The sequence below is a fragment of the Bradyrhizobium sp. CCGUVB14 genome (assembly GCF_024199935.1).
Lineage (GTDB): Bacteria > Pseudomonadota > Alphaproteobacteria > Rhizobiales > Xanthobacteraceae > Bradyrhizobium.
The window spans coordinates 8,273,086-9,130,000 of sequence record NZ_JANADS010000001.1; the positions used below are offsets into that span (position 1 = coordinate 8,273,086).

An 856,915-nucleotide genomic window follows, 5' to 3' on the forward strand; every position below is an offset into this window, starting at 1 on the left:
GTTGCTTATGCGGCGAACATCACATGATGTAAATCATGCAAGATCAAAGCGTTCCGGGGCAAGCCATATGACACAAGTCGCGATCCAGCCAGCCGTCCATCGCCGGCACCAGCCCTGGTACAAGATCCTCTATGTCCAGGTGCTGATCGCGATCGTGCTCGGGGTGCTGATCGGTTATTTCTATCCGGACCTCGGCAAGGACTTGAAGCCGCTCGGTGACGCCTTCATCGCGCTGATCAAGATGATGATCGCGCCGGTGATCTTCTGCACCGTGGTGCACGGCATCTCCTCGATGGGCGACCTCAAGCGTGTCGGCCGGGTCGGATTGAAGTCGCTGATCTATTTCGAGACGGTCTCGACCGTCGCGCTCGCCATCGGCCTCCTGGTCGGCGAGATTCTCCAGCCCGGGCGCGGCTTCAACATCGATCCTTCCACGATCGATCCGAAATCGGTGGCGACCTATGTGACCAAGGCGCACGAAGACGGCATCGTCGCCCATCTGATGGCGATCATCCCGGACAGCTATGTGGGCGCCATCGCGCGCGGCGACCTGTTGCAGGTGCTGCTGGTCTCCATCCTCTCCGGCTTCGCCATCGCCTTCCTCGGCAAGACCGGCGAGCCGATCGCGGAGGCGATCGACAAGGCCGCAAAGATGTTCTTCGGCATCATCCGCATCATCGTGCGCGTGGCGCCGATCGGCGCGTTCGGCGCGATGGCGTTCACCGTCGGCGCCTACGGCCTCGGCTCGCTGCTCAACCTCGCCGCCCTGATCGGCACGTTCTATCTCACCAGCATCCTGTTCGTGTTGATCGTGCTGGGCTCGATCGCGAGGCTCGCCGGCTTCTCGATCCTGCGCTTCATCGCCTACATCAAGGACGAATTGCTGATCGTGCTCGGCACTTCGTCATCCGAGACGGTGCTGCCGCAGATGATCCAGAAGATGGAGCATCTCGGCGCCTCGCGCTCGGTGGTCGGCCTCGTGATTCCGACCGGTTACAGCTTCAACCTCGACGGCACCAACATCTACATGACGCTGGCGACGCTGTTCCTTGCACAGGCCACCAACACGCATCTGACGATCTGGCAGGAGCTCGGCATTCTGGGCATCGCGATGATCACCTCGAAGGGCGCATCGGGCGTGACCGGCGCCGGCTTCATCACGCTCGCCGCGACGCTCTCGATCGTGCCTGATATCCCGATCCAGTCGATCGCGATCCTGGTCGGTATCGACAAGTTCATGAGCGAGTGCCGCGCTCTGACCAATTTGATCGGCAACGGCGTCGCCTGCGTCGTCATCAGCATCTCGGAGGGAGAGCTCGACCGCGAGGCGCTGCACGAGACCATGGCGCATCCGCTGGAGATGGGCGAAGCGCTGGAGCCTGGCGGCAGTGCGTAACGCACCGCTCGACACCAGGTGAGTCGGTTCCGTCGCGGTAGTTTCCCGGAGTGGTCAATTGGTGCAGCACGCGTCACAACAAGGCGTTGGGATCACCGATTGATACTCATTCATTCCACCCGACGCGCTGGGGGCAGGGCGTCGGGTTTTTGAAGAATTGCAGCAGGATCTGCGGGGCGGGATCAGATGATCCCGCCATTGGCGCGCAGCACCTGTCCGTTGATCCAGCCACCATCGGGGCCAGCGAGAAACGAGACCGCGGCCGCGACATCCGTGGGCTGGCCCAGCCGCTCCAACGGCGCGAGCTTGGCGAGATGATCGATCACCGCCGGGGTCTTGCCATCCAGAAACAGCTTCGTTGCAGTCGGACCGGGCGCTACGGCATTCACGGTGATGTTGCGGCCACGCAGCTCCTTGGCCAGCACATGGGTCAGAGCCTCGACTGCCGCCTTGGTCGCCGCATAGATGCCGTAGGTCGGAGACAGGAGACCGGCCTGGCTCGACGACAGATTGACGATGCGCCCACCATTGCGCAGCCGGCGTGCTGCCTCGCGCAGCGTGTTGAAGGTGCCTTTCAGATTGATCGCGATCTGGCTGTCGAAGACGGCATCGTCGGCATCCGCAACCGCCGCCAGCCGCATGACACCGGCATTGTTGACCAGCACATCGACGCCACCGAACGCGCTCTCCGCCGCGTCGAACATCCGCGTCACCGCGGCTGCGTCGCTGACGTCGGCCTGCGCGGTGATGGCCCGGCCACCGGCCTGCGCGATCCTGGCGGCCAGCGCCTCGGCTTCGGCCGCGCCGCCGGCATAGTTAATGACAACGGCAAAGCCGTCGCCGGCGAGCCGTTCGGCAATCGCAGCCCCAATGCCGCGCGAGCCCCCGGTGACAATGGCGACCTGTTTGCTTGCGTTGGACATTTGCCTTCTCCGTGGTTCCCGGCCGCTGCTTGCGGCTGACACGGGAGGACTTGCCCCTTTTCCGGCGAAAGATAATCAGCCGGCCGCCGGTATCATTGTTCTGCCATGCCGAACAATCACCCCGAGGCGGCGAAATCGAGCCGCCGCGTGATCCCGATCGCCTGCAGGAACGCCTCGTCATGGCTGACGACGAGCAGCGCGCCGTCATAGGCCCTCAAGCCGGCTTCGACGGCTTCGATGGACTCGAGGTCCAGATGATTGGTCGGCTCGTCCAGAATGAGCAGCGAAGGCGGCGCCGATCCGCCCAGCACGCAGGCGAGGCCCGCCCGAAACAGCTGCCCGCCGCTCAGGCTGCCGGCGATCTGCAAGGCCGCATCGGCGCGAAACATGAAGCGCGCCAGCGCGGCATGGCACTCGTTCGCGCCCGCCCTTGGATTGAGGCGCGCGAAATTGTCCAGGATCGAGACCGCGGGATCGAGCAGGCTGACCTTCTGGTCGAACAGCGCAAAATCCGGCCTGACCCGCACGGCGCCCGAGCTGGAGGGGAGCTCACCGGCGATGAGTTTCAGCAGCGTCGTCTTGCCGGAGCCATTCGGTCCGATGATCGCGACGCGCTCCGGCCCAACGATGGTGAGCGATAGATCGCGCAGGATCGGCCGCTCCGGCTGATAGCCCGCGCTGACGCGATCGAGCCAAACCACCTCCCTCCCCGCCGGCAGCTGCGTCGAGGGTAGCTTGACGGACAGCGGCTGGAGGATCTCGATGCGTCGGCGTGCGGTATCGACCGCATCAAGCGCTTCCGCGCGCCGCCTCTCCGTGATCTGCGCAGTCTTGCCGCCGCTGTCCTCGCTGCGATCCCGACGCGCACCGGCGAGAATACGCGGCATGTCGCCCTTGGCGCGCTTCGCCATTCCGCCACTGTCCTTGCGCGCCTTGCGCTCGACCGCCTCCTGCGCCTTGCCGTCGATCTCGGACAGATGCTTCTCGGCATGGGCGAGGTCGTGCCTGACGGCGGCGAGCTCGACAGCCTTCTGCACGCGATAGCTGCTCCAATTGCCGCCGTATCTCGTGGCGCCCAGCGAGGTCAGTTCCACGATGGCGTCCATCGTCTCCAGCAGCGCGCGGTCGTGGCTGACGACGATCGCGCCGCCGCGCCAGGCGGCCAGCAGATCGATCACGGCACGGCGCCCGTCCCGATCGAGATTGTTGGTGGGCTCGTCCAGCAACAGGAAGTCCGGCTCGGTGAAGAGCAGCGCGGCGAGACGAACGCGCGTGACCTGCCCGCCCGACAAGCGGTCCAATTCCGTATCGGCGGCGATATCGAAGCCAACGCGGGCAAGGGCGGACGCGAGCCGTGTTTCCAGGGTCCAGTCGACATCGGCGACATCCTCGGCCGAGGCTTCGCCGCGCTCGGCACGGCGAAGCAGGTCCAGGGCAGCGCGCGCGCCGAAGAGGTCGACCACCGTCGCGCCGGCACGAAGCTGGGCGTCCTGGCGCAGCAGCCCGACGGTAGCGTTGGCGATCAGACGCCCCGACTGCGGAAGGTGCTCGCCCGTGATTGCGGCGAAGAGCGTTGTCTTGCCGACGCCATTGCGGCCGACAAGACCGGCGCGCTCGGAGCCGAAGGTCAGATCGATGTTGGAAAGGAGCGAGCGGCCGTCAGGCGTGGACAGTGACAGGCGCGACAGGATGATTGAAGCAGGCATGGAATTCCCCGTGAGCAATGCGGATCGGCGTTGCGGTCGGGGTGAAATCCATGGCTGCGAATATCCTTGTTGAGAGCCCGCTCATAATCCCGCCGGGCGACAAGATCAAGCCATGTCCTCGGCGGGATCTTATTGCCTCAGGGTTATGCGGCCAGCCTGTCGAACTGGACCTTGCCCGCCTTCATCACCAGCGGGATGTGCTCGCCCTGCCCGAGCAGGCAGGTCACGTCACGCAACGGGTTGCCATCAACCACCAGCAAGTCGGCAAAAGCTTCGGGCACGATCCGGCCGAGCTTGCCCTCCATGCCGAGCACCTCCGCCCCGATCACGGTCGCACTGGCGATGACCTCGCGTGCGCCCTGGATCTCGGCGCGAATGCGGAATTCATCGCTCTGGAGGCGCTGCGATGGTCCAAGCAGATCGCTGCCATAGCCCATCTTCACCCCGGCCTTGCGATAGATCTCGAGCGAGCGCAGGCCGGCATCGCGGACGTCGGCGATCTTGGCGACGCTCTCCGGCGGCAGGCCGTATTGCGCGCCCTCATTGGCAAGGGCTTCATAGGTCACGAGCGTCGGCACCACATAGGCGCCCTTCTCGGCCATCAGACGCGCAGTCGGCTCGTCGACGAGATTGCCGTGCTCGATGGTGCGGACGCCGCAGCGAACCGCGCGCGCGATCGCCGCCGCGGTATAGGCATGAGCCAGCACATAGGTCTGCCGGCCCTGCGCCTCCTCGACGATGGCGCGGATCTCGTCCTCGGAGTAGCCGAAGGCGCCGACCGGATCGGTCGGCGAGGCAACGCCGCCGGACGCCATGATCTTGATCTGGTCGGCCCCCATCTGGAGCTCCTCGCGCACAGCCTTGCGCACGCCGTCGACACCGTCGGCAACACGCCCCAACGCACCGACGCGCACGCAGCACGGACAGGCCGTGTCGCTAGCGAGGTAATCGGAACGCGCCCGCATGTCGGCGTGGCCGCCTGTCTGGCTCAGCGCACGGCCCGACACGAACAGCCGCGGACCGTCGGTCAGGCCGGTCTCGATCGCCTGCTTCATCGCGTGGCCGGCGCCTCCGGCATCACGGACGGTCGTGAAGCCTCGCCGCAGCATGCCGCGCAGCAGAAGCGTCGAGCGCAGCGTCACCAGCACGTTGGGAATGTGGACCTGCTGCGCCAGGTTCAGCTCGATCGCGATGGTGTGCACGTGGAGATCGATCAGGCCGGGCATCAGCGTCTTGCCCTTCACATCGATGGTTCGATCGGCGGTCACCTTGATTGGCCGGTCCGAGACCTCCTTGATCAGATTGTCCTCGACCAGCACGTCATGGCTCGTCAGCAGCTCCGGCTGAAGCGGGTCAAGCAGAGCGGCATTCTTGAAGAGGATGCTGGGCATGGTGGTTTCCTGTCAGGACGCCGGCGCCAGAAGTGCCGGCAATGTCAATTGGGCAAAGGGGAGACAGGCCGCGACGTCGTCCTCGTCGTACCAGGCCGCCTCGTGCAGCAGATTGAGCGAGCCGAGCGTGCGTCCACGCCAGCGCACGGGCATGTTGAGCACGCTCGCGCAACCAAGCGAGGCAATCAGCTCGTGGTCGGAAAACACGTTGCGCAGATCGTCCAGCGTGCGGCCGATATAGGCCTCGCCACGGTCGAGCACCGCCTCGGTCCACGGCCCCGGCGCCAGGCGCTTGCGCCCGCCCGCAGGATAGGGCCCGGGAAGATTGGAATAGACCCGCGCGGCTTCGCCGCTGGCGTCGTCGTAAGTCAGGATCGTAAACAGCTTGTGCCCGATCGCCGACTTCATGGCCTGGTCGAGCGCTGCGAACAACGCCTTCGGCTGATCGACGCTGCTCTGCGCTGCCGCGACGGCGCAGAGCCAGGGATCAGCCATTGTTTTGGTTCGCATCATGCAACCTCGCCCGCCGCGATCTCTTCCAGAGACCGGCCGCGCGTCGGCACGCCCATCAGCACGACCGTGACCGCCCCGAGCAGCAGCACGGTGGTGGTGACGCCGAACACGCCGGCGAAGCCGAAATTGGGATAGAGGTAGCCGACCAGGATCGGCGACACGATCGCACCGATGCGGCCGATCGCGGAGGCAAGCCCGGCCCCGGTGGTCCTGACCGGCGTCGGGAATACCTCGGCGGTATAGGCATAGACGCCCGCATAGGTGCCGTTCATGAACAGAGACAGCAGAATTCCCGCCAGCATGATGTGCTGATCCGTCTGCGCGAAGGCGAGACCGAGCGCGCTGATTCCGGCGAGCACCATGTAGGTCGCAATCGTTGCCTGCCGGCCGATGCGCTCGTTGAAATAGGCGGCACTGAAATAGCCGGGGATCTGCGCGCAATAGATCGCGATCGAATAGCCGAAGCTCTTGGTGATGCTCATGCCGTTCTGGACGAGAAGGCCGGGGATCCAGACGAAGAAGGAGTAATAGCTGAAGGTGATCGCAAGCCACATGATCCAGGTCATGATGGTGATGCGCGCCTGACGGGCCGCCAGAAGTGCCGCGAAATTGGCGAGCAGCGTTCCGCCGGTCCCGGCGGGCGGGGCAACTTCGACGACCGGCGGCGGCAGGACATGGCCCTCGCGCGCAAAGCCGGCCTCGATTCGATCAAGCACAGCCTCGGCTTCCTTCTCCCGTCCGCGGCTTTCGAGCCAGCGCGGCGATTCCGGAAGGGCCCGACGCCACCACAACAGCATGACGACGGGTATTGCTGTGATCACCAGCACGATACGCCAGCCGTTATCATAGGCGGGCACGATGAAGTAGCCGAGCAAGGCCGCCGCGACGAAGCCGAAGGAGAAGAAGCCGGCCAGCGCGCCGGTGAAGCTGCCGCGGTAACGCCGCGCCACGAATTCCGCGAGATAGGGCGCGATGATCGCGCTCTCCGCGCCGGTGCCCATGCCGGCGACGACGCGTGCAGCGAAGAACGCCGACCAGCTATCGACCACGGCACTGACGATCGACGCCACGCAGTAAAGCGCCAGCGCCGACATCATCACTGCACGGCGCCCGATCAGGTCACCGAGCGTGCCGGCGAACAGGGCTCCGAACAGGAAGCCGATATAGGTGCTGCTGCCGAGCACGCCGATCTCGACGCTCGACAAATTCCAGGCAGTCCGCAGCACCGGCAGGATGAAGGCCAGCACCGCCGCGTCCATCGCGTCGAACATGTAGCCGAGCCCGCCCATCAGCAGGAGATGCATGTGGAAGCGCGCGAACGGAAGGCGCTCGATGCGCGCCGATATCATTGACATGGAAATCCCCCTCGATTGCGGCCCGGCACACCGCGCGTCGTTCGGGAGCGAAGCATAGACAAAGTGACATTATCGTCATAATTTATAATCTTGATCTCATATATCACCACGGTGAATGTGTGTCGTTCCGCGCGCTCGACCTCAACCTGCTGAAAGTCTTCGAGGCGCTGATGACCGAGGGCAGCGTCACGCGCGCCGCGAGCGCGCTGACAATGACCCAGCCCGCCGTCAGCAACGCACTCGCGCGCCTGCGCGACGCGCTCGGCGATCCCCTGTTCGTGCGATCCGGCACCGGCATCCGCCCCACGCAACGCGCCGTCGTGCTGTGGCAGCCGATCGGCGAAGCCCTGGAAAGCGTGCGCGGCGCGCTCGACGAGCAGGTGTTCGATCCCGGCCGCGCCCAGACCGAATTCACCCTGTCGATGTCGGACTATGTGGCTTCGCTGGTGATGCCGGACCTGCTGAACCATCTCGGCAAGGTCGCGCCGAAGTCGCGCGTGCACACCGTTCCCAATACCATCGTGGAGATCGCCGACCAGCTCGAGGACAACAGGGTCGACTGTGTCTTGAGCGTTTACGTCAACGAGGCGCAGCAGCCGGCCGCCATCCGCTCGCGCTCGCTATGGACGGTCGACTATGCCTGCTTCATGCGGCGCGACCATCCGCTCGCCGCACAAAAGCGGCTGAGCACGCGCGCCTTTCTCAACGCAAGGCATGTCGATGTGAGCCTCGCCGGCAAGACACAGCCATCCTACGATCTGTTTCTCGCCTCGCGCGGGCTGTCACGCAATCTGGTGGCGACGGTCAACCATTACAGCGCAGCCTACGAGACCGTGCGGCAGTCCGACCTCATTGCCGTACTGCCAAGCGATCTCCGCTCGCAGTCGCGCCACGCGCCGTTCCTGCATGCGATGCCGCTGCCGCTCAAGGCGCCGGCACGCATCGTCAGCCTGTTCTGGCACCAGCGCAACGACACCGTGCCCGCGCAGCGCTGGCTGCGCGAGACCCTGGTCGGGATGTTCGCCAAATCGGACTGAGCGGATCAGCCCTTGAGCGCGGTGACAACCACCTCGATCAGCGCGCCGCCACCGAGATCGGCGACGCCGACGGTGGCGCGGGTCGGCAGATCGTCGCCGAAGAACTCGGTCCAGGCCGCATCCATCTCCTTCTTCTTGGAGAGATCCGTGACGAAGATCGAGGCGCTGACGATCCGGCTCTTGTCGGTGCCGACCTCCTTCAGGTAGCCGGCGATCTTGCCGAGGATGTTGCGGGTCTGATCGCCCATCGAGACCGAGGTGTCGTCAGCAATCGTGCCGCCGACGAAGACGAAGCCATTGGCTTCGACGGCGCGGTGCATGATGGGCGTGCGGATGCTGCGGGTGATGCTCATGATGTCTTCTTCCTAAAGCGTGGAGGGATGGAAGCGGTCGATGCCGAGATCGCTGATGCGCGTCTGGGTGCCGCCGTTGACGATCAGCTCCGCCATCACGGCGCCGGCACCGGGGCCGAGCTGAAAACCGTGCAGCGAGAAGCCGAACTGGTGATAGAGCCCCTTGTGGCGGCTGCTCGGCCCGAACACGGGGATATCGTCCTTCATCTTGGCCTCGATGCCGGCCCAGGCGCGGACGATCGTGGCGCTGCGCATCACCGGGAACAGCTCGAACACGGTGCGCGCGCTGATCGCGAGGCTCTTCCAGTCCAGCACCGTCTCGTTGCGGTCCTGATAGGGGGTGGCCAGATGGCCGCCGCCGATCAGCACGGTGCCGTTCTTGAATTGCTTGAAGGAAAGCTTTCGTCCGCGCAGGATCACGACAGGATCGATGAAGTGCGGCACGCGCGAGGTGATCATCAGCATCGGCGCCACGGTCTCGACCGGCACCGGCTCACCGAGATCAGCGGCGATCTTGCCGGCCCAGGCGCCGGCCGCATTGACGAGCACCGGCGCGGCAAAGGTTTCAGTGCCGACGTCGACGTACCAGAGGCCGTCGCTATAGCGGATGTTGGAGGCGGCTACGCCCTCGCGCACGGTCGCGCCAAGCTGCTGGGCCTTGCGCCGAAACGCCGTCGTCGTCTGCGCGGGGTTGGCTGCACCGTCCCGGCGCGAGACGACGCCGCCGGGACAAGTCTCCGCCACAGCGGGCACGAGGCGACGTAGCTCGGTCGCATCAATCAGCTCTTCATGGGTGAAGCCGAACGCGTTGAGCTCGGCGACGCGCGCGCGGCAAACGGCAAGCTCCTCTTCGTTTTCCGCGACCAGCACCTGGCCGTAGCTCTCAAAACTGCAATCGTCGTCGAGGAGATCAGCGATCTTTTCCCAGATCCCCATCGAGCGGATCGACAGCGGGATTTCGGGGATGTGCCGCGCGAGCTGCCGGACACCGCCGGCATTGACGCCGGACGCGTGCCGGCCGGCATAGTCCTTCTCGATCAGCACCGGCCTCAGACCGGCGAGGCACAGGTGCAGCGTGGTCGAGCATCCGTGGATGCCGCCGCCGACGACGATCGCATCCACGTTTTGGGTCATCCGCGTACCACGGCCTTGATATCCGCTTCGCTCTTCGGAACGGCGGCGAGCTCGGCGAGCGTGATCGGCTTCACCGGCGCGCGCAGCCGGTAATAGCCGATCTCCTGAGGGGTCTTGCCACGCGCCTGCGCCATCAGCTCGGTGACGGTGAGGCCGCAGAGCCGGCCCTGGCACGGGCCCATGCCGGTGCGGCGATAGGCCTTGAGCTGGTTCGGCCCTGTCGCGCCGATCGCGACGGAATCGAGAACTTCCTTTGCGGTGACCTCTTCGCAGCGGCAGACGATGGTGTCGCCCGCGGGAATGCGGAATTGCGGCGCGGGACGGAACAGCGTGTCGAGGAAGACGCGGCCGCGCTCCGCCTTGGCGAGATGGGCACGGAGCGTCGCCATCGCGGGAAGCTTTGCCGCCGCCGCAGGCGCCAATGCCTCCACTGCCGCGCGCGCCGCGATGCGGCCGCACACCACGGCGGCATTCGCACCACCGATGCCGGCACCGTCGCCGGCGACCGCGATGCCGGCGACCGAGGAGTTACCGCTCGCATCGAGGACGGGCGACCAACACAGCTGCAGATCGTCCCAGCGATGCTCGATGTCGGCCGACATCGCGAGGTTGACGTTGGGTACGACGCCCTGATGCAGCAACAGCAGATCCGCAGGGATGGTCTCACGCCTGCCGCCGGCGACATAACTCACGCTTGCGAGCTGGCCATCGCCAGCCGCAGAGAGTTCAGTGACGCCGGACACGACCTGCACCTTGGCCTTGACCTCACGCATCATCGACAGGCCCTTGGTGAAATAGGGCGAGGTCAGGAAGGCGAAGGCGTGCGGCAGCGCGGCGACATAATTGCCGCGCTCGGTGGTGTCGAGAATGCGATCGATACGACCGCCGAGCCGCAGGATCTGCGCGGCGAGCAGCCAGAGCAGCGGCCCCTGCCCCGCGATCACGGTGCGGCCATCAGGTACCAGCGCCGACGATTTCAGCATGGTCTGCGCGGCGCCTGCCGTCATCACGCCCGGCAGCGTCCAGCCGGGAATCGGAAATGGCCGCTCCAGCGCGCCGGTCGCGAGGATGACGCGCTTCGCCTTGACGAAGGCCGAGGCGCCGCCGATCGAGACGGCGATATCGAGGTTGCGATCGAGGCTCCAGACCGTCGCACGGTGGATGACCTCGGCACTGCTCGCGCGGAGCGACTGCACGAGATCGGCACCAACCCAATAGTCCGCGCCGAGCTGATCGCGGTCGGTCACCGGCGTCGACGAGATCGCGCGAAACACCTGGCCGCCGGGACCGATATTCTCGTCAAGCAATAGCGTCGACAGGCCGGCTTCAGCTGATGTCGCGGCGGCCGCGAGACCGGCGGGCCCGGCGCCGATCACGACGACATCGTATTCTTCGCGCTTGGGAGCCACGCTCATCGTCCGATCTCCCGCTTGCCCTTCTGGATTTCAATCTGCATGCCCTCGGCCACTGGCACGAGGCAGCCCTGGCGATTGCCGACGCCATCGATGGTGACGAGGCAGTCGAAGCACACGCCCATCATGCAATAGGGCAGACGCGGCGCGCCGCTCACGGCCGTGGAACGGCGCGCGTCCTGATCGGACGCCAGCAGCGCGGCGGAGACGGTGTCGCCCTGGCGCGCCGCGACGGCGACGCCGTCGACGAAGATCTGCACCTGCGGCCGCTTGTCCTGTTCGGATCGTCTAAACATGGGATGCCTCTTGGCTCCTTCAAATGTTTCTAATAGCCGCTGTTGTTCGCCGCTCCCGCGCCGCCGAAGCGGCTGGCGGAGAACGCGCCGACCAGTTCCGGTTCGAGCGCGCCTTGCGCAACCATGCGCGCGATCTCGAAGGCATGGTTGGAGGCCAGCGTCACGCCCGAATGGCAGCAGGCGACGAAGGCGCCGGGATGCGTCTCCGACTGGTCGTAGATCGGAAAGCCGTCTTGCGGCATGACGCGAATGCCGGCCCAGCTCCTGACCACGTTCAGTCGCGCGAGATGCGGAAACATCCGCTGCGCACGATCGGTCATGACAGCGCTGATCGAATGTTTCAGCGCGCGATCGTCGAGCTCATCCTCCTTGCTGTCGCCGATCATCACCGTACCCTCGTCGGTCTGGCGGATCGTGGTCAGCGGATGCGGCAGGAACGGCATGGTGCGCTCGGTCACGACGATCTGGCCGCGGGTCGGCCCCATCGGCGCGTAGAGGCCGACCATCGGCGCCAGCGTCTGGTTGGCATTGCCGGCGGCGAGCACAATCTTCGCGGCACGGAGCTCGCCCTTCGGCGTGGTCAGGCGGAATTCGCCGCCACTCTTGCTGATCGCCGAGACCGGCTGTTCGGGGAAATAGTCGATGCCGAATTCCCTGAACCCGGTGTGGAAGGCGCGGAAGGTCCGCAGCGAATTGACATGGCCGTCGAGCGGACAGTAGCTGCCGCCCGAGACTTCGGGACCGATCAGCGGCAGCGACTTCCTGACCTCGGATGCGGACAGCATCTCCATCTTGTAGTCGGCCGCGCCGACCTGATTGTGCATGCGCTTGACCAGTTCGGTGCGCTGGCCGAATTCGTCCTCGCCGAGCGTGAGATGAAAGCCGCCGTTCTGCTGGAGCGCGACGTCGAGCCCGGTCTGTTGCTTCAGTTCGGACGCGAGCCGCCCCCAGGCCTGCGACGCCTGCACGGTCCACACCGTATAGGCGGGCATGCCGAGGCCCTTGCTCTGCACCCAGACCAGCGCAAAATTCGCGCGCGAAGCACGCTTGGTGATGTCGCCTTCGTCGAGCACGGCCACGCTCTTGCCGAGCCGGCCGAGGCCCCAGGCAATGGCGGAGCCGAGCAATCCGCCGCCAACGACGGCGACGTCATAGTAGGACTTTTGTTTAGACGCGTTTTCTTTACGCGAACCGGCGTCCACTTCGCTCGAAAACGCTTTAGACATAGATTCTCCTATCGTCCCGTATCGCCCTTGCCGGCGAGCACACGGTCGAGCCCGTAGAAGCGGTCGAGCAGAATGAGGGCGGTCATGGTCACAGCGATCACGCAGGCCGAGACCGACGTCACCAGTGGATCGATGTTGTCCTGGATATAAAGGAACATGCGCACGGGCAACGTCTCAGTGCCGGGTGCTGCGAGAAAGACGGTCATGGTGAGATCGTCGAACGACTGGATGAAGGCGAGCGCCCAGCCGCTGATGACGCCGGGCAGGATCAGCGGCAGCGTCACGCGGCGGAAAAGCGTCCAGCCGCCGGCGCCGAGCGACACCGCGGCCATCTCGACCGTGCGATCCATGCCGGTCGCAGCCGCCAGCGTCAGCCGCAGCGCGAACGGAAACACGATGATGACGTGCGCGATGATCAGCGCGGCAAAACTGCCGCCGAGGCCGGCCGAGGTGAAAAAGCGCAGGAAGGCGATGCCGAGCACGACATGCGGGATCATCAGCGGCGACAGGAACAGCGCCGCCAGCGCATCGCGCCCACGGAAACGATAGCGCGCGATCGCGAGCGCCGCCGGCACCGCAAACAGCAGCGCCACGAAGGACGATAGCGCTCCAAGCCCGAGGCTGACCCAGAAGGCATGGATGAACTCGGGATAATTGCCGATCGCCCTGAACCAACGCAGCGAGAAGCCGTTGGTCGGCAGCGACAGAAAACCCTCGGGCGTGAAGGCAACGAGGCAGACCACCAGGATCGGCGCCACCATCACGATAACGAAGATGGTGTGGAAGATCAGCGCCAGCGGCCCGTTCCGTCTCATCGGAACACCTCCGCATAGCGGCGTTCGATCAGCGCGTTGCTGCCGACGACGATCAGCACCAGCGCCACCAGCAGCAGCGTTGCGACCGCCGCTCCCAGCGGCCAATTCAGCGTGTTGAGGAATTCGTCATAGGCAAGCGTCGCCGCGACCTTCAGCCTGCGGCCGCCGATGATCGCGGGGGTCGCGAAGGCGCTGGCCGAGAGCGAGAACACGATGATCGCGCCCGACAGCACACCCGGCATGATCTGCGGCATGATGATGCGGCGGATGATGGTCACGGGTCCCGCGCCGAGCGACATCGCGGCATTCTCGATCTGCGGATCGAGCCGCTGCAGCGCGGCCCAGACCGACAGCACCATGAACGGCATCATCACATGCGCGAGCGCGACGACCATGCCGGTCTCGGTGAACATGAAGGGAATGGGTGAGCGGATTGCACCGAGCGACATCAGCAGCTTGTTGACGAGGCCGTTGTTGCCGCCGAACAGCAGCGCCCAGCCGAGCGTGCGCGCCACCACGGAGATCAGCAGCGGCCCGAGAATGACCAGCAGGAAAAAGCTCTTCCAGCGGCCGCTCATCCGGTTGAGGATGTAGGCTTCAGGTGCGCCGAGCAGAGCGGTGAGCAACGTGGTCAGGATCGCGATCCGGAACGTGCGCCAGAACATCTCGGCGTAATAGGGATCAGTCGCGATCTCCTGCCAGTTCTTCAGGATGAAGACCGGCTCGATGCCCTTGTACTGGCCCCAATCGTGGAACGACAGCATCACGGTCATCGCCAGCGGAATCAGCAGCACGCCGACGAACAGCATCAGGGCGGGCGCCGTCAGCGCCCATGGGGCACGCGCGCTGCGCTCCTCGGCGGCCGCGCTCATGCGACGGTCCTCGCACGCACGCTCATGTCCTCCGGCCGCCAGGTGAGGCGAACGGCCTCGCCTTCAGCCGGCTGCGGTTGACCGTCATTCTGACGGATCACGATCGCCGGACCGCATTCGCTGTCGCACTGGAACAGCCAGTAATTGCCCTGGAAGATGCGCGTGACGATCTTTGCGCTGAGGCCGGCATCGCCGAAGCCGATGCGTTCGGGGCGAATGCTGACGGTGACGGGGCCGCTCAAGCCGGCAGGCGCCGGCGCGCTCCAGGAACCGGCCACCAACCGCGCCGGGGTCGCAGTCCGATCGATGGTCCCGGCAAAATCGTTGGTCTTGCCCAGAAACTGCGAGACGAACGCCGAGGCCGGCTTCTCATAGGTTTCCTGCGGCGTGCCGATCTGCTCGATCTTGCCCTGGCTCATCACCACGATGCGGTCGGACAGCGACATCGCTTCGTTCTGGTCATGCGTGACGAGGATCGTCGTTGTGCCGATGGTGCGCTGGATCTGGCGCAGCTCGATCTGCATCTCCTCGCGCAGCTTGGCGTCGAGATTGGACAGCGGTTCGTCGAGCAGCAGCACGCTCGGCTTGATCACCAGCGCGCGCGCCAGTGCGACGCGCTGCTGCTGGCCACCGGACATCCGGCGCGGATGGCGATCCTCGTAACCGGCGAGGCCCACCATCGCGAGCGCGGCGCGGACGCGCTCGGCTCGCTCGTTGCGCGGGGCGTTGCGCATCTCGAGGCCGAAGGCGACGTTCTCCGCCGCGGTCATGTGCGGAAACAGCGCGTAGCTCTGGAACACGATGCCGAGTCCGCGCTTGGCCGGATGGATCGCGGTCAGGTCCTTGTCCTCGAGCCGGATTGCGCCGCGCGTGGGGTCAAGGAAGCCCGCGATCATCTGCAATGTCGTGGTCTTGCCGCAGCCGGAGGGGCCAAGGAAGGAGATGAACTCCCCCTTGCCGACCGCCAGACTGAAGTCATCGACCACAGTCTGCGCGCCGAACTGTTTGGCGACCCGATCGAGCTCGAGATAGGCCATGAGCTGTCTCCGCTACGAACGATCAGATCAGCGCTCGACCTCGCGGTTCCAGCGCTTGGTCCACTCCTCACGCTTCTCGTTGATGGTGGTCCAGTCCGGATTATAAAGTTTTGCCGCGCGCTCGCCGACCGGGGCCATCTTGCCGAGCTCCGGCGGCACCACCAGCGATTTCAGCACCGGGCCGTAGCCATAGTCCTTCAGCATCACGAGCTGGATTTTTGGATCGAGCAGCTTCTTCACGAAGCTCGATGCCAGCGGCGAGGCGTTGGGCTTCGCGATCGGACAAGCCGTCGTCAGCAGCGTTGCCGCGCCTTCCTTCGGGTACACGAAATCGACGGGGAAGCCGGTATTGGCAAAGCTCTGCACGCGGCCGGTGCCCCACACCGCGATCACGGCCTGGCCGGACTGGAACAGCTCGGTCATCTTGCCCGGCGACGGCTCATAGGCGAGCACGTTCGGATTGATCTGCTCCTTGAAGATCTTGAAGCCCGAGTCCACGTTGGACTCGCCGCCGCCATTCATCTTCGACAACATCACCAGCGCTTCGAGGCCATAGGTGTTGTTGATCGGCGGAATGACCAGCTGCTTGGCGTATTTCGTGTCCTTCAGGTCATTCCACGAGGTCGGCGGCGCCCAGCCTTTCTCGGCGAACACCTTGGTGTTGTACATCAGGCCGGTCGCGACGATGCCGATCGCAACGGCGCGATCATCCTTGAAGCGCGCGGTGTCGTAGAGATCGGCGGCCGGCAGTCCGTCGAGCTTGCCGCAGAAGCCGAGCTGGATCGCCTGGTACATCGGACCGTCATCGACGATGGCGACGTCGATCTGCTGATTGCCCTTCTGCGCCTGCAGCTTCGCCAACGTGTCGGTGGAGTTGCCGGCGACATACTCGACCTTGACGCCGTTCTCCTTCTCGAAGGTCGGGATCACCTCGTCCCGGATCGTCTTCTCGAACGAGCCGCCGTAGCCGGCGACATAGAGCGTTTTCTGCTGGGCCGAGACGGCCGTCGGGACGGCGATGAGCGCTGCGATGCTGACCGCGGTCAGAAGGCGAAAAGTCTTCATGTGGACCGATCTCCAATACCGGAATGAGGTGACGTGCCGACAAATCCCTGGCTGAAGCGCCTTCCGCATTTCCTTCCGCGCCGATCCCCTTTGGAAGCAGGGCTCCGGCCCCTGCTCAGCGGGTTTAGGCGCGATTTGGAGGTTTCAATGCCTCCAAGGTGCCGAAAAAGCGGGCTGTCTCCAGTCCTGATCAAAAAGATTGCAAACCCAGGCTTCCATCGTCCAATGAATAATGGCACCGTCTGCATGCCTAAATGTTATGAATGGAAACTGGGATGGCGCGGATCAATTCGCGGCAGGTGGAGGCCTTCCGGGCAACGATGCTGACCGGCAGCGTCACCGAGGCGGCGGCGCTGATGACGGTGACGCAACCGGCGGTCAGCCGCTTGCTGCGCGACCTCCAGGCGCTGCTGAAAATGGAGCTGTTCGAGCGGCGCGGCACTGGCCTGGTGCCGACCGCGGCAGCGATGGCGCTCTATACCGAGGTGGAACGTTCGTTCGTCGGCCTCGAACGCATCACCGCCGCTGCCGAGGAAATCCGCGGCCGCCGCACCGGCTCGCTGCGGATCGCAGCATTGCCGGCGCTGTCGAACGGTTATCTGCCGCGGCTGACAGGACACTTCCTGAAGGAGCGGCCAAATCTCAACCTGGCGTTCTTCGGCGTGATCTCGCCGATCGTGGTCGACTGGGTGCTGAACAACCAATGCGACGTCGGCTTTGCCGAGGTGCCGATCGCGCACTCAGGCCTACCAACCATGAAATTGCCCGCGCCGGCCCGCGTCGCGGTGCTGCCGACGGGTCATCGCCTCGTGGAGAAGGAAGTCCTGGAGCCACGCGACTTCGAAGGCGAGACGTTCATCTCGCTGTCCGCGGGATCGTCGAGCCGGCATCTCGTCGACCAGCTCTTCCACCGCCACGATGTTCGCCGCGTGCTGCGCGTGGAGACCGCGCTATCCGAGATCATGTGCGGCATGGTGTCGTCGGGGCTTGGGGTCGCGATCTGCGATCCCTTCACGGCGCAGGAATTCTCCACCCGCGGCGTCGTCGTGCGCCGCTTCCTGCCGCGCATCGATTTTGAGTTCTCCGCGGTCTTTCCCGCCCAGCGCAGCCCCTCGCCGGTCGCGCTCGATCTGGTCGAGACCATGCGCAAGTCGCTCGTCGACTTCGAGAGCTAGCCGTTGAATGCCGCCTGTGCCTCCGGCAAGTCCCAGATCTTGCCGATCGCGGCGGTGCCTGCCGCCGTGATCGCGGCCTCATCAGCGCCGAGATAGCGGCCCGCATCGACCAGCATGCGGCCGTCGACCATGACCTGATCGATATTGGCGCGGTTGGCGAGCGCGATCAGTGCGCGGCGCGGATCGAACAGCGGCTGAAGATGCGGATGGGTGAGATCGACGACGGTGAGATCGGCGGTGGCGCCTGGCTCGATGCGGCCGAGGTCCGGTCGCTTGATGACGTCGGCGGCCACCGCCGTATTCGCCTCGATCAGTTCCGGCGAGTTCGCGACATCGGCGCGCTGCGAGGTCACCTTTGAGATCAGCGACGCCGCATTGAGCTCGCCGAGCAGGTCCATGTTGTAGCCGTCGGTGCCGACCACGGTGCGCACGCCGTGCTCCGCGAAGCGGCTGAACGCCGCGGTCACGCCGGCGCGCGCGAAGACGCGCGGGCAATTGAGGACAGTCATGCCGCGCGCGGCCATCAGCTTCAGATCATCGTCGCTGCTGAACATGCAGTGCGCCGCCATCAGATCGGGCGCGAGCAGGCCGAGCCACTCCAGATATTCCGCCGGCGTGCGGCCGCCATAGCGCTTGCCGATGGTCTCGACCTCGGCGCGGCTCTGCGCCATGTGCGTCGTGATGGGAACCCCGAGTTCGCGCGCCCGCGTAGCGCAGGCCTTCAGCAGATCGGGGCCGCAGGTATCGGTGGCGTGTGGGCTCATGGCGAGGCTGATGCGGCCGTCGCCGCGATTGTTCCAGCGCTGATAGAGCGCATCCCATGTCGCCATGTCGGCCGTGCCGTCGTCACCGGAATAGCGGACTACGCCGTCGGCGCCAGCTTTCGCGTCCGATGTCGCGAACAGATAGGGCGCGCCGTAAAAGCGGATGCCCATCTCCTCGGCGGCGTCGAACATCTCGGGGATCGAATTGCGAAACGGCTCCATCACCGTGGTGGCGCCGCCCTTGAGGAGCTGGAGGATACCGAGCCGCGCGACCGCCAGTCGCTCCTCGGCCGATAGAATCTCCGCCCCGCGCTTGGTCAGTGGCAGCAGCACCGTATAGACGATGCTCTGGTTGTTCTTGCGGCCGTTGCCGTCCTCGCTGTGGCTGCGCGCGACGGCCTCGGAGAAGCAGTGATTATGCAGGTTCAGTAGGCCCGGCAACACGAAGCGGCCGGGACGATCGTAGACCTGATCGGCGCGCGGCCTGTCGCGGGTGACCGCCGCGATCTTCTTGCCTTCGACCAGAACCCAATGATCGCGCAGCACATCCTGCGCGCCGTCCTTGCGTGACAGCACATAGCTGCCGAAAATTGCCGTGGTGCTCATGCGGGGCGTACGTTCCAGAAGACGGCGGTGCCGTCGAGAATGCCGGTGATGTCTTTGCGATAGGCGGTCGGCTGCTTGTACAGGCCGATCGGAATATAGGGGATTTCCTCGAAGGCGACTGCCTGGATCTCGCGGCAGATGCGCTGCTGCTCCGCGAGCTCGGACGCCGCCAGCCACTGGCTGCGCAAGGGTCCCATCTTCTCGCTCGCATACCAGCCGGCGACCTTGCCTTCGCCGCGGATGTTGGTGTTGCCGGCCGGGTTGAGCCAGTCGATGCCCTGCCAGTTGCCGACTGCCGCACTCCAGCCGCCCTGCCCGATCGGATCCTTCTTCAACTGGCGCTGCAAGACGACGGCAAAGTCGAGCCCGGCATATTCGACATTCATGCCGGCCTTGCGCAAACTATCGACCGCGATCTCGCCGAGCGGCTTCTGTGCCAGCGAGTTGGTGGGGACCAGTACCACGATCTTCTCGCCATTGTAGCCGGCGGCCTTCAGGTCGGCCTTGACCTTGTCGTAGTTGCGCGGGCCGCGGAACACGTCGAGCCCGACGTCGTTGGCCATCGGCGTATCAGGTGCGAAGAAGCCGATCGGCGAGACCTGGAACGCCGGATCGGTGCCGGCGACGGCCGTCATGAAGGCGGACTGGTCGATGGTGCCGAGCAAGGCACGGCGGACGGCCGGATTATCGAACGGCGGCTGCAAATGATTGAGGCGCAGCATGCAGGCGTAGCCTCTGGGATCGAGGATGCGCGTCTCGATGTCGCCCGCGGCCTTGATGATCGGCAGCAGATCGTGCGGCGTGGTCTCCTGCCAGTCCTGCTCGCCGGTCTGGAGCGCGGCAACACCGGTGCCGGCGTCGGGCGTGGTGGTCCAGACCACGCGGTCGTAATGCACGATCTTGGGTCCCGCCGTCCAATCCGGCTTGCCGTCGGTGCGCGGCTGATAGCGCTCGAATTTGGCGTAGGCGTTGCGGGCGCCCTGCACGCGCTCGTCGGCGAGATAGCGGAACGGACCGCTGCCGATGACGTCGGTCAGCGGCTTGAACGGGTCCTGGCTCGCCAGCCGCTCCGGCATCATGAAGCAGGGATTGATCGCGGCCTTGCCCAGCGCCTGCGGCAGCAGCGGAAACGGACGCTTGAGGCGAAAGCGGATGGTGCGATCGTCCGCCGCCGACAATTCGGCAGTCGCCTCCATCAGCTCGCCGCCAAAACCGTCGCGCGCCGCCCAGCGGCGAATGCTGGCGACGCAATCGCGGGCAAGCACGCGCTCGCCGTCGTGCCAGAACAAGCCGTCACGTAAGCTAAGGTCCCACTGCAGCTGGTCGCCCGAGATCGCATGGCCCGACAGCATCTGCGGCGAGACCTGGAGCGAGGAGCTCATGCCATAGAGCGTGTCGTAGACCATGAAGCCATGGTTTCGCGACACCTGCGCAGTCGAGTAGATCGGATCAACGAAGGCGAGATCGATGACGGGAATGAAGCGCAGCGTGCTCTGGGATTCGGCGCGGACGATGCCCGGCAACGAAAGCGCCGGCACCGTTGCGGCAGCCTTGAGGAGCGAACGGCGAGAGATGGGCATTCCAAGAAGCTCCTGAAGGATCTTACGTATTCAACAACACCGCGCCGATCGCAGCCGCGACCGCCTGCTGCGCCGGTTCGATCACGGGCACGCCGATCGCCTCCGCAATCGCCGCGCGATGCGAGGCCATGCCGGCACAACCCATCACCACGACATCGGCGCGATAGTGCGTGACCAGCGCACGACCAGCGTCGATCAACCGGCCGCGGATGTCGGCGCTTGCCGTTTCGGCCGCGCTTGCGCCGACCGACCAGCTTCCGGCATAGCGGCTGTCGACGCCCATCACCCGCGCCATGCGCTGCTGGCGGCGGATGCTCGACGGCGACAGCGCGATCACGCCATAGCGTTCGCCCAGCATCAGCGCACGAAAGATCCCGCATTCGGCGATGCCCATCACGGGGCGTCCACCGGCCGCCTCGCGGACCGCATGCAGGCCGGGATCGCTGAAGCAGGCGAGCACGAAGGCATCCGCATCATCGCGCGTGACGCGAGCGACCAGCGGCATCACGACGCTGTCGGAATCGCGCTGCGAGCTGATGCTTGGCGGTCCCTCGGCAAGACCGACCACCTCGATCTCAGGCCCGCCTGATATCCGCAGCGGCGCGACCGCATCGTCGATCGCCGTCGTCACCGACGCCGAGGAGTTGGGATTGATGACGAGGATGCGGCGACGGGTCATGGCACTCCTCAACGGTTGGCGGCCTCGTGGCGCAGGAAGTTCTCAGCGATCTTCTCGCCGGTGGTGATCCAGACGTCCGGGCACGATTTTGCGTAGGTCAGGAACTCGCGCAGCAGGCGCAGCCGCATCGGACGGCCGCTGCATTGCGGATGCAGCACGGTCGTCACCATAGCACCCCAGTCCCTGGTTTCGTCGAGCTCGTCCTTCCAGATCGAGAGCACGTGCTCCTTGGGGAAGATCGAACGCGGGCTGAAGCGCGCCGACAGGCCGTGCATCCAGTCGTCATAGCTCGCCGTCACCGGCAGCTCGATCGTGCCGGGCTTGCCGTCAGCGAGGCGATGCCGATAAGGCCGCACGTCATCGCGGAACGAGGAGGTGTAGACGATGCCGCGACGCACGAGTGCTGCGCGCAGCTCCTCGGTGAATTCGCCGTATGGCGCCCGATAGCCGGTCGGCTTGACGCCGAGCCGACGCTTCAGCGCCTCGAAGCCGCGCTCCAGCTCTTCCTCGATCCAGGGATCGCCGGGATCCGGCAGGAGATGATGATAGCCGTGATGGCCGATCTCGTGGCCGGCATTGAGGATCGACTCCGCCATCGCCGGATGCGCATCGACTGACCAGCCCGTGACGAAGAACGTCGCCTTGAGATCGAGCTGATCGAGCAGCTCCAGCAGCTTTGGCGTGCCGACGCGCGCCTCGTAGCCGCCATAGCTCATGGTGATGAGCCGCTGGGCGTGCACGGCGTCCTTGCTGGTCCACGCGCTTTCCGCGTCGACGTCGAAGGACAGGAACATCGCCGATGTGTACGGCTTCGGCCAGGGATATTCCGGTGCGGGATCCGCGGTGTTGGCCGGGGTGAGCGGAATGCTCTGGAGGGCCTTACTGTCCAGCATTGATGGTCGCCTTTTCGAGTGCGTTGTCTGTCAGTTTCCACTTGGCAAGCAGGGTCTTGTAGGTGCCGTCGGCGATCAGCGCGTCGACCGCCTCCAGCATTGCCTGCTGGAGTGCCTTTTCCTTGACCGGCAGCGCAATGCCGGTGAACTGCGTTGCGAAGGGATCGCCGACCGGCGCATAGGTGCCCGGCTCGAGATCCATCACATAGGGCAGCGTCTCGTTGCCCTGCACGGCGGCGTCGATGCGGCCCTGCCTGAGCTGCGTGCGCGCATCTGCCGAGCCATCCGTGCCGACGAACTGGATCGGGTTGCTGCCGCAGTTCTTCTGGCTCCACTTGTCGATCTCGGCCGGAAACATGGTCCGGCGGCTGGCGCCGACCTTCTTTCCGCACAGTGCAGCCATGTCCTTGAACTCGGACGCACGGGACTGCTGCACGAAGAATTTTGGGCCGCTGCGCAAATAGTCGACGAAGGAGGCAATGTCGTGCCGGCTCGCATAGTCGGTGAAGCCGGACAGGATGGCGTCCACCCGCCCCGTCGAAATCGACGGCATGAACTCGGCAAAGCTGGTTTCGGTCCATTCGATCTTGACGCCGAGCTTGCGCCCGAGCGCCTCGCCGAGATCGATGTCGAAGCCCGACAGCGCGTTGGTCGCGGGATCGCGGAACTCCATCGGCGGATAGTTCGGCACCAGCGCCACCTTGAGGCTGCCGCGCTTGGCGATGTCAGGCGGCAGCTCGATCGCCCAAGCCTTAGTACCAAGCGCCGAGACGCTCATGGCACCGAAAAGCGCCGCCGCAACGAAAAGTCTTTTCATCAATACGCCCCCATTTCAGATCACAGCCGAAAGAAATGCCTTGGTGCGCTCTTCGCGCGGCGCGCCCAGCACTTCGGACGCGCGGCCCTGTTCGACGATCGCGCCCTGGTCCATGTAGACGACGCGGTCGGCGACCTCGCGGGCAAAGCCGAGCTCGTGCGTCACCACCATCATGGTCATGCCGCTCTTCGCCAGCTCCTTCATCACCGCGAGCACTTCGCCGACGAGCTCGGGATCGAGCGCGCTGGTCGGCTCGTCGAACAGCATCAGCATCGGCTTCATCGCGAGCGCCCGCGCAATCGCGACGCGTTGCTGCTGGCCGCCCGAGAGTTGCGCGGGATACGAATTGGCCTTCGCCGAGAGCCCAACGCGCCGCAGCAGCTCGATCGCCTCGGCGCGGACCTCGTCGGCCTTGCGGCCCTGCACCTGCAGCGGGCCTTCGGTGATGTTCTCCAGCGCGGTTTTGTGCGGAAACAGGTTGAAGCGCTGGAACACCATGCCGGTCTTCAGCCGCTGCCGCCCGATCTCGTTCTCGCTGAGGCGATGCAACCGCCCGCTTTGCTCGCGCACGCCTAGCAATTCGCCATCGAGCCAGATGCCGCCGCTATCGATGACAGCGAGCTGGTTGATGCAGCGAAGCAGCGTGGTTTTGCCAGAGCCGGAGGCGCCGATCAGGCACATCACCTCGCCGGGCCAGACGTCGAGCGAGACGTTCTTGAGAGCCTGAAACTCTCCAAAACTCTTGCTCACCGAGCGGATCGCGACGAGGGGTTTTGTCATCGCGCCAACCGCATGGTGCCGCGTGCAAAACGGCGTTCGAGCAGCATCTGGAGCGGCGTCAGGATCGAGACGACGAGCAGATACCAGAGCCCGGCGACGATCAGCAGCTCGATCACGCGGGAATTGGCGTAATAGATGTTTTCGGCGTTATGCAGCACTTCCGGATACTGGATGACGCTCGCAAGCGAGGTCGCCTTCACCATGCCGATGAACTCGTTGCCGAGCGGCGGGATCACGACGCGCATCGCCTGTGGCAAAATGATCCGGCGCAGCGCCCGCAGCCGTCCCATGCCGATCGCCTGCGCCGCCTCATATTGCCCGATGTCGACCGACAGCATGCCGGCGCGCATGACTTCGGAGGTGTAGGCGCCCTGGTTGATGCCGAGCCCAAGCAGCGCCGCGAGAAACGGCGTCATGACGTCGACGGCGCGCGCGGACCACAGGCCGGGAATGCCGATGGTCGGAAACACCAGCGCGAGATTGAACCACAGCAGCAGTTGCAGAATCAGCGGCGTGCCGCGGAACAGCCAGGTGTAGCCGGCCGCCACCGTCTTCAGCACCGGGTTCGGTGACAACCGCATGATCGCGACGACGATACCGAGAAAGATGCCGAGCGCCATCGCCAGCACGGCCATCACCATGGTGTTGACGATGCCCTCAAGGATCACTTTTGCGGTGATGAAGCGGCTGACATAGGACCATTCGATCTGGCCATTGGCGAAGGCTCGCGCGATCGCCGCCAGCACCAGGACGATCAGGGCTGCGCTGAGCCAGCGAAACCAGTGCGGCTCGCGTGCGATCCGCATTCCCGACAGATCGGGAAAACCTTCCGCGAGTGCCGGGGCCGCCTTCATTGCGGTGCCGCGTTCAGCATGGGCTGGGTCACCGCATTCGCACCCAGACCCCATTTGTCGAGAACTGCCTTGTAGGAACCATCCGCGATCATCACGGTGAGTTTCTCCGTCACGACTTCACGGAGCGCGGCATCGTCCTTGCGGAACATGATGCCTTGATAGCCCTTCGCGAAGGACTCGCCGACGACGCGGTACTTGCCCGGCTCCTGCGTCTGCGCATAAGGCAACGTCTCGCTGCCCTGTACGGCAGCGTCGATGCGGCCCTGCTTGAGCTGGTTGCGAACGTCGATCGAGTTCTCGCCCGGCACATATTGGATGGCTGGCTTGCCGCCCGCCTCGCAATTCTGCTTGCTCCACTTCTCGATCTCGACCGGAAAGCTGGTGCTGCGGGTGGTGCCGACCTTCTTGCCGCAGAGATCGGTCGCGTCCTTGGCCGCACTGTCCGCCATCACGAAGAACTGCGGGCCGGTCGTGAGGTAATCGACGAAATCGGCGCTCTCGCGTCGCGAGGCACGATCGGAGATGCCGGAGATGATGAAATCGGCACGCTTGGTCTGGAGCGAGGGAATCAGCTCGGCGAAGGGTGTCTCGCTCCAGACGATCTTGAGGCCACCGAGCCGCTTGGCGAGTTCGTTCGCGAGGTCGATGTCGAGCCCGACCAGCTCGTTGCTGGCGGGATCACGGTATTCCATCGGCGCGTAGGTGGAATTGACCGTGAGCTTGAGCGTGCCGGCCTGCTTGATCTCCGCCGGAAGCTCCGCGGATTGCGCAGACATCACGGCAGCCAGCGCTGCGAAACCGAGAGAAAGCGAGAGGCGTATCATGTCAGCTCCTTTGCCAGCGCCGTGCCAGATCGTCAGTCCGCGTCGAGCACGGCCGGCTCGATGACGCCGGCGCGCTCGGTGATCACCCTGTATTGCTCGGGCCGCCGGTGGGCGGCGAAATTGAACATCTTGTCCTTGCCCTGACGGCAGAGATCGAGGTCCAGATCGGCGACGATCACCTCGTCGGTCAGGGTCGCGGCCTGCGCGACGATGCGCCCGTTGGGATCGACGATGCAGGAGCCGCCGATCAGGCCCGAGCCGTCCTCGTCACCGGCCTTGGCGACCGAGATCGCCCAGGTCGCGTTCATGTAGGCATTGGCCTGCGTCACCAGCGTCGAGTGGAAGGTGCGCAAGGACGCGTCTTCAGTGCTGCCGCCATTGGGATCATAGGCGGCGGAATTGTAGCCGATGCAGACGAGCTCGACGCCTTGCAGGCCGAGCACGCGCCAGGATTCCGGCCAGCGGCGATCGTTGCAGATCATCATGCCCATGATCGCATGCGCCCATGCCGAGCCGGCACGGAACGCGGGAAAGCCGAGGTCGCCATATTCGAAATAGCGCTTCTCGAGCTGCTGGTAGCGCGCGCCCTCGCGTGGTTCGACCGAGCCCGGCAGATGCACCTTGCGATAGCGGCCGAGAATCTCGCCGTCGCGATCGACCAGGATGGCGCAATTGTAACGGCGGCCTTCGGCGGTCAACTCGGCATAGCCGACATAGAAGCCGACGCGCAGCGCACGCGCACGATCGAACAGTTTTGCCACGGCCGGGTTCGGCATGCCGTGCTCGAAATAGTGGTCGAGCGCATCGCCCTCCAGGAGCCAGCGCGGAAAGAAGGTGGTGAAGGCCAGCTCGGGAAACACCACGAGGCTGGCGCCGCGGCTCGCCGCTTCCTCCAGCATGGCAAGCATTCGCGATAGCGTATGCTCGCGCGTATCGGCTTTCTGCGTCGGCCCCATCTGGGCTGCGGCGGCGCGAAGGACACGAACCAAGACTGCCTCCAATCTGTGCGCAATGCTGCCTCAATGGGCGAATGAACCCTTTGATCCAGCATGCAAATCCGCGACCATTAGGCGCAAGGAGGGCTGCAAAAGCAATTCATCGTGCTATGATGTTTTGGCCCAGAGTATAATCGGCAGTGATATGAACCTGCGCCAGCTCGAGATCCTGCGTGCCGTCATCCGCCATCGCACCACGGTGGCGGCGGCCGACGAGCTGGCACTGTCGCAGCCCGCGGTCAGCAATGCGCTGAAGACGATGGAGGCGCAGGCCGGCTTTGCGCTGTTCGAGCGCGTCAACAACCGGCTGTTTCCGACCGCGGAAGCGATGGCGCTCTACAAGGAGAGCGAAGCGATTTTTGCGCTGCACGCCAAGCTCGAGAACCGCGTCCGCGATCTGCGCGAGAACCGCGCCGGACATCTTGCCATCGTGGCAACGCCGCCGCTCGCCTACAGCATCATTCCCTCCGCGCTATCCGGCTTCCTGCGCCGGCGTCCGGAGACACGCGTGTTCTTCGACGTCAGGCGCTATGAGGGCATCATCGAGGGCGTGCTGAGCCGCGTCGCCGAGCTCGGCTTCGCGCTCGGGTTGACCCATCATCCCGGCATCGCGCATGAAGTGGTGCACACCGGCGAGATGGTCTGCGTGCTGCCGCCACAGCATCCGCTTGCCGACAAGCCGGTGATCTCGGCCGCGGATCTGTCCGGCCTCCCCTTCATCGGGCTCGAGCGCGGCACGCGGCTCGGCGAAGCCGTGCGCGACAGCTTTGCCCGCGCCGGCGCGTCGTTCCAGCCGACAGTCGAGGTGCGCTATTGCAATACGGCCTGCGTGCTCGCGGCCGCAGGCGTCGGCGCCGCCGTGGTCGATCCCTTCTCGCCGCGCCAGAACGGTGGCCACGGCCTCGTGGTCCGGCCGTTCACGCCGACGACGCGCGCGGTCGCCTACATGCTATGGTCGGAAGCCGAGCCGCTGTCGCGTCTGGCCAAGGCGTTTCTCGCCGAGATCCGCAAGGAGAGTGCGCAGTTGGAGCGCACAGCGCCACACCAGCAACATGGGGCAGGAAGCGACTGAGCTTCGCAATCTTTGACCTGAGGGGCACATGGCACGCATCACCATCATCGAGACCGGACAGGTTCCGCCAAAATATCGCGAACAGCACGGCTCGTTTCCGGACATGTTCGAGCGCATGGTCCACGCCGAGGATCCGACGGCTACGGTTGACGTCGTCAGCATCCCGAATGGCGATGCGCTGCCCGATCCGGGCAAGCTCGAGGCCGTGCTGATCACCGGTGCTGCCGCCGGCGTCTATGACGGGCTCGACTGGATCGCACCGCTGGAAGATTTCGTGCGCAGCGCTTACGCCAACAAGACGCCGATGGTGGGCATCTGCTTCGGCCATCAGCTGATCGCACAGGCGCTCGGCGGCACCGTGCGCAAATCCGAGAAGGGCTGGGGCATCGGCCGGCACGTCTATCAGGTGCTGCCGGAGAACGGCGTCGTCGAGGGCGAGGCCGTCGCCATCGCCTGCTCGCATCAGGACCAGGTGATCGAGGCGCCAAACGACGCGCTCACGATCCTCTCGTCGGAGTTTACCCCGCATGCCGGCCTGCTCTACGCCAATGGCGCAACGCTGACCGTACAGCCGCATCCGGAGTTCGACGTGGAGTTCGCGCAAGTGTGCTGCGAATTGCGCGACGGCAAAGCGCCGGATGATGTCGTGGCAACGGCAAGGGATTCGCTGGCGCAGCCGATGGACAACGCGAAGCTTGGTGGAGCGATTACGCGGTTCCTCGCGCGCAAATCTGCCCCCTCATCCTGAGGAGCGGCCGAAGGCCGCGTCTCGAAGGATCGAGGCCCCCGCTGCAGCGGCGGGGCCTGCATGGTTCGAGACGCCGCGTCGCGGCTCCTCACCATGAGGGGTGAGAGCTCAGAACGGATCCGTTCCCAGCCCCGGCACATCCGCCGGCCGCGGCCCGGGCGCGGCCCAGTGGAACCGGCGATCCTTCTCCGCAATCATGATGTCGTTGATCGAGGCCTCGCGCCGCCGCATCAGGCCGTGTTCGTCGAACTCCCACTGCTCGTTGCCGTAGGAGCGATACCACTGGCCGCTCGCGTCGTGCCATTCATACCGGAAGCGCACCGCGATGCGGTTCTCGTCGAAGGCCCAGAGATCCTTGATCAGGCGATACTCCTGCTCCTTCTCCCATTTGCGGGTCAGGAATGCGACGATGGCCTCGCGGCCCTGAAACACTTCCGAGCGATTGCGCCAGCGGCTGTCCTCGGTATAGGCGAGCGAGACTTTCACCGGATCGCGCGAATTCCAGGCGTCCTCGGCCATGCGCGCCTTTTGCGCGGCGGTCTCACGGGTGAAGGGCGGAAGCGGCGGGCGCGACATGATGGCCTCATCGGTTGGTTTGGAGGCGCAATCTATCGCTGCATTTGACGGAGTCGATAGGCCGTGACCTGTCGGCCGATCACTTATCGGGCGATCAGGAAATCAAATCGGCCTTCATCAGAGCGCGGATCGATTTCGGGATCGGTTGCGCCCGGCCGCCGCTGATGAAAGCGACGCGCACCTCGGCCTTGACCAGCACGTCCGTACCGCGCCGCACCTCCTGCGCCAGCATGATGGAAGCACCCTTCACCGCAACCGGCCAGGTCACGACATCGAGCACGTCGTCCATCCGTGCAGGTTTGAGAAAATCCAGATGCATCGAGCGCACGACGAAGGCAAAGCCCGCGCCTTCGGTCTCGGGTTGATCGAACAGCGCCTGCTGCTCGGCACCCATCAGCCGCAGATGATTGGTGCGCCCGCGCTCCATGTAGCGCAGGTAATTGGCATGATAGACGATGCCCGAGAAATCCGTGTCCTCGTAGTAGACGCGGACCTGCATGTGGTGGCGGCCGTCGCGGATCTCGCCGTCGAGATGAGCTGTCACGTCGCGAGCCTCTTCACTTGTCGCTACCGGCCCGTTTTGCGCAAAAACGGCCGGCTGCGCAAGCCGGCTAGGACACAGTTGCCACCGGCGCCCGCCCCAGCGTCACCTCGACGATCTCGGGCGGCACACCGACGCGGACCGGCATGATGCTGCAGCCGAGGCCGCCGGAGATGATGACATCGCACTTCAGCCGGAGATGGCCGTAGACGAGTGGAACGCCGCGCTGCTGCGGAAGCGCCGGCGACCAGCCGAACAGGCGGATCTGACCACCATGGGTGTGACCGGACAGCTGGAGCGCGACACGCGCGGGCACGCGCGTCGCGATATAGGGCTCATGCGCGAGCAGGACGATTGGGGCGTCGTCCGTGACCTTTGCGAGCGTCGCGGTGAGATCGTCAGCACCGAAACGCTGAGCGCGTCCGTAGCGCTGCGACGGCGCATAGGCGAGTTGATCGCCGAGGCCGGCGAGCCAGAACGGGCGCCCATCCTTGGTGAGACGCACGACGTCGTTCTCGTAGACGGGGATGCCAGCCGCTTCCAGCGCACGGTGGGCGACCGTCGGCCCGCGCCCGGCCCGCTGCACGATCTTGTCGTCCCAATAGTCGTGGTTGCCCATGACCGCATGAATACCGAGCGGCGCCTTGAGACCGCTCAGCACCCCCGCCCATTCGCTGGCCGGGATGATGCGCGTGACATGGTGATGACCGGCGACATAGTCGCCGAGCAGCACGATGAGGTCGGCGTTCAGCGCGTTGGTCCGCTCGACGATGGCCTCGATCCGGTCCAGCGACATCCAGGGATCGCAGGCATGGATGTCGGCGATGACGGCGATCTTCAGCGGAAAATCCGTCGGCCATTGCCGCGGCTTTGGATGATAGCGCGTCACGCGCAGCCGCAACACCGGCTCGACGCCGACGCCATAAGCGGCGGTCGAGACGCCGAGGGCGGAGAGACCGCCGATGGAACGGATAAGATGACGCCGATTGATCATGGAAGTCCGCTTCTGATGCACTTGCTTGATGCGGTCGGATTTGAGCGGAATTGGGGTGCGCTTGTGCAGATCGTCTGCACGAGATTACCGGAAGTTCATGACACCGGGACGCTGCGCGTCTGCGCGAGATCAATCGTCGTTTTCGTCGGTGCCGAACAGGCCGAACTGGGCTGCCGCATCGCGCGATGGCTCGGCGATACCGAGATGGCGGAAGGCGTGGGAGGTGAGCAGGCGGCCACGCGGCGTGCGCTGGAGGTAGCCGCACTGAATGAGATACGGCTCGATGATGTCCTCGATCGCATCGCGCGGCTCCGACAGCGCCGCCGCCATCGTCTCGACGCCGACCGGGCCACCGCCGTAGTTCATCGCGATGGTCGTGAGATAGCGACGGTCCATCGCATCGAGGCCGGCCGCGTCGACCTCGAGCGCACTAAGCGCATGGTCGGCAATCTTGCGGTCGATCTTGTCGGCATTGGCGGCCGAGGCAAAATCGCGCACACGACGCAACAGGCGGCCAGCGATGCGCGGCGTACCGCGGGCACGGCGCGCGATCTCGTTGGCGCCATCGGCGCTCATGCCGACATTGAGCACGCGCGCGCCGCGGGTGACGATGCTCTCCAGCTCCTCGATCGTATAGAAGTTGAGGCGGACCGGAATGCCGAAGCGATCGCGCAAGGGGTTGGTCAGCAGACCTGCGCGTGTGGTGGCGCCGACCAGCGTGAACTTCGACAGCTCGATCTTGACCGAACGCGCCGCCGGCCCCTCGCCGATGATGAGGTCGAGCTGAAAGTCCTCCATCGCGGGATAGAGCACCTCCTCGACCGCCGGGCTGAGGCGATGGATCTCGTCGATGAAGAGCACGTCGCGCTCTTCGAGATTGGTCAGGAGCGCGGCGAGATCGCCGGCCTTGGCAATCACGGGGCCTGAGGTGGCGCGAAAGCCGACGCCAAGCTCTTTCGCCACGATCTGCGCCAGCGTGGTCTTGCCGAGGCCGGGCGGACCGACGAACAGCACGTGATCCAGCGCCTCGCCACGCTTGCGCGCCGCCTCGATGAAGATCGAGAGATTCTTGCGCGCCTGCTGCTGTCCGACGAAGTCGGACAGCGATTGCGGACGCAGCGCGGTGTCGCCGACGTCATCGCTGCGGCGTTCGGGCGAAACCATGCGGTTGGCCTTGGGATCGCTCACTTCGCGAGCTCCTTCAGGCCGAGGCGAATAAGCTGCGCCGTCTCGGCATTTTCACCGGCACTGCGCGAGGCCGAGGCAATCGCCGCAGCGGCCTGCGGCTGGCCGTAGCCGAGATTGACCAGCGCGGAGATGGCATCCGCCACCGGGCGCGGCGCGCGCTGCTCGTCGACGGCACCGGCGAGATGCACGACGGCGGGATCGACATTGGCGAAGGCCGGCGCCTTGTCCTTCAACTCGGTGACGATACGCTCGGCGACCTTGGGTCCGACGCCGGGGGTGCGCGCCACGGCGGCCTTGTCACGCAGAGCAATCGCATTGGCGAGATCGGCCGGCGCCAGCGTGCCGAGCACGGCGAGCGCGACCTTGGCGCCAACGCCCTGCACGGTCTGGAGCAGTCGAAACCATTCGCGCTCCTGGTCGGTGCGGAAGCCGAACAGTTTTATTTGATCCTCACGGACATAGGTTTCGATCGAGAGCACCGCTGCTTCGCCGGGCGACGGCAGATGCTGCAGCGTCCGCGCCGAGCAATGCACCTGGTAGCCGACGCCACCGACGTCGAGGACAACATAGTCCTCGCCGTAGGAATCGATCAGGCCCTTGAGCTTGCCGATCATAGTCCCACCACCTTCAGCCTGAGCGCCGCGCTCTGGCGGTGATGGGCGTGAGTAATAGCGATGGCGAGCGCGTCGGCGGCGTCCGCTGACGGCGGCTCGGCCTTTGGCAGCAGGATCTTCAGCATCATCGCGATCTGTTGCTTGTCGGCGTGGCCGGCGCCGACCACCGTCTTCTTCACCTGGTTCGGGGCGTATTCGGCGACAGAGATGCCGAACATTGCGGGCGCCAGCATGGCGACGCCGCGGGCCTGGCCGAGTTTCAGCGTCGCGACGCCGTCCTTGTTCACAAAGGTCTGCTCAACCGCGGCCTCCATTGGAGTGTGATGGGAGAGAACAGCCGTGAGCCCCTCATGGATCGCGAGCAGCCGGCTCGCCAGCGGCAGATCGTCCGGCGGTTCCACCGAACCGCAGGCAACGTAGATCAGGCGATTGCCGTCGGCCTCGATCACGCCCCAGCCGGTGCGGCGCAGGCCGGGGTCGATGCCGATGATGCGAACGGGGTGGCGAATCGGGAGCGCGGTCATGGGCCAGTGATAGCGCTTGGCCCATGATAGCGAAACAGAAACAGAACAGAAGTCCCCGGGAGAAAGGGGCCTGTACCCTACCCGCCCATCTTGGCGATCAGCGCGTCCGAAATCTCGAAATTGGCATAGACGTTCTGGACGTCGTCGTGCTCGTTGAGCAGGTCCATCAGCTTCAAGAGCTTCTCGCCGGTCTCGTCGTCAACGGCGACCGTGTTCTGCGGCTTCCAGATCAGCGCGGCCTTGCGCGGCTCGCCGAACTTGGCCTCGAGCGCCTTGGCGACGTCGCGATAGCCTTCGGTCGAGGCGTAGATCTCGTGTCCGCCTTCGCCCGAGACCACGTCGTCGGCGCCGGCCTCGATTGCGGCATCGAGCACGGCATCGTCATCGGCGACGCTGCGGTCGTATTCGATGATGCCGGTGCGGTCGAACATGAAGGAGACCGAGCCGGTTTCGCCGAGATTGCCGCCAGATTTGGTGAAGAAGGAGCGGATGTCGGAGGCGGCACGGTTGCGGTTGTCGGTCAGGGCCTCGACGATCACGGCGACGCCGCCGGGGCCATAGCCCTCGTAGCGGATCTCGTCATAGTTCTCGCCCTCATTGCCGAGCGCCTTCTTCACGGCACGCTCGATATTGTCCTTCGGCATATTCTCCTGGCGCGCCGCGATGATGGCCGCGCGCAGGCGCGGGTTCATGTTGGGGTCGGGCGTGCCGAGCTTGGCTGCGACAGTGATTTCCCGCGCCAGCTTGCCGAACAGCTTCGACTTCTGGGCATCCTGCCGGCCCTTGCGGTGCATGATGTTCTTGAATTGGGAATGTCCGGCCATGCGTGATCTTCTCTAGGGAATCGTGCGCCAAAGGTGAGCGTGGGAAAGCGCGGCCTTATAGGCCGCCAACCCACCGGAATGAAAGAGCCTCTCATACTTTAAGGTAATACAGTAGTCGCCCGTGCCCGGAAGTCAGGCATCGTTAACCCTGATTTCATTCCGGCTTGCGAAAATAGCCTCCGCCCGTCTCCCGACAAGAGTAGACCCAATGGCGTTCGCATTATTTCGGAAGCGCCTGCCGGATACGGCCGCACCGGCCCCAGCCCTGCAGGCTGCGCAGCCGGCGGCCGCGCCGGCCACCGAGGTCGATTCGGCCCGGGAAATCCTGGAACTGCTGGAACTCGAGCTCGGCGCCATGATCCGCCAGCTCGAGCGCGCGGCCAATTCGGTCGCGGGCGGCGCCGAGGCGACCGCGGCGACGCTTGCCGATATCCGCCAGCGTACCGATGCGCTGACCGGGCGGACCAACGCCGCGCAGTCGAACGCCTCGGGCTTTGCCCATGCCGCCGACAAGTTCACCCAATCCGCGCAAGGCATCGGCGCGCAGGTCCGCGAGGCCGGCAAGCTCGCCGATGAGGCCAGCGCCGCAGCACAAGAGGCCCGCGCCAATGTCGATCGCCTGCGTGAATCCTCCGCGGCGATCGGCAATGTCGTCAATCTGATCGCCCAGATCGCGCGGCAGACCACGCTGCTCGCGCTCAACTCCACCATCGAGGCCGCGCGCGCCGGCGCCGCCGGCAAGGGCTTTGCCGTCGTCGCCACCGAGGTCAAGGCGCTCGCGGTACAGACCCAGGGTGCCACCGAGGAGATCTCCAGGAAGATCGACGCACTGCAGCGCGACGCCGCCGGCTCCGCGGACGCGGTGCACCGCATCTCGCAGGCGATCGAGGCGATCCGCCCGGTGTTCGACACCGTCAACGGCGCCGTCGCCGAGCAGACCGCCACCACCGGCGAGGTCTCCGGCAACGCGGCCAGCGCATCGCAGTTCATCATCGCGGTCGGCGAAAGCGCGGCCGAGATCGACGCCGCGACCAAGGCCGCCGAGACCCATGGCGAGAACGTCGCCAGCGCCGGCAAGGCCGTGACGACCTTTGCCCAGAAGCTGAAATCGCGCTGCGCCGTACTGCTCCGCCAGAGCGAGCATGACGACCGCCGCAAGACCGAACGGCTGCCCTGCCACCTCAGATTCGAAACTCCGCGCGGCATGCTGCCGGTCTACGAGATCGCGATGGACGGCGTCTTGATCGGCGGTGCGGAAGCAGGCCGGCTGGCGCCGCAGGCGATCATCGACGGCAGCCTCGAAGACGTCGGCGCCTGCCGCCTGCGCGTGATCGAGCAGTCCAAGGCCGGCGCCCGCACGCAATTCGTCAGCCCGAACGCCGCGCAGCGCGAGAAGATCGAAGACAAGCTCTGGTCGATCCACGAGGAGAATACCGAGTTCGTCACCCGCGCGATGGAGGCCGGCACCGCGCTGACCCGGATTTTCGAGCAGGCCGTCGCGCGCGGCGAGGTCAGGATGGATGACCTCTTCGACACCGACTACGCCGAGATATCAGGCACCAATCCGCAGCAATACCGCACAAAATATCTGGACTGGGCCGACCGCGCGCTGCCGCCGTTCCAGGAAGCCTTTCTCGCCAAGGAACCGCGCATGGCGTTCTGCGCCATGGTCGACCGCAACGGCTTCCTGCCGGTGCACAACAAGATCTACTCGCATCCGCAGCGGCCGGGCGACGCCGCCTGGAACATGGCCAACAGCCGCAACCGCCGCATCTTCAACGATCCGGCGGGGCTGGCCGCGGCGCACAATTTGCGGTCGTACCTGATCCAGAGCTATGCGCGCGACATGGGCAACGGCAACACCGTGATGATGCGCGAGATCGACGTCCCGATCCGCGTGCAGGGCCGGCACTGGGGCGGATTTCGCACGGCTTACAAGCTGTAGGGCATGGTCCGAAAAAGTGTGCAGCGGTTTTTCGACAAGACCATGCCCAAACTCAAAAACTAAGGCGCGAATTGTGCCTTAGTGCGCTCTCGGGCAAGACGCGGCCCGCGAATCACGTCTTTAAGTGAAGTTGGAATGGGAATGCCGCGGAGGGCCGGCGAACGGCTCTGACTTGAGGAAGGCCGTAAATGTCCCTCGCCCAGCTTGCAGTCATGGACACCGGATCCAACCGGACGCTCGCCGAGCGGCTGATCGACCAGCTCGCCGACCGCATCGGCGGCCTCGGCGTCGAGCTCGCCGACATCGCCGGCAATGTGCAGGAGGTCGCCAACCGCGTCGCCAACCAGTCGGAGCGGTTCCATCACCTGCAGAAGACGGCGGAGACCATGGTCTCGGCCAACCACGATATCGCCAACGCCTCGCAGGCGGTGCAGTCGACCACATCGGCGGCGGTCGGCGAGATCGCGCAATCGCGCGGCGCGGTCGACACCGCGGTCAGCCATATCTCCGAGCTCGTCGCGGCCGTGGAACGGATCGAGGTGCGCCTCTCCGCCGTCGGCTCGGCGCTGGCGCAGGTCGCAAAAGTCTCCGGCTCGATCGAGGCGATCGCCAAGCAGACCAATCTGCTGGCGCTGAACGCAACGATCGAGGCCGCGCGGGCCGGCACTGCCGGACGCGGCTTTGCCGTGGTCGCAAGCGAGGTCAAGAACCTCGCCGAGGCAACCCGGCAGGCCACCCACCAGATCTCCGACACCGTGCGCGATCTCGACGGCCAGATCGAAGGCCTGATCGGCGAGAGCAGCGACGCGTCCCAGCGCGCGAAGACAGCCGGCGAAGGTGCCCAGCAGATTTCCGGCATCATCTCGCGCGTCCAGCAGGGCTTTGCCTCGGTGGAAGCCGAGATCGACAGCGTCACGCGTGCGGCGACCTCCAATCTCGGTCATTGCGACACCGTCATCAACGAGCTCAACGAGCTCGCCAAGGGCGTCGACCTTTCCTCGCGCGATCTCCGGAGCGCCGACCAGCGTGTCACGAAACTGCTCGATACCTCCGAGGGGCTGATCGCGCTGATTGCCGACAGCGGCGTGGAGACATCGGATGCGCCGCTAATCCGAATCGTCGTCGACACCGCCAAGCGGATCTCGGCCGAGTTCGAGGCCGCGGTCGATCGCGGCGAGATCACGCTCGACCAGCTCATGGATGAGAAATACCGGGAAATCGCCGGCACCGATCCCAAGCAGTACAACACCGCCTATGTCGACTTCACCGACCGGGTGCTGCCTGCGATCCAGGACCCGATCCAGAAGTCCGACCCCCGCATCGTGTTCTGCGTCGCCTGGGCCAAGGGCGGCTATTTGCCGACGCACAATCCCAACTACCGGCTGCCGCAAGGCAAGGACCCGGTCTGGAACAACGCCAATTGCCGCAACCGCCGCCTGTTCACCGACCGCGCGGTGAAGAAGGTCGCGGCCAACACAAAGCCCTTCCTGCTGCAGACGTATCGCCGCGACATGGGTGGCGGGCAATTCGTGCTGATGAAGGATTTGTCGTCGCCGATTACGGTCCGCGGCAAGCACTGGGGCGCATTCCGGATGGGTTTCCGGCAGGGCTGAATCAAAAGCCTCGAAAACAACCCCATGCACAGTAGCCGGGGTGCCAGTCGTCAACGACTGGCGCCGGCAGGCCACGACGTAGCTTGACTCGTCGGGCAAAACACCGGCATAATGCTATTATTCCGAAATCACGCAATCTCGTCGCCGCTGTCTCCAGCAGGAGGGAGCAGTCGCAGCCGACGTCTTGGCGACCGCCCGAGCAAGCGCCTCGTCCTTCGAGACGACCGCTTCGCGGTCTCCTCAGGATAAGGCTGAGCAGCGTCGGCGTCGTTTGAAATTGCTGCCGCGCACGCCGCCCTCATCCTGAGGGCCCGCCGCAGGCGGGCGTCTCGAAGGATGGCTGCGGGCGAGCTAACTGATCTCGTCGAAGCCGATCATCACCCGCCTTTCGCAATCGCACGAGTTTCGCCTTCGCACCGTTTTGCGAATTCGCACGGTGATGTGCGACGGCCATAGACGCCGATGATGCAAAAGCGTCAGAAAATGACGCGTATCATATCAATTAGCCCAAAACCGTTGCAGCTATTCCTGCACAAATTCGTGAACGTCATGGCCTGATGCTCCGGCAAAGCAAATATGCATTGCCGGAAATTTCGACGCTTCATCGTTTCACATCGGTATGATTATTGTCGCGCGCGAGCTCGCCAACTAGATCGCCGTAAGCGATCCGGCGAAGAAGGGGATGCATATGGCAACGACACTCACCATCAATGGCGAAACGAAATCCTTCGACGCGCCGCCCGAAATGCCGCTGCTGTGGGTGCTGCGCGACATCCTCGGCATGACCGGCACCAAGTTCGGCTGCGGCATCGCGCAATGCGGCGCCTGCACGGTGCATGTCGACGGCAAGGCGGTGCGCTCCTGCGTGCTGCCGATCAGCGCGGTCGCAAACCGCGCCATCACCACCATCGAGCACGTCGGCAGCACGCCGTCAGGCGCGAAGGTGCAGAAAGCCTGGTTAGAGGCCGAAGTGATCCAGTGCGGCTACTGCCAGTCCGGCCAGATCATGTCGGCCGCGGCGCTGCTGGCGGCAACGCCCAACCCTGACGATGCCGACATCGACGCGGCGATGGCCGGCAACATCTGCCGCTGCGGCACCTATGTGCGCATCCGCGAGGCCATCAAGCTCGCCGCCTCCGGCCGTCAATCGTGAGGTCCGCCATGAATGCACATCACAACGTCTCCCGCCGCGCGCTTCTGACCGGCGGCCTCGCCACCGGCTTCGTGCTCGCCTTCCATGTGCCGCTGCGCGCCGCGAACGAGCCGGTGCAGAAGGATGCGACCGAGGACAAGTTTGCGCCCAACGCTTTCATCCGGATCGACGAGACCGGCCGCACCGTGCTGATGATGCCGCAGGTCGAGATGGGCCAGGGCACCTACACCTCGATCTCCGCCGTGCTCGCCGAGGAGCTGGATGCCGACTGGAGCAAGGTCGAGGTGCAGCACGCGCCGCCCAACGACAAGCTCTACGCCAACCCGACCTTCGGCCTCCAGGTCACCGGCAACTCCAACTCGATCCGCGCCTGGTGGATGCCGCTGCGCAAGGCCGGCGCCACCGCGCGCGCGATGCTGGTGCAGGCAGCGGCCGCCCAGTGGGGCGTCGAGCCCGCAAGCTGCACGGCATCGAAAGGCGAGGTCGCGCATGCCGCGAGCGGCCGCAAGCTCGGCTATGGCGAGCTGGCGCTTGCCGCGCAGGGCCAGACGCCGCCGAAAGACGTCGCGGTCAAGGACCCCAAGGATTTCGTCCTGATCGGCCAGCCGCTGAAGCGGCTCGACACGCCCGACAAGGTCAACGGCAAGGCGCTCTACGGGATCGATGCGATCCTGCCTGACATGAAGATCGCCGCGATCGCCAATTGCCCGGTGTTCGGCGGCAAGGTCGGCAAGGTCGACGACAGCGCGGCGACGAAGATCGCCGGCGTGCGCAAGGTCGTCGTGCTCGACGACGCCGTCGCCGTGATCGGTGATCACATGTGGGCGGCGAAACAAGGCCTCGCGGCGCTCAAGATCGAGTGGAACGAGGGAGCGAACGCTGAGATTTCCACCAAGGACGTCTGGGACGATTTGCGCAAGGCCAGCGAGAAGGACGGTGCGATCGCGAAATCCACCGGCGATATCGCCAAGGCGCTCGCGACCGGCGACAAGTTCGAGGCGACCTTCGAATTGCCGTTCCTCGCGCATGCCTCGATGGAGCCGATCAACGCCACCGTACGGGTCACGAAAGACTCCTGCGAGATCTGGACCGGCACGCAGATCATGACGCGCGTGCAGTCGGAGGCGGCAAAGGCCGCAGGGCTTCCGGTCGACAAGGTGATCGTCAATCAGCACCTGCTCGGCGGCGGTTTTGGCCGCAAGCTCGAGCCGGACATGGTCATTGCCGCGGTGAAGATCGCAAAGCAGGTCGACTATCCCGTCAAGGTGATCTGGACCCGCGAGGAGGACATCCAGCACGACGTCTACCGTCCCGTTTATCGCGACCAGGTCACGGCGTCGCTGGTCGACGGCAAGGTGGCAGGCTGGAAGTACAAGGTCGCCGGCTCGGCCGTGTTGGCGCGCTGGCTGCCGCCGGCGTTCCAGAAGGGTATCGACATCGACGCGATCGACGCCGCGGTCGACGCACCCTATGATTTCGCCAACTTCCACGTCGAATATGTCCATGCCGAGCCGCCGGCGGTGCCGACCGGCTTCTGGCGCGGCGTCGGCCCGAACAACAACGTGTTCGCGGTCGAATGCGCCATGGACGAGCTCGCCCGCAAGGCCGGCAAGGATCCGATCGAATTCCGGAAGTCGATGCTGACCAAGAACCCGCGCATGCTCGCGGTGCTCAACCAGGTCGCTGAAAAGTCCGGCTGGGGCCAGCCGCTGCCGGCGCGCGTCGGCCGCGGCGTCTGCGTGCAGCCGTCCTTCGCGAGCTTCATCGCGACCGTGGTGGAAGCGGAGATCGACGACATCGGCGAGATCGTGCTTCGCCGCGTCACCTCGGTGGTCGACACCGGCATCGCTGTGAATCCCGATACGGTGAAGGCGCAGATCGAGGGCGGACTGATCTTCGGCCTCACCGCCGCGCTCTATGGCGAGATCACCATCGAGAAGGGCCGCGTGCAGCAGTCGAACTTCCACGACTACCGCATGATGCGCATCAACGAGACGCCGAAGATCGAGGTCATCGTCGTCAAGAGCGGCGAGGCGCCCGGCGGCATCGGCGAGGCCGGCGTCAATGCCGGACCGCCGGCGTTACGCAACGCGATTTACGCCGCAACCGGCGTGGCGCTGCGGCGCCTGCCGATCGACCGTAAACTCCTGGCTGCCGGGAGGAAGGCATGAGCCGGACAATGCGTATCCTTGCAAGCCTCGTCGTGATCGCCATCGTCGCGGTGGTATCAGGCGTCTTCATCATCCGCGGACCCGGTCCGCTCGATTTCGCCGGCGGCACCAGGGTTGCGCTGGCCGACTACCGCGCCGGCAAGCCCACGGGCGTGCCGGCCAAGCTGGAGAAAGCAAGCCTGGTCGAGCGCGGCGAATATCTGGCGAAGGCGGCCGACTGCATGGTCTGCCACACCAAGCCCGGCGAGAAGGATTACTCCGGCGGGCTCGCTTTCAAGCTGCCGTTCGGCACGCTCTATTCGACCAACATCACGCCCGACAAGGACACCGGCATCGGCAATTACAGCGACCAGGATTTTCTCAACGCGGTCCAGCGCGGCAAGCGGCATGACGGCGCCCGGCTCTATCCGGCCATGCCGTACACGTCCTACACCTATATGAGCGATGACGACGTGCTGGCGGTAAAGGCGTATCTGTTCAGTCTGCCGGCCGTGCGCGCCAAGGCGCCGGAGAACACACTGTCGTTCCCGTTCAACCAGCGCTGGGCGATGTTGTTCTGGTCGGCCGTGTTCAATCCGGACACGCGCTTTGCGCCCGACACGTCGAAGAGCCCGGAGTGGAACAGAGGTGCGTATCTCGCGGAAGCGCTCGCCCATTGCGGCGAGTGCCATACGCCGCGCAATCTCGGCTTTGCGCTCGACAACCGCAAGAAGTTCGCCGGCGCCATCACCGCCGGCTGGCACGCCTTCAACATCTCCTCCGACAAGGCCACCGGCCTCGGCAACTGGAGCGACGCGGATCTGATCGCCTATCTGTCGCTCGGCCATGCGCCGGGCCACGGCTCGGCCTCGGGTCCGATGGGCGAAGCTGTCGACCACAGCTTTAGCCAGTTCGCGCCGGAGGACATCCGCTCCATCGTTGCGTATTTGCGCAGCGTGCCGCCGGTGCCCTCGCCCGATCTTCCGGCCACCACGGCGCCGGTCGCGCCCGCCTCGCACAAGGACGGCGTGACGGCCGACGCACGCGGCAAGAAGGTGTTCGCCAGCGCCTGCGCCAGCTGCCATGGCTGGAGCGGCGAGAGCCCGGTGTCGCCGATGGCGACGCTCACCGGCACCTGGGCCGTCAATGACCCCGCCGCCACCAACGTCGCGCAGATCGTGATCTCGGGCACCAAGCGGCACACGCCCGACGGCGCGCTGTCGATGCCGGCGTTCGGCAATGCCTACACCGACGACGAGATCGCGGCGGTGGCGAACTACGTCACGGCGCGGTTCGGCACCAAGGGCTCGAAGCTGACGGCGAAGGACGTGGCGGAGCTGCGGGAGCAAACGGCGGAGTAGCGGATAGCAAGATTGACGCGCGATCGCGCGTCAATCTCCCCTGTCGTCCCGGACAAGCGCAGCGCAGATCCGGGACCCATACACCGCAGCAAGCGTTTGGCGAAGATGAGTAATGACCATCGCGCGTAACGACTGCTGCTGCGGCGTATGGGTCCCGGCTTTCGCCGGGACGACACTGAGGGTGTGGCCGCGCTCGTCAACTCACCATTCGGCAGCGGAATTGTGTGCGGCGAGATTGATGCGAGAGCGTGCACCTCAATCTGTCGTCCCGGACAAGCGAAGCGCAGATCCGGGACCCATACGCCGCAGCAAGAGTTTTGCGAAGACCCGGAGTGACCAGCTTCGCGCCACAACTTCTCCCTGGGGTTATGGGTCCCGGCCTTCGCCGGGACGACACCGATTGTATGGCGTTGGCTAAACCACAGCATCGGCGCGGACGCTTCACACGCCCGCGCCGATCTTTGTCCTCACGTAATCGCAATCGGGCAGCCGTTGCTGCCGGTGGCGCCCTTGATCGGGGCGGGCGCGAAGCAGTAGACGAACTGGTACTTCTTGTCGGCGATCAGATCGTCGAAGAAGAGGTTCTCGTGGTTGTGGATGCCGTGCTTGGTCTGGAGCTCGGCGTGGACCACGAAGGCGAGCGACTTGTCGGGATTGGGCACCACCTCGACCGCCCAGGTGTCGGCGCCGGTCAGCGAGAGATCCTTCTCGACCACCCATTTTGCGGCATCGAGGCCGATGCCGGGCTCGCCGCTGTTGAAGCGATCGTTGTTCTTCATCCACAGCGAGCCCCAGCCGGTGTGGAAGAAGATCGCGTCGCCTGGCTTGATGTCGGCTTCATTCATGTTCTGCTTGGCCAAGGCCGCCTTGATGTCGGCCGCTGATATCTCCTGCCCGGCGTCCATCATGCCGCCCTTGAGCGCGACCATGTCGACGAGATGGCCTCGGGTGAACAGCGGCTTGAGCTTCTCGACGCCGAGCTTCTTCAGGCCGTAGGCGTCGCTGATCTCCTGGGCAGTGAAGCCGTTGTAGAATTTCATCTCGCTCTTGTCGCCGTCCTTGCCCAGCTGGATGCCGATATGGCCGAGACCGTCGAACTGCGTGCCGGTCTGGCCGATCTCGGTGGTCAGGAATTCGTCGTGATAGACCATCTTGTTGTCGCCGAACGGGCCGCCGGTCGGGCTGCCGGGAATGCGCAGCGTGAACGCGCGCGGACCGAACAGCGGCATGCCACCTTCGTAGACACGGCCGATCTTGTAGATCTTGCCGTCCTTGATCCATTTTGCGGTGTCGAGGACTTTCTCGGGCGTGATGTGATTGGATGCGCCGCACTCATCGTCCTTGCCCCATTTCGACGGCCACCACGGCTTGTCGGTGCCCTTGGGCATGGAGGTTGCGGTCTGCGCCTGGGCTTCGCTGATCGGGGCGAGCGAGAACTTGCCGTGCATCGAGCCGGCGAGTGCGGCTCCGGCAACGCCGGCGATGCCCGCGGTGCGGAGCAGGGTCCGGCGATCTGTCGTGGAGCCGCTGTCGTCTTGATCTACGTTATTGATCTCATTAGACATTGCACCCTCCCAGGTTGTGGTCAGAATAAGCTCTGACTCTAAAATTGTTTCCGCCAGCCTCCTCCTCCGCTACGCTGTTGTCCAGCGGCAAAAATATGACGGTCGGCGCGCGAGCTTCCCATGAGCCTGTTCGAAAGCGACAAATCGGCGCAGCGGCTACCGGTATCGCTGATCACCGGCTTTCTCGGCAGCGGCAAGACCACGCTGCTCAATCGCCTGCTGCGCCACGACGACATGAAGGACAGCGCCGTCATCATCAACGAGTACGGCGAGATCAGCCTCGATCATCTGCTGGTCGAGCGCGTCGACGGCGAAGTCGCCGTGCTTGCGAGCGGCTGCATCTGCTGCACCATCCGCAGCGACCTCGAGCAGACGCTGCGAGACCTTCTGGTGAAGCGCGACCGCGGCGAGATCCCGCCATTCCGCCGCATCCTGATCGAGACCACCGGGCTCGCCGATCCCGCGCCGATCGTCCAGCTTCTGCTCAACAATCCGCTCGTCTCGCACTTCCTGCGGCTCGACGCGATCGTGACCACGATCGACGCCGTCAACGCATCGCATCAGCTCGACCGTCAATTCGAGGCGGTGAAGCAGGTCGCGCTGGCGGACCGGCTGCTGATCACCAAGCGCGATCTTGTCGAAGATATCGGCGCGCTGCAGTTGCGTCTACGCCAGCTCAATCCCGCCGCTGGAATCGAAACCGTCGATCACGGCGAGATCGATCCGGCCAACCTGTTCGGCGCCGGCCTGATCGATCCCGAGAAAAAAAAGATCGACGTCGCGCGCTGGCTCAATGAGCACGCCTTTACCGGGCCGCACGCGCATGCCGGTCATTCGCACCATGAGCACGCGCAGCATGACCATGATCATCATGATCACGACGCGTCCATCACCAGCTTCATGCTCGCGTTCGACGAACCGCTCGACTGGATGGCCGTGACGCACTGGCTCGCGCATTTGCGCAACGCGCGCGGCGCGGACCTCTTGCGGGTGAAAGGGATTCTCAATCTTCAGGACGAGCCGACGCCGATCGTGATCCATGGCGTGCACCATGTGTTTCATCCGCCGGTGGCGCTGGCTGCCTGGCCCGACGGCGATCGCCGCTCGCGCATCGTCTTCATCACACGCGGGATTTCGCGTTCCGACGTGCTGGACCTCTGGCAGGCGGTTCGCGCGGCGGCGTGACATCGTCGAAATGCGGGACGCTGCCTAACCCTCCCCTGGAGGGGGAGGGTCGGCTCATGTTGAGCGAAGCGAGACATGAGCCGGGGTGGGGTGACGGTCTCTCCACATCCAACAGTGCCCGTGGGGAGAGATCACCCCACCCCGCTCGCGCTGCGCGCGATCGACCCTCCCCCTCCAGGGGAGGGTGGCAGCCCACCACCTTTAGCGATCGAGAAAGATCGTGGGCACGGCGCAAGTGCGCCTTTGCCCACCCTACGATTTCTTCGCGGGGACGACAGCGAGTGTGTGGCGCGGCCGCTCAGCTCAACCAGAATTTCGGCGTCGCCGGCTCCAGCCTTCCCCCAACGCGCACCGGCGCGATCTTCAGCGCGAGGCCCGTCGCGTCATCCGTCTCGACCGCGACGCCGCTCAGCGTCGCCGCGCCCGCGGCCGGCTCGAAGCGGCCCGACGGAATCCCCGAGGTGAAGCGGCGCAGCGGCTCTTCCTTCTGCATGCCGATGATGGAGTCGTAGTCGCCGGTCATGCCGGCGTCGGTCATGTAGGCGGTGCCGCCGGTGAGGATCTGGTGGTCGGCGGTCGGCACATGCGTGTGCGTGCCGACGACGAGGCTGGCGCGGCCGTCGCAGAAGAAGCCGACGCCCTGCTTCTCGCTGCTCGCCTCGCAATGGAAGTCGACCACGATGGCGTCGGCCGCGACGCCGAGCGGGCAGGCGCCGAGCTCGCGCTCGAGCGCTGCAAAGGGATCGTCGAACGGGGTCATGAACACGCGCCCCAGCGCGTTGACGACGAGCGCATGCTTGCCGTTCTTGGTCTCGACCAGGGCGGCGCCACGGCCGGGCGTGCCGCGCGGATAGTTCGCCGGCCGCACCAGGCGTTCGGCGCGTTCGATGAACACGAGGGCTTCGCGCTGGTCCCAGGAATGATTGCCGAGCGTCACCGCGTCGGCGCCGGCCTCGATGAACTCCTGATAGATCGTCTCGGTGATACCGAAGCCGCCAGCCGAATTCTCGCCGTTGACGACGACGAAATCGAGCGACCAGTCCTTGACCATGCCGGGAAGATATTCGGCGATTGCATCGCGGCCGCTGCGGCCGACGACGTCACCCACGAAGAGAATGCGCAACTTCAGAACTCCGGAAATCAAACACGTCCGATTCCGTTAGCACATAATCCAGCGCCACGTCGTGCGATAGTGCAGGGACCGCCTTGATCTCCTGCGCTGCAAAAGCGAGCCCGATGCCGAGGATGTTCTTGGCCTTGCGCAGATGCGCGAAGGTGAAGTCGTAATGCCCCGCACCATAGCCGATGCGGTGGCCGAGACGGTCGAACGCCGCGAGCGGCGTCAGCATGATGTCGGGGATGACCTCGGCGGCGGCCGGCGACGGCTCGGGAATGCCGAGCGGGCCGAGCATCAGGCGGTCGTTCGGATGGAAGATGCGGAAGACCAGTGACTGGCCGCGCGCGGTGACGCAGGGCAACGCGAGCTTCGCGCCATCCTCGGCGAGCTTCTTCAGCAGCGGCATCGGATCGATCTCGCTGCGGATCGGCGAGTAGCCGGAGACGATGGTGCCGGGAACGAGCTCGAACGGCAGCCCGCGCTTGGCGAGTTTTGCAGCGGCGGCGGTGCGCTTCTTCTCGCTCAGCGCATCACGTGCCGCGAGGGCCTTGGCACGGAGTTCGGATTTGGTGTTGGTCATGTGCGCTTGCTCCGAAGGCGGAGCCTTGCTCCGCCGTCATCGCCCGCGGAAGCGGGCGATCCAGTATTCCAGAGACGCCAGTGATCAAACATCGACGCCGCGGCGTACTGGATGCCCCGGTCCCCCGTGCGCAATTGCGCACTAGGCCGGGGCATGACACTGCCGGTTTGTCGTGGACGGCCATTCGACAAGAACGCATTGCCAGCAAACAAAAGTGCGAAGCCGCGGACGCCGTTGAAGCACTCGATCCCGGAGTTCCCTACGAAAGTAGGTGGGCACCATATGTCCGAGCCCACGGGCCCGGCCAGGGACAGTTCCCTAAAGGATCGATAAGGCCCCGGGGATATATGGCTCCGGACGCGCGTCGCAGCCTCGCCGTCGCAATGTAACAACGATACTGACGAATCGCCAGCCCGGTAACTGTCGCACTGGCGCGGCGTTCACAGTCTCACCCTCCCCTGGAGGGGGAGGTGGACCTCAGCCGATCGCGATTCCATTCCCGACGGTCCGATTCAGGACCTGGGTCGACTTCTCGATGCGCTCGGCGGCGGCGTTGAGGGCGTTGACCACGGCGGTCTGGGTCATCCGGGCGCGCTCGACGGCGGCGTTGCGGAAATCCCTAAGCTCGACCAGCTCCTGCTCCATGGTGCGGATACGGTTGCCGGCGTCGACCAGCTCGTCGCAGACGGTCAGCGCCGCCATCACGGTGAGGCGCGCATCGCCGATCTCGCCGAATTTTCCGCGCAGCGACTGAATCCGCGTCTCCAGGCCTTCGGCGAGCTTCAACAGCCGCACCTCCTGGCCCTCCTCGCAGGCCATGCGGTATTGCCGGGCGTTGATGGTGACGTTGATGTGGCTCATCCGTCCTCTCCGGTATCGAGCACCGAACGTATCGTGACGATCGCGGAATCCAGCCGATCGGAGATCTCGCGGTTGGTGCGCTCGAGCTTGCGCGCCTTCACCAGCGCACCGTCGAGCTCGTCGGCAAGCCGCGAGCGGTCCGCGCCCAGCGCCTGGATTCGCGTCGCGAGCTCATTCTCGTCGCGATCGGCATCGCGCCGTCGCTCGACCGCGCTTTCGAGCGCGTCGAGAGCCGCCGTGAGCCTGCGGGTCGCGATCTCGATCTCGACGGCGGAGGACTCCGTCATGGCAGCGCTATTGGATACGCGATCGTTCATGCAGTCAGCGGCGGAACCTGTGGGCCTGACCCGTGGCCTTTACCTCGGAGCTTGCCGCCCGGCAAAAGACTCGGTTCGGCAAGCGGTTAGAAGCAGAAATTTACGTGGCAAGCTAGCCGAGCGCAACGTCGCCGCGAAACTATGCACTGCTAAGCAACTTTTACGGCCAAACCGGCGTTTGATTGCCTTGGCCTGCCGGAACCGAGATGCTATCCCACCCGCGACCCCAGCGGCCGAAAGGCTCCTTCCAGCGCGGCGAAGACAGCCACAAGCGCCTCATTTCAGACGGATTTCAGACATGACGCAGGTCGACCCCAACCGTATGGCCAATGCGATCCGCGGCCTCTCGATGGACGCTGTCGAGAAGGCGAAGTCGGGCCATCCCGGCCTGCCGATGGGCGCCGCCGACATCGCCACGGTGCTGTTCACGCAGTTCCTGAAATTCGACGCCGCCGTCACCGACTGGCCCGACCGCGACCGCTTCGTGCTCTCGGCCGGCCATGGCTCGATGCTGCTCTATTCGCTGCTGTACTTGACCGGCAACACCGCGATGACGCTGGACCAGCTCAAGCAATTCCGCCAGCTCGGCGGATTGACGCCGGGTCACCCCGAGAACTTCCACACCAAGGGCATCGAGACCACCACCGGCCCGCTCGGCCAGGGCATCTCGACCGCGGTCGGCATGGCGCTCGCCGAGAAGATGCTCGCCGCCGAGTTCGGCAAGAAGATCGTCGACCACCACACCTACGTGCTCGCTTCCGACGGCGACCTGATGGAAGGCGTGTCGCAGGAAGCGATCGCGATGGCCGGCCACTGGAAGCTCGGCAAGCTGATCGTGCTCTACGACGACAACGGCATCTCGATCGACGGCCCGACCTCGATCGCCGATTCCGTCGACCAGGTGAAGCGCTTCAAGTCTGCGGGGTGGGCCGCCGAGAAGATCGACGGTCATGACCAGGTCGCGATCGCGGCTGCGATCACCCGCGCGCAAAAGTCCAACAAGCCGACGCTGATCGCCTGCCGCACCACCATCGGCTTCGGCGCGCCGCACAAGGCCGGCACCGCGAAGGCGCATGGCGAAGCGCTCGGCGCCGACGAGCTCAAGGCCGCCAAGGAAAATCTCGGCATCTCGCTCGAGCCGTTCTCGGTGCCAGATGACGTGCTGAAGGCCTGGCGCGCAGCCGGCAGCCGCGGCGCCGTGGCACGACAGGAATGGGAAGGCCGGCTCGGTGAGCTCGGCAGCCGCAAGCGCGCCGAGTTCGAGCGCCGCCTGCGCCATGAGCGTCCGGCCTCGCTCGCCAAGGCCGTGCGCGCCTACAAGAAGGAGCTCTTGGAAAAGCCGCTTGTCGCGGCGACCCGCAAGTCGTCGGAAGCCGTGATCGAGGTGATCGCCGGCGCGATGCCGATGGAATTCCTCGCCGGCTCCGCCGACCTCACCGGCTCCAACAACAACAAGGCGAAGTCGGCGACCGCCTTCTCCGCCAAGACGCCGAAGGGCCGCTTCATCCATTACGGCATCCGCGAGCACGGCATGTGCGCCGCGATGAACGGCATCTTCCTGCACGGCGGCTTTGCGCCGAACGGCGCGACCTTCCTGGTGTTCACCGACTACGCGCGGCCCGCGATGCGCCTCGCCGCGCTGATGGGCACCGGCGTCGTCTACGTGATGACGCATGACTCCATCGGCCTCGGCGAAGACGGCCCGACCCATCAGCCGGTCGAGCATCTCGCAGCGCTTCGCGCCATTCCGAACATGCGCGTGTTCCGCCCCGCCGATTCCATCGAGGTCGCCGAGTGCTGGGAGCTCGCGCTCAATCGCATCGACGGCCCGACCGTGCTGGCGCTGACGCGGCAGAACCTGCCGCAGCTCCGCACCAATGCACCGAACGACAACCCTTGCGCGGCCGGCGCCTACGAGCTGGTCGCCGCCGAGGGCGAAGCCAAGGCGACGCTGTTCGCCTCCGGCTCCGAGGTCGAGATCGCGGTGGCCGCCCAGAAGCAGCTCGCCGAACGCGGCATCCCGTCGCGGGTGGTCTCGGTGCCCTCGCTCGAGCTGTTGTTAGCGCAACCAGAGGCCAAGCGTGCCGCCATCATCGGCAATGCGCCGGTGAAGGTCGCGATCGAGGCCGCGGTGCGCTGGGGCTGGGATGCCGTGATCGGCCAGGATGGCGAATTTATCGGCATGCATTCGTTCGGCGCGAGCGCGCCGGCGAAGGACCTTTACAGGCATTTCGGCATTACCGCCGAGGCCGCGGTTAACGCTGTGCTGAAGCGCGTTAGCTGAGAGTTGAGCTTGCCAAAAAAAAGGACTACGTAATCTCTCATATGATCAAGCACCGCCCGGCCGAACCGGGCGTCCGCCCCTAAAAAACCCTCGCAGGCGCGTAACTCGCGCGTTGTGCGGGAAGACTAGGCGTTATCGAGCCCGTCATTGAACGGTCATAAGGAGATGAAACATGGCAGTCCGCGTCGGAATTAACGGTTTTGGCCGCATCGGCCGCAACATCCTGCGGGCTATCGCCGAGTCCGGCCGCAAGGACATCGAGGTCGTCGGCATCAACGACCTCGGTCCGGTCGAGACCAACGCCCATCTCCTCCGCTTCGACAGCGTCCATGGCCGCTTCCCCGGCACCGTGACGGTCGATGGCGACTCCATCAATCTCGGCAGCGGCAAGATCAAGGTGACCGCCGAGCGCGATCCCTCAAAACTGCCCTGGAAGGATCTCGGCGTCGACATCGCGATGGAATGCACCGGCATCTTCACCGCGAAGGACAAGGCCTCCGCGCATCTCGCCGCCGGCGCCAAGCGTGTGCTGGTCTCGGCTCCGGCCGACGGCGCCGATGCCACCATCGTCTACGGCGTCAACCACGACACGCTGACCAAGGACCACATGGTGGTCTCCAACGGCTCCTGCACCACCAACTGCCTGGCGCCGGTCGCCAAGGTGCTGAACGACCTCGTCGGCATCGAGACCGGCTTCATGACCACGATCCACGCCTACACCGGCGACCAGCCGACGCTGGACACGCTGCACAAGGATCTCTATCGCGGCCGCGCGGCTGCGATGTCGATGATCCCGACCTCGACCGGCGCCGCCAAGGCGATCGGCCTCGTGCTGCCCGAGCTGAAGGGCAAGCTCGACGGCGTCTCGATCCGCGTGCCGTCGCCGAACGTCTCGGTCATCGATCTCAAGATCGTCGCCAAGCGCGCCACCGACGCCAAGGAAATCAACGCGGCGATGAAGCGCGCCTCGGAGCAGCAGCTCAAGGGCATTCTCGGCTACACCAATCAGCCGAACGTCTCGATCGACTTCAACCACGACCCGCACTCCTCGACCTTCCACGAGGACCAGACCAAGGTGCAGAACGGCACGCTGGTGCGCGTGATGTCCTGGTACGACAACGAGTGGGGTTTCTCGAACCGCATGGCGGACACCGCCGTTGCATTCGCGAAGGTGATCTAAGGGGAGCGTTATGCTTCCTGCCTGGATCGGAATTCCTGGCGTCATCCTGCTGTTCGCATTGATCGCGTATGGCATGCGCCAAGGAGACAAGGTAACGACCAGGCAGGAAGGCAATCCACCCGAGCGCGATGGTTAGTAGCGTCGCCAGCTAACGAGTAATCAGGACATGGCCAAATTCCGCACCCTCGACGACGTCGACGTGAAGGGCAAGCGCGTGCTGCTGCGCGTCGATCTCAATGTGCCCATGGACAATGGCCGCGTCAGCGACGCGACCCGGCTCGAGCGCGTCGCGCCGACCATCAATGAAATTGCGGACAAGGGCGGCAAGGTCATCCTGCTCGCGCATTTCGGCCGGCCGAAGGGCCGCGATCCCAAGGAATCGCTCAAGCCCGTGGCGGAAGCGCTCTCGAAGGTCGTGAAGAAGCCCGTCGCGTTTGCCGACGATTGCATCGGCGAGCCCGCGGCCAGCGCCGTGGCGGCAATGAAGGACGGCGACATCCTCTGTCTGGAAAACACCCGTTTCCACAAAGAGGAAGAGAAGAACGATCCCGCCTTCGTCGCGGAACTGGCGAAGCTCGGCGACATCTGGGTCAGCGATGCGTTCTCCGCGGCGCACCGCGCCCACGCCTCGACCGAAGGTCTCGGCCACAAGCTGCCGGCCTATGCCGGCCGCACCATGCAGGCCGAGCTCGACGCACTGGAAAAGGCGCTGGGCTCGCCGACCAAGCCGGTCATCGCGATCATCGGCGGCGCAAAAGTCTCGACCAAGATCGACCTGCTCGAAAACCTCGTCAACAAGGTTGACGCGCTCGTGATCGGTGGCGGCATGGCCAACACCTTCCTGCACGCCCAGGGCGTCGGCGTCGGCAAGTCGCTGGCCGAGAAGGATCTCGCGCCCACTGCGCTGCGCATCATGGAGAAGGCGGAAGCCGCCAACTGCGCCATCATTTTGCCGGTGGACGCCACCGTCGCGTATCACTTCGCCGCCAACGCGCCGTCGCACGCCTACGGGCTCGATGCGATCCCGGCCGACGGCATGATCCTCGATGTCGGCCCGCAGTCGATCGCGCGCATCCACGCCGCCATCGACGACGCCGCCACGCTGGTCTGGAACGGGCCGCTCGGCGCCTTCGAGATGCAGCCGTTCGACCGCGGCACGGTCGCGGCCGCCAAGCACGCCGCCGAGCGTACCAAGGCGAAAAAGCTGATCTCGATCGCAGGCGGCGGCGACACCGTTGCGGCCCTCAACCAGGCCCAAGTGGCCGGTCAGTTCACCTATGTCTCGACCGCCGGTGGCGCATTTCTTGAATGGATGGAGGGCAAGCCCCTGCCCGGCGTCGAAGTTCTGCGCATCAAGTAATCAGACGGCAAGAAACAAGCGGCCCTGAGGCCCGAACGGAGAAAAAGACAGATGGCTCGGATCACGTTGCGTCAATTGCTCGACCATGCTGCGGAGAACGATTACGGCGTCCCGGCCTTCAACATCAACAACATGGAGCAGGCGCTGGCGATCATGGACGCGGCCAACCAGGTCGACGCGCCCGTCATCATCCAGGCCTCGCGCGGTGCGCGCTCCTACGCCAACGACGTCATGCTCAAGCACATGATGGACGCGGTCACCGAGATCTATCCGCACATTCCGGTCTGCGTGCATCTCGACCACGGCAACGAGGCCGCGACCTGCATGACCGCGATCCAGGCCGGCTTCACCTCTGTCATGATGGACGGCTCGCTCAAGGCCGACGGCAAGACCCCCGGCGACTGGACCTACAATGTCGGCGTCACCAAGACCGTGACCGACATGGCCCATCTCGGCGGCATCTCGGTCGAGGGTGAGCTCGGCGTGCTCGGCTCGCTCGAGACCGGCATGGGCGACAAGGAAGACGGCCACGGCGCCGAAGGCAAGCTGAGCCACGACCAGCTCCTGACCAATCCCGACGAGGCCGTGAAGTTCGTCCAGGAGACCAAGGTCGACGCGCTCGCGATCGCGATGGGAACGTCGCACGGCGCGTACAAGTTCACCCGCAAGCCGGACGGCGACATCCTCGCCATGAACGTGATCGAGGAGATCCACCGCAAGCTGCCCAACACGCATCTGGTGATGCACGGCTCCTCCTCGGTGCCGCAGGACCTGCAGGACATCATCAACGCCTATGGCGGCAAGATGAAGCCGACCTGGGGCGTGCCGGTCGCCGAGATCCAGCGCGGCATCAAGCACGGCGTGCGCAAGATCAACATCGACACCGACAACCGCATGGCCATGACCGGCCAGATCCGCAAGGTCCTCAAGGACAATCCGGAAGAGTTCGATCCGCGCAAGTACCTGAAGCCGGCAATGGAAGCCATGACCAAGCTGTGCAAGCAGCGGCTCCAGGAGTTCAACACCGCCGGCCAGGCCGCCAAGTTCAAGAAGATCCTGACCCCCGCCGACATGGCCAAGCGCTACGCCAAGGGCGAGCTGGACCCCCGCGTCGCGTAAGCGATCGCGTGGGTGGCGTAAGGCCGGTACGCTCTATCGTCTCACTCGCCCCGCTCTTCGCGGAGAGAGGGCGGGGTGAGGGTCTCCCTTCGCGCGTTGTGCTCTATCGCCAGACCTGTACCCCTCACCCGGAACGCACCGGACGATGCTTCGCATCGCCGGGAGCGATCCGACCTCTCCCCGCAAGCGGGGCGAGGTGAAAGGGCGCCCAGCCGGGCCAGCCATTTACCCGACGACCTCCCCCCTTTACCCTGCGACCAACGTTAACTCGGCAATTGCCCGAGAACCGTCTATTTTCACAGGCAAGGGCAGAATCGTTTTGGGAGGACCTCTCGATGAATCTGACTGAGCTCAACAAAATTGCGACCGCCATGGTCGCGCCGGGCAAGGGCATCCTTGCCGCCGACGAATCCTCCGGCACCATCAAGAAGCGGTTCGACGCGATCGGCGTGGAATCGACGGAAGGCAACCGCCGCGACTATCGCGAGATGCTGTTTCGGTCGAAGGAGGCCATGAGCCAGTACATCTCGGGCGTGATCCTCTATGACGAGACGATCTGGCAGGACGCCAAGGACGGCACGCCGCTGGTCAAGCTGATCGAGAGTAGCGGCGCCATTCCCGGCATCAAGGTCGACGAAGGCACGCAAGCCTTGCCGATGTGCCCGGGCGAGCTTGTCACCGTCGGGCTCGACAAGCTCGCCGAGCGGCTGAAGAAGTATTACGAGCGCGGCGCGCGCTTCGCCAAATGGCGCGCGGTGATCGACATCGGTAGCGGCATTCCCTCGATGACCGCGATCAGCGTCAATGCCCATGCGCTGGCGCGCTATGCCGCGCTGTGCCAGGCCGCGCAAATCGTGCCGATCGTCGAGCCGGAGGTGCTGATGGACGGCGATCACGACATCGATCGCTGCTATGAGGTCACGACCCGCGTGCTCAACAAGACGTTCCAGGAATTGCGTGTGCAGCGCGTGGTGCTCGAAGGCATGGTGCTGAAGCCGAACATGGCGATCTCAGGCAAGAAAAGCGCGAAGCAGGCCTCCGTGGAGGAGGTCGCCGAGAAGACGATCCGGCTGCTGAAGGCGTGCGTGCCGGCGGCGGTGCCCGGCATCGCCTTCCTCTCCGGCGGCCAGTCAGACGAAGAGGCGACCGCGCATCTCAACGCCATGCACAAGCTCGGACCGCTGCCGTGGGGCCTGACCTTCTCCTACGGCCGTGCGCTGCAGGCCGCGCCGCAGAAGGCCTGGTCGGGTAGGCCTGAGAACGTCGCGGCCGGACAGAACGCATTCAGTCATCGCGCCCGCATGAATGGCCTCGCCTCCAAGGGCGAATGGCAAAGCAGCCTGGAAAAGAAGGCAGCCTAGATCTTGTCGAACAAATCGCCTCCGCCGCGCCCGGCGCCGCGCCTTTATCTCGCGACGCCCGTTGTCGATGATCCCGCCGCGCTCATCGCCGAATTGCCGGCGCTGCTTGCAGCCGTCGATGTCGCAGCCGTGCTGGTGCGGCTGAAGGAGACCGACCAGCGCACCATGATCTCGCGGATCAAGGCCTTGGTGCCGATCGTGCAGAACGCGGGCGCGGCGCTGCTCGTCGACGGCCATCCTGAGCTCGTCGCGCGTGGCGGCGCCGACGGCGCACACCTGCCGGGCATCGCCGCACTGAAAGAGGCGATGCCGTCGCTCAAGCCCGATCGCATCGCCGGCGTCGGCGGGCTGACGACGCGGCACCATTCGATGGATGCGGGCGAGATTGGCGCGGACTATCTGCTGTTCGGCGAGCCCGATGCGAATGGGCAGCGACCGTCGGCGCAAGCCATTGCCGAACGGCTCGACTGGTGGGCCGAGCTGTTCGAGCCGCCCTGCGTCGGCTTCGCTGTTACGTTCGAGGAGGCCCACGATTTCGCCGCCAGCGGCGCCGATTTCGTGCTGGTCGGCGATCTCGTCTGGGCGGATTCGCGCGGGCCGAAGGCCGCGCTGATCGAGGCCGACGCCGCGATCAAGAAGGCCTTCGCGGCCGTTGCCGTGGGCGAGGGCTAGCGCCCGCCATGACGCTCCCGCGCATCACCCTTCTGGCCACGCTGCTGCTGGCGGCGCCTGCGGCCGCGCAGCTCCAGATCACGCCGCCGGCCACGATCCCGAGCCCCGCGGCCGAAAAGCAGAAGCCCAAGGAATCGACAAAGGAATCGACAAAGGAGCCGGCGAAGGAAAAGCCCAAGGTCGCGCCGCACACAATCAAGAAGAAGGAGGCTGCCCCGGCGCCGAAACCGTCGGCCTCGCCGAGCCCGACGCTGCCGGCAACCGTGATCCCGGCGCCGGCAACGGACAATTCCAACGTCGACCTGGTGTTCGGCGCCTATCAGCGCGGCCAGTACAAGACCGCCTTCGACCTCGCCAGCGCGCGCGCCAAGACCGGCGACGTCAAGGCCATGACCATGCTGGGCGAGCTCTACTCCAACGCCATGGGCATCAGGCGCGACTACGCCAAGGCGGTCGAATGGTACAAGCGCGCTGCCGATGCCGGCGATCGCGAGGCGATGTTCGCGCTCGCCATGCTGCGCATGGCCGGCCGTGGCGGCCCCGTCGACAAGGGCGAGGCGGTCAAGCTGATGGCCTCCGCCGCCAAGCTCGGCGAGCCCAAGGCAGCCTACAACCTCGCTCTGCTGTATCTGGACGGCCAGACACTGCCGCAGGACGTCAAGCGCTCCGCCGAACTGCTGCGCCAGGCGGCCGATGCCGGGCTGCCCGAGGCGCAATACGCACTCGCGACCTTCTACAAGGAAGGCACCGGCGTGCCGAAGGACCCCGAACGGTCGGTGCGGCTGCTGCAGGCGGCCTCGCTGGCCGACAATGTCGATGCGGAGGTCGAATATGCCATCGCCATGTTCAACGGCACCGGCACGCCGAAGAACCAGCCGGCGGCCGTGGCCCTGCTGCGCAAGGCGTCCCGCCAGGGCAGCGCGATCGCGCAGAACCGCCTCGCCTGGGTCCTGATCAACGGCATGGGCACATCCGTGGACAAGGTCGAGGGCTTCAAATGGCATCTGGTGGCCAAAACCGGCGGCAAGGGCGATCCGGAGCTCGACAAGCAGCTGTCCGATCTGCCCGCGGACGATCGCGCCAAGGCGGAGGCCGGCGCCAAGAAATGGCTCGGGAACAAATGACCTGACTTCAGGTGCCCTGAAGGCTTGACGTTTGGTCCCTCGCGGGGCACCCAATCCCCTCAAATGGCGCCCTTCCGCGCCTCCTCCCCCGATCAAGACCAGAGCTCATGCTGTATTCCGCCACTATCAACGTCATGGTCAAAGCCGCGCGCCGCGCCGGCCGCAGCCTCAAGCGCGATCTCGGCGAGATCGAGCATCTCCAGGTCTCGCTGAAGGGGCCTGCCAACTTCGTCACGCTCGCCGACAAGCGCGCCGAGGAGATCCTCTACCAGGACCTCTCGAAGGCCCGGCCCGGCTACGGCTTCATCGGCGAGGAAGGCGGCACGCGGGAAGGCTCCGACAAGAGCCACACCTGGATCGTCGATCCGCTCGACGGCACCACCAACTTCCTGCACGGCATCCCGCAATTCGCGATCTCGATCGGTCTCGTGCGCGAGGGCACCATCATTGCGGGCGTGATCTACAATCCCGCCAATGACGAGCTCTACATCGCCGAGCGCGGCAAGGGCGTCTTCCTCAACGACCAGCGCCTGCGCGTGGCCGGCCGCCGCCAGCTCAACGAATGCGTGGTGGCCTGCGGCCTGCCCCATATCGGCCGCGGCGACCACGAGGAATTCCGCCGCGAGATGACCGCGATCCAGGACCGCGTCGCGGGCCTGCGCCGCTTCGGCGCCGCCTCGCTCGACCTCGCCTTCGTCGCCGCCGGCCGCCTCGACGGCTATTGGGAGCGCAACCTGCAATCCTGGGACATCGCCGCCGGCATGCTGATGGTGCGCGAAGCCGGTGGCACCGTGAGCGACATCAGCACGCCGGGCGACGCCTTGGTGACGGGCGACGTCGTGTGCGGCAACGAGTTCGTTCACGGCGAACTGGTGAAGATTTTGCGGAAGTAGACGGACTCTTTCGTCACTTCGTTTCCGCGCCCGCATAAGACCGAGAGGATAGAGGCCGCACATCGCGGCCTCCGGTCTCATGTCGTGTGGCTTACCACGCCACCCACTTGCGGCCGTGCCAATAGCCCCGGCCCTCGTGCTCGCGGAAAGCAAACTTTTCGCGCGGTCCCCAGTGCCAATTGTCTTCGTGAACGACGACGCCCGCTTCGTGCGGAAACTCGTAGGCCTCATGCGTGTGCCAGCAGGTGTGGCCCTGACACACGATCGCGGCGGATGCGGTGAAGGTGGACATCATCAGCACGCCGGTGCCGACAGCGGCAGCGGAAAGAATCTTCTTCAACATTGGGACGATTTCTCCGTGGAACCCTAACCCCGCGGGCAAACACATTTGCGCACGGCCGGTTCCGTCAGAGAACGTGAAGCTTTCGTAAGGATTCGCGCGAATGCGACGCACGGCGGCTAAGAGTCGTCATCATCAGGCTCCTCGTCGCGATATTCGCCGCCGAGGGTCAGGCCCTCGATCGTCGTGGCGCCCTTCGACTTGATCACCCGGCGAAGCGGGACCGAACTCTCGTTTCGCAACGCATCCATCAACTGCTCCGAATGGGTGACGATCCAGATGTCGGCGCGGCTCGATGCCTTGACGATCAGCCGGGCCAATGGCGCCAGCAGTGACGGATGCAGGCTGGTCTCGGGTTCGTTCAGCGCGATGAACGGCGGAAGCCGATAGCCCATGAACACCGCAAGCAGGCAAATGTATTTCAGCGTCCCGTCGGATAGTTCGTGCGCGCTGAACGGCCGCGGCATATCCGTCAGTTGCAGGTCAAAATCACACAAGCCATTTTGCTCCCATGCACGGAGCTCAGCGCCTGGAAATGCATCCTCGATTGCGTCCTGCAGGTCGACGGCGTCTTCCCTGATCGTATAGAGCGTCGCCAGCGCCGCGGCCAAATCGGTCCCATCGGCACTGAGCGAAGGCGTCGTGATCGCCAGACACGGCTTTCGTATCGGCGACGCCGGATCGGTGCGAAAGTCGTGATAGAAGCGCCAGCCCAGCATGGCGTTTCTGATCAGATCGATTTCCGGGCATTCCTTGCCATCTGCAAAACCGGCGAGCGCCGTCTCGGACGGCAGCACCGCATCCTTGTGGCTGCTCCACGCGCCGCTGTCGCTGCGGACGCTGACAAGCGAATTCTTCCGCTCCATCAGCACAACCGTTCGCTTGCCCTGCTCCGCCTCGATACTCTCGGCCTTGATCATCGGCTCGCCGGAAAACGCCGCCTCGAGGGGACCGGGAAATCCGATCTCGATCGAATATTTGAGACGGTCGAATTTGGCCGACAACCGCAGTCGCCCATCTTCGCCGCGTTTGCGAACGCCGGACCAGCAGACCGAATTCAATCCGCCTTCGTCGGCGATCGTCCGCGTGATCCGCCCGGTTGCCGCGTCGCGCAACAGCGACAAGGACTTGTAGAGGTTGGATTTGCCGACGCCGTTCTCGCCCACAAACACGGACAGGGGGTGAATTGGTAGGGAGAGCCGGCGGATGGAGCGATAGTTCGAGATCGCAATGTCGGTCGGACGCATCACATGCTCTCAATCGGCAGGCCGTGTGCAGTCGCGGCGCAGTGCGACTACACATGCCTTCAATCCAGAGGTGTAGTCTGGATTGACCAACTTGGGAAGGCAAGTGCTCCGCTTGTCATTCCGGGGTGCGCCTCTTGGCGCGTGCCCGGAATGACGAGTGCGCTATGGCTTCACCGGCGCCGGCGGGCCATACGCCCCGCCGTCCTTCGCGACCTTCGGCTCCCGGTCACCCGCCAGCACGCGCTGCACCGAGACGAAGAACACCGGCACCATCAGTAGCGCCAGGATCACCACCGCGATCATGCCGCCCATCACGACGGAGCCCAGCGCCTGCTGGCTGGCGCCGCCGGCGCCGTGAGCGATCGCCATCGGCAGCACGCCGCAGATGAAGGCGAGACCCGTCATCAGGATCGGGCGGAAGCGCAGGCGGCAGGCCTCGATGGTGGCTTCCACCAGCGGCTTGCCTTCCTTGCGCAGGTCCTTGGCGAACTCGATGATCAGGATGGCGTCCTTGGCCGCAAGGCCAATGATCGTGATCAGGCCGACGGTGAAATAGACGTCGTTGGGCAGACCGCGCAGCATGGCGGCCACCACCGCACCGACGATGCCGAGCGGCACGGTGAGCAGCACCGCAAGCGGAATGGTCCAGCTCTCATAGAGCGCGGCCAGACACAGGAACACCACGAACACGGAGAGGGCGAGCAGGAACGGGGCCTGCGAGCCCGACAGCTTTTCCTGGAGCGACTGTCCGGTCCATTCATAGCCGAAGCCGCGCGGCAGCTGTCCGGCGAGCCGCTCCATCTCGGCGATGGCATCGCCCGAGGTGAAGCCGGGCCTGGCTTCGCCCGAGATGCGCACGGCCGGATAATAGTTGAAGCCCGCGATCTGCGTCGGCCCGCGCGACCATTCGACCGTCGCGAAGGAGGAGAACGGCACGAGCTGACCGTGAGAGTTCTTGACGTTGTAGTTGAGGATGTCCTCGGTCCTCATACGGTCGCGGCTGTCGGCCTGCACCACGACGCGCTGCATGCGGCCGCGATTCGGGAAGTCGTTGATGTAGTTCGAGCCGAGATTGGTCGAGATCGTGTTGTTGATGTCCTCGAAGGTGACGCCGAAGGCGCCGGCCTTCTCGCGGTCGATCACGAGATTGACCACGCCGGCCTCGGGCAGGCCCTCGATATAGACCTTCTGCAACACCGGGCTCGCATTGGCTTGCGCGATCAACTGGTCGGCGGCGCGCATCAGGGCCGGATAGCCCTTCTGGCCGCGATCCTGCAGACGGAACGAGAAGCCGGAGGAGTTGCCGAGATTGTCGATCGGCGGCGGCTGCAGCGCCGAGATCTTGGCGTCGCGGATCGACGACCCCAGATCGCGGTTGATGTCGTTGACAACAGCAGCCGCGGATTCGTTCGGTCCACGCTCCGACCAGTCCTTCAGCGTGATGAAGGCCTGCGCGGTGTTCATGCCCTGGCCGGAGAAGCTGAAGCCGGTGAGGAAGGTGACGTTGTCGACACCCGGGCGCTGCGCCAGATATTTTTCGACCTTCTCGATCACCGCCTCGGTGCGGCCGTAGGACGAATCCGACGGCGTCTGGACGTCGGTGGTGACAAAGCCCTGGTCGTCGACCGGCAGGAAGCCGCCCGGGAGATTGACGAAGGCCCAGGACAGGCCGGCGAGCAGCGCGACATAGACCAGCATCAAACGTCCGGTGCGCTTCAGCGAGAAGCCGACCGTGCGGGAATAGCCCTCCTTGCTGCCCTCGAGCATGCGGTTGAACCAGCCGAACACGCCCCTCTTGGCGTGACCGTGGCCGGCCGCGACGGGCTTGAGCAGGGTCGCGCACAGCGCCGGCGTCAGCGACAACGCGAGGAAGGCCGAGAAGCCGATCGCCGCGACCATGGTCACCGAGAACTGGCGGTAGATGATGCCGACCGAGCCCGGGAAGAACGCCATCGGCACGAACACGGCCATCAGCACCAGCGTGATGCCGATGATGGCGCCGGAGATCTGCGACATCGCCTTCCGCGTCGCTTCCCTCGGCGGCAGGCCCTCCTCGGTCATGATGCGCTCGACGTTCTCGACCACGACGATGGCGTCGTCGACGAGGATGCCGACGGCGAGCACCATGCCGAACATCGAGAGCATGTTGATGGAGTAGCCGGCGAGCAGCAGCGTGGTGCAGGCGCCCAGCAGCGCCACCGGCACCACGATGGTCGGAATGATGGTGTAGCGGATGTTCTGCAGGAACAGGAACATCACCACGAACACCAGCACCACGGCTTCGACCAGCGTCGTCAGCACCTTCTTGATCGAGGCCTCGACCACCGGCGTGATGTTGTAGGGGATCTCGTAGGAGATGTTGGCCGGGAAGAAGCGCGACAGCTCCTTCATCTTCTCCTCGACCGCGCTCGCGGTCGCCAGCGCATTGCCGGTCGGCGACATCAGCACGGAGAGACCGGCCGTCGGCTTGCCGTTCAGGCGGGTGTTGAACTGATAGCTGAGGCCGCCAACCTCGACGCGCGCGACGTCGCGCAGCCGCACGGTCGAACCGTCGGCATTGGCGCGCAGGATGATGGCGCCGAACTCGTCCGGCGACGACAGCTGGCCCTTGACCAGCACCAGCGCGGAGGTGCGCTGGCTGTCGGTCGACGGCTCCGCCCCGATGCTGCCCGAGGCGACCTGCGCGTTCTGTGCGGCGATCGCCTTGTTGACGTCGTCGGCGGTCAGCCCGTAGCCGACCAGCTTGGCCGGATCGACCCAGACGCGTAGCGAACGTTCCGTTGAATAGAGCGTGGCGCGGCCGACGCCGGGGATGCGGCGGATTTCGCCGAGCACGTTGCGGATCATGAAGTCGCCGAGGCCAACCTCGTCGAGGCTGCCGTCGGTCGAGTTCAGCGTGATGATCTGCAGCACCGCGCTCGAGGCTTCCTCGATCAAAATGCCCTGCTGGATCACCGCGCGCGGCAGCCGCGCCTCGACGCGCTTGATGCGGTTCTGCACCTCGACGGACGCCGCGCTGGTATCGGTGCCCGGCTGAAAATTGGCGATGATCTCGACCTGGCCGAGCGAATCGCTGGTCGATTCGAAATTGAGGATGCCGGAGGCGCCGTTGAGCTCCTCCTCGATCAAGCGGGTGACGCTGTTGTAGAGGTTTTCCGGCGACGCGCCCGGGTAGCTCGTCGAGATCGAGATCGAGGGCGGCGCGATGATCGGATATTGCGCGATCGGCAGCAACGGGACCGAGATCGCGCCGATCAGACAGATGAACAGCGCGACGACCCAGGCGAAGATCGGCCTGTCGATGAAGAAGCTCGCCATGGCGCGTTACCGCGTGGCCTTGAGGGCGTGCCGGTTGTCCGCGCTCGCCTCGGCTTCGGACCAGGATTGCGGCTTGACCTTGTCGCCGGCCGCAAATTTCTGGAAGCCCTCGACCACGACCTTGTCGCCGGCCTTCAGGCCGTCGGTGACGAACCAGACGCCGTCCTGCACCGAGCCGGTGCGCACCGGCTGCACCGCGATGCGGTTGTCGTCCTTGACGACGAACACCTCGCTGCCGCCACCGCCATTACGCTGGACCGCCTGCTGCGGCACCGCGATCGCGTCGGAATCGAGGCCCTGATCGAGGCGGACACGGACATACATGCCCGGCAGCAGCTCGCGCTTGGGATTGCGGAATTCGCCGCGCAACGTCACCTGGCCGGTATGGGCGTCGACCTTGGCCTCGGAGAACAGCAGCTTGCCGTCGAGCGCATAGATGGTGTTGTCGTCGAGCACGAGGCGCACCTTGACGGCATCGGACTCGATGCGATCGAGGTCGCCGCTTTCGAAAGCGCGGCGCAGCTGGTTGAGCTCGGTCACCGACTGGGTGAAGTCCGCATAGATCGGATCGAGCTGCTGCACGGTGGCGAGATTGGTCTCGTTCTGCACGACGAGCGCGCCCTCGCTGACCAGGGCGGCACCGACCACGCCGTCGATCGGAGCGCGCACGGTGGCATAATCGAGATTGAGCTTGGCGCGCGCGAGGTCGGCCTTGCGGCCCTCGACGTCAGCCTGCGCCTGGCGCTCGGCGGCAATGGTCTTTTCGTTCTCGGCTTCGGGCGCGGCGCGCTGGCTGGTCAGCGTCGCGATGCGCCGCGCCTGCTGCTGCGCCTGCATCAACGCGGCCTCGGCCTTGTCGACCGCAGCGTCGTTGGCCATCACCTCGACCTCGAACGGACGCGGATCGATGCGATAGAGCGCATCGCCCGCCTTCACCTCGCTGCCCTGGCGGAACAGCCGCTCGACCACGATGCCCGACACGCGCGGCCGCACCTCGGCGACGCGCGTCGGCGAGATCCGGCCCGGCAGCTCGCGTACCACGGCGCGCGGTTGCGGCTTGACGGTGACGATGCTGACATCGGGTTCGGAGGTTTGGGCAGTGGCGACGGCGGAAGAGGATTCGTCGCAAGCGCCTAGCAGCGGCGCAAGGGCCGCGAGCATCATTGCAACGCATGCCGATCGCGCTCGAAGTCCTGACATGAAGTGGGGTGCCCCAAAATTGTTGAAACTGATCACGCTTCGCGCGCAACGCCCGTTCTGGGCAATGACTGCGCGGCTGATGCGATCAAAATAGAATGGACTTGCTGCGACGCAACGCATCGCGCGGGCGGCTCAATGTCACACGCGCTATGGCGCTGAGTTCAGGCCGATTTTTGCGACTCACCAGATTGTGAGTCCGGTTCCATCGCGGCACGCTGCGACAGAACATCGCAATGACAGCGAGTTACCGGGCTTGATCGTAAGCCTGCAGGATCCGAACGAAATCAGCCATGCTGGATCGATCCTGGTTTTCAGCCATGGCCGCAACCTGAGTATGGGATGCGGGCCGGCTGCCCTGCCAGAACCACATGAGGAGATCGGCGATGTTTCTCATGGCGTACTCGCTGCACCAGCTGTGGCCGTAAGCATCGATTGAGCGGCAAAGCGCGGCTCAATCGGGAGATAAGGCCAGTGGGCGCTACGCCGCCGGCCTTGTCCCGCAACTGCCGGCTCGGAGGCCGGTTCCGTTGCTGTTCACCGTGGATGTATCGGTAACACCAAGGAACTGGTCGGGCCATTGCGCGCAGGTATTGCGCGACCATACTTAGGTAGGCCCGGACTACACCGCCGCCTTCATCCGATAATGGCTGACGCCCCACTCCGTTCCGTCGGCGCAGCCGAACAGGCCGGCGGTGGCGAGGAAGAACCAGCGCCAGCGCCGCATCCACAAATAGGTCTCGTCACCATAGACGTTGCGCAAGGCGGCTTCGATCGCGTCGCGATGTGCATCGAAATTCGCCAGCCAGTCGTTCGCGGTGCGCTGATAATGCGTACCGCTCCAGCACCATTCCTTCTCGATCGCGAAGATGTCGGCATATTGCCGGATGAGCTGATGGCTCGGCATCACGCCGCCGGTGAAGAAGTGCTGGGCGATCCAGTCCTCGCGATTGGCGCGGTCGAACGTATAGGAGCCCGTGCGATGGGTGAAGATGTGCATGAAGAAGCGCCCCTCCGGCGCAAGCCATGCGCGTGCGCGGGTCATCAGCTTGCGCCAGTTCATCATGTGCTCGAACATCTCGACCGAGACGATGCGGTCGAACTGGCCGTCCGGTGCGAACACGTTCATGTCTGATGTGACGACGCGCAGGTTCAAGAGCCCGCGGCTCTGCGCGATGTCCTCGATATAGGCGCGCTGCGATCGCGAGTTCGACACCGCGGTCACCTTGGCATGCGGAAACTGCCGGGCGATCCACAGCGACAGCGAGCCCCAGCCGCAGCCGAGCTCGAGGATGGTCTGCCCGTCGGCGAGGCCGGCATGCTCGACCGTCTGGCGCAACGCTTCCTCCTCGGCCTCCTGCAGCGTCGTCGCTTCGGTCTTGTAGAAGCAGGAGGAGTATTTGCGGTTCGGGCCCAGCACCTGCGCGAAGAAGCTTTGCGGCACCTCGTAGTGCTGGGTGTTGGCAGCGTCGGTATGTTCGGCGATCGGCCGCATCATCATCCGTCCGGCGAAGGCGGCATCGTCGGCCGCCGTATGCGCGGCGAGACGCGTCGCGGTGCGCGAGCACAGGCGCTGGATGGCGGCGCGGACCACGAGATCCGGCAGCGGCACGCGTTCGGCAGTCCCGATGATCGTGGACACGACGCTCATGCGGCCATTCCCTCTCTCGGTGGCAACGGGAAGAACATGCTGGTTCGGGATTGATAGGAGCGGTAGCGCTCGCCGCGCGACCGCAGCATCTGCGCTTCCAGCGGCGGGATGCCGGTGACGTGGACCAGGATCCAGTACATGAAGATGGGTGCGAGCAGGCTCGCCCAGCCCCAGGGATAGCCGGCCGCAAGTCCGATCACGGGATAGGCGAGCCAGCCGAACCATTCGAAGAAATAATTGGGATGGCGCGACCAGCGCCACAGCCCGGCATCGCAGACCTTGCCATGATTGGCGGGGTCGCGGCGGAAGCGGCGCAACTGCGCATCGGCCTGCGCCTCGCCCGCGATCCCGATCAGCAGGATCGCGGCACCCAGGACGTCCTGGATCCGCAAGGCTGATACAGGGACGTGCGCGGCGACAAAAATCGAAAACACCAGGGGCACCGAGCCCAGCGCCTGGTTCTGCAGGAAGATGAACATCTGCCGCGGGGCATTGAGCCCCCACTCCGCGGCAAAGGTGGCATAACGGGGGTCATCTTTGATCCCCGCGGTGCGGATCGCGATGTGGGTGCCGAGCCGGAGCGACCAGACCGCGACGAGGCCGGCAACCAGCCATTGCCGTTCATTGGGCCCCTCGCCTGCGACCGGCCACAGGGCGCTGCCGGCGCCGACCAGCCCGACGGCAAAGGTCCAGATCGTGTCGACCCAGCCGGAATTGCCGGTGCGCTGCTGTACAACCCAGGCGAAGGCCATCAGGACCGCGAGCGAAAGCGCGATGGCCGCCAGTCCGCCAAGATACGTCGCCATGCAAAAAATCCGAGCTAAGCCTGTGGAATGCCGAAGTTTTGCAAAATACGTCGGTATCAAAGCGCGGTTTCAGCTTTGGGTTCCCGAACCAGTCCCGAAATCGGCACAACCGGCGCTTTTTTTGGGCCGGCGCTGTGCCATAGTGCGGATGCAAGCAAGCTTCGTAACGGATGATACCGGCCATGCCGTCAGGCGCCTCGCCCCGCTCCTCCCTCGACATCGAATACACAAAACTGTCCTCCCCCAGCGTCTTCCTGGTGCGGATGCTGGTTTTCCTGGTGCTGTGCACGCTGGTGGGCGTGGTGCTCTACAAGCAGATCATCCAGGCCTTCTTCGCCAATCCCGGGCTGAACGCCCTGATCGGCGGCGTGATGTTCATCGGCGTCATCCTGGCTTTCCGCCAGGTGATCCGGCTCTATCCCGAGGTGTCCTGGGTCAACAATTTCCGCATCGCCGATCCCGGCCTGGCGCCGGCCCGGCATCCCAAGCTGCTGGCCCCGATGGCGATGATCCTGGGCGGCGAGCGCAGCGGGCGGATGTCGATCACGCAGACCACGATGCGGCATCTGCTCGATTCGATCGCGACCCGCCTGGACGAGGCCCGCGACATCTCTCGCTACATGACGGGCTTGCTGGTCTTCCTCGGCCTGCTCGGCACCTTCTGGGGCCTGATCGAGACGGTCGGCTCGGTCGGCAAGGTGATCGACGGCCTCAAGGTCGGCGGTGATTCCGGCGCGCTGTTCGACACGCTGAAGGAGGGCCTCGCCGCCCCGCTCGGCGGCATGGGCATTTCGTTCTCGAGCTCGCTGTTCGGTCTCGCCGGCTCGCTGATCCTCGGCTTCCTCGATTTGCAATCGAGCCAGGCGCAGAACCGCTTCTACACCGACCTCGAAGACTGGCTCGCCACCACCGTGCGCGAGTACGGCAGCGGCGAGGTCGCGGTCGCGGCTCCCGCCGCCGCCGGCGGCGGGGTTGCCAGCGGCGAACTTCAGGCCGCGGTCGAGCGCTTGCGCGGCGTGCTCGAGGAAGGCAGCGCCAGCCGGGGTACCACCGCGGCGATGGCGAGCCTCGCCGAGGCGATCCAGGCACTGGTCTCGCACATGCGGACCGAGCAGCAGATGATTCGCGAATGGGCCGACGGCCAGGGCGAGCAGAACCGCGAGATCCGCCGCCTCCTGGAACGCATCGCGCGCCAGCCCGAGAAGAGTTAGCGACACAGCCGTGCCCCGGACGCAGCGCAGCACGAAGTGATGCGCTGCTGAGCCGGGGCCCAGCGTTAGGTGAGACATGGGTCCCGGCTCAGCGGGGCAGCGTTGCACGCTGCACCGCGTCCGGGACACGAAAGTGGAGACCGACGATAATGGCTCTAGCCCGCGGCCGCCGCAGCGACGGCGCCTTCAACTACTGGCCCGGATTCGTCGACGCGCTGTCGACGCTGGTGCTGTCGATCGTGTTCCTGCTCTCGGTGTTCCTGGTCGTGCAGTTCTTCCTGTCCCAGGAGGTGACCGGCAAGGACAAGGCGCTGGAACAACTCAACGCCAAGATCGCCCAGCTCAACGAGCTGCTGTCGCTGGAGAAGCTCGGCAAGCTCACGCTCGACGACCAGGTCTCGTCGCTCAAAGCCGGCCTCGCGTCGGCCGAGAGCGAGCGCGATCGCATCAAGGGCCTCTATGACGGCTTGGCTGCCGCCGGCAACGACGCGCAAGGAAAGACGTCCGAACTCGGCAAGGCGCTCGACTCCGAGAAGGCGGTCTCGGCGCGGGCGCTGGCGCAGATCGAGGTGCTGAACCAGCAGATCAGCGCGTTGCGCCGGCAATTGGCAGCGTTGGAGGAAGCGCTCGACGCTTCGGAAAAGAAAGACAAGGAATCGCAGAACCGCATCGCCGATCTCGGCTCGCGCCTCAACGTCGCGCTGGCGCAGCGCGTGCAGGAATTGTCGCGTTATCGCTCGGAGTTCTTCGGTCGCCTGCGCGCCATTCTCGGCAACCGTCCCGATATCCGCGTGGTCGGCGACCGCTTCGTGTTCCAGTCGGAAGTGTTCTTCGACACCGGACAGGCGACGCTGCTGCCCGAGGGCCGCGCCGAGCTCGACACCGTCGCGGCCGCGCTGATCGAGCTCGACAAGAAGATCCCCACCGAAATCGCCTGGGTGCTGCGCGTCGACGGCCACACCGACGTGCGGCCGGTGAGCGGCGCGAACTTCAAGTCGAACTGGGACCTGTCGGCGGCGCGCGCGATCTCGGTGGTGCAATATCTGATCTCGCTCGGCGTCCCCGCCCAGCGCCTGGTTGCCGCCGGCTTCGGCGAATTCCAGCCGCTCGACACCGCCAACACCGAAGACGCCTACAAGCGCAACCGCCGCATCGAGCTGAAGCTGACGGAGCGGTAGTGAGCGCGCTCCACCTCCGCCCCTACGTGGACGCCGACGAAGCGGCGACGATCGAGCTGTGGCATCGCACCTGGCAGCAGGCCTATCCGCAGATCGATTTTGCCGCGCGCGTGGACTGGTGGCGCGAGCGCTGGCGCAATGAGCTGGTGCCGAAGGCCGCGATCGTCGTCTCGGAGCAAGATGGCGCGCTGACGGGTTTCGTGACCATCGACGGTGACGGTTATCTCGACCAGCTCGTGGTCGACCCCAGTCACTGGGGCTCGGACGCGGCGAGGCTGCTGGTGGATGAGGCCAAGCGCCTGTCGCCATCGGGCGTCACGCTGCTGGTCAACAAGGACAATGCCCGCGCCATCCGTTTCTACGAGCGTAACGGCTTTGCGCATGAAGGCGAGGATGTGAACCCGACGTCGGGACGGCCGGTGCTGAAGATGTCGTGGTGGCCGTGACTTCTGTCACGCAAAAGCGCGGCGCGGTTTGCTAGCGTGACATCAGGCAAGCAGATGGAGAGGATCGATGCGGCTCAGCGATCTGGCCAAGGGGTCTTCGGTGTTCCTGGGCGTCATCGTCGCCGGCTATGTCTCGACGATCTATGTCGACCAGCGCCTCGCGCCGCCGCCCAAGGCGGCGAGTGAGACGATGGGTGAGACGACGAATTCGTCAACCCCGACAAGCACGCCCGCTCCGACAGACAGCCCGGCTCCCGCCAGCGGTGGGTCGCCCTGCATCGGTGAGGGCGGCAGTTGGAAGAACTGGCCGTGGCCGAACGTGCCGATGGGCTCGCCGAAGTGCAAGTGAGCGGGCCACAAGCTCCGCTGTCATTCCCCGCGAAGGCTGGGAATCCAGTACGCCGCGGCTTCTCGGTTGAGCTCGACTTTCTCGTCGTACTGGATCACCCGCTTTCGCGGGTGATGACACCGTTAGTGGCGTGAGACAGCGCCTCACACCCCCTCGAATTGCAACCTCGCCAGCCTCGCATAGAGCCCGTTCACCGCGACGAGCTCGGCATGCGTGCCCTGCTCGACGATCCTGCCCTGGTCCATCACCAGGATGCGGTCGCAGGAGAGCACGGTGGCGAGGCGATGCGCGATCACCAGCGTGGTGCGGTGGGCCATCAGCTCTTCGAGCGCGGTCTGCACCAGCGTCTCGCTTTCGGCGTCGAGCGCGGAGGTGGCTTCATCGAGCAGCAACAGCGGCGCATCACGCAGGATGGCGCGCGCGATCGCGATGCGCTGACGCTGGCCGCCGGAGAGCGTCACGCCACGCTCGCCGAGCGGGGTCTCGAAACCTTCGGGCAGGCGGCGGATGAACTCGGTGGCGTGCGCGAGCTCGGCGGCACGCTCGACCTCGGCGTCGGTCGCATCGGGCCGGCCGAAGCGGATGTTTTCGCGGGCGCTCGCAGCAAAGACGTTGGATTCCTGCGGCACCAGCGCAATGCGGGAGCGGAAATCGCGCGGGTCGGCGGACTTCACCGGAACGCCGTCGAGCGAGATCGCACCATTGCGCGGATCGTAGAAGCGCAGCAGCAGATGGAAGATCGTGCTCTTGCCGGCGCCGGACGGGCCGACGATCGCGACCTTCTCGCCGGGCCGCACCGCAAACGAGACCGCGTCGAGCACATTGACGTCAGGCCGCGCCGGATAAGAGAAGCTGACCTGATCGAAGCCGACCTCACCGCGCCCGGGCACCGGCAATGCGCGCGGCGATGCCGGCGCCTTGATGTCGGGCTGCACGTGAAGAATCTCGAACAGGCGTTCGGCCGCGCCTGATGCCGCCGACACCTCGCCCCAGACCTCGCTGAGCTGGCCGAGCCCTGCGGCCGCGAAGGCCGCATAGAGCACGAACTGGCCGAGCCGGCCCGGCGTGATCGCGCCGGTCAGCACATCGTGCGAGCCGATCCAGAGGATGCCGACCACGCTTGCGAACACGATGAAGATGACGATGGCGGTGAGAACCGCGCGGGCCTGCGTGGATGTGCGCGCGGCCTCATAGGCCTGCTCGACCTCGCCGCCGAAACGCTTCGCAGCGAGCCCTTCGCTGGTATAGGCCTGCACGGTGCGGATCGCGCCGACCAGCTCGCCGGCATAGGCGGACGCATCGGCCAGCGTGTCCTGCGCATTGCGCGACAGCCGCCGCACCCAGCGCCCGAAGGCGACCAGCGGCAGCACGATCAAGGGGATCGCCAGCAGCACGAAACCGGAGAGACGCGGGCTGGTGATCACCATCATCGCCGCTGCGCCGAAGAACATCATCAGGTTGCGCAGCGCGATCGACACGGAGGCGCCGACCGCGGATTTGATTTGCGTGGTGTCGGCGGTGAGCCGCGACACCAGCTCGCCGCTGCGCGCGGAATCGAAGAAGGCCGGCGAGAGCGACAGCAGATGCGCAAACACGTCGCGCCGGAGATCGGCCACGATGCGCTCGCCGATCGTCATCACGAGGTAGTAGCGCGACGCGCTCGCCAGCGCGAGCACGGCAACGACGGCGATCATCACCGAGAAGTAGCTGTTGATCAGCGCGATGCCTTCCGGCGTCAGGCCGAAATCGATCATCCGGCGCACCGCGACCGGCACCAGCAGCGTGGTCAGCGCCGCAACCGTCAGCGCCACGAAGGCCAGGACCGCCCGGCCGCGATAGCGGGCCACGTAAGGCGCAAGCGCCATCAACGGCCGCAACTTGGCCCGGCCCTTCGCCGGCTGCTCGATCAGTTCGGCTTCGATCGACGGGGCTTCTGCCGGCCCGGTTTCAAGCCGTTCTACTGCGCTCATGGGATCCGACCAAAAGAGAGACGTTGGCTCCACATAGGCCGCGGCAGGGGGCGAGGCAAATCCGGGATGTCCCTTAGGTGACGGCCCGGTTCTCCAGTCCCCACAATGGCTTGTTTTAGGGGCTCCTGTGGGGTATAGACCCGGCCAAATCCGTCATTCGATAGTCACTCAAGCAAGGCGCCGGGCGCCCTAGGAATTGCCATGAAAGCCGAAATTCATCCGGATTATCATACGATTAAGGTCGTCATGACCGACGGAACCGAGTACCTGACCCGCTCCACCTGGGGCAAGGAAGGCGACACGCTGAACCTCGACATCGACCCGAAGTCGCACCCGGCCTGGACCGGCGGCAATGCCCAGCTCATGGACCGTGGCGGCCGCGTCTCGCGCTTCCAGAAGAAGTTTTCGGGCTTCCTCAAAAAGGATTGATCCTGGCCGCAAGGTTTTGGACGAAAAACGCCCCCGGGAGACCGGGGGCGTTTTTGTTTTTGGGGGGCTACCGTCGCTACCAGACCCGTCATCCTGAGGTGCGAGTGGCGCGAGGCAAAGCATCGCGCCGGGAGCCTCGAAGGATGAACGGCCGAGATGCAGCCGGGCCGTCCCCCTTCGAGGCTCGCCAAAGAGGCGAGCACCTCCAGCGACAACGGCTTCGCCGTTGCGCGGGGGTGACGGTTAGAGATTAGACCTCACCGCTCGAACGCGGCCTTCAGCGCGTTGAGATGCGGCACCAGCGGGTTGCCGATCGCGATGTGGTCGGTCGGCGGGGTGTGGATGGTGGTGTCGAGGCGGCGGACGCGGGTCTGCAGGCTCATCGAGCGATGGATCAGCTCCTGGAGCATCGACGGCAGCTTCTCGATGGTGTCGGCGGGGCCGGGATCGGCGGCGGTGAGCTTGACCTTGGTCTTCTCGCGGTTGGCCTGGACCAGCGTCATCTCGCCCTCCTTCACCGCGCGGTGCAGCAGCAGCCACGAGGCGAGCTGCATCAGGCGCGTGGTCAGGCGCATGCTCTCGGTCGCGTAAGTCAGGCTGATGGCGCGATCGAGCGCCTTGGCCTCGTTGCGGCCCGCGCCGTCGAGATAGGCCGCGGTCTCTTCGACGAGATCCATGCCTTCACGGAACAGCGCGCCGAACGCCGCAGAATTGGTGAACCGCTCGCTGAGTTGAACGAGAGCCCCGTCGGCCTGCAAACGTTCCATGGTTAACGCCCCTTACGCAACTGTTTACCCGTCCGGCTTTGGCGCCGGCTTATGATGAACAAATCATTGCGCGGGGGACGCGCGGAGTCCAGCGGCAAGCGCGGATATGGTTTCCGCGGGTCATTCCTCGGAATTCAACCGGGACTAGACGCTCAAAAGCAGGAGTAGACGCAAAAAAAGAGCCGCCGGAGACCGGCGGCTTTGAAAGTTGATAACAGGGAGGCGTCAAACAGAGTGGACAGGAGCCACTCGGTGTCCAAACGAGGACAGTCGAGTCATAAAGTGAAAAGCTTAATCGACCGTAAACGAACGAATTTTTTGAGGGTTCGTTAGCCATGTCGGCCAGAGGCCGAGCGGGGAAGCGGAACGAACTCTCACCGTCGCCCCGGCCTAGTGCGCAATTGCGCACGGGGGCCGGGGCCCATAACCACAGGGAGGAGTTTGGCGAAGACTCGTCGTTCGGTACTGCTGTCAAAGCCCATAGACAGATCACGCGGTATGGGTCCCGGCCCCCGTGCGCAATTGCGCACTAGGCCGGGACGACACCGGTGATAAACCCACTACGACTTGAAAAAACTATTCGCCGCATCGCGGGAGGCGCGCTTTTTCGTGGCGGCTTCTTCCAGTCTTGCGATCTCGGTCTGCAGCAGGGCGACGCGCTCGGTCAATTCCTCGACGGACAAGAGTGAGAGATCCTGTCCAATCTCGTGGGTGACCTTCTTGCGCGGGCGGTCGTCGTCTTCCATCGGCATCGTCGTTCCTCCTGCGTCCGCGGGCCGGACCACATGGCCGAGGCGGTTGCCAGCCTGAACCGCGCTGGCTAAGCAAAGGGCTCGTTCTCCCTCGCACCTTTGCTCAAGGATACATCATGGACAAGCTGCCCGCGCAAATGACCGTGGTCGCCATCTCCAAGCCCGGCGGACCCGAGGTGCTGCTGCCGGAACAGCGTCCCGTTCCGCAGCCCGGTCCCGACGAGATCCTGGTCAAGGTGCAGGCCGCCGGCGTCAACCGGCCCGACGTGGCGCAGCGCTCCGGCGCCTATCCGCCGCCGCCCGGCGCCAGCGACCTGCCCGGCCTCGAAATCGCCGGTGAAGTGGTCGCGGTCGGCAGCAATGCCAAAAAACACAAGGTCGGTGACATCGTGATGTCGCTCGTCGCCGGCGGCGGCTATGCGCAGTACTGCATCGCGCAGGACGCCCAGGCGATGACCGTGCCGCCGGCACTGTCGATCAAGGAAGCCGGTGCACTGCCGGAAACCCTGATGACGGTCTGGCACAACGTGTTCGAGCGCGGTGGCCTGAAGGCCGGCGAGACGTTGCTGATCCATGGCGGCTCTTCCGGCATCGGCACCATGGCGATCCAGCTTGCGAAAGCGTTCGGTGCAAAAGTGTTCGTCACCGTCGGATCGCAGGACAAGATCGATGCCTGCCTGAAGCTCGGTGCCGACCGCGCCATCAACTACAAGACCGAGGACTTCGTCGAAGTGATCAAGGCGGAGACGAACAAGGCCGGCGTCAATTTGATCCTCGACATGGTCGCAGGCGAGTATGTCGACCGCAACTATGACGCCGCCGCGGTCGACGGGCGCATCGTGCAGATCGCAACGCTCAACGGCCCCAAGGTCAGCGTCAACATCGCCAAGGTGATGGTGAAGCGGTTGACCCATACCGGCTCGACCTTGCGCCCCCGTAGTAATGCGGACAAGGCGGCAATGGTGGCCGCAATTGAAGCGAAAGTGATGCCGCTTTTGCGCGAGGGCCGCGTCAAGCCGCTGATGGACAGCGCTTTCCCGCTGGAAAAGGCATCCGAGGCGCACCGGCGCATGGAGACCTCCGCACATATTGGCAAAATTGTGTTGGAGGTCTAGGCCGCTGGCCGACCGGGGACGCCGGAAACCCTTTGATTTTCCTCGCTTTCGTGGCATCTATCGCGACGCGCCGAACGACTTCTGTTCGGCGTGAAATCGTCTTTACCTGACAGTCTTGCTCACTGAGTTTGCGTCGAACGCGGAGAACTGGCCTTGCGTCTGATCAGGTGCCTCGCGCCCATCGCGCTGGGCCTCATGATTCTTGTCGCCGCGTCGCCTGCACGCGCGCTCGACGCTGTCAGCGTCCGCGGTGACGCGCCCGCGATCGACCTCACCGGCGTGCTCGAGCATCAGCGCAGCGACGCCGACCGCATCCAGGTCTCCACCGCGCCGGGCACCGACGGCATCGTCCGCCGCATCGAGGTGCGCGCGCGCGAGGGCGGCCAGAACTGGATCGTGTTCGCGCTCGCCAACAACACCGACGACCAGCTCGACCGCCTGATCGTCGCCCCGCATTACCGCATTGTGTCGTCGGGCCTGTTGTGGCCCGACCTCGGGCTGTCGCGCATCGCGACCATCACGCCTTCGATCGGCGACCGGCCGGAGCGTCAGGAAAGCGCGACCGCCGACGTGTTCCGCATCACGCTCGATCCCGGCGCCGTCGTCACCTTCGTGGCGGAACTGCGCACCGACAAGCTGCCGCAGCTCTATCTGTGGGAGCCGGAAGCCTACAAGGACAAGGTCAACTCGTTCACGCTGTACCAGGGCATCGTGATCGGCATCTCCGGCCTTCTCGCCCTCGTGCTCACGATTCTGTTCGTGGTGAAGGGGAGCATCATGTTCCCGGCCGCCGCGGCGCTGGCCTGGGCGGTGCTGGTCTATATCGGCGTCGATTTCGGCTTCTGGGGCAAGGTGCTCGACATGTCGAACAACGCCGAGCGCATCTGGCGCGCGGCGGGTGAAGCGATACTGGCAGCGACGCTGCTGGTGTTCCTGTTCGCCTATCTCAACCTCAGTCGATGGCATGTGCGCTACTCCCACATCACGGTGGGCTGGCTCGCGTTCCTCGGCTCGCTGGTCGCGCTCGCTCTGTTCGACCCGGCCGTCGCCTCCGGCATCGCGCGCATCTCGCTGGTGCTGATCGCCTTCGCCGGCTTCACGCTGATCGTCTATCTCTCCACCCACGGCTTCGACCGCGCGGTGCTGCTGATCCCGACCTGGTTCCTGCTGGTGGTCTGGGTGGTCGCGGCCGGCATGACGGTGGCCGGTTCCGTCACCAACGACATCGTCGGCCCGGCGCTGCTGGGCGGCCTCGTGCTGATCGTGATGCTGATCGGCTTCACGGTGATGCAGCACGCCTTCGCCGGCGGCGGCGCCACCACCGGCGTCGTCTCCGACATCGAGCGCCGCGCACTGGCGCTGGCCGGTTCCGGCGATCTGATCTGGGACTGGGACGTCTCCGCCGACAAGGTGTTCACCAGCCCCGAGACGGAAGCCCTGCTTGGGCTGAAGCGCGGCACGCTCGAAGGGCCCGCGGCCTCCTGGCTCGAGGTGCTGCATCCGCTCGACCAGGATCGTTTCCGTGCCGCGCTGGACAGCGTGCTCGACCAGCGCCGCGGCCGGCTGGTGCAGGATTTCCGCCTGCGCACCCCCGACGGCCATTTCATGTGGTTCGCGCTGAAGGCCCGTCCGGTGGTCGGCTCGGACGGCGAGGTCTCGCGCGTGGTCGGCACGCTCACCGACGTCACTGAGCTGCGCAACGCCGAGGAACGCCTGCTGCACGATTCCGTGCACGACAACCTCACCGGCCTGCCCAACCGCAAACTGTTCATGGACCGGCTCGGTGCCGTCGCGCATTTCGCCAAGTCGATGCCGACCCTGCGGCCGACGCTGATGGTGATCGACCTCGACCGCTTCAAGCAGGTCAACGATTCCGTCGGCATCGCGGTCGGCGATTCCATCCTGCTGACGCTGGCCCGCCGCCTCACCCGCATCCTGAAGCCGCAGGACACGCTGGCCCGGCTCGCCGGCGACCAGTTCGGCCTGATCCTGCTCTCGGAGCAGGACCCGGCCCGCATCACCGCCTTCGCCGAAACCATCCGCAAGACCATCCGGGCGCCGATCGCCTTCAACGACCGCGAGATTTTCCTGACGGCCTCGATCGGACTTGCCTTGTCCGACCCGCAGACGCAGCTCACGGACGAAATCATCAAGGACGCCGAGCTCGCGATGTATCACTCCAAGCGCATCGGCGGCGATCGCATCGACGTCTACAAGCCGGCGATGCGCGCGCGAAAGACCGATCGCCTGACGCTGGAAAGCGAGCTGCGCCGCGCCATCGAGCGGCAGGAGCTCACCATCCTGTACCAGCCGATCGTCCGGCTGGAGGACCGTTCGGTCGCGGGTTTCGAAGCGCTGGCACGCTGGGATCATCCGAAGCTCGGCCGTATGGCGCCGTCGGAATTCATCACGATTGCGGAAGAGACCGGCCTGATCGTCGACCTCGGCATGTTCGTGCTCGACCAGACCGCAAAGCAGCTCTCGATCTGGCAGCGCGCGATGCGCTCGCGCGAGCCGATCTTCGCTTCCGTCAACGTCTCCTCGCGGCAATTGCTGCGCCACGATCTGATCCACGACATCCGCACCGTGCTGTCGCGCTCCTCGGTGGCGCGCGGCACGCTGAAGCTGGAACTGACGGAATCGCTGGTGATGGAGAATCCGGAGCACGCGGCCCAAATGCTGACCCGGATCCGCGAGCTTGGAACAGGCCTGTCGCTCGACGATTTCGGCACCGGCCATTCGTCGCTCGCCTATCTGCAGCGCTTCCCGTTCGACACCATCAAGATCGACCAGTCCTTCGTCCGCACCACCAACCGCGGCACCCGGCCGGTGATCCTGAAGTCGATCATCGCGCTCGCGCATGATCTCGGCATGGACGTGGTGGCGGAAGGCGCCGAGACCGATTCCGACGCGGTGGAGCTCTATCAGCTTGGCTGCGAATACGCGCAGGGTTTTGCTTTTGGCGAGCCCATGGACGCGGACGCCGCGATGCGGCTGCTGACGGAAGTGCGGTTAGAGGCGGCGAGCTGATCTTTCTGTTTCCCTTCTCCCCTTGTGGGAGAAGGTGGCGCGAAGCGCCGGATGAGGGGTTGCATCCGCAAATTCAGAAACAAGAAGAGTCGCGCGCGGAGAGATGCCCCTCACCCGTCTCGCCGCTCCGCGGCGAGCCACCCTCTCCCGCAAGGGGAGAGGGGAAGAAGGTCTCCGTCACCTTCTATCCCGGCCTCCGCCCGTCCTTCTTCATCTTCGTGAACCGCACCGTCTGGCCATCCGGCATCCGCGTGGCCTTGAAGCCGGCGGCGATGCAGGCCTCGCGCTGCGGCATCTGGATATCCGGGCTGCGCGCGGTGTCCCACCATGAGGCACGGTTGGCCGCCCGCGGCAGGGCCGCGCCGATGATCTCCTCGATCTGCTCGAAGCTCAGCATGAATTCCATCTGCTTCTGCCCCAGCAGGTAATCGCGTAGCGCGTCGTAATCGTTCACCGCCGTCCTCACCAAATGCCCGCGGCCTGATCTGCTGAAAAGCGATGCCCGCGGAAACCAATCCTTAACTGATTGCAGCAGCGCCGTCGCGGCTTAAACACTACGCAAGATTTCAGGCGCATCCGTTAGGGTCGGGAGCAAAGGATGCTGTCTGGATGGCGCGAAGCCATGGCCCGCCGGCCCTGGCGTATTTCGGCGAAGCTGCTGATCATCTCGTCCGTCGTGACGGTGATCGGCTTTTCGGCCATTTGCGTCAACGTCATGCTGGACATGCGCCGCGGCGAGGAGGCACTGGCCCGCCAGACACTGGAAAACCTGGCGACCTCGATCGACGCCGACATCAGCCGCAACATCGATATCTACGACCTGTCCCTGAAGGCGGTCGCCAGCAACATGCTGCTGCCCGAGATCAACACGGTCTCCAAGCCGATCCGCCAGCTCATCCTGTTCGACCACGCCACGACCGCAAAGCATTTCGGCGCCATCCAGGTGTTCGATGCGGACGGCAATCTGTCCATCGATGCGTCCACGCTCGACCCGGTGGCGGAAAATCGCGGCAGTGAGGAGTACTTCACGGTCCATCGCGACAATCCCGATGCCGGCCTCTTTATCAGCCGTCCGATGCTGTTCCGCGGCGCCTACTCCATCGTGCTGAGCCGGCGTCTCAGCGATACCGACGGCGGCTTCCTGGGAGTCGTCGCCGGCTCGATCCGCTTCACCTATTTCCACGAATTGTTCGAGCGGCTGAGCCTCGACCCCGAGGACACCATCACCGTGCTCAAGCGCGACCGCACCATCATGATGCGCCGACCGTTCGATCTCGACATCATCGGCAAGAATCTGAACGACCGCCAGAGCTGGAAGGCGGACAACTTGCGCGTCGGCGGCTCGTTTGCGGGACAGGGCCCGGTCGATCCGACCGCGCGGCTCTATGCGCGCAGCGCCGGCACCGGCCCGCTGTTCGTGGTGGCGGGCAAGCCGCTGAGCACGGTGTTCGCGCTGTGGCGGAAGGAAGCGCTTCGCATCGGCGCCGTGGTTCTGGTGCTCGCACTGTTCGTGCTGGGCTCGGCGATCCTGCTTGCCCGCGAGATCGGCCGGCGAGCGGATGCCGAAAACAAGCTCGAGGAGATGGCAACGACCGACGCGCTCACGGGCCTGCGCAACCGCCGCAAGTTCGACCAGACGATCGACACCGAATGGCGCCGCGCCATGCGCCAGAAGACACAGGTTGCGCTCTTGATGATCGATGCCGATCACTTCAAGGCCTACAACGACACCTTCGGCCACCAGGCCGGCGACCAGGTGCTGGTCGGCATCGCCATCTGCATCTCCGATTCGGTGCGCCGCGCCGGCGACTGCGCCGCGCGCTATGGCGGCGAGGAGTTCGCCGTGCTGCTGCCGAACACGTCCGCCACCGACGCCTTCAAGATCGCCGAGACCATCCGGGCCAAGGTGCTGGGCTGGTCCGACGGCAGCGCGGGGTCGACCGTCTCCTGCGGCATCGCCAGCCTCGCGCCCACGAGCGGCGCGGACTGGACCGTCCTGGTCGCCGCTGCCGACAAGGCGCTCTATGCGGCGAAGGCCGGTGGCCGCAACCAGTCGGTGGTAGCGAGCCTGCCGAAGCTGTCGCTGGTGGCGTGAGGGGCTGCTGTCGTCGTCAGGCGTGACGAACAAATCACCAAGCGCTCAGTGTCGTCCCCGCGAACGCGGGGACCCATAACCACAGGGAAGAATTTGGCGAAGACTCGTCGTTCGGTACTGCGGCCGAACGCGATCGATGGCTTCCGCGGTATGGGTCCCTGCGCCCCGTGCGCAATTGCGCACTAGGCAGGGACGACAGCGAAACAGCGGCGACTACTGCCCGAGATACTTCTTCATCTCCGCGATCAGCCCATCACGCAATTCCGGCCGCTTGAGGCCGTAGGCGATGTTGGCGCGGAGGAAGCCGGGCTTGGAGCCGCAATCGTGGCGCTCGCCCTCGAACTCGACGCCGTAGAATTTTTGCGACTTGGCGAGGCCGATCATGGCGTCGGTGAGCTGGATTTCGCCGCCGGCGCCGCGCTCCTGGGTCTCGAGGATCTTGAAGATCTCGGGCTGCAGAATGTAGCGGCCGGTGATCGAGAGGTTGGAGGGCGCAGTGCCCTTGGCCGGCTTCTCGACCATGCCGTCGACCTCGAACATCTTGCCGGTGCGCTTGCCGACGCCGCAGATGCCGTATTGATGGGTGAGATGGTCGGGCACCGCCTCGACCGCGATGACGTTGGATTTTTCGCCGAGCTTGCCGGCGGTCTCGATCATCTGCTTCAGGCAGCCGGGCGTGTTGAGCACGAGCTCGTCGGGCAGCACCACCGCGAACGGCTCGTTGCCGACGATATCGCGCGCGCACCAGACCGCGTGGCCGAGGCCGAGCGGCGCCTGCTGGCGGGTGAAGCTGACGGCGCCGGCTTCCGGCTGGTTCTGCGCCAAAATCTCCTGCTCGGCCTTCTTGCCGCGCGCAGCGAGCGTCGAGTCGAGCTCGAACATCTTGTCGAAATGATCTTCGATGACATTTTTGTTGCGGCCGGTGACGAAGATGAAGTGCTCGATGCCGGCTTCCCGCGCCTCGTCATAGACGTACTGGATCAGCGGCTTGTCGACGATGGTGAGCATTTCCTTCGGCATCGCCTTGGTGGCCGGCAAAACGCGGGTGCCGAGGCCGGCGACGGGGAATACAGCTTTGCGGATTTTCATGTGATTGATCGAATACCTTGGGGCGCACGTGAAAGAAGCAATGGCATCTTGCTAACCGTTTTGCAGCCGGTAACAAAGGCGGATGTAGGGCTCGGCCGTTGGAATTGAGAAAAGGCCACCACTGAAATTTCACCTTTGTTAAGATATTGGCAACCGTAACGAGGCCTCCTGATGGCTGATTTTTGGCCGGACGGATGGGACATGAGGCAATCGGTGGCAGGCTTGGCAAAACGCGGGGGATCTCTGGCCGGCGCAACAATCATTGCGGCCGCGCTTCTGTTCCCTGCGGTCGCACAGGCTCAAGGACAACAAGGGCAAAACGGGCTGTCGAAGCTGTTCGGCGGCATTTTCTCCGGCCCGGATCCCGCACCGTCGCAGCCCGCGCCTGCCCCGGGCGGCGCGCAACCCTGGAGCGGCGAGGACGGCGCCTCCGGCCATCCACTGATGACGGCGGCTGCGATCCGCGAGGCTGCCGGCAATTTTGACAATTGCGTTGCCGGGATGTGGCCTGATGCCGCACGGCGCAACATCACACAGGAGAATTTTCAGCGCTTCACCGCTGGCCTTTCGCCCGATCTGCGCATCATGGACCTGATGGATTCGCAACCCGAGTTCACCAAGTCGATATGGGATTATCTCGACATTCTCGTGAACGACAATCGGCTCGCCAAGGGCAAGGAAGTTCTCGCCAAGTACAAGGCGCAGTTCGACGCGACCGAGAAGGCCTATGGCGTCGACCGCTACATCATCGCCGCGATCTGGGGCATCGAGTCCAATTATTCGACGCAGATGGGCGACCGCAGCGTGCTGCAATCGACCGCGACGCTCGCCTGCGTCGGCCGCCGCCAAACCTATTTCAAGGACGAATTCCTCTCCGCGCTGGAGATCCTCAACCGCGGCGATTTGCGCCCGGAGCAGATGCGCGGCTCCTGGGCCGGCGCGTTCGGCCCGACCCAGTTCATGCCGACCGCGTTCAAGCGCTTCGCCGTCGACGGCGATGGCGACGGACGGCGCGACGTCGTCGACAACGCAAGCGACCTGATCGCCTCCACCGCCAACAATCTGAAGAAGGACGGCTGGCAGAGCGGCCAGACCTGGGGCTTCGAGGTCGTGGTGCCCCAAGGCTTCAACTACATGCTGGCTGATCGCGCCAAGGCGATGACGATCGCGCAATGGGAGAAGCTCGGGCTCAAGCGCGCAACCAACCAGCCCTTCCCGCATCCGGCGGAGAAGGCCTATCTGCTGGCGCCCGCCGGCGCGCAGGGGCCCGGCTTCCTGATGCTGCAGAATTTCCGGGTCATCATGAAATACAATCCGGCCGAGGCCTATGCGATGGCGATCGGCCATTTCGCCGACCGCCTGCGCGGCGGCCAGCCCTTTGTGCAGCAATGGCCGCGGCAGGAGCGGGAATTGTCCCGGACCGAGCGGCTGGAACTCCAGCAACTCCTGGTCCAGCGCGGCTTCTACAAGGGTACCCCGGACGGCCAGTTCGGCGGCCAGACCCGGGACGCGCTGCGCAACTTCCAGGCCTCGATCGGGGTGCCCGCGGACGGTTTTGCCTCCTCCGACGTGCTGGACCGGCTGCGCGGGCGGTAAAATCGCGCCGAAAGTAACCCTGAGGCGGGATTTTGCCCGATCGGCGGTGGTTGGCCCCAAGAATCTGCAAGAGAATTTGCCCGTTTGGCGCCCGATTCCGTTATTATAACGACCTACTTCCAGACCCCGTTGCGCGCGCCCGAGATCGCATGTCGAAGCCAAAATCCTTTTTCAAGGCGCTGACCGAGACCGGCCCGTTGATCGCGCTGGGAACGGCGCTTGCGATCATGGTCTCGATCGCGGGACCGGCTTCGGCGCAGTTCTTCAACTTCCCCGGCTTCGGCGGCCCGCCGCAGCGTCAGGCGCCGCCGCGCAGCGGTGGTGGCGGCTGGTTCGGCGGCGATTTCTTTGCGCCGTTCCAACAGCAGCAGCAGCAGGCCCCGCGCCAGGATTTCTCGCGCGCGCCGGCACCTGGCAAGCGCGACACCATCCCGGACAAGAACGTGCTGGTGATCGGCGACGCCATGGCCGACTGGCTCGCCTACGGCCTGGAAGACGCCTACACCGAGCAGCCCGACATGGGCGTGATCCGCAAGCACAAGACCACGTCAGGCCTGATCAAGTACCAGCCGAAGGGTGAGCCCTCGGACTGGGCGGCTGCGGCAAAGGGCATTCTGGAAACCGAGAAGCCCGACGTCATCGTCGTCATGCTCGGCCTCAACGACCGTATCGCGATCCGCGAAGCCGCGCCGGACAAAACGGACAAGCCGGCCGACAAGGACAAGAAGAACGACAAGGGCGCGCGCGGCAAGCCGCCGGCGAAGCCCGGCGATGCCAAGCCCGACACCGCCGCCAAGCCCGACGACAAGCCGGCCGATACCGATCTGCCGCAGGACGACGCCGACAACGCCGATACGCCGGCGGCCGCGCCGGAAAAGACCGCGCGCAATCCGAACGGCCTCTACGAATTCCGCGACGACCACTGGGTCGAGCTCTACGGCAAGAAGATCGAGGAGCTTGCCAACGTCCTCAAGGCCAAGGGCGTGCCCGTGCTCTGGGTCGGCCTGCCCGCGATCCGCGGACCCAAGGGCACCGCGGACATGCTGTTCCTGGATTCGCTCTACCGGGAAGGCGCCGCCAAGGCCGGCATCACCTATGTCGACGTCTGGGACGGCTTTGTCGACGAAGCCGGTCGCTTCCTGCAGAAAGGTCCGGATTTCGAAGGCCAGATCCGTCAGCTCCGCAGCGGTGACGGCGTCTATTTCACCAAGCCCGGCGCCCGCAAGCTCGCCCATTATGTCGAGCGCGAGATCACGCGCCTGCTGGCGGGCCGCTCCGGCCCGATCGCGCTGCCGAGCGAGCCGGCGACGCCCGACACCAGTGCCGAGCCCGGCAAGCCGGCGCCGCGGCCGCTCGCGGGCCCGATCGTGCCGCTGGTTGCAGCCTCGATCTCGACCGATCAATTGCTGGGTGGACCTGGCACGCGCCCCGCCGCCGTCGATGCGCTTGCCGCCAGAACGCTGGTGAAGGGCGAGCCGCTCGCCGCACCCGCGGGCCGTGCCGATGATTATTCATGGCCGCGCCGCGAAGTCGGTCGCGAGCAGGCCAAGGGCGATACGCCGATGGCCGCGACGACGCCTGACGGTGGTGCTGCGGCGCCCGGCACGACACCGGGTGCAGCCGCCGCGATCGCGCCACCCAAGCCGCTCGCACCGAAGAAGCCGACGCCACCGCCGCAGCAGCCGGCACAGGCCGCGCCGTCATTGCGTGATTTCTTCGGCTTCGGCTCGCCGCAGCCGGCGCCGCGTCAACTGGCGCCCGCCCCGCGCAACCCGAATCCCAACCCTGCGATTCCGCGACCGCCCGGCAATGTCGGGCGCTCGGCGGAAGTGGCGCGGTAGTCGTTGCTCTGAATTAATTTGTCATTCCGGGGCGCGCCTCTTGGCGCGAGCCCAGAATGACGGGCCGACGTCAGCCGTAATAACGCCAGCGCGGCGGCGGGCGACGGGCGGGGCGCGACATCAGCAGCGCGAGCGCGAAGCCAATGCCACCGGCAATCAGCAGCGCACCGAGCGGATTGTCCTGCACCTTTTGCGAGATCGCCTGCGAGCCGCCGCGAAGGGTCTCGCCACTGTTCTCGTAGGCATCCTTGGCGTAGCTCGCAGCGGTGTCCGTGGCGTCGCGCACGGCGTCCTTCGCCTGGCCGTAGAGATTCTGCACAGTGCCGGCGGCTTCGCGCGCCTTGCCCGACGCCTGTGTCTGCGCATCGCCTGCCATGTCTCCGATGGCGCCTTCCGCACGTCCGGCGAATTCCTTGGCCGATCCGACGATCCTGTCCTTGTCCATGATGCTCCTCCTCGGGGGTCTGCCGGAGTAACCGATCAGGAGCAGCGCAGTTCCAGTGCTGCTTAGAGAATAAGGCCGCCATCGACGACCAGTGTCTGGCCGATGATGTAGGACGACAGCGGCGAGGCCAGAAACAGCGCCGCGCCCGCCATGTCGGCCGGCGTGCCCAATCGCCGCAGCGGAATGCGCAAAAGTGCACCTTCGAGCCGCTTGGGATTGTCGGTTGTCACCTTCGTCATCTTGGTGTCGACCAGACCGGGCGCGATGCCGTTGACGCGAATGCCATCCTCGGCCCACGCCTCGCCCAAAGTCCGCGTCAATCCGACCGCGCCGGTCTTCGAGGCGTTGTAGGCGGGATTGCCCATGGTGGAATGATAGGCGGCGGTCGAGGACACCATGATCAGCGCGCCCTTGGAGTCCCGCAACATGGAATGAAAGCGCGTCGCGCACGCCATCAGGCTCATCAGGTTGACCTCGACGACCTTGCGGAAGCCCGCCATCTCGAACTCGCCGCGGCGATAGATCACTGCACCTTGCGCTAGCACCAGAATGTCGAGCTTGTCGAAGGACGGCTTGAACGCTTCGATCGCACTGGGGTTGCTGACATCGAGCTGCGCGTAGGCCAGGCCGCTGAGATCGGAGCCTTCCTCTACCGAATATTCCGTCGCACGAGCGCGCGTGCCGCAAACCGCGACGTCCGCGCCTCTCGCGCGAAAGGCTTGCGCGATGCCGTTGCCGATACCGCTGGAACCACCGACGACCAGCACCTGCTTGCCGGAGAAATCGAGCTCGTTTGCCATCGCGGCCTCCCCTTTTGTTTTGCTTGTTTGACCTGTCTGCGGATCGATGCCAGCCTTGTCAATCTCATAACAAGAAACAAGAGACGCGAGGAAACAGCATGTCCGAATTCAAGCAGCTCAGCCGCTCCGTGAAGGGCCTGACCGTTCTCGTCACCGGCGCAGCCAGCGGCATGGGGCGCGCGACTGCACGCGTGTTCGCCACCGAGGGCGCGAATGTCGCCACGACCGACTATGACGAGCAAGGCGCGCTAGCCGTCGCGAAGGAGATCGCAGCGAGCGGTGGTTCGGCGAAGGCGTGGAAGCTCGATGTCGCCGACGGCGGCGAGATCAGGCGCGTGGTCGACGATGTCGCCGCACATTTCGGCGGGCTCGACGTCGTCGTCAACAATGCCGGCATCTCCGTCCGCGTCGCGATCGACGACGAGGCTTACGAAGACGCCTGGGCCAAGGGCATCGCGGTGATGCTGACGGCGCATCCGCGCATCATCCGCGCCGCATTGCCTCACTTGCGCAAGTCGAACAGCCCGCGCATCGTCAACATCGCGTCGACCGAAGCGCTTGGCGCCACCGCATTGCACAGTCCCTATTCAGCGGCGAAGGGCGGTGTCGCCAGCCTCACCCGCTCGCTCGCGGTCGAGCTCGGCCGCGAAGGCATAACCGTCAACTGCATCTGCCCGGGGCCGATCCGCACCGCCATCACCGACCGGATCTCCGAGGAGCACAAGACAATTTACGCCAAGCGCCGCACCGCACTCGGTCGTTACGGCGATCCCGAGGAGGTCGCACATATGACGCTGAGCCTGTGCCTGCCGGCGGCGTCGTTCCTGACGGGTGCGGTCATTCCCGTCGACGGCGGGTTGATGGCGCGCAACGCGTGAGAGCCATGCGCGGCGAGCGTTGACAACGACGGGTGCGGGAGTAGCTTTTTCATCGACAGAGTGGGACCAACCGCTCGCGGTTTGCGGGAGAGACGCCATGACGATCGCCATCCGGCAGCTTCAGAAGCATTTTGTCGGCGAGGTTTCCGGCCTCGACCTGCGGAATCCGCTCACACCGGATGAGGCCCGCGAAGTCGAGTCTGCCATGGACACATACGCGGTGCTCGTCTTCCACGACCAGGACATTACCGACGAGCAGCAGATGGCCTTCGCGCTGAATTTCGGTCAGCGCGAGGATGCACGCGGCGGCACGGTGACGAAGGAAAAGGACTACCGGCTCCAGTCCGGCCTCAACGACGTCTCCAATCTCGGCAAGGACGGCAAGCCGCTCGCCAAGGACAGCCGCACGCATCTGTTCAACCTCGGCAACTGCCTGTGGCATTCCGACAGCTCGTTCCGCCCGATCCCGGCCAAATTCTCGCTGCTGTCGGCGCGCGTGGTGAACCCGAAGGGCGGCAACACCGAATTCGCCGACATGCGCGCGGCCTATGACGCACTCGATGACGAGACCAAGGCCGAGATCGACGATCTCGTCTGCGAGCATTCGCTGATGTATTCGCGCGGCTCGCTCGGCTTCACCGAATATACCGACGACGAGAAGGCCATGTTCAAGCCGGTGCTGCAGCGGCTGGTGCGGACGCATCCGGTGCATCGCCGCAAGTCGCTGTATCTCTCATCGCATGCCGGCAAGATCGTCAGCATGAGCGTGCCGGAGGGACGGCTGTTGCTGCGCGATCTCAACGAGCACGCGACGAACGCGGAATTCGTCTACGTCCACAAATGGAAGCTGCATGACCTCGTGATGTGGGACAACCGCCAGACCATGCACCGCGTCCGCCGCTACGACCAGTCCCAGCCCCGCGACATGCGAAGGGCGACGGTAGCGGGGACCGAGCCGACGGTGCAGCAGCAGGCGGCGGAGTAGGTGCGGCACATTCCGCTGTCGTCTCGGACAAGCGAAGCGCTGCTCAGCAACTGGTGTCATCGCCCGGCCTGACCGGGCGATCCAGTACTCCGAGACGATTGTGATGGAGGCGATCGGCCGCAGCGTACTGGATGCCCCGGTCAAGCCGGGGCATGACAGGGGAGAGTGCTGCGACAGCGCAGCGCCAACTACGCGTGCCCCGCCTCGTTCGACAGCATGCCGGGATCAATCCCGATCTTGCGCAGGGCGCGGCCGTATTTCTCGTCGACGTCGTCGCCGAAGATCAGATCCGCATCGGCATCGCAATGCAGCCAGCCATTGCTCTGGATCTCGGTCTCGAGCTGGCCTGGCGCCCAGCCGGCATAGCCGAGCGCGAGGATCGCGTGCTTGGGGCCGGAGCCGTTGGCGATCGCGCGCAGGATGTCGACGGTCGCGGTGAGGCAGACGCCGTCGTCGATCCGCAGCGTCGCGTGCTCGATGTAGAAGTCGCTGGAATGCAGCACGAAGCCGCGACCGGTGTCGACCGGGCCGCCGGCCAGCACCTTCATGCTTTCGGCATTCTGGGGCAGCTTGATGTGCTCGCCCTTCTTGACGATGCCAAGCTGCTCGAGCAGTTCCGGGAAATCGATGCTGCCGGCCGGATGATTGACGATGATGCCCATCGCGCCCTCGGCCGAATGCGCGCAAAGATAGATCACCGAGCGCTCGAAGCGGGAGTCGCCCATGACAGGCATCGCGATCAGGAGCCGGCCGTCGAGATAACCGGCCGAACTGGGGAGCCCGCTGCGGGTGCTTTCGCCCGTCCTCTTGCCTGTGGGAGCCATGGATGAAGCACTCCGGTTTCAATTCCTATCCTGATGTCGGGCCGCGCCGCTGTCAAATCAAGGCTTGCAGAGACCAGATTCAAGTGCATCCATCACAAGCAATTCAATGGTTTGCCCCGAAACGACCCTGTAAAGACGTGCCATGTTGACAAGAGTTCCCCTGCAAGCGGCGATTGGCGTCGCGACAACCTTGCTTGCGTCGTTGTTGGCGACGGGCGCCCATGCGGACGACGCTTCACTGTGGCAGCGCGACGGACATTCCGCGGTGCGATTGCTCGCGGGATCGCGTAGCGGCGCGGTCCTGCTCGGCGGTATCGCGTTCCAGCTGCAACCCGGCTGGAAGACCTATTGGCGCATGCCGGGCGATTCAGGCGTGCCGCCGCGGTTCGACTTCTCCAAATCGGACAATGTCGAAGCGGTGACCGTGATGTGGCCGGCGCCGCTGAAATTCGACGACGGCGCAGGCGGTCATTCGATCGGCTATCACGACCAGATCGTGCTGCCCTTGCGCATCGTGGCCAAGGCTGCCGACAAGCCGGTGACGCTGCGCGCCGAGATCAACTACGCTGTCTGCGAAAAGCTCTGCATTCCCGTCGAGGCCAATGTCGAGCTCGGCTTCAACAACGTCGCCTCGACCGAGGACGCCAATCTGCGCACGGCACTCGACACCGTGCCGAAGCCCGCCACCATCGGCGATCCCAATCCGCTGACCATTCGCGACGTCAAGCGCGACGGCCCCAAGAACGTGGTGGTCGACGTCGTTGCGCCCGCGGACAGCAAGGTCAATCTGTTCGTGGAAGGGCCGACGCCCGAATGGTCGCTGCCGATTCCAGATCCGGTCGAGCACAGCCCGCCCGGCGTCAAGCGGTTTTCCTTCGAGCTCGACGGATTGCCGCCGGGCATCAAGCCCGACGGTGCAGCGCTGAAGTTCACGCTGGTCGGGCCGGAGAAATCGTACGAGTTCAATACGAATTTGGAGTAGCCCGGGCTGTCGCGGCACTCTCAGCTGTCGTCCCGGACAAGCGAAGCGCCGATCCGGGACCCATACGCCGCAGCAATAGTTTTGCGAAGGCTCGGAGTTGCCAGCGAGCACCACACTGCTCCCTGTGGTTATGGGTCCCGGCCTTCGCCGGGACGACAGCGGGGGTTGGCGCGACACCAAGGACAGCACGCCCCACCCAACCGAATCTTAACGAATGGTTGCTAATCCCGAGCCCGCCGCAGCACGCGGAACGCCCGGGGATTCCCAGAATTGGCCGTGATGGATGCAGAACCCGTAACGACCGGACCGGCCGGGCTGATCGCGCGGCTGCGCGCCAGGCTGACCGGCGGTTCGAGCGAAGCGTCGCTGACGCGGCGGCTGGCCGGCACCATCTTCATCATTCGCGTGATCAGCGCGGGACTCGCCTATTTCTCGCAGGTCCTGCTCGCACGCTGGATGGGGACGTCCGACTACGGCATTTATGTCTATGTCTGGACCTGGGTGCTGCTGCTCGGCAGCATGATGGATTTTGGCATCTCGGCGTCCGCGCAAAAAATCATTCCGGAATATCGCGCCAGCGGTGACCATGCGCTGCTGCGCGGCTTTCTCTCCGGCAGCCGTTGGCTGACCTTCGCCGTCTCCACGCTGGTGTCGCTGGGACTCGCCGGCGTCGTCAAGCTGCTGTCGCCCTGGATCAATCCGGCCGAGGAGCTGCCGCTCTATATCGGCTGCATGACGCTGCCCGCCTTCGTCGTCGCCAACACCCAGGACGGCATCGCGCGCTCGCATGACTGGATGCAGCTCGGCCTGATGCCGCAGTTCATCATCCGCCAGGCGCTGATCATCGGCATCACCGCCGGCGCCTTCCTGCTCGGCTATCATCTCGGCGCGATCGCCGCGATGGTGGCGAGCGCCGGCGCGGTCTGGATCGCGATGACCGGGCAGATGGTGGTGCTGAACCGCAAGCTCGCCGAGCACATCGCGCCCGGCCCCAAGGCCTATGACGTCAGCGGCTGGCTCGCGGTGTCGCTGCCGATCCTGCTGGTCGAAAGTTTCTACCTGCTCCTGTCCTACACCGACGTGCTGGTGCTGCAGCAGTTCCGCCCGTCCGACGAGGTCGGCGTCTACTTTGCTGTCGTCAAGACGCTGGCATTGGTCTCGTTCATTCATTACGCGATGTCGGCGACGACCGCGCATCGCTTCGCGGAATACAACGCGCTCGGCGACAAGGCGCGGCTGTCGGCCTATGTCGCGCACGCCATCAACTGGACGTTCTGGCCGTCGCTGGCGGCGACCGCCGTGCTGCTCGCACTCGGCAAGCCCCTGCTCTGGCTGTTCGGGCCGCAATTCGTCGTCGGCTACGACATCATGTTCGTCGCCGCCATCGGCCTCGTGGTGCGTGCCGCCATCGGCCCGGTGGAGCGCCTGCTCAACATGCTGGGCCAGCAGAAGATCTGCGCGCTGGCCTACGCCCTGGCGTTCGTGATGAACGTCGTGCTCTGCATCGCGCTGGTGCCACGCTTCGGCGGCCACGGCGCCGCGGCCGCGACCTCGATCTCGCTCACCTTCGAGACGGTACTGCTGTTCTGGATCGTGCGGCAGCGCCTGGGGCTGCACGTCCTGGCGTTTGGTAAATAGGTACGACGCGCCCGTCCCTGCCCGCGCCCCCGGGGAACGGCTGTCTCGCAACGCACCCGGGGACAGCGCGAATTGCCTGCCCTTTTCCATCTCAGAGTACAATTTTTCTTATTCCACCCAAGAGGTTGCGCCTCAGGGGAAATTTATTCTACGTCTTATTGCCCAACTGACGAGATAAATCTAGATTTCCCCAACCATGATTGATCCGCTTTACGTCGCCTCGGGATTCGGCGTCGGCCTGCTTGTCGGGCTGACCGGCGTAGGAGGCGGCTCGTTGATGACGCCGCTGCTGATCCTGCTGTTCGGCATCCACCCGACCACCGCCGTCGGCACCGACCTGCTCTATGCCGCTGCCACCAAGACCGGCGGTAGCGTGGTCCATGGCTGGTCGCGCAGCGTGCACTGGCCGGCCGTGGTGCGGCTCGCCTGCGGCAGCATCCCGGCAAGTGCGCTGACGCTGCTGGTGCTGTGGAAGCTCGATCTCAGAAGCGATGCCGAGCGCAACCTCGTCAACCTGGTGCTGTGCTTCGCGCTGATCCTGACCGCGACATCGCTGATCTTCCGCAGGTCGATCATGGAGCGCTATCGCCGGCGCATGGAGCAGGTCAGCGAGCGCACCACGGTGATTGCGACCGTCGTCACCGGAATCGTGCTCGGCGTGCTGGTCTCGATTTCATCGGTCGGCGCCGGTGCGGTCGGCGTGACCGTGCTGCTGCTGCTCTACCCGCGCCTGCCGATGGCAACCATCGTCGGCTCCGACATCGCCCACGCCGTGCCGCTGACGCTGGTGGCCGGCATCGGACACTGGATGCTCGGCTCGGTCGACTGGGGGCTGATGGGCGTGCTGCTGCTGGGCTCGCTGCCCGGCATCATCATCGGCAGCTACAGCGCGACGCGCGTGCCGGAGACGGTGCTGCGCCTGACGCTCGCCAGCGTCCTTGTCGTCGTCGCAGGCAAGATCATGTTCGCGGAGCTGAACCTGCAATCCGCGATCGTGACGGCTCTGGCCTGGAGCCATTGAGACTCGACCAGGCGCTCTACTCTCGCTGTCGTCGCCCGGCTTGACCGGGCGACCCAGTATTCCAGAGACAGCCGCGATTGAACCGAGACGCCGCGGCGTACTGGATGCCCCGGTCAAGCCGGGGCATGACAGTGTGTGCCCCCTTACTCCGCGGTCCAGCCGCCGTCGATCGACAGGTTGGTACCCGTGATCTGCGCGGCATCGTCGCTGCACAGGAACAGCGCCAGCGCTGCGACCTGCTCGGACGTGACGAACTCCTTGGTCGGCTGGGCGTCGAGCAGCACGTCGTTGATGACCTGCTCGCGGGTGAGGTTGCGGGCCTTCATCGTATCCGGGATCTGCTTCTCCACCAGCGGCGTCCAGACATAGCCGGGGCTGATGCAGTTGCAGGTGATCTTGTTGGTCGCGACTTCCAGCGCCACGGTCTTGGTCAGGCCGGCGATGCCGTGCTTGGCCGACACATAGGCCGACTTGAAGGGCGAGGCGACCAGCGAGTGTGCCGACGCGGTGTTGATGATGCGGCCCCAGCCCTTCTTCTTCATGCCGGGGACGGCAGCGCGGATGGCGTGGAAGGCCGAGGACAGGTTGATCGCGATGATCTGGTCCCACTTCTCCGGCGGAAACTCCTCGATCGGCGAGACGAACTGGATACCGGCATTGTTGACGAGGATATCGACCGAGCCGAACGACTTCTCGCCGAGCGCGATCATCCCGGCGATCTCGGCCGGCGTGGTCATGTCGGCGGGCGAGTAGACCGCTTTCACGCCGAAATCGGACTCGATCTTGGCGCGTTCCTTCTCGATGTCCTCCGGCGAGCCGAAACCGTTGATGACGACATTGGCGCCGGCAGCCGCAAAGGCACGCGCATAGGCGAGCCCGATGCCGCTGGTCGAACCGGTCACGACGGCGTTCTTGCCTGACAGAGTACCCATATTATTCGCTCCTTTTTGGCGGGGGCGCGGTGACGTCCCCCGTGAGATCGTAGGTCACCATGGTCTCGCCGGACTGCGGCTTCTCGAGCCAGTCCTTGTGACGCATCGACAGGTGCACGTCGCGCACGCCGCTTTCCCAGTGCTCGACCATGGCGACATGCGAGAAGTCGTAGTCCTTGGACGAGGATTCGTAGTTCTTGCTGCGATAGATCAGATGCACCACGGTGACCGTACTCTCACGTGCAACCTTCGCAAGGAACTCGACCGAAGGGTCGTTCTTGAGATAATCGGGCAATTTCGAAATCAGGTCGCGCACGGCGCGGCGGGCGTTGTGCAGCTGCTTGTTCTTGTCGGTGTTCATCCGCGTCCGACTGGAGAAGCGGATGTCCTTTTCGCGCTCGGTGGCCTCGAGCAGCGAGTTCGGCAGATCGCCACGCGCACTGAACAGATCGACCTGGAAGATCAGCATGTCGCGATCGACTTCGGCGTCGAGCACGAAGTCGAGCGGCGTGTTGGAGGCGATGCCGCCGTCCCAATAATGCTCGCCCTCGATCACGACCGACGGAAACCCCGGAGGCAGCGCGCCGGAGGCCATGATGTGCTCGGGGCCGATTTTCTTGCCGAGCTTCTTGAACTCGTAATTGTCGAAATATTTGAAGTTGCCGGAGGTGACGCCGACCGCGCCGACCGACAAGCGCGTCTTCAAATCGTTGATGCGATCGAAATCGACAAGCCGCTCCAGCGTCTTCTTCAACGGCGCGGTGTCGTAATAGCTCTCGGCCTGCGGACTGCCCGGCGGCCAGAGCGGCGCCGGCGGCAGGCGCGGCGTGAAAAAGCCGGGCACGCCGAAGGTCGCGATCAGCGCGGCGCTGGTGGAATTGAACAGCTCGCGGCTGTGATCGCTCTTGCCGAGAGGCTTCCACGGCACCGGCGCGGACACCATCTCCCAGAATTCCTTGAGCCGCTTGACGCGGATGTGGCCCTCATTGCCGGCGATGATGGCGGCATTGACCGCACCGATCGAGATGCCGGCAACCCATTCCGGTTCGAAATCGAAATGGCACAGCGCCTGATAGGCGCCGGCCTGATAGGAGCCGAGCGCGCCGCCGCCCTGGAGAACCAGGACGCGCTGCGCCTTCGCGGGGACTGTTGCGACTTCCGGGCTATGATCTGTCATTCGGGAACAATAGCAAAAGGCGAGCCACCGTGGCGACAGTCTGCCGCGGCGTCAATGCATCCCGGGATCAAGTCTGGCTTATCGGGGGTCGGTCGACGCCAGGATCATGGTCCAGAACACCTTGTATTTGGTGCCTGGAGCATAGCCCGCCGCTATGCCCAATTTTGTGACACCGCCCTTGAGCATGTTGGCGCGGTGCGGGGGCGAGTCGCGCCAGCCGGAAAACGCTTCCGCCAGCGTATGATAGCCGGCCGAGATGTTCTCGACCGCCACGGTCGCGGGGTAGCCACCGGCGGCAAGGCGCTTGGCGAGCGGCGCGCGGACGTCATGGTCCATCTTGTTGGCGGCAGCCATGGCGTTGGACTGGGATTCGGCGAGCCGCATCAGATCGGGGTCGACGATGACGGTGCCGAGGCCGTTGTTCTGGCGGTATTGCGAGATCATGATCGCGGCCGCCGGCGCATCGAGCTTGGCGCCCGGGACCGACATGTCGGCATACATCGACGGCTGCTGGACCGGCGCTTCGTTGCCGGCGCAGCCGGCGAGAAGCAAAGTGATGAGTATTGCGGCCGCAGCGCGCATGAATCGAGGCCCCCAAAGGAAGGGCCGTTGTTGCATACCAACCGTGGCTGAAAGGTGAATTTTGAGGAAAATTCACCCCGTTAAGGCACCTCAGGCGCCCGCAAATATGCGGTAGCGGCGGGGCTCGAGGCCGATCGTGTCGCCGGCGCGCAGTTCCCGGTCACGAGGGGCGTCGATCTCGATGGTCTCGCCGCCTGACAATGCGACCTCGGCTCGCTGCACGGGACCGAAATTGCGGACATGCTGGACCGCGCCCTCGAAGGCACCCGAGCCTGCCGGGCCGACCAGCATGTCGTGTCGCCGCACGAACAGCTTTGACGCGCCAGGCGCAAGCCCGTCCGCCGCAAGATTGAGCGGGCGATCCCCGAGCCGGATGACGCCGCCCTCGACCTGGACCGGCAGCTCGATGGATTCGCCGATGAAGCCGTGCACGAAGGCGGTCGCCGGCGTCTCGTAGACGTCGTCGGGCGAGCCGATCTGCTCGATCCTGCCCTTGTCCATGACGACGACACGGTTGGCGACTTCGAGCGCCTCCTCCTGGTCGTGGGTGACGAAGATCGAGGTGACGTTGATCTCATGATGCAGCGAGCGCAGCCATTTGCGCAGCTCCTTCCGCACCTTCGCATCGAGCGCACCGAAGGGCTCGTCGAGCAGCAGGATGCGCGGCTCGATCGCGAGCGCGCGGGCGAGCGCGATGCGCTGGCGTTGGCCGCCGGAGAGCTGGCTCGGATAGCGGTCGGCGAGCCAGTCGAGCTGCACGAGGTCGAGCAGCTCCTTCACGCGCCTGCGGATCGTCGCTTCGTCCTTGCGGATCGCGCGCGGTTGCACGCGCAGGCCAAAGGCGACGTTCTCGAACACGCTCATGTGGCGGAACAGCGCGTAGTGCTGGAATACGAAGCCGACATTGCGTTCGCGCGCACCTTGCGCCAGCGCATCCTCACCGTTGAAGGCGACTTCGCCCGAGTCGGGCCAGTCGAGGCCGGCGATGATCCGCAGCAGCGTGGTCTTGCCGGAGCCGGAGGGGCCGAGCAGCGCGAGCAGCTCGCCGTCATTGACCTTGAGGTCGACGCCGTCGAGCGCAGCAAAGCTGCCGAACCTCTTGACGAGATTTTTGACTTCAATGGTCATTGACGTCGTGTCCTTCGTCGAGATGACGTTCGAGAATGGTCTTGGCGATCAGCGTGATCAGCGCCAGCATCGCGAGCAGCGAGGCGATCGCGAATGCGGCGACGAACTGGTACTCGTTGTAGAGAATCTCGACCAGCAGCGGCATGGTATTGGTCTCGCCGCGGATATGGCCGGAGACGACCGAGACCGCACCGAACTCGCCCATCGCGCGCGCATTGCAGAGCAGGACGCCGTAGAGCACGCCCCATTTGATGTTGGGCAGCGTGACGCGGAAAAAGGTCTGCAAGCCGGAGGCGCCGAGCGAGATCGCGGCCTCTTCTTCTTGCGTGCCCTGCTCCTGCATCAAGGGGATCAGCGCGCGCGCCACGAAGGGGAAGGTCACGAAGGTGGTGGCGAGCGCGATGCCGGGCACCGCGAACAGGATCTGGATGTCGTGATCCCTGAGCCAGCCGCCGAAATAGCCCTGCGCGCCGAACAGCAACACGAAGACCAGACCCGAGATGACCGGGCTCACCGAGAACGGCAGGTCGATCAGCGTGATCAGGAAGGTTTTCCCGCTGAACTCGAACTTGGCGATCGCCCAGGCGGCGACGAGGCCGAACACGAGGTTGAGACCGACCGAGATCGCCGCGACCAACAGTGTCAGCTTGATCGCAGCCAGCGCCTCCGGCTCGGCGAGCGCATTGAAATAGGCCAAAACACCCCGCGAGAAAGCCTGCGCGAACACCAGCACCAGCGGCAGCACGACGAAGACTGAGAGGAACGCGATCGCCAGCACGATGATGGCGATGCGGACGGCCTTGGGCTCGGTGCGGAGATTGTTGCGCGCGGCGGCCGCGTGGACGCGCGCCTTCGCCTCGGGCGAGGTGAGCGAAACGGAATCGGCGATCTGCATCGTCATCGCATACCGCCCTAGTGCACCGGGACCCGGTTCTGCGCCCAGCGCTGCAACCGGTTGACCGCGAAGATGATGACGAAGGAGACGACCAGCATGACCACGGCAATGGCCGTGGCATCGGCGTAACGGAATTCGGAGAGCCGGATCACGATCAGCAGCGGCGCGATCTCGGAGACATTAGGCAGATTGCCGGCAATGAAGATCACCGAGCCGTATTCGCCGACCGCGCGCGCAAAGGCGAGCGCGAGACCGGTAAGCAGCGCCGGCGCAAGCGAGGGCAGGATCACGCGGATGATGGTCTGCCAGCGGCTGGCCCCCAGGCTGCCCGCGGCCTCCTCGATCTCCGGATCGAGATCCTGCAGCACCGGCTGCACGGTGCGCACCACGAAGGGAATGCCGATGAAGATCATGGCGACGAAGATGCCGAGCGGCGTGAACGCGACCTTGATGCCGAGCGCGGCAAGCGGCGCGCCGAGCCAGCCCTTCTCGGCGAACAGCGACGTCAGCGCGACGCCGGCCACCGCCGTCGGCAGCGCAAAGGGCACGTCGACGATGGCGTCGAAGATTCGCCGGCCGGGAAAACGGTAGCGCACCAGCGCCCAGACGATGATGCTGCCCATCACGAGGTTGACGCAGGCCGCCGCAAAGGCGAGGCCGAATGAGACCCGCAAAGCATTCAGTGTGCGGCGGCTGGAGAGGATGGCCCAGAACTGATCGAAGCTGAGCTCGGTGGATCGCAGGAACAGCCCGGCGAGCGGAATCAGGATGATGACGGACAGCCAAGTCAGCGTCAGTCCCATCGTGAGACCGAAACCCGGAAGAGTCCGTCGTCGTGCTGCGATTACGCTCACCAGGCCCCCTACTGCCGTTCCGACAGCGCCCGATCAGTTCTTGTAGATCTGATCGAAGACGCCGCCGTCGGCAAAATGTTCCTTCTGCGCCTTGGTCCAGCCGCCGAACACGTCGTCGATCGTGAACAGCTCGACCTTTGCGAAGGAGTTTTCATACTTTTTAGCGATCTCGGCATCGCGCGGACGGTAGAAGTTGCGCGCGGCAATTTCCTGTCCTTCCTTGGTGTACCAGTACTGGAGATAGGCATCGGCGACGTTGCGGGTGCCCTTCTTGTCGGCAACCTTGTCGACGATCGCGACCGGCGGCTCGGCCAGGATCGACAGCGGCGGCGCCACGATCTCGAATTTCTCCGGACCGAATTCCTTCAGCGCGAGATAGGCCTCGTTCTCCCAAGCGAGCAGCACGTCGCCAACGCCGCGCTCGACGAAGGTCACGGTGGCGCCGCGTGCGCCGGTGTCGAGCACCGGCACCTGCTGATAGAGCTTGCCGACGAAGTCCTTGGCCTTGTCGGCCGAACCGAACTTCTTCTGCGCAAAGCCCCAGGCTGCCAGGTAGTTCCAGCGCGCACCGCCCGAGGTCTTCGGGTTCGGCGTGATCACGGCGACGCCCGGCTTGAGCAGATCGTCCCAGTCCTTGATGCCCTTGGGATTGCCCTTGCGCACCAGGAACACGATCGTCGACGTGTAGGGTGATGAATTCTGCGGCAGCCGCTTCTGCCAATCGGCTGCAATGAGGCCCTTACCGGCGATGGCATCGATGTCATAGGCGAGCGCGAGCGTCACCACATCGGCCTGCAATCCGTCGATCACGGCGCGCGCCTGCGAGCCGCTGCCGCCATGCGACTGCTTGATCTCGACGCTCTTGCCGGTCTCCTTCTGATAGGCGTTCGCGAACGCCTTGTTGAACTCGACGTAGAGTTCGCGCGTCGGATCATACGACACGTTCAAGAGGTTGATATCAGCAGCGAGAGCCGCGCTGGCCAAGAATCCCGTCGTGAGAAGTCCTGCAGCGAGCGGAACGATACGGCGCATCATGTCCATCTCCATTCACTTCGACGACGCCAATGTCGGCAAAGGCATGCAGGCGAAACTCATGGCGAAACGCACTCAAGTCAACGGAACCGGATTTTCTTGTTCGAAGCGGGGCAGCTTGCCTGTGCTACGAAGCCTTCATCGTGTGGATGCCGCATTCTGTCTTGGCCCGGCCACGCCAGCGACCCGCGCGCTCATCCTCGCCCTCGGCCGTTCTGCTCGTGCAAGGCATACACCCAACCGAGCGAAAACCAGACGCAGCAAGGGGGTGACGCGGCAATTTGGCGCGGATGAAAATCGCTTCGAGTTCCTCGCGCGAGACGTTGGCGAACGGGTTGAACTTCAACCGCGCACCATCGTCCTCGACGACAGGAATGTCGGCGCGCAAATTGCCCTGAAAGCGCTTGCGGCCGTTAAGCCAGGCCGAAAACGGCTTCAGCGCGCGCGCCAGCGGTTCGACCTTGCGGATACGGCAGCAGGCGTCGGGATCGGAGAACCAGAGGTCGCGTTCGGGATCTTCGCGCGTCAGCGTCTCTTCCGCCGGCTTGATGGAGCGGACGTCCTTCAAGCCGAGCGTCGCAATCAGCGTATCGCGATAGGCCAGCGTCTCCTCGAAGAGCCAGCCGGTGTCGAGAAAGATCACCGGGATGGCCGGATCGACATCCGCCATGACCTTGAGCAGCGTCGCCGATTCCGTCCCGAAGGACGACACCAGCGCAAGCTTCTCGCGCCCGACGGCTTTGAGCGCCGCCGCGATGACTTCTGCAGGAGAGGCGTCGCGCAAGGCGCGATCGAGCTCCGCCGCCGAAGGCAGCGTCGAGACGGATGAGACCTGGGGCGCGATCGCGTTCACGTGCCGACACCCTCGGAGTGACGCAACTGCATGCGCCGGTGCAGCGCCGTGATCCGGCCGTCGCCGGTCGGCTGGTAGAACACCGAGTAGCGCTTCGCGGTCTGCATGAACGCTTCCGCGTCCGCCTGCTTCTTCACCTCGAAGGAATCGAAGCCGGCGCGCAGCATGAACACGAACTGATCGCGCAGGATCTGGCCCGTCGCGCGCAAATCGCCGCGATAGTTGTAACGCTCGCGCAGCAGCCGTGCCTGGCTGTAGGCGCGCCCGTCGCGGAAGGTCGGGAACACCAGCGCAACCGTCGCCACCTCGCCGAGATACGGCACGAGCTCGTCGATGTCGCGGTTGTTCGGCCAGATCACGCCGACCTTGCCGGCGCGCTTGAGCAACGCGTCGGCCTCGCCGATGAAACGCTCGGCCGGCACCAGGATGTCGCCGCTCTCGGGCAGCGGGGTGTCGACGGCCAGCTTGACGAAGCTGTCGTCGATGATTTTTCCGCCGTTAACGAGTGGCATAGACGCGCTCCTTGAAGGGTTCGACGCCGAGGCGCTTCACGGTGTCGATGAACAGCTCCTCAGGCCGCTCGCGCAGCGCCAGATAGGCTTCCACGACGTCCTCGATGACATCGGCGACCTCGTCGAACTTGACGCCGGGGCCGATCAGATTGCCCAGCGCAGCACCCTCGTCGGCGCGGCCGCCGATGGTGATCTGGTAGACCTCCTCGCCGTTCTTCTCGACGCCGAGAATGCCGATATGGCCGACATGATGGTGACCGCAGGCGTTGATGCAGCCGGAGATGTTGATGTGCAGCCGCCCGATCAGATTGGCGAGCTCATGGTTGGCGAAGCGCCGCGTCAGCTCCTGCGCGATCGGAATCGAGCGCGCGTTGGCCAGCGAGCAATAATCCAGACCCGGGCAGGCGATGATGTCGGTAATCAGATTGACGTTCGGCGTCGCCAGCCCGAGCTTGTCGAGCGCCTTCCACAGCGCCGGCAGGTCGCGCTTGGCGACATGGGGCAGCGCTAGGTTCTGCTCGTGGCCGACGCGGATCTCCCCGAAGGAATATTTGTCGGCGAGATCGGCCAGCGCATCCATCTGTTCGGCCGTGGCATCGCCCGGAGGCGCGCCGATCGGCTTCAGCGAGATCGTGACGATCGAGTAGCCCTGCACCTTGTGCGGCGCCACCGAGTTCTTGCGCCACGCCTCGAAGTCGGCGTCGGCCGCAGCCTGACGCAGCTCGTCCGGCATGTGCGGCAGCTTCTCGTAAGCGGGATAGCTGAAGCGCGAGCGGATGTCCTCGATCACCTCGTCGTCGATCTGGAGCGAGGAATTGCGGATGTGCTGCCACTCCTCCTCGACCTCTCGCGAGAATTTCTCGATGCCGAGCTCGTGCACCAGGATCTTGATGCGCGCCTTGTAGATGTTGTCGCGGCGGCCGTACTGATTGTAGACGCGCAGGATCGCCTCGATATAGCTGAGGATATCGCGGCCGTGCACGAAGTGCTTGATGGTCTTGCCGATGAACGGCGTGCGGCCAAGACCGCCGCCGACGAGCACCTCGAAGCCGGTCTCGCCCTTTTCGTTCTTGATCAACTTCAGACCGATGTCGTGGATCTTGATCGCGGCGCGGTCATGATCCGACGCGGTGATCGCGATCTTGAACTTGCGCGGCAGGAACGAGAATTCCGGATGCAGCGTGGTGTGCTGGCGGATCAGCTCGGACCAGATGCGCGGATCCTCGATCTCACCGGGCGCGACGCCGGCCCACTGGTCCGAGGTGACGTTGCGCATGTTGTTGCCGGAGGTCTGCATCGCATGGATGCCGACCTTGGCGAGATCTTCCAGCGCGTCCGGCAGCTCGGCGAGCTTGATCCAGTTGAACTGGATGTTCTGCCGCGTGGTGAAGTGGCCATAGCCGCGGTCGTATTTGCGCGCGACATGGGCGAGCGCCCGCAACTGGTTCGTCGCCAGCGTGCCGTACGGAATGGCAACGCGGAACATGTAGGCGTGCAGTTGCAGGTAGACGCCGTTCTGCAGGCGTAGGATCTTGAATTCGTCCTCGGTGAGCTCGCCCGAGAGGCGGCGTTTCACCTGGTCGCGGAATTCCGAGACGCGCTCATTGACGAGCGTGCGGTCGATTTCATCGTAAGCATACATCAGAGAGTGCCTTAAGCCTGGGCCGACGACCCGATGGTCACGCCGGTGCGGCGGATCTGTTCGCGCAGATTGCCGGGTTCGATCTTGCCGTCCGCGCCGACCTGCACCGGTGCGATATAGGGACCAATCGCGCCGACGTCATCGGCGACCGACTCCGCAAGCAACGCCTTCGCTTCGTCCGAGTTGCGCACGATCGCGGCTTCCGACAGGTCCGCAGACCAGCTCTTGGCGGCAGTGCGATACACCACGATGCCGTCCCAGGTGCGGTTGGCAGTCACCACCGAAGGGCCGGCGATTTTGATTTTCTTCTGTTCAAGCGGAGAGGTCATTCGGCTGCATCCAATAGGTCAGAGATGATTTGCTTTGGAGATTGGCGATGAAGCGAGCCGGCATGCCGGACCACGTCACCGATGATGAGAATGGCGGGACCACCATGGGTCTGCCGCACAAGTTCGGGCAAGTCGCGCAGCGTGCCGATTGCGCCCTGCGCATCCGGCCGCGTGACGCGGGCGAACACGCCGACCGGCGTCTCCGGAGAACGGCCAGCGGCGAACAGGCCGGCGCGTATCGCGGGCGCAGCGGTCATGCCCATGTAGACCACGACGGTCATCCTGGTGTCGGTCAGCGTCGACCAATCCACCGTCTCCGCGTCGCGCGCCTTGTGCGCGGTGAGGAAGGTGATGCGGGTCGCTTCGTGACGGAAAGTGAGCGGCACCTCGAAATCCGCGGCGCCGCCGAGGCCAGCGGTGATACCGGGGATGATCGAATAGGCAACACCAGCCGCGCGCAGCGCTTCCACCTCTTCGCCGCCGCGGCCGAACACGAAGGGATCGCCGCCCTTCAGCCGCACGACGCGCTGGCCGGCTTGCGCGGCCTCGATCATGCGCTTGTTGATGGCGTCCTGGCCGATGCCGGGTTTGCCGACACGGCGGCCGACCGCAACGCGCGTGGTATCGCGGCGGATGCGGTCGAGAATGTCGGGCGAGACCAGCTCGTCGTGGAAGACGATATCGGCATCCTGCAGCGCGCGCAGCGCCTTGATCGTGAGGAGATCGGGATCGCCGGGGCCGGCACCGACCAACGCGACCGAGCCTTCCGGCTTGTCGGCGCGCGCGAATGCGGTCGGATCGGAAATCTGCTTGAGCGCTGCATCAGCCTCGCCCTTGCGGCCGGCCAACACAGCGGCGCCGATCGGGCCGTCGATGACGCGCTCCCAGAAGCGGCGGCGCAGCGGGAACTCGGCAATGCGCTCGTTGATCGATTTGCGAAAGCCGCCGATGAACTCGGCGAGCTCGCCGATGCGCGCGGGCAGCAGCGCCTCGATCTTCTCGCGCACGCGCCGCGCCACCACCGGTGACGTTCCGCCGGTACCGACTGCGACCACGACATCGCCGCGATCGACGATGGCCGGGAAGATGAAGCTGGAGTGTTCGAGATCATCCATGACGTTGACGGGCAGCCCGAGCGACTTCGCCCGCGCCGACATCGCCACACCGACATCGCCAGCGCCCGCGCAGACAATGGCGATGACGCCAGCGAGATCGGCCGTAAGCGGATCGACGGTCGCGATCTCGACACGCGCCGCATCGTCAGAACTCAGGCCCAGCTCATGATTGCCGTCGATCGCATGCACGCGGAGGCGCGCACCGGCGGCCGCGAGCACGCGCAGCTTGGCGCGCAAAAGCTCACCCGCGCCGATGAGGACCACCGGACCGGCCTTGAGATCGAGGAACACCGGCAAGAACCGCATGCGATACTCGCTTCCCCCACATCCGGGGTTGACTGGAATTATTTTCTATATATGTGTCGTTTCGAGCGCGCAAAGAGAAAATTTTTTCTTCTCTTCTGCACCGCAACTATAGAAAATTCGCCTCCAAACGCAAAGTGGCAGAGATGCATCTTCTCAGGACCGATTCCGGTGCAGATGGACGGGACTCCCAAGCCCCCGTTTCCGAGCAAATTCCCGTCGCGCTGACCGCCCCCAGCATGGACCATCTCGACCAGCTGGAAGCGCAGAGCATCTACATCTTCCGCGAGGCTTTCGCCCGTCTGAAGAAGATCGCCCTGCTGTGGTCGCTCGGCAAGGACTCCAACGTGATGATCTGGCTGGCGCGCAAGGCGTTCTTCGGCCGCCTGCCCTTCCCGGCCCTTCACGTCGACACCGGCAAGAAGTTTCCGGAGATGTATCGGTTCCGCGATCATTACGGCAAAGAGTGGGAGCTCGATCTGCGCGTCGAGCCCTGCCCGCCGATCGATGCCGTCGACCCAACGCTGCCGCCGGCCGCGCGTTCCGCCGCGCGCAAGACCGAAGGCCTCAAGATGGCGCTGGCCAAATACGGCTTTGACGGCCTGATCGCAGGCATTCGCCGCGACGAGGAAGCCACCCGCGCCAAGGAGCGCGTGTTCTCGCCGCGGGGTCTCGAAGGCAATTGGGACGTGCGCGACCAGCCGCCGGAATTCTGGGATCATTTCAACGCATCGCCGCCGCAAGGCGCGCATCTGCGCATCCATCCGATCCTGCATTGGACCGAGGCCGACATCTGGGCCTACACCAAGCGCGAGAACATCCCGATCATCCCGCTCTACCTCGCCAAGGACGGCAAGCGCTATCGCTCGCTGGGCGATCAGGACATCACCAATCCGGTCGCTTCGACGGCAACGAACATCGACGAGATCCTGGCCGAGCTCGAGCAGACCAAGGTGCCGGAGCGCGCCGGCCGCGCGCTCGACCACGAGACCGAGGACGCTTTCGAGCGCCTGCGCGTCGCCGGCTATCTCTGATCAAGGACGCATCGCGGTCATGAACATGCTCGTCACCCCCACGTCGCCCGCCACGCCCAACGGCACCACGCGTCCGCAGGTCCGCATCGTCATCGTCGGCCATGTCGACCACGGCAAGTCGACGCTGGTCGGCCGCCTTCTGCACGAAACCGGCAGCCTGCCCGACGGCAAGCTCGAGATGCTGAAGGCCGTCAGCGCGCGGCGCGGCATGCCATTCGAATGGTCGTTCCTGCTCGACGCGCTCCAGACCGAGCGTGACCAGGGCATCACCATCGACACCACGCAGATCCGCTTCCGCACCAATTCGCGCGACATCGTGCTGATCGACGCGCCCGGCCATGCCGAATTCCTGCGCAACATGATCACCGGCGCCTCGCAGGCCGACGGCGCAGTGCTGATCATCGACGCGCTCGAAGGCGTGCGCGACCAGACCCGCCGTCACGGCTATCTCCTGCATCTGCTCGGCGTGAAGCAGGTCGCGGTCGTCGTCAACAAGATGGACCGCGTCGATTTCTCGGACCTGCGCTTCAAGGAGATCAGCGACGAGATCTCCGCGCATCTCAACGGCCTCGGCGTGACGCCGACCGCAATCATCCCGATTTCCGCGCGCGACGGCGACGGCGTTGCCGAGCGCACCGACCGCATCGGCTGGTACAAGGGTCCGACGGTGGTCGAGGCGCTGGATCGGCTTGAGCCGGCGCGGCCGCTGGAAGCGCTGGCGCTGCGCCTGCCGGTGCAGGCGATCTACAAGTTCGACGATCGCCGCATCGTGGCAGGCCGTATCGAATCCGGCAGCCTGATTGCCGGCGACGAGATCGTGATCATGCCGGCCGGCAAGATCGCAAAGATCAAGACGGTCGAAAGCTGGCCGGTGACGCCGGTCGCAACGCGCCAGGGCGCCGGCCGGTCGGTCGGCATCACGCTCGACCGCGAATTGTTCATCGAGCGCGGTGACATCATTGCACATGCCAACACCGCCCCGCGCGAGACGCGGCGCTTGCGCGCGCGCATCTTCTGGCTGCACGACAAGCCGCTCGCCAAGGGCGACCAGATCCTGGTCCGCTCGGGGCCGAAGGAAAGCCGCGCCACGGTCGTCGCCATCGAGAAGGCAGTCGATCCCGGCGAGCTCGAGAGTCGCGAGAACAAGGCGATCGGCCGCAACCATGTCGGCGAGATCGACATTTCCCTGTCCAATCCGATTGCCGCCGATCCCTACACCGAGAATCCGCGCACCGGCCGCCTCGTGATCGAGGTGTCCGGGCGCATCGCAGGCGGCGGCCTGGTGCTGTCGGTCGATGCCGGCCAGCGCGCCGTGCCTGTCGATATCGTGCCGGTGGAATCGGCGCTGCGCGCCGACGAGCGCTCCGCGCGCTATCGCCACAACGGTGCCGTGGTCTGGCTCACCGGCCTGCCGGCCTCCGGCAAGTCGACGCTGGCCAAGGCGCTGGAGCGGCGGCTGTTCACCAATGGCGGCTCGCCGATCCTGCTCGACGGCGACACGCTGCGGGCCGGGCTCAACAACGATCTCGGCTTCTCCGCCGCCGATCGCAGCGAGAACATCCGCAGGCTTGCCGAGGTCGCAACGCATCTCGCCCGCAACGGTCATATCGCCATCGTCGCCGCCGTCTCGCCGGCCCGCGAGGACCGCGCCACCGCGCGGCGCATCGCCGACACCGCGTTCCGCGAGATCCACGTCGCGACACCCGCCGAAATCTGCGAGGAGCGCGACCCCAAGGGCCATTACAAGAAGGCCCGCGCCGGCGCACTTGCCTCCTTCACAGGCATCGGCAACGACTACGAGCGGCCCGAGGCGGCTGAGCTTGTGATCGACACGTCTGCCCGTACCGTCACGGATGCAGCGGATGAGATCGAACAGATGCTGAAGACGACCGGCGTGCTGTTCGACGAAGTCGTGGACCTCGCCGCGAACATCTAAGCACGTACTGCGCTGGTTCACGCACTGCCACCACGCAGGCAGTGCGTTCCCTCCCGCCCTTGCGGGGGAGGGCTAGGGAGAGGGGTCCACACGGGGACTCTTTCCATCAGGAGCACTCCGCTCCATCGATCTCAAGCACACCTTTTCCTTGGCCGCCCCTCTCCCCCACCCTCCGCCCTTGCGGGCAAGGGGGGGGGGAGCGCAGTTGCGTGCGCGGCGGGTAGCCGGGCTCGATCGATTGTCACTCGATCGCTTGTAAAACGCGTCAACCGTCCACCTCGGCTTGACATTTTGACAGACCTTTAGGGGTCTTCTCACCGCCCCGATTTTGAGGCTAATAGGTCCCGAAAGCCGCCCTGAGCGGGCGCATTTTGCTGCTGTCGGGTCAAAAGCAGCCAAAAACCGCCATTTCCAACAAGAAAGACCATCATGAAACGCGTCGACGCCCACGGATTGAAGATCGCCCCCGTCCTTTTCGATTTCATCGCCAAGGAAGCCGCCCCGAAAACCGGGATCGCGCCGGATGCGTTCTGGGCCGGGGTGGCAGGCATCATCAAGGAGCTGGGCCCGAAGAACCGGTCACTGCTCGCCTTCCGTGATCAGTTGCAGGCCAAGATCGACGACTGGCATCGCGCCAACAAGGGCAAGGCGTTCGACCTCGACGCCTACACCGCCTTCCTGAAAGAGATCGGCTATCTCGTCCCGGAGCCGGCGACGCAGAAGGTCGAGACCGCCAATGTCGACGAAGAGATCGGCAAGATCTGCGGCCCGCAGCTGGTCGTGCCGCTCACCAATGCGCGCTACGCGCTGAACGCGGCGAATGCGCGCTGGGGCTCGCTCTATGACGCCTTCTACGGCACCGACGCGATCCCGCACGATCCGTCCGAGAGCGGCAAGGGTTACAACAAGGCACGCGGCGACAAGGTGATCGCCAAGGCCAAGGCCTTCCTCGACGCCGCCGCGCCGCTGGCGACCGGCAGCCACACCGACGTCACCGCCTATAGCGTCGTCGCGGGCCAGCTCGCGGTGAAGCTGAAGAGCGGCAACGCCACCGCGCTGAAGAATGCCGCGCAGTTCGCCGGCTTCCAGGACGACGCGGCCGCGCCGAGCGCCGTGCTGCTCGCCAACAACGGCCTGCATGTCGAGGTCAAGATCGACCGCAGCAGCGTGATCGGCAAGGACGATCCGGCCGGCGTCGCCGACATGATCATGGAATCGGCCGTGTCGACCATTCTCGACATGGAAGACTCCGTCGCCGCCGTCGACGCCGAGGACAAGGTGCTGGTCTATCGCAACACGCTCGGCCTGATGAACGGCACGCTGTCGGCAGACTTCGAGAAGGGCGGCAAGACGCTGACGCGTTCGCTCAACGCCGACCGCAGCTACAAGACGCCGGACGGCAAGGGCGAGGTCAAGCTGCACGGCCGCAGCCTGCTGCTGATGCGCAATTGCGGTCACCACATGTTCACGGACGCGGTGCTGGACGAGAAGGGCGAGGAGGTGCCGGAAGGCCTGCTCGACGCCGCCGTCTCGGGCTTGCTCGCGATCCACGACCTCAAGGGCAACTCCAAGGTCAAGAACAGCCGCACGGGATCTGCCTATATCGTCAAGCCGAAGATGCACGGCCCGGACGAAGTGTCGTTCACCTGCGAGATCTTCGACCGCGTCGAGAAGATGCTCTCGCTGCCCGAAAACACGCTCAAGGTCGGCATCATGGACGAGGAGCGGCGCACCACCGTCAACCTCAAGGCCTGCATCCAGCGCGCCTCCAAGCGCATCATGTTCATCAACACCGGCTTCCTCGACCGTACCGGCGACGAGATCCACACCTCGATGGAAGCGGGTCCGATGATCCGCAAGAACGAGATGAAGGCGCAGGCCTGGATCAAGGCCTATGAGGACTGGAACGTCGACATGGGCCTGATCGACGGCCTGCCCGGCCATGCCCAGATCGGCAAGGGCATGTGGGCTGCACCGGACAAGATGGCGGACATGCTCCAGCAGAAGCTCGCCCATCCGCAGGCCGGTGCCACCACGGCGTGGGTGCCCTCGCCGACTGCGGCGACCCTGCACGCCCTGCACTATCACCAGGTCAACGTCATCGCGCGGCAGCAAGAACTCACCAAGGGCGGTCCGCGCGCAAAGCTCTCGGACATCCTCACCATTCCGGTGTCTAAGTCGAACTGGGCGCCCGACGACGTCAAGCAGGAGATCGACAACAACTGCCAGGGCATCCTGGGCTACGTCGTGCGCTGGATCGACCAGGGCGTCGGCTGCTCCAAGGTGCCTGACATCCATGATGTCGGCCTGATGGAAGACCGCGCCACCTTGCGCATTTCCAGCCAGCATCTCGCCAATTGGCTGCACCAGGGCGTCATCACCGAAGCGCAGGTGATGGAATCGCTCAAGCGCATGGCCGTCGTCGTCGACAAGCAGAACGCCGGCGACGCGGTCTACAAGCCGATGGCACCCGCCTTCGACGGTGTCGCCTTCAAGGCGGCTAGCGACCTCATCTTCAAGGGCCGCGAGCAGCCGAACGGCTACACCGAGTACATCCTCACCGCGCGCCGCCGCGAGGCCAAGGCGCTGGGCTAAACGGCAGCGGGCCGAGGCCGATCATTCGAACACCAAAAGCCCCGGCTCGCGCCGGGGCTTTTTTGTTGGGCGTCTGTGTCGCCTGCTAAAACACCGCGAGGTATTTCAGCAGCGACACGATGCCGATGATGATGACCACGACGCGCGCGATCTGCTTGGCGCGGCCGTCCATCGGCAGCATGTTGATGAGATAGAGAACGAGAATAATGACGAGAAAGGTGACGAGTACGCCGACCAGCATTGCAGGGCCCCCTTCAGGCAAATTGCTAACGAGGTCCTAACGCCCGTCTCGCGCGCCGGTTCCATCCGCGCAACCCCTTACAACTTCTAGTAAATGCGTAATTCTACCGGCAGGCGGCCTGCCTAAAACTTTACCCTTTTCGTTTCAGATGCGGAAACCGTACGGCCTGCGTGCCGCGAACGGTATGCGATTGCCGATGTGACCGCCCCCCGTTTTCTCGATTTTGCCGGGGCGTCTGTGCCGAACTTTGAAATGGGAACTTGGGGGGACTTCGATGCTCAATCGTCTGACCGTGTCCGCACTGTTGAAGGCAGTGATCGCGATCACGTCGATCTGCGTGGTGATCGCACTCTCGCTCACCGCCTACGAATCCTGGGATCGCCTCAACACCGCCAACCGCATATCGGCGATCGCCGACGCCTCCGCCGATCTATTCAAGGCGATGCACAATCTGCGCACCGATCGCTCGACCACGTCGCGGCTGTTGAACGCGACCGAACCGATGGACTCCGAGATCGAGAAATATCTCCGCGCGCTGCGCGATGCGCAGATGCCCGCGATGGCACGCGCGCTCGTGCTGCTGCCGTCCATGGACTTCCCGCGATCCGGCACGCTGGTGCCTGAGCTCGCGCGCCTCAACAAGCTGCTGATCGAAGAGCAGAAGGAGTTCTGGGAGAACGTCGCCAAGCCGAAGGACCAGCGCCGTGCGGGCTTGACCAAGGAATATATGGAGACGACGCAGGGGCTGCTCGATGTGCTCGACAATCTCGGGAACACGCTTGCCGCCACCGTCAACCACCAGGACGCCGAGATCGACCAGTTGCTGGCGATCAAGCAGAACGCCTGGCTGCTGCGCAACACCGCGGGCGAAGGTTCGCTGATCGTCTCGATGGGGCTTGCCGCCGGCAAGATCACGCCGGAAGCCCGCTACAACTATACCCAGTATGTCGGCGGCACGAGCGCGATGTGGAAGGCGCTGGAATTGTCGACCTCGGGCATGCAGCTGCCGCCGGCGCTCGCCGCCGCCATGACCGGAGCCAAGACCGCTTATTTCGATCCGCAATACCTGGCCTTGCGTGATCGCCTCGCCGACGCGCTGGTCAAGGGCGAGAAGGCCGAGATGACGGCCAACCAGTGGAGCCCGATCACGGTCGGCCGCATGGCGAGCGCGGTCGCGGTCGCCGAAGCCGCCCTCGATGCCGCGAGGGCGCACACCCTCGATCAGCGTGGCGCCGCGCAGCGCGCACTGATCGTGCAGCTGGTGCTGCTGGCGCTCGCGATCGGCCTCGCGGTCGGCGCGATCATGCTGGTCAGCCGCCGCGTCATCAACCCGCTCAACACCATCCGCGATGCCATGCTCAAGGTCGCCGGCGGCGATCTCGCCGTCGACAGCGGCTATCTGGATCGCCAGGACGAGATCGGCGCCCTTGCCGGCGCGCTGGAAACCTTCAAGCAGCAGGCCACTGAAAAGCTCAAGATCGAAGAGCACGAGCGCGAACGCAATGTCGGAGCCGCCGCGCGGCAGCGCGCGATCGAGGCCTATGTCGGCGAGTTCGAGGGCGCGGTGCGCAAGACGCTGGGCGAGCTGAACGATGCGTCGGGGCGGATGCGCAAGACCTCGGGCGATCTCTCCGCCGTCTCGCGGCAGACCAACGACCGCGTCCAGGTTGCCGGCAAGGCCTCCAACGACGCCTCCATGAGCGTCGACAGCGTCGCGGCCGCCGCGGAAGAGCTCTCGGCCTCGATCAACGACATCAGCCAGCAGGCCGCCCACGCCGCCGGCATCGCCGGTCGCGCCGTGACGCAGGCGCGCGAGACCGATGGCACGGTGCAGGGCCTGCAGAAGTCCGCAGGCCGCATCGGCGAGGTCGTCGGCCTCATCAACACCATCGCGGCACAGACCAATCTGCTCGCGCTCAACGCCACCATCGAGGCCGCACGTGCCGGCGAAGCCGGCCGCGGCTTTGCGGTGGTCGCCTCCGAGGTGAAATCGCTGGCGAGCCAGACCGCGAAGGCAACGGAAGAAATCTCCGAGCAGATCGCCGACATCCAGAAGGTCGCGGGCGATGCCATCAACGCGATCCAGACCATTGGCGGCATCATCGGCGAGGTCAACGAGGTCGCGACCGCGATCGCGGCGGCCGTGCAGGAGCAGGGCGCGGCGACACAGGAGATCACGCGCAGCACCCAATATGCGGCGCAGGGCACCAAGAACGTCTCGGACAACATCACCGGCGTGAAGGCGGATGCAGACGCCGCAGCCGCGGCCGCGGACAATGTGAAGAGCGCCTCCGAGATGCTGGAGACCCAGAGCAACCAGCTCGGCCACGAGGTCAGCGACTTCCTCGGCAAGATTCGCGCGGCATAACGCGCGCGGCTACGTAATTTTACGGCAGGCACACTGTCTAAGTTTTTACCCTTTTCAGGCCAAATGCGCCCGGCGCCCGCTGTATGCAGGCGCGTCTATTGCGGCATCCCTTTGGTTTCGAGGTTCGTGGGGCTGCCGTTCGGAGCCACGAACTTCGAAATGCGTACCGGGGTGTCCGATGCTGAATCGCTTGACCGTATCCACGCTGCTGAAGGCGGTGATTCTCTCTACCGCGCTCGTCGTCGTCATCGGCTTCTCGATCAGCGCATGGAGCTCATGGGGCCGGCTGCAGCAGGCCAACCGGATCGTCGCGGTTTCGGCGGCTTCGGCCGAGATGTTCAAGGCGATGGCCAACATCCGGGCCGACCGCTCGACCAGCAACCGCCAGCTTACCTCCGACGTCCCGATGGACAAGGACATCGAAAAATACATCCGCGATATCCGCGAGGCGCTGATGCCCGCACTGGCGCGCGCGATCGAGATCCTGCCCTTGATCGACATGCCCCAGCGCGAGCTGATGGTTGCCGACCTCGAGCGCTTCAACAAGGCGCTGCTCGCCGCGCAAAATGAGTTCTGGACCGAAGCCGCCAAGCCAAAGGCGTCGCGCCGCCTGGCGCTGGCCAAGGAATACACCGACGCCGAAGATGGGCTGATGTCGGTGCTCGAGAAGCTGTCGCCGCTACTTGCCGCGAGCGTCAACCACCAGGACGCGACGATCGATCAGTTGCTGATGATCAAGCAGATGGCCTGGCTGCTGCGCCTGAACGCCGGAGAGTCCTCGCTGATCGTCGGCAATGCGCTCGGCAGCGGCAAGATCGCCCCGGAAGTCCAGCTCGCCTACACGAAATGGGTCGGCGGCACCGAGACTGCCTGGAATGCGATCGAGCTTGCCGCGACCGGCATGCAATTGCCGCCGGCGTTGAGCTCGGCGATGGCCGAAGCCAAATCGACCTATTTTGATCCGCAATACGCCGCCACGCGCGACGGAATCATTGCTGCCGTCGCCAAGGGCGAGAAGGCGTCGATGACCGCCAACCAGTGGAGCCCCTATTCGGTGCCGCGCATGATGACGGCGGTGAACCTTGCCGATGCGGCGCTGCAGGCCGCCAAGGATCATTCCGCGGCACAGCGCTCATCGGCGGTCCAGTGGCTGATCGTCAATACCGCCCTGCTGATCGCTGCGATCGTTCTGACCGGTGCTGCAATGCTGGCCGTCAGCCGCCGCGTGATCACGCCGTTGCATCGGATCCGCGACGCCATGCTCAAGGTCGCCGGTGGCGATCTCGGCGTCGACAGCGGTTATCTCGACCGTCACGACGAGATCGGCTCGCTCGCCGGTGCGCTGGAGACCTTCAAGCAGCAGGCGATCGACAAGCTCAAGATCGAGGAGCAGGAGCGCGAGCGCAATGCCGGTGCGGCCGCGCGCCAGCGCGCCATGGAAACCTATGTCGGCGAATTCGAGGGCGTGGTGCGCAAGTCGCTCGGCGAATTGAGCGATGCCTCGGCCGAGATGCGCAAGACCTCGGGTGATCTCTCCGCCGTGTCGCGTCAGACCAACGAGCGCGTCGAGGTCGCCGGCAAAGCCTCCAACGACGCCTCCACCAGCGTCGAGAGCGTCGCGGCGGCAGCCGAAGAACTTTCGGCCTCGATCAACGACATCAGCCAGCAGGCCGCGCATGCCGCAGGGATCGCCAGCCGCGCCGTCAACCAGGCGCGCGAAACCGACGGCACCGTGCAGGGGCTGGCGCAATCCGCAGGCCGCATCGGCGAGGTCGTCGGACTGATCAACACCATCGCGGCACAGACCAACCTTCTCGCCCTCAACGCCACGATCGAGGCTGCGCGGGCCGGCGAGGCCGGCCGCGGCTTTGCGGTTGTCGCCTCCGAGGTGAAGTCTCTGGCGAGCCAGACCGCGAAGGCGACCGAGGAGATCTCGGAGCAGATCGCCGATATCCAGAAGGTCGCCGGCGACGCCATCAACGCCATCCAGGCGATCGGCGGCATCATCGGCGAGGTCAACGAGGTCGCGACCGCGATTGCCGCCGCCGTGCAGGAACAGGGCGCAGCGACGCAAGAGATCACCCGCAGCACGCAATATGCCGCGCAGGGCACCAAGAACGTCTCCGACAACATCACCGGCGTGAAGGCCGACGCCGACACCGCGGCCGGCGCCGCAGACAACGTCAAGCAGGCCTCGCAGATGCTGGAGACCCAGAGCCGTCAGCTCGGCGATCAGGTCAGCGACTTCCTGGGCAAGATCCGCGCGGCGTAGGCCCCCTACTCCTTCGCAACCACCGGCACCTGGCGGAATTTCGCGCGGATCTTTTCCGGCAAGGGCGAGAAGTTCATTGCGACACCGCGGCGATCGTTGGCGTTGCGATTGGCGACGACGAGGCCGTCGCTACCCGCAACGATATCGCCCTTGCGCAAGGTCGGATCGTCCTCGGCCTTGAGCGAAGCGAGGCCGGCCGGATCCTTGCCGTTGCATGTACACCCGGACACGATCTCGTTGCGATAGCGGAAGGCGTTCGGCAGATCGGAATAGGACTTTCCGCTGTCGGTCGTGGCGTCGTCGATATTGCTGCCATAGACCAGTGACGTCTCCGACGCCGGACAGAAGCTCTTGCAGGATTGTGCCTTGCTCTCGGCGTCGTTGCCCTGCGCCGGGAAATAGCGCCCGTCGCAGCCGCGCACGCAATAGGCCGTGCCACCGCCATAGGAAGCGCGCTGGCGCGGCGCGTCGTAGCGCGGCATATCGTCGTTCGGGAACGGCACCCGGATCTCGGGCGGCGGCCGCATGCGGAAGCCACCGAACAGCGCCGAGAAGAAGTCCTCCGCATGCGCCGAGGGCGCCAGCACAAGGCCGAGGCAAGCGACCGTAACGAACGCGGCCGTTCCGCCAGCGAGCCTGGTGATCGAACGTCTCATCATGCAACCTCACTCAACTCTTCAATCGACCGACGACGCAGAGATGTTCAGCGCCTGGCGCCCCGAGGGCAGCGTCGTCGCCGCCGGCCGCTTGCGCAGGGGATCGCCGCCGCGCGCCATCAGCGGCGCATTCTTCGGCAGTACCACGACCCTGGCGCCGACATTGACGCGGCTGAACAGGTCGCTCACGTCCTCATTGGTGAGGCGGATGCAGCCTGAAGAGACGAACTTGCCGATCGTGGTGGGATCGTTGGTGCCGTGGATACGGTATTCGCTGGTGCCGAGATACATCGCGCGGGCGCCGAGCGGATTTCCGGGGCCGCCGGCGACGAAGCGCGGCAGATAAGGCTGGCGCGCGATCATCTCTGCCGGCGGATGCCAATCCGGCCATTCCGCCTTGCGGCTGATGCTCTGCACGCCCGACCAGGTAAATCCCTCGCGACCGACGCCGACGCCGTAGCGCATCGCACGGCCGTTGCCGAGCACGTAGTAGAGATAGGTGTTGGCGGTATCGATGACGATGGTGCCGGCCGGCTCGTTGCGGTCGAAGCTGACGATCTGCCGGCGCAGGCGATCCGGCAGCGCCGCATCTTCGTCAGCGGCCCGCGGCGCCTCGCTCGCATAACCCTGCGAAGAATAGATCTGATCCTGCGGATAGGCCTGCGGCTGCATCGGCACATAACCGAGCGTTTGGGCCTGAGCCGCGAACGGCACGGTCAGCAAAGCTGTCGCAAAGGCACAAGCGGTGACGACGCGCGGCGAGAAGCTGCGACGGATTACGGAGAACTTGGTCATGTGCTGCCCCGTGTGATGTCGGCATCTTGAGTGATGCGGCTTCCCAACAAACGCAGCAGAACCGACTCAAGTTCCGCCCGCTCATGCGGCATCAACGTCACAGTCAAGCGAGCGCAACTTCACGAAGCCGCGATGGAACCGCCGGGGGTGTGGGGCGTTTCCTGATGACCAATGGGCGCCCGGAGACCTCCGTGCGGGAGAGAGATTGTGCGCGTCCTTCCCAGTGAACGTCTGATTTCCGGCAACGACGAGGGTACTCCGCTCCCCGACAGCCACGTCGAGCTGCCGCCGATGATCCGGCGCACCGAGTTCGTTGCCTTTGCGCTGGCGGGCCTGCTCCTGATCGCCGTCGTCGCCGTGCTCTATGTCGCCAAGGGGTTCTTCCTTCCGGTCGTCATGGCCATCGTCGCCGGAACGATGCTGTCACCGGCCGCGACTTTCCTGGAGAAGCGGCACGTGCCGCGCGCCGTCGGCGCCGTGCTCATCGTGATCGCGGTAACCGCGCTGGTGGCCTTCGTCTTTGCGCTGATCGCCGCACCTGCCATGGAATGGAGCTCGCGTCTGCCGGAGCTGGGCGCGCAGCTCAAGGATAAGATGCACGTCTTCGACCGGCCTCTGGCGCTGTGGCGAGAGCTGCAGACCATGATCGGTGGCTCCGAGGGGCTGCCGAGCCTCCAGCTGCCCAAGTTCGACTGGGTGCAGCCGACGCTGGAATTCCTGTCACCGACTTTCGCCGAATTCCTGTTGTTCTTCGCCACCCTGATCCTGTTCATCGCCAGCTGGCGCGATCTGCGGCGCGCCATGATCATGAATTTCAGCGACCGCGACGCGCGGCTGCGCACATTGCGGATTCTGAACGAGATCGAGGTCCATCTCGGCAACTACCTCCTGACCGTGACCCTCATCAATGTCGGCGTGGGCGTCGCGGCCGGGATCGTCTGCGCAGTCACCGGAATGCCCAATCCGGCCGGGCTCGGTGCGCTCGCGGCCGCCCTCAACTTCATCCCCATCATCGGTCCCGTCGCCATGTTCGTCATATTGGCCGTGGTCGGTGTCGTGGCCTTCCCGACCCTCGGCGGCGGCCTGGTCGCGGCGATCGCCTTCGGCGGCATTACCTTCATGGAAGGGCACTTCGTCACGCCGACCATCATCGGCCGCAGGCTGGCGCTGAATGCGCTCGCCGTGTTCATCGCTCTCGCCTTCTGGACCTGGCTGTGGGGACCGATGGGCGCGTTTTTGTCGTCGCCGCTCCTCATCGTGGGGCTGATCATGAAGGAGCATCTGTTGCCGGAGAATTCGCCGCAGCTTCCGCAGGCGTGAGCCCTGCCGTGAACGGAACTTACCTGAAGACGAAGCGTTTTCCGCCCATCTCACCGCCAACAGTTCGGAGCCCGTGATGTCAATATCCGATGGCGAAGCCAGAATGAGAGACTGGACCGACAAAGCCACCGCAGAACGCCTCGAGAAGGATGTAGCAGCCGTGAAAAGCGATATCGCCGCCCTCACCGACCAGATCACCGACGCCCTCAACACATTCGCCAACGCCACGGGCAAGCAGGCCCGACGCGGTTACAAGCAGGCGCGCGACAACATGGATTCGACCATCGACGACTTCTCCGAGCGCGGCAGCGCCATGATGGACGCGGCGCAGGATGCCTACGGCTCGATCGAGGAGACGCTGGAAGACGCAATCACGCAGCGGCCGCTCGCGACCGTCGGTGTCGCGCTCGGCATCGGCTTCCTCATCGGCTTCGCCTGGCGCCGCTAGGACGCAAGATGGATTATGAGGTCACGACGGCCTGTGCCGCCGTGACCGGCACGTGACCAATTGGCTTGTGGGGACCTGAGGAGCAAGACCGTGTTTCAGCGCATCATCGACGGCATCAGCGCATCGACGGGTACGACTGTGCGGCTGACCTCGCTGGCGGCGGGTGCGGCGTTCGCACTGTTCATCACCACATGCTTCCTCTGCGCGGCTGCCTTCATCTCGGTGCTGGAGAAATACGGTCCGGTTCAAGCCTGCCTTACGGGCGCCGGCATCTTCTTCCTGCTGACGCTCGCCGCGGCGGGAAGCTATTGGGGCTACAAGCGGGAGATGCGGACACGCGCTCGCATCGCCGCCGAGCGCGCCGCAAAGGCGGCCCCGAGCATGCTCGCCGATCCCATGCTGATCGCAACAGGCTTGCAGATCGTCCGCGCTATCGGCGTCAAGCGGCTGTTGCCGATCCTGGCCATCGGCGGCGTCGCGCTCGGAATCATGGCGAGCCGCGCCGGCGCTGCGGATGAGGCATCGGTCGAGCCGGCCGAGTAAGGGGCGCGATCGCATTAAGAAAATTGCGCGGCCGACCGGACGAGCGCGCTGGAGGAAATTCCACGGCTTATCTCTGCGCAATTTTTAATCAGGCGCGGTAAATCTACCCTCCTTCACGCAATCGCTACTCGGATAGGCAGGCGGTTGCCGCTAAAAGCATCGCCCCTGATTCCAAAAGTTATTTCCACGATGAAGCCGTCCGTCAAGGCGAACCTCTCCGCATTTCAGCACGATGCCCGTCTTTACCTGACGCTCGGGATTGCGACCTGGTCGGTTTTCGTCGATCACATCCCGAACAATGTCGTCAACCTGCTGACGCTGCGCAACTTCGGCTTCAGCGGCGCTGCCGACCTGTTCGTGTTCGTGGTGGGCTATGGCGTCGCCATCATCTACGGCAGGATGGCGCTGGAGCGCGGTTATGTCGTCGCCGCGACACGCATCTTCGGCCGTGTCTGGCGGCTCTATGCCGCCTATGTCGTGCTGTTCGTGGTCTACATCGACACCATCGCCTATGTCGCCTCGCAATCGATGGCGCCGGAGATTATCAGCGACTACAACATCTCCGGGATACTCGATCATCCGCTGCGCATCCTGGTCCGCGGCCTCGTGCTGCAGGAAGAGCCGCTGAACCTCGACCTGCTGCAATTGATGATCCCGCTGATGGCGTTCTTTCCGTTGGCCCTGTGGGGGCTGTTGCGGCGGCCGAACGTGACGCTGGCGCTCTCTGTTGCATTCTATTTCGCGGCGCGCTGGTTCGAGTGGGGTTTCCGAACCTATCCGGACCAGGAATGGACGTTCAACCCGTACTGCTGGCAGATGCTGATGGTGCTGGGCGGCTGGTTCGCCGTCACCGGCGCATCGGGCCGCGCGTTGCGCAACCTGCCCTGGCTCCGCGTGCTGGCGGGCGCCTATCTGGTGTCGGCGATGGCCATCACCCTGATGCGCCATTCGCCGACATTGTCGGCCTATTTGCCGGATGTCGTGCTCAACGGCATCTCGCCGGCCGACAAGGAAAACCTCGCGCCCTATCGTGTGCTGCATTTCCTCGCGCTCGCCTTCATCGCGACCCACCTCATCCCGGCCGACCATCCGGGGCTGCAATGGAAGCCGCTGCAGATGGTGATCAAATGCGGCGAGGAATGGCTCGCCGTGTTCTGCGTCGGCGTATTCCTGTCCTTCGCCGGCCATCTCATCCTGATCACCGGCGCCAATCTGGTCGTGATGCAGATCGGGGTGAGCGTTGCCGGTTTCGCGGCGATGACGGCGGTGGCCTATTATATCTCCTGGTCGAAGCGTCAGGATGAGCCGGCAGCCGTACGGCAACGGGCCTAGCCGCAAGGCTCTCGCGCGATTTCGCTAGGCCGGAGACCTCGGCTACGCTATGCGGGACGAGGCGGCGGCGGCTGATGGGAATGGCCGCGCAGGGAGACCGGCTTGGTCATGGCGAAGAGCACGAGCGATGTGGCCGAGGGCGCGCCCCGGCGCGGCCGGCCGCGCTCGATCGAGACCACCAACGCCATCCTCGAAAGCGCCTATGCGCTGATGGCCGCGACCGGCCTTGCCGCAACCACGATCGATGCCGTCGCGCGCCACTCCAACGTCTCCAAGATGACGATCTACAAATGGTGGCCGTCGCGGGAGGCGCTGCTGATCGACGCTTTTCTCCACCACGCCGCGCAGATGCTGCCGCTGCCGCCGCCGAGCGCGGGTACGCCTGCGGCACGTGCACGCCGCCATGCCACAGCCTATGCCGAAGCCTTGCAGGGCGAGTTCGGCAAGGTGCAGCTTGCGGTCATCTCCGAATGCATCTCCAAGACCGGCTCGGCGGAGCTGTTCTATTCGCGCTACCTCCAGTTCCGCCGCGACGCGCTGGTGGAGATGATCGCAACCGGCCAGCGTGACGGCAGCATCCTGGCCGAGGCTCCGGCGGAGGATCTTTACGACGCCATCTATGGCAGCCTGTTTTACCGCTACGTCTTCGGCATCGCGCCGATCACGGCGGCCTATGCACGCAACCTGGTCGACCTGGTGTTGCGGCCGAAGGGCTAGCGCACCGGCTTCACCGGCTGCGACAGTTTTTCGGTGCGGTCGCGCTCGGTCATGTCCACGACCGTCTCCATCGGTGCGGTCAATTCATAGACATAGGAGACGTCGGTGAAGTAGCGCTTGGCGGTGCCGCCGAGCGCTTCGGGCGCGACGCGGTCGAGCAGGATCAGGCCGAAATCCGAATCCGGCCGGCGGGTCGCCTCGCTGGTGTTGAACTCCTCCCAGCGGAAATGAAACACCGTCTCCGGCTCCTCGCCCGTCACGGTCCAGTTCGCGGTGATGTGCGGATGCTTGCCGACCAGCGACAGGCCTTCGTCCGAGTGCGAGGCAAGCTCGAAGAACAGCAGCGACAGGCTCTGGGCGGCACGCGCGCTGACCGCGATGTCCGGGCCGCTGACGGCGATGCGATCGGCATGCGGAATGGCACGCGCTTCGAACAGGCCCTTCAGCTTGACGCCCTGCCATTGGCTCTCGCTGAGCAGCGAGACCACGTTGGACATGGCGTGGATGCGGCCGATCAGGAGTTCGCGCGCGACATCGATGTCCGAGCCATGGCGCAGCGTGCGCGTCACGATCGACTGGATCACCGCGAGGATGTTCTTGACCCGGTGGTTGAGCTCGTCGATGACCGCGGTCAGCCGGCGCTCGAAGCCGATCCGTACCTGGATTTCACGGCTGAGCCTCAAATTATTGTAGGCGACGTAACCGAACAGGCCGCAGACCATCGCGGTAATGGCGAAGCCGATCGCCGCGACGATGATTGCGGTCTGCTCTGCGCGCCGTGCCGAATTGGTCTTCGCATAGTAGCCGAGCTGCCAGTCGCGGCCGCCGAAGCTGATGGTGCGCGTTGCCGACGGGGCCGGCCCGTCCGGCGTCGTCATGCGGGTGGACACGATGCCCTGATCGTTGGCAACGAGCTCGCTGCCTTCCTTGCGCGGGTCCTTCAGCGCGACCGAGAACAACGACAGATCGTCATTGGTCAGCATCAGCGACGCCAGCTCGTAGGAAAAGGTGACGAAGCCGACCGGCTCCGTGGCGCCTTCCGGAATAACGGGGGCGGCCACGATGACGCCGATCGGGCCGTTGTCGCGCAAGAGCGGTAAAGGGTCGGAGGCAACCGACCGCTTCTCGACCCTGGCACGCGTCAGCATGGCGTTGCGAACCGGTTCGTCATCGTAGCTGCGGCCCGGCAGCGCCTTGGTCTCGTCGCTGCGCGGCTCGAGGTCCATCAGCACGTCGATCGGCTGGGTCAGGCTTGCCGGGTTGATCGGCTTGTCGTTGTAGTCACGGATCTGCGGTTTCGGGAAGCCGGCGGCCGCAATCGCGGTCTGCGCCGCGGCGAGCTCGCTCGGCTGCAGCCGGGCGACCCAGCCGGCCACCACGAAATCGGTCTTGAAGGCGTAGATCGCCGAGCGCAGCGGCTCCAGCATGTTGGGCTTCAGCACCGACGGCGCGCGGAACAGGCCGGAAGCGACACGCGCCAGGAGTTCACGCTCGGTCGACCTGTCCTGGACGAGGCTCGCATGAACGTCGATCGCGCGGGCCAGCGCAATCCGATCCAGCGCCAGCTCCTGGTCGTGGACACGATAAGCCGCCAGCCCGGAGAGCAAGGCTCCGAGCAGAGCGATGAAGCCGATGATGAAACCCAGCCGGACCACGCGACTACTCAGGCGAAGGCGGGAGGTCGGCAATAAACACGGAGCATATCAACGCCGCTCGAACGACCATGTGCCGAAACAGGGTGGACCCCAGTGGCAGAGATAATGACGGAGGAGGCATCTGTACGCAACTTCGGTCGCCGAAAAAGCTTAATTCGCCCGGCCGATCGTCTGGCCAACAGCGGCTCTGCTCCGGGCACCGGAGGTGGATAATCGCCGTGTCCGACATTGGTTCCGCCGAGGCGGCTTTGCCTCAGGTGTTAACGGCGGAAAATGCCTGCGCCACGTCGCCGCGGTCCGTCAGCCCGCGCGTTTCAGCCCACCCTTGGTCTCGATGAAGCCGACGATGCGGTCGAGCCCCTCGCTCTTCTTCAGATTGGTCATGACGAAGGGGCGCTCGCCGCGCATGCGCCTGGCATCCGTGTCCATCTTCTCGAGGGAGGCACCGACATGGGGCGCGAGGTCGATCTTGTTGATGACCAGAAGGTCGGAACGGGTGATGCCGGGGCCACCCTTGGACGGAATCTTGTCACCGGCGGCAACGTCGATCACATAGATGGTGAGATCAGCCAGCTCCGGCGAGAAGGTCGCCGCCAGATTGTCGCCGCCGGACTCGATCAGCACGAGGTCGAGCCCCGGGAATTTGGCGCGCATGTCCGCAACCGCGGCAAGATTCATCGAAGCATCCTCGCGGATCGCCGTGTGCGGACAGCCGCCGGTCTCGACGCCGGCGATGCGGTCCGGAGTCAACGAGCCGGAGCGCACGAGGAATTCCGCATCCCATTTGGTATAGATGTCGTTGGTGATCGCGGCGATGTCGTAGCGCTCGCGCATGGTCTTGCAGAGCAGGTCCATCAGCGCGGTCTTGCCCGATCCAACGGGGCCGCCGACGCCGACACGCAAGGGGCCGTGAGATTTCGACATACTCTCTCCTAATGTCGTCCCGGCGAAGGCCGGGACCCATAGCCACCGAAGTCAGTTGATGAGACGGGATATGGCTGCGTCCTTTCATAACCACACACATTTGTGGTTATGGGTCCCGGCCTTCGCCGGGACGACGATCGGTTAGACCTCGCGCCTCTCATGACCGAAACAGCCGCGTATATTGTGTCTCGTGCCGCAGGCTGGCGAGATCGGCGCGGAAGGTCGCGCTGCCGAGATCGTCGAGTGTCGCCGCGAGTGCCCGATGGGCGGTCGTGGCGACGGCGGCTTCCAATTTCACCAGCACGCGCTGGCTGTCGGTCTGGCCGAGCGGAATGAGCCGGCTTGCCGCCGAGATCCAGTTCGAGACCAGCGCATGCAGGAAGGCGTGCAGCGTCGGCGCCAGCGGCACGCCGTGCATCGCGGCGACGACGCCGACGGCGACGGGATAGACCAGTGGCGTGCGGCACGCCGCGACCATGGCATCCAGGCCCTCGGCATCCCACGCCGCGCGGGAAATATCGATGAAGGCGCGCCCCTGCGAGGTCGTCTCGAGTTGCCGTTCGCGCGACGGCACGAAGGCGGCGGCGAGTTCGGTGACATCACTCAAGGACGCATCCTCGCCAGCTTCGGCGGCGCGATAGGCGTGGACCAGAAACGTCGCATCGCAAAAGCCGGAGCCGTCGCCAAGCATGGCATCCAGCCAATCGGCTAGCGTCGCGATGTCGGTGATATCACCCGCTTCGACCGCCCATTCGATGCCGCTCGAATAGGAGAACCCGCCGACGGGAAACGCCGGCGACAGCCACGTCATCAGCCGGTACAGCGCCGCCGCCTCGCGCTCGGCGAGGTCGGAGGCACTCACCGGCTCATTTGTGGTCATGAGCATGCTTGTGGCCGTGATGATGGTCGGGATGATCGCAGTGCTCGTCGTGGTGATGGTGATGATCATGACCATGGTCATGCGCGGCATGATCATGATGGTGGTCGTGGCCGTGATGATCATGGTGATGGTGGCCATGATCGTGGTGACCATGATCATGATGGCCGTGGTCATGGTGGGCATGGTCATCGTGACCATGCGCATGGCTGGCCTCGGCATAGGCGCCGCCTTCGGGATCGAACGGCGCCTCGATCTCGACGACGCGCGCGCCGAGGCCCTTCACCATGGCCTCGATGACGTGATCGCGGCGGATACGCAAGCTCTTGGCCATCAGCTGCGTCGGCAGATGGCGATTGCCGAGATGCCAGGCAACGCGGATGAGATGATGCGGGTCGTGGCCGCGGATCTCCAGCAGCGGCTCGGGCGCCGCAACCACTTCGACCAGCCTTCCATCCTCCAGCACCAGCGCATCGCCGCCGCGCAATGCCACGGCGTTTTCCAGGTCGAGCAGGAATTCGAGCCCCCGCGTCCCCGTCATCGCCATGCGGCGACGGTGCCGATCGTCGAAATCGAGCACGACCGTATCCGCCGGCGTTTCCGTGAAACGGTGCTGTCCTTTAACCTGCGTCGCCCGGATCATGCGTTGTTACCTCGTCTCGACCTTCTCGGGCGTGATGATTTCGACCTTCGGCGGCGCCGTGAAGCACTTCACCGCAACGCGGCCGAACGTCTTCATGTGCTCCTGGCCGCGATGCGGCACCAGCGCCTCGGCGTTCTCCCACTGCTCGACGAACACCATCTTGGTAGGATCGGTGACACTCTCGTGCATATCGTAGGCGATATTGCCCGGTTCCTTCCGCGTCTCCTTGATGCAGGCGGTGGCGGCTGCAATGAATTCGGCGCGCGTCTCAGGCTTGATGGTCAGGGTTGCAACGACGTAAATCACGAGAAATCCTCCCGGCTTTTCTTCTGGTTCAAGATACCGGGCGGGACATTAGACCAGCCCGGATCGAACGCAAAACCGGAAAAGCCGCCTCCGGGCATGCAATGAGACATGCGCCGGGGACATGCGTTGAGGCGCTATTTCAGTACATGAAATATCGCTGGGCCATCGGCAGCACCTCGGCCGGAGGACAGGTCAGAAGCTCGCCATCGGCGCGCACCTCGTAGGTCTCCGGATCGACCTCGATATTGGGCGTGGCGTCGTTGTGGATCATGCTCTTCTTCGAGATCTTGCTGCGGGTATTCTGGACCGCGTAGAGCTTCTTCTCGATGCCCAGTTTCCGGGCGAGACCGCCGGTGATCGCGGCCTTCGAGGTGAAAACTACGGACGACGCCGTGCGCGCCCCGCCGAACGCGCCGAACATCGGCTGGTAGTGCACCGGCTGCGGCGTCGGGATCGAGGCGTTGGGATCACCCATGGGGGCTGCGACGATCATGCCGCCCTTGACGATGCAGTCCGGCTTGACGCCGAAGAAGGCCGGCGACCACAGCACGAGATCGGCGAGCTTGCCCTTCTCCACCGAGCCGATCAGCTTCGACACGCCATGCGCGATCGCCGGATTGATCGTGTATTTGGCGATGTAGCGCTTGACGCGGAAATTGTCGTTGTCCTTGCCCTTGTCCTGCGGCAGCGATCCGCGCTGCTTCTTCATCTTGTCGGCGGTCTGCCAGGTCCGGATGATGACCTCGCCGAGGCGGCCCATGGCTTGCGAGTCAGACGACATCATCGAGAGCGCGCCGAGATCGTGCAGGATGTCTTCGGCCGCGATGGTCTCCTTGCGGATGCGGCTCTCCGCGAACGCCAGATCTTCCGCGATCGAGGGATCGAGGTGGTGGCACACCATCAGCATGTCCAGATGCTCGTCGATGGTGTTGCGGGTGAATGGCCGCGTCGGATTGGTCGAGGACGGCAGCACGTTCTTCAAGCCTGCGACCTTGATGATATCGGGGGCGTGGCCGCCGCCGGCGCCCTCGGTGTGGAAGGCGTGGATGGTGCGGCCCTTGAACGCCTTGATCGTGTCCTCGACGAAGCCGGATTCGTTCAGCGTGTCGGAATGCAGCATGACCTGGATGTCGTAATCGTCGGCCACCGACAGGCAGTTGTCGATCGCCGCCGGCGTGGTGCCCCAATCTTCATGCAGCTTCAGCGCGCAGGCGCCACCCTTGATCATCTCGACCAGCGCGGCCGGACGCGAGGCGTTGCCCTTGCCGGAAATGCCGAGATTGACCGGGAAGGCATCGAACGACTGGATCATCCGCCCCATGTGCCAGGGGCCGGGCGTGCAGGTCGTGGCGAAGGTGCCGTGCGAAGGACCGGTGCCGCCGCCGAGCATCGAGGTGACGCCGGACATCAGCGCGTGCTCGATCTGCTGCGGGCAGATGAAATGGATGTGGCTGTCGAAGCCGCCGGCGGTGAGGATTTTTCCCTCGCCCGCGATCACGTCGGTGCCGGGACCGATGATGATCGTCACGCCCGGCTGGATGTCGGGATTGCCGGCCTTGCCGATCGCCGAAATCATGCCTTCCTTGATGGCGACGTCAGCCTTCACGATGCCCCAGTGGTCGACGATCAGCGCATTGGTGATGACGGTGTCGGCCGCGCCCTGCTTGTTGGTGACCTGCGACTGGCCCATACCGTCACGGATCACCTTGCCGCCGCCGAACTTCACCTCCTCGCCGTAGGTGGTGAAATCCTTCTCGACCTCGATGATGAGATCGGTGTCGGCGAGCCGCACCTTGTCACCGGTGGTCGGACCGAACATGTCGGCATAGACGGAACGCTTCATCTTGACGGACATCACAAGCCCCGTTTGCGTTTGAATTTCAGGTCGGCGCTCACAGCGAAGCCCTCGCCTTTCGCACCATGTCGTCGAATGTCGTGTCGAGCCAGGCATTGCCGCCGCGGCAGCCGGCAACGACCCGCTCGGCCCAGCCGGTATAGTCGACGAGGTCGTCGCGCTCGTCCGCGGTCGGATCGGAATGAATGCGCGCACCGATATTGCTGACCTTGTCGGCGATCTTGATCAGCTTTGCGCCGGCGGACTTTTTCGGTGCGTCGACAACCTGCAGGCGCCGCCGCTCCGCTTTCGGCAGGCTCATGTCGTCGGTGCATTCGACGACGAGGGAGGCGACACGGTCGGAGAATCCTTGCGCCAGCTCTTCGCGCGTGGTCTCGGTATCCTCGATCACGTCGTGCAACCATCCGGCGGCGACGAGCTCGGCATCCGCCCCATCGGTCGCAGCCGCGAGCAGATTCGCGACCTCGGCGAGATGGTTGATGTAAGGCTCATTCCCCCGCCCCTTGCGCGCCATACCATTGTGCCGGCGCGCGGCCAGCTCAGCGGCTTCCGAGATGAGGCGCACGGCGGAGAGCATCATGCTTCCTCCGCACCATTCGACGCGCTCTTGCCATCAGTTAGGGACGCATCGCTGGAAGGGTTCCCTCCCCCCTTGCGGGGGAGGGTTAGGGAGAGGGGTGCCGCTTGCTCCGCTGCCTCGAGAATGGAAAGAACAACGCCCTCGAGGTTCTTCATCACGTCATCATTGGTGAAGCGCAACACACGATAGCCGCGGGATGTAAACCATTGGTCGCGCCGCTCATCGTGACGGATGCGTTCTTCGAAATCGTGGCTCTCTCCATCGAGCTCAACAATGAGCTTGCAGGAATGGGCCACGAAATCCGCGATGTAGTGGCCAATGGGTGTCTGGCGGCGAAAAGCGAGGCCTGCGAGGCGATCGGCTTTCAAGTAGCGCCAGAGAAGTGTCTCAGCACGAGTCATCTCGCGCCTCAATCGCTTGGCGCGATGACGCTGAATCTCGCTGACCTCGTCGTGCGGCATACCCCTCTCCCCAACCCTCCCCCGCAAGGGGGGAGGGAGCCCGACCGGCGTGCTCACCTCACTATGGATCACGGCACTCGCCTCGGCTTACGTCACAGCTTCCCCATCACGTCGCCACGGAAGCCGTAGATCGTCTTCTTGCCGGCGAGCGCGACGAGTTGGACGTCGCGGGTTTGGCCGGGTTCGAAGCGGACGGCGGTGCCGGCGGCGATGTCGAGGCGCATGCCGCGGGACTTCTTGCGGTCGAATTTCAGCGCGGGGTTGGTCTCGAAGAAATGGTAATGCGAGCCGACCTGGATCGGTCGGTCGCCGGTGTTGGCGACCGTCAGCGTCACGGTCTTGCGGCCGGCATTGAGCTCGATCTCGCCGTCCTGGATGAAGAGTTCGCCGGGGATCATGCGTCTTACTCCTATCGGATCGGTTCGTGCACGGTGACGAGCTTGGTGCCGTCAGGGAACGTCGCCTCGACCTGGATGTCGTGGATCATCTCGGGGATACCCGGCATCACCTGGTCGCGAGTCAGAACCTGCGCGCCCGATTGCATCAGCTCGGCCACGGTGCGGCCATCGCGCGCGCCCTCGAGGATGAAATCGGAGATGATCGCGATCGCCTCGGGATGGTTGAGCTTGACGCCGCGGTCGAGCCTGCGGCGCGCCACGATCGCCGCCATCGAGATCAGAAGCTTGTCCTTTTCGCGGGGAGACAGGTTCATGCGAAATCTCTTCCGTTCAACACTTCAATTCAGCCACAGCCGGGGCAGCGCGGCGCCGGTGCGCGCCAGCACAGCCATCATGTCGGCACGCAAACGCGCCGCATCTTGGGCACAGAACCGCGCCATTGCAAAGCCATTCCAGGCCGAGATTCCGACCTCGCCCGCGAAAGAATCCGATGCCTCGCGGACGCGTTCGACCAATGCCTCATCGCCGGGCACGATCAGGGCCGTGCCGATCGCAGCTGCGCCCTTCCCGACCGCCGATCGCGAGAGTTTCGCGCCGATATCGCCATCGAGCCTGATCGTCTCGGCAAAGACCAGCTTGCCGCCACGGCGCAACCGCCAGCGGTCGACGAATTCACCCTGCTCCATGCGCTCGCCCATGGCAGTGCGGCCGAAGATCACAATTTCACAAAGCAGGAGCGAGGCGGCCTCATCGAGTTCGATGTCGAAACAGCGATGAACCCGGGCGCGATCGAACAGGATCGTCTCCTGGGGCAACCAGCCGAGATGCGCGCCAGCGGCAACCCTCAGGGAAATGTTGAGCCGCGCAGCCTCGCCCGGCGCGCGATAGACCTTTTCGGCGGCGGCCGTCGTCAGCGTCAGCCGCGATCTGTCTGCGGCCGAAATCTCGATGTCGAAGCGATCGCCGCCGGCGACGCCACCGGCCGTATTGACGAACACGCCGGACAGGCCATCGTCCTCCGGTGAGGGAAAGCGCACGCGCAACGAGCCGGATTCATGCAGAGCCCCGCGCCGCGTTACGCCGTCGCGGGCGTGCACGTCGAAACGCACCGCGCCGCGGGCACGGTTGGCCTCGAACACCGAAGATGTCGCCAAAGATGTGACCAAGGCGTCGCTGCGCATCCGTCTCCCCCAGCCGGTCGCGGCAGGATTTTTTCCAGCCTACAATGTCCCGGCTTACAGCGCCATCTGGCGACTGATCTCGCTTGGGTCGAGATTGGAGCGGTCGCAGGTGAACTTCACCGCCCCGCGATCCATCACCGCGAAACTGTCGCCAAGCTCGCAGGCAAAGTCGAGATACTGCTCGACCAGCACGATGGCGATGTTGCCGAGGTTGCGCAAGTACGAGATGGCCCGGCCGATGTCCTTGATGATCGAGGGCTGGATGCCTTCCGTCGGTTCGTCGAGCAGCAGCAATTTCGGCCGCATCACCAGCGCGCGCCCGATCGCCAGTTGCTGTTGCTGGCCGCCGGAGAGATCGCCGCCGCGCCGGCCGAGCATGGACTCCAGCACCGGAAACAACGAGAACACGTCGTCCGGGATGTGCTTGTTCTCGCGCTTGAGCGGGCCGAAGCCGGTCTTGAGGTTCTCCTCGACCGTCAGAAGCGGAAAGATCTCGCGCCCCTGCGGCACGAAGCCGATGCCCTTGCGGGCCCGCTCGTAGGGCTTCAGGCCGGTAATGTCGCTGCCATCGAACATGATCGCGCCCGAGGAGATCGGATATTGCCCGACCATGGCACGCAACAACGACGTCTTGCCGACGCCGTTACGCCCGAGCACGCACGTCACCTTGCCCGGCTCGGCCGCGATCGATACGCCGCGCAGTGCCTGGGCGGCACCGTAGAACAGGTTGATGTCCTTGACCTCAAGCATTGCTCAGCGCCCCAGATACACTTCGATGACCCGCTCGTTGGACGAGACCTGGTCGATGGTTCCTTCGGCGAGCACCGTACCTTCATGCAGGCAGGTGACCTTGACCCCGAGCTCGCGCACGAACGTCATGTCATGCTCGACCACCATGACCGTGTGGGTCTTGTTGATCTCCTTGAGCAGCTCGGCGGTCAGATGGGTCTCGACGTCGGTCATCCCAGCGACGGGCTCGTCGACGAGGAGCAGCTTTGGGTCCTGCGCCAGCAGCATGCCGATCTCGAGCCATTGCTTCTGACCGTGGCTGAGGCTGCCGGCGAGGCGGTTGCGGGCGTCGGTGAGGCGGATCGTCTCCAGCACCTTGTCGATGCGCTCCGACTCCGCCCTGCTGCCGCGCCAGAACAGCGTGCCCTTGACGCTGTGATCGACATTGAGCGCGAGCAGGAGGTTGTCCTGCACGGTCTGGCTCTCGAACACGGTCGGTTTCTGGAATTTGCGGCCGATACCAAGCTCGGCGATGCGGGTCTCGTCCAGCCGCGTCAGGTCGGTGACGCCGTCGAACAACACGGTGCCCTCGTCCGGCTTGGTCTTGCCGGTGATGATGTCCATCATCGTGGTCTTGCCGGCGCCGTTCGGGCCGATGATGGCGCGCATTTCACCGGGCGCGAGCGTCAGCGACAGGTTGTTGATGGCGTGGAAGCCGTCGAACGAGACGTGCACGCCGTCGAGATAGAGCATCGCGGAGGTTGCGCGGGTATCCATGACGTTCATGACCGCTACTCCGCCATCTTCGGTTCGGTGACGCCGTCTTCGGCCGCCGCACTCGTCGTGGCCGGGCGCCTCTCTCTGGCCGACTCCCGCCATGCATTGAAGGTGCCGACGATGCCCTTCGGCAGCAGCAGCGTCACCAGGATGAACAGCGCACCCAGCATGAACAGCCAGTACGGCGCCAGCACGCCGGAGGTGAAGAAGGTCTTGGCGTAGTTGACGACGATCGCACCGAGCGCCGCGCCGACCAGCGTGCCGCGGCCGCCGACCGCGACCCAGATCACCGCCTCGATCGAATTACCCGGCGCGAATTCGCTCGGGTTGATGATGCCGACCTGCGGCACATAGAGCGCGCCGGCGACGCCGGCCATGCAGGCCGACAGCGTGAACACGAACAACTTGTAGGATTCGACGCGGTAGCCGAGGAATCGGCTGCGCGATTCCGCATCCCGGATCGCGATCAGCACCTTGCCGAGCTTGGAGGACACGACGGAGCGGCAGATCAGGAAGCTGACAATCAGCGCCAGACAGCTCAGCGCGAACAGCGCCGCGCGCGTGCCTTCGGCCTGGACGTTGAAGCCAAGGATATCCTTGAAGTCGGTCAGACCATTGTTGCCGCCAAAACCAAAATCGTTGCGGAAGAAGGCGAGCAGCAGCGCATAGGTCATCGCCTGCGTGATGATCGACAGATACACGCCGGTGACGCGGGAACGGAAGGCGAGCCAGCCGAAGCAGAAGGCAAGCAGGCCCGGCACGACCAGCACCATCAGCGCCGCGAACCAGAACATGTCGAAGCCGTACCAGTACCAGGGCAGCTTCTGCCAGTTCAGGAACACCATGAAGTCCGGCAGGATCGGATTGCCGTAGACGCCGCGGGTGCCGATCTGCCGCATCAAATACATGCCCATGGCGTAGCCGCCGAGCGCGAAGAAGGCGCCGTGGCCGAGCGAGAGGATGCCGCAATAGCCCCAGATCAGGTCGATCGACAGCGCCAGGATGGCGTAGCAGACATATTTGCCCCAGAGCGCGACCAGATAGGTCGGCACTTGCAGGAACGAGCCCGCCGGCAGCAGCAGGTTGGAGAGCGGGATGAGGATGCCGCAGACAGCGACGATGGCGAGGAACATCGCCGCACCGCGGTCCAGCGATCGCGTCAGCATGTGAGGGGTCATGCTTCCACCGCACGGCCCTTGAGCGCGAACAGGCCGCGCGGCCGCTTTTGAATGAACAGGATGATCAGAACCAGGATCGCGATCTTGCCGAGCACGGCGCCGGCGACCGGCTCCAGGAACTTGTTGGCGATGCCGAGCGTGAAGGCGCCGACCAGCGTGCCCCAGAGATTGCCGACCCCGCCGAACACCACGACCATGAAACTGTCGATGATATAGCTCTGGCCGAGGTTGGGGCTGACATTGTCGATCTGCGACAGGGCCACGCCGGCGATGCCCGCGATGCCCGAGCCGAGCCCAAAGGTCAGTGCGTCGACGCGCGAGGTGGCGATGCCCATCGAGGCCGCCATGCGACGGTTCTGCGTCACCGCACGCATCTCGAGGCCAAGCGCGGTGTAACGCAGCATGGCGAGCAGGATCATGAACACGGCGAGCGTGAAGACGAGGATCCAGAGCCGGTTATAGGTGATGGTGATCTGGCCGAGATCGAACGCGCCGCTCATCCAGGAGGGGTTGCCGACCTCGCGGTTGGTCGGGCCGAACATGGTGCGTACCGCCTGCTGCAGCACCAGCGACAGGCCCCAGGTTGCAAGCAGCGTCTCCAGCGGCCGGCCATAGAGGAAGCGGATGATGCTGCGCTCGATCAGCACGCCGATGCCGCCGGCGACGAGGAAAGCGAGCGGCACGGCGATCAGCAGCGAATAGTCGAACAGAGCGGGATAGCGGGTTCGGATCACCTCCTGCACCACGAAAGTGGTGTAAGCCCCGATCATCACCATCTCGCCGTGGGCCATGTTGATGACGCCCATCACGCCGAAGGTGATGGCGAGCCCGATCGCGGCGAGCAGCAGCACCGAGCCGAGCGACAGGCCGTACCAGGCATTCTGCACCCCCGACCAGACCGCCAACGAGCTCTGAATCGAGCCGATCGCGCTCGCAGCGGCCTTTGCGACGGAGGGCGGTTGATCGGTGCCGATGTCGGACAGCAACGCCAGCGCTTCCTGATCGCCGCGCGCCTTGATGGTGGCGACGGCCTCGAGCTTCTGCAACTCTGTTGCGTCGGACTTGAACAGCAGAATGGCCGCGCGCGCTTCACCGAGCGCGGTCTTGACCGATTTGTTGGTTTCCTTGGCGAGTGCCGCTTCAACCGGCTCGAGCGCGGTCTCCTCATGCGATTTGAAGACGGACTGCGCGGCCTGCAGTCGGGCGCCGAGATCGGGCGACTGCAGCGTCAGGCTGCCGAGCGCAGCGTCGACGCTGCGACGCAGACGGTTGTTGAGGCGAACGGCGCTGGCGCTATCGGGCACGCTGGCCACGGGCTCGCCGGTCGCGGCGTCGATCGACTTGCCGTCGGTGCCGGTGACGTAAACCTTCTTGCTGTCCGGATCGGCCATGAGACGACCGTCCTGGAGCGCGCTGATGATGGGAAAGGCAAGCTTGTTGCCGCTGCTGGCGACCACGCCGATCGCTTCGTCCGTGTCGGAATAATCGTCGTTGGCAAATTTGGCGACCGCATCCTCGAACGGACCGGCAAAGGCCGGCAGTGCGAACGCGATCAGGAACAGCGAGAGGACAAAGGTCGAGAGACGAACGGATAGATTGGTTGGCACTGTGGATCACCCCGGCAGAAGTGGGGAGAAGGCGGCGGAATAGCCGTCTTCTCCCATTGTGCAGTCGAACGTCAGATCCGGATCAGGAGCCGGAGCCGAGGCACTTGTTGGTCTTGGTGTTGAAGTTGCCGCACTTCTTGCCGACCCAGTCGCCGATCAGGTCCTTGGAGCCGTCGAGCTCCTTCGACCAGGCGTCGCCAGCGACGAGACCCGGGGTCTTCCAGACCACGTCGAACTGGCCGTTGCCCTTGATCTCGCCGATGAACACCGGCTTGGTGATGTGGTGGTTCGGCAGCATCTTCGACACGCCACCGGTCAGGTTCGGCGCCTCGATGCCGGGAAGCGCATCGATCACCTTGTCCGGATCGGTCGACTTCACCTTCTCGACGGCCTTGATCCACATGTTGAAGCCGATCACGTGGGCTTCCATCGGATCGTTGGTCGTGCGCTTCGGGTTCTTGGTGTAGGCCTGCCAATCCTTGATGAACTTCTCGTTCGCCGGGGTCTTGATCGACTCGAAGTAGTTCCAGGCAGCGAGATGGCCGACCAGCGGCTTGGTGTCGATGCCGGCGAGCTCTTCCTCACCCACCGAGAACGCGACCACCGGGATGTCCTTCGCCTTGATGCCCTGGTTGCCGAGCTCCTTGTAGAAGGGGACGTTGGCGTCGCCGTTGATGGTCGAAACCACCGCCGTCTTCTTGCCGGCCGAGCCGAACTTCTTGATGTCGGCCACGATCGTCTGCCAGTCGGAGTGACCGAACGGCGTGTAGTTGATCATGATGTCTTCCTGGGCAACACCCTTCGACTTCAGGTAGGCTTCCAGGATCTTGTTGGTGGTGCGCGGATAGACGTAGTCGGTGCCCGCGAGCACCCAGCGCTTCACCTTCTCGTCCTTCATCAGATAGTCGACGGCCGGGATCGCCTGCTGGTTCGGCGCAGCACCGGTGTAGAACACGTTGCGCTCGGACTCTTCACCCTCGTACTGCACGGGGTAGAACAGGATGTTGTTGAGCTCCTTGAACACCGGGAGCACCGACTTGCGCGACACCGAGGTCCAGCAGCCGAACACGACCGAGACCTTGTCCTTGGTGATCAGCTCGCGCGCCTTTTCGGCGAACAGCGGCCAGTTCGAGGCGGGGTCGACGACGACGGCCTCGAGCTTCTTGCCGAGCACGCCGCCCTTCTTGTTCTGCTCGTCGATCAGGAAAAGGATGGTGTCCTTCAGCGTGGTTTCGCTGATGGCCATGGTGCCGGAGAGGGAGTGCAGGACGCCGACCTTGATGGTGTCGTCCGCGGCTTTGGCACCGGAAATGGACGCCAGACCGAGCATCAGTCCGGTGGTCGCGGCGAGAACGCCGCGGCGGCTAAATGACGCCGCTATATCGTGAATGGATTTGGTAGGCATGGATGTATCATCTCCCTGACGCAGACGTGAAAAACGCTGCGAAACGGCCCCACGGCCGCCTGCGATTAACGGAATCGCAAGAACCATGCCATGGGCTGGGCACCTGCCAAGTGATTGGTCAGTCTAGACAATTTCGGCGCAATCCAAGTTTCGCCGCAGTCTAACTGCTCAAAACTTGGGCGAATAAAATGTATGCTTATGCGGCAGCCAGTTCATTTTTTGAGCAAAACGCTGCTGCTGGCTAAAATTCCGGCATAACTATTTTTGCACTGCGATCGACGCCAGATGATCGCCTGCCTTGAAAGCGCCCCGTCAATGTTCCATATGACTATGGAGATCGCTCGCGAATCGAGCGGTCATAGCGAGCCGCGTGTTCTTAAGCCCTCTACGGGCCTCTGGCTTGCCCCATATCTCCCAAGCCATCCGACACCCCAAACACGCAGGTGTCTTCTCGACACCCTTATGCGCGCGCCCCGCAGATTGCGCCGGGCCGACCGCATTTGACATGGAAAGAACCCATCTTTTGACTTCGTTTCAGGACTTCGGCCTCGCCGAACCCATCGCACGTGCTCTCGCCGAAGAGAATTACGTCACCCCCACCCCCATCCAGGCCCAGACGATCCCCACGGCGCTGACCGGCCGCGACGTCGTCGGCATTGCCCAGACCGGCACCGGCAAGACCGCATCCTTTGCGCTGCCGATCCTGCATCGCCTGCTCGAGAACCGCATCAAGCCGCAGCCCAAGACGGCCCGCGTGCTGGTGCTGTCGCCCACCCGCGAGCTTTCGGGGCAGATCCTCGACAGCTTCAACGCCTATGGGCGCCACATCCGCCTGTCCTCGACGCTGGCCATCGGCGGCGTGCCGATGGGCCGCCAGGTCCGCGCCCTGATGCCGGGCGTCGACGTGCTGGTTGCCACCCCTGGCCGCCTGCTCGATCTCGTGCAGAGCAACGGACTGAAGCTTGGCAGCGTCGAATTCCTCGTGCTCGACGAAGCCGACCGCATGCTCGACATGGGCTTCATCAACGATATCCGCAAAATCGTCGCCAAGCTGCCGATCAAGCGGCAGACGCTGTTCTTCTCGGCCACCATGCCGAAGGACATCGCCGAACTCGCCGATTCCATGCTGCGCGATCCTGCCCGCGTCGCGGTGACCCCGGTCTCGTCGACCGCCGAGCGCATCAACCAGCGCATCATCCAGGTCGATTTCTCGGCCAAGGCCACCTTCCTGACCAAGCTGCTGAAGGACGAGCCGATCAACCGCGCGCTGGTGTTCACCCGCACCAAGCACGGCGCCGACAAGGTCGTGAAGACGCTCGAGAGGGCCGGCATCGCCGCCAGCGCCATTCACGGCAACAAGTCGCAGAACCATCGCGAGCGCACGCTCGCCCAGTTCCGCTCCGGTGAAATCCGCACCCTGGTCGCCACCGACATCGCCGCCCGCGGCATCGACGTCGACGGCATCACCCATGTCATCAACTACGACCTGCCGAACGTGCCGGAGACCTATGTCCACCGGATCGGCCGCACCGCGCGCGCCGGCGCCGAAGGCACCGCGATCTCGCTGGTCGCAGGCGGCGAGGAACTCAGCTATCTCCGTGACATCGAGCGGCTGATCAAGGTGGCGCTGCCGCGCGAGGATCTGCGCACCGATGCCGGCCGCCGCGATGCGGGCGCTCCGCCGCCGCAGCAACGTCAGGGCCGGCCGGGCGGCCGCCCGGGCCAGCGCCCGCAAGGCGCACGGCATGGTGAGGGACGGCGCAACGACGAACGGCATGGCGATGGACGCCACCACAGCGCCGGCAAGCAGGGCGACGGCCGGCACGGCGACCCCCGGCATGCTGACGGAAGGCATGCCGATGGAAGGTCCGGCAATGGCGCGCAGGCCTCGAAAGGGTCGCGCCGCCGCCGCTCCGGTGGAAAGGTGCATTCTTCGCCGGCCGACCGCCCGGAACAGCGTTCCGCGCATAGCGCCGGGGCGCCCGATGGGATACAAGGCGTGGCCTTTTTGCGCCGTGAGAGTCGGCCGAACGGCCACCCGAACCGCAAACCTCATTCGCACTAGCCGTCCACGACCTGGAGAAATTCATGGCTAAGGAAGAGCTGATCCAGTTCGAAGGACTGGTCACCGAAATCCTCCCCGACGCGCGCTACCGCGTGCAGCTCGACGCCGGGCACGAGATCGTCGCCTACACCGCCGGCAAGATGAAGAAGAACCGCATCAAGACGCTGGCGGGAGACCGCGTGACGGTGGAGATGTCGCCCTACGACCTCGAAAAGGGCCGGCTAATTTTCCGCCACAAGGACGAACGTCCCGCGACCGCCGGCGGACCGCCGCGTCCCGGACAGCGCGGCGGCCAATTCCGCCGCCGTTAACGGCTCCCGCGCGCAAGCGCGGAATGAAAATGCTGATCTGTATGCTGATCCGCCGTGGGCATCACGGCGGATCAAAAAATCGTGCACGTCAGGATTGTTTTGGGGCCTTAGTTCCAATAAAATGAACACATCGATTTTCGGCCGGACGACATTGGCATCCACCGGTACAGCCGGTTCAGACACGCTGACGACCCTTCCAAAAATTCGATCTAACCTGCCTGCGCAAGCGGGCTTTTAAATTGTGTATCTGAGAAGGGACTACCCACGTGAGCATGGGAACCGTGAAGTGGTTTAACGCGACCAAGGGCTATGGCTTCATCCAGCCCGACGACGGCGGCAAGGACGTGTTCGTTCACATCAGCGCCGTCGAGCGCGCCGGCCTCGGCTCGCTGCGCGAAGGCCAGAAGATCTCCTACGAGATCGTCGCCGATCGCCGGTCCGGCAAGTCGGCTGCCGACAACCTTCGCGACGCAGGCTGATCTCCAGCGCGAGCGCACCGAACAACGAAAAAGGCCGTGCGGGATGCACGGCCTTTTTTTATGCGGTATCGACTAACCTGGCCGCTGTGCGGCTCAGCACGTCGTCGGAACGCCACCATAGTAGACGCAGGTGACCTGCCGCGGACGCGTATAAGAGACATCGCTCAGCGTGACGCCCGTCTTCAGGACATATTTGACGGGAGCTGTGTAGATGTAGCTCACCTGGCTGAAGATGAGATAGGTCGACGGAAGCAGCAGCGTCGACGGAATCATCGACGTGACCGTGGTGTTGGCCGCCAGTGTCGGCGGCGGAGCCGTCAGGCTGGCCTGCGTCGCACCGCTCGTAATGACGGCGGACTTGCTCCATTGAATCTTGGCGACGCTGTTTGCGTCGATATAGATCTGGGCGATCGTTCCGTTCACGAGCGTATTGTCGTACGGCGTGATGATCGACATGCTCGCCGTGAACGTGTTCTGGAGGTTGGCGTCGGTCAGCGTCCCTGAGGACTGCGACGTCAAATCGGACAGGGTTCGCGCGATCAGCGTCACCTTGCGGTCGACCGCCACCGCGGATGAGAGCTCGACGGTGCCGAAGAACATCACGAGCATCACCGGCACGATCACCGCGAACTCGGTTGCCGCGAGGGCCTTGTTGTCCGCGCGGAATTTGCCTGCAGAGATACGGCCAGCTTGCAAGATTTTCAGGATCGCCTGCATGGTTCTGCTCAAATCCGATGGTCCTAGTAGGGCTCGTTCTGGAATGCGGCCGTCGCGACGAGAAGCCGTGTATTGTTGGTGGTGCTACAGGCCAGATTGTAGCCGAGCCCGGTCACGAACAGCGGCCACTTGTAATAGAGCCGCACCACGACGACTTGCCCGGAGCTCCCGGGATTGTACCCCACCGTAGTGGGATCGAAGTTGCAGGCGGTGTAGTTGCCGAGAGTGACCGACGAGAAGTCCGAATAGCTCTGGACGTCGACGCTGAGGCTGTTGCAATCGAACAGCGCCGGGATCTGCGCACAGACGTAGGTCTTGAACGTCGCCTGGGTGCACGGCGTGGCCACGGAGTTCACCGCACAACTCGTCACCGAACCGGACTGCGCCTGCCCGGTCAGAACGACGCGGGCGGAGCTCTGCGTGATGGTCTCGAGCACCTGGCTCGCGAAGAACATCAGCGCCGTCTCAATGATCGCGAACAGCAGCCCGAAGAAGATCGGCGCGACCAGCGCGAACTCGACTGCTGCGGAGCCGCGGCGATTGCCGCGAAACCGGCGCAGCGCAGTCCGGAGCGTGAACCTCGAAGGTGCGGGCGATGGCATCGCGTGAAATTCCCCAGCGGCAGCGATCTCTGCCCCGATCAGTACCAAGAACTGATTGTTTAAGTGTTTCAGACAATCCGTACCGGCCGGACCGAGTCGTTAAGATCGGGTTAACCACGCCGGCCCGCGGACGCGGGAGAACAGAAAGCCTGCCGCGCACGACGCCTCGCGCGGGACCGGGTGGTCCCGCCCGTGGGCCTCTCGGCTGATCCCGCTAGTTCGTCTTGGCAGCCGCGGCGCCGTTGCCGCTGGCACTGTTGCTCAGCGTTCCGGCCTGATTCATCGTGGTGCTGAAGAAATTGTCGCTGTCGCCGAGCGTGACGCGGCGCTGGCAGATCGGCAGGCAGCTATAGGACTCCCGTTCGATCCCGCGATAGACGGTGACGAGACGATCGCTTGGGCCTTCGACCTGGATCTGCCGGTCAACCAGGATCTCGCCGCCGCGGTCGAGCGCGATGAAGTTGGTGGCGCCGTATCCCTTGCCGGTCACGACGATCATCCCGCCGGGCTGCAGCGTCACGTCGGCGATCAGGGGATTCCCGACCACGATCGTTGCCACCTTGCCGGGCAGGCGCACCAGCTTGGCCTGGTCGACATTGACCGCGATGGTATCGGCGGTGGGCTCGGCAAGGCCAATGGCCGGCGAAGCCAGCACGGCAGCCGCAGCCAGGAGACAGATGCGCGCGTGGCGGCGCAGAAACTCTTTACGCATACTCTTACCCCGGGACGTCACAAACCGGCAGAATCGATCAGCAAGCGGAGCCGGCGCCCGACCCGGTTAACCTGCCTGTAATTCGTGAACGTTCCGCAAACTCGGCAAGTATTGTTTGAACGGACCGACGTTTTTGTCGCCCCGGCGCCGGACGCACTCCTACTGACGGAACGGGTAAGCGAGCTGGCCGCCGATCTCCTTCGGCATCGTCGCTTCATCCTTGCCGTAATCCTGCGGCAGCTCGCCCTTCGGCATGCGGAAGGTCCCGAACAGCACATCCCAGATCGGGAAGGTGCCGGCAAAATTGGTGTCGCCGCCCTCCTCGAGCGAGGTGTGGTGCCAACGGTGGAACACCGGCGTCGCCAGCACATATCTGAAGGGGCCGAAGGTCCAGTTCAGATTGGCGTGCACGAAGGCCGAATGGAAGGTCGTGAACGGGCCGACCCAGATCATCACGTTCGGCGAAATGCCGGCCATCAGCAGCACGACGTCGACGCCGATGGTGCCGAGCATCAGATTGACCGGGTGGAAGCGGGCCGCCGAGATCCAGCTGATCTCCTCGGAGGAGTGATGGATCGCATGATATTTCCAGAACCCGCCGCCGTGAAACAGCCGGTGCAACCAGTACAGCATGAAGTCGGCCAGGACCAGGAACAGCACGCCCTGCACCCAGAGCGGCAGCTGCGCCAGCGGGCCGTGGCCGTTGTCATAGAAGGCGATCAGCTCGTCGGCGTCGTGGATGTTGAAGACGACACCAGCGGTAACGATCAGGAGCCCGATCCGCATGGTGCGGGCGAATACCGGAACGAAGAACCAGTAGCAGATGTCGGTCACGATCTCGCGCTTGCGCCACCACACCGGACCGGCATTGCACGCCCAGAAATGCTCGAGCACGGTGAAGACCACCGCGAGCATGAAGGTGACCGGGATCACCTTCTCGATGGTCTCGCCGAGCATCAAGGCGACTTGCATGGGTAGGCTCGACATCATCGCTTCTGTTCCAGTCTGCTTGATCTCCCCTTAGGCCTACTCCGCGAAATTTAAAGGAGGATGAAGTTGACGGCGCGTTCGGGGCTGGAACGAATTTAGACGGCCGCCTTAAGGCGATGTTCACTCTGGCCAAAAGCATCGCGTGAGATGCGTGTTTGACCGAACGAATTAACTCTACCGAAAGAGCTCGGCTCACATGCTCGTCGCGTCAAGACAGCGCCGATCGAGGCGACCTCACCCAGATGGAGTTTAGTTTCATGAAGAACCTGATTGCGCGTTTCGCGAAGGATGAATCCGGCGCCACCGCCATCGAATACGGTCTGATCGCCGCCGGCATCGCGCTGGCCATCATCACCGTCGTCAACAACCTCGGCACCACGCTGAACGCCAAGTTCGGCTCGATCAGCTCCTCGCTGAAGTAAGCCGACCGGCAGACGATCGCAAAAGCCCCGGACCTCCGGGGCCTTTGTTTTTTGCGGACAGTGCGAGTTCCAGTGGCGTTGCGTAAGCACAGAACGGATGCCGCGATTGCGGCGAACGAGGCGGACACGGCGCGAGGCGACGCCTCGGCCTATTGGATCTGCCTTGCGTTGCTGCTCGCCATGGTCACCCTCGCGATGCGCATCGCCAGCATGTGGTGAACCTTCCGGCGCCGGATGACCGGCCCCGAGGCCGCTGCGGTCGTTGTCGGTTTGTTTAGCACTGCCCCCTAGCATGCGCCGACGCCCCGATCCGGGCGACAGACCCAGGCCTCAAGACGCAGCCCATGATCCTCGACCTCGCGCGCCTTCTGCTGTTCCCGGCCCTGATGGCGTTCGCAGCCGCCAGCGATCTCTTCACCATGACGATCTCGAACCGCGTCTCGCTGGCGCTGGTGGCAGGTTTCTTCGTGCTCGCCTTTGCCGGTGGCATGGCACCTTACGAGATGCTCAGCCATGTCGGCGCCGGCGCGCTGCTCCTCGTCGTGGCTTTCACTTGCTTTGCGATGGGCTGGATGGGCGGCGGCGACGCCAAGGTCGCAGCTTCCGTCGCGCTCTGGTTCGGCTTCGGCCCCTTGATGGACTTCCTGCTCTACGCTTCGCTGTTCGGCGGTGCGCTGACCCTGCTTCTGCTCCAGTTCCGGCAGTGGCCGTTGCCTTACGGGCTTGCCGGTCAGGCCTGGCTCGCGCGACTCCACGACAAGCAGACCGGTATTCCCTACGGCATCGCGCTCGCACTCGGCGCACTGATGGTCTACCCCGAGACCGAATGGGTGAAAGCGATCGACCTCGCTCACCTCGCACTGCGCTGAAGGTTCCGGATAAACCCGGCGTTAAGGCGATTTAGATACGCCTCATTAACCATGCTTTGACGAATAGCTGGTCAACTGCCGAATACGGCGGCGGCAGCGTCGCGGCGTTCTGTGGAAAGTGAAGCGTATGAATAGGGCACGCATAGTCGTCCTGACGGTCGCCATCTGCGCCGGCGGCGTCGCCGCGTATCTGGCGAGCGGCTCGGACTCTGCGCCGCCTCCAGCGGCTCCGGTCGCGCAGCTTCCCACCACCGACGTGCTCGTCGCCAAGAACGACATCGGCCTCGGCCAGACCGTGAAGGCGGAAGACGTGCAGTGGCAGACCTGGCCCACCGCGACCGCCAGCACCACCTTCATCCGCCGCACCGAGCGCCCCGACGGCGCGACCCAGGTCGTCGGCTCGATCGCGCGCGCGCCCTTCATCCAGGGTGAGCCGATCCGCGACCAGAAGCTGGTCAAGGCCGATGGGTCCGGCTTCATGGCTGCGATCCTGCCGACCGGTATGCGCGCCATCTCCACCGAAATCTCGCCGGAGACCGGCGCGGGCGGCTTCATCCTGCCGAACGATCGCGTCGACGTGCTGCTGACGCGCCGCCTCAAGAACCCGGACCAGAGCGCCGGCGCCCAGGACGTCATCACGTCCGAGGTCATTCTGGTCAATGTCCGCGTGCTCGCCATCGACCAGGCGCCGAAGGAGAAGGACGGCCAGAACGCGGTGATCGGCAAGACCGTGACGCTGGAGCTCAATTCCGCGCAAACCCAGCTGCTGTCCTCGTCCCGCCAGGCCGGAACGCTGTCGCTGGCGCTGCGCAGCATTGCCGACGTCAAGACGAGCGAGATCACGCTCGATGATTCCGCCCAGAAGCGCGATGGCGTTTCAATCATTCGCTACGGCATTCCGACCCAGGCGACGAAGGCACGATGAGGACAGTCGACATGAAATGCAGGGCAGATCTGGCGACGATGCGGACTTCGATGGTTCGCGCCCTGTCGTTCTCGGCCGCTCTCGCGCTGACGCTCAACCCCGCGCTGACGCCCGTGATCGCCGCGGATTACCGTCCCGCGGCGCCGGTTGCAGCCGACGGCCAGATGAACGCGCGCTTCCTCTCGCTCGGCATCGGCAAGTCGATCGTGATCGACCTGCCGCGCGACATCAAGGATGTGCTGGTTGCCGACCCCAAGATCGCCAACGCGGTGGTCCGCTCGTCGCAACGCGCCTACATCATCGGCGCCTCGATCGGCCAGACCAACATCGTGTTCTTCGATTCCGCCGGCCAGCAGATCGCGGCCTATGACATCGCGGTCAAGCGCGACCTCAACGGCGTTCGTGCAGCGCTGAAGCAGATCCTGCCCAATTCCGACATCCAGATCGACGGTCTCGGCGACGGCGTCATCCTGACCGGGAGCGCGGCCAACCCGCTCGAAGCGCAGCAGGCCAACGACCTCGCGGTACGCCTTGCCGGCGGCCCCGAAAAGGTGGTGAATTCGATCGTGGTCCGCGGCCGCGACCAGGTCATGTTGAAGGTGACTGTCGCGGAAGTCGCGCGCACCGTCATCAAGCAGCTTGGCATCGATCTCACCGCGAACCTGAACTACGGCACCTCGGTGGTGACCTTTTCCAACTCCAATCCGTTCACGGCGCTTGGCAAGAATCTCGTCGACGGCAACGCTCTGACCACCAAGTTCGGCGCAGCGCCGTCGGTGCAGGCCACCCTGCGCGCGATGGAAACCGCAGGCGTGATCCGGACACTGGCCGAACCGAACCTGACCGCGATCTCCGGCGAGTCCGCGACCTTCATCGCCGGCGGTGAATTCCCGGTGCCGGCAGGCTACGCCTGCGATCCCACCACGCATGTCTGTACCACCCAGATCAGCTTCAAGAAGTTCGGCATCTCGCTCAACTTCACCCCCGTGGTGCTGACCGAGGGCAAGATCAGCCTGCACGTGATGACCGAAGTCTCGGAACTGTCGAACGAAAATGCGATCACGCTGTCGCAGGCCGTGACCTCGACCTCCGTCAACTCGCTGACGGTGCCGTCGATCAAGACCCGCCGCGCCGAAACCTCGCTGGAAATTCCCTCCGGCGGCGCGATGGCGATGGCTGGCCTGATCCAGCAGCAGACCAAGCAGGCGATCAGCGGATTGCCGGGGCTCATGCAGCTCCCGATCCTCGGCACGCTGTTCCGCAGCCGCGACTTCGTCAACAACACGACCGAGCTGGTCGTGATCGTGACGCCCTATGTCGTTCGCGCAGCCGCACCGAAGGACCTGTCGCGGCCGGATGACGGCTTCGCGGCACCGGCGGATCCGCAAGCCGAACTGATCGGCAACATCAATCGCATCTATGGCGTGCCGGGCCGGAACGAACCGGCAAAGAACTATCGCGGCACCTACGGCTTCATCACGGACTGATGGCGGAACGGGGACATAGGATGATCACAACACGACCCCAGACCCGCTACCGCGCCGCCGGCCTCGGTGCCGCGCTCGTCGGTATCGCGCTCGCGCTCGGCGGCTGCCAGCACGACGAGGCCACCGCTTCGATCCCCGACGATTACAAACAGCGTCATCCGATCGCGATCGAGGAACAGAACCGTTCGATCGTCGTGTTCGTCGGTCATGCTCGCGGTGGCCTGACCGCAGCCCAGCGCGCCGACGTGATGGGCCTGGCCTCGACCTGGATGCATGAGGGCACCGGCGCCATCCACATCGACGTACCGTCCGGAACGCCGAATGCGCGTCCAGTGGCGGAATCGATGCGGGAGATTCAGGCGATGCTGGCGGCGGCGGGCGTTCCCCCGCGCGGCATCATCGCACGTCCCTACCAGCCGGAAGACAAGCGCTTCCTGCCGCCCATCCGGCTCACCTATTCCAAGATCGCCGCGGTTGCGGGCCCCTGCGGCCTGTGGCCGGAGGATCTCGGCCCCTCGATGAAGAACAAGAGCTGGTTCGAGAACAAGGACTACTACAATTACGGCTGCGCCTATCAGCGGAACATCGCGGCCATGGTCGACAATCCGTCCGACCTCGAGCAGCCGCGGTCTGAAACTCCGGCCTACACGGTGCGCCGCACTGCCGCCTTCGAGAAGTACCGCAAGGGAACTCCAACGGCGGTGGCCTATCCCGAGGCCGACAAGGCCAAACTCAGCGACACCGGCAAATGATCAGCTACGCGCGCCAGACTCAAGAAGAGCAGCCAGAGGCCCCCGCGCCGGTCGAGGAGCATATTGCACCCGCGCCGCGCGTCTCGGTTCAGGCCTTCTGCGAAACCGTGGAGACTGCGGCCGCCGTGCAATCGGCCGGCGAGGACCGCCGTCTCGGCAAGGCCCATCTGAAGATCCAGATGGGTGGCATGGCGGCTGCGATCGAAGCTTATCGGTCTGCGCCGACTCCCAACGTGATCGTGCTCGAGAGCGACGCCCGCACCGATTTGCTGGCCGGGCTCGACCAGCTCGCGACCGTCTGCGACGCCGGCACCCGCGTTGTCGTGATCGGCCGCATCAACGACGTCATGCTCTATCGCGAGCTGGTGCGCCGCGGCGTCAGCGACTACGTGCTCGCGCCGGTTGGCGCGATCGACGTCGTCCGCTCGATCTGCAACCTGTTCTCGGCGCCGGAAGCCAAGGCGGTCGGCCGCATCATTGCCGTGGTCGGCGCCAAGGGCGGCGTCGGCGCCTCCACCATCTCCCACAACGTCGCCTGGGCGATCGCGCGGGATCTCGCGATGGACGCCGTGGTCGCCGATCTGGACCTCGCCTTCGGCACCGCCGGGCTCGACTACAACCAGGACCCGCCGCAGGGCATCGCGGACGCCGTGTTCTCGCCCGATCGCGTCGATACCGCCTTCATCGACCGCCTGCTGTCGAAATGCACAGATCACCTCAGCCTGCTGGCGGCGCCTGCAACGCTCGACCGGGTCTATGATTTCGGCACCGACGCCTTCGACTCGGTGTTCGACACGCTGCGTTCGACCATGCCCTGCATCGTGCTCGACATCCCGCATCAATGGTCGGGCTGGACCAAGCGCGCCTTGATCGGCGCCGACGACATCCTGATCGTGGCGGCGCCGGACCTCGCCAACCTCCGCAACACCAAGAACCTGTTCGATCTGCTGAAGGCCGCGCGTCCCAACGACCGCCCGCCGCTGTATTGCCTGAACCAGGTCGGCGTTCCCAAGCGGCCGGAGATCGCGGCGGCCGAATTCGCCAAGGCGATCGAGAGCCAGCCGGTCGTCTCGATCCCGTTCGAGCCTCAGATCTTCGGGGCGGCCGCCAACAACGGCCAGATGATCGCGGAGATCTCCGCCAACCACAAGTCGATCGAGATGTTCCTCCAGATCGCTCAGCGCCTGACAGGCCGCAGCGAGACGAAGAAACAAAAGTCGTCCCTGCTTTCACCGCTGATTGAGAAGTTGCGGGGAAAATAGGCCGCCGCATGGAGTCGTTAAGTGTTCGGTAAGCGTAGCGGAACAGACACCGACCTTCGGGCACCCAAGCCCGGCGCCGTGTCGCCAGAGCCTGACCCGGCTCCGGCGCCGACGGTGTCGCGCGCGCCGCCCCCGCCGGCCGTCGCCTCGCCGCCGCTCGCCCCCTCGCGGCCGGCGCCGGTCATGGAGACCCGCCGCTCGGACAATTATTACGAGGTCAAGGCGACCATCTTCGGAGCGCTGATCGAGGCCATCGACCTCGCCCAGCTCGCCAAGCTCGATTCCGAGTCGGCGCGCGAGGAAATCCGCGACATCGTCAACGAGATCATCGCGATCAAGAACATCGTGATGTCGATCGCCGAGCAGGAAGAGCTGCTCGACGATATCTGCAACGACGTGCTCGGCTATGGTCCGCTCGAGCCGCTCTTGGCGCGCGACGACATCGCCGACATCATGGTGAACGGCGCCGGCACGGTCTTCATCGAAGTCAGCGGCAAGATCCAGAAAACCGGCATCCGCTTCCGCGACAATCAGCAGCTCCTCAACATCTGCCAACGCATCGTCAGCCAGGTCGGCCGGCGCGTCGACGAATCCTCGCCGATCTGCGACGCGCGCCTCGCCGACGGCTCCCGCGTCAACGCCATCGTGCCGCCGCTCGCCATCGACGGCCCCGCGCTCACCATTCGTAAGTTCAAGAAAGACAAGCTGACGCTGGATCAGCTGGTCAAGTTCGGCGCGATCTCGCCGGAAGGCGCGGAAATCCTCCAGATCATCGGACGTGTCCGCTGCAACGTGCTGATCTCCGGCGGTACCGGCTCGGGCAAGACCACACTGCTCAACTGCCTGACCAACTATATCGAGCACGACGAGCGCGTCATCACCTGCGAAGACGCCGCCGAACTCCAGCTGCAGCAGCCCCACGTGGTGCGGCTCGAAACCCGGCCGCCCAACATCGAGGGCGAAGGCCAGGTCACCATGCGCGAGCTGGTGCGCAACTGTCTGCGTATGCGTCCTGAACGCATCATCGTCGGCGAAGTCCGCGGCCCGGAGGCCTTCGACCTCCTCCAGGCCATGAACACCGGCCACGACGGCTCGATGGGAACGCTGCACGCCAACAATCCCCGCGAAGCGCTGTCACGCTGCGAATCCATGATCACGATGGGCGGCTTCTCGCTGCCCTCGCGCACCATTCGCGAAATGATCTGCGCCTCGATCGACGTCATCGTCCAGGCCGCGCGCCTGCGCGACGGTTCGCGCCGCATCACCCACATCACCGAGGTGATGGGCATGGAAGGCGATACCATCATCACCCAGGACATCTTCCTCTACGACCTGGTCGGCGAGGACGCCAACGGCAAGATCATCGGCAAGCACCGCTCGACCGGCATCGGCCGCCCGAAATTCTGGGAGCGCGCCCGCTACTACGGCGAAGAGAAACGCCTCGGCGCCGCGCTCGACGCCGCGGAAGTGGCACCGAACACGTGAGCAGGTCGGTACAGCCATGAACATGCAGGTCCTCGCCCTCGCCTTCCTCGCCACCGCCGCCGTCGGCGGCATCGCCTGGGTCTTCCTCTATCCGCTGCTGTCTGGCGAACGGAAGGCCGAGAGCCGCCGCGCTTCGATCGGGCGCGCCGACGCGCCCGCGGCCAAGCAGGCTGAAAAGAGCCAGCGCTCGCGCCGCGAGCAGGTCGAGACCTCGCTCAAGGACCTCGAGGCGAGGCGGGCGCAGGAAAAGAGCGTTCCGCTCCACGTCCGCATTTCACAAGCAGGGCTCGACTGGACGCCGCAGAAATTCTGGATCGCATCCGCCGTCGTGGCAGGCGTGTTTTTCTTCGGCGCGCTATTCGGTGGCGGCGGCCTGATCGGCGCGGCCGGTCTTGCCTTTGCCGGCGGCCTCGGCCTGCCGCGCTGGGCGCTGGGCTTCCTGAAGAAGCGCCGCGAAAACAAGTTCCTGGCCGCGCTGCCCGACGCCGTCGACGTCATCGTCCGCGGCATCAAGGCCGGCCTGCCGCTGTTCGAATCCATCAAGGTCGTCGCGGCCGACGCCCCGGAGCCGCTGCGCAGCGAGTTCCTCGCCATCATCGAGACGCAGGCCATCGGCATGCCGCTCGGCGAGGCCTGCTCGCGCCTCTATGAGCGCATGCCGCTGCCGGAGGCCAATTTCTTCGGCATCGTGGTGTCGATCCAGCAGAAGTCGGGCGGCAACCTCTCCGAAGCGTTGGGCAACCTCTCCAAGGTGCTGCGCGACCGCAAGAAGATGAAGGAAAAGATCCAGGCGATGTCGATGGAAGCCAAGGCTTCGGCCGGCATCATCGGCTCGTTGCCGCCGATCGTGATGTTCCTCGTCTATCTCACGACGCCCGGCTACATCTCCCTGCTGTGGACCCATCCCACCGGCCAGCTCATGCTGGTCGGCTGCGTTGCCTGGATGTCGGTCGGCATCATGGTGATGAAGAAGATGATCAACTTCGATTTCTGACGGTGCCGTATGGTCGACTTCCTCGTTACGAAACTGCATGACCCGCACTTCATGACCATGCTGCTGGCGGCCATCGCCGCCAGTGCCACGGTGTATACGCTGGTGATGCCGCTGTTCGCCGGCGAGGGTCTCGCCAAGCGCATGAAGGCGGTGGCGAGCGAGCGCGAGCGGATCCGGCAGCGCGAGCGCGAACGCCTCAACAAGAGCGAGAAGGTCTCGCTGCGCCAGACCCCCAAGCAGCTCGTCTCCAAGGTGGTCGACGACTTCAACCTCACCAAATGGCTGGCGCAGGAAGCTGCGCGCGACAAGCTGATCATGGCGGGCTATCGCGGCCAGGCGCCTTACGTCACCTTCCTGTTCGCCCGCATGGTCGCGCCGCTCGTGCTGTTCGTCGGCTCAGTCGTCTACGTGTTCCTGATCGCCCATATGGATCGCCCGATGCCGATCAAGATCGGCATCTGCGTCGGTGCGGCCTATCTAGGCCTGCAGGCCCCGATGCTGTTCCTGAAGAACGCGATCTCCAAGCGCCAGCTCTCGATCAAGCGCGCCTTCCCCGATGCGCTCGACCTGCTGCTGATCTGTATCGAATCCGGCATGTCGGTGGAAATGGCGTTCCGCAAGGTCGCGACCGAAATCGTCGGCCAGTCGATCGCGCTGTCGGAGGAGTTCACGCTGACCACCGCCGAGCTGTCCTATTTGCAGGACCGCAAGGTGGCGTATGAAAACCTGGCGAAACGCACCGGGCTCGAGGGCGTCAAATCGGTGTGTCTGGCGCTTCAGCAGGCGGAACGCTACGGCACCCCGCTCGGCCAATCCCTGCGCGTCATGGCGCAGGAGAACCGCGACATGCGCATGAACGAAGCCGAGAAGAAGGCCGCCGCGCTGCCGCCGAAGCTGACGGTGCCGATGATCCTGTTCTTCCTGCCGGTGCTGTTCGTCGTCATTCTCGGACCGACCGGCATCAAGATCTCCGAGCTGCACTGACGCAGCAGGACAAAACCGCGAAAACAACCCCATGCACAGTAGCCGGCCAAGGCCGGCCCGATGCCATGTGGATCGCTGCAAAGCTCCGAAGTATCTGACGAAATTCTCCTGATCGCGTCGAGGGCGGCGGATCAGTCCGCCTGGCTGAGCGAGGCAACCGGCGTCCGCTTCGGCGCGCCGCGCGAACCATCACTGCGGTTCAGCATTTCCTTGAGATAGGCGACATTGGCCGCCGCCTGGTCCGGCGGCAGGTCCGCCTTCACAATGGTCTCCGCTTCCGCGAAGCGTCCCTGCAGGCCGACCACCAGCGCGAGGTTCTGCCGCACCCGGGCGCTCGCATGCGGCGAGGCGTAGGCCTGCCGCAGCGCTTCCTCGGCTTTCGGCAGCTCCTTCGTGAGCATGTAGGACAGGCCGAGATTGGAGAGCACGCCGGGATCGCCGGGCGCAATCTTGAGCGCACTCGCATAATAGCTGCGCGCCTCTTCGTGACGGCCCATCTGGTCGAGCGCCGTGCCCTGCACCGAGAGCAGGCGCCAGTCCGGATTGTCGGGCGAATGCGCCTTCGACAGCACGTCGAAGGCCTGCTGGAAATTACCGGTGTCGGCGAGCGCGCGGCCATATTGGGCAAGCAGCGGCTTGTTGCCGGGATTGGCGATGGTCGCCTGTTCGAGCACGGCGGCGGCCTGGGCACGCTGCCCGTTGGCGCGCAGGGCCTGGCCGTAGGCCAGCGCCGCGTCGGGATCCTTGGGGTTGGCGCGATAGCGCTCGCTATAGGCCTCCATGGCGCGCGCCGGATCGGCCGGGGCGGCCTCCGCCTTCGGGCCGATCGAGCCGGTCACATCCGAGAGCTTTGACATTGCCGTGCAGCCGCCGAGGCTCGCGGCCGCGAGCGCAATCAGCGAGGCGGAGGCAAGAAGCCGGGCAGGACGGAACCATTGACGCATGACGCTTTGACTCTCGAGCCGATTGATCGAGCTGAACGCGTCAGCAATAGACTGTTAACCCTAATGGCCGGTTAACGAGGAAGGTCCCCGCCTTGTGGCGGCATCTCGCCGCCCAGGCCCAGATCGAGGCCGAGCAGCTTCACCTGGTCGTTCAGGTCGCGCAGCAATTGCAGTCGCTGCTGCGTCCTCGGCGCGATGTCGGCAGCCTCGCGCGGCAGCGTCGGCCACTGCCGCGCGAGGTCGTCGCGATTGACCAGGCGGTCGGCGCGGAGCTCGTCGAGCGCGGCGCGCTCGATGCCGAGCGTGTCGGCGCATTGTCCGATCAACTGATGGAGCAGCCGCTTCACGTCTGCCAGCGCCGCGAGGTCGGACCTCTGGGCCGACTTCGCGAACCTGCCGGAGAGATCTGCCCAGGCATGGGAGGTGACGAGATAGGTGTAGAGGATGTCCGCCCAATCCTGTCCACCGTCGTCGTAGAAGGCGCGACGCGACAGCAGCCGATGGGCCAGCGCCAGGACCTGGTCCCGCTTCAGCGATGCGCATGAGGCGATCTCGATCACGGACTGGACAGCGGGATCGCGCGACAGATCTCGCCCCACCGGAAGCCTGACGACGCCATCCGGCAGATTCGAGTCGAGCGGCCTGAAGGCGCCATCATTGCGTGGCCGCGAATAGCGGGCGATTGCGAAGCAGTACTCGGGCCGCGCGGCGTCGGAGGCCGCGCCAAAATGGATGATGTTGAAGCCGGCGTCGTCGCCGCCCTGCCCGGTGGAGGACGGGCAGGAGAGCAGATAGATCGTGCGCCAGAAATCCTCAGCCCCGCTCAAGGGCGCACGCGGGTCGGGGATCGAATAGCGGGTGAGCCCCTCGACATGCCGGTGCCCGTGCAGCACCAGATTGACGTTGAGCGAGGTGGCGGCTTCGAGAAAGGTCGCGGGGGCGGCCAGATACATCAGCGGCTCATCGGGGACGCCGAGAAACCGCTTGCCCTCGCCGGTCGCCTGCGGCAGCGGATGATGATGCAACGCCAGCACGCGCACCAGATTTTCCATGGGCTCGGAATAATCCGCGCGTCCGGCCGAGCCCATGCTGCCCGCGAGCTCGACGCTCAGCCGGGCCGATTGCGCCACCAACGCGTGATAGGCCCGCTCATCGAAGTTGCCGCTGGCAAGCGTCGTCAGGCTTGCCCTGTTGGAATCGAGCAGCACCAGATCGAGACCGGCCTGGCGGTAATAGACGCTCTTCGAGGTGCGCGGCAGGTGCAGATAGTCGTAGGCATCGTGCCGGCCGCCGCGCTGACTGGGACGCTTGACGTCGTGATTGCCGGCGACCGCCTGGATGTCGGTGAACAGGCCGGTCTGCCGGAAGGACGCGATGACCGCGAGCGCTTCGTCGAGCGCGCGCGGCGTCGGGTCGTTCACGATATCGCCTGTGATCAGCAGGATGCGATCGGGCACATCCGAGAAATCCGCCATCCGCTCGCGCAACGCTTCGGCAAGGGCCTCGATCGTCGCAAGCAGCCGGCCGGACCCGTCCAGATGCAGGTCGGAAATCTGCACAATGACAAACGATCTATCCATGTTGCGCCGCTCATTGCGAATGCTGCGTCGCCCAAACGATTGAGAGGATTGCCGTCGACGAAGAGTGCAGCCAGGTATCAACCCGGATCGGCATCAACCCGGATTCAAGCGGCGCTGCTGCGCTCGATACGTGCAGTCGCGCGCGACACAATCTAAAAATATCGAGCAATAATGCCACAACCGCGGCGCTAGTAAAGCCCTGCGGCACTGCGCTCGTGAACGGCAGTTCTCAAACGAGATACGCGCGCAATCAGCCGATTGTTTCGCTGGCACGATCAATATTCAATGGCGAGACGCTTGCGGATTTCGTCGATGCGCTTGTCGAGCGCATCGAACCGCGCATGAATCGAACGGTCATGGAGATAGAAGACGTAGCCGCCGGCGAGGAACGCGAAGACCCAGTGGTGATGCTCGACATAGCCAAAGACAGCCTCGACGGCCTGGCCGATGAATGTGATCACGCCCCACACAAATTCCATTGCACGTCCTCCCGGCACGCTTCGTCTTCGGTCACCGGCGTTCTCTGCGCAACCTGGCAACCGCCGCCGGAACCTAGCATGGCTGCTGCTCTGCGAGTAGCGGCTCACTGAGCGGTGACAGCAAAGCCGATTGCAGCCACCGCAAAACTCTGCGAAGTCTCCTCCACCCGAATGACCTTGCGGACCCGCCAATGCCTTCCGTCTTCGAGACGTCCACGACTGCCACCCCGATCACCTTCGTCACCAAATCGAGCTGGGATGCCGTGCGCGAAACGCTGCCGCCGGCGCAACGCCAGTTCGCCACCGCGAGCGCCTTTGCCGCCAAACCGGGCGGCTATCTCGCGCTGCCCGCGCCCGACGGAACGATCGCGCAAGTGCTGTTCGGGCTCGAGGACGACGGTGCCAGATCGCGCGATCGGTTCCGGCCGGGCGCATTGCCGGGCCTGCTGCCGCCGGGCACCTATCGCTTTGCCAATGCACCGCACGATACGCGGCTGGCGGCGCTCGCCTTCGCACTTGGCTGCTACCGCTTCGCCCGTTACCGCAAGGCGGACCGCCCCGACGTCCGACTGGTGCCGCCCGACGGCGTCGACCCCGCCGAGATCAACCGCATGGCGGATGCCGCGATGCTGGCGCGCGATCTCATAAACACGCCATCCAACGACATGGGGCCGGAGGAGCTGGCCGCGGCCGCGCAAGAGCTCGCCGCTGAGTTCGGCGCAAGCTACGCCTGCACCATCGGCGAGGAGCTGGAGACAAGCTTCCCGCTGATCCATGCGGTCGGCATGGCCTCCAGCCGTGCGCCGCGGCTGATCGACATCGGCTGGGGGGATTCCGGCCATCCCAAGGTGACGCTGATCGGCAAAGGCGTCTGCTTCGATACCGGCGGGCTCGATCTGAAGCCGTCGAGCGGCATGCTGATCATGAAGAAGGACATGGGCGGCGCCGCCAACGTGCTGGCGCTGGCGCGCATGGTGATGGATGCGAAGCTGAAGGTGCGGCTGCGCGTGCTGATTCCGGCCGTCGAGAACGCGGTCTCCGGCAATGCCTTCCGCCCGCTCGACATCTTCACCTCCCGCAAGGGCATCACCGTCGAGATCGGCAATACCGACGCGGAAGGCCGGCTGGTGCTTGCCGACGCGCTGGCGCTGGCCGACGAGGAGAAGCCTGAGCTGCTGATCGATCTGGGCACCCTGACCGGTGCAGCGCGGGTCGCGCTGGGACCGGATTTACCGCCCTTTTACACCAATGATGAGACGCTGGCCGCCGACGTCGCGCGCTGCGCGGCGAAGGAGAACGATCCGTTGTGGCGCATGCCGCTGTGGCCGCCTTACGATGCCTGGCTGGACTCCAAGACCGCCACCATCACCAACGCACCGTCCGGCGGCTTTGCCGGCTCGATCACCTGCGCGCTGTTCCTGCAACGTTTCGTCGAGCAAGCCCAAAGCTGGCTTCACGTGGATATTTATGGCTGGACGCCGTCGGCCAAGCCGGCGCGCCCCGAGGGCGGCGAATGCCAGGCCGCCCGCGCCATCTACAAGGTGCTGAGCGAGCGCTATGCATGATCCGCGATTGACACCGGCGCGCGGCGACCTCGCAGCGAAATACCTCGAAGGCAAGGTGAAGGCCGATCGCTTCGTCGCGGGCGACGAATTCGAGGTGGTCGCCCCCATCGCGCCGGTGCGCGAGCAAGCCTCCTCGAACGCGATGCTGATGACGGAGGCGCTGCGCGGCGAGCGGGTCACGGTCTACGACCGCAACGGCGAAGGCTGGGCCTGGGGCCAGCTCGGTGGCGACGGCTATGTCGGCTGGCTGCCGGACGCTGCCCTGATGAAGCCAGCGGCCGATCCGACGCACAAGGTCAGCGCGCTACGGACGCTCGCCTTTCCCGGTCCCTCGATCAAGCTGCCGCCGGTCGACACGCTGGTGCTGGGATCAAGGCTCACGATCGCGCGCGAGGACGGAAATTTTGCCGTCACACGCGAGGGGACATTCCTGCCAAAAACCCATCTCGCGCCGCTCGACCATCGCGAACAGGACTTCGTTGCGGTCGCCGAGCGCTTCGTCGGCACGCCCTATCTCTGGGGCGGCAAGAGCAGTTTGGGCATCGACTGCTCCGGCCTCGTCCAGGTCTCGCTGACATCAGCCGGCACCGGCTGCCCGCGCGACAGCGACATGCAGCAGGCCGGGCTCGGCCGCACACTGGAGCCGCACGAGCGGAACAGTTTGCTGCGCGGCGATCTGATTTTCTGGAAGGGCCATGTCGCCATCGTCCGCGGTGCCGACACCATGGTTCACGCCAATGCGCATCACATGGCTACGGTGATCGAGCCAATCGCACTGGCGATCGCACGGATCAAGGCAGCCGGCAGCGAAGTCGTCGCGATCAAGCGGCTGTAGCCGCGCCAAAAAAAGCTGCCGTTCCGTACCCGGTGCAAGCGATAGATTGATCTATCTCAAGCTCCGTCCGAAATGCGGACCCAGCTTACCTTCACAAACCGGAGATGCGTCCGGGAGATCGGAAGGTTGGCATGTATCGGCATATTCTCATTCCGACAGATGGCTCCGAGCTGGCACAGCGCGGGGTTGCGCATGGATTGGCGTTGGCCAAATCCGAGGGCGCGAAGGTATCTCTCATCTATGTCGTGGAACCGTTGCTTGCCATCACCGGCGATTATGCGAGCGTGCTGGATCACGCGGAAATAGCGGCCCGGGAGGCCGGCGTATCCTGCGAGACAATTCAGGTGGAGCACGGTCAGCCTGACCAAGCCATCGTCGCAGCGGCCGATGCCAAGGGCTGCGATCTCATCGTCATGTCGTGGCATGGCCGCAGCGGTCTTTCGACGCTTCTCATCGGCAGCGTGACAAACAAGGTGCTGACCTACGCGAAAATCCCCGTGCTGGTCTGCCGGTGAACATGAAGCTCGTAGGATGGGCAGAGCGCAGCGAAACCCATCGTTCCAACGGCGCGACCGCAAAGCGATGGGTTTCACTGCGCTCTACCCATCCTACAGGACTTTGACGTCCGTCTTGAGCACTCGCCACGCAACCAGCACAAGAACAAGAACCCCACACGAAATTGCGGCCGCTGCTATGAAGCCGGGGTAGTCGCGCACCAAAAGGTACAAAGAAGCGCCGACCAACCAGATGACCCCGTAGATAACCCACAGGATCATCTCGCCAATAAAGTAAGCTCCCAGAGGCCCAACGACGTCGTCCAACATATCCAGCTTAGAGACGAAATCCGCGAGCTTCATAAGAAGTACGTCAGATCGCGCCAATCGGCGTTCAATGGGAGACAACACAAGCGTGTTATATTTCTCCGCGCCTCCGGTATCGCAGGATGGGCAGAGCACAGCGACATCCATCAGTCGCTCCACCCATCTCACCGCCCGTTCCTCAGAACAGACGCATATGCGGATTTTTCAACAGACCACCGCCGCCCAAAAGCGGCGGGTTCTCGACGCGCAGCGGCGGGGGCGGTTCGTAGACGCTACCGGGGCCTCCCCTCGATGCCGAACCACCGACGACTCCGTCGAGTTCGACTGCGGATAGCTCGTGCTTCACCTCCGCGTCGATCGCAATAAACCTCATCCCTGTACTCCTGTCGCGGTCGCGAGACTGCCCCGCGACTACTTGCACAGGATGCCACGGTGATCGCACCATTGCCGTGATCGCGATCACGCTGGGATCAGCTCGTAGGATGGGTAGAGCGAAGCGAAACCCATCAATCTAACGGCTCGGCCGCAAAGCGATGGGTTTCGCTGCGCTCTACCCATCCTACAGGTACTGAAGCCGCCGTAGCCCATGTTTGCTTTGGGCCAACAGGCGACATGGCGGACGGATCATCAGGTACGTGGCCCGACTGCCCCGAACGCCACACGCCGAGAATCGCCCCAATTGCTCAATTTCTCCGAATTTGGTTGAACGAACCGTTAGGGAGGCGAGGCTAGTGGTGACATCAGTACATACCCTTGGAACGAACGATGAGATGGCTCAGGTGGCAGTTCACGCGCAGTGACGTCTTCGTCGTCCTTTTTGCCGTAGCTCTGATATGTGTCTGCGCTGTCATTCTTGTTCGATATCCGTCCGTTCATCAGGCATCTGGCTTCGGCCCGGATTGGGATTGCAAGAGTGTCCCCAACAGTGAGCCAGTTTGCATGAAGAAGACCAGCCATTAGCTTGACGACCGCTCGCTTTGCCGCCGAGCCGTTAGAATGATGGGTTTCGCTTCGCTCTGCCCATCCTACCGGTATTGCTAATCGGCGGACGGTACGACAGGTCAGCAATGGGCCGGAAGGCGGAAGTCGTCCTTAGATGCTGCCGGCAAGATGAAGCAAAAGGACGTACAGCCCAAGCCCCGTCGAAAACCAGAGGATGAAATACAAGATCAGCTTAAAAAGGTCGCTGTCGCTGCGACGATAGTAGGAACGATCCGGGTTGGCTATCTGCCTTTCTTCGCGAATTAACTTGCCAGCCTCCCGTACGAGGGCCAACGCTCCAATCATGATCCAGAGCTGCAACAAGATGAACATATGGCCATGCGTTATAGTGCGCATGTCAATCATTCACGCGGCCGAAAGATAAACTTTGATTGAACAGCCGAAAATGATCGCTCGTCGGATGGTTTAAACCCTTGCGAAGCCATCATCCTTGCGCCGATCAGGCAGGCCGGCAATGAAGTCGCCGCGATCAAGCGGCTCCATCTGTATCTCTTGAGATGGGCGGAGCTCTACGAGAGCCATCGTCAGCTCCACCCATCCCACTTTCCGTTTCCTTAGAACAGGCGTAGCTGCGGATTTTTCAGCAGACCACCGCCACCCAATTGGGGCGGGTTCTCGACACGCACCGGCAGATGCGGTTCGTTGATCCAGCCGGGATGGCCAAATACGCTGCCGCCGGCGACCTGCTCGAGTTCGCCTGCCGATAGCTCACGCTTCACCTGCGCTTCGACTCCAGTCAATGTCATCTCAGTCCTCCTGTCGCTGCCGCGAGACTGCCCCGCGACTACCCACACAGGATGCGGCAAAGATCGCACCATTGCCGTGATTGCGATCACGCTGGGATCAGGTCGCCACTCCAGCCGACGAGCCGCGAAAGACTCGTAGCTCAGGGCTGATGACCCAGCTTCACAATCATCCGCGGATGACGTTCACTCAGGGCCTTCAACGCGAGCAAGCTCTTCCGTTCCTCTTCGCGGTCGAACGTGTAGCTGCCAGGTTCGACTCCGTGCTCCCAGCCCCAACGGGTGTGGCAAGCGTCGCCAGTGAGGAGCACCGGACCTTCCGGAGTGCGGGCGAGATAGGAAAGATGGCCCGCCGTGTGTCCTGGAGTCGGGATTGCGAACAACGAGCCATCACCGAAGACATCGATCACCCCTTCGAACTTGCCGTCCGGATCCTTGGTGAACTGAAATTCCTGAATCGCTGGCCGCCCCTCAAAGAAGGCGTCTTCCATCCCCTCGACAAAGAAGTTCTCCAGCTTCTTTTCCTCGGCCTCTCCAGGCCCCGTATAAAACGGCACATCTTTTGGAATGTCGGGCATCCCGGAGATATGATCGAGATGAAGATGAGTCATCAGTACCCCTTTGAGGGGAGTCCCTTCCGATTTGATGATCGACAAGGAGTCTTGCCGGACTTGCATCTTGTCGAGCTTTGCGAAGTTCCGCACCACCCATCCGACGCCCAGACTCTTGGGGTCCTCGACAAGCCGCTTCGAAACGCCGGTGTCGACCATGTAGAACCCCTGCGTCGGATGCCGCAGGAGATGCGCATAGATCTGGATCGGCTCCTCGTGGTCCTTGAGCCCCGCCTGGACGGCTTGGGAGTCCTTCAGATTGAGCAGCCCCGATAGATCGGCGACCCAATCCGCGCTGACGACCGTCTTGAGTTCGATCGGTCCCGGCTGATCGATGAGAGCCTCCATGGCCGCCGAGCTGATCGGCTTGCCAAGGCCGGCAGACTTCGTCGGATGGGAGCTCTGGGCGCACCCGGAAAGCGCGACGATGGCAAGGGCGCCAATAAAAGAGAGTCCTGACTTGCGGAGCATGATCGGTTTTTCCTCGTTTCTGCTACCGCTTTCGCCTTGGGCTGCTAGAATGGCAATCGCCTAAATTCCTATGTCGCCATCCATAATTGAATGGGCCTGGGACAAAGCCGAGGAGCGAACGTGGACCTGCAATGGGACGATCTGCGGATCTTTCTCGCCGTCGCCGACGCCGGCAGCCTCAGTGGCGCCGCGCGCCGCCTCAAGGCGAGTCAACCCACTTTGAGCCGGAGGATCGCGGAGATGGAGTACGCGCTCGGCGAGCCCCTTTTCATTCGCAAGAACCAGGGCATCGCCTTGACGAAAACCGGAGCCAGGTTGCTTCCCGCAGCCCAGGGCATGGCGCAATGGGCGACGGAAGCAAATCGCGCAGTCGACGCGAAGAACTCAGCCGTAAGCGGCCGCGTGCGCATCGCGGCCGTACCGGCATTTGCCTTTGATTTCCTGCCTCCGATCGCGGAAAAGCTCAAGAGGAAGCATCCGCAGATCACTCTCGAAGTTTTGGCTGGCACCGAACGCTTGAACCTCGCACGCGGCGAGGCCGACATCGCGCTCAGGAGATATCCATCTGATGATCCTGATCTCATCACAGTCGACGAAGTCGCTATTCCGATCGGCGCGTATGCGAGCAGAGACTACGCCCGGAGACTTCCCGCGAGATACGACTTCCGCGACCTCCACTGGATCGCATGGGCAGGAGAGCTCGAGATGGTGAGCCCGAATCCGGAGTTCGCTGCCAGGATCCCGGACTTTCGTCCCGCTTTCACGTCTGACGATTACAGCGTTCAAGTCGCGGCTTGCCACGCCGGGGTCGGCGCAATGATCCTTCTCAAGACCTCCCATCGGATCAAACGACCGGGCGAACTCGTCGAGCTAAAGCTCGTCCTTCCAACGTCGCTCCGCGCAGCCATCTCGATCATCTGCCATAAACGCATGGTGGATCTCCCGAAGGTCAGAACGGTGGTGGACCTGCTCCGGCAAGAGTTTGCTGATCTGAGGAAGAGCCAAGGCAGCTCGTAGGATGGGTAGAGCGAAGCGAAACCCATCGCCTTGTGGCCGCGCCGTTAGAATGATGGGTTTCGCTTCGCTCTACCCATCCTACAGGTCCTATGTCGCGACCGAGCCGTTGCCGGCCGTCTCGAGCCGGAACGCGGCCGCGAACAGGGCGCGGGTGTAATCCGTCTTCGGATTCTTGAACAGCTCCGCGGCCTGGCCTTCCTCGACCACCTTGCCGCCGCGCATCACGATGAGATGGCTTGCGAGCGAGGCGACGACGCGCAGATCGTGCGAGATGAACATGTAGGTGAGATCGCGCCTGCGCTGCAATTCGCGCAGCAGGTCGACCATCTGCGCCTGGATGAGCATGTCGAGCGCGCTGGTCGGTTCGTCCAGCACGACGAAATCCGGCTCCAGCACCACCGCGCGCGCGATGCTGATGCGCTGGCGCTGGCCGCCGGAGAATTCATGCGGGTAGCGAAAGCGGGTATCCGGCTTCAGCCCGACATCCTCCAGCGCCTTGACGACCCGCGCCTCGCGCTCGTCGCGCGATAGCTTGGGCTGATGCACCGAAAGGCCTTCGGCGATGATGTCGTCGACCGACATGCGCGGGCTGAGCGAGCCGAACGGATCCTGGAACACGATCTGCATGTCGCGCCGGAAGGGCCGCATCTCCTTGAAACGCAAACCCTGGATGTCCTTGCCCAGGAACACGATCCGCCCGTTCGACGAGATCAGCCGCAGCAGCGCGAGCCCCAGCGTGGTCTTGCCTGAACCGGACTCGCCCACGACACCGAGCGTCTCGCCCTTGCGCACGGCGACGCTGACGCCGTCGACGGCCTTGATGTGCCCGACCGTCTTGCGCATCAGGCCGCGCTTGATCGGAAACCACACCTTGAGATCATCGGCCGCCATCACCACCGGCGCATCCGGCTGCGGCGGTGCCGGATCCGGCTTCGGCTCGGCCGCGAGCAGATCGCGCGTATAGGGATGTCTTGGTGTCCTGAACACCTGCTCGACCGGCCCCTGCTCGACGATCTCGCCGCCCTTCATGACGCAGACGGTGTCGGCGATGCGGCGCACGATGCCGAGATCATGGGTGATGAAGAGCAGGCTCATGCCGAGCCGCGAACGGATCTCGGCGAGCAGCGCCAGGATCTGCGCCTGCACGGTGACGTCGAGCGCCGTGGTCGGCTCATCCGCGATCAGCAAATCCGGCTCGTTGGCGAGTGCCATCGCGATCATCACGCGCTGGCGCTGGCCACCGGAGAGCTGATGCGGATAGCTCTTCAGCCGCGTCTCCGGCTCGGGAATGCCGACCTGCGTCAGCAGCTCGAGCGTCCGCTTGCGCGCCTGCGCGTTGCTGGTCGGATTATGCAGCTGAATGATCTCGCCGATCTGCGCCTCGATCGTGTGCAGCGGATTGAGCGAGGTCATCGGCTCTTGGAAGATGATGGAGATGTCGCTGCCTCTGATCTCCCGCATCTGCTGCTCGGACTGGTCGATCAGCTCCTGCCCCTTGAAGCGGATGCTGCCGGAGGGATGCGAGGCGCTGGGATAGGGCAAAAGTTTCAGGATCGAGAGCGCGCTGACCGACTTGCCGGAACCGGACTCTCCGACCAGCGCGACGCATTCGCCGCGCTTGATCTGGAACGAGACCTTGTCGACCGCAAGCGTCGTGGCGCCGCCCTGGTGGAAGGCCACCGAGAGATCGCGTACCGCAAGCAAAGGCTGGTTGATCGCGTCCATCACGCCCTCACTTGAACGCCTTGCGCGGATCGAAAGCGTCGCGCACGGCTTCGCCGATGAAGATCAGGAGCGACAGCATGATCGCGACCGAGAAGAAGCCGGAGAAGCCGAGCCATGGCGCCTGAACGTTGGATTTGCCCTGGGACAGCAGCTCGCCGAGCGACGGCGAGCCGGGCGGCAACCCGAAGCCGAGAAAGTCGAGGGCCGTGAGCGTCATGACCGAGGACGATACGATGAACGGCAGGAACGTCATTGTCGCGACCATCGCATTCGGCAGCAAATGCTTGAACATGATCGTGGCGTTCGACACGCCGAGTGCCCGCGCCGCCTGGATGTACTCGAAATTGCGCCCGCGCAGGAACTCCGCGCGCACGAGCCCGACCAGCGACACCCAGGAAAACAACAGCAGGATCCCGAGCAGCACGAAGAATCCGGGCACGAGCACCGAGGACAGGATGAGCAGCAGATAGAGCGACGGGATTGCGGTCCATATCTCGATGAAACGCTGGAAGAACAGGTCGACCCAGCCGCCGAAATAGCCCTGCACCGCGCCCGCCGCGATGCCGACGACTGACGAGACAATGGTCAGGCACAGGCCGAACAGCACGGAGATGCGGAAGCCGTAGATCAACCGCGCCACCACATCGCGGCCCTGATCGTCGGTTCCGAGCCAGTTATATTCGAGATCGCGGCAGCTTTTGAGGCCCTTCTTCTCGACCACCGGCTTGCATTGCGCTTCCGTCAGCATCCAGGTCGGCGGCGACGGGGCGGGTGTCGGCAGATCGAGGTTGTGGGTGTCGTAGGAATAGCGGATCAGCGGCCAGACGATGCTGCCGCCCTTGTCCTTGATCAGCTTCTGCAGATAGGGATCGCGATAATCCGCCGCCGTCTCGAAGTCGCCGCCAAACGTCGTCTCCGAATAGGTGACGAAGGCCGGCCAATAGAGATGGCCGTCATATTTGATCATGAACGGCCGATCATTGGCGATCAGCTCGGCGAACAGCGACACGACGAACAGAATCATGAAGATCCAGAACGACCAATAGCCGCGCCGGTTCGCCTTGAAGTTCTGCCAGCGCCGCCTGTTGAGCGGCGACGGCGCGAACGGCTTGCGCGTGATCGGCACGGCGTCACCGAGCGGCGACTTCGCGGTGGTCTCGATCGGGGTCGGAGCGGTCAGCGTCATCAGACCTCCCGCGCCTCGAAATCGATCCGCGGATCGACCCACATATAGGCTAGGTCAGAGATGAGATTGACCACGAGGCCCACCAGCGAAAAGATGAAGAGCGTGCCGAACACGACCGGGTAGTCACGGTTGAGAACGCTCTCGAAGCTGAGCAGCCCCAGCCCGTCCAGCGAAAAGATGGTCTCGATCAGAAGCGAGCCCGAGAAGAAGGCGTGAATGAAGGTGGAGGGAAAGCCCGCGATGACGATCAGCATCGCATTGCGGAACACGTGGCCATAAAGCACCCGGTTCTCGCTGCAGCCCTTCGCGCGGGCGGTCATCACATATTGCTTGCGAATCTCGTCGAGGAACGAGTTCTTCGTCAGGAACGTCATGGTCGTGAACGCCCCTAACCCCATGGCGATCAAGGGCAGCGTCAAATGCCAGAAGTAATCGATGATCTTCCAGTACCAGGGAAATTGCGACCAGCCGTCCGACGTCAATCCGCGCAGCGGGAACCAGTTGAAGAACGAGCCGCCCGCAAACAGGATGATGAGGAGGATCGCGAACAGGAAGCCGGGAATCGCATAGCCGAGCACGAGCACGGTCGACGTCCAGGTGTCGAAGCGCGTTCCGTCCTTCACCGCCTTGCGGATACCGAGCGGAATCGAGATCAGGTAGGTCAGGAGCGTCAGCCAGATGCCGAGCGAGATCGAGACCGGCAGCTTTTCCTTGACCAGCTGGAGCACGCTGACGTCGCGAAAATAGCTGTTGCCGAAATCGAAGCGGGAGAAATTCCAGACCATCAGCGCGAAGCGCTCAGGTGCGGGCTTGTCGAAGCCGAATTGCTTCTCCAGTTTCTTGATGAAGTCCGGATCGAGACCCTGTGCTCCCCGATATTTCGAGTTGATGGCGTCGCCGCCGGCGCCGAGCTGACCCGGCGCGCGCTGCGCAAAGTCGCCACCGCCGGAAATACGCGAGGTGCCGCCGGTGTCGGCGCCCGACAACTGCGCGATCACGCGCTCGACCGGGCCGCCCGGCGCGAACTGCACGACGACGAAGGAGACGAACATGATTCCGAGCAATGTCGGGATCATCAGAAGGATACGCCGGGCGATATAGGCGCTCATGATTACTTCGCCTGCTCGAGCTTGGCCGCCCTGGCGCGGTCATACCACCACAAGGTCCGCTCCCCCACGCCGCTCGCGTAGTCGGAGAGCGGATAACGCGGCAGGTTCGCCGGATGGCCGAACTCGTCCCAATACGCCAGCCGGTGGCTGGTATTGTACCATTGCGGCACCCAATAGCGACCGGCGCGGAAAACGCGGTCGATCGCGCGGCAGGCGACGATCAGGTCGTTGCGCGTCTCGGCCGCCATCGCCTTGTCCACGAGCGCATCGAGCGCGGGATTGGCGGCGCCGGCAAGGTTGTAGGATCCCTTCGTCGCAGCAGCTTGAGACGTGAAATAGGTGCGCAGACTGTCGCCGGGCGTCGCCGTCATGGACAGGCGGTTGATCGCCACGTCGAAATCGAAGGATTCGACCCGGGCGCGATACTGGACGGCATCGATGAGGCGCAGGTTCGCATCAATACCGAGCATGTTCAGGTTCTTGAGGAACGAGGCGTGGTGCGGCTGGAACGACGCCTCGTCAGTCAGGAACTCGATGCTGAAGACGTCGCCGTTCGGCAGCAGCCGCTTGCCGTCCTTGACCGGAAGCTGCGCCTCCTGGAGCAATTGCTGCGCCTTGCGGAGCAGCGTGCGATCCTGGCCTGAACCGTCAGACACCGGCGGCACGAACGGCTCGCCGAAGACTTCGTCAGGCACTTGCCCGCGGAAGGGCTCGAGCAGCTTCAGCTCCTCGGGCGACGGCATCCCTTCGGCGACGAGATCGGAATTCTGGAACGGCGATCGCGTGCGCGCATAGGCGCCGTACATGATGGTCTTGTTGGTCCATTCGAAGTCGAACGCGCAGTTCAACGCTTCGCGCACCTTAGGATTCTTGAACTTGTCGCGCCGCGTGTTGAGGAACCAGCCCTGGCCGCCCGAAGGAGTCTGGTCCGGCACCTCCTCGCGCTTGACGCGACCGTCCTTAATGGCCGGGAAGTCGTAGCGCGTCGCCCAGATACGCGAGGTGAATTCCTCGCGATAGAGATAGTTCTTGCCGGTGAAGCCTTCGAAGGCGACGTCGCGATCGCGGTAGAATTCGTAGCGGATCACGTCGAAATTGTTGCTGCCGCGGCAGACCGGCAGGTCGGCGCCCCACCAGTCCTTGACGCGCTCGAACTCGATGAAGCGGTTGATCTCGAACTTGCCGACCTTGTACGGACCCGAGCCCAGCGGCGTGTCCGTGGTGGTCTCATCGAAGACCCGGTTCGCGTAATAGGCCTTGGAGAAGATCGGAAGTCCCGCCACGTAAAGCGGCACGTCGCGCGCGCGCTTCTCGGCGAAGGTCACGATCACCGTGGTCTCGTCGAGCGCCTCGGCGCCCTTGACGTCGCGCATCTGGATCTGGATCAGCGGATGACCCTTCTCCTTCAGCACGTTGATCGAGAACGCGACGTCGTGCGCGGTCAGCTTCGTGCCGTCATGAAACTTCGCCTCGGGCCGCATCGTGAAGCGATAGGCGAGCTTGTCGGGAGAGATCTGCACCGACTTCGCGGCAAAGCCGTACATGGCATCGGGCTCGTCACCGGCATGCGCCATCAGCGTGACGAAGGTCAGGTCCATGCCCTGTGCGCCCTCGCCCTTCAGGACAAAGGCGTTGAGCGAGTTGAAGGTGAAAAAGGACTGATTGTAGCCGCGCGTTGACGGGATCAGCGAGAATGCGCCACCCTTCGGAGCAATGGGATTGACGTAGTCGAAATGATGGAAATCGGCGGGATATTTGAGATCGCCGAACGCCGACATGCCGTGGGCTTCAGCGGGCCCCTCGGACGCCGCCGCGCTGCGGATTACGGCAGCGCCAAGCGCGCCGCCGACACCGAGGACCAGCACATGCCGGCGTGAAAGCTGCGCCATGCGAAACACGTCCTTCACGACTTCTTTGCGATCCGTGCCGCCTTGTCTGCGTCGTACCACCAGACGAACGGGAAGCCGGACTGGCCGTATTTGGGCAATTCCGCCGGCCGACCGAAACGATCCCAGCGCGCGGTGCGCACCTTCGTGTAGGTCCACTGCGGCACGACGTAGTGATTCCACAGCAGCACCCGGTCGAGCGCTTTGGTGGCCGCGACGAGCTCGTCGCGCCCCTTGGTGTAGATCACCCGATCGATCAGCTTGTCGACCGCCGGATTCTTGATGCCGGCATAATTCTGCGAACCGACGACGTCGGCCGACTTGGACGACCAGTATTCGCGCTGCTCGTTGCCTGGTGACTGAGACTCGCCCCACGAGTTGGTGATGACGTCGAAATCCCACTCGCGAGTCCTGTTCTCGTACTGGGTCGGATCGACGGTCCGCACGTTGACAGCGATACCGAGACGTTCGAGCGACGGCTTGTAGAACAGCGTAACGCGTTCGAAGCTCGGATCCGAGTTCAGCAGCTCAAGGGAAAACTGGGCACCGGTCTTGACGTCGATCAGCTTGCGATCGCGCACCTCGTAGCCGGCCTCCTTGAACAGGCGTAGCGCTTCGCGCAGATTGTCACGCACGGCTTCCGGACTGCCGCCAACCGGATTGGTGTAGGCTGTCGTGAAGACCTCGGGCGGGACATCGGCGCGGACGGTCTCGAGAATTTCGAGCTCCTTGCCTTGCGGCAAGCCCGTCGCCATGAGCTCGTCGAGGCCGTCGAAATAGCTGCTGACGCGCTTGTACTGACCGAAGAAGAGCTGCTTGTTCATCTCCTCGAAGTCGAATGCGTAATTGAGCGCACGACGCACGCGGGGATCCTTGAACTTGGCGCGGCGCAGGTTCGGCACGAACGCCTGCATGACGCCCGAACTGCGATTGGGGAATTCCTCGAGGATCACCCGCTTTTCAGTCACGGCCGGGAAGTCGTAGGCCGTCGCCCAGTTCTTCGCGCTGTTCTCGGTGCGCCAGTCGACCTGATCGGCCTTGAAGGCCTCGATCGCCACAGTGGTGTCGCGGAAATACTCGTAGCGGATCTCGTCGAAATTGTTGCGGCCAACATTGACGGCGAGGTCGCGCCCCCAATAATCCTTCACGCGCTCGAGCGTGAATGACCGGCCCGCGTCGTACGCCTTGACACGGTAAGGACCCGAACCGAGGGGAATTTCCAGCGTGGTCGTGGAGATGTCGCGCTTGCGGCCCTGCGCGTCGGTGCCCTCCCACCAGTGCTTCGGCAAGACCGTGAGCTGCCCCACGATCTGGGGCAGTTCGCGATTGCCCGGCGCGTCGAACACGAACTTTACTTCGCGCTCGCCGACCTTCTCGGCCTTCACCACATGGCTGTAATAGGCCGCGTATCTGGGGTGGAGCTTCTTGAAGGAATCGAACGAGAAGATCACGTCATCCGCAGTGACCGGGTTGCCGTCATGCCATTTAGCCTGCGGCCGCAAACGATAGACCACGAAGGAAAAATCGTCGGGGTGGCTAACGGCTTCGGCCAGCGCGCCGTATTCGGTCGAGACTTCGTCGAGCGCCTCCGTCATGAGGGCCTCATAGATAAACCCGATGGCACCGGCGACCTGTCCCTTCACACCAGAGACGACCATGTTGAGATTGTCGAAGGTGCCGATGGCGATCTGCCGAACGGTACCGCCCTTGGGCGCGTCCGGATTGACGTAATCGAAGCGCTTGAAGTCGGCGGGATACTTGACGTTGCCGAACAGCGACAGCGCATGGCGCCACGGGAGCTCGCCGGCCGACTGCGCCTCGGCAGTTCCGATGACGGGAAGGCCCGCCACAGAGCCGAGGGCGGGGAGCGCAGCAAATGCAGCGCCGGTGAGCAGGAGATCGCGTCGGGTAATGGCCAAATCAACATCCCAGTCTTGAAGGAGGTTACCCCTTTAAGTGCTCAATATAGGCGAGGTTTCGACGGAATATGTTGCTTTTTCCTCATGTTGGAAGGCCGGACGGCCTGTCAGATGCGGCCAAACGCCCCGATAACAACGTCGCGAGGCCCGAATACGGAAACGGCCAGGCTTTGAGGCCTGGCCGCACATCCAAGATCGAGAGACCGGAAAGCCTTATTTCGCCGCGGTCGGGAGCGGCTTCGGGCTGTCGGAGAGGCTGTTCAGGTAGGCGATCACGTCGGCGCGCTCGCTGTCCTTCGGGATACCTGCAAAACCCATCGCGGTGCCGGGAACGGCAGCCTTGGGATTGGCGATGAACTTGTTGAGCGCGTCGAAGTCCCAGGTACCGCCCTTGCTCTTCATGCCGGCCGAGAAGTTGAAGCCGCCGCGGCCTTCGCCGACGTGGTCGCCGACGACGCCGTAGAGGTTCGGACCAACGCGGTTCGGGCCGCCCTTCTCGAAGGTGTGGCAGGCGCCGCACTTCTTGGCGGCGGACGCGCCCTTCTCGACGGAGGCGGTCTGGAGCAGCTTTTCGATCGGCTCGGACGGGGCCGCGGCAGCGCCCGCGCCGCCCTTGTCGCCGGCTTCTTCCTTCACGGCGATCTCGAAGCCCGGCTTTTCCGGAAATTTCGGCGAGAACAGCGCCTGCGCGGTGAAGCTCGTCACCAGCAGAACGAGACAGGTGCCAAGCAGAGCACCGAGAATCTTATTGAGTTCGAAAGAGTCCATTTCCGGCCAGGCCCCACACCGCAAGAAGGAATAGGCGGCCGGGCGGCCGCCAGGACGAGCCTCGGGAGAATCAAAAACGTTCCTTATTGTTTCCCCGAGTTTTGCCATTGAGATATCGGTTTGCCCGGGGTCTGGCAACCCGTATAAGCGACCCGGCTTTTAGCCCATCCCCACCCCATTTCTCGGTGCGGAAAACGCCCCGTTTCCAGGCCCTTGAACAGATGACCGATCCCCGCATCCTGGTGCTGATCCCGGCCCGCATGGCCGCCACCCGCCTGCCCGGCAAGCCGCTCGCTGATATCGCGGGCCTGCCGATGATCGTGCACGTGATGCGGCGCGCCGAGGCCGCCGGCATCGGCCGGGTCGCGGTGGCAACCGACACGGCGGAAATCGCTGCAGTCGTGACCGCCCATGGCGGCGAGGCCGTGATGACCCGCGCGGAGCACCCCTCCGGCTCCGACCGCATCCACGAGGCCATGCAGAAGCTCGATCCGGACGGCAAGGCCGAGATCGTGGTCAATCTCCAGGGCGATTTCCCGACGATTGCGCCAGAGAGCCTCCGCGAGGTGCTTCCCCCCTTCGCCGATCCCGCGGTCGACATCGTGACGCTGGCCTCGCAGATCCACACCGAGGAAGAGGACCTCGCGCCCAGCGTCGTGAAGGCCATCGGCACCCGCATCGGCCCCAGACGACTGCGGGCGCTCTATTTCACCCGTGCCACCGCACCTCATGGCAACGGACCGCGCTACCACCATATCGGCGTCTACGCCTATCGCCGCGCGGCGCTCGAGCGGTTCGTGTCCCTACCGCCCTCGCCCCTGGAGCGCCAGGAGAGTCTGGAGCAGCTGCGGGCCGTGGAGGACGGCATGCGGATCGACATCATGATCGTCGACAGCGTGCCGCGCGGCGTCGACACCCCGCCCGACCTCGAAACCGCGCGCAGCATCCTTTCCAAATCCTGAGCCGCTGCTACAAGGCCCGTCATGAGCAAGCTGAAAATCGCATTCCAGGGCGAACCTGGCGCCAATTCCCATATCGCCATCGTCGAGGCCTACCCCGACGCCGAGCCGATGCCCTGCGCCACCTTCGAGGACGCGCTGTCGGCGATCTCCTCGGGCGAGGCCGATCTCGGCATGATCCCGATCGAGAATTCGGTCGCCGGCCGCGTCGCCGACATCCACCATTTGCTGCCGGCCTCCGGCCTCTTCATCATCGGCGAGTGGTTCCTGCCGGTCCGGCATCAATTGATGGCGATCAAGGGCACCAAACTGTCGGACATCAAGTCCGTCGAGAGCCATGTGCACGCCCTCGGCCAGTGCCGCCGCATCATCCGCAAGCTCGGTATCAAAGGCATCGTGCACGCCGACACCGCCGGCAGCGCCCGCGACATTTCCGAGCGCAAGGACAAGAGCGTCGCCGCGATCGCCTCGCGGCTGGCCGCGCAGATCTATGGCCTCGACATCCTTGCCGAGGACATCGAAGACGAGGCCCACAACACCACGCGCTTCGTGGTGCTGGCGCGCGAGCCGAAATGGGCGGTCCAAGGTTCGGGTCCGCTGGTCACGACTTTTGTATTCCGCGTGCGCAACCTTCCCGCCGCGCTCTACAAGGCGCTCGGCGGCTTTGCCACCAACGGCGTCAACATGACCAAGCTCGAGAGCTATATGGTCGACGGCAATTTCTTCGCCACGCAGTTTTATGCTGACGTCGACGGCCACCCCGACGACAAGGGCCTCGCATTTGCGATCGAGGAGCTGAAATTCTTCTCGCGCGAATTCCGCATCGTCGGCGTGTATCCCGGCCACCCGTTCCGCGCGACGTTCAGCGAGACGCAGCAGGATTGATCTTTCACCCTCCCCTGGAGGGGGAGGGTCGGCTCACATTGAGCGCAGCGAAATGTGAGACGGGGTGGGGTGACGGTCTCTCCTCATCCAACAGTGCCCGTTTGGAGAGATCACCCCACCCCGCTCGCGCTGCGCGCGATCGACCCTCCCCCTCCAGGGGAGGGTGAGTTACGCCGCCTGCTTCGCCAGCCCAAAGGCCTCCGCGAGCAGCGAATACGACCTCTTGCGCGCCTCGTGATCGTACACGGCCGTGATCACCATCAATTCGTCCGGCTTGCTCGCATCCATCAGCGGCTGAAGCTTCTTCTGCACCGTCGCCGGACTGCCGACGAACAGGCGCGAGCGGTTGCGCACGATCGAGACGCGCTCGGAATCCGTATAGGGATAGGCCAGCGCCTCCTCGACGCTCGGCAATGGCAGATATTGACCGCGGTCGCGGCGCAGCCGGTTGAGATCGAAGGACGTGGCGAGCTTTTCGGCCTCTTCGTCGGTATCGGCCGTGATGACGGCGACCGCAAGGATCGCATGCGGGGTCGCACGCCAGGCCGAGGGCTGGAAGCGGTTGCGATAGTGCACCATCGCATCAATCGCATCGTGAGACGCGAAATGATGCGCGAAGGCGAAGCCCATGCCGACTTGCGCGGCAAGCTCCGACGAATAATCGCTGGAGCCGAGCAGCCAGATCGGCGGCAACGGACTGTCGTCAGGCATCGCGACGACGTTGTGGTAGGGATGGCCTGCAGGAAATTCGCGGGTCTCCCACAAAATCAATTCATGCAGCCGCTCCAGGAAATCGTCACCCTCGCGGCGGTCGAGCCGGCTGCGCAACGCATAAGCCGTGGCACCATCAGTGCCCGGAGCGCGGCCGAGGCCGAGATCGATACGGCCGGGAAACAATGCCTCCAGCATCTTGAAGCGCTCGGCCACCACCAGCGGCGCGTGGTTGGGCAGCATCACGCCGCCGGAGCCGACGCGGATATGCTTCGTGACCGCAGCGATCTGCCCGATCATCACGTCGGGCGCCGGGCTCGCGACCGAGGCAAGGTTATGGTGCTCGGCGAGCCAGTAGCGGACATAGCCGAGCCCATCGACATGACGCGCCAGGGCGATGCTGTTGCGCAGCGCTGCGGCGGGCTTTGTGCCTGTGGTGACGACGGAGAGGTCGAGGACTGAAAGCGGGATCATGGAGCGCTAACGTAGTGGAGGGCCGCGCGGCGGCAATGGGCCCACAGCGCAGGTCTGGCGTGTGCGGGCGGAGAGGCCGTGCGGGCGGCAGGAGCGCGATGTTGGGACGATTGTAGGCCATGCAACATCAAATTCATCCTGCCCACCCTGAACAGCGCAATCAACACGCTACAAAAATAGAATTAATATATTGATACTGCTATATTTTATTCTCCTGAGCATCGCGTCCCACTCGGCTCCTCCGCAGCGCAATATTTGACACTCTCCTGACAAAAGTGGGCGACTTCCCATCTCTGATGGGCTGTCGAGAAATCCGCCATTGCCCTATCTTAGCCGCTCCCAAGCTGGACCCGACCGCCGCCGCGAAACCGCTGGCGCGCGCCCCTGGAGTGAGTGGTGCCATGACCGATTTGACGACGCCTGCCCACCCTGACGGGCACCTCACCGCAAGGCGGCCCGCGATCTCCTTCGAGTTCTTTCCGCCCAAGACCGAAGATATGGAGCGGAATCTCTGGGAGACCATCAACCGGCTGGCCCCGCTCGACCCGAAATTCGTCTCGGTGACCTATGGCGCCGGTGGCTCGACCCGCGAACGCACCCACTCGACCATCGCCCGCATCCTCAAAGAGACCGCGCTGCTGCCGGCCGCGCATCTGACCTGCGTCGGCGCCTCGCGCGGCGAGATCGACGAGATCGTCGACCGCTACCACGAGGTCGGCGTCCGCCACATCGTCGGCCTGCGCGGCGATCCCGCCGGCGGCATCGGCACGCCCTACGCGAGCCATCCCGACGGCTATCAGACGTCCGACGCGCTCGTCGCCGGCATCAAGAAGCGGCACAGCGATATCGAGGTCTCCGTCTCGGCTTACCCCGAGAAGCATCCCGAAGCACGCGACTTCGATGCTGACATCGATACGCTCAAGGCCAAGGTCGACGCGGGTGCAACGCGCGCGATTACGCAGGTGTTCTTCGATAACGACCTCTACTTCCGCTATCTCGATCGCGTCCGCGCCCGCGGGATCAACATCCCGATCGTGCCGGGCATCATGCCCATGCACAATTTCAAGCAGGCCCGCAATTTCGTCACCCGCGCCGGCACCACCGTGCCGGACTGGTTCGCCGCGAAGTTCGAGGGCCTCGACGACGATGCCGAGACCCGCAAGCTTGTGGCCGCGACGGTTGCGGCGGGCCAAGTGCAGAAGCTCGCCAAGAACGGCGTTGACACCTTCCATTTCTACACCATGAACCGCGCCGATCTCGTGTTCGCGATCAGCCATTTGCTCGGCATTCGCGCCAAGAGCGCGCAGAAGGCGGCTTAAGACATCATGACCGTATCCATTTCGCCCAAGCGAACCGCCCTCATCAACGCCGCACGCGAGCGCATCCTCGTGCTCGACGGCGCCATGGGCACGATGATCCAGAACCTCCAGTTCGACGAGGCGGCTTTCCGTGGCGAGCGCTTCAAGAACTTCCATCGCGACCTGCGCGGCAACAACGATCTCCTGATCCTGACCCAGCCGCAGGCGATCGAGGACATCCACGCCGCCTATTTGCGCGCCGGCGCCGACATCGTCGCCACCAACACCTTCTCGACGACCTCGATTGCGCAGGCCGATTACGACCTCACCGACATCGTGTACGAAATGGGGCGCGAAGGCGCCCGCCTCGCCGGCAACGCCGCAAAACGCGTCGCCGCCGAAGACGGCAAGCCGCGCTTCGTTGCCGGCGCCATCGGCCCGACCAACCGCACCGCCTCGATCTCGCCTGACGTCGCCAATCCCGGCTACCGCGCCGTCACCTTCGACGATCTGCGCAAGTCCTATGGCGAGCAGATCCGCGGCCTGATCGACGGCGGCGTCGACCTGTTGCTGGTCGAGACCATCTTCGATACGCTGAACGCGAAGGCGGCGCTCTATGCGATCGCCGAAATCACCGAAGAGCTCGGCATCGACATGCCCGTAATGGTGTCGGGCACCATTACCGACAAATCCGGCCGCCTGCTCTCGGGCCAGATGCCGGAGGCGTTCTGGAATTCGGTGCGGCACGCAAAACCCGTCACCATCGGCTTCAACTGCGCGCTCGGCGCCGAAGACCTGCGTGCGCATATCGCCGATATCGGCCGCGTCGCCGACACGCTGGTCTGCGCCTATCCCAACGCCGGCCTGCCGAACGAATTCGGCCAGTATGACGAGACGCCGGAGTACATGGCGCGTCTCGTCGGCGAGTTTGCTGCGTCCGGCCTCGTCAACATCGTCGGCGGCTGCTGCGGTACCACACCGGATCATATTGCAGCCATCGCTGCAGCCGTTGCCCCGCACAAGCCGCGTAGCGTGCCGGAGATCGAACCAAAGCTGCGCCTCTCCGGGCTCGAGCCGTTCGTGCTGACGGACGCCATCCCCTTCGTCAACGTCGGCGAGCGCACCAACGTCACGGGCTCGGCCCGTTTCCGCAAGCTGATCACCAATGGCGACTACACCGCCGCGCTGCAGGTCGCGCGCGACCAGGTCGAGAACGGCGCGCAGATCATCGACGTCAACATGGACGAAGGCCTGCTCGATTCGGAAGCCGCGATGGTGACCTTCCTCAACCTCGTCGCCGCCGAGCCCGACATCGCCCGCGTGCCCGTGATGGTCGACTCGTCGAAGTTCTCGGTGATCGAGGCCGGCCTGAAATGCGTGCAGGGCAAGCCGGTCGTCAACTCGATCTCGATGAAGGAAGGCGAGGACAAGTTCATTCACGAAGCCAAGATCGCTCGCCGCCACGGCGCGGCTGTCGTGGTGATGGCGTTCGACGAGGTCGGCCAGGCCGACACGTTCGCGCGCAAGACCGAGATCTGCAAGCGCGCCTACGATATCCTGGTGAACCGCGTCGGCTTCCCGCCGGAAGACATCATCTTCGATCCGAACATTTTTGCGATCGCGACCGGCATCGAGGAACACAACAATTACGGCGTCGACTTCATCGAGGCGACGCGCTGGATCCGCCAGAACCTGCCGGGTGCGCACATCTCGGGCGGCGTGTCGAACCTGTCGTTCTCGTTCCGCGGCAACGAGCCGGTGCGCGAGGCCATGCATTCGGTGTTCCTGTATCACGCCATCAAGGCCGGCATGGACATGGGCATCGTCAATGCCGGACAGATGATCGTCTATGACGACATCGATCCCGAACTACGCCAAACTTGCGAGGACGTCGTCCTCAATCGCGACGCGGGCGCCTCCGAGCGCCTGCTGGCGCTCGCGGAGAAATTCCGCGGCAAGAAGACCGAAACCAAGGAAGCCGATCTCGCCTGGCGCGAATGGCCGGTGGAGAAACGGCTGTCGCATTCGCTGGTGCATGGGATCACCGAGTTCATCGAGCAGGACACCGAAGAGGCCCGCAAGAACTCCTCGCGCCCGCTCGACGTGATCGAAGGTCCGCTGATGGCCGGCATGAACGTGGTCGGCGACCTCTTCGGCGACGGCAAGATGTTCCTGCCGCAGGTGGTGAAGTCCGCCCGCGTGATGAAGCAGGCCGTGGCCTGGCTGATGCCGTTCATGGAAGAGGAAAAGGCGCGCAACGCTGCAAACGGCGTCGAGAGCGGCGCCAATTCGTCGGCCGGCAAGATCGTGCTCGCGACCGTCAAGGGCGACGTTCACGACATCGGCAAGAACATCGTCGGCATCGTGCTCCAGTGCAACAATTACGAGGTCATCGACCTCGGCGTGATGGTGCCGGCCGCCAAGATCGTCGAGACGGTGAAGGCGGAGAAGGCCGACATCGTCGGGCTGTCCGGCCTGATCACGCCCTCGCTCGACGAGATGGCATTCTTCGCCGGCGAATTGCAGCGCGAAGGGTTGAAGCTGCCGCTGCTGATCGGCGGCGCGACTACAAGCCGCGTGCATACGGCCGTGAAGATCGACCCGAGCTATCGGGCCGGTCCCGTCGTGCATGTCAACGACGCCAGCCGCGCCGTCGGCGTCGCGTCCTCGCTGCTGAGCCCTGAGAGGCGCGAAGCCTATGCGGCCGAGGTCCGTGCCGAATACGCAAAAATCTCGGAGGCGCATCTGCGCGCGCAGGCCGACAAGAAGCGGCTGAAGCTCGCCGACGCCCGCAAGAACCGCGTGCCGGTCGACTTCGCAGCCAACAAGCCGGTGAAGCCGACCTTCCTCGGCATCAAGAGCTTCGACGACTACGACCTCGCCGAGCTCGTGCCCTATATCGACTGGACGCCGTTCTTCCAGACCTGGGAGCTCGCCGGCCGCTTCCCCGCGATCCTCAAGGACGACAAGGTCGGCGAAGTCGCCCGCTCGCTCTATGACGATGCGCGCAAGATGCTCGACACCATCGTCAAGGAAAAGTGGTTCCGGGCGCGCGCCACCGTCGGCTTCTGGCCGGCGAACGCGCAAGGCGACGACATCGTGCTCTATGCCGATGAGAGCCGGACCAAGCGCATCGCGACGCTGCACACGCTGCGCCAGCAGCTCGAGAAGCGCGAGGGCCGCTTCAACGCCGCGCTCTCCGACTTCATCGCGCCCTCGGGCGTGCCCGACTATGTCGGCGGCTTCGTCGTCACCGCAGGAATCGGCGAGGACGCCGTCGCCGACCGCTTCAAGATGGCCAACGACGACTACTCCTCGATCCTGTGCAAGGCGCTGGCCGATCGTCTCGCCGAAGCCTTCGCCGAGCGCATGCATGCCCGCGTGCGCCGGGAGTTCTGGGCCTATGCGCCGGACGAGGCGCTCTCGAACGACGAGCTGATCCTGGAAAAATATCAGGGCATCCGCCCCGCGCCCGGCTATCCTGCGCAGCCCGACCACACCGAGAAGGCGACGCTGTTCGAGCTGCTCGATGCGGAAGCCACCGCCGGCGTGAAGCTCACCGAGAGTTTTGCGATGTGGCCGGGCTCATCCGTGTCCGGGCTCTATTTTGCAAATCCCGAGAGCTATTATTTCGGCGTCGGCAAGATCGAGCGCGACCAGGTCGAGGACTATGCCGCACGCAAGGGCATGAGCGTGGCCGAGACCGAGCGCTGGCTCGCGCCGGTGCTGAACTACATCCCCTCGCAACAGGACGCCGACAAGGCTTTCGCCGCGACGCCTGCGAATGACGAAACGTCGAAGGACCTCGCCTCGCATCCGCCGGGCTGCAATTGCGCGGTGCATCTGGTCTGGCAGAAGAAGCGCGCAGGCGCGGGTTAGACTCACGGAACGCGAGACGCGAAAACGACCCCATGCACAGTACGGATGGGGTTGAATGGCCTGGTGATTTTCGGTCTAACCGAAAATTACTTGCTCCGTCGGGCAAAACACCTGTATCGAGGCAGGATCGGGTGTCGCGTGTGAAGGCAACTCTCATCCCAAACGCACGGTCCCCATCCTCCCCTGGAGGGGGAGGGTCGCTTCGTATGAGCGAAGCGAAATGCGAAGCGGGGTGGGGTGACGGTCTCTCCACCTCGAACAGTGTCCGTGTGGAGGGATCACCCCACCCCGTCTCACATTTCGCTACGCTCATGTGAGCCGACCCTCCCCCTCCAGGGGAGGGTAAGAGGCCTCACCCCTTCGGCGGCGCCAGCGGCTGCACGATGTCCCTGAACGGGGCCAGCGCTTCACAACGCTCGGCATGCGCGCTCAGCGCCGGGTAGCGCGCCGTGTCGAACAATTGCGGATGCGCCTCGCGGGTGAACCTGAGGGCGCAGGCGACCGCGATGTCGGCGTGGCCAACGCGGGCACCGAGCCAATACGGCGTCGTCACCTTGGCGCGCTCGGCCTCGAGCACGCCGAGCACGTCGCCGATCTGCGCCTGGCAGCGCTCGACCCATAGCGCGAGCTGCTCCTTCCGCAGCACGCGCTCGTAGAGCAGGCTGACCGCCTTGTCGCCGAGGCCGGTCGCGAGCGCGCAGATGCGCAGATGCCGGCGACGCTCGACGCCGCTTCGCGGCAGCATCGCCTTCTCCGCACCGACGAGCTCGTCGAGATAATCCAGAATGATCGTGCTCTCGATCAGCGCCTCGCCGTCATCGAGCACCAGAGTCGGGACCCGGCGCAGCGGATTGTACGGCGCGATTTTGTCGGCATCGCCGAAAGTCGACCACGGCTTGTGCTCGAACGCGAGCCCGTAGAGCCGGAGCGCAATCGCGACGCGGCGGACGAAGGGGGAATCATATTGGCCGATCAGGAACATGGTTCTCGCTCTTCTCTGGCGTTGAACAAGGCAGGGCCGATCAGTTTCCACGATGAGATTGCGGCCGCGCAAGGAAAATCCCGGACATGCAGCCTTGCGTCGAATGCAACGGGCTCGCGACAGCGTCTCCCGAATGCGCTATCAAGGACGGCATCATGACAGCGACATCAGACATCAATCGGGAGCGGATCGCGGCGACCGAGGCCGTCATCCGTCCGCACATCAGGCGCACGCCGCTCATTCAGGCCGATCTCGCCGATTTCGGGCTTGCCCCGGCGCCCGTCACGTTCAAGCTCGAGATGCTGCAGCATTCCGGATCGTTCAAGGCGCGGGGCGCCTTTGCCAATCTGCTGCTGCGGCAGGTGCCGCAAGCCGGAATCGTCGCCGCGTCCGGCGGCAATCACGGCGCGGCGGCGGCCTATGCGGCGCAGCGCCTCGGCATTCCCGCCACGATCTTCGTGCCCGACATCACTTCGCCGGCCAAGGCCGAGCGGATCAGGGGCTATGGCGCGAAACTCGTGATCGCGGGCAGCCGCTACGCCGACGCGCTCGCCGCGAGCGAAGCGCATCTCGCCCAGACCGGCGCGTTGGCCGTTCATGCCTACGACCAGGCCGAGACCCTGCTCGGCCAGGGCAGCGTCGGCCTGGAGCTGGAGCAGGATGCGCCTGATATCGACACGCTGCTGGTGGCCGTCGGCGGCGGCGGGCTGATCGGCGGCATCGCGGCATGGAGCGCCGGGAGAACGCGTATCATTGCCGTCGAGCCGGAGCTATCGCCGACCCTGCACGCCGCACTCGCGGCGGGAGCACCGGTCGATGCGCCGGCCGGCGGCGTCGCCGCCGACAGCCTCGCGCCGCGGCGCGTCGGTGAATTGATGTTCCCGATTGCACGCGCCCATGTCGAGCGCGTCGTCCTGGTCAGTGACGATGCGATCCGGCAGGCGCAGGCAGCGCTATGGTCGCGCCTGCGCCTCGTCGCAGAGCCCGGCGGCGCTGCCGCGTTTGCAGCGTTGCTCTCCGGCCGTTATCGCCCGTCGGCAGGCGAACGCATCTGCGTGCTGGTCTGCGGTGCCAATACAACGGCGGTGAACTTCGACAGCTAGCGGTTCGGCGCTGTAGTCCGGATGGAGCGAAGCGAAATCCGGGAATCGATCCACGGGTGAGAAAGCCCCGGATTGCGCTTCGCTCCATCCGGGCTACGAGCCCCCATTTGACAACGAGGCTTTGCGGCAACAGCCGCCGGTTTCCTTCGCCGCTCTCGTCAACTCCGCCTTGCCGAACAATTTGTCGCATGGTTCCATCTTCGGGAGCTTGGGGGAGCGGCCATGAATCGGCGGGCAGTTTGCGCTGTAGCGACCGGGATGATCCTGGCTACGACGGCACTTGGCGGCACGAGCGCGCTTGCCGCCGATCTGCCGGTGAAGGCGCCGCCGAAAGCCGTTGATTTCAATCCGTTCTGGGCCGAGGCCGACTATCTCGCCTGGAGCGTGAGCGGCGACAAGCTGCCGGCGCTGGTGACCACGGCTCCCATCGGTACGCCGCTGGGCCTGGCCGGCGTGTTGGGGCAACCGACCACGACGGTGCTGTTCGGGGATTCCAGCGTCAACAAGGACTGGCGTTCGGGTGGACGGATCACGGCCGGCTACTGGTTCGATCCGCAGCGCAGCCGTGGCATCGAGGCCTCGTTCTTCGGGCTGGAGAATGTCGGGACCGGTTTTGCCGCCAACACCGGCACTAGCCCGATCCTGATGCGCCCGTTCCTGAACGTCTCGACGGGCGCGCAGGACGCGCTGATCGCCGGCTTTCCGGGCATCGGCACCGGCAGCGTCAATGCCAACGAGACCTCTCGCCTTCTCGGTGCCGGCGCGCTCTATCGGCAGGATATTGGCTCGTGGAGCGGACAGCGCGTGAGTGCGCTGATCGGCTATCGCTATCTGCGTTCGTCCGACACGCTCTGGATCACCGATACCTTGAACAGCGCAGCCTTCGGGGTGTTTACGCCCACCGACAATTTCAAGGCTGCGAGCAATTTCCACGGCCTCGATCTCGGCCTCACCGGCGAGTGGCGCAACGGCCCGTGGTCGCTGGAATGGCGCGGCAAGGTCGCGCTCGGCGCCAATCTCAACACTGCCGATATCTCGGGCTCGACGACGAGCACGATCGGCGCTGTCACCAAGACCACCGCGGGCGGTTTCCTCGCCGCCCCCAGCAATATCGGTCATTTCGAACAGACCCGCTTCGCGGTGGTGCCGGAGATCTCGCTCAAGGCCGGCTATCAGATCGCACCCGCCTGGCGGCTGATCGCCGGCTACGATGTCATGTACTGGACCGGCGTGCAGCGTGCCGGCGGACTGGTCGACACCGGCGTCAATCCAACCCTGGTGCCGCCGGGCCCCGCCGTCGGACCGGTGCGGCCACTGCCGGTGTTCAACACGACGAACCTGCTGGCGCAGGGGTTTAGTTTTGGGGTGCGGTATAATTATTGAGGGTGCAAATAGCGCACCCACACTCCGTCATTGCGAGCGCAGCGAAGCAATCCAGAATCTTTCCGCGGAGACAGACTGGATTGCTTTGCTTCGCTGCGCTCGCAATGACGACGTGGAAAGAGACTACTCGACAATCGGCACATGCTTCGCCGCGTCGCGCGAGAGCGTGCCGTCGAGCCGCGGATCATCCGCAACTTCGACCTGCCGCCGGAACGGCCGAAATCCCGAGCGCTGATAGAATGCGACGGCCGACGGATGATCGAAGGTGCAGGTATGCACCCAGACGCGACGCACATCGCCGCGCCACGCGCGCTCCAGTGCGCGGTTCATCAGGAAGCGGGCGGCGCCGGTGCCGATCAGGCTGGCGGTGACGCCGAAATAGACCAGCTCGCACTGGCCGGGTTTGCGGAAATCCAGCTCGAGCAGGCCCTCCTCGCGACCGTCTACGACGAGCGCATAGATCTCGATGCCGGCGGTGTGGATGATCGCGGCGAGCTCCGCGTCGCTCATGCGTGCGCGTGAGAACCACAGCCAATCTTCGCCGACGCGGCGGAAGAGATCGCGATACCAGGCGAGCGCCGGTGCGTCGGCCTTGCGCAGGGTCCACGTGCCGGGCAGTTCGTCGCGGTGAGCGGGGCGCGCGGTCATCTCCAGATGGGTGACGATCGCGGCGATCTTGCCGGCGGGGATGTCGGAATAGCCGTCGGGGATGATCATGGGGCTGGCTCGTTCAGTTCAGGCCAAAGCGGCGGTGCGCTCCCTCGCCCCGTTCTTACGGGGAGAGGGTTGGGGTGAGGGGCATCTCTCCACGATTGAGATCGTCGTGAGACCTGTACCCCCTCACCCGGATCGCAAGAGCGATCCGACCTCTCCCCGCAAGCGGGGAGAGGTGAAACGGAGCTCGCCTCATTCACCTCGGCGTCAGCGTGATCGCTTCCGCGGTCGCGGCTTCCACCGCTGCGAGGCTGTAGAGCAGCGGCACATACTGGCCCGTTGCCCAGAGCGGGGCGAGGTCGCGGTAGTGGCCGCTGAAGGGATCGCCGGACTGGCCGGGCGTGTTGATGGTGCGGCTCGCATCCCAATTGCCGACGTCGAGCACCATGCGGAACGAGGCGCCCGCGGTGAGCTGGTAATCCGAGCGGCGATAGGTGGCGGCGCGCGGCACGTTGGCGGCGCCGCCATAGGCGAGCGGACCGACCGACAATTGCGCCGCGGTGGCCTTGTCGGCGAGCGGCATCAGCGCGTGATCGAACTTTGCGACATGCAGGCGGCCCCAGCGCCAGGTGGACGGATCAGGGCCGAGCTTGCTGATGACATCGGCCACCGCAGCACCGAGGCTGTCGCGCAAAATCTGGTCGCGCGCGGCCGCGGGATCGGCGCCGAACGACGCATCCGGAGATTCCAGCGCGGCGACGAGTGCCGAGATGCTGGAGGCCTCGGGCGCGATCAAGTCCGCCGCCTTCGGCGCCGTGATCTTCAGCAGTACGGGGCCCAGATGATTGGCGATCCACACCTCGAACACCGCCGCCGCCGCGCTGTCCGCGCTGTCACGCGCATCCCATGGCTTGAGCAGATCGAGGCCCTGCTTCACGTTGGCGTCGTCGGACGTCAGCCGCTGCAACAGCTTGACCAGACGGCGACCCATCATCGCCGTATCGTCGTTCTGCAGATCCATGGCGTCGGCGAGCGTCACCTTGTTGTTGGCCGCGAGCACGTCGGTGATGCGCTGCCAGCGCGCGCTGTCGGACCATTCGAAGCCGACCCTGCGCTCGTTGACGGGATAATCGGGCGGCAGGTTCATGTGGTTGGCGGTGGCGAAGAAGCCCTGCTTCGGCTGATAGGCTTTCGGCAGCTCGTCGAGCGACAGAAATCCCTGCCACTCGTAGCGGCCGTCGCCGGGCACCGGCATCAGGCCGTCGAAATTGACGCGGCGCGGCGTCTTGCCGGCAGCGACCCAGCCGATATTGCCCTTGGTGTCGGCATAGACCTGGTTCTCCGACGGCGCGCCCCAGCGCCGCATGGCGCCGAGAAAACCGTTCCAGTCCTTTGCGGTCATGTAGTCCGACGAGCCGAAATAGGCCGACGTGCCGGGCTCGAACCAGATCGAGCGCACGGCGAAGGCGCGGTTGTTCTTGTCATCAACGAAGATCACCGGCCCGTGGCGGGTGAATTTCAGCTCGAGGTCGCGATCGGGCTCGCCCTTCACCTCTTCCTTCTCGTGAACGATGCGCATGTCCTCCCAGCCATTGCCGTAGCGATACTGGTTGGGATTTTGCGGGTTGAGCTCGTAGACGTAGAGGTCTTCCTGGTCGACGTTGAAGATGGTGAGGCCGAAGGCGATGGTGCCGTTGTGGCCGATCGAGATGCCGGGCAGCGCCGGCTCACCGGCGCCGATCACGGACAAGCCGGGCGCATTGAGACCGACGATGTAGCGCAGCGAGGGCACGCTGTGCTCGCGATGCGGATCGTTGGCAAGGATCGGCCGGCCCGTCGCGGTGCGCGAGGCCGCGATCACCCAATTGTTGGAGCCGATGGTGTCGCGCTGCTGATCGGCTTCGGTGAGGTATTTGTCGGGATCGTGCGCGAGCGCGGCCTTCTGGTCCTTTGGCGCGGCGAAGGCGACGGGGCGCGTCGCGAGATCGTAGGCCGCGAGCACCGCTTTCGGAACGCTGCAGGGATCGAGGCCCTCGGGAATATTCGTGGTCCAGGCCGGCTCGAGCTTGACGCGAAACCGATCGGCATCGAGACCGGCGGCGCAGGCGACCAGCGAGCGCTTGACCTCGGAGGAAACATTGCGGGTCAGGCCGTGGCTGCGGATGCGCACGACATCGTCGGCGGTCCAGGCATCGGGCATGGTGCCGGCGATCCTGAACTCGATCGGCAACGGACGCTTGCCCGCGCGCACGTCGGCGACATAGGCGTTGACGCCGGCGACGAAGGCGTCCGCATAGGTCTTCGCCTTGGGGCCATAGGCCGCCCACTCCGCATTCATGTCGCCGCGATAGAGAAACAACCGCAGCGCCTTGTCCTGCTCCGCATAGGCCTGGCCGAAATCCTTCGCGAGCAGGCCGAGGCCGCGCTTGCGCCAGAGATCGATCTGCCAGAGCCGGTCGCGCGCGGCGTTGAAGCCTTGCAGGAAGAACAGGTCGTGCTCGTTGCCGGCATAGATGTGCGGGATGCCCCAGACGTCGACCAGGATCTGGGCGGGGGCGTTGAGGCCGGCGACGTCCGTCTTGACCTGCCGCGCGCTGAGAAGCGGGTTCGGTTTTTCGCGCGCGATGGCGGTGGAGGTGAGCAACGCGGCGCAGATCGCTGCAATGCTGAGCTTTTGGATGACGCGGTTGAAATCCGTGTTCATTGTGGTTCTCCCGATTGTTGTTTTTGTAGCCCGGATGGAGCGACTTGTCCGCCGAAGCTCGAAGAGCGAAGGCGGAAGCGTAATCCGGGATTCTTGCCTGCGGAGAAAACCCGGATTTCGCTGCGCTCCATCCGGGCTACGAGACTTTCGCCGGCGCGACCTGCCCTACTCCTCCCCCTCGTCGCTCGCCAGCACGCCCTTCACGGCCCTCGCCCAGCCGGCGAGCTTCCGGTCGCGCGTTGCCTCGCTCATGTTCGGCTTGAAGCGGTGCTCGAGCCGCCAATTGTCGGCGAACTTCGTCGGCTCGGGATAGACGCCCGCATTGAGGCCGGCGAGATAGGCCGCACCGAGTGCGGTGGTCTCCTGAATCACGGGGCGATCGACCGGCGCGTCGAGAAGATCGGCGAGCCGCTGCATGGTCCAGTCCGACGCGGTCATGCCGCCATCGACGCGGAGCACGACGCTCGCGGTTTCCGAGCTCGGCCAGTCCGCGCGCATCGCGGCCCAGAGGTCGAAGGTCTGGTAGCAGACGCTCTCCAGCGCGGCGTGCGCAAGCTCGGCCGGGCCGGTGTTGCGGGTGAGGCCGAACAGCGCGCCGCGCACGCGCGGGTTCCAGTAGGGCGCGCCCATGCCGACGAAGGCGGGGACAAGATAGACGCTCTGCATGGAGTCGGATTGATCGGCGAGCGGCCCGGTCTCCGCGGCGTGCTTGATGATGCCGAGGCCATCGCGCAACCATTGCACGGCGCTACCCGCGACGAAGATCGAGCCTTCGAGCGCGTAGGTGCGCTTGCCGTCGAGCTGGTAGGCGATGGTGGTGAGCAGCTTGTTCTTCGATACCACCGGCGTGGAGCCGGTGTTGAGCAGGGCGAAACACCCGGTGCCGTAGGTCGACTTCATCATGCCCGGGCGGAAGCAGGCTTGGCCGATGGTGGCGGCCTGCTGGTCGCCGGCGATGCCGGAGATCGCGATCGGGCCACCGAACAGGTCCGGCGTGCTCTCGCCGAAGCGCGCGGAGGAATCCTTCACCTCGGGCAGCATCGAGCGCGGCACGCCGATGATCTCCAAGAGCTCGTCGTCCCACTGGCCGGTGTGGATGTTGAACAGCAGCGTGCGCGAGGCATTGGTGGCGTCGGTGGCATGTACCTTGCCGCCGGTGAGGCGCCAGAGCAGGTAGCAATCGACGGTGCCGAACATCAGCTCGCCGCGTGCGGCGCGTGCGCGGGCACCGGGGACATGGTCGAGGATCCAGGCGACCTTGGTGCCGGAGAAATAGGGATCGATGATCAGGCCGGTCTTCTGCGAGATCAGCGGCTCGCGGCCATCGGCTTTCAGTTTGGCGCAGACGCCCGCGGTGCGGCGGTCCTGCCAGACGATGGCGCGGTGCACGGCCTGGCCCGTAGTGCGGTCCCACACCACGGTGGTCTCGCGCTGGTTGGTGATGCCGATCGCGGCGATGTCCTTCGCCGTGATGCCGGCCTGGTCGATCGCATCGCGGCAGACCATCACGGTCGAGGTCCAGATGTCCTCCGGCTCGTGCTCGACCCAGCCCGAGGCCGGAAAATGCTGCGGAAACTCCTGCTGCGCGCGGGCGGCGATCGAGATGTCGCTGCGAAACACGATCGCGCGCGAGGAGGTGGTGCCCTGGTCGATGGCGAGGACGAAAGACATGGAAGCTTACCTTGGCGTTTTTTCCCGGTGACGGGTCATTGTGTCGCGCCAAAAGGAGCGGATTAGGGCAGGAAGGTCAAGGTGGGATGCGCGCATCGCCTTGCCCTTCCCTTCTCCCCTTGTGGGAGAAGGTGGCGTAGGCGGCCTTCGGCCGCCGTCCTTAAGAGAACGCCGAAGCGAAGCTTCGGCTATGGCGCCGGATGAGGGGTTCGATCAGCGAGGAATAGTGCGAGAGATGCGCTCGTGGAGGCATACCCCTCACCCGTCTCGTCGCTGTCGCGGCGAGCCACCCTCTCCCGCAAGGGGAGAGGGAAGAAGGCGGGCCCAGTAGGCTATGACCATCTCGGCGAAAATGCTACATCCCGGATCGGGCATTTCGGGGCGGCATGAGTTTCACTTCGGTTCAGTTCGGCGTCTTCGTTGCGGTGGTGTTCGGCGCCTATTATCTGCCGCCGCTGCGCCCCTTCCAGGTTCAGCTGCTGGTGTTGGCGAGCCTGGTGTTCTATGGCTCCGGCCAGCCGGACCTGCTGCCGCTGCTGCTGCTTGCCGTGCTCGGGACCTATCTCTGCCTGGTGCTGGCGTTCAGCAACCGCGCGGTCTGGATGCCGGCCGGCATCGTCTTCAATCTCGCGCTGCTGGCGTTCTTCAAATACAAGCTGCTGTTCATCGAACCGAGCTCGGTGCACCCGACCGGCATTGCGCCGATCGACGTCCTGCTGCGGCTGCCGCTGCCGATCGGCATCTCGTTCTTCGTGTTCCACAACATCAGCCTGCTGGTCGACCTGACGCGCGAGAAGCAACCGCCTCGCTTGCGGGACGTGTTCCTCTACATCATCTTCTTCCCGCAGCTAGTGTCCGGGCCGATCACCCGCGCAGGGCAATTCATGCCGCAGATCGCGCCCAAGCGGCTCGCCGACGTCGATTTTGTGGAGGCCGCAAAATGGATCCTGTCCGGCTTCTTCTTCAAGCTCTACGTCGCCAACAACCTCAACGAGATGACGTCCTATATGGACTATCCGCTCTACGAGACCGTGGCGACGGCGGACCGCTGGCTGCTCGTGTTCCTGTACAGCTACCAGATCTACGCTGATTTCTTCGGCTATTCGGCGATCGCGCTCGGCCTCGCGCTGCTATTCGGCTACCGCCTGCCGATCAACTTCGATCTGCCCTACATCTCGGCCTCGTTCTCCGAGTTCTGGACGCGCTGGCACATCTCGCTATCGACGTGGCTGCGGACCTATCTCTACATCCCGCTCGGCGGCAACCGGAAGGGGCCGGTCCGGACCTGCCTCAATCTGATGATCGTGATGACGCTCGGCGGGCTCTGGCACGGCGCGAGCCTGAGCTACGCGCTGTGGGGCATGCTGCACGGCCTGCTGCTGGTCGTCGAGCGGCCGTTCCTGAAACTGCTCGGCGAAGCCGGGCCCGTGGTGCGGGTCGTCCGCATGGGCATGGTGTTTTTCTGCGTGACGATGCTGTGGATCTTCTTCAAGCTGCCGAACTTCAATCACGCGCTCGGCTACCTCGCAGGCATGTTCGCACCGACCGACAATCCCAATCCGACAAAGCTGTTCCGCAACATGGCGCTGCTCTACGCCCTGCCCGTGCTGATCCAGCACCTCGGCATCGGCGCACTGCTTGAGGGCAGATTGCGGCGATGGGAGCCGTATCTCTATGGCGCGCTCGCCGCGATGGCCTTTCTCGAGGCCGGCCCGGACGCCGCCTTCATCTATTTCCAGTTCTGACCATGCAGCGCGCATCCCGGTTTTCATGGCTGATCAAATGCGCTGCTGCCGCGGTGGCAATGCTGCTCGCCTGCGGCCTTGCCACCGCGCGCTTCGGCTCCGCGCTGCAGCAGCCGGCCGTCACCACGCGCGACGGCAGCCTCGTCACCCTGAACCGCTATGCGCGTGAGCCGACGCCGGACATCGTGCTGGTCGGCAGCTCGGTCATGTGGCGCCTCAAGGAAGAGTATTTCTCGCGCCCCCAAGTCCGGAACCTGGCTCTGGCCGGAGGCTCGCCAGTGACCAGCCTGCGGATTCTCGCCGAGCGGCGAAGCCTGCCGAAGCTCGTCCTCATCGAGACGAACGTTCTCACGCGCGTGCCGGACACCGCGCTGATCGAGAAATTCTCGGGCGGCGTTGGCGCAGAAACACTGTTCCTGCGTCCGATACGCGCGGCAACCGCGGCATATGAGACCTGGAATCACGCCAGCCCGGATCCCGCGCAGGCGCGAGCACAGCAGGACCGCCTGCTCAGCCAGCCACCAGACACATTCGACAACAAGGTCTATCTCGACCGCGCCGTGGAACAGATGAACGATGAAGACCCGACCGGGCCGACGCGCACAAACGTCGCCCTGATCAAGGCGCTCATCGACGACCTGCAGCGGCGCGGCACGCTTGCCCTTCTGATCCACATTCCCTTCGCGCCGGAGATCGAGGACTCTCGGTTCGTCCGCACCACCGGAGAGATCGTCCACGCGGCGTTCCCGGATCGCGCGCGCTGGCTGCCGATCAATCCTCGCTTGAGCGAACTGCGCTGGGCCGATGGCGTGCATCTCGACGAGAGATCCGCCCTGCTCGTCGTGCGCGCGATCGAAGACGCCCTGGCCGAGCGGGGCCGGTAGCGGAGCAGCGGCGGCTACACCGAAGCCGTGGTCACGCCGCCGTCGATGACGATGGTCTGTCCGGTCATGAAGCTCGATGCGTCCGAGGCGAGATAGGCGACTGCGCCGGCGATCTCGTCGGGTTCGCCGATGCGGCGGAGCGGCGTGGTGGCAGTGCGGCGCTTGAGGTTGGCTTCGTCCTCCCACAGCGCGCGGGCGAAATCGGTCTTGACAAGGCCGGGCGCGATGCAGTTGACGCGGACGCCCTTCGGGCCCCATTCGCCGGCGAGCGAGCGGCACAGCGCGAAATCGGCGGCCTTGGAGATGCCGTAAGCGCCGATCACGGTCGAGCCGCGCAAGCCTCCGATCGAGGAGATGATGACGACGGAGCCGTTGCCACGCTCCGCCATCTGCGGGATCGCGAGCGCCGAGAGCCAGATGTTGCTCTTGACGTTCGAGCCCATGATCTTGTCGAACGCCTCGTCGGTGATGTCGAGCAGTGGGCCGTAATACGGGTTCACCGCGGCGTTGCAGACGAGGATGTCGATCTTGCCGTAGTGCTTGATCGTGCCCGCGATCAGCGCCTCGACCTCGTTCTTGCGCGCGATGTTGCAGGGGATGACGGTAGCGTCGCCGCCGGAGGCATTGATGCCGTCGGCGACCTCCTTGCAGGCGTCGGCCTTGCGCGAGGACACCACGACCTTGGCGCCGAGCTTTGCCAGCAGCTCGGCCGAGGAGCGGCCGATGCCGCGGCTGGAGCCGGTGACGATTGCGACCTTGCCGGTGAGATCGAACGGGGTGTTTTTCATTGTTGTTGCTCCTGTCGCCTCTCGTTCAGATGTCATCGCCCGACTTGACCGGGCGATCCAGTATTCCAGAGACGACGCGGCTAGAACCGAGAAGCCGCGGCGTACTGGATCCCCCGCTTTCGCGGGGGATGACAGTCGTCGTGTGGTCTAGATCAGCTCAAACCAACCCACCCGCATCCGCGACGCGGCGCTGATGGTAGTCGGTGTCGCCGAAGGTGTTCTCGATCATGGTCAGGCGCTTGAAGTAGTGGCCGATCTTCGCCTCCATGGTCATGCCGATGCCGCCGTGAAGCTGGATCGACTGCTGCCCGACGAATTTCAGCGACTTGCCGATCTGCACCTTGGCCGCGGCGATCGCGTTGGAGCGCTCCTTGGCGTTCTCGAAATCGTTCGCCATGGTCGCGAACATCGACATCGAGCGTGCCTGCTCGGCCGCGACGAACATGTCGGAGGCGCGGTGCTGCAAGGACTGGAACGAGCCGATCGCGACGCCGAACTGCTTGCGCGTCTTGATGTACTCGACCGTGGTCTTCAGCGATTCATCCATCAGACCGACCGCCTCGGCGCAGAGCGCGACGCGGGCTTCGTCCACCACGCGCTCGATCAGAGCGAGCGAGTCGTCAGGGTTGCCGATCGCCGCGTCGCTGCCGACCTCGACACCCGTCAGGGTGATGTCGGCGGCGTGCAGGCCGTCCTGCGTCGGGTACGACTTCCTGGTCACGCCCTTGGCGCTCGCCGGCACCAGGAACACGCCGATGCCGGTGGTATCGCGACGGTTACCCTTGGTGCGCGCAGTGACGATGAGGGTGTCGGCGTTCTCGCCGTTGAGCACGACGAATTTTTCGCCGTCGATCACCCAGCCGTCGCCCTTCTTCTTCGCCGCGGTGGCGACGTCGAACAGATCGTAGCGCGAGTTCTTCTCGAGCTGGGCGAACGCCAGCGTCTTGCTGCCGTCGACGATCCCTGGCACATGCGCGGCCTTCTGCGCATCGGTGCCGGCGTGGCGCAGGAAGCCGCCGCCGATCACGACGGTCGCCAGATAAGGCTCGAGCACCAGCGCCTTGCCGAGCGCTTCCATCACGATCATGGTCTCGACGCCGCCGCCGCCGAAGCCGCCATCGGCCTCGCTGAAGGGCAGACCAAGCAGACCCTGCTCGGCGAGCTTGCCCCAGACGGCTTTGCTCCAGCCGCCCTTCTCCTTCATGTACTTTTTGCGGCTCTCGAAATCGTAGGAATCGGTCAGCAGGCCGTCGATGCTGTCCTTCAGGAGCCGCTGCTCCTCGGTCAAATCAAAATCCATGTTTCTCTCCAAATCGGCGGGAATTGCCCTGCCGTCGCCTCACCCTCAGACGTCATCCCCGCGAAGGCGGGGATCCAGTAAACGCAGCAGCCTGCCGTACTCACGACCGCCGCGGCGTACTGGGTCCCCCGCTTTCGCGGAGGACGACACCGTCATTGTTGAATCAAAGCCCCAGCACCGCCTTGGCGATGATGTTGCGTTGGATCTCGTTGGAGCCGCCGTAGATCGAGACCTTGCGGTTGTTGAAGTAGCTCGGCGCGATCTGCGCGGTCCAGTCCATGGCCTCGTTGGAGCCGTCGTCGCCGTGCACGTCGTAGGGCGCGGCGAACGGGCCGATCACTTCCATCAACAGCTCGGTGGTGGTCTGCTGGATCTCGGAGCCCTTGATCTTCAGCACGGACGAGGCCGGATTGGGCTTGCCCTTGCCGTGCTTGCCCTCGTCGGCAACGACGCGGAGCTGCGTCAGCTCGAGCGCCTTCAGCTCGATCTCGCAGGCCGCCAGCTTCTCGCGGAACGCGGCGTCCTGGATGATCGGCTTGCCGCCGGACTCGACCTTGGAAGCCAGATCGCGGATGCGACGCAGCCGCTCCTTCGAGACGCCGACGCGCGCGATGCCGGTGCGCTCATTGCCGAGCAGGAACTTTGCGTAATCCCAGCCCTTGTTCTCCTCGCCGATCAGGTTCTCGTAGGGAACCTCGACGTCGTCGAAGAAGACTTCGTTGACCTCGACGCCGCCGTCGATGGTCTGGATCGGACGCACGGTCACGCCCTTCGACTTCATCGGGAACACGATGAAGGAGATGCCCATCTGCTTCTTGGCGTTGTTGTCGGTGCGGCAGAGGCAGAAGATCATGTCGGCGTGCTGGGCTAGCGTGGTCCAGGTCTTCTGGCCGTTGATGATCCACTTGTCGCCCTTGCGCTCGGCCTTGGTCTTGAGCGAGGCGAGGTCAGAGCCCGAACCCGGCTCCGAAAAACCCTGGCACCACCAATCGTCGACATTGGCGATGCGCGGCAGGTACTTCTTCTTCTGCTCTTCGTTGCCGAAGGTGTAGATGACCGGACCGACCATGCTGACGCCGAAGGCGAGCGGCTGCGGCGCCGGATAGGACTGCAGCTCCTCGTTGAAGATGTAGTGCTGCACCGAGGTCCATCCCGTGCCGCCATACTGCGTCGGCCAGTGACTGGTGCCCCAGCCCTTCTTGTTGAGGATGCGCCACCACGTCACCATCTCGTCCTTCGAGAGGTGGCGGCCCTCGACCAGCTTGCGCCGCGTATCCGGCGGCACGTTGTCGCGGAAGAATGACCGCACTTCCTCGCGAAACGCCTGCTCTTCTTTCGTGAATGCGAGATCCATCGGATCCTCCTGTGAGCTTCCCTTGTCGTCCCGGCGAAGGCCGGGACCCATAACCACCGGCCTTCAATGTTTTGCGAAGGCCACGACCATCTGCGTTCCATACGTCCGCTGCGGCGTATGGGTCCCGGCTTTCGCCGGGACGACGATTACTGCAACACCTCAAAAAGTCCCGCAGCGCCCATGCCGCCGCCGACGCACATGGTGACGACCGCGTACTTGGCCTTGCGGCGGCGGCCTTCGATCAGAGCGTGGCCGGTCAGGCGCGCGCCCGACATGCCGTAGGGATGGCCGACCGCGATCGCACCGCCGTCGACGTTGATCTTCTCGGGATCGATGCCGAGCTTGTCGCGGCAATAGAGCACCTGCACCGCGAAGGCTTCGTTGAGCTCCCAGAGGTCGATATCGTCGACCTTGAGGCCATGGCGCTTGAGCAGGCGCGGCACGGCGAACACCGGGCCGATGCCCATCTCGTCCGGCTCGCAGCCGGCGGAGACGAAGCCGCGGAAGATGCCGAGCGGCTTGAGGCCGCGCCTGGCGGCTTCCTTGTCGCTCATGATGACGGAGGCGCTGGCGCCATCCGAGAGCTGGCTGGCATTGCCGGCGGTGATGGAGAAGCCTTCGCCGCGCACGGGCTTGAGGCCGGCGAGGCCTTCGATCGTGGTCTCGGGGCGCGGACCTTCGTCCTGCGACAGCGTCACGTCCTTCATCGTCACGGCGCCGGTCGCCTTGTCGGTGACCGCCATCTGCGTGGTGATCGGCGCAAGCTCGTCCTTGAACTTGCCGCCCTGTTGGGCTGCTGCCGTGCGGCGCTGGCTCTCCAGCGAATATTCGTCCTGCTTCTCGCGCGAGATGCCATAGCGCTTGGCGACGATCTCGGCGGTGTCGATCATGGGCATGTAGACCTCGCCCTTGATCTTGAGCAGCGCGGGATCCTGCGCGTGGAAGCCGTTCATCTTGTCGTTCTGCACGAGCGAGATCGACTCGCCGCCGCCGCCGACCGCGACCTCGACACCGTCGAAGATCACCGAGCGCGCGGCGAGCGCGATCGCCTGCAGGCCCGAGGCGCACTGACGGTCGATCGTGGTGCCGGCGACGGTGACGGGCAGACCGGCACGGAGCAGCGCCTTGCGCGCGATGTTGCCGCCGGTCGCGCCCTGCTGCAGCGCTGCGCCCATCACGACGTCCTCGATCTCCTTCGGATCGACCTTGGCGCGCGCAACGGCTTCGCCGATGGCATGGCCGAGCAGCGTGGCGCCCTCGGTGGCGTTGAGCATGCCGCGATAGGCCTTGCCGATCGGCGTACGGGCGGTGGAAACGATGACGGCGTCGGTCAAGAGCGACCTCCTGGTTGCGTGGATTGCGATGGTATCTGCTGCTGGCGCAATTCGTGGCGCGACAGCTTTCCGACCGGCGTGCGCGGCAGATCGTCGACGAACTCGACCGCCGCCGGCAATTCATGCTTGCCGACCTTGCCGGCGAGCTGCGCGCGCAGCTCGTCGAGCGAGAACGGCTTTGCATCCGGCTTGAGGTTGATGAAGGCCTTTGCGGCCTCGCCGCGATATTGATCGGGGATGCCGAGCACAATCACCTCGTGCACGCCGGGAACGGTGTAGATCGCCTGCTCGATCATCTGCGGATAGACGTTGAAGCCGCCGGAGATGATCATGTCCTTCTTGCGGTCGACCAGGAAGAAATAGCCGTCGGTGTCGACGTAGCCGATGTCGCCGGTCAGGAAGCGGCCGTCGGAGAAATACTCCGCGACGTCCTTCTGCTTGTTCCAATAGCCCCTGGTGACGTTCGGGCCCTTGATGCGGATCTCGCCGACCTCGCCCGTCGGCATCACCTTGCTCGGGTCTTCCAGCGAGACGACGTCGAGCTCGATACCGGGCAGCATCAGGCCGATCGAGCCGGGCTTCTCGGGCCCCGTCGGCGGATGGCCGGTTCCGGGCGAGCAGGTCTCGGTCATGCCCCAGCCGCTCTTGAGCTTCTTGCCGACCTTGCGCTCGAAGAAGCTCGCGACCTCGACCGGCAGCGGTGCGCCGCCGGAGCCGATGGCGGTGAGCGAGGAGAAGTCGCGCTTGTCGAGATCGGGGAGCGCGGCGATCGCAATCCACATCGTCGGCACGCCCGGGAAATAGGTCGCGCGCTTGACCTCGATGTCGCGCATCACGGCCTCGACATCGAAACGCTGATGGAGCGAGATCAGATTGCCCCGGCTGAGCGAGGACAGCAGCACGACGGTGAGCGCATAGATGTGGAACAGCGGCAGCACGCAGATCACGCGCTCGATGGCGTCGCCGCGCGCCGCGCGTGCCGGCTTGCCCCAGACGTCGTAGATCGACACGGCGGAGGTGAGATTGCCGTGCGTGAGCATGGCGCCCTTCGGCAGGCCGGTGGTGCCACCGGTATATTGCAGCAGCGCGACGTCATCGACTGCAACGGCGGGCCATTGCGCCGGCAGCGGCGCGCCTTCGACGAAGGCCTTGAAGGTGACGATGCGCGGATCATCGGGGATCGCCGCCTGCGGCGTGCCGACCTTGCCCCAATTGTCGTCCTCGCAGACGACGAGGCAATCGATCAGCCCCTTCTCCAGAAATTTCAGCGCGGTCGGCAGCAGGGCCTGGAGGTTCGAGGTGACGAGCAGGCGCGAGCCGGAGTCCGAGACCTTGTGCGTCAGCGCGATCTCGCCGTCGAGCGGCGAGAGATGCGCGACCCGGGCCCCGGCCTTCAGCGCGCCGAAGAAATTGACGGGGTGATCGGGCGTATTGCCGAGGAACAGCGCAACGGAGCTGTTCTTGCCGATGCCGGCGCGCAGAAACGCCGCCGCCGCACGCTCGGCCATGGCAGCGAGCTCGGCATAGGTGATCGGACGATCGCGAAACTCCAGCGCGGTCCGCGGGCCGTAGCTTGCCGCGGCCGTCGAAAGCAGGTCAGGCAGCGTGCCCTGGACGATGGTGTCGTCCCAATGCACGCCCTCGGGGTAAAACTGTTCGCCGGGATGGGTCATTAACGGTCGATACTCTGCAAGACAGTCGTGACAGGGCCGTGTGAGGTGGGCACCGACGGATAGGCTCCCTTCCCCCTTGCGGGGAAGGGTTGGGGAAGGGGGTGGCCACAAACTCGGACCTCGCCCGGGGCTACCCCCCTCCCTGACCCTCCCCCGCAAGGGGGGAGGGAACGGAGAGAGTGTTGCCCGGAGCCAGACATTGCGGCGACCACCAACCTGATCAAGCCGCCTTCGACGCGGCCGCCAGCGAGGCGAACGTCTTGCCTTCGGCCGCGAGCTTCTTCAGCAGGGGCGCGGGCTCGAGGCTCGGGTCGTTGGTCTCCTTGGCGTAGAAGGCGAGACGGTCGGCGATGTGCTTGAGGCCGACGGTGTCGGCCCAGAACATCGGGCCGCCGCGATAGATCGGCCAGCCATAGCCATAGAGCCAGACCACGTCGATGTCGGAGGGACGCGCCGCGATGCCCTCTTCGAGGATCTTCGCGCCCTCGTTGATCATCGGGTACATCATGCGCTCGAGGATCTCGTCGTCGCTGACGACGCGCTTCTTGCGTCCGAGACGCAGCAGCGTCTCGTCGATCAGCTTCTCGACCTCCGGATCGGGAAGCGCCGACCGCGAGCCCGCCTCGTACTTGTAGTAGCCCTTGCCGGTCTTCTGGCCGAAGCGGCCGGCTTCGCAGAGCGCGTCCGCGATCTCCGACTTGATGCCGCGGTCCTTGCGCGAGCGCCAGCCGATGTCGAGGCCGGCGAGATCGCCCATCGCGAACGGGCCCATCGGCATGCCGAACTTGGTGACGACGGCGTCGACCTGCTGCGGCAGCGCGCCTTCGAACAACAGCTTCTCGGACTGCTTGCCGCGCTGGGCCAGCATGCGGTTGCCGACGAAGCCGTCGCAGACGCCGACCACGGCCGGCACCTTGGCGATCTTGCGCGCAATGCTCACCGCGGTGACCAGCGCGTCCGGCGCGGTCTTGTCGGCGCGCACGATCTCGCACAGCTTCATGACGTTGGCCGGCGAGAAGAAGTGCATGCCCAGCACGTCCTGCGGACGCTTGGTCGCCTTCGCGATCTCGTCGATGTTCAGGTACGAGGTGTTGGAGGCGAGTACGGCGCCTTGCTTGACGTATTGGTCGAGCTTGCCGAACACTTCCTGCTTCACGGCCATGGTCTCGAACACGGCTTCGATCACCAGATCGGCGTCGCCGACGTTCTCGATGCCGACCACGCCTTTGATCAGCGCCATGCGCTTGGCGGGCGCGTCCGCCGGGATGCCGCCGCGTGCGGCGGTCGCTTCCCAGTTCTTCTGCATGATGCCGAGGCCGCGCTTGAGCTGCTCCTCGCCGGTCTCGATCAGAGTGACGGGAACGCCGGCATTGGCAAAGGACATCGCGATGCCGCCACCCATCGTGCCCGCGCCGAGAATGGCAACACGGTTAACCGGACGCGACTTGGTGCCTTCAGGGACGCCTGCGATTTTGGCGGCTTCACGCTCGGCAAAGAACGCATAACGCTGCGCCTTGGACTGGTCGCTGGCGACGAGCTTGAGAAAGCCCTCGCGCTCCTTCTTCAGACCTTCGTCGAACGGCAGGTCGATCGCCGCGCCGACGGCATCGGCCGCCGCGAACGGCGCTTCCAGGCCGCGCGACTTCTTGGTCATGGCAGCAACCGCATTGGTAAAGATGGAGCGGTCGGCCTTGGCGGCGGCGATCTTGGAATCGTCGTCGCGGAGGCGACGCAGCGGGCGCTTCTCGGCCAGCAGCTTGCGCACGAAGGCTTCGCCGCCCGAGGCCGGGCCTTCGACGATCTCCTCGATCAGGCCATTCTTCAGCGCTTCAGCGGCGCCGATGGGATCGCCACCGACGATCATCTTGACGGCGAGCTCGGGGCCGACCGCGCGCGGCAGGCGCTGGGTGCCGCCGGCGCCCGGCAGCAGGCCGAGCTTCACCTCGGGCAGGCCGAGCTTGGCCTCATTGACAGCCACGCGGAAATGACAGGCCAGCGCGACCTCGAGGCCGCCGCCGAGCGCGGTGCCGTGGATCGCCGCCACGATCGGCTTCGGCGAATTCTCCATCTCGGCCAGCACTTCGTTGAGGCCGGGCGGCTTCGGCGGCTTGCCGAATTCCGTGATGTCGGCGCCGGCAATGAAGGTGCGCCCCGCGCAGGTCAGCACGATGCCCTTGATCGCGGGATCGGCGATGGCGGCCTTGATGCACTCCAGGATACCACCGCGGACTGCGGCACTCAGCGCATTGACCGGAGGGCTATTCACCGTGACGATCCCGACTTCGTCATGACGCTCAAGCTTGACCACTTCGCTCACGGTTTCCCTCCTTGGTGGGGATTTACTTTTGTTCGATTTCGCGGTGCGGAATTTAATTCCGCATCTTGACGGCAGGGTTATTTTGAAGCACGTGGCTTGTCAACGACTCCGCGCAAGAGCAGATCAGGGATGAAGCGTACAGGAAAGAAGACAGCGACCGATCGGAATTTCGTCGTCGCGCTTTCCCGCGGGCTTGACGTATTGCGAGCATTCCAACCCAGTGACGGACTTCTCGGCAATCAGGAGATTGCCTCCCGCACCAACCTGCCGAAGCCGACGGTTTCGCGGCTCACTTATACGCTGACGAAGCTCGGCTATCTGACACCGGTTCCCCGTTTCGAGAAGTATCAGCTGGCGCCCGCCGCCATGGCGCTCGGTTACGCCGCGCTCGCCAATCTCGGCGTTCGGCATTTGTCCGAGCCGTTCCGCGAGGAAATGATGCGCGCCACCGGCGGTGCCGTCGCCATCGGCGGCCGCGACCGTCACAGCATGATCTATTTCGGGCAAAGCCGTGGCAGCGAGACGGTCGGCGTTCAGCTCGACGTCGGCTCCCGCGTGCCGATCGCAACCAGCGCGATGGGCCGCGCCTACTTCTGGGCGCTCGACGAAGATGGGCGCGCTGAAGTGACGCGCATCCTGCGCGAACATTACGGCAGCCGCTGGCCGAAGATGCGCGACGGACTGGAACGCTCGGGCGAGACGGTTGCGAAATACGGTTTCGCGATGTCCGTCGGCGACTGGCATGACGACATCGGCGCCGCCGGCGTCGCACTCAGGCTCAACGACGGAACCGGTCCTTACGCCTTCAATTGCGGCGCACCGGCATTCCGCTTCACGGAAGAACGCTTGATCAACGACATTGGACCGCGACTGCTGGCGATGGTAAGGAACATCGAAGCGGCACTTGGGGGTCTGATGCCGCAATCCAAAAAAGAAATCAGCAAAAAGCTGAAATCAGGAGGAAAAGTTGCGCGTGTGGCCGAGGGGTTCAGATAGCCTTTGTCATCATCGGGAGCGGTTCGCATCGCCCTGTCGCCCACTGATTAGTGTGGGCGAGACGACATGACGCAGGCACAGCTCGCGCAGGGGACATCGCCCCTGCTCGCCGTTCGCGACGTCAGCGTCGTGTTCGGCGGCATCGTCGCGCTCAACGGTGTGTCCTTTGACATGCACAAGGGCCAGATCCTCGGATTGATCGGCCCCAACGGCGCCGGCAAGACCACGCTCTTCAACTGCCTCTCCCGCCTCTACCAGCCGTCGTCCGGCGACATCCTGATGGAAGGCGCGAGCATCCTGACGCGGCCGCCGCACCGGATCGCCGAGATCGGCATCGGCCGCACCTTCCAGAACGTCGCGCTGTTTCCGAACCTCTCGGTGATGGACAATGTCCGCGTCGGCACGCATGCGCGCACGTCGAGCGACATCATCAGCGACTCGCTGCGGCTGGCCTGGATTCGCCGCAGCGAAACCAGCGTGAACAAGAAGGTGCACGAGATCCTCGCCTATCTCGACCTCGAGGACGTCGCCCACACCGTCGTCTCCGGCCTGCCTTTCGGCACGCAGAAGCGCGTCGAACTGGCGCGGGCGCTCGCGGCCGATCCGAAGATCCTGCTGCTCGACGAACCCGCCGGCGGCCTGAACCACGAAGAGGTCTACGTGCTCGGCGACCTCATCCGCAAAATCCGGGATGAGCGCCACATGACGGTGCTGCTGGTCGAGCACCACATGGGCCTCGTGATGTCGATCGCCGACCACGTGGTTGCGCTGAATTTCGGCAAGAAGCTCGCGGAAGGCACCCCCGCCCAGGTGCAGGCAGACCCCGACGTCATCAAGGCCTATCTCGGGAGCAAGGACCAATGACGACGCTGCTCAACGTCAAGGACCTGCGCGCCTATTACGGCCAGGTCCAGGCGCTCCACGGCCTCTCCTTCTCGCTCAACGAGGGTTCGCTGACGACGCTGCTCGGCGCCAACGGCGCCGGCAAGACCACGACGCTGCGTGCGATCTGCAACATGGTGCGCTCCACCGGCGGCATCGAGTTCGACGGCAAGCCGCTGAACAACAAATCGACCGAAAGCATCGTGCGGTTCGGCATCGCCCATGTGCCGCAGGGCCGCGGCACCTTCACCACCATGACGGTGGAGGAGAACCTCCAGCTCGGAGCCATCACCCGCAAGGACAATGCCGGCATCGTCTCCGACATCGAGCGCATGTATGCGCATTTCCCGGTGCTGAAGCAGCGGCATACCCAGCAGGCCGGCACGCTCTCCGGCGGCGAGCAGCAGATGCTCGCGGTCGCGCGCGCGCTGATGCTGCGGCCGCGGCTGATGCTGCTCGACGAGCCGTCCTTCGGCCTTGCGCCGCTCGTCGTGCGCGACCTGTTCGGCATCCTCGGCAAGATCAACCGCGAGGACAAGGTGTCGATCCTGGTGGTCGAGCAGAACGCCCAGCTCGCGCTCGAGCTCGCCGACCAGGCCTATGTGATCGAGACCGGCCGTATCGTGATGTCGGGCAATGCCAAGGACATCGCGAACAACGAAGAAATCCGCAAATCCTATCTGGGTTACTGAGGAGCCGGCACAATGGAACTGTTTACCAACCAGGTCCTGGCCGGGATCGCCACGGGCGCCATCTACGCCTGCATGGCGCTCGCGGTGGTCATGATCTACCAGGCGATCGACCATCTCAACTTCGCGCAAGGCGAGATGGCGATGTTCTCGACCTTCATCTCCTGGCAGCTGATGCAGTGGGGGTTGTCCTATTGGGTCGCCTTCCTGATCACGCTGGCGTTCTCGTTCGTCGCCGGCATCGCGATCGAGCGCATCCTGTTCAAGCCGCTTGCGAAGGCACCGGTGCTGACCAACGTCGCGGGCTTCATCGCGCTGTTTGCGATCATCAACTCGTCGGCCGGCCTGATCTGGGACTTCACCATCAAGCAATATCCGACGCCGTTCGGCTCCGCGCCGTTCCTCGGCAGCCAGCTGATCTCAACCCACCAGGCCGGCATGATCGGCGTCACCGTGCTGCTGCTGCTCGGCCTCTATTTCTTCTTCCAGTACACCCGCATCGGTCTTGCGATGCGCGCGGCCGCCTCCGTGCCTGAATCGGCCCGCCTGGTCGGCATCAACACGAGCTGGATGATTGCTCTGGGCTGGGGCATGGCGACCGCGATCGGCGCGATCGCCGGCATGCTGATCGCGCCGGTGGTGTTCCTCGAGCCCAACATGATGGGCGGCGTGCTGATCTACGGCTTTGCCGCAGCCGTGCTCGGCGGTCTCACCAGCCCGTTCGGCGCCGTGGTCGGCGGCTTCCTGGTCGGCATCTTCGAGAACCTTGCCGGCACCTACATCCCCGGCGTCGGCAACGAGCTGAAACTCCCGATCGCGCTCGCGCTGATCATCTCCGTCCTGGTCGTCAAACCCGCTGGTCTGTTCGGCCGGCACATCGTCAAGCGAGTTTGATCATGAGCGCAGCAGAAGAAGTCGTCGCCGAAGGCCACGAAGCGGTCGAAGCCGTTCCGAAGCGGGCCATGACGCTGGGCACAGGCACCTCGGTGGTGGTGCTGTTGCTTCTCATCGCCGTCCCCTTGTTCGCGAAGAACTTCGTGATCTTCCAGCTGACCCAGCTGCTGTATCTGGGCCTCGCCGTGCTGGCGCTGAACATCCTGACCGGCGGAAGCGGCCAGTTCTCGCTCGGCCAGAGCGCGTTCTACGCCATCGGCGCCTACGTCACCGCCGTCATGATGGAGCAGTTCAACGTCCCCTACTTCCTCTGCCTGCCGGTCGCGGCCGTGCTCTGCTTCGGCGCGGGCTTCCTGTTCGGCCAGCCGGCGCTGAGGCTCTCCGGCGTCTATCTTGCGCTTGCGACCTTCGCGCTCGCCACCGCGATGCCGCAGCTGCTGAAGCTGAACTTCCTCGAGCACTGGACCGGCGGCGTGCAGGGCCTCGTCGTCACCAAGCCCGACGCGCCGTTCGGCCTGCCGATGTCGCAGGACATGTGGCTGTATTATTTCACGCTCGTCGTCGTGCTCGCGATCTACATCTTCGCGGTCAATCTGCTGCGCTCGCGCTCGGGCCGCGCATTCATGGCGATCCGCGACAACGAGATTGCGGCCTCCGCCATGGGCGTCAACGTCGCGCTGTACAAGACGCTCGCTTTCGGCGTCTCCGCCGCCATCACCGGCGTCGCCGGCGGCCTGAGCGCCATCGCGGTGCAGTTCGTCGCGCCCGACAGCTTCACCATCACGCTGGCGATCCAGCTGTTCCTCGGCATGGTCGTCGGCGGCGTCGGCTGGCTGCCCGGCTCGATCGTCGGCGCCGCCTTCATCATCTTCGTGCCGAACATCGCCGAGGGCATCTCCAAGGGCCTCTCGGGCGCCGTGTTCGGCGTGCTGCTGTTCCTCGTCATCTACCTGGTTCCGCATGGCGCAAGGCAAGTCGCAATCCTGGGCCAGCAACTCGCCGGGCGGCTCAGAAAAAACTGAAACTTCGACAAGACTGTTTGTTTAACCAAGGAGACCCAATTGCTTTTCGGAAGAACACTGCGAACCGCAGCGCTCGCGACTGCGGTCGCAACCCTCGCCTCCAGCGCAGCCCTCGCCCAGAAGAAATACGACACCGGCGCGTCCGATACCGAGATCAAGATCGGCAACATCATGCCGTACAGCGGTCCGGCCTCGGCCTATGGCATCATCGGCAAGACCGAAGAAGCCTATTTCAAGATGATCAATGACAAGGGCGGCATCAACGGCCGCAAGATCGTCTACGTCACCTATGACGATGGCTACTCGCCGCCGAAAGCAGTCGAACAGGTCCGCAAGCTGGTCGAGAGCGACGAAGTGCTCGCCGTGTTCAACCCGCTCGGCACGCCCTCGAACACCGCGATCCAGAAATACCTCAACGCCAAGAAGATCCCGCAGCTGTTCGTCGCCACCGGCGCGACCAAGTGGAACGATCCGAAGAACTTCCCCTGGACCATGGGCTGGCAGCCCTCCTACCAGAGCGAAGCGCAGATCTACGCGAAGTGGCTGATGAAGGAGAAGCCCGACGCCAAGGTCGCGATCCTTTATCAGAACGACGATTTCGGCAAAGACTACCTCAAGGGCACCAAGGACGGTTTTGGCGCCAAGGCGTCGTCCACGATCATCCTGGAAGAGAGCTATGAGGTCTCCGAGCCGTCGATCGACGGCCACATCGTCAAGATCAAGGCCGCCAATCCGGACGTGCTGCTGATCTACACGACGCCGAAGTTCGGCGCCCAGACCATCAAGAAGACCGCCGAGCTCGGCTGGAAGCCGCTGCAGATCATCACCAACGTCTCGGCCTCGGTCGGCAGCGTGATGAAGCCGGCCGGCTTCGAGGCCGCGCAGGGCGTGCTGTCGGCGGCCTATGCCAAGGACGGCGCCGACCCGCGCTGGAACGACGATGCCGAGATGAAGAAGTGGGTCGAGTTCCTCGACAAGTACATGCCCGGCGCCGACAAGACCGACTCCAGCGTCGTCTACGGCTACGGCGCCGCGCAGACGCTGGTCAAGGCGCTGGAACAGTGCGGCGACGATCTCACCCGCGCCAACCTGATGAAGCAGGCGGCGAGCCTCAAGGATTTCACGCCGGACACCCTGCTGCCCGGCGTCAAGATCAACACCGGACCGAACGACTTTGCCCCGATCAGCCAGCTGCAGATGCAGCGGTTCAAGGGCGAGAAGTGGGAACCGTTCGGCGATATCCTGAGCGGCGACATCGCTCCCGAGTGACACGCTGACGCTGGAGTCCAAGGTCGAAAAGCCCCCGCGAGCAATCGCGGGGGCTTTTTGTTGACGTCGTGCATCAATCTTGTTCAATGCGGCGCCGATCCAGGTGAGGTGGGAGAATGATGTCTGCCGTTCGATTTCAGGTTGTGGTGATTTCGGCCGCATTTGCATTGTGCACTGCGATGAATCCCGCACTGGCACAGAAGTCCTACGACAGCGGCGCTTCCGATACCGAGATCAAGATCGGCAACATCATGCCCTATAGCGGCCCGGCCTCGGCCTACGCCGTGATCGGCAAGGCCGAGGAAGCCTATTTCAACAAGGTCAATAGCGAGGGCGGCGTCAACGGCCGCAAGATCAAGTTCATCTCGTATGACGATGCTTATTCGCCGCCGAAGACGGTGGAACAGGCCCGCAAGCTGGTCGAAAGCGACAACGTGCTCTTGATCTTCGGCTCGCTCGGCACCTCCACCAATGGCGCGATCCGCAAATACATGAACGAGAAGAAGGTGCCGCAATTGTTCGTGGCGAGCGGCGCTTCGAAGTGGAACGATCCGAAGAACTTCCCGTGGACCATGGGCTGGCAGCCGAGCTACGCCAGCGAAGCCAGGATCTACGCCAAGTACATCATGAAGGAAAAGCCGGACGGAAAGATCGGCGTGCTCTACCAGAACGACGATTTCGGCAAGGACTATCTGAAGGGGCTGAAGGACGGGCTCGGCGCCAAGGCCGCGATGATCGTGATGGAGGAGCCGTACGACACCTCGGAGCCCGCGATCGACGAGCACGTCGTGAAGCTGAAGGCAGCCGGCGCGGACGTCTTCATCAGCATCACCACGCCGAAATTCGCGGCGCAGGCGATCAAGAAGGCGGCCGAGATCAACTGGCACCCGATGCACATCATCTCCAACGTCTCGGCATCGGTCGGCGGCGTGATCGAGCCGGCAGGCTTCGAGATCTCGCAAGGCATCCTGTCGGCGAGCTACACCAAGGACGGCTCCGACCCGCAATGGAATGCCGACGAGGGCATGAAGCGGTTTTATAACTTCGTCACGCAGTTCAATCCGAAGGCCAACAAGCTCGATGCCGGCGTGGTGTTCGGCTATGCCGCCGCCCAGACCATGGTGAAGGTGCTGCAGATGTGCGGCGACAATCTGACCCGCGACAACATCATGAAGCAGGCGGCGAGCATGAAGGATTTCGAGCCGGACACGCTGCTGCCGGGCATCAAGATCAACACCGCGCCCGACAATTTCGCGCCGATCGAGCAGCTCCAGATGATGCGGTTCAAGGGCAAGACCTGGGAATTGTTCGGCGAAATCATCTCGAGTGACCTCGGTCACTGATCGCAACCCAGAATAGCCAGATTTTCTGAAGGCAACTCAAGACGGTTTCGCCTTCTCGCAGTTGCACAGGCGCTTCTGACTACTAAAGACGCAGCCCCTGCGGCGTTGTCGCGGGGGCTTTCTGTTGAAGGCCCAGGGCAAATCGTATTGAATTGCGGCTGCGTCCGCCAAAAACAATCAAGGCAAGAAAAGGAGCGCACACACACCAAGAAAAATAGGGAGATTGGAATGCCCGCTGTCACCGGCAAGCTTGCGGCCGCGTCACTGGCGCTCGCGCTCATTGCAGCCGCGACCTCCACCGCATCGGCCCAGAAGAAATACGATACCGGCGCGACCGATACCGAGATCAAGATCGGCAACATCATGCCCTACAGCGGACCGGCCTCCGCCTACGGCATCATCGGGCGGACCGAAGCCGCCTATTTCAAGAAAATCAACGACGAAGGCGGCATCAACGGCCGCAAGATCAACTACGTCTCCTACGACGACGCCTACTCGCCGCCGAAGACGGTCGAGCAGGCGCGCAAGCTGGTCGAGAGCGACGAGGTGCTGTTCATCTTCAATTCGCTCGGCACGCCGTCGAACTCGGCGATCCACAAATACATGAACACGAAGAAAGTGCCGCAGCTGTTCGTCGCGACAGGTGCCACCAAGTGGAACGATCCGCAGAACTTCCCGTGGACGATGGGCTGGCAGCCCAATTACCAGAGCGAGACGCAGATCTATGCCAAGTGGCTCTTGAAGAACAAGCCCGACGCCAAGATCGCGGTGCTCTACCAGAACGACGATTACGGCAAGGACTATCTCAAGGGCCTGAAGGACGGACTTGGCGCCAAGGCCGCTTCGATGATCGTGATGGAGGAGAGCTACGAGACCTCCGAGCCGACCATCGACAGCCACATCGTCAAGCTGCGGTCGACCGGCGCCGACGTCTTCATGAACATCACGACGCCGAAATTCGCCGCCCAGGCGATCAAGAAGGTCGCCGAGATCGGCTGGAAGCCGCTGCACTTCCTCAACAACGTCTCGGCCTCCGTCGGCAGCGTGATGAAGCCCGCCGGATACGAGAACGGCCAGGACATCATCTCGGCCGACTATCTCAAGGACGTGTCGGATCCGGAATGGAACAACGATCCCGGCATGAAGGAATTTCTGGCCTTCATGGGCAAGTACTTCCCCGAGGGCGACAAGCTCGACAAGGGCACTATCGTCGGCTTCGCGGTGGCGCAGACGCTGGTCCAGGTGCTGAAGCAGTGCGGCGATGATCTCACGCGCGAGAACATCATGAAGCAGGCGGCGAGCCTGAAGGACTTCCGCACCGAGGCGCTGCTGCCAGGCATCAAGATCAACACCGGGCCGAACGACTTTGCGCCGATCAGCCAGCTCCAGCTCGAGAAGTTCAAGGGCGAGAAATGGGAACTGTTCGGCGACGTCATCAGCGCCGACGCCGGCGGCTGACCCGTCGTCCCCTGCGACGATAACAAGCCCCCTGCGAGATGATCGCAGGGGGTTTTTGCTGTGCGCCGATTATGATCACGCGATTGCACAATCGAATGATGGTAAAGCCTGCTTACCCTTTGGCGCCCGATGCGCTAGGCAGGGGCATGGCGACGTTCTCGCCACAGCTCTAGTCTGCTCACGAGTTTGCTGAAGGCCCTCGTCATGACCGACCGACGCCCCCTGCTCCGCGCGCTCTACGACGCCGCCGTTGCCGCCGCCCATCCCAACACGATCCTGGCGCCGCATCTGCGCCCCGTACCCAAGGGGCGCGTGATCTGCCTCGCCGCCGGCAAGGGCGCGGCCGCGATGGCCGCGGCTGCCGAGCGGCATTATCTCGACACGCTCAAGCTCACGCCGGAGCGGCTCGTCGGCATCGCCACCACGCGCCATGGCTATGGCGTGCCGACGCGTCGCATCCGCGTCGTCGAGGCCGGCCATCCCGTGCCGGACGAGGCCGGCCTCAAGGGCGCCGCCGATACGCTCGCGCTCGCTGGCGAGGCCGGCCCTGACGATCTGCTGCTGGTGCTGCTCACCGGCGGCGGTTCGGCGAACTGGATCGCGCCGGTTGACGGCATCAGCTTTGCCCAGAAGCAGGCGGTCAACAAGGCGCTGCTGCGCTCGGGCGCGCCGATCGGCGAGATGAATATCGTGCGCAAACATCTCTCGCGCATCAAGGGCGGGCGACTGGCGCGCGCGGGCCGGAACGCCGCCGAGATCGTGACGCTCGCGATCTCCGACGTGCCGCATGACGATCCCTCCGCGATCGCCTCCGGCCCGACCGTCCCCGATCCGACCACGCTGGCAGATGCGCGCGCGATCGTCGCGAAGTACAAGCTCGCCATCGACGATGCCGTGCGCCGCGCGCTCGACGATCCCGCCAATGAAAGTGCCAAGCCGGGCGATGCCGCCTTTGCGCGCGCGCATTTCGAGTTGATCGCGCGTCCCAAGCAATCGCTCGACGCCGCGGTGAAGCGCGCGAAAGACGCCGGCTACGAGACCATCGATCTCGGCGCCGATCTCGAGGGCGAGGCGCGCGACGTCGCGGCCGATCACGCCAGGCTGGCGTTGCAGGCTCGCGCGCAAGGCAAGCGCGTCGCGATCCTCTCCGGCGGCGAGTTGACCGTGACCGTGCGCGGCCAGGGGCGCGGTGGCCCTAACCAGGAATATGCGCTGGCGCTGGCTTCGCTGTTGAAAGACACACCTGACATCTCGGCACTCGCCGGTGACACCGACGGCGCCGACGGCGGCGCCGGCCACCCCACCGATCCCGCCGGCGCGCTGATCGATGCAGCGACATTTGCGAAGATGAAGGCGCTGGCGCTTCAGCCGCAGGCGTATCTCGACAACAACGACGCGACCACGTTCTTCGAGGCGACGGGGGATTTGTTGCAGCCGGGACCGACGCTAACGAACGTGAACGATATTCGCGTGATTTTGGTGGATTGAGGTCGCGCTTACCCTCCCCTGGAGGGGGAGGGTCGGCTCGCAATCGAGCACAGCGAGATGCGAGACGGGGTGGGGTGACGGTCTCTCCACATCCAACAGCGCCCAAGTGGAGAGATCACCCCACCCCGCTCGCGCTTCGCGCGATCGACCCTCCCCCTCCAGGGGAGGGTAAGAGTCAAAACTCGTTCGCGATCTTCGACAGCATCCCGAGCAGGGCTTCGCGGTTGGCCTGCCCCAGCAGCTCGTTGAGCCGCGACTCGTGCTTGGTGGCGACGAGCTTCTTGGCGCGCGTCAGGACCGCCTTGCCCTTGTCGGTCAAAACCAGGATGTGCGAGCGGCGGTCGTTGGTGGAACGGATCCGCGCGCAGAGGTCGCGGCTCTCGAGATTATCGAGCATGGCGACGAAATTCGGCCGGAGAATGCCGAGGGTGGAGGCGATCTCGGTCTGGTTACGGCCCGGGTTCTTCTCCACCAGCAGGAGCACCGAGAACTGCGCCGGCGTCAGCTGGAGCGAGGCCATGCAGCGCAAAAAGTTCTCGAACACCTTGAGCTGGGCGCGCTTGAGCACGTAGCCGAGCTGCTCCGAGAGCTCGCCGAGCTGGAGGGCTTCGGGCAGGCCGTCGGCGGCATCCTTGCGGCCCTTGGTCGCGTCGGGCGCCTTTTCGGCAGACTTTTCAGCGGATTTCGAAACGGTCATCGCCTCATGCTCGCAATCCCGCTAAATTCGGGACGGGTCGTTCGCCGCCCTTGAGATTATATTTGATAATTGTTATGGACCATATCAAATATCGTCAGCGTATTTCAATGGCTGTGAACGGACCATCCACCGCAACCGCGGAGGCCGGTCCGGATCGTTAAGGGGGAGCGTCCGGTCTTGAACACCACCATCATGCTGTTCCTGCTGCAGGACGGCATTACCAATGGCGCGATCTATGCGCTGCTCGGCCTGGCGCTGGTGCTGGTGTTCGCCGTCACCCGCGTCATCCTCATCCCCCAGGGCGAATTCGTCACCTATGGCGCGCTGACCTATGCCTCGCTGGCCTCGGGCCAGATGCCGGGCACGGCCAAGCTTGCCTTGGCCCTGGGCATCGGCGCCTGCGCCTTCGACCTGTTCGTAGCCCGCAAGGCGCTGCATGGCCGGCTGATCGTCCGCAGCGTCCTCGCCAACGTCGTGCTGCCGGCCATTGTGCTGGCGCTGACCATCACCTTCGCCGCCCAGAAGCCGCCGGTCGCGGTCTGCATCGCGCTGTCGCTGGTGATCGTGGCGATGATCGGCCTCTATCTCTACCGCATCGCGTTCCAGCCGCTGGCGCACACCTCGGTGCTGGTGCTGCTGATCGCCTCGGTCGGCGTGCATCTGGCGCTTCAGGGATTGGGCTTGCTGTTCTTCGGCGCCGAGGGCCAGCGCGGACCGGCCGTGCTGTCCGGCGCGTTCACCGCGGGCTCGCTGCGCTTCACCGGCCAGAGCCTCACGGTCTACGGCATCACCATCGCCTTCATCGTCGGGCTCTGGCTGTTCTTCGGGCTGACGCTTTACGGCAAGGCGTTGCGTGCCACCGCCGTCAACCGGCTGGGCGCCCGGCTCGCCGGCATCCGCACCACGCTGTCGGGGCAGATCGCCTTCCTGCTGGCCTCCGTCATCGGCGCGCTGTCGGGCATCATGATCGTCCCGATCACGACGCTCTACTACGACTCGGGCTTCCTGATCGGCCTGAAGGGCTTTGTCGCCGCGATCATCGGCGGCCTCGTCAGCTATCCCCTCACGGCGGTCGCGGCCCTGTTCGTCGGCATCGTCGAGGCGTTCTCGTCCTTCTATGCCTCCAACTACAAGGAGGTGATCGTGTTCATGCTCCTGATCCCCGTGCTGCTGCTGCGCTCGCTCGCCGCGCCCGCCGTCGAAGAAGAGAAGGACTGAGGCCAAAGATGCAGAGCCGGCTTCCCATCCTCATCTTCGCCGTCGTGATGGCAGCGATCCCGTTCATCCCGGGCATGCCGCCGTTCTGGATCGTGCTGCTCGACAATATCGGCCTTGCCGCGCTGGTCGCGATGGGCCTCGTGCTGCTCACAGGCGTCGGCGGCCTCACCTCGTTCGGACAGGCCGCCTTCGTCGGCTTCGGCGCCTACACCACGGCGCTGCTGACGACGGCTTACGGCCTGTCGCCCTGGCTGACCTTGCCGCTATCGCTCGTGGTCAGCGGATCGCTCGCGGTGCTGCTCGGCCTGGTCACGGTCCGCCTCTCCGGCCATTACCTGCCGCTCGGCACGCTGGCCTGGGGGCTCGGCCTGTTCTACCTCTTCAGCAAGCTCGAATTCCTCGGGCGCAACGACGGCATCTCGGCGATCCCGCCGCTGTCGATCGGCTCGTTCAGGATGCTCGATCCCGGCTCGATCTACTTTGCGATCTGGGTCGCGGTCATCCTCTCCGCCCTGCTCACGATGAACCTGCTGGACTCCCGCACCGGCCGCGCCATCCGCGCGCTGCGGCGCGGCCATGTCGCGGCCGAAGCGTTCGGCGTGCACACGCCGCGCGCCAAGCTCCTGGTGTTCATCCACGCCGCCGTGCTCGCCGGCCTCTCCGGCTGGCTCTACGCCCATCTCCAGCGCGCGGTGAACCCGACGCCGTTCGGCGCGCAGGCCGGCATCGAATATCTCTTCATCGCGGTGGTCGGCGGCGCCGGTTACGTCTGGGGCGGCGTGCTGGGGGCTGCGATCGTCGTGATCCTGAAAGAGGCGCTGCAGAGCTACCTGCCGATGATCCTGCCCGGCTCCGGCCAGGTCGAGACCATCGTGTTCGGCATCATGCTGGTGGCGCTGCTGCAGCTCGCGCCCGGCGGCGTCTGGCCCTGGCTGATGTCGCACCTGCCCGAACGCACCGGCGGCAGGAAGCCGGACACCTCGCTGAAGCTCGAGGCGCGCTCCCGCGCACCCGGCCAGTCCGGCGTGCTGCTCCAGGTCGAGAAGGCGCGCAAGCAGTTCGGCGGCGTGGTCGCGGTCAACAACGTCTCCTTCGACGTCCAGGCCCGCGAGATCGTGGCGCTGATCGGTCCCAACGGCGCCGGCAAGAGCACCACCTTCAACCTGATCACCGGCGTGCTGTCGGCAACCTCCGGCTCGATCTCGGTGCTCGGCAAGAAGGTCGATCGCGCGCCGCCGCAGGAGATCGTCAAGCTCGGCATCAGCAGGACCTTCCAGCACGTCAAGCTGGTCCCCGACATGACCGTGCTGGAAAATGTCGCGATCGGCGCGCATCTGCGCGGCCATTCCGGGCCGCTCGCCTCGATGCTGCGTCTCGACCGCGCCGATGAAGCCAAACTGCTTGCGGAAGCCGCCCGGCAGATCGAGCGGGTCGGCCTCGCCGACCAGATGCACCAGCTCGCCGGATCGCTCTCGCTCGGCCAGCAGCGCATCGTCGAGATCGCCCGCGCGCTCTGCGTCGATCCGATGCTGCTGCTGCTCGACGAGCCCGCGGCCGGCCTGCGCCACATGGAGAAGCAGCAGCTCGCGAAGTTGCTGCGCGATCTGCGCGACGGCGGCATGAGCGTGCTGCTGGTCGAGCACGACATGGGCTTTGTGATGAATCTCGCCGATCGCATCGTGGTGCTGGATTTCGGCACCAAGATCGCGGAAGGCACGCCCGCCACGATCAAGACCAATCCCGAAGTGATCAAGGCCTATCTCGGAGTGGCGGCATGAGCGCGCTGTTGTCCGTCACAGATGCACATGTCGCCTATGGCAAGGTCGAGGCCGTGCGCTCGGTTGGGCTCGAAGTCGGCGAGAACCAGATCGTCACCATCGTCGGCGCCAACGGCGCCGGCAAGACCACGCTGCTGTCGGCCATCATGGGCATCCTGCCGTTGAAGGGCCGCGTCGCCTTTGCCGGCCAGGACCTTGCCCGGCTCGACATCGAGGACCGCGTCGCGATGGGGCTCGGCCTGGTCCCTGAGCACCGCGAATTGTTCGTGACCATGAATGTCGAGGACAATCTCGAGCTCGGCGCTTTCCGCATCGAGCGCAGCAAGGCGAAGGCCTCGATGGAGCAGGTCTACACGCTGTTTCCGCGGCTGAAGGAGCGGCGCAAGCAGTTCGCCGGCACGCTCTCCGGCGGCGAGCAGCAGATGCTCGCCATGGGCCGCGCGCTGATGGGCGCCCCGAAACTCCTGATGCTGGACGAGCCGAGCCTCGGTCTCGCGCCGATCATCGTCGCCGACATTTTCCGCATCATCACCGAGCTGCGCGCCAGCGGCGTGTCTGTGCTGCTGGTCGAGCAGAACGCACAGGCCGCGCTGAAGATCGCCGACCAGGCCTATGTGATGGAGCTCGGCGAGTTCGTCCTCAGCGGCAAGGCCAGCGACATCGCGGCGAACGAGCGGGTGGCGGCCAGCTATCTCGGCTTCCAGCACGAAGGCGAGAGCGCAATCTAGGTTGTTATTTGAGCATGATCTGTTCGGAAAACCGCTACACGCTTTTCCGGATCATGCTCGCTTCGCCGTCCGCACAAAGCCCCAGGCGGCGATCGCGGCCATCAACAGCGAGATCAGCACGTTGTAGCCGGCGAGCGAGAGGCCGAGGAAGCGCCATTGCACCTCGTCGCAGCGCACCACCTTGACGGTGTCGAGCCGCGACAGCAGATCGCCGGCGCTGCCGAGATTGACGACCGGGCCGCTGCAATCGGTCGGGCCCTTCCAGAACCCCCATTCGACGCCCGAGTGATAGGTGCCGAGGCCGGCATTGGCGAGCGCCGCCAGCGCGAGGATTGCGAGCCCGGCCAGCAGCAGCGGCCGCGGCGCGCCGCTCCGCGCCGCAACGGCCGTGAGCGCACCGACCGGGATCATGAGGTAATAGGCGTAGCGCTGCTCGAGGCAGAGCGGACAGGGCAGGATCTCGAGGACGAGCTGGAAGAACCAGGCGCCCGCAATCGTCGCCGCGGCGATCAGGGTGACGGCCAGCGAGCCGGTCAGCGCAGGCGCGCTGGCGGCCGGTCGAAATGCGGGCATTGCGGCACTCTGGGTCGTCACGGCGGCCTCTTTCGGATGGGGCGTGGCGCTAGATTCTCATTTTGATGCGTTTTCCTGACGTGAACCGGTATCCACTTCGCTCGAAAACGCCACTAGCCTCTAACCCCAGCCTAGGCCCCTGTCGAGAACGCCCGGGATCACTTTGGCGCGGGTTGACCCCGGTTTCTCCATGGCTATAGTCCGCCGGCTTCGTGAGGCTCCTTCCGGGACCCGACCGAGGGCCCCTGTGGCGGAACTGGTAGACGCGCTCGACTCAAAATCGAGTTCCGCAAGGAGTGCTGGTTCGATTCCGGCCAGGGGCACCAACTAGCCTGTTCGGGCCGGTTCGAAAGCGTTCGGAACCGTTCGCGCAGCACCCAGAACCCCTTGAAAAATAGGCCTTTCCGCGTACATCGGTGTTCGTCACCGTTTGTTCTCATCCGATCCCAGCCGCCCGATTTGTCGGTATTTTTGTCGGTATCTGAAGAACAAACGTTCACGGCGACTTTCGCTTCTCCGAACGAAGGGATTTTCAGATGGCCGGCAAGAATGATGGCGTGTGCGCCAACCCCAAGCAGATCAAGACAGACGTCGACTGCCGAGCCGCGCGACCGAAATTCGACAACGGGTGGAGCCCCGCCAAGATCTCCGACGTGACCGGCGGCGGTCTCTATCTCTTCGTCACGCCCGACCAGAGCAACCCCGGCAACGCTGCCTCCAAGCTCTGGCGGATGGACTACCGCTTCCACACCCGTCGGAAAACCTACTCCATCGGCCCTTACGGCAACGGCAAGGATGGCACGTTCTCGCTCGCCGACGCGCGGCGAGAGCGTAACAAGGCCAAAGACCTGCTCAAAGAAGGCAAAGACCCGAGCACCGAGAAGCAGCTCGACAAGCACAGGCAGACGGCCGCCCGCTCTTTCGGGCAATGGGCCGACGAGTGGCTCGCGAAGAAGAAAATCGAAAAAGTCAAACGCGGCAGGATCGTCGCCGTGCGCGACCCCAAGACCATCGAGGTGCTTGAGCTGCGTGTCGGCTACGTCAAAGCTCGCTTCGGCAAGTTATCTAGGCTGGACATCAAGCGTCCGGACGTTCTCGCGTTCATGCGTTCATACGAAACCGAGGGAAAGCTGGAAACGCGCGACCGCGTGCGCAGCATCGGTGAGCAAATCTGCAACTATGCCGATGTCGAAGGCGACGGCTACAATCCATTCCGCAACCTGAAGGGGCAGATGATCGCCAACATTTCGACGCCACGTCCCGGCGTCACCGAACCACGTGACGTGACGCGCGTCTTCAAGCTCATCAGCGCACCGTGGACGAGAGGGAGGTTTGGTGACGTTGTTGGCCTCGCCTTGCGCTTCGATGCACTGACCATTCCCCGCCCCGGCATGGTCAATAAAATGGAGCGGAGCGAGGTCGATTGGGACGCCGAACGCTGGACTGTTCCAGCCGCCAAGATGAAGACCGGCTGGGACCATGTCGTGCCCTTGTCACGGCAGGCACTCGCAATCCTGCGGAGCGTTCAGAAGCTAACCGGCCATCGCCGATACGCGTTTTCCTGCTCCAAGGACGCGCCGCTATCAAACAACACGCTCAACAAGCGCTTGCGGCTGCTTGGCATTGACACCAAGACTGATCATTGTGCCCACGGATTCCGGACCACCTTCTCGACCCTGTCCCACCACGAAGAGATCAAGGATGCCAAGTCATGGGATGGCGATGTGGTCGAGCTGCAGCTTGCCCATCTCGATAACTCTACCGTGGAAGGTCTCTACAAGAGGCACGGACCGCTCGCCCTGATCGGCTCGCGCACGAAGCTGATGCAGCACTGGGCTGATCGGATCGACAACTGGCTCGATCCCAAGAAGGTAACGCCGATCAAGGGAGGCGCGCAGGTTTGCATCACTTAAAGACGCTCCATCCAGGTCGCCTGCGCCGCTAGAATCGGTGGTTGCGGGAACAAGCAACACAGGTTCTACACGCAAGATGGTAATTCGACCGCCCGGGTTGCCGTGCGAAAAGCCCTTCAGGACGGAAATTCATTCAGGCCCATGCAGACGGGGTCTGGAATGACAATCTGTTCGCCCTCGACGAGTGCTCGACCTAGATCAATCGCGGCAGACGCCACAAGCAGCTTCTCGTCGATAAGCGCGGGGCAATAGCAGTTCTCCGGCCCCCGATCACAAAGATGATCCTGTGCAAACGCCAGCTAAAAACCGAGCAGCCGGCTCGGCTCGCGGCCGCCAGTTGCGGGTGCTTGGGTAAAGGTTCGGCGGGCTCGACGAAATTTGACTGCGCCGCGATCCAGCGCGACTTGACGCATATGCGCCGCATTCCGTTGCCAAATGCGAGATAAGAGCAGAAAACGTTACCTCAAGTTGTACCAAATTTGATGGTCTTTGAACGACTCTTTTGGGGCTTCAATATGAAGAGACTTCTGGCACTTTTTCTGCTCGTCCAATCCTTGCTGCTTTCCGCGGAGGCCATGGCGCAGGGGCTTCCTGCTCCCTCATACTGGAAAAATGAACGAGGTTCGGAACTGTTGATTTGGTCCGCCAACACTGGGGCAATACAGGGGATTTTCACAAACCATGCTCAAGGGTTTGCGTGCCAGGGCATCCCTTATCCCGCATCGGGAGCCGTTAGTCCAACCGGGCTGTATTTTGTTGTTACTTTCTCCCAGTGCAATTCCTTTACCCGCTGGGTTGGAAGAGTTAAGGGATCTCAAATGCCAACGTCTTGGACGCTGTTTTACGTTGATAAGAAGGGTAAGCCTAGCAAGTTGAAGGGCGCGGATACATTCACGCGGATTTGGTAGTTTTCAATCTACTTGCAATCCCGCGACCTTAGATTGGAATATCGCTCTTGCGAGGTTTGAAATGGACCCGCGGAGCGGGACCGTTTGAGCCGGTTTGTTAGTTGGGAAATCCGACCGCTCCTACTTCCTTTCTATCACGCCGCCAACGACGTTGTCTGCTGTTGCTGTGATGGGGTGGACGCCCCTCGACGGCATCGATATGCCAAAGTGAGGGGTGTTGAACCGTCACAAAAGAGGAGGCGTCCGTGAACGAGGTTAGCACGATTGGACTAGACTTGGCGAAACATGTTTTTCAGGCACATGGCGCAGACGCTGGCGGCGATGTTGTTTTCCGCAAACAGCTGCGTCGTGACAAAGTGCTGGCTTTCTTTGCCCGGCAGCCTGCGTGCCTGGTAGCGATGGAAGCCTGCGCCAGCGCCCATTACTGGGCTCGTGAAATTGGCAAGCTAGGTCACACAGTGCGTCTGATTCCACCGTCCTATGTAAAGCCCTTTGTTAAGCGCCAGAAAAACGATATGGCCGATGCAGAAGCGATTTGCGAAGCAGCCCAACGCCCCACCATGCGCTTTGCCGCCGCGAAGAGTGAGGACCAGCAGGCGAGCGCGGTCGTGTTTCGCGCTCGTGATCTTTTGGTCCGGCAACGTACTCAGATCATAAACGCGCTGCGAGGTCACCTCGCCGAATACGGCCTGGTCGTTGCAAAGGGGGCGTCCAATGTCGCCGGGCTGGTTGAGCACGCGCAAGCTTCCGGGAGCGGCGTGCCAACGGCGGCGCACCCGGCGCTCGACATCCTGGTCAAGATGCTGGGGGTGCTGGAAGAGCAAATCAAGCAACTCGATATTGAGATCGCGCGACGAGCCCGAGAAGAGGAGGTTGCTCGACGGCTTATGACGGTTCCTGGCATCGGCCCAATCACGGCGACGGCTCTGATGGCGCTAGCGCCTGAGCCTGAAAACTTCAAACGTGGCCGGGATTTCGCTGCGTGGTTGGGTTTGACGCCGCTGCAACGTTCCACTGGTGGAAAACAGAAGCTCGGCCAAATATCGAAAATGGGTGAGCGAACGCTGCGGCGTCTCCTCATCATCGGGGCGAGTGCGGTGGTGAAGCTGGCTCGCCGACGCGGTGCATCGCAAGGGACATGGCTGGAGCGCATGCTCGCTCGTAAGCCGCCCATGCTTGTCGCGGTCGCTCTTGCCAACAAGATGGCTCGCACCGTTTGGGCTTTGATGGTCAACGGTGGGGTCTACAAAGCTCCGGTCGCAGCGGCTTAATCGCTTAGTCCGCCCGGCCAGAGGTCGTCGAGGAGGTAGGAAGGTCAAACGGAAGGTACGGCGCAACAGTCGATGAGACGGGGTCAGGAAAACCAGTACATGCCCAGGTGCTTCCAAGCACGCTGCTGTGATTTGGATCTGATCCGCGAACTCCCATACGGGCCCGCGACATCTGACGGTCGCAATAAAGGCCGGACAGATGTCAGCACCCGACTACGCGCAACACCTGATCGAAAGATTCTTCTTGCATCCAGCGGGGCGTCCACAGATGGGCATGTGGTCAACGCGGTAGCGTTGTCCATCATGTCCACAGCGGCTGCGGTTGCTTCGCGCCAGACCGCCATCGGCGTGCGATAGCCAAGCGCCTGATGCAAGCGCTGTTCATTGTAGAACTCTATCCACGCGGCGATGCCGGCCTTGGCCTCGCGGCCGTCGGCGTAGCCCTTGAGGTAGATATCCTCATGCTTGAGGGAGCGCCACAGCCGTTCGATGAACACGTTGTCCATCCAGCGGCCGCGGCCATCCATGGAGATCTTGATCCCGGCCGCCGCGAGCGCGCCGGTGAAGGCGGCACTGGTGAATTGCGAGCCTTGATCGGTGTTGAAAATCTCCGGTCGGCCGTGTCGCGCCAAGGCGTCGTCGAGCGCCGCCAGGCAGAACGAGGTGTCCATCGTATTGGACAGACGCCACGCCGGCACGGCGCGGCTCGCCCAGTCGATGATCGCGACGAGGTAGAGGAAGCCGCGGCCAATGGGCAAATAGGTGATGTCGGCCGCCCACACCTGGTTCGGGCGGTCGATCGTCATGTTGCGCAACAGATAGGGATGGATCTTGTGACCCGGCGCCGGCTTGCTGGTGTTCGGCTTCGGACCCAGCGCCGCGATGCCCATCTGGCGCATCAGCCGCTGCACGCGCTTGCGGTTGATCGTCTCGCCCTCGGCCTTCAGCATCGCCGTGATCCGCCGCGAGCCGAGAAATGGCCAGGCGGTGAACAACTCGTCGATCCGCCGCATCACCGCGAGATCATTGTCGTTGGCCGGCTTTGGCAGGCGATAGACGCCGGAGCGCGCCACGCCGAGCAGTTCGCATTGGCGGCGGATCGACAGCCCCTTGTCGGCGCGATCGAGCATCCCGCGACGGTCCGAAACGCTCATCTTCCGGACCTCTTTGCCAAAAAATCCCGCTCCACCGTCAATTGCCCGATCTTGGCGTAGAGGTCCTCGACCTTTTTCTCCGCCGCCTTTTCCGCGTCAAGGCCAACATTGGCGTCGAAGGAGCGCGCCGCATTCTCCAGAAGCTGCTTCTTCCAGGCGTAGATCTGATTGGGGTGAACCTCGTAACGCTGGGCCAAATCGGCGACCGTCGCTTGCTCTCGCACCGCCTCCAAGGCGATCTTCGCCTTCAGCGCTACATCAATCTTCCGTCTCGTCTTCTTCGTCATCATCCGCTCCATCTAGCAAACGGAGCGGTCGCTTTCCAACTTAACTGATGGTCCCAAAAACGGGGTCCATTTCAACCCCGTCTCATGGCTGTCAACGTGTTCGCACACTTCATCGAGGATACTGCGCAACATCGCGGTCGTAGCGGGATCAAACATGGGAACCCCCAGATGAAAAAGCTACCTTAGGGCAGATGCTTTAGTGCTGGATCCAAGATTGTTAAAGGTCAGCGAGAAAATACCGACAGTTTACATCCATTGCGCTTCTTTGCAACGGGCCGAGGGTTCGTCGCATTTGATCGATGCCAGGCGATGATACGCGTTTGCACGATCCCGTTGCGCGTCGAGGCCGAGGCGGTCAGGCATCGGCTGGATTTGCTGCTGTTCACAGAGTCCCTACGCCAGACTGATGCGGCACTCCCGCTCGCTTTTTTTGGTGGCGGGAGGACGGCATCATCCCTTCCGGCGGACTGCACCGCTACTTGCGAGCAGGTGGAGATTCGCCAGTTCGGCTGTCCATCTCGCCATTCCACCGCCGCGCCAAGACGGGAATGAGCTTGTCGTCACCCCTTGCGGGTCCCTCTGTTCGAAGCTGTTCTTCATAGATTCGTGAGCGCGGCGGTCCGAGGACATGGTCAATTGCCAGCCTATCCATCAAAGAATCGCCGCCAAACGCCGGATTCAAGCGCAAACATGGGGCCCATTGCATCAATCAAGATTACAACACTGCTATAGTTGGCCCCCATCAATTCGATCGTACGTCGCACCGGACAGGTTTGGCGATGACTTTCGGAATCGATCCTCGATCCACTAACATCGCGACAGGGGGCAAATTGTAGAGGAGACTGCCGGCGGGTTTCGGGTGAAATGCTCTCAAGTCGAGATGACAGGAGACGAGATTTCTTGATTCGCTTCGCACGATCTTAATCGGAGTAAAGTATTCCACATTTCGCCGTTGCGAGAGGACGACCACTCGGCGGAAAGTGAGTAGGCCACACTAACACCGCCGGCCGGCGTGAACTGAAGCAAAGTCGGTTCGCAGCGGGGGATGGCAGCGCTGCCGGGGTCAAGCGATTGAGACCTATGTAAACGGAAAGCTGCTGGGTTGATCGCTCTATGCGCCGCACAGGCCGACGTTTTCAAGTGCGTCGATCGCGTCAGAAGCGCCCATCCCGGAATGGCACGCATCGATACTCGGCTGATGCAAAATCGGCGGAGACAGCGCATAGAGCTCCTGGTGGCTGGTCTCATCAACGCCTCCATTGTACGGTTCCTTTCCCTCGCTCAGATGAACCAGCCAGATGACCAAGCCCGCCGACCCCTTTCAGATCGCTCGCATGGAACGCGTGCGAGAGCTCCTCGCGGTTAATTCAGGGAATCCCGCGATTCTTGCGGAAACGGCGCCGGCGCCGACTGAAAACCAACGAGGAACGACTCTGTCCTGCTCAGCTCAGCAGGCGATCGAGCAAGGGACCATTGAGGAGCCCAACGCCGAAGCCGGGCGAGGCTCGAGGACATTGGCCGAGAACGTGCCAAACCTTGGGTCGAGGCGCGCCAGCGAGATCATCCTCGCACAATCGGCACGGTCTGGTCGTGCAGACAATCAGGCTTCCGAACTGCGGCGAGCTAGTTCGCCGCCATCTGCGCGAAACTCGCTAGACTAGGAGCCGGCCAATGTCGCGGAGATATCCCGGAGGCCATAAGTCAAGGCGGTGCATTCACTGCGGCCAGGTTGGACCGCACGTTGTCGTCCTCGGCGGCTACGCACACCGCCGCTGCATTGCAAAGCCGATCCAAGTGATGCGACAACGGCCATCGCGATCTACAGGGAAATCTCCGCCCGACCGAAGGCCTTGAGTCTGAAGTCCTTGATCCCGGTGGTCGCGGCTGCTTCATGGACTTTTTGCCGTTGGCGGGCCCGCAGGTGCAACGCGCAACGGGTAAACATCCATTGCGCCGCGTGAGCGTACACCACGATCGTTAGGAAAAGCCGAGTCCCTGTGGCGCCGAGGTTCAGACGCCCAACAACGACCCGACTTTCTTGACCGCACGGTCGCAGCGCTGGAGATTACCATCGGCGAAGAAAGGCGATCAGGGCTGCGCTCTTGTCACGGTGAGGTGAAGCCTCTGCCCGTTCTCCAGCAGAACAGATAACACCGGGCAGTCGGCATTGGTCTTGCCGATGGCAACCGCAGCCTTGCGCTGCCCGAAGGAGTAATGTCTCAGGAGGGCTTCCTTGAAGTCCTCAGCAATCATTTCCAGCGTGTCTGAAAGCCCGGTGGGTGCCATAGATTTGGCTCCTGCGCGCGTTGAAACATCAGCATACTCTTGTTGCAAAGACAATTGCGGCGCACTTCCCTGCATTTTGGACATTTTCCTGCATCGCCTAAGCATTTCGCGGCGAATGTCAGCTCCAGGCGATATTGTCTGGCGAGTGCCACCCAAGCGGCTGAACACAGGTCTAACGAGGTGTTATCGGCGCCGACAGAACTCGTCGGGCTGGCCAGTTCGGAAGTTCGCACGCGAACCGCTTCGCATCTTTCCGATAACGCGCCGGATTTCGGCAACATAAGGTCCCAGATCAGGGAATTCCGCTTTAGTTGCATAGTAGTGTCATTGCCTCCGAAGCAACTAACCAAGCGAAACGAATGGCTCGCTTTTACTTCAACCTGGAAGGCAAGCACAATCTCGATGATCCCGGCGGCCTGGCATTCGAGAACGAGCTCCAGGCGTTTCGTGAGGCACAACGTATAGCAAATGACCTGGCGAGTGCTCAGCCTCGACTACGAGGTACAACTTGCGTGGTTGTTACACGTAAGGATCGGGGTGAGTCGTATTACGTGAGCGTTTGATCGAGCTTACTCATCAGAGTTTTCGGCCATTCTGCTCAGACCGTCACACGCTCTCGATATTGTTGTTGCAGGTCGCCTGAAAGGCGGTTCGCCGGCAGGCGCGCAGGCTCCGCGCAAGTTAAGCAATCGAGCCTGCTCCGGTCCTTAGCGGCACAGGTCTTTATCGCCGGACGAGCAGGATTCTTGCTCGCTAAATAGTATGGAACGTAGGACAATGGCCACTTACCGCATCGATTGTGTTCGCAAGCCCAACCGGCTGAGTCGGCATGAGCACATCACAGATGTCGGTGGGCCTAAGACCGAGGGCGGAAGATGGCAGGACAAGGTGGAAAACGTTGTCCGCTTTATCGAGAACAAGCAACACAGGTTCTACACGCAAGAGGGTAATTCGACGGCCTGGGTTGCCGTGCGAAAAGCCCCTTCGGGACGCAAATTCATTCAGACCCATGCAGATGGTGTCTGGACTGACAACTTGCTCGCCCTCGACGAGTGTTCGAACTAGGCGTGTGCCAGCGCCGTACCGGCCTGAACGGAAAATAGCCCCCAGAGAGCGCAAGGCGACCCGAAAGGCACGCGGGTCCGAGTGCAGCGACGAGACCGGTTCAATTAGCGACACCCGGGCACGGGGCAGTGATAGCGATCGCCGCAGGTGAACCCCTTTCCTGATGCCCCGGCGAGGAGCTCCGTAAGTTCGCCGAGCCCAGGGGCTCCTCCGAAATTCGATGTGTACCGGAAGGCGGCACAACTGCCCAATCACTCGGGCCAACAAACCAAGAGATCGCGGCTGCCGCATTTGGTTGCCGTGATCCGGCAAACCGATTCGTCCCTATTGGCGAATAGGGCGACTGCGTCCACAACAGGGAGCGCGAAACTTGACAGACGTTTGCCAACTGGTTGATCTCCGCGTACAATTTCCGCTTTGATTGAACGGTTTGTTTTATGGACTCTAGGACGGCGCCTAAACCATCGTTGGCCGAACGGTTCACGGCAGTGACACGTCAAGGCCTGGACTTAACGCCGGTGCTCACCACGGTCACAACCCACGCTCAGGTCGAAGATACGAAAGCTATTGCTCACTGCCACCACGTAGCGCTTGACGGCTCCTGCTTGCCACGGCTTTCCGATTTTACGGACGAAGTTGCGAACTGGCTCCTCGACTATGTGACGCCCCGCAGGCATTTGATGGCGGCGAGTTCGTCAAATCAACAGGAAGCTCGACTGAAGAACGAACGCCTGCGCCGCCAAGCCATCGATACTTTCAAACGATATGGCATGTCTGGCGAACAAGGAGAGATGCTTCTCTTTGTTCTCGCAGAAAGCCTCCTGAAGTTACCGCAGCTCCTTTGCAAAATGGATCTCAAGACGGATAGGGAGATGCATTTCCATGGCCTCGATGGAGTACATTGTGGGCCAGGGGGCGCACCCGATGAGCTGGCAATCTACTGGTGTGAATCGAAAGTACACAAGGATTTGGATCGCGCCCTATCCGAAGCATTGGAAGGGCTGAAGCCTTTTCTGTTGTCCGCAGGGACAGGAGATTCCGATAAGCGCCGGGAGCTCGCATTGCTTGAGCACTACATGGACTTGGCAGACCCTGAACTGCAGAAATTGATTCTCGATTCTATCAATCCTCACTCTGCAGCGTTCAACCGAGTTTCGTGGAGGGGCATTTGCCTGGTCGGCTTCGATTATGAGTACCCCCGAAAGCCAAACCAAGTGCGACACGGCGAGTTCACTGCGAAGGTCAAGACGGCCTTTCCACAGTGGTGCCAGATGGCAAAATCACGGGCCACCAATCGGGGGATTGAAAGCTTCGAGATCCATATTTTCTACGTGCCCTTTGGTTTTTGCGATGATTTCCGATCCGCGATGAAGAAGTCCCTGGGATTATTGGCATGACGGTCCAAGCGCTCGCAGAGAAGATTTGGAGTGACGGAAATCTGCAAAAGGCGATCGAAGCGATAACGTTACGCGCTGTTGTTGACGACTTGCCAGCTGTTTCCCTTGAAGACTTCTCTGCAATCCCCGATTGGTTTCACCTGGTGAGGTGCGCGAGTGTCTTCCTCAGCAGTGACTCCGAGTACTACCATGAAGCTGGTCTTCGCATTCTACATTCCTGTCTTACGTGGGAGAATGCCGAAAACGAGCGGGCGTTCGCTGCGGCAATTCTTGCCAAATCCTCCAACAATCCGGCGGTGCAGGTAGCGATAAGGCGACAGCTCCTACCCGCCGATGTGCTGTCGAGGCTTAGACCGGACCTATCGCTTGACATCGCAGCCCGCCAGATCGCCTCGACGATCAACATCGGTACGGCGAGAGAATTTGTAGGCAATGATTTCCAGCAAGCGCTTTGGAGAGCGCTGGAAACGAATGATTGGGTCAGCGCGTCAGCTCCGACCTCTGCAGGCAAATCCTACGTACTGGAAAAGTGGATCGAGAACATCGTATCGACCAAAACACACTCCACGACTTTCTTCATAGTTCCGACCAGGGCTCTGATATCCCAAGTAGAGGCGGATCTTCGAAAATTGGTCGGCGACGACCAGCCTAAGATCAACATTAGCTCGCTGCCGCTCTCATTTAGCGATCCAAAACCACACAATATTTACATCTACACTCAGGAGCGCTTTCACCTTTACATGCTTCGCCGCACTTCGGGCGAACCGGCCGATCTAATTGTGATCGACGAAGCACAGCAGATTGGAGCGAGCCAACGCGGCATCCTGTTGCAGCAAGTTCTGGAGCTTGCGCAAACACAGTTTCCTAAAGCGAAATTCTTGTTTGCAAGCCCTTCAACGGACAATCCGCAAAGTCTTTTACAGTTTGCGCCCAAAGGGAAACGCGTACGCGCCATCACTGGTATTAAACCCACCGTCAACCAAAATCTGATTTGGGTCGAGCAGGTAAGAGGCAAACCCAAGAAATGGGACCTGAGCCTACTACTCTCGGAAAACAAAAGAGCTGCTCTCGGGCAGATCAGCCTGCGCGATAGACCTTCGGTAACACAGAAGTTGCCGTTCATTGCATGGGAGTTGGGGAAAGCTGGTGGAAACGTAATCTACGTCAACCGAGCCTCCGATGCAGAAACAGTCGCCGAGATACTATGTCAATTCATCAAAGATGAAATTCCAGATCCGGAACTTACAGCACTCAGCGAGCTCTGCGAAAAGGCTGTTCATCCGAAATTCAGGCTTCGGCGGTTTGTGCGAAAGGGTGTGGCCTTTCACTATGGGAATATCCCGCAGTTGATCAGGACTGAGGTGGAGCGGCTGTTTTCGTCAGGCAAGATCAACTTCCTAGTCTGCACCTCCACGTTGATTGAGGGCGTCAATCTGTCCTGCCGCAGCGTTTTTATGCGACATCCAAAGCGCGGCAAAAGTGACCTCATGAAGCCCGAGGATTTCTGGAATCTGGCTGGCCGAGCCGGGCGATGGGGCAAAGAATTTCAGGGAAATATCTTTTGTATCGATCCACTTCACCCGTTGGAATGGTTTGATGGAAGCGCACCGCGTTCCAAACAGAAGCAAAGTATTCGTATCGCCACTCAGCGGTTGGCGTCAGAATTTCCCGCGTTCATGGAATACGCGAGAAGCCGCGCAATTGGGACCCGAAACCGCTTCTACGAATATTTGCTGTCCTATCTTGTTTTTCGACAGATCGGACATGGAACGCTCGCGTCGTCGCCGAGCGTGCATGCCCTGTCGGATCACGAGCTCGACGCTTTGTCGGCTGAAATTGATGAAATCATAGAAACCCTTGAGGTTTCAGAGCAGATCGTCTTGCGGAATCCAGGGATAAGCCCGTGGGGCATGAATGCTCTGCAGCGTCATTTTATGAAGACGCCAGATATCGAGTTGGAAGGCCTATTGCCAACCGACCCCTTGAGTGAGGCAACAATTCAAGACGATGACGGAGAAAGCCGGGATGACGCCATAGATAATTTCGTCAGAATATTCTCACGATTGACGGAGCATCTAGGGGCGGGACTAGGAAGCGGCAGCTCGGCGTATGGAAACGCCTTGCTGGTTATTGAATGGATGCGCGGTCTGCCCCTCAGTCGAATGATCGATAATCAGATCCGTTACTGGAAGCGACGAGACCCATCGAAGCCCGAAACAACCATCATTCGAGAAACGATGGAGCGGGTCGAGCGGGTTGCACGCTTCGAAACTCCAAAGTATCTCCACGCCTACCTCGATATACTTCGGCCGGTCCTGATCGTGCGCGATAGAGGAGACATTCTGCCTCCCACCGATGATTTTTGGCTGTATCTTGAGTTCGGCGTCTCAAAGCGAACCCAGCTATCGCTGATGTCACTTGGCCTCTCGCGATCAAGCGTAACCTCGTTGTCAGTTTTTATCACGGAAGACAATTTCTCTGAGGCGGACTGCCTGAACTGGCTCGTGACAAACAATTGGCGCGAGTTTGGTCTGCCTCGGCTGGTCGAGATGGAGGTTGAAGCAGTCCTTCGGCGGCACAATGCCAGCCCTCTTGCGCAGCCATAAGTTCAGCACGCTGATGGCTGTTCATCGTGCTGCGGGCGCCGGGCGCAGGCACACAACACCAGAGTATCGGAGGAGAGCCAGAGTCCATCAAGCAATGCGTCGCCGGTCTGAACGCACAACAGCGCGAGGCCATTTCGCTTAAATCCCGGCGCGTCTCGACAGGGCTACGACCTGCCTCGATCTCCCATGCCAAACTCACATCACCTCACGATGGACCCACAACTAGCCATTTGCGCGCGCCGGTGCCTGTTGATTTTGGTAGCCATAAGTTGCAGCTTCTAAATGGTCCATGTTGGAGAGTTACTATGCTGGCACTACGGCACCACGATTCGCTCGACTACGCGAAACTTCCGGACATTGATGCGACGGACGCCGGGATCATTACTTCCGACGATCAGGCCTGCTTGGACGAGATTGGAAGCACTCTACTACGGTCGAGGTTCCACGAGCGATTTGGTACCACCCTTCTGCACAGCCATTTTCCGATCGGCGATCATGAAACTTTGTTGGAGGAAGTTTGCCTGGACGAGCGAGCGATAACCTTGCGGCCGGTATGCGGCCAGCCTTTCGATGTTTTTGCCACGAACGTATGTTTCGATGACGCACATGCCAGCCGCGGAGGATTGCGCCTAGTGGGCTTGGAATTTGCAACTCGTCAAGCGCTCGGCGGCGCTGCTTCGATTGGCAGTTCAGACCACGATGTTCTGACAAGCGTTACCCAAATCCTTCAAGGCCATGGCAAGACAAAGCGGTTTGGCATCCGTCTTCTACACGACCCGCTCAGGCTGGGTGGAACCGCACTTTTGGAAACGTGCGATTCCCTGCAAAGAATCCTTAGATCCCGTAGCGAAGCAGAGAGTCCGGCGACCGTCCGATCCATACCTACAGTCTTCCGCTGGGAAGAGGCTTGGGCAAGCGAAGATGGATTGGCGGTTGACCAGGGATGCATGCAGTTCTGTCGGACAGTGAGCCGCTGCGAACAGCCCGTTCGCGGGAGCCACAGCCGAACCCGCAACCACGAACCGACAGGTCACGAAAGTATCTAGACTTAGCGGAAGCCGCTTCACTTGGGATCGAGATCTCGACAGCTCATGGATAACTCCGCCACGGCAATCAGCTTTCGTCATCTTTCTTGCCAAGGATCTGCTGCAGAGCGAAGGCCGGCTGCGGTGGCCCTGCGGCATATCGCGACGAATTAGTGCGATAAAGACGTCTTTGGTGCAGAAAACTTACCTTTGAGGTCGCTTTTGCGAGGGGGACGCGTCAACGGATTGCGTGCGCTGACCGACGCATCACACGCCCCTCCATTGAGCATCCGAATGACGGGCCGCTCGCATGCCGTCCGTCGTGCAGTTTTGCTCCTCACTCTGCCCGGTTTCACCGGGCTTGCACGAATGTAACGGTCGAGGTTTTGGGTAGCGCGTCCTTGGAAGTGGCGGCAGTGATCACCTGTGACACCAGATCCAGCACCTGGAGGGAGCGCGCCTCTTCGTTGGCGCCGAAAACGGGGGTCGGTATGAAGAAACTTTCCCCACCGTACGTGACGGCAACAGCCGTCCCGGCGGGAGCTGGAATGGCACGCCTGACCTCGAAGAGCGGAACCGTCAGTCTTCGATTGTCTTTTTCGATCAAGACTTCTGGTAGGAACGGATGCGTCGAGTAATTCTGAGCTGCGATCAGGTCACCGAGATAATACAGGATCGCTTGGGTCGTACGCGGCTTGAATGGAAGTTCGATCTCGAGAAGCCGCAATTGTCTGACAAAGGTCTGGAAGGTGACCATCGCACATAAATCACGTCCCACATTTAGCAGCGTCATGGTCGCATGAGTTTCCGGAAAGTCCTGGCAGCCGGCCTTATCGAAGCGGTCGCGGTCCCTCTCCATCGCGTCACAAATATCGGCATCACGTTGATTGGCTCTCGCCCGACACCTGGCCGCGGCTTCGGCTGCGATTCGTTGCCTTTTTTGCAAGGGAAGCGTGTATTCTTGCACGAAGATCAGTTTCACCAATTCCTTCGGAAATTTCAGCTGATCGAAGTACTGGACAATGTTGGGCGGCAGCGGACGCTGCATCTCCTGGGCGAAAGCCGCATAGTTCAGATTGTTCATCGTGAATGAGGTGAATCCGCCATTCACGTTGACGGTCGGATTGAGATTGTAAGTCGTGAGCCCGAACGGATCGAAATTGAACGTTCCACCGGCCGATCCTGAAAAGGTGGGCGCGGCCGCGACATCTCCGAAACCGACAAAGGACATCGGTGCACGTTGACTCGCCCGAACAGCATTCAGCAGGATCTGCCGACTGTTCGATTCAGCGATCGCCTGATTGTAGGCGTCGGCCTTGTGTTCAAGTTCGCCCCTTGTGCACCCAGTGCCACAGCCCAAGACCATCATCAATGCTGCAGCGTGACGTGAAAATCGCACCCGATGTTTCAAAAAGCTCATAGTCCGCCCTCACCCAAAATAGTTACGTTGCGTCCTTCACAACCGGGAGTCAACGGGCGGGCGGTGGATAAGACAGAGAGGCGGCGGGGCCTTGGGCCAGAGCGGAGGACGAACAGCTTTCTCGATGCCTGAGTGTCCAAATTGCAGTGTGGAGGCCCCTGCCCGACGAGCCCTCTACATATCGGTCATGAGATCAACGAGCCAAGCATTCCGCGGCTGCTTGCCAATTCTATCGGAGCGTGTATCGTTGTTACTATATCTTCATGAAAACTACTTTGTACGCTGGTAAGCACGTTTCCGAGTGGCATGTCGATTCAAGCAAGGTCCATGCTCCCTCGAGACCCGAATTCTCAGCATAAGGTGATTGGAGCTTTAGTGATGTCCGTTGACGAGTTTGTCGACAGAGCCCCCTCCCAACCTGAAGACGGCATCGGCCTGGCGCTCTCTGGAGGCGGCTATCGGGCGATGGTCTTTCATGTCGGTGCCCTGATCCGGTTGAACGAGCTTTCTCTGCTGCGCAAGGTCAAGCGGATATCCAGCGTCTCCGGTGGCTCCATCACGGCCGGAATACTCGGGGCGAACTGGAAGAACCTCAACTTTCAAGGCGATGTGGCGACCAATTTGGACATCGTTGTCAACCAGGTCAGAAGGATGGCCGATACCACGATAGATGCGGGTGCGATCATAGGGGGGATTCTTCTGCCCGGGTCCATTAGCGATCGCGTCGCAAGCGCCTATGACGATGTTGTCTTTGGGGGCGCGAAGCTTGCGGATCTTCCTGACGATACACAACCCGGCAATCCGCGGTTCGTGATAAACGCCACCAATATTCAGACGGCGGCACTCTGGCGCTTTTCGCGCAATTACATGGGTGATTACAGGGTGGGATTGATCGAACAACCAGACGTGCTGCTTGCCAAAGCGGTGGCTGCGTCTTCCGCTTTTCCTCCGATCCTGTCGCCGTGTGAACTAGACATCTCGCAAGACGTCGTGAACGCCCCAGGCGCGGATCTTCATCGCGAGCCTTACACGAAGACGGCGATCCTAAGCGATGGTGGCGTATACGACAATCTCGGCTTGGAGACGATTTCGAAGAGATACGCAACATTGCTTGTGAGCGACGCCGGACAAAAGATTGCGCCCGAGCCCGATCCGCATCGGGACTGGGCGCGCCATTCCTTGCGCGTGCTTGATACGGTAGACAACCAGGTCCGGAGCCTGCGCAAGCGACATCTGATTGAGTCGTTCCAGCGTAAGGACCACACGGGCACCTATTGGGGTATTCGGACTGCGTTCGCCGACTATCAGCTCGGGCAGGATCCGCTCGGCTGCTCGACGCGCAATCCGGTCCCCCTCGCCGAAGTTCCTACCCGGCTGGAGGCGATGCCCAGAAACCTGCAGGATCGGTTGATGAACTGGGGTTATGCGATCTGCGATGCGGCCCTGCGTGCACATATTGATCCGGCGTTGCAGTCCAAACTTGGCGTCAGCATAAGCCCTCCGACGCAATTTCCCTTTGCTGGTGGATATTGATGGTGCGCGAGCTCACCCCTCCCGCGTTCCGTCGCTTGCGCGTCTATGCATTCGACCCTTCCGCATCGACGGATCTGCGGACGGCCACGATGAACGCAGCCGTGATCAAGGTGCCCTGGGAAGAACTTGATCCCGGTCCGAGGGGCGAATACCTCGAGGTGATCGACGTAGATCCAGCGAGTGACGCCTTCTACGAGCCCGTCAATCTGAATTCTCCGCAACTGCTCGCGCAGGATGGACACGCTCCATCGGAGGGCAACCCGCAATTTCATCAACAGATGGTCTATGCGGTCGGCATGACCACGATACGCAATTTCGAACGCGCGCTTGGTCGGCGGGTCCTTTGGGCGTGGCGGTGGGCGCGAAGGGACGATGCAGACGCCTATAGGAGCAGAACCTATATCGGCAAACTGCGCATTTATCCCCATGCGTTACGGGAGGCGAACGCCTACTACAGTCCACAAAAGCGGGCTCTCCTGTTTGGTTACTTCCGGGCCAGCGGTGAGGACGTCGGCACCAATTTACCCGGCGGGATGATCTTTTCTTGCCTGTCGCACGACATCATCGCTCACGAGATGAGTCACGCGATTTTGGACGGCATGCATCGAATGTATCTTGAGCCGAGTAACCCGGACTCACTGGCGTTCCACGAAGCTTTCGCCGACGTCGTAGCCCTTTTGCAGCACTTCACCATGCCGGAGGCGGTCAAGAACCAGATCGGACGGCTTAGGGGCGATCTCTCGCAGCGCTCGCTGCTCAGCAATCTTGCACTCCAGTTCGGTCAGGCGATCGGCAATTACGGAGCTCTCCGCGATGGCATCGACAAAATAGATCCGGTGACCGGTCTTCCCGATGCGCGGGCGATTGGACATGTGACCGAGCCGCACGAGCGCGGCGCAATTCTGGTCGCGGCCGTCTTCGATGCGTTCCTAACCATTTATCGCACCCGCGTGGCCGACCTGATCCGGATGGTGACTGGCGAAGGCGAGCGCTACCCCGACCGCGACCTTCATCCCGATCTGTTAAACCGTTTGACCGCGGAGGCAAACAAAACGGCAGGGCACGTATTGCGGATGTGCATTCGTGCGCTCGATTATCTGCCCCCCGTCGACGTCACGTTCGGCGACTTTCTGCGGGCGGTTGTCACCGCCGACAGCGATCTGGTCGCCGATGATGATCGCGGATACCGCATTGCTTTTGTCGAGTCTTTCAGAAGGCGAGGAATCTATCCGCGGGATTGCCGCTCGCTGGCGGTCGACAGCCTATTGTGGGGTGAGCCCGACGAGGATGTGGCGTTGGGATGGCTCGACGGGATCGACACAAGCCATAAGGAAAGCCGCGAGGATCTCTGGAAACAGGCGATCGACAACGCCGGCGCTTTCTACGGACGCTTGAAGGACCGGAGCCGGCTTCCGGCGGAAACGCTTCGTAAGATGGGGTTGGCGCTTGATGACGATGCGCCAAAGACGATCAGGCGTTCTATCAAGGATGGCGGGGCGCCGGCGTTCGATGTCCAGTCGGTGCGGACAACGCGCCGTATCGGCCCCGATGGCGAGGAACTTCCGCAGCTCGTGGTGGAAATCGTCCAGGAGCGGAGAGGTTTTAGCGATGCCGGGGAGCAAGCGAACGCAGATGCATCAGGACATCGGTCCCGTGGCGCGGACTTCACCTTTCGCGGCGGGTGCACGCTGATCATCGACCTTCACTCGGCCAGAGTTCGATACATCGTCAGCAAGGACATTCTGAGCGCCTCGAGGCTAGAGGCACAGAGACGTTTTCTATTCGAGCGTGAGACGGAGTCGCTCGGAGCCACTTATTTCGGCCTCGATTCCCGCGAAGAACCGTTCGCCTTTCTGCACCGGAACGGGTGAGGCCATGTTGAGCGCACGAAAAACGCCTGCAAGGCGAAAGAAGACTACGAAATCGGCAGCAAACAAAAAGCCGGCGCGCAAAAAAGGTGGCCGGTCCGCTCCTGATACGGGAGTTGACAACGAGGTAGGCTCGGCCACAACACCTGCACGCGCCAAGCCAGGCCACATATCCGTTCGCATGTATAACAACATCCTCGGTGATTGCTTCCTCATCAGGATTCCCGCCGGCCCCGAACGCGACGTGCAGATCTTGATCGATTGCGGAGCGCTCCAGGGAATGCCGTCTGCGGCCGACATCATGAAGGAGATCGCCGACGACATAGCAACGACGACGGGCTCTCGTCTTGACGTCTTGATCGTCACCCACGAGCACTGGGATCATCTTTCCGGCTTTTGCCAGGCCGAGGACATCTTCCGCAAGTTCGAGATTGATGAGCTTTGGCTCGCCTGGACGGAGGATGACAAGGATGCCGATGCAGCACGGATTCGTGCGCGAAGGCAAAAGGCATTGCAGCTGCTGCTCACGCTCGACAAGCACTTCGGGCCGGCTGCTGCCGCTCCTGAGGAGGACGAGGAAGAGGCGACGAGATCGCCCCGGGCCGGTGGACAGCGTGATGAAGTGAGAGAGCTTCTGGCGTTTACGGGGCAATCCCCAGGCGCCGCAGCCTCGAGGATGGATACTGGAGCCATTCTGACCATGCTCAAGGGACTTGCCAAGAAAGTCCGATACTTCACGCCTGGCGCGGATCCAATTCCGTTGCCAGCCGGCGTACCGGTCCAAGCCTACGTTCTTGGCCCCCCGAAGGATCCTAAATTCCTCCTCCGCAGCAATCCCCGAAAGGGAGAGGTCTACCTCACAGACGAAAGCGCGGGTCTGGGCGTGTATTTGGCGGCAGCTGTTCAGCTGGAGAAGGAAGCCATTTCGCTTGATGCCGACGAAGCGAGGGCCATCGAGCTTTCGATGCCCTTCGACAACCAGCATTTCCGTCGGCTCTCCGAGATGAAAGCGCGGCAAGAGTTACAGGATCAGGTTTACTTTCTCGAGCGGGACGAATGGCGCCGGATCGACCGCGACTGGCTCGGCGCCGCGGAACAGCTGGCTCTGAAGCTCGATTCCGATACCAACAATACGAGCCTGGTTCTCGCTTTCGCGTTCGGGAGCAAGTCTGATCCTCGCGTGTTGCTTTTCCCTGGAGATGCGCAGGTCGGAAACTGGGATTCCTGGCAGCAATACGTCTGGCCGAGCGGTGCCAAACGAGAGGATCCGGCGGCCATCGATATTACCAAGCTGTTCGCCGCCACGGTGCTGTACAAGGTCGGCCACCATGCCAGCCACAATGCGACACTGCGCGCTAATGGCCTCGAGCTGATGACCCATCCAGACCTAGTCGCGATGATTCCGGTCAGAGAAGAGTTCGCTCGCAAGACCAAACACTGGAATATGCCGTTCCCGTCGCTGCTGGCTCGCCTTCTGGAGAAAACGAAGGGTAAGGTCTTGCGTGCGGACAAGTCCCTGGCGGATTTACACGAAGATCGGCTTCGCCGTGAGAATAAGCCAGGTGAACTCAGTCGGGACGACTGGGATGCCTTCTTTTCGCGGCTCAGCGCGGGTCCCAAGTCGGCGCATTCAGACGACGTACCACTATATGTCGAATACTCCGTACCACTTGCGTAAGCGCCAGCAAAGATAAATGGACGGCGTCACACCTTGCCTGGTGCAGTCTCGATCTATGCCGGCATGAATCGCCAGGCTCTTGCTTCGGGAATATCGACGAAAAGCGGGTCGGCCAGGCGAGATCTCTGCATTTCCAGAAAAACGGTCGGGTGCGGCTGCGCGAGGATCATCAATTTCGTCTTCTCAAGCTCTGAGACAGTGACGTTCCTGAGCTTCTGTTCTGCGTAGGACCGCAGTGCGTTTTCAAAATTGAAGCATGCGGATGCCCGCGCTCTGGTCAGAGTCGGCTTATTTAGATCAAGTAGTTCGATCGTCCAGACGGCTCGGCGACGAAGTACTGGGTCGGCGGCGATCGGCACAAAACAGAATGTTCCGGCAAGATCGAGCTGCATGAAATCCAGCGGATTCTCCCTCCGGGGATCAATCAACGCGTCAATTCCTTTGGGAGGAGCCATAAGGCGCCCCGCGCGCGTCCTGATGAACTCCTTCATCTCGCCCGACGGAGTTACATAGGAGTAGCGATTATTCTTGGGACCATTGCATGGACCACACGCGTAGAGATAGTTGGTCCAGTCAAAAACGCGCTCCGGAAAAAGCGCCTTCGGCGCAATATGCTCAACCTCGTCAGCGGCAGAATCTTCGCAGTAGCAGCACCGCCTGGCGCCGCAGCACATTCTCTCCAGCGCGGCTCTTATCTCCTGGAATGTTTTGTTTTTGCGATTATTTCTGCTGCCGAACTTCAAGGCTGCTTCGGCCCCCCTCTCCTTGTATGAGCGAAGCTTGTTTACCTCGGCCTGCCATCCCGCCAGTCGGGCTCGGCACCCGGGCGAGATTGGAACTTCATCGAGCGTAATCATTTCAGTATCGCGGGGCGTGCTGGAAATTTCTTTCTGAGCTCTGCCTGAGTGCGCTTTTCCTCGGCGGACAGCTCCGTCCGCAACGCCTTGACGTTCAGCTCAGCAAGACGATCCAACATTGGGGAGGAATCCTGAGACTGTTCTACATGCCGACCAAATATGTTGGTTCCTAGGGCCTCCACGAGATCGCCGTAGAGCACGCGGTCAAGCTCGGGCCCCGTAATGCGGCCGAAGCTTTGCGACGAATTGCGTTCAGGAAGCTTCCAGAGGCTCCCACGCAGCTCACCTTGGACGGCCATTGCGCGGCACACGATTGGACTATGCGTCGTTATGATGAACTGGACCCGAGGAAAGCATTTCTGCAGCCACTGACCAACCAACGCCTGCCAGGTCGGATGCAGGTGAGCCTCTATTTCGTCTATGGCAACCACTCCAGGAAGGTCAATCATGTTCGGGTTGTGCTCCAGGCTATCCATGAAGGCACGAGGACCTGCGGTTTGGAGCATCTGCCGGAGAATTTCGAGCACCAAGGTGATCAGCGTGCGGTAGCCGTCGCTTAGATCAGCGAGAGCCAAGGGTGCGTTTGCAAAATCCCTGACGAGAAGGCGATCTCGTGTTGGCTCGGTGATCTTCACGCTGTCGAAAATAAACTGAGACTGATTGAGGAATCGTTTGATCCTCCGCGATAGGCTGTCGAGTTCGAAATCGAATTCCGTCTCCTCGATTTTCTTGCCCACAGCGATTTCGACGGCCTTCAGTACGATCGAGCCGTGCCGCATCTGGTAGGCCTCGACGACTTCGTCCAGACACTTGCGGAATGCTTCGATGAGTTTCTGCACCGTCGGATCGGTCTTGGGTTTCTTGGTCGGATCTCGTTTGGCGATGCTACGCATCATATTGTCGACGAGCGACATTACTTCCGCCGACGACAGGAACTGCTTCAAAGCGATGCGCGCACCGCGCTCGAGACGTTGCTCTTCCGAATAAAGCTCGTAAAGCCATTCCTGGCTGGCAGAAAGGGGCACACCTTCGCTGAGAGCGGACAGGTGCGCTCCGAGGCGTCTACTGGAGGCTGCAAGGCTCGCCAGAGATGGGTCACCTGACAGGCGTCTGGATGGTCCGAATGCTGCTGTAAAAACCGGCCGGTCCTGCCAAGGAAGCTTTCTGGTCGTCGTCGCGAGCTTCAGCGATGCGTTTGCGGCTCGGCCATTCGCCTTGAACTGCCATTCCCATTTGGAGCTTTTTGGGAGTTTGGAGCCTGCTCCCGTCACCGCAACTTCGATCCTTCCCGACTTTCGCCCATATCGCAGAAAGGAGGAGGGAATGTCTCGAGGGAGTTGCTTGACATCGGCCTCATCGAGCATCGCCAAAGCGAATGCTTTGACGATGCTCGATTTGCCAGAACCATTCGGTCCGACAATCACGTGCCAGCCCGCCTCTTCGCCTGGCTCGAAGTCCATGCGTAAGCTTTCGATCGACCGGACACTGTCGATCGCGAGCGACCTCAAATACATGGAGGCTCCGATGTCAGCGGAGTAAGCGCGAGTTCAGCAACTCAGCTGCCGATAGAAAATTCTCGAGCCCGAGAAATGCGACCGTCCTCGTCTTCTTTCCAGGCCCCGACGAGAAATCCATCATGCTGAGCCTTCAATGCCCGAAACACGTACTGAAGACCGTCGCGTATGACATCGGTCTTGCTCTTTCCGAGTTGCTTTGCGGTTTGTTCGAGCTTACCGGCCAAAGGGCCGACGAGATCGACCGTCATTCGGACTCGGACAGTTTCGGGGCCATCGGTCTGATCGATTTCATGGGTGAGAAACGCATTGGACTCGTCCGTTAGATCGAGATCTCCCAAACGCGCGCTCTTGGGCCGCGATCCAGCACTGGCCCCATGCTTTTCAAGAGTTTTCGTTGCCATTTTTGACCTACTTCATCGGTATTTGGCGTGGATTTCATGCTGATACCCAAAATCCTTTTTGACATGAATTCACGCCTTTGTGAAACCACTTGTGCTGCCACATGTCCCAACTCAGGAGGGCAACAATGGGTTTCGCACGCAATTAGTTAAGTATTTCATAAGGTTGATAAGAAATTCGCCATTTTGCATCGTCCGCATGTGGACCTCCTCTTGCGCAGTTGCCGACCACTTCGGCAAATCAGTTGATTATTTACACTTTTTCTGACACTCTTCCAATGCCATAGATCAATGAAATTTCCGCCATAACGGGAAGTGGTAAATGGGTGACATTCGGCGCATCCGAGATTTCGTGGGGCCAAGTGTAGAACTGCCCGATCATGTTGAGCGCCTCATGCAGCGTTGGGTGGCCTCCGACGCTTCGGGCGTGGTTCTGAGACATATTCAGGCGCTCGCGCTCGTCGCCGCCGGAGAAGCTTTCCCTTGGACAAGCCCGGTCTTCGACGTCGATCACGAGACAATTTCCTACTGGATCGAGGCGGGCTGCAATCCTTCGCTCACCTTGTGCTCGACAGCGCTGATCACGACGATCGGAAAGGCCCGCTCGAGGTACGCGCGTTTCCGTATCCAATCGGCAAGCTTACGCCAACGTTTTGTGCTCAAGCAGGACCTCGCCCGAGAGGACCTCGACAAGTTCCGAGACGAAGGAGCGGACCAGGCCCCTACATATCTGCCGATGACACCGCGCGCTGCCGCAATAGCCCGCTCAATCCAACACACGGAGCAAGGCCAGATCCTGAAGGCATTAATTGCGGCATTTGCTTTTGCCTGCTGTGTGGCCGGCCACCACGTCGAAGGCCATATGGTAGACTGTCAGGGGCTCGACAAGCTTGTCTACGAGATTACGGAAGCAATGTCAGCGGCGCCTTTCCCGCGGCGAGTAATCATATCCAGCCTCGGCGTGGAGGCCGCATTTGAGTTGAGCCTCCGCGACCCGCGGATTCCTTTTGAGCTGACGCACATCGAGCTTCACTGCTAACGCTCCGACTGCAGGACGTCCGCGTCAGGCGGCGTAGCTAGGACTCGCTCAACCAACGATCAGCGCGCTGACATGCAGGCCGAAATCTCTGGCCTCGCCCGGTCCGCCTTTGTGATTGATCTCGGCGAGCGCGCCATCATCATCGAGTAGTGGCCCACCGGACATCCTTGAGCGGACCCAACGCGGCTCACTCGACATCACTTACTGGCTCGACCGGTTGCTCGGCTGTCTCGGCCGCGCCTTCGGCGGCGATGACGCGATCATCGGTAACGTCTCGCAGAAGGCGGCTGTTCTGGGAAGATTCACGGTGCGAGCGCCTCCAATAACCGTCAGCACTTATGCTAAGTCGTCTGCTGCTTCGAGGGCAAACTTACGTCGCCGAAATGGGAACAGATCGCCAAGACCTCGCAGCCGACCGCAACAGGCGACCTCAATGACCTAATCAAGCGCTGCGTTTCTGCGGAGGGACGCCGCGGGCGGCCGCAGCACCAGCTACCTACTCCTTTATTTGGCAATGAAGATGAGACCGATCGGCGTAGTGTACCTAGCGTTATGGTCGTGCCCAACAGTCAGGCGCTTCGAGGCGTCCTGAAGCTCAGCAGGTCAAGCGCTCGCCCAGACTTCAAGTTGCTGATGTCCGCTCCGAACGAGATAATAGCTCGAAGCGGCTAACACCTCCGCAAGTCGCGGCTCCAAATTGCCTTTGCTGATGCCTGGCTGGACCACGACCATCCCAAACTTGACGGGCCGCCGCGTTGCAAGTTCAAGCATCAGCGCTTCATCACCGCGCACAAGTCTGCCGACCCCCTTCCTTCGGCGCATGCGGTCCAGAGATCGATCTACCAGGCGGGGAAGATCGCACCAGATCATGGACTTAACTGCTTGTGCGCAGACTTCGTAAACATCATCCACACGATTGCCGGGTTGACCGCCACCTGCGCCTTTGCAGTGGAACAATGTCACTTCGACTCCGTCATCTGCTGCCGGGCGCAACACGATGAAATCTGCGGCCTCGCCGCTACCGTGGTCCCAGTAAACGACGGCGTTCTCCACGATATCCAGTTGCCGTGCGAGAAACAGCTGGATGGAGTTGTCGAGAACGCGCCCCCGGTTATCGGCATATTCGACCGTTATATCTACGCCACCGCCTCGCCAATCGACCGCCCTAATCTGTTGCACGTCGAACGGATTGTAGGGCTCAGCGGGCGCAGGAAAGTGTTCGTCGCCGCAGACCCTGGACCAATCATCCAGCATCAGGTTCAGCGGGTTGTCGTTCAGATAATCGACGATGTCCTCCGCGCGCCGGCCAAAAGCGAGCTCCACTTTGATTTGGTCGTCCGACAAATATGAGAATTGCGGGCTTTCGGCGATCTTGAATTGAATTCGTGTCTCCAGCCCTGGGCCTTCCAGCAACAGCCTAACGCCTCTGGCATCGGACTGTTCAACATCCAGGCTGAATTGCGTGAGGGAGTCTTCGGCCGGCCGGCCGCCGATCTCAAATTTCGCGATAGGGGGATCGATATAGATGTCTTTGTCCCATTCGGCCCACAAAACACGAGCAGGGATCGCATCGATAATCTGACCCATTTGAAGCAAATCGAGATTGCTGCCGGTTACAGCAGCCCTCTCGTCCAGTATCTTTCGCGCTAGATTTTTGCACCAGCCTAGCAGCTCAGGTAAAGTGAAGGACGTATTACTCCAAATTTTGGAGGCGCTGCTCAGACCAATCGTTACCTCGTTCCCGTTCTCGATGGCGCTCCCGAAACAATGGCCGCGATGGAAGAGCCGGACGTCTTCCGCCCGGATTGCCTCGTCCACATGGGAGCCGGTCAACATTCGGTAGGATTCAGTCAGGCTCGACTGCTGACGATTTCGCATGCCGACATTGTAAAATCGCGCCTGCTCCAAATCCTTGAGAGCACGGTTGAGCTCCGACAAGCCGAGTATCTTGGGATCATATCCGACCAAGTCGCGCACGATCCGACGATAAAGTCCGTCGCCGCGGGAAGAGGCGCAGATGAAGAGAAGCGACGAGTCCGGATCGAAGTAGAAGATGAAAAGGTCGTATTCCACATCAATAAGCGCATCGTCCGTCGACCACGGTACAGGCGAGCGCATCCTGGTAACATAAACGCTTGAATTGGTGTCCTCGCTCACCCGCCCGAAAATTTGCTCCCGGTCTACGCCAAAATTCGGCACCACGTTGATGTCGAATGCTTCGCGCAGCCTGTAGATTTTTACGTGCGCATAGGGCGAAAGCGAATACAGCGACATATCGGAAAGGTCGGGTATCGTGCCGACGTCGTGTCCGAAGGTCTCGATAAACTCCCGTGCCTCGATTTCGCGCTGTACCCGCGCGGCGCTGAGGTTTGGGATGATGTCGGACCAGACCGCGCCAGCCGAGTATAGTTTCTCCGCTTCAACCTTTACGCCTGAAGCTGTTGCCAGAAATGTGGCGTCGCCTAGCCGCTCGCCGGCTGTTCTCGCGAAGCGTCCAATAAATTGAAGAGTAACCGCCAGAGAACGATGTGGCGAGTGCACAGCCGCGATCTTCAGGCGTGGCATGTCAAAGCCTTCGCCAAGCATGTTGACACAGATGATGCCGTCCAACGCATCGGAGGCAAGGTTTGCAAGCACTCGCTTGACGTAGCCGAGCGAGTGAGTGCCCTGGATCAGCTTAAGCCGCAGCCTCGTATGCGTTTCGTACAGTTGGACCAGCTCAGTTGCCCGTTTCTTGCTATCTGTTCGGACCATAAGGAGGTGATCAAGCCCTGCGCCGCGATCAGCTGCCAATTTGCGCTCCGCGGCTTGGGCAACAGCAATGTCCTCCATTTGCTGTCGGTTCTCACCCGGAGGGATTTGATCGACGAGTTGAAACTGGATGTGGCCAAAAACGCCATCCTGGTAGGCGCGCTTAAGATCGTAAGTGTAAGCGAAGCGACCCAGAATCTCGCGGTCGTCACGGCGGAACGGGGTGGCCGTAAAGAGCACCCTGTGGGCATCCCTGAACATGTCAAGTGTAGCCGCCCACGAGGCTGCCGGACTGTGATGGGCCTCATCAACCAGGATCAGGTCGAACAGATCAGCGGGCGGGACCGGGATCTGTTCCATGTGCGGACTGACGCTTGGCACGGTGGCGACGACGACATCGAACTCCCGAAGTCCTTCCCATTGCAGAGGGTCGGTGATTCTGCCGCTCGTCGCTGTGACGTTTGGCTCTGGCAGATCGGCCGGAAGAGCGCCGAGGCGCTTCAAAACGCCCAGTTTCTTGAAGTCATCGGCGATTTGCTCACGCACGAGGCGGCTTGGCGTCAAGACCAGGACACGGTTGGCTTGCAGTAGAAACGCGCTTGCCTGGAGGACCGCCGTTTTGCCGGTCCCGGTGGGCATCGTAATGATCGCCGCGTCGTTACGTCCGCTGAAATGGGAGCCCACGGCGAATAATGCGCCGCGCTGGGCTTCCCGAAAACCTGGCGTTTCAGCATCTGCAAGCGGAAAGGAAAGCTTCAAATAATGGTCTGAAAAATAGGACACCGCGAATCTCCTCCCTTGGGATTCTGCGGCATGCCTAGTCTTTGCTCAACCATTAGATGTTAGCGAATCCGGACTCTCCAACGGCGAGTCCGTCCTATCCGGGGGCAAACGGGAAACCGTAGCCTGCCTGACGACGGCTTTACCGACGGTCTCATTCCGAATCCGTCCTCAAATGTCGTCGACATTCAGATCATCCATTCGATACTCGCCGGCTTCGACTCGCTTGTCGCGCTCATCTCGAGTTTTAATCCCATCGTTCAGGACGTGCAGAAACTCAAGAGCGCCGTTTATTCTGACCGGGCGATCGTAAGCCGTTTCGGAATCGAAATAGTGAGCGTCCAGGGCGTTCATGACATCGGTGATTGCTTTGAGAGCTTCATTGACCTGCCTCCGGCTCGCCATCGCAAGCGGAGTTGCCGGGGCACCTGTCGCCAGTGCCAGGTCAAGGTGACCAATGTGCCGGTTGCGCCAGTCTCGGCAGAATTTGGTAGCGTCGAGGGCTGTGCCAACCAGGGCGGTGACTTTCGTTTTGAGGGCAGCGTCATCGATCAGGCCTGGCAGATTGCGAATCGTGAGGTTGTCTTTGCCCACGCTCTTGGGCGAGTCTGTTATGCGGGCGAGGTGCATCAGCCGGTTATCCCAGAGTTCTTCCTGCAGCATGTGGAAGAACGCGGGAGCTGCCTGGTTCATGAGATCGATGCGCGAAGGCTTGGTCCCGAACAGCTCTTTGTATTCCGCCCAATAGAGGTGCAAGACTGCCAGCTCCTGCCACAGCGCTGAATACTGGCTTCCGAGAGCTACTCCCATCCGCTCGATATTGCGCTGCTTTACCTGTTCCGCCGTGTAGTGGTCAGACATCTGTTACCCTGTGCTCGTAGACATCTGCGCGCGAGGCAGAATCTGCAGCGCTATCATGGTCGCAACGATTTTACGGGCAATCGTGAAATTGTAGAGGGGCTGCCCCAAAGATCGAGCAACCTCGGTCTGACAAGTGCCCGCCGCGGGTCTCGCCTTGGCTTCACGGACCTGCTTTGAGGTGAGTTTCCGAGGACCACCCAGCCACCCTCTGCGCGACAGCTCTCGCCCTTCCTTCGCCCGTCATGGCCATGACCAGCTCGCGGTCGAATTCGCAACACCTCCCAGGATCACCACCAGGAGCCGGCCCAACGGCGTTGTGGTACCTGCCCAAGCGGTCACTGAGAGATCGGAAGCCCGCCTTCTTCTCATTCAGGTGCGCAATTATATTCAGTCGTCAGTTGATTCTGCCATGCGGTCCAAGCGCGTCGCGACCACCACGTCTCCCACCCCTATGCTGCGAAGTAGCTTCTTGAGCCGTGGCCGATTCGTTTTCGCGCCGCTAACAGCTTCTGCATTGACTCAAGGTCGGCGCTTATTTCCATCCGCTGCCAATTCTGCGCTTAGACCGTTCATGCGCAAATCAGGAATTTTGCATAGCGCTGAGCCGGCACCGCCGTCAATCAGGTCAGGAGACGCGAGCACTCCTCAACGACATACTCCGGAATGCTCTCGAACTTATGTGGGTTGAGCTGCATTACATATTCATTCTCGATATGATAAGACTCGTTGATGAATTTTCGGATTACATTATCGTCGTGATCACTGCCTAGAATACGGAACAACTGAATTTTTTCATAGCCGACGTCGGTGGCGTGGAATTTAGCTTTGATAGCTTCCTCGTTTCGAGCCTCGGCCACGAGCTCATCGTAGTCAAATGCTGGAAAATCGACCCGTATTCTTGCTTCCGCCTGCATCTTCTCCTGTGGTGTCATATCCCGGCTGCCGGTCGCGGACTTTACTGTCGGTATTTCTCTCCCCTTGAAGAGACTGGCTAACAGGTTGTACTCCAGCCCCATATCGTCCCGCAGCTCGAACTCACGCCGCAGATAAATCGACTTGATAAGGGGATCAGCCAGAGACGTGACGTTATCTTTGCAGATCTTTGCGAAGGTCTGAATATCCTCCGGCTCGATCGGAACTTCCTTGACGATTCCAGCCCGGGACGACAGGAAGGTCGCCGAAGGTTGGGCCCCCTGAAAGATCGCGTTCGTGCTTTTGATCACGTCAATCGCCGGCTCGATGTCATGAGTCAGCATAAGAGTGGTCTTGTCGCGGAGACTCGCCCTTCCGCGGAATAACTCGTGCAGGATAGCGAACTTCTTGTTCTTGTCGAAAGAGGAGATAGGATCGTCGAGAATGATTAGATCCGGCTTCTCGCTAAGGACCTGATGCATGAACAGCACGAGCGCGAAAGCATTTTTCTCGCCATAACTCAGGTGTTGTGATGCCATTTCGATGTGGTTGCCAAGATCCTGATGAACCAGCTTCATTTTATAGGTATCTGGTTCGGCAACGATCTCCACTGCGTACCTATAACCTGCCGACCGAAGAAACCCGTTTATGCTGCTCTGGTTCTCATCAATCGCTTTCTTAATCTTCGCTTTATGCCGATTAATCCTGCCTTTCAGGCTTCCGACCTTGGCTATAAGACCGTCGAGCTGCTCATTGATCGGATCTACCGTTACCCTTGTCTCTTGAGAATCCAGCTTGTCGATGAGGCTAAGGTCTATCTTCAAGGGAGTCAGTCGGTCGCTGATTTCCGCAACGTCCCGGAGAGAAAAGAAGGATATGGTCCGCAGCGCTTCCAGCTTCTCAATCAGTCCTTCAATGTCCGCCTTCAGGCCGGTTAGAAAACTGTTCTCCTGAGCCGTCAGTTCGATTTTGGCCCTTGTCACCTTGTCGAGATTATCCTGACATTTCTCACTGAAATACTTTCCCAGCCGGTCGATGATGGCCTTTAGAGTATTCATGTGGCCTACAGCGGTTGCGTCATACTCCTTCTGGACGGCCAAGACCGTTTCCTTTTGTCCGGTCTCCGACAGCGTGGTCGAGCAATAAGGGCAGCGGTCCTCAAGTTGGAGAAATTCGTTTCCTTTGATCTGCCAGGCGATCCACTTGGCGGGCTCTTGACTCTTAATGAAAGTCTCGAATGGCTTCAGCACGTCGGGAATGTTCGCGATCTTATTCCCGGAGCCGAATGCCTTGTGCATCTTGCTGGTTTTAGGAATGGCGCCTGTCTTGGAAGACTTACCGAACGCTTCGCGCAGCTCTTTCAAATCGCTAATGACTTGTCCGATGTCGGCGTTATCGGCGAAAGCTTTCTTTATCCCGGCGAGTAAAGCATCGATTTCAGCTATTTCCGTCAGATACTCCGGTGTGCGGATGAAGATTTCGAAGCTATTTTTCACAACTTCATCCTTTTGAAAAGCAAACTGCTGTACAAATTCCTCATCGAAAACCAGCGCGGACTTCAGACTGTCAACACCTTCAACGGTCGGCGCGCCCACACCCGCTTTTCCGCGATTCTTGAAGGGGACAAGATTCTGAACCGTGCCATCGGCGCGTATTTGACCGACAATTGCTTTCGCTAACGTGCTTTTCCCGAGCCCATTTGGTCCATACTAAATATTCAGGGCGCCTTCGGTGATCCTGATTGTGGCGTGGTCGATGCTGTTGCAATTCGATACCTTGATGCTCAATGCAGCCACGATAGCCCCCTATGAAACCTTACCCATATTTAGCGGAGGCATCGCCTGTGGCGCAAATGAATTACAGACTAGCCCGACAACCTGATAGAGCAGAAGGACCAAGCCGCTCGCGCTGAGCAATAAGCGCTGGAAATCCGTCTTGATGCGGGATTCGCGCCTCGACAAGCCCCAGTCCTAATGCAATCCTTCTTGATACTTGGGTAGGAAGCGATTTGGCATTGCTGTCGTGGACCTCCAAACAGGGCTGGGATCTTTTTTTTCGCAATCCATGGGGAGGGCGCAAGAATCACGCGACTGCTTCCCCCTATTTTCTCGGAAGCATCGCTCTGATCAAACCGAAAGCCGAGGTGGTGGATGGCCAGCAAAGCTGACAACAATCACGCCTCTTTCTAGAAGCGATCCGGACCAACCTCTCCGCCGGCAAAGGCGGCAATAGAATCCCCCAAGCTTTGCGCATGTCCACTTATGACTTCACCCGCTTATCGGCCTTCGACTTCGAAGAGCTTATCCTCGACCTCTTGCAAGCTGATTGGGAGACGAGCCTCGAAATCTTCACGCCTGGGCGCGACGGCGGGGTCGATCTGCGTGCCTTTTCCGAATCCAAAGAAGAAGCGATCGTGCAATGCAAGCACATGCCCAACACGACGTTCGCCAAGCTGCTCGCTCATCTCAAAACGGAGGAGCTGCCGAAGGTCCGCGCGCTTGCGCCTAAGCGTTACGTTTTGGCCACATCGCTCGGCCTGAGCCCGGCGAATACCAAGGCGCTCGTTACGCTTTTCAAGCCCTACCTCAGACGACAGTCCGACGTATACGGCCGGGACAGAATAAACGCTCTTCTCCGCCGCCACAAAAAGGTTGAGACAGCCAACTTCAAGCTTTGGCTGACAAGCACCGCTGTGTTGCAACGCGTGCTCCACAATGCGGAGCATGTCCAGACCCAGTTCGAGGTTCGTCTTGTTAGCCGCAAGGCACCGCTTTTTGTCCAAAACGACGCTTTCCCGCGGGCGCAGGAAATACTCGACGACAGCCGCGTCGTCATCATCTCCGGTGAGCCCGGCATCGGCAAGACAACGCTTGCCGAGATGCTGCTTTTTGCTCACCTAGAACAAGGCTTTCAACCCGTCGTGATCGAAGGCGAGATCGACGAAGGAAAGCGCCTATTCGAGGCCAATACTAAACAAATCTTTTACTTCGACGATTTTCTCGGCGAAACGTTCCTTCCTGAACGGCCCGAGCTCCTCGCCAAGAACCAGGACTCCTCGCTCGTGCACTTCATGGACGCCATTCGTGCCACGCACGCGAGCCGGTTTATCCTCACGACCCGAGAACACATTTTGCGGACGGCATTGAACGCGTCTGAAAAACTGCGCCGCAGCTCGATCATTGCGGATAAATGCTTGCTTGAATTACGCGATTACTCCCTCGGGCAAAAGGCGCGTATTCTCTACAATCATCTCTATTTCAGCGACTTGCCTTCCGACTACAAGCTGGCCATCTTGCAGAACGAATTTTATTTCGAGGTTATTCGACACCGGAATTTCAATCCTCGTCTCATCGAATGGCTCTCCGGTTATGCGCGGGTGAAGACCGTTCCCGCCCACGATTATCAGAGACATGTCCGCGCTCTCCTCAACAATCCCGGGGAAATCTGGGCCCACGCTTTCGACAATCAAATCTCAGAGGCGGCACGCAATGTTCTTTTCATGATGGCCGTCCTGTCGTGGAGCGCCGCAACGGACGTGCTATACGCTTCTTGGCAAGCGCTGCACCAGTTCAAATCAAGGAAATACAACTTTCCGACAAGGGCGAACGACTTCAAGCGCGCGCTAAATGAGCTGGAGAGCTCGTTTATTCAAATATCCGACCAAAGGGTCAGCTTTCTCAATCCATCCATTCGTGACTTCGTGCAGTCCTTGTTTCAAAGCGACGGTGATTACGCCCGGGATGTCATCGAATCGGCAGACCGCTTCTCGCAGATCCGCAGCCTTCGCGATCTGCAGCAAGCCAGCAACGGAATCGCTCTGACCGAGGCGCTGGCGCCCACTCCACCTGTTATTCAAGCACTTACACGGCTCATCGGAGCGCCGCACGTTCGCTGGCACCGGGAAGCGAATGGCAGCCTTACGGGCACGTATCTCGACGATGCACCTGACACTCGCTTAAGAACCATCATCAAGTGGGCGGAGGAAACGAAGTCTCGCGACTTGCTCTCCATCTTGACGCTCGGCTACGAGCACCTGCAAAAAGGTTTAAGCTTCTTTATTCCTAGCATCCTCGACGTGCTTCGCGCGCTCGAAACCTCCCCATGGGTCTATGAGCACGGCGGAGCAGAGCTTCATCGCGCCTTGATGGATAGGATTCTCGATAACCTCTCAAATGCACGCAACTACGACTGGCGATCGCTCTTCGACTACCGTGCGGCTTCACCACCTTGGCCAAGCGATGACGAAGCGCGGTTCGGCCTTGAATATCAAGCCTATCGCCGGCGAGGCGTCTATGACGAGTTCGCTGATTGCCAGGAGCTCGCCGACCTCGAGAGCATGCGAGACAGCCTTCGCGACATACAGAAGTCTCACCGACAAGTTTTCAAGACCGTCATTAAAAAGCTGAATGTCGCGATTGAGCGAACGCGAAAGTCAATGGATAATGACAGCGATGACGATTACCAACCGATTTCCGAGAGCAAGCGCTCCCCCCCCGAAAACATGGATGACGTACGTCGGCTGTTTGGAAGCCTCGTCTAAGAGCTGGAATGTTTTATCCAAGCTGCTCCAGAACCAACTACAAGCTAAGCGGACGCCGAGAGCTTGGGGGTGGCGACAAAGGCGGCTTCTCTCTTGCCGATATTCCCATCGGGACACATCTCTATCGATATTTCAGCCTAGACCTGCCGCGCCCGGATTTGCCGAATGTTGAACGCCCGTATCGGCGACTCCTATCAAGGCCGGCGCACCGCGCGCAGTCTGCATACCTTTGGACCTCTAAGGGCGGCTTGATTTCTGATACAGATAGATGAACGTCGAAAGAACTTGTCGGCCCGTGCTTAGCCCGTCGCAACATTTTGCGCAGTGGCATGAACTTGGTCGTTATCGGAAGCAAGCCGGACGTAGTCACCAGTCAATGGCCCTCGTCAAGCCGCCACACCACCTTGGTATCACCGGCGCAATTATTCGTCGTGATGCGAGCTCCATGCTGATGCACGCGGACAACGACGCTCCAAGCGGCTTCAGTCATACAGACCGACTTGTCTTGCGACTCGCAGCGACCCCCGATTAGTCGCTTTGGGCGATCAGCGCTTGCCAAGCCCAGCAATGCTCGCGAACGAAAGGGCAAAAGAGATTTGAGACTTAGCTAGGATCCAGAACCAGGCTCATCTCGCGGATTTTTGCATCGATCTTTTCGAGGACAGCCGCGGGAACAACATCCCGCTCAGGAAGGTTCCACCAAAGATCGTTCACCAATGAAACAACTTGCTTGACGGCCGAGATGACGGCGGGATCGGGCAGCCGCGCCCGGTTGGCAAACTTCCGCCAACGATCTGGAGTAAGTGCCTTGAAGGACTTCTCGCCCCCCAATGACAGCGCCATGTCGTCTTTTGGAAAATATGCCGTGGTCGACAGCACGTCGTACACCGGGGCGATGGCGGGAGTGCAACCATCGCCCGGATAGATCGTGGACCAATTTTTTAAGTGCATGTCTCCGTTCCCGACAAGCGCGGCAAGAGCCAGGCGGCGAACAAATTCGAGTGCGGCATCTGTCGACACCGCGACGTTCAGTGCGGAGGCGATATCGTGGTATGAAGCGTCATCATACTTCTTGGATGGTTGTCGGCCAAAAACCTGCGCAAAGTCTTCGATATGTATCCGCCTGCCTTCGGGGCACCTATCGAAACGCTTCACCAACAGAACTTTACCGGTCGAGAGGGTATTGAACTCTTCAGGAATTTCCTCGAAATCGGATTTTTCAACAAGCTCTCGTTGAGGCACATCCATACCGAGAGCCTCCGAGAGCGCCAGGATGGCGAACTCATTTTCCGATAACCCGACAAGATTGGTTGAAGGGAATTTCGCAATGTACTGACCCTGCTCGTCGCCGATGGACAAGGTCAGCCCGCCCGCCCTGCCCGTGTTCTTCATCACCGAGAGCTTCATCTGAACTCCGGCCAGAGAAAAACGAGCTTTGATCACATGCAGATCGTCTTGAGCAGCTCTCGTGGTGGTGCCGTCGCTGGGCACAACGCGCACGGCGCCCGGCAAGTCCGTGCCAAGCGCCGCCAGCAGGTCGAAATCGTTGCCCGGCCTGACCGCTCCTGTGTGGTGCTTTTCCATTGCCTCGCGGAGCCTGTCCTCAGGCAACATGTTCGCGAAGAACGCCGGCAAGACGTGCGCCGCGGGCTTCGGATCTTTGCGAAGGCCGCCATCGGCGGAGCGCAACGAAAGGCTCAAGATCGGAGGCCGTGCCATGGCTCGATAGGCCGGATCGAGGCTGAAGGCGTTGAAATCGCCCGGCGTGCGTACGAGCGTTCCGACCTTGAGCTCTTGAAGGAACACGTCGAGCGATGGGATAGTGTGGGGGGCGCGGACTTGGACACTCATTCATCACCATCCTTATCGGTGGTGAAGGCCGGTCGGTCTTCGTCGTCGGAAGGGCGAAGCAGAGCATTGACGCCCGGGACCATTGCTTGTGGGATCAGCATCAACTCCATACCCAGCGCGCGCGCGACGTTGATCAGGGTCGTGGCACGCGCGGCGGCCGCGCCCTGCTCGATATCACGGTAACGAGGCCTGGAAATCCCCGCTCGTTCAGCCACCTGCTCTTGAGTCAGACCCGCTTGTTTCCTGGCATCCCGGAGGAGCCGTCCCAGCTGGAAGGTGGCCTCTGAACCGCGCTCCATGGTCTGTATCCGTATCTTTCGTGAAATAAAGATACGTATACATACCTTATCCAAATGGCTGCATCAACTGGAATGTTCTGTTTACATATCTTTTCAGAAAAAAAGATCCGTAAAGGTACTATTTAGGGCGATGGATTAAACGGCCCAGAAAGGCGGCCCCGTCGCCGTCGGAGCGCTTAGGCGGGTAGCCGATGCGCAGCCGGTGAAGCTCCGCAGGAAAATCCTCGTCGCACCGAGACAACTGCCGGATCGTATTGTCGGCAAAAAAACCGGCCCCGAAATCCAAATCAAAGTGCAGATGCTGTGAGGGCAATCTCGGTCCGGTCATCCAGGACGAAATTGCCGATTCCGAGCGCTGGCAGAGATGCGCATTTCGCGTTCTTCGGCGAACCGTCCTGCATCCTTCAAGTAGACGTACGCGATCGGGCTGGACACACAATGAGGCCGCCTTGCAGGGCAGATGCAATCCGAGTGGCCTCAGAAGTTTTCTACTATTCGCATTGATATCCAATCCTTCGACGCGCAATTGACGTGTTCCAACGCAACATGAACCAGAGCATGATGGTCGGATCGGCAGCACTCGGTTGACAAAGCTCGGCGACCGCTTTTGCTGATCTTGACTTTCTGCCGGAGAGCGAACGGGCGACAACACAAGAACCTCGCTCGAATCGTGAGTTGACGACGGGCCAATCGAAGGAGACGCTCCGCACCATGACGCGACCTCGGAAGAACCGTGGCATGCCGCCGCCTGCAACGTTCGATATCGATTCGCTGCCGGGCAGCTCCAATTTAACGGCTTTAGAGACGGCGGCCGTCATCCGACGCACGCCTGGAGCTCTGGAGTTATGGCGGCGCAATCCCAACCACCCGCTAAAATGGCGCTACGTGGATGGCCGCCCGCTTTACCGCGTTGATGCGGTGCGCAACTATCTGGCCGGATGCGATAAGACGACTAATTCGCCGCAGCCGCATAATGCTCGCGAAGACGCCCAAGCAATTCGGCCTTGATGGGATCGAGCGGATTCGTCCGCTGCAGTCGCACAATCTTGCCCGAACGTTTCGCGCCGACCAACTCCGCGATGTAGTCATGCGCAGCTTCGAATGCCATCTTGCGGATGATCCATTGTTCGTCATGATTGTAGACTTGGTCGATTCCTCGCGGCTTTTGCCCGACACACAACCGCTGGATTTCGTTGTCGTAGCCGCAGCGTGACATGACGGTGCGCAAGCTGCGCCTTAGGTCATGCATGGTAAACTTGGCGACCCCCGCTTCTGTGACCAGGCGATCGACCATCTTGGTGAAGCCCGACATCCGTCCGCCGGTCTTCGGTGAGGGGAAGACATAGTCCGACGTCGCACGCTCGAAATGTTTCGCGGCCGTCAGCACCTCGTCGACAAGATGGGTGCGCGGCACGTCGTGGTGCAGGCCCATCTTAGTCCATGCCGCATCGAACGTAATGCGGTCACTCATGACGTGATGTTGCCACTCGATCATTGTTGGCTCACTGCGGCGCGGGCCGCCGAGTAGGCACATCCGTGTCAGCAGCCCAAACGCTCCGAGCTTGCCGGTGGTGTGCCAGACTTTGATGATCTCCTCGTCGGTCAGCGCCCGCCCCTTCGTTCGACGCCCCACCCGCTGCGCACGCGTCTCCTTCGGCGTGCGATAGCCGGCAAGCACGTTGTGTTCGACATAACCTTCGCCAACGCACCATTCGAGGAACGTGTGTGTGTGCTTGCGCAAGTCCTTGGCCGCGCCGCGCTTGCCTGTCTTGGCGATGTTGTCGACCCCCGCCATGATTTGCCGCCGCGAGAGCTCAGCGATCGTGAGGTCGAAATGATCTTTCAGACCGCGCCTGAGCGCCGACAGGGCCGGCTTCCAGTTGACGACTTGGCGCCCGGTCAGGGATGTTTGGTAGGGGCCATCTTCAACGATCAGGGTCGACAGTGTGGTGCGCTGCCGTTCGGCCAACGCTTGCCGCTTCGCCTCGCGTTTGGCTTCATTGGGATCGACCCCGATGACTACCTCGCCAGCAACAACGGTGGCGGCCTTGCGCGCGGCCTTCTCATTGAATTTAGGCCATGCACCCAGCGTCTTGCGTTGGGTGCCTTTCGTCCCAGGCTTTGTGAACATAAAAACCCAAGTCCGGCCACCAGTCGCACGCATCCTAATCGCGAGCCCCGGCTGCTCGGTGTCGTGCAAATAGTGCTGCGACTTACCCGGCGGCAGAGTTGCCAGACGGATCGCCGCATCGGTGAGTCTCAGGTAGTTCGTCGCTCCTTCAGCTCCCTCTTTTTCGCTCTTTTCCATCGTTCTTTCCTTGCTCCTTGCGCCGTGAGCTAGGTGAGGCGAGACCCACCAACCCATTTCCCCTGCGCTCCCAATTTCCGTGTGCCCCATGGGAATTTCTCCGGAGGGCTCAGCTGGGACACACAAAATGTAGTAAGGCCAGCAGGGGTAAAGGATGGGCCAATATGGCCACAAACCCTTATTTTACAGAGGTTTCTACAATACAACTATGGCTAGATTGGGTTGGCTGAAGTCTACAGTTTGTGGTTCACACGGGAGAGGTCCAAGGTTCGATCCCTTGTGCGCCCACCATGCTTCGCCAAGCGGCTTCGCATGGCGCAGCCACTTCGCCAAAAGGCTTCGCGTGGCGCAGCCACGCCCAATGATGGCGAAGCGTGTCTGGCATAGCTCGAAGAGCGTAGACGGACTGGGGCGTCTTGCTTCCGCTCCGTCGAAATCTCGAAAACAACCCCATGCACAGTAGCCGGCGTCAGCCGGACAATCGGGCTACGACTTTTCCGAATCTCCGCTTGCTCCGTCGGGCAAAACAGGGGCATGATGGCACCATGAGGAGGATGTCCCCTCGTCGTCATTGCGAGCGTAGCGAAGCAATCCAGAGTCTGTCCGCGGAGGGATTCTGGATTGCTTCGTCGCATTAGCGCAAAATTGCTACGCAATTTTGTCGCGAGCTCCTCGCTATGACGGAGCAAGGAGCGAGACCGCGCCGGTTGACGCGCACGCGACCTCAAGCCTTAAGCAGCCCGAGCCGGCCGCCAGGCCGCATAGAGACCGACGAGGGTCCCGATGGCGACCAGCGCGGCCGCCAGCAGCACCTGCAATTCCCCATCATCGGTGGCGCCTACCGACGCCACGAGTCTGGTCACGACGACGAACAGAATGCCCACAGAGGCCGCCGCACCCACGCTGAGATAGGCGAGCTCCCGCGTCAGGTTCCGGCCGAGAAGTCCGATTGCCGTGAAATACATCGCGCAAGCGTTGGGATGAACGAACAAGGCAATTCGCGCGTAAGGACCGTAGGCGTCGAGGAGTGACTCACACCGGCTCAGTGCAGCTTTCGAAGCGACCCGCTGCAAGAGCGGTCTGAAAAAACGCGCCTGTCCGTAGCTCAGAACGGCGCCCACGATGATCGCCAGCCACGCCGCAATAAAGACGGAGACATCCGCGGGCTTCGGATTGAGTGCCACGGACATCAGGATGAGGGCGGTCCCGGGAAAATAGCCGAAATACGGAAAGACCGCCTCCAGAAGCACGCAGACGAAGATGAAGACCGGAAACCAGGACGAACCGGTCGCGTCCTGAACGATGGCGTTCAAGTCGAACAGGTTCGTCTTGTACAGGACGAGGTACATGCAAATGGCCAATCCGGCCAACGCGTAAAACGGCAACGCTCCCGACAGAAACTGTCTCATCCGACCATCATACATGGATTCGCGGAAGGGTCGCGCCGTGCGCAGCCGCGCAGCCAGATAACGAGGTCACGAAAGCACACCGCCAAACGACGGCGCCTTTCGTTGACATCCTCGATCCGCTGCGCGACCTCGTAGGCCTTCCGCCTGCGCCAGCCTCACGCCGACGGAAACGGATTTGCGGCCTTGGTGTATTTGAGCGCGCCGATGCCAAAGCCTTCCTGGCTGCGGTTCTGGATGAATTCCTTGTGCTCGTAGTGCGGCGACAATTCGCGCCACAGCTGCGGGACGCCGCCGGCCCAGGCGCTGGTGTTGCCGCTGGACTCGCAGATGTCGTGGAACAGGATGATGCCGCCCTCGCGAACGAAATGCCGGTAGCAGAGAAAATCCTGCTTGACGCCTTCGTAGCGGTGATCGCCGTCGATGAACAACGCGTCGATCAACCTGCCATTGAGAAACTTCTCGACCCGCTTGACGGTATCGTCCGCGTAGGACGGCATGTCGAAGAAGGTCCATGACTGCTTCGGCGTCGCAAGCAGCTTCAGCATTTCCTTGTTCTTCACGTGGAGATCGATGCAGATCATCGTCTCCATCGTCGGAAGAAATCGTCCGAACAGAAGGGACGTTCCACCATTCAGCGTGCCGATCTCAACCACGAGCTTCGGGGCGGACGCTGCGATATAGTCGAGGGCCGACGAGATCTCCGTCTCGATCTGGCAGGAGCCCGTGCCCATATGCTGCTTGGTGAAATCGATAACGTCCTGCACGCTCGATCCGCGCTTGTACTCGCCGATGATCTCGTCGCGCTTTTGCGTGTTGAACTTGAGGCGTAGTGCGGGTCCACTGTCGGCCAGACGCTTCTTGATCTGCCTGACCGCGAGGACGGCAGGATGAAACTTCAGTTCCGTTAGTCGCTCATTCAAGGCCTTGCTCAAGGACATTATCGAACCTCAATTCACTGGCGTGTTTGCCCGACAGCTCCAAAGCTAAGATCGTTTCAAATTAGGGGCAACTTAAGGTTTTCTCTTGACAGCAGAATGAACCGGCGAGCCGGCATCGCGGGGACAATCGCAAGAAAATCCGGAGTTCCTGGCGACGTCGCTTACAGCTTCTTTGATCAGAAACTTCTCGACCAGCGCACGAATGACATCGCCCCAGTCTTCGGACCGGCGCATCTTCGCCACAATGCGACACATCGGAGAGAGGCGCCGTCGGGCGTCTCGCTCAAATCTTGTGCATGACGTTGTCGCCGGTGGTGACCGTGATATCGGCGTAGCGACATGCGCCGTGGCGGCGCTGAAACGGTGCGACCGCGAGCAGCCAGATTTTCGCGATGGCTTTCGCCGATCCGCCGATATGGGCGGCGTAGTCTGACGCCACGTCGCGTTGCTGCGCTTGCCAGGTTCCGAGGTCGGTCTTCCCGGAACGGACGATCATGTGCGTCTCGATCGCAGTCCAGGCGGGCAACGGACACCGGAAGACCTTGCCCTCCGGCAGGTGTTCGCTCCAGATGTATGTCAGATCCTGCCCGTCTTCGAACTTCACGCCGATCGAAAGATAATCGTGGGTCGCAGCCTGGTCCTCCGCGACGACCGATGGCAGCTGATCGATCTTCCAGCGCCATGCAAGGCGCGGACGGGAGGCCAACGGAAGCGACAGCGGTCGCTCGATGATACTGACATGGCCCGTGGTGTCGCAGACGATCTCGCCGTCTGCGCCCTGATTGAAGATTTCCTGTCCGCCGCCGAAGCCGAGCAGGTTCGACCACCCCGCAGGCAGCTTGCCGCCGCGCTCGAGACGCGCGAGCTCGGACTTGAGCAGACCGCCGACATCGCCATGCGCCAGCAGGCTCCTGACGCCGACAGCCGCATCTCCGCGCCACAGCAGGGCAACGCCGCTGATCGCGACGTCCGCCTTTCTGTAGATCTCTTCCGGCGTTCCCAGCGCGCCGTCCTCATTGGTCCATTCCGCGGCCGAGCGCGCGACCTCGATCGGTCCATCGTGGGCGGCCGTCATGGTCCCCGTGTCCAGCATCGGATTGTACATCGGCCGCAGCCCGCGCGTGCGCGCGTGGAAGACCAGGCCAGGGCCGAACCAGAGATCGTGGTCGCGCGACAGCCACATGCGACCACCCAGGAGGAACGTCACCTGCTGGCCGCGCGCCGCATCGAGCCCGAGATCGGTCCATGGCAGATCGGCGCCCTTGATCTCGAAGGCCTTGGCGGCGAGCAGCTCCGCCGAACTCGCCTTCGCAATGAGAGCCTTGATGCCGCTCACGACATCGACTTGAACGCCCTGCTCCGCCGCTCGCGCTGTTCGCAGCGCCGGGCCGGCAAAGGGAAGCATCAGGCCGAGCGCCGAGGCACGCCACATGGCATCGCGTCGGGAAATTTTCCCGGCTGGAGACGAGAAGCCAAGACAAGCAAAGCACATGCATTCCTCCCTGCCCCACCGCGACGCGGGCGTTTGGCCGTAGTCCATCGGAATTCGGATGCTATGCTTTCGCGCCGAATTCAGCCTGCCATGACGCGCCGGCCCGGCCGCCGATTTGGCGCGAGAGGGCAGATGCAGCAGACCGGTTACACGCGCGCGAGCACGCTTGGTCCGATCGCCGAGGTCGTGACGGCGGCCGGGGGATCGATCGAGCGGGTGTTTCGGCGCGCTGATCTTCCGCTCGCCTTGCTGGACTCGCCGGACACGCTGTTGCCGCTGCGCGATCATTTCCGCCTGTTGATGGTGACCTCGCGGGAATTGCACGACGAGGTCTTCGCGGCGCGGCTCGGTCGCCAGACGTCGATGGCAGGCCTCGGCGTTTTCGGCAGATGGGTGGCGCAGGCACCGACCTTGCTCGAGGCGATCCAGCGCGCCGGAACCAGCCTGCCGCACATGCTGCAGAACGCCACGCAGCTGGTGGTCCGCCGACACGGCGACGAGATTCACTGGTCCTATGAAGTATACGACCCGGCGCGCGACGGGCGCCTGCAGAACGAGATGCTCGCGATCTGGTACATGATCGCGGTCGTCCGGCATTTTGCCGGCGCCCGGTGGCGGCCTGACAGAATCATCCTGAGCGGCCTTCCAAGCCGACTGCGATGTCCGACCAGCGCCTTGATGGGTACCGACACGGCGATCGGCAACGCCGCCAGCGCGATCGTGTTCGATCGGCGGCTGCTGACTTCCGTCAATCCGGATCTCGGACAAGGCGATGGGCTGGCCGCGAGCGAGCTTGGACGCATTTTTGATCTGCCGGATCCGGAAGACCTGCCGCGCCGTCTCTCCGTGCTGATCGAGCTGGAGCTGCTCGATCGTCGTCCGACCCTCGCACGCATCGGGGCTCGATCCGGCCTCGCGAGACGAACGCTGCAGCGCAGGCTCAGCGCCGCCGGACTGAGCTATGGCGACCTGCTGCGAAACGCGCTGCAGCGGCGGGCCGTGAGACTGCTATGCCAGACCGACCGGTCGATCGGCGACATTGCGGCCATGCTCGGCTATGACGACCCCTCTCATTTCAGCCGGGCCTTCGAGCGCTGGAGCGGTGTTGCTCCCACCCGTTGGCGGCGCCTCCTTGAACCGCGCGCGCGGCCGGAGACTTCAAGCTTCTGACCGCATCCTTACGCGATCTCGACGAGCTCGATTTCCTGCGCGCCCGCCCCCACGACGTCGCCGACCGCCTTGCCCATCAGCGACTTCGCGACCGGAGATACGAACGAGATCGACCCCGCCTTCGGATCGGCCTCGTCCTCGCCGACGATGCGATAGGTCTGCACGCGGCCGTCGGCGCGGCTGAACGTCACCGTGCTGCCGAAGGCGACGACATCGTTCGACGCCGGATCGGGAACCAGCTGCGCCGTACGCAGCCGTTCGGTCAGGTAGCGCGCATCGCGCAAGGGCACCGCCGACTGCCGGCGCTTCTCGTTGACGTCATCGACGGCTTGCGCGGCTTCATAGGCCTCGCGCGCCTGCTGGAGCTGCGTCTGCAGCGCCTGCAAGCCGGTCGCCGTCACGAGGTTCGGATGTGGCGAGATCGGGCGATCCGGCAACATCGTCTCGGCGGCGGTCTCGGCGCTTTCTTCTTTGGTAAAGGCGACGCTCAATTCGAATATCCTGTCGAACAGTTTCGGAGCATGGAATTAGGTTCGATCGGCTGCCAAGGTAAGTGGGGCCGCGGCACACAACGAGGCCGGAACCCCTCACCCGGACCGCATCTTCGATGCGATCCGACCTCTCCCTGCGGGAGAGGTGTACGAGTTCTCGGCTCGCATCGATCAAACCAAATTCCGTCGATCCTTATATCTCAAGTTCGACGAAACGGCGCAGCTTGAAGACGAGGTCGGGCAGGGCCTGGCGGAACCGGGTCGCGTTCTGGAACGTGGTCGAGAACGGCGCGAAGGTGATCATCGCGTTCCAGTGCCGATAGCCGTAGACCGTCACCGAGACGCCGGTCGCCGGAAAATCCTCGATCTTGCGCAACTCGCCGAGCACGAGATCGGCAATCGCCTCCGCCGGCAGAAGCCGCTTGCCGTCCGGCGTCAGGGGCGGGCTGGGCGCAACCGGCTTCGGAGCCACCACAGCCTGATCGGACGCATCCTGGAGCTTCGGAGATTCCGCTTCCGGAATCTGCGCCAGTTCCGCTGTCGGTGCGTTCGCCGGCGCGACCGGCATGAAGTCGGCAAGTGGCGGCGGGCTCGCGGCCTCTGCGCGCTTGTTGCCTCCCAGGATGCTGCTGATCATGGCCACAAGGCCAGCATCCTTCGCGTCGTCACTCATCACGGCTCCCCCCGGCTTGGCCCAGTCTAACACCGGAACCGCAGACCGCCACGGGGTCAGCCGATCAGATCATGCCATGCTCCTGCATGGCTCCCGCCCGGTTCCGCCGCGGCGCAAGACGGGAGCCCGTCGCGCCGCGGCGATCGGTCACTGCTTCTCGAACGGAATATATTGCTGGTACTGCTTCGGCACGGAGCTGCGATAGCGCGCCGGGACGGTGCCGGTGTCGACCGAATGGTCGATCTCCTGCTGCCGCGTCATCTTCTTCTTCGCAGGCTTCTTCTCGGCACTCTTCTTTGCGCCGGCCGGCGCCGTCGCATTGTCGGTGGTCGCAGCCGGCGTGGAGGTTGCAGCCGGCGCAGTGGTCGCGGCAGGCGCCGTCGTGGTGGCCGCAGCGGCCGGCGGCGTGCCGCCTGCGGCGGGCGCGCTCTGCGCCAGCACGAGCGGTGTCTGCATGATGAGTGCCAGTGCCGCAGTCGCAGCCAGCAAATATGATTTTTGCATCAGAACCTCCAAAATACCTGATCCCCAATGACGGAAGCGTAGTCCCGTGGGATCGACGCGTGCAAGTGAACCGACGATAGGCGGGACCCCAGCTGCAAACTGTGGCCGAGATCACATGTCTCGCCAGGCCTTGTCTCACCAGGCTTTGGCCCACGACGGCTTGGCGCATCTTAGGCCCATGCCGAACGCGGCGCACGCGCCGATGTCAGGACGCTTACGACAATGTGTCAGGTGAGTCCCGGCGCGCGTCGGCGCATGCGAGGTTGTGCCATCAACCTGCACAACTCGATCGCGCAAGCACGCGATGATTAAAGAGGCGGCGTGCGCACGCCGCTACAATTTTTACGCGAGCACGATGTTCGCTACGACGAATCGCGTTGCAGATTGGGTCGGCGAAGCTGACGTTGCTTCGCGTCGCGATTTTCGATGACGAGAATGTTATCCGGCGTCGATGCGGGAAAAATTTGCAAAGTGCATCCGCAGCTTGATCGCAACGATCGCGCACGGAACCGCGTCGACATCACGCAATGTGTGAAGCAGCACATTGCGACGCCAGATTCCGCGATCTAGCCTCACATGCAAATTATAATACAGACAACTTTAGCTTTAGTTGCTTGTCGTCGTAACTTTTCATGGAGGTACTTTATGAGCAGTCGTCACGCCATTACGCCGCGCGGCCTGAACGTCACCCGTTCGCCGCTGTCACAAGGCCGCTTCGGCCGCATGTTCCGCAATCTGACACCGGCGAAATTTGGCCCGACCGAGGCCGACAATGTCGCAAATCTCTCGGCGCTCGCCGACAACATGGTCGGCGATTTCGACCCGCCCAAAGACGGCCCCGATGCCGAGGAGAGCGGAATTCCCTCGCTCTACACCTATTTCGGCCAGTTCATCGATCACGACATCACCTTCGATCCCGTGAGTTCGCTGACCAAGCAGCAGGATCCGGACGGGCTCATCGACTTCCGCACGCCGTCGTTCGACATGGACAATGTCTACGGACGCGGGCCGAACGACCAGCCCTACATGTACGACAGCAGCGGCAAGTTCCTGCTCGGTGAAACCCTGACCGGCACCGGCGTATCCAACGCCAGCGACCTGCCGCGCTTCAAGGGCCGCGCCTTGATCGGCGATCCCCGCAACGACGAGAACAGCATCGTCTCGCAGTTTCAGGGGCTGATGCTGCGCTTCCACAACCGCATGGTCGACGACAATGACGGCATCCCCTTCGAAACGATCCAGCAGCGCGTGCGCTTCCACTATCAATACGTCGTGCTGAACGACTTCCTGCCGCGCATCGTCAATGCCGGCGTGCTGAACGATCTCAGGACCGGCGGCCAATACGATCGCAGCAGGCTCGCCTTCTATCACTGGAAGACGTTCCCATACATGCCGGTCGAGTTTTCGGTGGCGGCCTACCGGCTCGGCCACTCGATGATCCGGCCCGGCTATCGGCTGAACGACGCCGACAACATGCTGCTGCAGATCTTCCCCGATCCCAACAATCCCGACACCAACGCGCTGACCGGCTTCCGCGCGATGGGTCCGGGACGCGCCATCGACTGGGGACGGTTCATCGACATCGACACGCGCGCCTATGGCGTCGAGGACGACAGCACCAACGCGGACAACAAGCGGCGCCTCCAGTTCGCCTATCGCATCGACACCTCGCTGGTCGATCCGCTGCGCAAGCTGCCGCCGGAGGTCGCCTCCAATCCGTCATCGCTGGCGCTTCGCAATCTCGAGCGCGGCTGGCGGCTCGGGCTGCCTTCGGGCCAGGCGGTTGCCAAGGCGATGCACCTGACGCCGCTGACCGACGAGCAGATCATCATCGGCCGCGCCGTCGACAACCCCGACCCGGCGGGCGATCCGCAAGTTCCGATCGCCTCGATCGCGAACGGCGTGTTCAAGGGCAATTGCCCGCTCTGGACCTACATCCTCGCCGAAGCGCGGCAGTTCCAGACCGCGGTCACGATCCCGGCCACCGGTGCGCCGGCGGGCGGCATCAACACGCCGCAACTCGGCCCGGTCGGCGGTCGGATCGTCGCCGAAGTCTTCCTCGGCATGATGTTCGGCGATGCCTCCTCCGTGCTGTCACTGGACCCGAACTGGGCGCCGGTGACGGGTCCCGATTTCCGGCTGAAGGATATCGTGACCTACGCGCTGGGTGGCGGTGCTCCGCTGCACTGATCTGCCGACGCTTGACGGACAAGGCCGCTCGCCTCACGCGGGCGGCCTTTTCCGCTCAAAGCGTGATGAAACCAGGTTCCCGGGCTGTCCTATCCCCGACGGGAAGACGCCTCAATAGCAGGGCGGATAGGGGGCGTATCCACAGGTCCTGCGGTAGCCATAGGCTCCGTAGGCTCCATAGGCCGCGGCTCCGGCCGCCGCCGCGCCATAGTAGGCTCGCCGATGCACCCGGCGATTGACGCCAGCTACGCTCATCGGTGTGAGCGGCCGCCCAACTCTCGCTTGCGCACTGTCGAGGGATACGGATAGCACCGTCGCCGGCGAGTAACCGGGCGACAACGGAACGACTGCAAAGAGCGCAGCCGCCGCCATCAATCCAAGAAGTCTGGCATTTCGTGTCATGTTGCTCTCCCTGTTAGGCGATGGTCGAACACGACGTGACACGACGCCTCGCGTCGCTCCGTTGATATGAATCAATGGGAACCCATAACAGGGCCGAGGTCGCCGCCCGGCTCCAGGAGCGGCGCCGACGCGCCCAAGTCCACGCCCTAACGCGCGGACCCGAGGCCGCTCTCCCTCAGCCGCTCCGCGAACCAGAGCGACTGAGGCTGATCGAGGAGGCCGCCGACATAGACCTCGGACATCGTCACGTTGTGCTTGTCCAGCACCAGCAGCACGCCGATCCAATAGGCGAACCAGACATGCGCGTCGGTCATCGCCATCAGCTTGTGCTGGTCGTGCTCGAGCGAGGTGTGATTGCTCGCCTTGCGGATCTCGACGGTGAGCAGATTGTTCGGGATCTCGCGCTGGTGCACGACAACGTCGGGGTAGATCGACTTGCCGAGATGATCGTCGGTCGAGATGATGGTGCCGTGCGGCAGACGCAGCGTGCGCTCGCCGAGCCGATCGTAATTGCAGTCGACCGCCCAGCCCGAGAACTGGCGCTCGATATAGACGGCGAAGCGATGCGTGATCGCACGCTCGCCGAGATCCTTCTCGAACAAAAATCCTTCCTGGGAATAGAAGTCCCGGAGCGCCGCGATCACCTTGTTCAGCTCGGTCTGCATCGTGCCTCCGGGCCCATCATGGTGAGCATTCCGTTGCGCCGCTATCAAACCCTCATGGTGAGGAGCGCGGAACGCGCCACACCATCAGTGTCGTCCCGGCGAAGGCCGGGACCCATACCGCGAGGTCAAACGAGTGCACACGGTTGTGCGTACCGGACCCCTAGTCTTCGCCAAACGTCTCCCTGGGGTTATGGGTCCCGGCTTTCGCCGGGACGACGTGAGGAGAGAGCCTACATCAGCACTTCGATCAGCCGCGGCCCCGGCTCGGCGACGGCTTCGGCCAGCGCCTTGTTGAACTCCTCGGCATTGGCGACGGCGCGGCCGGGCACGCCCATGCCCTTCGCCAGCGCGACGAAATCGAGCGTCGGGCGGTCGAGCCTGAGCATGTCGTTGGCGCGCTGGCCGGGTTCGCCGGCGCCGACATTGTCGAACTCGCCGCGCAGGATCTGGTAGATGCGGTTGGCGAAGACGATGGTGACGATGTTGAGGTTCTCGCGGGCCTGCGTCCACAGCGACTGGATCGTGTACATGGCGCTGCCGTCGCCGACCATGGTGATGACCTTGCGGTCCGGACAGGCGATCGCGGCGCCGATCGACAGCGGCGTGGAGAAGCCGATCGAGCCGCCCATGTTCTGGAGCCAGTCGTGCGGCGCGGCCGCCGCGGTCGGCGGGAAGAAGCCGCGGCCGGTGGTGAGGGATTCGTCGACCATGATCGCGTTCTCGGGGATCGCGCATGCGATCGCCTGCGCGATCGTGGCGAAGGTGAGCGCGCCGGTCGGCTTGACCAGCTCAGCCGGGGCGTGCGGCTTGACGTCCTTCGCGCTCGCCTTCACGGCGCCGGCCAGCGCTTCGAGCGCCGCGACCGAATTCTCGCCCCAGGAGGTCATGCGATGGACGTCGCAGCCCTCCGGCTTGAGCATGCTCGGCTTGTTCGGATAGGCGAAGAACGCCACGGGATCATCGGACTCGACCAGCACGATGTGACGGAATTTCGCCAGCATCGGCAGCGCGTTCTCGATGACGTAATGAATGCGGTCGATCGAATAGCGGCCGCGGCCGCGCGCCATTTTCGGGCGGAAGGTCGGGCCCATCACGGTGCAGCCGGTCTTGGCGGCAATGCGCTCGGCCAGCGCCAGGCCCTGCTCGCTCAGCGCGCTGCCGGTCATCAGCAGCAGCGTGCCCTCGCCGTCACCGTGCAGGATCTTTGCGGCCCGCTCGACCGCCTGCGGCGAGTAGCTGGCGCGCTGCTGCTCGGCCGGCACCTCGGCGATGCCGTCGGCCTCGTTCCAGGCGGTGTCGGCGGGCAGGATCAGCGTCGCGATCTGCCCCGGGGCGCTCTTGGCGGCGGCGATCGCGGCGGCGCCGTCGGCGGCAACCGATTTGGAGTTGGGCGAGGTCCGGACCCAGGACGACATCGGCCGGGCCAGCCCCTCGATGTCGGAGGTCAGCGGCGCGTTGTAGTCGATGTGATAGACGGCATGCTGGCCGACGATGTTGACGATGCCGGAATTGGCCTTCTTGGCGTTGTGCAGATTGGCAAGGCCGTTGGCGAGGCCGGGGCCGAGATGCAGCAGGGTCGAGGCCGGCAGGCCCTTCATGCGGTAATAGCCATCGGCCGCGCCGGTCACCACGCCCTCGAACAGGCCGAGCACGCAGCGCATGCCCGGGACGCGGTCGAGCGCCGCGACAAAATGCATCTCGGAGGTGCCCGGGTTGGTGAAGCAGACGTCCACCCCGCCCTTGACCATCGTCCGCACCAGGCTTTCCGCACCGTTCATTCTGTCTGCTCCCGCAACCGGCTATTTTTCAGTAATCCGTCCGGTCAATCATTGTTCGCGAGCCCCGTCAAAGCAATAGCCGGCATCGCGGCCCTGCCCCGCAGGGCGACCTGCCGGTTTGGCTAACGCCCCGTTCCGATCGAATCGGAACGGGGCGTTAGATTCTTGTTTTGACGGGTTTTCTTGATGCGAACCGGCATCCAATTCGCTTGCAAACGTTCTGATGCTTTCCGGCGAACCAGCGTGGTTGCCGATTTGCTAACGCCGATCGCCGGGCATGGCCCTCTCACGGGGCCGTGGCTTGCGAAATGCGCGCAAATATGGCCTCTGGCTTCTGTTGAATCGATTTTTTGCTGGGGGAAACAATGACCCGTTTTTTTGCCGCGCAGGTTACCGCAATGGCGCTCTTGCTCGCTGGCGCTGCCGACGCGTCCGCGGCCGGAATGATAGACTTCACGGGCACCAGCTCCACCGGCTTTCTCGGCGGCGGCTCGAGCCCGATCCCCCGCACCACCGTCATGTACAACGGCAATTATGCCCCCGGCACGATCGTGGTGAACACGGCCGAGCGCCGGCTGTATCTGGTGCTCCAGAACGGCCAGGCGCTGCGCTACGGCATCGGTGTCGGCCGTGACGGCTTCCGCTGGGGCGGGGTGCACAAGATCACCGCCAAGAAGGAATGGCCGGAGTGGACGCCGCCGTCGCAGATGATCGCCCGCCGGCCGGACCTGCCGCGCCACATGAAGGGCGGCATCGAGAATCCGCTCGGCGCGCGCGCGATGTATCTGGGATCGACGCTCTACCGCATCCACGGCTCCAACGAGCCGGAGACGATCGGCCAGGCGGTGTCCTCCGGTTGCTTCCGCATGACCAATGACGACGTCACCGACCTCTACGGCCGCGTCGGGGTCGGCACCACCGTGGTGGTGCTCAACAACTGATCGGCCGGAACCGGCGGGGCGCGTGAATTTGCGGACTTGTGTGCGCCCCGCGAATACGGCAGCGTTGCGCGACGATGAGCGCAATGAACTCGGCCTCGCCTTGCCTCCGCATCGCCCTGGTGGCGCTCGCAACGCTCAGCTGTGTGCCTGACACCGCTACCATGGCGAACGCCGGCGAGTTGCCCGCGATCGCCTCGCGCCAGCGCGCCGAGAAGAAGAGCTTCACCGACGCCGAGATCGTCGACGGTTTTCTGAAGACCGCCTTCGGCGCCGAATACCATCTCGCCGGCCGCGTCGACCGCATCCGCAAGTTCGACGCCCCGGTGCGCGTGTTCGCCGAGACCGACCGCGCCGACCGCAAGGCGCAGCTCGCAAAGGTCGTGGCCGACATCGGCACGCGCGTGCAGCATCTCGACATCGCGATGACCGCGACCGCCGAAGCGGCGAATGTCCGGGTGAAGCTGGTACGCGACCGCGACCTCTATCGCACCATCGCGAGCTTCTACGGCGCGGAGAAGGCGCGCGAGATCCGCACCTCGCTCGATCCGCAATGCCTGTCGGGATTCCGCAAGAACGACAATTTCGAGATCGAGCATTCCGACGTCATCCTCACCGTCGACAATGGCGACTTCACCTTCCTCGACTGCGCCTATGAGGAGCTGCTGCAGTCGCTAGGTCCCATCAACGACACCGCGAGCGTGCCGTGGACCATGTTCAACGACAATGTGTCGATGGGGTATTTCGACATCTACGACCAGTACATCCTCAACCTGCTCTACGATCCCCGCATCAAGCCCGGCATGACCGTGCTGGAGGTGAGAGCGGTGCTGCCCGAGGTGCTCGCCGACGTGCGCGCGTGGGTGAAGCGGGTGAATGAGTTGAAGGAGTGAGGTCTTACCCTCCCCTGGAGGGGGAGGTCGTAGGATGGGTAGAGCGAAGCGAAACCCATCAAGCTCCGCCACAGACGAAAGTGATGGGTTTCGCTGCGCTCTACCCATCCTACAAGTTCATCGCTCGCCCTACCCCACGAGATCCGCAACCGTGGTCGCGGCCTTCAGCCCGGTGCCGGTGAGGACCGCGACCGTGGTCTCGTTCGCCTTGATGATCCCGGCGGCGGAGAGTTTCTCCAGCGCGGCGGCCGCACTGGCGCTGGTGGGCTCGGCGAACAGGCCCTGCCGCGCCAGACGACGAAGCGCGGCGACGATCTCGTCCTCGGTGAGCGCGACCGTGCCGCCGCGGCTCTCGCGCAGAGCAGCGATGATCTCGCGCAGCCGCAGCGGAGACTTGATCGCGGTGCCTTCGGCGATGGTCTTGTTGACCTCGCGCGCCACGGGCGTATCCACGCCGGCCTTGAAGCTGGCATCGATCGGCGAGCAGTTGAGCGGTTGCGCGGCGAACAGGCGCGGCAGTTTTGCAATCTGCCCCGCCTTCAACAGCTCGCGGAAGCCGAAGGCGCAACCGAGCAGACTGCTGCCGGCACCGACGGGAACGATGACGTTGTCGGGCGCGCGAAAGCCGAGATCTTCCCATATCTCATAGGCGAACGATTTCGTGCCTTCGAGGAAGAACGGCTGCCAATTATGGCTGGCATAGAAGGTCTGGCTCGACTGCCGGATGGCTTCCGCCTCCGACTCCTCGCGCGGGCCCTCGACGAGCTGCACCTCGGCGCCATAGGCGCGCACCTGCGCGATCTTGGCCGGGGAGGTCGAGGCCGGCGCCAAAATCTTCACACGCATGCCGCCGGCGGCGCCAAGCCCCGCCATGGACGAGCCGCCATTGCCCGAAGAATCCTCCAGAATGGCGTTGACGCCGATCTGCCGAAGGAACGACAGCATCACCGCCGACCCCCGGTCCTTGAAGCTGCCGGTCGGGTTGAACCATTCGAGCTTGAAGAACGGCCGCAAATCGCCCGAGACCTGCTGCACCAGCGGCGTGCAGCCCACGCCGAGCGAGATCGGATCCTTGATCTCCACCGGCAGCGCCGCGCGGTAGCGCCACAGCGACCGCGTACGGCCGTCGATGTCGTCGCGCGAAATCCCCGCCCCCGGCGTCACCAGCAGCGGCGTGCGCTCGTCCGAGCACCAGCGCGGCTCGTGAAACGGATAAAGCTTTCCATTGCGGGGATCGATGTAGCTGGCGGCAGACATGACGCACTCCGAAAACGAGGCCGGAGCTGCAGGGTATGTCCGATTGTCTAGGTTTTGCCTAGTCCGATGCGGCGCATGAGCTCCGTGAACCGCGCATCACTGCGGAGCGGATCGAAGGCGGGCCGCAGCAGGATCGAGGGATTGAAGCGGGCCTCATAGGCCTTCTCCAGCCAGCCGAGCGCGGCGTCGCGATCGCCGAGGCCTACGTAGATGAGCGCGATGTTGGCCTGCGCCGATGGATAGGCGTCGGCGTGCGAGGCCATGTCCGCGGCGATCCTGGCGGCGTCGTCCTTGCGGCCGGAGACGGCATAGGCGTAGGCGAGATTGGAATCGAACACGCTGCTGTGGCCCGAAATTTCGATCGCCTTGCGGAACTCCGCAATGGCCTCGTCGAAACTGCCTGTCAGCACCAGGGCCTGGCCGAGCTCGTAATGGCCGACGGCAAAGCCGGGATCGAGCTCGAGCGTCTTGCGGCTCTGTGCGACCGCGGCGTCGAAATCATGGTTGATACAGAGCGCATCGGCGATGTCGGCGCCGATGATGAGGGAGAGAGGATCGAGGCTTTGCGCCTCCTTGAACTCTCGCAGCGCCCTGCTCGTCTCGCCCGTCAGCATCAGATGCCATGCGTACCAATGATGCGCTGTGGCGTAACTGGGGTTGAGACGGATGGCGGCCTCGTATTCGGAAGCAGCGACATCCCAGTCCCAGCCGTAGAGATCGAGCGCAAAGGCGAGCGAGGTGTGGGCTTCGCCGAGCGTGCCGTCGAGCTCGAGCGCCTTGCTGGCCGCCGCCGTCGCCTTGGAGAACGCCTCCGTGGTCGACAGCACGCCGTACTCCCAATCGCCGGCAAGCGCATAGGCGTCCGCAAGGCCGGAATGCGCCTCGGCATAGTTGCGGTCGACCTCGATGGCCTGGCGGAAATATCTGATGGCGGCGCGGAGGCCGTCGCCGGTGCGCTTGTTCAGGAAGTAGCGGCCCTTCAGGTAATTTTCGTAAGCCAGCGGATCGATGCTGCGCGGCTTGTCGAAAGCGGCGCGCTCGCCGTGGTTCAGCGTGGCGCGCACCTGCCCCGCCACGGCGCGGGCGACGCGAACCTGAAGCGTCAGCGCGTCGCGCACATCGCCCTCGTAACTGTCGGCCCAGACGCGGCTGTCGTCGGCTGCCTGAATCAGCTGGGCCGTGATCCGCACGCGCCCGTTCGCACGCATCACGCTGCCTTCGATCACGGCGTCGACGTGGAGCTCGCGCGCGATGGTCGCGAGCGATTTGTGCGCGCCCTTGTAGGTCATCGCCGAGGTGCGCGAGATCACCCTGAGCGCATCGACCTTGCCGAGCTCCGTGATCAGCTCGCCGGTCATGCCGTCCGCGAAAAAATCCTGCGACGGATCTTCCGAGGTATCGACGAGCGGCAGCACCGCGAGCGAATGGATGGCTTGCGTTCCCTGAGGCCTGGGCGAGAGCCACGCCAAAAGCGCCGCGGCCAGCAACAAGACCAGGCCGATCGAGGCGAACACGCCGTGACGGCGACCCATGACGGGCCGTACCGGAGGCGCCGTCTCCGGCGCGAGGACTGCCGCCGGCGGATCGGGTTCACGCGGCGCACTGCCATCGACGACGACGGTGACGTCGGCGAGAAAGCGATAGCCGCGGCGCGCCACCGTCTCGACGAAGCGCGGGCTCTCCGCGGAATCGCCCAGTGCCTCCCTGATCTTGCTGACGGCCTTGTTGAGCCCGTGATCGTAGTCGACCACCGTCTGCGGCCAGAGCAGCGTGCGCAGCTCCTCGCGCGTCACCACCTCGCCCGGCCGTTCCAAGAGCGCCGAGAGCAATTGAAACGGCTGCTCCTGCAAACGCACCCGCCTGCCGTTCTTGACCAGCTCGCCGCTGCGCGGATCCGCCTCGAACGCGCCGAACTTCGTGCGCCTGCCAGGCTGTGCGGAGGCTGCCGCGGGTCTCTCGATCAATTCGGGTTCGAGCAGCATGGACATCTCATCGAGGCGTTGGGGAGGTGTCATCGGAAGCTGATGATTTCACAGGGCTTCCCGGGGGATTGCGATTCCAGCGAAAGACCACGCGCCGTCCATTGAGACCGGCTGCGGTGCGAGCGAAGAGAGCCGCGCACAACAACACGGGATCGCGCGGGGCTATCGATGCAGAACGGTGTCAATCCGGGACGGGACGGCATGCCTATGCTCGACTCGGCTTATAATTTTGCGCGCTTCCTGAGCGGCGACGCGGAAGCCGCCGAACACATCGTGCAGGCGGCGTTTCTCCGGACCGATGTCGACGCGGGCGGGAGAGGCCGGACCCGGTTGTTGAGGGGCGTGCGGAATTGCTATCGGACATGGCTGACCACCCGGCGGCGACACGATCGGCAAAGTGATGTATTCGCACACAAGGGGTTACCTGATGCGGTCGCCGCTTCCGTCCTCCGAACGGACGACCGTGCCGACAAAATTTCGGCCGCCGCCAAGTTCGATGCGGCGACAATTCGCTGCGCCATCGAGACCCTGCCGCGGCGCCTGCGCGAAATCCTGGTGCTGCGCGAGATCGATTTGTTGTCCTACCGGGAAATCTCCGAGGTGACGTCGCTGCCGACAGGCGAGGTCATGTCGCGACTGGCCTGCGCGCGACGCAGGCTTGCGGGATTCGCGGGTCATTAATTCGAAAATTGTAATTATATCAATATCTTAAATGGATGGCGCCCGGAGGCGAGTAGCCCAGCCGGTGCGTCCCACCATTCCGATCAGGCCAGACAGTCCCCATATAAAGGACGGATAAACCGCCCTGCCCGCCCCACACGATTAACTTGTCTGTCGTGGCCGGCCGCTACAATATGTTGGATTGCGTCGCCGGCCTCTGCCGGCAACGCCGCAGAGCCAGGCCCGTCCGAGCGGCGGGCCGTTGGCTTTTTGGGAGTTTGGCCATGAGCCGCGCGAACCGTACTGAGCATATCCGCCTGACTTCTCATCCGGAGCCGGGCAAGAAGGCCGCTTACCCGATTCACTGGGGTGCCGCCGATGCACGTGCCCGCGGGCCGATCATCGGCACGGTGTCACGCGCCGGGGATCGCAACGTGATCGGCAGCCATGGCGGCTCCTACGCGATGTACCGCGCGCTCGCCGTCTCCGCCGGCGCGCTCGATCCGATCCGCCGTCCCGATCTCACCAACACGTTCCCGGCGGCGACCATCGGACCGTTCGAGCAATGGTGCGATCCCGCCAAGATCGTCGCGCTCGACCCCTGGGGGCATCTGGTCGCCGAGAATTTCGGCAAGGACATCGCCGAGGGCGTCGACATCCGCCCGAGCATCGCGGTGACGCGGGCGCGGCTCGACCTGCCCGAAATCCGCGAGGCGCTCGCGGCCAAGCGATTGCGTGCCGACGGCGAGGTCGTGCATGCCAATGGCAGCGTCTCGGTGGTGAAGATCGCAATCGATCCGGTCTGGTACCTGCCCGGCCTTGCCGAGCGCTTCCAGACCAACGAGACCGAGCTGCGCCGCACGCTGTTCGAGCAGACCGCCGGCATGTTCCCCGAGCTCGTGACCCGGCCTGACCTGAAGGTGTTCCTGCCGCCGATCGGCGGCACCACGGTCTACATGTTCGGCGATGTGACGAAACTGCCGGACCACCGCACCAAGATCACCTGCCGCGTCCATGACGAGTGCAACGGCTCCGACGTGTTCGGCTCCGATATCTGCACCTGCCGGCCCTATCTGATCCACGGCATCGAGGAATCCGCGCGCGGCGCGCAAGAGGGCGGGCTCGGGCTCGTCGTCTACAACCGCAAGGAAGGCCGCGCGCTCGGCGAGGTCACCAAGTTCCTGGTTTACAACGCGCGCAAGCGCCAGGAGGACGGCGACGCGGCCGCCGCCTATTTCGAGCGCACCGAGTGCGTCGCCGGCGTTCAGGACGCGCGCTTCCAGCAATTGATGCCGGATACGATCCACTGGCTCGGCCTGAAGCGCATCGACCGCTTCCTGTCGATGAGCGACATGAAGTACGACGCGCTGACCTCGCAAGGCATCGACATCGTCGAGCGTGTGCCGATCCCGCTGGAGCTGATTCCGGCCGACGCGCATGTCGAGATCGCCGCAAAGAAGGCCGCCGGCTATTACACGACCGACATTGCGCCCGAGAAGGACGTCAACGGCGTGGTCGGACGTTCGCTGGAAAAATACTGATCAGGCGATGGCGGACGTTTCAGAACTGCAGGCACGCGCGCTCCTCACCGCAAAGGCGGTTCGCGCGCGGGCCGGCGAGATGCTCGCAATCGGACTGAGCGGCGGGCTCACGCATTTCACGATCAATCTCGATCGGATGGACGGTGTTGCGGAGGCCGTGCTGGCCGTCACGCGCAAAGCCTATCCGACGCTCGACATTCCTTTCCATGCGCGGTGGCGGCACTTTGTGTTCGGCGGCGTCGACCGCTGGGCGCAGCTGGCCGACGCGGCATCGTGGCCCGATCGCGCGGCGCGGGCGCGCGCGGAGTTCGACCTCGCCATTGTCAGTGTGCTGCTCGATGCCGGCGCGGGTGCTGCGTGGCGATATCGCGACGCATCGACGGGGCAAGGGATCGGCCGATCCGAGGGACTTGCGATTGCGAGCCTCGACATGTTTGCCGGCGGCCTGTTTTCCCGTGACGCGCACGCTCCCTTCAGGGCCGATGCGGACGTGCTCGCAAAGCTGCCGCTCGCGGCGCTCAACTCGGCCTTCCAGGCGAGCGACGCCAATCCGTTGCTCGGTCTTGAAGGCCGCACCGATCTGCTGCGGCGCCTCGGCAAGCAGGTCGCGGCGCGCCCCGATGTCTTCGGCATGCACGACGCGCCACGGCCGGGCGGGCTGTTCGATCATATCGCCGCGCAGGCCACGAACGGCGCCATCCCCGCGCCTGCGATCCTGTCCGCGGTGCTGAACCAGCTCGGGCCGATCTGGCCGTCGCGGCTCGAGCTCGCCGGTGTCCCGCTCGGCGATTGCTGGCGCCATCCGGCGATCAAGGCCGACGATGCGACTGCCGGCCTCGTGCCGCTGCACAAGCTGTCGCAATGGCTGAGCTACTCGCTGATCGAGCCGCTTCAGCGCGCCGGGTTCGACGTCACCGACATCGACGGCCTGACCGGGCTTGCCGAATACCGTAATGGCGGCCTGTTCGTCGATCACGGGGTGCTGCGCCTGCGCGATGCCGCGGATGCCGATCGTGCGCATGCGGTGGACTCGCTGCTCGTCGTCGAGTGGCGCGCGCTCACCGTTGCGCTGCTCGATCGCGTTGCCGAACTGGTTCGCGCCAAGCTCGGCCGCACGCCGCAGTCGCTGCCGCTCGCTAGCATCCTGGAAGGCGGCACCTGGGCCGCCGGCCGGGCCATCGCCTTTGCGCGCCGTCCCGACGGTTCACCGCCGCTCAAGGTGATCAGCGACGGCACTGTTTTCTAAACCCTCTCCCCCTGCGGGAGAGGGTGGCTTCGCGACAGCGAAGCCGGGTGAGGGGTATGTCTCCACGGGCATTTCTCTCGCTTGAGTTCGCGGAAGCAGACCCCTCATCCGGCGCTTCGCGCCACCTTCGCCCACAAGGGGAGAAGGGAAACAGCAAGAGCATCCAATCATGGAAGGCGTCACGATCGTCGATCATCCACTGGTGCAGCACAAGCTGACGCTGGTTCGCGACAAATCGATCTCGACAAAGTCGTTCCGCGAGCTGATCAAGGAGATCGGCATGCTGCTCTGCTACGAGGTGACGCGCGACCTGCCGCTCACCGATACCATGATCGAGACGCCGCTGGCGACGATGCACTCGGCCAAGATCGCCGGTAAGAAGCTGGTGTTCGTGCCGATGCTGCGCGCCGGCACGACCTTCGTCGACGGCATGATGGACCTGGTGCCGACCGCGCGCGTCGCCCATATCGGGCTCTACCGCGAGCCCGAGAGCTTTGCCGCGGTCGAGTACTTCTTCAAGTCGCCGTCGGATCTCAGCGAGCGCCTGGCGATCGTGGTGACGCCTGTCGTCGCGACCGCCAACACGGCCGTCGCCGCGGTCGACCGGCTGAAAGAGCGCGGCGCCAAGGACATTCGCCTCGCCTGCCTGATCGCAGCCCCGGAGGGACTCGAACGCCTGCGCGGCCTGCATCCCGACGTGCATATCTGGACCGCCGCGGTGGATGAAGGCCTCGACGAGAACGGCTTCATCCTGCCGGGCCTCGGCGACGCCGGCGACCGCGCCTACGGGACGCGGTAGCGTGGAGCAGGATGAAGTTGGATCGAGTTAGGCCAAGAGCATAACTCTCTCCGTTCCCTCCCCCCTTGCGGGGGAGGGGCAGGGAGAGGGGTTCACACGGGGATTCTATCCATCGCGCACCTGCCTCGGTGCGTCGGCAATAACCGAAACCTTTTCCTGGGCTACCCCCCTCCCTAGCCCTCCCCCGCAAGGGGGGAGGGAACGCACCTCCGTCGAGGCGCTCCTTGCCTCTCGTCGCAGCCCGCTTCAGATCTTCCCGCTGCCGCAGATGCCTTTCAGCGCCTGCCATTCCTTGTCGGTCAGCAGCGGTGGGCCGCTGGCGGGGCGGTCTTCCCTGGTCATGCGCGCGAGGCGGTCTTCGGTCAGCGGATGGCTTGCCAGGATCGTGAAGCCTGATCCGCCTTCCTTGCCGGTGATGCGGAACATCAACTCGGCCGCGGGCTTCGGCGAGCGGCCGAGCTTGTGCATGATGTCGATCGCGAAGGTGTCGGCATTGGTCTCGGCCTCGCGCGAATAGGAGGCTTCGACCAGGCTGCGCGAGGCGAAGATCACCGCGGACGAGCCGGTGACGTCGCCGAACAGCAGGCCGATCAGGAACGAGGTGCCGCCGTTGTAGATCAGGCCGCGCATGTTGTCGTGATGCTTGAGATGGCCGAGCTCGTGGGCAAGGATGCCGGCGATCTCGTCGGGACTTTCGGCCTTGTCGAGCAGGGCGTTGAGCACGAAGACCTTGCCGCCCGGCAGCGCGAACGCATTCGGCACCGAGCTCGGCAGCACGCCCGCCGTCATGGTGTCGTCGTCAAGCCCGGCCGCATCGCGCAGTCGGTTGACGAGCTTGGCGAAGGCCGCCTGGCCAGCCGGATCGCTGCAGGACTCGCGCCCGAAGATGGTCTTCACCTGGACCTCGGACGCATCGCCGATCCGCCGCTCGATCGGCTTCGGCACCAGCGGCGCCAGGCGATCCGCGGCGAGCGGCACGCCGAACAGCACGACGCAGACGATGGAGATGGTGGCTGCAAGCGACCAGCCGACGATTTTTGCGACACCGCGGCCCGTGGTCTGGTGCTCGTCGAGCCGCGGACAGCGTGCGACGAGATCGGCGCCAAAAGCCGCATCGCGGATCTCGAGCCGCGCCAGCGGCGGCGCGGACGTCGCGGTCAGGCGCAAGATGCCGGCCGGACTGTCCGCGCGGCGGATTTCGTCAAAAGCCCAGCGCGTGGCGGTCCGGCCCGTCTCTCCGTCGCCCGGCTCGACGATCTCGAGCGCATCAGCCAGGGTCAGCATGACCTGACGCCGGCGGCTCGAACGTCCGTCGAAGAAGATCGCTTGCTGTCCGGGCTTCGTCTCGGCGCCGGGCTCGGCGGTCACATCACTCACGATCTAGAATCCCGCGACATCGAGACCATCGGCAAAGCCTTCACCGAGCGCGCTGGCCAGCTCGCCGCTGGCGCGGACATCGGCTGCGGCTCCAATATCGTGCACGGTGACGGTCTCCAGCACCTTGGCCCAGAGATCGCGCTGGAGATAGACGCGCATGACGATGTTGATGGCCAGCGCAAGCGCGAAATAGCCGATCACCATCATCACCATCATCGGGATGCTCTTGGCAGCGTGGTCGGGCCCGAACACCTGCTCGGCCGGCAGGCCGCTCACCTTGACGACGAGCAAGGTGGCACCGCCGATGTAGAGGCCGAACAGGGTCGAGAGCAGCATCCACCAGCCGACCATCTTCCAGTAAAGGCCGTAGAACGCATTGTGCGGCAGATCCGATGACAGGCTGACGCCGCCGATGCGGATGCCGTTGAGCCACCAGCGCCATTCGCGCGCCTTGAACTCGGCATAAAGGAACGGCGCGAGCGGGAAGATGATGACCGCGATCGGCGTGAGCAGCCACAGCCACCAGCCGCGCTTGAAGAACTCCCAGCCGTTTCCTTCGAAGTCGCCCTGCAGATCGCCGAAATGCGTGTGCCGCATCTTGTAGCGCTCCAGCGACGCCTCGCGCCACGGCAGCGCCAGGCCGAGCGTCAGGAACACCAGCAGGCCCCACAGCATCGCGCGAAACGAATACGCCCAGCCGGAGCCGTCCATCCAGAAGCGCACGCCACGCCAGACCGTGCGGGTCAAACGATAACGTCGTGCGCGAAAGATCGCGAACTGGCCGAAGGCGTAGAACGAGATGAACAGCGGGGTCGAGGCAAAGCCCTGCCAGCGCTCGAACTCGATACCGATGAGAAAATAGGCGAGATAGATCGGCACCAGGATCGCGAGCGCGAACAGGAAGCCGATCAAGAGCTCCTTGCCGCGGCCGGTATATTCGGCGGCGTCGCCGTCGATCGCGGTGTTCGACCACAAATGGCGGCGGATGTCGGTGACGAGCCAGAACCGGTAGAAGCCGAAGGTGACGAGCTCCAGCATGGCACCCTTGGTGACCATCTTGCGGAACTCGGTGCGATTGCCGGTGAAGTCGACCCGGGAGGGCGGCAGCGGCGGCGGGACCGGTTCGGGGCGGCCGATCGGGGCCCATTGCATGTCATTCACAGGCATCAACCTCGGGATGCGGATCTGATCCGCTCAAACTATAGATCAGAGATTGGTCGATCCCCAAGATGGGCGGGTTCGATTTACCTCGGTTTCGAGCGATTTCTTGCACGATTGCGTGGGCGGAGACGTGCGGGAGGTCACGTTCAAGCAAGACCATGACGGCCGCCCGACGCTCTCGCGAAGGTTGGATGTGGCAAAACTCTCCCTTGCTCCGGCGCAGACAACGGGCTGTAATTGCTATCCAAATACCGCAGCGCAGAATTCAAGAAAATCGCGCGGTTCATGCCAGGGAGAGCGGTCATGCACGGGACCATGGAGAGCGCGGCGAATCTCGACGCATTGCGCGAGCGCGCGTCGTCACTTCCGCTGGAGCAATACGATCCCGGCGATCCCGAATTGTTCAGGACCGATACGTTCTGGCCCTATTTCGACCGGCTGCGCCGTGAAGATCCCGTGCACTATTGCAAGGATTCGATGTTCGGCCCGTACTGGTCGGTGACGCGCTACAACGACATCATGGAGATCGAGACCAACCATTCGGTGTTCTCCTCCGCGTCCGCGCTCGGCGGCATCACCATCCGCGACATCGATCCCGACCTGCGCCGCGAGAGTTTCATCTCGATGGACCCGCCGCGGCATGCCGCGCAGCGCAAGACCGTGGCGCCGATGTTCACGCCGACGCATCTGGACAATCTCGCGCTCAACATCCGCAAGCGCTCGGCCGAGTGCCTGGACAACCTGCCGCGCGGCGAGGTGTTCGACTGGGTCGACCAGGTCTCGATCGAGCTCACCACGCAGATGCTCGCGGTGCTGTTCGACTTCCCCTGGGAGGACCGCCGCAAGCTGACGCGCTGGTCCGATATCGCCACCACCATCCCCGGCCCCGACGGCCTGGTCGCGACCGAGGACCAGCGGCAGGTCGAGCTGACGGAATGCGCGCAGTATTTCGCGCGGCTGTGGAAGGAGCGCATCGAGCAGCCGCCGAAGAGCGACCTTCTCTCGATGATGGCGCATGGCGCCGCGACGCGCGACATGGATGCGCGGAACTTCCTCGGCAATCTCATCCTTTTGATCGTCGGCGGCAACGACACCACCCGCAACACCATGTCGGGCTCGCTTCTCGCGCTGAGCCAGCACCCCGAGCAATACCGCAAGCTGCGCGAAAACCCCGCGCTGCTCGACAGCTTCGTGCCGGAGGTGATCCGCTGGCAGACGCCGCTCGCGCATATGCGCCGCACCGCGCTCGTCGATTTCGAGTTCCGCGGCAAGCAGATCAGGAAAGGTGACAAGGTCGTGATGTGGTACGTCTCGGGCAACCGCGACGAAGAGGCGATCGAGAAGCCCTACGACTTCATCATCGACCGCGCCCGCCCGCGCACGCATCTCTCGTTCGGCTTCGGCATCCACCGTTGCGTCGGTTTGCGACTTGCCGAACTCCAGCTCAAGATTATCTGGGAGGAGATCCTGAAGCGATTCGACCATATCGACGTGATGGGCGAGCCGAAGCGGGTGTATTCGAGCTTTGTGAAGGGTTTGGAAACGCTGCCGGTCAAGATTGCGGCGTGACCTCTGAATTATAGTGTATAACATTGGCACTTGCGACGATGCCCTCGCCCCTCTGCGCTGCGCCGCGGGGTGAACGAACACAGGGAGCGACTGCCCATGAACATTCAGACCCCGGTCAAGGCCGACAAGGCCGAACGCATGCGGCGTGCGCGCGAGGAAGCCTATGCGACGCCCCTGAAGAATTTTCATCCGGGCGCGCCGCGGCTGTTCCAGGACGACACCCTGTGGCCGTGGTTCGAGCGGTTGCGCAAGGAAGAGCCGGTGCATTACTGCACCAACGCGCCGATCGAGCCGTACTGGTCGGTGGTGAAATACAACGACATCATGCATGTCGACACCAATCACGGCCTGTTCTCCTCGGACTCGACGCTCGGCGGCATCGGGATCCGCGACGTGCCGCCCGGCTATGACTGGCCGAGCTTCATCGCAATGGACCAGCCCAAGCACTCGTCGCAGCGCAAGACGGTGTCGCCGATGTTCACGCCGACGCATCTGGACGAACTGGCAAAGCTGATCCGCCAGCGCTCGCAGACCGTGCTCGACAATCTGCCGCGCAACGAGACCTTCAATTTCGTCGAGCGCGTCTCGATCGAGCTGACCACCCAGATGCTGGCGACCCTGTTCGACTTCCCCTGGGAGGAGCGGCGCAAGCTGACGCGCTGGTCGGACGTCGCGACCGCGCTGCCCAAGAGCGGCATCGTCGAGTCCGCCGAAGAGCGCCGCCGCGAGATGGACGAGTGCTACGCCTACATGTCGAAGCTGTGGAACGAGCGCGTCAACTCGGCGCCGCGCAACGATCTCCTGTCGCTGATGGCCCATAGCGACGCCACGCGCTTCATGGATCCCGACAATCTGATGGGCAACATCATCCTGCTCATCGTCGGGGGCAACGACACCACGCGCAACACCATGACCGGTTCGGTGCTGGCCCTGAACGAGAATCCCGAGCAGTACGACAAGCTGCGCGAAAACCCTGATCTGATCGACACCATGGTGCCCGAGGTGATCCGCTGGCAGACGCCGCTGGCGCATATGCGCCGCACCGCGCTTGCCGACACCGAGATCAACGGCAAGCACATCAAGAAGGGCGACCGCGTCGTGATGTGGTACGTCTCCGGCAACCGCGACGAGGAGATGATCGAGCGTCCCGAGGAGTTCATCATCGATCGCGCCCGGCCGCGCACCCACCTCTCGTTCGGCTTCGGCATCCACCGCTGCGTCGGCATGCGGCTCGCCGAGCTGCAACTGCGGATCGTCTGGGAGGAGATGCTGAAGCGGTTCGACCGCATCGAGGTGGTCGGCGAGCCGAAGCGGATCTATTCGAGCTTCATCAAGGGATATGAATCGCTGCCGGTGCGGATACCGGGCTGAGACAGCGTTCGGGCGGCGCGCTCAACTCCCTCCCCTCACCCTGAGGAGCCTGCGCAGCAGGCGTCTCGAAGGGCGAGGCCATCGGCCGGGCCTTCATCCTTCGAGACGCGCGCAAAAGCGCGCTCCTCAGGATGAGGAGCAAACACCCCAGCTATAAAATCTCGGCATGACAGCTCGCGCCAGATGCGAAGGCAAGATGGCGCCCGACTGGTCTACGACACCGGCACATCTAACTCAGCTTGATGTCCCACACGCCGTCCTTGCGGCAGGCGGCAACCTCGTCGCGCAACAGCGCGGTGACGGCCAGCGAGGCCGTCGAGGCCGGGCGGTCGATCGGAGAGGCGAAAATGAGCTCGCGTGACATCGGCTTGGAGACGGCAGCGATTTCCAGCCGGCCGTCCGCGACCTCGGCGTGGACCGACGATGGCGGCAGCAGCGCAAACCCGAGGCCCTCCTCGACGAGGCTCGTCAGCACGCGGAACGAATCCGCTTCCAGCTGGACGTTGAGCTTGATCTTGCGCTGGGCGGCCGCGTGCTCGATCAGCGCACGGAGGCCGTGCGAATGACTGGGCAGCACCAGCCGCTGTCGCAGCAGCCAGCCGATATCGATGGTCTTCTTGCGCGCGAGGCCGCAGCCGCGCGGACCGACCGCGACGATGTTGTCACGCCCCAGGCTCTGCACATTGAGATGCAGATCGGCCGAGCGGCCGTACAGGATGGCGAGATCCATCTCGCCGCGATGCAGCCATTCGACGATATGGCCGCTGTAGCTTTCGACGATGCGCAGCGAGATGCCGGGATATTTTTCGACGCAGCGCCGCGCAAAACGCGCCGACAGCACGCAGCTCACGGTCGGAACCAGGCCGAGCACGACCTGGCCCGATGGCGGCCCCTTGGCCGACTGGATGTCGTCGCGGATCTGGTCGATCTGCCGCACGATGCCGGAGGTGCGCGCCAGCAGCAGCCGTCCGGCCTCGGTCAGCACCATGCCGCGGCCGTTGCGGGTGAACAGTTCCGTGCGCAGCTCGTGCTCGAGCAACTTGATCTGCCGCGAGAGCGCCGGCTGCGCCACGCGCAACGTGTCGGACGCCTTGCTCAGGCTGCCGAGCTCCGCCACGCAACTGAAGGTCCTGAGCTGCCGGAAATCCATGCTTGCCAATCCTGGAAGGCTACTCCATACGCTATAGCAAATGAGCATAGGGGGCTGGCGATGTTTTCACAACGCCAGAGGATCGGCCGGCGTTATCTTAACTGCCGCTACGAACGGGAAACGCCATGAGTGAAGAACACCACACCGAGGATCACGCCGACATCCGCGAAGCCGTCGCAAAGCTCTGCGCGCAGTTTCCCGGCGAATACTGGCGCAAGCTCGATCGCGAGATGGCCTACCCCAAGGCCTTCGTCGACGCGCTGACGCAGGCCGGTTACCTCTCGGTGCTGATCCCCGAGGAATATGGCGGCGCGGGCCTGAAGCTGTCCGCCGCGGCCGCGATCCTCGAGGAGATCCAGCGCGCAGGCTGCAATGGCGGCGGCTGCCATGCCCAGATGTACACGATGGGCACCGTGCTCCGTCACGGCAATGACGAGCAGAAGGCAAAGTACCTGCCGAAGATCGCGAGTGGCGAGTTGCGGCTGCAGGCCTTCGGCGTCACCGAGCCAACCAGCGGCACCGACACCTCCTCGCTCAAGACCTTTGCGCGCAAGGAAGGCAACGACAGCTACATCGTCAACGGCCAGAAGATCTGGACCAGCCGCGCCGAGCACTCCGACCTGATGGTGCTGCTGGCGCGCACCACGCCGAAGGAGCAGGCCAAGAAGCGCACCGATGGCCTCTCGGTGTTCATCGTCGATATGCGTGAGGCCAAGAACAATGGCCTCGAGATCCGCCCGATCCGCACCATGATGAACCACGCCACCACCGAAGTGTTCTTTACCGACATGAAGGTGCCGGCGGAGAATCTGATCGGCGAGGAAGGCAAGGGTTTTCGCTACATCCTCTCCGGCATGAATGCCGAGCGCATCCTGATCGCGGCCGAATGCGTCGGCGACGCGAAGTGGTTCATCGCCAAGGCCACCAACTATGCCAAAGAGCGCAGCGTTTTCGGCCGGCCGATCGGCCAGAACCAGGGCATTCAATTCCCGATCGCCAAGGCTTACGCCTCGATGCGCGCGGCCGAGCTGATGGTGAAGGAGGCGACACGCAAATACGAGGCCGGGCTCGACTGCGGCGCGGAGGCCAACATGGCCAAGATGCTGGCGGCCGATGCGTCCTGGGAGGCGGCGAACGCCTGCATCCAGACCCATGGCGGCTTCGGCTTTGCCGAGGAATACGACGTCGAGCGCAAATTCCGCGAGACGCGGCTGTATCAGGTCGCGCCGATCTCGACCAACCTGGTGCTGTCCTTTGTCGCCGAGCACGTGCTCGGCATGCCCCGCTCGTACTGAGGTCGCATCATGGGAGCGTTGGACGGGATCAGGGTGATTGCGGTCGAGCAGGCCGTGGCGGCGCCGTTCTGCTCGTCGCGTCTGGCGGACGCCGGCGCGGAAGTGATCAAGATCGAGCGGCCGGAGGGCGATTTCGCCCGCGGCTATGACGCGGCGGCCAAGGGCCAGAGCAGCTATTTTGTGTGGCTCAACCGCGGCAAGCAATCGGCGGTGGTCGATCTCGCCACCAAGGAAGGCCGGGCCGAGCTCGAGAAGCTGATCGCGAGCGCCGACGTGCTGGTGCAGAACCTCAAGCCGGGCTCGATGGACAAGCTCGGCTTCTCGCGCGAGCGGCTCTTGAAGGACTATCCGAAGCTGATCTCCTGCACCATCACCGGTTATGGCGACGAGGGCCCCTACGCGCACCGCAAGGCCTATGATCTCTTGATCCAGGCCGAAAGCGGCCTTGCTTCGATCACCGGCAATCCCGACGGCGCCTCACGCGTCGGCATGTCGATCGTCGACGTCGCGACCGGCGCCACTGCCCATGCTGCGATCCTCGAGGCGCTGATCGCGCGCGGGCGCAACGGCAAGGGCTGCGACATCCGCATCTCGATGTTCGACGTGATGGCGGACTGGTGCACCGTGCCGCTGCTCAACGCGGAGGCCGGTAATCCGCCGAAGCGCATGGGCCTGCGCCATCCCTCGATCGCGCCCTATGGCGTGTTCACCTCCAGGGACGGCAAGGACATTCTGATCTCGATCCAGAGCGAGCGCGAGTGGAAGACGCTCTGCGCCGAGGTGCTGGACCAGCCCGATCTGCCAAAGGATCCGCGCGTCGCCAATGGCGTCGAGCGCGTGCGCAACCGCGACTTCACCGACAAGACGGTCGCGGACAGTTTTGGCAGCCTGACGCGCGACCAGTTGCTGACGCGGCTGTCGGACGCCGACATTGCCTTCGCCGAGGTCAACACTATGACCGACCTCACCGACCATCCGCATCTGCGCCGGATCGAGGTGGATACGCCGAACGGCCGCGTCAGCTATCCCGCGCCGGCGCCGATCATCGTCGGCGAGACCCGCGCGTACGGCGCTGTGCCGGCGATCGGCGAAAATCCATCGAAGAAGTAACAGAGCGAGGCGTCATGACCGGAAAGCTCGACATCGACCATCTGCGGCAATGGATCGGCCGCAGCGAAGCGGCGACCGACATCGTCACCGCGCAATTGGTGAAAGGCCTGCGCGCGACGCTGTTCCAGGAAGTCGGCGAGCCCAAAGCGGGCGACGCCGCGCCGTTCACGGTGCATTGGTGCCTGGCGCAGCCGGTGTTTTCGATGTCGATGCTCGGGCCCGACGGCCACCCGACCCGCGGCGGCTTCCTGCCGCCGGTGCCGCTGCCGCGCCGGATGTGGGCCGGCGGCGAGATCGAGTTTTTGCAGCCGCTGCGTGTCGGCGACGAAGCAACCCGGACCTCGCGCATTGCCGATGTGCAGGTGAAATCAGGCTCGACCGGCACGCTGTGCTTCGTCTCGGTGGAACACAGCATCTCCTCGGCACGCGGCGTCGCCATCCGCGAGCGGCAGGACATCGTCTATCGCGAGATGACGAGCAGCGCGCCCGCCGGCGGCAAGGCCCCGCCTCCGCCGCCGACGGCGCAGCACCGCGAAACCCATGTCTCCGATCCCGTGCTGCTGTTTCGCTATTCGGCGCTGACGTTCAACGGCCACCGCATCCATTACGACCGCGACTACGTCACGAAGGTCGAGGGCTATCCCGGCCTGATCTTCCACGGCCCGTTGCAAGCGGCGCTCATCATCGAGATGGCGGCGAAGCTGCACGGCGGAACGGCGCCGAAGAAGTTCACCTATCGCGGGCTGCAGCCGCTGTTCGAGGGCACGGAGTTCTCGATCAATGCCAACGAGACCGAGGCGGGTCTGGAGCTGTGGACTGCGAACGCGGAGGGGCAGCCGACCATGAAGGGAACGGCGGTGTGGTGACGGCGCCGCTGTCATTGCGGGCGGCGACGTGACGATCTAGACCCTCACCCTGAGGAGCCGCATAGCGGCGTCTCGAAGGGCGAGGCCACAGCCGGGCCTTCATCCTTCGAGACGCGCGAAGACGCGCTCCTCAGGATGAGGGATGAACAGGGGACGGAAACCAATGACAAAAAACGGCAAGACCGGCAGCAAGTCCGTCACCGTCAAGCAGGCGACGCTCGATCTGCTGCGCTCCTTCGGCATCAAGCGCGTCTTCGGCAATCCGGGCTCGACCGAGCTGCCGTTCCTGAGCGACTGGCCCGACGACATCGACTACGTGCTCGCGCTGCAGGAAGCCTCCGCGGTCGGCATGGCCGACGGCTATGCGCAGGCGACGCGCAATGCCGGCTTCGTCAACCTGCATTCGGCGGCCGGCGTCGGCAACGCGCTCGGCAATATCTATACCGCGCACCGCAACCAGACCCCGCTGGTGATCACCGCCGGCCAGCAGGCCCGCTCGATCCTGCCCTTGCAGGCGTTCCTCTATGCGGAGCGCGCATCCGAGTTTCCCCGGCCCTATGTGAAGTACAGCGTCGAGCCGGCGCGGCCCGAGGACGTGCCCGCCGCGATCGCGCGGGCCTATTACACCGCGATGCAGGCGCCATGCGGGCCGACCTTCGTCTCGATCCCGATCGACGACTGGACGCATGCGACCGCGCCGGTCGAGGCACGCAAGGTCAGCCGCGAGCTCGGGCCTGAGCCCGAAGCAATCAAGGCGCTGGTTGCCGCGCTCGGCTCCGCAAAGCACCCTGCCCTCGTCGTCGGCCCCGGCGTCGACCGCGCCGGCGCGGTCGATCTGATGGTGCGCGTCGCCGAGAAGGCGAAGGCTGCCGTCTGGGTCAGCCCGTTCTCGGCGCGCTGCTCGTTCCCCGAGCGGCATCCGCAATTCGCGGGCTTTTTGCATGCCTCGCCGGCGCAGCTCTCCGACGCGCTGCGCGAGCACGATCTCGTCGTCGTGATCGGCGCGCCCGTCTTCACCTTCCATGTCGAGGGCCATGCCGCGATTTTCGACGGCGGTGCGACCATCTTCCAGATCACCGATGATCCGGATGCCGCCGCGGTCACACCGGTCGGCACCAGCATCATCGCCACCATGAAGCCGGCGCTGAGCCTGCTGCTCGACCTTTTGCCAGACAGCAAACGCGCCACGCCAAAAGGCCGCACGCTGCCGCCGGCGCCGCAGGCCGCAGATCCGCTGCCGGTCGAGTTCCTGCTGCATTCGCTGTCGCAGGCGATGCCGGATGGCGCATCATTGGTCGAGGAAGTGCCCTCGCACCGGCCGGCGATGCAGAAGTTTCTGCCGATGCGCGGCCAGGACAGTTTTTACACCATGGCGAGCGGTGGCCTCGGCTATTCGCTGCCTGCCGCCGTCGGCATGGCGCTCGGCAAACCGAACAACCGCACGGTCTGCCTGATCGGCGACGGCTCGGCGATGTACTCGATCCAGGCGCTGTGGACCGCAGCCCAACGCAAGCTGCCGCTGACCATCGTCGTCATCAACAATTCCGGCTACGGCGCGATGCGCTCGTTCAGCCAGGTGATGCAGGTGCGGAACGTGCCGGGCCTGGAGCTGCCGGGCATCGATTTCGTGCGGCTCGCCGAAGGCATGGGCTGCCACGCGGTGCGGGTGACGAAGGCGGCAGAGCTCGGCGAGGCACTCAAGCGCGGGATGGCGCACGAGGGCACCAGCCTTGTGGAGGTCGTCGTGGATTCGACGGTGCCGGTGCTGTACGGGCAGAAGCATTAAGACGCGCTCCCTCCACATCGTCGTCCTGGCGAAAGCCAGGACCCATTACCACCGCCGACAATTTGACGACGGCTGGTCATGCCGATCTCGCGCTACAACTACTCCCTGGGGTAATGGGTCCTGGCTTTCGCCAGGACGACACCAAGATTTTGGTTCGCGCCCAACATCACGCCGCCAAGAATCCCCCGTCCGCCGCAAGCACATGCCCGACGACATACGATGATGCGTCGGACGACAGCCACACCACGGCTTCCGCCACCTCCTCCGGCGTGCCCATCCGCCGCAGCGGCAGGCCGGCGCCAACGCTTGCGACGTCGCCGACGCCGGCGCTGAGCATCATGTCGGTGATGACACGGCCGGGGGCGATGGCGTTGATGCGGATGCCGCGCGGGGCATTTTCCATCGCTGCCGACCGCGTCAGCGAGATCGCGGCGGCCTTCGAGGCCGAGTAGAGCGAGAAGCCGGGATTGGGATTGCGCACGCCACTGACCGAGGCGTTGACCACGATGCTGCCGCCGCCGTTCGCCAGCATCGCCGGCAGTTGATGGCGCAGGCACAAGAACAGCGCGCGGACATTAGTGTCGAACACGCTGTCGTAGATCTCCATGCCCTGCTGCTCCAGCGGCGCACGGCGTTCCTGGAAACCGGCATTGTTGAAGGCGACATCGAGCCGGCCGCAGCGTTCAACCGCCGTGCGCACCAGACGCTCGACGTCGTCCTCTCGCGTGATATCGGTCTGGATCGGGATGGCCTGCGCACCGAAATCGCGGCACGCTGCTGCGGCGGCCTCGATCTCGGCCTCGCGCCGGCCCGCGACGACAACCGCTTCGGCGCCCTCGGCCGCCATCCGCAGCGCGGTGGCGCGACCGATGCCGCTGCCGCCACCCGTGACGAGGCACACCTTGCCCCTCATGCGCCCGCCGGCTGGCAAAGTTCCGCTCATGGCCCACTCCAAGACGCTTGCGCGCGCCGTTGCGCGCATATAGTTGTATGATACAACTATATGCCGGGAGTCAAGATGGCTGAACTCGCGCTGATCGACGACATCCGCGCCGCCTCGCGCCTGATGGTGCGTGAGCTCGGCTTCATGGATGCGACGGTGGCGGCATCGGACTATCCGCCGTCAGCGGTGCACACAATTTTGGAGATCGGCATCCGCGGTCCGCTGACCTCGGGCGAGCTCGGCGATTTCCTGCGGCTGGAGAAATCCAGCGTCAGCCGCATGGTGCGCAAGCTGATCGACTGCGGTGAGCTCAGGGAGACGCCGGACGAGCTTGATGCGCGCAGCAAGCTGCTGTCGCTGACCGCGAAGGGCCGGCGCACGCTGGAGGCGCTGCATGCGTTCGGCCGGCAGCAGGTGCGCGGCGCGCTGGCTGCGCTGACGGAGGCCGAGCAGCGCACGGTCCGCGAGGGGATGATGCTCTATGCGCGGGCGCTGCGGGAGAGTCGGGGGGAGGATGAGGCGGAGACGACGGCCTAACTACCGCTGTCGTCCCGGCGAACGCCGGGACCCATACCGCGTGATTTCTCGGTAAGCGAAGGTGTCAGTACCGCAGGAAAGATCATTGCCAGTCCTCGCCAAACTCCTCCCTGGGGTTATGGGTCCCGACGTTCGCCGGGACGACACTGATCGTTTTGGCGCAGGCATGGCTCAAGCAAGCAGACCTGTCGGCTACTTCCCGAACTCTTCCCGCATCTTCGCCTGGATCTTGGCCATGCCGCCGATCCAGCGGTCGTAGTTCTCGGTTTTCTTGCGCATGTAGCCGAGCACCTGGGGGTGCGGCAGGATCAGGAAGGTCTCCTGATCGAGGCCGGCGAGCACGTCCTTGGCGACCTGCTCGGGCGTGAGGTCGCCGTCGCCGGATTGCGGGCCCTTCGGGATCGAGCGCAGCATGTTGGTGTCGACGCCCTGCGGGCAGAGGATCGAGACCTTGATATTGTGGGCCTTGTGCGAGATCGCGAGGTTTTCGGCAAAGCCGACCGCGGCGTGCTTCGTCGTGGAATAGGCCGGACTGCCGACCTGCGACAGCAGGCCCGCGGCCGAGATGGTATTGAGGAAATAACCGCCACCGCGTGTCTTCATACGGGGAATGAGGTGCCGCGCCGCATAGACATGCGCCATCACGTGGATCGCCCAGGAGCGCTGCCAGGGCTCGTCGGAGGCGCCGCCGGCATTGACCGACATCGGATCGAAGCCGCCGCCGATGCCGGCATTGGAGCAGAACAGCGCGATCGGGCCGAACTGCCGCTCGGTCTCCTCGATGACGTGAGAGATCTCCTTTTCCTGCGCGACGTCGCATTTGAAGGCTGCGCCATCGACCGTCGCGGCGACGGCACGCGCGTTGGCGGCATCCATATCCGCGACCACGACCTTGGCCGCGCCCGCCTTGTGAAAGGCCTCGCACAGCGCCTTGCCGATGCCGTTTGCGCCGCCCGTGACAACCACGACCTTGCCGGTCACCTGCATGCGACGTCTCCTCTTGTCTTGATACCGCGCTGCTTATGCCGCTGCGCGGAACTTCGCTAGCTCAACACGAGGTCGAGCACCGCGGTATAATGGCATGCCGCGCCGGCCAAGACAAAGCCGTGCCAGATCGCGTTCTGGAAGCGCAGCCGCCGCCAGGCGTGGAAGATCACGCCGAGGCTGTAGAGAATACCACCTGCCAACACGAAGCCCAGCGCCAGCGCGGGCAGCGCCTTGACGACGGGGCCATAGAGCATCACGCCGCTCCAGCCCATCGCAAGATAGATGCCGACGGCGACACGGTCGAACCGGCCGGGATAGCGAAGCTTCAGCACGATGCCGACGATCGCGACGCACCAGACGCAGACAAGCAGCGCCAGCGCGAACACGCTGTCCTTCACCTCCAGGATGAACGGCGTGTAGGTCGCGGCGATCAGGAGATAGATCGCGGAATGGTCGAACCGCCGCAGCAGCCATTTGACCGGCGAGACCGGCCAGAGGTTATAGCTCGCCGACAGCACCAGCATCGACAGCAGGCCAGCAACATAGATCGAGACCCCGACGATGTCGGTGGCATCGGCATAGACCGCCGCGAGCACGACGAGAACGGTCGCAGCGATAATGCCGGAGAGCACGCCGATGGCGTGGATGACACCGTCGGCGATCAGTTCGGCGCGGTCGTAGTGCCAGCCGACGGCGTCGGCCGCGGCATGGACCGAATGGGAGGCGAGCTGTTTCAATCTGAAGACGGTCATGGCAATCCGCAAAGCAAATACAAGGCCACTGTTCTATGGGTCTTTCGGGACCGGCGCGTCGTTCAATCGGTTGATTTGCCGACAAAGGCGGTGGAAGTATGAAGCTTGATTTTCCTCACGCAATTGCCACTTTTGTGAACGGCATCACTGTTCCGCCCGCCCGAGATCAATCACGTTCATATGGCATTCAGTTTCCAGGATATGATCGAAGAAGCGCGCCTGTCGGCCCGCGCGCTGATCGACTATGGCGAGCACTTCTTCAACCCGACGGTGCGGCTTGGCGTCACCGGCCTGTCGCGGGCCGGTAAGACCGTATTCATCACCGCGCTGATCCACGGGCTGACGCGTGGCGGCCGGTTTCCGGTGTTCGAAGCCTATGCCTCCGGCCGTATCGCGCGGGCGCATCTGGCACCGCAGCCGGACGACGCCGTGCCGCGCTTCTCCTATGAAAGTCATCTGCGCGCGCTGATCGAGGAGCGGCGCTGGCCGAACTCGACCGTCGACATCAGCGAGCTGCGTCTCGTCATCGACTATCAGCGCCCGAACGGCGCCGACCGCACATTGACGCTCGACATCGTCGACTATCCCGGCGAATGGCTGCTCGACCTGCCGCTGTTGCAGAAGAGCTTCGAGCAATGGTCGACGGAAAGCCTGGCGCTCTCGCGCGAGGCGCCGCGTGCACATCTTGCCGCGGACTGGCACGCCCATCTGGCAACGCTCAAGCCCGAAGCGCGCGAGGACGAGCAGGCCACGCTGACCGCCGCAAAGCTCTTCACCCAATATTTGCGCGCCTGCCGCGACGAGCGGTTTGCCATGAGCCTGTTGCCGCCCGGCCGCTTCCTGATGCCCGGCAGTCTCGCCGACACGCCCGCGCTGACTTTTGCGCCGCTCGACGTGCCCGTCGGTGGTCAGGCTCCGGAGGGATCGCTGTGGGCGATGATGGTGCGTCGCTACGAGGCCTACAAGGACCTCGTGGTGCGGCCGTTCTTCCGGGATCATTTTGCGCGGCTCGATCGCCAGATCGTGCTGGCCGACGCGCTGTCCGCATTCAACTCCGGACCCGAGGCGCTGCACGATCTCGAAGCGGCGCTTGCCGGCATTCTCGACTGCTTCAACATCGGCCGCAGCACGCTCCTCTCCAGCTTGTTCAGGCCGCGCATCGACCGCATCCTGTTCGCGGCGACGAAGGCAGATCATCTGCATCATTCCAGCCACGACCGGCTCGAGGCCGTGCTGCGCCGCGCGGTGACCCGGGCGCTCGCACGTGCGGAAAATACCGGCGCGCAAATCGATGTGGTGGCGCTCGCCGCCGTCCGCGCCACCCGGGAAGCCCAGGTCACCCGTGGCCGCGACAAATTGCCCTCGATCCTGGGAACGCCGGCCGCAGGCGAAAGCGCCGGCGGTGAGTTCTTCGACGGCAACACGGAGGTCGCGACTTTTCCGGGCGACCTGCCGCTGGACCCCGAACCGCTCTTCAACGGCACCGATGCCTTCCGCGGATTGTCGACGCAAGCTGCCGAGACAAGCGATTTCCGCTTCCTGCGCTTCCGCCCGCCAAAGCTCGAACGCGAGGGCACGGACGAGCCCGCGCTGCCCCACATCCGCCTCGACCGTGCCTTGCAATTCCTGATCGGAGACAAGCTCGCATGAACGACCGATCCCAGCCGCGGCGGCCGGCGACGTTCCGGCTCGACGATCCCGGCGTCGTCGTGACCGAGGCCGACGAGACCAGCCGGCTCGGTCGCGCCACGATCCAGATCACGCCGGAGCCCGATCCGGCGACATTGCCGGTGCCGATCGAAACGGTGCGCACCGCACGGCGCGGCTTTCCCTGGGGCGCGCTGTTCTGGTCCGGCGTCGCCGGGTTGACGCTGCTCGGCACCGGGCTCGGCGTCGTGCGTTTGATCGAGGATCTGTTTGCGCGCAGCGAGAGCCTTGGCTTCGTCGGGCTTGCGTTCGCCTTCGTCACCACGCTTGCGCTCGCGGTGGTGATCGGGCGCGAGGCGTTTGGCCTCGCACGATTGGCCACGATCGAAAAACTGCACCGGCGTGCCGCCGAGGTGCTCGCCAGCGACGATCGCAAGGAGAGCCGCGCCATCGTGCAGGATCTGATCGCGATCGCGCATCAGAACCCGCAGCTTGCGCGCGCCCGTGCCGCACTCGAAAGTCATGCCGGCGAGATCATCGACGGCGCCGACATGATCCGGCTCGCCGAGCGGGAGTTGATGTCGCCGCTGGATGCGGAAGCACGGCGGCTGGTGTCGTCGGCGGCGCAGCGGGTATCGATCGTCACCGCCGTTTCGCCGCGCGCGCTGTTCGACGTGCTGTTCGTGTTCGTGGCTTCGCTGCGCCTGATCCGCCAGCTCGCCCGGCTCTATGGCGGCCGGCCCGGCACGCTCGGCATGATCCGCCTGCTCCGCCACGTCATCGCCCATCTCGCCATCACCGGCGGTCTCGCCGCGAGCGACAGCCTGGTGCAGCAGATGCTCGGGCACGGGATCGCGGCCAAGCTGTCGCAGCGGCTCGGTGAAGGCATGCTCAACGGGCTCTTGACCGCGCGGCTCGGGCTGGCCGCGATCGACGTCACGCGGCCACTGCCGTTCGCAGCCCTGCCGCCGCCGAAGCTGTCGGATCTGGCGACGGATCTGCTGCGGAAAAAAGAGGACGAGGAGTAGCTCGATCTTCCTGACCCTCCCCTGGAGGGGGAGGGTCGGCTCGCAGCGCGCGAGCGATGCGAGACGGGGTGGGGTGACGGTCTCTCCACATCCGACAGTGCCCGAGTGGAGAGATCACCCCACCCCGCTCGCGCTACGCGCGATCGACCCTCCCCCTCCAGGGGAGGGTAAGCAAGTGCGCGACTCTCGCGCCGAACTCCCCCGCCAGCACGCGCCACTGGAACAGCGGCGAGTCCTTTGGCGGAGAGAGTTCCGGGGTCCATCCGGTGAGCTTGTCGATCGTGTAGGTATCGATCAGGACACCGCGCCAGCGGCGCTCGACCTGCCCCAATGGCGTGTGCGTCGCGGGGATCTGCTCCCAGAGCGGCGAATGATCGTCGGGCTGGCGACCGACATAGATCCCCGCCTGCCCCTTGATCCGGTCCATGCCGGGATCACGAAAATCCTGGAAGCGGCCGCGCTCGTTGATTTCGACCACGGGCACGCGGCCGCGGAACAGCCAGCGCATCATGGCGTAGGTGCGGTAATCCGTGGTCGCGATCCAGGTCGCGCCGGTCTCATCCAGTGCGGCCTGTGCGCGCGCAGCGACCTGCTCGTAGCCGGCCTCGGCGCCGATCGGATCCATCTTGCCGAGCAAATTCCAGGGCGCCGCGACGTAATACAGGAACACGATCACGACGAAGGCGATCCCCGACACCAGCGCCGCCTTCATCCAGAAGATGCTCGACCGAATCAACCACGTCGAACAGCCGTCTTTCGGCATCATCGCGAGGTTCACCGCGGCGGCGGCGAAGCCGACCGGCCACATGAACATCGGCCAGGTGTCGCCAACCCTGAGCGTCAGTGACTTGAAGAAGAAATAGGCGAACGGCACCAGCACCGCGGTCGACAGCAGGATCGCAACCGGCTCGCGCCTGCGATAGCCGCGCCACGCCGTCATCACGAGGCCCAACAGCACCACAGGCAGCAGGACGAAACCGACGAGGCCGAATTGCAGGCCGATAAAATCGCCGACGGTGCGCAGCGAGATGCCGTAATTGGCGGTGGCGCGCACGCCCTGGAAACGGAACGAGGCCCAGTCGTGCTGCGCGTTCCAGATCAGCACCGGGGAGAACACGGCGATCGCGATCAGCACCGCAAGATAAGGATAGGGGCTGCGCAGCCAACGCCAGCGCCAATCCGGCACCAGCAGAAAGGCGGCGACCGCAGGCGCGAACATGATGGCGGTGAATTTCGACAGCAGCGACAGGCCGGCGAACAGGCCGGCCGCGAGCCACCAGCGTCCATCCCCGCTCTGCGCGAGCCGCACCAGCGACCACATCATCGCCACCGCAAACGGGACCAAGGCGACGTCCGGGGCGACCTTGGCCATCAGCAGGCCGTAATAGAGCGCGGCCTCGGGCATCAGCACCGCCGCCACGACCGCACGCACATCATGGGTGAGGCGGCGCACGATGTCGGCGAGCAGAAGCTGCGTCACCAGCATCGCGACGATGCCGCCGAAGCGGACTCCGAGCGCGGTGTCGCCGAAGATCGCGGTGCCGAACCTGATGAGCCAGGCGATGCCGGGCGGATGATCGAGGAAGCTCAGCGCCGCCTCCTTCGACCAGGTCCAGTAATAGGCCTCGTCGGTGCGCAGTTCGATCGCGGAAGCATAGACGATGCGCAGCACCGTCATCGCGGCGATCACCAGCGCGGCCACGACAAGCGGCCGGCGCGACGCGCCGTCGGGCTTCACGGTAATGTCGGGAGCGATCGTCACGGCCGCGCTTTTCCCCGACTTGGGAGGGGGAGTCAATGTGGCCGGTGTTGCGGCGCGTTTCCGCGTCGTCCCGGGGCGCGACGTAGTCGCGAGCCCGGGACCCATAACCCCAGGGAGGTGTGTGGCACGAGCTGATCACCACGTGTCTTCGTCAAACTTCTCCCTGTGGTTATGGGTCCCGGATCGGCGCGCGCTGAGGCGCGCTTGTCCGGGACGACAGCGGAGGCCCGCGAGACTTACCGTTAGGTAACCTTGCCGCGCATGTGATCGGAGGGGCCATTCACCCGCGGAATTTAACTCTCTACTGGCTGTTCTCATCAGTGAACTGGTACAAGCGAATCATGGCCGCCACCGCCCTTTCACGATTGCCCGAACTCGTCCGCTCGACCAGCGCGCGGCAGGTGCGGCTGGTGTGCGGCGTCATCCTGTTCGCTTACGTGGTCAGCCATTTCCTCAACCATGCGCTCGGCAACATCTCGGTCGAGGCCATGCAGATCGGGGTCGCCTACCACATGGCGTTCTGGCAGTTCCTGCCGGTCGCGATCGTGTTCTATGGCGCGGCCCTGACCCATATGGGGCTGGGTGTCTACGCGCTGTACCAACGCCGCCAGTTCCGCTGGCGGACGATCGAGCCGCTGCAGCTCGTGCTCGGTTTGAGCATCCCGGCGCTGGTGATGGCGCATGTGATCGGCGTGCGACTGGGCCAGACGCTGTACGGGCACGAGAAGCTCTATCCGCAGGAGCTGTATCTGTTCTTCGTCGTGGCGCCGGCCCGGCTCTGGACGATGACGCTCCTGCTGATCGTCGCCTGGGTGCACGGCTGCATCGGCATCTTCTTCTGGCTCCGGCTCAAGCCCTTCTTCATCCGCGCGGCGCCGTATCTGCTGGCGGCCGCCGTGCTGATCCCGACGCTGGCGCTGCTCGGCATCTACCAGGGTGGCCGGAGTGTCGCCGCCGACAGCGAGGATGCCGACTGGCGCAAGCAGAATTACACCCAGCGCGAGGTCGGCACGTTCGCGCAGGCCGCCACGCTCGACCGCATCACCGGCGGACTGACGATGGGTTATTTCGGCCTGCTCGGGCTGGTGCTGCTCGGGCGTGGCGTACGCGGCTGGCGCGAGCGGCGCGGCGGCATGATCGCGCTGTCCTACGGCAACGGCAAGACGGTGCGGGTCCCCAAGGGCCTCTCCGTGCTGGAAGCGAGCCTGCGCCACAACGTGCCGCATGCCAGCGTCTGCGGCGGCCGTGCGCGCTGCTCGACCTGCCGCATCCGCATCATCGGCGACCATGGCGCCCTGCCCGAGCCGTCGCAGCGCGAGGCCTTCGTGCTGGCGCGCGTCGGCACCGCCGATCCCTCGATCCGGCTTGCCTGCCAGCTGCGGCCTGACACCGATCTCTCCTTCTTCCAGCTGTTCATGCCGCACACGCTGTCCGCCAACGCGCATGCATCCGCGCCCGCCAGAATCGGCCAGGAGCGCTATCTCGTCAGCCTGTTCGTGGACATGCGCGGCTCGACACAGCTCGCCGAGAAGCGGCTGCCGTTCGATACGGTCTTTATCGTCAACCGCTTCCTCGGCGCGGTGTCGCAGGCCGTGATCGAGAATGGCGGCCAGCCGAACCAGTTCGTCGGCGACGGCATGCTGGCGCTGTTCGGCCTCACCACCGATCCGCACACCGCCTGCCGGCAAGCATTAAAGGCGGTGGCCGGCATCGCGACCCATGTCGACGAGCTCAACGAGCTCTTGAGCCACGATCTGCGCCAGCCGATCCGCTTCGGCATCGGCGTGCATGGCGGCGAGGTCATCATCGGCGACATCGGCTATCGCGACCACATCGTCTTCACCGCACTCGGCGACGCCGTCAACGTCGCGGCCAGGCTTCAGGACATGACCAAGACGCTCGCCTGCGAGGCGATCGTCTCCGAAGAGGTCCGCCGCACCGCCGGCCTGCACGAGGATGCGCTGCCGCAGCAGGAGGTCGCGATCCGCGGCCGCGACGAACCGATGGTCGTGCGCGTCGTCACCGACACCAGGACATTGTCCGCCCTCATCGCCGGCGGTGAACGCGTCGCGGCGTAACACCGCGTTGCTGCAGCGCAACGGCATGGGCTTGCTGCGAAAGCACGAATTGACTTCGCATGAGTCGTTGCGACAGATGGGCGCGGGCCTCGCGGTGATGACCGCGAGCCAACGAAAAGCTCCGGGAGGAGACTGCATGTTCGATCGACGCGACCTGCTCAAAGGAGCGGGCCTTGCCGCCATGGCGGCCACACTGAATTCCACCAAAGCGCTCGCACTCGACACCGTGACGCTGCCCTTCGCCAATGGCCAGCGGCCGCTGGTGAAATATCCGCAGAAGCGGCCGATGATCGGGCTCACGAGCCGGCCGCCGCAGCTCGAGACGCCGTTCGCGGTGTTCAACGACGGCCCGATCACGCCGAACAACGCGTTCTTCGTGCGCTATCACCTCGCCGGCCTCCCCTACGATCTCGATCCCGACACGTTCACGCTCGAGGTCAAGGGCAAGGTCGACAAGCCGCTGAAGCTGTCGCTGAAGGACATCCGCAAGATGAAGGCGACCGAGATCGTCGCCGTCAACCAGTGCTCCGGCAACAGCCGCGGCCTCGTCGAGCCGCGCGTCGCCGGCGGCCAGCTCGGCAATGGCGCTATGGGCAATGCGCGCTGGCGCGGCGTGCCGCTGAAGGCGGTGCTGGAGATGGCGGGCGTGCAGGCGGGTGCGAAGCAGGTCGTATTCGCAGGCATGGACGGCCCGGTGAGCGACAAGACGCCCGACTTCGCCAAGGCGCTCGACCTCGCGCACGCCACCGACGGCGAGGTGATGCTGGCCTACGGCATGAACGGCGACGAGCTGCCGTTCCTCAACGGCTTCCCGCTGCGCCTGGTCGTGCCCGGCTATTACGGCACATACTGGGTCAAGCACCTCAACGAGATCACCGTCGTCGACACGATCTATGACGGCTTCTGGATGAAGTCGGCCTATCGCATCCCGGACACGCCGAACAATTCGATCGAGCCCGGCACCGCGCCGAAGGCGACGATCCCGATCAACCGCTTCACCATCCGCTCCTTCATCACCAGCGTGACCGATGGCGCCAAGCTGAAGGCGGGGCGCACGACGCTGCGCGGCATCGCCTTCGACGGCGGCAAGGGCATCAAGGACGTCCAGGTCTCCACCGATGGCGGCAAGACCTGGGCCTCCGCCAAGCTCGGCAAGGATCTCGGCAACTACTCATTCCGCGAATGGAAACTGCCGGTGAAGCTTGCCGCGGGCCAGGTCGAACTCAGGGTGCGCGCCACCAGCAATGCCGGCGAGACGCAGCCGGAGACGCCGCGCTGGAACCCGGCGGGATACTTGCGCAACGTCGTCGAAACCGTCCGCGTCAGCGTGGCCTGAGGAGAATGATCATGCAGCGCACCGTTCTCCTCACCATCGCGCTTGCGGTCACGACCGCGGTGGGTTCGGCACTTGCAGCGCCGGTCAATTACAAGACGCCGGATGAGGTCGCAGCCTTCAAGCCGGGCCCGAATCTCGAGGTCGTGCAGGGCAATTGCGCCGCCTGCCACTCGTCCGACTACATCGCCACGCAGCCGCCGATGAAGGACAAGAAAGCGTTCTGGCAGGCCGAGGTGACCAAGATGATCAAGGTCTACGGCGCACCAATCGACGATGCCGACGTCGGCAAGATCGTGGACTATCTGGCCGCGACTTATTGACGGAGGGTGTGCCGCGTCCGCGAGAATTGACCGCGAAACGGGCAAAACCGGCAAAAACGCCGCGAAGTTGAGCGAATTTCCGCGAAATGTCGATATGGTTTGATCTACCAAGGCCGCCACATTCCGCGTATCCTGTTAGGACCGAACCGGCCGGTTGGCGGGGACTGGCGGTTCGTGATCTCGGAGGAAGACCCGCGGAGAAGTCGTGATGGCTAAAGGTACGGTCAAGTGGTTCAACCCGACCAAGGGTTATGGATTTATCCAGCCTGCGTCGGGCGGCAAGGATGTGTTCGTGCATATCTCGGCAGTGCAGAAAGCCGGTCTGTCCTCCCTCAATGAGGGCCAGACGGTTGAGTATGAAGAGATCGCAAACCGGGGCAAGACATCCGCAGAGAACCTCAAAGTATAAGCCCGCCAGCCTTCGCTGCCTCCCGGATCTGTCCGGGAGTTGGGCCAAAAAAATTTTAGAAGACGATCAGTGCATTCGACGACAGGCGTTGCGACTGCGCGCGGAAACTATTTGCCCGTAGAGATCGCCATTTCAACGCTGCAGCAGTGACAATCGCGACCGCATTTCGTCAGCCAACCGGCAACGGTGCGTCGCGCTTGATCTCTTCCATCACCGCATAGGTGCGCGTCTCGCGCACACCCGGCATCGACAGCAGGGTCTCGCCGAGGAAGCGCCGGTACGCGGTCATGTCGGCCAGCCGCGCCTTCACTAGATAGTCGAAGCCTCCGGCAACCATGTGACACTCGAGCACTTCGGGCGCGAGTTTCACCGCGCGCGCAAAGCGCTCGAAATTGTCCGGCGTGGTCTTGTCGAGCAGCACCTCGACGAACACCAGCAAGCCGAGCCCAAGCCGGTGCGGATTGAGCCGCGCCCCATAGCCCTCGACAAAGCCCTCGCGCTGCAGGCGCTTCAGCCGCTCGCCGATCGAGGTCGGCGACAGCCCGATGCGCTCGGCCAGCTCGACATTGGCTATGCGCCCATCCTCCTGCAAAATCGAGAGGATTTTCCGGTCGATTCGATCGAGTTCCATATTTTATACGGTTGATATCCAAGTGATCTTCATTTCCTAAGGCAAATCGGCTAATTTGTCTATCGAACTACGGTTATGCGGGCTTTATCCTGGATTTCAGCCACAGGACACGCCATGCCGAACATTCCACCGCCCTTCACCGCCCCCTACGCGCCTGACGATGCCGACATCGCTGCGCGCCTCTTTCCGTCTGCCCATCTGAGCTCGCCGCAGGAGGCGCGGATCGACCGCACCGCCACCCGGCTGATCGAGGCGATCCGCAAGCGTGACGACCGGCTCGGCGGCGTCGAGGACATGCTGCGGGAGTTCGCACTCTCGACCAAGGAAGGGCTGGCGCTGATGGTGCTGGCGGAAGCGCTGCTGCGCGTACCGGACGCGCGCACTGCCGACCAGTTCATCGAGGACAAGCTCGGCGAAGGCGACTTCATCCATCACGAGACCAAGTCCACGGCGTTCCTGGTCAACGCCTCGGCCTGGGCGCTCGGACTGTCGGCGCGCGTGATCCAGCCCGGCGAGACGCCCGACGGGACCATCGGCCGCCTGGTGAAGCGGCTGGGCGCGCCGGCCGTGCGCACCGCCACGCGCCAGGCGATGCGGCTGATGGGCAATCATTTCGTGCTCGGCGAGACCATCGAGCAGGCGCTGGAGCGGGGCAAGCCGCGCTCGGGAGAGAGGCCACGCTACTCCTTCGATATGCTCGGCGAAGGCGCGCGAACCGCAGCGGACGCGAAGCGCTATTTTGACGCCTATGCCAGCGCGATCGAAACCATCGGCAAGGCGGCTGGCAACCATCCCCTGCCCGACCGGCCCGGCATCTCCGTGAAGCTCTCGGCGCTGCATCCGCGCTTCGAGGCGATCAGCCGCGCGCGCGTGATGGCCGAGTTGGTGCCGCAATTGCTGGATCTGGCCCGGCGGGCCAGGGCGTATGACCTCAACTTCACCGTCGATGCCGAGGAAGCCGACCGGCTTGAGCTGTCGCTCGACGTCATCGCGGCAACGCTCGCCGATCCCTCGCTGGCCGGTTGGGATGGCTTTGGGCTCGCAATCCAGGCCTATCAGAAGCGCGCGAGCGCGGTGATCGACTACGTCCACGAGCTTGCACGTGCGCACGACCGCAAGCTGATGGTGCGCCTGGTCAAGGGCGCCTATTGGGACACCGAGATCAAGCGCGCGCAGGAACGCGGGCTCGACGGCTACCCCGTGTTCACGCGCAAGGCGATGACGGATCTGAACTACGTTGCCTGCGCGGCGAAGCTGCTCGCGTTGCGGCCGCGCATCTTCCCGCAGTTCGCGACCCATAACGCGCTCACCGTCGCAACCGTGCTGGAGCTCGCCGGCGATGCCGGCAGCTTCGAATTCCAGCGCCTGCACGGCATGGGCGAAGCGCTCTACGAGCAGCTCGCCAAGGATCATCCTGAGATCTCCTACCGCACCTATGCACCGGTCGGCAGCCATCGCGATCTGCTCGCTTATCTGGTGCGCCGGCTGCTCGAGAACGGCGCCAATTCCTCCTTCGTGGCGCAGGCGGCCGATTACCGTGTCCCCGTCCCGGCGCTGCTGAAGCGCCCGGTCGATCTCATCGTTCGTCCCGATCACGCCCATCACGCCAAAATTCCGCTGCCGGGCGATCTCTTTGCGCCGGAGCGGCATAACTCGGCCGGGATCGAGTTCGGCGAGCGCGCGGCGCTCGACCGGATGCTCGCCGACGTCAGGGCCGGGACGATCGATCTCAAGCCGGTCGCCGACGCAACGCCCGAGCAGGCAGGCGCAGCGATCGCCGCAGCCCGCGCGGGCTTTGCGGCCTGGAGCCGGACGCCGCCGGCGACACGCGCGGCGGCGCTGGAGCAGGCCGCGCATCTGTTGGAAAACCGCGGCACGTATTTCATCGGGCTGCTTCAGCGCGAAGGTGGCAAGACGCTCGACGACGCGCTGTCCGAGCTGCGCGAAGCCGCCGATTTCTGCCGCTACTACGCGGCGCAGGGCCGGAAACTGTTCGGCGGCGAGGTCGCGATGCCGGGCCCGACCGGCGAGAGCAATGCACTCGCCCTGCGCGGCCGCGGCGTCTTCGTGGCGATCTCTCCGTGGAACTTTCCGCTGGCGATCTTCCTGGGCCAGGTCACGGCTGCACTGATGGCCGGCAACAGCGTCGTCGCAAAGCCCGCGGAGCAAACGCCGCGTATCGCGCGCGAGGCTATCGCCCTTCTGCATGAGGCTGGTATCCCCGCAAGCGCGCTGCATCTCGTCACCGGCGACGGCCGCATCGGCGCCGCGCTGACCGCGCATCCGGATATTGCCGGCGTCGTTTTCACCGGCTCGACCGAGGTTGCGCGCCACATCAACCGGACGCTGGCGGCCAAGGATGGGCCGATCGTGCCGCTGATCGCAGAGACCGGCGGCATCAACGCCATGATCGCTGATGCCACCGCGCTGCCCGAACAGGTCGCCGACGACGTCGTCACCTCCGCGTTCCGTTCCGCAGGCCAGCGCTGCTCGGCGTTGCGGCTGTTGTTCGTGCAGGAGGACGTCGCCGATCGCATCATCGAGATGATCGCGGGCGCGGCGCGCGAGTTGAAGATCGGCGACCCCGCTGACGTCGCGACCCATGTCGGCCCCGTCATCGACGCCGAGGCCAAGCAGCGGCTCGACGCGCACATCGCCCGGATGAAGAAAGAGGCGCGGCTGCACTTTGCGGGTCACGCGCCTGAGGGCTGCTTCGTAGCGCCGCATATCTTCGAACTCAAGAACGCCAGCCAGCTCACCGAAGAGGTGTTCGGCCCGATCCTGCATGTGGTGCGCTACCGCGCCGAGACCCTCGAACGCGTGCTGCAAGCGATCGAGCGCACCGGCTACGGGCTGACGCTCGGCGTGCATTCCCGCATCGACGACACGGTCGAGGCCATCATCGACCGTGTCCAGGTCGGCAACATCTACGTCAACCGCAACATGATCGGCGCCGTTGTCGGCGTGCAGCCGTTCGGTGGCAACGGCCTGTCCGGCACCGGCCCGAAGGCCGGCGGCCCGCATTATCTCGCGCGCTTTGCCACCGAGCAGACCGTGACCATCAACACCGCGGCAGCCGGCGGCAATGCCGCCCTGCTGGCCGGCGACCCGCCCGCACCCTAACGGGAGATGTAGCCCGCGGCCTCCGGCTTGAACCGATAGATCAGATAGGGCGTCTTGTTCTCTGCCTTGCCGTTGTGAAACATCGCGGCTGCGGAGACCTGGGACGCGGACACGTACATGTATCCGTCGGGAGACGCCGTAATGCCGTCCGGCCACACCATGTCGGCATCATTGAGATAGGTTCGATATTTCCGGTCCGCCCCGATGATGCCGATCGACCTGGTTTCAACGGCGGTCAGGTAGATATTTCCCGCGTAGTCGATCGATAGCCCGCCATTATTCGGCTTGTCGGAATAGCGTTCGACCCGCTTGCTCAATTCTTCGGAGCCGAGCTTCTCGTTGCCGAGATCGGCGGCCCTGATCCGATAAAGCGACCGGCCGCTCAGCGGAGCGAAATAGACCCACTCCGAATTGACGTCCATCGTGATACCGTCGCAGCCGACTTTGATGACGGATTGCTTGCCGTCCTTGCCCGGCACGGTCAGCTCGTTGCCGTCCACCGTGATCGGGATATTTTCGGGAACGGTTGACCGATCGCCATCCAGCACGCGCCGCGCGGCACCGGTGTCCATGTCGATCACGATGATCGCCGCGTGAGAGCCGTCGCCTCCCGGCCCGATGTTTTCATCGGCGATATAGAATTTGCGATGCTTCTGATCGATCACGATGTCTTGCGGTTGAGACCCGGTCACCGTGACGGGCTCCGGCATGTAGTAAATTCGCTCGAGCCTGTTCGCTCGCGTATTCCAGCCCACGAGCTTTGGCGTAATCCGGGTTCGAAACCCCATATCGATGATCCATACGATTCCGCTTTCGTCGGATCGCAAGCCGAGCACGTTGTCGAGGTATTGATCGGTTCCCTTCCTTGACGCGTTCCACTCGGCATTTGGAAAGGGCTCGAAAGTCGTCGGCGACGTGAGCCGGGCCACTCTCAGATCGGGCTCATAGAACGGATGGTGACTGAAGATCAGCTGATTGTCCGGCGTGAACGCAATGTTGCCGACGGACTGAGGCAGCCTGGCGAAGATCTCCGCCTTACCGCTCCGCTCCTGGGCCGCCGCTCCACCGAGACACACAACGGCTATCGATGCACAGATCAGATCTCGCCTCACGCTTCTCATGCGTTTCTCTCCCTTGGGCATCTTTGTTGTTGATGAAGGCTTGGATATTTCGAGGACTGCGGCTTCCGCTCGCAAGCGGCAGTCACCGACTTGTCCGGACCAGAGTTAGCCGGTAGCCTCAGAACTTGCGATACGCACAAGAATTGCCACTAGTATCGAAAGGGATACCGTCATGGCCAAACCTCGGCACTCGCGCTTCGATTGCGCCCCGGGCTGCACGGTCGAAGCCGCCATCAGCCTCATCGATGGAAAATGGAAATGCGTCATCCTCTTCCACCTTCTGGAAGGGACGGTTCGCTTCAACGAAATCAAGCGGCGAATTCCTGCCGTCACGCACAGGACTCTTACAAATCAACTCCGCGAACTCGAAATGGACGGATTGATTGTACGAACGGTCTATCCGCAGGTGCCGCCGAAGGTGGAATACAGTCTTTCAGAATTGGGAAGAAGCATGACGCCTGTGCTGAGGGCGTTGAAAGCCTGGGGAGACTCCAACATCGGCCTGTTCACCAACCGCGTGTCCGTCGCGGCCTGACGAAGCCATACCATCTCGCCCTGTCGCGTTTTCCGGCTAGAGGCAGGTATCGTCTTTGCTGCCGCGCCCGGAGCTGCCGCAAGGGATGCGCTTCGAGAGTTGCTGGATCTTCAGCTTGGACTGGGCCTGCGCCGCGATATCGAACACGTTGGCCGGATTCATCTGGGTGGCGCTGCGATAATCGCCGGTCGCCTTGTCCACATCACCCTTGGCCTCATAGACGCCCGCGCGCGCGAAATAGCGTTCGATCGTCGGTTTCTGCGCAATCGCCTTGCCGAGATCGTCCAAAGCCTTGTCGTATTGCTTCATCGACGTGAAGGCGATGCCGCGCAGGCTGAGCGCGTCTGCATCGTCGGGGCGCGTCCCCAGCACCAGATTGAGGTCGGTCATGGCACCGGCGGCATCCTTCTTGCCGAGATAGGCGCGCGCACGCAGCGTCCGCACGAATGCATCCAGCGCCGGCTGCTTGCCGACAATCTGGTCGAGCGCCACGATCGCACGGTCGAATTGCCCGGAGAGCAGCATTGCCAGGCCCTGGCCGAGCTCGGCAACCTGGTTGTTGGGATTGCGGTCGAGCGCGTTCTTGACGTCGACCAGGCCCTCCGCGCTATTCCCCTTCAGCAGCAGTACGAGGCCTCGCGCGGCCCGCGCGGTGTCGTTGACGGGGTTGAGGACCAGCGAATGGTCGAAATCGACGACCGCCTTGTCCATCTGGTTGAGGCCCATATAGGCCTGACCGCGCTCGGCGTAGGCCATGTAGTCCTTGTCGTTGAGCGAGATCGAGCGGTCGAAATCGGCAAGAGCGTCCTGAAACTTTCCGGTCAGGCGGTATGCCATGCCGCGGCAGATATAGGCAGCCGCATCGTTCGGGTTGACGCTGAGCGCCTGATTGGCGTCGGCTGTCGCCTGGTCGAACTGCTTCATTCCGATCGAAGCGACAGCATGGGACACCAGCAACGGTCCATCGTTCGGCTTCATCCTGAGCAGCGCATCGATGTCGGTCCGCGCCTCCGCGAAATGAGAGAGCGACAAGTTCGCAGCGACCCGGAACTTGAGCGCGGCCTGGTTGTTCGGATCGGCCGCGAGCACCGTGTTGAGACGCGGCAGGGCCTCGGCATATTTTTTCTGCGTGATCAATTGCGCTGCCTCGGTCAAAGACGGCGGCAGCGCCGGGAAGGTTCCCTTCGGGATGATCGCCATTGGAGCGGTCGGTTGCGGCGCGACGGGCGGCGGGGCGGCAGCGGCCTCCTTGGGCGCTACGACAGCGGGCTGCCCGCCATGCACCTTCGCAAGCTCGGCCTGCATGGCGATCGCAGACTGCTTCTGCTGAAGCGCCGCAGGATCGTTCGGGGCCACCGACAGCACCTTGTCGAAGTCTGCGATCGCACGCGCGTAATCGCCCTTGGAGCTGAACAGCTGTCCCCGCGCGAAATAGGAGCCCCGATCGGGCTGCGGCGTCTGCGCGATCGCGCGTGAAAAATCCTCGATGGCGTGGTCGATGTCACCCTTGCGGCGATAGACCTGGCCGCGCCAGAAGAAGGCGCTGGGCAGGCTCGCATTCATCGAGATCGCGGTGTTGAGATCGCTCATGGCCTGGTCAAGTTGCGACGTCTCGATAGAGGCCCGCGCGCGCCCGACATAGGCTGGCGCGTAGTCTTGCCGCAGAGTGATGGCCTGGCTGAAATCCGCAGCCGCGTCGGTCCACTGCTTCTGGTCGATTTTCAATCCTCCCCGCAATGCAAACGCATTCGGGTTCTTGGGGTCGAGCTCGATGGCCTGGTTGGCATCGGCCAGCGCGCCGTCGGCATTGCCTTTCCGCTGCCGGGCATAGCCGCGCGACAGCAGGGCGGGCACCGATTTCGGGTTGAGCTGGACCGCAGCATCCGCGTCGGCCAGCGCCGCATCGAGGTTCGAGCGTCCCATGAACAGGCGCGATCTGTTCACATAGGCGCGCAACCGATCATCCGCGGCGCGCGATTGATCGCCAATGATGGCGGAGCACGCCGGCTCGACCTTCTCGGACGGCGGGCCGCTACAATCTTCGAGATCGCCCGCCCAGACCGAACCGCCCCCGCAGAACCAGCCGATCAACACGACCAGCGCCGCCAGACGGACGAAAGAAATCGACATCATCGGATCACCCAAGCCTGGCGAGTTGCCCGAGACGCTCGCGCAATGAAGGAACCTGTACAACCGGAGCGAGCGGATTGCCATAACCGTCTGGCATGACGCCCCCGAGAAAGCGGTGGCCGGACGGCGTTGCATCCGGCCAGAACATCGGTCAAATGACTGTGCTGACGGGGATTAAAGAATTCCAGCCAGCGGGAAACAACAAGAGCGAGGGAGCAACGCCGCGATGGAAAAGGGCATTTTTGCAGGTCTCAAGGTTCTGGACTGCGCGAGCTTCATCGCGGCGCCCGCTGCTGCGACCGTGCTGTCCGATTTCGGCGCCGACGTCATCAAGATCGAGCCGCCCGGTGCCGGCGACCCCTACCGCAATCTGCCCAACATTCCCGGCTATCCGAGCAGTGAGCACAATTACGCCTGGCTTCTGGAGGCCCGCAACAAGAAGAGCATCGCGCTCGACCTTTCCAAGCCCGAGGCGCAGGCCGTGCTCTACAGACTGGTCGAGGAGGCCGACGTCTTCATCACCAACATGCCGCCGCCGGTGCGGACCAAGCTCGGCATCACCTATGACCACCTCGCCCATCTGAACGACCGGCTGATCTACGCCTCCTTCACCGGCTATGGCGAGAAGGGCGAGGAAGCCAACAAGCCCGGCTTCGACAGCAACGCCTATTGGGCGCGCTCCGGCCTGATGGACCTCGTCCGCGCCGACATCGACACGACACCGGCCCGTTCGGTCGCCGGCATGGGCGACCATCCCTGCGCGATGGCGCTGTACAGCGCCATCGTCACCGCGCTTTATCAACGCGAGAAGACCGGCAAGGGTTCGCATGTCGCCTCCAATCTGATGGCGAACGGCATCTGGGCGGCGAGCGTGCTGGCACAGGCAAAGCTGAGCGGCGCCAAATTCGCCGAGCGACGGCCGCGCGAGCGCGCGCTGAACGCGGTCGCCAACCACTATCAGTGCAAAGACGGCCGCTGGCTGATCCTGTCGCTGCTGAGCGAGGAAAAGCAATTTCCGACGCTGGCCAAGTGCCTCGGCCGCGAGGACCTGATCACCGATCCGCGCTTCGCTACCAAGCCCGACCGCCACGCCCGCTCGGTCGAGCTGATCAAGATTTTTGACGAGACCTTTGCCACCAGGGATCTCGCCGAATGGCGAAAAATCCTCGACGGCAACGGGTTGGTGTTCGGCATCGTCGGCATTCTCGACGACATCCCGAACGACAAGCAGATGCTCGACAATGAGGTGCTGGTGCCGTTCGAGAACGACACCATGCTCACCATCAGTAGCCCGATCTGGATCGACGGCACCAAGAAGGTGCAACCGCGCAAGCCGCCCGGCGTCGGCGAGCACAGTGACGAAATTTTGCGTCATGCGGGATACGACGAGGCCGCGATCAAGCAGCTGCGGTCGAAGGGGGCTGTGGGGTAAGGGGCGAAGCGCGCCACATACTCCGCTGTCGTCCCGGCGCAGGCCGGGACCCATAACCCCAGGGAGCAGTTTGGCGAACACTAGTCGTTCGGTACTCCCACTGACCACGATCGATAGATCACGCGGTATGGGTCCCGGCCTTCGCCGGGACGACGCTGAGGTGATAACTTGTCTCTACAACTAGCCGTCCCGTGAGGTCCCATGCCCAGCTACCGCCTGCACTACTTCCCGGAATCCGGCAACAGCTACAAGCTGGCGCTGATGCTGACGCTTTGCGGCGAAAACTTCGAGCCGGTCTGGACTGATTTCGGCGGCGGCGTCACGCGCACGGCGGAGTGGCGCAAGGCCGTCAACGAGATGGGCGAGATTCCCGTGCTTGAGGTCGACGGCGTGAAGATGACGCAGACCGCGCCTCTCCTGCTCAAGCTTGCGGAACAATACGGCCGCTTCGGCGCCGAGACGGAAGCGGAAAAGTTCGAGTTGCTGCGCTGGCTGTTCTGGGACAACCACAAGCTCACCGGCTACATGGCGACCTACCGCTTCATGCGGGCCTTCACCGAGAAGAACGATCCGCAGGTGCTGAAGCACTTCCGCCGGCGGCTCGACGACTTCCTCGGCATTCTGGACGGACATCTCCAGCACAATGCCTTCGCGATCGGCAGCAGGCCGACCGTTGCCGATATCTCGATGATGGCCTATCTGCACTATCCGAGCGACGAGCACGGTTTCGATTTCGCGACGAGCCATCCCGCCATCTATGCCTGGCTCGGCCGCATGGCTGCGCTGCCGGGCTGGAAACCGGCGTATGAGCTGCTTCCGGGCAAGCGGATGACGAACTACGCGAAGTGAGGGCTGGAGCTATTTCAGCGCCAGCCAGCCGAGCGTGAACAAAATCCCGCCGATGATGACGACCACCGCGACGGCCCAGGTGCTGACGCGGATGCTGCCGGTGACCTGTTTGGCTTCCTCATTGCGCGCGATCTCGCGATTGCGCTCCTTGTCGGCGTCGCTGGTATCCGTCATGGGTCATCCAAATCGGTTGAGGGCTTTATCTTGTGCGTGATCTTCTCGGAAAACCGCTACACACTTTTCCGGATCACGCCCTAACGCGTCTTGATGAAGCACATGCCAATGCGGCTCGAGGCTGCCGCGGCCTGACAGGTGAGACCTTTAGCACAGGTCCATGACGTAAAACTCTTATCGGGCGTTCCCGATCCCGCATTTTGCAAGGAACAATGGGCGCCCCAGCCGTCCTGATATTCCGTGCCGGCGAGCTCCTGGGCCCCGCGGGTCTGCGGCCGGCTGGCAAATCCGCGTGAGAAATCAGGGCGTTTGCCGGCGGCAAAGGCAGTCAGGATGTCGCGGCGGCGGGGCTGGTCGCCGACAAAATGCGGCGAGGCCGGCACGATGGTGGAATTCGACGCGTTATCCGAAAGCCAGTCCACGCCCGGGAAATGGAAGCCGCCGATGCCGCGGGTCTGGTGGCAGCCCGAGCAGGTGACATCGTTGAGGCGGCGCTGGAAGCCCGCGACCGAGCGGATGTTCTCCATGGTGATGCCGCGTGCCGCGGCCTGCTTCAGTGCGTCGACGACGTCATTGTCGGTGAAGACGGGATCGCTCTTGTCTCCTCCTTTGCCCTCGCCTTTCTCTTCCCCTTGCATCAAGCCGAATTCCGGCTGCATCGTCGAGGCGTCGAGACCCGCCGGTGTCGGCGCCACGGCAGCCTTGGCGAGAAATTTCTCCGGGATCAGCACGGTGCCGCGATCGAACTCGCGAAGATTCATTGGCGCAAGGAGCCAGGCCTTGAAGTCGCGCCGGAGCGCATCATCGGCAAGGATACGATCGCGGTCGATCTGGTTTTCCAGCGTCGATTCCTGGAAGGTCCTGGTGGCCGCGTCGTATTTGAACACCTTGAGCAGATAGTCGGAGCGGAAATCGTGCAGCGCCGATTTCGGCGCGATCGAGACCTGGATGTTGGTCTCGATGCGATCGATCATTGCATCATAGGGGACAGTGTGGCTGCCGATCAGCCCTTGCCAATCGCCATTGTCCAGCCAGCGCCGCGCGACCTCCGCGCAGGTAACGGGCTTGCCGCCCGGATCCGTCTGGCCTGCGTCGCGCGCCTTCATCACGAGATTGAACGTCATCGGCAGGCGCGTCGCGGTGTTGCTGCCATCCGGTTTTGTCTCGAACCGTGCCAGACGATAGATCAGCCGGATCTCGCCGCAGGATTCCTCCGAGACATAGGCGCGGTCCATGCGGTTGACGATGCCGGCCAGCACGAAGCGCGTGTTGGCGGACTTCATATTGGCCCGATCGAACAGCTGGACGTCGAAACCTTCGCCGATTCCGATGGTCTCGCTCGGCCAAGCCTGCTTGTGCTGCGCGATGTAGCGATCGAACTCCGCATCGATCGCCGGCGGAATCGCCTTCAGCTGCGGCAGCGAGGCGAACAGCAGATCGCTGGTCAGCGGAACATCCGCGCGTCCCTCAGGCTGCAGCAGGCGGGAAATCGACAGCGCATCGCTCTGGTCGAGCTTGCGGAGCAGATCGGGATCGGTGATCGCGGTGCCGCGTGCGAGCTGTCCGATCTCCGCAGCTATCGACGGCATGCCTGCGCCGAACAACAGCGTGGTAGCCAGAAGAATTTGGACAGCAACGAGAATTCGCAAGGCGCGGCTCATGCCTTCACTAACACCGCGTGAGCACGCCTATTCAAGCAAAAAGGCGCTTCACATCGTGGTGAAGCGCCTCTTTGAAAGTTCAGATATCGGTCGCTTAGCGCGAGACGATCAGACCCTTGCTGGTGACGACCACCCAGCGGCCGTCCTGGCGCCGGATCGCATCGACGCGGCCGATGCCCGGAATGGGATCGCCGGCATAGACCTCGTACAGGCCATCCCGGCCCTCGATCAGCGCGCCGCCATTGGCGACGTCGCGGAGCCTCCAGCCGTCAACCGTCGGCAGGCGGCCAACCTCGGTCTTGGGCGCGGCCGGCGCGGGAGCCGGGGCAGCAGCGGCCGTCGCGACCTGGGTCGGGGCCGGTGCGATCGAGCCGGTGGTCTCCTTCGCGGGCGCCGCGGCTGCGGCCTGCTGCGCCGGGGCTACCGGCGGCGTCGCGCGGAGCTTGTCGACGGTCTCGGACAGTTTTGCGAGCTTGGCGATCGGTTCGGCCTGCGCCTTCTCGAGCTTGTCGAGACGGTCGTTGGCCCGATTGAGCTGGCTGACGCCGGTCTTCGAATTGTGCTCGACATTGGCCTTGAGCGCGACGATGTCGGCATCGATCCGGGAGACGGACGCATCCAGCGCGCTGGTATCGGCAATCTGCGCCGGCGCGGGGCTGGCAAAATGCATCATGCCGGCGGTCGCGAGCGCGCCGCTGACGGCGCCGACGCAGGCTGCGATCGCCACGACGGCGGCCATGGCCGAGAAGCGGCGCTTGCTGCCGGTGTCACGCACCTCGTCGGCCTTCACATGCGGGGCAAACTCTTCACGATCCCAGGATCGCTCCGAGGGCGCCATGACAATGAGCTTGCCGGGCTTCGGCTCGGGCTTGGTCTCGGCCTGCGGTGCGGCACTGATCCTGGGCACCTCGATCCGCGGCGGCTCGACCTTCGGCGGCTCGATCTTCGGCGGCTCGACCTGCGGAGCGTCCGCTTTCGGCGGCGCCTCATGGTCGGGGGCGATCGAGGGGGCCTCGATGCCGGCGGCAGCCTCGACGGCCTGCGCGGTTGCGGCGGCGTCGGCGGCTTCCTGGCCGGCCAATTCGGGCATTGCTTCGCTCACGGCTCAAATACTCCAGTCTGGGTTGACTTTTTGGTAACTTTCATTGCTTGCGAATTCCTTACCTCCGGACCCGCTTACCGAAATTTTAGGAACTCGTCCGAGGCCGAATTGGGTCGGGAAAGTGGAACCGGCGTGGCGCCGTGCAACAAATTGTCAGCCGATGCTGCCTTGCGGTAGGCCGCGCGCCTTAGCCGAAGGGGTTGTTTGCCCGTCATTGTTCCGCGGCTAACATGAGCCCGTCCCGTCAGCCAGAAGGCGTTTGGGGGTGTCATGACGATCGAGAAATGCATCAACGCGTTTGCTGTCGATGACGTCATCTTCGAGGAGGGCTCGACCGGCCGAGAGCTGTTCGTCGTGCTCGACGGCGAGGTCGAGATCGCCAAGGTCGACGGCGCGCGCAAGACCAGCATCATCAAGCTCGGCAAGGGCGAGTTCTTCGGCGAGATGGCCGTGATCGACGGCTCGGCGCGTTCGGCCACCGCGATCGCGTCGGCGCCGAACACGAAGGTGATGCGGATCAACCACGCGCGCTTCGTCTATCTCGTCAGCCAGCAACCGGCGTTCGCGCTGATGGTGATGGATGCGCTGTCGAAACGACTGCGCGCCTCCAACGCCGTCACCTACCGGGCAGCGCAATCATGAGCGAGCGGAAGCCGACCGCATTCCCGATCCTGATGAAGAACGACACCTGCTCGCTGATCCAGGCGGCCGATGACGTCTACCAGATCCGATTTTCCAACCGCGCGGCCAACGCCTATCTAGTGCGCGGCTCGGCGCGCACCATTTTGATCGATGTAGGCCTCTCCTCGAACTATCCGGCGATGGTCGAATGCCTGAACTTCGTCGACTGCCCGCCCGAGAAGATCGACATGGTGGTGCTGAGCCACGAGCATCTCGACCATATCGGCGCGGCCTGGCACTTCAACGAGCGCCGCACCTATGTTGCCGCCCATCGGCTTGCCGCCAACAAGATCATGCTGCGCGACGACTTTTCCATGCTGCGCAAGATGTTCAACGAGCCGAACGTGCCGATTAATATCGACATCTGGCTCGAGGAAGGCAATCTGATCGACCTCGGCAATTTCCGCCTCAACGTGATGTACACGCCGGGCCATACCTCGGCCTGCATCACGCTGTTCGAGCAGGACAAGGGCCTGTTGTTCGCCGCCGACACCTTGATGCCCGGCGGTGTGATGGGCGGCGTGTTCGGCTCCGGCAGCATCGCCGACTACATCCAGTCGCTGGAGCGCATCAAGGGGCTGAACACCAGGATCCTGCTGTCAGGGCATGGGAGGCTGTCGGACACGCCGCAGGAGGACGTGCGCATCGCCATTGCGCGGTCGCACGGCCTGCTGGAGGACACCGCGCAATTGTTCGATGCGCTGGATGCGCGCTCGAACTTCGAGCCGATCATGCAGTCGGTGCGGGATCTGAACAAGCTGGATGATTGAGCCACACCTGTGGTCCTGGCTCTCGCCAGGACGACAAAGGGTCACATCACCACCGGCTCATCCGGCAGCTCGTTCGGGTGCGGGCCCGCCGGCGGGAAATGTTTCGCCAGCTCCCGCGACACTGCCGCGATGCCGTCGATCACGCCACGCTCGAACTGGCCGGCTCCGAACTCCGCTTCCATCGCGCGGCAGATCGTCTCCCAGCCGGCGGCGCCGACCTTCGCGTCGATGCCGCGGTCGGCGATGATCTCGACATCGCGGTCGGCGAGCAGCAGGTAGATCAGCACGCCGTTGTTGTGTGCCGTGTCCCAGATCCGCAGATGCGAGAACAGGTCGAGCGCTCGCTCGCGGGCATGCTGGTTGCGGAACAGCGGACGGCCGTCGAGCGCGCCTTCGACGACGAAGCGGACCTGGCCGGAATGCGTGGTTTCGCTGCTCTTGATCGCCTGCTCGATGCGGTCGAGCACGTCTTGCGGAAACGCCTGCCTCGCACGCCAATGGTGCTGGAAGAGATGCCGGGTGATGCGCCCAATGCCCATGACTACCAGCTCCCCGAGGCGCCGCCGCCACCAAAGCTGCCGCCGCCCCCGCTAAAACTGCCGCTGTCGCTCGACGACGATCCGCTGCTCCAGCCTCCCGACGAGGAGCCGCCCGACCACGCCCCGCCGCGCGACGACCCCGTCGATGCCGGGAAGAGATCGGCGATGAAGGACAGCACGAAGCCGATGATCCCCGCGAGCAGCGCTAACGCACCGGATCCGATGATGAGCAGCGCCAGGAGGCCGATCACGCTGCCGGTCGCGACCGAGCCCAGCAGCCGCCCCAATAGCGCGCGCAGGAAGCCGCCAACAACGAGCGAGCCGAACAGCGCGACGGGGACAAGCGGCCCGATATCGTCGAGATTGGCAAAATTCACGCTGCGTGAGGGCGCCGGCAACGGCTCGCCGTCGACCACGCGCATCATCCGCTCGGCGCCGGCCGAGATGCCGCCGGCGAAATCGCCTTCCCTGAATTTCGGCGTGATGACCTCGTCGATGATCCGCCGCGAGGTCACGTCGGTGAGCGCGCCTTCGAGGCCGTAACCGACCTCGATGCGCAGATGCCGATCGTTCTTGGCGACGACGAGGATCGCGCCGTCGTCGACCTTGTTGCGGCCGATCTTCCAGGCCTCGGCGACGCGGATGGAGAACTGCTCGATCGTCTCCGGGTCCGTCGTCGGCACGATCAGCACGGCGATCTGGCTGCCCTTCCGCTTTTCGAAATCAGCGAGCTTCTGCGACAGCGCGGCGACATCGCTGCTCGACAGCGTACCGGTGCGGTCGACCACGCGGCCGGTGAGCTGTGGCACCGCGACGTCGGCCGCGGCTGCAAACGCGAAGGCGAGGAAGAACGTTGCAACGATCGTTGCACACCACACCCGCAGTGTCATCGCCCGGCTTGACCGGGCGATCCAGTATTCCAGAGACGCCAGAAGGTTGCGGAGAAGCCGCGGCGTACTGGATTCCCCGCTTTCGCGGGGAATGACAGTGGTGAGTGGCGCGCGCATCGGAGCCGGACGCGCTTACTTCGACGGTGCGGGCGCGGTGTTGAAATCGACCTTCGGTGCGGTCGAGATTTCCTTCTCGTTCTCGACCGAGAAATTCGGCTTCTCCTTGTAGCCGAACATCATCGCCGTGAGGTTGTTCGGGAACGATCGGACGGTGACGTTGTAGTCCTGCACCGCCTTGATGTAGCGGTTGCGCGCGACCGTGATGCGGTTCTCGGTTCCCTCGAGCTGCGACATCAGGTCCTTGAACAGGGCATCCGACTTGAGTTGCGGATAGTTTTCCGTGACCACGAGCAGCCGGGACAATGCGCTGGAGAGCTCGCCCTGCGCGGCCTGAAACTTCTGGAGCGCCGCAGGGTCGTTCAACACCTCCGGCGTCGCCTGGATGCTGCCGACCTTGGCGCGGGCATTGGTGACGCCGAGCAGCACGTCCTTTTCCTGCTGCGCAAAGCCCTTCACCGAATTAACCAGATTGGGCACGAGATCGGCGCGGCGTTGATACTGGTTCACCACCTCGGACCAGTTGGCCTTGATCTGCTCATCCTGGCTCTGGATCGCGTTGTAGCCGCAATTCGTCAGGCTGAGCGAGGCCAGTGCCGCCAGCACGGTCAGGATCTTGCGCATGGAAATTTCTCCCGGTGGAATCGAGGGCAAACTACCAGATTGAGCGCGCAGGACGCCAGATGTCCCGACGGACGGCGCCGAAAGCAGCCGGCTGACGCAAGCCTCTTGCCTATCACCGGGCGACATAGTCAACTCCAAGCAAACAAGACGAAAAATCCAGGGGAGCGCGCCATGTCCTCGTTCGAGACCATCCTCGTGGAGCGGCCGGAGCCGGCGATCGCCAGGGTCGTCATGAACCGGCCCGAAGCGCGCAATGCGCAGAACCTGCAAATGACCTACGACCTCAACGCCGCCTTCGACGCGGCGGTCCAGGACGACGCGGTCAAGGTGATCATCCTCGCCGGCAACGGGCCGCACTTCTCCTCCGGCCACGATCTGCGTCCCGGGGCTAAGAATGCCGCCGGCGCGGATTTTCCGCCGATCGGGAATTGGGGCGGCTTTGCCGAGACCAACGCCCATGGCCGTTTCGCGCGCGAGCAGGAGATATATCTCCAGATCACACGGCGCTGGCGCAACCTGGCGAAGCCGACCATCGCCGAGGTGCATGGCAAGTGCATCGCCGGTGGTTTGATGCTGGCCTGGGCCTGCGACCTCATCATCGCCAGCGACGACGCGCAGTTCTGCGACCCCGTCGTCACCATGGGCGTCTGCGGCGTCGAATGGTTCGTACACCCTTGGGAGCTCGGCCCGCGCAAGGCCAAGGAATTTCTGTTCACGGCCGACAGCTGGAGCGCCGAGGAGGCGCATCAGCTCGGCATGGTGAACCAGGTCGTACCACGCGCGGAGCTTTCATCGCGCGTGATGGAGCTGGCGCGGCGGATCGCGTCAAAACCGTCCTTTGCACTGAAGCTGACTAAGGAGGCCGTGAACCGCTCCGTCGACGTGATGGGCCAGCCCGCCGCGATCGACCAGGCCTTTGCGCTGCATCAACTCTGTCACGCCCACAATCTTCAGGAGTTCGGCATGGTGGTCGACCCGTCCGGACTGCACCCCTCCGTGCGCAAGCCGGCGGCCGCGGAGTAAGGACATGGATCTCAATCTCACCGACGAGCAACGGCTGCTGCGCGAGAGTGCGGAACGCTTCGTGGCCGAGAGCTACGATGCCGACCACCGCCGCAAGACGGCCAACGATCCACTCGGCTTCAGCCCCGCGGTGTGGAAGCAGTTCGCCGAGCTCGGCTGGCTGGCGCTGCCGATCCCTGAAGAGTTTGACGGGCTCGGCGGCGGGCCGGTCGAGATCGGCATCTTGATGGAGGCGTTCGGCCGTGGGCTGGTGTCCGAGCCCTATGTCGCAACGGTCGTGCTCGGCGCTGCACTGATCGAGCGATGCGGCAGCACGGCGCAGAAGCAGGCGAGCCTGCCCAAGATCGCAGACGGCTCATTGAAGCTCGCGTTTGCGCATTCCGAGCGCGCCGCGCGGTTCGACCTGGCAAAGGTCGCGACATCAGCGACCAAGACGGCGCAGGGCTGGCGTCTTGCCGGCAGCAAGATCGCCGTGCTCGACGGCCATGCCGCCGACGAGATCATCGTCTCCGCGCATCTGCACGATCATCACGGACCATCGGGGCGGATCGGCCTGTTTCTGGTGCCGGCGACGGCGCCGGGGCTTTCGATCTCCGACTATCCGCGCCTCGGCGGCGGGCGCGCTTGCAACATCGAGCTCTCCGATGTGCAGCTGCCAGCAGATGCCCTGCTCGGCGACGGCAAGGACGCGCTGCCGGCGATCGAGTGGGCCGTCGACCGCACCATGGCTGCGCTCGGCGCGGAAGCCGTCGGCATCATGCAGACGCTGCTCGATACCACGCTCGACTACACCAAGATCAGGAAGCAATTCGGCCGGCCGTTGTCCGCCAACCAGGTGATCCGCCATCGCCTCGCCGACATGGCCATCCAGGTCGACGAAGCCCGCTCCATGGCCCTGCGCGCCGCGCTGAAGGCCGATAGCGCGCCGGTCGAGCGGGCCCGCGCCGCTTCGGCTGCGAAGGCGAAGATCGGCAAATGCGCCCGCTTCGTCGGCGAGCAATCGATCCAGCTCCACGGCGGCATGGGTGTCACCGAGGAGCTCGAGGTCGGCGCCTATTTCAAGCGGCTTGTCGCCTTCGACACGCTGTTCGGCGGCAGCGCGCATCATTACGGCCGCCATGCCCAGCTCGGCCGCACCACTCAACCTGCCTGACACCGGGAGCGCATCATGGACCTGTCGTTCAATGCCGAGGAGCGCGCCTTCCAGAGCGAGGTGCGCGGTTTCATCGCCAAAAATCTCACCGAGGAGATGAAACGCGCCACCGCGCTGACGCCGTCGGTGTTCTCCGATCCTGATATCGGCATGGCCTGGCAGCGCGCGCTGCACAAGCAGGGCTGGGGCGCGCCGGGCTGGCCCGTGGATCATGGCGGCCCGAACTGGACGCCGGCGCAGCGCTGGATCTTCGAGAGCGAATGCGCGCGCGCCGGCGTGCCCAATGTCAACGTGATGGGCGTGAAGATGGTCGGGCCCGTCATCATCGGCTTCGGCTCGCCCGAGCAGAAGAATTTTTACCTGCCGCGCATTCTCTCCGGTGAGGACTATTGGTGCCAGGGCTATTCCGAGCCGGGCTCCGGCTCCGATCTCTCCTCGCTGAAGACGCGCGCAGTGCGCGACGGCGACGATTACATCATCAACGGCACCAAGATCTGGACCACGCATGCACACCACGCCAACCGCATGTTCGCACTCGTGCGCACCAGCGACGGCCCGCGGCAGCAGGACGGCATCAGTTTCATTCTGATCGACATGAAGACCCCGGGGATTACGACGCGCCCCATCCTCACCATCGGCGGCGACCACGAGGTCAACCAGGTATTCTTCGACGACGTGCGCGTGCCCGTGGCCAACCGCGTCGGCGACGAAGGCAAGGGCTGGACCTACGGCAAGTACCTGCTCGAGTTCGAGCGCGGCTCGGGCATCGCATCCGCCAAGCTGCGGGAAGGGCTGCGCGCCATCACCGAGCTGGCGGAGTCCGATCTCACGGGACGCGCGATCGACAGCCCTGAGATCGCGTCCCGCATCTCCGAGGTCGAGGTCGACATCGACGCGCTGGAGATGACCGAACTGCGCGTACTCTCGGCGCTCCAGACCGGCCAGAATCCCGGCGCGGTGTCGTCGATTCTGAAGCTGCGCAACAGCGAAATCCGGCAAGCCGTGACGAAGCTCGGCGTCGACGTGATCGGCCACGATGCGCTCGCCGTCGAACCGATGCGCCCGCTCTACAAGCTCAACCACGAGCCGGCGCTGCCGGAGGACATGCTGACGGTGGTGCCCGAATATCTCAACGGCCGCGCCTACACGATCTTCGGCGGCACGTCGGAGATCCAGCGCGATATCATTGCGAAGATGATGCTGGGGATCTAGCGAGACTGGCGCTCCACACTCCGCCGTCGTCCCGGACAAGCGAAGCGCAGATCCGGGACCCATAACCACAGGGAGATGTGGTTACGGGGACTCGGAGTGACCGGCTTCGCGTCAAACTCCGCCCTGTGGTTATGGGTCCCGGGCTCGCGCTGCGCGCGCCCCGGGACGACGGTTGTGGTTGCCGTGACAGCAGAGACTATAGTTAGACAGCCTTCGCGTCCTTGATCGCCTTCCAGATTTTCTGCGGCGTCAGGGGCGTGTTCAGCTGGCTGATGCCGAGTTCGGCCAGCGCATCGATCACGCCGTTGGTGACGCAGGGCGGGCCGCCGATGGCGCCGGATTCGCCGCAGCCCTTGGCGCCGAGCGGGTTGGTGCGGCAGGGCGCGGAATCATCCAGCGTCACCACGATCGGCGGGACGTCATCGGCGCGCGGGATGCAGTAATCCTGGTAGCTCGCGGTCAGGAGCTGGCCGTCGGCATCGTATGACACGCCCTCGTACAGCGCCTGACCGATGCCCTGCGCGACGCCGCCATGGATCTGCCCCGTCACCAGCATCGGGTTCACGGCAACGCCGACGTCGTCGACGGTGGTGTAGCGCACGACCTTGGAAACACCGGTCTCCGGATCGATCTCGACCTCGCAAATATGCGTGCCGTTCGGCCAGCTCGGACCGTCGACCTCGCCTTCGGAATCGACGCTGAGCTTGGCGCCGGTTTCCTTCTCGGCAATGTCGAACAGGCTGATGCGGCGGTCGGTGCCGACCACGGTGAGCATGCCGCCCTGATACTCGATGTCCTCGACCGAGGTCTCGAGCACATTCGCCGCCTTCTCACGCGCCTTCTGGATCAGGTCGTTGGAGGAGACGGCGACCGCCGTGCCGCCGACGAACAGCGAGCGCGAGCCGACGCTGCCAAAGCCCATCGCCAGATCAGTGTCGCCCTGGACGACGTCGATCTTGTCCATGGGAATGCCGAGCGTATCGGAGATCATCTGGGTGTAGGTGGTCTGCAGCCCCTGCCCCATCGCCATGGTGCCGGAATGCAGCACGACGCGGCCCTGCGAGGTCGCGTGCAGGCTGACCTTTTCAGTGTGGGCGCGACCGCCGGTCCATTCGATGTAGGAGGTGAGCCCGCGGCCATAGAGCAGGCCCTTCTTCTTCGCGGCCTTCTTGCGCGCGGCAAAGCCGTCCCAGTCGGCCAGCTTCACGGCGCGGTCGAGCATGTGGGCGAAGGCGCCGGAGTCGTAAACCTGGCCGGCGGCGTTGGTGTAGGGCAGCTGCGCCGGCTTGATGTAGTTGGCTTTACGGATCGCGCGCGGATCGATGCCGATTTTTCGCGCGGCGGCGTCGAACAGTCGCTCGACGATGAAGACAGCCTCAGGGCGGCCCGCGCCGCGATAGGCACCGACCGGTGCGGTGTGGGTCATCACCGACTTGACCTCGAAATGAACCAGCGGCAGGTCGTAGACACCGGTCTGCACGAACGGACCGAGCACCAGCGGAATGATGTTGGCCGCGCCCGAGGAATAGGCGCCGGTGCAGCCGATCGAGGTGACGCGATAGGCCAGCACCTTGCCCTTCTCGTCCAGCGCGAAGGACGCCGTCGAGGTGAGATCGCGGCCATGGGTGCCACCGACGAATTCGTCGGTACGGTCACCGCGCCAGCGGATCTTCCTGTTCAGCTTGGTCGCGACATAGGCGACGATGCCGTCTTCCGGATAGAGGTTAGTCTTCTGGCCGAAACCGCCGCCGATGTCGCCGACCAGCACGCGCACGCTGTCCTTGGGACGCTTCAGCACGGCTTCGGCCAGCACGTCGCGGGTCGAGGCCGGGGTCTGCGATTGAACATGCAGGAGGAGACGGCCGGTCTTCTTGTCGATCTCGGCAATGGTCGAGCGCGGCTCCATCGCCGACGGCACCAGGCGCTGGCTGACGAGATCGAGCTCGACGGTGTGCGCGGCCTTGGCGAAGGCCTCATCCACCTTGGCGGCATCGCCATAGCTCATCGCACCGACGATGTTGTCGGGCGCCTCAGGCCACACCACCGGCGCGCCGGGTTTGACTGCCTCGACGGGGTCGACCACGGCGGGCTGCACGTCGTATTCGACCACGATCGCTTCAGCCGCGCTCTGGGCTTCCGCACGCGACGAAGCCACCACCGCCGCCACCGCCTCGCCGGTGTAGCGCACGACCTCATGGGCGAGCAGCCGTCGCGGCGGCACGGTCATCGGCTTGCCGTCGGGGCGCTTGAAGATGCTCAGGGTCGGAATGGTGCCGACGTCGTCCTTGATCAGATCGGCGCCGGTGTAGATGGCGGTGACGCCGGGCATCGATACCGCGGCGCTGGTGTCGATCGAGAGGATCTTCGCGTGCGCATGCGGCGAGCGCAGCACGTGCAACCACAACGCGCCGTCCTCCGGCTTGTCGTCGATGAATTGACCCTTCCCGGTGAGCAGCCGCTGGTCTTCCAAACGCTTGACGGGCTGGCCCGCTCCGAAACGCAAATTGCCGGGAAGAATGTTCATTCCGCTGGGTCCTCTAAGCCTCAAAGTGCGGCCGCCTTTTAGCGGATCGAGGCAGGCGAGACCAGCTGCGGTTTTAGGCGGAAATCCCGCGATTTCGGCATAGCGAGACGAGGTTAAGCCAGCTCTTTGAGCGCCGCTTCCACGATCTTGCGCGCTTCCGCGGTGAGAGCTGCCTGCGGCGGGACGGGGTCGCCGACGTCATAGCCCTGGATCGCGAGACCGGCCTTGATGCAGGCCGCGAGATTGAAGCGGGCGAAGGCCTCGTTGATGCGCCACAGCCTGCGCTGGAGCGCCATGGCCTCGTCCCAGCGGCCGGCCTGGCAGAGATCGTAGAGTGCCACGCTCTGGCGCGGGATGATGCAGGCCGGGCCCGCCATCCAGCCGAGGCCGCCGATCAGCATCACCGCAGCCGGGATGTGGGCGGAGGCCGAGAACACGCGCAGGCGATCGCCGCAGCGGTTCATGATCGACAGCAAGCGCCCGGTGTTGGTCGAGGCGTCCTTGATGTAACCAATGCGCGGATGCTCGGCGAGGCGCGCGATGACATCGAGGGTCAGATCCGAGCGCTGGAATTGCGGATTGGTGTAGATCACGACGGGAATGTCCACGGCATCAGCGATGCTGCGGAAATAGGATTCGACCTGGGCATCTGCGAGCGGAAAGTAGGCCTCGAGGATCGCCAGGATGCCGTTGGCGCCGAGCTTCTGGTAGGCCTGCGCCTGCGCCACCGCATCGGCCGTCGAGGTCGACGCAACGCCGGCCACCACAGGCACGCGGCCCTTCGCAGCCTCGATCGTGGTCTGCACCACCGCCATGCGCTGTGCGGCGTTGAGATAGGCGAACTCACCGGTCGAGCCCAGCGGCGTCAGCCCGTGCACGCCGGCACCGATCAAATCGTCGCAGAGCTTTGCGAGCACGTCCGTTCGCACCGCGCCGTCAGTGCCGACGGGCGAGACGAGATAGGGAAAGACGCCGCGAAAATCGGTCATGTCGGGAATAAAATCCGGGGAAGCGAGTCTTGTCTGGCAGGCGCGCGATCCAACGCGTGCTACCATGGGGTCCTATTGCCAGCAAGCGACCTGCTTTCGAAGAGCGTATTTGTGGTTTGGGGAATTGTCCTGCAGCGTTGGCGGGCGTCGTTGTGTTGCGTCGGCCTCCTCGCCGCGGCGCTATGTCCCGGCATGGCTCGGGCCGGTGAATGCCCCGCGCCGCAATCGGAGATCGCGACCGATCGTCCCGACGTAACCAATTCCAGCCTGGTCGTGCCTGATGGCAGCATCCAGATCGAGAACGGCCTCAACACGTCCAGCCAGAGCGCCGGCAAGGGCTTTGACGGCAGCAACAGCCGTCTTCGCTTCGGCATCGCGCCGTGCCTCGAAGTGCTGGTCGACGTGCCGAGCTATGTCGGGCGTTTGACCGGCACGGTCGATACCGGTTTCACCAACGTCACCCCTGGCGTGAAGTGGCAGGTCAGCGGACTGCCAGAGCCTGCGAACCTCTCGGTGGTGTTCGGCGTCGGCCTGCCGACCGGCACGCCCGCGATCACCGGCGCAGGCCTTCAACCCTATCTGCAATTCCCCTGGTCTTACGAACTCGGCGGCGGCTGGGGCATCAGCGGCATGTTCACGAGCTTCTTCCGGCCATCGGATCCGGGCAACCACCAGACCAGCGAAGCAACCTTCGTGATCGAGCGCAAGGTTAGCGAGAAGCTGGCGCTGTTCGCCGAATATGTCAGCGACACGCCATCGCGCGGCGCGAGCACGGCGCTGCTCAATGTCGGTGGCGGCTATCTCCTGAACCGGACCGAGCAAATCGATTTCCACCTGGCCTTCGGCCTCAACCGGAATTCGCCGGACTACATCATCGGCGTCGGCTATTCCTACCGCTGGGACAACGTCCTCGGCCCGGCCGCGCGACCGATGCTTCGGCGTTGACCAAGCTGGTCAGCGCGGCCGCTCACACCTTGAGCAGGCGCACCCGCGTGCCCCAGGGATCGACCGCCTCGACGCCGTCCGGCAGCTGCGCCACCCGGGCGCCGCCCTTGCGCAGGCGTTCTTCCTGCGCGGCGAGCAGCTCCTGCTTCTCCGTCACCAGCGAAAACCAGGCGAGCCCGGTCATGGCATCGTCGCGCTGGCCTGCGCCCTGGCTCTGCCAGACGTTCATGCCGAGATGGTGGTGATAGCGCCCCGACGACAGGAACGCGGCGCCGTTGCGACTGCGGGTCGGGTCGAGGCCAATCGTTCCGTGGTAAAAGTTCTGCGCCTGCGCGAGATCGCCGACACGCAAATGCATATGGCCGACCCGCATCCCGTCCGGCGCCTTCGCATAGTCGCTGACGCGCGTGTTGGTCAGCGACAGCAAATCGGGAATGTTGAGCTCATCGGTCGCCATCTGCACGCTGCCCTCGCTCCACTGCCATTGCGAGGGATCCCGATCGGCATAGACCTCGATGCCGTTACCTTCGGGGTCGTCGAGATAGACGGACTCGCTGACGAGGTGATCGGCAAAGCCCGAAAGCTTCACGCGGTGCGAGGCCGCGTGCACCAGCCAGCGCGCCAGGTCTTTTCGTGTCGGCATCAGGAAGGCGGTGTGGTAGAGGCCGGCGGTGTTGCGCGGCTCGATCGCGGCGTCGGGACGAGCTTCCAGCACCAGCAGCGTGATACCGGCGGTGCCGAGCTTCGCGGCGGCGCTGGAGCGCTCCATCACGGTGAGCCCGATGACGTCGCGGTAGTAGTCGGCGACCTTGTCGAGATTCTTCACCCGCAGCGTCACCATGCCGACCCGCATCGGCGTACGGCTGGCATAGGTCGGCCCGCCGCCTTGCGGATTGCCCTCGGCGCGCGCGGCGGCCGCGGCCGCCATCGCGAGCGAGCTGGCACCGGCGAGTTGAAGCAGGGTGCGGCGGGTGAGGTCGATGGTCATCGGTCGGGGCTCGCTGACATCCTTGAGGCCATATCACGCAATTCGGGGATTGCTACACGTTCCCGTGAGCGGCTCCCAATCACATGTTCGTCGGCCGTGGCCCAGGGCGGACTGGCCACCCGGCCAGTTTCGCAATGGCCCGTGACATCCCAGATTGTGGACAGCTTACAGGAGCCTTCCATGACCGACTTCACTCCTCTCACCTCGCTATCGTCCGCGCTCGCGGATGTCGTGGCGCGCATCGCGCCGTCCGTCGTCTCCGTGCATTCGCATCGCTCCCGCTCGACCGGCTTCGTCTGGAAGCCCGGCCTGATCGTGACCGCCGACGAGGCGCTGGCGGACGAGGGCGAGGTCCAGATCGTGCTTGCCGACAGCAGCACGGCCCTGGCCACCGTCGTGGGCCGCGACCACACCACCGATATCGCGCTGCTGCGCGCCGACACCAACCTCGCGCCGGTCAGGCTCGCCGCAACGGTCCCCGCCCTCGGCGCGCTGTCGGTCGTGGTCGCCACCAATCGCGATGCGCCCAGCGCGGCGCTCGGGATGGTATCGGTATCCGGCAAGGGCTGGCGCTCCTTGCGCGGCGGCGAGATCGATACGCGGATCGAGCTCGATGTCCGCTTGCGTTCGAGCCAGGAAGGCGGCCTTGCCGTCGATGCCTCCGGCGAGGCCTTCGGCATGACCGTGCTCGGACCGCGGCGCGTGCTGGTGATCCCGACGGCGACGATCGAGCGGGTCGCGGCGCAACTCGAAACGCGCGGCCGCATCGCGCGCGGGTATCTCGGGCTCGGACTGCAGCCGCTCCGGCTCGACGATGGCATCGGCGCGATGGTGATGAATGTCGACAAGGCGGGTCCCGCCGCCACAGCCGGCATCCGTCAGGGCGACGTGATCGTCGCGGTCAATGAGCAGAAGCTCTCCGGCGTACGCGCGCTGTTGCGAACGCTGGGCCCGGCGAGCGTCGGCCAGGTGGTCGATGTCGCGGTCCGTCGCGGCGGCGAGCCGGCGAGCTTCAAGGTCACGATCGGCGAAAGGCCAGAGGCGTGAGCGAGGACAACGCACCCGAGATCGTGCTGTCCCTGGAGATCGACGATCCCACGCTGGCCGACCGCCTCGCGACGCTGCTCGGCAGCGTCGCGGGGCTTCGCCTTGCTGCGCCCGGCGAGACCGCCACGGCGAGCGTCGTCGCGCGCGATCCGCGTGTCATGCCGGAAGACATCGCACTAACGCAGCGTGAGCTAGATGTGCTGGCGCTGATGGCGGAAGGCGCCTCCAACAAGATGATCGCGCGGCAGCTCAGCATCTCCGTGCACACCGTGAAATTCCATGTCGGCTCGCTGCTGGACAAGCTCGATGCCACCGGCCGCACCGACGCCGTCGCGCATGCGGCGCGCCGCGGCGTGATCGAGCTATAGCGCGACCGGGAATTTGAGTTCGACGGTCAGGCCCGGCGCGTTGTCACGCAGCGCGATCTCGGCGCCGTGGAGGCGCGATACCGCCGCGACCAGGCTCAGGCCCAGACCGTTGCCGGGCGTATAGCGGCTCTGTTCGAGCCGGTAGAAGCGTTTGAAGACGTGATCATGCTGATCGGCGGCAATGCCCGGACCGTCATCGGCGATGGCGATCGTCGCGCTGGTGCCGGCATAACGGCAGGTCACGGTCACCTGTCCGCCGGCGCGGCCGTGCTTGATCGCGTTGTCGACCAGATTGGCGATGGCATCGAACAAGAGGTCGCGATCGCCGGTTACGGCAACGTCGCGGTCGCCGCCAAGGCTCATGCGCGTCGCGACCTGTTCGGCGGCGGCGTCATAGAGTTCGACGACCTCGCCGGCGATCTCGGCAAGATTGAGCGCGCGAAACGCGCTGCGGCGAGCGCGGGTCTCGATCTCCGAGATCCGCGTGATCGAGGCGAACATGCCGAGCACCGCATCGAGGTCGGCGATGGTATCGCCGATCAGGGCGGCATCGGCCTCACTGTTGCGCTCGTGGTGATAGGCCTTTTCCAGCCGGCCGCGCATGCGCGTCAGCGGCGTGCGCAGATCATGGGCGACATTGTCGCTGACCTGCTTGACTTCGCCCATCAGCGTCTCGATGCGATCGAGCATCTGATTGAGGTTTTCGGCGACGCGGTCCCACTCGTCATGGCTGCCGCGCAGGGGAATGCGCCGGTCGAGGCCGGACAGCATGATGGCGCGGCTGGTGGCATTGATCTCCTCGATCCGCCCGACCGTGCGTCGCGTCACCAGCACGGCGGCGAGACCGGCCAGCACGACCAGCAGCACCGCAACTGCGACCATCGCCAGCTCGAGCATCGCGACGAAGCCTGAGTGGTCGCCGACATCGCCGACCCGGCTCCGCACAAAGGCGAGCGTGCCGAAATAGACATAGGCCATGATGGCCGCGACGATCAGGCCGAAGATCGCGATCGCGATCAGCGCCAGGCGGAAGGTCGAGGAACGAAGCGTGTCAGCCAGGAGCACGGAGGCAATATCCAATGCCGCGAATGGTGTGGATCAAAGGATAGGCCTGGGCATCGTCGACCTTGCGACGGACGCGTCCGACATAGACGTCGATGATGTTGGTGGAGGGATCGAAATGCAGGTCCCAGACATGCTGGAGCAGCATCGCGCGGGAGACGACGCGGCCTTCGTTGCGCACGAGATATTCGAGCAATTGAAACTCGCGCGGCAGCAGCGGAATCTTGCGGCCGCGGCGGCTGGCATTGCGTGCGATCAGATCCACCGCGAGATCGCCGACGCGCAGAATCGTTTCCTTGGCGATGGTCTCGCTGCGGCGGCCGAGCGCCTCGAGGCGGGCGAGCAACTCGACGAAGGAAAACGGCTTGACGAGGTAATCGTCGCCGCCGGCACGCAAGCCGCGCACACGGTCATCGACCTCGCCGAGCGCGGAGATGATCAGGAAGGGCGAGGCAACGCCGTCATCGCGCATCTGCCGCATCACGGCGATGCCATCGATGTCGGGCAGCATGCGGTCGATCGTGATCACGGCATAGTCGCGCGCAACGCCGTGGCTGAGGGCTTCGCGCCCCGTAGCGGCGAGGTCGACGTCATAGCCGGACATCGTCAGCTCCTCGACGAGCTGGCCTGCAGTTTCCGGATCGTCCTCGACGACCAGGATGCGACGGTGGCCTCCGGTCATGACAAACTCCGAGCGACGATCGCCACCAGACTATCCCGTTCCGGGGCTGAGCGGAACTGCCTGGTGGCGATCGCGACAATGGTGCGGTACGGCGATGCTAGTACCAATTTTCCCCGCACACATTGACCCATTGCCACCCATAGGGCGTCAAGCTCCTGCGCCAGCAGCCGTCGTCGTAATAATTGGCGTAGTAGAAGGGCGCACCGATGAAGGCGAACCGGTGGAAGCGATGATGCCGGAAGAAGAAGGCGTGGCGGCCGATGAACGGCCTGCCGTGCCAGCCGGCGCCGGCGAAACGCGGCCCAAAGGCCGCGCGGGTCGCCAATGGGGCACCGGCAAAGCGCGGCCCAAAGGCAGCGTGGGCCGCCATCGGCGAGCCAGCGAAGCGGGCGCCGCTGAAATGAGCACCGCCCATGCCGCCGAAGTGCATGCCGCCGCCCATACCGCCGACGTGCATCCCTCCACCACCGAAATGGCCACCACCGCCAAAGCCGCCGCCGTGACCGCCGCCGCCACCACCACCCCGGGCGAGAACGGGCGATGCAAGTGCCAGCGCCGCGACGACGGTCGCCGCGACGAGGCGAGTGAGACGTCTGTTGTTCATCGGAAATCCTCCATGCAGCGCGGCAACACGCGCCGCGCGGGGAGGATCAGATGAGAAGAAAGAGCCCTCTCCTTCAACTTACAAATGCGCCAGATTCTGACGCGGGTGTTAGGGAGGCTACGCCCGCTTGCCGTTGTTCTTCTCGGCCGCACGACGCATCGCTTCGGCGAGCGCGCCACCGCCGGAAGATTCCTGCTGGCGCGGGGCCGATGACGTCATGCGGTTGGTGTTGCGCGTGTTGTCGCGCTGCATGCCGGGGGCGTCCTTCTTGGCGCCGACCTCGTCGTCGAGGCGCAGCGTCAGCGAGATGCGCTTGCGGGCGACCTCGAAGTCCAGCACCTTCACCTTGACGATGTCGCCGGGCTTCACCACCTCGCGCGGATCCTTGATGAAGGTTTTCGACATCGCCGAGATGTGGACGAGGCCGTCCTGGTGCACGCCGATGTCGACGAACGCGCCGAAGGCGGCGACGTTGGTCACGGTACCCTCGAGGATCATGCCCTTCTGGAGATGCTTGATCTCCTCGACGCCCTCCTTGAACACCGCGGCCTTGAACGCCGGACGCGGGTCGCGACCGGGCTTTTCCAATTCGCGCAGAATGTCGGTGACGGTCGGCAGACCGAAGGTCTCGTCGACGAAATCCTTCGGCTTCAGCGTACGGACGACCTCGCTGGAGCCAATCAGCGCCTTGATGTCGCTCTTGGTCGCGGCGAGAATCCGGCGCACCACCGGATAGGCTTCCGGATGCACGCCGGAGGCATCGAGCGGGTCTTCGCCGCCGAGGATGCGCAGGAAGCCGGCGCACTGCTCGAACGCCTTCGGCCCGAGCCGTGGTACTTCCTTCAGCGCCTTGCGCGACTTGAACGGACCGTTGGCATCGCGATGCGCGACGATGCTCTGCGCCAGGCCGGAGCCAACGCCCGACACGCGCGCGAGCAGCGGCGCGGACGCCGTGTTGACGTCGACGCCGACCGCGTTCACGCAGTCTTCGACCACGGCATCGAGCGATTTGGCGAGCTTGGCCTGGCCGAGATCGTGCTGATACTGGCCGACGCCGATCGCCTTGGGCTCGATCTTGACGAGCTCGGCGAGCGGATCCTGCAGACGACGGGCAATCGAAACCGCACCGCGCAGGGTGACGTCGAGATCGGGCAATTCCTCCGAGGCGAAAGCCGAGGCCGAGTACACCGACGCGCCGGCTTCCGACACCACGATCTTGGACATCTTCAGCTCGGCGAGGCCCTTGACGAGATCGCCCGCGAGCTTGTCGGTTTCGCGCGAGGCGGTGCCGTTGCCGATCGCAATCAGTTCGACGCGGTGCTTGATTGCGAGCTTGCCGAGGATCGCCAGCGACTCGTTCCACTGCCGCTGCGGCTCGTGCGGATAGATCACGGCGGTATCGACCACCTTGCCGGTCGCATCGGTGACGGCGACCTTGACGCCGGTGCGGTAGCCGGGATCGAGACCCATGGTGGCGCGGGTGCCGGCGGGCGCCGCCAGCAGCAGATCGCGCAGGTTCGAGGCGAACACGCGGACGGCCTCGGTCTCGGCCGCATTCCACAGCCGCATGCGCAGATCGATATTGAGATGCACCTGGATCTTGGTGCGCCAGGCCCAGCGCACGGTGTCGATCAGCCAGCGATCGCCGGCGCGCTTGAGGTCGGCGATGCCGAACCGCTTCATGATCTTCAATTCATAGGCGCCCGGGACACCCGCCGGCGGCACCTCGGCCTCGGCCTGGATCTGGAGATCGAGGATCTCTTCCTTCTCGCCGCGGAACATCGCGAGGATGCGGTGCGAGGGCAATTTGGTCAGCGGCTCGGAGAACTCAAAATAGTCGGCGAATTTTTCGCCCTCGGTCTTCTTGCCGTCGCGCACCTTCGAGGCCATGCGCGCGTTGGTCCACATCTCCTCGCGCAACACGCCGATCAAATCGGCGTCTTCGTCGAAACGTTCGACCAGGATGGCACGGGCGCCGTCGAGCGCGGCCACCGCATCGGCAACGCCCTTCTCGGCGTTGATGAAGCCTTCGGCGACGACCTTGGGATCGTTGCCGGACTCCGCGATCAGTTGGTTGGCGAGCGGCTCGAGGCCGGCCTCCTTGGCGATCTCGGCCTTGGTGCGGCGCTTCGGCTTGAACGGCAGATAGATGTCTTCGAGGCGTGCCTTGCTGTCGGCGGCGAGGATGGAGGCTTCGAGTGCGGCGTCGAGCTTGCCCTGCTCGCGGACTGATTCGAGGATCGCCTTGCGGCGATCTTCCAGCTCGCGGAGATAGCCCAGGCGCTCCTCCAGGGTGCGCAATTGCGCGTCGTCGAGCGCACCGGTCGCTTCCTTGCGGTAGCGCGCGATGAAGGGAACCGTGGCGCCGCCGTCGAGCAACGCCACCGTCGCCTCGACCTGCTCTGCCCGTACCCCAAGCTCCTGCGCAATTTTCTGGTTGATATTTGCCACGCGAGAATCCCTCTATATCCAAGCACGCGACGCAAACCGAAATCCGGCCGCGGGACGCCGCTTATGGACCAACCGAGGTTGATTCATCAAGGTGCGGCGCGCAACCGTCGACAGAGGATTTTTTTGCGGGACCGATGCGGTCTCGCCACAATCTTGGGGATGTCGCGGGGCACACATGAAGTCCTGTAGGATGGGTAGAGCACTTGCGAAACCCATCAACTCTTCTTCCAATCGGAGACATGATGGGTTTCGCTGCGCTCGACCCATCCTACGGCCTCGCAGACACACCTTCGCACCCTCGCGGCGCGTTTCGCCCGAGGGGAGTTGTTTGGCGAAGACTCGTCGTTTGGTACTGATATCGAGCGCAATCGATGGATCACGCGGTATGGGTCCTGGCTTTCGCCAGGACGATATCGGGGATTGACATCCACCCCGCTTCCACGGCTGGTTGGGCCTGCCGGACCATCGAACTTCCCACGAGGACACTCCATGCGGACGACATCGGTCGGCGTCTTCAAGGTCGCCACCAAGGGCCCCGGCGACGTTTCCGGCCTCATGAGCCTGATCGTTTCAGGCGCGATCGATCCGGCCGCCATCCTGGCAATCCTGGGCAAGACGGAGGGCAATGGCGGCGTCAACGATTTCACCCGGGAATATGCCGTCGCCGCGCTGTGCACGGCGCTGGCGCCAAAGCTCGATCTGACGCCGCACGAGGTCGAGCAGCGCATTGCGTTCGTGATGTCCGGCGGCACCGAGGGCGTGCTCAGCCCGCACATCACGGTGTTCACGCGCCAGCAGGTTGCGAAGCCGCTCACAGGCATCTCCGGCAAGCGCCTGAGCATCGGCATGGCGCAGACCCGCGATTTCCTGCCCGAAGAGCTCGGCCGCTCGGCACAGATCACCGAGACCGCCAAGGCGGTGAAGGCCGCGATGGCGGATGCCGGCATCAGCGATGCCGCTGACGTCCATTTCGTCCAGATCAAGTGCCCGTTGCTGACCAGCGAGCGTGTCGAGGCCGCGAGCGCGCGCGGCAGCAAGACGGCGACGATCAGCGCCTACAGCTCGATGGCCTATTCGCGCGGCGCCTCCGCGCTCGGGGTTGCGGTCGCGCTCGGCGAGATATCTCCCGATCTTCGCGACCAGGACGTGCTGCACCGCTACGATCTGTTCTCGAAGGTCGCCTCGACCTCGTCAGGGATCGAGCTGATGCACAACGTTGTCATCGTGCTCGGCAATTCGGGAGGCTCCGCGAGCGAATTCGAGATCGGGCATGCCGTGATGAGCGACGCGATCGATGCGCCTGCGGTGGTATCCGCGTTGACAAGTGTTGGCCTTGACATCGCGCCGCAAACCAGCACCGGCCGCCAGCTCGTCAACGTCTTCGCCAAGGCCGAGGCCTCGCCGGACGGCACCGTGCGCGGCTTCCGCCACACCATGCTCGAGGACACCGATATCAGCTCGACACGCCATGCCCGCGCGGCGGTCGGCGGCTTGATCGCCGGCCTTGCCGGCACCGGCGCGGTCTACGTCTCCGGCGGCGCCGAGCATCAGGGGCCCGCCGGCGGTGGACCGGTTGCGGCGATCGCAAGGCTGCTTTAAAGCGCCCCGACCTCTCCGTCCGGCGCAACCCTGCCCTTCGCGCCGGCTCAGTTGATTCACGCGGGCCCTTGCGAAAAAGGTGGCGCCGCGACCCAAGGGGATTTGAACTTCATGACTTTGCCGATGAGCTGGAACGAATGGACGCAGCACGATGGCGTCGGCCTTGCGGCGCGCGTCCGCAACGGCGAGCTGACGGCAAAGGAACTGGCACGTCAGGCCGCGGCGGCCGTGGCCAAGGTCAATCCGACGCTGTCGGGCGTGGTCGAGCTGTTCGATGACGTGATCGCCGATCCCGCCAAGGACGGCGCCAATCTCGCCGGTCCGTTCGCCGGCCTGCCTTTCCTGATGAAGGATCTGGGTCCGACCATGAAGGGCCGGCTCCAGGAAATGGGCTCGCTGCTGATGCGTGGCAATCGCGCCGCGGCCGACACATTCCTGACCGGCAAATTCCGCCAGGCAGGCTTGAACCTGATCGGCCGCACAACGACGCCGGAATTCGGCGTGTGCAGCTCCGCCGACAACCCGGCCGTCTATGTCACCCGCAATCCCTGGAATACCGACTACACCACCTGCGGCTCGTCGGCCGGCAGCGCGGCGATGGTCGCGGCCGGCGTGGTGCCGATCGCGCACGCGACCGACGGCGGCGGCTCGATCCGCATTCCCGCCGGCGTCAACGGCAATATCGGGCTGAAGGTATCGCGCGGCGTGTTCTCGCTCGCGCCGCACATGTCCGACCTCACCGGCCTCGTCTCGATCCAGGGCTGCCAGTCGCGCACGGTGCGCGACACCGCCGCTTTCGTCGACCACGCCCGCGGCCCCGCGCCCGGCGAGTTCATGCCGTTCTGGACCACGGCGCAGCCTTACGGCGAGATGATCAAGCGCGATCCGTCCAAGCTGCGCATCGCGCTGTCGCACACCTGGGGCGATTACACCGCGACGCCAGAGATCGCCGCCGAACTGGAGAAGACCGGCCGCTTCCTCGAGGGCCTCGGCCATCACGTCGACTACGCACTGCCCGAGCTCGATTTCCGCGCCGCCTTCGCGGCGCAGACCACCTGCTACATCTCGAACTTTTCCGTGGTGATTTCCAACATGCTCGCCGCGCGCGGGCTGGAGCGTCCGCCGGAAGATCTGATCGAGCCGATGAACATCCGGATCTGGGAAGCCGGCCTGCACACGAGCTTCGCCGACCGGGCGAAGATGCAGGCGGTCTTCAACACCACCTCGCGCGGCTTCGGCAGCTTCTTCGAGCAGTGGGACGTGATCCTGACGCCGATCACGGCGCTGCCGACGCCGAAGGTCGGCACCAAGGAATATCTCACCATCTCCGACAATCCGGATGTGCTCGACTGGTTCGGCAATCTCTGGCGCTTCTTCGCCTTCACGCCGCTCGCCAATCTCTGCGGCATGCCGGCAATCTCGATGCCGATGGCGGCCCAGGACCACGGCCTGCCGCTCGGCATCCAGGCGATCGCGAAGCAGGCCAATGACGGCCTGCTGCTGCAACTCGCCGCCCAGATCGAGCGCGCGCTCGACGGCAAGTGGAACGGCGGGAAGAAGCCGAAGGTGTATGTCGGCTAGGCGTAGCGACAAGCTCTAGCCAACACCTCGCCCGATCGCCTTGTCCGCACGTCCGCGCGATACGCCATGCTCCGCGAGCAGGCGCGCCGCGGGACTTCGCGTCTCGGCAAACAGGGCAACAAGCGCATTGACGCCGGTGACCTCGGGATATCCGACCTCCTGGGCAAGGAACGGGGCGCGCTGATCGACGCGCTTGAACGCCGCCGTCGGCTCGGCACGTCCGGTCTCGATCACGGTGTGCTTGAGTTCGTTGTCGAGATACTGCACGAGGCCTTGCCTCAGCTTGTCGAGATCGGCGTCGCAGGCACGCATCACGGCGGCCGCGTTCGCATCCTCGGTCAGGGCAAGCAGCAAATGCTCAAGCGTCGCGTATTGATGGCGGCGCCGGTCAGCGTGCTCAAGCGCCCGCCGTTTCGTAGCCGCGTAGTTTGCCGAGACCGGCCGTTGCGACAGGTCGAGCAGCGCGTCGATCCGCTCGAGCCGTTTCACGGGATCGAGCGTCGCCAGCAGCTCGTATTTGTCCCTGATGGGTAACTTCATCCGCGTCGCGACGGTATCGGCGATCTGTCCGGGATCACGGGTTAAATCGAAGAACAGCCAGAGGTCCGGCACCAGAATTCCATGAGCCGCCGTGTAATCCTGGAAGCTTTGATAGATCCTTCGGATCAGATCCCTGGCATCGCGGGCCGTCCCCTCACTGACGTCAACGACCGCGGCCTGATAGGCGACCGCCTCAGCCGCAAAGCTGCGTAGCGCGACGCGCCGAAGGCCGCGCGTCAGCACCCTGAACGTGCCATTCTCGAGCGGCACCAGTTCGAGCAGTTGCGATAGGATGCCGATCTCGTAGACATCGGACAATCGAGGATCGTCGACGGCCGCCTCGCGTTGAATCGCCAGGACGACTTCGCGTCCGCCTTCGAACGCCTGGTTCAACGCCTGAACGGTGCTCTCGCGGCCTACAAACAGCGGGTAAGTCGCGTTCGGAAACGGAACGAGATCGCGTAGGGGAATGGCGGGATAGAGCGCCGTTGTCGTTTTCAGCGGTGCAATCGCCGGCGCCGTGTCACGCCGCTCTGCGTGAAGCAGCGCCGACAATGTATTCCAGTCGGCAACACCGAACATCCTCGACACGAGTTCGAGGCTCTCGCTGTGGCTGATGGTGACGGCCTTGGTGGTCAGGGATTCGCGCAGGGTCTGCGCCATAGCCTTGGCATCGCGAAAATCGCGCATCGGTTCGTCCTCTGCATGAGCGATCCAGGTGTGTCAGGTGGTTGCGTTGCTGACCCGGTCGCTCGGGCAAAGGGGGCCGATCAGGGCTCGATACATTCACCGTTCCACGGAGGGCGCAACCGGCAGGTCGTATCAACCTGCGCGGAAGGTGACGTAAAGGCGGATGGCTGTCAATCTCGGTTCCTGCTCAGTTCTTGCTCAATTCTTCACGGTCGGGATCGCTTCGTCCGGCTGCTGCTGTCCGAGCTTGAGCATCGCAAGCGCCTTGTCGAGCGCTTCGCGCAAGGCCAGCGCCGCGGCCGGGCTGCAGCGCAGATGCGCGGTCTGGACCACGTCGACCCTGACGGCGGCACCAATCGGCATCAGCAAATTCGCAGCGAGCTCGATCTGGATCGCACCGTTGTGATGGCCGAAGCAGGACGCGCCGTCGAAATAGATGATCGGCGCCCGCTCCGAGCTCGAGCTAGAAATGGTGACGAGCCCCTGGCTGGTGGCGGGCGTCTCGGGATCGGCCATGGGCACTCCTTGGGACTGGTCGACGGGCGAAGCGCCCACCATCGTTGCTTCGGCGCGCTCTGTCGAGGCCAAACCGGTTCCTGGCAGATCTGCCGCGCGGGGCGCATTTCCGGGTTTTGCGCCGTCCCCGACGGTGGTCTAGAACGTCATCATGTCCATCTCATCGACCACGCTTCCTTTCGAGGAACTCGCCGAAGCCATCAAGGGCCGCCGCTCCGATTACGGCCATATCAGCGGGCTGCAGCTCGACCGGTTCGCGCCGGGCGAAGCCTGGTCGAGCCTGCCCTATCGCCCCGTCTTCGTCGGCGACACCGAGACCGGTGTGCTGCATGGTGGCGTCGTCACCGCGATGCTGGACGAGAGCTGCGGCATGGCGGTTCAGCTCGCGCTCGACGGCACCAGCGCGATCGCGACGCTCGACCTGCGCATCGACTACCAGAAGCCGGCTACCCCTGGGCTCGCCATCAAGGCGCATTCGGTCTGCTATCGCACCACGCGCTCGATCGCCTTCGTGCGCTCCACGGCTTACCAGGAGTCCGAGGACGATCCGGTGGCGACCGCCACCGGCTGCTTCATGATCGGCGCCAACCGCACCAACATGCTGGCGGACCGCCGGATGGACCAGCGCAGCATCCCGACGCTGGAAGCGCCGGAGGATCCGGACAGCCCGTTCGCCAACAGCCCGTTCGCGCGCTGCCTCGGCATTCGCGTCAATGATGACGGCACGCTGACGATGCCGTTCTCGCCCAAAATCATCGGCAACCCGATCCTCCCCGCCATCCACGGCGGCATGACCGGCGCTTTCCTTGAGACCACCGCGATCCTCGGCGTGCGGCGCGAGCTCGGGATCGCGACGCTGCCGAAGCCGATCGGGCTGACCGTCAATTACCTGCGCTCCGGCCGGGCGCTGGACACCATTGCCAATGTCTCGATCGTGAAACAGGGCCGGCGTATCGTCGCCTTCGAGGCGCGGGCCTGGCAGGACGATCCGGACAAGCCGATCGCGTCCGCCTTCGGCCATTTCATGCTGCGCCCGACGCCTGGAAACGACGAGGAATAGGCGTATTTTACTTGACGACCGGGATTCGGGACACAACGATAGCGCGTTCCCACGAGAGGTATTGGGTTGCGGCATCCGATCGACATCATCGCCATGTTCGCCGCCATCTGGCTGTTGGCGTCAATGGTGCTCGACGCGGTGACGCCGAAGGAACTGACCGCGGTCATGATCGCCATCGCGATCGGGCCCGCCGTGGTCATCACCGCCGTGTTCTACTATCTGCGCTGCCCGCGCACGGATTTCGCGGTGATGTTCGCAGCGCTCTGGCTGATCTCCGACATCGCCATCGCCTTCATCTCGCCGAAGGAACTGCCGCATTTCCTGATCGCGCTCGGCTTCGTGCCGGCGGCGCTGATCGGCATCGTGCTGCACTGGCAGCGCTTCCAGCGCCGCCATGAGCAACTGCCCGCGCCGTCAGCGAAGCGCGGCTAGCGCGACAGCAAGTTTGTCTTCGCGAGGTCGATGACCTCGTCGCCACGGCCGCTCATCACAGCGCGCAGCACCCAGAGGCTGAAACCCTTGACCTGTTCGGCCGTGATGGTCGGCGGCATCGACAGCTCCTGCTTGGCGGTGACGACGTCGAGCAGCGCCGGGCCATTGTGGGCCAGCATCTCCTTCATCGCGCCGGGGAGTTCGCCGGGGTCCTCGACGCGTTTCGCAAAAATGCCCATCGCGCGCGCCATCGCGGCGAAGTCGGGATTTTCCAGATCGACATTGGTGTCGACGAAGCCTGCGGCCTTCATCTCCAGCGCGACGAAGCCGAGCACGCCGTTGTTGAAGACGACGATCTTCACCGGCAGCTTCATCTGCGTCAGCGTGATCAGATCGCCCATCAGCATGGTGAAGCCGCCGTCGCCCGACAGCGAGATCACCTGGCGGCCGGGCTGCGAGGCCTGCGCGCCGATCGCCTGCGGCATGGCGTTGGCCATCGAGCCGTGCACGAAGGAGCCGATCAGCCGTCGGCGGCCGTTCATGTTGAGATAGCGCGCGGCCCACACCGTCGGCGTGCCGACATCGGCGGTGAAGACGGCATCGTCACTCGCGTGATCGCTGATGACTTTTGCCAGATATTGCGGATGGATCGGCTTGGCTCCCGGCGTACCCTTGGCGAGCGAGTCCAGGCCTTCACGCGCCCTCTTGTAATGCGCGATGGCGTCGTCGAGATGCTTTCGTTGCGTCTTGGTCTTGAGCAGCGGCAGCAGCGCCTCGATGGTCAGCTTGACGTCGCCGACGAGACCGAGATCGATCTTGGTGCGCCGTCCCAGATTTTCCGGGCGGATATCGATCTGCGCAACCTTCGCATCGGCCGGGAAGAACTGCTTGTAGGGAAAATCCGTTCCCAGCATCACCAGCGCGTCGCAGGCGTGCATGGCGGCGTAGCCCGAGGAGAAGCCGATGAAGCCGGTCATGCCGACGTCGTAGGGGTTGTTGTATTCGACGTGCTCCTTGCCGCCGAGCGCATGCACGATCGGGCTCTTCAGCGCTTCGGCCAGTTGCATCAGCGGTGCATGCGCGCCGGCACAGCCGCGGCCGCAGAACAGCGTGATGCGCTCGGCGCTATTCAACAGATCCGCAAGCGCCTTCAGCTCATCGGCCTGCGGCACGACCTTGGGCGCGGACAGCGCAAGCCCGCGATTGGTCGACAGCGCCCGCTTCGGCGGGCTGCGGAAGGCGACGTCGCCGGGCATGGCGACGACGGCAACGCCGCGCAGGCCCACCGCTGCGCGGATCGCGTTCTCCAGCACGAAAGGCAGCTGGCTCGGATCCGAGACCAGCTCGCAATAATGGCTGCATTCGCGAAACAGATTTTGCGGATGAGTTTCCTGAAAATAGCCGCCGCCGATCTCGGCCGACGGGATCTGCGCGGCGATCGCCAGCACCGGCACGCGGCTGCGATGTGCGTCGAACAGGCCGTTGATCAGATGCAGATTGCCCGGGCCGCAGGAGCCGGCGCAGACCGCGAGGCTGCCGGTCATCTCGGCTTCGCCGGCGGCCGCGAACGCCGCGACCTCCTCGTGGCGGACGTGCACCCATTCGATGGTGCCGCGGCGGCGCAGTGCCTCGGTGAGACCGTTCAGGCTGTCGCCGACAATGCCGTAGATGCGCTTGACGCCGGCCTGTTCGAGTGTTGCCACGAACAGATCGGCTATGTTGTTGATCGCCATGTCGGTCTCCTGATCTCGCTATTGCAGCAAGATAGGACAACGCACGACCGTGACGACATCACGGCTTGTTTATTGCGCGATCAGTCTTTCACAATCGCCCGATCATAGGCCTCGATCGTCGCCTTCGCGCGCGCGGCGACATCGGCGGCCGACATGCCGGGCTTGTAGAGGCTGGAGCCAAGCCCGAATGCGGTCACGCCGCCCTTGATGTATTCTGCAAAATTCTGGTCGGAGACGCCGCCGACGGCGGCGATCATCACGCCTGCGGGGAGCACCGCGCGGATCGCGGCGATGCCGGACGCGCCGAGCACGCTCGCCGGAAAGAATTTGAGGCCGGATGCACCGGAGCGGGCTGCAAGCAGCGCCTCGGTCGGCGAGAACACGCCGGGCAGCGTCACCATGCCGTGCTGATGCGCACGCGCCAGCACCTCGGTATCGACATTCGGCGAGACCATCAGCTTGCCACCGACATCATTGAGGCGATCGACATCCGCCGCGGTGAGCACCGTGCCGGCGCCGATCAGCACGCCTGATGGCGCGAGCTTGGCGGCGAGCCCGATGGAGCGGAACGGATCGGGCGAGTTCAGGGGAATCTCGATCGCGGTCATGCCGGCCTCGACCAGCACGCCGACGATGGCCTCGGTCTCCTCGGGCTTGACGCCGCGCAGGATCGCGACCAGGGGCCGCTTCATCGGCGGAAAGGGAACGCTCATCTCAAAGATCCTTCTGACTTCGTCCAGATCGCCGCAGCGGCCATCGACAGGCCGCGGCGCACCGCTTCATCGGCATCGATCGGGTTCACGTTGACCGACAGCGCATCGAAGGCCTGCCGGTACAGATCCGCCAGCCGGCCCGAGGCAATCAGCATGATGCCGGCCTTCGGCACCGTACCGGAAAGACCTGCGGCGAGCTCGGCGCCGATCAACGTGCCCGACAGTGTCTCACGCGCCGCGGCCGGCGTGCCGCCGAACAGCAGCTGACGCGACCTTGCGGTGAACAGGAGATTGGCCGCGAAAGCCGGCGCCTCGTACGCGGCTTTCACCGCCGCCTTGAAGCTCGCGACATCCTCGGCGTCATCGGCGCCGGCGACTGCGAGCGACAGAATCGTCTCGCGCGAAACCACGCTGAAGAGCTCACCGGTCATGAAGGTGGAGAAATGCGCGACGGTGCCGTCCTTCACCCGCACCCATTTCGAATGGGTGCCGGGCATGCAGACCAGCGCCTCGCCCGCGGCATGAAGGCCGAGCGCGCCGAGCAATTGGGTCTCCTCGCCGCGCATCACGTCCGGCGCGACTTTGTCGCGCTGCGCGATGCCCGGCAGGATGCGGATGTCGCGCGCCTCGCCCGGCACGCGCGCGGCCTGCTTCAGGACCGCCGACAATGGCGCCGGCGTGTCGACATAGCCGGCCTCGACCCAACCGGTTTTGGCGCCGGCCATGCCGCAGACGAGAACGGGCAGATCAGCGGGCGCCGCGACTGCGGCAAGGTGCGATTGCAGCACGCCGGGGAAGCCGGCCTTGGCCGCGGCCAGCATGCCCTCGCCGCTGCGGCGCTCGGCCAGCACGTGGCCCGTGCGGTCGACCAGCCAGAGCCGGAAGCTGCTGGTCCCCCAGTCCACCGCGACAAAAGCGGGATCGGTCATTTCCAATCGTATCCTCGAGTCTCACGGCCAAGACGGCGTCTCGCGACAATGAGACGGCGCTTTGCAAATCCGCCCCGGGATATCGGCTATTGCGGCCCTAAACCAGCGTTTTCTCGCGGGTCCGGGACGCCTCCCACGCTGGCACACCGCTTGCTGAAGCTGTTCCTGTTCACGTCAGCGAACGCGCAGCAAGACGCGTCAACACCAGATGAGGAAACCCATGGAGATCGGCTATTTCACGATGCCTTCGCATCCGCCGGAGTGCGGCCTGAAGGAAGGACATGACTGGGACCTGCAGGTCCTGCGCTGGCTCGACGAGCTCGGCTATCAGGAAGCCTGGATCGGCGAGCACCATACCGCGCCCTGGGAACCCAATCCCACGCCGGACCTGCTGATCGCACAAGCCCTGATGCAGACCAAGCGCCTGCGCATCGGACCAGGTGGCTTCCTGCTGCCCTATCACCATCCGGCCGAGCTCGCCAACCGCGTCGCGATGCTGGACCATCTGTCGGAAGGTCGGCTCAATTTCGGCGTGGCCGCCTCGGGCCTGCCGAGCGACTGGGCGATGTTCAACGTCGACGGCATGAGCGGGCAGAACCGCGACATGACCCGCGAGGCGCTGGAGATCATCCTGAAGCTCTGGTCCGATCCCGCGCCCTTCACCTATAAGGGCAAGTTCTGGACCGTGACCAAGCCGGACACGATGTTCGACTTCCTCAAGCCTCACATCAAGCCGTTGCAGGCGCCGCATCCGCCGATCGGCGTTGCCGGGCTGTCGAAGAACTCGGACACGCTCAAGCTCGCGGGCGAGCGCGGCTTCATCCCGATGAGCCTCAACCTCAACCCGGCCTATGTCGGCAGCCATTGGGACTCGGTCGAGATCGGCGCCGCCAAGACCGGACGCAAGCCGAACCGCGCGGACTGGCGCCTGGTGCGCGAGGTGTTCGTTGCGGACACCGACGAAGAGGCCTGGAAGCTCTCGACCGGCGACATGATGGGCCGGATGATGGGCGAATACTTCCTGCCGCTGCTCGGCCATTTCGGCTTCAAGGACTATCTGAAGCACACGCCCGACGTGCCCGATAGCGACGTCACCGTCGAATATTGCGCCAAGCGGAACTGGGTCGTCGGCTCGCCCGCAACGGTGGCCGAAAAGATCGAGAAGATCTACGACGAGGTCGGCGGCTTCGGCGTGCTCTGCGTGTTCGGCTTCGACTACAAGCACAAGCCGGAAGCCTGGCACCACTCGCTCTCGCTGCTCAAGAACGAGGTGATGCCGCGCCTGAAGCATCTCGGCTCCGCGAAGAAGGCAGCTTGACCGGATGCGGGTGCGGCGCAATCGTGTCGCACCCGCCATTACTTCGGAGATTTCCGCGTGAGCGTCGACGCAAAGGATTTCAAGCAGGCGATGCGCCAATGCGCCGGTGCGGTCGCACTGGTCACGGTCGGCGCCGAGCACGGCAAGCGCACCGGGCTGACGGTGACGTCGGCATGCTCATTGTCGGACAATCCGCCGTCGCTGATCGTCTGCGTCAACCGCAACGCCAGCGCGCACGCCCGCATCCGCGAGGAAGGCGCCTTCGCGATCAACTTCCTGCACGAGGATCACGCGCTGCTGGCGCTGACCTTCAGCGGCCAGAAGGGTGTCAACGGCGACGATCGCTTTGCGTTCGGCCAGTGGACCCGGGGCGCCACGGGCGCACCGGTGCTGACCGATGCGGTCGCCGCGTTCGACTGCGTGCTGGCGCAGGAGTTCGAGACCAAAACGCATTCGATCTTCGTCGGCGAAGTCCGTTACGTCTCGCATTCCGACGGCGCCGCGCCGCTCGTGTATCTGCGCAGCAGCTTCCACGTCCCGCAGGAAATCCGCGAGATCGTTTCAGTCGGCGATCTCGATTCGCGGCATCTGAGCTGGACCGATTTTTCGTAGGAAGCGAGCCGAACTCGCTGCTGCTCCCCTCTCCCCTTGCGGGAGAGGGAACAGAGCGAAGCTCGCTTGAGGCGCCGGATCCGCCCGTCCTCAGACGACGGCCGTCGCGCCCAATGCCGGATAGTCGGTGTAGCCCCGGGCGGTGCCGCCGAAGAACGTCGTCCGATCGGCCTCGTTCAGGGGCGCACCTGACTTCAGGCGTGCGATGAAATCGGGATTGGCCAGCACCATCTGGCCGTACGCCTCCAGATCGGCCAGTCCCGCCGCAACGTCGGAGCCGATGTGATCGCGCGGGCGCCCCGGCCGGTTCACGATCAGCTTGCCGCGCCAGAGCTTGCGCAGATCGGCCAGAAGGCCATCGTCGCCCTGATGCATGATGTGAAGATAGGCGAGCGAGAGCTTGTCGAGCTCGGCCACCAGATGACGATAGAGGTCCGGTCCTTCGGCGCCTTCGTCGATGCCCCACATCGTGATGCCCGGCGACAGGCGGATCGCGGTCTTGTCCGCCCCGATCTCCGCGGCAATGGCGGCAGCAACCTCGACGGCGAAGCGCGCGCGATTGTCGATCGAGCCGCCATACGCATCGGTGCGGGTGTTCGCGCTCGGCGCCATGAACTGCTGGACCAGATAGCCATTCGCACCGTGGATCTCGACACCGTCTGCGCCCGCCGCGATGGCGTGGCGCGCAGCGTCGCGGAAGTCGGCGACGGTCCGGCGCACCTCATCGGTCGCCAGCGACCGTGGCTGCGGAATGTCCTGCATGCCCTTCGGCGTGAACATCGGCGCACCCGGCGCGATCGCGGACGGAGCCACGCCCTGTCGGTGATGTGGCGTGTTGTCCGGATGCGACATACGCCCGGCATGCATGAGCTGGATGAAGATGTGGCCGCCCTTGCCATGGACGGCGTCGGTGACCTTGCGCCAGCCGGCGACCTGTGCGGGCGTGTAAATGCCGGGCGTCGCCATATAGCCCTGCCCGTCATCGGACGGCTGCGTGCCCTCAGTGACGATCAAGCCGACGCCTGCGCGCTGCGCGTAATATTCGGCGGAGAGCACGCCGGGGACGCCATCGGCGTTTGCGCGCGAACGAGTCATGGGCGCCATGACCAGGCGGTTCGGAAGCGCGAGCCCACCGACGTGGACGGGGTTGAATAACGGGTTCATGGCAGATTCCTTCTCGATGATACCGAGAAGGCAGATGGAGCTTCCATCTAATGGAATAAATACCTTATATTGGAATAGATTCATCCATATATGGGATAATTGTATGGAGCTGTTGAACGACATGGCCCTGTTCGTGGAGGTGGTGAAAGCCCGAAGCTTCCGGGGCGCTGCCGCGACGCTCGATATGCCGAACTCGACCCTGTCGCGACGGATCAGCCTGCTCGAGAAGGAAATCGGACTTCGCCTGCTGAACCGGACCACGCGCAAGATCGAATTGACCGAAGCTGGCCAGCTCTATTTCGAGCGCTGCAAGCGCATCGTCGACGAAGCACGCCTGGCACACGAGCAGCTCGGCGATATGCTGGCCCATCCAAGCGGATCGCTGCGCGTCTCACTGCCGGTGGACTTCGCGAACACCTATCTCGCGCCGCTGATCACCGAATTCGCGCAGCATTATCCCGGTATCGATTTCGAGTTCGATCTCACGCCGCGACGCGTCGACCTGGTCTCCGAACCGTACGATCTCGCGATCCGGATTGGAGATTCCCCGGCGTCGCACATGATCGCGCGACCGCTCGCCCGACTGCACGCCAATCTCTACGCCTCGCCGCGTTATCTCGAACTCAACGGTGAACCGCATGAACCGGCAGATCTCGCGCGCCATCAATGTCTCTGCCAGACGAGAGTGAGCAGCTGGACGCTGCACAACGGAACGCGAACGGTCGAGGCCGACGTTAACGGACGCTTCCACCTCAACAGCATCGGCATGCTCCGCCGCCTCGCGACGCTCGACATGGGCATCACCTTCGTGCCGCAGGAAATCGTCGCCGACGAACTCGCAGATGGACGGCTGCGCCGCATCATGTCGCAATGGCAGGGCCTGCCCATGACCATTTACGCAGTCACCGAGACCAGGCTGCTTCCAGCCAAGACGCAGCGCTTCATCGAATTTCTGCGCGAGCGGCTGAGCCGGCGTTAGATCAGACGTGCGGTGGCAGGTACCGAGCGCTACTGCGCCGTCTCGATCTTCAGCTGCTTGATCTTGCGATACAGCGTCGCCCGGCTGAGTTTTAGCGCGCGGGCAGCTTCGGTGACGCGGCCACAGTGCTTGCGGAGCGCCTCGATGATGGTGGCTCGCTCGGCCGCTTCGAGATCAATCCCCGCCGTTCTCCCGCCGAACGGCGGCAGATCGAGGTCGGCATCCATGATGACGCCATCCTCCGCCGTACAGCCGGCAAGCCGGAGCACGTGGCGGAGCTGGCGCATGTTGCCGGGGTAGGAATAGGCCGAGAGCAGCGACCAGGCTTCGCCCGAGAGGCGGCAGTTCGGCGCCTCCTCGCGCGCGATCTGGCGGATGATGTCATCCCTATCAGCGCGCTCGCGCAGCGCCGGCAGCCGTACCTCCATGCCGCGCAGGCGAAAATAGAGGTCGGCACGGAAAGCCCCCTCCTCGGCCATGCGGCCGAGATCGCGATGGGTGGCGCTGATCAGGCGAATATCCACCGGCACCGGCTTGAGCGCGCCGAGCGGCCAGACTTCGCGGTTCTCCAGCACGCGCAGCAACCGGGTCTGCAGCGCGATCGGCATGTCGCCGATCTCGTCCAGAAACAGCGTGCCGCCGTCGGCCTGCACGATCAGGCCCTTCGAGCCGTCGCGCCGCGCGCCGGTGAAGGCGCCGGCCTCGTAGCCGAACAGCTCGGCGTCGATCAGGCTCTCCGGCATCGCCGCACAGTTCAGCGCGACGTAATTGTTGCGGGCACGGTTGCTCGCGGCATGAATCGCGCGCGCGAACACGTCCTTGCCGACGCCGGTCTCGCCATGCAGCAGCACCGGCAGATTGTGATCGCCGATGCTCCGCAGCCGCTTCACGCTTTTGACGAGGCCCGGATCGCCGCCTGCGAGCCGATGCAGCGCGTCGAAGCGATCGACCGGCGCATCGCGGCGAAGCATGGTGGATTTTGCGCGCAGGGGCGGGGCGACATGGCTTTGCCCCAGCGGACGGCCATCGGCGCGGCGCAGCTCGACGATCTCGTCTGCGTTGCGCGCGTGATCAAGCTTGATATAGCGCGACAGATCGATGCCCGAAGCGATCAGGCCGTCGGTGAGGCCCAGCAATGCGCGCGCCGACCGGCAGGCGCCGACGATGCGGCGATCGTCATCGTAAGCAAGCAGGCCACTGCCGCCATCACCCGGCACTGTTGCGATCCAGGCGTTTCGGAAATGATCGCGGAAGATCGCGCCCTCCATCCGCCGCGTCGCCTCCATCGTCACCGCGAGCGCAAGCTGATGCGCGGCCCGTTCGAGATCTTCACGACAGGAGGTGATGTTGACCGCGCCGGCGAGGCGCCCGGCCTGATCGAACAGTGGCGCCACGGCGCAGGAGAACATGTGCCATTGCGCACGAAAATGCTCGTCGCGATGCACCAGGATCGGCTTCTGCTCCGCGAGGCAGGTGCCGAGCCCGTTGGTGCCCTCGAACGTCTCGGCGAAATTCGAACCGGTGTAGATCTTCCAGTCCATGAACATCCGTGCGTCGGCCTCGCCCGGCAGGCGGCTGAACAACATGGTCGCGTTCGCGTCAGCGAGGTTGACGCAATAGCCGGCGTCCCGCAGCACGCGGGCGAGATCGTCGAGCTCCGGCGTCAGCAGCCGGATGGTCTCTTCCAGGGGCTCAGCGACGTGACGAACCTCGGCCTCGGTCAGTGTCTGCGGCGGGCCCTGCCGGGCAGGATCGAGCTTGTGGCTGATCAGGCAGCGCCGCCACGAGTTCTCGATGCGCGAAGAGGCGTCGACGTCGGCCAAACGGTCATTAACCTGATTGGCGACGGACAAGACACGGGCGACATGGTTCGAGGCCGAAAGGCTGGCCATCGCGGACGTCTCCACCCTGTATTATTGTGCAAAGTCTGGCAGCACAGGCGGGGATGTCAATCGGGAACCGGGACGCAGGCTATTGCTGCACTGCCCTCACCAGGTGTCGATGCACGGCCGCTTCTTCGCCGTCCGCACCGGCGGCTTCGGCACCGAACGGAGCCCCGCCATGATCCAGCGCCGCGTCTCGGCGGGGTCGATGACGTTGTCGATCTCGAACACCGAGGCGATCGAGACCGCCTTGCCGTTGGCGTAGAGCTCGGCGACCTTGTTGCGGTAATAGGTCTCGCGCTCCTCGGGGTCGGCGATCGCCTCCATCTCCTTGCGGAAGCCGAGGCGGACATAGCCCTCCAGGCCCATGCCGCCGAACTCGCCGGTCGGCCAGGCTGCCGTAAAGAAGGAGGCGTGGAAACCGCCGCCGATCATCGATTGCGCACCTAGTCCATAGCCCTTGCGCAGCACGATACCGAACAAGGGCACGGTGAGGCTCGCACCGGTGACGAACATGCGCGAGACATGGCGCACGATCGCGGTCTTCTCCGCTTCCGGGCCAACCATGAAGCCGGGCGTGTCGCAGAGCGAGACGATCGGCAGGTCGAAGGCGTCGCAGAGCTGGAGGAAGCGCGCAGCCTTGTCGCCGGCGTCGGCATCGATTGCGCCGCCGAGATGGCGCGGATTGTTGGCGATCAGGCCGAACGGCTTGCCTTCGATACGGATCAGCGCGGTGATCATGCCGACGCCGTAGTCGCGGCGGAGCTCCAGCACACTGTCCTTGTCGGCGACGAGATCGATCACGCTGCGGATGTCGTAGACGCGAAGACGATTCTCGGGGATGGCGCGGCGGAGCAGGCGCTGATCCGCAGCTTCCCAATCGCTCATCACACCCTGGAAATAGGACAGGTATTTTTGCGCGACGCGCGTCGCCTCCTCCTCGTCCTCGACCACGATGTCGATGACGCCGTTCGGCGACTGGAACGAGACCGGACCGACTTCGGCCGGGTGATAGACGCCGAGCCCGCCGCCCTCGATCATCGCGGGGCCGCCCATGCCGATCGAGGCGTTCTTGGTGGCGATGATGACATCGCAACAGCCGAGCATTGCGGCGTTGCCGGCGAAGCAATAGCCGGAGACCACGCCGATCACAGGCACGAGGCCGGAGAGCTTTGCGAACTGCACGAAGGACGGGCCGTCGAGGCCGGTCATGCCGAGCCGGTCGGTGTCGCCGGGCCGGCCGCCGCCGCCTTCGGCGTAAAACACCAGCGGTACGCGCCAGTCTTCCGCCAGCGTGAGCATGCGGTCGATCTTCTTGTGGTTCATGTGGCCCTGCGTGCCCGCGAGCACGGTGTAGTCATAGGCCACGACGATGCAGCGCGCGGCCTCGCCGCCGAACTTTTCGGCGTTGACGGTGGCCACGCCCATCACGAGGCCGTCCGCCGGCGTGTTCTTGATGAGATCGTCGAGCTTGCGGCGGCGGCGCTGCGCTGCGATCGCGAGGCTGCCGTACTCCATGAAGGAGCCCTCGTCGACGAGTTGGTCAACGTTTTCGCGCGCGGTGCGCTGGTTGGTGTTGCGGCGGCGCTCGACCGAGGCCGGGCGGTTCGCATCGAGCGTGTTGGCCTGGCGCGCGATCAGCTCGGCCAGATCGGGACGGATGTGGTCGAGATCGATGTCGGCTTCCGCCGCCGTGTGATCGGCCGCGACGTCGAGCGGCTCCAGATACAGGATCGGCTCGCCATGCATCAGGGTGACGCCGTCGCCGGCGACAAGCGTCATGACGCGGCCGCCCTGCTCGGCCATGACCAGATGCTCCATCTTCATGGATTCGATCACCGCGAGCTGCTGGCCAGGACGCACGATCTCGCCTTCCGTCACCTGAATGGTGACGATGGTCCCCTGCAGGGGTGCCGCGACCATCACCGCGCCTTCCGGCACGACCTGCGCGGCATGCGCCTCGGCGCCGTGAGCACCGCTACGCTCGGCTGCGGCAAAATACAGCGGCTTGGCCGCGCCGTCGGCCGCCTCAACCAGCTTTGCGATGTTGCGATCAATGAAGTCGGTCGCGATGCGATTGGTCCTGAAGTCGGGGTGTGCCAGCACGGCCTGCAGGAACGCGATGTTGGTGACGACGCCGTCGATCCGGAACTCACGCAAAGCGCGCGAAGCCTTGGCCACGATGTCGTGCCAGGCTTCACCCGGCGTATGCACGATCACCTTGGCCAGCAGGGAGTCGAACGCCGCGCTGGTCTTGTAGCCGGCATAGCCAAAGCTGTCGACGCGGACGCCAGGGCCTGACGGCGGCTCGAATACGGCGAGCACGCCGCCGGTCGGATGCGTCGCCCCGGTCTCGTCCAGCGTCTCCATGTTGACGCGGAGCTGCATGGCATAGCCGCGCGGCTTCGGGATCGATCCTTGCGCGAGGCCGAGCGAGGCCAGCGAAGCGCCTGCGGCAACCGCGAGCTGGGCGCGGACGAGATCGAGGCCAAGCACCTCCTCCGTCACGGTGTGCTCGACCTGGAGCCGCGGATTGGCCTCGATGAAAGCAAAGCTGTCCTCGGCCGTGCCGTCGACCAGGAACTCGAAGGTGCCCAGATTGTCATAGGACGCGGCTGTCGCGAGCTGCTTCGCCGCCTCGATGATGCGGCCACGCAAGCCGTCGCTGAGCGAGGGGCTAGGCGCCACCTCAATCAGCTTCTGGTGCCGGCGCTGGATGGTACATTCGCGCTCCCAGAGGTGGGAGATCGCGCCGTGGCGATCGCCGATGATCTGCACCTCGATATGGCGCGCCTGCCGGATCAGTCGCTCGGCATAGACGCCGTCGAAGCCGAAGGCCGCCTTGGCTTCGGACTGGCAGCGCGCATAGGCCTCCGCGAGATTGGATGCGTCCTCGACCACACGCATGCCGCGGCCGCCGCCGCCGGCCATGGCCTTGATCACGATCGCCGCGTTGCTGCCGAGCGAGGTGAAGAACGCCGTGATTTCGTCGAGCGACGACGGCCCGCTGGTCCCGGCGATGATCGGCGCGCCGCAGCGTTTTGCCAGTTGTCGTGCGGCGACCTTGTCGCCGAACAGTTCGAGCGCCGTCACCTTTGGTCCAACGAAGGTGATCCCTGCGTCGGCGCAGGCTTTGGCGAATGCCGCGTTCTCGCTCAGGAAGCCGTAGCCGGGATGCACGGCATCGCAGCCGGCGCCCTTGGCCGCTTTCACCACGGCCTCGATATCGAGATAGGCCCGCGCGCCGCGGCCGGGGATTTCGACCGCTTCATCGGCCACGCGCGCATGGAGCGACAGCGCATCATCCGCAGGATGGATCGCGACCGTGGCGATGCCGGCATCGGCCGCTGCGCGCGCGATGCGGATGGCGATCTCGCCGCGATTGGCGATCAGGAGCTTTTTGAACGACATCGGTCTCTCACTCAGACTGAAGCAGGCTGGTTCGGGTTGAGGTCCTGCTTCTTCACCTTGCCCGTGGCCGTCAACGGCAGCGCCTCGATGATGCGCACCTCCGGGATCTTGTAGACCGCCATGCGTTCGGCACACCAGGCGCGCAGGTCTGCCGCGGAGATCGTGCCGACCGCTTCCGGCTTGAGCTGGATGTAGGCCACCGGCACCTGTCCCTTGTCGGGATCGTCGCGCCCGACCACGCCGGAGCCCAGCACTTTCGGATGTTGGCCGAGCAGCGCCTCGATCTCCGGCGGAAACACGCTCATGCCCTTGACCTTCAGCATCTCCTTGCGGCGGCCGAGGAAGTGCAGAAATCCGTCCTTGTCGATGGTGCCGATGTCGCCGGTGCGCAGCCAGCCATCGATCAGCGACTCCGCGGTTGCCTCCGGCTTGTTCCAATAGCTCTTGAGCAGCGACGGCGTCCGCACGCGGATCTCGCCTTCGGCGCCGAGCGGCAGCAATGCACCGGTCTCGAAATCGGTGATCTTAAACTCGGCGCCGGGCACCGGCAGACCGACGAAGATCGGCTGGTTGTTGAGATCGAAATCGTCGTCCTGGAAGCCTGATGTGAACGTGTTGGAGGTGTGGGTCTCCGTCATGCCCCAGGCCGCCTCCATCAGGATCGTGCCGGTGAGATCCTTCCAGCGCTTGCGATAGTCGGCATTGAGCTTCTTGACGAAGGAGACGACGCGGACCTGCTTCAGCGACGACAGATCGAACTCGTTCCAGCGCGGATGGTCCATCAGTTCGACCGCACCATCGACCGGCATCGCCGTGATCGTGACCTTGTACTTGTCGATCGCGGCCATCGCGCCGACGGCGTCCCAGCGGGCCAGCAGGATCAGCGTCCCGCCGGAGAACAGCGGGAAGATCAGGCCGAAATTCTCGCCCGCGATCCAGAACTCGGGAAAGAACGACAGGAAGACGCTGCTCGCGTCCGACAGCACCGAGATGCTGTAATTGGCGGCCGCCGTGTAGACCATGTCGCGATGGGTGTGGACGCAGCCCTTGGGCATACCGGTAGTGCCACCGGTGTAATTGAGTGCGGCGACTTCATCGAGACCGGGCGGCGGCAGCGGCGATGGCGCCGGCAGTGCGGCGAGCGCGGGCAGTAGATCGGTCGCGCCCGGGATTGCGATCCGCGGCATGCGGATCGAGTCCGGCGTCGGAAATGCCGGCGTTGCCGGCACGACATCGGCAAAGCTGGTGACGATGACCTCGCGCAGGCTGACCTCGCCCCGGACCTGCTCCACCACGGGGATGAGTTGGTCCAGCGCCACGATCACCTCGGCCTTGGTGTCGTTGAGCTCGTAGGACAGTTCGAACGCGCGCGACAGCGGGCTCACGGGAACATGGACCGCGCCGAGCTTCAGAATGCCGAAGAACACGATGTGGAATTGCGGACAGTTCGGCAGGAAGACGGCGACACGATCGCCTTTGCGCACGCCCTTGGCCTGCAGCAGCGCCGCAAAGCGATCGCTCTGCTGGTCGAGCTCCGCATAGGTCGTGACATGGCCGTAGAAGATCACCGCAGGCCGCGCCGGGCTCTGCTTCGCCCAGGCGCGCAGATATTCCGTCAGGGGAACTTCGCCGTGCAGATAGTTCGGCGAGCGCGGCATGCCCTTCGGCCAGGCTTTCTCCCACAGGCCGCGCAAGGTGGCGAGGTAGTCCTTTTCGGTGAGGCCTGCACTCATGACGTCTTTCCCGTGTGCTTTTCTTGTTCGCTGCGGCACGCGCGATGCCGCCAATCGACATGGTTACAGGTCGAGCACGGCAGAGGTCATGTCAAGGAAAACAGTTTTCCACGTCGCGGCCGATGCCGCGCCGCGGAAAAACTACACCGTCACGAGGCGGACGATCCGCGCCACGGCCGACGGGATCGGCGCGATGATCGGCACGGTGAACGTCGGCTGCAATTCGCGCGCAGCCTCGCCGAGCGGCCCGCCGCCGATGATGACAGCCTCCGCGCCGTCCTGCGCGATGCAGGCCTCGACCGCTCCGGCGAGCGCCGCACGCAGCCGTGCCGGGTCGCGCATCAACTCCTGCGGATCGCCGTCGGCGAAGCGGGTGCCCGTATAGCGGGATCGCAATCCCAACGCGTCGGGTAGCGCGTCGATCTTTGCTTTCAACAGCGGCGTCGTGGTCGCGACGCCGAAGCGGCGGCCGCCTTCGGCAGCTTCCAGCATCGCGGACTCGCCGATGCCGACCGCGGGCAGCTTCATCGCCGACCTGATTCCCACGAGGCCGGGATCGCCGAACGCCGAGACGATGATGCCGTTGCAAGCGCCCTGATGCGCGCGTGCGATCTCTTCGACCTCGGGGGCGGCAGTGTCGAGCGCTTCGGGTGTCACGATCATCGAGGGCGCACGCGTCGCCGTGGCGCCTTCGATGTCGAAGCCGTCGCCGGCGACAGACGTCGCAATCGCGACCATCATTGCCGTGGTCGCCTCGAGACTGTTCGGATTGATCAGGAGGATGCGCGCGCGGCGATCGGAGTTTTGGCCCATCCCCCGCTATACTAGGCCGCCCGCACGCCGGCAACGAAGGCGCTGACCTCGTTCTCCAGCGATTGCAGCTTTTCGGTCAGGCGTCCGCTCGACTGTAGCACGCGCCCTGCAGCCGCGCCTGTTTCCGCCGTCGCATCGGTCACGCCGGAGATGTTCTGCGAGACCTGGTCGGTGCCGGACGCCGCCTCCTGCACGCTGTGGGCAATGGCCTGCGTCGCCGCGCCCTGCTCTTCGACCGCGGCGGCAATCGACGAGGAGATCTCGTTGACCTCCATGATGGTGGCGCGGATGCTCTCGATATTGCCGACGACCTGGTTGGTCTCGGCCTGGATCGCGGAGATCTGCGCGCCGATCTCGTCGGTCGCCTTCGCGGTCTGGCTGGCCAGCGATTTCACTTCGCTCGCGACCACCGCAAAGCCCTTGCCGGCTTCGCCCGCACGCGCGGCTTCGATGGTGGCATTGAGCGCAAGCAGATTGGTCTGCGAGGCGATCTGGTTGATGAGGTCGATGACCTCGCCGATCTTGTGGGCGGCCGCGGCCAGTCCCTGCACGGTGTCGTTGGTGCGCTGGCCGTCGGCCGCCGCCTTGTCGGCCACACTTGCTGCCTGCGCGACGCGCTGGCTGATCTCGGTGATCGAGGATGACAGCTGGCCGGCGGCGGAGGCCACCGTCTGCACATTGCTCGAGGCCTGCTGGCACGCAGTGGCGACGAAGCTCGCGCGGTCGGTCGCCTTATCAGCGGTCTCCGACATGCCCTGGGCGGCCTGCTGCATCGCCCGCGCCTCGTTGAAGACGTCGCGGACGACGGCCTGGACGCTCGCCTCGAACTTGCCGGCGAGATCGGTCATCGTCTTGCGCTTCTCGTCGTCGGCCCGCTGCTTCGTCTCCTGCTGCTCGGCATGCATCCGGCCGACCGCCGACGCGTTGTCCTTGAACACGGCGAGCGCCTTGGCAAGCCCGCCGACCTCGTTGCTGAGGTTGGTGTAGGGCACCTCGAAGGCGCTGTCGCCGGCAGCGAGGCGCTCGGTCAGGCCCGTGATTTTCGCGAGCGGCCTGGTCACGCTACGGCCGATCAGGAAGGACGCGCCGAGCACCAGTACGAAGACCGCGAGACAGACAAAACCGAACGTCATCGCGTCCTGCCGGAACACGGCGTCGACGTCGTCGAGATAGATGCCGGTGCCGATGATCCAGCCCCAGGGCGCAAAGCCCTTCACATAGGAGATCTTCCCGACCGGCTGGTCGAAGCCGGGCTTCGGCCAGAGGTAGCTGTAGAAACCCGCGCCCTGTTTCTTGACGACGTCAACGAAGCCGACGAACAGCGCATTGCCGGAGGGATCCTTCATCCCCGCGAGATCCTTGCCGTCAAGCTCAGGCTTGATCGGATGCATGATCATTTTGGGGGTCATGTCGTTAAGCCAGAAATACTCGACCTTGTCGTAGCGGAGGCTCTTGATCTCGGCCATGGCGCCGGCCTGCGCCTGTTCGCGCGTGAGCTTTCCCTCGCTCTCGAGCTTCTGGTAATGCGCGAGAATCCCGTAGCCGACATCGACCATATGCTGCGTCTTGGCCTGACGGTCGGCGATCATCTGGCTGCGCAGCGTCGACAGCGCGATCGGTGCCAGCGCGATCATGCCGAGAAGGCTGATGCCGACAATGAGGACCAGCTTGAAACTGATGCGGGAGAAAATCATTGGTGCTCGCGAGAATTGGCGGGGCTGATATGCCATTTTATCCCGCCCGTCTTAGCAAAGCCTTAAGCATTCGGGTTCCCGACATCCCGCGGCTCAATTTGGCGTTAATCGGCCCGCGCATAGCTGCGCCACCGGAGCCAGACACAATGCCAATCACGCCCACCATCGAAGCCCGCCGCCTCGACACGCTCGCGTCGCTCGACATTCTCGACACGCCGAAGGAGCCCGCGTTCGATCGCCTGACGGCGCTGAGCAAGCGGATTTTTGGCGTGTCGATGTCGACGCTGACGCTGATCGACGGACACCGGCAATGGTTCAAGGCCGAGGTCGGCATGGCTGATCGCGAGACCGATCGCCGCCCGGCGCTGTGCAGCCTCGCCATCGCGCAGGATACCCCCCTCGTCATTCCCGACACCTACGAGGATCCCCGCGTCACCGACAATGTCTTCGTCCGCGGACATCCGTTCATCCGTTTCTATGCCGGCGTGCAGCTCAAGATCTCCGGCGTCAACATCGGCACGCTCTGTGTGATGGATACAAAGCCGCGCGAGTTCGAGGCGGGGGAGCTCGCGGTTCTGGTTGATCTCGCAGCGATCGCGGTCGACGAGCTGCTGCTGCGCAATCTCAGCATGCAGTGCAATCTGACCGGCGCGCTGTCGCGCCGCGCCTTCCGTGCAGAAGCGCAGCGCCTGTCGTCGCTCGCCAACCGGCACCATCACAAGCTGACGCTCGCCGTGCTCGACGTCGATCACTTCAAGCAGGTCAACGATCGCCACGGTCACGCCGCCGGCGATGCCGTGCTGGCGTCGATCATCGCGACCTGCCGCAACAATCTGCGCGGCTCCGACATCATCGGCCGCATCGGCGGCGAGGAGTTCGCCGTTCTGCTGCCGCACACCGATCTTGCCGGCGCCATGACGACGCTGGAGAAGGTGCGCCTGGCCATCGCGGCCGAGAGCGTCGACACGCCCTGCGGCCCGGTCCCGGTAACCTGCAGCTTCGGTGCCGCATCGCTGCTTCCCGGCCAGCATTTCGACGACGCCCTGCACAACGCCGATCTCGCGATGTATTCCGCCAAGAGTGCCGGCCGCAATCGTGTGATCGCCTGGGTCGATGCCGCGCCGTCGATCTCTCCCGCGCGCCGGCGGGTGTTCAAGGCCGGCCAGATCACCTTCAACGCAGGCCGCTCGACCTTCGACTGCACGGTGCGCACGCTGGCGGACGACGAGGCCACGATCGAGGTGATCTCGACCGCCGACATCCCCGAGCAGTTCAAGCTCGCGATCGCCAGCGATGGACTTTCGCGCGCCTGCCGCATGCTCTCCAAGTCGGACAACAAGATCGACGTCGCGTTCGTGTAAGCGCACTTTAGAATTCATCGATAGTTGGCGACTGCATTGGAATCGCTCCAGACAAGGAGCTTCCGATGCGTGCGCGTTTCTAGAAGACCTCGATATCGGCCTTCCCGGCGTTGACTTGCACGCGCCCCTGGCAGAACGATCGGCGCAAGGCGCGGCCATTTGCCAGAGGCTCCATGTATCAATCGACAGACACCAGGACGCTTGACCTTCCGGCGCTGAGCGCGGGCGAGCGGCTCTTCATCTGGGGATTTCGCGCGAAGGCGCGAAGCGGGACAGCAGTGCCGACCGCGGCCGACATCCAGCAGGTCTACGACCATTTTCGCGTCGGCGATGCCGTGCTCTCTCTCGAGGCCATCATCGAGATCTTTGCGTGCACGGCGCATACGGCCATCGAAGTGCATTGCCCCACTTGCCCGAAGATGTCGGAGAGCGAGCACGGAATTCTGCACGCGATCGCAGCGGCGCAAGAGGAGCGCATCGATATCGCGCGCGAGCAGTTCGAGAGCTGGCTGCCTCCCGTCGGCGCGGATTGGGCGCTCGCCCCCGTCAGGGGACTTGCGACGATCTTCCGCATGGCCGGTCTCATCCTGCCGGATCGGCAGTTTCGGACGCCCAACGTCGAACGGACGATGGCGATGAAGAGCTGGTTCGTCGGAAGCCCGACATTGCACTGACGAGGTTGGTCATGATGCAGGACAATCCGCGAAGCATGGAAGGCTGCGATGATTTCTGCCGCACCGCGCTCTCGCTGTTCCGGTTCATCGGGGCAGCCTATGCGACCGGCGCGTCCGATTGCTGGGAGGCCGCCTATCGCTTCGCCGACGAGGCACCCGGCATTTCCGACAGCCCGCTGCTGGTCGCCCGCGTGGCCGCGCTGGTCAGAATCCTGCGCAGCGGACGTCCCTGCGATCTTTGCTTCATGCCGCCGTCGTGCCGGCGGCTGTCAAAGGACGAGGCGGAATTGATGCGGCTCCTGGCCGTTGCGCGCCGCAGGGAGCCAGGCGAGCTCAAGACCGCCGTCGGCCAGCTGGTCGGGATCGAGCAGGAGAGCGCGGCCACGCAGGCCGTCAACGCGCTCGCATTCTGCTGAGGCCTAGCGAGCGCCCTTGCCGAGCACGAGATCGATGCTGTGGGCCGCGATCTTGCGCAGTTGCGGCTCGTCACCGAACGCACGCTCGAGCACCGCAAGACCGCGCGTGACCGTGACGATGTGCAGCGCTGCGGCCGCCGGGTTGCCGCTGAACTCGCCGCGCTCGGCGCCCGCCGACAAGGTGTCCTCGACCAGCGCGGTGATGCGCGATACCAGGTTCGCAAAAGCGCGCCGCGCCTCTTCGTCGAGCCCCTGGCCTTCGGCGGCGCCGAGCTCCATCAGCCCCCGCGTCGTCGGACATCCGCGCGGCGGCGAGCCTGAGCGGAAATTGGCGATGGTCAGATCGAAGAACGCGGTGAGCCGTTTGCGCAATGAGCCCGTGCCGAGCGCCTTCTGCAGGGCGACGAGATAGTCGCCGGCGTAACGCTCATAGGCCTGAAGGAACAACGCCTCCTTGCTGCCGAACGCATTGTAGAGGCTGCCGCGTTGAACGCCGGCATCGCGCGCGATGTCGGACAGCGAGGAGCCGCGCACGCCCTTGCGCCAGAACTGATCGAACGCGATGCGCAGGACGTCGTCGTGGTCGAATTCGCGCGGCCTCACATCATGCTCCTTGTCGGCGCATATTTGACACGACGTCAAAAACATGCTTTCTGGACATCGTGTCAAAAATAAAATGAGATTGATAGCCCGTTTCGTCAATGGGCTGAACGGCCGGCGCTTGCATGCGCCCTGGCCGGTCGCGGCCACATGCAAGGGACCAGTTGATGCCTCTGCTTCACATCTCCATGCGGGCCGGAAAGCCGGACGCCTATCGGCAGGCGATCCTCGACGGCCTTTACCGCGCGATGCGCGAGGCGTTGAACGTGCCCGAGGGTGACGAGTTCATGACCATCAGCGAGTTGTCGCCTGCAAACTTCCGCTGTGGCGATGCCTATGGCGTCAAGCGCAGCGACGACGCCATTCTGATCCAGATCACCGTATTCGCCTCACGAACGCCCGAGCAGAAGAAGGCGCTGTACCGCCGGATCGCAGAACTGCTGGGCGACAATCCCGGCATCCGCCCCGAAGACGTCTTCGTCAACGTGCTCGATGCTCCCGCGGAGAACTGGTCCGTCGGCCACGGCATCGCGCAATTCGCTTGAGCGTGCCGGACCTGCCGCCCTCTTGAGAATTGCCGCCCGGAAGGGTCTGATGAGCGGCGGAGCCAGCCTCCGCCAGCCATCGCTCCGATCAACGCGGGCGCATAAGCGGAGGGGACGACATGACCGCATTCCGGGGAAGCTGCTTGTGCGGCGAGGTCGCCTTCGAGGTCGAGGGTCCGTTCGATCGTTTCCTCAACTGCCATTGCTCCCGCTGCCGCAAGGCGACCGGGACCGCACATGCATGCGAGGTGATCGTCAAGGCGAGCGCACTGCGTTGGCTGCGCGGCGAAGCATCCGTCACACGCTACGATCTGCCCAACGCGCGCAGTTTTGCCACCGCGTTCTGCAGGACCTGCGGCAGCCCGATGCCGCATCTCACACGCAGCGGACGCGAGGCGATCATTCATGCCGGCGCGTTCGACGAGCCGCTGGGCGCGACACCCGACCGTCACGTCCAGTGGACGTCGCGTGCGGAGTGGTATGTGCACGGGGATCGGCTGCCTGTGGAAGATTAAAGCTCAGCTTCCCGCATGCACGCCGTGGTGACGGTGATACGCACTCGGCGCTGGCCAGGCCCAGCCATTGAGCGTCGCTCGATCCGGCTCGAAGATCTCGATCTTGAGCGGATGGCACGCTGCGACATCGCTGGAATGGGTTGCGCTACAGTCCCCACCGGGACAGGCCGACAACACTCCGAGCAGGTCGATCTCCGCGAAAAACTCGATGAAGTCGTCGGGGCGGACCGGACTTGCCTTCATGAAATATTGGTGTGTGTCCTGCGTGAAGCCGGTGCACATGAAGACGTTGAGCACATCGTGGACATGATGCTCCACCGCGGCCGGATCGAGCTTCAATTCGGCGGCCAGCGCGCGGGACAGATTGGAGTGACAGCAAAAATCGTACGTCGTGCCGTTCAACAGGAGATTGGTGTAGGGATCGCAGCGCGTGCCGATGACGTCGTGAATTCCGGCGCCGTCCGCGTCAAAACCGTACCAGCCGAGCGTGTCGTGACTGATGGTCGCCATCGGCCGAAGATAAGGCATCGTGCTCCAGAGCCGGTCGCTGAGGCCGACATGCGTGCCATGAAGCGCCCGCGTCTTGCCGCTGAAGAAACGTTCGGCGAGATCGCCCGCGTTCCAGAGATTGAGGTCGCCGACCTGAGGGCCTTCGATGCTGACGATGCGGAAGAACTGACCGCGCGCCACGCGAAATGGCCTCGCATCGCGCGGCGGCACGATGATCTCGCGCGTTTTGGTCATCGTCTGCCGCGCGGCTTCGAGCGTCGCCATATCCGGCCCGGTCATCGTCCCGGCCGGATAGGCGATGGCCGGCTTGGCAGCGCGGCGTGAAGCTGCATCGGCAGGGGCGGATGGAACATTTGAGGACATGGTTCGGCCTCGGATCGGCGCGGCAAGAGGGCCCGCGACGGCTGACAACGGGAGCGATCAAGTCTATCGCCTGACTTCACCCGGCTGCAACACACGCCGCCATGGTCTCGTCGAGCTCGGCTTTCGATAGCACCCCGAGTTCGGCGATGAAGACGATCCGTGCCCGCGGCACGTCTTCGCCCGACGGTTCACCCGGCGCGAGTGTTGCGCGGCCGCCGGCGAACTGAAACACCATCAGACGTCCGGGCTGCTCAACCGTCTCGAACAGCCCCTTTGCGCGCGCAAGCTTCGGCGCGAGCTTGCCGATCGCCTGCTGCAGACGCGGCAGCGAGAGCGGCCGATCGGAGGTCCAGCTCAGCGTCTCGAAGCGTTCTTCGGCCGGTCGTTTCGGCCCCGGCTCGCGCGGCGCAGGCGCACGATCGCTCGCGGGAAACAGCAGCGCCGATGGAAGCTCGCCGTGCTTCGCATCGACCACCAATGCGGGCACACGCTGCGCGCGGATGGCTTCGCGCATCCGCACGCCCGCGCCCTCGTCCGCCAGGTCCAGCTTGCTCAGCGCCACGATGTCGGCGACGCGCAGCTGCGAGCGCTGCAGAGCGTCATCAAGGGCAGAAGGTGGCGTGGCCGCGTCCATCACACACAGCACCGTCTCCAGCGGTGCCTCGCGCAGGATGACCGGGTCCATGAGATTGCGGACGATATCGGCGGGGTCGGCGACACCGCTGGTCTCGATCACGATATACTCGGGCTTCGGATCACGCCGCAGCAGCGTCGAGAGCGTGCGCAACAGATCGCCTTCGAGCGAGCAGCAGATGCAGCCGTTACTGAGGCTGACCACGCCGTCGCTCGCGCCCGCGATCAGCTCCGCATCGATGTTGATCGCACCGAAGTCGTTGACCACGGCGGCAATCCGCCGCCCCTCGGCATGCGCCAGCAGATGATTGACGACCGTGGTCTTGCCCGCCCCCAGAAAGCCCGTCACCAGGAGAATGGGGACCGGCATGGATCAGCCCCCGACGACGGGGCGGCGCACAGGCCGGCCGGGCCGCGCGGCCACATCGAGCACGCCGTCGGTGATCAGCATCTCGCCGCTGACCACAAGATGACGGACGCCTTCCGACGGACGGTTCATCGCCGTGAAGGTCGCGCGGTCGGAGAGCTTCTCGTAGTCGAACATCACGATGTCGGCATCGGCACCCTTCGCCAGCCGGCCCTTGGCGCGCATCGCGGGCGTGCTCTGCGACAGAATCTCTGCAGGGATCAGCGCGCATTTGCGCACGCCTTCCAGCAGCGACACGGTCTTGCGCTCGCGCACCCATTCGCGAATGAACTTCGTGAAGCAGCCGGCCGAGCGCGGATGCGAGGTGGCATCGTCGGGCAGCGGCCAGGCATCGCCGGTGTAGGTCTTGCCGTCCGACGTCGTCCACGGCATCGCGTCGGAGGCGATCGCACCGCCGGGATAGAGCACCGACATGTCGAGCAGATCGCGGTGATGCGCATTGTGCTCGGTGTCGAGGATGTGCCAGAGCACCAACGAGGACGGATCTTCGGCCTGCGCCTTCAAGAGCTCCTCGCGATCGTGGAAGCGGTAGCCATCGGTCACGCGCTGCACGGAATCGTAACCGGTGCCATTGCGCTCGACGAACTGCGGATCGCTGAAGAACGCCGCCGCCAGCACGGTCGAACCGGTGCCGTAGGGGTAAGCCTCGACCGTGATGGGCAGGCCCTGCGCCTGTGCCTTCTCGATCAGCACGCGACAGCGTTCGATGTCGGTCTTGCTCGACGAGTTGAAGTGGCAGATGTGCATGTGCGCGCCGGTCGCGCCGGCATAGCCGATCAGGCGAATATAGGCCTCCGCCGCGCTTTCGGGGTCGATGCGCGACATATAGGCGACGTGGGTGAAGGTCGGCACGTCCAGCCTGGCCGCAAGCTGGCACACCGCCGTCAGCTCCTGCACGCCGGCGCCCGGCGCATAGGCGTTCAAGATGCCGATGCCGATGCCGCCCTCGTTCAATCCGCGCCCGAGGCGCTCGAGAATGCCGGCGACCTCCGCATCGGTTGCAACATTGTCCATCCAGCGGCGATCACGCATGGCGTTGCCGAACGCCTCCAGCGAGCTTTCCGCGTTGGAGCCGGTCATCGCGCCGATGCGCGCGAAGGCCCAGTTGGTGGCAGCGCCGTAGTTCAGCACCCGGCCCTTTCGGGCCTGGCGCTCGTACCAGGAGCCGACCGGCAGCACGCCGGCCTCGAGATCGAGCGTCGTCGTCACACCATCGAACGCCTGCATGCGGTCGGCAGGGATCGACTGGCCGTGGGCGTGCAGATCGATGAAGCCGGGCGCGACCACGAGGCCGGTGGCATCGATCACCCGCTCGGCGCCGCCAAGCGAGGAGCCGACCGCGGCGATCTTGCCGTCCACCACCGCCACATCGCCAACGGCGTCCATTCCGCTCGCCGGATCCACCACCCGGCCGCCAGAGATCACCAAACCGCTCATATCGTCACTCCGCCAAGCAAATCACCCCAACCTCCGAAGGTCCGGCAGCAGCTCCGGAGGCATTCGTGGGGCATAGAGACAGATTTTCGGGACAACGACCACCGCCACGGACGCCGATGCATCATGCTGGAGCGGCCGAACCGGATAAGGCTGTGGGCCTTTCAGGAACGTCCCTGCCAGGTTGCTGGCTTTTGCGCCACTGTGCCGGCGTGATGCCTATGTGGCTCTTGAAGGCGCGCTGGAATGCCGCTTCGGATTGATACCCGACAGCTTCCGCCACGGCGCCGGTCGACAATAAAGATTTTTTCAGCTCGTTCGCTGCGAGCGCCATCCGGATATCGGTCAGGAGATCTGCGGCCGAACGCCCGAGCTTCTCCTGGAATTGCCGCACGAGCGTGGCGCGCGACATGCCGCACAGACGCGCCAGCTCGGGCAGCGACCATGCGCGCGCCGGCTCTTTGAACAAGGCGGCCACCGCCGGTGCAAGGCGCGGATGACCGGCCAAGGCAAGCAGACCCCGCGGCGCATCATCTGTGAGGCTGGCGAGCCGCAGCACCAGCGCGAACATCGCGCTCGACAGTGCGTTCAACATCGCGCGGCCGCCGAGACGATCGTCTGCCGACTCCCGACGCATCAAGGCGACAAGGCCGGCAAGTTGACCCGCCGTGTCTCCGTCGCCAGCGTCAGCACCGGCATGGACGACGAGGCGCGGCGGTAAATAGCTGCGCAGCAGGCGGTCGTGCGGCGGCGCGATGGCGAAATGTCCGCACAACAGATCGAGCCGTTCCCCCGAGCCGGGATTTTCGCTGATCGTGAAATTAAGCGAGGTGCGATTGCGCGCCGGCAGTGGCGCCGCCCCGCTGCCGTCGTGCATGACGTGTCGGGGATTGCTGGGGAGCAGCAGGATGTCGCCGCGCTCGAGCTTCAGCGGCCGCCCGCCCGACGGATCTTCCAGTACAGCCGAGCCGGCCAACACGGCATGATACGGAATTTCGTTCGGCTCGCCCGGTCCCTGGTCGATACGCCATGGCGCACCGTAAGCGCAGCGCAGGTCGAGCCGCCCACGTACAGGCATCATCTCGAACAGCCGGCTCAACCAATCCATCACGGTTTCCCTCGAGTCGACCTCGTCATGAGACGATTGAGCATGTAATCGAGATTTATCGACATTTAAAGTATCAATTTCGACCCCTATTGTCACTCCGCAATCATTCACCAGCCCAAACCAAGGAGTGCCAACATGTCCCGTCTTTCCGTCCCCGATCTCGAAACCGCCACCGGCGCGACCGCTGAAGTCTATGGTCAGATCAAGAAGGCGATTGGTAGCGTCCCAAACACCTTTGCCGCGATCGGCGCCCACGCGCCGGATGCGCTCAAGGCCGTCCTGCTCGCCGACAGCGTGCTCGCTTCGGGTTCGCCATCGAAGCGCGACCAGGAAACCGTCAAGCTCGTCATCTCAGAAGTCGCCGGTTGCGATTACTGCGTCGCCGCACACAGCCTGCTCGGCAAGCTCGCGGGCCTGAAGCCCGAAGAATTGAAGAATATCCGCGAGCGCCGGGCGACCGGCGACGACAAGCGCGATGCGCTCGCCCGCTTCGTTCGCAAGCTCGCGCAATCCAGTGGCACCGTCAACGACGACGACTTCGCTGCCATCAAGGCTGCCGGTTACACCGACAAGCAACTGGTGGAGATCAGCCTGGCGTTCGCGACCACCGTCTTCACCAACGTGTTCAACCGCATCAACGACACCGAGATCGACTTCCCCGCGATCGCGTGAAGCGACCGCCCAGTCAGATCTTGAATGAAAGGATCACGACAATGACCGCGATGATCGGCAACATGCAAAATCCGTTTGTCCGCGCGCTGCAAAACTCCGGCCTGCTTGCGGAAGATCTCGACTACCACGTCGTCCGGGCCTCGATGGTGATCATGTTTCTCTTCTTCGGCTATCAAAAATGGTTTCCGTACGAGTTCGAAAGACTGGTCCCGTTTATCAGCAACGGGCCGCTGATCTGGTGGCTCTATCCCGTCTTCGGTCACGCTGGCGCAAGCTACTTCCTCGGCGCCTCGGAGTGGACGTTCGGGACGCTGCTGCTCGCGGGCTTCTGGGACAAACGGCTCGGCGTCGTCGGCGCCCTCGGCTCGACCGGCACCTTCATCGCGACGGTCACGATCATTCCGTTCATGCCGGATGGCTGGGATGTCGCTGCGGGAGGATTCCCGGCTATGACGGGCAACGTCCCCTTCCTGATGAAGGACGTCGTTCTGCTGGCGGTGTCGTTCTATCTGCTGAGGCAGGACGTGGTTCGGCTGATCCGGGAATGAGGTTTGGAATCAACGTGCAAAACCTCCGGACCCGAGGGCCCGGAGGTCGCAGCTTCTCAGTTCTGCCTGTGAATGGTGATGTTGACGTGGCTGCTGCCCAGAGCAGAGGCCACTGCGTTCTCGGCTGCGGCGAATTCCGAGCCAACCCACTTTGCGGCCGCAACCGCTTCATGCTTGATCCAGCCCCACAGCCCAGCTGCAGCAATGCCGTCGAGTTCGTCGATGGACAGCTCGCGGTTTTCAAAGCCGATATCGTCAGAGCGTTTCATATTGGTCTCCGGTTGGTGACGCGGGCCATCCCGCGATCACGAACAGGATGCACGCATGCGCCGAAGACAGCTGTGATGAGAATCACCTCGATCGCGGCAGCCGAAAAATGACCGCCCGGTCGTGACGCGACAACCAGCTACGACGCCAATCTCCGCTCGGCGATGATCCGCACGGGCGGAAACACAACGCAATCCACCACGTCGAACATCACTTCGATGCTGCGATCGAACGCCCGCGCAAAGGCGATGGCATCGTTGCGCCGTTCATCGGCGATGGCCGTGCCGAGCGTACAATGCGGGACCCATGCGCCGGGCCGGTAATGAGGACGACAATGTGCTGGATCGATTGCCGCGCTGACAGCGCCATGGATGCGAGCCAGAACCTCGTCGACCGCCGGCTCCGCCCAGAGCACAAGCGGAGAGCCTTCGAACCACCGAATGCGCTTGAAATGGATGCGCAGTTGCGTTTCGCCAGCTACGGCTGCCTGCATGGCGTCCCATGCGGTCTCTTCGTTGATCGCGGGCCCGTCATAGATCGCAAATGTAAAATGCGGACGGTAGCCGAGCGCACGCATCGACGGCGTGGCCTCGAACGCGCCAACCTGATCCCACAGCCGCTCGATCTCGTCCGCTGAACTGTTGTCGGCGCGAATGTTGATCGCCAAGGCCACAGGCTCACCCCGCGGGAGGAACAACCAAATCGAGACGGAGGGGTGGTGACTTCGAGAAATGGCGCTCCCTAGGAGCCTGATTTTTGATGTCCGCCGGAAACGATAATGCCGATTTTCCTACGCAACTTCAACAATTTATTGCAGGTCAAAATTTTTCGTTATGCCAAGAAATTTTGCAAATGTGCGACGTAATGTTGGACGTTTTTGTTGGACGTAATAGCTCGAATAACAGCGCGGCATGGAAGCACATGCCTGGCACTCGCTATCGCGCCTTCCAATTTCCTCCGGCGCGCTTGCCTTCTGCCAACCTTCCGACAATGGAGTTGTCGTTGAGATCATAAATCGCGCCGATATGACTTACGCGGAAGCCCAGCATCGTCTTTGATTCAGCACAAGTGGCGAGGTAACGTCTGGAAGGCGACATGATCCCGGCTTCAATCCGGCATTTGCGGCCCTTGACGGCAGACGTAACTCGGCCGGCAACACGGTCCCATACTTCATTTCCGTCGGTATTTCTACGCATCCCCTCGAGAAGCTCACTAAGGGGGCGAAGTTTCGGCGAAAATTGGCCTGCTAAGAACTCTACATGAATAGGCAGGCCGGTAAGCGAGCACGACCGTAGGTCGTCGGGATGACATCTACGATCGCTCCAAAAGCAACTTTGGGCCTCAGATGGCAGGCAGAATTTGCCTTCGCCAGAGCGGACAGCTTCATCCTTCAACACATAGGCTTGTGAAATGCTGCTGGTTACTAGATGATTTTTCAACACCCGCTTGTTCGTCACAACACAGCTTGCAAAGCAAGAGGGTAGCGCGCGTTTGCCTGTGAGCTCGCAGCTTAGAAGGATGCCAGGCATTACTTTTTGATGTGTGACCTCGCAAGTTTCTGCCTCATTTGCGGCCATCATCTGTTTCGTTTCAGGGCACGCAATGAATTCGCTGGCATGGCCAACCTTGCCAGATATCTGTGAACGCTGCTGTTCATCGATACGATAAATTTTTCCAGATATAGCGCTAATCCCCAGCTCAGTCTTTAATACATCAGCGCCGGTGAAAGCGCATTTGTCGAACTGATTAGGCTCAGCACGCTTTCCACTTATGGCAGAGGTTCGCATAAGCGAAGCTGCAACGGCCTGACCGGTAGTGCTGGATATTTCCAGCTCATCATTGAGAACCTTCTTACCACTGAAGGCACAAACCGCGATGAATTCTGGCAGCGCACGTCGTCCGCTTGCTTCGGAAACGGATAGCAGATGCTGCAGCACCTTTGCGCCTGTCACTTCACAACGAGCTAGGCATGTTTCCGGTACCATCTTGCCAGTCTTTGTGCAGAGATCAGTCTTGGGCGCGCTGAGGATTTGGCCCTGCTGCGGCAAGACCGTTATCTCACTTTCATACCGTCCTCCGCTCTCAAACTCGAACGATGCCTTCATCACGGCGTCGCGATGCATCGTGCCTTCAAGACCAACCAAGGTCATCTCTAGGCGCGGAGTAAAGTCATCTTCGAGTTTTTTGCGTTTTCTTTCGTCTTCACCGGCCGCTTTCATTTCCAGCTCGCGCCGCTCTTCGTAGAAGCGCCGGAACTCAGCAATGGCATCATCGCTTTCGCTAGCGGCGATCAGTCGCTGACGATCGACGCCAGCTACGGCCATGTCTTTTATTGTTTTGGGGAGAGGCACTAGGCCTTCCTGTCCCAGCTGCTCTACGCTGTGCTCGGAATTCTTGCAGTCCACCGAGACAAGCCGCTCGTAACTGTCATGTGCCACTGTGGCACGAATGCGTAGTAGAGCGCTTCCATTGAAGGATCGACGCACCTTGGAAGCAGAAATCGACAATTCCTTTGCTTCAAAACCACTCATCCACTCCCGCACTAGACGGTTGGCCTCCGCCGCCACATTTGTGTCCGCATCGGTTACATTGTGGATGCCAGTGGCGATGCTACGATCAACAAGGCGTTGGAAAGCAGAAGTCTGCGGGCCATAAAGGATAGCTGCTTGGCCTGCTCCTACGCCGTCTTCAAAGCGAATGCGCTCTCGTCTGTCATTCGACTCCGCTAGAAAAATCCCCGGCACTTCTTCCTTCACTGAAGCGCCAAGCATCCTGAGAGCAGAAAGGGTAAAGTCTTTCGGCTCCATAGAATGCTGCACCGGCGGCAGCGTTGGAGCGCGTGGCCCGACGTAACCAGCTCCATCCATGCTCCCCAGAAGCGAATTAATGTTATTTTCCTCGCGCTTGAGCTCTTCCTTGGCGCGCTCGATGCTTTCGGTGGCCAGCTGGACGTCACGTTCAACATTGCGCTTAGCAAGTGCAGCCAGCACCAGCTCTAACACTCGGTCCTCGAAAGTGTCTGCATCATCAGGTTCTCCATCGCCATCGATATCCGCGCCCCTTAGCAAGGATTCAATGTCACCTATGGCATGCGCTGCCATCTGGAGTTTCTCGGTAAGACGTCCGACGATATATTCTTCAAAAGTGCCCTTCAGCATGATGTTGAAGATACTGACCTTCTCATGCACCGAGGCTAGGCGCTGCACGCGACCGATGCGCTGCTCCACAATCATCGGATTCCATGGCAGATCGAAATTCACTAAGACATTAGCTACTTGCAAGTTCACGCCTTCCGATCCCGCTTCCGTCGATACGATGACACGACAATCAGGTGGGCTCTGGCGGAACCGCGCGATGGTTTCCTGATTTCTCTGCCCAGAATCACCGTTGATGAGACCAACACTCAAACCTCTTTTCTCCAGGAAGCTCTGGATGGTGGTTTGTGTTTCGCGGCGCGTGGTGAAAATCACTAGCCGCCAGCTATCGGGGTCCTGCTTTTTAAGGTTGTCGATTAATGTACCAAGGCCTTCAAGCTTGGCACTTGTAGGCATAGTATCGACGATCTGCTTCACAGCTAGCGCAAGTTCTTGCGGAGCCGTTCCCTTCCGCGCCATATTGGCAAGTTGTGCCGATAGCGCATCCGGACTGCTGGCCAAGGCCTGAAGAATACTAATCTGAGCTAAGCGGTTCATTTTCTGAATTGGCTTGGCGATGACGTCAATCAACTGCAACTCGGCTGTAGTTGGCTTCAATGGGTGCATCTGCACCACGCGCGTTGGGAAAGCCAACTGCGCATCACCACGCCGCACGCGCGACATGTAGCCATATACGATCGATCGGAATTCATCGCGCGCACTGGCTTTAAGTTGACGAGCCTGACCTGTGTCATCGGCGATGAAACGGCGCGCGAACATTCCTGGTTTTCCAAAGGGGTTTTCATGGCCACGCGCTACGGTCAAAAGGTCGACCAGCGAATAAAGATCCCAAAGACGGTTCTGAATGGGTGTCGCCGTCAGCATCAAAACAAAGCGGAAGCGGCGATCCTGCAAAGCACCATGAAAGCTCTTTGCGACTTGTGGGGTTTTTTCCACGCCATAGAGGTTCCGTAGCTTGTGCGCCTCGTCGAGAATGAGCATGTCAAAGCGATCTTTGGGAATGCGATCTAAATAAAGCCGCGCCGAATTGTAGGTCGTTATGACCGCACCCATTTCTTCATGGTCGGCATCGAGAAGCCCTTTGCCGATGGCAACCGTGCCAGGAACATTAAACTTCGTTTCCAGCTCCTCCTTCCACTGTGGGCAGAGCAGTTTTGGGCAAACGATGAGGATCTTTGAAAGGCGCCCACGCGCGGCAAGCTCGCTGATGATCAGCCCTGCACTAATGGTCTTACCAAGACCAACATCGTCGGCCAGCAATGTCACCGGCAATCGACGACAGAAGGTGATGAGATTGCTTACCTGATGATGATAGGGATTCAGGCGTTCGCGCCAACGGGGGGTCGAACGGAAATCCTGCTCGCTCTCAATAACGATGGGCTCGGTTAAATCCCATTCAAGACCTGCGCGGTAAATGGCGTAGTCTTCCGCGTTGCCGAGGCGGCTAAGAGATTTTGACTGGAATTTGGTTTCCACTTGAACCAACCCGGATGTAATTGGGTGATTTTGCAACCCAACCATGCCGCCACCTACCCCTAAGGGGCAAGGGCCAACCAGTTAACTTCCATTTCCTCGAAAAATGAACGAGATAGCAAGACCTTCCAGACGCCGTAACCAGATCGTCGACGACGTGGGCATGCTTATATGAATTCCTTGGGGCATACAGGTGCAGGCAAATTCCGTTGACGCATCAAAGAGCCCTAACCCGCAATCTGTACCAATTCTGAGTTCAACAACATCGGTTATTGGAGAGCTATCGCTTGCAAAATCGTAGCATGAGTAAGCTGAGGTTCGACGGACCTCTCTTTAGAAAATGGTACAATTTTGCTGAGGTTCGACTCCGTTTTGTTAGATGCCCTGTTAGACGTTTTGTTGGACACCCTTAAGTTGCACCGAGCGATTCCCGCGCGCACAAAAGCGCAGCTTACCGGTTGAAACTTCTGATCTTTTCAGGAATTTGTTTTTAGAGGTTTTTGAAAAAGGTGGCGGAGGGGATGAGCATGTGTGGCGCTCCCTAGGAGCCTCGGGGTTGATATCCGCCTACGAAGATAATGCCGGTTTTCCTTCACAACTTCAACAATTTATTGTCGGTCAATATTTTGCGCGCTGCAAAGAAATTTCGCAAATGTGAGACGACGTGTTGGACGTTTTTGTTGGACGAAAGAGACGCTGAAAGCCGCGTTCGCTCGCTCCTCACCCTCCCCCTATCTCGTCCCTGAAATCCAATTTGGCGCCTTGCGGTATTCCGTCATCGATCCAGTCAGATAGCAGGCGCGACTGCCGGGAGCAGCTCCTCCGTCATAGCTGAATGCAACGCACTTCGGCACGCGACGGCAGCGTGTCGCACAGTCCTCCAGGTTTGTCGCAGTCTGAGAGACCGGAATCGCTCCCAGGAGCGCTCCGAATGGGATCAATGTGTCGCAGTGCAACGAAAACCCAGCCACCTTGGCGCCAGCCATTTTGGCCTCACAGCCTTCCGGCGCTTTGGGTTCGAGCGCCTTCAGCTTTTCGTCTATCCGCTTTTGGGCATCGTCGGCTTGCGCAAAACGGTTTGCGAGCGGTTCGGAATTGGAGAGACCGCAAGACGCCACGGTCAGCACGGCGGCAATGGCATAGGTCACAAGCTTTCTGTTCACCGTTCTCACCTCATTTGGCTGTCAGTTGAGCTGGAAAGCTGCTCGCATCCGCATAGGCAGGCGGCAGGTAATCCGCCTCGGCAACACGACCGAGCGGACAACCCCCATTCGCATAGAGCCGCTCCAAAGCCGGGATGACCGCGCCGTCGATCGCAAAATTTCGCCGGAGCGTGGTTTTGATCAGTGCGAACACTTCAGCCCGCTCCGCCGCCGTCCAGTCAGGCTTGTTCGAATACTGCCGATAAAGCGCGAGGTACCGATCTCTATCGGCAGCGAAGGCAGCATCCGTTGCCACATCAACCCGCTTGGCTCTCGCCCAGAACGCGAGATGCTTCATAAGCTTCAATTCATCTGCGCCATGGCCGGGTGCACAAAGGCCGATATTCTTGTCCATAAGGTCGATGACGAAGTCACGCGTGGCCGGTCCCGCTGGCGTGAACCGCAGCGCATCGGCGTTTGGCACAGGCGCTCGCGTTCTGACCGGCGGCGGCGGAGGCGCCGGTCTGGCAGGCGGCGGTGGAGGTGCAATGGCTACCTTGACGGGCGGCGGCGGTGGCGCTGGCCGAAACCATGGGACCTCGGGTCGCAGAATAAGGACCATCAGAGCAAGAGCCGCAAACGCCATGGCCAGCTTGATACGGTAATCGAGCGGCTTCGCTTCTGGAGCCGGGATCGCCTTGGGCTCAGGTGGAGGCTCCGGTTTGGGGAGTTCCGGCCGAGGCGGCGGCGCCATCAGGAGCTTGGCAGTCCTCCAGCGCGTGAAATAAGCCAGCTCCTCCTTATCCTTCGGCTTGCGGCCGATCGTCCCGAGGATTTCCTTCAGCGAGAATTGCGGAAGCGATGGGAATACATCCCAATAGTTCGGCCGCCAGCACCGGACAGGATGCATTTCCCTCAAGAAGAGAAGCTGGGTATTTCCATTAAGGCGACGCACTTCATCTGGCGTTTGCAAAGCGCGTTGCGTGGGTGTGCTGCTTTGACTGCGGGACCAACCCGACGTCTCATTGTAAGACGTTGTATGGCTCGCGCCGTGGGTCGTCGACTGGCTGCCGCCTGGTCCCGTCACGCTTGAGCTACGGGATTCCCCCTGGTTCGTGCCATAGCTGTCACCGACGCTCCGGCTACCACTGGTCCCAATGCTTGTGCTGATGCTCTCTACCGTAGCTCCGCCGAGCATGCGCGACACATACTCGGTCGTGAACATATCGCCGAGGGCGAAGAAGCGCTGAAACGAGTTGTTGATGAAGCTCTCCCAGCCTTGCGTGTAGACACGCGCGAGCTGGCTAAGATCCTGAATGGCGAGGTGGTATTTGACGTTGTAGCCGCGCGCGACCGCAATATCGTTCAGGATGAAGCTCATTTCGCCGAGATTGGCGAATTCATCGATGACGATGTGTCGCCAGCGCGGCCCGCTGGAAAACATCCCGCCTGTCGTCGTGCGCTTGAAGGCCTTGGCGAAGGTCGTGACCATCAGGCGCAGCCAGGCGCGATGGGTCATGAAGAACTCTGGGGGCAGCACGATGAAGTATTTGTGGCCGCCCTTGGCCGCTTCCTGAAGGTCGATGCCTTTCCCCTGCAAGACCTTCTTCATCTGGGGGCTATCGATCCACGAAGTATCGCGGTCGATACTGCTTATGATGCCGGAGCGCTCCTTGTCTTCCCGGTTGAGGAGCGCACTAACGCCTCGTTTGACGGCGCCATCGCCAAGATCGCTGTCGAGCAGCCCGAACAGAACTTCGGAGAGCGTCGGTCGCTTGGGGCCCGTATACGATTTGGGCATCGCCCAGGTCATGGACACGAGTTCGCGCACGCGAAGCAGGCTGCGGCTGTCCTTCTCCTTGGGCGACAGGGCTACATAGAGAAGGATCGCCGTCAGGAAATTGCGCGCCGCGTTGTCCCAATGGGTATTTTCTCCACCGGAGGGGATCACCATCGCATCCGCCAGCGCCCGGGCGTCATCCACGTGGTTTGGATTGCTTGCCGTAATCTGGTCGAGGATGTTGAGCGCGCTTGTCTGGCCCGTTCCGCACTGGTCCCACGGGTCGAGAATATGCACCGTGGGCTTGTCCCCGAACGGCTTCTCGAAATACGGCCCTACGAGCTTTGCGATCTCGCCCTTGGGGTCGACCACGACAACGGTGCTGGGCGCCAGTTGGCTGCCAAGGAGCAAAGGCGCGAGCGCGGTCGTGAACTTGCCGCCGCCAGTCCCGCCCACGATCAACTGGTGAAGGTCGCCGTTGTATTCGATCGGGGTGAAGTCGTACTGGTCCTCGAACCACCAGCCGACCATCAGGCCTTCGGGAAATTCCCCGGGCGGCCGCTCACGGACCAGCTTGGCTTTCCGAAGCTCATCCCGTTCGGCAAAACGGGCGGTACCGTGCACCGACATGCCGGCGAATTCCCATCCCCACTGGGGCAACTTGCCGCCACCCCTTCCCAAGCCCGAACTTACATTAAATAAGTGTCACTGGAAGTTGAATTGACGCCGTTGTACGCTCTTTTGAGCGGTGGGGCCGGTAATGGCAATATTCAATCTGAACCACAGCTTCATAGGCCGGAGCACCGATCCCAAAGGGTCGGCAAGCCTGTTCGTCCGCTACATGGCCCGCCCCCAAGTCTGCACGGAGCTTCTCGGAGGGCGGGTCCCGCTCGACCGCAGCTCGCTTATGCACTGGATGGACGCCCAGGAGCGCGGGGACCGCCGCAACGCCCGGGTCATCGACAAGGTCGTGGTCGCCCTGCCGATCGAGTTGACCCACGAGCAGAATGCCGAGCTGCTGCAGGCCTATTGCGAGCGGATGACAGAGGGCCGCGCCTCCTGGGCGGCAGCCATCCATGACGGGCCGGATGACCTCGATAATCCGCACGCCCACATCATCTTCCGTGACCGCGACCCTGACACCGGCAAGCGCGTCATGATGACCACCGAAAAGGGCAGCACCCAGCGGTTTCGGGATGCGTGGGAAGAAGAAGTAAACCGCGCCCTCGAACGTGAGGGCATCGATGAACGGGTCGACAAGCGCAGCCTGAAAGACCAAGGCATCGATCGCGAACCGCAGATCCACGTCGGCGCTGCTTCGAAGTACCTCCACGACAAGGAGCATGAATTCCGGAGCGACGAGAAGACGGTCACGCGCCTGATCGACGGCGTGCCGACTGAAGTGACGGTGAACTACCCCGTCATCGACGAAGGCAAGACACGCTATCAGGAGAACGAGGACCGGAAGGCGCGCAACGCCGAGCAAGAGCGCGCGATGAACGGAATCTTCGCCGCCGAAAGACAGCTTCACGATATCTACGTCAAGGCCAACAAGTCAGGCACCATGCCCGACGACCCGAGCGATCCCCTCGCAACCATCGTCGCCTTCCACATGCGCGATCTTCAGCGCACCGAGCAGAACAACGAGCGGCGTGACCTCTGGACGATGGACCCCAATACGGATCGGCTCGGCGATCCATTTGAGCCGGGCCGCCGGCCAAAAGGGCCGAGTGACATGATCGCTGGAGCCGGTCTCGCGATCATCGGCAAGATCGCGAAATCGCTCGAAAGTATTTTTGACGGGCCGCAGCGCGACCCGGAAGATAAGGAGCAGAACGTGGCTGAAAAACAGATGACGCCGCAGCAGCAACAGATGCAGGCGCACTTAAGAGAGAAAGCGCAGCGCGATCACGAGGGCGATATCGAGAAATGGCGCCAGAAAGAATTGCAAGCATACCTCGATGAACGCGAGAAGGCGCGCGGGATCGAGCGCGGCCGATAAGAAGCAATGCGATAGCCACTATGGATACCAGCTTTCTTCCCCAAGTCGTGGGCGCGCTTGGCGCCTTGATCGGGACCACGTTGGGTTGGTCGCTAACCTATTTTTCTGGCCAAAGAGCGGAAAAAACAAAACAACGCATCGCTGTAGCTAATGCATTGGATGCATGCGTCATTGAGATGAACTACCTGCACCATCATAACAGCAACAACCTTCGACGTCTCAAGGAGTATAGCGAGGGAATGGCCCCTCGAAAGCTGGATGTAAGAAAGATGAAATACTCCGGCAGAGGATTTTTGTCGCTTAAGGCGCAGGAAATCGCCAGCCTCCCTCCTGCGATCGGAGCGGAAATGCTCCACTTCCTGCATTTCATTGATAATAATGAAATCGAGTATGACGCACTGCTTGAGGAATATGACGAGCTTTCAAAAAACAAAGAGCAGTTCAAACTCAGAGCAGTCAAATTGGCAAAGCGCGCGGCGTCGGCAGCAAGAAGATCGAAGGAAGTAATTGACCTTATCGAGTCCGCTCGCGAGAAGGGAGGAAAGACGCGTTACCTGGAATTGAAGGCTGAGACAGTTCAGACGATTCCACGATTAGCCGGCGACCAAAGCGTAGGAACAAGAGAGCGTAATGCATCCCAAGCCACGCCGCTTGATAGCTCTTCCATCGACCATTGAACCCAAGACAGCCGTTCCAACCACGCTTGACGGTCGCAGAATAGCGGCGGTTCGCCGAGATTGTGGGACGTAACCTCCCAAGCCATCGAATCAACGTCGAACGAAACGGCTGGCACACCATAAACGACGGCTTCGACTGCGACAGAGGAATTGAAAGTTACGCAAATAGCCGCCTTTTCGAAATCCTCGATAAGCGAGGCAGACGAGATTTCAAGATCGGGCGGAACCCAGTTGTCTTTCCACTCCAGCGCCTTGGGATGCCTTCTATATCGAATGTTGTGTCCGAGCGCCGATAGAACGGCAATGACATCCTCGGTCCAACTGTGACTGAATGGCCCGGTAGTCGAGCCTTCACCGGCAACCTGATCGATGAGGAGCGCATAGCCCTCTCTTCGCACCCACTCTTTTATATGTTGGGCAAAATATCGCTCCAACCGATCATTCCCCGGTGCAGGAACGGCATAGACTCCGCGACGCAACATCCCGTTAAAACCACAGCTAATCCAATTCCGACGCGGTGGAAGATGGCCGCGCTCCATGACAAGGATCGGAATTTGGTTTTCAAGCGACTCGCTTACGACACGTTGCTGGCGCCAGCTCCAGACAACGGTCAGGTCGGCCACTTCGGGAACATCGTATTGAGCTAACCTGACCTTTATTCCATGTCTAACTAGCCCTGCCAGCATTGCTCGCGCAGCATCATCCTGATGCCGCGCGCCAGGCTGAACATGGATTACAGCGGTCCTGATATCCACTGAGCCCCTATCCCAAATATTCTCATCAAGCTTCGCCGATGGCCGGCGCGCCGCCGACCAATCGCACGAGGCGCAAATCGCTTTTAAAAATAAGCTGAACGTCGAATGGCGTGATTATATCCCCTATAAATCTTAAGTAGCATTCAGGCAAGCCATGCGCTGTCGGACATTCGGGTGAATGTCGAAGCGCGCTTGGCAAGGGGCAGAGCCCCGTTGCATCCCCGGTTTGAAGCTGGGGTACTTGACCGACAAGGACCGCATGAACCCGAGCGACGGGCGGCAACGCCGCTTCCGTATCACCATCCGCGTCTCTCTATCCGAGCGCCTTGCGGTCGAGGCCGCCGCGACCCGTAGCGGTATTACGCTTTCGGCCTATGCCCGGCATGCCCTTCTTGGCGCCAAACCGCTGCGTGCGGCGCGCCGGCCAACGGTCGACATTTCGCTATTGGTATCCGTTCTCGACCGGCTGGGCGGGATTGCTTCGACGATACGCGCGGTATCCTGCATGCTGAGCGCACGCGCCGCGGACGCCTTGCCGCCGTTCATGGAGCGGGATCTCGCCCGCAGCCTCACCGAACTTCGCTCGCTCCGACCGCAGCTTCTCCGGGCACTCGGCAAGCGTCCTGACGTTCCATGATCATCAAGGGCCAGGCACGCGGTCGTGCCAAACAACTCGCGTCTCATCTCTTGCGAGCCGACCAGAACGAGGCCATCCAGCTCGTCGAATGCCGGGGCACCCTCGCGCAAGACGTTGAAGGCGCCCTTTTCGAAATGGAAGCACGAGGAAAGGCCGCGCGCTCCGATCGCCCCCTCTATCATGCTTCGATCAGCCCGGAGGCGACGACGCCCTTAAAGGGCGAGCAGATCACGCAAGCGGTCGATCATCTGGAAGAACGGCTTGGGTTGCATGGCCAGCCCCGCGTCGTGGTCGTGCACCGAAAGAAGGATCGTGAGCACATCCATGTCGTCTGGTCACGGATCGAGGCCGAGACCGGCAATGCAATCTCCTATTCCTGGAACTACCGGCTGCACGAGCAGGCGTCCCGCGAGCTTGAAGCAATGTTCGGTCACCGCCCCGTCCCCAATTCTCGCGCGCGGCGGGCTCGAGCACCACGCGGTGTGGAAGATTACGAGCTGCGTCAACAGGAGCGCTCGGGACGAAATCCGGCTTCGGTGAGCAAGGAAGTCACGGCGATTTGGGATGCCTCGGCAAATCCGGAGGAGCTTCAGGCCAGATTGGCGGCAGCAGGATATACGCTGGCACGTGGCGATCGCCGCGTCTTTGTGATCATCGACAGTCACGGCGAAGTTCATTCACTCGCACGTCGGATTCAAGGCGCGACTGTGAACGACGTTCGGCAGAAGCTGAAAGGTCTCTCACTAGAAGCGTTGCCATCGGTTAGAGAGGCAAGAGCGGAGCGGCCGGTTGCTCCTGCACTTTCCTTGCCGGCGCAATTTGCGGAGGCCAATCGCGAGGTTTCTCTACAAATCGTCTCGCGGGCACCCAGGATCAAACGCTCACCTCGGACATCCGTCCGATCCTTGGTTCGGGTGCATACAGGGAGCCTATATCCCGACCGCCGAGTGCGCGTGCTTGCAGTACGAGTTCATGGCCGTCGAAGCCGCAACTATCACTCGTCTTGGGGAGCCATTCTTGCGGAATTCGCTGCGCGTTTGGCCGAAGCGCGGCGCTCGTCACGGCCCGAGGAGCTTGCGGCCGTTCTTGCTACCCTTCACGCCGAACGGGAAGCCACGCTAGCAGCGCTTCGCAAGCGTGAAACTGGGAGCGGCGCGAAACCACGGAAGGTACCGCCGCAGCAACGACGGAAACGCCCGAAAACTGGCCGGAGATTTATTGAGCTGAGGCTCAAGAACGATATCCCAAGGAGGTAGCCAGAATCTACAGGCGTTGGCTAAAAGCCGACCCACGCATCCCGCACTTCATTGTAATGCCGTTCTGGATCATAGACATCTACGGGCAGTTTCAAGGCGTCCGCTGTGAGTTGTCCCGTGGCACCGCGGAGTTGGAGGATCGACAGGGCATGATCATGCTCGGCCCGGGCAAGATCGACCTTGGCGTCCAGCCATTCCTCCTGAGCGTTCAGAACATCGAGCATCGTGCGCGTGCCAACCCGGGATTGTTCTCTAACGCCTTCCAGTGCCCGTCCAGCCGCAGCTATTTCAAGGCGATCAGAGGTCATGGCGGCTTCAGACATCGTAAGCGTTTGCCATGCGTTGGCCGCGGCTTCATGAGCCCGGTGTTGAGTGTCTGCCATTTCCATCCGGCGCTGCGTGTTGGTCTCTTGCGCGGCCCGGATACGCGAATAATCTGCGCCGGCCCGGTAGAGCGGCATCGTCAACTGGACGAGCACTTGCGCCGTATCTCCACGGCCGGGGATGGTGCTGCTCTGATCCCAATTGCGGGAGGCATTGCCGACGAGATTGACCTCCGGAAGAAGGCTGCCCTTGTTGGCATCGACATCGGCATCTGCCGCCTCAACCCGAAAGCGGGCTGCGACGACGGCCGGGTTCTCGCTTTCGGCGCGGTGAAGCATTTCTTCGACCGTATGAGCTGATGCCATGCTCAGGGCCGGCGCCTCCAAGCGGCCCGGTGCGCGACCTACCAGCCGGGCATAAGCCGCTTTGTCGGTGGCGAGTTGGTTCTCGCTTTCAAGGCACCGCACACGGGCCCGTGCGAGACGCGACTTGGCTTGCTCCACATCGGTATCGGTCAGGTCGCCGTATCTGGCGCGATCGCTTGTCTCCTGGAGCTTCTGGGAAAGTAGTTCCTGATTTTGCTGGTTGATGGCGAGAATGGATTCATCGCGCAGGATGTCGAGATAGGCGGTCGCGGTATCGAGGAAGAGCTGTTGCTCGCTGGTTTGAAGGTTGGCACGTTCCGCTCTCACCCCCTTCTCCGCTTCTTCCACTTCCGCCAATGTCCTGAAACGAAAGAGCGGCTGCGTAAGCTGCACGCCAAGCCCACGGGTGTTGCCCGCCCAGGAGGAACCAGCTAGTGCCGGAATATCCTGAAAGGTTCGCCCCGCCTGCGCATTCGCATCCACCGTCGGGCGATAGTGGCTCAGTGCTTGTGATACTTCTTCGTCGGTTGCGCGTAATTTGGCCCGGGCCGCCTCCAGCGAGGGGTTGTTTTGATAAGCCTGCACCAACGCCTGCTCTAGCGTCTCGGCGAACGCCGGGCGCGCAGTGAACAACATCGCCAATGCCAAAGCCAGAAGATATTTCATCGGAAGGCCTTGCCGCTCTAGCGTTCCCGCATGGCCTGCTGGCCATGGCGCGCCAATGGCGAGAGCAGATAGTCGATGATCTTGCGCCGTCCGGTCTTAATCTCCGCCGTGACCGCCATACCGGGCGTGAGGTTCACCATTCTTCCGTCGACGGGCATTTGCGTCTGATCGAGGGCAATCCTTGCCGTGTAAACAAGCTCCTGCCCCTTGGGCTCGCTGCTGTCGCTTTCGGCGCCGCTCGCGGCAGTCTTGTCACCTTCGGTGGCAGGGCGATTGCGGGCCACGGAATCTTGCGAAACCGAGACCACGCGACCCGAAAGCAAACCGTATTTGGTGAAGTTGAAGGTATCGACCTTTATGGCCGCAGCCTCGCCCGCATGAACGAAACCGATGTCCCGGTTCGAGATGTTTGCCTCGATCTCTAGCCCGGATTCAACAGGCACGATAGCGAGCAGCGCTTGAGCCGGTGTCACCACCCCGCCTTCCGTATGGACGGCAAGCTGCTGCACCGTTCCATCGACGGGGGCGGTCAACGTTTGCAGTTTCAGTTTCTTGGCTGCCTGGACGAGCTGTTGTGACAGGCTGGCCGTCTTCTTCTCCGCCTCAGCCAAATCGTCCAAGGTCTTTTTCTTGAACTCAGCCTCAGCCTGACGACGTTGCTCGGTAAGTGCGGCACCGGCTTCGGTCGCCTCGATGAGACGGCCCTTCTGGACTTCCAGCTCTTGCTCGTGCTCGACGAGATCCTGCTCGATCGTGAGTACGTTCATGTGGGATTCCCAGCCCTTCTTCTCCAACGTCTTTCGCATCGCGACACGCTGTTCAAGAAGCGGGATGGATTTTTCGAGCTTACGGATGCTGGATTGAACGGCAGCCCGATTGCCCTCGCTCTGCGCAATCTGGCGGTCGAGGCCCTGCACCTTGGCCTTGAACTCCGCCATCTGGCTAAGGAGCAATTGCCGCTGAAGATCGGCCTGCTCCTCGGTCGTTCCTTGCGGCAGGACGAGGGCCGCGGATGGATCGGCATCGCCCTTTGCGATTGCGCGCAACCGCGCGGCATCGAGGCGGGCTTGAGTAAGTTCCGCGTTCAAACGGTCCCGATCGGCGGCATTGAGGGTCGGGTCGATCTCGATCAAGACATCGCCAGCACTAACCCTCTGACCATCCGTCACGTGGATCGCACGAACCACGCCGGTTTCGAAGGGCTGGATGGTCTTGGTGCGGCCCGAAGGCACAATGCGTCCCTGGGCAATGGCGATAATGTCGATTGAACCGATGCATGCCCACAGGAGCGCAATGGCGAAGAATGCCATTAAAGTCCATGCCAGAATGCGGCCGGCGGGCGAAGGCGGCGTCTCGATGATTTCAAGCGCCGCCGGCAGGAATTCAGCCGCGCCCGCGCGCGGCTCCGGGCCGAGAGCTTGCCATTTCCGTGAGAGCCAGTCTGCGATCATGGTCAGGCCGCCTGCATGCGCAAGAGCGTGGCATATCGGCCATTTGCATTGGCAAGCTCGTCATGCGTGCCGTCCTCGACAATCCGACCCCTTTCGATGGTTAGGATGCGATGGCAATGCCGCACGGCGGAGAGCCGGTGCGCAATGATGATGACAGTGCGTCCCTTTGCAATCTGGCGCATATTGTCATGGATGATACGTTCGCTCTCATAATCGAGCGCGCTGGTCGCCTCATCGAGAATGAGGATACGCGGGTTAGTTATGAGCGCGCGAGCGATGGCGATACGCTGGCGCTGCCCACCGGAAAGGCTTGCGCCGCGCTCGCCAACCACCGTGTCGTAGCCTTGCGGCAGTTCGAGAATGAATTCGTGAGCGCCCGCAAGTCGCGCCGCTTGCACAACGGCTTCCATGGGCATGCCGGGATCGACAAGGGCAATGTTTTCGCGAACCGAGCGGTTGAACAGAAGGTTTTCCTGCAGCACGACACCGATCTGCCGGCGGAGCCACGAGACATCCAGGGTACGAAGGTCCACGCCGTCGACATAGACCTGTCCCGCTTCCGGCAGATAGAGACTCTGGATCAGCTTCGTCAGCGTCGACTTGCCGGAGCCGGAAGGACCCACGATGCCCACCATCTGCCCGGCGGGAATTTCGAGATCAACGTCATGAAGGATGACCGGTCCATCCGGGCGATAGCGAAAGGTAACGTGGTCAAAGGACACTTCGCCCTGAAGCGCAGGCGGTACCGAACGGCCCGGCGTGAACAGAGGCTCCGGTGCGGAATTGAGAATGTCGCCGAGACGCGCGATCGAGACCCGCGTTTGCTGGAAGTCCTGCCAAATCTGGGCAAGGCGTAACACCGGCTGCGCGACGCGCCCGGCCAGCATGTTGAAGGCGACAAGTTCGCCCACACTCATCGCGCCGTCCATGACGGACCGCGCACCGAAGAACAAGATGGCGGCCGTTACCAGCTTGCTCACGAGCTGCACCGACTGGCTGGCCCAATTGCCGAGGTTGAGGACGCGGAAGCTCGCTTTTACATAGCCGGCCAGCTGCTCCTCCCAACGGCGCTGCATGGCGGGCTCGACGGCCATGGCCTTCAGCGTCTCGATACCGGTGACGCTCTCAACAAGGAAGGATTGGTTTTCGGCTCCGCGATTGAATTTCTCATCGAGCCGCTGCCGGAAGAGCGGTGTCACCGCCATGGAGATCCCGACATAGAGCGGGATCGAGAAAACAACGATAGCCGTCAAAAACAGGGAGTACATCGCCATGACGGCAAGGAAGATGACGGTGAAGACCAGGTCCACGACGAGAGTGAGCGCCGAGCCTGTCAGAAAGTTACGGATATTCTCAAGTTCACGAACCCGCGCGACGCTATCGCCCGTGCGCCGCGCCTCGAAATAAGCAATCGGCAATGCCGTCAGATGCTTGAAGAGCCGCGCGCCGAGTTCGACGTCGATCCGGCTCGTCGTGTGCGCGAAGATATAGGTACGAAGCGCCGTAAGAATGCTCTCGAATACCGAGACCGTCACAAGACCGATGATCAAGACATCGAGTGTCGTGAGGCCCCGGTGCACGAGCACCTTGTCGATCACGACCTGGAAGAAGAGCGGCGATACGAGGCCGAACAGTTGCAGGAACATCGATGCGACCAGCACCTCGCCGAGGAGGCGCCTGTACTTGTGCATCGCCTGCAAGAACCACGTCACATCGAACCGGCGCGCCAATTCGTCCAATCCCGCGCGGCGGGCCATCAGGATGACTTCACCCGTCCACAATTCGTTCAGTTCATCGCGTGACAAGCGCTGCGGCTGCGCCATGCCCGGAATTTGAACGAGGGCCTTGTCGCCATTTATCTGCGCGAGAATGAAGAAGCCGCCATCGCGCGCGACGCCAATGGCGGGCAATGGTACGCCGCCGAGCTTCTCCCAAGTGCTGCCAACCACGCGGGACTTGACGCCGAAGGCCTTTGCCGCGCGCAGCATCTCCGAAGCGCCGAACGCATCACCGTATTGATGACGAAGCTGAGCAACATCCGCGGCCACGCCATGAAAGCGCAGGAGCATAACGAACGCATGAAGGCCGCTGTGTGGCCTGGGGGCTTCGGACGACATAATCGGACCACTAAAATAACTTCAGTATCACCCGGCGTTATACGCCGGGTGATATGAAAGTAAAAAAACGTGCGCTTTTCCTAGCTATGCCACGAAGACGCGAGTGCCGACTGGAGCGTCGTGTCGGTCGGCATCGCAGTGGCCGTTGCCGGGTCAAAGCCGGAGTTATTCGCCGAATAGGTCGCCATGGCGGACACAAGCGACGCGAGCTGCGAGTCCAGAACGAGGCCGTCGTCGGTGTGGACGCTCGCTACCTTGGCGCTTGCGCTGTTATACCATCCCGCAACAGTGACCTTGTTCGATGTGCCAATGGAATCGATTTCGAGATCGTTGCCGACTTGCTTGAACCAGAGATCGGTCGATGCGAGCGCCGTGAAATCGATCTCGCCGTTGGCAGAGCCGCCGCCGTTGTTGATGACGGTGTCCTGCGTGAAGCCGGAGCCAAATTTATAGGTGTCGTTGCCGCCATCACCCTGAAGCGTGCCGGTACCCGTACCAGCAGTCAGCGTATCGTCGTAGGCACTGCCATAGAGATAGACGTTATTGCCGTTACCCGCCGTCAACACGTCGCTTCCTGAGCTAAAGAAAGCGCTGAGCGATTCACCGTCGGCGTTGTTACCGATAAGGGTAATGCCTCCGACAAACGCATTCATGTCGATCCGGCTCGTTCCCTTTCCAGCTAGGGAATACGTGCCGGTCGTTCCAAGATTCAGGTGCGAGCTACTGTTGAGCGCCTCAATCGTATCGAACGCATCGAACTGAGCCTCGGTAAACGCGCCGGCATTGACCAAAAGATGCTGAATGCCGGTTATGCCGACACTCTGCATGTCGGTATCATTTATCAGGATGAGGGTATTGTCCCCGCTTCCGCCGGTAATGGACGAGCCCGAGCCAAGCGTATTTGACACAACGATGGCCGTGTTGGCATCTCCCGCATTGACGGTAACCTTGCCCGTGCTCAAGAACATCGTATTGGTTGTGCCATTGCCACCATTCAAGGTGTTAGTACCGCCTCCGGCATAAAGCGTGGCGCCGTTGCCGTCGCCCGCCGTCAAGGTATCTGTTCCGCTTGCACTGGCGGTCAGAATCTCGCCATTTGCATCATTGCCGATGAGCGTCACGCCCGCATTGGTATCGGCCTTTAGATCAGCGCGCGCAGTTCCTTTGCCCGCCATGGAATAGGTACCGGCCGTCTCTAAATACAACGTATCGGCCTGGATTGAACTGAAACCGTTGAATTGATCGGCCGTGAGTTTCGCTCGGAAGATCACGAGATTGTCTACGCCGGTAATAGTCGCGCCGGTCATATCGACATTGTAATAGTACGTGTAGTCGTAGAGCGTTGTCGTGCCAGACCCGCCGACGATCGTCCCCGTAATAGTCGACGCCGTTTCAAACGAAATCGTCGTCGTGCCGGAGCCTCCGGTATAGGTATTTCCAGTCCCGCTTCCGCCGTAGATGAAGACATTGTTGCCGCCGCCCGCCGTGAACGTGCAGTTACTCGATCCATTGGCGGCCAGTATCTCGTTGTCAGCATCGTTGCCAATCAGATTGATGTTGTCGTGAAACGCAGCCATGTCGATGCGGGCAGATCCTTTTCCAACAAGCGAATAGGTTCCGGCCGTACCGATATTCAAATGGCCGAAACTTCCAACAGCCGCGATCGTGTCGAACGCATCGAACTGCGCTTCGGTGAACGCGCCGGAATTGACCACGAGGTGCTGGATGCCGGTTATGCCAACACTCTGCATGTCCGCGTCGTTTACGAGGGTGAGCGTGTTATCACCGCTTCCGCCGGTAATCGATGAGCCCGATCCCAGCCCGTTCGTGACGATGACATTCGTATCGGCATCGCCAGCGTTGACGGTGACTGTGCCGCTGCTTGTGTGGATGGTGTTGTGAGCACCGTTACCGCCGTTCAGCGTGCTTGTGCCGCTTCCGGCGTAAAGGGACGCATAGTCGCCATCGCCCGCCGTGAGGGTGTTGGTGCCACCTCCACCATAAAGAGAGACACCATTTCCGTCGCCACCGATAAGGGTATCATTGCCGCTGCTGCTGGCGGTCAGGATTTCGCCGTTGGCGTCATTGCCGATAAAGGTGACGCCTGAGTTAGTGTCCGCAGTCAGATCAATGCGACCCGTTGATTTGCCAGATAAGTCATAGGTTCCGGAAGTCTTCGCGATCAGCAGATTGGCCGCGATTGAGTCGAAGCCGTTGAACTGGCCAGCGGTAAGCTTGGCCTGGTTCACAATTAAGCCGCTGACCCCGGAAATGCTCGCTCCCGTGATATCGACGGGATAATAGTTGTTATAATCAAAGAGCGTGGTCGTGCCGGTGCCGCCGACGATCGTCCCCGTCATCGTCAGGGCGTTATCGAACGAAATCGTTGTTGTGCCCGAACCGCCGATATAGGTATTCCCGCTCCCGCTTCCAGCACTGATAACAACATTATTGCCGCCACCGGCCGTCAGCGTCACATTGCTCGCCCAGTTGGCGTAGATCTGCTCGTTGTCCGCATCATTGCCAACGAGAGTCACGTCGTCGTTGTAGGCGAACAGGTCGATGCGATCATCGCCTTTGCCAGCGAGGGAGTACGTTCCCGAGCTTGCCGTATCGATGCGTGCGGTGCTGATCAAGCCGCCGACAGACGCGACGTCATCGAGTTGATCCGCTGTCATCACCGCATGGACGACTTTTATATTCTCGATACCGGAAATATCCGTGTTGGAAATGTCGACTTGCCCTTGAACTGACTGCTCGAGCAACAGCGTATCCGTCCCATCGCCGCCTGATATCGACGACCCGGCGCCAAGCGTGTGGTTCAACTGGATGATATCATCGCCACTTCCGGCGGTAAGGATCATCGTCCCCGTGTTGCCATAAAAGGTATTGTTGCCATTGCCGGCCACAATGGTAGTCGTGCCCGTGCCGGCATAGAAATAGTTTTCATCGCCATCACCAGAGATGAGAAGGTCGTTGCCGGAGCCCGCAAAGAGAGAGTCATTGAATCCGTTTCCGGCGATCAGAACATTGTTGCCCGAGCTGGCGTAGAGGCCAGCTTGCTTTCCATCACCCGCGACTAGCAAGTCGTTGCCAGTCGAATTATCTGTCAACGTTTCGCCATAGCCTGGTTGCGTATACGTGCCGCCGTTGCCTGATAGGGTGTAAAGAATGTGATCACTGCTGCCGGTCACCTGTAGGCTTTGCAGTGGAGCATTCGAGGCATTGGACGACGAGAAATTATCGATTGTCGTCGTGCTGAAGCTGAAGCCAAAATCGCCGAATGCATCCTGAAGAATGGTATCGTAGCCGCTCTTGGCGACGCCCGCGGCCTCGGCAACATCATTCAAAAGCGGCGTGTAGTAGGCCAGAAGCTTTATCGCCGCGGCACTATCTTCCGGCAAAGAGCTCACGAGGTTGGTTGCGGCGGTCGATAGGTCCGTCGCGGTCAGGCCGCCGCTATTGTAATCGAAGCTCACGCCATCAAACAAAGAAGCAAGCGGCCCCTGCACGAGGAGCTGCGCCTTCATCATGTTGAAAACGATGCTCCAGGCAGCCTCAAGGTTCGTTCCTTGATGGGCATTGGCAGGATTTGTTGGGTCCCAACCGGTCACCAAGCCCGTTCGATCAAGAATGCGGTATTGCTGCCCCATGAACGCTTCGAGCGCGCCGAGATCCTGTCCATTCACATAGCCACCGCGGCTGGCAACAGGATCGAGGCCATCCACGCCCGTCCAACGGTAGATAATCTGGGTTACCTCAGCATCGAAATTTCCAACATCCGTCGGATCAGCACTTACTAGGTCGCTCACCATGCCCTTGAGCGTAGAATCCATGCTCATGGCAATGTAGAGATCGGGCACCGTGCCGTAACCACGCAGATTGGGCAGGAGCAACACTTCGGGATCCAGATCATAGGAACCCGCGAAGGTGGAATCCATCTGGTTGTTGTCGAAGAACGCCTCCGCGACTTGACCGGTGCTGTCGTCACTCCGTTTGAAAGTAGCGACTGCACCGATGAGGTTGCCGTTTACTTCCTGGCTAGTCTCCGACGTGTTCAAAGCGATCTCGGTTATGTCGAGCGCCGAGAGCGATTGCAGTTCGCCGCTGTCGGTCACGCCGTCACCGTTTGCATCGACCCAGACTTTGAGGCTCGACCAGCCGCTATCGGCGGAGGTGATCTTGTTATCGTTGTTGCTGTCGAGCGCTTTTAGTGCAGTGAAGCCATCGATCGAGGAATTACCGAACAGCTCAGTGATATTGTCGACGATTCCATTATTGTTGTTGTCACGTACCAAAAGGCCCGTGGTCGGACCCACCCAACCCGTGTGCACGGCAAAGCCCGAATTATCGAGATCGAAGTATGCACTGGAGGCCGCAAGAGACGTCAGCTCAACACCTGTTGCGCCAGTTGAGAGATCAAGCACTAACGGATCGGTATGCACGCGGCTAAACCAGTCCGAGGCGTTCATCAGGTAGCTGTTGATGGAAGGAATTCCGCCGTTTGGAAGGTCGCCACTTGTCCCATAGAGCGACCAAAGGCTCGACACAGGATCAAAGACGGCTTGATGCGAATTCGGAAACTGAAAGATGTAATTCGTGCCGGAGGTGCCAACCGGAACGAAAATGGTGTCGCCTTCTGAGAATCCGTTCTTCGTGAAGAAGCCATTGGCCGCTTCTAGATCAAGCGCGCTGATTGAAGACGACAAACCGTTCTGCGAATTGACTGCAGCTGCAATCGATATGGGGGTATCACCCGACTGTACGACGTAGCTACCCTTAGAAATAAGATACTGCTCACACTGAGAAACAATGTTGTCGTAGCTCTGGGAAACAGAGGACGAGCCCCACAAGCTGATGTAGTCTTGGGCCGAGATATTGCCGGATCCAAGCATATTCGTAGGATCCAGCGTGCCGGATAAGAATTGTTCGACGTCGTCAACGTCAGCGCCAGACGCATCAAGACTAACTATCTTGTTGTTGCCATCGAAGGTTGGCACAATACCAAGAGCAAGTAGAGCGTCACCCAAGTAGCGTTGTTCGAGGCCGGGATGGGTGGAGTCAGGAGTTTTTTGAGTTGCATACGCCAACTCGTTGGCGATGCCTACTAGATCGCTTGATCGAGCAGCCCCGTATGTACCGTCTCCTAGTAAAGATGGGCTATGGTAATACATATCGATGAGCGCCCCTTGCGTTGAAGATGGCAACTCGCTCAAATTAGGTACCTTGATCAAAAGCGTTGGGACCACGTAGGTGTCGACGAAGCTATCCAGCATGTCATTCGCCGTGGAGGTCCAGTCCTGCGGATTACCGAGACCATCCAGCGGCAAGCCACTGTTTAGCGAAGACTCGATGGTGGTGCCGTTACTCGAATTGACGGTTGCAAAACTTTCCCATTGCGTCTCCGTGACGGTGATGCCATGCGCGCTGAACCAATCATTTATGCTGTCTTTGAGAGTCGTGTCGCCATCAATCGCGGCCTTTTCTGCGCTTGTTAAATTCAAGCCGTAGCCAAAATTGATCGTGGCCGGGACATCGCCGCTAGCAGGCTCATAGTAGAACGGGGTCGTCGGATTTAGAGTGCCGCCCTCAAAATGAGCGATGTAATCATGGGTGCTAGCTGGGGTAAATGACATGCGTCCTTCTCCGGCTTCTGTTTGGTGTGAGAGCTACTTCCACTCCCACGTCTTGATTTTTGGTTCGGCGCCAATTCTCGAAAAGATTGGTGGGTTTAAGACTGAAACCCAGAGCTTCTTGTTCTCGCGTCTTACCGAGAACAGCGACTTCTGTTCAGGATTGAAATTCAAGCTGGTGACGCGCTTCCCATTTATACTTGCATCGACGTTGTTATCTCTGGGCCTCATTGGGTCATACCAAATGGCAATTTCCATCACGTCGTTCCCTAGACGACAGCGCTGCTTTCTCGTCTCGTCAGTCATGGAGCTGTCTAAGCGAATGTCGCCATTTTTGTTCTCTTCGCCGTTGTTAGCATCGGGATCGTCATACACGACCAATGTTTCGACGGACGCTCGCCCTAGCTTTGGTTCGCACTTGAAGCGAACGTATTCTTCAGCGCCGTCAGCAAGGGCACTCCGAGTGAATGCTCCGCATAACAGCAAAAGAAGAACCCAGAGCCTCATGTCTACTCCCTTGAAAATTGTAGCGCGCTAGGATGCTGTCACAACCCAAGGTGGCATTCAAGGTTTGAGTTCGGGATTTAGCCAGGGGCGATTCAACATGTGAAACTACAACGAGTTAGATTGGACGACGTCGAGGTGGGGGTGGGCTCGTCAGCAGCGTTGGCGAACACAAGTTCATCCGGTCCGCATACGTCCATAGATCATGGTCGTCTTCAGGCGGGAGTGCCCCATCTAGCGTTGAATGAGATGTAATGGAACCTGACTTTGCAGCGTCGCTACCTATCGGATGACCAGCTCGTAGCTGCAATTGCGGCGCTGGAGGCCGAACGCAACGCCGCACTCGACCACTTAACGGAAAGCCAGTCTTGGAAAAAATCTCGAGACAGGAAAGCAAGATCGAGCTCAAGGGCGCGCTTACGGTTCCGCGCGCTTAAGCTCCGTCCGAGACGCAAGCCGAGCTAGTTATAGATCAATTTCCCTGAAGGTACGCGGCCGCAAACGATTCCGGCGTCGGACTCTTCCAGGGGATAACGCGGGTTACCTTTTTCTCCAGCGCCCCAAACTCTTGTTCGGTCTCTTCGACGAAATAGATAACATCTCCGAACAGCAAACAGTCGGCCAATTCATTTCTCAGTTCCGGAGAGATACGGTATCCCTCTGGACCCAAAAAGTCGTCGCCCCGAGGCGCGCCATGCCAAACGAGGCAATCCTTCCGTACCTCCACTCGAAAGATCGATGACAGATACTCGCCGAAGAGCCCGTTGAGATCGACTGGCCATGGGGCGGGTCGCGGCAGCGGTGCAGTTGACGCAATCACGAAGGTTGGCCGCACAAGACCCGACACCGCGACGGCGGCAGTTCCAACCAAAATCATCCGTCGAGTGATTTCAGAGTCCATGTGCGCCTCCATGAGCGGAAGCAATCTGAATCAATTAACTCCGATCCGCAACCGGCGCTCCAGCATTTTTAATGCTGCGCCGATGGGCGATGCTGAGACTTGAAATCGGTGGCCTAGTCTCGCCGAGGCGGCTAGTCGAATTCGAGCGTTAGCAATGAATCCAGCCACGTACGGCGACGGCTCCAACCCATTGCAGGGCGCGGCGGTTGATTGATGGCATCGAACGCCGCGTGATTGCGTTTGTGACGTTCATGCGCTTCGCGAGCCCCTTCGTGATGCTCGTGCGCCATCCGTTGGGCTTCCTGCGCCTCGCGGTGAATACGCGCGTGTGTTTGATGAAGTTCTTCGTAGGCCAGCATGACCTTATTATATGTGCGCGCCGCCTCGCGCGCTGGGCTGACATTACTTGCAATCACGCTCGCAGTTTCGAGCGAAATCAAGCCCTTGGCTCGGAATTAAGTCTTCACCGACCATCAGGACCGCTCCTGCGGGCAGGCTATTGCGTCGTTAAGGCCGCGCCGCGGTCAACGAGCAGCAAGCCTTCTCGGCGGAATCCAAGGCTGCGCAAGAGCCGCCGCAGGCCCGCCTTTCCGTAGCCGACCCCAAATTGCCGCTGCACAAAACCGCAAAGCTCTCTCAAACTGGAATCCGGCCGAGCACGCACAGCCGCCGCGAGTTGCTTGACCTGCTCCGGCCCAAGACGGATCGTGCGGCCGCGCGGGGGCCTGCCCTGCATGGCCGCAAGTCCCCCGTCCCGAAACCGCGCCAGCCAGGCACGTACCGACTCCTGCGAACTCCGGGCGCGCAGCGCGGTGTCAATGATTGTCGTTCCTTCCGCGAGCAACGCCAAAGCACGAAGCCGCCGCGCTGTCGCGCGATTCCTTTCTTTGGCAGCAAGATCGTGCAGGGCGTCCGCACTGATGCCACCTGGCTTGAGATCGCCGCGACGCTTACGCGCATCAAGAAGAGGCTCAAGGCCTCGTTGCTCGACAATCGCGAGCCATCGCACGAGTGACTTTTTGCAGACATTCCCGATCTCAGCCGCAGCCTCGACCGAACTTCCTGCGAGCCAGGCATCGAGGGCGATGAGACGTTGCTTTACGCGCAAGGTGGTGACGTCGTCCTTCAGAGCTTTGCGGATGCGATTTCGAAGCTTCAGGCGAAAGGAGGCGTCCGGGGAAAAAAGCGTGCTTTTGGGAGGCATGGACGGGGGCATGCGTGGTGAACGAAATGCAATCATAGTCTTACGTGGTTAAACGGCTGTTAAAATAAGGTTTTGTGAAGATTACATTAAGATACCGAAAACCATACGCCCCGTATAATCGTTCTCAATACTTAAGGGATTTCGCGCGCGTCTTTTCTGGACGGACCGGCGCATGTTTTTTATCGAGCTGTTCTTGAAGACGATTGGATGAACAAATTTTTGAAGTGTATTTTGAAGAGCCATTCATGACTATCGATCCGGCGCATTCATCCGCCATTACACGGCATCCAGCGGCCACGCTGTATGACCGCTTCTTCGTGACGGCGTTGCCAGAAGTCGCAATCGTCGCAGCTCACAAGAATGTCTATCTTGGAACGGGTGAAGCCGAACACGTCTTGCGCTATGCGCTCAAGGATATCCCTCGAAAGACTCTAAAACTAGCTCTTCAAAATAACGTCAAAGCTTGCTGGACGACGAGCTTCGCTCTCGACCACGCCCTTGATGTGCTCGCGATGATGCGCCTCATCGCATACAGCGAAGCCGTTTGCCAAAAGCCACTCCTTGGCGATGGTCTCCTCGTCGAAAAGGCCGAGGAATGCCTGAAGCGAGAATTTGCCAACGACAAGGCGCCGACTTGTGCCGTCTGGCGCGATCCGGTCGAGGATGTAACCAACTTCATTCGCGGGGCCTTTACTGGTCCAACTATTACGCTGCCTGATACTGCCGCCGTGCGCGCTACGGTGCAGAGCATCCAGGCGAATAGTGCATTCGGTGGAGCATCGGGATGAGTACCGAGACGCCTACCGGCGACACGTTTCTTGCACGGCGCTTCAACTTCCTCGGCCTTCCGAGTGAGCGGCGTGGAGGCGCGTTGTCCTATACCGCCCTGCGTACGGAACTTGGCGACGATAACGCTGCCGCCCTCGTGACCAAGATCGGCGTGCTCGTTCAGGTTCATCAACTCGATAAGCTCGGCATACCGATGCAGAATGCGGTGGATCGCATCTTGCAATCGCTTACGCCGGATGAGCGTCGGTCGATGGCACAAGGCGGCGCAGTGCCGCCACGCGTGGAAGCCATACTCAACTCCGAAGCCGAGACAGCCAGACTTCAACAGAAGCAAACGGGCCCCAATGGCGCGGGTACAAATGCCGATGTTAAAGTCCAACACGCGGGAGTGGGTCCGTTTGGCCGCGTAGGTAACATGGCTATGGCTGCGAGAGACGGCGGCGATAGTACGGGTGCCAGCTCCGGCACGAGCCATTCGGGCACAACGGACCTGGCATCCATCAAGCCCGAGAATTACGCCAGCAGCCATTTTGCATCGGTCGGGCTGTCTTACGCGCACTTCAGCGAATTGCGCTCGCAGGGCTTTGGCGAGCAGCAGATCATCGCCGCCGTCAACACCAACAAACAGTTGGGGCTTGATGCGAACAGCAATCCAGCGGCAACGGCACGCTTGCAACGCGACACACCGTGGGCGGTCGAAAGCTTGAAGGGCAGCGCCAGTTCCTTGCAGCAGGCGCGCAAGCATGAAGACCAAGCCAAGGATTGCGAGAATCGCGGTGACATGGCTGGAGCCGCCCAACACCGCAAGCGCGCTGAGGAGGCGTTAAAGACGGATCAGGAACGCTATACCAAGACGCAAGAACGGTTGCGCAAGGAGAAGCCGGAACGCCTCGACGACTACATGAACAAACACGAGGAGATCGAGAGGGCGACGCGCAATGACTTGTCCCAGGTAACGCCGAAAAATGATCGGCAAGTCGACGCCAATGTACGAATTACGGAAGCGTATCGCCGAAACCCGGAGGACGCGAAGGCGCGTAGAGACTACGCCGAATTAAAACAGACCGCTGAGCGTGATCCTGTTGCAGCCGCCGCAATGGCGAGAGTCGATAAGAAGCTTAAGCAGGATACAGAATTGAAGGCCCACGTAGCCGATAAGAATGAAAGGAAGATTGAGTCCAACGAGGTCAAAGTTGCAAACAACGCAACCAAGATCGCATCAAACGCCGCGGCAGCAAAAACGGGTGATGCGGACTTAGACCTATTGAACGATACGGGCGCAACGTCGCCTGCGAAGGCAGCGGAATCTTCGACCAAGGCCCCGGCGGTCAAGACAGCCGAAAACAAGCAATCGGACAAACCAGCAGTTATTCAAGAGAAGAAAAAAGTCGCGCAAGCGAAGCCAGCCGCGCCGACCGTCTAGCTATTGTTGGAGGCTTGCGCTCTGCTTGGGAAGACGGCTCGCAAGGCTGCAAGCGTTATCGCGCGTAATTGTCCCGAACCCCATGGATTTGAATTTGTCGGGGTCGCCTTTCTTGAACCTGACCAGTTCCGCGATGCAGGCATTTTGAGCAGCGAGCGTACTGCCTTGAGCATCGAGCGCTTTACCCTGTGCATCAAGAGCTTTGCCCTGTGCATCCAGGGCTCGGGCTTTGAGAATTTCGCACTTGGTATCTGCCATCAGCACGCCGGGTTTGTAGTCGTGGCAGTTAGTCCCAACGGTGACTTGATCGGTTGAAGTAGCGATCGGAGTTGTTTTTTGCTCAGCGGCAGCCGGGAATGCGGAGACGGCGGCGAGCGTTATGATGCCCGCTCCGATGGCGGCATTGCGAAATCTGGTCTTGGTCGAAGGGCGAAAGAGCATGATCTAGTCCGTGTATAATGTAGCACAGACATTGGCTAAGTGCTTATAGTTACTTTACTTTCATGACTACACTACTGCGCATATTGTTGCTTTGACCTATAACTACTTGTAGCCTTTACCTTATATTTCTAAGGCGCCGCTCTTAACCAAGCGGAGCGGGGGAGCGAGTTATTTGAATCAATTGGCAAAATCCGCTTGCAACAATATGCGCAGGACGGTTGCGGCTCAGGGCCAGAGCGGCGGGAGATACAGCTTCAGCCTGTACGGCCCCGAAGGCGGACGGAAATATCTCAACCGCGAGGAGCGACGGCGCAGCCTCACGGCCATGGAGACTCTCGAACCTGACGAGCGACTCTTTGCGTTGACCCTCGCGCTCACGGGTGCGCGCATCAGCGAAGTGTTGAACGTGACGCCTCTCGCGTTCCAGATTGAAAGCTCGATCGTCGCCGTGCTGACCTTGAAGCGACGCACGATCGTCTGGCGCGAGATCCCTATTCCGGCCTGGCTGATGGCCGAGCTCGACACGCATTTTGGGATCGCGGAGGCACAGCGCGATCCAGCACGAGCGTGCCAGCGCTTGTGGCCGCAGCATCGAGTAACGGGCTGGCGCATCATCAAGGATGTAATGACGCTCTCCCAGATCGTCGGGCGCGCGGCGTGTCCGCGTGGGCTGCGTCACGCCTTCGGGGTTGGCGCGCTTCAAGCTGGTGTGCCGCAGACCAGGGTCCAGAGCTGGCTCGGCCATTCACGGAGCAGCACGACTGCCGTCTACACTGCCGCCTGCGGTCCAGAGGATATCGAGTTCATGGATCGCTTCTGGCGCGATGCCGGCCTGGATCGCAGGCCGAACCGTGGCTGAAATCGATCCGCTCAATGTTATCATTGGCGCGAACATGCGAAGGCTGCGGCTTGCGCGCGGCATGACACTCGAAGAAATCGGGAGCGCTCTCGGCAAAACCTATCAGCAAGTGCAAAAGTATGAGCGCGGCATAAGCGGCGTATCCGCTGCCGATCTCGCAAGGTGTGCAGTTGCGCTGACGTGCACCATCAACGAATTCTTCGAGATGCTCTAAGACGTAACTTCCGTCTTGCCGATCTGGTGCGCGGCGAGATAGGAGCGGAACATGATCGTGAGCTGCCGTTCGGCCTCGGCACCGTCAGTCACGCTCAAAACCCGGTGACAAAAGGCAGGAACTGTTCCGTAAAGCGCGGCAGTGAGGGTTTGAGCGAGCAGGCCTGGTTTGGTGAAGCGACCATCGCCGGAGTTGGACAACATCGCTTCGATTGCCTTCGCACTGCGCCCCATCGCCAAATCCATTAACTGGCGCGCATCGAGTTCCGCAGCAATGCGGTAGAGGGCGGGCGAGATTTCGGCTTGCGCCATCTTCGCACGCAGATAAGTCTTCACCACCGCCTCGGCGGCGGCTTCTATCGTAACGCCCAGGTTCTCGTTACACGCTTTCTCGACAGCCTCTGCCAGCAGTGCGAGGTGCTGTTGCAATACCGCGAAGAGCAAAGCCTCCTTGTTCGGATAATATTGGTACAGCGTTCCCACCGAAACGCCTGCCCGTAGCGCGACCCGCGTCGTGGTCAAACGCATCAGACCATCGCTCCGCAAAACCTGAATGGTCGCCTCGAAAATCGCTTCCAAGGTAGCGATCGAGCGCCCCTGACGTGGGTTTTTCCGGGGGTTTAGCGATGGTTGAGGGGCGTTTCCCATAAGCGAATTCCGAACCTGAAGGATCGCTCATATCTTAGTCCTGACCCCGGGCCTCCTGCAATGATGCGGTTGTCGGCGGGATGCTTGAGACGCGTTAGGAGACGAATATGGGCAAATTAGATGGAAAGGTCGCTGTTATCACGGGTGGCAGCGATGGAATGGGGCTCGCAACAGCCAGACTCTTTGCGCGCGAAGGTGCGAAGGTCGTCATCACCGGCCGGGATCAGGTAACGCTCGACGCAGCCGCGCGAAGCATTGGGAATGGTGCCAACGCGATCAGTAGCGATATGTCCAAAATGGCGGACATTGAAGCACTTCGCGAGTTTGTCAAAAAGACGCATGGCCGGGTCGATATCATTTTCGCGAACGCCGGTGCTGCGAAGCCGAACATGTTCGAATACATGTCGGAAGAAGAATTCGATTTCACGATCGCCTGCACGTTCAAGGGAACCTACTTTACGGTGCAGAAGCTCCTGCCGCTCATGACGTCGGGTGGCTCGATCGTCCTCAATACCACGACGCTCACCACGAGGGGTATGCCCTATGTCAGCGTCTATGCGGCAGGGAAAGCAGCCATCCGTTCACTGGCGCGGTCGCTCACCGTAGAACTCATCGACAAGGGCATACGGGTAAACGCCATGGCGCCCGGTTACATCGATACGAACCAAGCCCGCAAATCGGGAGTGAGCGAAGAGATGATCGAACAGACGAAGACTCACGTGCATGCCCAAATCCCAATGCACCGCAGCGGCACGGTCGATGAGATCGCAAAATCCGTCCTGTTCCTTGCTTCCGATGACTCGTCCTACCTGACGGGCAGCGAACTTTGTGTCGATGGCGGCTGGAATCAGGTTTGAACGCTGCTGGCATTCAATGAACGGGACGGCAGCAACTCCACCCAGGGCGCTCTCATCGCGAGACAGCTTTCTTATTTCGATGGGGCTCCTCGTCCAGGTAGCGCGGTGGCAGACCGTTCACGAAATTGCAGGCAACGCGGTAGACTTCATGTGTGCCAAGCTTTCCGAAGCGCTCGTTGATAGGTTCCGCCCAGAACCGAGCGGCGACATAACCTTTCCCATGCCAATGCTCTTCCAATTGGCGCGCTAACTGGGCGGCGCCTCTACGGCTCAGTGTATCGCCCTTTCGCGGATCATGCCGCGTCAGGGGTGCGCTTCCGGGGCCTGGATTGTCTCCGTGCTCGACAATTTTCTTCATGATCATCCTCTTGTTTCTTGTTGGTGCCGTCATGTGTGAACGGCGTTGTTGGATGTGGCTGCCATGCTATGCGGATCACGGTTATTGAAGCCGTAATTCAGTATTTTTAACCAGCGAACCTCAGCCCAGCCGCGGTGTTTGATCACGATCGCCGTCGAACAGACAGCACACCGCCGTATGCAGGGGCTCGCGGATGGTCCGGCCGGTCGCTCATTAGCGGCTGCAATTGGCGATGCGCGCATCATCCTGTTGCAGCGAGCCCGCGTTGTATCGCGGGTCTTCACCGGCCGGTCCCTTTGCGCTGTGGCGCGTCTCGCTCTAATTCCGATAGCGTGGCGGCAATCCATTGATGAGGTTGCAGGCCACGCGATAGAGCTCGTAGGTGCCGATCTTGGCAAAGCGCTCGTCAATGGGCTCCGTCCAGAACCGTGCGGCCGGGTAATCCTGTTCATGCCAATAGCGCTCCAGCCGTCGCGCTAGCGCCATGGCGCCTCTTTTGCTCAAGTGATCGGGGGCATTTGCATACGGAGCGCTTGCGCCGCGTATGCCGGACCTGGGCGGGTTGTCTCCCGCCTCTTCTTGTTGTTGCATCAAAAATCCTCGTTCCAGCTATGACGGCAGATATAGCCGGACGGCGGCATGCGCTTTCAACTTCAAAAGCTCTTTAAAGAGACTCTTCCTGCATGAGGCGCCGGACAGAACACATCATGTGTCGCTCGCCGGAGGCACTCGCGCGAAGGGCTGCCGCTTCGCGGCACCGCTATCACTGCCCGTCGCGCGGGTGCCTTGTTAACCGGTCTCGCGACTGCACTCGCTTTCGGGTCCCGCCGTCATTCCATGCCGGCGTCGCTATCACTACCCCGAAATCGGGTGCCTCCTTTCTTTTTGGCATACTTGAGCCGGCGGCACCGGAACTCTCGGGTCAGTCATGCGCGCGGACGTAGGTCTGCGGCGCAGCATTTCCGACGCTCATAAGAGTCTGAGCATACCGAGAGTCTCAACCCATTCACGCAGGTGCTGCTCGGTCATGGCGCGGTCTGTCAGTGGCTTCTCGTGATGCGCAACATAGGTATTCCGAAACTCGTTCAAGTCGCTCACCCGCTTCAAGTGATTGGAGGCGCCCGGAACTGAGAACACCTTCCTTACGGAAGCAAATACGCCTCCGATCGGCGGCGCGCCCTGCACAGCGTGATCCAGGCACGAACGGGTAAGTCCGATAGCAGAATGAACGGAACCAAACACGAGCGCTCGCTTAAGAGACGCTGCCATGTTCTGAAAGTGTCGCAACTCCCTATGCGGCACGTCGGCAAAATCAGGCTCGAACCACCGCTGCTGATCCCCCTTGTTGGCTGGCAACATCGGCTGCAAGAGCTTCAGTATGAAGGTCTTGGCCGCTTCATCGACCGAACCCAAAAGGACGGTGAAGACGGGCGCTAAGCTCGTCACATCCGTCTTCTTTTCAAGATACCGGTAAATCTCCAGCGCTTCCTCAGCCGCCTTCTTGGCACGTGGGGTGAGCTTGGTCAGCGCTTCCTTGCCGAAAAACACCTCTGCATCCCCGTCCGCCTTCCCGGCGAATAGCGGAAGTTCCGGCGCGCTGCTCGTTTCACTTAGCAGGTTCTGGAGTGCCGGCGCACACGCCCGCACCAAATCGGCGAACTGATTGCTGGTAAGTCCCTCCATGACGTTCTGGGGAATAAAGACGTATTCCCAGTCAGTCTTCGACCGTGAAGCGGCCTTGCACCACGCCACCGCGGCCATCGCCTTCCGGGGCACATCTCGATCCTGTCGTCCCTTTGTCTCGACGAGATAGAGCCTTCCATCCGTGGAACGGACGAAAAAATCCGGAGTGTAGAAGGCAAGCCTTTGGTCGGCCGTCAGATAATCTATGCGAACGGCTTGGGGTCCTGCGTTCTTGGCAAACGAGGCAATATCTGGACTCACATCCGCGAAGTTTGTGAGCGCTACTTCAAGAGAGCGATTGCACGGAACGAGGTTAAAGAGCGTATGCGCCGCCTTCAAAACAGGCCGTTCAGCCGAATAGGACGCCTGGAAGGGCTTCCAGTGGCGCAGAGATTCGGCTGCGCCTGCAACCCGCCGCTTCTCGGTTGTAACCGTCCGCTCACGGATCAGAGGAATGAATACGGCACGGATATGCTCACGCACATCCTGATCGGCGAGACGGGCGGATAGCCGCTTGTCAACTAACGACACCTTCTCACCGAATAGAATTTCACCAAGGAATGTCTGGAGAAGAGGCGCGAGCACCGCGTGGGCGCTTTGGACCTTGCAGGCGGCTTCAAGCTCGCGGACGTAGAATGAAATAGCTGTCAGGCCGTTTTGGAGGAGCGGCAAGCTCACCTTCATCTCTTCCACGACTTCGTTGGTGATGAGGTGCCGCCCCTCGTATTTGAGTTCGGTATCCCCCTTATTCCCGAGCGGCAGAGCCTTCAGCGGGCGAAACTTCTCGCGCACATGCTCAATCGTCAGCCCTTCAAGCTTGGGCTGGATCTCATGTGCCGCCGTAAGCGCGGGCAACAGGATGTCGAGCTTGTCGAAATCCTTGGATTGGTCGGGGAAGATCGTGACCGTTGTCGCGGGCACATCCTCGGCGGCGATCACCTCGAGCGGCAACCCTTCCTGCTCCAGCTCTTGCTCGTAAAGGCTCGCAAACGCAGGATGCTCAATGACCGTGACCAGTTCGTTCGCCTGTCCCGGAGGCGTCATGCGGCGAAGGCCTCGCCCGAGGGTCTGCTCGGGTAGGATATTGGCGCCCGAACTATAAGGGCGGAGGGGCACGATCGTGGTCACGTTTCTGACGTCCCAGCCTTCGCGCAACATGAGGACCGAGACGATGCAGCTATAAGGACTTTCGTTCGTGTCCAGCTCGCGACTGATGCGTCGGATGGCTTTTAAATCGTCGTCGGAAATCGCCTTTTCGTCCTCGACAAAAATCTCGACCTTCTTTCCCTCCTGCTTGATCGTCTTGATCTTGCCCTTGAGATTGGTGTGAAGGTTGATGGTCTTTTGGTTCAGCGCCTTAAATACCGGATCGTTGTTGAGCCGCTTTGCGATCTGGTCAGCCGCGTCCGTATTCTCGCACATAACGAACAGAAGCGGCTTTTTGCCCGACTTTACCCACTCTTCCTGGCTCTTCTTCCAACGCTCGTAGCCGAGGCGAAGGTGCGCCTCGTAACGATACGCCGCATCCTCGTGGACCTGTTCGATCAGCTCTTTGGTGCGGCCGAGAACCGGCGTCTTTACGATTCCGGCATCCACAGCTTCTCCCAAAGGCGTATCGCAAACGACGTGCGGGAAGATGCGGCCGTTGTTGTCCTTCGGTGTTGCGGAAAAATCGAGCTGCGAGACGACGCCGCCTCCACCGGTTTCCTTCATCGCATCGTGAAGAGCACGGATCGATTGGTTCCAAGCTGACCCCGGGTCCCAAACGTGATGGGCTTCGTCGTTCAGCACCATAACCCGGCCATGTGCTGCAATCCGCTTGCGCAGCTCAGAGGCCGTCTCAAGGGCTTTTGCTTTTGAAATCTTCGGCCCTGCCCAGGCGACCTCATCGTCCGATCCGCTCTCGCCGCGGGCATCGAAGAGACGATGAACGTTTGTCAGGTAAAGAACGCCCCCGGAAGTCGCGCCGCCAGCCTCGTCTTGCAAGACTACGGATAGATTCCAGTCACCCTTCCACTCAGCTGGAATGAGCGGGTCCGCCGTAAAGATGTCCGGCCCGCCCGCTTCCGGGCGAAAGTCCTCCTTGAGCCGCTCAAACACAGTGAGGTTGGGCGCGATTACGACGAAATGCCTAGCCATCGGGGAGTCACTCTCACGCAGTGCGTGGAAATAGCTCCAAACGATCGCAAGGCTCATGCACTTGGTTTTGCCCGCGCCTGTCGCCAGTTTGAAGGCATAACGCGCCCACTCGTCGTCCTCTGGACGAATGCCTAGGGCCTCTGTCTCTCCCGTTGGCCCTCCAAATTCTGCGAGAAGCATAGAGAGCGCATTGATGCCCCGGACCTCCAGCAGATAGATAAAGGTCTCAATCGCCTCGCGTTGGCAGAAATAATATCGAAATTCGAACTCGTCGCCGTTCGCGTTCGTCGCCCGGTGAGGTCTATCAAACCAGTGGCTCAGGAGTTCGCGCGTCGTATCGCTTGCGCCCGGATAACGAAGATCTCGCCATTCCTTCACTGCAAAGCGCAACGAGTTTACGAGCCGGAGCGGAGAAGGCCTGCGATAGGTCTTGATCTCGGGTGGGCCGCCGGGTTTTGACGCCCGCACGCGATGCCGAGAAGCCTCCTCCCACGGCGCAAACAGCGGCTCAAGCGCTGCCGAGTTAATGACATGCGCGCTATCGGTGGTGCTCATACCGTAACCTCGACTGTAATGCTCGTATCGCAACCAAAGACGTCCACAACCTTGACACAGGCCGTGTACGTGCCGGCCTTCGGATAGACGTGCTCGGCATCGCTGACCGTCTTCAACGTGCGGTCCTTGCGGGTGCGGAAGTCCTGCCAGTGGTGATTAAATGGACGGTTCGGCTTCCAGTCAAAATCGACCGCCCAAAAGTCGATGAAATCAAAGCCACTTTCGACCGCCCGCTCTTGCAACGCTTCAAGCTCCTTGCTCGGAACCTCTGAAAGAGAAGGCAGGAAATTCTCCAGCTTGATATCGACTTTTCGCTTGGTGCCCTCCTTCCCAATGACGGGCGCCGCCTCCAGTACAGCCACCTCGAAAAAAGGCGGTACTTCCGCACGGTTCTTTTCCATAATTTCGCGCGGAATGCGTGCGAGCCTTAACTTTACGCCAGTTTCGGCTTCAACCGCCGCGACCGCCTGCCGTATATCCATCTCATAGTCCCAAGCTAGGACGTGAACCTCTTTACCGCCCGCGCCAGCAACAGCCTGCGCCAACTCCTTCACTTCGTTGCGGGTAAAGATGCTGTCGATGCCATCAACGTGAACGAAAGCCATGCCTTTGCGAGCATGCAAAAGTGGCGAAGGCGCCTTGGCTAACGGTTCTGCTTTAAAGAATTTTAGTACAATAGCCCGGTGCTCATCATCTGCACCACGGAGCGACTCCTTTTGCCACCATTGCCGCTCGTAGCGGCCGAGGTTGTAAAGGTCAAACGAGCGATACGGTTTCGATGCGTCGTGAAGCTCTCGCTGAAGACCGATCAATCGTTTTCTCGCCGTATGGATCGCGAAGCGCCCTAAATCGGCTCCGATCCAACGACGTCCTAGCTTCTCCGCTACGGCCAGCGTCGTTCCTGAGCCGCAGAAGAGATCCGCAACGATGCTATTTTCGTCCGAAGATGCTCGAATAATTCGTTCGAGCAGGGCCTCCGGCTTCTGCGTCGCGTAACCGACCAGTTCCGACGACTGGTTGTGAATCTTGCTGATATCGGACCAGATATCTTGCACGGGCACACCTTCGTGCTCGCTCTCATACTTTTTAAGCCTCGGGACACCACCCTTTTTCTTCGGCCAGTGCAGGCGCCCCTCTTCGTCATGCCGACGAAGCGTCTCTATCGGACACCGCCAGAGAGTTCTAACGCCCTTATATTCGTAGTCGTATCCGCCGCCAGACAGACCACCTGCCGATAAGCTCAGACGCTGATAGCGTTCTTTTCGCTCTTCATCGTATTGGTCGAAGAAAGTGTCGATGTATTCCTTGTCGGCCGGTTGCACGGGTTGGTGCCAAATTCGATTTTGGCCCTTCGCATACAAGAGGATGGCATCATGAATAACTCCGTACTTCCCGGAGTCACTGTGGCCAAAGGCTCGACGCCAAATGATCTCGTTAACGAAATTTGCCGCTCCGAAGACATCATCCGCTAGCGCACGTACGAAATGACTGACGTTTGGCCCAATGTGGATGTAGATACTTCCTCTCTCAGACATCAGCTGCTTTAAGAGCGTCAGCCGCTCGACCAACATATTGAGGTAGGACGCTGTTCCCTTCCCCCACATGTCCCGGTAGGCGACCATCTCCATCACTGACTGCTGCTTGTCGATCGTCTCTTTCTCGTCTCCAATCAAGACGTCCATCGTGAAATCGGCACCCACGTCGAAGGGTGGATCGATGTAAATCAAATCCACCCTGCCGCTAAACTCCTGCAGGAGCGAGCCTGCGACTAGCTTGTTATCACCCCAAATCAGTCGATTTCTGAAATCATCGCGATGGGCTTTCGCGGGATCGAAAAGCGATCCTTGCTCTTCGGCTCGCGAGCGCGGCTCGTCGATTGTTTCAATTCTCTGGAGAGGGAGCGAAAGATTTCCGGCGTTGATCTCCCTTCTGTTTCCGAACTCATCGTACTTGCCTTCCCAGACAAGCTCCGTCTTCATGCGCGACAGAGGATGAGGGTTGTTTGGGCCGTATATCGTCATTTCCGGACTTTCCGTTCAATTAGCCTTATCGGGGCGGATCAAGCTGCTAGTGGGGTTTGTTCTTCTGACCGTTTTAATGCAGCCCGGACCTCTGCTTTATTCCCGAGCACAATATGTTGTTCTTTCGGAGGGCGCCGCTCAGCATCCCCGTCGAGATTAAGCCGCTTCAGGAAGTAATAGAGAAGCGCTAGGCGCACTTTGACGCTCACCGATTCGGCCTCCATGCCGAAATCAAGGGCGATGACGCGGCGCTGGCTCGGGCTCATCTGAGGATGCGGTACGAGCTTTACGTCGATAAATTCCTGCCAGACCGTGTCCGCGTTTTCCGAGGCACCGGGGGCGCCCGTATCCTTCAGCTCGAGGAACCGGGGGAGTAGGAAGTCCTTGAATATCCGATCCTGATGGCAAAATGCCCGAACATGCCAGCGTAACCCGTCTGAAGCGAACGCATGGGGCGTAATCCACCGCCACGTGGCGTCAGCGCGCGTAAGCGATTGATAGTGAACGTGCATCGAATGCTTGTTGCGTATAGCTGCGAGGAGTTCACGCAGGATCGCTGGTTCAATCCGCCGATGCGGGTAGGGCAGCGTGTCAAACGTTGGAGCGGCGGCAAGCCAAGTCTCTCCAAGCGTCACCACCTTCTCGCTCGTTGCCGAAAGATGGCTAAGGTAATGATCGGCATCAGGCTTTCGGAAGATAGGTTTGAAGCGCTTACTGGCTAAGTACCGCTTCCCGCTGGTGTCGTAGACGATGTTGTGCGGGGCACGTTCTTGATAGCGGGCAAGGTCGTTTGAAGCCTGGGGTACAGATACGCCAAAATAATTGGTGATGTCCGAACGGTTCACCCCGCCCTCCCAGAACAGCCTGAATTCAATGAATTCGAGCCGCTGTTCGATACCCCACCGCTTATTCTGTTCTCCGGCCTTCATTCACAACCTCGGGATGCGTATAGAAACTATGTTGACTCCGGTTCGGAGTGCGTATAGTTTCTTAACCCATCGGCAACCCCCAATCAACAGCCAAGGAGGGCTGAGATGTCAAAAAATGACCGATTCGTTGTGAAGCACGGCTCCGATTGGGCCGTGAAGAAGGGTGGCGTGTCCACCCCGGAAAGTGTCCATCACAAGCAGAGCGATGCCGAGCGTGTCGCCAAGCAAACCGTCCACCGCGCCGGCGGCGGCGAGGTTCGCATCCAGGGCCGTGACGGAAAATTCCGTGACTCGGATACGGTGAAGCCCGGCCACGACCCGTTCCCGCCCCGCGACAAGAAGCACTAGGAGGCGGCTATGCGGGGCGATGGTGAAATGGTGGTGGAAAAAATAAAGGACTCGGTGCCGGCGCCAATAGCGCGCCGGCTCATCTTCATCAGCCATGCCACCCCGCAAGACAACACCTTTGCGACTTGGCTCGCGACGCAGCTTGCGATCGCGGGCTATGAAGTCTGGTGCGACACCACGAAGCTGCTCGGCGGCGAGGGCTGGTGGGATGACATTGCCGAGGCGATCGACAAGCACGCAGTACGGGTTCTCTTCGTGTCAACACTGGAGGCGAACCGGAAGAGCGGCACCTTGCGTGAGCTGCGCCTCGCGCTTGAGGCGCAAGCGAAGCACAAGATCAAGGATTTTGTCGTTCCCCTCAAAATCGATGCCTTTCCGTTTGCCGCAATGCAGAAGCCCTTGCCTGACCTCAACGCGGTGCGGTTCGACGAGAACTGGGCCCTTGGCTTGAGCCAGTTACTTAAACTTCTAGAACGCGAAGGCATCCCCCGCTCGCCTTCGGCTGGGCCAGCTTGCGTGACCGAGTGGTACGGGCGGTCCCTAGACCGACGGCGCAAGCCCATTGTGACGAATGAACGCTGTCATTCGAACTGGTTTCAGATCGCTCTCCCGAAGGATCTTCACTTCTTTACCTTCGGCCTGCCCTCAGACACGTTGGCAAAGCGGGCGAACGGCTTGAAATATGCCTACCGCATCGTCGGTTCTACCTTCCTGACTTTCGCCGGTCCCGCCGAGATGCAGGATCACTTCGGCCCCGCGATCGCCGTACCGACGCCCGTGATTGTCGACACCGAGGACTTCATCGAAGACGGAAGTGAAGACTTCGACATCGCTGCATTCGATGCCGCCAACATGGTCACCGATCTCGTCCGCCAGACCTGGGAGCGCTCGCTCGATACGCGCAAGCTCGGCACACACGTCCTCGGCAGCGGCCTTGCCGCCCGCTACTTCACCGCCGGCCAGCTCACCAAGAACCGGGCTTACTTCACGGCATTTGGCGGACGCCGAACCTACCGTCAACTCGTCGGTAACAAAAGCAAGCGCGCCAAGGACGGAACGAAGGTGCCCGACGGCAACTGGCATTATGCCTTGTCGTGTTCACCCCAACTTCTGCCGTTTCCGCGCCTCGTATTGCGCCACCACGTGATCTTCACCGACGACGGGACGACACCGTGGGCCAAGCCCGAGCGGATGCATAAGGCACGCCGGAGCGTCTGCAAACAGTGGTGGAACGGCGAATGGCGCGATCGCCTGTTCGCCTTCATGGCCGAGCTCGGCCACAGCAAGAAGAAGCTCGCGCTCGACGTTGGCGGAGCCCAAGCGCTCACCGTGACAATGCTCCCGATGAACTTCACGAGTCCGATGAGCTACCTCGAAAACGCCGACGACGGCCTCGATGAAACGACCGAGATTGAACTGGTCGAGGATGAAGACCCGGAGGATGAAGATGACGAAACCCCGTAAGCGCCTCCCGGAGCGCAAGCTCATCCCGTTCCCCGAGCCGCGCCTGCGGTTCGGCTTCGACCAGCTCATCGAAGACCCCAAGGACGGGTTATTGCTGTTTGGTCCTCCCGAAAAGCCGCTCGGCACAGACTACGGTGTAATCGGCACGGCCGAAGGCATCCGTCAGTTCGAGGCGTGGGCCGCGCGCTTGCAGCAAGCCGTCCCTGCCGATCCCAAGGTCACGAGCTCGATCACCTTCCCGGGCTTTGAGACGATCTTTCGTACGCTCTGGAATCCGTCGCCGCGCGTCAAACTCACGGTAGATAGCGACGAGCTTGAGAACAAGGTGAACCTCACGGACCCGCACCAAAGGGTCTTCGACACCGTCGACCTCTTTGCAAAGCCGATTGCCCGCTGGGTCAAGGAGGAAGACGATAAGGTTGCCATGTGGTTCGTCGTGGTGCCCGAAGAGGTTTGGAAGCTTTGCCGGCCACGCTCGACGGTCACAAAAGATAAGGCCGTCCAGCCCGACGTTCGGCTCACCCACGCCAAGGCGTTCGAGCTGCAACAATCGCCGGACCTCTTCGACGACATGAACGAGGCGGCGAAGAAGCACCTGTTTGAAAATCATTTCCACAATCAACTCAAAGCTAAGCTTCTCGACTGCGAAGCGGTCACACAAATCGTGCGCCAGACGACCATTGCACCACTGGAATACTTGACAGCCAAGGGCGAGCGTTCGCGCAAGATGCAAGACGATGCCACGATCGCCTGGAACCTAGCGACCGGCATCTTTTACAAGGCCGGCGCGAAGCCGTGGACGCTCGCCGATATCCGCGATGGCGTTTGCTATATTGGCTTGGTGTTCAAGCGCACCAACAATCCGAATGACGCCCGCGAAGCATGCTGCGGCGCCCAGATGTTTCTCAAAACGGGCGAAGGGATCGTGTTCAAAGGTGCGGTGGGCTCGTGGGCTTCGGACAAGGAAGGCGAATACCACCTCTCGGAAGAGAAGGCCCGGGAGATTGTCGAGCGCTGCATCGCCGCTTACAAGGTCCATCACAACAACAAGGCGCCACGGGAGCTGTTCATCCACGGCCGCACGCGTTTCGACAAGAATGAGATCAGGGGATTCCGCAGCGGTGCGCCTGACGGTACAACTGTATCAGGCATTCAGATTTTGCGGCCGAACGACCTCAAGCTCTTTCGTGAAGGCAAGAAACCGATGCTGCGCGGCTCCGCGCTCAAGCTGGACAACCGGAATGCCTTCCTCTGGAGCTCAGGCTACGTGCCCCACCTGTTGACTTATCCCGGCCGGGAGGTGCCAACGCCGATCAAGATTCGTATCGTCTTCGGCGCCTCTGACATTGAGCAAGTGGTCGCCGATATTCTGGCGTTGACCAAGGTCAATTTCAATGCCTGCATCTTCGGGGATGGATTGCCGGTAACGCTCCGCTTTGCCGACGACATCGGCGAGATCCTGACGGCGATCCCGGAGGTCACGTCAAAACCCCTCATGTTCAGACATTATATCTAATTCGGCAGCAAGCATGGATAACAACAATTTTCAAAGGGTCGGCTCGGTTAGCAATGCACACGCCGGCAACGACTTCGAAGCCGCGGCGCTCGCGTTTTTCGGGACGCAGGGCGTCGCCCTGACGAAAAACTTTGCTGTTCCTGTCGGCGTTGGCGAGACCAAGAAGCTTCATCGCTTCGATCTGGGAAGCGAAAGCCCGCCTGTGCTCGTCGAATGCAAATCCCACACATGGACGCAAGGCGGCAATATGCCGAGCGCGAAAATGACGGTGTGGAACGAAGCGATGTACTATTTCCACGTTGCGCCCGCGTCCTATCGCAAGATTTTCTTCGTGCTGAAGCATTACCGCAGGGAGCAGAGCCTCGCGGCCTATTACCTTAAAACGCACGGCCATCTTGTGCCGGCCGAGGTCGAAATCTGGGAATATGATCCGGAGTCCGGCACCGGCGAGCGGCTGCGCTAATCGCCAAGCCTGCTGTTGCGTTTTCCTACTATTTTTAAGGCCTTGCGGCGGAGCCGCCGCACGCTAGGCTGGCGATGGGGGCGATATACAAATGAACATGCCGGTACCCGACTGGGTGTCCTTCGATGCCGTCAAGACCGGCGGCCTTGACTTGCTCGGCCTTCGCGCGCCCGTCCAGTCGCTCGGCAACGATCTCTTCGATGGCGTCACCACGATCACGCCGAAGCTTCGTTACATGTCCGTGATTTCGTGGATCGTCTGGCGTTATGCAGAAGCGCGGCTACCGGAGGATCGGGCAGCCTTCTTCAAATTTGCTGCCGCACAGGAGGCGGCATTCGTCATGGCGAACCGGACGCTGGGCCTCGCCGTCAACAATCTCGTCGGCGTCGACGGTGCGAACGAGGCGCTCGCTACCGGAAAGAAGACGCTGCCTCTGAAGAAGCTTGCGCAAAACATCGCCTTGAATGCCTATATCGCTTCTAGCCGCCAGTTAAACCTCACAAAGCAAGCCGAGCACGGTCTCAACCAGCTCAGCGAGCAGCGCGGCCTGTTGCTGGCGAAGGAATTCGACAAGGTGCTGGACGGCACCGCATATGGCGCTCGCCTTTCGAAAAAGCCGGACACGGACAAGATAACGCGCGAGGAGCTTCAGGAACTGGCCGAGCCCATGTCGATCCTGTCGATACCGCGCGGCGAGCGTGACATCCTGATCGACGTCATCATGCCTGAAAAGCCATTGAGCCTGGCTGAATGGCGGCGACTTCGGCACTACGCATTGATGCTGTGGCTCACGCAAACCGAAGATCGCTCGATCGAAGAGGCGGACATCTTCGAAGCAGCGCAACGGCCGCCCGCGGGGCTCCCTGTCACTCTTGCCGCGAGCCTGGACGGATTTCTTGCCTTCGTCGTTAGAGACTGCCTTGCCGTTTGCCATGAATACGTCTTCGCGGCGGTCATGAGGGAAGTTGACAGCGTTTTTCAGGAGCGGGCCTCCGCCGCCCTATCGAGCGAGGTAATCGCATCCCTCGTCGCTGACGCTGCCGACAAGGACGAGGCCCTGCGTACGTTTGGCCTTTTGAAGCCGGGCGAGACGACCGGTGAACTATCCTTTCGTACCGTGCATGAGCGCGTCCGAAAGCGCTGCGGAAAAGCTCGCATCGAAGCGAACGGCATTGCCCGCTGGACCGGAGGCCTGTCCGACACCGAGCTTTATGAGCACGCCGCATCCTCGGGAGATGCGGCGGTAGCCTTGCTGCCGGTTGCATGGTGCCTTGCGTGCGAGCGGACCTGCTTCGAAGATGCGTCCGCCCCGGCGCAACGGAATCCACTCGGACGCATCGGCCAGCACCTGATCGGCATCGACGCCGTCATAAGGCCGAAAGTCGTGGAGTTTCTCGATGAAGACCGAAGCTACCGGGACGTCATGGCCGAGCTGGTCCTGCGAACCGTGCAGCAGCACCTCCGCGTGGCATGGAACCGCTTCTCGGTACCGCAGGGAAAGGATGTGTCGGTCCTCATCGCCGACACCGATAGCTGGGCGCGCAACAACGCCTTCCGGCCGGGCCGGACAGGATCACGCCTTCCGATGGCGATCGATTGGCTCGATCAACTAAAGCTCACTTCGAAAGACGGCCTGACCAAATCCGGCAAGCGCGTTCTTGACCGTTCTCTCAAAGCGCTGGAGAAGGCATGATCAGCGCTCGCGATTTCTGCAAGGAAACCGGATACCCCGTCACGATATTCCTGACCTACGCTTTCGATCCCCTATTCTTCGAGCGCATTCCGCTTGAGGATCTTGGCATCGGAGGTACGCGGCGCATTGTGATACTCGGCGACGCCGCCGAAATCGGTGGCGCCATGGAGCGTTGCGCTGGGCAGATTTTCCATCTCGGGCGTCGATACACGCTCGCCGAGGCAAAGCCCTCGAACCTCTTCCATCCGAAACTGATCGCTCGTCTCTCGCCTGAGCGCGGCAAGGTGTGGATCGGCTCCGGCAATCTCACCTACACAGGTTGGGGCGGTAATCACGAGCTTGCCGTCGGCTGGCCCATTGGACCGGGCTCGGATGACAACGGAGCGTGGCTGTCCGATGTGTTGCGCTCGGTCGCGACGGTGACGCGATCGGAGTCCTTTCATACCCAGATGGAGATCATCCGCGCCGCTGTACCGTGGTTGAGTAGAGCCGCAACTGGTCCCGCCCCAAGCCCTGTTCTTCTCGGCATGCCGGGTCGGCCGCTCGCTCCCCAACTCGCGCAGCGTTGGCAAGGCCGCCGCTTCAAGACGCTGAAAATGTACACCGGCTCAACCGATGTGGATGGCGCCTTCCTTCGCTGGGCCCACGACACGTTCGGTTTAAAGAAAGCGACAATCTGTCTCACGCCATCCTTTGCGTCGTTCGATGCGAAACAATTGGCAAAGCTTCCCTTGGAGGTTCGCTTCGTTGAGCGTGATCCCAAGCGCCGGGTGCATGCGAAGTTCTGCTGGTTTTCCGGGCCAGATGGTGATGCCGCAGTTATGGGCTCCGCCAACTGCTCGGCGGCGGCATGGCTGGCTAATCACGCCAACGGGAACGTCGAACTGATTACCATATATGACGCCGCCGAACGAAATGCCTTTGCGCCAATCCTCGCCGACTTCGATGGCGAAGAGCGCTTGCCCAAGGATTTTCTCAGCGCCCCGGCCAAGCCCGAGGAGCTTCCCGCGGATGCGCAAGGCGGTGTCGTCTATCGCCTGACAAGCCTTCGGCTGCGGCCTTCGGGCCGCACCCTTGAAGCGAGAGTTGAGCCGGTGCCCGACGCGGAGCCTGCGACGCTCGTCTTCGAGGTGAAGCAGAAAACGTATCGCATCGCGATGACGCGGTCGGGCAATCGCTACTCCGGACGGCTTGCTGAAGACATGTCGCTCGGTGCGGAGACGGTCTTTGCCGCGCTGGAGATCCCATCGGGCTCGGCGTTTGTCACGACCCCGCCTCGTTGGATCGACAACGAGCGTGCCATCGAGAATGCGGCGCGAAACCGCGATGTCGATCCCAACCAAAAGGTATTCTCCGGGCGCGGCTTCGCCGGCGCCAGCGAGCAACAGATCATCGAGGCCATTCACTCCATTTCCACGAGCCTTTTCAATTTCGAGACCCCCGACCTTACGGACCTGACCAACGAACGGAAGGGACCGGATAAAAACGATGCTGGCGCGGACGCCGAGGACGGACCGGCCGGCCCCGTCGATCCCTCGAAGCTGATCTATGACCTGAACGATGAGACCTCAAAGAGCGGAACGCATTCACCCGACCAGGACGCGATGCATGGCGTCTCGCTCCGGGGCGTCATGCGGCTTCTCTTCGCCTCGGATGATGAGCACGAAGTCGATCTTTCGCAGGAGCGATGGACCGCGGATGAACCGGAGGCAAACGACGCGAGCGGAGGTATGGTCGACAGCTCAAACACCGAGCCGCCGCCACCGGTCCCTCCGGTGCAGAGAAGCGATGCCGAAGCGCTCGCAACTCTGCTCGATCAAATCGAGCAGTTTCTGTTTGGCCTTGCAAAGCCAAAGTTCGCCGAAGGTTGCCCCGCAGAGACATTCTCGCAAGCCGTCGTCTTCCCGATCCTGGTTGCCATCAAGCTCAACGAGAAAGGTTGGCTTCCCGACTACGCCCTCGCATCGGTCGCTTGCCGCGTGGTCACGACGATGTTCTCGAAAACCTACGGTCGCGACAAGCCGCGCGGACTCTTTCGTCAGGTTCAGGCACGCCATGCGAGCCCGGAAAAGAGAGCGGAATTTCTCAAGGCGGTCGGTGACGGCGCCCTGTATACGGTGCTGCTCGCCGCACTTGCCAAACCCGTCGCCCGGTCTCTCGGCGCGACGATCCAGCAGGCCACTGCGATCACAGAAGTGATGAACTGTGCAGACCTCGTCGCGACATCGCATCCCGATCAGCGCTCGGCGCTGGCAAAAAACGTTATTCTGCAAAACGCCGGATTTGCAATCGGCACGCGCGCTCCGGCGCTGGCGTCGGCCATGGCAACGCTCACCGCATTGATGCAAGCTTGGGACCGCGCCCATCCCGGCCGTGCCACGCGGAGCACCATGCAACGAGCCGGTTCGATCCTGTGGATGTCGCCCGGCTGGGAGGTGACACCACGATCACCGGCCGAGACCTACTGCAGCGGCGTTAATATCGAAGGTGTTGCGTCGGGAAACCCGGATGTAGCTCTCGCCGTCGCTGCGCTCCACGAGGCTATGGAACTCACCCACGCCGCGGGGCCCGCCGCAGAACACGACGATAGTGCCGCAGACGCCGTCGCGTAGACATCGTCAACTCTGGTCGAAAATGATCCGCCCTTCATTGTCCTTCTTCGCCTGAAAGACTTTGATCTGCGCGTTGACCGCCTTTGCCTTAGCAACGATGTCCTGCTTATCTGCATCGGTCATGGCAGCGCCGAGGTTGAGCTCGGTGATTTCCTCTGGGTGATACGGCAATGTATTCCACGGCTCTTCGCCGGGCGCGATCGGAATAGCGAGGCGGTATTCGCCTTCATGCTGCCAAGGAAGGGTTTTGGCATAGATGATCTTGTTCATCATTGCCATCGACCGGGCATCCCTGTCACCAAAGAGGCCGCCCGCAACGAATTCCAGCGTGTCGTCGTAAAGCGGAGGCCGCTTCGCCTGATAGACTACCGGTACGAACTTTTGAAACTTGGAATCTTTCTCGATGTTGGGTTCGATACGCAGGGCGATGCCGGTGTGGTTCCTGGCATAGCCTGACCACATCTTCTCTGAATCCCTATGGGTGGTGACGCATAGGACGCGCCATCCCTGCATGAACTCATTGACGTCAGCGATCGTGGCTTCGGCGACAGCTTGCATGTGGGCCGGATCGTAGGCCCCGTCGAGCCCACCATTTTTGATCTCTGCCCTCATCCACTCGGCAAGTTTGGGGTCTGCACGTAGCAGGGCCTGGATCTGCGCGAGCTTCTCTCGCATCGGCGAGGCGCATGTCGGCGGATCGTTCAAGTGTTTCAGAATGACATCGAGTATGCCGTCGCTGGCACGCTTGAGCGCCGTTTGCAGCTCTTCCGGGAAGATCGACTGGATCGTCAAATCCTCGGTATCGTTGAAGTCCGATGGCTTCGCATGCCTGAACGTGCGATTGCCGAGGGTCAACTTCGCGCCTTCGACATCGAGATACTTGTAGAGCGGCGGCAACGCCATCGGCTTACCTCGTCAGGGGGAGGAGCAATCCGAGGGCAATCTCCCACTTTTCATGCACGACCGAAAGTAGCGCGGCTCAATAAAGTCGCCCGCCCAAACCCCGGTCCGGGCCTTCGAGGCCTCGTCCTGCGCCGCGCGATACCGTCCCTTCGAATAATAGGCATAATCGATCGCGAGCCCTCGTCGCACGAGCCATTCGCCGATATCTAGGCCCGAAACGGCGCAGACGGCTACCGTCCTTCCATACTGGTCTGGCCCGCGAGGGTCACACGCAACAAGCTTTCCGTCGATCAAATCCGCAAGCGCATTCGCCGCCCTCTGGCCGCAGCGATAATCCTTTCCCTGACCGTCGCGGCACAGTTGCGCAGCCTCCGGAGCATCGATGCCGAACAAGCGTATGCGCGTGCCATGCACCTCTATCGTATCGCCATCGATAACGGATGCACGGCCCGCCAGATCACCTCCGCATGCGGGAACGGCGAGTGCAACTAGTGACGCGAGGATCAGGAAGGCCATTCGACTCATCGATCGATTAGCCGCCAATTAGGGGATTGAAGCAAGCGCGTTCGGGGGCATCCGGCTTCGCCGGAAACGGGCTCTACTCGCTTCGCTCACCGAGCCCCCGCTACGCAGGGTCTCGGCCCTTCGGGTAACGATCGCCGTGCCCCGCGCTATCGCGCGCATTTCTTTCGGGCGGGGACACCCCTCCCGCGAGGTGCAAGCACAAGACAAGTCCGCGCGGCATCCCCACGTCTCCCCATGCTTTTTGTTTTTGTTTTTTGAATGGGGCCCCTCGTGCGGAGCCTCCGCGCGGATGCTTGCACCCCGCGACCCCGAAGAGGGCTGTCCATTGGTTTTCAAGCGCGGGCTTGCGCCCAGCGCCGAAAACCAACGACCAAGAAAGGAAGCCCTCATATGAAACTCTTACTCAATGAACAACGCGCTGAATTGCTGGCAAACGGCAAAGCCAACAACACGCTCCGGGAAAGCGGCCTCGCCGAACAGGACTTTAACCCCGTCGTCAAACTGTTCTGCCCATGGGGAGCCGCAACGTGGCTGCTCACAGAATTGGACCCGGAAGACGAAGACATCGCTTTCGGCCTCTGCGATCTCGGCATGGGTTTCCCCGAGCTGGGAAACGTCAGCCTCCGCGAAATCGAAAGCGTCACCGGTCCCGGCGGGCTGCGGATCGAGCGCGATATGCACTTCACTGCGAACAAGTCGCTTGAGGCCTACGCCAAGGAAGCGCGCCTCCATCAACGTATCGTCGCGTGAGGTAGCGCATGCCAAACTTCCTCAATCTCGTCTGCCCCCGTTGCGGGGCAGACGACCGCGTCGAGATCGCTTCGCAGCTCTGGCTGCGCGTCACCGATAGCGGCACCGAACCCGACCTGACAGGCACATACGACTACACGCCCGGCAGCCCGGCAATCTGCACCAATTGCAGTTACGTCGGAACCCTGCGGCAGTTTGAGGACGCTGGTAAACAATCGGGAGCCGCGTCATGAACAACGCACCGCTTTCCCCGGTCGATTTCGAGACACTTCTGGCCGAGACAGACCGCGTCAATGCAAACCGCGTCCTTGCACGCGAGACAGCCGCGCTCCCCGGCACGATGGACGAGGCGCTGCCGTTCTTCCGTGGCCTGATCGAGCGGCATCACACCGCGATGCTTCGCGCTGATACCGCGTCCGCCATGGCTATCCGCAGTGAGGCCGAGCAACTGGCCACGAAGCTGAACAACTTCGAGCCGGGATATCTTGCGGACAGTAACGCACCGGGTTGTGTGCTCGACCGGAAGACACGCGCGCGCAAGGGCAAGGTCCCGCTCTGGGGCCAAAGCGGCGCGTTCGAGATCGTGGTTCAGGGCATGCGGGCGTGGATCGATATGGACGGTGTTTTCGGCATCTCTGCAAGCTGTGTCGCCTGGCTCGACTTCAAGGTCCGTGCCATCGAATGGGACAAGCCTTTTATCAGCGAGACCGGCTACCGGAGCTTCCTCGGCCTCGGCGGCGAACTCGTGCCCGACCTCACACCCGATGCATTCGTTCGCGAGGTTATCGCACAGCACATCAAGGTCGCCCTCAAAGGAAAACTCCTCGCGATCAAGCCCGAGTATCGCGACCGCATACGGTCACGGCAAAAGAGTGCGGACTCCTCATGATGTTTCTCCCTCGGCTCGCTGCAAGGACTTCAGCCCGAAGCCTCACGCCTCGTTGCGTGAGCGCCTTGCGAGGATCGTGGAGCATGCCGGACGGCGACGCGCTGTCAATCGCCAGCCCGCGCCACGGGGCGGCGCAATCAAAAGCGCCGCCCCCCGTGTCGGCGATGACAGCACGTCTCACATCCGCCCGGCCGAATAGCTCCCCGATCCCGCAAGGGCCCTCAACAACAAGAACAGTGGAGTAAATTCATGCCAAAATACTTTGCACGTTTTGCCAACGACTACGCTTCAGCGGCGGCGGAACTTGAAGCACCATCGATCGAGAGCGCATACGCCTCCGCTCTTGAACTTTCCGTACATCAAACCGGGCTTCACTTCGAAACTGTCTACCGGCTCCACCCGGTCGACGAGATCGCCGTGATTGATCCCGGCATTGAAGAGCGCATTTGGGAGTCCGACACCGCCCGCGTGCGGCGTTTGGCACCTGAGCTGCGCGATGCCGCCGACGAGCTACTGGATGCTCTCCATAAAGAGCACCTCTCCAAGCTTCTGTTCAGCCGGCGTACCTACGCGTTGATTATCGCCCTTGCGCACCTCGTGGACCTCGCCGAAGGGAGGCAGTCATGATCGCCTTCCGCGACATCAAGGCCGAGGCCCGCGAGAACGCCATCCTCATGACGAACCCGGCCAGCGCCGGGGTCCGTCCACCCGCCATCGTGACGCGGGGCCAAAGCCGCGCCCTGCCGGAAGCGGAGCCCGAAGGCGTCAGCCATATCGACCCGTGGATGGAGGAAGCCTTCGAGGCGCTAACCACTTCCGTCCTCACGCGGGAGCCGTTCATGCTCTTGCCGTGCACGGTCAACGGCGAGCGGACCGCCGCCATCGTCCATGTCTCCCATGTCGAAGAGAGGGCCCACCGCACCCACGTCACGCCCCTGTTCGTGGCCATGACGCCGGGCATGGTCCTCATTGACCAGAAGGGCCGCCGTGCGGGCAGCGGCGGTAGCCCCGCCGATGACGGCGACGCCCCCGCGCCGAGCTAGTCCTCTTCTATCCCGCTAGCCGCTGGGGCAACCGCTCCGGCGGCTTTTTTTTGCGCAGCGCTTACCTCTCGGGCGGGGCGTTTCGGTGTCTGCGGCAGCATGCTCGCGTATGCCAATCCGGAGGACCGAGCCCGAATTCTCAGATGGGATGAACGGTCAAAAGGATCGTGTCAGCCAATCAGCGGCAGTCAGTCGGTGGCAGGGTAAAATGGCGTGGTGGCCTTGGGGATGGTGTGAAGGCGCACTTATGGGTTGGTGAAAAAAGCGAGCAAAATCAGGTGCTCCTAGGAGCTGCGGCGAGCCCGCGTCCCCGGCACCAGGCTGGCTAGTTTCTTTCCATTCCGGGAGCACCAAACGTGGAGCACGTTGTAAAAGGCGGGGTCCACCTTTCGGATGTCGGCTTGGGTCAGGCCCCTCGGAACATGGGCCCCGTAGACGCGCCCGAAGAACTTGTCCGGCGTCTCTGATCGGTTCTTCCGTGTCCTGTATTTCTCCGGCGGCACCGCAAACCGATACCCACTCGGCGGGGTCGCCGCGACGTAAGCGATGCGTTCATCGAGGTCTTTTCGAAGGTCCCGCAGGACGGCCAGAAGGCTCGTCTTGGTGGCCCGGTGATCGAAGGTCAGAGCATCCAAGCCGTCGCGCAATGCGGCCAGCTCCCCCCGCAGGCTGGATGGCTCGCGGTCCGAAGCGGCGAGCTTCTGCGCCACCAGGGCCACGGTCGCGACGTACAGATCGAGGTCTCGATCCCGGGCACATCCGAGCAGAACGGCCTTGGCCTCGCCGGGCAAGGGCAACTCCGTTTCGCGGCCCGGAGGTGGTGTCACGAGGTAAAAGATCACTTCGTGCATCGCCTGCATGACCCGTTCGAGATCCTGCGGGGTAAGCGGCGGCAAGCCCGCCAGACGGTCACGGGTGGCGACGAGTTCGTTGAAGAAGACGAAGGCGGCTTTGCTTTGATCGCTGTCAGCCGTCCAACCCGTCGCGCTGTCTGTTAGCTCAGAGGGCTTGCGCTTCGATCGTCCCACCATCGCCGTCTCGCACGGGTGTAAGCGAAAAATTCAGCCTCGCGTTTCTGTCTTACACGAATTCGCGATGCTCTGCGATGTGTGTTGACGCGATCACGCTTCGCTTTGTTTGAAAAAATTTCTTTCAAGAAAGCGGTTCGTTGCGGCCGAAGACCGCAATGAGGTGTGCTCGTCAGATCAACAAAACATGGAGCACATCATGCAAAACGTCATTCGTATCGCCAAACATCTCATACCCATCGAACAGATCGCGCTCTTCGAGCCGTTCGTTCCTCCCACAAACCCGCTGCGCTCGGAACGCGAATTCAAAGCCCGTGTCGTACTGCTCGACCGCAACAGCGTTCTCTCCGAAGAGACGCCCGAGCAACTAGCCGTCGACCATGGTTTCCGCTACCTCACGGCTGATCGATCTGCGGCCAATCCCGCCATCAGCTTCCGTGTCGAGACATTCGTACCGGCAGAGAATTTTACGCCCACCAAGAACTATACGAGCCGCCTTTCCTGGACCGATAACGAGGGCAACAGTCAGAGCAAGCTAATGCTCACGCCTCCCGAGGAATTGCTCGCCGCTGTAGTTCGTGGCGAAGAAGCGTCGCAGGAGTTCTCCCAAGCGAGCGCTCCGGCAAGTACACGTCGTCCGAAGGCGAAGCGCCGCACCAAAGCACCAGAGAAGAATCTCTAGGTTCGACACCTCGGACGCGCGCGAATGCGTCCGAGGATTTACGACGCAGCAAGCAACCCACTTACTTCCCGATCGAACAATCGCGCGACCCACGTTGAGGATGGCCGGCGAAAGGGAGGAGCGAGCACTGTTCAGGGCGGTGCGTCGCCTCAGCAAAGGAGCCGATTCATGACGAACATCGTTCGGACCCTTGAACACACCAATCTGGAAATCTTCACCTTTGAGAAGTGCAGCCTACGCGACAATCCGGGGATTGCCTGGGGCGCAAGAGAAGTCGCCGCCATTATGTACGGCGTCAGCACGGATGCTGCCGTGAACAGCACGAGGCGGCGCCGCGTTTTTCGCGCGTACAGGAAATATCGCGAGGCTTGCGCCGAAGCGACAGCACGCAAGCGCCCCGCCCCACCCAATCCTCTCGGCTGGATTGTTTTTTCCGACACCAACCGGATCGTGCTCAGCATCCCGACCTATCGCGCCCACATCGCCTCGCAGCTCCAACCGAACTAGTTCGGCACAGATGCCTAAAGACGAAAGACCAGTTCTAACCCCGATCGAGCGCACAGAACGCGCATTGCTGCTGCTCGCCTATTTCATGGAATTGGATGGCGATGTCTACCTTCCCATGTTTGAAAAATTCGAAGCAGAGCTTGCCGAGATGAAAGCAGCGGAGACGGCGCGCGATCGCGCGCGCCGTCTGCTGGAACGCTACAGCCGCGACGGTGGTTTGAAAGCGATAGATTCCAAGAACTCGAGCTTGAGCGATAATGGCGGACCGTCGCCGTATCTCGGCCCGCCTCGCTTATGACCCATCAAGCTGTCAATCAAGCTATCTGGCGCGCGAGCCGCGACCAAACGATCCTTGAAACTGTGGCGTAGCGAATAGACGGTGTGGTCTTTCGTCGGGCGCAAATTGTGTTCCAAAAGATACTTGTTCAGCGTAGCCGAGAGTGACGATGACTTATCTCGGTAACGAGGAAATCCGTCAGGCCGCAGCTTCATAGCTGCGAGAGCCGCCCCAACGAGTGGGATTTCTCGCTTCGATGACTTGGTTTTCAAAACCCGGCCCACAGGCTTGATCTCGACATATGGAATGGGCGCATCCAAATGGATGGCCTCCGGCAACAGGTTCACAAGCTCTGACGGCCGCATTCCGGTGTCTGCAAGAGTATACAGGATCAAGCGTGCATCTTCGTTGAGCCCCTCCAAGGCATTATCTGCAAGCAACCGGGATTGAATGAATCCGGTCTCGAATGGCCTGCGGATTTCCGAGTCAGGCGCTCTAAGTCGAAGCCCCTTGAATATTTCGGGGATCTTGAGCCGACGACGGACGCTGATTTCCTTGAGCATCCGGCTGAGCATGCCCATGGATTTGTTCGCGGTGCCTGCTTCGACCTCTTTGGCTTTCGCGCGCTCGCGGTACCATTCGACGTAATCGAGACCATCGTCGTCGGACAGTTCGGTGACGGGCTTGTCGCCGGTAATGTCAACCAACTCCTTGACCACCCGCGAGCGCCCGTTGCGCCAGACTTTCAGTTGGTTGGGAGAATACTTTTCAATCTCCTCCCTCATCAGCTCTTCGTACTCGGCGAACAGTTTAGAGAGCAAAATCGAAGGCTGCGGCTGCGTGCCGAGAAGCGCCGTCCTGGCGGTAGCGTCGTTCTCCAATCCGCGGGAAAGGAGGGCGTCCAAACGCTCCCAGCGCTTTTCGTTGGAGAACGCCATTAGGTCGGCAAATTGGACATACTCAAAGCCAAGCGACCGAGCCCGGCGTCGGGCTTCTTCATAGCCTGCCGTCACGGGATCGGCCCCTATCGCACATTGGGACCAAAAGGCCTCAAGCTCGTCGTTGAGCCGTTCTGCAACCCGGATAGCGCGCCGGCCTGTGCGATCTGAAGAGACACGGACCTTGGTCGAATGGCGAACGATCCCGCGTTTGTCGAAATCGGAGAACTCAGCGGGCACGCGACGGACGAAATGCCACGTTCCGTTCCTACGGGTGAGGAAGTCAGGCATGACTTACCTCCCTGTTGGACGAAATGTTGTACGTTTTGTTGGCCGCTCGGGCACTCACGTTCGCGCTCCACACCGGAATTCTCGGGTAGAGCGTACCGCCCACATCGCACGGATTGCGGGGAATAATTGGTAATTTCAAGTTTTTGCCTCCGTTAGGAGGCTCTCGGTCGCGCCGGATGCTCTTAAAGAATGGCGGAGGGGATGAGCATGTGTGGCGCTCCCTAGGGGAATCGAACCCCTGTTTCAGCCTTGAGAGGGCCGCGTCCTAACCGCTAGACGAAGGGAGCGTGAGGGCTAGCCAATAGCCTCGAAATTTGTCGGCCGCAAGGACTGAACTGCCGTTTTACGGCTCATTGGCAAATTTCAGCTTTCCAGCCGGCCTCAGGGTGTGCGCATCGAACGTTCGGATCTCCATGACTCCGCCGATATCGAGAGTGACCACGAGGCGGTCGCCGGCCACGCCGGTGGAGACGATTTTTGCGCCCTTCGGCAGGGTGGCCGTGATGTCGCTCAACGGCTCAGCCGCCCTTCCCTCCGACCTGAAAAGGCGGTAGCCCACCGCGATCAGGACGGCGCAGATGGCCAGCGCCGAGGTCAACCCCGCGATCAGCATCATCCGCCGCACCCGCGCAAACAGCGCGGCCTGCTCGGGGGTCGGTTCGGGAACAGCGGTATCAGACGTCGTCATGGATAGCTCAGGCTCAGCGCAACGGTTGGAGGTCACGGTCGAAGGCGACGAGGGCTCGGCCCGGCTCGACCGCGTGCTGGCGGCGCGCCTTCCCGACCTGTCGCGATCAAGGCTCAAAGCCCTGATTTTGGCCGGCGCGGTGAGCCTGAAGGCCACCGAGGTCCGCGACCCCGCTTATCACGTCGCATCCGGCGATACGATCATAATCGACGTGCCGGAGGCGGCCCCGCCGGAGCCGAAGGGCGAGGATATCGCCCTCGATATCGTATTCGAGGACGACGACATCGTCGTCATCAACAAACCGAAGGGGCTGGTGGTGCACCCCGCCGCCGGGCACGAGACGGGTACGTTGGTGAATGCGCTGATTGCCCATTGCGGAGGCTCGCTGTCGGGCATCGGCGGCGTGCGCCGGCCCGGCATCGTGCACCGACTGGACAAGGACACCACCGGACTGATGGTGGTGGCCAAGAACGACTTGGCGCATGCTTCGCTGACCGCCCAATTCGCCGACCACGGCCGCACCGGGCCGATGCGGCGCGGCTATATGGCATTTGCCTGGGGACTCCCCGGCCGGCATCGCGGCACAATCGACGCGCCGATCGACCGTCACCCGCATGCGCGAGAGAAGATGGCGGTGCGCCAGGGCGGCCGCGAGGCGGTGACGCATTGGGAGCTGCTGGAAAGTTTTGCGGGCCGCGACGGCAAGCCGATCGCGGGGCTGCTGGCCTGCGAGCTCGAGACCGGGCGCACCCATCAGATCCGCGTCCACCTCGCCCATATCGGCCACCCCCTGATGGGCGACGCGGTCTATGGCCCGCATTTCAAAACGAAGGCGAACCAGCTTGGCCCCGAGTCGCAAGCGGCTTTAACGGCGCTTGGGCGGCAGGCCTTGCATGCTTATTTGCTGGTACTCGAACACCCCCGAACCGGAGAACTTCTTCACTGGGAGGCGAGCCTGCCGGAGGATTTGCTTCTCTTGGAAGGCGCTCTGAAAGCGGCGCTATGACGCAGGGGCTTTGAGAAAACCCTTACCTTACAAAAAGTTATAGCTGCCACACGGGGACGTGACGTCAGCAATCCTTCCCTTTTTGACCCCCGATGGGGTATATTGCGCCTGCGTTGGAAATGACCAACGCGGAACATCGCAGCTACGGCCGGCTTTAACCAAGCGGTCGTCTGCCTGGCCCGCCGCTATCGGGGGCCTGAACCTTTGGAGGGCTTAACAATGGCCCGTACCGCTGCTCTGCCGGTCCTCAATGGAGAATCCGGCCTTTCCCGCTACCTCGGCGAAATCCGCAAGTTCCCGATGCTGGAACCCCAGCAGGAGTACATGCTCGCCAAGCGTTGGCGCGAACACGATGATCGCGACGCTGCACACCAACTCGTCACCAGCCATCTCCGGCTCGTGGCCAAGATCGCCATGGGCTATCGCGGCTACGGCTTGCCGATCTCCGAGGTCGTCTCGGAAGGCAATGTCGGCCTGATGCAGGCGGTGAAGCGTTTCGAGCCCGAGAAGGGCTTCCGTCTCGCCACCTACGCGATGTGGTGGATCAAGGCGTCGATTCAAGAGTACATCCTGCGTTCCTGGTCGCTCGTGAAGATGGGCACCACCGCGAACCAGAAGAAGCTGTTCTTCAACCTGCGCAAGGCGAAGAGCAAGATCAACGCGCTGGACGAGGGCGATCTCCGCCCCGACCAGGTGAAGATCATTGCCAAGCGTCTCGGCGTCACCGATCAGGACGTGATCGACATGAACCGCCGTCTCGGTGGCGACGCGTCGCTCAATGCTCCGATCCGCGACGACGGCGAAGCCGGCGAATGGCAGGACTGGCTGGTCGACAATTCGCCCAACCAGGAAGCCCTGCTGGCCGAGCACGAGGAGTATGACGAACGCCGTGACGCGCTGAACGGCGCCATGGGCGTGCTCAACCCGCGCGAACGCCGCATCTTCGAGGCCCGCCGCCTCGCCGATGAGCCGATGACGCTGGAAGACCTTGCTGCCGAGTTCGGCGTGTCGCGCGAGCGCGTCCGCCAGATCGAGGTCCGCGCCTTCGAGAAGGTGCAGTCCGCGGTCAAGGGCACGATCGCAAGGGCCGAACAGGCCGCGCTGGAAGCCGCTCACTAACCGAGGGCTTTCGCGACCCACGAATTGGCGGATCGAGACAAGACAAAAGCCGGCGGCAACGCCGGCTTTTTTTGTTGTGTGTGAGCTGCAGCATGGTCGCGGGGCACGCCGGCGGGCATCTTGAACGCACGCGACGGGTCAACCGACCCAATCCTGTCGGGCCTCATCCAGAGAACGGACACACCGTGTCGATCATCCTGCAATCCACCGTCGGCGGCTTCTCCGCCCAGTTCATGCGCAAGCTGCCGCTGGTCGAGCAGGCGATGCGCGACCACGGTCTCGATCCCAGTGAGTTCGTGATCTCCAAGGACTATGCCTCGACCGCGACGATCCCGATCATGGGCCCGTTCTTCTTCAACTACAGCGTCTATTTCGGCGAGGCGACATTCACCGTCACCGAGCCGAACGACATGGTGTTTCTGGACTACTTCCTCAAACGCGTACTCGCCGCAGACGAGTCGCCGGAATTGCCGGAGCAGCCGGGACTGATCCGGCGCTTCTTCGGCTGGATGGCGCAGCCGGTGTAGGCCTGTCATTTCGGCGCGCAACGATCACTCCAATCAATCTCGCTTGTCGCAGCACGCCTGCTGGTGTATGTGCTGCCGCCCCGGCGCGGCGTCGCGCCTTTTTTTGTTCAGCGCTTTCGAGGGAGGCGGCATGATTTGTAGATCGATACGTTCCGACCGCAGCCCATCTCTGATCGGCAAGTGGTCATAGGCTGAGCGCCGCTCCGCGGCTGTCCATTCATTTCATCTGACTACGAGGGGCGTGACGCAACAATGCGTCGCGCCGTGTCGTCATGTATTTGCGGTTCGTTACACCGCTCATCCACCCGGACAGCCGCGTGGAGAGCGGCTTCTTTCGCGCGTCCTGGTACATCCAGCGCAACAACTGTCCGGACTGGATCCGGCAGGAGCTCTCGGAGCAGTTCACCTGGTTCGCGGAGCATCTGCCGCTGCCCGGACGTATCGCACGGCACTTCAAGCGGCGCGATTCGATCTGGGGCATCTGCTGGTTCGATCCAGGGGCCAGCGAATGTGTCAGTCGCGCGCACTATTGCGCCTGGCTGCTCGAAGAGGGCGGCCTGCCGGTGCGGACGATCACGACCTCGCGCCAGCGCGAGGTGATCTGGCGCGACGCGCACCAGATCGTCACGAAGCCTTCCACCGATCTGCCCAAGGCATTTCCTTGAATAGGGGAAGGCTCGGTCGGTCTAGGGATGACGATGCTGTCGGGCACCGGAGGTTTCGGCCTCCGGTGCCCGCTCGATCACTCGCCCCAGGTCCGCGCCAGCGTCGCGAGCCAGCAGCCTTCGCAATAGCGGGCGTCTTTGAAGTCGATCCAGTTGTGGGCGTAAACGTGGTCGAGCGGGATGTCGTAACGCGCGCGCAGGACCTGGACCAGGATCTTCCAGGCCGCGACCTGTGCCGCCGTCGGGCCGATCGCGACATCGGGATAGTTGCCGGCGAACTCGACGCCGATCGAATTGTCGCGCACGACCTGATGATAGGTCACGCTGTTGTCGATGTATTTGTTGTCGTTGCGGTTGGCGCCGTCGGTGTGGGTCGGCACCAGATTGTCCGCGACCGACCAGTAGACCGTACCATCGGTCTCGACCCAGACCATCACGCCGCGCCGGGTCGGGTTCTTCGACTGCTCTTGCGCGCCGCCGCGCGCCGAGCCGGTCGGCCCTTCGGTCTGATGCACGATGATGTTGCGCCAGGCATGAGCGTTGGCGACATCGCCCCATGGCGCGAGCCAGACGATCTTCAACCCGGGAATGTCAGGCGTGCCGGTGCTGCGCGCGAGCCTTGTGAGCTCGGCGTCCATTGCGGCGGCGGGAGCGATCAGAACGGCGGCGAGAATTGCCGCGACAAGGCGGGACAGCATTACGGGGATCCAACAAGGGAGCCGAGCGTAGCAGGATTCAGGCGAAATTGCGCGCGGCTTCGACCGGCTCGGGCGAGAGCGGCGGGGCGGGATCATAGACCGCAAAATCGTTCTTGCCGTTCTTCTTGGCGGCATAGAGGGCATGGTCGGCATGGGCGATCAGCCGATCCGGGAATTGGCCGATGCCGCGGTCCCATTCCGCAACGCCGATCGAGATCGCGATCGGGATGTCGTTGCCGGCGCAGCCGGCGGCATCCTGGCGGCAGACCTCGAGGATGCGGCGGGCGATCCGCGCGCCCTCGCGCATGGAGGAGGACGGCAGCACGACGCAGAACTCGTCGCCGCCGGTGCGGGCGAGCATGTCGCCGGGCCGCAGCCGCGTCTGCGCCATCAGGGTGAAGTGCTGAAGGCAGGCATCGCCCGCGGCATGCCCATAGGTGTCGTTGATGGTCTTGAAGCCGTCGAGATCGATCACCAACAGCGAGAACGGCTCGCCGCTGCGCTCCGAGCGGGCGCATTCTTCTGACAGCCGCTGCAACAGATGGCGGCGGTTGGCGACGCCGGTGAGATCGTCGAGCAGCGCGAGGTCGGCGACCTCGTTGCGTAAGCGGTCCATCGCCATCAGCAGGAAGCCGAAATTAAGCGTCATCGACAGGAAGAGCAGCACCAGCACCATGACGGCGTGGGTCTGGCCGCCCGCCCTCGCCGAGAAATCGTAACCGAGCATGTTGCCGACCGCACGTATCACGAAGATCCCGATGATGCTGAGGATCACGATGCCCGACAGCCGCGCCCCCGGGCTGACGCGGCCTTCGGGCGGCGACAACAACAGCCGCAGCGACAGCACCAGCGGCAGGCCTTGCCCCACCGTGTAGAAGAGCATGCGCAGCTGCATCTGGTCGAAACCAACCATGAAGATCACGACGCCGGCGAGGCTCAGGATCCCCGTCGTCAGCATAAGGCGCAGATGCACCGGCCGGTCGTAGAAGCGCTGAATGCCCATGGCCGCGAGGCAGCTCGCCGCCATGATGCCGGCGGCCCCGAACACAAGCGGGATGGGAGAATCGACGAACAGGCGGACCAGCGCCGTCAGCGAGCCGGCGGCGCCAACGAAGGCCGACGCCATCCAGTACCGTGCAGCCTCGAATTTCGGATAGGAGCGCGTCACATAGGCCCAGATCAGGCCGAGCGCCGAGAAATTGACGACGAAGACCATCCAAAGCGTCGGTACGTTCAGCATGGCGCCCGCGATACGCGCAGCGTCCCGCCCCCTGTCACTGGCAGAAACTCGTCCATGACCCGTCCCCGTGTTCTTGCGGAGGATCATGCGCGGATTGCGCTTAACGGAACCTCACTTCGTTCGTCCAAAACGCGCCCTTGGTTTTGGATTCATGAACGACGCGTCTCGATTATCGGATCGTTAGGCACGTCGCCGGCGTGCATCGCGGTCGCGTCGGCATGCTCTGCGATGCGGATTCGCGGGCCGAAATCACCCAAAAATGCATCTGAGCTGTGGATAACGTAATGACACAGATGTGACAGCGCGGGGCATGGACGCGCGAATCTGCTGAGTTCGTCATCGAGGATGTTGCGAGGCTGGCCCTCCGCCGAGCGTTCCTCGTGTCGCGTTTCACCATTAACCCTTAAGAGGATCCTATGGCTAAGAAAGCGAAGAAGGCGAAGAAGGCGACGAAGAAGAAGGCCAAGAAGGCTGCGAAGAAGAAGTAACGCAGCTTCTTTTGATTTCGCCCGGGTGGAGCCTCGCTCTGCCCGGGCTCCGGATAAGTCTGAAAGACGCGGGCACAAGGCCCGCTTTTTTATTGGCTACCGCTCGGCGAACGCGAGCTTGGCGCCGAGCAGGGCAAAGCCTGCGGCAAAGGAGCGGCGCAGCCAGGCCATCACGCCGGGACGGGAGATGACGCGCTCGCGCACGGACGCCGCGCAGAGGCCATAGACCACGAACACCACAAAGGTCATGGCCATGAAGGCGCCGCTCAATTCCAGCATCCGCGCCAGCACGGACGCCTCGTCCGCCGCAATGAACTGCGGCAGGAAGGCGAGGAAGAAGATCGAGAGCTTCGGGTTCAAGATGTTGATCAGGAAGCCGGTGACGATGACCCGGCCGCTGGAGCGCTCCTTGATCTCGCCGTCGACCGCAAGCGCACCTGTCTCGCGCAGCGCCTGCCAGGACATGTAGAGCAGATAGGCCACGCCGCACCATTTCAGCGCGGCAAAGGCGAGCGCGCTGGTGTGCAGCACGGCGGCGAGCCCGAGCATCGCCGCGACCATGTGCGGCACGATCCCGAGCGTGCAGCCGAAGGCCGCAGCCACGCTGGCGCGCGAGCCGCGGGTCAGCGCCGCAGCCAGGGTGTAAAGCACGCCGGTGCCGGGCGAGGCGACGACGATGAGCGAGGTGAGCAGGAAGGACCAGGACATGCCTTGTCCCTATCACTCCTGCCGTTTGCCGAGAAGTCACGACACGGTCAGCCGCGCCGCCGGACAGGAAACCGAAGCGCGAACGCGCCTCAGTTCAGCTGGGCGATCTCGGCTTCGCGCAGGACGTCGAGCGGCGCCCAGGGCTTGGCCCAGAATTTTGCGCCGTCGGGCAAAGGCTGCCTCAGGGGGCGGCCCGAGGTGACGACGACGTCGAGCTTCGGATTGCGGTCCTTGGCGACGTGCGCGAGCTCGACGCCGTTCATGCGGCCGGCGAGCTGCACGTCGGTCAGCATCAGGCAGAGTGCGCCGGCGCTCTTGTCCAGCACACGCTCGGCGGCTTCCGCACTCTCGCACTGGATGACCTGGTACCCGCTTTCTTCGAGCAACAGACTGAGCATCTCTCGCTGCATGGCGTCGTCTTCGACGATGAGGGCTGTGGCTGTAAACGGTTTGGATTGTCCCATCGGTGGCTCCCAATGCTGCTTGCCGCCGTTCAAGTATCGTATGTTAAAGACGGAACCTGATTTAGGTTTCGGTTCCTATCTGAAAAAATGTACATCGTAGTTCCCCTGTTCGGGGTTGACGGGAGGCATCATGACGGCGATTCGCGGCGCAGCCGCCATCACGGGCGCGGCGAGCGGCATTGGCCGTGCGCTCGCCATCGAGCTTGCACAACGCGGCTGCGACCTCGCGCTCGCCGATCGCGACGAGGCCGGATTGAAAACGCTCGCCGCCGAGATCGGCAGGCAGCGCAAGATCAGTGTGCATCGCGTCGATGTCAGCGAGCCCGCCGACATCGCGCAATTCGCGCGCGAGGCCATCGCAGCGCATCCCGCGCTCGGCATCCTCGTCAACAATGCCGGCGTGGCGCTGATGGGGACGTTCGAGGAGATCGACCAGGCGCAGATGGACTGGCTGTTCGACATCAATTTCTGGGGCGTGGTGCACGGCACCCGCGCCTTCCTGCCGCATCTGAAGACGCGAGCAGAGGCGCATATCGTCAACGTCTCCTCGATCTTCGGCATCATCGCGCCGCCAGGACAATCGGCCTATGCGGCGGCGAAATTCGCGGTGCGGGGATTTTCCGAGAGCGTGCGGCATGAACTCGCGGTCGCGGGCAGCCCGGTCAAACTGTCGGTGGTGCATCCCGGCGGCGTCGCCACGTCCATCGCGCGCTCATCGCGCACCGGCGTTGGCGTCACCGACAACGCCCGCCGCGCCCAGATGATCGATCGGTTCGAGACCGCGGCCCGGACGACGCCGAAGGACGCGGCGCTGCGCATCATCAAGGGCATCGAGCGAAACGAGCCGCGCATCCTGATCGGCAACGATGCCAGGTTCATGGACATCCTGCAGCGCTTCCGCCCGGGGACGTATTGGGCGCCGTTGCAGCGGAAGCTGGAGAGGATGGCGAAGGGGAAGTAGTAACAGGTCAGTTGCGTGACGCCGCAGCCTCACTCTCCGCCGTCATTCCCCGCGAAAGCGGGGAAATCCAGTACGCCGAGACATCGCGGTTAGAATCGAGCCGCCGCGGCGTACTGGATCGCCCGCCTTCGCGGGCGATGACAGCGAATATGTGGTTACTGCCCCACCAGCCGATCTGCAAAATACCCGATCGTCTTGCGGTAGATCACAGCCCTGTTCCACTCGCGCATCGCGTCGAAATTGGCCGAGCCTTCGTCATAGGGCTGGCCCATCTTGAAGCCGTTGGAGTGGAGCAGGTTCGCGGTCGAGGCGAGCACGTCGGCGACGCTGTGGCGGAGGTCGACATGGCCGTCGCCGTCGAAATCGACGCCATACTTGATGTAGGACGACGGCAGGAACTGGGTCTGGCCGATCTCGCCGGCATAGGCGCCGATGAGATCGCGCAGCGGCAGGTCGCCGCGCTGCACGATCTTGAGCGCGGCGAGCAGCTCGCCCTGGAACAGCTCGGTGCGGCGGCAATCATGCGCGAGCGTGGCAAGCGTGCGGATCACCGGCAGCTTGCCCATGTCGCCCTTGCCGAAATCGCTCTCCAGCCCCCAGATCGCGACCAGGATCTGCCGGGGCACACCGAACTGCTGCTCGATGCGCGAGAGCAGCGCGGCGTGACGCTGCAGCAGCGCACGGCCGCCATTGATGCGGCCCGGGCCGACGCGGGTCGAGACGTACTGCTCAAAACTCTTGTTGAACGTGTAGCGCTGGCGCCGGTCGAAGGCGAGCACGGCGCCGTCCTGGGTGATGCCGCCGAACGCCGCGCTGGTCACGCCCGCCGACACGCCCGCGGCCTGCGCCTCCGCCGTCATGCCGGCGACGAAGCTGTTGAAGTCGCCGCCGCAGCGCGCGGCCTCGGCCGAACCGCCGGCCAGGCAAACGATGGAAGCGACGGCGAGCGCGTATCTCAACATGCGGGGAAATCCTCAGGCATCATGCGCGGAAAGTGGCGGGCGATCATGCCCGGGAACTGGATTCGCGTCAAAGCGGCACGCAGCCGATCATCTCGGGGGACCGCGACCAGCTGCACTGAGACGAAAATCGCAAAACAACCCCATGCACCGTAGGCGCGCGACGATCGACTGCGCATTTTCCGAATTTTAGTTGACCCGTCGGGCAAAACAGGCGTATGGTGTCAGCATCGGAGACTCTGGCGTGAGTGCCTGCTCGCGCCACGCACCCCGTCGGCGGATTGCTCCGGTTGAACCGATCCCGCCAGAACCGAACAGGCCGAGCGCGCGACTAAAGGGCAGCGCTCGCCCTGTCCCCCAACCGATCGAGATGACCATGCCCCTTCCCCGCCGGATGCTTGCTGTCCTCGCGTTGCTCTCGCTCCATACCGTGGCCGCCTCGGCACAGACCCGCGATGTCGCAGGCGCCCGCGACTATCCCGGCATCGGCCGCTTCACCGGCAGCGTCATCACCGGCTATGTCGTGAAGGATTTTGACGCGACGCGGATGCAGGCCGCCGCCTTCAGGGATGGTCAGCCGGCAGACGCGCGGCGGCTCGAGGGCCGCATTGTCCGCATCGCCTACCGCACCAATCCCGGCCCCTCGATCCTCGAAGTCTCCCGCAATTTCGAGACGCAGCTGGCGAAAGCCGGCTACGAGACCCTGCTGGCCTGTGACACCGACGCCTGCGGCGGCATTCCCTTCACCGAGGCGATCGACACGCTGCCGGTCCCCCAGATGTGGGTCGACGGCTTCAACTATCGCTATTTTGCCGGCCGCAAGACCGAGGGCGGCCGCGAGACCTATGCGAGCGTCATCGTCAGCCAGAACAACCAGGACATCACCGCGCAGGTCACGATCGCCGAGCTGGGCGCCATCGCCAACAAGATGGTCGACGCCGCTGCGATGGCGAAAGGTCTTGGCGAGGCCGGCCACATCGCGCTCTACGGCATCTATTTCGACACCGACAAGGCGGTGCTGAAGCCGGAGAGCCGCCCGACGCTGGAGCAGATCGCAAAGCTGCTGACGGGCCAGCCTCAGCTCAACGTCTTCATCGTCGGCCACACCGACAGCCAGGGCGCCTATGAGTACAATCTCGATCTGTCGAAGCGGCGTGCGGAGGCGGTCGCGGCGGAACTGGTGAAGAGTTTCCGGATTGCGCAGGCGCGACTGCGCACCGCCGGCGTCGGATTGCTGGCGCCGGTCGGCTCCAACGCCACGGACGCCGGCCGCGCGCTGAACCGGCGCGTGGAACTGGTGGCGCCGTGATCCCACGGAGAGAGCACACAACCCATGTGATGTGTGCAATGCACGAACGACATTGGCCGGCATGCGCTGGATGAGATCACGTGCATGCAACGGGCTCGAGTTCGCAGCTCAATGACTTCTTACAACGCATGCTCGCTCTCGTTGCACTGCGAGAGCACCGCCAGATGAACAAACTACTTCGATGATCCAAGCATCTGCTTTGCGGAATTGCGGGAACCCGCAGCGACATGCGCCGCATATCTGATGCGCTCGCTGCGACATCAGCACGGTGACGATTTATCTTGCCATCGCAGAGCGCAAGCGATAGCCTTCTATCTCAGGTTGTTGCCCTGCCAGCCCCGGGCGACGCTGACGACCAAAAATAAACGGCGGGCTTATCGGCCCGCCGTTTATTGAGGTCGGGGTCGCATCGGACCTTGCGGACGCCTGGCGCTCCGATCGGGCCAACAAATCACCAAATGATTGTGCAGAAGGCGGCCGGATTGATGCCGGCGGCTGCCGAAGTCATTTGACTGCGGCGCCCTGATCGACGACAAGCCGCCATGGCCAAAAAACCCGGAACCAATCCCAAAGGCGAATTCGCCTTTTTCAACGTCTTCTATGAGGACGATTCCCAACGCTCCAACCGCCGCGTCCCCAGCGAATTGCTCGGCGGCCTCGACGGCGACGAACCCGCGCGCAACTTCATCATGGAGCAGGACCGCGAGATCGCGGAGAAGGGCGGCCGTCCGGCACTCGAGATCAAGCGGATCGAGCGGGTCGGGGCGAAGAAGAAATAAGCTGCGCCCGTGAGACGCGCGCGGCGACTGCACAGACGGCGGGCCTCGGCCCGCCGTTTTCGTTTGTAGAGGCTCTGGCCCCCCTCAATAGGCCTGCATTGACGGATCTCCCCGCCGGTCCACAAACCAGGACGCGGCCTCGTTAAGGCGCAGCCAAAAAAGATTGATGGGCGAAATCGCTCGCAGCCAAGCCGGCGATCAGTCTAATTCATGACACCTCGGAAAAGCGCGGTGAAATCAGCCCTGGGTGGGGCTCGGTCACGACCGGTTGATGAGGGAATTTTCAGCACCGTCCGCCGATATCTTCACGTTGGGGGGATTCCAGCATGAGAGGTCACGGATGTTTCGCAATATCGCGCTTGGAATGACGATTACTCTCGCAATGGCGCTAACCGCGCCGGCGGCCGTTGCGCAGCAAAAGCACCACGTCAGCTATGATACGCCGGCAACTCAGACCGTATACACCCAACAACACGTCATCGACGTTGGCGACATTCCCGGACATCAGGCTCGGCTCTTCGAAATTCGGCGGACCTATGGTGACGATGCCCCCCTCATCAACGGTTCGAGGTTGAAGGAGCAATGGACACGCGGCATGTCTGATTACATCGACAACAACGGTCCAGCTCTCATCTACAACGTTTGGATACTGGAGAACGGAGAGAAGTTTTTTGTCAGGACATCTCTGGTCGCTCAAAGCAGTGGAGATGGCAAGCTCACGAACATGACATCGGGCGTCATTACCGGTGGCACGGGTAGCCTCACCGGAATACGTGGCATCATCAGCAGTCATGGCCCGTCCGAGCCGAAGGCCGCCATCAATGCCAATCAGACAGACATCGACTATTGGATCGAGTGAGAAGGCCTTCTCGATAGACGATGGACCGGTGAAAAGGTTGCCGGTCCATCATTCCCGTTCTGATACGGCATGTCGTGATCACAAAGTGCTCGAAACCAGCCGCTATCCCCTATGGAGAATTCCCATGCCGCACGGTCGAAGCGTGCGAATTGTGATGTTCTTGCTTGGCTTGTTCGGCCTGGTCTCGACGGCGCGGCCAGCGAGCGCAGAAGTCACCCGGATCGAGTTCACGTCGAAGCAGCCTTACGGCACATTTCGCGCCGGCGACTATGTGATCTGGCAGGGCAGGATCCGCGGCGACCTGTCGCCACAAGAGGCCATTCCCGGGATCGACAAGGCGCCGCGCAATGAACGTGGGCGCGTCGACTACGCGGCGAAGATCATTCTCATGATGCCGGCGGCTCCGCGCGGGGACAACGGTGCGTTGCTGGTGGACGTACCCAACCGCGGGCAAGTCTGGGCCGAGGCGATCTACAACTCGCCACGCGATGTGCGGTTTCTCCCGGGCACGCTGGAGCAGGGCACCGGCTTTCTTCAGGACCATGGTTTTGCGGTTGCCGAGGTTTTCTGGGAGCTTGGACAGGGTGCGGACCTGCCTTCGTTCGCTGACGCCGATGGCAAGACACGCTTCGTCGAGGGAGCGGGCTTTGCGATCGTCCGCGATGCCGCGGATTTCTTCGCGCATGCGGCTTCTGACAAGGATGGAACGCCCAACCCGCTCAGGGGAGCGATCAATCGCGTGCTCGCGAGCGGCAGGTCCCAGGATGGACGATTCCTGAAGACCTTTCTCCTGAACGGCTTCAACATGATCGGCAACCGGCGCGTCTTCGACGGAATGCATGTGTTCGTCTCGGCCGCCGGCCTTCTTCCGATCCTGCAGACCGGCCTTGGACCCATGTCGAGCGCCGAGGGGGCGCCCACATTCGACAACCCGGATTTTCCCGGCGTGAATGACGGACCGCTCACGATCGGGGAGATCACGGCCAAGGTCGAGACGCGCGGCGAGGTGCCTCCAAGGATGATCCTCGTGAACTCCACCACGGACTACTATTCACTGCGCGCTTCGCTCGGCCGCACGGGCGCGTCCGGAATCGCGGATCAGCCACTGCCCGCCAATGTGCGGATGTACGATATTGCGGGAGGCCCGCATGTACCCGCCCCCAAGGCACCGGCCTGCACACTGGCGCCGGGCCGCCTCGATTGGTCGCCGCTGTCGCGGGCCCTCCTGCTGCACCTTGATGCCTGGGTAAGCCGTGGCACCGAGCCGCCCGCGAGCGAATTGATGTCGCTCGAAACCGCGGGCGGCGAGCCCCCTGCACTGCGCGCCCCGAGCAGGCTTTCCGCCGCAGTGATCCAAGTGCCGAAGCGCGATCAGGACGGCAATGCGCTCGGCGGCGTGCGGCTGCCGGATGTCGCGGTGCCGACCGGCACCAATGGCGCCCAGAACCAGCCGCAGACATTCACCTGCATGCTGATCGGGTCCTTCTCACCATTCGCAGCGACGAAAGCGGAACGAGAGCGTACCGGTGACGCCCGCCTGTCGATCGAAGAGCGCTATCACGGCCGCGACGATTACGTGAACCGGATCCGGATCGCCGTCCAGGATCTGATGGCGCGCGGGTTTCTGCTGCCGGAAGACGCGGCAGTGATCGTTCAGGAAGCCGCATCGACGAACCTGTTCGCGCCCGCACCAGAGAATGCCGAGCCACGTTGAGGCCTCGACGGCGACGAACCCGCGCGCGGCTTCATTACGGACCTGCCGCCCCACGGTCGCAGTCCTCGCGAAAGTCGCTCATGCGTCAACTTTTGCTGTTATGCTGCAAGGATCATGAGAGGAGAAACGCCCGATGATGAACCGCAAGCTCGTTGCCGCGCTGTTCGTGTTCGGCCTGGCCTTGCCCGCCATCTCGCGTGCGGAGGACGCGCCCGTCGAGCAACAGCTCGTCGACCAGATGAACAAGGTGTTCGGCGTCCACGCCGGCTTTCGCGCCAATCACGCCAAGGGCGTCGTGGCCGAAGGAAAATTCAAGGCCTCCGCGGACGCCGCCGGCCTGAGCAAGGCTGTGCTTTTCGGCGGCGCCGAGATTCCGGTGACTGTGCGGTTCTCGGACTCCACCGGCGTGCCCAACCTGCCTGACGGCTCCGGCGACGCCAACCCGCACGGCATGGCGGTGAAATTTCACCTGCCCGACGGCAGCGACATGGACATCGTGATCAATTCGCTGAAATTCTTCCCCGTGTCGACCAGCGAGGAGTTTCGCGATCTGCTCGTCGCGATCGCGCAAAGCCCGCCGGACGCGGCCAAGCCGACCAAGGTCGAGCAATTCGTGGCAAGCCATCCCACCGTCCCGGCCGCCTTGGCCACGGTCGCCACGCCGGACAGTTTTGCCAACGAGGCCTATTTCGGCATCAACGCGTTCGTGTTCGTCAACAAAGCGGGCCAGCGACAGGCCATCCGCTATCAGATGATCCCCGAGAAGATCGTGCACCTCGACAAGGCGGAGGCTGCGAAGAAGGCGCCGGACTTCCTGATGGAGGAACTGCCTGCCCGCCTGAAGCAGGGACCGGTGGTTTTCCACTTCAAGGCGCAACTGGCTGCCGCCGGCGACTCCACCAAGGATCCGGCAAAACCCTGGCCTGACGATCGCAAGCTGATCGAACTCGGCGTGCTGACGATCGACAAGGCCGTGGCTGATAGCGACGAGGCGCAGAAGAAGCTTCTGTTCCTGCCGGGCCAACTCACCGACGGGATCGAGCAGTCCGACGATCCGATGGTCGATGTCCGCAACGGCGCCTACGCCATCTCGTTCTCGCGGCGCAATCCCTGAGGGTCATGGTTGGTTGCGGGGAGACTTCAACTCGGAGCACGTAGGATGGGGTGAGCGGCAGTGCCCCCCATCCTACGGGCTCACCAGCGCCCGCACCACCTATTCCAGGCGAACAGCAAATCGGCGAACCGATTATAGAAGAAGCGCGTGAACGGCAGCGCCACGCGATTGCCGAGCAGCGCCGCAAGCCATCCTTCGCCCGGGGTCATCCGCCAGAGCGCAATCGCGACATCGGCGCCGACGACAAGTCGGCCGGCCTCATCGGTCGCATGCAGGCGGCGCCTGATGTCATCGAGCGAAGCGCCAAAGTGCGCCAGCGCGTCGGGCTGCTGGTTGATGTCCCTGAATTCGATCGCACCCACACGCACCAGCGCCAGCAGCTTGTTGCGCTGCCAATCGATTCCGGCGTCACAAACGGGGCAGCGGGTGTTGTACCAGACGGTGAGGCTAGGACTCGGCATGACTGGGTACCACGAAGTAGAACTTTGGTATCTTTCACAAGGAGATACCGAAGTGGCGCGGTACGGCTCATAAGACCGCGCGGAGGGCAGAAGGAAGAACAGCCCCCGAAACGTGAAGGCCGCAAGAGGCGCCGACAGAGGCAACGTTCTACGCTACGCCCCATTATGCGCGCAGCTTCCCGCAATCCGGCAACACTCAGAAAATCGTCGCCAGAATGCCCTCGATGACAGGCCAAGTGAGCACGCCAGCAACAACCTCGGTGTAGTGCGGCAGGACGTTGGGTGTGGCCCCACAGGATCGCAGTATCTTCTCCAGCATTTCAACGGTCATGATGAATGAAGCCAGCAGCCCCAGGAAGCACAGCGCTATCTCCCAACCAGCCCATCGGGTTTGCTGAAACATCACCGCCCGATCCCGGAGATTTATGTAGAGCTGGCTCATTCTCCCCAGGTACGAGAAAACCATCGCGATGAACACGTAATCCGGCAGGACCGTTGTTTGATCCCGGCTGTAGAGGCCGATCTTCGCCAGCAGCCACAAAATCCCGGCCGCGATCGAGAAGTAGATCAACTTCTTCGTGACGCCGGTTACGAAGTTGACGGGATAGACGGTGGCAACATCAAAAACCTTGTACGACCAAGGCCGTTTCATTTTCATGCCTGTGGTCAACATCAGGCTCTTGAACGTGCTGAATGTTGGCCCGAACACGACCTTCGATGTCAGTGCGATGGAGGCGACGGCTGTCAGGGTCTGAACCGACCAGATGTTTTGCACGTGGAACGAACAGGTCCCCTCGGGCACCATCAGCAGGATTCCCATCCCCGCGACCCAGGCCAAAGGCGCCAACCCCGCCCAACCAAACGGGGGCGATATCTTGTCGAAAGTCATTGTGGGTTCAGCGCTGGGGTTGATCTCAAGGTAAACCCGAACGCGGAGATTGGGATCGAAGCTCAGGAAATAGAAAAAAGGAAAGGCGGTCAAAACGCCCGCGACAGCATATAAATTCATGTCCAAGATCCGATGATAAAGTCGCACCTGACTCGCCGATTGTGGTGGGAAATGGGCAGCCAAAGGTGGTATTGGCCGCTTCACTCAACCATATTATTCGCATGGGCGCATCCCGCGCTCAACCGGGCAATTTTCTATGCCGTGCACTCAATGCCGAAAGCCAGCTTTCTATCAGGTCGGTGACCAGAAGGTGCCGCTGTGCCTAGACTGCTGGCATAAGTTTCAGCAAGCGAACTTTCTCCAGTTCCTCCAGAACGCCGCCATGATGAATCAGGCGATGGATGACATGGATGAGATGACAGGCTTTGGCCCGAGTGGCGGCAGGATACCGGTAGCAGCACTGGCGAGCGCGATGAGCACGAAATCCACCTACAATAACATCAGCATTTCAAACTCGAACATCGGTGTCGTAAATACCGGCGACCTCGCGAAGATCGATGCCGTCATTACCCTAACCAAGGACAGTGATGCCGACGCCATCGGCCTCGCGATAAAGTCCCTCGCCCAGGCCATCGTTGACTCAAGGGAGATCGACAAGGCCGGAAAACAGGAACTCATCGACTTCGTTCAAGCCATCGGCGAACAGATTGTAGGCGCGCGCAAGAAGCCTATTCTCTTCAGCTTGTTTAAGGGCTTGGAAGAGCGGGCGAAGGGATACGTAGCCGTGAGCGCTGCGGCCCAGAGTCTTATCCTCATCGCGACTAAATTGTTGGGCGCTTGATGTTTCCAATCCATCGCACCTTTCCAAAAGAAATGGCTGTCATCGGCCGCATCTTGCTCGATTACGGCGAATTGGAAGTCGATTTGATGAACTGCGTGCAGGTCGCGCGCGGCTTCGACCTGAACGGTACACTCAAACCGATGTTTCGGATTCGTGGGGAGACCAACCGCGTTTTGATCGCCGATGGTCTGGCACGTGTGGCCTATGAGAAGCTGGGTCTCGGCACCGAATTTGGCCTAATGATCGAAGCCCTGCGGAACTGCCTGGCCATCCGCAACCGATACGCCCACGCCTATTGGCATGACCCCGAACAGGGTAAAGCCCTGTGTTACGTTTCCCTAGAAGAACTCGCCAAAGAGGATGCGGAGGTCAAGAATCTCGACGACCTGTCGTTTTTTTATATCGACGAAGCCCTCCTGCTCTCCCAAGAGGCCTATCTGGAGTATGCCCGCGACCTGATTGCGTTCTTGAATTTCGAGGGGCGCTTCAGGGCTGGCAAAATCAAGACCCAGCCGTTCAAGCTGCCCGCGACCCTTTCGAAGCCAGTTGCGTATACAAAGAACCTTTGATGAAGACGCTTAAGCAGTTCACCGAGACTCAGCGCATAATGCAGCGCCTCGCAGCGGCAATCGAAAACCTCGCGATCAATACGTTATCCGGCTAGCCAAACGAGAAACGGCGGGTTTCACCCGCCGTTTTCGTTTTGATGAATGCGTGGATTAGTTATCCAAGAAGCTCCGCAGCTTCCGCGACCGCGACGGATGCTTCAGCTTGCGCAGCGCCTTCGCCTCGATCTGGCGAATACGCTCACGCGTCACCGAGAACTGCTGGCCGACTTCTTCCAGCGTGTGGTCGGTGTTCATGCCGATGCCGAAGCGCATGCGCAGCACGCGCTCTTCGCGCGGGGTGAGCGAGGCGAGCACGCGCGTGGTGGTCTCGCGCAGGTTCGACTGGATCGCGGCGTCGATCGGGAGGATCGCGTTCTTGTCCTCGATGAAATCGCCGAGGTGCGAATCCTCTTCGTCACCGACCGGCGTTTCGAGCGACAGCGGCTCCTTGGCGATCTTGAGGACTTTTCGCACTTTCTCCAGCGGCATGCCGAGCTTTTCGGCCAATTCCTCTGGCGTCGGTTCGCGGCCGATCTCGTTGAGCATCTGGCGGCTCGTGCGCACGATCTTGTTGATCGTCTCGATCATGTGCACGGGGATGCGGATGGTGCGGGCCTGGTCCGCAATGCTGCGGGTGATCGCCTGCCGGATCCACCACGTCGCGTAGGTCGAGAACTTGTAGCCGCGGCGATACTCGAACTTATCGACGGCCTTCATCAGGCCGATATTGCCTTCCTGGATCAAATCGAGGAATTGCAGGCCGCGGTTGGTGTACTTCTTGGCGATCGAGATCACGAGACGGAGGTTGGCTTCCACCATCTCCTTCTTGGCCTGGCGGGCTTCGCGCTCGCCCTTCTGCACGGAGTGCACGATCTTGCGGAACTCGACGATCTCGAGGCCGGTCAGCGCGGCGAGCTGATGCACCTCGTGACGGAGATCCTTGATCCGGTCCTTCTCGTGATGGACGAAGTTCTTCCAGCCCTTGGCCGAGAGTTTTGACACCCGGTTGAGCCAGCGCGGGTCCAATTCAGAACCGGTGTAGTTGCGCAGAAAATCTTCGCGGGCGACGCCGTGGCTGTCGGCGAGGCGCATCAGGCGGCCCTCATGCGAAACGAGGCGCTTGTTGATGTCGTAGAGCTGCTCGACCAGCGAGTCGATACGGGCCTGGTTTAGGCGCAGCGACTTCACCTCGACGATGATCTCGTCCTTCAGCTTCTTGTACTTGCGCTCCTGGTGCGGCGAGAGCGACTCGTTCTGGAGCTGGTTCTGGATGTCCTGCTCCTGAAGCTTGCGCAGCTTCTTGTAGCTGTCGGCGATCTTGTCGAAGATCTCGACCACCTTCGGCTTGAGCTCGGCCTCGATTGCCGCAAGCGACATCTGGTTCTCGAACTCGTCGTCCTCGTCCATGTCGGCTTCGGCCGCGGCTTCGCCCGGATCCTTGTCCTCGCCACCCGGCGCAGCGCCGGGGGCGGGCTGCGCGGCGCGGAACGGGGTCGGCGACGGAGGCGCTGCGGGCGGCGCGACATGCGCGGGCGCGCCGTCGGCGGCGGGCTGGCCAGCTTCGGCCGATGCTTCGCCGTTCTCGCCATTGGGACCGGCGATCATCGCGGTGTTCATGCCCGCCTTGGCATCGGGGCCGGCATAGGTCGCTTCGAGATCGATGATGTCGCGAAGGAAGATCTTTCCTTCGTTGAGTTCGTCGCGCCAGATGATGATGGCCTGGAAGGTCAGCGGGCTTTCGCAGAGGCCCGCGATCATCGCCTCGCGGCCGGCCTCGATGCGCTTGGCAATCGCGATTTCGCCTTCGCGCGAGAGCAGCTCGACGGTGCCCATCTCACGCAGATACATGCGCACGGGATCGTCGGTGCGTTCGCCCGGCTCGCTCTTCTTGACCTCGGTGACGGCCTTCTGCGTGACCTCGACGAGCTCGTTGTCGGTCTCGTCCTCGCCGCCCTCGTCCTTGTCTTCCTCGCCTTCGCTATCGTCGGCTTCGGTGACGTTGATGCCCATGTCCGAGAGCATGGACATGATGTCCTCGATCTGCTCGGGCGAGGTCTGATCGGACGGCAAAACTTCATTGAGCTGATCGAAGGTCACGAAGCCGCGCTTCTTGGCCTGCTTGATCATCTTCTTCACTGCCGCGTCGGACAGATCGAGCAAGGGAGACGGCGCGTCCTGGGAGTCCTTCTCCGGCGCGTCCGCTGCCTTGTCGTCTTTTTCCTTGTCCTTCGCCTGCAGCGTCTTTGCCTTGGTGGCCATCCATTGCTCCTAAACGCGCTTCATGCAGTGGGCACACCGGCCCGCCCGCGTGAATTCACTTGAACCTGTTGTTCGACGCTCTCGCTTCGTCAGATCTCGACACGGAAAGGGCGGCGCGCACACATCTCGCCACCCCGACCTTTCTCTCGCCGGATTTGCCTAACGCTTCGTGAGCCTCTTTGTCGCAGCGGATGCAGGTGAAGTGCCAACAGCTATTGCGCGGATTCATTCCTGACGCGTCTGTTCTGCCTGCGGCCGCCTGGGGGCCAAAGTGCTACAAGACCGTTAAGCCTCGATTAACCCTGTTTTTGCCGCCAAACCTTGGATTTGGCGAGTCTTTTAGCGGTTCCGGCCTCAGCCGTCCGCATGATTCTTTTATCACACACTCTTCTGGAACCGGCCCGACAGCTCGCCAAAACCCTCGATCAGGGCCTCGGTACCGTCGACCTCGGCCAGCCGGGCCTTGACGTCACGCAGCCACGCCAAATTGGCCTCGCTGGGGTCCTCCCCCAAGGCCAGCTCGGCGTCTTTCAGCTCTCTAAGTAGTGAATGGTATTGCCGATGCAAGGCAACGAGCTGGTGCCAGGTGGCAAGAACGTCGTCGCGGGCCGCGCCCTCGCGGGCGCCCCACACCGCCGCAGTGGTGATGCCGCCCTCAACTCTTTGAAGAAGCTGCGCAAATCCGCCCTTCTCGATATCGGCCCGCATCTTTTCGGCCTGCTCGCCGGGGTCCGATGAGTGGTGATGGTCGTTGGCAAAAGCCGCGATGATACCGGCCCTGAGCTTGTGGGCCTCGGGGTGGGCGAACTCCAGGGCAGCCACCTCTTCGAGGTGATCATCCAGCAGCCAGGGGTGGTTGATCAGGCTTTGCAGGATCAGGGCCTCTCGGCGGGAGATGGCGCTGCGCTGGCCCCGCATGATCGGGCTTGCCGCAAGCTGGGGGCTCGCCGCCTGGTAGGGGCCGGAGGGGAGCGGGGTCGGACCGGGCGGGCCGCGGCGGCCTCCTCCGAATCCTTGCCCGAATCCCTGACCGCCGAATCGATTCGCCTGCCCCCCACCGCGCGGCTGGAACGGGCGGCCGCCGCCCCCCTGGCGGAAATTGCCCCGGCCGGCGAAGCCGCCGCGACCGCCATCGGGCGAGAAGGCGCGCTGGAGCCGCTCGACGAATTCGTCGCGGTAGTAGCGCCGGACCACCTCGTCGCGGATGCCGTTCGACAATTCCTTGATGCGTGCTTCCAGCGCTGCGCGGCGCTCGGGCGTGGCGAAATTGCCGCCTTCGAGCTCGCGCGACCAGATCATGTCGGCGAGCGGGCGCGCCGCCGCGATCACCTCCTCGATCGCGCCACGACCGCCGGAGCGCGCGAGATCGTCGGGGTCCTGCCCTTCCGGCAGCAGCGCAAAACGCAGGCTCTTGCCTGGCGCGAGAAACGGCAGCGCGAGGTCGGCGGCGCGATAGGCGGCCTTCTGTCCGGCGCGGTCGCCGTCGAAGCAGAGGATCGGCTCGTCCGCCATCTTCCACAGCAGCGCGAGCTGGTTTTCGGTCAGCGCGGTGCCGAGCGGCGCGACGGCGCCTGCAAAGCCCGCGGTGACCATGGCGATGACGTCGACATAGCCTTCGACCACGATCAGCGCGCTGCCGTCATGGGTGGCTTTGCGCGCGGTCTGGTGATTGTAGAGATTGTCGCCCTTGTGGAAGAGCGGCGTCTCCGGCGAGTTCAGATATTTGGCCGGAACGTCCTTCTCCAGCGCGCGTCCGCCGAAGGCGATGACGCGGCCGCGCAAGTCGGTGATCGGAAACATCACGCGATCGCGGAAGCGATCGTAGGGCACCGGGATGTCGTTGCCGGCAACGAGCAGCCCGGTCTCGATCATGTCCTCGACGGACACGCCGAGCTTGCCGAGATGCTCCTTCAGCGCGAAGCGCTCGGGCGGCGGCGGCGCATAGCCCAGCCGAAACTGCAATTGCGTCGCCGGCGAGATCGCGCGATCCGCGAGATAGCCGCGCGCCTTCGCACCAACACGCGAGGCCAATGTCTCGGAGAAGAATTTCGCCGCGAGCTCCATGACGTCGTGCAGCGTGCGGCGCCGCTGCTCGTGCCGCGCCGCATCCGGCGTCACCGCCGGCAGCGCCAGGCCGGCCATGCCGGCGAGCCGCTCGACCGCCTCGGCAAACGGCAGGCCGTCGGTCTCCATCACGAAGGTGATGATGTCGCCGTGCTTGCCGGAGGAGAAGTCGTGATAAAAACCCTTCTGGTCGTTGACATAGAAGGACGGCGTCTTTTCCTGCTGGAACGGCGACAGCCCCTTCCACTCCCGCCCGGTCTTCTTCAGCTTGACGCGCTTGCCCACGACCTCGGAGACCGAAAGCCGGGCGCGCAGCTCGTCAAGGAATTGGGGCGTGAAGCGGATGGCCATGGGCTGTGTGTAGCGCGAACCGAAGTGAGTCGGGCGAAGGATCAGGGATATAGGCGCGGGCCGGCCAAAAGTCAGGTTTGTCAGGATTATACGCGCTGTTCACAGCCCTTTCCGGTGCGATGCGCGGGCCCGGAATGACGGGAAAAGCTTGAACCCCGCCCGGTTCCACGCTTCCATGGGCCATGTTCAGGACCTTTCGGGGTGGCCATAGCGGGGGCTGGCGGGTGACCTCGATGTCGCCTGTGACGGGCGAGCCCCTGCCCTTCATGCCGGCGCTGTCGGTCAACGACAGCGAGGCCGTGGCGTTGCCGTTGGTCCCCTCGCGCAATGCCTGGCGGCTGGTCGGCGTACCCAGCAGCTTGCGCTACACCGAGCGCGCCGAGAAGGAGCAGCTCGTGAGCGTGCAGGCCGGCCTCGGCCGATTGGAAGCAACCAGCGCGGCGCTGATTCCGATCCGCAAGTCGCAGGCATGGTGGGATCTCACGCAGGAAGAACGCCGCGAGATCTTTGAAGACAAGTCGCACCACATCGCCAGCAGTCTTCGTTTTCTGCCCGCAATCGCGCGCCAGCTCTATCACTGCCGCGACCTCGGCGAGCCCTTCGATTTCCTGACCTGGTTCGAGTTCGCGCCCGCCCATGCCTCGTTGTTCGAGGAGCTGGTCGGCATGCTCAGGCAAACCGAGGAGTGGACCTATGTCGAACGCGAGGTCGACGTGCGCGTGGTGAAGGAAGTGCTGTCGGCCTAGTGGTCGAGGAAGCGGCCGGATTCGATGTGCGGCAGATCGGTGACGGGCCAATTGTAGACGTAAGTCCAGGCCGGCGCGGTCGCGCCGTCGGCGCCGGTCACGTCGATCAGCTGGCGCAGATATTCCGTCGGCTCGGGAAAGCCTTCGCCGCAGGCCTCGTACATGTCGAGCTCGCGCAAGAGCTCGTCGCCGGCGCGCAAGCGGAAGAGCTCGCCGTGCACGAGCTCCGACGGCGCGTCGGACAGCAGCAATCCCGGATAATGCTTCACCAGCACGAGCCGGCCGCGGCAGCTCGCCTCGCCCAGAAAATCCGCATGCTGCGCCAGCAGCCGCGCCATCGGATGGTCGAAGCCGCGCATCAGGGTGCCGTAGACGAAGAGACGATCGGAGGTCATGGCCTTCTATAGCCGTCAATCAGCAGCGTGCAAATCGCAGCAGACTTACAAAACCTCCGCTTCCAGCTCCGCACCGGTGCGCTCCTCGTCCGAGACCACGCTGATGTTCACCTCCATGACATCGAAAGCGTCCTGGGTGCCGATATAGATGCCGTGCAGCGGGATGGCTTGGCGCGGGTCGCGGGCGACCGCGACGCGGATGAGGTCGCGGGTGCCGACGATGCCGTTGGTGGGATCGAACTCGATCCAGCCCGCGCTCGGCAGATAGACCTGCACCCACGCATGAGTCGAGCCGCCACCGACATGGTGCTGCGCGATGTCTTCGGGCACGAAGATGTAGCCGGAGACGAAGCGCGCGGCGATGCCGAGACGGCGCAGCGCCTCGATCATGAACAGCGCGTAGTCGCGGCAGGTGCCGGTGCCCAACCGCAAGGTGTCGAACGGGGTCTGCGTACCGGGTTCGTGACGCCTCTGGTAGTTGAACTGCTTGCGGATGGCGTGTGTGATGCGGCTCAGCAGCAAAAAGCTCGGCGCCGGTGCATCTTCATCGAAAAAACCGCGCACCCACTCCGCGATCCTGCCGCCGGGATCGGGATATTGCGGCGTGATGTACTGGACGAGATCGGGCAATTCCGCGTCGTCATAGACGAAAGGATAGAAGTAAGCGGGATCGTCCGGCGTCAGCGCGAACTCTTCCACCGGATTGTGCTCGACGGTGACGTGCCAGTCGAAGATCAGACGGTCCGCGCGCGCGTCGAAATCAACAATCGCCACCGAATTGCCGAACACGTCGTGGATCCAGCGCAGCGACATCGGCTGCGGCGAGATCTTGAGCCTGGAGTCAAGTAAGCGCAGATCATGGCCGTCGCTTGGGCGCAGCATGAACCTGTGTTCGCCGAAGGCCACGGGACGATTGTAGCGATATTCGGTCTTGTGGTGAATCGTCAGCAGCGGCATCGTCAGCAGATCATGGTGATTTTGGGCAGACCCATTGTGAATGATTCTTTGCCCAATTTCCGGGGCGACTGCTTTTTCCATAGGCAATCAGGATGGCTTTCAACACAGCCGAGGCGACGGATCAACTCCTGGGACAAGGCGATATTCCGCCAGTGCATGAGGTGAATGCAGAGGGCACATCGCCCTTCCTGCTCACATCGGACCATTACGGCCGCATTCTGCCGCGTGCGCTCGGCGATCTCGGTGTATCGGAAGGCGAGCTAATGCGGCACATCGGCTGGGACATCGGCATCGCCGGCGTCGCCGATCGGCTTGCAAACATGCTTAACGCGCATCTCGTCGCGCAGCGCTATTCGCGCCTCGTGATCGACTGCAACCGCTCGCCCGGCGTCGCAAGCTCGATCCCCGTGATATCGGAGGCGACCACGATCCCGCGCAACGAGGACATTTCCGACAGCGAGCGCGCGGCGCGGCGGCGCGAGATCTTTGAGCCCTATCATCATCGCATCGACGCGGTGATCGACAGCCGGATACATGCCAGGCGGCCGACCGTGCTGGTATCGCTGCACAGCTTCACGCCTGTGTACGCAGGCGTCGCGCGGCCCTGGCACATCGGCGCGCTGTACAACCGCGACACCGTGCTGCCGCAGATGTTGCTGAAGCATCTGCGCGCCGAGGGCGATCTCGTCGTCGGCGACAACGAGCCCTATGCGGTGAGCGATCTCAGCGACTACACCATCCCCGTGCACGGCGAGGCTCGCGGCCTCGTCAACACTGGCATCGAGATCCGCCAGGACCTGATCGCAGATCAATCCGGCCAGCAGCAATGGGCGGAGCGGCTGGCAAGGATCTTCGCGGAGATCGAGATGGAGTTGAAGCCGGAGCTGTTGACAAGGTGAGGCGTCGCCACGACACGCGGTGTGTTCCCTCCCCCCTTGCGGGGGAGGGTTAGGGAGAGGGGTACCACACGGGGACTCTCTCATTGCAGCGCGCGCGGCTTTCGACGACGCATAAACCCTTTGCTTGGCTACCCCTCTCCCCCGCCCTCCCCCGCAAGGGGGGAGGGAGCGCAGCGGAGTATGCGGCCCAGGATTTAGCTCAACCGCCCCGTGTCGCGACGAACAGCGCGAGCGCGGCGAAAATCGCGGCGATGCCCCACAGCACATAGGCGATGCGACCGTCGCCGCTTGCATCGAGCGTCGCCTCGGCCGGGTTGTCGGGATTGACGTGAACCTCCACGGTCGCGCCGTCCTGGTAGCGCGACATCAGCTTCTCCAGCATCTTGTTGGAGGCCTGTGGCGTGCCCGCCGCGACCCGCGCGCATTCATTGGTATAGCGGACATTCTGGTAGCTGTAGGTGTAGGTCACGCGCTTGCCGAACATCTCGGCGCCGCGGGCTTCGCCGGGCTCGCTCGCCTCGTGGTATTCTTCCATCTCCGACAGCTTGATCGTGCCCGGCACTACCGGCCAGCGCGTCGCCATCGAGGCCTGCCGCCGCACCGCCCAGGCCATCAGCGCGATGACCAGGCCGAACGCGCCAAAGCCCACGACCATGCCCGCCAAATCAGGCCGGCCGATGTGATGCGAGAGCCAGGCGTAGCTCTGGTTGAGGCCGAACGCCGAGCCGAAGATGATGGCGACCACAATCGCCGAGCCGATGCCGAGACAGCCCCACAGGCCCTTCGGCAGGTCGCGCTCCAGCACGGCCTGATCGGGATGGCGCGGATTGTAGTAGACCGTGACGATGCTGCCGGCGGGGTATTTCGCGAGCTTCTCGGCCACCTGGAAATTGCCGAGGTCCTCGCCGATCGAGATGCGGTTGCAGCTCAGTTTCCGGCCGCTCACCGAATATTCGTAAGCGACATTGGCGAAGTTGCGGCTCTCCGTGCGGTAGCCGTCCTCGCGCTCGTCGTCGGACACCCTGACCTCGCGTACCTCGGCGACTGACGTGACGACCTTGCCTGATACCTGCGGCCAGCTCCGCGCCTCGCGGGCCTGCCAGGTCTTCACAAGGGCGGCAATCAGGATCAGCGCGAGCGGCGCGAGCAGCATCGCGTAGACGAGCGGGGGCAAATTCGGCACGGCAATATCCTTCGTCGGCGGCAATGCTTCCTTGGACGCACAGCCGCGGACGAAGGTTCAACCGGCAGGCTCGCTTGCTTAAGGCTCGCTTGCTTTAAGTCTTGCTCACTTGGCCCGGATCAGCGCCAGCCAGATGCCGCCGCCGATCATGAAGCCGCCGGACACGCGCGACACCATGCGGGTGCGGCGTGCCGAGAAAAAGCCGCGGACCTGACCGGCAAGCAGCGCGTAGATTCCGTCGGTCAAGCCGGCAAGCACCATGAAGGTGATTCCGAGCACCAGGACCTGCGACAGGTGATCCTTGCTCATGTCCATGAACTGCGGAATGAACGCGCCGAAGAACACCAGCAGCTTCGGGTTCGACAGCGCGACCACAAAGCCCTGCAACAGAAAGCCTCCGCGAGGGGGCGGCGGCGGCTCGTCAGCGGAGACGCCCTCGACCGGAGAGCGGATCAGCTTGATGCCGAGCCAGACCAGATAGGCCGCACCTGCAAAGCGGACCCAGTTGAACCAATAGCCCATCGTCGCCATCAGCGTGGTGAGGCCGATCGCAAGGACGCCGATCACGATCAACAGCCCTATCTGCACGCCGAGAATGTTGGTCAGTGCCGAGCGCGTGCCGTAGCGCAGGCCATTGGCGATGACGAGGGTGACGATCGGTCCCGGCAGCAGCGCGAGCGCAATGCAGGCGGCGACGAAGGCGAGATAGGCTTGCATGGACATCATGGGGAGGACTCAAGCTGAGGGGCGTTTGCTTATATTAATGCATGGCACTTACTTTCCGTCCAGCGCCGCAATCACCCACGTTTTCATCTGCGGTGTCTCCAGGAATGCGAGCGCCGCATGCTGCATCGCGCTGGCGTCGCCCCGCCCCTGCGCCGCCGCGACGAAGAGATCGCAACGGCGCGAGAGCGCAACGCCGACCGCGGCGTGGCTCGCACCGTCAGACATCGCGAGATCATAGCGCCGCGCACGACCGTGCATCTCGCCGACACGCACCACCTCGCCCGGCGCGGTCGCCGTAAAGCGTGGGGTGATCAGATCGATATCGGCAACGCGATCGACCTCGTCGTCATCGGCGACGCCGCGGTCGCAATTGCAGAAGCCGCGCTTGGCGCGGACATAGAGCTTGGCGCCGTCGCAGCTACCGCCCTCGCAGCGAAAGGCACGGCCCGCGGGCCAGCCGTCGCGCGGGAATGGCCAGGCAAGCTCGCGCCAATGCGCTGATGCCGGCGCGGGCGACGGCGCCAGCTGATAGGCCCCGACGCCGGATGCGCCGAGCGCGGCAAGCACGAGCGCGATCGTCGCCGCGCGCCGCATCGTCAGTTCTTCGGCAGGCCGGCGACGGCGCGTGCCGGCCCGGTCAGCTCCAGGATATGCAAGCCGGTGTTGGCGCGGTCGACGATGTAGATGTAGCCACGGTCGTCGGTCTCGACATTGTTGGTCTGGATCGCGACCTTGCAGCGCTCGCCGCCTTCGACGGGAATGCAGCGCTTGTCGGTCGCCTGCGTGATCGCCGGGATGAAATAGCCGACTTCCCTGGGATGATAGGGATCGCGAATGTCGAGCGCGCGCACCCCGGCATTGAAGAAGGCGATGAAGGCCATCTTCTTGTAGTAGACCGGCGCCATGCTCTCGTTCGAGGAATGCGAGCCGAAGCGGCCGCCGCGCTGGCAGAACTGCCCGCTCGCCTCCGGCACGGTGTAGCTCGAGATCATCATCGGCCGCGCTTCGGTGGTGACGTCGGCGAACCACACCATCTGACGCGCCTCGCCGCATTCGTTCAGGATCGCCTCGTCGACGATCATGACGATGTCGCGGGTCTTGCCGTCCTTGTCCTCGGCGAATTCGGCGACGGGCATGTCGAGCATCGGGAATGTGGTGTGCGCGCCGTTGAACGCGGACATCGGCATCCGCGCGATCTCGGGAAAGCGCAGATTGTCCGGCGTCGGCTCCTTCGGCCCGGTCAGAAGCTTCTCGCGATCGACGATCTGCAAAATGCCGCCCTTGTTGGTGCCGTAACCGAAATAGACGCGGTTGCCATTGGGCCCGGTCGAGATCGGGCCGTGCAGCTCGGTCGGCACCGCGCCGGTCGATCCGGGCTCCTGGCCGGGCAGGCCGAAGTCGCGGATTTTCTGCGGATGGGCGGGATCGGAGAGATCATAGATCTGTGTCATGCGCCGCGTGCGCCAGTCCGGCGCGCCCGAGACGAGATAGGCAATGCCGGTGTCGCACTCCCACCAGTTCTTGTGCGTGTCCTTCAGTCCGCCGATGCGCGTGATCAGCACGGGATTGGCGGGATCGGCGACGTTCCAGATCTCATGCGCCTCGCTGCCAAAGGTGCGCAGCATGTAGACCGCATTGGGATCACCCCTCGGCAAGGTCTTGCCGTCGCACACGCGCACCATCTGCGCGCCACCGGATTCATACTTGCCTTCCTGCCCCGGCAGATGCCTGAGATATTTGGGATGCGCGGGATCGGTGACGTCGACGATCGAGGTCCCGTTCGGCTCCGCCTGGCCCGTCATCGGATTGACGGGCGCCGGCACGTCATCTGTGCCGCCGTGGTGGCCGATATAGGCGATCCAGCGGTCGCCCTGGTGATGGATGGTCGGCTGGTAGGCGCTGCGCGCCTGCAAATCGTTGGTACCCACCAGCTTCATGTTGGACGCCTCAGGCGGCGCACCGATGGTCTGCTTCTGGGCGTGAACAAAAGTGCCGCCGGCGAAAAGGACGAGGGCGGCAGCAGTCAGGACGCAACGGAACATCAAAGTCCTCCCGGAACCAATCTGCGTTGGCTGAGATTCAAGGCTAGCACAGCCGCTCGCGCGCGCCAAAGACATCATCTTGACATGCAACTATTTGGTTGCCTATTATCGTCCTCATGGATGAGGTCTTCAAAGCGCTCGCCGATGCGTCGCGACGGTCGCTGCTGGACAGGCTTCACGCCAGGAACGGCCAGACCTTGAACGAGCTTTGCGATGGCCTGGAGATGACGCGCCAGGCGGTGACAAAACACCTGGTCATCCTGGAAGAGGCCAATCTGGTGACGACCATCAAGCATGGTCGCGAGAAGCTGCATTATCTCAATCCGGTGCCGATCCATCAGATCGGCGAGCGCTGGATCAGGAAATTCGAGCGCGGCAAGCTCGCCGCACTCAGCGAGTTGAAACGCCAGTTGGAGAAGCGTGATGAGTAAGCCGCAATTCGTCTATGTCACCTACATCGAGACCACGCCGGAAAAGCTGTGGGAGGCGCTGACGTCGAGCGCGTTCACCCGGCAATACTGGTTCGGCGCCGAGGTTCGGTCCGACTGGACGATCGGCTCACCCTTCACGTTGACGCTGGACGGCGAGGTCACCGATTCCGGCGAAATCCTCGAGGCCGATCCGCCGCGCCGCCTCTCCTACAGCTTCAAGCACCTGAAATACGAGGAACTGCGCGGCGAGCCGATCTCGCGCGTCGTGTTCACGTTCGAACCATTTGGCTCCGTCGTGCGTTTGACCGTGCTACATGACGGTTTCGTCGAGGGTGGAAAATATCTCGGCGCGGTCTCCAACGGCTGGCCGGCGATCCTGTCCCAGCTCAAGAGCCTGCTCGAGACCGGCAAACTGCTCTCCATCACGCGCGCCGCCCTCAACAAGGGATTTGACGCAAAATGAATCTCGGTCAATTCAAGCCGCTGACGGTCTACACCATCTACATCGCCGCGACGCCGGAAAAGGTGTGGGAAGCGCTGACCTCGGCCGAGTTCAGCAAGCAATACTTCTTCGGCAATGCCGTGGTGGTCGAACCTCGACTTGGCGGCGCCTTCATCGTGCGTACGCCTGACGGCGCGCTGCATATCAGCGGCGAGGTGCTCGCCTACGATCCGCCCCGCAAGCTCGCCGTGACATTCAACGTCAACTGGCCCGAGCTGATCGAGAAACTAGGACCAACTCTCGTCACCTACGAGATCGAGCAGGCCGGCGACGCGGTGCGGCTCACCATGAGCGAAGGCCACGATCGCCCGCTCAGCGACGACATCCTCGCCGGCGGCCGCTCCGGTTGGCCCGCGATCTTGTCCAGCCTCAAGAGCCTGCTCGAGACCGGCAAACCGCTGGTGGTCAAGATGGGCCCGCCACAGCGGATGCTGGATGCGCTGAAGGCGATGGGGATCAAGACGCCGTAGCACCAACTTCCGCTGTCGTCCCGGCGAAGGCCGGGACCCATAACCACAAGATTGAGTTTAGCGGACACTCGTCGTTCGGTACTCCGACCGTTCGCAATCGATAGATCCCGCGGTATGGGTCCCGGCCTTCGCCGGGACGACACCGAGGTTACGGCACCGGCACCACCAGCCGCCGATAAAGATGCCACGTCGCATGCCCGAGCACGGGCAGCGTCACCACCAACCCGAGAAAATACGGCAGCGCCGACACGATCAACAGCGTCACGATCACCGCCGCCCAGCCGATCATCGGCAGCGGGCTGGTCACCACCGCGCGCACACTCGTCACCATGGCCGTGACGAAATCGACCTCGCGATCGAGCAGCAGCGGAAATGAGACCACGGTCAGCGAAAACAGAATCAGCGACAGCGCCGCCCCCACTGCGTTGCCGATCGCCAGGAACAGCAGGCCCTCGTTCGTGGTCAGCACCACCGTCATGAATTCCTGCAGGCTCGAGAACGAGGCGTGCAGGCCGAGCAGCAGCGCGATCAGAAGCCGGACCTGGTACATCCAGATCACGAACACGAACAGCGTGACGAAGGCCATCCAGCCGATCTCGCTGCGCGAGCGTATCGCCGACCAGATCGCACCGAAGGAGATCGGCTCGCCGCGCTCGCGGCGGCGGCTCACCTCATAGAGCCCGATTGCCACGAACGGCCCGATCAGCGCAAAGCCGGCGGCCAGGGGATAAACCAGATAGATCATGCCGAAGGCGGTGAGGCAGAGCATGATGGAGATGCCGCCGGCAGCATAAAGCGCGCCGAAGCAAAGTCCGTAAAGCGGCAGCGCCTGGAAATCGCGCAGGCCCTCGACCAGCGCCTCGGCGATGTCGGTCGCCGCAACGGGACGCACCACCGGATCGACCTTGCCCGAGATGGACATCAGCTCCCTCCGCAGAAGCGCGATCTTCCGTCGCGCTCAAACCGCGATATTAGCGCCGCTGCGTACACACGCAACTTGACGCCCGATAACGGGATGATTGTGGCGACACCGCAATGCACGCGCAGCGAAATCTTGACCATCGGTACGATTTTCCAGCCGATGGCTATGGACTGCGCAGACGATCGTGCCGCAGATTGTACCTCCAAACAAATACGCGCGAAGAGCGGACCCGCCCCCACCGATGAGCCTGCGTACCCGGTTACTGATCCTCGTCATCGCGGCCATGCTGGTGCCGGCATGCCTCGTTGGCTTGCGCTTCGTGCAGAATCGCACCAGCGAGATCAATGCGGCCCTGGCCAATCTGGCTGCGTCTGCCGACGATATTGCAAGCGATCTGGAAGAGAAGATTCAGGGCACCGCCCAGCTTCATTACGGCCTCGCCCGTGCCCGCGACCTCGACACGCGCGACAAGGCGGCATGCTCTGCGTTCCTGTCCGATGTGCGCGAAGAGTACCCGCAGTTCACCGGCATTTTGACCATCGATCCCGATGGCAGTCTGTTCTGCGACTCGCTCCGGACCAACCGTACGCTCGATCTGAACGATCGCGCCTATTTCAGGCAAGCGAAGGTCTCGCAGGGTGTCGTCGCGGTGGAGCCGGTGTTCGGCCGCCTGACCGGACTATCGGTGCTCCAGATCGCCTACCCCGTGCGATCCGATGCCGGCGTGCTGAAATTCGTGTTGCTCGCTTCGTTCAACCTGAACAAATTCGCGGAATTTCACGACAAGCGTTTGCTCGCCGAAAAGGAGATCCTGTTCGTCGACAGCAAGGGCACGGTGCTGGTCGCACCGAGGGGAGGTGACTGGAGCGAGCCCGTCGGCGCTTCAATCGCCGGTTCCGACTTGTTCCGCTTCGCTGTAACACCCGATGGCCAGGCGTCCCGCGAGGTGACCGATCGCGAGGGCCGCACGCAAGTCTGGGCCGTCGCGCGCTCGCCGTCGATCCGCAAGGCCGGCCTCTATGTCATGGTCGGACGCTCCAAGGACGGACTGGTAGCGGCAGCGAACCGCCGGCTCTACGAAGACATGGCGATCCTCGCGGTGGCCTCGCTGTTGCTGCTCGCCGGCATCTGGATCCTTGCGACCGTCGGCGTCGGGCGCCAGGTCGGACGGCTCGCCGCAATGGCAAAGCGGCTCGGGCTTGGCGATCTCAGCGCGCGCATTCCGCCGCCGCATCCGAGCGGCGAGCTGGGTGGATTGATGGCCCTGCTCAACGGCACCGCCGAGTCGCTGGAGCAGCAACGCGCGGCCATCGCTGACCTCAGCCACAAGCTCAGCCAGTCCCAGAAGATGGAGGCCATGGGCCAGCTCACCGGCGGCGTGGCGCACGATTTCAACAATCTCCTCACCGTCATTCTCGGCAACTCCGAGCATCTGGCCGATCGGCTGGCGGGCAACAAGGAATTGCAGCGGATCGCCGGCGATATCGCGACCGCCGCCGAGCGCGGCTCCGACCTGACACGCAGCCTGCTCGCCTTCGCGCGCAAGCAGCCGCTTCGGCCAAGAGAGATCGACATTGCCGAGAAAGTCGTCGGCATGGAGCAGCTGTTGCGCCGGTCGCTCGGCGAGCACATCGAGTGCAGCTTCGCGTTTGGAACGGATCTGTGGCTGACCAGTGTCGATCCCGGCCAGCTGGCAACCGCCCTGCTCAACCTCGTGCTCAACGCGCGCGATGCGATGCCCGACGGCGGCAGATTGACGGTCGAGGTACGCAACAACTCGCTCAGCCCATCCGACCTCGACGTCAACGGCGAGCCGCGCCCCGGCGACTACGTCATGGTGGCCGTGACCGATACCGGCTGCGGTATGGAAGCCGACGTCGCCAGCCGCGCGTTCGAGCCGTTTTTCACCACCAAGGAGGTCGGCAAGGGCACCGGCCTCGGCCTGAGCATGGTCTACGGGTTTGCACAGCAGTCCGGCGGTCTCGTACAGTTGCAGTCCGAGCCGGGGCAAGGCAGCGTCGTGAGGCTGTTCTTCCCCCGTATCGCCTCGGTGTTGAACGAGGACCCGGCTCCCGCGGAACAGATCATCGCCCCCGACGGAAGCGAGACCGTTCTCGTGGTCGAGGACGACGACATGGTGCGGGCCTATGTCGAGAGCGAACTGAGGACGCTCGGCTATCGCGTCATCGCGACGTCGAACGGGCCGGCGGCGCTGGACGTGCTGCGCCAGTCCGGCGATATCCATCTGCTGTTCACCGACGTCGTGATGCCCGGCGGCATGTTCGGCCCGGAGCTCGCGCGGCAGGCAACCGCGTTGAGGCCCGATCTCAAGGTGCTCTTCACCTCCGGCTATAGCCAAAATCCGGTCAAGACGCCCGACGGGGTCGACGCCCGCATTCTGACCAAGCCGTTCAAGCGGCAGGATCTTGCCGCGATGCTGCGGTCCGCCCTGTCGGCCCCGACGCGCTAGCGGGACACCAGCAGCACCGCCACGCCGAGATTGGCCGCGAACAGCGCTGCATCGATGACGAAGATCCTGAGCATCGGGCCTTTCAGCACGGGCCAGTAAGCCACGCCGACGCGGCCGCCGCGCATCAGCACCGGAAGGTTATAGGCGAACTGGCTGAAGTGGCAGGCCGCAAAGAACAGGAACAGCGCCAGCTGCGCCTCGACCGGCTGGAAGAAGAGTGGGCGCGCGGCCAGCAGATAGAGCGAGAGAAGGCCGATCGGCAGATTGATCCCGCCGAGAAACGCCACGCTGGCCGCCAAGGTCGGCGCGATGGGATTGCTGCGCTCCTCGCGCGGCAGGAGGATCTTCAGCGTGTTGGCTTGCGCGATGCTGAACTGGATGAAGGCGCCACCGAACCAGAGCGCATTGAGGAGCAGGACAAAATCGGAGAGGTGCATGATCATTTTCCGTAGAAGGCTTCGCTGCGCATCACGCGACCCGCATCGTCGAAATCCATGAACTCGCTGGCTCTGACATCGCCGAGCTGCCACCACACCGTGAGGCGCTTGATCGCCTCGTCCCAGCTCCAGCCCAAAATCTTCAGGTCCGCGCTTTGGATGTGACCATAGGCCTCACGCCAATAGGCGCGGATATTCTCGGCACCCGTGACAATTGGCGAACCGGTCAACGACAGCGCCAGAGGACTGCGCATCTGCGCATCGTCGGCGAAATGCGCGACGACGGCGTCGATATCGACCTTGCACCAGTTTGCGCACCACGCCGCGACAAAGCCTTCGGCGGCGGCACGATCCATTGTCCGTGCGCCCATGACGCGGCCCTCCCCCGGTTCGTTGCCGGGAAAGTGGCAAAGCTCGCGCCTCATGTCAACTATATTGACTTGACAGTCTGTCAGTTATTGTCGGCGATCGTCTCCATGACCGCCATCCATGCCGCCGCGCCTCGCGTCCCGACCCGATCGAACGCCTCGCGCATCACCTTGCGTTCGTGGCCGGACGCGGTTTGCTCGATGCGTTTCCCGATTTCGGTCAGCCGCAAGAGCTTCGAGCGATGCTGCTCGGGCGAACGCTGCGATGTCACGAGCTTGCGCTCCAGCAACAGATTGAGCGGCCGGTTCAGGGCCTGCTTGGAAATGCCGAGGATTTCGATCAGCGATCCGATGGCGATGTCGGGTTGACGCGCCACCACGTAGAGGATGCGATGGTGCGAGCGCGACAGGCCCTGCTTGGCGAGATAGTCGTCGGCCTCGAGCGTCATCCCGCGCCAGCCATAATACATCAGCTCCAGCGCCGCATCGAGATCGTGCAGCTTGGTAAGGGAGGCGCGGTGCAGCCCCGCGGCTTGAGACGTCTTTGGCATTCCCGGAAGCTACCCCCTCGCCCGCAGCTCGCGCCGCAGCACCTTGCCGGTCGCAGTCATCGGCAAGGTCTCGGCGAATTCGACGAAACGCGGATATTCATGCGCCGCAAGCTGCACTTTCACGAATTCCTGGATCTCGCGCGCGAGCGTATCGCCCGCCGCAAAACCCGGGCGCAGCACGATCCAGGCCTTGATCGATTCCGTCCGGATCGGATCGGGAATGCCGACCACGGCGGCCATCGCCACCGACGGATGCTTCATCAGCGTGTGCTCGATTTCGGACGGGCCGACGCGGTAGCCGGCCGTGGTGATGACGTCGTCCTCGCGGCTGACGTACCAGAAATAGCCGTCTTCGTCCTGCACGCCGAGATCGCCGGTGAGCAGAAACGCGCCGGCATATTTCTTCGCCGTCGCCTCGGGATTGCGCCAGTATTCGAGCATGGTCACGGGGCATGGCTGGCGCACGCCGATGATGCCGCGCTGCCCGCGCGGCTGCTCCTCGCCCTTGTCATTGACGATACGGACATCAAAACCCGGCGTCGCCTTGCCCATCGAGCCCGGGCGGATCGGAAACAAGTTCGCGTTGCTGCCGATCACCAGATTGCACTCGGTCTGGCCGAACACTTCATGGGCGTCGACGCCAAAGGTCTCGCGCACCCAGCCGAGCAACTCACCGCCGAGCGATTCGCCGCCGGTAAAAATGCTGCGCAGCTTGACGCCCGCGTGTTTCACGCCGGCCTGCCGCATCAGCTTCAGCGCGGTCGGCGGCAGGAAGACGTTGCGCACGCCGAGATCGGCCATCATCTGCATCGCCGCCTGCGGCTCGAATTTTCGGGCCCGATGGCCGACCAGCGGGATGCCGTGATACCAGAACGCGAACAGGCCGTTGACGAGACCGCCGATCCAGGCCCAATCCGCCGGCGTCCACATCAGGTCGCCGGGCCGCGGCAGGAAGTTGTGGCACATCTCGACATTCGGGAGATGGCCGAGCACGACGCGATGCGCATGCAATGCGCCCTTCGGATTACCTGTCGTGCCGGAGGTGTAGATGATCAGTGCGGGATCATCGGGGGAGGTGTCGACGGTCGCGAAGTCCTCGGACGCGGTTTCGATCGCCGACCAGAACGGCTTTGCGCCGGCGTGGACGGCGCCGCTCGTGACATAGATGTCCTGCAAATAGGGCAGCCGATCGCGGATCTTCGTGAGCTTGTCCCAGCCCGCCTCATCAGTGATGATCGCCTTCGCTTGCGAATTCGCCAGGCGGAATTCCAGCGCGTCCTCACCGAACAGCGCGAAGAGCGGAATCGAGATCAGGCCGGCGCGGAACGCCGCCATATGCACGATCGGCAGCTCCAGCGATTGCGACAGGAACACCGCAACGCGGTCGCCGCGCGTGAGCCCGTCCGCCGTCAGCACATTGGCGAAACGGCGCGACATCTCCGCGACCTCGTCGAAGGAGGTGCGTGTGGTGGCGCCGTTCTCGTCGACATAGACCAGCGCGAGACGACCGCTGCCGTCGGCATGACGATCGCAGCACGCCTCCGCCATGTTGAAGCGCGCCGGGATGTCCCAGCGGAAGTTGCGGATGAGTTCGTCGTAGGTTGCGGCTTCCGTGAGCATGGGCTTGATCCTACCGCACGGTCGCGAAGAACTTGCGGACATCGCGCACGAACAGCTCCGGCTGCTCGAATGCGGCGAAATGCCCACCCTTGTCCATCTCGCTCCAGTGGGTGATGTTGGAAAAATTCGGCTCCATCCAGCGCCGCACCGGCGTGATGATCTCCTTGGGGAACACCGCAACACCGGTCGGCACCTTCACGGCCGGCGTCGTCCGGCGCCTGCCAAAGCTCTCCCAATAGAGCCGCGCCGAGGAAGTCGCCGTCTCCGTTGTCCAGTAGAGCATGACGTTGTCGAGCAGCTCGTCCTTGTCAAAGATGTTTTCGGGGTGGCCGTCGCAATCGGTCCAGGCCCAGAATTTCTCCAGGATCCAGGCCGCCTGCCCACTCGGCGAATCCGTCAAGCCGTAGCCCAGCGTCTGCGGCCGCGTCGATTGCTGCTTGGAATAGCCGGAGTCGAGATCGACGTAATGCTTGAGCCCCGCAAGCGCGCGCTTCTCTTCCGCCGTCGGCTCACCCTCGACCTTCGGCGCGGCGTTGAAGGCGAGCGTGATGTGGATGCCGGCGCAATGCTCCGCGTCCTGCGCGCCGAGCGAGGTCGTCACCGCCGAGCCCCAGTCGCCGCCTTGCGCGCCGTAACGCGCGTAACCCAACCGGTCCATCAACTTCGCCCAGGTCGCCGCGATGCGGTCGACGCCCCAGCCGGTGGTTTTGGGTTTGGCCGAGAAGCCGAAGCCCGGCAGCGAGGGGCAGACCACATGGAAGGCATCCGCCGGATTGCCGCCATGCGCGGCGGGATCGGTCAGCGGCGCGATCACCTTCTGGAATTCGACGATCGAGCCGGGCCAGCCATGGGTGATGATCAGCGGCAGCGCGGCCGGCTCTTTCGAGCGGGCATGCAGGAAGTGGATGTCGAGCCCGTCGATCTCGGTGGTGAACTGATCGAAGCGGTTGAGTTTTGCTTCGCGCGCCCGCCAGTCGTAGCCATCCGCCCAATAGGCGCAGATCTCCCGGATCCATTTCAGCGGCGCGCCCTGGCTCCAATCATCTACCAGTTCCGCTTCCGGCCAGCGCGTGCGGGCGAGACGTGATTTGAGGTCGGCGAGGATGTCGTCGTTGATCGCGATGCGAAACGGTCTGATGGCGGTCATCGGTTGCCTCCCGATTGTTTCTGTCGGGAGAGAGTAGACCGGATCGCCACAACAACAAAGGCGTCCATCCTCCCCTGGAGGGGGAGGATCGGTTCGCATGGAGCGAAGCGCAATGTGAACCGAGGTGGGGTGATCTTTCCACACGAGCGGTACCCGAGTGGAGAGATCACCCCACCCCGCTCGCGCTTCGCGCGATCGACCCACGAGCGAGCTCCGCTCGTCTCGGACCCCTCCAGGGGAGGGTAAGAGGCTAGCCCGACAGTGCCGACTTCACGAGACCAGATGCCTTGCCAAAGTCCATCTGGCCGGCGTACTTCGCGCGCAACGCGGCGATCACCTTGCCCATGTCCTTCATGCCGGCGGCACCGGTTTCGGTGATGGCGCCCGCAATCGCCTTCTTCACCTCGTCGTCCGACATCTGCTTCGGCAAGTACGCCGAGATGACCGCGATCTCTTCGCGCTCCTGGGCTGCGAGCTCGGCGCGGCCGCCCTTGTCGTAGAGCTCGACCGACTCCTGGCGCTGCTTGATCATCTTCTGGAAGACGCCGAGCAAATCGGCGTCCGACAGCGGCGGCTTGCCGTTGCCGCGCGCTTCGATATCGGCATTCTTGATGGTCGAATTGACCATGCGCAGCGTGGACAGCTTGCGCTCGTCCTTGGCCTTCATGGCCTCCTTGACCGCATTGTTGATGTCGTCGCGCAGCATGATGGTGATCCCTTCGAGTATCCGACGCCTGATCTAGGCCGTTCGCGCCCCTGACACAACCGGAGTTCCCAGCCATTCGGCCAGCGCCCGCGTGGTCGCCTCGGGCTGCTCAGGCTGCGGCAGATGTCCGCAATTGGCCAGAACGACGAGCTTCGCGCCGGCAATGGCCTCCGCCATCTCCTTCGAGAAGGCGTTGGGAATGGTGTTGTCCTGATCGCCCGTCAGCACCAGCGTCGGGCATCTGATCGTCGCCAATGTGGGGCGTGAATCCACCCGTGCGATGATCGCGGTCTGCTGCCGCAGATAGCCTTCGACACCGACGTCGTCGCCCTGCTCATGCACGAGTTGACGTAGGCTAAGATCGTCACGGCGCGAAGGATGCACCAATTCCGGAAACATCTCCTCGCGCGCGGCGCGCAACTCGCCGCGCTTGGCGCGCTCCATCAGGCCAAGACGGCGCGCGGTCGCCTCCGGCGTATCAGGCCGCGCCTGGGTGTTGATCAAGGCGAGCTTCGCCACCCGCTCGGGGGCCTGGCGCATGATCTCCAGCGCGATGTAGCCGCCCATCGAATGGCCCGCGAGCGCGAAGCGCGGCGGGGCCTCGCTCAGCACGCGGGCGGCGATCGCTGCCATGCTGTCGTCGCGGATATGGTTGGCAACCATCACGGGACCAAAGCGCCAGAGCGCGGGGATCACGGGCGCATAGATGCGGGCCGAGGAAGCCAGCCCCGGAACCAGTAGAAGCGGGGTGGTCTGATCCATTATTGCCTCGCAAGCCCAGGAATTTGCCGGAAATTATTCCGCCAAGCTTAAGTGCCTGAGGGGACCTGTCAAATATGCAAAAACGCATGTGAATCCGCCGTTTCCCGCTTTGACGGGCGCGCTTCGGGGGCTTATGAAGCGGGCTCATGACACAACATGAAAACGATAACGCTTGGCCGGACCATAAACCGACCGCGCTCCTCGTGCTCGCCGATGGCACGGTGCTCGAAGGCTTTGGTCTCGGCGCCGAAGGCCAGGCCGTCGGTGAAGTCTGCTTCAACACCGCGATGACCGGCTATGAAGAGATCCTCACCGATCCCTCCTATGCCGGGCAGCTCATCACCTTCACCTTCCCGCATATCGGCAACGTCGGCACCAACGACGAAGACATCGAGACGGTGAACATGGCCGCGACGCCCGGCGCGCGCGGCGTGATCCTGCGCACCGCGATCACCGATCCCTCGAATTACCGCGCCACCAAGCACCTCGACCAGTGGCTGAAGGCGCGTGGCATCATCGGCCTCTCCGGCATCGACACCCGCGCGCTGACCGCGCTGATCCGTTCGAAGGGCATGCCCAACGCCGTGATCGCACACGCCAAGGACGGCGAGTTCGATCTGCATGGGCTGAAGGAAGAAGCGCGCGAATGGCCCGGCCTCGAGGGCATGGACCTCGTGCCGATGGTCACCTCGGGCCAGCGCTTCACCTGGGACGAGACGCCGTGGCTGTGGGACAAGGGTTTTGGCCGGCAGGACAAGCCCGAATTCAACGTCGTCGCCATCGACTACGGCATCAAGCGCAACATTCTGCGCCTGCTCGCCGGCGTCGGCTGCAAGGTGACGGTGGTGCCGGCAACGACCTCGTCCGAAGACATTCTGGCGATGAAGCCGGACGGCGTGTTTCTGTCGAACGGCCCGGGCGATCCGGCCGCGACCGGGAAATACGCGGTGCCCGTGATCCAGGACGTGATCAAGTCGGGCACGCCGACCTTCGGAATTTGTCTCGGTCACCAGATGCTCGGCCTCGCCGTCGGCGCGAAGACCAAGAAGATGCATCAGGGCCATCACGGCGCCAATCATCCCGTGAAGGACGAGACCACCGGCAAGGTCGAGATCACCTCGATGAACCACGGTTTTGCGGTGGACGAGAACACGCTGCCGAAGGGCGCAACGCAGACCCATATCTCGCTGTTCGACGGCTCCAATTGCGGCATCCAGCTCGACGGCAGGCCGGTGTTCTCGGTGCAGTACCACCCAGAGGCGTCGCCGGGTCCGCGCGACTCGCACTATCTGTTCCAGCGCTTTGCCGATCTGATGCGGCAGAAGAAGAGCGCGTAAAGCGCGCTCGACATCGCTTCGTGACATCAGGCCCGGGCTCGTCCCGGGCCTTTTTTGTTGTTCCGAGAACTGGGAACACCACCGAATTTCTCTCGTTGAACCTGCTACGCTCACGCAGGAGCCCTGCCATGTCCGTCGTCCGCGACTATGCCGAGCCGCTCGCCATCGTCTTTAGGGATGACGGGCTGGTGCCGAACAACATCCTCCCCTTCCTGGTTTACCAGGGCGCGGTGACGCTCGATCCGAAGCGCCCCGAGGAGACCATCGAAAACCTGTTCGAAACCAACAATTGGGGCGGCACCTGGCGCAACGGCGTCTACGATTACCTGCACTACCACGCGACGGTGCATGAGGTGCTCGGCGTCGCGCGCGGCCATGCCCGCGTTCGCTTCGGCGGCGATCACGGCCAGGAGCTGGACATCAAGGCCGGCGATGTCGCGATCCTGCCGGCCGGCACGGGACATCAGCGCATCAATGCGAGCGACGATTTCTGCGTGATCGGCGCCTATCCGCCGGGCTCGCGGATGGAGGTCACGCGGGCCACGCCGGAGAACCACGCCAAGGCGTTGAAGACGATTCCGAACGTCGCACGTCCGCCGGCCGATCCGGTCACGGGCAAGCACGGCGCGTTGATGCGGTTGTGGCGGTAGCGGCAAGTGTGGTGCCGTAGGGTGGGCAAAGGCGCATTTGCGCCGTGCCCACGATCTCTCAATGATTGATAAGAGACGTGGGCACGCTTCGCTTTGCCCACCCTACGGAGGTTCGGCTTAAGCCTCGTTGCCGCCTTCCTGGCGGGTGGCTTCGAACAGGAACCAGGTCCGGCGCTCGGTCTCGTCGATGAAGTTCTCGAGGATGCTGGCGCTGGCGACGTCTCCGGCATCGTCGCAGACTTCGTGCGCTTTGCGCATTGCGGCCGCGACATGCTTGTTGTCCTGCATCAGCTCGCGCAGCATTTCGCGCGGCGGGACGTAGTCCTCGTTGTTGTCCTTGATGGTCTGGAGCTTTGCGATTTGGCCGATCGACTTCACCGTGGTGCCGCCGATCTTGCGGACGCGCTCGGCGAGCTGGTCGGTGGTGGCGAAAATCTGGTCCGACTGCTCGTCGAGCAGCAGGTGATAATCGCGGAAATGCCGGCCGCTGATATGCCAGTGGAAATTCTTGGTCTTGAGATACAGCGCGAACGCGTCGGCCAGAAGCACGTTGAGCGCCTCCGAGACCTTGTTGACCGCCTGGGGCTGCAGATCAGTGGGGGTATCGAGGTCGGGCGAGACCTTGCTGGGGGCTTTGCTCACGGGAAACCTTCCTGTTAGGACGCGGACATTGACGGCGCGCCGTCGCACCCCTAACGCAAGGCGGGCAGCGCGGTTCCTAGATAGGAACCGCCGGGCGGGATACCATGGACGATTGGATCGATTATTACGACTCGACGCATACGATCTATGTCAGCAAGCTGCATCGCGATTTGCACTTCCAGATCATCGCGCGGGACATCATCAGCTACATCACCTCGCCCGACGCGACCGTGCTGGACTATGCCTGCGGCGAGGCGCTGTCGGCGAGCCAGGTGGCGGCGGCCTGCGGCCAGCTGATCCTGGCCGAACCCGCGCCCGGCGTGCGCGGCCGGCTGATCGCGCGGTTTGCGCCGAATACAAAAATCCGTGTTCGGTCACTCGACGACGTCCGCAAGATGCAGGATCAGTCGATCGATCTCGTCGTGATGAACTCGGTCGCGCAATACATGACGGCGGAGGAGCTCGATGCCGCACTCATCAATGTCAGGCGCATCCTGAAGCCGTCCGGCAAGCTGGTGCTCGGCGATATCCTGCAGCCCCATGTCGGCATGGGCCGCGACGTCACGGCGCTACTCTCCTTCGGCCTGCGCCACGGCTTCCTGAAGGACGCACTGATCGGGCTCGTCAGCACCGCGCTGTCAGATTACCGTCATCTGCGCACGCGCATCGGGCTCAAGCGCTACAGCGAGGACGAGATCACGGCCAAGCTGAAGGCAGCGGGCTTCGCAGGTCAGCGCGCCAACACCAATATCGGCCACAATCGCTGGCGCATGACTTTCATCGCGCGGCCGCCTTTGGTGCGTTAAGCATAACACTTGGCTGAGGTGGCTTGTCGCAGCTCGATCGGACATGATCGCCGCGGCCCGGTGGCGGAAGCGTCTACGCGAGAGCAGTGCATTGCTCTTCATCCTGGTTCAAATCCAGGCCGGGTCTCCACGCTTCGCCCCTGCGGGGCTACGCGTGGCGCAGCCACGCAAGGCCCGCAGGGGCGAAGCGTGTCCGGCGTAGCCGGAGCGAAGCGATGGCGAAGACGGACTGTCCGCCCAAAGACTTCAATCCACCTTCGCGACTTCGCACGTCGCACTCAGCTGAAGCCTGTCCGCATCCTTCGCCGCTGACTTGAGCACGGCGTCAAGCAGGCCGGGAAAGCGTGCCTCGAGATCCTCGCGACGCAGCCGCATGAAGCGGTTGGTGCCCGCGATTCGCGTCTGCATCAGCCCGCAATCGCGCAGCTTTGCGAAGTGATAGGTGAGGTTCGACTTGCCGGAGAGGCCGTTGAAGTCGCCGCAGCAAAGCTCGCTGCTGACACGTTCCTGCTGGGCGAGCTGATACACGATCGCCAACCGGATCGGATCGCTCAGACAATCCAGAACCAGGGGCAGTTCGATCTGCTCGCGGGTGGGGTGGGGAGGCGTGCGGCTCATGATCCCTGAATCATAGCGATGCGGTCGTAATGTTCAATAGTTCTTGAACCAATTGACTCTCAGATCGTCATCTTCGATAGTTCAATAAACATTGAACATAGGGATTATTAGCAATGAGCGTATTCTGGCTGGCCCTGGGGGCCTTTGCGATCGGCACCGAAGGCTTTGTGATTGCTGGGCTTTTGCCGTCGATCGCCAGCGACCTCTCGATTTCGGTCTCGGCCGCCGGCCAATTGGTCACCGCCTACGCCCTCACCTACGCCGTGGGCTCGCCAATCCTGGCGGTGACGCTGAACAATATCGACCGCCGTACCGTGCTGGCGCTCGCGCTCTTGACCTTCATCGCCGGAAACCTTGCGGCAATGGTCGCCTCCAACTACGCCGTGCTGCTGGCCTCGCGCATGCTGATGGCGCTGGGTTCCGGGCTGTGCATGCCGACGGCGCTGGCGGTGTCCGTGGCAGTCGCCTCGCCGGAACGGCGCGGCCGCGCGGTGGCGCTCGTCACCTCGGGCCTCACCGTCGCGACCGTCATCGGCGTGCCCCTCGGCAATCTCGTCGGCAGCTGGTTCGGCTGGCGCGCGACTTTCGCCATGGTCGCAATGATCGGCGCCGTTGCACTCGCCGGCCTTCTGCTCGGCCTGCCTCGCGGGCTGCCGCGCAACACGGCCTCGCTCAGCGACAGGCTTGCGGTCGCGCGTCACAGCAATGTCGTGATAGCGCTTCTGATCACGATTTTATGGGCGCTGGGCGGCTTCACCGTGTTCACCTATTTCGCGGTCCCGCTGCGCGGCCTCGGCTTCGACGCTTCGCAGATCAGCCTTGCCCTGCTGGTGTTTGGCGGCGCAGCCGCGATCGGAAACATGCTTGGCGGCGTCCTGGCCGACCGACTCGGCACGATGGCCACCGCGGCGCTCGGGCTCGCCGGCATGGCGAGCGCGCTGATCCTGCATTCGCTGGTCCTGAAGCTCTTGCCCGGACAGGCGCATTACGCGGTGCTGGGCGCGATCTTCCTCTGGGGCCTTTCGGGCTGGGCGTTCTATCCGGCCCAGATCGCCAGCATCATCCGGATCGAGCCGCAGGCCTCGATGATCGCGCTCTCGCTCAACGCCTCCGCCATGTATCTCGGCTTCGCCATCGGTGGCGCCCTGGGCGGGGCGGTGCTGGCCACCCTCTCGCCGAACGACCTTGGCTGGATCGGCGGAACGAGCGTTGCGGCCTCGCTTCTGGTGCATCTCGCCCGTGGCTGGCAGGCACGGCCGAAACCCGTCAAAATTGCCGGTTGATGGGCGTTTTTCGGGGTTTCGCCGCCCCGAAAACTGGTCTAAGACCCACCCGCGCGCGAGGGAGACCAACGCGCTCTCGGCCACAGGGGACGCGCAGCAAGCGCGCCCTTTTTTTGTGCCCAAATTCCACTTCGGCGAGAGTTGATGCCCAAACGTACAGACATCACCACCATCCTGATCATCGGCGCCGGTCCCATCGTGATCGGCCAGGCCTGCGAGTTCGACTATTCGGGCACGCAAGCGGTGAAGACGCTGAAGGAAGAGGGCTATCGCATCGTCCTCGTCAATTCCAATCCGGCCACGATCATGACCGATCCGGAATTGGCGGATGCGACCTATATCGAGCCGATCACGCCCGAGATCGTCGCAAAAATCATCGAGAAGGAACGGCACGTCGTTCCCGGCGGCTTCGCGCTGCTGCCGACCATGGGCGGACAGACCGCGCTGAACTGCGCACTGTCGCTGCGCCGGCAGGGCACGCTGGACAAGTTCAACGTCGAGATGATCGGCGCCACGGCCGATGCCATCGACAAGGCCGAGGATCGCCAGCTGTTCCGCGAGGCGATGACCAAGATCGGGCTCGAGACGCCGAAGTCGCGGCTCGCCAATGCATCCGAACTGAAGAAGTCGTTCCGCGATAAATACCACGCCGAACGCGAGAAGCTGTCGGGCGCAGCACTCGAGGAGCTCGATCGGCAATGGACCCTCGGTGAGAGCGACCGTCGCAAGCGTTACCAGGAATATGCTTTCGGCCAGGCCATGATGGCGCTGTCCGAGATCGGCCTGCCTGCGATCATCCGCCCCTCCTTCACCATGGGCGGGACCGGCGGCGGCATCGCCTACAACAAGGAAGAGTTCCTCGACATCATCGAGCGCGGCCTTGACGCGTCCCCCACCAACGAAGTCCTGATCGAGGAATCCGTCCTCGGCTGGAAAGAGTTCGAGATGGAGGTGGTGCGCGACAAGAAGGACAATTGCATCATCGTCTGCTCGATCGAGAATTTCGATCCGATGGGCGTGCACACGGGCGACTCGATCACGGTCGCGCCGGCGCTGACGCTGACGGACAAGGAATACCAGATCATGCGCGACGCCTCGCTGGCGGTGCTGCGCGAGATCGGCGTCGAGACCGGCGGCTCCAACGTGCAGTTCGGCGTCAATCCCGAGGACGGCCGCATGGTCGTGATCGAGATGAATCCGCGGGTGTCGCGTTCGTCGGCACTGGCCTCGAAGGCCACCGGCTTCCCGATCGCAAAGGTCGCGGCAAAACTCGCGATCGGCTACACGCTCGACGAAATCGCCAACGACATCACCGGCGGAGCGACGCCGGCCTCGTTCGAGCCGACGATCGACTACGTGGTGACCAAGATCCCGCGCTTCGCCTTCGAGAAGTTCCCGGGTGCATCGACCACGCTGACGACGTCGATGAAGTCGGTCGGCGAGGTCATGGCGATCGGCCGCACCTTCCAGGAGAGCCTGCAGAAGGCGCTGCGCGGGCTCGAGACCGGATTGACCGGCCTTGACGAGATCGAGATCGAAGGCCTTGGTCGCGACGACGACAAGAATGCGATCCGCGCAGCACTCGGCACGCCGACGCCGAACCGCATTCTGCAGGTTGCGCAGGCGATGCGGCTCGGCTGGTCGAACGAGGACATCTTCAACTCCTGCAAGATCGATCCGTGGTTCCTCGGCGAGATGCGCGGCATCGTCGACATGGAGGAGAAGGTCAGGAAGCACGGCTTGCCCGGCAATGCCTTCGGCATGCGTACGCTCAAGGCTATGGGTTTTTCGGACGCGCGCCTTGCGGTGCTCGCCGAGACGACGGAGGCCGAGCTCACCGCGAAGCGTCACGCGCTCGGCGTCCGTCCGGTCTACAAGCGCATCGACACCTGCGCGGCCGAATTCGCCTCGCCCACTGCCTACATGTACTCGACCTACGAGTCGCCGTTTGCGGGCAGCGTTGCCGACGAGAGCACGCCGTCGGACAAGAAGAAAGTCATCATCCTCGGTGGCGGTCCGAACCGTATCGGCCAGGGCATCGAGTTCGACTATTGCTGCTGTCACGCCTGCTTTGCGCTGCATGACGCCGGCTACGAATCCATCATGGTCAACTGCAACCCCGAAACGGTGTCGACCGACTACGACACCGCGGACCGGCTCTATTTCGAGCCGCTCACCGCCGAGGACGTGCTGGAGATCATCGCCAAGGAGCGCAGCAACGGCACGCTGCACGGCGTGATCGTGCAGTTCGGCGGCCAGACCCCGCTGAAACTCGCACGCGCACTGGAAGCTGCCGAAGTACCGATCCTCGGCACCTCGCCCGACGCCATCGACCTCGCCGAAGACCGCGACCGCTTCAAGCGCGTGCTCGACAAGCTGCGGCTGAAGCAGCCGAAGAACGGCATTGCCTATTCGGTCGAGCAGGCGCGCCTGGTTGCGACCGATCTCGGCCTGCCGCTGGTGGTGCGTCCGTCCTATGTGCTAGGCGGCCGCGCGATGCAGATCATCCGCGAGGAGAACCAGCTCAGCGATTACCTGCTCGGCACGCTGCCGGAGCTGGTGCCGGCCGACGTCAAGGCGCGCTACCCGAACGACAAGACCGGGCAGATCAACACCGTGCTCGGCAAGAACCCGCTGCTGTTCGACCGCTATCTGTCCGACGCGACCGAGATCGACGTCGACTGCCTCTGTGACGGCAAGGACACGTTCATCGTCGGCATCATGGAGCACATCGAGGAAGCCGGCATCCATTCCGGCGACTCGGCCTGCTCGCTGCCGCCGCACTCGCTCGACGCCAAGATGATCGAGGAGCTGGAGCGGCAGACCCGCGAGCTCGCGCTCGGCCTCGACGTCGTCGGCCTGATGAACGTGCAATACGCGATCAAGGATGGCGAGATCTACGTGCTCGAGGTCAATCCGCGTGCTTCGCGCACGGTGCCGTTCGTCGCCAAGGTGATCGGCACGCCGGTCGCCAAGATCGCCGCGCGCATCATGGCCGGCGAGAAGCTCGCCGACTTCAAGCTGAAGAAGGCCGACTTCAAGCATGTCGGCGTGAAGGAATCGGTGTTTCCGTTCGCCCGCTTCCCCGGCGTCGACACGGTGCTTGGTCCGGAGATGCGATCGACCGGCGAGGTCATGGGCATCGACCGCTCCTTCGCGGTCGCCTTCGCCAAGAGCCAGCTCGGCGGCGGCACGCGGGTCCCGCGCAAGGGCACGGTGTTCGTCTCGGTACGCGAGAGCGACAAGACGCGCATTGCGGAGGCCGTCCGCGAATTGCATTCGCTCGGCTTCAAGGTGCTGGCGACCTCCGGCACGGCGCGCTTCCTGACCGATGAAGGCATCCCGACCGAGAAGGTGAACAAGGTGCTGGAGGGCCGGCCGCATATCGTCGACGCCATCACCAATGGCGACGTCCAGCTTGTCTTCAACACCACCGAAGGCCCGCAGGCGCTTGCCGACAGCCGATCGCTGCGGCGCGCGGCCCTCTTGCATAAAGTGCCGTATTACACCACTCTTTCCGGGGCCGTGGCGGCCGCGCAGGGCATCCGCGCCTATCTTGGCGGAGACCTTGAGGTTCGTACCCTGCAGAGCTACTTTTCGGAAACCTGATCGCGAGCGGCAGCTTCGCTGCGGCTAAGTGATTGGCAATGAAGCCACAATGGCCGGAGGAACTGTCCCGGCCATGTGGTTGTTCTGTTCCGGCGCCAGACCCACATAACGCTCCGGCGGCGGCGTATTCAGCCCCCGGACATACTGACGAATCAAGGTTGGCGCGCCCTCTGTTGTTGGCGGGCGCGCGACCGAAGGACGAGAGAAGAGATGGAAAAGGTTCCGATGACTGCGAGCGGCTTTGCCGCACTCGGGGAAGAATTGAAGAAGCGCCAGTCCGAGGACCGTCCGCGCATCATCGAGCATATCGCCGAGGCGCGCTCGCACGGCGACCTGTCCGAGAACGCCGAATACCATGCCGCCAAGGAAGAGCAGTCCCATAATGAGGGCCGCATCGCCGAGCTCGAAGACAAGCTCGCGCGCGCCGACATCATCGATATTTCCAAGCTCTCCGGCGACACCATCAAGTTCGGCGCCACCGTGACGCTGGTCGACGAGGACACCGAGAAGAAGGCGGTGTGGCAGATCGTCGGCGAGGTCGAGGCCGACGCCAAGAAGGGCCGCATCTCCATCACCTCGCCGCTTGCGCGCGCGCTGATCGGCAAGAAGAAGGGCTCGACCGTCGAGGTCAACGCCCCCGGCGGCGCCAAGGCATATGAGATCACCAAGGTCGAGTGGAGGTAATCCACTCCGCAGGATCTGCCTGAAAAGCCGCGCCATCTGCGCGGCTTTTCTGTTTCGCGAGGTGTCCAGCCCGCGATTGTGAACCGCACTGCCCTCCATCATGCTTTAGGCTGCCGTCCGAGCAAGGGAGGACACGATGAACATCGATCGCATCACCGCTCGGAGCCAGCCTTATCTGCTCAGCCTCTTCCGCTTCATCACCGGGCTGCTGTTCTTTCACTACGGCGTGGCCAAGCTGTTCAAGTTTCCGCCGGTAGAGATGTTTTCCGACGTCACGCCGCTGTCGCTCTGGGGGGTTGCCGGCATGTTCGAATTCGTGCTCGGCGGCCTGTTGATGATCGGGCTCTTCACGCGGCTGGCCGCCTTCATCCTTTCGGGTGAGATGGCCTTCGCCTATTTCATCGAGCACCTGCCGCACAGCTTCTTTCCCGTCGTCAACGACGGTGCGCTGGCGATCATCCTGTGCTTTGCCTGCCTCTTCCTCGCCGCCGCCGGCGGGGGCCCGCTCAGCGTGGATGCGATGCGGCGGTGACTGCCCGCTTCTACCGCCGGCCCTTCACGTCGAGCGGCACAGCTGCCTCATACTTCGAATTGTGCAGCACCAGTGACGTGCGCACGTTGCGGACATGGGGCGCGGCGGTCAGGTGGGTGACGAAATCCTGGAAGGTCGCCATGTCAGGGGCGACGCATTTCAGGATGAAATCGACCTCGCCCGACAGCATCCAGCACTCCCGCACCAAGGGCTCGGCGCGGACGAATTCCTCGAAGGCCCGCAAATCGGCTTCCGCCTGGCTGGAGAGGTGCACGGCGGCGAACACCGTGACGTCGAAGCCGAGCTTTCGCGCATCCAGCAGCCCGCGGTAGCCATGGATGTAGCCCTCCTCCTCCAGTGCCCGGACCCGGCGCAGGCAGGGCGGGGGCGAAATACCGACCCGCTTGGCGAGCTCGACATTGGTGATTCGGCCGTCGGCCTGGATCTCGGCGAGAATTTTGAGGTCGATCTCGTCTAGGTTCCGCGACACGTGATTGGAACTCCTGGCCTTTATGGCGGTATCGGGTGGATCTGATGCAATCCTCATAGCCAGTCACGCAGGTTTGCGCAATTTTATTGCGCGTTCACCCCACCTGACTTTTGTTCCTTGTTGGAAAAATCCGCCGATTGGGAATGCAATTCTTGCATAGCTCATCAGAAGGCTTATTTTAGCTCTGATATTTCAGCGCCTCCGCGAGGCCTCCCGGCACGTTCCGCGCCCGCGCTGCAAATCCCCCGTGAAAGGCGTCCGCAAATATGTCCGCTCCTGTTCATGCAAAGGTCGTCATCATTGGCTCCGGCCCCGCCGGCTACACCGCGGCGATCTACGCCGCGCGCGCGATGCTCGAGCCGATCCTGATCCAGGGCATGCAGGCCGGCGGCCAGCTCACCATCACCACGGATGTCGAGAACTATCCCGGCTTCGCCGATGTGATCCAGGGCCCCTGGCTGATGGAACAGATGGAGAAGCAGGCGGTCCATGTCGGCACCCGGATCGTCACCGACCTGGTGACCAAGCTGGAGACCGGTCAGCGGCCGTTCCGCCTTACCTGCGACTCCGGCGACGTCTATCTCGCCGAGACCGTGATCCTTGCGACCGGCGCGCAAGCGCGCTGGCTCGGGCTGCCATCCGAGGTGAAATTCCAGGGTGGCGGCGTGTCGGCCTGCGCCACCTGCGACGGCTTCTTCTACCGCAACAAGGAGGTCGTGGTGGTCGGCGGCGGCAATACCGCGGTCGAGGAGGCGCTTTACCTGACCAACCATGCCTCGCAGGTCACCATCGTGCATCGCCGCGATCACTTCCGCGCCGAGCGCATCCTGCAGGAACGCCTGTTCAAGCACCCGAAGATCAAGGTGATCTGGAACTCCGCCGTCGATGAGATCTGCGGCACCGAGAACCCGAACAAGGTCACCCATGTGCGCCTGAAGAACGTCAAGACCGGTGCTCTTTCGGACGTGAAGACCGACGGCATTTTCATCGCCATCGGCCACGCACCGGCAACCGAGCTCGTGAAAGACCAGATCAAGCTCAAACCGTCGGGCTATGTCGAGGTGGCCCCGAACTCGACCGCGACCTCCGTGCCTGGCCTGTTCGCCGCCGGCGACGTCGCTGACGAAACCTACCGCCAGGCCGTCACGGCCGCCGGCCTCGGCTGCATGGCAGCCCTCGAGGCCGAACGTTTCTTGGCCCTGCGCGCCAGCGAGCGCGCGGCAGCGGAATAACGATCATGCCTCGAACACGCGACGGATTTACGGATATGGATTGGGACAAGCTGAAGGTGTTTCACGCGGCGGCGGAAGCGGGCAGCTTCACGCATGCGGGAGAGCAGCTCGGTCTGTCGCAATCGGCGGTGTCACGCCAGGTCTCGGCACTGGAGCAGGAGCTCTCGGTCTCGCTGTTCCACCGCCACGCCCGCGGCCTGATCCTCACCGAGCAGGGCGACCTGCTGTTCCGCACCGCGCATGACGTGTTCATGCAGCTGCAGGCGGCGCGCGCGAAACTGACCGACAGCCGCGAGCGGCCGAGCGGCGATCTCAAGATCACCACCACGCCCGGCGTCGGCATCAACTGGCTGATCCCGCGGCTCGGCGAATTCACCGCGCTCTATCCGGAGATCCGGATCTCGCTGATCGTCACCGACGAGGAGCTGGACCTGTCGATGCGCGAAGCCGACGTCGCGATCCGCACGCGCAAGCCGACGCAGCCGGATCTCATCCAGCGCAAGCTCTTCGCGATGGGCTTCCACGCCTATTGCTCGCCGGATTACATCAAGCGCTTCGGCACGCCGCGGACGCTGGAGGAACTCGACTCCCACCGCATCATCACGCTGTCCGACGGCAACTTCGCGCCGCATCTGCAGAACCGCAACTGGCTTATCGAAGCCGGCCGCAACGGCTCGGGTCCGCGCGAAGCCTATTTCAAGGTCAACAACATCCTTGGCCTCGTGCGCGCCTGTCAGCAGGGCCTCGGTATCGCGGCGCTGCCGGACTACCTGATCGAAGAACAGAGCCGCCTCGTACAACTGTTCGGCGAGTCTGATTCGATCCAGCTCGATACGTATTTCGTCTATCCGGAAGAGCTGAAGACGGTCGCGCGCGTGCAGGTGTTCCGCGACTTCGTGGTGAGCAAGGCGCAGCGCTGGCCGTCCTGATTTCCGCATGACTGACATGCGGCCTCGGCTGTTGCTGCATGCCGCTCGTCAAGCCCATACTGCTTGCACGCTGAGCCTTCGCGTTGCGCATTTGTCCCCCTCCTCCAGTGGCGCGGGAGTTCAGTAATCCCTCTTGGAAGGTGATTGTGTCGGCCTCACGTGGCCAATACCTAAGCCGGGCCTTCGGGTCCGGCTTTTTTTCTGCCCGATCCGGGTTTCGCCTTCCGCGTGTATTGACAGTTTTGGGTATCCCCCGCATCATTTCCAAATGATCACGAAGTCGTGCGCAATCGTCTCGAAAAAAGGCCCCCACCCGGGGACCTCGGATTTTTGCGCGCGCTAATCACCGCTTCGTCATCGCAAGCAAATCCCGAAAACCCCGCCGCCTGGACGGGGTTTTTTCATGTGCCCTCCGTCTCAGGTTTTTCCCGAGAAGGAGAATGAACATGACTGATGTGCGAACTCATATGCACGGGCTCTGGCTGCCGCTGGTGACGCCGTTTCGGAACAGTCGTCTCGACGAGACGTCGCTGCGACGGCTGACGCGGCACTACTGCACCCAAGCCATCGACGGCTTCATCCTGGGCGCGACCTCGGGCGAAGGCATGACGCTGCGCGAGGCCGAGCTCGAACGCCTCGTCGCCATCGTCCGCGACGAGATGGCGGCCGGCCGACGGACGTTGCCGATCGGTCTTGGCCTGTCGGGCGCGGACACCTCGCGGATGAAGGAGCGGCTCGATGAGACCGCGGACTGGCCGATCGACTTCTATCTGATCGCGAGCCCCTATTATGTGCGGCCGTCGCAGCGCGGCATCCTCGCGCATTTCGAGACGCTGGCCGATCACGCCGCCTGGCCGCTCGCGCTCTACAACATTCCCTATCGCTGCGCCGTCGGCATCACCAACCAGACCCTGCTGCGGCTCGCCGAACATCCCAACATCATCGGGCTGAAGGATTGCGGCGCGAGCCGTGAGCAATCGATCGCGCTGCTGCGCGACAGGCCGAAGGGCTTTCGCGTGCTGACCGGCGAGGATGCGAACTATTTCGAGGCGCTCGGCGACGGCGCCGACGGCGGCATTCTGCTGTCGGCCCATCTCGAGACGGCAACCTTCGCTGCCGTCCATGCCGAGCTGAAGCGCGGCAACAAGGATGCGGCGCTGTCGCGCTGGCAGGAGGTGTCGGACCTGACGCGGCTGCTCTTCACCGAGCCGAGCCCGGCGCCGGCGAAGTACTGGCTGTGGCGGACAGGCCTGATCGACAGCCCCGAGGTGCGGCTGCCGATGGTGGAGGTGAGCAGCGAGCTCGCCGCCACGATCGATCGCGAGATCGAGCGGAGGTCGGAAAAATCGGTCTTTGAAGAACCGTTGGTGGCACCACGCCCCGACAGCCATATGGCAGCACCTTTCATCCAGACCTGAGCATCGACGGGTCGTGACGCATCCGATGTCCGCCTGGTTGCGCCGCGATATCGGGCTGAGCGAGGACATCGCGACATCGGCTTGGGACCGCGTCGACGAGATCAGGCGCAGGCATAGTGGGTGGTGGTAGCCCCTCACCACGCGCTCTCTCCGTGAGGACGGCGAGAGCGCGTGAGAGAGCATCGCTTGGTTAACCGGGCGCGAACTTGGTTCGCACCTGCCGCATGGCGCATCCACGCCTCGTTTACGTAATCGCGCCTATCGTCTCGCCTCCACGTCCATCAAAAGGGGGGAATGACCATGGGACAACGCGTTCGCCCGACTGCGGCGGAAGACTTCGCGCCTGCCGATCTTTTGCAGGGAATCCTGGTGGTATCGTCGTTCGGTTTCTGGGCGGTGATGCTCGGCCTGATGCCGGTGCTGCTGTTTCGGGTCTGGCTTGCCGGCTGACGAAGCCGGCTTGCATGGTTAACCCGTGGATCGCGATTGCGTTTAAATGCGAGCGGGCCCGCAAGCCGGAATCTTAAAACATCCAGCCTATCGTTGCCCCCATAAGCGAAGAAATCGCGGGGGCGATCTTGAACAATCAGAATGATGCGGCGTCGCATTACGACGCCGGACAGCAGGGCTTTTCCACCGAAGACATCATCTGGGCCGTCGGCATCTGGTCGGTGATCCTGACGCTGTCGCCGGTCATCGTGTTTTACATGCTGATGGTGGCCTAACCTTCATCCTTACTCCCAAAAACGCAAAACGCGCGGGAGCACTCCGCGCGTTTGTCGTCCGGGGAATGATTGATGAAATTATGCCGCCTGCTTGTGCATTGCGCCGGACGCCGACGCCGTGCCGCGAATGGCTTTCACTGAACGCTCGATCGCCGCCCACAGCCTTGCAATTTCCTGAGCAGCACGGCTCTCGGCCTGATACTCACGCGCGCCTTCGCCGTGGCTGAGTGCCATCAACAAATCGGAACGATTGGTGATCTGACCGCCCCACACCGGAGCGCGGAATTTGGCCAGCGCCTCGCGGGCGATGGTGACGATCGGGCTTTCGGACTCGTCGCGACGCGCCGGAGCACCGTTGAGCACGACCGCGTAGGGCTTGCGCGCCGCGCGGCACATCTGGATGGTTTCCTGCACCGCGTTGACGTCGAACACGCCGGGCCGTGCCGGGATGACCACCATCGTCGCGTTCTTGATCGCGTCGTCGACCACGGCCGAGAGATTCGGCGGCGTGTCGATCAACACCCATTCGTAACCGTCGCGCTTGGCAGCGGAGACGATGCCGCTGACCGAGTTCACCGCCGGCTTGATCGGCGGCTCGTTGGTGCCACGCAGCTTGTGCCACAGCGTGAGCGAGCCTTGCGGATCCGCGTCCACAAGCATCACCTGCTTGCTCGCCTTGATCTGCGCAGCGAGATGTGCAGCCAGGGTACTCTTGCCCGAGCCGCCTTTACGCGATGCAAAAACAATAACGTTCATACCTCTGGCCTCCAGATTGACCCCAGGTCGCGAAAATGAATCACCGCGCTGATTCGTGAAAGAAAAATTTATCGGTAGTTGCGTCGGAGTCACGAAATAACAAGACGTGTTGGCTTTGAGTCACACTGCCGCGAGCGACGACAGACACGAACCGTCATGAATCGCTGTTCGCACGGCCGATCGTGTGTTTTCCGGGCCTAATCAAGGGGAAGAGCGCCATACAACCTCGCCGCGCAAATCCTCACGCGACCTTTGCCATCGCGCGGGCTCGCAATCGCTGCAGGCATGCGCGCGGGCGGCGCGAACAAAACGAGTCCGGGGGCTGTCGTGAAGCTGATGCGCCTTGAGGCGTTTTGACGCGCGGGGTGTCGTGAGAGGGGCGCGGGCGCCTAGCCGTCGTCGGTCTTTTTCTTCTTCTTCGGCTTGGTCTTCTTCGCCACGACGGGCTTGATGTTGGTGGGCGCGCCGGCGCGGACCTCGCCCGGCTCCGGCCCCTGGCGGAAGAACGCCCGGCACTGCGGCGACAGCTGCGACTTCTTCCGGATCATGCAGGCGGTGATGGCGTCGACGTTCGGCACGAACTCGCCGCACAGGTTCATCGCATCCGGCGTGCAGGCCTGCTGCTGCTCCTGCGTGTAGGCGAAGCCCGTGCCCGGCTGGACCAGAACGGCGAGCGCCAGCGAGAGGCCCGCGAGAGCCAAGGATGTCTTCAAGCGAAACGCCGGCATCGATCCCCCCAAATGTCGAGCAAGTGTCGAGTCAGGGCGGGAGTGTGGGTGAACGGGCGTTGGTTGGCAACGAGGGCTGCGGCGAATACGGGCGGCTGTGCGCTCCCGGCAACAGGGAGGCAGTGCCTTCCTCTCCGCTGTCGTCACCCGCCTTGAGCGGGTGACCCAGTATTCCAGAGACGCCAACGTTCCCCGAGAAGCCTCGGCGTACTGGATCCCCCGCCTTCGCGGGGGATGACAGTTGTGGGTGGGCACCCTGCCCGGCCAAACCTCGAAAACAACCCCATGCACAGTAGCCGGGGTTCTCGGCCGCCTCACGAAATCCGCGTGCTTTGCGGATTTTGCGAATTTCCTTTGACACGTCGGGCAAAACACCGGCATGATGGCAGGATCGAGAGCTGCGTGGGGTGGTGGGCCTGATCTCCCCGTGAGGGGGAGGACCGCATGGCCACCGTGTTGATCGTCGCACCGGTGTTTGCGCTGATCGCGGCCGGCTATGCGTCGGTGCTGTTTCGCTTCGTCTCCGAGGGCGCGCACAAGGGCATCTCCGAATTCGCCTTCAGCATCGCGATCCCCGCGCTGTTGTTTCGCACCATCGTCGTCTCGGAATTCCCCGATGTCAGCCCGTGGCGGATGTGGGGCGCCTATTACGGCGCGCTGGCGCTGACCTGGATCGCGGCGCTGGCGATCTCGGCGGCCTTGCGCGAACGGCGCGAGGACCACGAGGACGGCGTCGTGTTCGCGATCGGCTCGGTCTACGGCAACATCGTGATGCTCGGCATTCCCTTGGTGCTCTCGGCGCTCGGCAACGAGGGCGCCGGCCCGATGTCGCTGATCCTGTCGGTGAACACGCCGCTGCTCTGGCTCTGCGGCATCCTGCAGATGGAGCTCGTCAGCCGGAAGCGCACCGGCTCGCCGCTGGCGGTGATCCGCCCGGTGCTCGCGGATCTCGCGCGCAACCCGCTGATGCTGGGCATCGGTTTCGGCGTGGTCTGGCGGTTTACCGGCCTCGGCCTCAACCCCGTCGTCGACAAGACGATCGAGCTGCTCGCGCAGGCGGGATCGCCGGCCGCGCTGATCGCGCTCGGCATCACGCTGTTCCGGTTCGAGGTGAAGGGCGAGATGCTGAGCGTCGTGGTGATGAGCGCGCTCAAGCTGCTGGCGATGCCGGCGATCGCGTTCGCGCTCGCAAAACTGTTGAACCTGCCGCCGATCGTGACCGGCGTCGTCGTGCTGTTCGCGGCGATGCCGACCGGCGCCAACGCCTACATCTTCGCGGTGCAGTATCAGCGGCTGGTGAACCCGGTGTCGGGCGCGGTGGCGCTGGGGACGCTGCTGGGGGCGCTGACGTTGCCGGTGGTGGTACTGCTGGTGGCGCGCTGAGCCCCTGCCGTCATGCGCCCGAGAGGTTAGCCGCCCCAGTGCATGGCTTGGTAGATATCGGTGTATCCGCCCGAGTATGGGGATCCACCCGAGCACGGGGCCGAGTAGGGCACATAGCCAAAGCTCTCAGCCGCACGCGGCGTGAGTTGGGGTGCGAAGGTTTGTGTGGCCGGCGCGGCATGTCGCCTATGATGTGCCGTCCCGGCACTGGCGGAGGCAGTCAGGGCGACAAGGATGCCCAAGGCCAAGATCGCACGCATCGCAATTGCTCCTGTTGAGGCGAGGTGTCGACGTTGACGTGGGCTTCGGCCCTTGCCGCACCAGTCCGCCACCCCTTCACGATTGCTCACATCCCCGGCATCAAAGTGCCGGCAGAACCCGCATCACGACGACCTGGCGGGGTTACGGTGACGTTGCCGACGGTGGCGATGGTGGTGGCGGGGATGAGGTAGCGGGCGCCTGGCGATGGACGAAACCGCTATTCGACACGCTGGCCCACGCGCCAGCCCATCTCCCAGAAGTCCGCCTCGAGCCGGGTGGCTTCCTTGAAGATCGCAATCAGCTCGGCCTCGCGGGCCGGCGTGGCGTAGAGATCGGCGAGATGATCCAGGTGCGCCCGCGCTTTGGCAGCGACCTCCTGGTATGGCGCGCCGGCGTACTCGGCGATCCAGACGCGATAGGCGTTCGTCGCAGCGCCTGCATCGGGCAGCGCGGCAAGCCGCGTTGCGATCTCCGCGTACCCGATCACGCAAGGCGCAAGCGCCACCTTGAGTGCCAGCAGATCGCCGCGCATTCCCGCGTCGAGCACGTAGCGTGTATAGGCCAGCATCTCGGCCGCCGGCGGAGCCTGTTCGAGGTCGGTCGGCGATAGACCCCAATCGGCACAGAGCTTCACATGCAGGTTCATCTCGACGTCGAGGATGGCCGACAGGCCGGCCGCGGCTTCCCGCATGTCGGCAAGTCTGGGCGACTTGTAGACCGCGAGCGCGTAGGCGCGCGCAAACTCGATCAGGAACAAATAGTCCTGAACGAGGTAATGACGAAACGCTGCTTCGGGGAGCGAGCCGTCCGCCAATCCGTTCGTGAAGGGATGCTCGGTGTAGGCCCGCCACTCAACGGATGCTGCTGTCTTGAGACGCTCGAAGAAACTCACGATCTTTTCCGCCTGGCTTGCTTGTCCATGAACGTGCTGGGCTCGCTACCGATATCGCATTGCGAACCGAGGAGCTACGGTGACGGGGCACAAAATCGGCTTTGGGCAGCGTTGCGGATAGGGGTCGCCCCGCGTCGGGAGTTTGGTGCACTGTCGCCGTAATTCCCGGTGGCGGTGCTGCTGGGGCGCTGACGTTGCCGGTGGTGGTGATGCTGGTGGCGGGAATGAGGTAGCGAGTTTCCAATGAGTCCCATGTGAGCTAGCTTTGAGCCACAACAGCACCAACAAGCCTGGGCCGCGCGGTGATCAATGAGTTTGGCTAAGCAAGCAATCGTCACTGTAATTTGCGTGCTGATTTTCTTCGGTCGTTCCTCCGCTGAACCGTTGGGGGATGCAAGAAGCGCGTATGAAGCCAAGGATTACGCCAAGGCCCTGAGCCTCTGGCTGCCGTTAGCGCAAGAGGGAAACGCTGAGGCGCAAAGGTTCGTTGGTATCCTGTATGACAACGGCTACGCCGTGCCCCAGGATGGTCGGCAGGCTGTAGAATGGTTTCGCAAGGCGGCCGCCCAGAGTGACGCACAGGCGGAGTATCGGCTCGGCACGAAGTTTGTCAGCGGGCATAACGGGCTTCCCCAAGACATCGCTCAAGGCCTCTCGCTGATGGAAAAGGCTGGAGAGCACGGCTACGCGTACAGTTACTATTGGATCGGAAATTATTACGAACGCGGCGCCCCCGGTCTGCCGGCGGATCAGGCTCAAGCTGTTAAGTGGTGGCGGAAGGCTGCAGATATGGGCGACTCTCTGGCGCAAACGTCTCTCGGCTTCGCTTACCAACAGGGACGGGGCGTCAATCAGAACGTTATTGAGGCCATCTCTTGGTACAGGAAGGCCGCCGGTCTTGGCGAGCTTGTGCCTCAAGTGTGGCTCGGCCGCATCTACGAGCGGGGCGAAAGTGTTGGGGCGGACAAGGTGATGGCTCTGTGCTGGTATCGCAAAGCGGCCCAACACAACGATCCCTACTACGCCAGGGAGCTTCAGCAAGGCATTTCGCGCCTGGAACGAGAAGGCATCGACAGCGTGAATAGTTGCCAGTAGCTCCTGCCTCACCTGGCATCGTGGGCTTCATGCATAGTCGCCGAATTTACCCAGTGGTGGTGATGGCGGTGGCGCGCCGAGCCCCCGCTTTGATTTTGCCTCTGCACGCAAAAGTCGCTATCCTGCGATAACACACATCAGCGGAGGCGGACATGGGACATCGCGAGGACATGCTCGACGTCATCAAGCGCGCTTACGCCGCGCGCGGTGCCGGTGACGTGAAGGGTCTGGTGGCAACGTTTCATCCGGAGGGCTCGTTCAACCTGATCGGCGACAACAGCGCGCTGCACCTGACAGGAAGTGTGCAGGGACAGCAGCCACTGCTCGAGGCTTTCGGTCAGTTCATCAAACATTTCGCCTTCGAAAAGCGCGAGATCCTGAGCGAAGTGGTTGAGGGAAATCATGCTGTAGTACGATGCCGCCTCGTCGTCCGATACCATCCAAGCGGGAAGGTTTTCAGCACCGAAGTCCTGGACCTCTTTAGGTTTCAGGATGGCAAGATCATTGAGTTAATCGAGTACGCGGACACTGCGCTAGTCAAGGCCATTATCTCGTGACACGTGGTGAGACGGGATTGAATCGCGCTGAAGAGGGCGTGAGCCTTCGTGCTTGCTGTGGGGACTAGAGTTTCGTCCACCGTCACCCTAGCCGGGGCATTCGCGGATAGAGACACATGGCGGCTGGGAACCTGGCATGGGTTTATGAAGGCCAGTAATACTCGAAATTCGCAAATGTACTTGCTGCTGCCATTTACCGGAGGGACCAATGAATTGGTCTTGGACTGTCTTTGTCATAGCCTTGATTGCCTGCACCATATTGTCGCAATTTGCGCGGGGTGCGATGAATAGCGCGAATGTAGCCAAGTATGGCTCTCGCGCTGACTACCGGGCAACGCCCGGTATGGCGATGTTGGGATCGGTATTCGCTGGCGCTGTTTGCGCGGCAATTATCACGGTCGTAGTTGGCGCTATCTTCTGAGGCGAACTCGGACTTGGCATGGGCTCAAAGCTGGCTGATCTTCCTCGGACATAGACAAGATGTTTTATGCAGTTGTCCTGAGCCTAACAGCGATCGTGTTGTATTGGCTTTGGGGTATGAGCAAGATGACCCGGATGAACAACGATCCGGGTCAAGTAGCGCTGGCAACGCTATTAGTCCGAGCGGGTTCTGGCGAGGATGAGCCACTTCTACGCGCTATTCGCGACGAGCAATGGACACCACTTCAAATGTCTGATCGGATTGCTCATGCACTCACATTGGCGCAGCAAATGTTTCTTGCGAGTGAATACCTCGCTGCAAAGACGTATGCGAGCTCGATCCACGTACGGTACGAGGCGTTCGAAAAGGCGCAGACCATACTACGAAAAGTTGAACCTGAAGTGCCGACCAGGGAAGCACCTTCGATGGCCTTTGACTATCTCGCAGACTTTCCTATTCCGGCATCCCAACTGCCCAATCGACTTCGAGCACTTCTCGAGCCCGTCGGCAGCGCTCCTCATCAAGCCGTAGAAGTAACATCTCGATACGACTTCGATCTGCGCGGACCAAAGCGCGAGTACGTACAAATGATCATGGCGGCCGTGCCCGATGATGGGCCTATCGTAACACCGCTGCTCCGCGAGTCGGCGAATGGCGTGGTCGCCTCGTCTACGCCTGCCGTTGACGACAAAGGAGGCGCGAGAGCATTTTCACCGTCTATTTCTGGGCATGACTACATTGTCGCGTCATGGGGCAATCGCTCGTTCTACACATACAATCTCGCCGAGAAAGTTTGGATGGCGCTCGGGCTTTCGCCCCGCTGCGTTGGGAACGACAGTCAGCGAATGATCTATGATGACCTGTCTCTGCCCGAGTTCGGAGTCGCGGAGGGAGAGATTTCGAATGAATTCTACTGGACGGCTTCACGCAATATCAGTTGGAAAATGTCCAACGAATACTTGCGCAAGTATCTTTGGATGCGCGGCGCCCACGGAGTTCGCGTTTTCTTCTATGAAGCTCTTTTGCCTGACGAACCTCAGCTTCGCGCCACCATGAACGGAGAAGCGCATGTCCGAATTCATCCAAACAACGGCTGGTACGACCTCGACATACGTGAACTTGAAGGTGGTCTTCTCATCCAGGTCTGGGCAACTGTAAAGGCTATTCCGCCTGAACTTTGTCCGGAGCAGAGCGCCAACGGCATCAATTGGCCTGATATATCTGATCCAATGACGCACGATCGTGCCAATGCACTTGTTGGCATGACGCCGGTATTTCTCAACGATAGATTTTTAGAGCGGTACGAACAGAGCAGCTTTTATGAGACCATGCCAGTGAACAGTCACGGGCGCTGGTTGTGTAGCCCCTCCTATAGAGGGCAATGGAGCTTTACGGATTGCGAGCGAGTCGGACGAAATCTAATTCAAGTTCCGATTCGAGAACTCTACAAGGCAAAACCTGACCGTGAAATTCTTCATGCTCATTCTTTTGCAGTGTCGGTGGCGGAGGTCGCTCATTTCGATCCACGCGAAGAGCACATTGCATCAAAGGTAGGCCGCCTCGTAGATCAGCTACTCGATCTCGGCGACAATCTTTCGTCGCTCGCTGACGCATTGGGAATACAGAAAACGGCATCCGGCATAGTTGGGTTCTCACGTGCGGAGATTAACGCTAACGGTTGGAGCGCTTATCCGCAGCTCTCGCGCTTGGCTCAGGTTGCACCACTAGATATGAGCCAGCAGGCGTTTCTGTCGCGATGCAAGAGTCTGCACGAAGTCTGGCAGAAAATACCCGATGGATTTCTCAAATTTCTCTTGGAGAGCGCTGGCTGCCGTCGAGAAGACGTCAAACAACTAGGAAGCTTGAAACTCTTGCAAGCTCTTCTGAACATTGTGACACGCTTAAATGCCAACGAAGAGTTAGCTGATGCGTTCAAGAATAGCGTGGAGCCCGAGGGCTGGGGCGACAAGAATGCCGCCATGGCTCCCCTATTTTTGAACAACGATCTCCGGATTGCGGACGCACACGAGGTCGAACAATGCTTAAGGACACTCCAAAAGCTTGGCTTCGACACTGCGAACGTCAACCAGGGATATGGCCGCGCTCTGGACTTCGTCATGGACGGTGTCATCGATGCGCTTGCAGCGCTTAACAAGGCAATTGCAGCTCTGTTCGCGCGTTAGCAAATAGCAATTTCTGACGGCAAAATTGGAGTCTAAGGTGACGGTGCACAAAGTTGGCCTTGACCAGCATTGTGGATGGCCCGTGCCAAACACTGGTACAGTTGGGTGGGCTCGAACCACCGACCTCCTGTTCCACAGACAGGCGCTCTAACCAACTGAGCTACAACTGCATCCTTGCGAGCCGCCTTGGGGCTGCCTGAAAAGGCCGACTGCCGAGGGGGGCTGGACGGGGCGGAAACTAGGTGCAACGGGCCTTTTTGGCAAGGCCGCAAACGCACGAAAAACCAGCGGAAATCACCTCTCGCGCGATGAAATCGGGTTAATTGGGGGAAAATTCCCCGTGGGGAGAGAACCCTCACCCGGCTCGCATCTTCGATGCGATCCGACCTCTCCCGCATCCGCCTTCGCCAAGGCTTCGGCGGACAAGGCGGGCGAGGTGAAGAAAAACCCGGGCCTCGCGGCCCGGGTTTCGCAAACTCGATCGATCCGCCTTTTTGATCAGGCGGCCGGGTAGAACTTCGAGGCGGAGGCCTTGATCGGCTCGGCGGTCGCACTGGCGGCGCGCTGGGCGATCTCGAGCAGCTCCTTGGCCTGGGCCTGGAAGGTCTCGAGCTGGGTCTTGGCGTGGCCGCTCCAGAGCTGGAAGGCGTCGGTCGGCGACTTCACGCCGAGCAGCTCCTGGGTGAAGTCCAGATGGGCGGTGGAGTTGGCCTTGGCGAATTCCATCAGCTTGGCGGTGTACTCGTTCGCGCCCTTCTGGGCGGATGCGAACACGGCCTCGATGGTGCCGTTGTGGGTCTCGGCCGCGTCCTTGAACTTGGCGTAGTTCTCGCGGGCCTGCGAAACGCCCTTTTCGGCGAACGCACGCACCTGCTCGGGAACCTCGAACGGAATGATCGAGGCAGAAAACGGATCAGTCGCACCTGTCATGGTTGGTCCCTCGCGATAAACAAAAATGGAGTGAGCCTTCTGGCGCGCCCGCCGACCCAACCGGGGCCATTTCTTCTTGACGCTTGGCGGGTACGAAAGACTGGAAAACGCAGAACAAACGAGATGGCTCGTCCAGCGCCCAGTAGTATCGCTGCCTAACATGTCAACATTGTGCACCGCAATGTGATCCGGGGGTGCTGCGCAAAATTTAATCTCGGAGAGGATGAGGTTCCCAGGGTGGGGAACCGGGGGTTGAGGTATTTGGGGCTGGGATGCGGTGGCTTCTTACCCTCCCCTGGAGGGGGAGGGTCGATCGCGCGGAGCGCGAGCGGGGTGGGGTGATCTCTCCACACGGGCAGCGCTTCCGGGGAGAGACTGTCACCCCACCTCGGTTCGCATTTCATGCGAACCGATCCACGAGCGAGCTACGCTCGTCTCGGACCCCTCCAGGGGAGGATGGGCACCTGTGGCGCCGCGCCGGACCTCGCTCATCTCGCTGGCCTGCCCGAGGCCACTGAATCCTGCGGATGCGCGCCTGCTGCTCCTTGCGGGGTCGGCCGGATTAAGGTTATCGCGGCTTTAGGGCTTCCTCTGTAGACCTGCACCGTGGACCTGCCCGTGACCGCGGGCGATAGTAACCCTTTCTTAAGGCTGCCCTTCCCGGCAGCCCCCCAAGTGACGCGTGAGAGAGACTTAAAGCCGGTCGGATGACGAATTCGGATTTCCAGTTGCGAGGCGTCGGCGATCCGCGGTTGTCCGTGCATGCGACCTCTCCGCTGCCGGCCTGGCTCTGGTCGCCCGACGGCAGCCGCCTGCTGTGGGCCAATGCGGTCGGCGCCAGGTTCTTTGGCGCGGCCAATGCGGCGGCGCTCGCCGGAAAGAGTTTTGGTCCGGCCGATACCCATCGCCGCCAGGTCACCCGCCTCGCCCGCAAGCTGCCGGCGAACGGCGCTGTCAGGCTGGAGCGGCTGCGCGGCTTCGGCGCCCGGCTCGGCACGCTGATGACCTGCGCCTGCGCGCGGCTCGATTTTGCCGACGGCAGCTCTGCCGTGCTCGTCACCGCGATGGATGCGGGCGCGCGCACCATGTCGCTGGTCGAGCGGCTGCATCGTCTCGTCGACGGCGCTGATGTCCCGATGGCGGCGTTCGCGCCCGATGGCATGTTCGCCGGCGCCAGCGAAGCCGCGCGCGCCCTGCTCGGCTTTCGCGATCTCGGCGAGGCCGGCCTCGAACAGGCGCGCAGCGATGCGCTGGCGCAAGGCCGTGTCGAGATGCCGATCGGCATCGGCAAGATGGTGCTGCAACGGGTCGGCGCCGGGGCCGATGTCGGTCTCGTCGCGCTGATCGAGCCGGCGGTGGCGCAAGCCGCGCCGGCGGCTGAGAGCACGCCGGATCCTGCGCCCGCTATGATGTCTGAAGCGGTGACGGCCCCTGCCCCGCAAGCGCCGGTCGAGCCCGCGCCGCAAACCGCGAAAACACCGCCGGCGGACGAGCCTGCCGCGGGGATCGACCTGTTCGATGCCTTTGCCGATTTGGACGAGACGCCTGAGACGGCCGCGACGATCACGCCGGAGCCGCCCGCGCCAGACGCGCCGACGGAGAATTCGGCGACGGACGATTTGCCGACAGCGATCGTCCCGATCCAGGACGCCGTGAGAGAGGCAGCCGAGGCGCCTGTCGCGGACACGATCGCGGCAGCCGCGCCGGAAACACCGGTTGAAAACCCGCCCGCAGCCATCGTGCCGCCGCAAGCCGCGCCGATCACGGCCGCCATGGTCGAGCCGCCGCATGCGCTAGCGGACACACCGCGCCAGCATCCGCTGCGTTTCCTGTGGCAGATGGATGCGGAGGGGCGGTTTGTGCTGGCCTCGGCCGAATTCATCCGCCTGATGGGCGCGCACACCGCGGCCGGCTTCGGCCGGCCGTGGCGCGAGATCGCCGACGAGTTCGCACTCGATCCGGACGGCCGCGTCGCGCAGGCGCTGGCGAGCCACGACACCTGGGCCGGCATCACCGTGAACTGGCCGGCCGATGGCGGCGAGCACCTGCCGGTCGAGCTCGCCGGGCTTCCCGTCTACGACCACGCGCGCAATTTCGCGGGCTTCAAGGGTTTTGGCGTCTGCCGCGATCTCGACGGGCTCAACCGGCTCGATGCGCTGCGGCGATACGAGCTGTTCTCCGAGCCGCGCGCCGCGCAGCGCCTGTCGGCCGATGTGGTCGAGCCTGATCCCGAACCGGAGGCGGCGCCTTCGATCGAGGCTCCGCCGGTCGAGCCGCCCGCGCCTGAGCCCGAACCGCCGACTGTCACTGAACCCGAACCGCCCGCAATCTTCATCGAAGCGAATTCACACCCAACCGATTTGGAAACGCCCGTGGAAACGCCTCCCAATGTCGTGCCGTTCCGCGCACCCGGCGACCTCAGATCACAGGGTGATCAGAGATCATCCAATGATCAGAGATCGCCGACGCTGACGCCGGTCGAGAACAGCGCGTTCAACGAGCTCGCGCGACAATTGTCCGAGCGGCTCGAACGCGAGCGCGAGACGATCGCATCCGCTGCAAGCGCGCCGCCGGCGGAAGAGATCACGTCCGAGCCGTTGATGCCGGAGCAGCCTCCGATATCGGAGCCCGGGGCGCCGCCGGCCGCGGCCGAATGGCTGATCGAGCCCGCGCCGCCCGCGCACGGCCACAGCATGCGCGACCGCGCGCTGCTCGACCTGGTGCCGACGGGCATGCTGATCTACCGGCTCGATCGCCTGCTCTACGCCAACCCCGCCTTCCTCGCCCGCATGGGCTATGCCAGCATCAGTGCGCTGGAGGATGCCGGCGGGCTGGATGCGCTCTATGTCGAGCCCGGCGTCTCCGCCGCCAGCAGCACCTCGCAAGGCGGCACGCCGGTGACGATCAGCGCCGCGGTCGCCAATGGCGAGCAGCCGCTGGCGACCACCGAAGCGCATCTGCACACGATCGACTGGGACGGCGCGAGCGCGCATGCGCTGATCTGCGCGCTGCCGCAAGTCACGGCTGTCGTGGTCGCACCCGCGATGGCGGAGCCGATGGTGGTGATCCCCGACCTGCCGGAGCCTGAGGCGGAATTGGAGGCCGGCGATGCCGACGCCGAAGATCTCGCCGCGATCCTCGACACCACCGCCGAGGGCATCGTGATGTTCGATGCCGAAGGCAACGTCCACGCCTGCAACCGCAGCGCGGAAGCGCTGTTCGGCTATGACGGCGAGACGCTGATGCAGCAGAATTTGCTGACGCTGTTCGCGCCGGAGAGCCAGCAGGTCGTCGTCGACTATCTCGACAGCGTGAAGAACGAGGACATCGCGAGCCTGCTCGATCACGGCCGCGAGGTGCTCGGCCGCGAGAAGAAGGGCGGCGTGCTTCCGCTCGCCATGATCATGGGCCGCACGCGGCCCGACGGCCCGAACTTCTTTGCCGTGTTCCGCGACCTCTCGCATGCGAAGAAGGGCGAGAGCGAGCTGACGCAGGCGCGACGGCTCGTCGACGGCGCTGCGAACGCCAAGGCCGACATGCTGGCGCGGATCAGCCACGAGATCCGCACGCCGCTCAACGCCATCATCGGCTTTGCCGAGGTGATGATCTCCGAACGCTTCGGCGCGCTCGGCAACGAACGTTACGGCGAATACATGAAGGACATCCGCGCCTCCGGCGAGCGCGTGATCACCATCATCGACGATCTCTTGGAGCTGTCGCGGATCGAGACCGGCAAGCTCGATCTCGTCTTCGCCAACCTCAACCTCAACGACCTCGTCGAAGCCTGCGTCACCGTGATGCAGCCGCAGGCCAACCGCGAGCGCATCATCATCCGCACCTCGCTCGCGCACGCGCTGCCGCAGGTGACGGCCGACACGCGCGCGCTGCGGCAGGTCACGATGAATCTGATCTCGAACTCGATCCGGCTGGCCAGCGCCGGCGGCCAGGTCATCGTCTCGACCGCATTGAACGATCGCGGCGAGGTGTGCTTGCGCATCCGCGACACCGGCCAGGGCCTGAGCGAGCGGGAAGTCGCGGCCGCGATGGAGCCGTTCCGCACGCCGCCGCCGGGCGATGCCGCGGACAATTCCGCGCTGAGCCTGTCGCTGACGAAAGCGCTGGTCGAAGCCAACCGCGCCCAGTTCAACATCAAGAGCGCAGGCAGTTCCGGCACGCTGATCGAAGTGACGTTCGCACCGGTGGTGGCGCGGGCCTGAGGTCCGCGCCGCCGCTATTCGACGGATCGGATGCCGCGCGGGTCGCGCCACTGGTTCGAGGCGACGTAGTCGATCTCGCCGCGCGTGGTGCCGATATCCATCAGCTCCCTATCGCTGAGATTGCACAGGTCGGTGCGCAGCCTCTCGCGGCAGCGCCATTGCAAAAACGCACGCCAATATTGCCTGAAGGCTTGGGAGACGTACCGCTTTCTCGCAGCGGTCCGTCGCAGCCCGGTTGCACCATAGGTTATGCTCATCACAGCATCTCCCGCGGGTGTTTCTTTTCATTGGATGAATGTGTCAGGCCGCGCGAGAAAATGCTCGACATCCGGTTGACCTGCCGATCGTACCGCGGCTTCGGCGTTGCCCTGTGTGAACGAGTTCACATGGTTTCCGCCGGCCGCTCACATGGCCGTGACGTGGGTTCGCCGAACCATCGGGACGCGGCGAGAGCAACCTCATCGGCGTCGGGGGCGCCATCACAGGCCCACGCGACGAAACCGTCGGGGCGGACCAACACCGCGCTCAAGCCGAGCCGATCCTTCGGCTCGCCTGCGATATAGGCGATCCGATCACCCCAGCGGCTGGCAAGCACTTGCAGCGGCGCACGCGCATCGAAATCCAGCAACAGGCCTTTCGCTGGCCTGAGCAGCTCTCCGACCGTCGTGCCGCCCGAGAGCTCGAAATCGGGACTACTGCGGCCGACCAGCGGATGGCTGCCGCCGAGATCGTAGCGCTGCAAGACACCGCGCACGCGACAGGCGAAATAGGTTGCACCGTCGCGGGTCGCCATGAGATCGCGGATGATGGCCTGGAGCGCGCGGGCGCTTGGCGTCGGCCGCATGATCGCGACCTGCGCGCGCGACCAGTCGAGAATTTGTGCGCCGATCGCGTGCCGCTCTTGCGAATAGGTGTCGAGCAGATCTGCGGGCGCGTGGCCGCCGATCGTCGCGGCCAGCTTCCAGCCGAGGTTCATGGCATCGCCGAGACCGAGATTGAGGCCCTGGCCGCCCAGCGGCGAATGGGTATGCGCGGCGTCGCCTGCGAGCAGCACGCGCCCCTTGCGATAGGTTGCGACCTGCCGGGCGCGGTCCGTCCAGGTCGCGGCCAGGCGGAGCGCGGTGATGGTGACGTCGGTGCAGGAGATGCGGCGCAGGACATCCTGCACATGCTCGCGTGTGATCGGCGCGCTGCGGTGGAACGCGCCGCCGTCGAAATCGACCATCGCGATCGTGCCCGGCTGCGCATAGGTGTACATGCCCGTGGGCGTGTAGTTGCGGCCGGGTTTGAGTTTCCCCGGATCGGCCAGCTCGACGTCGATGGAATAGCCGGTGAATTCGGGGTCGGTGCCGACGAAATCGAATCCGCAGATCTTGCGCACCGCGCTGCGGCCGCCGTCGCAACCGACGAGCCAGCGACCGCGAAACGTTTCTCCCCCCGCCTGCACGGTCATGTCGTGGTCCGCGGCGGCAATGGCGGTGACGCCGAGACCGCGCCGGATGTCGACGCCCATGCCGTCTGCGCGCGCAGCGAGCGCGGATTCGAGCGTGTCCATGTCGACGGCGACATTGGCATCGGCCGGCGTCGGCAGGCGCCAGGGCCACTTCGCGGCGTCGACGTCCTCTTGATAGAACTGGAGACCGGCGAAATGACCGGCGGGCCGGCGCGCCTGCTGCATCCAGTGTGCGGCACTCTTGATCGCACCCGACGTCGCGCGCTGCGCGGCCAGGATATCGTCAAGCAGACCGCGCCGGTGAAAGGCTTCCGTCGTGGGCAACGTCAGGCCGCGCAAGCCGAACGGAAGCTGCTTCAGCGCCGAGTACGGATCCGCTGCTTGTTCCAGCACCAGCACCGAGAGACCGCCGAGCCGCAGCTCGCAGGCGAGAAACAGGCCGACCGGTCCGGCACCGGCAATGACGACGTCGTAGATATCGAGGGATTGGGTTCGCATGAGACGCTCCTGTGGTCGATGTTCGACCGGAGCGTTCCCTGAGATACGAGAATCACACGGACGAACGATTGAGCGCCTGCGTGGCGCCCGATGTTCGTCGCGGGGATCTCGGCACAAGGCCAAAGACCAGAGCTTCCGTTACCAGAAGGACTTGGGCTTACCAGACCAAGTCTGCCTTTTCCGACGGGGCCTCTATAGTTTCGTCGCGATGGATGCGCAACAAAAAAAGGCACGGCGCTTTGGGCGCCGTGCCTTTCGTTGGTTCAGGCGTTTTGGATCAGCTGTAGATCTCGAACAGGCCGGCGCCGCCCTGGCCGCCGCCGATGCACATGGTGACGACGCCCCACTTGGCCTTGCGGCGGGCGCCTTCCTGCAGCAGATGGCCGGTGAGACGGGCGCCGGTCATGCCGAAGGGATGGCCGATAGCGATCGAGCCGCCGTTGACGTTGTACTTCTCGGGATCGATGCCGAGCTTGTCGCGCGAATAGAGGCACTGGCTGGCGAAGGCCTCGTTGAGCTCCCAGAGATCGATGTCGTCGATCTTCAGGCCGTGACGCTTCAAAAGCTTCGGCACGGCGAAGATCGGCCCGATGCCCATCTCGTCCGGCTCGCAGCCCGCGGCTGCCCACGCGACGAAGCGGCCGAGCGGCTTGAGGCCGCGCTTCTCGGCGTCCTTGGCTTCCATCAGCACCACGGCGGCGGCGCCGTCGGAGAGCTGGCTGGCGTTGCCGGCGGTGACGTACTTGCCCGGGCCCTTCACCGGCTCAAGCTTGGCCAACCCTTCCAGCGTGGTTTCGGGGCGATTGCACTCGTCGCGGTCGACCACGTAGTCGACGATGCTCTCAGCCTTGGTCGCCTTGTCGACCACCTTCATCTTGGTCTTCATCGGGACGATCTCGTCCTTGAACTTTCCGGCCTGCTGGGCGGCGGCCATGCGGCGCTGCGACTCCAGCGAATACTCGTCCTGGTACTCGCGGCTGAGCTTGTAGCGCTCGGCGACGATGTCGGCGGTGTCGATCATCGCCATGAAGATGTCGGGCGCGGTCTTGAGCAGTTCGGGATCAACCCACTCCTTCGGCGAGCCGCCGCCGGGGATCGAGATGCTTTCGACGCCGCCGGCGACGATGCAGTCGGCGCCGTCTGAGCGGATCGAGTTCGCAGCCATCGCGATGGTCTGAAGCCCCGAGGAGCAGAAGCGGTTCACCGACACGCCGCCGGTCGACTTCGGCAGGCCCGCGAGCAGCGCGGCCTGGCGGCCGATGTTCGGCGCGCCATGGGCGCAATTGCCGAGATAGCAATCCTCGACATATTCCTTGTCGACGCCGGCGCGGTCGACGGCGTGGTGAATGGCGTGGGCCGCGAGCGACATCGGCGGGGTGATGTTGAACCCGCCACGGCCGGACTTGGCCAGGCCCGTGCGCGCGTAGGAAACGATGACGGCTTCACGCATTGTTTTCTCCCTTTGGCAAGAAACGTTCTGAGCGTCATTGGTACACAAAGTTCGGCAGCCTTGGGAGACATAAAGCGCCGCGCGGCATCAACAAAAACGCCGCCCCTCGCGAGAAGGGCGGCGTTGTTCCGCACGTCGGAATATATGATGGACGTCATTCCGTGGGGCGCGCCCCCCGCGGACGCCTCAGAACGTCAGCGCCTTGACCTGCTTGACCTGCGGCAGCGCCTGCACCTTGGCGAGCAGGTCCGCCGGCACCGCGCCGTCGACCTCGACCAGTGCGATGGCATCGCTTCCGGGCGCGACGCGGCCGAGATGGAAGGTGGCGATGTTGATCTTGGCATCGCCGAGCAGGCTCGCGAACTGGCCGATGAAGCCCGGCTTGTCCTCGTTGGTGATGTAGAGCATCGACTTGCCGAACTCGGCATCGACACGGATGCCCTTGACGTCGACCAGTCGCGGCTTGCCGTCGTGGTACACGGTGCCCGAGACCGAGCGCTCCTGGCGCTCCGTCGCCACCGTGACCGTGATCAGGCTCTCATAGTCGCTCTGGGCGGCGCGGACGATCTCGTCCACCACCATGCCGCGCTCCTTGGCGACGACCGGCGCGGACACGACATTGACCTCGCCCAGCATCGGCCGCAGCAGGCCCGACAGCACCGCTGACGTGATCGCCTTGATCTTCATCTCGGCAACATGGCCCTCATAGGTGATCTCGACCTTGAGGATGCCGCTCTCGGTGAGCTGACCGGCGAACGAGCCGAGCTTCTCGGCGAGCGTGATGAACGGCTTCAGCTTCGGCGCTTCTTCCGCGGTGATCGAGGGGAAGTTCACCGCGTTCGAGATCGCGCCGGTGAGCAGGTAGTCCGACATCTGCTCGGCGACCTGAAGCGCGACGTTCTCCTGGGCTTCCGTGGTGGAGGCGCCGAGATGCGGCGTGCAGATCACGTTGGGATGGCCGAACAGCACGTTGGTATTCGCGGGCTCCTCGACGAACACGTCGAAGGCGGCGCCTGCGATGTGCTTGGCGTTGAGCGCATCGACCACGGCCTGCTCGTCGACGAGACCGCCACGGGCGCAATTGATCAGGCGCACGCCCTTCTTCATCTTGGCGATTGCGGCCGCGTCGATGATGTTCTTCGTCTTCTCCGTCAGCGGCGTATGCAGCGTGATGAAGTCGGCGCGCTTGAGCAGGTCATCGAGGTCGACCTTCTCGACGCCGATGTCCTTGGCGCGCTCCGGCGACAGGAAGGGGTCGAACGCCACGACCTTCATACGCAGGCCAAGCGCGCGATCGGCGACGATCGAGCCGATATTGCCGCAGCCGACTACGCCGAGCACCTTGCCGGTGATTTCGACGCCCATGAAGCGGTTCTTCTCCCACTTGCCGGCCTGGGTCGATGCGTCGGCCTGCGGGATCTCGCGGGCCAGCGCCAGCATCAGGGTGATGGCGTGCTCGGCGGTCGTGATCGAATTGCCGAACGGCGTGTTCATCACGATGATGCCCTTGGCGGTGGCCGCAGGGATTTCGACGTTGTCGACGCCGATGCCGGCGCGGCCGATCACCTTGAGGTTGGTGGCCTTCTCAAGGATCTTGGCGGTCGCCTTCGTCGCGGAGCGGATCGCGAGGCCGTCGTAATTGCCGATGATCTCGGCGAGCTTGTCCTTGTCCTTGCCGAGGTTGGGCTGGAAGTCGACCTCGACGCCGCGGTCCTTGAAGATCTGAACGGCGGCGGGCGAGAGCGCGTCGGAAATGAGAACTTTGGGTTTGGTCATGAGGTGTGTCCTTCACCGTCCCTAAGGGAGGATCGGCCCGAGGGCCGGAAAATGCGTGAGTGACTTGGAAGCTCCTCTCCCTCTCCCCGTTCTTACGGGGAGAGGGTTGGGGTGAGGGGCAGCCACAGGCGAAGTGCTCGCGGAGAGAGCCCCTCACCCGGATCGCTCAGGCGCGCAATTGCGCTGCCGGCGACCCGGCCTCTCCCCGTAAGAACGGGGAGAGGCGAAGAAAGAAAAACTCAGGCCGCCTTGGCGAGCTGGGCCTTGGTCTCGGCGAAGGCCCAGTCGATCCACTGCGTCAGCAGCTCGACATCCTTGGCCTCGACGGTGGCGCCACACCAGATGCGCAGGCCTGCCGGCGCATCGCGGTAGTACGCGAAGTCGTAGCCGGCGCCCTCCTTCTCGACGAGAGCGACCAGCTTCTTGGAGAAGTCGGCCTGTGCGTCCTCCGAGAGCGAGGTGATCGCGGGATCGGTGAACTTCAGGCACACCGAAGTGTTGGAGCGGATCGCCGCGTCCTTGGCCAGGAAGTCGATCCAGGGGGTCTTCGCCTTCCAGTCGGCGAGCACCTTGGTGTTGGCATCGGCGCGACCGATCAGGGCCTTCAGGCCACCGATCGACTTTGCCCAGTTCAGCGCATCGAGATAGTCCTCGACGCACAGCATCGACGGCGTGTTGATGGTCTCGCCGACGAAGATGCCTTCGTTGATCTTGCCGCCCTTGGTCATGCGGAAGATCTTCGGCAGCGGCCAGGCCGGCTTGTAGGTCTCGAGCCGCTCCACCGCGCGGGGCGACAGGATCAGCATGCCGTGCGCGGCTTCGCCGCCGAGCGCCTTCTGCCAGGAGAAGGTGACGACATCGAGCTTGGCCCAGTCGAGCGGCTGCGCGAAGGCGGCCGAGGTCGCGTCGCAAATGGTCAGACCTTCACGGGTCGCGCTGATCCAGTCGGCATTCGGCACGCGCACGCCGGAGGTGGTGCCGTTCCAGGTGAAGACGACGTCGCTCTTGGGATCGACCTTCGAAAGGTCGGGAATCTCACCGTAAGCCGCGTTGAGCTTGGTGACGTCCTTGAGCTTCAATTCCTTGACGATGTCGCTGACCCAACCCTCGCCGAAGGATTCCCAGGCGAGCGTGGTGACGGGCCGTGCGCCGAGCAGCGACCACAGTGCCATCTCGACCGCGCCGGTATCCGACGCCGGCACGATGCCGATGCGATAATCGGCCGGCACTTCAAGCACTTCGCGCGTCAGATCGATCGCGAGCTTGAGCTTGGTCTTGCCGACCTTCGCGCGATGCGAACGGCCGAGCGCTGCGTCCTTGAGATTTTGGGCGTTCCAGCCGGGGCGCTTGGCGCAGGGGCCGGAGGAGAAATGCGGCACGTTCGGCCGCGAAGCGGGCTTCGCTACAGTCATGATCTACCCTTCCAGATAGTAAGCCTCCCGTTGGGGGGAGGTGTCCCGCCGCGGCTGATACGGGAATCGGGAAGGATCGTCAAGAAACTTCCGGCGGCTCACGGCGGCGTGAGGGCAATTCCGGCACGATATCGGGGGATTCCACCGCGGCGAGCGCGTTCAGCAAGTCCGTGGCATCGCTGATCAATTGCGCTGCGCGCCGACGGCTGCCGACTTTCAAAATGCATTTGTCATTGGCCTGCACAACGTAGTCGTTGCCGACCTTGATCATCGAATAATTTGTCATCGAAATCCCCGAACCGACCGAGCCCGGTGTCCTGACGTTGCGTAGCACCGTTCGTTCCCCGATCAACGTGAACGACGAACGGGTAGTTTATCAGCTGTTAAGATGAACGAATGCGCGATCCGATTTCGCTGATCATGCAACGCTCGCATTCACCTGCCTCAAAACGCGCCGCTTCAAAAGCGGACAGTCATGCCGGCGTGACTGAGTGAAAATCCGAGACGCTTGTAGAAGCGCTGCGCGTCGACGCGACTCTGATGTGTCAGCAATTCGACCAGATTGCAGCCGCGCGCTTTGGCTTCCGCGATCGCCCATTGCACCAATTGTTCGCCGATGCCGCGGCTGCGGCAATCGCTGGCAACACGGACATCCTCGAGCAGGCCACGAATGCCGCCCTGCGAGCTGATGCCTGCGAGCACCGCGAGCTGCAGGCATCCGACCACCCTGCCCTCGCTCTCGGCCACCACGAGCGTGAGATTTGGGTCGCGCTCGACACGCTCGAACGCCTGATAGTAGACGGCCGGAAGCGGATCCTCGAGGCGCTCGCGGGCGCGGCCGAGATGATCGTCGGCGAGCATCGCCACGATCGCGGGAACGTCCTCGCGGCGCGCGAGACGGATCGAGACGGATTGGTCGTTCATCGAGAAAACTCCAGGACTCAGCGCGAGGAACTCAGCGCGCCGACGGAAGACCAAGATGGGCCTCGGTCTCTCCGATCCAGCGGCGGATGGCGGCATAGCGGCCGAGATCAAAACCGCCTTCATGCGCGAGGCGGGTATAGGCGAGCAGCGAGACGTCGGCGAGCGAGACCTCATCGCCCGCAAAGAAGCTGACGGCGGCGAGATGCGCCTCCATGCGGTCGAGCGCCGCATAGCCGCGCTTGACCTTGTCAGGATCGAGCTCGGAGACATCCTTGCCGAGATAGACCAGCTGGAAGCGGCACACCGCGATATAGGGCTCGTGGCTGTACTGCTCCCAGAACAGCCATTCGTCCATCTTGGCTGCGGCAAAGGCATCGCGCGGAACGAGCGCGCTGTCGCGGGCGAGATAGCGGATGATGGCGTTGGACTGCGCCAGCGTGCGGCCGTCGTCGAAGGCGACGGTCGGCACCTGGCCGGCGCCGTTCATCTTCAGGAATTGCGGCGTGCGCGTCTCGCCCTTGCGGGTGTCGATCTCGATCCAGCGATAGGGCAATGCGAGCTTGTCGCAGACCCACTTCACCTTCAGACAATTGCCGGAATTGCTGTCGCCGTAAATCTGCATCGCTGCCGCCCCGCATCTGGCGACAGAGCATCAGGACGCGGCCGACCTGTCAACCGCGGCGCAGCAAAGCCGCGTCAGAACTTGTAGCCGAGCCCGACGCGCGCGTTGTTCAGCGTCACGGAGGTGTTCATGACGGGCGAGAACTTCACGTATTCGTATTCGATCCGCGCGAACAGACCGTTCCAGATGCAGTATTCGAGGCCGAGGCCGGCGACCCAGCCCACCGCGAACGCGTTGGTTCGATGCTGGCTCTGCGTCTGCGACTGCGCAGGAACGGCATATGTCGTGCTCGTGGTCGTGGTGGCGCCACCCGCGCCCGTCGTCGTCACGATCTGGGTCAGCGTCACATCGCTCGTCACCGTGCGGGAAACGTCCATCCGGCCGATGGCAGCGCCGGCGAAGGCGTAAGGCATGAAGTCGCCTCCGTCCCAGCCCACGCGTCCGCGGAGCGAAATCATGTCCTTGACCTTCGCCGCGGCGGTACCGGTCAACGTGACGTTATAGTTGTCCGTCGTGCCGGTGGGCGGGTTGTCGCCGGCCGGATTGGTGATGATGAGCGAGTTGGAGCCCGACGTCGACGTGGCGAGGTTGTTGAAGTAGCTGTAGGTGCCCTCGAGACCGAGGATGGCATCGTACCATTGCCAGTTGCGGCCGACGAAGGCGCCGAAATTCGTGCTCTGCGTGTTGGTCTTGTTCATGAGCGACCAGCTCGCGGTCGGCTGCTGCAGCACGCTGTCGCGGAAGATGAAGTTGGTCAGGCCGACGACGCTCTGGCTGAAATCGGTCGCGTTGGTCGTGTAGCCGCCATTGACGCCGACATAGGCGCCATCCCAATTGTGGGACGTCGTGGACAGGCCGTCGGTGAAGCCGCCGCGCAGAACGGGCAGATCCGGCATGTCGGCCGCGTGTGCGGCGGACACAGATCCCAAGGCCGCCACCACCACCCAAAGCCTACGCATTGCAACGCTCCATCGAACTCCGAACTCTCGAGCGTGATCATCGCCTGTTAACCTTAACCAATGGTTGCGTCTGACGTTTTCGTCGCCGCGCGCCATGAAAAATATGCAAAGCAAAACGGCGCGGGATGATCCCGCGCCGTTAAGAGAAGTTAAGCGATGGAGCTTGCGATCAGCCCTTGGTGACGAGCGGCGGCGGCACGTAGGCCGGCGGGCTGTTGAGCTCCCAGCGCACGCCGAGCTTCACGTCGTTCGAGGTGATGTTCTTGATCTTGATCGTGGAGGGGCCGGAGATGCTGCCATCAAACGCGCGGAAGTTGCCGGGCGCAGCGTCGCCGAGATTCATGTAGCTGTAGGCCAGTTCGACGGTGAACCCGGGATTGACCTTGTAGGCGAGACCGGCATGGGCGGCCCACGCGAAGTTCCACTTACCGTTGGTGTCGAAATAGGTGACGCTGTTGGACAGCGCGCCGGCGGTGTAGCGAACGCCGTTGTCCTGGAAGCTCGAGAGCTGGTTGTAGGAGCCGCCGACACCGGCGCCGATGAACGGCGTGATGCACCACCACGTGCCGAGATCGACATAGGCGTTGGCCATGACGACCCACTCGGACTTGCTGCCGGTGTAGGTGTTGGCTTCGACGTCGGCCGCGCCGAGGGCAACGCTCTGCGAACCGTGCAGATTGGACTTGCCGCGGTACTGGCCGGTCACGTCGGCGCGGAACCAGTTGTTGAAGCGATAGCCGACACCGACGTCGAACAGCGGCGAGGAGTCGAAGCCAAGGCCGGCGGTCGTGGTCGGGAACGTCGCCGACGTCGCGCTGTCGATGCTCTTTGCAGTCTGGTTGGTCATGCCGATGTCGCCGCGCAGATACCAGCCCCCGAAGTCGGCGGGCGGAGCGGGCGGCGCGTACATGGGGGGCGGAGCCGCGATCGGCATATCGGCGGCAAACGCCATCGACGAGATCAGAGATGCCGCACCCGCGGCAAGGAGAGACTTAACGCTACGCATTGGCTTCGTCCTTATGGCCGGTGAGACAAAATGCAGATGCCTCACGTTCTGGAAACTCACGGGCGGACGATGGCAGCAAATGCTTAAGCGCCACTTAACCCTAATTTTTAAGGTTGATATTTTCTCACCGCACACGCGGATGCGGGTGCGAGCGTTGCGAAAATGCCGCGCCAAAGCGGCGTCTTCGCCGCATTTCCTAACGATGTATGAAGCCGCAATGCAGCGAAAGAAGATTTGTTAACGTGCGTGCTGCGGCAATTTTGGCAGGAACACCGCAAGCAGCCCGATCGCCGGCAGGTAGGCGCAGACCTGGTAGACGAACTCGATCGAGGTGTGGTCGGCGAGCTTGCCGAGCACGGCCGCGCCGAGGCCGCCGATGCCGAAGGCGACGCCGAAGAACACGCCGGAGATCATGCCGAAGCGATGCGGTACCAGCTCCTGCGCGAACACGATGATCGACGACGTCGTCGAGGAGATGATGAGACCGATGATCACCGTCAGCACCGCGCTCGCGTAGAGCCCCGCATAAGGCAGCGCCAGCGTGAACGGCAGCGCGCCGAGGATCGAGATCCAGATCACGATCTTGCGGCCGAAGCGATCCCCGAGCGGTCCGCCGAGAAACGCACCGACTGCGTTCGCCGCCAGGAAGATGAAGAGGTACATCTGAGCGGCCTGCGTCGACACGTTGAAACGGTCGATCAGGTAGAAGATGTAGTAGCTCGACAGGCTCGAGACGTAGAGCTGTTTCGAGAACAACAGCGCGACGAGCACGGCAAGCGCGACCCCGACGCGGCGCGAGCTCGGCGCATCAGCATGAGCCTGCGCGACCACTGCCTTCTTCGCCTTGATCTGCGGCTCGTACCAACGGCCGATGCGCCAGAGGATGACGATGGCGAGGAACGCGATCGACGAGAACCAGGCGATGCTGCCCTGCCCGAACGGCACCACGATGAGCGCAGCAAGCACCGGGCCCATCGATGTGCCAAAGCTGCCGCCGAGTTGAAACACCGATTGCGCGAAGCCGTAGCGGCCGCCGGAGGCGAGCCGCGCGATGCGCGCCGACTCCGGGTGAAACACCGCCGATCCCAGACCGACCAGGGCTGCGGCAACCAGGATGACGAGATATTGGTGCGCGGCGCTGAGCAGCAGCAGGCCGAAAAAGGTCGAGGCCATGCCGATCGACAGCGAGTACGGCTGCGCCTTCTTGTCGGTGTAGTGCCCGACCACCGGCTGCAGCAGCGACGCCGTGAACTGGAACGCCAGCGTGATCATGCCGATCTGCGCGAAGTCGAGCGCGTAGGTGTCCTTCAGGATCGGATACACCGAGGCGATCAGCGACTGCATGGTGTCGTTGAGGAAGTGCGAGAAGCTGATGCCGGCGAGCACGACATAGGCCGGCCCCGCGACCGCCTTGGCAGCGGGGGGCGCAACGTCGCTGACGACGACGGGCTCGGTCAGCGTTTCCTCGGAGACGACGACAGGCTTGTTCAAGGGAGCATCCCGGCAGGCGCGGCGAACCACCGCATCTCCTGGTTACGATGCAAGGAGCGGCCGAACCACTCCCAATCGTCGATAGCTGGGATGCGTGTGTGCTCTCGTCGCTTGCCCTCCCCTGGAGGGGTCCGAGACGAGCGTAGCTCGCTCGTGGGTCGGCTCACATCGAGCGCAGCGAAAATGTGAGACGGGGTGGGGTGACGGTCTCTCCACCTCGAATGCTGCCCGTGGGGAGAGATCACCCCACCCCGCTCGCGCTTCGCGCGATCGACCCTCCCCCTCCAGGGGAGGGTAAGAAAGGCTCAGGCCGCCGCGGCCTGTCCCAGCGCGGAGACGATGGTGTCGACGACGTCCTCGACCAGGACGCGGTCCTCACCCTCGCCCATGACGCGGATCACGGGCTCGGTGCCCGAGGAGCGGATCAGGAGGCGGCCATGGCCGTTGAGCCGCTTCTCGCCGTCGGAGATCGCCGACTGCACTTCGGACGCGTCGAGCGGCTTGCCGCCCTTGTGGCGAACGTTCTTGAGGATCTGCGGCAGCGGGTCGAAGCGGTGGCAGACTTCGGACACCGGCCGGCGCAGCTTCTGCACCACGGCCAGCACCTGCAGCGCGGCCACGAAGCCGTCGCCGGTGGTGGCGTAGTCGGACAGGATGATGTGGCCGGACTGCTCGCCACCGAGATTGTAGCCGCCGGTCAGCATCTGCTCGAGCACGTAGCGATCGCCGACCGGCGTGCGCACGAGATCGAGCCCCTGCCCTTTCAGGAAGCGCTCGAGGCCGAGATTGGACATCACGGTCGCGACGATGCCGGGATGCGACAGCCGCCCGTCTTCCTTCCAGCTCTGCGCGATCACCGCCAGCAGCTGGTCGCCGTCGACGACATGGCCGCGTTCGTCGACCAGGATGACGCGGTCCGCATCACCGTCGAGCGCAATGCCGATATCGGCGCGCATCTCGCGCACCTTGCGTGACAACGCTTCCGGCGAGGTCGAGCCGCAATCCTTGTTGATGTTGAAGCCGTCGGGCTCGACGCCGATCGGCACCACGTCGGCGCCCAATTCCCACAGCGCTTCCGGCACCACCTTGTAGGCGGCACCATTGGCGCAATCGATCACGACGCGCAGGCCGTCGAGCGAGAGATCGCGCGGCAGCGTGCGCTTGGCGAATTCGATGTAACGGTCATGCACGCCGTCGATACGGCGGGCGCGGCCCAGGCTCGCACTTTGCGCGAGTTTCTTGTCCATCGGCTCGTCGAGCAGCAGCTCGATCTGCTTCTCGACATCGTCGGAGAGCTTGAAGCCCTGTGGGCCGAACAGCTTGATGCCGTTGTCCTCGAACAGATTGTGCGAGGCCGAGATCATGACGCCGAGATCGGCGCGCATCGACTTGGTGAGCATCGCGACCGCCGGCGTCGGCATCGGGCCGACCAGCAGCACGTCCATGCCGACCGAGGTGAAGCCCGCGACCATCGCGTATTCGATCATGTAGCCGGACAGGCGGGTGTCCTTGCCGATCACGACACGATGGCGATGCTCACCGCGCTGGAATGCGAGGCCCGCGGCCTGGCCGACCTTGAGCGCGAGCTCCGGCGTGATCAGTCCGTTGGCGCGGCCCCGAATCCCGTCAGTCCCGAAATATTTGCGGCTCATATCGTCCCCCACGCAACAACCAGGGATCCCCACGACAACTACCGGATGCCTTCTACGGCTCCGCCATCCCTGATTACGCTTGGGTCTTATAAAGCGTTCGCGGCTAACTTGGCTTCAAAAAATATGATGAATCATTACGGAACCAGGGCACGCTCTGCCCACAATAACATATTGTTAACGCTATATTTTCTCCCAAAAGGCGGGCCGAGCGGGAATTCCGGGCTAATCCGTTCGCTTGACGTGGCGGTCCCCGCGGCTCGGCGCCGGCTGGGTGACGTTCACGGGATCGGAGCCCGGAAAGGTCTCTTCCAGACCCTCCTCCAAGGCGTCCTCGAGGTCCTGCTTCTCCTTGATCTCTTCGGGCGAAGGTCCCGTGCGCGGCTTGGTCATGGCGCCCCTCTCGCAAACGATTTGGCTGTGCATCCAACCATGCTAGATGACCCCGAAACCTTCCGATGCAAGACTTTAAATACGAGACGGCCGGGGAACGTTCATGAAGCACATCACCTGTATCGACGATCTTCGCGCGCTGCATAAGCGCCGGGTGCCGAAGGCGTTCTTCGACTATTGCGATCGCGGTTCCTATGCCGAGGAAACCCTGCGCGCCAATCGCGAGGACATGCAGGCGATCAAGTTCCGCCAGCGCATCCTGGTCGACGTCTCCAGGCGCGACACCGCGACCACGATCCTCGGCGAGAAATCGACCATGCCGCTGATCCTGGCGCCGGTGGGCCTGCTCGGCATGCAGCACGGCGACGGCGAGATCCATGCCTGCCGCGCGGCGCAGGCCGCCGGCATCCCGTTCACGCAGTCGACGATGTCGATCTGCTCGATCGAGGACATCGCCGCCGCCGTCGACAAGCCATTCTGGTTCCAGCTCTACGTCATGAAGGACCGCGGCTTCATCAAGGAGCTGGTCCAGCGCGCGATCGCGGCGAAGTGCAGCGCGCTCGTGCTCACCGTCGACTTGCAGGTGATCGGCCAGCGCCATGCCGACATCAAGAACGGCATGACGATCCCGCCGGAATGGTCGCTGTCGAAATTCATCGATTTCGCGACCAAGCCGGCCTGGGTCTCCGGCGTGCTGCAGGGCAAGCGCCGCACCTTCGGCAACATCGCCGGCCATGTGAAGAACACCGAGGACCTCAACCGGCTGGCCGAATGGACGGCGTCGCAGTTCGACACTTCGCTGAACTGGAAGGACGTCGCGTGGATCCGGAGCATCTGGCCGGGCAAGCTCATCATCAAGGGCATTCTCGACGTCGAGGACGCCGAGGAAGCGGCCAAGACCGGCGCGCAGGCGCTGGTGGTGTCGAACCATGGCGGCCGTCAGCTCGACGGCGCGCCGTCCTCGATCGAGGTGCTGCCCGAGATCGCCGACGCGGTCGGGTCGAGGATGGAGATCATGTTCGACGGCGGCATCCGCTCCGGCCAGGACGTGATGCGCGCGCTCGCGCTCGGCGCAAAATCCTGCATGATCGGCCGCGCCTATGCGTATGGGCTGGGGGCCGGCGGCCAGGCCGGCGTCGCCAAGGCGATCGACATCATCCAGAAGGAGCTGCTCACGACCATGGGCCTGTGCGGCGTCAACCGGATCGACGAGATCGACGAGCACATCATCGCGGAAGCGCCGTAGCGACGGCGGTGCAGGGGCAAAGCGCTGCCGCTACAAACGCTACTGTCGTCCCGGCGAAGGCCGGGACCCATAACCACAGGCAGTGGTTTGGCGAAGACTGGAAGTGGTTCAGCCTTCGCCCGGTACTGATACCTGCGACTATCGAAAGATCACGCGGTATGGGTCCCGGCGCCCCGTGCGCAATTGCGCACTAGGCCGGGACGACAGTGAGGATATAGCGGCAGCTCCGCCTCACATCGGCGGCGTAATTCCATCCCGGCCGACATTGACCCGGTTCGCTTCCAGCGTGCCGTCATCCTTCTTCGCCGCACCGAAGATGATCAGCTTGGCGCCGGGCTTCACTTCCGACTTGTCGCTCGCGACGAAGGTGACAATCGGGGTCTCCGGCGGCACCACGACTTTCTTCTCGCCGTCCTTGTATTTGACCGTGATGTTCTGGCCGTCGGTGCCCTTCACCGTCTGCGCCACGGTGGCATTGGTCATGGTCGAATTGGCGCGGGCATCCCAGGGGCGGAAGCCTTCGGCGGCGCCGCGCTGGTTCTCCGGGAAGATGTGGACGGCAATGGCCTTCTGCGTGCCGTCGGGCTCGGGCATGGCGGTGACGCCAATATAGGAGCCCTCCTTGATCTCGGAGAGCTCGGTCTTCACCACCGCGAAGACGGCGACGTTGTCGGTCATCTTCACCTTCACGTCGGTGCCTTCGCGCGTCTTGATGCCGAGCGTGTTGCCGTCGACGCTTTCGATGGCGCCGCGGATGCGGACGGTCGGCGCCTGCTGCTGCGCCGAGGCGGTCGATACGGCGATAAAGGTGACGAATGCTGCCACGACGGCGCGCGGCATCCAGTTGATCAGTGTCGGCATGGCCTTGTCCCTTCCAGGCATGTTGCGGCGATCACACGGCAAACCCCGTGCGACCGCCGCTATTCCCTGAATTCCTGATCACATCGGCGGGGTGAGGCCGTCGCGGCCGACATTGACGCGGTTGGTCTCGAACGAGCCATCCGGCAATTGCTTCATGAAGGCGATGACCTTGGCGCCGGCCTTCAGCTCGGACTTGTCGCCGGGCACGAAGGTCACCACCGGTGTCATATCGGAGACGAACACCTTCTTCTCGCCGTCCTTGTACTTCACCAGCAGCGTGTGGCCGTCATTGCCGACCACGCTCTCCGACACCGTCGCATTGGTCATGCTGGAATTGGGCTTGAGGTCATAGGGCCGCGAGCCTTCGCCGGTGCCGCGCATGCTCTCCGGAAACACGTGAACCTCGACGGCGTTCTCGCCGCCGTCCGGTCCCGGCACGGTCGTCGCGCCGACGAAGGAACCGACCTTGATGTCGGCGAGCGAAATCTTGGTGACGCCGGCCACGCGGACGTCGGATGCGATGTGGAGCTTGACGTCCTCGCCGCTGCGCGACTTGACCTGCAGCGTGTCACCATCGACGCTCTCGATCGTGCCACGCACGCGGGTCGGCACCGGCGCCTTTTGCGCGACGGCAGCAAAGGTGGAAGCAGCCACCATCGCAACGGCGATGAGCGGACGCGTGAAACTGGCACGTTGGATCGTCATGAATTGTCTCCGATTGTCCCCACGAATAGTGAACGCCGGAGACGGCGCACTATTCTCTCAAGTCTTTGTGAGATCGGCCTCGACCAGCGCGCGCAGCTCCGCGGTCACCTCGGGCCGCTGGCCGAACCACAGCTCGAAGCCGCGCACCGCCTGGTGCAGCAGCATGCCGAGTCCGTCGCCGGTCTTCAGCCCGCGGGCTTCGGCCGCCGCCAGCAGCGGCGTCACCAGCGGGACATAGACGAGGTCGGCAACGACGGCGTCTGCTGGCAGGTGCGCCACATCGACCTCGAGCGCGGGCTGGCCGTGCATGCCGAGCGAGGTCGTGTTCACAAGAAGTTTTGCCCGCGGCAGGACGTCATTGATCCCGTCCCAGCCGAGCGGATGCACGTTCGGCCCGAATTGCGCGGCCAGCGCCTCGGCCCGCGCCACAGTGCGGTTGGCGAGATGAATGCGCTTGAAGCCGCGTTCGAGCAGGCCGAACACCACCGCGCGCGAGGAGCCGCCGGCCCCCATCACCAGCGCTTCGTCGGCCCCGTCCCAACCGGGCGCGCTGGCGTCGAGATTGCCGAGAAAGCCCTCGACGTCGGTATTGGTCGAACGCAGCTCGCCATCGGCAAACCACAGCGTGTTGGCAGCGCCCACGGCCCGGGCACGTGCATCGGGGATCGAAAGCTCCAGCACGCCGACCTTGTGCGGGATGGTGACATTGGCGCCGACGAAGCCGCGCAGCGACAGCCGCAGCACGAAATCGCGCAGATCCTCGGGCGGAACGGCCTCGATGACATAGCCGCCTGCAATGCCGAGCGTACGCAGCCAGTAATGATGGATCAGCGGTGAGCGCGAATGCGCTGCCGGCCATCCGATCAAACAGGCTGCGGGCGGTTTGGTCACAATCGTCGTCCCCTGAAACAGAGCGTGGGAGGCGATCCATTTCGCGTCCCGCAGGCGCTGTCAAGCGCGCGGGCGCCGCATCGCGGCGGCGACGATCGCGGCCAGCGCCAGCGCCGCGCCCGCGGCAAACCAGATCGCGGCGAGATTGATCCTCAGATAGGCGAGCGCTCCGGCTGCGGAGCCCGCGACCAGCGCCGCCCACAGCAGCAGGTTCGGCGCCCAGCCCCAGCGCGGTCCCCCGGTGAGGCTGACCGCGAGGAGCTGACCGGCCTTCACCAGCGCGCCCGTGACATAGGTGAGACCGAGGCCCGCGCCGCCGTCGATCTGGAACACGGCATTCTCCAGGCCCATCGCGAGCACGATCCCCGTGATCGCGAGGGTTTGCAGGCCAAAGGCATGGCAAAGTCCGGCGCCGGCCAGCAAAGCGGCTTCGATCAGCAAGAGCCAGGGCTGCCGCTCGGTGCCGCCGCCGAGCACCACGAGGCTGCCGGCTGCGGCGCCCACCACGAACAGGGCGATCAGGCCAAGCGCGCCGGCGGCCTGCCACCACTGCGTCTCCGCCAGGCTGACGCCGAGGCGCGTGGAATTGCCGCTCATGAACGAAACGAACAGGCCGCCGAGATGCAGGAAGCCGATGCCGTCGACATAGCCTGCCAGCATGCTGAGCGCGCACGCCAGCGCAATGTTGCGACCCGAATTGAGCATGTAGAAGACACCACCGCCGCGATGCGGCAGTGTCGGTCAAATCGGCGGCCTTGAGAAGAGCGCGACGTCAGCTCGCGAGAACCGCGGCTTCGCCGCCCTTGATGTCGGCGACCGCGCGCTCGATCGTCTCGCGATAATGCGCGTGCGGCTCGGTAACGCCATGGGTCTGCAGCGCCTCGCGGACGGAGGGCGATGCGGCGGTGATGAACAGCTTGATGTCCTGGCGGTGCGCCTTGGCGGCGACGCGGCCGAGCACGTTGGCCGCGGTGGAATCCAGGAACGGCACCGCGGCGAAATCGACGACAAAGCCCTTGCGCTCGTCGGCGACGCCGTCGAGCACGTTACCGATGGCCGACGCCGCACCGAAGAAGAACGCGCCGGTGATGCGATAGACCAGCACGTCGCGATCGACCGCGAGCGCGGGATCGTAAGGCACGCGCTCGCCATTGCCGTCATCGGGGCGATCGGCCGCGACCAGCGGCGAGCGCTCCTCGATGCCGGTCATCTCGGCCATGCGATGGATGAACAGCACCGCACCGAGCGCGAAGCCGACCAGAATGCCTTCGGTCAGATCGCGGAAGATCGTGAGCAGGAAGGTTGCCAGCAGCACGACGGCATCGCCCCAGGACGAGCGCAGCAGCGTTGCGAATTCGTGCTTCTCCGCCATGGTCCAGGACACCACGACCAGCACGGCGGCGAGTGCGGCGAGCGGGATGTAGCTCGCGAGCGGGGCTGCGACCAGCATGAACAGCAGCAGGAAGATCGCGTGCAGCATGCCCGCCAGCGGCCCGCGCGCGCCGGCGCGGATGTTGGTCGCGGTGCGCGCGATCAGGCCCGTGACACAGATGCCGCCGAACAGCGCCGCGCCGATATTGGCGGCACCTTGCGCCACCAGCTCGCAATTGGAGCGGTGACGGCGGCCGGTCATGCCGTCGGCGACCACCGCCGACAGCAGCGATTCGATGGCCGCCAGCAGCGCGAACGAGATCGCATCGGGCAGCACCGCTTTTGCCTTTTCGAGCGAGAACGCCGGCAGCGCCGGTGACGGCAATTCGCGCGGGATGCCGCCGAAGCGCGAGCCGATGGTTTCCACCGGCAGCGCGAACACCGCGCACACGACGGCTGCGAACACGACCGCGATCAGGATGCCGGGCCAGGACGGCCGCCAGATCCGCAAGCAGGCGATGATGGCGATGCTGGCGAGCGCGACCGCGACCGCCGACGGATTGATCGTGTGCAAGCCGCCGGCCAGCGCGACGAGCTTTGCAACGAACTCGCTCGGCTCCTTCCCCGCAAGCGTAATCCCCGAGAGATCGCGGAGCTGGCTCGAAAAGATGATCACGGCGATACCGGCGGTGAAGCCGACCGTGACGGGATAGGGAATGAACTTGATGTAGGTGCCGATGCGCAAGAAACCCGCGGCGATCAACACCATTCCCGCCATCATGGTGGCGAGGATGACGCCGTCGACGCCGTGCCGCTCCGCGGTCACTGCGACGAGCACGATGAAGGCCCCCGCGGGCCCACCGATCTGAAACCGGCTGCCGCCAAGCAGCGACACGATGAAGCCACCGACGACCGCTGTGTAGAGCCCGCGATCCGGCGTCACGCCCGAGGCGATCGCGATCGCCATCGACAGCGGCAGCGCGACGATCGCAACGGTGAGGCCCGCAAATATGTCGGCGCGGAAATCCGCGACGCCATAGCCCTCGCGCCAGACGGTGATGAGCTTCGGCAGATAGAGTTCGGCAAAGGTCGGCTGACGCAGCTGATGCAGTCCGCCTGCCCGCTCGCTGGTGATGCTCATGCTCCGCTGCCCCACAATGCTCAACTGCATCGTGCGGCCGCGATCGGACGCGACGGTGCGTTAGTTCATCCTGATCCCGGGCATGATCGTCGCGATCATGCCCCCACGCGGCGCGGCGGCCCCGGCTGCTTCAGGCGAACGCCCCGCCCGCCGCTGTCGCTGCGGGCCTGTTCGCCGATCAGCTCGACGCCGGCCCGGTCGAACGCCTCGACCACCTTGATCAAGGTCTCGACCACGCCACGCACATTGCCGGTAGAGGCCTCCATCCGCTGGATGGTCGGCAGCGACACGCCGGCGAGCTCGGCCAGGGCTTTCTGGTCGATGCCAAGCAGCGCGCGGGCTGCCCGCATCTGGAATGACGTGATCACCTGGGCCTCACGTGTCAGGAGTTATAAGTGATATCTGAAGCATTCACAATGATGTAAAATACATCATGAAACGGCGAACGCAAGCGCTCTCACCGCCAACCCATCTGCCAATGAACCTGCCGTAGCTCCGTCATCCTGAGGTGCGAGCCGAGCGGCGCGGCGCGCCGTTTGGGGAGCCTCGAAGGATGTACGGCCACGATGCAGCCGGGCCGTCGCCCTTCGAGGCTCGCCTTGCTTCGCAAGACGAGCACCTCAGGGTGACGGTGATAGATGAGCGCCAAGCTCCTCTTCCGTCATCGCGAGCGTAGCGAAGCAATCCAGAAATCCCGCGACGGAGACGGACTGGATTGCTTCGTCGCTTCGCTCCTCGCAATGACGGGTGGAGAGACCCCAGCTCATCTCTCCTCTCCCCGCGCGAGCGGGAAGAGGAGCGAGAGAATGACCTCCTTCGCAGAATCACGCCGCGTGTTGATGCGCGGCGATGATCTGGTCGGCGGCGCGACCGGTGACTTCGGCCATGTGGTCGAACTGACGGGTGAAGCTGCCCGCACCTGCCGTTGCCGAACGCAGCTCGACGATGAGCTCGCCGATCTCGGCTTCCGGCATCATGGCGCGGACGCAGTCCCAGCCGCTCCAGCCGTCGCGGGTGTCGAAGCCGAGGATCTGGCCGCGCCGCGCCGACAGGATCGCGTTGATCTTGGCGGTGGCGTCGGTCGGACAGACGATCTCGACCACGTGGATCGGCTCCAGCAGCACCGACTGGCATTGCGGCAGGCCTTCGTTGAGCCCGACCCGCGCCGCCGTACGGAAGGCGAGGTCGGAGGAATCGACGCTGTGATACGAGCCGTCGGTCAGCGTCACCTGCAGATCGGTCACGGGGAAGCCGAGCGGGCCGCGGGCGAGCCCGTCGACGACGCCCTCTTCCACCGCACCGATATAGTTGCGCGGCACCGCACCGCCGACGACCTTCTCGGCGAACTTGAAGCCTTCGCCGCGCGGCAGCGGCTTGATGTCGAGCACGACATCGCCGAACTGGCCGTGACCGCCGGACTGCTTCTTGTGGCGGCCACGCTGGACGATCGGCTTGCGGATGGTCTCCTGGTAGCCGATGGCGGGCGGATGCGAGGCGATCTTGACGCCGAAGCGATCGCGCAGCCGCTCGCTCGCGACGCGTAAGTGCATCTCGCCCTGTCCCCACAACACGGTGTCGTGGGTCTGGGGGTTCTGCACGACGACGAGCGACGGATCCTCCTCATGAAGCCGCATCAACGCCTGGCCGAGCTTGACGTCGTCCTTGCGGTCGGTGGCCGCAACCGAGATGGCGAGCACCGGCGGCGTCGGTTCCGGGGCGACCAGTCCGGCGGGCGGCGCCTTGCCGCTCGACACCGTATCGCCGGTCTTGATCGGATCGAGCTTGGCGAGCGCCACGGTGTCACCGGCTTCCGCGGTGGCACGCTTGGTGTCGTAAGCGCCGTTGACGGCGAGGATGCCGGAAATCCGGCTCGTTCCGCCGGAGGAGGATTGCAGCGTGGCGCCGTCGTCGAGATGGCCGGCGAGCAGCCGCGTCAGCGACAGTTTTCCGCCGTGCTGCGAGTGCAGCGTCTTGAAGACGAAGCCGAGCGCGTCCTTGGTGGAGGGGGCGCCGAGACGTTTTGCGGTCTCCGCAATGCCGGGCGCCTCGTGGCGCAGCGCCTTCATCAGACGCAACACGCCGTTTTCGCGCGCGGCAGCTCCGAGCAGGACCGGGCAGATCACGCCCTCGCGCAGCTCGCGGGCGAGATCGTCGAACACGGCATCGCGCGGCGGCTGGATATCCTCCAGCAATTGCTCCATCAGCGCGTCATCGTGATCGGCGAGCTTCTCGAGCATCGAGAAGCGGGCCTCTTTCTCGCGATCGAGATCGCCGCCTTCGAGCGCGACCACTTCGGACGCCTTGTGCTCGCGATAGACGAAAGCTCGTTCCAGCGCGAGATCGACAAAGCCCTCGATCAGCTCGCCCTTCCAGATCGGGATCTGGCGCAGCACCAGCGGCACGCGCGAGGCGGGCTGGAGCATCGCGAGCGTCTCGCGGATGCGCTTGTTGGCGCGGTCGATCTTGTTGAGGAACAGGAAACGCGGGATCTTCAGCTCCTCCAGCTCGCGCAGGATGATCTGAAGCTGCGGCAGCTTCTTCTCGTCGGCCTCGCAGACCACGATTGCGGCGTCGACGGCAGGAAGCGCGGCGCGCATGTCGTGGGCGAACTCGACGGAACCGGGACAATCCAGGAAGGTATAGCTGTCGCCCATGAAACTCGTGGTGGCGGCAGTAAGCCCGACGGTCATCTTGTGATGACGGGCTTCAGGCGTGGCGTCGCCGACGGAGGTTCCGGCGTCGACGCTGCCGGCACGCGGGATTGCGCCCGTTCGCGCCAGGATCGCTTCGAGAAGTGTGGTTTTACCGCTTTGGAAAGGGCCCACCAGCGCAATGCACCGTGGACCTCGGGGACTTCTGACGTCTTGTCCCATTCGCCGCCTCCTTGGTGTGGAGCTCGGCCCATGATTGGGTCGGCAAGCGCAGATGCTCTGCCCGTCCCCGAGATTTGGCAAGCATCAAACGTCGCTGCGGTGCGTCGTCAGTGAGATCAGGTCTTAACGGATGGTGTTCCACCTCTCGCCAGCGGAGAGAGGTGGAGCAGCACTACGATTGGCGCGTCTTAACGGCCCGGACGGAGTTCCAGGCTCTCGAGTCCGGCCGCAACGTTGAGGCCGACCTGGCCCTGCACGCTGAGCGGCTGAAGCGCGATCGAATTGTTGGAGCCACCGACCAGCACGTTACCGCCGAGGCCGACGCCGACCGAGGCGCTGCCCTGCGCGCCGGCATAATTGCCGGAGAGATCGCCGGGGCCGAGGCGGTTGACGGGTGCGAACACGCCCCAGGCAAGCGCCGTCTCCTGGGTGATGCCGAGGTCGATGCCGATTTTGCTGATCGTCGCGACATAGCGGTCGTCGGGCATGCCATCGACGCGCAAGACGCAGCCGAGATGGGTCACCGATCCGACCACGAAGCCGACGCTGGCGCCGCCACGGCATTCGAGCACGCCGACCTGCACCAGTCGCGACTGCGCGCTGGCGCCCGCAACGGAGGCAACGAGGCTGGCGGCCGTGAGTCCGGCAAGAAGGAGTGAGCGGCGCATGAAAATGTCTCCGGCGATGAATGTGATGCGAGCATTGGAGAAGCGCGGCAGGACGCCGCAGGACGGTCTATGCCACAAGTGGCGCGGACGTGCCAGATCGCGCGGACGTGAAAGAAAAAAGGGCCCGCGCTACGCGGGCCCTTTCGTGTCGGATCGTTACTGCGGGCTTAGCGCAGATTGCCGCAGAAGCGCTGGATGCGCTTGCAGGCGTCTTCGAGGTCCGAGGTCTTGGTCGCATAGGAGATGCGGAAGGCCGGGCCGAGGCCGAAGGCCGAACCCTGCACCACCGCGACGCCTTCGGTCTCGAGCAGCTCGGTCACGAAGGTCTCGTCGTTGTCGATCACCTTGCCCGACGGCGCGGTCTTGCCGATCGTGCCGGCGCAGGACGGATAGACATAGAACGCGCCTTCCGGACGCGGGCACTCGATGCCCTTGGCCTGGTTGAGCATGGAGACGACGAGGTCGCGGCGCTCCTTGAACACCTTGTTGTTCGCGGGGATGAAGTCCTGCGGACCGTTCAGCGCTTCGACCGCAGCCCACTGCGCAATCGACGACGGGTTCGAGGTCGACTGCGACTGGATCGTCGACATCGCCTTGATCAGCTGCGCAGGACCACCGGCGTAACCGATACGCCAGCCGGTCATGCAATAGGCCTTCGACACGCCGTTCACGGTGAGCGTGCGGTCGTAGAGGCTGGGCTCGACCTGCGCGACGGTGGTGAACTGGAAGTCGTCGTAGACGAGGTGCTCGTACATGTCGTCGGTCATCACCCACACATGCGGATGCTTGACCAGCACGTCGGTGAGCGCCTTCAGCTCGGCGCGGGTGTAGGCCGCGCCGGTCGGGTTCGACGGCGAGCACAGGATGACCCATTTGGTCTTCGGCGTGATCGCGCGCTCGAGCGCATCGGCCTGGAGCTTGAAGCCGGTCGCGGCGGTGCAGACCACCGACACCGGCTCACCGCCGGCGAGCGCCACCATCTCGGGATAGCTGACCCAGTACGGCGCGGGGATGATCACCTCGTCACCCGGATTGATGGTCGCCATCAGCGCATTGTAGAGCACCTGCTTGCCGCCGGTGCCGACGATGATCTGGTTCGGCTTGTAGACGACGCCGTTCTCGCGCTGAAATTTGCCGATGATGGCTTCCTTCAGCTCGGGGATACCGTCGACCGCAGTGTACTTGGTCTTACCGGCTTCGATGGCGTGGATCGCCGCCAGCTTGATGTTGGCGGGCGTATCGAAGTCGGGCTCGCCGGCGCCGAGGCCGATGACGTTGCGGCCCGCCGCTTTCAGCGCGCGTGCTTTATCCGTGACCGCGATGGTCGCGGACGGCTTCACACGGTCGAGCGCAGCAGCAAGGAAGGCCATCGTCATCTCCTGACAAGCGTCGTGAACCCTTTGGCCTCACGACTCTGATTGTGGGAATGCAGACACCCTAAAACGTGTGCCGCTGCACCGCAAGAAACTTCGGCCCGATCTCGAAAAAGTTTACAGGTTTGGAGCGTTTCAAGGCGCGATTTCCCGCAATTTTCCGCAACTTTGCCGGGCAAACCGCTCATATCCCGCAAGGCTTGTCCTCGGAGCAATTTTGAAGGCGCTCAAGTGCCACAAGACTGACGGCGGGCTGACGCGCGAGGCCAGCGACCGATCGGCAGCGGGTGGCGAGATCGCGACCCATCACCGCTTCGCACACGATCGCGCGACGCGACTTGTCGCGCACGTTGACGCAAGCGTGATCTGATTTGCGGCGTGGCACGAACATGATCTTCCGCAGCGTTGCAGTGCGGTAGGGTTTTCGAGTTTTTCTATAGGTCAGCCCTTGCGGCGGATTCGCATCGGCATCATTGTTTAGCCGCGGTGCGGGGCAACAAGCGCTGCGCCTTTCCGTCCTTTGCCCGTCCCTTGGAATCGAACTCCCAGAATGTACAAGCTCTATTCGATGCAGCGCTCGGGCAACAGCTACAAGGTCCGCCTTGCGCTGGCGCTTTTGAACGTGCCCTACGAACCCATCGAGGTGGACATTCTGCGCGGCGAGAGCAAGACGCCGGACTTCCTGTCGAAGAACCCGTCCGGACAGGTGCCGCTGCTCGAGGTCGGCGACAATCGCTATCTCGCAGAGTCCAACGCCATCCTGTGGTACGTCGCCGTCGGCACGCCGCTCGCGCCTGAGAACCGGATCGACCGCGCCGAGGCGCTGCAATGGATGTTCTTCGAGCAGCACGCGCTCGAGCCCAACATCGGCGCGGCGTATTTCTGGCTGTCGCTGGTCAAGGGCGGCCGCGACCTGCAGACCCACGCGCTGGAGGACTGGATGGAGCGCGGCTACGGCGCGCTCCAGGTGATGGAAAACCACCTCAAGACCAACGCCTATTTTGCCGCCCGCCAGCTCACGGTCGCCGACATCGCGCTGTACGGCTACACCCACCTCGCCGACCGCTGCGATTTCGATTTGGCGCCCTTCCCGGCGATCCGGGACTGGCTGAAGCGCGTCGAGGCCGCGCCCGGCTTCGTGGCGATGGACTGGCGCCCCGCCGACATCGACGACTCCGCCAGCATTGCCGCCGGGGTCTAAAAACCGGTGCGGCGTTAAGGAATAGCGGGCATTGCGTTAACCTTTGCCCCAATCCCGCCATTTTCAGCGCGACCGCCGCCGCAATATTGCCGGTTGAAATTGTGACGTTGTTCGATGTCGCGGGTGATTCGCTCGCACGTTGAAGGATTTAGACCCATGATGCGGGCGTCCGGCACGGTCGGCTTTCAGGGCCAAACCGATACCGTCTCGTCTTCCCGGCTGACCAATGCGGTCGCGGCCTCGCTCGCCGTCGCCGCCCTCTCGCTTTGCCTGATCGTCACCCTCACGGTGCTGTCGACCAAGGCGACCATGGCGATGGGTCTGCCGGTCTGATCCCCGTTTCATCTGGATGACCTTCAAGGTGCCGCGCGGCCCCGCGCCGATCAGCATCGCGACGGGACACCAATGAAATCGCCTGTGGTAGTCGTTGCAATCACCTTGACTGCGGCCATCCTGGTCGCGGCGTCGCTTTTGATCTTCGTAGGCACCCGCAAGGGCCCGGGCACGTCGACATGGAATGCGCCGACGCTGCAGGAGCGTATCAAGCACGCGCATTTGGTCTAAAATCATCCGAAAGCTTTGGGCGCGCGGGCAAGCGCCTCTTAAGCGCACCGCGCGAAATCGTCTTGCGCGCGCGCAACCATGCGCCAGTCTGACGCCGTTATCTCGTTCAGGGAGGAACGAGTCAGGCCCATGTGGTTCGGATGGCGTGCCATTTCCGGTCCCGTGCTCACGGCAGCGATCGCACTGCTGGCGATCGTGCTCGATCGCGCCGTTCCCCTTCCCTCGCCTGCGCCGCTGTTCGTCTGTGTTGTCGCGCTTGCAGGCGCGCTGTCGGGCTTCGCTTCCGCCATGACCAGCGCGGCGCTCGCCGTGATCGGCGCCGCGCTGTTCTTCCTCGGCCACCGCGCCATGCCGTTCCATGCCGCCGCCGATCTGGTCGGGCTCCTCGCAGTGACGGCCTTCGGCACCGCAGGCATCACCGGCCTCATGCGCGAGCGGCTGCTCGACACCTTTGCGGCCGAGCGCCAGAGCCACGCCATTGCGGCGCGGCTTTCGGCAGCGCTCGACCAGGTCGATATCGGCATCGTGCTGCTCGATGCCGAGACCCGCGCCGAATTCATCAATCGTGCGTTCCGCGATTACTTCGCGCTGCCGGACGAAAAGGCCGACGACAAGCCGCCCTTCATCGCACTGATGTATCACAGCCGTGACACCGGCGCATTCGAACTGCCGGAGGACGAGCTCGGCGTCTTCATCGCGCAGCGGATGGAGATGGTGCGGGTCGGCGACGCCACGCCGATCAACATCAATTTGCGCAACGGCGAGGTGCTGCGTTTCGTCTGCACCGCGCTGCCCGACGGCGGCCGCATGCTGAGCTACACGCCGGTGACCGATCTGGTGCGCCACACCGACGCGCCCGCACGCGCGGATTATTATCGTTCACTGCGCGATCCCACGGGACGCAAGCTGCTCCGGTACTTGCGCGTTGCGGAGTGATGCAACGGCGGGCATCTCCGAGGATGGCCGCAACAAGATCTTCTCCATCACGATTGATCCGCAACGCGATCATCCCGTATGAAGGATGCATCATCGCCTCATCGATCGCGGATTTCCCAGATGTCGCTCACCATTCGCTCCGTCACCCGGCAGGATTACGATCAATGGCTGCCGCTGTGGGATGGCTACAACGCCTTTTACGGCCGCTCCGGCCCGACCGCGCTCGCGCCCGAGATTACGAAGGTGACGTGGCAGCGCTTCTTCGATGCCTATGAGCCGGTGCATGGGCTGGTCGCCGAGAGCGACGGCCGCCTGCTCGGCATGACGAACTATCTGTTTCATCGCAGCACCACGGCGATCGAGCCATCGTGCTATCTGCAGGATCTGTTCACGCTGGAGGCCTCGCGCGGCAAGGGCGTCGCCTCGGCGCTGATCTATGGCGTCTACGAGCGCGCGAAGCTCGCGGGCTCCCCACGGGTCTACTGGCAGACCCATGAGACCAACACCACGGCGCAGAGCCTGTACGACAAGGTCGCGGAACGCTCCGGCTTCATCGTCTATCGCAAGATTTTCTGATTTTTCCCGGGCGGGGCGCGATGAACCATCATCGCGCCCCGGTTCGTTTTGAGCATGATCTTTTCGGAAAACCGCTACGCACTTTTCCGGATCATGCTGCCTGTGGATAACTTTGGTTGTCACCGGCGCGTAACACACCGGGACTAAGTTGCAGTTGCGTCTGATCAGGCCCCCCGTCACCGATCAAGCGCCCCAAGCGGTCCCCGTCAGTCGCCGCGTCTGACAGGGGCCGCATTTTTTTGTCCGCAGTTCCTTTCAGCATGGCTGCAACGCAGCCAGCCGCTTGCCGCTGCGGCACGCCGCGGTCACAATGGGCGCCTGCTTTTTCTGACAGGATCTCCCATGGAAATTCGTAATCTCGGCGGCTCCGGCCTGCGCGTGTCTGCAGTCGGGCTCGGCTGCAACAATTTCGGCCAGCGCACCGATCTGGAAACGTCGCGCAAGGTGATCCACCGCGCGATCGACCTCGGTATCACGCTGTTCGACACCGCCGACATCTATGCCGGCCAGGGCGGTTCCGAGACGGTGCTCGGCACCGTGCTCGGCGATCGCCGCAAGGACATCGTGCTCGCCACCAAATATTCCAAGCCGATGGCGGCCGACGGAACCAAGCAGGGCGCCTCGCGCCGCTACATCATGAATGCGGTCGAGGCCAGCCTGACGCGCCTCAAGACCGATTACATCGATCTCTACCAGCAGCATGATTACGATCCGCTGACGCCGCTGGAAGAGACGCTGCGCGCGCTCGACGATCTCGTCCGCCAGGGCAAGGTCCGCTACATCGGCCATTCCAACTTCCCGGCCTGGCGCATCGCGGAGGCCGAGTTCACCGCGCGCGCGATGAACGTCAGCCGCTTCGTCTCGGCGCAGGACGAGTACAGCCTCGTCGTCCGCGATATCGAGAAGGATCTGCTGCCCGCAGCCCAGGAATACAAGCTCGGCCTGCTGCCGTTCTTCCCGCTCGCAAGCGGCCTGCTCACCGGCAAATACCAGCGCGGCACGGCAGCGCCCGCCGACACGCGCTTCGGCAAGGCACCGGCGCTGCGCGACCGCTACGTCACGCCGCGCAACGAGGACATCGTCGAGAAGCTCCAGGGCTTTGCGCAGGCCCGCGGCCATTCGATGCTCGAGCTCGCCTTCTCCTGGCTCGCCGCGCGCCCGCAGGTGTCGAGCGTGATCGCCGGCGCCACCCGCGTCGAGCAGGTCGAGCAGAACGTCAAGGCGATCGCCTGGCAGCTCAGCGCGGACGATCTTGCCGAGATCGACAAGATCACGCTGGGATGATCCTGGCGGCGCGGCGCGCTACTTCGCGCCGCGTCCGACGGTCTGCTTGACCTCAAACCCTTCGAACTGGGGATGCCCCTGATAGAGCGGCTTGTTGTCGCCGGCACGGGCGTGCGCCGCGCGGAACGCCTCCGACTTGGTCCAGGCCTCGAACGCCGCATGATTGGCCCACACCGTATGCGAGGCGTAGAGCGTGTGGTCCTCGAGCTCGGGGCCTTTGAGCAGATGGAATTCGACGAAGCCCGGCACCTTGTCCAGATGCGTGTCGCGCGACGCCCAAACCTGCTCGAAGGCAGCTTCGGAACCTTTGGTGACACGAAAACGGTTCATGGCGATGTACATGCGGGTGGTCTCCTGATGCTCACGCGATCATGTCGTCATTCCGCGACGCGCCGCAAGGCGCGGGCGCGGGATGACGGCGGCGGCTGCTAAGCCACCAGCCCCTTCATCGGCCTTGCGCTTGCGCTGTCCGGGAAGACAGTGCCCGCCAGCACCTGATCCGACAGGCCGAACTGGCTCTGCAGCACGCCCTTGATCACGGAGCGGAGATCGGTGGTGGGCTTGAGGTCGCGGGCCTCATAGAGGTTGGCGGGCTTGAGGCCGGGCCAGTCGGAGATGACGCGGCCGCCTTTCACGGCGCCGCCGGCCAGCAGCGCGATGGTGCCGGTGCCGTGGTCGGTACCGTCGGTGCCGTTGATGCGCGCGGTGCGGCCGAATTCGGTGGCGACGACCACGACGGTGTCGCGCCAGCGCTCACCGAGGCCGCTTTCGAACTCGGCGAGCGCGCCGTCGAGACCGCCGAGCAGGAAGGCGAGACGCCCGACCGGGCCACCTTCATTGGCATGTGTATCCCAACCATCGAAGGCGAGTGCGGCAATGCGCGGACCGTCATCGGCGGCCATCAGCTTTGCCGCGCCGCGCGCGACCTGGCGCATCTGGGCGACCTGATTGCCGGGCTTCGGCTTCATGTCGTCGCCGGATGCCGCCTTTTCGAGCTGGAGACCTTGCGACAGCGCCGAAGCCAAAGCGGGATCGCGATGGCGATAGAGATCGACGAGCCGCATCGCGGTGTCGTCGTCGGCCTGCGGCAGCGCGACCGGCGCCCAGCCGACGGTCGGCGCATTGCCGCGCAGCACCAGTGGCGTTGTCGGGCCGACCGCAAGACCGCTCGACACGCGTTCGCCGCGCGGCAGCGCTTCCAGCGCGCGATTGAGCCAGCCGGACTGCACGCGGCCCGGGCCGGCATAGCCGCTCTCGAGCACGTCCTGGCCGTCGAAATGCGAGCGATCGCGATACGGCGTCGCCACCGCATGAATCACCGCGGCATGCTGCGCGCGATACATCCGCGCGAATTCCGGCATCGACGGATGCAGCGCGAAGAAACTGTTGAGCATCAGCGCGGGATGCGCACCATCCGCCGTCAGCGCGATCGCGCCGTGCAGGCCGGCATAATCGGGATCGCCGATCGGCGCGACGGTGGCGAGCCCGTCGAGCGCGCCGCGCAGGATCACCACGACCAGGCGGGGGTCGCGCCCATCGGCCGCGCGCGCGAATTTCGGCAAATAGGCCCAGGCCGCGAACGAGGCGCCGCCGAGCAGAAGGTCGCGGCGCGAGGTGAGGAGCCGGTTTTCGACGCAGTCGATCATCATCATCTCCTCTGCATTTCCGGCGACATCAGCAGCAGTGCCAGCGCCTGCTGGCGCGATTCCGCGCGCTCGATGGTCTTGCGCGTTTCGACCGAGGCCGCATCCGCCGCAGCGAATTCCAGGAGATCGAGCGGATCGATGTTGGGCCCGAGCCGCGCGCCCATCTGCGAGGCGATGTCGAGCCGGAGCTTCATGCCTTCAGGTGCGGCCCATGCCGCAGACGTGTCGGGGAAACCGTTCGGTCCGGCCGGCGTCCACAAGGGCTGGCCGAGCAGGTTCAGACTGTTGAGATACCCGCCGGGATCCTCCGGCACGCGCGCGAGCAGCCGGCCGCTCGCGACTAGGAAATCGTAAGGCGAGCGCATCTTGGTCAGCGGCGCCTGCCAGGCCTCGTTGGAATCGACCAGAGCGGTGGCAAGCGCCTTCAGATCGCCGTCGGTCTTGACGAAGACATCGCGCAGCCGCGCGACCAGCACGGGCGGCGGATCGTCGGCGACGAAGTGACGGACGAATTTGGTGGCGATGAAATTCGCGGTCGCGGGATGGCGCGCAATGTCGGCGAGCGCGGCCTCGCCCTGCGCAAGGCCCGTCGCCTCGTAGGTCTTGCCGAGCAGCATTTGCGGCCCGGGCTGATGCGCATTGGCGTTGAAGGCGAACGAGCCGGGCGCTCCGAGCTGACCCTGCCGGCCGGCAAAGGTCCAGCCGGTGATGATGCGCGCGAGCGAGGTGACGTCCTCCTGCGTATAGCCGCCGCCGACGCCGAGCGTATGCAGCTCCATGATCTCGCGCGCGAGATTCTCGTTCAGGCCGCGCTTTCGGTTCTGGCCCGCGCGCGAATCCGGTCCGAGCGATTGCTGGTTGTCGAGGAAGAACAGCATGGCCGGATGCTGCTCGACCGCCTTCAGCATGTCGGCGAAGCGCCCGAGCACGTGCGGGCGAATCGCCTCGCGCTCGAACGCGCCGGCCCACATCCGCGCCAGCTCGCCCTTGCTTGCGGAGATGCAGAAATGGTTGGACCAGAACACGACCAGACGCTCGGTGAAGCCGCAATCGACCATCATCGCGCGCTGCAGCCGCGCCAGTGCCTCGGCGCGAAAGGTCTTCTGGATCACGTTGAGCGGCTGCGCCGGTTTTGCAGCAGCCGGCGCGGCGGCACCGGGCTGCATGGCATCGGGCTTCATCGCAGCATCGGCAGGCTTGTTGTCGGCGGCAGGTTTGGCCTCGGCCATCTGCTGACCTGCGATCTCGGTCATCACCGTGTTGAGCGAGAGATTGCGCCGCAATTGGTTGTCGGGCCTGGGGTCGGCGGGCGGCTGCGGCGCGGGCGCTTCGGTGGGAGCTGCCGCCTTCGCGGCCTCGCGCGCCTGCTTGACCTGGTCCTGATAGGCGAACGCGGCTTGGCCGAGTTGCGGCGTCGATTGCAGGCCCGGCGCCTCCAGCAGCGCGCCCACCGGACGCGCCAGCTCCGCCTTCACGAAACCGCGGGGATCGGAAGCCGCATTGATGAGATCGCCGGAGGCCCCGCCGCGGGCGCCGAAGCCGAAGCGGTTCAGCGCGACGAGGGCGGCTTGCGAATCGCGGGCCATCGATTTGTCCTCCGCGCGGTGCCAACCGCTTCCCTGGTCCGGGCGTGGCGCCTAATATACCGCAGCCGGAGATGAACCCGACATGAAAATGACGGCGAAGCTTTTGCGTAAATCATGACAAATCCGAAAGAAATCACGCTTCCGCAACCGGCCCCGCGCCGCCTCGCCTGTTCCCGATGCGGCACCGAATTCGGCTGCGATCTCTCGGGCGAGTGCTGGTGCGCCGAGGAGACGGCAAAGCTGCCGATGCCGGTGAAGGGCGAGGATTGCCTGTGCCGGGAGTGTCTGCGGAAGGCGGCGGCGGAGGCGGCGAGCACTGCAGGTTAGTTGCGAGAGATCGCGACACTCACGGTGTCGTCCCGGCGAAGGCCGGGCCCCATAACCCCAGGGAGAGGTTTGGCGAAGACTCGTCGTTCGGTACTTCGACCATCCACAACATTTAGATCACGCGGTATGGGTCCCGGCCTTCGCCGGGACGACGGACTGCCCTACACCGCAAATCCCGGCGACTTCCGCGCCATGCCGTCGAACGCATCGAGCAGCTTTTCGCGCCACGCATGGACCGGATCGTCCGCCTCGATCAGCCTGAACGGGCTCACTACGCGCGCCCATTGGAAGCCGCCGAACACGATGTAGTCGGCATAATTCGGCGCGGCGCCGCCGAGATAGGCTTGCGTCTTGAACGTCTGCCGCATGATCTCCAGCGATTTGCGGAACGCGACGACGCCGCTGTCGCGGCTCGCCATGATCTCTTCCAGCCTCTTGCCGCCGAAACGAGCCTCGCGCGATTGGCGGAAATAGGCGGCATCGACCTCGGCCAGATTGTTCGGGATGTCGGCGATGATCAGCGGAAAGATGCCGCCGACGATGGCGATGTCGCCCCAAGCATTGATCATGCGCGCCATTGCGCGACCGCCCTCGCCGCCGAACAGCGACGGGCGATCGGGAAAATTGTCTTCGAGATAGTTCGCGATCGCCCAGGAATCGACCACGGGCTTGTCGTGATGCAGCAGCACCGGCACCTTCTCCGAGCCGTGCGGCGCGATTGCGCCCTTCTCGGTAAACCGCCAGGGCAGCGAGTCCGCCGTCAGCCCCTTGTGCGCGAGCGCCATCCGCGTGCGCCAGCAATAGGGACTGAAGGGGCGCGAGGCGTCGGTGCCGACGAGTTCGAAGAGCTTGAGCGACATGGTGGTGTTCCGTCATTGCGAGCGCAGCGAAGCAATCCAGTCTGCCGCTGCGGAGACATTCTGGATTGCTTCGCTTGCGCTCGCAATGACGTTGTGGCGTCACCGCCCGTTCGTTCGCAGCCACCTTTCGCCGTCTTCCGTCACCGCGATGATCAGGCCGATGCCGGGCAGCGTCTCGCGCGCGACGAAGCCGCGATCGGCGGCGTCCTCCCAGATGGTGAGGCGCGGGCACGAGGTCTTCCAGGTCGAGATCACCTCGGCATAGGCGCGCGGCTCGCGCGCGATCCATTCGACGAAGTCCAGCACCAGCGGGTCGGCCGTCTCGCTCATTGCAAACCTCCCTTGTCGAAGGCAGCCAGCACCGGCGTGCGCAGCAGGAGCCAGCCACCATAGGCAATGTAATAGCAGGCGATGGTGGTGATCAGCTTGTTCGACCAGGCGATGAATTGCTGGTCGGTCATGGCTTCGAGAATACGCCGCGCCAGCGAGGTGCCGATCATCGAGGCTGCAATGGCGATACCGGCGAGGACGGGGTCGAGCGTCGCGGCCTGGTCGATGATTCCGCCGAAATAGATCAGCTTGGTGAAATGGCTGACGAGCTGGCACATCGCCTTGGTCGCCACCTTCTCGCGGCGGCCGAAGTCGCCGCCGAGGAAGAAGGTGTCAAGCAGCGGACCGGAGACGCCGGTCATCAGCATCAGCCCCATGCAGATCGTGCCGTAGACGGTGCCCTGCCAGAGGCGGTCCGGATCCGGCTTGATATTCGTCGGCAGCAGCCGTGCCATGAACGGCGTGGCACCGAGCATCAGGAGCGCCATCGGCTTGTCCGGCACGTAGCGGGTGAGCGACCAGGCCGCCAGCGCGATGGCAGCGCCGACCATGTAGTTCGCGACCGGCCGCCAGCGGATATGGGCGCGCCACAGCAGCGCGCGCCAGCCGTTGGAAGCCATCTGCGTGATCGCGTGCAGCACCATCGCGGTCGGCAGCGGCATCAGCGCCAGCAGCACGCCGATCAGGATCAGCCCGCCCGCCATGCCGAACAACCCCGACAGGAACGCCGTGGCGACCATCAGCAATCCGAGGGCAGCGATCATGATGGGCGTCACGCGAGGGGTCTCCTATTGGAATGGTCAGGGACGCAGACTGCTCAATCCCCTTCGCCCCGTTTGGGGGAGAAGCGAAGAAGGGCGCCTCCGGCTCAAATCAGCATGAATTACGCTGATATTTGTGCCTCGCTTGCTCCGTTCGGGCAAACTGAGTTATCTTGCCCTGGCATCAGCTTTCCTGAGGGTCCTTGGTTTGCGGCGGCTGCTCTTTCTCAACGGCATCAAGGCATTCGAGGCGGCGGCGCGGACCGGCAGCTTTGCCGCGGCCGGCGTCGAGCTGAGCGTGTCGGCGGCCGCCGTCAGCCGCATGGTGCATCTCCTGGAAGAGCGGCTCGGCGTCGCGCTGTTCGAGCGCAAGGCTAACAAGCTAGTGCTGACGCAGGCGGGCCGCGCCTATCAGAGCGGCCTGACGCCGATCTTCGACGCGCTCGCCAGCCTCACCGCACAGGTGACGGCCCCCTCCGGCGTCCGCGTGCTCACCATCGGGGTCGGACATACGTTCGCGATGCGCTGGCTGATCCCGCGGCTGTCGGAGTTTCGCAGCGAGGAGCCCGACATCGAGGTGCGCTTCACCACCGGCGGCGCCGAGGTGCCGTTCGGCGAGGATTGGAGCTGCGGCATCAAGCTTGGCACCGGCGACTGGCCAGGGCTCGTCGCCGAGCCGCTGTTCGCCGGCGACCTCACGCCGGTCTGCGTACCGCGCCTCGCCTCCGGCCTGAAACGCCCGGCCGATCTCAAAGGCCCGAGCCTGATCCGCGTCACGCATTCAACCGAGGACTGGCCGATCTGGCTGAAAGCCGCAGGCCTGCCCCGCATCAACGCGCGCGGGCCGGAGTTCCAGTTCTATGGCCAGGCGCTCCAGGCCGCCGCCGACGGGCTCGGCATCGCCATGGGCATCCGGCCCTATATCGACGACGATCTCGCTGCCGGACGCCTGATCGCGCCGTTCGATCTCTCCGTGCCAAAAGGCATGCGCTGGTACCTGCTCTACCGCAGCTTTCAGACCGAACAGCGCGATTTTGCTGCGTTCCGCCGCTGGATCATGCGTTCCGCGGCGGAACCCGCAGCCCGGCCGCGCCGGTCGAGCCGCGCCGCCGGACGGGGCTAGATTCTTGTTTTGACGCGTTTTCTTTACGCGAACCGGTATCCACTTCGCTCGAAAACGCTCTGGCCCATCACCCGATCGGGTGAAAAAGCCGGCCGCGTGTGAACCGCTTCACATTTCGAAATCCGCAAACGTGGTCCTCTAACCCTCCGACAAGAGAGCATTTGGGGACTACCTATGACGACCCTTTACGACGGCTTTGACATCGAATCCTTCGAAGCTGGCAAGGGACTGTGGCACGCCCGGATTCGGCGCGCCGATTTCAGCCCGGTTGCCATCGACGGCGTGCTGTTTCCGGCCATGGAAGTCGGCTTCGCCTGGCCCGATCCCGACGCCGCGATCGCGGACGCTAAGCATCACATCGATCGCTTCCGCCGACGCGCCGACGACATCGACGACGAATAGACCTGTCGAACGACAGCGTGGCGCCACAGGGGGACACCGGTTGATGTCGGTCATCGATTTCGAGGACGGTCCGCGGCCGCGGATCTATTCGCGCAAGGTGCTGGCGATATGCCCGGAATGCAACGGCGATCTCACGGTGCTCCGTGTGATCGGCGGCCGCGCCGGGTGCGAGTACTGGACGATGCGCTGCACCGATTGCGGCGGGATCCATCTCGACATCCTCGAGCCGCGCCTGACGGTCGTGGACGGCGACGGACCGCTGCCGGCGGCATAATCGCGCCCCTGCTGCCAACCTGCTGTCAGCAGCCTGCGTGTGGACGGGCATTCGCTCTTTTCTGAGGGGCGGACTCGTCCCATATTCGGGGCATGGCGAAGAAAGCTGCTCCCCCAAAATCCCCGAAATCCAAGACTGCCAACAAGGCACCGAACTCGAAAGCACATCGGCCCGATGTGCAACCGATCGGACCGGCCCTGGCCGAATTGCTCAATCCCGCGATCAATCGCGGCGATGCCGGGCTGGGATCGGGCACCGGGCTGCAGCCGCCGCCGGACAATTCGCGCGACCGCCGCTCGGGCGGCGAGGCCGCCGCGCATCGGGCGCGGGCCTCGACGCCGAAGGAGTTTCCGCAGGATCGGCCGATGCCGCTGCGGCCCAATCCGCAGCCGCCCGGAGCTCGCGACGCGGGCTTCGACGAGGCGCCGCAGGCCAATTACGGAACGGCGGCCACGATCCCGACGCTCGATCCGGAACTGGCGCGGCAGCTCGGCCTTCCCACCGAAGAGGACGATGCCGAGGCGCTGGCGCGTCCGCCGCGCACCAAGATGGAGGCGCTCGGCGTCAAGGCCACCGCCGACGCACTGGAATCGCTGATCCGCGAGGGCCGGCCGGAGTTCCGCAAGGACGACGGCTCCACCAAGGTGTGGACCCCGCACCGGCCGCCGCGCCCGGAGAAGTCCGAAGGCGGCGTGCGTTTCGAGATCAAGTCGCCCTACCAGCCGCGCGGCGACCAGCCGACCGCGATCGCGGAGCTCGTCGAGGGCATCCAGCGCAACGACCGTTCGCAGGTGCTGCTCGGCGTCACCGGCTCCGGCAAGACCTACACCATGGCCAAGGTGATCGAGGCGACGCAGCGGCCTGCCATCATCCTGGCCCCGAACAAGACCCTCGCCGCCCAGCTCTATGGCGAGTTCAAGAGCTTCTTTCCCGACAACGCGGTCGAGTATTTCGTCAGCTATTACGACTATTACCAGCCGGAAGCCTACGTTCCGCGCACCGACACCTATATCGAGAAGGACTCCTCGATCAACGAGCAGATCGACCGCATGCGCCACTCGGCGACGCGCGCGCTGCTCGAACGCGACGACGTCATCATCGTCGCGTCCGTGTCCTGCATCTATGGTATCGGCTCGGTCGAAACCTACACCGCGATGACCTTCGCGCTGAAGAAGGGCGAGCGCATCGACCAGCGCCAGCTGATCGCCGATCTCGTCGCGCTCCAGTACAAGCGCACGCAGGCCGATTTCACCCGCGGTACCTTTCGCGTGCGGGGCGACGTCATCGACATCTTCCCGGCGCACTATGAAGACCGCGCCTGGCGCGTGAATCTGTTCGGCGACACCATAGAGAACATCGAGGAATTCGATCCGCTCACCGGCCACAAGCAGGACGAGCTCGAATTCATCAAGATGTACGCCAACTCGCACTATGTGACGCCGCGCCCGACGCTGGTGCAGGCGATCAAGTCGATCAAATCGGAGCTGAAGCAGCGGCTCGACCAGCTGAACAATCAGGGTCGCCTGCTGGAAGCGCAGCGGCTGGAGCAGCGCACCACCTTCGACCTCGAGATGATGGAAGCAACGGGAAGCTGCGCCGGCATCGAGAACTATTCGCGCTATCTCACCGGACGCCTGCCCGGCGAGCCGCCGCCGACGCTGTTCGAATACGTCCCCGACAACGCGCTGGTGTTCGCCGACGAAAGCCACGTCACCGTGCCGCAGATCGGCGGCATGTTCCGCGGCGACTTCCGCCGCAAGGCGACGCTGGCCGAATACGGTTTCCGTCTGCCGTCCTGCATGGACAACCGCCCGCTCCGCTTCGAGGAATGGGACATGATGCGGCCGCAGACGGTCGCGGTGTCGGCGACACCCGGCGGCTGGGAGCTGAACGAGAGCGGCGGCGTGTTCGTCGAGCAGGTCATCCGCCCGACGGGGCTGATTGATCCCCCGGTCAACATTCGCCCGGCCCGCACCCAGGTCGACGATCTCGTCGGCGAGGTGCGCGCCACCGCGCAGGCCGGCTATCGCTCGCTGATCACCGTCCTGACCAAGCGCATGGCGGAAGACCTCACCGAGTACCTGCATGAGCAGGGCATTCGCGTCCGCTACATGCACTCGGACATCGACACCATCGAGCGCATCGAGATCATCCGCGACCTCCGGCTCGGCGCCTTCGACGCGCTGGTCGGCATCAACCTCTTGCGCGAAGGCCTCGACATTCCCGAATGCGCGCTGGTCGCCATCCTCGACGCCGACAAGGAAGGTTTTCTGCGCAGCGAGACCTCGCTGATCCAGACCATCGGCCGCGCCGCGCGCAACGTCGACGGCCAGGTGATCCTCTATGCCGACCAGATGACGGGCTCGATGGAGCGCGCCATCGCGGAGACCAACCGCCGCCGCGAAAAGCAGGTCGAGTACAACACCGCCAACGGCATCACGCCGGAGAGCGTGAAGAAGCAGATCGGCGACATCCTCAACTCCGTCTACGAGCGCGACCACGTGCTGGTCGAGGTCGGCGGCCACGACATGACCGACGACGTCATCTCGATCGGCCACAATTTCGAAGCCGTGCTCGCCGATCTCGAAACCCGGATGCGCGAGGCCGCCGCCGACCTGAACTTCGAGGAGGCCGCGCGCCTGCGCGACGAGGTCAAGCGCCTGCGCGCCACCGAGCTCGCGGTCGTCGACGACCCCACCGCGAAACAGCGCACCGTCGCCGGCAAGGCCGGCGCCTATGCCGGCACCAGGAAATACGGCGACGCCGCTAACCTGCCGGTCAGCGCGATGAAGAAAAAGACCGTGAGCTCCGCGCTGAAGGCCAGCGGCGGTGGCAGCAGCAGCGGCTCGAAGGTCCACAAGCCGCATCTCGACGAGATGCACGGCCCTGAATCCTTGCCCTACCGCGAGAAACAGACGCTGCCGTCGAAGCCGTTCGGCAGCACCAGCCGGATCATCCAGCCGACGGACTCACGGCAATCGGGCCCGGAGTTCGGCCCGGCGCCGAAGTCGACGGGTGGGCAGCCGGGACGGCGGGGTGGGTGGAAGAAGAGGTAGGCGACGGCATATCGTCCGCACTTGTCGTGACCATGGATTCTCAGATGCGCAATTGCGCATCATGGCTCGCCGCTCGCGCCCGGAACGAAACGTCTCTCACCCCGCGATCGTCGCCAGCAGCGACAACAGCAGCACTGATGCCATGAGCTGCAGCGATGTTGCCGGCTTGGCGCGCCAGCGGGCGATTTTTTCGAAGAAGGACAGGCTCGCGTCGAAGAATTGCGCTTCGTAGCCGCTCTTGATCCTCGGGAAGGCCGACCCGACCGAGACGACGAAGATGCTGTAGAAGACCGACGCCATCGCAATGGTGAGGACTGGACGGCTCCCGTGAGTGTCGCCGAGGAGTTTGACCATCAGCGAGGCTGCCGCGAAGATCGGAAAACCCTGAAGGATTGTGGTGAGCGCAAAGCCTTCGAGGCAGTTGAGGGGGGCGGATTTCGACGTGGTGATGAAGGGCATACGCGTTCACCCCACGCTCGCCGTCACCACCGCCATCACCGACAGCAGCAGCACGATGGTCACGAGCTGGAGCGAGGCGACCGGGTGGGTGCGCCATTCGGTGATCTTGTCGGAGAGCGACAGGGTGCCATCGAAGAAACTCGGCTCGTAGAGAGTCTTGAACAGGGCCGGGAAGATCGGCCCGAGCGTGACCGCGATGGTCGCATGAACCAGTGAGGCGAAGGCGACGAAGATGGCGACGCCGGGGTCGCCGACGAGGTCGTGATTGCCGCACAGCTTGAGCAGCAGCGCGGCGGCGGCGAAGGTCGGGAAACTCTGCAGGATCGCGGTCAGCGCAAAGCCCTCGAGCGCGTTGCGCAGGCGGGACTTTCTCGCAGCGGCGGTGACGGCCATGGCACGTCTCCCTGATGACAGGCGGATGATGTTAGCCGCGATGTCAAAAGCGAGATGTGAGCTGGCTCACGCGGTGCCGGGGCCCGCGGCGTGAAGCCGGCTGAAGGAACTCAGAGCTGGCGGAAGAAGACGAGATAGATGGCGAGGCCAATCGTCGAGAACGACAGCAAGACGCTGAGCCAATTGTATTTGACGCCCCGCGAACGGGACGCGTTTCCCACGAAAGCGACGACGCAATAGAGGAACACGATTGCGACGACGACGCCCCACAAGGACTTCCCGACGTCCATCGTTCCCTCGCCCGACTCAACCCCAGCGTTTGCAGCCGGAATTTACCATCGGCACGACCTGGATAGAAGGCCGCCGGTGCGAGGTTTTTCGGCGTCTCTACAGCTTGCCCTGTCCGTTCACCTGGCTCTGCTGTTGCTGCTGCTTGTCCTGCTCGTTGGCGCGGTGGCGGCCGTAGAGGCAGCCGGCGGCGGCACCGAGCACGCCATGATGGCCGGCGTAGTGGCCGGCGACGCCGCCGACCACGGCGCCCTTGATGCACCCCTTGGCGTTGGCGACGGAGCTCGCGCCCAGCATGAGCAGCGCGGCAGTGACGGCGATGAACGGGGATTTCATGATCGATGTCTCCGGATACGGTGTCGCCGTCTCAACGAGCGTGGGCCGCTCCGGGTTCCAGCGCTCGCCACGGGGCAACGATTGAAATTCGTGCATGCGGATGCAAGCGCGACCCGCCATTGAACGGTGTGAACCCACGTACATTGCAGCGTGACCAATCGCTCGGTAGCCCGGTGTTTTCGCGGATTGATGGACCCGCGCGCCGGGCCATAGCGTTCCTCAATCCGTGGCCAATGAAGGCTGGAGCAGCATGACGGTTGAAAAGTTGAACAGGCAACGCGTGCTGCATCTGCTCGACACTTTTGCACGCGGCGACATCGAGGCGGCGCTGTCGTGCTGCACCGACGACGTCGACTTCCTCACCCACGCGCCGATCGACGTGCTGCCGCATATGGGCCCGCGCCACGGCAAGGCCGAGCTGCGCGAGCTCTGGCAGACGGTGTGGTCGCGCTATTCCGAGATCCGCTACAAGGCGCCGCACGTCGTCGCCGACGGCGACGATGTCGCGACCTACCTGCACACCTATTTCACCAAGCGCAGCAACGGCCGCATCGTGCAGTTCGACATGGCGGTGTTTTATACCTTCCGGAACGGACAGATCGCGCAGATCCGGGAGATCATCGATTCCTACGATCTGGTGCAGCAGGTGCTGGAGCGGGAGATCGGGCCGCTGATCACGCGGGCTGGGGTGGACGACATCGAGTACTGGGCACCGCCTCGCGCTTGAACCTCCCTCACCGCTTCCCCGACCCATTCCTCGGGGCGTCATGCACGCCGGCTCTGGTGATGTTTGCCGATGAAAGTCGCGTTGCTTGCAATCTTGGGGCTGTTCCTGGGGGCGTTGGGGGGAGCCGCGCTCGGCGTCGGCGCCGGGCTCGCCTGGGTCGAGATCGCGCAGACCACCAGCTTCGAGGGCTATAGCGGCATGCTGGTGTTCCTCACCTTCATGCCTGTGGGGGCTGCGATCGGCGGGATCGGCGGCGCCGCTCTCTTCGCCATGATGGCTATGCGCGACGATGCCATCGCGATCGAGCGGGAACCGGCACGCGGCCACGACTGATCGAACTCCGGTAAGATTACGGGGTTCTATTGTAAATCTCACACTTGGCGCTCACTTGTGCATTGCAAAAACGTGAATTGCGTTTTGGCCGAAATCCCGTATTTGTTCGCATACAAATGAGTTGACCCGCCCCGGGGCACATTGCGGTGCATGGGGTTGTTTTCCGTTTTTCTACAAACCCAGCGTCAGGACTGCCCAAAATGACAGAGCACAGCCTCTGGCGTTTCTCGCGTGCGTTGCACCGCGCGATCAACGACCGGCATTTCGAGGACATCGAGGCCCTGATCGACGAGGACGTCGAATGGGCGATCTATGGCCCGATCGACATGTTTCCGTTCCTGGGCGCGCGCCAGGGCAAGGCGGCCGTGCTCCAGGTCATCCGCCAGCTCGCCGACAATTTCCACGTCCGCCGCTTCGAGCGCGAGAGCATCATGCTGGGCGTTGATTCCGCCTCCTCGATGCTGCGCTATTCGCTCACGGCACTTGATTCCGACAAGCCGATCAGCTTGCGCGTCGCGCAGTTCGCCCAGTTCAGGGCGGACCGGCTCATCAGCATGCGCGTGCTGATCGACACTTTCGACCTGGTCGAGCAGGCACTCGGCCGCGCCATTCATCTGCCGAAGATGACCAGCGTCGGCTGAGGGGGACACCAACGGGCTCCGCAATTCGGGACCGATCGATTGATGCTTCCGCGACCCTGTCCTGGCCACCAGCCCCGCCGGATGCCGTCGTGGAAATGCTCGTCATCGGGCGCGCGCTTGCTCGCGCGGCCCGTTGGTTCGCTATTCTGAAGGCCCGGGCAGCTTCCAAACTGTCGCGGCATGCGCCATAATTTCGCAACGTTAGCGCCGCATCCTGTGCGCGAACTGGGCTTGCGGGCAAGGCAATGGAATTCACGACAGGTTTTGGCTGGACCCGGCTGCCGCTGGCGGCCGCGTTCATTTTCGGCTCTGTGCTGACGGCCCCGGCGCAAATCATCCCGCCCTTCTCCCCTCCCCCCGCTGCGACGGCGCCCGACGAGGAGGACGAGGTCGCAGAAGCCCCCAACGTCGCGGAAGCCCCCAACGTCAATGACACCGACGTGCTCAAGGGCATCGACGTCGACAAGCTCGACTGGAGCCAGCTCGCCATCGACGCCGGCACGCTCAACGACATCATCGCCGCCAAGAAGCGCGCGCAGGCCGCCGCCAATAACGGCATGAACTGGTCGACCAACGCCAACGCCAACGGCTCCTCGGCCGTGACCGTGAAGCAGTCGGTGTCGTCGTTCTGGGACACCCGCGTCGGCGCCGACATGACGGTGGCGAAAGAGCCGACCACGATGTCGGAGCTGATGGCGCAGAAGGCCGCCAATGGCGGCAACCTGCCGCAATCCTCCGGCAGTGCCTGGGCCGCCGCGACCGCACCTGGCGCGGGCGCGGTCTGGGACAAGACCGCCGTGGAAGCGCGTGTCGATCCCGGCGCCGAGCAGAGCAAGCTTGGCGCGTCGCTGACCAAATCGGTGCCGCTGTCGGGCGATTACTCGCTGACGCTCCAGAACGGCTACAGCGTCAACCAGCAGGGCACGACGGCGCTGCCCGGCGTCGGCGGCCACATCACCCGCAATTACGAGACCGATCAGTCAGCCAAGGTGACCATTACCGACACCGGCACCAGCATTACCGCCGGCCAGACCATGTCCACCACCGACGACAAATGGCTGCGCAAGGTCGGCGCCGAGCAGAAGCTGTTCGACAACGTCACCGTGTCCGGCTCGGTCGGCGAAACCTCGCAAGGTGCGATCAACAAGAGCCTGACCGCGGGCTTCAAGAAGAGCTGGTGAGCTTTCTTAGGAATCCCGTAACCATACGCCACGGCAAAACCCCCGAATGGTCCGCCCTTGCCGCATCTCGGCCCCTTTGCGGTCAAAATCGGACGCCCTGATGCACCGGCCTGACACATATCGTCGTGCGGGGGACACTCGCGCTGCGCTCAACGCGAACAGGGGAATAACGATGAACGCCATGCGTCCGGAAAAGACCGAGACCACCACCGCCGAGACCGAGACGGTCGACACCAACCTCGCCGCCGTGACGGAAGTCGAAGCCGGCATCCGCGATTTCGTCCGCAACGACATCGCCTATCTGCGCCGGCCGGCCGCGGCCACCACGACCGACGCGCCGCCGCTCGATCCGAGCGCGGAAGCCACCGTCACCAACGTCAACTCGCTGATCCAGCGCGTCGCCGGCACCTCGCTTGCCGAGATCGAGAATCTGATCTCCGAGCTCGAGAGCCTGCGCGACCTGCTTCATGCCGAAGGCCAGCGCGTCCAGCGCGAGATCTCGGGCTACGCCCAGCTCAGCCAGGCCGCGATGAAGTCGACCCGCATGATCGCCGACAACGTCGCCCAGTGGAAGCGCGCCGCCGACGGCCTGCGCAACAGCTGATCGCACGTACCAAGCATCACCAGCCGCCGCGCTCCGGAAGGGGCGCGGCGGTTTTGATTCCGAAGAGGTCTCGTGCCCCGGACGCGGTGCGGCACCGTAAGCGCGTTTACGCGCGTCTTCGACGCACTATGGTGACGCTCCGCAGAGCCGGGGCCCATGAATATGTGAAGCGCTGGGTCCCGGCTCTGCGCAGCGGCGCAAGAGCGCTGCAGCGCGTCCGGGACACGAGAGGAGGCGGCTTGGCCTTGAACCCACCGCCCATCCCCGCCGACCAATGCCTAGCGCCCGCAGCCTTGCGGCCGGGCCTCGGGGACATTTTCAGATGGAAAGCATTCGGCCCGATAACACGGACCCGATACCGCTGCGGCCCGCGCCGAACCAGTTCGGGACCATCATGCTGCGCTTTATCGGGCTGCTGGCGGTTGCGATCGCGATCTTGGCGTTCGTCTATAGCCGCTGAAAGCGGAGGCCGTATCGCGGCCCCACGCGGAGGCCACTGCGCGGCCCCGCGGAGTTAACGAGTGCTTAACGGCTCGCGTCGACCGTGGAGGCTTCCAGGGTGTAGGCGCCGTCGGCGTAGCCCTTCACCACCATGCCGGCGACCAGCATCACGGCCAGCGTCGCGGTAGCGAAGATAAATCCGACCAGCTTGAGTGCGCCGCGGTCTGCCATTGTTCTCGTCCCCTGTACTCTGCCCAGTTTGTTCAAATAGACAGCGACAGGTTCATAATTGGTTAGCAACTCGATGGTTCCGGTTAACTGCTTCGCAACGACCGGCCATCTCGGAGAGGCTTATGCCAGCCGCCCGGAATCGCGTCCATAGCGCACGGGCAACACCTGCGCGCTGATTTCTGCGCGCTGATTTCGGCCGTTCATTCTGGAACTGGTCTAAGCGCCCTTCCGCATCGGCACGAAGGCCGACGCGGTGATGGAATAGACCTCTTCGCCACGCTGGTTGGTTCCTGTGGTGCGGGCGGTCAGGATGCCCCAGCCGGGACGCGAGGCGGAGCTACGCTTGTCGATGACGACGCTGGAATAGCTGATGGTGTCGCCGGCCAGCACCGGCTTGATCCAGCGCAGGTCGCGAAAGCCCGGTGACGGCCCCCACACCGCAACCTCCTCGCCGCGCGCCACAGCTTCCCGCGCCAGGCGCTGGCCGTCGGCGACAAGCAGGCTCATGCAGGCCGAGCCGACATGCCAGCCGGACGCAGCTAACCCGCCGAACAGCGAGTTCTTGCCCTCCTCCTCGTCGAGGTGGAAGCGCTGCGGATCGAACTTCGCGGCAAAGGTCTTGATGGAGTCCGCCGTGAAACTGTAGCTGCCGATGTCGCGGCGATGGCCGATCTCGATATCTTCGAAGAACCGCATCAGACCGCTCCCGCGCGCCGCTCGATCAGGATCGGCGAGGTCATCTCGCACAGCGCTTCGCCCCTGGCGTTGCGCATCGTGCATTTGAACTTGACGATGCCGAGGTTCGGCCTGCTCTTCGAAGTCCGGGCTTCCACGACGTCGACGTCGAGCGTGAGGTCGTCGCCGGGTCGAAGCGGGGACAGCCAGCGCACCTCGTCGACGCCGGGCGAGCCCAGCGACGCGGCGCGCGTGATGAAACCGTCGGCCATCATCCGCATCATCAGCGAGCAGAGGTGCCAGCCCGAGCCGGACAGGCCGCGCAGCATGCTTTTGCCGGCGGCCTCCTCGTCCAGATGCATCGGTTGCGGATCGAACTCGGCGGCGAAAGCCAGGATCTCGTCGCGGGTGACATGGCGCGGGCCGAACGTTCCATACCGGCCGGTCGGGAAATCTTCGAAGGTCAGGGTCATCTTGGGAATGCTTTGCGGGAATGACAGATTGTGGCCGCACTTTGCGGCAATCTCAACCCGCCGGCCCGCATGGCTCGTGCTACATTCGGCGAGTCGGGCCGAACCAGCCTCATTGTTCGATTGGCGCGGCCGGGGGCGCGATCTGCCCGGGGGAGAGAGATGTTTTCATTCAACGATCTGTTTCAATGGGACCGCTTCATCACGCCCACGATCATCAAGACCTTCTACTGGCTGGTGATCGGCGTGATCTGCCTGTTCGGGCTTTCCGGAATTTTTGCCGGTCTCACCGCGATGGCGATCAGCCCGTTCGCCGGCTTCCTGGTCGTGCTGGAATCGATCGCGGGCGTCGTCGTCGGAATCGTGTTCTCGCGCATCGCCGCGGAATTGATCCTGATCGTGTTCCGCATCAACGAGCATCTCGGTGCCATCCGGGATCAGGGCGGCGGGGCGCGCTGAGGCGCCCCTCTCCGCGACTTACGTATTGAACCGGAAATGCATCACGTCGCCGTCGGCGACGACGTATTCCTTGCCTTCGAGCCGCAGCTTGCCGGCATCGCGCGCGCCGGCTTCACCGTTCAGCGCGACATAGTCCTCATACGCAATCGTCTCGGCGCGGATGAAGCCCTTCTCGAAGTCGGTGTGGATCACACCGGCGGCGCCCGGCGCCTTGGTGCCGCGATAGATGGTCCAGGCGCGCGCTTCCTTCGGTCCGACAGTGAAATAGGTGATGAGGTCGAGCAGCGTGTAGCCGGCGCGGATCAGGCGATCGAGGCCGGCCTCTTCGAGACCAAGCGTCTCCAGGAAGTCGGTGCGCTCCTCGCGCGAGATCGTGGCGATCTCGGATTCGATCTTGGCGGAGATGACGACGGCAACGGCGCCTTCCTTGGCGGCCTGGTCCTGCACCGCCTTCGAGAATGAATTGCCGGTGGCGGCCGAGCCTTCCTCGACGTTGCAGACATAGAGCACGGGCTTGGACGACAGCAGGCCGAGCATGCCGAAGGCGCGCTCTTCCTCCGCCTTGCGCTCGACGAGGCGCGCGGGCTTGCCCTCGCGCAGCAGCACCAGCGTGCGGTTGACGAGGTCGAGCTGCTCCTTGGCGTCCTTGTCGTTGCCCTTGGCCTTCTTGGTGAGGTTGTCGACGCGCTTCTCGAGGCTGTCGAGGTCGGCCAGCATCAGCTCGGTCTCGATGGTCTCGATATCGGCGAGCGGCGCGATCTTGCCCTCGACATGGGTGATGTCGGAATCTTCAAAGCAGCGCACGACATGCGCGATGGCGTCGACCTCGCGGATGTTTGCCAGGAACTGGTTGCCGAGGCCTTCGCCCTTGGAGGCGCCGCGCACGAGGCCGGCGATGTCGACGAAAGTCAGCCGGGTCGGAATGATCTGCGCCGATTTGGCGATCGCCGACAGCTTGTCGAGCCGCGGATCGGGCACCGCGACCTCGCCGACATTCGGCTCGATGGTGCAGAACGGATAGTTCGCGGCCTGCGCCGCGGCCGTCTCGGTCAGCGCATTGAACAAGGTCGACTTGCCGACATTGGGCAATCCGACGATTCCGCATTTGAATCCCACGAGCGTTATTCCTTGCCGTTCTCGTCCTTGGTCAAAAATCCCTTCGCCTGCATCGCGAGATGCACCCTGTTGGCAAAGGTCGCGTCCGTGCCTTTGACGATCAGCGCGGCATGCTCGGCCACCGCATCGCAGAGCGTCGTCACCCAGTCGCTGTCGGCCTTGGCGAAGTCGGACAGCACATGGCCGTGCACCATCTCCTTGACGCCGGGATGACCGATGCCGAGCCGCACCCGGCGATACTCGTTGCCGATATGCGCGGAGATCGAGCGCAGGCCGTTATGGCCGGCGATGCCGCCGCCGATCTTCACCCGCACCTTGCCCGGCGGCAGTTCGAGCTCGTCGTGAAACACCGTGGTGTCGCCCGGCGCGATCTTGAAGAAGCTCGCCGCCTCCTGAACGCTGCGGCCGGAGTCGTTCATAAAGGTCGCCGGCTTGAGCAGGATGATGCGCTCCGTGCCGAGCGTGCCTTCCGAGGTCTCGCCCTGAAAGCGACGGCGCCATGGTGCGAAACCATGACGCCGCGCAATCTCGTCGACGGCCATGAAGCCGATATTGTGCCGGTTACGTGCGTATTTCGCGCCGGGATTGCCGAGCCCAACAAAGAGTCGCATGACGCGGCGCGCCCCTCAGCCAGCACGCGGTCAGCGACCGCGCGCCAGCTTCTCTGAGAGATTACTTCTTCTTGTCGCCGCCGGCCGGAGCCTTGGCAGCCGCCGCCGGAGCAGCAGCACCCGCAGCCGGAGCAGCACCTGCTGCCGGAGCTGCAGCACCTGCCGCCGGAGCCGCGCCACCAGCAGCAGCCGCAGCCGCGGCCTTCTGCTCTTCGGCGTAGCCGGACGGCGGAACGATGGTGACGAGGGTCGCGTCCTCGCGGGTCAGCGCCTTAACGCCGGCCGGAAGCGTGACGTCCGACAGATGCAGCGAGTGACCGATTTCCAGCGCGCCGACGTCGGCCTCGATGTACTGCGGGATGCTCTCGACGCCGCATTCGAGCTCGATCGCGTGGGCGACGATGTTGACCGTGCCGCCGCGCTTCACGCCGGGCGAACCTTCAGCCTTCACGACATGCAGCGGGACGCTGATGCGGATGGTGGCGCCTTCGCCGAGACGCATGAAGTCGACGTGGATCGGGAAATCCTTGACCGGATCAAGATGGTAGTCGCGCGGAATGACGCGGTGCTTCTTGCCGTCGAGCTCGACGTCCACCAGCGTGGTCAGGAACCGGCCCGCGAGGATGCGCTGGCGCAGTTCACGATCGTCAACCGAGATCGGGAGCGGGGGCTGGTTGTTACCATAGATCACTCCGGGTACGCGCCCGGCGCGACGCTCAGCCCGGGCGGCCCCCTTGCCGCTCTTCGGACGTGCGGTCGCCTTCAATTCCTTGACGGTCGTCGCCATAGTCTAAGTCCTTGTTTTTGCAAAAGTTAATGGGCCGCAGCGCGGCCCATGGCATCGTTCGCAGCAAGCCTCCAGGGGTGCGGGGGCCACGAACTGGCGGGCTTTTACCCGGAAGATGCAGAAATGACAAGGAGAATGGGCGGGCGGCCCGGGTTCCTACCCTCCCTGGAGGGGGAGGGTCGGCGCGTAGCGCCGGGGTGGGGTGACAGTCCATCCATTGAAGCGGTGCCCGAGTGGAGAGATCACCCCACCCCGCAGCGCATTCCGCTGCGCTCCATACGCTGCGACCCTCCCCCTCCAGGGGAGGGTAAGAAGAGCGACTACCCGCCGAGCTTGGCCTCCAGCGCGGCGATGCGCGCCTTCAGGGCCTCGTTCTCCTCGCGGGCGAGGCGGGCCATGTCCTTGACCACCTCGAACTCCTCGCGCTTGACCAGGTCCATGTCGCGCAGGAATTTTTCGGCCTGATTGCGCAGCACCGTGTCGAACTCCCGCTTGGCACCCTGGGCAGCCCCGGCGGCGTCGTTCATCAAGCGGCCGATCTCGTCGAAAAACCGGTTGGTGGTCTGGGTCATGTCGGTCTCCTGATCGGTCTCTTGATCGGTTTCTCGATCGGTTTCTTGGCGGCCTGCGATAAACTTTGCGCGAACGCGCCAAAAGACAATGGCAATCCGCGGAGGCCGGTTCAAGGGCCGCCGGCGGTATCCTTGTCATGCCCCGGTTTCCTTGCAATCGTATTCCACGTCCCTGCATAACAAGAATCAGAAGGCGGAACGCAAGACATGATCGAGCAGCAGATCGCTATTCCCACCAAGGACGGCCACACCGCGACCTTCATCGTCCATCCCGAGCGTGGCGGACCGTTCCCGGTCATCCTGTTCTACATGGACGCGCCGGCCATCCGCGAGGAGCTGCGCGACATGGCGCGCCGGCTCGCGACATCCGGCTATTACGTGATGCTGCCGAACCTCTATTACCGTTCCGGCGTGATGGAGCTCGGCGCGCTGCCGGTCGATCCGAACGCGCCGGAGCGCAAGCGCATGTTCGCGCTGATGGGCTCGCTCACGATTCCCATGATCATGGACGACACGCGCGCGCTGCTCACCTATGCCGAGAGCCAGACCGCCGCGAACACCAAAATCATCGGCACCGTCGGCTATTGCATGAGCGGCCGTTACGCCGTGAACGCCGCCACGCATTTCCCCGATCGCGTCAAGGCCGCCGCCTCGGTCTACGGCACGCAGCTTGCGACCGATCAGGACGACAGCCCGCATCTCGCGGCAGCCAAGACCAAGGCCGAGCTCTACTTCGCCTGCGCCGAGACCGACATCTATGCGCCTTCAGAGATCATCGAGAAGGTGAAGCAGGGCATGAGCGGCGCCAAAGCCGAGGTCGAGATCTATCCCGGCACCCATCACGGCTTCGCCTTCCCCAAGCGCCCGGTCTATGACCGCGACGCCGCCGAGCGGCATTGGGAGCGTCTGCTGGCGCTCTATCGCCGCAACCTCGTCCAACATTAGCAGGCGCGATGCCCTTTCTGCTTATCGACTTTCCGTCGTTCAGTCCGGTCGCGGTCGCGATCGGACCGTTCGCGATCCGCTGGTACGCGCTCGGCTATATCTGCGGGATCACGTTCGGCTGGTTCTATGCGCGTGCCCTGATCAAGAAAGACAGGCTGTGGGCCGGCGCGTCGCCGATCAGCCTGACGCAGATCGACGATTTCATCCTGTGGGTGACGCTCGGCATCATTGTCGGCGGCCGCACCGGTTACGTCCTGTTCTACAATCTGCCCTTCTTCATCGAGCATCCCTCTGCCATCTTCAAATTGTGGGAAGGCGGCATGTCCTTTCACGGCGGCTTCCTCGGCTGCGTCGTGGCGGTGATGTGGTTCGCCCGGAGGAATGGCATCTCGATCCTGTCGCTCGGCGACATCACCTGCGGCGTTGCGCCGATCGGGATCTTCCTGGTGCGGCTGACGAACTTCATCAATGGCGAGCTGTGGGGTCGCGCGGCCGACCCGAGCCTGCCCTGGGCCATGATTTTCCCGACCGGCGGTGACGTGCCGCGCCATCCGAGCCAGCTGTACGAAGCGGGCATGGAGGGCATCCTGCTGTTCATCGTGCTCGCGGTGATGATCCGGATGGGGGCCTTGAAGCGGCCGGGGCTCATCCTCGGCAGCTTCATCCTGATCTACGGCCTGACCCGGATCATCGGCGAGCATTTCCGCGAGCCGGACGTCCAGCTCGGCTACCTCTGGGGCGGATTAACCATGGGCATGCTGCTGTCGATCCCGATGCTTATCGTCGGCGGTATACTTATTGTATGGGCTATCAGGCGCGGCGCGCCGAAGCCGGTCGATGCCGTTGGTTAATTCATTTCGAGAAGACACGTGACCGAACAGCCATTGCTGAACGAGATCAAGGCGCTGATCAAATCCTCAGGCCCCATGCCGGTCTGGCGATACATGGAAGCGTGCCTGATGCATCCGCGCTACGGCTATTACGTCTCGCGCGATCCATTGGGCCGCGAAGGCGACTTCACCACCTCCCCCGAAGTCAGCCAGATGTTCGGCGAGTTGTTGGGATTGTGGACCGCCTCGGTCTGGAAGCAGATGGGCTCGCCGCAATTCCTGCGGCTGATCGAGATCGGCCCCGGCCGCGGCACCATGATGGCGGACGCGTTGCGCGCACTGCGCGTGCTGCCGCCGCTCTATCAGGGGCTCAGCATCCACCTGGTCGAGGTCAATCCGGTCCTGCGCGAGCGGCAGAGTGCGACATTGTCGGGCGTGCGCAACAGCATCACCTGGCACGACAATATCGACGACGTGCCCGAAGGACCGAGCATCATCCTCGCCAACGAATATTTCGACGTGCTGCCGATCCACCAGATGGTGAAGCGCGAGGACGGCTGGCACGAGCGCGTGATCGAGATCGATCCCAACGGCAAGCTTCAGTTCGGCGCGGCCGCCGAGCCGACGCCGCGCTTCGACGTGCTGCTGCCGCCCCTGGTACGCGCGGCGCCCGTCGGCGCGGTGTTCGAATGGCGGCCCGATACCGAGATCATGAAGCTCGCCACGCGCGTGCGCGACCAGGACGGCGCGGCGCTGATCATCGACTACGGTCATTTGCGCAGCGATGCCGGCGACACCTTTCAGGCCATCGCACGTCACACCTTCACCGATCCCCTGAAGGCGCCGGGCCAGGCCGACGTCACCGCCCATGTCGACTTCCAGGCGCTGGCGCGCGCAGCCGAGGATGTCGGCGCCCGCGTGCACGGGCCGGTGACGCAGGGCGATTTCCTCAAGCGCGTCGGCATCGACACCCGCGCAGCCGCGCTGATGCAGAAGGCGACGCCGGAGGTGGCCACCGACATTTCCGTGGCGCTGAAGCGGCTGACCGACACCGGGCGCAGCGGCATGGGCACGATGTTCAAGGTGCTCGGCATCTCCGAGCCGCGGCTGACGGGCCTTGCTGGCCTCAGCGATCTCGAACAGGCCGGAGGCCATTGATGACTCTCACTTCATCGCTGCTCTCAGGCGTACCCGGCCTGCGCCATTCGTTCTTCACCCGTGAAGGCGGCGTTTCCAACGGCATCTATGCGGCGCTGAACGGCGGCCTCGGCTCCAGCGACGATCAGACCCTTGTTGCGGAGAACCGCCGCCGCATGGCCGAGCATGTCGGCGTTGCACCGGAGCGCTTCGTCAGCCTGCATCAGATCCATTCGCCCTATGTCCTCGTCGCAGATCGCGCATGGCCGAGCGGCCCGCGGCCGAAGGGAGATGCGCTGGTGACCAAGACGCCCGGCATCGCGCTCGGCGTCTCCACCGCCGATTGCGGACCGGTCCTGTTCGTCGATCCCAACGCGGGTGTGATCGGCGGCGCGCATGCCGGCTGGAAGGGCGCGCTGACGGGCGTGCTGGAATCGACGATTGTCGCGATGGAAAAGCTCGGCGCCAGCCGCAGCGGCATCATCGCCGCGATCGGCCCGCTGATCCGGCAGGACAGCTACGAGGTCGGCAACGAGTTCGTCGCGCGCTTCATCGAGGCGGATGCGGACAACGCCGTGTTCTTCATCCCGTCGGTGCGCGAAGGCCACGCGATGTTCGACCTCGCCGGCTTCATCCGCAGGCGGCTGGAAGCCGCCGGCATTCTGATGATCGACGATCTCGGTCTGGACACCTATGCCGACGAGCGCTTCTTCAGCTATCGCCGTTCAGTTCATCGCAAGGAGCCGGATTACGGCCGCCACGTTCACGCGATCGCACTGGAAGGGTGAACACACAGGCAACGTCGTTTCATTCCGGGGCGATGCACAAACTTCGCGCCCGTAATGCACCGGATCTGTGTCGCCTCTGCCCTAGACCTTAATCGATTTTAACGATATCGCTGCCCTCAATGAGGGAAGCGTCATCCATCTTGCGCCGCGCCGGTTCGCGCGGGCTCGCGGTCATGCTGCTGGCGGCAGCGACCGCGCTGGCCGGCTGCGCCGGAGGCGGCGGTAATGCCGCCAATTCCTATGCGATGGCGACGCCAAGCGCCGGCTCCGGAGCGACGGTTGCCTTCGAGTCCATCGACGGGCCACCGCCGCAGGTGTTCGACCGTATGGTCGGCGTGCTCGACAGCGAATCCAAGCTGCGCAGCCTGTCCGTGGTCTCCCGCGAGGGGACGGCTGCCTTCCGCGTGCGCAGCTACCTCTCCGCCCAGGTGGTCCGCGGCAAGACCGTGATCGCCTGGGTCTGGGACGTCTACGACGCCAACCAGCAGCGGGCGCTGCGCCTCTCGGGCGAGGAACCGACCACGGCCAAGGGTGGCCGCGACCCCTGGACTGCCGCCGACGACCTCGTGCTGCGGAAGATCGCCCAGGCCGGATTCAGCGGACTTTCCAATATGATCAACGGTGCTCCGGGAGATGCGCCGGGCCCGGTTCCCGGCCTGCGCGGGCCCGCGGTGGCGAGCACGACGCCGGAGGCGACGGCGCCGGAGGTGCCGGCCTCGGCGCTCGGCTACGCCCAGCAATAACCACCGCTAAACCACGGGCCCAACTACCAGCCAAGCCGTTGGCCCGACTCAGGATTTTCAGAGGGAAAACGTAGCATCCCGGGTTGCCATTGCGGCCTCCCGCCTGATATTTCCTCGCCCGTCGTAACCGTGCTCCCAGTGGGTATTCTTTGATGTTGAACGTCGTATCCAGCAAAGCGCGGGAGGAAGCATCCATGTCGGCCAAGAACGGCTCCATCAAGCTTGTCGCCGGCAACTCCAACCCCGCGCTCGCGCAAGCGATCGCGCAGGGCCTCGATGTGCCGCTGACCAAAGCAGTGGTCCGGCGTTTCGCCGACATGGAGATCTTCGTCGAGGTCCAGGAGAACATCCGCGGCTCGGATGCCTTCATCATCCAGTCGACCTCGTTTCCGGCGAACGACAATCTGATGGAGCTGCTGATCATCACCGACGCGCTGCGCCGCTCCTCGGCGCGCCGCATCACCGCGGTGATCCCCTATTTCGGCTACGCCAGGCAGGACCGCCGCTCCGGCTCGCGCACGCCCATCTCGGCCAAGCTCGTCGCCAACCTGATCACCCATGCCGGCGTCGACCGCGTCATGACGCTCGACCTGCATGCCGGCCAGATCCAGGGCTTCTTCGATATCCCGACCGACAATTTGTTCGCGGCCCCCGTGATGGTGCGCGACATTCGCGAACGTTTCGACCTCTCCAAGGTGATGGTGATCTCGCCCGACGTCGGCGGCGTGGCCCGCGCCCGCGGCCTCGCCAAGCGCATCAACACCCCGCTCGCGATCGTCGACAAGCGCCGCGAACGTCCGGGTGAATCCGAGGTCATGAACGTGATCGGCGACGTCTCCGGCTACAGCTGCATCCTGGTCGACGATATCGTCGATTCCGGCGGCACGCTGGTGAACGCGGCCGATGCGCTGATCGCCAAGGGCGCCAAGGATGTCTACGCCTACATCACCCACGGCGTGCTCTCCGGCGGCGCGGCCGCGCGTATCGCCGGCTCGAAGCTGAAAGAGCTCGTCATCACCGACTCGATCCTGGCGACGGAAGCGGTGACCAAGGCGCCGAACATCCGCACGCTGCCGATCGCAAGCCTGATCTCGGATGCGATCGCGCGCACCGCGGCGGAAGAGTCGGTCTCGAGCCTGTTCGACTAAGCTTTTCGGACTTGTAAGGTCTCGTAGGGTGGGCAAAGGCGCAAAGCGCCGTGCCCACCTTTTTCTTTTGAGATGCAGACGGTGGGCACGCTTGCGCTTTGCCCACCCTACGGCACCGAACTCTGACGCGCCGCGGCGCCCCTCCCCGCACCCGCGGGTTGTTGCCGGCTGCCGCCCATGACATCATCATGACACCGAGTCATCTCTGCCCTCTGGATGCCTGATGCCCCGCCGGAAATTCGCTTGGGAAAAATTGTCGGATGACGAGTTGCTCAAGCAGCGTCTCTCCAGCCTGAGGGTCACGGTCGAGGGCACCTGGCTCGAAGACTGCGTTGGCACGCTTCACGAAGAGCTCGAGGAGCGCGGCATCCGGCTACGGCCGCACACGTGGATCTCGAGCGAATGGTTCAGTCCGGGAGATGTGCCCGGCATCGCGCTGCCCTTCTATCTCGCCCATCCTCGCCTGATGAAGCTCGAGAAGAAGATGATGTTCGACGTCGAGGGCGGAACCTGGCGCGAGTGCATGGCCATCCTTCGTCACGAGGCGGGCCACGCGCTGCAGCACGGCTACCAGCTGCAGCGCCGCCGGCGCTGGCAGCAGCTGTTCGGTCCGTCGTCGAAGCACTATCCGCGCTACTACCGGCCCAACCCGGCAAGCCGGCGCTACGTCCAGCATCTCCGGCTCTGGTACGCGCAGAGCCACCCGGACGAGGACTTTGCCGAAACCTTCGCGGTATGGCTGCGGCCGCGCTCGAACTGGCGGACGCGATATGCCGGCTGGCCGGCGCTGAAGAAGCTCGAATATGTCGACGAGCTGATGGGCGAGATTGCGGGAAAGCGGCCGCTGATCACGACGCGGGAGCGCGTCGATCCACTGAGCAAGCTCAGCCAGACGCTCGAAGACCACTACAAGAAGAAGCAGGATTTCTACGCCTTCACGCCACCGAAGACCTACGACCGCGACCTCTCCCGGCTGTTTTCAGCCGATCCCCGGCATCATCGGTCCCAACCGGCTTCGAGCCTGATCAGGCGACATCGTGCCCAGATCAGGCAGTTGGTCGCGCGATGGACCGGCGAGAACCAGCTTACGCTCGATGCCGTGCTTGACGACATGATCTCCCGCTGCCGCGAGCTCGATTTGCGCGCGGTGGGCCCTGAACAGAAGCTCGTTCTCGATTTCACCGTCCTCGTGACCGCCAAGACGATGCACGCGCTGTTTGGCCCGTCTCGGCGCAAATGGATCGCGCTATGAGACGACTCCGTATTCTCGTGCTGATGCATCCGGACTTCATGCCGCCGGACTCGACCGACGGATACACGCCACAGGAAATCAATAGCTGGAAGACGGAATACGACGTCGTCAGCACCTTGCGCGCCGCCAAACATGAGGTTCGTGTCCTCGGCGCTCAGGAGGAAATCAGGCCGGTGCGCGAGGCGATCGAGCAATTCAAGCCGCACGTGGTTTTCACGCTGCTCGAGGAATTTCACAACAACGTCGCTTACGACCAGCACATCGCCAGCTATCTCGAGCTGATGAAGGTGCCCTACACCGGCTGCAATCCGCGCGGCCTGATCCTGGCGCGCGGCAAGGATCTGTCCAAGACGCTGGTGCATCACCGTCGCATCGCAGCGCCAGCTTTCGCCGTGTTCCCGATGCGGCGCAAGGTGAAACGGCCAAAGCATCTTGCGCTGCCGCTGATCGTCAAGGCGCTCAACATGGATGGCTCCTTCGGCATCTCGCAGGCCTCCATCGTCGATACCGACGAGAAGCTCGCTGAACGCGTTGCCTTCATCCACGAGCGGGTCGAGACCGCCGCCATCGCCGAGCAGTTCATCGAAGGCCGCGAGCTCTATGTCGGCGTGCTCGGCAACAACCGGCTGCGCGTGCTGCCGGTGTGGGAATTGAAATTCGGCAGCATGGGCGGGCGCAGCTCACGCCACATCGCAACCGAAAAAGCCAAGCACGACACCGACTATCAGGAGAAGGTCGGCATCGTTGACGGGCCGGCGAAAGACCTTGCGCCCGAGGTCACCGCACGCATCCAGCGTGCCGCAAAACGCATCTACCGGGCGCTGGGTCTCGACGGCTACGCGCGCATCGACTTTCGCCTCGCCGCCGATGGCACCCCGTATTTCATCGAAGCCAACCCCAATCCGGAAATCGCCAAGAGCCAGGAGTTCGCCACGGCGGCTCAGCACGACGGGCTGAAGTACAAGGATCTGCTGCATCGGATTCTGACGCTCGGCATCAGCCGCGCCAAAGCGGGCGTGTCTCTGGGCTGAGCGCAGGTTCAGGCAAAGCCCGGCAGCACCACGTCCCTCATCAGCGCGAGCATCACCGCCGTCTGCTCCTGGCCGGATCGCTGATAGTTGCCGCAGTGAATCACCACGACGAGATCGCGCGCGGGGATCACGAACAGATACTGGCCGCCCCAACCGACCCCGCCGAACCAATGCAACGGCTGCGCCGTCGCGAAATCGCCCATGTACCAGTGATAGCCGTAGTGACGACCGAAGCTGATCGGGACGACCGGCGTGGTCACGCGCCTCACCCAGTCGGTCGGGACGATGGATCTGCCATTCCAGCTACCGCCCGCCAGCATGAGCTGACCAATCTTGACGAGATCGCGCGGCAGCAGACGCGCCCCTGACGCGGCACGGGGCTCGCCGTCACGGCCGACGCGCCAGTCGGACGGACCAAATCCCATGGGATCGAACAGCACGCGGCGGCAATAGGCCGGCAGGGCTTCGCCGGTGCCCCTCGCGATGAGCCGTCCGAGCAGCGCGGTGGCGCCGCCGCAATAGGTCCACTTCACACCGGGCTCACCGACGATCGGACGTTCGAGAATGAAGCGATAGCGGTCGGGCGCGGCCTCCATCGCCGTTTCGCCGTTGCGCGGATCGCCGTACACGATCGTGAGCTCGTCCCAGTCGAAGCCGAGCGTCATCGACAGCAGATGATGGATCGTAAGCTTGTCACGGCCCGGCTGCGCGGCGAGATCAGCATATTCCGGAAACTGCGCGTAGAGCTTTGCGTCCGGCGGCGGCACCTTGCCTTCGGCGAGTGCAACGCCATAGGCGAGACCGACGATGCTCTTGGAGACGGAACGCAGATCATGCAGCACGTCGGGGCCGAAGACGACGTCGCCGAGCGCAGCGCCCAGGCGCTCGTCCGGGCCCTGCCCGTAATGCTCGAACAAGAGCTTGCCGCCCTGACTGACTAAAACCGCATGCAGACCGGGCACCTTTCCGGCCTGCGTGAGCGCGGCGAGGCGCTCAGCGGTGTCGGACGATGCGGCAAGGGCAGGCATGGCCCAAGGGAAAGCCGACGGCAGGATCGCGCTCGCGCCAAGACCAGCCAGCAGATGACGACGGTTGAGATAGGCCATGGGTCATTTCCTCCGGAATAGGGTATTCACAGGTACCTTGCAATACACAGTACCTTGCTATATAAGCTCCCTTGAAAGCGGTGTAGTCAAGGAGGAAATGGCCGACTCGTCGAATCAGGTTCAGCTCAAGAAGGGCGCGCTGGAGCTCTGCGTGCTCGCTCTGCTCGCGCGCGGCGAGAGCTATGCCTATGAGATCGCGAGCACGCTGTCGGCCGGCGTCGGCATGGGTGAAGGCACGATCTATCCGCTGATGCGGCGCATGCAGGATGACGGGCTGGTCGATACCCGCCTGGAGGAATCCAGCAGCGGCCCGCCGCGCAAATACTACCGGCTGACGGCCGCCGGCCGCGCCGCCTTCACCGCGCAAAAGCGCGAATGGCGCAGCTTTACGGACGCCGTGGACCGCCTCCTCGGAGACAGCAGATGACCCGCGACGATTTCCTTCACATCCTCGCCGATGGGCTCACGGGGCTGCCCGCGCGCGAGATCGACGACATCCTGGCCGACTACGCCGCTCATTTCGAGGAAGCGCGAGCGTCAGGACGGACCGAGCAAGACGTCGCCGCCGCGCTTGGCGATCCCCGGCGGCTGGCGCGCGAGCTGCGCGCCGAGACCGGATTGCGCCGGTGGGAGAACCATCACTCCTTCCGCAACTCGACGGCCGCCCTGTTCGCGCTCAGCGGCCTCGCCGTGGTCGATATCGTCCTGCTGCTGCCGCTGCTGCTGGCCGTTCTGCTGATCCTGCTCGTGATCGCCTTCGTGATGTGCGTGCTCGGAATTATCGGCATCGGCTTGCTGATCAGCGTCTACAAGCATTTCGGCGACGGGCGGATCGTCGAGCTGATCCTGCGCGGGCTGGCAGGCGTCGCGCTGGTGACCACGGGCGCAGGGTTCGCCGCGCTGCTGGCGCTTGGGCTCAATACGGCCGTCCGATGGCTCGGCAACTATGCGCGGCTGCATTACCGGTTGCTCAAGCCGGACCCGAGCGCGCATTCGTAGGGTGGGCAAAGCGCAAGCGTGCCCACGATTTTTTTCATGCGGTGAAAGGTGGTGGGCACGCTTCGCTTTGCCCACCCTACGGCAGCTAGCCCGCCTCTGCTTTCGCGCTCACCACCTCGGCAAACGACTTGAAGAACTCACCCGCGAGCTTCGTCGCGGTCGAGTTGATCAGCCTGGCGCCGAGCTGGGCGAGCTTGCCGCCGATCTGGGCGTCGACCTCATAGTGCAGCACCGTGACGTCGGCGCTTTCCGATTCCAGCCGCACGATTGCTCCGCCCTTGGCGAAGCCGGCGACACCACCAGAACCTTCGCCGGAGATGCGATAGGCGTTGGGCGGATCGAGATCGGACAGGGTCACCTTGCCGCTGAATGTCGCCTTCACCGGGCCGACCTTGAAGACCACCGTGGCCGTCATCTCGTTCGGCGCGGTCACGTCGAGCGACTGGCAGCCGGGAATGCACTGCTTCAGCACAGCGGGATCGTTCAGCGCCGCCCACACCTGCTCGCGTGACGCCGGGATGCGCTGGCTGTCGTTCATCTGCATGATCGGTCACTCTCTGCTTGCTGGCTGATTGGCGGCGCGCTGACCGCGCCTGCGTTCGACGGTGATCTCGGCGAGGATCGACATTGCGATCTCCTCGGGCGTGATGGCGCCGAGATCGAGCCCGGCCGGTGCCTTGAAATCATCGATCGCCGCGGCGTCGGCGCCTTCCGCAAGGAGCTTTGCGCGGAGCGAAGCCATCTTTCGGCGGCTGCCGACGAAGGCGTGATAACAGGCCCTGGTCGCGACCGCCGCGCGCAAGGCGGCCTCGTCGCCCTTGCCTTGCGTGGAGACCACGACGAAACGTTTGGCGTCGTTGAGCTCGCCGAGCTGGTAGCCGTCCATGATCATATCGGCATCCGGCGGCGCGGTGAGATCGGCGGCAGGCGCGGCAAGCGTGACGTGGTAACCAAGCACGCGCGCCTGTGCGGCGAGCGACAGGGCTACCGGGCTCGCACCGAGAATGACGAGCGAGGGATGCGGCAGCACCGGCTCGACGAAGATATCCATGGTGCCCTTGCTCGGGCACATGTTGCTGGCGAAGCGAATGCCGTCGCGGCTCTCGCCCGCGCTGACGCCGAGCTCGGCCAAAAGGTTCTCCGGCTGCACCGACACCATACGCGGCTCACCATCAGCGAGCGCCTCGCGCGCCGCCTTCAACACCGCGCCCTTGGCGCAGCCGCCGCCGATCCAACCCGCGACGATGGTGCCGTCGGCCGCGATGATCGCTTTGGCGCCAGCCTTCGCCGCGGTCACCGAAACCGTCCGCACCACCGTCGCGAGCACGAAGGCGCGCTCGGCTGCCTTCATCTGCGCTATGAGATCCAGCACCTCGACATGAGCGGTCATCGCAACATCCCTCAGAGCTTCGCCAGATAGGGTTCGAGCGCACGCAGGCTTTGCAGCGAATTCGCGGGCGCATAGAGATCGACATGCGGCAGCGCCGCCTTGATGCCCCTGGCTTCGGGCGCATAGCCCTCCCAGGCCATCATCGGATTGAGCCAGACGATGCGCCGGCAGCGGCGGTGCAGCGCCGCCATTTCGCGGCCGAGCAGCGAGGCATCGCCGGTCTCGTAACCATCGGACACGATCATCACGCAGCTGCGCGAATGGATCACGCGCGCGGCATGCCAACGGTTGAAGGTCTGTAAGGACTCGCCGATCCTGGTGCCGCCGCCCGCGCCCTGCGCCATGATCGAGAGCCGGTCGAGCGCGCGGCCGGCATCCTTCTCCTTCATCGCATCGGAAACGTAGGCGAGCCGCGTGTGGAACAGAAACGCCTCGGCCTCGCGGAACTGGTCGAGCACGCCGTGGATGAAGCGCAGGAACACGGCGGTGTACATGCTCATCGAACCGGAGGCATCGAGCAGCACGACCAGCCGCAGCGGCTTGTCCTTGCGCTGCCGCCTCACGAGGCTGATCGGCACGCCGCCATGGCTGATGTTGCGATGGATGGTCCGCCGGAGATCGAGCCGATAGCCGTGCCGGCGCGCCAGATCCCGCCGGGTCAGGCGCGTGCGCATCGCCTTGGCGAGCTGTGCCGCGGCTTCATGGGCCTGCGCAACCTGGTCGGGATCGCTGAGCTTTCGGAAATCGACCTCGGCAAAGTTCTCGGTGCGCGAGGCGCCCTCCATGCGGCCTTCGCCTGCGCCGCCTTCCGGCGCATCGTCCGAGGACGGAAGCTGATCAGCAACGGACTGATGGCCGCCCTGCTCTGCGGCCGTATCCTGCAAGCTCTTCAACGACGGATTATTGGCGCCGGGCGTCGACCCCATGGTGCGGGACCGCGAGCGCACGCGCTTGCCGAGCCAGAACGCATCGAACAGCCCGTCGAACTTGTCCCAGTCGGACTTGCGCGCCGAGAACAAATGCTTGAACGCCGCGCGCAACAGCCCCGGCTTTGCTGCGTATCCCGCCGACATCAGCGTCGCGGCATCCTGCCCCTCCGCCAATCCAACGCGAAAGCCGGCATCGCGCAGCGTGCGCAGGAAGGCGGCGAGCCGCGCGGACACGAGGCGGGAGACCTCATTGAGATCATCAAATCCGGGGCTGGAGCCGCAGCAGCTCATGCGACCTTCCCCAGCAGGCGCTGCGTCACCTCGGGCGTGACACGGGCGCGGTCCTCGTGGGTCTTCAGCAGGCAGACCAGCGTCTCGTGCACCGTCTCGGGCGCGTCGTGGAGATCGCGGACGTCGAGGCCGACGAGCGCAGCCGCCCAGTCCAGCGTCTCCGCGACGCCCGGAACCTTGCGCAGCTCCTCCCTGCGCACGCCTTCGACCATGCGCGCGATCTGCAGCGATAACGACGGGCTCGCGCCTGCGACACGCGCGAGAATGATGCGGGTCTCGCGATCGACGTCGGGATAATCGACATAGTGATAGAGACAGCGCCGGCGTAGCGCGTCGGAGAGCTCGCGCGTGCCGTTCGAGGTCAGCACGACATGCGGGATGGTGATTGCGGGAATGGTGCCGAGCTCGGGGATCGAGACCTGGAAATCGGATAGCAGCTCGAGCAGGAACGCCTCGAACTCGTCGTCGGCGCGGTCGATCTCGTCGATCAGCAGCACCGGCGCCTTCGGGCGGCGGATCGCCGCGAGCAAGGGGCGCTCCAGCAGGTATTTTTCCGAGAAGACCTGGTCCTCGATGCTGTCGGTACCGCGATGAGCCTGGATGGCCAGCAATTGGCGCTGGTAGTTCCACTCGTAAAGCGCGGCGGACTGGTCGAGGCCTTCATAGCATTGCAGCCGGATCAGCTCGGTCGCATGCACCTTGGCCAGCGCCTTCGCCACCTCGGTCTTGCCGACGCCCGCTTCGCCCTCTAGCAGCAGCGGACGCCGCAGCAATTGCATCAGCGAGATCGCGGTCGCGAGGTCCGCATCGGCGATGTAGCCCGATGCGGCCAGCGCTTGCGCGATCTCGTCACGGCCTTTCATCGTCAGGCCACCGCCCCGAGATCCTTCGCCGCCTTCCAGTTACGCCAGAAATCGTGCGGCATCTGGATGTGCGTGGACCCCAGGAACGAGAACGCGTCGTTGACGGCGTTGGAAAAGGCCGGCACGCCGCCGACATTGGGGCTCTCGCCGACGCCTTTGGCGCCGATCGGGTGATGCGGCGACGGAGTGACGGTGAAGTCGGTCTCCCAATGCGGCGTCTCCACCGCGGTCGGCATGAAGAAGTCCATGAACGAGCCGGTGACGACGTTGCCGACCTCGTCGTAGCGGATCTCCTGGCCCATCGCGATCGCGAAGGCTTCGGTGAGGCCACCATGGACCTGGCCCTCGATGATCATCGGGTTGATGCGGGTGCCGCAATCGTCGAGCGCGTAGAAGCGCCGGACCTTGTACACGCCGGTATCGACGTCGATGTCCATCACGCAGAGATAGGCGCCGAACGGATAGGTCATGTTGGGCGGATCGTAGTAGCTGACCGCTTCCAGTCCCGGCTCCATGCCCGGCGGCACGGAGTTGTAAGCCGCCCAGCAGATATCCTTCATCGACATGAATTTTTCCGGCAGGCCCTTCACCCGGAAGCCGTCGATGTCGAATTCGAGATCGTCCTCGTGGACCTCGAGCTTGTAGGCCGCGATCATCTGCGCCTTGGCCTTGATCTTTCGCGCGGCCATGGCGATTGCCGCACCAGCAACCGGCGTCGAGCGCGAACCGTAGGTGCCGAGCCCGTAAGGCGCGGTGTCGGTATTGCCCTCTTCCACCATGATGTTGTCGGCGGGAATGCCGATCTCGGTCGCGATGATCTGGGCCCAGGTGGTCTCGTGGCCCTGGCCCTGGCTCTTGGTGCCCATGCGCGCGATGCCCGCGCCGGTCGGGTGCATGCGGATCTCGCAGGAATCGAACATCGCGATCCCTAAGATGTCGCAATTCTTCGACGGGCCGGCGCCGACAATCTCCGTGAAGAAGGAGATGCCGAGGCCCATGATCTCACGAGTCTCGCCGCGGGCGAACGCGGCCCGCTTCTCCGCCTGCTCTTTGCGGAGCGCGGCATAGCCGGTGGTCTCCATCATCTTGCGCATGGCGGTGTGGTAGTCGCCGGAATCGTATTCCCAGCCCAGCGCCGAGTGATACGGAAACTGCTCCGGCTTGATGAAGTTCTTCAGCCTTAGCTCCGCCGGATCCATGTTGAGCTTCTGCGCCAGAATATCCATGGCACGCTCGATGCAGTAGGCGGCCTCCGTGACGCGGAACGAGCAGCGGTAGGCGACGCCGCCGGGCGCCTTGTTGGTGTAGACGCCGTCGACAGCCAGATGCGCCGTCGGGAAGTCATAGGAGCCGGTGACGATGTTGAAGAAGCCGGCCGGCCATTTCGACGGGTCGGCGCAGGCGTCGAACGCGCCGTGATCGGCAAGCACGTGCACACGAAGCCCCGTGACCTTGCCGTCCTTGGTCGCGGCGATCTCGGTGGTCATGTGATAGTCGCGCGCGAACGAGGTCGCGGTCAGGTTCTCGATGCGGTCCTCGACCCATTTCACCGGCTTGCCGGTGACGATGGAGGCGACGGCCGCGCAGATATAGCCGGGATAGGCGCCGACCTTGTTGCCGAAACCGCCGCCGATATCGGGGGCGATGACGTGGATCTTCTGCTCCGGCAGCTTGGCGATCAGCGCCACCACGGTGCGGATCACGTGCGGGGCCTGGAAGGTGCCGTAGATCGTCAGCTCGCCCTTGATCTTGTCGAAGGAGCAGACGCACTGGCAGGTCTCCAGCGGCGACGGATGGGTCCGGTGGTAGGAGATCATCTCCTTGATCTTGACCTCGGCCTTGTTGAAGGCCGCGTCGGTCAGCTCCTTGTCGCCGACGGTCCACTCGAAGATGTGGTTGTCGTGCTTGCGCGGTCCGTGCGCGCCCGACATCTTGCCGACGAGGTCTTCGCGCAGCACCGGCGCGTCCTTGTCCATCGACTTGAAGGGATCGACCAAAGGCGGCAACGGCTCGTATTCGACGACCACCTTGTTGATGCCGTCGTCAGCCGCGTAGCGGTCGGTGGCGACCACGAAGGCGACCTCCTGGTTCTGGAACAGCACCTTGCCATCGGCCAGAACCATCTGCACGTCGCCCGCCAGGGTCGGCATCCAGGCGAGGTTGACGGTCTTCAGCGTCTCGGCGGTGATGACCGCGAGCACGCCGGGGACCTTCAGCGCTTCGCTATCGTCAATCTTCTTGACGCGCGCATGCGGATGCGGCGAGCGGACGAAGTCGCCGTGCAGCATGCCCGGCAGCTTGACGTCGTCGACGTAGTTGCCCTTGCCTTGGGTGAAACGGATGTCCTCGACGCGCTTGCGCTTGCAGCCCATGCCTTCGAGTGCGGCGGTGCGTTGTTCCCGCGTGGGAGTCATGTCGTTCATTCTGCGGCCTCCCGGAATTCCACGCCGTTGATCTTGGCGCTCGCATATTGAATGGCTTTGACGATGTTCTGGTAGCCGGTGCAGCGGCAGATGTTGCCGGAGATGCCCATCCGGATTTCCGGCTCGCTCGGCGAGGGATTTTCCTTCAGCAGCCGATGCGCGCGCATGATCATGCCGGGCGTGCAGAAGCCGCATTGCAGGCCGTGCATCATGCGGAAGCCTTCCTGAAGCGCGGACAGCGTGCCGTCGGCATTGGCCATGCCTTCGACCGTGGTGATGTCGCTTCCCTGGGCCTGCACCGCGAACATGGTGCAGGACTTCACCGACATGCCGTCGATATCGACGGTGCAGGCGCCGCAATGGGTGGTCTCGCAGCCGATATGGGTACCGGTCATCTGCAAGTTCTCGCGGATGAAGTGCACCAGCAACGTGCGCGGCTCGACGAGGCCTTCGACCTCGGTACCGTTCACCTTCATGGTGACGTGTGTTTTGGCCATCGGTCCCCTCCCCTTATTTCGCGACGGACGCGGCGCGCTGCAGCGCCCGTGTCACCATGATGCCGCCGACATGTTTGCGGTATTCGACCGGGCCGCGCGCATCGGCGGCCGGCGCCATGATTGCTTCGGCCGCTGCGGCGGCCTTCTTCAGGGTGGCCGCATCGAGGCTCGTTCCGATCACGGCCTTGGCGGCGTCAGCGGCAAGCAGCGGTGTCTCGTGGACATTGGTGAGGCCGATCGAACAGGTCGCGACCTTGCCGCTCGCCATGGTGAGGACGACGGCCGCCGCCGCGGTGGCGTAGTCGCCGACCTTGCGCTTGAGCTTTTCATAGGCGTAGCCGTGGCCGGCCGCCGGCATGGGCACAGAGATGGAGGTCAGGATCTCGCCGGGCTCGAGCGCGGTGAAATAGGCGCCCTGGTAGATGTCCGCGGCCGCGACGTCACGGGCGCCGCCGGCGCCTTCGAGGCGATAGGTCGCGCCCAGCGTCATCATCAGCGCCGGCATGTCGTTGCCGGGATCGCCGTTGGCGACATTACCGCCGATCGTGCCGCGGTAGCGCACCTGCGGGTCGGCGATCAGCAGGGCCGCCTCATGCAGGATCGGCATGGATTTGGCGATGTCATCGGAGGCCAGCAGCTCGTGCTGGGTGGTCATCGCACCGATGACGAGATTATTGCCGTTGCGGCTAATGCCCTTCAAGGCGGCGATGCCGTGGAGGTCGATCAGATGGGCGGGGGTGGCGAGCCGAAGCTTCATCATCGGCACCAGGCTGTGCCCGCCGGCCAGTGGCCGCGCATCCTCGCCAAGGTCTGACAACAGTTTCACGGCGTCGGCGACACTCGCCGGCCGGTAATAGCTGAATGAGCCCGGGATCATCATCTCCTCCCATATTCGTCCTTGGCGCGTGACGGCGCGGACGTTGGAGGGGACGGTCACTCCGGACCGGGCAAGCCGCAATCATTCGGGCACGGAACAGCGGATTTCGCACGAGTTGCGGCTGGGAACGCACGAATTGCGTCAGAGAGAACGACCTATGGAGCTGGATGCCTACCCTCCCCCTCCAGGGGAGGGTAAGAAGATGTGCCTCTCGTGTTTCCTGACCCTAAGCCTGCCGCCGGTTCACCAGTCCGAGCCTCGCCTTCACTTCGGCGATCTTGGCGCGGCTCACCGGCACCCGGTGCGGCGACGGGCCGTCGAGCTCGAGCACGGCACCGTCGCCCTCTTTGCGGACCAGGGCGACATGGGGGATGGCGACGATATGGCTGCGATGCACCCGGAGGAACAGCGAGGGATCGAGCTGCGCCTCGGCCTCCGAGATCGACCAGGGGCACATCCGCTCGCGGGTGCCGTCATGGACGCGGGTGTAATGCGCATCGGCGCGCACGCTACGGACATTGGCCGTCTCGATGAAATGCGTGCCGTCAGCGCTTTCGACCGGCAACCTCGGAACCGGCGCACGCGGCGGCTGGCCAAGGCCACCGAGCGGAGCCGCCGCGCGCGGAGCTGCGGCCGGTGCGGCGATCAGTTCAATGGCCGCCTCCGCGACCGGCGAAGCAACCGGTTCGGCGGCAGCGGAATTCGAGGCCTGACGCCGCTGATCGGGGACAAGGGACAGGAGGAAGCCGGCCGCGATGACGAAGCACAGCACCGCGACGATGATCGACAAGACTTGCTGCGATGCGGCGAGGCCGCCGCCGGCATGGTGATGCGCCGCACCGGTCAGCGGCTCGAAGTGCATACCCAGCATCGCCGTGTAGTGCATGCCGGAGACCGCGATGCCGAAGACGATCGAACTGACGATCAGCCGAACGCCTTCCTGCTGCGCCAGAAAGGCGCGCAGACCGCCATAGGCCGTGACGACCGCGACCACGACCGACAGCAGCACCATGACCGGGTCGTGCACGATGCCGAACGGACCGGCCAGTCCATGGATCCCGACATAATGCATGCTCGCAATCCCGACGCCGAGCAGCACCGCCGACGACGCCACGCGCTTCAAGCTCGGCTCGCCGATCGAGACAAAGAAAAGCGAGATGCCGACCACCAGCGCGCAGATCAGGAACGAGATGATGGTGGGAAGAACGAGATACACCGTGTCCGGCGGCAGCGGCGCCGCCAGCATGCCGACGAAATGCATGGTCCAGATGCCGACGGCCAGAAACGCGGCCGCACCCGCGAGCAGAACGCGGTTGCTGACGCCGGGCGTGTTGCGGATGCGAGCAGCAAGCGCAAAGCCGGTATAGCCACCCAGACTCGCGATCGCCACAGAGAGCGCGACGAGATAGGGATCGTGTCCTTCGAACATGATCTTGTCGGCCGCCCGTCTCCACGGCCCGGCCTCCTCCCGCCGCCGACTTTATAGGGACGGCGGCGGGATTGACAATCAGCGGCGTGTGAAGCGGCGGCTCACACAATTCCCGCCGCGACCTGGCCGCGCAGGCGTTCCAGGCCGTGCAACGTCTCCGCACAGGCGGCCGCGACCTCTATGCCCTTGGTTGTGAAGTGCCTGCGGAAGAAATCGTAGTGCACTTCGGTCTCGTGGAATTGCTGCGGCGTCAGCACGGCGGAAAACACCGGCACCTCGGTGCGGAGCTGGACGTCCATCAGCGCCTTGATCACGGTGTCGGCGACGAACTCGTGGCGATAGATGCCACCGTCAACGACAAGGCCGGCCGCGACGATCGCGGTGTAGCGCCGCGTCTTGGCGAGGACCTGCGCATGCAGCGGGATCTCGAACGAGCCCGGCACCTCGAACACGTCGACATGGGTGAGATGCCGCGCCTCGGCTTCCTTGATGAAAGCGATGCGGGCTTCCTCGACCACGTCGCGGTGCCAGCAGGCCTGCACGAAGGCCACCCGCTGCGGCTTTGCGAAGCGCGGATGTTCGGTCGCCGGCGGAACCGGCGGTTGGACGACTTCGGAAGTTTCGGTTTGGGGATCTTGCAACATCTGATTCATGGCTTTCCTTCAAAGGACCAGAATCAGGGCACACGGAACGACAAACAGCCGCATCCTGCGATGCGTCTGCCACCGACCGTTCTCTTTCATCCGGACTTTAACCGTCGGCTTCGGAGTTGCACCGAATCTGCTGACCCTTTCCTTTGGAGAAAATCCTTTTCAGGAAATCCCTCTGGGAAGGCGCTCGCGGGCTTAGGCCTTTCGGCCCTTACCGCCGGTGGGGACTTTCACCCCGCCCTGAGAACATCGGCCGTCCGGAATGAACGGCCTGAGCGGAAATATGACGCCGGTCCGGGGCAGCACGCAAGCGTGTTCCGCTGCAAAAATCCGCATGGTCCCATGTCGCCATGGCGGGCTGGCCCTCGCGGGACGGAATTAGCGATCGGTGCGCGCTCCGGGGAGTCCGATTCCGATTTGTTCTCTTCGTTAATAATTGTGGCGGAGATGAGCTGTGGACGAACGAGTCCTGGCTTGTGGACGGACTCGGCAGCCGGTTGCGCAGATTCCGCAAATCACATCAGTTGATCCGCGACAAGCCCGCGCTGGTCTGAGGGATCGCAACAGCGACTCCTAGGGGATCGCCTTAACGACATTAGGGGAGCGCGCGCCGGACCAACCGCGTGCGTATCTAACGACAACAAGAAGGCAAGAGGTCGAGACGGCATGTCCCTGCTCGAAGGCACTATCGATTCCAAAAGCCATCCGCTCGCGGTGGTCGAGGATATCGCTGCCAGCAACAACTGGCCGTTCGAACGCTCCGGCGAGGACGAACTGACCATTGTCTCGAAGGGGCAATGGACCGACTACCAGATTTCGTTCACCTGGATGGGCGAGATCGAAGCGCTGCATCTGGCTTGCGCTTTCGACATGAAGATTCCGCTCACACGCAGGGGCGAGGTGCAGCGGCTCGTCGCCGCGGTCAACGAGCAATTGTGGATCGGCCATTTCGATCTGTGGACCAACACCGGCATGATCATGCACCGCCAGGCGCTGGTGCTGCCCGGCGGCCTCACCGCCTCGACCGCGCAATGCGAAGCCATGCTCGCCGGCGCCATCCACGCCTGCGAGCGCTATTTCCCGGCGTTCCAGTTCGTGGTGTGGGCGGGCAAGACCACCGCGCAAGCCATGGACGCCGCGATGTTCGATACGGTGGGCGAGGCGTAGGGAGCCGACGCTCCCTCCCCGACGCGGTGAGGAACACAAAGCTCGCCCCTCATCGTCGTCCTGGCGAAAGCCAGGACCCATACCGCGAGGTCTCTCGGTACCCGCGATGCTTGTTGCTCTGCCCGCCATCCACTAGAACCCTTTGGGGTAATGGGTCCTGGCTTTCGCCAGGACGACGGGATTATTTGTGGCGGCAGCGATGGCAGACAACAGCACTCTCCAAAACATCACCGGCACCATCCTGCTTGCCGGCGCCGGCAAGATGGGCGGCGCGATGCTGACCGGATGGCTGGCAGGCGGGCTCGATCCGCGCCGCGTCGCGGTGGTGGATCCGCATCTCTCGCCCGAGATCACCGCGCTCGCCGCCAAGGGTGTCGCGCTCAATCCTGATGCGAAGGCCGCAGGCTTTGTCGAGACGATGGTTGTCGCGGTGAAGCCGCAGATGTTCCGCGAGGCCGGCGCCAAGCTGAAATCATTCGTCACGGAGAAAACCTCCGTGGTCTCGATCATGGCGGGAACCACGATCGCCTCGCTCGAGGAGGTCTGCGGCGGCGCCGTGGTGCGCGCGATGCCGAACACGCCGGCTGCGATCGGCCGCGGCATCACGGTGGCCGTGGCAGCGAAGAATGTCAGCACCTCGCAGCGTGCGGTGGCCGATGCGCTGCTGCGCGCCACCGGCTCGGTCGAATGGGTCGAGGATGAGAGCCTGATGGACGCGGTGACCGCCGTCTCCGGGTCCGGGCCCGCTTACGTGTTCCTGCTCGCCGAAGAGCTCGCGCGCGCCGGCGTCGAAGCCGGCTTGCCCGAAGCGCTGGCGACAAAGCTCGCGCGCGAAACGGTCGCGGGCTCCGGCGAGCTGCTGCACCAGTCGGATCTTCCCTCCGCTACGCTGCGCCAGAACGTCACCTCGCCCGGCGGCACCACCGCCGCAGCGCTCGGCGTGCTGATGGGCGAGCCGGGCCTGCGCGATCTCATGATCCGCGCGATCGCGGCAGCGACGAAGCGATCGAAGGAATTGGCGAAGTAGCCGCTACGCCCCCAACCGCTTGTTGAACGTCTCCACATTCACAAGCCCGCGCGCGTGCCGGCCTTCGCCGAGCTTGCGCGTACCCTCGAAGGCCTCGACCTCGAAGCGGATGACGCGGCGCTCGACCGCGATCACTTTCGCAGTGGTCCGCACCGTCGCGCCGACGAGCGCGGCAGCGAGATGGCGGATATCGACCTCGGTACCGACCGTGACCCAGCCCGGCTGCAGCGCGGCGCGGATCGCATCGCCCGACGTCATCTCCATTTCCAGGATCATCATCGGCGTCGCATAGACCATCGGCATGCCTGGCACGAAATGCCCGACCGTGCGCTCGGCCGGCACCACCAGCGTGCGCTCGGCGCTCATGCCGACCTTGATGAAGTCGCGTGCGTCCATGATGCTTGCTCTATGTCGTCCCGGACAAGCAAAGCGCAGATCCGGGACCCATAACCACAGGATCGAGTTTGACGAAGACTCGGAGTTACCAGCTCGCCCCACAACCACTCCCTGTGGTTATGGATCCCGGCCTTCGCCGGGACGACAGCTGTGATTGCTGCTGCGGCTGCACTCGCCAGCGCTGCCTACTTCTTCGCAGCCGCCGCGCGCTCCACAAACGTCTTGCCGCCCTTCATCTTGTGGCGAAGGGGCGCTTCGTTGATCTGGATGACGACGGCATCGGCGTCGACGCCGAGATTCTTCACCAGCGCCTGCGTGATGTCGCGCATCATGCCGGCCTTCTGCTCGTCGGTGCGGCCTTCGGCCATGCTGACGGTGATCTCAGGCATTGTCTTCTCCCTGCTGCTGTCGCGATGACCGGGCACACCCCGGTCGTTCATGAAGGTGCGCATCAAACAGGACGCGGATGCCCGGGACAAGCCCGGGCATGGTGGCCTGCCGGAATGGCTATCCCCACTTTACGTCATGGCGCGCCAGCACCTCGCGCACCTTCGCGACGAGATCGGCTTCGCTGCACGAGAACTGGGCGGGGCGCGTCTCGCGCCATTCCTGGTTGGAGGCGATGGCGGCGGCGGCCTTGGCGCCCTCGATCAAATCCTTGATCTGCAGCTCGCCGCGCGCCTTTTCGTCGGAGCCCTGGATGATGACGCAAGGTGAGTTGCGGCGGTCGGCATATTTGAGCTGGTTGCCCATGTTCTTGGGATTGCCGAGATAGAGCTCGGCGCGGATGCCGGCGTTGCGCAAGTTCGACACCATCTTCTGATAGTCGGCGACGCGATCGCGGTCGAACACGGTGACGACGACGGGGCCGACTTCGGGCCGCGTGTCGAGCTTGCCGAGCAGCGTTAGCGCGGCCTGCAGGCGCGACACGCCGATCGAGAAGCCGGTCGCAGGCACCGGCTCTCCGCGGAAGCGCGAGACCAGGCCGTCGTAGCGACCGCCGCCGCCGACGGAGCCGAAGCGCACCGGGCGGCCCTTCTCGTCCTTGGTATCGAGCAGCAGTTCGACCTCGTAGACGGGACCGGTGTAATATTCGAGACCGCGCACGACGGACGGATCGATCTTGATGCGATCCGGTCCATAGCCCGATGCCGTGACCAGCTTCGCAATCTCTTCCAGCTCGCTCACGCCGGCCTGACCGACCTCGCTCTTGGCGAGGTAGGTTTCGGCCGCGGCAATCGCCTCCTTCCAATCCTCGCGCGGCTTGGTGATGGCGAGAACGACGTCCGCCTCTGCCGCGCTCAGATTGGCGCCTTTGGTGAAGTCGCCCTTGCCTTCTTCGCCGCCGTCCCAGCGTCCGGGACCGAGCAATTTGCGCACTTCGTCGGCTGAGAACTTGTCGAGCTTGTCGATCGCGCGCAGCACGGTCAGCCTGCGTCCCGCATTCTCCTCGCCCGCGAGCCCGATGGCTTCGAGAACGCCGTCGAGCACTTTGCGGTTGTTGACCTTCACGACGTACTGGCCGCGCGCAACGCCGAGCGCTTCCATCGTGTCGGCTGCCATCATGCAGATCTCGGCGTCCGCCGCCGGCGTCGCCGAGCCGACCGTGTCGGCATCGAACTGCATGAACTGGCGGAAGCGGCCGGGGCCGGGCTTCTCGTTGCGGAAGACGTAGCCGACGCGGTAGCTGCGATAGGGCAGGACCAGACCGTCGGTGCCATAGCGCTCGCCGACATAGCGCGCGAGCGGCGCGGTCAGATCGTAGCGCAGGCTGATCCACTGCTCGTCGTCGTCCTGGAACGAGAACACGCCCTCGTTGGGGCGGTCCTGGTCCGGCAGGAACTTGCCGAGCGCGTCGGTGTATTCCATCGCCGGCGTCTCCACCGGCTCGAACCCGTAGAGCTCGTAGACGGCGCGGATCTTCTCGACCATCTCGCGCGTCGCCCGGATCGCGGCGGGATCGCGATCCTCGAGCCCGCGCGGCAGGCGCGCCTTCAGTTTCTGGGGTTTTTTGGGTTTTTCGGCCATGCGGGCGTTTACCAGCCGACGCGCGATGCGGCAACTGCCGGCTGGCCCTACGGCTGCTCCATCCGCGCCCGGAGCGCGTCGGCGTCGGCCTTCGGCATGGATTTGAGCAGCGGCTTGATGGTTTCGCCGCCGACGATCTTGCCGTTGCGCATGAACATCCAGTCCGAAATGTCGCCTTGTGCGAACTGGACCTGGTCGCCTGAGTGCTTGCCCGGCAGATCACGCGGCTCATTGGCGAAGTGGCCCGAATAGGAACCATCCGGCCGCTTCGTCACCTCGGCCATCCAGATGTGCTCGGCGCCCTTGCGGGTCGGAAAGCGCACTTTGAGCGAGTGCCCTGTCTCGGACGGTTTTGGTGCGTCGTAGGAAGCCCAGAAGGTGGGCAGCGTGTCGCGGGCGCGCAGGATCGCGGCGTTCATCTCCATGTCGGCCGTGCGCACATCAACGACGGGCGAACGATCCTCGGCCAGGACCTCACGCTTCGTGCCGATGGTGAGAATGCCGTAGATCGTGCCGCCCATGACGGCGATGAGCACGGCCCATCTCAGGGGTTGGGAAGGAGCGGAAGCCATGATCGCGATGTCCAAATGGTCTTGGGCTTTGTCGCGCGGGCAAGGCAGTGCGTTCACCGCGGCCGGCCCCCTCCCCGCAAGCGGGGAGGAGGAGAGGCAATCAAAGCACCTTACGGATCCAGTTGTGCGGATCGTTGGTGCGGCCGTACTGGATGTCGACGAGCTGCTTGCGCAGGCCCATGGCGACGGGGCCGGCGGCGCCGCCGCTGATCTCGAAATCACCGCTCACCGAACGCACCTTGCCGATCGGCGAGATCACGGCCGCGGTGCCGCAGGCAAACGCCTCCTTCAGCCTGCCGGAGGCCGCATCCTTGCGCCACTGGTCGAGCGAATACGGCTCCTCGCGCACGGTCTTTCCGGCATCGCGGGCCAGCGCGATGATGGAGTCGCGGGTGATGCCGGGCAGGATGGTGCCGAGCGGCGGCGTTGAGAGCGAGCCGTCGTCGAACACGAAGAACACGTTCATGCCGCCGAGCTCCTCGATGTATTTGCGCTCGACCGCATCGAGGAACACGACCTGGTCGCAGCCGTGCTGGATCGCTTCGGCCTGCGCACGCAGGCTCGCCGCGTAATTGCCGCCGCATTTGACGGCGCCGGTGCCGCCGATCGCTGCGCGCGTGTAATTCTCGGAGACCCAGATCGAGACCGGCGCGGGGCCACCCTTGAAATAAGAGCCGACCGGCGAAGCGATCACTGCAAAGATGTATTCCGACGACGGCTTCACGCCGAGGAAAGTCTCGCTCGCGATCATGAAGGGACGCAGATAAAGGCTGCCCTCGCCGCCCGGCATCCAGGCGCGATCGATCCGCACGACCTGCTCGACCGCCTCGATGAAGACGTCCTCGGGGATCTGCGCCATCGCCATGCGATCGGCGGAGTCCTTGAAGCGGCGCGCATTGGCGTCGGGACGGAACAGGTTCACGCCACCGTCGTCGCGCTTGTAGGCCTTGAGGCCTTCGAAGATTTCCTGGGCGTAGTGCAAGACCGCGCCGGCCGGATCCATCTGGAAGTTGGCGCGCGCCTCGATTTTCGCCTCGTACCAGCCACCCTTGGCCTGGTTGTAGCGGACGATCGCCATGTGATCGGTGAAGACGCGTCCGAAGCCGGGGTCGACCAGCTTGGCGACCCGGTCCTTCTCAGGAGTGGGATTGGATGCGGGCTGGATGTCGAATTTCATGCTCATGTCCTTGCCTCCCGCTGCCGGTAGCGGCGCTTTCTGGCGCCCGCCCGCCCGTAATCGGACCCGGCTGGCTTGATGTGGTTTCTGGCCGAACCACCGCCAGCCTTGTTACGGCCGGTTTCCGTGGCCAGCATGTCGTCCGAGGACATGCTTTTGCGGAAGGCGGAAGTCCAGTATGTTTTGCCGAAATGCCGCTCGACAATCGCACGGTAGATCTGATCCGGCCGTCGCTGCCTGTCTGGCTTACTCCGGCCGCTGTTAGAAATGCCGCCCGGCACGAAACGATCTAAAATTTCGTGCGGGCTGATCGTTTTGTAACATTGAACCCAAGATACGTCAATATGCCTGACATAAATTTCGCGACTCCCTCTCAAGACGCTGCCGAGCCACGGCCGGCGGCAGACGATGGAGGCAATTTGCGCTGGGATATCATCGAGCTGCTGTTTTTCGCCTATCGCGATTTCGTCGGCGATCCCGACCAGGAGCTGGAGGCGTTCGGCTTCGGCCGGGCCCATCACCGGGTCATGCACTTCGTCTATCGCTATCCGGGCCTGAAGGTCGCCGACCTGCTCGATGTCCTGCGCATCACAAAACAGTCGCTCGGCCGGGTGCTCAAGCAGCTCCTGGACGAGGGCTACATCGTGCAGAAGACCGGCGACAATGACCGCCGCCAACGCCTGCTCTATGCAACGCCGAAGGGCGAAGCACTGGTGCAGAAGCTCGCCGGGCTCCAGACCACGCGGATCACCAAGGCGCTCGCCGAGATGGCGCCGCAGGATGCCGAGACCGTCAAGCGCTTCCTGCGCGCGATGATCGACCGCGACGATCCCGACAAGGTGCTGGAGACGATCTTCGCCACCAATCAAGACTCAAAGGAGTGACCGTGCCGCTCGCTGCCACGCTCGCCCGCCCGCCGGTGCAACCGGCCGACGATGCCCCGCATCTGCTGCTGGTCGACGACGATCGCCGCATCCGCGATCTCTTGTCGCGCTTTCTCGCAGCCGAAGGTTATCGCGTCACCACCGCTTCGAGCGCCGGTGATGCGCGCTCAAAGCTTCTGGGCCTGCATTTCGACCTGCTCATCCTCGACGTCATGATGCCCGGCGAGACCGGCTTCGATCTCGCCCGCTTCATCCGCACGTCCTCCTCGGTGCCGATCGTGATGCTGACGGCGCGCCATGAAGCGGAAGCCCGCATCGAAGGCCTGCAGATCGGCGCCGACGATTACGTGGCAAAGCCGTTCGAGCCGCGCGAGCTGGCGCTGCGCATCAACAACATCCTGAAACGCGCCGCGCCCCCGGTCCAGGCCGCTGCGGTGGAGAAGATCGCATTCGGTCCCTACGTCTATCATCTCGATCGCGGCGAATTGCGCCAGGGCGAGGAGGTCATCCACCTCACCGACCGCGAGCGCGAGATGCTGCGCATTCTCTCGGAGACGCCCGGCGAGACCGTGCCGCGCAGCGCACTGACCGGCAATGGCAGCGTCAACGAACGCGCCGTCGACGTGCAGATCAACCGGCTGCGGCGCAAGATCGAGACCGACCCGGCCAATCCGCTGTTCCTTCAGGCGGTGCGCGGCATCGGCTACCGGCTGGTAGCCTCGCCGTAGAAGCAGTGAAGCGCGACCGATGAGCACGATCGATACCAGCCTGACGCTGCTCAAGAGCGCCGCCGGGCGCGTCTCCGCCGCCAATGGCTGGATGGGCAACGCGTTCAAGGGCTGGATGCCGACCGGCCTCTATGCCCGCGCACTGCTGATCATGATCGTCCCGATGGTGATCCTGCAGACCGTGGTCGCCTTCGTGTTCATGGAGCGGCACTGGAACACGGTGACGCGGCGCTTGTCGCAGGCCGTGGCACAGGACGTCGGCAGTCTCGTCGACGTCTACAAGGGATATCCGCAGGACAAGGACCACACGCAACTACGCCGCATCGCCCAACGCATGCAGTTCGTGGTCGATTTCCTTCCTCCCGGCGACATGCCACCGCCCGGACCAAAGCCGTTCTTCTCGCTGCTCGACCAGACGCTCTCGGTGCAATTGGGACGGCAGCTCAATCGTGCGTTCTGGATCGACACTGTCGGCAATTCCAATCAGGTCGAGATCCGCGTTCAGGTCGACGATGCCGTGATGCGCATCTTCGCGCAGCGCAGCGCCGCCTATGCTTCGAACTCGGAGATCTTCCTGTTCTGGATGGTCGGGACGTCGTCGATCCTGCTGATCGTGTCGGTGCTGTTCCTGCGCAACCAGATCAAGCCGATCCTGCGGCTTGCCGACGCCGCCGAAAGTTTCGGCAAGGGCCGCGAGGCGCCGAACTTCAGGCCGCGCGGCGCGCGCGAGGTGCGGCGCGCCGCTGGCGCCTTCCTCGAGATGAAGTCGCGCATCGAACGCGCGATGGAGCAGCGCACCGCGATGCTCGCCGGCGTCAGCCACGATCTGCGCACCATCCTCACCCGCTTCAAGCTCGAGCTGGCGCTGATCGGCGACAGTCCCGAGATGGAGGGCATGCGCAAGGACGTCGACGAGATGTCGATGATGCTTGAAGACTACCTCGCCTTCGCCCGCGGCGATTCCGGCGAGCAGTCGCAGCCGACCGACATGGCGCAGGCACTCGAGGAATTGCGCAGCGATGCCGAACGTCACGGCCACACCGCGACCGTGACCTTCAGCGGCCTGCCGGTGGTCACCGTGAAGCCGGCCTCGTTCAAGCGCTGCCTCGCCAACCTCGTCACCAATGCCGCGCGCTACGGCCAGGCCATCGCCATCTCCGGCCAGCGCGATCACCGCTATCTCACCGTCACGGTCGACGACGATGGTCCGGGCATTCCCGTCCATCTGCGCGAGGAAGTGTTCAAACCGTTCCTGCGGCTCGACAATGCCCGCAACCAGGACGAAGGCGGCACCGGCTTGGGGCTCGCGATCGCCCGCGACATCGCCCGCTCGCATGGCGGCGACATCACGCTGGGCGACAGCCCGATGGGTGGATTAAGAGCGAGCGTGCGGATTCCGGTGTAGCTGCGATAGCCCCGCCTACTTCGGCAGCAGCGCCTTCAGCTTGTCGACGTCGCGGACGTTCATCTTGAAGCCGCCGGGCATCACGATATCGCCGGGCTTCTGGTCGGGCTTGCAGGCGCCGAGCCATTTCGCCTCTAACGTCATGGTTGAGTCGCGCCCGGCAGCACCGGCGGCACCGCCTTGCGCATGCGACGAGGTCTTCACCGTGTAGGCCGAATTGAAATCGCCGGTGATCTCGGCGTGCGAGGTCGTGGACATGCCGGCGACGCTGCACTCGGAATCGCTGACATAGCCGGTCGCGGTCTTCTTGATGTCCTGCTTGGAGCAGACCTGCTTGGCCATCGGCGAGATGTTGTTGTTCATCTCCTTGTCGACAGCCTCGTCGGTGCAGTGCTGCATGGTCATTTCCGGCATCGCCGAGCCGGTCCTGACCATCTTCAATTCCCAGAGACCGGCCTTGCGAACCGGCAGATCGTCGGCGAAGGCGCTCGCCGCCGACAGCACGAGGCAAACGGCTGATCCGAGCAAAGCAAGCTTGCGCGTCATGCGAGAGACTCCCGGCTGAGATGTCGTGGCGTGACCTTTGTCGTTCCGAAAACGCCTCAGTAGAGCGTGCGGATCGGCCGATCGGCGGCGCCGTAGGGCACCCAACGGCAGGCGAACGAGATGTAGCCGCCCTCATAGGCCTGCACTGCGAGGAATTTCACCACCTTGCCGTACCGCGCACAGTGGTCGACCGCGACCTGGCGCGCATCGGTCTGCGTCGCCATGGAATAGGCGATGATGCCGCCGGTGTCGTTGCCCTTGAAGGGCGGCACCGGAAAGATGTCGGCCTGCGCCGACTGGCTCGCCACCGAGAAAACCAGGCTGGCAAGAAGGCCCGCGGCCGCAATGATTCGCATTCCCGTCACTCCGATTGATTGGCGCCAGTTTACGGTGCCGGCGCGGCGGTGGAAAGAACGGAAGGCCGGTTGACGGCGCCGTTGTGATCAACTCCTGGCCAAGTGTTGCCGTGCTGCACTTGACCTCCCTCGCCCTTCGCGGCACCGTCCCACCTTCACAGATCATGCTGTCTGGATTGCCCATGCGCGCCTCGACCTCCCTGAAATCGCTTCGTTTTGCCGCCGTTCTCGGCCTCATGTTCGGAGCGTTGTCGCTCGGTGAGGCCAGGGCCGCCAATCCGCTGGAGCTGAATTTCTGGCTCAGCGGGCCTCGCTATGACGGCAATGTCGCCGAGTGCGACAGGGCGCTGCCGACGATCGCGAGCCAGTTCTCCGAGAAGGAAGGCTCCTTCTGGAATTCGCCTTTGCGGATCGAGGGCTTCGCGGCTGTCCATGAGACCGCGTTCCGGCCTTGGGCGTCCGACAACATTCCGCGCCGCTACTGCACCGGCGAGGCCATGCTGAACGACGGCAAGGTGCGCAAGGTGCACTTCTCGATCATCGAGGACGGCGGCTTCGCCGGTTACGGCCAAGGCGTCGAATGGTGCGTGGTCGGGCTCGATCGCAATTGGGCCTACAATCCGGCCTGCCGCGCCGCCAAGCCCTGATTCGCAGGCCCTGATCCGAAGGTCCCTGATTCGGACCGATCAAGCAGGCGATTGGCCGTCGCCCGAATTTTGTTCTTGAAATGTTCTTGTTGCCTGCTAGGCTTGTTGCACAGTCTAGACGACCGATTCCATGAAACCGGCACGGAACTGGAAGTGTGTTCGTGGATTCCTCGTTTTGAGATTGTCCGAACGAGGGTTGGTATCATGGCGACATGGCGGCAAGCAGTCGAGTTGGCGATGACTGAGAAGGAAATTGAAACGTTGACGGCTCTTTCGCGGTCTCGAACCGAGCCGGCGAGCCGGGTGTCACGGGCAGCAATGCTGCTGGCCTATCGCGAGAACCCGTCGTTCTTTGCCGTGGGACGAAGACTTGGTGTGCATCATCAGACGGTTCAGCGCTGCGTCGAGCGGGCGGTAGCCTATGGTGCGGTGGCGGCACTCGACGACCGACCGCGACCGGGCAAGGAGCCGGTGATCACGCCGGAGGCCAAGGCCTGGCTGGTGTCTTTGGCGTGCGACAAGGCCAAGGAGCACGGCTACCCGCACGAGCTGTGGACGACGCGGCTGCTGGCACGCCATGCGCGTGAGCATGGCCCGTCGGCGGGGCACCAATGCGTTGCCAACCTGGTCCAGGGCACGGTGTGCAAGATTCTCGGCCAAGAGGAAATCAAGCCGCACAAGGTGCGCTACTATCTGGAGCGTCGCGATGCCGAGTTCGAGCAGAAAATGGCGGAGGTCTTGTGTGTCTATCGCGAGGTCCAGATCCTGAAGAAGAGCGCAGCCAGGTCGAAGAAATCGGGCAAGCGGGTGGCGATCGTCTCCTACGACGAGAAGCCCGGAATCCAGGCGATCGCGACGACGGCGCCGGATTTGCCCCCTGTGCCAGGCGTCTATCCGGCCTTTGCGCGCGATTTTGAGTATCGACGTCATGGCACGCTCAGCTTGTTGGCTGGAATCGATCTGCTGACCGGCAAGGTCCACGCTCTCGTCAAAGACCGCCACCGCAGCCGCGAGTTCATCGAATTCCTCAAACTTATCGATGCTGCCTATCCGGCCGGTACCGCGATCAAGTTGATTCTCGACAATCACTCCGCACACATCTCGAAAGAAACCAGAGCCTGGCTCGATACACAACCGGCAGGCCGCTTCGAGTTTACGTTCACGCCCAAGCACGGCTCCTGGCTCAACCTCATCGAGGGCTTCTTCTCCAAATTCGCCCGCTCCGTCCTGCGCCACATCCGGGTGACCTCAAAACACGAACTCAAGGAGCGTATCATGGCCGGCATCGACGACGTCAATCGGTATCCAGTCATCCACACCTGGTCCTACAAGCTCGCCGAGGCCGCTTGATATGATTCGAACCACGAAAACGCTGACCTAGTTGAGGGGCGTCGCCATGTTTCATTTTAGATTGCATTCGTTCTCCCGCCTTGTGATCTCACTGACCCTCCCCCTGATTCTTGCCGCCGGGCTGATCTCGCTGGCCGGTGGCGCGAACGCGCAGGACAAGCGGCAGAACGCGCCCGGTGAATTCGATTTCTATGTGCTGTCGCTGTCATGGTCGCCGTCCTTCTGCGCGGAGGCGGCCGAGCGCGGCCGCGGCGGCGGACGCTCGAATATCCAATGTGAGGGCCGGCCCTATTCCTTCGTGGTGCACGGGCTGTGGCCGCAATATGAGAGCGGCTTCCCCGAATATTGCCAGCGGCCATCACCGCGGCTGAACCGCAACATCGTCTCCACGATGCTCGATTTGATGCCGGCGCCGGGGCTGATCTTCAACGAGTGGGACAAGCACGGCACGTGCTCCGGGCTCGACGGCCGCAATTATTTCGAGACCATCCGCAAGGCACGCGCCGCAATCAAGATTCCGGCCGAATATCTCGACCTGTCGCAAGCCAAGACCGTGGCGCCCGGAGAGGTGGAAGAGGCCTTCATCAAGGCCAATCCGGGCCTCAGCGATGCAGCCATCTCGGTCACCTGCAATCGCACCCGGCTCTCCGAGGTCCGCATCTGCCTCAGCAAGGATCTGCAATTCCGCGCCTGCGAGGAAATGGAACGTCGCGCCTGCCGCCGTGACCAGGTGACGATGCCGCCGGTCAGGGGTGGGTAGCCCAGGCTGTCGTAGCTCTTTGCTCAGGCCCTCACGTGGCGTAGTGCTCTTCGCATGAACTATCGCCACGCCTTTCACGCCGGCAACTTCGCCGATGTCATCAAGCACATCGTGCTGGCGCGCATCCTGACCTATCTGCAGGACAAGCCGGCCGCCTTCCGCGTCATCGACACCCATGCGGGCGCGGGTCTCTATGATCTCGACAGCGACGAGGCGCGCCGCAGCGGCGAATGGCTGACGGGGATCGCGCGGCTGATGCAGGCGCGCCTCACGAACGAGACAGTCGCACTGACCAAGCCGTACATGGATATCGTTCGCGCCTTCAATCCGAAGGGCGAGCTCAAGGCCTATCCGGGCTCGCCCTTGATCGCGCGCGGTTTGATGCGGCCGCAGGACCGGCTCGTCGCTTGCGAGCTCGAACCGAAGGCACGCAAGGCATTGATCGACGTGTTGCGGCGCGACGAACAGGCCCGCGTGGTCGATCTCGACGGCTGGATGGCGCTGCCGGCGTTCGTACCGCCGAAGGAGCGGCGCGGGCTCGTGCTGATTGACCCGCCGTTTGAGGCGAAAGACGAGTTCGAAAGACTGGGCGAGGCCTTCTCCACCGCCTTCGCGAAATGGCCGACCGGTATCTATGTAATCTGGTATCCCGCCAAGAGCCGCCGCGCCACCGACACGCTGGCGCAACTCGTGGCGCGGACCGCAGTTGCAGCAAAGACTCCGGGAAAATGTCTGCGGCTCGAGTTCAGCGTTGCACCACAGCTTGATGGCGCAGCCCTCACCTCGACCGGACTCTTGATCGTCAATCCGCCCTACACGCTGCAGAGCGAGCTCAAGACGATCCTGCCCGAGCTGGAAATGCCGCTCGGTCAGGGCGGAGCTGCCAGATTCCGATTAGAGGTACCCAAGCCCTAAGCTGCCGCCATTCTTGGGAAAAATATGCAGTAGCGGTAGTCAATCTGCAAAGAACCGTATTATGCTATTTGCGTGACTGGCTTTACGTTCCGCTTCCGCGAATGGTTGCGGCGGAGTGAAGGCCTAAGAAAGATCCAGTCGGACCGAAGGGTCTGCCCAAGGATGGCCAGCTCTCCCGGGCTTCGTGATGCCCGGTCATGTCGCGACGCGTGTCTGCGTTGCGACGGAGGAGCAATGAGGGGGAGTTTCCCGATGGCCAATACGGGAACAGTTAAGTTTTTTAACGGCGAGCGCGGCTACGGTTTTATCAAACCGGACGACGGCGGTCGCGATGTATTCGTTCACATCACCGCTGTTGAGCGGGCGGGACTAAAAGACCTTGCCGAAGGACAGCGTATCACTTTCGAAGTCGAACCGGACAAGAAGGGGAAGGGGCCGAAGGCGGTCAATCTCGTGATCCTTTCGTAGCGGACCTTTCCCAAAACACCTGGCGCAAAAAAAGTCCCGGCCGCGAGCGGCCGGGAGACTGTTGTCCGGTATTTTCTTATTTGGCTATCAGAAGTGATAGTTCACGCCTGCGCGAACAACGCTGGCGCTATAGCCGTTTGACACGCCTGTAATTGCGAACTGGCTCGACGACAGATCGATGTAGAGATATTCGAGCTTCGCGCTCCAGTTCGGCGCGAAGCCGACTTCCGCGCCGACGCCGGCGGTCCAGCCGGCGGTGGTGTGCGATTCCGTCCAGCCGAAGGTCTGCGCACGCAGCTCGCCGAAAGCGAGGCCGGCGGTGCCGTAGACCAGGACGTTGCTGAAGGCATAGCCGGCGCGACCGCGCAGCGTGCCGAACCAGGGATTGGAGAACTTCCACGGCGCGAAAGTGTCGTCGGCGCCTGCCGCCTGGATGTCGCCCTCGACGCCGAACACCCACGGGCCGTTCTGGAAATTGTAGCCTGCCTGCACGCCGCCGACGAAGCCGGAGGGCTTTACGGACGTGTTGCTGACCGAGCCCCATTCATAGCCGAGATTGGCGCCGAGATACGGGCCGGCCCAGCTATAGCCATTGAGCGGCTGATTGACGGTATAGGGCGCACGCTGTCCGTAACTGAGATCGGCGGCCTCTGCCGACGCCGTCCAGCCGGCTGCAACCAACGCGGCTGCGCCCACAACGAGCCTCTTCATCACACACTCCAACGCAACTTGCCGCAACCAGACGCGATGCCCGCGCCGCCGCGCAAGGCCAGACCGCATGGTTACGGAACCACCACTTTTTCGCGTAAGATTTATCGAGAGTTTTAAGTTAAAGGGCTGTTAAGACCCGTTACCGCGCTGTTAACAGACTTAAGGAAGCGTTACCGGGACCTGCGCCGCCATCCTGTGCGTGCGGCACGGCCGGAACTTCAAATCGGCTCCCCCAGCGCCTAAATTCGCACCATGGTTCACGATTCCACCGACAATCCGGACGACCGCGCGCGCAAGTCGCCGCGCGCTGCGAGCTCCGACGTCCCGCCCCAGGAGACTTCGCACGAGACAGCGCCGCCCGACCTCGATCCCGCCACCAGCGGCGGCGATGACGAGGACGACGGCCGGCTGCCGGATATCCTGGAAGAGAGCGGCGCGATCGGCGAAGAGCCGCTGGCAACCGGTCACGAGGCGATCGAGCGCGCGGTCCGCCTCGCGCCGACCTCGCCCGGCGTCTATCGCATGCTCAGTGCGAATGCCGACGTGCTCTATGTCGGCAAGGCCAAGAACGTCAAAAAGCGCCTGTCCAACTATGCGCGCCAGAGTGCGCCGCTGCCGGCGCGCATCCTGCGCATGATCGCGGCCACGGTGACCGTGGAGATCGTCTCGACCACGACCGAGACCGAGGCGCTGCTGCTGGAGGCCAACCTCATCAAGCAGCTGCGGCCGCGCTTCAACGTGCAGCTGCGCGACGACAAATCGTTTCCCTACATCCTGATCACCGGCGACCATTGGGCACCGCAGATCCTGAAGCATCGCGGCGCGCAGACCCGCCCCGGACGCTATTTCGGCCCGTTCGCCTCCGCCGGCGCCGTCAACCGCACCATCACCGCCTTGCAGCGCGCATTCCTGATCCGCTCTTGCACGGATTCCTTCTTCGAGAGCCGCACCCGGCCCTGCCTGCTCTACCAGATCCGCCGCTGCGCCGGCCCCTGCACCCGCGAGATCGACTTTCCCGGCTACACCACGTTGGTGCGCGAGGCGACCGACTTCCTGTCCGGCAAGAGCCAGGCGGTGAAGCAGGAGCTCGCAGGCGAAATGGAGAAGGCCTCCGGCGAGCTCGAATTCGAGAGCGCGGCGCTCTATCGTGATCGCCTCGCCGCGCTGTCGGCGATCCAGTCGCAGCAGGGCATCAATCCGCGCACGGTGGAAGAAGCCGACGTGTTCGCCATCCATCAGGAAGGCGGCTTCTCCTGCGTCGAAGTGTTCTTCTTCCGCACCGGCCAGAACTGGGGCAACCGCGCCTATTTTCCGCGCGCGGAAAAGACCTTCACGCCGGAGGAAGTGCTGGGCTCCTTCCTCGCCCAGTTCTACGACGACAAGCCGCCGCCGAAGAGCATCCTGCTCTCGCACGAGATCGAGGAGATGGAGCTTCTCGCCAATGCGCTGTCGATCAAGGCCGGCCACAAGGTCGAGGTCGTCGCGCCCAAGCGCGGCGAGAAGAAGGAGCTCGTCACCCACGCGCTGACCAATGCGCGCGAGGCGCTCGGCCGCAAGCTCGCGGATACCGCGACCCAGAGCCGCCTGCTCGACGCCATGGCCACGACGCTGAGCCTGCCGCATCCGCCCAAGCGCATCGAGGTCTACGACAACAGCCACATCCAGGGCACCAATGCGGTCGGCGCCATGATCGTCGCGGGCCCCGATGGCTTCGTCAAAAACCAGTACCGCAAGTTCAACATCAAGTCGGAAGGGATCACGCCGGGCGACGACTTCGCCATGATGCGCGAGGTGCTGGAGCGCCGCTTCAAGCGCCTGATCAACCCGCCTGAAGAGGGCGCGGCCAAAGCCAAGGACGACGACTTCCCGCAATGGCCCGACCTCGTCATCATCGACGGCGGCCGCGGCCAGCTCAACGCCGTCCGGGAGATCTTCACCAATCTCGGCCTGACCCAGGTGTCGCTGATGTCGGTCGCCAAGGGGCCGGACCGGGATGCCGGCCGCGAGACCCTGTTCATGCCGGAGCGCGAGGCGATCAAGCTGGAGCCGCGCGACCCCGTGCTCTATTTCATCCAGCGCCTGCGGGACGAGGCCCACCGCTTCGTCATCGGCTCGCACCGCAAGCTGCGCAAGAAGGACATTCGCGAGGCCGGTTTGCAGGAAATTCCGGGCATCGGCCCGTCACGCAAACGTGCCTTGCTGCACCATTTCGGAACCCTGAAGGAGATCGAACGCGCCTCGATCGCCGATCTCGGCAAGGTTCCTGGGGTGAGCGCCGAGAGCGCCCGCAGGATATTCGACTATTTCCATCCCCAGCCGGGGTGAACTAAAGGGGCTGTAGTCATATGGTCGTCGCATCCCGCACCCCAATTGGGGACGGACGGTTGACCTTCAGGCTCGAGCGGTATTGGTAGGACGGATGAACATCGCCACGACACGAGGGACCACCAGCCGCGCGATGTCCCTCCCGAACATCCTGACCTATGGCCGGATCGCCGCGATCCCGGTCGTGGTCGGATGCATCTATGCGCAGTCCATCATGGACTACCCGCTGTGGCTGCGCTGGGTCGCGGTCGCGATCTTCATCGGCGCCGCGGTGACGGATTATCTCGACGGCTATTACGCGCGGATCTGGAATCAGCAATCGGCGTTCGGCCGGATGCTCGACCCGATCGCCGACAAGCTGCTGGTCGCCTCCTGCCTGCTGATGCTGGCCGCCGACGGGATCATCCATGGCTGGTCGCTGTGGGCCGCCATCGTGATCCTGTGCCGCGAGATCCTGGTGTCTGGTCTGCGCGAATATCTCGCCGCGCTGCGTGTCAGCGTGCCCGTGACCAAGCTCGCCAAATGGAAGACCACGGTCCAGCTCGTCGCCATCGGCTTCCTGCTCGCCGGCCCGGCCGGCGATGAGGTCGTCCCCATGGTCTCGCTGATCGGCCTCATCCTGCTGTGGGCCTCGGCGATCCTGACCATGTACACCGGCTACGACTATTTCCGCGCCGGCATCCATCACCTCATCAAGGAGGATGAGGGATGAAGATAAAATACTTCGCCTGGGTGCGCGAGCGCGTCGGCAAGGCCGAGGAGACGATCGAGCCGCCCGCGACGGTGCGCACCGTCGAGGAGCTGATCGCCTGGCTATCCGGTCAAAGCGAGGCTTACGCCTATGCGTTCGAGAAGCCGACGGTGATCCGCACCGCGATCGACCACGCCCACGTCAAGGCCGACGCCGCGATCGCGGGCGCCCGCGAGATCGCATTCTTCCCGCCGATGACCGGCGGCTAGGCCATGACTTCCCCCGTCACCACCTGCCCCGTTGCCATCCGCATCCAGGAAGACGATTTCGACATCGCGCGCGAGATCGCGCTCCTGACCGAGAGCCGCACCGATATCGGTGCGGTCGTCAGCTTCTCCGGCATCTGTCGCGCCGACGAGGACAGTTCGAAGATCGCGGCGCTCACGCTCGAACATTATCCTGATATGGCCGAGGAAGAAATCAAGCGCCACGTCGACGAGGCCATTTCCCGCTGGCCGCTCAACGGCGTCACGGTCATCCATCGCGTCGGGCGGTTCATGCCCGGCCAGAACATCGTGCTGGTGCTCACCGCCTCGCAACACCGAAGGGCGGCGTTCGAGGCGGCCGAGTTCCTGATGGATTATCTCAAGACCAGCGCACCGTTCTGGAAGAAGGAAGAGAGCGCCACCGGCACCGGCTGGGTCGAGGCCCACGCCCGTGACGACGAGGCTGCTGCACGCTGGACCAAATCCTGATGGCAAAAGCATCCAAGAAGCCCGCGCGAAGCCGCGCCGCGCCGAAACTCGCGAAGGTCGGCCGTGGCGAGTTGCTGACGCTGCTCGATTTCGTCCGCTATGCAATCAGCCGTTTCGTCGAGGCAAAACTCGCCTTCGCCCACGGCACGACCGATCCGGTCGCCGAAGCCGCCTTCCTGGTCTGCGAGGCCCTGCATCTGCATCCCGATCAGTTCGAGAGCTTTGCGCATGCCCGCGTCACCGCCGCGGAAGCCAAGACCCTGCTCGACCTGATCCATCGGCGCGTGACCACACGCAAACCGACGGCCTATCTGGTCAACAAGATCTATATGCGCGGCCTGCCCTTCTATGTCGATGAGCGCGTCATCGTTCCGCGCTCCTTCATCGGCGAGCTGCTGGATTCGCATTTCGGCGGCGACGGCGAAGCGGGGTCGCTGATCGACGATCCCACGGCCGTCGAGCGCGTGCTCGATCTCTGCACGGGATCGGGATGTCTTGCGATCCTCGGCGCCTATCATTTCCCGAATGCCATGGTCGATGCCGTCGACATCTCCAAGGGCGCGCTCGAAGTCGCCGCGCGCAATGTCGGGGAACATGGGCTGGATGAGCGGATCACGCTGCATCGGGGCGATCTGTTCGCGCCGCTCGGCGCCAACAAATATGATCTGATCATCACCAATCCGCCCTACGTCGACGCGGAAGGCATGGCGGCCTTGCCGCCGGAATGCCGGGCCGAGCCGAAGCTTGCCTTCGACGGCGGCCTGGACGGCCTCGACGTGGTCCGCCGTATCCTGCACGAAGCGCCCAACCATCTCACGCCCGATGGCGGCCTGCTTTGCGAGATCGGCCGCGGCCGCGAGCTGGTCGACGAGGCCTTTCCGGAACTGCCGCTGCTCTGGCTCGACACGGAAGATTCCGAGGGCGAGGTGTTCTGGATCGCGGCAGCCGATCTCGGCTGATCCGCCACGCGCAGGCCCGCTCCGGCGGAACAAGTCAAATTCCGCCACGTTCATCCCCCGACCAATGTCTCGCTCTCGGAGGATGTCCGCATGCTCGCGCCATCGGGCGAATTGCTGCGCGCCGGCATGGCGCTGAAACTCAACCATCTCAAGCGCGCGGCGCAGTCCTATCTGCGTGACCGCACCAGCCAGACCACCGGGCGCGTGACGTCCTACGCGGTCGCTGCGGGACTGTTCGCGGTGGCCGGGCTGTTCCTGATTGCGGCCTTCTTTGTCGGCCTGATCGCGCTCTACCGCTGGATCGCCATCACCTACGGACAGTTCTGGGGCTTTGGTGCCGTTGCGGCCGTGCTCCTGGTGCTGGCCGCAGCCTGCGCCGGGGTTGCCATGGCCCAGATGAACCGCCGCACACGACCGATCGTGCCGCTCGCCAGCCGCATGCGCGTGGCGATTGCCACGCCGCGGATCCCGCGCGGGACGGTCAAGCAGGCGGTCAAGGAGGTCGCGACGACGATTCCGTTGGTCCCGCTGGCGCCGGGCGAACGCGGCCGGGACGGCAAGACTTTCCCGGCGCGAACCAACCGCCCCGTACAGTTTGGCCTGATGCTTGCCGCGATCGGATTGCTGGGCTTTACGGCCGCGCGCAGGCGGCGCCACGGTCACAGACTGGACGCCTGACATGCGTGCGCGGCACAGCGAGCAGCTCGACTCCTGGCTGCTGGTCGCCGCCACGGCAGTTTTCGTCCTCACCGCAGAACGCTATTTTCAGGAATCGGGGCTCGTCCGGCCGAGACCGCCACAGGATCATCGCAACAACGAAGCGAATTCGCCGGAAACGAGCCCCGCAAACGCAACCATGCAGCCCGGCCACGGCCGCGGCTCGACAAGCCCGTTTGCGATTCCCTGGTCCGGCTGGAAGGACATCCTCTGGCGCACCTATCAACGCATCGACGACGATCGCCTGCTGGCGACCGCAGGGGGCGTCGTCTTCTTCGGTCTGCTCGCGATTTTTCCCGCGGTGACCGCGCTCGTCTCGTCCTACGGACTGTTCGCCGATCCCTCGACCATCAGCGACAATCTGCAGACACTCGCGATGATGCTGCCCCAGGGCACGTTCCAGATCGTCGAGGATCAGGTCGCGCGCGTGGTCTCGAAAGGCAACACGGCGCTGGGCGCGACCTTCGCGTTCGGCCTGGTGCTCGCAATCTGGAGTGCCAATGCCGGCGTCAAATCCATCTTCGACGCCCTCAACGTCGCCTACGAGGAGCGCGAGAAGCGCGGCGTCATCAAGCTGAACCTGATTTCCCTGTCCTTCACGGTCGGCGGAATTGTCGCGCTCCTGCTGATGGTGGCCGCCGTGGTCGCGTTCCCGCTTGCGCTCGATCACCTCGGCATTGCGCCCGAGAGCAAGCTGATCGTCGCGCTGGCGCGCTGGCCGCTGCTGCTCGTCATCCTGCTGGCGGCGCTCGCCATCCTCTACCGCTTCGCGCCCAGCCGCGATGCGCCGCGCTGGCAATGGCTGAGCATCGGCGCGGTGACGGCCGCCCTGCTCTGGATCGCCGGCTCGGCGCTGCTGTCCTGGTATCTCTCGGCGTTTGCCAATTACAACGCGACCTACGGCTCGCTTGGGGCGGCGATCGGTCTGATGACGTGGATGTGGATGTCGGCGATCGTCATCATGTTCGGCGCGGAGCTCAACTCGGAGGTCGAACGGCAGACCTTGCGGGATACGACCACCGGTCGGCCCAAGCCGCTCGGCAGCCGCGACGCCGTTTCGGCCGACACGGTCGGCGCCGCCGCACCGTCTTGACTCGGCGCTCGCCGCCCGCGGTCGCTATCCCCCCGAATCAACAATGATGTTAGGGTCGCGCATGCTTGGGGAGCATGAGGCGTGACGGGTGCGATTTGCAGCCCGTGTTTTCCCGGGTGAGGCAGCCAGCTCTTGAGGCGTAACGCGCGACATGATTCGCATTTCGACGATTTTCATCGCCATCTGCATGGTTCTGGTCGCGGCCTCGCTCGGGCTCGTGCTCTACGCGGTCGCCGGCATCAGCGGAACCGAATCCGCGATCGTGGCGCTGACCGCGCTGACCTTCCTGATCCTCTACAACGCGGTGTCGATGCGGTTGCGCGACCGCAGCGACGTCGGCGGCCAGATCGCCGACCTGTCGCGCGGCACCGCCGACCTCGCCCGTCAGGTCGCCGAGTTCGGCCGCCGGCTCGCCGCGATGGAGGGCCGCATCGCCTCGTCCAATTCGACCAATTCCGATCGTGTGCAGTCGGTGGTCGGCGAAATCAACGAGCTCGGCGGGCTGGTCAGGCAGCTCGCCGCCACCGTGTCGACCCATGAGGACCTGCTGGCCGGTCACGCGCCGGCCCCCGCTGCGGTCGCCAGACTGGAGCCGGAAGCGCCGGTCGATCTGATTGCCTCCTTCGAGGAGCGGCCGGCCGCTCCTCCCCCGCTTCCCGCGCCGCCGCCGCGGCCGACCCCGCCGGCCGTCCAGACCCAGACCGCCAGTGCCGTTTCGACGGCCAACGGCCGCAACCAGACCCAGATGCTGGCGACGTTGCGCAATGCCATCGACGAGAACCGCATCGACATCTTCCTCCAGCCGATGGTGACGCTGCCGCAGCGCAAGGTCCGCTTCTACGAGGCCGTGACCCGGGTGCGCGACGAGCGCGACCAGCTGATTGCCGCAGAAGAGTTCATCAGCATCGCCGAGGCCTCCGGGCTGATCGGACGCATCGACAACATGGTGTTGCTGCGCTGTGTCCAGGTGCTGCGCCGGCTGATGGTGCGCAACAAGGATGTCGGCGTGTTCTGTAACGTCGCGGCCTCGACCCTCGGCAATTCCACCACCTTCGCGCAATGCCTCGACTTCCTCGAGGCCAACCGGGCGCTCGCGCCATCGCTGGTGCTGGAGTTCAAGCAGTCGACCTTCCGCGGCCTCGGTCCAGCAGAGACCGAGAATCTCGCGGCCCTCGCACAGCGCGGCTTCCGCTTCTCGATCGACCATGTCACCGACTTGCGGATCGAGCCGCGCGAGCTCGCCGATCGCGGCGTGCGCTTCATCAAGGTCCCGGCCTCGCTGCTGCTCGACCCGAAGCAGGCCTCGACCTCGGACATTCATCCCTCCGATCTGTCCGACCTGCTCGGCCGCTTCGGCATCGATTTGATCGCGGAACGGATCGAGGGCGAGCGCGCAGTGGTCGACTTGCTCGACTATGACGTGCGCTTCGGCCAGGGCTTTCTGTTCGCGCCGCCCCGGCCATTGCGGCCCGAGGGGGCATCTGCTACCGGCGGAGCCGCGTCGAACCCGACGCAGGACATTCAGGGATCCAATGGTTCCGGTACACCCAGCCCAAGCGCAACATCAGCCGCGGCGCCTGCCACCCCGTCACAGCGTATCACCGGCAACGCGGCGCTGGCGCGCCGCATCTGATCGGCCTCACGCATCATGACCACGCTGCATTTCGCCCAAAGCCTGCGCGAACTCGTGGGCGGGGTCGACGTCGTGCTCAGCGACATCTGGGGCGTCGTCCATAACGGGCTGGAATCCTTCCCCGAGGCCTGCGAGGCGCTGCACACCTATCGCAGCCGTGGCGGTACGGTGATCCTGATCACCAACGCGCCGCGCCCGGCCGACTCCGTGCAGCGGCAATTGCGCAAGCTCGGCGTCGCCGACGAGACCTATGACGCGATCGTCTCCTCCGGCGATCTGACGCGACTCTATGTCGCCGAGCACCCCGGCCGAAAAATGTTCTGGCTCGGCCCCGAGCGCGACAACTCGATCTATCGCGGCCTCGATGCGAAGACCGCGCCGCTGGAAGAGGCCGACTACATCGTTTGCACCGGCCTCTACGACGACGAGACCGAGACCGCGGAAGATTATCGCGGCATGATGCTGAAGGCGCGCGAGCGCAAGCTGACGCTGGTCTGCGCCAACCCCGACATCGTGGTCGAGCGCGGCGACCGGCTGATCTATTGCGCCGGCGCGATTGCCGAGCTGTATCGCGAGCTTGGCGGCGAGGTGATCTTCTACGGCAAACCGCACCGGCCGATCTACGAGCGCGCGATGCGGCTGGCCGGCGAACGCCAGGGCCACCCGATCGACCGGAAAAAGGTGCTCGCGATCGGCGATTCCGTCCGCACCGACCTGACCGGCGCGCGTGAATTCGGCATCGACTGCCTGTTCGTCACCCGCGGCATCCATGCCGAGGAGTTCGAGGGCCTCGACCAGCTCGATCCCAAGTCAGTGACGGAATTGTTCGGTCACCCGCCGAAAGCGCTGATGCGCGAATTGAAGTGGTGATGCAAAGCGGCCTGACGTGGGGCCGGCTTAAACGAATTGCCGAGTGCCGACGTGGCCGGGCTTGACCCGGCCATTCACGCCTTCTCTCGCAGACCCCAACAACGTGGATGCCCGGGACAAGCCCGGGCATGACGATCCTATTGGAAGATTGTTTGTCCGGCCTCGAAGCGCGCTTACGCGCTCGCCATGTCCGGGAAGACCGCCTCGATCTTGGTCTTCAGCGTCGCCGCATTGAACGGCTTGACGATGTAGTTGTTCACGCCGGCCTTCTTGGCCGCGATCACGTTCTCGGTCTTCGATTCCGCCGTGATCATGATGAAGGGCGTGGTGGCGAGGTTGGGATCTGCCCGCACTTCGCGCAGCAGGTCGTAACCCGTCATCGGCTCCATGTTCCAGTCGGAGATCACGAGCCCATACTTCTTGCCGCGCATCTTGTTCAGCGCCGCCGAACCGTCGCTGGCATCATCGATATTCTCGAAGCCAAGCTGCTTCAGCAGATTCCGGATGATACGGATCATGGTGCTGTAGTCATCCACCACCAGAACCGACATCGACAAATCAACCGCCATCTCGACTCCCCCAACGCATACCCAGGAAATATTTACGATCGGACCTGACGGGACGGCGCCCCGCAGTTCCACGTTTCAAGGACTAGCACCAAGGCTTTAAACAGCGCGTTAATCGGGGCGGCCTTCGAAAGATTGAATCGTGTTCAGCGCGGCCACCCCTCCCGCTTGACTTCATCGGCCGGGTCACGCCACGGTCCCGGCCGGTCCCGCCGGCTCGAGAATTCCCCTGATGGCCCCGCAATTTACCGTTATCCGCGATACCACGCCGGATTCTGCCATCCTGAAGGGGGCGGTGGTCGCCATGGGCAATTTCGACGGGGTCCATCTCGGACACCGGGCCGTCATTGCAGCCGCCCTGGAAATGGGCCGACTGCATGGCCGCCCTGCGCTGGCGCTGACCTTCGAACCGCATCCGCGCCGGTTTTTCAGTCCCAACACCCCGCAATTTCGCCTGACGGACGAACGCGCCAAGCTGCGACTTCTGGCCGGGACCGGGCTTGCCGGTGCCGTGGTCATGACCTTCGACAAGGCCCGCGCCGGGACCAGTGCGCAGGACTTCATTCACCATGACCTGATCGACCGCCTCGGCGTCAGCGGGATTGCGGTCGGCTACGACTTCCATTTCGGCAAGGGACGCGTCGGCTCGCCCGGCCTTTTGGTCAACGAGGCCCCCCGGCTGGGCATCGAGGTCGATGTACAGCCGCATGTCGATATCGACGAGCGGCCGGTCTCCTCCAGTGCGATCCGGATCGCCCTCGCCGAGGGGCTCATCGACGAGGCCACCACCATGCTGGGCGCGCCCTGGTTCATCACCGGCGAGGTCATTCATGGCGAGAAGCGCGGCCGCGACCTCGGCTATCCCACCGCCAACATCCGGCTCGACGCCAATTGCGGCCTGAAGCATGGCATCTATGCCGTGCGGGTCGGCCGCGGGCCCGAGCGTCTGAACGGGGTGGCGAGCTTCGGCCGCCGGCCGACCTTTGATGATGGCGCGCCGCTGCTCGAAATCTTCCTGTTCGACTTCAAGGGCGACCTTTACGGGCAGGCGCTGGACTGCGCCTTTGTCGGCTTCATCCGCGAGGAGCTGAAATTCAACGATATTGAAGCCCTGATCCGCCAGATGGACGACGATTCCGCCCGCGCCCGCGCCATCCTGGCCGCCGCCCCGGACGCTTTTCCGCAGCTCGGGACCGTCGATTGAGGGGGCCCGAGCCGGCCGGCAGGACCTTTGCGCTTCCCTTTTGCGCTTCCCCTTTTGCGCTTCCCTTGGCCCCCTGCTATGGAGAGCCCATGTTTGCGCGGCGCATCATAGGGATTAGCGGCCCGGCTTCCGCCTGAGCCTTCGGCTCGGCGCAAGACCGGGATTTTGTCGTTTCACCCCGCGATTCCGCATCGCCATCCGTTCCCGCGCCATTCCGAGCCAGTCAGCCTCATGTCCGAAAAGCCGCAGAAGTCCCAAAAGTCTGAAGCCAAAGACTATTCGAAGACCCTGTTCCTGCCGCAGACCGAATTCCCGATGCGCGCCGGCCTGCCGCAGCGCGAGCCGGAAATCCTCAAGCGCTGGTACGAGATCGGCCTCTACGAAAAGCTGCGCGAGAACGCGAAGGGCCGCGACAAGTTCGTGCTGCACGACGGACCGCCCTATGCCAACGGCAACATCCACATCGGCACGGCGCTGAACAAGATCCTCAAGGATCTCGTCACCAAGAGCCAGCAGATGCTGGGCTTCGATTCCAACTACGTGCCCGGCTGGGACTGCCACGGTCTGCCGATCGAGTGGAAGGTCGAGGAAGAGCACTATCGCAAGAAGGGCAAGCAGAAGCCCGACTTCCGCGACTCAACCGCGATGATCGACTTCCGCAAGGAGTGCCGCGCCTATGCCACGCACTGGCTCAACGTGCAGCGCGAGGAGTTCAAGCGTCTCGGCGTGATCGGCGACTGGGCTCATCCCTACGCCACCATGAACTATCCGGCCGAAGCCCAGATCGCGCGCGAGCTGATGAAGTTCGCCGCCAACGGCACGCTGTATCGCGGCTCCAAGCCGGTGATGTGGAGCGTGGTCGAGAAAACCGCGCTCGCCGAAGCCGAGGTCGAGTACGAGGACTACACCTCCGACATGGTCTGGGTGAAATTCCCGGTCACCTCGCCGGCGCATGGCGCGCTGGCCTCGGCCAGCGTCGTGATCTGGACCACCACACCCTGGACCTTGCCCGGCAACCGCGCGATCTCGTTCTCGCCGAAGATCGCCTATGGCCTCTACAAGGTGACGGACGCTCCGGCGGATAATTGGGCCAAGACCGGCGATCTGCTGATCCTCGCCGATGCGCTCGCCGCAGAGGTTTTCAAGCAAGCACGTGTCACTGCCTTCGAGAAGGTGCGCGACATCCCCGGCGACACCATGGACGCGATCGAATGCGCCCATCCGCTGAAGGGCCTCGCCGGCGGCTATGACTTCATCGTGCCGCTGCTGTCCGGCGACCATGTCACCGACGACACCGGCACCGGCTTCGTCCACACCGCGCCCAGCCATGGCCGCGAAGACTTCGACGTCTGGACGGTGAATACCCGCGAGCTCGATGCCCGCGGCATCAACAGCGCGATCCCCTACACCGTCGACGAGAACGGCGCCTATACCGACCACGCGCCGGGTTTTGCGGGCAAGCGCGTCATCAACGACAAGGGCGAGAAGGGTGACGCCAACGAGGCCGTGATCAAGGCGCTCGTCGACAAGGGCATGCTGCTCGCGCGCGGCCGGCTCAAGCACCAATATCCGCATTCCTGGCGCTCGAAGAAGCCGGTGATCTTCCGCAACACGCCGCAATGGTTCATCGCGATGGACAAGGACATCGCGGCCAACGGCAAGGCGAAGAGCGGCGACACGCTGCGCGCCCGCGCGCTGCACGCGATCTCGGTGACGCAATGGGTTCCGCCGTCAGGCGAGAACCGCATCAACGGCATGATCGAGGCCCGCCCCGACTGGGTGATCTCGCGCCAGCGCGCCTGGGGCGTGCCGATCGCCGTGTTCGTCCGCGAGAAGGGCGACGGCTCCGCCGAGATCCTCCAGGACGAGGCTGTCAACACCCGTATCGGCGACGCCTTCGAAAAGGAAGGCGCGGATGCCTGGTACGCGACGGGCGCGCGCGAACGCTTCCTCGGTCCGCATGCCGGTGAGAACTGGCAGAAGGTCGACGACATTCTCGACGTCTGGTTCGATTCCGGTTCGACGCACGCCTTCGTGCTCGAAGACCCCGTGCAATTCCCCGGCCTCGCCGGCATCAAGCGCAAGGTCGACGGCGGCACCGACACCGTGATGTACCTCGAAGGCTCGGACCAGCATCGCGGCTGGTTCCACTCTTCGCTGCTGGAAAGCTGCGGCACCCGCGGTCGCGCGCCCTATGACATCGTGCTGACCCACGGCTTCACCCAGGCCGAGGACGGCCGCAAGATGTCGAAGTCGCTCGGCAACACCATCGAACCGCAGTCCGTCATCAAGGAGTCCGGCGCCGACATCCTGAGACTCTGGGTCGCGTCCTGCGACTATACCGACGATCAGCGCATCGGCCCCGAGATCCTGAAGAATACGGTCGAGACCTATCGCAAGCTGCGCAACACCGTGCGCTGGATGCTCGGCACGCTGCATCACTACAAGCCGGCCGACGCGATCGCGCCCGCCGAGATGCCCGAGCTCGAGCGGCTGATGCTGCACGAGCTTGCGCTCCGCGCCGAATTGGTCCGCAAGGCCTTTGAGACGTTCGACTTCAAGAACGTGGTCGCAACGCTGTCCGCCTTCCTGAACAGCGAGCTCTCGGCGTTCTATTTCGACATCCGCAAGGACACGCTCTATTGCGATCCGCCGTCCTCGCTGACGCGCAAGGCGGCGCTGACCACGATCGACCTGCTGTGCAACTCGATCCTGAAATGGCTGGCGCCGGTCCTGAGCTTCACCGCCGAGGAAGGCTGGCGGATGTACAGGCCGGACGCCGAAGCATCGGTGCATCTGACGCTGTTCCCGGAAGGTCTCGAAAAGCTTCGCGACGACAAGCTCGCCGCGAAGTGGGAGAGCATCCGCAACGTCCGCCGCGTCGTCACCGGCGCGCTGGAGCTCGAACGTGCCGCCAAGAACATCGGCTCCTCGCTCGAGGCCTCGCCGGTGATCTATGTCGCCGACCGCGACATGCTGGCGACGTTGTTCGACACCGATCTCGCCGAGATCTGCATCACCTCGAACTACGAGGTGCGTGAGGGCGAGGCGCCGGCCTCTGCATTCCGTCTCGACGCCGTGTCCGGCGTCGCGGTCGTGGTGGAGAAGGCCGTCGGCACCAAATGCGCCCGCTCCTGGAAGATCTCGCCGACCGTGGGTGAAGACCCTGAGTATCCCGACGTCACCCCGCGCGATGCCAAGGCGCTGCGCGAATGGAAGGCGTTGGGCGTGAGCGTCTGATCGGCCCTGCCATGACCCCGCTCCGCGCCGGCATCCTCGCGGCCGTGGTCACGCTCGTGGCCGATCAGGCCTCAAAGCTCTGGCTGCTGAACGGGTTCGACCTTGCCCGCCGCGGCGTGGTGAAGGTGATGCCGTTCTTCGACCTGGTGCTGGCCTGGAACATCGGCATCAGCTTCGGCTGGCTCCAGAATGACGGTCAGGCCGCGCAGCTCGCGCTGATGGCGGTGAAGGTCGTCGCGGTGATCGCGCTCGCGATCTGGATGGCGCGGTCGCAGACCCGGCTCGCCACGGTGGCCCTGGGGCTGATCATCGGCGGTGCCATCGGCAATGGCATCGACCGCCTGGCCTATGGCGCGGTGGTCGATTTTGCCCTGTTCCACATCGAAATCGGCGGAATTACCTATAATTGGTACGTCTTTAACCTGGCAGACGTGGCCATCGTTGCTGGGGTGGCGGCCCTATTGTATGATTCCTTCCTGGGGGTACCCGCCGCAAAAGCGCCCTGATCCCGGCCGATACGGGCCGGAGGTGGAACCTTGCATGGCGAGGGGTGGTCGCGCGCGACGCGGCAAGGCTGGCACGATCAAATCTGCCACAATATGGAACAGGTATAGGCATGCGCAGCTTCCAGACCAGCGGTTCGATCGGCCGAGACGCCCGGCGGGGACTTTGGCTGGCGCTGAAATTGTCAGCCGTAGCCCTCGGCATCGGTCTCGTCATGTCGGCAGGCCCGGTCCGCGCCGGTGATGATGGCGACGATGACGACGACATGACCTTCGAAGAGAAGCTCATCGACAATCTGATGTCCGGCATCGGCGCCAAGAGCATGGAGAAGAAGGGCATCGAGTACCGCGAGCGGTCGCCGCTGGTGGTGCCGCCGAATCTCGACCTGCCGCCGCCTGCCAGCGCCGACGCCGCGAACGCGCCGAACTGGCCGAAGGATCCCGACGAGAAGCGCCGCAAGGCGGCCATCGCTGAGCGGAAGAAGGCGGGCAACAAGCAGGCGGAGTATTTGAAAAATGCGCGGCCGCTGTCGCCGGCCGAGCTGGACGCCCACAAGACGGCCGGCCCCGACAAGACGGTCAATGATCCGGCCCAGCCGGGCTCCAACACCAACCACCCGACGATGAGCCCGGCCGAACTCGGTTACACCGGCGGCCTGTTCAAGATGTTTTCGAACAACAAGGACGAGAGCAAGCAATTCACGTCCGAGCCGCCGCGCCAGTCTCTGACCGAGCCGCCGCCGGGATATCAGACGCCTTCGTCGAGCTATGCCTATGGTACCGGCGAGGATAAGTCGAAGCGGACCTATTTCGACGTCAGGTCGGGTAAGGAAAAGGAGCAATAGGCTCCTTGTCCATCGCACGCAGACGCGGCCCCGCCGCGGCCGTCCGGCGTAGGCCGGACGCGGCAGATGACCTATTTTTAAGTACAACTTGACCGCGTTCTCTGCTTCGTGACCCGAAGCTCAAAGCCGCGCGGTGTAGCATGCCGTGCTTTCACGCCCGGACAGGGTCCGGGCCTTTACAAGGATCGTGATGTCCTCACACCGATCGGTTGTTTGCCTCTTCGCCGCGCTGCTTTCGACATCTGCCCTCGTCGTCGGCAGCGCACTCGCCCAGACGACGGTCACGTCTGCGCCGCCCGCCAGCTTCACGCTCAGCAACGGCCTCCAGGTCGTGGTGATCCCTGATCACCGCACGCCCGTGGTCACGGAGATGATCTGGTACAAGGTCGGCTCGGCCGACGAGACGCCAGGCAAGTCCGGCCTCGCCCACTTCCTCGAGCACCTGATGTTCAAGGGCACGGAGAAGCATCCGGTCGGCGAGTTCTCGCAGACCGTGCTCCGCGTCGGCGGCAACGAGAATGCATCGACTTCGGTCGACTACACCAACTACTACCAGCGCGTGCCGAAAGAGCAGCTCCCGACCATGATGGAGTTCGAGGCCGATCGCATGACCGGCCTGATCCTCAAGGACGAGAATGTGCTGCCCGAGCGCGACGTCGTGCTCGAAGAGTACAACATGCGCGTCGCCAACAGCCCGGACGCGCGCCTCAACGAACAGATCATGGCTGCGCTCTATCTCAACCATCCCTATGGCCGGCCGGTGATCGGCTGGCACCAGGAGATCGAGAAGCTCAATCGCGAGGACGCCCTCGCCTTCTACCGCCGCTTCTACGCGCCGAACAACGCGATCCTGGTGATCGCCGGCGACGTCGAGGCCGCCGACGTGCGCCCGCTGGTCGAACGCAATTTCGGCCCGATCCCGGCCCAGCCTGCGATCCCCGCGCAGCGCATTCGCCCGCAGGAGCCGGAGCCGGCGGCACCGCGCACCGTCACGCTGTCCGACCCGCGCGTCGAACAGCCGAGCCTGCGCCGCTATTATCTGGTGCCGTCGGCGACGACGGCCGCGGCCGGCGAGAGCGCCGCACTCGACGTGCTGGCGCAGTTGATGGGCAGCGGCAGCAACTCCTATCTCTATCGCGCCCTCGTGGTCGACAAGCCGCTCGCGGTCTCCGCCAGTGCCAGCTATTCCAGCATCTCGCTCGACCCGACCCAGTTCGCGGTCTCGGCCTCGCCGAAACCGGGCGTCAGTTTTGCGGAGGTCGAACAAGTGATCGACGGCGTCATCGCCGACATTGCGCAAAACACAGTCCGCGCCGAAGATCTGGAACGCGTAAAGACCCAGCTGATCGCGGAAGCGATCTACGCCCAGGACAATCAGGCGGTGCTGGCGCGCTGGTATGGCGGCGCACTGACCACCGGCCTGTCGATCGAGGACATCCGGAGCTGGCCGGACCGCATCCGCGCCGTCACCGCCGAGCAGGTCCGTGAAGCCGCGCAAAAATGGCTCGAGAAGAAGCGCTCGGTGACCGGCTATCTGATCAAGGACACCAGCACCGCTGCCAAGCGCGAGGAGAAGCGTTCGTGACCCATTCCTTCCTCCGTGCAAGACACGTCCTGCGCGCAAGACACTTCGCGCTCTCCGTCGCCACGGGCGCGGCACTCGCGCTCGCCACGATCTCGCCGTCGCAGGCGGCAGCAAAGATCCAGCGCCTGGTCTCGCCGGGCGGCATCGAGGCCTGGTTCGTCCAGGACGCGACCGTGCCGCTGATTGCCATGGAATATTCCTTTGCCGGCGGCTCGGCGCAGGATCCCAAGGACAAGCCCGGCGTCGCCAATCTGGTCGGCGACCTCCTCGATGAGGGCTCCGGCGATCTCGATTCCAAGACGTTCCATGAGCGGCTCGACCGCCGCGCCATCGAACTCTCCTTCAGTGCCACCCGCGACACCTTCCGCGGCAGCCTGCGCATGTTGCGCGACAACAAGGACGAGGCCTTCGATCTGTTGCGGTCCGCGCTGACCTCGCCGCATTTCGACGCGGCCGATGTCGAGCGTATCCGCTCGCAGGTCATCTCGGGCCTGCGACGCGACACCACCAACCCGACCTCGCTCGCGAGCCGCAAGTTCCTGGAGATGACGTTCGGCGATCATCCCTATGGACGGCAGACCAACGGCACGCTGGAGAGCGTGCCGACCATCACGATCGCCGACATGAAGGATTACGTCGCGCGCAACCTCGCCAAGGACACCCTGAAGGTCGCCGTCGTCGGCGACGTCGACCCGGCAACCCTCGGCAAGCTGCTCGATCACACGTTTGGCGCACTGCCGGCCAAGGCCAATCTCGTGCCGGTGCCGGACGTCGAGGCCGCCAAGCCGCCGCAGCGCGCCTTTGTGCCACTCGACGTGCCGCAGACCGTGATCACCTTCGGCGGCCCCGGCGTGAAGCGCGGCGATCCGAACTTCATGGCGGCCTATGTCGTCAACCATATCCTCGGCGGCGGGGGCCTGTCCTCGCGGCTCTACCGCGAAGTGCGCGAAAAGCGCGGGCTGGCCTATTCCGTGTTCGAATCGCTGCTCTGGATGGAGCATTCGGCGATCTTCATCGGCAACACCGGCACCCGTGCCGACCGCTCCGGTGACACCATGGATGCCATCGAGAAGGAAGTGCGCCGCATCGCCGACGAGGGTCCGACGCAGAAGGAGCTCGACGAGGCCAAGTCCTACCTCAAGGGCTCGCAGATGCTGGCGCTCGACACCTCCTCCAAGCTCGCGCAGGCGCTGCTCCAATACCAGCAGGACAAGTTGCCGATCGACTATATCGAGAAGCGCAACGCCATCGTCGACGCGGTCACGCTGGACGACGCCAAGGCCGCGGCCAAGCGGCTGTGGGGCCAGGGACTGCTGACCGTCATCGTCGGCCGCGCCCCGCAGGCTGCGGCGCAACCGGCCGCGGCGCCGGCGACCAAGTCGAACTGACGTCTCCCGACGTTTCCTGAAATGGCCGGGCTCGCCCGGCCATTTGCGTTTCCAGATGCACCATTGCCGAACAAGGTTGTTCCGCGATATGTCGTGATATCGCCAATGGTGCCATCATGCTGCGGATATCCCGCGATCTCGTTATCGACGAGGACGACATCGAGATCGGCTTTGTCCGCGCCTCCGGCCCGGGCGGGCAGAACGTCAACAAGGTCTCGACCTCGGCCCAGTTGCGCTTCGACACGCGCAAGCTGACCATCCCTGAGGATGCGGCGATCCGGCTCGCCCGCATCGCCGGCCAGCGCATGACCAAGGACGGCGTGATCGTGATCCACGCCCAGCGCTTCCGCACCCAGGAGCGCAACCGGCAGGACGCCATCGACCGCCTCGTCGAGATCCTGAGCGAAGCGATGATCCGGCCGACGCCGCGCCGCGCAACGCGGCCGACCTTTGCCTCCAAACAGCGACGGCTCGACGGCAAGAAGCGCCGCAGCGACGTCAAGGCCGGACGCGGCGGGCGCTTCGACGATTGAGTGTCCTTCACCGGCCACGAAGATTGAACTGCCGGGCATGGCAAAACCTCCGGCCGCCATGCGACCGGAGGTTCGCTCGCTCAAATCTCGTGCGTCAGTAGCGTTTGCCGCTGGTCGTCGCCCCGCCCGGAGCGGACCCGTCGGTGGCGCTCTTATGCGTGGCACTGCCCGTGGTGCCGACCGTGCCCTTCGTGCTCTTAGCCGGCTTCATGCCGGTCTGGCCCGCACCGCCCGACTGCGCTTCCAGCTCTTCTTCGCTATTGCCCGCGACGCCGCCTTGGATTGTCTTGCCTTGCGCGCCGCCACGCAACTTGGTGTCGGATGACACTCCCTGCGCAAGGACAGGGCCCGCAAGCAGGGCGGAAAGAGCACAAGCGATCACTGAGGTCTTCACCAACTTCATCCATGTCTCCTGGATTTTCCGCGATGAGCAGCTTGGCCATTCCCCACGCCGTTCGCGGAAACCAAACCGCCCGATCGCGTCGATTGCACGAACGGCGTGCCCGCGATCCAACCCGCATGGTGTGGTCATCGTTTAGGGATTTGGAGGCGCTTTCGCGAAATTGCGCTCCTCATATGCGGCAGCGCGGAACATTCGCGTAGAATGACTGATCGCGATTTTGCAATTTGAATCGCTTGCGCGATGAAACAGCCCGCTACTACCACGGCATGTTTTGTGCCGCCTAGAGTTTGCGCACGCTGATTTTTGTCGTGGATAGACGGGTCTTGGCGATGCGCGCAGTCGTTCTCGGATTGTGCACCGCGATGGTGCTGGCGACACGTATTGCCGATGCGCAGATGCCGTTGCCGGCCGCGAAGCCGCTGGATGGTGCGACACTGTTCAAGCAGCAATGCGCGGTGTGCCACACCACCAATCTGTCGGAACCGATACGGCAGGGTCCGCCGCTGGTGAAGGTCGTGGGACGAACGGCCGGCAAGATTGAAGGTTTTCGCTACTCCGACGGTCTCGCGAAAGCTGATTTCACCTGGGACGACGCCAAGCTTGATGCGTGGCTGACCAATCCGCAGGCCGTCATTCCCGGCACGATCATGGCCTACCGCCAGGGCAAGCCGGAAACGCGCACCGCCATCATCGCCTATCTCAAGGAGCTGAACTGAATGGCCAAGCCTGTCCATTCCATGATCCGCGTACGCGATGAGGCACTATCGCTCGACTTCTACCGGCGCGCTTTCCACCTCGAAGTCGTAGATCATCTGAAGTTTCCGGACTTTGCACTGATCTATCTGCGTCATCCCTCCTCACCTTTCGAGGTCGAGCTGACGGTCAACTTTGATCGCAAGGAACCGTACCAGCTCGGCGACGGCTACGGCCATCTCGCCGTGGTGGTCGAGGATCTCGATGCCGAGCATGCCCGCTTCGCCCGCGAGCAGCTCGCACCGGGGCCGCTGCGCGACTTCAAGCACGACGGCAAGACGCTGGCGCGCTTCTTCTTCGTCAGCGACCCCGATGGTTACAAGATCGAAGTGATCCAGCGGGGCGGACGTTTCGGCTGATCACGATCACGGAAATCCCAATCATAAAAGACCTACGGAGGAACCCATGAGAGAAGTCGATCGTCGAAGCAAGCATAGCCGTCGCGTCTTTCTCAAGGGCGCAGCGACCGCCGTCCCGGTCGTGGCTGTGGCGACCAGTGTCGCCGTCAACATCGAGGACGCCTGGGCCGATGAGGCCGGCACACTTTCGCCCGCGACGATGAAGACCCTGCTGAAGGTCGCGCGCGACATCTATCCGCACGACGTTCTCGGCGACAGCTACTACATCACCGCGATCAAGCCGTGGGACGACAAGGCTGCCAAGGACCCCGCCGTCAAGTCGCTCATCAGCGACGGCATCGCGCGGCTCGACCAGAACGCGAAGGATCGCCACAAGGCGCCTTATGCCGAGGTGCCCTGGGAAGCCGATCGCGTGGTGCTGCTGAAGGAGATCGAGGGAAGCGACTTCTTCCAGAAGGTTCGCGGCGATCTCGTCGTCTCCCTCTACAACCAGAAAGAGGTCTGGCCGCGGTTCGGCTACGAGGGCTCCTCCGCCGAGCACGGCGGTTACATCAACCGCGGCTTCGCCGACATCGACTGGCTGCCGAAGGCCTAGGTCGCACCCAACGGTTCAGGAGAACGCATATGGCAAAATTCGATCTGAACGATAACAGCGTTGTGGTGATCGTCGGCTCCGGCGCCGGCGGCGGCACGCTGGGCAACGAGCTCGCGCAGAAGGGCGTCAAGGTCGTCATCCTCGAGGCCGGTCCGCGCATCGAGAACCAGGACTTCATCAATGACGAGTGGGACAGCTTCTCCCAGCTCGCCTGGACCGATGCCCGCACCACGTCAGGCAACTGGCGCGTCGCCAAGGATTTCTCGGGCCTGCCCGCCTGGATCGTCAAGGCGGTCGGCGGCTCCACCATCCACTGGGCCGGCGCCTCGCTGCGCTTCGACGAGCACGAGTTCAAGATCAAGAGCACCTACGGCAACATTCCCGGTGCGAACGTTTTGGACTGGCCGGTCACGCTCGCGGAGATGGAGCCGTGGTACGCCAAGGCCGAGAACAAGATGGGTGTGACCCGCACCAACGGCATTCCCGGACTCCCCGGCAACAACAATTTCCGGGTGCTCGAGGCCGGCGCGAAAAAGCTCGGCTACAAGACCGTGCACACCGGCAACATGGCGATCAACAGCCAGCCGCGCGACGGACGCGGCTCCTGCCAGCAGATCGGCTTCTGCTTCCAGGGCTGCAAATCCGGCGCGAAATGGTCGACGCTCTACACCGAGATCCCCAAGGGCGAGGCGACCGGCAATCTGGAGGTCCGCCCCGGTAGCATGGTGGTCAAGATCGAGCACGATGCGAGCGGCAAGGTCACCGGCGTGGTCTATGCCGACGAGAGCGGGGCGATGCAACGCCAGAAGGCGCGGATCGTCGCAGTCGCAGGCAATTCGATCGAGAGCCCGCGGCTGCTGCTCAACAGCGCATCGAGCATGTTCCCCGACGGCCTCGGCAACTCGAGCGGTCAGGTCGGCCGCAACTACATGCGTCACATGACCGGCAGCGTCTACGCCGTGTTCGAGAAGTCGGTGCACATGTATCGCGGCACCACCATGGCCGGCATCATCCGCGACGAAGCGGCCAATAATCCGAAGCGCGGCTTCGTCGGCGGCTACGAGATGGAGACGCTGTCGCTCGGACTGCCCTTCATGGCGGCGTTCCTCAATCCCGGCGCATGGGGCCGGCCGTTCACCGCTGCGATCGATGGCTATCCGCGGATGGCCGGCATGTGGCTGGTCGGCGAGGACATGCCGCAGGAGACCAACCGCATCACGCTCGATCCAACCGTGAAGGACAAGTTCGGCCAGCCCGTCGCGAGCGTGCATTACGACGATCATCCCAATGACCTCGCGATGCGGGCGCACGCCTACAAGCAGGGCGCGGCGGTCTATGACGCCGTCGGCGCCACCGTGACCTATCCGACACCCCCCTATCCGAGCACGCACAATCTCGGCTCCAACCGGATGAGCGAGAAGCCGCGCGACGGCGTGGTCAACAAGTTCGGACAGAGCCACGACGTGAAGAACCTGTTCGTCTCTGACGGCAGCCAGTTCACCAGCGGCGCGGCCTGCAACCCGACGCTGACCATCGTCGCGCTCGCGATCCGGCAGGCGGACTACATTGCAGGGGCGATGCAGAAGAAGGAGATCTGATCTGGCGCCGTCATCGCGCAGGACGGCATCGAGGAGAGATTGCGTATCCACACTCAAGGTGTCGTCCCGGCGAACGCCGGGACCCATAACCACAGGGAGAAGTGTGACGAAGATTAGTCGTTCGGTACGCCGATCACCCACACTCGATGGATTCCGCGGTATGGGTCCCGGCGTTCGCCGGGACGACATCGAGAATGTGGATGCGGGCTCGCGCTTAGCGCTATTCAGCCGCGTCGAGGATCGGCGCCACGGTGGCCTTGAAATCCTGCACCTGCGCCACGCTCTTCGAGCGATAGATCAAACACGAGCAGCGCAGTAGCGAGGCGAAATTGTTGACCTCGCCATGGTGGTCGAGCACCTCGTTGTAGAGCGTCGTCAGGAACTTGCCGACGCTCATGCTCTCCTTGGCCGCGATCTCCTCCAGCGTGTCCCAGAACGCCATCTCCAGCCGGATCGACGTGCAGTGCCCGCCGATCCGCAAGGACCGCGTTTGGGATTCATAGTCGCGTTGGGGCTGGTGCGCGAAGAGATGGCACATGGCGTCCTCCCGTCCTGTTGCCGTTTTTTCACGATGCTACACCGCTGCCCGGCCCCCCACAATCAGGGACCGTAGCCGGAGAGCGGTCCGCGCCGGTTGCGGGATTTTCTCGAACGCCCAATGTCTTCAATGTGATAGGCATCCCTCTTCCCCAGGCCCCCACACGCCTGTTGCCCAACACATGCTTTTGACGCAACACGGCCTAGAATAGGCTGTTCCGCGAATCCAAATCGAAAGCCCCATGCCCGTCCGTCAGCTTCCAGAGCAGGTCGTCAACCGTATCGCCGCCGGCGAGGTGGTCGAGCGTCCGGCGAGCGTGGTCAAGGAACTCGTCGAAAACGCGATCGATGCCGGCGCGAGCCGGATCGACGTCTTCACCGATGGCGGCGGGCGGCGGCGGATCGGCATCACCGATGACGGCGGCGGCATGACCCAGAGGGACCTGTCGCTGGCGGTCGAACGCCATGCCACCTCCAAGCTCGACGACGAGGATTTGCTCCAGATCCGCACCCTCGGGTTCCGTGGCGAGGCGCTGCCCTCGATCGGTTCGGTCGCGCGTCTCTCCATCACCACGCGGCATGCCAGCGAGCCGCATGCCTGGGCGCTCACTGTCGAGGGCGGCGAGAAATCCGAGATCATGCCGGCTGCGCTCGCGCACGGCACCCGCGTCGAGGTCAACGATCTCTTTTATGCGACGCCGGCGCGGCTGAAGTTTCTGAAGACCGACCGCACCGAGGCGGAGGCAATCCGCGAGGTGGTGCGGCGGCTCGCCATGGCGCGACCGGATGTCGCCTTCACGCTCGCGGGCGAGGAGCGCGCGCCGGTGACCTGGGCAGCGGCGCTGCCCGGCGCGGCCGGGCGCCTGACGCGGCTCGGCGACATCCTGGGCGCGGAGTTCCGCAGTCATGCCTTCGAGGTTCATGCCGAGCGCGAAGGCGTCGTCGTCGCAGGCTATGCCGCAGCACCTGCGCTGACCAAGGCCAACGCGCTCGGACAATATCTCTTCGTCAACGGCCGTCCGGTGCGCGACAAGCTGATCCTTGGCGCTGTGCGCGGGGCCTATGCCGATTATCTGCCGCGCGACCGGCATCCGGTGCTGGCACTGTTCGTCACGCTGGATCCGCGCGAGGTCGATGCCAATGTGCATCCCGCCAAGACCGAGGTGCGCTTCCGCAATGCTGGCCTCGTCCGTGCGCTGATCGTGCACGGGCTGAAAGAAGGCCTCGCGCGCGAGGGCCGACGCACCGCCGCCAACAGCGGCGAGAGTGCGCTGTCGTCGTTCCGCCCGGCCTTCACACCGCCACGACCGGCAAGCTGGGACTGGCGAGCCTCGCCATCCGCCCCTGTCGCGTCGATGCCGTCATTCGAAGGCTCCGTAGCGCCCGCCTTCGCCGAGCGGGCTCAGGCCGCGTTCGACGTCGGCGCGCCGAGCGCCGACGTGCGCTTCGACCCGCAGCCTGTGACCGATCTCGTCGACCGTCCGCTTGGTGCTGCGCGCACCCAGCTTCACGAAACCTATATCGTTTCGCAGACCCGCGACGGTCTCATCATCGTCGACCAGCACGCCGCGCATGAGCGCATCGTCTATGAGCGGCTGAAGGCTTCGCTTGCCGAAAACGGCGTGCAGCGGCAGATCCTGTTGATCCCCGAGATCGTCGAGATGGATGAGGCCACGGTGGAGCGCCTGCTCGAGCGCAGCGACGAGCTTGCCTCGTTCGGCCTTGCGATCGAGTCCTTCGGCCCCGGCGCGGTCGCGGTGCGCGAGACGCCGTCGCTGCTCGGCAAGACCAATGCCGGCGGGCTGTTGCGCGATCTGTCCGAGCACATGGCCGAATGGGACGATGCACTGCCGCTGGATCGCCGCCTGATGCATGTCGCCGCCACCATGGCCTGCCACGGCTCGGTGCGCGCCGGCCGCCGCTTGCGGCCCGAGGAAATGAACGCGCTGCTCCGCGAAATGGAGGAGACGCCGAACTCCGGCCAGTGCAATCACGGCCGGCCGACCTATGTCGAGCTGAAGCTCGCCGATGTGGAGAAGCTGTTCGGGCGGCGGTGACGGTGCCGTAGGGCGGGCAAAGGCGCAACGCGCCGTGCCAACGATCTTTGCATGATCGGCAGCGAGGCTACGGCCCCTTCAAAAACACGAACTCCGTATCGTCATACGCCCGCCGCTCCAGCTCCTCGTACCCTTCCGGCGTCACGAACTGCGCGGCCTTGGCCTCTTCCACCACGAGCAGCGCCCCTGGCGTCAGCCAGCCACCATCGCGCAAGGAGGCGAGCGCCTTCTCCGCAAAGCCCTTGCCATAGGGCGGATCGAGGAACACCAGCGAGAACGGCTCGACGGGATGTGCCGGGCCGAGATCGGTCGCATCGCGACGATAGACTTTTGTGACGCCGCCGAGGCCGAGCGACTCGACGTTGTTACGCAGCAGCGCACGCGCCTCCGCGCCGTTGTCCACGAACAGCGTGAATTTCGCGCCGCGCGAGGACGCCTCGATGCCGAGCGCCCCTGTGCCGGCAAAGAGATCGAGCACGCGGGCGTCCTCGATTGGATTGTCATAGGCGTGCACGAGAATGTTGAACACGGACTCGCGCAGCCGATCCGCCGTGGGACGGATGTCGCGCGAAGACGGTGAGGCGAGATTGCGCCCCTTCAAGCGACCGCCGACCACGCGCATGTTATTCGTCCCGCGGCGTCAGATCGCGCTTGCCGTGATAGCCGCGCTTGGGACGGCGCGGCGGGCCGTAGCCGTTCGCCTCTTGCTCGTTGCGCTCGCGCGCCTCGTCGCTGCCGGTGCGCTGCACCAGCACGCGGCGACCCTTGCTGTCCGCGATCACGGCCCGCTTGGACGTCTTCGCACCGGAAGCATCGCCCTCGACAGACTTCCTCGGCACGTCGAACTGCGCGCCCGACTTCTCGATCACCTTGTCGCCGAGCTGATCGCGCAGCACGCGCGCGCGGACCTCTTCGACCTGGCCTTCGGGGACCTCGCCGAGCTGGAACGGACCGTAGGAGACGCGGATCAGCCGGTTCACCTCGAGCCCGAGATGGGCGCAGACGTTACGCACTTCGCGGTTCTTGCCTTCGCGGATCGCGAACACCAGCCAGACATTGGCGCCCTGATCGCGCTCCAGCGTCGCTTCGATCGGACCGTATTTCACGCCCTCGACCTCGATGCCGTCCTTGAGCTGGTCGAGCTGCGCCTGGGTGATGTCACCATGGGCGCGAACACGATAGCGCCTCAGCCAGCCGGTGTCCGGCAGCTCGAGCGTGCGTGCGAGGCCGCCGTCATTGGTGAGCAGCAACAGGCCTTCGGTATTGAAGTCGAGCCGGCCGATCGAGATCAGCCGCGGCAGGCCCTCGGGCAGATTGTCGAACACGGTCGGACGCCCCTCGGGGTCGTCATGCGTCGTCATCAGCCCGCGCGGCTTGTGATAGAGGAACAGCCGCGTGCGTTCGCGCTCCGGCAACGGCTTGCCGTCGACCAGAACCACGTCGTTCTTGGTGATGTCGAGCGCCGGCGAGTTGATCACGCGGCCGTTGACGGTGACGCGGCCCTGCGTGACCATCTCCTCGGCATCGCGCCGCGAAGCCAACCCGGCACGCGCAAGCGCCTTGGCGATGCGCTCGCCGGCCTTCTTCGGCTTCGGCGCCTCTTCGCGACGCGGCCGTCCCTCGAAATCACGCTCGCGCGCGCGATAGGCGCCACGGCCGCCGAAGGCCGGACGCTTCTCGAAGATCCTGCTGTCGTCCTCGTTGTCGCGGCGCGGACGGTCGCCGAAACGGCCTTCACTGCGCGGATGCTCCTGCCAGTCCATGCGGCCTTCGGGCCGCTCGCGCGGACGGTCGAATTTCAGACGGTCGCCGCCGCGCCCACCGCGCGGGCCGTCACCATCACGACGCGGCCGGTCGAACTTGGGACGATCGCGGAACGGACGATCGCCGGAGGCGCGATCATCGCGCGAGCGCGAGAAGCGCGGACGGTCGTCACCGCGGCCACCGTCGCGGCGGTCATCGCGCTTTTGCCAGGGCTTGTCCTCGCCGCGGTCACGGCCGCCGAAATCCTTGCGCGGACCCTTGCTGAAGTCCCTGCGCGGCGGCCGGTCGCCACGCGGGCGATCCTCGCGCTTCTGCCACGGCTTTGAATCGTCCCGCTCGCCGCGATCGCGCGAAAACTTCCGCTCGCCGTCGAACTTGCGTTCCGGACGCTCGCCGCGCGGCGCATACGGTCGCTTGTCGCCGAATTTCTTGTCGCCGAAGCGACCGGCGGGACGCGCATCATCGCGATCCCGGCTGCGCGGCGGACGGTCGTCGCGCCCGGAGAAGGGACGGTCACCGCGCGGCTTGAACGGCCGCTTCTCGCCGTCACGCGACGGACGATCGGAGAAGGGGCGGTCGCCACGCGGCTTGAAGCTGCGCTCGCCGCGGCCCTCGCCGCCGCGATCGTCGCGCTTGAAGCGGGGACGATCGGAAAAATCGCGGCGCGGCGCATCGCCCTCCTCGCGGCGGCGGAACGGTCTGCCCTCACGGGGCGGACGGCTGTCGCGGTCGCCCCTGCCCTCGCTCTTGCCCTCAAAGCCGCGCTTGGCGAACTTCTTCTCGGGGCCGCGCGGCTTGCCGCTGCGCCCGCCCTTTGCTGGTCCCTTGGGGGGGCCTCGCCGGCCGCGGGAATCGTTGTCTTTGTCGCTGTCGCGAGGCATGAATAATCTCACTCAGGGGATGGCCGGTAGCATTGTGCGCGCTCGTTTCGAGCCGCATGCTCAGGCAAAATCGGTAAGCACTTCTGCTGAAGGCGCAGCTACTAGCAGGTTTCTTCGGATGATACGAGGCTTGAAAGCCCCCTCTTTCATGGATTTAGCGCTCAAAACGGCCGAAAATGCCGGAAAGGCGGGCGAAGTTCCGATCGGATGCGTGGTGGTCCGGAATTACGAGGTCATCGCCACCGCCGCCAACCGGACGCTGACCGATTACGACCCCACGGGACACGCCGAGATCATCGCGCTGCGCGAGGCGGCAAAGAAGATCGGCAGCGAGCGCCTGGTCGACTGCGACCTCTACGTGACGCTGGAGCCCTGCACCATGTGTGCGGGCGCGATCTCGTTTGCAAGGGTCCGCCGGCTCTATTACGGCGCGGCCGACCCCAAGGGCGGCGCGGTCGAGTCCGGCGTGCGGTTCTTTGCTTCCCCAACCTGCCACCACGCCCCGGATGTCTATTCCGGCGTCGGCGAGAGCGAGGCGGCGCGGCTGCTCAAGGCGTTCTTCCGCGAGCGACGTTAACCACCTGCGAAGAACGCGCGCAGCGCCTTCGCGGTAACGTCGGGGTTCTCTTCGGTGAGGAAGTGGCCGGAGTCCACCGGCTGGCCCTCGACGTTGGTCGCCCATTGCTTCCAGACGTCGAGCGGCGTCGCGGCGGCCTGGGCGATGCCGACGCCGCCCCACAGCGCCAGCATCGGAATGGTGATCTTCTTGCCGGCCTCGAAATCGGCCTTGTCGAGCTCGTAGTCGATAGTGGCGCCGGCGCGGTAGTCCTCGCACATCGCATGCACGCGGGCGGGATCGCGGAACGGGGCGATGTAGTGTTCGAGCGCGCGCTTGTCGATCGCGTCCAGCGTCTTCGACTTGGTCTGGCTCGCCATCTTGAAGCGCAGGAAGAATTCGCCCTGGCCCGAGATCAGCGTCTCCGGCAGCGGCGCGGGCTGGGCCAGAAACGTCCAGTGATAGATCTTCAGCGCATAGGCGCGGTTCATCCGCTCCCAGTAATTATAGGTCGGCAGGATATCGAGCACCGCGAGCTTCGACAGCCGGCCGGGATGGTCGAGCGCCAGCCGGTACGACACGCGGCCGCCGCGGTCGTGGCCGGCGAGCGCGAAGTGGACGTGGCCGAGCTGCTCCATCGCCTCGACCATGGCCTTGGCCATCGCGCGCTTGCTGTAGGGCATGTGCAGCGCGTCGCTCTCGGGCATGTCGGACCAGCCATAGCCGGGCAGGTCGGCGATGATCAGCGTGAACTGATCGGCCAGCTGCGGCGCGACGCGGTGCCACATCACATGTGTCTCGGAGAAGCCGTGCAGCAAGAGCAGCGGCGGACCCTTGCCGCCGACGCGGGCGAAGATGCGGCCGAACGAGGTGTTGATCCATTCGGAGGCGAAGCCGGGATAGAGGTCGGCGAGATCGGACATCTTCTGCATCCTTATCTGGTCAGTCGCGAGGGCGCCTCGACCTGAAAGTCGAAAACAACCCCATGCACAGTAGCTAAGTTCAAGGCCTGCCTGCACATTTTCGGCGTGCCGACGGGCGGGGCCGGGAATGGCGCGCTCGCGCGCAAAAAGCCCGTCAGTTCCCTGTCAGCCCTTGGCCTTCTCGGCCTCCACCGCCTGCCAGCCGATGTCACGGCGGCAAAAACCCTCCGGCCAGTGGATGCGGTCGACGGCCTGATAGGCGCGCGCCTGCGCTTCGGTCACGGTCGCGCCCAGCGCGCAGACATTGAGCACGCGGCCGCCATTGGCGAGGATGGCACCGTCCTTCGCGACCGTGCCGGCGTGGAAGATCTCGGCGGTCTCGACCTTGGCGGCGTCATCGAGCCCCTCGATGCGCGTGCCCTTCTGATAGTCGCCGGGATACCCCTTCGCCGCCATCACCACCGTGAGCGCCGACTCCGGATACCAGCGAAGGTCGAAATTCCTGAGCTGCCCGTCGCAGGAGGCGAGGAACGCCGGCACGATGTCCGACATCATGCGCATCATCAGCACCTGGCACTCGGGATCGCCGAAGCGGACGTTGAACTCGAACAGCTTTGGGCCCTGCGTCGTCAGCATGATCCCCGCGTAGAGAATGCCGCGGAACGGCGTGCCGCGCTGCTTCATGCCGGCGACCGTCGGCAAGATGATCTTGGCCATGATCGCGTCGTGGATCGCGGGCGTCACCAAAGGCGTCGGGGAATAGGCGCCCATGCCGCCGGTGTTCGGGCCGACGTCGTGATCGAACACGCGCTTGTGGTCCTGCGCGGAGGCGAGCGGAATGGCGGTCTCGCCATCGCACAGCGCGAAGAAGCTGATCTCGCGGCCGGGCAGGAACTCCTCGATCACGACCTCGGCGCCGGCGTCGCCAAACGCGCCCTCGAACATCATGGCGATGGCGTCCTCCGCCTCGCGCACGGTCTTGGCGACGACGACGCCCTTGCCGGCGGCAAGGCCATCGGCCTTCACCACAATCGGCGCGCCCTGGCTCTGGACGTAAGCGCGCGCATCGTCGGCGTTGGTGAATCGCTTGTAGGCGCCGGTCGGAATGCCGAATTCGGTGCAGAGCGCCTTGGTAAAACCCTTGGAGCTTTCGAGCTGGGCGGGGATCCTGTTCGGCCCGAACGCCTTGATGCCGGCGGCGGCGAGGTCATCGACGATGCCGGCGGCCAGCGGCGTCTCCGGGCCGACCACGACCAGCTCGACCGCGTTGGTCTTGCAGAAGTCGATCACGGCGGCATGGTCGGCGACATCGAGCGCCACGCATTCCGCCTCGCGCGCGATGCCGGCATTGCCGGGCGCGCACCAGAATTTGGTCACCAGGGGGGAGGCTGCGATTTTCCACGCCAGGGCATGTTCGCGGCCGCCGGAACCAAGCAGGAGAATGTGCATCGAAGGCTCGAAATGAGGGGTTTTGCTGGGGCGGAGGTCGCACGAATCGCGGTGGGGCTCAAGGGGAAACGGCCCTCCTTCCCGTCATTCCGGGCCGCGCCGAAGCCACGAGCCCGGAATCCATCGGGTCGCGCCAAGCGCAGAGCGGTTGGTGGCGCTCCGGAATCCATCACCGCTATTGGCGGAATGACGAACATTGCCGAATCTGAACGCCGCAACGAACGTTAGATCAATTTGTAACACGGGAGGTAGAGCGACAACCACGCTCACTTTGGAATCACAGGGATTCCGTTTTGCATGCGTTCTTGTCTGGTTGAACGTGTCGAAGCAAGTTCGTCAATGAATGTGCCGCGGGGCTACCGCGGCGACAATCATCCCCCAGCGACGACACATCAGGCGGCTCTCTAAGCGCGCTAGCGGTTTCGTCCCCGCGTCCATACGAGCGTATGCACGTCCGGATGCGGGTTCGATTGCCCTTGACGCCTCCCCTACGGCGGGCGGTCAGGCCGCGAACTTTGCGTAGAAGCATAGGCGAGTTCGACTTCCCCGGGTTGGTCGAAACTGCCATTATCAACCAGTAGTATTTCAACCCCTCATATCCACCATCATTCCAATCACGCGGAACGCGTTGCGGTAATGGGCGAGTACACGCACAACCATTACGTCCCAGTCTGGTACCAACGGCGCTTTATGCTGCCGGGGCAGTCGAAGTATTTTCGCCTCGACCTGAGGCCGGACATGATTACAACGCCCAAAGGCAATGTCCCGCGTAAGAGCGAGCATGAGTGGTCGCCGGATAGTATCTTCGCACAGGACGACCTCTACACGACCAAATGGGGCACCATCACCAACACGGAAATTGAAAAGTTCTTCTTCGGCAAGCTCGATAACGACGCTCCGGCTGCGGTCCAATATTTCTCTAAGTTCACCCATGTCAGCGCGAATGAAAAGGCGTTCAATACTCTCTTGCCCTACATGAGTGTGCAGAAGCTCCGCACCCCGAAAGGGCTCGCTGACCTCGCTGACAGGACGAGAAGCCGAGATGCCAACATGACGTTGATGGTCCTCCAGAAAGTGCAAAACATGTTCTGCGCTGTGTGGACTGAGGCAGTTTGGCAGATTGCCGATGCGTCGAACTCGCCGACCAAATTCATTATCTCCGACCATCCTGTAACGGTCTACAACCGCGCATGCCCGCCGCTCTCAAAGTGGTGCGAGGGGCACAACGACCCGGATGTAAGGCTGAACGCAACGCATACGTTCTTCCCGCTGTCACTCGATAAGGTCCTGATACTGACGAATCTGAGCTGGGCACGCGACCCGTACCAGAGCGAGACGCGATATCGCCCCAACCTTGAAATGTTCCGCACGGCTATCTTCAACTTCCTCTCGGTGCAGGTCGGGAGGAATCTTACAGAAGACGAGGTGCTGCAAATCAACTCGATAACGAAGCGCCGCGCCTTTCGCTACGTCGCCGCCGCGAAAAAGGAATGGCTGTATCCCGAGCGGCACTGTTCGACGGACAACTGGCGGAAGTTCGGCGATGGCTGGCTTCTAATGCCAGAACCTCGACTGCTCTACATGGGCGGTGAGGTAATTATCGGGTATCGCGGTGGAGGTGGAGAAACATTCAGCGAGTACGGTCAACGCCCGTGGGAAAAAGGCTTCAAGGATGAAGACCGCACCCGGCGCGAGAGCAAGAGCCTGCATCGCTTCAAAGCTGAATGGGCTATGAAACACGGACGAAAATACACGGCAGTCAATCAGGACTTCGGCGGAAGGCTGACAGAAGACAGCGAAGATATGACCGCAGAGCGCAAACGCATTCTAGAGAAGTACAAGAAGCGTTGAGTGAAATCCATGCCACGCTTGCAAACATTTGTAGCCCGTAGGATGGGTTGAGCCCTTGCGAAACCCACCACACTTGTTTTCACGAAGCGTCCGTCAGGCTCGCAAACTGCGTTTCATCGGAACGCATGACTCGGCAACTGTCCAGACGGGCGGGCGGTCAGTCGGATGATAGCCGCGATGAAGAAGAGCGAGAACTAGAAAGCGATGGGTTTCGCAAAGGCTCAACCCATCCTACGAGCTGAGCTAGTTGGATTTTGGTCGTTCCCTTGAGACATCGTCGCCGATCAACGAGAGCAGCGTCCTCAATGCCGCCTGGGTGAAGCGGATATTCAAACGCTTGGCATCTTCAGTAAGGATCTGAATGGCGAAGCGGTCATGGTTGTCGTTTTGACTAAGCTCCAAAATATGCGTCACCGTGCCAACCAATTCCGGCTTGCCATACTTGGCGTCCAATTCCTCGACAGCCATCTCCATCGGGTCTTTGCTCATGCGCGCTCCAGCCATTCTGTCATTGCGAGCCCCTTTCCGCTTCATAGCATTGGCACGTCCACCAATGCACGTGCTCCTTGAGGGTAAGCGCTCCTTTCTACGCACCTATGCAGTTGAGCGCGGGGATGGGATGAGGTGTCCACCATGAGCGAGGTGGACACCATCGATGATAACTCCAGAAGAACCTTTGAGACTTGAGACGGTCGGCGTGTTGTGCAATGGCCGGCGTCGCTATGATCCGGCCAGCAAACAGCGACTGGTCGAGGCCTGTCTGCAGCCTGGCGTGTCGCTGGCGGGGCTGGCGTTGCAACACGGCGTGAACGCGAACCTGCTGCGCAAGTGGGTGGCCAAGCGACAACTTCAGAACGGGGATGACCAGCCGGAGGCGCGGGCGCCGATTGCGCCAGCTTTTATTCCGGTTTGCGCGACGGAGCGATCCTGTGCAGGGCGGCTGACGGCATCGATGCCCAACGGCGTGACGCTTTCGCTGGAAGGCGGCGACGCGCAGTTGCTGTCGGCGGTGATTGAAGCGCTGGGGCGTTGCGATGTTCCGACTGGCGTCTGATCTTCGGGTCTACCTTCACCGCGAACCGATTGACTTCCGGGCGGGCATCAACAGCCTGGCGATCGTGGTGGAGCAGTCGATGGGGCTGGATCCGTTCCAACGCGCGGTGTTCGCGTTCTGCAATCGTCGCCGCGACCGGATCAAGCTGCTGATTTATGATCGGTCAGGATTTTGGATGCTGCTGAAGCGGCTGGAGGCCGACAGATTCCACTGGCCCCGAAGTCAGGAGGCGGTGCTGACGCTGACGATGGAGGAGCTGCACTGGCTGCTTGACGGCATCAACATCGCGGCGATGCGTCGTCATCCGGTGCGGCAATATCAGAGCGTGGGCTGAGCGTGTTCGATGCGGGCGGCGTCATCGGGCTTCGGCATGGCCGTTCTCAGATGACGCCGCCGAAGACATGACGAAGACATGGGAGCCCGGTTGACGCGGCGGCATGACTTCGATTCAAGACTACGATGAGTCGCAAGCCCACGACGCACGAACTGGAAGCCTTGATCGCGGCGCTGAAGGCCGAGAACGAGAAGCTCGCGCAGCGCGTGAGGCACCTTGAGGAGCAGTTGCGGCTGGAGCGGCTGCATCGCTACGCGCCACGCAGCGAGAAGCTCAAGGATCGCATCTTCAACGAAGCCGAACAGGCTTCCGCCGAAGAAGGCGCGGAACAGGACGATCTCGAACCGGCGGTCGTGCCGGATACGGGGCGGCCGGAGGGTGAGACGCCCGCGCCGAAGAAGCGCGGCCGCAAGCCTCTGCCGGCGGATCTGCCGCGCCAGCGTATCGAACATGATCTGCCCGAGGACCGGAAGGCCTGCCCGTGCTGCCGGAATCGGATGCACCGGATGGGCGAGAACGTCACCGAACAACTGCATATCGAGGTGAAGGCGACAGTGCTGCAGCACGTGCGGTTCAAGTACGCGTGCCGTCACTGCGAGCGCACTGCGCTGAACACCCCGATCGTGATCGCACCGATGCCGGCGCAGCCATTGCCGGGCAGCGTCGCCACGGCTTCGACGCTGGCGCTCGTGCTGGCCAACAAATACGTCGACGGCACGCCGCTGTATCGTCTGGCGGACGCGCTGGCACGCGCCAACGTCAGCGTCGGCCGCGGCGCCCTGGCCAATTGGGTGATCCGGTCGAGCGAATTGCACCTGCAACGCGTGTATGATGCGCTGAAGCAAACGCTCCGGTCGCAGCCTCTGATCCATGGCGACGAGACGTGGGTCAAGGTCCTCAAGGAGGACGGGCGGGATGCGCAGACCAAATCGTACATGTGGGTCTACCGCAGTGGCCAGGACAGCGCCCAGCCAGTCGTGTTGTTCGATTACCAGCCCGGTCGCGGCCAGGAGCATCCACAGGCCTTCCTGGCCAGTTGGGGCGGCCTGTTGATGAGCGACGGCTATGACGCCTGGCGCACGCTCTCCGGTGTCACTCATCTTGGCTGCATGGCGCACGCGCGCAGGAAATTTACCGACGCGCTCAAGGCGATGAAGAAGCCCGGCGGCCTCTCGTTGCAGGCACTCAGGTTCTTCGAGGCATTGTATGAGGTCGAGAGGCTGGCGCGCCAGACGCCGCCCGACGGCAAAACGCGCGCCGAATACGCCTTGCGGCTGCGCCAGCAGCACAGCGTCCCGGTCCTGGCTGCGTTCAAAAATTGGCTCGACGATCAGGCGCCGAACGTGCTGCCCGAAAGCCTGACCGGCAAGGCCATCGCCTATGCCCGCAACCAATGGGATTATCTGGCCCGCTACGCCAATGATGGCCTTGCGCCGATCGACAACAATGTTCTCGAACGCGACATCAGACCCTTTGTGACCGGAAGAAAAAACTGGTTGTTCAGCGACACCGTCGCCGGCGCAAAGGCCAGCGCGGTGATCTACAGCCTGGTGCTGACATGCCGGGCCTGTGACGTTGAGCCCTACGCCTGGCTATGTCACGTGCTCGCTGAACTGCCGCAGCGTCCGCCCGACGCCGACATCGAAGACCTGTTGCCATTCAACTTTGCCAAGCACGCAGAGACCGTCAACCCTGGCTGATCGCCTTAAAGCCAACAGGGACACTCCACCAATCAAAATCCCCGCCCTGCGCAGACGAGGAGATGATGCTGCACCGTGCGTCAAAAAGCGCGCTTACCCTTGAGGAGGAACCATATCTCAACTTGCAAGTCGTGGCTTGGGACAACTACTCATCAGGAAGGGAATAGAGGTGAACGTCAACGTCACATGCACCTTCGGTTGCCGCTAGGGCGAGTTTCGCAATGAGAAATGACGGAGATATCTGCTTGTGTTGGCGGAGGTCGAGTTTGTCGCGCGCAATAGAGATGCTGCTTGGGCAGCCGCCGCTAATCGTCGCTCGGCTCATTGCCAATCCTGCGTTCGCAGGTCGATCTGGATAGGGATAATGAGCGTTCAAAGAACTTGTACCAAGTGCAGCAGCCAGCGGTTCAACGCTTGGAATCGTTGCATGGACTGCCGAAACGCCCGAGGACGCGTTCGGGCTGCGCGGGAGAAGAGGAATGGTGGGACTCATACCGAAGCGGAATGGCAGGAATTGCTAGCGCGAACTCCCCGATGCCAGGAGAAGTGCAACCGACTTTGGTCGGAGATTCCTCCCCGCCCCGACCGGCGCTACAAGAACGTTTGGACCAAAGGGCATAAGGTTTCGGTTTATGCTGGCGGCACTAACAATATCGAGAACATTCAACCTGAGTGCTATCGGTGCAACTTTCGAAAGAACGCCGGTAGACTTGGGGCGCGGCTCTAGCTACCCCGGGGCGGGAATTGTGTTGACAGTGCTCTAAAATCCAAAGCCAGAGCATCAACCGTAATCCCTGGGTTCTTTTAGAAATACTACCTTTAGACTGAACATAAGGATTTAACTTCAATGGGTGAGCTGAAACCTTATCGCGTGAAGTCTGAGGTACCGTTGACCGGTGGCGCACGCTTCATTCGGGGCTTCGCTCGAATCGGCGCGGTCGTTGCCGTGCTGATAGTGCTGACCGGAATTGCAATCGCAATCTTTGTTAGTGTCGATCGATACAATTCCGATGTTCGCAAACATGAAGACGCCCTGTGCGTCACGCGCCTCGCGCGTGCTGGTTGGACCTTCAAAAAGAAATACGACTACGGCAGCGACCTCGACTACAGCGTCGGCGGTTGTTCGGGATGGAGTCTTTCGTATCAGTCGCTCAATGATGTAATTGCCATCGCGGACGCGCCGGCGCCGACGTTTCTATCAAGCGAAGCTAGCTCCAACCTCGGGTGGGGGCTGGTGATCACCGGCGGGCTCGCAGTCGTCGCCTATCTGGCTTTCTGGTGTATCGGCTGGGTGTTCGCTGGATTTACAAGGGACGCATAAGACAGCACTTTGTTTCCTTCTCCCCTTGCGGGAGAAGGTGGCACGATGCGCCGGATGAGGGGTCTCTATCCGCAGAGGGACTTTTGATGAGGAGCCAACCCCTCACCCAAGTGAGCGCGCGGCGGTTAGCGGTGATGCCCTCTCCCGCAAGGGGAGAGGGCGCAACAATCGACACCTCGAACATTAAGCCTGCTTCCCCGCAATAATCTCCTGCAACGTCGCCACATGCCGCGCGAACGCGCCCCGGCCCGCCGCCGTGGCTGTCACCGTCGTCTGCGGCTTCTTCCCCACGAACGCCTTCTCCACCGAAACATAGCCGGCTTTCGCCAGGGTCTCGATATGCGCACCGAGATTGCCGTCGGTGGCGCCGGTGAGCTTCTTGAGTCGCGAGAATTCGAGGCCTGCGGCTGTCGCCGGGAGCGAATTCAGCGCGGCCATGATCTTGAGCCGCAGCGGCTGGTGGATGATGTCGTCGAGCTCGGCCATGACGCTAGCTCCGCCGCATCCAGAGGCCGCCGACGACCAGGCCGGCGCCGTTGACGACGGCCATCCACGGCAGGAAGGCATCGCCGGTGACGAAGAAATAGCCGACCAGCGTCAGGGCGGTGATCGCAAGCGCGATGACGACGAAGGCCGTGCCGAACCACAGCCCCGCCAGCGCGTAGAACAGCATGAAATAGATGGTCCAGAACGCGCCCTGCTGGCGCGGGGTGAAGTGGCCGAGCACATGCGCGCACAGGAAGCCGAAGGCGATGAACATCAGGAAGGCGAGCAGGATTCGCATATCGAAGCCGCGAACGCCGGTCGAAGCCCTGTTCGCCGCGCTGATCGCGAACGAGCCGGCGATGCCGAGGACGTAGACCGCGAGCCAGTAGTAATTGGCGCCTTGCGGCAACAGCCAGGTCGCGATGTCTGCCGCGAACACCAGCACGCCCCACAGGATCATCATCCGGCTGGCGAGATCGTAGATGCGCGACTGCCGCACGCGCTGGACGATGTCGTCGATCTCGGCCAGCGCCTCGGCGGCCTGCTTGCTGTCGATCATGTCGGCCTCCATCAACCCGGCATCATCGCAGCATCGTGCGCGCGTTCGACGGCACGTCGACGACGCGCGACAGCGATGGTGCGCAGGAATGCGTAACCGATCAGGAACATCGCGGCCTTGCTGACGATGCCATAGATCGACATGGCCACCGACCAGGTCGCGACGTCGACATTGAGCGCGACGATCACGTTCAGCGCCGCCGAAAAGAACATCAGGGCCGACCAGGCGTAACCGACGATGATGGCGACATCCGGCACCAGCTCGATCGCGATCGGCGGCAGATAGCGATTCATCCATCCCCGCTTCAGCATCACGACCCCGACGATGACGTAGATCACGCTCGGCTTGATCATCACGAATCGCGGATCGTCGGTGATCAGCGTGACGGTGCCGGCACCGAGCACCAGAAACAGGCTCATCCACTGCATGGTGTCGATCGGCTTGCGGCGCGCGACTTGCCAGCCGATCTGGGTGATGCCCAGCGCCATGCCGAGCACGACCGACAGGGTCACATTGTGGGTCAGCAGATAGAGCACGAGAAACAACAGCGTCGCCGCCATGTCGAGCAGCAGCAATTTTCCGGCCGCGAACAGGTTCTTCATGGGAGCCTCCACGGCTTGCCGGCAGCGGCAGGGCAATCGCGTATGATGTCCACAACGCAGCGGCATCGGCACTGGGCTCCCTCTCCCGCTTGCGGGGGAGGGCTGGGGTGGGGGTGTCTCCGCGTCGGGATTGCCAGGGATTGTGGAGGACGTCCCTGCGTGGCGAGAGCCCTCACCCGCCGCACTCTGCGAGTGCGTCGGCCTCTCCCGCAAGCGGGAGAGGCGAAGCAAGCCCGCGGACCATCCTCGTAGAATGCGATGGCCCTTCCACCGACGGGCCACATCATGACTGCCCCGCCCCTCTGGTCGCCACGTCCTCGGCGATGGCATTGACCGCCTTCGGATTGGTGACCATGCCCATGTGGTTGACGCCCTCGATCAGCTTGACGTCGACGGCGGGTTTGATGGCCTGCACGGTCTCGGCGTATTTGGCGGAGATCATCATCTCGTCTTCAGTGCCGCCGAAGATCGTCATCGGATGCGTCACGAGAGGCAGATCGAGGCGATAGCCGTGCGTGGCGAAATTGCGCATCAGGCGGTCGGAATAGGTCGGCGTCAGGAAGCGCTCCGAATTCGGCGGCACGGCGAAGGCGAGCACCGGCAGCTGCGAACAGCAATCGATGCCGAGCTTGCGCAGCGCGGTGAGGCCGAGAAAGCGCGGGATGTCGGCGTTGGCCCAGCCGCCGGAGTGCGGCATGTTGGTCGGCGCGTCATAGCCGAGATAGGGCGCGACCAACACGGTGCGCACGAACAGGTCTTGCACGATCGGCGTCGCGGCGACGCGCAGCGAGAAGCCGCCGCCGGCGGAGTGGCCGACCAAAGTCAGCGGCAGGTCCGGCGCGCTCTTGCGGACATGGGCGACGAAATCGACGAGATCGTCCTCGAGCTGGCCGACATAACCGATGTCGCCGCGCGTGCCCGACGCGCCATGGCCGCGCGTATCCAGCGCCCAGGTCTCCACGCCATGCGCGGCAAGCGCCGACGTGAGCGCGTGATTGATCGTGCCGGACGAGCCGGACGAACCGTGGATGAAGATCGCGCCGCGGCCGGTGGCGGAGCCGCCGGCTGCGTAATGGCGATAACCGAGCCAGGTGCCGTCACGGGCCTGGAAGCGCTCCAGCGCCGGCAGGGTCGACATGTCGACGCCCTTGCGGGAATCGGAGACCGAGCGCAGCTCGGGCGGCCGCTGCAGCGGCGTTGCGATCAGGGCGGTGAGGATCAGCGCCACTGCGCCGACCGCGCAGAGACCCCATTTCAACAAGTCGAGGGCACCTCGCAGCAATCGCATCGCCATGGCGCAAACTCCCTGACTGGATCATCAATAGAGAACTCTATAGTACAGAGTACTCTCCCGATCAAGTCCCGGATTGGCGCCGGGCTGCGAAAATCCTTAACGTCGGGTCTGACCCCAAAATGCCGAATCGTTTGCCGATGCCGCCTGCGGAACAACTGAACAACGCGCCCGAATTCACCGTCTCCGAGCTCTCGCAGTCCCTGAAGCGGACGGTCGAGGACACCTATGGCCATGTCCGGGTCCGCGGCGAGATCTCCGGGTTCCGTGGCGCCCACTCCTCCGGCCATTGCTATTTCGCGCTCAAGGACGAGAGCGCCAAGATCGAGGCGGTGATCTGGAAGGGCGTGCACGGCCGCATGCGCTTCAAGCCCCAGGAAGGGCTCGAGGTCATCGCCACCGGCAAGCTCACGACCTATCCGGGCTCCTCGAAGTACCAGATCGTGATCGAGGCGCTGGAGCCGGCCGGCATCGGCGCGCTGATGGCGCTGATGGAGGAGCGCAAGAAGAAGCTCGCCGCCGAAGGCCTGTTCGACGAGGCGCGCAAGCAGCTGTTGCCCTGGCTGCCGGAGGTGATCGGCGTGGTGACCTCGCCGACCGGCGCCGTGATCCGCGACATCCTGCACCGCCTCGAGGACCGCTTTCCGCGTCACGTGCTGGTGTGGCCGGTGAAGGTGCAGGGCGAAGGCTCGGCCGAGCAGGTGGCGGCCGCGATCCGCGGCTTCAACGCTCTCGCCGAGGGCGGCAGGATTCCGCGGCCCGACGTGCTGATCGTCGCGCGCGGCGGCGGCTCGCTGGAGGATCTCTGGTCGTTCAACGAGGAGATCGTGGTCCGCGCGGCGGCCGAGAGCATGATCCCGCTGATCTCGGCGGTCGGCCACGAGACCGACATCACGCTGATCGATTTCGTCGCCGACAAGCGCGCGCCGACGCCGACGGCGGCCGCCGAGATGGCGGTGCCGGTGCGCAGCGAATTGTTCGTCGAGGTCGCCGATCTGGCGCGGCGCACCCGCGCCTATTGGCAGCGCGCGAATGAGAGCCGCCGCAGCGAATTGCGCGCCGCTGCGCGTGCGCTGCCTGCGGCCGGCGATCTGCTGGCAATTCCGCGACAGCGGCTGGATTCGGCAGGCAGCGCCCTGCCCCGCGGATTGAAGGCCAACACGCACGCGCATTTCCGCAGGTTCACCGCGGCAAGTTCAAAACTGACGCTGCGGGTGCTGCACGGCCAGATCGCGCAGGCCGGGCACCGTCTCACCGTGTGCGGCGAACGGCTCGGCCTGTCGACGCGCTCGCTGCTGCGGCAACGGCGCGACCGTTTTGCCGGACTTGAAGTGCGGCTGCGCGCCTCAAAGCTCTCCAACGCGCAGGCGCAGCGCAATGCGATTGCCCGCCAGCGCGAACGCACGCATCGCCTCGCCGAGCGCGCCAACCGCGCGCTGGTCACTTTGCTGCAGCGGCTCGATGCCCGCGTCGAGAACAGCGGCAAGCTGCTCTCCGCGCTGTCCTATCGCGGCGTGCTCGCCCGCGGCTTTGCGCTGGTGCGCGACGAGGCCGGGCATCCGCTGCATTCGGCAGATAGCGTCGGGCCGAACGCGCGGATCGCGATCGAGTTCGCGGATGGACGCGTGAATGCGACGGCGGATGCGGATCGGCCGGCGCCTGTGGCCAAGCGCGCGCCGGCGCAGCCGAAGGCGGCCGCGCAGGATGCAAAGCCAGCTCCGAAGCGCAAGCCGGTGGATCAGGGCAGTTTGTTTTAGGGTGTGATGGAACGCAGTGCGGCCGCAAGTACCGCTGCGTTCCCTCCCCCCTTGCGGGGGAGGGCTAGGGAGAGGGGTACCACACGGCACACTCTCTCAACTAAGCGATCGCATCCGCGAGAACGGATGGACCTTTTCCTGGGCTACCCCTCTCCCCCGCCCTCCCCCGCAAGGGGGGAGGGAGCGCAGTGTGCGATACGGCACGACTGCGCGACGAGAGAGTTGGGACCGCGCTCTCAACACCTCAACGGCAGGACAATCCCGCGTCGATCGTGGTCCAGAAGCCGCAATGTTCCGGCGTCGGTTGTGGCGCGCCGGCGTGGGCTTCGAACAGGAAGATCACCACGGTGAAGACGACCAGTGCGGATGAGAAGATGGCGAGGCGATTGCGCATGAAAGATGCGTTTAGCCGACATCATGGTCGAACTAAGGCACCGTCTTCCGCTGAAACCGGGTGATGCGCCAACCGTAGATTCACGGTCGGCCATTTCGATCCGTGCAGGGCGGTGGTCGATGCGGGGCTGTCTGCCTCACCTTGTTCCTCGGGCGGCCCCGCCTCCCGCCTTCGCTCTGCCGAGCTTCGGCGTGACAAGCCGCTCTGCCGAGCTACGGCGGGGCAGGCCCGCTCTTGCGCGCTAGCGCGCCAACCACTCCGCGACGTCCTTCTGCGACTCCGCGCGCGCTTCGGAATCGGTGCCGAGATGGCCATGCTCGGGCACGGCGGCATCGGTGCTGCTGGCGGCCGCGTGCAGCGGCGTGTTGGCGCGGTCGAAATCGTGATAGGCGCCGGGATAGACCACGATGCGCGCGAGCGCGCTGCGGCCGTGGGCGCCATCCACCATCTGGCGGCAGGCCGGCGGCGACGAGACGTCGTCATTGGCGCCGATCAGCACCAGCGTCGGCACCCGCGTGCTCCAGCCGAGACCGGCGGAGATCCGGCAATCCGGATAGAACGCGATCGCGGCGCGGAAATCCGGTCCCGCATCACGCGCCACGCTCTGCGGACGCACCGCCCAGAGCAGCGCGCTGGCGCCGTTGGCCCAGCCCATCAGGCTGACACGGTCGCGCGCCACCCAATTCTGCTTCATCAGCCAGGCGCGCGAGGCCGCGATATCGGTGACGCGCTCGCGCCGCGCCTTGACGTGCATCTCCTTGACGCGGCATTGCGGGCCGAGCTCGCGCGAGCCGTAGCTGTCGGGCAGCAGCACCGCATTGCCGGCCTTGAGCAGGCGCTCGGCCCAGTCGCGATAGCGCGGCTGCACGGAATCGGAATGGCTGCCGAGACCGCCGCAGCCGTGCAGCGCGATCACCGTCGGAAACGGCCCCTCGCCCTCGGGCTTGAACAGCTGCGCATGCAGGACGCCGGACGACAGCGGAATCTCGACCGGCGCAGGCGCGGGCGCCGGTGCAGCATGCGCGACCGACATCAGAAACAATGGGAACAGGGCGGTCAGGGAAAGGCGCATCGGAGACTGTCGCAGGAGGTGCCGCACGGCCTCAAGCACTATCATGCGTAAACGGCGGCAAAACATCACAAACCGGTGGGTTTAACGGGCGGACAAGCCACCCTATCTATGCTACATCCAGTCCAACACATCGTGCCCCCCATCTTCTTCAACGGGGCGGCCTCCCACGGAGACTTTCGACCGTGCTGAACAAGTTCGGCCCCTCGGGCCATGGCGAAGCGCAAGTGCAATATCTCGACGGCGATTTCCGCGTGATCTCGCCGGGCACCTTCGTGCGCTGCGCCATCACCGACACGCGCATCCCGCTCGACGAACTGAAATACTGGAGCGTGGATCTGCAGGAAGCCTACGCCACGCCGGCCGCCGTGCTGCAGCGGCATTTTCCCAACGCGCCGAAGCCGTGATCGCGATTTCGTAGGGTGGGCAAAGGCGCAACGCGCCGTGCCCACGGCCTCTGCATGATCACGACGAACAACGTGGGCACGCTCCGCTTTGCCCACCCTACGGCACCGGGGTTGTGGCATCGTTCTGCTATTGCGGCTCCGGACCATCGCCGCCCACGCAAGTCTTGATCGCACTCCTTCGCGCCTCGCCGACGATCTTCTGATCGATCGCCTGCTTCAGGCAATCGACCCGCGCCTGCGCCATGCAGAGCTGCATCTGGTCGCGCTTGTCCTGCCCCTTGAGATTTTGCGTGGCGGCGAGACACGTCACGCGCTTGGTCGCGGGAACCGGCACCGTGGCGGTCGGGGTAGCCGGCGCCGGCGTCGTCTGCGCAAACACCGGCGCAACAATCAAACACGCAAGGCTGGCGGCCAGCGCCGCGAGAGGCAGTTTCATCGCAGTCTCCGAGATCGTCCGAAATCGATAGAGGATTGCGATGAACGCCGCCTGAATGGCGCGCTGCCGTAGGGTGGGCAAAGCGGAAGCGTGCCCACCACCTGTCTCCGGACGCAACAGATCGTGGGCACGGCGCAAGAGCGCCTTTGCCCACCCTACGAGATCGCGGCGTGAGGCTGGATCAACGCCTGCTGAAGCGGCGCTCGCGGGCCTTGTAGAGATGGTCGCTGATCAGCTGCTTGAGCTTGGCTGGATCGTCGAACTCGAGCTTGACCGCGAACGGCACGACGCCGTCCGGCACGCCCTCGGTGCCGTGCAGGCGTGAAACATCCTTTTCCGTCGTCACCAGGATGAGCTGCTCGCGCTTTGCGTCGGCGGCGAGTGCGGCGAGCTCGTCTTGCGAAAACATGTGGTGATCGGCGAAGGGACGCGTGCGCGCGACCTCGATACCGCAAGCGCGCAACGTGCGGAAGAAGCGTTCGGGATCGCCGATGCCGGCAAACGCAAACACCTGCTTGCCGAAGAGCTGTGCGATGGCTGCCGCATCCGGTTTGAGGCGCGCCCGCAACACCGGCTTGCCGCGCGCGGCAATCTCCGCGGCAACGCCGTCAGCCGCATGGCCGTCGCCGATCACGACCAGCGCATCGGTGCGCGAGAGCTGCGCCCTCAGCGGTGCGCGCAACGGACCTGCGGGAAACACCTTGCCGTTGCCGAGGCCGCGCTCGCTGTCGATCACGATCAGCGAGGCGTCCTTCAACAGCAGCGGGTTCTGGAAACCGTCGTCCATCAGGATCACGGTGGCGCCTTGCGACTTCGCCAGCGCGACGCCGTCGAGGCGGTCGCGCGCGACGGCGACGGGCACGTCGCGCACCATCATCAGCGGCTCGTCGCCGATGTCGGCGGCGGTATGACGTTCGCGATCGACCATCACCGGGCCGTGCAGGCGTCCGCCATAGCCGCGGCTGAGCACCACCGGTGTCTCGCCGAGCTCGCGCAGCAGCCTGGTCAGCGCCAATACAGTCGGCGTCTTGCCGGCGCCGCCGACATGGTAGTTGCCGACGCAGAGCACGGGGATGCCGGCGTCAAATCCCTTGCGCGCCATGCGGCGCGCGGTGATGGCGCCATAGAGCACGCCCAATGGGCTCAGCAGATGCGACTTGGGGGAACGCGGCCGGTACCAGAAGGCCGGCTCACGCATTGGCGGCTCCCATCTCGATCCGCAACTGCATCAGATACGGCTCGAGCGCCGTCATGGTGCGATCGAGCGCGCCGCCGAGCTCCTCGACCACGCCAGCGCCCGCGCGATGCATCTTGTCGCGCACGGTCGGCTCGGCCAGCAACAGGCCGAGCTGCTTGACCAGCGCCTCCTGCGTGTCGGCCTGGCGCGCCCCGCCGCTTTGGTCGAGTGCCGCATAGACGTCGGCGAAATTGAAGACGTTCGGACCATGGACGATGGCCGCGCCTAACTTGATCGCCTCGATCGGATTCTGGCCGCCATGGCGGATCAGTGAGCCGCCCATGAACACGATCGGCGACAGGCGGTAGAACAGGCCGAGCTCGCCCATGGTGTCGGCGATATAGATATCGGTGGTCGCCGCCGGCGGCTCGTCGCGCGAGCGCAGTGCCGGCTTCAGGCCGGACGCCGTGACCATGCCCGAGATCGACGAGCCGCGATCGGGATGCCGCGGCACGATCACGGTCAGGAGCTGCGGGAAGATGCCGACGAGGCCGCGATGCGCGGCGACCAGCATCTCGTCCTCGCCCGGATGGGTCGAGGCCGCGACGATGATCGGACGCCCGCGCGTCATCGCCATCAGCCGTTCGAGTTTTGCCGGATCGGCCGGCGGTGCCGGCACGTCGAGCTTGAGATTGCCCGTGGTGACGACGTCGCGGCTGCCGAGCGCGGAGAAACGTTCGGCATCGGTCTTCGACTGCGCCAGGCAGATGTCGAAGCGTGACAGCAGCGCCGAGATGGTGCCATGCATCCGCCGCCAGCGCGGGAAGGAGCGCGGCGACATCCGCCCGTTGATCAGCACCATCGGCACCCGGCGCGCGGCGCCCGCCAGGATCAGGTTCGGCCACAGGTCGGATTCGATGAACAGCGCCAGCGACGGCTTCCAATGATCGAGGAAACGCGCGACGTAGCGCGGGGAATCATACGGCACGTATTGATGGATGACGTCGGGCGGAAAACGTTTTGCCACCACGGCAGCCGAGGTGACCGTGCCGGAGGTGAGCAGGATGCGCAGATTGAGGTCGCGCAGGCGTTCGATCAGCGCCGCTGCGGCCAGCACCTCGCCGACGCTGGCGCCGTGGATCCAGACCAGCGGGCCGTGCGGGCGCACATCCCGGCTGAGCCCCCGCCGCTCGCCGACGCGCGCGGGATCTTCCTTGCCCTGCTTCAGCCGCCGCTTAATCAGCGCAGGCGCGAGCGGCACCAGGCTGGTCGCCAGGCGCCGATACATCCGCAGCGTCATCGGCAGGGCATAAGGCAGCGAATTAGCCATCTGCAGGTCCCGGGCGGCCGAGCTGCGCATAGGCGCGGCGGGTCGCTTCGTTCAGCGTGTCTTCCAGCTCCTGCCGCAGCGCTTCCATGGTGGTGGCATCGGCATCCGGCGGCACGTGGATCTCCTTGATGCCGACCAGGGCGCCCCGCCCGAACGGCAGGTTGATGGTGGTGCGGTCCCAGTTCTTGAGCCGGATGAAGCGGCTGGTCGCCATTGCGAAAGGCATGATCGGCCGCCCCGATTCCCGTGCCAGCATGATGATGCCGAGGCCGGCCACGCGCGAGCGCTTGGGGACATCGGCGGTCAGCGCGACATTACAACCGTCCTGGAGCGTGTACACCATTTCCCTGAAGGCGCCGACGCCGCCTTTCCGGTGGAAAGCGCCGCCATGATCCCCGGAACCGCGGATGAGGCCGATGCCGAGCCGCTCGACCGCGATCGCATTGAACTCGCCATCGCGATGCCGGGAGATCAGGACCTTGGCCCGGTAGGACTCCTTGGTCTTGATGAACGGGGTGAGGAAATGCTGGCCGTGCCAGAACGCGAAGATCGCCGGAATCTGCGGCTCGACGATGTCATAGACATCGGGCGGATCGAACGTGAATTTGTTGGTCCGCCAGACCAGACGCAGATATTCGGCCGCCAGGACCCCGACGGCACGCTGAAACCAGCTGCTTCGCAGCGTATTGCGAAGCAGTTTTTTCAACGCGCCTTCGTTTCTTGATTCGGGTCGAGCAACCGGTGGAGATGAACGATGAAGTAGCGCATCTGCGCGTTGTCGACCGTGCTCTGCGCCTTGGCGCGCCAGGCGACGTGGGCGGCCGCGTAGTTCGGATAGAGGCCGACGATCTCGACGTCGTCGAGGTTCTTGAAAGTGTTGTGCTCGAGATCGAGCAGCTCACCGCCAATGACGAGATGGAGCAGTTGTTGCGGGGCACTATCAGACATGGGTTCTCCTAACGGGCTGCCCGGCAAAGCAGTGTTCGAAAAGCAAAACGGACGCGCTCAGGCCAGGGGACGGTTTCGAAAATGCGCGACAATGCTCGCATGACGATCGCGTCCCGCTGCCACCAGCACCCCGTGCGTCACTTCCCGACGATTATAGAGGATGGGATCTCCGGAGAGGTCGCTCATCCTACCATCCGCTTCCTGCACGATCAAATCGGCCGCCGCAAGGTCCCAATCATGGCTGTTGCCCCCCGCAAAAGCCGCATCCAGGGTGCCGTTGGCGACCCGGCAGAGCCGGAGTGCCAGCGAACCGATTCGCGGATGCAGCTTGATGTCGCCGCCTGTCGAGAGTCGCTCGACCATCGGCTTCGGGCCGGCGACCCGGGCGAAGTCGAGCGCGGTCCCGCCTGTCGCCCGGACCGGCTTGCCATTGAGGATCGTGCCCTGGCCGCGGACGGCGAAGAAGAACTCGTTGCTGACAGGCGCGAACACGGCGGCCAGCACCGGCGAGGCATCCTCGACCAGCGCGACGCTGACGCACCATTCGTCATGGCCGTTGAGATAATTGCGGGTGCCGTCGATGGGATCGACCACCCAGGTCAGCCGCCGCGATAGCCGCGTGGCATCGTCGGCGCTCTCCTCCGACAGCCAGCCATAGTCCGGCGTGGCGCCGCGCAGGCGCGCTTCGAGCAGATCGTTGACGGCGATGTCGGCTTCCGAGACCGGCGAGGACGCGCCCTTGGTCCATTTCTTCAGCTCGGTGCGGAACATCGACTGCGCCAGCGCACCCGCGTCTCGTACCGCATCTTTCAGGAGCGCCGCATCGTGCGTCAGAACGTTTGCGTCGAGACTGTCAGCGTCCGCCAAGCGTCAGTCCTTCGATACGCACCGTCGGCGCATTGATGCCGTAGCGGAACTCGAGATTGTTGGCCGGCTGCATCGACTTGAAGATCTCGAACAGATGGCCCGCGATCGTCACCTCGCTCACGGGATAGGTGAGCTCGCCGTTCTCGATCCAGAAACCGGAGGCGCCGCGGCTGTAATCGCCGGTGACACCGTTGACGCCGGAGCCGATCAGGTCGGTGACGTAGAAACCCTGCTTGATGTCGGCGATCAGCTCGGCCGGGGTCGGTGTGCCCGGTTCGAGATGCAGATTGTACGGCCCCGGCGACGGCGAGGACGAGACGCCACGATGGGCGTGGCCGGTGGTGGTGAGGCCGAGCTCGCGCGCGGTGGCGCAATCGAGCAGCCAGGTCGTCAGCACGCCCTCGTCGATCAACGCGGTCTTCTTCACCGCGACGCCCTCGGCGTCGAAGGTCTGCGAGCGCAGGCCGCGCTTGCGCAGGGGATCGTCGATGATGCGGATGTTCTTGGCAAACAGCTGCTGCCCGAGCTTGTCCTTGAGGAAGCTGGTCTTGCGCGCGATCGAGGCGCCGTTGATGGCGCCGACGACATGGCCGACCAGCGAGCCCGCGACGCGCGGGTCGAACACGACCGGCACCTTGCAGGTCTCGACCTTGCGCGGATTGTAGCGTGCCACGGTGCGCTCGCCGGCGGAGCGGCCGACCACTTCGGGCGACAGCAGATCGGCACCGTGCGGCGCCGAGGTGAAGTCGTAATCGCGCTCCATGCTGGTGCCTTCGCCGACGATCGCGGTCGCCGAGATGCCCTGGCTCGAGCGGAGGTATGAACCGTGGAAGCCGGTCGAGGTGACGAGCACCATGCCGCCCATGCCGGCGGAGGCCGAGGCACCGCCGGATTTCGACACGCCCTTGACGGCAAGCGCCGCAGCTTCGGCTTCGAGCGCGCGGCGCTCGAGCTCGGCGGTCGCAGGCACATCGGGATCGAGCAGATCGAGATCGGGGAAATCGCGCGCGAGCAGCGCGGGATCGGCGAGGCCGACATATTTGTCTGACGGAGCAACCCTGGCCATCGCGACCGCGCGCTCGGCAAGCTTGGTCACGGCATCGCCGCTCGCGTCATTGGTGGAGACCACGGCCTGGCGCTGGCCGACCAGCACGCGCAGGCCGACATCGTCACCCTCGGACCGCTCGGATTCCTCGACGCGGCCGTCCCGCACCTCGACGCCTTGCGAGATGCCGCGCACTGCGACCGCATCGGCCGCATCAGCGCCGGCGCGCTTCGCCGCCTCGACCAGACGCTGAGCGAGTTCGGACAGCGCGGACTGATCAAACAGGTCGCGATTGGCTTTAGGCGAAAGCGTCGAGCTTGGTGAAGGGTTCACAAACGAAATCCTGTTGGGGCGCGGGAGGTTTCGGGGCGATCTTAGGCCCTGAACACCAGATGTGCCCAAATGGTGCGGACTTCAAGCATTATCAGCCCGCAAAAGGCTCAGATTCGCGGCTTCCGCGCAACGTCTCGTCAATCATCCGCGCCAAGGTCTTGTCAATCATGGCGGGCGGTGACGCTGGATTAACCAGCCTTTTTAAGCGGTTTCGGAAAGCCCCGCGCTAAGGTCCTCGCATCGACCGGGAACATAATCCTGGCGGGGAGAACGAAAGCCGTGAGGCGTCAAACAGCAATAAGCGGGGCCGCTCCCGCAGGGTCGAGCCGCAATCTGCGGCTCGACCCTCTTTCCCTTCCGGTCCGTTTCGATGCGCATGATCCGCGCGCCGACGGCTACACCAGGCAAATCGAGCTTCATCGCGAGCGTGTCGTGCTGCGCCGTGCCGTCCGCGGCATGCAGATGGCCATCAACGTGCGCGTCAGCGACTTCACCGGCGTCGCACTGCGCGGCAATGACGAGGCACAGACCCTCGTCCTGGTGCATCGCGATCCCTCACTCTCCGTTCCGCTGCTGGTCAGCGCCGATGGCGACGATCTCGCCGAGGCCTGGGCGATCTGGAGCGAGATCTTCGCGCTGCCGCAGCTCAACGAAGGTGCCAGCAAGCCCGCACCGCGTCGCCGCCGCCGCAACGCGATCCGCGACCGCCGTCCGAAATTCCTGATGCGCCGTCGCACCGCCATGACGCGCGAGCTGCCGATCCATCGCGCAGAACGCGAGATCATCGCAAGGAACTAAGCGACGGGCACGGCCGTCGGGTGGGCAAAGCGAAAAGCGTGCCCACCTCTTCTATCAATCATTGAGAGATCGTGGGCACGGCGCGAGTGCGCCTTTGCCCACCCTACGGGAGCTACGCGGCCCGCATCACCGCGTCGGCCAGCAGTCCCGCAAACAGCAGCAAGCCCGCATATTTGTTCGAGTAGAACAGACGCTTGCACAAGTCCGGGTCGTCGATCCGGAGCCGCATGATCTGCGACGCCAGATGCACGGCGAAGGCGGCAAGCCCGAGCCAGGCCGGCCAGCGCGCATCGCCAGACGCCAGCGCGACACCGATCAGCGTCACCGACAGCCCGTAGAACAGGATCAGCGCCTGGTGTGTATGTGCGCCGAACAGGCGCGCGGTGGACTTGATGCCGATCAGCGCATCGTCCTCGGCGTCCTGATGCGCATAGATGGTGTCATAGCCGATCACCCAGGCGATCGACCCGGCATAGAGCACCAGCGCGGTGACGTCGATACGTCCGAAGGTGACAGCAAAGCCCATCAGCGCGCCCCATGAGAAGGCGAGCCCAAGGAAGACCTGCGGCCACCAGGTGACACGCTTCATGAAGGGATAGATCGCGACGACCACGAGCGAGGCGATGCCGGTCGCGACCGCAAAACGGTTGAACTGCAGCAGCACAACGAGGCCCACCAGCGCCTGCGCGACCAGAAAGGCCAGCGCCTGCTTCACGGTGATGCGCCCCGACGGCAACGGCCGCGAGCGGGTGCGCTCGACCTTGGCGTCGAGGTCGCGGTCAGTGATGTCGTTCCAGGCGCAGCCTGCCCCGCGCATCACGAAGGCGCCGATCAAGAACAGGACGACGGTGAGCGGCAGGCGGCGGACATCATGCACCATGCCGGCGGCGAGCGCTGCCGACCACCAGCATGGCATCAAGAGAAGCCAGGAGCCGATCGGACGATCGTAACGCGACAATCGCAGATACGGCCGCGCCCATTCCGGCGCGAGCGTATCGACCCAGTTGCCGGTGGAATCGGCAACGCGGGCGGATGTGTCGCTCATCGGGTGAGGACGTTGCCGTTGAGTGTATCGAAAGTGCTGCCGCCCTTCTTGCCGGCATTGGCTTCCGGCGCCGAGCCCGAACCCACCACCTCACTCAGCGACGGACCGGCCGGACCGCGCGGCTGGTTCGCCATCTGCTGCGCGACGTTGCAGACCTTCGTCGCCATGGCCTCGGTGTTCTTGTGCCCGGCCTTCATCTGCTCGCCGACGTTCGGCGGGATTCCGCATTTGGCGGCGTGAACCTCGATGTATTTCATCATCTTGGTCTCAGCCTGGCTGAAACTGCGGATCAGCTTGCAGGCTTCGTCCGGCGGAGCATGACGGTTGCTCGCGGCCTGGATCAGCTTGCCGCGCTTCTCGGCCTCTTCGCGGAGCGGCATGAACGCCTTCATGCAGTCCTCGCCGGGACCGCCCTGCGTCGGCGGCGCCGCGCTGAAAGCGCCGCCGGCACCACCGATGGGGGCGGCACCGTTCGTGGGAAAGGATGCTTGCGGCGCAGTGCCGACGGAGGCGACCGGTGCCGAACCGTTCACGGGCGGAAACGCGGAATCGGGCGCGGACTGGCCCGGCAGCGGCGCCGGGAATCCCTGGGCATAGGCGCCAGCAGTCCCCATGGCGAGCATGGCGGCAGCGATCGGAACCATCAAACGACGGATCATCAAGATAGTCTCTCCGGCAGGAGCTTACGGGGCTCGGCGCCTTCCCAATTGAAGCGCAACCAGCGTGTTCGCAATTTTACGATTCCCGCCGCCGCTTAACAACCCGTCGAATAGGGCAGGAGCGCGGCGCGCCGACGCACCGATTCGGCAATATTTACCCCTGAAACGGCTGCTTTCGGTTAAGAACGGGGGCAAATTGGACTTTTGATCAATGCCCTCCCACGATTTTCGCGCCCCCCGCCTGTTCGTCGAGCCCACCCTGGCCCAGGATGCCAGGGTTCCGCTCGACCGTGACCAGAGCAACTACCTGGGTAATGTGCTGCGGCTTGCCGCCGGGGCCGAGGTTCTGGCGTTCAACGGCCGCGACGGCGAATGGCAGGCCGCGATCGAAGGCCGCAAGCGGCCCGACAACCTCGTCATCCTCCAGCAGGTCCGCCCCCAGGATCGGCTGCCCGACCTCGCTTACGTCTTCGCCCCGCTCAAGCATGCCCGGCTCGATTACACGGTCCAGAAGGCCGTGGAGATGGGCGCCGCCATCCTGCAGCCTATCCAGACCCGGTTCACCCAGGCCTCCCGCGTCAACATCGAGCGGATGCGCGCCAATGTCATCGAGGCGGCCGAGCAATGCGGCATCCTGAGCCTCGCCGCCGTGGCCGAACCCGCGCCGCTCGAGCGCTACCTCAGCCAGCGCCCCGCCGACCGCCTGCTGGTGTTCTGCGACGAGGCGGCCGAGGTCGCGAATCCCATCCAGGGCCTGCAGCAGGCGCGCGCATCCGGGCACGGTATCGACATCCTGATCGGTCCCGAGGGCGGCTTCGCCGAAGAAGAGCGGGCCCTGCTGCTGCGCCAGCCCAATATCCTGCGGCTGGCGCTCGGCCCGCGGATCCTGCGGGCCGACACGGCCGCAGTGGCGGCGCTGGCGCTGGTGCAGGCGGTGCTGGGCGATTGGGGCGGCGCGCGCGACTAGGTCGCGATCTCCGCTAGCTGTGCTCCCGCACGGATCGATGCAGGGTCTCGGACGGCAACTCGCCGAACGCCGCCCTGTAACTCGCCGCGAACTCGCTCAAATGCCAGAACCCGTGGGCAATGGCGCAGGCCTTCACGCTGCGCCGTCCCGGTCCGGTGCGCAGCTGCAGGCGCACCGACCAGAGACGCAGGACCCGGCTATAGCGGTGCGGGCTCATGCCGCAGATGGCCTGCGTCGCACTCTGGAGGGTCCGAACCGACACGCCGACCCGCTCGGCCATTTCGGTCGTCTTGAGCCAGACCGTCAGGTCGTGCCGGATCAACTTCTCCATGTCGGCGACGATCCGCAGATAGCTCTCCGTCGTGGCGTGCACGGACCTGCTGTCCACGCTGGTCCGGACCGCACCGTCGATCGCGCCGAGCAGGGATTGTTCGACAGCCGCTCGCGACGTCGGCTGGCTCAGGAAGTCCGGATCGTTGGCGGCGGTTTCGAGCGTCGTGGAGATCAGGCATTGCAGGGAGGCGAGGACGTCCGGTGTCGGGCTCAGCAAATGATAGCCATCCAGCCGAGACCAGGGCTCGTTCGCGGGCGGCGTGAAGTAGACGACACCGATCAGACGTCCGACCGGCTCATACACCAGGCAATCGGACGCGCCCTTCAGAATGACGATCGAACTGCCGATTGCCTGCCCATTGATGCGGGTCGAGGCCACATGATCCATCGGCACCACCACGGCGGCAGCATGCGCCAGCTGATAACCGCGAATGATCCGCGGGAAGGTCTTCACCAGCGACAGGCTCAGCGTCGGCAGACTGAGCCGCGCGCGCATGATCGCGGTCGACCCGGCAGACAACGGCATGCTGGACGCACCGGCATATCTCTCACTGTCGCCGAAATGATCGATGTCATACGACTGGAGCTCGAGCGCCGATGACGGCTTGAGACCCTGGAACGACAACAAGCACTCCGCAGAGCCTTTTTGAGCTCCGTCGCGAGCAATGTTGAGACGGCTTTGATCCATGTCCTGCCGCCTACCTCGCCTTCTTCGTCGCCGCGACGACCTTGGCGCCACTCAGATCGTCCGGTCCGTTGATGCCGGCGCGCTTGAGATCGCGGAGCAGTTTCGTCAGCAGCAGCATGTTGGTCTTCTGTAGCTCGTGGTTGTTGCCAAACTTGAATGCGTTCTGCTCGGTCACGATCAGCCCGGCTTTGGTCTCGGCGAGAATCTTCCGCCTCTTCAATCCCGACACACGACGGCGAACCGTCTCCAGCGGCAGGCTGAGGAAGCGAGAGAGTGCCGCGCGGGACACGCCCTGCTTGATCGTATCCGGTTCGACAGTGTGAATGCTGGAGAACTTCTCGTCCAGCGACGGATCGTTCATCACATTGATAACGTTCGCATTGAGAATCGCGTGAACGATCAAAAGGTCCATCGGATCGAATTCGTCGTAGTTCCGGAACATCTCGCTGATCGAGAACAGCATATAGGCCAGCGTATGTCGCGAGACCGTCCGGATGATATCAGAAGCATTGCGCATGAATCGGAAACCAATATTCATCTTGTAAACGAAGGCAGCAACGAGCGTATCGTCCCGCATACCCAAATTGAGTATGTGACAACTTGCCAAGTGTGCTCAATCTCTCATTGTGACTCACAATGACGCTGCAGGTTCATGGGGCGCGTGCGTCGGACGATTTTCGCGATCGGCATCACGGCTGACCATCGACACGATCGTCGGGTCCACGATCGTCGCCGCGACCTTGATGCACTGCATCCAACGATGTCGATGACGCCGGCGCGATTCAGCCGGCCGTCGCGCAGGAACGAGTGGCCATGGACGACGAAGGCGAGCGACGCCAGGAATTGCGCCTGATCAAAGCGTTTCTCAGCATCACGGACGCGCGCAAGCGGCAGAGAATTCTCAATCTGGCGGAGCAGCTCGCCGACGACGCCGCATCCGACAGCACAGCACTGGCCCCGGCCGACGTATCGAAGCCGGACGGGTGCGGAGACGCCACTGGCCGGGTTGAATGAGCGCGAAACAGCGTCGCGGCACACCGGCCGCCGCCGCCAACCCGGAAATCAGGAACTAGGTATTTAGATACCTAGAGCGGGCAAGGCGGCAAATCCGGGCGGGATCGTCCGGACGGCTCCGAAGTCGTTAAGCGATTGATCCTTTGGAGGTCGAAACCGCTTTCCGGCCATGCTAAGGGCTGCGCAAATTCCTGTGCCTCCCCGTTGGCACCCTTTGGCCTCCCGGTTCCGCCGGGACGATGGACCCCTGTTATGACCGCGACTGCCACCTCAAATGCTGCCGGCTCCGCCGCCTGGGCGGATACGCTGCTGTTGTCGTTTGCGCAGGCCGGCTACGTCAGGGCCGAGCCGGCCATCCTGCAACCGGCCGAGCCGTTCCTCGACCTGTCCGGCGAGGACATCCGAAAAAGCCTCTACCTGACGACGGACCTGTCCGGCGAGGAGCTCTGCCTGCGCCCAGACCTGACGATCCCCGTGGCGCGCGACTATCTCGCCTCCAGCCGTGCCGGCCAGCCGGCGGGGTTCAGCTATCTGGGCCCCGTGTTCCGCTACCGCAGCGGACAGGCCAGCGAGTTCCTCCAGGCCGGGATCGAGTCGTTCGGCCGCCAGGATCGTGCGGCCGCGGATGCCGAGACGCTGGCGCTGGCGCTGGAGGCGACCGCCGCTTTCGGCGTGCGCGACGTCGAGATCCGCACCGGCGACGTGGCGCTGTTCAACGCATTGCTCGACGCGCTCGACCTCTATCCGGTCTGGCGTCGCCGCCTGGTCAAGGACTTCCACCGCAAGATCAGCCTGGAGCAGGATCTCGAAGGGCTGGCCCGCACGACCGCAACCACGCGCAGCGAATATGAGGGCGTGCTGGCTGCGCTCGCGGGGTCCGACCGCAAGGCGGCGCTGGCCTTCGTCACCGATCTGATGTCGATCGCCGGCACCACCAATGTCGGTGGCCGCACCACGGCCGAGATCGCAGACCGCTTCCTCGAGCAGTCGACGCTGAAGGGCGGCGCGCTGCCGCGCGAGGCGATCACCGTGCTGAAGCGCTTCCTGTCGATCTCGGGCAATCCGGACGATGCCATTGCCGAGCTGCGCGCGCTGACCGCCGACGCAAAGCTCGACCTTGCCGGCGCCATCGACCAGTTCGAGAGCCGGATCGGCTTCATGGCGGCGCGCGGCATCGACGTGAAGACCACGCGCTTCTCGACCGCGTTCGGGCGTGGCCTCGACTACTATACCGGCTTCGAATTCGAACTGCACCACACAGGCAACGGCGCCGAGCCGCTGGTTGCCGGTGGCCGCTACGATGGACTGATGACCCAGCTCGGATCGCCGGCGCCGATTCCGGCCGTCGGCTTCTCGGTCTGGGTGGACGCGCTGACCAGGATCGGCCGCAAGGTGGGAGCTTAAGTCATGAGCGCGCCATTCGTTCTGGCCGTTCCCTCCAAGGGTCGCCTGCAGGAAAACACCGAGGCCTTCTTCGCCCGTGCCGGGCTGAAGCTGTCGAAGGCCGGCGGCGCCCGCGACTATCGCGGCACGCTTGCGGGCCTCGACAATGTCGAGGTCGCCTATCTCTCGGCCAGCGAGATCGCATCACAGCTCGCCCGCGGCTTCGCGCATCTCGGTGTCACCGGCGAAGACCTGGTGCGCGAGAACATCGCCGACGCCGACAAGCACGTGTCGCTGATCGACGGGCTCGGCTTCGGCTATGCCGACGTCGTGGTCGCGGTGCCGCAGGCCTGGATCGACGTCCGCACCATGGCGGATCTCGACGACGTCACCACCGGCTTCCGCGAGCAGCATCACATGCGGATGCGGGTCGCGACCAAGTTCGTCAACCTCACCCGCAGCTTCTTCCAGAGCCACGGCATCACCGACTACCGCATCGTCGAGAGCGCAGGCGCGACCGAGGGCGCGCCGGCGGCCGGCAGCGCCGAGCTGATCGTCGACATCACCACGACCGGTGCGACGCTTGCCGCCAATGGCCTGCGGGTGCTCGACGACGGCGTGATCCTGCGCAGCCAGGCCAATCTGGTCGCCTCGAAGGAGGCCGACTGGTCGCCGCAGGCCCGCGAGACCGCCCGCGTCATCCTCGACCACATCGCGGCCCGGGCCCGGGCCAACAAATACCGCGAGGTCCGGACCCGCTTCCGGCAATGCGACGCCACCCTGCTCACCGAGGCCCACAGCCGTTTCGGCGTCGAGGCTCCGTTCGGCGGACCGACCTCGTCGGGCATGCTCACGCTGCACTGCCCACCCGGGCAGCTTTATGCGCTCGCGAGCTTCCTGCGCGAACATGGCGCCGAGACCGTCTCGGTGGTCTCGCTCGACTACGTGTTCGACCGGGAGAACCCGCTGTTTGCCAAGCTCGAAGCGTTCCTGCGGCGGTGAGCCCAAAGTTTGCCGGACAGCTCCGTTCAGCGTAGCGACAGCAAGCGGCAGCTATCATATGCTGTTGAGATGATTTCGACGCCTCTGGAACCTTGATCGATGATGCTGGGCACTGACGTTTCCGCCCTGACCACCACCGCAGCGAGCGCCGCCGCGAAGGGGCTGTCGATTGTCGTCCCCGTCTATAACGAGGCGGCCGGCCTCGCCGTCCTGCACCAGCGCATCTGCGATATCGCCAAGACCTTGCGGCAACGCTACCGCCTCGCCTGCGAGGTCGTTTACGTCGACGACGGCAGCGCGGATGCGACGCTGTCGATCGCGCGTTCGCTGCCGGCCGACACGATCGATGTCCAGGTGGTCTCGCTGTCGCGCAATTTCGGCAAGGAGGCGGCGCTGATGGCCGGCCTCGACCATGCCCGGCTTGGCGCCGTGATGTTCATGGATGGCGACGGCCAGCACCCGCCGGCGCTGGTCGAGCAGCTGGTGCGGCACTGGATCGAGGACGGCTATGACGTCGTCTATACCGCCAAGGCGCATCGCGATAACGAGCCCTTCCTGCGCCGCGTCGCCGGGCGCGGCTTCTACGCGCTGATCAATTGGGGCGCACGCCAGAAGATCCCGGAGGACGCCGGCGACTTCCGCCTGCTGTCGCCGCGCGCGGTCGCGGCACTGCGGCAGCTGCCGGAGCGCAACCGCTTCTTCAAGGGTCTCGCAAGCTGGATCGGCTTCCGCCAGATCCGCGTCGACTACGAGCCCGCGCCGCGTGTCCATGGCGTGACGACCTTCAGCGCCGCGCGCCTGCTGGGCCTGTCGATCGAAGGCGTGACCTCGTTCTCGGTCGCGCCGCTGCGCTTCGCCAGCCTGCTCGGCGTGATCCTCGCCGGCGGTGCCTTCCTGTTCGGCCTCTCGATCCTCTGGGAGGTCTGGACCACCGGCAAGCAGGTGCCCGGCTATCCCTCGCTGGTGATCGGCCTGATGACGATCGGCGGCGTGCAGCTCATCATGATCGGCATCGTCGGCGAATATATCGGCAAGATCCTCTCGGAGCTGAAGGCGCGTCCGATCTACTTCGTCGCCGAGCATAGCGAAAAGCATTTCGAGGCCGACAAGGCCCAGGACGCTTCAAGCCAGGACGCATCCAGCAGGACCGCAGCCGAATGAGCGCGGCGGCAGCGCCGCGACCGATCTGGCTCTGCGCCGACGATTACGGCATCAGCCCGGGTGTCAATCGCGCGATCCGCGACCTGATCGAGCGCGGCCGCCTCAACGCGACCTCGGTAATGATGGTGGGCCCCGCGATCGAGCGTGGCGAGGTCGATGGGCTCCAGGCTGCGGCGAAGACCAGCCCGCGCTGCGCGATCGGATTGCACGTGACGCTGTCGGCGCCGTTCCGCCCCCTCACCATGCACTTCCGTCCGCTCGACGGCGACATGTTCATGGCCTTTCCAAAACTGCTGCGCGCCGGATTTCTGCGACGGCTCGACCGCGAATTCTTCCGCAACGAGGTGAGAGCGCAACTCGCCGCTTTCGTGGAAGCGTTCGGCCGCGCGCCCGACTTCGTCGACGGCCACCAGCATGTGCAACTGTTTCCGCAGGTGCGCGACGGCTTCATCGATGCCGTCAGCGAGGCAGCACCACAGGCGTGGGTGCGCCAGGGCGGACGCGACCTGCCGCTGGCGCAGCGGCTGGCTTCGCCGAAGGCAATGGTGCTCGATGTCCTCAGCGCGCAATTCCGCCGCCAGGCCGGCCGCGCCGGTCTTGCATTCAATCCCGCCTTTGCCGGCGCCTATGATTTCACGCGCGCGGCCGATTTCGGCGAATTGATGCGGCAGTTCCTGGACGGTCTCCCCGAGGGCGGTCTCGTGATGTGCCATCCCGGCTTCGTCGACGAGGTCCTCGCCGGCCTCGACCCGATGACGGATGTCAGGGAACGCGAGCATGCCTATCTCGCCAGCGACGCCTTCGCGCAGCTGCTGGCGGCCAGCCACGTGACATTGGGATGAAACCGGCCAAGGCCGGGGGTCGCGAGGCAGTCTGTCGCATACGGAAATTTAATCCGGCCGCCACTGTTGGGGCCACAATGGAACCCTACATCCCGCTTGCGCTTGTTTCGCGCGAGGGAGACAGACCATGACGCCGCAGGAACGCCAGCTCGTCGACGAGCTTTTCGACCGGCTTTCGAAACTGGAAAATGCACCGCGCGATCCCGACGCGATCGCCGCAATTTCGGACGGCCTACGCAAGGCGCCGGGCGCAGTCTATGCGCTGGTGCAGACCACGCTGCTGCAGGACGAAGCGCTGAAGCGCGCGCATAACCGCATCCAGGAGCTGGAAGCGGCCCATGCGCCCGAGCAGCCCCAGTCCGGCGGCTTCCTCGACACCATGCGCGACACGCTGTTCGGCTCGAGCCCGTCGCGCGGCTCGGTTCCGAACGTGCCGCCGCGCGACTCCCGGCCGGTCTGGAACAGCGGCCAGGCGATGCAGCAGGCCCAGCCGGGCTACGGCCAGCCGCCTTATGGTCAGGCCTACGGACAGGGTCAGGGTTACGGCCAAGGCTACGGCGCCCCGCCGGTCGGCGGTGGCGGCGGCTCGTTCCTGGGCACGGCAGCGGCGGCCGCGGCCGGCGTGGTCGGCGGCTCGCTGCTGCTCTCCAGCATCCGCGGCATGATGGGCGGCGGATCGCATCAGGCTTTCGGCGACACCACCATCATCGAGGAACGCGGAGGCGGTGGCAGTGCAGGTGGCAATCCCTGGAGCGGCGACCAGTCCGGCAGCTCGCTCGCCCGCGATGCCGGCCTCAACGACATCGGATCGAACCGGGATTCGCGCCAGGATTCGCGCCAAGGCTTCTTTGACCAGGCGTCGAACGATCGCGACGGCAACGATCAGGATTACGACAACAACGATAGCGGCAATATGGACCTGGCCGACGACAGCGATTTCGGCAATGACGACGGCGGCAGCGATTACGCCTGAGCAAGTCCGATCCGCAACGCAGAACGGCCGCCCATTGGGCGGCCGTTTTGTTTCGTGCGGCGGTCAACCGCCCCAGTACGGATAACGATTGCTGTATTCGTCCGGCGTCGAGGACGAGTACGGGACCGGGCGAGGAACATAGGCAAAGCCCTCAGCCGCGCGCGGCGTGAGCTGGGGGGCGAAGGTCTGGCCGGCAGGGGCGACATGGCGCCGATGATGCACGGTCCCCGCACTGGCCGAGGCGGTCAGAGCGACGAGAACACCCAAAGCCAAGATCGTACGCATCGCATTGCTCCTGTTGAGTAGCTATGCGCACCACATAGGACCAGGGCATGACCGCACCAATCCGCCGCTCCTTCACGACTGCTCACAACTGCGGCATCATTGATGCCGCAGGCCCTCACATCACCACGACCTTGGTACCGACATTGACGCGGCCGTAGAGGTCGATGACGTCCTCGTTGCGCATGCGGATGCAGCCGGAGGAGACGTTGGTGCCGATGGTCCAGGGCTCGTTGGAGCCGTGGATGCGGTAGAGCGTCGAGCCGAGATACATCGCGCGCGCGCCGAGCGGGTTTTCCGGGCCGCCCTCCATGTGCCGCGGCAGATCGGGACGGCGGGCGAGCATTTCCGCCGGCGGCGTCCAATCCGGCCATTCGCGCTTGGCGGTGATCGACTTCACGCCGCTCCAGGTGAAGCCCTCGCGCCCGACGCCGATGCCGTAGCGCATCGCCCGGCCGTTGCCCTCGACGAGATAGAGAAACTTGTTGTTGGAATCGACCACGATCGTGCCGGCACTTTCCTTGCCGCTATAGTCAACAAGTTGTTTCTCGAATTTCGGATCGAACGGACGCTGCCGCGGATCGATCGCCTCCTGCTGGTAGCTTGCGCCCTGCTGATATCCACCCTGCATCTGCGGCTCGCCCATCGGCGGCAGGCGGCGCGGATCGTTGTAGGCGGGCTGCTGCTGATAGATCGACTGCTGCGGCGCATAGGCCGGACCGCGGCCGGGCCCGTCGCCGAACAGGAACTCGATGAAGCCTCCGCCCATGTTGGCATTGGAGGCGACGCGCACCGGTGCCGGCGGGACATGCGGCTGGTAGAGCACCGCGGGCGGATCGTTCGGCACCGTATTGTCGAAAGCACTGGCGCGATCGGCGCCGGCAATGAAGGCGCAAGCGCTGCCAAGCAGCGCGACAGACATTTTCTTGAACATCGACGTACTCTGTACTGTTTCGTCTAGTTGCATTCGCCGCCGAACGCGATGGCTGTCCGCGTCCTCGACGTGGTCAATAAAGAGCAAACTCCGTTTCGTTTGGTAAACGCATCGGGCGTTTCGATTCACCACGTCGCGATCGGCGCGGCAATTCGGCGATCAGCGTTTATTTTCGATGAAGGGCGAAGCCCCATGGTTAATCGCCCGTTTGCATGCCGTCGCGCGCGGCCGCACAAGAGTTCCTGCTGTGAACCTCGTGTTAAATCGCTTCTGTCTACAAAGACGCGTGAGTGAGGTGGGGGGAGTTCCTGATGGCTGTTCACCGCAAGCGTTTTCGTGTCGAGGATATCGCCGGTGGCGAGATGCCAATTCTTGACGTAGCAGAAGAGGCAGGCCCGATGCATAGCGAGATTATGGCGGAGCTGCGCGCGATCCGCGCACAGATGGCAAAGGGCGCGGCGCCCTTGACCGGCAGCGCTGCCATGGCGGCGATCGACGCCTCCACGGCGCAGGAGCTTTCCGACGCACGCACGATGCTCGAGACCTATCGGGCCCAGATCGAGCAGTGCGAGAAGCTCAAGGTCGAGCTCGACCTGATCCATGACGCCATCGACCGCACCAAGCGCGAGATCGCGACCCTGCACGGCAAGAGCTTCGACGGCGGCGAGATGGCCAAGGTCAACGGCGAGCTCGGCGCGGTGGTCGGCGGCACCGAACAGGCGACCCAGCAGATCCTCGAAGCCGCCGAGTCGATCGACCAGGCGGCATCCGCGCTCGGCAAGGTCGACTCGGTCGACCAGCAGAAGCGCCTTGCCGACGACATCCAGGAACGCGTCATCTCGATCTTCGAAGCCTGCAACTTCCAGGACCTGACCGGCCAGCGCATCAGCAAGGTCATGACCACGATGAAGTTCATCGAGCAGCATATCAATGCGATGATGGACATCTGGGGTGGCGTCGACGCGATCAAGTCGCACGTGCCGGCCCCGGTCGACAGCCGCAGCGAGGACGAAAAGCTGCTCAACGGCCCGAAGCTCGCCGGCGACGTCGGCCACGCCTCGCAGGACGACATCGACGCGCTGTTCGACTGAGCGAACGCGACAGAGAGACAAACAAAACGCCGGCGCGAGCCGGCGTTTTTTATTGTCTATCGTCTGGCGAGATCGCCTGCCCTTCTCCCCCTGTGGGAGAAGGTGGCGCGAAGCGCCGGATGAGGGGTTGTCTCCCAGAACGCAAATGACAGTTGGACTCGCGGAGGGTCACCCCTCACCCGGCTTCGCTTTCAGCGAAGCCACCCTCTCCCACAAGGGGAGAGGGTGAAGGTCACGCCCTCGGCGCGCAGCGGACGTAGACCATGTTGCCGTAACGGGTGGCGGCGTCCTTGTCGACGAAGCGGGTGATCATGACGCGGCCGTCGAAGGAGACGATCTCGCGGTCCTGCTCGCCCGGCGTCGGGCCGGAGGGGCCGATATAGTTCTTGCCGCCCGGCGAGCCCTTCAGCCGCAGTTCCTGCGGCGTGGCCTGGTCGGCGAGATGCATGATCACGCCGCCGGAGGAACCGGCGCCGATCACGTAGGGGTTCTTGCACTGGGCCCGCGCGGCCGCCTCGGTGCGGGCGCGGTCGGCCGGGTTCTGGAACGAGGCGAGGCCCCAGCGCCCGACGATCTCGTCGGCGCGGATCGAGGCCGGCATTTCCGGCGCGACGCCGGGCTCGGTCTCGGGCGCCGGCTGGGACGAAGAGAAGGACGGCAGGCTCATGCCGCCGCCGCAGGCGCCGAGCAGCAACGCCAGGCAAGAGGCAGCCGCCAGATTGGCAACCGTGCGCGCGTGAGCTGAACTGATCATGGCATTCCCCCGAACAAGACCATGGCCGCATCCCTCCCGCAGCCAAGCGCAAAACCGCAGCCGTAGCAATGACGTCCTAATATACGCCTGCGCCGGAATCGAGTTTCCGTAGACACCATCCTATATCCGCCTCACCAATCGCTTAACCACCTTTGCTTGACAGGATCGCAGCCAAGCCATATCCCCTGCGCACTATTAGCACTCGGAAAGACCGATTGCTAAGCGCGCTGTTCGCTCCTCGGGCTGAGGGTGAACGGGAGCGCCGCCCCCACCCACTTCCGCTGCTTTCGGAAAAGCGAGCCTCCAAAGGGAAACGTCATGGCTAAGTCCAAATTTCGTCCGCTGCATGACCGTGTCGTGGTCAAACGTATCGACGCCGAGGAAAAGACCAAGGGCGGCATCATCATCCCCGACACCGCCAAGGAAAAGCCGTCCCAGGGCGAAGTCGTCGCCGTCGGCCCCGGCGGCCGTGACGAGGCCGGCAAGCTGATCCCGATCGACCTCAAGGTCGGCGACCGCGTGCTGTTCGGCAAGTGGTCGGGCACCGAGGTCAAGATCGACAACGAAGATCTCCTGATCATGAAGGAGTCGGACATCATGGGCGTGATGGCCTAAGGCCAGACGCCTGAACGGCCGCTGAATGCCATGCCCGGATCATGAGGTCCGGGCATCCATCATTCCGCCGCACAGCCTCAAACAAGACACATCACGACACACGAAGGGATAGCAGACCATGGCTGCCAAGGACGTCAAGTTTTCCGGAGACGCGCGCGATCGCATGCTGCGCGGCGTCGACATTCTCGCCAACGCCGTCAAGGTGACGCTCGGCCCGAAGGGCCGCAACGTCGTCATCGAGAAGTCGTTCGGCGCGCCCCGCATCACCAAGGACGGCGTCACCGTCGCCAAGGAGATCGAGCTCGAGGACAAGTTCGAGAACATGGGCGCCCAGATGGTGCGTGAGGTCGCCTCCAAGACCAACGACCTCGCCGGCGACGGCACCACCACCGCGACCGTGCTGGCCCAGGCCATCGTGCGCGAAGGCGCCAAGGCGGTTGCCGCCGGCATGAATCCGATGGACCTCAAGCGCGGCATCGACACCGCGGTGACCGCCGTCGTCAAGGACATCGAGAAGCGCGCCAAGCCGGTTGCCGCCTCCTCCGAGGTCGCCCAGGTCGGCACCATCTCGGCCAACGGCGATGCCGCCATCGGCAAGATGATCGCCCAGGCGATGCAGAAGGTCGGCAACGAGGGCGTCATCACCGTCGAGGAAAACAAGTCGCTCGACACCGAAGTCGACATCGTCGAGGGCATGAAGTTCGACCGCGGCTATCTGTCGCCCTACTTCGTCACCAACCCCGAGAAGATGACCGCCGAGCTCGAGGACGCCTACATCCTGCTGCACGAGAAGAAGCTCTCCGGCCTCCAGGCCATGCTGCCGGTGCTCGAAGCCGTGGTGCAGTCGGGCAAGCCGCTCGTCATCATCGCCGAGGACGTCGAGGGCGAGGCGCTGGCCACCCTGGTCGTCAACCGCCTGCGTGGCGGCCTCAAGGTCGCCGCCGTCAAGGCGCCGGGCTTCGGTGACCGCCGCAAGGCCATGCTGGAAGACCTCGCGATCCTGACCGGCGGTCAGCTGATCTCGGAAGATCTCGGCATGAAGCTCGAGAACGTCACGGTGAAGATGCTGGGTCGTGCCGGCAAGGTCGTGATCGACAAGGAGAACACCACGATCGTCAAGGGCGCCGGCAAGAAGCCGGAGATCGAGGCCCGCGTCGGCCAGATCAAGGCCCAGATCGAGGAGACCACCTCGGACTACGACCGTGAGAAGCTCCAGGAGCGTCTCGCCAAGCTCGCCGGCGGCGTCGCCGTGATCCGCGTCGGTGGTGCCACCGAGATCGAGGTCAAGGAGAAGAAGGACCGCGTCGAGGACGCGCTCAACGCCACCCGCGCCGCGGTGCAGGAAGGCATCGTCCCCGGCGGCGGCGTCACGCTGCTGCGCGCCAAGAAGGCGGTCGGCCGTCTCACCAACGCCAATGCCGACGTGCAGGCCGGCATCAACATCGTGCTGAAGGCGCTGGAAGCTCCGATCCGCCAGATCTCGGAGAATGCCGGCGTCGAGGGCTCGATCGTGGTCGGCAAGATCCTCGAGAACAAGTCCGAGACCTTCGGCTTCGACGCCCAGACCGAGGACTATGTCGACATGATCGAGAAGGGCATCATCGATCCCGCCAAGGTGGTGCGCACCGCGCTGCAGGACGCCTCCTCCGTGGCCGGCCTGCTGGTGACCACCGAAGCGATGGTCGCCGAAGCGCCGAAGAAGGACGCTCCGCCCGCCATGCCGGCCGGCGGCGGCATGGGCGGCTTCTAAGCCCATCCTCACCTGACAGTGTTGCGAAGGCCGCCTCCGGGCGGCCTTCTTTTTTGCCGACACTGGCCTGCGCTTCAACCGGCGGCCAAAACCCACTACGGTGGCGCCCGATTCTGTTCCTCCGAGGATTTCGTCGATGCGCGCGCTTCTGGTTTGTTCGACGGCCCTTTTGGCCGCCCTGATTGCAGTATCGCCCGAGGTCGCCTCAGCCCAGATGAAGCTGTCGCCGAAGGCCACGGCGCCCGGCGGCATGGAGACGCGCTATTTCACCTCGATCGACGGGCTGATGGACGGCAATGCCGACGTGATCCTGAAGGAGACCCGGCAGGGCAAGACGGTCACCGCGGCGGTGCTCGACGTCTGCTACCCCGTCGCCAAGAACTCCGACCGCAAGGACCGCTTCGTCGTCAATCTCCAGATCTCCGGCCAGACGCTGAGTGGAACGACGCAAAGCCTCGGCGCCAAGGCGCCGGTCACCGTCAAGCTCACGCGCAAGCCGACCGGCGACACCTTCGAGTTCCGCGGCCAGATCGGCATCGGCCAGACCATGACCGAAGTGACCTCGCCTGATAATGCCGATCTCAGCGAGAAGGAATTCCTGGACAACCAGACCACCGACGACGGCATCACGCCCCAACCGAAGGATTTTACCGAAGTGTCGCCGGAAGCGATCGCGGTCAAGGTCAAGCTGGATAACGCGACCGAGTTCCTGAAGAGCCTCAAGGGCCAGGACGTCGAGGTGACGCTCGCAAGTCTCTCCGTCGGCTGCGACGCGCTGCGCGCCGGCGAGCAGACCATCAACATGTCGGTCGATCCGGAGCGCTCAGCCGCGCTGCTCGCGAAATTCAAGGCGATGCCGGGCGTCACGGCCGCGGGCTGGACCGCAGGGCTCGCCGAGATGGACCGCACCGTCCGCATTCCCGCCGCCGACTGGCGCGACGGCGACAAGATCAACCGCGACAAGCTCGCCACTGCAATTGCCGGCGTGCTGAGCAAGACGCTCGCGGCCAAGCCGGCCTCGCAGGGCTTCGACGCCGCCACCGGCAAGCTCAAGCTCGTTTTCAAACGGCCGAACCAGGATTTCCCGGCGCTCGAGCTCACCGACACGATCGAGGTCTCGGGCCTCATCTCCGCCGACAAGCCGGGGACATCAGACAAGCTGATGGTCTGGATCGGCAGCCCCTCGACCACCACCGCCGACGAGAGCACCGGCGCCAAGCTCAACGTTTCCGATGACGCGACGGCCGATGAGGAAGGCGACCAGCCCGACGACAATGGCTCGATCGAGGCGCTCGCCAAGGAGCTGAAGGGCCAGCGCTGGGACGCCGACAAGTCGGTGTGGAAGTAGGCGGAGCTCTCGACGCGCTGTCATCGCCCGGCTTGACCGGGCGATCCAGTACTCCGAGACGGCCGTGCTTGAATCGATAGGCCGCGGCGTACAGGATGCCCCGCCTTCGCGGGGCATGACGGAGAGACCTAATTGCCGTTGGCGCGGAAGCGCAGCGGCTTCGGGCCGATCAGCGTGAGCACATCGCCCTGACGTTTCCAGGTCTCGACGGCGGCGAGCGCGGCGACGAGATCGTCATCCGCCTGGGCCTTGGCCGGCGGACAGGACCGATCCTGAATTGCGCCGGGAACGAAAATCACGGTGTTGCCGGCGACCGAGAACTGGCCCTTGCCGCCCTTGCACCAGAGCTCGAGCACGACCTCACCATTGTCGCCGATCTCGATGTTCGGGATTCGCTTCGAGCCGGGTTGCGGCACGGCCTCGAGCGTCATCTCAGTGCCGAAGGGAAAGCCCTCTTCCGCTCGCGCAACGGCGGACATCACGAGCAACGCAGCCGCCGCGCACACCATCTGCTTCAACGATACCATGAGACCTCTCGACCGACCCGCTTTGCGGGGTCTTTTATAAGACGGCAAAGCCTTTGAGAAGGTTCGCCGATCCAGGACACAAAAAGCCCCGCGGGACGATCCCGCGGGGCTTTTCGTCCATGCCGGACGTCGCCGCTACTTCAGGACGAGCTCCGTGAACGGATAGACATAGGCTTGCAACGTCACGAACACACCGACGAGGCAGGCCAGCACGATCGAGTGCCAGAACACGAAGCGCAGGATCGTGCCTTCGTGGCCGTACCAATTGGTCGCGGTGGAGGCGACGACGATCGATTGCGCGTCGATCATCTTGCCCATCACGCCGCCGGACGAGTTCGCCGCCGCCATCAGGATCGGCGACAGGCCGAGCTGCTGCGAGGTGATCTTCTGGAGGTTGCCGAACAGGATGTTCGACGACGTATCCGATCCGGTCAGTGCCACGCCCAACCAGCCGAGCAACGTGCCGAAGAAGGGATAGAGCACGCCGGTTGCGGCAAAGGCGAGACCCAGCGTCGCGTCGACGCCGGAGAGGCGCGTCAGCGTTCCGATCGCGAGCATCGCCGAGATCGTGATCAGCGAGATCGCGCAGAGCCGGATGGTGCGGCCGTATTCAACCAGCAGCCTGCCGGGACCAACGCCCATCAGGACGCCGGAGATGATCGCCGCAATCAGCATGCCGGTGCCGGTGAAGGACAGGTAGGTGAAGCCGAACACCGCCCCTTCCTTGGTCGGCCCTGGTGCAACCGGCGGCATCTTGTTGATCATCTGGTGCAGCTCCGGAACGGGATAGTTCCAGACGAAGATCGAGTTCGCCCAGGTCTTGAAGGCCCCATTGCCCCAGATCAGCATCACGACGCAGACGATGATCCACGGCAACAACGCACTGAAGAGCTCGCTTTGGGTCAACGGCGTCTTGTCGATCGGCTTTGCCGCGGCCATCGTCGCAGCCGATTCATCATGTCCGCGCAGCGCCGGCGACAGCCAGAGCTGCTTCGGCTGCCAGACCTTCAGGAACAGGATCAGCGCGCCCATCGAGATCAGCGACGCGCCGATGTCGACGATCCAGGGATTGACGTAGTTCGAGATCACGAACTGCGGAACCGCGAACGTCACGCCGGTGACGAGGATCGCCGGCCAGACATCCTTCATGCCCTTCCAGCCCGCGAACGCCCACACCACCCAGAACGGCACGATCAGCGAGAACAGCGGCAATTGCCGCCCGACCATCGCGCCGAGGATGTAGGGATCGAGCCCGGTGACGGAGGCGAGGCCCTGGATCGGCGTCCCCAGCGCGCCGAAGGCGACAGGCGCGGTGTTGGCGATCAGCGACAGGCCGGACGCTGCGAGCGGCGAGAAGCCGAGGCCAATCAGCACGGCGCCGGTGATCGCCACCGGAGTGCCGAAACCCGAGGCGCCCTCGAAGAAGGCGCCGAAGGAGAAGGCGATCAACAGCAATTGCAGCCGCCGGTCCTCGGTGACGCCGCCGACTGCGCGCTTCAACAGTTCGAACCGCCCGGTCGTGACCGTCACCTGGTAGAGGAAGATGACGTTGAGCACGATCCAGCCGATCGGGAAGAAGCCGGTCACGATGCCGAGGATCGAGGCGCGGATCGACATGTTCACCGGCATGGTGAAAACGAAGATCGTGATCAGGTTGGTCACGATCACGGCGACGATGGCTGCGATGTGAGCCTGAACGCGCCCGCTCGCGATCAGGACCAGAAGCGTGACGACGGGTATCGCCGCCGCGATCGTCGACAGCACGGGGCTGTGCAGCGGATCATAGATTTGATTCCACATGGTCTTCCTCCCCCACGCGTTTATGCCGCAGGCCGGCCAGCGTGGACGGCGGACCTGCTTGACGTTGGAAGCGATAACCCCCGAGTTGGATGCGAATTCCTCGCGAAAGCCGCAGTTCCCGGCTGCTCACAAGCTCGCGAAAATCAGGAGGCCCCCACCCCACGCCGTTGTCCCCATGCTAGGGTTGCAAGCCGCGGCTAGCCAACGCAAATTGCAGAACTTGCGACTTTAGTCTAAGCGCACCCATTTTCTGCCATCGCCTCAGCCGCTTGGCTCTGGCGCCGCTGTGAATATCCGTCAGGAGATCCCCCTCTGTGAAGAACATCAGCGCCACACTCGCGACCGTCTGGCGAATCGCCGGTCCCTATTTCCGATCGGAGGACAAATGGGCGGGCCGCGGCCTGCTCGGCGTCGTCGTCGCAATGGAGCTGACGCTCGTCGCGATCAACGTGCTGCTCAATCAGTGGCAGAACCGGTTCTACAGCGCGCTCCAGGCCTACGACCTGAACGAGTTCGTCATGCAGGTCTGGATCTTCCTCGGCCTTGCCTTCACCTACGTCGCGCTGGCCGTTTACAAGCTTTACCTGAACCAGTGGCTGCAGATCCGCTGGCGGCGCTGGATGACGCAACACTATCTCGGCGAATGGCTCAACGGCGCCACGCACTACCGCATGCAGCTGAAGGGCGATGCCGCCGACAACCCGGACCAGCGCCTCACCGAGGACGTCACGAACTTCGTCGAGCAAACGCTCGTCCTCGGTCTCGGCCTGCTGTCATCGATCGTGACGCTGGCATCGTTCATCGTCATCCTCTGGGGCCTGTCCAACAAGGCGCCCCTGCACATTTACGGCACCGATATCGTCATCCCGGGTTTCCTGGTCTGGTGCGCGCTGGCCTACGCGCTTCTGGGTACGGCACTGACGCACTGGATCGGCAGGCCGCTGATCAATCTTTATTTCGAGAAGCAGCGCTACGAGGCCGACTTCCGCTTCAACCTGATCCGCGTGCGCGAAAATTCCGAGCAGATTGCCCTCTTGAAAGGAGAGAACGCGGAGCGAGGCCATCTGCTGCAGCGCTTCGGCCACGTCATCGGCAACTGGTATGCGATCATGAGCCGGACCAAGCGCCTCACCGCCTTCACGGCGAGCTACGGTCAGGCCGCGACGATCTTTCCCTATGTGGTGGTCGCGCCCGCCTACTTCGCCAAGAGCATCCAGCTCGGCGACATGATGCAGACCGGCTCGGCCTTCGGCCAGGTGCAGGATGCGCTGTCGTTCTTCGTCACGGCCTATCGAACGATCGCGGAATGGCGCGCGATCGTCGCGCGTCTCGACGGCTTCGAGATGTCGGTCGAGACGGCGGCAAACCTGCCGGCGCATGAGGCCACGATCGAACTCAGGGTGGCCGGCGGCAGCCGCACGATCGGGCTCGATAAGCTCTGCGTGTATCTCCCCAACGGCACGCCGCTGGTCGCAGCCGACGGCTTCGCCATCGAGGCTTCGGAGCGCGTGCTGGTGACCGGGCCGTCCGGCTCCGGCAAGTCGACGCTGTTCCGGGCCATCGCCGGCATCTGGCCGTTCGGCACCGGCACTATCGCCGTCCCCGCGCAGGCGAAGCTGATGATGCTGCCGCAACGCCCCTATTTCCCGGTCGGCACACTGGGTGACGCCGTGATCTATCCCGCGGCACCGGGCGCGTTCCAGCCGACCCAGATCCGGGATGCGGTCATCGCCGTCGGCCTGCCTGACCTCGCCGACCGGCTGGGCGAGGACGGCCACTGGAACCGGATGCTGTCGCTCGGCGAGCAACAGCGCCTCGGGCTCGCCCGCGCGCTGCTGCATGGGCCGGACTATCTCTTCCTCGACGAGGCCACCGCCTCGCTCGACGAGCCGTCCGAGGCGCGGCTGTACCGGCTGCTGGCGGAGAAGCTGCCGCAAGCCACCATCGTCTCGATCGGCCATCGCGCGACGCTCGACGCCTTCCACACCCGCAAGGTCGCGATGGCAAAGGACGGCGCGATCCATGTGCTGGGCAATGGCGATGCGCCGGCCGAGCCGGAGCCGAGCGCGGCGCGCTGATATCTCGAGATCGTCATGGCCGGGCTTGTCCCGGCCATCCACGACCTTGCCGGAAGCACAGAAGAGAACGTGGATGCCCGGGACAAGCCCGGGCATGACGAGCGAATCTGGAGCGACCGCCAAGCTCTATTGCAACCTGGAAAAACAAAAGGGCGGCAGATTGCTCTGCCGCCCTCGTCAGTCGTCTCGGGACAAAACTTACTTCAGGTTGCTCATCGCCGTCAGGTCGAAGGACAGCTTGGCGATACCGGCCGAACCGCACCAGTTGGAGCCGGCGCCGCCCGGGTTGATCGCGGTGACGTTGGTGGTGCCAGTGGCGTTGAAGGCGCTGGTGAAGGCGTTGCAATCACCCTTGTTCAGGTCGGTGCCGGAGTAACGCAGGTCCAGCGTGAACACCTTGTAGGTGAAGCCGACACCGACGTTCCAGGTGTTGTAGCTCTTGTAGGGAATGCCGTTGGCATAGATCGTTCCGGGGATGCCGTAGAAGGCGTCCGAGGTGCCGAGCCACTGCCGGCCGAATTCACCCGACACGTACATGCCGACGCCCGAGGCACCGAAGGTGGTGCTCGGCGCAGTCCACTTCGCGGTCAGCGAGGAGTAGTTGCCCCAGGCGCCCGAGTTGAGGAAGTTCGGCGAGTAGTACTCGTTTACGCCGACGGCCCAGTTGTCGTTGATGGTGTAGTTCAGCTTGCCGTAGACTTCGAAGAAGCTGACGTCCTTCTTCATGACATTGCCGTCGGCAAGGAAGATGGTCGTGGTGCTGACGGGGCAAACGCCGCCGCCGGGAACGCCACCCGTGAGCACGTTGTCGGCGCAGCTTCCGCCCGGATACAGGTAGCCCCAGACGCCGATATCGAAGGCGAAGGCGCCGAAGGTCGGACGGATACCGCCGTAGACGTCGACTTCAGCCGCAGCGCGGTTGGCGAAGGAGATGCTCTCCGCGGACACGCCGGCGTACAGCTGCAGGTCCTTGGTGACGTTGTAGCGCGGCTCGAAATAGGCGGCGACCGACGGCTTGTGGTTCGACTGGGTCACGCCGCGGAAGATGTAGTCGCTCATGATCGCGCCGCCGAAGGCGATATCCCAAGGATCGAAAGCGGGCGCGGGAGGAGCCTTCAGAGCCTTCATAGGCATGTCCGCCGCGAAAGCCGAGCCCGTCACCATTGCCAGCGCCGTTGCCAACAAAGTCACTTTCTTCATTTCGATCCCCATCACCAGTTCTAGACCCCGGTCGAGCTCCGGAAGCCCCCCGGGGCACCCGACCTGATTGCAAATTTCGTTACCGCCGCAATCTGGAGGGAGGGACGTAAAGCGAGAAGCAAAAAACAAGAGCATCTGCCGACTTTTTGGGCGTTCTGACGATTCCACGAAAGGTTGTCGGTTGGTGTTGCTTCTCGATCACATTATTTTCACTCCAAAGTGCACAGAGGCGTCCGGGATACTACGTAGGCCGCCGGCGCCGTGGCGCGCGTGCCACGAATCAGCTGACTCAAAAAAGGGCAGCCCCCCGCCACCGAAGCCGCGATACAAAAAGGCCGCAGCGTTGCCGCTGCGGCCTTCCTGTTATCGATCGTGGTCGGGGAGATGGACCGGGCCTCAAGCCTGGGCTTGGCGCCCAGCCCTTTGAACCTAACCCTGCCCTTCCGCCGGCGTGGGCTCCGCAGAAGACGAAGGCATCGCCCAGCTCGTCTCGGCGGCGGGCTCGGGGGCCGGCGCTGCCACGGGAGCTGCGGGCTTCGGCGCGGGAGCTGCCTTCGCCTTCTTCGGTGCTGCTGCCTTGGCTGCTTTCTTGGCTGCCTTCTTCGGCGCGGCCTTCTTCACGGCCTTCTTGGCCGCAGCCTTCTTTGCCGTCTTCTTGGCGGCCTTCTTCGGCGCAGCCTTCTTGGCCGATTTCTTCGCTGCCTTCTTGGCGGACTTCTTGGCCGCCTTCTTCTTCGTCGCCTTCTTCGCCGCTACAACCTTCTTGGCCTTTTTGGCCTTCTTGCTTTTTTTCTTACTCGCTTTCGCCATCGTGGTCCTCCTGTTGCCGCCGAACAATGGTCGATCGGGCGCCCTTCAACCGTCACCTCCGGACGAAAGCTCAGCGCGACGCATTGAGTGCCGGCCGCGCCCCGCCCGTAGCCCAATCGAGAAGCTCAATCGTGTGTACGACCGGAACTGACGTGCCACTGGCAATCTGCACCATGCAGCCGATATTGCCTGCGGCAATCATGTCCGGCTTGACGCTCGCGATGTTGGCGACCTTGCGATCGCGCAACCGGCCCGCAAGCTCAGGCTGGAGAATGTTGTAGGTCCCCGCCGAACCGCAACACAAATGGCTCTCCGGGACATCTTTCACCACGAATCCATTCTTGGAAAGCAATTCTTTCGGAAGGCCCGTGATTTTCTGCCCATGCTGCAACGAACACGCTGAGTGATAGGCGACGACGATGTTGTCCTGTCGCGCGGTGGGTTCGAGTCCAAGACCGGCGATGTACTCAGTGATGTCCTTCGCAAGCGCGGACACCTTCGCCGCATCGGCGGCGAACGCGCCGTCCTCGCGCAGCAGATAGCCGTAGTCCTTGATCACCGTGCCGCAGCCGGACGCCGTCACCAGGATGGCATCGAGCCCCTCGCCGGCGGCCTCCTTCTGCCACGCCGTGACGTTGGCGCGGGCCCTGGCCAGCGCATCGTCGTCGTGACCGAGATGATGGGTGAGCGCGCCGCAGCATTGCTCGTCCCTGACCAGGACGACCTCGATGCCGTGGCGGGTCAGCAGGCTGATGGCAGCCTGGTTGATGCGAGGCGCCAGCACCTGCTGGGCGCAGCCCTGCAGCAGCGCGACCCGGCCGCGCTTCTTGCCAAGCGCTGCGAACACGCTGCCGGGAAGCGCGCCCGGGGCCGGCAGCTGGCCGGGAGCCAGCGCCAGCATCGCCTTGAGGCGCTGGATCAGGCCAGGCGTGGCCGACGGCCGCGGGGTCGGCAGGAAGACGGCAAAGGGCCGGGCCAGCCGTGCCAGCTGCATACTGATGCGAAACCGCTGCGGGTCCGGCAGGACGTAGGCCAGCACCTGGCGCAGCAGCCGTTCGGCGAGCGGCCGCTGATAGCGCTGCTCGATCCTGACACGGGCCTGGTCGACGAGGTGCATGTAGTTCACCCCGGAGGGGCAGGTCGTCATGCAGGCAAGGCACGACAGGCAGCGGTCGACATGCTTGACCACCTCGGCCGTCGGCGCCTGGTCCTTCTCCAGCATCTCCTTGATCAGATAGATGCGGCCGCGCGGGCTATCGAGCTCGTCGCCGAGCAGCACGTAGGTCGGACAGGTCGCTGTGCAGAAGCCGCAATGGACGCAGGCGCGCAGGATCTTGTCGGCTTCCGCGATGTCGGGGTCGGCGAGCTGTGCGAGTGAGAATTCGGTCTTCATGCCGCAGCGCCCCGCGTCAGCCGTCCCCGGTTCAGAATGGACTTCGGATCGAAACTGGCGCGGACCCGTTCGCTCAGGGCCGCGACACCCGGCGCTTGCGGATGGAACACGTCGACGCCGCGCCTGACGTCCTCGGCCGCCCGGATCAGCGTGGCGTGCCCACCGAATGCATCGGCGCGCTGGCGCACGGCCGGGGCATGCGCGTCGGCCTTCGGCGGCAGCGCCGCCCAGATCAGCCCGCCGCCCCAGTCGTAGATGACGTCGCCGCCGGTCTCGCGCGCCAATTGCGTGCCGAGTGCCGCGCCCGACGCCGGCGGGCAGACGATCCGCCACACCGGCCAGCCGCCAAGCGCGCCGCCGGCCGCGAACGGCAGCACGTCGCGGATGGTTGCCCACAGTGTCGACGAGGCAGCGTCCTCGACCAGCGTGGCGGTTCCGAACGGGGCCAGCAATTCGCGCAGCGAACCGGCGCGATGGGCGGCGGAAGCCGTGATGCCCTCGAGCCGCAGCACCGTCAGCGCCTCGCTCTGGCTGGCGATATCGCCAAGCCCGTCGGTCCTGGCGCGGAAGGCCGATTTCGGCAGATGCGCGGCGGCGGAGACGTCGAAGGGCGAGCCGAGCGCCGCGGTCATCGCCTTGTTGGCGACGGCGTCGTCCAGCCCGCGCAGCAGCAGCGTCCGCTCGGCTTCGGGCTTCGGCATCACCTTCAGCGTCACTTCCGTCATCACCGACAGCGTGCCCCAGGAGCCCGCGAGAAGCTTGCAGAGGTCGTAGCCGGTGACGTTCTTCACCACCTTGCCGCCGGTCTTGAAGCTGTCACCGAAACCGGAGACGGCATGCGCCCCCAGGAGATGGTCGCGCGCCCCGCCGGCCTTGATCCGGCGCGGGCCGGCCAGCCCGGCCGCGATCATGCCGCCGATGGTGCCGAGCGCCGGTGTGCCGAGCAGCGGCGCGGTGTTGACCGGCTCGAAGGCGAATTGCTGGTTCTTGGCATCGATCAGCGACAGCACGTCGGCCAGCGGCGCGCCGGCCTGGAGCGTCACGATCAACTCGTTGGGCTCATAGGAGGTGACCGCATTCAGCGCGGAGACGTCGAGCACGGCGTTGGTCGCCATGGCATGCCCGATGCTGCGCTTGCTGCCATGACCGATGATCTCGAGCGGCTGCTCATTGGCAATCGCCGCGCGCACCACCTCTTCGACGTCTTTGGCGTCTCTGACCCTGAGCGTATCCACGCCTCTAGCGGGTAACGAAATTTGGTCCCAAAATCAAATGCGGATGCCGAACAGGGAGCGGAATGCGTCGAGCCCGCTATCGGTGATCTCGACGGAGCGCCCTTGCGGCCTGCGGCGGATCCAGTCGCGCTGGAACGCCAGCTCGGCAAGTGCCGCCCCTGCCCGTCCGGCCAGATGCGGCCGGCGTTCGCTCCAGTCGAGGCAGGGCCGGCACAGCACCCGCCGGTGCCGCGCCGACGGGCGGAGATCGAGACCGAAACTGCCGAGGAACGCCGTGCCCGCTGCCGTCAGCTCGCCGACCTCCTGGTCGAGCACCAGATAGTCGCGCTCCCGCAGCGCGTCAGCGAGGGCGACACCGAGCTCGCCCGCGAGGTGATCGTAGCAGGTCCGGGCTCGCCGCATCGCGGCATCGATCCGTGCCGGTGGCTGTGAACCCGGCGGACCGATCGCAGCGACCGTCATCATGCCCTCCAGGATCTGCGCGACCAGCGGCGTGGCGAGCCGGTACAACCGCCGCGGCCCCCGCCGCTCGACTTTCAGAAGCGCCTGCTGCACCAGCCGGCCGAGATGCCAGCTTGCCGTTTGCGGCGTGACGCCGGCGACCAGCGCCAGCTCACCCGCGGTTTGCGGGCGTCCATCCATCAGTCGCGACAGGATCAGGGCGCGGCCGGGATCGGCGATCAGGGCTGCGAGGTCAGCAAGTTCGCGTGCGATGGTCGGCATGGCCGGCTCCGGCTTGTGACGAAACCCATTCTGCTTCTGGCACGGGATATCGCCGCAACGTTTCGATCATGATCGAAATGTTCACGACATCGACACTTCGATGTCAGGCGAACCCAACCGGCAAGCCGTCGCGACATGGTCGCAGCGATCGCGATCGAGACGAAGCAATGGAGACACAGATGGAGCGATCGAGACATGCGCGGCCAGCGCCGCGCGCACGTGAAGCGTTCAGCCGCAGGTCGGTGATCCGCGCCTGCGGCACCGTCCTGGCGATCTATCTCTCGCCCTGGACGGCGGCGCCATCTCAGGCACAAGAGCAAGGAGCAAAGACAATGAACCACTATGCCACACAGAAATCGATCAGCGACGCCGTCGACGGCGGCGGCCTGCTCGTGGTCGCGCAATGGGAGGCGAAACCGGGCGAGGCGGACAGGATTGCCGCCATCCTCGACCGCTTCCTGCCGGAGGCGCAGCGCGAAGACGGTGTCAAACTGTTCCTGATCTCGCGCGGCAAGGATAATCCGGCGCAGTTCCTGTTCTACGAACTGTTCCGCGACGAGGCGGCATTCAAGGCGCATCAGGAGAGCGCGCATTTCAAGACCTACATCGCCGGTGAAGCGCTGCCGCTGCTGGCGAAGCGCGAGCGGGCGCAATACACGCTCATGTAGGAACGCGCTTGGGCGCCGCGGTTCGATCCGGACCGCGGCGTCGCACGACTAGATGATCGCGCGCAGCGGCGACTTCCGCAGGATCAACGCCGAGACGGCGAGGCTGCCGATCCCCGCCAGCATCGTCAGCAGCAGCGCCTTCGTGAGTGCGAACAGCGGCAGCGCGTGCAGGAGCAGGGCGAAGCCGATCAGGATCGGCGGGTGGATCAGATAGACGCCGAAGGCGTTGTCCGCGAGCCATCTCGCGACCGGGCCCTGCGCGTCGAAATGGCGGCGGTAGACGGCCAGCATCAACAGGCCCATGCCGACGCAGACCAGCGCCTCCCATAGGCACTTCCCGGCACTGACAAGGTTGAAGCCGCCGCCATAGAGCGCCGTGTCGCCGTGCAGGCCGCCACCGAACAGCACAAGCGCCGCGAACAACGGTGCGGAAAGAGATAGCGCGAGCAGTCCCCACCGGATGCAGGAGCGTTCGGCGACGCCCAGCATCCAATTGCCGCGATAGCCGAGGCTGCCGGCTGCGAACATGAGAACATATTGCGGGATGTCGCCGGGGTGAACGTTGAGCATGGAGGCATCGGCGCGGATCGCAATGCGGACGGCGAAGGTAGTCGCCGCCATAGCCGCAACGAACAGGACGATTCCCCAGCCGCGCAGCGCCAGTTGCGGTTCGCGCCATCCGGCCCGGCGGATCAGGCCATAGAGCAGCGAGACCAGCAGCAGCACCGCGCAGAACCACATCGGTCCCGTCTCGGAGAGCCACTCGCCATCTTTCAGATGGATCAGCCATTGATGCCCGAAGCCGCCCTTGCCCCAGGTCCAGGACAGGAAATACTGCGTCAGCGGACCGATCACCAACATGTAGAGCAAGGTCGGCAGGCCGAGCCTGATCAGCCGGTCACGCGCAAATCTGGAGAACCCCTTCCGATCGAAGGCACCGGCGGCGAAATAACCGGCGATGAAGAACAGCGCCGCCATGAAGAAGGCCTGAAGGAAGCTCTGATAGATACCGAAGAACAGCGCCGTGCCGAAGCCGGTCTCCTTCCGATCGACATAGTACCAATTGCCGAATGGGCTGTAGGTGTCGGCCGCATGCATGCTCAGCACGAGAATGATCATCGACCAGCGGATGTTGTCGATGAACAGAAGGCGCGATGTCACCGCCGGCCTGGCCGGAGCTTCTTCCGTAGCCCCCATGAGAACGTCGGCCATGCCGCCACCGCGCCGGATCTTCGGCCGTCAGAACCGCGGAATATCCGGGAACGCCACCTTGCCGGCGTGCACATGCATGCGGCCCAGCTCGGCGCAGCGGTGCAGGGTCGGAAACACCTTTCCGGGATTGAGCAGGCCCTGCGAGTCGAAGGCGCATTTCAATCGCTGCTGCTGGTTGAGGTCGATCTCGGTGAACATGTCCGGCATCAGATCGCGCTTCTCGATGCCGACGCCGTGCTCACCGGTGAGCACGCCGCCAAATTCGACGCAGGCGCGCAGGATGTCGGCGCCGAAGGCTTCGGCGCGCTCGATCTCGCCGGGCTTGTTGGCATCGTAAAGGATGAGCGGATGCAGATTGCCGTCACCGGCGTGGAACACGTTGGCGCAGCCGAGCTGGTATTTTTCCGAGAGCTCGCGAATTCGGGCGAGCGCCTTCGGCAGCGCGCCGCGCGGGATGGTGCCGTCCATGCAGAGATAGTCGGGCGAAATGCGACCCACTGCGGGGAACGCGGCCTTGCGGCCGGCCCAGAACAGATTGCGCTCGGCCTCCGAGGTCGAGATCTGGCAGCTGGTGGAGCCGCAGCCGTTGGCGATGGTCTCGACGCGCGTGATCAGCTCGTCGACCTCGATCTTGGGACCGTCGAGCTCGATGATGAGCAGCGCTTCGACGTCGAGCGGATAGCCCGCATGGACGAAGGCCTCAGCGGCGTGGATCGCCGGCTTGTCCATCATCTCCATCCCGCCGGGAATGATGCCGGCCCCGATGATGCGCGCCACGCATTCGCCGGCTGCCTCGACCTCTGCGAAGCCCACCATCAGCGCGCGCGCCGTCTCCGGCTTCTGCAGGATGCGCACCGTGATCTCGGTGATGACGCCGAGCAGTCCCTCGGAGCCCGTGATGACGCCCATGAGATCGTAACCCGAGTTCTCGCACCCCTTGCCGCCGATGCGCAAAATCTCGCCGCTCATCAGGACAATCTCGCAACCGAGCACGTTGTTGGTGGTCATGCCGTATTTCAGGCAATGCACCCCGCCGGAATTCTCCGCGACATTGCCGCCAATCGAGCAGGCGATCTGCGAGGACGGGTCGGGCGCGTAATAGAAGCCCTCATGCGCGACCGCCTGGCTGATCGCGAGATTGGTGACGCCGGGCTCGGTGACGACGACGCGGTTCTCGAAATCGATCTCTCGGATGCGCTTGAACTTGCCGAGGCCCAGCAGCACGCCGTCCTCCAGCGGCAGCGCGCCGCCGGATAGCGAGGTGCCGGAGCCGCGTGGCACCACCTTGATGCCCTGGGCGGCACAATATTTCAGGACGAGCGAGACCTGCTCGGTGGTGTCGGGCAGCACCACGACCATCGGTGGTTGCCGATAGGCGGTCAGCCCATCCGATTCATAGGCCCGCATCTCGGCAGGCGTATCGATCACACCCTCGCCCGGCACGATTGCGCGCAATGCAGCAACGATCTCCGCGCGGCGCGCGAGCACCGCCTGGTCGCTCGCAGGCATCATGATGGCCATATCAAACCCTTCATGGCATATCCTTCCGCACGTCAATTTATCACGACAAATCAACCACGTCCGCGGCGGTTTGGGTAGGCCGTCCGAAAGTCGGAGCCACGATCCGCGGCGAGTTCGCTCTGGGACAAGTAGGCAGCCATGAAACCTGTCATGGTTTCGTGGCTTGTCCAAGCCGAGCGGGCCGTGCCAAAACCGGCAGGGTTCGACGACCGCCGACCAAATAAGACCCCACCGGGAAAGAGACGAAGAGCACCCTATGAAAAAACTGACTTTTGGCGCGCTGATGATCCTCACCGTCACTGCCACGGCCACCAGCGCGATGGCGCAGGACGCTGCGGCCGGCAAATCGTCGTTCAACAAGTGCCTGGCCTGCCACGCGATCGGCGAAGGCGCCAAGAACAAGGTCGGCCCCGAGCTCAACGGTCTCGACGGCCGCAAGTCCGGCACCGCGCCCGACTACAATTACTCGGATGCGAACAAGAATTCCGGCATCACCTGGAACGAGGCGCAGTTCAAGGAATACATCAAGGATCCGAAGGCGAAGATCCCCGGCACCAAGATGGCGTTCGCCGGCATCAAGAACGAGACCGAGATCAACAATCTCTGGACCTATGTGTCGCAGTTCGACAAGGACGGGAAGATCAAGCAGTAAGCGAAAAAGCGGCGGCCGTGAGAACTTCGGTTTTGAATCAGAACTGAAGTTCTCACGTCTTGTTTGGATGCGCTTTCTTCAAGCGAACCGGTATCAACTTCTTCGCTCGAAAACGCTTTAGTCTGCCGCCGCCTGCGCGGGGACGATCTTCCCGATCATGGTCTCGATCTCCGTCTTCACGAGATCCGGTACCGCGTTCTGCACCATGTGGCCGAGATCGGGCAGCACGATCAGCTTTGCATTTGACACCGTCGCCGCGAACGGGCGGGCGTGGATGTCAGTCTTCACCGTCTTGTCGGGCTCGCCGGCGATGATCGTAACCGGCACACGGATCTCGCCGTAGCGGGCGACTTGTGCGGCGACGGCCTGCTTCAGCGTCACCAGATCATAGGCATTGGCGATGAATTCGCGCGGACGCAGCAGCAGCGGCGTCGCCGACTCCTTCATAAAGCCATCCGGCATCGTCTGCGGCAGGAAGACATTGCGCGCGCCGGAGTCGGCGACGAAATAGCCGAGCGGCAGCGTGATGGTGTAGGCGAGCAGCGGACCGATCACCGGCGTTGCGATGATCTCGTTGTAGCGGCCGACGCCGCCGCGCCAGGGATGGGTCACCGGCGCCAGCATCACGAGGCCGGCAACGCGGCTCGAATGATCGAGCGCCAGCCGTGCGCCGAGCGCGCCGCTCCAGGAGTGCACGACGAAGACGGCACGATCGACGCCGAGTTTGGCCAGGGCCTCGTCAATCATCCGCGCCTGAATCGCGGGCGTGGAATCCTCCAGCCGTGCGCGCGTGCTCCAGCCATGGCCGGGGCGGTCGATCAGGATGACGCGATGCTGCTTCGCCAGGAGGTCGCCGAGCGGATGCCGCATCACTTCGAGATTGGAGCTCGCGCCATGCAGCATCACGATCGGCAGGCCGCCATCGCGCGGGCCGATGTCGACGACGTGGAGCACGGCACCTTCGACTTCGATCATCCGGCCCTGCGGTGGAAAGGCGCGCTGCACGGCCACGACGCCGGCCTGCGTGACCAGCGCCAGCAGCACCAGCGCCGTCACGGCTGACATCACAATCATGAAGAGAGTCCGGGCAATCCAGGGCACATCGCAGTTACGGGGTTAGACAGTCGGCAGTTTCGCTCAAGCAGGCGCAGCGCTTCCACCGGAAATGCCGCCCTGTGGATATGTGCATAATTGCGGAGCCAAAAACCTCAATGGAATCAATCATTATGGGTGGTACCCCGTAAGCTCCGGACCAGCTTCATGTAGTCGTCATCGCAGCTTCCTTATAATCGCCACGGTCGGTTCCGCCATCTAGACGCGGATGGGCGCCGATCCCTCCTCGCAGCCCCAGAGGATGCGGGAAAGACCGGCAGGATTGTCCTGGTTTGAACCGGAGGATTTTCGATGAGCCTGAGATCGAACGATACCGCAATCGACGAGATCGTCGCGAGCTGCAACGGCGACCTGCGCGGTGCCGTGCGGGCGCTGCTCCTGATCAACGAGCATCTCGAAATGGAGCTCGCAAAGGCGTATGCCGCAGCCGCCGATCGCGGCCTCGCGGAGCGCGGTACCAGCGTCCTGCACTAGGCCGCAACCGGCCTCCGTTGAGCGCCGTCCCGCGTAACGCCGCTGCGCTCAGCCCGCCATCGCCGCAGGTGACGGCATCTGTTGCCCCACCAGGAACGCCGTGACCTCGTTCCCGAAGGTCTTGAGCGCGGCACCGATGGCCTGGTGCATATCGAGATATTTGTAGGAGCCGAGCCGGCCGCCAAAGATGATGTTCGGACGCTTCTCCATCATCATGCGGTAGCCGGACAGGATGGCCCGGTCGGCGGCGGTGTTGATCGGGTAGTAGGGCTCGTCGTCGCGGCCGGCGAAGCGGGAATATTCGCGATAGATCGTGGTCTTCGGCTCCCGATAGTCGCGCTCGGGATGCAGATGCCTGAATTCGTGGATCCGGGTGAACGGTATGTCCGCGTCGGCGTAGTTGATCACCGAAGTGCCCTGGAAGTCGGCGACGTCATGCACCTCGCGCGCGAAGTCGACGGTGCGCCAACCGAGCTCGCCGCAGCGATAGCGGAAGAAGCGGTCGATCGGCCCGGTATAGATCACGAGCTGGTCGGGGCGGATCTGGTCCTCAATATCGAAATAATCGACGCCGAGATGAAGCTCGATATTCGGTGAGTTGAGCATGCGCTGGAAGATCGCGGTGTAGCCGTCGACCGGCATGCCTTCGTAGCGATCGGCGAAATAGCGGTCATCGAAATTGAGCCGCACCGGCAGGCGGCCGATGATGTCGGCCGAGAGCTCGCTCGGCTCGGTCTGCCACTGTTTCTGCGTATAGCCGCGGATGAGAAGCTCGTAGAGCGTACGGCCGACGGAGGCGATCGCCTTGTCCTCCAGGTTTTGCGCGGCGCTCGCGCCACAGGCGTGAACGTGAGCGTCGGCCTCGGCCGCAATCAGGAGCCTCGCCTCTTGCGGCGTCATCGCACGGCCAAACGCGGCCGAGATGGTCGCGAGATTGATCGGCATGGAATAGAGCCGCCCGCGCGCCACCGTGAAGACGCGATGTCGGTAGCTGGTGAATTCGGTGAAGCGCTGCAGGTAGCGCCAGACCGTTTCCGAGTTGGTGTGAAAGATGTGCGTGCCGTAGCGATGCACCTCGATGCCGCTGTCGGGATCGATCTCGGAATAGGCGTTGCCGCCGATATGGGCGCGCCGGTCGAGCACGCAGACCTTCCGCCCGAGCTCGTTTGCGACCCGCTCGGCGATGGTCATGCCGAAGAAGCCGGCGCCCACAACCACGACATCGAAGCCATCAAGCTGCATGCGTTCCCCACCCTGTCGGCGTCGCACGCGCACACATTCACGGCCGATGAGGCTTCAACGGCGAGGGACGCCGGCTCAGGCGGAATAATTGCGCGACGCGCCAACAATTCGTGAGCCCGGGACGGCCGCCCTGGATCGTTCAACAGTCGGGGCGCGACGGCGATGCGATCGGCAAGCCGGGCGACGCCATCGGCTTCGGAGACCGTCGACCATGGCTTTGATCTGCATCCTGTCTGCGACCAACAGCGCCTATCAATCGGTTCGCGGCATCCTCCTGATGGCGGGTGCCGAACTCGACCGGCTCGGCCATGAGGTGAAGATCCTTGATCTTGAGGCGCCTGACACGCCGGCGCGGATGGAAGCCCTGCTGCCGCGGCGCGACGAGATGATGGCGCTCGTGATGTCCGGGATCGGCCTCGAGATCTACGCCAACGAGGGCAAGCTGCTCTGGGACGCGGCGCAGATTCCCGTGTTCAACTGGAACTGCGATCACCCGTCCTATTTCATGCGCCGCCACCGGCTTGACAGTCCCTACGTCGTGCACGGCTACGTGTTTCCGGATCATGCGGCGTTCAACCGTGACCATCTGCATGCCAATGGCGCGGCGTTCGGGGCCCATATCGGCATTCCCGATCCCGGTTTCTTCGGTGCACAGCCGGCCGAGAGGCGCAATGGCCGGATCGTCTTCGCCAAGTCCGACTGGAATCCGGCCAAGCTGGAGCGCTCCTGGCGCAAGGCGTTGCCACCAAAACTGTTCGCCATCCTGTTCGATGCGATCGCCGCTGCGCGTGGCAAGACCTGCTCGGCCTTTCCCGAGATCATCTGCGACGTGGCTGCCGAGCATCTCGTCCATCTCACGCCCGGCGGCGATGTCTTCAACGCGCTCCTGACCCGCCTCGACAATTACACGCGGGCGGTCCGCACCCGTGAGGTGGGCGCGGTGCTGTCAAAATACCCGGTGGATTTCATCGGCGGCGGCTGGGAGGATTTCAGTGCTGAGACGCGTCACGCCCGTTTCCTCGGCGCCATGCCGTTCGACACGCTGCGCGAAACGCTCGGAACCTATCTCGGCGCAGCCTCGCTCAACCCCAATGTCGATCTCTCGGTGCATGATCGCGTGTTCTTCGCGCTCGGCGCCTCGACCGTGCCGATCTTCGATGCCAACAGCTTTTCGCAGGCGAATTTCCCGCGTCTCTCCCGCTTCGGCTTCGGCCACGATGCCGAGAGCATTGCCGCAGCCGTCGAGGCCGTGCTCGATGATCCCGAGGCGGCGCAGGCGGCGACCGCCGCGACACTCGCCGAGACCTATCCACGGCTCTCCATGCAGCGCTCGGTGCAGGACATTTGCGAGATCACGACGCAGATGGCGGGCAAGCCCGGCGCGAGACTGATTCCAGCTGCGCCCTCGCCGGCGAGCTATTGGACCAAGGAGCGTCCGACGGCCGCAGCCTGAGCAGACTCAGCCCGCGCCGTCCTCGGCCTTTTGCTCATCGGGGGTGAGCGCGGGACAGGCGCGGATGGTCGAGCGTGCCAGCTTGGCATCGCCCTTGGATTTGTAAGGGCCGTCGCCGAACCAGATGTCGCCGTCGATGACCGGATTGCGGGTCACGATGTTGCATTTGCCGGTGGCGCGATTGCCGACCACCCAGAACAGTCCGTCGGCGAGGCTCATCGTTCCCGACGCCAACAGCAAGCTACAAGCAAGGATCAGACGCTTCATGGCTTTGGCTCCTGCCATGCAGGTAGACCTGCGGCGGCGCCGACAATAGTCCTTGCGACATTGCGCCTCCGATCGTGGTTAATCGGCGGGCGCCACAACCGCTCAAGAAATGATCGAGTTATCGGCTAGATGTCGCGGCCCTCGACCTTCTCGGTCAAAGCCTTCACCTGATCGGGGATCTTCTCGAGGTGCGGATTGACGGCGAGCGCCTTGCGATAGGCCTCGAGCGCGCGCTTCTCGTCGCCGACGTCCTGCATGATCATGCCGAGCCCGGCGAGCGCGCCGAAATGGCGGGGCTCGCGGATCAGCACCTCGCGGATGTCCGAGAGCGAGCGGGCGTAATCGTTCTGCATGTAATAGAGCGTGGCGCGGCGATTCCAGGCTTCGATGTAATCGGGCCGGAGCTTGATGACCGAATCCAGCAGCTTGATCGCGACCTCGATCTTCTGCGCATCGACGGCCGCCTTGGCCCGCGCCATCAACAATGCCGCCGTGTCGCTCGGGGTCTGCAGCCAGATCGCCCAGATCCGCGCCTCGACATGCTTGGCGCTGGCGTCGTCGGGGGCGGCCTTCAGCGCGCCGAACAGGAAATCGAGGTTCTTGGTGCGCTCGGCCTTGGGCAGCTTGGCCGGCGCTTCCGGCAGCTTCTTCTGCTGTTTCGCCGGCGGTGCCGGATCATCCTGCGCCAGCGCCGGCGTCAGGCCGGCCGTTCCGAGAACCAGGGCCAGACACAGCGTGCGTAGACGAGGGAATCTCACTGCCATGGGCGAAAGTCTAAACGCGTAAAGCCGCCCTTGCCAAGCAAAGGCGGCGTCAAACTCGTGTGAGACCGTGGTCTTGCGGGAGCGCGCGAAAGGCGTCCGGCAGGGCAATATCAGCCTTGCTGATATCAGCCCTGGCGAGCCTTGAAGCGGCGCTGCACCTTGTTGATCACATAGACCCGGCCCTTGCGGCGGACCAGGCGGTTGGCGCGATGGCGACCGCGCAGCGACTTCAACGAGTTACGGACCTTCATGGCAGAATCCTGAACGTTCGAAAGGCCGTGTTCGGCACTACCGTTTCGGCACGCGCGAATGTGGCAAAATGAGATCTTTCCCGCTGGCGGACCGACCGCCCGGGACGGGGCGGTTCTTAAGGCATGACGGGAGGTCATGTCAATGTTAACTGCCCGGTTCCGAACCGCCAAATTCGCGAAAACAACCCCATGCACAGTAGAAACGGCCGGATCGGGCCGATTCCACCCCTTCGCGACCGAACCCGGCAAGACTTTTGCGGACTGCGGTTTGAGCCCCAGCAACGCCTTGCCAAATTCGTTATATCATATAATCAATTCGGCAACTGTCGGGAGGACACCCATGCCGAAGCTGAAGCTGCCGAACATCGACGACGTCGTCGCGATCGACATCCACACCCATGCCGAGGAGCCGTGCGGCATGCATGGCGACGACGGCTATGACGATTTCCAGGCGCAGATGGCCGACTACTTCAAGTCGCCGCACAAGCATCCGCCGACCGTGCCGGAGACCGCGGCCTACTACCGCTCCAAGAACATCGCCGCGGTGATCTTCCCGGTCGACGCCGAACGCGAGACCGGCTTCCGCCGCTACAACAATTACGAGATGATCGAGGCCGCCTCCGACCATCTCGACGTCCTCATCCCCTTCGTCTCGATCGACCCGCACAAGGGCAAGCTCGGCGCCCGCGAGGCGCGCAAGCTGATCGAGGAATACGGCGTGCGCGGTTTCAAATTCCATCCGACCATGCAGGGCTTCTACGCCAACGACCGCATGGCCTATCCGCTCTACGAAGAGATCAACAATGGCGGCGCGATCGCGCTGTTCCACACCGGCCAGACCGGCGTCGGCTCGGGCATGCCCGGCGGCATGGGGATGCGGCTGAAATATTCCAACCCGATGTACATGGACGACGTCGCGGCCGATTTTCCCGACCTCAAGATCATCCTCGCCCATCCCTCCTTCCCCTGGCAGGAAGAGGCGCTGTCGGTCGCGACCCACAAGCCGAACGTCTACATCGACCTGTCCGGCTGGTCGCCGAAATACTTCCCGCCGATCCTGGTGCGCTACATCAACTCGATCCTGCAGGACAAGATGCTGTTCGGCTCGGACTGGCCGGTGATCACGCCGGACCGCTGGCTGGCCGACTTCGCCAAGCTCGACATCCGCGACGAGATCCGGCCGAAGGTGCTGAAGGCCAACGCAAGGAAGATTCTGGGGATCTAGGTCGCGTCATCACAAAGCTCGGCTATTTCCGCCGCCGGTTCGCGATGGCGACGTCCATTGCGACCGGCTGTCCATCCTGAAAAACGCCAGTTGCAAACTCAGGTGACTAACTCGAAATCGGCCAGCTTGAACGTCTTGTTGTTGAATGCGTCCGTCGGTCCATAGAACCGCATCGCCGGCAGCGGCCTTTTTCCGGCTGTCGGTATCCAGTTTGACTCCAAACTGTCCGGCGCTTTCGGACCTACGTAGAGGGTTACGCCGCCATCGGCGTTCTTCTTCATCTTGTCGAGATCGTAGGACGACAGCGTGGTGCGATTCAGGTTGCTGTAGATGAACGAGCAGGTCGCGCGGTCGTAGACCGTCAGGGCCCAGAACTGCTTGACCGGCATCTCGGCGGGCACGTCGAGCTTGTAGAGCCTGCCGGCCTCGAGCGGCTTCCCGTCTTTTTCGGCCAATGCCATCATGTATTGCGTCGCCGGGGTGTCGCTCAGCACCTTCGGCATATACGTGCACCAGAAGTATTCTGCAGCACGCGGAATAAGATCGATATAGTCGTCGTAGATGAACGAGAACGTCTTGTTGGCATCAGTCTGCAGCAGTGACATGTAGTGCCGATCCGGCCAGTAGCGCAGCGAAACTGGCGCGTTGTCGTACCACTGCTGCAAGTAGAACCACGCGTCGATCGCCGCTTGCCGCATGGCCCGCCTGGTGGTGTCGTCAGCCGTGAACGGCTTGCCCTTCTCGATGCCGAGCGTCCGCAACATTCCCGCCATGATCTTGTCGTGCTCACGCACGGGCTCCACGCTGAAGACGGCGTGCATGTCCTCGAAGTGCCGCTCGTCAAAGAATGGTAGCGTCGGATAGCGCTGGTTGATGGGATCGACGAACTTCTGCTCGGGCGGATTGCCAGCCTCGCTGAGATAGTACATCCGGAGCCGTTTTGAATACGCATACGCGTCGGCGAGGGCTTTGCCCGGCGCAATGACCGAGCGGAATGCGAACGCGATACGATAATTCGGTGATGCGACGTGAATGTAGCCGGTGGGGATCGCGCCCTTGTAGCCGGGCGGCGTGAACAGCAGCTTTCCGCCCTTGCCCTGATCAAGACCCGAAGGACCGACATCGGCGATGGTGAATTGCCACGCGTCGACGACCTGGCCGTAGAGACTGCCGTCGGGGCCGGCGGCAGGCAGCTCCACGACGACGGGCCCCTTTTGCAAGTCCGAATAGGCGGCAATGTAGGGCGTGCTGCTGTTGGCGGTGATCGCTTCCAGCTTCGGCGTCGCGGTCGCCGAATAGGTGATGATGTCGTTGTCCTTCATGCCGAGAGCCGTGAACGCGCCCCGACGAAGGGAGTAGATTGCGATGGCAGGCATGTTCCAGAGCACCGCTTCAAAGGCCCGTTGGTATTTGATCTGATAGTCGAAGTCCTTAACGGAGCTGGACGAGCCTGCGGGCGGCTGTCCGCCAAGGGGCTCCTGACCGTCCTGCGCAAAGGCCGGCGCAGATTCGAGCAATGAGGTGCCGGATGCAAATGCAACCGCGCCGGCTACCGTCGGAACAAGAAATTCTCGTCGATTCATGGGGCTTCCTCTCCGAACGCGACTATTGGACTTTGCGCATTTGTGGGAGCTGGTACGCACCGGACAATATCGCCTCACTCGGCTGATAGAGACGGAGGATGACGTAGAAGCTTCCTTTGGGCGATGGCAGCCAGTTTGCGGCATCGTCTCCCTGCGGTTGATCGGCCTGAACGGGAATCGTGATTGAGCCGTCGGCGGCGCGTTTCAAACCCTTGGTATCGGTTCCCACCTTGAAGCGGCCGATAGCATTGGGAACGAGCATCTTGTCGGCATCGTCGTACATGGTGAGGGACCAGAAGCCATCGACCGGCGGCTCCTTATCCAGTTTGACGACATACCGGTTGGCACCGTTCAGCGCATTGCCGTCGGCGTCGGTTGAACGGAGCGGATACATGGCTTCACGCTCGCCATTGCCGCCGAGATAATCTCCCGCAACGACGGCGCGAAGCGGGTAGTTGAACCCGAACTTGTCGAGGCCTGTAGCCCAGGTCCAGCCGTTGCGATTGACCGTCGTGCTGGCAAGCGATGAAACCGCCACCGCCGGCGCATCGTCCAAACCGCGCAGCAAGCCTTTGCGCGCCGGCTCGGGCAGTTTCGATGGATCAAACCCATCCTTGGTGAGACCGATCCGGGAGAGCTGAGCAAACAGCGCCTCATCGGCGGGCCTTACCTTGCTTTCCTTCAGCGCGAAAGCGAGGTGCTTGAAGAAGCCCAGATCGTCGCCGGCGATCGAAGGCATCGGCGGCAAGGATGCATCCTTGTCCTTGGCAGTGAAGCCGCCGAGGGGCTCAAGCTTGAATTGCTTTTGCAGAGCCAGAACGGGTGCAGCGGGTTCGCCTTGCGCAATCCGGAGCCGGCCCCAAAGCCAGACCTTGCTGGTGGTTACATCAAGCCGTTTGACGTCCGCTGGAAGCTCGCCGTTCCAGCCCGGTGGCACGATGGCATAACGTCCGGCTTTCGTGCCCGTGCTGCGGCGGCCGACATAATGCTCCAGTTCCTGCCACATGTTGAAGACGTTGACGACATAGTATCGATCCTGCGTATCAGGAACGGAAAGGATATAAGGCCGGTCCAGCTTGACGACGGCGCTCATGTAGAACGTGTCGTTGTTCGCTGTCGGCATGTCCTTGGCTTCAGGCGTTGCCAACTGAGACGCCCAGCCGATCTGGTTCAGGGGCGCGCGGTAGCTCGTTGGCGGGTTCGGGTTTGGAACGTCGGAGTACTGCCGAATGACCCGCTCCATCCGGACGAGCGGATATCCCCACGCATATGCGGAAATACCGAGCTGGTATCCGTCAGATTCCATCCCCTTGGCGACCACTTCCGGCGTCGTCGGTGTCGCCAGCAGTTTGTCCGGAAACGTCTCCTCAGCGTGCAGTGGTTGTGCTAAAGTCATGGCTGCGATGAACAAGGAGCAGAGAGCGACGTTTTTCCTCTCTTTCCCCGCAGCAAAGGAAAGCCACAGAATGGATTGTTCCGATCTGGGCATCGTGTGGGCTCCTTTCGAATTGCCTAGCGCGTGAGTTGTCGTGCCCGGGCACAAGTGTTGTGGCCGGGATGTCGTGGTCGCGATGAGCGGAGCTGTTCGGGGCTACTTCTGACCGACCGTTACGTCGATCTTCCCGACGCCGGGCAATGCCTACGATATGTCGAAGAATGCCTCGGTCGGCCCGTAGAAACGGAAGCAGGCGAACCATCTCTTGTCGGAGTTGGTCTGCCCCCAGTTCGCCTCCTTGCCGGCAGGCGCCTTGGGACCGAAGTAGACGTCCACCGAGCCGTCGGCGTTCTTTGCGATCTCGGTTTTGCGCGAGGATGGCGTCGCTCAGGTCCTCGATTTTCGCTATCTGAATACACGCCCAGGAATTGGCCGATGCAGCGACTGACATAGACGCCTCGGTCTGTGAATTGTTTTTGTTCTGAGCCTCACTATCCTTGGATGGTAGTCCGATCTTCCCGGCAAAGCATGTGCAGTTTGTGCCAAGTCCGGCGACACATGCGCTGGTCTGCCAACACGCGCGTCTGTCTTGAGCTCGGAGACGGCCGCACTCAACCCGTTGGGCAGACAAAGATCATTCATGAGGCCGGTGAATACATCAGTCGGACATGTTGGGTGACACGCGGGCGGTCATGAAGCTGCCCCCGGTGGCCGGTGAGGCGTGTACGACGCCGCTGTCTACTTCCTGGCTTGTTCGATCCTGGTCGTGCTGGCCGGGCCGACAGCCGTCGCTTGAAGAACCACCTCGCCGTCCTTTGCCATCGCGTAATGTGAGATTTTCGTCGGCTCGATCAGGAACGAGCCGGGCGGGTATGCCTTGAGTTTACTTTCATCCCACTGGTCGCCGTTCGCGTAGTAAAATGTGCCGGACAAGACGACGGCGGTTCGTGTCTCTCCGTGCCAATGCGGCATGATCTTGAAGCCAGCCGGGATCCTCACCCGTTCCGAAAACACTTCTGCTTTTTTCGGGTCGCCATACAGCACAGCGATTCCCACCGCCCCTTCGGATCCCTTGAAATGAATGTCCTGAGGAAGCGTTGCGACAACGGCATCCTGAGCAAAAGCCGGCACCGACCCGCTCAGCATGAGCAACGACGCAGTCGCAAGGCCGATCAATGAAGATGCCGGCCCTGTAGAAATTGCGTACGTCATGTCTCAATTCCCCCTGGGGTATCGGTTGGACCCGCGTGTGCAGCCCGAGCTACGCCACGCGCCTGAGGCAAAATGGAGGCGCCTGATCCTGTACTTCCTCGCCCAGGGCGGTCCGACCCGCTATGGCGAACTCCGGCGCGCCATACGTGACGTCAGCGACAAGATGCTGATCCAGCAGCTTAAGGAAGCGGAGGCCGACGGTCTAGCTCGCGGTGCAGTGCGTGTGAGCGCCCCGTCATTTTACCAGGAGAGCTCGACAATAATTCCTCCTTTGTCGGAGACCCGCGCCAAACCGCACGAACAAAACCTTACGCCGAGAGCGGGCCCACCTACAGCTTGGCGCGTCCGCTTTCCTTGCCGCCCTCCTTCAAAAATCGACGTTCTTGAATCAGCTTCTCAGCCAGGGATGTCTCGTTAGCGCGTAGAGCGGCTTCGAGAAGATACTGGTCGAAGATGTCCCGCTGGGCATGGCTCGCGCCGACCGGACCGGTCACGTGACGCAACGGTAAGATTCCGTCGATGACGTCGTCATATCGCTTCTGCTCGAAGGCGACGATGCTCTCGCAAAGCGGAACGCCGAGATTCCGGATGACGCTGCTGACGTACTTCGTCTCGTCGCGAGAATAGGATTTCATGGAATCGATCAATCGTCTGGCTGAGGCGAACCGGCCGTCACGCGCCAACGACATGACGAAATGAATGTCGGTGAAGATCAAAGCATGATCGTCGATGTGGTTTTCGGCGTAGTCCGCCAGCTTCGCCCAACGGGCACCGACGTCAACGCCGCGGAATTCCAGTCGCGTCAACAGCGACGCCGCATTTTGGATGTCCAGATAGAAATCCGATTTCTCGCCCATCACGGCCACATCGTAGAGATCCAAAGCGCCATCGAGCCGGCCCGCATCGATGTTGAATAGCGCCTTGTGCCACCAAAGGTGCCGACGGAACGGATTCCGGTCGTTCCAGATGTCGAGCGGATGGTCGAGCCACTTCAGGCCGTCGTCGTGCCGCCCTTGCATCTCTAACACGTGCGCGACGGCATGCAGCGCCCAGAGGTCGTCCGGACTAACTTCGGAAGCTTCACGTCCATAACGCTCGGCGTTGACGTAGTCACCGTTCTCCTCGCATCCGAAGGCGAGCATGCCGAGAAGATTGCCATATCCGGGGACGTCCTTTCGCCAATCGGCCAGCACCGATGCGGGCACCGACCTCAGCGCACGGGTTTGTCCCGTCCAGAAGCTGTTGAAGTGATGGAGGCGCAGGGCCAGAAGATCGTGCGGATGGTCGTAGAGAATGCGCTCCCAGCACGCGTTCGCAGCCAGTAGATCGCCGTCGATCCAAAGACGCAGCGCTTCGACGTGCCGCCTTTCGCGATCCGTCGCTCCTTCGGATGCGAGCAGGGCTTGCGCAAGCGACGCCCTGGCCTTGTCGAGAACCGCGAGCGTTCCGAAGATCATGAAGAAGTAGCCGCGCAGGCAGTGCGCCATGCAGAACTCCGGATCCAGGTCCGTCGCCCGCTTCGCCAATGTCATCGCCGTCGTGCGGTACTCGAGGAAACTCCCGACCGCCTGGTTGTAAGCGGTAACAGCGTCCTCGTTCCTGGAACTCAGCTCCAGATTTCGATCGTCAAACATGGGATCCCCGTTCCGTCGGGTTTAGCGAGGAGCGATCGCGGATCGGCTAGAGCAGCGTCGAGCGTGCCCGCCGGCACTGTCGGTCGCGGCTCGTCGCCAAAAACGAGCGACGGCCTGACCTATTCGGCCGCATCGCGAAGCGCGGCGGTCGGTTTGTAGCCGTCTCGCGTTTGCGGGGCCTTCATGCCGAGCACCCGAGAGGCGACCAACGTTCTCAGGACCTGCGCGGTACCGCCGGCGATCGTGAACATGCGCGCGTCCCTGACGGCGCGCTCCATCGGATAATCCCTGGAGTAACCACGCGCCCCGAAGAGTTGGAGCGCCTGATTGGTGACTGCGTTAGCAGTCTCCGAGGCGATGATCTTCGCTTGGGCCGCCAATAGCGGGTCCGGGAACGGATCGGCGCTCAACGCCGCCTGGTGAAGAGAAAGCCGCGCCGCGTTGAGCGCGATGGCCATATCGGCCACCATCCATTGAAGGCCTTGAAATTCGGCGATCGGCCGTCCGAACTGCTCGCGCTCCTTCGCGAAGGCCACCGCCCTCTCGAACGCGCCTTGGGCGATCCCGAGTGCGACGGTGCCTGCACCAACGCGTTGGCTATTGTAAGCGTTGATCAGATCCGCAAAGCCGCGACGCAGACCGCGCGGCGGCAGGACGAGCATGTCTTCCGGGATCTCGAGATCCTTGAAGATGATTTCCGTCTCGGGGATCCCGCGCAGCCCCATGGCGGGCTCTCGCTTGCCGACGACAAGTCCTGGGGTCCCCGCCACGGCGAGGAAGCCGCCGATGCCCTGCTCGACGCCGCTCTGATCGAAAACGCGCGCGAAGATCAAATGGAGCTTCGAGACACCGCCGCCGGTAATCCAATGCTTTTTGCCGTTGATGACATAAGCCCCGCCACGCTTGTCCGCGCGTGTCGTCATGTCGGTCGCGGCCGACCCGGCCTCCGGCTCGGTGATGCAGATGGCAGGCTTGTCGCCGCCGAGGACCAGTTCGGCCGACATGCGCTTCTGCTTCTCGGTCCCGTACTGCATGACCGCCGAAATGGCGCCCATATTCGCTTCGACGGCGATCCGCCCCGTCGCACCGCACACGCGGGCCATCTCTTCGATGATGAGCGTGGCCTCGAAGAAGCTCCCGCCGCGACCGCCATACTCTTTCGGAATCGTATATCCCATGAAGCCGGCCTGCTTCAGCCCGGCCACGTTGTCGAAAGGATAAGATTCGGTCCTATCGACCTCCGCCGCCCTGGTTGCGAACTCGGATTCAGCCAACTCTCGCGCGGTGGCCCGGAGCTTCGCGTGTTCGGGCGACAATTTCATCTGCATGGTCGGGACCCTTTCCGGCAACGGACATCCCCGCAATTCGCTCGGAAACCCATCGAAGATCAAACGAATATTTTATGGGCCCGACTTCAAAAAATGTTAAGTCAAGTGATGAGCATCAGACAACTCCGGACACTCGTAGCCATCGCCGACCGAGGCAGCTTCAACGCCGCCGCGCAGCGCCTGTTCATCACCCAATCCGCAGTCAGCATGCAGATGAAGGCTCTCGAAGCCGAGATGAGAGCGAAACTGTTCGACCGCGCCAGCCGTCCTCCCGTGCTGAACGCCAACGGCTGGAGGCTGGTCGACGAGGCGCGCCAGATCATTGAGCGGTACGATGCGCTTCGGCTGCTCGCTTCGGCCTCGACGACCGGCCTGACTGGATCTGTGCGGCTGGGGGTGATCCCTTCAGTAGCGACGCACTTGCTGCCTCAGACCTTGTCCAGACTGCGGGCCGACCACGCGAGCTTGCGTATCCAGGTGCAGAGCGGACTTTCGCCCGAGCTTGCATTCAAGGTCGAAAGCAATACTTTGGACGTCGCCATTATCACGGAACTGGAAAGGCTCGATCCGGCAATCGTTTTCGAACCGATTTCCGAAGAGGAGTTGAAGGTCGTTATCCATAAGGATCTGGCCCGCGGCTCGATCGCAGATCTCTTGCGGGCTCATCCGTTTATTCGCTTCGACCCAGCGATGGGTGTTGGCAGGATCATCGATGCAACCTTGCGCGAGCGTCGCATTCCGGTGAACGACTTTATGGAATTCGACAGCATCGAGACGATGGTCAGGATGGTCAAATTGAAGCTTGGGGTCGCAGTCATCCCCGTCGGCTTGTTTTCCTTCGGATCGGCCGACAATGTCAGATCGATTTCGTTCGTCCCACCGGTCCATCGGAGGATCGGGATGGTGGCGCGTCGCGGCATGATCGACGCACCCACAGTTCGGACCGTGACCGAGGCGTTCAAATCTTTCGCTGGCGCATCTCGCACCACGGCGCACGTCCGCAGGAAGAAGAAGTGAAGGAAGCCAAATCGCGGGAAAGTCCGCTTCGGTCACGAGCCGCCGATCACGCTTGCAGTGGTACACCTCCGCTACGCTTTGATAAGCTGACGATCGCGCGCACTCCCTTACTTGGAAGGACAGCCCATGAGCATCAAAGCCGTCGTCTTCGACGCCTACGGGACGCTCTACGACATCCAGTCGGTCGCGGAGATCACCGAGGACGCGTTTCCGGGCTATGGCGAGATCATCACGCAGGTCTGGCGCATCAAGCAGCTCGAATACACCTGGTTGCGCTCGCTGATGCGGCGCTATCAGGATTTTTCCGCCGTCACGCGCGACTCGCTGGCCTATACGCTGCGCGTGCTCGGGCTTGCCTATGAGAACGAGGCCTTCGAGCGCGTCGTCGAAAAATATCTGCATCTCGATCTCTATCCGGACGCCACCACCGCGCTCGCGGCGCTCAAGCCGCGCAAGCTTGCCATCCTCTCCAATGGCAGCCCGGATATGCTGAATGGTCTGGTGCGCAATTCCGGGCTCGATCGCCTGCTCGATGCCACCATCAGTGTCGACGCGAAGACAATCTTCAAGCCGAGCCCGCAGGCCTATGAGCTGATCGGCGAGGTGCTCGGCACGAAACCGGACGAGGTCCTGTTCGTCTCCTCCAATCCCTGGGACGTCGCCGGGGCCAAGTCGTTCGGGCTGAATGTTGCCTGGATCGAACGGGTGACGCCGGAGGCCATGGCGCTGGCTTGCGTCGAGAGCGAACTCGTGGCACCGCTAACGATGTTTAAGGCGATCCGCACCCAGATGGACGAGCTCGGCTTTGCGCCGGATCACCGCGTCCATTCGCTCTCGGAGCTGGCAAAGATCGTCTGACTATCGCCGCCCGCCCGCAAGTCCTCGATGAGCTGACTGGAATGAGCCTGGAATCCGTTCGCGCCTTCTTCGCCGAGAAAGCCCCCGACATCACAGTCATGGAATCCCCGATCAGCTCGGCGACCGTGCCGCTGGCTGCCGAAGCCTATGGCGTCGAGCCCGGCATGATCGCCAAAACGCTGTCCTTGCGCGTCGGCGAGCGCGTGATCCTGATCGTCGCGGCCGGCACCTCGCGCATGGACAACAAGAAGGTCAAGGCGCAATTCGGCGGCAAGCCGAAGATGCTGGGACTGGAAGAGGTCGCCGAGATCACCGGCCACGAGGTCGGCGGCGTCTGCCCGTTCGGGCTGAAGGCACCGCTGCCGGTTTATTGCGACGTGTCGCTGAAAGCGTTCGACGTCGTGGTGCCGGCCGCGGGCTCAACCCACAGCGCCGTGCGCATCGCACCCGACCGGTTAGCCGAGTTGGTCAACGCCGAATGGGTCGACGTCTGCGAGCACAGGCCGTAACGCGGGCGTCTAGCCGCCCCAGCCACAATAGGGACGACAGCGATAGCGTACGCTATGCCCGAAATGCCAATGGCCGAAGCCCCGGTGCCACCAGCCGAAACGCGCTTGCGCGAGGTCGCTCTCCTGCACCATCGGCCTGGCGGCTCCGGATAAGGGAGTGACCGGGGCGGCCATTGCTGGTGCGCCGAGCAACATCGCGCTGATTACGATAAGCGTCGCAGGCATTTTGGTCATGGACATGCCATTCCTCCGATCCGCAACGTCCGACCGCAATCAACCTGGCTGACCGCAATTCGTTGCACCCTTATGACGATTTCGGGGCAGGACGGCCGGTCGCTGAACCGCGATGGCGCCGGATGTGATGGCTGATGCATTTGCCGGTCAGGGAGGTTAGTGTAGGGACCATGACCGATGACAAGGTGAAACGACGACTGACCACCGTGCTGTGCGCCGACGTGCACAGCTATTCTCGTCTCATGGAAGCCGACGAGACCGGAACGCTGGAGACGCTCCGCCGCTACTTCGCTACTATGGCGCGATTGGTCGAGCGGCATGATGGCCGCATCGTCAATACCTGGGGCGATGCCGTGATCGCCGAATTCGCCAGCGTCGTCGAGGCCGTGCAATGCGCGATCGAAATCCAGCAGGAAGTTTCCAATCAGGAGTCGGCCCCGCCCCAACTGAACCCGATGCGATTCCGCATTGGCATCAACCTCGGCGATGTCATGGTGGACGGCACCAATATCTATGGTGACGGCGTCAATATCGCATCACGCCTGCAAGAGCTCGCCGACCCCGGCGGCGTCGTGATCTCGAGCTCCGTCTACGATCAGGTCCACAACAAACTGTCCGTCGGCTTCGATTGCCTCGGCCAGCGCCCGATGAAGAACATTGCGCCCCAGACCAGCTATCGGGTGACCATGAGTGGCCGGACCGGCGGGCAAGGAAGCTTTGCGGTCAACGAAAGCCCACCTCGCCGGGAGCAAGCAGGTCCCCTGCAGATGGGCGACAGGCGCGATCCATCTTCATGGATGGGTGCCCTCTCGAATTGGCTGGCCAAGCTGCCCCGCCCGGTTGCAGCGGCCCTTACGATCTCGGGCTTTCTGATTTTGATCAATCTTTTCACCAACCCGCACAGGATCTGGTTTCATTGGCCAGTCGCAGCAATATTCTTCGGCGTCCTCATGCGGACCGCACTCGGACACCGACCCGACAGCAAGGAAGAGCGCTGAACGCGGCGGCGCGACCGCATCTTCGCGTTTGGCGCTGCCACTCCGGATCGTGCCCTCACCGGCGCTAATCGTCGTCATCGTCATAAGGCCGCGGCTGCGCCTGCGGTGGCGGAAGCGGCGCATTGTTGTAGCGCGGCGGCACGCCTCGACCGCGCGGAACCTGGCTCTGCTGCGGCATCTGATTGTTGGACTGGAACACCGCACGGCATGCGCTCGAGAGCTGCGGCGTGTTCGCTTGCAGGCAAGCCACAATGCGGTTCTCGTCGGGAATCTGATCACTGCACAGGCGCCACACATCGGGCGTACAGGCCATCTGCTGTTCCAGGGTGCCGCGATGCTCCTGCGCGAACGCGGCGCCCTGCGTAGCCAAGCCGCCGATGACAAGCGCCGCACCCAGCGCAATTCGCTTAGTTCGCATGGTCCCAATTCCTTCTCGGGTCTCTCGATTTGTCTTCAATCAATGAGACGCGGTCAGGTTCTGGACCAACAACAAAACGTGAAAGCGCGGTGGGAACCTACTCGACCTTGCCGATCTTCTTGACCGCCGCAATCAGCCGCGCGCTGTCGGTCGCCACGAAGTCGGAGAATGCCGGCGCATCCTGATAGGCGACGAGGCTGCCCGAGGCATCGAATGTCCTGAGCACGTCCGGGCTCGTCATCACCTGCGCCATCGCCTCGCGCAGGCGGCTCGCGATCGGCGCCGGAAGAGAGCTCTGCGCGAACAGTCCGGCCCAGATGTACATCTCGACATCCTTGTAGCCGAGCTCCTGGAAGGTCGGCACGTCGGGGAAGCTCGCGACGCGCTGCGCGCCGCAATTGCCGAGCACCCGCAGCTTGCCGTCGTCGACCTGCGGCTTCAGCGTGCCGGGCGCGGCGGCGATGGCCTGCACGGTGCCGCTGAGCAGCGCGGTCAACGCCGGCCCTGCGCCGCGGAACGGCACGTGCAGCAGCTTGATGTCGGCGCTGCTCGCAAACATCTCCATGGCCACATGCAGCGTGCCGTAAGGCCCGGATGAACCATAGGTGATCTGGCCCGGGCGCTTCTTCGCATCCTCGACGAATTCTTGCGCCGTCTTCCATGGCGCCGAACTCGGCACCGCAAGCAGCGTGGGATCGGCCAACACGCGCGCGATCGGCATGAACTGCGACACTTCATAGGCGACGGGGCGATCGAACAGCCGGTCAGCCTCGGGCAACACCGCGAGCGAGGACAGCGTCATCAGCAGCGTGTAGCCGTCGGGCTCGGCGCGCGCGGCCGCGGCATTGCCGACCGATCCGCCGGCGCCGCCGGCGCGGTTGTCGACGATGACGGACTTGCCGAGAATGCGCTCCAGCGCCTGCGCGACGGGACGCGCCGCCAGATCGGCCTGGCCGCCGGCCGGGAACGGCACGATCATGGTGATGTTGCGCACCGGATAGGCTTGCGCGAAGGCCCGTTCCGGTAACGCGGCCCGCATCAACGGCAATGCCGCAACGGCGCGCAAGACGTCACGTCGGTCCATGGCAGCCCCCTCCCCTTATTTTCTTGTTTCGGCGCCAGCCTAGCGTGGCGACCGGCAAGAACAAGCCGTTTACGAAGCGTTAGCCATGTTCGCCCCGTTCCGGAACGCATCCCTCCACCCTCCGTTGCCTTCAGAGGGTCTTGCCGGGGAGGATGCCGAGGGAGTGTGTCATGGGAAAGCTCGCGACCATCGACTTGGCGCTGGACGAGATGCTGGTGAACCTGGCGGCGATCGTCCTGCGGCTTTCAAAGCCCGAAGTAACGCGAACGCCGGAAGCGCGCCGCGCCCTGCTGCAATCGGTCCATCAATACGCGGTGTGCGCCGCACGCTCGACCGACCCGCGTGTTCATGAATTGAGCTCGCAGTTGGAGCAGACGCTGAAGCCGAACTTGCGCATCGTCGCGATCGATGGGGTCAAGGTGACGTAGCGAGAGGTGGTGGGCAAAGGCGCAAAGCGCCGTGCCCACGCGATCTATCCCGCCTTCCCACCTTTCTTTGGCTTCCGCTTGCAGGTGCCCGGCAGCTTCGCTGCGAGGAAATCGCCGAGCGCTTCGACGCGTGCGGGGCGCGGGCCGCCGGGTGGGGTCACGAGGTGCACGGCGCCTTCGGCCTGCTTCCAGTCCTTCAGGATCACTTCGACCTCACCGGACGAAATCGCCTCGCCGACGATGAACTCGGGCAGCTCGGCGATGCCGAGGCCGGCGATCAGCGACGGCATCACGGCTTCGCCGTTGTTGACGCGAAGCAGGCCGCCGGGGCGGACGCTGGCCTGCTCGCCGGCGGAGTTGGTGTAGTGCCAGACGTTCGGCGTCGAGAGATAGGCGTAAGCGAAGCATTTGTGTTCGGCGAGATGCATCGGATGCGTCGGCCGGCCATGCTTCTTCAGATAAGACGGCGCAGCGACCGTGAAGCGCGGCATGGTGAAGAGCCGGCGCGCGATCAGTGACGAATCCGGCAGCCGCGCGATCCGCACCGCCATGTCAAAGCCTTCGCCGATGAGATCGACGGTCGCATCGCTCAGATGCAGATCGACGGAGACTTCCGGATAGGCCGCGAAGAACTCCGGCAGCAGCGGCGCCACCGCCTTGATGCCGAACGTCATGGGCACCGCGAGCCGCACCAGGCCGCGCGGCGCCACCGATTGCGCCAGCGCCTCGTTCTCGGCCGCCTCGCCATCGGCGAGCAGGCGCGTCGCGCGGTCGGCGAGCTTGTGCCCGGCATCGGTCAGCGCCAGCCGGCGCGACGTGCGGTTGAACAGGCGGGCGCCGAGCCGTTCTTCCAGCCGCGTGACCGCCTTCGACACCGTCGCCTTGGACATCGCCAACTCGCTCGCGGCCCCCGCAAACGACCGTAATTCCACGACTTTTGCGAAAATCGCGAGCGCCTCGAAATCAGGAAGTTTTGCCATGGCAGCGGTCCAATCGGGATATTTAAGGAAACAATGCGTTTCAACAGTTTCTATTTCTATACCACAGGCGGAGGCTTATCCAAGGGTCATCAGAAATTCAGGAATGGAGAAATCCAATGACCAAGAAGCTCTCAGGCAAGGTTGCCCTCGTCACCGGCGGTTCGCGCGGCATCGGCGCGGCCTCGGCCCGCGCTCTCGCCGATGAAGGCGCGGACGTTGCGATCAGCTACGTCGCCTCACCCGAAAAGGCCGAGGCCGTCGTCACCGAATTGAAGGCCAAGGGCGTCAAGGCCCGCGCTTTCAGGGCGGATCAGGCCTCCGCCAAGGACGTGACGAAGCTCGTCAACGACGTCGCCAGGGAATTCGGCCATCTCGACATCCTCGTCAACAACGCCGGCGTCGCCAATGGTGGTGCGATCGACGACGCCAATGCCGACACGACCGCGCTGGAGCGACAGGACCAGGTCAACGTCCATGGCGTGATCGCGGCGATCCGCGCCGCCTCGCAATTGATGGGCGAAGGCGGCCGCATCGTCACCGTCGGCTCGATGCTCGCCGACCGCGCCTCGTTCCCGGGCCTTGCCGACTACGTCGCCACCAAGTCGGCGGTGGTCGGTTACACCAAGGGCGCGGCACGCGACCTCGGCCCGCGCGGCATCACCGTCAACGTGGTGCAGCCCGGCTCGATCGACACCGACATGAATCCGAAGGACGGCGGCGAGTTCGCCGAGACCCAGCGCAAGCAGCACGCGCTGCAGCGCTTCGGCCGCCCCGAGGAAGTCGCTGCCGGCGTGGTCTTCCTCGCCAGCCCCGAAGCCTCGTTCGTCACCGGCACCGTGCTCAACGTCGACGGCGGGTTCGGCGCCTGATCAAGGCGCGAACCCACTCACACAAGGACTACGCAAATGATCGAACTCAGACCTTTCAACAAACTCGGCGGCGCCGATCACGGCTGGCTGAAAGCAAAGCATCATTTCTCGTTCGCAAGCCATTACGACCCGAACAATATGGGTCACGGTGCTCTGCGGGTGTGGAACGATGACGAGATCGCGCCGAACGCCGGCTTCCCCGCCCATCCCCACGCCAACATGGAAATCATCACCTATGTGCGCGAAGGCGCGATCACCCATCAGGACAGCCTCGGCAACGAGGGCCGCACCGAGGCGGGCGACGTGCAGGTGATGAGCGCCGGCAGCGGCATCCGCCACTCCGAGTACAATCTGGAGCCGACGCAGACCCGCATCTTCCAGATCTGGATCGAGCCGACCGCGCGCGGCGGTCAGCCGACCTGGGGCTCAAAGCCATTTCCGAAGTCGGATCGCTCCGGCAAGCTCGTCACCATTGCGAGCGGGATCGAAGGCGACACCGACGCGCTACCGATCCGCGCCGATGCGCGGGTGCTCGCCACCACGCTGAAGGCCGGCGAGAGCGCGGAGTACGAACCCGCGAGGTCACGTCACCTCTATCTGGTGCCGGCGGCCGGCGCGGTCGAGATCAACGGTGTGCGCGTCAACGCCCGCGACGGCGCCGCGATCCGCGACGAGGCCAGGCTGAAGATCACCGCGCTCGAAGACTCCGAGCTCGTGCTCGTCGACGCCGCGTAACCCTTCAAGCAATCAATCATCTCACCCAATTCAACGGAGACCACCATGACCAAAGTTCTCGTCCTGTATTATTCCGCCTACGGCCACATCGAAACGATGGCGAATGCCGTTGCCGAAGGCGCGCGCGAAGCCGGCGCCACCGTCGACATCAAGCGCGTGCCCGAGCTGGTGCCGGCCGAGGTCGCGAAGGCTTCGTATTACAAGGTCGATCAGGCCGCACCGATCGCCAAGATTGAAGACCTCGCCAATTACGACGCGATCATCGTCGGCACCGGCACCCGCTTCGGCCGCATGGCCTCGCAGATGGCGAACTTCCTCGACCAGGCTGGCGGGCTCTGGGCCAAGGGCGCGTTGCACGGCAAGGTCGGCGGGGCCTTCACCGCGACCGCGACCCAGCATGGCGGCCAGGAGACCACGCTGTTCTCGATCATCACCAACCTCCTGCATTTCGGCATGACGGTGGTCGGACTGAACTACGGCTTCGCCGGCCAGATGAAGCTCGATGAGGTCACCGGCGGCGCGCCCTATGGTGCCACCACGATCACCGGCGGCGACGGCAGCCGCCAGCCCAGCGCCAATGAGCTGGCCGGCGCGCGTTATCAGGGACGCCAGATCGCGGAGACCGCCAAGAAGCTGCACGGTTAAGCCTGGGGTTCACAACGGCTGCATGGCTGATGCGTTTGGGGCGGCATTCTCATGGGGGAATGCCGCCCCATCTATGTTTGCAGAGACGATGCTTACGACACGCAGGACTTCTGAGACGAATGGCTTTCGAACTTCTCTTGATTGCACAGATGATCCGCAGGCCGGCCCAGGCGTTTGCGCGCCGCTGGTATTGCCGCAGCCTGTTCCGCGCCTCGCGCGGCCGGTTTCACTGCGCCGAGTGCAAGGGATCGTGACCGTCACGCCTGCGTGATGTCGCCGTGCGCCGGGATGCTGACGGTTGGCGCAGCAGCGAGTGCCGTCGAGAGCCACCAGCCGTCGCCCGCAAACCAGCAGGTCTCGTCGGGCGTATCCGCTCGCCGGAACGACTGCACGCTCTCCCATCCTCTGGCGAACGCCGCGGCCAATCGCTTGCCGGCATCCGCATCCTGAAGTCCGGCGCAGCCGATGAACTGCGCCCGGCTCAGGAACTTGGCGGGCCACGCGCCCCCCTGCTCCGGGCGCGTGATCATCAACATGCCGCCGAGCATGCCCTCCGGCGCCAGCGGAAACACCAGCCGGCCTCCGGGACGCAACGCCGCGAGCCATTCCGTGGCCGGCTGCGCCGCGCCCGCGCAGACATAAATCACGTCGACGTCGGGCAGATCGGACGCGATGCCCGAGCGCTCGCGCAATTCGACCGTGGCGATGTCCTTCAGGTTCTCGCGCGCAAGCGCCGCCAGGCGTTCGTCGATCTCATAGGCATAGACGCGGCCATTGCGGCCGACGAGCTCGGCGAGAATGGCGGTGTAGTAACCGGTGCCCGCGCCGATCTGCAGCACGGTCTCGCCTTCCCTGACGCCGGTGCCACTGAGCCAGTAAGCGTGTGCGCCCGGCATGCCGATGTTGACACCGCGCGCGGGATCGAGTGCCAGCAGCGCGTTTTGATAGAGAAAGGCTGGATCGTCATCGGGCGTCACGACATAGGGATGGCCGCCGAACGAAATCGACCACGGGCCGGGGCCGGCGAAGGGTTCGCGCCTCACGGTGCGAAACGCCTGCTCGAGACGAGGGTCTGTTGCCTTGGCCGCAGCGCAGATCAACTGCGCATAGAATGCGCGATATTTGGCCGAACGATCGTCCATGTCGCCTCCGGGTTGCGGCGAGGACGATAGCACAACGATTGCGATATTCGAGTGACCCTGCAACCCGCGAGGGTGCGCCGCCTAGCGCGGACCTTTGCCAAGCGCCCGCGCCGCAAGGGCCGCAAGCTTCGGATGGCGGCGCAGGCCCTGAGCCGTATGATCGCGAAGCACATAAGGCAGCCCACGCCAGGACAGCGCGACGGTGACATCGGTCAGGGCGACCTGTTCGGCGCCGAAGCGGCGCTTGTAGTCGTGATTGCCGATGCTGAGATCGAACCGGCGCGCGCCCTGCGCATGCAGGGCCGCCATGGTGCGCTCGGTGACGAGAAGCCCGGGCGAGCAATTCGCCCATTTCTTGCCGGCATGGCCGATGCGCAGCAGATAATAGGTCGCGCCGTATCTGACGCCGAGCGTGGTCGCGACGATCCCCTCGTCGCAGACGAGCGCCGAGATCACCGCATAGCCTTCCGCAACCCCCTGCCGCGCCACCTCGCGATAGAAGGCGGCATGCGCTTCGTCGTTGAGGACGAACCGCGAGCCGAGCTTCCGCATGCGCTCCTGCTGCTGGGCGTCCAACACGTCGAGAAGCTCATGCGCCCGCGCAGCATCGGTCGCGATCTCGAACCGCGCGCCGGCATGGCGGCTGAACACGCGCCAGCAGCGCGGCATCTGCATGCGCCTGATCGAGGCCTGATAGTCCGCATAGTCGTCGCCGGTCAGCACGAGGTTCGCGTTGAGCGAACAGGAGCCGAGCCGGCCGAGCGACACCAGCGGGTTCGGCTTGGCGCCGACATAGGTCGGCAACTTCTTCAGGCGCAGCAGGTCCAGGCCATCAGGCAAGGCGCGCAAAGCATTCACCAACGCCGCGCCGATGGCCTGCGCGCCGGCGGCATCGAAGGTTGCATCGCAAGCCAGGATCGGCGCGTTGTTGTCGGAGACGCCGAGATCGGCAAATTCGACGACGCGGATGCCGCGTCGTGCGTGGCTGAACATCGGCACCATCGCGATGTCCTTGCCGGTCGCCGTATCGGTGATAACGGCGATCAAGGGCGCTACGCCATGAAAGGCATTGTACCAGGCACCCAACCAGTAACCATGCTGGAATGCCGTGCGATGACCCACATTCAGGCGCAATGCGGCCGCTCGCCAGTCACGCAGGAAATCAACCGAGATTCCCGACGTGCTGGACACCCGACCGTCTAGTTGTTCGACGCTGAGAAACGCCATGTGCGGGGCATACAGTTACAATACGTGTCCAGATAGATTATGTTTTGTCGCACACCACAAGTTACGTCGCTGCTTATCGTTAAGCGGATACCGTCGCGGCTGACCCAATGTCCTCGTGTCCCGATATGAAACGCGCGCTGCGACAAGTTGTCAGCGCGCGGGTTCCATTTGCGCGACGCATTGGAACCTTGCGAGGAAATGCAATCCGGCGACCGCAAGCGCGAACATGAACCACACCGGGTTCTGCCGCTCGAGCAGGAAGGTCTCGGTCGTCCCGAAATACAGGCCGAACAGCCAGATCGTCAGGAACAGCTTGCCCAGCGCGTTGCTACGGTTGTGGGCCTGGACCTGCTGGAAATTGCGCAACGGCGTCCAGACGAAAATGAGGATGACCAGCAGCAGGCCCGGCAGGCCGATGGTGACTGCGAGATCGAGATAGCTGTTGTGGCTGTGCGCTGCGGCCACGGCCCATTCCGAGCCCTGGGTGGTCTTCCCCTCCGCCGCGCCGTCCCAGAACGCCGCATAGCCATGACCGGTGATCGGCTTTTCCGCGACGGCCGTGAGCGCAAACTCCCAGACCTCGGCACGACCGGTGAAGGTGGGATCGACCGGAAGCGCCCGCGTGATGCTGCCGAGTACCGGGCTCATGACGCTGCCGACCGTCAGCAGGTTCATCACGATCAGCGGCGCGAAGCAGATGACCCGCTTCAGCCACAGGCTGCGCGTGGCGTAGACCAGCGACGCCAGGGCATAGATCGCAAGGCACAGCACCGACGAGGTCTTGCCGCCGGTGAAGATCAGGAAGATGCCGGCCAGCAATGCGATTGCCGGCCCCATCACGAAGGAGCCCACGGCTGACAGGTAAATACCGACATAGACCAGGATGCTCATCACCGGCGAGGCGATGTTCTTGTGGTCGAAGCTGCCACGCCAGTCGCCGGCAAGCTGCGGCTCGGTGATGTCGAGCGCGCTGTGGATCGCATATTGCGGGGCAAAGAAGATTCCGAGATAGCACACCACCAGCAACACCAGCGCGGCGCCGCCGAGGCACAGATTGAAGCTCCGCGGTGTCGGCGGCAGCAGCGGTAGCAGGACCGCAAGCGTGGTCGCGCTGGCCGCAAGCACGAAGCGCTGGATCGAGACGTCGCGGCTCCCGGAGAATGCGAGATTAATCAGCATCCAGCCGATCAGGCAGAGATGCAGCGGCGTGACCAGGCTTCGAAGCGCGGGCGCATCGGTGGTGATGGTGAGCAGCACCGCGACCGCGGCCAGCAATCCGAACGAGATGTAGGTCGTCGCCAATCGTCCGCCGACGACGGTGGCAATGTCGGGGTTGCTCAAGTCCTGAAACGGATCGAGCGTGATCAGAACCAGCAGCAGGGCCGCGACGGCGACAAGACAGCGCGCCACGGTAACGACGTCGAGCCTCGCCAGCACGCCGTGCAGCGCGTGGCCGAGCGAGCGGGCCTCGACGTCAGTCATGTCTGCGGTGCTGCGATCCATGCCTCAAGGCCTGACGGGACGATGGGGGACCTCGGAGGTCTAGCCCATCCCCGTTAACCATCCGTCAACCAGCACATCGGCAGCTGCAGGAACCCGGCTCTGCTGTGCGACGCTGCGCGCGATCTCGTAATATTGCAGCGCGCGCTGCTCCAGGGTCAGGTTGTCCATGATGTAGCCGCGCGGATCGAACTTGCCCGCGGTGCAGCCGGCCCAGAAATCGGTCCAGCTGTGCTCGAAGTCGGCGCGGTCGGCGAATTTGAGCCCGCAGCGATCGTCCCAATAGGGCACCGACGACACCGGTCCGAACTGGACCCGGTGCGGATAATAGTCGGGATCCCGCCATGGACCGCCGGGATCCCAGGCGAACACCGGCACGCCGCAGGACAGCGCCTGCTGATAGGCGATGCCTTGGCTCTCGTTCTGGCACAGGAAGATCATCGCGCGCGAACGCGCCAGCGCGGCCTGATAATCTTCCTCCTTGTAGCTGCCGTAGCGCAGCTCGGTGAACGTTCGGCCTTCACTCCTGAGCCGGGCGCGGACCGGCTCGACCAGCTCCGGCACGTAGCGCTCGCGGTTCAGGCTGACCTTGTCGTAGAGCAGGATATCGACGGTCTTTTCGCGCGGGCGCGATGGCGTCCAGAGTTCGGTATCGATGCCGACGGGCCAGGCTTCGGTCTCAGGCCAATGGGGCCGGTACATGTCGGCATACCAGTCGCCGGGCACCAGGAATTTCTTGACCGGAAGCCGCTTGAACAGGTCGGGATCGTCCAACGGATGATTATAGGCACAAACGCCAAGCAGGATCGGATTCTTCCATGCGAACTTGTCGAGCAGGAAGGCGCGGCCGATGATGCAGGCGACTTCCTCGGGATGCTGCGCGATGTAGCCGTAGTCGTTGACGCGATAGCGGATGCCGAGCCGGTCGAGCCCTGCACAGAGATTGAGGAACACGCGCAGCTGCCCGCTCATCCGCGGCTCGCCGAACAGCATCTTGCGCGCCATGCGACGCAGATGACGGTCGCCGGGAAACCAGCGATCGTCCTTGTCCTCGTAGAACAGGTTGAGGATCATGTCGTCGGGATCGTAGTCGAATGTCTTTGCGGGCACAGGGTCCATCCGGGGCAATCAGGCCTGCATTCTCGCATGAGACCGGCCGTCGCATCTCTCGAAAGCAGTGACAGACTTAACGCCACAGGTTTAACGCTAATCTACGAAACCGACGACGAGACGGCCTTCGCAACAACGCTTTGATCGTTATGTGAGTATGATCCGCGACGGCCGCACGAAGCGGCCTGGTTAAAGAATCGTTAAACACGACGAGCCTCACTTGACCCTCGCCGACGCCACGCTCGATGCGCCCACCGCCGCGCCCGCGACAACGGGCGCGCGTGCGCCGACGCCTGTGGTTTCGGTCGTGATCCCCGCGAAGAATGCCGCGGCCTATATCGGCGAAACCATCGCAAGCGCGCTGGCGCAAGCCGACGTCGCCGAGGTGATCGTCGTCGATGACGGCTCGACCGATGACACTGTGGCGATCGTCCAGGCCATTCGCGATCCGCGGCTGCGCCTGATCAAGAACGACGCCAGCGGCGTGTCGGCTGCGCGCAACCTCGGCGCACGAGGCGCGCGCGGCGACTGGCTGATGTTCCTCGATGCCGATGATCGCCTGCGCCCCGATGCGGTGACGACGCTGCTGACGGCGGCGACGACTGCGCCGCGCGCGGTGCTGGTCTATGGCGACTACAACACGATCGACAGCGCGGGACGGCCGATCGGCCGCCGCGGCCTGCTGAAGGGTCGCCAAAAGCCCTCCGGCAACGTGCTGGAGCGGCTCGCCGCCGGCAATTTCATCGTCAATGGCGGCATCATGTTGATCCGCAGTGATGCCTTCCGCGCCACCGGCGGCTTCGACATCTCGCTGCGCTATTGCGAGGACTGGCATTGCTGGTGCCGTCTCGCCGCGCTCGGCGAGTTCGCTTATGTACCAAAGCTTCTGCTCGACTACCGCCTGCACACGGCCAGTACGATGAACGCCGCGGTGCGGACGCCGCAGGATTTCTTCCCGGCGGTCGCGCGGGTGTTCGACGATGAATTAATCCTCGGCAAGCTGCCGGCCGGCGCGGCGCCCCGGCTGCAGCAGGCCGCCGAAATTCATCTGGTGACTTATGCGGCGACCCAGGCCGTCCGCTTCGGGAGATATCGCCAGGCGCTCGATTATCTCGGCATGGTCGGCCGGCGCTCGCCCAAGGCGATGCCGCGAGCTGCAGCCAAGATCGCTTTGTCCTATTTTGGAATCTAGCTTTTGACGCGTCAGGAAACGATCTTCGAGGCCTCATAGGGCTTCGGATCGTAACCGAACGCCGCCAGCATCGATCCGACGGCCATCAGCACGGGGTGCATCGCGACGACCGCCTTCGATGACGTCAGCAGGCGAGCCGAGCGCAGCAGCGACAACGGCAACCGTCCCAATGCTTGTGCAAACAGGCTCATCCGCGCCGCCGCGTTTCCCGCAGCCTTGACCTGCACACTGTAGTTGATCACGCCGATGCGCAGGCTGCGCTTTGCGATCCAGGCGGGATTGCTGCGGCTTTGCGGCACGGTCTCGGTGATGACGGCTTCCGCCGTCCAGTGGAAACTCAGGCCGGCGTCGCGACCGCGGTTGAAGAAATCGCAATCACCGCCGCCAAGAAAATTGAAGCGCGGATCGAAGGCCGGACTGCCGAGCCGATCGAACGTGGCGCGCGTGATCAGGCAATTGCCGCAGCCATAGATTAGCGGCACGGCACCGGTGTAGTCGTAGGCGGGACAGAAGACGGGATGACGCGCGAGCCAGGGCTTGCTGTCGTCGTCGAACACCGGCAGCACCGGCCCGCCGACGATGTCGGCACCGGTCGCCTCCGCTGTGCGAACCATCAGTTCGAGCCAATCGGGCGAAGCGATCTCGTCGTCGTCGATCATCAGGAAGCGGGTCGCCGCGGGAAACACCGCCTGCGCCGTCTCGAACGCGGCGTTGATCGCCTGACAATTGCCCTGCCGCTTCTCGATCAGACAGATGCCCTGAAATTTGCCGGACGCGAGATATTCCGCAGCGACCGGCGCACTCGCGCGCCCGGCCGCATCGTTCTCGACCATGACCACCGCAAAGGAGCGCGGGGTGCGCTGGCTGACCAGCGAATCCAGTGTCAACCGCAGATGGTCGGGGCGGCGGAAGCAGGGAATGCAGACGACGATGCCGACCGAGAGATCAATGACGCGCGAGCTCGCCGCGATCTCCCGGTTGGGATCGCGCACGGCATCCAAGATCCGGCTGGCGGACAAGTCGGTCGGGATCAGCGTCATCGCGCGCTACTAGATGGCTGAGACATATTGAAAAAGCCTTGCGTCCATTGTCCCGGGGCGACACGTCCGCGCGGGACAGATCCGTCCCAAAATGAACGGCCTGCTTCGGCGCGCGAACTGCACCGCGACGCTGATGTCCTCGCTATGACGCGCCCTATCACCCGCTTGACCCCTTTCGCGTGTTTTCCCTGCAAATTCCTGCACGCGTGGTCCTGCAATTTGCAGTCCATCACCCTCCGACGGCACAACATGGGCAATGCCGTAGTTAACGCGTGTTCGAATTAACCCGGCCGTAAGCACCGCGGTCGGTGAAGGCCCGCGGCATCGGATTTGCTCTTCGGGCATGAGAGATTTTTCCTGTAAATTTGAATCGAACAAGCGCGGTCATAGCGAGGGTCAGGAACGAACGTGGTGCCCAAGATCGAGAACCCGGTGCTGCGGGCCGGCGCGCTCCTGTTCTTCGCCTGTCAGCGCGCCTGGCTGACGGTGCGGTACGGGCGCCGGCTCCAGCTCGGACCCGGGATCATGTTCAAGGGTCGGCTGGTGCTCGGTCGCGGGGTCCGAGTGTCGATCGGCGCGAACTGCCGGATCGGCAAGCGCGTGCTCATCACCGGGCGCGGCCAGGTGACGGTCGGCAATGACACCTTGCTCAACGGCTGCTGGATCGGGTGCGAGCAGAAGGTCGACATCGGGTCGTCCTGCTTGATCAGCGACTGCGACATCGTCGACACGGACTTTCACAACCTTCCCCCGCGGCTACGGCACGAGCCTGCAGTTGCTCGGGCCGTCGCACCGGTACACATCGGGGACAACGTGTGGGTGGGCGCGCGCGCGATCGTGCTCAAGGGAGTGACGATCGGCGACCACTCAGTCGTGGGCGCCGGAACGGTGGTGCGTGAGGACGTCGCCCCGCGCGTGGTCGTCGCAGGGAATCCGGCGGCTGTCGTCAAGACGTTCCGCGACGACGAATAGGCAGGCACGAACGCCGGACCCGCGCAGCGCCGGCACGCATGGTAACGGACCGTTAAGCACTGAGGATCGTGATGACACCAAAGCGGCACAACGACGCGGCAAATGGCGGCCTGCGCTTAAACGCTTTGTTTGCCATTTCGGTGAATAGTCCCTCAATGAGTATGGTTAATTTTCCCTGTTGCGTTGATTGCGCACCTATATCCCCGGTGCGGGGCGTAAAGCGAAGAGTAACCCCTCAGCCCGCGGTCTTTGGAATGAAAGCTGGGGACTATGCTTGACTATAACCAGCCGATAGACCGGGCCGGAGATCCAGCGAGATCGGAGGCCTCGCAACGGACACCCGAGGCCAGCTTCAAGGTGCTGGAGCTCGTCAGCCTGCTATGGCGGCGCAAGATTGCGATCGCCTCCGCCGCGCTGATCGGCGCGTGCCTCGCCGTCACCGTCGGCAAGAGCCTGACACCCCGCTACACAGCGACCGCCCAGCTTTATGTCGACCCGCGCGAGCTTCAGCTCGTCGATCGCGAGCTCACGCCGCGCGCGCAGGACGTCTCCGGGATGTCCATGGTGGTGGAGAGCCAGGCACGCCTGATCACCTCCAACAGCGTGCTGCTGCAGCTGATCCAGCAAGCCGATCTCGACAAGGATCCCGAGTTCGGCGGCAGTGACGGCAGGGGCGTGATGACGTCGCTGCTGGGCCTGATCGGCCTCCAGCCCCGCGCGCCCTCCGCCGCCGACATCAAGGACGTGCAGCTCGCGGCGCTCGAGGCGCTGAACAAGCACATCACGATCCGAAAGACCGAGAAGAGCTTCATCGTCGACATCGAGGTCTGGTCGACCGATCCGGCGAAGGCAGCGATGCTCGCCAACGCGCTGACCAATACCTTTCTGACGGACTCGCGCAATTCGCAGGCGCTGGCCGCACGGCGCGCCACCAGCGAATTGTCCGGCCGGCTGAAGGAGCTGCGCGAGCGGCTGCGCAACGCCGAGACCGCACTTGCCACCTACAAGGCGCAGAACAATTTCGTCGGCACCCAGGACTCGCTGATCTCCGATCAGCAGCTCTCCTCCAGCAACCAGCGGCTGTCCGCGGCCCGCGCAGCGACGATGGACGCTCAGGCGCGGCTGGACCAGATCGAGGCCAACAAGCGGACCGCTGCGGATGCAGGTGCAATTCCGGAAGCGCTGCAATCGCCAACCATCGCAAACCTGCGCGCGCAATATGCCGACGCCCGCAAGAAATACGCGGAGCAGACCGCCGAGCTCGGCCCGCGCCACCCGGCCCTGCGTCAGACCGAAAAGCAGGTCGAGGATCTCAAGCGCACCATCAGCGAGGAGATCGAGCGCTTCGCACTGTCCGCCAAGAACGATCTGACCCGCGCCCGCGACTACGAGGCGTCGCTCAACCGGGCGCTGGAAGTGCAGAAGCGGCAGAGCGTGCAGCTCAGCCAGGCCGCCGTGCGCCTGCGCGAGCTCGAGCGCGAGGCTGAAGCCAGCCGCGAGGTCTATCAATCCTTCCTGAAGCGCTCGCGCGAGACCGAGGAGCAGGAGACCCTGAACACGTCGGCTGCCCGCGTCATCGGCGAGGCCACGGTGCCGCAGCGGCGCTCGTTCCCGCCGGCGATGAGCCTGTTCGCGATGATCGGCTTCATGTTCGGCGCGCTTGCCGCCGCCTCCTGGTTCGTCGCGGCCGAGTACCTGTTCGACGGCGCGAGCGCTCCGCAACCGACCCGCCGCGGACGCACGCCTGCGCCGGACGTTCCGAGGCCCCCCGTGGAAGCCGCAACGCCCCCACCCGCGCTTGCGCTGGTCGAGAAACCGCTGATCGCCCGCCTGCAGGAAGCCGATGTGATCCGCACGCTCGGCGCCATTCTCGCCACCGGCAACGGCGTCGATCTGACCCGCGTCGGCTGGCCGACGCTGCGACCCGGATTTCCGCTGACGACGCTGCTCAACGCCTTGCGCGACATGCGGGCGGCGATGGCTCGTCGTTCCGGCGGCAAGTCCATGCCGGTGATGGCGCTGGTCGGCGCCGGCGCCACCACGGGCTGCAGCGTGACCGCACTGAATTTCGCGCTCGCAGCCGCGCGCGACGGCAGCCGCGTGCTGATGATCGATGCCGACCATCAGGCGCACACGCTCTCGCGCAGGATCGATCGTCCCGGCAAGAGTGAGCCGGGCAAGCTTGGCTGGCTCTCGATCGGCAGCAAAGCCGCGCGCGAGGTCAAGACCGTCAACGGCATTTCGGTGCTGCCGGCGACCGAGAGCGATGCCGGCAAGGCCACTGAGGCCATCCGCAAGGCAATCGCACAGGCGCGTTCGGCCGGCGGCTATGACCTCGTCATCCTCGACGGCCCCGCGATGCCGCTCTCGGCCGCAGGTCGCAAGCTGCTCGACGACGCGGACGCGCTGGTGGCGGTGCTGCCGACCAGCCTCGACATCAATGACAGCATGGAAGAGATTCTGGCCGCACTCGGCGGCGCCCAGCGCAAGCTCGTCGGCGTGGTGCTCGACGAGCTCGCTCCCGCAACCGAAACGCGCCAGCGAGGCAAACAATATGCTTGAGCGCCGCATCAATCTGGACGGCAGGGCTGCGACTGCAGAGGTGCCACGGATCACCGTCGGCGGCCTTCGCATGGCCGCACTCGACCTGGAAGCCACCGCAGATTTCATGATCGAGGCGACCGATCCGCGCCATCGCATCGGCCGTCCGCTGTATCTGACGTCGGCCAATGGCGAGGTGCTGGCGCGCTGCTCGACCGAGCCGCAGACCGAACGCCTGTTCCGCGCCGCCGACCTGATCAATGCCGACGGCCAGCCGCTGGTGGCGGCCTCGCGGCTGCAGTCCTGGTTTCCGTTGCCGGAGCGCGTTGCCACCACGGACCTGTTCCATGTCGTCGCACGCAAGGCGGAAGTCGCCGGCCGCAGCTTCTACATGCTCGGCGCCAGCGAAGAGGAAAACGCCGCGGCGGTCCGGCGGGTCCAGAACATGTATCCGAAGCTGAAGATCGTCGGGCACAGCCACGGCTATCTCCGCGGCGACGCGTTGCGGGCCAAGGTCGAGGAGATCAACGCGCTCGCACCGGATTGCCTGTGGGTCGCGCTCGGCGTCCCTTCCGAACAGGCCTTCGTCGAGGAATACATGCCGCTGATGACCAATGTCGGCGTCATCAAGACGTCGGGCGGCCTGTTCAATTTCCTGTCGGGCAGCCGCTCGCGTGCGCCGCAATGGATGCAGCGGATCGGGCTCGAATGGGCCTGGCGAACCTGGCTCGAGCCGCGCCGCCTGTTCTGGCGCTATTTGACCACCAACCCCCGCGCGATCTATCTTCTCTTCAGCCGCAACCGGCCCTTCAATCGCTGAGAAGGTAGCACGCCATGAGTGACCGGCCGACGATCCTCGTCACAGGAGGCGCGGGCTATATTGGCTCACATGCCTGCCGCGCCCTTGCCGCTGCCGGCTATCGGCCCGTCGTGTATGATAATCTCACCACAGGTCATCGCAGCTTCGTGGCTGGAGATCTGGTGACCGGCGATCTGCTCGATGGCGCGACGCTGGCGCGCGCCTTCGCCGACCACAAGGTCACGGCGGTGATGCATTTCGCGGCGGCGAGCCTGGTCGGCGAGTCCATGACCGACCCGCAGAAATACTACATCAACAACGTCCAGGGCACGTTGTCGCTGCTCCAGGCGATGCGCAACGCCGGCTGCCACCGCATCGTGTTCTCCTCGACCGGCGCGGTCTATGGCAACGCCGATTCCAAGGAATTGCCGGAGGACTTTCCCTGTGCGCCGATCAATCCCTACGGCGCATCGAAGTGGATGATCGAGCGCATGCTCGCCGACTACCGCGCCGCTTACGGCTTCGGCGCGTTCTGCCTGCGCTATTTCAACGCCAGCGGCGCCGATCCGGCCGGCGGCATCGGCGAACTGCGTGACAATGAGACGCATCTCATCCCGCGCGCAATGATGGCGTTGCAGGGGCATGTCGACTTCGCCGTGTTCGGCGACGACTACGATACGCCCGACGGCACCGCGATCCGCGACTACATCCACGTCAGCGATCTCGCTGCCGCGCATGTTGCGGCGTTGAAGCTGCTGGAAACCGGACATGCCGGCGGCAGCTTCAATCTCGGCACCGGCTCGGGCTTCTCGGTGCGCGAGATCCTCACTGCCATCAAGCAGGAGACCGGGCGCGAGGTGCCGCACACCGTCAAGCCACGCCGCGCCGGCGATCCCACCTATCTCGTCGCCGACCCCTCGGCCGCGCGAAAGGTGCTGGACTTCGTGCCGCGTCATTCCGACCTGTCGACCGTGATCCGCACCGCCTGGGCCTGGCACCAGACGGCGCATCCGCTCAAGGGCCGTTAAGCAACCGTAACACCCGTATCTTGCCGGCCGCCCCCTTGAGCGGCTAGAATGGCCGCTCGCTGCCGCCGTGGGCGCTTTGCCGACGGCCGCACTTTTGGGCATGGCCGACGATGATGTCGGCATGCATGGCTCCGCCAACTGCGCGAGCCGATTTTTCCAAACGTCAAGGCCACGATCAGATCCGCGTGCCGGCCTGCGATCAGACGCGGATTCAAGGAGTACCTGCGGATGCATCAGGCTGCACGCCTGGAGTTCGAGCGCGTGATGGATGAGTTCGTTCGCTGGCATGTCGTGCCCGAGGGCGAACGCTCCCCCGCGCCCGCCTGGTGGTGGGGCCCCGCCATGGCGGTGGTCGACGACCACGAGCCGTTGAGCGAGACATGGCGCAGCGCGCTGGGCCTGGGTGAAGGCGCTAGCTTCGCCGACGGCGCGGGCAGGATCGTCTCACTGTTCGTCGAACAGACGTCGCTGACGGGACCTCAGGATTTTCCGAGCAAGGCGGAGGCCGCCGATCACGACATCCGTGAATTGCAGCCGCTGCCGTCAGACGACAGCGCGTTTCAGCCTTAGCGCCGCGGCTTCGGTCACGGCCGGATCCGTCTCCGGCTGGAGCGGCGGCGCGACGGCCAACTCCACCGGCCGCAGCAATTCGGCCATCTGCTTCGCGGGCAGCGGCTTCGCGATCAGGAAGCCCTGCATCTCGTCGCAGCCATGGGTGCGCAGGAAGGCCTCCTGCTCGGCGTTCTCGACGCCCTCGGCGACCACAGTCATGCCGAGCGCCTTGCCCATGCTGATGATCGCCTGTGCGATCGCCTGGTCTTCCGAATCCTGCGGCAAGTCACGCACGAAGGAGCGATCGATCTTGATGGTGTCGATCGGGAAGTGCTTCATCAGCGACATCGACGAATAGCCGGTGCCGAAATCGTCGATGGCGAGCCGGATACCCCGGCTCTGAATGGCGTCGAGCACCTTCAGCGCACGACCGACGTTGCGCATCATCATGCTCTCGGTGACCTCGAGCTGGAGCAGCACCGGCGACATGCCGGAGGCCGCCAGGGCCTCGTCGACGTCCTGCAGCAGATGTTCGTCAGCAAACTGCCGCGGCGACAGGTTGACCGCCATCGACAGCGGCAGCAGGCCGCGGCGCTGCCACGCCATGGCCTGCGCGCAGGCCTCGTTCAACACCCAGCGGCCGATCGGCACGATCAGGCCGGTCTCCTCCGCAAGCGGAATGAACTGGGCCGGCGAGACGTTGCCGAGATCGGGATGGTTCCAGCGCAACAGCGCTTCCACGCCGGTGATCTGGCCGGTCTCCATGTCGACCTTGGGCTGGTAGTTCAGCGAGAACTGCTCGCGCTCCAGCGCCCGGCGCAGCGCGCTTTCGAGCGACAGCCGTTCGATCGACTGCGTCTTCACTTCCTTGGAGAAGAAGCGATAGCCGTTCTTGCCGTCTTCCTTGGCGAGATACATCGCCATGTCGGCGTTCTTGGTCAGCGTCTGCGCGTCGGCGCCGTTGGCCGGATACATCGCGATGCCGATCGAGGCCGTGGTGTGGCATTCATGGCCGGCGAGCTCCATGGGCTCGGCGAGCGCCGTCAACAGACCGGTGGCAATGTGCTGGACGTCGTCGATCTCGCCGCACTGATCGAGGATCACCACGAACTCGTCGCCGCCGAGACGCGCCACGACGTCGCTTACCCGCAGCGCGCCGCGCAAACGGTTCGCCACCTCGAGCAGGAGCAAATCGCCGGCCTCATGGCCCAGCGAATCGTTGATGACCTTGAAGCGGTCGAGGTCGATGAACAGCACCGCGAAACGGTGATCGTGGCGTTGCGCCGCGTCGATCGCCTCGCGCAGCAGCCCGTTGAAAGTCTCGCGGTTCGGCAGGTCGGTCAGGCTGTCATGCGAGGCGAGATATTCGATGCGCTCGTCCGCCTCGTTCTTCTCGTCGGCGCGATCGAAATTCTCCATCGCAAAGGAGACGTTGTCGGCAAGACGCTGCAACAGCTCAACGAATTCGGTGGTGAAGGTTTCCTGCTCGATCGACATGTAGATCATGACGCCGACAGGCCTGTCGTGGGTGATCAGCGGGAACGCGGCGCCGGAGCGTGCGCCGTCGCCCTGCAGCACGGTATGGAAGGCGCTGACACGGTTGTCGTTGACATAGTCGTTGCTGACACAGGGCTGCCGTGTGCGGAACGCCGTGCCGCTCATGCCGCGCCCCTCAGGCCGGTCGGCATCGATGGAAAGACGAACGTTCCGCGTGGTCTCGGCCGAAGGCCCCGCGGCCGCGACGATCGCCAGCCGGTCGCTGTCGGCCTGGGCGAGCGCAATGGTCGTCGAGGTGAATTTGCCGCCGGTGGACGCGGCCTGACACACGAGCTCGAACAGCTCGGTGCGCGACTTGGCGCGCACGATCGCCTCGTTGGTGGCGCTCAGCGCCGCGAACATGCGGGTCAGGCGCTCCTTTTGCGCCTCGGTGCGGGCCTTTTCCACGGCGCGATCGAAATTGTCGAGGGCGAAGGAGACGTTTTCGGCGAGGCGTCCGAGCAGCTCGACTAGATCAGGCGTGAACGTATTCTCCTCCGGTGCGAGGAAAAGCAGGATACCGATCGGCTCCTGGCCCACGCGCAGAAGCGGGAAACTCGCCGCCGCACGCGTTCCATCCTCGGTCGCCTTGGAGCGCCAATATGCCGATCGCGGGTCGTTCATGTAGTCGTTCATGACGCAGGGACGGCGGGTGCGCAGCGACGTGCCGATGATCCCCTGTCCCTCCGGATGGTCAGCAGAGACAACGGCGGTGCGCCCGATCATCCGATCCTGGAGGCGCCCCTTCACCGCAACGACGCGAATAAGCTCGCACTTCTCGTCAAGGATGCCAATCGTGGCCGATTCGAACACATCGCCCAACACCGCCGCCTGGCACGCGACCTCGAACAGTTCCTCGCGCGACTTGGCACGCATGATGGCTTCATTGGTCGCGCTCAGCGCCTCGAACATGCTGCTCAGCCGGCCGCGCTGCTTATCGGCCCGCGCCTTCTCTTCCGCACGATCGAAGTTTTCCAGCGCGAAGGCGACGTTGGCCTGCAATCGCTGGAGCAATTCGACGAACTCGGGAGTGAATGTGTCGCGCTCGACGGCATTGAAGAGGAAGACACCATCGATCCGGCTGCCGTTGAACAACGGCAAGGCGGCTGAAGAATGTATACCGGCGCGGCGCGCGCTATCGTGCCATGGCTTGATGCGCTCGTCGGCCAGGATGTCGTTGCTGATATAGGTCTGGCAGGTCCGGAAGGCGGTTCCGGTCAGCCCTCGTCCCTCCGGCACTGCATCAGTGAGGGCGAAAGTGTAGTTGCGCAAGTCTTCCGCATGCGGCCCATAGCTCGACACGACACGGAGCAACTCGGCTTCACGATCGGCCAGGAAGATTGTGCTCGACGCGAATTTTGCACCTTGTACCGTCGCCTTGCAGACCAGATCGAACAGTTCGGCGCGCGATCGCGCGCGCAGAATCGCTTCATTGGTGGCGCTGAGCGCCGCATACATGCGGGCGAGGCGCTCCTCCTCGGCCGCGATCCGTGTCTTCTCGGCTTCGCGGCCGAAGTTGTCGAGGGCAAAGCAGACGTTCTCGGCGATGCGCAGCATGAGCGCGACGACCTCCTCGTCCTTGGCCCAGGACTGGCTGAGGAAGGACAGGATCACGCCGATGCTTTGGCCATGCTTGATCAAGGGCGCCGCGACAACTGCGGCGACGCCGGTGTTGACGTTGGCCCGCTCCCACGGCGTCCCCCTGGTGCGACGCGCGAGATCGCGCTCGACGATGGGTTTTTGCGAGCGAAACACCTCGCCGGAAATGCCGCGGCCGTAGGGATTTTCGGGATCGACCGAATAGCTCGCCTGGGCGACGATCTCCACGTTCTCGCCGGTACCGGCAACAGGCTTGAGCCAATGCGAATCCTGCTCCTTGAGCAGGACAAAGGTCGCCAGCGACTTGCCGCCATGCACCGACGCGTCACAGACGAGCTGGTACAGCTCCTGCTCGGTTTCGGCGCGCAGGATGGCTTCGTTGGTCGCGCTAAGGGCGCCGAACATGCGGTTGAGCCGCCGCGTCGCCCGCTCGCTGGTCTGCCGCGCGGTCTCGCGCGAAAAATTCTCCAGCGCATACGAAATGTTGGCCGACATGCGCTCGAACAGCGACACCATCTGCTCGCTCAGCGAGCCGGCCTCGCTGCGGGTCACGAACAGCACACCGACGCTCTTGCCGTTGCACAGCAGCGGCAGCGCCGCCGCGGCGCCGATGTTCGCCCTGGCCGCGCCTTCACGCCATGCCAGCGAGCGCGGATCGTTCAGATAGTCGTTGCTGATGCAGAGCTTCTGGCTGCGAAACGCCTCGCCGCCGACACCCGACCCCTCGGGCGCGCCGGCTTCGGTGGTGATTTTGATCGCGCGCAGACGCGCCACGTCGTCACCGCGCCCTGCGGCAAAGCGCAAGTGCTGGCCATCCGGCTCCACCAGGAACACGGCAACGGCCATGAAGTCCCCGCTCGAAAACCCAGCGTCGCAGACCATCTGGTACAGCTCGTCCGGCGATTTCGCGTAGAGGATCGCTTCATTGATGGCGCTCAACGCCGCAAAGGTGCGCGCGAGTGTCGACGGCACGATCTTAACTCCCGGGCATTTCTGCCTATTTCTCCCGGGTGCGTTATGACCGGGGATCGCCTAAGTGGTCGTTATTGCAGCAGGGAAACCACCAATCAGAGTGAACGAGCAGCGAATGACCGGCAAGAAATGTCCGGGAATACCGCCGCGCGGGAGGAATCTTCGACGAAAGGCGCGTTCTCTTTACGAATTTGCAGCCCTGTATTGGTTTACGGGAGATTGATATCGCAGCTCCGCTTTGAGACGATGGCGTCCAACAAGCAGGTCCGTTAAGGGCACCAAAGCCGAGGGAACGCCATGCCCGTCGTCAAGGCCGACCGCCTCACGCGCGTCAGCGCTGCGCTGCTCCATGCCGCCGGAGCCTCCGAGGAAGAAGCCGACGCCGTCGCCGTCGGCTGCGTCAACGCCAATCTCGCCGGCCATGACTCGCACGGCGTGATCGCGGTTCCGACCTATATCGATCGCATCAAGGCCGGACACATCGTGCCCGGCGCCAAATGGACGATCGTCCAGGAATCGCCGACCACGACAGTGATCGACGGCCATTGGGGCTTCGGTTTCCACGTCAACGCCAAGGCGATGGCGCTGACGATCGAAAAGGCGAAGACGGCGAACGTCGCCGCCTGCACCGTGTTCCGGCAGAGCCATGTCGGTCGCCTCGCCGCCTATCCGCTGATGGCGATGCGCGAAGGCATGATCGGGATTGCCACCGCCGATTCCGGCCGCTCGCCAAAACATGTCGCGCCGTTCGGCGGCAAGGAGGCGCGGCTCGGCACCAACCCGATCTCGATCGCCGTGCCGTCCGATCTCGAGGCGCCGTTCTACCTCGACATGGCGACATCAGCTGTTGCCGCCGGCAAGATCCAGCTCGCGGTCGCGCGTGGCGAGGAGATCCCGACGGGTTGGATCATTGATGCCGAGGGACGGCACACCACCGATCCCACCCAATACCGCAAGGGCGGCGCGCTGCTGCCGCTCGGCGGCACCGAAGGTTACAAAGGCAGCGGTCTGGCGGCCATGGTCGAGGTGTTGTGCGGCCTGCTCACCGGATTGGGATTCGGCGTCGAGCCGACCGGGCGGCACAATGACGGGTGCTTCATGGCGGTATTCAACGTTGCCGCGTTCCGTCCGCTGAAGGAGTTCAAGCGCGAGGTCGCCGAGTTCGCGCGCTATTTGAAATCGACGCCGCCGTCCGAGGGCAGCCGAGGCGTCTACTATCCCGGCGAGATCGAAGGCGTGCGCGAGCAGCAGCGTTTGCGTGACGGCATCGAGGTCGAGGACGCGACCTGGGAGAAGCTGCGCGCGCTGGCGCGCGACTACAGGCTCGACACCGTCCTCGATCTGGCCTGAGGCAATCCGGAGAACAGCAGCATGAATCGACAGATGGTCCTGGTCGGCTTCCTTCAGGCGCAGAATTGCACGAACCTGCCGAGTTCGTGGCGGCATCCGAAGTCGCGCAGCGATTCGATGTCGGCGGACTATTACCAGGAGATCGCGCGGATTCTCGAAGCCGGAAAATTCCACATGGCATTCTTCGACGATCGCCTGGCGATGCCGGACCGCTACGGCAACGACCACGCCCACACCGTCGAATACGGCATCCGCTGCGTGAAGATGGATCCGCTGATCGTGCTGACGACGATGGGCATGGTCACCGACAAGCTCGGGCTGGGCGCGACCTGCTCGACCACCTATTACGAGCCCTTCGACGTCGCACGTCGCTTTGCCACGCTCGACCTGATGTCGGGCGGCCGCGCCGGCTGGAACGTCGTGACCTCGCTCAATGACGGTGAAGCGCTGAACATGGGGCGCGACTCCCATCCCGAACATGACTCGCGCTACGACAAGGCCGACGAATTCATGGAGGTCGTGCTCGGCCATTGGGACACCTGGGAAGACGGTGCGCTCATCATGGACAAGACGAGCGGCCGCTTCGCCGATCCGACCAAGGTGAAGCGGCTCGATCACAAGGGCGCGGCCTTCAAGTCGCGCGGGCCGTTCACCGTGCCGCGCTCGGACCAGGGTCACCCGGTGATCATTCAGGCCGGCGCATCCGGCCGCGGCCAGCGCTTTGCGGGGCGTTGGGGCGAGGTGATTTTTACGGCCGCACGCAATCTCCAGGGCGCCAAGGACGGCTACGCCGCCGTGCGTAACGAGGCCGCGAAAGCCGGCCGGGATCCGGAGCAGATGTTCCTCTGCAATCTGACGACACCGGTCTGCGCGGCGACCAAGGCTGAAGCCGAAGACAAGATGGCGCTGATCAACAAGCTGCCGCTGGAGATCGACGCGCTGTCGCTGCTCGCCGAAGCGCTCAATTACGACTTCGCCTCCAAGGACCTCGACGCGCCGCTGACGACCGACGAGCTGAAGAGCATGCAGGGCATTCTGGGCATCCGCGACGGCGTGTTGAAGACATCAGGCAAGAGCAATCCGAGCGCGCGCGACTTCGTCACCTTCTCCGGCCGCGGCCAGGTGCATGACGCCATGGTCGGCGGCCCCAGGGAAATCGCGGACAAGCTGGAAGAAATGTTCGTCGAGCGCGGCTGCGACGGCTTTGTCATCGCCGCGACCTATGTGCCCGGCTCCTACGCGGACTTCGTGCAGCACATCGTGCCGGAATTGCAGCGGCGCGGCCTGTTCCAGAAGGACTATCGCGGCAAGACGTTGCGGGAGAATCTTGGGCTGAAGCGGCCGGCCGCCGGCGCCTGGAAAGTCCAGCCGCGCGACGCCGCGGAATAACAACGAGGACACGACATGCGCTGGCTGAAATTCACCACCTCCGGCAAAACCTCCTGGGGCCTGGTTGAGGGCGACCAGGTGATCGCGATCGACGGCGATCCGTTCGGTGAATGGCAACGCACGTCGCGCAAGCATCCGCTTTCGCACGTGAAGATCGAGCTGCCGCTGATCCCGCGCACCTTCTATTGCGTCGGCCTGAACTACCTGAAGCATCTCAAGGAAGCCGCCGACAAGGCCGGCACGGTACCGGCCGTCCCTGAACGGCCCGAAATCGGCTACCGCGCGCAGAATGCGCTGATTGCGCATGACGAGGACGTCGTGATCCCGCCCTTCGCGACGGAGAAGATCCATTACGAGGGCGAGCTCGCGGTCGTCATCGGCAAGAAGGTGAAGCATTTGACGGCCGATAACGCGATGGACTGCGTGTTCGGCTACACCATCGGCAACGACGTCAGCGAACGCTCCTGGCAGAAGGCCGACCGCAGCCTGTGGCGCTCGAAGAACGCCGACACGTTCAAGCCGATGGGTCCGTGGATCGAGACCGAGGCCGATCTTGCGACGATGGAAACGATCGTTCGCGTCAACGGCCAAGAGACCAACCGCTTCCATACCAACGACATGATCTTTGGCGTCGTGGCGTTCCTGGTCGAGCTGACGAAGTATTTTACGCTATGGCCGGGTGACGTGATCTGGATGGGCACGGATGGCGCTTCGCCTGACATCAAGCACGGTGACGTCGTGGAGATCGACATCACCGGTGTCGGCACGTTGCGGAACAGGTTTGTGCGGGAGGGGCGGTGATCAGCCTGCCGCCGCGCTGCCTTTCACATGGTCGATGAAGGCGCGCAGCTTCGGCAGGATCTGCCGATGACCCGGATAGTACAGGAATACACCCGGCGTCATGGGCGAGAATTTCTCCATCACACGGACCAGCCTTCCCGATGCGATGGCGCCCGTGGCCAACGGCGCAGGCACTTGCGCAAGACCCACGCCTTCGAGCGCAGCACCGAGCATCGTCGGGAAGTCATAGGCGATGAAAGGTCCTGAGACCGCGATCTCGATGGATCGGCCACCGTCGATGAACGACCACGATGCAAGCGCGCCGTTCGATCGTCGCATCCTCAGGCAGGCGTGCCCACGTAGATCGTCCGGATGCGCGGGCCGGCCGGCGCGGGCGAAATAGTCGGGGCTTCCGATGACAATGAGGGGAAGCGGCTTCGTGAGCCGCACCGCGATCATGTCGGGCGTGATGAACTGGCCCATCCTGATGCCGGCATCGAAACCTCCGGCCGCCAAGTCGACCATCTCTTCGCTTGCAGCCAGCTCCACCTCGATCTCGGGATAGGCCTGGCAGAACGAGGCGATCAGCGGCTCGAGCAGGATCGGCACGACCGAGCGTGGCACGGTGAGACGCAGCAGCCCGGCCGGTCGCTGACCGAGTTCACGGGCTGCTCCGCTTGCAGCGACAAGCTCCTCGAAAGCAGGCCTGGCGCGCGCCAGGAATCGTTCGCCCGCTTCCGTCAGGCCGACGCTGCGGGTGGTGCGAATGAACAGCGCGGCGCCGACGCGCGCCTCGAGTGCTCGCACCGCCTGGCTGATTGCCGATGGCGTCACCCCGAGTTCGCTGGCTGCCCGGCGAAAACTGCGGTGTTGGGCGACGCTGAGAAACGCCTCGACGCCGTCGAGCGCTCCCTGCCGGACTGTGAAGTTCTGCTTCATAGCCCGTCAACATTATCGCGAATAGTCGCCCGCGGAAAGCTGCCCTACATCGGGATTGCAAATGACCCGCACCGGAGCAGCGAAACCGATGAAGGCAATCCGCAACGCCGCCCTGGCACTCGCCCTCTCACTGACAGGTGTTCCCGCCATGACCGATCCATCCCTTGCCCAGACACAGGCGCAGTCACCCGCGACCACGGGCGTGTTGGTAATCCTGACCGTGAAGGCGGGTATCACGCGTGAACAGGTGATGGCCGTCATGCCCGATGAAGTCAGGCAGACGGTCCAGCTCTATCTCACTGGGAAAGTCCGTGAATGGTATTCGCGGTCCGATGGGCGCGGCGCGGTCTTCCTGCTCGATGCCGGGGATGTCGCCGAAGCGCACGCGATCATGGATGCCCTGCCGCTCGCGAAGCAGAATCTCATCGACCACGAATACATCGCGGTCGGCCCGCTGATGCCCCTCCGCCTGCTGATGACCAAGCCCTGAGCACTCGCCGGCGATCGACCGGCATCGAAACCTCACGTGAAGGACATCCGAACGTGCCCCCGAGCTTCAACCTTCCATTCGTTCTCAGCGTCGCCGGCGCCTTGCTGACATCAGCGGTGGTGGCCTCCCTCTATGTCTGGCCGTTTATTCGCGCAATGCCCCGCCATGACGCGCTTCGACTTCTCGCAGCTTTCCATGCGTTCCGCTTCCTGGGAATGAACTTTATGGTTGCCGGATTTGTGTCCGCGGAGTTGAGCGCGGATTTCGCCAGCGAAGTCGGCTGGGGCGATCTCATCGCCGCCACTCTCGCGCTTGCTTCGATGGCGGCGTTGTCCTGGCGATGGCCGATCGCCATTCCGATGGTCTGGATCTTCAACGCCTGGGGCACGCTCGATCTTCTGAACGCGTACTATATGGGTGCGACGAAGATCCAGAGTCCCGGCCTGTTCGGCGCAGGCATCTATATCCCGGCGCTTTACGTGCCGTTGCTGCTGGTCAGCCACGTGCTTGTCTTCATGCTCCTGCTCAGGCCGGCGTCGCAAGAACAGGCGTCGTGATACGCCGCACCAACGGGCACGCGAATAGCGTCCTCTCAAAAGGGCAGTGCCGTAGGGTGGGCAAAGCGACTCGTCCGCCGTAGCTCGAAGAGTGAAGGCGGAAGCGTTCCCACGGCCTCTCCCGATCATAAAGAGATCCTGGGCACGGCGTTATGCGCCTTTGTCCACCCTGCAGCACCTCCCGTGCGTTCAAAACGGCAGCGCCACGCTCGTCTTGATCTCCTTCAGCACCACGTTGCTGCGGACGTAGCGGATGCCGGGGATGCGGAACATGAACTCGTCGAGGAAGCGGTTATAGGCCGCCATGTCCTGCACGACGACGCGCAGATGGTAATCCGCGTCGCCGGTCGTCGCAAAACACTCCAGCACCTCGCGACGCGTGGTGACGCGGGAGACGAACTCGTCGACGAATTTGGCGTCGTGCCGCTCCAGCGAGACGTGGAGGATGGCGGACATCGCGAACCCCGCCTGCTCGCGCGCGACCAGCGCCGCATAACCGCGAATGACGCCGCTGTCCTCGAGCGCGCGCACCCGGCGCCAGCAGGCCGAGGTCGACATACCGACCTCGTCGGCGAGCTGCTGGTTGGTGGCGCGGCCGTCCTTCTGGAGGTGGGCGAGAATCCGCGTGTCCTGGTCTTCAATCATCGAGAACCCTCAAATCGATTAATTCTACCAAATTCTAGGCAATCACGCAAAATTATACCGAATTCGCACCACCAACGGGAAAAATAGGTAGGACCTACCAGCCCGCCGGGCCTACCCTTTGCCTATTCGGCAGAATGCCGCGCGAGGTCCGCCATGGACGCCATTCCGTCACTCGACGTCTACGAACTCTCCGACCGCTACGACCGCGAGGACGGCCGCGTCTTCCTCACGGGCACGCAGGCCATCGTCCGCATTGCGCTCGACCAGGTCAGGCGCGATCGCGCCGCGGGGCTCAACACCGCCGGATTCATCTCCGGCTATCGCGGCTCCCCGCTCGGCGGCATCGATCTCGAACTTTGGCGCATCGCGCAGCGATTGAAGCAGGACCGCATCGAATTCCTCCCCGCCGTGAATGAGGACCTCGCGGCGACCGCTGTGCTCGGCTCGCAGCAGGTCGAGACCCAAACCGACCGCGAGGTCGATGGCGTGTTCGGGCTCTGGTACGGCAAGGGTCCCGGCGTCGATCGCTCCGGCGATGCGCTCAAGCACGGCAATGCCTACGGCTCGTCCCCGCATGGCGGCGTGCTGGTGGTCGCCGGCGACGACCATGGCTGCGTGTCATCCTCGATGCCGCACCAGTCCGACGTCGCCTTCATGAGCTGGTTCATGCCGACGCTGCATCCCGCAAGCGTCAGCGAATATCTCGAGTTCGGCGAATATGGCTACGCGCTGAGCCGCTTCTCCGGCATGTGGGTCGGCTTCAAGGCGATCTCGGAGATCGTCGAGTCGGGCGCATCCGTCGCGCTGCGCCGACCACGCCTGTTCCGCACGCCCGACTTCACCCCGCCGCCGGGCGGACTGCACTATCGCTGGCCCGATCTGCCGGGCCCGCAGATCGAGGAGCGGCTGGAGGCCAAGAAGCACGCGGTCTACGCCTTCGCCAAAGCCAATCCGATCGATCGCCACATCTACGACATTCCCAACGCCACCTACGGCATCGTCACCACGGGCAAGGCGCATCTCGATCTGATGGAAGCACTGCGACTGATGGGCCTCGACGAGGCCGCTTGCCGCAGCATCGGCATCGACATCTACAAGGTCGGCATGGTCTGGCCGCTGGCGCTGCATGACGCCATGGATTTCGTGAAGGGCAAGCGCGAGATCCTCGTGGTCGAGGAGAAGCGCGGCATCATCGAGAGCCAGTTCAAGGAATATTTCTACGACTATCCCGGCACGAAACCCGAGCGGATGGTCGGCAAGCACGACGAAACCGGCGCGCGGCTGATCTCCTGGATCGGCGAATTGTCGCCGCGCGCGCTGGCCTCCGTGCTCGCCCGCCGGCTCGATCCGATGTTTCCGGGCCTCAATCTTGCCGCGCGGGCGGCGGCGCTGTCGCCGGAGGCCGAGCGAACCATCAACGTCGCAGGCGCGACGCGTACGCCGTATTTCTGCTCCGGCTGCCCGCACAACACGTCAACCAAAGTGCCCGAAGGATCGAAGGCATTGGCGGGCATCGGCTGCCATTTCATGGCGAGCTGGATGGACCGTGAGACCTCCTCGCTGATCCAGATGGGCGGCGAAGGCGTGAACTGGGCGGCGTCGTCGCGATTTACCGGCCACAAGCACATCTTCCAGAATCTCGGCGAAGGCACCTACTACCATTCCGGTTCGATGGCGATCCGGCAGGCGATCGCCGCCAAGGCCAACATCACCTACAAGATCCTGTTCAACGATGCCGTCGCCATGACCGGCGGCCAGCCGGTCGATGGTCCCGTCAGCGTGCATGCCATCGCGCACAGCGTCCGCGCCGAAGGCGTGGACCGGATCGCGCTGGTATCGGACGATCCCGCGCAATTTTCGCCCGCCGGCCTGCCGGTCGGCGTCACCATCCATCCGCGCGAGGAGATGGACGCTGTGCAGCGCGAACTGCGCGACGTCGCTGGCGTCTCCGTCCTGATCTATCAGCAGACCTGCGCCACCGAGAAGCGGCGCCGGCGCAAGCGCGGACAGATGGCCGATCCCAAACGCTTTGCCTACATCAACGATCTCGTCTGCGAGGGCTGCGGCGACTGCTCGGTCGAATCCAACTGCCTCAGCGTCGAGCCGAAAGAGACGCCGTTCGGCCGCAAGCGGCAGATCAACCTGTCGGCGTGCAACAAGGATTTCTCCTGTCTCAACGGCTTTTGCCCGAGCTTTGTCACCGTCGAGGGCGCGACGCGCCGGAAGAAGAGCGCGAGCCAGATCGACGCGATCGGTCGCGCCGCCACGCTCCCCCTCCCCGCGCCCGCCACGCTGGATCGCCCTTACGATCTGCTCGTGACCGGCGTCGGCGGCACCGGCGTGATCACGGTCGGCGCGCTGATCGCGATGGCCGCGCATCTGGAACGAAGCGGCGTCTCGGTGCTGGATTTTACCGGCTTTGCGCAGAAGTTTGGCCCGGTGCTGAGCTACATCCGCCTCGCCTCGAGTCCCGATGTGCTGCACCAGGTCCGCATCGACCAGGGCGCGGCCGATGCGCTGATCGGTTGCGACCTCGTCGTCAGCTCCTCGCCAAAGGCATCCGGCACCTATCGTCGCGGCACACGCGCTGCAATCAACACCGCGGAGATGCCGACCGGCGACGTCGTGCGCTTCCGCGACGCCGATCTCGCCTCGCCTGCCCGCCTGCGCGCGATCGGCCGCGTCATCGGCAGCGACAATCTCGATAGCATCGACGCCAATGCACTGGCCGAACGGCTGCTCGGCGATGCCGTCTATGCCAACATCATCATGCTCGGCTTTGCCTGGCAGCGCGGACTGGTGCCGGTTTCGCTGTCGGCGCTGTTGCGCGCGATCGAGCTCAATGGCGTCGCGGTCGATCGCAACAAGCAGGCTTTTGCCTGGGGTCGGATCGCCGCTGCCGATCCGGAGTTTTTGCCCAAGGCGAACGAGCGGCCCGAGGCCGAGACGCTCGACCAGCTCATCGCCCGGCGCGCCGATTTCCTCACGGCCTATCAGGATGGGGCTTATGCGGCGCGCTATCGGGCAGGCGTCGAAAAAGTCCGCGCTGCCGAAGCCGCGCTCAACAGCGAGGCCCTGACCGAGGCCGTCGCCCGCGCCCTCTTCAAGCTGATGGCCTACAAGGATGAGTATGAGGTGGCGCGCCTGCACATGCAGACCGGCTTTCTCGACGAGCTGAAGCGCGAATTCGAGGATGGCTTCAGCGTCCGGTATCATCTCGCCCCTCCGTTCCTGCCATCCAGGCACGACGCTCGCGGCCGCCCGCGCAAGCGCGCGTTCGGTCAGTGGATCCAGACGCCGCTCGCCATGCTGGCGCGGCTGAAGGGATTGCGCGGGACGCCGTTCGATCCATTCGGCTACACGGCCGACCGGCGGGCCGAGCGGGAGCTGATCGTCTGGTACGAAGGCTTGATCGAACGGATGCTCGACGGCCTCGACGCAGCGCATCTCCCCGATCTCGTCACTGTCGCAAAGGCGCCGATGGACATCCGCGGCTACGGCCCGGTGAAGGATGCCGCCATCGCGAAGGTGCGATCCGAGACTGAAACGCTGCTCACGGATTTGGCAATGCCGGCGGCACCAAAGATGCGCGCCTCCGGTTGACGTGGCTCCGGCGAGGCTTCAGCCTCCGAACCCGAGGGGCGCCCTGTTGGCGCTTCCTGCAATCAGGTGACGCATCATGGATTTCGACCAGTTGACCCTGAGCCAGGCCGCAGCAGACCTCCGCGCCGGAAAAGTCACGAGCACCGCGCTCACGGCCGAAGCTCTCGCCCGCGCCAAAGCCAACGCCGATCTCAATGCTTTCGTCACCCTCGACGAGGCCGGCGCCTTGAAGGCTGCAGCCGCGTTCGACGCGGCGGGTAGCCAGGACAAGCCGCTCGGCGGCGTTCCTATCGTGATCAAGGACAATATCGAGGTCGCGGGGCTGCCCTGTAGCGCCGGCACGCCCGCTTTGAAGGACTACGTTCCGAAGGCCGATGCGCCCGTGGTTGCGAAGCTGCGGGCCGCCGGCGCAGTCATCATCGGCAAGACCAACATGCACGAACTCGCCTTCGGCATCTCCGGCTACAATACCGCGTTCAAGACCGGCACGGCGTTCGGCGTGCGCAACGCCTATGATCGCTCGCTGATCGCCGGCGGTTCGTCGTCCGGAACGGGCGCCGCGATCGGCGCGCGGATCGTCGCGGGCGGGCTCGGCACCGACACCGGCGGATCGGTCCGGGTGCCGGCTGCGCTGAACGGATGCGCCTCGCTTCGCCCGACCGCCGGCCGCTATCCGCGACAAGGCATCGCACCGATTTCGCATACCCGCGACACCGCGGGTCCGATGGCCGCGACCATGGCTGATGTCGCCCTGCTCGATCGCGTCATCGCAGGCGGAGCCACCGTTGCGCCGGCCGATCTGAAACAGGTGCGCATCGGCGTGACCAAGGCGATGCTGACCAATCTCGATGCCGATACCGACGCCGCATTCCAGGCGGCCATCGCGAAAGTGAAGGCGCATGGCGTCACGGTCGTCGAGATCGAGATGCCGCAACTCGCCGAGCTCAACGGCCAGGTCAGCTTTCCCGTCGCGCTGTACGAGGCCTATGATGACCTCGTCGCGTATCTCGAACGCACCGGCACCGGCCTCAGCATCGACGCGGTGGCGAAGGACATCGCCAGCACAGACGTGAAGGGCACCTATGACGGCCTCGTGATCCCGCGCAAGCTACCCGCCCCCGATGGCTCGCTGGTTGACGCCAAACCGATCTACGACGCCGCGATCAAGACCGCGCGCCCGGCGCTTCAGGCGCTCTACAGCAAGGCCTTTGCCGACAACAGGCTCGATGCCATCGCCTTCCCGACCACGCCGCGCGTTGCGATTCCCTCCAATCCGGAGTCCAGCACGCTGGAGAATTTCGGCCTGTTCATCCAGAACACCGATCCCGGCAGCAATGCCGGCATTCCCGGCATCCAGATTCCGATTGCGCTGGGCGAGACCAGCAAATTGCCGATCGGGCTTGAATTGGACGGCCCCGCGGGAAGCGACGAACGGCTGCTTGGGATCGGCGTCGCGCTTGATGCCGTGTTCGGACGGCTGCCCGCGCCGCGTTGATGCACCTGGAGGGTGGGCAAAGCGAAAGCGTGCCCACGACCTCTCCGTCATTGCGAGGAGCACTTGCGACGAAGCATCCAGTATCTCTCTGCGGAGGGATTCTGGTTTGCTTCGCTACGCTCGCAATGACGGAGAGGCCGTGGGCACGGCGCGTTGCGCCTTTGCCCGCCCTGCGGCACCGTCAACTTGGCTTCACGAATACGGATTGATCAGCTTCTGCTGCTCGGCGCTATGATGCACGAGCATGTCGATGAAAGTCCGGACCTTCGCCGACAGATGATGGCGATGCGGATAGACCGCATTCATCGACATCTCGACCGGCCGATATTCCGGCAACAGGCGCACCAGCCGGCCGGCGTCGAGATCGTCGCCGACCAGGAATCCGGCCGCGAGGCTGACGCCTGCCCCCTGCAACGCCGCTTCACGCAGGGCTTCGCCGCTGTTGGTGATCAGATTGCCTGATACGCGCACCGAGGCCGGCGTGCCCTTGCGATCGAAGAAGCGCCATTCATCGAAGGGGTAATTGATGTGGCGCACGCAATTATGTTCGGCAAGTTCCTCGAGCGTCTGCACGCGTCCATGCGCCTCGATATAGGAATGCGAGCAGCACAGCACGTGCCGCCAGGTCGCAAGGCTCCGCACGATCAGGCTGGAGTCGGGCGGCGCGATCATGCGCAATGCGAGATCAAAGCCTTCCTCGACCAGGTCGACATTGGTCTCGCCCATGCGCAGGTCGACCTTGACCTCCGGATAAGTCGCGAGGAACTCGACCATCACGGGCGCGACGAACGGCACCATGTGGGTGGCGGTGTGGATGCGCAGCGTGCCGCGCGGAGCCGATTGCAGCGCGCCGGCGATGTCGTCGGCCTGTTCGAGATCGGCGAGGATCTGGGTCGAGCGGTCGTAATAGGCCTTGCCGATTTCGGTGAGGCTCACTTTACGCGTGGTGCGGTTGAGCAGCCGCACGCCGAGCCGGTCTTCCAGCGCCTGGACGTGATTGCTCACCATGGTGGTCGACATGTTGAGGCGGCGGGCGGCGGCGGAAAAACCGCCGTTTTCGACCACGCGGACGAAGGCGGTCAGGCTGGTGAAGCGGTCCATGCGTTGAGGCTCCGATTATCCGCCATGGCTGGATAATGCTTCCATCAATTCCGGGATTATCACAACGGCCGGGACAACGCATCTTGCAGCCATCAAGAGCGCACTGGTCTGAAACAGGCGCATGGAAATTCCGAGGGTGCCATGTCGAACGCCACTTATACCACTGAAACAACTGACAAAATCAGCCTCAAGCCATCCCGCAAGGCGATCAAGCGGGCAGCCCTCGCGCTGGCACTGGTGCTCGGCGTCGCCGCGGCCGGTGACTTTGGCTACGACTACCTGACGACCGGCCGCTACCTGGAAACGACCGACGACGCCTATGTGAAGGCCGATTCCACGATCATCGCTCCCAAAGTGTCGGGCTACATCGCCCAGGTGCTGGTCGGCGACAACGAGAAGGTCAAAGCCGGCCAGCTCCTGGCCAAGATCGACGACCGCGACTTCAAGGCGGCACTGGGCCAGGCTCGCGCGGATGTGGCCGCGGCCGAAGCCTCGGTTCGCAACCTCGATGCCCAGCTCGAACTGCAACAGCCGATCATCGAGCAGAGCACCGCCGACGTCACGGCTGCCGACGCCAATCTGAAATTCGCGCAGGAAGAGCGCGCCCGCTACGACGACCTCATGAAGTCGGGCTCGGGCACGATCCAGCGCGCGCAGCAGACCGATGCGGCGCTCCGCGCCAGCAACGCGCAATTGCAGCACGCCAGGTCGGGCCTGGTCGCCGCGCAGCGCAAGGTCGACGTTCTGACCACCCAGCGTGCCCAGGCCACGGCGCAGCTCGATCACGCCCGCGCAGTCGCGGATCAGGCTGAGCTGAACCTGTCCTACACCGAGATCACCGCGCCGGTTGAGGGCACGGTCGGCGCCCGCTCATTGCGCGTCGGCCAGTACGTGCAGGCCGGCACGCAGTTGATGGCGGTGGTGCCCCTCGACGCGGTCTATGTGGTCGCGAATTTCAAGGAGACCCAGCTCACGCATGTGCGCGCCGGCCAGCCGGTCGAGCTGATCGTCGACAGTTTTCGGAATCGCACGCTGCACGGTCATGTCGACAGCCTTTCGCCGGCGAGCGGGCTTGAATTCGCGCTGCTGCCTCCCGACAACGCAACAGGCAACTTCACCAAGATCGTGCAGCGCGTCCCGGTGAAGATCGTGCTCGACGATCACAGCCTCACCGGCCTGCTGCGGCCCGGTATGTCGGCGGTGCCGACCGTCGACACCAAGGCAACCGTGGTGGCCGAGCGCGAGACGACCAAGCGCATCGCCGACAACGCGCCGCGCGGCACCGGCGGCTGACGCTCAGGGGGATCCCGGCAAGGATTATCAAGTCCCGCCGGATGATCCTTCCCGGACTTCCACGATTATCGAAACCATCCGCCTAATGCATCCTGTCTCTGTAACCGAGACGAGGCTTCCATGAGCACGCTTCAATCGACCCTCGACACCGCTTCCGCCGCCAATCTCCCCGCCCCCGCCGCGGCTCCCGCAACGCCGGCCGTCTCCGCCAAAACCTGGATCGCCGTGATCGGCGCCACGCTCGGCGCCTTCATGGCGGTGCTGAACATCCAGATCGTCAACGCCTCGCTCGCCGACATCCAGGGCGCGATCGGCGCCGGCATCGATGACGGCGGCTGGATCTCGACCTCCTACCTGATCGCCGAGATCGTGGTGATCCCGCTCTCCGGCTGGCTCGCGCAAGTGTTCTCGATCCGGATCTATCTGCTCACCAACGCGATCCTGTTCCTTCTTCTCTCCGCGGCCTGCGCGCTGGCGCAGGACCTCCCGCAGATGATCGTGTTGCGCGCCGTGCAGGGTTTTACCGGCGGCGTGCTGATCCCGATGGCCTTCACGCTCATCATCACGCTGCTGCCGCGTGGAAAACAGCCGGTCGGCCTTGCGCTGTTCGCGCTGTCGGCGACGTTTGCGCCTGCGATCGGCCCGACCATCGGCGGCTATCTGACCGAGAATCTCGGCTGGCAGTACATCTTCTACGTCAACCTCGTGCCCGGCGCGATCATGGTCGGCATGCTCTGGTATGCGCTCGACGCCAAGCCGATGCAGCTGTCGCTGCTGCGCGATGGTGACTGGGCCGGCATCATCACCATGGCGATCGGCCTTTCCGCGCTGCAGACCGTGCTGGAGGAAGGCAACAAGGACGATTGGTTCGGCTCGCCCTTCATCGTCAAGCTCAGCGTCATTGCGGCGGTCGCGCTCGCAGCCTTCCTGATCATCGAGCTGACGGTGAAGAAGCCGCTGTTGAACCTGCGCCTGCTGGTCCGCCGCAATTTCGGCTTCGGCATGCTCGCCAACTTCCTGCTCGGCGTCGCGCTCTACGGCTCGGTGTTCATCCTGCCGCAATATCTGGCGCGCATCCAGGGCTACAATGCCGAGCAGATCGGCATGGTGCTGGCGTGGACTGGCCTGCCGCAGCTCGTGCTGATCCCGCTGGTGCCGCGCCTGATGCAGAAGTTCGACGCGCGGATCATCATCGGCATCGGCTTCGTCCTGTTCGCAGGCTCCAATTTCATGAACATCTACATGACCAACGACTACGGTTCCGACCAGCTGTTGTGGCCCAACATCGTCCGTGCCATCGGCCAGGCGCTGGTTCTGGCGCCGCTGTCTGCGGTGGCAACCGCCGGCATCGAGCCGGAGAATGCCGGCTCGGCCTCCGGCCTGTTCAACATGATGCGCAACCTCGGCGGCGCCGTCGGCATCGCGCTGCTGCAGACCGTGCTGACCAAGCGCGAGCAGTATCACTCCAACGTGCTGATGCAGTCGGTCTCGGTGTTCGAACAGGCCACCCGCACGCGGCTGGAGCAGCTCACGCAGTACTTCATCAATCACGGTGTGCCCGACCGTGCGGACGCGTCGCATCGCGCCTATGTCGCGATCGGCCATATCGTGCAGAAGCAGGCTTACATCTTCGCCTTCAGCGACACCTTCTATCTGCTCGGCATGGCGCTGATCGTGGCCCTGATCGCCGTCCTCTTCCTGAAGAAGCCCGGCCATGTCTCGGCCGGCGGGGCCCACTGACCTCAACCCAAGAGACCAACTCAAGCAAGGAGAACGACCATGAAACCCCGCATGAATTTCTACCAGGCCGCCCCCGAGACGATGAAGGCGCTGATGGCGCTGGAAGAGCAGATCCAGTCCACCGGACTCGAGAAATCGCTGATCGAGCTCGTCAAGATCCGGGCCTCGCAGATCAACGGCTGCGCCTTCTGCATCAACATGCACACCGAGGATGCGCGCAAACGCGGCGAGACCGAGCAGCGTATCTATCTGCTCAACGCCTGGCGTGAATCCCCGCTCTATACCGACCGCGAGAGCGCCGCGCTGGCCTGGACCGAGTCGGTGACGCTGATCGCGGAAACGCACGCGCCGGACGACGTTTACGAAGAGGTCCGCGGACGATTCTCCGATGCGGAGACGGTGAACCTGACCATGCTGATCGGCGCCATCAACGCCTGGAACAGGCTGGCGATCGCATTCCGCGCGGTTCATCCGGTGAAGGTGAAGGCGTCGGTGGCGTAGGTGCTATCACGCGAACTGTCATGCCCCGGCTTGACCGGGGCATCCAGTACGCCGCAGCCCATCGATTCAATCACAACCGTCTCTGGAATACTGGATCGCCCGGTCGAGCCGGGCGATGACAGCGCAGTGTATGGCGGATGGCTCCGAGCCTAAACCGCCGTCGCCTTTGCGAACTCCACATAGATCTCACGCAGCCGCGTTGCGAGTGGACCGGGCTTGCCGTCGCCGACCTTCTTGCCGTCGATCGCCACCACCGGCTGGACGAACAGCGAGGCCGATGTCGCAAAGGCCTCCTTGGCGGCGAGCGCCTCTTCCACCGTGAAGGACCGCTCCTCGACGCGGAGCTGGCGCTCTTCGGCGAGCGCGACCACGGCCTTGCGGGTGCAGCCCGGCAGGATCGCGTTTGAATTCTTGCGGGTGACGATGACGTCGTCCTTGGTGAGAATGAATGCCGACGACGAGCCACCTTCGGTGACGTAGCCGTCCTGCAGCATCCAGGCCTCGCCGGCGCCGGCTTCCGCAGCCGCCTGCTTTGCCAGCACCTGCGCCAGCAGCGCGACGCTCTTGATATCACGCCGCTCCCAGCGGATGTCGGGCACTGTGATTACGTTGATGCCGGTCTTGGCAGCCTCTGCATTGATGATGTCCTTTTCGGAGGTGAACATCACCAGGCTCGACTTGATCTCGCCCTTGGGGAACGCGAAGTCGCGGCCCTTGTCGGCACCGCGTGTGACCTGGAGATAAACCAGGCCGTTCACCACCTTGTTGCGGGCGATGAGCTCCTTCTGGATCTCGGTGATGCGCTCGACCGTCTCCGGAAGCTTCAGCTTGATCTCGCCGACCGAGCGCTCCAGCCGCGCCAGATGCGAGGCATTGTCGACCAGCTTGCCGTCGAGCACAGCCGAGACCTCGTAGATGCCGTCGGCGAAGAGGAAGCCGCGGTCGAGCACCGAGACCTTCGCGTCCGAGAGCGGGACGAATGAGCCATTGACGTAGGCGGTCGAATCCAAGGCTGGTCTCCAGAAAAAGGGGGATTTATCGACCGGTATAGGGGATTTGAAGCGCGCGATAAACCCTCGATCCGTCATTCCGGGGCATTCGCAAAGCGAATGAGCCCGGAATCCATAACCTCAGCTGGTGGTTATGGATTCCGGGCTCGCGCGACGCGCGCCCCGGAATGACGGAGGAAGTGGCTAGTGCGACAAGATCTTCGACAAGAACTTCTGCGCGCGGTCGCTGCGGGGCTTGCCGAAGAAATCGTCCTTCGGCGCGTCCTCGACGATCTCGCCGCGGTCCATGAAGATCACCCGGTTGGCGACCTTGCGGGCAAAGCCCATTTCGTGGGTCACGACCATCATGGTCATGCCGTCATGGGCGAGGTCGACCATGACGTCGAGCACCTCGCTCACCATTTCGGGGTCGAGCGCCGAGGTCGGCTCGTCGAACAGCATCACGATCGGATCCATGGCGAGCGCGCGCGCGATCGCGACACGCTGCTGCTGGCCACCGGAAAGCTGTGCCGGAAACTTCTGGGCCTGTTCCTTCAGGCCGACGCGCTCGAGCAGTTGCATGCCCTTCGCCACGGCCTTGTCGGACGACCGGCCCAGCACCTTCTGCTGAGCGAGGCAGAGATTGTCGATGATCTTCAGATGCGGGAACAGCTCAAAATGCTGGAACACCATGCCGACGCGTGAGCGCAGCTTCGGCAGGTCGGTCTTGGGATCGTTGACCTTGGTGCCGTCGACCGAGATGTCGCCGCTCTGGAACGGCTCCAGCGCGTTGACGCATTTGATCAGGGTCGACTTGCCCGAGCCCGAAGGGCCGCAGACCACGACGACCTCGCCCTTGGTGACGCTGGTGGTGCAGTCGGTCAGCACCTGGAAGGTCGGGCTGTACCATTTGTTGACGTGGCTGATTTCGATCATGACCGACTTGCTCTAGCGGATGATGGCGATGCGCGTCTGGAGGCGGCGGACGCCGAAGGACGCGATACAGGAAATGGTGAAATAGACGATTGCGGCGAACAGATACATCTCGACCAGACGGCCGTCGCGCTGCGCGACCTTGCTGGCGGCCCCGAGGAAGTCCGTAATCGACAGCACGTAGACCAGCGAGGTGTCCTGGAACAACACGATGGTCTGCGTGATCAGCACCGGCAGCATGTTGCGGAACGCCTGCGGCAGCACGACGTAGCGCATGGTCTGCGCATAGGTCAGGCCGAGCGCGCTGGCCGCGGCCGGCTGCCCCCGCGAGATCGACTGGATGCCGGCGCGCATGATCTCGGAGAAGTAGGCCGCCTCGAACATGATGAAGGTGATGAGCGAGGAGGCGAACGCGCCGACGCTGATCGGCCGCGAGGCACCGGTCACCCATTGTCCGATATAGGGCACCAGGAAGTAGAACCAGAAGATCACGAGCACCAGCGGCAGCGAGCGCATGAAGTCGACATAGAGGCCGGCGATGCGGCCGAGCGTCTTGTAGCCGGACAGCCGCATCAGGGCGATGGCGGTGCCGAACACGAGGCCGCCGAGCGCCGCGAGCCCTGTCAGCATCAGCGTGAACGTCATGCCCTCATAGAACAGATAGGGCAGCGCGCGGATGATGACGCCAAAATCAAAATTGCTGAACATGGTGCTATTTCCCCGTGATGTAGCCGGGGATCGCGACGTAGCGCTCGAGATAGCGCATCGCGGTCACGACGACGGCGTTGACGAGGAGATAGAGGATGGTCGCAGCCGTAAAGGCTTCGAACACCTGGAACGAGAATTCCTGCATCGAGCGGGCCTGTCCGGTCAATTCGATCAGGCCGATGGTGATGGCGACCGCGGTGTTCTTGATGGTGTTGAGGAACTCCGAGGTCAGCGGCGGCAGGATGATGCGGAACGCCATCGGCAGCAGCACGTAGCGATAGCCCTGCACCGTGGTCAGACCAAGCGCCGTCGCGGCCATCTTCTGCCCGCGCGGCAGCGAGGAGATGCCGGCCTGCAATTGCACCGCGACGCGCGCCGACATGAAGAAACCGATGCCGATCGCCGCCGTCCAGAACGGCGCGTTCGGCAATTGCTTCAGCCACAGACCGGCGGCCTTCGGCAGCAATTCCGGCAGCACGAAGAACCACAGGAACAGCTGCACCAGCAGCGGCATGTTGCGGAAGAACTCGACCCAGCAGAAGCCGAACCAGCCGGCGGCCTTGGAAGGCAGCGTCCGCATCACGCCGACGATCGAGCCGAAGATCAGCGCGATGATCCAGGCGAGCACCGCCGTCTTCAGGGTCAGCACCAGCCCCGACAGCAGCATGTCGAGATAGGTGCCGGTCCCCATCGGGTTCGGCTCGAAGAAAATTCCCCAGTTCCAGTGGTAGTTCACGTGTCCCCCGCGCGAACGCGCCAATCAAAATTGGCTCGAAAGAAGTTCTGGGCGCCTATGCAAATGTCCGGCCACTCTGGTGTCAAGAGTGGCCGGACATGATCCCGATCCCGAGGGATCGAGGTATATCTTACTTATAGTCGTCCGGGTTCGGCGAGTCCGAAGGTTTTGCGAACTCGTTCTTCAGTTCGGCCGAAATCGGCGTGTTGAGGTTCAGGCCCTTCGGCGGGATCTTGGCGGTGAACCACTTGTCGTAGATCTTCTGGCCTTCGCCGGAGGTATAGAGCGCAGCGGTCGCCGCATCGACCACCTTCTTGAAGGCAGCGTCGTCCTTGCGCAGCATGATGCCGTAGGGCTCAGGCTTGGAGAACGCGTCCTTGGAGATGACGTAGTCGTCCGGCGTCTTCGAGCCGGCAACCAGGCTCGCGAGCAGAACGTCATCCATCACGAAGGCGACTGCGCGGTCGGTCTCGACCATCAGGAAGGCTTCGGCGTGGTCCTTGGCCGGGATGATATTGGCACCCAGGCTCTTGGCGACATTGGCCTCGGTGAGCTGCTTGATGTTGGTTGTGCCGGCGGTGGAGACCACCGTCTTGCCCTTGAGATCGTCGATCGACTTCAGCCCGCTCGACTTCTTGAAGACGTAGCGGCTGGCGGTCAGATAGTGGGTGTTGGTGAAGGCGACCTGCTTCTGGCGGTCGGCGTTGTTGGTGGTCGAGCCGCATTCGAGGTCGATGGTGCCATTCGCCATCAGCGGGATACGGGTCGCCGAGGTCACCGGATTGAGCTTCACCTCGAGCTTGTCGAGCTTGAGCTCCTTCTTCACGGCGTCGACGATCTTGTAGCAGATGTCCATCGCGAACCCGACGGGCTTCTGGTTGTCGTCGAGATAGGAGAACGGGATCGAGGAATCGCGGAAGCCCAGCGTGATCGCGCCGGTGTCCTTGATGTTCTTCAGCGTGCCGGTCAGCTCTTCGGCGCCGGCCTGGCTGACGACAAAGGTCGCGGCGAGCGCAAGGCCGATGTGACGGAAATGTTTCACTTTTTCTCCCCTTTCAGGATGATGCGGCCGGATGCAAGCACATCTGGGCCCGGATTAGAATGTGACTTTCGGCTGGATGCCGGCTCAGGTTAACGGGCTCAGGCGAGTGGCTTGGGCAATTCGCCGAGATCCCAGAACAGCCCGGCCATCACCGTCAAGGCCTCTTCGGTCAATGGCAGCAGGATGTGCTCATTGGGCGCATGCTGGGAACAGCCGGGGTAGGAGTGCGGGACCCAGATCGTCGGCAGGCCCAGGATCTCGGAAAACACGTCGTTCGGCAGCGAGCCGCCGAAGTTCGGCAGCACCGCCGGCGCCTTGCCGGTGGTGTTTTGGACTGAATCCGCGGCCCATTTGATCCAGGGACTGTCGAAATCGGTGCGCGAGGCCGCAAAGCTCTGCGCCGCCCGCACCTCGACCATCGGAAAGCCCTTTGCGACCAGATGGGCGCGGACGGCATCGATCAGGCCATCAACCTTGGTGCCGACCACGAAGCGCAGTTGCAGCACGGCATTGGCGTGACCGGGAATGGCGTTCGCCGGCTTCCCGATATTGCCCGACGACATCGCCAGAACCTCCAGCGTGTTCCAGGCATAGAGCCGCTCGGCCGCGGACAGACCGTCCTCGCCCCAATTCTCCGCAAGCGCCGGCTCGTCCTCGGTCGGCACCACCTGCACATCGGCAAGATAGCTGCGGATCTGGTTGGTGAGCCGCGGCGGCTTGAGGGCATCGAGCTGAAGCCGGCCGTGGCCGTCGACCAGCGTCGAAATCGCGTTGACCAGGATGGTCGCGGGGTTGGCGAGCACGCCGCCCCAATTGCCGGAATGATGGCCGCCGTCGCGCAAGGCCACGTCGAGATGGATGCGGATGCCGCCACGGCAGCCGAGGAACAGCGTCGGCCGATCGGCCGACAGCCGCGGCCCGTCGGAGGCCATGAACAGATCGGCCTTGAGCGCGTCGCGGTTGAGGTCGCAGACCTTGCCGAGATCAGGCGAGCCGATCTCCTCGCCCATCTCGACGATGAATTTTGCATTGAAGCCGAGCTTGCCGCCGCGGGCCGCGCGCACCGCGCGGAGCGCGGCCATGTTGATGCTGTGCTGGCCCTTGTTGTCGGCCGTGCCGCGGCCATAGAGACGAATGCCTGCCGCCGTCGTGCGCCAGGGATCGCGCCCATCGCGCCATTCGCCTTCCATGCCGTCGACGACGTCGCCATGGCCATAGATCAGCACGGTTGGTGCAGACTCACTCTCATGGTGCTCGGCGAACAGGAATGGCGACTTGCCGCTCGGGGATTCGACCAGACGGCTGGTAAAATCGAGCGCGGCAAAAGCCGGCACCATCTCCTGTTCCAGATAGCTGCGCAGCTCGGCACCGCGCGACGGATTCTGGCTTTCGGTCCGATACGCGACGCGGCGGTCGAGTTCAGCGAGGAACGCACCGGATTGGAAGTCGTCCCGGGCGCGGGCGATGGCGTCGGCTCTGGTCATTGCTTTCGTTTTCAAGGTTTCGAAGCGGGAGAGCGTAGCGGGCTACACTGGGCCTCGAAAGTGGCGGGGACTGGATAGTTCTTGGGTCGATCTTGCGATTTCGTTCTTGCGCTCTTGAGATTGGCTTGCCAAGGGCTGGAGTACCGCTGATTTTGGCCTTGCCAATGCCCAAGCATATGCAAGAACGTCGCCAAGTTGGGGCGCACATCTATCATTCGAAGAGCGCTCAGTACAGGGCGCCAGGGGACCAGCATGGCCAAGCAGATCAGGCTCAACGCATTCGCGATGAATTGCGTCGCGCATCAATCACCGGGCCTGTGGACCCATCCACGCGACCGCACCGCCGAATATAACCGCCTGCCTTACTGGATCGATCTCGCCAAGACACTGGAACGCGGTCGTTTCGACGGATTGTTCCTCGCCGACGTGCTCGGCGTCTACGACGTCTATGGCAATAGCCCTGACGCAGCCTTGCGCAATGCAGCACAGACACCGTCGAACGAGCCGCTCCTTCTGCTCTCGGCGATGGCCGCGGTCACCAAGAACCTCGGCTTCGGCGTCACCAGCAACCTTTCGTTCGAACCGCCCTACCCGTTCGCACGGCGGATGTCGACGCTCGACCACCTGACCGAGGGGCGGATCGGCTGGAACGTCGTTACCGGCTATCTCGACAGCGCCGCACGCGGCGCCGGCAAGGACAAGCAGACCGGGCATGACGACCGCTACGACATCGCCGACGAATATATGGAGGTGGTCTACAAGCTCTGGGAAGGAAGCTGGGAGGACGACGCGGTGCTGCGCGACCGCAAGCGCGGCATCTTCACCGATCCCGGCAAGGTTCATCGCGTCAATCATGAGAGCGCGAATTACCGCATCAACAACACCATCCATCTCAGCGAGCCATCGCCGCAGCGGACGCCGGTGCTGTACCAGGCCGGGACGTCGCCGCGCGGGCGGCAGTTCGCCGCCAAGCACGCCGAATGCGTGTTCATGTCGGGCCCGTCGGCCAAGATCATTGCGCCGCGGGTCTCCGCGATCCGCGAGGAAGCCGCCAAGTTCGGCCGCAACCCGGCCGAGATCCTGATGTTCAACATGATGACGATCATCCTCGGCAACACCGAAGCGGAAGCTGCGGCGAAATATGCCGACTACCGGTCGCACATCAATCCGGAAGGCGCGCTTGCCTTGATGTCGGGATGGACCGGCATCGATTTCTCCGGCTACGAGCTCGACCAGCAGGTCCGCCACGTCCAGAACGATGCCGGCCGCAGCGCACTCGACAACGTCACCCGCGGCGACCCCGACCGCGTCTGGACCGTGCGCGACGTCATCGAACATGTCGGCATCGGCGGCGCCGGCCCGGTCGTGGTGGGTACGCCGGAAAGCGTCGCCGACAAGATCGAGGATTGGTTCGAGAAGACCGACGTCGACGGTCTCAACGTCGCGTTTGCGATCTCGCCCGGCGATTTCGAGGACATCGCCGACATGCTGGTGCCGGAGCTGACCAAGCGCGGGCGCTACAAGTCCGAGTATGCGAAGGGGACATTGCGCGAGAAACTGTTCGGCGACGGCCGCGCCCGGCTCGACGCGCCGCATCCGGCGGCTGGGTATCGGGTGGGGAAGAAGGGGTAGGCCCCAGCTACGCGTTCAGCCGAACTACATCCGCAATCACCACTGCGTTCCCTCCCCCCTTGCGGGGGAGGGAGCAGAGCGGAGCACGCGGCGCCTACACCTTCCCGTCTACCATCACCTCGATCAGCTTGGTCCCCGGCCGGTTGAACGCCGACGCCAGCGTTGCCTTCAGCTCACGGGGATCGCTGATCTTGATCGCCTCGCAGCCAAGCGCCTTCGCCACGCCGGCGAAATCCACGGGCGGATCGGCAAAATCCATGCCGACGTAATTGTCATCGCCATGGAAGGCGAGCAGGCGCTGCTTGATGATGCGGTAGCCGCCATTGTTGGCGATGACGACGTTGAGCGGCAGCTTGTGGTGCGCGGCCGTCCACAGCGACTGAATCGAATACATCGCGCTGCCGTCGCCTGAGAAGCACACGACGGGCCGATCCGGATTGGCGATGCTGGCGCCGACCGAGGCGGGCAAGCCCCAGCCGATGCCGCCAGAGGCAAGGCCGTGATAGCCATAGCGGTCGCGGTGCGGACGCAAGTTAGTGATCTGACGGCTGGACGTGAGCCCTTCGTCGACGAGGATCGCATGATCGGGCATCGCCTCGACCATTTGCAGCACGAGATAGTCGGGATCGATGGGGCTGCGTCCCGCGGTCTTGCCGATCTGCTCGACCAAGGCCGCGCGGCGCGCGGTCCAGTTCTTCGGTGCCAGCTCGGCGAGACGCTGTTTCGCACGCTGCGCCAGCGATGCGCCACCCATCTCCTTCAGCACCGGGATCAGCGCGCGCAGCGTTTCCTTCACATCCGCCTTCAGCGCGATCTCGGCGCCGTAGTTCTTGGCGATCTCCCAATCGACGAGACCGATCTGAACGATGCCGAGCCCGTCCGGCAACGCATCGACCTCGCTATAGACGGACATCCGCAGCGGATCGCCGCCGAGCGCGATCAGCAGGTCGTAGGGCGCAAGCGTATCGCGCGCGACCTTCTGCACGCGCGCCAGCGTGCCGACGAAGCTTGGACTCTCCGACAGGAAGTGCGAGCCATAAGGCGTCGAGGATTGGTAGGCGGCAGCCCCAAGCAGCTCGGCGAGTTCAGCGGCCTCCTTCAGCGCATCGCTCTTGACCACCTCGTCCATGGTCACGATCACCGGACGCTCGGCCTTCAGTAGCCGCGCTGCAAAAGCCCTGAGCGCTTCGTCCGACGGCTTGACGCGCGCGTCGATACGGGTGGAGCGGCCGAGATCGATACCGGCCTCGCTGTTGAGGATGTCGCCCGGCAGCGAGATGAACACCGGCCCGGTCGGCGGCGTCATCGCAACCTTGGCGGCGCGGCGCACGATGCGCGGCAGGTCTTCCAGACGCGTCACCTCGACCGCCCATTTCACCAGCGGCTCGGCCATCCGCACCAGCGGGCCATAGAGCACCGGCTCCATCAGCCCGTGGCCCTGCTCCTGCTGGCCCGCGGTCAGGATCATCGGCGTGCCCGTGAACTGGGCGTTGTAGAGCGAGCCCATGGCGTTGCCGAGGCCCGGCGCGACATGGACGTTGCAGGCGACGAGCTTGCCGGAGGCGCGGCTGTAGCCATCCGCGATCGCCACCACCAGGCTCTCCTGCATCGCCATCACATAGGTGAGATCGGGGTGGTCCTTCAGCGCATGCATGATCGGCAGCTCGGTGGTGCCGGGGTTGCCGAACAGATGCGTGATACCCTCGTCCTTGAGCAACGCGAGAAAGGCGGAACGGCCGGTGATCTTGTTCTTCATGTTTCCTCCAAGGAGCGGACGTTGCCGCAAGGACGGATCACATGATGGCCGAAAGTTCAGGAGGCGCGCAAGGAAGCGTGGTCATGGCTGCCTTGCGCGGGCGCGCCGAACGCGACTCTCGTGTCCCGGACGCGCTGCAACGCGCAGCGTTGCTGCGCAGAGCCGGGACCCAAAAGGCGACACGGCACCATACGGCGAGATGCGCCCCGGCTCAGCAGCGCATCACCGAAGAGGTGCCGCACTGCGTTCGGGGCACGAGAGCCATGTACGCGGCGGCTACATCTCCTCCCGACCCAGCTCGAAAGGATCCTCGCCGCTAGCGCGCTTCTTCTTTTTCGAGCGCTGCCAGACCACGCCCGGAAAGCCCTTCAGCGGCACCAGCGGCTCGCCGGTGTAGGCCCATTCCTGCAGCTCCTCGATCGCGATGTGATAGAGCGGCTGGCGCCCGGTGCGCTCTTTGAACAGGGCGCGGGGGATGTTGACCATGTGCGGACCGCGCGGACGCTCATAGGCGATCGGCGTGCCGCAATGGGCGCAGAAGCTGCGCGCGGTTTTGGTCGCCTTGTCCTCGTAACGTGTCAGCATGGTCTTGCCGGAGGTGATGCGAAAACGCTTCTTCCAGCTGCCGACATAGGTGGCGTAGGCCGCGCCGTGAGCACGGCGGCTGGCCGCGGAGTGATCATGCCAGGCCCAGCGCGCGGGGATGTCGATCTCGAAGGTGACCTTGCCGCAGAGGCACTGGCCGGTGGCAGTTCCTGCGGCGACTGCGGCTTTGGCCATGGTCTCTCCTCATCGTCATGGCGCGCGACAATACACGATCGTCATTCCGGGGCGCGACGAAGTCGCGAGCTATGATGCGCAATTGCGCATCGGAGAATCCATCGAACCTCAGGTTCAGGCAGAGGAATGGATTCCGGGCTCGGCGCTACGCGCCGCCCCGGAATGACAGGAGAGAGATCAGGCCGGCGTCAGTTCGTCATACCCCGGATAATCCGTATACCCCTTCTCCTCGCCACCATAGAACGTCGCACGGTTATACGGCGTGATCGGGTAATCGTGCTCAAGCCGACGCGGCAGATCGGGGTTGGAGATGAAGATGCGGCCGAAGGCGATGATGTCGGCGTGGCCGTCTGCGATCGCGGCATTCGCCGTCTCGCCGGTGAAACCACCCGCGGTCATCAGCACGCCGCTGTAGTGCGGACGGAACAGCACCATGGCTGACGGCACGTTCTCCCAGTGGACGTCGGCACGGCCGGCGCCGCTGGAGCGCGGCTCGATCAAGTGCAGATAGGCGAGGCCGAGCTTGTCGAGCGCCTTCACCACATGGGTGTAGAGCGGCATCGGGTCGGGATCGGCGGAATCGTTGGCGATACCGTGAGGCGACAGCCGCACGCCGACGCGGTTCGCGCCCCAGACGTCGATCGCAGCCTGGGTTACTTCGAGCAGCAGACGGGTGCGATTCTCGATCGAGCCGCCATATTGATCGGTGCGCTGGTTGCTGCGCGACTGCAGGAACTGCTCGAGCAGATAGCCGTTGGCGCCGTGGATCTCGACGCCGTCGAAACCGGCGGCGAGCGCATTCTTCGCGCCCTGCCGGAAAGCCTCGACGATGCCCTTGACCTCGTCCGTCTCCAGCGCGCGCGGCGTCTCGTATTCGGCGATCTTGCCGTCGGCGGTCATCGCCCGCATGCCTTCGGCCTTGATCGGGATCGCCGAAGCGGACACCGGCAGCTCACCACCATGGAACGAGGAATGCGAGACGCGGCCGACATGCCAGAGCTGGAGGAAGATGATGCCGCCCTTGGCATGCACGGCGTCGACCACCTTGCGCCAGCCGGCGATCTGCGCCTCCGAATAGATACCGGGGGTTGCCGGGTTGCCGCGGCCTTGCGACAGCACCGGAGAGGCTTCGGCAATCAGCAGGCCGCCCGGCGTGGCGCGCTGGCCGTAATATTCGGCGTTGAGCGGCCGCGGCGAAAAGCTCTCGCGCTCCGCGCGCATGCGCGTCAGCGGCGCCATCGCAACGCGATGCGCGAGCTTATACGGACCGACCTGCAACGGTTGGAACAACGCCTTGAATTTCATGGGGGCCCCGGATGTCTTTGAAAGGATGCGGATCATATAGCGAGGGGCGGCCACCGGAAAAGGCGCCGCCCCTCACAAAAGCAGATATTCCCTCGCGCGGAACGCGGCAGAGAACAGGCCTTACGCCGTCTTGACCCAGACGGCCTTGACGTTGAGATATTCCTCGACGTGCTGCTTCCCGGACTCGCGGCCGTAGCCGCTCATCTTGTAGCCGCCGAAGGGCACTGCGGGGTCCATGGCCTGATAGCAATTCACCCACACCGAGCCGGCACGCAGGCGCTTCGCAACCGCATGCGCCTTGGTGACATCACGCGTCCACAGGCCGGAGCCGAGGCCGAAGGTGGTGTTGTTGGCGCGCTTGACCAGTTCGTCCATGTCCTTGAACGCGATCGCGGAGATGACGGGACCGAAGATCTCCTCCTGCGCGATGCGCATGTTGTCCTGGACGCCGGCGAACACGGTCGGCGAGACGAAGAAGCCCTTGGCAAGCGCGCCTTCTGTGACGCGGCCGCCGCCGGCGAGCGCCCGCGCGCCTTCCTTCTGGCCGATGTCGAGATAGCCGGTGACGCGCTTGAGTTGCTCCTCGGACACGAGCGGGCCGATCTGGACGTTGGGATCGAGGCCGTTGCCGACCTGCAGCTTCTTGCCGAACTCGGCGACGCGGCTGACGAACTCTTCGTAGACCGACTGCTCGACGAACAGGCGCGTGCCGGCGCTGCAGATCTGCCCCGAATTGGCGAACACCGCCATCGCGGCACCCGGTACGGCGGCATCGAGGTCCGCATCCGCGAACACGATGTCCGGCGACTTGCCGCCGAGCTCGAGCGAGACGCGCTTGAGGTTCCCGGCCGAGGCACGAATGATCGACTGGCCCGTGATGTGCGAGCCGGTGAAGGCGACCTTGTCGACGTCATGGTGCGAGGCGAGCGCGGCACCAGCGGTCTCGCCGTAACCCGGCACGACGTTGACGACACCGGGCGGAATGCCGGCCTCGATCGCGAGCTCGGCAATGCGCAGCGACGTCAGTGGCGCCTCTTCAGCGGGCTTGAGCACCACGGTGCAGCCGGTCGCGATTGCAGGCCCGATCTTCCAGAGCGTCGCGGTGAGCGGGCCGTTCCAGGGAATGATGGCGCCCACGACACCGACGGGCTCCTTCAGCGTGTAGGAGAAGATTTCGCCGGGCAGCGAGTTCTCGATGGTCTCGCCATGGATCGCGGTGGTCTGGCCGGCATAATAGCGGAGCATGCCGACGGCGCGGAGGCGATAGGCGCGGGTGCGGCTGAGCGGCGCGCCCATGTCGAGGGTGTCGAGCTGCGACAATTCGTCGAAATTCTTCTCGACGAGGTCGGCGAGCCTCAGCAGCAGATTCTGCCGCTCGAACGGCTTGACCTTGCTCCAGGGGCCTTCGAACGCACGGCGGGCGGCGGCGACCGCGTGGTCGATGTCTTGCTTGTCGCCCTCAGCCACGGTTGCGAGCAACTCGCCGGTGGCGGGGTTATGGGTCTCGAAGCGCTTGCCGGAAGCGGCATCAACCCACTTCCCGTCGATCAGCATCTGCTTGTAGGAGCCGTTGGCGAACGGATGACGCGTGATCGGAATAGCCTGCGACACAGCCATGGCTGCACTCCCTAGGTTAGCTCATTGATTGGATTCGATCTGGCTCGATCGTTAGGTCGCGCAGAATACAGCGGTGCCGGATGAGCGTAAAGGCGGCGTGGAACGAAGATCTCCCATGCCGACTTGTGCAGGCTCGTGCACGTGCCATGTTATAGCTCGACCGAACGCAACGCCATGTCCCGGAGAATAGCCATGCCGCATCCTGTCATCACCAAGGGCAATGTTGCCGTGATCACCGGAGGTGCATCCGGCATCGGTCTCGCCGCCGCCATGGCGTTTGCGCGCGCCGGGATGAAGGTGTGCATCGCCGATGTCGATGCGGGCCGGCTGGCCGAGGCCGCAACAAAACTGTCATCGATTGCGGGTGCAGCGAACGTGATGACGTCCGCGATCGACGTCAGCCGGGTCGAAAGCGTGACGGAACTGGAACGCGCCGTGGGCGCGCATTTCGGCGGCACCGATCTGCTGATGAACAATGCCGGCATCCAGCCGGGCAGCACAATGTTCGGCGAACCCGACAATTGGCAGCGCATCATCGGCGTCAACATGTGGGGCATCATCAACGGCGCGCGCATCTTCGCGCCCAACATGATCGCGCGCGGCAAGGCCGGCCTGATCATCAACACCGGCTCCAAGCAGGGCATCACCACCCCGCCCGGCGATCCCGCCTACAACGTCTCCAAGGCCGGCGTGAAGGCGTTTACGGAAGCGCTGCAGCACGAGTTGCGCAACACGAAAGACTGCCACATCACCGCGCATCTGCTGATCCCCGGCTTCGTGTTCACCAACCTCACTGCCAAGGGCCGCACCGAGAAGCCGGCCGGCGCGTGGACGCCGGAGCAGACCGTCGATTTCATGATCGCGCGGCTCGAGGCCGGCGATTTCTACATCCTCTGCCCGGATAATGACGTGCCGCGCGCGCTCGACGAGAAGCGCATGCTTTGGGCCGCCGGCGACATCGTCGAGAACCGCCCGCCGCTGTCGCGCTGGCATCCGGACTACGCGGATGCGTTCAAGAACTTCGTCGACCGGAGTTAGCCCGGGCGATCAGCTCAGCGCCAGCAGAAGCGCGGTGCCGATCGGCACGCCCCAGCCGGACACCGCATCGAACCCACGCCTCGCTTCGTATCCGACGCCGGGCTTCGGCCTGGATACGTTGTGGCCGATGGTGATGTCGTAGCAGACGAGATCTCCTGTCGGCCGGCCGAGCGACGATTTGCGATAGAGCAACGGCGCGAGGAAGCGCTGCCGTTTCTCCGGCGGCAGGAGCGCATTCACGCGCGCGATGAGCGCAGCCAGGAGCGGCGCAGACGCGCTGGTTCCACCGCCGTAATCCGCCTTGCCGCGGAAGATCATCGCGTAGCCGGGCGGGCCGGCAAGCGCCGCGATGTCGGGCACGATGCGCCCCCACCGACCGGAACCGTTTAGCGACGCAATATCGAGTCCGCGCTGCCACGCAGGACGCCGAAAGACCTCGCTGACTCCTCCACCTGTCGCCCCGCCTCCCGCCTTCATGCGCCGCCCCGGCGTCTCCCACCACGCTTGCTCCGTGACCTCGCCGCCAAGACGCGTAATCATCGTGCCACCGACCGCGAGAACGAACGGGCTGCAACTCGGAAAATCGACATGAGCGGCGCCGTCGGTCTCCTCGTCGCCCGCGCCATCGTCGCCGGAGGCGCCGCAGATCGTGATGCCCAGCGCGGCAGCTGCCTGGAGCCGCTCGTTGATGGCCGTACGTGCCGCCGGCGACCAATCACTGGAATCCTCTGCAGACCCCCAGCTTATCGACAGTGCGACCGGCCTGTCCTTGATGACGCGATTCAGTAAATCGACCCAGCCCTTCTGATCGAACGTCGCAAAATAGACGGACAGCTCGGCACCGGGAGCCAGGCCCGCAGCCACCTCGACGTCCATCATCACCTCGCCGGTATCGTCGAGCGCGTCCTGACGATCGTCCTTTGGCAATCGCTCGATTTGCCTGCGGTTGCGCACCGGCCAATTGATCGAGACGATCTCGACCTTGGGCCTCTTCCGACCGGATGTCCTGCAATGGAGCGCGAGGTCCTCGGCAAAATAGCCGCCACCGAACTCGGCGATTGCGATCTTCTGGCCGGCGGCATCCCCGGGCGGAAAATGATACAGCGCTTCCAGCGACGACGGGCTGAGCGGCGTCAAACCAGCACCAATCCTCGCCCTGCTCCGCCACATCACACGCCGCTGGCCGAATCCGATCAACGCGGTGACGATCTTCTTCAGCGAAGCAGGAATCTTGTAGTCGTCCTCTCGATCGCGAAATTGCCCCTGATCCTCGCTCCAATAGACGCCGAGGCGGGGCTGAAACGCCTTCTCCATCTCCGCGACTGTCCCGCTCACGCGCATGCTGCGCGTCTCAAGCGAGACCTCCTCGACCTTGAGGCCGAATTTGCGCAGAACCTGTGACACCTTGTCGGCGTCACTCTTCGAGGCACTGTATCTTGCCCTGAACTGGGCCCGCGACAACGCTCGACGTCCGAGCTTGTCGCCATCCGGCAATTTCGGTCCACGCAATGTCAGCGTGATCTCGACGTGCTGACGCGGATTCTCGTCGCGCAGACGCCTGGCCCCCGCAGTCGGCGGGCGCGCACTGCCGGACACGACAACAGGGCGCGTTACCGCACCTGCCGATCCGGCCTTGTCATCTCGCTTTGCGACCTTGCGATGTGCGGCCGACCGGCGGCCGGTACGCGCCTTAGCCTTTGATGCCATATCCGAGCCCCCGCTCTCGACACGACCAAAGGTTGCAGGTTATCGTCGATCCCCGGACCCGTCAAATCAGAGGCCCGCCCGGCACTTTCCGCCGCGCGTTTCCGACCGGCCCTCGACGGTTCTGATTTTTCGATTTTGATTTCGACCTGAGGATTTCAATCATGCGCTCGATTTTCGCACGCCTCAATCGCCGCTACGGCAGGAAGTTCATCGGCTTCGACCGCCAGAAGCTCGTCAGCTCGACCCTTGCCAACGCAATGGTCGTCACGGCGGCCACACCTCCCCGCGACATGCCACGCCCGGCGCGGGCGGCACGACGGCCGCGCGTCACGATCGTCGGCGCGGGACTTGGCGGCCTGATGGCCGGCTACACTCTCGCGCATTGCTGCGACGTGACGATCTTCGAGGCGCGCGAGCGCGTCGGTGGTCGCGTCTGGAGCAAGAACAAGTCGAGCGGCGTGGTCGAAGCGGGCGGCGAGCTGATCGGCTACAATCACCCGCTGTGGTTGGCCCTGGCGCGCCAATTCCGGCTGGGACTCTCGCTGTTCACGCTGGACTCGAATTTCGACGCGCTCGATCTCGATATGCCGATCTATCTCGATGGTCGAAAGATCTCGAACCCGTTCGCGCTCAAGACCCTGTTCGAGCAGATGGAGGCGGCCTTCGGGCGAATGGCAAGGCGCGCGCGGCACGTGCACAAGCACGCACCCTGGCTCACGTCGGATGCCGACGCGCTGGACCAGCAATCCATGGCGGACTGGATTCGGGGCGAACATTGTTCGCGTCTCGCCAAGCTCGCGATAAAGGAGCAGTTCAGCAACGACGCAGGGCAGCCGGTCGAACGGCAGAGCCTGCTCGCCAATTTCGCGGTGGTGCATGGCGGCGCATTGAAGGGACATCCGGCCGCCTTCTTCACCCAGACCGAGACGCTGCGCTGCTCGGAGGGCAATCAATCGCTGGCCGAACATCTTGCCGAGGAGATCAGGAAGGTCGGAGGGGTGGTGCATCTGTCCACACCCGTCGTCGCTGTAGACATCGACAAGGAGGGCGTGACGATCACGCCCGAGGGGGCAGCTTCCCATCTCGCCGACTATGTCGTGCTTGCGATACCGCCGAGCCTGTGGCCGGGCGGACGCTTCGCCAAGATCAAGATCACGCCGCAGCTCACGCCCGACCATTACATCTCGATGGGGACGGCCGTGAAATACCTCAGCCCGGTCAAGCGCCGCTTCTGGATCGACCATGGGCTGGCGCCGGCCGCGACTTCGAGCCGCTTCGGCGTCACATGGGAAGGTACCGACAACCAGATCGCGCCGCGCGGCCGCGAGGTCGAGCTCAGCCTGTTCGCCGGCAGCAGACCGGCGCAGCTGGCCATTCGACAATGGGAACGCGGCGGCAAGACCGCGGTCGATGCCTTTTACGCCTCGCGGATCGGCCAGGTCTATCGCGGCTATCAGGACAATCTGTCCCAGCCGCCGGACTTCATTGCGTGGCCCGCCGACCCCTGGACCGGCGCCGGCTATTCCTGCCCCGCGCCCGGCGAAGTCACGCGCGCCGGCCCGCTGCTCAACAGCGCATTTCACAAGCGCATGTATTTTGCCGGCGAGCACACCTGCTTTGCCTATTACGGCTACATGGAAGGCGCGTTGCAATCCGGCCTGAAGGCAGGGACGGCGATCCTGAGGGCGACCGGACGCACAAGTCGGCGCCGGTCGGCCTGAGCGTTACAGCGTCTCTTGCTGGTGCCCGCAATTCTTGCAGGCGAACTTGACGCGGCTCTGGCCTTTTTCCGCCTGGACCCGGTTTGGCGCGCCGCACTTGCCGCAGACGGCCTCGATGCGGGTCGAGCCCTGCTTCACGACGATGGTCTTCTTTTCCATCGATTCGCGGATCAGGCGCTCGGCCTCTTCACGCAGGGATTGTTTCGACAAAGCTGGTCTCCGCCTCTGAAAGCGCGAGAGCCATATCGCACTTGCGTACGAATCTCAATCGGCAATGCCGGCTCAGACCTCGACAATCACATAACTGTCTTCGACATGCACCGGAAACGTTTCGGCCACATACGGGCCTTTCTGCAACTCGTCGCCGCGTTCCACCGCAACCGGATATGACCGGATCTTGAAGCGCTTGGGATCGAACCAGGACTGGCCGTTGCGCATGTCGAATTCCCAGCCGTGCCAGGGACAGCGCAGCATCTCTCCGACGCGCGAGCGCTCGTAGACGCCCGGCTCGGGCGAGGTCAGCCGCGCCACGCAGGCCGCCTTCTCCAGCGGCGCGCCTTCATGCGGGCAGCGGTTCAGGAGCGCAAAGAACTCGCCATTGACATGGAACACGACGATATCGCGGCCCGCGACGTCGACGACCTTGTTGCCGCCGGGCGGGATCTCCGAGGTGGATGCAACGATGTGACGGGCCATGGGACTCAGAACTTGTAGACCGCACGGGCATTGGTGCTGAAAATCTTCCTGCGCTCGGCCTCGGTGAGCGGCGTCTTGAAGGCAAAGCGCGGATCGTCGAAATCCCAGTGCGGATAGTCCGACGAGAACAGCAGGCGATCGACGCCGACCCATTCGATCAGCGCGCGCAGATGCCGCGCCTCGTCGGGCTCATCAATCGGCTGGGTCGTGAACCAGAAGCTTTCGCGGACATATTCCGACGGCTTGCGCTTGAGATGCGGCACCTCGCTACGGAACCGCTCGAAATGCTGGTCCATCCGCCACATCGCCGACGGAATCCAGCCGAAGCCGCCCTCGATGAAGACGATCTTCAGTTTGGGAAACCGTTCCGGCACGCCCTCGATCACGAGGCTGGCAAGCTGCGCCGCGATGGTGTGGGCGTTGGACTGGTGCTCCTCGACATAATAAGACGGCCACCCGCCACCGGTCGGCGCGTGGCCGCCATAGCCGCCGACATGGATCCCGAGCGGCAGGTCCAACGCCTGCGCGCGCTCGTAGATCGGCCAGTAGCGGCGGCGGCCGAGCGGCTCGTTGGCGCGCGGCGAAACGTTGATCTGGATGTATTCACCGACTTTCGCGCAGCGCTCGATCTCGGCGATGGCAAGATCCACACCGTCCTGCCCAACCAGGATCGAGGCCTTCAGGCGCGGATCGCGGTGCGACCAGAACGCCAGCTGCCACTCGTTGATGGCGCGCTGGATCGCCGCGCCGAATTCGAGATTCTGCTGCGAGAAGATGAAGAGATCGAGCACCTGCAGGATCCCGAACTCGACATCGAGCGGATCGAGATGCTGGTTCTGCATGAAGGCGAGGTCTGAACCGGGCGGCCCGCCGGTCGGCGGCCAGGCGTCACGCCGCGCGATCAGCGGCGATGAGCGCGGATAGGGCGTGGTGAAGAGATAGGGCGTGCGCAGATGGCTGCCGTATTCCTTCAGATGCTGCTGCCAGCGCTTCGGCAGGAACTCGTTGAGATCGTCGTGCGAATGCAGGCTCGGATGCACGTCGCAATCGACGATGCGCAAGCGCGAAGCGGCAGGCTTCTCATCGTCGCGCAGCGGGCGGTCGATGACTTCACTCATGCGAACCTCCTGGATCAGTTGACGAGCGACAGCCGCGGAAACGTCTCCAGCGGATTGTCGACGCACATCTTGTCGATGATGCTCTTCGGCAGATGCGGCGGGATCGGATCGTCGCCGTCGAACTGCCAGTGCGGATAGTCGGACGCAAACAGGAACATCTTGTCGGAGCCGATCTGGTCGATGATCTCCAAGACGCTTTTGGCATCGCCCGGCGCATCGAACGGCTGCATGGTGACGCGGAAATTGTCGCGGATGATCGCGGCCGGCTCGCGCTCGACCCAGGGCACCTCGACGCGCACGCCGCGCCAGGTCTTGTTGGCCCGCCACATGAAGGCCGGCAGCCAGCTGACGCCGGACTCCATCAGCACGACGTTCAGGTTCGGAAACTTTCCGAACACACCCTCGTAGATCAAGCTCAGGATCTGCGCCTGAAACGCCTGCGCCTCGACGAAGTAATATTCGTAGCGGTGCGACGGCCAGCCGGCCGAGCTCGGTGCCTGCCGATATTGCGTGCCGGCGTGGATCGCGAGCGGCAGCTTGTACTTTTCAGCAAGCTGGTAGACCGGCCAGAAATGCCGCCGGCCCAGCAGCGTCTCACCCTGCGCCAGCACCAGGATGGAGACGAAGCGATTGTCGCTGGCGCGGCGCTCGATCTCTTCGATGGCGAGATCCGGCGCCTGCATCGGCACCACGATGGAGGCACGCAGGCGCGGGTCGCGCGAGAGCCATTCGGCGGCAATCCAGTCGTTGATCGCCTTGCAGAAGTCCGCCGCCATGTAGGAATCGAACACGGCCTGCGCGCCATAGAGCACGTTGAGGATCGCGTGGCTCGCGCCCAGTTGGTCGAAAGCCCCCTTCTGCACCATCGCCAGATCAGAGCCGGGCTTGGCACCGTTGGCCGGCCGCCAGTCGGCGCGGCCCGAAAACGGCATGCTTGGCGGATAGGAGGTGAGGTCGAGGCCGTCGATGGCCCGGCTCACCACCTGCTCCTTCCAGTGATCGCTGAGATAAGGAAGCAGCGTCGTGCGCGTGCCACCAACCGCCGGGTGGATGTCGCAGTCGATCCGCGTCACCGCCATGGATGCTTCCTCGGGCAATCTTTATTGGCGGCGTTCGTTTCCCGCGCCGCCTCGGCAGAGTGCTCCGGCAGGTGCCGACGCGCAAGGGCGCAGACCTGCGCGATCCGTCATGGCTCGGTTGCATTTCGCAGGCGCGATACGAGGTTTGGCGGAATGCGCGCCGGCGCCGAAGCAGCGGAGTGCATTGCTCCGCTGCATCCTCGCGTATTGTCTATGCCTATCAAGCCGCCTTGGAGACTTCCATCAGCAGGCGCTCGGCCTTGGCATCCTCGATGCGGTTCACCAGCCGGCTGCTCTCGTGGTTGTCACGCACGGTCTTGGTCAGAGTGATACAGGTCTGGATCAGCATCACGATACCCATCGTGAGATAGCCTTTCATCCAGAGATCGATCGGCAGGAAGAAGATGCCGATCGCGACGAGAAAGGCGGACGCTGCAAAGGACACGTAGGTAAAGGTCACCCAGGCGCCGCTGTGGGGTTGGCCGTTCTGGTTCATGATTATCTCCTGTTGATTCGAATGATGATTGAGCTTGAGATCAGGCAGTCGGCATGCGCTTGGACTTCAACCGCGCCAGCACATCGTCCGCGGTCGTCTTGAGCCGGGGACCAAAGCCCTGCTCGGCGAGTTTCTCGGCGGTGGCGAGCGGACCGGTGGCCGCATCGAGCTCGACCAGCGCGTCATCGGCGGCCTGGGCCTCCATCTGTCGCTCGCGCAGGCGCCTCAAGGTGCTCTCCGCTTCCGGCAGCGTGGATTCGTAAGGGCGTGCCGCCTCGATGCCGCTGCGGCGAAGCGAGCGCACCGCTTCCGAGGCGCGGGCGACACGGCGGCCGCGATCGAGCTCGGTGATGCGGGCCCGCGCATTTGCGACATGCCGCTTCAGCCGGGCGATCTCGGCCGCGAACAACGCGCGCGCGGTCAGCGCCGCGTCGCGGTCGGCCTCGAGGCCGGCGATGGCATCGGCCGCCTCCTTGGCGAGATCCTCGCGGCCGCCATCGAGCGCTGCGACCGCGCGGGTCTCGAGATCGGCGATTCGGGCGACGGTCGCCTCGAGCTTGCCGCCTTCCTGCTGGTCCTGGGCGATCGCCAGCGCCAGCGTCCGCTTGCCGCGCTCGACGGCAGCAGCCGCATCGCGCATCTGCTGGTCGAGGATCAGAAGAGCCGTCCGGTCTTCCAGCTCCTCGCCGGCTGCGGCCACGCTGCCGCGGAAAAGTGTCACTATGGTCTTGAACATCTGCAGCTCCCTGTTATGAGCGTTGCTCACAGATCCTTTGTAGCATCGACTTTGAACATCGTTCAATAAATATTTGAGCGGCGCTCAAGAAATTGGTTAAGAATGACTAAAACCTTGGAGCGTCGAGAGAAATTGCGAACCGACCTGATCCAGGCGGCTGAGCGGATGATCGCCGAGCGGGGATTGGCCGGGCTGAAAACCCGCGATCTTGCCCGTGAGATCGGCTGCGCCAATGGTGCGGTCTACAATCTCGTTGCCGATGTGGACGAGCTGGTCCTGCGCGTCGGCTCGCGCACGCTGCTCCGGCTCGACGAGGCGCTCAGCGCGGCGGTGCGCGCAGGCAATCCATCGCCAAAGGAGACGCTGGTCCGCATCGCGATTGCCTATTGCGATTTCGCCGCAGACAATCTCCAGCTCTGGCGCGCCCTGTTCGAGCACCGGATGGAGATCGAGAAGGCCCTGCCCGACTGGTCGGTCGATGACCAGTTGCAGTTGTTTCGCCACATCTACCAGCCGCTTGCTGCGTTGTTACCAAAGCGAAATGCGGAGGAGCTCGGCATCACCGCACGCAGCCTGTTCTCGGCCGTGCATGGCATGGTGGCACTGGGACTGGAGCAAAGGCTGGTCGCCGTTCCCCTGCCGGCGCTCCGCAAGGAGATCGCAGGCCTGGTGCAGGCGATGATCGACGGCTTGATCGCGCGCGAGCCAGCCGCAAAGCCTGACTAAACTTTCGCCTGTCGCATCGCAGCCGACACGCTTAGCTTTCGCCGCGTCCCGTCCTCCCTGCTCTTCCCGGAGTTCCCATGTCCCTCCTCATCCGCGGCGGCACCGTCGTCAATCATGATCATTCGCGCCGTGCGGACGTGCTGATCGAAGGCGACAGCATCGTCGCGGTCGGCGCAGCCATCGCGGCGCCGACCGGCGCGGAGATCATCGATGCGGGTGGCGCCTATATCATTCCGGGCGGCATCGATCCGCACACCCATCTCGAAATGCCTTTCATGGGCACGGTCACGGCGGATGATTTCGAGTCCGGCACCAAGGCGGCGCTGGCCGGCGGCACCACCATGGTGGTCGATTTCTGCCTGCCGGATCCCGGCCAGTCCATGCTCGCAGCCTACCAGGAATGGCGCCACAAATCCGAGAAGGCGGCCACCGACTACGGCTTCCACATGGCGGTGACGTCATGGTCGAAGCAGATCTATGACGAGATGGAAACCGTGGTCAAAACCTACGGCATCAACACCTTCAAGCACTTCATGGCCTACAAAGGTGCGCTGATGGTGAACGACGACGAGCTCTACAACTCGTTCGCGCGCTGCGCCCATCTCGGCGCCATGCCTGTCGTGCACGCGGAGAACGGCGACGTCGTCGCCCTGATGCAGGAGGCGCTGATCGCACGCGGCGTCACCGGCCCCGAGGGCCACGCCTATTCGCGACCGCCGGAAGTCGAGGGCGAAGCCACCAACCGCGCCATCATGATCGCTGATATGACCGGCACGCCGGTCTATATCGTTCACACCAGCTGCCGCGAGGCGCATGAGGCGATCGCTCGGGCACGGGCCGCGGGAAAACGCGTCTATGGCGAACCGCTGATCCAGCATCTGTTGCTCGATGAGCGCGAATATCAGAACAAGAACTGGAATCATTCCGCACAGCGCGTGATGTCGCCCCCGTTCCGCGACAAGTCGCATCAGGACAGTCTTTGGGCCGGCCTGCAGTCCGGCTCGCTTCAAGTGGTCGCGACTGATCACTGCGCCTTCACCACCGAGCAGAAGCGGTTCGGGCTCGGCGACTTCAGAAAGATCCCGAACGGTACCGGCGGCCTGGAAGATCGTCTCCCGTTGCTGTGGACCGCGGGCGTCGCCACCGGGCGGCTGACAAAGGAGGAATTCGTCGCGGTGACTTCGGCGAACATCGCCCGCATCCTCAATATCTATCCGCGCAAGGGCGCGGTCGCCGTCGGCTCGGATGCCGACATCGTGGTGTGGGATCCCAAGGCGACGAATACCATCAGCGCGAAACGGCAGATGAGCCGGATCGACTACAATGTATTCGAAGGCTTTGCCTGCACCGGCGGGCCGGCCGCGACGCTCTCGCGCGGTCGCATCGTGTGGAAGGATGGCGATCTGCGTGCCGAGGCGGGCGACGGACATTATGTCGAGCGGCCGGCCTTCTCGCCGGTGCACGTCGCCAATTCAACCTGGAAAGAGCTGACCACCCCGCGCGCAGTGCCACGCGGAGCGGTGACGCCGTAGCGATCAGGCCGCCTTGTCGGCTCGCAACCGGTCAAGCATCGGCAGAAGCTCGGACGGATCAGGACGGTGCGTATAGTCCGGGTTCACCTCCGCATATGCGATGATGCCATCCCGACCGATGACGTAGCGCGCGGGCATCGGCAGTACCCAGGCCGGATCATCGTTGAACGTCGGCAGGTCGTTCTTGAAGGACTTGTAGAGCGAGACGAGTTCGGCCGGTAGCGCGAAACGGATGCCGAAAGCGTCGGCGACCTCACTTCTGACGTCGCTCAAGATCGAAAACGACAACTTGTTGTCGCGCTCGGACTTGCGGCTGTTCGGCGCGGTTTGCGGCGAGATCGCAACCAAGCTCGCGCCGCGCGCAGCGATCTCCGGCAGCGCCTCCTGAAGCGCCTGGAGCTCGAGGTTACAGTAGGGACACCAGACGCCGCGATAGAAGGACACCACCAGCGGCCCCTTGGCGAGCAAATCGCGCGAGGCAACTTGCTTGCCCTCGGGGTCTTTCAGGATGAATTCCGGCGCGGCGTCGCCGGCCTTCTTCGCGCGCTGCGCCTGACCGCTCGCGATCAGTTCGGCAGTGGCACGATGCATCGTGTCCAGCGCCTCCTTCGTCGGCTTGAGGGGGAAGCGGCCGCCTTCGAAGTCGGCTTTGAGGGCGTCGAGTTTGTCTTGCAGGGCCATGAGAAGCTCCATCGGTTGCTGTTGGCCCGTCCTATCTGGATCATTTGCAAACGAAGGGGTATATGGCCGACACGGAGAACATTTATTTGGATTTCGAATGAGTGATCGACTTCAAGAATTGTCCGTTTTCGTCAGGGCGGCCGAGAGCGGCAGCTTTTCCAGGGCGGCGCGAGAGCTCGGCCTGTCGCAGCCCTCGGTGTCGCGCATCATCGGCGAGTTGGAGAGCCGGCTCGGCGTAAAGCTGCTGCTGCGGACCACGCGTCGTATCACCGTCACCGACGCCGGCGCGCTGTTCCTCACCCGTGCCCGCGAAGTGCTGGCCGACATCGAGGACGCCGAAGACGCCGCGCGCGGCCTCGATTCGCTGCGCGGGACGCTGCGCATCACCATGCCCATCGTCTACGGCACCAGGCAGATCATTCCGCGCCTGCCCAGATTCTTCAAGCTGCATCCGCTGCTGCGCGTCGAGCTCTCTGTTGCCGACGAACGGCACGACCTGGTTGCCGAAGGCACCGACATCGCCATTCGCCTCGGCCCGCTCAACGATTCCGGCTTCGGTGCGCGAAAGCTTGCGACCCTGCCGCGCTTTCTGGTCGCCGCACCGTCCTATCTCGCCGAGCGCGGTATCCCGAAGACGCCGGCCGATCTCGCCTCGCATGACTGCATCTTCGGACCCGGCCTGTTTGGCCGCACCACCTGGTCGTTCACCCGCAACGGCTCGGAGACCTCGGTCGATGTCCGCGGCCGCATCACCACCGATTCCGGCCCCGGCGTGTTCGCGAGCGTACTGGCGGGACTCGGCATCGCAATGACGTCGCATGTGATGGCCGGCCCCGAGATCGAGGCAGGCGCACTGATGCCGCTGTTGAAGAGCTACAAGCTCGCACCAGTCGATGTGTACGCGGTGTTCCCGGCGGGTCCGCGTCCCTCGACCAAGGTACGTGCGCTGGTCGACTTCCTGGCCGAGGAGTTGAGATAGGCAAGGTGCGGCTGCGACGCCATGAAGCGCAGTCGATGGCATGCGCCTTGCCTCTTTGAGAAACAAATCGCTCTCAAGGAGGCATCGATGAGCCCATCGTCTTTCGATCTGAGCCGCCGCAGCGTCATGCTCGGCGGCCTCGGCATTGCCGGAATGACGGCCGCCCCGTCGCTTGCCTGGGCACAAGCACGCGCGGAGACGCTGCTGGTGGTGCAGGAACTCGGACCGAACTCGCTCGACATGCAGGGCGTCGGCTCCAACCAGACCGTCAATGGCCTGTCCTGGAATTGCTACGACCGCCTGCTCTCCTACGCCTCGAAGACATTGCCCGACGGCACCTTGTCTTACGACCGCGAGAAGCTCGCGCCTGAACTCGCCGAAAGCTGGGAGGTCGCGGCCGACGGCATGTCCTGCACCTTCAAGCTTCGCAAGGACGCCAAATTCCACGACGGCACGCTTGTTACGGCCAAGGATGTCAAATGGTCGTTCGACCGCGCGGTGAAAGTCGGGGGCTTTCCGACCTTCCAGATGTCGGCGGGATCGCTGGAGAAGCCCGAGCAGTTCGTCGCGGTCGACGACCACACCTTCCGCATCGACTATTTGCGCAAGGACAAGATGCTGCTGTTCAATGTCGCCGTCGTCGTGCCCTTCATCATCAATTCCGAGCTCGCGAAGATGAATGCGACGGCTGAAGACCCCTGGGCATTGGCCTGGCTTAGGACCAACGAGGCCGGCGGCGGCGCCTACAGGATCGAGAGCTGGAAGCCCGGCACCGAGACCGTGCTGGCGCGGTTCGACGACTGGAAGAGCGGACCGCTGCCGAAGGTGAAGCGCGTGATCACGCGCGACGTTCCTTCCGCGGGCACCCGCCGCGCCATGCTGGAGCGGGGCGACGCAGACATTTCGAGCGGTTTTGCACCGCGCGATTTCGAGCAGATTATCAAAGAGGGCAAGGTCAAGGTCTCGGGTGTGCCAATCCCCAACGCGCTCTGGTACGTTGCGCTGAACACGGCAAGGCCGCCGTTCGACAATGCGAAGCTACGCCGGGCCATCGCCTGGGCGATGCCGTACGAGCAGATCCAGAGCAGCGCCTTCTTCGGGCGCGCCGTTCCGATGTATGGCGGCGCGGCGGATGTCTCAAAGCCAGTGTGGCCACAACCGTCTCCCTACGTCACTGATCTCGAGAAAGCCAAGGCGCTCATGAAGGAAGCCGGATTCGAGTCCGGCCTGGAGACGACTTTGTCGCTCGACACCGGCACAGCCACCGTCGGCGAACCGACCGCGATCCTGATCCAGGAAAACCTCGCCAAGATCGGCATCAAGGCAGGAATCGAAAAGATTCCCGGCGCGAACTGGCGCACGACGCTGAACAAGAAAGGGCTACCGCTCGCCCTCAACCGCTTTAGCGGATGGCTCGATTATCCCGAATATTACTTCTACTGGAATTTCCACGGCAACAATTCGATCTTCAACATCTCCTCTTACCAGAACAAGGAGATGGACGCCCTGATCGACAAGGCGCGCTTCACCACTGACCCGGCCGAGTACGACAAGGCCGTCAAGGAGTTCATCGCGCTTTGCATGCGCGATGTTCCCGTCATTCCGCTCAGCCAGCCCATCCACGACGTTGCCATGCAGAAGGGCATCTCAGGCTACGAATTCTGGTTTCATCGCGAGCCGGACTATCGCCAGTTCGCGAAGGGCTAGTTCTTCTCGACCACGCGGACGGCCGCTGACGCTGCCTGCGCCTGCTCGATCGGAAAGGCCCGCTCCAGCCGTGCCTTGCTTGCGCGGAGCATCGCTGCATCAAGCTTGCCCTGCCGCGATCCGTCGAGTGCGCATCCAAAGATCCGGTAGAACTGCGCGCCGTCATAGGCGACGAGCAGCAGATCGACGCCGGCGTTGATCGCCTCGACCACGGCCTTGCAGACGTCGTGCTGATAGATCGCGCCCATCACGAGATCGTCGGTCATCACCAGGCCCTGGTAGCCCCATTTGTCTCGGATGATCCCATCGACGAGGCGCTTTGAATGCGAAGCGGCATGGTCGGGATCGACGGCGGTGAGCGTGATGTGGCCGACCATGAGCGCACTGCGCGAGTGCGACAGCACCTCGCGGAATGGCAACCAATCCGTGGCCTCCAGCTCCCTGACCGGCGTATCGAGGTTGGCGCTGAAATGATGCGTGTCCGTACGCACACGGCCAATGCCTGGAAAATGCTTCAGTGTCGCGCCGACGCCGGAGGCCTCCAGTCCGCTCACATAAGCGCTCGCGATCGTGCTGACGACAACGGGGTCGGTGGCAATCGCGCGCTGGCCGATCAGCGTATGGAAATCAAGGCGATTGCGCCGAACGGGCGGCTTGAGATCGAGCACCGGCGCGAGATTGAGGTTGACGCCAAGGCCGGCGAGCTCGCGGCCGTGGATCCGGCCGAACTCTTCCGCTTTGCTCTGCTGATCGTCAGGAGCAAGCCCGGCGAGCGTCGCCAGCGCCGGCACCTTGGTCAGCGGCGGCGCGAGATGGCCGACGATGCCGCCCTCCTGATCCGCGGCGACGATCAGCGGCGGCAGGCCGGCTGCACGGCGCTTGCCCTGAAGCGCAGCGATCTCGGCGCGCAACGCATCGACCGACCGGCCACGGATGTTGTGCCGGGTGACGTAGACGCCGCCGATCAGCCCCTGCTCGGCGAGGCGCGCGACCTCGGGAAAGGAGGAATAGCCGATCATGAAATGGGGGCCAAGCTGACGCGCCTCGGTCACGCCGGCGCTGAGCACATCGTGCTTGCGCAGCTCGAAGCTGAGATGCGCCACCGCCATCAGCATCGGCGGCAGACACCAGAGCATGACAAGGAGCTTGCCGGCCAGGCTGTGCCAACGCCCGCGGCGAAGCAACAGGATGGCGATCGTGATGCTAGCAAGGACAAGCGCGATGTTTCCGACGCCGCGCAGCGGAAGCAAATAGGGATCGTTCTTGTTCGCAGCCGCGAACGCGACGAGAGGCGCCCCAAACCAGAGCAGGATGAGGCCGATACGACGGAGGAATTGCATGATGCGTCACGTCCGGGGAGTGGCGAATGCTTCGCACCTATCAAAGCGATTTGCGCTCGGCGAGAGGCAAAAGCGCGCCTGCACGAAATCTGCAAAAGACTCCTGAAACCGTGCAGACGTTGATCCCGGCTTCTGCACAAGGGCCGTGCAGATTTCGTGATGCCACCCATCACGAAAGGTCATCTGCACATGACGAGCCTGGCTTCGACGATCGCCGCCGACATCCAGCCAATCAGGCATTCCGCCATTCCGGCCAAGGTCGGCCTTGCGCTGGCGCTGGCCGCGCTCGCGGACTGTTTGTTTTATGGCGAGCGGATCGGCCTGTCGCTCTCACTCTTTGCGATCGCAATCGCCGTGGTGTCGATGCTGTTCAATCACGACACGCTGGACCTGCGTCGCGCTTTGACAGGCGCAGCGATTTTCGTCGCAGGCCTCGTGCCGGCCATCGAGGAGCTCAACCCGCTGTCGTCCCTGATCCTTGTCGCTGCATTGCTCATGTCGCTTCTGCTCGCGACCAATCAGGAGACGACCGGGCTCACCGAGCGCGCCCGTGCGCTGCGCAACTTCGTCCTGCTTGGCCCATTCAGGTTCTTCCCCGATGTCCTTCAGGTCTTCAACATGTCCGCGTTCACGCGCGGCATCGCACTCTGGCTGCTACCGGCGGCGCTCGGCACCGTCTTCGTCGCCCTGTTCGCCGCGGCCAATCCAGTGATCGAGCATTGGGTGTCCCTGCTCAATCCAAAGATCATCCTCGACTATGTCAGCATCCCGCGCGTGCTGTTCTGGATCATGATGCTGGCGTTGGTCTGGCCGTTCATCCACGTGCGCTGGCGACGCAGGAAGGTCGTCACTACCGATGTCGACGATGTTCCCATGCCACCGCCACTGCCGCCCATGGTCTCGGCCGAATTCCTCGGCCCCTCCACGATCCTGCGCTCGCTGATCCTGTTCAATCTGCTATTTGCGGCGCAATCGATTCTCGATGGCCTCTATCTCTGGGGTCACGTAGCCTTGCCCGCCGACATGACCTACGCGGCCTACGCCCATCGCGGCGCCTATCCGCTGATCGCGACCGCATTGCTCGCCGCCGCCTTTGTGCTGGTCGCAATGCGTCCGGGCGCACCGGTTGAGAGGTCGACGGTGATCCGTCCGCTGGTTTATCTCTGGGTCGGGCAGAACGTCCTTCTGGTCGCCTCCTCCATCCTCCGCCTCGACCTTTATGTCGACATCTACATGCTGACTTACTGGCGCATCGCGGCCTTCATCTGGATGGGGCTGGTGGCGCTGGGGCTGATCCTGATCGTGGCGCGGATCGCACTCGACAGGTCCAACCGGTGGCTCGTCGGCGCCAACCTGATCGCGTTAACGATCGTGTTGTATAGCTGTTCGCTGGTGAACTTTGATGCGTTCATCGCCGACTACAATGTTGCGCACAGCCGGGAAGTCTCGGGCAGAGGCATGTCGATCGACGTCAACTATCTTTCACAACTTGGACCACAAGCCTTACCCGCGATCGCGAAGCTATTGCCGTTTCGCTCCGATTATACTCTTGTCGGATGCCAGGACCGGCTTGTAGAAGCACAGCGCCTGGACTTGGCCTGGCGGGCCTGGGGTCTTCGCAGTTGGCGTCTGCAACGCTGGCTGGATGCGCAGGCCAAGAGCTCGACCAACAATGGTCAGCCTGCAGGTTGAGCGGAGAAGCCCTTGGCGCATCGCATTCTCATCGTCGACGACGAGGGCCACATCCGCGAGGTCATCCGCGTCGCCCTGAAGAAGGCCGGCATGGACGTGATCGAAGCACGCGACGGCAAGGAGGGACTTCTCCGCTTTGCCGCCGACAAGCCCGACCTGATCGTGCTCGACATCGGCATGCCGGAGTTCGACGGTCTCGATGTATGCCGCGAGGTTCGCAAGACGTCCGACGTGCCGATCCTGTTCCTGTCGGCGCGCGACGAGGAGATCGATCGCGTGCTCGGCCTCGAAATCGGCGGCGACGACTATGTGACGAAACCGTTCAGCCCGCGCGAGCTGGTGGCGCGGGTCAACGTCATCCTGCGCCGCCTCGCCCCCCGCAACGGCGAGGCCAAGTCCGGCTCCGCCGCGCTTTCGCAAGGCGGCCTGCTGATCGATCCCGAGCAGCATGTCGCAACCTTCGCCGGCACACCGCTGAAGCTGACCGCCATCGAGTTCGGCATTCTGCGCGCGTTCCTGACCCGACCGACCTCGGTGTTCAACCGCGAGCAGCTGATGCGCGCGGCCTATCAGCTCAACATCCAGGTCTCCGACCGCACTATCGACAGCCACATCCGCAACATCCGCGCCAAGCTCGCGGCGCTGTCCTGCGATAACGTCATCGAGACCATCCACGGCGTCGGCTTCAAGCTCGGCCGCTGCGAGACAGAGGCATGAGCGCGGCCCCCGACAAGTGGCGGCCGTCGCTCGGGCTCGTGATCTTCGCGGTGCTGGCGACTGTTGCCGTGCTGCCGCTGGTCGGCCTGTTCTTCTTCCGCCTCTATGACAACCAGCTGATCCGCCAGACCCAGGCGGAGCTGATCGCGCAGAGCCGCGTGCTCGCAACGATCTATGCGCAGGAGGTCGAGGCCCGGCTCGGCAGCGGCCTGACCCTCGGCCCCGAGGTAGCGCCGGACGTGCTGCCCGATCCCGGCGACCAGTTCACACCGATCCGGCCCGCACTCGATCTCACCGCCAACGATCTGTTGCGGCGACGGCCCGATGCGCAAGCGGCTCCGCGGCCGCCGCAGCCGGCTTACGTCGAGATCGGCGCCAAGCTGACGCCGATCATCCGCGAGACGCAGAAGGTGACGCTGGCCGGCTTTCGCATCCTCGATCCGCAGGGCGTGGTGATCGCCGGGCGGCAGGAGGTCGGGCAGTCGCTCGCCCATATCGAGGAGGTCTCTGACGCACTGCACGGCCAGTACCGCGCCACCTTGCGCAACCGCGTGCCGGACAAGCCGCCACCGCCGATCTATTCCTTCAGCCGCGGGCTTGGCGTGCACGTGTTCTCGGCAATGCCGGTGATCGTCAACAATCGCGTTGCCGGGGTGATCTATACCACGCGGACGCCGAGCAACATTTTCGATCATCTCTATCAGGAGCGCGCCAAATTCGTGCTGGCGGGGCTCGCCGTGATCCTCGGCACGATCGCGATTGGGCTGGTGTTCTCGCGCACCATCACGCTGCCGATGCGCGAGCTGATCGACCGCGCCGTCAGAATCGGCCGTGGCGACCGCGAGGCGTTCCAGCCGCTCCGGCACTACGGCACACGCGAGTTTGCCCAGCTCTCGCACAGCTTTCTTGGCATGGCCGAGCAGCTGGCGCGGCGCTCCGACTATATCGCGACGTTCTCGGCCCATCTCACCCACGAGCTGAAATCGCCGCTGACCTCGATCAAGGGCGCGGCCGAGCTGTTGCAGGATTCATTTCAGGGCAAGCCCGAAGGCCTCACACCGGCCGAGCAGCGAACCTTCATCGCCAACATCCTGTCCGACACCCAGCGGCTGGAGGCGATGGCGCAGCGGCTGCGCGAGCTCGCGCGGGCCGAAAGCCTGCCGCAGAACGAGCGGACGGAGCTGGCACCCGTGATCGCGGACCTCCGGAGCCGGTTTCCGGCAAGCGCGATCGAGGCCAGCGGCAGCCTCGAGCGGCCGATCGGCATGTCCGGCGAGAAGGCGCTGATCGTGCTGTCGCATCTCGCCGACAACGCGATCCGGCACAAGGCTGGGATAATCAGGCTGGAGGCGGTCGACGAGCGGACGACGCTGCGACTGACTGTGAGCAATGACGGCGAGCCGATCTCGGCGCCGAACCGCGACAGGATCTTTGACGCGTTCTTCACGACCCGCCGCGACCAGGGCGGCACCGGTATGGGGCTCGCGATCGCGCGGGCGGTGATGGCGAGCCATGGCGGCTCGATCAGGCTCAAGCCGACCGCCGACGGCGTGGCCTTCGAGCTGCAATTCCCTGCGGCCTAGATCGCGAACACCCAGGCGGCGACGATGGTGCCGATGGTGACGAGACCAGCGATGGTCCAGCCGGCGACATATTCCAGCTCAGGATGACCGGTCGCCCGCATGATCTCTGCCGGATCGGCGGTATGCTTCTCTGCCATGACTGCCTCGCACGTGTTTCCCCGTGTCATGGATAAGTCGCACCAGCCGCCATTAGGTTCCATCACGGACGCGCGAATGGCGAAAAAGTCGAAAACAACCCCATGCAAAGTAGAACGACCTTGCCGCCCTGAGACGGGGTCGCGCGTCCCAACCATTTGACCCGTCGAGCCAAAACCGCCGCGCCGCGCAAATCGCCATGCGTGCCGTATCTTGCGCTGCAAAATCCGATTGCATGCTAGACTGGATGCACGCGATCCAAGGCACGTGACAGGGCGGGAGAGAAGCATGGCCGACGACAAGACCAAGCGGGGCGGAGCGGACCGCAAGCTGATTGCGCTCACCGAAAAATACGAAGTCGCCTATTGGTCGAAGAAATTCAAGGTGACGCCGGCCAAGCTGAAATACGCGGTCAAGAAGGTCGGCCACTCCGCGAGAAAGGTAGAAGAGTACATCAAGCTCCAGAAGCACCGCGCCGCCGACAAGAGCCGGATTGCCCTCGGCGAAGCTTATGAAGTCCGCTACTGGTCGAAGAAGTTCAAGATCACGCCGGCCAGGCTGAAGGCGGCCGTCGCCGCCGCAGGCCATTCTTCGAAGAAGGTCGAGGCGTATCTGATCGCCCAGAAGGCGGCGAAGAAGAAGAAGAAGACCAAGAAGACCACCAAGAAGACCGCCAGGAAGAAGACATCCGCTTCGCGGAAGTAGGCCGGCCAAGTCATCAAGACATAGCCGAGACATCGGGACACCTGTCCGCAAGCCCGGCACATCAGCCGGCGTGCATCGCGCCCTCGCGCACGCACGGCGATTGTGACAATTCAACTGCGTGAGATCGCCGACTGCGTCAGATCGCTTGGCTCATCGATGAGGCGAGGCCTGCGATACATTGACGCGATTGTGAGGCGCGCGCGGCGCGTTCGGCTTTGCCGCACCGGCATCCCGCTGTTAGGATGCATTACTTCAGTTTGCTATTTTAGGTTTGGTCACCTGACGCGCCGGCGATTTTCCCGCCGCCGCACGACGATTCATTTTCGAACACCAGAACCCTTTCGAACGAACAGGACCTGCGTTCGCAATCCCGGTTTTCCAGCGCGCCACCTCGTACAAGGAGGAAATACTATGTCCCCTAGTGCAACACCCCACATGGTCGAACTTCCCAACTCCGTCCATCAACTGCCGACAGGCTCGAAGGCGATGCGCCGAACCAACGGCCAGCGCTGGATCGAGCTGACGCTCGGCGTGAAGCGCTCCGCCGATCTGCCCGACCTGTCCGATCTGGACAACAAGCTCCCCAAGGCGCGCAAATACATGACGCGCGACCAGCTCGAGAGCAGATACGGCTCCGATCCCAAGGCCATCAAGTCGATCGAGGATTTTGCCAAGGCGCACAAGCTCGTCGTCACCCGCAACGAGCCCGCCGCCGCACGGCTCGGCATCGCCGGCACGGTCGACGACGTCAGCGATGCCTTCGGCGTCACGCTGTTCGACTATTCGCATCCGCATCTCGGCGACTTCCACGCCCGCACCGGCCCCGTGCACGTCCCGACCGAAGTCGGCGATGCTATCACCGGCGTATTCGGGTTGAACAATCACCGTGTGCTCAGGCGCTCGCGCCATTCGGCACAGAGCGCGAAGCCGGATTTCGCAAGCTCGGTGCGACACTGGTTCGTTCCGACCGAGCTCGGCGCCATCTACAAATTCCCCCAGGTCGACGCCAGCAAGCAATGCATCGGCCTGCTCGAATTCGGCGGCGGCGTGGAGACCCCCGATGTCGCCGCCTATTTCGCCAAGATCGGCGTTCCCGCGCCATCCGTCGCGGTCATCGCGGTCGACGGCGTCTCGACAGATCCGGCCGGCGATCCGGATTCGACCGGCGAAGTGATGCTGGACGTCGACGTCGCCGGCGCACTCGGCGGCGGCGCCAAGATCGCGACCTATTTCTCGACCTTCGACGAAAAGGGTCTGGTCGATTGCCTCGCCAAGGTCGTCAGCGACTCCGACAACGATCCCTCCGTCGTCTCGATCAGCTGGGGCTGGGACGAGAACCAGTCCTTCAACAATGCCGGCGTGATCTGGTCACCTGCGGCGATCGACCATTGCAACCACAGCTTCCTGGCCGCGGCCCATCTTGGCATCACGTTCTGCGTCTCCACCGGCGACGACGGCTCGGAAGCGCAGATGCAGGACGGCCGTGCCCATGTGAACTTCCCCGCAACCAGCCCCTACGTGCTGGCGGTGGGCGGAACGTCGTTGCACGCGCGCGCGAATGCGAAGAAGCAGGTGCAGATCACCGAGACCGTCTGGAACGACGGACCGGGAAGCGGCACCGGCGGCGGCGTCAGCGACATCACGCCGGCTCCGAGCTGGCAGAAAGGCATTGTGCCGAAGTCGATCAATCCCGGGCACTTTGCCGGACGCGCGATCCCTGATGTGGCGGCCAATGCCGATCCGGCGACGGGCTATCTGACGATGTCGGGCGGCAAGCTCGGCATCGTCGGCGGCACCAGCGCGTCCGCGCCGCTCTGGGCGAGCCTGATCGCCCGGATCAACGCCGCCAATGGTGCACGCTCCGGCAACTTCAATGCCCTGCTCTATTCCAAATTCGGTCCGGCCGGCGTGCTGCGCGACATCACCGTCGGCAACAATGACACCGACGGTCTGCTCGGCGGACAATTCAAGGCAGGGCCGGGATGGGATGCCTGTACCGGCTGGGGCGTGCCGGATGGCGGCAAGCTCCTCGCCGCGTTGCAGGGCGGCCCGACCAGCTAGCCGATCCGCGCTCACACAGGCGGGCAATCGTCCGCCTGTGCGAGACATAACAGCCGGCCGCGTCCGACCGACGCGACCGGTCGCGTCTCGGCGGCGCCAGAATAGAAGTGAAAAATCGAACGCAACCGGCTCAGATCACTGTGGGTGTCCGCTTGTCCTCCAACAGCGGCGCAATAGCGGACATGCTGGGAGGCCTGTTGCGGGCCAAAAGCGGAAGTCGCGATCGGACGACAAGTCCGCTGTCATGGTTGGCGATAAATATCGTACGTGAAGTGGTTCACAAATGGACGGTCGAGACCGCGATACGCTAACCGGGCTCTTGGCCGTCGTGCGCCAGTAGGATCAGCAGATTCGAAATCGAAAATCGACATATACCGCTCCGCCGCGCGTATCGTGCTTCGCAATGCTGGCTCTATGAACTGGCAAAGCCCAAGAACGACCAATCTCTTCGCGCGATTCATAAAGTTGATTGGAGAATAAGCAACACGACAAATCAGATGGAGGATCCGATGGTGAAGAGAGCGATCACGCTTGGCGGTGGGGGGCCGGCAGCAGGGCTGCATATCGGGGTTCTGGAAGCTCTCGCCGATGCAGGAATAACCTTCGACGTGTGGGCATTGTCCTGCATCGGCGCCTGGGTCGGGATCGTCTACAATCAGTTTGATGACAAGGTGGTTGCGGAAAGGGATCGCGCGCAAAAGACTTTTGAATTCTTCAGGGATGGCGTGTTTCGTGACGACAAAAGCTACAAGCGCTTTCCCATCAATACGGTGTTCGGCGCGGATTGGGGAAACATCAGCAAAGCTATGGTCGACTTCGTCACGGATGCCGATACCTACAAGCATTTGTGGGATCCGCAGGCGATCACGAGTGCCGTCGAAGAAACCATGTCGCTCTGGTTCCCTCAACACTCTAACACGAGCTGCGGCGGGAGGTTCACGATCCCGGACGAGGGCGACAGAAATAGATGGATTCTCAATCAGGTGCTGGCACCCAATCCGTTCGTTCGCTACGTCACGTCGATGATGTATCTGTCCCATGTCACTGGCCTCTCCAGGATCAATTATCCAGACAGCCAGTTCATGAAGAGCATAAGGTTCAACGAACTGAGCAAGCCCGAAAAGCCATTCATATTTCATAACGCCTGGAATCTTGATGCTCACAAGCTCGCGCTGTTTTCCAACCGCGACTTTGCTCAGACTCAGAAGGCGAAGCACATCGAGTACAACGTGCCTATCACTGCATCCAGTTTGTGCGCATGTTCAGCCCTTCCCTTCGTCGAAGAAACGGTAGAGATCGACAAGGTTACATACTGCGAGGGAGCGCTGATCGACACGGTCAACTTCGAGAGCCTGATCCAGGAGCACCATAAGCCGGGCGATGAACTCGACGAAATATGGGTGAGCCGGATCGTCGATGCGAAGCAAGTCCGCAAACCGAAAAACCTTCATGATGGCTTGGCAAATCTCTGCCAATTGTTCGCAGCGACCGTTGGCGAAGACGACGTCAAGCTCTTCAAATACCACGTCCGGTGCGACGCGAAAAAGGACAGTCGGTGGCAAGGCACCGTCGTGGAGATTCATGTGCCGGGGCACATCAATTTCAAATGGAATCACAGCAACCTGCGCGGTGGACGCAAGTTGGGGAAAGCCGCCGCGGAACAAGCGATCGCCGCATACTACGACCACCAAAATCGTCCGCCGCATCCCGGGCCGCATTTCATCAACGAGGATCCCGCGAAAGAGCATGCGCAGGAATGGCGAGAGGTGCAAGGTACCTATCAGGACTGTCGCCAGGAGTTCGATGCTTGACGCCGTGGCGAAGTGGCTTTGCAACTGTTGAGCCAGGCCGCTCTATCTTTAGCGAAAGCAACTACCGCAGCCGGTCGAGCAACGCCTTCGCTTGCTTGAGGTCCCTCGTTTCAGAACCCTCGGTGAACCAGGCGTAGATGGGTGCGAGCAAGTCGAGCGCTTGCGCGCGCTTGCCCTGATCGACCCACAAGGCAGCGAGGTCTGTTGCAGCTCGAAGCTCGAGGGCCTTGGCGTGCTGGCTTCTTGCGATTGTCAATGCGCGATCGAGCAGTAGTTGCGGCTCGCTGCCGGCTTCCGATCCGGCACGGACGCGCAACACGCGCGCTTTCAGCCGGTACAGCTCGGCCTCGAATATGCGTTCGCTGTTGCGGCCGGTTGTGGCGAGGCCCTGTTCGATCAGCTCCAGCGTAGGTTCGTATTGATGGCTCGACAACAAGACCGGCCCCAGGAGCACGTACAGTGCCGTGATGCCGAGCTGATAGCCCGCGCCGCGATATTCGTTCATCGCAGCCTGGACTTCCTCGAGCGCAGCGGATGACGAATCGAGAAAGGTGGCGCTTATCCCCCGGACGGCGCGCGACAATCCTCGCCACTGCCTGAATCCATGCTCTTCCGACAGACCGAGACAACGATCGGCGTAGCGGTGCGCCGTCAGGAACTCGCCCCGAAGCGCGTGGACAATGGACGCATAGTAGGTCGCATAGGCCTGGGAATGCGGATGATTGATGGCGTCGGCGCGCTGGATGGCGGCATTCACACGTGCAAGTGCCATATCGGGGTAGCCCAGCAGCAGCAGCGCCCATGACATCAGGGCAAGGTCGGCTACGCCCGCATCCTGCCCGGCGGCCCGCGCCGCCAATCTGTCCTGCTCGCTGCTCGTCTCGAACGTCTCGAAGGCCCGTTCGATCACTTCGCGCGCGCCGGTAAGATGTCCCATGAAGAGGCGGATCATGCCTTGGCCACGCATCGCGTTGAGCAGCGTCGGTCGATCGTGGTGCGCTTCGGCGAGATCGAGCAGCGCCGAGATCATTTCCTCGGCGACCGGCAGCTCACCGCGAATGACGCTCGCTGTGGTCAACCAGAACATGATCTGCAGTTGCTCAGGGGGATCGGTGAGGCGCTGGCACAGCTCGCGCGCACGCGCGAAGGTCGCCACTGCCTGGGGCGAGGCCGGCCCCAGGGTGGCGATCAGGCATGGTCCCAGCTCGAACTGAAAATCAAGCTCCAGCCTGTCCTTCACCGCGCCGTCAGCCAGATGGGCCAAGACCTCGATGCCTTTTCGCAAATGTGCAATGGCTTCGAGGTTGGCAGAACGCATGGCCGCCTTCCTGCCCGCCTGGAGCCAGTAGCCCCTGGCCTTGTCGAACAGTCCGGCCTCGGTCAGGTGAAGCGCGATCGTCTCGGGTTGCGCCTCCACGACTTCCGGAAATCGTTGCTCGAAAGCGTCCGCGATGGTGGCATGCAGCGCCGCGCGCCGGCTCTTCAGAAGTCCCGCTTCGGCGGCGTCCCGCACCAGCGCGTGCTTGAAGGTATAGACAGCCCGGGGGATCTCGCCGCGGCAGAATATCAGCTCCGCCCTAACCAGCTGGGCAAGCGCCTCCTCGAGCCTCTGCGCCGGCAGCCCCGCAACGGCGCTCAGCAGTTCGTAAGAGAATTCGCGCCCGACGACGGCGCCGATCTGGGCCACGTCCTTCACCGGGGCCAGCCTGTCCAGTCTCGCCATCAGCGATGCGCTCAATGTCGACGGAATCGCCATTGGGGGAAGCGGACGGCTGAGCGCGTAATGGTCGCCCTGCTCTTGCAGCAGCCCAGTCTCGAGCACGGTCTTCGTCAGCTCCTCGACGAACAAGGGCACGCCATCGGTACGGGCGAGGATCTGGTCCATGACCTCCTCGGGCAGCGTCTTTCCCGCCGTGACGCGCTCGACCAGTGCGGCGCCGTTGCGGCGATTCAGCCGTGTCAGCGAGAGCGTCGTCACATGTGCATGGCCGGGCCAGGGCGGCGTGAACTCCGGTCTTGCGGTGATCAGCAGCAGCACGCGAAGCCGCGGCACCTTTTCCAGTGTGACCGTGAGCAGCTCCAGCGAAGTCGGGTCCGCCCAATGGGCATCCTCGAAGATGACGAACACCGGTTGCCGCGCCGCCAATGCGTCGAGCTGGTCGAACAACGCCGCCAGCGTCATGTCCTTGCGGTTCTGCGGACTGAGCTCGGGCAGCCGGTAGCGGTTGCTGACCGGCAGCGACAGAAGATTGGCCAGGGGCGGCACGACGCGGTCGGCGTCGCCGCCAGAGCGCAGCAGCAGAGCCTCGAGCTTGGCAAATTTCTCCGCCGGCGTCTCGCCTCGCTCGAACCGGGCGGCACGTTCGAGGTTGGCAATGAAAGGATGCAGCGCACTGTTGGTGTGATGCGCCGAGCAGAAATGGCGCACCGTGATGTGCCGTTCCGCCTGCAGCCGCTCCTGCAGCGCCAGTGCTATGTGCGACTTGCCGATACCTGGCTCGCCGGTGAGAAGCACGACGCAGCCTTCGCCCGACACGGCATGCTGCCAGCGCCGCAACAGCAGCTCGATCTCCTCATCACGCCCGATCGGTGGTGTTAGTCTGGTCTTGTGCTGCGCCTCGAAGCGGCTTTCCACGCCACTGATCCCGAGCACCTGCCAGGCAGAGGCAGGCTCCGACCATCCTTTGAGCGTGACAGGCCCGAGATCGAGATACTCAAAATATCCATCCGTGAGCTGATGCGTGCTCTCGGAGATCAGCACCGTGCCGGGCTCGGCAAACTGTTGCAGGCGAGCGGCGAGGTTCGGTGTCTCGCCAATCACCGCCTGCTCCTTGGCGGCGCCTTCGCCGATCAGGTCGCCGACAACGACCATACCGGTGGCGATGCCGATGCGGACCTGCAGCTGGGTGCCGATGTCCGTCTCGAGGTTGGCGACGGCATCGACCAGCGCGAGCCCGGCGCGTGTTGCCTGCTCGGCATCGTCCTCGTGGGCCTGGGGATAACCGAAATAGGCGAGCACGCCATCCCCCATGTACCGCGCGATGATGCCTTGGCTCCGCGCGATGATCTCCGCGATGCAGGCATGATAGGCGCGGATGACCGCGCGCAGATCCTCCGGATCAAGTCGGGCCGAAAGTGCCGACGAGCCCACCAGATCGCAAAACATGACTGTGAGCTGGCGCCGCTCGGCGCTGTCCCGCGGCGCCGGTCTGGCGGCCGCTTGAGCCGATACGAGGTCACCCTTGAGGTCTGCGATCACGCGCAGCAGCTTACGCCGGTGCCCGAGCAGGACGCCGAGGTCCTTAAGGTCCTGCTCCGTGAGGTCGCCAATGACGGAAAGGTCGATGGCATTCTCGGCGAAACGCTGGGCGTACTCACCCAACCCGATCGATGCGAGCCACTCTGCAGTACCTGTCATGGGATACCTATGGCCAATGCGATGAGAATAGCACATTGGAATAGCCAGCGAAGGCGCATCTATCGCCAGAAGCGCAGATCGCCGGACCTCTCGCCCAATTGAAAGGGCTCCGGCGAAAACTGGATGCCGCCAAGCGATGTCCGCTCAGGGTCAAAGACCGAAGCATTCACTTCGAGCTCAATTGGTCCGCTGCGCTCTCGGAAGCAGACTTCCGTCCGGCCCCTCATGAGTACACGTTCTTGTTCGTCAAGTGACTTCGTCGCGTTCAACTCTCCCCGGCCCATGACTATAGCCCTCCCCCTCATGGGAAATCTGTCATAGGCTCCGACTGTCATGTGGCGGCAAAGCCGTGGCCTTCTAGCAGGCTGCTGAAAAAGTCGCTTCGCGCGACGCGCGGATTGTGATTCCCTGCATTTGCTTGATTCCTTGGGGCTGGGGATTGCGATGCGCGGGGCAGATCAGCGGTCGGAAGGCATATTCAGCTACGTGCGATTGGAGCAGCGTGTTCCGGCGGATCATCCGCTGCGTGCGATCCGCGACCTGGTCGACGCTGCGCTGAAAGAGTTGTCGCGCGATTTTAGCAGGCTTTACTCGCGCGAAGGTCGGCCGTCGATCCCGCCGGAGCGGCTTTTGCGAGCGCTGCTGCTGCAAGCCTTCTATACGGTGCGTTCGGAACGGCAGTTGATGGAGCAGCTCGACTATAATCTGCTGTTTCGCTGGTTCGTCGGTCTTTCGATGGATGACGCGGTGTGGAATCCGACCGTGTTCTGCAAGAACAGGGATCGGCTGCTCGACGGCGACATCGCCGCCAAGTTCTTCGTCGCCGTGCTGAACCTGCCGCAGGTGCGAGGACTGCTGTCCAGCGAGCACTTTTCGGTTGACGGTACGCTGATCGAGGCCTGGGCCAGCATGAAGAGCTTCGTGCCGAAGGACGCTGGCGATCCGCCCGCGGGAAAGGATCGCGGCTCCCGCAATGCCGAGCGCGACTTCCATGGCGAGAAGCGCAAGAACGCCACGCATTCCTCGACGACGGACCCCGACGCCCGCCTGTTCCGCAAGGGTGCTGGCAAGGAGGCCAAGCTCTGCCACATGGGGCATCTGATGACGGAGAATCGCAACGGACTCATCGTCGATGCGCGGTTGACCGAGGCCAACGGCACCGCCGAGCGCGCGACTGCGCTCGACATGATCGAGGACAATGCCCGGCCCGGTAGCACGGTCGGCGGCGACAAGAACTACGACACTGCCGACTTCGTCGCCGGCTGCCGCGAGCGCGGCTGCACGCCGCATGTCTCGCAGAACGACACCAACCGCCGCTCGGCGATCGACGCGCGCACCACCCGCCATCCCGGCTATCGGATCAGCACCATCAAACGCAAGCTGATCGAGGAGCCGTTCGGGTGGATCAAGACGGTTGGCGGCCTGCGCAAGACGCGCCATCGCGGCCGCGGCCTGGTCGAGTGGTTCTTCGTGTTCACCGCCGCAGCCTACAACCTCGTTCGCATCCCAAAGCTGCTGGCCGCGACGGGATGAATCCGTCTGGAGCGTCAAAAATGAGCCACCAACCCCACCTATACAGCGCATGCGGAGCTCATCGAGGCCCATCGCTGGCTTCGTTTTCAAGCCGCATATTACGAAAATCATCATCCAAGGCATCTTTTTCAGCAGCCTGCTAGGAGAAACGTCAATGAAAATCACGATGCCGGCCTGCCTCGCCTGCGCCGTCCTTGTCGTTGGCACCGCCCATGTCGCCACCGCCAACGGCGCCGGCGCCGCGCCTTCCAAAGTCTCGGGCTCCACGGCGCTGGCGCTCGCGGGGGTGATCGCACCGCTGTCGCCGCTCCTGTCGGGCGCCGAGAAGAAGGCGGTGGCGATGCTGTTCGCCGCCAATGCCGACATCCCCTACAAGAAGCCGATCGTGGTGACCGCGGACAGGATCGTCTGCCGCACCAGCAATGTCGACATCACCTTGCGCAACTGCGAGGTCACCTTCGGCAAGAAGGTCAGGAACGTGAACGGATCCACGGCCAACGAGATCTTCGCGACCGAGGCGCTGGCCGGCATTCCGCCCGATGGCGCGGCGGGATCGAATTTCGAGAGCCTGAGCAAGCTGAGCTGCACGATCGACCCCAATGCCATCAGGCAGAAGGACGGCAGCGGGGCGGATTGCACCTTCCAGCCGGCAGATTGAACCCCGGCGATGAGAGAGCGGACCAAGGGTGCCGTGAAATCGCCGCAAGAAGAACCAACAACACGAACCAAGAAGCCGAACTAATAAGGCGAATTGAAAAGACAGGCCAAACCGGCGCACCAATATGAAGCGCGCAAGGCCGACACCAACATGATGAAGAATTGTCTCGCATTTTTTCTTGTTCTGACCGTGACGGCGGCCTCCGCACATGGCCCGCTTCCGGCGAGCCGCATCGCGCCATCGGATCTCGTCCGGGTCGGCCTCACCGATAACGACACGACCGCCGGTGGCGTCGCGCGGCTGTGCGAGCAGGTCACCTTCTCGCGCGGCCTGCGCTATGGCGACAGCGAGGCCAATGTGCTCGATGTCGCGGTCAGCAACACCACCAAGGCGGACACGCCGCGGCCGGTGCTGCTGTTCGTGGCGGGCGACACCTTTACCGGCGACCGCGGCGCGCCGGACCTGTCCCGCGACATCCAGGACGAGGCCATGTGCTTCGCCGCGCGCAACGGCATGATCGGGGTGCGCGTGAATTATCGGCTCGCTCCGGCCGCGACCTGGCCGATGGGCGCGACCGATGTGGCGGCGGCGCTGTCCTGGATCCACGGCAATATCGACCTGTTCAACGGCGACGCGCGCGAGATCGTCGCGGTCGGCTATGGCGCCGGCGCCTTCCATGTCGCCACCCTGCTGGCGCATCCCGAGCTCCAGGCCGATCGCGCCGATGTCGCGGCCGTGGTGCTGGTGTCCGGCATCTACCGCGCCGGCAAGGACGCCAGCGACAGCGAGAAGGCATATCTCGGCACCGATGCCGCTCAGTATGACAAGCGCTCGGTGTTTCCCGGCATCCTCAATGTCGACGCGCCGATCGTGCTGGCCTGGGCCGCGAACGATCCTGCGAACCTCATCGCGCAGGGCGAGACCCTGAAGAAGACGCTCTGCGGCGCCGGCCACTGCCCACGCACCACGGTGCTGCGCAGCCGCGACGGCATTGCCGCAGCGTTCGGGCTGGATGGTTCGGGCGACAGCCTCGCCGAGCCGACGCTGCTGCTGGTGCATCAGCTGGAAGCGCGAGGGCTGCCGTAGCGCTAGTGACGGTTCGAGCGCGCGCCTCGCCCTTCGAGACGACCGCTCCGCGGTCTCCTCAGGGTGAGGCTAAGCGACACCGGCGTCCGTCGAAACAGTTGCCGCGCAGTCCGTCCTCATCCTGAGGAGCCCGCCCAAGCGGGCGTCTCGAAGGATGGCCGCAGGGAACATCGCTCTCAAACGCGATTGCCCACGGGCTCGCATGAGGATCATCGCGAAAATCGGGAGCGGCGCAGAGGGCGAAGGTGCGCGTCCGTCATGCGCTCCCTCCAGATCATATATGTGGAGCGCAAGGCTCTTGCTTCAAGACCCCGCCTCCGCCGTAGAAGTCAGGCCCCCTACCAAACCGAGGCGGCAAATGACTGAACATGACGTGATCATCGTCGGCGGCGGCCCGACTGGATTGATGCTGGCCGGGGAGCTGGCGCTGGCCGGCGTGGACGTCGCGATCGTCGAGAGGCGTCCGAACCAGGACGTGGAGGGCTCGCGCGCAAGCGGTCTCCATCCACGGGCGATCGAGCTTCTCGATCAGCGCGGCATAGCGGACAGGTTCCTCCCGCTGGGAAACAAGCACTACGCCGTCGCGCTCGCGGGCATGGTCCTCGAGGCGCGCGACCGACCGACCCGCCACAACTACACGCTGGGGCTCTGGCAGGAAAAGATTGAACGCGGTCTCGCCGACTGGATCTCGGAACTCGCCGTGACGCTCTATCGAGGCTGCGAGATGGCGAGCTTTGTCGAAACCGGGGAGCGCGTGGAGGTTCAGCTGACGGACGGGCGCAGGCTTGGTTCAAGCTACCTCGCCGGCTGCGACGGCGGCCGCAGCCTCGTGCGCAAGACCGCGTCGATCGGGTTTCCCGGATCGGAGCCACAGGCGAGCTACCTCATCTTCGAGGCCGACATCGCGGATGAGCCGCCACTTGGCATCCGTTATGGGGACCGGGGGCTGTATGCCCTGGGATGGCTCGACGGCGGCCCGCGCGTGCGTGGCATCGTGACGGAGCAGCGGATCGAGCGGGGCGAACGCCCGACAGAAGCGGATCTCAGGGCGGCGCTCAGGGCTGCCTACGGATCGGATCTGGGCATCCGCGAGGTCACGTGGATGTCGCGGTTCACGGACGCGGCGCGGCAGGCGGAAGCGTACCGGAAGAACCGCATCTTGCTCGCCGGGGATGCCGCACACATCCATTCCCCGGTCGGAGGACAGGGCCTGAATGTCGGACTGCAGGACGCCGTGAATCTCGGGTGGAAGCTGGCCCAGGTGGTGAAGGGGATCTCATCCGACGCCCTGCTGGACACCTATCACAGGGAGCGGCACCCGGTCGGGGCCGCGCTGCTCGAGCTGACGTTGGCGCTCACGGCTCTCAACCGCGGCGACGAACACACCACGGCCCTCCGGGGGCTCGTCGCCACGACCATGACGATGGACGAGCCGAGGAGATGGTATTCCGCCAAGGTGTCCGGCCTCGACATCCGCTACGGAGAGGAGGGTTGCCATCCTCTGCTCGGCAGGCGCATGCCCGACCTCGACCTCGTCACCGCCGATGGCCCGACCCGCGTGTTCGAGCTGATGCGCGATGCGCGGCCGCTGTTCCTGACTCTCGGCGCGCCGGCGTGCGTCGTCCCCGCGCGCTGGGACGAACGCGTCAGGCAGGTCAGCGCGACGTGCACGGGCGCCTGCGAGATGCCGGTGATCGGCGTCGTTCCGACCCCTGCCGCCGTGCTCGTCCGGCCCGACGGGCATGTCGCCTGGGTCGGCACCGGCGACAGCGAAGGACTCGTGGAGGCGCTCGCGACCTGGTTCGGAGATTAGGGAACGTGGCGGGCGGCCGCTCTCACGATTTGCTGAGCCCCTCTCCCTCCCTTCCCCGGGGGAGAGGGATACCGCACGGAGACTCTCTCAGTCGAGAGCGCGTCAACACAGCTGCCGCTTCGCTCGGGTGCCACAGGATTGCCAAACGCTTGACGTAGATCAACTCCACTGGGTGCGGAACGAGCCGACTTCGTTGGGGCCAACAACGACAAGGTGTCGAGCATGCGCGTCACCGGCAGACTGCTGTTCGTCTTGATTGCCGCTCTCGCCTCGCTCGGGGCGATGTCGCAGCAGCGCTCGGATCAACCCGATTCCGACTCCAATCCCGACAAGGAAATCCGCATCGGCAACATCGTGCCCTATTCCGGGCCGCTCTCGGAATTCGGCGCGATCGGCAAGGCGGAGGCCGCCTATTTCGACATGGTCAACGATCGCGGCGGCATCAACGGCCGCAAGGTCCGCTTCATCACCCGCGACGACAATTCCGATCCCGCGGCCGCGCTGGACCTGACCCGCGATCTCGTCGAGAAGGACGACGTGCAGCTGATGTTCGGATCGTTCGGCACGCCCGGCAATATCGCCACGCGCTGGTATCTCAACGAGAAGAAAATCCCGCAGCTGTTCGTCGCCTCCGGCGACGAGGAGCTGAGCCAGGCCAAGGCGTTTCCCTGGACCATGGGCTGGCAGCCGCCGTTCCGCTCCGAGGGACGGATCTACGCCAACTACATCCAGGCCTATTATCCGCGGAAGAAGATCGTGGTGCTCTGGCAGAACGACCAGTTCGGCCGCATGCTCTACAAGGGCATCCAGGAAGGACTGGGCGATCTCAACCGTCAGGTCCTCGTCGACGTCGCCTTCGACATCTCCGACGAGCATCTCGAAGGACACGTCTCGATCCTCAAGCGCGCGGGCGCCGACATCTTCGTGTTTCTCGGCGTGCCGTCGACCGCGGCCAAGGTGATCCAGCTCGCGGCGTCGCTGAACTGGCACCCGGTCGTCATCGTCAACGATGCTTCCGCCTCGATCGCCAATGCGATGGCGCCCGCGGGCCTGGAGAATTCGGCCGGCGTGATTTCGGCGGCGTTCCTGAAGGATCCGAGCGATCCCGCCTGGAAAGACGATCCCGCCATGAAGGACTGGTTCGCCTTCATGGACAAGTATCATCAGATCGAAAGCACCAACAACAGCGCGGCGCTCTACGGCTACGCGGCGGCAGAAGCGCTGACCAAGGTGCTGAGGCAATGCGGCGACGACCTGTCGCGCGAGAACATCATGCGCCAGGCGGCGTCGCTGCGGGATTACCACCCCTCCGTCGCGCTGCCCAACATCAGGATGAATACGTCACCCGACAGCTACCTACCGATCAAGCAGATGCGGCTGGTGCAGTTCGACGGGCGGTCGTGGCAGCCGTTTGGCGCGGTGATCGAGACGGCATTCACGGAGGGTGCTGCAAGGTGAGGATTTCCGCGCGCACCTTTTGCTGAGCCACCCCTCTCCCCCGCCCTCCCCCGCAAGGGGGGAGGGAGCGCAGCGGAGTGCGCGGCGACACTGCGGCTCATCGCAAGCGCCCTAATGAATCGAGTCATCCGCCACGAGGAAGGTATGTTCCCTCCCCCCTTGCGGGGGAGGGTTAGGGAGAGGGGTGCCGCACAGGGACTCTCTCAATAGAACGACGCATCCTCACGCCGGCTTCAACGCGGCCAGCGCACTCTCCAGCAGCGAGCGCACCCGCGCGGCATCACCCGACTTCACCACGACCGGATCGAGATAGAGCTCGAGCCCGGGCGCTCGCTCGGTGATCACCCCGCTCCGCTCGGTCGCCGCATCGTTGAGCGCATCGACCGAATAGGGAATCACCTCGCGGCTGATGCCCTTCATGGTAATCGCGGGCAGCGCGTGGGCGCGGACGATGTCGCTGACCAACGCAAAACTCTCATAGCTCAGCACGATGCCGCCGGGCTCGGCGATCGACTGCAGCCGGGCGGCGAGGTTCGCCTCTGCGCCGATGATGGTGTAGTCCATGCGGTCGCTGCTGCCGAAATTGCCGACATTGCAATAACCGGAATTGATGCCCATGCGCGAGCGGAACGGCTGCTCGATGCCGGAGGCGCGCCACTTCGCATTGAGCTCGGTGAGACGCTGCTGCATGCGCCAGGCCATCTGCAGGCAGGCCTGCGCGTCGGCGCGGTCGCCCTTGGTCTCGGGATCGCCGAAGAAGATCAGCATGGCGTCACCGATGAACTTGTCGACGGTGCCGCCATGTTCATGCGCGATCGCCGACATCTCCGTGAAATATTCGTTGAGCAGCTGGGTCAGCAATTCGGGCTGCAGCCGCTCGGTGGTAGCGGTGAAGTTCTGGATGTCGGAGAAGAAGATCGTGAGCTTCTTGCGCTCGGTGTGGATGGTGACGTCCTTCTGGCCCGAGAAAATGCTCCTGTAGACCTGCGGCGGGATGTAGCGCGAGATCTTCATCGACAGCGAGGCGAGGAAGTCGTTGGCGGATTCGAGCTCCTTGTTCATGCCCTTGATGCGGCGTGCCTGACGGCGTTGCAACGACAGGAAGGAAAGTCCGCTGCCGGCGGCGATCAGGAAATAGGCCAGCAGAAACTTGAACGAGAAGATGTTGGCGGCGATCGGCTGGGCGATGATGACTTCCTGGATGCCGCGGACGTCCCCCACCTTCCAGTCCTTCTTCGGGCTTTCGGGGTGGCTGTTGTGGCAGCTGACGCAGGCCGGGCCCATCATGACGGGCGCGACCAGGCGGACCTTGTCGGAGAACAGCGAGGTTTCGGTGTCGACGATCTTCTGCTCGGGATCGGCGCGCAGCGCGGCCAGCGCATCCTTCTCGAACTTGTCGAGCTGGTGCGGGGCGCGGTTCTGGAACGGGAAGTCCGAGACGAAGCGGTAGGTGATGTTCTCCTGCTGCGCGCCGATGACACGGCCGAGCTCGAGCGACAGCGTCGCCGGGATCGGGATCGCACCGGGGACGGATTCGTAATTGTGAACGACCTTGGTCGAGCCGTTCGGGTTCGCCAGCACGCGCCCGACCACGTTGGACGCATAGTAGCTGCGCACGCTCGATATGACCGAATTGAGATCGGCGGTTTGCCGGCGAAGCGCGGTCTTGTTCAGCTCCGTCAGGTCGAGCCACACGGCCAGCGGCAGCGCGAGCAGAAGGAAGGCGACCACGGCTCCAATGAGGATGCCGTGCTTGCGCTGTACTTCGGAGATCTCTTGTTTCACTTGATGGCTCCGTTGTGTGCGTTCTTGTCGCAAATCCCCGGGATTTGCGGCACGGCATGCGGCCTGCACAGAGCCCATAAACGCGCGCCCGCGCAACCCCATTTTATGGTGGTCGGGCCAGGCACCTTTTCGTTTCATGGCGAGTGTTTAAGATCGGGCATGAACCTGCATTCATACCGCCGGGAGATCCCATGACCGAAACCATCCGCATCAAGCGCTTCAACGCGCGCCCCGTGATCGTGCCGATGAACTTGCCGCTTCTGACCTCGACCGGCGCGGTGGCGAAAGCGCCGCTGGTGCTGATCGATTGCGAAACCGACCTGGGTGCGGTCGGACACGCCTATCTGTTCTCGATCACGCCGTCGGCGCTGAAGCCGCTGACCGCGATGGTCACGGAAATGTCGGAGCTGCTCGCCGGCGACGAGCTGCTGCCGTTCGAGATCGAGCGCAAGCTGACCCAGCGCTTCATCCTGCTCGGGCTCGCCGGCCTGCAACGACTGGCGCAATCCGGCATCGACATGGCGGCGTGGGACGCGTTGGCCCGCGCCCGCGGCCTGCCATTGGCGCGGCTGCTTGGGGGCGCACCGAAGCCGGTGAAGGCCTACAATTCGAAGGGGCTCGGCATCATGCCGGCAGGCGCCGCGGTCGAGGAAGCCCACAAGCTCTTGGCCGAGGGTTTTCACGCCGCGAAGATCCGCGTCGGCCGGCCCGATGCGCGCGACGATCTCGCCGTGGTGCGCGCGGTGCGCAAGGCCGTCGGCGACGAGGTGACGCTGATGTGCGACTACAACCAGGCGCTGACGGTGACCGAAGCGATCCGGCGCGGCGAGATGCTCGACGACGAAGGCCTGACCTGGATCGAGGAGCCGATCCGTCACGATGATTACGAGGGCAACGCCCGCATTGCGGACGCGCTGCGCACGCCGGTCCAGATCGGCGAGAACTTTGACAGCGCGTTCTCGATGCAAGCCGCACTCTCAGCCGAGGCCTGCGACTACGTGATGCCCGACGTGCAGCGCATCGGCGGCGTCACCGGCTGGCTGCGCGCCGCGTCGCTGGCGCATGCCGCCGGCATCGAGATGTCGACGCATCTGTTCTCGGAGGTCAGCGCGCATCTGCTGTGCGTGACACCGACTGCGCATTGGCTGGAATATGTCGACTGGGCCGACGCGGTGCTTGCGACGCGGCTGACAATCAAGGACGGCTTTGCGCTGCCGAGCGAGGAGCCCGGCAACGGGATTGCGTGGGACGAGGCGGCGGTTGCAAAACATCTCGTCGCATAAGGCGGCCTGCTACGACCGAACGGCGGCAATCATGCTCAGCTCGACCGGAGCACCCCGCGGCAGCTCGGCGACGCCAACGGACGTGCGCGTGTGACGACCGCGATCGCCGAGGCGCTCGATCAGCCGGTCGGAGGCTCCGTTCATGACTTGCGACTGCTGGGTAAATCCAGGCGCTGAAGCGACGTATCCGACGAGCTGCAGGACCTGGACGATCCTGTCCTCTCCGCCCGTTGCGTGGTTGATGGCCGCAATGCAGAGATCGGCACAGAGGGCTGCGGCCTCCTGTGCGGCCCCGATATCGACACCCGCGCCGACCTTGCCCGCGTACAGCAGATCTTCGCCGCGACGCGGCAGCTGACCACTGACATACGCAAGCCCGCCATGAATGATCACCGGCAAGTAGTTTCCACCGGGCTTGTTCACGCTGCTCATGTCGATAACCCACCCTCTTTTTCACATCCGGCGGCGCGACACTTTTCGACGAACGCCGCAACCTCGACCTCCCAAGGCTCACGGCCGTGGTGGATGAGCGGACAATGGCAGGCGGCCGGTAGCGGATCAAGACTTGCGCGCATCGCTCTCCCAGCGCCGTCATTGCGAGGAATGACGGGACGGATGATGCGGTGAAATCCTCACTCACCGCGCTGCGGCGTTCAGGTCCATGGTCTCGAGCAAACTGTTCTGGCGCCAGTCGATGAAGGCATCCTTGAGGCGGCTGATCTCACCGGCATGCTCGCCCACGCCCCAGAGATTGTGCTGCTCGAGCGGATCGGTCGCGAGATCGAACAATTGCCCGTCCTCGGCGCCGTGGATGAACACGACCTTCCAGCGGTCGTCGCGCACCATCGTGATCAGCCTTGCGCCGGTCATGGCGACGTCGCCGGCCTGCTCCGAGAAGACGAAGTCGCGGCCGGTCCAGTCCTCGCCCTTCAGCGCCGGCAGCAGGCTGCGCGCCTGGAACGGCTTTGGATGCTCTGCGCCGGCGAGATCGAGAATGGTGGGCGCGAGATCGAACAGCTGGCACTTTTCGCGGATGCGGCGGCCGTCGGAAAACAGGCTCGGCGACCAGAACAGCAGCGGGATGCGCGTCACCGGTTCGTACATCGACCATTTCTGGCTCAGCCCGTGCTCGCCGAGATTGTCGCCATGGTCGGACATGAAGATGACGACGCAATTGTCGAGATAGCCCTTGGTGTCGAGCGTCTCGATCAGGCGGCCGATTTGCTCGTCGATCATGGTGACGTTGGCATAATAGTGCGCGCGCAGGCGGCGCATCTCTTCATGCGTCGGCGCGAGCTTCCATGACACGGCGTCGTGGTCCACTTCCGTGTCGTGGCGGCGCTTCTCCTTCAGATAGGCCGGCAGGCCCTCGATCTCGGCCTCGGTCGGCTGCGGCACCGGAAGGTCGTTGCGGGCGAGATAGTGCTCCAGATATTCCGGCAAGGGATCATAGGGCGGATGCGGTCCGGGCAGGCCGATCTGCATGAACAGCGCCTCCGGCCTGGGGCGCGTCTCCAGCCACCACATCGCGGTCTCCGCGACGAAGATGTCCGGGTGCAGCGACTTCGGCATCTCCCAGGTGAAGGCGCCCATGCGGTCGCCATAGTCCGGCAGGCTGCGATAGCCGGCGCGCGACGGTTTTGTCAGCTTGTGCGCGGCAAAGGCCTTGTCGAGCTCGTCGGCGAACCAGCGGCCCTCGAAGAAGCGATCCTTGTTCTCGACCACGAAACGCTCGTGGAAGCCGGCCTTCGCATCATAGGGGATGGTGTGCATCTTGCCGACATTGACGCAGTGATAGCCGGCGTCGCCGAGCTTGCTCACCCAGGTCTTCTGCCAGTGCTGCCCGTTCTTCAGCACGCCCGAGGCGTGCGGATAGAGGCCGGAGAACAGCGCCGCGCGCGAGGGCACGCAGCTCGGCGCGTTGATGAAGCAATTGTCGAAATAGACGCCCTCGCGCACCAGGCGGTCGAGATTCGGCGTCTTCATATAGGGATGGCCCGTCGCGGCGATCGTGTCGAAACGCTGCTGGTCGGTCATGACCAGGATGATGTGGGGCTTTGTCACGGTTGCTTTGTCCTGCGCGGCGATGAGTCAATGGAAAATATGTCTGACATAATAATTCTTGTCAAACCAGTCCGGGTTTGATTATCTGCGATAGGAAGCACGATTAAGCGCACTTCTTCTCTGTCACGCGCAATAAATCAGACATTTTATTCCACGAATCCGGGATCGCCGTGGCAAAATCTCCTCACAAGGACAGCCCGCAATCGAGCGCCCAGGTCGCCCGCGAGGTGGCGCGGATGATCCTGACCGGGGTCTGGCGCGAGGGCACCACGCTGCCGCGCGAGATCGAGCTGGCGTCGCGCTTCGATGTCAGCCGCGCCTCGATCCGCGAGGCGCTGTCGCTGCTTAAAGCGAAAGGACTGATCGCCTCGAAGCAGAAGGCCGGCACCCATGTGCGCGCCCGGTTCGACTGGAACATGCTCGACGAGGAGTTACTGAACTGGACGCTGTCGGCGCTGCCGACGCAGGAGTTCGCCAAGCAGATTCTGGAGGTTCGCCGGATCGTCGAGCCCGAGGCCTGCGCGATCTGCGCCGTGCGCGGCACCGACGAGGATTTTGCCCGGATCGAGCGCGCCTATCGCGGCATGGATGCGGCCGGCATGGACCGTGTCGCCTATGCCGAGCCCGATTTGCAATTCCATCGCGGCATTCTCATCGCCACCGGCAATGATTTCCTGATCGCCTTCGGCGCGACGGTCGCCGCCGCCTTGCGCATGTCGTTCGATTTGTCGAGCACCAATCCGGGCGCCCCGCGGAAAAGCCTGCCCTATCACCGCGCCGTGCTCGACGAGATCTGGGCACGCAACGCCGACGGCGCGCGCCAGGCCATGCACAAGCTGATGGATCTCACCGAACAGAACATCGTCACGGCCATGTCGCGTCAGAAGAAAAAGGACGCCGAGGACGAGACCATCCGGACCAAGCGGACGCGTTGAAGCCGACAAGAATAGTAATGAGGGAGAACGTCATGACAAACGCACCGCGCGCGAGCTCGATCACCCGCCGCAAACTGCTGAAAGCGAGCGCCGCGGGCGCCGCGCTGGCCGTATTCCCGGCGCCGCTGATCGCGCAGACGAAGCCGTTTGCGGGCGTGACGCTGCACGGCGCCTCGTTCCAGCACCGCTTCTTCACGCTGCTGGCGAAATACATTCCCGAGTTCGAGGACAAGACCGGCATGAAGGTCGACCTCCAGCTCTCGGCGCTGCCGGTCTACAACCAGCAGGCCAATCTCGAACTGTCCTCGGGCGGCTCGGCCTATGATTTCGTCAACGTCACTTTCACGCTCGCGACCCGCTGGATCGCGGCAGGCCTGCTCGCCAATCTCGACGAGTTCACGGGCGACGCCAACCTGACGCCGGCCGAGTGGAATCCGAAGGACTTCGTCGACGGTGCACAGGTGCCCTATCGCGACGCGAAGGGCGCGACCTACGGCTATTCCTGGGAAGGCGGCGCGATGCTGATGGGTCTGTCGCGGATGGACCTGATGGAGAAGAAGGGGCTGAAGATCCCCAAGACCTTCGCCGAACTGCAGCAGGTCTGCGCCGAGATCAACGGCACCGATGGCGTCAGCGGCCTGGTGTCGTGGTTCCTGCACAACTGGAATCTGCCGCCCTACATCCAGGGTTTTGGCGGCAACATCTTCAAGAATCCGCCCGGCGACGTCATGCCGGCGCTGAACACACCCGAGGCGATCCAGGGCGTCGAGTTCTACGCGAAGCTCCTCAAGAGCGCGCCGACGGGCGTCCTGACCTACACGGAGGACCAAGCACGGCAAGCGATGCTGACCGGCCGAGCCAACATCTTCATCCACTCCAGCGCCTGGGTGACGCCGATCCTGCTCTCCGACGAGAGCAAGGTGAAGGAGACCTCGCGCGTGGTGCGTTCGCCCGCCGGTCCCGTGCACGATTATCCGGCCTCGAACAGCCAGGGCCTCGGCATTCCCAAGAACGCCAAGAACCAGAAGGCCGCGTGGGAATTCATCAAATGGGCGCTCTCGCCCGAGATCTCGATGAAGCTCGTCAGAGAGCACGGCCATTCCTCGGTCTGCCGCCGCTCGATCATCACCAGCGACGACTATCGCAAGCTCAACACGGTGAACGGCCAGGACCTCGGCGCGCTCTATCTCGAGGTGCTGGAGCAGCCCGGCAAGGGCGAGAACTACATGGCCTATCGGACGTCGAAGGAATTTCCGATCGTCGGCGACGTCCTCAACAAGGCGTTCGAGCAGGTCGCCACCGGGCAACTGCCGGCCAAGGACGCCATGAACGCGGCCCAGGACCAGGCCATCGCCGCACTCCGCCGCGCCGGGACGAAGCTTTGAGCGAGAGCGGAATTGACCGAGAGCGGAATTGACTTGGAGCGCCGAAGGTTCATCGCCTTCGCGCTCACCCCGAGCCTGATCGTGCTGTTCGCGGTGGCGGTGCTGCCGGCGATCTATCTGATCGTGACCAGCCTGACGCCGTTCCAGCTGACGACGCCGGGCTCGGCCACCGATTTCAGCGAGCCGTTGCGCAACTATGGCCTGCTGCCCGGCGATCCCCGCTTCGTCAACTCGCTGGCCGTCCAGGCCAAGCTCTCGGTCGCGAGCGTGCTGTTCCAGGTGCTGCTCGGCATGTTGCTCGCGCTGCTCCTGAACGTGCCGTCACGCTTCGTCGAATTCGCGCGGACCTTCTTCCTCATTCCGATGGTGCTGCCGCCGATCGTGGTCGCGGTGATCTGGAAGCTGATTTACGCGCCCGACATCAGTCCGCTCTATTACGCGGCTCAAGCGCTGCACGTCACGCTGCCGGCGCTGACATCGAGCGTCGACTTCGCGCTGACCGCGATCGTCATCGCCGACACCTGGGAATGGACGCCCTTCACCTTCCTGATGGTGCTGGCCGCGCTGCAGACCATTCCCGACGAATATTCGGAAGCCGCTCTCGTCGACGGCGCCAACCGCTTACAGATCTTCTGGTACGTCACGCTGCCCTTCATCACGCCGATCCTGGTGATCTCCGGCATGTTCCGCCTGATCGACAGCGTGAAGGCGTTTCCGCTGATCTTCCTGTTGACCGGCGGCGGCCCCGGCACGGTGACGGAAGTCACGAACTACTATGCCTATCTCCTCGCCTTCGACACCAACGAGATCGGCTATTCCAGCGCGGTCACCGTGGTGATGCTGCTCCTGGTCTGCGGCATCAGCCTGGGGCTGGTCTGGATGGGACGGCGCAAGGAGGCACTGGCATGAGCGAGTCGTCGCTGCGCAAGGCAACGCCGGGCCGGCTGGTCGCCATCACCGTCACGCTCCTCATTCTGCTGTCACCGTTCCTGTGGCTGCTGCAGATGAGTTTCAAGACCAACGACGAGATCCTGCAGTTCCCGCCGCCGCTGATCTTCACGCCGACGCTGCAGAATTACATCTCGCTCTGGCACAGCGCGTTCTCGGCCTCCTTCGTCAACAGCTTGTTGAGTGCATCGCTCTCAACTGCACTGGCGCTGCTGTTCGGCGTGCCCGCGGCCTATGCGCTGTCGCGCTGGGCGGGGCGCGGCAAGCATGCGCTCTCCTTTGCGATCCTGGTGACACGCATGGCGCCGCCGATCGCGTTCACGATTCCCTTCTTTCTGTTCTATCGCTGGATCGGCTTGCTCGACACCATCACCGGCCTCGTGCTGGTCTACACCAGCTTCAACCTGCCGCTGGTGATCTGGATGATGCAGCCGTTCTTCGACACCATCCCGGTCTCGCTGGAGGAAGCGGCGCTGGTCGACGGCGCGCGGACGCGCACGGTGTTCACCAAGATCGTGCTGCCGATGGTGACGCCCGGCATCGCCGCGACCGCGATCCTGTGCTTCCTCTACGCCTGGAACGACTTCTTCTTCGCGCTGATCCTGACCCGCACCAATGCGCGTACCGCGCCGGTCGCCGTCGTCAACTTCATGAATTACGAGGGCTGGGAATGGGGTAAGATCGCCGCCGGCGGCTCGCTGGTGATGGCGCCGGTTCTGATCTTCTCGCTCGCGGTGCGCCGCTATCTCGTCTCCGGGCTCACGGCTGGTGCCGTCAAAGGCTGACCTCATGAAATATCCGACCGGCGCCTCGCGCACCGTTTTCATCCTCGCCCACCCCTCCAGCCATGTCGCCGCGCCGCGCTACTACACGCCCTATTTCGAAGAGCAGGGCCTCGACTGGCACATGGTGGTGATGGACGTGGCGCCGAAGCACCTCGCCGAGACCATCCGAACCTTGGCCAAATCGCCGAGCACCGCCGGCTTCAACATCACCATCCCGCACAAGCCGGCCGCGTTCGAGCTCTGCGACGAGGTCGGGCCCGCAGCAAGCTTCGAGGGCGTGGTCAACACCATCCGCATCGAGGCGGGCGGAAAACTCGTCGGCGAGTCCTACGACGGCGAAGGCTTCCTGAATGCCGCACGCGAGGCCGGCATTTTCGACCCCGAGCGCCGCATCGTGGTGATCGGCGCGGGCGGCGCCGGCCGCGCGATCTGCCATGGGCTGGCTGCGGGCGGCTTAAAGCGCCTGCGCATCCTCAACGAGGTGCCCGGACCGGTCGAGGCGCTGGCTGCAAGGCTCCGCGGCCAATTTCCGGATCTCGACATCGACCTGGAGACGCGCTTCGACGACGCCGGTCTCTGCGTCAATGCGACCTCGCTCGGCCTGAAGGCGACCGATGCCTTGCCGATGGACCCGGCAAAACTGCCGAAGGATTGCGCCGTATTCGACATCATCGCCGGCCGGCGCACCGGGTTCATGGAAGCCTGCGCGGCGCGAGGGCTGAAGGTCGTCGACGGCGTGGCGATGATCCGGCAGCAGCTGCCGCTGCAGACAGCGTTCTGGCGGGGCGAGGCCTAGGTACCGATGACGGGGAGACATTTCCGCCTCTTCCCTCGTTGCGAAAGCATGTGGCACCGACTATCGATGGCCCATGACCACATGGCGCCCTCGTCCCCATATCCGCGTCGTCGCGATCGGCCTGCACTGGCGGGACGGGCGGCTGCTTGCGGCTGAGGTGCGCGACGATGCGGGCCGGATCAAGGGCGTGCGCCCGCTCGGCGGCGAGATCGAGTTCGGCGAGAGCTGGCGGACTGCGCTTGCGCGCGAGTTCAACGAAGAGCTCGGCATCGACATTGCCATCACAGGCGAGCCGCTGATGATGGAGAACATCTATGTCCACGAGGGCGCGACCGGGCACGAGGTGATGTTCATCGCCGAGGTCGCGTTTCCGCAGCACGCGTTCGCCGGCCAGGACCGCATCGACTTCCGTGAGGATAATGGCGAGGAGATCGTCGCCCGCTGGTTCGACCTCGCCGATCTCGACGTGCCTGACGGACCGAGCCTCTATCCGGGCGGACTGAAGGATTTGCTGCTCAGGCGCGACTGACGGTTGCGCCTACCATGTCTCCGCGCCGGGGATTTTCTTGCGGACCGCCATGCGCTGGATCCAGATGCAGCGACGGACGGATCTGTTGGAACGGCCGACGGCGGATATGCCCTCGCCGGCCTGAAGCAGTGGCGCCACGCTCTCGCGCACCGCGCGGCAGCGCTGCATCTCGGCCTGCCAATCGATGATCGCCGCATTGGCGCTCGAGGCCATCAGCGCGAGAGCCGTCACCGCAAGACAAATCCCAAGGCAAGTCCCAAGACAAATCGTCCGCATCATTCACTGTCCCTTCCCTTCGATCCGTCCGCAACGCGCCGGTAGCGGAAGTCGCAATGATCGGCGCCTTGCATGATGGTCTGCGTCCGCGTGAGCCTGACGTCGGGGCCGAACCCTGCGGCCGTCGCAAAATCGGCGGTGCAGACCATGAGGAAGCCGAGCTCCGGCTCGCCGAGCGCCTTGTAGAACTCGGCATAGGCGCATCGCTTCACGTCGAACGCGAATGCATCCTGCGTCTGCTCGATCACGTCATAGGCGAGCGCGTCGTCGCGCGCGTAGGTCTTGAAGGCGGAGGCGACGGCCTGACCGAGATTGGCCTCGTTCTTCGCCGCCCAAAACGCCTCGCCGAAGCCGCGATAGAGATCGCCGAGCGTTTTGCGCACCAGCGCATTCGCGCGCGCCTCGCCGAGCTCGGCCTGCAGCGCCTTGACCAGCGGCACCAGGACCTGCGCCTGGATCTTTGCCTGTTCGATGACGGATATGCTCATGGTGTCGCCTGCTCGTCTTCGGTGCTTCGATGAGAACCAGATCTGGCGCGGGCCTCACGCCGATCGTTGGCGTGACTGCGACTCTTTCGCTTGTGAAATGGAACACACTTGAAGCACCTCTTAGGTTGTATCATAATCGAGATGTAACCAAGGCGAACGGGGCGTGCGACCCCGTATGTTTCGATCATTCCATTTTTGAACACCCCTGACAAAGCGTCGTTTCGCGCAGGGTGACACCGACGATCCCCGCGACGGACGACGCGCCAGAAGATCGCGATCGGTTTCAAAAAAATCCGACGTCTCGCCGAGCCAGGCGAAGCGACATCCCGCGCGTGCGCGTGGCGTGGCCTGACACAGGGAGACCATCGATCAGCCCGGAACGCCGGCCCGGGAGAGTGCCGGCATCGACAGTCGCGCTTGCAGCCATCGAAAGGAACGCCCTATGGACGAACCCAAGCCGCTTACCAGCGCCTTCAACAGAACAGCAAACTTTTCCATCCACCAGGTCGATAGCGTGTTCAGGGCTGCCGCGCATGCCGCCGTCGCGCCTGCTGCGCTGCCGCTCGTCCTGCCGCCGACGCTCGGGCCGCTGTCGGCCTTCGCCGGCACGTTCACGGGACAGGGATTCAACACCATCTTCCGGCCCGACAGCGCGACGACGCCGACCCAGATGCCGGGGCCGATCACCACCACCGACCCTCCCGACAACGTGCTGGAGCTGAACCTCACCGACGAGACGATGTCGTTCTCGAACAGTCTCGGCTCGATTCCCAATCGTGGCTCGGGGCCGCAGGCGGATGCCTTCCTGAACGGCGTGCCCTATCTGCAGACCATCAACGACGTGACCACCGGGACGCCCGTCGGCATTCACTTCGAACCCGGCATCTGGCTCGCGGTGCCGTCCAGCACGAATCCGAACGAACCGTTCACCCTCGCGCGCATGGCCTCGATTCCGCACGGAACCACGATCACCGCGCAAGGCGCCGCGTTGCCGGCCGTCGCCGGCAAGCCGACCATCGCGCCGATCGACATCACGCCGTTCTTCGGCGGCAATCCGGCCAACAAGTTCACGTTCCAGAATCAAACCGCGGCCAACAAGACGACACGCAGGTTGCCGCAGGACCTCACCGCGCTGATCGCCTCGGGCAAGCTCACCCAGGCCATGATCACCGATCCGAACACGGTGCTGCGCCATCAGATCGCGCATCAGACCATCCATCAGACCATCATCATCGAGACTTCGACCAAGCCCGGCACGCCGCTGTCGGGCGGTCCGTTGCCGGCCGTCGTTTCACCGGGCCCGCATCCGCAGGCGCCGAACTTCGCCGGCGGCACCGCGAACATCGCGTTCCTGCAGGGCGTGCCGGCACCGCCGCCCGGCGGCAATGGCGCCAACGCCAACGCCTTCCAGATGGATGCCGTGTTCTGGATCGAGACCGTCATCTACGACGTCGACGTCCCGCACATCGCCTCGGGCGAGCCGCCGATCATCCTGCAGCCGGTGCAGAAGAGCACGGTGCCGCTGGTGCCGAGCTTCGTCGCCTCACTTCCGTTGGTGCCGGGCAAGGGATTTGCCGGCGGCCGCGTGAAGGTGGCGACGACGCAGATCCAGTACTCGCAGAAGGTGATGCTGGATTTCAACGGCCTGACCTGGCCGCACGTCTCCGTCGCCTCGCTGGTGCCGGCAGCCCCAGTGCCGATCCCGGAGCATCTGCTGCCGCTGAGCTGAGAGGGCTTGAGGCGAGTTGAGATCAGGAGCGCAGCCGCCGTAGAGCCTTGCCCTTGTGCAAGGCGACGTGATCGGTCTTGTCGCTCTTGATCTCGTACTGCGGATCGTCCGCCGTCGCGTGGTGGACGTAGCCCTTGTAGTCGACGTCCTTGATGTGCACGCGCAGGATATGGCCGCGGACGCGGCCGGCCTCGGAATTCCAGCTGACGTGATCGCCGCGCTTGAAGGGCTTGGTTGAGGCCTTGGGCATGGCGGAACAATGCCGGGTGCGGAGGCGTGTTCCAAGGGAGCTGAGAATGACGTTCCAGTTCGTCTTCGCTCTTCGAGCTACGCCGGACACGCTTCGCCATCTATGGGCGTGGCTGTGCCACGCGAAGCCTTTTGGCGAAGCGTGGTGGGCACGACAGGGATCGAACCTGTGACCCCTACCATGTCAAGGTAGTGCTCTCCCGCTGAGCTACGTGCCCTAATAGTCCACTTACGTCGGGTGGGGTCCCTATAACGGCTCGTGGGAGCCGGTGCAAGGACGGAAGGGGGCCAATTTAGGCCGCCAGCATCTTGTTCACTTCGCTCACCAATTCGCGCAGGTGAACGGGCTTCGACAGCACCTTGGCGTTCTTGGGGGCGTCCGAATCCGAGTTCAGGGCGACCGCGGCGAAGCCGGTGATGAACATGATCTTGATGTCGGGGTCGAGTTCCGAGGCCCGGCGGGCGAGCTCGATACCGTCCATCTCCGGCATCACGATGTCGGTCAGGAGCATCTCGAACGGCTCTTCCCGCAACCGCTGATAGGCGGCCATGCCGTTGTCATGGGACGAAACCTGAAAACCGGCGTTTTCCAGCGCCTTGACCAGGAAACGGCGCATGTCGTTGTCGTCTTCGGCGAGCAGGATTTTTGGCATGGCAGGAACGTCGAATCCCCAAAGGATATGCAGAGGTCAGTAAGCCCGACAGAGGGTAAATTTCGGGTGAAAATCTTTACCCTGGGCCCGACCGGCGCGGCCCCTTGTGAACCCGAACGGGCTACGAATCAATCTCGCGCGCCGGCGCATCCCCGCCTCCCTGCCCGCACGGTTAAGACATGTTCCATGCGCCAATCACATCTTTTCGCTTGGCAGAATGGTTGCGATTCCGGACAATGACGACACATAAGAGCCGCTCGATCGGCCGAATCATTCGATCTGGGGCTTGCTGGATTTTGGCCGGATCGTGCGGCGTGAAGGGACGAAGCCTGAGAAGATGACCCGGTTTGACGGCGACGCGTCGCCAGCCTTCGAGATCGTGGAGCCCGCCGAGTGGCGCGCGCCTGTTATCTTCAACTCTCCGCATTCCGGCTCGACCTATCCGGACGAATTCCTCGCGGCGTCGCGGATCGACCTGCCGCAACTCCGGCGATCCGAAGATTCCTTCATGGACGAGCTGATCGGCCATTTGAGCGATCGCGGCTTTCCGACCGTGCGGGTGAACTTTCCCCGCTCCTATGTCGACGTCAATCGCGAGCCCTATGAGCTCGACCCCCGCATGTTCACGGGCCGGCTGCCGAGCTTTGCCAATACGCGCTCGATGCGGGTCGCAGGCGGCCTGGGCACCATTCCCCGCGTGGTCGGGGACGGCCAGGAGATCTATCGCGACCGCATCCTGGTCGACGACGCGCTGGCGCGGATCGAGACGCTGTACAAGCCCTACCATCGCGCGCTGCGCCGGCTGATCAACAAGGTGCACCAGATGTTCGGCACCGTGGTGCTGGTCGACTGTCATTCCATGCCGTCGATCGGGGTCAGCAGGGACGAGCCGCGCCGGCCCGACATCGTGATCGGCGACCGCTACGGCACCAGCTGCACGCCGCTGCTGCCCGACCGAGTCGAGGAAACCATGACCGGCCTCGGCTATTCGATCGGCCGCAACAAGCCCTATGCCGGCGGCTTCATCACCGAGCATTACGGCAACCCGGCGAGCGGCCTGCACGCGGTGCAGCTCGAGCTCAACCGCGCGATCTACATGGACGAGCGCCGCCGCGAGCGCGGTCCGCGCTTTGCGCAAGTGGCAAGCGACTTCGGCATTCTCGCCGATGTGCTGGCGACCACGATCCCGTTCGGCGATCTCGGCCCGTTCCAGGCCGCGGCGGAATAGACGCGAACTCTTTCTCGAACGATTTTGCTCGAACGATCGTGCTCGCTGCGAGAAGTGCGAATGCGTTTTCGCTTCGCAAGCGTATGCGCGCTAAACTGAAAACGGAGACCCAAGAAAAAAGGGCCGCTTCTAATGAAGAAGCGGCCCAAGTCTAGGGAGGAAACGCCCAAGGAGGGCAGCGGTAACGCAGAGCGCTACCGCACCGCAACAATATGCGGCCGCGCCGCACAAAGTGCAAGGGCTTTTGAGCCGTTTCCCATGCAAAAACACATGGCTCATTTGCTTCCAGCGAAATCCAGATTCAGTTTCTTTGATAAGGAATTTCAATGGGTTGATTGTCATTTGCATACGAACGAGGCATACGCGGAACTAAGTTCTCAACACTGTGATCGATATTTGGCCAGCATATAGCTCGCCTGGGCCGCCGGTATCCGCATCCAAAATACCAGGGTGCAAATGAAGACAGCGCTGCACGCGAGAGGCGAATTGAGCTAGGCAGATGAAAGCTTCACCCGACTTTCGTTTTGAGGATGCGCCGTGACGGTGATCGACTTCTCAGCCTTCATCGGACGGCTTGCCACCGCCTCCGGCGAAACCATCCTGCCGTTCTTCCGGACCTCGCTGTCGATCGACGACAAGAGCAAGACCAAGGATTTCGATCCGGTGACGGAAGCCGACCGCGCCGCCGAAGCGGTGATGCGGCGGCTGATCAAGGCGAGCTTCCCCCAGCACGGCATCGTCGGCGAGGAATTCGGCAACGAGCGCGAGGACGCCGACTATGTCTGGGTGCTCGACCCCATCGACGGCACCAAGTCGTTCATCGGCGGCTTTCCGATCTGGGGAACGCTGATCGCGCTGCTGCACAAGGGCACGCCGGTCTACGGCATGATGCACCAGCCCTTCATCGGCGAGCGTTTTTCCGGCGATAATGGCTCAGCCATTTACAAAGGCCCATCGGGCGAGCGCCGGCTCCAGGTCCGCCGCTGTGCTTCACTGTCGGAGGCGACGACCTACACCACCTCTCCCTTGCTGATGAACGAGCGCGACCGCGCCATTTTCGGCCGGATCGAGCAGGGCGCGCGGCTGTCGCGCTATGGCGGCGATTGCTACTCCTATTGCATGCTGGCGGCCGGCCATGTCGACCTCGTGGTCGAGACCGAGCTGAAGCCGTACGACATCGCAGCCCTGATCCCGATCGTGACCGGCGCCGGCGGCGTCGTCACCACATGGGAAGGCAAGCCGGCCCAGGGCGGCGGCCGCATCGTCGCGGCCGGCGACGCCAGGGTGCACGAAGAAGCACTGAAACTGCTCAACCAGTAACAAGCGCCAGCGGGAGGCTTGCATGACCATCTCACGCAGGCTTCTTGTTGGATTGTTTCTGCTGCTGCTGCCGTCCATGGCGGCCGCCCAGAATTTTCCGGCAAAACCGATCAAGCTGATCGTGCCGTTCCCGGCCGGCGGCCCCAACGACATCATCGCCCGCATCATCGGCCAGCGCATGTCGGAACTGGCAGGACAGCCGGTGCTGATCGACAATCGCGGCGGCCAGGGCGGCGTGCTCGGCACCGATGCGGTCGCAAAGAGCGCGCCCGATGGCTACACCATCGCGATCTCCTCCGCCGGCGCGCTCGCGATCAGCCCCAGCATGGAGAAGGTCGCCTACGACACGCTTGCCGATCTCACGCCGGTGACGCTGGTGGCGACCGTGCCGGAAATGCTGGTCGTGGCCACCAACGTGCCCGCCAAGGACATCGGCGAACTGATCGCGCTCGCGAAAGCGCAGCCCGGAAAGCTCAATTTCGCCTCCTCCGGCCCCGGCAGCCTGCCGCATCTCGCCGGTGAATTGTTCAAGCTGACGGCCAAGATCGACATCGTGCACGTGCCCTATCGCGGCGCCGCGCCGGCGGTGAACGATCTCTTGGGCCAGCAGGTGCAGATGACATTCCTCGACCTCCCGGTGCTGCTGCCGCAGGTCAAGGCCGGCGCCCTGAAGCCGATCGCGGTCGGCTCGGCTGAACGCGCCCCGACCGCCCCCGACGTGCCGACGACGAAGGAAGCGGGTTTCCCCGATCTGCGCATCGAGAACTGGTACGGCATTGTCGCGCCCAAGGGCACGCCGAAGGAGATCGTCACGGCGCTGCATGACCTCGCGACCAAGGCCATGGCGGATCCCGCGGTGAAGGACAAGCTCGCGCAGCAGGGCGCAACGCTTGTCGGCGACGAGCCGGAGCATTTTCGAAAGTTCATCGCGGATGAGACCGCGAAATGGGCGAAGGTAATCAAGGACGCCGGTGTGGAGACGGCGAAGTAGCGCGCTCTTTCTTACCCTCCAGGGGAGGGTAAGAGTCATCTCACACCGCAGCCGCCCTCAAATGCTCCACCAGCATCTTGGCCGGCTTTGGCAATGCCTTGAAGCTGCGCGCGCAGATCACGAGCCTCCGGTTGGCCCAGGCGTCGCGCAGGCGGACCATGGCGAGCGGCATGAGCTTGGCGCAGCGGCGGGCGGCGGATTCCGGCACCAAGGCGACGCCGACGTCGGCTGAGACCAGCTGGCAGATCGCATCGAAGTCGCGCAGGCGCGCGCGGAAATGCGGCCGCATGCCGAGCCGGGCGGCGTGCTTTGAAATATGCATCTGAAGCGCGGTGGCGCTGGTCAGGCCGACAAACTCGCAGGCGTTGGCCTCCTGAAAATCGATCTGGCGGCGGCCGGCGAACGGGCCTCGTTTCGAGGTCACCAGCGTCAGGCGATCCTCGCTGAACACGAAACGCTCGACATGATCGGGCAACGCGTGCTCGGCGGCGAAGCCGAGCTCGGCGGCGCCCGCGGTGATCGCGGCCGCGATGTCGGTGCTCTCGCGCTCCTCGATGTCGATGGCGACGTCGCGATGCTCGCGCAGGAAGCCGGCCAGCGCCTTCGGCAGATGCTCCGACAGGCCCGAGGTGTTGGCGAGGAAATGCACGCTGGCGCGCACGCCGCTGGCAAAGCCCGCGAGATCGCCGCGCATGGCGTCGATCTGGTGGATCACGAGCCGCGCATGATCCAGCAGGCTCTCGCCGGCCGCGGTCAATTCGACGCCGCGGCGCCCGCGCTTGAGCAGCGCGACGCCAAGTGCATCCTCGAGCCCCTTGATCCGCGCGCTGGCGGAGGCCAGCGCCAAATGCGAGCGCTCCGCGCCGCGGGTGATGCTGCGCTGGTCGGCGACCGCAATGAACAGCTGGAGATCGACGAGATCGAAGCGCACCTTTGCCTCCTCCAAAATGAGCCTTCGCTGTTAACGAAGGCTGTCTCCGTAACCTGCAGATTGTGCCTGGGCGCGGCTTCGGTCAATGTGGCTCGCATGATTGATCCGCTTCTCATTCTGATCGCCGCCGTCTTCCTAGTCGCCGGCTTCGTCAAGGGCGTCGTCGGGCTCGGCCTGCCGACGGTGTCCATGGGCCTGCTCGCGGTGAACATGGCGCCGAGCCGCGCGATCGCCATCGTGATCGTGCCCGCCATCGTCACCAACATCTGGCAGACCTTCGTCGGCCCTCATCTGCGCGACATCCTGAGGCGGCTGTGGCCGCTGATGATCGGCACCGTGGTCGGATGCTGGCTCAATGCCGGCGCGCTGACCGGGCCTTATGCCCGCTACGGCACCGTGGTCCTCGGCATCCTGCTGGTGATCTACGCCATCATCGGCCTCAGCAAATTCAAATTCCACGTGGCACCGCAGAACGAGAAATGGGTCGGCGGCGTGGTCGGCGTGATCACCGGTGTGATCTCGGCCTCGACCGGCGTGCAGGTGATCCCCTCGATGCCGTTCATGCAGGCGATCGGCATGGAGAAGGACGAGCTGGTGCAGGCGCTCGGCGTGTTCTTCACCACCGCAACGCTGGCGCTCGCCTTCAATCTCACCGCCGGCGGCCTGCTGACGCCAGCCAATGCCGTACCGGGCACTGTTGCCATGGCCATGGCCTTTGCCGGCATGTTCGTGGGACAGTCGGTGCGGGCGAAAATGCCGGCGGAGGCATTCCGCCGCTGGTTCCTGGTCGCGATGATCTTGCTCGGCGTCTATCTGGCCGGCAGCGCGCTGCTGAAGGAATTTGCGTAAGGAAGAATTGTACGGTGGGCAAAGCGAAGCGTGCCCACGCATTTTTTGTAACCGAGAGAGGTGGTGGGCACGGCGCAATTGCGCCTTTGCCCACCCTACGAAGCCTGCATCATCCGTTCGGACGAGCTAGCGCGTCTCCAGCATGGCGACGCGGATGCCGAGATAGATGAAGAGGCCGCCCAGCGTCCGATTGACCCAGGCGATCACGCCTTCCGACTGCCGCAGCCGGTTGGCGGCCTTGGCCGCGAACGCCGCCAGCACTAGGCACCATAGCGTGCCCGTGCAGATGAAGATCAGGCCGAGCGTCAGGAAGGCGAGCGGCTTGTGGGGCGCATCGGCTGCGACGAATTGAGGCAGGAAGGCCAGGAAGAACAGCGCGACCTTGGGATTGAGCGCGTTGGTGAAGACGCCCTGGAGGAAAACCCGCCGCAGCGAGTTCCGCTCGGCCTCGTCCTTAACCGTCACCAGCGCCGGGCGCGACCACAGCATCTGGAGCCCGGTCAGGACCAGATAGGCCGCACCGACCAGCTTCAGGATCGAAAATGCGGTGGATGAGGCCATCAGAAGCGCCGAAAGGCCGATTGCGGCGCCCGCCACATGGAAAAAGCAGCCGCAACTGATGCCGAAGGCGGCCGCCGCCCCGCCGCGCCAGCCCATCTGCATGCTGCGGCCGATCACATAGACCGAATCCGGCCCCGGCGTGATGTTGAGCAGCACGCCCGACAGGACGAAGAGCCAGATTTCGTGAATACCCAGCATGTGAGGTGACCCGACGCTGCGACCGTTCGTCTCAAGAGCTGCCCTTAGTCGGTTCGCGCCCCGCCGTCCACTGCCGCGATTGCGGAGAATTTACCTCGAATTTGCAATGCGGATCACACTTTCGCTCGGCGCCATCTGCTCTATAAAGGCAGGGTTTTGACATGCGGGATTCGAGGCGCCTGCCACGCGGTGGCTATCCCCTCTCCGTTGGAGCTCCGAGGATATGGAAAGACGTCTGGCCGCCATCGTCTGCGCCGATGTCGCCGGCTATTCGCGGATGATGGGCCATGACGAGGCCGGCACCCATGCCGCCTTCAAGGCCCATCGCAGCGCGATCCATCCGATCATCCTCAATCACGGCGGCCGCGTCGTCAAAAACACCGGCGACGGCTTCCTGCTGGAATTCCCCTCCATCGTCGGCGCCGCCGAGGCCGCGATCGCGATGCAGGTGCTGATGGCGGAGCGCAATCACCATCTGCCTGCCGAACGCACCATGCAATTCCGGCTCGGCATCCATATGGGTGACGTCATCGCCGACGAGGACGAGGTGTTCGGCGACGATGTCAACATCGCCGTCCGGCTCGAGTCGGTGTCGAGCCCCGGCGGGTTCGCGATCTCGGCCAAGGCCTATCGCGAGGCCAGCAAGCATCTCACCGTGCCGCTGGTCGATGGCGGCAACCACCGTTTCAAGAACATCAAGGATCCGATCGGGGTCTGGACCTGGACGCCCGACGGCGCGACTGCACTCGCGCCCGAGCTGAAGGAAGGGTCCGCACTCTCGCAGCAATACCGCACAGCCATCGTCGGCGTGCTGCCGTTTGCCAATCTCAGCGACGCCCAGGATGAATATTTCTCCGACGGCCTGACCGAGGATCTGATCCACGCGCTGTCGCTGCAATCATTCTACCGCGTGCTGAGCCGCAACTCGACCTTCCCCTTCAAGGGCAAGACTGTCAGCACCCGCGTGATCGCGCGCGAGATCGACGCCACCTATCTGATCCAGGGCTCGGTGCGGCGCGCCGGCGCCAAGATCCGCGTCACTGCCGAGCTGATCGCGCCGGAGACCGGCGAGCAGCTCTGGACCGGCCGTTACGACCGCGACATCGGCGATCTCTTCGCGATGCAGGACGAGATCACGACCAATCTGTCTGCGGCGATCGCCACCGAGATCGTCCGCGCCGAGGCCTCCGCGCCCGCGCGCCCCACCACCGACATCACCGCCTGGGACCGCTTCCTGAAAGGCCTGTCGCACTATTATCGGCACACCAAGGAAGATATGGGCATTGCCGTCGCCCTGTTCCGGGAGGCGATCGCGCTCGACCCCAAACTGTCGATCGCGCATGCCTATCTCGCCACGATCCAGATCCAGAGCATCCAGTTCGGCTGGGTCAAGGGCACGCGCGAGATGTGGACTGAGGCGATGCAGCTGGCCGAGACCAGCGTCCGACTCGACCCGCGCTCCTCCTTTGCGTTCTCCATCCTGTCCTGGGCGCACGCGATGGAAGGCCATGACGAGGCCGCGATGGACGCGGCCAAGCGCGCCGTCGCGCTCAACCCCTACGACATGGGCGCACGCGGCGTGCTCGGCATCTGCCATTTCGTCATCGGCGAGCACCGCCAGGCGATCGAGCTGTTCTCGATGGCCGCCCAGCGCGACAACGGCGACCCGCGCTATCAATGGGCCGCGCTGAACGCCTTCAGCCATTATCTGCTCAGGCAATATGACGCGACGCTGTCATGGGCGCGCGAGCAGCTCTACATCAACCCCAACCATATGCAGGCGCTGGCGATCCGCGCTGCGGCGCTGGCGCAATTGGGCCGGACCGACGAGGCGACGGAAGCGACCGGCGTGCTGATGGGCAATTACCCGACCCTGAACGTCGACCGCCATTTGCGGAATTTTCACTGGAAGCGGCCCGAGGACATCGCGCATTACCGCGACGGGCTCCTGAAGGCGGGCGTCCCGGCCAGCAAGCTCACGCTAGTCCAAAGCGACGTCAAACGCGCCGCCGAGTCGTGAAGGCAACGGCCGTCGGGAGGCGATCTCTCGCCCAGTTTTATTGACACGACAGTGAATTCAGCCACACTTCGCCACACGCTGAAGTAGTATAGGTTGCTGTCGGTTTGTTAGGACTTTCCGCGCTTGATCGGCGCGTCTGCATTTCACGATTCGCTGTTTTCAGGATTTTTGGGCCATGAACGATTCCGTCTCGAAGCCCCCCTTCAACCCCTCGATCCAGGTTTCGCCGAACAATCCCTGCCCGTTCCTGCGCGGCCTCGTCGGCGAGGGTTTTGTCGACGGCGGGACCGTCCCGCTCCGAACGCTGTCGCAGACCATCGCAAATGCAAGCGGCGAGACCGGGCTGAACAAGGTCTCGGCCCGTGTCCAGGTCCGCGGCGTTGCGCTGATCGCCAATGGCGCCTGTCACATCCTGCAAAGCATCTTCTGGGGCGCGCAACTCAATGGCCTGCGCGGCGGCCCTCTCGACAAGCTCGGTGCGGGCTCGCGCATCCTCGGCGTCGACGGGCGCGTCAACGAGGACGAGATTGCGCGGCTCGCCAGTTTCGGCGGCACCTACACCGATCCCGATGGCGGCACCGAGACCGGGCTCAACGCCTCGCAAATCCAGACCTTCATGAATGACAATCTCAAACGCGCCGGCAATCAGGCGCGCTGGTACTACCGGATCCTGATGAAGTTCGAATGGCCGGTCCTGCTCAAGATCATGGGCAAGGGTCAGGGTGATGACCGCTATCTCAGCGTGGCCGAGGTGAGGACATTGTTCAACGAGCGCAAATTCCCCGACAGGATCACCCAGCGGGTCGTCAGCCAGCCGGTCAAGCCGCCCTCGCTGATCTTGCGCGCGGCCGGCGGATTGGTCGCGGCGCTCGTCCTCTTTGGCATCGTCGCGCTGCGCTTTCCCGATCAATTCCAGCCGATGCTGCCCAACGTCGTCGGCCAGCTCGTGGCCCCGCCATTGCCGAAGCTTGTCGAGCCCCGCGCCGCCTACTGGCTCGAGCAGAACTGGGCGCTGGAGGACCGGCACTGGTTTCATCACGCGAGCCAGGGCACCGCGACCTTCCCTGTGCCCTATAGCTGGTTCATGGCGCTCGAGCAGCCGCGGCTGCATTTCTTCGCAAAGCCCGGGATGCTCCATGACAGCGATCACCTGCAGCGCTTCGGCTTCATCCCCAGCCCACAGACGATCAACACCGACGACGCCACCTTGCGCCGCTTCGGTTATGCCAACGTCTACGACAAGACGACGCCGGTGCCGGCGCGGCTTTGGGATCCGCCGGTCGACTGGGGCGCCCAGGCCGAAAACGTCGACGGCCTGCCCGTCGGCTTTGCGCGCATGACCGGCGTGCCGGATCCAGCGACCGGCAAGGTCGGCGAAGACCGGATCGGCCTGACCTGCGCCGCCTGCCACACCGGCCAGATCCACTACAAGGGCATCGACATCCGCTTCGACGGCGGCCCAGCGATGACCGACTTGCGGAAGCTCGAGATCACGACCGGCCTGTCGATCGCCTACACGCTCTTCGTGCCGGGTCGCTTCAAGCGCTTCGCCGACCGCGTGCTCGGCCCCTCCGCCAGCGATGCGGATCGCGATGCGCTGAAGCAGAAGCTGAGCGCGATCGGCACGTTCCTGAAGGACTGGGAAGCGACCTACAGCAAGACCATCGAAGGCAAAACGCGGTTCAACGAGAAGACGAAGCGGGACGAGCAGCAGCAGGACACCGAGGAAGGCTACGGCCGCCTCGACGCACTCAACCGCATCGGCAACCAGGTGTTCTCCCAGGACATGACGCTGAGCGGCCTCAGCGGCTTCGAGAAGAATCTGCATGCCAAGGACGCGCCGGTCAGCTTCCCGCCGATCTGGACCGTGCCTTGGCTCAAATACGCGCAATATGACGCGTCCATCGAGCAACCGCTGATCCGCAACGCCGGCGAAGCGCTGGGCGTGACCGCGCTGCTCAACCTGTCCGACACTACGCCCAAGGACACGCTGTTCCGCTCGTCGATGGACATCAAGAACCTGAACTGGATCGAGGATCTGCTGAAGGGGTCGGCGCCCTATCCGAAGAAGCAGCTCTCCGGACTGACATCACCGAAATGGCCATCGGACATCTTCGGCGATGCCGCGTGGAAGATCGACGGCGAGCGCGTCAAGCGGGGCCGCAAGCTCTATGCGGAGATCTGCGTCGAATGCCATCTTGGCCCGGTCAACGATCCCGTGTTCGACAGCGAATTTCCCGACCAGAGCATCTGGTCTTCGTCACGGTGGGAGACCATCGGCAATGAGAAATTCCTGAACGAGGTCCAGAAAAGCGTCAAAGGCATGGGGACCGATCCCTCTCAGGCCAGCGTGCTGGCGACCCGGACGGTGCAGGTGCCGGGCTTCCTCAAGCTCGATCCCACGCAGAACCTCAATACCTGGTGGAGTTGCAATCTGCCGGATATTTCGTCGACCGACATGCCGTACTCGGTCGGCCTGATGGTGCTCGTCGACATCGTCAGCCGCAAGGCGATGGACGATGCGAAGATTCCCCCGAAGGTTCAGGACGCCTGGTGGGGTGCGCGCAAGAACTGCCCGAATTCCGGTCCGCAGCCTGCCGAGAAGAACGAGCCCGGGCCGTGGTATCGCGCGCGTCCGCTCAACGGCGTCTGGGCCACCGCGCCTTACCTGCACAATGGATCGGTGCCCTCGCTCTGGTGGATGCTGAGCCCTGCCGCCGAACGCCCCAAATCGTTCTGCATGGGCGGTGGTCGCGACTACGATCCAAAGCAGGTCGGCTTCGCCGTCGCCGATGGCGAGAGCTGCAACACCGGGCAGTCGCGCTTCTCGACGCGCGCGGCTGATGGCACCGAGATGTTCGGCAACAGCAATGCCGGCCACTCCTTCGATGGCACGCCGGGCCCCGGCAAGGACGGGACCATCGGCCGCGTGCTCAAAGAGCAAGAGCGCTACGATTTGATCGAGTATCTGAAGACGCTTTGAGCTGCGCTTCACCTCTCCCCGCTTGCGGGGAGAGGTCGGAATTCGCGCGCAGCGCGGATTCCGGGTGAGGGGGTACAGGTCTCACGACGATCGCGCGTGTGGAGAGAAGCCCCTCACCCCAACCCTCTCCCCGTAAGAACGGGGCGAGGGAGCACACCGCCTTCGCGGATGCATCTCACTTGAACAGCGGCGTGCCCGGCACGAACGCATCAAACGCGGCCCAGAACTGGGAACGGTAGCGGTCCTGCTCCTGCAGGATCTCGTGCTTCGAGCCGGCGATCACGAGATGGGAGCCGGCGCGCAAATGGTAGGCGAACTCCTCGATCGCAGCCGTTGAGACGACCGTGTCGTTGGAGGCCGCCAGCATCAGGATCGGCTGCCGGATTTCGGACGGGTAGGTCATGCCCTTGAAGGTGTTCATCGCACGGAACGCGGAATCGGCCCAGGCAACCGTCGGTGACGCCAGGCCGAGCGTAGGGTCCTCCTCCAGGATCGCGGCGTTGCGCGCATAGCGCACGGGATCGCTGGTCAGCGGATTGTTGATGAAGGGGGACAGCCCGGTGAGGTGGTCGCTGCCGCCGGGAACATAACCGCCGCCCCGCCCCAGCATCCGCATCGTCCTCAACAGGGTCCGCACCGGAAACGAGGTGGAGCGGCCGGGCAGGTCGATCATCGGCGCCGACAACACCATGCGGTCGAACCAGCGCTTTTGCGCATGCGCCAGCCGCAGCAGCACGGCGCCCCCCATCGAATGGGCCAGCGCGAAGAACGGCGGCGGACAATCCGGCAGCACCACCTGCTGCACGAAGGTCTCCACGTCGATCTCGTAGTCGGCGAAGTTGCGCACATAGCCCTTGCGCGGATCGCGAAGGCGGCGCGAGGAGTGTCCCTGCCCGCGCCAGTCGAACGTCGCCACCGCAAAGCCGCGGTCGCGCAAATCGCGTACGGTCTCGAAATATTTCTCGATCTGCTCGCTGCGCCCGGTGAAGACGCAGACGGTGCCCTTGCGGTTCGCCGGCGGCGCCCAGCGCGCAAAGCGCAGCTCGACGCCGTCGGGCGTCTTGATGGTGCCGCTGACGACGTCTTCGGGAACGGGATTGGACGGAATCGAGACCAGCGTCATGATCGGGAGTGCTTGGGCGCCAAGTGCTGTAACTCAAGTGCTGCAAATCAAGGGGCGGGAGCGCCGAAAAGGCGCAAGTGCCGCCCTCTTGAACGCTGTCTGGACTCACCCATATCACCTTGGTGCAGGCCGCTACCAGTGTTTCGGAACCGGAACATCAGGCTGCACACAGACTAAAGCCCGGCCCGATTGGCGGGCGGGTTACCGAAAACAGTCGCTCAATGGAGGACTAGACCATGCGTACCTACGATCTCACCCCGTTCTATCGTTCCACCGTCGGCTTCGACCGTCTCTTCAACCTGCTCGACCAGACGAGCTCGGACGGCAGCCCCGGTTATCCCCCCTACAACATCGAGCGTACCGGCGAGAACGCCTACCGCATCACCGTTGCGGTCTCCGGCTTCGCCAAGGATGAGCTCTCCATCGTCGCGAAGGAAAACACGCTGACGATCAAGGGCGAGAAAGTCGCCAACGAGAACTCGAAGTCCGAAGTGCTCTACCGCGGTATCGCCGCCCGTGCCTTCGAGCGCGCCTTCCAGCTTGCCGACTTCGTGCAGGTGAAGGACGCCTCGCTCGAGAACGGCCTGCTCCATGTCGAGCTCGTGCGCGAGATTCCCGAGGCCAAGAAGCCGCGCCAGATCGCGATCAACAGCGGCGCAGCCAAGGCGCAGGTGATCGAGAGCTCGGTCGCCGCCTAAGCACGCAGCAACTTCCAGGTTACGAGAACGCCCCGGTGCCCCGGGGCGTTTTTCGTTGTTGATGTCGTCTCTCTCCCCATTGTCGTCCCGGCCTGCGCCGGGACGACACCGGTTGTTTGATTAGCCTTTTTGCACCGCATCACAGAACGGTGAGCGCGTAACGCCGCGCCCTCACGCTCCGTCCTTTGGACATCGAACCCAAAACAAGACGGAGAACGATCGTGACTTTCTGGCGCAGCCTTTTCGTCGCCGCGAGCTTGCTGGCGGCCCCCATCAGCCTTACCCATGCGCAGACCCCGCAGGCCGTGAAGGCGAAGAACGTCGTGCTGGTGCATGGCGCCTGGGCCGATGGCTCGAGCTGGTCGGAGGTGATCCCGATCCTTCAGGCCGCAGGCCTCAACGTCACCGCCGTGCAGAATCCGCTGGGATCGCTCGCCGAGTCGGTCGAGGCGACCAAGCGCGTGCTGGCCGAACAGGACGGTCCGACCGTGCTGGTCGCGCATTCCTGGGGCGGCACCGTGATCAGCCAGGTCGGTACGGATCCGAAGGTCACCGGCCTCGTCTACATCGCCGCGCGCGCTCCCGATGCCAACGAGGATTTCGTCGCACTGTCGAAGCAGTTTCCCACGGGACCCGCGCGCGCCGGCATCGTCGAGCGCGACGGCTACACCAAGCTCTCGGAAGACGCCTTCCTGAAATATTTCGCCAACGGAGTCGCGCCGGAACGCGCGAAGGAGCTCTACGCGGTGCAATGGCCGACGGCGGCCTCGATCTTCGCCGGCCGCACCACTGAAGCCGCCTGGCATTCGAAGCCGAGCTGGTACGCGGTGTCGAAGAACGACGGCACCATCAACCCCGATTTCGAGCGCTTCCTCGCCAAGCGCATGAATGCAACCACCATCGAGCTCGACGCCGGCCACCTCTCGCTGGTGTCGCATCCGAAGGAGGTCGCTAATCTGATCCTGGAGGCCGCGGGGTATCCGCGGAGCTGAGCGGCGATCGCTGAAACGCAGGAGGCGCCTGAGTGCTCAGGCGTCTTTTGTTTTGCTCCGGTGTCGTCCTGGCGAAAGCCAGGACCCATTACCCCAGGCAAAAGTTTGGCGAAGACTCGCAGTTCGGGACTCACACCAGCCGAAATCGATAGACCTCGCGGTATGGATCCCGGCGTTCGCCGGGACGACACTATGAGTGTTGCGCCAGCTCGCGTCTCACTAACCGCAGCAGATCAATCCAGCCCCTGTGCCGCGGGCATCTCCTGCGTCGGCTGGATCGTTGCTGGCTGCTTGGCCTGACCGACGGTTGCCTGCGGCGCGGCCTCGGCGGGCTTGGGCTGCGCGGCGGCCGTCTGCTGCGTAGGCTGCGCTTGCGGCGCCTGGGCAGGCTGCGCCGCCTGCTCGACGGGCTTCGCGGCAGCCACCGGGGTCTCGGCGCGCGGCGGAGCCGCCTTCGGCAACGGGACGGTGCGGCTGGCGACATGCGGGATCGACGCCGGCGGGCGCGGCGGGCCGCCACGGACCATGGTCGGCGGCGGCAGCGCGCTTTGCGGCCGGTAAGGTGCAACCGAAGGCTCCTCATAGGCCGGCGCCATGCCATAGGCATCAGCGGCCGGCATGAAGCGCAAAATTCTTCCGTCCCGGGCATCGATCACGAGCCGGCCGTCGTCGCCGCGACGGTCGATCACCGCGATGGTGTAGACGGCGCCGCGCAGGCGCGGGATGCCGAGCGGCGAGAAGCCGTTCTCGCGCAGCACCGCATAGACCTCGGTGGCCGGCAGCAACGCCGGGGCCGGGCCGCGCTCCTCATAGCCATAGCCGTAACCGTAGCCTTGGCCGTAACCGTAGCCTTGGCCGTAACGCGGCTGTGGCGGGGGCGCGACGACCGGCGGCCCGTAGGGTCCCTCGAAATCCGACACCGCAATCATGGCCCCGCCGGACATACCGCTCGCCGGAACCTGGGCCTGAGCAACGGTTGCAGCCAGCGCCAGCGTGGCCGCGGCCACACATCCTGTGAAAAACTTCATGGTCGACACGCTCCTGTCAGGCCGTTCGGAGGGTCGCGCTCTTTCGCTTCTTGCGGCGTGGCGCGCCTTCCGAAGGGCTGAGGTGAAGCTTCATCCGGGATTTCGGCGGCGCTTGGGCCGGAACAGGGCGCGTTTGCTTCAAAACCGGGGCCGCGCAACTTTCGGAAAGCGATTGATTGACATATCGGGAATCGGGACTTCCACGCGCTTGTGTGATAGACAAAAATTTGGCAAGGTGATGGTTAGGACAGGAAGACTGTCTCAATTTTGCTCGCGATTCCGGCACAGGGATTGCAGCGAAAACCGGCACTTTCGAGCGCCGGCAAGGTACCAGGCAAAGCCGTTCTCGGGGACGAAGAACGCCTAGGCCTGAATTTAAGAAAATGCGGCTCGCAACGGACGAGCGGTGACCCAGAGGCGGGTGCCGCGGAACGCCCAAGGTGCGCCGAAGATAGCGGTGAGGCAGCTTGCCGCATGGAGAGGATTGGAACAATGAACGGGTCGCAATTCGAGCGCGCAAACATCGTGGCAGAAGAGCTGTCGGCGACGGTCGCCTCGAAAACGACCGATCCGATTCAGGAACACAATTCACGCCCGCCGGCCGAGGGCCTCTACGATCCGAGCCTGGAGAAAGACTCCTGCGGCGTCGGCTTCATCGCCAACATCAAGGGCAAGAAGTCCCACGAGATCGTCTCGGACGCGCTCAACATCCTCTGCAATCTCGAGCATCGCGGCGCCGTCGGCGCCGACCCGCGCGCCGGTGACGGCGCCGGCATCCTGGTGCAGATCCCGCACGCCTTCTTCAGCCGCAAGGCCAAGGAGCTCGGCTTCGCGCTGCCCGCGCCCGGCGAATACGCCATCGGCGCGCTGTTCATGCCGCGCGACACCGCCTGGCGCAACGTCATCAAGAGCATCATCGCCGACCAGATCAAGGAAGAGGGCCTGACCCTGCTCGGCTGGCGCGACGTGCCGACCGACAATTCCTCGCTCGGCGTCACCGTGAAGCCGACCGAGCCCGCCTGCATGCAGGTGTTCATCGGCCGCAACGGGGTGGCCAAGACCGAGGACGAGTTCGAGCGCCGGCTCTACATCCTGCGCAAGTCGATCTCGCAGGCGATCTACCAGCGCCGCGACCGCGGGCTTGCGGGCTATTACCCGTGCTCGATGTCCTGCCGCACGGTGATCTACAAGGGCATGTTCCTCGCCGACCAGCTCGGCAAGTATTATCCCGATCTGCACGAGAAGGATTTCGAGAGCGCGCTCGCGCTCGTTCACCAGCGCTTCTCGACCAACACCTTCCCGGCGTGGTCGCTGGCGCATCCCTACCGCATGATCGCGCACAACGGCGAGATCAACACGCTGCGCGGCAACACCAACTGGATGGCGGCGCGCCAGGCCTCGGTGAGTTCCGAGCTGTACGGCAAGGACATCAACCGGCTCTGGCCCATTTCCTATGAAGGCCAGTCGGACACCGCCTGCTTCGACAACGCGCTCGAGTTCCTGGTGCAGGGCGGATACTCGCTGCCGCACGCCGTCATGATGATGATTCCGGAGGCGTGGGCCGGCAATCCCCTGATGGATGAGAAGCGCCGCGCCTTCTACGAATATCACGCCGCCCTGATGGAGCCGTGGGACGGCCCGGCCGCGATCGCGTTCACCGACGGCCGCCAGATCGGCGCCACGCTCGACCGCAACGGCCTGCGGCCGGCGCGCTATCTCGTGACCAAGGACGACCGCATCGTGATGGCGTCCGAAATGGGCGTGCTGACCATCCCCGAGGACCAGATCATCACCAAGTGGCGCCTGCAGCCCGGCAAGATGCTGCTGGTCGACCTCGAGCAGGGCCGCCTGATCCCCGACGACGAGATCAAGGCCGAGCTCGCCCGGAGCCATCCCTACAAGGAGTGGCTGGAGCGGACCCAGATCGTGCTGGAAGAGCTGCCGAAGGTGCCGACCACCGGGGTGCGCTCGAACCTGTCGCTTTTGGATCGCCAGCAGGCATTCGGCTACAGCCAGGAAGACATCGCGATCCTGATGACGCCGATGGCGGCTATCGGCGAGGAAGCCGCGGGCTCGATGGGCAACGACACGCCGATCTCGGCGCTGTCGGACAAGGCCAAGCCGCTGTTCACCTACTTCAAGCAGAACTTCGCGCAGGTCACCAACCCGCCGATCGATCCGATCCGCGAAGAGCTGGTGATGAGCCTCGTCTCCATCATCGGACCGCGGCCGAACCTGTTCGACCTGCAGGGCCTCGCCACCACCAAGCGTCTGGAAGCGCGTCAGCCGATCCTGACCGATGCCGATCTCGAAAAGATCCGCTCGATCTCGGAGGTGGCCGAGTCGCACTTCAAGTCGCGCACGCTGGACACGACCTTCCACGCCGGTCTCGGCGCGGCCGGCATGGACCAGGTGCTCGACGAGCTCTGCGCGCGTGCCGAGAGTGCGGTGCGCGAGGGCGTCAACATCATCATCCTGTCCGACCGCATGGTCGGCACGGACCGCGTGCCGATCCCGTCGCTGCTGGCCTGCGCCTCGGTGCATCACCATCTGATCCGCACCGGCCTGCGCACCTCGGTCGGTCTCGTCGTCGAATCCGGCGAGCCGCGCGAAGTGCATCACTTCGCCTGCTTGGCCGGTTACGGCGCCGAAGCGATCAATCCTTATCTGGCGTTCGAAACCATCGTCGCGATGAAGGACCGCCTGCCCGGCTCGCTCGACGACTACGAGATCGTCAAGCGCTACATCAAGTCGATCGGCAAGGGCCTGCTCAAGGTGATGTCCAAGATGGGCATCTCGACCTACCAGTCCTATTGCGGCGCGCAGATCTTCGACGCGGTCGGCCTCAAGGCGGACTTCGTCGCAAAGTTCTTCGCCGGCACGCACACCCGCGTCGAGGGCGTGGGCCTTGCCGAGATCGCCGAAGAAGCGGTGCGACGTCATGCCGACGCGTTCGGCGAGGCGCTGGTCTACAAGACCGCGCTCGATGTCGGCGGTGAATACGCCTATCGCAGCCGCGGCGAGGATCATGCCTGGACCGCGGAATCGGTCGGGCTGCTTCAGCATGCCGCCCGCGGCAATTCGCTGGAGCGCTATCGCGCCTTCGCAAAGATCCTCAACGAGCAGTCGGAGCGTCTCTTGACGCTGCGCGGCCTGTTCCGGATCAAGAACGCCGACGAAGAGAAGCGCAAGCCCATCCCGCTCGACCAGGTCGAGCCGGCCAAGGACATCGTCAAGCGTTTCGCCACCGGCGCGATGAGCTTCGGCTCGATCTCGCGCGAGGCGCACACGACATTGGCGATCGCCATGAACCGGATCGGCGGCAAGTCGAACACCGGTGAAGGCGGCGAGGAAGCCGACCGCTTCAAGCCGATGCCGAACGGCGACAGCATGCGTTCGGCGATCAAGCAGGTCGCCTCGGGCCGCTTCGGCGTCACCACGGAGTATCTCGTCAACTCCGACATGATGCAGATCAAGATGGCGCAGGGCGCCAAGCCCGGCGAAGGCGGCCAGCTGCCCGGCCACAAGGTCGACGCGACCATCGCCAAGGTGCGTCACTCGACCCCGGGCGTCGGCCTGATCTCGCCGCCGCCGCACCACGACATCTACTCGATCGAGGATCTGGCGCAGCTGATCTACGACCTCAAGAACGTCAACCCGACGGGCGACGTTTCGGTCAAGCTCGTCTCCGAGATCGGCGTCGGCACGGTGGCCGCGGGCGTCGCCAAGGCGCGCGCCGACCATGTCACCATCGCGGGCTTCGAGGGCGGCACCGGCGCTTCGCCGCTAACCTCGATCAAGCATGCCGGCTCGCCGTGGGAAATCGGCCTTGCCGAGACCCACCAGACGCTGGTGCGCGAGCGGCTGCGCAGCCGCATCGTGGTCCAGGTCGACGGCGGCTTCCGCACCGGCCGTGACGTCGTGATCGGCGCGCTGCTCGGTGCCGACGAGTTCGGCTTTGCCACCGCGCCGCTGATCGCGGCGGGCTGCATCATGATGCGCAAGTGCCATCTCAACACCTGCCCGGTCGGCGTCGCCACGCAAGACCCCGTCCTGCGCAAGCGCTTCACCGGCCAGCCCGAGCACGTGATCAACTACTTCTTCTTCGTCGCGGAAGAAGTCCGCGAGATCATGGCCTCGCTCGGCTTCCGCACCTTCAACGAGATGATCGGCCAGGTTCAGCTGCTCGACCAGACCAGGCTGGTGGCGCACTGGAAGGCCAAGGGCCTCGACTTCTCGAAGCTGTTCGTCAAGCAGAAGGAAGAGAAGGGCCAGAAGATCTATCACTCCGAGCGCCAGAACCATCATCTGGAGGCGGTGCTCGACCGCTCGCTGATCGAGAAGGCACAGCCCTCGCTCGATCGCGGCGCACCGGTGAAGATCGAGGCCACGATCAACAGCACCAACCGCTCCGCGGGTGCGATGCTGTCCGGCGCGGTCGCCAAGATCTACGGCCATGCCGGCCTGCCGCAGGACACCATCCACGTCAGCCTCAAGGGCACGGCCGGCCAGGCCTTCGGCGCGTGGCTCGCCAACGGCGTCACCTTCGAGCTCGAAGGTGAAGGCAACGACTATGTCGGCAAGGGCCTCTCGGGCGGCAAGATCATCGTCAAGCCGCCGGCCAACAGCGGCATCGTGCCCGAAGAGAGCATCATCGTCGGCAACACCGTGATGTACGGCGCGATCCAGGGCGAGTGCTACTTCCGCGGCGTCGCCGGCGAACGTTTCGCCGTGCGCAACTCGGGCGCGGTCGCCGTCGTCGAAGGCGCGGGCGATCATTGCTGCGAATACATGACCGGCGGCATCGTCGTCGTGCTCGGCAAGACCGGACGCAACTTCGCAGCCGGCATGTCGGGCGGCATCGCCTATGTGCTCGACGAGACCGGCGACTTCGACAAGCTGTGCAACATGGCGATGGTCGAGCTCGAGCCGGTGCTGTCGGAAGAGCTGATCAACGCCGGCACCTATCACCACTCCGGTGACCTCGAGGCGCACGGCCGGGTCGACGTGTTCAAGAACCTGCTCGATTCCGACGTCGAGCGGCTGCACGTCCTGATCTCGCGCCACGCCAAGGCGACCGGCTCCAAGCGCGCCGCCGACATCCTTGCCAATTGGAAGGACTGGCTGCCCAAATTCCGCAAGGTGATGCCGGTCGAGTACCGGCGCGCGCTGCGCGAGATGGCCGCCAACGCGGACGCCGAGCCGAAAATCGCGATCGGGGCGTAAATACAAGAGCCTCATGGTGAGGAGGTGCGAAAGCGCCGTCTCGAACCATGAGACCACCAGCCGGGCCTTCATCCTTCGAGACGCGCGTTCCGCGCTCCTCAGGATGAGGGTCTAGCTAGAGACCAAACGACCAAGCGGCAGGGACTTCGGGTTTAATGGGCAAGATCACGGGTTTTCTTGAAATCGAACGGCATGACCGCAAGTACACCCCGGTCGCCGAGCGCGTGAAGCATTACAACGAGTTCGTCGTTCCCTTGACCGAGAAGGAAACGCGCGACCAGGCCGCGCGCTGCATGAACTGCGGCATTCCCTATTGCCATGGCACCGGCTCGGTCGCGCCGGGCACGCCCGGCTGCCCGGTCAACAACCAGATCCCTGACTTCAACGACCTCGTCTATCAGGGCAATTGGGAAGAAGCCTCGCGCAACCTGCACTCGACCAACAATTTCCCGGAGTTTACCGGCCGCATCTGCCCTGCGCCGTGCGAAGCGTCCTGCACGCTCAACATCGACGACAACCCGGTCACCATCAAGACGATCGAATGCGCGATCGTCGACCGCGCCTGGGACAATGGCTGGCTGAAGCCTGAAGTCGCCGCGGTGAAGACCGGCAAGAAGGTCGCCGTGATCGGCTCGGGTCCGGCCGGCATGGCCTGCGCGCAACAGCTCGCGCGCGCCGGCCACGACGTGCACCTGTTCGAGAAGTTCGCCAAGGCCGGCGGCCTGCTGCGCTACGGCATTCCCGACTTCAAGATGGAGAAGGGCGTCATCGATCGCCGCGTCAAGCAGATGGAAGGCGAAGGCGTCACCTTCCACTACAACAGCCATGTCGGCGTCGACGGCAATGTCGATCCGCGCGAGATGCTCAACCAGTACGACGCGATCGCACTGACCGGCGGCGCGGAAGCCCCGCGCGACCTGCCGATCCCCGGCCGCGAGTTCGACGGCATCCACTACGCGATGGACTTCCTGCCGCAGCAGAACCGCCGCGTCTCCAGCGAACCCCTCAACGGCGTCACCGAGATCCTGGCCGGCGGCAAGCATGTCGTCGTCATCGGCGGCGGCGACACCGGAAGCGACTGCATCGGCACCTCGCTGCGCCAGGGCGCGCTCTCGGTGACCCAGCTCGAAATCATGCCCGCCCCGCCCGAGCGCGAGAATAAGGGCCTGACCTGGCCGAACTGGCCGCTGAAGATGCGGACGTCGTCGAGCCAGGCCGAAGGCGCGGTCCGCGAATACGCGGTGCTGACGCAAAAGTTCACGGCCGAGAACGGCAAGGTCAAGAAGCTGCACTGCGTGCGCGTCGACGACAAGTTCAAGCCGATCGAAGGCACCGAGTTCGAGCTCGACGCCGAGCTGGTCCTGCTCGCGATGGGCTTCGTCCATCCCGTGCACGAGGGCCTGTTGAAGCAGCTCGCGGTCGACCTCGACCCGCGCGGCAACGTCAAGGCCAACACGCTGGACTACCAGACCTCGCGCCCGAACGTGTTCTCCGCCGGCGACATGCGCCGCGGCCAGTCGCTGGTGGTCTGGGCCATCCGCGAAGGCCGGCTGTGCGCACGGTCGATCGATACGTTCCTGATGGGGAAGACGGATCTGCCGCGCTGAGTTTTTTTGCTCGGCCGCCAAATTGGCAAACGGTGTCATCGCCCGGCTTGACCGGGCGATCCAGTATTCCAGAGACGTCAAACGTATGCGGATGGGCCGCGGCGTACTGGATGCCCCGGTCAAGCCGGGGCACGACAGCGGAGTGAGTGGCAACGCCCTCGCCGCCCCTTAATTCTGCAACCTCACGCCCAGCATCACCACCGTCCCCTGCGAGCTCGAGCCCGGCTGGTTCGAATCCAGGATGTCGTGGCGCAGTGTGCCCTTGATCCAGACGTTGCGGTTGAGCTTGTAGATCAGATTGCCTTCGATCGAGTAGGTCTTGTCGTTGCGATTCTGGCCCTGGTAGTCGTAGGTGCCGTAGGTGAACTTGCCGATCGCGGTGAGCCAGCGGCGGAAGTCGTGATCGACCTCGGCAGCATAGGTGTGCACCAGCACGCCGGAGGAGCCGGGGATCGTGGTTTCCGCGATCTGGGTGTCGGTGTTGAATTTCACCGTCGTCAGCCCGCTCGCGTTCCAGATCAGCGAGCCCGAGGTCAGGAAGCCCGAGAGCTGGCTCAGCCGCGGGTCGACATAGTTGCGCGCGGAGTAGCCGACCGAGATTTCGCCGGTGAGGATGCGCGAGAACTCGAAGGACGAGCCGACCTTGGCGTAGCCGCCGGTTGAATCGCGCAAATAGCCGTTGCGATCGGCGGCCTGGTCGTGGACCCGGTTGTCGCCCTCGATCTCGACGAAGGGCTTGAGGCCCGGCTTCAGCTCGTAGGAGAAACGCCCGACGCCACCATACTGGTTGAAGTCGCGATCGTCGTTGCTGAAGGTCGAACCGTCGGTGAGTTTTGAATCCGTATAGGCCGTGCGATCGATGGTGGCGCCGGCGGCGACCTGGAAGCGGTTAAAGGTCTGGTCGAAGCCGAAGGTGCCGCCATAGGTGGCGTAGACAGGATATTTCTGCAGGCCGGCCTGCACGTTGGGGCTGCCGGGATTGTCGGTGGCGAGCCGCAGACGGAATTGCGAGGTCAGCTTGAGATCGCGATCGACGTCGAAGCGGCCGTCGACATGGCCGGTGAAATCGGGACGGTTGATCTCGACCGGCGACGGCGAGGCAAGGCCGTCGATCGTCGCCGGCATGTTGTTGGTGTAGCCCGAGAACGAGCCGCGCAGGTCAGCGACCAGCGCGTGGCGTTCCCAGTCGGACATGACGAGAAGATCGGGCGCAACGACATAGACCGGCGAGCCGACCGGCTTCTGCAGGCGCGCAGGATTGGTGTCGTAGCCGGTGGACAGCTCGAGCCCGCCCTTGATCAGAAAACTGCCGGCGTAATCGCCGACCGCGCCGAACGCGTCGTCATCGACCTTGAGGCGACGACGCTGCGGCTGACCGGGCACGGTGCCTGCCATCGCCGGCGGCAACGGCGCCTTGTTCGCAGTCTCCGACGGCGGCGGCGCAATGCGCGGCGCACCGAGAGGCGACAGCGTCGGTGTTGCGGACGGCACCGGCGAGCCCGGACCTACGGGCTTCTTCGGCTTCGGCTGGCCCGGATAGAGTTTTGGCTGCTGGCGCTTGCGATTGAGCGAGTCGTAACCGGAGCTGCTCGCGCCGTTCGCTGCGGGCAGGCCATAGGTCGGGACCTGGCCGACGCGCGAGGTCGCGGGTGCATCGCTTTTCTTGCGCGGATCGTCGTTGGGATCCGGCGGTGCCGGGATCGCATCCGACGGCGCCTGCGGCACACCGGCCGTACGCCGCGTCGGCAGCGTGTCAGGCGCGGCAAAGCCACCGCGGGTGGGATTGAACAGGTCGGGCGTGACGCTCTGGGCGGCCGCCGGCGCGCTTTCCAGCGCGGTCAGCAGCAGGCACGGCAAAGCGGCGCGAAAGACGTGCGCGCGACTGCTCCGGCCCCTACCTGGAGGCGACCCCACGATGGAATAACTCCAACGAAATCAAATACTTTCACGATGACCTCCCACCGGCTCGCGGGAACCATCGTTAATGGAGTTAAAACAATTATGGTTAATGACCGGTTGAGGGCTTACGGGCCCGCGTCGCCTCACGGGCCGGGGCGTGCTAAGCAGGCGGCCAACGGGCCGACGCCCCCCTTCCCTGGACCAGAACATGCCGAGTTCGAAACCGCTGATGACCCCATCATCCGCCCCCGCCAGCGTCGAATCCGCGCTCCGCACACTGGAGACCGAGAGCGGCGGCATCAACGCGCTCGCGGCCGCCCTGCGCGGCCCGCTCGGTGAAGCCTTCGCCAGGGCGGTCGATCTGATCCGCAACGCCAAGGGCCGCGTCATCGTCACCGGACTCGGCAAGTCCGGCCACATGGCGCGCAAGATCGCCGCGACCCTCGCCTCGACCGGCACGCCGGCCTTCTTCGTCCACACCGCCGAAGCCGCCCATGGCGACCTCGGCATGATCACCACCGACGACGTCATCATGGCGCTGTCCTGGTCCGGCGAGCAGCCGGAGATGAAAACCCTCGTCAACTACTCGGCGCGCTTCGCGATCCCGATGATCGCACTGACGTCGAACGCGGCGTCCTCGCTGGGCCAGGCCGCCGACATCGTGCTCGAGCTGCCGAGGGCGCGCGAGGCCTGCCCGCACAATCTGGCACCGACCACTTCGACCATGATGCAGGTCGCGATCGGCGATGCCATCGCGATTGCGCTGCTCGAAGGCCGCGGCTTCACCGCGCTGGAGTTCGCGCACTTCCATCCGGGCGGCAAGCTGGGGGCAATGCTGAAATTCGTCCGCGATTACATGCGCACCGGCGCGGAGATCCCGGTCAAGCCTGAAGGCACCAAGATGTCGGACGCGGTGATGGAGATGTCCGCCAAGGGCCTTGGCTGCGTCTGCATCGTCAACGCCGCGAACGAGGCCGTCGGCATCATCACCGACGGCGATTTGCGCCGTCACATGCGGCCGGACCTGCTGACGGTGTCGGTCGACGACATCATGACACGGCAGCCGAAGACCGTACCGCCCTCGATGCTCGCCAGCGAGATGATCGAGGTGCTGAACACCCGCAAGATCACGACGCTGGTCGTGACCGAGGCGGACAAGGTGGTGGGCATCGTGCATCTGCACGATCTGCTGCGGGCGGGCGTGGCGTAGTTTCTTCGCCTCTCCCCGCCTGCGGAGAGAGGCCGGAATACGCGCGGCACGCGGGTATTCCGGGTGAGGGGGACTCTCCACGAGTCCAACCATCACCTCCCCCGCGGAGACTCCCCCTCACCCCAACCCTCTCCCCGCAAGCGGGGCGAGGGAGTCTACGCCGGAAACCGCGCCGCTTTCTCCTCCAGCGGCAGCCGCAAGCCGTTCGCGAGATACGACACCGTGCGATAGAAGCCGCACAGCAGCATGACCTCCAGAATCTGCGCCTCGTCGTAATGCGCCGACAGCGCGGAAAACTCGGCGTCGGTGAAGGTCGCTCTGGTGTGCAGAGCGTCCACCGCCGCGATCAGGGCCTGCTCGGCCGGCGACCAGCAGGATGAACTCGCATCGCCCTCGACAGTCGCCCGCACGTCTTCCTCGGTAAGGCCCGCCGGGCCCGCGAAGATCGCGACATGCACGCCCCATTCATATTCGCATTTGTTCAGCGCGCCGGTGCGGTCGATGACGATCTCGCGCTGGCGCAGGGAGAGTGGACCCGGATCAAGAAGCCCGCCGGCGCGAAACTTGTCCCAGGCGCGGGTGTGGCCGGCCATCACCCGGAACAGCACCAGCGGCGGCGCGCCGCGCATGATGCGGTCGAACTGCGCCTGGATATCCGGGGGATAAGGCTGATCGAGCGGAGCGATACGCGGCGTCGGCTGGGACATGGGGCGCCTCCCTTGCTACATTTATCGTAGCAATACGCTACACTTTCTGTAGCAATGCGCAAGAGGGCTTCCAGGAGAGCTTCAATGGCAAAGCAGGCCAGCTCCAAAACACGCAGCGTGCGCGGCTCGCGCAGCGGACGGCCGATCATGGCGCTGCTCGACCTCCTCGGCCAGCGCTGGACCCTTCGCATCCTCTGGGAATTGCGCGACGCCCCCCTCACCTCCCGCGCACTGCGCACGGCCTGCGACGAGGCTTCGCCGACAGTGCTGCAGGCGCGGCTGACGGAGCTGCGCGAGGCCGGCTTTGTGGAGCTCGGCGACGGCGGCGGCTATGGGCTGACGCCGCTGGGGCGAGAGCTGTGCGAGACGTTCATGCCGCTGCACAGGTTTGCGGAGAGGTGGAAGAAGTAGAGCTCCGCTTACCCTCCCCTGCAGGGGGAGGGTAAGAATCGAACTACGCCGCGGCCACCGTCAGATTGACGCCGTCCACCTGGACCACCTTCACCCGCGTTCCCGCCGGCGTGTCCGGGCCGGCCACGCGCCAGACCGTGTCGCCGATGCGGACGGTGCCGTTGCCGTCGATGATCGGCTTCTCCAGCGTGAACTCGCGGCCGAGCAGCGCCTCGGTGCGCCTGTTGAGGAAGGGGCTGGCGCTGGCATCCGGCTTCGGCCGGGCGAGCCGGCGCCACACCGGAACGGCGGCGGCAGCGAACACCGCGAACATCACGAGCTGGATCTGCCAGGATATGAGCATAGCGAACGAGATCAGGCCGACCAGCAACGCAGCCAGCCCGAGCCAGAACAGAAACACGCCCGGCGCAATCACCTCCAGCGCCATCAGGATGAAGCCGAAGATCAGCCAGTTCCAGGTGCCGAGCGATACGAACATGTCGGTCATGACACGACCTCTTTATATTAGCGCATGCCCTTGTCGGAAACCCGGTCTCCACTTTTCCGGGGCATGCGCTCCAGATATTCGCGCATGACCTTAGCTTGACTTTGGCCAATTTTGAACTCGTTCATGGGGTACGCGGACCCCTGAACATGGGATCGTTCTCGACGATTTCATGAGCGCTCGTGAGCATGAGTTTCATGCGCCCCATATTGCCAAACGTTGTCCAGCGCCCCTTCACGTTCGACCAGTAGAAGAGCTCGAAGCGATCGGTATCTGGAATGGGGCGCAGCCGTGCGACCGGATTTGAAGTCCGACGGTTGATAACTAAATAACCGCTACGGCTCTTTTCTATGTCGTGATGCGTGAACTGAGCAGCAATCTGGGCAAGCGTTGGGTCGGATTTTGCCATAGCGCTCAATGTGCTCGATCGGTGCCGCGCGGGCCAGAGTGGATCGGTTTGCCGATTCAATTTGTCGCAGCTGGACGAGGTTGCTGCGATTCAACATGCCGATTCTACCGATGGGATGCAACACGCCCGTCTTCTTCCCCGCTCTTGCGATCCGCTGCCGCCGCGTTTTGCGGCCCGGCTTGCAGTCTTCACCGATCTGTTCACGCGTCCTACCTGGCCGAATGTTCTGATGCTGCTCGCCGGCGTTATCCTGGCGCCCGGCCGGCGCACTGTCACGGCGGCGCTGCGCATCCTCGGGCGAGAGCGCGATCCCGATTTCTGTACTTTCCATCGCGTCCTCAACCGGGCGGCGTGGTCGTCGCGGGCCGCGGCAGGCCGCCTGCTGCTCCTGCTGATCAAGGTCTTCGTGGCGGCCGGCGAGCCAGTGGTGATCGGGCTCGATGACACCATCGAGCGACGCTGGGGACCCAAGATCAGCGCCCGCGGCATCTATCGCGACCCGGTGCGCTCCTCCAAGGGGCACTTCGTCAAAGCCAGCGGTCTGCGCTGGCTTTCCGCCATGTTGTTGGTGCGCGTGCCGTGGGCCGATCGCATCATGGCGCTGCCCTTCCTCACACTGCTCGCCCCCTCCAAACGCTTCTATGACGGCAAATCGCGCTCGCCCAAGACGCTGCTCGATTGGGCCCGCCAGGCTGCTTGGCAAATCCATCGTTGGCTGCCCGATCGATATATTGTCCTGGTCGCCGACAGCGCCTTTGCGGCCATCGAGTTCCTTGCCGCAGTGCGCAAGCATGTCTGCATTGTCACCCGCCTGCGCCTCGATGCCAACCTGTTCGAATTTCCCCGACCAAAGCGCAAAGGTCGTGGCCGCCCTCCAATCCGAGGTAAGCCCCACAAAAAACTCTCTGCCATCCTCAAGGATCGCAACGTGTCCTGGACGCGCTACCGGGTCAGTCTCTGGTACGGCCGAACCAATCGCATTGTCGAGATCGCAACCGGCACCGCGCTGTGGTATCGCGGCGGCGTTCCGCCGGTACCGATCCGCTGGCTTCTCGTCCGCGACCCAACCGGCGAGTTCGACCCGCAGGCCTTCCTGGCGACCGATCTCAACGCTCTTCCCCGCGACATCCTCGCCTGGTTCGTCAGTCGCTGGCAGGTCGAAGTCACCTTCGAGGAAGTTCGCGCTCACCTCGGTGTCGAGACCCAGCGCCAATGGTCGGACAAAGCCATTCTGCGCACTACCCCGATCTTGCTCGGCCTCTACTCCATCGTCACGCTATGGACCCACGACCTCGCCAAGGCACAAAAGCTCAAGCCCAGAACCGCGGCTTGGTATCCAAAAGCCGCGCTGACCTTTAGCGATGCGATCGCATCCGTCCGACGCCAAATATGGGCTCATCAGATTTCTTTCATGTCCCGGCCGCGCCGGAACAGTATAGAAATTCCGCGCCATATCTGGCGCCGGATGGAGAACGCGCTCGCCTACGCCGCATAAATCGGCCAAAGTCGAGCTTAGCGGAAGATCATGCGCCGTTCCTTACCCCTGCCGCGGCGGGACCGCCGGCGGCGTCGTGCCGCCGGTCGCCGGTACCGAGCTGGTACGGCGCGCGGCGGCGGCCGCAGATGCCGCACTTTCGCCGAACGTCGCCTTCGCGATCTCGCCGATGCCGGCGAGCGAGCCGAGCATGGAGGTTGCTTCCATCGGCAGCATGATGATCTTCTGGTTCGGCGCGTCCGCGAACTGGCCGAATGCCTTGATATATTTGTCGGCGATGAAATAGTTCAGTGCGGCGACGTCGCCCTTGCCGATCGCGTCCGACACCGCCAGCGTCGCCTTGGCTTCGGCTTCGGCCAGACGCTCGCGTGCCTCGGCGTCGCGGAAGGCGGCTTCGCGACGACCTTCGGCCTGAAGGATCTGGCCCTGCTTGGCGCCTTCGGCGCGCAGGATCTCGGACTGGCGCTGACCTTCGGCGGCGAGAATGTCGGCACGCTTGACGCGCTCGGCCTTCATCTGCCGGCCCATCGCTTCGACGAGATCGGCCGGCGGCACGATGTCCTTGATCTCGATGCGGTTGACCTTGACGCCCCAGGGCGAGACCGCGGCGTCGACCACGCGCAGCAGGCGCTCGTTGATCTCGTCGCGGTGCGACAGCACCTGGTCGAGATCCATCGAACCCATCACCGAGCGGATGTTGGTCATGGTCAAAACCGTGATCGCCTGCGTCAGATTGGCGACCTCGTAGCTCGCCTTCGCCGCATCGAACACCTGGAAGAAGGCGACGCCGTCCACCGTCACGGTGGCGTTGTCCTTGGTGATGACCTCCTGCTCGGGAATGTCGATCACCTGCTCCATCATGTTGATCTTGCGCCCGACGCGATCGAAATAAGGCACGATCAGATTGAGCCCGGGGCTCAGCGTCTGGGTGTATTTGCCGAACCGTTCGATGGTCCAGTCATAGCCCTGCGGCACTGTTTTCACGCCGGCAATCAGCGTGACGATGACGAGCAACACCAGAACAATCGCGAAAATATCGAAACCGCTCATATTTCCTCCAAGGCGGGACCAGACCCTTCCCGCGCTGCCATTGGTCGGGACCAGGACCCTACCGGTTCAGCGGTCGCTTTTCAGGTCGGCATCCACACCATTCTGCACAAGACGCGACGAGAGGGAACGCTCACGATTATGTATTTAAGAAGGGCCCTTGAAAGCCTCCAGGCGCAGACCTAGCGGCAAAGGTTAACGATTGCGTCGCTATTCGATGACGTCGTTTGCGATTGCGAGCAGGCCTGGAGAAAGCATGACGCCGAGCGCCTTGGCCGTTTTCAGGTTGACGGCGAGCTCGAACTTGGTGGGGTTCTGGACCGGCAGGTCCGCAGGCATCGCGCCTTTCAGGATGCGATCGATATAGGAGGCGGCGCGCCGCAACTGCTCGGCGCTGTCCGTGCTGTAGGACATCAGACCGCCCTCATCGACGAAGACGCGACTCCAGAACACCGCCGGCGCGCGTGCCTCATTGATTGCCGCCAGCAGCTGCGCACGATTGGCCATGGTGAAGAAGTCGGGCAGCACCAGGAGCGCGCCGTCCCTGCGCGAGGCCAGCGTCGCGATCGAGGCGGCATCGTGCACCGGCGCGGGCTCTACCGTGACATGAAGCGTGCGCGCGGCATCCTCGAGCGTGCGCAGCATCAGGGGCGCGAACGGGGCGGTGGCGGGATTGTAGACGACGAAAACGCGGGACACTTTTGGCGTGACCTGCGTCAGCATCTCCAGCCATTTTCCGGCGAGCGGGCCGTCATAGTCGGTGAAGCCGGTGATGTTGCCGCCGGGATGAGCGAGATTTTGCACAAAGCCCTGGCTGACGGGATCGGTGACGACGGCGAACACGATGGGAATCGTCGTCGTGCGCTGGCGCAGCTCCTCCACCGAGGGCGTGCCGATCGCGAGCAGGACATCGGGCTTCAGCGCGATCAGCTCGTCGGCAAGCGGAGCGATGGGAGCACGATCGCCGGCCCCGCTGCGCCAATCGACCTTGATATTGTCTTGCTCCCTCCAGCCGTGGACGGCGAGCGCCTCGGCGAGGCGGGCCTGCCCGATCACGTCGTCGGCCGTGACCGAGAGCACGCCCAGCCGGCGCGGTGCATTCGGCTGCTGCGCCAGCACCGAAGCCGGCCATGCCGCAAGCATCCCAAGAAGCGCCAGATAGTCGCGGCGGTTCATGGGAGACATCATCAGATCCAGCCCTGAAGTTCGCGCAGCACCAGCGTCCGGATCACGTCCATGCCGGGATCGCTGTCGTTGAGGCAGGGGATCGCGGAAAACTGCTCGCCGCCATTGTGCTTGAAGATCTCGGCATTCTCCTGCGCGATCTCCTCCAGCGTTTCCAGGCAGTCGGCGGAGAAGCCCGGCGTCACCACCGCGATGCGGCGCACGCCTTCCCTGGCGAGACGCTCCATCGTCTTGTCGGTGTAAGGCTGCAGCCACTCGTCATTGCCGAAGCGCGACTGGAAGGTCAGGAGCAGCTTGGTGTCGTCCATGCCGAGCCGGCGGCGCAGCGCTTCGGTCGTGGCGATGCAGTGGCTCCGATAGGGATCGCCCTTGTCGACATAGGATTTCGGCATGCCGTGGAAAGAGGCGACGATCAGCTCGGGCTTGAACGGCAGCGTCGCCAGATGCGTCTCGATCGAGACCGAGAGCGCCTCGATATAGGCATCGTCCGCGTAATAAGGCGGCGTCACCCGCAGCGTCGGCTGATTGCGCAGGCGGGCGAGCACGCGGAACACCTCGTCGCAGACGGTCGCCGAGGTCGAGGCGGAATATTGCGGATAGAGGGGCACGGCGAGGATCCGGTCGCAACCCTTGGCGATGAGTGCATCGATACCCGCCTTGATCGAGGGATTGCCATAGCGCATCGCCCAATCCACCACGACATGGACGCGGTCCGACAGCGCGGCGGCGAGCTTGTCGCTCTGCGAGCGTGTGATGGTCTTCAGCGGCGACTCGTTTCGCTCGTTGTTCCAGATCTTCCGGTAGTCGAGCGCCTTGGTGCGGGGACGGCTGCGCAGGATGATGCCGTTCAGCACCAGCTGCCAGATCAGGCCCTGGTCCTCGATGACGCGGGCATCCGACAGAAATTCCTTGAGATAGACCCGCACGCCGGGGGCATCGGCGGTGTCGGGCGTACCGAGATTGACCAGCAGCACGCCGACGCGTGGCTGGGCTGACGGCACAGCCGGTTTCGTGGCCTGGATGGGGGTGACGGTCGTCATGATCCGTTGGGTCGCGCGTTGCCCCGAACTTGTCAAGATGAGCCCGGTTTCGCTAGGGTCGCGCCCAAGCGGGGGAGGGAAGATGACACTCGCGGAATGGTGCATATTTGGAGCGCTGCTGCTCTATCTCTTGACGATCGTCTCGATCAAATGGATCCGGTTTCGCGGCTTCGACAATTCCCGGCCGCGCGATCCCGCGTTCTATCAGGACGCGATCGCGCAGCGTGCGCTCGGCGCGCATCAGAACGGGATCGAGACGTTTCCGTTCTTTGCCTTTGCCGTGCTGCTCGCCGAATTCCGGGACTCGCCGCAGCGCCTGGTCGACGAGCTCGCGGTGCTGTTCCTGATCGTGCGGATCGCCTATGTGTTGACCTATCTCGGCAACCGCCCGACGCTCCGCTCGATCCTCTGGAGCATCGGCTTTGCGATCAATCTCGGGATTTTCTTCATGCCGCTGCTGAAGCGGTTTTTGCCGGTGTGACTCTTACCCTCCCCTGGAGGGGGAGGGTCGATCGCGCGCAGCGCGAGCGGGGTGGGGTGACGGTCTCTCCACATCGCACACTGCCCGTGCTGAGAGATCACCCCACCCCGTCTCACATTTCGCTGCGCTCAATATGAGCCGACCCTCCCCCTCCAGGGGAGGGTGAAGAAAGCTCTGCTTCAGAAACACGTCGTCCGCTCGGCCGCGACATAGCCAAGCAACAGGCCTGCGCCGAACAGCAGCACGAGGGCGGCAGCGGCGAATTCGATGCCGCGCATGAACAGCGCGCCGCCGCCGTCGCGGGCTCCGCTCAGGCGGCCGGCGATGTCCTTCGCGGAGACGGCAATCACGGCGATGGCCGCGACGGTGATCGCGGTGCCGAGCCCCATCAGGAAGGTCGCGGCGATGCCGGCCCAGAACAGGCCCTGGGCGAGCGCGAACACCAGCACCAGGATCGCACCGGAACAGGGGCGGATGCCGACGGTCAGGATCGCGGCAAAGCCGCGCCGCCAGCCGCCGGGGCCCGCGAGCTCGCTCGGCGTGGGGCCATGGGAATGGCCGCAGTGCTCGTCGTGGACGTGGTCATGAGCATGATGCGCATGGGCGTGACCATGGTCATGGTGATCATGGCCGTGATCGTGGTGATGATGATCATGCGCATCATGGTGATGGTGATGGCCGTGATCGTGATGGTCATGCGGCACGCCGGCGATCGCCGGCACCGGTTGCGTCGCCTGGAGCGCGCGGATGAAGGTGCGGCCCTTGACCCAGACCAGCCGCAGGCCGAACAGCGCGATCAGGCCGTAGCTTGCGATCTCGATCGCGCCCTCCGCCTTGCACATGGTCTTGGCCGTCGCATTCAGGATCCAGGCCGAGATGCCGACGATCAGGATCGCCACCAACGACTGCATCAGCGCCGAGGCAAAGGACAGCGCGATGCCACGCCGCGCGGTCTCGCGGTTGGCGACGAGATAGGAGGCAATCACCGCCTTGCCGTGGCCGGGACCGGCGGCATGGAAGATGCCGTAGGCAAACGAGATGAAGAGCAGCGTCCACACGGCCGAGCCGTCGGTCTTGGCGGCGCGGATCGTCGACGACATCTGGCGATAGAATTCCGACTGCTTTGCCAAGAGCCAGCCGATCAGGCCGCTGGCCTCCGGCTCGGCGGCAGGCGCCTGTTTCGGCGCGCCGAACGGGTTTTGCGCCAAGACATCGTGGATCGCGGCATCGGCCAGGCCGACGACAAGGAGAACAGCGGCACAGGCGAGGAGCCCGCGCATGAGCGGCGAGAGATGCGGCTTCAAGGGCAATCCACCGTGATCTTGTTGGCGAACATCATGCCGAAATTGGCATTCGGGCCGTCCATGAAGGTCTGCTCGTTGAGCTTCTGCGCGGTCGCTGTGCCGTCGCTGGGACGATCGAGCTTCATCTGGCAGCCGGCCGGCGCGCCGACCAGCTTGACCGGATTGTCCTTGGCCATCTGGAAATCGATGAAGAAGGAGCGGTCGAACACTTCCAGCATCAGTTGCTTCGGCTTGAGCGGCGTCTTCAGCGGCAAGGTGAAGTGCAGGGTCAGCACCGTATCCTCGTAGTCGAGATAATAGTCGACCGGCTCGCCGAAGCGCTCCTTCTTGCCGTCGGCTCGCGCAAAGGTGAAGTAGGCATATTCCTTCAGCGACTCGACATTGGTCTGCGCCAGCGGCCCCAGCTCCTCGCGCGTATAGGCCCCCTTCTTCTTGGCTTCGAGCCCCTGCACTGCATAGGCCGAGAACATGTCGTCGAAGGTCCAGGCGTGGCGGACGCCGGTAATCGAGCCGTCCTCGGCATAGAGCAGCTCGCTGGTCGCCGTGATCCAGACATGCGGATGCGCGCTCGCCGCAGGCGCGGCGAACGTGATTGCAGCGGCGAGCAGGCATCCCAACAGGGCACGCATGCCGGTCAGGCCGCCTTGGCGTCGTCGAGCAGGCCGCGACGACGGAGCAGCGCGTCGGGCTCGGGCGGGCGGCCGCGGAAGGCCTCGTAGGCCGCTTCCGGATCGACCGATCCGCCGCTCGAATAGATGTCGTCGTGCAGGCGTTTTGCGACCGCGGGATCGAAGATGTTGCCGGCCTCCTCGAAGGCGCCGAAGGCGTCGGCATCCATCACCTCCGACCACATGTAGCTGTAGTAGCCCGCGGCATAATGATCGCCGGAGAAGATGTGGCCGAATTGCGTGGGCCGGTGCCGCATCGAGATTTCCTCGGGCATGCCGATCTTCTCGAGCTCCTTCTTCTCGAAGGCGCGGACGTCCTGCACGGCCGCGGCAGGCTGGGAGTGGAATTCGAGATCCACCAGCGCCGAGGAGACGAACTCGACGGTGGCAAAGCCCTGGTTGAACTTGCGCGCGGCAAGGAAGCGCTTGAGCAGATCGTCCGGCAGCGGCTCGCCGGTCTGGTAGTGGCGGGCGAACTGCTGCAGCACCTCGGGCCGCTCCTGCCAGTGCTCGTAGAGCTGCGAGGGCAGCTCGACGAAGTCGGTGAACACCGAGGTGCCCGACAGCGACGGGTAGGTGACGTTGGAGAGCATGCCGTGCAGGCCGTGGCCGAACTCGTGGAACAGGGTGCGGGCATCGTCGGGCGATAGCAGCGAGGGCTCGGCGCCCGTGCCCTTGGCAAAATTGCAGACATTGATGACGAGCGGCGCGATCTCGCCGTCGAGTTTCTGCTGGTCGCGCAGCGAGGTCATCCAGGCGCCGGAGCGCTTCGACGGCCGGGCATAGTAGTCGCCGTAGAACAGCGCCTTGTGCTTGCCGTCGGGGCCCTTCACCTCCCAGACCCGGACATCCGGGTGCCAGACCGGCACGTCCTTGCGCTCCGCAAAAGTGATGCCGAACAGGCGGGTGGCGCAGTCGAAGGCGGCGCCGATCATGTGGTCGAGCGTCAGATAGGGCTTGATCGCGGCGTCGTCGAAATTGGCGCGCTGCAGGCGGAGCTTTTCGGCGTAGAAGCGCCAGTCCCAGGGCGCGAGCTTGAAATTGCCGCCCTCCTCCGTGATCAGCGCCTGCATCTCGTCGCGGTCGGCGAGCGCCCGGGCCCGGGCCGGCTTCCAGACCCGCTCGAGCAGGCCGCGAACCGCATCCGGCGTCTTGGCCATGGAGTCTTCGAGACGGTAGGCGGCGAAGGTCGGGTAGCCCAACAGTATGGCACTCTCCTCGCGCAGCTTCAGGATCTCGCCGATGGTCGTGTTGTTGTCGTTGGAATTGCCGTTGTCGCCGCGCGCGGTGAAGGCCTTGTAGACCTTCTCGCGCAGGTCACGCCTCGCCGAGCTCTTCAGGAACGGCTCGGTCGAGGAGCGCGACAGCGTCACGATGGCCTTGCCTTCCATGCCGCGATCTTCTGCCGCAGCCCTGGCGGCGGCCACAAAGCTCTCCGGCAGGCCCTGGCGGTCGGCCTCCCCCAACTCCATGAACCAGTCCTGCTCGTCGCCGAGCAGGTGATGGCTGAAGCCGGTCGCGAGCTGGGCCAGCTTCTCGTTGATCTCGGCCATGCGCGTCTTGGCCTCGTCGGAGAGGCCGGCGCCGGCGCGGTGGAAGCGGGTGTAGGTGCGCTCCAGCAGGCGGAGCTGCTCCGGGTTGAGGCCGAGATTGGCGCGGTTCTCGTGCAGCTGGGCGATGCGGCCAAACAGCACGGCGTTCATCATGATCGGATTCCAGTGCCGCGCCATCCGCAAGGAGACCTCCTTGTCGATGTCCAGGATGGTCGGGTTGGAATGCGCCGAGACCAGGTCGTAGAACACGGAGGCGACCTTGCTGAGCAGCTTGCCGGAACGCTCCAGCGCCGTGATGGTGTTGGCGAAGTCGGCCGTGGCGGGATCGTTGGTGATCGCCGCGATCTCGGCGGAGTGATCGGCGAAGGCCTGCTCGAAGGCGGGCAGGAAGTGCTCCGGCGTGATCTCGTTGAAAGGCGGGGTCGCAAACGGCGTCACCCAGGCCTTCAGCAGCGGGTTGGTCTCGGAGTCCGTGGTTTGGCGGGGATCTGACATCGCAAGTCCGTTTTTTGAGCCGATTTGTTGGGTCCAGCTTAGCACGCCATGGGGCTTTTTTGGGCCATTTGGCCTTGCTCCCGCCCGCCTTTTCGGGGAGATTGCGGCCCTCGAAGCCACGGACCCCTATGCCCATGAACGCGCCCTCCTCGTCTTCCCGTCAGATCGTCTGGCCGAGCGTCATCACCGTCATCAGCGCCGCCATCCTGATCGGCGCCGAGGTGTTCGGCGCGGCGTTTGCCGGCGGCTGGGCGCTCGCGATTCTGTTCGGACTCGGCGACCAGGGCGCGCACATCCTCCAGGCCGTGCTGTTCGCACTCGGCGTGCTGGTGATGACCGCCTTCATCCGCGCCGCTCAGCGCGTCGAGCCGTTCTTCAAGCGCGGCTGACGCTCCTCGCGCGCGTCTGAGTCACGCGCACGACACAGAAAACTTAACGCGCATTCATCTTCCGCGTCGCTCGCGCAACACCGCGCAAGCAGATGTTAGGCAATTCTGTCTTCAGCCTAAAAAAATTCTTGCGAAGCCGAGTCAAAACGCTTATGTGCGCTCTTGCCCAATTTCGCACGTGCCTGTGGTCGTGTGTCAGTCGGTAGGTATCCGGACAAGAGGCCGGACAGCCGCCAAGGGGTGAAGAAGCCGAGGGGCTCTTCGGAAGTGCGGAAGTCGGAAACCTCCAGGGGTTGAAGATGGACAGCAAGCCCGGAGCGCCCAGCATCTCTCTCAAAGAGATGCCTAGTCGAAGGTGACTTCACTTTTTGCAACCGTGACTGGCAGCCGGAGGCGAACCGGCGCACCCCGCTCTCAACGGGGGACGCGACTTAAAGCAACGACGGATCGGGCTTTTTTGGTCTCTACCGGCATTCCAACGCCGGCGCGGGCTACTGAAAAGGCTTGTCCTTCATTGCCAGGTGTGCGGGCGGGAAACTCTCCCAACCAATCCACGGCAGCACAGTCTGGTTTGAGTCTTTTGGTCTCAACGCGCCTCCATCGCGCGGTGTGGCCGGAGCACTCTTATCCGACGTCACGTTGATGCGGACCCCGTCGCTGGGGCCGTTGGAGAGTGCCATGACCGAACGTATCCAGGAATTCCTGCGCAACCGCCGCAAGGAAGGTCTCGACACCGAGCCGTGCCTCGTCGTCGACCTCGAGGTCGTGCGCGACAATTACCAGACCTTCGCCAAGGCGCTGCCCGACAGCCGCGTGTTCTATGCCGTCAAGGCGAACCCGGCGCCGGAAGTGCTGGCACTGCTGGCCTCCATGGGCTCCTGCTTCGACACCGCGACCGTCGCCGAGATCGAGATGGCGCTGGCCGCCGGTGCGACGCCCGACCGCATCTCCTTCGGCAACACGATCAAGAAGGAGCGCGACATCGCGCGTGCCTTCGCGCTCGGCATTCGCCTGTTCGCGGTCGATTGCGTCCCCGAGGTCGAGAAGGTCGCCCGCGCCGCTCCCGGCGCGAAGGTGTTCTGCCGCATCCTCTATGACTGCGCCGGCGCCGAATGGCCGCTGTCGCGCAAGTTCGGCTGCGACCCGGAAATGGCCGTCGAGGTGCTCGACGTCGCCAAGCGCCTGGGCCTGGAGCCGTGCGGCATCTCCTTCCATGTCGGCTCGCAGCAGCGCAAGGTGAAGGCGTGGGACCGTGCGCTGGCGATGGCCTCGCAGGTGTTCCGCGACTGCGCCGAGCGCGGCATCAACCTGACCATGGTCAACATGGGCGGCGGCTTCCCGACCAAGTACCTCAAGGACGTGCCGCCGGTGGTGACCTACGGCCGTTCGATCTTCCGCGCGCTGCGCAAGCACTTCGGCAACCAGATTCCGGAGACCATCATCGAGCCGGGTCGCGGCATGGTGGGCAACGCGGGCATCATCGAATCCGAGGTCGTGCTCATCTCGAAGAAGAGCGACGAGGACGAGGTGCGCTGGGTGTACCTGGACATCGGCAAGTTCGGTGGTCTCGCCGAGACCATGGACGAGTCGATCCGCTACGCCATCCGCACCCCGCATGACGGCGCGGACATGACCCCGTGCGTGCTCGCAGGCCCGACCTGCGACAGCGCCGACGTGCTGTACGAGAAGACCCCGTATCCGCTTCCGGTGACACTCGAGATCGGCGACAAGCTGCTGATCGAAGGCACCGGGGCCTATACGTCGACCTACTCGGCGGTGGCATTCAACGGCATCCCGCCGCTGCGGACCTACCACATCTAAGCGGCCTCTCTTGTCCGAGGCCTGACGAACCCGGGAGCCGGCTTGCCGGCTCCTCCCTGACATCTTTGATTCTGACGACGCCTTGGACCGGCGTGCTGCGCGCACGTCGGCTCAAGCGGGGACTGACGCGCCATGACTGCTTTTCGGAAGCCACAAGTCGCCCTCACTTCGAAAGCCGCTCCGTTCGCGATCCGTGCGGAACGAGCTGTCGACGTCGCCGCCCGAGAAGCGCTGCTGGATGCCAGTTTTGGCGAAGACCGCCATGACCGCACCTGCCAGCGCCTGCGCGACGGACGTGCACCTGCCGCAGGCCTTGCCCTGTCGGCTGTGCGCGAGGGGACACTCGTGGGAACCGTGCGGCTGTGGCACGTCAGCGCCGGAGGCAGGCCCGCTCTGGTCCTCGGACCGCTGGCGGTGGACCCTGCCTGCCGCGAGCTCGGGATCGGCGCCGCGCTGATGCAACAAGCGCTGGCCGCCGCCCGGGCGCGCGGGCATGCCGCCGTCATCCTGCTCGGCGATGCGCCCTACTATGCCCGTTTCGGCTTCTCGGCCGAGAAGACCGGCGCGCTGATGCTGCCCGGCCCGTTCGAGCGCGAGCGCCTGCTGGCGATCGAATTCGAGGCCGGTGCGCTGGATGGCGCCGAGGGGATGATCGTCCCGACCGGCGCGGCCCTGCCCAAACGGAGGGTAGTTCGCCCTCTCCAGGCGCACGCGGCCTAAGACATCGCCATGATGGCGACGGACCAAGCCGCGTTGAGCGGCTTCGTCCGGCTGCGCCTCCGTTCAGCTCCATTGCTTTGGGGTTGCGCCGGCCCGCAAATTGCCCGTAAACCCCACGAAATCCCCCTTCAGCCGAGGCCGAACCCATGTCCCGTCGCCTGATTTCCACCGGCTCCCCCCTCGAGAAGAGCGTCGGCTACAGCCGCGCCGTGATCGACGGCGACTTCGCCTTCGTCGCGGGAACCACCGGCTATGACTACACGACGATGACAATGCCGGCCGATGTCACGAGCCAGTCACGCAACTGCTTCAAGACCATCGAGGCCGCCCTGCGGGAGGGCGGATTCGAGATGGCCGATATCGTCCGTGCGACCTACTACGTCACCGACGCCAGCTACATCGACGCCCACTTCGCCGTCTGCGGCGAGGTTCTCGGTGACATCAGACCGGCTGCGACCTTGCTGGTCGTCAGCGCGCTCGCCAAGCCCGAGATGAAGGTCGAGATCGAAGTCACCGCCAAGCGCCGCAGCGCCTGATCCACCCATCACCCTTTGTCCGCCAGCACGTTCCGGAGAACCCATCCCATGAGCCACCCCTCGCAGATCTACGCGAAGATCACCGGTCCCATCGTCATGGTCGGCTTCGGCTCCATCGGCAAAGGCACGCTGCCGATGATCGAGCGGCATCTCGATTACGACAAGTCCCGCGTCACCGTGATCGACCCCAAGGACGAGGGCCGCAAGGCGCATTGCGAGAAGCAGAATGTGCGCTTCATCCAGAAGGCCGTGACCAGGGACAATTACCGCGAATTGCTGACCCCGCTGCTGACCGAAGGCGGCGGCCAGGGCTTTTGCGTCAATCTCTCGGTCGACACCGGCTCGACCGACATCATGGAGCTCTGCAACGAGCTCGGCGCGCTCTATATCGACACCGTCAACGAGCCCTGGCTCGGCTTCTATTTCGATTCGACCAAGGGCCCGGAAGCGCGCTCCAATTATGCACTTCGCGAAGTGACGCTGGCCGCCAAGAAGGCGCGCCCGGCGGGCTCGACCACGGCCGTGTCCTGCTGCGGCGCCAATCCCGGCATGGTCTCCTTCTTCGTCAAGCAGGCGCTGCTCAACGTCGCGGCCGACCTGAAGCTCAACGCCCCCAAGCCGAAGACCAAGGCCGAATGGGCTGACCTGATGCGGCAGGCCGGTATCAAGGGTATCCACATCGCCGAACGCGACACCCAGCGCTCCAAGACACCGAAGGAGCCGGATGTCTTCGTCAACACCTGGTCGGTGGAAGGTTTCCTCTCCGAAGGCGTACAGCCGTCCGAACTCGGCTGGGGCACCCACGAGAAATGGATGCCCGAGAATGCGCGCACCCACGAAGCCGGCTGCGGCGCGGCCATCTATCTGATGCAGCCCGGCGCCAACACGCGCGTGCGCACCTGGTGCCCGACCCGCGGCGCGCAATACGGCTTCCTCGTCACCCACAACGAGTCGATCTCGATCTCCGACTACTTCACGGTGCGCGATGCATCGGGCAAGGCGGTCTATCGGCCGACCTGCCACTATGCCTATCACCCGGCCGACGACGCCGTGCTGTCGCTGCACGAAATGTTCGGCCGCGCCGCGAAGATGCAGGAGAAGCACCACATCCTCGACGAGAACGAGATCGTCGACGGCATCGACGAGCTCGGCGTGCTGCTGTTCGGCCACGACAACAACGCCTATTGGTACGGCTCGCAGCTCTCGATCGAAGAGACCCGCGCGCTCGCGCCCTATCAGAACGCGACCGGCCTGCAGGTGACCTCCGCCGTGCTCGGCGGCATGGTGTGGGCGCTGGAAAACCCCAGGGAAGGCATCGTCGAAGCCGACGAGATGGATTTCGATCGCCTGCTGGAAATCCAGCTGCCGTATCTCGGCCCGGTGAAGGGTTTCTACACCGACTGGACGCCGCTGACGGATCGTCCGGGACTGTTCCCGGAAGACATCGACACCAGCGATCCCTGGCAGTTCCGGAATATTCTGGTGCGGTGATCGCGCACGAGGCCTGATCGATCATGATGCCCGGCTTCGCGCCGGGCATTTTCGTTTCGCGGCCAGTCTCGCCTCGTTACTTCGCCAGGTTACTTGGCCATGTAATCGAACGCCACGCTGCCGAGCCCGAGCGTCAGGTCCGCCTTGAAGTGCAACGCCGAGATCACTTCGCGCACCGGCAGGCGGGCGACGTCGCAGAGCGCGTGAGGAAACAGGCCGAGTGCGGCGGGACCGGTCCAGGCTTCCTTCAGCGTGATGTCCTCGAGATGGAAGCGCACCAGCTCGCAGATCCGAGGGCTACCGTCGACATGCGGGATGATCTTCAGGATGAAGTTCGGTGCCTTCATCGGCTGCAGCACCGCGTCAAGGTCGACCTTGCGGTGCTTGTAGCCCATGGTCGCTGAGGCACAGAGCACCGAACCATAATGCAGCGAGCCGACCAGCACGTCGCTCTCGACCTCGATCTTCGGCCGCGCCAGCTTCTTCGGAAAGCCCCACAGCTCGCGGCCGCCGGCGATCGGACCTTCGTCGTCGAGATACATCGCGTGGGTGTAAGCGCCCAGCTCACCCTTGAAGCGGACCGGGATCACCTGCCCGGTCTCGGTGTAGTCACCGAAGCCGGTGGAGTCGGGCATGCGGATGAATTCGTATTTCACCACCGGCTCCGCCACCTCGAGCGGCTCAGGCACGATGGCAGCCAGGGCGTCGGGATCGGTTCTGTAGGTGATGATGAAATATTCGCGGTTGAAAAAGCGATATGGCCCCGGCGGGAATGACGGGTTGGTGAGCGGCATCGAGTAAGCGGTACGGCGGACGTCCTCGATCTTCATGGAAGGCCCCATCTGTCGTTGGTTCGACGGATTATGGGGCGCCCTGCACGCCGAGGCGAGATCGTTGAAGTGGCATCGGCAGTCAAATACGCGTCAAGACGCGCGGCCGTCGAGGCTATTTCTTCTCAAGCGGCGGCGCGACCTTCTCGGCCGGAGCCGGCGGCAATGCCGGTTTGGCGGCTCCCGCCGCACCTTGCGTCTGCGGATCGGGGCGCGCGGGCTCCGGCGCCGGCGTGGTCGGCCGATCGCCGCCGGGTTTGGCCTCGGCGGGCGTCTTGTTCTGATCGTTGGACGGCGTGCCCTGAAGCGGCTGCGTCGCCTGGGCCAACTCCATCCGGCTCTGGGCACGGATTTGGGCGAGTGACATCACTGACACCACGACGCCTGCTGCGAATAGCGAGCAGGCAATCGTCAAATCGAGCTTCAATCTGCGCTTGTCATCTTGGCCGGGCATGTCGATCACCGCCTTTGTCCGCGGGATCAACGAAATGGCCCGGCTGCGGTTCCGTGCCCAGCCGGGCGGGAACCGCTCGCTTGCACGCCAACAGGCCGCGCCTACTCCGTGGTGCTGACTTCCCAGGTGGCATGGCGCACGCCGGGCAGATGCTGGAGGTCGGTCGCCACCGCGTTCAGCTCGTTCGGATCGACCGCGGTCGCGACCAGCTTGGCAACGATCTCCAGCAAATCGTCGTCTCCGATCTCGACCACATCGACGTCGGCCACCGGATATTTCGCGGCCTCCAGCTTGTCAACGAGACGATCGCGCATGTCCGGCAAGGCGTCGATCGTGACTGCGAGCTTGAAGTAATAGGTCGCCTCCAGCGCCTTCTCGTTCAGCGGAATGCGGTTGATGGCATTAACCAGCGGGCGCAGCATGGTGTTGCCGGCAATGACGAACACGGTCAGCGCGGCCGCCTGCGCGACCATGTCGGCCCCGGCGCAGGACCCCACGGCGGCCGAGGACCACAGCGTCGCCGCGGTGTTGAGGCCGCGCACGTCCATGCCCTGCTTCATGATGACGCCGGCCCCTAAGAAGCCGATGCCCGAGACGACATAGGCGATCACCCGCACCGCGCCGTCGGCGCCGTCCAGATGCATGGCGAGATCAACGAAGGCGGCAGCACCGACCGCGACCAGCACGTTGGTGCGCAGGCCGGCGGTGCGCTGACGATATTGCCGCTCGGCGCCGATCAGCGTGCCCAGCACGAAGGCCGTGAACAGGCTGATCAGCGTGTCGGCGAAGTCGGCAAGCTGGAAGGTCGTGAGAAATCGCATGGTCTCCTATACGGCCGGAACCATGACAGATCAAAGCTCCAGCAGACCGCCGTCCCCATTTTCGTCGGCGAAGGCCAGCAGCGTGCCCTTGGCGTTCCAGGCGAGCCCGGCCACCGGCGGGGTGCCGTTGCGGCGGACCAGGATCTCCGCGCCGTCCTCCAGCCGCACCATCAGCACGGTGCCGTCACTGTAGCCGGCGGCGAGGATGTCGTTCTTCGGATGGCAGGCGACGACCGACACGCGCGCCTGCAGTGGCGCGAGCATCGCGGGCTCCTTGCCCATCGGGCCGTCCTTGCTGGCGAACGGCCAGATGATGACGGTATCGGCACCCGAGGTCGCCAAGCCCTTGCCACCCGCGCTCCAGGACATCGAGCGGACACGGCCGGGATAGCCGGTCATGCGCATGTGCCTGCTGTCGGCGAGCCGCCAGCCGTGCAGGGCCGCCTCGTGCATGGTGGTGACCAGGAACTTGTTGTCCGGGCTGAAGGTGACGCCGAGATGCGAGCCGGCCCAGGGCAGGAATTCGGCCGACCCTTCCATGTTGGGAAACCACAGCGTCGCGCCGTTGTAATGCGCGATCGCGAGCCGCAAGCCCTTCGGTGCGAACGCGAGCCCGCCGACGGTCGAGGGCACCTCGAGCGATTTTTCCTCGGCCTTGCCGCTCTTGACGGTCGCGGTCTTGCCGGCCGACCAGGCGTAGGCGCCATCCGGATGCACCGCCACCGCGTCGATCCAGCGCCGCTTCGGATCGGTGGCGAGCAGCGTCACCTCGCCCTTGGCATCGAGCGAGACGACCTTGCCGTCATCGCCGCCCATCACGAGGCGCTTGCCGTCCGAGGCGGTCGAGAGAATGCCGCCACTATGCACGGCAACCATCGTGATCTCGCCCTTGGCGTCGACGAATGCGACGTTTTCCTCCCCGCCGACGAAGGCGGCGCGGAGGCCAAGGAAATGCACCGAGGTCACGCCGATGCCGAGCGTCACGGGCTTGACGCGATCGGTGACGGAGACGATCGAGGCGGAATCGGGGGCCGGCGTAAACTCTTTCATCACGAGACGATGCAGCTCTCGAAGCCCTCGCGAATGGCCTTTTCCGGCAATTCGCGGCCGATGAAGACGAGGCGGCTCTCGCGCGGCTCGCCGTCCTTCCATTTCCGCTGGTGGTTGCCCTCCAGCATCATGTGAACGCCCTGGAACACGTAGCGGTCATCGTCGTCGTGGAAGGCGAGGATGCCCTTGGAGCGCAGGATCTTGCCGCCTTCGACCTGCACCAGGTTCTGGAGCCAGGGCATGAACACGTTCGGATCGAGCGGCTTGTCGGTCTTGAGCGACAGCGATTGCATGTCCTCGTCGTGATAGTGCTTCAGGCCGTGGCCGTGATCATGGTGGTGATGATGGTCGTGGCCGTGATGGTGGTCATGGTCGTGATCATGATCGTCGACCTCGAGGAAATCAGGCTCGATGTCGAGGATGCGGTCGAGGTCGAACGCGCCGCGATCGAGCACGTCGGCCAGGGCAACCGAGCAGCGCTCGGTGCGATGCAGCTTGGCATAGGGATTGATGCCACGGATGCGGGCTTCGACCTCGGCAAGCTCGGGCTTGGTGACGAGATCGGTCTTGTTCAGCACGATGACGTCGGCGAAGGCGATCTGGTTCTTGGCTTCGGGCGCATCCTTGAGCCGGTCGGCCAGCCATTTGGCGTCGGCAACCGTGACCACCGCGTCGAGCCGCGCGTTCTTCTGCACGTCCTCGTCGACGAAGAAGGTCTGGGCGACCGGCGCCGGATCGGCAAGGCCGGTGGTCTCGACGATGATGGCGTCGAACTTGCCCTTGCGCTTCATCAGACCGTCCATGATGCGGACGAGGTCGCCGCGCACGGTGCAGCAGATGCAGCCGTTGTTCATCTCGAACACTTCCTCATCGGCGCCGATGATGAGGTCGTTGTCGATGCCGATCTCGCCGAATTCGTTGACGATGACGGCGTATTTCTTGCCGTGGTTTTCCGACAGGATGCGGTTCAACAGCGTGGTCTTGCCGGCACCGAGATAGCCGGTCAGGACGGTCACGGGAATTTTGGACGCGGTCGCTTCAGACATAAGAACTCCGGGGTCGGCTTGCCGCGCGACGCGAGGCTACGGGGTGGCCCCCTGCCCTAATGGTCAAGCGCGCTGGTCAGGGCCTTTATATTGTGCCTGACCATGTCAATGTAAGTGGGTGCAGGCCCCTTTTCGCCGGTCAAACCGTCCGAAATCAGGGTCCCGCCGACCTTTGCGCCGGTCTCGGCTGCGATCCGCCGGATCAGGCGGTCGTCGCTGATATTTTCCAGAAAAACCGCCGGGATCCTCGCAGCCTTGATCTGGCCGATGATGGCGGCAATGTCCCGCGCACTGGGCTCGGTTTCGGTGGAAACGCCGAGGGGAGCCACGAACTGGACGCCATATTCGGCGGCGAAATAGCCGAAGGCATCGTGGGTCGAGATGATCTTGCGCCGCTCGGGCGGGATTTTGGCCACGGCCTCGCGGACCTCCCGGTCGAGCGCTTCGAGCTTGTCCAGATAGGCCTTTGCCTGCGTGCGGAAGAGCTCGGCATCGTCGGGGTCGGCCGCGACCAGCGCGTTGGCGATGTCGGTCACATAGACCTTGGCGTTGGGCACGGATTGCCAGGCATGGGGGTCTGCGGCCGAGCCGAGCTTCAGCGGCGCGATGCCGGCGCTCGCGGTCACGATCGTCGCTCTGCTGCCTGCGGACTGAACCAGCCGCGGCAGCCAGCCCTCGAGGCCGAGCCCGTTGACGATGACAAGTTTTGCGTCCGCGATCCGCTTCGCATCGCTCGGGGCCGGCGTGTAGACATGGACGTCGCTGTCGGGACCGACCAGCGTGGTCACGTTGACCCGGTCGCCGCCGATAGCGCGGACGAAATCGCCGAGGATCGAGAAGCTCGCAACGACATTGAGCCGCTCGGCGGCATGCAGCGGCGAGGCGATCAGCAGCAGCGCAAAAAGCAGAAGGAAGCGCATCGTCATGCTTCCAGATGCCGGCCGGGAAACAGCTGCCGGACGATGCCGCCGACGCGGCCGAACAGGACGGAGACGATGTAGAGCACCGTCGCCACGAGAATGATCGCAGGGCCGGAGGGCACGCGGGTCTGGAATGACAGCACGAGGCCCGCATAGCCCGAGACGGCGGCAGCGACGACCGCGATGCAGATCATCACCGTCAGATCGCGCGACCAGAACCGCGCGATGCCGGCCGGAAGGATCATCAATCCCACCGCGAGCAGAGTGCCGAGCGCCTGAAAGCCGTTGACGAGGTTGATGACGACGAGCGCGAGGAAGGCGAGATGCGCGGGGCCGCCGGCGCGGCTGACCGTGCGCAAGAACAAGGGATCGACGCTCTCGATCACCAGCGGCCGGTAGATCACCGCGAGCACCAGCAGCGTGACCGTGGCGTTGAAGGCGACCACCAGCAGCGTCTGATCGTCCATCGCAAGGATGTTGCCGAACAGCACATGCAAGAGATCGATATTGGTGCCCTTGATCGAGACGATGGTGACGCCGAGCGCCAGCGAAGCCAGATAGAAGGTTGCAAGCGAGGCATCCTCCTTCAACCCGGTCGAGCGCGCGACCACGCCGGCGAGGATCGCAACCGCAAAGCCGGCGATCAGCCCGCCGGCCGTCATCGCGAACAGATTGAGGCCGGACAGCAGGAAGCCGACGGCGGCGCCCGGCAGAATTGCATGCGCCATGGCGTCACCGACGAGGCTCATCCGCCGCAGCATCAGGAACACACCGATCGGGGCGCCCGCCAGCGACAGCGCGATCACCGCGGCAAGCGCCCGCCGCATGAACTCGAATTCGGTGAATGGGCCGATCAGCGCGTCATAAATCATCTGCTATCACGCCGCCCGCGAGCGCCCGTCCTCGGCACAGGCGGTGGCGCTGTCGTCGAAGGCCTCGCACATCCGCATCGCAACCAGCAGGTTTTCCGGCGTCAGCACCTCCGCCGTCGGCCCCCAGGCCACGGGGCCGCGGGCCAGCACCAGCGTCTCGCTGAAATGGGTGCGCACCATCTCCATGTCGTGCAGCGCGGCGAGCACGGTGCGGCCCTCGCCATGCCAGTGTTTCACCAGCGCGAGCAGGTCGGCCGTGGTCTTGCTGTCGATGGCGTTGAAGGGCTCGTCGAGAACGATCAGGCGCGCATCCTGGAGCAGCACACGCGCGAACAGCACGCGCTGCATCTGCCCGCCCGAGAGCGTGCCGATCGGACGGTTCTCGAAACCGTTGAGTCCCACCGACGCAATCGCGCGAAGAATCTTTTCGCGCGCGGCCTTGCCGATGCCGCCGAACAGGCCCGTCCCGCGCCACAGCCCGGTGCCGACGAAATCGAACACCGAGATCGGAAAGCTGCGGTCGATGTCCGCGCTCTGCGGCAGATAGGCGATGTCGCGGCTATCTAACCCGCCGAGATGGATGCTGCCGTCGAGCGGCCGGAGGATGCCGACGATGCCGCGCAGCAGCGTCGACTTGCCGGCGCCGTTGGGACCGATCACGGCGACCAGCGCGCCGGGCGCGACCTCGCCGTTGAGATGGTGCACGGCCGGATGGCGGTCATAGCCGAGCGTCACGTTGTGAAAGTGTATGGCCGCCATGGTCACCTCATCGCCAGAAAGACGACGCCCCAGAGCACGGCGCAGACGGCGACGGCGGCCGACAGGCGGCCGGCCATGGTCATGCGCAGGATCGACCAGGGCGCCTCCTGGGCCGGGTGCGGCGAGGCCGCGTCATGGACATGGGCGTGGGTGTGGTCGTGCCCATGCGAATGCCCGTGGTCATGATCATGGGAATGGCCGTGGGAGTGGCCAGGCGAATGACCGTGGGCATGGTCGTGATGATGGGCGTGGGACGCGGCGGGAACCATGTCCAGGACGTTATATTATAACATTACCCCTGTCCACGCCCGGCTCAGGGCTTGCCGATCACCATCGCGATGGCGGCCGCCACGAACGGGAACGGCACCGAGACCGCGCAGCGGAACCAGACGAAACGGGCCGGCATGAACGGGATTTCCCACAAAATCACCCGCTGGAAGGCGAACAGGGCCCAGGCCACGACATAGGCGACCACCTGGGGCACCCCGCCGCCCGACTTCAACGCCACCGTGCCGATGGAAAAGCCGATCACCGGGCCGCCGGGCGTGGCGGCGCCGGCGACCACGGCGGTTGCAACCCCGAGCCAGCCGCTGTCCGGCCCGAGCCAGCCGGTGATCACCTCCTGCGGGATGATGGCGGCGATATAGCCGGAGCCGATCACGCCGAGTGCGATCCGCGGCACGATGTTGATGAAATCCATCGAGCCCTCGCGCAGCGAGGCCTTGAACACCGGAGGGCCACGACGGAAGGCGATCAGGCCGACGCCGAACACCGAGCCCCACAGCAGGATATCGATGAGGAGCGCCGCGCTCACGCCGCCTCCTCGTCGCTGTCGCGCTTCGGATAGACCCTGACGTAGACGAAGCGGCCGAGCGCGCCGGCGAGCACCGGCAGCGGCAGCGAGATCAGAATCCGCCACAGCGTGAAGTCGGTGCCCATGATCGGAATTTCCCAGGCGACCGCACGGCCGTAGCCGATCAACGTCCAGCTCACGACCATGGCGATGGTGGCGCCGAAATCGGCGCCGACCGCGAGCAGTGCGCTCGCCACGGGATAGGCGGTGAAGGGACCGCCGGGCAGGATCGCGCCAAAGGCGGTGCCGATCAGAAGGCCCATCAGGCCGGATTTAGGCCCAAGCGAGCGCGAGACTTTTTCGTGCGGCAGGATTTCCGAGATGAAGGCGCCGAGCAGGCAGCCCGCCAGTACGCGCGGCAGGATGCCGCCGAACAGCGAGAGGTCGTGGGTGAGAATGTCGAGAACGCCATCGGTGCCGTCACGGCGCCAGACCAGTCCGGCGCTCACCGCCACCAGCGCCGCAATGATGATCGTCGACCAGCCGATCGGCTTGCGGATGCGCCCGGGGTGCGGCTCGGAGTCCGCGTCCTCGGCAGGCGCAGGACTTTTCGGGGAAGAATCTGACAACGGGCTGGGTCGGCTCGAGGGTGATGCCTCTCCTGATTAAGGGCGCCGTCGAGGCGATGCAAACGGAACGATGACAGACCCGTGCGCGCACCGCGCAGGACTGGCTCAATCAATTCCGCACAGCAAAAAGGCGGCCGCGCGAGCGACCGCCTTTCGTTTCTGACGGCGTAAGACTTACGCCTTGTCGAACAGGGACTCGACGTATTCCCAGTTCACGAGGTTCTCGACGAACGCCTTGAGATAGTCGGGACGGCGGTTGCGATAGTCGATGTAGTAGGAGTGCTCCCAGACGTCGACGCCGAGGATCGGGGTGGCGCCGTGCACCAGCGGATTCTCGCCGTTCGGGGTCTTGGCGATCTCGAGCTTGCCGTTCTTGACCTGGAGCCAGGCCCAGCCGGAGCCGAACTGGCCGACGCCGGCCGCCTGGAAGTCGGTCTTGAACTTCTCGAAGCCGCCGAGGTCCTCGTTGATCTTCTTCTCGAGCTTGCCCGGCAGCTTGGTGCCGCCGCCATTGGGCTTCATCCAGCTCCAGAAGTGGATGTGGTTGTAGTGCTGGCCGGCGTTGTTGAACACCGCGGGGTTCTTGCCGAACGAGCCCTTGACGATCTCTTCAAGGGACTTGCCTTCCCATTCGGTGCCCTTGAGCGCGTTGTTGCCGTTGGTGACGTAGGCCTGATGATGCTTGTCGTGGTGGAATTCCAGCGTCTCCTTCGACATGAACTGGCCGAGGGCGTCATAGGCGTAAGGGAGTGGGGGCAGCGTGAATGTCATGGGTTCTTGTCCGCAACTGGTGGGGAACGTTTTAACGGTCACCCCTTATAGAAGGTTCCTGCGCCGTTAAATACCGCCAATTTGCGAAAAGGCGCGATTGCCACGGCATGGCCCGATTGCGCAGCTTTCAGACCCCCGAAAAATATCATTGCCTTTGAAGCGCTTATGGCAGAACGAATGCGTCACGGAGCAGAGCTGCGAAAGCCATGAGCATCGAAATCGACATTTTGAACGGCGACGCCGCGTGGCCGATTGCCGAGCCGCTTTTCAAGGCAGTCTATCCGCGCGAGGTGGTGGAGAAGCTGCCTTGGGGCCATATCAAGTGGGCGAATCCCGATCTCCGCGTGCTGATCGAGACTCCCGAGGACGGCCTCGTCTGCCATGTCGGCATCTATTTCCGCACCATCACCTGGAATGGACAGAAGGCACATGTCGGCGGCATCGGCGGCGTCTGTACGCGCGAGGATCGGCGGGGGCGAGGCTATGCCACCATGGCGATCGACGCGGCGGTGCATACCATGCGCGCCAACGAGGCGGTGCGCTTCGCGATCCTGTTCTGCGAGCCGCACAATGCCGCGTTCTACGAGGCGCGCAGCTGGCTGTCCTTCAAGGGCGAGGTCTATTGCGAGCAGCCGGAGGGGCGGATCCGCTTCACGCATACGGCGCCCTATGTGTTCAACATCGTCCGCGCACCGACGCTCGGCACCATTGACCTCTGCGGCCTGCCCTGGTGAGACGCTCTCTGGGGCAAATGAACGCAGCAATGTGATTCCATCAGGCGTTGCACGATTCTGATTTGCTGCTATGGAGACGCCCTCCATTCCGAGGCCTTTCCATGTCCCGCAGATTCGCCATTCTCACCGTCCTCCTCGCTGCGCTGTCCGGCGCAACGGCTGCGCATGCGCAGAGCGCGGACGCGAGCGGGACCTGGCTCACCCAGGCCGGCGATGCGCGCGTAAAAATCAGCAAATGCGGCGGCGGCATCTGCGGCGTCATCGTCTGGCTGCGCGAGCCCCACGACACCGCGACCGGCCAGCCCGCCACCGACAGCAAGAACCCCAATCCCGCGCTCGCCAGACGCCCGATGATCGGCCTGCCGCTGTTCTCCGGCATGCAATCATCGGGTCCGAACAAATGGTCGGGCCAGATCTACAATGCCGATGACGGCAGCACCTATGCGAGCAGCGTCTCCGTGACGGGCGCAGAGACGCTGCGCGTCGAAGGCTGCGTCGGCGCGCTCTGCGGCGGCGAAACCTGGACGCGCGCGGGTCGCTAGGTCGCAGCCGCCATCATCGCCTTCAGCGCCGTCGCCGCCGAGGCGTAGCCGCCGCGCGCGCCGTCGATGAAGTGGACGTGGTCGCTGCGCAGCGCAGAGGGCGTGAAGCAGGTCATCATCGCGGCATCCTGCTGGTAGAGGCCGTAGCGCACGACGCCGTCGCGCGCGGCGATCGCGAGACGATCGCTCAGCGCCCGCTCGAGCTCCGGCGTGCAGTCGAGGATCATGCGCAGTCCGTCGTCATATTTGCGGAAGTCGGAATTCTCGACCACCTGGCGCTTGTAGACCTTCGGCAGGAAGCCGCCGACCTTGATGTCGAAGCGCATCAGGACGTAGACGAAAAACGTATAGGCAAGCAGGCCGGCGCGACGCTTGAGCAATGACCCGCCGCGGATCGCCCGCGCCTCGTAATCGAGGCCCTGCGGCGGCCATTTCAGCGGTGGCCCCTGCGGCGGCACGGGACGCCCGGACTCCGGACTGCGCTCGACGAGATGGATGATGTCCTCGATCACCTTGCGGAAGGCCTGCGGGTCGACGCCAGCAGCCGGCATCACCAGCACCGACAGGATCAGCCCGCGCGAGGCCGGTATCACCTCGAAGCGGCAGGACAGGCCGGAGAGATCGGGCTGCGTACCGGCGGACGCCTCGGCGACGGCGAACTCGCCGCGCTTCATCGCGGCGTCGGCGAAGGCGAGCCCGCCGCCGGAGAACATTGCGTAGGACAGATTGGCCGACGGACCGAAGCGCGCGACGCGCACGTCGAAACCTTTGGCACGGATGGCGCTCACCGGCACGAGCGCCACACGCATCTTGAGATCGAGGTCTTCCCGCACCCAGGTCGCCGTCGCAGCCAAAGCTTCGCGGGCCGCATCGAGATCGCCCGGCGCGACTGCGAAACTGGCGCCGTCGCCGCCGAACACGAAGGGAAATTCGCGTCCCTCCAGCGCATTCGTCACCGCGGCGATCACGGCAGCGCCAGCCATGTTGACCGCCTTGTAGCGCTGCGCCGCAATCGCCTTGGTGGAATCGACGATGTCGGCGACGCCAATGCTCCAGTCCTCCGGCAGCGGCGAATAGAGCTTTGGCTCCATCAGGCTGGTGAAGCCGCGGAAGACAGGGATGCTGCCGTAAAAGGAGTCGCCTGGGATCATTGGATGATGCTGGATGGTTGGGACGCGTCCGAACGAGATACGTGGCAGGATCGATCGGGGTTCGCGCCCCCTTCGATGCCCCGATCTTTGGCCGAAATGGCGCCGGACAACAAGCTCGCTCCGCGCCGCAATGCCGCACGTCGTCATTGATCGGCATCAAACAGCCGGCCGGGGATGACGCTACGGTCGGACCGCCCCAGAAGCTTGCACGGGATCATCGAGGTGTCCGACATCATCAGTGCGGTCAAACTGCCGGAATGGCTCACCGCGGCCGTGGATGCCTGGGCGCGGGACCATCACCTGTCGCGCTCGGAAGCGATCTGCAAGCTGGTCAATTTCGGCCTCAGGATTGCGCCCGCGGCGCCGTCATCGACGCACACGATCACGTCGGATGCGACGAGAATCGAGGAAATCGCGGTGAACGAGATCGAGAGCCTGCTCGATCCCGCTCTGCCCGCAGACGAACGCGAGCGCCGCATTCGCCGCCTGACCGAAGGGCCGCCGGAATTCTCGCACGCGCGGATTGATCTGCCGAAACATCAGACGTGAGCGCCGACGCGCGCTAATGCAGCTTCTCGTCCTGGCGCTTGCGCAGGGCCGATGCCGGCACGTCATGACAGCCGATCAGCCGCACGAATTGCTGCGGATACATTTCGTAGCCGTGGCTGCCGGAGTTTTGATGCGACATCGGCGGGCAGCGGGTATCGTCCAGTTTCGCGGGCGATGGCTCTGCAGACGTTTGACCGTGACTCGCAACGGTTGGCGTGACCATGGACTGCTCCCTGTCGTTTAGGGCAGTTCGATTGACGTAACCCAATCGAGCACGAGGCATCTTACGACTAAATCCGGCTCAATGTCATTGCGCCGGATCAACCCGATTGCGACGGCGGAGTTCCGTGTCAGGCCGTATTCCCTGCGTCGATCGTGAACACGGTGCCGGTGACGTTGCGGCCGCCCTCGCCGAGCAGATATTCCACCATGCGCGCGACGTCGTCGGTCTCCGGCAGGCGGCGCAGCGCGCTGCGGCCGGCGATGCGTTTGCGGCTTTCGTCGGAGAGATTGTGCGTCAGCTCGGTATCGATGAAGCCGGGCGCGATCGCGTTCACGGTGATGCCGAGCTTGCCGACCTCGCGCGCGAGCGAGCGGGTGAAGCCGGTCGCGGCGGCCTTGGTCGCGCCGTAAACGGACAAGCCGTTGTAACCGGTCGTCGCGATGATCGAGGAGATGTTGATGATGCGGCCGGCGCCATCCGCCATCATCTGGCGCGCGACATATTTGGTGAGGATGATCGGCGACAGCACGTTGAGCTGTACCAGCGACTCGATCTCGGAATTATGCATGGTTGCGAGCAGGCCCTCGGTGCCGAGGCCGGCATTGTTGACGAGGCCGTAGGTCGGGCCGAACTCGTCGCGCACCAGTTTTGCAAAGGCCGGAATCGCATCGATCACGGCGAGGTCGCAGGCGCGGAAATGCAGGCGGCCCTCGGAGGCAGCGATCGCGGCCTTGAGCTCATCGCTCTCACGTCGTGCGGCCGCGATCACATTGTAGCCGGCGCTGACCAGCCGCTTGCCGATCGAAAGGCCAATGCCGCGGCTGCCGCCGGTGACGAGAACATTATGCATCGGTGCGCGCCAGTTTGCCGGCCGGGGTGACGTCGAGCGCCTCGACGAAGCGGATTACCGCCGGCACCTTGTGGGACGCCAGCTGCGCGCGGCACTGATCCAGGATCTGGTCGCGAATGTCCTTCGCGCGCGCCTGGTCGGTCCCGTCGGCAAGAATCACGTCGGCGACGACGATGCCGCCCGTGATCGGGCTGCGCCGCGACTTCGCCCGCGACATCCGCACGTCTGGATGACGGTTGATGGCCGCCTCGATCTCCTCGGGATGAACTTTCAGGCCGCCGATATTGATGATGCCGCCGCGGCGGCCGACGAAATAATATCGGTCGCCACGCAATTCGACGATATCGCCACTGTCGACGAAACCGTCGCCGTCGGTGAGCGCAGCCGCATTGCGGCCGATGTAAGCGTGTGCCGTCCGCGTCGAGCGTATGCGCAGCGAGCTGTCGACGACCTTCATCTCGACGCCGTTGCGGTTGCCGAGATAGTTCGCCGGAAAACCCTCGAGCCCGTCATTAACGGCGAAGCCGACGCCGGCCTCGGTGGAGGCATAGGCATGACCGACGGAGGAATTCGGGAATGCCGCCTTGAGGCCGTCGAGCACCGCCTGGTCGGCGATCTCGCCGGAGAGGCGGACGTAGCCGGGCGCGAACTGCGCGGCCGAACCGCTCATCAGAAGCTTGCGCCAGTGCGAGGGCGTGCCGGAGATGTGCGAGACCCCGCGCGCGTTCAGCCGCGCGACGTGATCGGCGAGCGCCTCGTGCGGATCCGACAGCACCATCGAGCCGCCGGAGAGGACGGCGCGGAGGAAGATCTGCAGGCCGCCATAGCGGCGGATGTCGTAGAAGGTGGCCCAGACCGGCGCCGGGCCCTTGGCGGGGCCTTCGGTGACGATGGCGCCGGTGAGCGCTTCCAGCGTGTGGCCGACGATTTTGGGCACGCCCGATGTGCCCGAGGTCAGCATCAGCCATTCGGTCGCGCGCTCGGTCTGCGCGGGCGTCGTGGCTTGAAGTGGCAATCGGGCGATAACGACCAGCGACACGCCGGTCGCGGCCCAGCGATCGGGCTGGTCGGTGACGACGGCATCGATGCCGGCATCGGCGATGAGCGCGTCCAGATGCGCAGGATTGAGATCCGGCGGGCATAGCAGCATGCGACGGGCGATGCCGTCGAGCTCGATCATGGCGAGGCCCGAGCGGAGCTGGTCCGACAGTTTCAGGAGGACCGCGCGGCCGGACAGCTCGCGCAGGCGGCCACCGAGGACCGTCTGCGACAGGATGTCGGTCAGCGACACGACATCGTGCGCATCCGACAGTGTCCGCCCTTTCAGATGATCACGGAGCGCGAAGATCTCACGCGGGGACATTTTCGTAGGCCCGCACGAAATCACCCACGGTGGCGGGGAACGCTGCGTCCTCGGAAATGGTGAAGGGATCGACGCCGGTCTCGTCCTCGAGACGCGCGACCAGGATCGCGAAAGCGAGCGAGTCAAAGCCCGTCTCGTGCAGGGACAGATCGTCCGAAAGTGCGGGAAGCGTGACGTGCTGCTCTTTTGCGATCTGCTGGATCGCTTCAATGACCTTGGATCGTACCGACATGGCTGGCTCGCCTCTGACTTTAGTTAATCGATCGTGTTTCTTGCGGCGGCTCTCGATGACCGCCTCCCCTTGCCCGTGGGTTTACCGGACAGAAGTAAATGGCCTCTTGGACAATTCAGATAAAATTGGACCTATCTCGCGATTTTGCTTCCGTTACAGCCGGATCGTACCGTCCACGACCTGCGCATACGTCTTCTCATCCAGCGCAACATAAGCGCCGGATTTCGGCTCGAGCATGAACATCGGATCCGTCACCGCGCCTGGATCAAAGCCCTCGCGCGCGAGCTCCCCCTTCTTCTGCTTGAATGTCTCGGTCGCATCGAGCTCGCGCGAGATGCGGATGAAGACCGGGCGGGCATAGGCCGGCAGCCGCTGCGCGAGATGCGCAGACAGCGCGGCGATGTCAAAGCCCTCGTTCACGACGATCGCGCTCATGCCGGCGCGGCCATCGGCGCCGGGAATGCTGACGCCATAGGTGGTGGCATCGACCACGCCGGTGAAATCGCGCACGGCGTCGTTGACCTCGGAGGTCGCGACGTTCTCGCCCTTCCACCGGAAGGTATCGCCGATACGATCGACGAAATGAAAGAAGCCCTTGTCGTCAAGCCGCATCAGATCGCCGGTACGGAACCAGGCATCGCCCTTGGCAAAGACGTTGCGCAAAATCTTCTTCTCGGTCTCACCCGCGTCGGTATAGCCCTCGAAACGACCACCGCCCTCGTCCGCCCTGCCGATGCGACCGATGGCCTCGCCCGGCTCACCGCGGGCACAGGCCAAGCAAAAGCCTTCCTCATTGCGCAGCGGCGCGCCGCTGTCGGGATCGAGCTTGACGAGACCGGCGGGAAAGCGATGCGCGAGCAGCGGCGGGATACGGCCGATGGCGCCCGGCTGCCCCTCGACGTTGAACAGCGAGAAATTGCCTTCGGTCGCGGCGTAGAATTCGAGGATGCGCGGAATGGCGAAACGGCCCTGGAAATCCTCCCAGATATCGCCGCGCAGGCCATTGCCGCAGACGAGCCGCAGGCGGTGGCGGTTTTCGTATTCCGACGGCGGCGCCTTGAGCAGATAGCGGCAGAGCTCGCCGATATACTGAAACAGGGTGCAGTCGTGCCGCACGATGTCGGGCCAGAAGTTCGACGCCGAGAATTTCTCGGCGACCACCACCGAACCGCCGGCTGCGAGCATGCTGCACGGCGCGACGATGCCGCCGACCGAGTGAAACAGCGGCAGGCAATCGTAGAGACGGTCCTGCGGTGTCGCGCCGGTGAGGCCGGCGAACCAAAAACCCCAGTTGAGGATGCGGCGATGGCTGATGCTGGCAGCCTTCGGCAGGCCGGTGGTGCCGGAGGTATAGATCAGCAGCGCGCGGTCATCGATGGTGACGTCGCCGTGCTCCTCCGGCAGCAACGCCTCGTCGTCGAGCGCGGCGAGCGCAACATCGATCGCACGCTCGCTGCGGGCATCGCCATGGGTCCAGACCTTGGCGTCGGTCTTCAGGTGCGGCGCCGCGCTCTCCAGCGTCTCCGAGAGGTCATGCGCGACGATGATGTGCGAGGGCTTTGCGACATCGATGCAATGCGCGAGAGATTGCCCGACGAGCCTGGTGTTGATCAACGCCACCACGCCGCCAACACGGCTGATGCCGAGCCAGGCCGCGACATAGTCGATGCCGTTCGGCATGATCAGGCCGACAGTATCCCCTTTGGCGACGCCGACCGAGAGTGCCCAGCGCGCATAGCGATTGATGCGCTTCGATAGGCCGTCATAGTCGAGGCTTGCGTCGTCCGTGACCAGCGCGACACGGTCGGGCTGGCGACGTGCCCAATCGTCGACGACGTCGGCGAAGAGCCGGCCCGGCAGCGTCTCGATCCGCGCCGTCAGCTCGATCGCCTTCAGCCAGATCTTTGAAGCCGAAGGCGCGCGCGCGGCTTTCGTTTGCTCGATGACGCCGGTGGTCATGCCGTTCATTCTTTCGGGCGGTATCTGCTTGTTCCCGGCAGCTTAGCGCGCGCGCCCTGCCCAGGTGTTAAGAGACAAGGTAAAACTCGGTTAGCTCTCGATTAACTGCGATCATCCTTTACCAAGCCGACGGGAACGTCGTGCGGCCCGACGCGATTCTTGCGATAGCAACGCCAGTCATTCGAGCGTGCTGCGCGCGTCCTCTCGCCCCGCGAGAGATGAAATGGAGGCCATCATGATCACCAGGCGACATTTCCTTCAGACCGCGGCCTGCGCCGCAGCCACGCTCGTGGCTCCGCGCGCCTTTGCGATCGGCAACCCGTCCTATCCCTCGCGCAGCGTGAAATGGGTGGTGCCCTATGCACCTGGCGGCGCCACCGACGTGCTGTCACGTCTGATCTGCCAGCGCCTGTCCGACCGGCTCGGCCAGAGCTTCGTGGTCGAGAACAAGCCTGGTGCCGGCAGCAATATCGGCACGCAGGCGGTGATCACGTCCGCGCCGGACGGCTACACGCTGCTGCTGACCTCGACTGCGAATGCGATCAACGCCTCGTTCGATCCGGCGTTGCCCTATGATTTCGCCAAGGGCATCGCGCCGGTCGCCGGCGTTGCGCGGATTCCGCTGGTGCTGGTCGTCAACAACGACTTGCCGGTCAAGAGCGTTGCCGACTTCATCGCCTACGCCAAGGCCAATCCCGGCAAGATGTCGATCGCCTCGTCCGGCATCGGCACCTCGCTGCATCTCTCCGGCGAGCTGTTCAAGTCGATGGCCGGCGTGCAGTTCACCCACGTGCCCTATCGCGGTTCCGCGCCGGGCCTGACCGACGTGATGAGCGGGCAAATCCAGGGCATGTTCGACAACGTCACCTCGTCCTTCGAACTGGTGCGCGCCGGCAAGCTGCGCGCGCTCGGCATCACCACGCGCGAGCGCTCGGAGATTTTGCCTGAGGTACCATCGATTGCCGGCACGCTTCCCGGCTACGAGACATCCTCGTTCTACGGCGTCGGCGCCCCCTACGACACGCCGCGCGAGATCGTCGACCTGCTCAATCGCGAGGTCGACACGGCGCTGTCCGACGCCGAGATCAAGGCGCGCATCGCCGAGCTCGGCGCGATCCCGCTGCACGGCAATGCGGGCGAGTTCAGCGGCATGCTGACCGCCGAGACCGAGCGCTGGCGCAAGGTGGTGGAGTTGTCCGGGATCAGGAAGGAATAGCCTCTTCCACGCGTCAGGCGGATTGATTGCTTGGTCGAACAATCCGCCGGACATCGCACCCACAGCCCGTCAGTACACCGTCTTGTGACGCTTGCGCGCCGGAGGCTGCTGCCGATCGAAGGCGTAATAGGGATTGACGTCACACATCGCGGAAAGGCCCGATGCCGTCGCGCGACACTGCTCAATTGATGTAAACGAGCAATCGTACCAGTCGCTGGCGCCGCCGTGAGGGCCGCCCGACCAGATGTGCATGCACACCGGATAACGCGGGTCGTAACGCTGGGCGCTGGCAGGAGTCGCGACGAAAAGCGCTGCGATGGCGGTGAGGGTCAGGACAGGGAGGCGCATCGGACATTTCCTCGAATAGGTGGCGTCGACGGATCTGATGCCGACGGCCTCCTATGACACAACGCTACGCCCGAGGCGACTGTTCCTGGGGACAATGACGGCAAGGTGAGCGCGCCGTGGCGCTACCCACCCAGCCCCTGCAGCACGAGACGATTCAGCCTTGCCGCAAACGCGGCCGGATCTTCCGGCAGCTCGCCATCCAGAATCTGCGCCTGTTCGAGCAGGAGCAGGCTGAGGTCATCGACCGTGTTCGAGCCGGCTTGGGCCTTGGTGATCGCCGTGACCATGGGGTGGCGCAGATTGATCTCCAGGATCGGCTTGGTGCGCATGCCGCGGTTCTGCTGCGCCAGCAGCCGCTCGAGCTCGCGGCTTGGGCCCTGGCTGTCGGCGACGAGGCAGGAAGCGGAGCTGGTGAGGCGGGTCGAGGCCTTGACGTCGCTGACGCGCTCGCCAAGCGCCGCCTTGATCACCGCGATGGTGGCGGCCTCGTCGGCCTCGGGCTCGTCCTTCTTCGACTCGTCCGTGTCGTCGACGCGCGGGATCAGGTCGAGATTCAGATCGCCCTGGCTCAGCGACTTCAGCGGCTTGCCCTCGAACTCCGTCGGCATCGAGGTCCAGAACGCATCGACCGGATCGGACAGCAGCAGCACCTCGATGCCGCGCGCGGTGGCGGCTTCCAGCCGCGGACTGGATTTCAACCGCTCGATGCTGTCGCCGACGAGATAATAGATCTCGGTCTGGTTCGGCTTGAAATCGGCGACGATGTCCTTGAGCGCGCGTTTCTCGCCGGTCGTGGTGGTGAAGCGAGACAGCGCGAGCAGCTTTTCGCGGCGCTCGAAATCTTCGTAGATGCCCTCTTTCAGCACCGCGCCGAAAGCGTCCCAGATCTTTGCGAAATTCTCGGCGTCCTTCTCGGCGAGGCTTTCGAGCTCGTTGACGACGCGGGTCGCCACGGCCTTGCGGATCTGCGCCAGCTGCGGGTTGTTCTGGAGCATCTCGCGCGAGATGTTGAGCGGGAGATCCTCGCTGTCGACGACGCCGCGGATGAAGCGGAGATAGCCCGGCAGGAGATCCGCATCGTCGGTGATGAAGACGCGGCGGACATAGAGCTTGACGCGGCCCTTGCGGTTCGGCTCGAACAGGTCGAACGGCTTGGTCGACGGCGCGAACAGCAGCACGGCATAGGAGTAGCGCCCCTCGGCGCGATAATGCAGTGTCATCGCGGGATCGTCGAAGGCGGACGCGATCTGCTGGTAGGCCTTCTTGTAGTCTTCCGTCGAAAGCTCGGATTTCGAACGCTGCCACAGCGCGCTCGCCGAATTGATCTGGCGAGGTTCGCCTTCTTCCGGCACCAGCTCGATCGGGAAGAGGATGTTGTCGGAATAGGCGCCGACGATGCGCTCGATCTCGTAGGTCTCGAGATACTTCTTCGCGTCGTCCTTGAGGTGCAGGACGATCTCGGTGCCGCGCGCCACACGCGCCGCCTCCTCGTCGCTCGCGCGTGCGATCTCGAAGCCGGAGCCGCCTGACGACGTCCAGGTCCAGACGTCGCTTTCGCCGGCACGGCGGCTGACGACGACGATCTTGTCGGCGACCATGAAGGCGGAATAGAAGCCGACGCCGAACTGGCCGATCAGGCCGAGGCCGTCCTTGGCCTCCTTCAGCTTCGACACGAAGGCCTTGGTGCCGGAGCGGGCGATGGTGCCGAGATGATCGATCAGCTCCTGCCGCTCCATGCCGATACCGTTGTCGGCGATCGTCAGCGTCCCTGCCGTCTTGTTCGGGATGATCCGAATCTTGGGCGCGTCGCCCTCACCCAGCAGGGCCGGATTGGCGATCGCCTCATAGCGCAACTTGTCGCAGGCATCCGAGGCGTTGGAGACCAGCTCGCGCAGGAAGATGTCGGTCTCCGAATAGACGGAGTGCACCATCAGGTGCAGCAGCTCGGAAACCTCGGCCTGGAAAGGCTGCGTATGCGTGGCCGTATCGGACGTCGTCATGCGTTTACCCGGTCAATCGGAAGTAAGGAAACCCGGGATATAACGCGATGGGATAGGGGATCAAGTGGACGTGCAAAGCCGCCCCCCCAGGCGGAGGGGCGGTTTGGCAGGTAGGGACGGGCCCGATCAGGTCACGCAGCGGCCGGGCTGCAGCAGCTTGGCGACCTCGGTCAGGGAGCTCACCATCGGCTCACACGCGATGGTCGGCTTGCGGCCCGGCTTCAACAGCATGGTTGAGGGCTTGGCATTGCCGGTCTCGACCACCGCGGGGACCCGGATCAGCACGGACGTGTCGGCCAGATCGTTCAGCCGCATCGAGACGGTGCGGGTCGGAGCGGCCGCCGGCTTGAGGTCGGCGAGCCGATCGGACTTGCTGGCGCGATTGACGTCATGACTTGCGACATTCCGACCCGAGGTCTGGCCCGGCTGCTCGGCGAGAGCCTGCCAGCGTTCGGCCAGATCGTGGCCGGAGGCAAGCTGAACGGCGCCGACCTGAACGGCGCAAAGCGTCGCGGCGATGGCGACGGCACCCAAAAATACCTTTTGAATCTGTGGCATGGCTGTCGGTCCCTCGCCCCATGGCGATCACGGGAACAACGCGAGGAGAGGACAGGAGTTTCCCAGAGGTTAAGATCACTTAACCGTGTGCCAAATTCACGCCAGGCCGCACAAAAAATTTTGCGGCCGCCTGGAACGACTCCCGCGCCTGGGAGTCGTCTCAACAGCCGGCTATTCCCCCCTGCCCCATAAGCCGGCGACGTAGGGCGCGACTGTGGTGATGCCAGTCGCGCCTTACTTTTTTCTGGCGTTCGCTTCTGCCCGCAGTCTATTTGGCCTTCCCCGCAAGCCAGTCCCGCCCCTCGCCATAGAGCTTCTCGACCTCGGGGCCGATCAGGCCGGGCATGTCGCGCTTGACCTTGTAGCCAATCAACTCCTGCATGTAGGCGAGGTGACGGTAGCCTTCGGGCAGCGCGGCGAGCGCCTGCTGGTCGAGGCGAAGCGTCGCGGCAGGATCGACCGGGTCGATCCGATCCTTTTCGTAGATCGGTTGGCGGCGGACGATGCCCCACTTGCCTTGCCGGTTCTCCAGGAAATCGTAGAACCGCCCGGTGCAGACGACGTCGCAGAGTACGTCGTGGACCAGAGCCCGCTGCGAGATCGTCATCTTGGTTTGCGCAATGGCCCGCTCGCCCGCAAGGTCGATGCTGGTGCCGCCGAGGAAATGCAGGATGCGCACGCCCTTGGCAAACCCCTCCTGGCTGACGCGCATGAAATCCCGCGCCGGTCCTTGAAACCAGGTCGCGGACATCCAGCCCTCTTCATGCCAGACGGTGGCAAACCGCTCCCAATCACCGGCGTCGCGCCACACCGCCCAGTTCTCGACGAGGTCGCGGATGGCGAGACGGTCGAGCAGTTGCTGGTCCATGGGCACGTCTCCGGCTTGAAGCGGCGATGGGTGTCATCGCGGCGAGATATCAAGGGGGCAATGACGTTGGCGTCAAGCGTGCGATGCCTTGCAGCCGTTCGAATTGCCCACAGCGACAAGAGCGCGATACGAGCAACGAACCTTGCAATCAACCAGACCGCGATTAATATTGGCGTCGATGCAGATGAAATTCCCTTTAACGGCCGCGCTTCTCGGATTGCTGTTGGCTTTTCCTGCGCTTGCGCAGACTGATACGCCGACCGAGAACGTCAAAGCCTGGCGAGCAAGGATCGCGGCACACATTAACAGCAACAAGTATTTTCCAGGGGGAGGATTGGGGCAGACGGGCAAAGCCAAGGTCACATTCGCCATTGACCGGTCCGGCAAATTGATCTCGCGGGCGCTGACCGAAAGCACGGGCTCGCGGGCGCTGGACGATGCTGCGCTGGCGATCATCGCTCGCGCCGAACCCTATCCGGCACCACCTCCGGAACTGAAGGACGACTCGTTCTCCTTCACCGTGCCGATGAACTTCGCCGGCCGCCAGTTTCAGGTGCCCCCTTTCGGGCTCGTCCTGAGCAGGCCGGATCCAACCCTTGGTGAGTCCGATCCCATGGCCGTCTGGCACAAGGCGGTCACTGAGCATGTCTGGCGTAACAGATCGTTTCCTCCGGAGGCGATGGGCCAGAAAGCCGATGCTGGCGTCACTTTCGTGATCGACCGCGCAGGCAAATTGATCTCGAACGCCTTGGTGGAAAGCACAGGCTCCCCGCCGCTCGACGCGGCCGCTCTGAAGATGGTGGAGCGAAGCGAACCGTTTCCAAGGCCGCCTCCCGAGGCCAAGGACGACCTTCAACGAATGACCATCCTCATGACGCTCGACGGAACGCATCCTGTGGACGGCGCATGGGCAGACGAAGCCAAGCTAAAGGCCAAACTCAACAGTGTCTGCCGAGGCTGCTGACGCGGGGTATCGACAACAAAAACGGCGCGCCATGCGACGCGCCGTTTGCTCATTCGATGCGAATCTTATCAGGCCGCCGGCGCCTTCGGCGCGCGATTGCGCGAGTTGCGCTGGAAGAACAGCGCCTGGCTCGCCACCGCCGACACCATCGCGGGCTGGAACGGCTTTGAGATCAGGAACGCCGGCTCCGGACGCTCGCCGGTGAGGAAGCGCTCCGGATAGGCGGTGATGAACACCACCGGCACCTCGAAGGTGCGGAGCAATTCGTTGACGGCATCCAGGCCCGACGAGCCGTCGGCGAGCTGGATGTCGGCGAGGATGAGGCCCGGCCGCTTGTTCTTGGCCAGCGCCACCGCATCGGCGTGGGTGCGCGCGACGCCGACGACGTTGTGGCCGAGATTCTTCACCAGGCTTTCGAGGTCCATGGCGATGAAGGTCTCGTCCTCGATGATCAGGACGTCGGTCGCGATCTCGGCCGCCATCTCGCGGCCGGCGGCATCAGCCAGCCGGCGCGTCTCGGCGACGTCGGTCGCGAGAACAAAGGCGACTTCCTCTTCCGAAAATCCCTCGAGCGAGAGCAGCAGAAACGCCTGCCGCGGCAGCGGTGTGATGTTGGACAGCCGCCGCTCCGGCGGCATCGGCAGCGTCGCTACCTCGGCGTCGTCATTGACCGAGACCGAATTCCAGATCTGGGTGAACAGCCGGAACAGGCCGGCGCGCGGCCCGTGGCTCTCGTCGAGCACCGACGGATCACCCAGCATGGCTTCCAACATGGCTGCGACATAAGCGTCACCGGAGGCCTGGCTGCCCGTCAGGGCGCGCGCATACCGGCGCAACAAGGGCAAGTGCTCAGCAACAAGCTGCGAACGGGACATCCCCACTCCATTCATTTCGGGCCAACCTTAAAAATAGGGAACTGCGAGGGGAGGCCCGGGTTCCCCTACTGGAGCTGATTACGCTTCAGGATAAGAAAAGTTCCCACGGCTTGGGAACTTTTTGCCGAACCTGGAATTGAACTCATCCAGGGAACGGCTCCCGGTTGAGAAAACTTCTCGATTTTGCAGTCACTTAACTCGGGGAAACGTGGAACAGGTCATGAAAGATCTCAAGTCTCAAGCCAGCAAAAGCACGACCCCCGGCAAGGGAGGCCTAACTCCGGAGATCCAATCCCGGATCGGCCATCAACTGCGCGCCATGTACGACGACGTCGTGCGGCAAGGGGTTCCGGACCGGTTCGCGGAGCTCATCAAAAAGCTTGATGCGCCGGGAGGATCCCAGAACGAGAATGGGGCTGGGGGCTCCAACGACAACAATGGGAGGGATTAATGCCTCTCACGAACTCCCTGCGTGACGACATCCTCGCGGCCGTGCCGAGCCTTCGCGCGTTCGCGATCTCGCTCAGCGGCAATGCCGACCGCGCCGACGATCTGGTGCAAGAAACGCTGTTGCGTGCACTTGCCAACATCGACTCGTTCCAGCCCGGCTCCAACCTGCCGGCATGGCTGTTCACGATCCTGCGCAACCTGTTCCGCTCCGACTATCGCAAGCGGCGGCGCGAGGTTGAGGACGCTGAGGGCAACTATGCCAAGACGCTGAAGACGCAGCCCTCGCAGAACGCCCATCTCGAGTTCGAGGAGTTCCGCGGCGCGCTCGAGAAGCTTCCGCAGGACCAGCGCGAAGCGCTGATTCTGGTCGGCGCCTCCGGCTTCTCCTATGAGGATGCGGCCTCGATCTGCGGCTGTGCGGTCGGCACCATCAAGAGCCGCGTCAACCGCGCACGCTCGAAGCTCGCTGCGCTGCTCTATGTCGACGGCGCCGAGGACTTCGGACCCGACGAGACCGTGCGCGCCGTGATCGGCGGCAGCGGCGGGTAGCGCGTCAATCGACCTCAGGCGACAACGGTGAAGGCGGCCGTCTTGCGCGGCCGTCTTCGTATGCGTGTGAGCAGGGTATTTCCGCTCGGTTACGTCTCGACGAACGTCACGGTGTCGGCGACGGTTGCGCGCGAGGTGCGGTAGCTGTTGACCTTGTGCGCGTTGTCGGCATAACCGAACGAGATGCCGCAGACGACGCGACGGTCGTCGGGCAGGTTGAAGTGGCGGCGGATCAGGCCCGAATGGCGCGCAAGTGCCGCCTGCGGAATCGTGCCGAGCCCGAGCGCTTGTGCTGCGAGCATGAAATTCGACACATAGGCCCCGCAATCGATCGCGCCGTAGATGCCGAGCGGCTCATTGGTGTGAATGATCGCGACGTGCGGCGCGCCGAAGAAATTGTAATTCTCCAGCGCCTGCTTGGCGTAGCCGCTTCTGTCGCCGCGCGGGATGCCGAGCGTGTTGTAGAGCTGAAAGCCGCTCTCGCGGCGGCGTTCGAGATAGACGCCGACATATTCGCGCGGCGGGGTGAAATCGTAATCGTCGCCGAGCCCGCCTGAGGCCTCCTTATAGATCAGTTGGCGGAAGCGCTCCTTGGCCTCGCCGCTGGCGATGATGACCTGCCAGGGCTGGCTGTTGCACCAGGACGCGGTGCGTTGCGCCGTCGTCAGCACATGCTCGATGGTGGCGCGGTCGACCTCCTTCGGCAGGAAGGCGCGAACGGAATAGCGCTCGTTGAGGAGCTCTTCGAGCACGCCGATGCGGTCTTGGGTCTGGCTCACTTTTGCGTCCATGAATTCTTCTCTTGTAGGGTGGGCAAAGGCGCGTAGCGCCGTGCCCACTAACTTTCCCCGATCTTGAGACATGGTGGGCACGCTTCGCTTTGCCCACCCTACGAGATACCGCGGGAAGCGAGATCACCGCCCCTTGGTCGGGATCTTGTTATACGGCACGTCCTTGTCGACGCGGATGTCGCCGGGCAGCCCCAGCACCCGCTCGGCGATGATGTTGCGCAGGATCTCGTCGGTGCCGCCGGCGATGCGCATCGAAGGCGAGGACAGCAGCATCTGCTGGAATTGGCCGTGCACCGTCTCCTCATCGCTGCCGGTGAGAACACCGGCCGCGCCCTGGAGGTCCATCGCGTAGGTCGCGATGTCCTGCAGCATCATGCCCGACACCAGCTTGCCGATCGAATTCTCCGGTCCCGGCCGCTCGCCCTTCGACAGCGCCGAGATCGCGCGGTAGCTGGTGTATTTCAACCCGCTCGACTTCACCGCCCAGCTCGCGAGCTTCGAACGCACGGCGGGATCGTCGATGGCGAGCCCTTCCTGCAGCATTAGGTTCGAACAGAACTCAAATAGTTCGGGCACGCCGGTCGCAAGACGCGCCCCGATCGACATGCGCTCGTTCATCAGCGTGGTCAGCGACACGCTCCAGCCCTCGCCGACCGCGCCGAGCCGCTGGCTGTCAGGGATTACGACGTCGGTGAAATAGACCTCGTTGAACTCCTGCATGCCGTTGGCCTGCTTGATCGGCCGCACCTCGACGCCCGGGCTCTTCATGTCCAGGAAGAACATGGTGAGGCCCTTGTGCTTGGGCACATTCGGATCGGTGCGCGCGATCAACAAGCCGTAGTCGGAGTAATGCGCGCCCGAGGTCCAGATCTTTTGGCCGTTGACGACCCAATTGTCGCCCTTCTTCTCCGCGCGCGTACGCAAGCCCGCGACGTCGGAGCCGGCCGACGGCTCGGAGAACAGCTGGCACCAGATCTCCTCGCCCGCGGCGAGCTTCGGCAGATAACGACGCTTGGCATCCTCGCTGCCCCACGCCATCACGGTCGGGCCGCACATGCCCTCGCCGATCTGGAACGGCTGCGTCAGCTTGCCGTAGACGCCCTCCTCCTGCTGCCAGATCACGCGCTCGATCGGCGTGGCGCCGCGGCCGCCATATTCCTTCGGCCAGTGCAGACAGGCCCAGCCGCCCTCCGCCTTCTTCTTCTGCCAGGCCTTGCCGACCTCGACCATGTCGTGCTTGGCCAGCCTGATACGGCCGAGCGAGGATTTTGACAGCTCCTGCTCGAACTCCTTCGGCGCGTTGGCGGCGACCCATTGGCGTGCGGTCTCGCGGAACGCGGCTTCCTGCGGGGTGTCGTCGAAATTCATCTCCGAACTCTCCTCTCTCTCGCCCCGGACGCTGCGCAGCGCGAAGCGGTGCGCTGCAGAGCCGGGGCCCATTCCGGCTTTCTGGGTCCCGGCTCTGCGAAGCAGCACTACGTGCTGCATCGCGTCCGGGACACGAACTCATCTTCCCTTGGTCGGGATCTTGTTGAACGGTACGTCCTTGTCGACACGGATATCGCCGGGCAGGCCCAAGACCCGCTCCGCGATAATGTTGCGCATGATCTCGTCGGTGCCGCCTTCGACGCGCGTGCCGGGCGCACGCAGCAGCATCGCCTGGAAACGGCCGGCGAGCTCGGCATCCTCGCCGCTGACCACGCCGCTCGCGCCCTGCAGATCCAGCGCGTAGGTCGCGACGTCCTGGATCATCGAGCCCGCCACCAGCTTGCCGATGGAATTCTCCGGTCCTGGCCGCTCACCCTTCGACAGCGCGGAGATCGCCCGCATGCTGGTGTATTTCAGCCCGCTCGCCTTCACCGCCCAATTGGCTAGCTTCGAACGCACCGCGCGATCCTCGATCGCCGGACCGTCATCGAGCATGAGGCTGGAGCAATATTCGAACAGCTCCGGAAAGCCGGTCGAGACGGCCGCGCCGATCGCGCTGCGCTCGTTCATCAGCGTGGTCAGCGAGACGTTCCAGCCGTCGCCGACCTCGCCGAGGCGCTGATGATCGGGAATGCGGACATTGGTGAAATAGACCTCGTTGAAATCGGAGGCGCCGCTCGCCTGCTTGATCGGCCGCACCTCGACACCAGGGCTCTTCATGTCCAGGAAGAACATGGTGAGGCCCTTGTGCTTGGGCACGGTCGGATCGGTGCGGGTGAGCAGGATGCCATAGTCGGAATAATGCGCGCCCGAGGTCCAGATCTTCTGGCCGTTGATGACCCAGTCGTCGCCGTCCTTCTCCGCGCGGGTGCGCAATCCTGCAACGTCGGAGCCGCCGGCGGGTTCGGAGAACAGCTGGCACCAGATCTTTTCGCCTGATGCGAGCGGCGGCAGGTAGGTGCGCTTATGCTCCTCGCGCGCGAATGCCATCATGGTCGGCCCGCACATGCCGTGGCCGATGATGAACATGCGGGAGAGCTGGCCGAACGGCCCCTCCTCCTGCTGCCAGATCACGCGCTCAATCGGCGACGAGCCGCGGCCGCCATACTCCTTCGGCCAGTGCAGGCAGGCCCAGCCGGCATCCGCCTTCTTCTTCTGCCAGGCTTTTGCGACTTCGAGGATGTTGGCGTTCCTGAGCACGGTGCGGCCGAGCGAAGACTTTCGCAGCTCGTCCTCGTACTGCTTGGGCGCGTTGGCACCGATCCAGGCGCGCGCTAGGCTGCGGAATTCGGCTTCCTGCGGGGTGTCGTCGAAGTTCATATTCGTGCCCTTCGCTTACGCCGCGTTCTTCTTGCGCATGCGATCGATCAGCTGGTCTTCCCAATAGGAGAGGCTGCCGAGGCCGAGCGCCATGGCGTTGGCGCGGCGGTAGTACATGTGGCAGTCGAACTCCCAGGTGAAACCCATGCCGCCGTGAACCTGGATGTTGTTCTTGGCGCAGTGCTGGAATGCCTGCGTCGCGCTGATGCGCGCGGCAGCGGCGGCTTCGGGCAGCTCGGCTGCGTTGGTCGAGAGCGCCCAGGCGCCGTAATAGCTGTTGGAGCGCGCCAGCGTCGCCGAGACATACATGTCAGCGAGCATGTGCTTGACCGCCTGGAACGAGCCGATCTGTCGGCCGAACGCAATGCGGTCGAGCGCGTAGTCGCGGCCCATCTCCAGCGCGCGGTCGGAGCCACCGACCTGCTCGAAGGCGCAAAGCACCGCAGCGCGGTCGAGCACCTGGGTCAAGATGCTCCAGCCGTCGCCGGCGGCCCCAAGCGGCTCCGCCTTGCAGTCCTTGAACGTGATCTCGGCCTGACCACGGGTCGGATCCAGATTGGTGAGGCTCTTCACCTCGACACCACCCGCCTTGAGATCGACCAGAAACAGCGAGATGTCGCCATCGCGCCCGCTCGAGCCCGTGCGCGCCGCAACCACCGCGAAGTCGGCGATCGCACCATCCGCCACCGGCTTCTTGACGCCGTTGAGCACGCCGTTCGCAGCCGCGAGCTTGACGTTCTTCGGCGCCGGATTGCCCTTGCCCTCGAACAGAGCCAGTGTGCCGATCGCCTCGCCCGAGGCGATCGCGGGGAGCCACTTCTTCTTCTGCGCGTCGCTTCCGGCGATCAGCAGCGCTTCGGCCGCGAGATACACGGTCGAAGAGAACGGCACCGGCGCGTTGGCCCGGCCCATCTCCTCGGCGATCACGCAGAGCTCGAGATGACCAGCACCGGCGCCGCCGAATTCCTCGGGGATAGCGACTCCCAGAAAGCCCATCTCGGCGAGACCCTTCCAGAGCTCCTTGTCGTAGGGCGCCTTACCGTCGAGCACGACGCGCACCGCCTTCGGCGAACATTTCTCGGCGAGGAATTTGCGCGCCTGGTCGCGGAGCTGCTTCTGGTCGTCGGAGAAATCGAAGTTCATAGCGGGCTACCCTGTTATTGCTGTTCTGTAGGATGGGTGGAGCGAAGCGATACCCATCAATTATCTGACGAGAGGCGATGGGTTTCGCTGCGCTCTACCCATCCTACGATCTTCATCTCAGCACGATCACGTCCTGGTCCGGCTTGTCGGCATAAAGCCGCTCCACCAGCACCGCGCGGCGCTCGAGGCCGGCGCGCTGGTTGATGTAGCCTTTGTCGGTGAGCTCGTTGCCGTCGATCGAGGGCGGCTCGACCATCAACATCGCACGGGCGATGACGCGGCTGCTGGCGCCGCCGCATTCGGTGTTGTGCGCCTCGAGCCCGCGCTTGAAGCAGGCGATCACCTCGGGGTGCTTCACCGCGTCCTCGAAGCTGAGATCAGGATTGCCAACGAGCTGGCGGCACGCATGCAGATTGGGCCAGGCCAGCAGACCGATCGAGCACTGATCCTGCCCGGCCACGAGCGCGTCATGCACGACCGGCGTCGCAGCCGCGATCGCATCGGTACGGAGCGAGCCGACATGCACGAAGGTGCCGGTGGTCAGCTTGAAGTCTTCCACCACGCGGCCGGCGAAGATGATGCCCTTCACCGGATCGCTGTCATCAACGAAAATGCCGGCATCGCCGATGCAATAAAAACCCTCTTCGTCGAACATCTTCTTGGTCAGGTCCGGCTGACCGAAGTAGCCGGGCGTGACGTTGACGCCGCGCAGGCGCAGCTCGTATTTCGAGCCGCACGGCACCATCTTCAATTCGACGCCGGGGAACGGCAGGCCGATCAGGCCGACGCGCTCAGTATCCCAATAGGTGCCCGTCGAGGTCGGTGCGGTCTCGGTCGAACCCCAGCCGGTATAGAACACGATGCGTTCGCCGGTGGTCTTCACGGCGAGAGCCTGCATGCGGTCGTAGAGATCATCAGGCAACCGCGCGCCGCCATAGGCCATGATCGAGAGATTCTTGAAGAAGGAACGGCACAGCGCATCGTCCTTCTCCATCGCCGCGGCGAGCGCGGCATAACCGGCAGGCACGTTAGCGTAATAGGTCGGCGAGATCTCGCGCAGGTTCCTGATGGTTTCTTCGAGCTGGCCCGGCATCGGCCGGCCATCGTCGATATAGAGCGTGCCGCCGTCGACCAGCACCGGATGGAACGCGGCATTGCCGCCCATGGTGTGATTCCAGGGCATCCAATCGAGCACCGTGGCGAGCGGGCCGCCCGGCGTGCGCGGCCGCACCTGCATCATCATCGCCGCATTGGCGCACATCATCTCTTGCGTGTTGATGACGGCCTTGGGCATGCCGGTCGAACCTGACGTGAACAGCAGCTTGCCGACCGTGTCAGGCGTGATCTTTGCGATCGATGCGTCCACATCCGCCGTCACCGGCGTTGCGGCGAGCTCGGCAAAGCTGACACTCTTCACACCCTCGCAGGGCCGCGCGACGTGAACAACGGTGACGCCCGAGAGGTCGAGCGCCTTAAGTGCCTTCTCGAAGGTCGGGCCGTCCTGCACCATCACCACGGCCGGCTTGATCAGATCGAACAGGTACTTCAGCTTGACGTGATCATGGCTCATCAGCGAGTAGGCCGGCGACACCGGCGCTGCCGGCGAACGCGCCTGCATCGCGGCCTGCGTCATCAGCGCATGCTCGATCGAATTGCCGGAGAGGATCGTGACCGGGCGGCCATCGAGATCGAGATTGAGCAGCGCCTGCGTCAGCGCGTCGACGGTGCGCTTGGCTTCACCATAGGACACCTTGCGCCATTCGCGGCTCGGACCGCCGCGTTGCGCGAGCCAGATGCGCTCGGGCGCTTCCCTGGCCCATTTCGCCAGCGAGGCCGGAAGATGCTTTTCGTAGGCCTGCAGCGGAATGCGCGACTTCAGCACCACCGTGCCGTCAGTGCGCCGCTCGACATCGATGTCGCGCGCGAGCCACTCGACCTTGCGAAAGGCGGGCTTTGCCATCACCGCCGCCGCGCTTCCACTCATTTTGCGTCTCCCGGAATTATTGTCCTTTGCGGATCTTTGTTGTTTCAGCGCTTGATATAGACAGGCTTTCGCTTCTCAAGGAAGGCCCTGATGCCTTCCGAAAATTCCTCGGAGCGGCTGCACAGGACCTGGTTGCGGTCCTCCATCGCAATCGCCGCTTCCAGCGATCCGGCATCGACGCTCATGTTGAGACATTCCTTTGACAGGCGCAGCCCAACGGGCGAGGCCGTCATCATTGCATCGACATAAGGCTCGGCCGCCGCATCGAGCTTGTCCTCGTCCACGACCTCGGAGACAAGCCCAACCGCAAGCGCGCGCTCGGCGCCGATGAAGCGCCCGGTCAGGATCAGCTCGGAGGCGACGGAGACGCCGACGAGGCGCGGCAGAAAGTAGCTGGTTCCGATGTCGCAACCGCCAAGGCCAAGCTTGATGAAAGCGCAGTTCATCCGCGCCGACTTGGTCGCGATGCGGATGTCGGAAGCCAGCGCCAGCGCAAACCCGCCGCCGGCCGCGGCGCCCTGCACCAGAGAGAGGATGGGTTGCGGACAGCGGCGCATCAGCATCACGATGTCAGCGATGCGGCGTTGCGAGTCGAGCGACTCGGTCACACCGGGCGGCTCCTGCTGCCCGGCCCTGCGCGCCATCGCGGCCTTGAGGTCGAGGCCAGCACAAAAATTCTTGCCGGCGCCGCGCAGCACGACGACGCGCGTGTCGCGATTGCGCTGCAGGCCCTGGAAATAGACATTAAGCGCGTCAATCAGCGCGGGATCGAGCGCGTTGAGGCTCTCCGGACGATTGAGCGTCACCCGGTCGACGCCGTCATCGTGCTCGATCAGCAGCGGTTGGGACATGGGGCGCTCCTGCGTACCGCTGATTGCGGTGCCAATTGCTGCGCCCTCTCCCCTTGTGGGAGAGGGCAAGTCGCTGTGAGCCCAGAATTCGCTTGGGTGAGGGGTCTGTCTCCGCGGACGCAAACCCCTCATCCGGCGCTTCGCGCCACCTTCTCCCACAGGGGGAGAAGGGAAGAAGTGCCCTACCGCGGAGCCATGCGAATGGCACCATCGAGACGGATGGTTTCGCCGTTGAGCATCGGATTCTCAACCATGTGCACGGCGAGCGCGCCGTATTCCTTGGCATCGCCGAGACGCGAGGGATGCGGCACCTGGGCCCCCAGGCTCTTGCGCGCTTCCTCGTTGAGGCCCATCAGCAGCGGCGTGAAGAACAGGCCAGGCGCAATGGTGTTGACGCGGATTTTCTGGCTCGCGAGGTCGCGTGCGGCAGGCAAAGTCAAACCGACGACGCCGCCCTTCGACGCCGAGTAGGCGATCTGGCCGATCTGGCCTTCGTAAGCAGCGACCGAGGCGGTGTTGATGATGACGCCGCGCTCTTCACCGATCGGCTCGATCGTGACGAGACGCTCGGCGAACAGACGCAGGCAGTTGAACGTGCCGATCAGGTTGACGTTGATGATGCGCGCGAACTTTTCCAGCGGATAGACGCCGTCGCGGCCGACAATACGCTGCGAGCCACCGATGCCGGCGCAGTTCATCAGCACGCGGGCAACGCCATGCGCGGCTTCCGCCTTGGCGATCGCCGCCTTGATCTGCTCTTCGCTGGTGACGTCGGCATGGAGCGCGACGCCCTTCACTTCGGCGGCGACCTTCTCGGCATTGTCCTTGTTTTGATCGATCACGCCGATCTTGGCGCCCTTGGCGGCCATGGCGCGCGCAGTCGCTTCACCAAGACCCGAACCACCACCAGTGATGAGAACGGCTACGTCTTTCAATTCCATGACAGGCTACCTTTCCTTGGGCGTTTCTTCTCTAGACTTGAACGTCTCGGCCGGATTATCCGGCCGCGGCAGCTTCCTCGGCTTGCGTGAGGATGCCGCCGCAGATCAGCGTTTCCATGTGCTTGATGTATTGCCGGCAAACTTCATCGGTGACCGGACCGACGCCGGTCGCGCGAGACATCGCGTGCCGGCCGAAGAACAGGTGATCGCAGGCGCCGATCAGGCTGGTGTAGAACAGCACCGGATCGGTTTGGCGGAACTCGCCGCGGCTGACGCCCTCGGCGAGCAGGCGGCGATGAAAGTCGAGCAGCGGCGCGACGAAGAATTTCGAGACTTCATCCGCCGAACCGGCAACGCTCTCGTGCAGGAGATAGTGGATCAGCCGGTTCATGTAGGGGAACCGGTGATAGGCGCGGATGATGCCGGCGATATGCAGCTTCAGCTTCGCGGTCGAATTGATCGGCTGCGCCAGCAGATATTCGAGGTTCGACATCTCGGTCGCTGCGTCGCGCGCGAGCAGCGCCAGCAGCAGCCCGTCCTTATTGCCGAAATGATATTTGACCAGCGCGGCGTTGGCGCCGGACTTCTGGGCGATGTCCGAGAGCGAGATCTCGATCGATGAGCGTTCGATCATCAGCTCGCTCGCGGCCACGAGCAATTTCTCTGCCGTGGAATTCTTCCCGCTCGGAAGCCTGTTCGGTACGCTGGTAGTCACGGAGATCCCTTGTTCTCGGCGCTGGAGCGGGCCGCAGATAAACCCAAGCAGCGCCTCCCCACAAGAGTTAATTGATCGATTGACTAAACGATATCCCGCCCCTTAAAACCCCGACAACCCAGCTCAGAACAATCCAGGGAGAGACCGAAATGGCCGAGGCTTATATCGTCGCCGCTGCGCGTACCGCGGGCGGGCGCAAGGGGGGCCGCCTCGCCGGCTGGCATCCGGCTGATCTCTCCGCAAAAGTGCTGGACGAGCTGGTCGATCGCACCAAGATCGATCCGTCGCTGGTCGAGGACGTGATCATGGGCTGCGTGATGCAGGTCGGTGAGCAGTCCAACAACGTCGCACGCAACGCGATCATGGCCTCGAAGCTGCCGGAGAGCGTGCCGGGCACCTCGATCGACCGCCAGTGCGGTTCCTCGCAGCAGGCGCTGCACTTCGCGGCACAGGCCGTGATGTCCGGCACGATGGACGTGGTGATCGCGGCCGGCGTGGAATCGATGACGCGCGTGCCGATGGGCCTGTCCTCGCAGCTCGCCGCCAAGAATGGCTTTGGTCACTACAAGAGCCCGGGCATCGAGGCGAAGTACCCGAACATCGTGTTCAGCCAATTCACCGGCGCCGAGATGATGGCCGAGAAGTACGGCCTGTCGAAGGATGATCTCGACGAATATTCCTACAACAGCCATCAGCGCGCGATCGCGGCGACGCAGGCCGGTCACTTCAAGACGGAGATCGTGCCGCTCGAAATCACCCGCGCGGACGGGTCCAAGGACACGCATCACATCGACGAAGGCATCCGCTTCGACGCCACGCTCGATGGCATCAAGGGCGTCAAGCTGATCGCAGAGAACGGCAAGCTGACTGCGGCGAGCGCCAGCCAGATCTGCGACGGCGCGTCCGGCGTGATGGTCGTGAACGAGCGCGGCCTCAAGCAGCTCGGTCTCACACCGCTGGCCCGCATCCACCACATGACCATGACCGGCGGCGATCCCGTCATCATGCTCGACGCCCCCCTGCACGCCACCAAGAAGGCGCTGGAGAAGGCCGGCATGAAGGTCGACGACATCGACCTGTTCGAGGTCAACGAGGCTTTTGCTTCGGTGCCGACCGGCTGGCTGAAGACCACCGGCGCTGATCCGGCACGTCTTAACGTCAACGGCGGCGCCATCGCGCTCGGCCATCCCCTCGGCGGCTCCGGCACCAAGCTGATGACGACGCTGGTCCACGCCCTGCACCAGCGCGGCAAGCGCTACGGCCTGCAGACCATGTGCGAAGGCGGCGGCATGGCCAACGTGACGATCGTCGAGCGGCTGTAAGCCGTCGTTGTGGCCACATCGGCCACCACATTATAGGTGTCGTCCCGGCGAAAGCCGGGACCCATAACCACAGGCGAACGTGGTTAGGCCGCGCTGGGGCGACATCTCGTTTCAACGATCTGAATCGGTGGTTATGGATCCCGGCCTTCGCCGGGATGACACCTTCTTTGTTGCGAGATCTCCGCCATGACCCACCCGTCCATTTACGCGAAGACCACACCCGACAAGATCGCCTATCAGATGGCCGGGACCGGCAAGGCGATCACCTATCGCGAGCTCGACGAGCTCTCGAACCAGGGCGCAAACCTGTTCCGCTCCCTCGGTCTGAAGGCCGGCGACCACATCGCGCTGCTGATGGAAAACCGCCTCGCCTTCATGGAGATCTGCTGGGCGGCGCAACGCAGCGGGCTCTATTACACCGCGATCAGCCGCTACCTGAAGCAGGACGAGATCGACTACATCATCGGCGATTGCGGCGCCAAGGTCGTGATCACCACGCCGAAATGCGCCGACCAGATCAAGGACCTGGTCAAGGGCACCGCCGGCGAGCCGATCTTCTACATGGTGGATGAGCCCCTGCCCGGCTTCCGCTCCTACGACAAGGAAGCAGCCGCGCAGCCGACAACGCCGATCGCGGACCAAGTCGCCGGCTACGACATGCTGTATTCCTCAGGCACCACCGGCCGACCGAAGGGCATCAAGAAGGCGTTCGAGGGCAACGCCATCGATGTGCCGAATGCCTTCCTGCGCGTGCTCTGCGCCGACATGTGCGGCATGAATGCCGAAAGTACTTATCTCTCGCCGGCGCCGCTCTATCATGCGGCCCCGCTGCGCTTCAACATGATGGCGATCGTGCTCGGCGGCACCTCGATCATCATGGAGCATTTTGACGCCGAGGACTTTCTGAAGCTGGTCGAGAAGTACAAGGTCACGCAATCGCAGCTCGTGCCGACCATGTTCGTGCGCATGCTCAAGCTGCCGGATGAGGTCCGCACCAAGTACAACGTCTCGACACTGAAAGGCGCGATCCACGCCGCCGCGCCCTGTCCGGTCGACGTCAAGGCAAAGATGATCGAGTGGTGGGGGCCGATCCTGATCGAGTATTACGCGGGCTCGGAAGGCAACGGCGTCACCGTCTGCAACTCGCAGCAATGGCTGGAGCATCGCGGCAGCGTCGGCCGCGCCGTGGTCGGCAAGATCAAGATTCTGGACGAGAACGACGAGGAGCAGCCGGTTGGCGAGATCGGCACGGTCTATTTCGCCGATGCGCCGGCGTTCACCTATCACAACGATCCCGATAAGACGAAGAAGGCCTACAACGCCAAGGGTTGGTCGACGCTCGGCGACGTCGGCTATCTCGACAAGGACGGCTTTCTCTTCCTCACCGACCGCAAGTCCTACATGATCATCTCGGGCGGGGTGAACATCTATCCGCAAGAGACCGAGGACGTGCTGATCACCCATCCGGAGATCGCCGACGTCGCGGTGTTCGGCGTTCCGAACGAGGAGATGGGCGAAGAGGTCAAGGCGGTGGTGCAGCCGCACGACATGACGCGTGCCGGCAAGGCGCTCGAGGCGGACCTGATCGCCTACTGCAAGACGCGTCTGTCGGCGATCAAATGCCCACGCTCGATTGACTTCGAAGCTGAGCTACCGCGCACACCGACGGGAAAGCTGGTGAAGCGGCATCTGCGCGACCGGTATTGGCCGAAGACCGCGGCGAAGATTTAGCGGACGGTCTCGTAGGGTGGGCAAAGGCGCAAAGCGCCGTGCCCACGTCTTCCTGCATTGTTGTAGAGAGATGGTGGGCACGCCTCGCTTTGCCCACCCTACGACGCCGGGGCAAGCTCCCTCAATCAAACAAACTCGGCGTGTGGTTCACCAGCGCGCCTTCGATTTCCAGCATCTTCAGCTTGGTCACGACGCCGCCATTCGCCGAGAAGCCGCCGGGCTTGTTGCCGGCCGCGAGCACGCGGTGGCAGGGCACGACGATCGGGCACGGGTTGTGCCCAAGCGCCTGGCCGACATCGCGCGAGAGCTGAACGCCACCGAGGCGCTTGGCGATGTCGCCATAGGTCATGGTCTTGCCGGGCGGGATGGCGCGGGCGATCTCATAGACGCCGCGGTTGAAGTCGGGCACGCCGTCGAGATCGAGCGGGATATCGGTGAGGTCGTCGTGCCCGCCGGCGAGCAGCTTGACGATGCGGTCGATCACCTGCTGCACCTCAGGGGTCGGTTCGGCTTCGGTGGCATCAGCGTGGCGCTGAGCGATGCGGGTGCGGATCTTCTGCTCGCCGCCCATCGGCAGCTGGGTGCCGTTGATGCCACGCGGGCCCCACGCGATGGCACAAAGGCCGATCTTGGTGTCAAACAGGGCAAAATGCTGGTCGGTCATGGCTTGGTTCCTGAGCTCGCGTCCTTCTCGCATGCCCCCATTGTCATCTCGGCCTAAATCTAGGCTTGGAAATAGTTGCGATCCACCCGGTTTCCGGGAATCTTGCACAGGAGTTCCACGCCCCTTTCCGCGAGTCCTGAATGCAAAGCCTCCACGTCAACGGATACGACATGCCCTATCTCGACGTGGGCAACGACAGGGACAGGCCGCCGCTGGTCTGCGTGCACGGCTCGCTCTCCGACTTCCGCGTCTGGGGCTGCGTGCTCGGGCCGCTGACGCAGCGGCACCGGATGATCGTTCCGAGCCTCCGGCATTTCTTCCCGGAAAAATGGGACGGCGTCGGCGATACCTATTCGATCGCGCAGCATGTCAGCGACGTCATCGCCTTCATCGAGAAGCTCGACCTCGGCCCGGTCGATCTGATGGGCCATTCCCGCGGCGGCCACATCTGCTTCCGCGCGGCGCAGCAGCGGCCGGATCTGCTGCGACGGCTGGTGCTGGCCGAGCCCGGCGGCGAGCTCGATGCGAGTCTCGATCCCGAGTACGCCGGCGGCCCCTCGCCGTTGCTGGCACGGTTCACGGCCTCGGCCGAGAAGATCGCGGACGGCGATGTCGATGGTGGCCTTGCCGTCTTCGTCGACACGCTGGAAGGCGCCGGCACCTGGCCGCGGCTGCCGGCAATGGTGAAGCAGAACCTTCGCGACAACGCCACTACCCTGATCGGCCAGGTCCGCGACAACCGCCCGCCGTTCTCGAAAGCGGATGCGGAAGCGATCAAGATGCCGACGCTGTTCATCCTGGGCGCACAGACCAAGGGCCTGCTGCCGAAGGTGCTGCATGCGCTCGCCGCTCACGTGCCCTACTCCAAGACGGCGATCATCCCGAACGCGACGCATCCGATGTTCGAGCAAGCGCCGCAAAAATACTCCGAAGTGGTCCTGGATTTTCTGGCGAGCTGATCATGCAGAGCTTTCGCGTCAACGGTTATGACATGGCCTATCTCGAAGTCGGACAGGGCCATCCGCTCGTCTGCGTGCACGGCACGCTCGGGGATTTCCGTACCTGGTATTCGGTGCTCGGGCCGCTGTCGAGGAATCATCGCGTGATCTCGGTCAGCCTGCGGCACTTCTTTCCCGAGCATTGGGACGCCGTCGGCGACGACTACAAGATGGCGCAGCACGTCGCCGACACGATCGCTTTCATCGAGCAGATCAAGCCCGGCCCGGTCGATCTCATGGGCCATTCGCGCGGCGGCCACATCGCGTTTCGCGTCGCGCAGGCACGGCCTGATCTGCTGCGCAAGCTGGTGCTGGCCGAGCCCGGCGGCGATCTCGACGCCAGCCTGCCGGTGCCCGAAGGCACGCCGGCGCATCCGCCGCTCGCCGCGAAGACGATACGCTCGGTCGAGATGATCCGCGCCGGCGACATCGAGGGCGCGCTGCAGAATTTCTACGAGGGCATCGAGGGTGACGGCTCGTGGCGGCGCGTGCCGGCGGCTGCCAAGCAACAGCTGCGCGACAACACGCTGACCTTCCTCGGCCAGATCAACGAGCAGCGCAGGCCCTATACGCTGGCGGATGCGCAGGCGATCAAGACGCCGACGCTGCTGATCGGCGGCAGCGCCACCACCGGCAGCCTGTCGGTGATGTGGCGCGTGCTGGCCGAGCACATTGCGGACAGCGAGACGGCGGTGATCCCGAACGCCGGCCACTGGATGTTCGAACAGGCGCCGCTGGAGTACAGCGAGGTCGTGAGCAGTTTTTTGGCGGAGTAGCTCTCTCCCCGCGGACGGGGGAGAGAGAAGAAGGTCTCACACCTTCCACACGCCGACCGGCATCTTGATCGTCGCGTTAAGCCGGTTCCAGACGTTGATCGTCGCGATCGAGAGGATCAGGGTTGCGAGCTCGCGCTCGTCGAAGTGCTTGGCGGCCTCGTTCCAGATCGCATCCGGCACCGGGTCTTCGCGATCGGCAACGCGCGTGACGGCTTCGGTCAGCGCCAGCGCGGCGCGCTCGGCGTCGGTGAAATAGGGCGCCTCACGCCAGGCGGAGACGGCGAACAGGCGCTCGTCGGTCTCGCCCAGCTTGCGGGCGATTTTCGGATGCATGTCGACACAGACGCTGCAGCCGTTGATCTGGCTGGCGCGCAGGTGCACCAGTTCCAGGAGCTTTTCCGGCAGGCCCTGCTTGGTCAGGCTGGCGAGGGCCTGAAGGTGGTTCATGGCCTCGGGCAGGACCATCACCGGGTGATTCATACGGGCGTGCATCATCTTGCGTCTCCATCTATCGAATTTCGAAGGTTCCGGTCACATCGGCCGGATTGGCTTCGTCATGGGCATGACGGATCGCGACGAGGGAATGTGACCGATGACCCAAGAAAACTTCGAAGAAAATTTTCTGAGCCGGCAGTTCGAGGCCAACCGGGACCACTTACGCGCTGTCGCCTACCGGATGCTGGGCGCGAGCGGCGAGGTCGACGATGCCGTGCAGGAGGCCTGGCTGCGGCTGAGCCGGAGCGACACGTCCGACGTGGCGAACCTGCGGGGCTGGCTGACCACCGTGGTCGCGCGGATCTGCCTCGACATGCTGCGCGCGCGCAAATCGCGCAAGGAAGACCCGATGGGCCCGCACGTGCCCGAGCCGATCGACGACACGCGGGAGCGCGAGGCGGAGATGGCCGATTCCGTCGGTGCGGCGCTGCTGATCGTGCTCGAGACCTTGCAGCCGGCGGAGCGGCTTGCCTTCGTGCTGCACGACATGTTCGCAGTCCCGTTCGAGGAGATCGCGCCGATCGTCGGCCGCACGGTCGATGCCTCGCGGCAACTCGCGAGCCGCGCGCGGCGGCGCGTGCAGGGCGCGCCGGTGCCGGAGGCAGACCTGTCGCGCCAGCGCGCGATCGTCGATGCGTTCCTCAAGGCTTCTCGCGAGGGCAATTTCGAGGGGCTGCTCGCAGTGCTCGATCCCGACGTCGTGTTCCGCGCCGACGATGCCGCGGTGCGGCTCGGCACGCTGCCGGAGATCCGCGGCGCGGATGCGGTCGCGCAGCTCTACAAGGGCCGCGCCCAGGCGGCGCGCACGGCGCTGGTCGATGGCGAGATGGGTGTCGCCGTCATCCTCGGCGGACAATTACGCATCGCGTTGCGCATCATCTTCAGCGGCGACCGCATCGCCGGGATCGACGCCATGGCCGATGCGGAGCAGGTGGCGGCGCTGGACGTCGAGGTGCTGGAGGGCTGAAGCGGGTCATTGTCGCGAAAACAACCCCATGCACAGTAGCCGGCCCAAGCAATATCAATAACTTAGCTGGCTCGAATCGTTGCACCGCGACGGTATTCAGGTAGCGCTTGACGCCCCCGGCACGGAGCCGTAGTTTCGAATACGGAATTCCGTATTCCCTTTTCGGAGCCGCCGGCGTGATCCCTCTCGACCCGCTCCCGAACCTGATCGACCAGGTCTATGCCCGGATCCTGGAGGCGATCTCCGATCGCACGCTGCAGCCCGGCCAGCGCATCCGGCAGAACGAGCTCGCCGACAAGCTCGGCGTCTCGCGCCAGCCGGTGTCGCATGCGCTGCATCTGTTGCACCGTCAGGGTCTCGTCGCCGAAAGCGGCAAGCGCGGCTTTGAAGTCACCCAGCTCGATCCCGCCCGCATTCGTCAGCTCTACGAAGTGCGCGGCGCCATCGACGCGCTCGCCGCCCGGCTTGCCGCCCAGCGTGCCGCAGCCGATGCAGCCGGGCGCGCGCGGCTCGAGACAGCGCTCGCCGCGGGACGCCGCATCGATCGCAAGACTGTTCTCGCCGAGCTGATCGCGCTCGACGTCGAATTTCATCGCGCCATCTACCAGCTCGCCGGCAATCCCGTGATCGAGGAGACGATCACGCCGCAATGGCCGCATATGCGCCGCTCGATGGCGACCGTGCTCTCCGAGCTCGATTATCGCGGCAGCGCCTGGGCCGAGCATGCCGATATCGCCAAGCACATTCTCGCAGGTGACGCGAAGGCGGCCGAACGCGCGGCGCTGGCGCATGCGCAGACGGCCGGACGGATGACCGAGGAGAGATTGAAGGCGACGGACGAGGTGGCGGCGTAGCTGCAAACGCCTGCGCCGTCATGGCCGGGCTTGACCCGGCTATCCACACCTTTGCTTCACGCTCGGAGAACGTGGATGCCCGGGGCAAGCCCGGGCATGACGAGAGAGAACAACAAACAAAACCAAGGAGGACGACCCATGAAACTGTCTCAGGAGCAATTGGAGTTCTTCCACCGCGAGGGTTGGCTGTTCCTGCCCGAGCTGTTTACCCAAGAAGAGGTCGACCTTCTCGCGCGCGAAGCGGTCGGCATTTACGACGCCAACCGGCCGGAGGTCTGGCGCGAGAAGAGCGGCGCACCACGGACCGCCTTTGCCGCGCATCTCTACAACGAGGCTTTCGGCGTTCTGGGCGCGCATCCGCGCATGATCGATCCGGTCGAGCAGGTGTTCGGCGAGCCGGTTTACATGCACCAGTTCAAGATCAACGCGAAATCGGCCTTCACCGGCGACGTCTGGCAATGGCACCAGGATTACGGCACCTGGAAGCGCGACGACGGCATGCCGGAGCCGCGCGCGATGAACATCGCGATCTTCCTCGACGAGGTGATGCCGATCAACGGTCCGCTGATGCTGGTGCCGCGCAGCCAGAATGCCGGCGATCTCCAGGCATCGCATGACCTCTCGACCACGTCGTATCCGTTGTGGACGCTGGACGAAGACACGGTGACGCGGCTGGTCAAGCAGGGCGGCATCGTCGCGCCGACCGGCAAGCCCGGCGGCATGCTGATGTTCCACGGCAATCTCGTGCACGGCTCGAGCGGCAACATCACGCCCTATCCGCGCAAGATCGTGTACCTGACCTTGAATGCGGTCTCGAACTACATCCGCACCCCGACGCGGGCGGACTACATCGCGCATCGCGATTTCACGCCGATCAAGACGGTGGATGACGACGCGCTGGTGCGGCTGGCGCGGGCACCGCGGCAGGCGGCGGAGTAAGGTCGGAGCCACGGGCGAGATTCACCTCTCCCTTTGGGAGAGGTCGGCGCGAAGCGCCGGGTGAGGGGTTAAGGCCTCTCGTCGGAGCTGCGGCCCCTCACCCGGTTTGCTGCACAAACCGACCCCTCCCCTCCGGGGAGAGGTGAACTGAGCGCAGCTGCATCAGCAACGCTGAACATCGGAATTCCCATGAACCTCTTCCGCATCCTCCAGGCCCGCGCGTCCGCCGGAATGCCTGTTCGTGTCGCGCTGATCGGCGCCGGTAAATTCGGCTCGATGTTTCTGGCGCAGGTGCCGCACACACCGGGGCTGGAAGTGCCTGTTATCGTCGACATCGACCGCGATCGCGCACGCGAGGCCTGCCGCACCGTCGGCTGGAGCGCCGAGCGGATTGCTGCCACCGTGTTCACCGATGACGGCGCACGCGCCATCGCCGGCGGTGCGATGGATGTGGTGGTTGAGGCGACCGGCAATCCCGCCGTCGGCATCAAGCACGCGCGCGCCGCGATCGCGGCGGGCAAGCATGTCGTGATGGTGAATGTCGAAGCCGACGTGCTCGCCGGCCCCCTGCTCGCCGAGGAAGCGCGCAAGGCAGGCGTGGTCTATTCGCTCGCCTATGGCGACCAGCCGGCGCTGACCGCCGAAATGGTCGACTGGGCTCGCGCCACCGGCTTCCGCGTCGTCGCCGCCGGCAAGGGCACAAAATATCTGCCGGCCTACCACGACGTGACGCCGGATGGCGTCTGGCAGCACTATGGTCTGACCGCCGGCGAAGCGCAGTCGGCCGGCATGAATCCGCAAATGTTCAACTCCTTCCTCGACGGCACCAAGTCGGCGATCGAGATGGCCGCGATCGCGAACGCCTGCGGGCTCGACGTGCCCAAGGGCGGCCTGCTGTTTCCGCCCTGCGGCGTCGACGATCTCCCGCACATCATGCGGCCCAGCGACAAGGGCGGCGTGCTGGAGCGGTCGGGCGTGGTCGAAGTCGTCTCGTCGCTCGAGCGCGATGGCCGGCCGGTGTTTCGCGATCTGCGCTGGGGCGTCTATGTCGTGCTGGAGGCGCCGAACGACTATGCCGCGGATTGCTTCAAGCAATACGGTTTGAAGACCGATGCTAGCGGACGTTTCGCCGCGATGTACAAGCCGTATCACCTGATCGGGCTCGAACTGAACATCTCGGTGCTGTCGGCGGCACTGCGGGGCGAACCGACCGGGCAGCCTTACGGCTTCCGCGGCGACGTCGCATCGGTTGCCAAGCGCAATTTGCGCGCCGGCGAGATGCTGGACGGCGAAGGCGGTTACACCGTGTGGGGCAAGCTGGTGCCGGCGGATGCGAGCCTAAAGGCCGGCGCCCTGCCGATCGGCCTCGCCCATCGCCTCAAGCTGAAGCACGACGTCGCGCACGGCGAGATCGTGCGCTGGAGCGATGTCGAGTTCGACGCGAACAACGAGACGATCAAGACCAGGAAAGCGATGGAGACGGCATTCGCGAAGGCGGAATGAACGTGGATGCATCGTGTGGTCGCTTCAGCTATGTTCGCTTCCCGGTGCTTTGCGGGCTCGAACCGGACATGGCAGCAGGTCCGTTGAGGGCCACCTCCAGACGCATGCAGCGCAGCAAATAGAACGCCTGGCAGACCCACCTCGCCGATGGGCAAAGCGGCGTTGTTGCAGGTGAGCGCCGAGAGGCGCTGAAGCCCGGCCGGGAACCCTGCCGTGCAAGTCTGGATTCCCGCGATGGTTGGGATAAGCTTACGTTGCCTGCGCAGAAAAATCGCAAAACGACATTTGGGAGGACGTAATGCTCGACACCACCCTAAGCGCGCGCGTCCAGGTTTTCCTCGACAAGTTTGATGCCGCGCTTGCGGCGGGCGATCTCGACGCCGCCGTCGGAATGTTCGCGCCGGAATGCTACTGGCGCGACCTCGTTGCCTTCACCTGGAACATCAAGACGATGGAAGGCCGCGATCAGGTTCGCGACATGCTCGCGCATTGCCTCGCGCGCGTGAAGCCACGCAACTGGAAAATCGCCGAAGGTGAAACGCCGACCGAGGCTGACGGCGTGACGGAGTCCTGGATCTCATTCGAGACCGAGGTCGCGCGTGGATATGGACTCCTGCGCTTGCAGAACGGCCAGATCTGGACGCTTTTGACCACGATCGTCGAACTCAAGGGCCATGAGGAAAAGGCGGGCTTCACCCGGCCGCTTGGCGCCAGGCACGGCGTCAATCCCGGCTCCAAGAGCTGGAAGGAGCTGCGCGACGAGGAGGTTGAAGAACTCGGATTCAAGACCCAACCCTACGTGCTTGTCATTGGCGGCGGACAGGGCGGCATTGCGCTCGGGGCGCGGCTGCGCCAGCTCGGTGTCCCCTCGATCATCGTCGAAAAGAACGCACGCGCCGGCGATTCCTGGCGCAACCGCTACAAGTCGCTCTGCCTGCACGACCCCGTCTGGTACGATCACTTGCCCTACATTGATTTCCCGAAGAACTGGCCCGTGTTCTCGCCCAAGGACAAGATCGGCGACTGGCTGGAAATGTACACCAAGGTCATGGAGCTGAACTACTGGACCAACACCACGGCCAAACGCGCCAGTTGGGACGACGCCAAGAAGGAATGGACCGTCATCGTCGAACGCGACGGCAAGGAGATTACTCTGCGGCCCAAGCAGCTTGTGTTCGCGACCGGCATGTCGGCCAAGCCAAACATGCCGAAGATCAAAGGCATGGAAGCGTTCAAAGGCGAGCAGCACCATTCCTCGCGCCATCCCGGCTCCGGCGGCTACAAAGGCAAGAAGGTCGTGGTGATCGGCTCGAACAATTCGGCCCACGACATCTGCGCTGCGTTGTACGAGGCCGGCGTCGACGTCACGATGGTACAGCGCTCGACCACGCACATTGTGCGCTCGGACTCGCTGATGGCGACGCTGGGTGATCTCTATTCCGAACGCGCCGTCCGCGGCGGAATGACCACGGCAAAGGCCGATCTGATCTTCGCTTCACTGCCCTACCGGATCCTGAATCAGTTTCAGAAGCCGGTCTACGACAAGATCCGCCAGGATGACGCGGCTTTCTATGCCGGGCTGGAAAAGGCCGGCTTCAGGCTCGACTTCGGCGACGACGAATCCGGGCTGTTCATGAAGTATCTGCGCCGCGGCTCGGGCTATTACATCGACGTCGGCGCCTCACAGCTGATCATCGACGGCAAGATCAAACTGGTCGCGGGACAGGTGGAGGAAATCACGCCCAACGGCGTCAGGCTCGACAGCGGCAAGGAATTGCCGGCGGACGTGATCGTCTATGCCACCGGCTATAGTTCGATGAACGGCTTCGTCGCCGATCTCGTGAGTCCAGAGACGGCCGACAAGGTTGGCAAAGTCTGGGGCCTCGGCTCGAATACGACGAAGGACCCCGGCCCATGGGAAGGTGAGCAGCGTAACATGTGGAAGCCGACGCAGCAGGAAGGCCTGTGGTTCCACGGCGGCAACCTGCATCAGTCGCGGCATTACTCGCAATTCCTTGCGCTGCAGCTGAAGGCGCGCCAAGAGAGCATCCCGACGCCGGTCTACGGCCTGCAGACCGTCCATCACAAGGCCTGACATTGCCGAGAGCACGGCGGGGCTCGCGGATTGCGGGCCCCATGCTATTTCCGGGTCGCGACGGGGTGCTCCGAGCTAGCGCGCTTGCCTGACGCTGGGCATCAGGTCGATCAGGCCGAGATCCACGAGCGTGCGATGGAAGCGACGTTTCCGTTCGGAAGACGACGCGAAATAGGCTTCCCTGCAATCATCAAGCAGGCTCGCGCGCGTGGCGAATATCGGGTCGAGCGCAATACCCGCCCGTTGCAAGGCGACAGTTCCGAGAAAGGCGATGTCGAGATCCGCGCCCCTTCCGGGGCTGAAATGGGGGATATTCAGGGCTTCTATCGCATAGAACGTGCCAAACGGGCGCCGCCCGTCACACGGTCGTTTCAGGTGTCGATCGATCTGCTTCGTCAACACGGGTTGATGGTCCCCGTAATGCACGATGAGAACAGGCCGTCCAGGGAAGCTGCTTGCGAGCTTCTCTCTGAGCCTTTGCCAGGCAGACGCGGTCTCCGCCAGTCGCGTGTAGTACTCGACGTATCCGGCATCGGGGAGGCTCGCCATGGCAAAGGCGCGCTCTCTCTCGAATTGACCTGATGGCACGAGCTGCCGATCATGCGGACCGTGATTGAAGTTGGTCAGCGCATAAAGAAATCTCGGTGTCGGATCGCTGGCGATCCCCCTGGCATGCACATCGATGACCGCATCCAGGAACATCGCATCGGAATTTGTTGCCTCGAAGCGCCCGGCATCGAACGGCGGCGGAAGCTCGTCGACGAAGATACGCTCGTCGATACCGATCGAGCCGTAGAATTTGTCGTAACTGAGAAACCCGCGGCGACAGCTGGATATGAGGGTTGTCTTGTAGCCGAGCGACGCCAACGAACGCGGCAGGCTGCTGTGAAAGCGGCCGGCCCCCTTCTTGAAGAGGTAGTAGGCGCTCGAGCCGAAGCTGGCACTTGAAAGACCGGTGAGCAAGCTGAATTCGGATTGCCACGAACCTCCGCCAAAGATGTCGACGTTCAGGCGCCCAAACTCGCCATCTGGCGGAGACAGGAAGGCTTCGACGGCCGGCTCGACCGGCAACCCGAAAATGCGCGGGTCGAACACAGACTCGTGCTGGATGACGATGATGTCGGGAGAACAGGCCGAGCGCGCGGGCGTGGCCTCCCTCAATGGCAGCGGTTCGTTGGCGATATCGCTCAGAGCCAACCCGCCGAACTGTCGCCAGCAAGCGGGATCAACCAGCGAGGCCATGAAGGTCGCGTAGAAGCACCGCCCTTGCGTCAGCGTCTGCCGCAAAAGGGTGGCGCCCTTCGACACGGAAGCCATTGCAAAGCCAACCAGCGCCAAGGCGAACAAGAGAATTCGAAACGCGATCGACACGGGAGATCCAGCCGCATAGAACAGAACCGCGCTCGCAGCAAAGGCGAACAACGCGCTTCCCGCCACAACACCCAGCATCATGCGTGGATATTGCAGCACGAAGAATGGGACTGTGCCGGCAAACGCCAGCGGCAGATCGGATACGGTCAGCTTGAGCGCGCTGTGATTGAATTTGACGATGGAGATGCCGGCGATCGCCACCGCCAGCATGCCGGACAGCAGGATCGCTCGATCGAGATCGGCAAGAAACACCAGCAGCAGGGCAGCATTGAGGAGAAGTGCGGCGACGGCAAACGGCAGATGCTCAACGCTCCGTTCCATCAGGGCAATCGCGGCGATGGCCGCCACAAGGATCAAAATTGAAATCATGGGCCGAGCATGCCCCGGGCATTGGATTTTTTCAATTTGGGCCCTGGGCAGCCCGAGCAGCGCAGGCCGGCAGCGGCATCAACCGATCCTGCAGCGCAACAAGAACGAGAGGTCGACGAAATCGGTAAGGCCGACATCGCGATTGGTGATGTTGAAGGCTTCGCTACGCGCCAATTCGGCCTGCCCCGGTGGGCTCACTGCCCTTGGGTCAATTGCTGCAGGATCTGTTGGAACATTTGGGCCTGGTCGCTTTGTGCTCTGTCGTTTCTGCACACGGCCTCGAGTGCGCCCTTGATCCCGCCGCTCACGCAGTCGAGCTCGCGTTCGCCAAGAACGTCGCTCTGCGCATTGATTTGATCAGTCATCTTGATTGCATCAGTCATCACACGTCTCCTTGAGTTGGCGCGATTGTCCGACACCGATGCGACCACATTAGGCATCACCGCCCTCATCTGTATGTGACGGCCATCACAAAGTGTCTGATTTGGGAGGCGCCCGCCCGTAAGCGCGTGGGTGGAGAGAGCGCACCACCTTCGCGGCGATCGCTCGAACTTTAACTCACGGCAACAGCCGCTCCTGCTTCGCCTGCCTGAACCACTTCCGGAACATGTCTTCCGTATCCATCATCTCGGTGAAGCCGGCGCGGTTGATCTTGACGGTCGAGACGATCGAGGGCGGGCCTGACGCGGTCTGGCCGTAGCGCAGGCTGTAATCGGCATACTGGAACGAGAGGCCGACGAATTCGGCAAGGCCTGGCGACACAAGATTGTGCTTGCGCCTGAGCGCGTCCCACGGCGCGACCCAATTCGGAAACTCTTTCGCCAGCGACAGCGGCACCGGCTTGCCGGGTTTCATCTCCAGCGCGTCGGCGACCGCGGGCCAGATGTTCTCCCAGGTGAAGACGTCGCCATTGGTGACGTTGAAGGCTTCGTTCCGCGCCGACCTCGCCTCGCCGGACCATGCGATCGCGCGTGCGAGGAGATCGACGTCAACGGCCTGCGACACCCGCGCGGCGCCGCCGGGGAAATCGAGCGGCCTGCCCTGCTCGCGCAGCATCGCCGCGTAGACGCCGAGCGGCGGGATCAGATCCATGGCGCCGCCCATCGCGAGGCCGACGATCAGGACGGGGCGCAAGATGCTCCAGTGCCAGGCCTTCACCTTTTGAGCCTTGCCCATTTGGAGCTCGCGCAGAAAGTTTTCCTGCGCCCAATAGAAATTGGGCTGCTCGTACATTTCCGAGCGGCCTTCGCGGGCCGGCACTGTCAGGGGACGGACATGGACGCCATAGGCCTTGGTGCCCTGCAACAGGGCAACGTGCCTGAGATCAGGTGCAACCGGCTCGAGCGCGCCCATCAGGTTGCGCAGCATCAAATCATTGGTTTGGATCTGCTGCGGATCGCGCCAGCCGTCGACAAGCTGTGGCGCCTCGTAAAGCGCGGCATAGACGAGATGGGTGGCGCCTCGCAGCTCGGCTGCGGCACGCCGGCAGTCGGCTTCGCTGGTCAGATCGACGGGCACGTGGCGCGCACCGTAGAGATCGCGCGGCCTGCGCCGCGACAAGGCGACGACCTCGCAAGACTCGGCTGTGCCGAAGTGTCGCAAGGCGGCGTTGCCGACGAGACCCGTTGCGCCGGCGACCACGACTTTCTTGCCCGCCATGCTCGTTCTCCCCTTTTGTTGTTGCCTATTCGCGTAGCAGACGCGCGCGCCGGCGACTTGCGTCAGGCCGTGTTCGCAGATGCGAGCGAGGCATGAGGCTTGATTATCGCCGGGCGGCCGGTCATCCTCGCCTCGGGAACCGCAATGATCGGAATTCCAACAACAAGAGCCCCCAGAGGGGCCATTTCGGAAGCGCTCACAAGTCTCAAACAAACAACGTCGGGCTCGGCGAAGAAAAAACGACAACAAGATCGTTCCCTGGTCGAAGCATCGGCATCACGGAGGGTACGCATGCAACGTCGTGAATTCCTGAAAGTCACGGGCGTCGGCCTGGCTGCGAGCACAGCGGTCGCCGCGCCCGCGATCGCACAGTCCTCGCCCGAAGTCAGGTGGCGTTACGCCACGAGCTGGCCGAAGGCGCTCGATACGCTCTATGGCGGCTGCGAATATTTCTGCAAGAAGGTCGCCGACATCACCGACAACAAATTCCAGATCCAGCCCTTCGCTGCAGGCGAAATCGTTCCGGGCTTGCAGGTGCTGGATGCCGTCTCCAACGGCACCGTCGAGATCGGCAATACCGCGCTCTATTATTATTGGGGCAAGAACCCGGCCTTCACGTTCGCAACGGCCCTTCCGTTCGGACTGAACACGCGCCAGCAGATCTCATGGTTGCTGTGGGGCGGCGGACAGGATCTCGTCAATGATCTGTTGAAGGAGCACAATGTCTACGGCATTCCGACCGGGTCGACCGGCGCTCAGATGGGCGGCTGGTTCAGAAAGGAGATCAAGAGCACCGAGGACCTCAAGGGCCTGAAGATGCGCATCGGCGGTTTCGCCGGCACCATTCTCGCCAAGCTCGGCTGCGTGCCGCAGCAGCTCGCCGGCGGCGACATCTATCCGGCACTGGAGAAGGGCACGATCGACGCGGCCGAATGGGTCGGCCCCTATGACGACGAGAAGCTCGGCTTCGCCAAGGTCGCGAAGTATTACTACTATCCCGGCTGGTGGGAAGGCACGAGCCAGGGCCACAACATCATCAACATCGACAAGTGGAACGCGCTGCCCAAGCACTATCAGGCGGCGGTCGATGCGGCGTCGCGGGACACCTTCACCTGGATCACCGGCAAGTACGACGCGGTGAACGCGCCGGCGCTGAAGCGGCTGATCGTCAACGGTGCGATCCTCAAGGGCTTTCCGCAGGAGGTGCTGGAGGCCTGCTACACCACCGCCAACGAGATCTACGCCGACCTCTCCAAGAGCAATCCGCATTTCGGCAAGATGCATGCGAGCATGATGGCCTACAAGAACGACTCGCTGCCTTGGACGCAAGTCGCCGAGCTGAGCTACGACAGCTTCATGGCGCGGATGCGGACCAAGACATGAGGCGTTGATCGGCCAGGAAGGGCGGAAACGACGAAAGCCCCGGAGGTGTCTCCGGGGCTTTTTGTTTTAGGCAGGTTCAAGCGACTGATACAGCTATCGTAGGGTGGGCAAAGGCGCGACAGAGCCGTGCCCACGACCGTCCTGACGCCGAGAGAGGTGGTGGGCACGCTTCGCTTTGCCCACCCTACGGGGACTGCGCGAGACGCGAGTCCCCGCAGACGTACTCAGTTCTGATCATCCCCGAGCGCGGCGACCAGCTTGTCGTAATACTTGCCGACGAGATCGATATTGCCCTTGTTCTCGATCGCCGGCGCCGGCGTCTTGAGGGCCTGGTTGAGCTCGTCGAGCGCTTCCTTCTTGTCCTTGGCCGGCATCTTCTTGTCGGCCTCGACCTGCGCGATCTGCGACTTGAGCACGGCTTCGGCGCCGACATATTTCTTGGTGGTGGGATCGAAGCCGCCGAGCACCAGGCTGACGTTGTCGACGACGTTGTTGTAGTCGTCATAGCTGGCGAAGCCGTGCTTCTTGGCGACGCCGTCGAGCTGGGCCATCACCTTCGCGTCGGGCGCGGTGTTCTCCGGCAGCTTTTCGGTGATCGCGTCCATGTCCTTCTGCGCGGCGAGCACGCCGTCGAGCTGCTTGTCGGTCAGCGCGACCTGCTTGAGCGTGGGCGTCTGCTGTTGCGCAGGCGCGGCTTGCTGCGCCGGTGCGGGCTGCTGCTTGGCCTGCGCGAACGCGG

The 856,915-nt window shown here is 63.7% G+C and carries 799 protein-coding genes, 5 tRNA genes, 1 other RNA gene, 4 pseudogenes and 1 riboswitch (1 of these 810 cut by a window edge); of the genes and pseudogenes, 376 read left to right on the forward strand and 433 right to left on the reverse strand.

The genetic code is table 11. The features are described 5' to 3' along the window. Window positions 1-67: 67 nt before the first annotated feature. Complete coding sequence (locus NLM32_RS38725) at window positions 68-1,396, forward strand: dicarboxylate/amino acid:cation symporter (RefSeq protein ID WP_254133928.1); 1,329 nt, start codon at window positions 68-70, stop codon at window positions 1,394-1,396. A 182-nt stretch (window positions 1,397-1,578) separates the two neighbouring features. On the opposite strand, the gene NLM32_RS38730 is transcribed toward NLM32_RS38725, so the two are convergent. The 5 genes from NLM32_RS38730 to NLM32_RS38750 all read right to left on the reverse strand — a co-directional run bounded on the left by NLM32_RS38730 (window position 1,579) and on the right by NLM32_RS38750 (window position 7,284). Next, window positions 1,579-2,319 carry an SDR family oxidoreductase gene (locus NLM32_RS38730; protein WP_254133929.1) on the reverse strand — a complete coding sequence of 247 codons (741 nt, stop codon included), beginning with the start codon at window positions 2,317-2,319 and terminating at the stop codon, window positions 1,579-1,581. A 116-nt stretch (window positions 2,320-2,435) separates the two neighbouring features. Then, window positions 2,436-4,025 (reverse strand): ABC-F family ATP-binding cassette domain-containing protein, encoded by a 1,590-nt coding sequence (locus NLM32_RS38735; protein WP_254133930.1) that lies wholly within the window; start codon window positions 4,023-4,025, stop codon window positions 2,436-2,438. 143 nt (window positions 4,026-4,168) lie between these two features. Beyond that, complete coding sequence (locus NLM32_RS38740) at window positions 4,169-5,416, reverse strand: amidohydrolase family protein (protein ID WP_254133931.1); 1,248 nt, start codon at window positions 5,414-5,416, stop codon at window positions 4,169-4,171. A gap of 12 nt (window positions 5,417-5,428) precedes the next feature. Further along, complete coding sequence (locus NLM32_RS38745) at window positions 5,429-5,929, reverse strand: GAF domain-containing protein (RefSeq protein WP_254133932.1); 501 nt, start codon at window positions 5,927-5,929, stop codon at window positions 5,429-5,431. After that, a complete protein-coding gene (locus NLM32_RS38750) occupies window positions 5,926-7,284 on the reverse strand; it encodes an MFS transporter (RefSeq protein WP_254133933.1) in 1,359 nt (452 codons plus the stop codon). Before NLM32_RS38750 ends, NLM32_RS38745 begins: the two co-directional genes overlap by 4 nt. Before the next feature lie 170 nt (window positions 7,285-7,454). Between NLM32_RS38750 and NLM32_RS38755 the strand changes: the two genes are divergently transcribed. Beyond that, the gene (locus tag NLM32_RS38755; protein WP_256562367.1) at window positions 7,455-8,321 is read left to right on the forward strand and encodes a LysR family transcriptional regulator; all 867 of its coding nucleotides are present in this window, start codon (window positions 7,455-7,457) and stop codon (window positions 8,319-8,321) included. A 5-nt stretch (window positions 8,322-8,326) separates the two neighbouring features. On the opposite strand, the gene NLM32_RS38760 is transcribed toward NLM32_RS38755, so the two are convergent. Genes NLM32_RS38760 through NLM32_RS38800 form a run of 9 tightly spaced genes read right to left on the reverse strand, consistent with a single transcriptional unit; the run spans window position 8,327 to window position 16,531 of the window. Next, window positions 8,327-8,674, reverse strand: coding sequence for a RidA family protein (locus NLM32_RS38760; RefSeq protein ID WP_254133935.1), 348 nt, complete (start codon window positions 8,672-8,674; stop codon window positions 8,327-8,329). Between the two features lie 12 nt (window positions 8,675-8,686). Next, complete coding sequence (locus NLM32_RS38765) at window positions 8,687-9,808, reverse strand: FAD-binding oxidoreductase (protein WP_254133936.1); 1,122 nt, start codon at window positions 9,806-9,808, stop codon at window positions 8,687-8,689. Further along, the gene (locus NLM32_RS38770) at window positions 9,805-11,223 is read right to left on the reverse strand and encodes an NAD(P)/FAD-dependent oxidoreductase (RefSeq protein ID WP_254133937.1); all 1,419 of its coding nucleotides are present in this window, start codon (window positions 11,221-11,223) and stop codon (window positions 9,805-9,807) included. Before NLM32_RS38770 ends, NLM32_RS38765 begins: the two co-directional genes overlap by 4 nt. After that, window positions 11,220-11,516: a (2Fe-2S)-binding protein gene (locus NLM32_RS38775; RefSeq protein WP_027545620.1), complete on the reverse strand. Its 297-nt coding sequence runs from the start codon at window positions 11,514-11,516 to the stop codon at window positions 11,220-11,222. Before NLM32_RS38775 ends, NLM32_RS38770 begins: the two co-directional genes overlap by 4 nt. A 29-nt stretch (window positions 11,517-11,545) precedes the next feature. Further along, window positions 11,546-12,742, reverse strand: a complete 1,197-nt coding sequence (locus tag NLM32_RS38780) for an FAD-binding oxidoreductase (RefSeq protein WP_254133938.1) — start codon at window positions 12,740-12,742, stop codon at window positions 11,546-11,548. An 8-nt stretch (window positions 12,743-12,750) separates the two neighbouring features. After that, window positions 12,751-13,557 carry an ABC transporter permease gene (locus NLM32_RS38785; protein WP_254133939.1) on the reverse strand — a complete coding sequence of 269 codons (807 nt, stop codon included), beginning with the start codon at window positions 13,555-13,557 and terminating at the stop codon, window positions 12,751-12,753. Further along, on the reverse strand, window positions 13,554-14,429 hold the full coding sequence (locus NLM32_RS38790; protein ID WP_254133940.1) for an ABC transporter permease: 876 nt from the start codon (window positions 14,427-14,429) through the stop codon (window positions 13,554-13,556). Before NLM32_RS38790 ends, NLM32_RS38785 begins: the two co-directional genes overlap by 4 nt. Next, window positions 14,426-15,466, reverse strand: a complete 1,041-nt coding sequence (locus NLM32_RS38795; RefSeq protein WP_254133941.1) for an ABC transporter ATP-binding protein — start codon at window positions 15,464-15,466, stop codon at window positions 14,426-14,428. Before NLM32_RS38795 ends, NLM32_RS38790 begins: the two co-directional genes overlap by 4 nt. Before the next feature lie 27 nt (window positions 15,467-15,493). Continuing rightward, window positions 15,494-16,531, reverse strand: a complete 1,038-nt coding sequence (locus NLM32_RS38800) for an ABC transporter substrate-binding protein (protein WP_254133942.1) — start codon at window positions 16,529-16,531, stop codon at window positions 15,494-15,496. Between the two features lie 275 nt (window positions 16,532-16,806). Between NLM32_RS38800 and NLM32_RS38805 the strand changes: the two genes are divergently transcribed. Then, window positions 16,807-17,706 carry a LysR substrate-binding domain-containing protein gene (locus NLM32_RS38805; RefSeq protein WP_254133943.1) on the forward strand — a complete coding sequence of 300 codons (900 nt, stop codon included), beginning with the start codon at window positions 16,807-16,809 and terminating at the stop codon, window positions 17,704-17,706. Here NLM32_RS38805 and NLM32_RS38810 read toward each other — a convergent pair. Genes NLM32_RS38810 through NLM32_RS38850 form a run of 9 tightly spaced genes read right to left on the reverse strand, consistent with a single transcriptional unit; the run spans window position 17,703 to window position 26,492 of the window. Further along, on the reverse strand, window positions 17,703-19,076 hold the full coding sequence (locus NLM32_RS38810; RefSeq protein WP_254133944.1) for an amidohydrolase family protein: 1,374 nt from the start codon (window positions 19,074-19,076) through the stop codon (window positions 17,703-17,705). The genes NLM32_RS38805 and NLM32_RS38810 overlap by 4 nt on opposite strands. Then, the gene (locus tag NLM32_RS38815) at window positions 19,073-20,656 is read right to left on the reverse strand and encodes an ABC transporter substrate-binding protein (RefSeq protein WP_254133945.1); all 1,584 of its coding nucleotides are present in this window, start codon (window positions 20,654-20,656) and stop codon (window positions 19,073-19,075) included. Before NLM32_RS38815 ends, NLM32_RS38810 begins: the two co-directional genes overlap by 4 nt. Window positions 20,657-20,678: 22 nt before the next feature. After that, entirely contained in the window at window positions 20,679-21,335 is a 657-nt protein-coding gene (locus NLM32_RS38820) for an aspartate/glutamate racemase family protein (protein WP_254133946.1), read from the reverse strand. Window positions 21,336-21,343: 8 nt separating this feature from the next. Further along, entirely contained in the window at window positions 21,344-22,228 is an 885-nt protein-coding gene (locus NLM32_RS38825) for a polysaccharide deacetylase (protein ID WP_254133947.1), read from the reverse strand. Then, window positions 22,215-23,045, reverse strand: a complete 831-nt coding sequence (locus tag NLM32_RS38830) for an ABC transporter substrate-binding protein (protein ID WP_254133948.1) — start codon at window positions 23,043-23,045, stop codon at window positions 22,215-22,217. Before NLM32_RS38830 ends, NLM32_RS38825 begins: the two co-directional genes overlap by 14 nt. Before the next feature lie 15 nt (window positions 23,046-23,060). Beyond that, window positions 23,061-23,825 (reverse strand): amino acid ABC transporter ATP-binding protein, encoded by a 765-nt coding sequence (locus NLM32_RS38835; protein ID WP_254133949.1) that lies wholly within the window; start codon window positions 23,823-23,825, stop codon window positions 23,061-23,063. Next, window positions 23,822-24,679, reverse strand: coding sequence for an amino acid ABC transporter permease (locus NLM32_RS38840; protein WP_254133950.1), 858 nt, complete (start codon window positions 24,677-24,679; stop codon window positions 23,822-23,824). The genes NLM32_RS38835 and NLM32_RS38840 overlap by 4 nt, the downstream gene beginning before the upstream one ends. Further along, window positions 24,676-25,503 carry an ABC transporter substrate-binding protein gene (locus tag NLM32_RS38845; protein WP_254133951.1) on the reverse strand — a complete coding sequence of 276 codons (828 nt, stop codon included), beginning with the start codon at window positions 25,501-25,503 and terminating at the stop codon, window positions 24,676-24,678. Before NLM32_RS38845 ends, NLM32_RS38840 begins: the two co-directional genes overlap by 4 nt. A 32-nt stretch (window positions 25,504-25,535) precedes the next feature. Beyond that, entirely contained in the window at window positions 25,536-26,492 is a 957-nt protein-coding gene (locus NLM32_RS38850; protein WP_256568334.1) for an N-carbamoyl-D-amino-acid hydrolase, read from the reverse strand. Window positions 26,493-26,643: 151 nt separating this feature from the next. On the opposite strand from NLM32_RS38850, the gene NLM32_RS38855 reads away from it, so the two are divergent. Beyond that, a complete protein-coding gene (locus NLM32_RS38855; RefSeq protein ID WP_254133952.1) occupies window positions 26,644-27,570 on the forward strand; it encodes a LysR family transcriptional regulator in 927 nt (308 codons plus the stop codon). A 28-nt stretch (window positions 27,571-27,598) separates the two neighbouring features. After that, window positions 27,599-28,318, forward strand: a complete 720-nt coding sequence (locus tag NLM32_RS38860) for a type 1 glutamine amidotransferase (protein ID WP_254133953.1) — start codon at window positions 27,599-27,601, stop codon at window positions 28,316-28,318. 108 nt (window positions 28,319-28,426) lie between these two features. Here NLM32_RS38860 and NLM32_RS38865 read toward each other — a convergent pair whose 3' ends face one another. From NLM32_RS38865 to NLM32_RS38895, 7 genes are all read right to left on the reverse strand, one after another. Further along, the gene (locus NLM32_RS38865; RefSeq protein WP_254133954.1) at window positions 28,427-28,894 is read right to left on the reverse strand and encodes a nuclear transport factor 2 family protein; all 468 of its coding nucleotides are present in this window, start codon (window positions 28,892-28,894) and stop codon (window positions 28,427-28,429) included. A 94-nt stretch (window positions 28,895-28,988) separates the two neighbouring features. Beyond that, on the reverse strand, window positions 28,989-29,438 hold the full coding sequence (gene ybgC, locus NLM32_RS38870; protein ID WP_254133955.1) for a tol-pal system-associated acyl-CoA thioesterase: 450 nt from the start codon (window positions 29,436-29,438) through the stop codon (window positions 28,989-28,991). A 67-nt stretch (window positions 29,439-29,505) separates the two neighbouring features. Continuing rightward, entirely contained in the window at window positions 29,506-30,429 is a 924-nt protein-coding gene (locus tag NLM32_RS38875; RefSeq protein ID WP_254133956.1) for a metallophosphoesterase, read from the reverse strand. 129 nt (window positions 30,430-30,558) lie between these two features. Next, window positions 30,559-31,593 (reverse strand): Holliday junction branch migration DNA helicase RuvB, encoded by a 1,035-nt coding sequence (gene ruvB, locus NLM32_RS38880; RefSeq protein WP_256568640.1) that lies wholly within the window; start codon window positions 31,591-31,593, stop codon window positions 30,559-30,561. A gap of 20 nt (window positions 31,594-31,613) precedes the next feature. Continuing rightward, a complete protein-coding gene (gene ruvA, locus NLM32_RS38885; RefSeq protein WP_254133958.1) occupies window positions 31,614-32,231 on the reverse strand; it encodes a Holliday junction branch migration protein RuvA in 618 nt (205 codons plus the stop codon). Beyond that, window positions 32,228-32,755 carry a crossover junction endodeoxyribonuclease RuvC gene (gene ruvC, locus NLM32_RS38890; RefSeq protein WP_254133959.1) on the reverse strand — a complete coding sequence of 176 codons (528 nt, stop codon included), beginning with the start codon at window positions 32,753-32,755 and terminating at the stop codon, window positions 32,228-32,230. The genes ruvA and ruvC overlap by 4 nt, the downstream gene beginning before the upstream one ends. A 77-nt stretch (window positions 32,756-32,832) precedes the next feature. After that, window positions 32,833-33,579 (reverse strand): YebC/PmpR family DNA-binding transcriptional regulator, encoded by a 747-nt coding sequence (locus NLM32_RS38895; RefSeq protein WP_254133960.1) that lies wholly within the window; start codon window positions 33,577-33,579, stop codon window positions 32,833-32,835. A gap of 208 nt (window positions 33,580-33,787) precedes the next feature. On the opposite strand from NLM32_RS38895, the gene NLM32_RS38900 reads away from it, so the two are divergent. The 5 genes from NLM32_RS38900 to NLM32_RS38920 all read left to right on the forward strand — a co-directional run bounded on the left by NLM32_RS38900 (window position 33,788) and on the right by NLM32_RS38920 (window position 41,801). Beyond that, window positions 33,788-35,524, forward strand: a complete 1,737-nt coding sequence (locus NLM32_RS38900) for a methyl-accepting chemotaxis protein (RefSeq protein WP_254133961.1) — start codon at window positions 33,788-33,790, stop codon at window positions 35,522-35,524. Window positions 35,525-35,712: 188 nt separating this feature from the next. Then, a complete protein-coding gene (locus NLM32_RS38905; RefSeq protein WP_254133962.1) occupies window positions 35,713-37,137 on the forward strand; it encodes a methyl-accepting chemotaxis protein in 1,425 nt (474 codons plus the stop codon). Window positions 37,138-37,825: 688 nt separating this feature from the next. After that, window positions 37,826-38,290, forward strand: coding sequence for a (2Fe-2S)-binding protein (locus tag NLM32_RS38910; RefSeq protein ID WP_254133963.1), 465 nt, complete (start codon window positions 37,826-37,828; stop codon window positions 38,288-38,290). Window positions 38,291-38,298: 8 nt separating this feature from the next. Further along, on the forward strand, window positions 38,299-40,461 hold the full coding sequence (locus tag NLM32_RS38915; RefSeq protein ID WP_254133964.1) for a molybdopterin cofactor-binding domain-containing protein: 2,163 nt from the start codon (window positions 38,299-38,301) through the stop codon (window positions 40,459-40,461). After that, window positions 40,458-41,801 carry a cytochrome c gene (locus NLM32_RS38920; protein ID WP_254133965.1) on the forward strand — a complete coding sequence of 448 codons (1,344 nt, stop codon included), beginning with the start codon at window positions 40,458-40,460 and terminating at the stop codon, window positions 41,799-41,801. The genes NLM32_RS38915 and NLM32_RS38920 overlap by 4 nt, the downstream gene beginning before the upstream one ends. Before the next feature lie 467 nt (window positions 41,802-42,268). On the opposite strand, the gene NLM32_RS38925 is transcribed toward NLM32_RS38920, so the two are convergent. After that, complete coding sequence (locus NLM32_RS38925; protein WP_254133966.1) at window positions 42,269-43,366, reverse strand: cyclase family protein; 1,098 nt, start codon at window positions 43,364-43,366, stop codon at window positions 42,269-42,271. Between the two features lie 120 nt (window positions 43,367-43,486). Here NLM32_RS38925 and NLM32_RS38930 point away from each other — a divergent pair, with 120 nt between their 5' ends. Further along, window positions 43,487-44,551, forward strand: a complete 1,065-nt coding sequence (locus tag NLM32_RS38930; RefSeq protein ID WP_254133967.1) for a GTP-binding protein — start codon at window positions 43,487-43,489, stop codon at window positions 44,549-44,551. 298 nt (window positions 44,552-44,849) lie between these two features. On the opposite strand, the gene NLM32_RS38935 is transcribed toward NLM32_RS38930, so the two are convergent. From NLM32_RS38935 to NLM32_RS38955, 5 genes are all read right to left on the reverse strand, one after another. Continuing rightward, a complete protein-coding gene (locus NLM32_RS38935; protein WP_254133968.1) occupies window positions 44,850-45,674 on the reverse strand; it encodes a TIGR00282 family metallophosphoesterase in 825 nt (274 codons plus the stop codon). After that, window positions 45,652-46,248, reverse strand: a complete 597-nt coding sequence (locus NLM32_RS38940) for a 5-formyltetrahydrofolate cyclo-ligase (protein ID WP_254133969.1) — start codon at window positions 46,246-46,248, stop codon at window positions 45,652-45,654. Before NLM32_RS38940 ends, NLM32_RS38935 begins: the two co-directional genes overlap by 23 nt. A gap of 215 nt (window positions 46,249-46,463) precedes the next feature. Next, window positions 46,464-46,624, reverse strand: a non-coding RNA gene (gene ssrS, locus NLM32_RS38945) — 6S RNA. A 101-nt stretch (window positions 46,625-46,725) separates the two neighbouring features. Next, window positions 46,726-47,109: a cell division protein ZapA gene (locus NLM32_RS38950; RefSeq protein WP_254133970.1), complete on the reverse strand. Its 384-nt coding sequence runs from the start codon at window positions 47,107-47,109 to the stop codon at window positions 46,726-46,728. Then, window positions 47,106-47,426: a DUF4164 domain-containing protein gene (locus tag NLM32_RS38955; RefSeq protein WP_375143609.1), complete on the reverse strand. Its 321-nt coding sequence runs from the start codon at window positions 47,424-47,426 to the stop codon at window positions 47,106-47,108. The genes NLM32_RS38950 and NLM32_RS38955 overlap by 4 nt, the downstream gene beginning before the upstream one ends. Window positions 47,427-47,724: 298 nt before the next feature. Here NLM32_RS38955 and tkt point away from each other — a divergent pair, with 298 nt between their 5' ends. The 8 genes from tkt (at window position 47,725) to NLM32_RS38995 (ending at window position 57,419) form a co-directional block, all read left to right on the forward strand. Further along, window positions 47,725-49,710 carry a transketolase gene (gene tkt, locus NLM32_RS38960; protein ID WP_254133971.1) on the forward strand — a complete coding sequence of 662 codons (1,986 nt, stop codon included), beginning with the start codon at window positions 47,725-47,727 and terminating at the stop codon, window positions 49,708-49,710. A 172-nt stretch (window positions 49,711-49,882) separates the two neighbouring features. Beyond that, window positions 49,883-50,890 carry a type I glyceraldehyde-3-phosphate dehydrogenase gene (gene gap, locus NLM32_RS38965; protein WP_254133972.1) on the forward strand — a complete coding sequence of 336 codons (1,008 nt, stop codon included), beginning with the start codon at window positions 49,883-49,885 and terminating at the stop codon, window positions 50,888-50,890. A gap of 166 nt (window positions 50,891-51,056) precedes the next feature. After that, window positions 51,057-52,250, forward strand: a complete 1,194-nt coding sequence (locus tag NLM32_RS38970; RefSeq protein ID WP_254133973.1) for a phosphoglycerate kinase — start codon at window positions 51,057-51,059, stop codon at window positions 52,248-52,250. 51 nt (window positions 52,251-52,301) lie between these two features. After that, window positions 52,302-53,369 (forward strand): class II fructose-bisphosphate aldolase, encoded by a 1,068-nt coding sequence (gene fba, locus NLM32_RS38975; RefSeq protein ID WP_254133974.1) that lies wholly within the window; start codon window positions 52,302-52,304, stop codon window positions 53,367-53,369. Window positions 53,370-53,704: 335 nt separating this feature from the next. Next, window positions 53,705-54,730 carry a class I fructose-bisphosphate aldolase gene (locus tag NLM32_RS38980; protein WP_254133975.1) on the forward strand — a complete coding sequence of 342 codons (1,026 nt, stop codon included), beginning with the start codon at window positions 53,705-53,707 and terminating at the stop codon, window positions 54,728-54,730. 3 nt (window positions 54,731-54,733) lie between these two features. Then, window positions 54,734-55,402 (forward strand): thiamine phosphate synthase, encoded by a 669-nt coding sequence (locus NLM32_RS38985; protein WP_254133976.1) that lies wholly within the window; start codon window positions 54,734-54,736, stop codon window positions 55,400-55,402. An 8-nt stretch (window positions 55,403-55,410) separates the two neighbouring features. Then, window positions 55,411-56,526 carry an HcpA family protein gene (locus NLM32_RS38990; protein WP_254133977.1) on the forward strand — a complete coding sequence of 372 codons (1,116 nt, stop codon included), beginning with the start codon at window positions 55,411-55,413 and terminating at the stop codon, window positions 56,524-56,526. 107 nt (window positions 56,527-56,633) lie between these two features. Then, complete coding sequence (locus NLM32_RS38995; protein WP_254133978.1) at window positions 56,634-57,419, forward strand: inositol monophosphatase family protein; 786 nt, start codon at window positions 56,634-56,636, stop codon at window positions 57,417-57,419. A 91-nt stretch (window positions 57,420-57,510) separates the two neighbouring features. On the opposite strand, the gene NLM32_RS39000 is transcribed toward NLM32_RS38995, so the two are convergent. The 7 genes from NLM32_RS39000 to NLM32_RS39030 all read right to left on the reverse strand — a co-directional run bounded on the left by NLM32_RS39000 (window position 57,511) and on the right by NLM32_RS39030 (window position 65,978). Further along, entirely contained in the window at window positions 57,511-57,762 is a 252-nt protein-coding gene (locus tag NLM32_RS39000) for a hypothetical protein (protein WP_254133979.1), read from the reverse strand. Between the two features lie 116 nt (window positions 57,763-57,878). Then, window positions 57,879-59,006 carry an AAA family ATPase gene (locus NLM32_RS39005; protein WP_254133980.1) on the reverse strand — a complete coding sequence of 376 codons (1,128 nt, stop codon included), beginning with the start codon at window positions 59,004-59,006 and terminating at the stop codon, window positions 57,879-57,881. Between the two features lie 162 nt (window positions 59,007-59,168). Then, window positions 59,169-62,324, reverse strand: a complete 3,156-nt coding sequence (locus NLM32_RS39010) for a multidrug efflux RND transporter permease subunit (protein WP_254133981.1) — start codon at window positions 62,322-62,324, stop codon at window positions 59,169-59,171. Between the two features lie 6 nt (window positions 62,325-62,330). After that, window positions 62,331-63,524: an efflux RND transporter periplasmic adaptor subunit gene (locus NLM32_RS39015; protein ID WP_254133982.1), complete on the reverse strand. Its 1,194-nt coding sequence runs from the start codon at window positions 63,522-63,524 to the stop codon at window positions 62,331-62,333. A gap of 244 nt (window positions 63,525-63,768) precedes the next feature. Further along, on the reverse strand, window positions 63,769-63,918 hold the full coding sequence (locus NLM32_RS39020; protein ID WP_254133983.1) for a hypothetical protein: 150 nt from the start codon (window positions 63,916-63,918) through the stop codon (window positions 63,769-63,771). A 225-nt stretch (window positions 63,919-64,143) separates the two neighbouring features. Beyond that, the gene (locus tag NLM32_RS39025; protein ID WP_254133984.1) at window positions 64,144-65,172 is read right to left on the reverse strand and encodes a cyclopropane-fatty-acyl-phospholipid synthase family protein; all 1,029 of its coding nucleotides are present in this window, start codon (window positions 65,170-65,172) and stop codon (window positions 64,144-64,146) included. After that, window positions 65,169-65,978 carry a DUF1295 domain-containing protein gene (locus NLM32_RS39030; protein ID WP_254133985.1) on the reverse strand — a complete coding sequence of 270 codons (810 nt, stop codon included), beginning with the start codon at window positions 65,976-65,978 and terminating at the stop codon, window positions 65,169-65,171. The genes NLM32_RS39025 and NLM32_RS39030 overlap by 4 nt, the downstream gene beginning before the upstream one ends. Window positions 65,979-66,160: 182 nt before the next feature. Here NLM32_RS39030 and NLM32_RS39035 point away from each other — a divergent pair, with 182 nt between their 5' ends. The 4 genes from NLM32_RS39035 to NLM32_RS39050 all read left to right on the forward strand — a co-directional run bounded on the left by NLM32_RS39035 (window position 66,161) and on the right by NLM32_RS39050 (window position 69,162). Beyond that, window positions 66,161-67,189 (forward strand): flagellar motor protein MotA, encoded by a 1,029-nt coding sequence (locus tag NLM32_RS39035; RefSeq protein WP_254133986.1) that lies wholly within the window; start codon window positions 66,161-66,163, stop codon window positions 67,187-67,189. 149 nt (window positions 67,190-67,338) lie between these two features. After that, the gene (locus tag NLM32_RS39040) at window positions 67,339-68,367 is read left to right on the forward strand and encodes a peptidoglycan -binding protein (RefSeq protein WP_254133987.1); all 1,029 of its coding nucleotides are present in this window, start codon (window positions 67,339-67,341) and stop codon (window positions 68,365-68,367) included. Continuing rightward, window positions 68,367-68,813: a GNAT family N-acetyltransferase gene (locus NLM32_RS39045; protein ID WP_254133988.1), complete on the forward strand. Its 447-nt coding sequence runs from the start codon at window positions 68,367-68,369 to the stop codon at window positions 68,811-68,813. Before NLM32_RS39040 ends, NLM32_RS39045 begins: the two co-directional genes overlap by 1 nt. A 67-nt stretch (window positions 68,814-68,880) precedes the next feature. Then, window positions 68,881-69,162, forward strand: coding sequence for a hypothetical protein (locus tag NLM32_RS39050; RefSeq protein ID WP_254133989.1), 282 nt, complete (start codon window positions 68,881-68,883; stop codon window positions 69,160-69,162). A gap of 143 nt (window positions 69,163-69,305) precedes the next feature. Here NLM32_RS39050 and NLM32_RS39055 read toward each other — a convergent pair whose 3' ends face one another. Next, window positions 69,306-71,132 (reverse strand): ABC transporter ATP-binding protein/permease, encoded by a 1,827-nt coding sequence (locus NLM32_RS39055; protein WP_254133990.1) that lies wholly within the window; start codon window positions 71,130-71,132, stop codon window positions 69,306-69,308. A 201-nt stretch (window positions 71,133-71,333) separates the two neighbouring features. On the opposite strand from NLM32_RS39055, the gene rpmE reads away from it, so the two are divergent. After that, on the forward strand, window positions 71,334-71,561 hold the full coding sequence (rpmE, locus tag NLM32_RS39060; RefSeq protein ID WP_027530154.1) for a 50S ribosomal protein L31: 228 nt from the start codon (window positions 71,334-71,336) through the stop codon (window positions 71,559-71,561). A gap of 257 nt (window positions 71,562-71,818) precedes the next feature. Here rpmE and NLM32_RS39065 read toward each other — a convergent pair whose 3' ends face one another. Next, window positions 71,819-72,328: a DUF1465 family protein gene (locus NLM32_RS39065; protein WP_254133991.1), complete on the reverse strand. Its 510-nt coding sequence runs from the start codon at window positions 72,326-72,328 to the stop codon at window positions 71,819-71,821. Window positions 72,329-72,888: 560 nt separating this feature from the next. Beyond that, window positions 72,889-73,080 (reverse strand): DUF1192 domain-containing protein, encoded by a 192-nt coding sequence (locus NLM32_RS39070; RefSeq protein ID WP_254133992.1) that lies wholly within the window; start codon window positions 73,078-73,080, stop codon window positions 72,889-72,891. 116 nt (window positions 73,081-73,196) lie between these two features. On the opposite strand from NLM32_RS39070, the gene NLM32_RS39075 reads away from it, so the two are divergent. Both NLM32_RS39075 and NLM32_RS39080 read left to right on the forward strand, forming a co-directional pair. Then, window positions 73,197-74,195, forward strand: a complete 999-nt coding sequence (locus NLM32_RS39075; protein ID WP_254133993.1) for an NAD(P)H-quinone oxidoreductase — start codon at window positions 73,197-73,199, stop codon at window positions 74,193-74,195. 153 nt (window positions 74,196-74,348) lie between these two features. Then, complete coding sequence (locus NLM32_RS39080) at window positions 74,349-77,225, forward strand: EAL domain-containing protein (RefSeq protein ID WP_254133994.1); 2,877 nt, start codon at window positions 74,349-74,351, stop codon at window positions 77,223-77,225. Window positions 77,226-77,409: 184 nt separating this feature from the next. Here NLM32_RS39080 and NLM32_RS39085 read toward each other — a convergent pair whose 3' ends face one another. Further along, window positions 77,410-77,679 (reverse strand): hypothetical protein, encoded by a 270-nt coding sequence (locus NLM32_RS39085; RefSeq protein ID WP_254133995.1) that lies wholly within the window; start codon window positions 77,677-77,679, stop codon window positions 77,410-77,412. Window positions 77,680-77,823: 144 nt separating this feature from the next. On the opposite strand from NLM32_RS39085, the gene NLM32_RS39090 reads away from it, so the two are divergent. Next, entirely contained in the window at window positions 77,824-79,320 is a 1,497-nt protein-coding gene (locus tag NLM32_RS39090; RefSeq protein WP_254133996.1) for a diguanylate cyclase, read from the forward strand. Between the two features lie 213 nt (window positions 79,321-79,533). Here the strand turns inward: NLM32_RS39090 and galU are convergent, their stop codons facing one another. Continuing rightward, complete coding sequence (galU, locus tag NLM32_RS39095) at window positions 79,534-80,409, reverse strand: UTP--glucose-1-phosphate uridylyltransferase GalU (protein WP_254133997.1); 876 nt, start codon at window positions 80,407-80,409, stop codon at window positions 79,534-79,536. Between the two features lie 201 nt (window positions 80,410-80,610). Here galU and NLM32_RS39100 point away from each other — a divergent pair, with 201 nt between their 5' ends. Further along, entirely contained in the window at window positions 80,611-82,005 is a 1,395-nt protein-coding gene (locus NLM32_RS39100; RefSeq protein ID WP_254135525.1) for a lytic murein transglycosylase, read from the forward strand. Between the two features lie 149 nt (window positions 82,006-82,154). Then, window positions 82,155-83,846: an SGNH family hydrolase gene (locus tag NLM32_RS39105; protein ID WP_254133998.1), complete on the forward strand. Its 1,692-nt coding sequence runs from the start codon at window positions 82,155-82,157 to the stop codon at window positions 83,844-83,846. A 70-nt stretch (window positions 83,847-83,916) separates the two neighbouring features. Here the strand turns inward: NLM32_RS39105 and NLM32_RS39110 are convergent, their stop codons facing one another. Next, window positions 83,917-84,291 carry a CsbD family protein gene (locus NLM32_RS39110; RefSeq protein WP_254133999.1) on the reverse strand — a complete coding sequence of 125 codons (375 nt, stop codon included), beginning with the start codon at window positions 84,289-84,291 and terminating at the stop codon, window positions 83,917-83,919. 62 nt (window positions 84,292-84,353) lie between these two features. Continuing rightward, window positions 84,354-85,091 (reverse strand): SDR family NAD(P)-dependent oxidoreductase, encoded by a 738-nt coding sequence (locus NLM32_RS39115; protein WP_254134000.1) that lies wholly within the window; start codon window positions 85,089-85,091, stop codon window positions 84,354-84,356. Between the two features lie 98 nt (window positions 85,092-85,189). Here NLM32_RS39115 and NLM32_RS39120 point away from each other — a divergent pair, with 98 nt between their 5' ends. Both NLM32_RS39120 and NLM32_RS39125 read left to right on the forward strand, forming a co-directional pair. Further along, entirely contained in the window at window positions 85,190-85,969 is a 780-nt protein-coding gene (locus tag NLM32_RS39120) for an SDR family NAD(P)-dependent oxidoreductase (RefSeq protein ID WP_254134001.1), read from the forward strand. A gap of 97 nt (window positions 85,970-86,066) precedes the next feature. Then, a complete protein-coding gene (locus NLM32_RS39125) occupies window positions 86,067-86,954 on the forward strand; it encodes a TauD/TfdA family dioxygenase (RefSeq protein WP_254134002.1) in 888 nt (295 codons plus the stop codon). A gap of 188 nt (window positions 86,955-87,142) precedes the next feature. Here NLM32_RS39125 and NLM32_RS39130 read toward each other — a convergent pair whose 3' ends face one another. Continuing rightward, on the reverse strand, window positions 87,143-87,778 hold the full coding sequence (locus tag NLM32_RS39130) for a YqgE/AlgH family protein (protein ID WP_254134003.1): 636 nt from the start codon (window positions 87,776-87,778) through the stop codon (window positions 87,143-87,145). A gap of 142 nt (window positions 87,779-87,920) precedes the next feature. On the opposite strand from NLM32_RS39130, the gene NLM32_RS39135 reads away from it, so the two are divergent. The 3 genes from NLM32_RS39135 to NLM32_RS39145 all read left to right on the forward strand — a co-directional run bounded on the left by NLM32_RS39135 (window position 87,921) and on the right by NLM32_RS39145 (window position 91,419). Then, window positions 87,921-88,760 carry a protein-disulfide reductase DsbD domain-containing protein gene (locus NLM32_RS39135; protein ID WP_254134004.1) on the forward strand — a complete coding sequence of 280 codons (840 nt, stop codon included), beginning with the start codon at window positions 87,921-87,923 and terminating at the stop codon, window positions 88,758-88,760. Window positions 88,761-89,030: 270 nt separating this feature from the next. After that, entirely contained in the window at window positions 89,031-90,398 is a 1,368-nt protein-coding gene (locus NLM32_RS39140) for an oligosaccharide flippase family protein (protein WP_375143610.1), read from the forward strand. A gap of 196 nt (window positions 90,399-90,594) precedes the next feature. Further along, complete coding sequence (locus NLM32_RS39145; RefSeq protein ID WP_254134006.1) at window positions 90,595-91,419, forward strand: sulfite exporter TauE/SafE family protein; 825 nt, start codon at window positions 90,595-90,597, stop codon at window positions 91,417-91,419. A gap of 143 nt (window positions 91,420-91,562) precedes the next feature. Here NLM32_RS39145 and NLM32_RS39150 read toward each other — a convergent pair whose 3' ends face one another. The 12 genes from NLM32_RS39150 to cysG form a co-directional block, all read right to left on the reverse strand. Then, window positions 91,563-92,351: a 3-hydroxybutyrate dehydrogenase gene (locus NLM32_RS39150; RefSeq protein ID WP_254134007.1), complete on the reverse strand. Its 789-nt coding sequence runs from the start codon at window positions 92,349-92,351 to the stop codon at window positions 91,563-91,565. 1 nt (window position 92,352) lies between these two features. Then, on the reverse strand, window positions 92,353-93,528 hold the full coding sequence (locus NLM32_RS39155) for a patatin-like phospholipase family protein (protein ID WP_254134008.1): 1,176 nt from the start codon (window positions 93,526-93,528) through the stop codon (window positions 92,353-92,355). Between the two features lie 78 nt (window positions 93,529-93,606). Beyond that, a complete protein-coding gene (locus NLM32_RS39160) occupies window positions 93,607-94,110 on the reverse strand; it encodes a CAP domain-containing protein (RefSeq protein WP_254134009.1) in 504 nt (167 codons plus the stop codon). A gap of 90 nt (window positions 94,111-94,200) precedes the next feature. Then, entirely contained in the window at window positions 94,201-95,238 is a 1,038-nt protein-coding gene (locus NLM32_RS39165) for a sulfate/molybdate ABC transporter ATP-binding protein (protein WP_254134010.1), read from the reverse strand. Beyond that, entirely contained in the window at window positions 95,228-96,139 is a 912-nt protein-coding gene (gene cysW, locus NLM32_RS39170; RefSeq protein ID WP_254134011.1) for a sulfate ABC transporter permease subunit CysW, read from the reverse strand. Before cysW ends, NLM32_RS39165 begins: the two co-directional genes overlap by 11 nt. Window positions 96,140-96,150: 11 nt before the next feature. Continuing rightward, on the reverse strand, window positions 96,151-96,987 hold the full coding sequence (gene cysT / locus NLM32_RS39175; RefSeq protein ID WP_309143714.1) for a sulfate ABC transporter permease subunit CysT: 837 nt from the start codon (window positions 96,985-96,987) through the stop codon (window positions 96,151-96,153). Between the two features lie 33 nt (window positions 96,988-97,020). Continuing rightward, window positions 97,021-98,034: a sulfate ABC transporter substrate-binding protein gene (locus tag NLM32_RS39180; RefSeq protein ID WP_375143611.1), complete on the reverse strand. Its 1,014-nt coding sequence runs from the start codon at window positions 98,032-98,034 to the stop codon at window positions 97,021-97,023. A 112-nt stretch (window positions 98,035-98,146) separates the two neighbouring features. Then, window positions 98,147-98,872: a phosphoadenylyl-sulfate reductase gene (locus NLM32_RS39185; protein WP_254134013.1), complete on the reverse strand. Its 726-nt coding sequence runs from the start codon at window positions 98,870-98,872 to the stop codon at window positions 98,147-98,149. Further along, a complete protein-coding gene (locus NLM32_RS39190; RefSeq protein WP_254134014.1) occupies window positions 98,869-99,384 on the reverse strand; it encodes a DUF934 domain-containing protein in 516 nt (171 codons plus the stop codon). Before NLM32_RS39190 ends, NLM32_RS39185 begins: the two co-directional genes overlap by 4 nt. Further along, complete coding sequence (locus NLM32_RS39195; protein ID WP_254134015.1) at window positions 99,371-101,026, reverse strand: nitrite/sulfite reductase; 1,656 nt, start codon at window positions 101,024-101,026, stop codon at window positions 99,371-99,373. Before NLM32_RS39195 ends, NLM32_RS39190 begins: the two co-directional genes overlap by 14 nt. An 11-nt stretch (window positions 101,027-101,037) precedes the next feature. Further along, window positions 101,038-101,355, reverse strand: a complete 318-nt coding sequence (locus NLM32_RS39200) for a DUF2849 domain-containing protein (protein ID WP_092216576.1) — start codon at window positions 101,353-101,355, stop codon at window positions 101,038-101,040. Beyond that, the gene (cysG, locus tag NLM32_RS39205; protein ID WP_254134016.1) at window positions 101,352-102,776 is read right to left on the reverse strand and encodes a siroheme synthase CysG; all 1,425 of its coding nucleotides are present in this window, start codon (window positions 102,774-102,776) and stop codon (window positions 101,352-101,354) included. Before cysG ends, NLM32_RS39200 begins: the two co-directional genes overlap by 4 nt. A gap of 236 nt (window positions 102,777-103,012) precedes the next feature. Between cysG and cysD the strand changes: the two genes are divergently transcribed. The 3 genes from cysD to NLM32_RS39220 all read left to right on the forward strand — a co-directional run bounded on the left by cysD (window position 103,013) and on the right by NLM32_RS39220 (window position 108,338). Beyond that, window positions 103,013-103,807: a sulfate adenylyltransferase subunit CysD gene (cysD, locus tag NLM32_RS39210; protein WP_254135527.1), complete on the forward strand. Its 795-nt coding sequence runs from the start codon at window positions 103,013-103,015 to the stop codon at window positions 103,805-103,807. Between the two features lie 19 nt (window positions 103,808-103,826). Next, the gene (gene cysC / locus NLM32_RS39215) at window positions 103,827-105,743 is read left to right on the forward strand and encodes an adenylyl-sulfate kinase (protein WP_254134017.1); all 1,917 of its coding nucleotides are present in this window, start codon (window positions 103,827-103,829) and stop codon (window positions 105,741-105,743) included. 429 nt (window positions 105,744-106,172) lie between these two features. Beyond that, window positions 106,173-108,338: a malate synthase G gene (locus NLM32_RS39220; RefSeq protein ID WP_254134018.1), complete on the forward strand. Its 2,166-nt coding sequence runs from the start codon at window positions 106,173-106,175 to the stop codon at window positions 108,336-108,338. Between the two features lie 85 nt (window positions 108,339-108,423). Here the strand turns inward: NLM32_RS39220 and NLM32_RS39225 are convergent, their stop codons facing one another. Continuing rightward, window positions 108,424-108,579 carry a Thivi_2564 family membrane protein gene (locus tag NLM32_RS39225; RefSeq protein ID WP_084292245.1) on the reverse strand — a complete coding sequence of 52 codons (156 nt, stop codon included), beginning with the start codon at window positions 108,577-108,579 and terminating at the stop codon, window positions 108,424-108,426. Between the two features lie 274 nt (window positions 108,580-108,853). On the opposite strand from NLM32_RS39225, the gene NLM32_RS39230 reads away from it, so the two are divergent. Further along, window positions 108,854-110,947, forward strand: coding sequence for a methyl-accepting chemotaxis protein (locus NLM32_RS39230; RefSeq protein WP_254134019.1), 2,094 nt, complete (start codon window positions 108,854-108,856; stop codon window positions 110,945-110,947). 178 nt (window positions 110,948-111,125) lie between these two features. Then, window positions 111,126-113,219, forward strand: coding sequence for a methyl-accepting chemotaxis protein (locus NLM32_RS39235; RefSeq protein ID WP_254134020.1), 2,094 nt, complete (start codon window positions 111,126-111,128; stop codon window positions 113,217-113,219). Window positions 113,220-113,224: 5 nt separating this feature from the next. Here the strand turns inward: NLM32_RS39235 and NLM32_RS39240 are convergent, their stop codons facing one another. After that, window positions 113,225-113,878: a DUF2865 domain-containing protein gene (locus NLM32_RS39240; RefSeq protein ID WP_254134021.1), complete on the reverse strand. Its 654-nt coding sequence runs from the start codon at window positions 113,876-113,878 to the stop codon at window positions 113,225-113,227. Window positions 113,879-113,896: 18 nt separating this feature from the next. Further along, complete coding sequence (locus NLM32_RS39245) at window positions 113,897-114,670, reverse strand: L,D-transpeptidase (RefSeq protein ID WP_254134022.1); 774 nt, start codon at window positions 114,668-114,670, stop codon at window positions 113,897-113,899. A 207-nt stretch (window positions 114,671-114,877) separates the two neighbouring features. Here NLM32_RS39245 and NLM32_RS39250 point away from each other — a divergent pair, with 207 nt between their 5' ends. The 5 genes from NLM32_RS39250 (at window position 114,878) to NLM32_RS39270 (ending at window position 119,030) form a co-directional block, all read left to right on the forward strand. Then, on the forward strand, window positions 114,878-115,990 hold the full coding sequence (locus NLM32_RS39250; protein ID WP_254134023.1) for an AI-2E family transporter: 1,113 nt from the start codon (window positions 114,878-114,880) through the stop codon (window positions 115,988-115,990). Window positions 115,991-116,066: 76 nt separating this feature from the next. Next, window positions 116,067-116,438: a YqjD family protein gene (locus tag NLM32_RS39255; RefSeq protein WP_254134024.1), complete on the forward strand. Its 372-nt coding sequence runs from the start codon at window positions 116,067-116,069 to the stop codon at window positions 116,436-116,438. A 90-nt stretch (window positions 116,439-116,528) separates the two neighbouring features. Continuing rightward, window positions 116,529-116,981 (forward strand): hypothetical protein, encoded by a 453-nt coding sequence (locus NLM32_RS39260; protein WP_254134025.1) that lies wholly within the window; start codon window positions 116,529-116,531, stop codon window positions 116,979-116,981. A gap of 189 nt (window positions 116,982-117,170) precedes the next feature. After that, window positions 117,171-118,313: an OpgC domain-containing protein gene (locus NLM32_RS39265; protein WP_254134026.1), complete on the forward strand. Its 1,143-nt coding sequence runs from the start codon at window positions 117,171-117,173 to the stop codon at window positions 118,311-118,313. A 108-nt stretch (window positions 118,314-118,421) separates the two neighbouring features. Beyond that, on the forward strand, window positions 118,422-119,030 hold the full coding sequence (locus NLM32_RS39270; protein ID WP_254134027.1) for a TetR/AcrR family transcriptional regulator: 609 nt from the start codon (window positions 118,422-118,424) through the stop codon (window positions 119,028-119,030). Here NLM32_RS39270 and NLM32_RS39275 read toward each other — a convergent pair. From NLM32_RS39275 to urtA, 16 genes are all read right to left on the reverse strand, one after another. Further along, entirely contained in the window at window positions 119,027-120,685 is a 1,659-nt protein-coding gene (locus NLM32_RS39275) for an HWE histidine kinase domain-containing protein (protein ID WP_254134028.1), read from the reverse strand. The genes NLM32_RS39270 and NLM32_RS39275 overlap by 4 nt on opposite strands. 300 nt (window positions 120,686-120,985) lie before the next feature. Further along, window positions 120,986-121,609, reverse strand: a complete 624-nt coding sequence (ureG, locus tag NLM32_RS39280; protein ID WP_212330530.1) for an urease accessory protein UreG — start codon at window positions 121,607-121,609, stop codon at window positions 120,986-120,988. Between the two features lie 157 nt (window positions 121,610-121,766). Next, the gene (locus tag NLM32_RS39285; RefSeq protein ID WP_254135528.1) at window positions 121,767-122,495 is read right to left on the reverse strand and encodes an urease accessory protein UreF; all 729 of its coding nucleotides are present in this window, start codon (window positions 122,493-122,495) and stop codon (window positions 121,767-121,769) included. Beyond that, window positions 122,476-123,129 (reverse strand): urease accessory protein UreE, encoded by a 654-nt coding sequence (gene ureE / locus NLM32_RS39290; protein ID WP_254134029.1) that lies wholly within the window; start codon window positions 123,127-123,129, stop codon window positions 122,476-122,478. The genes NLM32_RS39285 and ureE overlap by 20 nt, the downstream gene beginning before the upstream one ends. A gap of 6 nt (window positions 123,130-123,135) precedes the next feature. After that, window positions 123,136-123,435, reverse strand: coding sequence for a putative quinol monooxygenase (locus tag NLM32_RS39295; protein ID WP_254134030.1), 300 nt, complete (start codon window positions 123,433-123,435; stop codon window positions 123,136-123,138). Between the two features lie 139 nt (window positions 123,436-123,574). Further along, entirely contained in the window at window positions 123,575-125,290 is a 1,716-nt protein-coding gene (gene ureC, locus NLM32_RS39300; protein ID WP_254134031.1) for an urease subunit alpha, read from the reverse strand. A gap of 37 nt (window positions 125,291-125,327) precedes the next feature. Further along, complete coding sequence (locus tag NLM32_RS39305) at window positions 125,328-125,867, reverse strand: HD domain-containing protein (protein ID WP_254135529.1); 540 nt, start codon at window positions 125,865-125,867, stop codon at window positions 125,328-125,330. Beyond that, entirely contained in the window at window positions 125,867-126,331 is a 465-nt protein-coding gene (locus NLM32_RS39310; protein ID WP_254134032.1) for an endonuclease domain-containing protein, read from the reverse strand. The genes NLM32_RS39305 and NLM32_RS39310 overlap by 1 nt, the downstream gene beginning before the upstream one ends. Window positions 126,332-126,423: 92 nt before the next feature. Further along, window positions 126,424-126,729 carry an urease subunit beta gene (locus tag NLM32_RS39315; protein ID WP_092227079.1) on the reverse strand — a complete coding sequence of 102 codons (306 nt, stop codon included), beginning with the start codon at window positions 126,727-126,729 and terminating at the stop codon, window positions 126,424-126,426. A gap of 11 nt (window positions 126,730-126,740) precedes the next feature. After that, window positions 126,741-127,043: an urease subunit gamma gene (locus tag NLM32_RS39320; protein WP_007605424.1), complete on the reverse strand. Its 303-nt coding sequence runs from the start codon at window positions 127,041-127,043 to the stop codon at window positions 126,741-126,743. Window positions 127,044-127,067: 24 nt separating this feature from the next. Beyond that, the gene (locus tag NLM32_RS39325) at window positions 127,068-127,910 is read right to left on the reverse strand and encodes an urease accessory protein UreD (protein ID WP_254134033.1); all 843 of its coding nucleotides are present in this window, start codon (window positions 127,908-127,910) and stop codon (window positions 127,068-127,070) included. Between the two features lie 54 nt (window positions 127,911-127,964). After that, entirely contained in the window at window positions 127,965-128,660 is a 696-nt protein-coding gene (gene urtE / locus NLM32_RS39330) for an urea ABC transporter ATP-binding subunit UrtE (protein ID WP_254134034.1), read from the reverse strand. A 3-nt stretch (window positions 128,661-128,663) separates the two neighbouring features. Continuing rightward, a complete protein-coding gene (gene urtD, locus NLM32_RS39335) occupies window positions 128,664-129,425 on the reverse strand; it encodes an urea ABC transporter ATP-binding protein UrtD (RefSeq protein WP_014498216.1) in 762 nt (253 codons plus the stop codon). 5 nt (window positions 129,426-129,430) lie between these two features. Then, window positions 129,431-130,594 (reverse strand): urea ABC transporter permease subunit UrtC, encoded by a 1,164-nt coding sequence (urtC, locus tag NLM32_RS39340; RefSeq protein WP_254134035.1) that lies wholly within the window; start codon window positions 130,592-130,594, stop codon window positions 129,431-129,433. Next, window positions 130,591-132,201 (reverse strand): urea ABC transporter permease subunit UrtB, encoded by a 1,611-nt coding sequence (urtB, locus tag NLM32_RS39345; protein ID WP_254134036.1) that lies wholly within the window; start codon window positions 132,199-132,201, stop codon window positions 130,591-130,593. The genes urtC and urtB overlap by 4 nt, the downstream gene beginning before the upstream one ends. 82 nt (window positions 132,202-132,283) lie before the next feature. Further along, the gene (urtA, locus tag NLM32_RS39350) at window positions 132,284-133,606 is read right to left on the reverse strand and encodes an urea ABC transporter substrate-binding protein (RefSeq protein WP_200471806.1); all 1,323 of its coding nucleotides are present in this window, start codon (window positions 133,604-133,606) and stop codon (window positions 132,284-132,286) included. Window positions 133,607-134,111: 505 nt separating this feature from the next. Between urtA and NLM32_RS39355 the strand changes: the two genes are divergently transcribed. The 3 genes from NLM32_RS39355 to NLM32_RS39365 all read left to right on the forward strand — a co-directional run bounded on the left by NLM32_RS39355 (window position 134,112) and on the right by NLM32_RS39365 (window position 136,461). Further along, window positions 134,112-135,671 carry a DEAD/DEAH box helicase gene (locus NLM32_RS39355; protein ID WP_254134037.1) on the forward strand — a complete coding sequence of 520 codons (1,560 nt, stop codon included), beginning with the start codon at window positions 134,112-134,114 and terminating at the stop codon, window positions 135,669-135,671. Window positions 135,672-135,694: 23 nt separating this feature from the next. Next, the gene (gene infA / locus NLM32_RS39360; RefSeq protein WP_018646603.1) at window positions 135,695-135,982 is read left to right on the forward strand and encodes a translation initiation factor IF-1; all 288 of its coding nucleotides are present in this window, start codon (window positions 135,695-135,697) and stop codon (window positions 135,980-135,982) included. Between the two features lie 266 nt (window positions 135,983-136,248). Further along, on the forward strand, window positions 136,249-136,461 hold the full coding sequence (locus tag NLM32_RS39365; RefSeq protein ID WP_188101588.1) for a cold-shock protein: 213 nt from the start codon (window positions 136,249-136,251) through the stop codon (window positions 136,459-136,461). Between the two features lie 93 nt (window positions 136,462-136,554). On the opposite strand, the gene NLM32_RS39370 is transcribed toward NLM32_RS39365, so the two are convergent. The 4 genes from NLM32_RS39370 to NLM32_RS39385 all read right to left on the reverse strand — a co-directional run bounded on the left by NLM32_RS39370 (window position 136,555) and on the right by NLM32_RS39385 (window position 139,479). Then, window positions 136,555-137,178 (reverse strand): TadE/TadG family type IV pilus assembly protein, encoded by a 624-nt coding sequence (locus NLM32_RS39370; RefSeq protein WP_254135530.1) that lies wholly within the window; start codon window positions 137,176-137,178, stop codon window positions 136,555-136,557. A gap of 23 nt (window positions 137,179-137,201) precedes the next feature. Then, on the reverse strand, window positions 137,202-137,780 hold the full coding sequence (locus NLM32_RS39375) for a TadE/TadG family type IV pilus assembly protein (protein ID WP_254134038.1): 579 nt from the start codon (window positions 137,778-137,780) through the stop codon (window positions 137,202-137,204). A gap of 214 nt (window positions 137,781-137,994) precedes the next feature. Beyond that, a complete protein-coding gene (locus NLM32_RS39380) occupies window positions 137,995-138,492 on the reverse strand; it encodes a pilus assembly protein N-terminal domain-containing protein (RefSeq protein WP_254134039.1) in 498 nt (165 codons plus the stop codon). A 159-nt stretch (window positions 138,493-138,651) separates the two neighbouring features. After that, a complete protein-coding gene (locus NLM32_RS39385) occupies window positions 138,652-139,479 on the reverse strand; it encodes a sterol desaturase family protein (protein ID WP_254135531.1) in 828 nt (275 codons plus the stop codon). Window positions 139,480-139,739: 260 nt separating this feature from the next. Here NLM32_RS39385 and NLM32_RS39390 point away from each other — a divergent pair, with 260 nt between their 5' ends. The 10 genes from NLM32_RS39390 to NLM32_RS39435 all read left to right on the forward strand — a co-directional run bounded on the left by NLM32_RS39390 (window position 139,740) and on the right by NLM32_RS39435 (window position 148,662). Further along, window positions 139,740-139,904 carry a Flp family type IVb pilin gene (locus NLM32_RS39390; protein WP_008131913.1) on the forward strand — a complete coding sequence of 55 codons (165 nt, stop codon included), beginning with the start codon at window positions 139,740-139,742 and terminating at the stop codon, window positions 139,902-139,904. Between the two features lie 78 nt (window positions 139,905-139,982). Further along, window positions 139,983-140,123, forward strand: coding sequence for a hypothetical protein (locus NLM32_RS39395; RefSeq protein ID WP_254135578.1), 141 nt, complete (start codon window positions 139,983-139,985; stop codon window positions 140,121-140,123). Between the two features lie 125 nt (window positions 140,124-140,248). Beyond that, window positions 140,249-140,773: a prepilin peptidase gene (locus NLM32_RS39400; RefSeq protein ID WP_148776824.1), complete on the forward strand. Its 525-nt coding sequence runs from the start codon at window positions 140,249-140,251 to the stop codon at window positions 140,771-140,773. A gap of 127 nt (window positions 140,774-140,900) precedes the next feature. Then, on the forward strand, window positions 140,901-141,698 hold the full coding sequence (gene cpaB / locus NLM32_RS39405; RefSeq protein ID WP_254134040.1) for a Flp pilus assembly protein CpaB: 798 nt from the start codon (window positions 140,901-140,903) through the stop codon (window positions 141,696-141,698). An 11-nt stretch (window positions 141,699-141,709) separates the two neighbouring features. Further along, the gene (locus tag NLM32_RS39410; protein ID WP_254134041.1) at window positions 141,710-143,185 is read left to right on the forward strand and encodes a type II and III secretion system protein family protein; all 1,476 of its coding nucleotides are present in this window, start codon (window positions 141,710-141,712) and stop codon (window positions 143,183-143,185) included. A 20-nt stretch (window positions 143,186-143,205) separates the two neighbouring features. After that, on the forward strand, window positions 143,206-143,937 hold the full coding sequence (locus NLM32_RS39415; protein WP_254134042.1) for a CpaD family pilus assembly protein: 732 nt from the start codon (window positions 143,206-143,208) through the stop codon (window positions 143,935-143,937). Next, entirely contained in the window at window positions 143,934-145,199 is a 1,266-nt protein-coding gene (locus NLM32_RS39420) for an AAA family ATPase (protein WP_254134043.1), read from the forward strand. The genes NLM32_RS39415 and NLM32_RS39420 overlap by 4 nt, the downstream gene beginning before the upstream one ends. A 21-nt stretch (window positions 145,200-145,220) precedes the next feature. Further along, complete coding sequence (locus NLM32_RS39425; RefSeq protein ID WP_254134044.1) at window positions 145,221-146,684, forward strand: CpaF family protein; 1,464 nt, start codon at window positions 145,221-145,223, stop codon at window positions 146,682-146,684. A gap of 16 nt (window positions 146,685-146,700) precedes the next feature. Next, the gene (locus NLM32_RS39430; protein ID WP_254134045.1) at window positions 146,701-147,678 is read left to right on the forward strand and encodes a type II secretion system F family protein; all 978 of its coding nucleotides are present in this window, start codon (window positions 146,701-146,703) and stop codon (window positions 147,676-147,678) included. Window positions 147,679-147,687: 9 nt separating this feature from the next. Then, window positions 147,688-148,662, forward strand: coding sequence for a type II secretion system F family protein (locus tag NLM32_RS39435; RefSeq protein WP_254134046.1), 975 nt, complete (start codon window positions 147,688-147,690; stop codon window positions 148,660-148,662). 131 nt (window positions 148,663-148,793) lie between these two features. Here NLM32_RS39435 and NLM32_RS39440 read toward each other — a convergent pair whose 3' ends face one another. The 3 genes from NLM32_RS39440 to NLM32_RS39450 form a co-directional block, all read right to left on the reverse strand. Beyond that, window positions 148,794-149,606, reverse strand: a complete 813-nt coding sequence (locus NLM32_RS39440) for a tetratricopeptide repeat protein (protein WP_254134047.1) — start codon at window positions 149,604-149,606, stop codon at window positions 148,794-148,796. A 71-nt stretch (window positions 149,607-149,677) separates the two neighbouring features. After that, window positions 149,678-151,186, reverse strand: a complete 1,509-nt coding sequence (locus tag NLM32_RS39445; RefSeq protein ID WP_254134048.1) for a metallophosphoesterase — start codon at window positions 151,184-151,186, stop codon at window positions 149,678-149,680. Between the two features lie 275 nt (window positions 151,187-151,461). Beyond that, window positions 151,462-151,665, reverse strand: a complete 204-nt coding sequence (locus NLM32_RS39450; RefSeq protein ID WP_254134049.1) for a hypothetical protein — start codon at window positions 151,663-151,665, stop codon at window positions 151,462-151,464. 191 nt (window positions 151,666-151,856) lie between these two features. Between NLM32_RS39450 and NLM32_RS39455 the strand changes: the two genes are divergently transcribed. From NLM32_RS39455 to NLM32_RS39465, 3 genes are all read left to right on the forward strand, one after another. Next, the gene (locus NLM32_RS39455) at window positions 151,857-153,230 is read left to right on the forward strand and encodes a M17 family metallopeptidase (RefSeq protein WP_254134050.1); all 1,374 of its coding nucleotides are present in this window, start codon (window positions 151,857-151,859) and stop codon (window positions 153,228-153,230) included. Beyond that, window positions 153,223-154,065, forward strand: coding sequence for a C40 family peptidase (locus NLM32_RS39460; protein ID WP_254134051.1), 843 nt, complete (start codon window positions 153,223-153,225; stop codon window positions 154,063-154,065). The genes NLM32_RS39455 and NLM32_RS39460 overlap by 8 nt, the downstream gene beginning before the upstream one ends. 131 nt (window positions 154,066-154,196) lie before the next feature. Beyond that, the gene (locus NLM32_RS39465) at window positions 154,197-154,580 is read left to right on the forward strand and encodes a universal stress protein (protein WP_254134052.1); all 384 of its coding nucleotides are present in this window, start codon (window positions 154,197-154,199) and stop codon (window positions 154,578-154,580) included. Window positions 154,581-154,673: 93 nt separating this feature from the next. Here NLM32_RS39465 and NLM32_RS39470 read toward each other — a convergent pair whose 3' ends face one another. The 5 genes from NLM32_RS39470 to NLM32_RS39490 form a co-directional block, all read right to left on the reverse strand. Beyond that, complete coding sequence (locus NLM32_RS39470; protein WP_254134053.1) at window positions 154,674-155,033, reverse strand: hypothetical protein; 360 nt, start codon at window positions 155,031-155,033, stop codon at window positions 154,674-154,676. Window positions 155,034-155,064: 31 nt separating this feature from the next. Then, entirely contained in the window at window positions 155,065-155,259 is a 195-nt protein-coding gene (locus tag NLM32_RS39475; protein WP_254134054.1) for a hypothetical protein, read from the reverse strand. A 719-nt stretch (window positions 155,260-155,978) separates the two neighbouring features. After that, on the reverse strand, window positions 155,979-156,200 hold the full coding sequence (locus tag NLM32_RS39480) for a hypothetical protein (RefSeq protein WP_254134055.1): 222 nt from the start codon (window positions 156,198-156,200) through the stop codon (window positions 155,979-155,981). Window positions 156,201-156,442: 242 nt separating this feature from the next. Continuing rightward, a complete protein-coding gene (locus NLM32_RS39485) occupies window positions 156,443-156,634 on the reverse strand; it encodes a hypothetical protein (protein WP_254134056.1) in 192 nt (63 codons plus the stop codon). 140 nt (window positions 156,635-156,774) lie between these two features. After that, a complete protein-coding gene (locus tag NLM32_RS39490; protein ID WP_254134057.1) occupies window positions 156,775-157,713 on the reverse strand; it encodes an MBL fold metallo-hydrolase in 939 nt (312 codons plus the stop codon). 120 nt (window positions 157,714-157,833) lie between these two features. Between NLM32_RS39490 and NLM32_RS39495 the strand changes: the two genes are divergently transcribed. Next, window positions 157,834-158,730, forward strand: a complete 897-nt coding sequence (locus NLM32_RS39495; RefSeq protein WP_254134058.1) for a LysR family transcriptional regulator — start codon at window positions 157,834-157,836, stop codon at window positions 158,728-158,730. 87 nt (window positions 158,731-158,817) lie between these two features. Here the strand turns inward: NLM32_RS39495 and NLM32_RS39500 are convergent, their stop codons facing one another. The 6 genes from NLM32_RS39500 to NLM32_RS39525 form a co-directional block, all read right to left on the reverse strand. Further along, complete coding sequence (locus NLM32_RS39500; RefSeq protein ID WP_254134059.1) at window positions 158,818-160,455, reverse strand: ABC transporter ATP-binding protein; 1,638 nt, start codon at window positions 160,453-160,455, stop codon at window positions 158,818-158,820. Window positions 160,456-160,462: 7 nt separating this feature from the next. Then, a complete protein-coding gene (locus NLM32_RS39505; protein WP_254134060.1) occupies window positions 160,463-161,641 on the reverse strand; it encodes an ABC transporter permease in 1,179 nt (392 codons plus the stop codon). Further along, entirely contained in the window at window positions 161,641-162,750 is a 1,110-nt protein-coding gene (locus NLM32_RS39510) for a microcin C ABC transporter permease YejB (RefSeq protein ID WP_254134061.1), read from the reverse strand. Before NLM32_RS39510 ends, NLM32_RS39505 begins: the two co-directional genes overlap by 1 nt. A gap of 2 nt (window positions 162,751-162,752) precedes the next feature. After that, window positions 162,753-164,639: an extracellular solute-binding protein gene (locus NLM32_RS39515; protein WP_254134062.1), complete on the reverse strand. Its 1,887-nt coding sequence runs from the start codon at window positions 164,637-164,639 to the stop codon at window positions 162,753-162,755. A 14-nt stretch (window positions 164,640-164,653) separates the two neighbouring features. Then, window positions 164,654-166,555, reverse strand: a complete 1,902-nt coding sequence (locus NLM32_RS39520) for an extracellular solute-binding protein (protein ID WP_254134063.1) — start codon at window positions 166,553-166,555, stop codon at window positions 164,654-164,656. Window positions 166,556-166,768: 213 nt separating this feature from the next. Next, window positions 166,769-167,323 (reverse strand): cytochrome c family protein, encoded by a 555-nt coding sequence (locus NLM32_RS39525; RefSeq protein WP_254134064.1) that lies wholly within the window; start codon window positions 167,321-167,323, stop codon window positions 166,769-166,771. A 221-nt stretch (window positions 167,324-167,544) separates the two neighbouring features. On the opposite strand from NLM32_RS39525, the gene NLM32_RS39530 reads away from it, so the two are divergent. Beyond that, on the forward strand, window positions 167,545-168,285 hold the full coding sequence (locus NLM32_RS39530) for a 3-deoxy-manno-octulosonate cytidylyltransferase (protein WP_254134065.1): 741 nt from the start codon (window positions 167,545-167,547) through the stop codon (window positions 168,283-168,285). A gap of 21 nt (window positions 168,286-168,306) precedes the next feature. After that, complete coding sequence (locus NLM32_RS39535) at window positions 168,307-169,167, forward strand: prephenate dehydratase (RefSeq protein WP_254134066.1); 861 nt, start codon at window positions 168,307-168,309, stop codon at window positions 169,165-169,167. Between the two features lie 168 nt (window positions 169,168-169,335). On the opposite strand, the gene NLM32_RS39540 is transcribed toward NLM32_RS39535, so the two are convergent. Beyond that, a complete protein-coding gene (locus tag NLM32_RS39540) occupies window positions 169,336-170,352 on the reverse strand; it encodes an LLM class flavin-dependent oxidoreductase (protein WP_254134067.1) in 1,017 nt (338 codons plus the stop codon). A gap of 401 nt (window positions 170,353-170,753) precedes the next feature. Between NLM32_RS39540 and metF the strand changes: the two genes are divergently transcribed. Further along, window positions 170,754-171,671: a methylenetetrahydrofolate reductase [NAD(P)H] gene (metF, locus tag NLM32_RS39545; protein WP_254134068.1), complete on the forward strand. Its 918-nt coding sequence runs from the start codon at window positions 170,754-170,756 to the stop codon at window positions 171,669-171,671. Window positions 171,672-171,677: 6 nt separating this feature from the next. Next, window positions 171,678-175,529, forward strand: coding sequence for a methionine synthase (metH, locus tag NLM32_RS39550; RefSeq protein ID WP_254134069.1), 3,852 nt, complete (start codon window positions 171,678-171,680; stop codon window positions 175,527-175,529). 352 nt (window positions 175,530-175,881) lie between these two features. Here metH and NLM32_RS39555 read toward each other — a convergent pair whose 3' ends face one another. Further along, a complete protein-coding gene (locus tag NLM32_RS39555; protein ID WP_254134070.1) occupies window positions 175,882-176,511 on the reverse strand; it encodes a glutathione S-transferase family protein in 630 nt (209 codons plus the stop codon). Window positions 176,512-176,666: 155 nt separating this feature from the next. On the opposite strand from NLM32_RS39555, the gene NLM32_RS39560 reads away from it, so the two are divergent. After that, entirely contained in the window at window positions 176,667-177,614 is a 948-nt protein-coding gene (locus NLM32_RS39560) for a threonine/serine dehydratase (protein ID WP_254134071.1), read from the forward strand. Window positions 177,615-177,872: 258 nt separating this feature from the next. Beyond that, the gene (locus NLM32_RS39565; protein ID WP_254134072.1) at window positions 177,873-178,997 is read left to right on the forward strand and encodes a BBP7 family outer membrane beta-barrel protein; all 1,125 of its coding nucleotides are present in this window, start codon (window positions 177,873-177,875) and stop codon (window positions 178,995-178,997) included. Between the two features lie 123 nt (window positions 178,998-179,120). On the opposite strand, the gene NLM32_RS39570 is transcribed toward NLM32_RS39565, so the two are convergent. The 3 genes from NLM32_RS39570 to glpK form a co-directional block, all read right to left on the reverse strand. Then, window positions 179,121-179,714: a GNAT family N-acetyltransferase gene (locus NLM32_RS39570; RefSeq protein ID WP_254134073.1), complete on the reverse strand. Its 594-nt coding sequence runs from the start codon at window positions 179,712-179,714 to the stop codon at window positions 179,121-179,123. Between the two features lie 193 nt (window positions 179,715-179,907). Further along, on the reverse strand, window positions 179,908-182,355 hold the full coding sequence (locus NLM32_RS39575; protein ID WP_254134074.1) for a penicillin acylase family protein: 2,448 nt from the start codon (window positions 182,353-182,355) through the stop codon (window positions 179,908-179,910). A gap of 165 nt (window positions 182,356-182,520) precedes the next feature. Continuing rightward, complete coding sequence (gene glpK, locus NLM32_RS39580; protein WP_254134075.1) at window positions 182,521-184,026, reverse strand: glycerol kinase GlpK; 1,506 nt, start codon at window positions 184,024-184,026, stop codon at window positions 182,521-182,523. A 386-nt stretch (window positions 184,027-184,412) separates the two neighbouring features. Here glpK and NLM32_RS39585 point away from each other — a divergent pair, with 386 nt between their 5' ends. Together NLM32_RS39585 and NLM32_RS39590 are read left to right on the forward strand one after the other, a co-directional pair. Beyond that, window positions 184,413-185,771, forward strand: coding sequence for an MBOAT family protein (locus tag NLM32_RS39585; protein WP_254134076.1), 1,359 nt, complete (start codon window positions 184,413-184,415; stop codon window positions 185,769-185,771). Between the two features lie 2 nt (window positions 185,772-185,773). Next, on the forward strand, window positions 185,774-186,655 hold the full coding sequence (locus NLM32_RS39590; protein ID WP_254134077.1) for a hypothetical protein: 882 nt from the start codon (window positions 185,774-185,776) through the stop codon (window positions 186,653-186,655). Window positions 186,656-186,669: 14 nt separating this feature from the next. Here NLM32_RS39590 and NLM32_RS39595 read toward each other — a convergent pair whose 3' ends face one another. From NLM32_RS39595 to NLM32_RS39620, 6 genes are all read right to left on the reverse strand, one after another. Continuing rightward, window positions 186,670-187,443, reverse strand: coding sequence for an SDR family NAD(P)-dependent oxidoreductase (locus NLM32_RS39595; RefSeq protein ID WP_254134078.1), 774 nt, complete (start codon window positions 187,441-187,443; stop codon window positions 186,670-186,672). 157 nt (window positions 187,444-187,600) lie between these two features. After that, window positions 187,601-188,743 (reverse strand): pimeloyl-CoA dehydrogenase small subunit, encoded by a 1,143-nt coding sequence (pimD, locus tag NLM32_RS39600; protein ID WP_254134079.1) that lies wholly within the window; start codon window positions 188,741-188,743, stop codon window positions 187,601-187,603. A gap of 163 nt (window positions 188,744-188,906) precedes the next feature. Beyond that, window positions 188,907-190,097, reverse strand: coding sequence for a pimeloyl-CoA dehydrogenase large subunit (gene pimC / locus NLM32_RS39605; protein ID WP_234683137.1), 1,191 nt, complete (start codon window positions 190,095-190,097; stop codon window positions 188,907-188,909). 146 nt (window positions 190,098-190,243) lie between these two features. After that, on the reverse strand, window positions 190,244-191,431 hold the full coding sequence (locus NLM32_RS39610; protein ID WP_254134080.1) for an acetyl-CoA C-acyltransferase: 1,188 nt from the start codon (window positions 191,429-191,431) through the stop codon (window positions 190,244-190,246). Then, window positions 191,428-193,104, reverse strand: coding sequence for a dicarboxylate--CoA ligase PimA (gene pimA / locus NLM32_RS39615; protein ID WP_254134081.1), 1,677 nt, complete (start codon window positions 193,102-193,104; stop codon window positions 191,428-191,430). The genes NLM32_RS39610 and pimA overlap by 4 nt, the downstream gene beginning before the upstream one ends. A 220-nt stretch (window positions 193,105-193,324) precedes the next feature. After that, complete coding sequence (locus NLM32_RS39620) at window positions 193,325-195,421, reverse strand: 3-hydroxyacyl-CoA dehydrogenase NAD-binding domain-containing protein (protein WP_254134082.1); 2,097 nt, start codon at window positions 195,419-195,421, stop codon at window positions 193,325-193,327. A 129-nt stretch (window positions 195,422-195,550) separates the two neighbouring features. Here NLM32_RS39620 and NLM32_RS39625 point away from each other — a divergent pair, with 129 nt between their 5' ends. The 9 genes from NLM32_RS39625 (at window position 195,551) to NLM32_RS39665 (ending at window position 205,462) form a co-directional block, all read left to right on the forward strand. Then, the gene (locus tag NLM32_RS39625) at window positions 195,551-196,417 is read left to right on the forward strand and encodes an IclR family transcriptional regulator (RefSeq protein ID WP_254134083.1); all 867 of its coding nucleotides are present in this window, start codon (window positions 195,551-195,553) and stop codon (window positions 196,415-196,417) included. 66 nt (window positions 196,418-196,483) lie between these two features. Beyond that, complete coding sequence (locus tag NLM32_RS39630) at window positions 196,484-197,281, forward strand: ABC transporter ATP-binding protein (protein ID WP_254134084.1); 798 nt, start codon at window positions 196,484-196,486, stop codon at window positions 197,279-197,281. Beyond that, window positions 197,278-197,991 carry an ABC transporter ATP-binding protein gene (locus NLM32_RS39635; RefSeq protein ID WP_212298422.1) on the forward strand — a complete coding sequence of 238 codons (714 nt, stop codon included), beginning with the start codon at window positions 197,278-197,280 and terminating at the stop codon, window positions 197,989-197,991. Before NLM32_RS39630 ends, NLM32_RS39635 begins: the two co-directional genes overlap by 4 nt. A gap of 12 nt (window positions 197,992-198,003) precedes the next feature. Further along, complete coding sequence (locus NLM32_RS39640) at window positions 198,004-198,882, forward strand: branched-chain amino acid ABC transporter permease (RefSeq protein ID WP_254134085.1); 879 nt, start codon at window positions 198,004-198,006, stop codon at window positions 198,880-198,882. A gap of 2 nt (window positions 198,883-198,884) precedes the next feature. Continuing rightward, complete coding sequence (locus tag NLM32_RS39645) at window positions 198,885-199,904, forward strand: branched-chain amino acid ABC transporter permease (protein ID WP_254134086.1); 1,020 nt, start codon at window positions 198,885-198,887, stop codon at window positions 199,902-199,904. Between the two features lie 39 nt (window positions 199,905-199,943). Further along, window positions 199,944-201,173 carry an ABC transporter substrate-binding protein gene (locus tag NLM32_RS39650; protein WP_254134087.1) on the forward strand — a complete coding sequence of 410 codons (1,230 nt, stop codon included), beginning with the start codon at window positions 199,944-199,946 and terminating at the stop codon, window positions 201,171-201,173. A gap of 119 nt (window positions 201,174-201,292) precedes the next feature. After that, window positions 201,293-202,516 carry an ABC transporter substrate-binding protein gene (locus tag NLM32_RS39655; protein WP_254135532.1) on the forward strand — a complete coding sequence of 408 codons (1,224 nt, stop codon included), beginning with the start codon at window positions 201,293-201,295 and terminating at the stop codon, window positions 202,514-202,516. Between the two features lie 228 nt (window positions 202,517-202,744). Beyond that, window positions 202,745-203,974 carry an ABC transporter substrate-binding protein gene (locus tag NLM32_RS39660; protein WP_254134088.1) on the forward strand — a complete coding sequence of 410 codons (1,230 nt, stop codon included), beginning with the start codon at window positions 202,745-202,747 and terminating at the stop codon, window positions 203,972-203,974. Between the two features lie 204 nt (window positions 203,975-204,178). Continuing rightward, window positions 204,179-205,462 carry a glycerate kinase gene (locus tag NLM32_RS39665; RefSeq protein ID WP_254134089.1) on the forward strand — a complete coding sequence of 428 codons (1,284 nt, stop codon included), beginning with the start codon at window positions 204,179-204,181 and terminating at the stop codon, window positions 205,460-205,462. A gap of 175 nt (window positions 205,463-205,637) precedes the next feature. Here the strand turns inward: NLM32_RS39665 and NLM32_RS39670 are convergent, their stop codons facing one another. Continuing rightward, window positions 205,638-206,159, reverse strand: coding sequence for a MarR family winged helix-turn-helix transcriptional regulator (locus NLM32_RS39670; RefSeq protein ID WP_254134090.1), 522 nt, complete (start codon window positions 206,157-206,159; stop codon window positions 205,638-205,640). A 177-nt stretch (window positions 206,160-206,336) separates the two neighbouring features. Here NLM32_RS39670 and NLM32_RS39675 point away from each other — a divergent pair, with 177 nt between their 5' ends. From NLM32_RS39675 to NLM32_RS39685, 3 genes are read left to right on the forward strand one after another with little or no spacing between them, the layout of a single operon-like run. Further along, a complete protein-coding gene (locus NLM32_RS39675) occupies window positions 206,337-207,377 on the forward strand; it encodes a branched-chain amino acid ABC transporter permease (protein ID WP_254134091.1) in 1,041 nt (346 codons plus the stop codon). Between the two features lie 8 nt (window positions 207,378-207,385). After that, window positions 207,386-209,155 carry an ATP-binding cassette domain-containing protein gene (locus tag NLM32_RS39680; protein WP_254134092.1) on the forward strand — a complete coding sequence of 590 codons (1,770 nt, stop codon included), beginning with the start codon at window positions 207,386-207,388 and terminating at the stop codon, window positions 209,153-209,155. Next, complete coding sequence (locus NLM32_RS39685; RefSeq protein ID WP_254134093.1) at window positions 209,152-209,883, forward strand: ABC transporter ATP-binding protein; 732 nt, start codon at window positions 209,152-209,154, stop codon at window positions 209,881-209,883. The genes NLM32_RS39680 and NLM32_RS39685 overlap by 4 nt, the downstream gene beginning before the upstream one ends. Before the next feature lie 51 nt (window positions 209,884-209,934). Here NLM32_RS39685 and NLM32_RS39690 read toward each other — a convergent pair whose 3' ends face one another. Beyond that, window positions 209,935-210,477: a disulfide bond formation protein B gene (locus NLM32_RS39690; RefSeq protein WP_254134094.1), complete on the reverse strand. Its 543-nt coding sequence runs from the start codon at window positions 210,475-210,477 to the stop codon at window positions 209,935-209,937. Between the two features lie 220 nt (window positions 210,478-210,697). On the opposite strand from NLM32_RS39690, the gene NLM32_RS39695 reads away from it, so the two are divergent. The 4 genes from NLM32_RS39695 (at window position 210,698) to NLM32_RS39710 (ending at window position 214,548) form a co-directional block, all read left to right on the forward strand. Continuing rightward, window positions 210,698-210,782 (forward strand) — tRNA-Leu (locus NLM32_RS39695). 210 nt (window positions 210,783-210,992) lie between these two features. Then, window positions 210,993-212,369, forward strand: a complete 1,377-nt coding sequence (locus tag NLM32_RS39700) for a site-specific integrase (RefSeq protein ID WP_254134095.1) — start codon at window positions 210,993-210,995, stop codon at window positions 212,367-212,369. A 515-nt stretch (window positions 212,370-212,884) separates the two neighbouring features. Next, window positions 212,885-213,277 (forward strand): avidin/streptavidin family protein, encoded by a 393-nt coding sequence (locus NLM32_RS39705; RefSeq protein WP_254134096.1) that lies wholly within the window; start codon window positions 212,885-212,887, stop codon window positions 213,275-213,277. Window positions 213,278-213,522: 245 nt separating this feature from the next. Beyond that, window positions 213,523-214,548: an IS110 family transposase gene (locus NLM32_RS39710; protein WP_254128873.1), complete on the forward strand. Its 1,026-nt coding sequence runs from the start codon at window positions 213,523-213,525 to the stop codon at window positions 214,546-214,548. Window positions 214,549-214,892: 344 nt separating this feature from the next. Here NLM32_RS39710 and NLM32_RS39715 read toward each other — a convergent pair. The 3 genes and pseudogenes from NLM32_RS39715 to NLM32_RS39725 all read right to left on the reverse strand — a co-directional run. After that, window positions 214,893-215,989 (reverse strand): annotated as a pseudogene (locus tag NLM32_RS39715) (IS3 family transposase); the annotation flags it as partial. Window positions 215,990-217,100: 1,111 nt separating this feature from the next. Continuing rightward, on the reverse strand, window positions 217,101-217,295 hold the full coding sequence (locus NLM32_RS39720; RefSeq protein WP_254134097.1) for a hypothetical protein: 195 nt from the start codon (window positions 217,293-217,295) through the stop codon (window positions 217,101-217,103). 782 nt (window positions 217,296-218,077) lie between these two features. Beyond that, a complete protein-coding gene (locus NLM32_RS39725; protein ID WP_254134098.1) occupies window positions 218,078-218,359 on the reverse strand; it encodes a hypothetical protein in 282 nt (93 codons plus the stop codon). Between the two features lie 275 nt (window positions 218,360-218,634). On the opposite strand from NLM32_RS39725, the gene NLM32_RS46455 reads away from it, so the two are divergent. The 4 genes from NLM32_RS46455 to NLM32_RS39740 all read left to right on the forward strand — a co-directional run bounded on the left by NLM32_RS46455 (window position 218,635) and on the right by NLM32_RS39740 (window position 223,343). After that, the gene (locus NLM32_RS46455; protein WP_375143612.1) at window positions 218,635-218,838 is read left to right on the forward strand and encodes a hypothetical protein; all 204 of its coding nucleotides are present in this window, start codon (window positions 218,635-218,637) and stop codon (window positions 218,836-218,838) included. Between the two features lie 214 nt (window positions 218,839-219,052). After that, the gene (locus tag NLM32_RS39730; protein WP_254134099.1) at window positions 219,053-219,340 is read left to right on the forward strand and encodes a DUF3892 domain-containing protein; all 288 of its coding nucleotides are present in this window, start codon (window positions 219,053-219,055) and stop codon (window positions 219,338-219,340) included. 518 nt (window positions 219,341-219,858) lie between these two features. Then, a complete protein-coding gene (locus tag NLM32_RS39735) occupies window positions 219,859-220,737 on the forward strand; it encodes a DUF1837 domain-containing protein (protein ID WP_254134100.1) in 879 nt (292 codons plus the stop codon). Beyond that, window positions 220,734-223,343, forward strand: coding sequence for a DEAD/DEAH box helicase (locus NLM32_RS39740; RefSeq protein ID WP_254134101.1), 2,610 nt, complete (start codon window positions 220,734-220,736; stop codon window positions 223,341-223,343). Before NLM32_RS39735 ends, NLM32_RS39740 begins: the two co-directional genes overlap by 4 nt. 1,377 nt (window positions 223,344-224,720) lie before the next feature. Here the strand turns inward: NLM32_RS39740 and NLM32_RS39745 are convergent. Further along, a complete protein-coding gene (locus tag NLM32_RS39745) occupies window positions 224,721-225,788 on the reverse strand; it encodes a hypothetical protein (protein WP_254134102.1) in 1,068 nt (355 codons plus the stop codon). Window positions 225,789-226,166: 378 nt separating this feature from the next. Between NLM32_RS39745 and NLM32_RS39750 the strand changes: the two genes are divergently transcribed. The 3 genes from NLM32_RS39750 to NLM32_RS39760 are packed head-to-tail and all read left to right on the forward strand — an operon-like array spanning window position 226,167 to window position 230,867. Further along, window positions 226,167-227,321: a patatin-like phospholipase family protein gene (locus NLM32_RS39750; protein WP_254134103.1), complete on the forward strand. Its 1,155-nt coding sequence runs from the start codon at window positions 226,167-226,169 to the stop codon at window positions 227,319-227,321. Continuing rightward, window positions 227,321-229,192: a hypothetical protein gene (locus NLM32_RS39755; RefSeq protein ID WP_254134104.1), complete on the forward strand. Its 1,872-nt coding sequence runs from the start codon at window positions 227,321-227,323 to the stop codon at window positions 229,190-229,192. Before NLM32_RS39750 ends, NLM32_RS39755 begins: the two co-directional genes overlap by 1 nt. Before the next feature lie 4 nt (window positions 229,193-229,196). Then, complete coding sequence (locus NLM32_RS39760; RefSeq protein WP_254134105.1) at window positions 229,197-230,867, forward strand: hypothetical protein; 1,671 nt, start codon at window positions 229,197-229,199, stop codon at window positions 230,865-230,867. A 53-nt stretch (window positions 230,868-230,920) separates the two neighbouring features. On the opposite strand, the gene NLM32_RS39765 is transcribed toward NLM32_RS39760, so the two are convergent. Genes NLM32_RS39765 through NLM32_RS39775 form a run of 3 tightly spaced genes read right to left on the reverse strand, consistent with a single transcriptional unit; the run spans window position 230,921 to window position 233,642 of the window. Continuing rightward, the gene (locus NLM32_RS39765) at window positions 230,921-231,724 is read right to left on the reverse strand and encodes a hypothetical protein (protein ID WP_254134106.1); all 804 of its coding nucleotides are present in this window, start codon (window positions 231,722-231,724) and stop codon (window positions 230,921-230,923) included. Beyond that, the gene (locus NLM32_RS39770) at window positions 231,721-233,238 is read right to left on the reverse strand and encodes an AAA family ATPase (RefSeq protein ID WP_256568338.1); all 1,518 of its coding nucleotides are present in this window, start codon (window positions 233,236-233,238) and stop codon (window positions 231,721-231,723) included. The genes NLM32_RS39765 and NLM32_RS39770 overlap by 4 nt, the downstream gene beginning before the upstream one ends. 41 nt (window positions 233,239-233,279) lie before the next feature. Beyond that, the gene (locus NLM32_RS39775) at window positions 233,280-233,642 is read right to left on the reverse strand and encodes a hypothetical protein (RefSeq protein ID WP_254134108.1); all 363 of its coding nucleotides are present in this window, start codon (window positions 233,640-233,642) and stop codon (window positions 233,280-233,282) included. Window positions 233,643-233,961: 319 nt separating this feature from the next. Between NLM32_RS39775 and NLM32_RS39780 the strand changes: the two genes are divergently transcribed. Further along, a complete protein-coding gene (locus NLM32_RS39780; protein ID WP_254134109.1) occupies window positions 233,962-234,678 on the forward strand; it encodes a hypothetical protein in 717 nt (238 codons plus the stop codon). A 603-nt stretch (window positions 234,679-235,281) separates the two neighbouring features. Here NLM32_RS39780 and NLM32_RS39785 read toward each other — a convergent pair. From NLM32_RS39785 to NLM32_RS39795, 4 genes and pseudogenes are all read right to left on the reverse strand, one after another. Beyond that, entirely contained in the window at window positions 235,282-238,212 is a 2,931-nt protein-coding gene (locus NLM32_RS39785) for a DEAD/DEAH box helicase family protein (protein ID WP_254134110.1), read from the reverse strand. 168 nt (window positions 238,213-238,380) lie between these two features. Next, window positions 238,381-239,070, reverse strand: a complete 690-nt coding sequence (locus NLM32_RS39790) for a hypothetical protein (RefSeq protein ID WP_254134111.1) — start codon at window positions 239,068-239,070, stop codon at window positions 238,381-238,383. A 387-nt stretch (window positions 239,071-239,457) separates the two neighbouring features. Further along, window positions 239,458-239,568 (reverse strand): annotated as a pseudogene (locus tag NLM32_RS46460) (recombinase family protein); the annotation flags it as partial. Between the two features lie 122 nt (window positions 239,569-239,690). Continuing rightward, window positions 239,691-241,577: an AAA family ATPase gene (locus NLM32_RS39795; RefSeq protein WP_254134112.1), complete on the reverse strand. Its 1,887-nt coding sequence runs from the start codon at window positions 241,575-241,577 to the stop codon at window positions 239,691-239,693. A gap of 413 nt (window positions 241,578-241,990) precedes the next feature. Here NLM32_RS39795 and NLM32_RS39800 point away from each other — a divergent pair, with 413 nt between their 5' ends. Together NLM32_RS39800 and NLM32_RS39805 are read left to right on the forward strand one after the other, a co-directional pair. After that, window positions 241,991-242,149, forward strand: coding sequence for a DUF262 domain-containing protein (locus NLM32_RS39800; RefSeq protein WP_254134113.1), 159 nt, complete (start codon window positions 241,991-241,993; stop codon window positions 242,147-242,149). An 84-nt stretch (window positions 242,150-242,233) separates the two neighbouring features. Beyond that, window positions 242,234-244,522: a restriction endonuclease gene (locus NLM32_RS39805; RefSeq protein WP_254134114.1), complete on the forward strand. Its 2,289-nt coding sequence runs from the start codon at window positions 242,234-242,236 to the stop codon at window positions 244,520-244,522. 603 nt (window positions 244,523-245,125) lie between these two features. On the opposite strand, the gene NLM32_RS39810 is transcribed toward NLM32_RS39805, so the two are convergent. The 8 genes and pseudogenes from NLM32_RS39810 to NLM32_RS39840 all read right to left on the reverse strand — a co-directional run bounded on the left by NLM32_RS39810 (window position 245,126) and on the right by NLM32_RS39840 (window position 252,759). Beyond that, entirely contained in the window at window positions 245,126-246,373 is a 1,248-nt protein-coding gene (locus tag NLM32_RS39810) for a type II toxin-antitoxin system HipA family toxin (RefSeq protein ID WP_254134115.1), read from the reverse strand. After that, window positions 246,370-246,672, reverse strand: coding sequence for a helix-turn-helix domain-containing protein (locus NLM32_RS39815; protein WP_254134116.1), 303 nt, complete (start codon window positions 246,670-246,672; stop codon window positions 246,370-246,372). Before NLM32_RS39815 ends, NLM32_RS39810 begins: the two co-directional genes overlap by 4 nt. Before the next feature lie 491 nt (window positions 246,673-247,163). After that, on the reverse strand, window positions 247,164-247,490 hold the full coding sequence (locus NLM32_RS39820; protein WP_254134117.1) for a hypothetical protein: 327 nt from the start codon (window positions 247,488-247,490) through the stop codon (window positions 247,164-247,166). 134 nt (window positions 247,491-247,624) lie between these two features. Beyond that, a complete protein-coding gene (locus NLM32_RS39825) occupies window positions 247,625-248,980 on the reverse strand; it encodes an integrase arm-type DNA-binding domain-containing protein (protein ID WP_254134118.1) in 1,356 nt (451 codons plus the stop codon). Between the two features lie 731 nt (window positions 248,981-249,711). After that, a complete protein-coding gene (locus NLM32_RS39830; protein WP_254134119.1) occupies window positions 249,712-250,389 on the reverse strand; it encodes a hypothetical protein in 678 nt (225 codons plus the stop codon). Window positions 250,390-250,419: 30 nt separating this feature from the next. Further along, window positions 250,420-250,532, reverse strand: a pseudogene (locus NLM32_RS46465) (transcription elongation factor); the annotation flags it as partial. Window positions 250,533-250,544: 12 nt separating this feature from the next. After that, on the reverse strand, window positions 250,545-251,309 hold the full coding sequence (locus NLM32_RS39835) for a class I SAM-dependent methyltransferase (protein WP_254134120.1): 765 nt from the start codon (window positions 251,307-251,309) through the stop codon (window positions 250,545-250,547). Between the two features lie 301 nt (window positions 251,310-251,610). Further along, window positions 251,611-252,759 (reverse strand): DUF3047 domain-containing protein, encoded by a 1,149-nt coding sequence (locus NLM32_RS39840; RefSeq protein WP_254134121.1) that lies wholly within the window; start codon window positions 252,757-252,759, stop codon window positions 251,611-251,613. A 192-nt stretch (window positions 252,760-252,951) separates the two neighbouring features. Between NLM32_RS39840 and NLM32_RS39845 the strand changes: the two genes are divergently transcribed. After that, entirely contained in the window at window positions 252,952-253,989 is a 1,038-nt protein-coding gene (locus NLM32_RS39845; protein ID WP_254134122.1) for an AraC family transcriptional regulator, read from the forward strand. Between the two features lie 8 nt (window positions 253,990-253,997). On the opposite strand, the gene greA (NLM32_RS39850) is transcribed toward NLM32_RS39845, so the two are convergent. The 3 genes from greA (NLM32_RS39850) to NLM32_RS39860 all read right to left on the reverse strand — a co-directional run bounded on the left by greA (NLM32_RS39850) (window position 253,998) and on the right by NLM32_RS39860 (window position 255,657). Continuing rightward, a complete protein-coding gene (gene greA / locus NLM32_RS39850) occupies window positions 253,998-254,480 on the reverse strand; it encodes a transcription elongation factor GreA (RefSeq protein ID WP_254134123.1) in 483 nt (160 codons plus the stop codon). Between the two features lie 193 nt (window positions 254,481-254,673). Continuing rightward, entirely contained in the window at window positions 254,674-255,153 is a 480-nt protein-coding gene (locus NLM32_RS39855) for a hypothetical protein (protein ID WP_254134124.1), read from the reverse strand. A gap of 147 nt (window positions 255,154-255,300) precedes the next feature. Continuing rightward, window positions 255,301-255,657, reverse strand: a complete 357-nt coding sequence (locus tag NLM32_RS39860) for a hypothetical protein (protein WP_254134125.1) — start codon at window positions 255,655-255,657, stop codon at window positions 255,301-255,303. 645 nt (window positions 255,658-256,302) lie between these two features. Between NLM32_RS39860 and NLM32_RS39865 the strand changes: the two genes are divergently transcribed. Next, window positions 256,303-257,847: a heme peroxidase family protein gene (locus tag NLM32_RS39865; RefSeq protein ID WP_254134126.1), complete on the forward strand. Its 1,545-nt coding sequence runs from the start codon at window positions 256,303-256,305 to the stop codon at window positions 257,845-257,847. A 548-nt stretch (window positions 257,848-258,395) separates the two neighbouring features. On the opposite strand, the gene NLM32_RS39875 is transcribed toward NLM32_RS39865, so the two are convergent. After that, a complete protein-coding gene (locus NLM32_RS39875; RefSeq protein ID WP_254134128.1) occupies window positions 258,396-258,914 on the reverse strand; it encodes a hypothetical protein in 519 nt (172 codons plus the stop codon). A gap of 230 nt (window positions 258,915-259,144) precedes the next feature. Further along, complete coding sequence (locus tag NLM32_RS39880; protein ID WP_254134129.1) at window positions 259,145-260,692, reverse strand: acetolactate synthase large subunit; 1,548 nt, start codon at window positions 260,690-260,692, stop codon at window positions 259,145-259,147. 365 nt (window positions 260,693-261,057) lie between these two features. Here NLM32_RS39880 and NLM32_RS39885 point away from each other — a divergent pair, with 365 nt between their 5' ends. Together NLM32_RS39885 and NLM32_RS39890 are read left to right on the forward strand one after the other, a co-directional pair. Continuing rightward, window positions 261,058-261,633: a L,D-transpeptidase gene (locus NLM32_RS39885; RefSeq protein ID WP_254134130.1), complete on the forward strand. Its 576-nt coding sequence runs from the start codon at window positions 261,058-261,060 to the stop codon at window positions 261,631-261,633. 83 nt (window positions 261,634-261,716) lie between these two features. Then, the gene (locus NLM32_RS39890) at window positions 261,717-262,523 is read left to right on the forward strand and encodes a DUF2927 domain-containing protein (RefSeq protein ID WP_375143613.1); all 807 of its coding nucleotides are present in this window, start codon (window positions 261,717-261,719) and stop codon (window positions 262,521-262,523) included. A 129-nt stretch (window positions 262,524-262,652) separates the two neighbouring features. Here the strand turns inward: NLM32_RS39890 and NLM32_RS39895 are convergent, their stop codons facing one another. Further along, the gene (locus NLM32_RS39895; protein WP_254134132.1) at window positions 262,653-263,780 is read right to left on the reverse strand and encodes a threonine synthase; all 1,128 of its coding nucleotides are present in this window, start codon (window positions 263,778-263,780) and stop codon (window positions 262,653-262,655) included. A gap of 47 nt (window positions 263,781-263,827) precedes the next feature. Then, window positions 263,828-265,762 (reverse strand): tetratricopeptide repeat protein, encoded by a 1,935-nt coding sequence (locus NLM32_RS39900; RefSeq protein WP_254134133.1) that lies wholly within the window; start codon window positions 265,760-265,762, stop codon window positions 263,828-263,830. 168 nt (window positions 265,763-265,930) lie between these two features. On the opposite strand from NLM32_RS39900, the gene NLM32_RS39905 reads away from it, so the two are divergent. The 4 genes from NLM32_RS39905 (at window position 265,931) to upp (ending at window position 270,008) form a co-directional block, all read left to right on the forward strand. Next, window positions 265,931-266,443, forward strand: coding sequence for a sigma factor-like helix-turn-helix DNA-binding protein (locus tag NLM32_RS39905; RefSeq protein WP_254134134.1), 513 nt, complete (start codon window positions 265,931-265,933; stop codon window positions 266,441-266,443). 263 nt (window positions 266,444-266,706) lie between these two features. Further along, entirely contained in the window at window positions 266,707-267,963 is a 1,257-nt protein-coding gene (locus tag NLM32_RS39910) for a GTP cyclohydrolase II (protein WP_254134135.1), read from the forward strand. A gap of 7 nt (window positions 267,964-267,970) precedes the next feature. After that, a complete protein-coding gene (locus NLM32_RS39915) occupies window positions 267,971-269,209 on the forward strand; it encodes a URC4/urg3 family protein (protein ID WP_254134136.1) in 1,239 nt (412 codons plus the stop codon). A gap of 169 nt (window positions 269,210-269,378) precedes the next feature. Further along, window positions 269,379-270,008 (forward strand): uracil phosphoribosyltransferase, encoded by a 630-nt coding sequence (gene upp, locus NLM32_RS39920; protein ID WP_237866030.1) that lies wholly within the window; start codon window positions 269,379-269,381, stop codon window positions 270,006-270,008. 246 nt (window positions 270,009-270,254) lie between these two features. Here the strand turns inward: upp and NLM32_RS39925 are convergent, their stop codons facing one another. Together NLM32_RS39925 and NLM32_RS39930 are read right to left on the reverse strand one after the other, a co-directional pair. Beyond that, on the reverse strand, window positions 270,255-271,385 hold the full coding sequence (locus tag NLM32_RS39925; RefSeq protein ID WP_375143614.1) for a M48 family metallopeptidase: 1,131 nt from the start codon (window positions 271,383-271,385) through the stop codon (window positions 270,255-270,257). A gap of 3 nt (window positions 271,386-271,388) precedes the next feature. Continuing rightward, window positions 271,389-272,552 (reverse strand): YjgN family protein, encoded by a 1,164-nt coding sequence (locus NLM32_RS39930; protein ID WP_254134137.1) that lies wholly within the window; start codon window positions 272,550-272,552, stop codon window positions 271,389-271,391. A 297-nt stretch (window positions 272,553-272,849) separates the two neighbouring features. Here NLM32_RS39930 and NLM32_RS39935 point away from each other — a divergent pair, with 297 nt between their 5' ends. Both NLM32_RS39935 and NLM32_RS39940 read left to right on the forward strand, forming a co-directional pair. Then, window positions 272,850-274,115, forward strand: coding sequence for a cytochrome P450 (locus tag NLM32_RS39935; protein WP_254134138.1), 1,266 nt, complete (start codon window positions 272,850-272,852; stop codon window positions 274,113-274,115). Window positions 274,116-274,211: 96 nt separating this feature from the next. Then, the gene (locus NLM32_RS39940; RefSeq protein WP_254134139.1) at window positions 274,212-275,486 is read left to right on the forward strand and encodes a cytochrome P450; all 1,275 of its coding nucleotides are present in this window, start codon (window positions 274,212-274,214) and stop codon (window positions 275,484-275,486) included. Window positions 275,487-275,715: 229 nt separating this feature from the next. On the opposite strand, the gene NLM32_RS39945 is transcribed toward NLM32_RS39940, so the two are convergent. Next, window positions 275,716-276,636, reverse strand: coding sequence for a LysR substrate-binding domain-containing protein (locus tag NLM32_RS39945; protein WP_254134140.1), 921 nt, complete (start codon window positions 276,634-276,636; stop codon window positions 275,716-275,718). A gap of 125 nt (window positions 276,637-276,761) precedes the next feature. On the opposite strand from NLM32_RS39945, the gene NLM32_RS39950 reads away from it, so the two are divergent. From NLM32_RS39950 to mdlC, 4 genes are all read left to right on the forward strand, one after another. Further along, window positions 276,762-277,931: an acyl-CoA dehydrogenase family protein gene (locus NLM32_RS39950; RefSeq protein WP_254134141.1), complete on the forward strand. Its 1,170-nt coding sequence runs from the start codon at window positions 276,762-276,764 to the stop codon at window positions 277,929-277,931. A gap of 9 nt (window positions 277,932-277,940) precedes the next feature. Next, window positions 277,941-279,041, forward strand: coding sequence for a CaiB/BaiF CoA-transferase family protein (locus tag NLM32_RS39955; protein WP_254134142.1), 1,101 nt, complete (start codon window positions 277,941-277,943; stop codon window positions 279,039-279,041). 14 nt (window positions 279,042-279,055) lie between these two features. After that, window positions 279,056-279,907 (forward strand): MaoC family dehydratase N-terminal domain-containing protein, encoded by an 852-nt coding sequence (locus NLM32_RS39960; protein ID WP_254134143.1) that lies wholly within the window; start codon window positions 279,056-279,058, stop codon window positions 279,905-279,907. A gap of 163 nt (window positions 279,908-280,070) precedes the next feature. Next, window positions 280,071-281,693 carry a benzoylformate decarboxylase gene (gene mdlC / locus NLM32_RS39965; RefSeq protein WP_254134144.1) on the forward strand — a complete coding sequence of 541 codons (1,623 nt, stop codon included), beginning with the start codon at window positions 280,071-280,073 and terminating at the stop codon, window positions 281,691-281,693. A gap of 166 nt (window positions 281,694-281,859) precedes the next feature. On the opposite strand, the gene NLM32_RS39970 is transcribed toward mdlC, so the two are convergent. Continuing rightward, window positions 281,860-282,636: an SDR family NAD(P)-dependent oxidoreductase gene (locus tag NLM32_RS39970; RefSeq protein ID WP_254134145.1), complete on the reverse strand. Its 777-nt coding sequence runs from the start codon at window positions 282,634-282,636 to the stop codon at window positions 281,860-281,862. A gap of 75 nt (window positions 282,637-282,711) precedes the next feature. Between NLM32_RS39970 and NLM32_RS39975 the strand changes: the two genes are divergently transcribed. Continuing rightward, window positions 282,712-283,173: a MarR family winged helix-turn-helix transcriptional regulator gene (locus tag NLM32_RS39975; protein ID WP_254134146.1), complete on the forward strand. Its 462-nt coding sequence runs from the start codon at window positions 282,712-282,714 to the stop codon at window positions 283,171-283,173. Between the two features lie 192 nt (window positions 283,174-283,365). Here NLM32_RS39975 and NLM32_RS39980 read toward each other — a convergent pair whose 3' ends face one another. Continuing rightward, window positions 283,366-284,160: an SDR family oxidoreductase gene (locus NLM32_RS39980; RefSeq protein ID WP_254134147.1), complete on the reverse strand. Its 795-nt coding sequence runs from the start codon at window positions 284,158-284,160 to the stop codon at window positions 283,366-283,368. Window positions 284,161-284,216: 56 nt separating this feature from the next. Continuing rightward, on the reverse strand, window positions 284,217-284,912 hold the full coding sequence (locus NLM32_RS39985; RefSeq protein ID WP_254134148.1) for a hemolysin III family protein: 696 nt from the start codon (window positions 284,910-284,912) through the stop codon (window positions 284,217-284,219). 180 nt (window positions 284,913-285,092) lie between these two features. On the opposite strand from NLM32_RS39985, the gene NLM32_RS39990 reads away from it, so the two are divergent. Both NLM32_RS39990 and NLM32_RS39995 read left to right on the forward strand, forming a co-directional pair. Further along, window positions 285,093-286,562, forward strand: coding sequence for a YcjX family protein (locus NLM32_RS39990; RefSeq protein ID WP_254134149.1), 1,470 nt, complete (start codon window positions 285,093-285,095; stop codon window positions 286,560-286,562). Continuing rightward, window positions 286,559-287,587, forward strand: coding sequence for a YcjF family protein (locus NLM32_RS39995; RefSeq protein ID WP_254134150.1), 1,029 nt, complete (start codon window positions 286,559-286,561; stop codon window positions 287,585-287,587). Before NLM32_RS39990 ends, NLM32_RS39995 begins: the two co-directional genes overlap by 4 nt. 133 nt (window positions 287,588-287,720) lie before the next feature. On the opposite strand, the gene NLM32_RS40000 is transcribed toward NLM32_RS39995, so the two are convergent. Beyond that, window positions 287,721-289,265: a glycosyltransferase family 39 protein gene (locus tag NLM32_RS40000; protein ID WP_254135534.1), complete on the reverse strand. Its 1,545-nt coding sequence runs from the start codon at window positions 289,263-289,265 to the stop codon at window positions 287,721-287,723. Between the two features lie 425 nt (window positions 289,266-289,690). Here NLM32_RS40000 and NLM32_RS40005 point away from each other — a divergent pair, with 425 nt between their 5' ends. The 4 genes from NLM32_RS40005 (at window position 289,691) to NLM32_RS40020 (ending at window position 293,492) form a co-directional block, all read left to right on the forward strand. Then, the gene (locus NLM32_RS40005) at window positions 289,691-291,427 is read left to right on the forward strand and encodes an adenylate/guanylate cyclase domain-containing protein (RefSeq protein WP_254134151.1); all 1,737 of its coding nucleotides are present in this window, start codon (window positions 289,691-289,693) and stop codon (window positions 291,425-291,427) included. A gap of 136 nt (window positions 291,428-291,563) precedes the next feature. Beyond that, window positions 291,564-292,763, forward strand: coding sequence for a molybdopterin-dependent oxidoreductase (locus NLM32_RS40010; RefSeq protein ID WP_254134152.1), 1,200 nt, complete (start codon window positions 291,564-291,566; stop codon window positions 292,761-292,763). A gap of 11 nt (window positions 292,764-292,774) precedes the next feature. Further along, entirely contained in the window at window positions 292,775-293,083 is a 309-nt protein-coding gene (locus NLM32_RS40015; protein WP_254134153.1) for a cytochrome c, read from the forward strand. A 208-nt stretch (window positions 293,084-293,291) separates the two neighbouring features. Next, entirely contained in the window at window positions 293,292-293,492 is a 201-nt protein-coding gene (locus NLM32_RS40020) for a cold-shock protein (protein ID WP_008134691.1), read from the forward strand. Between the two features lie 169 nt (window positions 293,493-293,661). On the opposite strand, the gene NLM32_RS40025 is transcribed toward NLM32_RS40020, so the two are convergent. Continuing rightward, the gene (locus NLM32_RS40025) at window positions 293,662-294,123 is read right to left on the reverse strand and encodes an Lrp/AsnC ligand binding domain-containing protein (RefSeq protein ID WP_018643717.1); all 462 of its coding nucleotides are present in this window, start codon (window positions 294,121-294,123) and stop codon (window positions 293,662-293,664) included. A 114-nt stretch (window positions 294,124-294,237) separates the two neighbouring features. On the opposite strand from NLM32_RS40025, the gene putA reads away from it, so the two are divergent. Next, the gene (gene putA / locus NLM32_RS40030) at window positions 294,238-297,246 is read left to right on the forward strand and encodes a bifunctional proline dehydrogenase/L-glutamate gamma-semialdehyde dehydrogenase PutA (protein ID WP_254134154.1); all 3,009 of its coding nucleotides are present in this window, start codon (window positions 294,238-294,240) and stop codon (window positions 297,244-297,246) included. Here the strand turns inward: putA and NLM32_RS40035 are convergent. Continuing rightward, window positions 297,243-298,367 (reverse strand): major royal jelly family protein, encoded by a 1,125-nt coding sequence (locus NLM32_RS40035; RefSeq protein ID WP_254134155.1) that lies wholly within the window; start codon window positions 298,365-298,367, stop codon window positions 297,243-297,245. The two genes, putA and NLM32_RS40035, sit on opposite strands and share 4 nt — an antisense overlap. Window positions 298,368-298,539: 172 nt before the next feature. Here NLM32_RS40035 and NLM32_RS40040 point away from each other — a divergent pair, with 172 nt between their 5' ends. Further along, complete coding sequence (locus tag NLM32_RS40040; RefSeq protein WP_254134156.1) at window positions 298,540-298,902, forward strand: helix-turn-helix domain-containing protein; 363 nt, start codon at window positions 298,540-298,542, stop codon at window positions 298,900-298,902. A gap of 36 nt (window positions 298,903-298,938) precedes the next feature. Here the strand turns inward: NLM32_RS40040 and NLM32_RS40045 are convergent, their stop codons facing one another. Then, window positions 298,939-301,035: a tetratricopeptide repeat protein gene (locus tag NLM32_RS40045; protein WP_254134157.1), complete on the reverse strand. Its 2,097-nt coding sequence runs from the start codon at window positions 301,033-301,035 to the stop codon at window positions 298,939-298,941. 223 nt (window positions 301,036-301,258) lie between these two features. Here NLM32_RS40045 and NLM32_RS40050 point away from each other — a divergent pair, with 223 nt between their 5' ends. Together NLM32_RS40050 and NLM32_RS40055 are read left to right on the forward strand one after the other, a co-directional pair. Next, window positions 301,259-302,464, forward strand: a complete 1,206-nt coding sequence (locus tag NLM32_RS40050; RefSeq protein ID WP_254134158.1) for a CaiB/BaiF CoA-transferase family protein — start codon at window positions 301,259-301,261, stop codon at window positions 302,462-302,464. 201 nt (window positions 302,465-302,665) lie between these two features. Beyond that, on the forward strand, window positions 302,666-303,313 hold the full coding sequence (locus NLM32_RS40055; protein WP_254134159.1) for a glutathione S-transferase family protein: 648 nt from the start codon (window positions 302,666-302,668) through the stop codon (window positions 303,311-303,313). 9 nt (window positions 303,314-303,322) lie between these two features. On the opposite strand, the gene NLM32_RS40060 is transcribed toward NLM32_RS40055, so the two are convergent. The 3 genes from NLM32_RS40060 to NLM32_RS40070 all read right to left on the reverse strand — a co-directional run bounded on the left by NLM32_RS40060 (window position 303,323) and on the right by NLM32_RS40070 (window position 306,238). Then, window positions 303,323-303,487: a hypothetical protein gene (locus NLM32_RS40060; RefSeq protein ID WP_200469919.1), complete on the reverse strand. Its 165-nt coding sequence runs from the start codon at window positions 303,485-303,487 to the stop codon at window positions 303,323-303,325. Between the two features lie 80 nt (window positions 303,488-303,567). After that, on the reverse strand, window positions 303,568-305,148 hold the full coding sequence (locus tag NLM32_RS40065) for a hypothetical protein (RefSeq protein ID WP_254134160.1): 1,581 nt from the start codon (window positions 305,146-305,148) through the stop codon (window positions 303,568-303,570). A gap of 94 nt (window positions 305,149-305,242) precedes the next feature. After that, window positions 305,243-306,238 (reverse strand): hypothetical protein, encoded by a 996-nt coding sequence (locus NLM32_RS40070; RefSeq protein ID WP_254135535.1) that lies wholly within the window; start codon window positions 306,236-306,238, stop codon window positions 305,243-305,245. 282 nt (window positions 306,239-306,520) lie between these two features. Here NLM32_RS40070 and NLM32_RS40075 point away from each other — a divergent pair, with 282 nt between their 5' ends. Further along, window positions 306,521-306,892: a Crp/Fnr family transcriptional regulator gene (locus NLM32_RS40075; RefSeq protein ID WP_254134161.1), complete on the forward strand. Its 372-nt coding sequence runs from the start codon at window positions 306,521-306,523 to the stop codon at window positions 306,890-306,892. Continuing rightward, window positions 306,889-307,701, forward strand: a complete 813-nt coding sequence (locus NLM32_RS40080) for an MBL fold metallo-hydrolase (protein ID WP_254134162.1) — start codon at window positions 306,889-306,891, stop codon at window positions 307,699-307,701. The genes NLM32_RS40075 and NLM32_RS40080 overlap by 4 nt, the downstream gene beginning before the upstream one ends. Window positions 307,702-307,742: 41 nt before the next feature. On the opposite strand, the gene NLM32_RS40085 is transcribed toward NLM32_RS40080, so the two are convergent. The 3 genes from NLM32_RS40085 to NLM32_RS40095 form a co-directional block, all read right to left on the reverse strand. Beyond that, window positions 307,743-308,240, reverse strand: a complete 498-nt coding sequence (locus NLM32_RS40085; RefSeq protein WP_254134163.1) for a TPM domain-containing protein — start codon at window positions 308,238-308,240, stop codon at window positions 307,743-307,745. 2 nt (window positions 308,241-308,242) lie between these two features. Beyond that, entirely contained in the window at window positions 308,243-309,130 is an 888-nt protein-coding gene (locus NLM32_RS40090) for a YgcG family protein (RefSeq protein WP_254134164.1), read from the reverse strand. 132 nt (window positions 309,131-309,262) lie between these two features. Beyond that, a complete protein-coding gene (locus NLM32_RS40095) occupies window positions 309,263-309,871 on the reverse strand; it encodes a LemA family protein (RefSeq protein ID WP_254134165.1) in 609 nt (202 codons plus the stop codon). A gap of 171 nt (window positions 309,872-310,042) precedes the next feature. On the opposite strand from NLM32_RS40095, the gene NLM32_RS40100 reads away from it, so the two are divergent. Genes NLM32_RS40100 through NLM32_RS40110 form a run of 3 tightly spaced genes read left to right on the forward strand, consistent with a single transcriptional unit; the run spans window position 310,043 to window position 313,259 of the window. Then, complete coding sequence (locus NLM32_RS40100; protein ID WP_254134166.1) at window positions 310,043-310,894, forward strand: enoyl-CoA hydratase; 852 nt, start codon at window positions 310,043-310,045, stop codon at window positions 310,892-310,894. A 4-nt stretch (window positions 310,895-310,898) separates the two neighbouring features. Beyond that, window positions 310,899-312,047 (forward strand): acyl-CoA dehydrogenase family protein, encoded by a 1,149-nt coding sequence (locus NLM32_RS40105; RefSeq protein WP_254134167.1) that lies wholly within the window; start codon window positions 310,899-310,901, stop codon window positions 312,045-312,047. Window positions 312,048-312,062: 15 nt separating this feature from the next. Continuing rightward, window positions 312,063-313,259: an acyl-CoA dehydrogenase family protein gene (locus NLM32_RS40110; protein ID WP_254134168.1), complete on the forward strand. Its 1,197-nt coding sequence runs from the start codon at window positions 312,063-312,065 to the stop codon at window positions 313,257-313,259. A 202-nt stretch (window positions 313,260-313,461) separates the two neighbouring features. On the opposite strand, the gene NLM32_RS40115 is transcribed toward NLM32_RS40110, so the two are convergent. Together NLM32_RS40115 and NLM32_RS40120 are read right to left on the reverse strand one after the other, a co-directional pair. Then, complete coding sequence (locus NLM32_RS40115; RefSeq protein WP_254134169.1) at window positions 313,462-315,783, reverse strand: xanthine dehydrogenase family protein molybdopterin-binding subunit; 2,322 nt, start codon at window positions 315,781-315,783, stop codon at window positions 313,462-313,464. A 113-nt stretch (window positions 315,784-315,896) separates the two neighbouring features. Further along, window positions 315,897-316,772: a dihydrodipicolinate synthase family protein gene (locus NLM32_RS40120; RefSeq protein WP_254134170.1), complete on the reverse strand. Its 876-nt coding sequence runs from the start codon at window positions 316,770-316,772 to the stop codon at window positions 315,897-315,899. A gap of 192 nt (window positions 316,773-316,964) precedes the next feature. On the opposite strand from NLM32_RS40120, the gene NLM32_RS40125 reads away from it, so the two are divergent. After that, a complete protein-coding gene (locus NLM32_RS40125; RefSeq protein WP_254134171.1) occupies window positions 316,965-317,717 on the forward strand; it encodes a transporter in 753 nt (250 codons plus the stop codon). 22 nt (window positions 317,718-317,739) lie between these two features. On the opposite strand, the gene NLM32_RS40130 is transcribed toward NLM32_RS40125, so the two are convergent. Further along, the gene (locus tag NLM32_RS40130) at window positions 317,740-318,705 is read right to left on the reverse strand and encodes a VOC family protein (RefSeq protein WP_254134172.1); all 966 of its coding nucleotides are present in this window, start codon (window positions 318,703-318,705) and stop codon (window positions 317,740-317,742) included. Between the two features lie 180 nt (window positions 318,706-318,885). Here NLM32_RS40130 and NLM32_RS40135 point away from each other — a divergent pair, with 180 nt between their 5' ends. Continuing rightward, window positions 318,886-319,752 (forward strand): S1C family serine protease, encoded by an 867-nt coding sequence (locus NLM32_RS40135; protein ID WP_254134173.1) that lies wholly within the window; start codon window positions 318,886-318,888, stop codon window positions 319,750-319,752. Continuing rightward, the gene (locus NLM32_RS40140; RefSeq protein ID WP_254134174.1) at window positions 319,749-320,120 is read left to right on the forward strand and encodes a response regulator transcription factor; all 372 of its coding nucleotides are present in this window, start codon (window positions 319,749-319,751) and stop codon (window positions 320,118-320,120) included. The genes NLM32_RS40135 and NLM32_RS40140 overlap by 4 nt, the downstream gene beginning before the upstream one ends. Here the strand turns inward: NLM32_RS40140 and NLM32_RS40145 are convergent. The 4 genes from NLM32_RS40145 to NLM32_RS40160 all read right to left on the reverse strand — a co-directional run bounded on the left by NLM32_RS40145 (window position 320,115) and on the right by NLM32_RS40160 (window position 324,919). Then, window positions 320,115-321,185 (reverse strand): HAMP domain-containing sensor histidine kinase, encoded by a 1,071-nt coding sequence (locus NLM32_RS40145; RefSeq protein ID WP_254134175.1) that lies wholly within the window; start codon window positions 321,183-321,185, stop codon window positions 320,115-320,117. The two genes, NLM32_RS40140 and NLM32_RS40145, sit on opposite strands and share 6 nt — an antisense overlap. Further along, on the reverse strand, window positions 321,172-321,864 hold the full coding sequence (locus NLM32_RS40150; RefSeq protein ID WP_254134176.1) for a response regulator transcription factor: 693 nt from the start codon (window positions 321,862-321,864) through the stop codon (window positions 321,172-321,174). Before NLM32_RS40150 ends, NLM32_RS40145 begins: the two co-directional genes overlap by 14 nt. 97 nt (window positions 321,865-321,961) lie before the next feature. Then, on the reverse strand, window positions 321,962-322,468 hold the full coding sequence (locus NLM32_RS40155) for a hypothetical protein (RefSeq protein ID WP_254134177.1): 507 nt from the start codon (window positions 322,466-322,468) through the stop codon (window positions 321,962-321,964). A 117-nt stretch (window positions 322,469-322,585) separates the two neighbouring features. Next, window positions 322,586-324,919, reverse strand: coding sequence for a Tex family protein (locus NLM32_RS40160; protein WP_254134178.1), 2,334 nt, complete (start codon window positions 324,917-324,919; stop codon window positions 322,586-322,588). 489 nt (window positions 324,920-325,408) lie between these two features. Here NLM32_RS40160 and NLM32_RS40165 point away from each other — a divergent pair, with 489 nt between their 5' ends. Both NLM32_RS40165 and NLM32_RS40170 read left to right on the forward strand, forming a co-directional pair. After that, a complete protein-coding gene (locus NLM32_RS40165) occupies window positions 325,409-326,518 on the forward strand; it encodes a ring-opening amidohydrolase (RefSeq protein ID WP_254134179.1) in 1,110 nt (369 codons plus the stop codon). A 111-nt stretch (window positions 326,519-326,629) separates the two neighbouring features. Then, window positions 326,630-328,099, forward strand: a complete 1,470-nt coding sequence (locus NLM32_RS40170) for an amidase (RefSeq protein ID WP_254134180.1) — start codon at window positions 326,630-326,632, stop codon at window positions 328,097-328,099. 15 nt (window positions 328,100-328,114) lie between these two features. On the opposite strand, the gene NLM32_RS40175 is transcribed toward NLM32_RS40170, so the two are convergent. Together NLM32_RS40175 and NLM32_RS40180 are read right to left on the reverse strand one after the other, a co-directional pair. Then, window positions 328,115-329,329 (reverse strand): LON peptidase substrate-binding domain-containing protein, encoded by a 1,215-nt coding sequence (locus NLM32_RS40175; protein WP_254134181.1) that lies wholly within the window; start codon window positions 329,327-329,329, stop codon window positions 328,115-328,117. Window positions 329,330-329,527: 198 nt separating this feature from the next. Continuing rightward, window positions 329,528-329,845, reverse strand: a complete 318-nt coding sequence (locus tag NLM32_RS40180; protein WP_254134182.1) for a hypothetical protein — start codon at window positions 329,843-329,845, stop codon at window positions 329,528-329,530. A gap of 151 nt (window positions 329,846-329,996) precedes the next feature. On the opposite strand from NLM32_RS40180, the gene NLM32_RS40185 reads away from it, so the two are divergent. Further along, on the forward strand, window positions 329,997-330,905 hold the full coding sequence (locus NLM32_RS40185) for a PaaI family thioesterase (protein WP_254134183.1): 909 nt from the start codon (window positions 329,997-329,999) through the stop codon (window positions 330,903-330,905). Between the two features lie 66 nt (window positions 330,906-330,971). After that, window positions 330,972-331,337 carry a hypothetical protein gene (locus NLM32_RS40190; RefSeq protein ID WP_254134184.1) on the forward strand — a complete coding sequence of 122 codons (366 nt, stop codon included), beginning with the start codon at window positions 330,972-330,974 and terminating at the stop codon, window positions 331,335-331,337. Here the strand turns inward: NLM32_RS40190 and poxB are convergent. The 3 genes from poxB to NLM32_RS40205 form a co-directional block, all read right to left on the reverse strand. Further along, a complete protein-coding gene (poxB, locus tag NLM32_RS40195; protein WP_254134185.1) occupies window positions 331,334-333,070 on the reverse strand; it encodes a ubiquinone-dependent pyruvate dehydrogenase in 1,737 nt (578 codons plus the stop codon). The two genes, NLM32_RS40190 and poxB, sit on opposite strands and share 4 nt — an antisense overlap. Before the next feature lie 80 nt (window positions 333,071-333,150). Continuing rightward, window positions 333,151-333,783, reverse strand: a complete 633-nt coding sequence (locus tag NLM32_RS40200) for a 2-dehydro-3-deoxy-6-phosphogalactonate aldolase (protein ID WP_254134186.1) — start codon at window positions 333,781-333,783, stop codon at window positions 333,151-333,153. Beyond that, window positions 333,780-334,712: a 2-dehydro-3-deoxygalactonokinase gene (locus NLM32_RS40205; protein WP_254134187.1), complete on the reverse strand. Its 933-nt coding sequence runs from the start codon at window positions 334,710-334,712 to the stop codon at window positions 333,780-333,782. Before NLM32_RS40205 ends, NLM32_RS40200 begins: the two co-directional genes overlap by 4 nt. 220 nt (window positions 334,713-334,932) lie before the next feature. On the opposite strand from NLM32_RS40205, the gene NLM32_RS40210 reads away from it, so the two are divergent. Beyond that, window positions 334,933-336,030, forward strand: a complete 1,098-nt coding sequence (locus NLM32_RS40210; RefSeq protein WP_254134188.1) for an LLM class flavin-dependent oxidoreductase — start codon at window positions 334,933-334,935, stop codon at window positions 336,028-336,030. A 57-nt stretch (window positions 336,031-336,087) separates the two neighbouring features. After that, complete coding sequence (locus NLM32_RS40215) at window positions 336,088-336,642, forward strand: flavin reductase family protein (RefSeq protein WP_254134189.1); 555 nt, start codon at window positions 336,088-336,090, stop codon at window positions 336,640-336,642. A 90-nt stretch (window positions 336,643-336,732) separates the two neighbouring features. Here NLM32_RS40215 and NLM32_RS40220 read toward each other — a convergent pair whose 3' ends face one another. Continuing rightward, complete coding sequence (locus tag NLM32_RS40220; RefSeq protein ID WP_254134190.1) at window positions 336,733-337,806, reverse strand: alkene reductase; 1,074 nt, start codon at window positions 337,804-337,806, stop codon at window positions 336,733-336,735. Between the two features lie 103 nt (window positions 337,807-337,909). On the opposite strand from NLM32_RS40220, the gene NLM32_RS40225 reads away from it, so the two are divergent. Continuing rightward, the gene (locus tag NLM32_RS40225) at window positions 337,910-338,785 is read left to right on the forward strand and encodes a LysR family transcriptional regulator (protein ID WP_254134191.1); all 876 of its coding nucleotides are present in this window, start codon (window positions 337,910-337,912) and stop codon (window positions 338,783-338,785) included. 29 nt (window positions 338,786-338,814) lie between these two features. Here the strand turns inward: NLM32_RS40225 and NLM32_RS40230 are convergent, their stop codons facing one another. The 5 genes from NLM32_RS40230 to NLM32_RS40250 all read right to left on the reverse strand — a co-directional run bounded on the left by NLM32_RS40230 (window position 338,815) and on the right by NLM32_RS40250 (window position 348,319). Next, entirely contained in the window at window positions 338,815-340,677 is a 1,863-nt protein-coding gene (locus NLM32_RS40230) for a sigma-54-dependent Fis family transcriptional regulator (RefSeq protein ID WP_254134192.1), read from the reverse strand. A 96-nt stretch (window positions 340,678-340,773) separates the two neighbouring features. Then, window positions 340,774-344,079 (reverse strand): carboxyl transferase domain-containing protein, encoded by a 3,306-nt coding sequence (locus tag NLM32_RS40235; RefSeq protein ID WP_254134193.1) that lies wholly within the window; start codon window positions 344,077-344,079, stop codon window positions 340,774-340,776. 11 nt (window positions 344,080-344,090) lie between these two features. After that, on the reverse strand, window positions 344,091-345,812 hold the full coding sequence (locus NLM32_RS40240) for an AMP-binding protein (protein ID WP_254134194.1): 1,722 nt from the start codon (window positions 345,810-345,812) through the stop codon (window positions 344,091-344,093). A 141-nt stretch (window positions 345,813-345,953) separates the two neighbouring features. Next, window positions 345,954-346,625: an aspartate/glutamate racemase family protein gene (locus NLM32_RS40245; RefSeq protein WP_254134195.1), complete on the reverse strand. Its 672-nt coding sequence runs from the start codon at window positions 346,623-346,625 to the stop codon at window positions 345,954-345,956. 11 nt (window positions 346,626-346,636) lie between these two features. Further along, on the reverse strand, window positions 346,637-348,319 hold the full coding sequence (locus NLM32_RS40250) for a methyl-accepting chemotaxis protein (protein WP_254134196.1): 1,683 nt from the start codon (window positions 348,317-348,319) through the stop codon (window positions 346,637-346,639). 146 nt (window positions 348,320-348,465) lie between these two features. Between NLM32_RS40250 and NLM32_RS40255 the strand changes: the two genes are divergently transcribed. From NLM32_RS40255 to NLM32_RS40265, 3 genes are all read left to right on the forward strand, one after another. Further along, the gene (locus NLM32_RS40255) at window positions 348,466-349,680 is read left to right on the forward strand and encodes a sensor domain-containing diguanylate cyclase (RefSeq protein WP_254134197.1); all 1,215 of its coding nucleotides are present in this window, start codon (window positions 348,466-348,468) and stop codon (window positions 349,678-349,680) included. Window positions 349,681-349,853: 173 nt separating this feature from the next. Beyond that, entirely contained in the window at window positions 349,854-350,354 is a 501-nt protein-coding gene (locus NLM32_RS40260; protein WP_254134198.1) for a hypothetical protein, read from the forward strand. Between the two features lie 11 nt (window positions 350,355-350,365). After that, window positions 350,366-350,770 (forward strand): hypothetical protein, encoded by a 405-nt coding sequence (locus NLM32_RS40265; RefSeq protein WP_254134199.1) that lies wholly within the window; start codon window positions 350,366-350,368, stop codon window positions 350,768-350,770. 3 nt (window positions 350,771-350,773) lie between these two features. On the opposite strand, the gene NLM32_RS40270 is transcribed toward NLM32_RS40265, so the two are convergent. Then, on the reverse strand, window positions 350,774-351,373 hold the full coding sequence (locus NLM32_RS40270) for a TetR family transcriptional regulator (protein ID WP_254134200.1): 600 nt from the start codon (window positions 351,371-351,373) through the stop codon (window positions 350,774-350,776). Between the two features lie 164 nt (window positions 351,374-351,537). Between NLM32_RS40270 and NLM32_RS40275 the strand changes: the two genes are divergently transcribed. After that, the gene (locus NLM32_RS40275) at window positions 351,538-351,915 is read left to right on the forward strand and encodes a tautomerase family protein (protein ID WP_254134201.1); all 378 of its coding nucleotides are present in this window, start codon (window positions 351,538-351,540) and stop codon (window positions 351,913-351,915) included. 119 nt (window positions 351,916-352,034) lie between these two features. Then, complete coding sequence (locus tag NLM32_RS40280; protein ID WP_254134202.1) at window positions 352,035-352,430, forward strand: GFA family protein; 396 nt, start codon at window positions 352,035-352,037, stop codon at window positions 352,428-352,430. A gap of 3 nt (window positions 352,431-352,433) precedes the next feature. Here NLM32_RS40280 and NLM32_RS40285 read toward each other — a convergent pair whose 3' ends face one another. The 4 genes from NLM32_RS40285 to NLM32_RS40300 all read right to left on the reverse strand — a co-directional run bounded on the left by NLM32_RS40285 (window position 352,434) and on the right by NLM32_RS40300 (window position 356,905). Then, window positions 352,434-353,303, reverse strand: a complete 870-nt coding sequence (locus NLM32_RS40285) for a DUF1989 domain-containing protein (RefSeq protein WP_254134203.1) — start codon at window positions 353,301-353,303, stop codon at window positions 352,434-352,436. 76 nt (window positions 353,304-353,379) lie between these two features. Further along, window positions 353,380-354,306 (reverse strand): GTP-binding protein, encoded by a 927-nt coding sequence (locus NLM32_RS40290; protein WP_254134204.1) that lies wholly within the window; start codon window positions 354,304-354,306, stop codon window positions 353,380-353,382. 3 nt (window positions 354,307-354,309) lie between these two features. Next, complete coding sequence (locus tag NLM32_RS40295; RefSeq protein ID WP_254134205.1) at window positions 354,310-355,800, reverse strand: amidohydrolase family protein; 1,491 nt, start codon at window positions 355,798-355,800, stop codon at window positions 354,310-354,312. A 121-nt stretch (window positions 355,801-355,921) separates the two neighbouring features. Next, on the reverse strand, window positions 355,922-356,905 hold the full coding sequence (locus NLM32_RS40300) for an AraC family transcriptional regulator (RefSeq protein ID WP_254135536.1): 984 nt from the start codon (window positions 356,903-356,905) through the stop codon (window positions 355,922-355,924). Between the two features lie 135 nt (window positions 356,906-357,040). Here NLM32_RS40300 and NLM32_RS40305 point away from each other — a divergent pair, with 135 nt between their 5' ends. Together NLM32_RS40305 and NLM32_RS40310 are read left to right on the forward strand one after the other, a co-directional pair. After that, window positions 357,041-357,577, forward strand: coding sequence for a carboxymuconolactone decarboxylase family protein (locus NLM32_RS40305; protein ID WP_254134206.1), 537 nt, complete (start codon window positions 357,041-357,043; stop codon window positions 357,575-357,577). A gap of 50 nt (window positions 357,578-357,627) precedes the next feature. Further along, window positions 357,628-358,125 (forward strand): YkgB family protein, encoded by a 498-nt coding sequence (locus NLM32_RS40310; protein ID WP_375143659.1) that lies wholly within the window; start codon window positions 357,628-357,630, stop codon window positions 358,123-358,125. A gap of 56 nt (window positions 358,126-358,181) precedes the next feature. Here NLM32_RS40310 and NLM32_RS40315 read toward each other — a convergent pair whose 3' ends face one another. From NLM32_RS40315 to NLM32_RS40335, 5 genes are all read right to left on the reverse strand, one after another. Then, window positions 358,182-358,394 (reverse strand): hypothetical protein, encoded by a 213-nt coding sequence (locus NLM32_RS40315; RefSeq protein ID WP_254134208.1) that lies wholly within the window; start codon window positions 358,392-358,394, stop codon window positions 358,182-358,184. A 137-nt stretch (window positions 358,395-358,531) separates the two neighbouring features. Then, complete coding sequence (locus NLM32_RS40320) at window positions 358,532-359,065, reverse strand: 2'-5' RNA ligase family protein (protein ID WP_254134209.1); 534 nt, start codon at window positions 359,063-359,065, stop codon at window positions 358,532-358,534. Between the two features lie 262 nt (window positions 359,066-359,327). Beyond that, window positions 359,328-363,023 (reverse strand): SNF2-related protein, encoded by a 3,696-nt coding sequence (locus tag NLM32_RS40325; protein WP_254134210.1) that lies wholly within the window; start codon window positions 363,021-363,023, stop codon window positions 359,328-359,330. 728 nt (window positions 363,024-363,751) lie between these two features. After that, window positions 363,752-364,183: a PAN domain-containing protein gene (locus NLM32_RS46175; RefSeq protein ID WP_254134211.1), complete on the reverse strand. Its 432-nt coding sequence runs from the start codon at window positions 364,181-364,183 to the stop codon at window positions 363,752-363,754. A 10-nt stretch (window positions 364,184-364,193) separates the two neighbouring features. Next, window positions 364,194-366,572 carry a type IV secretory system conjugative DNA transfer family protein gene (locus NLM32_RS40335; RefSeq protein WP_254134212.1) on the reverse strand — a complete coding sequence of 793 codons (2,379 nt, stop codon included), beginning with the start codon at window positions 366,570-366,572 and terminating at the stop codon, window positions 364,194-364,196. A gap of 277 nt (window positions 366,573-366,849) precedes the next feature. On the opposite strand from NLM32_RS40335, the gene NLM32_RS40340 reads away from it, so the two are divergent. Together NLM32_RS40340 and NLM32_RS40345 are read left to right on the forward strand one after the other, a co-directional pair. Beyond that, window positions 366,850-367,944 carry a MobA/MobL family protein gene (locus NLM32_RS40340; protein ID WP_254134213.1) on the forward strand — a complete coding sequence of 365 codons (1,095 nt, stop codon included), beginning with the start codon at window positions 366,850-366,852 and terminating at the stop codon, window positions 367,942-367,944. A 20-nt stretch (window positions 367,945-367,964) separates the two neighbouring features. Next, the gene (locus NLM32_RS40345) at window positions 367,965-368,621 is read left to right on the forward strand and encodes a hypothetical protein (protein ID WP_254134214.1); all 657 of its coding nucleotides are present in this window, start codon (window positions 367,965-367,967) and stop codon (window positions 368,619-368,621) included. Here NLM32_RS40345 and NLM32_RS40350 read toward each other — a convergent pair. After that, window positions 368,522-369,376, reverse strand: a complete 855-nt coding sequence (locus NLM32_RS40350; RefSeq protein ID WP_254134215.1) for a hypothetical protein — start codon at window positions 369,374-369,376, stop codon at window positions 368,522-368,524. The genes NLM32_RS40345 and NLM32_RS40350 overlap by 100 nt on opposite strands. Window positions 369,377-369,617: 241 nt before the next feature. Here NLM32_RS40350 and NLM32_RS40355 point away from each other — a divergent pair, with 241 nt between their 5' ends. Beyond that, complete coding sequence (locus NLM32_RS40355; protein ID WP_254134216.1) at window positions 369,618-370,013, forward strand: hypothetical protein; 396 nt, start codon at window positions 369,618-369,620, stop codon at window positions 370,011-370,013. After that, the gene (locus NLM32_RS40360) at window positions 370,010-371,269 is read left to right on the forward strand and encodes a relaxase/mobilization nuclease domain-containing protein (RefSeq protein ID WP_254134217.1); all 1,260 of its coding nucleotides are present in this window, start codon (window positions 370,010-370,012) and stop codon (window positions 371,267-371,269) included. Before NLM32_RS40355 ends, NLM32_RS40360 begins: the two co-directional genes overlap by 4 nt. A gap of 20 nt (window positions 371,270-371,289) precedes the next feature. Here the strand turns inward: NLM32_RS40360 and NLM32_RS40365 are convergent, their stop codons facing one another. The 8 genes from NLM32_RS40365 to NLM32_RS40400 all read right to left on the reverse strand — a co-directional run bounded on the left by NLM32_RS40365 (window position 371,290) and on the right by NLM32_RS40400 (window position 384,434). Then, on the reverse strand, window positions 371,290-372,624 hold the full coding sequence (locus NLM32_RS40365; RefSeq protein WP_254134218.1) for a TolC family outer membrane protein: 1,335 nt from the start codon (window positions 372,622-372,624) through the stop codon (window positions 371,290-371,292). A gap of 17 nt (window positions 372,625-372,641) precedes the next feature. Next, window positions 372,642-374,075, reverse strand: coding sequence for an HlyD family type I secretion periplasmic adaptor subunit (locus NLM32_RS40370; RefSeq protein ID WP_254134219.1), 1,434 nt, complete (start codon window positions 374,073-374,075; stop codon window positions 372,642-372,644). Between the two features lie 2 nt (window positions 374,076-374,077). Next, window positions 374,078-376,192: a type I secretion system permease/ATPase gene (locus NLM32_RS40375; RefSeq protein ID WP_254134220.1), complete on the reverse strand. Its 2,115-nt coding sequence runs from the start codon at window positions 376,190-376,192 to the stop codon at window positions 374,078-374,080. A gap of 80 nt (window positions 376,193-376,272) precedes the next feature. Then, complete coding sequence (locus tag NLM32_RS40380; RefSeq protein ID WP_254134221.1) at window positions 376,273-381,828, reverse strand: calcium-binding protein; 5,556 nt, start codon at window positions 381,826-381,828, stop codon at window positions 376,273-376,275. A gap of 33 nt (window positions 381,829-381,861) precedes the next feature. Then, a complete protein-coding gene (locus NLM32_RS40385; RefSeq protein ID WP_254134222.1) occupies window positions 381,862-382,332 on the reverse strand; it encodes a hypothetical protein in 471 nt (156 codons plus the stop codon). 469 nt (window positions 382,333-382,801) lie between these two features. Beyond that, window positions 382,802-383,230, reverse strand: coding sequence for a hypothetical protein (locus NLM32_RS40390; protein WP_254134223.1), 429 nt, complete (start codon window positions 383,228-383,230; stop codon window positions 382,802-382,804). 131 nt (window positions 383,231-383,361) lie between these two features. Continuing rightward, window positions 383,362-383,670: a hypothetical protein gene (locus NLM32_RS40395; RefSeq protein ID WP_254134224.1), complete on the reverse strand. Its 309-nt coding sequence runs from the start codon at window positions 383,668-383,670 to the stop codon at window positions 383,362-383,364. A gap of 56 nt (window positions 383,671-383,726) precedes the next feature. Next, window positions 383,727-384,434, reverse strand: coding sequence for a helix-turn-helix domain-containing protein (locus NLM32_RS40400; RefSeq protein ID WP_254134225.1), 708 nt, complete (start codon window positions 384,432-384,434; stop codon window positions 383,727-383,729). A gap of 203 nt (window positions 384,435-384,637) precedes the next feature. Between NLM32_RS40400 and NLM32_RS40405 the strand changes: the two genes are divergently transcribed. Beyond that, window positions 384,638-385,222, forward strand: coding sequence for a hypothetical protein (locus NLM32_RS40405; protein ID WP_254134226.1), 585 nt, complete (start codon window positions 384,638-384,640; stop codon window positions 385,220-385,222). Then, a complete protein-coding gene (locus tag NLM32_RS40410) occupies window positions 385,219-386,646 on the forward strand; it encodes a hypothetical protein (RefSeq protein WP_254134227.1) in 1,428 nt (475 codons plus the stop codon). The genes NLM32_RS40405 and NLM32_RS40410 overlap by 4 nt, the downstream gene beginning before the upstream one ends. Here NLM32_RS40410 and NLM32_RS40415 read toward each other — a convergent pair whose 3' ends face one another. Next, a complete protein-coding gene (locus NLM32_RS40415) occupies window positions 386,647-387,087 on the reverse strand; it encodes a hypothetical protein (protein ID WP_254134228.1) in 441 nt (146 codons plus the stop codon). A 205-nt stretch (window positions 387,088-387,292) separates the two neighbouring features. Here NLM32_RS40415 and NLM32_RS40420 point away from each other — a divergent pair, with 205 nt between their 5' ends. Both NLM32_RS40420 and NLM32_RS40425 read left to right on the forward strand, forming a co-directional pair. Next, the gene (locus tag NLM32_RS40420; RefSeq protein WP_256568651.1) at window positions 387,293-387,946 is read left to right on the forward strand and encodes a site-specific integrase; all 654 of its coding nucleotides are present in this window, start codon (window positions 387,293-387,295) and stop codon (window positions 387,944-387,946) included. Continuing rightward, window positions 387,939-388,160 (forward strand): helix-turn-helix domain-containing protein, encoded by a 222-nt coding sequence (locus NLM32_RS40425; protein ID WP_254134229.1) that lies wholly within the window; start codon window positions 387,939-387,941, stop codon window positions 388,158-388,160. The genes NLM32_RS40420 and NLM32_RS40425 overlap by 8 nt, the downstream gene beginning before the upstream one ends. Here the strand turns inward: NLM32_RS40425 and NLM32_RS40430 are convergent. Further along, complete coding sequence (locus NLM32_RS40430) at window positions 388,157-388,738, reverse strand: TetR/AcrR family transcriptional regulator (RefSeq protein WP_254134230.1); 582 nt, start codon at window positions 388,736-388,738, stop codon at window positions 388,157-388,159. The genes NLM32_RS40425 and NLM32_RS40430 overlap by 4 nt on opposite strands. A gap of 176 nt (window positions 388,739-388,914) precedes the next feature. Here NLM32_RS40430 and NLM32_RS40435 point away from each other — a divergent pair, with 176 nt between their 5' ends. Next, window positions 388,915-389,664, forward strand: coding sequence for an SDR family oxidoreductase (locus tag NLM32_RS40435; RefSeq protein WP_254134231.1), 750 nt, complete (start codon window positions 388,915-388,917; stop codon window positions 389,662-389,664). 52 nt (window positions 389,665-389,716) lie between these two features. Here NLM32_RS40435 and NLM32_RS40440 read toward each other — a convergent pair whose 3' ends face one another. The 5 genes from NLM32_RS40440 to NLM32_RS40460 all read right to left on the reverse strand — a co-directional run bounded on the left by NLM32_RS40440 (window position 389,717) and on the right by NLM32_RS40460 (window position 397,349). Next, entirely contained in the window at window positions 389,717-390,028 is a 312-nt protein-coding gene (locus NLM32_RS40440; protein WP_254134232.1) for a hypothetical protein, read from the reverse strand. Between the two features lie 312 nt (window positions 390,029-390,340). After that, complete coding sequence (locus tag NLM32_RS40445; RefSeq protein WP_254134233.1) at window positions 390,341-390,508, reverse strand: hypothetical protein; 168 nt, start codon at window positions 390,506-390,508, stop codon at window positions 390,341-390,343. 483 nt (window positions 390,509-390,991) lie between these two features. Further along, a complete protein-coding gene (locus tag NLM32_RS40450; RefSeq protein ID WP_254134234.1) occupies window positions 390,992-394,399 on the reverse strand; it encodes a DEAD/DEAH box helicase in 3,408 nt (1,135 codons plus the stop codon). Beyond that, the gene (locus NLM32_RS40455) at window positions 394,396-396,420 is read right to left on the reverse strand and encodes a DNA methyltransferase (protein ID WP_254134235.1); all 2,025 of its coding nucleotides are present in this window, start codon (window positions 396,418-396,420) and stop codon (window positions 394,396-394,398) included. The genes NLM32_RS40450 and NLM32_RS40455 overlap by 4 nt, the downstream gene beginning before the upstream one ends. A 38-nt stretch (window positions 396,421-396,458) precedes the next feature. Continuing rightward, entirely contained in the window at window positions 396,459-397,349 is an 891-nt protein-coding gene (locus NLM32_RS40460) for a WYL domain-containing protein (protein WP_254134236.1), read from the reverse strand. Window positions 397,350-397,454: 105 nt separating this feature from the next. Between NLM32_RS40460 and NLM32_RS40465 the strand changes: the two genes are divergently transcribed. The 6 genes from NLM32_RS40465 (at window position 397,455) to NLM32_RS40490 (ending at window position 405,445) form a co-directional block, all read left to right on the forward strand. After that, entirely contained in the window at window positions 397,455-397,697 is a 243-nt protein-coding gene (locus NLM32_RS40465) for a DUF2188 domain-containing protein (RefSeq protein WP_254134237.1), read from the forward strand. A 9-nt stretch (window positions 397,698-397,706) separates the two neighbouring features. Further along, window positions 397,707-399,161, forward strand: a complete 1,455-nt coding sequence (locus NLM32_RS40470) for a toll/interleukin-1 receptor domain-containing protein (RefSeq protein WP_254134238.1) — start codon at window positions 397,707-397,709, stop codon at window positions 399,159-399,161. Beyond that, window positions 399,145-400,677, forward strand: coding sequence for a hypothetical protein (locus NLM32_RS40475; RefSeq protein ID WP_254134239.1), 1,533 nt, complete (start codon window positions 399,145-399,147; stop codon window positions 400,675-400,677). Before NLM32_RS40470 ends, NLM32_RS40475 begins: the two co-directional genes overlap by 17 nt. A 13-nt stretch (window positions 400,678-400,690) precedes the next feature. Continuing rightward, window positions 400,691-401,140 carry a hypothetical protein gene (locus tag NLM32_RS40480; RefSeq protein ID WP_254134240.1) on the forward strand — a complete coding sequence of 150 codons (450 nt, stop codon included), beginning with the start codon at window positions 400,691-400,693 and terminating at the stop codon, window positions 401,138-401,140. Between the two features lie 91 nt (window positions 401,141-401,231). Further along, window positions 401,232-402,833, forward strand: coding sequence for a hypothetical protein (locus tag NLM32_RS40485; protein ID WP_254134241.1), 1,602 nt, complete (start codon window positions 401,232-401,234; stop codon window positions 402,831-402,833). Further along, window positions 402,830-405,445, forward strand: coding sequence for a phospholipase D family protein (locus NLM32_RS40490; RefSeq protein ID WP_254134242.1), 2,616 nt, complete (start codon window positions 402,830-402,832; stop codon window positions 405,443-405,445). Before NLM32_RS40485 ends, NLM32_RS40490 begins: the two co-directional genes overlap by 4 nt. 6 nt (window positions 405,446-405,451) lie before the next feature. On the opposite strand, the gene NLM32_RS40495 is transcribed toward NLM32_RS40490, so the two are convergent. Together NLM32_RS40495 and NLM32_RS40500 are read right to left on the reverse strand one after the other, a co-directional pair. Beyond that, a complete protein-coding gene (locus NLM32_RS40495) occupies window positions 405,452-406,348 on the reverse strand; it encodes a DUF2971 domain-containing protein (RefSeq protein ID WP_254134243.1) in 897 nt (298 codons plus the stop codon). A 12-nt stretch (window positions 406,349-406,360) separates the two neighbouring features. Then, window positions 406,361-406,864, reverse strand: a complete 504-nt coding sequence (locus NLM32_RS40500; RefSeq protein ID WP_254134244.1) for a thermonuclease family protein — start codon at window positions 406,862-406,864, stop codon at window positions 406,361-406,363. 399 nt (window positions 406,865-407,263) lie between these two features. Here NLM32_RS40500 and NLM32_RS40505 point away from each other — a divergent pair, with 399 nt between their 5' ends. The 5 genes from NLM32_RS40505 (at window position 407,264) to NLM32_RS40525 (ending at window position 409,555) form a co-directional block, all read left to right on the forward strand. After that, window positions 407,264-407,623, forward strand: coding sequence for a DUF2958 domain-containing protein (locus NLM32_RS40505; protein ID WP_254134245.1), 360 nt, complete (start codon window positions 407,264-407,266; stop codon window positions 407,621-407,623). An 8-nt stretch (window positions 407,624-407,631) separates the two neighbouring features. Then, entirely contained in the window at window positions 407,632-407,856 is a 225-nt protein-coding gene (locus NLM32_RS40510; RefSeq protein ID WP_254134246.1) for a hypothetical protein, read from the forward strand. After that, window positions 407,853-408,512: a hypothetical protein gene (locus tag NLM32_RS40515; RefSeq protein ID WP_254134247.1), complete on the forward strand. Its 660-nt coding sequence runs from the start codon at window positions 407,853-407,855 to the stop codon at window positions 408,510-408,512. Before NLM32_RS40510 ends, NLM32_RS40515 begins: the two co-directional genes overlap by 4 nt. A 249-nt stretch (window positions 408,513-408,761) precedes the next feature. After that, on the forward strand, window positions 408,762-409,139 hold the full coding sequence (locus NLM32_RS40520; RefSeq protein WP_254134248.1) for a hypothetical protein: 378 nt from the start codon (window positions 408,762-408,764) through the stop codon (window positions 409,137-409,139). Continuing rightward, on the forward strand, window positions 409,136-409,555 hold the full coding sequence (locus NLM32_RS40525; RefSeq protein ID WP_254134249.1) for a hypothetical protein: 420 nt from the start codon (window positions 409,136-409,138) through the stop codon (window positions 409,553-409,555). Before NLM32_RS40520 ends, NLM32_RS40525 begins: the two co-directional genes overlap by 4 nt. Before the next feature lie 284 nt (window positions 409,556-409,839). Here the strand turns inward: NLM32_RS40525 and NLM32_RS40530 are convergent, their stop codons facing one another. Then, window positions 409,840-410,586 carry a hypothetical protein gene (locus NLM32_RS40530; protein ID WP_254134250.1) on the reverse strand — a complete coding sequence of 249 codons (747 nt, stop codon included), beginning with the start codon at window positions 410,584-410,586 and terminating at the stop codon, window positions 409,840-409,842. A 196-nt stretch (window positions 410,587-410,782) separates the two neighbouring features. On the opposite strand from NLM32_RS40530, the gene NLM32_RS40535 reads away from it, so the two are divergent. Continuing rightward, window positions 410,783-411,265 carry a hypothetical protein gene (locus NLM32_RS40535; protein ID WP_254134251.1) on the forward strand — a complete coding sequence of 161 codons (483 nt, stop codon included), beginning with the start codon at window positions 410,783-410,785 and terminating at the stop codon, window positions 411,263-411,265. 168 nt (window positions 411,266-411,433) lie between these two features. Next, complete coding sequence (locus NLM32_RS40540) at window positions 411,434-411,772, forward strand: hypothetical protein (protein WP_254134252.1); 339 nt, start codon at window positions 411,434-411,436, stop codon at window positions 411,770-411,772. Window positions 411,773-411,970: 198 nt separating this feature from the next. Here NLM32_RS40540 and NLM32_RS40545 read toward each other — a convergent pair whose 3' ends face one another. The 3 genes from NLM32_RS40545 to NLM32_RS40555 form a co-directional block, all read right to left on the reverse strand. Continuing rightward, window positions 411,971-413,278, reverse strand: coding sequence for a tyrosine-type recombinase/integrase (locus NLM32_RS40545; protein WP_254134253.1), 1,308 nt, complete (start codon window positions 413,276-413,278; stop codon window positions 411,971-411,973). Between the two features lie 212 nt (window positions 413,279-413,490). Next, window positions 413,491-413,565 (reverse strand) — tRNA-Glu (locus NLM32_RS40550). Between the two features lie 56 nt (window positions 413,566-413,621). Next, window positions 413,622-413,966, reverse strand: coding sequence for a hypothetical protein (locus NLM32_RS40555; protein WP_254134254.1), 345 nt, complete (start codon window positions 413,964-413,966; stop codon window positions 413,622-413,624). Here NLM32_RS40555 and NLM32_RS40560 point away from each other — a divergent pair. The 4 genes from NLM32_RS40560 to NLM32_RS40575 all read left to right on the forward strand — a co-directional run bounded on the left by NLM32_RS40560 (window position 413,965) and on the right by NLM32_RS40575 (window position 417,283). Beyond that, window positions 413,965-414,972 carry an RluA family pseudouridine synthase gene (locus NLM32_RS40560; RefSeq protein WP_254134255.1) on the forward strand — a complete coding sequence of 336 codons (1,008 nt, stop codon included), beginning with the start codon at window positions 413,965-413,967 and terminating at the stop codon, window positions 414,970-414,972. The two genes, NLM32_RS40555 and NLM32_RS40560, sit on opposite strands and share 2 nt — an antisense overlap. A gap of 219 nt (window positions 414,973-415,191) precedes the next feature. Next, complete coding sequence (gene rpoH, locus NLM32_RS40565; protein WP_234683649.1) at window positions 415,192-416,091, forward strand: RNA polymerase sigma factor RpoH; 900 nt, start codon at window positions 415,192-415,194, stop codon at window positions 416,089-416,091. 185 nt (window positions 416,092-416,276) lie between these two features. Then, window positions 416,277-416,618 (forward strand): hypothetical protein, encoded by a 342-nt coding sequence (locus NLM32_RS40570; protein ID WP_254134256.1) that lies wholly within the window; start codon window positions 416,277-416,279, stop codon window positions 416,616-416,618. Window positions 416,619-416,935: 317 nt separating this feature from the next. Further along, window positions 416,936-417,283 (forward strand): hypothetical protein, encoded by a 348-nt coding sequence (locus NLM32_RS40575; RefSeq protein WP_254134257.1) that lies wholly within the window; start codon window positions 416,936-416,938, stop codon window positions 417,281-417,283. Window positions 417,284-417,360: 77 nt separating this feature from the next. On the opposite strand, the gene NLM32_RS40580 is transcribed toward NLM32_RS40575, so the two are convergent. The 4 genes from NLM32_RS40580 to NLM32_RS40595 all read right to left on the reverse strand — a co-directional run bounded on the left by NLM32_RS40580 (window position 417,361) and on the right by NLM32_RS40595 (window position 420,881). After that, window positions 417,361-417,981, reverse strand: coding sequence for a peptidoglycan recognition family protein (locus NLM32_RS40580; protein ID WP_254134258.1), 621 nt, complete (start codon window positions 417,979-417,981; stop codon window positions 417,361-417,363). Between the two features lie 37 nt (window positions 417,982-418,018). Beyond that, entirely contained in the window at window positions 418,019-419,221 is a 1,203-nt protein-coding gene (locus tag NLM32_RS40585) for a GGDEF domain-containing protein (protein ID WP_254134259.1), read from the reverse strand. Between the two features lie 584 nt (window positions 419,222-419,805). Next, window positions 419,806-420,417 (reverse strand): LysE family translocator, encoded by a 612-nt coding sequence (locus NLM32_RS40590; protein ID WP_254134260.1) that lies wholly within the window; start codon window positions 420,415-420,417, stop codon window positions 419,806-419,808. A gap of 89 nt (window positions 420,418-420,506) precedes the next feature. After that, entirely contained in the window at window positions 420,507-420,881 is a 375-nt protein-coding gene (locus NLM32_RS40595; RefSeq protein ID WP_254134261.1) for a response regulator, read from the reverse strand. 130 nt (window positions 420,882-421,011) lie between these two features. Between NLM32_RS40595 and NLM32_RS40600 the strand changes: the two genes are divergently transcribed. Continuing rightward, a complete protein-coding gene (locus NLM32_RS40600) occupies window positions 421,012-421,842 on the forward strand; it encodes an SDR family oxidoreductase (protein WP_254134262.1) in 831 nt (276 codons plus the stop codon). Between the two features lie 155 nt (window positions 421,843-421,997). On the opposite strand, the gene NLM32_RS40605 is transcribed toward NLM32_RS40600, so the two are convergent. After that, entirely contained in the window at window positions 421,998-422,804 is an 807-nt protein-coding gene (locus NLM32_RS40605) for a lytic murein transglycosylase (protein WP_254134263.1), read from the reverse strand. Between the two features lie 367 nt (window positions 422,805-423,171). Here NLM32_RS40605 and NLM32_RS40610 point away from each other — a divergent pair, with 367 nt between their 5' ends. From NLM32_RS40610 to NLM32_RS40630, 5 genes are all read left to right on the forward strand, one after another. Then, on the forward strand, window positions 423,172-424,110 hold the full coding sequence (locus NLM32_RS40610; RefSeq protein WP_254134264.1) for an OmpA family protein: 939 nt from the start codon (window positions 423,172-423,174) through the stop codon (window positions 424,108-424,110). Window positions 424,111-424,652: 542 nt separating this feature from the next. Beyond that, window positions 424,653-424,889, forward strand: coding sequence for a hypothetical protein (locus tag NLM32_RS40615; protein ID WP_254134265.1), 237 nt, complete (start codon window positions 424,653-424,655; stop codon window positions 424,887-424,889). Window positions 424,890-425,229: 340 nt separating this feature from the next. Then, window positions 425,230-425,748, forward strand: coding sequence for a hypothetical protein (locus NLM32_RS40620; RefSeq protein WP_254134266.1), 519 nt, complete (start codon window positions 425,230-425,232; stop codon window positions 425,746-425,748). Continuing rightward, window positions 425,681-427,462, forward strand: coding sequence for an alpha/beta hydrolase domain-containing protein (locus NLM32_RS40625; RefSeq protein ID WP_254134267.1), 1,782 nt, complete (start codon window positions 425,681-425,683; stop codon window positions 427,460-427,462). Before NLM32_RS40620 ends, NLM32_RS40625 begins: the two co-directional genes overlap by 68 nt. Before the next feature lie 133 nt (window positions 427,463-427,595). Continuing rightward, window positions 427,596-428,576, forward strand: a complete 981-nt coding sequence (locus NLM32_RS40630) for a catalase family peroxidase (RefSeq protein WP_254134268.1) — start codon at window positions 427,596-427,598, stop codon at window positions 428,574-428,576. Between the two features lie 80 nt (window positions 428,577-428,656). On the opposite strand, the gene NLM32_RS40635 is transcribed toward NLM32_RS40630, so the two are convergent. Both NLM32_RS40635 and NLM32_RS40640 read right to left on the reverse strand, forming a co-directional pair. Next, window positions 428,657-429,037: a DUF393 domain-containing protein gene (locus tag NLM32_RS40635; protein WP_254134269.1), complete on the reverse strand. Its 381-nt coding sequence runs from the start codon at window positions 429,035-429,037 to the stop codon at window positions 428,657-428,659. A 196-nt stretch (window positions 429,038-429,233) separates the two neighbouring features. Further along, window positions 429,234-430,046, reverse strand: a complete 813-nt coding sequence (locus tag NLM32_RS40640) for a hypothetical protein (protein ID WP_254134270.1) — start codon at window positions 430,044-430,046, stop codon at window positions 429,234-429,236. A 262-nt stretch (window positions 430,047-430,308) separates the two neighbouring features. Between NLM32_RS40640 and NLM32_RS40645 the strand changes: the two genes are divergently transcribed. Together NLM32_RS40645 and NLM32_RS40650 are read left to right on the forward strand one after the other, a co-directional pair. Further along, window positions 430,309-430,767 carry a hypothetical protein gene (locus NLM32_RS40645; RefSeq protein ID WP_254134271.1) on the forward strand — a complete coding sequence of 153 codons (459 nt, stop codon included), beginning with the start codon at window positions 430,309-430,311 and terminating at the stop codon, window positions 430,765-430,767. Next, window positions 430,767-431,336, forward strand: coding sequence for a hypothetical protein (locus NLM32_RS40650; RefSeq protein WP_254134272.1), 570 nt, complete (start codon window positions 430,767-430,769; stop codon window positions 431,334-431,336). Before NLM32_RS40645 ends, NLM32_RS40650 begins: the two co-directional genes overlap by 1 nt. A 150-nt stretch (window positions 431,337-431,486) precedes the next feature. Here NLM32_RS40650 and rpoD read toward each other — a convergent pair whose 3' ends face one another. Together rpoD and dnaG are read right to left on the reverse strand one after the other, a co-directional pair. After that, a complete protein-coding gene (rpoD, locus tag NLM32_RS40655) occupies window positions 431,487-433,634 on the reverse strand; it encodes an RNA polymerase sigma factor RpoD (RefSeq protein WP_254134273.1) in 2,148 nt (715 codons plus the stop codon). 378 nt (window positions 433,635-434,012) lie between these two features. Continuing rightward, window positions 434,013-436,043, reverse strand: coding sequence for a DNA primase (gene dnaG, locus NLM32_RS40660; protein ID WP_254135538.1), 2,031 nt, complete (start codon window positions 436,041-436,043; stop codon window positions 434,013-434,015). Between the two features lie 188 nt (window positions 436,044-436,231). Here dnaG and NLM32_RS40665 point away from each other — a divergent pair, with 188 nt between their 5' ends. Next, the gene (locus NLM32_RS40665; RefSeq protein WP_254134274.1) at window positions 436,232-436,795 is read left to right on the forward strand and encodes a chlorite dismutase family protein; all 564 of its coding nucleotides are present in this window, start codon (window positions 436,232-436,234) and stop codon (window positions 436,793-436,795) included. Here NLM32_RS40665 and NLM32_RS40670 read toward each other — a convergent pair. Next, complete coding sequence (locus NLM32_RS40670) at window positions 436,792-437,190, reverse strand: gamma-glutamylcyclotransferase (RefSeq protein WP_254134275.1); 399 nt, start codon at window positions 437,188-437,190, stop codon at window positions 436,792-436,794. The genes NLM32_RS40665 and NLM32_RS40670 overlap by 4 nt on opposite strands. Window positions 437,191-437,235: 45 nt before the next feature. Beyond that, window positions 437,236-438,147: a transglutaminase family protein gene (locus NLM32_RS40675; RefSeq protein ID WP_254134276.1), complete on the reverse strand. Its 912-nt coding sequence runs from the start codon at window positions 438,145-438,147 to the stop codon at window positions 437,236-437,238. Between the two features lie 92 nt (window positions 438,148-438,239). On the opposite strand from NLM32_RS40675, the gene NLM32_RS40680 reads away from it, so the two are divergent. After that, window positions 438,240-439,046 (forward strand): N-formylglutamate amidohydrolase, encoded by an 807-nt coding sequence (locus tag NLM32_RS40680; protein WP_254134277.1) that lies wholly within the window; start codon window positions 438,240-438,242, stop codon window positions 439,044-439,046. A 199-nt stretch (window positions 439,047-439,245) separates the two neighbouring features. On the opposite strand, the gene NLM32_RS40685 is transcribed toward NLM32_RS40680, so the two are convergent. The 4 genes from NLM32_RS40685 to NLM32_RS40700 all read right to left on the reverse strand — a co-directional run bounded on the left by NLM32_RS40685 (window position 439,246) and on the right by NLM32_RS40700 (window position 442,997). Further along, a complete protein-coding gene (locus NLM32_RS40685) occupies window positions 439,246-440,229 on the reverse strand; it encodes a DUF3592 domain-containing protein (RefSeq protein ID WP_254134278.1) in 984 nt (327 codons plus the stop codon). 105 nt (window positions 440,230-440,334) lie between these two features. Beyond that, a complete protein-coding gene (locus NLM32_RS40690) occupies window positions 440,335-440,952 on the reverse strand; it encodes a LysE family translocator (RefSeq protein WP_254135539.1) in 618 nt (205 codons plus the stop codon). A gap of 51 nt (window positions 440,953-441,003) precedes the next feature. Further along, on the reverse strand, window positions 441,004-441,549 hold the full coding sequence (locus tag NLM32_RS40695) for a hypothetical protein (RefSeq protein ID WP_254134279.1): 546 nt from the start codon (window positions 441,547-441,549) through the stop codon (window positions 441,004-441,006). Between the two features lie 2 nt (window positions 441,550-441,551). Beyond that, window positions 441,552-442,997, reverse strand: coding sequence for an LVIVD repeat-containing protein (locus NLM32_RS40700; protein WP_254134280.1), 1,446 nt, complete (start codon window positions 442,995-442,997; stop codon window positions 441,552-441,554). 116 nt (window positions 442,998-443,113) lie between these two features. Between NLM32_RS40700 and NLM32_RS40705 the strand changes: the two genes are divergently transcribed. Genes NLM32_RS40705 through NLM32_RS40715 form a run of 3 tightly spaced genes read left to right on the forward strand, consistent with a single transcriptional unit; the run spans window position 443,114 to window position 444,400 of the window. Continuing rightward, window positions 443,114-443,428 carry a helix-turn-helix transcriptional regulator gene (locus NLM32_RS40705; protein WP_254134281.1) on the forward strand — a complete coding sequence of 105 codons (315 nt, stop codon included), beginning with the start codon at window positions 443,114-443,116 and terminating at the stop codon, window positions 443,426-443,428. Further along, window positions 443,421-443,891 (forward strand): SRPBCC family protein, encoded by a 471-nt coding sequence (locus NLM32_RS40710; protein WP_254134282.1) that lies wholly within the window; start codon window positions 443,421-443,423, stop codon window positions 443,889-443,891. The genes NLM32_RS40705 and NLM32_RS40710 overlap by 8 nt, the downstream gene beginning before the upstream one ends. After that, a complete protein-coding gene (locus tag NLM32_RS40715) occupies window positions 443,888-444,400 on the forward strand; it encodes an SRPBCC family protein (protein ID WP_254134283.1) in 513 nt (170 codons plus the stop codon). The genes NLM32_RS40710 and NLM32_RS40715 overlap by 4 nt, the downstream gene beginning before the upstream one ends. Before the next feature lie 148 nt (window positions 444,401-444,548). Here NLM32_RS40715 and NLM32_RS40720 read toward each other — a convergent pair whose 3' ends face one another. Next, window positions 444,549-445,322 (reverse strand): DUF2189 domain-containing protein, encoded by a 774-nt coding sequence (locus NLM32_RS40720; RefSeq protein ID WP_254134284.1) that lies wholly within the window; start codon window positions 445,320-445,322, stop codon window positions 444,549-444,551. Between the two features lie 241 nt (window positions 445,323-445,563). Here NLM32_RS40720 and NLM32_RS40725 point away from each other — a divergent pair, with 241 nt between their 5' ends. Next, window positions 445,564-447,792 (forward strand): ATP-binding protein, encoded by a 2,229-nt coding sequence (locus tag NLM32_RS40725; RefSeq protein ID WP_254134285.1) that lies wholly within the window; start codon window positions 445,564-445,566, stop codon window positions 447,790-447,792. Here the strand turns inward: NLM32_RS40725 and NLM32_RS40730 are convergent. The 7 genes from NLM32_RS40730 to NLM32_RS40760 form a co-directional block, all read right to left on the reverse strand. Next, complete coding sequence (locus NLM32_RS40730; RefSeq protein WP_254134286.1) at window positions 447,789-448,229, reverse strand: hypothetical protein; 441 nt, start codon at window positions 448,227-448,229, stop codon at window positions 447,789-447,791. The two genes, NLM32_RS40725 and NLM32_RS40730, sit on opposite strands and share 4 nt — an antisense overlap. A gap of 2 nt (window positions 448,230-448,231) precedes the next feature. Further along, window positions 448,232-448,600 (reverse strand): nuclear transport factor 2 family protein, encoded by a 369-nt coding sequence (locus tag NLM32_RS40735; protein ID WP_254134287.1) that lies wholly within the window; start codon window positions 448,598-448,600, stop codon window positions 448,232-448,234. A gap of 80 nt (window positions 448,601-448,680) precedes the next feature. Beyond that, complete coding sequence (locus NLM32_RS40740; RefSeq protein WP_254134288.1) at window positions 448,681-449,148, reverse strand: MarR family winged helix-turn-helix transcriptional regulator; 468 nt, start codon at window positions 449,146-449,148, stop codon at window positions 448,681-448,683. Window positions 449,149-449,157: 9 nt separating this feature from the next. Continuing rightward, window positions 449,158-450,768: an acyl-CoA synthetase gene (locus NLM32_RS40745; protein ID WP_254134289.1), complete on the reverse strand. Its 1,611-nt coding sequence runs from the start codon at window positions 450,766-450,768 to the stop codon at window positions 449,158-449,160. A gap of 10 nt (window positions 450,769-450,778) precedes the next feature. Further along, window positions 450,779-451,915 carry an epoxide hydrolase family protein gene (locus NLM32_RS40750; protein ID WP_254134290.1) on the reverse strand — a complete coding sequence of 379 codons (1,137 nt, stop codon included), beginning with the start codon at window positions 451,913-451,915 and terminating at the stop codon, window positions 450,779-450,781. A gap of 250 nt (window positions 451,916-452,165) precedes the next feature. Next, window positions 452,166-452,621 (reverse strand): GatB/YqeY domain-containing protein, encoded by a 456-nt coding sequence (locus NLM32_RS40755; RefSeq protein ID WP_254134291.1) that lies wholly within the window; start codon window positions 452,619-452,621, stop codon window positions 452,166-452,168. Between the two features lie 33 nt (window positions 452,622-452,654). Then, the gene (locus tag NLM32_RS40760) at window positions 452,655-453,383 is read right to left on the reverse strand and encodes an alpha/beta fold hydrolase (RefSeq protein ID WP_254134292.1); all 729 of its coding nucleotides are present in this window, start codon (window positions 453,381-453,383) and stop codon (window positions 452,655-452,657) included. 146 nt (window positions 453,384-453,529) lie between these two features. On the opposite strand from NLM32_RS40760, the gene carA reads away from it, so the two are divergent. Together carA and NLM32_RS40770 are read left to right on the forward strand one after the other, a co-directional pair. Then, window positions 453,530-454,720, forward strand: coding sequence for a glutamine-hydrolyzing carbamoyl-phosphate synthase small subunit (gene carA, locus NLM32_RS40765; protein WP_254134293.1), 1,191 nt, complete (start codon window positions 453,530-453,532; stop codon window positions 454,718-454,720). 128 nt (window positions 454,721-454,848) lie between these two features. Further along, window positions 454,849-455,370 carry a cupin domain-containing protein gene (locus NLM32_RS40770; protein WP_254134294.1) on the forward strand — a complete coding sequence of 174 codons (522 nt, stop codon included), beginning with the start codon at window positions 454,849-454,851 and terminating at the stop codon, window positions 455,368-455,370. A 117-nt stretch (window positions 455,371-455,487) separates the two neighbouring features. On the opposite strand, the gene NLM32_RS40775 is transcribed toward NLM32_RS40770, so the two are convergent. After that, window positions 455,488-456,012, reverse strand: coding sequence for a Dps family protein (locus NLM32_RS40775; RefSeq protein WP_254134295.1), 525 nt, complete (start codon window positions 456,010-456,012; stop codon window positions 455,488-455,490). A 104-nt stretch (window positions 456,013-456,116) separates the two neighbouring features. Between NLM32_RS40775 and NLM32_RS40780 the strand changes: the two genes are divergently transcribed. Next, on the forward strand, window positions 456,117-456,818 hold the full coding sequence (locus NLM32_RS40780) for a class I SAM-dependent methyltransferase (RefSeq protein ID WP_254134296.1): 702 nt from the start codon (window positions 456,117-456,119) through the stop codon (window positions 456,816-456,818). A 54-nt stretch (window positions 456,819-456,872) separates the two neighbouring features. Next, window positions 456,873-456,948, forward strand: a tRNA-Ala gene (locus NLM32_RS40785). A gap of 116 nt (window positions 456,949-457,064) precedes the next feature. Here NLM32_RS40785 and NLM32_RS40790 read toward each other — a convergent pair. Beyond that, window positions 457,065-457,436: a helix-turn-helix transcriptional regulator gene (locus NLM32_RS40790; RefSeq protein ID WP_254134297.1), complete on the reverse strand. Its 372-nt coding sequence runs from the start codon at window positions 457,434-457,436 to the stop codon at window positions 457,065-457,067. A gap of 113 nt (window positions 457,437-457,549) precedes the next feature. On the opposite strand from NLM32_RS40790, the gene NLM32_RS40795 reads away from it, so the two are divergent. The 4 genes from NLM32_RS40795 (at window position 457,550) to NLM32_RS40810 (ending at window position 463,544) form a co-directional block, all read left to right on the forward strand. Continuing rightward, a complete protein-coding gene (locus NLM32_RS40795) occupies window positions 457,550-458,719 on the forward strand; it encodes an MFS transporter (RefSeq protein ID WP_254134298.1) in 1,170 nt (389 codons plus the stop codon). Between the two features lie 144 nt (window positions 458,720-458,863). Continuing rightward, entirely contained in the window at window positions 458,864-462,328 is a 3,465-nt protein-coding gene (carB, locus tag NLM32_RS40800; RefSeq protein WP_254134299.1) for a carbamoyl-phosphate synthase large subunit, read from the forward strand. 210 nt (window positions 462,329-462,538) lie between these two features. Then, window positions 462,539-463,012 carry a transcription elongation factor GreA gene (gene greA / locus NLM32_RS40805; protein ID WP_212236205.1) on the forward strand — a complete coding sequence of 158 codons (474 nt, stop codon included), beginning with the start codon at window positions 462,539-462,541 and terminating at the stop codon, window positions 463,010-463,012. A gap of 136 nt (window positions 463,013-463,148) precedes the next feature. Then, window positions 463,149-463,544: a DoxX family protein gene (locus tag NLM32_RS40810; RefSeq protein WP_254134300.1), complete on the forward strand. Its 396-nt coding sequence runs from the start codon at window positions 463,149-463,151 to the stop codon at window positions 463,542-463,544. A gap of 10 nt (window positions 463,545-463,554) precedes the next feature. Here NLM32_RS40810 and NLM32_RS40815 read toward each other — a convergent pair whose 3' ends face one another. Continuing rightward, entirely contained in the window at window positions 463,555-464,034 is a 480-nt protein-coding gene (locus NLM32_RS40815) for an Lrp/AsnC family transcriptional regulator (RefSeq protein ID WP_027534298.1), read from the reverse strand. A gap of 266 nt (window positions 464,035-464,300) precedes the next feature. On the opposite strand from NLM32_RS40815, the gene trxB reads away from it, so the two are divergent. From trxB to NLM32_RS40840, 5 genes are all read left to right on the forward strand, one after another. Beyond that, complete coding sequence (trxB, locus tag NLM32_RS40820; protein ID WP_254134301.1) at window positions 464,301-465,266, forward strand: thioredoxin-disulfide reductase; 966 nt, start codon at window positions 464,301-464,303, stop codon at window positions 465,264-465,266. A gap of 5 nt (window positions 465,267-465,271) precedes the next feature. Then, the gene (locus tag NLM32_RS40825; RefSeq protein ID WP_187436649.1) at window positions 465,272-466,195 is read left to right on the forward strand and encodes a LysR family transcriptional regulator; all 924 of its coding nucleotides are present in this window, start codon (window positions 465,272-465,274) and stop codon (window positions 466,193-466,195) included. A gap of 446 nt (window positions 466,196-466,641) precedes the next feature. Beyond that, window positions 466,642-467,613 (forward strand): 4-hydroxy-tetrahydrodipicolinate synthase, encoded by a 972-nt coding sequence (locus tag NLM32_RS40830; RefSeq protein ID WP_254134302.1) that lies wholly within the window; start codon window positions 466,642-466,644, stop codon window positions 467,611-467,613. 300 nt (window positions 467,614-467,913) lie between these two features. Further along, a complete protein-coding gene (locus NLM32_RS40835) occupies window positions 467,914-468,063 on the forward strand; it encodes a hypothetical protein (protein ID WP_254134303.1) in 150 nt (49 codons plus the stop codon). A 128-nt stretch (window positions 468,064-468,191) separates the two neighbouring features. Then, window positions 468,192-468,338, forward strand: coding sequence for a hypothetical protein (locus tag NLM32_RS40840; RefSeq protein WP_254134304.1), 147 nt, complete (start codon window positions 468,192-468,194; stop codon window positions 468,336-468,338). Window positions 468,339-468,416: 78 nt separating this feature from the next. On the opposite strand, the gene NLM32_RS40845 is transcribed toward NLM32_RS40840, so the two are convergent. Continuing rightward, window positions 468,417-469,094, reverse strand: a complete 678-nt coding sequence (locus tag NLM32_RS40845) for a ParA family protein (RefSeq protein WP_014492079.1) — start codon at window positions 469,092-469,094, stop codon at window positions 468,417-468,419. Between the two features lie 389 nt (window positions 469,095-469,483). Further along, window positions 469,484-469,822, reverse strand: coding sequence for a hypothetical protein (locus tag NLM32_RS40850; RefSeq protein ID WP_254134305.1), 339 nt, complete (start codon window positions 469,820-469,822; stop codon window positions 469,484-469,486). A gap of 444 nt (window positions 469,823-470,266) precedes the next feature. Between NLM32_RS40850 and NLM32_RS40855 the strand changes: the two genes are divergently transcribed. Beyond that, entirely contained in the window at window positions 470,267-471,205 is a 939-nt protein-coding gene (locus NLM32_RS40855) for an AEC family transporter (RefSeq protein WP_254134306.1), read from the forward strand. A gap of 478 nt (window positions 471,206-471,683) precedes the next feature. Here the strand turns inward: NLM32_RS40855 and tenA are convergent, their stop codons facing one another. Then, the gene (gene tenA, locus NLM32_RS40860) at window positions 471,684-472,358 is read right to left on the reverse strand and encodes a thiaminase II (RefSeq protein WP_254134307.1); all 675 of its coding nucleotides are present in this window, start codon (window positions 472,356-472,358) and stop codon (window positions 471,684-471,686) included. A 309-nt stretch (window positions 472,359-472,667) separates the two neighbouring features. Here tenA and NLM32_RS40865 point away from each other — a divergent pair, with 309 nt between their 5' ends. The 3 genes from NLM32_RS40865 (at window position 472,668) to NLM32_RS40875 (ending at window position 476,614) form a co-directional block, all read left to right on the forward strand. Continuing rightward, a complete protein-coding gene (locus NLM32_RS40865; protein WP_254134308.1) occupies window positions 472,668-473,453 on the forward strand; it encodes a tetratricopeptide repeat protein in 786 nt (261 codons plus the stop codon). Between the two features lie 152 nt (window positions 473,454-473,605). Next, the gene (locus NLM32_RS40870; RefSeq protein ID WP_254134309.1) at window positions 473,606-474,010 is read left to right on the forward strand and encodes a nuclear transport factor 2 family protein; all 405 of its coding nucleotides are present in this window, start codon (window positions 473,606-473,608) and stop codon (window positions 474,008-474,010) included. A gap of 537 nt (window positions 474,011-474,547) precedes the next feature. Continuing rightward, window positions 474,548-476,614: a hypothetical protein gene (locus NLM32_RS40875; protein ID WP_254134310.1), complete on the forward strand. Its 2,067-nt coding sequence runs from the start codon at window positions 474,548-474,550 to the stop codon at window positions 476,612-476,614. A 93-nt stretch (window positions 476,615-476,707) separates the two neighbouring features. On the opposite strand, the gene NLM32_RS40880 is transcribed toward NLM32_RS40875, so the two are convergent. After that, window positions 476,708-476,784 (reverse strand) — tRNA-His (locus NLM32_RS40880). Window positions 476,785-477,112: 328 nt separating this feature from the next. Further along, window positions 477,113-477,544 (reverse strand): phasin, encoded by a 432-nt coding sequence (locus NLM32_RS40885; RefSeq protein WP_254134311.1) that lies wholly within the window; start codon window positions 477,542-477,544, stop codon window positions 477,113-477,115. Between the two features lie 707 nt (window positions 477,545-478,251). Between NLM32_RS40885 and NLM32_RS40890 the strand changes: the two genes are divergently transcribed. Then, entirely contained in the window at window positions 478,252-481,761 is a 3,510-nt protein-coding gene (locus tag NLM32_RS40890; RefSeq protein WP_254134312.1) for a PAS domain-containing protein, read from the forward strand. A gap of 14 nt (window positions 481,762-481,775) precedes the next feature. On the opposite strand, the gene NLM32_RS40895 is transcribed toward NLM32_RS40890, so the two are convergent. The 13 genes from NLM32_RS40895 to NLM32_RS40955 all read right to left on the reverse strand — a co-directional run bounded on the left by NLM32_RS40895 (window position 481,776) and on the right by NLM32_RS40955 (window position 495,394). Continuing rightward, a complete protein-coding gene (locus NLM32_RS40895; RefSeq protein WP_254134313.1) occupies window positions 481,776-482,018 on the reverse strand; it encodes a DUF1127 domain-containing protein in 243 nt (80 codons plus the stop codon). 125 nt (window positions 482,019-482,143) lie between these two features. Next, on the reverse strand, window positions 482,144-483,712 hold the full coding sequence (locus tag NLM32_RS40900; protein ID WP_254134314.1) for an FAD-dependent monooxygenase: 1,569 nt from the start codon (window positions 483,710-483,712) through the stop codon (window positions 482,144-482,146). A 277-nt stretch (window positions 483,713-483,989) separates the two neighbouring features. Next, on the reverse strand, window positions 483,990-485,162 hold the full coding sequence (locus tag NLM32_RS40905; RefSeq protein WP_254134315.1) for an acetyl-CoA C-acyltransferase: 1,173 nt from the start codon (window positions 485,160-485,162) through the stop codon (window positions 483,990-483,992). A 186-nt stretch (window positions 485,163-485,348) separates the two neighbouring features. Continuing rightward, a complete protein-coding gene (gene serA, locus NLM32_RS40910; RefSeq protein WP_254134316.1) occupies window positions 485,349-486,938 on the reverse strand; it encodes a phosphoglycerate dehydrogenase in 1,590 nt (529 codons plus the stop codon). Between the two features lie 239 nt (window positions 486,939-487,177). Beyond that, complete coding sequence (locus tag NLM32_RS40915) at window positions 487,178-488,350, reverse strand: phosphoserine transaminase (protein ID WP_254134317.1); 1,173 nt, start codon at window positions 488,348-488,350, stop codon at window positions 487,178-487,180. A 79-nt stretch (window positions 488,351-488,429) separates the two neighbouring features. Further along, on the reverse strand, window positions 488,430-488,684 hold the full coding sequence (locus tag NLM32_RS40920; protein WP_254134318.1) for a hypothetical protein: 255 nt from the start codon (window positions 488,682-488,684) through the stop codon (window positions 488,430-488,432). A gap of 125 nt (window positions 488,685-488,809) precedes the next feature. Continuing rightward, window positions 488,810-489,274, reverse strand: a complete 465-nt coding sequence (locus tag NLM32_RS40925) for a GNAT family N-acetyltransferase (RefSeq protein ID WP_254134319.1) — start codon at window positions 489,272-489,274, stop codon at window positions 488,810-488,812. 31 nt (window positions 489,275-489,305) lie between these two features. Beyond that, window positions 489,306-489,896 (reverse strand): glutathione S-transferase family protein, encoded by a 591-nt coding sequence (locus tag NLM32_RS40930; RefSeq protein WP_254134320.1) that lies wholly within the window; start codon window positions 489,894-489,896, stop codon window positions 489,306-489,308. A 74-nt stretch (window positions 489,897-489,970) separates the two neighbouring features. Further along, window positions 489,971-490,855, reverse strand: coding sequence for an outer membrane protein (locus NLM32_RS40935; RefSeq protein WP_254134321.1), 885 nt, complete (start codon window positions 490,853-490,855; stop codon window positions 489,971-489,973). Between the two features lie 169 nt (window positions 490,856-491,024). After that, window positions 491,025-491,861 carry an outer membrane protein gene (locus NLM32_RS40940; RefSeq protein WP_254134322.1) on the reverse strand — a complete coding sequence of 279 codons (837 nt, stop codon included), beginning with the start codon at window positions 491,859-491,861 and terminating at the stop codon, window positions 491,025-491,027. 237 nt (window positions 491,862-492,098) lie between these two features. Continuing rightward, window positions 492,099-493,352, reverse strand: coding sequence for an MFS transporter (locus tag NLM32_RS40945; protein WP_254134323.1), 1,254 nt, complete (start codon window positions 493,350-493,352; stop codon window positions 492,099-492,101). Between the two features lie 305 nt (window positions 493,353-493,657). Beyond that, the gene (gene glmM / locus NLM32_RS40950; protein ID WP_254134324.1) at window positions 493,658-495,004 is read right to left on the reverse strand and encodes a phosphoglucosamine mutase; all 1,347 of its coding nucleotides are present in this window, start codon (window positions 495,002-495,004) and stop codon (window positions 493,658-493,660) included. Between the two features lie 222 nt (window positions 495,005-495,226). After that, the gene (locus NLM32_RS40955) at window positions 495,227-495,394 is read right to left on the reverse strand and encodes a hypothetical protein (RefSeq protein WP_254134325.1); all 168 of its coding nucleotides are present in this window, start codon (window positions 495,392-495,394) and stop codon (window positions 495,227-495,229) included. A 103-nt stretch (window positions 495,395-495,497) separates the two neighbouring features. Here NLM32_RS40955 and NLM32_RS40960 point away from each other — a divergent pair, with 103 nt between their 5' ends. Further along, window positions 495,498-496,640: an alpha-hydroxy acid oxidase gene (locus tag NLM32_RS40960; RefSeq protein WP_254134326.1), complete on the forward strand. Its 1,143-nt coding sequence runs from the start codon at window positions 495,498-495,500 to the stop codon at window positions 496,638-496,640. Between the two features lie 231 nt (window positions 496,641-496,871). On the opposite strand, the gene NLM32_RS40965 is transcribed toward NLM32_RS40960, so the two are convergent. The 9 genes from NLM32_RS40965 to NLM32_RS41005 form a co-directional block, all read right to left on the reverse strand. Beyond that, window positions 496,872-497,501, reverse strand: a complete 630-nt coding sequence (locus NLM32_RS40965) for a hypothetical protein (RefSeq protein ID WP_375143615.1) — start codon at window positions 497,499-497,501, stop codon at window positions 496,872-496,874. Between the two features lie 78 nt (window positions 497,502-497,579). Then, window positions 497,580-498,206, reverse strand: coding sequence for a hypothetical protein (locus tag NLM32_RS40970; protein ID WP_254134327.1), 627 nt, complete (start codon window positions 498,204-498,206; stop codon window positions 497,580-497,582). A gap of 57 nt (window positions 498,207-498,263) precedes the next feature. Then, on the reverse strand, window positions 498,264-499,097 hold the full coding sequence (locus NLM32_RS40975) for a shikimate dehydrogenase (protein ID WP_254134328.1): 834 nt from the start codon (window positions 499,095-499,097) through the stop codon (window positions 498,264-498,266). A gap of 60 nt (window positions 499,098-499,157) precedes the next feature. Further along, window positions 499,158-499,802, reverse strand: coding sequence for a YoaK family protein (locus tag NLM32_RS40980; protein WP_254134329.1), 645 nt, complete (start codon window positions 499,800-499,802; stop codon window positions 499,158-499,160). 67 nt (window positions 499,803-499,869) lie between these two features. Next, window positions 499,870-501,609, reverse strand: coding sequence for a SulP family inorganic anion transporter (locus NLM32_RS40985; protein WP_254134330.1), 1,740 nt, complete (start codon window positions 501,607-501,609; stop codon window positions 499,870-499,872). A 95-nt stretch (window positions 501,610-501,704) separates the two neighbouring features. Then, complete coding sequence (locus tag NLM32_RS40990) at window positions 501,705-501,977, reverse strand: helix-turn-helix domain-containing protein (protein WP_254134331.1); 273 nt, start codon at window positions 501,975-501,977, stop codon at window positions 501,705-501,707. Between the two features lie 456 nt (window positions 501,978-502,433). Next, window positions 502,434-504,482 (reverse strand): elongation factor G, encoded by a 2,049-nt coding sequence (locus NLM32_RS40995; RefSeq protein WP_254134332.1) that lies wholly within the window; start codon window positions 504,480-504,482, stop codon window positions 502,434-502,436. Between the two features lie 188 nt (window positions 504,483-504,670). Continuing rightward, a complete protein-coding gene (locus tag NLM32_RS41000) occupies window positions 504,671-505,150 on the reverse strand; it encodes a DUF992 domain-containing protein (RefSeq protein WP_254134333.1) in 480 nt (159 codons plus the stop codon). Between the two features lie 167 nt (window positions 505,151-505,317). Continuing rightward, a complete protein-coding gene (locus NLM32_RS41005; protein ID WP_254134334.1) occupies window positions 505,318-506,520 on the reverse strand; it encodes a pyridoxal phosphate-dependent aminotransferase in 1,203 nt (400 codons plus the stop codon). Window positions 506,521-507,073: 553 nt separating this feature from the next. Here NLM32_RS41005 and NLM32_RS41010 point away from each other — a divergent pair. The 6 genes from NLM32_RS41010 (at window position 507,074) to NLM32_RS41035 (ending at window position 511,084) form a co-directional block, all read left to right on the forward strand. Beyond that, window positions 507,074-507,724: a glutathione S-transferase family protein gene (locus NLM32_RS41010; protein WP_254134335.1), complete on the forward strand. Its 651-nt coding sequence runs from the start codon at window positions 507,074-507,076 to the stop codon at window positions 507,722-507,724. Window positions 507,725-507,880: 156 nt separating this feature from the next. Next, on the forward strand, window positions 507,881-508,057 hold the full coding sequence (locus NLM32_RS41015) for a hypothetical protein (RefSeq protein WP_254134336.1): 177 nt from the start codon (window positions 507,881-507,883) through the stop codon (window positions 508,055-508,057). 84 nt (window positions 508,058-508,141) lie between these two features. After that, window positions 508,142-508,288: a hypothetical protein gene (locus NLM32_RS41020; protein WP_254135579.1), complete on the forward strand. Its 147-nt coding sequence runs from the start codon at window positions 508,142-508,144 to the stop codon at window positions 508,286-508,288. Between the two features lie 129 nt (window positions 508,289-508,417). Then, on the forward strand, window positions 508,418-509,224 hold the full coding sequence (locus NLM32_RS41025) for a PAS-domain containing protein (protein ID WP_254134337.1): 807 nt from the start codon (window positions 508,418-508,420) through the stop codon (window positions 509,222-509,224). Window positions 509,225-509,344: 120 nt separating this feature from the next. Continuing rightward, a complete protein-coding gene (locus tag NLM32_RS41030; RefSeq protein ID WP_254134338.1) occupies window positions 509,345-509,800 on the forward strand; it encodes a GNAT family N-acetyltransferase in 456 nt (151 codons plus the stop codon). Between the two features lie 342 nt (window positions 509,801-510,142). Continuing rightward, a complete protein-coding gene (locus NLM32_RS41035; RefSeq protein WP_254134339.1) occupies window positions 510,143-511,084 on the forward strand; it encodes an aldo/keto reductase in 942 nt (313 codons plus the stop codon). A gap of 18 nt (window positions 511,085-511,102) precedes the next feature. Here NLM32_RS41035 and NLM32_RS41040 read toward each other — a convergent pair whose 3' ends face one another. The 3 genes from NLM32_RS41040 to NLM32_RS41050 form a co-directional block, all read right to left on the reverse strand. Further along, complete coding sequence (locus NLM32_RS41040) at window positions 511,103-511,426, reverse strand: antibiotic biosynthesis monooxygenase (protein WP_254134340.1); 324 nt, start codon at window positions 511,424-511,426, stop codon at window positions 511,103-511,105. 86 nt (window positions 511,427-511,512) lie between these two features. Further along, window positions 511,513-512,730, reverse strand: coding sequence for a DUF1501 domain-containing protein (locus tag NLM32_RS41045; protein ID WP_254135541.1), 1,218 nt, complete (start codon window positions 512,728-512,730; stop codon window positions 511,513-511,515). Window positions 512,731-512,732: 2 nt separating this feature from the next. Then, complete coding sequence (locus NLM32_RS41050; RefSeq protein ID WP_254134341.1) at window positions 512,733-514,316, reverse strand: DUF1800 domain-containing protein; 1,584 nt, start codon at window positions 514,314-514,316, stop codon at window positions 512,733-512,735. 114 nt (window positions 514,317-514,430) lie between these two features. Here NLM32_RS41050 and NLM32_RS41055 point away from each other — a divergent pair, with 114 nt between their 5' ends. Further along, window positions 514,431-514,643, forward strand: coding sequence for a cysteine-rich CWC family protein (locus NLM32_RS41055; protein WP_254134342.1), 213 nt, complete (start codon window positions 514,431-514,433; stop codon window positions 514,641-514,643). Window positions 514,644-514,804: 161 nt separating this feature from the next. Here the strand turns inward: NLM32_RS41055 and NLM32_RS41060 are convergent, their stop codons facing one another. From NLM32_RS41060 to NLM32_RS41070, 3 genes are all read right to left on the reverse strand, one after another. Further along, a complete protein-coding gene (locus NLM32_RS41060) occupies window positions 514,805-515,503 on the reverse strand; it encodes a glutathione S-transferase family protein (protein WP_254134343.1) in 699 nt (232 codons plus the stop codon). A 99-nt stretch (window positions 515,504-515,602) separates the two neighbouring features. Further along, window positions 515,603-515,833 carry a hypothetical protein gene (locus tag NLM32_RS41065; RefSeq protein WP_234685375.1) on the reverse strand — a complete coding sequence of 77 codons (231 nt, stop codon included), beginning with the start codon at window positions 515,831-515,833 and terminating at the stop codon, window positions 515,603-515,605. Then, window positions 515,830-516,609, reverse strand: coding sequence for a sulfite exporter TauE/SafE family protein (locus tag NLM32_RS41070; RefSeq protein ID WP_254134344.1), 780 nt, complete (start codon window positions 516,607-516,609; stop codon window positions 515,830-515,832). Before NLM32_RS41070 ends, NLM32_RS41065 begins: the two co-directional genes overlap by 4 nt. Window positions 516,610-516,802: 193 nt before the next feature. On the opposite strand from NLM32_RS41070, the gene NLM32_RS41075 reads away from it, so the two are divergent. The 4 genes from NLM32_RS41075 (at window position 516,803) to uvrB (ending at window position 521,449) form a co-directional block, all read left to right on the forward strand. Then, the gene (locus NLM32_RS41075; protein ID WP_254134345.1) at window positions 516,803-517,717 is read left to right on the forward strand and encodes a LysR substrate-binding domain-containing protein; all 915 of its coding nucleotides are present in this window, start codon (window positions 516,803-516,805) and stop codon (window positions 517,715-517,717) included. A 174-nt stretch (window positions 517,718-517,891) separates the two neighbouring features. Continuing rightward, the gene (locus NLM32_RS41080) at window positions 517,892-518,119 is read left to right on the forward strand and encodes a hypothetical protein (protein ID WP_254134346.1); all 228 of its coding nucleotides are present in this window, start codon (window positions 517,892-517,894) and stop codon (window positions 518,117-518,119) included. Between the two features lie 43 nt (window positions 518,120-518,162). Next, entirely contained in the window at window positions 518,163-518,393 is a 231-nt protein-coding gene (locus tag NLM32_RS41085) for a hypothetical protein (RefSeq protein WP_254134347.1), read from the forward strand. Window positions 518,394-518,485: 92 nt separating this feature from the next. Continuing rightward, complete coding sequence (uvrB, locus tag NLM32_RS41090) at window positions 518,486-521,449, forward strand: excinuclease ABC subunit UvrB (protein ID WP_254134348.1); 2,964 nt, start codon at window positions 518,486-518,488, stop codon at window positions 521,447-521,449. A 96-nt stretch (window positions 521,450-521,545) separates the two neighbouring features. Here the strand turns inward: uvrB and NLM32_RS41095 are convergent, their stop codons facing one another. The 4 genes from NLM32_RS41095 to NLM32_RS41110 form a co-directional block, all read right to left on the reverse strand. After that, the gene (locus tag NLM32_RS41095; RefSeq protein WP_254134349.1) at window positions 521,546-521,908 is read right to left on the reverse strand and encodes a hypothetical protein; all 363 of its coding nucleotides are present in this window, start codon (window positions 521,906-521,908) and stop codon (window positions 521,546-521,548) included. Window positions 521,909-521,914: 6 nt separating this feature from the next. After that, entirely contained in the window at window positions 521,915-522,301 is a 387-nt protein-coding gene (locus NLM32_RS41100; RefSeq protein ID WP_254134350.1) for a hypothetical protein, read from the reverse strand. Window positions 522,302-522,411: 110 nt separating this feature from the next. Then, window positions 522,412-522,591 carry a hypothetical protein gene (locus NLM32_RS41105; protein WP_254134351.1) on the reverse strand — a complete coding sequence of 60 codons (180 nt, stop codon included), beginning with the start codon at window positions 522,589-522,591 and terminating at the stop codon, window positions 522,412-522,414. A gap of 97 nt (window positions 522,592-522,688) precedes the next feature. Beyond that, window positions 522,689-522,925, reverse strand: a complete 237-nt coding sequence (locus tag NLM32_RS41110; RefSeq protein ID WP_254134352.1) for a hypothetical protein — start codon at window positions 522,923-522,925, stop codon at window positions 522,689-522,691. Between the two features lie 250 nt (window positions 522,926-523,175). Here NLM32_RS41110 and NLM32_RS41115 point away from each other — a divergent pair, with 250 nt between their 5' ends. The 6 genes from NLM32_RS41115 (at window position 523,176) to NLM32_RS41140 (ending at window position 526,871) form a co-directional block, all read left to right on the forward strand. Further along, window positions 523,176-523,652 carry a nuclear transport factor 2 family protein gene (locus NLM32_RS41115; protein WP_254134353.1) on the forward strand — a complete coding sequence of 159 codons (477 nt, stop codon included), beginning with the start codon at window positions 523,176-523,178 and terminating at the stop codon, window positions 523,650-523,652. 69 nt (window positions 523,653-523,721) lie between these two features. Then, complete coding sequence (locus NLM32_RS41120) at window positions 523,722-523,985, forward strand: hypothetical protein (RefSeq protein WP_254134354.1); 264 nt, start codon at window positions 523,722-523,724, stop codon at window positions 523,983-523,985. A 200-nt stretch (window positions 523,986-524,185) separates the two neighbouring features. Then, on the forward strand, window positions 524,186-524,626 hold the full coding sequence (locus tag NLM32_RS41125) for a nuclear transport factor 2 family protein (protein WP_254134355.1): 441 nt from the start codon (window positions 524,186-524,188) through the stop codon (window positions 524,624-524,626). Between the two features lie 245 nt (window positions 524,627-524,871). After that, on the forward strand, window positions 524,872-525,807 hold the full coding sequence (locus NLM32_RS41130; protein ID WP_254134356.1) for a hypothetical protein: 936 nt from the start codon (window positions 524,872-524,874) through the stop codon (window positions 525,805-525,807). 172 nt (window positions 525,808-525,979) lie between these two features. Beyond that, window positions 525,980-526,411, forward strand: a complete 432-nt coding sequence (locus NLM32_RS41135) for a hypothetical protein (RefSeq protein WP_254134357.1) — start codon at window positions 525,980-525,982, stop codon at window positions 526,409-526,411. 322 nt (window positions 526,412-526,733) lie between these two features. Continuing rightward, window positions 526,734-526,871, forward strand: coding sequence for a hypothetical protein (locus NLM32_RS41140; protein ID WP_254134358.1), 138 nt, complete (start codon window positions 526,734-526,736; stop codon window positions 526,869-526,871). Window positions 526,872-526,936: 65 nt separating this feature from the next. Here NLM32_RS41140 and NLM32_RS41145 read toward each other — a convergent pair whose 3' ends face one another. From NLM32_RS41145 to NLM32_RS41155, 3 genes are all read right to left on the reverse strand, one after another. Then, window positions 526,937-527,083 (reverse strand): hypothetical protein, encoded by a 147-nt coding sequence (locus NLM32_RS41145; protein WP_164938884.1) that lies wholly within the window; start codon window positions 527,081-527,083, stop codon window positions 526,937-526,939. 216 nt (window positions 527,084-527,299) lie between these two features. Beyond that, on the reverse strand, window positions 527,300-527,779 hold the full coding sequence (locus NLM32_RS41150; protein WP_254134359.1) for a MaoC family dehydratase: 480 nt from the start codon (window positions 527,777-527,779) through the stop codon (window positions 527,300-527,302). After that, window positions 527,779-528,231 (reverse strand): MaoC family dehydratase, encoded by a 453-nt coding sequence (locus NLM32_RS41155; RefSeq protein WP_254134360.1) that lies wholly within the window; start codon window positions 528,229-528,231, stop codon window positions 527,779-527,781. The genes NLM32_RS41150 and NLM32_RS41155 overlap by 1 nt, the downstream gene beginning before the upstream one ends. A gap of 159 nt (window positions 528,232-528,390) precedes the next feature. On the opposite strand from NLM32_RS41155, the gene NLM32_RS41160 reads away from it, so the two are divergent. Continuing rightward, window positions 528,391-528,687 (forward strand): DUF4282 domain-containing protein, encoded by a 297-nt coding sequence (locus NLM32_RS41160; RefSeq protein ID WP_254134361.1) that lies wholly within the window; start codon window positions 528,391-528,393, stop codon window positions 528,685-528,687. Window positions 528,688-528,705: 18 nt separating this feature from the next. On the opposite strand, the gene ychF is transcribed toward NLM32_RS41160, so the two are convergent. The 4 genes from ychF to NLM32_RS41180 form a co-directional block, all read right to left on the reverse strand. After that, window positions 528,706-529,803, reverse strand: a complete 1,098-nt coding sequence (gene ychF / locus NLM32_RS41165; protein WP_254134362.1) for a redox-regulated ATPase YchF — start codon at window positions 529,801-529,803, stop codon at window positions 528,706-528,708. Between the two features lie 5 nt (window positions 529,804-529,808). Continuing rightward, entirely contained in the window at window positions 529,809-530,414 is a 606-nt protein-coding gene (gene pth, locus NLM32_RS41170) for an aminoacyl-tRNA hydrolase (protein ID WP_254134363.1), read from the reverse strand. A 61-nt stretch (window positions 530,415-530,475) separates the two neighbouring features. Further along, on the reverse strand, window positions 530,476-531,201 hold the full coding sequence (locus tag NLM32_RS41175; RefSeq protein ID WP_254134364.1) for a 50S ribosomal protein L25/general stress protein Ctc: 726 nt from the start codon (window positions 531,199-531,201) through the stop codon (window positions 530,476-530,478). A 320-nt stretch (window positions 531,202-531,521) separates the two neighbouring features. Beyond that, the gene (locus tag NLM32_RS41180; RefSeq protein ID WP_148777675.1) at window positions 531,522-531,773 is read right to left on the reverse strand and encodes an accessory factor UbiK family protein; all 252 of its coding nucleotides are present in this window, start codon (window positions 531,771-531,773) and stop codon (window positions 531,522-531,524) included. A 207-nt stretch (window positions 531,774-531,980) separates the two neighbouring features. Between NLM32_RS41180 and NLM32_RS41185 the strand changes: the two genes are divergently transcribed. The 8 genes from NLM32_RS41185 to NLM32_RS41220 all read left to right on the forward strand — a co-directional run bounded on the left by NLM32_RS41185 (window position 531,981) and on the right by NLM32_RS41220 (window position 539,647). Further along, complete coding sequence (locus NLM32_RS41185) at window positions 531,981-532,718, forward strand: dienelactone hydrolase family protein (protein ID WP_254134365.1); 738 nt, start codon at window positions 531,981-531,983, stop codon at window positions 532,716-532,718. A gap of 8 nt (window positions 532,719-532,726) precedes the next feature. Beyond that, window positions 532,727-533,569: a prolipoprotein diacylglyceryl transferase gene (gene lgt / locus NLM32_RS41190; RefSeq protein WP_254134366.1), complete on the forward strand. Its 843-nt coding sequence runs from the start codon at window positions 532,727-532,729 to the stop codon at window positions 533,567-533,569. Window positions 533,570-533,587: 18 nt separating this feature from the next. Then, window positions 533,588-534,706, forward strand: a complete 1,119-nt coding sequence (locus NLM32_RS41195; RefSeq protein WP_254134367.1) for a class I SAM-dependent methyltransferase — start codon at window positions 533,588-533,590, stop codon at window positions 534,704-534,706. Next, complete coding sequence (pgeF, locus tag NLM32_RS41200; RefSeq protein WP_254134368.1) at window positions 534,706-535,473, forward strand: peptidoglycan editing factor PgeF; 768 nt, start codon at window positions 534,706-534,708, stop codon at window positions 535,471-535,473. The genes NLM32_RS41195 and pgeF overlap by 1 nt, the downstream gene beginning before the upstream one ends. A 119-nt stretch (window positions 535,474-535,592) precedes the next feature. After that, window positions 535,593-536,216 carry a hypothetical protein gene (locus NLM32_RS41205; RefSeq protein ID WP_254134369.1) on the forward strand — a complete coding sequence of 208 codons (624 nt, stop codon included), beginning with the start codon at window positions 535,593-535,595 and terminating at the stop codon, window positions 536,214-536,216. 194 nt (window positions 536,217-536,410) lie between these two features. Beyond that, window positions 536,411-537,364, forward strand: a complete 954-nt coding sequence (locus NLM32_RS41210) for a ribose-phosphate pyrophosphokinase (protein WP_187437466.1) — start codon at window positions 536,411-536,413, stop codon at window positions 537,362-537,364. Between the two features lie 223 nt (window positions 537,365-537,587). Then, window positions 537,588-538,616 (forward strand): putative zinc-binding metallopeptidase, encoded by a 1,029-nt coding sequence (locus NLM32_RS41215; protein ID WP_254134370.1) that lies wholly within the window; start codon window positions 537,588-537,590, stop codon window positions 538,614-538,616. After that, entirely contained in the window at window positions 538,613-539,647 is a 1,035-nt protein-coding gene (locus tag NLM32_RS41220; RefSeq protein ID WP_254134371.1) for an ATP-grasp domain-containing protein, read from the forward strand. Before NLM32_RS41215 ends, NLM32_RS41220 begins: the two co-directional genes overlap by 4 nt. Window positions 539,648-539,655: 8 nt before the next feature. Here the strand turns inward: NLM32_RS41220 and NLM32_RS41225 are convergent, their stop codons facing one another. Then, complete coding sequence (locus NLM32_RS41225; protein ID WP_254134372.1) at window positions 539,656-540,753, reverse strand: serine hydrolase; 1,098 nt, start codon at window positions 540,751-540,753, stop codon at window positions 539,656-539,658. Window positions 540,754-540,850: 97 nt separating this feature from the next. Here NLM32_RS41225 and NLM32_RS41230 point away from each other — a divergent pair, with 97 nt between their 5' ends. Together NLM32_RS41230 and NLM32_RS41235 are read left to right on the forward strand one after the other, a co-directional pair. Further along, window positions 540,851-541,180 (forward strand): PadR family transcriptional regulator, encoded by a 330-nt coding sequence (locus NLM32_RS41230; protein WP_254134373.1) that lies wholly within the window; start codon window positions 540,851-540,853, stop codon window positions 541,178-541,180. Next, window positions 541,177-541,752: a DUF1700 domain-containing protein gene (locus NLM32_RS41235; RefSeq protein ID WP_254134374.1), complete on the forward strand. Its 576-nt coding sequence runs from the start codon at window positions 541,177-541,179 to the stop codon at window positions 541,750-541,752. The genes NLM32_RS41230 and NLM32_RS41235 overlap by 4 nt, the downstream gene beginning before the upstream one ends. Before the next feature lie 85 nt (window positions 541,753-541,837). Here NLM32_RS41235 and NLM32_RS41240 read toward each other — a convergent pair whose 3' ends face one another. From NLM32_RS41240 to NLM32_RS41280, 9 genes are all read right to left on the reverse strand, one after another. Beyond that, on the reverse strand, window positions 541,838-542,296 hold the full coding sequence (locus tag NLM32_RS41240; protein WP_254134375.1) for a carbon monoxide dehydrogenase subunit G: 459 nt from the start codon (window positions 542,294-542,296) through the stop codon (window positions 541,838-541,840). Between the two features lie 6 nt (window positions 542,297-542,302). Further along, window positions 542,303-543,142, reverse strand: coding sequence for an XdhC family protein (locus tag NLM32_RS41245; RefSeq protein WP_254134376.1), 840 nt, complete (start codon window positions 543,140-543,142; stop codon window positions 542,303-542,305). A gap of 11 nt (window positions 543,143-543,153) precedes the next feature. Continuing rightward, entirely contained in the window at window positions 543,154-544,362 is a 1,209-nt protein-coding gene (locus NLM32_RS41250; RefSeq protein WP_254134377.1) for a VWA domain-containing protein, read from the reverse strand. Next, window positions 544,359-545,225, reverse strand: coding sequence for a MoxR family ATPase (locus tag NLM32_RS41255; protein ID WP_254134378.1), 867 nt, complete (start codon window positions 545,223-545,225; stop codon window positions 544,359-544,361). The genes NLM32_RS41250 and NLM32_RS41255 overlap by 4 nt, the downstream gene beginning before the upstream one ends. A gap of 2 nt (window positions 545,226-545,227) precedes the next feature. Further along, window positions 545,228-547,648, reverse strand: a complete 2,421-nt coding sequence (locus tag NLM32_RS41260; RefSeq protein ID WP_254134379.1) for an aerobic carbon-monoxide dehydrogenase large subunit — start codon at window positions 547,646-547,648, stop codon at window positions 545,228-545,230. Further along, window positions 547,645-548,145 carry a (2Fe-2S)-binding protein gene (locus tag NLM32_RS41265; RefSeq protein ID WP_254134380.1) on the reverse strand — a complete coding sequence of 167 codons (501 nt, stop codon included), beginning with the start codon at window positions 548,143-548,145 and terminating at the stop codon, window positions 547,645-547,647. Before NLM32_RS41265 ends, NLM32_RS41260 begins: the two co-directional genes overlap by 4 nt. A gap of 13 nt (window positions 548,146-548,158) precedes the next feature. Next, window positions 548,159-549,022 carry a xanthine dehydrogenase family protein subunit M gene (locus NLM32_RS41270; RefSeq protein WP_254135542.1) on the reverse strand — a complete coding sequence of 288 codons (864 nt, stop codon included), beginning with the start codon at window positions 549,020-549,022 and terminating at the stop codon, window positions 548,159-548,161. A 226-nt stretch (window positions 549,023-549,248) separates the two neighbouring features. After that, window positions 549,249-550,451: an MHYT domain-containing protein gene (locus tag NLM32_RS41275; RefSeq protein WP_254134381.1), complete on the reverse strand. Its 1,203-nt coding sequence runs from the start codon at window positions 550,449-550,451 to the stop codon at window positions 549,249-549,251. Between the two features lie 101 nt (window positions 550,452-550,552). Then, complete coding sequence (locus NLM32_RS41280; protein WP_254134382.1) at window positions 550,553-551,104, reverse strand: 6,7-dimethyl-8-ribityllumazine synthase; 552 nt, start codon at window positions 551,102-551,104, stop codon at window positions 550,553-550,555. Between the two features lie 74 nt (window positions 551,105-551,178). Then, window positions 551,179-551,353: riboswitch (FMN riboswitch) on the reverse strand. A 414-nt stretch (window positions 551,354-551,767) separates the two neighbouring features. Here NLM32_RS41280 and NLM32_RS41285 point away from each other — a divergent pair. Then, complete coding sequence (locus NLM32_RS41285) at window positions 551,768-552,268, forward strand: YbjN domain-containing protein (protein ID WP_254134383.1); 501 nt, start codon at window positions 551,768-551,770, stop codon at window positions 552,266-552,268. A 199-nt stretch (window positions 552,269-552,467) separates the two neighbouring features. Next, window positions 552,468-553,295 (forward strand): pyrroline-5-carboxylate reductase, encoded by an 828-nt coding sequence (proC, locus tag NLM32_RS41290; protein WP_254134384.1) that lies wholly within the window; start codon window positions 552,468-552,470, stop codon window positions 553,293-553,295. 3 nt (window positions 553,296-553,298) lie between these two features. On the opposite strand, the gene NLM32_RS41295 is transcribed toward proC, so the two are convergent. The 5 genes from NLM32_RS41295 to NLM32_RS41315 form a co-directional block, all read right to left on the reverse strand. Next, window positions 553,299-553,691, reverse strand: coding sequence for a thioesterase family protein (locus NLM32_RS41295; protein WP_254134385.1), 393 nt, complete (start codon window positions 553,689-553,691; stop codon window positions 553,299-553,301). 185 nt (window positions 553,692-553,876) lie between these two features. Further along, window positions 553,877-554,131, reverse strand: coding sequence for a tautomerase family protein (locus NLM32_RS41300; RefSeq protein WP_256561971.1), 255 nt, complete (start codon window positions 554,129-554,131; stop codon window positions 553,877-553,879). A gap of 67 nt (window positions 554,132-554,198) precedes the next feature. Continuing rightward, window positions 554,199-555,719, reverse strand: coding sequence for a histidine--tRNA ligase (hisS, locus tag NLM32_RS41305; RefSeq protein ID WP_254134386.1), 1,521 nt, complete (start codon window positions 555,717-555,719; stop codon window positions 554,199-554,201). 47 nt (window positions 555,720-555,766) lie between these two features. Next, on the reverse strand, window positions 555,767-556,291 hold the full coding sequence (locus NLM32_RS41310; RefSeq protein WP_254134387.1) for a YegJ family protein: 525 nt from the start codon (window positions 556,289-556,291) through the stop codon (window positions 555,767-555,769). Between the two features lie 100 nt (window positions 556,292-556,391). Then, window positions 556,392-557,474: a branched-chain amino acid aminotransferase gene (locus NLM32_RS41315; protein WP_254134388.1), complete on the reverse strand. Its 1,083-nt coding sequence runs from the start codon at window positions 557,472-557,474 to the stop codon at window positions 556,392-556,394. Between the two features lie 338 nt (window positions 557,475-557,812). Between NLM32_RS41315 and NLM32_RS41320 the strand changes: the two genes are divergently transcribed. From NLM32_RS41320 to NLM32_RS41330, 3 genes are read left to right on the forward strand one after another with little or no spacing between them, the layout of a single operon-like run. Further along, on the forward strand, window positions 557,813-558,352 hold the full coding sequence (locus tag NLM32_RS41320; protein WP_254134389.1) for a MarR family winged helix-turn-helix transcriptional regulator: 540 nt from the start codon (window positions 557,813-557,815) through the stop codon (window positions 558,350-558,352). Further along, complete coding sequence (locus NLM32_RS41325) at window positions 558,349-559,080, forward strand: response regulator (RefSeq protein WP_027534227.1); 732 nt, start codon at window positions 558,349-558,351, stop codon at window positions 559,078-559,080. The genes NLM32_RS41320 and NLM32_RS41325 overlap by 4 nt, the downstream gene beginning before the upstream one ends. Window positions 559,081-559,099: 19 nt before the next feature. Continuing rightward, window positions 559,100-560,485, forward strand: a complete 1,386-nt coding sequence (locus tag NLM32_RS41330; RefSeq protein ID WP_254134390.1) for an ATP-binding protein — start codon at window positions 559,100-559,102, stop codon at window positions 560,483-560,485. A 15-nt stretch (window positions 560,486-560,500) separates the two neighbouring features. On the opposite strand, the gene NLM32_RS41335 is transcribed toward NLM32_RS41330, so the two are convergent. Both NLM32_RS41335 and NLM32_RS41340 read right to left on the reverse strand, forming a co-directional pair. Then, window positions 560,501-561,031, reverse strand: coding sequence for a DUF3617 family protein (locus NLM32_RS41335; protein WP_254134391.1), 531 nt, complete (start codon window positions 561,029-561,031; stop codon window positions 560,501-560,503). Between the two features lie 56 nt (window positions 561,032-561,087). Continuing rightward, window positions 561,088-561,387, reverse strand: a complete 300-nt coding sequence (locus NLM32_RS41340; protein ID WP_254134392.1) for a hypothetical protein — start codon at window positions 561,385-561,387, stop codon at window positions 561,088-561,090. A gap of 182 nt (window positions 561,388-561,569) precedes the next feature. Between NLM32_RS41340 and NLM32_RS41345 the strand changes: the two genes are divergently transcribed. The 5 genes from NLM32_RS41345 (at window position 561,570) to NLM32_RS41365 (ending at window position 565,527) form a co-directional block, all read left to right on the forward strand. After that, entirely contained in the window at window positions 561,570-562,034 is a 465-nt protein-coding gene (locus NLM32_RS41345) for a hypothetical protein (protein WP_254134393.1), read from the forward strand. Window positions 562,035-562,238: 204 nt separating this feature from the next. Further along, window positions 562,239-563,384 carry an IS630 family transposase gene (locus NLM32_RS41350; RefSeq protein WP_254128614.1) on the forward strand — a complete coding sequence of 382 codons (1,146 nt, stop codon included), beginning with the start codon at window positions 562,239-562,241 and terminating at the stop codon, window positions 563,382-563,384. A 46-nt stretch (window positions 563,385-563,430) separates the two neighbouring features. Next, on the forward strand, window positions 563,431-564,144 hold the full coding sequence (locus NLM32_RS41355) for a ribonuclease T2 (RefSeq protein WP_254134394.1): 714 nt from the start codon (window positions 563,431-563,433) through the stop codon (window positions 564,142-564,144). Window positions 564,145-564,198: 54 nt separating this feature from the next. Beyond that, window positions 564,199-565,059 carry a 23S rRNA (adenine(2030)-N(6))-methyltransferase RlmJ gene (locus NLM32_RS41360; protein WP_254134395.1) on the forward strand — a complete coding sequence of 287 codons (861 nt, stop codon included), beginning with the start codon at window positions 564,199-564,201 and terminating at the stop codon, window positions 565,057-565,059. 252 nt (window positions 565,060-565,311) lie between these two features. Beyond that, on the forward strand, window positions 565,312-565,527 hold the full coding sequence (locus tag NLM32_RS41365) for a cold-shock protein (protein WP_027534220.1): 216 nt from the start codon (window positions 565,312-565,314) through the stop codon (window positions 565,525-565,527). Between the two features lie 87 nt (window positions 565,528-565,614). Here the strand turns inward: NLM32_RS41365 and NLM32_RS41370 are convergent, their stop codons facing one another. Continuing rightward, a complete protein-coding gene (locus NLM32_RS41370; RefSeq protein ID WP_254134396.1) occupies window positions 565,615-566,238 on the reverse strand; it encodes an outer membrane protein in 624 nt (207 codons plus the stop codon). A 252-nt stretch (window positions 566,239-566,490) separates the two neighbouring features. On the opposite strand from NLM32_RS41370, the gene uvrC reads away from it, so the two are divergent. The 9 genes from uvrC (at window position 566,491) to NLM32_RS41415 (ending at window position 575,281) form a co-directional block, all read left to right on the forward strand. After that, window positions 566,491-568,563 (forward strand): excinuclease ABC subunit UvrC, encoded by a 2,073-nt coding sequence (gene uvrC / locus NLM32_RS41375; RefSeq protein ID WP_254134397.1) that lies wholly within the window; start codon window positions 566,491-566,493, stop codon window positions 568,561-568,563. Between the two features lie 94 nt (window positions 568,564-568,657). Then, entirely contained in the window at window positions 568,658-569,275 is a 618-nt protein-coding gene (pgsA, locus tag NLM32_RS41380) for a CDP-diacylglycerol--glycerol-3-phosphate 3-phosphatidyltransferase (RefSeq protein ID WP_254134398.1), read from the forward strand. Beyond that, window positions 569,272-569,523, forward strand: a complete 252-nt coding sequence (moaD, locus tag NLM32_RS41385) for a molybdopterin converting factor subunit 1 (protein ID WP_254134399.1) — start codon at window positions 569,272-569,274, stop codon at window positions 569,521-569,523. Before pgsA ends, moaD begins: the two co-directional genes overlap by 4 nt. A gap of 3 nt (window positions 569,524-569,526) precedes the next feature. Continuing rightward, window positions 569,527-570,009 carry a molybdenum cofactor biosynthesis protein MoaE gene (locus tag NLM32_RS41390; protein WP_254134400.1) on the forward strand — a complete coding sequence of 161 codons (483 nt, stop codon included), beginning with the start codon at window positions 569,527-569,529 and terminating at the stop codon, window positions 570,007-570,009. Next, window positions 570,009-570,968, forward strand: a complete 960-nt coding sequence (gene prmB, locus NLM32_RS41395; protein WP_254134401.1) for a 50S ribosomal protein L3 N(5)-glutamine methyltransferase — start codon at window positions 570,009-570,011, stop codon at window positions 570,966-570,968. The genes NLM32_RS41390 and prmB overlap by 1 nt, the downstream gene beginning before the upstream one ends. 90 nt (window positions 570,969-571,058) lie before the next feature. Beyond that, window positions 571,059-571,646: a phage holin family protein gene (locus NLM32_RS41400; RefSeq protein WP_254134402.1), complete on the forward strand. Its 588-nt coding sequence runs from the start codon at window positions 571,059-571,061 to the stop codon at window positions 571,644-571,646. A gap of 1 nt (window position 571,647) precedes the next feature. Further along, window positions 571,648-572,778: a YihY/virulence factor BrkB family protein gene (locus NLM32_RS41405; RefSeq protein WP_254134403.1), complete on the forward strand. Its 1,131-nt coding sequence runs from the start codon at window positions 571,648-571,650 to the stop codon at window positions 572,776-572,778. Between the two features lie 151 nt (window positions 572,779-572,929). Next, on the forward strand, window positions 572,930-574,411 hold the full coding sequence (locus NLM32_RS41410) for an EAL domain-containing protein (RefSeq protein ID WP_254134404.1): 1,482 nt from the start codon (window positions 572,930-572,932) through the stop codon (window positions 574,409-574,411). Window positions 574,412-574,426: 15 nt separating this feature from the next. After that, window positions 574,427-575,281, forward strand: a complete 855-nt coding sequence (locus NLM32_RS41415) for a TIGR01459 family HAD-type hydrolase (protein WP_254134405.1) — start codon at window positions 574,427-574,429, stop codon at window positions 575,279-575,281. 173 nt (window positions 575,282-575,454) lie between these two features. Here NLM32_RS41415 and NLM32_RS41420 read toward each other — a convergent pair whose 3' ends face one another. Further along, entirely contained in the window at window positions 575,455-575,850 is a 396-nt protein-coding gene (locus tag NLM32_RS41420) for a response regulator (RefSeq protein ID WP_007596883.1), read from the reverse strand. A gap of 229 nt (window positions 575,851-576,079) precedes the next feature. Here NLM32_RS41420 and NLM32_RS41425 point away from each other — a divergent pair, with 229 nt between their 5' ends. From NLM32_RS41425 to arfB, 7 genes are all read left to right on the forward strand, one after another. Next, the gene (locus NLM32_RS41425) at window positions 576,080-577,051 is read left to right on the forward strand and encodes a bifunctional riboflavin kinase/FAD synthetase (protein WP_254134406.1); all 972 of its coding nucleotides are present in this window, start codon (window positions 576,080-576,082) and stop codon (window positions 577,049-577,051) included. Between the two features lie 231 nt (window positions 577,052-577,282). Next, window positions 577,283-580,291, forward strand: coding sequence for an isoleucine--tRNA ligase (gene ileS, locus NLM32_RS41430; RefSeq protein WP_254134407.1), 3,009 nt, complete (start codon window positions 577,283-577,285; stop codon window positions 580,289-580,291). Between the two features lie 11 nt (window positions 580,292-580,302). Then, window positions 580,303-580,797, forward strand: coding sequence for a signal peptidase II (lspA, locus tag NLM32_RS41435; protein ID WP_254135543.1), 495 nt, complete (start codon window positions 580,303-580,305; stop codon window positions 580,795-580,797). Between the two features lie 110 nt (window positions 580,798-580,907). Further along, window positions 580,908-581,639 carry a hypothetical protein gene (locus NLM32_RS41440; RefSeq protein ID WP_254134408.1) on the forward strand — a complete coding sequence of 244 codons (732 nt, stop codon included), beginning with the start codon at window positions 580,908-580,910 and terminating at the stop codon, window positions 581,637-581,639. A 190-nt stretch (window positions 581,640-581,829) separates the two neighbouring features. After that, on the forward strand, window positions 581,830-583,224 hold the full coding sequence (locus tag NLM32_RS41445; protein ID WP_254134409.1) for a pitrilysin family protein: 1,395 nt from the start codon (window positions 581,830-581,832) through the stop codon (window positions 583,222-583,224). Further along, a complete protein-coding gene (locus tag NLM32_RS41450; protein ID WP_254134410.1) occupies window positions 583,140-584,612 on the forward strand; it encodes a pitrilysin family protein in 1,473 nt (490 codons plus the stop codon). Before NLM32_RS41445 ends, NLM32_RS41450 begins: the two co-directional genes overlap by 85 nt. A gap of 116 nt (window positions 584,613-584,728) precedes the next feature. Beyond that, complete coding sequence (gene arfB / locus NLM32_RS41455) at window positions 584,729-585,145, forward strand: alternative ribosome rescue aminoacyl-tRNA hydrolase ArfB (protein ID WP_254134411.1); 417 nt, start codon at window positions 584,729-584,731, stop codon at window positions 585,143-585,145. A gap of 94 nt (window positions 585,146-585,239) precedes the next feature. On the opposite strand, the gene NLM32_RS41460 is transcribed toward arfB, so the two are convergent. Next, window positions 585,240-585,548 (reverse strand): hypothetical protein, encoded by a 309-nt coding sequence (locus tag NLM32_RS41460; protein WP_254134412.1) that lies wholly within the window; start codon window positions 585,546-585,548, stop codon window positions 585,240-585,242. 329 nt (window positions 585,549-585,877) lie between these two features. Here NLM32_RS41460 and NLM32_RS41465 point away from each other — a divergent pair, with 329 nt between their 5' ends. The 4 genes from NLM32_RS41465 to NLM32_RS41480 are packed head-to-tail and all read left to right on the forward strand — an operon-like array spanning window position 585,878 to window position 588,853. Next, window positions 585,878-586,264, forward strand: coding sequence for a cytochrome c family protein (locus NLM32_RS41465; RefSeq protein WP_254134413.1), 387 nt, complete (start codon window positions 585,878-585,880; stop codon window positions 586,262-586,264). Further along, window positions 586,265-586,660 carry a VOC family protein gene (locus NLM32_RS41470; protein ID WP_254134414.1) on the forward strand — a complete coding sequence of 132 codons (396 nt, stop codon included), beginning with the start codon at window positions 586,265-586,267 and terminating at the stop codon, window positions 586,658-586,660. A 46-nt stretch (window positions 586,661-586,706) separates the two neighbouring features. Continuing rightward, complete coding sequence (locus NLM32_RS41475) at window positions 586,707-587,255, forward strand: gluconate 2-dehydrogenase subunit 3 family protein (protein ID WP_254134415.1); 549 nt, start codon at window positions 586,707-586,709, stop codon at window positions 587,253-587,255. 29 nt (window positions 587,256-587,284) lie between these two features. Beyond that, the gene (locus tag NLM32_RS41480) at window positions 587,285-588,853 is read left to right on the forward strand and encodes a GMC family oxidoreductase (RefSeq protein WP_254134416.1); all 1,569 of its coding nucleotides are present in this window, start codon (window positions 587,285-587,287) and stop codon (window positions 588,851-588,853) included. A 220-nt stretch (window positions 588,854-589,073) separates the two neighbouring features. Here NLM32_RS41480 and NLM32_RS41485 read toward each other — a convergent pair whose 3' ends face one another. Further along, window positions 589,074-589,391 carry a ribbon-helix-helix domain-containing protein gene (locus NLM32_RS41485; protein WP_254134417.1) on the reverse strand — a complete coding sequence of 106 codons (318 nt, stop codon included), beginning with the start codon at window positions 589,389-589,391 and terminating at the stop codon, window positions 589,074-589,076. Between the two features lie 241 nt (window positions 589,392-589,632). Between NLM32_RS41485 and mutL the strand changes: the two genes are divergently transcribed. Next, window positions 589,633-591,447, forward strand: coding sequence for a DNA mismatch repair endonuclease MutL (gene mutL, locus NLM32_RS41490; protein ID WP_254134418.1), 1,815 nt, complete (start codon window positions 589,633-589,635; stop codon window positions 591,445-591,447). Between the two features lie 67 nt (window positions 591,448-591,514). Here mutL and rsmD read toward each other — a convergent pair whose 3' ends face one another. Both rsmD and NLM32_RS41500 read right to left on the reverse strand, forming a co-directional pair. Continuing rightward, window positions 591,515-592,069 carry a 16S rRNA (guanine(966)-N(2))-methyltransferase RsmD gene (gene rsmD, locus NLM32_RS41495; protein ID WP_254134419.1) on the reverse strand — a complete coding sequence of 185 codons (555 nt, stop codon included), beginning with the start codon at window positions 592,067-592,069 and terminating at the stop codon, window positions 591,515-591,517. Window position 592,070: 1 nt separating this feature from the next. After that, complete coding sequence (locus NLM32_RS41500; protein WP_254134420.1) at window positions 592,071-594,092, reverse strand: pseudouridine synthase; 2,022 nt, start codon at window positions 594,090-594,092, stop codon at window positions 592,071-592,073. Window positions 594,093-594,210: 118 nt separating this feature from the next. Here NLM32_RS41500 and NLM32_RS41505 point away from each other — a divergent pair, with 118 nt between their 5' ends. Further along, on the forward strand, window positions 594,211-594,669 hold the full coding sequence (locus tag NLM32_RS41505; protein ID WP_254135544.1) for a nucleoside deaminase: 459 nt from the start codon (window positions 594,211-594,213) through the stop codon (window positions 594,667-594,669). Here NLM32_RS41505 and NLM32_RS41510 read toward each other — a convergent pair. Together NLM32_RS41510 and purD are read right to left on the reverse strand one after the other, a co-directional pair. Further along, window positions 594,666-595,571, reverse strand: a complete 906-nt coding sequence (locus NLM32_RS41510; RefSeq protein WP_254134421.1) for an alpha/beta fold hydrolase — start codon at window positions 595,569-595,571, stop codon at window positions 594,666-594,668. The two genes, NLM32_RS41505 and NLM32_RS41510, sit on opposite strands and share 4 nt — an antisense overlap. A 165-nt stretch (window positions 595,572-595,736) precedes the next feature. Then, complete coding sequence (purD, locus tag NLM32_RS41515) at window positions 595,737-597,020, reverse strand: phosphoribosylamine--glycine ligase (protein ID WP_254134422.1); 1,284 nt, start codon at window positions 597,018-597,020, stop codon at window positions 595,737-595,739. A gap of 636 nt (window positions 597,021-597,656) precedes the next feature. Here purD and NLM32_RS41520 point away from each other — a divergent pair. Continuing rightward, window positions 597,657-598,871, forward strand: a complete 1,215-nt coding sequence (locus tag NLM32_RS41520) for a DUF4238 domain-containing protein (protein WP_254134423.1) — start codon at window positions 597,657-597,659, stop codon at window positions 598,869-598,871. Between the two features lie 243 nt (window positions 598,872-599,114). On the opposite strand, the gene NLM32_RS41525 is transcribed toward NLM32_RS41520, so the two are convergent. After that, window positions 599,115-599,360: a hypothetical protein gene (locus NLM32_RS41525; protein WP_254134424.1), complete on the reverse strand. Its 246-nt coding sequence runs from the start codon at window positions 599,358-599,360 to the stop codon at window positions 599,115-599,117. A gap of 166 nt (window positions 599,361-599,526) precedes the next feature. Here NLM32_RS41525 and NLM32_RS41530 point away from each other — a divergent pair, with 166 nt between their 5' ends. From NLM32_RS41530 to NLM32_RS41545, 5 genes are all read left to right on the forward strand, one after another. Then, window positions 599,527-599,925 (forward strand): transposase, encoded by a 399-nt coding sequence (locus NLM32_RS41530; protein ID WP_254128299.1) that lies wholly within the window; start codon window positions 599,527-599,529, stop codon window positions 599,923-599,925. Continuing rightward, window positions 599,906-600,259 (forward strand): IS66 family insertion sequence element accessory protein TnpB, encoded by a 354-nt coding sequence (tnpB, locus tag NLM32_RS41535; protein WP_027584880.1) that lies wholly within the window; start codon window positions 599,906-599,908, stop codon window positions 600,257-600,259. The genes NLM32_RS41530 and tnpB overlap by 20 nt, the downstream gene beginning before the upstream one ends. A 125-nt stretch (window positions 600,260-600,384) precedes the next feature. Further along, window positions 600,385-601,959 (forward strand): IS66 family transposase, encoded by a 1,575-nt coding sequence (locus NLM32_RS41540; RefSeq protein ID WP_254128657.1) that lies wholly within the window; start codon window positions 600,385-600,387, stop codon window positions 601,957-601,959. Window positions 601,960-602,386: 427 nt separating this feature from the next. Further along, window positions 602,387-602,686, forward strand: coding sequence for an HNH endonuclease (locus tag NLM32_RS46470; protein WP_375143616.1), 300 nt, complete (start codon window positions 602,387-602,389; stop codon window positions 602,684-602,686). Window positions 602,687-602,806: 120 nt separating this feature from the next. Then, a complete protein-coding gene (locus tag NLM32_RS41545; protein ID WP_254134425.1) occupies window positions 602,807-603,280 on the forward strand; it encodes a hypothetical protein in 474 nt (157 codons plus the stop codon). A gap of 183 nt (window positions 603,281-603,463) precedes the next feature. On the opposite strand, the gene NLM32_RS41550 is transcribed toward NLM32_RS41545, so the two are convergent. The 4 genes from NLM32_RS41550 to NLM32_RS41565 all read right to left on the reverse strand — a co-directional run bounded on the left by NLM32_RS41550 (window position 603,464) and on the right by NLM32_RS41565 (window position 606,221). Beyond that, window positions 603,464-603,766, reverse strand: coding sequence for a transcriptional regulator (locus tag NLM32_RS41550; RefSeq protein ID WP_254134426.1), 303 nt, complete (start codon window positions 603,764-603,766; stop codon window positions 603,464-603,466). Between the two features lie 4 nt (window positions 603,767-603,770). Continuing rightward, window positions 603,771-604,325, reverse strand: a complete 555-nt coding sequence (locus NLM32_RS41555) for a hypothetical protein (RefSeq protein ID WP_254134427.1) — start codon at window positions 604,323-604,325, stop codon at window positions 603,771-603,773. A gap of 11 nt (window positions 604,326-604,336) precedes the next feature. Then, window positions 604,337-604,927, reverse strand: coding sequence for an inner membrane-spanning protein YciB (locus tag NLM32_RS41560; RefSeq protein WP_254134428.1), 591 nt, complete (start codon window positions 604,925-604,927; stop codon window positions 604,337-604,339). 283 nt (window positions 604,928-605,210) lie between these two features. Beyond that, entirely contained in the window at window positions 605,211-606,221 is a 1,011-nt protein-coding gene (locus tag NLM32_RS41565) for an alpha/beta hydrolase (protein WP_254134429.1), read from the reverse strand. 119 nt (window positions 606,222-606,340) lie between these two features. Between NLM32_RS41565 and xseA the strand changes: the two genes are divergently transcribed. Beyond that, entirely contained in the window at window positions 606,341-607,975 is a 1,635-nt protein-coding gene (gene xseA / locus NLM32_RS41570) for an exodeoxyribonuclease VII large subunit (RefSeq protein ID WP_254134430.1), read from the forward strand. Between the two features lie 244 nt (window positions 607,976-608,219). Here the strand turns inward: xseA and NLM32_RS41575 are convergent, their stop codons facing one another. After that, on the reverse strand, window positions 608,220-608,369 hold the full coding sequence (locus tag NLM32_RS41575; RefSeq protein WP_254134431.1) for a hypothetical protein: 150 nt from the start codon (window positions 608,367-608,369) through the stop codon (window positions 608,220-608,222). 241 nt (window positions 608,370-608,610) lie between these two features. Next, the gene (locus NLM32_RS41580) at window positions 608,611-609,441 is read right to left on the reverse strand and encodes a dienelactone hydrolase family protein (protein ID WP_254134432.1); all 831 of its coding nucleotides are present in this window, start codon (window positions 609,439-609,441) and stop codon (window positions 608,611-608,613) included. Window positions 609,442-609,623: 182 nt separating this feature from the next. Between NLM32_RS41580 and NLM32_RS41585 the strand changes: the two genes are divergently transcribed. Beyond that, window positions 609,624-609,845 (forward strand): DUF2093 domain-containing protein, encoded by a 222-nt coding sequence (locus NLM32_RS41585; RefSeq protein WP_254134433.1) that lies wholly within the window; start codon window positions 609,624-609,626, stop codon window positions 609,843-609,845. Window positions 609,846-609,972: 127 nt separating this feature from the next. Here the strand turns inward: NLM32_RS41585 and NLM32_RS41590 are convergent, their stop codons facing one another. The 7 genes from NLM32_RS41590 to NLM32_RS41620 all read right to left on the reverse strand — a co-directional run bounded on the left by NLM32_RS41590 (window position 609,973) and on the right by NLM32_RS41620 (window position 615,981). Further along, window positions 609,973-610,281 (reverse strand): hypothetical protein, encoded by a 309-nt coding sequence (locus tag NLM32_RS41590; RefSeq protein WP_254134434.1) that lies wholly within the window; start codon window positions 610,279-610,281, stop codon window positions 609,973-609,975. Window positions 610,282-610,462: 181 nt separating this feature from the next. Next, the gene (gene lpxK / locus NLM32_RS41595; protein WP_254134435.1) at window positions 610,463-611,479 is read right to left on the reverse strand and encodes a tetraacyldisaccharide 4'-kinase; all 1,017 of its coding nucleotides are present in this window, start codon (window positions 611,477-611,479) and stop codon (window positions 610,463-610,465) included. Then, a complete protein-coding gene (locus NLM32_RS41600) occupies window positions 611,472-612,818 on the reverse strand; it encodes a 3-deoxy-D-manno-octulosonic acid transferase (RefSeq protein WP_254134436.1) in 1,347 nt (448 codons plus the stop codon). Before NLM32_RS41600 ends, lpxK begins: the two co-directional genes overlap by 8 nt. Next, window positions 612,781-613,494: a lysophospholipid acyltransferase family protein gene (locus NLM32_RS41605; RefSeq protein ID WP_254134437.1), complete on the reverse strand. Its 714-nt coding sequence runs from the start codon at window positions 613,492-613,494 to the stop codon at window positions 612,781-612,783. Before NLM32_RS41605 ends, NLM32_RS41600 begins: the two co-directional genes overlap by 38 nt. Continuing rightward, the gene (locus tag NLM32_RS41610; protein WP_234685462.1) at window positions 613,491-613,736 is read right to left on the reverse strand and encodes a DUF4170 domain-containing protein; all 246 of its coding nucleotides are present in this window, start codon (window positions 613,734-613,736) and stop codon (window positions 613,491-613,493) included. The genes NLM32_RS41605 and NLM32_RS41610 overlap by 4 nt, the downstream gene beginning before the upstream one ends. A gap of 57 nt (window positions 613,737-613,793) precedes the next feature. Further along, a complete protein-coding gene (locus tag NLM32_RS41615) occupies window positions 613,794-614,603 on the reverse strand; it encodes a 3'(2'),5'-bisphosphate nucleotidase CysQ (protein ID WP_254134438.1) in 810 nt (269 codons plus the stop codon). Then, window positions 614,590-615,981: a TldD/PmbA family protein gene (locus NLM32_RS41620; protein WP_254134439.1), complete on the reverse strand. Its 1,392-nt coding sequence runs from the start codon at window positions 615,979-615,981 to the stop codon at window positions 614,590-614,592. Before NLM32_RS41620 ends, NLM32_RS41615 begins: the two co-directional genes overlap by 14 nt. Before the next feature lie 279 nt (window positions 615,982-616,260). On the opposite strand from NLM32_RS41620, the gene NLM32_RS41625 reads away from it, so the two are divergent. Further along, the gene (locus tag NLM32_RS41625; protein WP_254134440.1) at window positions 616,261-616,779 is read left to right on the forward strand and encodes a DUF6101 family protein; all 519 of its coding nucleotides are present in this window, start codon (window positions 616,261-616,263) and stop codon (window positions 616,777-616,779) included. 112 nt (window positions 616,780-616,891) lie between these two features. Here NLM32_RS41625 and ubiA read toward each other — a convergent pair whose 3' ends face one another. Beyond that, window positions 616,892-617,824: a 4-hydroxybenzoate octaprenyltransferase gene (gene ubiA, locus NLM32_RS41630; RefSeq protein ID WP_254134441.1), complete on the reverse strand. Its 933-nt coding sequence runs from the start codon at window positions 617,822-617,824 to the stop codon at window positions 616,892-616,894. Continuing rightward, entirely contained in the window at window positions 617,821-618,483 is a 663-nt protein-coding gene (locus NLM32_RS41635; protein WP_254134442.1) for a hypothetical protein, read from the reverse strand. Before NLM32_RS41635 ends, ubiA begins: the two co-directional genes overlap by 4 nt. 211 nt (window positions 618,484-618,694) lie before the next feature. Between NLM32_RS41635 and NLM32_RS41640 the strand changes: the two genes are divergently transcribed. Continuing rightward, on the forward strand, window positions 618,695-619,450 hold the full coding sequence (locus NLM32_RS41640) for a 16S rRNA (uracil(1498)-N(3))-methyltransferase (RefSeq protein ID WP_254134443.1): 756 nt from the start codon (window positions 618,695-618,697) through the stop codon (window positions 619,448-619,450). Between the two features lie 13 nt (window positions 619,451-619,463). Here NLM32_RS41640 and NLM32_RS41645 read toward each other — a convergent pair whose 3' ends face one another. Together NLM32_RS41645 and NLM32_RS41650 are read right to left on the reverse strand one after the other, a co-directional pair. After that, a complete protein-coding gene (locus tag NLM32_RS41645) occupies window positions 619,464-620,408 on the reverse strand; it encodes a helix-turn-helix domain-containing protein (RefSeq protein ID WP_254134444.1) in 945 nt (314 codons plus the stop codon). 73 nt (window positions 620,409-620,481) lie between these two features. Next, the gene (locus NLM32_RS41650) at window positions 620,482-620,988 is read right to left on the reverse strand and encodes a hypothetical protein (protein WP_254134445.1); all 507 of its coding nucleotides are present in this window, start codon (window positions 620,986-620,988) and stop codon (window positions 620,482-620,484) included. Window positions 620,989-621,284: 296 nt separating this feature from the next. On the opposite strand from NLM32_RS41650, the gene NLM32_RS41655 reads away from it, so the two are divergent. From NLM32_RS41655 to NLM32_RS41680, 6 genes are all read left to right on the forward strand, one after another. Continuing rightward, window positions 621,285-621,485 (forward strand): hypothetical protein, encoded by a 201-nt coding sequence (locus NLM32_RS41655; RefSeq protein ID WP_254134446.1) that lies wholly within the window; start codon window positions 621,285-621,287, stop codon window positions 621,483-621,485. Window positions 621,486-621,737: 252 nt separating this feature from the next. After that, on the forward strand, window positions 621,738-622,889 hold the full coding sequence (locus NLM32_RS41660; protein WP_254134447.1) for an ATP phosphoribosyltransferase regulatory subunit: 1,152 nt from the start codon (window positions 621,738-621,740) through the stop codon (window positions 622,887-622,889). Between the two features lie 3 nt (window positions 622,890-622,892). Continuing rightward, window positions 622,893-623,870 (forward strand): ATP phosphoribosyltransferase, encoded by a 978-nt coding sequence (gene hisG, locus NLM32_RS41665; RefSeq protein WP_254134448.1) that lies wholly within the window; start codon window positions 622,893-622,895, stop codon window positions 623,868-623,870. Window positions 623,871-623,969: 99 nt separating this feature from the next. Next, complete coding sequence (locus tag NLM32_RS41670) at window positions 623,970-625,031, forward strand: glycosyltransferase family 2 protein (RefSeq protein ID WP_254134449.1); 1,062 nt, start codon at window positions 623,970-623,972, stop codon at window positions 625,029-625,031. Further along, window positions 625,028-625,873, forward strand: coding sequence for a ChbG/HpnK family deacetylase (locus NLM32_RS41675; RefSeq protein ID WP_254134450.1), 846 nt, complete (start codon window positions 625,028-625,030; stop codon window positions 625,871-625,873). The genes NLM32_RS41670 and NLM32_RS41675 overlap by 4 nt, the downstream gene beginning before the upstream one ends. A gap of 127 nt (window positions 625,874-626,000) precedes the next feature. Beyond that, on the forward strand, window positions 626,001-626,846 hold the full coding sequence (locus NLM32_RS41680) for a DUF2076 domain-containing protein (protein WP_254134451.1): 846 nt from the start codon (window positions 626,001-626,003) through the stop codon (window positions 626,844-626,846). Window positions 626,847-626,909: 63 nt separating this feature from the next. Here the strand turns inward: NLM32_RS41680 and NLM32_RS41685 are convergent, their stop codons facing one another. Then, complete coding sequence (locus NLM32_RS41685; protein WP_254134452.1) at window positions 626,910-627,131, reverse strand: hypothetical protein; 222 nt, start codon at window positions 627,129-627,131, stop codon at window positions 626,910-626,912. Window positions 627,132-627,246: 115 nt separating this feature from the next. Further along, the gene (locus tag NLM32_RS41690; RefSeq protein ID WP_254134453.1) at window positions 627,247-628,062 is read right to left on the reverse strand and encodes a L,D-transpeptidase; all 816 of its coding nucleotides are present in this window, start codon (window positions 628,060-628,062) and stop codon (window positions 627,247-627,249) included. Window positions 628,063-628,373: 311 nt separating this feature from the next. Here NLM32_RS41690 and NLM32_RS41695 point away from each other — a divergent pair, with 311 nt between their 5' ends. Continuing rightward, window positions 628,374-629,153 carry a protein phosphatase CheZ gene (locus tag NLM32_RS41695; RefSeq protein ID WP_254134454.1) on the forward strand — a complete coding sequence of 260 codons (780 nt, stop codon included), beginning with the start codon at window positions 628,374-628,376 and terminating at the stop codon, window positions 629,151-629,153. 232 nt (window positions 629,154-629,385) lie between these two features. On the opposite strand, the gene NLM32_RS41700 is transcribed toward NLM32_RS41695, so the two are convergent. Further along, window positions 629,386-629,907 (reverse strand): hypothetical protein, encoded by a 522-nt coding sequence (locus tag NLM32_RS41700; RefSeq protein WP_254134455.1) that lies wholly within the window; start codon window positions 629,905-629,907, stop codon window positions 629,386-629,388. A gap of 318 nt (window positions 629,908-630,225) precedes the next feature. On the opposite strand from NLM32_RS41700, the gene groES reads away from it, so the two are divergent. The 3 genes from groES to NLM32_RS41715 all read left to right on the forward strand — a co-directional run bounded on the left by groES (window position 630,226) and on the right by NLM32_RS41715 (window position 633,620). Beyond that, window positions 630,226-630,522: a co-chaperone GroES gene (gene groES, locus NLM32_RS41705; RefSeq protein WP_254134456.1), complete on the forward strand. Its 297-nt coding sequence runs from the start codon at window positions 630,226-630,228 to the stop codon at window positions 630,520-630,522. 118 nt (window positions 630,523-630,640) lie between these two features. After that, window positions 630,641-632,272, forward strand: coding sequence for a chaperonin GroEL (gene groL, locus NLM32_RS41710; RefSeq protein WP_254134457.1), 1,632 nt, complete (start codon window positions 630,641-630,643; stop codon window positions 632,270-632,272). Window positions 632,273-632,408: 136 nt separating this feature from the next. Then, complete coding sequence (locus NLM32_RS41715) at window positions 632,409-633,620, forward strand: hypothetical protein (RefSeq protein ID WP_254134458.1); 1,212 nt, start codon at window positions 632,409-632,411, stop codon at window positions 633,618-633,620. Between the two features lie 128 nt (window positions 633,621-633,748). Here the strand turns inward: NLM32_RS41715 and NLM32_RS41720 are convergent, their stop codons facing one another. Both NLM32_RS41720 and NLM32_RS41725 read right to left on the reverse strand, forming a co-directional pair. Further along, on the reverse strand, window positions 633,749-634,147 hold the full coding sequence (locus tag NLM32_RS41720) for an META domain-containing protein (RefSeq protein ID WP_254134459.1): 399 nt from the start codon (window positions 634,145-634,147) through the stop codon (window positions 633,749-633,751). Between the two features lie 135 nt (window positions 634,148-634,282). Beyond that, entirely contained in the window at window positions 634,283-635,947 is a 1,665-nt protein-coding gene (locus tag NLM32_RS41725) for an L-lactate permease (RefSeq protein ID WP_254134460.1), read from the reverse strand. A gap of 314 nt (window positions 635,948-636,261) precedes the next feature. Here NLM32_RS41725 and NLM32_RS41730 point away from each other — a divergent pair, with 314 nt between their 5' ends. Further along, window positions 636,262-638,025, forward strand: a complete 1,764-nt coding sequence (locus NLM32_RS41730) for an ABC transporter ATP-binding protein/permease (protein ID WP_254134461.1) — start codon at window positions 636,262-636,264, stop codon at window positions 638,023-638,025. A gap of 198 nt (window positions 638,026-638,223) precedes the next feature. Here NLM32_RS41730 and NLM32_RS41735 read toward each other — a convergent pair whose 3' ends face one another. From NLM32_RS41735 to NLM32_RS41755, 5 genes are all read right to left on the reverse strand, one after another. Beyond that, window positions 638,224-639,225, reverse strand: coding sequence for a TorF family putative porin (locus tag NLM32_RS41735; protein WP_254134462.1), 1,002 nt, complete (start codon window positions 639,223-639,225; stop codon window positions 638,224-638,226). 429 nt (window positions 639,226-639,654) lie between these two features. Beyond that, window positions 639,655-640,035 (reverse strand): histone, encoded by a 381-nt coding sequence (locus tag NLM32_RS41740; protein WP_254134463.1) that lies wholly within the window; start codon window positions 640,033-640,035, stop codon window positions 639,655-639,657. Between the two features lie 70 nt (window positions 640,036-640,105). Beyond that, window positions 640,106-641,428, reverse strand: coding sequence for a glycolate oxidase subunit GlcF (gene glcF, locus NLM32_RS41745; RefSeq protein WP_254134464.1), 1,323 nt, complete (start codon window positions 641,426-641,428; stop codon window positions 640,106-640,108). Continuing rightward, window positions 641,425-642,663: an FAD-binding protein gene (locus tag NLM32_RS41750; protein ID WP_254134465.1), complete on the reverse strand. Its 1,239-nt coding sequence runs from the start codon at window positions 642,661-642,663 to the stop codon at window positions 641,425-641,427. The genes glcF and NLM32_RS41750 overlap by 4 nt, the downstream gene beginning before the upstream one ends. Window positions 642,664-642,696: 33 nt before the next feature. After that, the gene (locus NLM32_RS41755) at window positions 642,697-643,386 is read right to left on the reverse strand and encodes a helix-turn-helix transcriptional regulator (protein WP_254134466.1); all 690 of its coding nucleotides are present in this window, start codon (window positions 643,384-643,386) and stop codon (window positions 642,697-642,699) included. A 332-nt stretch (window positions 643,387-643,718) separates the two neighbouring features. Here NLM32_RS41755 and NLM32_RS41760 point away from each other — a divergent pair, with 332 nt between their 5' ends. Next, complete coding sequence (locus NLM32_RS41760; RefSeq protein WP_254134467.1) at window positions 643,719-644,054, forward strand: putative quinol monooxygenase; 336 nt, start codon at window positions 643,719-643,721, stop codon at window positions 644,052-644,054. Between the two features lie 48 nt (window positions 644,055-644,102). Here NLM32_RS41760 and NLM32_RS41765 read toward each other — a convergent pair whose 3' ends face one another. Both NLM32_RS41765 and NLM32_RS41770 read right to left on the reverse strand, forming a co-directional pair. Continuing rightward, on the reverse strand, window positions 644,103-645,266 hold the full coding sequence (locus tag NLM32_RS41765; protein ID WP_254134468.1) for an acyltransferase family protein: 1,164 nt from the start codon (window positions 645,264-645,266) through the stop codon (window positions 644,103-644,105). A 27-nt stretch (window positions 645,267-645,293) separates the two neighbouring features. Beyond that, window positions 645,294-646,787 carry an FAD-linked oxidase C-terminal domain-containing protein gene (locus tag NLM32_RS41770; RefSeq protein ID WP_254134469.1) on the reverse strand — a complete coding sequence of 498 codons (1,494 nt, stop codon included), beginning with the start codon at window positions 646,785-646,787 and terminating at the stop codon, window positions 645,294-645,296. 256 nt (window positions 646,788-647,043) lie between these two features. On the opposite strand from NLM32_RS41770, the gene cycA reads away from it, so the two are divergent. After that, entirely contained in the window at window positions 647,044-647,439 is a 396-nt protein-coding gene (gene cycA / locus NLM32_RS41775; RefSeq protein WP_200470180.1) for a cytochrome c-550 CycA, read from the forward strand. Window positions 647,440-647,556: 117 nt separating this feature from the next. On the opposite strand, the gene NLM32_RS41780 is transcribed toward cycA, so the two are convergent. Next, on the reverse strand, window positions 647,557-648,513 hold the full coding sequence (locus tag NLM32_RS41780) for an alpha/beta fold hydrolase (protein WP_254134470.1): 957 nt from the start codon (window positions 648,511-648,513) through the stop codon (window positions 647,557-647,559). Between the two features lie 330 nt (window positions 648,514-648,843). Between NLM32_RS41780 and NLM32_RS41785 the strand changes: the two genes are divergently transcribed. Beyond that, window positions 648,844-649,026: a hypothetical protein gene (locus tag NLM32_RS41785; RefSeq protein ID WP_254134471.1), complete on the forward strand. Its 183-nt coding sequence runs from the start codon at window positions 648,844-648,846 to the stop codon at window positions 649,024-649,026. Window positions 649,027-649,074: 48 nt separating this feature from the next. Here NLM32_RS41785 and glf read toward each other — a convergent pair whose 3' ends face one another. After that, on the reverse strand, window positions 649,075-650,268 hold the full coding sequence (glf, locus tag NLM32_RS41790; RefSeq protein ID WP_254134472.1) for a UDP-galactopyranose mutase: 1,194 nt from the start codon (window positions 650,266-650,268) through the stop codon (window positions 649,075-649,077). Between the two features lie 211 nt (window positions 650,269-650,479). Between glf and NLM32_RS41795 the strand changes: the two genes are divergently transcribed. Next, window positions 650,480-651,721: a hypothetical protein gene (locus NLM32_RS41795; RefSeq protein ID WP_254134473.1), complete on the forward strand. Its 1,242-nt coding sequence runs from the start codon at window positions 650,480-650,482 to the stop codon at window positions 651,719-651,721. Window positions 651,722-651,727: 6 nt separating this feature from the next. On the opposite strand, the gene NLM32_RS41800 is transcribed toward NLM32_RS41795, so the two are convergent. From NLM32_RS41800 to ykgO, 3 genes are all read right to left on the reverse strand, one after another. Further along, entirely contained in the window at window positions 651,728-651,988 is a 261-nt protein-coding gene (locus tag NLM32_RS41800) for a hypothetical protein (protein ID WP_254134474.1), read from the reverse strand. 125 nt (window positions 651,989-652,113) lie between these two features. Further along, entirely contained in the window at window positions 652,114-652,752 is a 639-nt protein-coding gene (locus tag NLM32_RS41805) for a tetratricopeptide repeat protein (RefSeq protein WP_254134475.1), read from the reverse strand. A 125-nt stretch (window positions 652,753-652,877) separates the two neighbouring features. Continuing rightward, window positions 652,878-653,003 (reverse strand): type B 50S ribosomal protein L36, encoded by a 126-nt coding sequence (gene ykgO / locus NLM32_RS41810; RefSeq protein ID WP_006611362.1) that lies wholly within the window; start codon window positions 653,001-653,003, stop codon window positions 652,878-652,880. Window positions 653,004-653,343: 340 nt separating this feature from the next. Between ykgO and NLM32_RS41815 the strand changes: the two genes are divergently transcribed. Then, window positions 653,344-654,228 (forward strand): amidohydrolase family protein, encoded by an 885-nt coding sequence (locus NLM32_RS41815; RefSeq protein WP_092229948.1) that lies wholly within the window; start codon window positions 653,344-653,346, stop codon window positions 654,226-654,228. A 98-nt stretch (window positions 654,229-654,326) separates the two neighbouring features. Here the strand turns inward: NLM32_RS41815 and NLM32_RS41820 are convergent, their stop codons facing one another. The 4 genes and pseudogenes from NLM32_RS41820 to NLM32_RS41835 form a co-directional block, all read right to left on the reverse strand. Next, window positions 654,327-655,811 (reverse strand): DUF1254 domain-containing protein, encoded by a 1,485-nt coding sequence (locus NLM32_RS41820; RefSeq protein ID WP_254135545.1) that lies wholly within the window; start codon window positions 655,809-655,811, stop codon window positions 654,327-654,329. A gap of 22 nt (window positions 655,812-655,833) precedes the next feature. Further along, window positions 655,834-657,300: a DUF1254 domain-containing protein gene (locus tag NLM32_RS41825; RefSeq protein WP_254134476.1), complete on the reverse strand. Its 1,467-nt coding sequence runs from the start codon at window positions 657,298-657,300 to the stop codon at window positions 655,834-655,836. Between the two features lie 150 nt (window positions 657,301-657,450). Then, window positions 657,451-657,624, reverse strand: a pseudogene (locus NLM32_RS41830) (DUF1214 domain-containing protein); the annotation flags it as partial. A gap of 360 nt (window positions 657,625-657,984) precedes the next feature. Beyond that, entirely contained in the window at window positions 657,985-658,458 is a 474-nt protein-coding gene (locus NLM32_RS41835; RefSeq protein WP_254134478.1) for a cupin domain-containing protein, read from the reverse strand. On the opposite strand from NLM32_RS41835, the gene NLM32_RS41840 reads away from it, so the two are divergent. Then, entirely contained in the window at window positions 658,457-658,876 is a 420-nt protein-coding gene (locus tag NLM32_RS41840) for a helix-turn-helix domain-containing protein (protein WP_254134479.1), read from the forward strand. The genes NLM32_RS41835 and NLM32_RS41840 overlap by 2 nt on opposite strands. On the opposite strand, the gene NLM32_RS41845 is transcribed toward NLM32_RS41840, so the two are convergent. Then, on the reverse strand, window positions 658,788-660,092 hold the full coding sequence (locus tag NLM32_RS41845) for a tetratricopeptide repeat protein (RefSeq protein WP_254134480.1): 1,305 nt from the start codon (window positions 660,090-660,092) through the stop codon (window positions 658,788-658,790). The two genes, NLM32_RS41840 and NLM32_RS41845, sit on opposite strands and share 89 nt — an antisense overlap. A 119-nt stretch (window positions 660,093-660,211) precedes the next feature. After that, on the reverse strand, window positions 660,212-661,420 hold the full coding sequence (gene acdA / locus NLM32_RS41850) for a 3-sulfinopropanoyl-CoA desulfinase (RefSeq protein WP_254134481.1): 1,209 nt from the start codon (window positions 661,418-661,420) through the stop codon (window positions 660,212-660,214). 108 nt (window positions 661,421-661,528) lie between these two features. On the opposite strand from acdA, the gene NLM32_RS41855 reads away from it, so the two are divergent. The 3 genes from NLM32_RS41855 to NLM32_RS41865 all read left to right on the forward strand — a co-directional run bounded on the left by NLM32_RS41855 (window position 661,529) and on the right by NLM32_RS41865 (window position 663,804). After that, window positions 661,529-662,437 carry a LysR family transcriptional regulator gene (locus tag NLM32_RS41855; protein WP_254134482.1) on the forward strand — a complete coding sequence of 303 codons (909 nt, stop codon included), beginning with the start codon at window positions 661,529-661,531 and terminating at the stop codon, window positions 662,435-662,437. A 126-nt stretch (window positions 662,438-662,563) separates the two neighbouring features. Then, window positions 662,564-663,295 (forward strand): haloacid dehalogenase type II, encoded by a 732-nt coding sequence (locus NLM32_RS41860; RefSeq protein WP_254134483.1) that lies wholly within the window; start codon window positions 662,564-662,566, stop codon window positions 663,293-663,295. A 41-nt stretch (window positions 663,296-663,336) separates the two neighbouring features. Then, window positions 663,337-663,804: a YbaK/EbsC family protein gene (locus NLM32_RS41865; protein WP_254134484.1), complete on the forward strand. Its 468-nt coding sequence runs from the start codon at window positions 663,337-663,339 to the stop codon at window positions 663,802-663,804. A 9-nt stretch (window positions 663,805-663,813) separates the two neighbouring features. Here NLM32_RS41865 and NLM32_RS41870 read toward each other — a convergent pair whose 3' ends face one another. After that, window positions 663,814-664,044, reverse strand: coding sequence for a hypothetical protein (locus NLM32_RS41870; protein ID WP_254134485.1), 231 nt, complete (start codon window positions 664,042-664,044; stop codon window positions 663,814-663,816). Window positions 664,045-664,208: 164 nt separating this feature from the next. Here NLM32_RS41870 and NLM32_RS41875 point away from each other — a divergent pair, with 164 nt between their 5' ends. After that, a complete protein-coding gene (locus tag NLM32_RS41875; RefSeq protein WP_254134486.1) occupies window positions 664,209-665,036 on the forward strand; it encodes an adenylate/guanylate cyclase domain-containing protein in 828 nt (275 codons plus the stop codon). A gap of 64 nt (window positions 665,037-665,100) precedes the next feature. Here NLM32_RS41875 and NLM32_RS41880 read toward each other — a convergent pair whose 3' ends face one another. Then, complete coding sequence (locus NLM32_RS41880) at window positions 665,101-665,454, reverse strand: hypothetical protein (protein WP_254134487.1); 354 nt, start codon at window positions 665,452-665,454, stop codon at window positions 665,101-665,103. 97 nt (window positions 665,455-665,551) lie between these two features. Next, on the reverse strand, window positions 665,552-666,538 hold the full coding sequence (locus tag NLM32_RS41885) for a tripartite tricarboxylate transporter substrate binding protein (protein ID WP_254134488.1): 987 nt from the start codon (window positions 666,536-666,538) through the stop codon (window positions 665,552-665,554). A 170-nt stretch (window positions 666,539-666,708) separates the two neighbouring features. Here NLM32_RS41885 and NLM32_RS41890 point away from each other — a divergent pair, with 170 nt between their 5' ends. Beyond that, window positions 666,709-666,966: a hypothetical protein gene (locus tag NLM32_RS41890; RefSeq protein ID WP_254134489.1), complete on the forward strand. Its 258-nt coding sequence runs from the start codon at window positions 666,709-666,711 to the stop codon at window positions 666,964-666,966. Between the two features lie 44 nt (window positions 666,967-667,010). Here the strand turns inward: NLM32_RS41890 and NLM32_RS41895 are convergent, their stop codons facing one another. Beyond that, window positions 667,011-667,946 carry a LysR family transcriptional regulator gene (locus NLM32_RS41895; RefSeq protein ID WP_254134490.1) on the reverse strand — a complete coding sequence of 312 codons (936 nt, stop codon included), beginning with the start codon at window positions 667,944-667,946 and terminating at the stop codon, window positions 667,011-667,013. Between the two features lie 116 nt (window positions 667,947-668,062). Here NLM32_RS41895 and NLM32_RS41900 point away from each other — a divergent pair, with 116 nt between their 5' ends. From NLM32_RS41900 to NLM32_RS45975, 4 genes are all read left to right on the forward strand, one after another. After that, entirely contained in the window at window positions 668,063-668,815 is a 753-nt protein-coding gene (locus NLM32_RS41900; RefSeq protein WP_254134491.1) for an SDR family NAD(P)-dependent oxidoreductase, read from the forward strand. A 36-nt stretch (window positions 668,816-668,851) separates the two neighbouring features. Beyond that, the gene (locus NLM32_RS41905; protein ID WP_254134492.1) at window positions 668,852-669,550 is read left to right on the forward strand and encodes a pirin family protein; all 699 of its coding nucleotides are present in this window, start codon (window positions 668,852-668,854) and stop codon (window positions 669,548-669,550) included. Between the two features lie 45 nt (window positions 669,551-669,595). Then, window positions 669,596-670,195: an NAD(P)H:quinone oxidoreductase gene (gene wrbA / locus NLM32_RS41910; protein WP_254134493.1), complete on the forward strand. Its 600-nt coding sequence runs from the start codon at window positions 669,596-669,598 to the stop codon at window positions 670,193-670,195. 119 nt (window positions 670,196-670,314) lie between these two features. After that, the gene (locus NLM32_RS45975) at window positions 670,315-670,449 is read left to right on the forward strand and encodes a hypothetical protein (protein WP_256568343.1); all 135 of its coding nucleotides are present in this window, start codon (window positions 670,315-670,317) and stop codon (window positions 670,447-670,449) included. Window positions 670,450-670,452: 3 nt separating this feature from the next. Here the strand turns inward: NLM32_RS45975 and NLM32_RS41915 are convergent, their stop codons facing one another. The 4 genes from NLM32_RS41915 to NLM32_RS41930 all read right to left on the reverse strand — a co-directional run bounded on the left by NLM32_RS41915 (window position 670,453) and on the right by NLM32_RS41930 (window position 675,174). After that, window positions 670,453-671,337, reverse strand: a complete 885-nt coding sequence (locus NLM32_RS41915; RefSeq protein WP_254134494.1) for a protein-L-isoaspartate O-methyltransferase — start codon at window positions 671,335-671,337, stop codon at window positions 670,453-670,455. A gap of 81 nt (window positions 671,338-671,418) precedes the next feature. Then, window positions 671,419-672,564, reverse strand: coding sequence for a GNAT family N-acetyltransferase (locus NLM32_RS41920; protein ID WP_254134495.1), 1,146 nt, complete (start codon window positions 672,562-672,564; stop codon window positions 671,419-671,421). A 150-nt stretch (window positions 672,565-672,714) separates the two neighbouring features. Continuing rightward, window positions 672,715-674,067, reverse strand: coding sequence for an O-antigen ligase (locus NLM32_RS41925; protein ID WP_254134496.1), 1,353 nt, complete (start codon window positions 674,065-674,067; stop codon window positions 672,715-672,717). Between the two features lie 39 nt (window positions 674,068-674,106). Next, window positions 674,107-675,174: a glycosyltransferase family 1 protein gene (locus tag NLM32_RS41930; RefSeq protein WP_254134497.1), complete on the reverse strand. Its 1,068-nt coding sequence runs from the start codon at window positions 675,172-675,174 to the stop codon at window positions 674,107-674,109. Between the two features lie 220 nt (window positions 675,175-675,394). Here NLM32_RS41930 and NLM32_RS41935 point away from each other — a divergent pair, with 220 nt between their 5' ends. Then, the gene (locus NLM32_RS41935; RefSeq protein ID WP_256568345.1) at window positions 675,395-676,366 is read left to right on the forward strand and encodes a glycosyltransferase; all 972 of its coding nucleotides are present in this window, start codon (window positions 675,395-675,397) and stop codon (window positions 676,364-676,366) included. 11 nt (window positions 676,367-676,377) lie between these two features. On the opposite strand, the gene NLM32_RS41940 is transcribed toward NLM32_RS41935, so the two are convergent. Then, the gene (locus tag NLM32_RS41940) at window positions 676,378-677,406 is read right to left on the reverse strand and encodes a glycosyltransferase family 2 protein (protein ID WP_254134498.1); all 1,029 of its coding nucleotides are present in this window, start codon (window positions 677,404-677,406) and stop codon (window positions 676,378-676,380) included. A 411-nt stretch (window positions 677,407-677,817) separates the two neighbouring features. Here NLM32_RS41940 and NLM32_RS46005 point away from each other — a divergent pair, with 411 nt between their 5' ends. The 5 genes from NLM32_RS46005 to NLM32_RS41965 all read left to right on the forward strand — a co-directional run bounded on the left by NLM32_RS46005 (window position 677,818) and on the right by NLM32_RS41965 (window position 683,316). Further along, window positions 677,818-678,378, forward strand: a complete 561-nt coding sequence (locus NLM32_RS46005) for an acyltransferase (RefSeq protein ID WP_375143617.1) — start codon at window positions 677,818-677,820, stop codon at window positions 678,376-678,378. Between the two features lie 270 nt (window positions 678,379-678,648). Beyond that, window positions 678,649-680,940 (forward strand): exopolysaccharide transport family protein, encoded by a 2,292-nt coding sequence (locus NLM32_RS41950; protein WP_254134499.1) that lies wholly within the window; start codon window positions 678,649-678,651, stop codon window positions 680,938-680,940. Next, window positions 680,933-681,739 carry a WecB/TagA/CpsF family glycosyltransferase gene (locus tag NLM32_RS41955; protein WP_254134500.1) on the forward strand — a complete coding sequence of 269 codons (807 nt, stop codon included), beginning with the start codon at window positions 680,933-680,935 and terminating at the stop codon, window positions 681,737-681,739. The genes NLM32_RS41950 and NLM32_RS41955 overlap by 8 nt, the downstream gene beginning before the upstream one ends. A 14-nt stretch (window positions 681,740-681,753) precedes the next feature. After that, window positions 681,754-682,746: a UDP-glucose 4-epimerase GalE gene (galE, locus tag NLM32_RS41960; RefSeq protein WP_254134501.1), complete on the forward strand. Its 993-nt coding sequence runs from the start codon at window positions 681,754-681,756 to the stop codon at window positions 682,744-682,746. 228 nt (window positions 682,747-682,974) lie between these two features. Next, the gene (locus tag NLM32_RS41965) at window positions 682,975-683,316 is read left to right on the forward strand and encodes a hypothetical protein (protein ID WP_254134502.1); all 342 of its coding nucleotides are present in this window, start codon (window positions 682,975-682,977) and stop codon (window positions 683,314-683,316) included. On the opposite strand, the gene NLM32_RS41970 is transcribed toward NLM32_RS41965, so the two are convergent. Next, complete coding sequence (locus tag NLM32_RS41970; RefSeq protein ID WP_254134503.1) at window positions 683,290-687,405, reverse strand: GAF domain-containing protein; 4,116 nt, start codon at window positions 687,403-687,405, stop codon at window positions 683,290-683,292. The two genes, NLM32_RS41965 and NLM32_RS41970, sit on opposite strands and share 27 nt — an antisense overlap. A gap of 297 nt (window positions 687,406-687,702) precedes the next feature. On the opposite strand from NLM32_RS41970, the gene NLM32_RS41975 reads away from it, so the two are divergent. Genes NLM32_RS41975 through NLM32_RS41985 form a run of 3 tightly spaced genes read left to right on the forward strand, consistent with a single transcriptional unit; the run spans window position 687,703 to window position 690,945 of the window. Next, entirely contained in the window at window positions 687,703-688,755 is a 1,053-nt protein-coding gene (locus NLM32_RS41975) for an Ldh family oxidoreductase (protein WP_254134504.1), read from the forward strand. A 21-nt stretch (window positions 688,756-688,776) separates the two neighbouring features. Beyond that, a complete protein-coding gene (locus NLM32_RS41980) occupies window positions 688,777-690,144 on the forward strand; it encodes an LLM class flavin-dependent oxidoreductase (protein ID WP_254134505.1) in 1,368 nt (455 codons plus the stop codon). 15 nt (window positions 690,145-690,159) lie between these two features. Then, on the forward strand, window positions 690,160-690,945 hold the full coding sequence (locus tag NLM32_RS41985; protein ID WP_254134506.1) for a fumarylacetoacetate hydrolase family protein: 786 nt from the start codon (window positions 690,160-690,162) through the stop codon (window positions 690,943-690,945). Here NLM32_RS41985 and NLM32_RS41990 read toward each other — a convergent pair whose 3' ends face one another. After that, the gene (locus NLM32_RS41990; RefSeq protein ID WP_254134507.1) at window positions 690,946-691,863 is read right to left on the reverse strand and encodes a LysR family transcriptional regulator; all 918 of its coding nucleotides are present in this window, start codon (window positions 691,861-691,863) and stop codon (window positions 690,946-690,948) included. It abuts the gene before it with no gap. Between the two features lie 61 nt (window positions 691,864-691,924). Here NLM32_RS41990 and NLM32_RS41995 point away from each other — a divergent pair, with 61 nt between their 5' ends. Together NLM32_RS41995 and NLM32_RS42000 are read left to right on the forward strand one after the other, a co-directional pair. Continuing rightward, on the forward strand, window positions 691,925-692,353 hold the full coding sequence (locus tag NLM32_RS41995; RefSeq protein WP_254134508.1) for a hypothetical protein: 429 nt from the start codon (window positions 691,925-691,927) through the stop codon (window positions 692,351-692,353). Between the two features lie 119 nt (window positions 692,354-692,472). After that, window positions 692,473-692,910, forward strand: coding sequence for a hypothetical protein (locus NLM32_RS42000; RefSeq protein ID WP_254134509.1), 438 nt, complete (start codon window positions 692,473-692,475; stop codon window positions 692,908-692,910). Between the two features lie 189 nt (window positions 692,911-693,099). Here the strand turns inward: NLM32_RS42000 and NLM32_RS42005 are convergent, their stop codons facing one another. Next, window positions 693,100-693,555 carry an Lrp/AsnC family transcriptional regulator gene (locus NLM32_RS42005; protein ID WP_254134510.1) on the reverse strand — a complete coding sequence of 152 codons (456 nt, stop codon included), beginning with the start codon at window positions 693,553-693,555 and terminating at the stop codon, window positions 693,100-693,102. Window positions 693,556-693,708: 153 nt separating this feature from the next. On the opposite strand from NLM32_RS42005, the gene NLM32_RS42010 reads away from it, so the two are divergent. Together NLM32_RS42010 and iaaH are read left to right on the forward strand one after the other, a co-directional pair. Then, window positions 693,709-697,158 carry an indolepyruvate ferredoxin oxidoreductase family protein gene (locus NLM32_RS42010; protein WP_254134511.1) on the forward strand — a complete coding sequence of 1,150 codons (3,450 nt, stop codon included), beginning with the start codon at window positions 693,709-693,711 and terminating at the stop codon, window positions 697,156-697,158. Between the two features lie 76 nt (window positions 697,159-697,234). Next, a complete protein-coding gene (gene iaaH / locus NLM32_RS42015) occupies window positions 697,235-698,653 on the forward strand; it encodes an indoleacetamide hydrolase (protein WP_254134512.1) in 1,419 nt (472 codons plus the stop codon). A gap of 192 nt (window positions 698,654-698,845) precedes the next feature. Here the strand turns inward: iaaH and NLM32_RS42020 are convergent, their stop codons facing one another. Continuing rightward, window positions 698,846-699,754: a LysR family transcriptional regulator gene (locus tag NLM32_RS42020; protein WP_254134513.1), complete on the reverse strand. Its 909-nt coding sequence runs from the start codon at window positions 699,752-699,754 to the stop codon at window positions 698,846-698,848. Between the two features lie 141 nt (window positions 699,755-699,895). Here NLM32_RS42020 and NLM32_RS42025 point away from each other — a divergent pair, with 141 nt between their 5' ends. From NLM32_RS42025 to NLM32_RS42035, 3 genes are all read left to right on the forward strand, one after another. Further along, entirely contained in the window at window positions 699,896-701,047 is a 1,152-nt protein-coding gene (locus NLM32_RS42025; RefSeq protein ID WP_254134514.1) for an HlyD family secretion protein, read from the forward strand. Between the two features lie 120 nt (window positions 701,048-701,167). Beyond that, window positions 701,168-702,787, forward strand: coding sequence for an MDR family MFS transporter (locus NLM32_RS42030; protein ID WP_254134515.1), 1,620 nt, complete (start codon window positions 701,168-701,170; stop codon window positions 702,785-702,787). A 39-nt stretch (window positions 702,788-702,826) separates the two neighbouring features. Further along, window positions 702,827-703,288: a carboxymuconolactone decarboxylase family protein gene (locus NLM32_RS42035; RefSeq protein WP_254134516.1), complete on the forward strand. Its 462-nt coding sequence runs from the start codon at window positions 702,827-702,829 to the stop codon at window positions 703,286-703,288. Window positions 703,289-703,437: 149 nt separating this feature from the next. Here NLM32_RS42035 and NLM32_RS42040 read toward each other — a convergent pair whose 3' ends face one another. The 6 genes from NLM32_RS42040 to NLM32_RS42065 all read right to left on the reverse strand — a co-directional run bounded on the left by NLM32_RS42040 (window position 703,438) and on the right by NLM32_RS42065 (window position 709,180). Continuing rightward, window positions 703,438-704,298, reverse strand: coding sequence for a D-amino-acid transaminase (locus NLM32_RS42040; protein ID WP_254134517.1), 861 nt, complete (start codon window positions 704,296-704,298; stop codon window positions 703,438-703,440). A gap of 183 nt (window positions 704,299-704,481) precedes the next feature. Beyond that, window positions 704,482-705,213, reverse strand: coding sequence for an amino acid ABC transporter ATP-binding protein (locus NLM32_RS42045; RefSeq protein ID WP_254134518.1), 732 nt, complete (start codon window positions 705,211-705,213; stop codon window positions 704,482-704,484). Window positions 705,214-705,225: 12 nt separating this feature from the next. Next, window positions 705,226-705,918 carry an amino acid ABC transporter permease gene (locus NLM32_RS42050; RefSeq protein ID WP_254134519.1) on the reverse strand — a complete coding sequence of 231 codons (693 nt, stop codon included), beginning with the start codon at window positions 705,916-705,918 and terminating at the stop codon, window positions 705,226-705,228. Between the two features lie 4 nt (window positions 705,919-705,922). Next, the gene (locus tag NLM32_RS42055; RefSeq protein ID WP_254134520.1) at window positions 705,923-706,654 is read right to left on the reverse strand and encodes an amino acid ABC transporter permease; all 732 of its coding nucleotides are present in this window, start codon (window positions 706,652-706,654) and stop codon (window positions 705,923-705,925) included. Between the two features lie 130 nt (window positions 706,655-706,784). Then, window positions 706,785-707,696, reverse strand: a complete 912-nt coding sequence (locus tag NLM32_RS42060) for an amino acid ABC transporter substrate-binding protein (RefSeq protein WP_254134521.1) — start codon at window positions 707,694-707,696, stop codon at window positions 706,785-706,787. Between the two features lie 98 nt (window positions 707,697-707,794). Next, a complete protein-coding gene (locus NLM32_RS42065; RefSeq protein WP_254134522.1) occupies window positions 707,795-709,180 on the reverse strand; it encodes a M20 family metallopeptidase in 1,386 nt (461 codons plus the stop codon). A 252-nt stretch (window positions 709,181-709,432) separates the two neighbouring features. On the opposite strand from NLM32_RS42065, the gene NLM32_RS42070 reads away from it, so the two are divergent. Further along, complete coding sequence (locus NLM32_RS42070; protein ID WP_254134523.1) at window positions 709,433-710,812, forward strand: LLM class flavin-dependent oxidoreductase; 1,380 nt, start codon at window positions 709,433-709,435, stop codon at window positions 710,810-710,812. A gap of 94 nt (window positions 710,813-710,906) precedes the next feature. On the opposite strand, the gene NLM32_RS42075 is transcribed toward NLM32_RS42070, so the two are convergent. Both NLM32_RS42075 and NLM32_RS42080 read right to left on the reverse strand, forming a co-directional pair. Next, window positions 710,907-712,568, reverse strand: a complete 1,662-nt coding sequence (locus NLM32_RS42075; protein ID WP_254134524.1) for a thiamine pyrophosphate-binding protein — start codon at window positions 712,566-712,568, stop codon at window positions 710,907-710,909. A gap of 276 nt (window positions 712,569-712,844) precedes the next feature. Next, window positions 712,845-713,348 carry a GFA family protein gene (locus NLM32_RS42080; protein WP_254134525.1) on the reverse strand — a complete coding sequence of 168 codons (504 nt, stop codon included), beginning with the start codon at window positions 713,346-713,348 and terminating at the stop codon, window positions 712,845-712,847. Between NLM32_RS42080 and NLM32_RS42085 the strand changes: the two genes are divergently transcribed. Continuing rightward, the gene (locus tag NLM32_RS42085) at window positions 713,341-713,514 is read left to right on the forward strand and encodes a hypothetical protein (protein WP_254134526.1); all 174 of its coding nucleotides are present in this window, start codon (window positions 713,341-713,343) and stop codon (window positions 713,512-713,514) included. The genes NLM32_RS42080 and NLM32_RS42085 overlap by 8 nt on opposite strands. Before the next feature lie 11 nt (window positions 713,515-713,525). Here the strand turns inward: NLM32_RS42085 and NLM32_RS42090 are convergent, their stop codons facing one another. Next, window positions 713,526-714,653: an alkene reductase gene (locus NLM32_RS42090; protein WP_254134527.1), complete on the reverse strand. Its 1,128-nt coding sequence runs from the start codon at window positions 714,651-714,653 to the stop codon at window positions 713,526-713,528. 120 nt (window positions 714,654-714,773) lie between these two features. Continuing rightward, window positions 714,774-716,270, reverse strand: coding sequence for an aldehyde dehydrogenase family protein (locus NLM32_RS42095; RefSeq protein ID WP_254134528.1), 1,497 nt, complete (start codon window positions 716,268-716,270; stop codon window positions 714,774-714,776). Between the two features lie 192 nt (window positions 716,271-716,462). On the opposite strand from NLM32_RS42095, the gene NLM32_RS42100 reads away from it, so the two are divergent. Further along, entirely contained in the window at window positions 716,463-717,308 is an 846-nt protein-coding gene (locus tag NLM32_RS42100; RefSeq protein WP_254134529.1) for an SDR family NAD(P)-dependent oxidoreductase, read from the forward strand. A gap of 9 nt (window positions 717,309-717,317) precedes the next feature. Here NLM32_RS42100 and NLM32_RS42105 read toward each other — a convergent pair whose 3' ends face one another. After that, the gene (locus tag NLM32_RS42105; protein WP_254134530.1) at window positions 717,318-719,015 is read right to left on the reverse strand and encodes a protease pro-enzyme activation domain-containing protein; all 1,698 of its coding nucleotides are present in this window, start codon (window positions 719,013-719,015) and stop codon (window positions 717,318-717,320) included. 161 nt (window positions 719,016-719,176) lie between these two features. Between NLM32_RS42105 and NLM32_RS42110 the strand changes: the two genes are divergently transcribed. Continuing rightward, on the forward strand, window positions 719,177-720,736 hold the full coding sequence (locus NLM32_RS42110) for an NAD(P)/FAD-dependent oxidoreductase (protein WP_254134531.1): 1,560 nt from the start codon (window positions 719,177-719,179) through the stop codon (window positions 720,734-720,736). A 3-nt stretch (window positions 720,737-720,739) separates the two neighbouring features. Here NLM32_RS42110 and NLM32_RS42115 read toward each other — a convergent pair whose 3' ends face one another. The 6 genes from NLM32_RS42115 to NLM32_RS42140 form a co-directional block, all read right to left on the reverse strand. Then, on the reverse strand, window positions 720,740-720,946 hold the full coding sequence (locus tag NLM32_RS42115) for a hypothetical protein (protein WP_014491844.1): 207 nt from the start codon (window positions 720,944-720,946) through the stop codon (window positions 720,740-720,742). Between the two features lie 72 nt (window positions 720,947-721,018). Then, entirely contained in the window at window positions 721,019-721,432 is a 414-nt protein-coding gene (locus NLM32_RS42120) for a Rieske (2Fe-2S) protein (RefSeq protein ID WP_164933673.1), read from the reverse strand. Window positions 721,433-721,437: 5 nt separating this feature from the next. After that, entirely contained in the window at window positions 721,438-722,550 is a 1,113-nt protein-coding gene (locus NLM32_RS42125) for an amidohydrolase family protein (RefSeq protein ID WP_254134532.1), read from the reverse strand. 14 nt (window positions 722,551-722,564) lie between these two features. Next, window positions 722,565-723,629: an amidohydrolase family protein gene (locus NLM32_RS42130; RefSeq protein WP_254134533.1), complete on the reverse strand. Its 1,065-nt coding sequence runs from the start codon at window positions 723,627-723,629 to the stop codon at window positions 722,565-722,567. Window positions 723,630-723,849: 220 nt separating this feature from the next. Further along, window positions 723,850-724,125 carry a YiaA/YiaB family inner membrane protein gene (locus NLM32_RS42135; protein WP_254134534.1) on the reverse strand — a complete coding sequence of 92 codons (276 nt, stop codon included), beginning with the start codon at window positions 724,123-724,125 and terminating at the stop codon, window positions 723,850-723,852. A 40-nt stretch (window positions 724,126-724,165) separates the two neighbouring features. Continuing rightward, window positions 724,166-724,861, reverse strand: a complete 696-nt coding sequence (locus NLM32_RS42140; RefSeq protein WP_254134535.1) for a PspA/IM30 family protein — start codon at window positions 724,859-724,861, stop codon at window positions 724,166-724,168. Between the two features lie 102 nt (window positions 724,862-724,963). On the opposite strand from NLM32_RS42140, the gene NLM32_RS42145 reads away from it, so the two are divergent. Beyond that, complete coding sequence (locus tag NLM32_RS42145; protein ID WP_254134536.1) at window positions 724,964-725,587, forward strand: TetR/AcrR family transcriptional regulator; 624 nt, start codon at window positions 724,964-724,966, stop codon at window positions 725,585-725,587. Between the two features lie 77 nt (window positions 725,588-725,664). After that, window positions 725,665-727,119: a dihydropyrimidinase gene (gene hydA / locus NLM32_RS42150; protein WP_254134537.1), complete on the forward strand. Its 1,455-nt coding sequence runs from the start codon at window positions 725,665-725,667 to the stop codon at window positions 727,117-727,119. Between the two features lie 3 nt (window positions 727,120-727,122). On the opposite strand, the gene NLM32_RS42155 is transcribed toward hydA, so the two are convergent. Continuing rightward, window positions 727,123-727,800, reverse strand: a complete 678-nt coding sequence (locus NLM32_RS42155) for a peroxiredoxin-like family protein (protein WP_254134538.1) — start codon at window positions 727,798-727,800, stop codon at window positions 727,123-727,125. A 97-nt stretch (window positions 727,801-727,897) separates the two neighbouring features. Here NLM32_RS42155 and NLM32_RS42160 point away from each other — a divergent pair, with 97 nt between their 5' ends. Further along, window positions 727,898-728,779 (forward strand): LysR family transcriptional regulator, encoded by an 882-nt coding sequence (locus NLM32_RS42160; protein WP_254134539.1) that lies wholly within the window; start codon window positions 727,898-727,900, stop codon window positions 728,777-728,779. A gap of 87 nt (window positions 728,780-728,866) precedes the next feature. After that, window positions 728,867-730,486, forward strand: coding sequence for an ABC transporter substrate-binding protein (locus NLM32_RS42165; protein ID WP_254134540.1), 1,620 nt, complete (start codon window positions 728,867-728,869; stop codon window positions 730,484-730,486). On the opposite strand, the gene NLM32_RS42170 is transcribed toward NLM32_RS42165, so the two are convergent. Next, complete coding sequence (locus NLM32_RS42170) at window positions 730,483-731,826, reverse strand: glycoside hydrolase family 3 N-terminal domain-containing protein (protein ID WP_254134541.1); 1,344 nt, start codon at window positions 731,824-731,826, stop codon at window positions 730,483-730,485. The genes NLM32_RS42165 and NLM32_RS42170 overlap by 4 nt on opposite strands. Before the next feature lie 189 nt (window positions 731,827-732,015). Here NLM32_RS42170 and NLM32_RS42175 point away from each other — a divergent pair, with 189 nt between their 5' ends. Genes NLM32_RS42175 through NLM32_RS42185 form a run of 3 tightly spaced genes read left to right on the forward strand, consistent with a single transcriptional unit; the run spans window position 732,016 to window position 735,818 of the window. Further along, window positions 732,016-733,518, forward strand: a complete 1,503-nt coding sequence (locus NLM32_RS42175; protein ID WP_254135547.1) for a DUF4153 domain-containing protein — start codon at window positions 732,016-732,018, stop codon at window positions 733,516-733,518. 12 nt (window positions 733,519-733,530) lie between these two features. Then, window positions 733,531-734,235, forward strand: coding sequence for a response regulator (locus NLM32_RS42180; protein WP_254134542.1), 705 nt, complete (start codon window positions 733,531-733,533; stop codon window positions 734,233-734,235). Beyond that, window positions 734,232-735,818 carry an ATP-binding protein gene (locus NLM32_RS42185; RefSeq protein WP_254134543.1) on the forward strand — a complete coding sequence of 529 codons (1,587 nt, stop codon included), beginning with the start codon at window positions 734,232-734,234 and terminating at the stop codon, window positions 735,816-735,818. The genes NLM32_RS42180 and NLM32_RS42185 overlap by 4 nt, the downstream gene beginning before the upstream one ends. On the opposite strand, the gene NLM32_RS42190 is transcribed toward NLM32_RS42185, so the two are convergent. Continuing rightward, window positions 735,815-735,955: a hypothetical protein gene (locus NLM32_RS42190; protein WP_254134544.1), complete on the reverse strand. Its 141-nt coding sequence runs from the start codon at window positions 735,953-735,955 to the stop codon at window positions 735,815-735,817. The two genes, NLM32_RS42185 and NLM32_RS42190, sit on opposite strands and share 4 nt — an antisense overlap. A 286-nt stretch (window positions 735,956-736,241) precedes the next feature. Between NLM32_RS42190 and NLM32_RS42195 the strand changes: the two genes are divergently transcribed. The 3 genes from NLM32_RS42195 to NLM32_RS42205 all read left to right on the forward strand — a co-directional run bounded on the left by NLM32_RS42195 (window position 736,242) and on the right by NLM32_RS42205 (window position 740,530). Further along, window positions 736,242-736,658, forward strand: a complete 417-nt coding sequence (locus tag NLM32_RS42195; protein ID WP_254134545.1) for a DUF3606 domain-containing protein — start codon at window positions 736,242-736,244, stop codon at window positions 736,656-736,658. Between the two features lie 411 nt (window positions 736,659-737,069). Beyond that, entirely contained in the window at window positions 737,070-738,719 is a 1,650-nt protein-coding gene (locus NLM32_RS42200) for a protease pro-enzyme activation domain-containing protein (RefSeq protein ID WP_254134546.1), read from the forward strand. A gap of 497 nt (window positions 738,720-739,216) precedes the next feature. After that, the gene (locus NLM32_RS42205; protein WP_254134547.1) at window positions 739,217-740,530 is read left to right on the forward strand and encodes a patatin-like phospholipase family protein; all 1,314 of its coding nucleotides are present in this window, start codon (window positions 739,217-739,219) and stop codon (window positions 740,528-740,530) included. 61 nt (window positions 740,531-740,591) lie between these two features. Here the strand turns inward: NLM32_RS42205 and NLM32_RS42210 are convergent, their stop codons facing one another. Then, the gene (locus NLM32_RS42210) at window positions 740,592-743,984 is read right to left on the reverse strand and encodes an adenylate/guanylate cyclase domain-containing protein (RefSeq protein ID WP_254134548.1); all 3,393 of its coding nucleotides are present in this window, start codon (window positions 743,982-743,984) and stop codon (window positions 740,592-740,594) included. 408 nt (window positions 743,985-744,392) lie between these two features. Here NLM32_RS42210 and NLM32_RS42215 point away from each other — a divergent pair, with 408 nt between their 5' ends. From NLM32_RS42215 to NLM32_RS42235, 5 genes are all read left to right on the forward strand, one after another. Next, on the forward strand, window positions 744,393-745,481 hold the full coding sequence (locus NLM32_RS42215) for an IS5 family transposase (RefSeq protein WP_254128493.1): 1,089 nt from the start codon (window positions 744,393-744,395) through the stop codon (window positions 745,479-745,481). A gap of 154 nt (window positions 745,482-745,635) precedes the next feature. Continuing rightward, window positions 745,636-746,139: a hypothetical protein gene (locus NLM32_RS42220; protein WP_254134549.1), complete on the forward strand. Its 504-nt coding sequence runs from the start codon at window positions 745,636-745,638 to the stop codon at window positions 746,137-746,139. A 153-nt stretch (window positions 746,140-746,292) separates the two neighbouring features. After that, window positions 746,293-747,225 carry a carboxylesterase family protein gene (locus NLM32_RS42225; RefSeq protein WP_309144888.1) on the forward strand — a complete coding sequence of 311 codons (933 nt, stop codon included), beginning with the start codon at window positions 746,293-746,295 and terminating at the stop codon, window positions 747,223-747,225. Window positions 747,226-747,583: 358 nt separating this feature from the next. Further along, the gene (locus NLM32_RS42230; RefSeq protein ID WP_254134551.1) at window positions 747,584-749,038 is read left to right on the forward strand and encodes an FAD-dependent monooxygenase; all 1,455 of its coding nucleotides are present in this window, start codon (window positions 747,584-747,586) and stop codon (window positions 749,036-749,038) included. 222 nt (window positions 749,039-749,260) lie between these two features. Continuing rightward, a complete protein-coding gene (locus tag NLM32_RS42235; protein ID WP_254134552.1) occupies window positions 749,261-750,496 on the forward strand; it encodes an ABC transporter substrate-binding protein in 1,236 nt (411 codons plus the stop codon). A gap of 222 nt (window positions 750,497-750,718) precedes the next feature. Here the strand turns inward: NLM32_RS42235 and NLM32_RS42240 are convergent, their stop codons facing one another. After that, the gene (locus NLM32_RS42240; protein WP_254134553.1) at window positions 750,719-752,281 is read right to left on the reverse strand and encodes an adenylate/guanylate cyclase domain-containing protein; all 1,563 of its coding nucleotides are present in this window, start codon (window positions 752,279-752,281) and stop codon (window positions 750,719-750,721) included. 191 nt (window positions 752,282-752,472) lie between these two features. Between NLM32_RS42240 and NLM32_RS42245 the strand changes: the two genes are divergently transcribed. After that, window positions 752,473-753,564, forward strand: a complete 1,092-nt coding sequence (locus NLM32_RS42245) for an enolase C-terminal domain-like protein (RefSeq protein WP_254134554.1) — start codon at window positions 752,473-752,475, stop codon at window positions 753,562-753,564. A gap of 9 nt (window positions 753,565-753,573) precedes the next feature. On the opposite strand, the gene NLM32_RS42250 is transcribed toward NLM32_RS42245, so the two are convergent. Beyond that, on the reverse strand, window positions 753,574-753,996 hold the full coding sequence (locus NLM32_RS42250; protein WP_254134555.1) for a RidA family protein: 423 nt from the start codon (window positions 753,994-753,996) through the stop codon (window positions 753,574-753,576). Between the two features lie 204 nt (window positions 753,997-754,200). Then, window positions 754,201-755,628, reverse strand: a complete 1,428-nt coding sequence (locus NLM32_RS42255) for a sulfatase-like hydrolase/transferase (protein ID WP_254134556.1) — start codon at window positions 755,626-755,628, stop codon at window positions 754,201-754,203. A 170-nt stretch (window positions 755,629-755,798) separates the two neighbouring features. Between NLM32_RS42255 and NLM32_RS42260 the strand changes: the two genes are divergently transcribed. From NLM32_RS42260 to NLM32_RS42285, 6 genes are all read left to right on the forward strand, one after another. Further along, window positions 755,799-756,563 carry a FadR/GntR family transcriptional regulator gene (locus NLM32_RS42260; protein ID WP_254134557.1) on the forward strand — a complete coding sequence of 255 codons (765 nt, stop codon included), beginning with the start codon at window positions 755,799-755,801 and terminating at the stop codon, window positions 756,561-756,563. Window positions 756,564-756,595: 32 nt separating this feature from the next. Next, complete coding sequence (locus NLM32_RS42265) at window positions 756,596-757,948, forward strand: ABC transporter substrate-binding protein (protein WP_254134558.1); 1,353 nt, start codon at window positions 756,596-756,598, stop codon at window positions 757,946-757,948. A 33-nt stretch (window positions 757,949-757,981) separates the two neighbouring features. Further along, window positions 757,982-758,857: a carbohydrate ABC transporter permease gene (locus NLM32_RS42270; RefSeq protein WP_254134559.1), complete on the forward strand. Its 876-nt coding sequence runs from the start codon at window positions 757,982-757,984 to the stop codon at window positions 758,855-758,857. After that, window positions 758,854-759,681 (forward strand): carbohydrate ABC transporter permease, encoded by an 828-nt coding sequence (locus tag NLM32_RS42275; protein ID WP_254134560.1) that lies wholly within the window; start codon window positions 758,854-758,856, stop codon window positions 759,679-759,681. Before NLM32_RS42270 ends, NLM32_RS42275 begins: the two co-directional genes overlap by 4 nt. A 4-nt stretch (window positions 759,682-759,685) precedes the next feature. Continuing rightward, the gene (locus tag NLM32_RS42280) at window positions 759,686-760,477 is read left to right on the forward strand and encodes a shikimate dehydrogenase (RefSeq protein ID WP_254134561.1); all 792 of its coding nucleotides are present in this window, start codon (window positions 759,686-759,688) and stop codon (window positions 760,475-760,477) included. 73 nt (window positions 760,478-760,550) lie between these two features. After that, complete coding sequence (locus NLM32_RS42285; RefSeq protein WP_254134562.1) at window positions 760,551-761,006, forward strand: NUDIX hydrolase; 456 nt, start codon at window positions 760,551-760,553, stop codon at window positions 761,004-761,006. 9 nt (window positions 761,007-761,015) lie between these two features. Here the strand turns inward: NLM32_RS42285 and NLM32_RS42290 are convergent, their stop codons facing one another. Next, window positions 761,016-761,282 carry a hypothetical protein gene (locus tag NLM32_RS42290; RefSeq protein ID WP_254135548.1) on the reverse strand — a complete coding sequence of 89 codons (267 nt, stop codon included), beginning with the start codon at window positions 761,280-761,282 and terminating at the stop codon, window positions 761,016-761,018. Then, on the reverse strand, window positions 761,282-761,770 hold the full coding sequence (locus NLM32_RS42295; RefSeq protein ID WP_254134563.1) for an L-2-amino-thiazoline-4-carboxylic acid hydrolase: 489 nt from the start codon (window positions 761,768-761,770) through the stop codon (window positions 761,282-761,284). Before NLM32_RS42295 ends, NLM32_RS42290 begins: the two co-directional genes overlap by 1 nt. Before the next feature lie 442 nt (window positions 761,771-762,212). On the opposite strand from NLM32_RS42295, the gene NLM32_RS42300 reads away from it, so the two are divergent. Beyond that, window positions 762,213-763,499 carry a heme-binding protein gene (locus tag NLM32_RS42300; protein ID WP_254134564.1) on the forward strand — a complete coding sequence of 429 codons (1,287 nt, stop codon included), beginning with the start codon at window positions 762,213-762,215 and terminating at the stop codon, window positions 763,497-763,499. 22 nt (window positions 763,500-763,521) lie between these two features. Here the strand turns inward: NLM32_RS42300 and NLM32_RS42305 are convergent, their stop codons facing one another. The 3 genes from NLM32_RS42305 to cpdR form a co-directional block, all read right to left on the reverse strand. After that, a complete protein-coding gene (locus NLM32_RS42305) occupies window positions 763,522-763,749 on the reverse strand; it encodes a DUF2945 domain-containing protein (RefSeq protein ID WP_254134565.1) in 228 nt (75 codons plus the stop codon). 142 nt (window positions 763,750-763,891) lie between these two features. Next, window positions 763,892-763,966: transfer RNA gene (locus NLM32_RS42310), tRNA-Val, on the reverse strand. Between the two features lie 75 nt (window positions 763,967-764,041). After that, the gene (gene cpdR, locus NLM32_RS42315; RefSeq protein WP_007597092.1) at window positions 764,042-764,401 is read right to left on the reverse strand and encodes a cell cycle two-component system response regulator CpdR; all 360 of its coding nucleotides are present in this window, start codon (window positions 764,399-764,401) and stop codon (window positions 764,042-764,044) included. A 337-nt stretch (window positions 764,402-764,738) separates the two neighbouring features. Between cpdR and NLM32_RS42320 the strand changes: the two genes are divergently transcribed. The 3 genes from NLM32_RS42320 to NLM32_RS42330 all read left to right on the forward strand — a co-directional run bounded on the left by NLM32_RS42320 (window position 764,739) and on the right by NLM32_RS42330 (window position 767,940). Next, on the forward strand, window positions 764,739-765,629 hold the full coding sequence (locus NLM32_RS42320; protein ID WP_254134566.1) for an N-formylglutamate amidohydrolase: 891 nt from the start codon (window positions 764,739-764,741) through the stop codon (window positions 765,627-765,629). Window positions 765,630-766,166: 537 nt separating this feature from the next. Further along, window positions 766,167-766,949 (forward strand): histidinol-phosphatase, encoded by a 783-nt coding sequence (gene hisN / locus NLM32_RS42325; protein ID WP_254134567.1) that lies wholly within the window; start codon window positions 766,167-766,169, stop codon window positions 766,947-766,949. A gap of 22 nt (window positions 766,950-766,971) precedes the next feature. Then, a complete protein-coding gene (locus NLM32_RS42330; protein ID WP_254134568.1) occupies window positions 766,972-767,940 on the forward strand; it encodes a tripartite tricarboxylate transporter substrate binding protein in 969 nt (322 codons plus the stop codon). A 40-nt stretch (window positions 767,941-767,980) separates the two neighbouring features. Here the strand turns inward: NLM32_RS42330 and NLM32_RS42335 are convergent, their stop codons facing one another. Continuing rightward, entirely contained in the window at window positions 767,981-768,871 is an 891-nt protein-coding gene (locus tag NLM32_RS42335) for a LysR substrate-binding domain-containing protein (RefSeq protein WP_254134569.1), read from the reverse strand. Between the two features lie 96 nt (window positions 768,872-768,967). Here NLM32_RS42335 and NLM32_RS42340 point away from each other — a divergent pair, with 96 nt between their 5' ends. Then, window positions 768,968-769,720: a sulfite exporter TauE/SafE family protein gene (locus NLM32_RS42340; protein WP_254134570.1), complete on the forward strand. Its 753-nt coding sequence runs from the start codon at window positions 768,968-768,970 to the stop codon at window positions 769,718-769,720. Window positions 769,721-769,846: 126 nt separating this feature from the next. Here the strand turns inward: NLM32_RS42340 and NLM32_RS42345 are convergent, their stop codons facing one another. Further along, window positions 769,847-770,479, reverse strand: a complete 633-nt coding sequence (locus NLM32_RS42345; RefSeq protein ID WP_254134571.1) for a LysE family translocator — start codon at window positions 770,477-770,479, stop codon at window positions 769,847-769,849. A gap of 223 nt (window positions 770,480-770,702) precedes the next feature. Between NLM32_RS42345 and NLM32_RS42350 the strand changes: the two genes are divergently transcribed. Beyond that, on the forward strand, window positions 770,703-772,499 hold the full coding sequence (locus NLM32_RS42350; RefSeq protein ID WP_254134572.1) for an adenylate/guanylate cyclase domain-containing protein: 1,797 nt from the start codon (window positions 770,703-770,705) through the stop codon (window positions 772,497-772,499). Between the two features lie 175 nt (window positions 772,500-772,674). Beyond that, on the forward strand, window positions 772,675-775,482 hold the full coding sequence (locus tag NLM32_RS42355) for a di-heme-cytochrome C peroxidase (protein WP_254134573.1): 2,808 nt from the start codon (window positions 772,675-772,677) through the stop codon (window positions 775,480-775,482). 175 nt (window positions 775,483-775,657) lie between these two features. Here NLM32_RS42355 and NLM32_RS42360 read toward each other — a convergent pair whose 3' ends face one another. Beyond that, entirely contained in the window at window positions 775,658-776,605 is a 948-nt protein-coding gene (locus NLM32_RS42360; RefSeq protein ID WP_254134574.1) for an alpha/beta fold hydrolase, read from the reverse strand. Between the two features lie 236 nt (window positions 776,606-776,841). Here NLM32_RS42360 and NLM32_RS42365 point away from each other — a divergent pair, with 236 nt between their 5' ends. Both NLM32_RS42365 and NLM32_RS42370 read left to right on the forward strand, forming a co-directional pair. Next, window positions 776,842-777,303: an Hsp20 family protein gene (locus NLM32_RS42365; RefSeq protein WP_254134575.1), complete on the forward strand. Its 462-nt coding sequence runs from the start codon at window positions 776,842-776,844 to the stop codon at window positions 777,301-777,303. Window positions 777,304-777,524: 221 nt separating this feature from the next. Beyond that, entirely contained in the window at window positions 777,525-778,295 is a 771-nt protein-coding gene (locus NLM32_RS42370) for an alpha/beta fold hydrolase (RefSeq protein WP_254134576.1), read from the forward strand. Between the two features lie 233 nt (window positions 778,296-778,528). Here the strand turns inward: NLM32_RS42370 and NLM32_RS42375 are convergent, their stop codons facing one another. Further along, a complete protein-coding gene (locus tag NLM32_RS42375; protein ID WP_254134577.1) occupies window positions 778,529-779,323 on the reverse strand; it encodes a hypothetical protein in 795 nt (264 codons plus the stop codon). 492 nt (window positions 779,324-779,815) lie between these two features. Here NLM32_RS42375 and gltB point away from each other — a divergent pair, with 492 nt between their 5' ends. Both gltB and NLM32_RS42385 read left to right on the forward strand, forming a co-directional pair. Continuing rightward, the gene (gltB, locus tag NLM32_RS42380) at window positions 779,816-784,549 is read left to right on the forward strand and encodes a glutamate synthase large subunit (protein WP_254134578.1); all 4,734 of its coding nucleotides are present in this window, start codon (window positions 779,816-779,818) and stop codon (window positions 784,547-784,549) included. Window positions 784,550-784,704: 155 nt separating this feature from the next. Beyond that, the gene (locus NLM32_RS42385; protein ID WP_254134579.1) at window positions 784,705-786,156 is read left to right on the forward strand and encodes a glutamate synthase subunit beta; all 1,452 of its coding nucleotides are present in this window, start codon (window positions 784,705-784,707) and stop codon (window positions 786,154-786,156) included. A gap of 168 nt (window positions 786,157-786,324) precedes the next feature. Here the strand turns inward: NLM32_RS42385 and NLM32_RS42390 are convergent, their stop codons facing one another. Beyond that, window positions 786,325-788,070 carry an outer membrane beta-barrel protein gene (locus tag NLM32_RS42390; protein WP_254134580.1) on the reverse strand — a complete coding sequence of 582 codons (1,746 nt, stop codon included), beginning with the start codon at window positions 788,068-788,070 and terminating at the stop codon, window positions 786,325-786,327. 193 nt (window positions 788,071-788,263) lie between these two features. Here NLM32_RS42390 and NLM32_RS42395 point away from each other — a divergent pair, with 193 nt between their 5' ends. Beyond that, on the forward strand, window positions 788,264-789,265 hold the full coding sequence (locus NLM32_RS42395; RefSeq protein ID WP_254134581.1) for an SIS domain-containing protein: 1,002 nt from the start codon (window positions 788,264-788,266) through the stop codon (window positions 789,263-789,265). Between the two features lie 155 nt (window positions 789,266-789,420). Here the strand turns inward: NLM32_RS42395 and NLM32_RS42400 are convergent, their stop codons facing one another. After that, window positions 789,421-789,972 (reverse strand): carboxymuconolactone decarboxylase family protein, encoded by a 552-nt coding sequence (locus NLM32_RS42400; protein ID WP_254134582.1) that lies wholly within the window; start codon window positions 789,970-789,972, stop codon window positions 789,421-789,423. A gap of 84 nt (window positions 789,973-790,056) precedes the next feature. Between NLM32_RS42400 and NLM32_RS42405 the strand changes: the two genes are divergently transcribed. Then, complete coding sequence (locus NLM32_RS42405) at window positions 790,057-790,383, forward strand: helix-turn-helix domain-containing protein (protein ID WP_254134583.1); 327 nt, start codon at window positions 790,057-790,059, stop codon at window positions 790,381-790,383. A 43-nt stretch (window positions 790,384-790,426) separates the two neighbouring features. Here the strand turns inward: NLM32_RS42405 and NLM32_RS42410 are convergent, their stop codons facing one another. Then, window positions 790,427-790,870: an NfeD family protein gene (locus NLM32_RS42410; protein WP_254134584.1), complete on the reverse strand. Its 444-nt coding sequence runs from the start codon at window positions 790,868-790,870 to the stop codon at window positions 790,427-790,429. Between the two features lie 121 nt (window positions 790,871-790,991). Then, window positions 790,992-791,276 (reverse strand): hypothetical protein, encoded by a 285-nt coding sequence (locus NLM32_RS42415; RefSeq protein ID WP_254106310.1) that lies wholly within the window; start codon window positions 791,274-791,276, stop codon window positions 790,992-790,994. A gap of 115 nt (window positions 791,277-791,391) precedes the next feature. Here NLM32_RS42415 and NLM32_RS42420 point away from each other — a divergent pair, with 115 nt between their 5' ends. Next, window positions 791,392-792,771, forward strand: coding sequence for a transposase (locus tag NLM32_RS42420; protein WP_254128549.1), 1,380 nt, complete (start codon window positions 791,392-791,394; stop codon window positions 792,769-792,771). Between the two features lie 42 nt (window positions 792,772-792,813). Here NLM32_RS42420 and NLM32_RS42425 read toward each other — a convergent pair whose 3' ends face one another. The 3 genes from NLM32_RS42425 to hemH all read right to left on the reverse strand — a co-directional run bounded on the left by NLM32_RS42425 (window position 792,814) and on the right by hemH (window position 796,043). Beyond that, the gene (locus NLM32_RS42425) at window positions 792,814-793,821 is read right to left on the reverse strand and encodes an SPFH domain-containing protein (protein ID WP_254134585.1); all 1,008 of its coding nucleotides are present in this window, start codon (window positions 793,819-793,821) and stop codon (window positions 792,814-792,816) included. Window positions 793,822-794,028: 207 nt separating this feature from the next. Further along, window positions 794,029-794,994: an ABC transporter substrate-binding protein gene (locus tag NLM32_RS42430; RefSeq protein ID WP_254134586.1), complete on the reverse strand. Its 966-nt coding sequence runs from the start codon at window positions 794,992-794,994 to the stop codon at window positions 794,029-794,031. 11 nt (window positions 794,995-795,005) lie between these two features. After that, a complete protein-coding gene (gene hemH / locus NLM32_RS42435) occupies window positions 795,006-796,043 on the reverse strand; it encodes a ferrochelatase (protein WP_254134587.1) in 1,038 nt (345 codons plus the stop codon). An 82-nt stretch (window positions 796,044-796,125) separates the two neighbouring features. On the opposite strand from hemH, the gene NLM32_RS42440 reads away from it, so the two are divergent. Then, entirely contained in the window at window positions 796,126-796,524 is a 399-nt protein-coding gene (locus NLM32_RS42440; protein WP_254134588.1) for an MAPEG family protein, read from the forward strand. A 179-nt stretch (window positions 796,525-796,703) separates the two neighbouring features. On the opposite strand, the gene NLM32_RS42445 is transcribed toward NLM32_RS42440, so the two are convergent. From NLM32_RS42445 to NLM32_RS42455, 3 genes are read right to left on the reverse strand one after another with little or no spacing between them, the layout of a single operon-like run. Further along, a complete protein-coding gene (locus NLM32_RS42445; RefSeq protein WP_254134589.1) occupies window positions 796,704-797,828 on the reverse strand; it encodes a nickel/cobalt transporter in 1,125 nt (374 codons plus the stop codon). Further along, window positions 797,825-798,457, reverse strand: a complete 633-nt coding sequence (locus NLM32_RS42450) for a DUF1007 family protein (RefSeq protein WP_254134590.1) — start codon at window positions 798,455-798,457, stop codon at window positions 797,825-797,827. The genes NLM32_RS42445 and NLM32_RS42450 overlap by 4 nt, the downstream gene beginning before the upstream one ends. Before the next feature lie 5 nt (window positions 798,458-798,462). Further along, the gene (locus NLM32_RS42455; protein WP_254134591.1) at window positions 798,463-800,544 is read right to left on the reverse strand and encodes a M3 family metallopeptidase; all 2,082 of its coding nucleotides are present in this window, start codon (window positions 800,542-800,544) and stop codon (window positions 798,463-798,465) included. A gap of 134 nt (window positions 800,545-800,678) precedes the next feature. Here NLM32_RS42455 and NLM32_RS42460 point away from each other — a divergent pair, with 134 nt between their 5' ends. From NLM32_RS42460 to NLM32_RS42480, 5 genes are all read left to right on the forward strand, one after another. Next, a complete protein-coding gene (locus NLM32_RS42460; protein WP_254134592.1) occupies window positions 800,679-800,933 on the forward strand; it encodes a hypothetical protein in 255 nt (84 codons plus the stop codon). A 678-nt stretch (window positions 800,934-801,611) separates the two neighbouring features. Next, window positions 801,612-802,754, forward strand: a complete 1,143-nt coding sequence (locus NLM32_RS42465) for a type III PLP-dependent enzyme (RefSeq protein ID WP_254134593.1) — start codon at window positions 801,612-801,614, stop codon at window positions 802,752-802,754. 132 nt (window positions 802,755-802,886) lie between these two features. After that, window positions 802,887-803,474 carry a GNAT family N-acetyltransferase gene (locus NLM32_RS42470; RefSeq protein ID WP_254134594.1) on the forward strand — a complete coding sequence of 196 codons (588 nt, stop codon included), beginning with the start codon at window positions 802,887-802,889 and terminating at the stop codon, window positions 803,472-803,474. Window positions 803,475-803,620: 146 nt separating this feature from the next. Beyond that, on the forward strand, window positions 803,621-804,010 hold the full coding sequence (locus NLM32_RS42475; protein WP_254134595.1) for a RidA family protein: 390 nt from the start codon (window positions 803,621-803,623) through the stop codon (window positions 804,008-804,010). A 48-nt stretch (window positions 804,011-804,058) separates the two neighbouring features. Continuing rightward, window positions 804,059-805,501 (forward strand): homospermidine synthase, encoded by a 1,443-nt coding sequence (locus NLM32_RS42480; RefSeq protein WP_254134596.1) that lies wholly within the window; start codon window positions 804,059-804,061, stop codon window positions 805,499-805,501. Between the two features lie 89 nt (window positions 805,502-805,590). Here the strand turns inward: NLM32_RS42480 and NLM32_RS42485 are convergent, their stop codons facing one another. From NLM32_RS42485 to NLM32_RS42540, 11 genes are all read right to left on the reverse strand, one after another. Beyond that, a complete protein-coding gene (locus NLM32_RS42485) occupies window positions 805,591-806,331 on the reverse strand; it encodes an acetoacetate decarboxylase (RefSeq protein ID WP_254134597.1) in 741 nt (246 codons plus the stop codon). 115 nt (window positions 806,332-806,446) lie between these two features. After that, entirely contained in the window at window positions 806,447-806,785 is a 339-nt protein-coding gene (locus NLM32_RS42490; protein ID WP_254134598.1) for a hypothetical protein, read from the reverse strand. 101 nt (window positions 806,786-806,886) lie between these two features. Continuing rightward, window positions 806,887-807,606 (reverse strand): MgtC/SapB family protein, encoded by a 720-nt coding sequence (locus NLM32_RS42495; RefSeq protein WP_254134599.1) that lies wholly within the window; start codon window positions 807,604-807,606, stop codon window positions 806,887-806,889. A 30-nt stretch (window positions 807,607-807,636) separates the two neighbouring features. Continuing rightward, complete coding sequence (locus NLM32_RS42500) at window positions 807,637-808,656, reverse strand: WD40 repeat domain-containing protein (protein ID WP_254134600.1); 1,020 nt, start codon at window positions 808,654-808,656, stop codon at window positions 807,637-807,639. Further along, window positions 808,656-809,702, reverse strand: a complete 1,047-nt coding sequence (locus tag NLM32_RS42505; protein WP_254134601.1) for a GTP-binding protein — start codon at window positions 809,700-809,702, stop codon at window positions 808,656-808,658. The genes NLM32_RS42500 and NLM32_RS42505 overlap by 1 nt, the downstream gene beginning before the upstream one ends. A gap of 56 nt (window positions 809,703-809,758) precedes the next feature. Continuing rightward, window positions 809,759-810,622 carry a metal ABC transporter substrate-binding protein gene (locus NLM32_RS42510; protein WP_254134602.1) on the reverse strand — a complete coding sequence of 288 codons (864 nt, stop codon included), beginning with the start codon at window positions 810,620-810,622 and terminating at the stop codon, window positions 809,759-809,761. 2 nt (window positions 810,623-810,624) lie between these two features. Continuing rightward, window positions 810,625-811,494 (reverse strand): metal ABC transporter permease, encoded by an 870-nt coding sequence (locus NLM32_RS42515; protein ID WP_254134603.1) that lies wholly within the window; start codon window positions 811,492-811,494, stop codon window positions 810,625-810,627. Between the two features lie 6 nt (window positions 811,495-811,500). Next, window positions 811,501-812,253, reverse strand: coding sequence for a metal ABC transporter ATP-binding protein (locus NLM32_RS42520; protein WP_254134604.1), 753 nt, complete (start codon window positions 812,251-812,253; stop codon window positions 811,501-811,503). A 313-nt stretch (window positions 812,254-812,566) separates the two neighbouring features. Then, window positions 812,567-813,067 (reverse strand): hypothetical protein, encoded by a 501-nt coding sequence (locus tag NLM32_RS42530; RefSeq protein ID WP_008138982.1) that lies wholly within the window; start codon window positions 813,065-813,067, stop codon window positions 812,567-812,569. After that, window positions 813,064-813,675: a permease gene (locus tag NLM32_RS42535; protein ID WP_254134606.1), complete on the reverse strand. Its 612-nt coding sequence runs from the start codon at window positions 813,673-813,675 to the stop codon at window positions 813,064-813,066. Before NLM32_RS42535 ends, NLM32_RS42530 begins: the two co-directional genes overlap by 4 nt. A 174-nt stretch (window positions 813,676-813,849) precedes the next feature. After that, window positions 813,850-814,446: a superoxide dismutase gene (locus NLM32_RS42540; RefSeq protein ID WP_063985730.1), complete on the reverse strand. Its 597-nt coding sequence runs from the start codon at window positions 814,444-814,446 to the stop codon at window positions 813,850-813,852. Window positions 814,447-814,652: 206 nt separating this feature from the next. Between NLM32_RS42540 and NLM32_RS42545 the strand changes: the two genes are divergently transcribed. Continuing rightward, window positions 814,653-815,180: a GNAT family N-acetyltransferase gene (locus tag NLM32_RS42545; protein WP_254134607.1), complete on the forward strand. Its 528-nt coding sequence runs from the start codon at window positions 814,653-814,655 to the stop codon at window positions 815,178-815,180. Window positions 815,181-815,281: 101 nt separating this feature from the next. Then, window positions 815,282-815,722 (forward strand): DUF2147 domain-containing protein, encoded by a 441-nt coding sequence (locus NLM32_RS42550; RefSeq protein ID WP_254134608.1) that lies wholly within the window; start codon window positions 815,282-815,284, stop codon window positions 815,720-815,722. On the opposite strand, the gene NLM32_RS42555 is transcribed toward NLM32_RS42550, so the two are convergent. Next, on the reverse strand, window positions 815,719-816,873 hold the full coding sequence (locus NLM32_RS42555; protein WP_254134609.1) for a DUF3095 domain-containing protein: 1,155 nt from the start codon (window positions 816,871-816,873) through the stop codon (window positions 815,719-815,721). The two genes, NLM32_RS42550 and NLM32_RS42555, sit on opposite strands and share 4 nt — an antisense overlap. Before the next feature lie 174 nt (window positions 816,874-817,047). On the opposite strand from NLM32_RS42555, the gene NLM32_RS42560 reads away from it, so the two are divergent. Next, window positions 817,048-817,422 carry a hypothetical protein gene (locus NLM32_RS42560; protein ID WP_254134610.1) on the forward strand — a complete coding sequence of 125 codons (375 nt, stop codon included), beginning with the start codon at window positions 817,048-817,050 and terminating at the stop codon, window positions 817,420-817,422. 13 nt (window positions 817,423-817,435) lie between these two features. On the opposite strand, the gene NLM32_RS42565 is transcribed toward NLM32_RS42560, so the two are convergent. From NLM32_RS42565 to NLM32_RS42585, 5 genes are all read right to left on the reverse strand, one after another. Then, complete coding sequence (locus tag NLM32_RS42565; RefSeq protein ID WP_254134611.1) at window positions 817,436-817,645, reverse strand: hypothetical protein; 210 nt, start codon at window positions 817,643-817,645, stop codon at window positions 817,436-817,438. 127 nt (window positions 817,646-817,772) lie between these two features. Beyond that, window positions 817,773-818,495 carry an SDR family NAD(P)-dependent oxidoreductase gene (locus tag NLM32_RS42570; RefSeq protein ID WP_254134612.1) on the reverse strand — a complete coding sequence of 241 codons (723 nt, stop codon included), beginning with the start codon at window positions 818,493-818,495 and terminating at the stop codon, window positions 817,773-817,775. Further along, window positions 818,488-819,858, reverse strand: coding sequence for a class I adenylate-forming enzyme family protein (locus NLM32_RS42575; protein WP_254134613.1), 1,371 nt, complete (start codon window positions 819,856-819,858; stop codon window positions 818,488-818,490). The genes NLM32_RS42570 and NLM32_RS42575 overlap by 8 nt, the downstream gene beginning before the upstream one ends. Beyond that, window positions 819,845-820,090 (reverse strand): acyl carrier protein, encoded by a 246-nt coding sequence (locus NLM32_RS42580; protein ID WP_015688794.1) that lies wholly within the window; start codon window positions 820,088-820,090, stop codon window positions 819,845-819,847. Before NLM32_RS42580 ends, NLM32_RS42575 begins: the two co-directional genes overlap by 14 nt. Before the next feature lie 153 nt (window positions 820,091-820,243). Further along, a complete protein-coding gene (locus NLM32_RS42585; RefSeq protein WP_254134614.1) occupies window positions 820,244-822,058 on the reverse strand; it encodes a long-chain-acyl-CoA synthetase in 1,815 nt (604 codons plus the stop codon). Window positions 822,059-822,284: 226 nt separating this feature from the next. Between NLM32_RS42585 and NLM32_RS42590 the strand changes: the two genes are divergently transcribed. Beyond that, entirely contained in the window at window positions 822,285-823,265 is a 981-nt protein-coding gene (locus tag NLM32_RS42590) for a tripartite tricarboxylate transporter substrate binding protein (protein WP_254134615.1), read from the forward strand. Between the two features lie 69 nt (window positions 823,266-823,334). On the opposite strand, the gene NLM32_RS42595 is transcribed toward NLM32_RS42590, so the two are convergent. The 4 genes from NLM32_RS42595 to NLM32_RS42610 form a co-directional block, all read right to left on the reverse strand. Further along, the gene (locus NLM32_RS42595) at window positions 823,335-823,613 is read right to left on the reverse strand and encodes a DUF3551 domain-containing protein (RefSeq protein ID WP_254134616.1); all 279 of its coding nucleotides are present in this window, start codon (window positions 823,611-823,613) and stop codon (window positions 823,335-823,337) included. 122 nt (window positions 823,614-823,735) lie between these two features. Continuing rightward, window positions 823,736-825,613, reverse strand: coding sequence for a molecular chaperone HtpG (gene htpG, locus NLM32_RS42600; RefSeq protein ID WP_254134617.1), 1,878 nt, complete (start codon window positions 825,611-825,613; stop codon window positions 823,736-823,738). A gap of 126 nt (window positions 825,614-825,739) precedes the next feature. Then, window positions 825,740-826,171 (reverse strand): hypothetical protein, encoded by a 432-nt coding sequence (locus tag NLM32_RS42605; protein WP_254134618.1) that lies wholly within the window; start codon window positions 826,169-826,171, stop codon window positions 825,740-825,742. A 268-nt stretch (window positions 826,172-826,439) separates the two neighbouring features. Further along, window positions 826,440-827,039 (reverse strand): nuclear transport factor 2 family protein, encoded by a 600-nt coding sequence (locus NLM32_RS42610; protein WP_254134619.1) that lies wholly within the window; start codon window positions 827,037-827,039, stop codon window positions 826,440-826,442. Window positions 827,040-827,217: 178 nt separating this feature from the next. Here NLM32_RS42610 and NLM32_RS42615 point away from each other — a divergent pair, with 178 nt between their 5' ends. Next, on the forward strand, window positions 827,218-828,003 hold the full coding sequence (locus NLM32_RS42615) for a TonB family protein (RefSeq protein ID WP_254134620.1): 786 nt from the start codon (window positions 827,218-827,220) through the stop codon (window positions 828,001-828,003). A 68-nt stretch (window positions 828,004-828,071) separates the two neighbouring features. On the opposite strand, the gene NLM32_RS42620 is transcribed toward NLM32_RS42615, so the two are convergent. Continuing rightward, on the reverse strand, window positions 828,072-828,878 hold the full coding sequence (locus tag NLM32_RS42620; RefSeq protein WP_254134621.1) for a response regulator: 807 nt from the start codon (window positions 828,876-828,878) through the stop codon (window positions 828,072-828,074). A gap of 220 nt (window positions 828,879-829,098) precedes the next feature. Here NLM32_RS42620 and NLM32_RS42625 point away from each other — a divergent pair, with 220 nt between their 5' ends. Then, the gene (locus tag NLM32_RS42625) at window positions 829,099-829,329 is read left to right on the forward strand and encodes a NepR family anti-sigma factor (protein WP_200471650.1); all 231 of its coding nucleotides are present in this window, start codon (window positions 829,099-829,101) and stop codon (window positions 829,327-829,329) included. After that, the gene (locus tag NLM32_RS42630) at window positions 829,329-829,877 is read left to right on the forward strand and encodes a sigma-70 family RNA polymerase sigma factor (RefSeq protein ID WP_084292346.1); all 549 of its coding nucleotides are present in this window, start codon (window positions 829,329-829,331) and stop codon (window positions 829,875-829,877) included. The genes NLM32_RS42625 and NLM32_RS42630 overlap by 1 nt, the downstream gene beginning before the upstream one ends. A gap of 89 nt (window positions 829,878-829,966) precedes the next feature. On the opposite strand, the gene NLM32_RS42635 is transcribed toward NLM32_RS42630, so the two are convergent. The 8 genes from NLM32_RS42635 to NLM32_RS42670 all read right to left on the reverse strand — a co-directional run bounded on the left by NLM32_RS42635 (window position 829,967) and on the right by NLM32_RS42670 (window position 838,969). After that, window positions 829,967-830,668 carry a nitroreductase gene (locus NLM32_RS42635; protein ID WP_254134622.1) on the reverse strand — a complete coding sequence of 234 codons (702 nt, stop codon included), beginning with the start codon at window positions 830,666-830,668 and terminating at the stop codon, window positions 829,967-829,969. A gap of 123 nt (window positions 830,669-830,791) precedes the next feature. Further along, a complete protein-coding gene (locus NLM32_RS42640) occupies window positions 830,792-832,036 on the reverse strand; it encodes an acyl-CoA dehydrogenase (protein WP_254134623.1) in 1,245 nt (414 codons plus the stop codon). Between the two features lie 138 nt (window positions 832,037-832,174). Then, window positions 832,175-833,416 (reverse strand): acyl-CoA dehydrogenase, encoded by a 1,242-nt coding sequence (locus NLM32_RS42645; RefSeq protein WP_254134624.1) that lies wholly within the window; start codon window positions 833,414-833,416, stop codon window positions 832,175-832,177. Between the two features lie 15 nt (window positions 833,417-833,431). Continuing rightward, window positions 833,432-834,559 carry an acyl-CoA dehydrogenase family protein gene (locus NLM32_RS42650; protein ID WP_254134625.1) on the reverse strand — a complete coding sequence of 376 codons (1,128 nt, stop codon included), beginning with the start codon at window positions 834,557-834,559 and terminating at the stop codon, window positions 833,432-833,434. 112 nt (window positions 834,560-834,671) lie between these two features. Continuing rightward, window positions 834,672-836,543, reverse strand: a complete 1,872-nt coding sequence (locus NLM32_RS42655) for an AMP-binding protein (protein WP_254134626.1) — start codon at window positions 836,541-836,543, stop codon at window positions 834,672-834,674. A gap of 44 nt (window positions 836,544-836,587) precedes the next feature. Further along, a complete protein-coding gene (locus NLM32_RS42660; RefSeq protein ID WP_254134627.1) occupies window positions 836,588-837,394 on the reverse strand; it encodes an enoyl-CoA hydratase/isomerase family protein in 807 nt (268 codons plus the stop codon). A 182-nt stretch (window positions 837,395-837,576) separates the two neighbouring features. Next, entirely contained in the window at window positions 837,577-838,335 is a 759-nt protein-coding gene (locus NLM32_RS42665) for an SDR family NAD(P)-dependent oxidoreductase (RefSeq protein WP_212327383.1), read from the reverse strand. Window positions 838,336-838,390: 55 nt separating this feature from the next. Continuing rightward, window positions 838,391-838,969, reverse strand: a complete 579-nt coding sequence (locus tag NLM32_RS42670) for a TetR family transcriptional regulator (protein ID WP_254134628.1) — start codon at window positions 838,967-838,969, stop codon at window positions 838,391-838,393. 230 nt (window positions 838,970-839,199) lie between these two features. Here NLM32_RS42670 and NLM32_RS42675 point away from each other — a divergent pair, with 230 nt between their 5' ends. After that, window positions 839,200-840,372, forward strand: a complete 1,173-nt coding sequence (locus NLM32_RS42675) for an acetyl-CoA C-acetyltransferase (protein ID WP_254134629.1) — start codon at window positions 839,200-839,202, stop codon at window positions 840,370-840,372. 186 nt (window positions 840,373-840,558) lie between these two features. Further along, complete coding sequence (locus NLM32_RS42680; protein ID WP_254134630.1) at window positions 840,559-842,103, forward strand: acyl-CoA synthetase; 1,545 nt, start codon at window positions 840,559-840,561, stop codon at window positions 842,101-842,103. Between the two features lie 121 nt (window positions 842,104-842,224). On the opposite strand, the gene NLM32_RS42685 is transcribed toward NLM32_RS42680, so the two are convergent. Next, window positions 842,225-842,767, reverse strand: coding sequence for a methylated-DNA--[protein]-cysteine S-methyltransferase (locus NLM32_RS42685; protein ID WP_254134631.1), 543 nt, complete (start codon window positions 842,765-842,767; stop codon window positions 842,225-842,227). A gap of 140 nt (window positions 842,768-842,907) precedes the next feature. On the opposite strand from NLM32_RS42685, the gene NLM32_RS42690 reads away from it, so the two are divergent. Next, complete coding sequence (locus NLM32_RS42690; protein ID WP_254134632.1) at window positions 842,908-843,726, forward strand: alpha/beta fold hydrolase; 819 nt, start codon at window positions 842,908-842,910, stop codon at window positions 843,724-843,726. Window positions 843,727-843,728: 2 nt separating this feature from the next. Next, a complete protein-coding gene (locus NLM32_RS42695) occupies window positions 843,729-844,541 on the forward strand; it encodes an alpha/beta fold hydrolase (protein ID WP_254134633.1) in 813 nt (270 codons plus the stop codon). 36 nt (window positions 844,542-844,577) lie between these two features. On the opposite strand, the gene NLM32_RS42700 is transcribed toward NLM32_RS42695, so the two are convergent. Continuing rightward, window positions 844,578-845,033 carry a carboxymuconolactone decarboxylase family protein gene (locus NLM32_RS42700; protein ID WP_254135549.1) on the reverse strand — a complete coding sequence of 152 codons (456 nt, stop codon included), beginning with the start codon at window positions 845,031-845,033 and terminating at the stop codon, window positions 844,578-844,580. Between the two features lie 100 nt (window positions 845,034-845,133). Here NLM32_RS42700 and NLM32_RS42705 point away from each other — a divergent pair, with 100 nt between their 5' ends. The 5 genes from NLM32_RS42705 (at window position 845,134) to NLM32_RS42725 (ending at window position 851,394) form a co-directional block, all read left to right on the forward strand. After that, window positions 845,134-846,003 (forward strand): sigma-70 family RNA polymerase sigma factor, encoded by an 870-nt coding sequence (locus NLM32_RS42705; RefSeq protein ID WP_254134634.1) that lies wholly within the window; start codon window positions 845,134-845,136, stop codon window positions 846,001-846,003. A gap of 176 nt (window positions 846,004-846,179) precedes the next feature. Next, entirely contained in the window at window positions 846,180-846,857 is a 678-nt protein-coding gene (locus NLM32_RS42710; protein ID WP_254134635.1) for a GntR family transcriptional regulator, read from the forward strand. A 138-nt stretch (window positions 846,858-846,995) separates the two neighbouring features. Beyond that, the gene (locus tag NLM32_RS42715) at window positions 846,996-847,796 is read left to right on the forward strand and encodes a phytanoyl-CoA dioxygenase family protein (RefSeq protein ID WP_254134636.1); all 801 of its coding nucleotides are present in this window, start codon (window positions 846,996-846,998) and stop codon (window positions 847,794-847,796) included. 189 nt (window positions 847,797-847,985) lie between these two features. Continuing rightward, window positions 847,986-849,299, forward strand: a complete 1,314-nt coding sequence (locus tag NLM32_RS42720; RefSeq protein WP_254134637.1) for an NAD(P)H-dependent oxidoreductase — start codon at window positions 847,986-847,988, stop codon at window positions 849,297-849,299. 298 nt (window positions 849,300-849,597) lie between these two features. Further along, window positions 849,598-851,394, forward strand: a complete 1,797-nt coding sequence (locus NLM32_RS42725) for an NAD(P)/FAD-dependent oxidoreductase (protein WP_254134638.1) — start codon at window positions 849,598-849,600, stop codon at window positions 851,392-851,394. Window positions 851,395-851,469: 75 nt separating this feature from the next. Here the strand turns inward: NLM32_RS42725 and NLM32_RS42730 are convergent, their stop codons facing one another. The 3 genes from NLM32_RS42730 to NLM32_RS42740 all read right to left on the reverse strand — a co-directional run bounded on the left by NLM32_RS42730 (window position 851,470) and on the right by NLM32_RS42740 (window position 854,793). After that, the gene (locus NLM32_RS42730; RefSeq protein ID WP_254134639.1) at window positions 851,470-853,134 is read right to left on the reverse strand and encodes a sulfatase-like hydrolase/transferase; all 1,665 of its coding nucleotides are present in this window, start codon (window positions 853,132-853,134) and stop codon (window positions 851,470-851,472) included. Between the two features lie 194 nt (window positions 853,135-853,328). After that, on the reverse strand, window positions 853,329-853,517 hold the full coding sequence (locus NLM32_RS42735) for a hypothetical protein (RefSeq protein ID WP_254134640.1): 189 nt from the start codon (window positions 853,515-853,517) through the stop codon (window positions 853,329-853,331). 175 nt (window positions 853,518-853,692) lie between these two features. After that, entirely contained in the window at window positions 853,693-854,793 is a 1,101-nt protein-coding gene (locus NLM32_RS42740; RefSeq protein ID WP_254134641.1) for an NAD-dependent epimerase/dehydratase family protein, read from the reverse strand. A 291-nt stretch (window positions 854,794-855,084) separates the two neighbouring features. Here NLM32_RS42740 and NLM32_RS42745 point away from each other — a divergent pair, with 291 nt between their 5' ends. Beyond that, on the forward strand, window positions 855,085-856,176 hold the full coding sequence (locus NLM32_RS42745; protein WP_254134642.1) for a TRAP transporter substrate-binding protein: 1,092 nt from the start codon (window positions 855,085-855,087) through the stop codon (window positions 856,174-856,176). Window positions 856,177-856,400: 224 nt separating this feature from the next. Here the strand turns inward: NLM32_RS42745 and NLM32_RS42750 are convergent, their stop codons facing one another. Further along, window positions 856,401-856,915, reverse strand: partial view of a hypothetical protein gene (locus NLM32_RS42750; RefSeq protein WP_254134643.1) — the 3' portion only. The gene runs 82 nt beyond the window's last position; 515 of the gene's 597 nt are visible here — the last part of the coding sequence; its start codon lies off the right edge, out of view; the stop codon is at window positions 856,401-856,403.

Coding starts and splice junctions, on each gene's coding strand:
- NLM32_RS38725 (WP_254133928.1), top strand. CDS start 68: ATGACACAAGTCGCGATCCAGCCAGCCGTCCATCGCCGGCACCAGCCC.
- NLM32_RS38730 (WP_254133929.1), bottom strand. CDS start 2,319: ATGTCCAACGCAAGCAAACAGGTCGCCATTGTCACCGGGGGCTCGCGC.
- NLM32_RS38735 (WP_254133930.1), bottom strand. CDS start 4,025: ATGCCTGCTTCAATCATCCTGTCGCGCCTGTCACTGTCCACGCCTGAC.
- NLM32_RS38740 (WP_254133931.1), bottom strand. CDS start 5,416: ATGCCCAGCATCCTCTTCAAGAATGCCGCTCTGCTTGACCCGCTTCAG.
- NLM32_RS38745 (WP_254133932.1), bottom strand. CDS start 5,929: ATGATGCGAACCAAAACAATGGCTGATCCCTGGCTCTGCGCCGTCGCG.
- NLM32_RS38750 (WP_254133933.1), bottom strand. CDS start 7,284: ATGTCAATGATATCGGCGCGCATCGAGCGCCTTCCGTTCGCGCGCTTC.
- NLM32_RS38755 (WP_256562367.1), top strand. CDS start 7,455: ATGACCGAGGGCAGCGTCACGCGCGCCGCGAGCGCGCTGACAATGACC.
- NLM32_RS38760 (WP_254133935.1), bottom strand. CDS start 8,674: ATGAGCATCACCCGCAGCATCCGCACGCCCATCATGCACCGCGCCGTC.
- NLM32_RS38765 (WP_254133936.1), bottom strand. CDS start 9,808: ATGACCCAAAACGTGGATGCGATCGTCGTCGGCGGCGGCATCCACGGA.
- NLM32_RS38770 (WP_254133937.1), bottom strand. CDS start 11,223: ATGAGCGTGGCTCCCAAGCGCGAAGAATACGATGTCGTCGTGATCGGC.
- NLM32_RS38775 (WP_027545620.1), bottom strand. CDS start 11,516: ATGTTTAGACGATCCGAACAGGACAAGCGGCCGCAGGTGCAGATCTTC.
- NLM32_RS38780 (WP_254133938.1), bottom strand. CDS start 12,742: ATGTCTAAAGCGTTTTCGAGCGAAGTGGACGCCGGTTCGCGTAAAGAA.
- NLM32_RS38785 (WP_254133939.1), bottom strand. CDS start 13,557: ATGAGACGGAACGGGCCGCTGGCGCTGATCTTCCACACCATCTTCGTT.
- NLM32_RS38790 (WP_254133940.1), bottom strand. CDS start 14,429: ATGAGCGCGGCCGCCGAGGAGCGCAGCGCGCGTGCCCCATGGGCGCTG.
- NLM32_RS38795 (WP_254133941.1), bottom strand. CDS start 15,466: ATGGCCTATCTCGAGCTCGATCGGGTCGCCAAACAGTTCGGCGCGCAG.
- NLM32_RS38800 (WP_254133942.1), bottom strand. CDS start 16,531: ATGAAGACTTTTCGCCTTCTGACCGCGGTCAGCATCGCAGCGCTCATC.
- NLM32_RS38805 (WP_254133943.1), top strand. CDS start 16,807: ATGGCGCGGATCAATTCGCGGCAGGTGGAGGCCTTCCGGGCAACGATG.
- NLM32_RS38810 (WP_254133944.1), bottom strand. CDS start 19,076: ATGAGCACCACGGCAATTTTCGGCAGCTATGTGCTGTCACGCAAGGAC.
- NLM32_RS38815 (WP_254133945.1), bottom strand. CDS start 20,656: ATGCCCATCTCTCGCCGTTCGCTCCTCAAGGCTGCCGCAACGGTGCCG.
- NLM32_RS38820 (WP_254133946.1), bottom strand. CDS start 21,335: ATGACCCGTCGCCGCATCCTCGTCATCAATCCCAACTCCTCGGCGTCG.
- NLM32_RS38825 (WP_254133947.1), bottom strand. CDS start 22,228: ATGCTGGACAGTAAGGCCCTCCAGAGCATTCCGCTCACCCCGGCCAAC.
- NLM32_RS38830 (WP_254133948.1), bottom strand. CDS start 23,045: ATGAAAAGACTTTTCGTTGCGGCGGCGCTTTTCGGTGCCATGAGCGTC.
- NLM32_RS38835 (WP_254133949.1), bottom strand. CDS start 23,825: ATGACAAAACCCCTCGTCGCGATCCGCTCGGTGAGCAAGAGTTTTGGA.
- NLM32_RS38840 (WP_254133950.1), bottom strand. CDS start 24,679: ATGAAGGCGGCCCCGGCACTCGCGGAAGGTTTTCCCGATCTGTCGGGA.
- NLM32_RS38845 (WP_254133951.1), bottom strand. CDS start 25,503: ATGATACGCCTCTCGCTTTCTCTCGGTTTCGCAGCGCTGGCTGCCGTG.
- NLM32_RS38855 (WP_254133952.1), top strand. CDS start 26,644: ATGAACCTGCGCCAGCTCGAGATCCTGCGTGCCGTCATCCGCCATCGC.
- NLM32_RS38860 (WP_254133953.1), top strand. CDS start 27,599: ATGGCACGCATCACCATCATCGAGACCGGACAGGTTCCGCCAAAATAT.
- NLM32_RS38865 (WP_254133954.1), bottom strand. CDS start 28,894: ATGTCGCGCCCGCCGCTTCCGCCCTTCACCCGTGAGACCGCCGCGCAA.
- NLM32_RS38875 (WP_254133956.1), bottom strand. CDS start 30,429: ATGATCAATCGGCGTCATCTTATCCGTTCCATCGGCGGTCTCTCCGCC.
- ruvB (WP_256568640.1), bottom strand. CDS start 31,593: ATGGTTTCGCCCGAACGCCGCAGCGATGACGTCGGCGACACCGCGCTG.
- ruvA (WP_254133958.1), bottom strand. CDS start 32,231: ATGATCGGCAAGCTCAAGGGCCTGATCGATTCCTACGGCGAGGACTAT.
- ruvC (WP_254133959.1), bottom strand. CDS start 32,755: ATGACCGCGCTCCCGATTCGCCACCCCGTTCGCATCATCGGCATCGAC.
- NLM32_RS38895 (WP_254133960.1), bottom strand. CDS start 33,579: ATGGCCGGACATTCCCAATTCAAGAACATCATGCACCGCAAGGGCCGG.
- NLM32_RS38900 (WP_254133961.1), top strand. CDS start 33,788: ATGGCGTTCGCATTATTTCGGAAGCGCCTGCCGGATACGGCCGCACCG.
- NLM32_RS38905 (WP_254133962.1), top strand. CDS start 35,713: ATGTCCCTCGCCCAGCTTGCAGTCATGGACACCGGATCCAACCGGACG.
- NLM32_RS38910 (WP_254133963.1), top strand. CDS start 37,826: ATGGCAACGACACTCACCATCAATGGCGAAACGAAATCCTTCGACGCG.
- NLM32_RS38915 (WP_254133964.1), top strand. CDS start 38,299: ATGAATGCACATCACAACGTCTCCCGCCGCGCGCTTCTGACCGGCGGC.
- NLM32_RS38920 (WP_254133965.1), top strand. CDS start 40,458: ATGAGCCGGACAATGCGTATCCTTGCAAGCCTCGTCGTGATCGCCATC.
- NLM32_RS38925 (WP_254133966.1), bottom strand. CDS start 43,366: ATGTCTAATGAGATCAATAACGTAGATCAAGACGACAGCGGCTCCACG.
- NLM32_RS38930 (WP_254133967.1), top strand. CDS start 43,487: ATGAGCCTGTTCGAAAGCGACAAATCGGCGCAGCGGCTACCGGTATCG.
- NLM32_RS38940 (WP_254133969.1), bottom strand. CDS start 46,248: ATGACCAACACCAAATCCGAACTCCGTGCCAAGGCCCTCGCGGCACGT.
- NLM32_RS38950 (WP_254133970.1), bottom strand. CDS start 47,109: ATGAGCCACATCAACGTCACCATCAACGCCCGGCAATACCGCATGGCC.
- NLM32_RS38955 (WP_375143609.1), bottom strand. CDS start 47,426: ATGAACGATCGCGTATCCAATAGCGCTGCCATGACGGAGTCCTCCGCC.
- tkt (WP_254133971.1), top strand. CDS start 47,725: ATGACGCAGGTCGACCCCAACCGTATGGCCAATGCGATCCGCGGCCTC.
- gap (WP_254133972.1), top strand. CDS start 49,883: ATGGCAGTCCGCGTCGGAATTAACGGTTTTGGCCGCATCGGCCGCAAC.
- NLM32_RS38970 (WP_254133973.1), top strand. CDS start 51,057: ATGGCCAAATTCCGCACCCTCGACGACGTCGACGTGAAGGGCAAGCGC.
- fba (WP_254133974.1), top strand. CDS start 52,302: ATGGCTCGGATCACGTTGCGTCAATTGCTCGACCATGCTGCGGAGAAC.
- NLM32_RS38980 (WP_254133975.1), top strand. CDS start 53,705: ATGAATCTGACTGAGCTCAACAAAATTGCGACCGCCATGGTCGCGCCG.
- NLM32_RS38990 (WP_254133977.1), top strand. CDS start 55,411: ATGACGCTCCCGCGCATCACCCTTCTGGCCACGCTGCTGCTGGCGGCG.
- NLM32_RS38995 (WP_254133978.1), top strand. CDS start 56,634: ATGCTGTATTCCGCCACTATCAACGTCATGGTCAAAGCCGCGCGCCGC.
- NLM32_RS39000 (WP_254133979.1), bottom strand. CDS start 57,762: ATGTTGAAGAAGATTCTTTCCGCTGCCGCTGTCGGCACCGGCGTGCTG.
- NLM32_RS39005 (WP_254133980.1), bottom strand. CDS start 59,006: ATGCGTCCGACCGACATTGCGATCTCGAACTATCGCTCCATCCGCCGG.
- NLM32_RS39010 (WP_254133981.1), bottom strand. CDS start 62,324: ATGGCGAGCTTCTTCATCGACAGGCCGATCTTCGCCTGGGTCGTCGCG.
- NLM32_RS39015 (WP_254133982.1), bottom strand. CDS start 63,524: ATGTCAGGACTTCGAGCGCGATCGGCATGCGTTGCAATGATGCTCGCG.
- NLM32_RS39020 (WP_254133983.1), bottom strand. CDS start 63,918: ATGAGAAACATCGCCGATCTCCTCATGTGGTTCTGGCAGGGCAGCCGG.
- NLM32_RS39025 (WP_254133984.1), bottom strand. CDS start 65,172: ATGAGCGTCGTGTCCACGATCATCGGGACTGCCGAACGCGTGCCGCTG.
- NLM32_RS39030 (WP_254133985.1), bottom strand. CDS start 65,978: ATGGCGACGTATCTTGGCGGACTGGCGGCCATCGCGCTTTCGCTCGCG.
- NLM32_RS39035 (WP_254133986.1), top strand. CDS start 66,161: ATGCCGTCAGGCGCCTCGCCCCGCTCCTCCCTCGACATCGAATACACA.
- NLM32_RS39040 (WP_254133987.1), top strand. CDS start 67,339: ATGGCTCTAGCCCGCGGCCGCCGCAGCGACGGCGCCTTCAACTACTGG.
- NLM32_RS39050 (WP_254133989.1), top strand. CDS start 68,881: ATGCGGCTCAGCGATCTGGCCAAGGGGTCTTCGGTGTTCCTGGGCGTC.
- NLM32_RS39055 (WP_254133990.1), bottom strand. CDS start 71,132: ATGAGCGCAGTAGAACGGCTTGAAACCGGGCCGGCAGAAGCCCCGTCG.
- rpmE (WP_027530154.1), top strand. CDS start 71,334: ATGAAAGCCGAAATTCATCCGGATTATCATACGATTAAGGTCGTCATG.
- NLM32_RS39065 (WP_254133991.1), bottom strand. CDS start 72,328: ATGGAACGTTTGCAGGCCGACGGGGCTCTCGTTCAACTCAGCGAGCGG.
- NLM32_RS39070 (WP_254133992.1), bottom strand. CDS start 73,080: ATGCCGATGGAAGACGACGACCGCCCGCGCAAGAAGGTCACCCACGAG.
- NLM32_RS39075 (WP_254133993.1), top strand. CDS start 73,197: ATGGACAAGCTGCCCGCGCAAATGACCGTGGTCGCCATCTCCAAGCCC.
- NLM32_RS39090 (WP_254133996.1), top strand. CDS start 77,824: ATGCTGTCTGGATGGCGCGAAGCCATGGCCCGCCGGCCCTGGCGTATT.
- galU (WP_254133997.1), bottom strand. CDS start 80,409: ATGAAAATCCGCAAAGCTGTATTCCCCGTCGCCGGCCTCGGCACCCGC.
- NLM32_RS39100 (WP_254135525.1), top strand. CDS start 80,611: ATGAGGCAATCGGTGGCAGGCTTGGCAAAACGCGGGGGATCTCTGGCC.
- NLM32_RS39105 (WP_254133998.1), top strand. CDS start 82,155: ATGTCGAAGCCAAAATCCTTTTTCAAGGCGCTGACCGAGACCGGCCCG.
- NLM32_RS39110 (WP_254133999.1), bottom strand. CDS start 84,291: ATGGACAAGGACAGGATCGTCGGATCGGCCAAGGAATTCGCCGGACGT.
- NLM32_RS39115 (WP_254134000.1), bottom strand. CDS start 85,091: ATGGCAAACGAGCTCGATTTCTCCGGCAAGCAGGTGCTGGTCGTCGGT.
- NLM32_RS39120 (WP_254134001.1), top strand. CDS start 85,190: ATGTCCGAATTCAAGCAGCTCAGCCGCTCCGTGAAGGGCCTGACCGTT.
- NLM32_RS39125 (WP_254134002.1), top strand. CDS start 86,067: ATGACGATCGCCATCCGGCAGCTTCAGAAGCATTTTGTCGGCGAGGTT.
- NLM32_RS39130 (WP_254134003.1), bottom strand. CDS start 87,778: ATGGCTCCCACAGGCAAGAGGACGGGCGAAAGCACCCGCAGCGGGCTC.
- NLM32_RS39135 (WP_254134004.1), top strand. CDS start 87,921: ATGTTGACAAGAGTTCCCCTGCAAGCGGCGATTGGCGTCGCGACAACC.
- NLM32_RS39145 (WP_254134006.1), top strand. CDS start 90,595: ATGATTGATCCGCTTTACGTCGCCTCGGGATTCGGCGTCGGCCTGCTT.
- NLM32_RS39150 (WP_254134007.1), bottom strand. CDS start 92,351: ATGGGTACTCTGTCAGGCAAGAACGCCGTCGTGACCGGTTCGACCAGC.
- NLM32_RS39155 (WP_254134008.1), bottom strand. CDS start 93,528: ATGACAGATCATAGCCCGGAAGTCGCAACAGTCCCCGCGAAGGCGCAG.
- NLM32_RS39160 (WP_254134009.1), bottom strand. CDS start 94,110: ATGCGCGCTGCGGCCGCAATACTCATCACTTTGCTTCTCGCCGGCTGC.
- NLM32_RS39165 (WP_254134010.1), bottom strand. CDS start 95,238: ATGACCATTGAAGTCAAAAATCTCGTCAAGAGGTTCGGCAGCTTTGCT.
- cysW (WP_254134011.1), bottom strand. CDS start 96,139: ATGACGATGCAGATCGCCGATTCCGTTTCGCTCACCTCGCCCGAGGCG.
- NLM32_RS39180 (WP_375143611.1), bottom strand. CDS start 98,034: ATGGAGATGGACATGATGCGCCGTATCGTTCCGCTCGCTGCAGGACTT.
- NLM32_RS39190 (WP_254134014.1), bottom strand. CDS start 99,384: ATGCCACTCGTTAACGGCGGAAAAATCATCGACGACAGCTTCGTCAAG.
- NLM32_RS39195 (WP_254134015.1), bottom strand. CDS start 101,026: ATGTATGCTTACGATGAAATCGACCGCACGCTCGTCAATGAGCGCGTC.
- NLM32_RS39200 (WP_092216576.1), bottom strand. CDS start 101,355: ATGACCTCTCCGCTTGAACAGAAGAAAATCAAAATCGCCGGCCCTTCG.
- cysG (WP_254134016.1), bottom strand. CDS start 102,776: ATGCGGTTCTTGCCGGTGTTCCTCGATCTCAAGGCCGGTCCGGTGGTC.
- cysD (WP_254135527.1), top strand. CDS start 103,013: ATGGACCATCTCGACCAGCTGGAAGCGCAGAGCATCTACATCTTCCGC.
- cysC (WP_254134017.1), top strand. CDS start 103,827: ATGAACATGCTCGTCACCCCCACGTCGCCCGCCACGCCCAACGGCACC.
- NLM32_RS39220 (WP_254134018.1), top strand. CDS start 106,173: ATGAAACGCGTCGACGCCCACGGATTGAAGATCGCCCCCGTCCTTTTC.
- NLM32_RS39225 (WP_084292245.1), bottom strand. CDS start 108,579: ATGCTGGTCGGCGTACTCGTCACCTTTCTCGTCATTATTCTCGTTCTC.
- NLM32_RS39230 (WP_254134019.1), top strand. CDS start 108,854: ATGCTCAATCGTCTGACCGTGTCCGCACTGTTGAAGGCAGTGATCGCG.
- NLM32_RS39235 (WP_254134020.1), top strand. CDS start 111,126: ATGCTGAATCGCTTGACCGTATCCACGCTGCTGAAGGCGGTGATTCTC.
- NLM32_RS39240 (WP_254134021.1), bottom strand. CDS start 113,878: ATGATGAGACGTTCGATCACCAGGCTCGCTGGCGGAACGGCCGCGTTC.
- NLM32_RS39245 (WP_254134022.1), bottom strand. CDS start 114,670: ATGACCAAGTTCTCCGTAATCCGTCGCAGCTTCTCGCCGCGCGTCGTC.
- NLM32_RS39255 (WP_254134024.1), top strand. CDS start 116,067: ATGTCAATATCCGATGGCGAAGCCAGAATGAGAGACTGGACCGACAAA.
- NLM32_RS39265 (WP_254134026.1), top strand. CDS start 117,171: ATGAAGCCGTCCGTCAAGGCGAACCTCTCCGCATTTCAGCACGATGCC.
- NLM32_RS39270 (WP_254134027.1), top strand. CDS start 118,422: ATGGCGAAGAGCACGAGCGATGTGGCCGAGGGCGCGCCCCGGCGCGGC.
- ureG (WP_212330530.1), bottom strand. CDS start 121,609: ATGTCGAAATCTCACGGCCCCTTGCGTGTCGGCGTCGGCGGCCCCGTT.
- NLM32_RS39285 (WP_254135528.1), bottom strand. CDS start 122,495: ATGCTCATGACCACAAATGAGCCGGTGAGTGCCTCCGACCTCGCCGAG.
- ureE (WP_254134029.1), bottom strand. CDS start 123,129: ATGATCCGGGCGACGCAGGTTAAAGGACAGCACCGTTTCACGGAAACG.
- ureC (WP_254134031.1), bottom strand. CDS start 125,290: ATGTCCGTCAAGATGAAGCGTTCCGTCTATGCCGACATGTTCGGTCCG.
- NLM32_RS39305 (WP_254135529.1), bottom strand. CDS start 125,867: ATGCTCTCCGCCGTGCGCCTCATCTCGGAAGCCGCTGAGCTGGCCGCG.
- NLM32_RS39310 (WP_254134032.1), bottom strand. CDS start 126,331: ATGCCGCACGACGAGGTCAGCGAGATTCAGCGTCATCGCGCCAAGCGA.
- NLM32_RS39315 (WP_092227079.1), bottom strand. CDS start 126,729: ATGATCCCCGGCGAACTCTTCATCCAGGACGGCGAGATCGAGCTCAAT.
- NLM32_RS39320 (WP_007605424.1), bottom strand. CDS start 127,043: ATGAACCTGTCTCCCCGCGAAAAGGACAAGCTTCTGATCTCGATGGCG.
- NLM32_RS39325 (WP_254134033.1), bottom strand. CDS start 127,910: ATGCGCAGCGACGCCTTGGTCACATCTTTGGCGACATCTTCGGTGTTC.
- urtE (WP_254134034.1), bottom strand. CDS start 128,660: ATGCTTGAGGTCAAGGACATCAACCTGTTCTACGGTGCCGCCCAGGCA.
- urtD (WP_014498216.1), bottom strand. CDS start 129,425: ATGAACGTCATGGATACCCGCGCAACCTCCGCGATGCTCTATCTCGAC.
- urtC (WP_254134035.1), bottom strand. CDS start 130,594: ATGACCCCTCACATGCTGACGCGATCGCTGGACCGCGGTGCGGCGATG.
- urtA (WP_200471806.1), bottom strand. CDS start 133,606: ATGCCTACCAAATCCATTCACGATATAGCGGCGTCATTTAGCCGCCGC.
- NLM32_RS39355 (WP_254134037.1), top strand. CDS start 134,112: ATGGAAAGAACCCATCTTTTGACTTCGTTTCAGGACTTCGGCCTCGCC.
- infA (WP_018646603.1), top strand. CDS start 135,695: ATGGCTAAGGAAGAGCTGATCCAGTTCGAAGGACTGGTCACCGAAATC.
- NLM32_RS39370 (WP_254135530.1), bottom strand. CDS start 137,178: ATGCAGGCGATCCTGAAAATCTTGCAAGCTGGCCGTATCTCTGCAGGC.
- NLM32_RS39375 (WP_254134038.1), bottom strand. CDS start 137,780: ATGCCATCGCCCGCACCTTCGAGGTTCACGCTCCGGACTGCGCTGCGC.
- NLM32_RS39380 (WP_254134039.1), bottom strand. CDS start 138,492: ATGCGTAAAGAGTTTCTGCGCCGCCACGCGCGCATCTGTCTCCTGGCT.
- NLM32_RS39385 (WP_254135531.1), bottom strand. CDS start 139,479: ATGTCGAGCCTACCCATGCAAGTCGCCTTGATGCTCGGCGAGACCATC.
- NLM32_RS39390 (WP_008131913.1), top strand. CDS start 139,740: ATGAAGAACCTGATTGCGCGTTTCGCGAAGGATGAATCCGGCGCCACC.
- NLM32_RS39400 (WP_148776824.1), top strand. CDS start 140,249: ATGATCCTCGACCTCGCGCGCCTTCTGCTGTTCCCGGCCCTGATGGCG.
- cpaB (WP_254134040.1), top strand. CDS start 140,901: ATGAATAGGGCACGCATAGTCGTCCTGACGGTCGCCATCTGCGCCGGC.
- NLM32_RS39410 (WP_254134041.1), top strand. CDS start 141,710: ATGAAATGCAGGGCAGATCTGGCGACGATGCGGACTTCGATGGTTCGC.
- NLM32_RS39415 (WP_254134042.1), top strand. CDS start 143,206: ATGATCACAACACGACCCCAGACCCGCTACCGCGCCGCCGGCCTCGGT.
- NLM32_RS39420 (WP_254134043.1), top strand. CDS start 143,934: ATGATCAGCTACGCGCGCCAGACTCAAGAAGAGCAGCCAGAGGCCCCC.
- NLM32_RS39430 (WP_254134045.1), top strand. CDS start 146,701: ATGAACATGCAGGTCCTCGCCCTCGCCTTCCTCGCCACCGCCGCCGTC.
- NLM32_RS39435 (WP_254134046.1), top strand. CDS start 147,688: ATGGTCGACTTCCTCGTTACGAAACTGCATGACCCGCACTTCATGACC.
- NLM32_RS39440 (WP_254134047.1), bottom strand. CDS start 149,606: ATGCGTCAATGGTTCCGTCCTGCCCGGCTTCTTGCCTCCGCCTCGCTG.
- NLM32_RS39445 (WP_254134048.1), bottom strand. CDS start 151,186: ATGGATAGATCGTTTGTCATTGTGCAGATTTCCGACCTGCATCTGGAC.
- NLM32_RS39450 (WP_254134049.1), bottom strand. CDS start 151,665: ATGGAATTTGTGTGGGGCGTGATCACATTCATCGGCCAGGCCGTCGAG.
- NLM32_RS39455 (WP_254134050.1), top strand. CDS start 151,857: ATGCCTTCCGTCTTCGAGACGTCCACGACTGCCACCCCGATCACCTTC.
- NLM32_RS39460 (WP_254134051.1), top strand. CDS start 153,223: ATGCATGATCCGCGATTGACACCGGCGCGCGGCGACCTCGCAGCGAAA.
- NLM32_RS39465 (WP_254134052.1), top strand. CDS start 154,197: ATGTATCGGCATATTCTCATTCCGACAGATGGCTCCGAGCTGGCACAG.
- NLM32_RS39470 (WP_254134053.1), bottom strand. CDS start 155,033: ATGGATGTCGCTGTGCTCTGCCCATCCTGCGATACCGGAGGCGCGGAG.
- NLM32_RS39475 (WP_254134054.1), bottom strand. CDS start 155,259: ATGAGGTTTATTGCGATCGACGCGGAGGTGAAGCACGAGCTATCCGCA.
- NLM32_RS39480 (WP_254134055.1), bottom strand. CDS start 156,200: ATGTTCATCTTGTTGCAGCTCTGGATCATGATTGGAGCGTTGGCCCTC.
- NLM32_RS39485 (WP_254134056.1), bottom strand. CDS start 156,634: ATGACATTGACTGGAGTCGAAGCGCAGGTGAAGCGTGAGCTATCGGCA.
- NLM32_RS39490 (WP_254134057.1), bottom strand. CDS start 157,713: ATGCTCCGCAAGTCAGGACTCTCTTTTATTGGCGCCCTTGCCATCGTC.
- NLM32_RS39500 (WP_254134059.1), bottom strand. CDS start 160,455: ATGGACGCGATCAACCAGCCTTTGCTTGCGGTACGCGATCTCTCGGTG.
- NLM32_RS39505 (WP_254134060.1), bottom strand. CDS start 161,641: ATGACGCTGACCGCTCCGACCCCGATCGAGACCACCGCGAAGTCGCCG.
- NLM32_RS39510 (WP_254134061.1), bottom strand. CDS start 162,750: ATGAGCGCCTATATCGCCCGGCGTATCCTTCTGATGATCCCGACATTG.
- NLM32_RS39515 (WP_254134062.1), bottom strand. CDS start 164,639: ATGGCGCAGCTTTCACGCCGGCATGTGCTGGTCCTCGGTGTCGGCGGC.
- NLM32_RS39525 (WP_254134064.1), bottom strand. CDS start 167,323: ATGGACTCTTTCGAACTCAATAAGATTCTCGGTGCTCTGCTTGGCACC.
- NLM32_RS39530 (WP_254134065.1), top strand. CDS start 167,545: ATGACCGATCCCCGCATCCTGGTGCTGATCCCGGCCCGCATGGCCGCC.
- NLM32_RS39535 (WP_254134066.1), top strand. CDS start 168,307: ATGAGCAAGCTGAAAATCGCATTCCAGGGCGAACCTGGCGCCAATTCC.
- NLM32_RS39540 (WP_254134067.1), bottom strand. CDS start 170,352: ATGATCCCGCTTTCAGTCCTCGACCTCTCCGTCGTCACCACAGGCACA.
- metF (WP_254134068.1), top strand. CDS start 170,754: ATGACCGATTTGACGACGCCTGCCCACCCTGACGGGCACCTCACCGCA.
- metH (WP_254134069.1), top strand. CDS start 171,678: ATGACCGTATCCATTTCGCCCAAGCGAACCGCCCTCATCAACGCCGCA.
- NLM32_RS39555 (WP_254134070.1), bottom strand. CDS start 176,511: ATGTTCCTGATCGGCCAATATGATTCCCCCTTCGTCCGCCGCGTCGCG.
- NLM32_RS39560 (WP_254134071.1), top strand. CDS start 176,667: ATGACAGCGACATCAGACATCAATCGGGAGCGGATCGCGGCGACCGAG.
- NLM32_RS39565 (WP_254134072.1), top strand. CDS start 177,873: ATGATCCTGGCTACGACGGCACTTGGCGGCACGAGCGCGCTTGCCGCC.
- NLM32_RS39570 (WP_254134073.1), bottom strand. CDS start 179,714: ATGATCATCCCCGACGGCTATTCCGACATCCCCGCCGGCAAGATCGCC.
- NLM32_RS39575 (WP_254134074.1), bottom strand. CDS start 182,355: ATGAACACGGATTTCAACCGCGTCATCCAAAAGCTCAGCATTGCAGCG.
- glpK (WP_254134075.1), bottom strand. CDS start 184,026: ATGTCTTTCGTCCTCGCCATCGACCAGGGCACCACCTCCTCGCGCGCG.
- NLM32_RS39585 (WP_254134076.1), top strand. CDS start 184,413: ATGAGTTTCACTTCGGTTCAGTTCGGCGTCTTCGTTGCGGTGGTGTTC.
- NLM32_RS39590 (WP_254134077.1), top strand. CDS start 185,774: ATGCAGCGCGCATCCCGGTTTTCATGGCTGATCAAATGCGCTGCTGCC.
- NLM32_RS39595 (WP_254134078.1), bottom strand. CDS start 187,443: ATGAAAAACACCCCGTTCGATCTCACCGGCAAGGTCGCAATCGTCACC.
- pimD (WP_254134079.1), bottom strand. CDS start 188,743: ATGGATTTTGATTTGACCGAGGAGCAGCGGCTCCTGAAGGACAGCATC.
- pimC (WP_234683137.1), bottom strand. CDS start 190,097: ATGGATCTCGCATTCACGAAAGAAGAGCAGGCGTTTCGCGAGGAAGTG.
- pimA (WP_254134081.1), bottom strand. CDS start 193,104: ATGACCCATCCCGGCGAACAGTTTTACCCCGAGGGCGTGCATTGGGAC.
- NLM32_RS39625 (WP_254134083.1), top strand. CDS start 195,551: ATGAAGCGTACAGGAAAGAAGACAGCGACCGATCGGAATTTCGTCGTC.
- NLM32_RS39630 (WP_254134084.1), top strand. CDS start 196,484: ATGACGCAGGCACAGCTCGCGCAGGGGACATCGCCCCTGCTCGCCGTT.
- NLM32_RS39635 (WP_212298422.1), top strand. CDS start 197,278: ATGACGACGCTGCTCAACGTCAAGGACCTGCGCGCCTATTACGGCCAG.
- NLM32_RS39640 (WP_254134085.1), top strand. CDS start 198,004: ATGGAACTGTTTACCAACCAGGTCCTGGCCGGGATCGCCACGGGCGCC.
- NLM32_RS39645 (WP_254134086.1), top strand. CDS start 198,885: ATGAGCGCAGCAGAAGAAGTCGTCGCCGAAGGCCACGAAGCGGTCGAA.
- NLM32_RS39655 (WP_254135532.1), top strand. CDS start 201,293: ATGTCTGCCGTTCGATTTCAGGTTGTGGTGATTTCGGCCGCATTTGCA.
- NLM32_RS39660 (WP_254134088.1), top strand. CDS start 202,745: ATGCCCGCTGTCACCGGCAAGCTTGCGGCCGCGTCACTGGCGCTCGCG.
- NLM32_RS39665 (WP_254134089.1), top strand. CDS start 204,179: ATGACCGACCGACGCCCCCTGCTCCGCGCGCTCTACGACGCCGCCGTT.
- NLM32_RS39670 (WP_254134090.1), bottom strand. CDS start 206,159: ATGACCGTTTCGAAATCCGCTGAAAAGTCTGCCGAAAAGGCGCCCGAC.
- NLM32_RS39680 (WP_254134092.1), top strand. CDS start 207,386: ATGCAGAGCCGGCTTCCCATCCTCATCTTCGCCGTCGTGATGGCAGCG.
- NLM32_RS39685 (WP_254134093.1), top strand. CDS start 209,152: ATGAGCGCGCTGTTGTCCGTCACAGATGCACATGTCGCCTATGGCAAG.
- NLM32_RS39700 (WP_254134095.1), top strand. CDS start 210,993: ATGGCCGGCAAGAATGATGGCGTGTGCGCCAACCCCAAGCAGATCAAG.
- NLM32_RS39705 (WP_254134096.1), top strand. CDS start 212,885: ATGAAGAGACTTCTGGCACTTTTTCTGCTCGTCCAATCCTTGCTGCTT.
- NLM32_RS39725 (WP_254134098.1), bottom strand. CDS start 218,359: ATGTCCAAAATGCAGGGAAGTGCGCCGCAATTGTCTTTGCAACAAGAG.
- NLM32_RS46455 (WP_375143612.1), top strand. CDS start 218,635: ATGGCTCGCTTTTACTTCAACCTGGAAGGCAAGCACAATCTCGATGAT.
- NLM32_RS39730 (WP_254134099.1), top strand. CDS start 219,053: ATGGCCACTTACCGCATCGATTGTGTTCGCAAGCCCAACCGGCTGAGT.
- NLM32_RS39740 (WP_254134101.1), top strand. CDS start 220,734: ATGACGGTCCAAGCGCTCGCAGAGAAGATTTGGAGTGACGGAAATCTG.
- NLM32_RS39745 (WP_254134102.1), bottom strand. CDS start 225,788: ATGAGCTTTTTGAAACATCGGGTGCGATTTTCACGTCACGCTGCAGCA.
- NLM32_RS39750 (WP_254134103.1), top strand. CDS start 226,167: ATGTCCGTTGACGAGTTTGTCGACAGAGCCCCCTCCCAACCTGAAGAC.
- NLM32_RS39755 (WP_254134104.1), top strand. CDS start 227,321: ATGGTGCGCGAGCTCACCCCTCCCGCGTTCCGTCGCTTGCGCGTCTAT.
- NLM32_RS39760 (WP_254134105.1), top strand. CDS start 229,197: ATGTTGAGCGCACGAAAAACGCCTGCAAGGCGAAAGAAGACTACGAAA.
- NLM32_RS39765 (WP_254134106.1), bottom strand. CDS start 231,724: ATGATTACGCTCGATGAAGTTCCAATCTCGCCCGGGTGCCGAGCCCGA.
- NLM32_RS39770 (WP_256568338.1), bottom strand. CDS start 233,238: ATGTATTTGAGGTCGCTCGCGATCGACAGTGTCCGGTCGATCGAAAGC.
- NLM32_RS39775 (WP_254134108.1), bottom strand. CDS start 233,642: ATGGCAACGAAAACTCTTGAAAAGCATGGGGCCAGTGCTGGATCGCGG.
- NLM32_RS39780 (WP_254134109.1), top strand. CDS start 233,962: ATGGGTGACATTCGGCGCATCCGAGATTTCGTGGGGCCAAGTGTAGAA.
- NLM32_RS39790 (WP_254134111.1), bottom strand. CDS start 239,070: ATGTCTGACCACTACACGGCGGAACAGGTAAAGCAGCGCAATATCGAG.
- NLM32_RS39805 (WP_254134114.1), top strand. CDS start 242,234: ATGTCCACTTATGACTTCACCCGCTTATCGGCCTTCGACTTCGAAGAG.
- NLM32_RS39810 (WP_254134115.1), bottom strand. CDS start 246,373: ATGAGTGTCCAAGTCCGCGCCCCCCACACTATCCCATCGCTCGACGTG.
- NLM32_RS39815 (WP_254134116.1), bottom strand. CDS start 246,672: ATGGAGCGCGGTTCAGAGGCCACCTTCCAGCTGGGACGGCTCCTCCGG.
- NLM32_RS39820 (WP_254134117.1), bottom strand. CDS start 247,490: ATGACGGCCGCCGTCTCTAAAGCCGTTAAATTGGAGCTGCCCGGCAGC.
- NLM32_RS39825 (WP_254134118.1), bottom strand. CDS start 248,980: ATGGAAAAGAGCGAAAAAGAGGGAGCTGAAGGAGCGACGAACTACCTG.
- NLM32_RS39830 (WP_254134119.1), bottom strand. CDS start 250,389: ATGAGACAGTTTCTGTCGGGAGCGTTGCCGTTTTACGCGTTGGCCGGA.
- NLM32_RS39840 (WP_254134121.1), bottom strand. CDS start 252,759: ATGTGGCGTGCCTCGGCGCTCGGCCTGATGCTTCCCTTTGCCGGCCCG.
- NLM32_RS39845 (WP_254134122.1), top strand. CDS start 252,952: ATGCAGCAGACCGGTTACACGCGCGCGAGCACGCTTGGTCCGATCGCC.
- NLM32_RS39855 (WP_254134124.1), bottom strand. CDS start 255,153: ATGAGTGACGACGCGAAGGATGCTGGCCTTGTGGCCATGATCAGCAGC.
- NLM32_RS39860 (WP_254134125.1), bottom strand. CDS start 255,657: ATGCAAAAATCATATTTGCTGGCTGCGACTGCGGCACTGGCACTCATC.
- NLM32_RS39865 (WP_254134126.1), top strand. CDS start 256,303: ATGAGCAGTCGTCACGCCATTACGCCGCGCGGCCTGAACGTCACCCGT.
- NLM32_RS39875 (WP_254134128.1), bottom strand. CDS start 258,914: ATGCAGACCGAGCTGAACAAGGTGATCGCGGCGCTCCGGGACTTCTAT.
- NLM32_RS39880 (WP_254134129.1), bottom strand. CDS start 260,692: ATGAACGGTGCGGAAAGCCTGGTGCGGACGATGGTCAAGGGCGGGGTG.
- NLM32_RS39885 (WP_254134130.1), top strand. CDS start 261,058: ATGACCCGTTTTTTTGCCGCGCAGGTTACCGCAATGGCGCTCTTGCTC.
- NLM32_RS39890 (WP_375143613.1), top strand. CDS start 261,717: ATGAACTCGGCCTCGCCTTGCCTCCGCATCGCCCTGGTGGCGCTCGCA.
- NLM32_RS39895 (WP_254134132.1), bottom strand. CDS start 263,780: ATGTCTGCCGCCAGCTACATCGATCCCCGCAATGGAAAGCTTTATCCG.
- NLM32_RS39900 (WP_254134133.1), bottom strand. CDS start 265,762: ATGCTGCTCGAACCCGAATTGATCGAGAGACCCGCGGCAGCCTCCGCA.
- NLM32_RS39905 (WP_254134134.1), top strand. CDS start 265,931: ATGCAGAACGGTGTCAATCCGGGACGGGACGGCATGCCTATGCTCGAC.
- NLM32_RS39910 (WP_254134135.1), top strand. CDS start 266,707: ATGAGCCGCGCGAACCGTACTGAGCATATCCGCCTGACTTCTCATCCG.
- NLM32_RS39915 (WP_254134136.1), top strand. CDS start 267,971: ATGGCGGACGTTTCAGAACTGCAGGCACGCGCGCTCCTCACCGCAAAG.
- upp (WP_237866030.1), top strand. CDS start 269,379: ATGGAAGGCGTCACGATCGTCGATCATCCACTGGTGCAGCACAAGCTG.
- NLM32_RS39930 (WP_254134137.1), bottom strand. CDS start 272,552: ATGCCTGTGAATGACATGCAATGGGCCCCGATCGGCCGCCCCGAACCG.
- NLM32_RS39935 (WP_254134138.1), top strand. CDS start 272,850: ATGCACGGGACCATGGAGAGCGCGGCGAATCTCGACGCATTGCGCGAG.
- NLM32_RS39940 (WP_254134139.1), top strand. CDS start 274,212: ATGAACATTCAGACCCCGGTCAAGGCCGACAAGGCCGAACGCATGCGG.
- NLM32_RS39945 (WP_254134140.1), bottom strand. CDS start 276,636: ATGGATTTCCGGCAGCTCAGGACCTTCAGTTGCGTGGCGGAGCTCGGC.
- NLM32_RS39950 (WP_254134141.1), top strand. CDS start 276,762: ATGAGTGAAGAACACCACACCGAGGATCACGCCGACATCCGCGAAGCC.
- NLM32_RS39955 (WP_254134142.1), top strand. CDS start 277,941: ATGGGAGCGTTGGACGGGATCAGGGTGATTGCGGTCGAGCAGGCCGTG.
- NLM32_RS39960 (WP_254134143.1), top strand. CDS start 279,056: ATGACCGGAAAGCTCGACATCGACCATCTGCGGCAATGGATCGGCCGC.
- mdlC (WP_254134144.1), top strand. CDS start 280,071: ATGACAAAAAACGGCAAGACCGGCAGCAAGTCCGTCACCGTCAAGCAG.
- NLM32_RS39970 (WP_254134145.1), bottom strand. CDS start 282,636: ATGAGCGGAACTTTGCCAGCCGGCGGGCGCATGAGGGGCAAGGTGTGC.
- NLM32_RS39975 (WP_254134146.1), top strand. CDS start 282,712: ATGGCTGAACTCGCGCTGATCGACGACATCCGCGCCGCCTCGCGCCTG.
- NLM32_RS39980 (WP_254134147.1), bottom strand. CDS start 284,160: ATGCAGGTGACCGGCAAGGTCGTGGTTGTCACGGGCGGCGCAAACGGC.
- NLM32_RS39985 (WP_254134148.1), bottom strand. CDS start 284,912: ATGACCGTCTTCAGATTGAAACAGCTCGCCTCCCATTCGGTCCATGCC.
- NLM32_RS39990 (WP_254134149.1), top strand. CDS start 285,093: ATGGCATTCAGTTTCCAGGATATGATCGAAGAAGCGCGCCTGTCGGCC.
- NLM32_RS39995 (WP_254134150.1), top strand. CDS start 286,559: ATGAACGACCGATCCCAGCCGCGGCGGCCGGCGACGTTCCGGCTCGAC.
- NLM32_RS40000 (WP_254135534.1), bottom strand. CDS start 289,265: ATGACGGTGCTGCGCATCGTCTATGCTTCCGCGATCGAACTGCGCACC.
- NLM32_RS40005 (WP_254134151.1), top strand. CDS start 289,691: ATGGCCGCCACCGCCCTTTCACGATTGCCCGAACTCGTCCGCTCGACC.
- NLM32_RS40010 (WP_254134152.1), top strand. CDS start 291,564: ATGTTCGATCGACGCGACCTGCTCAAAGGAGCGGGCCTTGCCGCCATG.
- NLM32_RS40015 (WP_254134153.1), top strand. CDS start 292,775: ATGCAGCGCACCGTTCTCCTCACCATCGCGCTTGCGGTCACGACCGCG.
- NLM32_RS40020 (WP_008134691.1), top strand. CDS start 293,292: ATGGCTAAAGGTACGGTCAAGTGGTTCAACCCGACCAAGGGTTATGGA.
- NLM32_RS40025 (WP_018643717.1), bottom strand. CDS start 294,123: ATGGAACTCGATCGAATCGACCGGAAAATCCTCTCGATTTTGCAGGAG.
- putA (WP_254134154.1), top strand. CDS start 294,238: ATGCCGAACATTCCACCGCCCTTCACCGCCCCCTACGCGCCTGACGAT.
- NLM32_RS40035 (WP_254134155.1), bottom strand. CDS start 298,367: ATGAGAAGCGTGAGGCGAGATCTGATCTGTGCATCGATAGCCGTTGTG.
- NLM32_RS40040 (WP_254134156.1), top strand. CDS start 298,540: ATGGCCAAACCTCGGCACTCGCGCTTCGATTGCGCCCCGGGCTGCACG.
- NLM32_RS40045 (WP_254134157.1), bottom strand. CDS start 301,035: ATGATGTCGATTTCTTTCGTCCGTCTGGCGGCGCTGGTCGTGTTGATC.
- NLM32_RS40050 (WP_254134158.1), top strand. CDS start 301,259: ATGGAAAAGGGCATTTTTGCAGGTCTCAAGGTTCTGGACTGCGCGAGC.
- NLM32_RS40055 (WP_254134159.1), top strand. CDS start 302,666: ATGCCCAGCTACCGCCTGCACTACTTCCCGGAATCCGGCAACAGCTAC.
- NLM32_RS40060 (WP_200469919.1), bottom strand. CDS start 303,487: ATGACGGATACCAGCGACGCCGACAAGGAGCGCAATCGCGAGATCGCG.
- NLM32_RS40065 (WP_254134160.1), bottom strand. CDS start 305,148: ATGAGCCGCGCCTTGCGAATTCTCGTTGCTGTCCAAATTCTTCTGGCT.
- NLM32_RS40070 (WP_254135535.1), bottom strand. CDS start 306,238: ATGCCCGAATTGGCCGGCCAGGAAGCCGCCGACGCCGCCGCAACCGCG.
- NLM32_RS40075 (WP_254134161.1), top strand. CDS start 306,521: ATGACGATCGAGAAATGCATCAACGCGTTTGCTGTCGATGACGTCATC.
- NLM32_RS40080 (WP_254134162.1), top strand. CDS start 306,889: ATGAGCGAGCGGAAGCCGACCGCATTCCCGATCCTGATGAAGAACGAC.
- NLM32_RS40085 (WP_254134163.1), bottom strand. CDS start 308,240: ATGGGCATTGGGCGCATCACCCGGCATCTCTTCCAGCACCATTGGCGT.
- NLM32_RS40090 (WP_254134164.1), bottom strand. CDS start 309,130: ATGACACTGCGGGTGTGGTGTGCAACGATCGTTGCAACGTTCTTCCTC.
- NLM32_RS40095 (WP_254134165.1), bottom strand. CDS start 309,871: ATGCGCAAGATCCTGACCGTGCTGGCGGCACTGGCCTCGCTCAGCCTG.
- NLM32_RS40100 (WP_254134166.1), top strand. CDS start 310,043: ATGTCCTCGTTCGAGACCATCCTCGTGGAGCGGCCGGAGCCGGCGATC.
- NLM32_RS40105 (WP_254134167.1), top strand. CDS start 310,899: ATGGATCTCAATCTCACCGACGAGCAACGGCTGCTGCGCGAGAGTGCG.
- NLM32_RS40110 (WP_254134168.1), top strand. CDS start 312,063: ATGGACCTGTCGTTCAATGCCGAGGAGCGCGCCTTCCAGAGCGAGGTG.
- NLM32_RS40115 (WP_254134169.1), bottom strand. CDS start 315,783: ATGAACATTCTTCCCGGCAATTTGCGTTTCGGAGCGGGCCAGCCCGTC.
- NLM32_RS40120 (WP_254134170.1), bottom strand. CDS start 316,772: ATGACCGATTTTCGCGGCGTCTTTCCCTATCTCGTCTCGCCCGTCGGC.
- NLM32_RS40125 (WP_254134171.1), top strand. CDS start 316,965: ATGGCTCGGGCCGGTGAATGCCCCGCGCCGCAATCGGAGATCGCGACC.
- NLM32_RS40130 (WP_254134172.1), bottom strand. CDS start 318,705: ATGACCATCGACCTCACCCGCCGCACCCTGCTTCAACTCGCCGGTGCC.
- NLM32_RS40135 (WP_254134173.1), top strand. CDS start 318,886: ATGACCGACTTCACTCCTCTCACCTCGCTATCGTCCGCGCTCGCGGAT.
- NLM32_RS40150 (WP_254134176.1), bottom strand. CDS start 321,864: ATGACCGGAGGCCACCGTCGCATCCTGGTCGTCGAGGACGATCCGGAA.
- NLM32_RS40155 (WP_254134177.1), bottom strand. CDS start 322,468: ATGAACAACAGACGTCTCACTCGCCTCGTCGCGGCGACCGTCGTCGCG.
- NLM32_RS40165 (WP_254134179.1), top strand. CDS start 325,409: ATGCGGACGACATCGGTCGGCGTCTTCAAGGTCGCCACCAAGGGCCCC.
- NLM32_RS40170 (WP_254134180.1), top strand. CDS start 326,630: ATGACTTTGCCGATGAGCTGGAACGAATGGACGCAGCACGATGGCGTC.
- NLM32_RS40175 (WP_254134181.1), bottom strand. CDS start 329,329: ATGCGCGATTTTCGCGATGCCAAGGCTATGGCGCAGACCCTGCGCGAA.
- NLM32_RS40180 (WP_254134182.1), bottom strand. CDS start 329,845: ATGGCCGATCCCGAGACGCCCGCCACCAGCCAGGGGCTCGTCACCATT.
- NLM32_RS40185 (WP_254134183.1), top strand. CDS start 329,997: ATGTCCATCTCATCGACCACGCTTCCTTTCGAGGAACTCGCCGAAGCC.
- poxB (WP_254134185.1), bottom strand. CDS start 333,070: ATGGCGATCAACAACATAGCCGATCTGTTCGTGGCAACACTCGAACAG.
- NLM32_RS40200 (WP_254134186.1), bottom strand. CDS start 333,783: ATGAGCGTTCCCTTTCCGCCGATGAAGCGGCCCCTGGTCGCGATCCTG.
- NLM32_RS40205 (WP_254134187.1), bottom strand. CDS start 334,712: ATGACCGATCCCGCTTTTGTCGCGGTGGACTGGGGGACCAGCAGCTTC.
- NLM32_RS40210 (WP_254134188.1), top strand. CDS start 334,933: ATGGAGATCGGCTATTTCACGATGCCTTCGCATCCGCCGGAGTGCGGC.
- NLM32_RS40220 (WP_254134190.1), bottom strand. CDS start 337,806: ATGAACCCGTTATTCAACCCCGTCCACGTCGGTGGGCTCGCGCTTCCG.
- NLM32_RS40225 (WP_254134191.1), top strand. CDS start 337,910: ATGGAGCTGTTGAACGACATGGCCCTGTTCGTGGAGGTGGTGAAAGCC.
- NLM32_RS40230 (WP_254134192.1), bottom strand. CDS start 340,677: ATGGCCAGCCTTTCGGCCTCGAACCATGTCGCCCGTGTCTTGTCCGTC.
- NLM32_RS40235 (WP_254134193.1), bottom strand. CDS start 344,079: ATGTCGTTCAAAAAGCTCCTGATCGCCAATCGCGGCGAGATCGCCATC.
- NLM32_RS40240 (WP_254134194.1), bottom strand. CDS start 345,812: ATGAGTGCAGGCCTCACCGAAAAGGACTACCTCGCCACCTTGCGCGGC.
- NLM32_RS40245 (WP_254134195.1), bottom strand. CDS start 346,625: ATGGGCCAAAACTCCGATCGCCGCGCGCGCATCCTCCTGATCAATCCG.
- NLM32_RS40250 (WP_254134196.1), bottom strand. CDS start 348,319: ATGATTTTCTCCCGCATCAGTTTCAAGCTGGTCCTCATTGTCGGCATC.
- NLM32_RS40255 (WP_254134197.1), top strand. CDS start 348,466: ATGCCAATCACGCCCACCATCGAAGCCCGCCGCCTCGACACGCTCGCG.
- NLM32_RS40260 (WP_254134198.1), top strand. CDS start 349,854: ATGTATCAATCGACAGACACCAGGACGCTTGACCTTCCGGCGCTGAGC.
- NLM32_RS40265 (WP_254134199.1), top strand. CDS start 350,366: ATGATGCAGGACAATCCGCGAAGCATGGAAGGCTGCGATGATTTCTGC.
- NLM32_RS40275 (WP_254134201.1), top strand. CDS start 351,538: ATGCCTCTGCTTCACATCTCCATGCGGGCCGGAAAGCCGGACGCCTAT.
- NLM32_RS40280 (WP_254134202.1), top strand. CDS start 352,035: ATGACCGCATTCCGGGGAAGCTGCTTGTGCGGCGAGGTCGCCTTCGAG.
- NLM32_RS40285 (WP_254134203.1), bottom strand. CDS start 353,303: ATGTCCTCAAATGTTCCATCCGCCCCTGCCGATGCAGCTTCACGCCGC.
- NLM32_RS40290 (WP_254134204.1), bottom strand. CDS start 354,306: ATGCCGGTCCCCATTCTCCTGGTGACGGGCTTTCTGGGGGCGGGCAAG.
- NLM32_RS40295 (WP_254134205.1), bottom strand. CDS start 355,800: ATGAGCGGTTTGGTGATCTCTGGCGGCCGGGTGGTGGATCCGGCGAGC.
- NLM32_RS40300 (WP_254135536.1), bottom strand. CDS start 356,905: ATGGATTGGTTGAGCCGGCTGTTCGAGATGATGCCTGTACGTGGGCGG.
- NLM32_RS40305 (WP_254134206.1), top strand. CDS start 357,041: ATGTCCCGTCTTTCCGTCCCCGATCTCGAAACCGCCACCGGCGCGACC.
- NLM32_RS40310 (WP_375143659.1), top strand. CDS start 357,628: ATGATCGGCAACATGCAAAATCCGTTTGTCCGCGCGCTGCAAAACTCC.
- NLM32_RS40315 (WP_254134208.1), bottom strand. CDS start 358,394: ATGAAACGCTCTGACGATATCGGCTTTGAAAACCGCGAGCTGTCCATC.
- NLM32_RS40335 (WP_254134212.1), bottom strand. CDS start 366,572: ATGTCGGTGCACGGTACCGCCCGTTTTGCCGAACGGGATGAGCTTCGG.
- NLM32_RS40340 (WP_254134213.1), top strand. CDS start 366,850: ATGCACTGGATGGACGCCCAGGAGCGCGGGGACCGCCGCAACGCCCGG.
- NLM32_RS40345 (WP_254134214.1), top strand. CDS start 367,965: ATGGATACCAGCTTTCTTCCCCAAGTCGTGGGCGCGCTTGGCGCCTTG.
- NLM32_RS40360 (WP_254134217.1), top strand. CDS start 370,010: ATGATCATCAAGGGCCAGGCACGCGGTCGTGCCAAACAACTCGCGTCT.
- NLM32_RS40365 (WP_254134218.1), bottom strand. CDS start 372,624: ATGAAATATCTTCTGGCTTTGGCATTGGCGATGTTGTTCACTGCGCGC.
- NLM32_RS40370 (WP_254134219.1), bottom strand. CDS start 374,075: ATGATCGCAGACTGGCTCTCACGGAAATGGCAAGCTCTCGGCCCGGAG.
- NLM32_RS40375 (WP_254134220.1), bottom strand. CDS start 376,192: ATGTCGTCCGAAGCCCCCAGGCCACACAGCGGCCTTCATGCGTTCGTT.
- NLM32_RS40380 (WP_254134221.1), bottom strand. CDS start 381,828: ATGTCATTTACCCCAGCTAGCACCCATGATTACATCGCTCATTTTGAG.
- NLM32_RS40385 (WP_254134222.1), bottom strand. CDS start 382,332: ATGAGGCTCTGGGTTCTTCTTTTGCTGTTATGCGGAGCATTCACTCGG.
- NLM32_RS40390 (WP_254134223.1), bottom strand. CDS start 383,230: ATGGACTCTGAAATCACTCGACGGATGATTTTGGTTGGAACTGCCGCC.
- NLM32_RS40400 (WP_254134225.1), bottom strand. CDS start 384,434: ATGCCTCCCAAAAGCACGCTTTTTTCCCCGGACGCCTCCTTTCGCCTG.
- NLM32_RS40410 (WP_254134227.1), top strand. CDS start 385,219: ATGAGTACCGAGACGCCTACCGGCGACACGTTTCTTGCACGGCGCTTC.
- NLM32_RS40415 (WP_254134228.1), bottom strand. CDS start 387,087: ATGCTCTTTCGCCCTTCGACCAAGACCAGATTTCGCAATGCCGCCATC.
- NLM32_RS40420 (WP_256568651.1), top strand. CDS start 387,293: ATGCGCAGGACGGTTGCGGCTCAGGGCCAGAGCGGCGGGAGATACAGC.
- NLM32_RS40435 (WP_254134231.1), top strand. CDS start 388,915: ATGGGCAAATTAGATGGAAAGGTCGCTGTTATCACGGGTGGCAGCGAT.
- NLM32_RS40440 (WP_254134232.1), bottom strand. CDS start 390,028: ATGATCATGAAGAAAATTGTCGAGCACGGAGACAATCCAGGCCCCGGA.
- NLM32_RS40445 (WP_254134233.1), bottom strand. CDS start 390,508: ATGGCGCTAGCGCGACGGCTGGAGCGCTATTGGCATGAACAGGATTAC.
- NLM32_RS40450 (WP_254134234.1), bottom strand. CDS start 394,399: ATGAGCACCACCGATAGCGCGCATGTCATTAACTCGGCAGCGCTTGAG.
- NLM32_RS40455 (WP_254134235.1), bottom strand. CDS start 396,420: ATGACGATATACGGCCCAAACAACCCTCATCCTCTGTCGCGCATGAAG.
- NLM32_RS40460 (WP_254134236.1), bottom strand. CDS start 397,349: ATGAAGGCCGGAGAACAGAATAAGCGGTGGGGTATCGAACAGCGGCTC.
- NLM32_RS40465 (WP_254134237.1), top strand. CDS start 397,455: ATGTCAAAAAATGACCGATTCGTTGTGAAGCACGGCTCCGATTGGGCC.
- NLM32_RS40470 (WP_254134238.1), top strand. CDS start 397,707: ATGCGGGGCGATGGTGAAATGGTGGTGGAAAAAATAAAGGACTCGGTG.
- NLM32_RS40475 (WP_254134239.1), top strand. CDS start 399,145: ATGACGAAACCCCGTAAGCGCCTCCCGGAGCGCAAGCTCATCCCGTTC.
- NLM32_RS40480 (WP_254134240.1), top strand. CDS start 400,691: ATGGATAACAACAATTTTCAAAGGGTCGGCTCGGTTAGCAATGCACAC.
- NLM32_RS40485 (WP_254134241.1), top strand. CDS start 401,232: ATGAACATGCCGGTACCCGACTGGGTGTCCTTCGATGCCGTCAAGACC.
- NLM32_RS40490 (WP_254134242.1), top strand. CDS start 402,830: ATGATCAGCGCTCGCGATTTCTGCAAGGAAACCGGATACCCCGTCACG.
- NLM32_RS40495 (WP_254134243.1), bottom strand. CDS start 406,348: ATGGCGTTGCCGCCGCTCTACAAGTATCTCGATGTCGAAGGCGCGAAG.
- NLM32_RS40500 (WP_254134244.1), bottom strand. CDS start 406,864: ATGGCCTTCCTGATCCTCGCGTCACTAGTTGCACTCGCCGTTCCCGCA.
- NLM32_RS40505 (WP_254134245.1), top strand. CDS start 407,264: ATGAAACTCTTACTCAATGAACAACGCGCTGAATTGCTGGCAAACGGC.
- NLM32_RS40510 (WP_254134246.1), top strand. CDS start 407,632: ATGCCAAACTTCCTCAATCTCGTCTGCCCCCGTTGCGGGGCAGACGAC.
- NLM32_RS40515 (WP_254134247.1), top strand. CDS start 407,853: ATGAACAACGCACCGCTTTCCCCGGTCGATTTCGAGACACTTCTGGCC.
- NLM32_RS40520 (WP_254134248.1), top strand. CDS start 408,762: ATGCCAAAATACTTTGCACGTTTTGCCAACGACTACGCTTCAGCGGCG.
- NLM32_RS40525 (WP_254134249.1), top strand. CDS start 409,136: ATGATCGCCTTCCGCGACATCAAGGCCGAGGCCCGCGAGAACGCCATC.
- NLM32_RS40530 (WP_254134250.1), bottom strand. CDS start 410,586: ATGGTGGGACGATCGAAGCGCAAGCCCTCTGAGCTAACAGACAGCGCG.
- NLM32_RS40535 (WP_254134251.1), top strand. CDS start 410,783: ATGCAAAACGTCATTCGTATCGCCAAACATCTCATACCCATCGAACAG.
- NLM32_RS40540 (WP_254134252.1), top strand. CDS start 411,434: ATGACGAACATCGTTCGGACCCTTGAACACACCAATCTGGAAATCTTC.
- NLM32_RS40545 (WP_254134253.1), bottom strand. CDS start 413,278: ATGCCTGACTTCCTCACCCGTAGGAACGGAACGTGGCATTTCGTCCGT.
- NLM32_RS40560 (WP_254134255.1), top strand. CDS start 413,965: ATGGATAGCTCAGGCTCAGCGCAACGGTTGGAGGTCACGGTCGAAGGC.
- NLM32_RS40555 (WP_254134254.1), bottom strand. CDS start 413,966: ATGACGACGTCTGATACCGCTGTTCCCGAACCGACCCCCGAGCAGGCC.
- rpoH (WP_234683649.1), top strand. CDS start 415,192: ATGGCCCGTACCGCTGCTCTGCCGGTCCTCAATGGAGAATCCGGCCTT.
- NLM32_RS40580 (WP_254134258.1), bottom strand. CDS start 417,981: ATGCTGTCCCGCCTTGTCGCGGCAATTCTCGCCGCCGTTCTGATCGCT.
- NLM32_RS40585 (WP_254134259.1), bottom strand. CDS start 419,221: ATGCTGAACGTACCGACGCTTTGGATGGTCTTCGTCGTCAATTTCTCG.
- NLM32_RS40590 (WP_254134260.1), bottom strand. CDS start 420,417: ATGTCCTGGTCCTTCCTGCTCACCTCGCTCATCGTCGTCGCCTCGCCC.
- NLM32_RS40595 (WP_254134261.1), bottom strand. CDS start 420,881: ATGGGACAATCCAAACCGTTTACAGCCACAGCCCTCATCGTCGAAGAC.
- NLM32_RS40600 (WP_254134262.1), top strand. CDS start 421,012: ATGACGGCGATTCGCGGCGCAGCCGCCATCACGGGCGCGGCGAGCGGC.
- NLM32_RS40605 (WP_254134263.1), bottom strand. CDS start 422,804: ATGTTGAGATACGCGCTCGCCGTCGCTTCCATCGTTTGCCTGGCCGGC.
- NLM32_RS40610 (WP_254134264.1), top strand. CDS start 423,172: ATGACCATGCCCCTTCCCCGCCGGATGCTTGCTGTCCTCGCGTTGCTC.
- NLM32_RS40615 (WP_254134265.1), top strand. CDS start 424,653: ATGGCCAAAAAACCCGGAACCAATCCCAAAGGCGAATTCGCCTTTTTC.
- NLM32_RS40620 (WP_254134266.1), top strand. CDS start 425,230: ATGTTTCGCAATATCGCGCTTGGAATGACGATTACTCTCGCAATGGCG.
- NLM32_RS40625 (WP_254134267.1), top strand. CDS start 425,681: ATGGCCCGTCCGAGCCGAAGGCCGCCATCAATGCCAATCAGACAGACA.
- NLM32_RS40630 (WP_254134268.1), top strand. CDS start 427,596: ATGATGAACCGCAAGCTCGTTGCCGCGCTGTTCGTGTTCGGCCTGGCC.
- NLM32_RS40635 (WP_254134269.1), bottom strand. CDS start 429,037: ATGCCGAGTCCTAGCCTCACCGTCTGGTACAACACCCGCTGCCCCGTT.
- NLM32_RS40640 (WP_254134270.1), bottom strand. CDS start 430,046: ATGAATTTATATGCTGTCGCGGGCGTTTTGACCGCCTTTCCTTTTTTC.
- NLM32_RS40645 (WP_254134271.1), top strand. CDS start 430,309: ATGATGAATCAGGCGATGGATGACATGGATGAGATGACAGGCTTTGGC.
- NLM32_RS40650 (WP_254134272.1), top strand. CDS start 430,767: ATGTTTCCAATCCATCGCACCTTTCCAAAAGAAATGGCTGTCATCGGC.
- rpoD (WP_254134273.1), bottom strand. CDS start 433,634: ATGGCCACCAAGGCAAAGACGCTGCAGGCGAAGGACAAGGAAAAAGAC.
- NLM32_RS40665 (WP_254134274.1), top strand. CDS start 436,232: ATGTTCAGGACCTTTCGGGGTGGCCATAGCGGGGGCTGGCGGGTGACC.
- NLM32_RS40670 (WP_254134275.1), bottom strand. CDS start 437,190: ATGACCTCCGATCGTCTCTTCGTCTACGGCACCCTGATGCGCGGCTTC.
- NLM32_RS40675 (WP_254134276.1), bottom strand. CDS start 438,147: ATGCCGCTGCTGACGATTCACCACAAGACCGAATATCGCTACAATCGT.
- NLM32_RS40680 (WP_254134277.1), top strand. CDS start 438,240: ATGGCTTTCAACACAGCCGAGGCGACGGATCAACTCCTGGGACAAGGC.
- NLM32_RS40690 (WP_254135539.1), bottom strand. CDS start 440,952: ATGTCCATGCAAGCCTATCTCGCCTTCGTCGCCGCCTGCATTGCGCTC.
- NLM32_RS40695 (WP_254134279.1), bottom strand. CDS start 441,549: ATGCGGCGCGCGGCGACGATCGCGCTCGTGCTTGCCGCGCTCGGCGCA.
- NLM32_RS40700 (WP_254134280.1), bottom strand. CDS start 442,997: ATGTTCCGTTGCGTCCTGACTGCTGCCGCCCTCGTCCTTTTCGCCGGC.
- NLM32_RS40705 (WP_254134281.1), top strand. CDS start 443,114: ATGGATGAGGTCTTCAAAGCGCTCGCCGATGCGTCGCGACGGTCGCTG.
- NLM32_RS40710 (WP_254134282.1), top strand. CDS start 443,421: ATGAGTAAGCCGCAATTCGTCTATGTCACCTACATCGAGACCACGCCG.
- NLM32_RS40715 (WP_254134283.1), top strand. CDS start 443,888: ATGAATCTCGGTCAATTCAAGCCGCTGACGGTCTACACCATCTACATC.
- NLM32_RS40720 (WP_254134284.1), bottom strand. CDS start 445,322: ATGTCCATCTCGGGCAAGGTCGATCCGGTGGTGCGTCCCGTTGCGGCG.
- NLM32_RS40725 (WP_254134285.1), top strand. CDS start 445,564: ATGAGCCTGCGTACCCGGTTACTGATCCTCGTCATCGCGGCCATGCTG.
- NLM32_RS40730 (WP_254134286.1), bottom strand. CDS start 448,229: ATGCACCTCTCCGATTTTGTCCTGCTCCTCAATGCGCTCTGGTTCGGT.
- NLM32_RS40735 (WP_254134287.1), bottom strand. CDS start 448,600: ATGGGCGCACGGACAATGGATCGTGCCGCCGCCGAAGGCTTTGTCGCG.
- NLM32_RS40740 (WP_254134288.1), bottom strand. CDS start 449,148: ATGCCAAAGACGTCTCAAGCCGCGGGGCTGCACCGCGCCTCCCTTACC.
- NLM32_RS40745 (WP_254134289.1), bottom strand. CDS start 450,768: ATGCTCACGGAAGCCGCAACCTACGACGAACTCATCCGCAACTTCCGC.
- NLM32_RS40750 (WP_254134290.1), bottom strand. CDS start 451,915: ATGACCGCCATCAGACCGTTTCGCATCGCGATCAACGACGACATCCTC.
- NLM32_RS40755 (WP_254134291.1), bottom strand. CDS start 452,621: ATGCTGCGCGACGACATCAACAATGCGGTCAAGGAGGCCATGAAGGCC.
- NLM32_RS40760 (WP_254134292.1), bottom strand. CDS start 453,383: ATGGATCAGACCACCCCGCTTCTACTGGTTCCGGGGCTGGCTTCCTCG.
- carA (WP_254134293.1), top strand. CDS start 453,530: ATGACACAACATGAAAACGATAACGCTTGGCCGGACCATAAACCGACC.
- NLM32_RS40770 (WP_254134294.1), top strand. CDS start 454,849: ATGTCCGTCGTCCGCGACTATGCCGAGCCGCTCGCCATCGTCTTTAGG.
- NLM32_RS40780 (WP_254134296.1), top strand. CDS start 456,117: ATGGACGATTGGATCGATTATTACGACTCGACGCATACGATCTATGTC.
- NLM32_RS40790 (WP_254134297.1), bottom strand. CDS start 457,436: ATGAGCCGCACGCCTCCCCACCCCACCCGCGAGCAGATCGAACTGCCC.
- NLM32_RS40795 (WP_254134298.1), top strand. CDS start 457,550: ATGAGCGTATTCTGGCTGGCCCTGGGGGCCTTTGCGATCGGCACCGAA.
- carB (WP_254134299.1), top strand. CDS start 458,864: ATGCCCAAACGTACAGACATCACCACCATCCTGATCATCGGCGCCGGT.
- greA (WP_212236205.1), top strand. CDS start 462,539: ATGGAAAAGGTTCCGATGACTGCGAGCGGCTTTGCCGCACTCGGGGAA.
- NLM32_RS40810 (WP_254134300.1), top strand. CDS start 463,149: ATGAACATCGATCGCATCACCGCTCGGAGCCAGCCTTATCTGCTCAGC.
- trxB (WP_254134301.1), top strand. CDS start 464,301: ATGTCCGCTCCTGTTCATGCAAAGGTCGTCATCATTGGCTCCGGCCCC.
- NLM32_RS40825 (WP_187436649.1), top strand. CDS start 465,272: ATGCCTCGAACACGCGACGGATTTACGGATATGGATTGGGACAAGCTG.
- NLM32_RS40830 (WP_254134302.1), top strand. CDS start 466,642: ATGACTGATGTGCGAACTCATATGCACGGGCTCTGGCTGCCGCTGGTG.
- NLM32_RS40835 (WP_254134303.1), top strand. CDS start 467,914: ATGGGACAACGCGTTCGCCCGACTGCGGCGGAAGACTTCGCGCCTGCC.
- NLM32_RS40845 (WP_014492079.1), bottom strand. CDS start 469,094: ATGAACGTTATTGTTTTTGCATCGCGTAAAGGCGGCTCGGGCAAGAGT.
- NLM32_RS40850 (WP_254134305.1), bottom strand. CDS start 469,822: ATGCCGGCGTTTCGCTTGAAGACATCCTTGGCTCTCGCGGGCCTCTCG.
- NLM32_RS40855 (WP_254134306.1), top strand. CDS start 470,267: ATGGCCACCGTGTTGATCGTCGCACCGGTGTTTGCGCTGATCGCGGCC.
- NLM32_RS40865 (WP_254134308.1), top strand. CDS start 472,668: ATGAGTTTGGCTAAGCAAGCAATCGTCACTGTAATTTGCGTGCTGATT.
- NLM32_RS40870 (WP_254134309.1), top strand. CDS start 473,606: ATGGGACATCGCGAGGACATGCTCGACGTCATCAAGCGCGCTTACGCC.
- NLM32_RS40875 (WP_254134310.1), top strand. CDS start 474,548: ATGAGCAAGATGACCCGGATGAACAACGATCCGGGTCAAGTAGCGCTG.
- NLM32_RS40885 (WP_254134311.1), bottom strand. CDS start 477,544: ATGACAGGTGCGACTGATCCGTTTTCTGCCTCGATCATTCCGTTCGAG.
- NLM32_RS40890 (WP_254134312.1), top strand. CDS start 478,252: ATGACGAATTCGGATTTCCAGTTGCGAGGCGTCGGCGATCCGCGGTTG.
- NLM32_RS40895 (WP_254134313.1), bottom strand. CDS start 482,018: ATGAGCATAACCTATGGTGCAACCGGGCTGCGACGGACCGCTGCGAGA.
- NLM32_RS40900 (WP_254134314.1), bottom strand. CDS start 483,712: ATGCGAACCCAATCCCTCGATATCTACGACGTCGTCATTGCCGGTGCC.
- NLM32_RS40905 (WP_254134315.1), bottom strand. CDS start 485,162: ATGCGTGAAGCCGTCATCGTTTCCTACGCGCGCACGGGCCTGGCCAAG.
- serA (WP_254134316.1), bottom strand. CDS start 486,938: ATGACCAAACCCAAAGTTCTCATTTCCGACGCGCTCTCGCCCGCCGCC.
- NLM32_RS40915 (WP_254134317.1), bottom strand. CDS start 488,350: ATGACTGTAGCGAAGCCCGCTTCGCGGCCGAACGTGCCGCATTTCTCC.
- NLM32_RS40925 (WP_254134319.1), bottom strand. CDS start 489,274: ATGAACGACCAATCCGTCTCGATCCGTCTCGCGCGCCGCGAGGACGTT.
- NLM32_RS40930 (WP_254134320.1), bottom strand. CDS start 489,896: ATGCAGATTTACGGCGACAGCAATTCCGGCAATTGTCTGAAGGTGAAG.
- NLM32_RS40935 (WP_254134321.1), bottom strand. CDS start 490,855: ATGCGTAGGCTTTGGGTGGTGGTGGCGGCCTTGGGATCTGTGTCCGCC.
- NLM32_RS40940 (WP_254134322.1), bottom strand. CDS start 491,861: ATGCGTAGCGTTAAGTCTCTCCTTGCCGCGGGTGCGGCATCTCTGATC.
- glmM (WP_254134324.1), bottom strand. CDS start 495,004: ATGAGCCGCAAATATTTCGGGACTGACGGGATTCGGGGCCGCGCCAAC.
- NLM32_RS40955 (WP_254134325.1), bottom strand. CDS start 495,394: ATGACCAAGCCGCGCACGGGACCTTCGCCCGAAGAGATCAAGGAGAAG.
- NLM32_RS40960 (WP_254134326.1), top strand. CDS start 495,498: ATGAAGCACATCACCTGTATCGACGATCTTCGCGCGCTGCATAAGCGC.
- NLM32_RS40965 (WP_375143615.1), bottom strand. CDS start 497,501: ATGCCGACACTGATCAACTGGATGCCGCGCGCCGTCGTGGCAGCATTC.
- NLM32_RS40970 (WP_254134327.1), bottom strand. CDS start 498,206: ATGACGATCCAACGTGCCAGTTTCACGCGTCCGCTCATCGCCGTTGCG.
- NLM32_RS40980 (WP_254134329.1), bottom strand. CDS start 499,802: ATGCTCAATTCGGGTCGCAACATTGCGCTGGCGTGCGCGCTCAGCATG.
- NLM32_RS40985 (WP_254134330.1), bottom strand. CDS start 501,609: ATGAGCATCACCAGCGAGCGGGCAGGCGGACTGCATCAGCTGCGTCAG.
- NLM32_RS40995 (WP_254134332.1), bottom strand. CDS start 504,482: ATGGGACAAGACGTCAGAAGTCCCCGAGGTCCACGGTGCATTGCGCTG.
- NLM32_RS41000 (WP_254134333.1), bottom strand. CDS start 505,150: ATGCGCCGCTCACTCCTTCTTGCCGGACTCACGGCCGCCAGCCTCGTT.
- NLM32_RS41005 (WP_254134334.1), bottom strand. CDS start 506,520: ATGGCCTTCCTTGCTGCTGCGCTCGACCGTGTGAAGCCGTCCGCGACC.
- NLM32_RS41010 (WP_254134335.1), top strand. CDS start 507,074: ATGTACAAGCTCTATTCGATGCAGCGCTCGGGCAACAGCTACAAGGTC.
- NLM32_RS41015 (WP_254134336.1), top strand. CDS start 507,881: ATGATGCGGGCGTCCGGCACGGTCGGCTTTCAGGGCCAAACCGATACC.
- NLM32_RS41025 (WP_254134337.1), top strand. CDS start 508,418: ATGTGGTTCGGATGGCGTGCCATTTCCGGTCCCGTGCTCACGGCAGCG.
- NLM32_RS41030 (WP_254134338.1), top strand. CDS start 509,345: ATGTCGCTCACCATTCGCTCCGTCACCCGGCAGGATTACGATCAATGG.
- NLM32_RS41035 (WP_254134339.1), top strand. CDS start 510,143: ATGGAAATTCGTAATCTCGGCGGCTCCGGCCTGCGCGTGTCTGCAGTC.
- NLM32_RS41040 (WP_254134340.1), bottom strand. CDS start 511,426: ATGTACATCGCCATGAACCGTTTTCGTGTCACCAAAGGTTCCGAAGCT.
- NLM32_RS41045 (WP_254135541.1), bottom strand. CDS start 512,730: ATGATCGACTGCGTCGAAAACCGGCTCCTCACCTCGCGCCGCGACCTT.
- NLM32_RS41050 (WP_254134341.1), bottom strand. CDS start 514,316: ATGGCCCGCGATTCGCAAGCCGCCCTCGTCGCGCTGAACCGCTTCGGC.
- NLM32_RS41055 (WP_254134342.1), top strand. CDS start 514,431: ATGACAAATCCGAAAGAAATCACGCTTCCGCAACCGGCCCCGCGCCGC.
- NLM32_RS41060 (WP_254134343.1), bottom strand. CDS start 515,503: ATGTCGCTCAAGCTCTTCGAACTCGTCGGCACCGACGCCTCGCGCCCC.
- NLM32_RS41065 (WP_234685375.1), bottom strand. CDS start 515,833: ATGAGCGAGACGGCCGACCCGCTGGTGCTGGACTTCGTCGAATGGATC.
- NLM32_RS41080 (WP_254134346.1), top strand. CDS start 517,892: ATGACGACCCTTTACGACGGCTTTGACATCGAATCCTTCGAAGCTGGC.
- NLM32_RS41085 (WP_254134347.1), top strand. CDS start 518,163: ATGTCGGTCATCGATTTCGAGGACGGTCCGCGGCCGCGGATCTATTCG.
- uvrB (WP_254134348.1), top strand. CDS start 518,486: ATGGCGAAGAAAGCTGCTCCCCCAAAATCCCCGAAATCCAAGACTGCC.
- NLM32_RS41095 (WP_254134349.1), bottom strand. CDS start 521,908: ATGCCCTTCATCACCACGTCGAAATCCGCCCCCCTCAACTGCCTCGAA.
- NLM32_RS41100 (WP_254134350.1), bottom strand. CDS start 522,301: ATGGCCGTCACCGCCGCTGCGAGAAAGTCCCGCCTGCGCAACGCGCTC.
- NLM32_RS41105 (WP_254134351.1), bottom strand. CDS start 522,591: ATGGACGTCGGGAAGTCCTTGTGGGGCGTCGTCGTCGCAATCGTGTTC.
- NLM32_RS41110 (WP_254134352.1), bottom strand. CDS start 522,925: ATGAAATCCCCGTTCATCGCCGTCACTGCCGCGCTGCTCATGCTGGGC.
- NLM32_RS41115 (WP_254134353.1), top strand. CDS start 523,176: ATGACGGTTGAAAAGTTGAACAGGCAACGCGTGCTGCATCTGCTCGAC.
- NLM32_RS41120 (WP_254134354.1), top strand. CDS start 523,722: ATGAAAGTCGCGTTGCTTGCAATCTTGGGGCTGTTCCTGGGGGCGTTG.
- NLM32_RS41125 (WP_254134355.1), top strand. CDS start 524,186: ATGACAGAGCACAGCCTCTGGCGTTTCTCGCGTGCGTTGCACCGCGCG.
- NLM32_RS41130 (WP_254134356.1), top strand. CDS start 524,872: ATGGAATTCACGACAGGTTTTGGCTGGACCCGGCTGCCGCTGGCGGCC.
- NLM32_RS41135 (WP_254134357.1), top strand. CDS start 525,980: ATGAACGCCATGCGTCCGGAAAAGACCGAGACCACCACCGCCGAGACC.
- NLM32_RS41140 (WP_254134358.1), top strand. CDS start 526,734: ATGGAAAGCATTCGGCCCGATAACACGGACCCGATACCGCTGCGGCCC.
- NLM32_RS41145 (WP_164938884.1), bottom strand. CDS start 527,083: ATGGCAGACCGCGGCGCACTCAAGCTGGTCGGATTTATCTTCGCTACC.
- NLM32_RS41150 (WP_254134359.1), bottom strand. CDS start 527,779: ATGCGGTTCTTCGAAGATATCGAGATCGGCCATCGCCGCGACATCGGC.
- NLM32_RS41155 (WP_254134360.1), bottom strand. CDS start 528,231: ATGACCCTGACCTTCGAAGATTTCCCGACCGGCCGGTATGGAACGTTC.
- NLM32_RS41160 (WP_254134361.1), top strand. CDS start 528,391: ATGTTTTCATTCAACGATCTGTTTCAATGGGACCGCTTCATCACGCCC.
- pth (WP_254134363.1), bottom strand. CDS start 530,414: ATGCGACTCTTTGTTGGGCTCGGCAATCCCGGCGCGAAATACGCACGT.
- NLM32_RS41175 (WP_254134364.1), bottom strand. CDS start 531,201: ATGGCGACGACCGTCAAGGAATTGAAGGCGACCGCACGTCCGAAGAGC.
- NLM32_RS41180 (WP_148777675.1), bottom strand. CDS start 531,773: ATGACCCAGACCACCAACCGGTTTTTCGACGAGATCGGCCGCTTGATG.
- NLM32_RS41185 (WP_254134365.1), top strand. CDS start 531,981: ATGATCGAGCAGCAGATCGCTATTCCCACCAAGGACGGCCACACCGCG.
- lgt (WP_254134366.1), top strand. CDS start 532,727: ATGCCCTTTCTGCTTATCGACTTTCCGTCGTTCAGTCCGGTCGCGGTC.
- pgeF (WP_254134368.1), top strand. CDS start 534,706: ATGACTCTCACTTCATCGCTGCTCTCAGGCGTACCCGGCCTGCGCCAT.
- NLM32_RS41205 (WP_254134369.1), top strand. CDS start 535,593: ATGAGGGAAGCGTCATCCATCTTGCGCCGCGCCGGTTCGCGCGGGCTC.
- NLM32_RS41210 (WP_187437466.1), top strand. CDS start 536,411: ATGTCGGCCAAGAACGGCTCCATCAAGCTTGTCGCCGGCAACTCCAAC.
- NLM32_RS41215 (WP_254134370.1), top strand. CDS start 537,588: ATGCCCCGCCGGAAATTCGCTTGGGAAAAATTGTCGGATGACGAGTTG.
- NLM32_RS41220 (WP_254134371.1), top strand. CDS start 538,613: ATGAGACGACTCCGTATTCTCGTGCTGATGCATCCGGACTTCATGCCG.
- NLM32_RS41225 (WP_254134372.1), bottom strand. CDS start 540,753: ATGGCCTATCTCAACCGTCGTCATCTGCTGGCTGGTCTTGGCGCGAGC.
- NLM32_RS41230 (WP_254134373.1), top strand. CDS start 540,851: ATGGCCGACTCGTCGAATCAGGTTCAGCTCAAGAAGGGCGCGCTGGAG.
- NLM32_RS41235 (WP_254134374.1), top strand. CDS start 541,177: ATGACCCGCGACGATTTCCTTCACATCCTCGCCGATGGGCTCACGGGG.
- NLM32_RS41240 (WP_254134375.1), bottom strand. CDS start 542,296: ATGCAGATGAACGACAGCCAGCGCATCCCGGCGTCACGCGAGCAGGTG.
- NLM32_RS41245 (WP_254134376.1), bottom strand. CDS start 543,142: ATGACCGCTCATGTCGAGGTGCTGGATCTCATAGCGCAGATGAAGGCA.
- NLM32_RS41250 (WP_254134377.1), bottom strand. CDS start 544,362: ATGAGCTGCTGCGGCTCCAGCCCCGGATTTGATGATCTCAATGAGGTC.
- NLM32_RS41255 (WP_254134378.1), bottom strand. CDS start 545,225: ATGAAAGGCCGTGACGAGATCGCGCAAGCGCTGGCCGCATCGGGCTAC.
- NLM32_RS41260 (WP_254134379.1), bottom strand. CDS start 547,648: ATGAACGACATGACTCCCACGCGGGAACAACGCACCGCCGCACTCGAA.
- NLM32_RS41265 (WP_254134380.1), bottom strand. CDS start 548,145: ATGGCCAAAACACACGTCACCATGAAGGTGAACGGTACCGAGGTCGAA.
- NLM32_RS41270 (WP_254135542.1), bottom strand. CDS start 549,022: ATGATCCCGGGCTCATTCAGCTATTACCGGCCGGCGAGTGTCGCCGAC.
- NLM32_RS41275 (WP_254134381.1), bottom strand. CDS start 550,451: ATGTTCGAAGGACACGATCCCTATCTCGTCGCGCTCTCTGTGGCGATC.
- NLM32_RS41280 (WP_254134382.1), bottom strand. CDS start 551,104: ATGAATCAGATGTTGCAAGATCCCCAAACCGAAACTTCCGAAGTCGTC.
- NLM32_RS41285 (WP_254134383.1), top strand. CDS start 551,768: ATGTCCCTGCTCGAAGGCACTATCGATTCCAAAAGCCATCCGCTCGCG.
- proC (WP_254134384.1), top strand. CDS start 552,468: ATGGCAGACAACAGCACTCTCCAAAACATCACCGGCACCATCCTGCTT.
- NLM32_RS41295 (WP_254134385.1), bottom strand. CDS start 553,691: ATGGACGCACGCGACTTCATCAAGGTCGGCATGAGCGCCGAGCGCACG.
- NLM32_RS41300 (WP_256561971.1), bottom strand. CDS start 554,131: ATGAACGACCGGGGTGTGCCCGGTCATCGCGACAGCAGCAGGGAGAAG.
- hisS (WP_254134386.1), bottom strand. CDS start 555,719: ATGGCCGAAAAACCCAAAAAACCCCAGAAACTGAAGGCGCGCCTGCCG.
- NLM32_RS41310 (WP_254134387.1), bottom strand. CDS start 556,291: ATGGCTTCCGCTCCTTCCCAACCCCTGAGATGGGCCGTGCTCATCGCC.
- NLM32_RS41315 (WP_254134388.1), bottom strand. CDS start 557,474: ATGAGCATGAAATTCGACATCCAGCCCGCATCCAATCCCACTCCTGAG.
- NLM32_RS41320 (WP_254134389.1), top strand. CDS start 557,813: ATGCCTGACATAAATTTCGCGACTCCCTCTCAAGACGCTGCCGAGCCA.
- NLM32_RS41330 (WP_254134390.1), top strand. CDS start 559,100: ATGAGCACGATCGATACCAGCCTGACGCTGCTCAAGAGCGCCGCCGGG.
- NLM32_RS41335 (WP_254134391.1), bottom strand. CDS start 561,031: ATGACGCGCAAGCTTGCTTTGCTCGGATCAGCCGTTTGCCTCGTGCTG.
- NLM32_RS41340 (WP_254134392.1), bottom strand. CDS start 561,387: ATGCGAATCATTGCGGCCGCGGGCCTTCTTGCCAGCCTGGTTTTCTCG.
- NLM32_RS41345 (WP_254134393.1), top strand. CDS start 561,570: ATGCGCGCCTCGACCTCCCTGAAATCGCTTCGTTTTGCCGCCGTTCTC.
- NLM32_RS41350 (WP_254128614.1), top strand. CDS start 562,239: ATGGCGACATGGCGGCAAGCAGTCGAGTTGGCGATGACTGAGAAGGAA.
- NLM32_RS41355 (WP_254134394.1), top strand. CDS start 563,431: ATGTTTCATTTTAGATTGCATTCGTTCTCCCGCCTTGTGATCTCACTG.
- NLM32_RS41360 (WP_254134395.1), top strand. CDS start 564,199: ATGAACTATCGCCACGCCTTTCACGCCGGCAACTTCGCCGATGTCATC.
- NLM32_RS41365 (WP_027534220.1), top strand. CDS start 565,312: ATGGCCAATACGGGAACAGTTAAGTTTTTTAACGGCGAGCGCGGCTAC.
- NLM32_RS41370 (WP_254134396.1), bottom strand. CDS start 566,238: ATGAAGAGGCTCGTTGTGGGCGCAGCCGCGTTGGTTGCAGCCGGCTGG.
- uvrC (WP_254134397.1), top strand. CDS start 566,491: ATGGTTCACGATTCCACCGACAATCCGGACGACCGCGCGCGCAAGTCG.
- pgsA (WP_254134398.1), top strand. CDS start 568,658: ATGAACATCGCCACGACACGAGGGACCACCAGCCGCGCGATGTCCCTC.
- moaD (WP_254134399.1), top strand. CDS start 569,272: ATGAAGATAAAATACTTCGCCTGGGTGCGCGAGCGCGTCGGCAAGGCC.
- NLM32_RS41390 (WP_254134400.1), top strand. CDS start 569,527: ATGACTTCCCCCGTCACCACCTGCCCCGTTGCCATCCGCATCCAGGAA.
- prmB (WP_254134401.1), top strand. CDS start 570,009: ATGGCAAAAGCATCCAAGAAGCCCGCGCGAAGCCGCGCCGCGCCGAAA.
- NLM32_RS41400 (WP_254134402.1), top strand. CDS start 571,059: ATGCTCGCGCCATCGGGCGAATTGCTGCGCGCCGGCATGGCGCTGAAA.
- NLM32_RS41405 (WP_254134403.1), top strand. CDS start 571,648: ATGCGTGCGCGGCACAGCGAGCAGCTCGACTCCTGGCTGCTGGTCGCC.
- NLM32_RS41410 (WP_254134404.1), top strand. CDS start 572,930: ATGATTCGCATTTCGACGATTTTCATCGCCATCTGCATGGTTCTGGTC.
- NLM32_RS41415 (WP_254134405.1), top strand. CDS start 574,427: ATGACCACGCTGCATTTCGCCCAAAGCCTGCGCGAACTCGTGGGCGGG.
- NLM32_RS41420 (WP_007596883.1), bottom strand. CDS start 575,850: ATGGCGGTTGATTTGTCGATGTCGGTTCTGGTGGTGGATGACTACAGC.
- NLM32_RS41425 (WP_254134406.1), top strand. CDS start 576,080: ATGGCCCCGCAATTTACCGTTATCCGCGATACCACGCCGGATTCTGCC.
- ileS (WP_254134407.1), top strand. CDS start 577,283: ATGTCCGAAAAGCCGCAGAAGTCCCAAAAGTCTGAAGCCAAAGACTAT.
- lspA (WP_254135543.1), top strand. CDS start 580,303: ATGACCCCGCTCCGCGCCGGCATCCTCGCGGCCGTGGTCACGCTCGTG.
- NLM32_RS41440 (WP_254134408.1), top strand. CDS start 580,908: ATGCGCAGCTTCCAGACCAGCGGTTCGATCGGCCGAGACGCCCGGCGG.
- NLM32_RS41445 (WP_254134409.1), top strand. CDS start 581,830: ATGTCCTCACACCGATCGGTTGTTTGCCTCTTCGCCGCGCTGCTTTCG.
- NLM32_RS41450 (WP_254134410.1), top strand. CDS start 583,140: ATGGCTCGAGAAGAAGCGCTCGGTGACCGGCTATCTGATCAAGGACAC.
- arfB (WP_254134411.1), top strand. CDS start 584,729: ATGCTGCGGATATCCCGCGATCTCGTTATCGACGAGGACGACATCGAG.
- NLM32_RS41460 (WP_254134412.1), bottom strand. CDS start 585,548: ATGAAGTTGGTGAAGACCTCAGTGATCGCTTGTGCTCTTTCCGCCCTG.
- NLM32_RS41465 (WP_254134413.1), top strand. CDS start 585,878: ATGCGCGCAGTCGTTCTCGGATTGTGCACCGCGATGGTGCTGGCGACA.
- NLM32_RS41470 (WP_254134414.1), top strand. CDS start 586,265: ATGGCCAAGCCTGTCCATTCCATGATCCGCGTACGCGATGAGGCACTA.
- NLM32_RS41475 (WP_254134415.1), top strand. CDS start 586,707: ATGAGAGAAGTCGATCGTCGAAGCAAGCATAGCCGTCGCGTCTTTCTC.
- NLM32_RS41480 (WP_254134416.1), top strand. CDS start 587,285: ATGGCAAAATTCGATCTGAACGATAACAGCGTTGTGGTGATCGTCGGC.
- NLM32_RS41485 (WP_254134417.1), bottom strand. CDS start 589,391: ATGTGCCATCTCTTCGCGCACCAGCCCCAACGCGACTATGAATCCCAA.
- mutL (WP_254134418.1), top strand. CDS start 589,633: ATGCCCGTCCGTCAGCTTCCAGAGCAGGTCGTCAACCGTATCGCCGCC.
- rsmD (WP_254134419.1), bottom strand. CDS start 592,069: ATGCGCGTGGTCGGCGGTCGCTTGAAGGGGCGCAATCTCGCCTCACCG.
- NLM32_RS41500 (WP_254134420.1), bottom strand. CDS start 594,092: ATGCCTCGCGACAGCGACAAAGACAACGATTCCCGCGGCCGGCGAGGC.
- NLM32_RS41505 (WP_254135544.1), top strand. CDS start 594,211: ATGATACGAGGCTTGAAAGCCCCCTCTTTCATGGATTTAGCGCTCAAA.
- NLM32_RS41510 (WP_254134421.1), bottom strand. CDS start 595,571: ATGTCCGATCTCGCCGACCTCTATCCCGGCTTCGCCTCCGAATGGATC.
- purD (WP_254134422.1), bottom strand. CDS start 597,020: ATGCACATTCTCCTGCTTGGTTCCGGCGGCCGCGAACATGCCCTGGCG.
- NLM32_RS41520 (WP_254134423.1), top strand. CDS start 597,657: ATGGGCGAGTACACGCACAACCATTACGTCCCAGTCTGGTACCAACGG.
- NLM32_RS41525 (WP_254134424.1), bottom strand. CDS start 599,360: ATGAGCAAAGACCCGATGGAGATGGCTGTCGAGGAATTGGACGCCAAG.
- NLM32_RS41530 (WP_254128299.1), top strand. CDS start 599,527: ATGATAACTCCAGAAGAACCTTTGAGACTTGAGACGGTCGGCGTGTTG.
- tnpB (WP_027584880.1), top strand. CDS start 599,906: ATGTTCCGACTGGCGTCTGATCTTCGGGTCTACCTTCACCGCGAACCG.
- NLM32_RS41540 (WP_254128657.1), top strand. CDS start 600,385: ATGAGTCGCAAGCCCACGACGCACGAACTGGAAGCCTTGATCGCGGCG.
- NLM32_RS46470 (WP_375143616.1), top strand. CDS start 602,387: ATGGACTGCCGAAACGCCCGAGGACGCGTTCGGGCTGCGCGGGAGAAG.
- NLM32_RS41545 (WP_254134425.1), top strand. CDS start 602,807: ATGGGTGAGCTGAAACCTTATCGCGTGAAGTCTGAGGTACCGTTGACC.
- NLM32_RS41550 (WP_254134426.1), bottom strand. CDS start 603,766: ATGGCCGAGCTCGACGACATCATCCACCAGCCGCTGCGGCTCAAGATC.
- NLM32_RS41555 (WP_254134427.1), bottom strand. CDS start 604,325: ATGATCGACAGCAAGCAGGCCGCCGAGGCGCTGGCCGAGATCGACGAC.
- NLM32_RS41560 (WP_254134428.1), bottom strand. CDS start 604,927: ATGAAGAACCTGTTCGCGGCCGGAAAATTGCTGCTGCTCGACATGGCG.
- NLM32_RS41565 (WP_254134429.1), bottom strand. CDS start 606,221: ATGGCGATGCGATTGCTGCGAGGTGCCCTCGACTTGTTGAAATGGGGT.
- xseA (WP_254134430.1), top strand. CDS start 606,341: ATGCCGAATCGTTTGCCGATGCCGCCTGCGGAACAACTGAACAACGCG.
- NLM32_RS41575 (WP_254134431.1), bottom strand. CDS start 608,369: ATGCGCAATCGCCTCGCCATCTTCTCATCCGCACTGGTCGTCTTCACC.
- NLM32_RS41580 (WP_254134432.1), bottom strand. CDS start 609,441: ATGCGCCTTTCCCTGACCGCCCTGTTCCCATTGTTTCTGATGTCGGTC.
- NLM32_RS41590 (WP_254134434.1), bottom strand. CDS start 610,281: ATGAAACTGCCTCTCGCGGCGCTGGCCGCCAGCCTTGCGTGTTTGATT.
- lpxK (WP_254134435.1), bottom strand. CDS start 611,479: ATGCGTGAGCCGGCCTTCTGGTACCGGCCGCGTTCCCCCAAGTCGCAT.
- NLM32_RS41600 (WP_254134436.1), bottom strand. CDS start 612,818: ATGCGCAGCTCGGCCGCCCGGGACCTGCAGATGGCTAATTCGCTGCCT.
- NLM32_RS41610 (WP_234685462.1), bottom strand. CDS start 613,736: ATGTCTGATAGTGCCCCGCAACAACTGCTCCATCTCGTCATTGGCGGT.
- ubiA (WP_254134441.1), bottom strand. CDS start 617,824: ATGAGCGACACATCCGCCCGCGTTGCCGATTCCACCGGCAACTGGGTC.
- NLM32_RS41635 (WP_254134442.1), bottom strand. CDS start 618,483: ATGATCCGTCGTTTGATGGTTCCGATCGCTGCCGCCATGCTCGCCATG.
- NLM32_RS41640 (WP_254134443.1), top strand. CDS start 618,695: ATGCCCTCCCACGATTTTCGCGCCCCCCGCCTGTTCGTCGAGCCCACC.
- NLM32_RS41650 (WP_254134445.1), bottom strand. CDS start 620,988: ATGCGCAATGCTTCTGATATCATCCGGACGGTCTCGCGACATACGCTG.
- NLM32_RS41655 (WP_254134446.1), top strand. CDS start 621,285: ATGGACGACGAAGGCGAGCGACGCCAGGAATTGCGCCTGATCAAAGCG.
- NLM32_RS41660 (WP_254134447.1), top strand. CDS start 621,738: ATGACCGCGACTGCCACCTCAAATGCTGCCGGCTCCGCCGCCTGGGCG.
- hisG (WP_254134448.1), top strand. CDS start 622,893: ATGAGCGCGCCATTCGTTCTGGCCGTTCCCTCCAAGGGTCGCCTGCAG.
- NLM32_RS41670 (WP_254134449.1), top strand. CDS start 623,970: ATGATGCTGGGCACTGACGTTTCCGCCCTGACCACCACCGCAGCGAGC.
- NLM32_RS41675 (WP_254134450.1), top strand. CDS start 625,028: ATGAGCGCGGCGGCAGCGCCGCGACCGATCTGGCTCTGCGCCGACGAT.
- NLM32_RS41680 (WP_254134451.1), top strand. CDS start 626,001: ATGACGCCGCAGGAACGCCAGCTCGTCGACGAGCTTTTCGACCGGCTT.
- NLM32_RS41685 (WP_254134452.1), bottom strand. CDS start 627,131: ATGCGTACGATCTTGGCTTTGGGTGTTCTCGTCGCTCTGACCGCCTCG.
- NLM32_RS41690 (WP_254134453.1), bottom strand. CDS start 628,062: ATGTTCAAGAAAATGTCTGTCGCGCTGCTTGGCAGCGCTTGCGCCTTC.
- NLM32_RS41695 (WP_254134454.1), top strand. CDS start 628,374: ATGGCTGTTCACCGCAAGCGTTTTCGTGTCGAGGATATCGCCGGTGGC.
- NLM32_RS41700 (WP_254134455.1), bottom strand. CDS start 629,907: ATGATCAGTTCAGCTCACGCGCGCACGGTTGCCAATCTGGCGGCTGCC.
- groES (WP_254134456.1), top strand. CDS start 630,226: ATGGCTAAGTCCAAATTTCGTCCGCTGCATGACCGTGTCGTGGTCAAA.
- groL (WP_254134457.1), top strand. CDS start 630,641: ATGGCTGCCAAGGACGTCAAGTTTTCCGGAGACGCGCGCGATCGCATG.
- NLM32_RS41715 (WP_254134458.1), top strand. CDS start 632,409: ATGCGCGCGCTTCTGGTTTGTTCGACGGCCCTTTTGGCCGCCCTGATT.
- NLM32_RS41720 (WP_254134459.1), bottom strand. CDS start 634,147: ATGGTATCGTTGAAGCAGATGGTGTGCGCGGCGGCTGCGTTGCTCGTG.
- NLM32_RS41725 (WP_254134460.1), bottom strand. CDS start 635,947: ATGTGGAATCAAATCTATGATCCGCTGCACAGCCCCGTGCTGTCGACG.
- NLM32_RS41735 (WP_254134462.1), bottom strand. CDS start 639,225: ATGAAGAAAGTGACTTTGTTGGCAACGGCGCTGGCAATGGTGACGGGC.
- NLM32_RS41740 (WP_254134463.1), bottom strand. CDS start 640,035: ATGGCGAAAGCGAGTAAGAAAAAAAGCAAGAAGGCCAAAAAGGCCAAG.
- glcF (WP_254134464.1), bottom strand. CDS start 641,428: ATGAAGACCGAATTCTCACTCGCACAGCTCGCCGACCCCGACATCGCG.
- NLM32_RS41755 (WP_254134466.1), bottom strand. CDS start 643,386: ATGCCGACCATCGCACGCGAACTTGCTGACCTCGCAGCCCTGATCGCC.
- NLM32_RS41760 (WP_254134467.1), top strand. CDS start 643,719: ATGAACCACTATGCCACACAGAAATCGATCAGCGACGCCGTCGACGGC.
- NLM32_RS41765 (WP_254134468.1), bottom strand. CDS start 645,266: ATGGCCGACGTTCTCATGGGGGCTACGGAAGAAGCTCCGGCCAGGCCG.
- NLM32_RS41770 (WP_254134469.1), bottom strand. CDS start 646,787: ATGGCCATCATGATGCCTGCGAGCGACCAGGCGGTGCTCGCGCGCCGC.
- cycA (WP_200470180.1), top strand. CDS start 647,044: ATGAAAAAACTGACTTTTGGCGCGCTGATGATCCTCACCGTCACTGCC.
- NLM32_RS41780 (WP_254134470.1), bottom strand. CDS start 648,513: ATGATTGTGATGTCAGCCGTGACGGCGCTGGTGCTGCTGGCGCTGGTC.
- NLM32_RS41785 (WP_254134471.1), top strand. CDS start 648,844: ATGAGCCTGAGATCGAACGATACCGCAATCGACGAGATCGTCGCGAGC.
- glf (WP_254134472.1), bottom strand. CDS start 650,268: ATGCAGCTTGATGGCTTCGATGTCGTGGTTGTGGGCGCCGGCTTCTTC.
- NLM32_RS41795 (WP_254134473.1), top strand. CDS start 650,480: ATGGCTTTGATCTGCATCCTGTCTGCGACCAACAGCGCCTATCAATCG.
- NLM32_RS41800 (WP_254134474.1), bottom strand. CDS start 651,988: ATGAAGCGTCTGATCCTTGCTTGTAGCTTGCTGTTGGCGTCGGGAACG.
- NLM32_RS41805 (WP_254134475.1), bottom strand. CDS start 652,752: ATGGCAGTGAGATTCCCTCGTCTACGCACGCTGTGTCTGGCCCTGGTT.
- ykgO (WP_006611362.1), bottom strand. CDS start 653,003: ATGAAGGTCCGTAACTCGTTGAAGTCGCTGCGCGGTCGCCATCGCGCC.
- NLM32_RS41815 (WP_092229948.1), top strand. CDS start 653,344: ATGCCGAAGCTGAAGCTGCCGAACATCGACGACGTCGTCGCGATCGAC.
- NLM32_RS41820 (WP_254135545.1), bottom strand. CDS start 655,811: ATGAATCGACGAGAATTTCTTGTTCCGACGGTAGCCGGCGCGGTTGCA.
- NLM32_RS41825 (WP_254134476.1), bottom strand. CDS start 657,300: ATGCCCAGATCGGAACAATCCATTCTGTGGCTTTCCTTTGCTGCGGGG.
- NLM32_RS41840 (WP_254134479.1), top strand. CDS start 658,457: ATGTCTCAATTCCCCCTGGGGTATCGGTTGGACCCGCGTGTGCAGCCC.
- NLM32_RS41835 (WP_254134478.1), bottom strand. CDS start 658,458: ATGACGTACGCAATTTCTACAGGGCCGGCATCTTCATTGATCGGCCTT.
- NLM32_RS41845 (WP_254134480.1), bottom strand. CDS start 660,092: ATGTTTGACGATCGAAATCTGGAGCTGAGTTCCAGGAACGAGGACGCT.
- acdA (WP_254134481.1), bottom strand. CDS start 661,420: ATGCAGATGAAATTGTCGCCCGAACACGCGAAGCTCCGGGCCACCGCG.
- NLM32_RS41855 (WP_254134482.1), top strand. CDS start 661,529: ATGAGCATCAGACAACTCCGGACACTCGTAGCCATCGCCGACCGAGGC.
- NLM32_RS41860 (WP_254134483.1), top strand. CDS start 662,564: ATGAGCATCAAAGCCGTCGTCTTCGACGCCTACGGGACGCTCTACGAC.
- NLM32_RS41865 (WP_254134484.1), top strand. CDS start 663,337: ATGAGCCTGGAATCCGTTCGCGCCTTCTTCGCCGAGAAAGCCCCCGAC.
- NLM32_RS41870 (WP_254134485.1), bottom strand. CDS start 664,044: ATGTCCATGACCAAAATGCCTGCGACGCTTATCGTAATCAGCGCGATG.
- NLM32_RS41875 (WP_254134486.1), top strand. CDS start 664,209: ATGACCGATGACAAGGTGAAACGACGACTGACCACCGTGCTGTGCGCC.
- NLM32_RS41880 (WP_254134487.1), bottom strand. CDS start 665,454: ATGCGAACTAAGCGAATTGCGCTGGGTGCGGCGCTTGTCATCGGCGGC.
- NLM32_RS41885 (WP_254134488.1), bottom strand. CDS start 666,538: ATGGACCGACGTGACGTCTTGCGCGCCGTTGCGGCATTGCCGTTGATG.
- NLM32_RS41890 (WP_254134489.1), top strand. CDS start 666,709: ATGGGAAAGCTCGCGACCATCGACTTGGCGCTGGACGAGATGCTGGTG.
- NLM32_RS41895 (WP_254134490.1), bottom strand. CDS start 667,946: ATGGCAAAACTTCCTGATTTCGAGGCGCTCGCGATTTTCGCAAAAGTC.
- NLM32_RS41900 (WP_254134491.1), top strand. CDS start 668,063: ATGACCAAGAAGCTCTCAGGCAAGGTTGCCCTCGTCACCGGCGGTTCG.
- NLM32_RS41905 (WP_254134492.1), top strand. CDS start 668,852: ATGATCGAACTCAGACCTTTCAACAAACTCGGCGGCGCCGATCACGGC.
- wrbA (WP_254134493.1), top strand. CDS start 669,596: ATGACCAAAGTTCTCGTCCTGTATTATTCCGCCTACGGCCACATCGAA.
- NLM32_RS45975 (WP_256568343.1), top strand. CDS start 670,315: ATGGCTTTCGAACTTCTCTTGATTGCACAGATGATCCGCAGGCCGGCC.
- NLM32_RS41915 (WP_254134494.1), bottom strand. CDS start 671,337: ATGGACGATCGTTCGGCCAAATATCGCGCATTCTATGCGCAGTTGATC.
- NLM32_RS41920 (WP_254134495.1), bottom strand. CDS start 672,564: ATGGCGTTTCTCAGCGTCGAACAACTAGACGGTCGGGTGTCCAGCACG.
- NLM32_RS41925 (WP_254134496.1), bottom strand. CDS start 674,067: ATGGATCGCAGCACCGCAGACATGACTGACGTCGAGGCCCGCTCGCTC.
- NLM32_RS41940 (WP_254134498.1), bottom strand. CDS start 677,406: ATGACGCTGATCCCGACCGACTTGTCCGCCAGCCGGATCTTGGATGCC.
- NLM32_RS41950 (WP_254134499.1), top strand. CDS start 678,649: ATGCTTGACTATAACCAGCCGATAGACCGGGCCGGAGATCCAGCGAGA.
- NLM32_RS41955 (WP_254134500.1), top strand. CDS start 680,933: ATGCTTGAGCGCCGCATCAATCTGGACGGCAGGGCTGCGACTGCAGAG.
- galE (WP_254134501.1), top strand. CDS start 681,754: ATGAGTGACCGGCCGACGATCCTCGTCACAGGAGGCGCGGGCTATATT.
- NLM32_RS41965 (WP_254134502.1), top strand. CDS start 682,975: ATGCATCAGGCTGCACGCCTGGAGTTCGAGCGCGTGATGGATGAGTTC.
- NLM32_RS41975 (WP_254134504.1), top strand. CDS start 687,703: ATGCCCGTCGTCAAGGCCGACCGCCTCACGCGCGTCAGCGCTGCGCTG.
- NLM32_RS41980 (WP_254134505.1), top strand. CDS start 688,777: ATGAATCGACAGATGGTCCTGGTCGGCTTCCTTCAGGCGCAGAATTGC.
- NLM32_RS41985 (WP_254134506.1), top strand. CDS start 690,160: ATGCGCTGGCTGAAATTCACCACCTCCGGCAAAACCTCCTGGGGCCTG.
- NLM32_RS41990 (WP_254134507.1), bottom strand. CDS start 691,863: ATGAAGCAGAACTTCACAGTCCGGCAGGGAGCGCTCGACGGCGTCGAG.
- NLM32_RS41995 (WP_254134508.1), top strand. CDS start 691,925: ATGACCCGCACCGGAGCAGCGAAACCGATGAAGGCAATCCGCAACGCC.
- NLM32_RS42005 (WP_254134510.1), bottom strand. CDS start 693,555: ATGATTGAAGACCAGGACACGCGGATTCTCGCCCACCTCCAGAAGGAC.
- NLM32_RS42010 (WP_254134511.1), top strand. CDS start 693,709: ATGGACGCCATTCCGTCACTCGACGTCTACGAACTCTCCGACCGCTAC.
- iaaH (WP_254134512.1), top strand. CDS start 697,235: ATGGATTTCGACCAGTTGACCCTGAGCCAGGCCGCAGCAGACCTCCGC.
- NLM32_RS42020 (WP_254134513.1), bottom strand. CDS start 699,754: ATGGACCGCTTCACCAGCCTGACCGCCTTCGTCCGCGTGGTCGAAAAC.
- NLM32_RS42025 (WP_254134514.1), top strand. CDS start 699,896: ATGTCGAACGCCACTTATACCACTGAAACAACTGACAAAATCAGCCTC.
- NLM32_RS42030 (WP_254134515.1), top strand. CDS start 701,168: ATGAGCACGCTTCAATCGACCCTCGACACCGCTTCCGCCGCCAATCTC.
- NLM32_RS42035 (WP_254134516.1), top strand. CDS start 702,827: ATGAAACCCCGCATGAATTTCTACCAGGCCGCCCCCGAGACGATGAAG.
- NLM32_RS42045 (WP_254134518.1), bottom strand. CDS start 705,213: ATGATCGAAATCAGCCACGTCAACAAATGGTACAGCCCGACCTTCCAG.
- NLM32_RS42050 (WP_254134519.1), bottom strand. CDS start 705,918: ATGTTCAGCAATTTTGATTTTGGCGTCATCATCCGCGCGCTGCCCTAT.
- NLM32_RS42065 (WP_254134522.1), bottom strand. CDS start 709,180: ATGACCAGAGCCGACGCCATCGCCCGCGCCCGGGACGACTTCCAATCC.
- NLM32_RS42070 (WP_254134523.1), top strand. CDS start 709,433: ATGGCCAAGCAGATCAGGCTCAACGCATTCGCGATGAATTGCGTCGCG.
- NLM32_RS42075 (WP_254134524.1), bottom strand. CDS start 712,568: ATGAAGAACAAGATCACCGGCCGTTCCGCCTTTCTCGCGTTGCTCAAG.
- NLM32_RS42080 (WP_254134525.1), bottom strand. CDS start 713,348: ATGGCCAAAGCCGCAGTCGCCGCAGGAACTGCCACCGGCCAGTGCCTC.
- NLM32_RS42090 (WP_254134527.1), bottom strand. CDS start 714,653: ATGAAATTCAAGGCGTTGTTCCAACCGTTGCAGGTCGGTCCGTATAAG.
- NLM32_RS42095 (WP_254134528.1), bottom strand. CDS start 716,270: ATGGCTGTGTCGCAGGCTATTCCGATCACGCGTCATCCGTTCGCCAAC.
- NLM32_RS42100 (WP_254134529.1), top strand. CDS start 716,463: ATGCCGCATCCTGTCATCACCAAGGGCAATGTTGCCGTGATCACCGGA.
- NLM32_RS42105 (WP_254134530.1), bottom strand. CDS start 719,015: ATGGCATCAAAGGCTAAGGCGCGTACCGGCCGCCGGTCGGCCGCACAT.
- NLM32_RS42110 (WP_254134531.1), top strand. CDS start 719,177: ATGCGCTCGATTTTCGCACGCCTCAATCGCCGCTACGGCAGGAAGTTC.
- NLM32_RS42120 (WP_164933673.1), bottom strand. CDS start 721,432: ATGGCCCGTCACATCGTTGCATCCACCTCGGAGATCCCGCCCGGCGGC.
- NLM32_RS42125 (WP_254134532.1), bottom strand. CDS start 722,550: ATGAGTGAAGTCATCGACCGCCCGCTGCGCGACGATGAGAAGCCTGCC.
- NLM32_RS42130 (WP_254134533.1), bottom strand. CDS start 723,629: ATGGCGGTGACGCGGATCGACTGCGACATCCACCCGGCGGTTGGTGGC.
- NLM32_RS42135 (WP_254134534.1), bottom strand. CDS start 724,125: ATGAACCAGAACGGCCAACCCCACAGCGGCGCCTGGGTGACCTTTACC.
- NLM32_RS42140 (WP_254134535.1), bottom strand. CDS start 724,861: ATGTTCAAGACCATAGTGACACTTTTCCGCGGCAGCGTGGCCGCAGCC.
- NLM32_RS42145 (WP_254134536.1), top strand. CDS start 724,964: ATGACTAAAACCTTGGAGCGTCGAGAGAAATTGCGAACCGACCTGATC.
- hydA (WP_254134537.1), top strand. CDS start 725,665: ATGTCCCTCCTCATCCGCGGCGGCACCGTCGTCAATCATGATCATTCG.
- NLM32_RS42155 (WP_254134538.1), bottom strand. CDS start 727,800: ATGGCCCTGCAAGACAAACTCGACGCCCTCAAAGCCGACTTCGAAGGC.
- NLM32_RS42160 (WP_254134539.1), top strand. CDS start 727,898: ATGAGTGATCGACTTCAAGAATTGTCCGTTTTCGTCAGGGCGGCCGAG.
- NLM32_RS42165 (WP_254134540.1), top strand. CDS start 728,867: ATGAGCCCATCGTCTTTCGATCTGAGCCGCCGCAGCGTCATGCTCGGC.
- NLM32_RS42170 (WP_254134541.1), bottom strand. CDS start 731,826: ATGCAATTCCTCCGTCGTATCGGCCTCATCCTGCTCTGGTTTGGGGCG.
- NLM32_RS42175 (WP_254135547.1), top strand. CDS start 732,016: ATGACGAGCCTGGCTTCGACGATCGCCGCCGACATCCAGCCAATCAGG.
- NLM32_RS42185 (WP_254134543.1), top strand. CDS start 734,232: ATGAGCGCGGCCCCCGACAAGTGGCGGCCGTCGCTCGGGCTCGTGATC.
- NLM32_RS42190 (WP_254134544.1), bottom strand. CDS start 735,955: ATGGCAGAGAAGCATACCGCCGATCCGGCAGAGATCATGCGGGCGACC.
- NLM32_RS42195 (WP_254134545.1), top strand. CDS start 736,242: ATGGCCGACGACAAGACCAAGCGGGGCGGAGCGGACCGCAAGCTGATT.
- NLM32_RS42200 (WP_254134546.1), top strand. CDS start 737,070: ATGTCCCCTAGTGCAACACCCCACATGGTCGAACTTCCCAACTCCGTC.
- NLM32_RS42205 (WP_254134547.1), top strand. CDS start 739,217: ATGGAGGATCCGATGGTGAAGAGAGCGATCACGCTTGGCGGTGGGGGG.
- NLM32_RS42210 (WP_254134548.1), bottom strand. CDS start 743,984: ATGTGCTATTCTCATCGCATTGGCCATAGGTATCCCATGACAGGTACT.
- NLM32_RS42215 (WP_254128493.1), top strand. CDS start 744,393: ATGCGCGGGGCAGATCAGCGGTCGGAAGGCATATTCAGCTACGTGCGA.
- NLM32_RS42220 (WP_254134549.1), top strand. CDS start 745,636: ATGAAAATCACGATGCCGGCCTGCCTCGCCTGCGCCGTCCTTGTCGTT.
- NLM32_RS42225 (WP_309144888.1), top strand. CDS start 746,293: ATGAAGAATTGTCTCGCATTTTTTCTTGTTCTGACCGTGACGGCGGCC.
- NLM32_RS42230 (WP_254134551.1), top strand. CDS start 747,584: ATGACTGAACATGACGTGATCATCGTCGGCGGCGGCCCGACTGGATTG.
- NLM32_RS42235 (WP_254134552.1), top strand. CDS start 749,261: ATGCGCGTCACCGGCAGACTGCTGTTCGTCTTGATTGCCGCTCTCGCC.
- NLM32_RS42245 (WP_254134554.1), top strand. CDS start 752,473: ATGACCGAAACCATCCGCATCAAGCGCTTCAACGCGCGCCCCGTGATC.
- NLM32_RS42250 (WP_254134555.1), bottom strand. CDS start 753,996: ATGAGCAGCGTGAACAAGCCCGGTGGAAACTACTTGCCGGTGATCATT.
- NLM32_RS42265 (WP_254134558.1), top strand. CDS start 756,596: ATGACAAACGCACCGCGCGCGAGCTCGATCACCCGCCGCAAACTGCTG.
- NLM32_RS42275 (WP_254134560.1), top strand. CDS start 758,854: ATGAGCGAGTCGTCGCTGCGCAAGGCAACGCCGGGCCGGCTGGTCGCC.
- NLM32_RS42280 (WP_254134561.1), top strand. CDS start 759,686: ATGAAATATCCGACCGGCGCCTCGCGCACCGTTTTCATCCTCGCCCAC.
- NLM32_RS42285 (WP_254134562.1), top strand. CDS start 760,551: ATGACCACATGGCGCCCTCGTCCCCATATCCGCGTCGTCGCGATCGGC.
- NLM32_RS42290 (WP_254135548.1), bottom strand. CDS start 761,282: ATGCGGACGATTTGTCTTGGGACTTGCCTTGGGATTTGTCTTGCGGTG.
- NLM32_RS42295 (WP_254134563.1), bottom strand. CDS start 761,770: ATGAGCATATCCGTCATCGAACAGGCAAAGATCCAGGCGCAGGTCCTG.
- NLM32_RS42300 (WP_254134564.1), top strand. CDS start 762,213: ATGGACGAACCCAAGCCGCTTACCAGCGCCTTCAACAGAACAGCAAAC.
- NLM32_RS42305 (WP_254134565.1), bottom strand. CDS start 763,749: ATGCCCAAGGCCTCAACCAAGCCCTTCAAGCGCGGCGATCACGTCAGC.
- cpdR (WP_007597092.1), bottom strand. CDS start 764,401: ATGCCAAAAATCCTGCTCGCCGAAGACGACAACGACATGCGCCGTTTC.
- NLM32_RS42320 (WP_254134566.1), top strand. CDS start 764,739: ATGACCCGGTTTGACGGCGACGCGTCGCCAGCCTTCGAGATCGTGGAG.
- NLM32_RS42330 (WP_254134568.1), top strand. CDS start 766,972: ATGACCATCTCACGCAGGCTTCTTGTTGGATTGTTTCTGCTGCTGCTG.
- NLM32_RS42340 (WP_254134570.1), top strand. CDS start 768,968: ATGATTGATCCGCTTCTCATTCTGATCGCCGCCGTCTTCCTAGTCGCC.
- NLM32_RS42345 (WP_254134571.1), bottom strand. CDS start 770,479: ATGCTGGGTATTCACGAAATCTGGCTCTTCGTCCTGTCGGGCGTGCTG.
- NLM32_RS42350 (WP_254134572.1), top strand. CDS start 770,703: ATGGAAAGACGTCTGGCCGCCATCGTCTGCGCCGATGTCGCCGGCTAT.
- NLM32_RS42355 (WP_254134573.1), top strand. CDS start 772,675: ATGAACGATTCCGTCTCGAAGCCCCCCTTCAACCCCTCGATCCAGGTT.
- NLM32_RS42360 (WP_254134574.1), bottom strand. CDS start 776,605: ATGACGCTGGTCTCGATTCCGTCCAATCCCGTTCCCGAAGACGTCGTC.
- NLM32_RS42365 (WP_254134575.1), top strand. CDS start 776,842: ATGCGTACCTACGATCTCACCCCGTTCTATCGTTCCACCGTCGGCTTC.
- NLM32_RS42375 (WP_254134577.1), bottom strand. CDS start 779,323: ATGAAGTTTTTCACAGGATGTGTGGCCGCGGCCACGCTGGCGCTGGCT.
- gltB (WP_254134578.1), top strand. CDS start 779,816: ATGAACGGGTCGCAATTCGAGCGCGCAAACATCGTGGCAGAAGAGCTG.
- NLM32_RS42385 (WP_254134579.1), top strand. CDS start 784,705: ATGGGCAAGATCACGGGTTTTCTTGAAATCGAACGGCATGACCGCAAG.
- NLM32_RS42395 (WP_254134581.1), top strand. CDS start 788,264: ATGCCGAGTTCGAAACCGCTGATGACCCCATCATCCGCCCCCGCCAGC.
- NLM32_RS42400 (WP_254134582.1), bottom strand. CDS start 789,972: ATGTCCCAGCCGACGCCGCGTATCGCTCCGCTCGATCAGCCTTATCCC.
- NLM32_RS42405 (WP_254134583.1), top strand. CDS start 790,057: ATGGCAAAGCAGGCCAGCTCCAAAACACGCAGCGTGCGCGGCTCGCGC.
- NLM32_RS42410 (WP_254134584.1), bottom strand. CDS start 790,870: ATGACCGACATGTTCGTATCGCTCGGCACCTGGAACTGGCTGATCTTC.
- NLM32_RS42415 (WP_254106310.1), bottom strand. CDS start 791,276: ATGGCAAAATCCGACCCAACGCTTGCCCAGATTGCTGCTCAGTTCACG.
- NLM32_RS42420 (WP_254128549.1), top strand. CDS start 791,392: ATGCAACACGCCCGTCTTCTTCCCCGCTCTTGCGATCCGCTGCCGCCG.
- NLM32_RS42425 (WP_254134585.1), bottom strand. CDS start 793,821: ATGAGCGGTTTCGATATTTTCGCGATTGTTCTGGTGTTGCTCGTCATC.
- NLM32_RS42430 (WP_254134586.1), bottom strand. CDS start 794,994: ATGAACCGCCGCGACTATCTGGCGCTTCTTGGGATGCTTGCGGCATGG.
- hemH (WP_254134587.1), bottom strand. CDS start 796,043: ATGACGACCGTCACCCCCATCCAGGCCACGAAACCGGCTGTGCCGTCA.
- NLM32_RS42440 (WP_254134588.1), top strand. CDS start 796,126: ATGACACTCGCGGAATGGTGCATATTTGGAGCGCTGCTGCTCTATCTC.
- NLM32_RS42450 (WP_254134590.1), bottom strand. CDS start 798,457: ATGCGTGCCCTGTTGGGATGCCTGCTCGCCGCTGCAATCACGTTCGCC.
- NLM32_RS42455 (WP_254134591.1), bottom strand. CDS start 800,544: ATGTCAGATCCCCGCCAAACCACGGACTCCGAGACCAACCCGCTGCTG.
- NLM32_RS42460 (WP_254134592.1), top strand. CDS start 800,679: ATGAACGCGCCCTCCTCGTCTTCCCGTCAGATCGTCTGGCCGAGCGTC.
- NLM32_RS42465 (WP_254134593.1), top strand. CDS start 801,612: ATGACCGAACGTATCCAGGAATTCCTGCGCAACCGCCGCAAGGAAGGT.
- NLM32_RS42470 (WP_254134594.1), top strand. CDS start 802,887: ATGACTGCTTTTCGGAAGCCACAAGTCGCCCTCACTTCGAAAGCCGCT.
- NLM32_RS42475 (WP_254134595.1), top strand. CDS start 803,621: ATGTCCCGTCGCCTGATTTCCACCGGCTCCCCCCTCGAGAAGAGCGTC.
- NLM32_RS42480 (WP_254134596.1), top strand. CDS start 804,059: ATGAGCCACCCCTCGCAGATCTACGCGAAGATCACCGGTCCCATCGTC.
- NLM32_RS42485 (WP_254134597.1), bottom strand. CDS start 806,331: ATGAAGATCGAGGACGTCCGCCGTACCGCTTACTCGATGCCGCTCACC.
- NLM32_RS42490 (WP_254134598.1), bottom strand. CDS start 806,785: ATGCCCGGCCAAGATGACAAGCGCAGATTGAAGCTCGATTTGACGATT.
- NLM32_RS42495 (WP_254134599.1), bottom strand. CDS start 807,606: ATGCGATTTCTCACGACCTTCCAGCTTGCCGACTTCGCCGACACGCTG.
- NLM32_RS42500 (WP_254134600.1), bottom strand. CDS start 808,656: ATGAAAGAGTTTACGCCGGCCCCCGATTCCGCCTCGATCGTCTCCGTC.
- NLM32_RS42505 (WP_254134601.1), bottom strand. CDS start 809,702: ATGTCTGAAGCGACCGCGTCCAAAATTCCCGTGACCGTCCTGACCGGC.
- NLM32_RS42510 (WP_254134602.1), bottom strand. CDS start 810,622: ATGCGCTTCCTTCTGCTTTTTGCGCTGCTGCTGATCGCCTCGCCGCTG.
- NLM32_RS42515 (WP_254134603.1), bottom strand. CDS start 811,494: ATGATTTATGACGCGCTGATCGGCCCATTCACCGAATTCGAGTTCATG.
- NLM32_RS42520 (WP_254134604.1), bottom strand. CDS start 812,253: ATGGCGGCCATACACTTTCACAACGTGACGCTCGGCTATGACCGCCAT.
- NLM32_RS42540 (WP_063985730.1), bottom strand. CDS start 814,446: ATGACATTCACGCTGCCCCCACTCCCTTACGCCTATGACGCCCTCGGC.
- NLM32_RS42545 (WP_254134607.1), top strand. CDS start 814,653: ATGAGCATCGAAATCGACATTTTGAACGGCGACGCCGCGTGGCCGATT.
- NLM32_RS42550 (WP_254134608.1), top strand. CDS start 815,282: ATGTCCCGCAGATTCGCCATTCTCACCGTCCTCCTCGCTGCGCTGTCC.
- NLM32_RS42555 (WP_254134609.1), bottom strand. CDS start 816,873: ATGATCCCAGGCGACTCCTTTTACGGCAGCATCCCTGTCTTCCGCGGC.
- NLM32_RS42560 (WP_254134610.1), top strand. CDS start 817,048: ATGACGCTACGGTCGGACCGCCCCAGAAGCTTGCACGGGATCATCGAG.
- NLM32_RS42565 (WP_254134611.1), bottom strand. CDS start 817,645: ATGGTCACGCCAACCGTTGCGAGTCACGGTCAAACGTCTGCAGAGCCA.
- NLM32_RS42570 (WP_254134612.1), bottom strand. CDS start 818,495: ATGCATAATGTTCTCGTCACCGGCGGCAGCCGCGGCATTGGCCTTTCG.
- NLM32_RS42575 (WP_254134613.1), bottom strand. CDS start 819,858: ATGTCCCCGCGTGAGATCTTCGCGCTCCGTGATCATCTGAAAGGGCGG.
- NLM32_RS42580 (WP_015688794.1), bottom strand. CDS start 820,090: ATGTCGGTACGATCCAAGGTCATTGAAGCGATCCAGCAGATCGCAAAA.
- NLM32_RS42585 (WP_254134614.1), bottom strand. CDS start 822,058: ATGAACGGCATGACCACCGGCGTCATCGAGCAAACGAAAGCCGCGCGC.
- NLM32_RS42590 (WP_254134615.1), top strand. CDS start 822,285: ATGATCACCAGGCGACATTTCCTTCAGACCGCGGCCTGCGCCGCAGCC.
- NLM32_RS42595 (WP_254134616.1), bottom strand. CDS start 823,613: ATGCGCCTCCCTGTCCTGACCCTCACCGCCATCGCAGCGCTTTTCGTC.
- htpG (WP_254134617.1), bottom strand. CDS start 825,613: ATGACGACGTCCGATACGGCCACGCATACGCAGCCTTTCCAGGCCGAG.
- NLM32_RS42605 (WP_254134618.1), bottom strand. CDS start 826,171: ATGCCACAGATTCAAAAGGTATTTTTGGGTGCCGTCGCCATCGCCGCG.
- NLM32_RS42610 (WP_254134619.1), bottom strand. CDS start 827,039: ATGGACCAGCAACTGCTCGACCGTCTCGCCATCCGCGACCTCGTCGAG.
- NLM32_RS42615 (WP_254134620.1), top strand. CDS start 827,218: ATGCAGATGAAATTCCCTTTAACGGCCGCGCTTCTCGGATTGCTGTTG.
- NLM32_RS42620 (WP_254134621.1), bottom strand. CDS start 828,878: ATGTCCCGTTCGCAGCTTGTTGCTGAGCACTTGCCCTTGTTGCGCCGG.
- NLM32_RS42625 (WP_200471650.1), top strand. CDS start 829,099: ATGAAAGATCTCAAGTCTCAAGCCAGCAAAAGCACGACCCCCGGCAAG.
- NLM32_RS42630 (WP_084292346.1), top strand. CDS start 829,329: ATGCCTCTCACGAACTCCCTGCGTGACGACATCCTCGCGGCCGTGCCG.
- NLM32_RS42635 (WP_254134622.1), bottom strand. CDS start 830,668: ATGGACGCAAAAGTGAGCCAGACCCAAGACCGCATCGGCGTGCTCGAA.
- NLM32_RS42640 (WP_254134623.1), bottom strand. CDS start 832,036: ATGAATTTCGACGACACCCCGCAGGAAGCCGCGTTCCGCGAGACCGCA.
- NLM32_RS42645 (WP_254134624.1), bottom strand. CDS start 833,416: ATGAACTTCGACGACACCCCGCAGGAAGCCGAATTCCGCAGCCTAGCG.
- NLM32_RS42650 (WP_254134625.1), bottom strand. CDS start 834,559: ATGAACTTCGATTTCTCCGACGACCAGAAGCAGCTCCGCGACCAGGCG.
- NLM32_RS42655 (WP_254134626.1), bottom strand. CDS start 836,543: ATGAGTGGAAGCGCGGCGGCGGTGATGGCAAAGCCCGCCTTTCGCAAG.
- NLM32_RS42660 (WP_254134627.1), bottom strand. CDS start 837,394: ATGTCCCAACCGCTGCTGATCGAGCACGATGACGGCGTCGACCGGGTG.
- NLM32_RS42665 (WP_212327383.1), bottom strand. CDS start 838,335: ATGGAATTGAAAGACGTAGCCGTTCTCATCACTGGTGGTGGTTCGGGT.
- NLM32_RS42670 (WP_254134628.1), bottom strand. CDS start 838,969: ATGATCGAACGCTCATCGATCGAGATCTCGCTCTCGGACATCGCCCAG.
- NLM32_RS42675 (WP_254134629.1), top strand. CDS start 839,200: ATGGCCGAGGCTTATATCGTCGCCGCTGCGCGTACCGCGGGCGGGCGC.
- NLM32_RS42680 (WP_254134630.1), top strand. CDS start 840,559: ATGACCCACCCGTCCATTTACGCGAAGACCACACCCGACAAGATCGCC.
- NLM32_RS42685 (WP_254134631.1), bottom strand. CDS start 842,767: ATGACCGACCAGCATTTTGCCCTGTTTGACACCAAGATCGGCCTTTGT.
- NLM32_RS42690 (WP_254134632.1), top strand. CDS start 842,908: ATGCAAAGCCTCCACGTCAACGGATACGACATGCCCTATCTCGACGTG.
- NLM32_RS42695 (WP_254134633.1), top strand. CDS start 843,729: ATGCAGAGCTTTCGCGTCAACGGTTATGACATGGCCTATCTCGAAGTC.
- NLM32_RS42700 (WP_254135549.1), bottom strand. CDS start 845,033: ATGCACGCCCGTATGAATCACCCGGTGATGGTCCTGCCCGAGGCCATG.
- NLM32_RS42705 (WP_254134634.1), top strand. CDS start 845,134: ATGACCCAAGAAAACTTCGAAGAAAATTTTCTGAGCCGGCAGTTCGAG.
- NLM32_RS42715 (WP_254134636.1), top strand. CDS start 846,996: ATGAAACTGTCTCAGGAGCAATTGGAGTTCTTCCACCGCGAGGGTTGG.
- NLM32_RS42720 (WP_254134637.1), top strand. CDS start 847,986: ATGAACCTCTTCCGCATCCTCCAGGCCCGCGCGTCCGCCGGAATGCCT.
- NLM32_RS42725 (WP_254134638.1), top strand. CDS start 849,598: ATGCTCGACACCACCCTAAGCGCGCGCGTCCAGGTTTTCCTCGACAAG.
- NLM32_RS42730 (WP_254134639.1), bottom strand. CDS start 853,134: ATGATTTCAATTTTGATCCTTGTGGCGGCCATCGCCGCGATTGCCCTG.
- NLM32_RS42735 (WP_254134640.1), bottom strand. CDS start 853,517: ATGACTGATGCAATCAAGATGACTGATCAAATCAATGCGCAGAGCGAC.
- NLM32_RS42740 (WP_254134641.1), bottom strand. CDS start 854,793: ATGGCGGGCAAGAAAGTCGTGGTCGCCGGCGCAACGGGTCTCGTCGGC.
- NLM32_RS42745 (WP_254134642.1), top strand. CDS start 855,085: ATGCAACGTCGTGAATTCCTGAAAGTCACGGGCGTCGGCCTGGCTGCG.